The sequence below is a fragment of the Paenibacillus sp. KACC 21273 genome (assembly GCF_028736095.1).
Classification (GTDB): domain Bacteria; phylum Bacillota; class Bacilli; order Paenibacillales; family Paenibacillaceae; genus Saccharibacillus; species Saccharibacillus kyungheensis.
Window position 1 is genome coordinate 1,817,400 of sequence record NZ_CP117876.1, and the last position, 922,746, is coordinate 2,740,145.

General features: G+C 38.3%; 805 protein-coding genes, 1 tRNA gene, 4 pseudogenes, 2 riboswitches and 4 other annotated features (2 of these 816 running past the window's edge). Of the genes and pseudogenes, 646 read left to right on the top strand and 164 right to left on the bottom strand.

The window, feature by feature from the left end:
- From rsmB to rpe, 6 genes are all read left to right on the top strand, one after another.
- A protein-coding gene (gene rsmB / locus PQ460_RS08245) for a 16S rRNA (cytosine(967)-C(5))-methyltransferase RsmB (protein WP_443147194.1) crosses the window boundary here: on the top strand, nucleotides 1–132 show its 3' portion. 1,314 nt of this gene lie to the left of the window's left edge; only the last 132 of its 1,446 coding nucleotides appear in the window; its start codon lies beyond the left edge, outside the window; its stop codon occupies nucleotides 130–132.
- 292 nt (nucleotides 133–424) lie between these two features.
- The gene (rlmN, locus tag PQ460_RS08250; protein WP_273613006.1) at nucleotides 425–1,471 is read left to right on the top strand and encodes a dual-specificity RNA methyltransferase RlmN; all 1,047 of its coding nucleotides are present in this window, start codon (nucleotides 425–427) and stop codon (nucleotides 1,469–1,471) included.
- A 6-nt stretch (nucleotides 1,472–1,477) separates the two neighbouring features.
- Entirely contained in the window at nucleotides 1,478–2,251 is a 774-nt protein-coding gene (locus PQ460_RS08255; protein WP_274172324.1) for a Stp1/IreP family PP2C-type Ser/Thr phosphatase, read from the top strand.
- Nucleotides 2,248–4,422, top strand: a complete 2,175-nt coding sequence (pknB, locus tag PQ460_RS08260) for a Stk1 family PASTA domain-containing Ser/Thr kinase (protein WP_274172325.1) — start codon at nucleotides 2,248–2,250, stop codon at nucleotides 4,420–4,422. Before PQ460_RS08255 ends, pknB begins: the two co-directional genes overlap by 4 nt.
- 79 nt (nucleotides 4,423–4,501) lie before the next feature.
- Nucleotides 4,502–5,431 (top strand): ribosome small subunit-dependent GTPase A, encoded by a 930-nt coding sequence (gene rsgA / locus PQ460_RS08265; RefSeq protein WP_273613003.1) that lies wholly within the window; start codon nucleotides 4,502–4,504, stop codon nucleotides 5,429–5,431.
- A gap of 3 nt (nucleotides 5,432–5,434) precedes the next feature.
- The gene (rpe, locus tag PQ460_RS08270) at nucleotides 5,435–6,097 is read left to right on the top strand and encodes a ribulose-phosphate 3-epimerase (RefSeq protein WP_274172326.1); all 663 of its coding nucleotides are present in this window, start codon (nucleotides 5,435–5,437) and stop codon (nucleotides 6,095–6,097) included.
- A gap of 218 nt (nucleotides 6,098–6,315) precedes the next feature.
- On the opposite strand, the gene rpmB is transcribed toward rpe, so the two are convergent.
- Nucleotides 6,316–6,504, bottom strand: a complete 189-nt coding sequence (rpmB, locus tag PQ460_RS08275) for a 50S ribosomal protein L28 (RefSeq protein ID WP_069329046.1) — start codon at nucleotides 6,502–6,504, stop codon at nucleotides 6,316–6,318.
- 440 nt (nucleotides 6,505–6,944) lie between these two features.
- Here rpmB and PQ460_RS08280 point away from each other — a divergent pair, with 440 nt between their 5' ends.
- The 3 genes from PQ460_RS08280 to recG are packed head-to-tail and all read left to right on the top strand — an operon-like array spanning nucleotide 6,945 to nucleotide 11,709.
- The gene (locus PQ460_RS08280) at nucleotides 6,945–8,756 is read left to right on the top strand and encodes a DAK2 domain-containing protein (protein WP_273613001.1); all 1,812 of its coding nucleotides are present in this window, start codon (nucleotides 6,945–6,947) and stop codon (nucleotides 8,754–8,756) included.
- Between the two features lie 27 nt (nucleotides 8,757–8,783).
- Complete coding sequence (locus PQ460_RS08285; RefSeq protein ID WP_274172327.1) at nucleotides 8,784–9,644, top strand: DegV family protein; 861 nt, start codon at nucleotides 8,784–8,786, stop codon at nucleotides 9,642–9,644.
- 13 nt (nucleotides 9,645–9,657) lie between these two features.
- Nucleotides 9,658–11,709: an ATP-dependent DNA helicase RecG gene (gene recG, locus PQ460_RS08290; RefSeq protein ID WP_274172898.1), complete on the top strand. Its 2,052-nt coding sequence runs from the start codon at nucleotides 9,658–9,660 to the stop codon at nucleotides 11,707–11,709.
- Between the two features lie 218 nt (nucleotides 11,710–11,927).
- Here the strand turns inward: recG and PQ460_RS08295 are convergent, their stop codons facing one another.
- Entirely contained in the window at nucleotides 11,928–12,461 is a 534-nt protein-coding gene (locus PQ460_RS08295) for a hypothetical protein (protein WP_274172328.1), read from the bottom strand.
- Nucleotides 12,462–12,730: 269 nt separating this feature from the next.
- Here PQ460_RS08295 and PQ460_RS08300 point away from each other — a divergent pair, with 269 nt between their 5' ends.
- From PQ460_RS08300 to PQ460_RS08345, 10 genes are all read left to right on the top strand, one after another.
- The gene (locus PQ460_RS08300; protein WP_274172329.1) at nucleotides 12,731–13,768 is read left to right on the top strand and encodes an ABC transporter substrate-binding protein; all 1,038 of its coding nucleotides are present in this window, start codon (nucleotides 12,731–12,733) and stop codon (nucleotides 13,766–13,768) included.
- Nucleotides 13,769–13,992: 224 nt separating this feature from the next.
- Nucleotides 13,993–14,928 carry an ABC transporter permease gene (locus PQ460_RS08305; protein WP_274172330.1) on the top strand — a complete coding sequence of 312 codons (936 nt, stop codon included), beginning with the start codon at nucleotides 13,993–13,995 and terminating at the stop codon, nucleotides 14,926–14,928.
- On the top strand, nucleotides 14,928–15,722 hold the full coding sequence (locus tag PQ460_RS08310) for an ABC transporter ATP-binding protein (RefSeq protein WP_274172331.1): 795 nt from the start codon (nucleotides 14,928–14,930) through the stop codon (nucleotides 15,720–15,722). Before PQ460_RS08305 ends, PQ460_RS08310 begins: the two co-directional genes overlap by 1 nt.
- Nucleotides 15,723–15,899: 177 nt before the next feature.
- Nucleotides 15,900–17,573, top strand: coding sequence for a sensor histidine kinase (locus PQ460_RS08315; protein ID WP_274172332.1), 1,674 nt, complete (start codon nucleotides 15,900–15,902; stop codon nucleotides 17,571–17,573).
- The gene (locus tag PQ460_RS08320) at nucleotides 17,570–18,415 is read left to right on the top strand and encodes a LytR/AlgR family response regulator transcription factor (protein WP_274172333.1); all 846 of its coding nucleotides are present in this window, start codon (nucleotides 17,570–17,572) and stop codon (nucleotides 18,413–18,415) included. The genes PQ460_RS08315 and PQ460_RS08320 overlap by 4 nt, the downstream gene beginning before the upstream one ends.
- Before the next feature lie 148 nt (nucleotides 18,416–18,563).
- Nucleotides 18,564–19,904, top strand: coding sequence for an L-lactate MFS transporter (locus PQ460_RS08325; protein WP_274172334.1), 1,341 nt, complete (start codon nucleotides 18,564–18,566; stop codon nucleotides 19,902–19,904).
- 205 nt (nucleotides 19,905–20,109) lie between these two features.
- The gene (locus tag PQ460_RS08330; RefSeq protein ID WP_274172335.1) at nucleotides 20,110–20,697 is read left to right on the top strand and encodes a hypothetical protein; all 588 of its coding nucleotides are present in this window, start codon (nucleotides 20,110–20,112) and stop codon (nucleotides 20,695–20,697) included.
- A gap of 308 nt (nucleotides 20,698–21,005) precedes the next feature.
- Entirely contained in the window at nucleotides 21,006–21,953 is a 948-nt protein-coding gene (locus PQ460_RS08335) for a serine/threonine protein kinase (RefSeq protein ID WP_274172336.1), read from the top strand.
- Between the two features lie 127 nt (nucleotides 21,954–22,080).
- Nucleotides 22,081–23,124 (top strand): hypothetical protein, encoded by a 1,044-nt coding sequence (locus tag PQ460_RS08340; RefSeq protein WP_274172337.1) that lies wholly within the window; start codon nucleotides 22,081–22,083, stop codon nucleotides 23,122–23,124.
- 336 nt (nucleotides 23,125–23,460) lie between these two features.
- Nucleotides 23,461–24,177: a YitT family protein gene (locus PQ460_RS08345; RefSeq protein WP_273612986.1), complete on the top strand. Its 717-nt coding sequence runs from the start codon at nucleotides 23,461–23,463 to the stop codon at nucleotides 24,175–24,177.
- Nucleotides 24,178–24,227: 50 nt separating this feature from the next.
- On the opposite strand, the gene PQ460_RS08350 is transcribed toward PQ460_RS08345, so the two are convergent.
- Nucleotides 24,228–25,436: an MFS transporter gene (locus PQ460_RS08350; protein ID WP_273612985.1), complete on the bottom strand. Its 1,209-nt coding sequence runs from the start codon at nucleotides 25,434–25,436 to the stop codon at nucleotides 24,228–24,230.
- Between the two features lie 134 nt (nucleotides 25,437–25,570).
- Between PQ460_RS08350 and PQ460_RS08355 the strand changes: the two genes are divergently transcribed.
- Nucleotides 25,571–26,119, top strand: coding sequence for an RNA 2'-phosphotransferase (locus tag PQ460_RS08355; RefSeq protein WP_274172338.1), 549 nt, complete (start codon nucleotides 25,571–25,573; stop codon nucleotides 26,117–26,119).
- A gap of 296 nt (nucleotides 26,120–26,415) precedes the next feature.
- Here PQ460_RS08355 and PQ460_RS08360 read toward each other — a convergent pair whose 3' ends face one another.
- The 3 genes from PQ460_RS08360 to hxlA form a co-directional block, all read right to left on the bottom strand.
- Nucleotides 26,416–27,432 carry an LLM class flavin-dependent oxidoreductase gene (locus tag PQ460_RS08360; RefSeq protein ID WP_274172339.1) on the bottom strand — a complete coding sequence of 339 codons (1,017 nt, stop codon included), beginning with the start codon at nucleotides 27,430–27,432 and terminating at the stop codon, nucleotides 26,416–26,418.
- A gap of 169 nt (nucleotides 27,433–27,601) precedes the next feature.
- Entirely contained in the window at nucleotides 27,602–28,174 is a 573-nt protein-coding gene (hxlB, locus tag PQ460_RS08365; RefSeq protein WP_273612982.1) for a 6-phospho-3-hexuloisomerase, read from the bottom strand.
- 4 nt (nucleotides 28,175–28,178) lie between these two features.
- On the bottom strand, nucleotides 28,179–28,811 hold the full coding sequence (gene hxlA, locus PQ460_RS08370) for a 3-hexulose-6-phosphate synthase (RefSeq protein ID WP_273612981.1): 633 nt from the start codon (nucleotides 28,809–28,811) through the stop codon (nucleotides 28,179–28,181).
- A 268-nt stretch (nucleotides 28,812–29,079) separates the two neighbouring features.
- Here hxlA and PQ460_RS08375 point away from each other — a divergent pair, with 268 nt between their 5' ends.
- From PQ460_RS08375 to PQ460_RS08385, 3 genes are all read left to right on the top strand, one after another.
- Nucleotides 29,080–29,448, top strand: a complete 369-nt coding sequence (locus tag PQ460_RS08375; protein ID WP_274172899.1) for a transcriptional activator HxlR — start codon at nucleotides 29,080–29,082, stop codon at nucleotides 29,446–29,448.
- Between the two features lie 202 nt (nucleotides 29,449–29,650).
- Nucleotides 29,651–30,295: an SDR family oxidoreductase gene (locus tag PQ460_RS08380; protein ID WP_273612980.1), complete on the top strand. Its 645-nt coding sequence runs from the start codon at nucleotides 29,651–29,653 to the stop codon at nucleotides 30,293–30,295.
- 183 nt (nucleotides 30,296–30,478) lie between these two features.
- Nucleotides 30,479–32,482, top strand: a complete 2,004-nt coding sequence (locus tag PQ460_RS08385; RefSeq protein WP_274172340.1) for a coiled-coil domain-containing protein — start codon at nucleotides 30,479–30,481, stop codon at nucleotides 32,480–32,482.
- Nucleotides 32,483–32,580: 98 nt separating this feature from the next.
- Here PQ460_RS08385 and PQ460_RS08390 read toward each other — a convergent pair whose 3' ends face one another.
- From PQ460_RS08390 to PQ460_RS08400, 3 genes are all read right to left on the bottom strand, one after another.
- Nucleotides 32,581–32,754 carry a DUF2188 domain-containing protein gene (locus PQ460_RS08390; protein ID WP_273612978.1) on the bottom strand — a complete coding sequence of 58 codons (174 nt, stop codon included), beginning with the start codon at nucleotides 32,752–32,754 and terminating at the stop codon, nucleotides 32,581–32,583.
- Nucleotides 32,755–32,944: 190 nt separating this feature from the next.
- Nucleotides 32,945–33,910: a peptide-methionine (S)-S-oxide reductase MsrA gene (gene msrA / locus PQ460_RS08395; protein ID WP_274172341.1), complete on the bottom strand. Its 966-nt coding sequence runs from the start codon at nucleotides 33,908–33,910 to the stop codon at nucleotides 32,945–32,947.
- A gap of 244 nt (nucleotides 33,911–34,154) precedes the next feature.
- Nucleotides 34,155–34,556: a LysM peptidoglycan-binding domain-containing protein gene (locus tag PQ460_RS08400; protein WP_273612976.1), complete on the bottom strand. Its 402-nt coding sequence runs from the start codon at nucleotides 34,554–34,556 to the stop codon at nucleotides 34,155–34,157.
- 336 nt (nucleotides 34,557–34,892) lie between these two features.
- Here PQ460_RS08400 and PQ460_RS08405 point away from each other — a divergent pair, with 336 nt between their 5' ends.
- The 3 genes from PQ460_RS08405 (at nucleotide 34,893) to PQ460_RS08415 (ending at nucleotide 36,750) form a co-directional block, all read left to right on the top strand.
- The gene (locus tag PQ460_RS08405) at nucleotides 34,893–35,855 is read left to right on the top strand and encodes a Gfo/Idh/MocA family protein (RefSeq protein ID WP_337994000.1); all 963 of its coding nucleotides are present in this window, start codon (nucleotides 34,893–34,895) and stop codon (nucleotides 35,853–35,855) included.
- A 37-nt stretch (nucleotides 35,856–35,892) separates the two neighbouring features.
- Nucleotides 35,893–36,267 carry a hypothetical protein gene (locus tag PQ460_RS08410; RefSeq protein ID WP_273612974.1) on the top strand — a complete coding sequence of 125 codons (375 nt, stop codon included), beginning with the start codon at nucleotides 35,893–35,895 and terminating at the stop codon, nucleotides 36,265–36,267.
- A gap of 222 nt (nucleotides 36,268–36,489) precedes the next feature.
- Nucleotides 36,490–36,750, top strand: a complete 261-nt coding sequence (locus PQ460_RS08415) for an AbrB/MazE/SpoVT family DNA-binding domain-containing protein (RefSeq protein WP_273612973.1) — start codon at nucleotides 36,490–36,492, stop codon at nucleotides 36,748–36,750.
- A gap of 97 nt (nucleotides 36,751–36,847) precedes the next feature.
- Here PQ460_RS08415 and PQ460_RS08420 read toward each other — a convergent pair whose 3' ends face one another.
- From PQ460_RS08420 to PQ460_RS08435, 4 genes are all read right to left on the bottom strand, one after another.
- Nucleotides 36,848–38,857 (bottom strand): sucrose-specific PTS transporter subunit IIBC, encoded by a 2,010-nt coding sequence (locus PQ460_RS08420; protein ID WP_274172343.1) that lies wholly within the window; start codon nucleotides 38,855–38,857, stop codon nucleotides 36,848–36,850.
- A 2-nt stretch (nucleotides 38,858–38,859) separates the two neighbouring features.
- Nucleotides 38,860–40,350: a glycoside hydrolase family 32 protein gene (locus PQ460_RS08425; protein ID WP_274172344.1), complete on the bottom strand. Its 1,491-nt coding sequence runs from the start codon at nucleotides 40,348–40,350 to the stop codon at nucleotides 38,860–38,862.
- A gap of 104 nt (nucleotides 40,351–40,454) precedes the next feature.
- Nucleotides 40,455–41,435, bottom strand: a complete 981-nt coding sequence (locus PQ460_RS08430; RefSeq protein ID WP_273612970.1) for a LacI family DNA-binding transcriptional regulator — start codon at nucleotides 41,433–41,435, stop codon at nucleotides 40,455–40,457.
- Nucleotides 41,436–41,664: 229 nt separating this feature from the next.
- Nucleotides 41,665–42,489 carry an AraC family transcriptional regulator gene (locus PQ460_RS08435; protein WP_274172345.1) on the bottom strand — a complete coding sequence of 275 codons (825 nt, stop codon included), beginning with the start codon at nucleotides 42,487–42,489 and terminating at the stop codon, nucleotides 41,665–41,667.
- A 293-nt stretch (nucleotides 42,490–42,782) separates the two neighbouring features.
- Here PQ460_RS08435 and PQ460_RS08440 point away from each other — a divergent pair, with 293 nt between their 5' ends.
- The 6 genes from PQ460_RS08440 (at nucleotide 42,783) to PQ460_RS08465 (ending at nucleotide 48,006) form a co-directional block, all read left to right on the top strand.
- Nucleotides 42,783–43,862, top strand: coding sequence for a Gfo/Idh/MocA family protein (locus PQ460_RS08440; protein ID WP_273612968.1), 1,080 nt, complete (start codon nucleotides 42,783–42,785; stop codon nucleotides 43,860–43,862).
- Between the two features lie 49 nt (nucleotides 43,863–43,911).
- The gene (locus tag PQ460_RS08445) at nucleotides 43,912–44,679 is read left to right on the top strand and encodes a sugar phosphate isomerase/epimerase family protein (protein WP_274172346.1); all 768 of its coding nucleotides are present in this window, start codon (nucleotides 43,912–43,914) and stop codon (nucleotides 44,677–44,679) included.
- A 234-nt stretch (nucleotides 44,680–44,913) separates the two neighbouring features.
- Nucleotides 44,914–45,882: a sugar phosphate isomerase/epimerase family protein gene (locus PQ460_RS08450; RefSeq protein WP_273612966.1), complete on the top strand. Its 969-nt coding sequence runs from the start codon at nucleotides 44,914–44,916 to the stop codon at nucleotides 45,880–45,882.
- 20 nt (nucleotides 45,883–45,902) lie between these two features.
- Nucleotides 45,903–46,634 (top strand): ThuA domain-containing protein, encoded by a 732-nt coding sequence (locus PQ460_RS08455; protein ID WP_273612965.1) that lies wholly within the window; start codon nucleotides 45,903–45,905, stop codon nucleotides 46,632–46,634.
- A gap of 185 nt (nucleotides 46,635–46,819) precedes the next feature.
- On the top strand, nucleotides 46,820–47,509 hold the full coding sequence (locus tag PQ460_RS08460) for a uracil-DNA glycosylase (RefSeq protein ID WP_273612964.1): 690 nt from the start codon (nucleotides 46,820–46,822) through the stop codon (nucleotides 47,507–47,509).
- A gap of 179 nt (nucleotides 47,510–47,688) precedes the next feature.
- Nucleotides 47,689–48,006: a winged helix-turn-helix transcriptional regulator gene (locus tag PQ460_RS08465; RefSeq protein WP_273612963.1), complete on the top strand. Its 318-nt coding sequence runs from the start codon at nucleotides 47,689–47,691 to the stop codon at nucleotides 48,004–48,006.
- A gap of 112 nt (nucleotides 48,007–48,118) precedes the next feature.
- Here PQ460_RS08465 and PQ460_RS08470 read toward each other — a convergent pair whose 3' ends face one another.
- A complete protein-coding gene (locus PQ460_RS08470) occupies nucleotides 48,119–48,841 on the bottom strand; it encodes a Crp/Fnr family transcriptional regulator (protein ID WP_273612962.1) in 723 nt (240 codons plus the stop codon).
- A gap of 331 nt (nucleotides 48,842–49,172) precedes the next feature.
- Here PQ460_RS08470 and adhE point away from each other — a divergent pair, with 331 nt between their 5' ends.
- From adhE to PQ460_RS08520, 10 genes are all read left to right on the top strand, one after another.
- A complete protein-coding gene (gene adhE, locus PQ460_RS08475; protein ID WP_273612961.1) occupies nucleotides 49,173–51,785 on the top strand; it encodes a bifunctional acetaldehyde-CoA/alcohol dehydrogenase in 2,613 nt (870 codons plus the stop codon).
- A gap of 688 nt (nucleotides 51,786–52,473) precedes the next feature.
- Entirely contained in the window at nucleotides 52,474–54,741 is a 2,268-nt protein-coding gene (gene pflB / locus PQ460_RS08480) for a formate C-acetyltransferase (RefSeq protein ID WP_273612960.1), read from the top strand.
- A gap of 315 nt (nucleotides 54,742–55,056) precedes the next feature.
- The gene (gene pflA / locus PQ460_RS08485; protein WP_273612959.1) at nucleotides 55,057–55,794 is read left to right on the top strand and encodes a pyruvate formate-lyase-activating protein; all 738 of its coding nucleotides are present in this window, start codon (nucleotides 55,057–55,059) and stop codon (nucleotides 55,792–55,794) included.
- 313 nt (nucleotides 55,795–56,107) lie between these two features.
- On the top strand, nucleotides 56,108–57,730 hold the full coding sequence (gene nagZ, locus PQ460_RS08490) for a beta-N-acetylhexosaminidase (protein ID WP_274172347.1): 1,623 nt from the start codon (nucleotides 56,108–56,110) through the stop codon (nucleotides 57,728–57,730).
- Between the two features lie 361 nt (nucleotides 57,731–58,091).
- Nucleotides 58,092–60,299 carry a stalk domain-containing protein gene (locus PQ460_RS08495; RefSeq protein WP_274172348.1) on the top strand — a complete coding sequence of 736 codons (2,208 nt, stop codon included), beginning with the start codon at nucleotides 58,092–58,094 and terminating at the stop codon, nucleotides 60,297–60,299.
- Between the two features lie 289 nt (nucleotides 60,300–60,588).
- On the top strand, nucleotides 60,589–61,107 hold the full coding sequence (locus PQ460_RS08500) for a Fur family transcriptional regulator (protein WP_274172349.1): 519 nt from the start codon (nucleotides 60,589–60,591) through the stop codon (nucleotides 61,105–61,107).
- The gene (gene yidD / locus PQ460_RS08505) at nucleotides 61,104–61,385 is read left to right on the top strand and encodes a membrane protein insertion efficiency factor YidD (protein WP_273612955.1); all 282 of its coding nucleotides are present in this window, start codon (nucleotides 61,104–61,106) and stop codon (nucleotides 61,383–61,385) included. Before PQ460_RS08500 ends, yidD begins: the two co-directional genes overlap by 4 nt.
- Nucleotides 61,386–61,425: 40 nt before the next feature.
- Nucleotides 61,426–61,681: a binding site (T-box leader), on the top strand.
- Nucleotides 61,682–61,757: 76 nt separating this feature from the next.
- Entirely contained in the window at nucleotides 61,758–63,773 is a 2,016-nt protein-coding gene (gene metG / locus PQ460_RS08510; protein ID WP_274172350.1) for a methionine--tRNA ligase, read from the top strand.
- A 182-nt stretch (nucleotides 63,774–63,955) separates the two neighbouring features.
- Nucleotides 63,956–64,381, top strand: coding sequence for a transcriptional regulator MntR (mntR, locus tag PQ460_RS08515; RefSeq protein WP_069329089.1), 426 nt, complete (start codon nucleotides 63,956–63,958; stop codon nucleotides 64,379–64,381).
- Between the two features lie 115 nt (nucleotides 64,382–64,496).
- The gene (locus PQ460_RS08520; RefSeq protein ID WP_274172351.1) at nucleotides 64,497–66,152 is read left to right on the top strand and encodes a family 10 glycosylhydrolase; all 1,656 of its coding nucleotides are present in this window, start codon (nucleotides 64,497–64,499) and stop codon (nucleotides 66,150–66,152) included.
- A 247-nt stretch (nucleotides 66,153–66,399) separates the two neighbouring features.
- Here PQ460_RS08520 and PQ460_RS08525 read toward each other — a convergent pair whose 3' ends face one another.
- Nucleotides 66,400–66,786 carry a hypothetical protein gene (locus PQ460_RS08525; protein ID WP_273612952.1) on the bottom strand — a complete coding sequence of 129 codons (387 nt, stop codon included), beginning with the start codon at nucleotides 66,784–66,786 and terminating at the stop codon, nucleotides 66,400–66,402.
- A 5-nt stretch (nucleotides 66,787–66,791) separates the two neighbouring features.
- Nucleotides 66,792–67,784: a DUF1385 domain-containing protein gene (locus tag PQ460_RS08530; protein WP_274172352.1), complete on the bottom strand. Its 993-nt coding sequence runs from the start codon at nucleotides 67,782–67,784 to the stop codon at nucleotides 66,792–66,794.
- A gap of 373 nt (nucleotides 67,785–68,157) precedes the next feature.
- On the opposite strand from PQ460_RS08530, the gene PQ460_RS08535 reads away from it, so the two are divergent.
- From PQ460_RS08535 to PQ460_RS08635, 21 genes are all read left to right on the top strand, one after another.
- Nucleotides 68,158–69,234, top strand: coding sequence for a M24 family metallopeptidase (locus PQ460_RS08535; RefSeq protein WP_273612950.1), 1,077 nt, complete (start codon nucleotides 68,158–68,160; stop codon nucleotides 69,232–69,234).
- A 162-nt stretch (nucleotides 69,235–69,396) separates the two neighbouring features.
- Nucleotides 69,397–69,954: an elongation factor P gene (gene efp / locus PQ460_RS08540; protein WP_069329094.1), complete on the top strand. Its 558-nt coding sequence runs from the start codon at nucleotides 69,397–69,399 to the stop codon at nucleotides 69,952–69,954.
- 365 nt (nucleotides 69,955–70,319) lie between these two features.
- Nucleotides 70,320–71,573 (top strand): aspartate kinase, encoded by a 1,254-nt coding sequence (locus PQ460_RS08545; protein WP_273612948.1) that lies wholly within the window; start codon nucleotides 70,320–70,322, stop codon nucleotides 71,571–71,573.
- 117 nt (nucleotides 71,574–71,690) lie between these two features.
- The gene (locus PQ460_RS08550) at nucleotides 71,691–72,053 is read left to right on the top strand and encodes a VOC family protein (RefSeq protein WP_274172353.1); all 363 of its coding nucleotides are present in this window, start codon (nucleotides 71,691–71,693) and stop codon (nucleotides 72,051–72,053) included.
- A 196-nt stretch (nucleotides 72,054–72,249) separates the two neighbouring features.
- Entirely contained in the window at nucleotides 72,250–72,735 is a 486-nt protein-coding gene (gene accB, locus PQ460_RS08555; protein WP_274172354.1) for an acetyl-CoA carboxylase biotin carboxyl carrier protein, read from the top strand.
- Nucleotides 72,736–72,778: 43 nt separating this feature from the next.
- Nucleotides 72,779–74,122 carry an acetyl-CoA carboxylase biotin carboxylase subunit gene (gene accC, locus PQ460_RS08560; protein WP_204823426.1) on the top strand — a complete coding sequence of 448 codons (1,344 nt, stop codon included), beginning with the start codon at nucleotides 72,779–72,781 and terminating at the stop codon, nucleotides 74,120–74,122.
- 67 nt (nucleotides 74,123–74,189) lie between these two features.
- Nucleotides 74,190–74,603 (top strand): Asp23/Gls24 family envelope stress response protein, encoded by a 414-nt coding sequence (locus PQ460_RS08565; RefSeq protein ID WP_204823427.1) that lies wholly within the window; start codon nucleotides 74,190–74,192, stop codon nucleotides 74,601–74,603.
- Nucleotides 74,604–74,684: 81 nt separating this feature from the next.
- On the top strand, nucleotides 74,685–75,224 hold the full coding sequence (amaP, locus tag PQ460_RS08570) for an alkaline shock response membrane anchor protein AmaP (protein ID WP_273612945.1): 540 nt from the start codon (nucleotides 74,685–74,687) through the stop codon (nucleotides 75,222–75,224).
- Nucleotides 75,225–75,239: 15 nt separating this feature from the next.
- The gene (locus PQ460_RS08575; RefSeq protein ID WP_204823429.1) at nucleotides 75,240–75,473 is read left to right on the top strand and encodes a DUF2273 domain-containing protein; all 234 of its coding nucleotides are present in this window, start codon (nucleotides 75,240–75,242) and stop codon (nucleotides 75,471–75,473) included.
- A gap of 224 nt (nucleotides 75,474–75,697) precedes the next feature.
- Nucleotides 75,698–76,159, top strand: a complete 462-nt coding sequence (gene nusB, locus PQ460_RS08580) for a transcription antitermination factor NusB (RefSeq protein WP_273612944.1) — start codon at nucleotides 75,698–75,700, stop codon at nucleotides 76,157–76,159.
- A gap of 99 nt (nucleotides 76,160–76,258) precedes the next feature.
- A complete protein-coding gene (gene folD / locus PQ460_RS08585) occupies nucleotides 76,259–77,116 on the top strand; it encodes a bifunctional methylenetetrahydrofolate dehydrogenase/methenyltetrahydrofolate cyclohydrolase FolD (protein WP_273612943.1) in 858 nt (285 codons plus the stop codon).
- 17 nt (nucleotides 77,117–77,133) lie between these two features.
- Nucleotides 77,134–78,495 carry an exodeoxyribonuclease VII large subunit gene (xseA, locus tag PQ460_RS08590; protein WP_274172355.1) on the top strand — a complete coding sequence of 454 codons (1,362 nt, stop codon included), beginning with the start codon at nucleotides 77,134–77,136 and terminating at the stop codon, nucleotides 78,493–78,495.
- Complete coding sequence (xseB, locus tag PQ460_RS08595) at nucleotides 78,482–78,742, top strand: exodeoxyribonuclease VII small subunit (protein ID WP_273612941.1); 261 nt, start codon at nucleotides 78,482–78,484, stop codon at nucleotides 78,740–78,742. The genes xseA and xseB overlap by 14 nt, the downstream gene beginning before the upstream one ends.
- Nucleotides 78,684–79,637, top strand: a complete 954-nt coding sequence (locus PQ460_RS08600) for a polyprenyl synthetase family protein (RefSeq protein ID WP_443147195.1) — start codon at nucleotides 78,684–78,686, stop codon at nucleotides 79,635–79,637. Before xseB ends, PQ460_RS08600 begins: the two co-directional genes overlap by 59 nt.
- A 216-nt stretch (nucleotides 79,638–79,853) precedes the next feature.
- A complete protein-coding gene (dxs, locus tag PQ460_RS08605) occupies nucleotides 79,854–81,758 on the top strand; it encodes a 1-deoxy-D-xylulose-5-phosphate synthase (RefSeq protein ID WP_273612940.1) in 1,905 nt (634 codons plus the stop codon).
- Nucleotides 81,759–81,864: 106 nt separating this feature from the next.
- The gene (locus PQ460_RS08610) at nucleotides 81,865–82,722 is read left to right on the top strand and encodes a TlyA family RNA methyltransferase (RefSeq protein ID WP_274172356.1); all 858 of its coding nucleotides are present in this window, start codon (nucleotides 81,865–81,867) and stop codon (nucleotides 82,720–82,722) included.
- A gap of 468 nt (nucleotides 82,723–83,190) precedes the next feature.
- Nucleotides 83,191–83,640 carry a transcriptional regulator AhrC/ArgR gene (gene ahrC, locus PQ460_RS08615; protein ID WP_069329109.1) on the top strand — a complete coding sequence of 150 codons (450 nt, stop codon included), beginning with the start codon at nucleotides 83,191–83,193 and terminating at the stop codon, nucleotides 83,638–83,640.
- A gap of 134 nt (nucleotides 83,641–83,774) precedes the next feature.
- Nucleotides 83,775–85,514, top strand: coding sequence for a DNA repair protein RecN (gene recN / locus PQ460_RS08620; RefSeq protein WP_274172357.1), 1,740 nt, complete (start codon nucleotides 83,775–83,777; stop codon nucleotides 85,512–85,514).
- Between the two features lie 325 nt (nucleotides 85,515–85,839).
- Nucleotides 85,840–86,673: a sporulation transcription factor Spo0A gene (spo0A, locus tag PQ460_RS08625; RefSeq protein ID WP_204823437.1), complete on the top strand. Its 834-nt coding sequence runs from the start codon at nucleotides 85,840–85,842 to the stop codon at nucleotides 86,671–86,673.
- A 156-nt stretch (nucleotides 86,674–86,829) separates the two neighbouring features.
- On the top strand, nucleotides 86,830–87,051 hold the full coding sequence (locus tag PQ460_RS08630) for a type II toxin-antitoxin system HicA family toxin (protein WP_274172358.1): 222 nt from the start codon (nucleotides 86,830–86,832) through the stop codon (nucleotides 87,049–87,051).
- Nucleotides 87,052–87,085: 34 nt separating this feature from the next.
- Nucleotides 87,086–87,478 (top strand): toxin-antitoxin system HicB family antitoxin, encoded by a 393-nt coding sequence (locus PQ460_RS08635; protein ID WP_274172359.1) that lies wholly within the window; start codon nucleotides 87,086–87,088, stop codon nucleotides 87,476–87,478.
- A 104-nt stretch (nucleotides 87,479–87,582) separates the two neighbouring features.
- On the opposite strand, the gene PQ460_RS08640 is transcribed toward PQ460_RS08635, so the two are convergent.
- From PQ460_RS08640 to PQ460_RS08660, 5 genes are all read right to left on the bottom strand, one after another.
- On the bottom strand, nucleotides 87,583–88,170 hold the full coding sequence (locus PQ460_RS08640; protein WP_274172360.1) for a GNAT family N-acetyltransferase: 588 nt from the start codon (nucleotides 88,168–88,170) through the stop codon (nucleotides 87,583–87,585).
- A gap of 21 nt (nucleotides 88,171–88,191) precedes the next feature.
- On the bottom strand, nucleotides 88,192–88,404 hold the full coding sequence (locus PQ460_RS08645) for a helix-turn-helix domain-containing protein (RefSeq protein ID WP_274172361.1): 213 nt from the start codon (nucleotides 88,402–88,404) through the stop codon (nucleotides 88,192–88,194).
- A 27-nt stretch (nucleotides 88,405–88,431) separates the two neighbouring features.
- Complete coding sequence (locus PQ460_RS08650) at nucleotides 88,432–88,647, bottom strand: helix-turn-helix domain-containing protein (RefSeq protein WP_274172362.1); 216 nt, start codon at nucleotides 88,645–88,647, stop codon at nucleotides 88,432–88,434.
- A 129-nt stretch (nucleotides 88,648–88,776) separates the two neighbouring features.
- Nucleotides 88,777–89,040, bottom strand: a complete 264-nt coding sequence (locus PQ460_RS08655; RefSeq protein ID WP_274172363.1) for an XRE family transcriptional regulator — start codon at nucleotides 89,038–89,040, stop codon at nucleotides 88,777–88,779.
- Between the two features lie 18 nt (nucleotides 89,041–89,058).
- The gene (locus tag PQ460_RS08660) at nucleotides 89,059–89,250 is read right to left on the bottom strand and encodes a helix-turn-helix domain-containing protein (RefSeq protein WP_274172364.1); all 192 of its coding nucleotides are present in this window, start codon (nucleotides 89,248–89,250) and stop codon (nucleotides 89,059–89,061) included.
- Between the two features lie 302 nt (nucleotides 89,251–89,552).
- Between PQ460_RS08660 and PQ460_RS08665 the strand changes: the two genes are divergently transcribed.
- A complete protein-coding gene (locus PQ460_RS08665) occupies nucleotides 89,553–89,786 on the top strand; it encodes a hypothetical protein (protein ID WP_274172365.1) in 234 nt (77 codons plus the stop codon).
- Between the two features lie 107 nt (nucleotides 89,787–89,893).
- Here the strand turns inward: PQ460_RS08665 and PQ460_RS08670 are convergent, their stop codons facing one another.
- The 3 genes from PQ460_RS08670 to PQ460_RS08680 all read right to left on the bottom strand — a co-directional run bounded on the left by PQ460_RS08670 (nucleotide 89,894) and on the right by PQ460_RS08680 (nucleotide 92,185).
- On the bottom strand, nucleotides 89,894–90,430 hold the full coding sequence (locus PQ460_RS08670; RefSeq protein ID WP_274172366.1) for a GNAT family N-acetyltransferase: 537 nt from the start codon (nucleotides 90,428–90,430) through the stop codon (nucleotides 89,894–89,896).
- A gap of 175 nt (nucleotides 90,431–90,605) precedes the next feature.
- On the bottom strand, nucleotides 90,606–91,469 hold the full coding sequence (locus PQ460_RS08675; RefSeq protein WP_274172367.1) for an AraC family transcriptional regulator: 864 nt from the start codon (nucleotides 91,467–91,469) through the stop codon (nucleotides 90,606–90,608).
- 236 nt (nucleotides 91,470–91,705) lie between these two features.
- Nucleotides 91,706–92,185 carry a hypothetical protein gene (locus PQ460_RS08680; protein ID WP_274172368.1) on the bottom strand — a complete coding sequence of 160 codons (480 nt, stop codon included), beginning with the start codon at nucleotides 92,183–92,185 and terminating at the stop codon, nucleotides 91,706–91,708.
- A 168-nt stretch (nucleotides 92,186–92,353) separates the two neighbouring features.
- Here PQ460_RS08680 and PQ460_RS08685 point away from each other — a divergent pair, with 168 nt between their 5' ends.
- The 5 genes from PQ460_RS08685 to PQ460_RS08705 all read left to right on the top strand — a co-directional run bounded on the left by PQ460_RS08685 (nucleotide 92,354) and on the right by PQ460_RS08705 (nucleotide 96,094).
- Complete coding sequence (locus PQ460_RS08685; RefSeq protein ID WP_274172369.1) at nucleotides 92,354–92,737, top strand: VOC family protein; 384 nt, start codon at nucleotides 92,354–92,356, stop codon at nucleotides 92,735–92,737.
- 566 nt (nucleotides 92,738–93,303) lie between these two features.
- Entirely contained in the window at nucleotides 93,304–93,906 is a 603-nt protein-coding gene (locus tag PQ460_RS08690) for a hypothetical protein (protein WP_273612929.1), read from the top strand.
- A gap of 204 nt (nucleotides 93,907–94,110) precedes the next feature.
- Nucleotides 94,111–94,563: a hypothetical protein gene (locus PQ460_RS08695; RefSeq protein WP_274172370.1), complete on the top strand. Its 453-nt coding sequence runs from the start codon at nucleotides 94,111–94,113 to the stop codon at nucleotides 94,561–94,563.
- A 221-nt stretch (nucleotides 94,564–94,784) separates the two neighbouring features.
- On the top strand, nucleotides 94,785–95,276 hold the full coding sequence (locus PQ460_RS08700) for a hypothetical protein (RefSeq protein WP_273612927.1): 492 nt from the start codon (nucleotides 94,785–94,787) through the stop codon (nucleotides 95,274–95,276).
- A gap of 287 nt (nucleotides 95,277–95,563) precedes the next feature.
- Entirely contained in the window at nucleotides 95,564–96,094 is a 531-nt protein-coding gene (locus tag PQ460_RS08705) for a VanZ family protein (RefSeq protein WP_274172371.1), read from the top strand.
- 136 nt (nucleotides 96,095–96,230) lie between these two features.
- Here the strand turns inward: PQ460_RS08705 and PQ460_RS08710 are convergent, their stop codons facing one another.
- Nucleotides 96,231–96,401 carry a hypothetical protein gene (locus PQ460_RS08710; RefSeq protein ID WP_273612925.1) on the bottom strand — a complete coding sequence of 57 codons (171 nt, stop codon included), beginning with the start codon at nucleotides 96,399–96,401 and terminating at the stop codon, nucleotides 96,231–96,233.
- Nucleotides 96,402–96,574: 173 nt separating this feature from the next.
- Here PQ460_RS08710 and PQ460_RS08715 point away from each other — a divergent pair, with 173 nt between their 5' ends.
- The 17 genes from PQ460_RS08715 to lipB all read left to right on the top strand — a co-directional run bounded on the left by PQ460_RS08715 (nucleotide 96,575) and on the right by lipB (nucleotide 119,106).
- On the top strand, nucleotides 96,575–98,578 hold the full coding sequence (locus PQ460_RS08715) for a heparinase II/III domain-containing protein (protein ID WP_274172372.1): 2,004 nt from the start codon (nucleotides 96,575–96,577) through the stop codon (nucleotides 98,576–98,578).
- A gap of 132 nt (nucleotides 98,579–98,710) precedes the next feature.
- Entirely contained in the window at nucleotides 98,711–100,744 is a 2,034-nt protein-coding gene (locus PQ460_RS08720) for a glycosyl hydrolase (protein ID WP_274172373.1), read from the top strand.
- 346 nt (nucleotides 100,745–101,090) lie between these two features.
- Entirely contained in the window at nucleotides 101,091–102,023 is a 933-nt protein-coding gene (locus PQ460_RS08725) for a carbohydrate ABC transporter permease (protein WP_273612922.1), read from the top strand.
- A gap of 124 nt (nucleotides 102,024–102,147) precedes the next feature.
- Entirely contained in the window at nucleotides 102,148–102,936 is a 789-nt protein-coding gene (locus PQ460_RS08730; RefSeq protein WP_274172901.1) for a carbohydrate ABC transporter permease, read from the top strand.
- A gap of 48 nt (nucleotides 102,937–102,984) precedes the next feature.
- The gene (locus PQ460_RS08735; protein WP_274172374.1) at nucleotides 102,985–104,304 is read left to right on the top strand and encodes an ABC transporter substrate-binding protein; all 1,320 of its coding nucleotides are present in this window, start codon (nucleotides 102,985–102,987) and stop codon (nucleotides 104,302–104,304) included.
- 549 nt (nucleotides 104,305–104,853) lie between these two features.
- Entirely contained in the window at nucleotides 104,854–106,728 is a 1,875-nt protein-coding gene (locus PQ460_RS08740) for a sensor histidine kinase (protein ID WP_274172375.1), read from the top strand.
- A gap of 56 nt (nucleotides 106,729–106,784) precedes the next feature.
- Nucleotides 106,785–108,398 carry a response regulator transcription factor gene (locus PQ460_RS08745; protein WP_274172376.1) on the top strand — a complete coding sequence of 538 codons (1,614 nt, stop codon included), beginning with the start codon at nucleotides 106,785–106,787 and terminating at the stop codon, nucleotides 108,396–108,398.
- Nucleotides 108,395–109,588, top strand: a complete 1,194-nt coding sequence (locus PQ460_RS08750; RefSeq protein ID WP_274172377.1) for a glycoside hydrolase family protein — start codon at nucleotides 108,395–108,397, stop codon at nucleotides 109,586–109,588. Before PQ460_RS08745 ends, PQ460_RS08750 begins: the two co-directional genes overlap by 4 nt.
- 281 nt (nucleotides 109,589–109,869) lie before the next feature.
- The gene (locus PQ460_RS08755) at nucleotides 109,870–110,085 is read left to right on the top strand and encodes a hypothetical protein (RefSeq protein WP_273612917.1); all 216 of its coding nucleotides are present in this window, start codon (nucleotides 109,870–109,872) and stop codon (nucleotides 110,083–110,085) included.
- A 289-nt stretch (nucleotides 110,086–110,374) separates the two neighbouring features.
- Nucleotides 110,375–110,839 carry a MarR family transcriptional regulator gene (locus PQ460_RS08760; RefSeq protein ID WP_274172378.1) on the top strand — a complete coding sequence of 155 codons (465 nt, stop codon included), beginning with the start codon at nucleotides 110,375–110,377 and terminating at the stop codon, nucleotides 110,837–110,839.
- A gap of 118 nt (nucleotides 110,840–110,957) precedes the next feature.
- Nucleotides 110,958–111,371, top strand: coding sequence for a nuclear transport factor 2 family protein (locus PQ460_RS08765; RefSeq protein WP_274172379.1), 414 nt, complete (start codon nucleotides 110,958–110,960; stop codon nucleotides 111,369–111,371).
- Between the two features lie 868 nt (nucleotides 111,372–112,239).
- Nucleotides 112,240–112,947 (top strand): class I SAM-dependent methyltransferase, encoded by a 708-nt coding sequence (locus tag PQ460_RS08770; protein WP_274172380.1) that lies wholly within the window; start codon nucleotides 112,240–112,242, stop codon nucleotides 112,945–112,947.
- Nucleotides 112,948–113,007: 60 nt separating this feature from the next.
- Nucleotides 113,008–114,432: a dihydrolipoyl dehydrogenase gene (gene lpdA / locus PQ460_RS08775; RefSeq protein WP_274172381.1), complete on the top strand. Its 1,425-nt coding sequence runs from the start codon at nucleotides 113,008–113,010 to the stop codon at nucleotides 114,430–114,432.
- A 312-nt stretch (nucleotides 114,433–114,744) separates the two neighbouring features.
- Nucleotides 114,745–115,773 (top strand): thiamine pyrophosphate-dependent dehydrogenase E1 component subunit alpha, encoded by a 1,029-nt coding sequence (locus tag PQ460_RS08780; protein ID WP_273612912.1) that lies wholly within the window; start codon nucleotides 114,745–114,747, stop codon nucleotides 115,771–115,773.
- Nucleotides 115,773–116,759 (top strand): alpha-ketoacid dehydrogenase subunit beta, encoded by a 987-nt coding sequence (locus tag PQ460_RS08785; RefSeq protein WP_273612911.1) that lies wholly within the window; start codon nucleotides 115,773–115,775, stop codon nucleotides 116,757–116,759. The genes PQ460_RS08780 and PQ460_RS08785 overlap by 1 nt, the downstream gene beginning before the upstream one ends.
- Before the next feature lie 110 nt (nucleotides 116,760–116,869).
- A complete protein-coding gene (locus PQ460_RS08790) occupies nucleotides 116,870–118,339 on the top strand; it encodes a dihydrolipoamide acetyltransferase family protein (protein ID WP_274172382.1) in 1,470 nt (489 codons plus the stop codon).
- Nucleotides 118,340–118,413: 74 nt separating this feature from the next.
- Nucleotides 118,414–119,106 carry a lipoyl(octanoyl) transferase LipB gene (lipB, locus tag PQ460_RS08795; RefSeq protein ID WP_273612909.1) on the top strand — a complete coding sequence of 231 codons (693 nt, stop codon included), beginning with the start codon at nucleotides 118,414–118,416 and terminating at the stop codon, nucleotides 119,104–119,106.
- Here the strand turns inward: lipB and prli42 are convergent.
- Nucleotides 119,101–119,196, bottom strand: a complete 96-nt coding sequence (prli42, locus tag PQ460_RS08800; protein ID WP_137220660.1) for a stressosome-associated protein Prli42 — start codon at nucleotides 119,194–119,196, stop codon at nucleotides 119,101–119,103. The genes lipB and prli42 overlap by 6 nt on opposite strands.
- 138 nt (nucleotides 119,197–119,334) lie before the next feature.
- On the opposite strand from prli42, the gene PQ460_RS08805 reads away from it, so the two are divergent.
- The 7 genes from PQ460_RS08805 to PQ460_RS08835 all read left to right on the top strand — a co-directional run bounded on the left by PQ460_RS08805 (nucleotide 119,335) and on the right by PQ460_RS08835 (nucleotide 125,999).
- The gene (locus tag PQ460_RS08805; protein ID WP_273612908.1) at nucleotides 119,335–120,474 is read left to right on the top strand and encodes a M20/M25/M40 family metallo-hydrolase; all 1,140 of its coding nucleotides are present in this window, start codon (nucleotides 119,335–119,337) and stop codon (nucleotides 120,472–120,474) included.
- A gap of 45 nt (nucleotides 120,475–120,519) precedes the next feature.
- Nucleotides 120,520–121,080 carry an NUDIX hydrolase gene (locus PQ460_RS08810; protein ID WP_274172383.1) on the top strand — a complete coding sequence of 187 codons (561 nt, stop codon included), beginning with the start codon at nucleotides 120,520–120,522 and terminating at the stop codon, nucleotides 121,078–121,080.
- A complete protein-coding gene (locus PQ460_RS08815; RefSeq protein ID WP_274172384.1) occupies nucleotides 121,041–122,261 on the top strand; it encodes an endonuclease Q family protein in 1,221 nt (406 codons plus the stop codon). Before PQ460_RS08810 ends, PQ460_RS08815 begins: the two co-directional genes overlap by 40 nt.
- 157 nt (nucleotides 122,262–122,418) lie before the next feature.
- Nucleotides 122,419–122,892 carry a ferric iron uptake transcriptional regulator gene (gene fur, locus PQ460_RS08820; RefSeq protein WP_273612905.1) on the top strand — a complete coding sequence of 158 codons (474 nt, stop codon included), beginning with the start codon at nucleotides 122,419–122,421 and terminating at the stop codon, nucleotides 122,890–122,892.
- A 90-nt stretch (nucleotides 122,893–122,982) separates the two neighbouring features.
- Nucleotides 122,983–123,882, top strand: coding sequence for a site-specific tyrosine recombinase XerD (gene xerD, locus PQ460_RS08825; protein WP_274172385.1), 900 nt, complete (start codon nucleotides 122,983–122,985; stop codon nucleotides 123,880–123,882).
- 28 nt (nucleotides 123,883–123,910) lie between these two features.
- Nucleotides 123,911–125,101: a phosphopentomutase gene (locus tag PQ460_RS08830; RefSeq protein ID WP_274172386.1), complete on the top strand. Its 1,191-nt coding sequence runs from the start codon at nucleotides 123,911–123,913 to the stop codon at nucleotides 125,099–125,101.
- Nucleotides 125,102–125,174: 73 nt separating this feature from the next.
- Nucleotides 125,175–125,999 carry a purine-nucleoside phosphorylase gene (locus PQ460_RS08835; RefSeq protein WP_274172387.1) on the top strand — a complete coding sequence of 275 codons (825 nt, stop codon included), beginning with the start codon at nucleotides 125,175–125,177 and terminating at the stop codon, nucleotides 125,997–125,999.
- 756 nt (nucleotides 126,000–126,755) lie between these two features.
- Here the strand turns inward: PQ460_RS08835 and PQ460_RS08840 are convergent.
- A complete protein-coding gene (locus PQ460_RS08840) occupies nucleotides 126,756–128,315 on the bottom strand; it encodes a M14 family zinc carboxypeptidase (RefSeq protein ID WP_274172388.1) in 1,560 nt (519 codons plus the stop codon).
- 280 nt (nucleotides 128,316–128,595) lie between these two features.
- Here PQ460_RS08840 and lysA point away from each other — a divergent pair, with 280 nt between their 5' ends.
- The 3 genes from lysA to PQ460_RS08855 all read left to right on the top strand — a co-directional run bounded on the left by lysA (nucleotide 128,596) and on the right by PQ460_RS08855 (nucleotide 132,302).
- Nucleotides 128,596–129,930 (top strand): diaminopimelate decarboxylase, encoded by a 1,335-nt coding sequence (lysA, locus tag PQ460_RS08845; RefSeq protein WP_274172902.1) that lies wholly within the window; start codon nucleotides 128,596–128,598, stop codon nucleotides 129,928–129,930.
- A 255-nt stretch (nucleotides 129,931–130,185) separates the two neighbouring features.
- On the top strand, nucleotides 130,186–130,617 hold the full coding sequence (locus PQ460_RS08850) for a peptidylprolyl isomerase (protein WP_204823474.1): 432 nt from the start codon (nucleotides 130,186–130,188) through the stop codon (nucleotides 130,615–130,617).
- Nucleotides 130,618–130,700: 83 nt separating this feature from the next.
- A complete protein-coding gene (locus PQ460_RS08855) occupies nucleotides 130,701–132,302 on the top strand; it encodes an amidohydrolase (protein WP_274172389.1) in 1,602 nt (533 codons plus the stop codon).
- 108 nt (nucleotides 132,303–132,410) lie between these two features.
- On the opposite strand, the gene PQ460_RS08860 is transcribed toward PQ460_RS08855, so the two are convergent.
- Entirely contained in the window at nucleotides 132,411–132,782 is a 372-nt protein-coding gene (locus PQ460_RS08860; protein ID WP_274172390.1) for a hypothetical protein, read from the bottom strand.
- Nucleotides 132,783–133,031: 249 nt separating this feature from the next.
- Nucleotides 133,032–133,193: riboswitch (FMN riboswitch) on the top strand.
- 467 nt (nucleotides 133,194–133,660) lie between these two features.
- Here PQ460_RS08860 and ribD point away from each other — a divergent pair.
- The 6 genes from ribD to scpB all read left to right on the top strand — a co-directional run bounded on the left by ribD (nucleotide 133,661) and on the right by scpB (nucleotide 138,605).
- A complete protein-coding gene (gene ribD, locus PQ460_RS08865; RefSeq protein ID WP_273612898.1) occupies nucleotides 133,661–134,761 on the top strand; it encodes a bifunctional diaminohydroxyphosphoribosylaminopyrimidine deaminase/5-amino-6-(5-phosphoribosylamino)uracil reductase RibD in 1,101 nt (366 codons plus the stop codon).
- A gap of 41 nt (nucleotides 134,762–134,802) precedes the next feature.
- Entirely contained in the window at nucleotides 134,803–135,474 is a 672-nt protein-coding gene (gene ribE, locus PQ460_RS08870) for a riboflavin synthase (protein ID WP_274172391.1), read from the top strand.
- 190 nt (nucleotides 135,475–135,664) lie between these two features.
- Nucleotides 135,665–136,312: a 3,4-dihydroxy-2-butanone-4-phosphate synthase gene (gene ribB, locus PQ460_RS08875; protein WP_274172392.1), complete on the top strand. Its 648-nt coding sequence runs from the start codon at nucleotides 135,665–135,667 to the stop codon at nucleotides 136,310–136,312.
- 24 nt (nucleotides 136,313–136,336) lie between these two features.
- Nucleotides 136,337–136,804 carry a 6,7-dimethyl-8-ribityllumazine synthase gene (gene ribH, locus PQ460_RS08880; RefSeq protein ID WP_137220647.1) on the top strand — a complete coding sequence of 156 codons (468 nt, stop codon included), beginning with the start codon at nucleotides 136,337–136,339 and terminating at the stop codon, nucleotides 136,802–136,804.
- 300 nt (nucleotides 136,805–137,104) lie between these two features.
- Complete coding sequence (locus PQ460_RS08885) at nucleotides 137,105–137,899, top strand: segregation and condensation protein A (RefSeq protein ID WP_204823481.1); 795 nt, start codon at nucleotides 137,105–137,107, stop codon at nucleotides 137,897–137,899.
- Nucleotides 137,868–138,605: an SMC-Scp complex subunit ScpB gene (gene scpB / locus PQ460_RS08890; protein ID WP_274172393.1), complete on the top strand. Its 738-nt coding sequence runs from the start codon at nucleotides 137,868–137,870 to the stop codon at nucleotides 138,603–138,605. Before PQ460_RS08885 ends, scpB begins: the two co-directional genes overlap by 32 nt.
- Nucleotides 138,606–138,759: 154 nt before the next feature.
- Here scpB and PQ460_RS08895 read toward each other — a convergent pair whose 3' ends face one another.
- From PQ460_RS08895 to PQ460_RS08905, 3 genes are all read right to left on the bottom strand, one after another.
- A complete protein-coding gene (locus tag PQ460_RS08895) occupies nucleotides 138,760–139,767 on the bottom strand; it encodes a FecCD family ABC transporter permease (RefSeq protein ID WP_274172903.1) in 1,008 nt (335 codons plus the stop codon).
- The gene (locus tag PQ460_RS08900) at nucleotides 139,767–140,783 is read right to left on the bottom strand and encodes a FecCD family ABC transporter permease (RefSeq protein WP_274172394.1); all 1,017 of its coding nucleotides are present in this window, start codon (nucleotides 140,781–140,783) and stop codon (nucleotides 139,767–139,769) included. Before PQ460_RS08900 ends, PQ460_RS08895 begins: the two co-directional genes overlap by 1 nt.
- A gap of 77 nt (nucleotides 140,784–140,860) precedes the next feature.
- Nucleotides 140,861–141,811: an iron-hydroxamate ABC transporter substrate-binding protein gene (locus PQ460_RS08905; protein WP_274172395.1), complete on the bottom strand. Its 951-nt coding sequence runs from the start codon at nucleotides 141,809–141,811 to the stop codon at nucleotides 140,861–140,863.
- Between the two features lie 339 nt (nucleotides 141,812–142,150).
- On the opposite strand from PQ460_RS08905, the gene PQ460_RS08910 reads away from it, so the two are divergent.
- From PQ460_RS08910 to PQ460_RS08960, 11 genes are all read left to right on the top strand, one after another.
- Nucleotides 142,151–144,784 carry a beta-mannosidase gene (locus PQ460_RS08910; protein ID WP_274172396.1) on the top strand — a complete coding sequence of 878 codons (2,634 nt, stop codon included), beginning with the start codon at nucleotides 142,151–142,153 and terminating at the stop codon, nucleotides 144,782–144,784.
- 152 nt (nucleotides 144,785–144,936) lie between these two features.
- Nucleotides 144,937–145,659 carry a pseudouridine synthase gene (locus PQ460_RS08915; RefSeq protein WP_273612891.1) on the top strand — a complete coding sequence of 241 codons (723 nt, stop codon included), beginning with the start codon at nucleotides 144,937–144,939 and terminating at the stop codon, nucleotides 145,657–145,659.
- A gap of 48 nt (nucleotides 145,660–145,707) precedes the next feature.
- On the top strand, nucleotides 145,708–146,424 hold the full coding sequence (locus PQ460_RS08920; protein WP_069327893.1) for a response regulator transcription factor: 717 nt from the start codon (nucleotides 145,708–145,710) through the stop codon (nucleotides 146,422–146,424).
- Nucleotides 146,425–147,873 carry a HAMP domain-containing sensor histidine kinase gene (locus PQ460_RS08925; protein WP_274172397.1) on the top strand — a complete coding sequence of 483 codons (1,449 nt, stop codon included), beginning with the start codon at nucleotides 146,425–146,427 and terminating at the stop codon, nucleotides 147,871–147,873.
- A 195-nt stretch (nucleotides 147,874–148,068) separates the two neighbouring features.
- Nucleotides 148,069–150,333 carry a carbohydrate-binding protein gene (locus tag PQ460_RS08930; protein WP_274172398.1) on the top strand — a complete coding sequence of 755 codons (2,265 nt, stop codon included), beginning with the start codon at nucleotides 148,069–148,071 and terminating at the stop codon, nucleotides 150,331–150,333.
- Between the two features lie 172 nt (nucleotides 150,334–150,505).
- Nucleotides 150,506–152,236 (top strand): sensor histidine kinase, encoded by a 1,731-nt coding sequence (locus tag PQ460_RS08935; protein ID WP_274172399.1) that lies wholly within the window; start codon nucleotides 150,506–150,508, stop codon nucleotides 152,234–152,236.
- The gene (locus tag PQ460_RS08940) at nucleotides 152,233–153,861 is read left to right on the top strand and encodes a response regulator transcription factor (protein ID WP_274172400.1); all 1,629 of its coding nucleotides are present in this window, start codon (nucleotides 152,233–152,235) and stop codon (nucleotides 153,859–153,861) included. Before PQ460_RS08935 ends, PQ460_RS08940 begins: the two co-directional genes overlap by 4 nt.
- A 116-nt stretch (nucleotides 153,862–153,977) precedes the next feature.
- Nucleotides 153,978–155,291, top strand: a complete 1,314-nt coding sequence (locus PQ460_RS08945; protein WP_274172401.1) for an ABC transporter substrate-binding protein — start codon at nucleotides 153,978–153,980, stop codon at nucleotides 155,289–155,291.
- A gap of 91 nt (nucleotides 155,292–155,382) precedes the next feature.
- The gene (locus PQ460_RS08950; RefSeq protein ID WP_274172402.1) at nucleotides 155,383–156,273 is read left to right on the top strand and encodes a carbohydrate ABC transporter permease; all 891 of its coding nucleotides are present in this window, start codon (nucleotides 155,383–155,385) and stop codon (nucleotides 156,271–156,273) included.
- A 24-nt stretch (nucleotides 156,274–156,297) separates the two neighbouring features.
- Nucleotides 156,298–157,143 (top strand): carbohydrate ABC transporter permease, encoded by an 846-nt coding sequence (locus PQ460_RS08955; protein WP_274172403.1) that lies wholly within the window; start codon nucleotides 156,298–156,300, stop codon nucleotides 157,141–157,143.
- A 42-nt stretch (nucleotides 157,144–157,185) separates the two neighbouring features.
- On the top strand, nucleotides 157,186–159,294 hold the full coding sequence (locus PQ460_RS08960; protein WP_274172404.1) for an alpha-galactosidase: 2,109 nt from the start codon (nucleotides 157,186–157,188) through the stop codon (nucleotides 159,292–159,294).
- 130 nt (nucleotides 159,295–159,424) lie between these two features.
- Here the strand turns inward: PQ460_RS08960 and serA are convergent, their stop codons facing one another.
- Nucleotides 159,425–161,017 (bottom strand): phosphoglycerate dehydrogenase, encoded by a 1,593-nt coding sequence (gene serA, locus PQ460_RS08965; protein ID WP_274172405.1) that lies wholly within the window; start codon nucleotides 161,015–161,017, stop codon nucleotides 159,425–159,427.
- A 208-nt stretch (nucleotides 161,018–161,225) separates the two neighbouring features.
- Nucleotides 161,226–161,455 (bottom strand) — a binding site (T-box leader).
- Between the two features lie 234 nt (nucleotides 161,456–161,689).
- On the opposite strand from serA, the gene PQ460_RS08970 reads away from it, so the two are divergent.
- Nucleotides 161,690–162,283, top strand: a complete 594-nt coding sequence (locus PQ460_RS08970) for a type II CAAX endopeptidase family protein (protein WP_204823489.1) — start codon at nucleotides 161,690–161,692, stop codon at nucleotides 162,281–162,283.
- Complete coding sequence (locus PQ460_RS08975) at nucleotides 162,280–162,720, top strand: hypothetical protein (protein WP_273612881.1); 441 nt, start codon at nucleotides 162,280–162,282, stop codon at nucleotides 162,718–162,720. Before PQ460_RS08970 ends, PQ460_RS08975 begins: the two co-directional genes overlap by 4 nt.
- A gap of 91 nt (nucleotides 162,721–162,811) precedes the next feature.
- Here PQ460_RS08975 and PQ460_RS08980 read toward each other — a convergent pair whose 3' ends face one another.
- The gene (locus PQ460_RS08980; RefSeq protein WP_274172406.1) at nucleotides 162,812–163,711 is read right to left on the bottom strand and encodes a polysaccharide deacetylase family protein; all 900 of its coding nucleotides are present in this window, start codon (nucleotides 163,709–163,711) and stop codon (nucleotides 162,812–162,814) included.
- Nucleotides 163,712–164,108: 397 nt separating this feature from the next.
- Between PQ460_RS08980 and PQ460_RS08985 the strand changes: the two genes are divergently transcribed.
- From PQ460_RS08985 to PQ460_RS09175, 39 genes are all read left to right on the top strand, one after another.
- On the top strand, nucleotides 164,109–164,720 hold the full coding sequence (locus PQ460_RS08985) for a genetic competence negative regulator (RefSeq protein ID WP_069327899.1): 612 nt from the start codon (nucleotides 164,109–164,111) through the stop codon (nucleotides 164,718–164,720).
- 129 nt (nucleotides 164,721–164,849) lie between these two features.
- Nucleotides 164,850–165,548 carry a glutamic-type intramembrane protease PrsW gene (gene prsW / locus PQ460_RS08990; protein WP_204823492.1) on the top strand — a complete coding sequence of 233 codons (699 nt, stop codon included), beginning with the start codon at nucleotides 164,850–164,852 and terminating at the stop codon, nucleotides 165,546–165,548.
- 205 nt (nucleotides 165,549–165,753) lie between these two features.
- Nucleotides 165,754–166,398, top strand: coding sequence for a flagellar brake protein (locus tag PQ460_RS08995; protein WP_273612879.1), 645 nt, complete (start codon nucleotides 165,754–165,756; stop codon nucleotides 166,396–166,398).
- 110 nt (nucleotides 166,399–166,508) lie between these two features.
- Nucleotides 166,509–167,210, top strand: coding sequence for a (d)CMP kinase (gene cmk / locus PQ460_RS09000; RefSeq protein ID WP_373461972.1), 702 nt, complete (start codon nucleotides 166,509–166,511; stop codon nucleotides 167,208–167,210).
- A 3-nt stretch (nucleotides 167,211–167,213) separates the two neighbouring features.
- Entirely contained in the window at nucleotides 167,214–167,792 is a 579-nt protein-coding gene (locus PQ460_RS09005; protein WP_204823498.1) for a lysophospholipid acyltransferase family protein, read from the top strand.
- A gap of 73 nt (nucleotides 167,793–167,865) precedes the next feature.
- A complete protein-coding gene (gene rpsA / locus PQ460_RS09010) occupies nucleotides 167,866–169,101 on the top strand; it encodes a 30S ribosomal protein S1 (protein ID WP_204823499.1) in 1,236 nt (411 codons plus the stop codon).
- A 316-nt stretch (nucleotides 169,102–169,417) separates the two neighbouring features.
- On the top strand, nucleotides 169,418–170,743 hold the full coding sequence (gene der, locus PQ460_RS09015; protein WP_274172408.1) for a ribosome biogenesis GTPase Der: 1,326 nt from the start codon (nucleotides 169,418–169,420) through the stop codon (nucleotides 170,741–170,743).
- A 12-nt stretch (nucleotides 170,744–170,755) separates the two neighbouring features.
- Complete coding sequence (gene plsY / locus PQ460_RS09020; protein ID WP_273612877.1) at nucleotides 170,756–171,391, top strand: glycerol-3-phosphate 1-O-acyltransferase PlsY; 636 nt, start codon at nucleotides 170,756–170,758, stop codon at nucleotides 171,389–171,391.
- Nucleotides 171,384–172,427, top strand: a complete 1,044-nt coding sequence (locus PQ460_RS09025; protein ID WP_274172409.1) for an NAD(P)H-dependent glycerol-3-phosphate dehydrogenase — start codon at nucleotides 171,384–171,386, stop codon at nucleotides 172,425–172,427. The genes plsY and PQ460_RS09025 overlap by 8 nt, the downstream gene beginning before the upstream one ends.
- 73 nt (nucleotides 172,428–172,500) lie before the next feature.
- The gene (locus PQ460_RS09030) at nucleotides 172,501–173,118 is read left to right on the top strand and encodes a hypothetical protein (RefSeq protein ID WP_273612875.1); all 618 of its coding nucleotides are present in this window, start codon (nucleotides 172,501–172,503) and stop codon (nucleotides 173,116–173,118) included.
- Nucleotides 173,119–173,130: 12 nt separating this feature from the next.
- Nucleotides 173,131–173,505, top strand: coding sequence for a 2Fe-2S iron-sulfur cluster-binding protein (locus PQ460_RS09035; RefSeq protein ID WP_274172410.1), 375 nt, complete (start codon nucleotides 173,131–173,133; stop codon nucleotides 173,503–173,505).
- Nucleotides 173,506–173,693: 188 nt separating this feature from the next.
- Complete coding sequence (locus PQ460_RS09040; protein ID WP_069327910.1) at nucleotides 173,694–173,966, top strand: HU family DNA-binding protein; 273 nt, start codon at nucleotides 173,694–173,696, stop codon at nucleotides 173,964–173,966.
- A 98-nt stretch (nucleotides 173,967–174,064) separates the two neighbouring features.
- Nucleotides 174,065–174,301 (top strand): trp RNA-binding attenuation protein MtrB, encoded by a 237-nt coding sequence (gene mtrB / locus PQ460_RS09045; RefSeq protein ID WP_204823510.1) that lies wholly within the window; start codon nucleotides 174,065–174,067, stop codon nucleotides 174,299–174,301.
- A 247-nt stretch (nucleotides 174,302–174,548) separates the two neighbouring features.
- The gene (locus tag PQ460_RS09050; RefSeq protein WP_274172411.1) at nucleotides 174,549–175,409 is read left to right on the top strand and encodes a heptaprenyl diphosphate synthase component 1; all 861 of its coding nucleotides are present in this window, start codon (nucleotides 174,549–174,551) and stop codon (nucleotides 175,407–175,409) included.
- Between the two features lie 59 nt (nucleotides 175,410–175,468).
- Nucleotides 175,469–176,191, top strand: coding sequence for a demethylmenaquinone methyltransferase (locus PQ460_RS09055; RefSeq protein ID WP_273612872.1), 723 nt, complete (start codon nucleotides 175,469–175,471; stop codon nucleotides 176,189–176,191).
- A 1-nt stretch (nucleotide 176,192) separates the two neighbouring features.
- Nucleotides 176,193–177,068: a UbiA-like polyprenyltransferase gene (locus PQ460_RS09060; protein ID WP_274172412.1), complete on the top strand. Its 876-nt coding sequence runs from the start codon at nucleotides 176,193–176,195 to the stop codon at nucleotides 177,066–177,068.
- Complete coding sequence (locus tag PQ460_RS09065) at nucleotides 177,062–177,691, top strand: UbiX family flavin prenyltransferase (protein ID WP_274172904.1); 630 nt, start codon at nucleotides 177,062–177,064, stop codon at nucleotides 177,689–177,691. Before PQ460_RS09060 ends, PQ460_RS09065 begins: the two co-directional genes overlap by 7 nt.
- Nucleotides 177,672–178,541: a menaquinone biosynthesis protein gene (locus tag PQ460_RS09070; protein WP_274172905.1), complete on the top strand. Its 870-nt coding sequence runs from the start codon at nucleotides 177,672–177,674 to the stop codon at nucleotides 178,539–178,541. The genes PQ460_RS09065 and PQ460_RS09070 overlap by 20 nt, the downstream gene beginning before the upstream one ends.
- Nucleotides 178,538–179,512 (top strand): polyprenyl synthetase family protein, encoded by a 975-nt coding sequence (locus tag PQ460_RS09075; protein ID WP_069327916.1) that lies wholly within the window; start codon nucleotides 178,538–178,540, stop codon nucleotides 179,510–179,512. Before PQ460_RS09070 ends, PQ460_RS09075 begins: the two co-directional genes overlap by 4 nt.
- 355 nt (nucleotides 179,513–179,867) lie before the next feature.
- Nucleotides 179,868–180,311 carry a nucleoside-diphosphate kinase gene (gene ndk / locus PQ460_RS09080; protein WP_204823516.1) on the top strand — a complete coding sequence of 148 codons (444 nt, stop codon included), beginning with the start codon at nucleotides 179,868–179,870 and terminating at the stop codon, nucleotides 180,309–180,311.
- Between the two features lie 51 nt (nucleotides 180,312–180,362).
- The gene (locus PQ460_RS09085; protein WP_273612868.1) at nucleotides 180,363–181,166 is read left to right on the top strand and encodes a CheR family methyltransferase; all 804 of its coding nucleotides are present in this window, start codon (nucleotides 180,363–180,365) and stop codon (nucleotides 181,164–181,166) included.
- A gap of 311 nt (nucleotides 181,167–181,477) precedes the next feature.
- Nucleotides 181,478–182,647 carry a chorismate synthase gene (aroC, locus tag PQ460_RS09090; RefSeq protein ID WP_274172413.1) on the top strand — a complete coding sequence of 390 codons (1,170 nt, stop codon included), beginning with the start codon at nucleotides 181,478–181,480 and terminating at the stop codon, nucleotides 182,645–182,647.
- Between the two features lie 8 nt (nucleotides 182,648–182,655).
- Entirely contained in the window at nucleotides 182,656–183,750 is a 1,095-nt protein-coding gene (gene aroB / locus PQ460_RS09095; protein ID WP_274172906.1) for a 3-dehydroquinate synthase, read from the top strand.
- Nucleotides 183,751–183,753: 3 nt separating this feature from the next.
- Complete coding sequence (gene aroH / locus PQ460_RS09100; RefSeq protein ID WP_273612866.1) at nucleotides 183,754–184,125, top strand: chorismate mutase; 372 nt, start codon at nucleotides 183,754–183,756, stop codon at nucleotides 184,123–184,125.
- Between the two features lie 619 nt (nucleotides 184,126–184,744).
- Complete coding sequence (gene trpE / locus PQ460_RS09105; RefSeq protein ID WP_274172414.1) at nucleotides 184,745–186,301, top strand: anthranilate synthase component I; 1,557 nt, start codon at nucleotides 184,745–184,747, stop codon at nucleotides 186,299–186,301.
- Nucleotides 186,302–186,353: 52 nt separating this feature from the next.
- Nucleotides 186,354–187,394: an anthranilate phosphoribosyltransferase gene (gene trpD / locus PQ460_RS09110; RefSeq protein WP_274172415.1), complete on the top strand. Its 1,041-nt coding sequence runs from the start codon at nucleotides 186,354–186,356 to the stop codon at nucleotides 187,392–187,394.
- Nucleotides 187,384–188,220, top strand: coding sequence for an indole-3-glycerol phosphate synthase TrpC (gene trpC, locus PQ460_RS09115; RefSeq protein WP_274172416.1), 837 nt, complete (start codon nucleotides 187,384–187,386; stop codon nucleotides 188,218–188,220). The genes trpD and trpC overlap by 11 nt, the downstream gene beginning before the upstream one ends.
- Nucleotides 188,221–188,308: 88 nt before the next feature.
- The gene (locus PQ460_RS09120) at nucleotides 188,309–188,920 is read left to right on the top strand and encodes a phosphoribosylanthranilate isomerase (RefSeq protein WP_274172417.1); all 612 of its coding nucleotides are present in this window, start codon (nucleotides 188,309–188,311) and stop codon (nucleotides 188,918–188,920) included.
- Nucleotides 188,920–190,113 (top strand): tryptophan synthase subunit beta, encoded by a 1,194-nt coding sequence (gene trpB, locus PQ460_RS09125; protein WP_273612861.1) that lies wholly within the window; start codon nucleotides 188,920–188,922, stop codon nucleotides 190,111–190,113. Before PQ460_RS09120 ends, trpB begins: the two co-directional genes overlap by 1 nt.
- Nucleotides 190,110–190,937, top strand: a complete 828-nt coding sequence (gene trpA, locus PQ460_RS09130) for a tryptophan synthase subunit alpha (RefSeq protein WP_443147196.1) — start codon at nucleotides 190,110–190,112, stop codon at nucleotides 190,935–190,937. Before trpB ends, trpA begins: the two co-directional genes overlap by 4 nt.
- Before the next feature lie 72 nt (nucleotides 190,938–191,009).
- Complete coding sequence (hisC, locus tag PQ460_RS09135) at nucleotides 191,010–192,107, top strand: histidinol-phosphate transaminase (protein ID WP_274172418.1); 1,098 nt, start codon at nucleotides 191,010–191,012, stop codon at nucleotides 192,105–192,107.
- Nucleotides 192,108–192,224: 117 nt separating this feature from the next.
- Nucleotides 192,225–193,322: a prephenate dehydrogenase gene (locus PQ460_RS09140; RefSeq protein WP_274172419.1), complete on the top strand. Its 1,098-nt coding sequence runs from the start codon at nucleotides 192,225–192,227 to the stop codon at nucleotides 193,320–193,322.
- A 502-nt stretch (nucleotides 193,323–193,824) separates the two neighbouring features.
- Nucleotides 193,825–194,274 carry an ASCH domain-containing protein gene (locus PQ460_RS09145; RefSeq protein WP_274172420.1) on the top strand — a complete coding sequence of 150 codons (450 nt, stop codon included), beginning with the start codon at nucleotides 193,825–193,827 and terminating at the stop codon, nucleotides 194,272–194,274.
- A gap of 497 nt (nucleotides 194,275–194,771) precedes the next feature.
- Nucleotides 194,772–195,371, top strand: a complete 600-nt coding sequence (locus PQ460_RS09150; protein WP_204823529.1) for an RNA polymerase sigma factor — start codon at nucleotides 194,772–194,774, stop codon at nucleotides 195,369–195,371.
- Nucleotides 195,368–195,994 (top strand): anti-sigma factor family protein, encoded by a 627-nt coding sequence (locus PQ460_RS09155; protein ID WP_274172421.1) that lies wholly within the window; start codon nucleotides 195,368–195,370, stop codon nucleotides 195,992–195,994. Before PQ460_RS09150 ends, PQ460_RS09155 begins: the two co-directional genes overlap by 4 nt.
- 161 nt (nucleotides 195,995–196,155) lie before the next feature.
- Complete coding sequence (locus PQ460_RS09160; protein WP_274172422.1) at nucleotides 196,156–196,737, top strand: histidine phosphatase family protein; 582 nt, start codon at nucleotides 196,156–196,158, stop codon at nucleotides 196,735–196,737.
- Nucleotides 196,738–196,834: 97 nt separating this feature from the next.
- Complete coding sequence (locus PQ460_RS09165) at nucleotides 196,835–197,341, top strand: gamma carbonic anhydrase family protein (protein WP_274172423.1); 507 nt, start codon at nucleotides 196,835–196,837, stop codon at nucleotides 197,339–197,341.
- A 24-nt stretch (nucleotides 197,342–197,365) separates the two neighbouring features.
- Nucleotides 197,366–197,605 carry an IDEAL domain-containing protein gene (locus PQ460_RS09170; protein ID WP_273612853.1) on the top strand — a complete coding sequence of 80 codons (240 nt, stop codon included), beginning with the start codon at nucleotides 197,366–197,368 and terminating at the stop codon, nucleotides 197,603–197,605.
- Between the two features lie 290 nt (nucleotides 197,606–197,895).
- Nucleotides 197,896–198,534 (top strand): DUF1405 domain-containing protein, encoded by a 639-nt coding sequence (locus PQ460_RS09175; RefSeq protein WP_274172424.1) that lies wholly within the window; start codon nucleotides 197,896–197,898, stop codon nucleotides 198,532–198,534.
- A gap of 337 nt (nucleotides 198,535–198,871) precedes the next feature.
- On the opposite strand, the gene PQ460_RS09180 is transcribed toward PQ460_RS09175, so the two are convergent.
- A complete protein-coding gene (locus PQ460_RS09180; protein ID WP_274172425.1) occupies nucleotides 198,872–199,744 on the bottom strand; it encodes a YitT family protein in 873 nt (290 codons plus the stop codon).
- 219 nt (nucleotides 199,745–199,963) lie between these two features.
- On the opposite strand from PQ460_RS09180, the gene PQ460_RS09185 reads away from it, so the two are divergent.
- The 10 genes from PQ460_RS09185 (at nucleotide 199,964) to panD (ending at nucleotide 208,588) form a co-directional block, all read left to right on the top strand.
- Nucleotides 199,964–200,311 carry a nucleotide pyrophosphohydrolase gene (locus PQ460_RS09185; RefSeq protein ID WP_274172426.1) on the top strand — a complete coding sequence of 116 codons (348 nt, stop codon included), beginning with the start codon at nucleotides 199,964–199,966 and terminating at the stop codon, nucleotides 200,309–200,311.
- 37 nt (nucleotides 200,312–200,348) lie between these two features.
- Complete coding sequence (gene dapB / locus PQ460_RS09190) at nucleotides 200,349–201,152, top strand: 4-hydroxy-tetrahydrodipicolinate reductase (protein ID WP_274172427.1); 804 nt, start codon at nucleotides 200,349–200,351, stop codon at nucleotides 201,150–201,152.
- A 33-nt stretch (nucleotides 201,153–201,185) separates the two neighbouring features.
- Nucleotides 201,186–201,605 carry a methylglyoxal synthase gene (locus PQ460_RS09195; protein ID WP_273612848.1) on the top strand — a complete coding sequence of 140 codons (420 nt, stop codon included), beginning with the start codon at nucleotides 201,186–201,188 and terminating at the stop codon, nucleotides 201,603–201,605.
- Nucleotides 201,605–202,303 carry a bacillithiol biosynthesis deacetylase BshB1 gene (gene bshB1, locus PQ460_RS09200; RefSeq protein ID WP_273612847.1) on the top strand — a complete coding sequence of 233 codons (699 nt, stop codon included), beginning with the start codon at nucleotides 201,605–201,607 and terminating at the stop codon, nucleotides 202,301–202,303. The genes PQ460_RS09195 and bshB1 overlap by 1 nt, the downstream gene beginning before the upstream one ends.
- 124 nt (nucleotides 202,304–202,427) lie before the next feature.
- On the top strand, nucleotides 202,428–203,588 hold the full coding sequence (bshA, locus tag PQ460_RS09205; RefSeq protein ID WP_273612846.1) for an N-acetyl-alpha-D-glucosaminyl L-malate synthase BshA: 1,161 nt from the start codon (nucleotides 202,428–202,430) through the stop codon (nucleotides 203,586–203,588).
- A gap of 12 nt (nucleotides 203,589–203,600) precedes the next feature.
- A complete protein-coding gene (locus tag PQ460_RS09210) occupies nucleotides 203,601–204,929 on the top strand; it encodes a CCA tRNA nucleotidyltransferase (protein WP_274172428.1) in 1,329 nt (442 codons plus the stop codon).
- Nucleotides 204,926–205,897: a biotin--[acetyl-CoA-carboxylase] ligase gene (locus PQ460_RS09215; RefSeq protein WP_274172429.1), complete on the top strand. Its 972-nt coding sequence runs from the start codon at nucleotides 204,926–204,928 to the stop codon at nucleotides 205,895–205,897. The genes PQ460_RS09210 and PQ460_RS09215 overlap by 4 nt, the downstream gene beginning before the upstream one ends.
- Nucleotides 205,898–206,437: 540 nt before the next feature.
- Nucleotides 206,438–207,310, top strand: a complete 873-nt coding sequence (gene panB, locus PQ460_RS09220; RefSeq protein ID WP_273612843.1) for a 3-methyl-2-oxobutanoate hydroxymethyltransferase — start codon at nucleotides 206,438–206,440, stop codon at nucleotides 207,308–207,310.
- The gene (gene panC / locus PQ460_RS09225) at nucleotides 207,307–208,212 is read left to right on the top strand and encodes a pantoate--beta-alanine ligase (protein WP_274172430.1); all 906 of its coding nucleotides are present in this window, start codon (nucleotides 207,307–207,309) and stop codon (nucleotides 208,210–208,212) included. The genes panB and panC overlap by 4 nt, the downstream gene beginning before the upstream one ends.
- Nucleotides 208,205–208,588: an aspartate 1-decarboxylase gene (gene panD, locus PQ460_RS09230; protein ID WP_273612841.1), complete on the top strand. Its 384-nt coding sequence runs from the start codon at nucleotides 208,205–208,207 to the stop codon at nucleotides 208,586–208,588. The genes panC and panD overlap by 8 nt, the downstream gene beginning before the upstream one ends.
- Before the next feature lie 402 nt (nucleotides 208,589–208,990).
- Here panD and PQ460_RS09235 read toward each other — a convergent pair whose 3' ends face one another.
- Nucleotides 208,991–212,710, bottom strand: a complete 3,720-nt coding sequence (locus PQ460_RS09235; RefSeq protein ID WP_274172431.1) for an S-layer homology domain-containing protein — start codon at nucleotides 212,708–212,710, stop codon at nucleotides 208,991–208,993.
- A gap of 453 nt (nucleotides 212,711–213,163) precedes the next feature.
- On the opposite strand from PQ460_RS09235, the gene dinG reads away from it, so the two are divergent.
- The 4 genes from dinG to PQ460_RS09255 are packed head-to-tail and all read left to right on the top strand — an operon-like array spanning nucleotide 213,164 to nucleotide 218,578.
- Entirely contained in the window at nucleotides 213,164–216,058 is a 2,895-nt protein-coding gene (gene dinG / locus PQ460_RS09240; protein WP_274172432.1) for an ATP-dependent DNA helicase DinG, read from the top strand.
- Complete coding sequence (locus PQ460_RS09245; RefSeq protein WP_273612838.1) at nucleotides 216,055–216,702, top strand: redox-sensing transcriptional repressor Rex; 648 nt, start codon at nucleotides 216,055–216,057, stop codon at nucleotides 216,700–216,702. Before dinG ends, PQ460_RS09245 begins: the two co-directional genes overlap by 4 nt.
- Nucleotides 216,695–218,002, top strand: coding sequence for an amidohydrolase (locus PQ460_RS09250; RefSeq protein ID WP_273612837.1), 1,308 nt, complete (start codon nucleotides 216,695–216,697; stop codon nucleotides 218,000–218,002). Before PQ460_RS09245 ends, PQ460_RS09250 begins: the two co-directional genes overlap by 8 nt.
- Nucleotides 218,003–218,032: 30 nt before the next feature.
- The gene (locus tag PQ460_RS09255; protein WP_274172433.1) at nucleotides 218,033–218,578 is read left to right on the top strand and encodes a cell wall elongation regulator TseB-like domain-containing protein; all 546 of its coding nucleotides are present in this window, start codon (nucleotides 218,033–218,035) and stop codon (nucleotides 218,576–218,578) included.
- A 92-nt stretch (nucleotides 218,579–218,670) separates the two neighbouring features.
- On the opposite strand, the gene PQ460_RS09260 is transcribed toward PQ460_RS09255, so the two are convergent.
- Both PQ460_RS09260 and PQ460_RS09265 read right to left on the bottom strand, forming a co-directional pair.
- Nucleotides 218,671–220,359, bottom strand: coding sequence for a methyl-accepting chemotaxis protein (locus PQ460_RS09260; protein WP_274172434.1), 1,689 nt, complete (start codon nucleotides 220,357–220,359; stop codon nucleotides 218,671–218,673).
- Nucleotides 220,360–220,383: 24 nt separating this feature from the next.
- Nucleotides 220,384–221,415, bottom strand: coding sequence for a sugar ABC transporter substrate-binding protein (locus PQ460_RS09265; protein WP_274172435.1), 1,032 nt, complete (start codon nucleotides 221,413–221,415; stop codon nucleotides 220,384–220,386).
- 362 nt (nucleotides 221,416–221,777) lie between these two features.
- On the opposite strand from PQ460_RS09265, the gene PQ460_RS09270 reads away from it, so the two are divergent.
- From PQ460_RS09270 to PQ460_RS09300, 7 genes are all read left to right on the top strand, one after another.
- The gene (locus PQ460_RS09270) at nucleotides 221,778–222,305 is read left to right on the top strand and encodes a hypothetical protein (protein WP_273612833.1); all 528 of its coding nucleotides are present in this window, start codon (nucleotides 221,778–221,780) and stop codon (nucleotides 222,303–222,305) included.
- A complete protein-coding gene (locus PQ460_RS09275) occupies nucleotides 222,305–223,807 on the top strand; it encodes an AAA family ATPase (RefSeq protein WP_273612832.1) in 1,503 nt (500 codons plus the stop codon). The genes PQ460_RS09270 and PQ460_RS09275 overlap by 1 nt, the downstream gene beginning before the upstream one ends.
- Before the next feature lie 263 nt (nucleotides 223,808–224,070).
- The gene (locus PQ460_RS09280; protein WP_274172436.1) at nucleotides 224,071–224,943 is read left to right on the top strand and encodes a 3-hydroxyacyl-CoA dehydrogenase family protein; all 873 of its coding nucleotides are present in this window, start codon (nucleotides 224,071–224,073) and stop codon (nucleotides 224,941–224,943) included.
- The gene (locus PQ460_RS09285; protein ID WP_273612830.1) at nucleotides 224,940–226,139 is read left to right on the top strand and encodes an acetate kinase; all 1,200 of its coding nucleotides are present in this window, start codon (nucleotides 224,940–224,942) and stop codon (nucleotides 226,137–226,139) included. Before PQ460_RS09280 ends, PQ460_RS09285 begins: the two co-directional genes overlap by 4 nt.
- 218 nt (nucleotides 226,140–226,357) lie before the next feature.
- Entirely contained in the window at nucleotides 226,358–227,653 is a 1,296-nt protein-coding gene (gene asnS, locus PQ460_RS09290; RefSeq protein ID WP_273612829.1) for an asparagine--tRNA ligase, read from the top strand.
- Between the two features lie 51 nt (nucleotides 227,654–227,704).
- Complete coding sequence (locus tag PQ460_RS09295) at nucleotides 227,705–228,406, top strand: DnaD domain-containing protein (protein WP_274172437.1); 702 nt, start codon at nucleotides 227,705–227,707, stop codon at nucleotides 228,404–228,406.
- Between the two features lie 1,153 nt (nucleotides 228,407–229,559).
- Nucleotides 229,560–229,991, top strand: coding sequence for a LysM peptidoglycan-binding domain-containing protein (locus PQ460_RS09300; protein WP_273612827.1), 432 nt, complete (start codon nucleotides 229,560–229,562; stop codon nucleotides 229,989–229,991).
- A 471-nt stretch (nucleotides 229,992–230,462) separates the two neighbouring features.
- On the opposite strand, the gene mtnB is transcribed toward PQ460_RS09300, so the two are convergent.
- From mtnB to PQ460_RS09335, 7 genes are all read right to left on the bottom strand, one after another.
- Complete coding sequence (gene mtnB / locus PQ460_RS09305) at nucleotides 230,463–231,107, bottom strand: methylthioribulose 1-phosphate dehydratase (RefSeq protein ID WP_274172438.1); 645 nt, start codon at nucleotides 231,105–231,107, stop codon at nucleotides 230,463–230,465.
- Nucleotides 231,104–231,781, bottom strand: coding sequence for a 2-hydroxy-3-keto-5-methylthiopentenyl-1-phosphate phosphatase (locus tag PQ460_RS09310; protein ID WP_273612825.1), 678 nt, complete (start codon nucleotides 231,779–231,781; stop codon nucleotides 231,104–231,106). Before PQ460_RS09310 ends, mtnB begins: the two co-directional genes overlap by 4 nt.
- A complete protein-coding gene (locus PQ460_RS09315; protein ID WP_273612824.1) occupies nucleotides 231,778–232,992 on the bottom strand; it encodes a 2,3-diketo-5-methylthiopentyl-1-phosphate enolase in 1,215 nt (404 codons plus the stop codon). Before PQ460_RS09315 ends, PQ460_RS09310 begins: the two co-directional genes overlap by 4 nt.
- Nucleotides 232,989–233,858: a pyrroline-5-carboxylate reductase gene (proC, locus tag PQ460_RS09320; RefSeq protein WP_274172439.1), complete on the bottom strand. Its 870-nt coding sequence runs from the start codon at nucleotides 233,856–233,858 to the stop codon at nucleotides 232,989–232,991. The genes PQ460_RS09315 and proC overlap by 4 nt, the downstream gene beginning before the upstream one ends.
- 120 nt (nucleotides 233,859–233,978) lie before the next feature.
- Nucleotides 233,979–235,226 carry a glutamate-5-semialdehyde dehydrogenase gene (locus tag PQ460_RS09325; protein WP_274172440.1) on the bottom strand — a complete coding sequence of 416 codons (1,248 nt, stop codon included), beginning with the start codon at nucleotides 235,224–235,226 and terminating at the stop codon, nucleotides 233,979–233,981.
- A 57-nt stretch (nucleotides 235,227–235,283) separates the two neighbouring features.
- A complete protein-coding gene (gene proB / locus PQ460_RS09330) occupies nucleotides 235,284–236,465 on the bottom strand; it encodes a glutamate 5-kinase (protein WP_443147197.1) in 1,182 nt (393 codons plus the stop codon).
- A gap of 20 nt (nucleotides 236,466–236,485) precedes the next feature.
- Nucleotides 236,486–236,712 (bottom strand) — a binding site (T-box leader).
- A 98-nt stretch (nucleotides 236,713–236,810) separates the two neighbouring features.
- The gene (locus PQ460_RS09335) at nucleotides 236,811–238,031 is read right to left on the bottom strand and encodes a pyridoxal phosphate-dependent aminotransferase (RefSeq protein WP_273612820.1); all 1,221 of its coding nucleotides are present in this window, start codon (nucleotides 238,029–238,031) and stop codon (nucleotides 236,811–236,813) included.
- Between the two features lie 242 nt (nucleotides 238,032–238,273).
- On the opposite strand from PQ460_RS09335, the gene PQ460_RS09340 reads away from it, so the two are divergent.
- The 3 genes from PQ460_RS09340 to PQ460_RS09350 all read left to right on the top strand — a co-directional run bounded on the left by PQ460_RS09340 (nucleotide 238,274) and on the right by PQ460_RS09350 (nucleotide 241,138).
- Nucleotides 238,274–239,089: a carbon-nitrogen family hydrolase gene (locus PQ460_RS09340; RefSeq protein ID WP_443147198.1), complete on the top strand. Its 816-nt coding sequence runs from the start codon at nucleotides 238,274–238,276 to the stop codon at nucleotides 239,087–239,089.
- A gap of 379 nt (nucleotides 239,090–239,468) precedes the next feature.
- Entirely contained in the window at nucleotides 239,469–240,416 is a 948-nt protein-coding gene (locus PQ460_RS09345; RefSeq protein ID WP_274172442.1) for a ring-cleaving dioxygenase, read from the top strand.
- Nucleotides 240,417–240,514: 98 nt separating this feature from the next.
- Nucleotides 240,515–241,138 (top strand): alpha/beta hydrolase, encoded by a 624-nt coding sequence (locus PQ460_RS09350; RefSeq protein WP_274172443.1) that lies wholly within the window; start codon nucleotides 240,515–240,517, stop codon nucleotides 241,136–241,138.
- Nucleotides 241,139–241,349: 211 nt separating this feature from the next.
- Here PQ460_RS09350 and PQ460_RS09355 read toward each other — a convergent pair whose 3' ends face one another.
- Entirely contained in the window at nucleotides 241,350–242,063 is a 714-nt protein-coding gene (locus PQ460_RS09355; protein ID WP_274172444.1) for a DsbA family oxidoreductase, read from the bottom strand.
- 138 nt (nucleotides 242,064–242,201) lie between these two features.
- Nucleotides 242,202–242,552 (bottom strand): winged helix-turn-helix transcriptional regulator, encoded by a 351-nt coding sequence (locus tag PQ460_RS09360; protein ID WP_273612815.1) that lies wholly within the window; start codon nucleotides 242,550–242,552, stop codon nucleotides 242,202–242,204.
- Nucleotides 242,553–242,693: 141 nt separating this feature from the next.
- Here PQ460_RS09360 and PQ460_RS09365 point away from each other — a divergent pair, with 141 nt between their 5' ends.
- Nucleotides 242,694–243,221, top strand: a complete 528-nt coding sequence (locus PQ460_RS09365) for an NAD(P)H-dependent oxidoreductase (RefSeq protein ID WP_273612814.1) — start codon at nucleotides 242,694–242,696, stop codon at nucleotides 243,219–243,221.
- A gap of 116 nt (nucleotides 243,222–243,337) precedes the next feature.
- Here PQ460_RS09365 and PQ460_RS09370 read toward each other — a convergent pair whose 3' ends face one another.
- Nucleotides 243,338–244,261, bottom strand: coding sequence for a LysR family transcriptional regulator (locus tag PQ460_RS09370; protein WP_273612813.1), 924 nt, complete (start codon nucleotides 244,259–244,261; stop codon nucleotides 243,338–243,340).
- A gap of 244 nt (nucleotides 244,262–244,505) precedes the next feature.
- On the opposite strand from PQ460_RS09370, the gene leuC reads away from it, so the two are divergent.
- From leuC to gyrA, 18 genes are all read left to right on the top strand, one after another.
- Nucleotides 244,506–245,927 (top strand): 3-isopropylmalate dehydratase large subunit, encoded by a 1,422-nt coding sequence (leuC, locus tag PQ460_RS09375; protein WP_273612812.1) that lies wholly within the window; start codon nucleotides 244,506–244,508, stop codon nucleotides 245,925–245,927.
- A 17-nt stretch (nucleotides 245,928–245,944) separates the two neighbouring features.
- On the top strand, nucleotides 245,945–246,547 hold the full coding sequence (leuD, locus tag PQ460_RS09380) for a 3-isopropylmalate dehydratase small subunit (protein ID WP_273612811.1): 603 nt from the start codon (nucleotides 245,945–245,947) through the stop codon (nucleotides 246,545–246,547).
- Nucleotides 246,548–246,816: 269 nt separating this feature from the next.
- Nucleotides 246,817–248,244, top strand: coding sequence for an N-acetylmuramoyl-L-alanine amidase family protein (locus PQ460_RS09385; protein ID WP_273612810.1), 1,428 nt, complete (start codon nucleotides 246,817–246,819; stop codon nucleotides 248,242–248,244).
- 321 nt (nucleotides 248,245–248,565) lie between these two features.
- The gene (gene nth / locus PQ460_RS09390) at nucleotides 248,566–249,279 is read left to right on the top strand and encodes an endonuclease III (protein ID WP_273612809.1); all 714 of its coding nucleotides are present in this window, start codon (nucleotides 248,566–248,568) and stop codon (nucleotides 249,277–249,279) included.
- 16 nt (nucleotides 249,280–249,295) lie between these two features.
- Complete coding sequence (locus tag PQ460_RS09395; protein ID WP_204823577.1) at nucleotides 249,296–249,574, top strand: NAD/NADP transhydrogenase alpha subunit; 279 nt, start codon at nucleotides 249,296–249,298, stop codon at nucleotides 249,572–249,574.
- Nucleotides 249,575–249,824: 250 nt separating this feature from the next.
- The gene (locus tag PQ460_RS09400) at nucleotides 249,825–253,535 is read left to right on the top strand and encodes a dynamin family protein (RefSeq protein WP_274172445.1); all 3,711 of its coding nucleotides are present in this window, start codon (nucleotides 249,825–249,827) and stop codon (nucleotides 253,533–253,535) included.
- Between the two features lie 383 nt (nucleotides 253,536–253,918).
- Nucleotides 253,919–255,751 carry an ABC transporter ATP-binding protein gene (locus tag PQ460_RS09405; protein WP_274172446.1) on the top strand — a complete coding sequence of 611 codons (1,833 nt, stop codon included), beginning with the start codon at nucleotides 253,919–253,921 and terminating at the stop codon, nucleotides 255,749–255,751.
- A complete protein-coding gene (locus PQ460_RS09410; RefSeq protein ID WP_274172447.1) occupies nucleotides 255,744–257,606 on the top strand; it encodes an ABC transporter ATP-binding protein in 1,863 nt (620 codons plus the stop codon). Before PQ460_RS09405 ends, PQ460_RS09410 begins: the two co-directional genes overlap by 8 nt.
- 262 nt (nucleotides 257,607–257,868) lie before the next feature.
- Complete coding sequence (gene purT / locus PQ460_RS09415) at nucleotides 257,869–259,056, top strand: formate-dependent phosphoribosylglycinamide formyltransferase (RefSeq protein ID WP_274172448.1); 1,188 nt, start codon at nucleotides 257,869–257,871, stop codon at nucleotides 259,054–259,056.
- Complete coding sequence (locus tag PQ460_RS09420) at nucleotides 259,046–259,501, top strand: GNAT family N-acetyltransferase (protein ID WP_161594173.1); 456 nt, start codon at nucleotides 259,046–259,048, stop codon at nucleotides 259,499–259,501. The genes purT and PQ460_RS09420 overlap by 11 nt, the downstream gene beginning before the upstream one ends.
- A 146-nt stretch (nucleotides 259,502–259,647) precedes the next feature.
- Nucleotides 259,648–260,175, top strand: a complete 528-nt coding sequence (locus PQ460_RS09425) for a CAP domain-containing protein (protein ID WP_443147199.1) — start codon at nucleotides 259,648–259,650, stop codon at nucleotides 260,173–260,175.
- Nucleotides 260,176–260,389: 214 nt separating this feature from the next.
- Nucleotides 260,390–260,662 (top strand): DUF1450 domain-containing protein, encoded by a 273-nt coding sequence (locus PQ460_RS09430; protein ID WP_273612804.1) that lies wholly within the window; start codon nucleotides 260,390–260,392, stop codon nucleotides 260,660–260,662.
- Between the two features lie 222 nt (nucleotides 260,663–260,884).
- On the top strand, nucleotides 260,885–261,715 hold the full coding sequence (locus PQ460_RS09435) for a GDSL-type esterase/lipase family protein (RefSeq protein WP_274172449.1): 831 nt from the start codon (nucleotides 260,885–260,887) through the stop codon (nucleotides 261,713–261,715).
- 40 nt (nucleotides 261,716–261,755) lie between these two features.
- On the top strand, nucleotides 261,756–262,760 hold the full coding sequence (locus tag PQ460_RS09440) for an ABC transporter ATP-binding protein (RefSeq protein ID WP_274172450.1): 1,005 nt from the start codon (nucleotides 261,756–261,758) through the stop codon (nucleotides 262,758–262,760).
- A complete protein-coding gene (locus tag PQ460_RS09445; protein ID WP_274172451.1) occupies nucleotides 262,753–263,742 on the top strand; it encodes an ABC transporter permease in 990 nt (329 codons plus the stop codon). Before PQ460_RS09440 ends, PQ460_RS09445 begins: the two co-directional genes overlap by 8 nt.
- Before the next feature lie 368 nt (nucleotides 263,743–264,110).
- Nucleotides 264,111–266,096 (top strand): DNA topoisomerase IV subunit B, encoded by a 1,986-nt coding sequence (gene parE / locus PQ460_RS09450; protein ID WP_273612800.1) that lies wholly within the window; start codon nucleotides 264,111–264,113, stop codon nucleotides 266,094–266,096.
- Between the two features lie 46 nt (nucleotides 266,097–266,142).
- Nucleotides 266,143–266,265, top strand: coding sequence for a hypothetical protein (locus PQ460_RS09455; protein WP_273612799.1), 123 nt, complete (start codon nucleotides 266,143–266,145; stop codon nucleotides 266,263–266,265).
- 9 nt (nucleotides 266,266–266,274) lie between these two features.
- Entirely contained in the window at nucleotides 266,275–268,737 is a 2,463-nt protein-coding gene (gyrA, locus tag PQ460_RS09460) for a DNA gyrase subunit A (RefSeq protein WP_443147200.1), read from the top strand.
- Nucleotides 268,738–269,233: 496 nt separating this feature from the next.
- Here the strand turns inward: gyrA and PQ460_RS09465 are convergent, their stop codons facing one another.
- Together PQ460_RS09465 and PQ460_RS09470 are read right to left on the bottom strand one after the other, a co-directional pair.
- Nucleotides 269,234–270,004, bottom strand: coding sequence for an RluA family pseudouridine synthase (locus PQ460_RS09465; protein WP_273612798.1), 771 nt, complete (start codon nucleotides 270,002–270,004; stop codon nucleotides 269,234–269,236).
- Nucleotides 270,005–270,014: 10 nt separating this feature from the next.
- A complete protein-coding gene (locus PQ460_RS09470) occupies nucleotides 270,015–270,884 on the bottom strand; it encodes a class I SAM-dependent methyltransferase (protein WP_273612797.1) in 870 nt (289 codons plus the stop codon).
- Between the two features lie 412 nt (nucleotides 270,885–271,296).
- On the opposite strand from PQ460_RS09470, the gene PQ460_RS09475 reads away from it, so the two are divergent.
- Together PQ460_RS09475 and PQ460_RS09480 are read left to right on the top strand one after the other, a co-directional pair.
- Complete coding sequence (locus PQ460_RS09475) at nucleotides 271,297–271,749, top strand: flavodoxin (protein WP_273612796.1); 453 nt, start codon at nucleotides 271,297–271,299, stop codon at nucleotides 271,747–271,749.
- 84 nt (nucleotides 271,750–271,833) lie between these two features.
- Complete coding sequence (locus PQ460_RS09480) at nucleotides 271,834–272,616, top strand: hypothetical protein (protein ID WP_274172452.1); 783 nt, start codon at nucleotides 271,834–271,836, stop codon at nucleotides 272,614–272,616.
- Nucleotides 272,617–272,854: 238 nt separating this feature from the next.
- On the opposite strand, the gene PQ460_RS09485 is transcribed toward PQ460_RS09480, so the two are convergent.
- The 3 genes from PQ460_RS09485 to modA all read right to left on the bottom strand — a co-directional run bounded on the left by PQ460_RS09485 (nucleotide 272,855) and on the right by modA (nucleotide 275,394).
- Nucleotides 272,855–273,706, bottom strand: a complete 852-nt coding sequence (locus PQ460_RS09485; RefSeq protein ID WP_274172453.1) for a GNAT family N-acetyltransferase — start codon at nucleotides 273,704–273,706, stop codon at nucleotides 272,855–272,857.
- A 201-nt stretch (nucleotides 273,707–273,907) separates the two neighbouring features.
- Nucleotides 273,908–274,588, bottom strand: a complete 681-nt coding sequence (gene modB / locus PQ460_RS09490; RefSeq protein WP_274172454.1) for a molybdate ABC transporter permease subunit — start codon at nucleotides 274,586–274,588, stop codon at nucleotides 273,908–273,910.
- On the bottom strand, nucleotides 274,585–275,394 hold the full coding sequence (modA, locus tag PQ460_RS09495; RefSeq protein WP_443147210.1) for a molybdate ABC transporter substrate-binding protein: 810 nt from the start codon (nucleotides 275,392–275,394) through the stop codon (nucleotides 274,585–274,587). The genes modB and modA overlap by 4 nt, the downstream gene beginning before the upstream one ends.
- A gap of 285 nt (nucleotides 275,395–275,679) precedes the next feature.
- Here modA and PQ460_RS09500 point away from each other — a divergent pair, with 285 nt between their 5' ends.
- Nucleotides 275,680–276,849 (top strand): helix-turn-helix transcriptional regulator, encoded by a 1,170-nt coding sequence (locus tag PQ460_RS09500; protein ID WP_274172456.1) that lies wholly within the window; start codon nucleotides 275,680–275,682, stop codon nucleotides 276,847–276,849.
- Between the two features lie 25 nt (nucleotides 276,850–276,874).
- The gene (locus PQ460_RS09505; protein WP_274172457.1) at nucleotides 276,875–277,492 is read left to right on the top strand and encodes a hypothetical protein; all 618 of its coding nucleotides are present in this window, start codon (nucleotides 276,875–276,877) and stop codon (nucleotides 277,490–277,492) included.
- 132 nt (nucleotides 277,493–277,624) lie between these two features.
- On the opposite strand, the gene PQ460_RS09510 is transcribed toward PQ460_RS09505, so the two are convergent.
- Complete coding sequence (locus PQ460_RS09510; protein WP_274172458.1) at nucleotides 277,625–278,473, bottom strand: AraC family transcriptional regulator; 849 nt, start codon at nucleotides 278,471–278,473, stop codon at nucleotides 277,625–277,627.
- A gap of 191 nt (nucleotides 278,474–278,664) precedes the next feature.
- On the opposite strand from PQ460_RS09510, the gene PQ460_RS09515 reads away from it, so the two are divergent.
- Complete coding sequence (locus PQ460_RS09515) at nucleotides 278,665–278,985, top strand: antibiotic biosynthesis monooxygenase family protein (RefSeq protein WP_273612788.1); 321 nt, start codon at nucleotides 278,665–278,667, stop codon at nucleotides 278,983–278,985.
- Between the two features lie 144 nt (nucleotides 278,986–279,129).
- Here PQ460_RS09515 and PQ460_RS09520 read toward each other — a convergent pair whose 3' ends face one another.
- The gene (locus tag PQ460_RS09520) at nucleotides 279,130–280,014 is read right to left on the bottom strand and encodes an SDR family oxidoreductase (protein WP_274172459.1); all 885 of its coding nucleotides are present in this window, start codon (nucleotides 280,012–280,014) and stop codon (nucleotides 279,130–279,132) included.
- Between the two features lie 143 nt (nucleotides 280,015–280,157).
- Between PQ460_RS09520 and PQ460_RS09525 the strand changes: the two genes are divergently transcribed.
- The 5 genes from PQ460_RS09525 (at nucleotide 280,158) to cydC (PQ460_RS09545) (ending at nucleotide 286,786) form a co-directional block, all read left to right on the top strand.
- Entirely contained in the window at nucleotides 280,158–280,481 is a 324-nt protein-coding gene (locus PQ460_RS09525) for a winged helix-turn-helix transcriptional regulator (protein ID WP_274172460.1), read from the top strand.
- A gap of 321 nt (nucleotides 280,482–280,802) precedes the next feature.
- On the top strand, nucleotides 280,803–282,173 hold the full coding sequence (locus PQ460_RS09530) for a cytochrome ubiquinol oxidase subunit I (protein WP_274172461.1): 1,371 nt from the start codon (nucleotides 280,803–280,805) through the stop codon (nucleotides 282,171–282,173).
- Nucleotides 282,170–283,186: a cytochrome d ubiquinol oxidase subunit II gene (locus tag PQ460_RS09535; RefSeq protein ID WP_274172462.1), complete on the top strand. Its 1,017-nt coding sequence runs from the start codon at nucleotides 282,170–282,172 to the stop codon at nucleotides 283,184–283,186. Before PQ460_RS09530 ends, PQ460_RS09535 begins: the two co-directional genes overlap by 4 nt.
- A gap of 73 nt (nucleotides 283,187–283,259) precedes the next feature.
- Complete coding sequence (gene cydD / locus PQ460_RS09540) at nucleotides 283,260–285,062, top strand: thiol reductant ABC exporter subunit CydD (protein ID WP_274172463.1); 1,803 nt, start codon at nucleotides 283,260–283,262, stop codon at nucleotides 285,060–285,062.
- The gene (gene cydC, locus PQ460_RS09545; protein WP_274172464.1) at nucleotides 285,059–286,786 is read left to right on the top strand and encodes a thiol reductant ABC exporter subunit CydC; all 1,728 of its coding nucleotides are present in this window, start codon (nucleotides 285,059–285,061) and stop codon (nucleotides 286,784–286,786) included. Before cydD (PQ460_RS09540) ends, cydC (PQ460_RS09545) begins: the two co-directional genes overlap by 4 nt.
- Nucleotides 286,787–286,864: 78 nt before the next feature.
- On the opposite strand, the gene PQ460_RS09550 is transcribed toward cydC (PQ460_RS09545), so the two are convergent.
- The gene (locus PQ460_RS09550; protein ID WP_274172465.1) at nucleotides 286,865–287,806 is read right to left on the bottom strand and encodes a HEAT repeat domain-containing protein; all 942 of its coding nucleotides are present in this window, start codon (nucleotides 287,804–287,806) and stop codon (nucleotides 286,865–286,867) included.
- A gap of 299 nt (nucleotides 287,807–288,105) precedes the next feature.
- Here PQ460_RS09550 and PQ460_RS09555 point away from each other — a divergent pair, with 299 nt between their 5' ends.
- Nucleotides 288,106–289,065, top strand: a complete 960-nt coding sequence (locus PQ460_RS09555) for an NADP-dependent oxidoreductase (protein WP_274172466.1) — start codon at nucleotides 288,106–288,108, stop codon at nucleotides 289,063–289,065.
- Nucleotides 289,066–289,157: 92 nt separating this feature from the next.
- Here the strand turns inward: PQ460_RS09555 and PQ460_RS09560 are convergent, their stop codons facing one another.
- The 3 genes from PQ460_RS09560 to PQ460_RS09570 form a co-directional block, all read right to left on the bottom strand.
- Nucleotides 289,158–290,063 (bottom strand): aldo/keto reductase family protein, encoded by a 906-nt coding sequence (locus tag PQ460_RS09560; RefSeq protein WP_274172467.1) that lies wholly within the window; start codon nucleotides 290,061–290,063, stop codon nucleotides 289,158–289,160.
- Nucleotides 290,064–290,126: 63 nt separating this feature from the next.
- Nucleotides 290,127–290,456, bottom strand: coding sequence for a nucleoside triphosphate pyrophosphohydrolase family protein (locus PQ460_RS09565; RefSeq protein WP_274172468.1), 330 nt, complete (start codon nucleotides 290,454–290,456; stop codon nucleotides 290,127–290,129).
- A gap of 162 nt (nucleotides 290,457–290,618) precedes the next feature.
- Nucleotides 290,619–291,500, bottom strand: coding sequence for an AraC family transcriptional regulator (locus PQ460_RS09570; RefSeq protein ID WP_274172469.1), 882 nt, complete (start codon nucleotides 291,498–291,500; stop codon nucleotides 290,619–290,621).
- A gap of 110 nt (nucleotides 291,501–291,610) precedes the next feature.
- Here PQ460_RS09570 and PQ460_RS09575 point away from each other — a divergent pair, with 110 nt between their 5' ends.
- The 15 genes and pseudogenes from PQ460_RS09575 to PQ460_RS09645 form a co-directional block, all read left to right on the top strand.
- The gene (locus tag PQ460_RS09575) at nucleotides 291,611–292,528 is read left to right on the top strand and encodes an EamA family transporter (protein WP_274172470.1); all 918 of its coding nucleotides are present in this window, start codon (nucleotides 291,611–291,613) and stop codon (nucleotides 292,526–292,528) included.
- A 63-nt stretch (nucleotides 292,529–292,591) separates the two neighbouring features.
- Nucleotides 292,592–293,185: a nucleotidyltransferase domain-containing protein gene (locus PQ460_RS09580; RefSeq protein ID WP_274172471.1), complete on the top strand. Its 594-nt coding sequence runs from the start codon at nucleotides 292,592–292,594 to the stop codon at nucleotides 293,183–293,185.
- 388 nt (nucleotides 293,186–293,573) lie between these two features.
- Entirely contained in the window at nucleotides 293,574–294,437 is an 864-nt protein-coding gene (gene nudC, locus PQ460_RS09585; RefSeq protein WP_274172472.1) for an NAD(+) diphosphatase, read from the top strand.
- Nucleotides 294,438–294,757: 320 nt separating this feature from the next.
- Nucleotides 294,758–295,246 (top strand): NUDIX hydrolase, encoded by a 489-nt coding sequence (locus PQ460_RS09590; RefSeq protein ID WP_274172473.1) that lies wholly within the window; start codon nucleotides 294,758–294,760, stop codon nucleotides 295,244–295,246.
- 106 nt (nucleotides 295,247–295,352) lie between these two features.
- Nucleotides 295,353–295,676, top strand: coding sequence for a hypothetical protein (locus PQ460_RS09595; protein ID WP_274172474.1), 324 nt, complete (start codon nucleotides 295,353–295,355; stop codon nucleotides 295,674–295,676).
- A 487-nt stretch (nucleotides 295,677–296,163) separates the two neighbouring features.
- Nucleotides 296,164–296,949 (top strand): SDR family NAD(P)-dependent oxidoreductase, encoded by a 786-nt coding sequence (locus tag PQ460_RS09600; RefSeq protein WP_274172475.1) that lies wholly within the window; start codon nucleotides 296,164–296,166, stop codon nucleotides 296,947–296,949.
- Between the two features lie 155 nt (nucleotides 296,950–297,104).
- Nucleotides 297,105–297,851: an SDR family NAD(P)-dependent oxidoreductase gene (locus tag PQ460_RS09605; protein ID WP_274172476.1), complete on the top strand. Its 747-nt coding sequence runs from the start codon at nucleotides 297,105–297,107 to the stop codon at nucleotides 297,849–297,851.
- A 159-nt stretch (nucleotides 297,852–298,010) separates the two neighbouring features.
- The gene (locus PQ460_RS09610; protein WP_274172477.1) at nucleotides 298,011–299,024 is read left to right on the top strand and encodes an NADP-dependent oxidoreductase; all 1,014 of its coding nucleotides are present in this window, start codon (nucleotides 298,011–298,013) and stop codon (nucleotides 299,022–299,024) included.
- Nucleotides 299,025–299,083: 59 nt separating this feature from the next.
- Complete coding sequence (locus PQ460_RS09615) at nucleotides 299,084–299,617, top strand: GNAT family N-acetyltransferase (protein ID WP_274172478.1); 534 nt, start codon at nucleotides 299,084–299,086, stop codon at nucleotides 299,615–299,617.
- 57 nt (nucleotides 299,618–299,674) lie between these two features.
- On the top strand, nucleotides 299,675–300,247 hold the full coding sequence (locus PQ460_RS09620; RefSeq protein WP_274172479.1) for a TetR/AcrR family transcriptional regulator: 573 nt from the start codon (nucleotides 299,675–299,677) through the stop codon (nucleotides 300,245–300,247).
- A gap of 224 nt (nucleotides 300,248–300,471) precedes the next feature.
- Nucleotides 300,472–300,597, top strand: coding sequence for a hypothetical protein (locus PQ460_RS09625; RefSeq protein WP_274172480.1), 126 nt, complete (start codon nucleotides 300,472–300,474; stop codon nucleotides 300,595–300,597).
- Between the two features lie 326 nt (nucleotides 300,598–300,923).
- Nucleotides 300,924–301,853 (top strand): NUDIX hydrolase, encoded by a 930-nt coding sequence (locus tag PQ460_RS09630; RefSeq protein ID WP_274172481.1) that lies wholly within the window; start codon nucleotides 300,924–300,926, stop codon nucleotides 301,851–301,853.
- A gap of 30 nt (nucleotides 301,854–301,883) precedes the next feature.
- Nucleotides 301,884–302,384, top strand: coding sequence for a riboflavin biosynthesis intermediates N-glycosidase (locus PQ460_RS09635; RefSeq protein WP_274172482.1), 501 nt, complete (start codon nucleotides 301,884–301,886; stop codon nucleotides 302,382–302,384).
- Nucleotides 302,385–302,415: 31 nt separating this feature from the next.
- Entirely contained in the window at nucleotides 302,416–303,348 is a 933-nt protein-coding gene (locus tag PQ460_RS09640) for a TIGR02452 family protein (protein ID WP_274172483.1), read from the top strand.
- Nucleotides 303,349–303,668: 320 nt separating this feature from the next.
- Nucleotides 303,669–303,794, top strand: a pseudogene (locus tag PQ460_RS09645) (excalibur calcium-binding domain-containing protein); the annotation flags it as partial.
- 129 nt (nucleotides 303,795–303,923) lie between these two features.
- Here the strand turns inward: PQ460_RS09645 and PQ460_RS09650 are convergent.
- Nucleotides 303,924–305,324 (bottom strand): HAMP domain-containing sensor histidine kinase, encoded by a 1,401-nt coding sequence (locus PQ460_RS09650; protein ID WP_274172484.1) that lies wholly within the window; start codon nucleotides 305,322–305,324, stop codon nucleotides 303,924–303,926.
- Complete coding sequence (locus PQ460_RS09655) at nucleotides 305,309–305,992, bottom strand: response regulator transcription factor (protein ID WP_273612767.1); 684 nt, start codon at nucleotides 305,990–305,992, stop codon at nucleotides 305,309–305,311. Before PQ460_RS09655 ends, PQ460_RS09650 begins: the two co-directional genes overlap by 16 nt.
- A gap of 217 nt (nucleotides 305,993–306,209) precedes the next feature.
- On the opposite strand from PQ460_RS09655, the gene PQ460_RS09660 reads away from it, so the two are divergent.
- The 5 genes from PQ460_RS09660 (at nucleotide 306,210) to PQ460_RS09680 (ending at nucleotide 310,030) form a co-directional block, all read left to right on the top strand.
- Nucleotides 306,210–306,917, top strand: a complete 708-nt coding sequence (locus PQ460_RS09660) for a YceI family protein (protein WP_274172485.1) — start codon at nucleotides 306,210–306,212, stop codon at nucleotides 306,915–306,917.
- A gap of 165 nt (nucleotides 306,918–307,082) precedes the next feature.
- Nucleotides 307,083–307,685, top strand: a complete 603-nt coding sequence (locus PQ460_RS09665) for a bifunctional transcriptional activator/DNA repair enzyme AdaA (RefSeq protein ID WP_274172486.1) — start codon at nucleotides 307,083–307,085, stop codon at nucleotides 307,683–307,685.
- A 5-nt stretch (nucleotides 307,686–307,690) separates the two neighbouring features.
- Entirely contained in the window at nucleotides 307,691–308,251 is a 561-nt protein-coding gene (locus PQ460_RS09670; protein ID WP_274172487.1) for a methylated-DNA--[protein]-cysteine S-methyltransferase, read from the top strand.
- A gap of 207 nt (nucleotides 308,252–308,458) precedes the next feature.
- Complete coding sequence (locus PQ460_RS09675; protein WP_274172488.1) at nucleotides 308,459–309,049, top strand: DNA alkylation repair protein; 591 nt, start codon at nucleotides 308,459–308,461, stop codon at nucleotides 309,047–309,049.
- 219 nt (nucleotides 309,050–309,268) lie between these two features.
- Nucleotides 309,269–310,030: a polysaccharide deacetylase family protein gene (locus PQ460_RS09680; protein ID WP_274172489.1), complete on the top strand. Its 762-nt coding sequence runs from the start codon at nucleotides 309,269–309,271 to the stop codon at nucleotides 310,028–310,030.
- Between the two features lie 135 nt (nucleotides 310,031–310,165).
- Here PQ460_RS09680 and PQ460_RS09685 read toward each other — a convergent pair whose 3' ends face one another.
- Both PQ460_RS09685 and PQ460_RS09690 read right to left on the bottom strand, forming a co-directional pair.
- Nucleotides 310,166–310,714: an O-acetyl-ADP-ribose deacetylase gene (locus PQ460_RS09685; protein WP_274172490.1), complete on the bottom strand. Its 549-nt coding sequence runs from the start codon at nucleotides 310,712–310,714 to the stop codon at nucleotides 310,166–310,168.
- A gap of 74 nt (nucleotides 310,715–310,788) precedes the next feature.
- A complete protein-coding gene (locus tag PQ460_RS09690; protein WP_274172491.1) occupies nucleotides 310,789–311,763 on the bottom strand; it encodes an aldo/keto reductase family protein in 975 nt (324 codons plus the stop codon).
- 127 nt (nucleotides 311,764–311,890) lie between these two features.
- On the opposite strand from PQ460_RS09690, the gene PQ460_RS09695 reads away from it, so the two are divergent.
- From PQ460_RS09695 to PQ460_RS09725, 7 genes are all read left to right on the top strand, one after another.
- Entirely contained in the window at nucleotides 311,891–312,874 is a 984-nt protein-coding gene (locus PQ460_RS09695; RefSeq protein ID WP_274172492.1) for a hypothetical protein, read from the top strand.
- Nucleotides 312,871–313,677: a response regulator transcription factor gene (locus PQ460_RS09700; protein ID WP_274172493.1), complete on the top strand. Its 807-nt coding sequence runs from the start codon at nucleotides 312,871–312,873 to the stop codon at nucleotides 313,675–313,677. Before PQ460_RS09695 ends, PQ460_RS09700 begins: the two co-directional genes overlap by 4 nt.
- Complete coding sequence (locus PQ460_RS09705) at nucleotides 313,670–315,466, top strand: sensor histidine kinase (RefSeq protein ID WP_274172494.1); 1,797 nt, start codon at nucleotides 313,670–313,672, stop codon at nucleotides 315,464–315,466. Before PQ460_RS09700 ends, PQ460_RS09705 begins: the two co-directional genes overlap by 8 nt.
- Nucleotides 315,467–315,556: 90 nt before the next feature.
- The gene (locus PQ460_RS09710; protein WP_274172495.1) at nucleotides 315,557–316,879 is read left to right on the top strand and encodes an ABC transporter substrate-binding protein; all 1,323 of its coding nucleotides are present in this window, start codon (nucleotides 315,557–315,559) and stop codon (nucleotides 316,877–316,879) included.
- Nucleotides 316,880–317,049: 170 nt separating this feature from the next.
- Nucleotides 317,050–317,934, top strand: coding sequence for a carbohydrate ABC transporter permease (locus tag PQ460_RS09715; RefSeq protein ID WP_273612756.1), 885 nt, complete (start codon nucleotides 317,050–317,052; stop codon nucleotides 317,932–317,934).
- Between the two features lie 30 nt (nucleotides 317,935–317,964).
- Nucleotides 317,965–318,846: a carbohydrate ABC transporter permease gene (locus PQ460_RS09720; protein WP_274172496.1), complete on the top strand. Its 882-nt coding sequence runs from the start codon at nucleotides 317,965–317,967 to the stop codon at nucleotides 318,844–318,846.
- A 257-nt stretch (nucleotides 318,847–319,103) separates the two neighbouring features.
- Nucleotides 319,104–319,274: a hypothetical protein gene (locus PQ460_RS09725; RefSeq protein ID WP_273612754.1), complete on the top strand. Its 171-nt coding sequence runs from the start codon at nucleotides 319,104–319,106 to the stop codon at nucleotides 319,272–319,274.
- A gap of 103 nt (nucleotides 319,275–319,377) precedes the next feature.
- On the opposite strand, the gene PQ460_RS09730 is transcribed toward PQ460_RS09725, so the two are convergent.
- Complete coding sequence (locus PQ460_RS09730; RefSeq protein WP_274172497.1) at nucleotides 319,378–320,484, bottom strand: LuxR C-terminal-related transcriptional regulator; 1,107 nt, start codon at nucleotides 320,482–320,484, stop codon at nucleotides 319,378–319,380.
- A 351-nt stretch (nucleotides 320,485–320,835) separates the two neighbouring features.
- Here PQ460_RS09730 and PQ460_RS09735 point away from each other — a divergent pair, with 351 nt between their 5' ends.
- Nucleotides 320,836–322,026: a saccharopine dehydrogenase NADP-binding domain-containing protein gene (locus PQ460_RS09735; protein WP_274172498.1), complete on the top strand. Its 1,191-nt coding sequence runs from the start codon at nucleotides 320,836–320,838 to the stop codon at nucleotides 322,024–322,026.
- 39 nt (nucleotides 322,027–322,065) lie between these two features.
- Here PQ460_RS09735 and PQ460_RS09740 read toward each other — a convergent pair whose 3' ends face one another.
- The gene (locus PQ460_RS09740; RefSeq protein WP_274172499.1) at nucleotides 322,066–323,241 is read right to left on the bottom strand and encodes an aminotransferase class I/II-fold pyridoxal phosphate-dependent enzyme; all 1,176 of its coding nucleotides are present in this window, start codon (nucleotides 323,239–323,241) and stop codon (nucleotides 322,066–322,068) included.
- 103 nt (nucleotides 323,242–323,344) lie between these two features.
- Nucleotides 323,345–323,590, bottom strand: a binding site (T-box leader).
- 340 nt (nucleotides 323,591–323,930) lie between these two features.
- Between PQ460_RS09740 and PQ460_RS09745 the strand changes: the two genes are divergently transcribed.
- From PQ460_RS09745 to PQ460_RS09775, 7 genes are all read left to right on the top strand, one after another.
- Nucleotides 323,931–327,236, top strand: a complete 3,306-nt coding sequence (locus tag PQ460_RS09745) for a chitobiase/beta-hexosaminidase C-terminal domain-containing protein (protein WP_274172500.1) — start codon at nucleotides 323,931–323,933, stop codon at nucleotides 327,234–327,236.
- A 165-nt stretch (nucleotides 327,237–327,401) separates the two neighbouring features.
- Complete coding sequence (locus PQ460_RS09750; RefSeq protein ID WP_274172501.1) at nucleotides 327,402–330,122, top strand: glycoside hydrolase family 2 protein; 2,721 nt, start codon at nucleotides 327,402–327,404, stop codon at nucleotides 330,120–330,122.
- A gap of 63 nt (nucleotides 330,123–330,185) precedes the next feature.
- Nucleotides 330,186–333,383: a glycosyl hydrolase gene (locus tag PQ460_RS09755; RefSeq protein WP_274172502.1), complete on the top strand. Its 3,198-nt coding sequence runs from the start codon at nucleotides 330,186–330,188 to the stop codon at nucleotides 333,381–333,383.
- 93 nt (nucleotides 333,384–333,476) lie between these two features.
- The gene (locus tag PQ460_RS09760) at nucleotides 333,477–334,841 is read left to right on the top strand and encodes a glycoside hydrolase family 140 protein (protein WP_274172503.1); all 1,365 of its coding nucleotides are present in this window, start codon (nucleotides 333,477–333,479) and stop codon (nucleotides 334,839–334,841) included.
- Between the two features lie 6 nt (nucleotides 334,842–334,847).
- Nucleotides 334,848–336,515 carry a response regulator transcription factor gene (locus PQ460_RS09765; protein ID WP_274172504.1) on the top strand — a complete coding sequence of 556 codons (1,668 nt, stop codon included), beginning with the start codon at nucleotides 334,848–334,850 and terminating at the stop codon, nucleotides 336,513–336,515.
- Complete coding sequence (locus PQ460_RS09770) at nucleotides 336,512–338,374, top strand: cache domain-containing sensor histidine kinase (protein ID WP_273612745.1); 1,863 nt, start codon at nucleotides 336,512–336,514, stop codon at nucleotides 338,372–338,374. Before PQ460_RS09765 ends, PQ460_RS09770 begins: the two co-directional genes overlap by 4 nt.
- A 22-nt stretch (nucleotides 338,375–338,396) precedes the next feature.
- Nucleotides 338,397–338,621, top strand: a complete 225-nt coding sequence (locus PQ460_RS09775; protein ID WP_274172505.1) for a bacteriocin immunity protein — start codon at nucleotides 338,397–338,399, stop codon at nucleotides 338,619–338,621.
- A 9-nt stretch (nucleotides 338,622–338,630) separates the two neighbouring features.
- On the opposite strand, the gene PQ460_RS09780 is transcribed toward PQ460_RS09775, so the two are convergent.
- A complete protein-coding gene (locus PQ460_RS09780) occupies nucleotides 338,631–339,224 on the bottom strand; it encodes a TetR/AcrR family transcriptional regulator (RefSeq protein WP_274172910.1) in 594 nt (197 codons plus the stop codon).
- Between the two features lie 251 nt (nucleotides 339,225–339,475).
- Between PQ460_RS09780 and PQ460_RS09785 the strand changes: the two genes are divergently transcribed.
- The 4 genes from PQ460_RS09785 to PQ460_RS09800 all read left to right on the top strand — a co-directional run bounded on the left by PQ460_RS09785 (nucleotide 339,476) and on the right by PQ460_RS09800 (nucleotide 344,220).
- Nucleotides 339,476–340,234 (top strand): SDR family oxidoreductase, encoded by a 759-nt coding sequence (locus PQ460_RS09785; RefSeq protein WP_273612743.1) that lies wholly within the window; start codon nucleotides 339,476–339,478, stop codon nucleotides 340,232–340,234.
- 289 nt (nucleotides 340,235–340,523) lie between these two features.
- The gene (locus tag PQ460_RS09790) at nucleotides 340,524–341,462 is read left to right on the top strand and encodes an ABC transporter permease (protein WP_273612742.1); all 939 of its coding nucleotides are present in this window, start codon (nucleotides 340,524–340,526) and stop codon (nucleotides 341,460–341,462) included.
- A 27-nt stretch (nucleotides 341,463–341,489) separates the two neighbouring features.
- The gene (locus PQ460_RS09795) at nucleotides 341,490–342,392 is read left to right on the top strand and encodes a carbohydrate ABC transporter permease (RefSeq protein WP_273612741.1); all 903 of its coding nucleotides are present in this window, start codon (nucleotides 341,490–341,492) and stop codon (nucleotides 342,390–342,392) included.
- 73 nt (nucleotides 342,393–342,465) lie between these two features.
- Nucleotides 342,466–344,220 carry a type 2 periplasmic-binding domain-containing protein gene (locus tag PQ460_RS09800; RefSeq protein ID WP_274172506.1) on the top strand — a complete coding sequence of 585 codons (1,755 nt, stop codon included), beginning with the start codon at nucleotides 342,466–342,468 and terminating at the stop codon, nucleotides 344,218–344,220.
- Nucleotides 344,221–344,331: 111 nt separating this feature from the next.
- On the opposite strand, the gene PQ460_RS09805 is transcribed toward PQ460_RS09800, so the two are convergent.
- The 3 genes from PQ460_RS09805 to PQ460_RS09815 form a co-directional block, all read right to left on the bottom strand.
- Nucleotides 344,332–344,760 (bottom strand): hypothetical protein, encoded by a 429-nt coding sequence (locus PQ460_RS09805; protein ID WP_274172507.1) that lies wholly within the window; start codon nucleotides 344,758–344,760, stop codon nucleotides 344,332–344,334.
- A gap of 330 nt (nucleotides 344,761–345,090) precedes the next feature.
- Entirely contained in the window at nucleotides 345,091–345,474 is a 384-nt protein-coding gene (locus PQ460_RS09810) for a VOC family protein (RefSeq protein ID WP_274172911.1), read from the bottom strand.
- 154 nt (nucleotides 345,475–345,628) lie between these two features.
- Nucleotides 345,629–346,471 (bottom strand): AraC family transcriptional regulator, encoded by an 843-nt coding sequence (locus tag PQ460_RS09815; RefSeq protein WP_274172508.1) that lies wholly within the window; start codon nucleotides 346,469–346,471, stop codon nucleotides 345,629–345,631.
- A gap of 211 nt (nucleotides 346,472–346,682) precedes the next feature.
- On the opposite strand from PQ460_RS09815, the gene PQ460_RS09820 reads away from it, so the two are divergent.
- From PQ460_RS09820 to PQ460_RS09840, 5 genes are all read left to right on the top strand, one after another.
- Nucleotides 346,683–347,732 (top strand): SPFH domain-containing protein, encoded by a 1,050-nt coding sequence (locus tag PQ460_RS09820; protein ID WP_274172509.1) that lies wholly within the window; start codon nucleotides 346,683–346,685, stop codon nucleotides 347,730–347,732.
- Entirely contained in the window at nucleotides 347,729–348,697 is a 969-nt protein-coding gene (locus tag PQ460_RS09825) for an NAD(+)/NADH kinase (RefSeq protein WP_274172510.1), read from the top strand. Before PQ460_RS09820 ends, PQ460_RS09825 begins: the two co-directional genes overlap by 4 nt.
- Nucleotides 348,698–348,759: 62 nt before the next feature.
- Nucleotides 348,760–349,113, top strand: a complete 354-nt coding sequence (locus PQ460_RS09830) for an ArsR/SmtB family transcription factor (RefSeq protein WP_273612734.1) — start codon at nucleotides 348,760–348,762, stop codon at nucleotides 349,111–349,113.
- A 210-nt stretch (nucleotides 349,114–349,323) separates the two neighbouring features.
- On the top strand, nucleotides 349,324–351,093 hold the full coding sequence (locus tag PQ460_RS09835) for a SulP family inorganic anion transporter (RefSeq protein ID WP_274172511.1): 1,770 nt from the start codon (nucleotides 349,324–349,326) through the stop codon (nucleotides 351,091–351,093).
- A 75-nt stretch (nucleotides 351,094–351,168) separates the two neighbouring features.
- On the top strand, nucleotides 351,169–351,729 hold the full coding sequence (locus PQ460_RS09840) for a VOC family protein (protein WP_274172512.1): 561 nt from the start codon (nucleotides 351,169–351,171) through the stop codon (nucleotides 351,727–351,729).
- 8 nt (nucleotides 351,730–351,737) lie between these two features.
- Here PQ460_RS09840 and PQ460_RS09845 read toward each other — a convergent pair whose 3' ends face one another.
- The 3 genes from PQ460_RS09845 to PQ460_RS09855 form a co-directional block, all read right to left on the bottom strand.
- Nucleotides 351,738–352,844: a DUF4179 domain-containing protein gene (locus tag PQ460_RS09845; protein ID WP_274172513.1), complete on the bottom strand. Its 1,107-nt coding sequence runs from the start codon at nucleotides 352,842–352,844 to the stop codon at nucleotides 351,738–351,740.
- 336 nt (nucleotides 352,845–353,180) lie between these two features.
- Nucleotides 353,181–354,905 carry a methyl-accepting chemotaxis protein gene (locus tag PQ460_RS09850; RefSeq protein WP_274172514.1) on the bottom strand — a complete coding sequence of 575 codons (1,725 nt, stop codon included), beginning with the start codon at nucleotides 354,903–354,905 and terminating at the stop codon, nucleotides 353,181–353,183.
- A 364-nt stretch (nucleotides 354,906–355,269) separates the two neighbouring features.
- A complete protein-coding gene (locus PQ460_RS09855) occupies nucleotides 355,270–356,106 on the bottom strand; it encodes a DegV family protein (RefSeq protein WP_273612729.1) in 837 nt (278 codons plus the stop codon).
- Nucleotides 356,107–356,289: 183 nt separating this feature from the next.
- On the opposite strand from PQ460_RS09855, the gene PQ460_RS09860 reads away from it, so the two are divergent.
- Nucleotides 356,290–356,895: a DUF1836 domain-containing protein gene (locus PQ460_RS09860; protein ID WP_274172515.1), complete on the top strand. Its 606-nt coding sequence runs from the start codon at nucleotides 356,290–356,292 to the stop codon at nucleotides 356,893–356,895.
- Between the two features lie 141 nt (nucleotides 356,896–357,036).
- Here PQ460_RS09860 and PQ460_RS09865 read toward each other — a convergent pair whose 3' ends face one another.
- Nucleotides 357,037–358,737 carry a methyl-accepting chemotaxis protein gene (locus tag PQ460_RS09865; protein WP_274172516.1) on the bottom strand — a complete coding sequence of 567 codons (1,701 nt, stop codon included), beginning with the start codon at nucleotides 358,735–358,737 and terminating at the stop codon, nucleotides 357,037–357,039.
- Nucleotides 358,738–359,082: 345 nt separating this feature from the next.
- Here PQ460_RS09865 and PQ460_RS09870 point away from each other — a divergent pair, with 345 nt between their 5' ends.
- From PQ460_RS09870 to PQ460_RS09900, 7 genes are all read left to right on the top strand, one after another.
- Entirely contained in the window at nucleotides 359,083–360,378 is a 1,296-nt protein-coding gene (locus PQ460_RS09870; RefSeq protein WP_274172517.1) for an alpha-galactosidase, read from the top strand.
- Nucleotides 360,379–360,698: 320 nt separating this feature from the next.
- Nucleotides 360,699–362,639 (top strand): 3'-5' exonuclease, encoded by a 1,941-nt coding sequence (locus PQ460_RS09875; protein WP_274172518.1) that lies wholly within the window; start codon nucleotides 360,699–360,701, stop codon nucleotides 362,637–362,639.
- Nucleotides 362,636–363,790, top strand: coding sequence for an ABC-three component system protein (locus PQ460_RS09880; protein ID WP_274172519.1), 1,155 nt, complete (start codon nucleotides 362,636–362,638; stop codon nucleotides 363,788–363,790). Before PQ460_RS09875 ends, PQ460_RS09880 begins: the two co-directional genes overlap by 4 nt.
- Nucleotides 363,791–363,792: 2 nt before the next feature.
- Nucleotides 363,793–364,296, top strand: coding sequence for a three component ABC system middle component (locus PQ460_RS09885; protein WP_274172520.1), 504 nt, complete (start codon nucleotides 363,793–363,795; stop codon nucleotides 364,294–364,296).
- Nucleotides 364,296–366,275, top strand: coding sequence for a DUF3732 domain-containing protein (locus PQ460_RS09890; RefSeq protein ID WP_274172521.1), 1,980 nt, complete (start codon nucleotides 364,296–364,298; stop codon nucleotides 366,273–366,275). The genes PQ460_RS09885 and PQ460_RS09890 overlap by 1 nt, the downstream gene beginning before the upstream one ends.
- Before the next feature lie 296 nt (nucleotides 366,276–366,571).
- Nucleotides 366,572–367,645, top strand: a complete 1,074-nt coding sequence (locus PQ460_RS09895) for a hypothetical protein (RefSeq protein WP_274172522.1) — start codon at nucleotides 366,572–366,574, stop codon at nucleotides 367,643–367,645.
- A 114-nt stretch (nucleotides 367,646–367,759) separates the two neighbouring features.
- Entirely contained in the window at nucleotides 367,760–367,999 is a 240-nt protein-coding gene (locus PQ460_RS09900) for a hypothetical protein (RefSeq protein ID WP_274172523.1), read from the top strand.
- A gap of 96 nt (nucleotides 368,000–368,095) precedes the next feature.
- Here PQ460_RS09900 and PQ460_RS09905 read toward each other — a convergent pair whose 3' ends face one another.
- Nucleotides 368,096–368,617 carry a GNAT family N-acetyltransferase gene (locus tag PQ460_RS09905; protein WP_274172524.1) on the bottom strand — a complete coding sequence of 174 codons (522 nt, stop codon included), beginning with the start codon at nucleotides 368,615–368,617 and terminating at the stop codon, nucleotides 368,096–368,098.
- Between the two features lie 449 nt (nucleotides 368,618–369,066).
- Between PQ460_RS09905 and PQ460_RS09910 the strand changes: the two genes are divergently transcribed.
- Genes PQ460_RS09910 through PQ460_RS09920 form a run of 3 tightly spaced genes read left to right on the top strand, consistent with a single transcriptional unit; the run spans nucleotide 369,067 to nucleotide 370,294 of the window.
- On the top strand, nucleotides 369,067–369,444 hold the full coding sequence (locus PQ460_RS09910; protein ID WP_274172525.1) for a DUF7674 family protein: 378 nt from the start codon (nucleotides 369,067–369,069) through the stop codon (nucleotides 369,442–369,444).
- Nucleotides 369,437–369,895, top strand: a complete 459-nt coding sequence (locus PQ460_RS09915) for a putative immunity protein (RefSeq protein WP_274172526.1) — start codon at nucleotides 369,437–369,439, stop codon at nucleotides 369,893–369,895. The genes PQ460_RS09910 and PQ460_RS09915 overlap by 8 nt, the downstream gene beginning before the upstream one ends.
- Before the next feature lie 51 nt (nucleotides 369,896–369,946).
- Nucleotides 369,947–370,294: a hypothetical protein gene (locus PQ460_RS09920; protein ID WP_274172527.1), complete on the top strand. Its 348-nt coding sequence runs from the start codon at nucleotides 369,947–369,949 to the stop codon at nucleotides 370,292–370,294.
- Nucleotides 370,295–370,475: 181 nt separating this feature from the next.
- Here the strand turns inward: PQ460_RS09920 and PQ460_RS09925 are convergent, their stop codons facing one another.
- The 3 genes from PQ460_RS09925 to PQ460_RS09935 form a co-directional block, all read right to left on the bottom strand.
- On the bottom strand, nucleotides 370,476–371,576 hold the full coding sequence (locus tag PQ460_RS09925) for a WD40 repeat domain-containing protein (protein WP_274172528.1): 1,101 nt from the start codon (nucleotides 371,574–371,576) through the stop codon (nucleotides 370,476–370,478).
- Nucleotides 371,577–371,683: 107 nt separating this feature from the next.
- Complete coding sequence (locus PQ460_RS09930) at nucleotides 371,684–373,204, bottom strand: sensor histidine kinase (protein ID WP_274172529.1); 1,521 nt, start codon at nucleotides 373,202–373,204, stop codon at nucleotides 371,684–371,686.
- Nucleotides 373,201–373,887, bottom strand: a complete 687-nt coding sequence (locus PQ460_RS09935) for a response regulator transcription factor (RefSeq protein ID WP_273612713.1) — start codon at nucleotides 373,885–373,887, stop codon at nucleotides 373,201–373,203. Before PQ460_RS09935 ends, PQ460_RS09930 begins: the two co-directional genes overlap by 4 nt.
- 359 nt (nucleotides 373,888–374,246) lie before the next feature.
- Between PQ460_RS09935 and PQ460_RS09940 the strand changes: the two genes are divergently transcribed.
- From PQ460_RS09940 to PQ460_RS09950, 3 genes are all read left to right on the top strand, one after another.
- The gene (locus tag PQ460_RS09940; RefSeq protein WP_274172530.1) at nucleotides 374,247–374,687 is read left to right on the top strand and encodes an SMI1/KNR4 family protein; all 441 of its coding nucleotides are present in this window, start codon (nucleotides 374,247–374,249) and stop codon (nucleotides 374,685–374,687) included.
- A gap of 171 nt (nucleotides 374,688–374,858) precedes the next feature.
- Nucleotides 374,859–375,905: an adenosine deaminase gene (gene add / locus PQ460_RS09945; protein WP_274172531.1), complete on the top strand. Its 1,047-nt coding sequence runs from the start codon at nucleotides 374,859–374,861 to the stop codon at nucleotides 375,903–375,905.
- Nucleotides 375,906–376,291: 386 nt separating this feature from the next.
- Nucleotides 376,292–376,783, top strand: a complete 492-nt coding sequence (locus tag PQ460_RS09950; protein ID WP_274172532.1) for a LuxR C-terminal-related transcriptional regulator — start codon at nucleotides 376,292–376,294, stop codon at nucleotides 376,781–376,783.
- A 10-nt stretch (nucleotides 376,784–376,793) separates the two neighbouring features.
- Here PQ460_RS09950 and PQ460_RS09955 read toward each other — a convergent pair whose 3' ends face one another.
- Complete coding sequence (locus PQ460_RS09955) at nucleotides 376,794–378,320, bottom strand: hypothetical protein (RefSeq protein ID WP_274172533.1); 1,527 nt, start codon at nucleotides 378,318–378,320, stop codon at nucleotides 376,794–376,796.
- A 209-nt stretch (nucleotides 378,321–378,529) separates the two neighbouring features.
- On the opposite strand from PQ460_RS09955, the gene PQ460_RS09960 reads away from it, so the two are divergent.
- A complete protein-coding gene (locus PQ460_RS09960; protein ID WP_274172534.1) occupies nucleotides 378,530–379,129 on the top strand; it encodes a hypothetical protein in 600 nt (199 codons plus the stop codon).
- A gap of 110 nt (nucleotides 379,130–379,239) precedes the next feature.
- Here PQ460_RS09960 and PQ460_RS09965 read toward each other — a convergent pair whose 3' ends face one another.
- Complete coding sequence (locus PQ460_RS09965; RefSeq protein ID WP_274172535.1) at nucleotides 379,240–379,368, bottom strand: hypothetical protein; 129 nt, start codon at nucleotides 379,366–379,368, stop codon at nucleotides 379,240–379,242.
- Nucleotides 379,369–379,539: 171 nt separating this feature from the next.
- Between PQ460_RS09965 and PQ460_RS09970 the strand changes: the two genes are divergently transcribed.
- The 3 genes from PQ460_RS09970 (at nucleotide 379,540) to PQ460_RS09980 (ending at nucleotide 381,906) form a co-directional block, all read left to right on the top strand.
- Complete coding sequence (locus tag PQ460_RS09970) at nucleotides 379,540–379,815, top strand: DUF6809 family protein (protein ID WP_274172536.1); 276 nt, start codon at nucleotides 379,540–379,542, stop codon at nucleotides 379,813–379,815.
- A 71-nt stretch (nucleotides 379,816–379,886) separates the two neighbouring features.
- Nucleotides 379,887–380,747, top strand: a complete 861-nt coding sequence (locus tag PQ460_RS09975; RefSeq protein WP_274172537.1) for a Cof-type HAD-IIB family hydrolase — start codon at nucleotides 379,887–379,889, stop codon at nucleotides 380,745–380,747.
- 244 nt (nucleotides 380,748–380,991) lie between these two features.
- Nucleotides 380,992–381,906, top strand: coding sequence for a methyl-accepting chemotaxis protein (locus PQ460_RS09980; RefSeq protein ID WP_274172538.1), 915 nt, complete (start codon nucleotides 380,992–380,994; stop codon nucleotides 381,904–381,906).
- 106 nt (nucleotides 381,907–382,012) lie between these two features.
- Here PQ460_RS09980 and PQ460_RS09985 read toward each other — a convergent pair whose 3' ends face one another.
- A complete protein-coding gene (locus PQ460_RS09985) occupies nucleotides 382,013–382,678 on the bottom strand; it encodes an MBL fold metallo-hydrolase (RefSeq protein WP_274172539.1) in 666 nt (221 codons plus the stop codon).
- Between the two features lie 376 nt (nucleotides 382,679–383,054).
- On the opposite strand from PQ460_RS09985, the gene PQ460_RS09990 reads away from it, so the two are divergent.
- The 8 genes from PQ460_RS09990 to PQ460_RS10025 all read left to right on the top strand — a co-directional run bounded on the left by PQ460_RS09990 (nucleotide 383,055) and on the right by PQ460_RS10025 (nucleotide 393,531).
- On the top strand, nucleotides 383,055–385,145 hold the full coding sequence (locus PQ460_RS09990) for a thioredoxin domain-containing protein (RefSeq protein WP_274172540.1): 2,091 nt from the start codon (nucleotides 383,055–383,057) through the stop codon (nucleotides 385,143–385,145).
- A 234-nt stretch (nucleotides 385,146–385,379) separates the two neighbouring features.
- Nucleotides 385,380–385,964, top strand: coding sequence for an RDD family protein (locus tag PQ460_RS09995; RefSeq protein WP_274172541.1), 585 nt, complete (start codon nucleotides 385,380–385,382; stop codon nucleotides 385,962–385,964).
- A 23-nt stretch (nucleotides 385,965–385,987) separates the two neighbouring features.
- Nucleotides 385,988–386,527 carry an RDD family protein gene (locus PQ460_RS10000; RefSeq protein WP_274172542.1) on the top strand — a complete coding sequence of 180 codons (540 nt, stop codon included), beginning with the start codon at nucleotides 385,988–385,990 and terminating at the stop codon, nucleotides 386,525–386,527.
- A gap of 199 nt (nucleotides 386,528–386,726) precedes the next feature.
- Nucleotides 386,727–387,857, top strand: coding sequence for a PP2C family protein-serine/threonine phosphatase (locus PQ460_RS10005; RefSeq protein WP_337994003.1), 1,131 nt, complete (start codon nucleotides 386,727–386,729; stop codon nucleotides 387,855–387,857).
- Nucleotides 387,858–387,882: 25 nt separating this feature from the next.
- A complete protein-coding gene (locus tag PQ460_RS10010) occupies nucleotides 387,883–389,943 on the top strand; it encodes a FapA family protein (RefSeq protein ID WP_274172543.1) in 2,061 nt (686 codons plus the stop codon).
- Nucleotides 389,944–389,956: 13 nt separating this feature from the next.
- Nucleotides 389,957–390,268, top strand: coding sequence for an STAS domain-containing protein (locus PQ460_RS10015; RefSeq protein WP_274172544.1), 312 nt, complete (start codon nucleotides 389,957–389,959; stop codon nucleotides 390,266–390,268).
- Nucleotides 390,268–392,325: an HD domain-containing phosphohydrolase gene (locus PQ460_RS10020; RefSeq protein ID WP_274172545.1), complete on the top strand. Its 2,058-nt coding sequence runs from the start codon at nucleotides 390,268–390,270 to the stop codon at nucleotides 392,323–392,325. The genes PQ460_RS10015 and PQ460_RS10020 overlap by 1 nt, the downstream gene beginning before the upstream one ends.
- A 171-nt stretch (nucleotides 392,326–392,496) precedes the next feature.
- Nucleotides 392,497–393,531: a dienelactone hydrolase family protein gene (locus PQ460_RS10025; protein ID WP_274172546.1), complete on the top strand. Its 1,035-nt coding sequence runs from the start codon at nucleotides 392,497–392,499 to the stop codon at nucleotides 393,529–393,531.
- 60 nt (nucleotides 393,532–393,591) lie between these two features.
- On the opposite strand, the gene PQ460_RS10030 is transcribed toward PQ460_RS10025, so the two are convergent.
- From PQ460_RS10030 to PQ460_RS10050, 5 genes are all read right to left on the bottom strand, one after another.
- Nucleotides 393,592–393,882, bottom strand: coding sequence for a YxcD family protein (locus tag PQ460_RS10030; RefSeq protein ID WP_274172547.1), 291 nt, complete (start codon nucleotides 393,880–393,882; stop codon nucleotides 393,592–393,594).
- Between the two features lie 5 nt (nucleotides 393,883–393,887).
- Nucleotides 393,888–394,322, bottom strand: coding sequence for a hypothetical protein (locus PQ460_RS10035; protein ID WP_273612686.1), 435 nt, complete (start codon nucleotides 394,320–394,322; stop codon nucleotides 393,888–393,890).
- Between the two features lie 131 nt (nucleotides 394,323–394,453).
- Nucleotides 394,454–395,014 (bottom strand): PadR family transcriptional regulator, encoded by a 561-nt coding sequence (locus tag PQ460_RS10040; RefSeq protein WP_273612685.1) that lies wholly within the window; start codon nucleotides 395,012–395,014, stop codon nucleotides 394,454–394,456.
- Between the two features lie 277 nt (nucleotides 395,015–395,291).
- Nucleotides 395,292–395,876 (bottom strand): beta-class carbonic anhydrase, encoded by a 585-nt coding sequence (locus tag PQ460_RS10045; RefSeq protein ID WP_069326019.1) that lies wholly within the window; start codon nucleotides 395,874–395,876, stop codon nucleotides 395,292–395,294.
- Nucleotides 395,877–395,917: 41 nt separating this feature from the next.
- A complete protein-coding gene (locus PQ460_RS10050) occupies nucleotides 395,918–396,256 on the bottom strand; it encodes an iron-sulfur cluster biosynthesis family protein (protein WP_273612684.1) in 339 nt (112 codons plus the stop codon).
- A 244-nt stretch (nucleotides 396,257–396,500) separates the two neighbouring features.
- On the opposite strand from PQ460_RS10050, the gene PQ460_RS10055 reads away from it, so the two are divergent.
- The 20 genes from PQ460_RS10055 to PQ460_RS10150 all read left to right on the top strand — a co-directional run bounded on the left by PQ460_RS10055 (nucleotide 396,501) and on the right by PQ460_RS10150 (nucleotide 425,070).
- Nucleotides 396,501–398,033: a carboxypeptidase M32 gene (locus PQ460_RS10055; protein WP_274172548.1), complete on the top strand. Its 1,533-nt coding sequence runs from the start codon at nucleotides 396,501–396,503 to the stop codon at nucleotides 398,031–398,033.
- A 197-nt stretch (nucleotides 398,034–398,230) separates the two neighbouring features.
- Nucleotides 398,231–399,205, top strand: coding sequence for an aromatic acid exporter family protein (locus PQ460_RS10060; protein WP_274172549.1), 975 nt, complete (start codon nucleotides 398,231–398,233; stop codon nucleotides 399,203–399,205).
- A gap of 192 nt (nucleotides 399,206–399,397) precedes the next feature.
- Nucleotides 399,398–400,438 (top strand): ABC transporter ATP-binding protein, encoded by a 1,041-nt coding sequence (locus tag PQ460_RS10065; RefSeq protein WP_273612681.1) that lies wholly within the window; start codon nucleotides 399,398–399,400, stop codon nucleotides 400,436–400,438.
- Complete coding sequence (locus PQ460_RS10070; RefSeq protein ID WP_274172551.1) at nucleotides 400,416–401,342, top strand: ABC transporter ATP-binding protein; 927 nt, start codon at nucleotides 400,416–400,418, stop codon at nucleotides 401,340–401,342. The genes PQ460_RS10065 and PQ460_RS10070 overlap by 23 nt, the downstream gene beginning before the upstream one ends.
- Nucleotides 401,343–401,357: 15 nt before the next feature.
- Nucleotides 401,358–402,326: an oligopeptide ABC transporter permease gene (gene opp4B / locus PQ460_RS10075; RefSeq protein ID WP_273612679.1), complete on the top strand. Its 969-nt coding sequence runs from the start codon at nucleotides 401,358–401,360 to the stop codon at nucleotides 402,324–402,326.
- 60 nt (nucleotides 402,327–402,386) lie between these two features.
- Nucleotides 402,387–403,292 (top strand): ABC transporter permease, encoded by a 906-nt coding sequence (locus tag PQ460_RS10080; RefSeq protein WP_274172552.1) that lies wholly within the window; start codon nucleotides 402,387–402,389, stop codon nucleotides 403,290–403,292.
- A gap of 38 nt (nucleotides 403,293–403,330) precedes the next feature.
- Nucleotides 403,331–405,127, top strand: a complete 1,797-nt coding sequence (gene opp4A / locus PQ460_RS10085) for an oligopeptide ABC transporter substrate-binding protein (protein WP_273612677.1) — start codon at nucleotides 403,331–403,333, stop codon at nucleotides 405,125–405,127.
- 238 nt (nucleotides 405,128–405,365) lie between these two features.
- Nucleotides 405,366–408,227, top strand: a complete 2,862-nt coding sequence (mutS, locus tag PQ460_RS10090; protein WP_274172553.1) for a DNA mismatch repair protein MutS — start codon at nucleotides 405,366–405,368, stop codon at nucleotides 408,225–408,227.
- 91 nt (nucleotides 408,228–408,318) lie between these two features.
- On the top strand, nucleotides 408,319–410,481 hold the full coding sequence (gene mutL / locus PQ460_RS10095; protein WP_274172554.1) for a DNA mismatch repair endonuclease MutL: 2,163 nt from the start codon (nucleotides 408,319–408,321) through the stop codon (nucleotides 410,479–410,481).
- Between the two features lie 137 nt (nucleotides 410,482–410,618).
- Nucleotides 410,619–411,392: a class I SAM-dependent methyltransferase gene (locus PQ460_RS10100; RefSeq protein WP_274172555.1), complete on the top strand. Its 774-nt coding sequence runs from the start codon at nucleotides 410,619–410,621 to the stop codon at nucleotides 411,390–411,392.
- Nucleotides 411,389–412,366, top strand: a complete 978-nt coding sequence (gene miaA / locus PQ460_RS10105; protein WP_273612673.1) for a tRNA (adenosine(37)-N6)-dimethylallyltransferase MiaA — start codon at nucleotides 411,389–411,391, stop codon at nucleotides 412,364–412,366. Before PQ460_RS10100 ends, miaA begins: the two co-directional genes overlap by 4 nt.
- Nucleotides 412,367–412,450: 84 nt before the next feature.
- Nucleotides 412,451–412,690, top strand: a complete 240-nt coding sequence (gene hfq / locus PQ460_RS10110; protein ID WP_204823750.1) for an RNA chaperone Hfq — start codon at nucleotides 412,451–412,453, stop codon at nucleotides 412,688–412,690.
- A 184-nt stretch (nucleotides 412,691–412,874) separates the two neighbouring features.
- Entirely contained in the window at nucleotides 412,875–415,499 is a 2,625-nt protein-coding gene (locus PQ460_RS10115; RefSeq protein ID WP_274172556.1) for a PBP1A family penicillin-binding protein, read from the top strand.
- Between the two features lie 105 nt (nucleotides 415,500–415,604).
- Nucleotides 415,605–416,153, top strand: a complete 549-nt coding sequence (locus tag PQ460_RS10120) for a ribonuclease FAU-1 family protein (RefSeq protein ID WP_204823752.1) — start codon at nucleotides 415,605–415,607, stop codon at nucleotides 416,151–416,153.
- A gap of 99 nt (nucleotides 416,154–416,252) precedes the next feature.
- The gene (gene hflX / locus PQ460_RS10125; RefSeq protein WP_274172557.1) at nucleotides 416,253–417,539 is read left to right on the top strand and encodes a GTPase HflX; all 1,287 of its coding nucleotides are present in this window, start codon (nucleotides 416,253–416,255) and stop codon (nucleotides 417,537–417,539) included.
- A gap of 211 nt (nucleotides 417,540–417,750) precedes the next feature.
- Nucleotides 417,751–419,004: a methionine gamma-lyase family protein gene (locus PQ460_RS10130; protein ID WP_274172558.1), complete on the top strand. Its 1,254-nt coding sequence runs from the start codon at nucleotides 417,751–417,753 to the stop codon at nucleotides 419,002–419,004.
- Nucleotides 419,005–419,213: 209 nt separating this feature from the next.
- Nucleotides 419,214–419,627 (top strand): MerR family transcriptional regulator, encoded by a 414-nt coding sequence (locus tag PQ460_RS10135; protein ID WP_017812459.1) that lies wholly within the window; start codon nucleotides 419,214–419,216, stop codon nucleotides 419,625–419,627.
- 24 nt (nucleotides 419,628–419,651) lie between these two features.
- The gene (gene glnA, locus PQ460_RS10140) at nucleotides 419,652–420,989 is read left to right on the top strand and encodes a type I glutamate--ammonia ligase (protein ID WP_273612669.1); all 1,338 of its coding nucleotides are present in this window, start codon (nucleotides 419,652–419,654) and stop codon (nucleotides 420,987–420,989) included.
- 239 nt (nucleotides 420,990–421,228) lie between these two features.
- Nucleotides 421,229–422,692 carry an NUDIX domain-containing protein gene (locus PQ460_RS10145; RefSeq protein ID WP_274172559.1) on the top strand — a complete coding sequence of 488 codons (1,464 nt, stop codon included), beginning with the start codon at nucleotides 421,229–421,231 and terminating at the stop codon, nucleotides 422,690–422,692.
- A 266-nt stretch (nucleotides 422,693–422,958) separates the two neighbouring features.
- On the top strand, nucleotides 422,959–425,070 hold the full coding sequence (locus PQ460_RS10150) for a CBM35 domain-containing protein (protein ID WP_274172560.1): 2,112 nt from the start codon (nucleotides 422,959–422,961) through the stop codon (nucleotides 425,068–425,070).
- A gap of 97 nt (nucleotides 425,071–425,167) precedes the next feature.
- Here PQ460_RS10150 and PQ460_RS10155 read toward each other — a convergent pair whose 3' ends face one another.
- Nucleotides 425,168–426,121 (bottom strand): AraC family transcriptional regulator, encoded by a 954-nt coding sequence (locus tag PQ460_RS10155; protein ID WP_273612666.1) that lies wholly within the window; start codon nucleotides 426,119–426,121, stop codon nucleotides 425,168–425,170.
- A 260-nt stretch (nucleotides 426,122–426,381) separates the two neighbouring features.
- On the opposite strand from PQ460_RS10155, the gene PQ460_RS10160 reads away from it, so the two are divergent.
- The 4 genes from PQ460_RS10160 (at nucleotide 426,382) to PQ460_RS10175 (ending at nucleotide 430,814) form a co-directional block, all read left to right on the top strand.
- Nucleotides 426,382–427,779 (top strand): glycoside-pentoside-hexuronide (GPH):cation symporter, encoded by a 1,398-nt coding sequence (locus tag PQ460_RS10160; RefSeq protein WP_274172561.1) that lies wholly within the window; start codon nucleotides 426,382–426,384, stop codon nucleotides 427,777–427,779.
- Between the two features lie 54 nt (nucleotides 427,780–427,833).
- Nucleotides 427,834–429,810, top strand: a complete 1,977-nt coding sequence (locus PQ460_RS10165; RefSeq protein WP_274172562.1) for a glycoside hydrolase family 127 protein — start codon at nucleotides 427,834–427,836, stop codon at nucleotides 429,808–429,810.
- A 25-nt stretch (nucleotides 429,811–429,835) separates the two neighbouring features.
- On the top strand, nucleotides 429,836–430,072 hold the full coding sequence (locus tag PQ460_RS10170; RefSeq protein ID WP_273612663.1) for a hypothetical protein: 237 nt from the start codon (nucleotides 429,836–429,838) through the stop codon (nucleotides 430,070–430,072).
- A gap of 271 nt (nucleotides 430,073–430,343) precedes the next feature.
- Nucleotides 430,344–430,814, top strand: coding sequence for a hypothetical protein (locus PQ460_RS10175; RefSeq protein ID WP_274172563.1), 471 nt, complete (start codon nucleotides 430,344–430,346; stop codon nucleotides 430,812–430,814).
- A 123-nt stretch (nucleotides 430,815–430,937) separates the two neighbouring features.
- Here the strand turns inward: PQ460_RS10175 and lexA are convergent, their stop codons facing one another.
- A complete protein-coding gene (lexA, locus tag PQ460_RS10180; protein ID WP_069325997.1) occupies nucleotides 430,938–431,564 on the bottom strand; it encodes a transcriptional repressor LexA in 627 nt (208 codons plus the stop codon).
- 267 nt (nucleotides 431,565–431,831) lie between these two features.
- Between lexA and yneA the strand changes: the two genes are divergently transcribed.
- From yneA to PQ460_RS10200, 4 genes are all read left to right on the top strand, one after another.
- On the top strand, nucleotides 431,832–432,392 hold the full coding sequence (gene yneA / locus PQ460_RS10185) for a cell division suppressor protein YneA (RefSeq protein WP_273612661.1): 561 nt from the start codon (nucleotides 431,832–431,834) through the stop codon (nucleotides 432,390–432,392).
- A 168-nt stretch (nucleotides 432,393–432,560) separates the two neighbouring features.
- Nucleotides 432,561–432,761, top strand: a complete 201-nt coding sequence (locus PQ460_RS10190; protein WP_273612660.1) for a DUF896 domain-containing protein — start codon at nucleotides 432,561–432,563, stop codon at nucleotides 432,759–432,761.
- Between the two features lie 192 nt (nucleotides 432,762–432,953).
- Nucleotides 432,954–433,475: a methyltransferase gene (locus PQ460_RS10195; protein WP_273612659.1), complete on the top strand. Its 522-nt coding sequence runs from the start codon at nucleotides 432,954–432,956 to the stop codon at nucleotides 433,473–433,475.
- A gap of 92 nt (nucleotides 433,476–433,567) precedes the next feature.
- The gene (locus PQ460_RS10200) at nucleotides 433,568–434,365 is read left to right on the top strand and encodes an HAD family hydrolase (protein WP_274172564.1); all 798 of its coding nucleotides are present in this window, start codon (nucleotides 433,568–433,570) and stop codon (nucleotides 434,363–434,365) included.
- 100 nt (nucleotides 434,366–434,465) lie between these two features.
- On the opposite strand, the gene PQ460_RS10205 is transcribed toward PQ460_RS10200, so the two are convergent.
- On the bottom strand, nucleotides 434,466–435,005 hold the full coding sequence (locus PQ460_RS10205; protein WP_273612657.1) for a cupin domain-containing protein: 540 nt from the start codon (nucleotides 435,003–435,005) through the stop codon (nucleotides 434,466–434,468).
- Between the two features lie 218 nt (nucleotides 435,006–435,223).
- On the opposite strand from PQ460_RS10205, the gene metH reads away from it, so the two are divergent.
- From metH to PQ460_RS10295, 18 genes are all read left to right on the top strand, one after another.
- On the top strand, nucleotides 435,224–438,664 hold the full coding sequence (gene metH, locus PQ460_RS10210; RefSeq protein ID WP_274172565.1) for a methionine synthase: 3,441 nt from the start codon (nucleotides 435,224–435,226) through the stop codon (nucleotides 438,662–438,664).
- A gap of 103 nt (nucleotides 438,665–438,767) precedes the next feature.
- Nucleotides 438,768–439,700, top strand: a complete 933-nt coding sequence (gene rnz / locus PQ460_RS10215) for a ribonuclease Z (protein WP_274172566.1) — start codon at nucleotides 438,768–438,770, stop codon at nucleotides 439,698–439,700.
- A gap of 93 nt (nucleotides 439,701–439,793) precedes the next feature.
- On the top strand, nucleotides 439,794–440,600 hold the full coding sequence (locus PQ460_RS10220; RefSeq protein WP_274172567.1) for a TIGR01457 family HAD-type hydrolase: 807 nt from the start codon (nucleotides 439,794–439,796) through the stop codon (nucleotides 440,598–440,600).
- A gap of 26 nt (nucleotides 440,601–440,626) precedes the next feature.
- Entirely contained in the window at nucleotides 440,627–441,451 is an 825-nt protein-coding gene (locus PQ460_RS10225; protein ID WP_273612653.1) for an Fpg/Nei family DNA glycosylase, read from the top strand.
- Nucleotides 441,452–441,484: 33 nt separating this feature from the next.
- The gene (locus tag PQ460_RS10230; RefSeq protein WP_274172568.1) at nucleotides 441,485–441,835 is read left to right on the top strand and encodes a cyclic-phosphate processing receiver domain-containing protein; all 351 of its coding nucleotides are present in this window, start codon (nucleotides 441,485–441,487) and stop codon (nucleotides 441,833–441,835) included.
- Nucleotides 441,836–441,840: 5 nt separating this feature from the next.
- The gene (locus PQ460_RS10235) at nucleotides 441,841–442,164 is read left to right on the top strand and encodes a thioredoxin family protein (protein ID WP_273612651.1); all 324 of its coding nucleotides are present in this window, start codon (nucleotides 441,841–441,843) and stop codon (nucleotides 442,162–442,164) included.
- 25 nt (nucleotides 442,165–442,189) lie between these two features.
- A complete protein-coding gene (locus PQ460_RS10240) occupies nucleotides 442,190–443,254 on the top strand; it encodes an SAM-dependent methyltransferase (RefSeq protein WP_274172569.1) in 1,065 nt (354 codons plus the stop codon).
- Nucleotides 443,255–443,322: 68 nt separating this feature from the next.
- Nucleotides 443,323–443,793, top strand: a complete 471-nt coding sequence (locus PQ460_RS10245; protein ID WP_273612649.1) for a DinB family protein — start codon at nucleotides 443,323–443,325, stop codon at nucleotides 443,791–443,793.
- Between the two features lie 238 nt (nucleotides 443,794–444,031).
- Complete coding sequence (locus PQ460_RS10250) at nucleotides 444,032–445,516, top strand: serine/threonine protein kinase (protein WP_274172570.1); 1,485 nt, start codon at nucleotides 444,032–444,034, stop codon at nucleotides 445,514–445,516.
- Nucleotides 445,517–445,543: 27 nt separating this feature from the next.
- A complete protein-coding gene (locus PQ460_RS10255) occupies nucleotides 445,544–446,569 on the top strand; it encodes an SAF domain-containing protein (protein WP_274172571.1) in 1,026 nt (341 codons plus the stop codon).
- A 49-nt stretch (nucleotides 446,570–446,618) separates the two neighbouring features.
- Nucleotides 446,619–447,344 carry a hypothetical protein gene (locus PQ460_RS10260; protein WP_274172572.1) on the top strand — a complete coding sequence of 242 codons (726 nt, stop codon included), beginning with the start codon at nucleotides 446,619–446,621 and terminating at the stop codon, nucleotides 447,342–447,344.
- Nucleotides 447,341–448,180 carry a P-loop NTPase family protein gene (locus PQ460_RS10265; RefSeq protein ID WP_274172573.1) on the top strand — a complete coding sequence of 280 codons (840 nt, stop codon included), beginning with the start codon at nucleotides 447,341–447,343 and terminating at the stop codon, nucleotides 448,178–448,180. The genes PQ460_RS10260 and PQ460_RS10265 overlap by 4 nt, the downstream gene beginning before the upstream one ends.
- Nucleotides 448,170–449,987 (top strand): P-loop NTPase family protein, encoded by a 1,818-nt coding sequence (locus tag PQ460_RS10270; RefSeq protein WP_274172574.1) that lies wholly within the window; start codon nucleotides 448,170–448,172, stop codon nucleotides 449,985–449,987. The genes PQ460_RS10265 and PQ460_RS10270 overlap by 11 nt, the downstream gene beginning before the upstream one ends.
- Nucleotides 449,984–452,053, top strand: coding sequence for a hypothetical protein (locus PQ460_RS10275; RefSeq protein ID WP_274172575.1), 2,070 nt, complete (start codon nucleotides 449,984–449,986; stop codon nucleotides 452,051–452,053). Before PQ460_RS10270 ends, PQ460_RS10275 begins: the two co-directional genes overlap by 4 nt.
- A 56-nt stretch (nucleotides 452,054–452,109) precedes the next feature.
- Nucleotides 452,110–452,595, top strand: coding sequence for an ABC transporter permease (locus PQ460_RS10280; RefSeq protein WP_204823836.1), 486 nt, complete (start codon nucleotides 452,110–452,112; stop codon nucleotides 452,593–452,595).
- A gap of 10 nt (nucleotides 452,596–452,605) precedes the next feature.
- Complete coding sequence (locus PQ460_RS10285) at nucleotides 452,606–452,986, top strand: hypothetical protein (RefSeq protein ID WP_274172576.1); 381 nt, start codon at nucleotides 452,606–452,608, stop codon at nucleotides 452,984–452,986.
- Nucleotides 452,987–453,042: 56 nt separating this feature from the next.
- Nucleotides 453,043–453,594 (top strand): hypothetical protein, encoded by a 552-nt coding sequence (locus PQ460_RS10290; protein ID WP_274172577.1) that lies wholly within the window; start codon nucleotides 453,043–453,045, stop codon nucleotides 453,592–453,594.
- Complete coding sequence (locus PQ460_RS10295) at nucleotides 453,581–454,573, top strand: hypothetical protein (protein WP_274172578.1); 993 nt, start codon at nucleotides 453,581–453,583, stop codon at nucleotides 454,571–454,573. Before PQ460_RS10290 ends, PQ460_RS10295 begins: the two co-directional genes overlap by 14 nt.
- A gap of 138 nt (nucleotides 454,574–454,711) precedes the next feature.
- Here the strand turns inward: PQ460_RS10295 and PQ460_RS10300 are convergent, their stop codons facing one another.
- Complete coding sequence (locus tag PQ460_RS10300) at nucleotides 454,712–455,254, bottom strand: tetratricopeptide repeat protein (RefSeq protein WP_274172579.1); 543 nt, start codon at nucleotides 455,252–455,254, stop codon at nucleotides 454,712–454,714.
- A gap of 679 nt (nucleotides 455,255–455,933) precedes the next feature.
- On the opposite strand from PQ460_RS10300, the gene PQ460_RS10305 reads away from it, so the two are divergent.
- From PQ460_RS10305 to PQ460_RS10350, 11 genes and pseudogenes are all read left to right on the top strand, one after another.
- Nucleotides 455,934–456,359, top strand: coding sequence for a MarR family winged helix-turn-helix transcriptional regulator (locus PQ460_RS10305; RefSeq protein WP_274172580.1), 426 nt, complete (start codon nucleotides 455,934–455,936; stop codon nucleotides 456,357–456,359).
- Between the two features lie 560 nt (nucleotides 456,360–456,919).
- A complete protein-coding gene (locus PQ460_RS10310) occupies nucleotides 456,920–457,924 on the top strand; it encodes an MsnO8 family LLM class oxidoreductase (protein WP_274172581.1) in 1,005 nt (334 codons plus the stop codon).
- A 128-nt stretch (nucleotides 457,925–458,052) separates the two neighbouring features.
- A complete protein-coding gene (locus PQ460_RS10315) occupies nucleotides 458,053–459,444 on the top strand; it encodes an NtaA/DmoA family FMN-dependent monooxygenase (protein ID WP_274172582.1) in 1,392 nt (463 codons plus the stop codon).
- A 400-nt stretch (nucleotides 459,445–459,844) separates the two neighbouring features.
- Nucleotides 459,845–460,433, top strand: a pseudogene (locus PQ460_RS23510) (ATP-binding cassette domain-containing protein); the annotation flags it as partial.
- Nucleotides 460,434–460,591: 158 nt separating this feature from the next.
- Complete coding sequence (locus PQ460_RS23515; protein ID WP_443147211.1) at nucleotides 460,592–461,401, top strand: ATP-binding cassette domain-containing protein; 810 nt, start codon at nucleotides 460,592–460,594, stop codon at nucleotides 461,399–461,401.
- Between the two features lie 146 nt (nucleotides 461,402–461,547).
- A riboswitch (TPP riboswitch) is annotated at nucleotides 461,548–461,657 on the top strand.
- A gap of 237 nt (nucleotides 461,658–461,894) precedes the next feature.
- Nucleotides 461,895–462,524 carry a thiamine phosphate synthase gene (locus PQ460_RS10325; protein WP_274172583.1) on the top strand — a complete coding sequence of 210 codons (630 nt, stop codon included), beginning with the start codon at nucleotides 461,895–461,897 and terminating at the stop codon, nucleotides 462,522–462,524.
- An 8-nt stretch (nucleotides 462,525–462,532) separates the two neighbouring features.
- Nucleotides 462,533–463,810, top strand: coding sequence for an NAD(P)/FAD-dependent oxidoreductase (locus PQ460_RS10330; protein ID WP_274172584.1), 1,278 nt, complete (start codon nucleotides 462,533–462,535; stop codon nucleotides 463,808–463,810).
- Nucleotides 463,801–464,004 carry a sulfur carrier protein ThiS gene (gene thiS, locus PQ460_RS10335; protein WP_274172585.1) on the top strand — a complete coding sequence of 68 codons (204 nt, stop codon included), beginning with the start codon at nucleotides 463,801–463,803 and terminating at the stop codon, nucleotides 464,002–464,004. Before PQ460_RS10330 ends, thiS begins: the two co-directional genes overlap by 10 nt.
- Before the next feature lies 1 nt (nucleotide 464,005).
- Nucleotides 464,006–464,773 carry a thiazole synthase gene (locus tag PQ460_RS10340; protein ID WP_274172586.1) on the top strand — a complete coding sequence of 256 codons (768 nt, stop codon included), beginning with the start codon at nucleotides 464,006–464,008 and terminating at the stop codon, nucleotides 464,771–464,773.
- 2 nt (nucleotides 464,774–464,775) lie between these two features.
- Nucleotides 464,776–465,834, top strand: a complete 1,059-nt coding sequence (locus PQ460_RS10345; protein ID WP_274172587.1) for a MoeB/ThiF family adenylyltransferase — start codon at nucleotides 464,776–464,778, stop codon at nucleotides 465,832–465,834.
- A 15-nt stretch (nucleotides 465,835–465,849) separates the two neighbouring features.
- Nucleotides 465,850–466,407: a GrpB family protein gene (locus tag PQ460_RS10350; RefSeq protein WP_274172588.1), complete on the top strand. Its 558-nt coding sequence runs from the start codon at nucleotides 465,850–465,852 to the stop codon at nucleotides 466,405–466,407.
- Nucleotides 466,408–466,780: 373 nt separating this feature from the next.
- Here PQ460_RS10350 and PQ460_RS10355 read toward each other — a convergent pair whose 3' ends face one another.
- On the bottom strand, nucleotides 466,781–467,428 hold the full coding sequence (locus PQ460_RS10355) for a thiamine diphosphokinase (protein ID WP_274172589.1): 648 nt from the start codon (nucleotides 467,426–467,428) through the stop codon (nucleotides 466,781–466,783).
- A gap of 239 nt (nucleotides 467,429–467,667) precedes the next feature.
- Nucleotides 467,668–468,402 carry an alpha/beta hydrolase gene (locus tag PQ460_RS10360; protein WP_273612631.1) on the bottom strand — a complete coding sequence of 245 codons (735 nt, stop codon included), beginning with the start codon at nucleotides 468,400–468,402 and terminating at the stop codon, nucleotides 467,668–467,670.
- A 253-nt stretch (nucleotides 468,403–468,655) separates the two neighbouring features.
- On the opposite strand from PQ460_RS10360, the gene pdhA reads away from it, so the two are divergent.
- The 10 genes from pdhA to PQ460_RS10410 all read left to right on the top strand — a co-directional run bounded on the left by pdhA (nucleotide 468,656) and on the right by PQ460_RS10410 (nucleotide 482,202).
- Nucleotides 468,656–469,723, top strand: a complete 1,068-nt coding sequence (gene pdhA / locus PQ460_RS10365) for a pyruvate dehydrogenase (acetyl-transferring) E1 component subunit alpha (protein ID WP_069325966.1) — start codon at nucleotides 468,656–468,658, stop codon at nucleotides 469,721–469,723.
- Between the two features lie 83 nt (nucleotides 469,724–469,806).
- Nucleotides 469,807–470,784 (top strand): alpha-ketoacid dehydrogenase subunit beta, encoded by a 978-nt coding sequence (locus PQ460_RS10370; RefSeq protein ID WP_273612630.1) that lies wholly within the window; start codon nucleotides 469,807–469,809, stop codon nucleotides 470,782–470,784.
- A gap of 207 nt (nucleotides 470,785–470,991) precedes the next feature.
- Entirely contained in the window at nucleotides 470,992–472,332 is a 1,341-nt protein-coding gene (locus tag PQ460_RS10375; protein ID WP_274172590.1) for a dihydrolipoamide acetyltransferase family protein, read from the top strand.
- A 3-nt stretch (nucleotides 472,333–472,335) separates the two neighbouring features.
- Nucleotides 472,336–473,760: a dihydrolipoyl dehydrogenase gene (gene lpdA / locus PQ460_RS10380; RefSeq protein ID WP_274172591.1), complete on the top strand. Its 1,425-nt coding sequence runs from the start codon at nucleotides 472,336–472,338 to the stop codon at nucleotides 473,758–473,760.
- A 228-nt stretch (nucleotides 473,761–473,988) separates the two neighbouring features.
- Nucleotides 473,989–475,230, top strand: coding sequence for a GTP-binding protein (locus PQ460_RS10385; RefSeq protein WP_274172592.1), 1,242 nt, complete (start codon nucleotides 473,989–473,991; stop codon nucleotides 475,228–475,230).
- A 272-nt stretch (nucleotides 475,231–475,502) separates the two neighbouring features.
- Complete coding sequence (gene rpmG / locus PQ460_RS10390) at nucleotides 475,503–475,652, top strand: 50S ribosomal protein L33 (protein WP_083243303.1); 150 nt, start codon at nucleotides 475,503–475,505, stop codon at nucleotides 475,650–475,652.
- A 307-nt stretch (nucleotides 475,653–475,959) separates the two neighbouring features.
- Nucleotides 475,960–476,754: a thymidylate synthase gene (gene thyA / locus PQ460_RS10395; protein WP_274172593.1), complete on the top strand. Its 795-nt coding sequence runs from the start codon at nucleotides 475,960–475,962 to the stop codon at nucleotides 476,752–476,754.
- 412 nt (nucleotides 476,755–477,166) lie between these two features.
- Nucleotides 477,167–477,655: a dihydrofolate reductase gene (locus PQ460_RS10400; RefSeq protein ID WP_274172594.1), complete on the top strand. Its 489-nt coding sequence runs from the start codon at nucleotides 477,167–477,169 to the stop codon at nucleotides 477,653–477,655.
- A 408-nt stretch (nucleotides 477,656–478,063) separates the two neighbouring features.
- Nucleotides 478,064–479,551, top strand: coding sequence for a glutamate synthase subunit beta (locus PQ460_RS10405; protein ID WP_204823856.1), 1,488 nt, complete (start codon nucleotides 478,064–478,066; stop codon nucleotides 479,549–479,551).
- 320 nt (nucleotides 479,552–479,871) lie between these two features.
- Nucleotides 479,872–482,202: a type IA DNA topoisomerase gene (locus PQ460_RS10410; protein WP_274172595.1), complete on the top strand. Its 2,331-nt coding sequence runs from the start codon at nucleotides 479,872–479,874 to the stop codon at nucleotides 482,200–482,202.
- A 102-nt stretch (nucleotides 482,203–482,304) separates the two neighbouring features.
- Here the strand turns inward: PQ460_RS10410 and PQ460_RS10415 are convergent, their stop codons facing one another.
- Nucleotides 482,305–483,072, bottom strand: a complete 768-nt coding sequence (locus tag PQ460_RS10415; protein WP_274172596.1) for an HAD family hydrolase — start codon at nucleotides 483,070–483,072, stop codon at nucleotides 482,305–482,307.
- Between the two features lie 12 nt (nucleotides 483,073–483,084).
- Entirely contained in the window at nucleotides 483,085–484,002 is a 918-nt protein-coding gene (locus PQ460_RS10420; protein WP_273612622.1) for a winged helix-turn-helix domain-containing protein, read from the bottom strand.
- A 277-nt stretch (nucleotides 484,003–484,279) separates the two neighbouring features.
- Between PQ460_RS10420 and PQ460_RS10425 the strand changes: the two genes are divergently transcribed.
- The 6 genes from PQ460_RS10425 (at nucleotide 484,280) to PQ460_RS10450 (ending at nucleotide 490,817) form a co-directional block, all read left to right on the top strand.
- Entirely contained in the window at nucleotides 484,280–485,431 is a 1,152-nt protein-coding gene (locus PQ460_RS10425) for an MFS transporter (RefSeq protein WP_274172913.1), read from the top strand.
- A 160-nt stretch (nucleotides 485,432–485,591) separates the two neighbouring features.
- Complete coding sequence (locus PQ460_RS10430; protein ID WP_273616315.1) at nucleotides 485,592–486,317, top strand: phosphonate ABC transporter ATP-binding protein; 726 nt, start codon at nucleotides 485,592–485,594, stop codon at nucleotides 486,315–486,317.
- A 12-nt stretch (nucleotides 486,318–486,329) separates the two neighbouring features.
- Nucleotides 486,330–487,613 (top strand): hypothetical protein, encoded by a 1,284-nt coding sequence (locus tag PQ460_RS10435; protein WP_274172597.1) that lies wholly within the window; start codon nucleotides 486,330–486,332, stop codon nucleotides 487,611–487,613.
- A gap of 14 nt (nucleotides 487,614–487,627) precedes the next feature.
- Nucleotides 487,628–488,326, top strand: coding sequence for a response regulator transcription factor (locus tag PQ460_RS10440; protein ID WP_069325954.1), 699 nt, complete (start codon nucleotides 487,628–487,630; stop codon nucleotides 488,324–488,326).
- Complete coding sequence (locus PQ460_RS10445; protein ID WP_273612620.1) at nucleotides 488,326–489,729, top strand: sensor histidine kinase; 1,404 nt, start codon at nucleotides 488,326–488,328, stop codon at nucleotides 489,727–489,729. Before PQ460_RS10440 ends, PQ460_RS10445 begins: the two co-directional genes overlap by 1 nt.
- 26 nt (nucleotides 489,730–489,755) lie before the next feature.
- On the top strand, nucleotides 489,756–490,817 hold the full coding sequence (locus tag PQ460_RS10450) for a GNAT family N-acetyltransferase (RefSeq protein WP_274172598.1): 1,062 nt from the start codon (nucleotides 489,756–489,758) through the stop codon (nucleotides 490,815–490,817).
- 114 nt (nucleotides 490,818–490,931) lie between these two features.
- Here the strand turns inward: PQ460_RS10450 and PQ460_RS10455 are convergent, their stop codons facing one another.
- Complete coding sequence (locus PQ460_RS10455; protein ID WP_274172599.1) at nucleotides 490,932–492,134, bottom strand: glucose-1-phosphate adenylyltransferase; 1,203 nt, start codon at nucleotides 492,132–492,134, stop codon at nucleotides 490,932–490,934.
- A 295-nt stretch (nucleotides 492,135–492,429) separates the two neighbouring features.
- Between PQ460_RS10455 and glgB the strand changes: the two genes are divergently transcribed.
- The 4 genes from glgB (at nucleotide 492,430) to PQ460_RS10475 (ending at nucleotide 499,690) form a co-directional block, all read left to right on the top strand.
- On the top strand, nucleotides 492,430–494,352 hold the full coding sequence (glgB, locus tag PQ460_RS10460) for a 1,4-alpha-glucan branching protein GlgB (protein WP_274172600.1): 1,923 nt from the start codon (nucleotides 492,430–492,432) through the stop codon (nucleotides 494,350–494,352).
- 16 nt (nucleotides 494,353–494,368) lie between these two features.
- On the top strand, nucleotides 494,369–495,802 hold the full coding sequence (gene glgA / locus PQ460_RS10465) for a glycogen synthase GlgA (protein ID WP_274172601.1): 1,434 nt from the start codon (nucleotides 494,369–494,371) through the stop codon (nucleotides 495,800–495,802).
- 213 nt (nucleotides 495,803–496,015) lie between these two features.
- The gene (locus PQ460_RS10470) at nucleotides 496,016–496,855 is read left to right on the top strand and encodes a hypothetical protein (RefSeq protein ID WP_274172602.1); all 840 of its coding nucleotides are present in this window, start codon (nucleotides 496,016–496,018) and stop codon (nucleotides 496,853–496,855) included.
- A gap of 72 nt (nucleotides 496,856–496,927) precedes the next feature.
- Nucleotides 496,928–499,690, top strand: coding sequence for a PAS domain-containing hybrid sensor histidine kinase/response regulator (locus PQ460_RS10475; protein WP_274172603.1), 2,763 nt, complete (start codon nucleotides 496,928–496,930; stop codon nucleotides 499,688–499,690).
- 80 nt (nucleotides 499,691–499,770) lie between these two features.
- Here the strand turns inward: PQ460_RS10475 and PQ460_RS10480 are convergent, their stop codons facing one another.
- Nucleotides 499,771–499,890, bottom strand: coding sequence for an AraC family transcriptional regulator (locus tag PQ460_RS10480; RefSeq protein ID WP_274172604.1), 120 nt, complete (start codon nucleotides 499,888–499,890; stop codon nucleotides 499,771–499,773).
- Between the two features lie 268 nt (nucleotides 499,891–500,158).
- On the opposite strand from PQ460_RS10480, the gene PQ460_RS10485 reads away from it, so the two are divergent.
- Nucleotides 500,159–500,467 (top strand): hypothetical protein, encoded by a 309-nt coding sequence (locus tag PQ460_RS10485; protein WP_273612611.1) that lies wholly within the window; start codon nucleotides 500,159–500,161, stop codon nucleotides 500,465–500,467.
- Nucleotides 500,468–500,492: 25 nt separating this feature from the next.
- Nucleotides 500,493–500,780, top strand: coding sequence for a hypothetical protein (locus tag PQ460_RS10490; protein ID WP_274172605.1), 288 nt, complete (start codon nucleotides 500,493–500,495; stop codon nucleotides 500,778–500,780).
- Between the two features lie 23 nt (nucleotides 500,781–500,803).
- Here PQ460_RS10490 and PQ460_RS10495 read toward each other — a convergent pair whose 3' ends face one another.
- Nucleotides 500,804–501,067 carry a hypothetical protein gene (locus PQ460_RS10495; RefSeq protein WP_274172606.1) on the bottom strand — a complete coding sequence of 88 codons (264 nt, stop codon included), beginning with the start codon at nucleotides 501,065–501,067 and terminating at the stop codon, nucleotides 500,804–500,806.
- A gap of 20 nt (nucleotides 501,068–501,087) precedes the next feature.
- Nucleotides 501,088–501,267, bottom strand: a complete 180-nt coding sequence (locus tag PQ460_RS10500) for a hypothetical protein (protein WP_274172607.1) — start codon at nucleotides 501,265–501,267, stop codon at nucleotides 501,088–501,090.
- Nucleotides 501,268–501,536: 269 nt separating this feature from the next.
- On the opposite strand from PQ460_RS10500, the gene PQ460_RS10505 reads away from it, so the two are divergent.
- Nucleotides 501,537–502,541, top strand: a complete 1,005-nt coding sequence (locus PQ460_RS10505) for a hypothetical protein (RefSeq protein WP_273612607.1) — start codon at nucleotides 501,537–501,539, stop codon at nucleotides 502,539–502,541.
- 107 nt (nucleotides 502,542–502,648) lie between these two features.
- Here the strand turns inward: PQ460_RS10505 and PQ460_RS10510 are convergent, their stop codons facing one another.
- Nucleotides 502,649–503,458, bottom strand: coding sequence for a WYL domain-containing protein (locus PQ460_RS10510; RefSeq protein ID WP_274172608.1), 810 nt, complete (start codon nucleotides 503,456–503,458; stop codon nucleotides 502,649–502,651).
- Nucleotides 503,433–504,746, bottom strand: a complete 1,314-nt coding sequence (locus tag PQ460_RS10515; RefSeq protein WP_274172609.1) for a helix-turn-helix transcriptional regulator — start codon at nucleotides 504,744–504,746, stop codon at nucleotides 503,433–503,435. The genes PQ460_RS10510 and PQ460_RS10515 overlap by 26 nt, the downstream gene beginning before the upstream one ends.
- 188 nt (nucleotides 504,747–504,934) lie before the next feature.
- Here PQ460_RS10515 and PQ460_RS10520 point away from each other — a divergent pair.
- From PQ460_RS10520 to PQ460_RS10535, 4 genes are all read left to right on the top strand, one after another.
- Nucleotides 504,935–505,002 (top strand) — tRNA-Ser (locus tag PQ460_RS10520).
- A gap of 273 nt (nucleotides 505,003–505,275) precedes the next feature.
- Nucleotides 505,276–506,781, top strand: coding sequence for a TROVE domain-containing protein (locus PQ460_RS10525; RefSeq protein ID WP_274172610.1), 1,506 nt, complete (start codon nucleotides 505,276–505,278; stop codon nucleotides 506,779–506,781).
- A gap of 194 nt (nucleotides 506,782–506,975) precedes the next feature.
- Nucleotides 506,976–507,938: an ABC transporter substrate-binding protein gene (locus PQ460_RS10530; protein ID WP_274172611.1), complete on the top strand. Its 963-nt coding sequence runs from the start codon at nucleotides 506,976–506,978 to the stop codon at nucleotides 507,936–507,938.
- A 142-nt stretch (nucleotides 507,939–508,080) separates the two neighbouring features.
- Nucleotides 508,081–508,893: a sulfotransferase family protein gene (locus PQ460_RS10535; RefSeq protein ID WP_273612602.1), complete on the top strand. Its 813-nt coding sequence runs from the start codon at nucleotides 508,081–508,083 to the stop codon at nucleotides 508,891–508,893.
- Nucleotides 508,894–508,955: 62 nt separating this feature from the next.
- Here PQ460_RS10535 and PQ460_RS10540 read toward each other — a convergent pair whose 3' ends face one another.
- A complete protein-coding gene (locus tag PQ460_RS10540; RefSeq protein ID WP_274172612.1) occupies nucleotides 508,956–509,786 on the bottom strand; it encodes a carbohydrate ABC transporter permease in 831 nt (276 codons plus the stop codon).
- A complete protein-coding gene (locus tag PQ460_RS10545) occupies nucleotides 509,786–510,670 on the bottom strand; it encodes a carbohydrate ABC transporter permease (protein WP_273612600.1) in 885 nt (294 codons plus the stop codon). Before PQ460_RS10545 ends, PQ460_RS10540 begins: the two co-directional genes overlap by 1 nt.
- Nucleotides 510,671–510,820: 150 nt before the next feature.
- Here PQ460_RS10545 and PQ460_RS10550 point away from each other — a divergent pair, with 150 nt between their 5' ends.
- The 3 genes from PQ460_RS10550 to PQ460_RS10560 all read left to right on the top strand — a co-directional run bounded on the left by PQ460_RS10550 (nucleotide 510,821) and on the right by PQ460_RS10560 (nucleotide 515,838).
- Nucleotides 510,821–512,728 carry a sensor histidine kinase gene (locus tag PQ460_RS10550; protein WP_274172613.1) on the top strand — a complete coding sequence of 636 codons (1,908 nt, stop codon included), beginning with the start codon at nucleotides 510,821–510,823 and terminating at the stop codon, nucleotides 512,726–512,728.
- Between the two features lies 1 nt (nucleotide 512,729).
- Entirely contained in the window at nucleotides 512,730–514,382 is a 1,653-nt protein-coding gene (locus PQ460_RS10555) for a response regulator (protein ID WP_274172614.1), read from the top strand.
- A 154-nt stretch (nucleotides 514,383–514,536) separates the two neighbouring features.
- Complete coding sequence (locus PQ460_RS10560; RefSeq protein WP_274172615.1) at nucleotides 514,537–515,838, top strand: extracellular solute-binding protein; 1,302 nt, start codon at nucleotides 514,537–514,539, stop codon at nucleotides 515,836–515,838.
- A gap of 144 nt (nucleotides 515,839–515,982) precedes the next feature.
- Here PQ460_RS10560 and PQ460_RS10565 read toward each other — a convergent pair whose 3' ends face one another.
- From PQ460_RS10565 to PQ460_RS10585, 5 genes are all read right to left on the bottom strand, one after another.
- Nucleotides 515,983–517,218, bottom strand: a complete 1,236-nt coding sequence (locus PQ460_RS10565; RefSeq protein WP_273612597.1) for an MFS transporter — start codon at nucleotides 517,216–517,218, stop codon at nucleotides 515,983–515,985.
- 169 nt (nucleotides 517,219–517,387) lie between these two features.
- Complete coding sequence (locus PQ460_RS10570; RefSeq protein ID WP_274172616.1) at nucleotides 517,388–518,515, bottom strand: tyrosine-type recombinase/integrase; 1,128 nt, start codon at nucleotides 518,513–518,515, stop codon at nucleotides 517,388–517,390.
- Between the two features lie 904 nt (nucleotides 518,516–519,419).
- Nucleotides 519,420–519,818, bottom strand: coding sequence for a hypothetical protein (locus PQ460_RS10575; RefSeq protein WP_274172617.1), 399 nt, complete (start codon nucleotides 519,816–519,818; stop codon nucleotides 519,420–519,422).
- A 148-nt stretch (nucleotides 519,819–519,966) separates the two neighbouring features.
- On the bottom strand, nucleotides 519,967–520,098 hold the full coding sequence (locus PQ460_RS10580; protein WP_274172618.1) for a hypothetical protein: 132 nt from the start codon (nucleotides 520,096–520,098) through the stop codon (nucleotides 519,967–519,969).
- Between the two features lie 355 nt (nucleotides 520,099–520,453).
- Entirely contained in the window at nucleotides 520,454–520,684 is a 231-nt protein-coding gene (locus PQ460_RS10585) for a hypothetical protein (protein WP_274172619.1), read from the bottom strand.
- Nucleotides 520,685–520,798: 114 nt separating this feature from the next.
- Here PQ460_RS10585 and PQ460_RS10590 point away from each other — a divergent pair, with 114 nt between their 5' ends.
- The 23 genes from PQ460_RS10590 (at nucleotide 520,799) to PQ460_RS10690 (ending at nucleotide 552,979) form a co-directional block, all read left to right on the top strand.
- Nucleotides 520,799–521,017 carry an S-layer homology domain-containing protein gene (locus PQ460_RS10590; protein WP_274172620.1) on the top strand — a complete coding sequence of 73 codons (219 nt, stop codon included), beginning with the start codon at nucleotides 520,799–520,801 and terminating at the stop codon, nucleotides 521,015–521,017.
- A gap of 73 nt (nucleotides 521,018–521,090) precedes the next feature.
- Nucleotides 521,091–521,135, top strand: coding sequence for a hypothetical protein (locus PQ460_RS23520; protein ID WP_443147212.1), 45 nt, complete (start codon nucleotides 521,091–521,093; stop codon nucleotides 521,133–521,135).
- A 301-nt stretch (nucleotides 521,136–521,436) separates the two neighbouring features.
- The gene (locus tag PQ460_RS10595; RefSeq protein ID WP_274172621.1) at nucleotides 521,437–521,838 is read left to right on the top strand and encodes an IS30 family transposase; all 402 of its coding nucleotides are present in this window, start codon (nucleotides 521,437–521,439) and stop codon (nucleotides 521,836–521,838) included.
- 181 nt (nucleotides 521,839–522,019) lie between these two features.
- A complete protein-coding gene (locus tag PQ460_RS10600; protein WP_274172622.1) occupies nucleotides 522,020–522,259 on the top strand; it encodes a transposase in 240 nt (79 codons plus the stop codon).
- A gap of 676 nt (nucleotides 522,260–522,935) precedes the next feature.
- Nucleotides 522,936–523,082, top strand: coding sequence for an IS3 family transposase (locus PQ460_RS23525; protein ID WP_443147213.1), 147 nt, complete (start codon nucleotides 522,936–522,938; stop codon nucleotides 523,080–523,082).
- A 217-nt stretch (nucleotides 523,083–523,299) separates the two neighbouring features.
- The gene (locus PQ460_RS10605; RefSeq protein ID WP_274172623.1) at nucleotides 523,300–524,322 is read left to right on the top strand and encodes a hypothetical protein; all 1,023 of its coding nucleotides are present in this window, start codon (nucleotides 523,300–523,302) and stop codon (nucleotides 524,320–524,322) included.
- Nucleotides 524,323–524,486: 164 nt separating this feature from the next.
- The gene (locus PQ460_RS10610; RefSeq protein WP_274172624.1) at nucleotides 524,487–525,848 is read left to right on the top strand and encodes an FAD-binding oxidoreductase; all 1,362 of its coding nucleotides are present in this window, start codon (nucleotides 524,487–524,489) and stop codon (nucleotides 525,846–525,848) included.
- Between the two features lie 36 nt (nucleotides 525,849–525,884).
- Nucleotides 525,885–526,964 carry a 4-hydroxyphenylpyruvate dioxygenase gene (hppD, locus tag PQ460_RS10615; protein ID WP_274172914.1) on the top strand — a complete coding sequence of 360 codons (1,080 nt, stop codon included), beginning with the start codon at nucleotides 525,885–525,887 and terminating at the stop codon, nucleotides 526,962–526,964.
- A gap of 1,241 nt (nucleotides 526,965–528,205) precedes the next feature.
- Complete coding sequence (gene ilvE, locus PQ460_RS10620) at nucleotides 528,206–529,087, top strand: branched-chain-amino-acid transaminase (RefSeq protein ID WP_274172625.1); 882 nt, start codon at nucleotides 528,206–528,208, stop codon at nucleotides 529,085–529,087.
- Between the two features lie 77 nt (nucleotides 529,088–529,164).
- On the top strand, nucleotides 529,165–537,234 hold the full coding sequence (locus tag PQ460_RS10625; protein WP_274172626.1) for a non-ribosomal peptide synthetase: 8,070 nt from the start codon (nucleotides 529,165–529,167) through the stop codon (nucleotides 537,232–537,234).
- Between the two features lie 40 nt (nucleotides 537,235–537,274).
- Complete coding sequence (locus tag PQ460_RS10630; RefSeq protein ID WP_274172627.1) at nucleotides 537,275–541,465, top strand: MupA/Atu3671 family FMN-dependent luciferase-like monooxygenase; 4,191 nt, start codon at nucleotides 537,275–537,277, stop codon at nucleotides 541,463–541,465.
- 24 nt (nucleotides 541,466–541,489) lie between these two features.
- Nucleotides 541,490–541,735: an acyl carrier protein gene (locus PQ460_RS10635; protein ID WP_274172628.1), complete on the top strand. Its 246-nt coding sequence runs from the start codon at nucleotides 541,490–541,492 to the stop codon at nucleotides 541,733–541,735.
- A gap of 12 nt (nucleotides 541,736–541,747) precedes the next feature.
- The gene (locus tag PQ460_RS10640) at nucleotides 541,748–542,836 is read left to right on the top strand and encodes a hypothetical protein (RefSeq protein ID WP_274172629.1); all 1,089 of its coding nucleotides are present in this window, start codon (nucleotides 541,748–541,750) and stop codon (nucleotides 542,834–542,836) included.
- A gap of 42 nt (nucleotides 542,837–542,878) precedes the next feature.
- The gene (locus PQ460_RS10645; protein WP_274172630.1) at nucleotides 542,879–544,636 is read left to right on the top strand and encodes an ABC transporter ATP-binding protein; all 1,758 of its coding nucleotides are present in this window, start codon (nucleotides 542,879–542,881) and stop codon (nucleotides 544,634–544,636) included.
- The gene (locus PQ460_RS10650; protein ID WP_274172631.1) at nucleotides 544,633–546,372 is read left to right on the top strand and encodes an ATP-binding cassette domain-containing protein; all 1,740 of its coding nucleotides are present in this window, start codon (nucleotides 544,633–544,635) and stop codon (nucleotides 546,370–546,372) included. Before PQ460_RS10645 ends, PQ460_RS10650 begins: the two co-directional genes overlap by 4 nt.
- Nucleotides 546,369–547,400: a bifunctional heptose 7-phosphate kinase/heptose 1-phosphate adenyltransferase gene (locus tag PQ460_RS10655; protein ID WP_274172632.1), complete on the top strand. Its 1,032-nt coding sequence runs from the start codon at nucleotides 546,369–546,371 to the stop codon at nucleotides 547,398–547,400. The genes PQ460_RS10650 and PQ460_RS10655 overlap by 4 nt, the downstream gene beginning before the upstream one ends.
- Nucleotides 547,360–548,790 carry a glycosyltransferase family 9 protein gene (locus PQ460_RS10660; RefSeq protein ID WP_274172633.1) on the top strand — a complete coding sequence of 477 codons (1,431 nt, stop codon included), beginning with the start codon at nucleotides 547,360–547,362 and terminating at the stop codon, nucleotides 548,788–548,790. Before PQ460_RS10655 ends, PQ460_RS10660 begins: the two co-directional genes overlap by 41 nt.
- Nucleotides 548,775–549,239, top strand: a complete 465-nt coding sequence (locus PQ460_RS10665) for a hypothetical protein (RefSeq protein ID WP_274172634.1) — start codon at nucleotides 548,775–548,777, stop codon at nucleotides 549,237–549,239. The genes PQ460_RS10660 and PQ460_RS10665 overlap by 16 nt, the downstream gene beginning before the upstream one ends.
- On the top strand, nucleotides 549,232–549,723 hold the full coding sequence (locus tag PQ460_RS10670; protein ID WP_274172635.1) for an adenylyltransferase/cytidyltransferase family protein: 492 nt from the start codon (nucleotides 549,232–549,234) through the stop codon (nucleotides 549,721–549,723). Before PQ460_RS10665 ends, PQ460_RS10670 begins: the two co-directional genes overlap by 8 nt.
- Before the next feature lie 41 nt (nucleotides 549,724–549,764).
- Entirely contained in the window at nucleotides 549,765–550,424 is a 660-nt protein-coding gene (locus PQ460_RS10675) for a D-sedoheptulose-7-phosphate isomerase (RefSeq protein WP_274172636.1), read from the top strand.
- A 22-nt stretch (nucleotides 550,425–550,446) separates the two neighbouring features.
- Complete coding sequence (locus PQ460_RS10680; protein ID WP_274172637.1) at nucleotides 550,447–551,019, top strand: D-glycero-alpha-D-manno-heptose-1,7-bisphosphate 7-phosphatase; 573 nt, start codon at nucleotides 550,447–550,449, stop codon at nucleotides 551,017–551,019.
- The gene (locus PQ460_RS10685) at nucleotides 551,019–551,531 is read left to right on the top strand and encodes an adenylyltransferase/cytidyltransferase family protein (RefSeq protein ID WP_274172638.1); all 513 of its coding nucleotides are present in this window, start codon (nucleotides 551,019–551,021) and stop codon (nucleotides 551,529–551,531) included. Before PQ460_RS10680 ends, PQ460_RS10685 begins: the two co-directional genes overlap by 1 nt.
- A 38-nt stretch (nucleotides 551,532–551,569) precedes the next feature.
- On the top strand, nucleotides 551,570–552,979 hold the full coding sequence (locus PQ460_RS10690) for an MFS transporter (RefSeq protein ID WP_274172639.1): 1,410 nt from the start codon (nucleotides 551,570–551,572) through the stop codon (nucleotides 552,977–552,979).
- An 819-nt stretch (nucleotides 552,980–553,798) separates the two neighbouring features.
- Here the strand turns inward: PQ460_RS10690 and PQ460_RS10695 are convergent.
- A complete protein-coding gene (locus PQ460_RS10695) occupies nucleotides 553,799–554,935 on the bottom strand; it encodes a DUF3800 domain-containing protein (protein ID WP_274172640.1) in 1,137 nt (378 codons plus the stop codon).
- A 975-nt stretch (nucleotides 554,936–555,910) separates the two neighbouring features.
- Between PQ460_RS10695 and PQ460_RS10700 the strand changes: the two genes are divergently transcribed.
- Together PQ460_RS10700 and PQ460_RS10705 are read left to right on the top strand one after the other, a co-directional pair.
- Nucleotides 555,911–557,302, top strand: a complete 1,392-nt coding sequence (locus tag PQ460_RS10700; protein ID WP_274172641.1) for a hypothetical protein — start codon at nucleotides 555,911–555,913, stop codon at nucleotides 557,300–557,302.
- Between the two features lie 505 nt (nucleotides 557,303–557,807).
- Nucleotides 557,808–558,095, top strand: a complete 288-nt coding sequence (locus PQ460_RS10705; RefSeq protein ID WP_274172642.1) for a hypothetical protein — start codon at nucleotides 557,808–557,810, stop codon at nucleotides 558,093–558,095.
- A gap of 76 nt (nucleotides 558,096–558,171) precedes the next feature.
- Here PQ460_RS10705 and PQ460_RS10710 read toward each other — a convergent pair whose 3' ends face one another.
- The gene (locus tag PQ460_RS10710) at nucleotides 558,172–558,489 is read right to left on the bottom strand and encodes a helix-turn-helix domain-containing protein (protein ID WP_274172643.1); all 318 of its coding nucleotides are present in this window, start codon (nucleotides 558,487–558,489) and stop codon (nucleotides 558,172–558,174) included.
- A gap of 192 nt (nucleotides 558,490–558,681) precedes the next feature.
- Here PQ460_RS10710 and PQ460_RS10715 point away from each other — a divergent pair, with 192 nt between their 5' ends.
- From PQ460_RS10715 to PQ460_RS10850, 28 genes are all read left to right on the top strand, one after another.
- The gene (locus PQ460_RS10715) at nucleotides 558,682–558,894 is read left to right on the top strand and encodes a helix-turn-helix domain-containing protein (protein WP_274172644.1); all 213 of its coding nucleotides are present in this window, start codon (nucleotides 558,682–558,684) and stop codon (nucleotides 558,892–558,894) included.
- A 182-nt stretch (nucleotides 558,895–559,076) separates the two neighbouring features.
- Nucleotides 559,077–559,349 (top strand): group-specific protein, encoded by a 273-nt coding sequence (locus tag PQ460_RS10720; RefSeq protein ID WP_274172645.1) that lies wholly within the window; start codon nucleotides 559,077–559,079, stop codon nucleotides 559,347–559,349.
- Between the two features lie 68 nt (nucleotides 559,350–559,417).
- On the top strand, nucleotides 559,418–560,206 hold the full coding sequence (locus PQ460_RS10725; protein WP_274172646.1) for a transcription termination/antitermination NusG family protein: 789 nt from the start codon (nucleotides 559,418–559,420) through the stop codon (nucleotides 560,204–560,206).
- Complete coding sequence (gene recD2 / locus PQ460_RS10730; RefSeq protein WP_274172647.1) at nucleotides 560,206–562,470, top strand: SF1B family DNA helicase RecD2; 2,265 nt, start codon at nucleotides 560,206–560,208, stop codon at nucleotides 562,468–562,470. Before PQ460_RS10725 ends, recD2 begins: the two co-directional genes overlap by 1 nt.
- Nucleotides 562,460–563,125, top strand: a complete 666-nt coding sequence (locus tag PQ460_RS10735; RefSeq protein WP_274172648.1) for a hypothetical protein — start codon at nucleotides 562,460–562,462, stop codon at nucleotides 563,123–563,125. Before recD2 ends, PQ460_RS10735 begins: the two co-directional genes overlap by 11 nt.
- 158 nt (nucleotides 563,126–563,283) lie before the next feature.
- The gene (locus PQ460_RS10740) at nucleotides 563,284–563,493 is read left to right on the top strand and encodes a hypothetical protein (RefSeq protein ID WP_274172649.1); all 210 of its coding nucleotides are present in this window, start codon (nucleotides 563,284–563,286) and stop codon (nucleotides 563,491–563,493) included.
- Nucleotides 563,494–564,130: 637 nt separating this feature from the next.
- Nucleotides 564,131–564,442, top strand: coding sequence for a stage V sporulation protein S (locus PQ460_RS10745; RefSeq protein WP_274172650.1), 312 nt, complete (start codon nucleotides 564,131–564,133; stop codon nucleotides 564,440–564,442).
- Between the two features lie 100 nt (nucleotides 564,443–564,542).
- The gene (locus tag PQ460_RS10750; RefSeq protein WP_274172651.1) at nucleotides 564,543–565,016 is read left to right on the top strand and encodes an HD-GYP domain-containing protein; all 474 of its coding nucleotides are present in this window, start codon (nucleotides 564,543–564,545) and stop codon (nucleotides 565,014–565,016) included.
- On the top strand, nucleotides 565,013–565,468 hold the full coding sequence (locus tag PQ460_RS10755) for a metal-dependent hydrolase (protein WP_274172652.1): 456 nt from the start codon (nucleotides 565,013–565,015) through the stop codon (nucleotides 565,466–565,468). Before PQ460_RS10750 ends, PQ460_RS10755 begins: the two co-directional genes overlap by 4 nt.
- Nucleotides 565,469–565,494: 26 nt before the next feature.
- Entirely contained in the window at nucleotides 565,495–565,911 is a 417-nt protein-coding gene (locus PQ460_RS10760) for a hypothetical protein (RefSeq protein ID WP_274172653.1), read from the top strand.
- A gap of 343 nt (nucleotides 565,912–566,254) precedes the next feature.
- On the top strand, nucleotides 566,255–567,067 hold the full coding sequence (locus PQ460_RS10765) for a hypothetical protein (RefSeq protein ID WP_274172654.1): 813 nt from the start codon (nucleotides 566,255–566,257) through the stop codon (nucleotides 567,065–567,067).
- Nucleotides 567,064–569,034 carry a VirB4 family type IV secretion system protein gene (locus PQ460_RS10770; protein ID WP_274172655.1) on the top strand — a complete coding sequence of 657 codons (1,971 nt, stop codon included), beginning with the start codon at nucleotides 567,064–567,066 and terminating at the stop codon, nucleotides 569,032–569,034. Before PQ460_RS10765 ends, PQ460_RS10770 begins: the two co-directional genes overlap by 4 nt.
- A complete protein-coding gene (locus PQ460_RS10775; protein ID WP_274172656.1) occupies nucleotides 569,027–571,189 on the top strand; it encodes a hypothetical protein in 2,163 nt (720 codons plus the stop codon). Before PQ460_RS10770 ends, PQ460_RS10775 begins: the two co-directional genes overlap by 8 nt.
- Before the next feature lie 71 nt (nucleotides 571,190–571,260).
- Entirely contained in the window at nucleotides 571,261–572,946 is a 1,686-nt protein-coding gene (locus PQ460_RS10780; protein WP_274172657.1) for a M23 family metallopeptidase, read from the top strand.
- Between the two features lie 12 nt (nucleotides 572,947–572,958).
- Nucleotides 572,959–573,348: a hypothetical protein gene (locus PQ460_RS10785; protein ID WP_274172658.1), complete on the top strand. Its 390-nt coding sequence runs from the start codon at nucleotides 572,959–572,961 to the stop codon at nucleotides 573,346–573,348.
- A complete protein-coding gene (locus PQ460_RS10790; protein WP_274172659.1) occupies nucleotides 573,345–574,700 on the top strand; it encodes a hypothetical protein in 1,356 nt (451 codons plus the stop codon). The genes PQ460_RS10785 and PQ460_RS10790 overlap by 4 nt, the downstream gene beginning before the upstream one ends.
- A gap of 25 nt (nucleotides 574,701–574,725) precedes the next feature.
- A complete protein-coding gene (locus PQ460_RS10795) occupies nucleotides 574,726–576,882 on the top strand; it encodes an ATPase, T2SS/T4P/T4SS family (RefSeq protein ID WP_274172660.1) in 2,157 nt (718 codons plus the stop codon).
- Nucleotides 576,879–577,766: a hypothetical protein gene (locus PQ460_RS10800; protein ID WP_274172661.1), complete on the top strand. Its 888-nt coding sequence runs from the start codon at nucleotides 576,879–576,881 to the stop codon at nucleotides 577,764–577,766. Before PQ460_RS10795 ends, PQ460_RS10800 begins: the two co-directional genes overlap by 4 nt.
- Before the next feature lie 40 nt (nucleotides 577,767–577,806).
- A complete protein-coding gene (locus PQ460_RS10805; protein WP_274172662.1) occupies nucleotides 577,807–578,652 on the top strand; it encodes a hypothetical protein in 846 nt (281 codons plus the stop codon).
- 35 nt (nucleotides 578,653–578,687) lie between these two features.
- Nucleotides 578,688–578,969 (top strand): hypothetical protein, encoded by a 282-nt coding sequence (locus PQ460_RS10810; protein ID WP_274172663.1) that lies wholly within the window; start codon nucleotides 578,688–578,690, stop codon nucleotides 578,967–578,969.
- Nucleotides 578,970–578,988: 19 nt separating this feature from the next.
- Nucleotides 578,989–579,435 carry a hypothetical protein gene (locus PQ460_RS10815; protein ID WP_274172664.1) on the top strand — a complete coding sequence of 149 codons (447 nt, stop codon included), beginning with the start codon at nucleotides 578,989–578,991 and terminating at the stop codon, nucleotides 579,433–579,435.
- Between the two features lie 4 nt (nucleotides 579,436–579,439).
- On the top strand, nucleotides 579,440–579,868 hold the full coding sequence (locus PQ460_RS10820) for a hypothetical protein (RefSeq protein ID WP_274172665.1): 429 nt from the start codon (nucleotides 579,440–579,442) through the stop codon (nucleotides 579,866–579,868).
- Nucleotides 579,869–579,930: 62 nt separating this feature from the next.
- Entirely contained in the window at nucleotides 579,931–580,581 is a 651-nt protein-coding gene (cpaB, locus tag PQ460_RS10825; RefSeq protein WP_274172666.1) for a Flp pilus assembly protein CpaB, read from the top strand.
- Between the two features lie 201 nt (nucleotides 580,582–580,782).
- Nucleotides 580,783–582,087 carry a PIN-like domain-containing protein gene (locus tag PQ460_RS10830; protein WP_274172667.1) on the top strand — a complete coding sequence of 435 codons (1,305 nt, stop codon included), beginning with the start codon at nucleotides 580,783–580,785 and terminating at the stop codon, nucleotides 582,085–582,087.
- Nucleotides 582,088–582,236: 149 nt separating this feature from the next.
- Nucleotides 582,237–582,956 (top strand): hypothetical protein, encoded by a 720-nt coding sequence (locus PQ460_RS10835; RefSeq protein ID WP_274172668.1) that lies wholly within the window; start codon nucleotides 582,237–582,239, stop codon nucleotides 582,954–582,956.
- A gap of 406 nt (nucleotides 582,957–583,362) precedes the next feature.
- The gene (locus tag PQ460_RS10840; RefSeq protein WP_274172669.1) at nucleotides 583,363–584,241 is read left to right on the top strand and encodes a copper amine oxidase N-terminal domain-containing protein; all 879 of its coding nucleotides are present in this window, start codon (nucleotides 583,363–583,365) and stop codon (nucleotides 584,239–584,241) included.
- 66 nt (nucleotides 584,242–584,307) lie between these two features.
- On the top strand, nucleotides 584,308–586,647 hold the full coding sequence (locus PQ460_RS10845; protein ID WP_274172670.1) for a CARDB domain-containing protein: 2,340 nt from the start codon (nucleotides 584,308–584,310) through the stop codon (nucleotides 586,645–586,647).
- A gap of 8 nt (nucleotides 586,648–586,655) precedes the next feature.
- The gene (locus PQ460_RS10850; RefSeq protein ID WP_274172671.1) at nucleotides 586,656–587,078 is read left to right on the top strand and encodes a prepilin peptidase; all 423 of its coding nucleotides are present in this window, start codon (nucleotides 586,656–586,658) and stop codon (nucleotides 587,076–587,078) included.
- Nucleotides 587,079–587,243: 165 nt separating this feature from the next.
- On the opposite strand, the gene PQ460_RS23530 is transcribed toward PQ460_RS10850, so the two are convergent.
- On the bottom strand, nucleotides 587,244–587,333 hold the full coding sequence (locus PQ460_RS23530; protein WP_443147201.1) for a putative holin-like toxin: 90 nt from the start codon (nucleotides 587,331–587,333) through the stop codon (nucleotides 587,244–587,246).
- Nucleotides 587,334–587,585: 252 nt separating this feature from the next.
- Here PQ460_RS23530 and PQ460_RS10855 point away from each other — a divergent pair, with 252 nt between their 5' ends.
- The 34 genes from PQ460_RS10855 to PQ460_RS11020 all read left to right on the top strand — a co-directional run bounded on the left by PQ460_RS10855 (nucleotide 587,586) and on the right by PQ460_RS11020 (nucleotide 623,864).
- Complete coding sequence (locus PQ460_RS10855; protein WP_274172672.1) at nucleotides 587,586–592,079, top strand: S-layer homology domain-containing protein; 4,494 nt, start codon at nucleotides 587,586–587,588, stop codon at nucleotides 592,077–592,079.
- 294 nt (nucleotides 592,080–592,373) lie between these two features.
- Nucleotides 592,374–593,894 carry an SAVED domain-containing protein gene (locus PQ460_RS10860; protein WP_274172673.1) on the top strand — a complete coding sequence of 507 codons (1,521 nt, stop codon included), beginning with the start codon at nucleotides 592,374–592,376 and terminating at the stop codon, nucleotides 593,892–593,894.
- 17 nt (nucleotides 593,895–593,911) lie between these two features.
- A complete protein-coding gene (locus tag PQ460_RS10865) occupies nucleotides 593,912–595,036 on the top strand; it encodes an SMODS domain-containing nucleotidyltransferase (RefSeq protein ID WP_274172674.1) in 1,125 nt (374 codons plus the stop codon).
- Nucleotides 595,029–596,852, top strand: coding sequence for a ThiF family adenylyltransferase (locus PQ460_RS10870; RefSeq protein ID WP_274172675.1), 1,824 nt, complete (start codon nucleotides 595,029–595,031; stop codon nucleotides 596,850–596,852). The genes PQ460_RS10865 and PQ460_RS10870 overlap by 8 nt, the downstream gene beginning before the upstream one ends.
- On the top strand, nucleotides 596,853–597,353 hold the full coding sequence (locus PQ460_RS10875; RefSeq protein ID WP_274172676.1) for a hypothetical protein: 501 nt from the start codon (nucleotides 596,853–596,855) through the stop codon (nucleotides 597,351–597,353). It begins immediately after the preceding gene.
- A 240-nt stretch (nucleotides 597,354–597,593) separates the two neighbouring features.
- Entirely contained in the window at nucleotides 597,594–597,947 is a 354-nt protein-coding gene (locus PQ460_RS10880) for a hypothetical protein (protein ID WP_274172677.1), read from the top strand.
- A gap of 2 nt (nucleotides 597,948–597,949) precedes the next feature.
- Nucleotides 597,950–599,206 (top strand): FtsZ/tubulin family protein, encoded by a 1,257-nt coding sequence (locus PQ460_RS10885; protein ID WP_274172678.1) that lies wholly within the window; start codon nucleotides 597,950–597,952, stop codon nucleotides 599,204–599,206.
- Nucleotides 599,207–599,327: 121 nt separating this feature from the next.
- Nucleotides 599,328–599,960, top strand: a complete 633-nt coding sequence (locus tag PQ460_RS10890) for a hypothetical protein (RefSeq protein ID WP_274172679.1) — start codon at nucleotides 599,328–599,330, stop codon at nucleotides 599,958–599,960.
- A gap of 242 nt (nucleotides 599,961–600,202) precedes the next feature.
- Nucleotides 600,203–601,246: a hypothetical protein gene (locus tag PQ460_RS10895; protein WP_274172680.1), complete on the top strand. Its 1,044-nt coding sequence runs from the start codon at nucleotides 600,203–600,205 to the stop codon at nucleotides 601,244–601,246.
- A gap of 163 nt (nucleotides 601,247–601,409) precedes the next feature.
- Nucleotides 601,410–601,901, top strand: coding sequence for a hypothetical protein (locus PQ460_RS10900; protein ID WP_274172681.1), 492 nt, complete (start codon nucleotides 601,410–601,412; stop codon nucleotides 601,899–601,901).
- A 5-nt stretch (nucleotides 601,902–601,906) separates the two neighbouring features.
- A complete protein-coding gene (locus PQ460_RS10905) occupies nucleotides 601,907–603,670 on the top strand; it encodes a type IV secretory system conjugative DNA transfer family protein (protein WP_274172682.1) in 1,764 nt (587 codons plus the stop codon).
- Nucleotides 603,671–603,740: 70 nt separating this feature from the next.
- On the top strand, nucleotides 603,741–604,562 hold the full coding sequence (locus PQ460_RS10910; protein ID WP_274172683.1) for a S1 RNA-binding domain-containing protein: 822 nt from the start codon (nucleotides 603,741–603,743) through the stop codon (nucleotides 604,560–604,562).
- Nucleotides 604,563–604,573: 11 nt separating this feature from the next.
- The gene (locus PQ460_RS10915; protein WP_274172684.1) at nucleotides 604,574–605,296 is read left to right on the top strand and encodes a hypothetical protein; all 723 of its coding nucleotides are present in this window, start codon (nucleotides 604,574–604,576) and stop codon (nucleotides 605,294–605,296) included.
- A gap of 335 nt (nucleotides 605,297–605,631) precedes the next feature.
- Nucleotides 605,632–606,090 (top strand): hypothetical protein, encoded by a 459-nt coding sequence (locus tag PQ460_RS10920; RefSeq protein ID WP_274172685.1) that lies wholly within the window; start codon nucleotides 605,632–605,634, stop codon nucleotides 606,088–606,090.
- Between the two features lie 17 nt (nucleotides 606,091–606,107).
- Entirely contained in the window at nucleotides 606,108–606,437 is a 330-nt protein-coding gene (locus PQ460_RS10925; protein ID WP_274172686.1) for a helix-turn-helix domain-containing protein, read from the top strand.
- 97 nt (nucleotides 606,438–606,534) lie between these two features.
- Entirely contained in the window at nucleotides 606,535–606,696 is a 162-nt protein-coding gene (locus PQ460_RS10930) for an aspartyl-phosphate phosphatase Spo0E family protein (protein ID WP_274172687.1), read from the top strand.
- A 73-nt stretch (nucleotides 606,697–606,769) separates the two neighbouring features.
- Nucleotides 606,770–607,213 (top strand): hypothetical protein, encoded by a 444-nt coding sequence (locus PQ460_RS10935; RefSeq protein ID WP_274172688.1) that lies wholly within the window; start codon nucleotides 606,770–606,772, stop codon nucleotides 607,211–607,213.
- Nucleotides 607,214–607,621: 408 nt separating this feature from the next.
- Nucleotides 607,622–608,257 (top strand): hypothetical protein, encoded by a 636-nt coding sequence (locus PQ460_RS10940; protein ID WP_274172915.1) that lies wholly within the window; start codon nucleotides 607,622–607,624, stop codon nucleotides 608,255–608,257.
- Nucleotides 608,258–608,261: 4 nt separating this feature from the next.
- A complete protein-coding gene (gene ssb, locus PQ460_RS10945) occupies nucleotides 608,262–608,744 on the top strand; it encodes a single-stranded DNA-binding protein (RefSeq protein WP_274172689.1) in 483 nt (160 codons plus the stop codon).
- A gap of 119 nt (nucleotides 608,745–608,863) precedes the next feature.
- Nucleotides 608,864–609,076: a hypothetical protein gene (locus tag PQ460_RS10950; RefSeq protein WP_274172690.1), complete on the top strand. Its 213-nt coding sequence runs from the start codon at nucleotides 608,864–608,866 to the stop codon at nucleotides 609,074–609,076.
- Nucleotides 609,073–611,058 carry an ATP-binding protein gene (locus tag PQ460_RS10955; RefSeq protein ID WP_274172691.1) on the top strand — a complete coding sequence of 662 codons (1,986 nt, stop codon included), beginning with the start codon at nucleotides 609,073–609,075 and terminating at the stop codon, nucleotides 611,056–611,058. Before PQ460_RS10950 ends, PQ460_RS10955 begins: the two co-directional genes overlap by 4 nt.
- The gene (locus tag PQ460_RS10960) at nucleotides 611,055–612,140 is read left to right on the top strand and encodes a hypothetical protein (RefSeq protein ID WP_274172692.1); all 1,086 of its coding nucleotides are present in this window, start codon (nucleotides 611,055–611,057) and stop codon (nucleotides 612,138–612,140) included. Before PQ460_RS10955 ends, PQ460_RS10960 begins: the two co-directional genes overlap by 4 nt.
- The gene (locus PQ460_RS10965; protein ID WP_274172693.1) at nucleotides 612,140–612,847 is read left to right on the top strand and encodes an MBL fold metallo-hydrolase; all 708 of its coding nucleotides are present in this window, start codon (nucleotides 612,140–612,142) and stop codon (nucleotides 612,845–612,847) included. Before PQ460_RS10960 ends, PQ460_RS10965 begins: the two co-directional genes overlap by 1 nt.
- A 23-nt stretch (nucleotides 612,848–612,870) precedes the next feature.
- Nucleotides 612,871–613,326 carry a hypothetical protein gene (locus PQ460_RS10970; RefSeq protein WP_274172694.1) on the top strand — a complete coding sequence of 152 codons (456 nt, stop codon included), beginning with the start codon at nucleotides 612,871–612,873 and terminating at the stop codon, nucleotides 613,324–613,326.
- Between the two features lie 112 nt (nucleotides 613,327–613,438).
- Nucleotides 613,439–613,744 carry a hypothetical protein gene (locus tag PQ460_RS10975; RefSeq protein ID WP_274172695.1) on the top strand — a complete coding sequence of 102 codons (306 nt, stop codon included), beginning with the start codon at nucleotides 613,439–613,441 and terminating at the stop codon, nucleotides 613,742–613,744.
- Nucleotides 613,745–614,075: 331 nt separating this feature from the next.
- Entirely contained in the window at nucleotides 614,076–614,981 is a 906-nt protein-coding gene (locus PQ460_RS10980; protein ID WP_274172696.1) for a hypothetical protein, read from the top strand.
- A 772-nt stretch (nucleotides 614,982–615,753) separates the two neighbouring features.
- Nucleotides 615,754–616,248, top strand: coding sequence for a hypothetical protein (locus tag PQ460_RS10985; RefSeq protein ID WP_274172697.1), 495 nt, complete (start codon nucleotides 615,754–615,756; stop codon nucleotides 616,246–616,248).
- A gap of 403 nt (nucleotides 616,249–616,651) precedes the next feature.
- The gene (locus tag PQ460_RS10990; RefSeq protein WP_274172698.1) at nucleotides 616,652–617,533 is read left to right on the top strand and encodes a DUF6744 family protein; all 882 of its coding nucleotides are present in this window, start codon (nucleotides 616,652–616,654) and stop codon (nucleotides 617,531–617,533) included.
- A gap of 21 nt (nucleotides 617,534–617,554) precedes the next feature.
- Nucleotides 617,555–617,860, top strand: coding sequence for a DUF4258 domain-containing protein (locus tag PQ460_RS10995; protein WP_274172699.1), 306 nt, complete (start codon nucleotides 617,555–617,557; stop codon nucleotides 617,858–617,860).
- Between the two features lie 841 nt (nucleotides 617,861–618,701).
- Nucleotides 618,702–619,853, top strand: coding sequence for a PIN-like domain-containing protein (locus tag PQ460_RS11000; protein ID WP_274172700.1), 1,152 nt, complete (start codon nucleotides 618,702–618,704; stop codon nucleotides 619,851–619,853).
- Nucleotides 619,854–620,724: 871 nt separating this feature from the next.
- Nucleotides 620,725–621,312: a hypothetical protein gene (locus PQ460_RS11005; protein WP_274172701.1), complete on the top strand. Its 588-nt coding sequence runs from the start codon at nucleotides 620,725–620,727 to the stop codon at nucleotides 621,310–621,312.
- A gap of 276 nt (nucleotides 621,313–621,588) precedes the next feature.
- The gene (locus tag PQ460_RS11010) at nucleotides 621,589–621,849 is read left to right on the top strand and encodes a hypothetical protein (protein ID WP_274172702.1); all 261 of its coding nucleotides are present in this window, start codon (nucleotides 621,589–621,591) and stop codon (nucleotides 621,847–621,849) included.
- Between the two features lie 46 nt (nucleotides 621,850–621,895).
- Nucleotides 621,896–622,669, top strand: a complete 774-nt coding sequence (zapE, locus tag PQ460_RS11015; protein ID WP_274172703.1) for an AFG1/ZapE family ATPase — start codon at nucleotides 621,896–621,898, stop codon at nucleotides 622,667–622,669.
- 133 nt (nucleotides 622,670–622,802) lie between these two features.
- Nucleotides 622,803–623,864, top strand: a complete 1,062-nt coding sequence (locus PQ460_RS11020; RefSeq protein WP_274172704.1) for a hypothetical protein — start codon at nucleotides 622,803–622,805, stop codon at nucleotides 623,862–623,864.
- A 388-nt stretch (nucleotides 623,865–624,252) separates the two neighbouring features.
- Here PQ460_RS11020 and PQ460_RS11025 read toward each other — a convergent pair whose 3' ends face one another.
- The 4 genes from PQ460_RS11025 to PQ460_RS11040 form a co-directional block, all read right to left on the bottom strand.
- Nucleotides 624,253–624,939, bottom strand: coding sequence for a hypothetical protein (locus PQ460_RS11025; RefSeq protein WP_274172705.1), 687 nt, complete (start codon nucleotides 624,937–624,939; stop codon nucleotides 624,253–624,255).
- Between the two features lie 49 nt (nucleotides 624,940–624,988).
- The gene (locus tag PQ460_RS11030) at nucleotides 624,989–625,615 is read right to left on the bottom strand and encodes a hypothetical protein (protein ID WP_274172706.1); all 627 of its coding nucleotides are present in this window, start codon (nucleotides 625,613–625,615) and stop codon (nucleotides 624,989–624,991) included.
- Nucleotides 625,616–626,177: 562 nt separating this feature from the next.
- A complete protein-coding gene (locus PQ460_RS11035; RefSeq protein ID WP_274172707.1) occupies nucleotides 626,178–627,347 on the bottom strand; it encodes an AlbA family DNA-binding domain-containing protein in 1,170 nt (389 codons plus the stop codon).
- Nucleotides 627,348–627,620: 273 nt separating this feature from the next.
- Nucleotides 627,621–627,971: a hypothetical protein gene (locus PQ460_RS11040; RefSeq protein WP_274172708.1), complete on the bottom strand. Its 351-nt coding sequence runs from the start codon at nucleotides 627,969–627,971 to the stop codon at nucleotides 627,621–627,623.
- 886 nt (nucleotides 627,972–628,857) lie between these two features.
- Here PQ460_RS11040 and PQ460_RS11045 point away from each other — a divergent pair.
- The 11 genes from PQ460_RS11045 to PQ460_RS11095 all read left to right on the top strand — a co-directional run bounded on the left by PQ460_RS11045 (nucleotide 628,858) and on the right by PQ460_RS11095 (nucleotide 650,370).
- Nucleotides 628,858–630,123 carry a hypothetical protein gene (locus PQ460_RS11045; protein ID WP_274172709.1) on the top strand — a complete coding sequence of 422 codons (1,266 nt, stop codon included), beginning with the start codon at nucleotides 628,858–628,860 and terminating at the stop codon, nucleotides 630,121–630,123.
- Nucleotides 630,124–630,144: 21 nt separating this feature from the next.
- On the top strand, nucleotides 630,145–630,498 hold the full coding sequence (locus PQ460_RS11050; RefSeq protein ID WP_274172710.1) for a hypothetical protein: 354 nt from the start codon (nucleotides 630,145–630,147) through the stop codon (nucleotides 630,496–630,498).
- Nucleotides 630,499–631,473: 975 nt separating this feature from the next.
- Nucleotides 631,474–633,636 (top strand): peptidase domain-containing ABC transporter, encoded by a 2,163-nt coding sequence (locus tag PQ460_RS11055; RefSeq protein WP_274172711.1) that lies wholly within the window; start codon nucleotides 631,474–631,476, stop codon nucleotides 633,634–633,636.
- 2 nt (nucleotides 633,637–633,638) lie between these two features.
- Nucleotides 633,639–634,964, top strand: coding sequence for an HlyD family type I secretion periplasmic adaptor subunit (locus tag PQ460_RS11060; protein ID WP_274172712.1), 1,326 nt, complete (start codon nucleotides 633,639–633,641; stop codon nucleotides 634,962–634,964).
- A gap of 16 nt (nucleotides 634,965–634,980) precedes the next feature.
- Nucleotides 634,981–637,821 carry a hypothetical protein gene (locus PQ460_RS11065; RefSeq protein ID WP_274172713.1) on the top strand — a complete coding sequence of 947 codons (2,841 nt, stop codon included), beginning with the start codon at nucleotides 634,981–634,983 and terminating at the stop codon, nucleotides 637,819–637,821.
- A gap of 117 nt (nucleotides 637,822–637,938) precedes the next feature.
- Nucleotides 637,939–638,664: a hypothetical protein gene (locus PQ460_RS11070; protein ID WP_274172714.1), complete on the top strand. Its 726-nt coding sequence runs from the start codon at nucleotides 637,939–637,941 to the stop codon at nucleotides 638,662–638,664.
- Nucleotides 638,665–638,683: 19 nt separating this feature from the next.
- A complete protein-coding gene (locus tag PQ460_RS11075) occupies nucleotides 638,684–647,332 on the top strand; it encodes a calcium-binding protein (RefSeq protein WP_274172715.1) in 8,649 nt (2,882 codons plus the stop codon).
- A gap of 399 nt (nucleotides 647,333–647,731) precedes the next feature.
- The gene (locus PQ460_RS11080) at nucleotides 647,732–648,301 is read left to right on the top strand and encodes a helix-turn-helix domain-containing protein (protein ID WP_274172716.1); all 570 of its coding nucleotides are present in this window, start codon (nucleotides 647,732–647,734) and stop codon (nucleotides 648,299–648,301) included.
- Between the two features lie 426 nt (nucleotides 648,302–648,727).
- On the top strand, nucleotides 648,728–648,883 hold the full coding sequence (locus tag PQ460_RS11085; RefSeq protein ID WP_274172717.1) for a hypothetical protein: 156 nt from the start codon (nucleotides 648,728–648,730) through the stop codon (nucleotides 648,881–648,883).
- A 437-nt stretch (nucleotides 648,884–649,320) separates the two neighbouring features.
- Nucleotides 649,321–649,779 (top strand): hypothetical protein, encoded by a 459-nt coding sequence (locus tag PQ460_RS11090; RefSeq protein ID WP_274172718.1) that lies wholly within the window; start codon nucleotides 649,321–649,323, stop codon nucleotides 649,777–649,779.
- A 162-nt stretch (nucleotides 649,780–649,941) separates the two neighbouring features.
- Complete coding sequence (locus tag PQ460_RS11095) at nucleotides 649,942–650,370, top strand: PHP domain-containing protein (protein ID WP_274172719.1); 429 nt, start codon at nucleotides 649,942–649,944, stop codon at nucleotides 650,368–650,370.
- An 80-nt stretch (nucleotides 650,371–650,450) separates the two neighbouring features.
- On the opposite strand, the gene PQ460_RS11100 is transcribed toward PQ460_RS11095, so the two are convergent.
- Nucleotides 650,451–650,894 (bottom strand): hypothetical protein, encoded by a 444-nt coding sequence (locus PQ460_RS11100; protein WP_274172720.1) that lies wholly within the window; start codon nucleotides 650,892–650,894, stop codon nucleotides 650,451–650,453.
- Between the two features lie 120 nt (nucleotides 650,895–651,014).
- On the opposite strand from PQ460_RS11100, the gene PQ460_RS11105 reads away from it, so the two are divergent.
- The 7 genes from PQ460_RS11105 to PQ460_RS11130 all read left to right on the top strand — a co-directional run bounded on the left by PQ460_RS11105 (nucleotide 651,015) and on the right by PQ460_RS11130 (nucleotide 656,141).
- Entirely contained in the window at nucleotides 651,015–651,983 is a 969-nt protein-coding gene (locus PQ460_RS11105) for a hypothetical protein (RefSeq protein ID WP_274172721.1), read from the top strand.
- Between the two features lie 726 nt (nucleotides 651,984–652,709).
- A complete protein-coding gene (locus PQ460_RS23535) occupies nucleotides 652,710–652,853 on the top strand; it encodes an S-layer homology domain-containing protein (RefSeq protein ID WP_443147214.1) in 144 nt (47 codons plus the stop codon).
- 87 nt (nucleotides 652,854–652,940) lie between these two features.
- Nucleotides 652,941–653,264, top strand: coding sequence for a hypothetical protein (locus PQ460_RS11110; protein WP_274172722.1), 324 nt, complete (start codon nucleotides 652,941–652,943; stop codon nucleotides 653,262–653,264).
- Nucleotides 653,265–653,634: 370 nt separating this feature from the next.
- Nucleotides 653,635–653,853 (top strand): hypothetical protein, encoded by a 219-nt coding sequence (locus PQ460_RS11115; RefSeq protein ID WP_274172723.1) that lies wholly within the window; start codon nucleotides 653,635–653,637, stop codon nucleotides 653,851–653,853.
- 37 nt (nucleotides 653,854–653,890) lie between these two features.
- Nucleotides 653,891–654,166, top strand: a complete 276-nt coding sequence (locus PQ460_RS11120) for a nucleoside 2-deoxyribosyltransferase domain-containing protein (protein WP_274172724.1) — start codon at nucleotides 653,891–653,893, stop codon at nucleotides 654,164–654,166.
- Between the two features lie 622 nt (nucleotides 654,167–654,788).
- Complete coding sequence (locus PQ460_RS11125; RefSeq protein ID WP_274172725.1) at nucleotides 654,789–655,013, top strand: hypothetical protein; 225 nt, start codon at nucleotides 654,789–654,791, stop codon at nucleotides 655,011–655,013.
- 30 nt (nucleotides 655,014–655,043) lie between these two features.
- Nucleotides 655,044–656,141, top strand: coding sequence for a hypothetical protein (locus PQ460_RS11130; RefSeq protein ID WP_274172726.1), 1,098 nt, complete (start codon nucleotides 655,044–655,046; stop codon nucleotides 656,139–656,141).
- Nucleotides 656,142–656,468: 327 nt separating this feature from the next.
- Here the strand turns inward: PQ460_RS11130 and PQ460_RS11135 are convergent, their stop codons facing one another.
- The 3 genes from PQ460_RS11135 to PQ460_RS11145 form a co-directional block, all read right to left on the bottom strand.
- On the bottom strand, nucleotides 656,469–657,146 hold the full coding sequence (locus PQ460_RS11135; protein WP_274172727.1) for a hypothetical protein: 678 nt from the start codon (nucleotides 657,144–657,146) through the stop codon (nucleotides 656,469–656,471).
- A gap of 25 nt (nucleotides 657,147–657,171) precedes the next feature.
- Complete coding sequence (locus PQ460_RS11140; protein ID WP_274172728.1) at nucleotides 657,172–657,390, bottom strand: hypothetical protein; 219 nt, start codon at nucleotides 657,388–657,390, stop codon at nucleotides 657,172–657,174.
- Between the two features lie 63 nt (nucleotides 657,391–657,453).
- Nucleotides 657,454–660,747 carry an S-layer homology domain-containing protein gene (locus PQ460_RS11145; protein WP_274172729.1) on the bottom strand — a complete coding sequence of 1,098 codons (3,294 nt, stop codon included), beginning with the start codon at nucleotides 660,745–660,747 and terminating at the stop codon, nucleotides 657,454–657,456.
- Nucleotides 660,748–661,124: 377 nt separating this feature from the next.
- Between PQ460_RS11145 and PQ460_RS11150 the strand changes: the two are divergent.
- Nucleotides 661,125–661,268 (top strand): annotated as a pseudogene (locus tag PQ460_RS11150) (holin); the annotation flags it as partial.
- A 59-nt stretch (nucleotides 661,269–661,327) separates the two neighbouring features.
- Here the strand turns inward: PQ460_RS11150 and PQ460_RS11155 are convergent.
- Entirely contained in the window at nucleotides 661,328–662,083 is a 756-nt protein-coding gene (locus tag PQ460_RS11155; protein ID WP_274172730.1) for a hypothetical protein, read from the bottom strand.
- 539 nt (nucleotides 662,084–662,622) lie between these two features.
- Complete coding sequence (locus tag PQ460_RS11160) at nucleotides 662,623–663,117, bottom strand: DUF4352 domain-containing protein (RefSeq protein WP_274172731.1); 495 nt, start codon at nucleotides 663,115–663,117, stop codon at nucleotides 662,623–662,625.
- Between the two features lie 444 nt (nucleotides 663,118–663,561).
- On the opposite strand from PQ460_RS11160, the gene PQ460_RS11165 reads away from it, so the two are divergent.
- Complete coding sequence (locus PQ460_RS11165; protein WP_274172732.1) at nucleotides 663,562–663,789, top strand: hypothetical protein; 228 nt, start codon at nucleotides 663,562–663,564, stop codon at nucleotides 663,787–663,789.
- 65 nt (nucleotides 663,790–663,854) lie between these two features.
- Nucleotides 663,855–664,670, top strand: a complete 816-nt coding sequence (locus PQ460_RS11170; RefSeq protein ID WP_274172733.1) for a hypothetical protein — start codon at nucleotides 663,855–663,857, stop codon at nucleotides 664,668–664,670.
- A 728-nt stretch (nucleotides 664,671–665,398) separates the two neighbouring features.
- Here the strand turns inward: PQ460_RS11170 and PQ460_RS11175 are convergent.
- Entirely contained in the window at nucleotides 665,399–665,710 is a 312-nt protein-coding gene (locus PQ460_RS11175) for a hypothetical protein (RefSeq protein ID WP_274172734.1), read from the bottom strand.
- A gap of 289 nt (nucleotides 665,711–665,999) precedes the next feature.
- Between PQ460_RS11175 and PQ460_RS11180 the strand changes: the two genes are divergently transcribed.
- Nucleotides 666,000–666,260 (top strand): hypothetical protein, encoded by a 261-nt coding sequence (locus PQ460_RS11180; protein WP_274172735.1) that lies wholly within the window; start codon nucleotides 666,000–666,002, stop codon nucleotides 666,258–666,260.
- Between the two features lie 687 nt (nucleotides 666,261–666,947).
- Here the strand turns inward: PQ460_RS11180 and PQ460_RS11185 are convergent.
- Complete coding sequence (locus tag PQ460_RS11185) at nucleotides 666,948–668,054, bottom strand: glycine-rich domain-containing protein (RefSeq protein ID WP_274172736.1); 1,107 nt, start codon at nucleotides 668,052–668,054, stop codon at nucleotides 666,948–666,950.
- Between the two features lie 178 nt (nucleotides 668,055–668,232).
- On the bottom strand, nucleotides 668,233–669,405 hold the full coding sequence (locus PQ460_RS11190) for a M20 family metallopeptidase (protein ID WP_274172916.1): 1,173 nt from the start codon (nucleotides 669,403–669,405) through the stop codon (nucleotides 668,233–668,235).
- A gap of 235 nt (nucleotides 669,406–669,640) precedes the next feature.
- Here PQ460_RS11190 and PQ460_RS11195 point away from each other — a divergent pair, with 235 nt between their 5' ends.
- The 11 genes from PQ460_RS11195 (at nucleotide 669,641) to PQ460_RS11245 (ending at nucleotide 681,129) form a co-directional block, all read left to right on the top strand.
- Nucleotides 669,641–671,128 (top strand): ABC transporter substrate-binding protein/permease, encoded by a 1,488-nt coding sequence (locus PQ460_RS11195; RefSeq protein ID WP_397381791.1) that lies wholly within the window; start codon nucleotides 669,641–669,643, stop codon nucleotides 671,126–671,128.
- Nucleotides 671,115–671,837 carry an amino acid ABC transporter ATP-binding protein gene (locus PQ460_RS11200; RefSeq protein ID WP_137221604.1) on the top strand — a complete coding sequence of 241 codons (723 nt, stop codon included), beginning with the start codon at nucleotides 671,115–671,117 and terminating at the stop codon, nucleotides 671,835–671,837. Before PQ460_RS11195 ends, PQ460_RS11200 begins: the two co-directional genes overlap by 14 nt.
- 293 nt (nucleotides 671,838–672,130) lie before the next feature.
- Nucleotides 672,131–673,159: an NADH:flavin oxidoreductase/NADH oxidase gene (locus PQ460_RS11205; protein WP_274172737.1), complete on the top strand. Its 1,029-nt coding sequence runs from the start codon at nucleotides 672,131–672,133 to the stop codon at nucleotides 673,157–673,159.
- A 362-nt stretch (nucleotides 673,160–673,521) separates the two neighbouring features.
- The gene (locus PQ460_RS11210; protein WP_274172738.1) at nucleotides 673,522–675,192 is read left to right on the top strand and encodes a copper amine oxidase N-terminal domain-containing protein; all 1,671 of its coding nucleotides are present in this window, start codon (nucleotides 673,522–673,524) and stop codon (nucleotides 675,190–675,192) included.
- A gap of 370 nt (nucleotides 675,193–675,562) precedes the next feature.
- On the top strand, nucleotides 675,563–676,234 hold the full coding sequence (locus tag PQ460_RS11215; RefSeq protein WP_069328148.1) for a PspA/IM30 family protein: 672 nt from the start codon (nucleotides 675,563–675,565) through the stop codon (nucleotides 676,232–676,234).
- A gap of 205 nt (nucleotides 676,235–676,439) precedes the next feature.
- On the top strand, nucleotides 676,440–676,844 hold the full coding sequence (locus tag PQ460_RS11220) for a DUF350 domain-containing protein (RefSeq protein ID WP_273612593.1): 405 nt from the start codon (nucleotides 676,440–676,442) through the stop codon (nucleotides 676,842–676,844).
- A gap of 24 nt (nucleotides 676,845–676,868) precedes the next feature.
- On the top strand, nucleotides 676,869–677,375 hold the full coding sequence (locus PQ460_RS11225; protein WP_273612592.1) for a DUF4178 domain-containing protein: 507 nt from the start codon (nucleotides 676,869–676,871) through the stop codon (nucleotides 677,373–677,375).
- A 12-nt stretch (nucleotides 677,376–677,387) separates the two neighbouring features.
- Entirely contained in the window at nucleotides 677,388–678,149 is a 762-nt protein-coding gene (locus tag PQ460_RS11230) for a DUF4247 domain-containing protein (protein WP_273612591.1), read from the top strand.
- A 565-nt stretch (nucleotides 678,150–678,714) separates the two neighbouring features.
- Entirely contained in the window at nucleotides 678,715–680,022 is a 1,308-nt protein-coding gene (locus PQ460_RS11235) for a molybdopterin molybdotransferase MoeA (protein ID WP_274172739.1), read from the top strand.
- A gap of 4 nt (nucleotides 680,023–680,026) precedes the next feature.
- Entirely contained in the window at nucleotides 680,027–680,590 is a 564-nt protein-coding gene (mobB, locus tag PQ460_RS11240; RefSeq protein WP_274172740.1) for a molybdopterin-guanine dinucleotide biosynthesis protein B, read from the top strand.
- Nucleotides 680,587–681,129 (top strand): NADPH-dependent FMN reductase, encoded by a 543-nt coding sequence (locus PQ460_RS11245; protein WP_273612588.1) that lies wholly within the window; start codon nucleotides 680,587–680,589, stop codon nucleotides 681,127–681,129. The genes mobB and PQ460_RS11245 overlap by 4 nt, the downstream gene beginning before the upstream one ends.
- Before the next feature lie 280 nt (nucleotides 681,130–681,409).
- Here the strand turns inward: PQ460_RS11245 and xerS are convergent, their stop codons facing one another.
- Nucleotides 681,410–682,492, bottom strand: a complete 1,083-nt coding sequence (gene xerS, locus PQ460_RS11250) for a tyrosine recombinase XerS (protein WP_274172741.1) — start codon at nucleotides 682,490–682,492, stop codon at nucleotides 681,410–681,412.
- Nucleotides 682,493–682,659: 167 nt separating this feature from the next.
- Between xerS and PQ460_RS11255 the strand changes: the two genes are divergently transcribed.
- The 24 genes from PQ460_RS11255 to PQ460_RS11370 all read left to right on the top strand — a co-directional run bounded on the left by PQ460_RS11255 (nucleotide 682,660) and on the right by PQ460_RS11370 (nucleotide 708,630).
- On the top strand, nucleotides 682,660–683,157 hold the full coding sequence (locus tag PQ460_RS11255; RefSeq protein ID WP_273612586.1) for a GNAT family N-acetyltransferase: 498 nt from the start codon (nucleotides 682,660–682,662) through the stop codon (nucleotides 683,155–683,157).
- 42 nt (nucleotides 683,158–683,199) lie between these two features.
- A complete protein-coding gene (locus PQ460_RS11260; RefSeq protein ID WP_274172742.1) occupies nucleotides 683,200–683,973 on the top strand; it encodes an SDR family NAD(P)-dependent oxidoreductase in 774 nt (257 codons plus the stop codon).
- Between the two features lie 143 nt (nucleotides 683,974–684,116).
- Nucleotides 684,117–688,859, top strand: a complete 4,743-nt coding sequence (locus PQ460_RS11265; RefSeq protein WP_274172743.1) for a fibronectin type III domain-containing protein — start codon at nucleotides 684,117–684,119, stop codon at nucleotides 688,857–688,859.
- A gap of 457 nt (nucleotides 688,860–689,316) precedes the next feature.
- Nucleotides 689,317–689,613: an MbcA/ParS/Xre antitoxin family protein gene (locus PQ460_RS11270; RefSeq protein ID WP_274172744.1), complete on the top strand. Its 297-nt coding sequence runs from the start codon at nucleotides 689,317–689,319 to the stop codon at nucleotides 689,611–689,613.
- 76 nt (nucleotides 689,614–689,689) lie between these two features.
- Complete coding sequence (locus PQ460_RS11275; RefSeq protein WP_274172745.1) at nucleotides 689,690–690,265, top strand: GNAT family N-acetyltransferase; 576 nt, start codon at nucleotides 689,690–689,692, stop codon at nucleotides 690,263–690,265.
- Nucleotides 690,266–690,316: 51 nt separating this feature from the next.
- Complete coding sequence (locus PQ460_RS11280) at nucleotides 690,317–690,979, top strand: DUF2625 family protein (RefSeq protein WP_274172746.1); 663 nt, start codon at nucleotides 690,317–690,319, stop codon at nucleotides 690,977–690,979.
- Between the two features lie 240 nt (nucleotides 690,980–691,219).
- A complete protein-coding gene (locus PQ460_RS11285; protein WP_274172747.1) occupies nucleotides 691,220–692,281 on the top strand; it encodes a carbohydrate-binding family 9-like protein in 1,062 nt (353 codons plus the stop codon).
- A gap of 86 nt (nucleotides 692,282–692,367) precedes the next feature.
- Entirely contained in the window at nucleotides 692,368–695,034 is a 2,667-nt protein-coding gene (locus PQ460_RS11290; protein WP_274172748.1) for a transglutaminase-like domain-containing protein, read from the top strand.
- Nucleotides 695,035–695,173: 139 nt separating this feature from the next.
- Nucleotides 695,174–695,410 (top strand): DUF3953 domain-containing protein, encoded by a 237-nt coding sequence (locus PQ460_RS11295; RefSeq protein WP_274172749.1) that lies wholly within the window; start codon nucleotides 695,174–695,176, stop codon nucleotides 695,408–695,410.
- A 65-nt stretch (nucleotides 695,411–695,475) separates the two neighbouring features.
- Nucleotides 695,476–696,090: a YdcF family protein gene (locus PQ460_RS11300; protein ID WP_274172750.1), complete on the top strand. Its 615-nt coding sequence runs from the start codon at nucleotides 695,476–695,478 to the stop codon at nucleotides 696,088–696,090.
- A 30-nt stretch (nucleotides 696,091–696,120) separates the two neighbouring features.
- On the top strand, nucleotides 696,121–696,762 hold the full coding sequence (locus PQ460_RS11305; RefSeq protein ID WP_274172751.1) for a hypothetical protein: 642 nt from the start codon (nucleotides 696,121–696,123) through the stop codon (nucleotides 696,760–696,762).
- A gap of 6 nt (nucleotides 696,763–696,768) precedes the next feature.
- Nucleotides 696,769–697,431, top strand: a complete 663-nt coding sequence (locus PQ460_RS11310) for a hypothetical protein (RefSeq protein ID WP_274172752.1) — start codon at nucleotides 696,769–696,771, stop codon at nucleotides 697,429–697,431.
- Between the two features lie 61 nt (nucleotides 697,432–697,492).
- Entirely contained in the window at nucleotides 697,493–698,389 is an 897-nt protein-coding gene (locus PQ460_RS11315) for an aldo/keto reductase (protein ID WP_274172753.1), read from the top strand.
- 354 nt (nucleotides 698,390–698,743) lie between these two features.
- Nucleotides 698,744–699,721, top strand: coding sequence for a LacI family DNA-binding transcriptional regulator (locus tag PQ460_RS11320; RefSeq protein WP_274172754.1), 978 nt, complete (start codon nucleotides 698,744–698,746; stop codon nucleotides 699,719–699,721).
- 108 nt (nucleotides 699,722–699,829) lie between these two features.
- Nucleotides 699,830–700,735 (top strand): ribokinase, encoded by a 906-nt coding sequence (gene rbsK, locus PQ460_RS11325; protein WP_274172755.1) that lies wholly within the window; start codon nucleotides 699,830–699,832, stop codon nucleotides 700,733–700,735.
- Nucleotides 700,735–701,145, top strand: coding sequence for a D-ribose pyranase (gene rbsD / locus PQ460_RS11330; protein WP_274172756.1), 411 nt, complete (start codon nucleotides 700,735–700,737; stop codon nucleotides 701,143–701,145). Before rbsK ends, rbsD begins: the two co-directional genes overlap by 1 nt.
- Nucleotides 701,146–701,203: 58 nt before the next feature.
- Complete coding sequence (locus PQ460_RS11335) at nucleotides 701,204–702,685, top strand: sugar ABC transporter ATP-binding protein (protein ID WP_273612569.1); 1,482 nt, start codon at nucleotides 701,204–701,206, stop codon at nucleotides 702,683–702,685.
- Nucleotide 702,686: 1 nt separating this feature from the next.
- Nucleotides 702,687–703,655, top strand: coding sequence for an ABC transporter permease subunit (rbsC, locus tag PQ460_RS11340; RefSeq protein ID WP_204823919.1), 969 nt, complete (start codon nucleotides 702,687–702,689; stop codon nucleotides 703,653–703,655).
- A gap of 34 nt (nucleotides 703,656–703,689) precedes the next feature.
- Nucleotides 703,690–704,616 carry a ribose ABC transporter substrate-binding protein RbsB gene (gene rbsB / locus PQ460_RS11345; protein WP_274172757.1) on the top strand — a complete coding sequence of 309 codons (927 nt, stop codon included), beginning with the start codon at nucleotides 703,690–703,692 and terminating at the stop codon, nucleotides 704,614–704,616.
- Nucleotides 704,617–704,816: 200 nt separating this feature from the next.
- Nucleotides 704,817–705,158: a MerR family transcriptional regulator gene (locus PQ460_RS11350; protein WP_274172758.1), complete on the top strand. Its 342-nt coding sequence runs from the start codon at nucleotides 704,817–704,819 to the stop codon at nucleotides 705,156–705,158.
- 2 nt (nucleotides 705,159–705,160) lie between these two features.
- Entirely contained in the window at nucleotides 705,161–705,871 is a 711-nt protein-coding gene (locus tag PQ460_RS11355; protein WP_274172759.1) for an SDR family oxidoreductase, read from the top strand.
- Nucleotides 705,872–706,015: 144 nt separating this feature from the next.
- The gene (locus tag PQ460_RS11360; protein ID WP_274172760.1) at nucleotides 706,016–707,155 is read left to right on the top strand and encodes an SLAC1 family transporter; all 1,140 of its coding nucleotides are present in this window, start codon (nucleotides 706,016–706,018) and stop codon (nucleotides 707,153–707,155) included.
- Between the two features lie 267 nt (nucleotides 707,156–707,422).
- Nucleotides 707,423–708,151, top strand: a complete 729-nt coding sequence (locus tag PQ460_RS11365) for an SDR family oxidoreductase (protein WP_273612565.1) — start codon at nucleotides 707,423–707,425, stop codon at nucleotides 708,149–708,151.
- A gap of 29 nt (nucleotides 708,152–708,180) precedes the next feature.
- Entirely contained in the window at nucleotides 708,181–708,630 is a 450-nt protein-coding gene (locus tag PQ460_RS11370) for a MerR family transcriptional regulator (protein WP_273612564.1), read from the top strand.
- 167 nt (nucleotides 708,631–708,797) lie between these two features.
- Here PQ460_RS11370 and PQ460_RS11375 read toward each other — a convergent pair whose 3' ends face one another.
- From PQ460_RS11375 to licT, 3 genes are all read right to left on the bottom strand, one after another.
- A complete protein-coding gene (locus tag PQ460_RS11375) occupies nucleotides 708,798–710,258 on the bottom strand; it encodes a glycoside hydrolase family 1 protein (RefSeq protein ID WP_204823925.1) in 1,461 nt (486 codons plus the stop codon).
- Nucleotides 710,259–710,511: 253 nt separating this feature from the next.
- Nucleotides 710,512–712,398: a beta-glucoside-specific PTS transporter subunit IIABC gene (locus PQ460_RS11380; RefSeq protein WP_274172761.1), complete on the bottom strand. Its 1,887-nt coding sequence runs from the start codon at nucleotides 712,396–712,398 to the stop codon at nucleotides 710,512–710,514.
- Between the two features lie 258 nt (nucleotides 712,399–712,656).
- On the bottom strand, nucleotides 712,657–713,514 hold the full coding sequence (licT, locus tag PQ460_RS11385) for a BglG family transcription antiterminator LicT (RefSeq protein WP_273612562.1): 858 nt from the start codon (nucleotides 713,512–713,514) through the stop codon (nucleotides 712,657–712,659).
- A 354-nt stretch (nucleotides 713,515–713,868) separates the two neighbouring features.
- Here licT and PQ460_RS11390 point away from each other — a divergent pair, with 354 nt between their 5' ends.
- The 9 genes from PQ460_RS11390 (at nucleotide 713,869) to PQ460_RS11430 (ending at nucleotide 723,651) form a co-directional block, all read left to right on the top strand.
- Complete coding sequence (locus PQ460_RS11390; protein WP_273612561.1) at nucleotides 713,869–714,213, top strand: hypothetical protein; 345 nt, start codon at nucleotides 713,869–713,871, stop codon at nucleotides 714,211–714,213.
- Entirely contained in the window at nucleotides 714,156–715,085 is a 930-nt protein-coding gene (gene yidC, locus PQ460_RS11395; RefSeq protein ID WP_273612560.1) for a membrane protein insertase YidC, read from the top strand. The genes PQ460_RS11390 and yidC overlap by 58 nt, the downstream gene beginning before the upstream one ends.
- Nucleotides 715,086–715,253: 168 nt before the next feature.
- Nucleotides 715,254–715,688, top strand: coding sequence for a CidA/LrgA family protein (locus PQ460_RS11400; RefSeq protein WP_274172762.1), 435 nt, complete (start codon nucleotides 715,254–715,256; stop codon nucleotides 715,686–715,688).
- The gene (locus PQ460_RS11405; protein WP_273612558.1) at nucleotides 715,685–716,374 is read left to right on the top strand and encodes an LrgB family protein; all 690 of its coding nucleotides are present in this window, start codon (nucleotides 715,685–715,687) and stop codon (nucleotides 716,372–716,374) included. Before PQ460_RS11400 ends, PQ460_RS11405 begins: the two co-directional genes overlap by 4 nt.
- Nucleotides 716,375–716,590: 216 nt before the next feature.
- Nucleotides 716,591–718,003 carry a cytochrome ubiquinol oxidase subunit I gene (locus tag PQ460_RS11410; RefSeq protein WP_274172763.1) on the top strand — a complete coding sequence of 471 codons (1,413 nt, stop codon included), beginning with the start codon at nucleotides 716,591–716,593 and terminating at the stop codon, nucleotides 718,001–718,003.
- On the top strand, nucleotides 717,990–719,006 hold the full coding sequence (cydB, locus tag PQ460_RS11415; RefSeq protein ID WP_274172764.1) for a cytochrome d ubiquinol oxidase subunit II: 1,017 nt from the start codon (nucleotides 717,990–717,992) through the stop codon (nucleotides 719,004–719,006). The genes PQ460_RS11410 and cydB overlap by 14 nt, the downstream gene beginning before the upstream one ends.
- Before the next feature lie 2 nt (nucleotides 719,007–719,008).
- Nucleotides 719,009–720,760 (top strand): thiol reductant ABC exporter subunit CydD, encoded by a 1,752-nt coding sequence (gene cydD / locus PQ460_RS11420; protein WP_274172765.1) that lies wholly within the window; start codon nucleotides 719,009–719,011, stop codon nucleotides 720,758–720,760.
- On the top strand, nucleotides 720,757–722,580 hold the full coding sequence (gene cydC, locus PQ460_RS11425; protein ID WP_274172766.1) for a thiol reductant ABC exporter subunit CydC: 1,824 nt from the start codon (nucleotides 720,757–720,759) through the stop codon (nucleotides 722,578–722,580). Before cydD (PQ460_RS11420) ends, cydC (PQ460_RS11425) begins: the two co-directional genes overlap by 4 nt.
- A 204-nt stretch (nucleotides 722,581–722,784) precedes the next feature.
- Nucleotides 722,785–723,651 (top strand): alpha/beta fold hydrolase, encoded by an 867-nt coding sequence (locus PQ460_RS11430; protein WP_274172767.1) that lies wholly within the window; start codon nucleotides 722,785–722,787, stop codon nucleotides 723,649–723,651.
- Between the two features lie 45 nt (nucleotides 723,652–723,696).
- On the opposite strand, the gene PQ460_RS11435 is transcribed toward PQ460_RS11430, so the two are convergent.
- Nucleotides 723,697–724,437 (bottom strand): SDR family NAD(P)-dependent oxidoreductase, encoded by a 741-nt coding sequence (locus PQ460_RS11435; RefSeq protein WP_274172768.1) that lies wholly within the window; start codon nucleotides 724,435–724,437, stop codon nucleotides 723,697–723,699.
- Nucleotides 724,438–724,607: 170 nt separating this feature from the next.
- Between PQ460_RS11435 and PQ460_RS11440 the strand changes: the two genes are divergently transcribed.
- Together PQ460_RS11440 and PQ460_RS11445 are read left to right on the top strand one after the other, a co-directional pair.
- Nucleotides 724,608–725,474 (top strand): LysR family transcriptional regulator, encoded by an 867-nt coding sequence (locus PQ460_RS11440; protein ID WP_274172769.1) that lies wholly within the window; start codon nucleotides 724,608–724,610, stop codon nucleotides 725,472–725,474.
- A 142-nt stretch (nucleotides 725,475–725,616) separates the two neighbouring features.
- Nucleotides 725,617–726,627: a cation diffusion facilitator family transporter gene (locus PQ460_RS11445; protein ID WP_274172770.1), complete on the top strand. Its 1,011-nt coding sequence runs from the start codon at nucleotides 725,617–725,619 to the stop codon at nucleotides 726,625–726,627.
- A 145-nt stretch (nucleotides 726,628–726,772) separates the two neighbouring features.
- Here PQ460_RS11445 and PQ460_RS11450 read toward each other — a convergent pair whose 3' ends face one another.
- Complete coding sequence (locus tag PQ460_RS11450; protein WP_273616311.1) at nucleotides 726,773–727,084, bottom strand: ArsR/SmtB family transcription factor; 312 nt, start codon at nucleotides 727,082–727,084, stop codon at nucleotides 726,773–726,775.
- Between the two features lie 297 nt (nucleotides 727,085–727,381).
- Here PQ460_RS11450 and PQ460_RS11455 point away from each other — a divergent pair, with 297 nt between their 5' ends.
- From PQ460_RS11455 to PQ460_RS11465, 3 genes are all read left to right on the top strand, one after another.
- Nucleotides 727,382–727,771: an ArsR/SmtB family transcription factor gene (locus PQ460_RS11455; RefSeq protein ID WP_443147202.1), complete on the top strand. Its 390-nt coding sequence runs from the start codon at nucleotides 727,382–727,384 to the stop codon at nucleotides 727,769–727,771.
- Entirely contained in the window at nucleotides 727,761–729,989 is a 2,229-nt protein-coding gene (locus PQ460_RS11460; RefSeq protein ID WP_274172771.1) for a heavy metal translocating P-type ATPase, read from the top strand. The genes PQ460_RS11455 and PQ460_RS11460 overlap by 11 nt, the downstream gene beginning before the upstream one ends.
- Before the next feature lie 313 nt (nucleotides 729,990–730,302).
- A complete protein-coding gene (locus tag PQ460_RS11465; RefSeq protein ID WP_273612548.1) occupies nucleotides 730,303–730,773 on the top strand; it encodes a C40 family peptidase in 471 nt (156 codons plus the stop codon).
- A gap of 116 nt (nucleotides 730,774–730,889) precedes the next feature.
- Here the strand turns inward: PQ460_RS11465 and PQ460_RS11470 are convergent, their stop codons facing one another.
- Nucleotides 730,890–731,381 (bottom strand): DinB family protein, encoded by a 492-nt coding sequence (locus PQ460_RS11470; RefSeq protein ID WP_273612547.1) that lies wholly within the window; start codon nucleotides 731,379–731,381, stop codon nucleotides 730,890–730,892.
- Nucleotides 731,382–731,538: 157 nt separating this feature from the next.
- On the opposite strand from PQ460_RS11470, the gene PQ460_RS11475 reads away from it, so the two are divergent.
- Both PQ460_RS11475 and PQ460_RS11480 read left to right on the top strand, forming a co-directional pair.
- Nucleotides 731,539–732,096, top strand: a complete 558-nt coding sequence (locus tag PQ460_RS11475) for a CGNR zinc finger domain-containing protein (RefSeq protein WP_274172772.1) — start codon at nucleotides 731,539–731,541, stop codon at nucleotides 732,094–732,096.
- Nucleotides 732,097–732,207: 111 nt separating this feature from the next.
- Complete coding sequence (locus tag PQ460_RS11480) at nucleotides 732,208–733,143, top strand: class I SAM-dependent methyltransferase (RefSeq protein ID WP_274172773.1); 936 nt, start codon at nucleotides 732,208–732,210, stop codon at nucleotides 733,141–733,143.
- A gap of 62 nt (nucleotides 733,144–733,205) precedes the next feature.
- Here the strand turns inward: PQ460_RS11480 and PQ460_RS11485 are convergent, their stop codons facing one another.
- The gene (locus PQ460_RS11485) at nucleotides 733,206–734,093 is read right to left on the bottom strand and encodes a LysR family transcriptional regulator (protein ID WP_274172774.1); all 888 of its coding nucleotides are present in this window, start codon (nucleotides 734,091–734,093) and stop codon (nucleotides 733,206–733,208) included.
- 293 nt (nucleotides 734,094–734,386) lie between these two features.
- On the opposite strand from PQ460_RS11485, the gene PQ460_RS11490 reads away from it, so the two are divergent.
- The 3 genes from PQ460_RS11490 (at nucleotide 734,387) to PQ460_RS11500 (ending at nucleotide 737,867) form a co-directional block, all read left to right on the top strand.
- Nucleotides 734,387–735,835 (top strand): HlyD family secretion protein, encoded by a 1,449-nt coding sequence (locus PQ460_RS11490; RefSeq protein WP_274172775.1) that lies wholly within the window; start codon nucleotides 734,387–734,389, stop codon nucleotides 735,833–735,835.
- Nucleotide 735,836: 1 nt separating this feature from the next.
- Nucleotides 735,837–737,048, top strand: coding sequence for an ABC transporter permease (locus PQ460_RS11495; RefSeq protein ID WP_274172776.1), 1,212 nt, complete (start codon nucleotides 735,837–735,839; stop codon nucleotides 737,046–737,048).
- A 591-nt stretch (nucleotides 737,049–737,639) separates the two neighbouring features.
- Nucleotides 737,640–737,867, top strand: a complete 228-nt coding sequence (locus PQ460_RS11500; RefSeq protein WP_274172777.1) for a DUF896 domain-containing protein — start codon at nucleotides 737,640–737,642, stop codon at nucleotides 737,865–737,867.
- Nucleotides 737,868–737,963: 96 nt separating this feature from the next.
- On the opposite strand, the gene PQ460_RS11505 is transcribed toward PQ460_RS11500, so the two are convergent.
- Both PQ460_RS11505 and PQ460_RS11510 read right to left on the bottom strand, forming a co-directional pair.
- Nucleotides 737,964–738,860: a hypothetical protein gene (locus tag PQ460_RS11505; protein ID WP_274172778.1), complete on the bottom strand. Its 897-nt coding sequence runs from the start codon at nucleotides 738,858–738,860 to the stop codon at nucleotides 737,964–737,966.
- A 163-nt stretch (nucleotides 738,861–739,023) separates the two neighbouring features.
- Nucleotides 739,024–739,842 carry an SDR family NAD(P)-dependent oxidoreductase gene (locus tag PQ460_RS11510; protein ID WP_273612539.1) on the bottom strand — a complete coding sequence of 273 codons (819 nt, stop codon included), beginning with the start codon at nucleotides 739,840–739,842 and terminating at the stop codon, nucleotides 739,024–739,026.
- A gap of 221 nt (nucleotides 739,843–740,063) precedes the next feature.
- On the opposite strand from PQ460_RS11510, the gene PQ460_RS11515 reads away from it, so the two are divergent.
- From PQ460_RS11515 to PQ460_RS11535, 5 genes are all read left to right on the top strand, one after another.
- Nucleotides 740,064–740,336, top strand: coding sequence for a hypothetical protein (locus tag PQ460_RS11515; RefSeq protein WP_274172779.1), 273 nt, complete (start codon nucleotides 740,064–740,066; stop codon nucleotides 740,334–740,336).
- A 12-nt stretch (nucleotides 740,337–740,348) separates the two neighbouring features.
- Entirely contained in the window at nucleotides 740,349–741,158 is an 810-nt protein-coding gene (locus PQ460_RS11520) for a prolipoprotein diacylglyceryl transferase (protein ID WP_274172780.1), read from the top strand.
- Between the two features lie 166 nt (nucleotides 741,159–741,324).
- Nucleotides 741,325–742,737, top strand: coding sequence for a radical SAM protein (locus PQ460_RS11525; protein WP_274172781.1), 1,413 nt, complete (start codon nucleotides 741,325–741,327; stop codon nucleotides 742,735–742,737).
- 392 nt (nucleotides 742,738–743,129) lie between these two features.
- On the top strand, nucleotides 743,130–743,768 hold the full coding sequence (locus tag PQ460_RS11530) for an NAD(P)-dependent oxidoreductase (RefSeq protein WP_274172782.1): 639 nt from the start codon (nucleotides 743,130–743,132) through the stop codon (nucleotides 743,766–743,768).
- A gap of 338 nt (nucleotides 743,769–744,106) precedes the next feature.
- Complete coding sequence (locus PQ460_RS11535; RefSeq protein ID WP_274172783.1) at nucleotides 744,107–746,101, top strand: stalk domain-containing protein; 1,995 nt, start codon at nucleotides 744,107–744,109, stop codon at nucleotides 746,099–746,101.
- Between the two features lie 74 nt (nucleotides 746,102–746,175).
- Here PQ460_RS11535 and PQ460_RS11540 read toward each other — a convergent pair whose 3' ends face one another.
- Nucleotides 746,176–746,652, bottom strand: a complete 477-nt coding sequence (locus tag PQ460_RS11540; protein ID WP_274172784.1) for a DUF5301 domain-containing protein — start codon at nucleotides 746,650–746,652, stop codon at nucleotides 746,176–746,178.
- Between the two features lie 89 nt (nucleotides 746,653–746,741).
- On the opposite strand from PQ460_RS11540, the gene PQ460_RS11545 reads away from it, so the two are divergent.
- The 7 genes from PQ460_RS11545 (at nucleotide 746,742) to PQ460_RS11575 (ending at nucleotide 752,605) form a co-directional block, all read left to right on the top strand.
- The gene (locus PQ460_RS11545) at nucleotides 746,742–747,203 is read left to right on the top strand and encodes a hypothetical protein (protein ID WP_274172785.1); all 462 of its coding nucleotides are present in this window, start codon (nucleotides 746,742–746,744) and stop codon (nucleotides 747,201–747,203) included.
- A 15-nt stretch (nucleotides 747,204–747,218) separates the two neighbouring features.
- Nucleotides 747,219–747,791 (top strand): hypothetical protein, encoded by a 573-nt coding sequence (locus tag PQ460_RS11550; RefSeq protein WP_274172786.1) that lies wholly within the window; start codon nucleotides 747,219–747,221, stop codon nucleotides 747,789–747,791.
- A 31-nt stretch (nucleotides 747,792–747,822) separates the two neighbouring features.
- Complete coding sequence (locus tag PQ460_RS11555; protein WP_274172787.1) at nucleotides 747,823–748,311, top strand: hypothetical protein; 489 nt, start codon at nucleotides 747,823–747,825, stop codon at nucleotides 748,309–748,311.
- 29 nt (nucleotides 748,312–748,340) lie between these two features.
- Nucleotides 748,341–748,868, top strand: a complete 528-nt coding sequence (locus tag PQ460_RS11560) for an SMI1/KNR4 family protein (RefSeq protein WP_274172788.1) — start codon at nucleotides 748,341–748,343, stop codon at nucleotides 748,866–748,868.
- Nucleotides 748,869–748,973: 105 nt separating this feature from the next.
- On the top strand, nucleotides 748,974–749,741 hold the full coding sequence (locus PQ460_RS11565; RefSeq protein WP_274172789.1) for a hypothetical protein: 768 nt from the start codon (nucleotides 748,974–748,976) through the stop codon (nucleotides 749,739–749,741).
- 138 nt (nucleotides 749,742–749,879) lie between these two features.
- Entirely contained in the window at nucleotides 749,880–751,643 is a 1,764-nt protein-coding gene (gene dhaK / locus PQ460_RS11570; protein WP_274172790.1) for a dihydroxyacetone kinase subunit DhaK, read from the top strand.
- Nucleotides 751,644–751,975: 332 nt separating this feature from the next.
- Entirely contained in the window at nucleotides 751,976–752,605 is a 630-nt protein-coding gene (locus PQ460_RS11575) for a flavin reductase family protein (protein ID WP_274172791.1), read from the top strand.
- A gap of 163 nt (nucleotides 752,606–752,768) precedes the next feature.
- Here PQ460_RS11575 and PQ460_RS11580 read toward each other — a convergent pair.
- Nucleotides 752,769–754,484, bottom strand: a pseudogene (locus PQ460_RS11580) (alpha-amylase family glycosyl hydrolase); the annotation flags it as partial.
- Between the two features lie 503 nt (nucleotides 754,485–754,987).
- Between PQ460_RS11580 and PQ460_RS11585 the strand changes: the two are divergent.
- Together PQ460_RS11585 and PQ460_RS11590 are read left to right on the top strand one after the other, a co-directional pair.
- Nucleotides 754,988–755,887 carry an NAD-dependent epimerase/dehydratase family protein gene (locus PQ460_RS11585; protein ID WP_274172792.1) on the top strand — a complete coding sequence of 300 codons (900 nt, stop codon included), beginning with the start codon at nucleotides 754,988–754,990 and terminating at the stop codon, nucleotides 755,885–755,887.
- A gap of 120 nt (nucleotides 755,888–756,007) precedes the next feature.
- On the top strand, nucleotides 756,008–756,928 hold the full coding sequence (locus PQ460_RS11590) for an NAD(P)/FAD-dependent oxidoreductase (RefSeq protein WP_274172793.1): 921 nt from the start codon (nucleotides 756,008–756,010) through the stop codon (nucleotides 756,926–756,928).
- Between the two features lie 99 nt (nucleotides 756,929–757,027).
- Here PQ460_RS11590 and PQ460_RS11595 read toward each other — a convergent pair whose 3' ends face one another.
- Nucleotides 757,028–757,906, bottom strand: coding sequence for a LysR family transcriptional regulator (locus PQ460_RS11595; protein ID WP_273612524.1), 879 nt, complete (start codon nucleotides 757,904–757,906; stop codon nucleotides 757,028–757,030).
- Between the two features lie 359 nt (nucleotides 757,907–758,265).
- Between PQ460_RS11595 and PQ460_RS11600 the strand changes: the two genes are divergently transcribed.
- From PQ460_RS11600 to PQ460_RS11660, 13 genes are all read left to right on the top strand, one after another.
- On the top strand, nucleotides 758,266–759,981 hold the full coding sequence (locus PQ460_RS11600) for an NAD-dependent malic enzyme (protein WP_274172794.1): 1,716 nt from the start codon (nucleotides 758,266–758,268) through the stop codon (nucleotides 759,979–759,981).
- A 108-nt stretch (nucleotides 759,982–760,089) separates the two neighbouring features.
- Nucleotides 760,090–761,052, top strand: coding sequence for an AEC family transporter (locus tag PQ460_RS11605; protein ID WP_273612522.1), 963 nt, complete (start codon nucleotides 760,090–760,092; stop codon nucleotides 761,050–761,052).
- A gap of 178 nt (nucleotides 761,053–761,230) precedes the next feature.
- On the top strand, nucleotides 761,231–761,575 hold the full coding sequence (locus PQ460_RS11610) for a hypothetical protein (protein ID WP_274172795.1): 345 nt from the start codon (nucleotides 761,231–761,233) through the stop codon (nucleotides 761,573–761,575).
- The gene (locus tag PQ460_RS11615; protein WP_273612520.1) at nucleotides 761,572–762,075 is read left to right on the top strand and encodes a GNAT family N-acetyltransferase; all 504 of its coding nucleotides are present in this window, start codon (nucleotides 761,572–761,574) and stop codon (nucleotides 762,073–762,075) included. The genes PQ460_RS11610 and PQ460_RS11615 overlap by 4 nt, the downstream gene beginning before the upstream one ends.
- 19 nt (nucleotides 762,076–762,094) lie before the next feature.
- Entirely contained in the window at nucleotides 762,095–762,748 is a 654-nt protein-coding gene (locus PQ460_RS11620; protein ID WP_274172796.1) for a hypothetical protein, read from the top strand.
- Nucleotides 762,749–763,579: a S66 peptidase family protein gene (locus PQ460_RS11625; RefSeq protein WP_274172797.1), complete on the top strand. Its 831-nt coding sequence runs from the start codon at nucleotides 762,749–762,751 to the stop codon at nucleotides 763,577–763,579.
- Nucleotides 763,580–763,911: 332 nt separating this feature from the next.
- Complete coding sequence (locus PQ460_RS11630) at nucleotides 763,912–764,427, top strand: hypothetical protein (protein ID WP_273612518.1); 516 nt, start codon at nucleotides 763,912–763,914, stop codon at nucleotides 764,425–764,427.
- Nucleotides 764,428–764,562: 135 nt separating this feature from the next.
- Nucleotides 764,563–765,489, top strand: a complete 927-nt coding sequence (locus tag PQ460_RS11635) for an aromatic alcohol reductase (RefSeq protein ID WP_273612517.1) — start codon at nucleotides 764,563–764,565, stop codon at nucleotides 765,487–765,489.
- Between the two features lie 106 nt (nucleotides 765,490–765,595).
- Complete coding sequence (locus PQ460_RS11640; RefSeq protein WP_274172798.1) at nucleotides 765,596–766,789, top strand: sensor histidine kinase; 1,194 nt, start codon at nucleotides 765,596–765,598, stop codon at nucleotides 766,787–766,789.
- Nucleotides 766,779–767,432, top strand: coding sequence for a response regulator (locus tag PQ460_RS11645; RefSeq protein WP_273612515.1), 654 nt, complete (start codon nucleotides 766,779–766,781; stop codon nucleotides 767,430–767,432). The genes PQ460_RS11640 and PQ460_RS11645 overlap by 11 nt, the downstream gene beginning before the upstream one ends.
- A gap of 179 nt (nucleotides 767,433–767,611) precedes the next feature.
- Nucleotides 767,612–769,180 carry an efflux RND transporter periplasmic adaptor subunit gene (locus tag PQ460_RS11650; protein ID WP_274172799.1) on the top strand — a complete coding sequence of 523 codons (1,569 nt, stop codon included), beginning with the start codon at nucleotides 767,612–767,614 and terminating at the stop codon, nucleotides 769,178–769,180.
- Entirely contained in the window at nucleotides 769,173–772,286 is a 3,114-nt protein-coding gene (locus PQ460_RS11655) for an efflux RND transporter permease subunit (protein WP_274172800.1), read from the top strand. The genes PQ460_RS11650 and PQ460_RS11655 overlap by 8 nt, the downstream gene beginning before the upstream one ends.
- 109 nt (nucleotides 772,287–772,395) lie before the next feature.
- Nucleotides 772,396–773,133, top strand: coding sequence for a hypothetical protein (locus tag PQ460_RS11660; RefSeq protein WP_274172801.1), 738 nt, complete (start codon nucleotides 772,396–772,398; stop codon nucleotides 773,131–773,133).
- Nucleotides 773,134–773,249: 116 nt separating this feature from the next.
- On the opposite strand, the gene PQ460_RS11665 is transcribed toward PQ460_RS11660, so the two are convergent.
- Nucleotides 773,250–774,095 carry an AraC family transcriptional regulator gene (locus PQ460_RS11665; RefSeq protein ID WP_274172802.1) on the bottom strand — a complete coding sequence of 282 codons (846 nt, stop codon included), beginning with the start codon at nucleotides 774,093–774,095 and terminating at the stop codon, nucleotides 773,250–773,252.
- A gap of 174 nt (nucleotides 774,096–774,269) precedes the next feature.
- Here PQ460_RS11665 and PQ460_RS11670 point away from each other — a divergent pair, with 174 nt between their 5' ends.
- From PQ460_RS11670 to PQ460_RS11680, 3 genes are all read left to right on the top strand, one after another.
- Entirely contained in the window at nucleotides 774,270–776,318 is a 2,049-nt protein-coding gene (locus PQ460_RS11670) for a beta-galactosidase (RefSeq protein ID WP_274172803.1), read from the top strand.
- A 225-nt stretch (nucleotides 776,319–776,543) separates the two neighbouring features.
- The gene (locus PQ460_RS11675; RefSeq protein WP_274172804.1) at nucleotides 776,544–779,672 is read left to right on the top strand and encodes a GNAT family N-acetyltransferase; all 3,129 of its coding nucleotides are present in this window, start codon (nucleotides 776,544–776,546) and stop codon (nucleotides 779,670–779,672) included.
- 14 nt (nucleotides 779,673–779,686) lie between these two features.
- Complete coding sequence (locus PQ460_RS11680; RefSeq protein WP_274172805.1) at nucleotides 779,687–780,559, top strand: amidohydrolase family protein; 873 nt, start codon at nucleotides 779,687–779,689, stop codon at nucleotides 780,557–780,559.
- Nucleotides 780,560–780,724: 165 nt separating this feature from the next.
- On the opposite strand, the gene PQ460_RS11685 is transcribed toward PQ460_RS11680, so the two are convergent.
- The 3 genes from PQ460_RS11685 to PQ460_RS11695 form a co-directional block, all read right to left on the bottom strand.
- Nucleotides 780,725–781,300, bottom strand: coding sequence for a YdeI/OmpD-associated family protein (locus tag PQ460_RS11685; RefSeq protein ID WP_274172806.1), 576 nt, complete (start codon nucleotides 781,298–781,300; stop codon nucleotides 780,725–780,727).
- A gap of 22 nt (nucleotides 781,301–781,322) precedes the next feature.
- Nucleotides 781,323–781,838 carry a DinB family protein gene (locus tag PQ460_RS11690; RefSeq protein WP_274172807.1) on the bottom strand — a complete coding sequence of 172 codons (516 nt, stop codon included), beginning with the start codon at nucleotides 781,836–781,838 and terminating at the stop codon, nucleotides 781,323–781,325.
- A 77-nt stretch (nucleotides 781,839–781,915) separates the two neighbouring features.
- A complete protein-coding gene (locus PQ460_RS11695) occupies nucleotides 781,916–782,833 on the bottom strand; it encodes a helix-turn-helix transcriptional regulator (RefSeq protein WP_274172808.1) in 918 nt (305 codons plus the stop codon).
- A gap of 372 nt (nucleotides 782,834–783,205) precedes the next feature.
- Between PQ460_RS11695 and PQ460_RS11700 the strand changes: the two genes are divergently transcribed.
- Nucleotides 783,206–783,946: a sulfite exporter TauE/SafE family protein gene (locus PQ460_RS11700; RefSeq protein ID WP_274172809.1), complete on the top strand. Its 741-nt coding sequence runs from the start codon at nucleotides 783,206–783,208 to the stop codon at nucleotides 783,944–783,946.
- 116 nt (nucleotides 783,947–784,062) lie between these two features.
- Here the strand turns inward: PQ460_RS11700 and PQ460_RS11705 are convergent, their stop codons facing one another.
- On the bottom strand, nucleotides 784,063–785,106 hold the full coding sequence (locus tag PQ460_RS11705) for an SIS domain-containing protein (protein ID WP_274172810.1): 1,044 nt from the start codon (nucleotides 785,104–785,106) through the stop codon (nucleotides 784,063–784,065).
- Nucleotides 785,107–785,389: 283 nt separating this feature from the next.
- On the opposite strand from PQ460_RS11705, the gene fba reads away from it, so the two are divergent.
- The 17 genes from fba (at nucleotide 785,390) to PQ460_RS11790 (ending at nucleotide 804,588) form a co-directional block, all read left to right on the top strand.
- Nucleotides 785,390–786,256 carry a class II fructose-1,6-bisphosphate aldolase gene (fba, locus tag PQ460_RS11710; RefSeq protein WP_274172811.1) on the top strand — a complete coding sequence of 289 codons (867 nt, stop codon included), beginning with the start codon at nucleotides 785,390–785,392 and terminating at the stop codon, nucleotides 786,254–786,256.
- Nucleotides 786,253–787,185, top strand: coding sequence for a 1-phosphofructokinase family hexose kinase (locus PQ460_RS11715; RefSeq protein ID WP_274172812.1), 933 nt, complete (start codon nucleotides 786,253–786,255; stop codon nucleotides 787,183–787,185). The genes fba and PQ460_RS11715 overlap by 4 nt, the downstream gene beginning before the upstream one ends.
- A gap of 118 nt (nucleotides 787,186–787,303) precedes the next feature.
- Entirely contained in the window at nucleotides 787,304–788,083 is a 780-nt protein-coding gene (locus PQ460_RS11720; protein WP_274172813.1) for a DeoR/GlpR family DNA-binding transcription regulator, read from the top strand.
- A 146-nt stretch (nucleotides 788,084–788,229) separates the two neighbouring features.
- The gene (locus PQ460_RS11725; RefSeq protein ID WP_274172814.1) at nucleotides 788,230–789,507 is read left to right on the top strand and encodes an ABC transporter substrate-binding protein; all 1,278 of its coding nucleotides are present in this window, start codon (nucleotides 788,230–788,232) and stop codon (nucleotides 789,505–789,507) included.
- Between the two features lie 16 nt (nucleotides 789,508–789,523).
- The gene (locus PQ460_RS11730) at nucleotides 789,524–790,462 is read left to right on the top strand and encodes a carbohydrate ABC transporter permease (protein WP_273612498.1); all 939 of its coding nucleotides are present in this window, start codon (nucleotides 789,524–789,526) and stop codon (nucleotides 790,460–790,462) included.
- A gap of 15 nt (nucleotides 790,463–790,477) precedes the next feature.
- Complete coding sequence (locus PQ460_RS11735; protein ID WP_274172815.1) at nucleotides 790,478–791,302, top strand: carbohydrate ABC transporter permease; 825 nt, start codon at nucleotides 790,478–790,480, stop codon at nucleotides 791,300–791,302.
- 42 nt (nucleotides 791,303–791,344) lie between these two features.
- Nucleotides 791,345–792,646, top strand: a complete 1,302-nt coding sequence (melA, locus tag PQ460_RS11740; RefSeq protein ID WP_274172816.1) for an alpha-galactosidase — start codon at nucleotides 791,345–791,347, stop codon at nucleotides 792,644–792,646.
- Between the two features lie 2 nt (nucleotides 792,647–792,648).
- Entirely contained in the window at nucleotides 792,649–793,605 is a 957-nt protein-coding gene (locus PQ460_RS11745; protein WP_274172817.1) for a carbohydrate kinase family protein, read from the top strand.
- 150 nt (nucleotides 793,606–793,755) lie between these two features.
- The gene (locus tag PQ460_RS11750; RefSeq protein ID WP_274172919.1) at nucleotides 793,756–795,267 is read left to right on the top strand and encodes a right-handed parallel beta-helix repeat-containing protein; all 1,512 of its coding nucleotides are present in this window, start codon (nucleotides 793,756–793,758) and stop codon (nucleotides 795,265–795,267) included.
- Nucleotides 795,268–795,541: 274 nt separating this feature from the next.
- The gene (locus tag PQ460_RS11755) at nucleotides 795,542–796,093 is read left to right on the top strand and encodes an RNA-dependent RNA polymerase family protein (RefSeq protein WP_274172818.1); all 552 of its coding nucleotides are present in this window, start codon (nucleotides 795,542–795,544) and stop codon (nucleotides 796,091–796,093) included.
- 212 nt (nucleotides 796,094–796,305) lie between these two features.
- Nucleotides 796,306–797,079 carry a hypothetical protein gene (locus PQ460_RS11760; protein ID WP_274172819.1) on the top strand — a complete coding sequence of 258 codons (774 nt, stop codon included), beginning with the start codon at nucleotides 796,306–796,308 and terminating at the stop codon, nucleotides 797,077–797,079.
- 447 nt (nucleotides 797,080–797,526) lie between these two features.
- The gene (locus PQ460_RS11765; RefSeq protein WP_273612490.1) at nucleotides 797,527–797,742 is read left to right on the top strand and encodes a hypothetical protein; all 216 of its coding nucleotides are present in this window, start codon (nucleotides 797,527–797,529) and stop codon (nucleotides 797,740–797,742) included.
- 296 nt (nucleotides 797,743–798,038) lie between these two features.
- Nucleotides 798,039–798,398: a hypothetical protein gene (locus PQ460_RS11770; protein ID WP_274172820.1), complete on the top strand. Its 360-nt coding sequence runs from the start codon at nucleotides 798,039–798,041 to the stop codon at nucleotides 798,396–798,398.
- Between the two features lie 358 nt (nucleotides 798,399–798,756).
- Nucleotides 798,757–800,343 carry a PucR family transcriptional regulator gene (locus tag PQ460_RS11775; protein ID WP_274172821.1) on the top strand — a complete coding sequence of 529 codons (1,587 nt, stop codon included), beginning with the start codon at nucleotides 798,757–798,759 and terminating at the stop codon, nucleotides 800,341–800,343.
- A gap of 205 nt (nucleotides 800,344–800,548) precedes the next feature.
- Entirely contained in the window at nucleotides 800,549–801,856 is a 1,308-nt protein-coding gene (locus tag PQ460_RS11780) for a purine-cytosine permease family protein (protein WP_274172822.1), read from the top strand.
- A 34-nt stretch (nucleotides 801,857–801,890) separates the two neighbouring features.
- Nucleotides 801,891–803,009 carry an S-methyl thiohydantoin desulfurase family protein gene (locus PQ460_RS11785; RefSeq protein ID WP_274172823.1) on the top strand — a complete coding sequence of 373 codons (1,119 nt, stop codon included), beginning with the start codon at nucleotides 801,891–801,893 and terminating at the stop codon, nucleotides 803,007–803,009.
- Nucleotides 803,002–804,588, top strand: coding sequence for a hydantoinase/oxoprolinase family protein (locus tag PQ460_RS11790; protein WP_274172824.1), 1,587 nt, complete (start codon nucleotides 803,002–803,004; stop codon nucleotides 804,586–804,588). The genes PQ460_RS11785 and PQ460_RS11790 overlap by 8 nt, the downstream gene beginning before the upstream one ends.
- 216 nt (nucleotides 804,589–804,804) lie before the next feature.
- Here the strand turns inward: PQ460_RS11790 and PQ460_RS11795 are convergent, their stop codons facing one another.
- Nucleotides 804,805–805,758 (bottom strand): alpha/beta hydrolase, encoded by a 954-nt coding sequence (locus PQ460_RS11795; RefSeq protein ID WP_274172825.1) that lies wholly within the window; start codon nucleotides 805,756–805,758, stop codon nucleotides 804,805–804,807.
- Nucleotides 805,759–806,007: 249 nt separating this feature from the next.
- Between PQ460_RS11795 and PQ460_RS11800 the strand changes: the two genes are divergently transcribed.
- The gene (locus PQ460_RS11800) at nucleotides 806,008–806,952 is read left to right on the top strand and encodes a tyrosine-type recombinase/integrase (protein ID WP_273612483.1); all 945 of its coding nucleotides are present in this window, start codon (nucleotides 806,008–806,010) and stop codon (nucleotides 806,950–806,952) included.
- 122 nt (nucleotides 806,953–807,074) lie between these two features.
- Here PQ460_RS11800 and PQ460_RS11805 read toward each other — a convergent pair whose 3' ends face one another.
- Nucleotides 807,075–808,052 (bottom strand): arsenic resistance protein, encoded by a 978-nt coding sequence (locus PQ460_RS11805; protein ID WP_274172826.1) that lies wholly within the window; start codon nucleotides 808,050–808,052, stop codon nucleotides 807,075–807,077.
- 281 nt (nucleotides 808,053–808,333) lie between these two features.
- On the opposite strand from PQ460_RS11805, the gene PQ460_RS11810 reads away from it, so the two are divergent.
- The 4 genes from PQ460_RS11810 to PQ460_RS11825 all read left to right on the top strand — a co-directional run bounded on the left by PQ460_RS11810 (nucleotide 808,334) and on the right by PQ460_RS11825 (nucleotide 812,755).
- Nucleotides 808,334–809,740: a branched-chain amino acid transporter BcaP gene (locus PQ460_RS11810; RefSeq protein ID WP_273612481.1), complete on the top strand. Its 1,407-nt coding sequence runs from the start codon at nucleotides 808,334–808,336 to the stop codon at nucleotides 809,738–809,740.
- 151 nt (nucleotides 809,741–809,891) lie between these two features.
- Nucleotides 809,892–810,584, top strand: a complete 693-nt coding sequence (locus tag PQ460_RS11815) for a GntR family transcriptional regulator (protein ID WP_274172827.1) — start codon at nucleotides 809,892–809,894, stop codon at nucleotides 810,582–810,584.
- A complete protein-coding gene (locus PQ460_RS11820) occupies nucleotides 810,581–811,561 on the top strand; it encodes a DMT family transporter (RefSeq protein WP_274172828.1) in 981 nt (326 codons plus the stop codon). Before PQ460_RS11815 ends, PQ460_RS11820 begins: the two co-directional genes overlap by 4 nt.
- A gap of 93 nt (nucleotides 811,562–811,654) precedes the next feature.
- Nucleotides 811,655–812,755, top strand: coding sequence for a DUF3900 domain-containing protein (locus tag PQ460_RS11825; RefSeq protein ID WP_274172829.1), 1,101 nt, complete (start codon nucleotides 811,655–811,657; stop codon nucleotides 812,753–812,755).
- A 161-nt stretch (nucleotides 812,756–812,916) separates the two neighbouring features.
- Here PQ460_RS11825 and PQ460_RS11830 read toward each other — a convergent pair whose 3' ends face one another.
- Nucleotides 812,917–813,852 (bottom strand): L-lactate dehydrogenase, encoded by a 936-nt coding sequence (locus PQ460_RS11830; protein ID WP_273612478.1) that lies wholly within the window; start codon nucleotides 813,850–813,852, stop codon nucleotides 812,917–812,919.
- A 248-nt stretch (nucleotides 813,853–814,100) separates the two neighbouring features.
- Between PQ460_RS11830 and PQ460_RS11835 the strand changes: the two genes are divergently transcribed.
- From PQ460_RS11835 to PQ460_RS11845, 3 genes are all read left to right on the top strand, one after another.
- Complete coding sequence (locus PQ460_RS11835) at nucleotides 814,101–815,417, top strand: WD40/YVTN/BNR-like repeat-containing protein (RefSeq protein WP_273612477.1); 1,317 nt, start codon at nucleotides 814,101–814,103, stop codon at nucleotides 815,415–815,417.
- Between the two features lie 204 nt (nucleotides 815,418–815,621).
- Nucleotides 815,622–815,798 (top strand): hypothetical protein, encoded by a 177-nt coding sequence (locus PQ460_RS11840; RefSeq protein WP_273612476.1) that lies wholly within the window; start codon nucleotides 815,622–815,624, stop codon nucleotides 815,796–815,798.
- 230 nt (nucleotides 815,799–816,028) lie between these two features.
- Nucleotides 816,029–816,775: an SDR family NAD(P)-dependent oxidoreductase gene (locus tag PQ460_RS11845; protein ID WP_274172830.1), complete on the top strand. Its 747-nt coding sequence runs from the start codon at nucleotides 816,029–816,031 to the stop codon at nucleotides 816,773–816,775.
- Nucleotides 816,776–816,943: 168 nt separating this feature from the next.
- On the opposite strand, the gene PQ460_RS11850 is transcribed toward PQ460_RS11845, so the two are convergent.
- Nucleotides 816,944–818,137: an LLM class flavin-dependent oxidoreductase gene (locus PQ460_RS11850; RefSeq protein ID WP_273612474.1), complete on the bottom strand. Its 1,194-nt coding sequence runs from the start codon at nucleotides 818,135–818,137 to the stop codon at nucleotides 816,944–816,946.
- A 250-nt stretch (nucleotides 818,138–818,387) separates the two neighbouring features.
- Between PQ460_RS11850 and PQ460_RS11855 the strand changes: the two genes are divergently transcribed.
- The 3 genes from PQ460_RS11855 to PQ460_RS11865 all read left to right on the top strand — a co-directional run bounded on the left by PQ460_RS11855 (nucleotide 818,388) and on the right by PQ460_RS11865 (nucleotide 820,537).
- Nucleotides 818,388–818,852: a MerR family transcriptional regulator gene (locus tag PQ460_RS11855; RefSeq protein ID WP_274172831.1), complete on the top strand. Its 465-nt coding sequence runs from the start codon at nucleotides 818,388–818,390 to the stop codon at nucleotides 818,850–818,852.
- A gap of 104 nt (nucleotides 818,853–818,956) precedes the next feature.
- Nucleotides 818,957–819,928: an SDR family NAD(P)-dependent oxidoreductase gene (locus PQ460_RS11860; RefSeq protein WP_274172832.1), complete on the top strand. Its 972-nt coding sequence runs from the start codon at nucleotides 818,957–818,959 to the stop codon at nucleotides 819,926–819,928.
- A 198-nt stretch (nucleotides 819,929–820,126) separates the two neighbouring features.
- Complete coding sequence (locus tag PQ460_RS11865) at nucleotides 820,127–820,537, top strand: spore coat protein GerQ (RefSeq protein WP_273612471.1); 411 nt, start codon at nucleotides 820,127–820,129, stop codon at nucleotides 820,535–820,537.
- A 141-nt stretch (nucleotides 820,538–820,678) separates the two neighbouring features.
- Here PQ460_RS11865 and PQ460_RS11870 read toward each other — a convergent pair whose 3' ends face one another.
- From PQ460_RS11870 to PQ460_RS11880, 3 genes are read right to left on the bottom strand one after another with little or no spacing between them, the layout of a single operon-like run.
- The gene (locus PQ460_RS11870; protein ID WP_274172833.1) at nucleotides 820,679–822,067 is read right to left on the bottom strand and encodes an ABC transporter substrate-binding protein; all 1,389 of its coding nucleotides are present in this window, start codon (nucleotides 822,065–822,067) and stop codon (nucleotides 820,679–820,681) included.
- Nucleotides 822,068–822,121: 54 nt separating this feature from the next.
- Nucleotides 822,122–822,946 (bottom strand): carbohydrate ABC transporter permease, encoded by an 825-nt coding sequence (locus PQ460_RS11875; protein WP_274172834.1) that lies wholly within the window; start codon nucleotides 822,944–822,946, stop codon nucleotides 822,122–822,124.
- Nucleotides 822,943–823,893, bottom strand: coding sequence for a carbohydrate ABC transporter permease (locus tag PQ460_RS11880; RefSeq protein WP_443147203.1), 951 nt, complete (start codon nucleotides 823,891–823,893; stop codon nucleotides 822,943–822,945). The genes PQ460_RS11875 and PQ460_RS11880 overlap by 4 nt, the downstream gene beginning before the upstream one ends.
- Before the next feature lie 371 nt (nucleotides 823,894–824,264).
- Here PQ460_RS11880 and PQ460_RS11885 point away from each other — a divergent pair, with 371 nt between their 5' ends.
- Together PQ460_RS11885 and PQ460_RS11890 are read left to right on the top strand one after the other, a co-directional pair.
- Entirely contained in the window at nucleotides 824,265–825,536 is a 1,272-nt protein-coding gene (locus tag PQ460_RS11885; RefSeq protein ID WP_274172921.1) for a hemolysin family protein, read from the top strand.
- Nucleotides 825,537–825,900: 364 nt separating this feature from the next.
- Complete coding sequence (locus tag PQ460_RS11890) at nucleotides 825,901–827,253, top strand: MATE family efflux transporter (RefSeq protein ID WP_274172835.1); 1,353 nt, start codon at nucleotides 825,901–825,903, stop codon at nucleotides 827,251–827,253.
- A gap of 210 nt (nucleotides 827,254–827,463) precedes the next feature.
- Here the strand turns inward: PQ460_RS11890 and PQ460_RS11895 are convergent, their stop codons facing one another.
- Nucleotides 827,464–828,243: a TraR/DksA C4-type zinc finger protein gene (locus PQ460_RS11895; protein WP_273612465.1), complete on the bottom strand. Its 780-nt coding sequence runs from the start codon at nucleotides 828,241–828,243 to the stop codon at nucleotides 827,464–827,466.
- Nucleotides 828,244–828,416: 173 nt separating this feature from the next.
- Here PQ460_RS11895 and PQ460_RS11900 point away from each other — a divergent pair, with 173 nt between their 5' ends.
- Nucleotides 828,417–829,559, top strand: coding sequence for a zinc-dependent alcohol dehydrogenase (locus PQ460_RS11900; protein WP_273612464.1), 1,143 nt, complete (start codon nucleotides 828,417–828,419; stop codon nucleotides 829,557–829,559).
- 219 nt (nucleotides 829,560–829,778) lie between these two features.
- Nucleotides 829,779–830,630, top strand: a complete 852-nt coding sequence (locus PQ460_RS11905) for a hypothetical protein (protein ID WP_274172836.1) — start codon at nucleotides 829,779–829,781, stop codon at nucleotides 830,628–830,630.
- Nucleotides 830,631–830,664: 34 nt separating this feature from the next.
- On the opposite strand, the gene PQ460_RS11910 is transcribed toward PQ460_RS11905, so the two are convergent.
- Both PQ460_RS11910 and PQ460_RS11915 read right to left on the bottom strand, forming a co-directional pair.
- Nucleotides 830,665–831,252 carry an imm11 family protein gene (locus tag PQ460_RS11910; protein WP_274172837.1) on the bottom strand — a complete coding sequence of 196 codons (588 nt, stop codon included), beginning with the start codon at nucleotides 831,250–831,252 and terminating at the stop codon, nucleotides 830,665–830,667.
- A gap of 168 nt (nucleotides 831,253–831,420) precedes the next feature.
- Nucleotides 831,421–832,653 carry an aminopeptidase gene (locus tag PQ460_RS11915; RefSeq protein ID WP_273612461.1) on the bottom strand — a complete coding sequence of 411 codons (1,233 nt, stop codon included), beginning with the start codon at nucleotides 832,651–832,653 and terminating at the stop codon, nucleotides 831,421–831,423.
- A 236-nt stretch (nucleotides 832,654–832,889) separates the two neighbouring features.
- Between PQ460_RS11915 and PQ460_RS11920 the strand changes: the two genes are divergently transcribed.
- On the top strand, nucleotides 832,890–833,570 hold the full coding sequence (locus PQ460_RS11920; protein WP_069328818.1) for a serine/threonine protein kinase: 681 nt from the start codon (nucleotides 832,890–832,892) through the stop codon (nucleotides 833,568–833,570).
- Nucleotides 833,571–833,673: 103 nt separating this feature from the next.
- On the opposite strand, the gene PQ460_RS11925 is transcribed toward PQ460_RS11920, so the two are convergent.
- Both PQ460_RS11925 and PQ460_RS11930 read right to left on the bottom strand, forming a co-directional pair.
- Complete coding sequence (locus PQ460_RS11925; RefSeq protein ID WP_273612460.1) at nucleotides 833,674–835,374, bottom strand: methyl-accepting chemotaxis protein; 1,701 nt, start codon at nucleotides 835,372–835,374, stop codon at nucleotides 833,674–833,676.
- 26 nt (nucleotides 835,375–835,400) lie between these two features.
- Nucleotides 835,401–837,104, bottom strand: a complete 1,704-nt coding sequence (locus PQ460_RS11930; protein ID WP_274172838.1) for a methyl-accepting chemotaxis protein — start codon at nucleotides 837,102–837,104, stop codon at nucleotides 835,401–835,403.
- Between the two features lie 441 nt (nucleotides 837,105–837,545).
- Between PQ460_RS11930 and PQ460_RS11935 the strand changes: the two genes are divergently transcribed.
- From PQ460_RS11935 to PQ460_RS12010, 16 genes are all read left to right on the top strand, one after another.
- On the top strand, nucleotides 837,546–838,967 hold the full coding sequence (locus tag PQ460_RS11935) for an aldehyde dehydrogenase family protein (protein ID WP_274172839.1): 1,422 nt from the start codon (nucleotides 837,546–837,548) through the stop codon (nucleotides 838,965–838,967).
- Nucleotides 838,968–839,492: 525 nt separating this feature from the next.
- A complete protein-coding gene (locus PQ460_RS11940) occupies nucleotides 839,493–841,091 on the top strand; it encodes a M4 family metallopeptidase (protein WP_273612458.1) in 1,599 nt (532 codons plus the stop codon).
- Nucleotides 841,092–841,415: 324 nt separating this feature from the next.
- Nucleotides 841,416–842,486 carry a class II fructose-bisphosphatase gene (gene glpX, locus PQ460_RS11945; protein ID WP_273612457.1) on the top strand — a complete coding sequence of 357 codons (1,071 nt, stop codon included), beginning with the start codon at nucleotides 841,416–841,418 and terminating at the stop codon, nucleotides 842,484–842,486.
- A gap of 189 nt (nucleotides 842,487–842,675) precedes the next feature.
- On the top strand, nucleotides 842,676–843,425 hold the full coding sequence (locus tag PQ460_RS11950) for a (2Fe-2S)-binding protein (protein ID WP_274172840.1): 750 nt from the start codon (nucleotides 842,676–842,678) through the stop codon (nucleotides 843,423–843,425).
- On the top strand, nucleotides 843,426–843,923 hold the full coding sequence (locus PQ460_RS11955; protein WP_274172841.1) for a metallophosphoesterase family protein: 498 nt from the start codon (nucleotides 843,426–843,428) through the stop codon (nucleotides 843,921–843,923).
- Nucleotides 843,924–844,236: 313 nt separating this feature from the next.
- The gene (locus PQ460_RS11960; protein WP_274172842.1) at nucleotides 844,237–844,917 is read left to right on the top strand and encodes a pectate lyase; all 681 of its coding nucleotides are present in this window, start codon (nucleotides 844,237–844,239) and stop codon (nucleotides 844,915–844,917) included.
- Nucleotides 844,918–845,240: 323 nt separating this feature from the next.
- On the top strand, nucleotides 845,241–847,451 hold the full coding sequence (locus tag PQ460_RS11965) for an ArnT family glycosyltransferase (protein WP_274172843.1): 2,211 nt from the start codon (nucleotides 845,241–845,243) through the stop codon (nucleotides 847,449–847,451).
- 267 nt (nucleotides 847,452–847,718) lie between these two features.
- Nucleotides 847,719–848,669, top strand: coding sequence for an NAD(P)/FAD-dependent oxidoreductase (locus tag PQ460_RS11970; RefSeq protein WP_273612453.1), 951 nt, complete (start codon nucleotides 847,719–847,721; stop codon nucleotides 848,667–848,669).
- A gap of 202 nt (nucleotides 848,670–848,871) precedes the next feature.
- A complete protein-coding gene (locus PQ460_RS11975; RefSeq protein ID WP_274172844.1) occupies nucleotides 848,872–850,416 on the top strand; it encodes a sensor domain-containing diguanylate cyclase in 1,545 nt (514 codons plus the stop codon).
- 241 nt (nucleotides 850,417–850,657) lie between these two features.
- Nucleotides 850,658–851,872, top strand: a complete 1,215-nt coding sequence (locus PQ460_RS11980) for a M20 metallopeptidase family protein (protein WP_274172845.1) — start codon at nucleotides 850,658–850,660, stop codon at nucleotides 851,870–851,872.
- Nucleotides 851,873–851,960: 88 nt separating this feature from the next.
- Entirely contained in the window at nucleotides 851,961–853,607 is a 1,647-nt protein-coding gene (locus PQ460_RS11985; protein WP_274172846.1) for an ABC transporter substrate-binding protein, read from the top strand.
- 11 nt (nucleotides 853,608–853,618) lie between these two features.
- Nucleotides 853,619–854,548 (top strand): ABC transporter permease, encoded by a 930-nt coding sequence (locus PQ460_RS11990; RefSeq protein WP_274172847.1) that lies wholly within the window; start codon nucleotides 853,619–853,621, stop codon nucleotides 854,546–854,548.
- 33 nt (nucleotides 854,549–854,581) lie between these two features.
- Nucleotides 854,582–855,493 (top strand): ABC transporter permease, encoded by a 912-nt coding sequence (locus tag PQ460_RS11995; RefSeq protein ID WP_274172848.1) that lies wholly within the window; start codon nucleotides 854,582–854,584, stop codon nucleotides 855,491–855,493.
- 193 nt (nucleotides 855,494–855,686) lie between these two features.
- Nucleotides 855,687–857,717 carry a Na+/H+ antiporter gene (locus PQ460_RS12000; protein WP_274172849.1) on the top strand — a complete coding sequence of 677 codons (2,031 nt, stop codon included), beginning with the start codon at nucleotides 855,687–855,689 and terminating at the stop codon, nucleotides 857,715–857,717.
- A gap of 368 nt (nucleotides 857,718–858,085) precedes the next feature.
- Complete coding sequence (locus tag PQ460_RS12005) at nucleotides 858,086–859,048, top strand: hypothetical protein (protein ID WP_274172850.1); 963 nt, start codon at nucleotides 858,086–858,088, stop codon at nucleotides 859,046–859,048.
- 467 nt (nucleotides 859,049–859,515) lie between these two features.
- Entirely contained in the window at nucleotides 859,516–861,648 is a 2,133-nt protein-coding gene (locus PQ460_RS12010) for a glycoside hydrolase family 6 protein (RefSeq protein ID WP_274172922.1), read from the top strand.
- Nucleotides 861,649–861,763: 115 nt separating this feature from the next.
- Here PQ460_RS12010 and PQ460_RS12015 read toward each other — a convergent pair whose 3' ends face one another.
- Entirely contained in the window at nucleotides 861,764–863,431 is a 1,668-nt protein-coding gene (locus tag PQ460_RS12015; protein WP_274169901.1) for a GGDEF domain-containing phosphodiesterase, read from the bottom strand.
- A gap of 206 nt (nucleotides 863,432–863,637) precedes the next feature.
- Between PQ460_RS12015 and PQ460_RS12020 the strand changes: the two genes are divergently transcribed.
- Nucleotides 863,638–864,402 carry an SDR family NAD(P)-dependent oxidoreductase gene (locus PQ460_RS12020; protein WP_273612444.1) on the top strand — a complete coding sequence of 255 codons (765 nt, stop codon included), beginning with the start codon at nucleotides 863,638–863,640 and terminating at the stop codon, nucleotides 864,400–864,402.
- A 112-nt stretch (nucleotides 864,403–864,514) separates the two neighbouring features.
- Here PQ460_RS12020 and PQ460_RS12025 read toward each other — a convergent pair whose 3' ends face one another.
- Nucleotides 864,515–865,846: an MATE family efflux transporter gene (locus PQ460_RS12025; protein ID WP_274169902.1), complete on the bottom strand. Its 1,332-nt coding sequence runs from the start codon at nucleotides 865,844–865,846 to the stop codon at nucleotides 864,515–864,517.
- Nucleotides 865,847–866,049: 203 nt separating this feature from the next.
- Here PQ460_RS12025 and PQ460_RS12030 point away from each other — a divergent pair, with 203 nt between their 5' ends.
- The 8 genes from PQ460_RS12030 to bshB2 all read left to right on the top strand — a co-directional run bounded on the left by PQ460_RS12030 (nucleotide 866,050) and on the right by bshB2 (nucleotide 873,520).
- Nucleotides 866,050–868,008, top strand: a complete 1,959-nt coding sequence (locus PQ460_RS12030; protein ID WP_274169903.1) for a glycoside hydrolase family 127 protein — start codon at nucleotides 866,050–866,052, stop codon at nucleotides 868,006–868,008.
- A gap of 182 nt (nucleotides 868,009–868,190) precedes the next feature.
- Nucleotides 868,191–868,442 carry a YolD-like family protein gene (locus tag PQ460_RS12035; RefSeq protein WP_204824052.1) on the top strand — a complete coding sequence of 84 codons (252 nt, stop codon included), beginning with the start codon at nucleotides 868,191–868,193 and terminating at the stop codon, nucleotides 868,440–868,442.
- 88 nt (nucleotides 868,443–868,530) lie between these two features.
- A complete protein-coding gene (locus PQ460_RS12040) occupies nucleotides 868,531–868,962 on the top strand; it encodes a MarR family winged helix-turn-helix transcriptional regulator (protein ID WP_273612441.1) in 432 nt (143 codons plus the stop codon).
- Between the two features lie 99 nt (nucleotides 868,963–869,061).
- Nucleotides 869,062–870,153, top strand: coding sequence for a YhgE/Pip domain-containing protein (locus PQ460_RS12045; protein WP_274169904.1), 1,092 nt, complete (start codon nucleotides 869,062–869,064; stop codon nucleotides 870,151–870,153).
- Between the two features lie 171 nt (nucleotides 870,154–870,324).
- On the top strand, nucleotides 870,325–870,753 hold the full coding sequence (locus tag PQ460_RS12050) for a universal stress protein (protein WP_274169905.1): 429 nt from the start codon (nucleotides 870,325–870,327) through the stop codon (nucleotides 870,751–870,753).
- 305 nt (nucleotides 870,754–871,058) lie between these two features.
- A complete protein-coding gene (locus PQ460_RS12055) occupies nucleotides 871,059–872,183 on the top strand; it encodes a rhamnogalacturonan acetylesterase (RefSeq protein ID WP_274172923.1) in 1,125 nt (374 codons plus the stop codon).
- Between the two features lie 300 nt (nucleotides 872,184–872,483).
- Complete coding sequence (locus PQ460_RS12060) at nucleotides 872,484–872,828, top strand: YojF family protein (RefSeq protein ID WP_204824056.1); 345 nt, start codon at nucleotides 872,484–872,486, stop codon at nucleotides 872,826–872,828.
- Nucleotides 872,828–873,520 (top strand): bacillithiol biosynthesis deacetylase BshB2, encoded by a 693-nt coding sequence (bshB2, locus tag PQ460_RS12065; RefSeq protein WP_274169906.1) that lies wholly within the window; start codon nucleotides 872,828–872,830, stop codon nucleotides 873,518–873,520. Before PQ460_RS12060 ends, bshB2 begins: the two co-directional genes overlap by 1 nt.
- Nucleotides 873,521–873,594: 74 nt before the next feature.
- On the opposite strand, the gene PQ460_RS12070 is transcribed toward bshB2, so the two are convergent.
- From PQ460_RS12070 to PQ460_RS12080, 3 genes are read right to left on the bottom strand one after another with little or no spacing between them, the layout of a single operon-like run.
- Nucleotides 873,595–874,506 (bottom strand): glycine betaine ABC transporter substrate-binding protein, encoded by a 912-nt coding sequence (locus tag PQ460_RS12070; RefSeq protein ID WP_274169907.1) that lies wholly within the window; start codon nucleotides 874,504–874,506, stop codon nucleotides 873,595–873,597.
- A gap of 26 nt (nucleotides 874,507–874,532) precedes the next feature.
- Nucleotides 874,533–875,186, bottom strand: a complete 654-nt coding sequence (locus tag PQ460_RS12075) for an ABC transporter permease (protein ID WP_273612435.1) — start codon at nucleotides 875,184–875,186, stop codon at nucleotides 874,533–874,535.
- Nucleotides 875,186–876,310, bottom strand: coding sequence for an ABC transporter ATP-binding protein (locus PQ460_RS12080; RefSeq protein WP_273612434.1), 1,125 nt, complete (start codon nucleotides 876,308–876,310; stop codon nucleotides 875,186–875,188). The genes PQ460_RS12075 and PQ460_RS12080 overlap by 1 nt, the downstream gene beginning before the upstream one ends.
- A 406-nt stretch (nucleotides 876,311–876,716) precedes the next feature.
- Here PQ460_RS12080 and PQ460_RS12085 point away from each other — a divergent pair, with 406 nt between their 5' ends.
- From PQ460_RS12085 to PQ460_RS12115, 7 genes are all read left to right on the top strand, one after another.
- The gene (locus tag PQ460_RS12085) at nucleotides 876,717–877,028 is read left to right on the top strand and encodes an L-rhamnose mutarotase (protein ID WP_274169908.1); all 312 of its coding nucleotides are present in this window, start codon (nucleotides 876,717–876,719) and stop codon (nucleotides 877,026–877,028) included.
- 83 nt (nucleotides 877,029–877,111) lie between these two features.
- Nucleotides 877,112–878,011 (top strand): fumarylacetoacetate hydrolase family protein, encoded by a 900-nt coding sequence (locus tag PQ460_RS12090; RefSeq protein ID WP_274169909.1) that lies wholly within the window; start codon nucleotides 877,112–877,114, stop codon nucleotides 878,009–878,011.
- 32 nt (nucleotides 878,012–878,043) lie between these two features.
- The gene (locus PQ460_RS12095) at nucleotides 878,044–878,841 is read left to right on the top strand and encodes a helix-turn-helix transcriptional regulator (RefSeq protein ID WP_274169910.1); all 798 of its coding nucleotides are present in this window, start codon (nucleotides 878,044–878,046) and stop codon (nucleotides 878,839–878,841) included.
- A 186-nt stretch (nucleotides 878,842–879,027) separates the two neighbouring features.
- A complete protein-coding gene (locus PQ460_RS12100; RefSeq protein WP_274169911.1) occupies nucleotides 879,028–880,080 on the top strand; it encodes an aldo/keto reductase in 1,053 nt (350 codons plus the stop codon).
- A gap of 155 nt (nucleotides 880,081–880,235) precedes the next feature.
- On the top strand, nucleotides 880,236–881,249 hold the full coding sequence (locus PQ460_RS12105; protein WP_273612429.1) for an AI-2E family transporter: 1,014 nt from the start codon (nucleotides 880,236–880,238) through the stop codon (nucleotides 881,247–881,249).
- A 195-nt stretch (nucleotides 881,250–881,444) separates the two neighbouring features.
- Complete coding sequence (locus PQ460_RS12110) at nucleotides 881,445–882,557, top strand: NADH:flavin oxidoreductase (RefSeq protein ID WP_274169912.1); 1,113 nt, start codon at nucleotides 881,445–881,447, stop codon at nucleotides 882,555–882,557.
- A gap of 265 nt (nucleotides 882,558–882,822) precedes the next feature.
- On the top strand, nucleotides 882,823–885,654 hold the full coding sequence (locus tag PQ460_RS12115) for a chitinase N-terminal domain-containing protein (RefSeq protein WP_443147153.1): 2,832 nt from the start codon (nucleotides 882,823–882,825) through the stop codon (nucleotides 885,652–885,654).
- Nucleotides 885,655–885,793: 139 nt separating this feature from the next.
- Here PQ460_RS12115 and PQ460_RS12120 read toward each other — a convergent pair whose 3' ends face one another.
- Both PQ460_RS12120 and coaA read right to left on the bottom strand, forming a co-directional pair.
- Nucleotides 885,794–886,162, bottom strand: coding sequence for a DUF423 domain-containing protein (locus PQ460_RS12120; RefSeq protein ID WP_273612427.1), 369 nt, complete (start codon nucleotides 886,160–886,162; stop codon nucleotides 885,794–885,796).
- Nucleotides 886,163–886,198: 36 nt separating this feature from the next.
- On the bottom strand, nucleotides 886,199–887,128 hold the full coding sequence (gene coaA, locus PQ460_RS12125) for a type I pantothenate kinase (protein WP_273612426.1): 930 nt from the start codon (nucleotides 887,126–887,128) through the stop codon (nucleotides 886,199–886,201).
- A 391-nt stretch (nucleotides 887,129–887,519) separates the two neighbouring features.
- Between coaA and PQ460_RS12130 the strand changes: the two genes are divergently transcribed.
- Together PQ460_RS12130 and PQ460_RS12135 are read left to right on the top strand one after the other, a co-directional pair.
- Nucleotides 887,520–889,187 carry a GGDEF domain-containing protein gene (locus PQ460_RS12130; RefSeq protein WP_273612425.1) on the top strand — a complete coding sequence of 556 codons (1,668 nt, stop codon included), beginning with the start codon at nucleotides 887,520–887,522 and terminating at the stop codon, nucleotides 889,185–889,187.
- A 119-nt stretch (nucleotides 889,188–889,306) separates the two neighbouring features.
- On the top strand, nucleotides 889,307–890,365 hold the full coding sequence (locus PQ460_RS12135; protein WP_274169913.1) for an LLM class flavin-dependent oxidoreductase: 1,059 nt from the start codon (nucleotides 889,307–889,309) through the stop codon (nucleotides 890,363–890,365).
- On the opposite strand, the gene PQ460_RS12140 is transcribed toward PQ460_RS12135, so the two are convergent.
- The gene (locus PQ460_RS12140) at nucleotides 890,366–891,256 is read right to left on the bottom strand and encodes an AraC family transcriptional regulator (RefSeq protein WP_274169914.1); all 891 of its coding nucleotides are present in this window, start codon (nucleotides 891,254–891,256) and stop codon (nucleotides 890,366–890,368) included. It lies immediately after the preceding gene.
- 150 nt (nucleotides 891,257–891,406) lie between these two features.
- Between PQ460_RS12140 and PQ460_RS12145 the strand changes: the two genes are divergently transcribed.
- The 12 genes from PQ460_RS12145 (at nucleotide 891,407) to PQ460_RS12200 (ending at nucleotide 907,675) form a co-directional block, all read left to right on the top strand.
- Entirely contained in the window at nucleotides 891,407–894,154 is a 2,748-nt protein-coding gene (locus PQ460_RS12145; RefSeq protein WP_274169915.1) for an alpha-L-rhamnosidase, read from the top strand.
- A gap of 306 nt (nucleotides 894,155–894,460) precedes the next feature.
- A complete protein-coding gene (locus tag PQ460_RS12150; protein WP_274169916.1) occupies nucleotides 894,461–895,486 on the top strand; it encodes an acyltransferase family protein in 1,026 nt (341 codons plus the stop codon).
- A gap of 20 nt (nucleotides 895,487–895,506) precedes the next feature.
- Nucleotides 895,507–895,947, top strand: a complete 441-nt coding sequence (locus PQ460_RS12155; RefSeq protein WP_274169917.1) for a GNAT family N-acetyltransferase — start codon at nucleotides 895,507–895,509, stop codon at nucleotides 895,945–895,947.
- A 194-nt stretch (nucleotides 895,948–896,141) separates the two neighbouring features.
- On the top strand, nucleotides 896,142–897,320 hold the full coding sequence (locus tag PQ460_RS12160; protein WP_274169918.1) for an alanyl-tRNA editing protein: 1,179 nt from the start codon (nucleotides 896,142–896,144) through the stop codon (nucleotides 897,318–897,320).
- Nucleotides 897,321–897,506: 186 nt separating this feature from the next.
- The gene (locus PQ460_RS12165; RefSeq protein ID WP_274172925.1) at nucleotides 897,507–899,348 is read left to right on the top strand and encodes an assimilatory sulfite reductase (NADPH) flavoprotein subunit; all 1,842 of its coding nucleotides are present in this window, start codon (nucleotides 897,507–897,509) and stop codon (nucleotides 899,346–899,348) included.
- Between the two features lie 63 nt (nucleotides 899,349–899,411).
- Nucleotides 899,412–901,139 carry an assimilatory sulfite reductase (NADPH) hemoprotein subunit gene (gene cysI / locus PQ460_RS12170; RefSeq protein ID WP_274169919.1) on the top strand — a complete coding sequence of 576 codons (1,728 nt, stop codon included), beginning with the start codon at nucleotides 899,412–899,414 and terminating at the stop codon, nucleotides 901,137–901,139.
- A 192-nt stretch (nucleotides 901,140–901,331) separates the two neighbouring features.
- Nucleotides 901,332–902,888: a ribosomal protection-like ABC-F family protein gene (abc-f, locus tag PQ460_RS12175; RefSeq protein ID WP_273612417.1), complete on the top strand. Its 1,557-nt coding sequence runs from the start codon at nucleotides 901,332–901,334 to the stop codon at nucleotides 902,886–902,888.
- A 176-nt stretch (nucleotides 902,889–903,064) separates the two neighbouring features.
- Nucleotides 903,065–903,409: a hypothetical protein gene (locus PQ460_RS12180; protein ID WP_274169920.1), complete on the top strand. Its 345-nt coding sequence runs from the start codon at nucleotides 903,065–903,067 to the stop codon at nucleotides 903,407–903,409.
- Nucleotides 903,410–903,847: 438 nt separating this feature from the next.
- Nucleotides 903,848–904,570, top strand: coding sequence for a YebC/PmpR family DNA-binding transcriptional regulator (locus PQ460_RS12185; RefSeq protein WP_273612415.1), 723 nt, complete (start codon nucleotides 903,848–903,850; stop codon nucleotides 904,568–904,570).
- Between the two features lie 235 nt (nucleotides 904,571–904,805).
- Nucleotides 904,806–906,533: a ubiquinone-dependent pyruvate dehydrogenase gene (gene poxB / locus PQ460_RS12190; protein WP_274169921.1), complete on the top strand. Its 1,728-nt coding sequence runs from the start codon at nucleotides 904,806–904,808 to the stop codon at nucleotides 906,531–906,533.
- Nucleotides 906,534–906,595: 62 nt separating this feature from the next.
- The gene (locus tag PQ460_RS12195) at nucleotides 906,596–906,949 is read left to right on the top strand and encodes a DUF948 domain-containing protein (protein WP_274169922.1); all 354 of its coding nucleotides are present in this window, start codon (nucleotides 906,596–906,598) and stop codon (nucleotides 906,947–906,949) included.
- Nucleotides 906,950–907,171: 222 nt separating this feature from the next.
- Nucleotides 907,172–907,675, top strand: coding sequence for a ferritin (locus tag PQ460_RS12200; RefSeq protein ID WP_273612412.1), 504 nt, complete (start codon nucleotides 907,172–907,174; stop codon nucleotides 907,673–907,675).
- 113 nt (nucleotides 907,676–907,788) lie between these two features.
- Here the strand turns inward: PQ460_RS12200 and PQ460_RS12205 are convergent, their stop codons facing one another.
- Nucleotides 907,789–908,352 carry a GNAT family N-acetyltransferase gene (locus PQ460_RS12205; RefSeq protein ID WP_273612411.1) on the bottom strand — a complete coding sequence of 188 codons (564 nt, stop codon included), beginning with the start codon at nucleotides 908,350–908,352 and terminating at the stop codon, nucleotides 907,789–907,791.
- A 192-nt stretch (nucleotides 908,353–908,544) separates the two neighbouring features.
- Between PQ460_RS12205 and PQ460_RS12210 the strand changes: the two genes are divergently transcribed.
- The 4 genes from PQ460_RS12210 to PQ460_RS12225 all read left to right on the top strand — a co-directional run bounded on the left by PQ460_RS12210 (nucleotide 908,545) and on the right by PQ460_RS12225 (nucleotide 913,486).
- Nucleotides 908,545–910,551 (top strand): TerD family protein, encoded by a 2,007-nt coding sequence (locus PQ460_RS12210; RefSeq protein WP_274169923.1) that lies wholly within the window; start codon nucleotides 908,545–908,547, stop codon nucleotides 910,549–910,551.
- A 377-nt stretch (nucleotides 910,552–910,928) separates the two neighbouring features.
- Nucleotides 910,929–911,939: an ROK family protein gene (locus PQ460_RS12215; RefSeq protein WP_273612409.1), complete on the top strand. Its 1,011-nt coding sequence runs from the start codon at nucleotides 910,929–910,931 to the stop codon at nucleotides 911,937–911,939.
- 148 nt (nucleotides 911,940–912,087) lie between these two features.
- Complete coding sequence (locus PQ460_RS12220; protein ID WP_274169924.1) at nucleotides 912,088–913,302, top strand: MFS transporter; 1,215 nt, start codon at nucleotides 912,088–912,090, stop codon at nucleotides 913,300–913,302.
- A gap of 25 nt (nucleotides 913,303–913,327) precedes the next feature.
- Nucleotides 913,328–913,486, top strand: a complete 159-nt coding sequence (locus tag PQ460_RS12225; protein ID WP_274169925.1) for a hypothetical protein — start codon at nucleotides 913,328–913,330, stop codon at nucleotides 913,484–913,486.
- A 9-nt stretch (nucleotides 913,487–913,495) separates the two neighbouring features.
- On the opposite strand, the gene PQ460_RS12230 is transcribed toward PQ460_RS12225, so the two are convergent.
- Nucleotides 913,496–914,092, bottom strand: coding sequence for a TetR/AcrR family transcriptional regulator (locus PQ460_RS12230; RefSeq protein WP_274169926.1), 597 nt, complete (start codon nucleotides 914,090–914,092; stop codon nucleotides 913,496–913,498).
- A 189-nt stretch (nucleotides 914,093–914,281) separates the two neighbouring features.
- Between PQ460_RS12230 and PQ460_RS12235 the strand changes: the two genes are divergently transcribed.
- Nucleotides 914,282–915,409 carry an NADH:flavin oxidoreductase gene (locus tag PQ460_RS12235; protein WP_274169927.1) on the top strand — a complete coding sequence of 376 codons (1,128 nt, stop codon included), beginning with the start codon at nucleotides 914,282–914,284 and terminating at the stop codon, nucleotides 915,407–915,409.
- Between the two features lie 103 nt (nucleotides 915,410–915,512).
- On the opposite strand, the gene PQ460_RS12240 is transcribed toward PQ460_RS12235, so the two are convergent.
- The 3 genes from PQ460_RS12240 to PQ460_RS12250 form a co-directional block, all read right to left on the bottom strand.
- On the bottom strand, nucleotides 915,513–916,901 hold the full coding sequence (locus tag PQ460_RS12240; protein ID WP_274169928.1) for an N-acetylmuramoyl-L-alanine amidase family protein: 1,389 nt from the start codon (nucleotides 916,899–916,901) through the stop codon (nucleotides 915,513–915,515).
- A gap of 187 nt (nucleotides 916,902–917,088) precedes the next feature.
- The gene (cyoE, locus tag PQ460_RS12245; protein WP_443147154.1) at nucleotides 917,089–918,000 is read right to left on the bottom strand and encodes a heme o synthase; all 912 of its coding nucleotides are present in this window, start codon (nucleotides 917,998–918,000) and stop codon (nucleotides 917,089–917,091) included.
- Nucleotides 918,001–918,273: 273 nt separating this feature from the next.
- Nucleotides 918,274–919,923, bottom strand: a complete 1,650-nt coding sequence (locus PQ460_RS12250; protein ID WP_274169929.1) for an S-layer homology domain-containing protein — start codon at nucleotides 919,921–919,923, stop codon at nucleotides 918,274–918,276.
- Nucleotides 919,924–920,248: 325 nt separating this feature from the next.
- Between PQ460_RS12250 and PQ460_RS12255 the strand changes: the two genes are divergently transcribed.
- The 3 genes from PQ460_RS12255 to PQ460_RS12265 all read left to right on the top strand — a co-directional run.
- A complete protein-coding gene (locus tag PQ460_RS12255; protein ID WP_274169930.1) occupies nucleotides 920,249–920,854 on the top strand; it encodes a pentapeptide repeat-containing protein in 606 nt (201 codons plus the stop codon).
- Between the two features lie 204 nt (nucleotides 920,855–921,058).
- Nucleotides 921,059–922,009: a pectate lyase gene (gene pelA / locus PQ460_RS12260; protein ID WP_274169931.1), complete on the top strand. Its 951-nt coding sequence runs from the start codon at nucleotides 921,059–921,061 to the stop codon at nucleotides 922,007–922,009.
- Nucleotides 922,010–922,570: 561 nt separating this feature from the next.
- A protein-coding gene (locus PQ460_RS12265) for a tyrosine-type recombinase/integrase (protein WP_274172927.1) crosses the window boundary here: on the top strand, nucleotides 922,571–922,746 show its 5' portion. Its footprint extends 19 nt past the window's final position; only the first 176 of its 195 coding nucleotides appear in the window; it begins with the start codon at nucleotides 922,571–922,573; the stop codon falls past the right edge of the window.

Sequence of the window (922,746 nt, forward strand, 5' to 3'; positions counted from 1 at the left end):
AATAAACAGTTTGAATTAGTTCCTTTTGCACCTGTAAATACGAATCATGCTCAAACAGGGATTCAAATTTTACCGCAAGATTTCCATTCGGATGGATTCTATATTGCTGCACTACGTAAAATCAGTATGTAATCTAGTTTATTCTGATCTTCTAAATAGACACGATAAAAGTGGCTTGTTACTTATGGAGAGTATAGTTATCCTGAGTAAAGCCACTTTTGCTGTGTTTAGAAATAAATGCTAATCTATAATCAACCGATATAAAAAATATAGTAACAAATAGTAACGATATCTTAATGAACAGACCCTTTAGGGTTTGATTGTTTTATGCTAGAATAGTAAGGATGAAATTCAATGTTGACCGTCATATGATCCATTGTATCAAAAAAATGAAAAGAATTTGAGAATAGGTGTGATAATTGTAATGAAACCTTTTATATATGATTATGCTTTGGAAGATCTACAGAACTGGGCAAAGGAAAATAATGAGCCTGCTTTCCGCGCAGGACAAATTTTTGACTGGCTGTATGTGAAGCGTGTGACTTCGTTTGAGGAAATGACTAACCTTTCCAAGGAACTTCGCGCTAAACTAAACGACCAGTTTTCTTTTGTTATGTTAGATGAGATTACTAAAATGCAGTCTAAAGATGGTACGGTTAAATTTTTGTTTGGTCTGCATGATGCTCATGCGATCGAGACTGTTATTATGCGTCACAACTACGGAAATAGTATCTGTGTAACCACACAGGTAGGTTGCCGTATCGGTTGTACATTCTGTGCATCTACATTGGGCGGATTGAAACGTAATCTTACAGCAGGTGAGATTGTGGCTCAGGTTGTTCAAGCACAGAAGATTTTGGATGAAACGAATGAGCGTGTAAGCAGTATTGTAATCATGGGTTCCGGTGAACCGTTTGAAAATTATGAAGCAACAATGACTTTTTTACGGATTATGATTCATGAAAAAGGATTGAATATCGGGCAACGTCATATCACTGTTTCTACAAGTGGAATCGTGCCGAATATTTATAAATTTGCAGATGAAGATACACAGATTAACCTAGCGATTTCTATTCATGCACCGAACGATAAGTTGCGTTCTAAATTGATGCCGGTTAACCGTCGTTTTCCTTTTGATGATGTGATGGAATCTCTTCGTTATTATTTGAACAAAACCGGTCGCCGGATTACGTTTGAATATGCGTTGATTGGTGGCGTTAATGATCAGCCTGAACATGCAGAAGAATTAGCAGATGTTCTCAAAACTATGATGTGTCATGTCAATTTGATTCCTGTTAACTATGTTCCAGAACGTGATTATGTGCGTACCCCGCGCAAAGATATTTTTGAATTCCAGCGTATTTTATCTGACAAAGGTGTGAATGTAACGATTCGTCGTGAGCAAGGACACGATATCGCTGCTGCTTGTGGACAGCTACGAGCGAAACACATGGAGTCGACTGCGAGGTGATCACATTTGATTAGAACAGCGCAACATAGTGATAGGGGACACGTTCGACAAGTGAATGAAGATTCAGTATGGATCGGTTCTATTCAACAGGAATATACACTAGGTATAGTCGCAGATGGAATGGGTGGACATCGTGCAGGCGATACAGCAAGTCAACTGGCTGTGCAGACCATTATCGGTGATCTGCAAGGGCTAGAAGCTGGCTTATCGCTAGAAGCTTGTCGTGCTGCTTTACATGATGCGATTTTACATGCGAATAATGTTGTTTTTCATACTGCTCAAATGGACGACAGTTACCACAATATGGGGACGACTGTTGTAGCTGTATTGCTACGCGGTGATAGCGGCATTATCGGTCATATCGGTGATAGCCGCGCTTATTTGGTAGGCGAAGAAGAATTACGTCTATTAACGCAAGATCATACACTGGTTAATGAATTGCTCAAAAATCATCAGATTACTCAAGAAGAAGCAGCTGTGCATCCTCGTCGCAATGTGTTAACACGTGCACTGGGTACAGATGCAGAAGTCGTTGTAGAAATAGACGATATTCAGCTTAAAATCGGTGAAGTGCTTTTGCTATGTAGTGATGGATTAACGAATATGATTGGTAATCAACAGATCGAAACGGTTGCTCTGGCAGGTATTGCACTTGAAGAACGTGCGAAGCATCTAGTAGCTCTAGCACTTGAAGCTGGTGGCGAAGATAATATTACTGTTGCCCTATTCGAAATGGATGACTCTACGGCAGAGTTGAGCACGAAGGGGTGGGAACAATGATCGGACATACGCTAGGCGGCCGTTATGAAGTCATCGAGGAAATCGGTGGCGGCGGTATGGCGCTTGTATACAATGCGCGTGATGTGCTGCTTAATCGTCATGTTGCCATCAAAGTTTTGCGCCAGCAATTTGTATATGATGAAGAATTTATTCGCCGTTTTCGTCGGGAAGCTCAATCAGCGGCATCCTTATCACATCCTAATGTGGTTAGCATCTATGATGTTGGACAAGAAGGCGATATTCACTATATCGTGATGGAATATGTACAAGGTTACAATTTGAATGAAGTGATCAAAGAACGTGCTCCTTTGCCTGTGGATGAAGCGATCCGAATTGCTTCTCAGATTTGCGATGCACTTGATCATGCACATCATAATCAGATTATTCACCGTGATATCAAGCCACATAATATTTTGATCGGTCGTAATGGACGGGTGAAAGTAACTGATTTTGGTATTGCTCGTGCGGTGACTTCTACCACGATTACACAGACAGGTTCTGTTGTCGGTTCAGTGCATTATTTTTCACCTGAACATGCTAAAGGTGTAGCTACCGGTGAAAAGTCTGATCTGTATTCGCTCGGGATTGTGTTGTATCAAATGCTGACTGGGCGACTTCCTTTTCTCGGTGAAAGCCCGATTAGTGTAGCGCTTAAGCATTTACAAGATGAATTCGAAGAACCGCGGTTAATCAATCCGTTGATTCCGCAAAGTGTAGAAAATATCATTTTGAAGTCGATGCGTAAAAGCCCTTCAGAACGATACAATTCTGCTCATGAAATGTTACAAGATCTAGATACGTGTCTGTTACCAGAACGTCGTAGTGAAACGAAAGTGTATTTCCCAACAATAGATGATGAAGAGCAGACACGCGTCATATCAGCGATTCGTCCGACTTCGATTCCTGTAGGAGATGATGATCGTAAGTCAGATCGTGAAATGTCACGATCTTCTGCTCCTGCGAAGCAACAGCGCAAATGGGTAAAACCAACCATCTGGATATCGGCGGTTGTGATTCTATTGGTATTGATGGGTCTTGCAACAATGTATGTACGTTCTACTCTCGATGTAGCCGAGGTGGCTGTACCCAATATAGTTAACCAAACGCAAGCTAGCGCTGAAAGTATGCTAGAGGCGCAAGGATTAGTTAGAGGTCAAGTAACAAGTGAATACAAAGAAGGACAGCCTGCTGGTATCGTTATCGCCCAGAGTAAAGACGCGGGAACGATGGTCAAACAAGGAGCTTCTATTGATATTACAGTCACCGCTGAAAAAGAATTATCCAAAATGCCTGATCTAAATGCCAAAACGTATGAAGATGCACGTAAATTGTTGCTAGCAGAAGGATTTAAAGAAGATCAGATTACACGTGTCGATGAAAATAATGATAGTGTCGATAGTGGAACTGTATTTGATCAGACACCTGGTGCAAATGCAGATGTTGATCCTGCAACAACAACAGTCACTGTAACTGTAAGTAAAGGAACAGCGACGGCTTCTGTACCTGATCTCACAGGGATGAGTCAGTCTGATGCTCAATCCAAATTATCTTCAAATGGATTTACTGTAGGAGATGTAGGACAAGAGACAAGTTATACCGTAGCTAGCGGTAAAGTAACTCGTCAAAATCCTGCTTCTGGTAATTCATTAAGTAAAGGAAGTAAAGTATCGTTCTGGGTGAGTTCTGGATATCCACCAGAAGCATTTGACTTTACGTATTCTGTATCTATTCCACCAGCAACAGCAGGCAAATCTAGTAAAATCAATATCAAATACACTGATGCTACTGGTGAAAATAAAGATTGGGGAACCAAAACAATCAGTTCACGTCAATCTCTAAAAGTGAATATGGTGTTAGGACCTAATCGTGATGGTGCAGTATCGATCTATCGTGATGGCGAATTTATTGATACGTATGCGATTGGATACAATGAAGCGAAGCAAGGCAGTGTACAGGAGACCGTTATCGAACCAGACGCTCCTGTTGAAGTTCCACCGGTCGATAACAGTGGAAATACGGGCACAGGAACAGGAACTGATGATCCTGCTGTAGATCCACCAACAGACGGTCAAGGAACTACCCCAACAGATCCAGCTACAGATGGAACTACTCCGACAGATCCGACAACAGAAGAAGGATCAACAGATGGTGGAACGACCAGTACACCGTAATGTATTGATCATTCATAAAAGATTACCAATTAATGAACAAAAAAAGAAATAAGCTTTATCCATGAGGGGACGGAATCACATGCTACAAGGCTTAATCGTCAAAGCTTTAAGCGGCTATTATTATGTGCAACAACAAGTCGATGATATAGCCTCGGGCGGGGATCACCGGAAAACAGTTCAGTGTCGTGGACGCGGTATTCTTAAGAAAAAAGGAATTGCGCCATTAGTTGGCGATCAAGTACTGTATTCGTTAACAGAAAATGGAGAAGGCACAGTAGAAGAAATATTGCCTAGAAAAACAGAGTTGATTCGTCCACCTGTAGCTAATATTGAGCAAGCTGTGCTCCTTTTTTCGGTCAAAGAACCTGATTTGAGTCTGCATTTATTAGATAAATTTCTTGTTCATGTAGAAGATGCGAATCTAGAACCTTTGATTTGTTTTAGCAAAATGGATCTAATCGATCCAGAAGATACGCAAACGTTGACTGAAGTAGAGCAAGCACGTCAACTATATGAACAAATTGGTTATAAAGTAATTTTGACCAGTGCTGAAGATGGCTCTGGTACCGCAGCAATTCGTGCCGAATTATCAAATCGACTGAGTATGTTTGCAGGACAATCCGGTGTGGGTAAATCTTCTTTACTGAATGCTATTATTCCGGGAAGTACAATCAATACAAGCGAGATTAGTATGCGTCTAGGACGTGGACGGCATACGACACGCCATGTCGAGCTCATTGAGCTTGATGGTGGCGGTTATGTAGCAGATACTCCGGGATTCAGTCAAATGAACTTTACACAGCTCGGTGTGGACTTAGAAGACCTGGGATCATGTTTCCGTGAGTTCAATGAATACTCGGACGGTTGTAAGTTCCGTGGATGTACTCATTTGCATGAACCGGGCTGTAAAGTAACCGAAGCTTTGGCTAACGGTGAAATTGCAGAAAGTCGCTATAAGCACTATCAATTATTTTATCAAGAAATGAAAGATGAAAAACGGAGGTATTGAACTATGAATTCTATCAAAATCGCGCCTTCGATCTTGTCAGCTGACTTTGCCAAATTAGGTGCCGAAATCGCAGAAATCGAACGCAGTGGAGCAGACTGGTTACATGTTGATGTTATGGATGGACACTTTGTACCTAACATTACATTTGGTGCTCCTGTATTACAGGCTGTTGCTCCACATACAGGATTATTTGTAGATGTGCATCTTATGATCGAAAATCCAGAGAATTATATCGCTGATTTTGTAAAAGCAGGCGCACATATGATTACGGTGCATGCAGAAGCATGTGTACATTTACATCGTGTCATTCATTTAATCAAAGAACATGGTGTAAAAGCAGGGGTAGCTTTGAATCCTGCAACTCCAGTCTCTGCGATTGCAGAAGTATTGGATGATTTGGATATGGTGCTTGTTATGACAGTGAACCCGGGATTCGGAGGACAAGCGTTTATCCCGCGTATGGTGGATAAAGTAAAACAACTACGTGATTGGGCTAATGCAAAAGGTCATACTGCTTTTCATATCGAAGTGGATGGAGGCATCTCAGCAACAACTGCCAAATTAGTAGTTGATGCAGGTGCAGACGTATTGGTAGCAGGAAGTGCGATATTCGGAGCTCCTGATCGTGCCAAAGCGATTCAAAGTATTCGAGATAGCTTGAATTAAATCATCCGCATTTATCATTAAGATCGCTATTGATCTGATACTAAAAAAACCAGTAATCCGTATCGTATAGATATGAATTACTGGTTTTTTGTATCTATAAAGTTAATCTTGTATTGTGATAGTAAAAAGACAAAGAAAACCGAGACATCAAAAAAACACCCCTATCGCTAGAGATGCTTTTCATCATTACATATAATACTTAATGTATTAGCCGTAAATTATACGCGAGTCACTTTACCGGATTTCAAAGCACGGGTGCTGACATATACGCGTTTTGGTTTACCGTCTACCAAGATGCGAACTTTTTGAACGTTCACGCCCCAAGTACGACGATTGCGGTTATTAGCGTGAGAAACAGTATTACCACTACCAGGTTTTTTACCTGTTACATAACATTTGCGAGCCATAGTTACACCTCCTATTTCCAAAAAAACTGCATGAAAACAACACTTCTACCATATTAGCATAACGATTTGGCTATAGTCAACAGTGTCAAATACTTTATTTATTTCTATGGTAGGTTATAGTACAATGTAAAATAGTTCGACGTGTATCTTTTTGTCGGATATTAAAGGGAATGAACTTGATGATTTCAGAAGGCTTGAGAAGAAATCGTCTATTCTTTATACCTTCTCGCCTATTTTTGGTACTTGGTACAAGGACAAGGTTCTAATTTATAGGTATGGTGGTAATGGATAGAGTAGCATCTGTAGAGGCTAGTCTGTTATAGTCCATATGAAATACAAATATTGCTTTTCGACAAACTTAACTACAAATAAAAATGAATATCCTGACCGAAATATGAACCGGCAGGATGTATAGGTATGATGAGGAAGGGGAATTTTCATTGAGTAAGCGTTTTTTAAATGGGACTGATTTCACCGCTATGGTGCTTGCTGGAGCAGAGCGATTGCAACAACATGCAGAACACGTCAATTCCCTCAATGTGTTTCCGGTACCTGATGGAGACACAGGAACGAATATGAATTTGACTATGACTGCGGGTGTAACTGAATTAAAACGTAATCATTCAGCAGTAATAGGCTCCACTGCAACTGTATTATCGAAAGGGTTATTAATGGGCGCACGCGGTAATTCTGGCGTTATATTATCACAATTATTCCGCGGATTTAGTCGTTCTGTAGCTTCTTATGAAGAATTAAATGCTAATCAATTTGCCGCAGCACTTCAAAGCGGAGTGGAATCTGCGTACAAAGCGGTAGTCAAGCCAGTAGAAGGAACAATCTTAACTGTTGCCAAAGAAGCAGCCAAGCATGCGTTATATTATTCACGTCGCACGACTGATATTACCGAGTTGATGGGCGAAGTACTTAAACGTGCTCAAGAAACATTAGCACAGACGCAAGAAATGTTACCAATCCTAAAGCAAGTAGGCGTTGTCGATTCAGGTGGACAAGGATTAGTCTATATCTATGAAGGATTCTACAATTATTTGCAAAACGGTTATGAAGTTAATCAAGATCAAGCAGATATCTATGCAAATATCGGAGAAAGTGTGCCTATACATGGTTCGAGTGTCGCTTTAGATAAAGCAAAAGGATTAGCGACGACTACAGATGCACATCTATCCACTCACGATCATTCTGCTCAATCACGCATCGAAACTGAAGATATCGAGTTTTTGTACGATATGGAGTTTTTTATCAATCGTCAGATTGGTGATATCAAAAATGCTCCTTTTCATGAAGAAGCATTCCGTCAGGAACTTTCAATCAATGGAGATTCGATTATTGTGATTGCAGATGATGAAGTAGTCAAAGTACATGTGCATTCCAAAGCGCCTGGTGAAGTATTGAATCTAGCATTACGTTATGGTGAAATTACACAGATTCATATTTTGAATATGCGTGAGCAACATCGTGATCTATTGTCAGCAGGGTTAGATATTGCTCCGTCTCCAGATGTATTTGCGGAAATGCCAACCCAACCTTTAACTGCACAAGAAACAGCGACACCGCCTGCGGAAGAAGTAGCACCTTATGGATTTATAGCGGTATCGTCAGGTGATGGTATTTCTGATATTTTCAAAAGTCTAGGTGTAGATGTTATCTTATCCGGTGGACAGACGATGAATCCAAGTACAGAAGACTTTGTAAAAGCGGTCGAAAGTATGTCCGCAGATCATATCTTTATTTTACCGAACAACTCTAATATTGTACTGGCGGCTCAACAAGCCAAAGACTTATTAGAAGAAACGCATCAGATCACGGTTATTCCAAGTAAAAGTATTCCACAAGGTATAGCGGCTGCGTTTGCTTTTCAAGAAGATGAAGAGGTCAGTGTGAATCAGAGCAATATGAATGAAGCTTTGCAACATGTGAAGTCTGGTCAGGTAACCAATGCTGTACGTGATACAGTGATTGAAGATATGAATATCAAAGAAGGACAATATATCGGAATTTATAATTCCAAAATTGTAGCTGCTAGTGATCTGATGCTTACGACCTGTCAGCAACTATTGTCCAAAATGATTGAAGAAGGACAAGAAGTAGTTACTGTATTGGTTGGTAACGATGCAGATGATCAAGACACGACTGCTCTGATGAGCTGGCTTGAAGAGACCTATCCTGATGCAGAGATTGAGATGCATGAAGGTGGTCAACCGGTATACCATTATTTATTCTCGGTGGAATCTTGAGAATAGGAACGATAGGAGGGAGAAACGATGGCACATACGATAATCGTCACTGATAGTACAGCAGATATTCCAGCTGCTCTAGCAGAACAGTATGGTATACGGATTATCCCGTTAAGTTTGTTTTTCGGTGAAGAAACGTTTGAAGATGGTGTAGATATTCAGGCAAATGAATTTTACCGTCGTCTGGTGTCTGTATCTGTATTGCCGACTACATCACAACCGGCTCCTGCCAAATTTGCAGAAGCGTACCAATCTATTCATGAGCAATATCCTGATGCTTCGATCGTATCTATCCATTTATCATCAGGACTTAGCGGGACGTATCAGTCAGCATTAATCGGCAAATCGATGATCGATCAAGATGATCATATTACGATACTGGATTCCAAGTCGGCTTCGTACGGGTTTGGAATGGCTGTGGTACAAGCAGCTAGACTGGCTCAGCAAGGAAAAACAGTCAATGAGATTATAGACGGTGTAGAACATATTTTGAAAAGTCGTTCATTGTACTTTATCGTAGATGATCTGGAAAATCTGCGTAAAGGTGGACGGATTGGACGAGCATCAGCAGTTCTCGGAACATTACTGAATGTAAAGCCTATCTTATCGATTGATGAACAAGGTCAAATCTATGCTGTTGAAAAAGTAAGAGGTCAGAAAAAAGCAATGGCACGTATCGTAGAAATGATGCGTCAAGAATTAAAAGTAGATAAAATCAATCTAGCTTTGGGACATACAGCTGATCCACAGTCTACCGAGCCACTGTTAGCGTTGTTCAAAGAACATTATGAGATTGGTGAGCTGGTGCTACCAGACATCGGATCTGTAGTGGGAAGCCATACAGGAGCGCGTACACTTGGAATCTTCGCGTGGCCGGATCAGCCATAAACGAGGGATGAACATGAATATCAGTCTAGAACAGATTACAGTTCGGCAAGTGAACGGCGTGAGTGCTCTCAAAGAAGGAGAGCTTCACGCCTTTGGCGTCTATACGATACTTGATTTACTGGAGTATTTTCCTTTTCGATATGAAGATTACCGTCTGCGGTCACTGATAGAAGTGAAAGATGGAGAAAAAATTACGGTACAAGCCAAAATTGTAGGTCTACCTGTATTACAACGATATGGCAAAAAGTCACGTCTAACCTGTAAAATGATGGTCGATGATTGGATGGTAACAGCCACATGGTTTAACCGTCATTATCTAAAAGAACAATTAACATCAGGTCGTGAAATTATACTCACTGGAAAATGGGATCAACGTCGTTCACAAATGACTGTACTTGATTCCGAATTTCCCGATAAAGGTACACAGCGTAGCGGTAGTCTTCAACCGGTCTATTCGGTAGGAGGCAATATTACACAAGGCTGGATGCGCAAAACGATAGGCAAAGCTTTGGATCAATATGGCGAAATGATTCCTGAGATTTTGCCACAAGAGATTATGCAACGTTATAAGCTTGTATCACGCAAACAAGCGATTCGTCATTTGCATCAACCGGGTGATACCGATGAAGGTAAGCAAGCACGTCGCCGGATGGTCTATGAAGAGTTATTTCTATTTCAATTAAAATTACAAGCGTATCGCAATATTAACCGTAAGCGAAATGGTGGGATTGTGCATACGACAGATAACGCAACGATTCGGGAATTTGTTCGTAGCTTGCCTTTTGAATTAACCGATGCACAGAAACAGGTTGAATTGGAAATTCTGAAAGATATGCGTGCACCTTATAGTATGAATCGTCTGCTTCAAGGCGATGTAGGTTCAGGTAAAACCGTCATTGCCGCCATCGCTTTATTTGCAACCGTACGTTCTGGTCATCAAGGCGCATTGATGGTTCCGACCGAGATCCTTGCAGAACAGCATATGCGTTCGCTCCAGCGTATGTTTGAGCCATTTGGGATAACTGTAGGGATGTTAACCAGTAGTGTCACTGGACGCAAGCGGAAGGATCTGCTGGCTTCACTGCAAATGGGGATGATCGATATTTTGGTCGGTACTCATGCTTTGATTCAAGATGAAGTGTATTTTCGCAGTTTAGGGGTGGTTGTCACCGATGAGCAGCATCGCTTTGGTGTGAATCAGCGAAGTATTTTAAGACGTAAAGGTTTTGATCCTGATGTACTAACGATGACAGCTACACCTATTCCGCGGACACTGGCAATTACTGCTTTCGGAGATATGGATGTGTCGACGATTGCCGAACGTCCTAAAGGGCGCAAGCCGATCAATACGTACTGGGTAAAACATAATATGATGGATCGTGTCAAAGGATTTATCGCTCGTGAAATTGATCAAGGACGACAAGCTTATCTAATCTGTCCACTGATTGAAGAATCCGATAAATTGGATGTGCAGAATGCGATTGATCTATATATACAGATGGATCAAGATTTTCCGAATTACAAAGTAGGACTGTTACACGGACGTATGAGTGCAGCAGAAAAAGAAGAAACGATGCGTCATTTCTACAGTAATGATATTCAATTGTTAGTGTCTACAACAGTTGTAGAAGTAGGTGTCGATGTTCCGAATGCGACACTGATGATCATTATGGATGCAGATCGTTTTGGATTATCACAACTTCATCAGCTACGTGGACGTGTCGGTCGGGGAGAACATGCTTCGTTCTGTATATTGATAGCCGATCCCAAATCGGAAACAGGGCAAGAACGAATGCGTGCCATGACTGAGACTGAAGACGGATTTGAAGTTTCCCGGCGCGATCTAGAAATTCGAGGACCTGGTGAGTTTTTCGGTACTAAGCAAAGTGGACTGCCAGAGTTCAAAGTAGCGGATATGATGAGCGATTACGAAGTGTTAGAGATTGCTCGTGTAGATGCTGTAAAATTAGTGAGTAATGAATTTTTCTGGACTTCACCAGAATATGCTACTTTACGGGATTATCTTGAAAAACAGCAAGTTTTTCAAGGTGAGTTAATGGATTAAATCTAGATCATAGCAAAACATCACAAACAAAAGGAGAGTACGATTATCGTGCTCTCCTTTTGAGTATACGTTATAACATACATATGAAAAAAGTGGATAAACAAGCGCTTTGGTAGCAAATGATTTTTTTACACATGTATATCTAATTATAGATTGACTTCCCATAGTCCAGCGCTTTAATATAGATTCAATATACATTTTCCCTATCACTTATATTCTTACATAGCACTGTTAATGATCCTCTGTGCTTGATTTTCAGCCTCTACCCTATATTGTTCATATTGAGATTGTGTAATTTGACCAGCAGCTCGTTGTTGCTGCCAGATGATACTTATGTTAGTGATCAACACATCAGCAATTTTTGTTTGTTCCATACCTTGATGCTCAGCGATTTGAGCAATCGTATCTCCATCCTGCAAATGTTGCTTCAGTTCATGATTTGTCATTCCAAGTAGACTGGCTATTTCATCGAATAAGTTGCCTATACTCCATAATGAATGAGTAGATAGCAGACTATTTGGAGCCGATGAAGTGATCGAAACCGATGGTTTATATTGTTCTTGAATAAGCTGTTGCATATCACGCTTTGGAGTCTGATTATCGGATAACGGAGTAGCAATAGTACGTTCCAGTCGACTAGGAATGATTTTGCTAATCGTTGATGCATGAGCTTGTGGACTAATGATTGCTGTTCCACTGATAGCTAGCGCCATTGCTATCGAACTGGTCGCTACGATTTTTTTCATATCCATTCAGGCTCTCCACCTTTCTCAATTGATGCTTTACGTTGAGGATACCCACTTAGCATAATCGATGTAGATGAGAATACTCTTAAAAGTAAATTAAAATACGCTAAGAATATTTCACCGAATGTGAAGTATAAAAAAATTCCTTTTTTTATACTCTTACTTTCATTAAGTAAAGTTGCAACGCATTCAAACGGCATTGTAGTTTGAATGATGCAGTTCAGTTTACTGAACATATACAGCTTAAGACTAGAGATGAGAGGGGTTACACGTCAATGAATTTGAAGCAGAAATGGATTTTACCTCTAAGTATGGTAATGATGATGTTGACAGCAGTAGGGTGTAGCAGTAATGCAAATGAAGGTGCTTCTTCAGGAGACACAGGTAGCACAGATAGCAAATCGTACAAAATCGGTATCTCACAAATTGTAGAGCATCCGTCTTTGGATGAGACACGTGAAGGTTTTCTAGCAGCTTTAAAAGATGCAGGGATTGTAGAAGGTCAAAATTTAACAGTTGATTATAAAAATGCACAAGGTGATTCTACCAATAACTTATCTATTGCACAGACATTATCGCAAAGTGACAATGATCTGGTATTGGCGATTGCTACTCCTTCAGCGCAAGCAGTAGTAAGTCAGGTGAAAGATACACCGGTTTTATTTGCAGCAGTTACTGATCCATTAAGCGCCAAAATCGTAAGTGATCTACAAAAGCCAGGTGGAAATGTATCTGGAGCATCGGATACCAACCCAGAAGCGATCACAGAATTAGCTGACTTTATCGGTACAGAATTTCCTGATATCAAAACGATTGGTCTGGTCATCAATGAAGGTGAACCGAATGCGGTTATTATGGCACAGCGTGCAGAAGAAGCTTTCAAAAAACATGGTATTACATTAATCAAAGCAGCAGTAACAAATACTTCTGAAGTTCAACAAGCAGCACAATCGTTAGTCGGTCGTGCAGATGCTTTTTATATTACGCTGGATAATTCGGTCGTAAGTGCTGTTGATACAATTATTCAATTAGCGAATGAGAACAAAATGCCTTTCTTTTCAAGTGATCGGGATACTGTAGAAAAAGGCGCTTTTGCTACAGTAGGCTTTAAATATTATGATCATGGTTATCAAGTAGGGCAAATGGCTGTCGATGTATTGAAAAATGGCAAAAATGTAGGTGACTTACCTGTAGCGATGCAAGAAAAATTAGATTTGATCTTAAATCTCAAAGCCGCAGAAGCTCAGGGAATCAAAGTGACCGATGAAATGAAAGCCAAAGTAAAAGATCCAGAGAATAATTTGATTCAATAAAAAGATAAAACAGTGATTTTAGATGCTAACACAATAAAATAAAGCTATAAGATCATATCGTATGACCCTATTGCACCAGTCGTTAAAAGCAAATAAGATCATGCAAAATGGGATGAGCTTCTTTGGAGTTCATCCTATTTTGGTACATGATGTTGGATAAGATAAGCGTAACCAACAGCGATTAGCAATAGGCAGCATGAAGAAGAAAGGGGCGAGCTTATTTTATGGACTTATTTATGAAAATAGGCGAGGGATCGTTACAACTAGGGTTGTTGTATGCGTTGCTCGCATTAGGAGTATATATTACATTTCGCATTTTGGATTTTCCTGATTTGACCGTAGATGGAAGTTTTACAACAGGTAGTGCAATTACAGCCGTTATGATTGTGCATGGATATTCCCCATGGCTTGCCTGTTTGGGTGCTTTTGCAGGAGGGCTGGCAGCAGGAGCATGTACAGGCTTACTGCATACGAAAGGCAAAATTAATGGATTGTTATCCGGGATTTTGATGATGATTGCATTGTATTCGATCAACTTGCGGATTTTGGGAAGTCCTAACGTATCTATTTTTGGCAATGCCATGGTATTTGATCATATTTCTCCGATTGCACTAATGTTGATAATTGTGATCGTATGCAAATTGTTATTAGATGCTTTTTTGCGTACCGATATGGGATTAGCATTGCGAGCGACTGGCGACAATAAGCAGATGATTCGTAGTCTGGGAGCGAATACTGACACTACTACTATTATTGGTGTGAGTCTGTCCAATGGTCTGGTCGCTTTATCAGGCGCTTTTGTTGCTCAGACGTCTACCTTTGCAGATGCAACTTCAGGAATCGGGATGATTGTGATCGGACTTGCTTCTGTTATTATAGGTGAAGCGATATTTGGTGCCAAAACAGTATTCAGAGCTACTTTAGCTGTTATTTTAGGTTCGATTGTGTACCGGATTGTGGTTACAGCCGCTCTACGAATTGAATGGTTTGAAGCATCTGATCTCAAATTAATCACTGCGGTTATCGTTATTATTGCGCTTGTATTCCCGGCTATTCGCAGTAAAGTGAAGCAAAAAGGATTAGCTAAAAAGCGTTCTGCAGAATTACTAAGCAATATACAGACCACTCCTTATTCCAAACCAACCGGAGGTGAACAGTAATGCTACATATCGAAAATGTATCTAAATTGTTCAACCCTGGTACAGTCGATGAAAAAATTGCTTTAATAGGAATTCAGCTTCATTTGAACCCTGGTGATTTTGTAACGGTCATTGGTAGTAATGGTGCTGGCAAATCAACTCTGATGAATATTATTTCCGGGGTAATAAAACCAGATACAGGTCTGGTGAAGATCGAAGGGCAATCTGTAGGGCATTTAGCAGAATATCAGCGTAGTCGCTGGATCGGACGTGTCTTTCAAGATCCTATGGCTGGAACCGCTCCTCATATGTCGATTGAAGAAAATCTAGCAATGGCTTATCGTCGTGGCAAAAATCGTGGCTTTGCTTTTGGAGTGACTTCTGCAAGACGGAATCTATTCAAGCAGGAATTATCACGTCTGGGGATTGGACTGGAAAATCGATTACGCGCCAAAGTAGGAATGTTATCCGGTGGAGAACGTCAGGCGCTCAGTCTATTGATGGCGACATTTACCCGTCCACAGATTCTGCTACTTGATGAACATACAGCAGCGCTTGATCCTGCACGTGCAGATTTGATTACTTCACTCACCAAAGAAATTGTGCGTGATATGAATCTAACCACATTGATGGTTACTCATAATATGGAGCAAGCTATCCGTCTTGGTAATCGTCTGATTATGATGGATAAAGGTAAAATTATTTTGGATATTGATGAAGAACGCAAAAAGGATCTTACGATCGAACGACTAATGTCTGAATTCGAACAGATTAGCGGAACTAAAATGGCAGATGATCGTGTTGTGCTTGGTTAACTGTACTCTCTAATATATTTCAATCTAAACCCAATGATTCTGTGATTAGCAGAGTGATTGGGTTTATTTTGAAAGGTGTCACAATCCATAGTCAAAAAATAGTGTACACTAGAAAAGATGTAGTAAATGAACATATGATCTAGCTTATACTTTGTGAAATTGATATTGGAGGAACAGATGCTTACCCATAACGTGACTGTGATTATTTTATTACAACTGTTTGAACGAGCAGCTTTGCTGTTGATCTGTTTATATTTTTTGACCCGTCTATCTCATTTTAGACAGATTTTCCAGAAAGATATTTTATTTAAAAAAGATTTGCTGATTATTTCGATTATTTTTAGCGGTTTTGCTGTATTTGGAACCTATACCGGTATTAACGTCGAAGGATCATTGGTCAATGTACGTATTATAGCTGTGATGGCAGGTGGTATCCTTTTTGGTTGGCCTGTAGGTATAGTGACGGGTGTAGTGTCAGGGCTTCATCGCTATTTGATTGATATTGATGGAGTGACTTCGTTACCCTGCCTCATTACCAGTATTATTGCAGGCATTGTCTCAGGTTATATTCACAAAAAAATAAAACGCAATCGACGCTGGATTATCGGAATTATCGCAGGTATGTTTTGCGAAGCGTTAACCATGTTTTTGATTCTAGTGATGGCAGAACCTGCTCAATTGGGTAGAGAAATTGTATCGATTATTGCTTTGCCGATGATCCTCGGTCAGGTGAGTGTAGGGTTAATTGTGTTATTTGTACAAGGAGTCGAAGGGGAAAAAGAAAATATAGCAGCAAGGCAAGCCAAATTAGCCCTTGATATTGCGAACAAAACGCTTCCTTATTTCCGATCGATAAACAGTGAATCTTTACGCAAAATATGCGGTATTATCAAAGAAGATATTCAAGCAGATGCGGTAGCTATAACCGATACAAAGCTGATCTTAGCTTATGTAGGGCTTGGTGAAGATCATTATAATATTGGACATGAAATTATAACCGATGCGACCAAGCAGACGATTCGCAGTGGCGAGATTATGATCAGCAACAACGATGCAGAAGGTAAAGTGCCTAATATCCAATCGTTAATTATTATTCCTTTAACTGAAAAAGGAGTCGTCACCGGTGCGCTCAAAATCTATTATCGTAAAGCGCATAAAATCACGTATTCTTTACAAACTTTAGCTGTCGGTCTGTCACAGATTATTTCAACATTGATGGAAGTATCCCGAATTGAACAGATGAAAGAAATGGCAAATAAAGCAGAAATTAAAGCGTTACAGACCAGTATTAATCCTCATTTTCTGTTTAATGCGCTGAATGCGATTGCTTCCTCTATTCGTATTGATCCGAATTATGCACGCGAGATGATTATTAACCTTTCCGGTTATCTTCGTCATAGTCTGGAATGGAGTGACCAATTAATCGATATTAACAAAGAACTGGGTCAAGTGGTCAATTATGTAGAGATCGAAAAAGCACGATTCGGTAATAAATTGACTGTAATCTATGACGTGGATGAAGAAGTAGAAGTGAAAATTCCTAGTCTTATTATTCAGCCATTAGTTGAAAATGCGATAGTTCATGGTATTTTGAAAGGGAAGGGTTCCGGTACAGTGACCTTATCTGTAAAAGATCACGGTGATCAAGTGCTGATTAGTGTTGAAGATACAGGAGCAGGTATCGATCCAGAAATTATTCAAAATGTCTATAATGGTAAAATGCCTGAAAATCGAATCGGATTGTCTAATGTGCATCAACGGGTTAAATTAATTTATGGTGAAGGATTACAGATCCAGCGTCTGGAACGAGGCACACGTATTCAGTTTAAAGTGAAAAAGGAGCTATCATGAAAGCAATCGTAGTGGAAGATGAATTTCTGGCAAGACAAGAATTAGAATATTATATTCGCACGTATAGTCAGATCGAGATTGTAGGTAGTTTTGACGATGGAATGGATGTATTGAAATATGTACAGGATCATGAAGTCGATGCTATTTTTTTAGATATTAATATCCCTTCGTTAGACGGGGTGTTTTTGGCACATACGATTAGCAAATTTTCACGTAAGCCGTATATTATTTTTATTACAGCATACAAAGAACATGCGGCAGAAGCTTTTGAAATTGAAGCTTTTGATTATATTTTGAAGCCGTATAGTGAATCACGTATGACTTCGATGCTACGCAAGTTGGAAAGTACGTATGAACGTGATCATGGTGCACAGCCGATATTCTCACAGCCGATCGACAAAGAACCAGCCGATCACTCTTCAGAAGATTATGATGCGCATAAAGCAGAACCATTGTTGGGACAATCAACAACAGCAAGTACCACTCATGTGCCGCATCATTCTCATGTGCTTCAAGGCAAAATCAGCTTATGGAAAAATGATAAAATTCAGGTGATCCCTGTAGATGATGTCTATTATGCATCTGCTAGTGAGAAAGTAACCAATGTATTTACCAAGCGAGCCGAATATACAGTGACATCCAGCATTTCAGAATTTCAAAATACGTTGCCAGACGAATATTTTTTCCGTTGTCATCGTTCATATATCGTTAATATTACCAAAATCCGTGAAATTGTACCGTGGTTTAATAACACTTATTTACTGCGTTTACATGATCTGGATTATGAAGTTCCTGTGAGCCGAAGTAAGGTCAAAGAGTTCAGGCAGATCATGAGTATCTAAAGGCATTTCATTCCGTATATACTGCATTTCATTCCTTTTTTGGAATGTGACATTAAAGGTAGGGTTATAATTTGGTCATAGGAAACAGAGAATTCTCCGAACCATATAACACTACAATTTGCGGTCCTTACGGAAAGGAACATCAATCATGAAAAACGTATCCAATCAAGCAGGCACAACTAACTTACAATCTACCAAACCTCCAGTCAATCGTTGGTTGATTGCACTCGGTACAATTATTGTACAAATGGGTCTGGGGACGATTTATACATGGAGTCTTTTTAACCAGCCTCTTGTTGATAAATTCGGTTGGGGTCTAAGTTCAGTAGCGATTACATTTTCGATTACCAGTTTTGCATTAGCATTTTCCACTTTATTTGCTGGGAAATTACAAGAAAAATGGGGTATCCGTCGTCTGATCGGTATAGCAGGTATTGTACTTGGTCTAGGCTTAATGCTTAGTTCGCAAGTTTCCTCTTTACCTTTACTGTATATGTTAGCAGGGGTGATCGTCGGATTTGCTGATGGTACAGCATATATCACTTCACTTTCTAATTTGATCAAATGGTTCCCGGAACGTAAAGGATTGATCTCGGGGATATCTGTCGGCGCATATGGAACAGGAAGTCTTATTTTCAAATACATTAATGGCGCATTTATCGGTTCTGTCGGTGTATCGGCAACGTTCTTGTACTGGGGCATTATCGTATTGTTAATGATTGTGATCGGTTCTCGTCTGATTCGTGAAGCAAATGTATATGGTGCAACTGCTCCACAAGCTAAAGGTGCAGAACAACGTGTAGGGGATAGTCAGCCATCCGCAATCAAACCAACAACAGTTGTTGCTCATGATTACACAGTAAAAGAAATGCTCAAAACAAAACAAGTATACTTACTATTTATTATGTTCTTCACAGCTTGTATGAGTGGGTTATACTTAATCGGCATTGTCAAAGATATCGGTGTACAATTAGCAGGCTTGGATCTAGCTACAGCCGCAAATGCCGTTGCTATGATCGCTATCTTCAACACAGCAGGACGTATTATTTTGGGAGCTTTGTCTGATAAAGTAGGACGTATGAAAGTCATCTGCGGTACATTTATCGTAACAGCCGCTGCGGTTGCAGTCCTTAGCTTTATCCCGCTAACCTATAGTATTTTCTTTGCCGCAGTAGCCGCAATTGCTTTCTGCTTCGGTGGTAATATTACTGTATTCCCTGCAATTGTTAGTGATTTCTTTGGACTCAAAAACCACAGTAAAAACTATGGTATCGTATATCAAGGTTTCGGTATTGGTGCTTTGGCAGGTTCGTTTATCGCCGCTTGGATGGGTGGATTCAAACCTACATTTATCGTTATCGGTATGTTGTGTATCGTGTCCTTCTTGATTGCACTATGGATCAAACCTCCAGTAGCTGGTGCAAGCGAAGAAAAACAAACAGCAGACGAGAAAAAATGGACTGCCAAACCTCATACAGCACGTAGTTAATTATTCTAAAAGCGAATACGTGCAAAGTTCATTCATAATCTAACTATATTATAAAAATCAACAGCTTCTCTTATACACTAAGGGAAGCTGTTTCTATATTACTTTTTCTTACATTTTTTAGCAAAATGATTCGTTTGTAGGTGGATATCGTTATACTTTAAGTAAGACTAACTCTATCCCATTATGTAAAGGAGGAGGTATTCGTATGAAAGATATTCGTTTATGTACCAAACCTAATCTACTTTTTCTTCATATATTGGAAGCGTTATCAAATTTACCGTATATAGCTAAGCTAGACATCAAACAAGATACCACTGAGTATGCGACAGCAGAATATTTTACATTTGTGATGGAAGACCAGTCGACACTTGTTCATTTAATTAACGATCAATCTACCAGTATTCCATATTTGTTGATTTCAGGACCTGCTTGCCAACAATTAGCTTATGATTTATATCAAAGTGGACTTGTATATTCAAGTAAAGATATTGTATATCGCTGTCTGCATGATCAACATGTCGATCAGAAAATTGATGCGATTTGTCGTCTTGGTATTGCTTCTTACGGAGAACCGTCTGCTGAAGTATTGCACATTTTTGAATTATATCTTCGTGATCCGGATGTACGTGTACGTCAATCGGCTGTATTTGCTACCAGCTTTATCGGATGGCAAGAGTTCGAGAAGATGTTAGTCTATACGGCTAGTCATGATCCTGATTCGCGAGTTGCTGAAATTGCTGAAAGTGCTATTCAGATTATGCGTGATAGTGATTGGTTATCTGAACGTGCGTAACCGATGTAAGATGAAGCTTGATTTGGGTATGCTGGAGTAACGTTGATAACGTTTATAAATTGGGAGATACTATAAATAAATGTTGATATTAGTCAGCAAAACAGCAAATATTCTGGGATTATGCAAAAAAACCAGAGTATTTGCTGAAATAAGTGAAATTTGTCAGAGAAATTGCTCACATTTGTTAAGTTTCATGCTAAAATGTCTGTGTAGACAGCCATATCTATGACTGTTATCCATATTCTTCACCGGCAGGGCGCATACATGGGGGAACCGCTATGCTGTGGGAAGGTGCGAAGGGGTGTAGAATGAATAAAATAATAGTCAATCCGGCCCTTGCCCGAAACCATACACTTGCGAATACATATCAGATTCGCAGGACATTATCGGTTAGTGAACTATCTATCGTCTATGTAGCAAGGCATATCGAGCAGGGTACACTTCATGTGGTAAAAGAATTTTTTCCAAGTGCAGTGGTACAACGTAAAAGAGATCGTCGAAATATTGATTGTCATGAACCAGGGCTGGGTTCTAAATATAGAGAAATGCTAGAAACGTTTCGATCTGAAGCTGAGATTCTAAGTCAGATTGATCATCAAGGGATTGTGCGTTATGTGCAGTATTTTGAAGAAAATGGTACGGCTTATTTAGTGACAGAGTATTGCAAAGGTATGACATTGGATCAATTTATTGAAGAACATCCTACAGAAATCACTAACGACTTTTTGTTAGAACGGCTTGGTCTGGTTATTCGTGCTCTAGAATACATACACAGTCTCGGTTATATTCATCGTGATATTCGTCCAAGTAATATTTTGATTGGGGAAGATGGACAGACCAAGTTGCTTGATTTTGGTTCGGCTGTACGTTATCAAGAAAAGACGCATACGATCCTTACGACAGCAGGATACTCACCGATTGAATTTTATTCGGGTCGTTCGGTGCAAGGTCCAGTATCTGATATTTATAGTTTAGCGGCTACGATGTATTTTTGCTGTCAGGGCAAAGCACCTATCGATGTGCCGAAGCGTTTGTTCCATGATACGTTAGAACCTCTGCGTGATATGACCAAAGTCTCTCCTATTTTAACAAGAGTGATTCATTGGGGACTCGCTGTATCCGCAGACAAACGTTGTGCTTCTCTCAAATGGTTCAAAGTCGCAATGCGTGCTGAACGTCTATGGGAGCGCAAATTCATTTTAATGAATGGTAAAAAGAAACTGGCTAATCACCAGAAGCCTACCGTCAAAAAATAATTATTTTTAAAGCCTGCATATCAATATAGTGTAGGCTTTTTTGTACTATCTATGCAGATTCAGTAAGAAATAGCTATAAACATAATAATCACTTTTTTATCATAAAATTAATGGAGGAAAAAAGTACATGCTTAACATTACACAGAAATTTATAAATGAATTAAAGTCCAAACAAGATATTAATTATGAGAAATTTCAAGGATACATAGGTACAATTATTCGTTACGGAAATCAAGAAGATGCAAAAGCATTATATAATGTTTTTATACAAGATCCTTTACATTATGATAAGCAACAATTACTAGAACCTATTATGAGATTAGGTGATAGCAATCTAGCCCAAGCATTATACGAATTTTCTATTGTAGATAATGATCTGACAGAAGAAGTGCCTTATGAAGTATTACATGCTTTGGGCTATATGGGAGTAACGGAAGCTATACCTGTATTAATAAAGTATGCGCTAAAGTGGACTACATGCAAGCTAGCTTGTCTTGGATTAGTTCATTTATCTGTTGAGAAATATCAGCAAGAATTAAAAGATAGATTAGAACAATTGATTAATCAACCTCTATTTGATGAATTTTTACCTATACTTAGTTTCCGTTTATATGACGATACTTTTGCAGAGCGTTTGTATGAATGGGGAGATCAATATGCTTCGATTGATAGTAATGCAGGATTGATTTTAGGAATTGCTTTATATGGACAGAAACAGAAAGAAAAAATAAAGAATATTATTTGGAGCTCTAACTGGCAAGCTCATGATATGGGTACAGGCACAGGAATATGGACATATCAAGCAATGGGATATGTTAGTTTGACATTTGAAGAATTGATTAGCGATATGAAGCAATTTTTGGTGGAAATTGAATCCGATCGTGAATTAGAATATCGGTTAGATGTTCTATACTTTCTACTAACTTGCAAATTAAATTATTTCTTCAAAAATATTAAATTTACGAATTCTAATCATGAGAAGATAGAATCTTTATATACATTGTTCTATTCAAGTAGTAATGAGGACATAGACGATTCGATATTCAAATCTATCAAGAAACGATTTAATCGGGATGAACAATTCAGTATTATTGAAAGTTACGAACGTTTAAAATTGCAAATGGAAATGTATATTCACTTTGAAGTAGAACGCGAACATTTTCTCTTTTAACACAGAATATACATTCCAAGAAAATCTTTACACAAGCAAGCTGTTTAGCATTGCTGTTCCTGTGGTATAATTAATTTAGCTTTAGAATCTATTAACGAAAGGATCAGGATACCATGGGTCCCCGAAGGATACTTCCCCAAAGGACGGTTTGGAAACGTTATGATCTCTCTTATACTTAGCTCTTCCGTAGAGAACAAGTCACTATAGACCAACTCGAACGGAAGAGGGAATCATGTATGCGAAGGACAAAGTCCTCCAAGTTTGCCTCACGTAAGAGTCGGTCGATATCGATCAAACTTACGAGAAATAGAGGGAGCTTGTATGAGGAGAAAACAAATGGATAAAACAGTATTAAGGCAGATTGCCATAATACTGCTTGGAACTTTGATTTTAGCGTTTGCTTATTATCACATTAATGTTCAGAATCAATTATCAGAAGGCGGATTTGTAGGATTAGCCTTATTAGGAAAATATGCATTTGGATGGTCACCAGCTTGGACAGCTTTACTGCTGGATATACCAGTGATATTACTTGCATGGTGGTTGAAAGGCCGCCGATTTATGTTATTTACACTGATTGGAGCACTATCGTTTTCACTATTTTACTCATTATTTGAGCAATTATCGTTGTTTGTGGTGGACCTGCACGGTAACCTGCTAGCAGCCGCTGTATTATCTGGGTTGTTAACCGGTCTAGGAGCAGGAATCGTTCTACGATATGGTGGGGCGACCGGAGGCGATGATGTGTTGTCCAAATTGATCAGTGATTGGAGCGGTTGGAAAATCGGTAATGTATTTTTTGCAAGTGATGCGATTGTATTGTTAATCTGTCTGTTCTATTTACCGCTCAAAGAAACCATATATACCGTTTTGGCGGTATGGATTGCAGGTAAAGTGATCACATGGACGATGACAACAACATGGCAAGTACGTCACTTATTGCCGATCAAACGTACATCCACATTAGCTGTATCTGTAAGTAAAGTAGCTGTCAAACCAATAACATCTACTCCGCAATCACTACAAATCAATCATAAAAGTATCAAAGTATAAAATAAAAGCCGTCAGGTAGATCATTAAGATCAACCGAACGGCTTTTTTTGTTATATTGTTTTGGTGCTAGCTCTTTTTTCAACAAGATAATAACTAAGAATCGATCCCAAAATGCCAACTACAGCTACAGCACCACCGATCAGCGGTACATAAGGCAATCCAAGATGTGTAATCACCACACCACCGAGAAAAGCACCACCTGCATTTCCCAAATTCAGTGCAGAGTGACTGGAAGTCGCTGCAAGTCTTGGTGCTTCATGAGCCAGATTCATAATGCGAATCTGGATACCGGGCATAATCCCGAATGCGGCTGCACCCCAGAGAAAAACAAATACTAACGTTAAAATCTGATTGTGAAGTACGCTTGATAGAATAACCAATAAGATCACAAGAATAGTAAACGTCGCAATCAGAGAAGGCATTAGCTTCCAATCTGCTAACCTACCGCCTATAATATTACCTAACGTTACACCTACACCGAACATCACCAGAATCCATGTTACACTATGTTCTTGAAATCCGCTCACATCTGTGAGTAAAGGGGTAATGTATGTAAAGACAGTAAACATACTACCACAGCCAAAAGCACCGGTGAATAAAATAAGCAGCACTTGTGGATTGATTAGACTACGGAATTCTTTGGCAAGACTCGAAGGTCCAGACTGCTCAATCTTCGGAATTAAGAAAAAGATACCGATTAGTGAGATCATACCCATAATCGTAATCGCACCGAATGAAGAACGCCAGCCCAAATATTGTCCGATAAATGTTCCAAAAGGAACACCGATAATGTTGGCGATCGTAAGCCCGGCAAGAACCATAGAGACGGCACTAGCTCTTTTCTCCGGTCGTACCAGTCTAGCCGCTATAAGTGAGCTTGCTCCCAAAAAAGTACCATGTGCTAGAGCAGTCACTAGTCTTGAAGCCATTAATAATCCATAGTTAGGAGCAATGACAGCCAGAGCATTACCCAGTATAAAAATAATCATTAACAAACACAGTAATTGCTTCTGCGGAATACGATGGGTTAATACGGTTAATACAGGTGCTCCTACAGCTACGCCAAGTGCATAACTTGTAATCAATTGCCCTGCTTGTGGAATCGTGACATGAAGGTCGTTAGCTACATTAGGTAGCAGTCCCATAATGACGAATTCAGTCATACCAATAGCAAAAGCACCAGCAGTCAGGCAGAACAGAGCTGCTGGAAAGCGGTCATTTTGAGGTGAAACTTGTTCTTTTGTTACAGATGGTTGCATACATGATCTCCTATTTTCTGAAATGAACTATTTTTCTCTAAAATGCTTGTACAATTTTCTGTATGTACATAGTAACATTTAAAATTCAAAGTGAGTATACACTTACTCAAAATTCATACTAAAGGAGCTTGGCGATGTTAACATCCAAACAAGAAGTACAATTAAGTAAATATATGAGTCTGATTTTGCGTCATACGCCTGAAGAATATGGAATCCTCTTAGATGCTCGTGATGGTTCGTGTACATTGGAAGAGTTAGTCCATGTGTTACGTGAGCAAAAAGGATGGAGCGAGATTACAGAAGGTGATATTCGTCAGGTAGTCGCACAATCTGACAAGCAACGCTTTGAAATCAATGAAGATCGTATCAAAGCTAGATATGGTCATAGTCATACTCAGGTGCAAGATGAACAAGGTACACCGCCTGAAATCTTATATCATGGTACACATGAAAAAGCATTACCACTCATATTAGAGCAAGGGCTTCTGTGTATGAATCGCCAGTATGTGCATTTATCAGCGAGTACACATTTTGCCGAACTAGCAGGTAAGCGTAGAGGCAAATTAGTCCTTTTACAAGTCGATACTGTGCGCGCGATAGAAGCAGGGGTGACTTTTTATTTTGCAGGGCATGAAGTCTGGTTGTCCGATCATATTCCTGCTCATTGTTTAACTCAGGTATAAATATACAGATACAATAGATATAGTCAGCATATGAACAAAGATATAACTCTTATCAATCATGGGTACAACACATATGCATATGACACGCAAATCAAAGGGGAGCGATAATGAGTCGCTCCCTTGTTGGTTGTTTTTTTACTTTTAGCAAATACAACAGATCCATTATACAGATAAGTACTTAATTAGGAGTCTGACAAGTCTGACAGCTATCAATAACTTATCAATGTACTTTCAATAGATAAGAGTATGGTCAAAGTACCTAGCATATCAGAGTAAGATTGACGAACATCAATGATTTAAGCTTGAAGATCAAAAGTTTCTGCTAACAAACGATATGATTTCAAGCGAGCTTCAGTATTGTGAATAGCGGAGACCACAAGTAATTCATCTGTTTGATAGTCTTTAGCAAACTGTAGCATTTTTTCTTTGACCTGATCAGGTGTACCGACAACACGGAAGCGGCGTGTATCTTGAATATGTGCTTTTTCTGAATCGGTATAAGGGTATTGTGCTGCTGTTTTGGCAGATGGTAAATAAGGCATTGGATTGTTCTGACGTAGCATTAAGAAATACAGATCATTGCTACGCATATGGTATTCTGCTTCTTCCTCTGTGTCTGCACAAGAAACAGTAATCGCTGCAAGTGATTTTGGAGTGTTAGACATCAGTGAAGGTTTGAAGTTGTCTTTATAATGAGCAACTGCATCTTCACCACCGGCTGTCCCGAAAAATTGAGCAAATGCATACGAAGCGCCTGTCATTGCGGCCAGATCAGCAGTTCCACCACTCGAACCGAGTAACCACAACTCAGGAGCTGTCTCGATACTAGGTTCAGCTATCAATCCGGGGAACCGGTGATCCGCAGGTAGAGCATCATTCATATAAGCAATGAGATCAACAATTTGTTGTGGATAGCGATCAGATGCATGCATCGATGGAAGTTTACCTTCTTGAAGTGCGCGCGTAGCCAGTGGCATACCACCAGGTGCACGACCAACACCGAGATCGATACGGTTAGGATAAAGTGCTTCTAATAGACGGAAATTTTCTGCTACTTTGTAAGCACTATAGTGAGGTAGCATAATACCACCTGAACCGACACGAATTCGTGACGTCAGGGCGGCTACATGAGCGATTAATACTTCAGGGCTGGAATGAGCCAGACTTGGAGAAGCATGATGTTCTGACATCCAGAATCTGGAGAAGCCTAATCGATCTGCTTCTTGCGCTAATTTTAATGTATTGGCCAAAGCATCTTTGGCATCTTCGCCTTCGTTAATATGGGATTGATCCAGTACGCCTAATTTCAACATATATAGTCACCTCTGTTTGGGATAAAATGTGATCATCGTAACTTTTCGATACTATGTTACTTTAATAGTGTAACCTAAATCATTCATCTTGTCCCATTACACACAAAAAATCCACAAAAGGAGGGGAATCCTTCTGTGGATATTGAATGCTATTTATTTAGAAATTAATCTACTCTAAATTAGCGTGATTGGTAAACATAGCTGCTGAATCTCCGCCACGATGTTCCATTAAGCGAAGCATCAATCCATCGAAAAATAATAATACAGTCTGTTCGAACAATGAACCCATCGGTTGAACAGTCTCATATTGATTATGATCGGCTGGATCTTTAGGAGAACCCGGCAATTTGACAGTTAGAGCAGACTTCTGACCGATTGTTGATTCAGGAAAAATGGTAACCGCAGCAATAGTCACTTCCGCTTTTTGCGCTTTTTCAGCCATTAGGACAAGACCTTGTGTTTCTCCAGAACCGGAAGCGATGATTAACAAATCACCTTTTCCAGCACGCGGAGTAACCGTCTCACCGACAACATAAGCATCAAGACCCAATTGCATCAAGCGCATAGCGAATGCTTTTGCCATTAGACCGGAACGTCCAGCACCAGCTACAAAGATTTGACGTGCTGTCAAAATCTGTTGTACCAATGCTTCTGCTTCGACTTCAGGAATTGCTGCAAGTGTACGTTCTAATTCTTGAATAATACGATCAAAATGTGTAGAGATTCCTGCTTGGTTACTCATCAAATTAACCTTTAGTGATCAAGTCGCGAATTTGAGAAGCTACGCCAGCTTTATCGTCTTGACCAGTAATTCCGCCACCAACGATGATTAGATCAGGGTTAGCTTTGATTGCTTCTGGCAATGTTTCTAATTTGATACCGCCAGCGATTGCTGTTTTAGAGTTTTTAACTACACTTTTGATAGTCGCCAAATCTTCAAACGGATTTTGACCTGCTGCTTGACCGTCATAACCTGTGTGTACACAGATATAGTCTACGCCTAGCTCGTCCAATTCTTTAGCACGAGTTGCGATATCTTTGACGTTGATCATATCTACCAATACTTTGCTACCTTGTTTTTTAGCTTCGTCTACGCAACCTTTGATAGTTAGGTCATTACTTGCACCTAGAACAGTTACGATATCTGCACCAGCTTCAGAAGCTTTCATCACTTCATAACCACCAGCATCCATGATTTTAAGGTCAGCAAGTACTTTCAAGTTAGGGAAAGCATCTTTCATTGCTTTTACAGCATGAAGACCTTCGTTAATTACGATTGGTGTACCAATTTCTACGATATCGATAAAAGGTTCTACTTCTTTTACAAGTGCAATCCCATCAGGGATGTTAACCAAGTCTAATGCTAATTGAAGTTCCATAATATATAATTCCTCCTAGTTGTATGTTTCGTTCGGTATAATGACTCGTTCGATGATTATTATCATGCTACATAGCGTAGACAGCTATCATCGACGTATTGCTAGTATAAAGTAAAAGGTGCTCTTTATGTAAGTACGCACTTTTTATTTACATAGTGTCTAAAAGTATACTGTGAACCTTTTTTCAGTTATAATAAAGGTAACATAAAACGGTAAATCCGTATAAAAAACAATCCTTTAGCATAATGTTATTAGCCGAATTGGAGGAATCTCAATCATGCGTGAACGTATATTTAATTGTGAAAAAGAATTAACTTTATCTGTGATCGGTGGTAAATGGAAAATGTTGATTTTGTGGCATCTGGGTAAAAGCGGAACAAAACGGTTCGGTGAACTTAAAGCATTGATCCCCGGCATTACGCAACGGATGTTAGTCAGTCAATTACGTGAACTGGAAGAAGATCTTATTGTGCATCGTGAAGTCTATCCAGTCGTTCCACCCAAAGTGGAATATTCATTAACTGAAATGGGCGAAACTTTAATGCCTATTCTGGATGCGATGTATAACTGGGGCAAACACTATATGGATGTGGCTGAGATCAAGCCTGTCGAGATCAAGCCAGCTTCTTGGAATTAAATTTATATCAAAAACATTTGGGCGAGCATGAATTCGTAGATAATGACGATGAATGCTCGCTTTTTTGACGTATAGTCATTGTTTTTTCTAATCAGAAACCTAAAGATTCAAGTACAATTTGAACACATACAGAATAAATAGTATGTAATTGGGGTATACATAGTAAAGACCGAATCTTTTTTGCCTATAGGAGGACACTAAAATGAATATCGCAATTATTGGAGCTAATGGACAGATTGGTAAAATCTTAACTACTCAATTAGCAGCAAATCAACATAAAGTCAGTGCCGTTATCCGCAAACCGGAACAAGCGGAAGCATTAGAAAAAGTAGGTGCTCAAGCTGTACTTGCAGACTTGGAAGGATCAGTAGAAGATCTAACCAAAGTGCTTCAAGGAGCAGATGCAGTTGTTTTTGCAGCAGGTTCTGGTGGTAGCACAGGTGCAGACAAAACATTATTGATTGATCTAGATGGAGCAGTCAAAAGTATGGAAGCTGCTGAGAAAGCAGGCATTTCACGCTTTGTGCTAGTGAGCGCATTGTATGCAGAAGATCGTACGCAATGGCCAGACGATATGAAAACTTATTATGTCGCTAAACATTATGCGGATAAAATGCTAGAAGCCAGTTCACTTGATTATACAATTATCCGTCCGGGTGGATTGTTGAACGATAGTGGTACAGGTAAAGTGAAATTGGTTGAACATTTAGGAGAAAAAGGCAGTATCCCACGCGAAGATGTCGCTTCAGTGATCGCATCCATTTTAGATCAATCCAGTACGTATCGTCGTTCTTTCGACCTTGTGTCTGGCGATGATGCTATTGAAGAAGCGATTCAGTCTGTATAAACATTGATTGAATATGGAATAAGTATTGAAGCTATTTTATAAATGAATGAAAAAGAGGCACAGACGATGTATTAGTCTGTGCCTCTTTTGTATATTCTTCACATTTATAGTATTTTTGTCGATAAGAATAGTGATAAAAACTTATCAACTACATACATTACATAGTAGCAAGGAGTACGAAGAATGAATGGATTTTTAGCAAACTACGGATGGATTATTATATTTTGGATTGTAGCAAGTATATTTTTTTTACCAGGTTTGATTATTATTTTCACAGGGATAATCAAGTTATATAAACAATCTAAATTTGTTTACATACACAAAATTAAAGTAATTATTGATGTTCAAAATAATAATCTTATAGAGGAAGTTGAAGAACTGTTAGAACACTCTAATCATATATTAAAAAATAAAAGTGGAATTACTCAAAAAGATGCTTTATTAATAGATAGTATATTAAAAGAAACACTCGATCAGTTAAAAGATATTGAAATTGAGATTAAGTTACCTTGGACATCATTCTTTTGGGATTCATTAGAACTGATAGAAGAATTAAAAAAATATTTGCAGAAACATAAAACGATTCAAGAACAAATTAATTTAGATCGTGTCAAAATAAATGAATTACTAGAAGCAGAGCAGTATACACAAGATTATTATACTCATTGGGAAGATTCCTTTAAGATACTAGAACAACATATTTACCATTTTACCACTGAAATAGGATCAAGTTTATCCAAGTGGTCTAGGCAACAAAAAGAAATTCAAGAGTTACTCAGCAAAAGTAAGCAATGGCAGTATTCAGATACTATTCAATCATTTCAACTTTTAAAAAAAGTAGAGCAAAAAGTGAATATATTGCAAAAACAGTATGAACAACTAAAAATATATTATCAATATGCTATTGAGTTTGAAGACAAAATAAAAGCAGTACGCCTTGAAATTCATAATTCTCTAGAGAAGCATAGCTTATTAACTGTTGAGATTGATCCCTATCAATGGATAAATAAAAGCAGTAACACTTTAGAAGCCTTTCATTCTTCTATTCGTCAGGCTGATCTATTGCAAGCCCAATCCTTGTGGAATCAATTAGAAGACTCTATTGAGAAATCAATTGTTATTATTGAGAATAGAATAGCTCTGCAAGAAAACGTTCGAGAACAGCATAGAAGAGCACATGAACGGTTGCAAGTATTAAAGAGTATTGAATTAGAATTATCTGTAACATGGGTTTCAGCGCGTCAAGATTGGAAATCTTCAGTCTGGAATCATACATTTAAAAATTTTGAGAAAGCATGTAAAGCCTTACAAACGATTGAATCAGATTTAGAGCATATTCAACAGTATCTTCATGAAGATATTCAAAAATATATAGAATCTGAAAAACACCTTATACCATTAGATTCTAAATTAATCTATATCGAACAGGAATTACATGCTAGTCAGGAGCAATTGCAATTGTGGCAACAATTACAACAACAGCTTCCTGAAAAAGTAAAGCAAGCTGAGTATAAATTAAAATATAGTTATGCTAAAGCTGAACAAGAAGCGATCAAGTGGAATATGAACACAATGTTAGATGAGGAGTATCAATCTATACAGAAACAACACGATAAAGTGCATGCTCTTTTCTCAGAATCCCCCCAAAATTTAAATCTATTGCAACAGCAATGTACAGCCTATATTGAATCTATTGAACAATGGGTTAGTACAATCAATACCTTAATAGATTACCGTGATGATGCTGTGCCCCTTAGGTTAAGATTAGAAAATGATTTTAAGCTTCACTATCGAACAGTAAAATGGTATCTACCCATGGGAGCAAGTGAACGTTATAAAAATTCTTTTAAAAAATTTATAAAAGATTATGAAGATTTAACAATGAATGGTCAGTACGAATCTGCATTTGCATCATTACAAAATATAAAAGGTATTATTGCAGAACTACAACTAGCTTATGATCAAATAACAGCGCAACAACAAGCACTAAAAAAAGCAAAAACAGAAGAACGTTATCGTACACGTCAATTACAAAATCAAAAGAATAACAATAAAGTAGTCAACCATTATCATACTCATACTTCTAAAGGGATTACTTTATTCGGGTCTATTTCTTCTTCATCCAAATCCAAATCCAATATTGCATACAGAGATGATGACACTTGGGAAGATGACGATGATGAATAATATCTATATCGCTATATGTAATAAAATTTCCATAAATAAAGATATTAATGAAAAAACGATTGAACATTGTGTTCAATCGTTTTTTTATCATTAGATCATTATTTGGGATGATCTTTATCCCATTCTTCTGCTTTGGCAGTCGCAATCGCGATTGCTCGACCTTCTTCATAACCTTCATCTAGCAAAGCATTCGCGATTTCAATCGCTTTATGACGTACACGAGTATCTAAATTTTTCATAGATGGGGGATAATCTCCGTTAGTCCACGGCATTATAAACACTCCTTATCAGTAAAATAGAATAAAAGACAATGATCACTAATTATTCAACCATCTAAAAGGATGAATAAGAAGGATTCCATGTAGTTCATTTACCCGTCTATGCTTAGACGAAACGGTAGCCGGGCATAATAAAAAGCTCTCACCTTAGCGGTAAGAGCCTTTATGGATGAATCTAGTATTATTATGCTTCTTGGAACATTGCTTTGTACTCGCTGTATCCTTCAGCTTCTAGATCTTCTTTAGGAACAAAGCGTAGAGCAGCCGAGTTAATGCAATAACGCAATCCATTTGGACCCGGGCCATCATCGAACAAGTGACCTAGATGAGAGTCTGCTTCACGACTACGTACTTCAGTACGAACCATAAAGTGGCTCAAATCCATATTTTCTTTCACTTGATAATCTCGAATTGGACGGGTAAAGCTTGGCCATCCGCAACCGGAATCATATTTGTCGAGTGAGCTGAATAATGGCTCGCCAGAAACGATATCGACATAGATACCTTCACCATGATGATCCCAGAACTCATTTTTGAAAGCAGGTTCTGTACCATTTTTTTGAGTAACATGGTATTGGATTTCGGATAGTTTGTTTTTTAGATCACTTTTATCAAGTTTGGTAGACCAGTGTTCGTTGATAAAAGCGTCCCGACCAGAACCTTTACGATAGCGTTTGTAATGTCCTGTATTTTTTTTGTGATAATCTTGATGATATTCTTCTGCTTCGTAAAAAGTCTGAGCAGGCTCGATCGGTGTTACGATTGGTTTGTCAAAGCGTCCGCTAGCAGCTACTTCTTGTTTGGAGATTTCTGCTAACTCGCGTTGCTCATCTGTATGATAATAGATCGTTGTGCGGTAAGAAGAACCACGATCGTAGAACTGTCCACCTGCATCAGTAGGATCTATTTGTTGCCAGTATAATTCTAGCAATTTAGTATAAGGAAAGATTTCTGGATCATATACGATTTGTACAGCTTCTGCATGGCCTGTTGTTTCGGTACATACTTCTTTGTACGTCGGATTCTCTGTATGTCCACCTGTATATCCGGAGCGAATACTGATGATGCCTGGTAGTTCTTCAAAAGGGGATACCATGCACCAGAAACATCCGCCTGCAAAAGTAGCCTTTTCATATTGTGAGTTGCTCATTTATCGTTCACTCCATTTCTTTGAATAAATAATTAAAATTTAAAGAATACATAATATATCTTACACTATATAAAACCCAAAAAAACAGTGTATTCAAACATTAGATACGTATAAACTGTTCATTTGGATGACATCTATTTGTAAATAAAGGGACAAAAACCGCTGACATGTTGGCATGTGAGCGGTCTATAATCATATTTTGGTCTTTATAAGATATCCGGTTGGCCGATCAGATGGATCCATCTTATTTTTGTGGAATAGTCAATTGGTATCCAGCAGGTAAAAGATTGTTAGCAGCAATCAATTCATCTACAGTTACACCGTATTGAGCAGCGATTTCAGTCAAGCTAGCACCTTGTGGAACAATAACAGTTGTTGCATTTTTAGTTGGTGTTACTGCTGGAGTTGTTGGTTCAGTTGGTGTTTCTTTAGCTGTTCCAAACATAGCTTCTACTTGTTGAGATACTGCTGTTTGGTAAGCTAGGTTATCTGCACGTTGTTCTGCTTTGTCTTTTGCTTTTTGGTGATTACTTGTATCAGCAGCAGCCGATACTTGGCTTGCTCCCATAGGTGCAACAAGAGCAACAGCTCCCAAGCTAGTAGCTAAAGCAGTAGACAATAAGACTTTTTTAAATGTTGTGTTCATGATATTTTCTCCTCTGTAATTACATAATTTTTTATAACTTACTTTCATTTAGTAACTTTATGATATAAATATACCACCATGATTCGACAATTGCAATAGATGATGTATATTTTTTTGATGTTATTTTTAAAATATTTGTTCTGTCATGTTGTATACTCTTATTATAAGCTTTGCTATTAAATTCACATGAGTTATAGCTTAAAACCATATGAAATTTCAAAATAAATACAAAAAAAGATAAAATTTAAAAATCACTTTTATCTTTTTGATATTGCTTCTATAGTAGAAGTAGTGCTGAGATAGATACATATACTTGTGATCGAAGGAGATTAGATGATGACAGAACACGAGAATAAACATATAAAACGCAAACGGATCGCTTTGATCGGAATAGGGGATATTGCTCGTAAAGTGTATTTGCCATTGCTGATCAATCGTGTAGATATAGAAGTCGTAGGAATTATCAGTCATTCAGAGCAGACTGTGCGCCAGACGATGGATACATTTCGACTGACAAAAGGAAGTACTGACATTGAAGATATTCAAAAGTGGGAACTGGATGCGGTATTTGTACATAGCCCAACTTCGACGCATTATGATATTGTAATGAAATGTCTGCAATATGGATTGCCTGTATATGTGGATAAACCGTTATCTTATAATATAGAAGAAGCACGCCAGATGACCTCAACAGCAGAGCAAAAAGATTTGTTGCTTGCGGTTGGATTTAATCGTCGTTTTGCTCCATTATATATGAATGCTTATGCCTGGCTAGCTGAAGCAGGCGGGTTTGAATTGTGCGAAGTGGTCAAACATCGTACCCGTTTACAAAGTGTACCTGCTAAAGAAACGGTATATGATGATCTGATCCACATGTTGGATTTATTAATGTGGTTGGGTAATGACACGTATACGGTTATGGCTCATCAGCTTCGTCAGCAAGGAAATGGCAACGGTCCGATGCTTCATGCTTCTGGCATGTTGTCGTTAGGTAATGGACGATACGGAAGCTATACGATGGCTCGCAGTGCAGGGATTGATATGGAAAGATTGATTTTGCATGGTGGCGGACGTTCTGCCGAAGTGATGAATATGGATAGTGCTTATTTATATGAAAAAGATATGTTACCACAGCAGCAACAGTTTGGTAGCTGGGAGACGATATGGGAACGGCGTGGATTTATGGGAGTGGTTGATCATTTTCTAGATCGGTTATCAACGCCTGAACAATGCAGTATACGCGCAGATCTGGTATTGGAATCACATATTTTAGCAGATCGATTAACGTGTGATTTATAAACAAAAGAAATAGTTCACCTCGAAAGGATGCAATATGATGGATGATTATGATTACGACAACCTAACAAGCAAAGAGCAACAGAAATTAAGAGAAGAGCAGATTGTACAAAGCTATCGTCAGGATGAAGATATGATGATTCTGGTATTTGCTCAGTGGTGTGTAAATCGTGGATTTGATGCTAAAGAATTGTACCAGACCGCTTATCCAGATCAGGTAGATAATCCACGTCTACAACAAGGCATTAATTTGACAGTGCCCAAAGAAGAAGCAGGCGATATTCCTGATGACACATTATTCGGTGTATTGTCGATGTATGGAAATGAAGATCTTGCTCTGGTTATTAGCGAAGCGATAGATACAAGAGCAGCTACAGAGCGTCGATTGGCTTCACAAGAAGGCGAAGAAGAGTAAAATAACCATGTATACAAAGCTTTTGTTATTTCCTGAAAATTAAAGGAAATGACAGAAGCTTTTATTTATTTTTGCAAATTTGAAAATTTTAACTTGGCATATTACACTGAATATGATTTAATAATAACTATTACGATTTGAAAAAAATGTAGAAAATTGTAGAATGATATATAATAGTGTCATATAGGGGTTATACTAGTATATAATTGGAGGAGAAATAACATGATGAAAGCAACTGGTATTGTAAGAAAAGTAGACGAATTAGGACGGGTCGTTATTCCAATCGAATTGCGCCGTGTAATGAATATTGATGTAAAAGATGGTTTAGAGATTTTTGTCGATAGCGATCGTATTATTTTGAAAAAATATGAGCCTTCTTGCATTTTCACAGGCGATTCAGAAGACCTTATCTATTTTAAAGGTAAAATGATTAGCCGTAGTGCTATTGAAGAATTGATGGAAGCTTACCGTACGCAACGTTAAGATTCACTATTCACTGTAACACAGTCATAATAAATGATAAAAACCTGAGGCGATACACCAGCATAACGTTGGTTCGCCTCAGGTTTCTTTTTGATAGTTAGGATGAGATAGTGTAAGTCACTTGCATAATAGAATGTTCATTCGCTTGAACTTGCTGAGGTTCAGCAGGTTGAATCAGCTGAATATGTTCGATACCATCGGGAACAATAACAGGTGTGATGACAGAGAGATTAGAAGATTGGATCATAGCGATATCAAATTCAATCAACAATTGCCCTGCTTGAATAGAATCACCTGATTTTACATGTAAAGTAAATGCTTGTCCTTTTAAAGACACTGTATCCAATCCAATATGAATCAATAATTGTACACCACTAGCATGTTCAACAATAATAGCATGTTTACTTTTATCCATCACATGCGCCACCGTTCCATCGAAAGGCGCGTATAATTTACCTTCGTTTGGTTCAATCGCTATACCTTCACCCATATGCTTACCGGCAAAAGCAGGATCAGGCACCAGTTCTAACGGAACCAGTGTTCCACTAATCGGAGCTATAATATTCAATACAGCGGTATCAGTCGGAACGTCACTAACTGCATGAGAACTAGCAGAAGCAGAAGTTGTATTATTGATAGCAGATGAGCTTGATTCAATAGAAGAAGTGGATGGTTCTGCATAATCAATAGAATCAGCAACAACGGAATCTGTTGCATTGATCACTACTTTATCTTTGTATCCGAACAACCATGTGAGTGTAAATGCGATCGCGATCGCTACTACGTTACATAAGATATACAGTGGAAGTTGACTGTTCAAGTAAAGCAAAGTTCCTGGAATAACAGTAATCGCCATTCCTGATCCTGCTAAATGGAACAAAGAAGCCATAAAACCACCAATACCGCCACCGATTAATCCCATAATAAATGGCTTCATATAACGTAAGTTGACTCCAAAAATAGCCGGCTCAGTAATCCCTAGAAAAGCAGATAAAGAAGAAGGAAGTGCCAATGCTTTGAGCTTATTGTCTTTGGTTTTGAGACCTACCGCTAGACATGCGCCACCTTGAGCAGCCATTGCACAGGTGATAATAGCATTAAATGGATTGACACCTGTTCGTTCTAACAATTGAATTTCTAAAAAGTTGAAAATATGATGAACACCAGTTACCACAATAATTTGATGCAAAGAACCGATCAATAGCCCTGCAATTCCATAAGGCATATCCAATACATAAATGGTCGCATTCAATACAACAGATTCCAGTGAGTGGAAAATAGGGCCAATTGCAAATAGTCCAAGCGTAATCATAATCAATAATGTTAAAAATGGTGTTAAAATCAGATCAATCGCTTCAGGAATCCGCTTACGTAATGCTTTTTCTAACTTTGCTCCAATCAGACCAATAACAAATGCTGGCAATACAGAACCCTGATAACCGACAACAGGAATAAAGCCGAACAATGTTAACGGATGCGCAGATCCATCGGCAACAGAATAAGCATTAGGGAGCGCAGGATTGACTAACATCAGACCAAGTACAATCCCTAATACTGGACTTCCACCAAACACACGGAAAGCAGACCATGCTACAAGTGCTGGTAAAAAAGCAAAGGCTGTATCGGTTAACACTTGCGTAAATAATAGAAAATTAGCTGAAATATGATCAGGTGTCATGCCGAAAAGAGCTAGAATTTGAGGTTGTGTTAACAATCCTCGTAATCCCATAAATAAACCTGTGGCTACAAGAACAGGAATAATAGGAACAAATACATCACCAAATGTACGAATCGAGCGTTGAAAAAAGTTCCCTGCATTTTTACTCTGACTTTTGATATCGTCTTTGGAAGTGCTTTCTACGCCTAAGTTTTCAACTTCTTCAAAAATACGATTCACTGTACCGGTACCAAATATAATCTGGTACTGACCTGAATTGAAAAAAGCACCTTTTACTTTATCTATGTTTTCGGTACGTTCTTGATCGATAAGCTCTTTGTTATGTACCATAATCCGCAAGCGAGTAGCACAATGAGCAAATGAGGCGATATTGTCTTTACCTCCTACAGCTTCGATTACCTGTTGAGCAATTTTTTGATTTTCAGACATGATTATTGTTCCTCCTTAGCTAACAAATCCCATTGTGTAACATCAAAGCATGCGCTTCCATCTTCTGTAAATAATGATATTCCTGTGCTATCAGGTTGAGGGAAGATACGAGCTGTTAATACTTTACGACCATCATTAGCGAAAATTTCAATCGAAGAAGTATCTACAAATAGATGCAGTGTTACTGTGCCTTCATCTAGAGATAAGCTACAACTTCGTGTTGTTCCATATTCAAGCGCTAGAGGTTGACCGGATAATGAGCGATCTAGAGTTAATTTCTCTAGTTCCGGTTGATAATACAGAACGGTTTTTTCATTGTTGCCTACGCATAACTCTATGCCTATTCGGGTAGCTTGAATATCACTGATCTGAACAAGCATTTCATAATGTGCGCCTTGTATAGAAGATAGCAGATGGTGTTGATTATCCACTGTATGATTAACATGATAACGTTGTCCACGTAGCTGAGTAAGCTCTTGAACAGGACGTTGTCGTAGTTCCCCGTGTTCGATCGTTAATTCACGTGGCAATGTGAGACAGTGCGCCCATCCTTGATGATCTGTAGGATAATCAATCTCTGGCATACCTAGCCAACCAACTAACAATCTACGTCCATCCGGTGCAAGTGTCGTCTGTGGAGCATAGAAATCGAATCCATGATCTAACTCGCAAAAGTCTCCATGATCAAATTCACATGTGTTGAGATCCAAAGGAGTACCAATCATATAACCGGACTGATAAATATTTTGAAATGAATCTGCAAACGGTTCTATTCCTTGCGGTGAAAATAACAATATTCCTTGTTGGTTGAGTTCAAAGTAATCCGGGCACTCCCACATATAACCGAATGAAGGTAGGGATGTCTGTAATTCTCCTTGAAATGTCCATGTCTGTAGATCAGGCGAACGATACATAACCGTACACCCGGTATGATTGATTCGTTGAGCGCCAATGACACAGTAGTAATATTCTCCATCTTGCCAGACTTTCGGATCACGAAAATGATCACTATATCCATCGGGTACATGCTCGATCACAGGGGGTAGCTTTGAGATATGACCCTGTGTGTTCATTACAGCCATACATTGAAATGGATAACGCTTCCAATCCTTGTTACGCGTATTACCTGTATACATCAGATATAACAGATTGTCTTTTTCTATAGCGCTTCCAGAATAAGCTCCATGAGAATCATATATAGTATCAGGAGCAATCCCGATCCCTTGATTACGCCAATGAACCAGATCAGTAGAAGAAGTGTGATACCAGTATTTGATACCATGTTGTGTTCCTAATGGAAACCATTGATAGAAAAGATGATATTCTCCGTTAAAAAAGCAAAATCCATTCGGATCATTCAGTAGTCCAGCTTCAGGTTGAATATGAAAAGTCTGACGCCACGGGCTTTGATCGGCTAATACCTTCAGTGCTTCCCATTCTCCAACATCAGCTTGATCTAAGGTGCGATATAACTGTGTTCGACTCATTTTCATAAATTATTCTCCATCGCTATTGATATATTCTTTTTACGGAACCGGTTCCAATTTGAATTAAAAAAATACACCGGAACCGGTTCCAATGTATTATAAGTCGGTATTTAACGATTGTCAACGCTTTCTCGGACAATAAGTTCGCAAGTTGAAATCGTTGTTTTTTGAACAGAATCTCCATGAATCATCTGAATAAGGTTGGTAGCGGCTAACTGCCCGGCTTCTTTGTAGTGAAATTTGACTGTTGTCAAAGCAGGATGCATAATCTCTGTAATATCATAGTCACCGAACCCTGTAATCGATAAAGTAGTCGGAATATCAATCTGTCTGGAGAGGGCTGCTTTGAATACACCGATCGCTATATTATCAGTAGCAGCGACAACAATAGAAGGGTTCCATTGATCTAGCAGATCATTAGCAGCGATGACTGCTTGATCCATTCGAAAGCCTGATTCATAGTAACGGATATCATAATCAGTTGTGTGTTCAAAAGCTTGCTGGAATCCTAGTTTACGCTGGATACCTACTGCATCATCTTGTTCAGTCACCCCTAGATAAGCGATCTGGCGATGCCCTTTGGATAATACATATTTGCCTAACATATAACCAGCCTGACGATCATCATGAATAACACTATGTAACAGCGCGTCATCTTGACCAATAAGTACAACAGGGATATTGCATTTCGCAATAGCCTGGCGATGTTCATCTGTAATTTTGGTTGCCATAAACAGCAATCCCGAAATCTTTTGACGGGAAAATTCATAGATCGCTTCGATCTCACGAGCTGTTTCTTGATTAGCATTAGCAAGTAACATCTGGTACTGTTCTTGGCGCAAAGTATCATCAATACCTATTAACATTTGAGATACAGCAAAGGAATCTAGTCGCGGTACAATAATCCCGATAATACTTGTTTTTTTGGCTTTCAAGCTGCGAGCAAATGTATTAGGGACATAGTTATATTGTTTAATAATGCGTTCGATTTTTTCTCTTGTTTCGTCACTCACCGAGCCGCCATTCAGATAACGTGATACTGTACTTTTGGCAACACCGGCAGCTTGAGCAATATCGATAATCGTTTTCATAGCTGTAAGCTCCTTATAAAGATCCAAAATATTGAGATAGCTCATAAACAAATGATAGAACAAGCGCTGAACTGATTTATCAAGCAATGAAATGCTCTATCAAGTGATGAAATAATCTATAATGTGTATTCTGTTTATTATACATGAAAAAAGAGAGGTTCTTTAGATCAAAGAATCTCTCTACCTATAGATGATTCATACGTAAAATATTGGCGTAGTTGCTACCTATTTAAGTGATATGTTCACGCTTTGAGATCCGAAATTCTTTGGGTGACATGCCAAATCGAGAACGGAATACCCGGTGAAAATACGTATAATTTGCAAACCCAGAAGATTCAGCAACTTCTTCCAGTGGCATTGGACTAAATACAATTCGCTCTTGTGCCATATTCAGCCGAACATCAAGGGCATATTGCATAATCGTTGTATCAAAAGCTTCTTTGAACAAATGAACAGCCCGCGAAACACTAATTCCTACATACATCGCTACATCATCTAATTTGAACGCAGTAGACGCATTTTCTTCAATATAATTTTTGATTTGATACGCTAAATAGGTTTTTGGACCACTGCTAGGCTGTTCGGATAAATAACGATCGATCGATAAGCACAGAATTTTCATATAATAAGACAAAATCTCAGGATAAGGATCATCGATCCGTCTTTTTTCCATCGAAATCTGACGTAATAAATCAACGATATTATCACTAAGCGGAATTTTTATTTTAGCAGGTCGCTCTGTACGCTTCCACCATTTGTCTGCCCATTCACCACCGAAAAAGATATGATAGTCGCCGCTTTCTACCATAGGTAAGCCTGCCGCATTAGGCGTATAATCAATTTTTAGCTCATACGGTTCATCAGGTGCATACAGATGTAGATCACCTACTTCGACGTCATCCATACCTCCTTTGTAACGGAGCAAACAGTTTCCTTCGGTTTGAAAACGGAATAAGTAACTTTTGACACCTTCGGGCTCATTCATATAAAAAGGTTTTCGATGAAACGAATAACCTGCGGTGTAAACTTTACAAATTTCTCCACTTAATTCCATTAAAAATCCTCTTTTCAGCAACAAATTTAAAATTTGACCAAATAGTTCATGTTTTAATCATATTATTCATTTTAATTGAAACCAAATAGTAATACTATTGTAACGAGCTTATAAAACATCAAGATTACATCATCAACAAAAAAGGACAATGGTATGTATAAGTCCATCATACATAAAGGGTTTATCATAGCATTGCTAGATTGTCGTTATGCAGGGCAATCCTAGATATACTTATCACCAGAGGAAAAGCTTTTCTGCACCTAGAAAAACAGATGCCCAAAGGAGGATCACCTGTGGAACGAATGAAAGCTGGCTTAATCGGATGCGGTAACATCAGTGAGATCTATTTAGAAAATTTACAATCAAGTCCAGTTGTTGAAGTGGTAGCATGCGCAGATATGGTGATTGAGAAGGCTCAAGCAAGAGCTTCACAATTTAACATTGCAAACGCATTCACTCCGGAGGAATTATTTCAACAGGAAGATATTGAATTAATTATCAACCTGACGATTCCTGCGGCACATGCTTCAGTCAATCTGGCGGCACTAGCAGCAGGCAAACATGTCTATGCTGAAAAGCCATTTGCAGTATCGCTAGAAGATGGTCAACGTACACTGTTACGAGCCAAAGAAGTAGGTCGCCGCGTAGGCAGTGCACCGGATACATTTCTCGGCTCAGGCATAGAAACAGCGCGCAAAGCGATCGACGATGGATTGATCGGTCGACCGATTGCAGCTTCTGCTTTTATGATGAGTGGTGGGCCTGAATCATGGCATCCTGATCCTGAATTTTTCTATGCGCCAGGTGGAGGACCAATGTTCGATATGGGGCCTTACTATTTGACAGCATTAACAAGCTTGTTAGGATCGATGACTAGAATTAGCTCATCAGCCGGTATACAGATTCCTGATCGTCATGTTCATAGTGGTCCCAAAGAAGGTACGCCATTACGTGTACAGACACCTACACATCTGGCAGGAACGATCGATTTCGAAAACAGTGCAATCGTTACCATGATCACCAGTTTTGATATTAAAGGAGGCTCTCAACTGCCTCGGATGGAAATCTACGGTACAGAAGGTACATTAGATATTCCAGATCCTAACTTTTTTGATGGTGATGTTCGCTTAAGACGTGCAGGTTCAGAAGAGTTTGAGATTGTGCCTCCTGTATTTGAAGGAACTCGTAATGAACGTGGTAAAGGTCTGAACGAAATGGTAACAGCGATTCGCAACAATCAGCCTCACCGCGCAAGTGGTGAACTAGCATACCATGTACTTGAAGCGATGCATGCATTCCAACGCTCTTCATTAGAAGGCAAGCATGTGATTATCAAAAGTCGTGCAGGGTACAGACAAGGTAACAGCTATTAAATATCATCATCCTATACAACTATCATAAATTGTGGGAGTGAATGGAGCAATGGTTAAAGTTGGACTGCAATTATACACAGTACGAGACGATTTAGAAAAAGATTTTGAAGGTACAATTGCTAAAGTTGCATCGCTCGGATATCAAGGTGTTGAATTTGCCGGATTTTACGGACGTACTGCTAGTCAAATTAACGAATTACTCAAAAAACACAACCTTGAAGTTGTGGGTTCTCATACCCAATATACAGAATTATTACAAGATGCACAGTCTTTAATCGATTATAACAAAGAAATTGGCAATCGTTATATTATTGTACCATTCTTGTCTGAAGAGCACCGTAGTAACTGGCCAGAAGTTTTTGCTAATCTACGTAAGCTTGGAGAACTGTGCAATCAAAACGATGTAGTGTTGTTATATCACAACCATGAATTTGAATTTACTGAAAAATTAGGGGAACATACTGTATTTGATGCGATGTATACTGAAGTGCCTGCATCACTATTGCAAGTTGAATTAGATAGTTGCTGGGTACAGTATGGTGGATATGATCCTATTGAATATATTCAAAAATACGCTGGACGCTTACCGATTGTTCACTGGAAAGATTTCAAACGCACCGATAAAGGTGCACAGACGGTTGAACTTGGTGAAGGTGAAGTGCCTGTTGCAGCGATAGCCGATGCTACTGAAAAAGCAGGAGCAGAGTGGTTAGTCGTAGAGCAAGATTCATGCCTACAACCGCCTTTGCAAAGTATCGAGCGAAGCATCAACTGGGTGAAATCGTACGGTGCTAAAGGTGGAAAAGTAAGCGTGTAATCTAACTCTTACTGTTCAATCCTAATAATTGTACTAAAATGGATATAAATCGCAATTTAGGTGAACTTTATGACATGTTTCGACGTATTATTTAATAATAGAGCATTTACACTATTCTCAACTGTCTGATAGGACAAATACAGAACTCACCGTTCGCTCTATTGATTAGATTCAAGTGATAAGTTCACCAGATTGCATTCATAAAATTAACGAATGAAGCTGGAGGATGGACAAATGAAATTAGGCGTATTTATGGTATTGCTCAACAATATGAGCTTTGAAGAAGCATTGGATTATGTAGCTGAAAAAGGCGTTAAAATGGTAGAACTTGGTTCTGGCGGTAATCCAGGTAATGTTCACTGTAAGCCTGACGAATTACTTGCGGATGAAGGTAAGCTTAGAGCATTCAAGCAAGCGATCGATTCTCGTGGTTTAACGATTAGTGCATTAAGCTGTCATGGTAACCCTTTGCATCCGCAAAAAGCGATTGCCAAAGAATCCCATGAAGACTTTATCAAATCCGTTCAACTGGCACAAAAGTTAGATGTAGCGGTTGTAAATACATTCTCCGGTTGTCCGGGTGATAGTGATGATGCGAAATACCCGAACTGGCCTGTAGCACCGTGGCCGAATGATTTCCAGGATCTTATGAAATGGCAATGGGAAGAAAAAGTCATTCCATACTGGACAGAGAATGGTAAATTCGCTGCTGATCATAATGTAAAAGTTGGTTTGGAACTGCATGGTGGTTTCTCTGTGCATACTCCAGGTACACTATTACGCTTGCGTGAAGCTGCTGGTGAAGTGATCGGAGCGAACCTTGATCCGAGTCATATGTGGTGGCAAGGGATTGATCCGGTACAAGCGATTAAAATTTTAGGAAAAAATAATGCAATTCATCACTTTCATGCTAAAGATACGCTGGTAGATACCGATAATGTTAATATGCACGGCGTAACAGATATGCAAGACTACACCAAAATGCAAGATCGTGCATGGCAGTTCCGTACAGTAGGCTTTGGTCATGATAACAAAACATGGGCTGATATTATTAGCACGTTACGTCTAGTTGGATACGATTATGTTGTAAGTATAGAGCACGAAGATGGTCTAATGTCAGTAAATGAAGGTTTCACAAAAGCTGTCCATAACTTGAAGCAGGTTTTGATTGAGGAAGAACTTGGTGAGATGTGGTGGGTCTAATATAGAGGAGGAAGTTTTTTATGATTAATGTAACGGTCTGGAATGAGTTTGTACATGAGAAAATCCGTGATGATGTCAAAGCAGTATATCCTGATGGGATTCATACTGTTCTGGCGGATGGGCTATCGAAGGAAGGCTTTGCCTGCCGTACAGCTACACTCGATCAGCCGGAACATGGTTTGACAGAGTCTGTGTTGAATTCTACCGATGTGATGTTATGGTGGGGACATACAGCTCACGAATTAGTAGATGATGATATTGCAGAAGCGGTAGCAAGAAGAGTCAATGAAGGTATGGGATTAATCGTTCTTCATTCAGGGCATTTCTCCAAACCATTTAAACAATTAATGGGAACCAGTTGTGATCTAAAATGGCGTGTAGCCGATGAGCAAGAAATTCTATGGTGTGTAAATCCTACGCATCCTATCGCTCAAGGTGTTAACCCTTCAATCACATTGGATAAAGAAGAAATGTATGGTGAATTTTTCGATATTCCTGCTCCTGATGAATTGGTATACTTGAGCAACTTTGAAGGCGGAGAAGTATTCCGTAGCGGTTGTACGTATCGTCGTGGACATGGTAAAGTCTTTTACTTCCGTCCAGGTCATGAGACGTATCCAACGTATTACAATCAGGATATTATGCACATTATCTCTAACGCTGTACGCTGGGCGTATCCTGCAATAAATACACGTCCTGAATTCGGTCGCACAGAACCTACACGTGCACTTGGTAGTAAAGTAATGGCGTAACAGCTATACCAAACAAACTGAGTTCCAGACAGTATTAATCATAAAAAATAAATCTTTCAAAAGTACGCGTGTATGGTTAATAGCCTACAGGCGTACTTTTTTTGGGATTTTATCCAGCAAGATCGCTATTATACACTGATGAAAGCACTCTACCATGTAGATTAGTGATAGAAAGGAGTGCATGGATGTCTAAAGCACAGAGAGAATCACAGATTGGCAATGTTCCATTATCGCCAACACGAATTAGCGAATGTTTGGAGCGAGTAGCCGGACATCGGTTAGAAGGATTTTTAGGTGGTTATGGTAAATTTCCGGGTGGATTGATGATGGTAGGGGAAGCACCGGGAGCAAATGAGATTGAAAAAGGGATTCCTTTTTGTGGACAAGCAGGTAAAGTGTTAGACGGTTATTTTGATGCTTTGAATATTACAAGAAATGATCTATATATTACAAGTACTGTACGTAGTCGTCCATATAAAGACAAAATGATTCAAGGTAAACATACAGCCGAACGATCAAGCCGATCGAATCGTACGCCGACTTCGTATGAAGTATTTGCGTTTGCACCTATTTTGGATACTGAGATTGAAACGGTACAACCGCAAATTATTATTACGCTTGGCAATATTGCTTTGCAACGATTACTAGGCAAAGGATACCAAGTCTCTCAAGTTCATGGACAAGCACGGCGCAGTCATATTCAACAAGTCGATGCCGATCATATGGATCAGGGATATCATTGGTCAGAACAGGAATACTGGATTTTTCCTATGTATCATCCTGCGGCAGTATTGTATAATAGATCATTGACAACTATTATCGCAGAAGATCTGGTCATTTTGCGAGAATTGATCGATTTAACGCTACAATCATAATATAATGTTGAAAGATTGAGCATTAATCTGTAATTATGTAATGTTTTCGTTCTCTTTTCAGGTAAAATATGCTAAAATATATGTACTAACTAATCGTAAGTTAACATCGTAATATGATGAAATACGAGCTTATGACTATCCGATCCCGTGTTTCGGAACAATTGAAGAGGTGAGAGAACATGGAGCAACACCAGTTGGGATTATGTCCCCGTTTTGAGACCGCGTTTTCATTTTTAGGAAAAAGATGGAATGGTCTAATTATTCAATCATTAATGAGTGGTCCTAAACGTTTTAAAGATATTTCTAATCTGATTCCGATGATGAGCGACAAAATGCTATCTGAACGAATGAAAGATCTAGAAAGCAGTGGAATTCTGATTCGTCAGGTATATCCAGAGACTCCTGTTCGAATCGAATATGAGTTAACAGACAAAGGTCGTGCACTTAAGCCGGTTATGGAGCAGATTCAGAACTGGGCAGAGCATTGGGTAGAATAGTACGCTATGAATGAATCAAAAAAAGCTTTCCGCTATGAGTAACACACGGAAAGCTTTTTTGGTATCTTTAGTTGTCTAAACAGGTAAGTGTATAGAAGATACTGAATATTCATTAGATTCTGCATATTTCTTTAGGGCATAATTCACAGTGACATACTTCTTGTAAAGCTTCAAGGTCATGGATAATGATCATACCGTGCTCATATTCGATACTTTCTTTTTTACGTAGATCGCTAAGCATCCGGTTTACACTTTCACGAGTAGCACCAATCATATTCGATAAGTCGGTATGCGTGATTTTTTTGTTAATCAAAATAGAACCTTGATCATTGTAATCTTCACCATACGTATTGCTTAAACGAATCAATGTAGAGCAGAGTGCACCTGGTTTACCATATAACATCAAGTCGCGCACTTTAGTCTGAGTCAGACGGTGATGCGTTCCCATCCATTTCATAAAGTCGATTGCAAAGTCGCAATACTGACAGATCATTAATTCTAATTCTTTATGTTCGATCACAGCAACTTCTGTATCTTCTATTGCTTCTGCTGTAAATCCAAGGCGTGTACCAGAGAATGGGTCAGCTTGACCGATCATATCTCCTGCTTGATACATATATAGAATCAATTCTTTACCTTCATCGGTTGATTTCGTTAATTTAACGCGTCCACTTTTAAGGAAATATAATTTATCGGATAAATCGCCTTCCCAGAATAAATGAGATCCTGCTGCGATACTACGTTCTGTAGAATGGTTAAGTAATCGTTCCTGATTAATTTCCGAAAAGCATGCTGTATTATGACGTGGTTGAGTTTCTTCTAAAGACTTGTTCATTATTATTCGCCCCTTTATTTCAATTATACGTGAAATTAATCATAATGCATAACATTTTAGGAAAAAAATTGGAAATTAAATGATTAGTTAAATTCTACATTATATAGTAACAATGATGACTTACAAATGAAGAAAAGCTTCTTCATACTTTGTGATTAATTTCACTATTATCATACATCTTTTTATATTAAAATGCAAAAGGAAAAAATGAAATAGAATAAATTTAAAAAATAAAAATTGATTGTGAAAAATATCACATTATGATTTATGTCTCTATGCTATGATCAGTGCGTAGACAAAAGCAATACACATTCTGAGGAGGATGAGAGAAATGGCTGTAAAAAATGATGCTAGTCGCAACGTGGAATTGAGTGCACAGGAAGAAATTCAAAAATTAATTGATAAAGCTAACAAAGCGCACGCTGCATTTATGAATATGAATCAAGAACAAATTGATAACATCGTACAAGCAATGGCGTTAGCTGGTCTGGATCAACATATGTATCTTGCTAAACTGGCTGTTGAAGAAACAGGTAGAGGTGTATATGAAGATAAAATTATCAAAAACATGTTTGCTACTGAATATATATACCACAGCATCAAAAATGATAAAACAGTCGGTGTTATTGAAGACAATGATTATGAAAGCTTCCAAAAAATCGCTGAACCTGTCGGAATCATTATGGGGATTACACCTGTAACAAATCCAACATCAACAACGATGTTCAAATCATTAATTTCAATTAAAACACGTAACCCTATCATTTTCGGCTTCCATCCATCTGCACAGAATTGTAGTAAAGAAGCAGCTCGCATTTTGCTTGAAGCAGCTGTAAAACATGGTGCACCTGCAGATTGTATCCAGTGGATTGATGCTCCTTCAATGGACAAAACAAATGCTTTGATGAACCATCCTGATGTAGCTATGATCTTAGCTACTGGTGGTGGCGCAATGGTTAAAGCAGCATATAGCTGTGGTAAACCTGCACTTGGCGTAGGTCCTGGTAACGTTCCTGCTTTTATCGAGAAAAGTGCTGATCTACAACAAGCTGTTAATGACTTAATTCTTTCCAAATCGTTTGATAATGGTATGATCTGTGCTTCTGAACAGGCTGTAGTTATTGAAGAACCTGTCTATGAAAAAGTAAAAAAATTAATGATCGATAACGGTTGCTACTTTGTAACAAAAGAAGAAGCAGGCAAATTAACAAACGGTGCAATGAATACAGATAAATGTGCAGTGAATCCTTCTATTGTAGGACAATCTGCTGTAAAAATTGCTGAACTTTGTGGAATTACTGTTCCAGCAGACACCAAAATATTGGTTGCTGAACTAGAAGGTGTCGGTACGAAATTCCCATTATCTGCTGAAAAATTAAGCCCTGTGTTGGCTTGCTATAGAGTTAAAAATGCGGATCAAGGGATTGAACGTGCTGCACAAATCGTAGAATTTGGCGGTATGGGTCACTCTTCAGCTATCCATTCTAATAATGATGAAGTTATTCAAAAATTCGCTAACCGTCTACAAACTGGACGTATTATCGTGAACTCTCCTTCTACACACGGAGCTATCGGTGACCTTTACAATACTAACTTACCATCTCTAACACTAGGCTGTGGATCTTATGGTCGTAACTCTACTTCTTCTAATGTAAGTGCAGTGAATCTGATTAATGTGAAAAGGGTGGCTCGTCGTACTGTGAATATGCAATGGTTCAAAATACCTTCTAAAGTTTATTTTGAAAAAGGTGCAACTCAATACCTTGCTAAAATGCCTGATATTAGCCGTGTTGTGATCGTAACAGATGCGATGATGGTACAACTTGGTTATGTAGAAAAAGTACAACATTACTTGCGTCAACGTCAGACTCCAGTAGTTGTTGAAGTGTTCTCTGATGTAGAGCCAGATCCATCTACAGCTACAGTTGAGCGTGGTCGTCAAATGATGGAACGTTTCCAACCTGACTGCATTATCGCTCTTGGTGGTGGATCACCTATGGATGCTGCTAAAGGCATGTGGATGTTCTACGAATACCCTGATACTGAATTTGATAACTTAAAACAAAAATTCATGGATATCCGCAAACGGATTTACAAATACCCACATTTGGGACAAAAAGCACAATTCGTAGCTATTCCTACAACTTCGGGTACAGGTTCTGAAGTAACATCGTTCGCGGTTATTACAGATAAAGAAAAAGGCAACACTAAATATCCTTTGGCTGATTATGAGTTAACACCAGACGTAGCGATTATCGATCCTGAATTTGTATACTCTTTACCTCGCGTAGCTGTAGCTGATACAGGTATGGACGTATTGACTCATGCAATTGAAGCTTATGTATCTGTAATGGCAAGTGACTTTACCGATGGACTAGCGATCAAAGCGATTCAACTGGTATTCCAATATCTAGAACAGTCTGCTCTAACAGGCGACAAACTGGCTCGTGAAAAAATGCATAATGCTTCTACGATTGCAGGTATGGCATTTGCGAATGCATTCTTAGGTATTAACCATAGCTTGGCACACAAATGGGGTGGACAATACCATACAGCACATGGTCGTACCAATGCGATCTTGTTGCCACACGTTATCCGCTACAATGCGAAAAAACCAACTAAATTCGCATCGTTCCCTAAATATTCTCACTTTATCGCTCACGAACGTTATGCTGAAATTGCACGCATCCTAGGATTGCCAGCACGTACAACTGAAGAGGGCGTAAACAGCTTGATCAATGCTATTCGTGACTTGAACCGTAAATTAGGTATTCCAGAAACATTTGAAGCTTTAGGCTTTGATGCAAAAGACTTTGAATCTCGTGTCGATTACCTTGCTGACCGTGCATTTGAAGATCAATGTACAACAGCGAATCCTAAATTACCTTTAGTGACTGAACTAGCTGATGTATACCGCAACGCATTCTACGGTAGATTTGAATAAGTATACTTTTGAAATAGTAATCATGTAGATTGAAAAAAGGATCACTCCACAAATGCTTTTATAGCAGAGTCGTTGGAGATGATCCTTTTTTTCTTCTTATTTAAATGGTATCTCTAAAAATAGACTCTCAAGATACGCTGTTGAAAATAGAAAATAAAGCAAATATGGAAATTCACCTCATACAAAAGAACGATCTCCTAGTTTGCGATATGAGCAGAACTAATGAGAGTCGTTCTTTTATTCGTAGAGAGGAGTGATGCAATGTCCAACATTATTCTATAGTGTGTAGATAGAATAATACAGAAATAGTGTGATATATTTCGTTGTTAGAAGTCGTATATTCCGGTATTATGCTACAGTTATTTGTTGCAAAATCTTATGTATATTTTTGTATTAGTAGATTGATATTACTGTGTTTACGGCATAATCAGTTGCTCGCTTATGCTGTAAAAGGGTTTCTGAATATCTGTAATAGTTATTTTCAAAAGCTGTTATAGATACAGAATGTGATAAAAATCATAATAAAAATGCGATTTTGTGATAAATGTCACATACTATGCTTATGAATTACATCATAATAAAGACATAGCCGGAGGGAGAAAATAACAGCTTCCGGTATCGTACAGGCGAGACAAGCATTAGCTTAAATGCTTTTGTGATTTTATTCACAATAATGGAGGGATTATCAATGTCAGTTATCGAAAGAAATGTACAGGATAATTTAAAAAAAGATGCATGGCGCAATTTCAAATCAGGTAAATGGGCAAAACATGTAGATACTCGTGATTTTATTGAGCAAAACATTAGCGCATATCAAGGAAACGAAACATTCCTAGCTGGCCCTACTTCAAATACAAAAGACTTGTGGGATATTATTTCTAAACTATCTAAAGAAGAGATCGAACGTGGCGGAGTATGGGATGTAGATGCTGCAACACCTTCTACTATCACTTCACATGGTCCTGGATACTTGGACAAAGACAAAGAACAAATCGTCGGTGTTCAAACAGATGCTCCTTTCCGTCGTTCGCTTCAACCGTTCGGTGGTATCAAAATGATGATCGATGCTTGTAAAGCGTATGGCTTTGAAGTACCAGAACAAATCATTGATATCTTCACTAATATTCGTAAAACGCATAACCAGGGTGTATTCGATGCTTATACGTCCGATATGAGAGCAGCACGTAAAGCAGGTATCATTACAGGCTTGCCAGATGCTTACGGTCGTGGACGTATTATCGGTGACTATCGCCGCGTAGCATTGTACGGTGTAGACTTCTTGATCAACGAAAGAAAACAAGATTTGAATGACATGGAAGTTGACGTAATTGATGAAGAAGTTATTCGTCTTCGTGAAGAAGTATCTGAACAAATTCGTGCTCTAGGCGAATTGAAAAAAATGGCTGAAATGCATGGCTTCGATATTTCCAAACCTGCACAAACAGCTAAAGAAGCGTTCCAATGGGTATACTTCGGTTACCTTGCAGCAATCAAAGAACAAAATGGTGCAGCGATGTCTCTAGGACGTGTATCTTCTTTCCTTGATATTTATATCGAACGTGATGTAAAAGAAGGCACATTAACAGAACAACAAGCTCAAGAATTGGTAGACCATTTTGTAATGAAATTGCGTATCGTTAAATTCTTGCGTACTCCAGACTACAACGAATTGTTCAGTGGTGACCCTACTTGGGTTACAGAATCTATCGGTGGTATGGCTGTAGACGGCAAAACATTAGTAACTAAAAACAGCTTCCGTTTCTTGCATACATTATACAACTTGGGACCTGCACCAGAACCTAACTTGACTGTATTGTGGTCAGAACAATTGCCAGAAGCTTTCAAAAAATTCTGTGCTAAAGTTTCAATCGAAACAAGTTCTATCCAATACGAAAACGATGATCTTATGCGTCCGATCTATGGCGATGATTACGGTATTGCTTGCTGTGTATCCGCTATGCGTATCGGTAAACAAATGCAGTTCTTCGGTGCTCGTGCTAACCTTGCCAAAGCATTATTGTATGCAATCAATGGTGGACGTGACGAGAAATCAGGCGTTCAAGTAGGACCTGAATATCCTGCAATCACTTCTGAAGTGCTTGAATATGACGAAGTCATGAAACGCTTCAAAGCAATGATGGAATGGTTAGGCAAATTGTACATGAACACATTGAACGTTATCCATTACATGCATGACAAATATAGCTACGAACGTATCGAAATGGCATTACATGATCGTGATATCTTACGTACAATGGCTTGTGGTATTGCTGGTCTATCTGTAGCAGCTGACTCATTGAGCGCTATCAAATATGCAAAAGTAACACCTATCCGTGACGAACGTGGTATTGCTGTAGACTTCAAAATTGAAGGCGAATATCCTTGCTACGGTAATAACGATGATAAAGTCGATCAAATTGCTGTTGAATTGGTAGAAACATTTATGGGTATGATTCGCAAAAACAAAGCATACCGTGGTGCAACACCAACACAATCAGTACTAACAATCACTTCTAACGTAGTGTACGGTAAAAAAACAGGTACAACACCAGATGGACGTAAAGCTGGCGAACCATTCGCACCAGGTGCTAACCCTATGCACGGAAGAGATACAAAAGGTGCACTTGCATCTCTAAGTTCCGTTGCTAAATTACCATACGAAGATAGCTTGGATGGTATTTCTAACACATTCTCTATCGTACCAAAAGCATTAGGTAAAGAAGAAGAAATCCGTAAATCAAACCTTGTATCTATGCTAGACGGATACTTTGGTAGCAATGCTCATCACTTGAACGTGAACGTGTTTGCTCGTGAACAACTACTAGACGCTATGGAACACCCAGAAAACTACCCACAATTAACAATCCGTGTATCTGGATATGCTGTTAACTTTGTGAAATTGACTCGTGAACAACAAATGGATGTCATCAACCGCACATTCCACGGATCAATGTAATACAAACTTTTAAAAATAATAAAGCAATAAAACTAACCAAAGTAATCAAAGCTTTTAACTGCTAACCAACAATGAATGATATAAGTTATATCTGAAAATGTAACTCTATCTGCTGAGTGAAGGCTATAGAATTATTTTGGAGAAGCGAAGCGTTCGCCTTTAAGATTCGGATATCGACTGCGAAAGCAGTTCATTCCAGATATCCGATCTTAACAGCGATCGTAAAAATAATCTATCGACGTAACGGAGCATGCTAGAGCGATACATTTTCACATAACTTATATACATCAACTCAGACGAAAGGGGTGATTGATCATGGTAAAAGGCCGTGTTCACTCGCTAGAAACGTTCGGTACCGTCGATGGCCCGGGCATACGATTTGTACTATTTATGCAGGGTTGTCTGATGAAATGCCAATACTGTCATAACCCTGATACATGGAACTTGGACGGAGGTAAAGTGATGGAGCTAGAAGAAGTGCTAGCTGAAATCGAACCTTACTTGAGTTACTACCGTTCTTCTGGTGGAGGATTGACTGTATCCGGCGGCGAACCAACGTTACAAGCTCCTTTTGTTAGAGAATTGTTCAAAGCAGTCAAAGAACGTTGGAATCTCAGTACAACACTCGACAGTAATGGATTCAACGAACCTGGTAAAATCCATGAACTGCTTGAAGTCACAGATCTAGTCATGCTAGATATTAAGCATATTAACAATGAAAAGCACAAAAAATTGACTGGTGTATCGAATGAACGCACTCTACACACTGCACAATGGCTGTCTGACAATGGACGCAAAATGTGGATACGCCATGTATTTGTACCGGGAATTAATGATGCTGAAGAAGATTTGATCGCTTTAGGCGAATTTATCGGTACATTAAAAGGAGTAGAGAAGTTCGAAATTTTACCTTATCATCAGATGGGCATCTACAAATGGGAAGCGCTGGGACGCATCTATCCGCTGGATGGGGTTCCTTCGCCAACCGAAGCTGAAGTAGATCGTGCTTATCGTCTGATCGAACAAGGTCGTCGTCAAGTCTCTTGTGTCTAATCCTCCTCTTTATGAAAATAGATAGAATAACAACCATAGTCAGTAAAAAGGGTATACGAACGTGAAACCAGAAGTCCTTTCCAGAGTAATCAGGGAAAGGGCTTTTTGGTATGTCTTTTTGGTGTGTATAGGTATGTTATATATTTCGCTAGCTATACAGTGTCCTTACTTAAAAAAATTCCCCAAAACCCAAACTTTATCCGCTTGTTGACTTACATATAGTTATCTATACTTAAATAAGGATCTAGCTAGTCATTTCATGCTCGGATAAAGACATCTTTTCAAAATAGGCTCAAGCTTAAGGGGGATACATATGAACACTATTCAATTATCAGACCTGACCTTAGACCAGAAAATCGGACAATTGTTTGTATGTGGATTTCATACAAATGTACCGAATGAACATATTACTGAATTGATAGAGAAATATCATGTAGGTGGAGTGATTTATTTTCGCCGTAATATAGGAAAAGCTCGTCAGATTACAGACCTTTCAGCAGGATTGCAGCAGATTGCTCACAGGCAAGGATTACCTCCATTATTGATAGCAATCGATCAAGAAGGAGGAATGGTGAGCCGAATTGACCAAGACGAGATGAGCCTGATTCCAGGCAATATGACATTAGGAGCTGTAAATGATGTAAGGCTGACCTCTGCGGCTTCAGCGATAAGTGCACGCGAACTACGCACACTTGGAATCAATGTTAATTTTGCTCCATGTGTAGATGTGAATAATAACCCGCGTAATCCGGTTATTGGTGTACGTTCCTATTCAGAGAAACCAGAAGTGGTAGCGATTCATGGAGCGGCTGCCATTCAAGCGATTCAACAAGAAAAGGTAGCCGCTACAGCCAAACATTTTCCCGGGCATGGAGATACAGAAGTTGATTCGCATTACGGCTTGGCTTCGGTGCCTCATGACAAAGCTCGTTTGGAACAGATAGAATTACTTCCTTTTCGGGCAGCTATACAAGCAGGGGTAGATATGATTATGTCTGCACATGTGATTTTTCCAGCGTTTGAACCAGAGTCGATTCCAGCAACTTTATCACGTAAAGTATTGACTGATCTGCTTCGGACTGAAATGGGTTTTGACGGATTAATCGTAACCGATTGTCTGGAAATGCATGCGATTGCGAAGCATTTTCCGATTCCACAGGCAACAGTGATGGCGGCGCAAGCAGGAGCCGATCTTTTACTGGTTAGTCATACACTAGAGCATCAGATCGCTGCGATTGAAGCAATCAAAGAAGCTGTTCAACAAGGTCATCTATCTGAAGCACAAATTGATGCTTCGGTCGAACGTATACTTGCGCTCAAAGCCAAACATCAAATGAATGCAGAACCTTACCCGATAGAAGAGTGGACAGAGCGGTTAGAGCCGTCAACGATCGAACCGATTTTACGTGATATTGCAGAACGAAGTATTACACTTGTCAAAGATGAAGGGCAATTGCCTTTACAAGAAAACGATCAGGTATTAGTGATCTGGCCACAGGTAACACGTCTAACAGAAGTCGATGAACCAACAGGGCATGATATCAGCTTTGCTCAAGCGCTTCGTAGTTATGGCATTAATGCTACGCAGATTATTATCGATTCTAGACCAGAACCGGAAGAGATCCAGCAGGTGTTAGAGCAAGCTATTCATTATCCTAAAGTGATTTTTGCTGCGTATACATCATCAGGACTGTTACCTCTTGGACAGGCAAAACTAGCTCGTCAGTTATCTTTGCTACCAGATACAGCATTGATCGTAGCTTCTGTACGTAATCCTTATGATATAAATGATCTACCTGAGATCAAGACGTATATATGTAGTTATGAAAATCGAAAGTATGCTGTAGAAGCATTAGCCGCTGTAATCGCAGGAGTGAAGCCAGCACTTGGCAAGCTACCCGTTAGCTTAAACGACCAATATCGGATTCAATTATAGAACGTGATATCGTTTATTTTGTGCCTAGGATATGGTTCTATCTATAGCTGATAGGTAATATCTATCGTCAAAATAGGTTATTGGATTTATTTGTGGTAAAGTATAACTAATGACGTTTTCTGAGCACATCATGTAGTCAAAAACAGTCTATTCATCGCTGATGGATAAGGCTGTTTTTTATGTGATTTTTCGTTGTGATAGATGTGGCTGAAGTGTGAACAGATACGCATGTTGTAAGGTTTCTTCAACAACAGAGAAACTTTTTAACGTTTGGTGCGTCTTATTAATGTGCCAATTCGGGGGAAAGACCAATGTTTTTAGATGTACAAGACAGTAAATTGCTATGAGAAGGAGCCTAATAATGAAATTCAAGAAGACGTTACTAATTGCATTACTCGCTGTAGCTCAGACTGTTGCGACTGTTCCAGGAGCACAAGTTCACGCTGCTGAAGGCGATGTGGATAGCAGTATCGTACAAGATGTATACAATGATACTCAAGGTGCTGTAGGAGACGATACTACAGTAACTGATCCTAATGCAGTTACAGATCCTAACGCAGTGACTGATCCGACGACAGATCCTGCTGGTACAGTACCCACTGTTCCGACAACACCACCTACTACAGTTACACCTCCAGTAACTACACCGACAACACCTACTGTGGTGACTGATGTGTATTCTGCTGGACCTAACAAAGTGATTTTTATGATGAACTCTAACCAGATTTATCAAGATGGTAAATTATACTTTTCAGATCAACCTATGGCTGTGAAAAGTGGAGTATCTTACGTATCGGTTCGCGCACTTGTGACCCGTGTCGGTCTGAAGCTTACATATGATGCTAAGACCAAAGAAACCATTATGCAAAAAGATGGTAAAGAATTACGCTTCAAAACAGACAGTAAGTACTACACTGTAAATGGTGTGAGCACTTTGATGAAAGGCCCAGCTTTTCAACAAAAAAATGTATTTATGGTTCCTTTGACTTCGATCACTCAAGCATTAAATATTCCTTATACTGTACAAGGTAAATTAGTGGTATTAGATCTAGTTGTCAAACCAACAGCTTCCTTTACTGTTTCACCTACTGCTATTTATGCAGGTCAAACATTGGTAACATACAAAACAAAATCTACCACTTCTGATGGCAGTCCTATCGCTAATGAAACATGGACAGGACGCGAAGACATTTTTGCAGAAGCAGGTCCTCATGTGATCACGTATTCTGTAATGGATTCATCCGGTCAATGGAGTGATCCGTACACGGTTACGATCAACGTACTTCCTCCTAACCAACCGCCAGTAGCGATGTTTAATACGAACCAAGAAACATATCGCATGGGTGAATTGGTAACTTATACGGATATGAGTACAGATGATGAAAATGCAATTAACCCAGATTTAACAAAATGGGATAATAAGCAATTAGCATTCTTTACACCAGGTCCACAGACGATTACATTAACAGTAACCGATAAACATGGTGCAACAGGCACATATAGCAAAACGATCAATGTAACAGATCAAACATTGTATACAGCAGAAGATTTCTATCCGCTATTTACACCAACTGGAGATTCTTTCGACTTTAACGGTTCATTGATTCCAACATGGGCAACAGTAACAAATGCTCAAGTCACTGATGATCCAAGTCGTCTGATTCGTAGTAACAGCCCTGAACGTGTTTTAACTAAAGGTATCGTATATCAAGAATCTGCTACAGGTGCAACACGCTTTATGGTGCATCATTTGAATGAAACAGGTAGTAGCAAAAAAATGTACGTGGTAGCAACGAACCCGAACGCTACACCAGCTACACTTAACATTCAAGCTGTTGGTTTTGGAGGACCTAATCCTTATGCTACAGCAGTGGGTAAAGTTTCTGTAAAACGTTACTTTGAATCTATGCAAAGTGGAGCAGATGCTCAATCTGTTGTTCTACAACCAGGACAAAGCCAAGTTATCTTTAATCAACTAAGTGCTAACGCAATGAAGAACGATACCGTTATTTCATTATTCGGCGATCTAGTAAGTGATTCTAACGTACAATACACAGTGATGATGATTGATGAAAATCAAGATCCTATCGCTGCACTTGCTACAGAACCTAAATTGGACCGCGATGGTATTCATAACCGTGGTACGTATGACAATGCTGTACGTAATATTCATGTAGCTGACTTGATCGGTAACACAACAGTTCGTATGCCTATCGGAGACAACAATAGTGATCCTAACTTAATGGGTACAGATCCATTGTCAATGACTGAAGCTTCTAACGCAGGTAACTTCGGTGTGTTATACAAAATCAAGTTAGATATGGTTGCACCTAATACAATGATTTCCTTTAATGCTCGTGGTGGTCGTTACTCTGGTTACATGTATGTAAATGGAGCAATCACAGCAATCAAAAATAGCGGTGCAGCAACAACAGCGAATGATAATGTTGTGCTTTATCGTACAGGAACATTAGATACAGAAGCAGTAGAATTGTGGTTTACAGCAGCGCCTGGTAGTAACTTGCCAGTCAACTTGTTATTCACACAATTGCCAGCTAAAAAACAATAATCGTTTTATCAAAAAGCCCGGATCAGTTTTACTGATTCGGGCTTTTTTGCTTGTTTTGATATAATCATTAACTTTTACTAGAATCAATTGACGATTGTGTTCAAATAAGGCATGATGGAGAAATGTGTAATGATGTTCCGATAAGCTTTAATTAGTAACGTAATCGCCATAAACTTTTGACGAATAATTACGCATCGCACACCGTTATGTTGTATAATAGTTATTATTACGAATAATACAATAATTCATGTAAACGATAAAAGATAGATTAGGACAGGAGGAATAACTCATGCTGTCGACAGAACAAATCATCGATACGATGTCAGCACAAGGGTTGCGAATTACAGATCAACGTCGCACATTAGCACGTTTATTTGCAGAAGCTCCCGGTTATCTGACCGCTAAAGATGTATATGACTATATGGGTAAAAAGTACAGTGGGCTTAGCTTTGATACGGTCTACCGCAATTTGCGTGTGATGCAGGAGCTAGGTGTGTTAGAACAGATCGTTTTTGAAGATGGTGTCAAATTTAAAAGTCATTGTAGTCAAGACCATCATCACCATCATATGATCTGCTTACAATGTGAAAAAACGTATCCGATTGCTTTTTGCCCGATGGATATGACAGATATGCCTGAACAATTTGAAGTGGTCAAACACAAATTTGAAGTGTTCGGATATTGTAAAGATTGTCGTCAAGAAATGGGTGCTGGAGATGGCAAAGAAGGTCCCACTCTACATCTCAAACCATCTAAATTGATGTCTCATGAATATGATAATCATGAGCCTGCAGGTAAAAGCCAGTGAAGCGCAAATTGAGTCGTCGTGCGGTTCAGGCGCCGATCCATGTGTATCGCAAATTCATTTCACCACTCAAACCACCAACATGTCGCTTTTATCCGACTTGTTCTCAGTATGCTTTAGAAGCGATTGATATTCATGGTGTCGTCAAAGGTGTAGGATTAGCTGCCAGACGGATAGGGAAATGTCATCCTTTTCATCCAGGAGGATTTGACCCTGTACCGCCTGCCAAATCGAAGGATACATCTTCTTCAGTCACTAATCAGGAACAGCAAAATGCTTGACAGGTGATTTGGAAGTTCGGTATATTCATAACATCAAATATTATTTCCTGTGAATGGATAAGTAGATGAAAAATGCACCAGTACAGAGAGCCGGAGTAGCTGGGAACCGGTATGGTTAGCGTCATCGAATATGGTCCGGGAGGAACTGTAGTCAAGCATATGTCACGTATACATATGTAAGGCTTCAGCGTGAACCAGCGTTAATGGGCAGTCTGCGAAAGACTGAAAGAGTCTACTTCTGTAAAGGAGTAGAGAATTTGGGTGGTAACGCGTGAGTCTATGCTCTCGTCCCATATAGGGGCGGGGGCTTTTTTGCGTCCAGATATGGAAATGAGAACATAGCAATTTCAACATATTTAAGGAGGAATTATAATGTCAGCCAAACCTACTTTTTATTTGACAACACCAATCTATTACCCGAGCGACAAATTGCATATCGGTCATGCATATACAACTGTAGCCGGTGATGCGATGGCTCGTTACAAACGCCTAAGAGGATATGATGTTCGTTATCTTACAGGAACAGATGAGCATGGACAAAAGATCGAACGTAAAGCGTTAGAAAAAGGACAGACTCCACAACAATTTATTGATGGTGTAGTAGAAGGAATCAAAAAATTGTGGGATCAATTAGATATTTCGTATGACGATTTTATCCGTACCACTGAAGAGCGCCATAAAGTTGTAGTTCAAGAAATTTTTGATCGTTTGCTCAAACAAGGTGATATTTATAAAGGTGAATACGAAGGCTGGTATAGTATTCCAGATGAGACCTATTATACAGAGACGCAAATTGTCGATATTGAGCGTAATGCAGATGGCGAGATTATTGGAGGGAAAAGTCCGGATAGTGGACATCCTGTAGAATTAGTTAAAGAAGAATCTTATTTCTTCCGTATGAGCAAATATGCAGATCGTCTATTAAAATACTATCAAGATAACCCTGAATTTATTCAACCTGAATCTCGTAAAAATGAAATGATTAATAACTTTATCAAGCCGGGACTTGAAGATTTGGCAGTTTCCCGTACTACGTTTGAGTGGGGCGTACAAGTTAAAGGAGATCCTAAGCATATTGTGTATGTATGGATCGATGCACTTTCTAACTACATTACAGCATTAGGCTATGGAACAGATAATCCAGAATTATTCAACAAATTCTGGCCAGCAGATATTCACCTGGTAGGTAAAGAAATCGTTCGTTTCCATACAATCTATTGGCCGATTATGTTGATGGCGCTAGATCTACCATTACCTAAAAAAGTATTTGGACATGGTTGGTTATTAATGAAAGACGGTAAAATGTCCAAGTCCAAAGGAAATGTGGTTGATCCGGTAACTCTAATCAATCGTTATGGTCTAGATTCTCTGCGTTATTATTTGCTACGTGAAGTACCTTTTGGTTCTGATGGTACATTTACACCGGAGAGCTTTGTCGATCGTGTCAATTCAGATTTGGCGAATGATCTAGGTAACTTGCTTAATCGTTCGGTAGCTATGGTCGATAAGTATTGTAGTGGTACTATTCCTGCTTATCCGGGTCGTCTACTTGAAGTGGATGGAACATTAGAAGATATCGCTGCACAAACGATCGAGAAAGTAGAAAATGCGTTTGAAAATCTTGAATTTTCTGTAGCTCTAACAGCGATCAGTCAGTTGATTAGTCGGACTAATAAATATATTGATGAGACGCAACCATGGGTACTTGCCAAAGACGAAGCTAATCAACCGCAATTGGATTCGGTGATGTATCATCTTGTAGAGACATTGCGTATCGTTTCTGTATTATTGCAACCATTCTTAACACGTGCACCTAAAAAAATCTGGGCACAACTTGGCATTACAGAAGGCGAACTTACCGCTTGGGAAAGTATTCGTACGTATGGTCAGATTCCAGCAGGTACGACTGTTGTTAAAGGTGAACCTATTTTCCCTCGTCTAGATAGCAAAGAAGAAGTAGCTTATATCGTAGAAGCGATGGGTGGCGTATTAACAGCAGCAACTGAAAATACACCATCAACTACACCAGCTTCTGTACCTGTAGAAGTAGAAGAGTCACAAGCGCCTGAGATCAGTATTGACGACTTTGCCAAAGTTGAACTGCGCGTAGCTCAAGTGATCTCTGCTGAACCAGTTAAAAAGGCAGACAAACTGCTTAAATTACAACTGGATCTAGGTACAGAGCAACGTCAGGTTGTATCTGGTATTGCGAAGTTCTACACACCGGAAGAATTAGTAGGACGCAAAGTCATCTGCGTCACTAATCTTAAGCCTGTGAAATTACGCGGAGAAGAATCTAAAGGTATGATTTTAGCGGCTTCTCATGGCGATCAATTGACACTAGCTACGGTTCCAGACGGTATGCCGAACGGTGCTATTGTTAAGTAAAAGTATTTTCAAAAGATAAGTAAAGACCTTCCGTGGAACAGCATATATGGTGTACACATGGAAGGTTCTTTCTATCGTTTGAATCGCGTGCAAAACTTGCCAACTCATGCGAATTAAATGTATGATTATTGAATCAATATTTGCCAAATGAATACAGTACGTAGTGAAAAAGGGGGAGCAAGATGCCAACGCCCAGTATGGAGGATTATTTAGAGCGCATTTATAAATTAATCGATCAAAAGGGATATGCGCGTGTCTCGGATATTGCAGAAGGGTTAGAAGTACATCCTTCGTCCGTTACAAAGATGATCCAAAAATTAGATAAAGATGAATATTTGATTTATGAGAAGTACCGGGGATTAGTGCTGACAAGCAAAGGGAAAAAGATGGGCAAACGCCTTGTAGAGCGCCATCAATTACTCGAAGATTTCCTGAATGTTATCGGTGTTAACCCGGATTATATATACAAAGATGTAGAAGGTATAGAGCATCACCTGAGTTGGAATTCGATCACTCAAATTGAAACATTGCTAGAATATTTCCGTCGTGATCCGTCACGTGTGGAAGCGCTACAGAATCTACAAAAAGAGCTGATTAGCGACTCGTAAGGCAGGCATCTGTCGATCACTTGGCAGATGTCTTTTATTTTGTTCGCAACTTTGGTAACTGTCAGTCGTCTAATGTTATAAGCACCAAGCAACGATTTACTGGAGGTTTGAATTTATGAAAATGGTTCGTTTTATCGCTGTATTTTTAGTCATGTTGATGATTGTCCCTTCGATCAGTAGTACACTTCACGCCGCAGATTCGGATATTAAGATCATGCTAGATGGAGAACAGATACAAGGGGATGCTGCTCCTTACATAACCAGCAAGAGCAATGTAACGATGGTTCCTTTACGCTTAGTGAGCGAAAATTTAAAAGCCAAAATCGCCTGGAAACAATCGACAAGTACTGTTACGATTACTAGCGATAAGCAAGTGCTGGTACTGACTTCTGGTCAGAATACGGCTACGATCAATAACAAATCGGTTAGCTTAGATGCTTCGGTTGAAATGAAAAACGGTCGTGTGATGGTTCCGCTACGTTTTATCGGGGAAGGTCTGGGTCTTGATGTTAATTGGGATCAAGCCAACCAAACGGTAAATCTAGCAACAAGTAGCTATCAAGGTACAGGTAGTAAAAATAACAGTAGCAAGCCTTCTACACCACCTACTACCAATACAGGAACAACAGATAATAGTAATAGTGGAAAAGCTCCAACGAGCACCGTAGCCAAAGATGGGCTTCGTGGTGCATGGATCTCTACTGTCTACAATCTAGACTGGCCGGCTACATCCGGTGCAACCAAGCAAAAGCAAGAATTTTCAAAATTATTAGATGATCTACAAGGTATGGGGATTAATGCAGTATTCGTACAGGTTCGTCCTGCTGGAGATGCATTGTACAAATCTTCACTGATGCCATGGTCAAAATATCTAACCGGAACACAGGGCAAAGATCCTGGATATGATCCATTAGAGTATATGGTTGCTGAAGCTCATAAGCGTGGTATGGAATTCCATGCATGGTTTAACCCGTTCCGCGCAACAACCGATGCGAATACAAGCAAATTGGCAAGCAACAATGTAGTACTCAAACATCCTGACTGGGTGATTAAGTTCGATAATAAATATTATTTGAACCCGGGAATTCCAGCTGCTCGTCAATCGGTTATTGATACAGTGATGGAAGTTGTGAATAACTATGATATTGATGGTGTACATTTGGATGACTATTTCTATCCATATTCAGAAACAGCTTCGAACAAATTCGGCGATGATAGCACCTATGCTAGTTACAACAGTGGTAAGTTCAAAACTAAAGCGGATTGGCGTCGTGGCAATATCAACAGTTTTGTCCAACAACTAAATACATCGATTCACAATTCCAAACCTGCTGTGAAGTTCGGAATCAGCCCGTTCGGTGTATGGCGTAACAAATCTTCAGATATTACAGGTTCAGATACCAAAGCAGGCGTAACAGCTTACGATACAACGTATGCAGATACCCGCACATGGATCAAAAATGGTTGGATCGACTATATTGCTCCACAAGTATACTGGAGCATGACACTTCCTGTAGCTCGTTATGATAAAGTAGTAGACTGGTGGGCAAATGAAACCAAAAATACAGGTGTCGATCTGTATATCGGTCAGGCACTTTACAAAATCAGTACACCAGAAATCGGCTGGAGCAGTTCTAATGAAATCATTAACCAGCTCAAATACAATGAGAAATACAGCAATATCAAAGGTAGCATTTTCTTCAGTGCTAAAGATTTGAAAAAGAATCCGCAAGGCGTATTAGCAAAATTACGTTCATACTGGGGATTGTAAGATAATATAAGATTACAAAAAAGGGATTTTATCAGCCAGATACTGAGGCGATAGAATCCCTTTTTTTGATTAAAAAAGTAACATCGATAAATATAGAACATTAAAATCTGAGAACATAATAACTAGATAGCAAAAAAAGCATGATCTGTTCCTCGGTAAGAAGGAAAAGTCATGCTTTTTTTATAGATATAAATAGCTTTATGATAATAATTGCTATACTGAACGGATCTGGAATCTATTCATTAATCTAGTGAAATTTAGGAGCTTCATCATCATCTTTTCCTTTATTGCCTTGAATCACTTGAAAAGGATAACTCTTTTTCGGTTTGGATGAATGACTGCTAGATGGTCTAGCAGAAGTTGTTTTGTAGCTATTTTTCTGTGATCCATTCATTTTAGCCATGGTGCGTGCAGAAGGTTTGACTTTGGGGCCATTGTAACTTCGACCAGACATACCAGAAGTAGAACGCAGAACCAAAAACAATACAACAATTAAGATGATCGGTACAATAAGATTCGCCCAATTATATGTTGCAGGAGAAGCCACCATTTGGAATATTTCAAGAAACAGCCCGACCGCACCCAGTAACATAGCTACTCCAAAAACAATCAGTTGAACAGGTGATTTTCTCATTTTTATCATCCTTTCACAGGGTCAGGCGAAGAAGTGGTAACAGCAGAATGAACATGCTGTTGTTCAAGAGCAGCATCTAATTCACGCATGCGGTTGAATGAAGCAATAGAGACTTCAATTTGATCCAGTGTCGGTTCTTTTGTTGTTAACAACTGTAACCACAATCCGGGATATCCCAAATAGCGCAATACAGGTACTTCACGCAAGCTATTTGTAAATTTCAAAAATTCAAACGACACACCAATGACGACAGGCAACAAAACGATACGTTGGATAATACGCTCAGTTAGACTATCCCAACTGAATAGCGCATAGATAATCACTCCGATAATAACGGTTAATATAATAAAACTGCTTCCGCAGCGATAATGCAGACGACTATACTTTTGCACATTTTCCGGTGTTAATTCTTCGCCATGTTCATAAGCTGTAATGACTTTGTGTTCAGCACCATGATATTGAAACAGTCGCTTAATCATAGGTGTCTGTGAGATCGCCCAGAGGTAGATCAACAGCAGAACAATTTTGATAACTCCTTCAAGCAACGTATGCAGTGCATGATTGTCAAAAGCTTTTCCAAATAATAAACTTTCGACAAACACAGGAACCAGTGTAAAAACAAGCTTACCTACGATTAAAGAAAGAATACCGACTACTGCCACACCAAGCATCATACTAAGACTCATTTTCGATTCTTCTTTTTGCTTCTGCTCCGCGTATTCTTCAGGGCTCATCTGATCTTCGGAATAAGCATCAGCAGCATAATTCAGATGTTTGGAGCCTTTGGCACTTGAATCAATCAAACTTATAATTCCTCGCAACAATGGAATGCGGCGTAATGTTTTGACCCATGACTTATCCTGTCTAGGTACTTCTAAAAAGGTGATCTCACCATCTTTACGTCTTACAGCGGTCACATTCACATTTTTTCCACCGAACATAACGCCTTCTATTACTGCTTGGCCGCCATAGCTCGGAGGAGCAGATTGTTTTGACAAGTACAGTCACCCTTCCGTAGTTCGACATTATCGTGACTCACGAAATGCCTGATCAAGCTTATCTGTTCATTGATCATAGATAGAAATAAGCTTATCCTTTAATTGTAGCGGATTTAGCTGATTTTTACCAGAATACACTATGAGAAAGCCTAGAGAGAACAGATAAGATATTGTACTGCCTATTCTCAAAATTGCAATTCGTATGGTAAAATAATTTTTGGCTATTTCTCAGTTTACATTTGTCCAAAATGATCACAATACGACGATACAAAGAACCAAGCGAAAGTAAGATATTTTGCTTTGCAAAGATTATTTTTGATTTCACTAGCAGACGTCGTATTTTATTCTAAAACGCTGAAGGGGAGAGATGTAATTGAGTACACAACGTTTAAATAAGTTACGTCAAGCAATGCAAGAGCAACAATTAGAGGCATTGTTAATTACAAGTAGTGTGAATCGCAGATATTTGACAGGGTTTACAGGTTCTGCGGGTTATGTGTTAGTGACTGCACAGGAAGCTTACTTATTGACTGATTTCCGTTATATGACTCAAGCGCCAGAACAAGCCACAGCTTTTTCAGTTGTCGAACATTCGGCAAATGTAGTCGATACGATGAAAGAATTGTTGTCCAAAGGCAATATCAGTAAGCTTGGATTTGAACAAGATTTGGTGCCTTATAGCAGATATGCAATGTACAGCAAACATTTAGCACCAGTGGAGCTGGTTCCTGTATCCGGCATCATGGAAGAGATTCGTAATTTCAAAGACGCTGAAGAAATTGCTATTATCGAAAAAGCGACTGATATCGCAGATCGCACATTTAGCCATATCCTGAACTACATCAAACCAGGTGTAACAGAGCAAGAAATCGAACTTGAAATGGAATCCTTTATGCGCCGTCAAGGAGCAACAGGGACTTCATTTGAGACGATTGTCGCTTCAGGTGAACGTTCTGCTTTGCCTCATGGCGTAGCAAGCGAAAAAGTAATCGGTGAAAATGAATTTGTTACTTTAGACTTTGGTGCAATTTATCAAGGCTATGTATCTGATCTAACCCGTACTGTATTTGTAGGTACACCAACTGAAAAGCATCTTGAAATTTACAATATCGTACTAGAAGCACAACTGAATACGCTTAAACACTTAAAACCAGGTATGAGCGGTAGAGATGCAGATGCACTGGCACGTGATGTTATTGCTTCTCATGGTTACGGTGAAGCATTTGGACATAGTACAGGTCATGGTATCGGTATGGAAGTGCATGAAGAGCCTCGCTTGTCTAAAATGAGCGATACGGTATTATCTCCAGGTATGGTGGTAACCGTAGAACCGGGCATTTATATTCCAGGGTTTGGCGGCGTGCGTATTGAAGATGATGTATTAATCACAGAAGATGGTATTCGAGTATTAACTCATTCCACCAAAGAACTTACGATTTTACCGGTATAACGAAAAGATTGTTCTGTCATGCAGGATGATGACTATCTTTTGCCGAATAAAATACCTGTATATGATGATATAGTATCCGATTGTTATGGGGTATAGTACAATATATAGGCTTCATAGAATTATGCAAGAGACCAGCTTTACCACATCTGAGGAGGCGTTATTTTGATTTCAGTAAATGATTTTAAAACAGGTTTGACCGTAGAAGTAGAAGGTAATATTTATTCCGTTTTGGAATTCCAACACGTAAAACCAGGTAAAGGCGCAGCATTCGTGCGTTCTAAATTGAGAAACTTGCGTAACGGTAACGTAGTAGAACGTACTTTCCGTGCAGGTGAAACGATTGCTCGTGCTCAAATCGAAAACCGTGGAGTTCAATACTTGTATGCAAGTGGTGACGAGCATGCATTTATGGATAACGAAACTTATGATCAATTCGAATTGAACTCCAAGCAATTGGAATGGGAATTGAAATTCTTGAAAGAAAACATGACTGTTAACATCGTTAGCTATCAAGGTGAAATTCTTGGAATTAACTTGCCAACAAGCGTAGAGTTGGCTGTTACAGAAACAGAGCCAGGAATCAAAGGTAACACTGCAACAGGCGCAACTAAAAATGCAAAATTAGAAACTGGACACACTGTTCAAGTTCCTATGTTTATCAACGAAGGTGACGTTCTAATCATCGATACTCGTGAAGGTAAATACGTTTCTCGCGCGTAGTACTTACTATATGTACCATCAAAAGAATGAGTGGCTTTATTGCCTGCTCATTCTTTTTTTTAGAATAAAATACAATAAGGAGTATAGAAGATGGATAATCTTGAAGTTGTGTTTGATATACATATTTCTTATATAAACCCGTTAGAAATCAATGGAAATTAAATAGAAAAGGATTTAACATAGAGTAAACATTCTAGTATAGCTTTTTTAATTTACGGGTAGTACTTAACGCGTTCTCGTATTATACTGTTAAAGACTAAGCATGTTCATGCATTATTATGTATGAAACGCCTAAATACGCTGTTCAATCCGGGTAAAATATTGTAGAGATAATATACCCGTATCAAGTAGGGAGTGAAGAGGTCTTGGCTTTGTATGTCATGAAATTCGGCGGTAGTTCCGTCGGGGATACCGAGCGCATGCAACGTGTAGCAAAGCGCATTATTGAGAAGCAAGATGAAGGACACGACTGTGTAGTCGTTGTTTCGGCAATGGGAGATACTACAGATGATTTGATTGATCAGGCACGTCTGCTCAATCCGAATCCACCTGCTCGTGAAATGGATATGTTGATGACGACAGGTGAACAGATCTCGATGGCGATGTTATCGATGGCGATTCAGCATCTAGGTAGAGAAGCCGTATCTTTCACCGGTTGGCAAGCAGGTTTTGAGACAGAAGCGGAACATGGCAAGGCACGCATACGTAATATTCAGCCTGAACGTGTACTTAAAGCGATCGGAGCAGGTAAAATTGTGATCGTAGCGGGATTTCAGGGAATCACAGCAGAAGGCGAGATTACAACATTTGGACGCGGAGGATCAGATACAACAGCAGTTGCACTTGCAGCAGCTATTAATGCCGATACTTGTGAAATTTACACCGATGTTGATGGTATTTATTCCACTGATCCACGTATTGTGAAATGTGCTCGCAAACTGCAAGAGATATCTTATGACGAAATGCTAGAACTGGCGAATTTAGGGGCAGCGGTACTTCATCCGCGTGCTGTAGAATACGCCAAGCATAACAATGTACGCCTCGTTGTGCGCTCTAGCTTTAACTATAATGAAGGAACCGTTGTGAAGGAGGAGACAACTATGGAACAGGGAGCAGTCGTTAACGGCATTGCTTATGACAAAAATGTAGCACGTCTTACAATCCGTGGCGTTGCTGATCTACCGGGAGTACTTGCGAAAATGTTTGGAGAACTCGCAACTGCCAAAATAGACGTTGACCTTATCGTACAGAGCGGTGTGTTAGATGGCAAAGCAGACTTTTCCTATACAGTAAGTCTAGCAGATCGTGAACGTGCACTTGCAGTTATGGAAAGCTTGCGTAGCGAACTTCCTTTCAGTGAAGTCACTTCTGAAATTGATCTAGTCAAAGTATCCATCGTGGGTGCAGGTATGGTCAGTCACCCGGGTGTAGCTGCGCAAATGTTTGCTGCCATCTCTGCACAGGGAGTTAGTATTAAGATGGTAAGTACATCTGAGATCAAAGTATCCTGCGTAATCGAAGCAAGTCGCTTGCAAGATGTCGTGGCTGCACTTCATACAGCATATGGTCTGGATACCGAAGAACAAGCATTTGTAGGCGGCCCTCAAGACCGTCGTTAAATGAATTGTATTGTGATACAACTGCATAATAAAGCATAACATTTATAAAATTTGAAAGAGTTTATTCCGATGCAAGGCTAACCTGGATGCAGTACTGTTTATAAGGGAGGAAGCTGTATGAATCATTATTCCGTTCCAATTATAGCGAGCCAAGACCTTGATAAGAGTGAAGCTTTCTATAGACGATTAGGATTTGATGTACTCCATGATTATGGTCATTACCGTATTCTGTCTGATAGACGCGGTTGGCATCTGCATTTGAATTATGTACCAGATTGGCCCAAAACGGTCGAAGACAATCCTTTCGGTTTATATTTGTATGTGGAAAATGTAGATGAGATAGCTGCACAGGTAAGTGATTTGATTATCGAAAAAAGAACACCTTGCTTAAAACCTTGGGGAGTATACGAATTTGCAGTGAGTGATCCTAGTGGTCTGCTTGTCCGCATCGGTCGAATAATTCCGCAAGATGAAGAGTAGAGCATTGGTTAATCTTTCAATCGCAAAATTGAAAATCAATAAGGAGTTGTTTGCCAGATAATTGGTAGATGGATTCTTTATTAAAAAGGCGTGAACAAAGATGTTCACGCCTTTTTAATGAATGTGCTATAATACATAGCGTTATGTGTAACTTTCCGTGTACAACGGGCAATGAAGCTAAAGGAGTGAAAAATAGATGTTTAACTTAAATGAAATTAAAGAATTGATTCAATTGGTAGACGAGACATCTGTACAAGAAGTAGAAATCGAAAATGAAGGATCACGTTTAGTGATTCGTAAGCCAAGCAAAGCTGAGACGGTCTATGTACAGCAAGCGGCAAGTGCATCAGTAGCTACACCTCAAGCGGTGCAAGCGCCTGTAACAGCACCAACATCTGCTACCCCAGCGGCAGCACCGACTACTCCGGAAGTAGACCCTTCTTTACATACCATTGTATCGCCTATGGTTGGAACGTTCTATCGTTCTTCTTCACCAGAAGCGGCTCCTTTTGTAAGCACGGGTGATCAAGTCAACGATAAATCGACTGTATGTATTATCGAAGCGATGAAGCTGATGAATGAGCTTGAAGCAGAGACTAAAGGAACAATTGTAGAGATTTTGGCAGAAAACGGACAGCTTGTTGAATACGGACAGCCATTATTCTTAGTAAAACCGGAATAAGCAAGACATTGCTTTTGCCAAATCCCGGAGGAGGAAACGTAAAATGAAATTTCATAAAATACTGATAGCGAATCGTGGAGAAATTGCGGTTCGTATTATCCGTGCTTGTCGCGAATTAGGCATAGCTACTGTAGCTGTCTATTCTGAAGCAGATCGCGAATCATTGCACGTACGGTTGGCTGATGAAGCATACTGCATCGGGCCGACTTTATCCAAAGATAGCTATCTAAACTTAACCAACTTAATGAGTGTTGCAACATTGACTGAATGTGATGCTGTTCACCCGGGTTATGGTTTCTTAGCTGAAAATGCAGATTTCGCAGAGATCTGTGAATCTTGCAATATTACGTTTATTGGACCATCACCAGATGCGATTACACGTATGGGTGATAAGTCTGAAGCGAAGCGTACGATGATTGCCGCAGGCGTACCGGTTATTCCGGGTTCTGACGGAATCGTAGAAGATATGGACGAAGCGATCGTGATCGCGCGTGAGATTGGTTACCCTGTCATTATCAAAGCTACCGCAGGTGGTGGAGGTAAAGGGATTCGCCTTGCTGAAGACGAAGAATCATTGATCAAACAAATCACAGCTGCTCAACAAGAAGCGCAAAAAGCGTTTGGTAATGGTGGCGTTTATTTAGAAAAATATTTAACGTCGATGAAGCATGTGGAAGTGCAGATTATTGCAGACAAACATGGTAATGCGGTTCATTTAGGTGAACGCGATTGCTCGGTACAACGTCGTCGTCAAAAATTGGTTGAAGAAGCACCTTGTCCTGTATTATCTCCTGAATTGCGCGAAGAAATGGGAGCAGCGGCTGTACGTGCTGCTGTTGCTGTTAATTATTCAGGTGCAGGTACACTTGAGTTCTTGCTTGGAGAAGATGGACAATTTTACTTTATGGAAATGAATACTCGTATTCAAGTTGAACATCCAGTTACTGAAATGGTAACGGGAATAGATTTGATTCAGGAAATGATTTCTGTAGCAGAAGGCAATCCTCTTTCATTCCGTCAAGATGAAGTAGTGATCAACGGATGGTCTATGGAATGTCGTATCAATGCCGAAGATCCTGAACGTAACTTTATGCCAAGTCCAGGTAAGATTGATTTCTACTTACCACCAGGTGGTCCGGGTGTACGTGTAGATAGTGGCGCATATCCAGGATATACGATCAGTCCTTACTATGATTCCATGATCGCGAAGTTGATTGTCTGGGCTCCAACTCGTGAGCAAGCTATTGCCAAAATGAAACGTGCTTTAGATGAATTTGCGATTGAAGGTATTTATACTACGATTCCTTTCCACATGCGTCTATTGAATCATGAGACATTTGTACGTGGCGATTTTGACATCAAGTTCCTTGAGGAAAACGAAGTCTAAGCTTGTTTGTCAATGAATCATTCACATGTTATATTTAGTTTACTTAGCAGGAGGTGTATAGATAAATATGAGTACGTTACCGACTGAATTTGAGCGGACAGATATAGGTGAGATTCAGATTGCTCCCGAGGTCATTGAAGTGATCGCAGGTCTAGCGACAATTGAAGTAAAAGGTGTAGCAGGCATGAGTGGCGGCTTTGCCGGTGGTATTGCTGAATTGCTCGGTCGCAAAAATCTTTCCCGTGGTGTAAAAGTAGAAGTAGGACAACGTGAAGCAGCTGTAGATGTCTCTGTGATTGTTCATTATGGACATCGTCTACCTGAAGTGGCAGCTGAGATTCAGCGTAATGTCAAACGTTCTATTGAAACGATGACTGGTCTAACTGTAGTTGAAGTAAATGTACAGATTCATGATGTGCATTTAGAGACGACAGAGAAGAGCAGAAGCGAAGAAGTAGAATTTTCACAGCGGGTCAAATAAGCACGAAAAGCAATCATAAACCCCCGACGTAACAGTCAGGGGTTTACTATGTTTACTATAATGTAAAGGGGCTGCACACTCTTGGCTAAAATTATAGACAGACTGCTTTTATTTATTTACAGTCTGAGCATTGGAATCTTGTCTGTGCTTGCAATCCTTTTACTAAGTGGCAAAGTGCCTGTAGAATTGAATGATCGTAACGAACAAAATCTGTATATTACGATTGTGATTGTAGCTGTAATCTTATTTTTGCTAAGTATCCGCTTTTTCTATCTATCTGTGCGTTCAGAGCGTGGACATCATCATTCGGTGCATCAACGTACAGAATTTGGGGATATTCAGATTTCACTGGAAACGGTAGAAAATATGTGCCTCAAAGTAGCCGAACGTTCGCGTGGTGTACGTGATGTCAAAACGCGTGTGCGGGTGATCGAATCAGGTCTTGAAATTATGATTAGAGCGATCGTAGACGGAGAAAGTTCTATTCCAGAACTGACGGAAAATATGCAAAAATCGGTTCATGATCAAGTCGAAGAAATTACAGGTATTCCGGTATCCTCGGTATCGGTGTTTATAGCGAATATCGTTCAATCTCCTGCATTCAAAAGCAGAGTGGAGTAGAAGGGAGTTCTCCTTATGATATGGAAAGCAATCTGGGAAACTCACGGAGGACGGATAACAGGTGTAGCCGCAGGTCTTTTGTTCGGAGTATTATATGTGGTAGTTGGTTTTTGGGATATGTTGTTCTTTGCACTGTTAGTGTTCATAGGCTATAGCGTCGGCAAGCATAAAGATATGCGATTAGGCTCTGTCATTCCCTGGGAACGGGTGAATGCGTGGATATCGGATCGCTGGCGCCCGTTTAAATGAACCTGTCATACCTCATTCCCGGACTACGTATTGGATCATAAATTATACAGCCGGGCATGATGTACGACAGGTTTTTTGGTATGCTAGAAGATATGAACTTGAAAGATCGATAGATGCGAATAGGTTGTCGTGAGTACAATAAATGAATTGAAAATAATAAGGTACACAGGATAGTATGCTGAATGTAGATATAGCTGCTTATCCATACCGGGAGGAACCCAAGAATGAAAAGAAGATTAGCACGTGAGATCGTTGTACAAAGTCTGTACCAAATGGAAATGAACGATGTAAAAGCAGAAGAAGCGATCGAAATGTTGCTGGAAGAAGCAGCACAAGAAAACGAATCTGAAGTTGAAATTCGTGATGAAGCTAAATTAAAAGCATATGTACTTGATATCGTAAACGGTACATTTACGAACAAAGAAGCGATCGATCACCTATTGGAAGAGTATTTGAAAGGCTGGCAGATCAGCCGTCTATCTCGTGTAGACAGCCAGATTTTGCGTCAAGCCGTCTATGAAATGGTATTCCATAACGATGTACCTGCCAAAGTCGCTGTCAATGAAGCGATCGAATTGTCCAAGCATTTTGGTACAGAAGAATCCGGTAAATTCGTTAACGGTGTACTGGGTAAAATGATTCAAGATCTGGATAAATTAAAAGAAGCACGTACAGAAGCAGAATAATCAATTTTTTAGAGTAAACGATCATCAGACATCAACGATAAACGTCAAGCAGTTGAACGATAAAACTTAATTTTCCGAACAGGTAAAGGAGCGATTATCATGACAGCAACAATTATCAATGGTAAACAAATAGCAGAAGACATTCGTGAAGGTATCCGTCAAGAAATGGAACAATTGAAAACAACAGGTTTCCAACCAGGGCTCGCTGTTGTACTGGTAGGGGAAGACCCTGCTTCACAAGTATATGTGCGCCATAAAGAAAAAGCTTGTCATGATCTTGGCTATTACTCTGAAGTGCACCGTCTACCATCTACAACTTCGCAAGAAGAATTGTTAGCGATGGTCGATCGATTGAATAAGCAAGAAAATATTAACGGCATTTTAGTACAGCTTCCATTGCCAGAGCAGATTGAAGAAAAAGCAATTATCAATGCGATTTCTCCAGAAAAAGATGTCGATGGTTTTCACCCGATCAGCGTAGGAAATCTGGTTATTGGTGACGATAGCCTATTGCCTTGTACACCTGCGGGCGTCATTGAATTAATCAAGCGTGCAGGTGTTGAGATTTCGGGTAAACATGCTGTAGTCATTGGACGCAGTAATATTGTAGGTAAACCAGTATCTCTACTATTACAACGTGAAAATGCAACAGTAACGATGTGTCACTCCCGCACAAGCAATATGAAAGAATTAGCCAAACAAGCAGATATTCTGGTGGTAGCGATCGGAAAAGCTAACTTTGTCGATGCTAGTTATATTAAGCCCGGTGCTGTCGTTATCGATGTAGGGGTAAATCGTCTGGACAACGGTAAGCTTGCAGGCGATGTTGATTTTGAAAGTGCGAAGCAAGTATCCGGTCCAATTACTCCTGTACCCGGCGGTGTAGGCCCAATGACGATTACGATGTTAATGCAGAACACTCTGGTCGCTGCGAAACGTGCTCACGGCTTGAAGTAAGGAAGGCGGCTGATGGTATGCAGCAGCAAAAAGTCTATTCAATCAAAGAAATAAACAAATATATTCGGATGAAAATGGAATCCGATCCATTGTTGTCTGAGGTATGGTTACGCGGTGAAATTTCGAATTTCACCCATCATTCCAGTGGACATATGTATTTTACGTTAAAAGATGAAAGCAGTCGTATCAAAACGATTATGTTTGCTTCTCACAATCAGCGTCTTCCTTTTATACCTAAAGAAGGCGCTAGAGTGATGGCAAAAGGAAATATCTCTGTATTTGAGCGGGACGGACAGTATCAATTTTATGTGACGCAAATGCAACCGGATGGCATAGGAAGTCTATATCTTGCCTATGAACAGCTCAAGCAGAAGTTAGAACATGAAGGGCTTTTTGATTCTACACGTAAGCGTCCATTACCTCTGTATCCCAAAGTGATCGGTGTGATTACTTCCGGTACAGGAGCAGCAGTGCGAGATATTTTAACAACGATTCGTAGACGATATCCGATCGTTAAGATTGAAGTCTACCCTGTACTGGTGCAAGGAAAAGGGGCAGGAGCTTCTGTCGTCAAAGCGATCCAAAATTTCAATCGTATGCAAGAAGCAGATGTATTGATTGTCGGTCGTGGTGGTGGATCACTGGAAGAATTATGGGCGTTTAATGAAGAAATCGTGGCACGTGCTATCGCTTCTTCAACGATTCCTATTATTTCTGCGGTCGGTCATGAGACTGACTTTACGATTGCTGACTTTGTAGCCGATCTTCGTGCTGCAACGCCTACAGCGGCGGCAGAGCTAGCTGTACCAAATATCAATGAACTACGCGCTCAAGTAGAACAACGGCGTAGACAACTCAAGCAAGGGCTGTTACGTCTATCTCAGCGTCAACGTGAACGACTAGAACGTTTACGTCGTGCACCTGTGTTGTTACATCCGCAACGTCATTTGGTTCAACATATGACGAGATTAGATATGTTAGAAAGACGGTTAAGTAGCAGTCTACAGCGTCGTGCTCATATTCAGCGTGATCGTCTGGGACGATTCAACCAGCGCTTAGCTCGTCATAATCCGCAAGAACAATTGATTTATGCTCGTCGTCGTACAGACGTAGCACGTCAACAACTGGAACTTCGTATGAGCAGTATTTTACGGCAAAAGCAACAAAAGTTAGGCTTCGGTATGAAGCAATTGGATGCGCTTAGTCCGCTTAAAGTGATGGCTAGAGGGTACAGTCTGGTGTATGACGAACAAGAACAATTGGTCAAATCTGTACAGCAGGTGCAACAAGGCGATGCTATTATCGTCAATGTAGAAGATGGACAATTGAATTGTCAGGTGACAGAGATCAAGGAGGCGGCAACCGATGGCAAAAGCTGAAAAAGAAAAAGAGTTAAACTTCGAAGAAGCAATGGACCGTCTGGAAGAAATCGTCTCCGAACTGGAAAATGGAGATGTTCCATTGGAAAAAGCAATCGACCTTTTTCAACAAGGAATGAAATTGTCTCAAGTCTGCGGTTCGAAATTAGAGCAAGTAGAACGCAAAATCGAAATGATCGTAGAGGAAGATGGCGAACTGCGCAAAAAGCCGTTTGATGCATCAGAAAGCGGTGGCAGTATTGACTAATCGTCCGGATCTACAAACATATATGCAAGAGATTGCTACTTATGTGGGCGATCAACTGAAATTTGTTTTACCGATTGAGTGGAGTGTACCGGTCAATCTACAAGAATCGATGCAATATTCGTTAATGGCAGGTGGCAAAAGGCTGCGTCCATTATTCGTGATTGCCGCCGCTGAAGCTTTGGGCGGAACCCGTCAAGCAGCTCTTCCTGTAGCTTGTGCTGTAGAAATGGTGCATACGTATTCACTTGTTCATGATGATCTACCAGCAATGGATAATGACGATTATCGTCGTGGTAAATTGACGAATCATAAAGTATACGGAGAAGCGATGGCGATTTTAGCGGGTGATGCGCTGTTAACGCAAGCGTTTTACACCGTAACCGAAGCAGCCAAAGCCGGTGTGCCTGCCGAAGCGGTATTAGCGATTATTAGCGATATGTCTGAATATGCAGGACCGCGCGGGATGGTAGGCGGTCAGGTGGCTGATATGGAAGGCGAGCAAGGGATGACCGAAATTGCTCAACTGGAATATATTCATTTGCACAAAACAGCCGATCTATTTATGTTCTCTTTGACTGCTGGTGCACGTACAGCGGGTGCAACTGAAGAACAGCTAGATGCCTTGCGACGCTTCGGTTCTGACCTCGGTCTAGCGTTTCAAATTCAGGATGATATTCTGGATGTGATTGGAGACGAGGCATTACTGGGTAAAAAGACACAAAGCGATATTAAAGCTCAAAAAGTGACGTATCCTTACTTTATCGGACTCGAAGCTTCTCAAGCTGAGGTAGAACGCTTAACGGAAAGTGCGAAGCAAGCATTAGCAGAAGCTAATCTAGCAGATTCACAACGACTAGCCGAAATTGCAGATTATTTGATGAAAAGAGATCATTAATCGCAAGGTATGATCATTTTTGTTCGTCTATACGTATATAGGATAGACATTCATTATTCAGATACATCCATTTAGGCATTTTCGAAAAAAATGGAATGTTGTGATATAGTGAATAATAATATAAAAGATAGATGAAAAGTTAGGCAAGGTAAACATTATAATTTTAAAACCAATTGGATGTAGATAAGCATTCAACAAGGAAAGCGGGGAAATGGTGTGCTGCTTCCACAGATTCATCAACCAAGTGATCTTAAAGATCTAACAACAGAGCAATTAGCCGATTTAGCAGGTGAGATTCGTCAATTTCTGATCGAAAAATTGTCAGCAACTGGTGGGCACCTTGCTTCTAATCTGGGTGTAGTGGAGCTCACCCTGGCACTTCATTATTTGTACGATAGTCCAAAAGACAAAATGATTTTTGATGTTGGACATCAAGCGTATGTGCACAAAGTATTGACAGGACGGATGGATCGTTTTGATACATTGCGTAAATATAAAGGATTGTGCGGATTTGTCAAACGGAATGAAAGTGAACATGACGTATGGGAAGCCGGACATAGCAGTACTTCTTTATCTGCGGCTATGGGTATGGCACTTGCACGTGATTTCAAAAAAGAAGATAACAAAGTTATCGCGATTATCGGTGATGGTGCGTTAACAGGCGGTATGGCATTTGAAGCATTGAACCATATCGGTCATGAGCAACGTAAATTGACAGTTATTTTGAATGATAACGAAATGTCGATTGCTCCAAACGTAGGCGCAATGCACAAATATCTAGGCAAAATTCGCTCGGATAAAAATTATTTGCGTGCTAAAGATGAAATGGAATCATTGATCAAAAAGATTCCAGCAATCGGTGATAAAATTGCCAAAACGGCTGAAAAGCTTAAAGATACGCTGAAATATGCTATGGTATCGGGTGTACTATTTGAAGAATTAGGATTCACTTATCTAGGACCTGTCGATGGTCATGATATTCCTAAATTGTTGGAAACGTTGCAACAAGCGGATAATGTAGAAGGCCCGGTAATGATCCATGTAGTAACGATCAAAGGTAAAGGATACCTACCAGCAGAAGCCGATTCTTACAAATGGCATGGAATTACGCCATACAAAATTGAATCCGGTCAAGTACTCAAAGCAGCAGGCGGTCATCCAATGTATACTGAAGTATTCGGTCAGACATTGATCGAACTTGCAGAGCAAGATGAGCGTATTGTAGCAGTGACACCGGCAATGCCGGGTGGTTCAGGATTGTTTCCATTTGCAGCGCGTTTCCCTGATCGTATGATTGATGTAGGGATCGCAGAGCAACATGCAGCTACGATGTGTGCGGCACTTGCAATGGAAGGCATGAAACCTGTCTATGCGGTATATTCTACATTTATGCAACGTGCGTATGATCAGATTGTGCATGATATTTGCCGTCACAATGCAAATGTAATGTTTGCAATTGATCGTGCTGGCTTTGTCGGTGCAGATGGAGAGACTCACCAAGGAGTATATGATATCGCATTTATGCGTCATATCCCGAATATGGTCATTATGATGCCGAAGGATGAAAATGAACTTCGTCATATGATGAAAACAGCTCTTGATTACAATGAAGGCCCTATCGCTTACCGTTATCCAAGGATTAACGGCTTAGGTGTTCCTTTGGATCAAGTGTTAACAGCTATTCCTATCGGACAATGGGAAACAGTACGTGAAGGGGAAGGTTACGCGATTCTAGGTTCTGGGCCGATGGTTCAGCTTGGATTGGAAGTAGCCGATGAACTGAAACGTGATGGCATGAACGTATCTGTAGTGAATGCGCGCTTTATGAAGCCGTTAGATGAGCAATTATTGCTTGATCTAGCTGCAAAAGGTACACGTATGCTTGTTGTCGAAGAAGCTTCCCAAGCAGGTAGTATGGGTAGCGCTGTGCTTGAGTTTTATGCTTCAAAAGGATTACACGATGTTGCTGTAGGCATCATGGGTGTACCGGATGAATTTATCGAACATGGCAGTATCAAAGACCAACAACGTGAAGCAGGATTAACTACTGAAAATATCGCTACTGCTCTCAAAGCGCTTGCGCCAGGCGAAGCGATTACATTTCACAAAAACTCAGTCTAATCTTTTTATAAATACACCATAAGATCAACAGAAGCGAAGCGGAGAGTATTTTGTCCGCTTCGTTTCATGTTGTTATCTCATTTTGCAAGCTAGGAGATATCCAATCATGGCAAGTGATAAAGAACGAATTGACGTCTTACTCGTCGAACAAGGCTACTACGAGAGTCGTGAGAAAGCCAAAGCAGCCATCATGGCTGGATTAGTCTATGCAGGCACAGAACGTCTGGAGAAGCCCGGTATGAAGATCGCTCGGGATACAGATCTTAATGTCAAAGGTTCTGTTCATCCATATGTAAGTCGTGGCGGATTGAAGCTAGAGAAAGCACTTAAACATTTTGAAATTCCGATGACAGGACGCACCATGCTTGATATTGGTTCTTCAACAGGAGGATTTACCGACTGTGCATTACAACATGGAGCCGAATATGTATATGCGATTGATGTTGGTTACAACCAGCTTGATTGGTCACTTCGGAACCATCCACAAGTACAGGTAATGGAGCGGACGAACTTCCGTTATATGACACCGGATCAACTGAAAGGGCCACGTCCTAATTTTGCAAGTATCGATGTATCCTTTATCTCGTTACGATTGATGTTACCACCGCTCAAAGATTTGCTAGATCGTCCTGCTGATATTGCAGCACTGATTAAGCCTCAATTTGAAGCCGGTCGTGACAAAGTGGGCAAAACAGGCGTTGTACGTGATCCGAAGATTCATGAAGAAGTATTGCTACATGTGCTTACTTTTGCCAGAGAAATCGGATACGTATTGAAAGGTGTTACTTTTTCACCGATTACCGGGGGAGAAGGGAATATTGAATTTCTAGCTCACTGGTATCTGCCTTCCGGTGAAGGAGACGATACTGCCGAGCAACTAGATGTTATTGATATTCCTGCACTTGCTTCGCAGACTGCACTTGAAGCGGCTCATACGTTTCGCGGGGGTTCTGCTAAAAAGTAAAAATAATAAAGATCGATTGATATGGATTCAAACACAACAAAGACCTGATGTTCGGTGTATGTTACTGAGCTCAGGTTTTTTTGTTCGTATGTATTGATTCAACTGGAAGAAAAAACTAATTCCAAAAGACTATTGATTTACGAACAGGTATTCCTATATAATGAGAACGAACGTTCCGACTATAGCGCTTAGCACTATTAGTGTAGCCTATATGCTTCACAGCGAATCGACTCAATTGAGATCGCTGAAGCTTGGACCTTCTCGTTCTGGATGTTACAATAGGATAATCTGTTCGGCTAATGATCAATGATCCTCATATCTACAGTATTTTCCATTCACAAAAAGGAATATACGTATATGTTCACGAATAAAGATGTGAGCATGTTCTGTGTATGGTGCATAAATACACACAGATAGAGATAGCGGAAGGTTAAGACTATAGAGAGCACATCACAAACGGAGGTCTTTATGAAGGGACAACGACATATCAAAATACGGGAGATTATCACCCATCAAGATATCGAAACTCAAGACGATCTAGTCGAAGCATTGCGTAATGCAGGCTTTCAAGTAACACAAGCAACCGTATCACGGGATATTAAAGAACTATTGCTAATCAAAATTCCAACGGATGACGGAAGGTATAAATATTCATTACCAACGGATCAACGTTATAACCCGGTGCAGAAGTTAAAGCGTGCATTGGTGGACAATTTCTTGCAAGTAGATTTTACAACTAATCTGGTGGTTATGAAGTTCTTACCAGGTACAGCGAATTCAATCGCAGCGCTTATCGATAATATGGAATGGCCTCAGATTATGGGAACTATTTCAGGAGACGATACGCTACTGATTATTTGCCGTCAACCGGAAGACAGCCAACAGGTGATTGATCAAATTATGAGCTTTATCTCGTAATCATCAATCTCGTTGTAATGGATACGTTAATGTTCGGCTCGGCACACAAGCGGTCAGCCTAACAGCATGAGCTTGATCCATCTCGGTCTAAAAGCGTTGCTCTATAGTCTTTTATACGAAGAGGAGTGAGGCTCATGCTAGTTATGCTGAGCATTAAAAACCTGGCTGTTGTTGAAGAAATCGACGTTTATTTTCATAAAGGATTCCATGTACTGAGCGGTGAGACAGGTGCAGGTAAATCAATTATTATTGATGCATTAGGTCTGATTGCAGGTAGTCGAGGTTCAGCGGAATTGGTACGTTACGGAAATGATAAAGCTGAGATGGAAGCGTTATTCGAGCTACGTGGAGATCACCCGGTATGGGATACGATGTCACGGCTTGGCATTCAGGGAACCGCAGAAGAACATCTAGTCATTCGCCGTGAAGTGACAGCGAGTGGTAAGAGTACTGCGCGTATTAATGGACAGTTAGTGAATCTGACGATGTTGCGTGAGATCGGTGAGCAACTGGTCAATATTCATGGACAGCATGAGCACCAATCTTTGATGAAGCCAGAACGTCATCTGAGCTTGCTAGATACATTCGGATTTGCAGATATCAATCCAGTGAAAATTCAATATCAACAACAATATGCAGACTATGCCAAAGTAGAACGTGAATTACGTGATCTACAAGAAACCAGTCAGAAAACATATCAAATGCTAGACCTATACCGTTTCCAGCTTGAAGAGATTTCTTCAGCAGGGCTAGAGATCGGTGAAGATGAATTATTACAAGAAGAACGTCTACGTCTATCTCATAGTGAGAAAATGATGGAAGCCATCGTAGGTGGATATCATTCGATCAATGGAGACGGCGGTATGGGTTCTGTAACGGTCGCTATTTCACAGCTAGAAGATGTAGCTCGTTACGATTCCAAAGCATTAGACCCAATTCTAGAGCAGTTACAATCGGCTTTTTATCAGTTGGAAGATGCTGCTTATCAATTGCGTAGTTATCGTGAAAATATCGAATTTAATCCAGGTCGTCTGGAAGAAGTAGAGACTCGTCTGAATCAGATCTCTGGTCTGCGTCGTAAGTATGGAGACAATGTAGAAGAAATTCTGACCTACTATGAGAAAATTCAACATGAGACAGATCTGCTTGAAAATAAAGACGAACGTCTGGCTGAAATGACAGAACGTCGGGATCGCTTACGGGATAAATTGCTTCAGACCGGTGAGAAACTAAGTAAGATTCGCCGTAAAGCAGCAGATGAACTGGCTAATCAAGTCGAAGCAGAGCTTAAACATTTGCAAATGGAACGTACTTCACTACGTGTCAATATGGATTATATTGATGATCCTAATGGAGCAGAGTGGAATGGACGAACAATTCGCGTTACCCGTCAAGGGATCGATAATGCAGAATTCCTGATCTCTCCTAACCCGGGTGAGCCTTTACGTCCACTAGGTAAAATTGCTTCCGGTGGTGAGTTGTCACGTATTATGCTTGCACTGAAAAGTATCTTTGCTCGTCATGATCAAGTCCCTGTACTGGTATTCGATGAAGTGGATACAGGGGTTAGCGGTCGGGCAGCTCAGTCGATCGCAGAGAAATTGTTCAAATTATCTGCTGATTGTCAGGTATTCTCGATTACTCACTTACCGCAAGTAGCTTGTATGGCAGATCATCAATACCTGATCGAAAAGCATATTATTGGAGATCGTACAGCGACTCGTGTAACTTCGCTTCATGAAGATGGACGTGTCGGTGAACTTGCTCGTATGCTAGGTGGAGTAGAGATTACCGAGAAAACGAATCATCATGCTCATGAAATGTTGAAGCTTGCTGAAGCGCGTAAAGATAGCTCTACGTATGCAGTACACTAAGCAAATGCATAAGTGATGCTCAAGTCAAAAGGAAGAGCTTAAAGCTCTTCCTTTTGTGTTATACATATAGATAAGGTCTGTTCATCAACCAAGTTAGCAAATATGGAAAAATAATCCGCTTTTTTACATTCGACAGCAGGAATACCCTTGTTGATGTCGAAAACTATACTAAAGAGTCCAAAACAGTCAAATTTCTGTAAAGACTTTTGATCACTGTGATTAAAGTTCAAATATAGTCTTCAATCATTCCCAAACAGTCTAATGATGCAAGTCCAACGAACCGCTATATCATAGTTAAAGAAAACTCATAAGGAGGAATTATACCGTGTCAGATATCAAAGTATTATTAGCGGACGATAATCGTGAATTTACCAATATGCTTGCTGAATATATTTCCAATCAAGAAGATATGGAAGTAGCAGGTATCGCATTTAATGGGGAAGAAGTATTGCAGATGATCGATCAATTACCAGATCTTCCAGATGTGTTGATCCTGGATATCATTATGCCACACCTCGATGGATTGGGTGTGTTGGAACGCTTGCGGGATATGAATCTATCTCCAGCACCGAAGATTATTATGCTGACTGCATTTGGTCAAGAAAATATTACACAACGTGCAGTACAACTGGGTGCGTCTTACTACATCCTCAAGCCTTTCGATATGGAAGTACTGGTAAGTCGTGTGCGCCAATTGGTAGGATCTCCCATTACCAATAGCGGTGGCAATATGCAACCAGGTAATAGCAGCAATAGCATGGGTAACAAAGTCAATAACGGTCTACCGCCTGTAACAAGAGGCAAAAATCTGGATGCGAACATTACAGCAATCATCCACGAGATCGGCGTTCCTGCACATATCAAAGGCTACCAATACTTACGTGAAGCGATCACGATGGTCTACAACAATATCGAGATTCTAGGATCGATCACCAAGACCTTATATCCTGCAATCGCAGACAAGTTCAAAACAACCCCTTCCCGCGTAGAACGTGCCATCCGCCACGCCATCGAAGTGGCTTGGACAAGAGGGAATATTGATAGTATCAGTCATTTGTTCGGCTATACGATTAATATTAGTAAAAGTAAACCGACTAACAGTGAGTTTATTGCGATGGTAGCAGATAAGCTTAGAATTGAGCATAAGGTTCCGAATTAAATAGTTCTAATACACTAATGAAGTAAATTAAAAATAGCACTTATTTCTAAGATACTATTTCTTAGAAATAAGTGCTATTTTAGTATTCAAACTAGTACTATATTGAACGATGATATCATATATGATATCATTATTTTAAAGGAGGAGTTGTTATTTATGGCATCTGTTGAAAAAATAATAGATAAGATGAGAAATCAACCAAGAGGTGTATCATATAGCGAAGCAGCAAAAGTTTTAATCTATTATAGATATGAATTAAAACGTAAAAGAGGTTCTCACAGAATATATGGAGATTCTAATGGAAATGTATTTGTTTTAAAAGAAGAAGATCCCTTAAAGATTTCATACATAAAAGAAATGCTAGATCGATTATTATAAATGTATAGATATTAAATAGAAGGAGTGAAAAGGAATGAGTAAAGATATAGAGTATTATATGAATCTTCCTTATACTATAGAAATTACTAAAAGAAATGATGGGGATGGTATCTATTACTTTGCTAGAATTGAAGAACTTTCTGGTTGTCACACTGATGCACCTACCATTGCAGAAGCAATTGCTGAATTAGAAGAAATACAACGTGATTATTTAGAAGTTAAATTGGAGTCTGGTGCAGAAATCATAGAGCCCAACGAGGATTTGCCATCTGGACAAATACCTTTACGTATGCCTAAAACTATGCACAAGCAATTACTAAATGCCGCTAAAAAAGAAGGCGTATCGGCTAATCAATTTGCTGTTGTTCATTTAGCTCAAGCATTAGGATTGCCCAAAAATCTTGGTGGAGAAAAGTTGAAATTATAGTAGTAAAGCAAAGTAAAGACCAATGCTAATAATAGTATTGGTCTTTTTTGTTTATATAAATTTTTATAAAATGAAGTCACGAAATAATCGTAATTATAGGATACCTATCTAATTTTTTTATGTAGTTGATAATAATTATATTCTTTATCATCGATCTTAATAATGTTTTGAAAAATAAAACCACTTTTTTTGATTACTTTATTAGAAGAAATATTATCTAATAAAGCAAGAGAACTAATTATCTCAACATTGGTATTTTCAAATAGATAGTTAATCATTCCTTTTACAGCTTGTGTAGTGTAACCTTTGCCACGATAGTCTTTTGAGATAGCGTATATAATCTCTCGATTGGGCAGCGGTAATTCTTCTTTTATTCCTGAGCAACACCAACCTATAAATTCTTGTGTTTCTTTTAAAATTATTCCTAAGCGAAGGCAGAGAACACCGATGTCTGAACCTTGCGAGACAGCATGAAGAAATTGTTTATTTTCAGGAATTTCATAATTGGTCAACCAATCTTTTCTTTGTTGTTTCGATACATTCCAATCAGGCAGATATTTATATATTTCAGGTTGTGAAGTAAGTGAATGAAAATCATCTAAATCGTTCACTATAAATTCTCTTAGAATTATATCCTCGCAATCAATTGTAAAAATATTTTCTTGTAAAGTGAAAGGTGTATCATTCTCCATAATAGCTCCTTATTAACTAGATTATTTCTCTTCTATAAATTCCAAAAGTTCAGAAATATTTGTAATCTCCATTGCCGTTGCAATCTTTTCAAGATTAGCAATATTCAGCTCTTGATAATTATTATTACATAGCATTGAAATTTTAGATTGAGGAACACTGGATAAGTGCGATAATTCCAATTGAGTCATGCCTTTTTCTTTTAATAACCTTTTTAAGAGTATCTTTAATTTCATTTAAGTTCTCCATAATTCATAAACGAATTATTCTTCATCTGCAAAATCTAATAGTTCAGAGATATCTGTAATATCCATCGCATTTGCAATCTTAGAAAGCATAAGTAAGTTAACCTCTTGACGATCATCTCTGCAAAGCTTAGATATTCTGGATTGAGAAACGCCAGAGAGAGCTTCAAGTTGTTTTTGAGTTAAATTGTACTTTTTCAAAAGTGATTTAAGATTTATTTTGATTATTTTCATTTATTTAGTGGTATTCCTCCTGCAATTCTAACAGTTATACAAGTTAAAGAATATTTGATATGAAGAAAATTATAATTATTTTATAAATATAAATATAAATAATAAGTTCTTAAAGAAAAAGACCAAAATTTATTGGTCTTTTTTCTCTTCGTTCACAGGAATATATTCTATAATATCTTCAATACCGAATGTATGATTCACTCCATTTTTAGTAGCAATTTCATTAATTGCATTAAGTATACTTATTAGCGTCTCTAATTTGATTGTACGAGTATCACCACTTGCTAAGTCTAAAATAGTAGCAGAACGTACTTTAGATTCTACAGATAATTTATTGCGTGTAGCTCCAATGATTTTTAAAGTTTCATTTAGTTTAAATTGAATTTGTTCCACTGTAATAACAACCGCCCTTTAATCTCCTTTGTTTTCATCAACAAATTGAAGCAATTCAGAGATATCCCTAATATTCATAGCCGTAGCCAATTTAGCTAGCATAATCAAGTTAATTTCTTGTCTCGCATTTCGATACAATTCAGAAATAGCAGCCTGACGAACACCGGATAATTCAGATAGTTGCATTTGAGTAAGATTTCTTTTCTTCATAGCCTCTTTTAAAAGTATTTTTACTTTCAATTTAATTCCTCCAAAGTATTGACTTTATACGCTCAAGCGTCTAATATGAAGATATAAATAAACGCTTGAACGTATAATAAAGGGAGTGACATAATGAACTTTGTTAAAGGGACTTATTTAAAACGCATAAGAATATTATTAGTAATTAAAAATTGTCATTTTAGAAAATACGAACAAAAATTAAGTGTTAATTTTATAGGTGTAATATGACCCAACTACTACATAGAAAAGCCCAAATCAAAGAAGCTTTCAATCAGTTCATATCCACACGTATGGATCAAGTGAGTGAGGATGCTATTTCGCCTTCGTCTGAGTATCAAGCCCTCACTACCGAATGCACAGAACTATTTGCTACTATCTATGATCAGCTTCCGTCAGATATCCAAATTCTGTTCACCCAATACGAAGAAGTGGTGACGCTTATTCAAGGATTAGCAGAATCGACGATGTATGAGCAGGGGATCAAAGATGGCTTGCAATTAAGTCAGGTGCTTTACAGTTATTGAATTTGCATATCCTCTAAAATAAACATGTCCTACATATGTATATCAGCCAAATCATAACGTACAATTGCATATTTTTCAATTGTGTCTAACCTCATTATAAGCTTTTACTACTTTTTGTACTCTATTAACCAACAATCCCGATATTCACCTTCATGCCATTCATGCTCGGGCAATAATTTTACTTTTTGGAATCCACATTTTTCATAACAATGGAGTGCTCTGGTATTCCATGTCTGAGGGTCCATTGCGATGCGGTGGGCTTGTTTTTGCTGAGTAAGGAAGGTGATCATTGTCTGGATGAGTAGAGTACCAATACCCCGATTCCAATAGTCTGGTTCGCCGATAAATTGATCCATCCCATAGATCACTTCATTAGAGTCATGATATCCGTATGTATCTCTGCTCTCTTGATCTAATAGGTAGTGTTGAATATAACCTATCGGTACACCATCATATTCAATGATACACTGAACATCTTCATTATCTGGATCGTAAAAGATTTCAGTGACTTTGTCCACATCTAGAGGTTCATCTCGACCTTGATAATATTGCAAAACTGTAGGATCGGACATCCATTTTGCAAGGTTATTTTTATCTTCTATAGAAAGAGAACGAATAGACAAATGACATTTCGAAATAAGCATCGTATTCTCCTTATGAATAATAGTATCCTTTATTTATCATATTTTTTATACCATATATTAGAAATAATTTCTATTATTCACAGGAGAATATACGTATACTACACTTAAAATAGTGTTTATAAAGTACAGTGAAATGTGGAGAGTTATATGATGTCATCAGTCGTCTGAATTATCGTTACGACCATTCTTTCCGATAACTAAGCGGGGTGCAATTGACTCTGGCTTTGAATAAATTGATAAAATGAGATACATTGTCTACGCCGACTTCATTGGCGATTTCTTGGACGCTTTTGTCGGAATATTGTAGCATGCCTTTGGCAGCATTGATCCGAATATGGATCAGGTATTCGATCGGAGGGAGTCCGATATATTGTTTGAAATCTTTGGTCAGTTGAAATTTGTTCATCCCGTATTGTTTGGCGAGCTGGTCGAGTGTGATCGCTTGCGTGTAGTTATGTTCGAGATAAGTTTGCATATTCAGAATTTTGGAAGGGATGCTGTATGTATTGTCTTTGGCATAGATCGTCGTTAAGATGACCTCGGTTAACAATTGTGTGAGGAGTTGAGCATTCAGAAGCTCTGTTTTCTGTGTACGTGTGTATTGTAGATTGAGTAATTGTTGAGCAAGCTCCAGAATAAGCGAAGACGATTGTGAATGATATACTGGCATCTGATTATTGTCGTATTGATCATAGTAGCCCGCTATTGTGGCTCCATACATATGTATCGATAACGTTTCCCATGGTTGTTCGGACTTCGCTTCATAGCGGTATTCTTCTTTGCAATCGATCCAGAAGAAATCACCTGCTTGTAATAGAAAAGACTGTCCTCGATAATACAGACAACCACTACCGGACAATGTATATAAGAACAGATAGGACGCAATTTTGGCATGCTTAATAGAAGAAGATGAATCGATATAATGATACCCGATTTCTTGAATATACAGATAAGTGGATTGAGCGACAGGAGAAGGGGTGAGAATAAAGCGGATAGGCTTTTGAGAGAAATGATGCAAATCGTTTTCGCTGGATATCATTATGAATGTACCTCCTGCGTTAAAAAATAGATAGCTAATTGAATATTAATATTACATATTGTAAGCGTTCTCTTAAAAGTTGGCAATTATTTTTCATAGGGTGGCTAGAAATAGATGTACCAAAGTAGAGAAATTAAATAATAACCCTCTAGCTTCTGCTTATGATAACAAGCGTAAGTCAGAGGGTTATCTATCTGTATGTTATACGTTTTTAAAATGAGTTGTAGATATTATCGTTAAGAAGCAAAATAGTGTACAGATATTTTTTGGTGAGATGTTTGTTGGATATTGAATCCTGCTATCACAAAACGGAATTGAACAGCACCACGACCACCATCTGCATTAGGGTCTGGAGCCAGACTGATATCACTATTATAAGAATAATCGTATACGTTTACATTAACAGGAACCCATTTTTTCTTAACTACATCATAGCCTTCATAGGATAAAACGATACGTTCATCCGAACGAAGGGTAAGATCAGCTGTTGCTGATACCAGATCTTTATAAGAAGGGAATGTACTCGATTTGACAACAGAGTTTCCTTTTTGAAGCACAAGGTCGAAATTAAGATCAATATTCTGACTATCGATCGAAGAAGGAGTAGTTTCTTGAGTTGCTGTAGAAGTAGCCGCATAAGCAGATGAATGGAAAGGAACTACGAGCGCTAGTGCTGTCACTGTTGCAAGACCCAATGTAACCCATGTTTTTTTCATTATTTATTTCTCCTTTGAATACTAATTTGAACAGCATATGCCTAGTACATAAAATCCCTTTTTCACGTTTCACTCTCTAACTGAATTTACTTTATCCATACATACAGGATAATATAGAAAAAGAATGTTCCAACAATGAATAAAAAAAGACAAAAGGAGAACACAAACATGATTGAATTTGGATATATTCATCATATGAGTTTGGCAGTACGTGATATTAATAGATCTCGTGTCTTTTATTCTGACGTACTCCAATTGAAAGAAATTGAGCGTCCGCCATTTGATTCTGTAGGAATATGGTATGCAATAGGTGAGCAACAGTTGCATTTGATACAGCAACCGCAAGGAGAAACATTACGTGAGGGGAATATTGATTCAACAGATGGACATCTAGCTATCTGGGTAAGGAGTTATCGTCAGACATTGGAGTGGTTAGATCAACAAAATGTATTCTATGAAGCACGTCCCCATAGTTTGGCCGGCTTTGCACAGATTTATATTCTTGATCCTGATCATAATATTATAGAGTTGGATGCTCCCTATGAAGAGTAGACAAACAAAAGAACTATATGCATTTAAATGAAAGTGCAATCTATCGTTTCGTCATAAACCTCCTTTGATGTTACGGATACCCTATATTCAGGAAGTTATTTGGCTTATGTAATAGGATTTAACTTCATATTAACATAGTTTCCTTAATAAGTTAGTTTTATCTGAAAAAAAATATGAATTACTCGAAAAAATATTTTTTTGCACATAAAAAGACCACCCGAAGGTGGTCTTTCTAACCCGATGGCGCTAATTGAAATCTTTGATCCGCATCCCGCGCCTCCGAAGTTCGTGTGGTTTAGACAAGAACCTCGGATTGGGTAAAGGACGCGTTCAACATGTTAATCTGAATGTTGACGCACCTCCTTTCTGTATGGACTAATATTACCATAGGTTTACATAAACAGCTAGTGTTTTTGACAAATATTTATAAAATAAGTGGATAGACCTAATGCTGTTATTTCCTCATTCCAAAGTCTTGATTCATTACTCATACTTGTAAAAAAAGTGCTGATTTATGATTCATTTCATGTATAATGCAAACGAGAATAATATTGAAGGAGGTTGTTATGCGGTTTGTAGAAAAAGACTGGACGACTTCTGTTATTCAGCATAAAAGAAGGCATACCGGTTGGATCATAGCCGTTGTTCTACTAATAGTAGTAACTGCACTGGCTGGCGTATTGTGGATAAGCAATCAGAAGCTTTATACAACGATATACCAGAGTGAGCAGAGCAATCAGGCGCTAACCAAGAAGCTTGAGAGGTATCAACAAGAGTTAACAACTGTCCAAAAGAATGTGCGGACGATAGAAGAAGATACTGCTATTCATGATATGACCCATCAGATCGAAGATTATGTGGCGACAGATGATTTTGTAGTCAATAAAATTTACTTTTACAAAGATCCATCTCATCAATTAGAGTATCTATATATTGATATTTACAATCAACCGAAGATGGAACCCTATTATAGCGCGCAGGGGGTATATGATTTACCGGATCAGCAGGTACAAGCCAAATGTGAGCAGATGATTGACGATGTCCAACAATTATATGCAGAAGGTGAACATTTACCGACGTGGAATAAAAAGACGGTTGTATATATGACGATCAATAATTATGAGATCGGTAATAATATCAACGGCAAATTTCAATTAACTGTCAAATAAAATGATCCAAATCTACATTTCTTAGATTTAACGATTTCAAAAAACGAATAATTGATATATAATGATCAAAAGTTTAATCGTATTAATTATGTATGTTGAATCAAGTTCTAGTCTTGCCTTAATGTTAACATTAGTGTTATAAATTATTAACATTAGTGTTATAATCTAAGGAAGCTCAAAAATGATTGGGTACAGGAAACTTCTATGAATCATAATGAATTAAAGTTAGAAATAGAATTAATTCCCGAATCGACAATGCACTTGAATCTTCGTAATCGATTAACTTCTTATCAGTGGCGACAATTCAGCCAGGATATTCAAAAGCGTGATCAGTATACCTGTTGTATCTGTCATCGTGTCAAAGGGGATACGATCGATAAGCTACACTGTCATGAGATATGGACATTTGATACAGACGCACAAGTTCAGTACCTGAACGGGTTTCAGTCGTTATGTTTCCAATGTCATATGATCAAGCATATTGGCTTTGCTACGATGAATGATTGGGTAGAAAAATATCAATTAATAGAGCATTTTTGTACTGTAAATGAGGTCTCCCGTAAGCAATATGCTCAGCATTTTCATGATGCTGTCCAATTGTGGATTGCCCGTAACCAGATAACTTGGCATGTCGATCTGGGCGATTATATAAGTTAAGCAATGGTACATAATCATCGCGAATAGGGGGGATAGGCTAGAAAGTAGGGTCCGATGCTTGCTGACTTATTTGTAACAAAAATGTAATAATCCGTTTTACCGGGAATAAAACGGCATATATGTACTAGCGAATTCAATATCATGGGATTTTAGTTAATTTCGTGCTTTGATAAAAACGATGATTTATAGTACATTAGCTTTGAAGAAAGAGGAGGTTTCTAATGTACTCAAGCAGACCAAGCGATGCTTTGCACATCATGACATACACCTTGAACAGTGGTATAAAAGGTACTGTACCTTTATCGAACCAGCAGATCGAGGAATGGCTTGAAAGTTATAGAAGCAATACGCGTTATGTGACTAATATAGGTAAAGAATTTTTTGGGTTGAATCCCGAATTAGTTGCTGATTTTAAAGTACAAAATCAATTCTCTGATCATCAACGTGTGATTGTTCCGATTCAGCCGGAAGAACAACATCCTGCTGAGGACTTGAGCACTGCTTATAAAGCGAATGAGATTTTGATCAAAGTGGATTGCAAATGTGGAACAGCTTATACTACAGATTCACCATTTATGCGTACCAAATGGTATTGCACAAAGTGTAAAGAGATTGTGTTCCTTGATCCGAAAAAAGGAAAAGTGGAAACATCACGTGGTGAAGCTTTCTATATGACAAATAAATATTTTGTAGAACGTGCTCCTATCGAATAGAATAAGAATTCTGTAATTGCAACGTGAAAAATGACTGTTTGTCTAGACAAGTTTGTACTTGATAAATAGGTTAACGACTAGCTAGTATGTTTGATTAAAGACACGATAGGGTCGATAAGATAAAAACATACTAGGATAGCCGTATGTGCTGAAAAATACATAGTGTAATAACCAAAACAGTCTGGTAAAGATCGGGCTGTTTTTTGATATGTTGCTTTGGACAGTGGGATGATCAGATGTGCAGGATATGATATACTATGCTGCATATGTTTGGAGGGATAAGCTGAATGAGTTCTATCTATAGTAGTCGAAAATTTCCGTACGTTCGCTGGATCATATGGACGGTACTGGCGTTAGCATGGATGGCTTTTATTTTTTACAAATCCAATCAACCGTATATTGAGCAGGATTTGAAGCCGTTTTTGGCAGACTTGATTCCAGAGTCCACGTTGTCTACATTTACACCTACGATTGAATTTTCGTATGATGGTTATCTGGTAAGTGGCACATCGCCTTATGATTTTTTTGAATTTTTTATTCGTAAAATAGCGCATGTGGTTGAATTTGCAATTCTGGCGTTTTTGTTATGTCGTGTGTTTTCTCCACTGACACGCCGAGAGTATGCGCCGATTGTCTGGGCAGGTATTGTATCTTATCTATATGCGTTGTCGGATGAATGGCATCAGACATTTGTATCAGGAAGAACAGGGCATTTTACAGATACATTAGTCGATGGAATTGGGATCGTATTGATTATGTTATTTTATATTTTGATCCGCAGACGCAAGCATAAAAAGAGCAGGCTTCGGTTTCGCTAGACATCTATACCAATAGCATGCAACACAAAAAGTCGCTTTGATAAAAAAGCGACTTTTTATTTGCCAAAAATGAGTATTCTATATTTAAAAATGCAGAATGATATCATGAATAGTTCATCATCGTATGCGATGTATGTTATTTACTGATATTGATATAACGACCTACTAATTCACTAATTTTAGCTCTAACGATTAGATCCGAATTGCTACGATTATTTAGGATTAAATAGACATGTTTGATAAAATCATTTTTTTCCTCATCGGTCAAAGTAGTAATATGTTGTTCCAACTCAATATTTACACTCATCATTATTCCTCCAATTCGGTATATATTTTTATATAGCATAACCTATAATGCTCAAATATCCAGTCATTTATAATTATTTCATTATATGAAAAATTCATAATAGATATACATTTATCGTTGAAAGCGTTATCTTCAAAACAATCAACAACTATTCTAGCTACGAGGTGAATATTATGAATATTTCTACCAAGTCCTCTGCTTTACTCTGGGGGATAGATGATCTGGAAAAGCGAGTACAACATACATTAAGCAACTCTAACTATGCAGCATGGTGGACAGATTTACAGCATCTAGCGAATGAAGCATTGATTCTTCCTATTCCTGTACTGTCGTTTGAAGCTTTTCGTGAATTTGCTGATCATGGAGGACGGGAGCAGTATCAACAGCTTTATTTTGAGAAAAGAGGGCGTATCGGAGCGTTGGCGATCATAAGCCTACACACAACCGATGAGAGTACATCGTACATAGAAGCATTAGAAGAAACATTATGGGATATCTGCAATGAGTATACATGGTGCTTACCTGCACATTTGCCACAGTCCAACCAACACGCACAACGACCGGTATGGGAAGAGATTGATTTGTTTGCAGCAGAGACAGCCGGTATGTTAGCGGAGCTAAGTACGTTATTTCGGGGGCGGTTAGATGATCGCATTATAGAACGGATCGAGTCCGAAGTACAGCGACGGATATTCAAGCCATTGAGCGAACCTAATCCATTATTTAGCTGGGAGACCGCAGATCATAATTGGTCGGCTGTCTGTGGATCAGGATGCGGAATTGCCGCTTTATTATTACTGAAGCAAGATGATCTTAGACGGGTTCAGATTCTGGAACGGATGATTCAGGCAATGAGTCACTTTTTATCAGGGTATGGTGAGGATGGAGGATGTGCAGAAGGGTTAGGGTATTGGGTCTATGGATTCGGTTATTATACTTATTTTGCAGATATGTTGATACGTGTAGAACCACAGTATGAACATCTATTGCGTTCTACTAAGATTGCACAGATGGCGGCTTTTCCAGAACATCTTCATTTGTCAGACGGAATATTTGTTAATTTCTCGGATAGTGATGAACAAGAGATATTGCCCCCTGGATTATTATCGCAATTAGGCAAATGGACAGGGCATGAGTATTCGTTACCTTTTCAGATCAATCTATTGATAGATGATCCTTGTCGCCGATGGGCGCATTTGATTCGTAATTTGTTATGGTCAGATGAAAGTTACTTTGCGTCTTATGATTCTGTGGAGGTCGATGGACAGGAAGGTGGGGTCTATTTACCTGATCTGAATTGGATGATCTGCAAAAGTAATCTTTCCAAGTCTGATATGACGATAGCGCTGGCAACCAAAGGCGGACATAATGATGAACCTCATAATCATAATGATCTGGGTTCGTTCATTGTTCATGGTGGTGGAGAAAATATATTATCTGATCTTGGAGCAGGGCTGTATACACAGGCTTATTTTGCACCTGACAGAGAACAGATTTTGAATATTTCGTCAGCAGGGCATTCGGTTCCGCAGATAGATGGTCAGGAGCAACAAAGTGGACGTGAAGCAGAATCTCATGTGTTAAAGCAGCGTATATGGAGAGAGGGGCAGACAGATCGTGCGATATGGAAGCTAGATATCACCAAAGCCTATGCACATCCGACTTTACAACAGTATACTCGTGATCTGTATTGGTCTGTCTCACAAGATCAAGCAGAAGCCACGTTGCAATTGATCGATCGATTTACATTTAATCGTCAACCGCAGGTAGAGAAAAATAGATTCAGTGCACAGGAAAGTAGTACTCATTCACTAGATCAAGTCACTCCGCCAATTGTTGAACGATTTATGAGCACTATAGAGCCGATTATAGAAGCTGATACTGTACGCTGGATTGGCAACAAAGCAGAAGTCTGTCTAAAGCTTGCACAAGCTCAAGAAAAGGTCACAGTGGAAGTGATCCAACATGTCGATCATCATGGTGCGGCAATCGTATTGTATCGAACATCGATTCAGCATGTTGCTTCTATAGAACAGGGAATACAAGAACAATCTATACAGCAAAAGAGTATTACAGCAAATAGCCCTTCGTTAGAAGACATCTCACATTCAGAACATACAATCACTGTAGTAATCGATCTATCATTTGTAATTACATCTATTCCATCTTTAGCATGATAACCAGAGTCAAGATTGTCGCTTAATCAGTCAAATCTGTGAATCTTATCGGATCAAGCAAGGTGCTACACTGAACTCATGAAGAAATAGACGTAATCATGAACTATCAAAAGACCGAAAGAAGGGGTTATTTTGAAACAGTGGAATAGATGGAATCCATCTTCTTATGGGTGGGCAGATGAGGCACGTGAATATGAACAATTATTGCATCAAAGTCAGCCTTTACCTGCATCAGATTGGACACATGAACGCAAAGTGAAGATGCTCAGTCAAATGGTAGATTATTATGCGACTCATCAGCAAGCAGATGGAGCGATTATCGATCCTTATTCGCAAGCCGAACGTTATTATTCGACACCTTCATATGCTCTTGCGGCGGCGGTATTAGTAAGTAGCGGACGAGAAGACTTAATCGACTCTGCGGCGTCTGCGTTAACTCATAGTATTGAGTTGTTAGTATCCGAGCGAACACCGGATCAACATCCTGATTTTTTTATTGTGATGATTATGGGGGCTTATCGTATTCTTAAAGAAAAAATGCCAGCGCAAGCCGAACGATGGCGACAAGCATTAGCAACGATTGAACCGGAGCAGACTTATTTATTTACGATGAGCAAAATGAAAAATCCGAATCGTATGATCAACTGGAATGCGATTATGTTGTCTGGAGAAGTGATACGGCAAGCCGAAGGTATAGCTTCTAAGGATACAACATGGATAGACGACTATTTGCAAAAGTACCATCTGCCTCGCTTCACGTCACTTGGCTGGTATGAAGATGGGCCGCTAGATCGACCCAATAGCCCGTTTGCTTACGATATTGCGACTCGTTATCATCTGGGTGTGATGATGTTATCGGGATATGCTGGTACAACAGCAACCGCTTTGCAAAGTCAGTTACAGCATGGAGCGATCAGTTCATTATTGACATTATCACCACTTGGAGAATTACCTCCGCGAGGGCGCAGTGCACAGCATCAATGGAATGAAGCGGCAGCAGCATTTGTATTTACGATGCAAGCCCAGCAAGCGTATGCAGATGGAGCATTACAATGGGCTGGAGCATTTCGGCGTGCAGCCGATAAGACATGGGCAGCGATAGAAAAGTGGCAAACTTCTGAAGGATATGTGCAGATCGTCCGTAATCATTTTCCGGCAGAGCAACGACATGGATATGAAGTGTATAGCAATCATACGACGTATAATCTATGGACAGCGGCTGCACTGGCCTATACGCTCTGGTATGAACAACCACAAGAGATTACATCTTATCCTATTCCGGCAGAGTTAGGAAGTCGTACTCTTCAAGCAGATGGTTGGTTTGAGACGGTCTTTAGTTCAGTACCAGATCAGCAGATAGTTATTCATACTGCACTGAATGATCCGTATATGATTCCAGGTATAGCACGTATTCAGCGTGCCGGATTACATGCGAATCTAGCTACTTCTTCTCCCGGACATAGAGATCAAGGATTTACAGAGTTTAACGCAGGTAATATTTTCCCGCTTATTCATATGCCTGCGTGGCAGACAGCAGATAACGTATGGCATCATCTAGCAGAAGGAATACCGACTGCGATTCCTTTTGATCGCGATGCAGGAGTTGATCCGTCTGATGGTGGAGGTTCTTATCGTATTGAGCAATCTTCGACCACCGCAGATCATAATCATCTGGTCATACGATGGCAGGGGCCATTACAAGGCATTAATCATGTAGTTGCGACCTATGAACAGTCTCCGGGACATATCGTGGTAACGTATGAAGTTGTTGCTAATGATGAAGCAGAGCATGATCAATCTACAGAACAGATCAAGCAGATCGGGTCGTGGATTCCTTTATTTCTATCTGACGGACAAGCATCATCTACGATCAAGACAGAACGAATCGATCGTCAATCATTAATAGCTCGTGCAGAACAATCGATAAATGAACGGGATACAGCAGATAAGGTGGGGGCATCATCAGCAACGATGACAGAGCAAGAACAGGTAGAAGTGATTACAGTGACTTATCGTGATCAGTATATACGAATCGTACCACGTACCCCGCAAGCGACGATTACGTTTCCTAACGAAGCGAATGAGGTAGCCAGTCGTAACGGATTATTACGAGGAGCAAGAATTGAAGCCACAGGTTCACGTATTTCTTTTGACATCTTTTTATAATCAGATAGGATTGAGCATAAAATATAGTCTAGCTGAGGATGCTTATACAAAAAGTAGTCTGGATATAATAACCAGACTGCTTTTTTTGTTGTCTATTTTATTATCTATAGTTGTGAAGACACTTAATGTAATCTTCTGCTGATAAACAACTAATACATCCCACTAATAGCTCATAACAGAAAAATAATTTCTCATAGAATCGTAAAAGGTAAAAATTGTTTGTAAACAGGTCAGTTCTGTGTCTTAAATGAACAACTGTTCCACGATACACTTAGAACATAAGATATCAACTGAATACCTGCTACAGTCCGCGGCTGTGGCACTATTCTACAAGGAGGTACCAATCGTGGAACGTTCTGCATCGCAATCTACAGCTTCATCTTCGTCCAAGCGCTGGCTTTCAACAACAGCCAAAGAAACGATTGCTGGTTATCTATTTGCTGCTCCAATGTTGATCGGACTTACCGTTTTTATTTTGATTCCGATGGTCTCGCTCTTTTTTATCAGTCTAACTAAATGGAACTTTATTCAAGGGTTTCGCGGAGTTGAGATGATCGGACTTGATAATTTCCGTCATTTGTTTCAAGATAAATCGTTTTTTGTATCGATGCTGAACAATATCAAATTACTATTAGCTGTACCATTCACACTTTTATTCTCATTGGTTATAGCGATTGTAGTGGATGAGAAAGTGTATTTCAAAAGCTTTTTCAAAATCATTTACTTTATGCCGTATATCTCAAGTGTGGTTGCCGTAGCGATTGTATTTCAGATTTTATTTCATCCTTCTCAAGGGCCTGTAAATGGATTTCTAATGTCTCTAGGTGTTACCAATCCACCAAAATGGTTAGCAGATCCTACGTATGCGCTACCTTCGATTATGATGATTACAGTCTGGACATCAATAGGCTTCAATATGGTCGTCTATCTAGCAGGGCTACAGTCGATTCCCAAAGACTTGTACGAAGCAGCCGATATTGATGGAGCTTCATCATGGCGTAAGTTCCGTTCGATTACTGTACCGATGTTATCACCAACTACATTTTTCTTATTGATTACAGGTATCATTTATTCATTTAAAACGTTCGATCTGATCGCTGTACTGACACAAGGTGGCCCTGCCAAATCTACGAATGTTATGGTCTATGAAATTTATGATCAAGCTTTTGTAAATTTGAAAATGGGATATGCCGCCGCAGAATCGGTCTTTCTGTTCGCTGTGATTTTACTGATTACGGTTGTTCAATTCTGGGGTCAGAAAAAGTGGGTTAACTACTAAATTATTATGATGCTATAAGGAGGTGTAGCTGTTGGAACATCCGATTTCAGCTCCACATGTATCTTCATCTCAACGTCCGACAAAAGATAAACTGTCTTTGACGAAAATTATTGTAACCGTTATCATGCTGGTGATAGGCGTTATCTTTTTACTACCTTTTATCTGGATGTTGTCAGCATCGTTCAAGCCAGAAGCTGATGTATTCAAATATCCGGTGCAATGGATTCCGCATAACTGGAATGTAGTCGAAAATTATCGTGCTGTCTGGTTCGGTGATCCGCCATTTATGCTGTATTACTGGAACTCGATCAAAGTATCGGTGATGACGATTCTAATCTCAGTGATTACTTCAGCAATGGCAGCGTATGCGTTCTCCAAAATCTATTTTCGCGGTCGGGATACATTATTTATTATCGTTTTACTGACTTTTATGATTCCAGGGCAAGCTGTACTGGTTCCTCAATTTATTATGTATCGCAGTCTAGGGCTTTTTGATACCCATATCGGATTGGTATTGCTCGAATCGTTCAGCGCACTAGGCACATTTATGTTGCGCCAAGCATTTATGTCGATTCATAGTGAATTTATTGAATCCGCTAAGATTGATGGAGCAGGGCATCTACGGATTTTTGCTCAAATAGCATTACCGTTAGTGCAACCATTTATCGCTACATATGCGATTCTGCGCTTTATCTGGACATGGAACGATTATCAAGCACCGCTGATCTTTCTACGTTCGCCAGAACTATTTACGGTTCAACTAGGAATTAACCGTTTTGCCGATGCGACCGGCGAATACTATTCGCTGATTATGGCAGGTACATGCTCGGCTATTTTACCGCTAGTGATCGTCTTTTTACTGGCTCAAAAACATGTGATTGGTGGCATTGCACTCGGTGGTGTCAAAGGATAAACGTAATTTATTTTCATCTACAATGCATACATTCTAAGGGGGATTATCATGAAATTGAATCTACGATGGAAATCAATGATTATTATAAGTTGCTGTCTACTATTGGTACTCGCAGGATGTGGCCCGGCTAAAGATGCAGCGACCACCGCAGATGGCAAAACGAAAATTACATTTTACACATGGTATACCAAAGATCAATTCCATTGGGATGATGTCTATGCAGCATGGCAAAAAAAGAATCCAGATATCGAAGTGCAATATGTGGGCTTGTCTGAAAAAAGTGATACCGATGAATATATCAAAAAGTTAGACCTTGCCGCAGGTTCAGGTGATCCGATCGATGTTGTGATGGTCAACAATGCCAATACGTATGCTCAACGTGTCGATATGGGACTATTTGCACCGCTAGACGATCTGATTGATTTTAAATATGAAGATGAATATCTAGCAGACTTCGCTGTCGATGGTAAACGTTATGCACTACCAGGTAAGCGTGCGATTACGTATGTATTGTTAAATAAAGACCGTCTGGATAAAGCAGGCTTAAAAGTACCTACTGATTGGACATGGGATGAATTTCGAGAATATGCCAAAAAATTAACAGCACCGGATCATAGCTACTATGGTGTATACTTCCATACATGGGCATCTCAGACGCTACTAGAACTATTAAATCAACCGGAGAACAATAGCTATCTCAAAGCAGATGGAACATCCAATATGGACGATCCGAACTTTAGGGCATCGTTTGAACTTCGTTATAATGCAGAACATGAAGACAAATCCGCTGTTCCTTATAGCGATGCTATTTCTCAAAAATTAAACTATCGTGATCAATTTCTAGGTGGATCGGCAAGTATGCTAGTCATGGGAAGCTGGATGAACTCTAATATCGCAGGTAGCAAAGAATCTGCACCAGACTTCAAAGTAGCTGTCGCACCTTATCCCAAAAATAGCGCAGATACCAAAGAAATCTATTCTAGCAATGACTACGATTACTACGGAATTGGCGCAGGTTCAGACAAACAAGACGCTTCGATGAAATTTATCCGCTGGATGACTACAGAAGGTATTCAAGCGCAAGGCACAGATATTTCTTCCTGGCAAAAAGCAGATGTAAGCAAAGCATTGGAGAGTATTATCAACAATGGTACCCATCCAGAAAATGTCGATCTAGACTCACTCATCTATACTTTCAAAGTCAGCAAAGGCATCAATAAAGCTCCTGCTGTCCCATATTTGAGTGAAATCGAACAAGAAGTCAACGCCGAGTTCGAAAAATATATCCTACAAAAACAAGACATCGACACCACCATCACCAACGCCAAAGCCATCGTCCAACAAATCATAGACGCCAATAAAAGCTAATCTATAGCATCTATACAAAAAATATAAAATAAAACAAAAATCATAAACCAAACGAAAAAAATGAAATGAAATGAATTTCTCTAAAATAAAAACAAACCTATATACTAACTAAACCAACTAAAAATAAAATCACACCATTCATCTAAAACATTCTTATAAAATAGCCAAAACTCTATACTAAAGAACTCTATACTAAAGCTACAAAACCCATAACAAAGAAATCCCAATCACCACAAAACCAAAAATTCTTATAACATAAACAAACTAATTTCTTTCAGCCCTAAAACGGCTACCTCAAATTAAGAAAGCTTTACATCAAGAAATTGCGTGGGAGCTAAGGAGCGTCGGAGCGGAGGTAAAGGAAATTGTCCTGAAAAAGCGAAGCGGTCGCCTTTGAATAAAAATACCGACCGCTCAGGTCAATCAAGGTATTTTTGTTCAACAGCGATGACAAGGACAATTCCTTTACCGAAGCGGACAACCTCCTTCACGCTCCCACCCACCATTTTTGATGTAAACTTTTAATCCACAATGAAAGGTCATATGAGCATGAAGGCATGGAGGAGAATCTGGCACACTTCACTAAGGGGCAAGCTAATTGCCTCCGTAGCCTGTTGCTTACTGTTAACGATCGGCGCAGGCACAATGTTATCTAGCTGGCTAACCAAAGACATGATGAAAGAAACCGTTTTGCAAAATGCAGGCAATTCATTGGATGCAGCGAATCTGTACTTAACCGATCAGATCAATCGGCTGATCTATATTTCCAATTACCTGTACTTGGATCAAGAACTCAATCTAGCACTTAAATATCGGCGTAGCGGAATCTATGTAGGACAGACCGAAGCATCTGATGTCACCAAAAAGCTAGACAATCTTTCTTATGCAGGCGAACAAGTCTATATTTCCGTCTGGACAGGAAATGGTAAAATGGTATATAGCAATTTCCAGTCAGATCAATACCAGCTTGATAAGCTCGATATCCATCAACTGACCAATAGCGGTTCATTTGTAACAGGGGGGAAGCTGAACTTTTTACTTCATCCATCATATCTGCAATCGAAAGAAGAACCACCAACGTATATGCTTTCGGTAGCTCGCAGTTTACGCTTATTATCAGGTAAAGTATATGGTTATGTGATCGTAAGTATGAATGAAGAACAACTCAAAGCCGTCCTCAATAAGTACAATTCTACGATTCAGATGATGATCGTTGGAGCAGATAACAAGATTATTTCTCATCCGAATAACGCATGGATCGGTAGCGATTTTACACAACTATATCAACAACGAGAAGGTATCCTTGAACTGGAAAGAGACATGTCTGTCGCTGGATGGAGATTGGAAGGATTAGTTCCTTATGGCGTTGCCGCTGAAAAGATTAATCGTATCTATCAAGTGACTAATTTTGTACAGATGGCAGTGTTGATCGTTTTTCTGATTTTGCTGGTATTAGGGATTGCACGTTTGACCCGTCCGATCGTCAAATTAACAGGAGTTGTTCGCAAAATTGATAACGATAATCTCAGTATTCGTTCCGGTATTCGTGGAGAAGATGAAGCAGGTGTACTCGGTCAATCGCTAGATGCGATGTTAGATCGAGTTGAAGAGATGATTATCCAGATAGAATGCGAACAAAGCGAACGTCGCAAAGCAGAACTAGAAATGCTCCAAGCACAGATCAATCCTCATTTTCTTTTTAATATTCTAGGTGCGATTCGGATGGATCTATTGTTAAAAGGTTCTGAAGAAGCGGCAGTGTTACTAGGCTCACTATCTTCATTACTACGCATGACAGTGAATCGGGGCAATGAGTGTATTCCACTACAAGAAGAAATAGAAACGGTACAACATTATATTCGTCTGGTAGATTTTCAGCGCGAAGTTAAAGTACATGTAGAAATGGAATTAGCTACAGATACGGTCGGTATCTATGTTCCTCGATTTATTGTTCAACCGCTGGTTGAGAACGCTTACCATCATGGATTGTCGAAGTACGGCGGTATTTTGTGGATACAATCTTGGTTGAAAGATAATGTGCTATGGATCAGTATTCGTGATAGTGGCGAAGGGATGAACGAAGAACGTTTGCAAGCGGTACAACAAGTGATAGATCAGATTCAGAAACCAAACATAGAATACGCTCAACATCCTTTATCATTATCAGCATCTACACATACGGATTTATCCAAAACAGATGTAGCAACAGCAGATACAGACGACATGAGTGAAAAGACATCATCCGATCATAGCTCAGCAGAATACAAGTCAAGTTCACCTTCTGTGCCTGCCATCTCAGGAATTGGTTTGACGAATGTAATCCGTCGTTTGCAAATGATCTATGGTTCTACTGTACAAGTACACATCGAAAGTCATCCCGGCGAAGGAACAGAGATCAAGATCGGATTGCCGCATAAGCAATAGATTGGAGCCCTAGCCATAGAACATAATTTAGCTTGAGATATCAAAGGAGGTTGATGATGATGTATAGCGTCATACTGGTCGATGATAGCATGCCCGTACTTCATTATTTGTCTCGTGCTGTCCCGTGGGAGCAACTCGGCTTTCAATTAGCAGGTTCTTTTAGCGATCCAGAGGAAGCGCTTACTTATGGGCAGGAACACAATCCAGATGTATTGATTACCGATATTGGAATGCCTAAGATCGATGGGATTCAATTAATTTCCACGCTCAAGCAGACACATCTATCACTAATGTCAGTCATTATTTCCTGTCATGGAGAATTTGCTTATGCACAACAAGCGGTGAAGCTAGGCGTACAAGATTATTTGCTCAAAGAAAATCTAACCGCAGATCAATTGGTACCTATTCTTGAACAGATACGCCAGCGACTGGATCAAGCTCAATCGCATTCCAGTGAACATCAACGACTACAAGAAGATCATTTGCGACATCGGTTATTAATTAAGCGCAAATTCACCAGTGAATTGTTGTCAGGTAGTATTCAAGATGAAGAATATGGGATTCAGCGATTGACTCATTTTGGATTAGACACACGTGGTAAATTGATTCTACCTGTCTATTACACTGTCACAGCCAATGAAGAGCGCAAACAGCGATTTCATGATCTTGATTTGCTTTCATTTACTGTAGAAAATATCGTCGAAGAAATAGTAGAACATTCAGGAACCGCTGTGCATTTGAGCAAAAGCCCTGGTGAAGGCTTTATTTGGTTTGCTTTGCCGATTCGCTCTAGTGCTGAACAAGAAAAAATACTGCATGAAGTGATGTACCAATTGATCTATAGTGTGCAGAAATTTGCCAAAGCAGAGATTGTTACCGTATGTGGTTCCAAAACAATGCATTTGCAAGAAGCGATAAACGATACTATTCAATTGCAAGCAGAAGCTGATCGTTATTTTTACTTACCACCGTCTACACTATGCGATTCTAGCTATCGACTAGATTTTCAAAAAGAAAGTGATTTATTTGCCAATTATGGAACTGCGGCAGAATCATTGTCACTTGCGCTTTTGCCTGATGGTGAGATTAATCTTTGGATTAGCAATTGGATTAAACGTCTCAAGCAAGAACGTTATCATCCAGAAACAGTCAAAACATTTATGCTCAAATTAGCAATCGACTGGCAATTAAAGCAACAACAATTGCATGAGCGACCGTTTGCTTTTTCTGTAGAAGAATTACATCGTGAAATGGGGCATATTCGTCATATCCATGAACTTACCGAATGGATGAATATTCGCTTTGGAGCGCTGGCTGTATTATCAAGAGATTGGACATTACAAGCCAATTGTCGCTCTGAAATTATTCATGCTCGTAATTATGTCGAACAACATATGAATCGTCTGGTCAAATTAGAAGAGGTGGCAGAACATTTACATTTGAATGCCAGTTATTTTAGTCGATTGTTCAAAAAAGAAACCGGTGAAACCTTTATCGAATATGCGACCCGTGTCAAAATGCAGCGTGCTAAAGAATGGATTACCGCAGGAAATGGTACAGTTGATGAAGTATCCCAGATGTTAGGTTATCAGTATAAAAGCTATTTTCTCAAGCTATACAAATTGTATACAGGCCATACGCCTGTAAAAAGCAAAGGAGATACGATATGAATACTACAGCACCGACCGTCTGGCAGACAGAAGCATGGAATTGGGTCGTTCAACAAACATCCACTACAGCCACAGTGATTCAAGATCAATTTCCTCATGTGGCTGAACAAGGTGAATATGATCGTCGTGAAGCAGAGTGGTGGACAGCAGGATTTTGGCCGGGATTGTTATGGTTGGTGCATTCTACACCTGCACGCCCGAATTCAGCTACAGATTCCTCTACGCAAGAACAAGCTATTAACAACCGTATCGATGTCTCTGCATGGGCGGAAAGTTGTGAAGTTCAATTAGAGCAGTGTCTCTATGATCCAGAAAAAGTCGATCATGATCTAGGATTCACATGGCTTCTTAGCGGAGTAGCACATTACCGATTATCCGGTAATCTAGAATCTCGTCGTCGTGGATTGTTAGCAGCGAATCTATTAGCCGCCAGATATAATGTGCGTGGTCGTTATATTCGTGCATGGAATTTTGGTTCTACTTTTATGGATACACGCGGGGTTGCTATTATTGATAGTATGATGAATCTACCGCTACTGTACTGGGCATCCAAAGAAACAGGAGATCCACGTTATCAAGCACTTGCAAGAGAGCATGCCGATACGATAGCAAAAGAATTTGTACGGGAAGACCATTCGATCTGTCATGCAGTTGAATTTGATCCATTTACCGGAGAAAAGGTAAAAGAACATGGCGGACAAGGATTCGCTCCCGGTTCCGCATGGGCTAGAGGAACAGCATGGGCACTTCATGGATTTGCTTTGTCTTATGCCTACACAGGAGAACAGCGTTATCTGGAGATTGCCAAGCAGACAGCTCAATTTTTCCTGACCGAATTAGGCGAAGACATTGTGCCTTTTTGGGATTTTCGCGCACCGGATGAGCATCGGATAGCCTGGGATTCGTCAGCCGCAGCGATAGCAGCCAGTGGATTGTTAGAACTGGCTCGCCATGTACCCGAGCAAGAGCAGTCTTTTTATCAACGTGCAGGTGAATTGTTAGTGCAAGGATTATATGAACAATTTTCGTCGCGAGAAACAGGGGGCGAAGGATTGATCTCCAAAGGAACGGTTCATTATCCAGAGCAGAAGTATCTAAATGTCTCGATTATTTATGGAGATTACTTTTTTGCAGAAGCATTAGTGAAACTGCAAGGTAAGCAAGGATTGTTCACACCGGAAGCTTATTGAAGAAAATGCTTGATCTATCTATAACGTAAATAGATTGACGATTATTATCATTTGTGGAACTATAAAAGGGTACTGATGTACCTGATAAGTATTAATCTATTATTAGTATTGAACCGGGCGCATACTGTTGCCCGGTTTGTTGATGTTACAGATACAGTATATACAATAGCGGTCATCGTAAAATATGATAAGGTGTGGATATAACCTTTTAGGTAGAATCCAATAATGATCAAGCAACATACACAATAATGAATAATAATGTATGACAGAGGAGAATAACGATGACTGAAGAAGAGCGAATTTCTTTAGAACAACAACTGAATGAGTTGTTAACACGATCAGAATGGACAGCAGGTGATGCTCCTTTAATTGAGCAATTACTTCATACGTTACAGACCGTGTCTGCCGAAAATAAACGTCTGCGTACAGCATTGCTTAAAGTGAATGCTCAACAGCCCAAAATGTCTAGTCGTTTACGTGATGCATTGTACGAATAATTTTTCTGAAAAAATCACGAGTAAACACATCATTGTGATACGAATACATTGCATAGAATAGTTAACTATCGGATATAAGACTATTACTTTACAGCTATCCCGATCAATAACAAGCCAGCTTCTCTACCCACTGTATTTCATAATCAGTTGGATAAGAGAACTGGCTTGATATGGTTTATACAACTCATACAGGTAGAACAGTGTGGCAAAAAAGCATGGTTGACAGGCATATTGTTAACCAGTAAACTATTATTATTAACCGGTTAATAATATAAAAAGGAGTGCAGTTATGAATTCAATGCATGAGAAAGCATTTCAAGCGGTAGAGCAGCTATTGCTGAAACGTGAAGATAATATACAGCGACAACAGCAACTGGCTGAACAAATGGCAGCAGAGATGGAGGCGCCCACTCGCAAATGGACGATTACGCAGTTACATCTATTGTCTATTTTGCACATCCAGGGAGAGGTAAACAATATGCATCTGGCTGAGCAATTACGCATTTCACGACCAGCTGTTACAAAAGCGACCGCTATACTTCTGAAGCATGAGCTAATTCGAGAAGTGCGCAGCCCCCATAACCTGAAAGAAGTCTATTATACACTTACACCAACAGGCGAGCAGCTCGCCACCATTCATGAACGACTTCATGATCGTCTACTGGAACAATATGAGCAGTTGTTTAGTCAGTTTGATGAGGCAGAACTGTCTACAATTATTCGCTTTTTGCATACGTGGACAGAGTATATATAATGACTTTGATATTTGATATCAATATGGCTTAGTAGCTGAATCTGCCTGAATGTACAAAAACGCACGCATCTAATGAAATATAGATAAATCACTTTTATACAAACTGGAGGATTACACAATGATTAGACAATTAAACAAATCCGAAGCAATGATATTTTTAAACGGAATGTACCGCGATATTGTTATCAGTATGGATGATACCTGTATTGATCAGTATTTTGTACCAGAATACGTACAGGTTACCGATGGTGTACGTAGTGATCTAGCGGAATTTAAGCATCATATTCGTATGCTGCGACAAGAGTTACAATCTGTACAAATTTCGCCATTTACCCATTATGTATATGACGAACCGTTACAAACAGCCACTTTACGTTATACAGTCGATGTGGAAAAGAAAAACGGCAAGCGTGGACAGGTGGAGCTAATTGCTATTTTTGAGCTGCAAGGAGAGAAGATACTGCGTTGCTATGAGTTGTCCTGTCCGTTAGATCAAAAAGCTGAATTTAAGGAAATTGCCAGCTTGAGCTAACGCTGTAGAAGTTCCATAATCTCCATATTCACTACAACATGCTCACTGTCCAATCGCAGTCCTAAATTGTAGCTGTCTGGTATCAATAATTTATGACCGATTACGAGTAAATGATTAAACTGAATCAAGTGAGTCAGTTAAGAACTATTGCCTCTGCTTATACCTAATGATTCGCCTTACAGCATTGATTGGGATCGTGTTCTTTATCTGGTTGTTGGTAGGATTATTGATCTACTTCGCTTGTGGACGTAATTATAGTATAATCTCTCTCAACGAAAATCCTCTGAATTGTGGTCTATTCCACAGTTTAGAGGATTTTTTATATATAATTATTCATTCTATGCCGACCCCACATTATGATATGCTAAAATAGTTCAATCAAGAATTGATTATAGCTCTTCAACCATAGGATGCGGCGGCATTCTTTTTTTTCATTTATATATGATCGACCACATACAGATGAGCAACTGTTGCCGATATCGTAGCATAAGAGCAGCCTGTTTCCTCATGAAATAAGGAAGCAGGCTGCTCCTATAAGTGGGTCAAAATCGCCTCATTTGTAAATCATAATGTATTATGTTCTTGACGGTAGTGTTCATGAATCAGCTCTCCTTTGGATACCTAAAATGAATAACCATATACAAAGTTGCTGAATAGTCTCGATACTTTGCAGCCGTTCAATCATTTCCTGCATCTGTGATCATTGAACATCATGAACAGGCTGTGCAGTACGGTAATGAGCGCAGCAGCATAAGAACTGAGCAGACTTGTAGCTATAGATATGTTAAAATAGACGGGCAACATAGAGGTTGCACCAAAAGGATAGATGAGCCGAGCATAGTTGAGCTGAGAAAGGAATTGAGCTGAGATGAGTGAAAAGTTACAGGCAGGTGGTCTTCATTTAGATCGGATTATATTTATAGGCAGAACGTACAACGAGTATATGTCGATGTTTGATCTAACCGAAGAGCAGTTGCAAGGACGGCGAATATTGGATTGTCCAGCAGGTGCATGCTCGTTTACAGCTGAAGCTTCCAAACATGGGTTGGATGTGATAGCTACAGATATCGCGTATACATTTGATACTGATGCTCTGCACGCTAAAGGAAAACAAGATATTGCCCATATGTTAGAACATATGCAGACAGCACACCACGAATATGACTGGACGATGATGGGAACGATAGAGCAATTAGGAAATACACGACTATTTGCACTGGAAACGTTCTGTAAGGATCGAGCACAGTATGATCAACGTTATATTCCGGCTACTTTGCCACAGTTACCATTACCGGATAAGTCTGTAGATTTGACGTTGTCTGCTCATTTTTTGTTTATGTATGCAGATCGGTTAGATTTGTCGTTTCATATTCAATGTTTGCGTGAGATGATGCGTGTAACTACCCAAGAAATACGCATTTTTCCGTTAGTTAATCTGCAAGGAGAACGTGTTTCTTTTATAGAAGAAGCGATCTTTACAGCAAGTGCAGGAGAATGGATAAGCGAAGAAAAGCCGACGCCTTATATTTTTCAAAAAGGTGCAGAATCAATGCTTATTTTAAAACGAAAATTGTAAAAACTCATTTTAACGCAATAGTACTGTATATAGATATAGAAAAGAGAGTGACTGTTAACGATGACGATTAATTGTGATATTGCAATACTAGGTGGAGGAACAGGTGGCTATGTGGCTGCGATTCGTGCGGCTCAATTGGGGAAAGAAGTAGTGATTATTGAACAGGATAAATTAGGCGGAACTTGTCTACATCGCGGCTGTATTCCAAGCAAAAGCTTACTGCGTAGTGCAGAGGTATTTGCACTTATGCAAGAAAGCGAAGACTATGGAATCGCAGCAGACAATATCACATTACAATTTGCCAAAGTACAAGCCCGTAAGCAAGGTATTGTCGATCAATTGCATCAAGGTGTACAGTATTTGATGCGTAAAAATAAAATCAAAGTTGTTCAAGGTAAAGGACGTGTAATCGGGCCTTCTATCTTTTCTCCGCAAAGTGGAGCAGTTGCTGTCGAGTACGAAGATGGCGAAATGGAAACCGTCGTCTCCAAAAATCTAATTATCGCTACAGGGTCTCGTCCTCGTGTTCTTCCAGGTCTTGAAGCAGATGGTCAACTTATTCTAAATAGTGATCATGCGCTTCAATTGGAATCATTGCCTGAATCGATGTTAATTATCGGTGGCGGTGTGATCGGAATGGAATGGGCTTCGATGTTAAGTGATTTTGGTGTGAAGATTACTGTGGTTGAAGCGGCTTCTCAAATTCTACCTGCTGAAGATCAAGAAGTAGCTCGCGAATTGCGCAAATTGCTCGAAAAACGTGGAGTAACTATTTATACAGAAGCGACTTTGCTTACAGATACATATGCACCTGCATCGGATCAACAGCAACTATCGATTACGATCCGTCATCAAGAACAAGAGCATGTGTTAACCGTATCCAAAGTAATGGTATCGATCGGTCGTCAAGCCAATGCCGAAAGTATCGGACTTGCTAATACCGATGTACAGATCGTGAACGGATTTATCAAAGTCAATAACAAAATGCAGACTACAGAATCACATATTTATGCAATTGGCGATGTGATTGGAGGGCTTCAATTAGCACATGCAGCCAGTCATGAAGGTATCGCAGCAGTTAATCATATTTGCGGAGAAGAGGTTCACTACAATCCGCTTCAAGTTTCCCGTTGCGTCTATACACGTCCGGAAGTGGCAAGCACAGGTATTACAGAACAAGAAGCAACAGCGCAAGGAATAGATGTCAAAGTAGGCAAGTTTCCTTTCAAAGCGATCGGTAAAGCTCTGGTCTATGGAGAAAGTGACGGTTTTGTGAAAGTGATCGCCGATCGCAAGACAGATGATCTGCTTGGCGTTCAGATTATAGGACCACAAGCGACCGACTTGATTAGCGAAGCGGCACTGGCGCAATTCCTTGATGCCACGCCATGGGAAGTTGCTCAGACGGTTCATGCTCATCCGACACTTGCCGAAATTTTGGGTGAAGCAATGTTAGCTGTAGATGGTAAATCTATCGGAATGTAATCTCAATTCTACTCTTTTTGACACTAAATATAACGATTTATAAGCGAAGATGGAGAAATCCGTCTTTTCTTTTTGCCCGTGATGTGATTATAATAGGTTTAGGCTCAAGTCTTAGTACCAGGTTTTAAGACAAGCATTAACCTGTACTTGAAGTCGAACAACCCGATTGTTGAATAATCTGTTCCAGTAGCTTAAAATAACTGATCAAAGGTTGTTGTAGTGACGGACACGTATTGTACAATCTTCTATTTTAATCAAAAAGACAAGCTAGCTTCGCTATAAAGCTTATCTAATTTTAAGGAGGTACCTGCTATGAAAGCGGAAGGTACTATTGACCAACAAACTAGACATGAACAAATAGGATTGACCGATGCTCAAGCAATCGAGATGTACAAATATATGCTTTTGGCACGTAAATTCGACGAACGTTGTCATTTATTACAACGTGCAGGTAAAATCAATTTCCACGTATCCGGTGTAGGACATGAAGCGGCACAAGTGGGTGCTGCATTTGCTCTGGATCGGGAAGAAGATTATTTTTTACCGTATTATCGTGATTATGGATTCGTTCTATCTGTCGGTATGACAGCGCGTGAATTGATGTTGTCTGCGTTTGCCAAAGCAGAAGATCCGAATAGTGGTGGACGACAAATGCCAGGTCACTTTGGTAGCAAGCGCCTACGCATTGTGACAGGTTCCAGCCCGGTAACGACTCAAGTTCCTCATGCAGTCGGTGTTGCACTTGCAGCCAAAATGAAAAAGAAAAAGTTAGTTTCTTTTGTTACATTTGGTGAAGGATCAAGCAACCAAGGTGATTTCCACGAAGGCTGTAACTTTGCTGGCGTACATAAATTGCCAGTTATTATGATGTGTCAAAATAACCAGTACGCCATCTCTGTACCTGCACATAAGCAGATCAGTGGTAAAATTAGCGATCGTGCATTAGGTTATGGATTCCCGGGTGTACAAGTAGATGGTAATGATGTGCTTGAAGTATATCGTGTTACCAAAGAAGCTCGCGAACGTGCTATCAATGGTGAAGGCCCTACTTTGATTGAAGCGATGTTATATCGTCTGTCTCCACACTCTACATCAGATAATGATCTGGCTTATCGTACTCAAGAAGAAGTCGATGAGAACTGGAAAAAAGATAGCTTGCCTCGTTATAAAAAATACCTGATGGATTGCGGTATTTGGACAGAAGAGCAAGATGCAGAATTAAGCAAAGAATACGTTCAAATCATGAAAGAAGCTACGGAATATGCGGACAATGCCCCTTATCCGCGTGCTGAAGATACATTGCTGCATGTGTTTGCAGGCGATGAGGAGGGTAATCAGTAATGGCTATGATGGAATATATCGATGCAATTCGTCTGGCAATGAAAGAAGAAATGGCGCTGGACGATAATGTATTTGTTTTGGGAGAAGATGTAGGACTTAAAGGTGGCGTATTTACAACCACCAAAGGATTGCAGGAACAATTTGGAGAAGATCGTGTAATGGATACACCGCTTGCAGAATCTGCTATCGCAGGTGTAGCCATCGGAGCAGCGATGTACGGGATGAAGCCTATCGCAGAAATGCAATATTCTGATTTTATGTTACCAGCAACGAATCAGATTATTAGTGAAGCTGCCAAAATTCGTTACCGTTCCAACAACGATTGGAGTTGCCCATTAGTAGTACGTGCTCCTATCGGGGGTGGCGTATTCGGAGGTCTTTACCATTCTCAGTGTATGGAATCAGTATTTTTTGGTACAGCAGGATTGAAGATTGTAGCACCTTATTCGGCTTATGATGCTAAAGGTCTATTGAAAGCTGCTGTTCGTGACCCTGATCCAGTACTCTTTTTTGAAAATAAAAAATGTTACAAACTAATCAAAGGTGATGTACCTGATGATGATTATGTTGTGCCGATCGGTGAAGCGAATCTGCTACGTTCAGGCGATGATATTACAGTGATCAGTTATAGCTTACCGTTACACTTTATTATGCAAGCGGCAGAAGAATTAGAACAAGAAGACGGCATTACCAGTCATGTTCTGGATCTGCGTACGATTCAACCGTTAGATCGTCAAGCGATTATTGATGCTGCTCGTCATACTGGTAAAGTATTGATTGTGCATGAAGATAATCTAACAGGCGGTGTGGGCGGAGAAGTTGCGGCTATTATCGCAGAAGAATGTTTATTCGAACTAGATGCGCCTATTCGTCGTCTTGCTGGACCGGATACACCACCAATGCCTATCAATCCACCGCAAGAGAAATTCTTTATGTTGAACAAAGATAAAGTAAAAACAGCTATGCGTGATCTAGCTTTATTTTAAAATGAACGAATGACTTTAACGCTGATGTGTTGATGCCATCAGCGTAACTATACAAATTGTGAGAAGATGTTTGCATAGCAAAATATCTAATCCTTTAGGAGTGAAATGATATGTCTGCAAAAGGAAATCCGACAGATGTGGTAATGCCACAACTTGCGGAATCTCTTGTATCTGCAACGATTGCCAAATGGCTCAAACAACCAGGCGAATCTGTAGATCAATATGAACCGATCTGTGAAGTGATTACCGATAAAGTCAACGCTGAGATTCCTTCTGTATTAGAAGGTATTATGGGCGATATTATTGCATTAGAAGGTCAGGAAGTAGCTGTCGGTGAAGTGATCTGTCAGATTCATACCGAGCAAGCACCATCTGCGACTACAGAAGATATTTCTCCAGCTTCACCTGAAATTACAGTGCATGATGATCTACCTGCGGAGACGTTAGCAACGCCAGCTACTTCTCAATCCGCATCATCTGTAGCATCTACACCATCTGCACGTCCGACAACAGCTCAAAGTTCTAATAATGGATCAATGAGTGGACGATACTCACCTGCTGTCCAGTCTCTTGCAGCAGAACATAATGTGAATCTATCCGGTATTCAAGGTACAGGAGCAGGTGGACGTGTTACTCGTCGTGATGTGCTCAAAGCATTGGATAACGGCACAGCTCATACACCAACAGCTACACCTGTTTCGAATAATAGCAATGCAGCACAGCAAGCACCTTCAACAGCTAGCAATACAACAGCACCAACAGCGGCAAATATGCCGACGTCTTCTACTGAATATGAAGTACGTCACTCCGGTATTCATTTATCAGAGACACCAGCTATTCCTAAAATCGTCATGGAAGAAGATCAAGCGAATCAATTGGGTCAAAGCGAGCATTTGATCAATGTTACGCCTCTTCGTAATGCGATTGCACGTAATATGCGTCAAAGTGTATCCGAGATTCCACACGCATGGACCATGATTGAAGTCGATGTAACGAATCTAGTCATGTTACGCAACAAAGTAAAAGATGAATTTAAACGTAAAGAAGGCATCAATTTAACCTATCTATCGTTCTTGCTCAAAGCGGTAGTCAATGCGATTAAAGATTATCCAATTATGAACTCTGTCTGGGCAGTTGATAAAATTATCGTCAAACGCGATATCAATATTGCGCTTGCTGTAGGTACAGAAGATTCAGTGATGACGCCTGTTATTCACAAAGCAGATCAAAAAAATATTGCTGGTCTTGCCCATGAAGTTGAAGATTTGGCACGCCGTACACGTGATGGTAAGCTCAAATTGGATGATATGCAGGGTGGTACATTTACAGTGAATAATACGGGTTCATTTGGTTCGATTTTATCGTATCCGATTATTAACTATCCACAAGCAGCGATTTTGACATTTGAGTCGATTGTCAAAAAACCTGTTGTTATTAACGATATGATTGCTGTTCGTTCAATGGCGAATCTATGTCTATCCTTAGATCATCGTATTCTAGATGGTGTTATCTGTGGACGTTTCTTACAACGTGTTAAAGACAACTTAGAAAGCTATAATACCGATACAAAGTTGTATTAAGAACCTCAATACGGTAAATTAAGATAAAGGTACACTACAATAGAATAGTCATCAGGGAAGGGACGTGTCTGCATATGAGTAAATTCATTCAAGTCTCCTATACGCCCTCGATGGATTACGCGCAAGCGTGGGAGAAGCAGAAGGAGATTGTTCGCGGGATTGATGCCGGTGAGCAAGAGGAACACCTTCTGCTTCTTCAGCATCCACCGACGTATACTATCGGTTCTCAGCGTCATCCAGAACATTTGTTATGGAATGAACAAGAGCTGGCAGAGCGAGGCATTACACTGTTTCAGATTGATCGAGGCGGTGATATTACATACCATGGCCCAGGACAGTTGGTCGGTTACCCGATTCTGCTACTGGATGCCGCCAAAGGCATCGATCCTCATCGATATTTGAGAACACTGGAACAAGTTATTATTGATTATTTAGCAGAGCAGGGTATTGAAGCTGGACGCAAAGAAGAATACACCGGCGTATGGATCGGTGATCTCAAAATCGCTGCGATAGGCATTAAATTTAATAAATGTCGTCATCGTAAAGGGTTTATTACCAGTCATGGATTTGCGTTTAATATTTCTTCGGGGATTCAAAATGAAGGGTTTAGCGGTATAGTTCCATGTGGCATCGAGCAATATGGAGTGACTTCGCTGGAGGATATTACCGGCCGTACATTTACAGTTGAGCAAGTGGCACAGGAGATTTTGCCACATTTTATGCGCCATTTTGAGTATGCACAGCCGGACGAACCATTATCCTTATAAGAACGGTTGAATGACCATCAGTAGAGTAGAACCGACCATTGCAATCAACATGATATAAATAAAGACTTTGAACCATTTTTTCTTTTCCATAAGTGTACTCCTTTATGTCTGTAAAATAGGGATTGGTACATGTACCAATCCATCTCATCATACCGATTATAAGGCTATTTTGCAAAAGGAAGTACGCGAATATGTGTATATTTACGTAAACTCAAAGGGGCGAATATTGTGATATCTGAATCTCGTTTAATAGAAGAATTTAAAGAGCTTGTCCAAATTGATAGTGAAACCAAACAAGAACGTGCGATAGCAGATCATTTGACTGAAAAGCTAATCGCTCTTGGATTCACGGTGATTGAAGATGAATCTGCTGCTAAGACGGGGCATGCGGCAGGGAATTTGATTGCCACATTGCCTGCTAATACAGACAAAGCAATTCCTAAATTATTTTTCACTTCTCATATGGATACAGTCAAGCCGGGTATTGGTATCGTACCGGTTATCGATGAAGCTGGTTATATTACAAGCTCTACCGATACGATTCTAGGTGCAGATGACAAAGCAGGCATCGCTGCTCTTTTTGAAATGATTCGTGTATTAAAAGAACAACAAATCGAGCATGGACAGATTCAATTGATTATTACTGCGGGTGAAGAATCAGGTCTGATGGGTGCACGTTCAATGGATTCATCTTTGGTCGATGCTGACTTTGGCTATGCGCTTGATTCCAATGGAACAGTAGGTACGATCGCTGTGGCTGCACCTACTCAAGCTCGCATCGTTATGGAGATTTTTGGCAAGTCTGCTCATGCAGGGGTGAATCCTGAAGATGGCATTAGTGCAATTCAAGTGGCTGGCAAAGCAATCTCACGGATGAAATTAGGACGGATCGATCATGAGACGACTGCGAATATTGGTAAATTTGAAGGCGGTGAAGCAACTAACGTAATCTGTGATTATGCACGCTTGGAAGCAGAAGCACGCAGTCTTGTACATGAAAAAGTAGAAGCGCAATTAGCGGCTATGAAGCAATCTTTAGAGAGCACATGTGCCGATTTTGGAGCGACCGGTAAATTTCAAAGTGTTATCGTCTATCCAGGGTTCAAATTTACAGAAGACGATGCAGTAGTACAACTGGCGCAACGTGCAGCGAGCAAGCTAGGCGTACCTAACGATATTTTTCATACAGGTGGCGGTAGTGACGCGAATATTTTCAATAGCTTTGGGATTCCGACAGCGAATCTAGCGGTAGGCTACGAATTTATTCATACAACAGATGAGCGTATTCACAAAGACGAATTGATTCGTGCAGCCCATCTAGTAACAGAAATTGTACGTGAAACTGCTCAATTAACAGAGTGGAAATAAAACAACCAACGTATTGAACGATAAACGATAAGTGGAGGAATTGAGATGACAGCGAACAAAGCATTAGACGAAATCACACTGTCCACCGAATCTATCTTTGAAGGGAAAGTAATTTCTTTACAAGTGGATACTGTACAACTTCCCAATGGCAATACCAGTAAGCGCGAGATTGTTCGTCATCCGGGAGCAGTAGCTGTATTGGCGATTCACAATGATCGTATTTTAGTCGTAGAGCAATATCGTCAAGCATTAGGTCGGACAGAAGTGGAAATTCCTGCTGGTAAATTGGAAAAAGGGGAACAACCGGAAGAAGCGATCAAGCGTGAACTGGCAGAAGAAACAGGCTATCGTTGTGATCAAGTGACCTTGCTGAACTCCTTTTATACATCACCAGGATTTGCAGATGAGATCATTCATTTATACCTTGCTGAAAATCTAGAAGCAGGTGAGCTCAATCCAGATGACGATGAATTTCTGGAAGTGACAGAGATTACACTGGAAGAAGCATATGAACAGATTCGTGATGGACGTATTAGCGATGCGAAGACGATTATGGCGGTACAAGCTTGGCATCTAATCAAAGTGACAGGCAAACCAAGTCTGTGAGTGAATTGCAGTCTGTCTACGCTGATCTTCATATTCATATCGGTAGAAGTGAAGATGGACAACCGGTGAAGATCAGTGGTAGCCGTAATCTGACTTTTGCTAATATCGCCAAAGAATCTTCACAACGCAAAGGAATCGGATTAACTGGAATTATCGATTGTCATTCTCCCGGTGTACAGCAAGATATCCGCAACTATATCGCTAGCGGTGAAATGGTCGAAGTGCCCGGTGGAGGTATTCGTTATCAAGATACAACCATCCTACTAGGTTCAGAGATTGAGATACGTGAACATGGTTATCATGAAGCCCATGTACTGGTCTATTTTCGTGATCTAGCGACGATCACTGACTTTAGTCAATGGATGAGCAAGCATATGAAAAATGTCCAGCTAAGTTCACAGCGTCTGCATGTATCGTTTCACGAATTACAGAAGCAAGTGAAACAACGTAACGGTATTTTTATGCCTGCGCATATGTTTACTCCGCATAAAGGAATCTATGGAAGTACGGTAGCACGTATGAGTGAAGTGTTAGATTTGAATCAAATAGATGGTGGAGAACTGGGGTTAAGTGCTGACACTACGATGTCGAGTTATATTAGTGAACTTGATCGCTATCCGCTACTGACTAATTCAGATGCGCATTCACTTGGCAAAATTGGACGGGAATACAATATTTTTGCGATGCGTGAAGCAAGTTTTGATGAATGGGTATCGGTACTACGTGGAGAAGAAGGACGTCATATTGTTGCGAATTATGGACTAGATCCTAGACTTGGCAAATACCATCGTACGTACTGTATGAACTGTAATAGCATTATTGATGATGCTTCACCTGCGATTGAGCGTTGCCCTTATTGTGGTAGTACCAAATTAACAGTAGGTGTGATGGATCGGATTCTTCAGATTGCAGATCGAGAACAATCGGTTGTTGATTCTAAGCGTCCTCCATATCATTATCAGGTGCCCCTTTCATTTATTCCGGGCTTAGGACCTGCGAAGATGAATCGATTGCTGGCTGAATTTGGGACAGAGATGAATATATTGCATCAGACTTCGGCTCAACAACTCACCGATATTGTAGGTGCTGAAATAGCTTTGTCGATTGTTCAAGCGCGCAGTGGCGAACTGCTGTTAAGCTCTGGTGGTGGCGGAACATATGGCAAAGTCATGAAGAAGTAACATCATAGCATATTCACCTTAGAAACTCAGGGATTTGCTTTGAATTGCAAGCAGACACACCTGTTCTAAAAAGTTTGACTTTGTCAAAGAATTCCCCCTATAATAATAGAAGTGAGCATTTACACGATGCAGTGATTTCCACAGGGGGAGGTATAGAATGGAAGCACGGATCGATAAAATTAAACAACAATTGCAATCCAAAGGTTATAAATTAACGCCCCAGCGGGAAGCCACCGTTCGAGTGCTTCTTGAGAATGAAGAAGATCATCTAAGTGCAGAGGATGTCTTCATGTTAGTGAAGCAAAAAGCTCCCGAAATCGGTCTTGCCACTGTGTACCGTACCCTTGAACTTCTGAGTGAACTGCATGTCGTGGAAAAAATCAACTTCGGTGACGGTGTAGCGCGATATGATTTGCGTACCGACACCAGCAAGCACCATCATCATCATCTTATATGTGTGCAATGCGGAAGTATGGATGAGATCCGCGAAGATTGGCTAGGACCACTCGAAGAACGACTGGATAAAGAATTCGATTTTACGGTTCTGGACCATAGACTCGACTTTTACGGAATTTGCTACCGTTGCAAAGACAAAAACGATAGCAATCAAGACGAACAACCTGACAACTAAAATGGATACCAGAGACTCTCGCCCGATATTTGGCTGTTCGGGAGGGAGTCTTTTTGCCGTAACCATTCCTATGAAGGGACCTGATTTCCGATGAATGAATATTTGCAGACGTTTATCCGCTATTTAACCGAAGAAAAAGCACTATCTCGAAATACTTTAGAATCGTACCAACGTGATTTAAATCAATTTCTAGAATTTGCAAAACAGCGTGATTTACAAACGCCGGATCAAATTCGTAAAACACATATCGCTCTTTTTTTAGGAGAAATGAGACAAATGGGAAGAGCATCGTCCACGATTACGCGGATGACTGTTTCAATTCGTTCATTTTGTCATCATCTTGTAAGAGAAGGGATTATTCAGCAAGATCCTTCAGTACATATGGAAGCGCCCAAAGCAGAAAAGCGTCTACCGAATGTGATGACGATCGAACAAGTAGGACATTTAATCGATGCTCCTGACCGTCAATCACCGCAAGGCAGACGTGATCGTGCCATGTTAGAAATGTTGTATGCTACAGGTATACGCGTTTCTGAATTAATATCGGTCAATGTCGATGATGTGCGTCTGGATTTGAAGTTTTTGCGCTGTGCGAATAATGCAGGCAAAGAACGGATTATTCCGATCACAGGTGTCACAGCGAAGCGTGTAGGTGAATATATAGAACAGGGTCGCCAGCAACTCATTCGTAATCATCCTGAAGAACTGGCACTCTTTGTGAATCAGCTTGGCACAAGACTTACACGACAAGGCTTTTGGAAAATTATCAAAAAGTATGCTCGTGAAGCTGGAATAGAAGCAGATATTACACCTCATACGTTGCGTCATTCTTTTGCGACTCATCTGTTGGAGAGCGGAGCCGACTTGCGTTCAGTACAAGAAATGTTAGGACATGCTGATATTTCGACGACTCAGATTTACACACAGGTATCCAAAAAGAATATGAAAGATGTGTATGAAGCTCACCATCCACGTGCCAATGTAACCTGATTCACCACAGAATAGGGAGGCATTGATCATGACACAATCAGACACACGGTTTAAACGTATTAGCGTTATTGTAATGGATAGTGTAGGTATCGGTGAATTACCTGATGCATCGAAATTCGGTGATAAAGGTGCACATACATTAGGTCACATTTTGGAACAAGTTCCAGATATTAAGATCCCTCATTTGCAACAATTGGGACTCGCAAATATTACGTCTTTGGCGCCACTAGAACCGGTAGAACAACCACAAGCGTATTATGGCAAAATGGCACAAACGTCGATCGGCAAAGATACGATGACCGGTCATTGGGAAATGATGGGCTTACAGATTAGTTCTCCATTTAATACGTATCCGCATGGGTTCCCTCAGGATCTCATCACTGAACTCGAAAAGCTTACCGGTAGACGTGTAATCGGTAACAAATCGGGTGCAGGGTTAGATATGATCGAACAATATGGCGAAGAACAGATGAAAAGTGGAGCATGGATCATTTATACTTCTGCCGACAGTGTGATGCAGATAGCGGCTCATGAAGATATTATTCCACTAAATAAATTGTATGAAGCTTGCAAAATCGCACGTCAACTGACCATGTCGCCTGAACATTCTGTCGGACGTATTATTGCCCGTCCTTATCGCGGGGAACCTGGACAATTTGTGCGTACCGCCAATCGTCGTGATTTTGCGGTAAATCCACCAGAACCTACTGTATTGAATACATTGCAGAACTTTGGCTATGATGTTATTTCAGTCGGCAAAATCAACGATATTTTCTCAGGTCACGGCATCACAGCAACCCATCCGACCAAAGGAAATGAAAATGGGATTCAAGTGACAACCAACTTGTTGCGACAGGACTTTAACGGATTGTTATTTACCAATCTGATTGATTTTGATTCGTTATACGGACATCGTCGTGATCCGCAAGGGTACGCTAGAGCATTAGAACAATTCGATCAAGCTTTGCCTGATATGTTATCTGCTATAGGTGAACAAGATTTGCTGATTATTACCGCAGATCATGGTAATGATCCGGTGCACAAAGGAACCGATCATACACGTGAGTATGTACCTTTGTTAGTCTATAGTCCATCTCTTCAACCGGGTACGGATCTAGGCATTCGGGCTACGTATAGTGATATTGGTGCCACGATTGCAGATAATTTTAGAACAGGTGGTCCATTGCATGGAGAAAGCTTTTTAGATAAATTAAAATAACATGCAGACGACTATGTATATAGTGGCTTGCAGTCATTTTATAAATGAATAGATATTCAAGGAGGATATAGTAATGACAACTATTACACAAGCAACGATTCAAGAAGCAGCTGCTTATATTCGTAGTCAAAGTGATATCAAACCAGAAATCGGATTGATTTTGGGTTCAGGATTAGGTATTTTAGCAGATTTGATCGAAGATAGCGTAGCGATTGATTATCATCATATTCCACATTTCCCTATATCGACAGTAGAAGGTCATGAAGGCGAATTGTTACTAGGTACGATTCAAGGTCGCCCTGTAGTGATGATGAAAGGTCGCTTCCATATGTATGAAGGATACGGCCCGGAAGTAACAGCATTCCCTGTACGTGTTATGAAGGAATTGGGAATCTCTACATTGCTGGTTACCAATGCAGCGGGTGGCGTGAATACTTCTTACGAGCCAGGAGATCTGATGGTACTTAGCGATCATTTGAATATGACAGGTCGTAACCCATTGATCGGACCGAACGATTCTGCACTAGGTGTACGTTTCCCTGACATGTCTGAAGCGTATAGCCGTCGTCTACGTGCTGTATTTAAAGAAACAGCAGCACAACAAGGATTGAAAGTTCAAGAAGGTGTCTATGCTGGATTGCTTGGTCCAACGTACGAAACGCCTGCTGAGATCGTGATGTTGCGTACATTAGGTGCAGATGCTGTAGGAATGTCTACCGTGTCAGAAACGATTGTAGCGCGTCATGCAGGGATCGAAGTATTAGGTATTTCTTGTATTACGAATATGGCAGCAGGTATTTTGGATCAACCGTTATCTCATGATGAAGTAATGGAGACGGCTGATCGTGTACGTGATCAGTTCTTGAAATTGGTATTGGCGATTATTCCTCAAATGTAATGGTTTTGGGGTGGTTTTGAAGATGACTGGGGTGGGTGGAGACCGCTACAGGAAAAAATGATTCTTACCGTCGCTGGTGAAATGGAATCCCTTGATTAGACTGCGATACAGTCGGGATTCCACTTCAAAGGCGACTTACAGAATGATTTTTTCCTTTCGCTCTGCTGAGGAAGACCGTAGTCATGAAACAAAAGCCAGATTTATGGTGGGGTTGGCAGGTAGTGAATAAGTAAGTTAAGTGCTTGAAAGAAGGATAATGTGAAAAAGGCTTCTGAATCCTATGGTATAGGATTGGAAGCTTTTTTTCGTTATTTGATGATATGAAAAGGATGTAGTATTCGAGAGAATTTAAGTTAGATGGGAAAAATACTGATGATTGTTGGTCATGATTCCTTTCGTTTTTGGAAGTAGGCTGATTTCAAAATGGGGTTTGAAATTGTTTGGATTTAAGAATAGCTTATCTATTACATGTAGTTAAGCTTCTTTATAGATTTTACGTATAAGAATGGGGGATATTACTTGTTTATGTGTTTGGTGATGTGAATTTATAGATGTTAGATAGATTTTTTTATTTTAAATATTTTGTTTTAGTTATTTGTAGGTTGGTGATGATTGGAGGTTGGAAATAATCGTACATATATATTGGGATTAAAAAAACTCGCTAGATCATTGTTGATCTAGCGAGTTTTTTGATGGTTTATCGTTTTATCGTCATAGTGCAAATAAGTTTGGAGAAGAAAGTAATGCTTGTTTTACTTAGGATTCGCCTGCATCAGGGTCGGGGGCTACAGTGGGTTGTTCTGTAGGTGCTGGCTCTGGTGTAGGTGTTGGAGAAGGGTTAGCATCTTCTGTTATGATTTCTGCTGCTGGTGATGGAGTGGTAGTGTCTGGACTGGTCAGTGTTAAAGTGTCTCCTTTGTCATTCATAGTGATTGCGATTCCTGTTACTTGGCTGATCAATGAAATAGGTACATAGACAGTTCCATCGAGATTAATAGGTGCACCTTGTAGTGTAGTCGATACGCCGTTAATTTCAGCGGCTGTTTGATTGAGTGTAAATGTGGCTGTACCGGAAGCGCTGGATGTTGCTGTAATCTTCTGGTTAGCTTGATCCCAGAAAAAAGCGAATCCGTACGGTGTGAGTAATGGTTTATATGAAATATAAGTGACTTTGTTTTGGACAAAAGCAGGGATTTCTTTTTTCACATTTACGCCATCTAAAGTGACATTTAAAGATCGGCGTAATGGATTAGCTGGTGGCTGTGTTGGTGTTGTCGGTGAAGCAGGTGTAGTTGGATTCTTTTTCAACCAGAGTGAATATCCTTCTTGAGCAATCCATAGTCCGACTTTTTTATTTCGTCGCCATTCTTCGTTGAAAGCAGATAAGGGCAGATTGGTCTCGCCTGTTTTGATTCCGATCTCCGGTGTAAACGCAGGTCTGCCAAAGATAGTGATAAACCAATCGGTATATCCGCCACCAGAAGGGTTGTTGTTCGGACGCACCTGACGATATCCGGTAAAGCTTGTGAAGATGTTCGCCAACCTTTGATCACGACTGAGATTTTGCGGAAGGGTATGAAAGTTCCAATACAGAATACGTCCTGCAGAATGATACGAAACAGCGATCTCAGGATCGATTTCGTATGTAAATGATGTGGTCGCTTGATTTTCAGCAGTCTGAACAGCAGATGTTCCTTTATGGTTTTTCCAGAATGGATATGGAATATTATCTTCTATCGTGCGCCAATAAGCATCATACTGGCGATTCGGGTCGATACCTTGAGCATTAGCTTTCCAGCGTTTAAAGTTGGTGCTTCCGCCATTCATTTGTACTAACGCTTGCCGAACTGAAGCTGGAAAAGCACCGGTTCCTTGCTGTTGTAGTGTTACTCCATCTGGATTGACCATCGGGACGAACCAGATCGTTGTCCGGTCTAAAATCTGACGTGTATTATATCCTTCAAATGGACGATTGGCAGTATACGCTATCGCATATTGCTCTAACATATACATATTGATTGTAGTCGTCATCCATTCGCGCGCATGATGGGAACCATTGATAAATACAGTAGCTTGCCCGTGACCCAGTCCTACTGCCCAGATATCACGACCATACTTGGTTTTACCTATTGATTTGTACTGGATCAGATCAGGATACTTTTGAGCTAACGATTGAATATGACGGGTCATCGCTGCATATGTATAAGTGACAGACGGGTTAACCACCGTATGATTTGCCGCTTCTGCTACATTCTGCAATAGTAGAGTCGGTACAAATAGTATAAATGTAAGCATAAAGTATCCAATCTTTTTCAATGCCATCCTCCTCGGTAAATAAATGATAAAATATAGAGATTGTAATCATTTACAACCCTGATGTAATGCGATATTACGGTGTCTCTATACAGCATAGTAGCATCTTATTTGAAGTATCGTAAATGCTTATTTTTTCCATATGTAAGTACATTAATAAGCAAATCAACTCTTTGTAAAGTCACATAAAACACAAATGTTCAGCAAAATAGTCCATTCTGCTATAATATGCACAATGGTTATACTGACTATACACTTCAAGTGAATGAACGGAGGACAACAGATGTATTTACATGGAACAAGTCAAATAAATGATCAAGGTCATCTTGTGATCGGTGGTTGTGATACCGTTCAGTTAAAAGAACAATATGGTACCCCTTTATATATTATGGATGAACATTTAATTCGTAGTCGTTGTCAGGAATATATGCAAGCTTTTGAAGCATCAGGATTAACTTTTCAAGTAGCTTACGCTAGCAAAGCTTTTTGTACGATGGCGATGTGCCGGATTGTAGAAGAAGAAGGATTGTCGATGGATGTGGTATCTGAAGGTGAATTATACACAGCGATGCAAGCTGGATTCCCTGTAGAACGGATACATTTTCATGGTAATAACAAAACACCTGATGAATTAGAGATGGCTCTAGATGCAGGAATTGGTTGCTTTGTGGTCGATAACTTTGTCGAACTGCAAGTATTAAATGCGATAGCCGCTTCCAAAAATCTGATCCCTAATATTTTGTTACGTGTAACGCCAGGGGTAGAAGCACATACCCATGAATATATTTCAACCGGTCAAGAAGATTCCAAATTCGGATTCGATGTAGGCAATGGAACAGCTTATCAAGCAGTCAAAGAAGCTCATCAATTGCAAAATGTCAAATTGCTTGGTATTCATTCTCATATCGGTTCACAGATTTTTGAAGTGGATGGTTTTCAAGTAGCTGTGGAGCGTGTTGCGGCTTTTGCGCTTGAAATACAGCAACAAGAAGGCATTTCATTTACGGTGATTAATCTGGGTGGAGGATTCGGTATTCGGTATACAGCCGAAGATACGCCATTACAAGTAGCTGATTATGTAGAAGCGATCACGACAGCAGTGAAAGAACACTTTGCCAAATTAGAAGGAACATTACCGCAAATTTGGGTAGAACCCGGTCGCAGTATTGTAGGCGATGCCGGAACGACATTATACACAGTAGGCTCGAACAAAGATATTCCCAATGTACGTAAATATGTATCAGTCGATGGCGGTATGACAGATAATCCGCGTCTCGCTCTATATGAAGCGAAATACGAAGCAGTGATTGCCAATCGAGCAACAGATGAAGAGACAGAATTGGTATCCGTAGCTGGTAAATGCTGCGAAAGTGGCGATATGCTGATCTGGGATATTGAGCTGGCTTCTCCGGTAGCTGGCGATCTATTAGCTATAGCGTGTACAGGTGCATACAATTATTCAATGGCAAGCAATTACAATCGAATTCGTCGACCGGCAGTGGTATTAGTCAAAGACGGCAAAAGTGATGTGATTGTAGAGCGGGAAACACTTGCAGATATTACAGGCAATGACGTTATTCCTGCGCGCCTAACCAAAGCTACGATTACCGCTTCATAAATAAATAGAATCACTATAGCAACGATAGTATATAAAAAAATGCTGTCATTATCTCTATATGAACTAGAATTTTGAGTGTATTTCTCACCATATAAAACGATAAACAAGTGAACATGCCTTTGCGCAGAATTCATTTTCATAGTAAACTAAATAGGATGCTGTCCTACAGAACTAATTCTTGCTTAATCGTACTAGAGTGAAGTAGAGGCAAGCATCCTAATTTCTGTTTTTAATTGAGAGGAGATTTATTATATTATGTCTAAACAAGCGAACATCAAACTTGCAAACGGCGGCGAAGTAGTAATCGACCTGTTTGAACAAGATGCACCGAATACGGTTGCTAACTTTGAAAAATTAGCAAACGAAGGTTTCTACAATGGATTAACATTCCACCGTGTTATCCCTGGTTTTGTAGCACAAGGCGGATGCCCTAACGGTACAGGTACTGGTGGCCCAGGTTACACAATCAACTGCGAAATCAACCCGAACAAACACGAGCGCGGTTCTTTGGCTATGGCTCATGCAGGACGCAACACAGGCGGAAGCCAGTTCTACATCTGCTACCAACCACAACCACACTTGGATGGACAACATACAGTGTTCGGTAAAGTAGTAAAAGGTTTGGAATATGTTGATGCTCTTAAAGGTAGCGACAAAATGGAAACTGTTGCAGTTGTAGAAGCGTAAGCTTTTTTTCAACAGCAATAAGGGTCTGCATTTATAATGCAGGCTCTTTTTTTACTAAAAATCTGCTAAAGGAGTGTAAACCAATGTCAGGAACATTATTCACCCATGGCAAATTTGCATTTAGCTCTCATCTTCCCGCAGAAGCAGATGCAGTTTACATAGAAAATGGAATCATCTCTGCAATCGGTACGACGCAAGAATTATCGCTACAATTATCAGGCAAAGATTATCGTCAAGTGGACTGGGATGGTGCTTATGTATTGCCCGGCTTAGTCGATTCGCATATGCATTTATCTATGCATGGAATGAAATTATCTATGCTCGATTTCTCAGACGTGACCTCCAAAGAAGATATGATTCAGTTGATCCGTCAGCGTGCAGAAGTAACACCTGTAGGGGAATGGATTGTTGGATTGAACTGGAATGAAAATAATTTTGATCCACCGATTCCGCCACTACGAACAGAGTTAGATGAGATTACGACGAACCATCCTATTTATCTGACCCGTACATGTTTTCATGCTTTTTTAGGTAATAGTGTAGCCTTTGCCAAAGCAGGAGTAACCTCATCTTCACCTGATCCTGAAGCGGGTTCGTTTGGAAGGGATGAAGCTGGAGAGTTGAACGGATGGATTTATGAAGAAGCTTCAGCGGCTTTTACCGCAGTACAGCCAGAACCAGATTATACTACCAAAAAAGAAGCGATTCGGCGCGCTTGTCAGGATGCACTTCGATTAGGATTGACCGCATCCCATACCGAAGATTTACGGTTTTTGGGAAGTATAGAGACTATGTTACAGATTTATCGTGAATTGCATGCAGAAGGATTACAATTCCGCACCCATCAATTGATTTTTTATACTCATTTACAAGAAGCCCAAGCATTGGGATTACGGGCAGGCGATGGAGATGAATGGTTACGTATTGGTGCAGCCAAATTGTTCTCTGACGGAGCGATTGGAGGGCGTACAGCGCTATTACAACAACCGTATAGTGATGCACCTCATACACGCGGAATGGCGATTCATACGACAGCACAGTTAAATGAAATTACATCCTATGCCCGTTCGCTAGGCTATCCGATTGCTGTACATGCCATTGGTGATGGTGCGGCGGATCTTACATTATTGACGATGGAAGCTCATCCGTTGCAAGGCATTTCACACTTGCCCGATCGATTTATCCATGCGCAGGTATTGGATCAACAATTGCTTGAGCGAATGACGCACTTACCACTTATTGCAGATATCCAACCTCGATTTGTTGCCAGTGATTTCCCCTGGGTGATGGAGCGTGTAGGTGCAGAACGTACCGATTATTTGTACGCCTGGAAAAAGTTAATAGATGCAGGTGTGATCTGTGCAGGTGGAAGCGATGCACCTATTGAACCGCTTGATCCAATGCTCGGTATCCATGCCGCAGTTACCCGTCGCAGACCTTATGTTACAGAGCCAGCCGAAGGATATTTACCACAGGAGCGACTTAGTATTGCTGAAGCTATTCATTTGTTTACAGTAGGCAGTGCACAAGCAGCAGGCGAAGAACAAGAACGTGGTAGTATTCACGTTGGCAAAGCGGCTGATTTTACAGTAATTGATCGAGATATTACTACCGATTCCGAATCTCTGTTGCAGACGGCTGTTCGTATGACAGTGGTGAATGGACAGATTGCTTATCAAGCATAAACGTTTAGGAGATATCCACTAAATAGACAGATACAGATATTTCACAACCCTAATAGCCTTTCTTTTACAACTGTAGAAGAGGGTTATTAGGGTTGTTTTGCGTTCTATTTATGTATAGATTATATGATCATGTAAAAAATCTAAAAACTGTTGTTGCATCTTACCGAGTGGGATAATCTTTTTGAGAATCTGAAAGCGCCACGATTGTCCGTTGCTTTGAAATGACCATGTTGAAGCCAGCGAAATTCCTTGATTATAATGATGCTCTTGTAGATCAGCAATCGGTAATTCAACGGTATGGATCACTTTGGAAGAGAAGAAGTTAAGAAATAAAACGATAAGTTTCTTATCATTAAGTAGCAATACAGCTTTACTGGAATGTGCTGAAAAGTGTTGAGGTGTAGCATAACAGATCTGCATATTCATTTCTTGATAAGGTGTAGTCAATTTGCGGATTAGTCTTTTGTTGATTAAAAACATAATAATCACCTTTCGATTAGTATAATGGTAAGGATATTAGACGGAAAACAATCTATCATTTTAAAAAATAAAACGCGAATTTATTATACAACAATAGAGGTAGCAGAGTCATGAAAGCACTTGTAGATAAAATAAATAATGATGATATCACAGCATGTAGCCTATAGAAAAAGTTAGGTTTCTTGATTTTTGCGTGTGTGGATGATATGATTTCAGCATCACAGTGAAATAGTGATAATAACTTCATAATTTATCCTTCGGGGCGGGGCGAAATTCCCCACCGGCGGTGTTGAGATCAAGATAATATGTGATCTCTAAGTCCGTGACCCGGCTATGTGTGTAATAACCATAGACGGTGGATCTGGTGAGAATCCGGAGCCGACAGTATAGTCTGGATGGGAGAGGGATACAGAGGTCGCTTGCACAGCGATTTCTGAATTAAGGTGCACTTATTTGAGTGTATAGTTTACTATTTTGATGAAGCAAGATACCTGAGCATCATTAGGTTTCTTTGGCATCTAAATAGGTTCTATACGTAGCACATATGTAAAAATTGGATCAGTGGATTAAACTGAAACCAGCAGTAGGTATACAGTCTTTGCGCTGTAGATATACAGACATATGCGCACTCTATAAGAGGTACATTAGATTCTTACTCCTATACATTATTATGTTAAGCCCTGTAAACATTCGGATACTCTTCCGGTTTACAGGGCTTTTTGCTTGTCATTGTATCGGTATACAATTTATAATTTAGTTATTAAATTATGAATAGTAACTAAATATGATGATACTACGATCAAACTCGTAACAGCACTTTGATTAAGCACAAAGGATGCAGTTATGAATTTTTTATGGTGTCAAAGGAGCCCTGAATAATGAACGTAATCAATGATGAATTTTACATGACCCTAGCACTGGACTTGGCAGAAAAAGCTCAAGGGCAGACAGATATTAATCCTGTGGTCGGTTGTGTGGTTGTGAAAGACGGCAGAATCGTAGGAATGGGTGCACATTTACAGCGAGGAACCGGACATGCTGAAGTACATGCACTTAATATGGCAGGAGATCAAGCAGAAGGCGCTACAGCGTATGTGACGTTAGAACCATGCAGTCATTATGGCAAAACGCCACCTTGTAGTGATCGTCTGATCAAAGAAAAAGTAAAACGAGTCGTTGTTGCTGCTGTAGACCCGAATCCACAGGTAGCAGGTTCTGGGATCGAACGACTGCGTAATCATGGAATCGAAGTGGTGACCGGTGTATTGGCGAAGCGCTCGGCACGACTTAACGAAACGTTTAACAAATATATTACAACAGGGCTCCCTTTTGTGACGCTCAAAACAGCCAGTACGTTAGATGGTCGTCTAGCGTCTCGTACCGGTGATAGCAAATGGATCTCTAATAGCGATGCTCGTGCGATCGTTCATACGATGCGTCATCGTCATCAAGGTATTATGGTGGGAATCGGCACAGTATTAGCCGATGATCCTGAGCTGACTACACGTACAGAAGTGACTGGCGTTCAGCCTACTCGTATTGTGATTGACTCACAACTACGTATTCCAGATACCGCCAAGTTATTAAATACAGACGTAGCGCCTACGATTATTGTCACTACTTATCAAGCGGATCGGGATCGTATCCATGAACTGCAAGAACGTGGCATCACCGTTATCATCTGTGGTAGCGGGCCGTATGTAGATCTTCCTTTTGCAATGAAAAAGCTTGGCGAACTTGAGATCTCTTCGATTTTGTTAGAAGGTGGCGGCACATTAAATGGTTCGATGCTTGAAGCAGGACTGATCGATCGAGTCACTTTATTTTTTGCTCCTAAGATTATTGGGGGTACGTTATCAACATTCGCTTTTGATGGATTTGAAAAAATGAATCAAGCTGTAACACTAGATGAGATCGAAATAGAGACGTTAGATGACAATATTTATATCAGTGGATTACCACGTTATCATCATCTCTAATATTCAAATAGCAGACCATCTTGGTAGAAAGGAGGATGTCTATGTTTACCGGACTGATCGAAGAAATAGGTACACTCCGACAAAATGGACGGCGCGGTGAAACGATGGTACTTGGTATTCAAGCATCACGTATTATGGACGGACTTCAGATTGGAGATAGTGTCTCATGCAACGGGGTATGCTTAACGGTTACCACGATAGCAGATTCTCTATTTACTGTAGATGTCATGCCAGAAACGTATCGTTCTTCTAGCCTTAAACAGTTAAAAACAGGTAGCCCTATTAATCTAGAGCGAGCAATGATAGCGAATGGACGCTTCGGAGGGCATATCGTACAAGGTCATGTGGATGGCACAGCACATATTGAACAGATACAAAGCAACCAGAATGCTGTTATTTTCCAGATTGCTCCGACCGATCATGATCTATTTCGTTATATTATTCCGAAAGGATCTATCACTGTCGATGGCATCAGCTTGACGGTTGTATCGGTAACAACGACTTCATTCACAATCTCTATCATTCCACATACACTCAAAGAAACCGTACTTGCTTATCGAAAAGCAGGTGATATGGTCAATATTGAATGCGATGTGCTTGGTAAGTATGTAGAACATTTACTACAATACCAATCGAATACAGCAAATGATGCCACCAGTCAGAAAAAGCCATCAATCACAAGCCAATTTTTGCAAGAAAATGGATATATGTAAGCGCTTGGCACCATAAGCGCGACAAGATTCAATAAAAAATGATTTTTGCAAAGCAAAATATCTTACAATAAGCGCTTGGTACTATAAGCGCGACAAGATTCAATAAAAAATGATTTTTGCAAAGCAAAATATCTTACAATAAGCGCTTGGTAGTAAAAGCGCGACAAGGTTCAAGAGGGAGGTTATATCGATGAATCACAAATCTACAAACTTAGATGCGATAGAAGCAGCAGTAGCTGATCTTAAACAGGGCAAAGTGATTATCGTAGTCGATGATGAAGATCGGGAAAATGAAGGCGACTTTATCGCTTTGGCAGATCGTGCTACCCCTGAAGTGATCAACTTTATGGTGACAGAAGGTCGAGGCTTGGTATGTGCTCCGATCACAAGTGAACGTGCTGCCGAGTTAGAACTGATTCCGATGGTAGCGCAAAATACTGATTATCATGGCACAGCTTTTACGGTATCCGTCGATCATATTAGCACTTCTACAGGTATCTCTGCACAAGAGCGATCTATGACAGTGATAGGTCTGACTGATCCAGAAGCCACTCCAGCCCATTTTCGCCGTCCGGGTCATATGTTTCCATTGATTGCAAGTGAAGGCGGTGTACGGCAACGTCCCGGGCATACAGAAGCGGCGATTGATTTGGCACGCTTATGTGATGCTCCACCTGCTGGTGTGATCTGTGAAATTATGAATACAGACGGTACGATGGCGCGTTTGCCCGAGCTCGAAGCAATCGCTAAGCAACACCATCTTCAATTGATCAGCATTCAAGCTTTAATAGCTTATTTGGAGAAGACATCTCCAACCGTGAATACCCACTCAAACTAATCTACCGAAAAGAGGATGAACACTATGGCTAATATTTTTGAAGGACATTTAATCGCACAGGATCTTAAATTTGGTATCGTTGTTGGACGTTTTAATGAGTTTATTACCACCAAATTGTTAGGTGGAGCACTTGATGCGCTCAAGCGTCATGGTACTGCTGAAAATGATATTGATGTGGCATGGGTTCCAGGTGCTTTTGAGATTCCTTTAGTTGCGCAAAAAATGGCTGAAAGCGGAAAGTATGATGCAGTGATCACATTAGGTACAGTGATTCGCGGATCTACAACTCATTATGATTATGTATGTAATGAAGTAGCTAAAGGTGTATCTGCGATTAATTTGAAAACAGGCGTACCTGTTATTTTCGGTATTGTAACGACTGAAAGTATTGAACAAGCGATTGAACGCGCAGGAACCAAAGCAGGTAATAAAGGTTGGGATTCAGCTAACGCAGCGATCGAAATGGCGAATTTAACTAAAATGATGAAATAATAGATCAATCTTTGAGTAATAAGCATGTACGCTTGAATGTAGTTTGATATGGTATATGTTTTAGTTCATTTGGTAATCATTCATCTTCTACAATAAAAGATTGTTTTGATGTTATTGATATCGTGTTTACTGCAAATGTATATATTATATCTACAATATTTATCGTATGATAATAAAATAATAAGCGAAAAAAAGGGCAGAAACAGGGATTGCCCTTTTTTTGCTGAATATATACTGTGAAAAGTGCGCGATTAAGATACAATAAGAGATGAGAATCTATTGATTAAGAGGAGTGGTCCAGTGACGACTGTACTGTACAAACTGGAAACGTTTGAAGGGCCGCTCGATTTGTTGCTTCATTTAATTGATGAATCTGAAATTAATATCCAGGATATTCCGATCAGCAAAATTACAGATCAATATCTGGAATATCTTCATAGCATGAAAGAATTGGAACTTGAAGTGACCAGTGAATTTCTAGTGATGGCAGCGACATTATTGTCGATCAAAAGCAAATTGCTATTGCCACGTCCGCCTGTGATGGAGATGGATGATTTTGATTATTATGAGGAAGACGATCTGGACCCGCGTGCAGAGTTAGTACGCAAGCTGGTGGAATACCGCAAGTACAAAGGAATTGCTGTGCATTTGCGAGAAATGGAAACCGAGCGTAGCCTGATTTTTACAAAAGAACCGGAAGACTTGACCCCTTTTATGCCGAAAGACGATGTGAATCCAGTGGAAGGTCTGCATACGATAGATTTGATGGAGGCTTTTCGCAAAGCTCTTCGTAAAGTCGTACGCCGTACACAGGTGACCCGGATTCAGCGTGATGAGATTTCGGTGAAGGATCGGATACGTGAAGTGTCTACCCGGTTTCAAGGGTTAGGAAAAGGAGAAAGCTTGTTGTTTTCCAAACTGCTACACCAGGAAATGTATCGTCATGAGATCGTGGTGACTTTTTTGGCTGTGCTGGAATTAATGAAAATGAAGCAAATTTCCTGCTACCAAAGCCGGCTTTTTGACGATATAGTGATGGAGTGGAGAGGTGAAATAAGTAACAATGAAGTCCCAGAAATTGAAGTCGATTATTGAAGGTATGTTATTTCTGGCTGGAGAAGAAGGATTGAATGCGAAGCAGATTTCAGAAGTAACCGATCAACCGGTACAAACGGTACAGATCGCTATCGAAGAACTGCAAGCTGATCTGAAAAAAGCAAGACGGGGGATTCAGGTGGTTAATATCGCAGGTGGCTATCAGTTATCTACGATACGTGCACATGCTGAATATTATGAACGATTGGCATACTCACCTTCCCGTTCTTCTTTATCTCAAGCCGCGCTTGAAACATTATCGATTGTAGCGTATCGCCAGCCGATTACACGAATTGAGATTGAAGAGATTCGTGGTGTCAAATCCGAGCGTGCAATTTACACATTAGTCAATAAAGATTTGATTCAAGAAACAGGACGAGCAGAAGCAATAGGACGCCCTATTTTATACGGTACGACCAAATCATTTTTAGATTATTTCGGACTTGGCAATATTCGTGAACTTCCTGATGCATCTGCTTTTGAAAATGCAGAAGATCTCGAAGGGGAAACACAGCTATTGTTCGAACGTTTGGAAGAACAGGTTCATAGTGAAGATATAGAAGCGTTAGAAGAATTGGGTGAAGAGCTAACAGAAATAGCAGAAGATATTGTATCTGATCAGGTATCAGGTGCAGAAGAACGTTCTACTTCTGATCAGACTATCTCTACACCATCGGACTCTTCCAAAAATACACCACTAGATTAACCTGAGCTATCCAGTACACAAGTAATCTGAATAGAATCTTAGATAAGATGATATAGTCCAAAAAAAGCCAAAATGATTGGGAATTGATCCGACAATCATTTTGGCTTTTTGCGTATCTTTTTACTGGTAATTATATAGTTATTTTCGATAAGTATTACTTTTTCAACAGCAAGTAAAGAAAATACGGTGCTCCGATCAAAGCGACTACGATTCCCGCAGGCATTCCATCAGGATCAGCAAGGTTACGACCGATTGTATCTGCAAGCAACAATAACCAACCACCGATCAAAATCGATACAGGTACAAATAGTTGATGTCGTGGGCCTACTAATGCTCTCGCGATATGAGGAGCCATAAGCCCGATAAAAGCAATACCGCCTGTAACAGATACCGCAGAAGCGGCAAGAGCGACAGCAGCTAACATAAGCAAAATGCGATCTTTTTGAATCGGTACACCTGCACCAATCGCTGTTCCTTCATTGAGTGCTAATAGATTCAGTGAACGGGATTTGTACAATACAAATGGAATCAGCACAATCAACCACGGTAGCAGTGCGATCACAAATGGCCAATCCGTTCCCCACACATTGCCAGCTAACCATCTTGAAATAAAATCGACTTTTACTCGATCTACCGAAGAGATCAACACAATCATACAACCGGATAATGCTAATGAAAATCCGACTCCTGTGATAATGAATTTCATCGGTTGCATACCTTCAGTACGACTATAGGAAAAGAGGTAAATTAATATAGCGGTAATCAGTGCCCCTGCAAAAGCAACGACAGGCAATATGTAGACAAACGTTCCAACTTCAAGTGGAGCAAATAAGAAAAATACAGTTACACCCAGACCTGCACCTGCATTAATACCGACAATTCCAGGATCAGCTAATTCATTGCGAGTAACACCTTGCAACACAGAACCCGCCAAAGCAAGCGCCATTCCTGCTAGCAATGTCACTAACATACGTGGCAATCGAATCGAGAACAGTACAAAGTCATCTACAAATGTACCGTTCCCCAGCAATGTAGGAATCAGTCGGTCAAACGATACAGAAGAAGCACCAACACTGAGTGCAATCACCATTGTAATTAAAATAATAATGGTCAATATACCAAGAATCATTTTTTGCTGACGGGCAGGTTGTAGTTGCTTCATCATAATGAGCGCACTCCTTTCCGCACAATCAGTAGAAAGAAAGGCAGTCCAATAATAGCGATAATAGCTGCAATCGGTGTCTCAAAAGGAGCATTGATCATGCGTGCTAACGTATCTGCAAATACCATAAAGGTAGCGCCAGCAATCGCAGATAGTGGCAAAATCGTACGATAATCAGTACCTGCAATCATACGTACAAGATGAGGAATCATCAGCCCGATAAATGCCAGATTTCCAACCAATGCTACTGATGCTCCTGCAAGTAATGTAATTAGTACAAATAAAATCATTTTGATTTGATGTGTTTGCAGACCCAATCCTACAGCAGTGCTTTCATTTAAGCTAAGAATGGTTAATTGACGTGAACAGAGAATAGCGATCACAATACAGATTACGATAACAGGGGTAATACTCTGAATCTGTCCCCATGTAGTACCGATCAATCCGCCAGATGTCCACATCGTTACATTTTTAGAAATTTTAAATTGTAGACTGATTCCTTCAGCGACAGCCGATAACAAAGCCGAAACAGCTGCTCCTGCCAGTACCATACGTAATGGCGACATATTCCGTTTACGCAGTGCGGTCAATCCAAAAACAAGTAACATGCCTAAAGCAGCCCCGATAAAACAAGCGATCATAATACCGAAGTAACCAACGCTTGGTAGAAAAACGAGAGCGACAGCCAGTGCAGCATTTGCACCAGAACTTAATCCGAGTAAACCGGGATCGGCTAAAGGATTACGCGTAAGACCTTGCATAATAGCCCCGGCCACAGCCAGCGCAGCTCCTACCAGCACGCCGCCAATCTCACGCGGCAGACGCAATTCACGAATAATCGAAATATCGCCACCTGTGATTTGCGGATAAAATATCGCATTCCAGATATCAGATAATGAAATATTTTTAGCACCGACCATAATAGCGATTACAAATACAACAACAAACAGCAACAACATCAATATTAACTTGATCAGAAAAGCTTGAAAATGTTTGGTAGTCATAGCATTTTTCATTATACGGATCGTTTCCTTCTCTGTATTTAGAAAAGAAGGAACGCTAGGCGCTCCTTCTTTTCATTTGTCATTTACATTTAAGATTTACCTAGCAACGATTTGGTAATAAAGTCAAGCTGATAATCAAGTGATGCTGCATCATTAAAGTAGAATCCACGTGCATCCACTTCAAATACACGGTTGTTTTTAACAGCCGGAATATTTTTGTACGTATCTGTATTCTGGAACGAAGCATCTACGCTAGGGTCTTTACTATAGAAAACATAATCTCCTAGATATTCAGGCAATACTTCAAGCGATAGATCATAATATCCTTTTTTCGAAGTCATTTCTTTTACTTTTTCAGGCATTTTCAGACCCATCGCTTGATAAATAATTTCTGTACCCCGTCCCCAAGCGCTACCGAACACATACAGTTGCTTAGAATCGCCTTCCATAACAGTTACAGTAGCATCATCACCGATTTTAGCTTTGATTTCAGCACCTGCTTTTTGTGCACGTTCTTTAAAGTCAGCAATCCATGCAGCGCCTTTGTCTGCTTGATTTACCGCTTTAGCGATTTCTTCAATCTGTGTTAGATAATCGACTTTGTTATAAGTATAAGTAACAACTGGAGCAAGTTTTTTTAATTTTTCTATGTTTTTAGTATCGCTTGCCGCAATAATTAGATCTGGTTTGAGTTCGATTATTTTTTCTAAATTATCATCAGATACTTCAGCGACATCTTTTAATTGCTCTGCAAAGTTAGGATCAGCTTTGGTCCATGAATCTACACCAACCAGAGGAACACCAAGAGCAATTAAGTTACCTGCATAACCTGCTAGAGCGATTACACGTTGTGGATTAGCAGGAACTTCTACAGGGCCTGTCTCGGATTGATAAGTGATAGTACCGGTAGTAGCTGGAGCAGAAGTGCCTGTTTCTGTAGAGCTTGCTTTATCGGTAGTAGCCGTATTACCAGACTGATTACCACATGCGCTTAATACCAACACAATCACCATCATTAATGGTAACAACATTTTTTTCATACGTAAATTCCCCTTTAATATAGAATGAAATTGATAATCATTATCATACAACGACTCTCAAACTTTAAAACGATGTGATTTTTTTGTCAATATTTATTTTAAAAATGTAACCAAAATCATGCAAAAAGAGGGTAAGTTTGAAAGCAAAATAGATACCAAAATATTCAAGTGATACGTCAGTCTTAAAAACAGTAAAACCGTGTAATCGATTGCAAATTGTCGTATTCAGTCATGTAATCTAGTAACATAGACGTTAGAGCGTAGTAGTCGATTTGCTTCTTAAATGCAGTCGTAGTAAGGTGTACTCATAACCTAATATTGGAAGGATGAATTTGTCTTATGACTAATTTGCAAGCGCTACAATTTCGTCAATCGTTAAAGCAATGGACTTTCAAAGCTGTCGATGAATCAGAATGGTTACCGGCTACTGTGCCAGGAACAGTGCATACTGACTTATTAGATAATGGTAAAATTTCGAATCCTTTTTATGGTACGAATGAAAAAGACGTACAATGGATTGATAAAAAAGATTGGGAGTACATAACAACGATTGATGTAGAAGCACCTGTGCTCAATCATTCGCATATTGAACTTGTATTTGCTGGTCTAGATACCTATGCAGATGTATATGTTAATGAACAGCATGTACTATCAGCAGATAATATGTTCCGCACATGGCGTGCAGATGTAAAGCCCTATGTAAAATTAGGCGCTAACGATATTCGTATTCATTTCCGCTCTCCTATTATGGAAGACTTACCTAAGCTAAAAGCATTAGGTTACGGATTACCTGCGAGCAATGATCAATCTGAAGTTGGTGAGCTAGGAGATCAAAGAGTGAGTGTATTTGCTCGTAAAGCTCCTTATCATTATGGCTGGGATTGGGGTCCACGTTTTGTAACTAGCGGTATCTGGCGTGAAGCTGAATTAGTCGCATGGTCAGACGTACGTATCGAAAATGTATATATTCGTCAAAATCAAGTGCATGTAGAATCTGCTGATCTTACAGCTGTTGTCCAAATTTATTCGGAACAAGAACGTCAGGTGAACTTGCGTGTATATGCAGATGGACAGAATTGGGAACAGACAGTGACATTAGCGGAAGGTACAGATGCTGTACAGATTCCACTTTTACTGGATAATCCTAAATTATGGTGGTCAAGAGGTCTAGGAGACGCTCATCTGTATACGTTTACAGTAGAGGTGTTAGAGCAGAATCAGACACTTGCTGTGAAATCAGAACGGACAGGTATTCGCTCCATCCGTCTGGTGACTGAACCTCATCCAGATTATCCGGGCACTTCGTTTTATTTTGAACTGAATGGTGTACCTGTTTTTGCTAAAGGGGCGAACCATATTCCGAATGATAGCTTCTCACCACGAGTGACATTAGAGCGTTATCGTCATGAGATTGTAACCGCTGTAGAATCCAATATGAATATGCTTCGTGTATGGGGTGGCGGTATTTATGAAAATGATGAATTTTATGACCTCTGTGACGAATACGGTATTCTGGTATGGCAAGATTTTATGTTTGCTTGCAGTATGTATCCAGGTGATGAAGAGTTTTTAGATAGTGTTCAAGCAGAAGCCGAAGATAATATTCGTCGACTACGTAATCATCCAAGTATTGTACTCTGGTGTGGTAATAATGAGATCGATTCTGCGTGGTCTCAATATGTAGAAGATGGTGGTTGGGGTTGGAAAAAAGACTACAATACAGAACAGCGTGCACAGATCTGGGCTGATTATGAGTCATTATTCCATGAGTTATTACCAGAAGTAGTGCGAGTAGAGCATCCGGGTATCTCATACTGGCCGTCATCGCCAATCGTTGCAGTGACAAATAATGAAAAACAACATACACACGGCATAACAGATTCTGGAGATATCCACTATTGGGGTGTATGGCATAACAGTGAGCCATTTGAACGCTACAATACGTATATCGGTCGATTTATGAGTGAGTATGGGTTCCAATCGTTTCCAGAATACAAATCGGTTCGTACGTATGCTGAAGAATCCGATTTGGAATTAGAATCTGAAGTCATGCTTCGTCATCAGAAAAATGGAGCAGGCAATCGATTGATCAAAGAATACATGGATAAATATTTACCAGCACCAAAAGATTTTCCTTCGTTTCTCTATATGAGTCAGGTTCTACAAGCTGAAGCGATGAAAACTGCCATCGAAGCTCATCGTCGCCGTAAACCATATTGTATGGGAACATTATACTGGCAAATGAATGATTGCTGGCCTGTCGCATCATGGTCGAGTATGGATTACTATGGTCGCTGGAAAGCGGTCCAATATTATGCCAAACGTAGCTTTGAAGATATTTTACTATCGATTGATAATTCAGTCTCAGGTACAGTTAATATTCATCTTGTCTCTGATCTGATTGCACCCAAATCATTAACAGTTCGTGTCAAAGTACTTGGAATAGACGGTACATTGTACAAAGAAATGCCGCAATCTCTTACCCTTGCAGGCGGAGAAGCGATTCAATTACTATCTTTGACGACAGAACAGTTACTTGGAGACGTGAATCCAGCAGAAGCGATTCTGGTAGCAGAATTAGAGCACGAAAATCAACTACTTCATACAGAGATTGCTTATTTTGTATCTGCAACCGAGTTACCTTTGCAACAACCGAATATTCAAGTCGTAGAAACAGAAGTCGATGGCGTTATTGCTTATGAATTGACCACAGATGTGTTGGCGCGTCAGATATGGTTAAATACAGCAAGCGAAGGCATCTTTAGCGACAACTTCTTTGATCTAATTCCTGGAGTAACCAAAACAGTTCAATTCAAGCAATTACAGACACTAGAAGATGTGCACCATGCTAATGAAATGCAGTCTGAATCCAATATTGTACAACCATCGGTATCTCATTCACCACAATTTGTACCTGCGAAGCCAGAAGATTTGCAAGTTCAATCGATGGCAGATTTTATCCATATTTCGTAAGATTTGATCTAGATTGATGAAATAGTCAGTTGTGCTTCTCTATATATTCTTTCAAAATCACATGAAACTCCCTAAAATCACAATAAACTTGGGGAGTGTCTTGTGATTTTGTGCATAGATGAGTATCATTAGTGTGAGGTGAATTAACTATTATGGAACGATTGCAAAAAATATTAGCACAAGCAGGTATAGCTTCCCGACGTAAATGTGAAGAGTTAATTGTAGCAGGTAAAGTAACTCTGAATGGTGAAGTTGTCACTGAGCTTGGAACCAAAGCAGATCCAACAGTGGACGAGATTATTGTTAATGGACGATCGATTGCTGCGGAGAAAAAAGTATATATTATGTTCAACAAACCTAAAGGGGTTATTACAAGTGCTTCTGATCCAGAAGGACGTAAAATTGTAGGCGATTATCTTAAAGGTGTTCGTGAACGTGTATATCCTGTAGGACGACTGGATTACGATTCAGAAGGTCTTTTAATTTTGACGAATGATGGAGAACTGGCTAATCGCTTAACTCATCCAAGACATCACGTACCCAAAACATATCATGTAACGGTAGAAGGCGTACCACACGGTACAGCACTAGAGAAATTCCGCCAAGGGATTCAATTGGAAGATGGAATGACTCAACCTGCTGAAGCGGATTATTATGATATTGATACAGAGAAGAAGCAAGCAACGATACGTGTAACGATTCATGAAGGTAGAAACCGTCAGATTCGTCGTATGTTCGAAGCTTTGTCTCATAAAGTGATTCGGTTGAAACGGATTTCTTTTGGCGAATTACTCGTAGGTAATTTGAAGCGTGGTCTATATCGCCACCTGACCAAAGAAGAAATTGATAAGCTAAAAAGCAGCGGTAAAGCATAACATAGAGATCATTTATATCCATTGATGACAGCTAGGAGGCTTTAGTGAATGAGTGACCAGATGAATCGCATTTTAGTAGTGGATGACGAAGAACGTATTCGCCGTTTACTACGCATGTATTTAGAAAAAGAAGGCTATGAGATTGATGAAGCTGAAGACGGAGAAGCTGCGCTACGCAAAGCAGTAGCAGAAGATTACGGCTTAATTATGCTTGATCTAATGTTGCCGGGAATCGATGGTATCGAAGTATGTAGTCGTCTACGTCAAGTCAAATCAACACCCGTATTGATGCTTACCGCTAAAGGGGAAGAAGTCAATCGTGTGCAAGGATTTGAAGTGGGCGCAGATGATTATGTCGTTAAGCCATTCAGTCCGCGTGAAGTGATCTATCGGGTCAAAGCGATTATGCGTCGCTCTTCAGCAACAGCGTACCTTTCTCAAGAAAACAACTCAAGCAACAATATCGTATTTCCAAACCTGATTATTGAGCATGATGCACATCGTGTAACCGCAAGTGGACACGAGATTAGCTTAACGCCGAAAGAATACGAATTGCTTCATTTTCTAGCGGTATCGCCGGATAAAGTATTCTCACGTGAAGAATTGCTCAAAGATGTCTGGAATTATGAGTTTTTTGGTGATTTGCGTACAGTAGATACCCATGTAAAACGGTTGCGTGAAAAGCTAAATAAAGTATCACCTGAATCAGCCGCAATGATCACTACGGTATGGGGCGTTGGTTACAAGTTAGAGGTTCCAAAATAAGTGGACTTCTGGAGAACGCTTGTCGGTAAGTTGTGGCTGACGATTAGCGCATTAGTGGCTTGTGTACTGTTAACACTCGGTTTATTTTTGCTACCTTATATCGATAGTACATTTACCAATTCCGGTTCGATCAAACGGTTATTTACCTATGTCTCCATCGTAGGATTCTCGATGACTACTTTTTTTGCTCTTTTTTTATTGACCAAAATTACACAACCGATGCAGCAATTAATTCAAGCCGCAGACGGGATTCGCAAAGGAAAATACAATACGCGTGTCTCTTTGCAAACCAGTGATGAGATTGGTCAATTAGCGAGCGCTTTTAATCATATGGCAGAAGAATTGGAAAAAAATATTCAGAATTTACAACTGGAAAAAGAACAAATGGCAAGCATACTCCGCAGTATGGGAGATGCTGTGATTACATTCGACAAATCCGGGAATATGATTCTGCATAATCCACCAGGCGAAATGATTATGGATACATGGCACAAAGCAGGCTGGGAACGTCAAGAACAAGATGGAATCACAGCCGATACCAAAGTGCCAGAACCACTATATCCGATGTTCCAGAGCGTTATTCGAGAACGTCAGGATCAAAGTTCTAATATTCATGTCAAACAGCAAGTCTGGTCTGTTAATATGGCTCCTTTATACTCGGGTAACGATGTACGCGGAACCGTATCGGTACTGCGTAACGTGACAGATGAGGTCAAAGCAGAGAAGATGCGTCGTGACTTTGTAGCTAATGTATCTCATGAGATTCGTACACCTTTGCAGATGATTCAAGGGTATAGTGAAGCATTGCTTGATGGGATGGCTACGTCCAAAGAAGAAAGCGACGAATTGGTACAGGTCATCTATGATGAATCATTACGTATGGGTAGATTGGTGCAAGATTTATTAGATCTTGCACGCATGGAAGCCGGTCATATCGATATGAATTTTGATGAGATCGATCTGAATGAATTAATGGATCGAGTCTATCGTAAATTTACTGTTCGAGCCAAAGAAAGAGAACTCAAACTTAACTTTGTACGTGACGAGTTCTTGCATTTGTATGCCGATGTCGATCGGTTAGAGCAAATATTCACCAACTTGCTTGATAATGCTTTTCGCCATACTTCTGCCGGTGGAACAATTACCGTAACGGCTCATATGGAAAAAGAGCATGTGCGGGTGGTATTCCAGGATACAGGAGCAGGTATACCGATGGACGATCTTCCTTTTATTTTTGAACGCTTTTACAAAGCAGACAAAGCTCGTGTACGCGGCGAAGCTGGTGGTACAGGTCTAGGTCTTGCGATTGTACGTAATATCGTAGAAGCTCATCATGGAAGTATTACAGCAGATAGTATTATCGGCAAAGGCACTGAATTTACGTTATTGCTCCCGATTCAGCATTCTGAAGAAGTGTCGTCAAATGCAATAGGAACATATAACAAATAAAAAAAGGCTAGCAAATATGCTAGTCTTTTTTCTTTGGCAAAAATATCGAATTTCTGAATATAAAAAACAGTATTCTAAGTTTTGTCTCCTATAAAGCCGCTTTTGTAACTGATAAAGTATGTATTGTAAACGAAAATGTAATCGCTTACTTTTTTGGTGGTTTTAAAAACTATATGTTAAAAGGAGCTTGATGCTATGAGAAGTAGAAAGTGGAGTTCAGTTTTAGTAGTGACAACTGTACTAGTGAGTATATGGGGAGGATCAGGATCAGCTAAAGCAGCTAGCCCGCAGATTGTAGTAGACCTTGCTAGCAATACTGGCAGTATAAAGTACGGAGCATCTGGTTTTTTATATGGGTTAGGAAGCGATGGAGTTCCTTCATCTACTATGTTAGCACCTCTAAATCCTCAAGCGATTGCGCAAAAAGCTCCTGATGGCGCACAACATCCGAATGGTGATGCTTTAAAAGTAGCACCGGAATTTATTAAAGCCGGCGGCAAAGAAATTCAAATTTATATGCAGGATATTTATGAAAATTGGCCTTATGAGAACTTGGGATTACAAGATTATTTGAAAAAGATTGACGTAATGGTACCCAAAGTAGTAGCAGATCCTAATCATTCCAAATTCGTCTATGTCCCTTTCAATGAGCCTGATGGCATCTGGTATCAAGGCATAAATAATTACAATAATGCGAGTGGACAAGAAGCAAGAAATAAATTTTTTGCAGATTGGAAAACAGTCTATAATCATATTCGCTCATTGGACTCTCAAGCCAAAATAGCTGGGCCAAACTTGGCTGCTTATCATGCTCAATTCTATGATGATTTCTTTACTTATGCCAAAAATAATAATGTTTTACCGGATGTCACCACATGGCATGAGCTGGGCAATGATTTCTTTACAGACTGGTATAACCATTATAATCATTATCGTAATGTTGAAAAAAAATTAGGAATTTCAGCTAGACCGATTGCAATTAACGAGTATGCACGTATTTCTGGCGATCTTGGAGTACCTGGTAATTTAATACAATGGATGACTCGTTTAGAAAATAGCAAAGTAGATGGAATGCTAGCTTATTGGACGGCTGCCGGAACATTAAATGATCTAGTGACCGAGAACAACAAACCTACAGGTGGTTGGTGGTTGTACAAATGGTATGGTCAATTAACAGGTCATACGGTTACAGTTACTCCACCAACAACCAATGGATCATTACAAGCATTAGCAGCTCTTGATCCTGATAAAAAACAAGCTAGAATTCTATTTGGTGGTTCTGTTAATCCTTCAGATGTATACTCAACAGATGTTGTGATTAAAGGTTTGGATACTGCATCATACATGAGCAAAAATGTGCATGTATCTATTATAGGCGTAGATAATTCAGGTACTAATCCTGCAAATGATCCTTATAGTGTGCAAGAGCAAAATTATCCAGTTACTAATGGTCAGATTACAGTACCTATTCATAATTTAAAAGCACTTTCTGCTTATCAAATTATTGTAAGTCCTAATACAAATAGCCAAACCATTAATAACAGTTCAAATCGTTATGAAGCCGAATATGCAAAATTAAATGGAACAGCTAAAGTGACTTATGGTTCAAATACAGGATACTCTGGCACTTATTTTGTAGAAGGTTATGGAAATACAAATAATGCGTCAACAGAGTTTATAGTGAGTGCACCTACAAATGGTTATTATAATTTGAATCTGCGCTATAGTGCTGGCCCATTTAGCAATGCACCTACTACCCGTCAATTAAAATTAGTTCTCAATGGAAGTGATTTAACAACTGTTAATCTGGATTCTACAGCTAATTGGAATACATGGAATACAAAAACAACTTCTGTATTTTTAAATGCAGGTATTAATCGTATCAGTTACAATGCTTTCACAACGGATGAATCTGATGCAGTGAACTTGGATTATTTAGAGATTAGCCCTAATACAACAGCGATCAATTCATATGAAGCTGAAAGTAATAGCAATGTGTTAGGAGGGACTGCAATTGTAACAGATGATGCAGCAGCATCTGGTGGAAAATATGTTGGTTATATCGGCAATGGAGCGAGTAACACTTTACAATTTAACGATATTACTGCACCAAAAGCAGGGAAGTACCGAATGGTTGTCACATTTGCAAATGCAGAAGTAAAAGGGGAACATTCGTACAATAATAACGTTGTCGAGCGTGTAGCTACTATTACAGTTAATGGAGATCAAGCGCAAAGTCCTAATTTCTTTAATACACGTCAGTGGAATAATTATAAGACTATGGTATTTGATGTGAATTTGAAAGCAGGTACAAATACGATTAAATTTACTAACGCTTCAGCCTATGCGCCAAACATCGATCGTATTCAAATCGCAATGCCGATTATTAATAATACTGGCAATTCAATAGCAAATAACGATTCAGTTATAGCTGATGTTTATTCTTCGAATCAAAGCTAAACGGCATTGCAGAGAAAACTGTCTGATACAAGGCAGTTTTCTCTCTGTTTTCTTTCGAAAATCGCAATGCCTAATCCTTACATACCTAAGAAAATAAGAGTGACAAGATATTAACTAAATTTTAAATATATTCATTATAATAAATACATCCGAGAATGAGGTGGGATGATTGATGTCTATAAAGCATAAAAGTGTACGTTTAAAAATTTTATTAGCAATGCTAGTTACCACGATTTGTCCACTAATTTTAACTTCGCTTATTATTTTATATCAAATCTCTCAAAATGATCGAGAAGACCAAAAGATTGCTCAAAATCGAATCCAACAAGATTTGAGAATCCAATTAGAGCAGTATCTAGATCAGCTACAAGAAAGCTCCTATTTAATCTATTCTCAATATGAACTTGTGAGCAGTCTACATACCATTAGCAAGTCTAATTCACGACAAGAATTGGATTATGAAACAAGATTACAAATCAAACAATTTTATTTGAATATATATAACAATTCTAATATCGAACATATTTTAGGAATGTATGTAATTGATTTTAAAGGCAGACATTACAATGGATTTTTTCCTAATTATTATTTGCAATTAGCATCTTCTTATAATCAATCGCTAATTAACCATTTGCATGCCCCTTACAAAACTCCAACACTCGTATTTGATTATAGCAGTCCTTATAATCAGCCTATTATTCATTATTTATATCCTATTAAATGGATGGGTGATCCATTCGCTGTGTTAACTATTGATATGCAAGTACAACCATTCACAACGATGGTAGAACGATACAATACCTTTTATAAAGGTAAAATTATTATTTCAGATCATGATCAAAACATTATTTATCATTCTGATCATAGTCAGATCGGTACAACATATCATTATGCGGATAGTGATAAACAGAGCAAAATGATCCAAACCCCACTCGGTTCAAATGGTCTTATTTTGCATTATGAATTTCAAACCAATCCGCAATTAATCTTTTTTCGACATTTAGCATTTGCAATTATCATAGGTTCGCTTGTTATTATGATTTTGTTATCTATTTTGCTGAGTTATAGTATCACTCGTCCTATTATTGAACTTCGAAAAAAAATGAATGAAATCGAAAAAGGTAATTACAATGCTAGAGTGCAGATTTTAGCTTATGATGAAATCGGATTTTTGAGTAAACATTTTAATCGTATGATCGACAAAATCCAAAATCATATGAACTATGAATTGAAATTACAATTGATCAATCAGCAGTCACAAATTAAAGCATTACAAGCTCAGATATCGCCCCATTTTTTGTTTAATACCTTACAACTAATTTCCAATATTGCTGCTGTAAATCAAGTTCCAGAGATGCGTATAATCTGTCAATCGCTTAGCAATATGTATAGATACAATATCAATATCAATGAAGAATGGGTTCAAGTCAAAAGTGAAATTTCTCATATTCGTAATTACTTATTAATTATCAACAAGCGATTGCCAGAAGGCATAGGAATTCGTATTCATGTAAGTTCTGAAATAAACTCGGTATGGATTCCCAAACTTATTTTGCAACCTGTTATTGAAAATGCAGTCGAACATGGATTAATTCCACAGCAGAATAGTAGGAAACTAATGCGTCTTACCGCTTCTATAGACTATATTCACTCTGAAATTATTATTCGATTATTAGATAACGGAATAGGCATATCTGAAGAAAATCTTCACCAATTGTCATCTGTGTTAGAGCAGTATCATACCGCTTCACAACAAACATTAGATTCTATCGGATTAATTAATATTCAGACACGTATTAAGTTCATTTGTGGAACCCAATATGGCATACAAGTATATAGTAAGGCAGGTACTGGAACAATGATTGTGTTCCGTCTGCCATTAAAGGAGTTTAACCCCAGATGAAAGTTCTTATTGTAGATGATGAAATGACTATACACAATCAATTAAAACAATGTATCCATTGGGAGCACTATGGTTGGTCTATTGTGGGTCATGCGTATAACGGAGAAGAAGCATGTCAAATGGTAGAACAGTATCAACCTGATGTAATCTTAACTGATATTCGAATGCCTCATATGGATGGCTTAGAATTTTTGGCATGGTTAAAAAATTCCTCTTATACTGCCAAAGCGATTGCTTTAAGCGGATATAACGATTTTGATTATTCACGTCCTGCCTTTTTATTAAATGTAGTCGATTACTTACTCAAACCTTTAAATGAAGCTGAATTGCTAATCTTACTAAGTAAATTAGAAGAGCAAATAAAACAGGAATCCAAACAACAACATGAATCTCGTAATCAGAATGCTCGATTATATCAAGGTATCCAATTAATGCAAGATGAATGGTTAAGTCATCTTCTAAGTACAGCACAACGAGAAGAAAATGAATTGATTGTTGAAGCAGATCAACTTAAATTTCCATTACCAGAGTATCCGTATTATATCGTTACTATCAAATTATTTGATTTAACCTCTAATATGAATAGTCGTTACAAAGGAGATTTGTCTATTTTTTATTTTGCTGCTCGAAATATTATTAAAGAAAACGTTGCAACGTATTACGCAGACACAGAAGTGTTTAGAAACTTGAATGAATTGAATGAATTTTTATTTTTTGTACGTGCAGATATATCGGAACATTTGTTTACACATTGGCTTAAAAGAATTCATACTGCGTTAACTGCTTATTTGCATATTACGATCAAAATTGGTGTGAGTGCCAAAAAGCAGCGTATTACAGCTATAAAGAAAGCATATACTGAATCGATTCATGCTATCGATCATTTGACACTATCCCACACAGATACTATTTCTTTTTTTGGTAAAGATGAAGCTGAAGTTCAACATCACAAATCTGTTAGTGAAGAAATATGGAAAGAGCTAAATACATTGTTGAAAATTACAATTGAAACCGCATCAGAACGTAGTGGGCAACAATTTATAGATCAGCTCAATCACGTATTTGAAAAGGAAGCAATCGACAAGATGAGTAGTCGAGAAATCAAGATAGGTATTGTTCAGTTACTTAACCGGGTCGAAGCAAGCACTGATCATGCTCAAATTATGCTGTTATTAGTAGAAGCCAAATTCTATTTAGTAGAACTAAATATTGAAAAAGTAAAATATATCTTTCAACAAATAATAGAGCTACATGTACAACAAGTTTCCGGGAATTTACGCACCAAATCAGGTAGTCAGTTAATCAAAACAATCAAAGTATACAGCCAAGAAAATTATAATACTGTCACTCTAGAAAATATTTCACAACGATTTTTTATTAATAAAAATTATTTTTGTACGTTATTTAAAAACGAAACAGGTGAAGGATTTTTAGAGTTTTTGACAAAAATCAGGATAGAAAAAGCTAAAACATTATTGGTAAGCACAGATTTAAAAACATATGAAATTGCTGAAAAAGTAGGATATAGCGATGCACGTTATTTTAGTCAGGTTTTTAAAAAAATAGTAGGTACTCAACCAAGTCTATTTAAGCAACATCATAAAATCGAAAATAATGAGTCTTAATAATGTTGAATAAATTAAACATTTATCTGAATTTATTCACATATAAAGGATTATTGATATCGCTTACAATAAATTCAGAAACTACTTCATTCATGAAATATAAAGGGGAGAAGACCATGAGACAACAACCAATGAGATACAAAAAGATGAGCAAGTTAGCGATTGTAGCTATGGCAGCAATTGTTATGATGACAGGCTGTAGTGGCAGTGCTTCTAACGCTACAACATCTAATGAAGGTTCCACTGATCAAGCAGTAACTCTAAATTTTTGGGCTGCACTTGATCCTAGTACGACAGAAGGTAAAACGATAGAACAACAGATCAAAAAGTTCGATCAAGAACATACAGATATCAATATCAATCTACAAGTGATTACGTATGATGTATTGCATGACAAATTAGTAGCTGCTATAACAGCCGGTGATTCTCCTGATCTTAGTTGGGGGCTAGGCGAATGGGTAGGCGAGTTTAATCAAATGAATGCGCTTGCTGATTTGACACCTTATATGAATGAATGGAAAGACAAAGATATTTTTTATCCAAATGTAATGAAGGCGTTAACAATTGATGAAAAAGTAAAAGCTTTGCCTAACTATTTAGGTATAAGAGCATTGCTATATCATGAAAATATTTTAAAACAAGCTGGTTATGATGCACCACCAAAAACGTGGGATGAGTTACTTCAAATGGGACCTGTTATCAAAGCAAAAACGAACAAATACGCTTTTGGATTTGCTGGTACAGGAGTTCGTGCTTCACAAGAGTTGATGACATATTTAGCGCAAAAAGGTCTATCTATAGCAGAAAAACAAGCAGATGGAAAATATAAAAATACGTGGCAAGATAATCCGCAAGCATTACAAAAAGTAGCAGAAGTATTCCAATTTTATAAAGATATGAATGCGCAACAGGTAGTAGATCCTAATGCCAAAACATGGGGTTGGGAAGAAGAAGATCAGAACTTTGTACTGGCTCAATACGCAATGGTTGTAAATGGAGCTTGGATTGAAGGACGTACATCCGAAAATCCAGAAGGAATGAGTGATGTCAAAATTGCTGCTCCACCGTATAGCGACCAACCAGCTACGTTTATGGAGGTAGCGCCATTATTTGTCTATAACACCGAACATACCAAACAAGCTTGGGAATTTGCTTCATTTTTAATGAGCAAAGAATATCAACAAGCTGTCAACCCATCCAAATCTGCTCGAACCGATGTAGAAAGTGATAAATGGGGCAAAGAGTTTATGAAGTTGACATCGCAAGGCGTTTCGTTTCCGCCAGTATCTTTAAGTGGGATCAGTCAATCAATGGAAGACTCTATTGCTCGCTTGCTGCTCAAAAACGATTCACCTGAACAAATAGCTACTTGGTTGTCACAAGCTATTAATGAGAATTTGCAAAAAACCAATCAATTGAGTGGCAGTTAATTTCGTTTAACTTGAACGAGCTAAAGCCTAAATAGATATTGTTCAAACCACATTATCTATTTAGGTTATCTTGAAAAAAGTGGTGAATATGATGTTGACATTGAGAGAAAAACGAATACGATTAGTTGCTTATTATTTTGTCTTACCTGCTTTTGCTTTTTTTTTACTTTTAAATGCGTACCCTTTAATTACAGTAGTGTGGGATAGTTTTCAATTCAAAAATATGCTCAATGCAACTCAAACGGGTTTTGCTCATTTAGCCAATTATCGAGAAGTATTATCAAATGAATATTTTTTGACTGCATTGCGAAATACAATTATCTGGACGTTATTGTCTGTAACTGGAGAATATATACTTGGTTTAAGTTCAGCTATTGCTTTGAATCAACCTATACGTGGGAGAACATTATTTCGTGGAATCATTATTATACCGTGGGTAGTGCCGATCGTTATCGCAGGGATGACATGGACATGGATGCTTGCACCTGATTATGGCGTAATTAACTATTGGTTGATCCAATTAGGCGTCATTGATCAACCGTACTATTGGTTAGGAGAAATGAATACTGCTTTATTCACTATCGTTTTTGTAAACATATGGAGAAGCTTTCCTTTCTTTACAATCAGCTTATTAGCTGGATTACAAACTGTATCCAAAGAAGTGATGGAAGCAGCAGCTATTGATGGTGCAGGCATCCGCGTGCGCTTTTTTTATATCGTATTACCACAATTAAAAACGATATCGTTAACCCTTATTTTTGTACATTTAATTTGGACAGCTATCAACTTCGACTTTATATGGATTATGACACAAGGTGGCCCATTGTATTCTTCAGAGACGTTGCCGATTCAGATTTATCGCTATGCGATGGAAGATTATAACTTTGGAAATGCTTCGGCATTATCTTCTATGATGCTTGGAGTAATGATGACAGCATTTATTATGTATTATGTGATCAATAGTCGTAAATCTAAAAACTAGACTATAGGTAAGGAGTAGATAGATATGCTTATAAGCAAACGGAAACAATGGATAGTACAAAGTATTACTTATATTGTACTCATCGGATTTTCTTTCTATTGTTTGTTTCCATTCTTATGGATGGTAGTGACTTCATTAAAACCTGATAATGAGATTCGTACATTAACACCCAGTTTTTTGATTCAGCATCCTACAATAGAACACTTTATTAATGTATTAACAAGTTCTAGCTTTTTAACCTTTTTCAAAAATAGTGTGTATGTTTCTTTAGTGGTAACAGCAGCTTCGTTGATCATTTCTATTTTTGCAGGATATGCGTTAAGTCGATTTGTTCGCTTTCGTGGTGTGAAGTTGTTTGGGGTAGCGATGTTACTCTCACAGATGATTCCAGGAGTGTTATTATTAATTCCTTTATACCTCACCATGAAAGAACTGCATTTAATTAATACGTATAGTTCGCTTATATTGGCGTACACAACATTTACAGTGCCATTATGTACATTTATGATGAAAGGTTTTTTTGACTCGATTCCAATTGATATGGAAGAGTCTGCCGAAATCGATGGTTGCACACGAGTAGGTACTATTTTTCGGATTTTGTTACCTGTGTCATTACCCAGTCTAGTCTCTACAAGTATGTTCGGGTTTTTGAATTCATGGAATGAATTTATGTTCGGATTCGTATTTATTAATGATGAACAGCACCGTACACTAACACCGGGAATATACTTATTTAAAGGATTGTATCAGACCGATTGGGGTAGCATGATGGCTTCTTCTGTATTGAGCGTACTTCCTGTAGTTATTATGTTTTTATTTCTACAGCGTTTCCTTGTAGAAGGTATGACAGCAGGTGCAGTAAAAGGTTAGCTATAACGCAATGACAAAAATAATGAACTAGGAGCCTACTTTATGTTTTTACAACCAACTCAATGGTTAGAAATTGAAGAAAATGGTATTCATATATTAATTGAAATTACTGAAGACCAAGATGTACGACTATTGTATATTGGGACACATGCTTATCCAGAAGCCAAGCAATGGTCTGAAAAAAAGAGAGCAAAATTCAGAATGGTAGAAATACAAGCAAGTGGTGAAAATCACGATGATCATCATGGTTCTAAGCACACCGGTACATTACCTGCTAAAAGACTTCGTTTACAGCAGATAGAAGATATGTCTACAGACAAAGGTCGAAAACTTGTATTTCAGATGATAGATGTAAAAACAGATTTAGAAGTAGAAGTTCATATTCAATTTTATAATCAAATTCCAGTAATTCGTTGTTGGACTACTATTACGAATAAAGGAAATCAATCGGTTGGATTAGAATATGTTTCATCGTTTGCGTATACAGGGTTATTGCCCGGCGGGAAGCAACCGAGAGATCAGCGTTATCAATTATCGATTCCACATAATACGTGGTATGGTGAAGTACAATGGCAACACTATACTCTAGCACAGCTTGGATTACATCATGTCAATGAATTTTCGATGAAACGATTGAGTTATCAATCGACAGGAACATGGTCAAGTTCTCAGTATCTACCTTTAGCTTATATCGAAAATAAAGAAACTGGATCAGGTCTAGCATGGCAAATTGAGCACAACGGGTCTTGGCACTGGGAAATAAGTGATATGGTAGACATGTTGTATATTCAGGCGAGCGGACCGACAGAACAAGAACATCAATGGTGGAAAAATCTACAACCAGGTATGAGTTTTACTTCTGTTCCTGTTAGTGTTGCCTTATCAGCAAAAGGTATAGACCAAGCATTAGCCATTTTGACAGATTATCGTCGTGTTATCCGTAGACCTAATAAAGATAATCAACAATTGCCTGTCATTTTTAACGATTATATGAATTGTCTGTTTGGAGAACCGACTACAGAAGCATTGCTTCCTTTAATTGATGCCGCAGCTGAAATAGGATGTGAATATTATTGTATTGATTGTGGTTGGTATTCAGACGGTTATTGGTGGGATGGAGTAGGGGAATGGTTGCCTTCTCAAGCTCGCTTTCCTAATGGAATTGAAGAAGTATTAGCATATATTCGTCAAAAAGGTATGGTGCCAGGATTATGGTTAGAACTTGAAGTGATGGGAGTTGCTTGCGAGTTAGCGGATCAAGTGCCAGCCGAATGGTTTTTCACACGTCATGGACATCGTGTCATTGATCATGCTCGTTATCAGCTTGATTTCCGCCATCCAGAAGTGATTGAGCATGCCAATCGTGTGATTAACCGCTTAGTGAACGAATACAAAGTAGGTTATATCAAAATGGATTATAATATCAATGCAGGTGTAGGCACCGAGTGGCAAGCAGATAGTTTTGGAGATGGATTGTTACAACATAATCAAGCCTATCTTAAATGGCTTGATCAGATCTGGTTACAATATCCTGATCTTGTGATTGAAAACTGTGGTAGTGGTGGATTGAGAATGGATTACGCTTTGCTCAGTAGACATAGTATTCAATCAACAAGTGATCAAACGGATTATCGCAAAAATGCTGTGATTGCAGCTGCATCAGCTTCAGCTGTGACACCAGAGCAAGCTGCTGTCTGGTCTTATCCATTGTGTGATGGACATAGCGAAGAAGTGATTATGAATATGGTTAATACGTTATTATTGCGTATTCATCAAAGTGGACATATAGCAGAAATTCAAGCAGATCATATAGCATTTATTCGTGAAGCTATAACGTATTACAAAACGATTCGTCAACAGTTAGCACAAGGGCAACCATTTTGGCCATTAGGCTTACCTAATTTTGGAGATGATTGGCTTGCCTTTGCCATGAATTGTGATAAGGTCATTTATTTGGCAGTATGGCGTATGACAGGAGAACCAGTACAATCTATACCTTTATCTGATTGGACTAACAAACAACTGCATATAAAACAAGCTTATCCTGCTGTACAAGACAGTACATTTGATTGGAATCCGATTACTGGACTACTCAGTATAGAATTACCTTCAGCATATTCGGCACGTCTTTATGAAATACATGGTATATAGAACGGGTTCATAATTTATTCTGAAAAGCAAAACAAAAAGCCAACTGTCGTTAGGTATGATGTCCTAAAACAGTTGGCTTTTTGCTGATTTTATGAAGTAAGATATGAGTCACTACTATAATAGAAGTGTTTTATACCAGTACCACTTCTTGTGCTTTGTTCAAGTTAGGCAATTCGACAAGAGCGGATAGAACATCTTTGTTAACATCTTTATCAACTGTCAAGATCATAATCGCTTCGCCGCCTTCTTGCTTACGTCCTACTTGCATTGAAGCAATATTGACATCTTTTTGTCCAAGCAATGAACCTACATTACCGATAATACCCGGCTTATCTGTATGAGAGATCAAGATTTGGTGACCGCTTGGCAATACATCGACAGAGTAATCATTGATACGCACGATACGCTCGCCGTAACCTGCTAACAATGTTCCTGCTACACGAGGTTCTTCACCGTTTTGTCCTTTAAGACTCACAGTGATCAAGTTCGTAAAGCCTTTTGTCGATGGAGCGCTTGTAATAATCACATTAAGATCACGTACTTTGGCAAGGTGCATCGAGTTTACAATATTCGCTTCATCACCCATATGACGGGCAAGAATCCCTTTTAGAATATAACGTGTTAATGGTTGTGTATCGACTTCAGATAGATCGCCTGCATAATCAATACGAATTTCTTGAATCGCTTGCGTTGCCATTTGAGCAGCAAAGCTACCTAGTTTCTCACCGAGGGAGAAGTAAGGTTGTAATTTGTTCATCACGCTTGCAGCTACTGGAGGCATATTAACCGCATTTTTGAACGGCTCATCACGTAAAATGTGTAATACTTGTTCGGATACATCAATCGCTACATTTTCCTGTGCTTCAATCGTAGATGCACCTAGATGTGGAGTAACGATAATTTGCGGATGACTCAAAAATGGATGATCAGCTTGAGGAGGTTCGCTTTCGAATACGTCAAAAGCAGCACCTGCAACAATACCATCATTCACAGCAGTGATTAGAGCCGTCTCGTCGATTACACCACCGCGTGCACAGTTAATAATACGCATGCCTTTTTTCATGACCTGGAATTGTGCTGTAGAGATCATATGTTTTGTTTCTGGTGTTAACGGTGTATGTACCGTCATAAAATCAGCATTACGTATAATTTCATCGACACTCGCTAAAGTAACGCCCATTTTATCGGCACGTTCTTGTGTTAAGAAAGGATCATATCCTAGAATCTCCATACCGAATGCTTTGGCACGCTTCGCTACTTCACTACCGATGCGGCCCATACCCAGTACGCCTAATGTTTTGTTACGTAATTCAACCCCGAGGAAAGATTTACGATCCCAAGTACCGCCAATCGTTTTGGCATAAGCTTGAGGGATATGACGAGCAAGAGCCATCATCATCGCAAAAGTATGTTCACAGGTAGTAATGGTGTTACCGTCTGGTGCATTAATCACAATGATACCGCGTTCTGTTGCAGCATTTAGATCAATATTGTCTACGCCTACGCCCGCACGTCCAACGACTTTGAGCTTGGTGGCAGCTTCCATGATTTTTTTGGTTACTGTCGTCTGGCTACGTACAAGTAGAGCATCGTAGTCACCGATAATACCGACTAATTCATCTTCGCTAAGTCCAGTCTGCTTATCCACAATAATATCTTGAGCGTCTACCAATTGTTGAATTCCTAGATCACTGATCGGGTCTGATACCAATACCTTAAACATTATTTCTTTCCTCCTCCAAAATGGTCAGTCTCTGTAAAATAATAAGTTATCATCTATATAAACATTCGTATCTGCTGTCAGCGCTAAAACAGCGATACAATGTTAATATCGTACCTAATTGAATTTGAAAGTTCAATGGGTGAACGCACTACCGCATGAAAGTAAAAATCATACAAAAAAAGCACTCATCCGCACACTACTACTGTAGCAAAGGGACGAGAGCTGTCGTGGTACCACCCTAATTCGCTGTTCTCTCACAAGAATCAGCCTTATGGTCAATGTTTTGACCGGATCGCTAACGGGATCAACCGACTGTACCTACTTGATTTCAATACAGTGACTCAGGATCGCTCAAAGACAACATTTGGCTTACCGGTTTGCACCAACCACCGGCTCTCTGAAAACCATCATGCTACTTTTTTCCTTCATAGACGTTAGAATCATTTAATTTTTCATAATGTAACATGGGTTACATATCATGTCAATACAGCAAAGAGAGAAAGTAATCAGAAAATTTCAAAATGAATTTTACACGAAACGATAATTGTATTCTAACGTAAAGATGTGAGAACAGCCAATCTTGAATAATTAGGAGCAGAGATAGAAGCTTGTATTCAATAAAGTGATATAATAGACCGATACACTATTTTATGCAGCCAAAGGATTGTGATTATGAAAAAAAGCAAGTTCCGTTCATTCAAAATTAAACGCGTACAACCTGAACAATTAACCGATAAATTATTATTGATTAATTTGTATTTAACTCAAGGCTTGACCTTGCTTGTTGGACTGATATGGATTTGGTTACAAGGACGCAACCCTTTAACATTATTACAATTGCCAACAGAACTTACTTTTATCGCATGGGGATTAGGACTTGCAGCGCTGATGCTCGTCGTAGATCTATTTATTTCCAAAGTTGTTCCTGAAAATAGTATGGACGATGGCGGAATTAATGAAATGATCTTCAAAAATCGCCCGTTATGGCATATTATTATTATTACACTACTGGTAGGGGTCTGCGAAGAAATATTGTTCCGTGGAGCTATTCAATATGCAGTTGGGCCTTATTGGACCAGCATTATATTTGCAGCTATTCATTTCCGTTACCTACGACATTGGATTCCTACAGCATGGGTATTCGTCAGTAGCTACGCACTTGGGTATATATATATTGAATCCGGAACATTGTGGGCACCTATATTATGTCACTTTGCGATTGACCTGATATCCGGTCTAATTATTTCATTGCGGAGGGAAAAATGAGCGAGCGCCTAAGCAGGTTAGAACGTTATAGTAATACAGCAACACGAGAAAGCAGACAATCGAGTAGAGTAGCCAGATATAGTTCTGGAGAAGAAGGGCTTCTAACAGGAAGTCGTATTCGCTTACCTGCGGGTCGTAAAAAGAATGCTACCAACACTGTTCGTGGAGCTATTAACGAACAAGGAGTGTTGACGCGTTCTAGAACAGGTGAAGTTAGTGAAACAGACGAAGAAGAGAACGAAAAAGATAAAGATTACGTACCTAGAAGTACGATTTATCCATCTCGCAAAATTAAAATTGCCAAGTTTTTTTACGGGTATCTTATTTTCTTATTTGTTGCATTGACGATTATGTTGTTATGGTGGGGGATTAAGCTGTCTGGATTTATGCCGAATTGGTACTGGCTTCAGAATTTAGCGGGTCGTTCAGGTCTATAATAACTAGCTTGGTTATCATTATGAACATGAAAAAAGCAAGGGAACCAGTTATTCAACGGTGCCCTTGCTTTTTATCGTTGTTTAAAGTGAATTAACGCATTTTAGGTTCAATCGCATTTGGATCAACAAAGGTGTAACCTTTGGCTTCAAGCTTGGTCAAAAGTTCATCCAAAGCTTCTACCGTCCAAGGCAATTCATGCATCAAAATAATACTGCCGGAGTGCAATTGATCCATAACGTTCGAAATAACAGCGTCCGGATCTTTTTGATTGACCCAGTCAAGTGAACCTACAGACCAGTTCATATACAGCATATCATGCTTTTTCGCTAATGCATGTACTGTATCGTTGGTAGCACCATTTGGAGCACGTAAAAAGCGCGGTGCTTCATTAATCGTATCTTCAATCAGCTTTTGAGTATCTTCAATTTGCTGAGTTACTTTAGCTTTGGATTCATGTTTAAGTACGATATGATCTTGTGTATGATTACCGATAATACCACCACGATCATGAATTAGCTTCAGCAGTTCAGGATGAGTTTTGATCCGATAGCCATTTACGAAGAAGATCGCTTTGGCATGATGTTTGTCCAATGTATCCATCATACTATTGATCATTTTTTTCTCTTTCGGACCGTCATCAAAAGTCAAAAGAACTACTTTTTTAGGAGTTTCTTTAGATTCTTCGTTAGGTACGATATCATAATTTTTGTTCATATGATATGTATACTCAGCAGGAACGGTAGCTTCAGTATCTTTAGCAGTTGTGCTTTCAGAAGACTGCTCAGGTGTAGTCGCTTCAGTAGAAGTTGTACCCTCGGTTGCTGGTGTGGTAGCTGTTTCGCTACTTTCTGGCGTTGTTGCAGGTGTGTTACTGGTACTTTGTTCGGTAGTGGCGGCAGGTGTCTCTGTAGTGGATGCTGGAGCTTGATTGCTACAAGCAGACAACATAATTACAGATAACAACAACCAACTTGCTGTTTTTTTTAACATACATTCACGCTCTTTTCTGTCTGAATTGTTAGAAAATAAAATCAATCAAAAGCACGGTGGAGCAAAATTCCGCATATGTAAATTAAATCCTTAAAGCATACGTAAGGTCAACCATAAATATGTAACGATAAGTTACAATATAGCCATAAATAGCAGTCGACCTTAAATGCACAAACTATCTTTTAAACCAAAAGGGGAAGAAATGAAACAAATTCCGAAAAAAAGATTGACAATACGTATTATTCTTATTCAGGCGTTTTAGTGCGTGCATTTAAGGATAATAAATGGTAACATACCTAATATAGCATTGCTATATCTATCATCGATATAAATAGGCAGTGACATAACCTGTATTCTACGATGGTTATGACCTATGTTTTCCAAGGGGGATCCTATTATGAAAATAGAACGACTAAGCTCAGACAAAATACGGATTTTCCTTACGTTTGATGATCTTACTGAGCGTGGAATTCAAAAAGAAGACATGTGGCAGGAAATTCCAAAAGTCCATGATCTTTTTACCGAAATGATGGATCAAGCTTATAGCGAGCTTGGATTTGATGCTACCGGTCCTCTTGCAGTCGAAGTATTTGCACTTCCTGCGCAAGGAATGGTTGTTATCGTGACGCGTGGCAAGTATGACCAACACTTGGGCACGATCAATGAAGAAGATATGGCTGACGAAATATATGAAATGGAAGTTACGCTAGAAGAAACTGATTTTATTGCGTATTCTTTCAAAGATTTTGAAGTTCTTATCGAAGCAGCTCATACTCTCTCCAAAAATGTCACTGAAGCCGGACGGCTGTACCATTATAAAGATAAATGGATTTTGACTATGGATCCTGCGGATGTTGATTTGACCAAACACGCCGCTTTGATCGCGGTATTAGCTGAATTTGGCGATACCACATCGTTAACGGAAGCAGTATTAGAAGAATACGGAAAAGTTGTTATGGCTGAAAATGCAATTGCGACAATCTGTGAACATTTTGATCGTAACGACTAAGTCCAATATAAAGGCACCTCAGGTATATCCTTCATCTTCATAGCGTGAACCGACCGGAAGGAGTTCCTAATATTATGATTTGGCACAACGTCGGACTGGGTTTACGCAAGAATGGAGGGAGAATATCGAGTGTCTTTATTTTCGATCATGATGGCAGCAATAGCTCCGGGTATTGCTCTGTTGATCTATTTTTACCTCAAGGACAGATATGAACCAGAACCACTCCATTTGGTTATCAAATTCTTTTTCTTAGGCGTGGCGATTGTATTCCCGCTTATGATTATACAACGGGCTATGGTGCTTGGATTAGGCGATAGTCCTTATGTGTTTTCCTTTCTGACTTCAGCAGGTGTAGAAGAATTTGCCAAATGGTTTATTATCTATCATATTTTGTACAATCATACAGAGTTTGACGAGCCTTATGATGGAATACTGTATACAGTAGCGCTATCACTAGGATTTGCAACTTTGGAAAATGTGTTATACGCCTTATATAACTCGATGTCAGTCATGTCGTTATTGTTACGGGGATTGCTTCCTGTTTCAGGACATGCGCTCTTTGGAGTGATCATGGGTGATTATATTGGTAAAGCCAAATTTACTACCACCAAACGCAAACGTAATATATTCCTTGCTTTAGGATTAATTCTTCCTATTTTCTGGCATGGATTATATGATCTGATTTTGCATATGATGAGTCAATATTGGTTATGGTACATTATCCCGTTGATGATCGTTCTCTGGTATGGAGGAATGAGTAAGATCACCCGAGCGAGCAACCGTTCACCTTTCCGCTTTATCAAACGTGAGGAAGAAGTTAATTTGTAATATTGTCATCAAAAGCAATCCACGAATCTGTAGCTATAGTACAGAAAAGTGTGATTGCTTTTTTTTGTCTAAAATAGCAATTTATGAAGTATCATTTATACAACAAGATGGTATAATTCGTATAACTATATGATCATAAAGAATTAAGGCAGAAATATAGAAAAAGTATAGAAATGGTTAGATATTGTTCAAGGGGGAAGAAAGGATGTCAGTGAAGTCAGGTGACATGATTTATTTTCAATTTCAAGCGGTAGAAGGAGATCAGACAGAGATATATCAATCGATTGTAGGACGAGCGGATAACGATTCATTATATATCGGCCCATTAAGTCATAAAAAATCTTCTTCTGGCAAAAAGTTAACGTTGGGCGAAGAGTTGTATGCTTATTATTTAATCGACAACGAAATCAAACATTATTTCAGTACTATTGTAACAGGCTTCGATTCCACCTCTTCCTTGAGTCGTATTCGCAAACCTCTTCAAGAAGAAATTTCAGTCGTTCAAAGACGGCAATATCTACGAGTCAAAGCACAAATAGAAGTAGCAGTCAAAAAAGAAGATCATCGATTTGTAGCTATCACTGATAATGTAAGCGCTGGCGGTTTATCATTTACAACAGATGTAATGAACAAAGTGCAAAAAAATGATGTTTTAGAATGCTGGTTATTGATCCATATGAAAAATGGAAAGATCGATCATATTCCATTAACAGCGAAAGTAATGAATGTGCTTGACTCCACATCACTTACACCAAGATATTTATTAGAATATACAGTGATATCGGAAACCGATCGGCAAAAAATGATCCGCTATTGTTTTGAACGCCAATTCGATTTTAGAGTGTTGTAAATGACTCGGGGTTTTTGCATGTTATATAGGACTGTGGTATAATTTGCTTGTCGCAGGCAATGCCTGCTTTTTTAGCGAGTTGTAGTATGAAGGTTGAGGGGGATTCCCGATTGGTACGCCAAGCATTAGAATATAGCGGGAAAATGAACATTGCGATTGACGGTCCTGCTGGGGCTGGTAAAAGTACAATAGCCCGATTAGTGGCTAAACGTCTCGGTTACGTATATGTGGACACCGGTGCAATGTACAGAGCAGTAACATGGCATATGCTACAGCGAAATATCGATCCAGAAAATACTGTAGAAGTGCTTCAAGAGGCGAAGAATCTGGTGATTGAATTGATACCGGATGAACATGGACAAAAAGTTCTAGCTAATGAAGTAGACGTTACAGCAGATATTCGTAGTCTTGCCGTAAACCGGATTGTGTCACGATATGCGCAAATCGAGGGGCTGAGAGTGAAGCTTGCAACTTTACAGCGGCAAATGGCTTTGCGCAAAGGCGTTGTAATGGATGGACGCGATATCGGTACTCATGTGCTTCCGGATGCAGAAGTAAAAGTATTTATGACTGCTACTGTCCAAGAGCGAGCAAGACGAAGATTTGCAGAAATGGATGGTTCGGAAAGTATTACATTAGAGCAACTTGAACGTGAAATTGCAGCGCGCGATCAATTGGATGAACAGCGTGAATTTTCTCCGCTCGTTTGTGCAGAAGACGCAACAGTGCTGGATACGACTTCGATGTCTATCGAAGAAGTTGTTGAGAGTATTATTGCAATGGCACAGAGTGTGCAGTCAGGGAGAGTCTGATTCATGGTATACACCATTTGTAGTACGATTCTACGCATTTTGTATATGTTTTTATTTAGGCTAAAAGCTGTAGGCAAAGAGCATGTTCCCGAGCAAGGTGGAGTATTACTTTGTTCTAATCATATTAGTAATTTGGATCCACCTACTGTAGGCATTATGCTGAATCGTAAAGTTCGCTTTATGGCTAAGGAAGAGTTATTCAAAGTTCCTGTTTTGGGACCTTTGATTAGACAACTTGGTGCTTATCCTGTCAAACGTGGCGGTGTAAGTAAAGAATCGATCAAAACATCTCTTCTGATTTTACGTGAAGGCGGTGTATTGGGGATTTTTCCTGAAGGTAGTCGTAATGCAGGGGATGCTGCTGCCAAAAATGGTGCTGCAAGCTTTGCACTACGAACAGATGCGGCTGTCGTGCCTGTAGCGATTGTAGGTCATTACAAGCTATTTGGCAAAACAAAAGTAGTCTATGGGCCACCTATTAATCTTGATGATTATCGAGGTAAAGGGGCAATAGGTACTGTAGATGAAGCGACAGACAAAATCATGCTAGCTATACGCCAATTAATTCAAGAAAATCAATAATGTTTAATGATGTTTTGAACTCTGCATTTTGCGGGTTTAAATAAATGGGGTTTGAATTGAGGAGGGTATTGACATGTCGGAAGAAAATAATAACCAAGAAACTACCGAAGTTACAAACCAGGAGGCGCTTGATCAGTTCGTCTCACTGAACAAAGGTGACACTGTCACAGGAACGATCGTCAAAATTGAAGATAACCAAGCTTATGTAAGCATCGGATATAAATATGACGGTATCATTCCGATCCGTGAACTTTCTTCACTACAAGTAGACAATGCTGCTGCAGCTGTTGAAGTAGGACAAGAAGTAGAATGTAAAGTTGTAAGTATCGACGATGAGAAAGAGAAATTGGTTCTTTCCAAACGTGCGATTGACAGCGAAAATGCTTGGGAAGTTCTTGAAAAGAATTTCGAATCAGGCGAAGTATTTGAAGTGACTGTATCAGACGTGGTTAAAGGTGGCGTAGTTGCTGATGTTGGCGTACGCGGTTTTATCCCGGCTTCTATGGTAGAACGTCATTTCGTAGAAGATTTCAGCGATTACAAAGGACGCACTTTGCGCGTTAAAGTAAAAGAATTGGATCGCGAAAACAACAAAGTCATTCTTTCACAAAAAGATGTTTTGGAAGCTGAATACGAAGCTAACAAACACACAGTGATGGAAAGTCTTAAAGAAGGACAAGAATTGACAGGTACAGTACAACGCTTGACTCAATTCGGTGCTTTTGTAGACGTTGGCGGCGTAGACGGTTTGGTTCACGTATCTGAGATTGCTTGGAATCACGTAGACAAACCATCTGATGTATTGTCTGAAGGCGACGAAGTTAAAGTAAAAGTACTTCGTGTTGACCCTGAAAAAGGTAAAATCAGCTTGAGTATCAAAGCTGCTCAACCAGGACCTTGGGATTCAGCTTCTGACAAATTCAACATCGGTGATATCGTTACTGGTGAAGTAAAACGTCTTGTGAACTTCGGTGCTTTCGTTGAGATCGCTCCAGGAGTAGAAGGTTTGGTTCATATTTCCCAGATCTCTCACAAACACATTGGTACTCCACAAGAAGTTCTTGAAGAAGGACAAACGGTTTCTGTTAAAGTACTTGATGTGAACACAGAAGAAAAACGTGTTAGCTTGAGTATCAAAGAAACAGAAGAAGCTCCTGCGCAATCTGCTAAACCAGAACGCAGCAACAACCGTGGCGACAGAGCTCCTAAACAAGAAGAATTAAACAACCCTAACGTATCTTTAAGCAACCAAGGATTGAGCATCACTCTTGGCGAACGTTTCGGTGACAAACTAAGCAAATTCAAGTGATTACGAGCGAGTGATTTTCTCGCTCGGTAAACGTCAATGTTCTAATGACGTTTACTCTTTAATCATAAGCGAGTGATTTTCTCGCAAAATAATCTAAATCATAGTACGGGCTTTTTATGGACGGTCCATTGATAGTAAAGCGACCGCCTTTCTAGTAAAAGTCACTCAATCAATCGGCGAATCCGCAATGGATTCGTCGATTATTGCTTTTAAAGGAATAAATGAATCCGTTGTAAAGTTCATCATAATGTTAGCCAAGTGCAATGTTTTTTGCTATGATGAAAAGCGGAAAGAATGAACAGGAGGAATGGATCGTATGGCAAGACCTGTAGTTGCAATCGTAGGCCGCCCGAATGTGGGAAAATCCACAGTATTTAACCGCATGATCGGTGATCGGCTAGCAATTGTCGAAGATAAACCTGGTATTACGCGTGACCGTATCTATGGAACATCTGAATGGAATGGTAAAGCATTCAGTGTTATTGATACCGGAGGTATCGAATTAGATGGGGAAGATATGATGCTGAAGTCGATTCGTATGCAAGCTGAACTTGCAATCGAAGAAGCGGATGTTATCGTATTTATGTGTGATGTCAAAAGCGGATTGACTCAATCTGATGAAGAAGTAGCTGGAATACTATATCGTTCAGGCAAGCCGATTGTTGTTGCGATTAACAAAGTAGATAACATGGGTCGTATGAATGATATTTATGAATTTTATAATTTAGGATTTGGCGATCCGATTGGAATCTCAGGAAGTCATGGTAGTGGTATGGGTGATTTGCTAGATGCGGTTGTCAAAGAATTACCTGAAACGGTTGAAGATGAGTATGGCGACGATGTTATTCGTGTAGCTCTAATCGGTCGTCCAAACGTAGGTAAATCTTCATTGGTGAATGCAATTTTGGGAGAAGAACGTGTTATTGTAAGTAATGTAGCAGGTACGACTCGTGATGCGATTGATACACCTTTTGAACGTGATGGACAACGTTACGTATTGATCGATACAGCAGGTATGCGTAAGCGTGGTAAAGTCTATGAGAATACAGAAAAATACAGTGTAATGCGTGCGATGAAAGCGATTGAACGTGCAGATGTTGTATTAACTGTAATCAATGGTGAAGAAGGTATTATCGACCAGGACAAACACGTAGCTGGATATGCACATGATGCAGGTAAAGCAGCTATATTTGTAGTCAATAAATGGGATGTTGTTGAAAAAGATGACAAAACGATGCGTCAATTCGAATCGAATATTCGCGATCATTTCTTATTTATGAGTTATGCTCCTGTTGTATTTTTGTCTGCATTGACCAAACAACGTGTTCACAAATTGTTACCGGTTGTACAACAAGTTGCTGAACAACATGCATTGCGTATTCCTACTCATTTATTAAATGATGTAGTATCTGATGCAATTGCTATTAATCCTCCACCTACAGATAAAGGAAAACGGATGCGTATTAACTATGTAACTCAAGTTGCAGTTAAGCCACCAACCGTTATCGTATTTGTAAATGAACCTGAAATGATGCACTTTTCGTACGAACGTTATTTGGAAAATAAAATTCGAGCGGCATTTGACTTTATCGGTACGCCGATTCGAATATTTACACGTCGAAAATCAGCATCAGATAATTAAGGAGAGAAGCATGTGATTTTATCAGTCGTGGCTATTATTATTAGTTATCTGATTGGTTCGATCAGCTTTAGTGTACTTATTGCTAAATGGCTGAAAGGAATCGATATCCGTGATCACGGAAGCGGCAACGCCGGAGCAACCAATACATTGCGCGTACTAGGCAAAGGACCTGCTATATTTGTACTTTTGTTAGATGCGCTCAAAGGTGTGGCAGCTATATGGCTTGGCGTTTGGTTCAGTATCGGGTTATCAGGACATACCATGTACTGGGTTCCTGCTTTGTGCGGAATAGCTGCTATTTTAGGGCATAACTGGCCGATTTATTTCCGTTTTCGCGGAGGTAAAGGAATTGCGACAACAATTGGCGTGTTGGCAACATTATGTATTGTGCCCACATTAATTGCAGGTGTATTTGCGATTGCATCGATTGTTATTACTCGTTATGTATCTTTAGGATCGTTAATTTTTGTAACGTTAACACCTATTGTTTTACTGATTCAGGGTTACTCTGCACCGATCATTACAGTGAGTATTATCATTTGGTTGCTTGCAGTATGGCGGCATCAGACGAATATTGTCAAAATATTCAAAGGCACTGAAAATAAAATCGGATCCAAAGCGGACAAGGGAGGAAACAAAGTTGTCTGAAAAAGTGACCGTTCTAGTAGCTGGTAGTTGGGGAACTGCGCTTGCTTCTGTTCTTGCAGACAATGGTCTACAAGTGACAATATGGGCACGCAGTGAAGAGCAAGTTGCCGAGATTAATCAACAGCACACCAATACAAAGTATTTGCCAGATGCAGTTCTGTCCACTCAAATTACAGCAACTTCTGATCTTGCTGCTGCTATGGATGGAACAAAAGCAGTTGTGATTGTGGCACCTTCCAAAGCGATGCGTCAAGTATGTAGCGATCTTAAACCATATTACCATGCTGATATGCTCTGTATTCATGCTACCAAAGGATTCGAAACGAAGACACTCAAACGTATGTCTACTGTCATCAGCGAAGAACTGGACTGTCTAGAGTCAGATGTAGTGGTCTTGTCTGGTCCTAGTCATGCGGAAGAAGTGGTTAAGCGTCTACCGACTACGGTAGTTGTCGCTTCTCACAATGCCAAAGCGGCAGCAGCGGCACAATCTTTATTTATGAATGAAGAATATTTCCGGGTGTATACGAATCTGGATCTGGTCGGAGTAGAGCTTGCCGGTGCACTTAAAAATATTATTGCATTGGGAGCCGGTATGGTAGATGGTCTTGGATTTGGTGATAATGCCAAAGCGGCTTTACTTACCCGCGGACTGGCTGAAATGGTACGTGTTGGTAGTGAAATGGGTGCTAATCCGTTGACCTTTTCTGGACTTGCAGGTATTGGCGACTTAATGGTAACTGCAAGCAGTCAACACAGTCGTAACTGGAGAGCTGGCTATATGTTAGGTCAAGGCAAATCACTGGATGAAGTGATGGCTTCGATGAATATGGTAGTTGAAGGTGTACGCACTACAGAAGCAGCACGTGATATTTCGCTAAAATACAATGTACAAATGCCGATCGCAGAGCAGTTGTATCATGTGTTATTTGAGCAAAGTGATCCTCGTACAGCCGTCGAGACACTTATGGGACGCAATCCCAAAAATGAAATGGAAGTCATGAAGCTAGAAACATGGCAACAATGGCATTCCTAATAAAGAAATAGGCAGGAACGATGGGGTATCAATAATCCTTTCGTTCTTTTTGCACAGGAAGGAGTAGGAAATCATGGTGGAAACGCAGCAGCAGGTACAGCAGAAAAAAGAGCTGATACCATCTCTGGAGCAGCTTGTTCGTCTGCTTCAACCGTTGGAGGAGCAATCTCCCTGGTTGCTTGGTGGAAGCTGTGGTCTTTTACTACATGGTGTGAAGTTAGATAAAGCTCCACGCGATATAGATCTTTATACAGATGAGATTCGAATAGAACATATTCATGGACAGTTAGCTAGTAAGTTGCCTGTGTTAGATTATCCGGTACTTGACGAGACAAGAACATATCGCTCGACACTTAGTCATTATCAGTTAGATGCGTACACTGTCGAATTAGTCGGGGGATTTGAAGTACGGGCGAGAGAATCGTATTATCGTGTACATGTAGAGCCTGTTCTTTATCCTGCTGCTCCTGTATATACGCTAGAGGCTGGAAATGTTCATTTGATGCCATTAGCACATGAATTGATTTTTAATCTATTACGTGATCGACCAGATCGCTATGAGCCGATTAGTGAACGAATACGTGAGAACTCTCAGGATCATGCATTACTTATCGAGCAGATGATACAACATAATGGATTTCATCCTCAATTTAGACAACGTATCCTTCGATTAGCTGGAATAGAACGGTAAAAGGAGAAAACAATGTCCAGAACAGACAAAGCTCAAGTCACCTTTTTGCCATCCGGTAAATCTATTCAGGTCAATACAGGAACAACAGTGCTGACAGCGGCACGCAAAGCAGGAGTTCATATTGCAGTGCGTTGTGACGGCAAAGCTGCTTGTTTGATGTGCAAAGTGAATACCCCTTATCCTTATGATGATGAAGGTCATTTGTGTATTTCAGCCGCAGAGCCAGCCGAATCACGTAAATTAGGAAGTTCCATAGGACAAGGTGTACGATTATCCTGTCAGGCTAGAGTACTTGGTGATTTGACAGTGGAAGTGCCCGAAGATCGACTAAAAGCCGCAATTCGCAAACAAATGGAGCAACAAAACGAAGATCTGAGTGATTGGTAGACAAAAAAGCGCAAAATGCTTGAAATTAAAGGGTGAGTATATTACTATAGGTTTGTTCCGCCTTCTGCGCTCTATAGGCAGCAGGTGATATTTTCGAAAATTCCGCGGTGTTTACTTATATTTCGTGCAAACGAAAAACCAAGCAGCAAGTGGAGCAATCGATATAAATACTTTGGGAGGTGAAATATATGAACAAATCCGAATTGATCGCGCAAGTATCAGAAACGACTGATTTGCCGAAAAAAGACGTAACTAAAGCAGTGGATGCTGTTTTTGAAGCTATCGCTGGTGCACTACAAAGTGGTGATAAAGTACAATTGGTTGGATTTGGTAACTTCGAAGTTCGTGAGCGTTCTGCACGTAAAGGACGTAACCCACAAACAGGTGAAGAGATCGATATCGCAGCTAGCAAAATCCCGGCTTTTAAACCTGGTAAAGCATTGAAAGATGGAATTAAATAAGTTATTACATATTCCATGTGCAGGAAAGACCGTGACGATCATGTTCACGGTCTTTTCCATATCTGATCTACGTTAAATACGAAAAGGGGATAACATTTATGGAATCACCGGACAACCATTATACAAATAGTGACTATATTGTGATCAAGGCGAAAGACAACGGAGTACAGGTAATCGGTCTAACTCGCGGACGCGATACTCGTTTTCATCATACAGAGAAGTTGGATAAAGGCGAAATCATGGTCGTTCAATTTACAGAGAATACATCAGCGATTAAAGTACGTGGCAAAGCAGAAGTGATGACCAAGCATGGCTCTATGAATACAGAAGATTGATATATGTTATGGTTGATCGCAAATAAACAATCTACCTAAATACTGGCTTCCTCATGTTTAATAGTTGATTAAGGTTGAGGAAACCAGTATTTTTCTATGCCATCGATTGACTTACAAATCTTCACTAGCCCTGTCTTGTCAAAAAAACATATGGTATAATGAACTGAAATGGCTTAAAAGTTATGTTTTAGGCTATACTATGTTTGTGAAAATAAAGACTTGCACTATAAAGGCGTCGGAGGCTGAGATGAAACCATACCGTTTGTTGGAAACATCCCGAAAATACACAGAATACGATATGATTCAAAAGCATACAGGAGTTCCCGAGTTTCCAGACACTCGTGTACATTTACTTCATGCCTTTTTGAATATGACAGATCATGATGAAAGTGTCTCACATCGTGGAGAATTATTCCCACTTGTAGCAGGTATTGTGCAGATGGCAATGGATACTCATGATATGATCGATACACTGGCTGTCCATCAGGAAGAAGAAGCGATGCGTTCTCGACAGTTGAATGTATTAGCAGGAGACTTTTTCAGTAGCCGCTTTTACGAGTTGTTAGCCAAAGCTGGCGAGATTGAGATGATTTCTTTGCTTAGCGCGGCAATCTGCGAAACGAACCGTCTTAAAATGAATTTATATCATGATGTTCAAAGTAAACACTTTACTGCTGAGCAATATGTGCAGTCGCTTACACAGCTTAAAATGGAGCTGTTTATTTTGTTTACACCGTATATTTCTACAGAAGTATCTTCATTGTGGCAAGCGTTGTTAACTGATTTTAGCCGCGCTGAGATTCTGGCTAACGAATTAACACGTCTACATGGAGAACAAGGTCCATTTGGCAGCTTTGCTTTGTATCAGGTACTTGAGCATGTACAAGCACAGACTAAAGAGCATCTAGTGAGTGATCACGTAACAGTACAACAATGGAATGAATGGGATCAGACTTATCAGATCACTGCACATCTTCGTTCAGAGCTAAGCAGTGTATTAGCGGATATCTCACAACGTCTAGAACAAGCAGGTCATGCGGAGTTGCAGACTGAAGTATTACAGTTAACGGAATCTTATCAAGCATTAGTGTTGAATCAAGAGCAATAATGTTAGTGCGAAAGCAGAATATTGCCAGAGTACCTATTTTAAAATGAGGTGATTGTATCGTGACCAAACCAGAAGCTGTCAAACCGAAAGAGCAATTCGTACAATCCGTTTTTGAGTCGATTGCTCCAAAATACGATATGATGAACGATTTGCTTAGTTTCCGTCGCCACAAAGCATGGCGCAAATTTACAATGAAAAAAATGAATGTACAACCAGGCAGTTCAGCACTGGATGTATGTTGTGGAACATGTGATTGGACACTCAGTATTGCTGAAGCTAGCGGTACCGGTCAAATCAAAGGGCTGGATTTCAGTCCAAATATGTTACAAGTCGGTCAGAACAAAATCAATCGTGATGGCTGGAGAGATAATATTACACTTACTCAAGGGAATGCAATGGATCTTCCATACGAAGATAATTCTTTTGATTATGTAACGATAGGATTCGGACTACGTAATGTGCCAGATCTGGTACAAGTGTTAAAAGAAATGCAGCGTGTGGTAAAGCCTGGCGGTATGGTTGTTTGTTTAGAACTATCCAAACCAACATGGCAACCGTTTAAAGGGCTGTATTATTTTTATTTCCAAAACTTATTGCCACTTATGGGCAAACTTGTAGCCAAACATTACGAGCAATACAAATGGCTGCCTGATTCACTCAAGCTGTTCCCGGGACGTGCAGAACTGGCGCAAATATTCCGAGATGTTGGGCTAGATAATGTTCAGGCGTACCCCTTAACAGGCGGTATTGCGGCACTTCATATTGGGATCAAGGAGAAGTAGAATGTTTAAGAAATTTAAAGTGTTTTTAGAAATGATTAAAATAGAGCATACGCTGTTTGCGTTGCCTTTTGCTTTTATGGGAACCATTTTAGGATCGTATGTAATCAATGGTCACTTGCCTTCATGGACACAGATTGGTTGGATTTTGCTAGCGATGATTGGTGCGCGTACAGCTGCAATGAGTCTTAACCGTCTAATTGATCAGGTGTTTGATGGTAAAAATCCACGTACAATGATGCGTGCGATTCCAGCTGGTCTTTTGCGTTCAAGCGAAGTTGTACTATTTACACTAATTTCGTTAGTTATCTTTTTCTGGGCAGTAACACAATTAGATCCGTTAGCATTAAAATTATTACCGATTGCTATCTTTATGCTTGTGATCTATTCCTATACCAAACGTTTTACTTGGCTGTGTCATGTCGTGCTTGGTATGACGCTAGGTCTAGCACCACTTGGTGGTTGGATAGCGGTAACCGGTCAATTTAGCTGGACAGCGATTGTATTTTATATTGCGATTACGTTTTGGACAGCAGGTTTTGATGTGATTTATGCTTGTGCGGATGAAGAATTTGACCGTGAAGAAGGATTATATTCGATCCCAAGTCGCTTCGGAATTGCTAAAGCACTTAAAATTGCACAAGGATTTCATGTGATTACAGCAATCGGTCTAATTGCGATTGGCGTTATGGCTGGACTGGGCTGGTGGTATTTTATCGGTGCTGTGATCGCACTGGCTATTTTGTTCTATCAGCATTATATTTTGACACCAAAAGATTTAAGCCGTCTACAAACATCCTTTTTCACCTTAAATAGTACACTTAGTCTGATCGTATTTGTATTTACATTGATCGATCTGGTGGTGAAACAGTGGTGGTAAATTCTACAGAACATACAGCGAAACAACGCTATATTGTAGGAATTACAGGAGCTAGTGGTTCTATATACGGTATTCGATTAACCGAGGTGTTGTTATCCCTCGGTTATACTGTTCATTTAGTGATCTCGAATGCGGGTTGGCGCGTACTTAAAGAAGAGATGGACTGGGAAGCGTCTAGCAGAGAAGAAATGTTAGAGCAATATTTTGGTAAATGGTCAGAACAATTGGTATATCACTCCTTTTCTGATATCGGAGCAACGATTGCTAGCGGTTCTTTTCGGGTTAAAGCGATGATCATTGTTCCTTGTTCGATGGGGACTCTTGCTAATATTGCAGGTGGGATGTCAGCGAACTTAATGACACGAGCAGCAGATGTTGTGCTTAAAGAGGAGCGTAAATTGGTTATAGTACCAAGAGAGACTCCACTTCAAGCGATACATTTAGAAAATATGTTAAAACTAGCACGTATGGGCGTGAGTATTGTTCCGGCTATGCCTGCTTTTTATTATCGTCCCAAAACATTGGATGATACGGTCGACTTCATGGTTGGCAAGGTGCTCGATATTCTGGACATCGAACATCAATTATTTGAACGATGGGGGAATGGTCGTGAAAAGTTTTGAACAACCTTTCAAAATTGGTAAAATAGAATATACAAACGATTGGCCGGTGTATCATCATTTTGATCCGTCGGCTCTATCCTTGCCCGCAGAGATTCATAGCGATCTTCCTGCTAACTTGAATCGGGGTTTGTTAGAAGAAACATTGTATCTTACACCGGTGTCTTCATTTGCTTATGGTACGCGCTCGTCTGATTTCTGGTTATTGCCTGATCTATCTGTGAGTGCTAAAAATGCAGTCGGATCGATTCTTCTGTTTTCCAGAAAGCCAATTGCAGAACTGGGAAATGGAACGATCGCGCTGACTAATACGTCAGCTACTTCTATCAATCTTCTCAAAATTATTCTGAATAAGCGTTATCACCTTACGCCAGAATACATTTCGATGGACCCGAGCTTGGATGAAATGATGGAACAAGCGGATGCAGCTTTATTGATCGGTGATCATGCGATTGCCGCCGCGCAAAAAGATACAGGTTATATCGTGACTGATCTAGGACAAGAATGGAAGTCATGGACAGGGCTAAGTATGACATTTGCTGTATGGGCTGTTAACAAACAATTTGCAGCTACATATCCTGAATTTGTAACCGAAACAGCACAGCAATTGGTAAAAAGTAAACAGCGTTCTATCGCCGATCTGAATCCAGTGATTCAAGAAGCTCAGCAAAAAATGGGTGGCGATCATGCGTATTGGAAACACTATTTTCAGCAATTATGGTATGATTTTGGAGAAGCAGAGCAAAAAGGTTTAGCATTGTATTTTCAATATGCATATGAGCTTGGATTGCTAGATCATGAAGTACACATGGAATTATGGACTGACAATACACTAACACGGGTGAACGAATGAAACTACTGGATATTTTCGGGACACTAAAAAAAGACATGAATGTGATAGAACGACAGCTTAGTCATAGTATAGACAGTGAACATCCTCTATTAAATGAAACATCACTTCATTTGCTCAAAGCGGGAGGCAAACGGCTTCGTCCCGCTTTTGTGTTGCTTGGAGGCAAGTATGGTACGTACGATCTGGATCGTCTAAGCAATGTAGCCGTTGCTTTGGAATTGATTCATATGGCTTCACTTGTACATGATGATGTAATTGATGATGCAGACACACGTCGCGGTCAACCGACCGTCAAATCCAAATGGGATAACCGGATTGCCATGTACACAGGCGATTATATTTATGCCAAAGCATTGATGATTGTAGCACGTTTGGAAAATCCGCAAATTCATCAAGTATTATCGAAAGCGATGGTACAGATGTCTATTGGTGAGATGGAACAGATTAGAGACTTTTTCAATACAGGACAAAGTATTCGTCGTTATTTACTACGGATTCGTCGCAAAACAGCGCTATTGATCGCAATTAGTTGTCAATTGGGTGGAATTGCTGCTAATGCGCCCAAAGAAATCACGCGTGAATTATACCGATACGGTTATAACGTCGGTATGGCTTTTCAGATTCGTGATGATGTGCTGGATCTCTGCGGCACTGAGAAACAACTAGGTAAGCCACCTGGTAGCGATCTGCGCCAAGGGAATATTACGATTCCTGTTTTGTATGCACTTCAAGATGAATCACGTAGAGAGCCGTTACTGGCAGAGATTACAAGAATCCATAATGCTAATGGCGAGACAGATGTCACTACAGCAGTACGCATGGTACGTGAAAGTCAGGGAATACAAGAAGCTGAATTATTAGCGGATCGTTATATTCAAAAAGCGATGCATGCGCTTAGTCAGTTGCCAGCAGGTAGAACGCAAAAGCACTTGCAAGAGATTGCTAAATTTGTAGCTAATCGTTCACATTAATCTACAACAATGTTCGACAATTTTATGTTTTATTGCAGAATATAGAAGATTGTGCAAAATAAAATGCTTGGCTATACGTAAAATATTTACTAATTGCTAATAGAGTGGGATCATACGGTCGATATATACATTACAAAGCATATTGAATAGCGGTTCAAATCACTATTTTGTCCAAATATTCGATATGTCCAGTAATGTATACCGTTCAGGTTTGAGTACAATCAGAAAATGTCGAAAATTGCTATGAAACGCTTCCTTTCTGTAAACAGTGGTTTCTGTTAGAATACACAGGTGGGCATCATTACCAACTATGCCCAGTAGCAGATCACATTGTAGATAATGGGAGAGTGAACCAATGGAACGCACATTTTTGATGATTAAACCTGATGGTGTGCAGCGGGGGTTAATAGGACGCATTGTCAGTCGTTTGGAGGACAAAGGCTTTAAGCTGGTAGGTGGCAAGTTCGTAACCGCAACAGAGGAACAGGCAAAGCGTCATTATGCAGAGCACGAAGGCAAAGCATTCTATGATGGTTTGATCAGCTTTATTACTTCAGGTCCGGTGTTCGCTATGGTCTGGGAAGGTGATGATATTATCACAATCTCTCGCATGGTTATCGGCAAAACAAAAGTAACTGAAGCACAACCTGGAACGATTCGTGGTGACTTTGCTAATCATACTCCACTCAATCTGATTCACGGTTCCGATTCAGTTGAAAGTGCTGAACGGGAGATTGCTAATTTTTTTGACGAGAACGAATTAAGCGTTTACGACAAAAATATTTCAGCATGGATCTAAACATACCCTCGCATGGACTGCACTTATAATGATGATCAAGGAAGTGATCCCATGCTTATTAATGATACTATTCATTCAGACCCGGACTATGTAGGTTTTATAAAAAAAGTAAAAGATAATACTGGAATCGATTTGTCTCAATACAAAGAAGCTCAAATGAAGCGTCGTCTGACAACATTACGTACCAAAAATGGATTTTCTACATTTAGCGCGTTTTTCGATGCAATGTTGAAAGACAAAACGTTATTTTATGAATTTTTGGATCGTATGACGATCAACGTATCTGAATTTTGGCGTAACCCGAACCGTTGGGAAGTATTGCGTGATTCGATTTTACCGCAATTGCAAAAAAACAACGGTAAAAACTTAAAAGTATGGAGCGCAGCTTGTTCTACAGGTGAAGAGCCATATACATTGTCGATGATCCTGTCTGACAAAAATCTTTTATCCAGTACTACTTTACATGCTACGGATATTGATGACGGTGCATTGGAAAAAGCTAAAAAAGGAATGTATTTGGAACGTTCATTAAAAGATGTTCCTGCTGATGTTGCCAAACGCCATTTTACAGCAGATGGTCACATGTTCCATATTAGTGACTCGCTGAAAAAAGCGGTAAATTTCCGTAAAGGTAACCTACTGACCGATACGTTTGAAACAGGATACGATCTAATCGTATGTCGCAATGTGATGATTTATTTTACAGAAGAAGCCAAAAACATGCTGTATCATAAATTCGCAAACAGTCTGCGTCCTGGTGGAGTATTATTTGTAGGCAGTACGGAGCAGATTTTTTCTCCGGCACAATATGGGTTCGAGACATCGGAAACATTCTTTTATTACAAAAAAGGCTGATTTTCGCTTGATCTGTAATAAAAAGTGCACATGACTGAGGCTAGAAATACGCGATACTTATTCATGTATAGACTCATTTTCTAGATCTAATCTAAAGAGAATCTATGCAATCCATTTAAATAAAAACACGCTGCTGGTATCGTCTCTGACGAAAAGGTGGCGTGTTTTTTATGATAAATAGCTAGTAACAATAGATTACATCAATGTTTTACCCTTTCTTGTCAAACCAATAGATGCTGTACTATAATAAGCAAAGATAATTACGGATTTTAGCAATGCACAGTTTAACAGTTTAAAGGGGGAACGCAACAATGAGTTTACGTTATTTAACAGCAGGGGAGACACATGGTCCCCAATTGACTGCGATTATTGAAGGATTACCAAGCCAGCTAGAGCTGGATTTTGAAGCATTGAATTTCCAATTGGCACGTCGTCAGAAAGGGTATGGACGAGGTCGCCGCATGCAAATTGAAAAAGATACAGCCGATATCGTAGGCGGTGTACGTCATGGATATACAACAGGAGCACCTGTAGCCTTGGTTGTAGCTAATAATGACTGGAAGCACTGGACTAAAATTATGAATATTGAGCCGATGGAAGGTACAGACGAAGAAAAACGTCGTGTACATCGTCCACGTCCAGGTCATGCTGATCTGAATGGCGGTCTTAAATATAATCACAAAGATTTGCGTAACGTATTAGAGCGTTCTAGTGCACGTGAGACAGCGATTCGTGTCGCTTGTGGAGCTGTAGCACGTCAGTTCTTGGAAGCGTTCGGGATTAAAGTGGCTGGACAAGTGATTCGTATCGGTGAAATTGTAGCACCACCTCACAATCTTCCACTGGATGAGTTGATTGCTCAAACGGAAGAATCTTCTGTACGTGTGGTTGATAAAGAAACCGAGCAAAAAATGGAAGCTTATATTGAACAAATCAAAAAAGAAGGCGACTCGATCGGTGGAGTGGTTGAATGCATTATTGAAGGCGTTCCTGTCGGTCTGGGAAGTTTTGTTCAATATGACCGTAAGCTCGATGCACGTATCGCTCAAGCCGTTATGTCGATCAATGCTTTTAAAGGTGTAGAGATCGGTATTGGTTTTGAAGCAGGAGAACTTCGTGGTTCACAAGTACATGATGAGATTTTATATAACGAAGAGCGTGGATATCATCGTGCTAGCAACCGTCTGGGTGGATTTGAAGGTGGAATGACGAATGGTATGCCAATCGTTGTCCGCGGAGTAATGAAGCCTATTCCAACATTGTACAAACCGCTACAAAGTGTAGATATCGATACCAAAGAAGCTTTTACTGCTCAAGTGGAACGTTCTGATGCTTGTGCTGTACCTGCCGCTAGCGTTGTGCTTGAAAGTGTTGTTGCCTGGGAAGTAGCCAAGGCTTTCCTTGAGAAATTTGGCGGCGACTCGATGGATGAGATTCGTAACAATCTTAAAAATTACCTTGCTCAAGTGGAGCAATACTAATGTCTGCGGTGAGAACCGTTGATGTCCAACTTGGCGAACGTTCCTATCCAATCTATATTGGAGAAGATTTGTTGCAACAGGCAGGAACTTATTTAGACAATCATCACATTTCTAAGCAAAGCCCGGTATTGATCGTTACCGATGAACATGTGGCTGATCCTTATCTGAATATTGTGGAGCAGTCATTGACTGCTTCTGGATTTACAGTCGTGACCGCGATTGTAGGTGCAGGGGAACAGTCCAAATCGATGTCTGTATTTGAAGAAGTCATGACCAAAGCGATTCAAGGTGGTCTGGATCGCAAATCGACTGTCATCGCTTTGGGTGGCGGTGTAGTAGGTGATCTGGCTGGGTTTGTCGCTGGCTCCTATATGCGCGGTATCCGGTTTATTCAGATGCCGACTAGCGTACTTGCACATGATAGCAGTGTAGGTGGAAAAGTAGCGATTAATCATCGTCTGGCTAAAAATATGATCGGTGTTTTCCATCAACCAGAGTTCGTATTATATGATCTGACAACACTTCAAACATTACCCAAACGTGAAATTAATGCTGGACTTGCAGAGATGGTGAAGCATGGTTTAATCTGGGATAAAGAATTTGCTTATTGGTGTCTGGAACATGCTGAAGAGTTGAAATCTGTAGACATGACAGCGATGGGTTATGGACTGGAAAAAGGATGTTCGATCAAAGCAATCGTCGTTTCACGTGATGAACGCGAAAATGATCTACGAGCAATTCTTAATCTAGGACACACTATAGGACATGCTATTGAAGCGGTAGCAGGATATGGTGAGATTATTCATGGAGAAGCGATCTCTATTGGTATAGTCGGTTCTGCGCTGATAGGGGAACAATTAGGTGGAGAACCCGGTCTGGTGGATACGACACGTCGGATGTTAACAGCACTTGGACTGCCTACTGTATTGCCTGAACGTCTGGATACTGATCGGATTATGGAAGCGATGATGCATGATAAAAAGTTTCAAGAAGGATCAATGACATTTATCGTTCCCAAATCGATTGGTGTTGTAGAGATCAATCACAATGTTGATTATGATCTGGTACGCCGTGTAGTCGAGCAATTAAAGGAAGAGGTGTAAACGATGTACAATCGAGGAATTCGTGGGGCTACTACAGTAATCAATAATGACAAACAGGAAATATTGGATGAAACCGTAGTATTGCTGAAGGAGATTGTAGGCCGTAATCAATTTGAACCTGAAGATATCAGCTGTATCTGGATTACGATGACACCTGATCTGGATGCTATTTTTCCAGCATTAGCGATTCGTGAAATGGAAGGTTGGAATATGGTTCCTTTAATGTGTGCGGTGGAAGCAGCAGTACAGAACAGCTTACCTAAATGTATCCGACTGATGATTCAAGTAAATACGACAAAATCACAACAAGAAATCAAACATGTTTATTTAAACGAAGCCAAGCGATTACGTCCAGATTTAGTCATTTCAGAATAGGGATAGGATGTAAGGGTTGCGTTAGACGTTTCTTTTGCTGTATAGTAGTCGTTAAGATAAATAGTAAGAGCCGTGTAATGAGCTGAGATGCAAGTAGAGGTAGAGAAGAGTATAGATGAGAATGAAACGTAAGCCTTGTCGGCGGGCAGAGCGGATTGATCCATAAGTGTGAAGACACTGTATGTTATTCAATTCGGATCGTGTGCCAGCAGGAAGACAATAGCGAAGACGTTTCAAGCAGTATAACGTGGTACAGCTAGAAATAGACAATAGAAGTATCTGTATAGCACAATCGTAAGCATCACCTAAAATGATGATTATCAGAATTATGGATATAACGAGAGGTACAAGAGTGTATCACTGTTATCATAAATGGGTAATCATATCAAAGTGGTGCTAACTAGATAGCTGACAGATGATGAATATCAGTATGCAGATGTATAATATCTGTTTACTTATTTCTTTGTACTATTTGTAGTGGGAATACTTCGATTCTGCCGGAATCCCAAGTAATCGATTCTGACATTTGTACATTTTGTACGTCTATTGCAGCCTTCATGCGTCGACACGCGTGAAGGCTTTTTTAGTACCCAAAATACAAATCTGAGGAGCGAATACTATGATTCAGCCCAATATTGAACAAGTGATTGCAACATCGAAAGAATATAATTTGATTCCTATTGTCAACCGTTTGCTAGGCGATATGGAGACCCCGATTCGGATTTTTCAACGTTATGCTGATCATAAACGTGCCTTTCTACTGGAAAGTGTAGAAGGCGGTAGTAAATGGGCACGTTATTCGTTTATCGGTAGTGATCCATTTCTTCTGATCTCTGGCAAAAAGGGCAGAATCAAACTTGAAATCAACGGTCAGGAAGCCGAATTAGCAGGCAAGCCTATTGAACAACTCAAAACATTATTGCAACGTTATCGTAGCCCTAAAGTAGATGGATTGCCTCCATTTACAGGCGGAGCGATAGGATTTTTCGGCTATGATCTACAACAGTATTATGAAAAATTACCTGCTCATCGGATAGATGATATGCAGATGGATGATATTCAATTTATGTTCTGTGATCAGATTGTAGTATTTGACCATGTAAAACAACATATTTTGTTAGTTGGTAATGTGCATGTACCGGATAACGCTACAGAACAACAAATTCGTGAAGCTTATACCAAAGCGAGCCGTAAGCTAGAAGCGACAGAAGATTTATTAAAAACGCAACCTTCTATTAGTACGATGGGACGTAGCCCGGTATCGGAAGATGTAGAGATGGGCGAAATTCAATCCAATATGACCAAAGAAGAATATTTGGATGGTGTAGATCGGGCAAAAGAATATATTCGTGCTGGGGATATTTTTCAAGTGGTTTTATCTCAACGGTTTCATATTGAGACAGAAGTATCGCCGCTTGAAGTATATCGTGTATTACGCACAATGAATCCATCACCGTATATGTATTATTTGAAAATGGATGATGAGATCATTGTAGGTACATCGCCAGAAGCACTTGTAAAAGTAGCAGGAGATCGCTTAGAGACACGTCCTATCGCCGGAACGCGTCCTCGTGGTCAGACAGAAGCCGAAGACCAAGCATTAGCTGAAGAATTGCTTCAAGACGAGAAAGAACGTGCAGAACATCTAATGTTAGTCGATCTCGGTCGTAACGATCTAGGACGAGTATCTGAATTCGGAAGTGTCAAAACAGATACATTTATGGAAATCGAACGGTATTCCCATGTGATGCATATTGTATCTGGTGTATCAGGTACATTGCACAAAGATAAAGACTTTTTCGATGCGTTCTTATCCTGTCTGCCTGCTGGAACCGTATCTGGTGCACCGAAATTAAGAGCGATGGAAATTATTGCTGAAATCGAAAATGAAGCACGCGGTGCTTATGCAGGAGCAATCGGTTATCTAGGATTCTCCGGTAATATGGATGCTTGTATTACGATTCGAACGATTATTTTCAAAAACGGTAAAGCTTATGTACAAGCAGGAGCAGGTATCGTCTGGGATTCGGTTCCAGAAAAAGAATACGAAGAAACAGTGAACAAAGCCAAAGGAATGCTCAAATCGATTCGTGTTGCTGAAGCGATGTTTTTACCAAAAGAGCAAGAAAACGAGTCTGAAATCAATCAAGATTATATGTACGGATATGATCGTTAAACATCCTTGTAAATAAATAGATAAAGATAAAAGAGGTAAAGGAGAGACAGAGATGGTTGGAAATGAACTGATGCAACAAGCAATTGCTACCATTATTGAAGGCAAGCACTTAACACGCGAACAGTCGAGTCAAGTGATGAATGTGATTATGAGCGGTATTGCTACTCCTTCCCAAATCGGAGGCTTATTAACAGCTCTTCGAATCAAAGGAGAAACAGTAGAAGAAATTACCGGCTTAGCAGAAGCGATGCGTACTAATGGAGGTAGTGTTCCTGTATTGTCAGACGGATTGTTAGATACATGCGGAACAGGTGGTTCGGGGATTCATAAATTTAATATTTCAACGGTATCTGCGATTATTGCTTCTTCTATCGGTGTACGTGTTGCCAAGCATGGTAATCGATCTGCTTCAGGCAAAGCAGGAAGTGCAGATGTATTAGAAGCTCTCGGTGTGAATATTACGCTAAATCCTGATCAAGCGGCTGCATGTTTGGAAGATATCGGTATTTGCTTTATGTTTGCGCAAGTGTTTCATCCATCTATGAAGTATGCCGCTGCTACACGTCGTGAGTTAGGGGTACGTACGGTCTTTAATATGTTAGGGCCTTTAACCAATCCAGCCGGAGCTGACCGTCAGTTGATTGGGTTGTACGATATTAGTAAGATTGAGACAGTAGCCCATACACTTCATTTACTAGGATTGAAGCGTGCACTGGTTGTAGCTAGTCTGGATGGACTTGATGAAATTAGTATATCTGCCCCTACAAGAGTAGCAGAGCTAAAAGATGGTCAAGTACACACCTATGAGATTAGCCCGGCAGATTTTGGTCTACCTACACATCCAATAGAACATACATTAGGCGGAGACGCTATGGAAAATGCTGATATTATTCGCAGTGTACTGCGCGGAGAAGAAAGTGCTTATCGTGATGTCGTAGTCGCAAATAGTGCAGCCTGTATCTACCTTTCAGGTCAGGCCGATTCACTTGCGCAAGGAGCCGTTATAGCAGCTCAAGCTATCGATTCAGGAGCTGCTGCTCATAAGTTACAACAATTAATAGACACAACGGAGGGATTAAGCCATGTATCTTGATCGTATTGTAGTAACCAAACAACAGGAAGTTGAACAATTGAAAAAGTCATTTTCGGTAGAACAAGCCAAAGAGCAGATTAAAACTTTACCTGCAACAAAAGGTTTTCGAAAAGCATTAATCCAACATCCTCATCATTCGATGGGATTGATTGCAGAAGTGAAAAAAGCTTCGCCATCAAAAGGATTGATTCGTCCGGACTTTGATCCTGTTGAAATTGCTAAAGCGTATGAAGATGCAGGTGCAGATTGTATCTCTGTATTAACAGATGTCGATTATTTCCAGGGGAATAAAGAATACTTAACCGCTGTTCACCATGCAGTACATCTTCCGTTACTGCGTAAAGACTTTATTATTGATGAGGTGCAGATTTATGAAGCACGTTTAATCGGTGCAGATGCTATTTTGTTAATTGCAGCTATTTTGACACCTGAACAATTACAATCGTTTTTTGATCTGGCATTATCTATTGGGCTGGATGTATTGATTGAAGTACATGATCGCGAAGAATTAGCGACCGTATTACAAATTAAAGGAGCTGCTGAACATGGATTAATTGGTGTAAACAATCGCAATCTCAAAACATTTGAGACATCACTTGCGACTACAGTTGAACTGATTAATCTAGTACCCGCCAATGTTCCTTTGATTAGTGAAAGTGGAATTTCTGGAGTGGATGATATGATTTATTTATCAGGTGCAGGAGCTAAAGGCGTATTGGTTGGAGAGTACTTTATGCGTAAAGACGATATTCGTAATGCTGTAACAACGCTTATGGAACCTACCAAAACTGCCAACTTTAATGATTCCAAAAGCACACATGAATAAAGCTCAACAATCATCCACTCAGCAAAGTAACAGCGAAAAAAAATACGTAAAAATTTGTGGACTTCAAAGCGTTGAAGTGCTAAAATCTATGATACAATTACCGATTGATTACATCGGTTTCGTTTTTGCTACAAGCAAGCGTCAAGTGAATCGTGATCAAGCAGCTATGCTGATCAAAACGTTGCATCAATGGCAAAACGATACGGTTCCTCAAAGTGTCGGTGTGTTTGTAAATCCGACATTGGATGAATTAAAAGATATCGTTGAGGTAGCGCCACTTGATGTGATCCAGCTTCATGGTCAAGAGTCTCCTGAACTGTGTAGACAGATTCAAGAGCAATTGCAGAAGCAGGTATTCAAAGTGATTTCACTGACAAATACAGCACAACAACAATCTGTAGAACAACAACTGTTACCTTATCAAGGCGTTGTCGATGCCTTTTTATTAGATACGTATGATCCTCTATATGGAGGAGGTTCAGGTAAAACGTTTGCCTGGGACCAAATAGAACCTTATCATCAGTGGACAGTTACACACGATATTCCATTGCTTGTCGCTGGAGGATTAACGCCAGACAATGTATCATCTCTGCTCCATCATCATTCGCTTGAAGGCGTCGATGTATCAAGTGGAGTAGAAACGGACGGAATCAAAGACATCACGAAAATAACAACATTTGTAGAAAGGGTGAAGGCATAATGACTACATTACCAGATGCAAAAGGACGTTTCGGCGATTTTGGAGGAAGATATGTGCCTGAGACTCTGATGAATGCACTTATTGAATTGGAACAATCTTATTATCAATATGCAGAAGATGAAGAATTTCAGACAGAACTTAAATATTTGCTCAAAGAATATTCTGGACGGGAAACACCATTATATTATGCACAACGGTTGAGCGAAGAATTAGGCGGCCCTAAAATCTATCTAAAACGTGAAGATTTGAATCATACAGGGGCTCATAAAATCAATAACGCACTTGCTCAAGGGTTACTCGCTAAGCGCACAGGGAAAAAGAAAGTGATTGCTGAAACGGGTGCAGGTCAACATGGTGTAGCTACAGCTACTGTAGCGGCATTGTTCGGGCTTGAATGTAAAGTATTTATGGGCGAAGAAGATATTCGTCGTCAGCAGTTAAATGTATTTCGGATGAAATTGCTAGGGGCAGAAGTTGTTCCTGTTACTTCGGGCACAATGACCCTTAAAGATGCTGGAAATGAAGCATTACGCTACTGGGTAAGTAATGTAGAAGATACATTTTATATCCTAGGTTCAGCAGTAGGGCCTCATCCATATCCAATGATGGTACGTAATTTCCAACGCATTATTGGAGACGAGACACGCCGCCAAATTTTAGACATCGAAAATCGTTTACCAGATACAGTTGTTGCTTGTATCGGAGGCGGTAGTAATGCAATCGGTATGTTTTACCCGTTTATAGAAGATACAGATGTTAACCTGATCGGTGTCGAAGCCGCTGGACGTGGTATTGATACACCTCTACATGCAGCAACGATGAGTCTGGGAACGAAAGGTGTTTTTCAAGGATCGATGAGTTATCTATTGCAAGATGAATACGGACAGGTTCAACCTGCACATTCGATCTCAGCCGGTCTCGATTATCCGGGAGTAGGCCCTGAACACTCTTATCTAAAAGACATTAAGCGTGTACAATATGTGCCTGTAACCGATGCGGAAGCTTTGGATGCTTTGAAATTGCTTTGCCGTACCGAAGGTATTATTCCTGCTTTAGAATCTTCGCATGCGATTGCACATGTGGTCAAAATCGCTAAAGATATGAGCAGTGATCAACTTCTAGTGATCTGCCTTTCCGGTCGTGGCGACAAAGATGTAGAATCCATTATGCAGTATGAGGAGGGCGTACAATGAGCATGACCGATCAAAGTCAGAATCGTATGGACGCTACGTTTTCCCGCCTGAAAGAAGAAGGCAAAACAGCTTTAATTCCATTTCTTACTGTAGGTGATCCTGATCCACAGACCACTATTGATATTATTGTAGAAATGGAAGCGGCTGGAGCCGATATTTTGGAGTTAGGTGTACCTTATTCCGATCCACTAGCAGATGGGCCTGTAATTCAGCGTGCTTCTCAGCGTGCGCTTACTCATCAGGTGACGATTCATACTTGTCTAGAAGTAGCAGATGGAGCACGTCAGCGTGGAGTAGAAATGCCATTTATTTTGTTTACGTATTATAATCCGATATTGCAATTTGGATTGGATACTTTTTTTGAAACGATGCAAGCTCATGGGATCAGCGGGATGATTATTCCTGATCTACCTGTTGAAGAGTCTGGTGAAATGAGAGAACGTGCCAAAGCAGCAGGTGTGAGCTTGATTCCTCTTGTAGCTCCTACATCCAATGACCGAATCGCAGCGATTCTAGATGGCGCTCAAGGATTCGTATATTGCGTATCTTCACTGGGAGTAACCGGAGAACGAGCTTCGTTTCATAATAATGTAGAGCAATTTATCCGCGATGTGAAAAGCAATACCGATCTTCCAGTAGCCGTTGGATTTGGGATTTCGAGTAGCGAACAAGTAAGAGAATTTTCTAAATTCTGTGATGGCGTGGTAGTAGGTAGTGCGATTGTACGTCAGATCGAATCACAAATTCCTCTTTTAACCAATCCTGAACGCAAAATCGAAGGATTATTGCAAATTCGCAAATTTGTGGCAGAATTAAAAGAATAAAAAATTACTATATTAATAAAGATGGAGCCCTATCATAGCGGCTCCAACTTTTACATGAAGGAGTTAAAAAGAATGAAGCCTAAATCTCGTATCGTTAACATTCCTGTATACCAACCAGGTAAACCTTTAGAAGAAGTTAAACGTGAACTCGGTCTAAGTGAAGTAATCAAATTAGCATCTAACGAAAATCCTTACGGTTCTGCTCCATCAGTACAAGAAGCGATTGCTAAAGAATTAACTCAGCTACATATTTATCCTGATGGTGGAGCTGTAGAACTAACGGCTCAGTTAGGTGCACATTTGGGCGTTGAACCGAATCAGATTATTTTTGGTTGTGGATCAGATGAAATTATTGCTTTGATTACACGTGCTTTTTTAGAGCCGGGTGATGAGACTATTATGGCAGATCAGACATTTTCGGTATATAAAAGCAATGCCGATATCGAAGGCGCACTTGTGCATGAAGTGCCTTTAAAAGACGGTGTACACGATCTGGAAGGTATGATGGCGCAAGTCAATGGACGTACTAAAATTATCTGGGTGTGTAATCCCAATAATCCAACAGGTACAATTGTATCGCATGAAGAATTAATCGGCTTTTTGGAACAGGTTCCGAGTAGTGTAATGGTTGTTCTAGATGAAGCTTACTATGAATATGTAACAGATGCGGCTTACCCGCAAAGTCTTAAATTACTAGAAAAATATACGAATGTCGTCATTTTGCGTACATTCTCCAAAATTTATGGTCTGGCTGCGCTTCGTATTGGTTATGGTGTAGGTCATGCTGATGTGATCAAATTGATCAACCAAGTACGTGAACCGTTCAATACGTCTCGAATTGGTCAAGCTGCGGCACGTCAAGCATTAGCAGATCAACATTTTGTTCAAGAATGTCATGATAAAAACAAAGAAGGCATTCAATATTTAACAGCAGAATTTGATCGTCTGGGACTTCATTATTTCCCGTCACAGACTAACTTCATTATGGTAGATGTGAAGCATCAAGCATTAGAAATATTCCAATCGATGCTACGTCGCGGCGTTATTGTTCGTGCAGGGCATCAGAAATACTCAACGTACATTCGTGTTACTGTCGGAACAGCACGTGAAAATGAAATCTTTATTCGTGCATTAGAAGAATCTATGCAAGAACAATCAACAACAGTGTAACTTCGTAAGCGCAAGTATAACAATATCAGGATCTATGCCCGCTTTTGTAACGATAAGCAGATATAGTCCTGATATTGATCATACTTGATATCAGATAAAGAATGAGTGGGATATGTGATGACAACTAAAATTGCAATTTTCGGTGTAGGGCTGATTGGTGGCTCGCTTGCACTATGTTTTAAAGGCAAGCCTGATCTATATGTAACGGGCTACACGCACCTCCCGGAATTAATACATACGTATCAAGAACGGGAAGTTGTTGACCATGCTACACTTTCGATCGAAGAGGCGGCACTGGATGCCGACTTTATTTTTTTATGTGTGCCTGTGAGTCTGATCGGTACTTATTTGGATAAATTAAGCCATTTGCCTCTAAAACAGGGTTGCGTTATTACAGACGTAGGTAGTACCAAAGCATCTGTTATTGCTCATGCTGCACAATTGAATCTAGATTCCGTTTATTTTATAGGTGGCCATCCTATGGCGGGTTCAGAACGAGCAGGAGTAGGAGCGGCTTCAGCGCTTTTATTTGAAAATGCATACTATGTACTGACTCCTCCTGAAAACGTACCACAGGACGTTTTAGACCGATTAGGGAATCTGATAGAGCAGACAACAAGAGCACAGATTGTAAAAGTAGAACCTGTAATGCATGATGAGATTGTGGGAGCCATTAGTCATTTACCGCATGTGATTGCTGTAGCACTGGTCAATCAGATTCGTCAGTACAATCAAGAAAATCCATTGTATCGTATGTTAGCCGCAGGTGGATTTCGTGATATCACACGTATCGCTTCAAGTGATCCGATCGTCTGGCGCGATATTTTGCTCAATAATCGGCAGATCATCTTGTCTTTGCTAGAAGATTGGAATCGTGGGGTAGCTGAATTTATCGAGCTATTACGTCAACAAGATTCTCGTGGCATTGAAGAACAATTTGAAAAAGCTGGTGCTTTTCGTGATCAATTGCCTGAACGCCGCAAAGGCATGATTGCTTCGTTATATGATCTCTATTTGGAAGTTCCTGATCATCCAGGGATTATAGGCAAAATCACGACAGAAATTGGTAATCAAGGTATCAATATTAGCAATGTTCAGATCGTAGAGAGCCGAGAAGATGTACCGGGCGTTATGCGGTTATCATTTAGACAAGAACACGATATGGAAAAAGCGAAAATTATGCTTCAAGATCAACAATATAGTGTGTTTGTATAGGTAGTAAGAGCAAGCATTTGTTCAGCGAGTGAGCGCAACATCTAAAGTAAAACATTAAGGAAACCAGTCTACATCTTACAGTAAACTGGCTTCCAAATATGGATTTTTAAATTATTTTTAGGAAATTATGAAAATATTAGCTAAGAGTGTTGACAGAATGAAAGCGTATACAGTATAATGAAAGTACAGTATGGTTTCTCTCCACTCCTATCCAATACTAGCTCCCCCTTCTTAGGTGGGAACAAACCGCTAACTTATGTTAGCGGTTTCTTTTTGTCTTTTGATATCGTAAGACTGTAGTAAAATGGATATTTAATACTTTGTTATACCTCAAATACATACACTATAAGAAACGATCTTTGAACAAGATTGTATATAGACGATAAGATTGAATATAATAGTCAGGGAATGTTTAATGTAGAATGATCTAATCTATCTTACAATTCCTATGGACTACAGTTATCAGATTATATATGAATAGTTATCGTAACAGGAGGCAAAGATGAGAGCAGTCACGATCAGACAACCATGGGCAACATTGATTGCTATCGGAGAAAAAAGATTTGAAACTCGCAGTTGGGCAACCAAACATCGCGGAGAAATAGCGATTCATGCTGGCAAAGCCATAGATAAAAAAGCTTGTGAAGATCCGGCTATAAAAATCATATTGACCAAGCATGGATATATGACGCCAGGCGATCTTCCGACAGGAGCTATTATCGCCACAGGAATGTTAATCGATTGCTGGCAGTCTTTTACACAGGAAGATCAGGTAATCCTAGAATCGGCAGGAAGAATGCGATCGATTACAGATTTTGAAGAACAAGTAGGGGATTATATGGAAGGCCGGTACGCGTGGGAATTGGATCAAATGAAAAGATTGCAAAATCCTGTACCTGCTAAAGGATATTTGAGTCTTTGGCATTGGGATCAAAATACAGATGACAACTAATCCTTGCTAAATAACTTCATAAAATATCTATCGCCAACCGATAATGATTTATAGTCAAAAGGAGACCTACATAAAGAAGCATAGATATAGCAAAATCAAGGGAGTGTATCACCTTTACAATATCCTCTTTTCCCATCTTGCAATCGAGCTTCAAAAAGAATAATGAATTTTTAAATTTTTTTTCTAAAATCAGCAACCTTTTTTGTTTGTACTCCGTCTGATAATTAGATAGGATACAAAAGGACATTTTTCTGAGACTTATTTTATTAAATAAAGCTCTCTCAATCGTACCAACTAACGATAATTCATCGCTTATTATATTGCAGTTTAGTTACATTCGTAGTTTTATCATTTCAAATCCATTTTAAACTAGAGAAGTTGTTGTAAAGTTGTGGGAAATTCGTTTTCTACCGCAACTTTTGCCGTCCGTTTCGGTATTACTTAATATACAAGGAACGGAAAGATGCGGCGGCAGCAACGAGGAGGGTCGCATTAGAATGACAGATGATTCCCTGTTGATTCAGGAAATTAAAAACGGTGACGTGGAGTTATATTCAGAGCTGATGCGTCGTTATCAGCGCAAAATTTTGGCATTTGTATATCATATGCTTAAAAACTCCAATCTCGAGATGATGGCAGAAGATTTATGTTCAGAGACGTTCTACAAGGCTTACAAAAGCCTTCATTCCTTCCGGGAAGTAGATGCTTCGTTCTCGACATGGTTATATACAATTGCACGCAATACCGTACTTAGTGAACTGCGCAAACAAAAAAATGGCAGTGTACCACTCGAAGAAAGTGGTTTTGTTCCTTTAGCACCGAACAGCATGGTGCCAGAACAAGCTGCATTGCGTAACGAACGTGTACAGATGGTACGTGAAGCAATTGATCTTTTACCTGAAAAGCAAAGATCTGCATTGATCCTCCGCGAATATGACCAGATGGATTATCAGGAAATCGCTGAAATTCTTTCTCAGAGTGTAAGCTCCGTCAAGTCTCTTTTGTTCCGGGCAAGAGCGAGTGTAAAAGTTCGGTTAGAACCGTACTTCTATGATTCGGTCTATGATGAGCCTATTGAAGGGATGAAAAGAAAATGAATTGCAGAGAGGCCGAAGAGTTATTCGGGATATATCATGATCTTCCGAAAAATGATTCGCGCCGCCAGGCACTTGACCGTCATATAGAACAGTGTCCGGCTTGTGCGGCGGAATTTCAAATATGGCAGGAAAGTTATGATTTAATTCAGGCTCAGGTGGAAGAAGACAAAGCTTCTGAGCTGATAATGACTGCTGAGGCCGAAAAAGTAAACCTTACAGTTATGGATCGTATTTACGCTGAATCTCCATGGGTATTACAGACTGATCGTAAGCATGGACCTATATTGCGTTTGTTCCGCCGTCGTTTATCGGCCTGGATTCTCTGCTTGTTTGCTATATTTGTATGTAGTTCATTATATCTAACACTCGATTTCTCAGGAACATTCGATCGGGATGCAGCACAAGAACGTGTATCAGGGATTGTACCTACAGCGATTGCTACAAGCGATAATGCAACAGTAGCGAATTCTTCGTTACATTTTGTAGGCTCTGAGCGCGGTCTGATCGATCCTTTGGTTATTCCTATGAGTCCAAGTCATCCTCAATACTGGATGATTTTATCAGTGGTAGGTATGATGCTAGCGTTACTTTCATTACGATGGCTTGCCAAAGCACGTCATTAATATTTCAAATGTATCAAAGCAGTTCACAACCTTAACCATGAACGGAACATGGTGGATGTGAATTGCTTTTTTGTTTGGAATAGGTGCAAATTGTGTTAGTATAGATTATCAATTTGTATCACTTTTATATTCAATACAAATAGAAAGTAGGATATATATCGATGCGTATAGGATTAATCAGACATGGACTAACCGATTGGAATGCTTTGGGACGTATTCAAGGACATAGCGATATTCCATTAAATGATGAAGGCAGAAGTCAAGCGAGACGATTAGCAGAACGTCTGGCTACAGAAAGTGAAGCTATATCATGGGATTTTATTGTGGCTAGTGAATTATCCCGCGCACAAGAAACCGCTCAAATAATAGCAGATCGGTTACATATTCCACTTTTGGAACCAGATCAACGTTTAAAAGAACGTGCTTTTGGACAAGTTGAAGGATTAACATGGCAAGAGCGCGAAGAAAAGTGGGGCGCAGATTGGGAGACATTAGAACTAGGTCAAGAAAAAATAGAAGATATTCAAGCACGAGGTATGGAATTTTTGAATCAGACGATAGAGCAATATCCTGAGCAAAATATTTTGGTGGTTAGTCATGGTGGATTTCTGTCTCAACTGTTTACTCTCCTGTTAAAAGAGGCTCATACCGAGCGAATTGGTAATCTGTCGTTGACGATTTTGGAGCGCACCGAACAGGAATGGACTACGATTTTGTACAACAATATCCAGCATTTAGAATAACCCTTCTTTTGACGGGTTATTTTTTATTTTATTTTTTTGTATAATAAGTGATGCGCTTACAAATAAATTGGTTAAATGCCATTAAGGGGTTAATCACATGTTATTGCCTTATCATAATCAACTACCGAATATCGATCCCAGTGTTTTTGTTGCAGAAGGTGCCAAATTAATTGGTAATGTGACTGCTGGCAAAGATAGCAGTATCTGGTTCAATGCTGTACTGCGTGGCGATCTAGCTCCAGTCATCATTGGGGAACGCTGCAATATTCAAGATTTAGTTGTAGGACATGTACATGAGAAACATCCGTTATGGATCGAAGATGATGTCTCTGTCGGACACTCCGCTATCGTACATGGTTGCCGAATAGGTAAAGGTTCTCTTATTGGAATGGGAGCTATTATTCTGAACGGCGCTGATATTGGAGAGTATGCATTGATTGGTGCAGGTTCACTTGTCACTGAGAACACAATAATACCACCTTATACTCTTTCTTTAGGTTCACCGGCACGTGTTATACGAGAGCTAACCGAACAAGATTTAGAGCGGATGGCACGTACAACACAGAGCTATGTGGACAAAGGAGCAGAGTTCAGGAATCCATGAAATAGCATTATGGAGGTGCGCCCTATGTACAAGATGAAAGTAACCTATGAAGTTATGCTGGGACTAGCGGCTGAAATGGTATGGGATCAAGTACTACGTGAGCATCGTATGAATGAATTACACCTATTGATTGATCAAGCACTTGCAGAAAGAGACGAAGATGCTTTTCAACGTTTAACGAATGAATTGCGTACGCTAGCTTCTGCGGTTGTAGTGTTAGAGCCTGTCGTCGAAATCGTTGAACGCAAATCATTATCGTTTTAATTCCAAAAGTGTATGATGCTCAATATCTGTTTGTAAGCGTAACAAGCAGAACTATCAGAAGTCGTATGGATGCCGTTGTCGGACGTTTAGGAAGAAACGGAATTTGATTATAAAAGGCAATGTATACTAGCCGGCGGAGTCTGCCTATATCAGGCAGGCTTTTTTGTGCGTATTCATAAATGATAAAAATTTCATAGCACTTGCGTGTAATTAGACATCCTATTAAAATGATATAGATTCGTGGCTAACCAAGAATACAGCAGAGTGGTAATAGATAAAGGGGAATGTTTATGTCGATTTCATTATTGTGGAGTAAAGCGCTGTTAACCGATCGTAGAGTGTTATGGTTACTGCTTATCTGTAATGCGATAGGAACAGTGTATGGATACATATGGTATGGATTACAGTTGGAATACACATTAGAGATCAAGCCAACCTGGATGATTATCTTTGTACCTGATAGTCCAACTGCAAGTTTATTTTTTACAGTAGCATTAGCTTTTATTTTATATCCGCCCAAGCAAAACTGGCTGATTGTTATTCGTAAATTATTTGAAGCACTGGCTGTTGTCACTTCTGTTAAATACGGGGTCTGGGCAGTCGTTATGATCTTCTGGGGCGTAGCATTAGGTGATCCATTATACTGGCAAGATTGGATGTTAACCGCTTCTCATTTGACTATGGCAATAGAATCGCTGTTATTTGTCCGTTTTTTTGTTTTTGGTTGGAAATATCTTGTGATCGCTCTGGCATGGACATTACTCAACGATTATATGGATTATTCACAACATATCTATCCATGGCTGACTCCACTTTTAGTCGAACGTCTAGATCAAGTCCGTAATTTCACAGTAGTGCTAACTTTTGTATCTGCATTAGCTGGAGCATTAGCATTACGACAAGCCCGTAAAATACGGTCGTTTGATTAATAAATTTTTTCATATCTGTAGAAGTTGAAAAAACCTGCAAATGTAAGAACACGTTACAAAGATTCACTAAAATAGTACATTTAACAAAAGAAACACAAACCTTAAAAAGGATTGTGTTTCTTTTTATCTATGAAAAGAAAAATATAGCACTTCACAACATAGCGTAGCGTAAGTAAAATCATTGTTCTGGAGAGCGAATCGCTCGCTGTTGTAAACGAATACCGACTGCCAAGCAGTTAATCAAAGTGTTCGTTTACAACAGCGACGATAATAACAGCGATGTTGCTGGAGTGGATGATGCAAAAGTGAATATTTCGATTACTTCAATTATACCAACTCAGCTGTCTTCACGAAATCCTTCGCCATGTACATCATTGACTTCATTAATAATCATAAAAGCACGTGGATCAACAGAGCGTACAATCATTTGTACACGACGAATCTCTTGTCTGGATACAACGCAATACGCAATTTCTTTGGCATGCTTGGAGTAGGCACCGATTGCAGGAATTAAAGTTACCCCTCGATCCAGTTCTTTCATAATAATTTCAGCAATTTCACCAGCATGATCGCTAATAATTGTAAATGCTTTTCCAGAATACGCACCATCTTGAATAAAATCTATTAATTTCGAAGCAATATAGACAGTCACTAATGTGTATAATACCAATTCTTTGCTAATAAAAAATAACGAAGAGCCTATAATCACAATATCAATCACAAGCATAATCTGTCCCATACTCCAGCCGAACTTCAAATGAAGAATACGTGCAATAATATCCGAACCACCTGTAGTCCCACCAAAGCGGAAAACAATTCCCAGCCCTGTACCTAACGTTACGCCAGCATACAAAGCAGCTAAAATATAATCATTTTTGGTCTGAAATGTACCAATCCAGCCTATTTTGATCATTCGTTCAAATAACCATAAGAAAAAGGTAAGCGAAGCGATTCCGACTCCGGTATAAATCATTTGACGTTTACCTAGCAATTTGAGCCCAATTAAAAATAAAGGAATATTGAGAATTAATGTAGATAAGGAGGGCGATATACCAAACGCATAATTCAAAAGCACTGTAATTCCTGTAACTCCACCTTCCATCAAGGTGTTGGGAATAATAAAATACAACAAACCAAATGCATACACGCTGGCTCCGAATATGATCGGAATAATCAATCTGAGCTGATTCCAATATTTGTGCTTCGACATCGCCGATACCTCCGTAAAATAAACTAACCTTTAATAGTATACATTTTTTTATGCATAATTGCATAAAAGTTATAAAAATAAGCAACTGAATAAATATTGAAAATATTGATTTGTGTTCAAAATCGCTTTAGGATAACATTGTAGTAACAATGAATACCGTTTATTTGTTGGGTATAAAAGGTACATAAGATTGAAAATGTGCAATGGAGGCTATAATTAATGACAGAGAAATCTTTAGCAGAAATGCAACGTGAAGTTGATGCGTATATCTCGCAATTTAAAGAAGGCTATTTTTCACCACTTGCAATGTTAGCACGCATGTCTGAAGAAGTAGGTGAATTGGCTCGTGAAGTCAATCATTCATTTGGCGAAAAACCTAAAAAAAATGATGAAGATGACAATTCGATTGAACTGGAACTTGGTGATATTTTATTTATTACGATGTGTTTTGCCAATTCACTGGGGATTGATCTGACACAAGCACACAATCAAGTGATGCATAAATTTAATACACGCGATAAGGATCGCTGGACACGTATAGAAGAAAATAATACGGAAGAAAAATAAATGCAAGAAATCTATTTCCAAGTAAAAGGAGTCTATAATGACAACATTGATTAAAGTAATTGTCGCCGGAGCAGGCGGTCGTATGGGTAAAGAGGTTGTAAAATTAGTACTAGGTGACAAACAGTTAGAATTAGCCGCAGCGATCGGGCGTTCTGATGCCGGGAAAGATGCAGGTCAGTTGGTTGGCATGCCGACAGCTAATATAGAAGTAGTGGCTGATCTGAAGCAAGCATTAGCAGATTATCCAGCAGATGTACTGGTGGATTTCACAACACCTGAATTTGCTTATGAACATGCGTTGTTAGCGATTGAAGCAGGGGTTCGTCCGGTTATGGGTACTACAGGATATAAACCGGAGCAAATACAAGAATTAGATCAGAAATGCCAGACAGCCGGTCTAGGCGGACTGATTGCTCCGAACTTCTCGATTGGAGCTATTTTGATGATGCGTTTTGCAACGCAAGCGGCGAAGCATTTTCCAAATGTAGAGATTATTGAATATCATGGAGATCAGAAATTAGATGCTCCTTCCGGTACAGCTGTCAAAACAGCAGAAATGATCTCAGAAGTTCGTCAACCGATCAAACAAGGTAACCCTAATGAAAAAGAGAATATACAAGGCGCTCGGGGCGGAGAATATGATGGATTCCGTATTCACAGTGTCCGTTTGCCAGGCGTATTTGCTCAACAAGAAGTGATTTTTGGCGGTGCTGGAGAATCACTCAAAATCCGTAATGATTCGTATGAGCGTTCTAGCTATATGCCAGGCGTGAAGCTAGGTATTCAGAAAGTAATGGAATATAGCGGTATGGTGTATGGATTTGAGCGTTTTATCGATTAATTTGAATAATACAGAAGTATAGGGGAGATTTCGATGTTTAATATCGCTTTTATTGCCCATGACCGCAAAAAAGATGAGATGGTCAACTTTGTGATTGCATATGAAAATGTTTTTGACGGGCATCAATTATATTCTACCGGTACTACAGGTATGCGTATTATGGAACATACGAATTTGAAAATCCATCGTTATCTATCAGGCCCATTAGGTGGAGATCAGCAGATCGGTGCGATGGTCGCGCAAAATGATATGGATTTGATTATTTTTTTACGTGATCCATTGATGGCACAGCCTCATGAACCGGATATTAGTGCATTGCTTCGCATCTGTGATGTACAAGGGATTCCTGTTGCTACCAATATTGCAACAGCTGAGATTCTGGTCAAAGCGTTAGATCGTGGCGATTTTGCATGGCGTGAGTTAGTTCATAAATACAAGCCGGAGACACTGTAATGAGTGTTTCTGTCGATATTCTTGTATTTGGTGCTCATGCAGATGATGCAGAGATTGGAATGGCTGGTACGATTGCCAAGCATGCCGCCGCAGGTCTAAAAGTAGGTATTTGTGATTTGACTGAAGCAGAGATGTCTTCTAACGGGAATGTAGAATTGCGTAAGCAAGAAGCAGAAGCCGCTGGCAAAGTATTGGGATTAGCCTATCGTAGTAATTTAGGATTGCCTGATCGCCGGTTAGCACGTTCTACAGAGCAACTGGATGCGATTACTGCGGAGATTCGTAAGTTGTCGCCTAAGATTGTATTTGCTCCTTATTGGATTGATCGTCATCCAGATCATATGATCTGTAGTCAGCTTGTAGAAGAAGCAGTATTCAATGCGAAGCTACGCCGTTATATGCCAGAACTACCTCCAGTCACCGTACAACAGACGTATTATTATTTTATTAATGATCCTGCACCTACAGATCTACTTGTAGATGTCACCGATGTATATGAACAGAAAGAGCAAGCATTGCTTTGTTATCGTTCCCAATTTGGCGGCTTAGCAGATGTAGATATGGTAGAGACGCCACTTACCCAAGGATACGTAGAGCGTGTTCGATATCGGGATAGTCTGGCAGGTCAACGCAGTCAGATTCAATATGCAGAAGGGTTTGTAACTAAGACTCCTTTTGTGGTTGATCTTTTTCGTTAAAATCTCTTTTTTTGCTAACACAATTATAAAGAGTATGTATATAATATAAAGTAATGAACTTACCTGATATAAAACGTAGAGCTTACATCATGATTAATGAGGTAAGTGAAAGGAGACAGCCCTTATGGACACGATGCTCAAAATCGGCATCACATGTTATCCGTCGCTTGGCGGCTCTGGCGTCGTGGCAACAGAATTAGGCAAATTACTTGCTGAAAAAGGGCATCAAGTGCATTTTATTTCGCACAGTGTTCCTTTTCGATTAGGAACATTTCATAAAAATATTTTTTATCATGAAGTAGAAGTTAATGATTATTATGTGTTTAAATATCCACCGTATGATCTGACGTTGGCTAATAAAATGGCTCAAGTGGCTAAAATGCAGCAGTTGGATGTATTACATGTGCATTATGCTGTACCTCATGCCGTGTGTGCTTTTTTAGCGAAGCAAATGGTAGGCGATCATTTGAAAGTCGTAACCACTTTACATGGTACAGATATTACAGTGCTTGCGCAGGATGAATCGTTAAAAGACTTGATTCGGTTAGCGATCAATGAAAGTGATGCTGTAACAGCGGTATCCAAAGATTTGATTCGTGAGACACATGAATTGTTAGATATTACACGTAATATTGATCTAACTTACAATTTTGTAGATAAACGAATGTACTATCCACGCGATACAACAGAACTGCACAAAGATTATGCGTTCGGTGATGATCGTGTGCTAATGCATGTCTCTAACTTTCGCCCGGTCAAACGTGTTAGCGATGTGGTAGAGATTTTTGCCAAAGTCAATGAGAAGATTCCTTCAAGGTTGCTACTGGTTGGCGAAGGCCCTGATCTGCCCAAAATTCAATTTCAGATTCAAGAACTAGGCTTGACCGAGCGCGTTATGTTTCTAGGGAAACAAGATGATATCCCGCAAGTGATTTCACTAGCTGATATTTTGTTGCTTCCTTCTGAAAAAGAAAGCTTCGGTCTGGTAGCACTGGAAGCAATGGCATGTGGTGTTCCAACCGTGGGATCACAAGCAGGTGGTATTCCGGAATTAATTATTCATGGCGAGACTGGATTTCTTGCGCCAATCGGTGATACAGACAAGATGGCAGAACATGCTATCGAATTATTAACCAACCATCAATTGATGCAGACGATGATCAAAAATTGTCTGGATCGTTCACAAAGTGAGTTCAGCAATGAACGTATGATGGCTGAATATGAAAAAATTTATTACCGGGTACTTGGACGTGAATTGTCTCAGCCTTCTCCGGTATGTGGTTGAGGGGATTATACCATGCAATGGAATTGGGTAGATCCGCAGACGGCGGAGCGGGGGCAATCTCTGCTCCGCCGTTTGACTGATCAGGGATATGAAGGATATTTTGTAGGTGGATGTGTACGTGATGAATTATTAGGACGACCGGTCAATGATATGGATATTGCAACCAATGCAACACCAGAACAGGTGATTTCTTTATTTGAACGTACGATTCCTACAGGACTAGAACATGGCACGATTACCGTTTTGATTGACAATGAGCCTTTTGAAGTCACTACATACCGTACTGAAACTGAATATGTTGATCATCGCCGTCCAGAACAAGTACAATTTGTGCGAGAATTGAGTGAAGATTTACGTCGTCGTGATTTTACGATGAACGCTATTGCACGTGGAATTGATGGAGAATATACCGATCCTTTTCATGGGATTGATGATTTGAATAAAGGAATTATTCGCTGTGTAGGTATCGCTGATGAACGTTTTGAAGAAGATGCGTTGCGCATGGTAAGAGGGATTCGATTTGCGTCTGTATTTCATTTTGAAATAGAACAGCACACCTGGGAAGCTCTTCTACATCATCAAGCATTAATCCATCATATCGCTACTGAACGTATTCGTGTCGAAATGGAAAAAATGATTGCTGGGCCTTATCCTTATCAGGGTATTGAACTACTATTAAGCAGTGGATTGATTCCACATATGAAAGTGTCTGTACCTTGTGAGGCATTAGATCAGGATCTGCTTCGTTCATTAGAACAATTACCTGCATCACCATCTATTTTGCGCTGGGCTTTAATTGCACTAGGACTTGGCATGAATGAACAGCAGATCAAAATTGTTTTCAAATCCTGGACATTTCCGAATATCATAACCGATCAAGTCTCCAAAATAATACGGATGAATGAGCGTTTATATAATGCGATATTACAACATGAAGCTGTACCTTTAGCTACTATAGAACATAAAGAGTCTATAGATACAGATGCAAATAGACATCACTCGTATGTGCTATTTGTAAGTTGTGTATTAGATTATGGCAAAGAGATTGCACAATACTGGCATACTCTTTTTCCTGTATTGCCACACGCATATCAACAACGTTTAGCGATCATAGGCAATCAAGCAGATAGATGGTTAGAACAGTTAACGGTATATAGTCTGGCTGATTTACCTGTCAAAGGGCAAGACGTTCTTCAACATTTAGAGATTGCCGCTGGCAAATGGCTAGGTGAACTATTGCATGAAATTTTACTTCTAGTCGCTACAGGACAATTGGACAATAACAAAGAGGTTATATTGCATTATGCGGATCAAGCCTCAGCAAGGAAGGGATTACGATGAATGATGAACATCTGCTTCAACTGCTGAATGAACATCCAGGACAATATATTTCAGGCGAAGAAATCAGTCGTCGAATGTCTGTTAGTCGTACAGCGATTTGGAAAGGTATTAATCGTTTGAAAGAAAAAGGCTATGAATTTGAATCAACGTCTCGCAAAGGATATCGAATCACACGTCGACCGGATCGATTCGATGTGACAGCTTTGCAACTAGCTTTGAGTCAAAAAGGATTATGGGGTCAGCCGTTACATTTGTTTGAATCGGTGGCTTCTACACAAGATGAAGCACGTACGCTTGCAGAACAACAGACTGCTGAAGGAACGTTAGTAATTGCTGAAGAACAGACAGCAGGTCGTGGCAGACAAGGCAGACTTTTCTACTCACCATCCGGTAGAGGCATCTGGATGAGTCTAGTGATGCGTCCAGTACAACCTTTACAGTATATGTCTCAATTGACATTACTGGCTGCTGTAGCGGTATGTAGAGCGTTACGTAACACTACACAATTAGATATCGGGATCAAATGGCCAAATGATCTATTAATAGATGGACGCAAAGTATGCGGGATTCTGATCGAATCGGCTGCAGAAGATGGACGTGTACGTTATGCGATTGCAGGCATCGGTATAGATGCGAATCTAACAGCAGAAGATTTGCCAGAGCATTTGCAATCGATCGCGACTTCATTGCGTATCGAATCCGGTCAAGTGATAGATCGTACAGTTGTGTTAGCAGAAGTCATCTCTGAATTAGAGTCATTGTATCAATTGTATACAGACGAAGGCTTTACACCGATTGCTGCGCTATGGGAAAGTATGGCGATTTCGATCGGCAAATCGATTCAAGTACACAATGCTCAAGGTTCTTTTCAAGGGATCGCTCAAGGTTTAGGAATGAACGGTGAACTTTTACTACGTCTTGCTGATGATCGGGTTATTCCTATTTATTCAGGAGATATTGAATTTTAATCTAGAAATAATTGTTAGATAAAATAGTGAATTTAACCATTTGTTCTGGTATACTATATCGGAAGACGGTATCGGCAAGACCGAACCGTACTTTCTGATGTTAACTTGATGTTACCAGCGCTTGGCAGTATAAGCGCGACCAAGTTCAATGAGAAAATGATTTTGCAAAGCAAAATATCTTTCCATCAGCGCTTGGCAGTATAAGCTTTTAACGCAAGCCACTCTAAGGATTAGCTCAATAACCGGGGTTATCTGTCTGTTGAATAGATCACTGTCATTCAGCAGAAATAAACCTACAATTTTTGAGTCGCTAATTAGAGTACTAACTGAATAGGTATCCCATCCAGGATACATATGTGAAGCGAGGTGTTGGCTTACATTCAATTCTGCTCTGAGCCGTTTTATAGGACCGAGACAGAAGAGATGATCGCAAAGTGACTCTTTTTTGGACTCAGGACCTTTTTAGTGAACGACTAGACTAAAAGGTTTTTTATTTTGTCCGAAAGACTATACCCAACTTAAAAGGAGCTTGATGTCACCATGGCAGCCAAAATGCCGCTTAATATTTTGAAAATGAAAAAAATGAAACAGGAAGGTCATCCAATTACGATGATTACAGCCTACGATTATCCAACCGCTCAGCTTGCTGAAGAAGCAGGCGTAGATATGTTGCTCATTGGAGATTCGTTAGGTAATGTCGTGCTTGGATATGATTCGACGATTCCTGTCACTATAGATGATATTGTATACCATTCGCGTGCAGTTGCTCGCGGTGCGGGATCAACGTTTATTGTAGCTGATCTGCCTTTTATGACGTATCACGGAAGTATCGATGAGACACTGAAAAGTGTGCGTCGATTAATGCAAGAAGGTCATGCGCATGCGATTAAGCTTGAAGGTGGCGCAGAGATTGCAGATACGGTCAAAGCTATTGTGCAAGCAGGGGTACCTGTGATTGCGCATATCGGTCTAACTCCACAGTCTGTACACCAAATTGGTGGATACCGGATTCAAGGGAAAGACGAAAAAGATGCACAACGTTTATTGGATGATGCACTTGCATTAGAAGCGGCAGGCGCATTCGGAATTGTATTGGAATTGGTTACCGAAGAAGCAGCTACCACAATTAGCCAACAATTATCGATTCCAACGATCGGTATTGGAGCAGGGCGTGGCTGTGATGGTCAAGTGCTTGTTTTTCATGATGCGGTGAAATACACATCGTCTTATCGTGAAAAACGGTTTGTCAAAACGTATGCAGATGTAGGGAATACGATTCGTGCTGCTTTGCAAGAGTACGTTAATGAAGTAAGAAGCGGTGCATTTCCAGCTGAACAGCATGTATTCAGTGGAGATCAAGAAGCTTTGGGATCGTTATATGGAGCCAAACGGAAGGTGGAGACTCAATCGTGAAAGTTGTACGTAGCATCACCGAAATGAGAGCAGAAGTCAAACAATTACGCGAACAGCGTTCTACTATAGATCATGAAGCAACAGTTGGACTTGTTCCCACGATGGGATTTTTGCATGATGGACATGCAAGCCTTATGCAAAAAGCAACTGAAATGAGCGATATTGTAGCAATCAGTATTTTTGTTAATCCGATTCAATTTGGACCGAATGAAGATTTCGAACGTTATCCTCGCGATGAAAAACGTGATCTAGCCTTAGCTGAAAAAAATGGAGTCGATTTGGTATTTATGCCTGGTGTAGAAGATATGTATCCTACACCGATCAAAACGCATGTTACTGTAGCAGATCTTACCGATACCCTATGTGGTGCTTCACGTCCCGGTCATTTTGATGGTGTATCTACAGTAGTGACCAAACTTTTTAATATTGTGAAACCAGATTATGCCTTCTTCGGTACCAAAGATGCACAGCAAGTCGCTGTGCTTCGTCAAATGGTGACTGATTTGAATATGGATATTGAAATTGTTCCTTGCCCTATTGTACGTGAACAAGATGGTCTAGCGCTTAGTTCTCGTAACGTGTACCTATCTCGTGAAGAACGGGAGCAAGCATTAGTACTTTCACGTTCTTTGCATCTGGTACAGCAACAAATGCGTGAGCAAGAAGGGATGACAGCAGGTCAAGTACGAGCATTTCTACGTACCTCAATCGGTCAGTCCGATATTGCTGAAATCGATTATGCAGACATTTTAAGTTTTCCACGATTAGAATCATTAGCAGAAGATACCGTTTTAGCTACATTGGATCATGAAGTGATTATTGCACTAGCTGTGAAATTTGGACGTACGCGTCTGATCGATAATGTTATTTTGGAAACGAAAGGTGTTGCCTTACATGTATAGAACGATGATGAAATCCAAGATTCACCGCGCTACTGTAACTGAAGCTAATCTGAATTATGTAGGTAGTATTACGATAGATGAAGATTTGATGGATGCAGCAGATTTGCTTGAAAATGAAAAAGTACAAATCGTTAATAACAACAACGGTGCTCGCTTAGAAACGTATGTTATCGTTGGTGAACGTGGCAGTGGTGTAGTGTGCTTGAACGGAGCAGCAGCACGCCTAGTACAGCCGGGAGACACTGTGATTATTATCTCGTATGCGATGATGAGTTCTGAAGAATTAGCGACTCACCGCCCAACGGTTGTATTTGTAGATGAAACGAATAAACCTGTTATGGAAGCTCATAAAGAAGTACACGCAACCATCATGTGAGAATGAGGTTTGAATAAAAGTGGGTTGGTAGGTACCTCGCTTCGGGAATGGAATTGTTCTTGTCGTCGCTGGTTTACTAGAATCCCTTGAATATACCGCATAGCGGTAGGGATTATAGTAAAAAGGCGATCGCTTCGCTCTTTCAGAACAATTTCCATTCCCTTCGCTAGAGGAGGTATCTACTACGCTATCCAAAGATTTTATTCAAGTTGGCTTGCCAGGACATTCTTGGCAGGAGAACATTTTATACATTGAAGGATGAAGGATTGTATTAGTGAGAGGATCTAGTGGGTAAGTGACTAGGTTCTTTTGTTTGGAAGTTATAGAAATGAATGCTGTAGATAATGCAAAAAGAAGAAGTATCCTTGTGAGGATACTTCTTCTTTTTTTATATGATACCTATTAATTAGCAGTGGTGTAGTTAGATGAAGCGGCTATAATATCTGCTTTTGCCCAGTGGGTGGATGGCACGTCAGTCCATTGGGTTGTTGATGGTTGAGTTTTATCTAATTTGAGAATTCGGTTAAGAGTGGTTACAGCTTCAGCACGAGTGAGTGGTTGGTTGGGTTTAAACGTTGTTGGCGTTAAACCTTGCATAAATCCAGCTTGAGTTACTCGTTTAATATCAGAAACAGCCCAGTTGTTTTGAATATCTGTCGCATTTGATGTTCCTGTACCGCTTAGTTTTTGCCAGCGGCTAATGATCGTTGCCATCTCAGCACGTGTAATCGCTTTATTTGGCTTAAATGTACCATCAGGCAGTCCACTCATTAAGCCATTGGTTTGAACATCTTGAATCGCTTTGTATGCCCACAGAGAACTTGGAACATCTGAGTAATGCGTTGTAGTTGCATCAGATGTAGAGTGTGTACTTAATCGAGATAGCATAGAAGCCATTTCAGCACGCGTCACTTTTTGATTTGGACGGAATGTTTGATCGCTATATCCTTGAATATACGCTTGATACACATTCTGGCTAACTGTTGATGGGTTAGCTGGTACTGGAGTTGTTGCTTCCAATTTTGGAGAGGGTATATCCAAAATCGTAAATGTGCTAAACGCAGTCACTGTAAATTTCAAACCTGTCTGACCGTTAGCTTCATTAACTACAGTCGGTTGAATTAACTCATGCTCTCCATTGCTATGTTCTACAAAAATGCGAAGTTGTTGTAACCATGCTGTTTTAGCAATCGCATTTTGAGGAATAGCGTTAGCATCTACAGGCATAACCAGATCTACTGACTGATTCTGCAAATTCGTTTCAATATTCATCGGTGTACCAACGACTGTGATATTTCCATCTTTGGATACATTTTTAACAAGTGATTGTTGTTGTGCACGTAACTTCACAGCATTTTGATCGGTAGAAGAAGTTAAAGGAAAGACTTGAAATTGCAAATCGTTTTTCAACGATTGTAATGATGCTGTTGGAATAGCCAATTGAACATGTTCTGTATTAAAGTCCAAGTTCATATTAGCTTGATTTAGACTGTTTATAGCTGTTTGTGGCATCGTCATTTTCAATGAATTAGCAGTGTTTGGAATAGTAATAGTTGCTGTTTTTTGATTGTTTGCTTGTAATTTATTAATTTCTGTTTGTAATTTGTCTGTAGAAAATAAAATACTGGATTGCGGCTGTCCATTTGCTGAAGATATTTGTGTTGTGCTACTTATATTATTAGCAGATAGTACAGTTGATTTACCAGTATTGGTTGCTACATTAGAATGACCATTTGTATTCGATGAATTGTTATTTTTATCATCAGATTCTTTGACGTTCACTGTTGCAGTTGCTTTAAAATTGCCATCTACAGTCGTTGCTGTAATGATTGTAGTTCCTTTAGCGATAGGTGTAACCACTCCATTTTTCACCAGTGCGACTTTCTCATTGCTACTCATCCAAGTGATATCCGCTTGAGTTGCGTTAACAGGAGCAACTGTTGCTTGAAGAGTTATAGGTTGATCTTTTTTATTGATTGTAAGTGTAGAAGTATTAAGTGTAATACCCGTAGCATCTACAGTTTGCTTAGGATCTGTAAAGTCTAGTTTTTGAATAACTTGTTCTCCAGTTACACTGCGCTGAATACTACTTCCATAAGCAGTACCATCAGGTAAGAAAACAATGGTGTTATTATTATCATTTCTTCCCATATCTACTAAATCATTAATATCAAGAGGTAAGTTTTTTAATAATGAAGATTTTGCTTGAAATACATTTCTATTATCTGCATTAATATATAAATTTCCAGCAGGACTTATATCAATATCATTTGTGCGACTAGGGTAATCAATTACTAATGTCGGAGTAGTAGCAGTAGAACCATCCATTTTCAAAATTTGACTCGTCTTATTTTTAGTTACAGACATATACAACTGATTTTGATGGTCAAAAGCTAACCCATCTATAAAAACTGCTCCTGTATCTGTAAAATGATAATAAGGTTGACTTAATGTTAAGAGCTCTTCTTGAGTTAATGGGGTTGAGCGATTTAAATATTGAGCATCTAATTTAAAAATATAATGATAAGCATTCATTGAGAAAAATAAATTTCCTTGTTGATCTACAGCCACAGCATTTGCCAGAGGCGTTGCAGCAAGCAACGATCTTTTGTAACCAGTACTGGTTTTAATAACCTCATAAAATCCTTTTTGAAAATCTGCAATATATAAGTGATCTTTCCAAGCAGTCATAGTTGCTATCTTGCGAATATCTAATCCTTCTATAATTAAAGGAAGAGGTTTGACAGTTACTCTTCTTGTTACTTCTAGCGCTGAGATATTTGCAGGATTGGTCACATTATAATGAACCGTGTACTCGCTTGGAATAGACGTATTTATAGAAGATATAGCTTTACTATCTAAAGTATAAGTGACTTTTACATCCAGTTTAGAATAGGTAGCATCTTGTACTGTTACTCCTTCTTCAATATAAGTATCTCCAGCAAAAAGAACAGGATTATAATTTCCTTTTAAGACAATTAAAGGTGCGGAGCGAGGAAAAATTGCTTTTATTTTACCATTTTCACTATAATAACCTCGACCATCAGGTAAAAAAACGATGCCGTCTGAATTAATATTCATTGTATTAATTTCGAGATATGATTTGAAAGATGTATCAGCTACTGGTAAGTTTTTTAATTCATTGGCAGAAATTTTGAAAAATCCACGGTCTGAAAAATCTGGTTTATATAAATTAGCTTTAAAGAATAGATTATCATTTTCGTCGAATGTCATCACTTGTAAATCTTCAAGGTCTTCTTGTGTGACTCTTTCCAACAATTGATCATTTGAATTCCATCTATACAGAGTAGTGTCAAAAAAATCAAGCGGAACAGCAATGTAAAGCTGATCTTGAGAATTGAATGCAATATTAGAAATATTTTTTATAGGATCATTACCGTCAGATGCTTTGTCACTAAGGTCTAAATAAAGTGAACTATATTTCTTAAATTGTTCTGGAGTTAACGCAGCATCCTGTAAATATTGAGCATCTATCTTGTTGATGATTGACTTGTTTTCTAAAGTATAAAATAGGTCGCCAGCTTGATTGAAAGCAACAGTAACAACATTATCGGCATAGTATCCACCGTACACGATAGAAGTAACTGTTCCAGAGCTTAATTCGACTTTTGATATTCCTGAACTGCCTTGTGCAACATAGACAGAACTATTATGATATGCCATACCTAAAGCACCACGGATATTTAGCTGATCAAGATCTTTCTGTTTTTCAGTAGCAACAACATCAATAGTACGTTGTTGAGGATAAGAACGTTTTCCGGCTGGATTCTCTGCAATATATGTGATTACGTATATTCCAGGTATATTAGTATCAATTTGATTTACTGGAACAGAATTTAATGTATATGTAATATCTATTTTTAACTCATTTTCACTATATACACTGTCTGCTACACTCCAACCTTCTTCAATAAAAGGTTCTCCTTGTTTTAATGTCATATTATAGTCTCCATAAAGAAATAAATTTAAGAAACTTAAATCCTGACTTTCTTTACTTGCTACCAAATTACTTGTTCCTTCCTCACTTGCAAAAAGCGTAGCAGGCGCTGACCCCATTAATGTCACCACCAAAACCAAAAACATCATCATAAACTTTCTCATTTTACTTAAATTCCCTCCATTTATAATTATATTGAAATCCTTTACTAATATAACAGATGCTACTCAATATGGGTAAATTAAAATTTACACAATTTAAAGCTGTATGATATTTTATGTAACTCTATATCTATTCCTCATTTCCTGCTACTTTCTAAATAGTTATTCAACATTATGCTTATCTACCTACAACAGAGGAGAGGAGAAAATCGTTCTGAAAGAGCGAAGCGCTCGCCTTTGTAAACGAATCCTGATTGCGAAGCAGTCATTCAAAGGATTCATTTGCAACAAGCGACGACAAGAACGATTTTCTCCACGCAGCGCCTCCCATAAAAAAGCTGAAATTTGAATAACTCCCCACCCTTTGATTTTCAAAACGGTCTTCTTCTGGTATGCTGATAGGTGAACATTTCGACATCAGGTTGAGACGACAGCAAGGAGAGGATTTAGACATCCATGAAATTTGCCGTACTGGATTTTGAGACCACAGGTACTCAGTCCACCGATGATATTATTCAAGTTGGGCTTGCCATTATAGATCATGATTTAAGTATTTCTACTGTATATTCTTCTATGGTGAAGCCGGGAGTGCCGATTCCTCCTTTTATAGAAGGTTTAACAGGAATTAAAAATGAAGATGTAGAGAACGCTCCAGAGTTAGACGATGTTATTTTGGAGATGATTCCTCTATTAGAAGATGCTGTGCTTGTCGGGCACAATGTCGGTTTTGATTTAGGATTTTTGCAACGCGCTTTGGATCAGACTGGATATTTGGCATTTACAGGTCGAGTGCTGGATACGATGGATCTGTTACGTATCTTTTTCCCGAATCTATCGAGCTACCAGTTAAGCATGGTAAGTAAAGACTTGGGATTCGTTCATGATCGTCCTCATCAAGCAGATAGTGATGCGTTAGCGACTGCTCATGTATTTCTAAAGTGCTTGGAAGAGTTAAATGATCTACCATTAATTACAGTCCAGCGTTTATCTGAATTATTTGATAATCAGGATAGTGATCTCGGTTGGTATTTTGATGGCGTGCGGATGGAGAAAGAAGCACAGCCGATTCAAGATTTGGACGAACATCGCTTTTTCCGTCAATTGGCGTTAAAAGTAGGCGATTGGAATGAAATTTTGCCGGCTCATGAAGAGCGAGGTAATATGCCACTTGCAGATGTTTCATTTGATGAATTTTTAGAGCAAGTGAAACAAAACTTACGTAATCTGCTTCCTAACTATGAAGAACGGGAACCGCAGAATCGTATGTTTGAAGAAGTGATCAAAGCGATGACCGATGATAAGCATCTATTGATCGAAGCAGGAACAGGAACAGGCAAATCGCTAGGGTACTTATTACCTTCGATTTATCATAGTGTCAAAGAAAACGATCGTGTCATGGTAAGTACGCATACGATTAACTTGCAAGAACAGTTGCGAGAACGCGATATTCCATTATTGACTCAAGTTGTTCCATTTGCATTTCGTGCTGCCGTATTCAAAGGACGCCAGCATTATTTGTGTCTGCGCAAATTTGAGCATAAAATAAATACAAAAGAATTTCAAAGCCCTAAAGAAGATGTATTGATTGCAGCTCAAATGATTGTCTGGTTAAATGCGACAGAAACTGGCGATGATGAAGAACTCAATATGGGTAATCGTGGTGCTGACTTCTGGGAAACGGTAGCCAGTGATACCGATTCTTGTCTGGGTCGTGCATGTCCATGGTTCCGCAAATGTTTTTACCATCGTGCGAAGCATGAAGCAGGTACAGCAGATGTAGTCATTACCAATCACTCGAAATTATTTACCGATGTCAAAGCAGGGCATCAATTGTTACCTGCTTATGATCGCTTGGTTATTGATGAAGCACATCATCTAGAAGATGTTGCAGGTAAGCACTTGGGTATGCATATGAAATATTTCACATTGGTTCATCCACTGTTAAGATTGTTCAAAGACAGCAAAAATGGTCAGTTAGCGATTTTGCGTCAACAATTAGGTTCTTCTGGCAATGAACGTGGTATGGATTGGGCGATAGCGATTGATAATCTATATCCTGAAATTGTAGATGTCAAAGAAAACTGGGATAAATTAAGTGAGTTACTATTTGCTTTGTTACCTCAGCGTAGTGATGCCGCTCCTGGTGAAGCCGGGCAGTTCACGCTTCGACTTTTACCGGAAAAGCAACCGACCGAATGGAATGTGATTACAGAGCTTGAGAATCAGATTCATATCGGCCTTAGTCAGTTGATTCGTAAAGGCGAGCAAGTGATGAATCAGATCAAAGACAGCGATGAGCAGTTAGGCACAGATAGTCTGGTAACAGATGTGTCGGGTCTATTCAAAGACTTAACAGTGGTACGAGATGATCTGCGTCAATTTGTGAAGCTGGAAAGTACAGATACAGTCTACTGGTATGAAGCTAATGGGAATTACCGTAGCAAGTCTTTACAGATGTATGCTGTACCGGTTGATGTGAGCAAGCAATTGAAAGAGTACTTTTTTGATAAAAAGAAAAGTATTATTTTGACATCAGCTACTTTATCAATAGAAAAGAAATTTCAATATATGATTGAACAGTTAGGGCTTGTAGAAGCGGAAAAAGAAGGTCGATTGATGACTGAACAGTTATCTTCACCTTTCAATTATCGTGAGCAATCGCTGTTGTTAATTCCGCGCGATTTTCCAAGTGTCAAAGGCAGTGTTGGTGATGCGTTCTTTGTAGATACGTTAGCGAACTCATTAGCGGAGACTGCCAAAGCGACCAATGGACGAATGATGGTGTTATTTACCTCTTATCGGATGCTCAAGCAGGTGTATGAGCCATTGAAAGAGAAGTTATCACATAGCGATATTGCAGTATTTGGACAAGGGGTCGATGGAGGAAGTCGTACCAAGCTCACTCGAAGATTCCAAGAGCGTTCCGCTTCGGTGTTACTGGGTACAAGTAGCTTCTGGGAAGGGGTCGATATTCCAGGCGAAGCGTTAACCTGTCTGGCGATCGTACGTTTACCTTTTCAACCGCCTAATCATCCACTGCTTGAAGCCAAAAGTGAACGGCTGAAAAAAGAAAAGAAAAATCCATTTATGAAATTATCTGTACCGCAAGCAGTTATCCGTTTCAAACAAGGTTTTGGTAGATTAGTACGGACATCTAGTGATCGGGGAATCGTTATTGTCTATGACACTCGTGTGATCGAGTCCTATTATGGCAAGCATTTTCTATATTCATTGCCCGGTCCCAAAATGGAACATATGCCGACAGAGCAGATGGTACCCCGTATTACAGAATGGCTTAGCCAGGCCGAACCTGAAAAGGAAACTGTAAATCAAGAGGGGGAGCAAGCATGAAATCCGACAAAATATCAGAAGCAGTCGTGCGAAGACTACCTGTATACCTTAGATATCTGAACGAACTTCACACACGTGAAGTTCCTACAGTGTCTTCGCAAGAACTGGGACAAAAATTAGACTTGAATCCAGCACAAATTCGCAAAGATTTAGCTTATTTTGGAGATTTTGGACGTAAAGGGATCGGTTATGATGTATCGTATTTGATTGAGAAAATACGTCATATTTTAAAATTAGATCAACAAATCAATGTGGCACTTGTAGGCGCTGGTAATCTAGGGCATGCCCTTTCTAACTATAATATGTATCTAAAAGAAACAATGAAAATCGTAGCTGTGTTTGATTCCAACGATTCGAAAGTAGGCTCTTTAATCAATACATTAGTCGTACAGCCTATTGATGAACTTGGAATTACAGTCAAAGCGAGAAGTATTCGTATCGGAATTGTTACAGTGCCTAATGTTGAAGCACAGCGTGTAGCAGATCAGTTAATTGAAGCAGGGGTCGAGGCTATTTTGAACTTTGCACCGATTATTTTGAAAGCTCCACCGCATATTCGTGTGCATACTGCTGATTTTACAACGGATTTATTAAGCCTTGCCTATTATCTGGAAGATGGAAAGGAACATGAAACTAATGAATAACACCTCGAACAAATGGGTCATCAAAAACGGTATGTTTGCTGTAATGAGCGAAGAGAAATCAATGCTTTTTGGACATATGGTGATTGAAGATGGATGGATTACGTATCTTGGAGAAGAAGAACCTGTGATCGAAGAAGACACAACCGTAGTGGATGGCAATCATTTGTTCTTTATTCCGGGTCTAGTCAACAGTCATGGTCATGCAGCGATGTCGTTGTTACGTGGATATGGAGATGATCTTGCTCTACAAGTATGGTTACAAGAAAAAATGTGGCCGATGGAAGCGAAATTTACAAGTGACGATGTGTACTGGGGAACTGCTCTGTCTGTATTAGAAATGTTAAAAGGCGGTACAACTACATTCCTCGATATGTATGATCGCTCAGAACGTGTAGCCGAAGTGGTAGAACAATCGGGTATGCGTGCAGTATTGATGCGTGGTGTAATCGGCTTGTGTTCAGAAGAAGAACAAAAGCAAAAGCTAAAACAATCAATCGACTTTGCACGTGATTGGCATGGTCAAGCGAATGGACGTATTACAACGATGATGTCTCCACATGCACCGTATACTTGTCCACCTGCATACATCGAACAATTTGTACAAGCAGCTCATGATTTGGATTTGCCGCTGCATACACATATGTCTGAGACACTAGCAGAAGTTCAATTAAACGTTACAGATTATGGATTACGTCCTGTAGCTCATTTGGAGAAATTAGGATTTTTCACTCGTCCAGCATTGTTAGCGCATGCTGTTCATTTGAATGATGAAGAGATCGAAGTGCTTGCTGAGAATAAAGTAGCGATTTCTCATAACCCGGGTAGTAACCTCAAATTAGCAAGTGGTGTAGCACGTGTACCTGATCTGTTGCGTGCAGGCGTTGTTGTGTCTTTGGGAACAGATGGCCCGGCAAGTAATAACAATCTGGATATGTTTGAAGAAATGCGTTTGGCTGCTCTTATTCATAAAGGAGTATCCGGCGATCCAACAGCTGTGCCTGCATTAGAAGCATTGAAAATGGGTACTGAATACGGTGCAAGATCTGTATTTTTGAATGATGTAGGTACATTCGCTGTAGGAATGAAAGCTGATATTACAGCACTTAATGTAGATCAACCGCATTTCTTACCACGTACTGATTTTATTTCACATACAATCTATTCTGCATCTGCTAAAGATGTATTGCATGTCTGGGTAGACGGTAAGCAATTGATCAAAGACGGTATATCATTAACATTGGATGAAGAAAAAATTCGTCATGAAGCCCAAAGTGCTTTTGAAGGTTTGCTTAAACGCTAACTGGAAGTCGACAGGAAAGGATGGCGTGTTTTGCGAAATTTGGGAAGTGGCAAGTGGATTGCAATCATTATCGTTGTAGTAGGATTGCTGATTTTAGGTGTAAATCAATTTTATGTGCATGTAATGGCAAAGCCATGGAGTAAAGAACAACTGGCTATTAACAGCGCACAGGAAAAAGCGGATATTGTATCTGTGACGCGTACGTTCAATTCCGTCTGGACAGATAGTTCAACGTATTGGGTTGTAGAAGGTAAAAATACAGCACAAGAAGATCTAATGGTCTGGGTCAAATTTAATATAGACGGTTCGGTAGCAGAAGGAGCTAATGCAGTGCATGTTGAGAAAACAGCAGGTACAGTATCCTATCAAGCCGCCACCGATCTTTTGCAAAAAGATTTGCCTGGAGCAGAAGCTGTACGAATTGTACCTGGCTCATATAATGGAAAATATGCATGGCAAGTTTTTGCCAAACTGAATGAACGTTATTATTATCTTTTCTACAATTTCCGTGATGGAACCAAATTAGGTGGACCTATGGAATTGCCTGCAACTTTAAAAGGAACAGGGCAAGAATAACATCATCAAGCTCAAACCATATAAAAAAGCATGATCTAAGGAATTCATATACTGAATCCAAAGATCATGCTTTTTTGTTAATTAAGCATAGATTATAAACGGAATTGCAGTACCGTATTTTGTAATTTCTCAGCCATAGAATGAAGTGTAGCGGTATGAGCTGTACTTTCTTCCAAGAAAGCTAATTGTTCTTCTGTAGCTGCACTTACGCTTTCAGTGTTAGAAGCAACATGATCGGTCAAGCTTGAGATATTTTCCATAGATTTGACAATCTTCTGTGAATGTTCCGATAAATGATGGATAGAATCAGTCACTTCTTTAATTTCAGAAGTGGTATGATCGGTTAGAGATTTAATGGTATTAAACAAATTACCTACAGAATGAGCCGCAGCAATACCTTGACTTACTTCTTTAACCATGTTTTCCACCGATTTGGTAGCACCTTTTGTTTCACTTTGAATAGCATTGACAAGTGCTCTCACCCGATCTACGGATTCATTGGTTTCGTTAGAAAGTTTACGGATTTCGGAAGTAACTACAGCAAATCCACGTCCGTGTTCACCTGCACGTGCAGCTTCAATTGCTGCATTGAGAGAAAGAAGACCCGTCTGAGCTGCAATCGAAGAAATTGCATTATTGATTTCTTCAATTTCTCCAGAGCGTTTGTTTAACGAAGAAATAATCACTTCCAATTTACTCATACGTTGATGAATTTGATCCATTTGGTTCATAACATGTACTATTTCTTGATTACCGAGTAGCGCTTGACTTTGTGCTTGTTGCGCAACGCTCATCGCTTGCTGGCTACTTTGATCAATCTGCTGAATATCCTTATTAACATCATAGACAGTTTGTAATCCACCTTCTACAATTTTAACTTGATCCTGTGTACTGCTAGATAGATCAGACATAATGTCTGCAACGTGTTCAGCAGCTTTACCTGTTTCAGACGTACCACTAGCAACATCTTTAGAAATTGTAATAACCTGTGAAGCATTATCATTAATTTCATGAACAAGATGACGCAAGTTATTTTTCATACTATTAAAGGAAATAGCTAACTCCCCTAATTCATCTTTTTGCTTAACATTTACATCTTCAATATTGAGATCCCCTGTAGAAATAGATTTGGCTGCTTTACTTAATTTTTGTAATGGTTTGGAGATAAGACGTGAAATAAAGATGCCAATAATAATCGCTAATGCGAAGTTAATGATGCTGATTGCGATAGCTAGCTGGCGAACATGTGCTATTTTTTGTGTATTTTCATCTTTGGCAGCCGTCATCAAAGCATCTTGTTGATCCGAAAATTGTTGAGCAAACTTAACAATAATACTTCCTACAGGAATAACACTGGTAATCACATCAAGATAAGATTGATCCACTTGAGCAGGAGGCAGGTTGAACAGTTCTTGGGCGTGGGTTTTGTAATACTCGTTCATTTTCAGCATATAATCTAATTGAGCGGTATCTTCTTTGGAGACGACTAAGCTTTTCATCTCATTCAAAAGTTTGGTCGTCTGATCATTCGTACTTAATAATTGAGAACCATAGTACGAATCGCGACTCAGCATATAGGTCTGCATATATCCATTTTGAGTAGTAGCATAAAATTTTAAATTATCTGCTTGTGATTTTAGAGTGACATAACGATCCAAAATTGTACTCATCGATTGCTGAATTTGTTGAAGAGACATAATATAGATCACTCCCGCACAGCCAGCAATAAGAGCAATGGCAAGAAATCCAGCTAAAAGCTTATGCAGGATAGATAGACGCATCGCAGACCACTCCTTCATATATACTTATTTCCATTTCGCTATATACTTTTCTTCATTAGCTGGGGTAATCAGTTCATAAGGAATGCTGATTTCTTTAGGAACTTGTTTACCATTAGCAGCTTCTATTGCTGTTTGAAGACCTTGACTACCTTGAGCTGATGCATTTTGAAAAACGGTAACTTTTAATTTATTAGCTTTCATAAAATTCAAAGCATCCATCGTACCATCTACACCTGCAAATACAATATTTTGATCTTTTCCATCCATTTGAGTTGCAAGAATAGCCCCAATAATCATTTCATCATTATTGGCAACAACCGCATCAATTTGTTGACCGGATGCTAACCATTTGGCCATTAGTGCCATACTTTTAGCGCGATCATAATTCGCTGTTTCTTCAAAAACAATTTTCATATTAGGATATTTAGCGATAACGTCTTTATTTCCCTGGGTGCGGTTAACCTGTGCATCACTACCCATATCGCCATCCATAATAGCAATATTACCTTTTCCGCCCAAAAGTTTGGCGACTTCATTCATTTGAAGCTTACCAGCGGTTAATGAATCTGAACCTACATAAGAAGTGAGAGTATCTAATTCTTTGAAAGTACGATTGACGGCTACAATCGGGATATTCGCTTGATTGGCTAGATCAACAATCGTTTTTGAAATCGAGGGGTCCATCGGTAGAAAAGCAATAGCTCTGACATCTTGCGCAATAAATTCTTTGATTTGTTGAAGTTGAGTAGAAGCATCATTTTTGGCATCAGCATAAATCACATTCACATCAGGATGTTTTTTGGCATAACTTTCCATGCCGGCTGCTACATAACTGATAAAACGGTCATTCATATCTGGGATAGATACTCCAATAGTGACTTTTCCTGTTGTAGTTGTGTTAGTCGTAGTTGTGGGTGTTGCTTCAGTAGTAGTGGAAGTAGATGCAGTAGAAGTTGAGGAATTAGGACTTACAGATGAAGTTGCAGAACAACCTGCCATAAACATAAAAAGAGCTACTGCCAACAAAATAGGGGGATACTTAAACCATAGGCGCATTATCTAACCTCCATACTAGTCATTTTCAAAATAATATAACGTTTACATTTTGTGCATTATCTAAAATAAAGACAAAATGTGACAAGATTATAAAGGCATTATCGACAAAGGGTAGGGGTTTTGTTAGAGCCGATTTAAATTATACTAAGAAAGGAATAGATAAATGAAAATACCGCTACTCTGGTATCTAAAAGTAGCGGTATTAGAAATCAAAAAACACGTATGATATACTATATATAGATGAATAATTGTAAACACACCAAAAAACCTATCTATTTACTGTTACCGATAGGCGCTAAAATACCGAAGTAAAATATATGTTGTTATGTACACCGTGTTTACTACATTAAAGGAGGACGTATATGAAACTCCGTGTCATGCCTATTTTTATAACAGTCATCGTATCTGCCACTGTATTATTTGGTGGATGGTTTACGTATCGTCAGTTGACTCTCTACAGTCCACTTACGAAAATTGTACAGAACTATCCTGGGGTAAATGCCTCTCATATTAGTATTAACCCAAAAGAAGTCATGTTGAAACTCGATCTTGCTCCTTCTGCAGATTTAGGTGGTTTGGTACAGACTTTGAATAAGCAAGGAACCGATATCTGGGGTACACGTACACTCCAATTAGAAGTAACAGATCACTCGAATACAGAACTCGACAAAGTATGGGAAAATGCAATGTTCTCTGTTTCTCAAGCAATGGCTACACAAAAATATACTGAAATTCCGGAAACTGTTGAAAGTATCATGCAACAAAATAAAAATATTCAAGTTAAAGCAGAAATGGATGAACGTAACGTATACGTATCTTTGAGCAATGGGAAGGGAAGCAAATTCCTGATCTTGCCACGTAATTCTCAAGTCACAGGAGGAAGCGCCTAATGCCAAAATGGACAAAAGAGATTGTTGTTGGATTTGTGCCGGTCTTGTTAATTTTTCTTATTTTTGTAGGATATAATATTTTACCATTGTTGTTGATTGCTGCTCTAGTAGGTGGAACATTCTTGGTGATGCAAATGCGTGGTGGCTTAGCTGTTGGTGCTGCGCAAGAACGTAAACGTAAAAAAAATGGCCCGCTTAAATTAACATTTGAACAAATTGGTGGTCAGGATAATGCGAAGCGTGAATTACGTGAAGCTCTTGATTTTCTAGTACGTCATGATGAAATGAACAAATTCGGAATTCGTCCGTTAAAAGGAATACTGCTTACAGGTCCTCCGGGGACAGGTAAAACATTGATGGCAAAAGCTGCTGCTCATTATACTGATTCTGTATTTGTCAGTGCATCTGGTAGTGAATTTGTAGAAATGTATGTTGGTGTTGGTGCAGGACGTATTCGTGATTTGTTCAAAGATGCTCGTACACGTGCTGCCAAAGAAAATAAGCAAAGCGCGATTATTTTTATCGATGAAATAGATGTTATTGGTGGTAAACGTGAAGGTGGACAACAACGAGAGTATGATCAGACGCTGAATCAGTTGTTGACTGAAATGGATGGAATTTATAGCAATGAAGCACCACGTATTTTGATTATTGCTGCTACTAACCGTAAAGAAATGCTGGATAGTGCATTATTACGTCCAGGTCGTTTTGATCGTCATATTCAAGTGGATCTACCTGATAAAAAAGGTCGTAAACACATTTTGGAACTTCATGCAGCGAACAAACCGCTTGCAAAAGAAACCGATCTAGATAAATTAGCAGAAGAAGCGTATGGTTTCTCTGGTGCTCAATTGGAAAGTGTAATGAATGAAGGCGCTATTTATGCGATGCGTCAAAATGCAGATCATATTTTACAAAGTCATTTATCGATGGCGATTGATAAAGTTATGATGGGTGAAAAAACAGATCGTGAATCCAGTATTGAAGAAAAACGTCGTGTAGCGATTCATGAACTAGGACATGCGATTATGGCAGAAGTAGTTCGTCCGGGTAGTGTAGGGCAAGTCGCACTTAGTCCACGTGGACAAGCACTAGGTTATGTACGTCACAACCCTGCACAAGAGCAATACTTGTATACGAAGCCATTTTTGGAAGAGCAAATTATGATTGCTCTCGGCGGAGCTGCTGCTGAAGAAATGTATTATGAAGGACGCAGTACAGGTTCTAGAGGCGATTTCGATCAAGCGCTCAATATTGTTCAGACAATGATGGAATCCGGTCTTACCAAGCTTGGCATCGTCAGTATGAATATGGTTCCTAAAGAACAAATTATGAAAGAAAATAATGCAATTTTAGAAGATTTAACCAGACGTACCAAAGAAATTCTAGATAGTCGTCGCCTTATTTTTGACACATCTTTAGACATTTTGTTAAAAGAAGAAGTGTTATCCGGCGAACAATTTCGACAACAGTTCAATAAAAGTTCAAATGTACCAGCATAATTTAAAATGCTGGTACTTTTTTTTTACTTTTTGCCTGCGCTACGCTATTATTAGATGTTGGAGAGTATATCAAAGCCTGACATTATGTTTTGATTTTTTCAGCTTCAATACGCAAGTACACAAGATTGATTTTGAAGTATCTATGTATTTTGTATAAAGACAAGCTAGAGAAGACACAACAACAAATAGAAGGCTTCAAAGGATATAGGCTGAGCATATATAGTCTGTACACTTTATGAATATTGGAAGGGTGGAAAGAAACCATGAATTTTAAAAAAGTCGGCGTTATCGGCGGCGGTACAATGGGACAAGGTATTTCTGAAATGCTTGCTAAAAAAGGCATCGAGGTATTACTTGTTGAGAAAACACAGGACAAGCTGAACCATGCTTGGGATATGATTGAGACAAGTCTAGACAAGCAAATGGAAAAATGGGCATTAACTCAAGCAGAGAAAAAATTGATTTTGTCCAAAATCACTAAAGTGACTCATTTTGCAGACCTGGGTACATGTGAACTTGTTATTGAAACAATCAGTGAAGATCCAGAAGCGAAAAAAGAAGTATTTGCTCAATTGGACCAAGTATGTCCAAGCAGCGTTATTCTAGCAAGTAACACATCTACACTGAGCTTAACAGAACTTGCAAGTTCAACGATGTACCCAGAACGTGTTATTGGAATGCACTTTATTTATCCAGTATCCAAAATTGATCTTGTAGAAATCATTCGTGGTCTTCGTACATCCGATCAAACGTTTGAAGTGACAAAAAACTTTATTGAGCAAACAGTAAACAAACGCGGAATCATGGTTTACGAATCTCCTGGATTTGTAACAAGCCGTATTATTTGTTTATTGATCAATGAAGCATTGCATGTACTTGAAGAAGGGGTAGCTTCTGCTGAAGATATCGATGATTCGATGCGCATTGGTTACCAATTCCAATATGGCCCGCTTGAAATGGCTGACCGTTTCGGACTAGATTCAGTAAATGCAGCACTTGAGCGTATGTTCCGCGAATACGGAGAGTTGAAATATCGTCCAGCGATCATTTTGAAAAAAATGGTTCGTGCAGGTAGTCTTGGCGTGAAAACAGGCGAAGGATTCTTCAAGTATGACAAGGATGGTGACCGGATATGAAAGTACTCGTAATTAATGCAGGTAGTTCTTCTCTAAAATACCAGTTGTACAACATGACAGACGAAAGTGTTCTAGCCAAAGGACGCGTAGAACGAATCGGAATGGATTCTTCTATCCTTGTTCATGAGCCTACAGGCGGCGAAGAATACAATACTGTAAGCGAAATTCTAGATCATACAATTGCGATTCGTCGTGTACTCGAAAGCTTAACAGATGCAAAACATGGTGTTATGCAATCTGTAGACGAAATTGATGCTGTAGGTCACCGCGTAGTACAAGGGGCAGAATCATTTAAAGAATCTGTGCTTGTAGACAAAGATGTAAAAAAAGAAATTCGTCGCTTATTCGATCTTGCTCCTCTTCATAACCCTGCTCATATTATGGGGATTGAAGCGGTTGAGCTGAATATGCCTGATGTACCACAGGTTGTTGTATTTGATACAGCATTCCACCAAACGATGCCTGAAAAAGCATATTTGTATGCTATTCCTAAAGTACTTTACAAAAAACACAAAGTACGTCGTTATGGATTCCACGGCACGTCTCATTATTATGTAAGTCTTGCAGCGGCTGAATACCTTAAACGTCCGTTAAAAGAGCTTAAAGTAATCACTTGCCATATCGGTAACGGTGGTAGCTTAACAGCTGTTAAAGACGGTATCTCTGTAGATACATCAATGGGAATGACACCGCTTGAAGGTCTAATCATGGGTACACGTAGTGGTGACCTTGATCCAGCGATCGTACCTTATGTAATGAACAAAGAAGAACTCAGTATCGGTGAAGTTAACTTTATGTTGAACAAACATAGTGGACTTATGGCGATTTCTGGTTCCAGCAGTGATATGCGTGAAATTACAGATGCTATGGCAGAAGGCGATGCTAATTCAACACTTGCTTTTGAAATGTTTGAATATCGTTTACGTAAATACATCGGTTCGTATGTAGCTGCTATGGACGGCGTAGATGTTATCGTCTTTACCGCAGGTATCGGTGAAAACTCTGCAATCGTTCGTGAAAAAGTATGCGAAAACTTAACATATCTTGGTGTGAAATTGGATCCAGAATTGAACAAAATCCGTTCTGGTGATCCACGTCGTATTTCTACACCGGATTCCAAAGTAGAAGTACTGGTTGTTCCTACAAATGAAGAGCTTGTTATTGCACGCGATACGTACAAGTTGATTCAAAAGTAAGCAACATATTAGATTATAAACAAGCAGATGTTTATTGTATAATGATTTAAAATAGGTAAATGGATGTTATTCAAATGATTTGAATAATGATAATATAAAAGCTTCTCAGTAGAAATCAAAGCAAAGTCGTTTTTTGCTTTGATTTCTTGCTGAAAATCGCTTGTAGTCATTACCTATTTCATTGATGTTGCTCAATAAGCAAAAGGGAGAGTATATAAATGTCTACCAAAACCGTTATAAAAAAAGTAAATGAGCATGTTGAACAGACTGTCACGATTGGCGCATGGATCAACAATAAGCGCTCTAGCGGTAAAATTCAGTTTTTACAATTACGTGATGGTACAGGATATATTCAAGGCGTTGTTGTAAAAAGCGAAGTGTCTGAAGAATTGTGGAACGATGCGAAAAGCTTAACACAAGAAAGCTCTTTGTATGTAACAGGTATTATTCGTGAAGAACCACGCAGTAAATCTGGATATGAGATGACTGTTACAGGTATCGAAATTATTCATTTAACTGAAAACTATCCGATTACACCAAAAGAACATGGTACAGATTTCTTAATGGATCATCGTCATCTATGGTTACGTTCGAATAGACAGCGTGCGGTTATGGTGATTCGTGCTGAAATTATTCGTGCGGTACAAGAATTTTTCAACACCAACGGATTTACCAAAGTCGATCCACCAATCTTGACACCGTCTGCGGCAGAAGATTCTACAGAATTGTTCCATATCAAATACTTTGATGAAGATGCGTATCTAACACAAAGTGGACAGTTGTATATGGAAGCAGCAGCTATGGCACTGGGTAAAGTATATTCATTTGGCCCTACATTCCGTGCTGAAAAATCCAAAACACGTCGTCATTTGATCGAATTCTGGATGATCGAGCCTGAAATGGCATTTACCGATCATGAAGAAAGTCTACGTGTGCAAGAACAATTTGTATCATATGTCGTACAATCTGTTCTTAAAAACTGTCGTACAGAGTTGGAAACATTGGAGCGCGATATTTCTAAATTGGAAAATATTCAAGCACCATTCCCACGTATCTCTTATGACGAAGCGATTGAGTTCTTAAAAGGTAAAGATTTCGATATTCCTTGGGGTAATGACTTTGGTGCGCCACACGAAACAGCGATTGCTGAAGCGTATGACAAGCCTGTATTTATCACCAACTATCCTAAAGATATCAAAGCATTCTATATGAAACCTGATCCTGAACGTCCTGAAGTAGTATTGTGTGCAGATATGATCGCACCTGAAGGATATGGAGAGATCATTGGTGGATCACAACGTATCGACGATCCAGAACTAATGAAACAGCGTTTTGAAGAGCATAACCTGACAGAAGAAGCTTATAAATGGTATTTGGATCTACGCACATACGGAAGTGTACCGCATTCTGGCTTCGGTCTAGGTCTGGAACGTACAGTGGCATGGATTTGTGGATTGGATCATGTCCGCGAAACGATTGCCTTCCCACGTATGTTATACCGTCTATACCCTTAGTCTCTACGTAGGATGATGTCTAATCGTAGAGCAATAGAAAGGGTGAATCACATGGGCGGAGAACAATGGAAGTCCTGGTCTAAAGGTGCTGCCTTTGCTTTGGGTTTGCAGACAGCGAATTTGCCGTATGCATTGCTCAAATATTATCAGGCATTAGATCTGGATGATGCGGAAGCAATGTTGCTCATTCAAATTCTATCTTTTCGACAAGTTGAAAATAATGAATTCCCGACACTTGAAGAACTACAGTGGCGAACAGGAGCAGATGCTTCATTGATCGCTACTCGTATCCAGAAGTTAATGAAGTCAGGATTTATTTTGATTGAGGATGAAGAAGACCCGTTAACAGGCATTCGCTATGAGCGTTATGATCTAAGCGGATTGTATGAGAAACTGGGGACTGTACTGGCGACAGAGCAGCAAGATCGTATCGATTCTTCAGACGTATTACCAGAACCGGTTAAACCAATGTCCAAAGCCGATAAGCAAGCAGAAAACGAACGGAACCTTTTTATCATTTTTGAAAAAGAATTCGCTCGTCCGTTATCTCCGATGGAATGTGAAACCATCTCAAGTTGGATTGATCAGGATCGGTATGCAGAAGAATTGATTCTAATGGCGCTCAAAGAAGCTGTATTTGCTGGTAAGCTTCATTTCAGATACATTGATCGTATTTTACTAGAATGGAATCGGAATCGTGTACGCACCGTAGAAGACGCTCGTGCACATACCCAAAAATTCCGTCAACGGTAAGTGAAAATTATCTATATAGATAGAGTCAGAGCCAAAGAAGGCTATTTCCCGATATGTATTCGAGGAGATAGCCTTCTTTTTATCATATGTACAAATATATTAGGTCTAACTATGATCCGATAAGAAGTTTTCTCCTCAGATTGTAGTCCTGTATTAAAATATACTTACGCAATCACTATCAAAATATAACGTACATACGAAATTATACAGCATCATATTTTTAAAATAATAAGATACACGATACAGAAAAAGATAGTATAGTCACGATTAAAAATAATGAAAATAACATCAAAACATACGGGAAAATAATATTTAAAAAATATTTTTAAATTTTTTTTCGCTATAAAATCATCATTTTTTGTACATTTTTGCAGGTGATATCAAGAAAGATAATTAATTTATATTATAGATTTAATATTCATATAAAAGTATAATTATACATTATCCTATATTTGGGAAAAAGGAGTTTGACTAAATGTGAGAGTAGCATAAATTATAGTTAGCTACTTAGGTGTGAGGTATATATGACATGAGGAGTAATATCATAATGTGATACTTAAAAATGAATAATAGATGAGAAATGTTAACATATAAACAAATAAGTATAGGCTATCAAAGGAATGTATGTAGGTTAACAAATAAAAAAGAAGGATTTTTGGAAGGAATAAAAAGATGAATCTAAGAAAATAACCTTATTTAAAGCAACTATATGAAACTATTTTTATATAATTATGAACTTTCATGTCACTTTATGTAACACAAATACGAAAATGTGTACATATTATGGACAAAAGAGAAGGAAATCAGAAATGTAAACGGAATGTGAAAAAATATACAGTAAATATTAAATTGGAAAAAAGTTTATTAAAAATGTAAGCGCTAAACTAATTAGGTATGTTTCTATTCTTTGTGCACATTTAATTTTGCAAAATATAATAAAATCAATTTCAGTAGGGTTGCAATTTATTTGAAATAGGAGTAAAGTTACTTTTGCCCTGATAAACAAGTACTGAATACTTACAAATACATGACTACTACCTCATAATTATTCATAACAAGCTAAAGTAGTTAGAGTATAGAGTGATCTAAAATCAAGATAAACACGTAACACAGAGTAATACAAAATAAAACATTCAATTAGGAGAGATACAAAATGATGAACAGCAAAATTCAAAAAGTATTATTGTCTACAGTAGTAGCAGCAAGTTTGGGAGCAGTATCTGTAGTAGCACCTTTGGGAGCACACCAAGTATCTGCTGCAAGCAACGATTCTAACCATGAGAAAAACAAAGATAAAGCAGAAAAACGTGCTGACAACGCTGCTTACCAAGCTGCTGTATCTGCACAAGTAAATGCAATGTTCGGTTCTTCTAACGAAACAACAACTGCTCCAGAACAAGAAAAAACAGATGCCGCTAAGACACCTGCTACTGAAACTCAAGCTAAAACAAACGTAACTGTAGTTGTTCCACAAGGTGCTAGCCTTACTGAAATCGCTGCTCAATATGGTGTAACTGTAGATGAGTTGATTGCTGCTAACAATCTTCTTCCAGCTGGATACCAATTGACTATTCCGCAAAAATAAGATTTATCCATCTGATCGGCCAAGAGCATAGGATAGAAAAATACCAATAAAGATATACATGAAGCCATCTACTGCCATAGATGGTTTCTATTATGGTATTTCTTATACGAAATGCAACATATTTAAGTCAAGGAATGCAGATAACTCAGTTGATCTGTTTGCTTGTTATTAATTTATAATCAGTATACGGGTATTTGTAATGAAGGGCAACAACTATTTGTGTTTTACATACAAAAAAAGCTGACATTAACTATAATGTCAGCTTTTTTGTACGTTTTTTTCAAATATTTCCAAAATGATAACGCTTCATTTGTGAAAAAATACGATTCTGATCCGTATCTAAGTGCCAAACCCGAACGGAACAGAATCAATATACAACTGATATTCGTGAAATCACTGAGCAATACCATTAGTTCGCTTATAGATCTTGTTATCATTTCGGCGATTATCTAAAATAGCCAGAGACCTGTATTATTTTCTCAGTAGTAAATCACGATAAATATACTCGAAAATAAATTCAAATGCTTCAAGATGGCGTTTTGCTTCAAACGCATTTTTACCCCATGCATATATACCATGTCCACGTAGAAGGATACCTGGAATAGATTGATTCAATACACCCGGTACTAACTCTGCAATTTTAGGAATTTCAGCGTAGTTAGGTAATACAGGAATCGTAATTGCCGCATTTTCTTCCCAAATATTGAACGCTTTGATTAATTCAAGTCCTTGTATTGGTACAGCGCCTTGTTCACCGAAGTATTCGCTCACTAGATTGTTAAATACAGTATGCACATGGAATACAGCCCCGCAACCTGTTTCACGATAAATTTCGCAATGAATCAATGTCTCGGCACTTGGCTTCAATCCTGTAGTCTCGCAAGGACGTCCATCTTGATCGACGAATAAGAAGTCGGATGGTGTACTTACCGATTTATCTTTTCCGCTAGCTGTGATCGCGAAATGGAAGTTCTCAGGCGTATAATCGCCTACACGTAGCGATAAGTTACCACTTGTACCTGGAAACCAATGTCTTGCGGCAAATTGCTCTTTGATGCCACTAAGCTCTTGTAATGTTGCTTGCTTATGCTCTAAAGGGATATTAACAAAACTCATGAATGTATCGCTCCTATTCTTTGTCCGAAATCTGAAATAATATCATGAAACGTATGGAAAGGTACATGATCTACACCTAATTCTACACATTTATCTGTTAATACAGAGCGGGAGTAGACTAGATCTGCAATCTTAGCTCCTTCAAAATCGGTTAGGCTGTCACCAATCAGTATACGCTCGTATTGATCCGGTGAAAATTGACGCATGACTGTTGTTTTGCACATTCCGCAATCATTTTGACAATGTTCATCACAAGGATGTGTCCATACGATCTGAATATACTCGCCACTAAAGTCAGAACCATTACAGAAAATATGATCTTCTGCAATATCAAAAGGTGCTAATAATGGTTTTAAGAAAAAGTCGATTCCACCGCTAGTCACATAAAAAGGAACTTGATGACGATGAACCAAAGCTAGAAAATCGCTAAATCCTTCACGAATCCCCGCTGTGCTCATCACATAATCAACAATTTCTTGCTTTTGTGAAGAAGGAAGTAGTGCAAACATTTTGCCTACACCATCACGAATCGAGCGCTGTCCTCCTACGACTTCATTCATAATTTTCTCATAACCAGGAGGGGAGAAGTGCTTCATAATAGCGACAATATTATCTGAATTCGTAATCGTTCCATCAAAATCACAAAAAATAATCGGTTGTTTACTTACACTCATCGTTCTCCACCCCAAAGTTCTAAAGCTTGTCTAAGTTCGTGATGTCCTTGAGCGGCATAATCAGCCAGTGAAGTACCTGCTAGTGCAGCATCAATAGCTTGTTGGAACGCTTTACCGCCAGCACTAGCACCTTCTGGATGACCATGAATACCGCCACCTGCATTAATGATCACTTCATTACCAAAATCTTTTAAAATCAACGGTACAAGCCCTGGATGAATCCCGGCTGATGGTACAGGGAAGCTATGTCGGAAAGGCAGTTCTGGAGAAACCAGTTGCTCGCGAATAGCCATATTTTCTTCTTTAGGCATTACAACAGAGCCATAAGGAGAAGGGAATAGTACCAGATCAGCACCCGCAATACGCATCAATTGACCGAGCAATACCGAAGCAGAGATTCCATAATAAGGCGAAGGATAATACGCTCCTGCAAGCGATGGATGCGCCATGATTGGGATATTAATTTCAGGATCACGTGCCAGTTCATGAAGAACATCATATCCATAAGCTAATACATTAAGTAAAAGTGCATTAGCGCCGGAATCAATCGCTTTTTTGGCTTGTTCTTTTAGATGAAAAGTATGACCGGTTAAGTTCGCAGCATAAAGTACTTTTTTACCGGTTTGAGCTTGTACATCATCCGCAGCTTTACGGCAAGCCGCTACCCGCTTTTCAATCGGTGTTAAATCATTTTCGAACAAAATCTCATCATCTTTAATCAGATCGACGCCACCTAACGCTTGTGCGGTAAATTGACGTGTTAATTCATCCAGATCATGACCGATAACCGATTTGAAAATACTCATCAATAATGGACGTTCAGGAATACCCAGAATACGGCGTACACCTTCAATACCAAATTTAGGACCTGTAAAAGCTTTTAAAAAAGTATCTGAAAATTGTAAATTAGTTAACTTGATCTGACCATCCATCGAAATTTTACCAAACACTGTAATAAGTAGAGCAGGGATATCCGAGCTAAAATTAGCATCAGGATAAGCGATCTGAATATCAGCATACCGCTCACCTTGTTCGGATTCATGCACATCTACTGAAATAACTTCACCCAGATGCTTTTTCATCGATTGTTGCTTGGCAGCAGGTAATTCTGTCCAGCTACCGACAGTCATTCCGATTGCAATCGAAGATGCTTTTTTATGAAAATCAGCTTTGCTATCGTAACAACGATAAGAAGCGATACAGTAACTCATGAATTGTCCTCCTTGAGTGCAGCGCCCATCTCGCGGGAACGTTCTGCACAGCGTTCTACAGCACGCATAATCGTTTCTTGCATATGAGCCTCTTCAAATACTTTGATAGCGGCTGCGGTTGATCCATTAGGTGAAGTGACTTTGGCACGTAGAGCAGCAGGTTCTTCTCCAGTCTGTTGTACCATATGAGAAGCGCCGATCACTGTCTGAACAGTCAGCTCACGTGCTTGTTCCGCTGATAATCCGCCTTCGACTCCTGCACGAATCATTGATTCCATCACATAATAAATGTATGCAGGTCCACTTCCAGAAATACCAGTCAATGTTTCCATTTGCGATTCTTCAATCTCAGTTACAGTACCGACCGCTTCAAATAAATGATGAACCAATTGACGTTGTTTTAGAGTGACTTCTTCGGAAAAGACAAGACCTGTCGCTCCAAGTCCAATACTGCTAGACGTATTAGGCATTGTACGTGCTACAGGTTGCTTGCGACCAAGTAGATGCTGAATCGTTGCGACTTCCAAGCCTGCAATCACAGATACAACAAGTTGATCTTCTGTTAATGTGGAGCCTAATTGACGAAGCGCATTAGCCGCATCGACAGGCTTCATCGCAAGTACAATAACTTTGGATTGTTGTAAAGCAGCAGCACGCGCCGATTCTTCTCCAGCTACAGATACGCCATAACGTTGAACTAAATAATTCAAACGATTTTGATTACCACGATTCAGCATCGTCACTTGATCTGGAACCACTACGGCACGATTCACTAGACCTCGTAAAATAGCTTCTGCCATAGACCCTGATCCATAAAAACAAACAGGTTCTGTTATTAACGTTTGCATCGATTGAGGGTGACTCATCGTTATATCCATCCTTTCAAGCGCTTGGCAATATAAGCGCGCTATCTTCTAGTCAAATCAAACATGATTTTTGCAAAGCAAAATATCTTACGTCATGTGCTTGGCAATTTCATATTTATATTATTGACGAATTTGACCGTTTCCGTAAATACGATATTTGGTGGAGGTAAGAGCAGGCAATCCCATAGGACCACGAGCGTGTAACTTTTGTGTGCTAATACCAATCTCTGCGCCAAATCCAAATTCAAATCCATCGGTGAAACGAGTAGAAGCGTTATGATATACAGCTGCCGCATCGACTTCTTGCATAAATCGTTTTGCATTTTCTTCATCAGCCGTCACGATACATTCTGAATGTTTTGTGCTATAAGTCGCGATATGTTCCAGAGCTTCATCAAGGTTGGCTACGATTTTGATATTGAGAATATAGTCGCTATACTCGGTGGCGTAATCTTGTTCTGTTGCTTCATGAACCCATGAAATGCGTTCACGTGTAAGTGCACATCCACGAATCTCTACTTTATCCTGACGTAGCGCTTCTGCAAGTGTTATAAGAGCAGTCTGATCGTAATCGGCATGCACCAACAGGGTTTCCATCGAATTACAGACTGAAGGACGCTGTACTTTAGCATTGATAGCGATATCTTGCGCCATTTGATGATCTGCTGTCGCATCGATAAAAGTATGACAAATCCCCGCGCCAGTCTCAATAACAGGAACTGTAGAATTTTGCACAACATTTTGGATTAGCGAATGACCACCACGCGGAATAATCACATCTATAATACCGTTAAGCTTCATCATTTCATTGACAGAAGCACGATCAGCATCTTCGATCAGTTGTAAAGCATCACGTGGAATAGCGGATTGTTCTAAGGCTTGATGAAGAATCTCTACTATTTTGCGATTGGATGAAAGTGCGGCTGAACCACCGCGCAACACGACTGCATTTCCTGTTTTGAGCGATAATCCTGCAGCATCCACAGTCACATTAGGACGAGCTTCATAAATAATGCCAATCACACCAATAGGAACGCGAAGCTTTTCGATAATTAATCCATTTGGACGTTCAAGTGTTTCTAATAGCTCACCAATAGGATCATCCAGATCAGCGATTTGGCGTAAAGCAGAAGCAATGCCTTCAATACGTACGCTATCCAGACGCAAGCGGTCTAACATAGATTCAGAAGTTCCTTGTGCACGTCCATGTTCCAAATCTTCTATATTTGCTGTAATAATCTCATCGGTATGAGAAATTAATGCTTTTGCCATCATCAGCAATGCTTCGTTTTTGTCTTGAGTCGATAGTGCTCCGAGTCTAGTCGAAGCTTGTTTGGCAAGAGTGGACTTGTCTAATACTTCACTCATAATAAAAAACCTCCTCTATCATAATCAGTCATAATCAGTTCACGTACAAATCAATCATTATAAAGAAACCCATTCATCTCGATGGACAGCTTCTAATCGGTGGATATCTTCAATACCTAATCGTGTAGATATTTCAGAGCTTGGAAGACCACAGATTAATTGTAATTGATCATGGTCATAATTGACGATACCTCGACCAAGTACTTCACGTTGAAGATTAACAACTTCAATCACATCACCGGCATGGAATTGTCCTTCGACTTGCTTGATCCCGACAGGCAATAGGCTACGATTCTCACGACTCAATGCATAGGCTGCTCCATCATCGACAATTAGCGTACCAAGCGGAGTTGATAAAAATCCAAGCCATTGTTTTTTGATCGAAAGAGCAGACACATGAGTAGCAAAATAAGTCCCTTTCCCATGATGATCAATCGCAGCTTTGAGATCGCCGACTTCGCGTACACGACCGACAAAGACAGGCACACCGCCACGAGTAGCGATTTTGGCAGCATCAAGCTTGGAGCGCATTCCGCCTGTACCTACCGCCGAACCTGAACCTCCAGCAACTGCATAGATCTCATCAGTAATCTCATCGATTCGATCGTATCGTGTAGCTGTAGGATCATGACGTGGATCTGCGCTATACAATCCTTCCATATCTGTCAAAATAACTAATTGCGAAGCACGAGCTAAATTTGCCACAAGTGCAGATAAGGTATCATTATCGCCGAATTTTAATTCATCGACAGACACTGTATCATTTTCGTTAAAGATAGGGATAACACCTTGTTTGAGCAATTCTTCGATCGTCATCGTCGCATTGCCTGTACGCTTACGATTATTAAAATCACTGCGTGTTAACAAAATCTGTCCACTGACAATCCCATGACGGGCAAAAGCTTGTTGATAATCACGCATTAATAGCGCTTGACCGACCGATGCGGCGGCTTGCTTTTCGTGTAATAATTTGGGGCGTGAATGATACCCAATTTCTCTAAAACCTGCGGCTACTGCTCCAGAAGTGACTAACAGCACAGAGTAACCTGCATGTTGTAATGATGCGATCTCATCTGCAAAAAAATCAACAGCTTGATGATCGAGTCCTCCTTGTGATCCGGTTAGCGAGCTGCTCCCAATCTTGACAACAATACGCTGATTTGACAATCGTTTCACTCCTTTATAACTGCCTGACTTACTATGATATTTCTTGAAAATATAGACAAAAAAGACTTTCATCCTCTACATCATTATACGATGCAAAGGACGAAAGTCTGAGCTTCCGCGGTACCACCTTTATTGATAGACTCTATCATTCTATCCGGCTTACTTGTCCAAGATAACGGTAGGTATCCGTTCAGCGTTATAGGCGCTAAAAGCTCGGGGGTAGGTTTCGGTAAGAGCTGGTGGCGAATCCTTTCAGCCTCTGGGATTCACTCTCTATACACACCGCGGGCTTACGTACTGTTCCCGTCATCACGATTGATTCATATCAATAACGTGCATCAAAGTCACGTTAACTGTTGCAAACTAGAATAGCATGATCAAGCGCTTTTGCCAAGCACCGCATCACACACTTGAATCTTATTTGAATAAGTCTAGCTTCCCAATTCGGCGAACTGCTTCTTGCAATCGTTCTTCTGAAGTGAGTAGACCGATACGCACATATCCTTCACCTTTGGTGCCGAAGCCAACTCCTGGAGCTACAGCAACATGTGCTTTTTCCAGTAATAAGGTTGCAAATTCTTCTGAACCCATTCCGTTAGGCGTAGGTAGCCATGCAAAGAACGAGCCTTTAGGCGCTTTTGCTTCCCAACCGATTTTTTCCAATTCCGCAAAAAAAGCATTCCGGCGGGATTCATAGGTAGCGACTAGATCAGTTACACATTGTTGAGAATCGGTCAAAGCTTTGGCTGCCGCCGCTTGAATACCTCCAAATAAACTCACATACACATGATCTTGCATCAAGTTGATCAGGCGAATAATCTCTTTATTTCCTAAAGCAAAAGCAACCCGCCAACCTGCCATATTGTATGTTTTGGACAACGTATAAAACTCGACACCGACTTCTTTGGCACCGGGAATCTGTAAAAAGCTAACCGGTTGTTCGTCGTCAAATCCAATTGCCCCATAAGCAAAATCGCTGGCAACTACAATATTATGTTTGGCTGCAAATTGTACTGTTTCTTCATAGAAAGAGTAAGGAGCTGTAGCAGATGTCGGATTATTCGGATAATTAAGAAACATCAGCTTGGCTTTTTCTAATACTTCAGGTGCAATAGCACTGTAATCTGGCAAATATTTATTTTCTTCTGTTAAAGGCATAAATGACATCTCTGCACCGGATAAAGCGACACCAGACCAATAATCAGGATATCCCGGATCAGGAACAAGGCAGATATCTCCTTGTTCGAGCATAATCTGACTTATTTCAATTAGCCCTGTTTTGCCACCAAATAAAATAGCCACTTCGGTCTCAGGATCAAGATCGACATTATAATCTTCCTTATAACGTTGCGCGGCCGCTTCTTTCAAAAAAGAATAACCTGAAAAAGGAGAGTATTTGTGATATTGGGGATTGCCTGCGGCTTCACGTAATTCTTCAACAATATGCGCAGGTGTAGGTTGATCAGGGTTGCCTTGTCCCAAATTAATAACATCGTGTCCTGCGGCAACCTGACGATTCACATTTTGTACAAGCTTCGCAAAAAACTGTTCTGGCAATTGGTTCATCACACTAGCAGGTGTAATAGATATACTTGGCACGTTATTTGTTGTTGAGTTAGGGTTTGAATGGGTGTTCATCATTATCACTCCGTATCCGGTAAATTCATGTTATGATTGCTACAATTTTAAAAGAACTCAAGTCTTCCTAATCTATCATGATTTTTCCGATCAGTATAGAGGAGATTTAAAGGAATAGAAAGTAGTTTCTATTCTTAGCTAATGGTATATAGAGGATATCAAAAACAATAAACTCATGATACATTAAAAGTAGAACAGATTTGTACTATTATTTAAGCTTGGATAAAGGGGAATGATCACTAATGACAAATACACGCCAATTACATATTGCTTTAATTCAAATGGATATTGAACTTGCCAATCCTACAGTGAATCAACAACGTGCTGAAGAGTGGATTGCTCAAGCGATGACAGCAGAGAAGAAGCCGGATGTTGTTGTACTGCCTGAAATGTGGAATACAGGGTATGCTCTGGATCGCTTGGCAGGATTAGCTGAACCTGAAAATGGGAAGCTGACTACATGGATGAGCGATATGGCTAAGCGGTATAAGATTGTGCTGGTAGGAGGTTCCATATCAGAACAACGTGAAAGTGGATTTTATAATACATTGTATGTGTATGACGCGGATGGTGAGCGTAGTGCCAAATACGACAAAATTCATTTGTTCAAATTAATGAATGAAGAGAAGTTTATGCAACCAGGCGAGCAGACTGCTTTATTTCCATTACATGATGTAACTGCTGCGGCTTCGATCTGTTACGATCTTCGTTTTCCTGAGTTAGCGCGTAGTCTTGCTCTGGCAGGTGCACAAATCTGGTTCGTTCCTGCGGAGTGGCCTCATCCACGTATGCATCACTGGCGTACATTATTAACAGCACGTGCGATCGAAAATCAAATGTATGTAGTGGCTTGTAATCGTGTAGGACGTGATGAAAATAGTGAGTTCTTCGGTCATTCAATGATTATCGATCCGTGGGGCGAAGTATTAGCAGAAGGTGACGAAGCAGAAGGTATTATTAGTGCCACAATCGATCTTGATCTAGCAGATGAAGTACGTGGACGTATTCCTGTTTTTGCCGATCGTCGTCCTGAATTGTATATTCATAAGCAAAAGTAAAACAATACAATAGTAAAAAGATTGATTTTACACAAGCAGAAATAATACAGCACATATGGTGTGTTATTATTTCTGCTTTTTGTATACTGTTATTCTGTAAGAGTAGATGAAATTGAAAAACAACTGCCCTGTACCAAAAAAAGAAACTCATCAAATTTATTCATAAAACTTACTAAAAGTTAGTTAGTTCGGTGTTCAGCAACATTCTTCTGCAAAGGTCTTTTGTTATTGCGTAAACTGTTTATAATAAAGATATACAACAGTGACACATCACCACGAAATAGGTATACGTAATTAGTTTAACTTAAAGATATTTTAAATAAGAGCATTCAAACATGATGTAATACTAAAAAAATGAAACATAAAGGAGATCATTATTATGACACTTCGTACAGCAGGTATTCACCACATCACTTCTTTTGTAACCGATCCACAACGCAATGTTGACTTTTATGCAGGTGTACTTGGACTACACATGGTCAAAAAAACAATCAATTTTGATGCACCAGATGTTTATCATTTATACTTTGGAGATGCTGGTGGTAGCCCGGGAACAATCGTTACTTTTTTCCCACAACCAGGTGCACGTAAAGGTGTTGTTGGAGCAGGGCAATTGGGAATTACCGTATTTGCTGTTCCCACAGGATCACTTGATTTCTGGAAAGAACGGTTAACACGTTTAGGTATTCGTTTTGAACCGGTACATCGTTTTGGCGAACAATTGTTACGATTTGAAGATCATGATGGTCTACGAATTGAATTGGTTGAACGTGAAGGTGGCGCAGCAAGTACATGGGAATGGGACGGTATCACATCTGCACAAGCGATAAAAGGATTTGGTGGCGGTGTATTGTTTAGTGCAGCCCCTGCAAAAACATTGCATACCGTAGAACATGTCCTTGGACTTACCAAAATTGCAGAAGAAGACGGATATGTTCGTTTTCAAGCAGATGGAGAGATCGGAAATATTATTGATGTGAATTCTCGTGAATTACCAAGAGGTATTGCTGGTGCAGGGACAGTGCATCATATCGCATGGCGTGCGGCTGACTTTGCAGAGCATGAACTATGGCGTGAACAAGTACAAGCGAGTGGCTTCCAACCTACACCTGTTATTGATCGTCAATATTTCAATGCTGTGTACTTCCGTGAAGAAGGTGGCATCTTGTTCGAGATTGCTACAGATCCTCCAGGATTTGCAAATGATGAACCAGCAGATCAATTGGGACAAAAATTAATGTTACCTGAATGGTATGAACCACAACGTGAATTGATTGAACAAAATCTATTGCCGATCGAAGTTCGTAAAATAGCTCCTCAATCGTAATAACAACTTCAATAAGTTAATTTACTTTGCACCATCATTTTATAATATGAGAAAAAATTGCGCGTATATTATCAAGCACGTATAGAGGAGGAATAGAGATGACACTGACATTAAAACATATTTTCAAGCAAGGTACAGATGCGTCACAACCTGTTTTGTTATTGTTACATGGTACAGGAGGAACAGAAAACGATTTGATTCCGTTAGCAGAACGTCTTGCGCCGGAAGCTTCGATTTTGGGTGTACGTGGAGCTGTGTTGGAAAACGGAATGCCACGCTTTTTCCGTCGCTTGGCTGAAGGGGTATTCGATGAACCCGATTTGATTGCTCGTACTCATGAGCTTAATACATTTTTGGATGAAGCAGCGGTAGAATACGGATTTGATCGTCGCAATATTGTAGCCGTTGGATACTCAAATGGTGCGAATATTGCAGCAAGCTTACTTTTCCATGATAATCAATCGTTAAAAGGCGCTGTTCTGCATCATGCGATGGTTCCACTTCGCAGTATAGCGTTACCTGATCTAGCTGGCGTTCCTATCTTTATGGGTTCAGGAACTAACGATCCGATTATTCCTCGCGCTGAGACAGAAGAATTGGCGAAATATTTTATCGATGCAAATGCAGAAGTGCATTTACACTGGGAAAATTACGGTCACCAGTTAACAGCAACGGAAGTGGAAGCAGCAGTACAATGGTATAATCAACAGTTCACATCGTAAAAAGAAATGTAGTAACTATGCGTTCATATAAATAGCTATGATTATAGATTTTTTTATGAAAATATTGTTTGTACCCAAATAAAAACCGCAATCTATCGTTATCAATCCAAATAAAAAACGCTATTGCTTTTAGTGCAGCAATAGCGTTTTTATTTCATTATTCTACTTATCATGATATCTATCTAATTGTTAGAGATGATCCAAAGAAGAATTAAGATTTAGTATCAGGTACGATGCAAGATCCATCAGCACATACATCGCCTTCGGTACTGTTAATCATTTGTAAAGGATGATCTTCTGCCCATACATCTTGCAATGTATTTAGAAATACTTCTGTCGGTTGTGCGCCAGAGATACCGTATTTGTTATTCACAACAAAGAAAGGAACACCGGTAACGCCTAATTGATTCGCTTGTTGTTCATCTTGGCGAACTTCTTTACCGAATTGCTCACTGTTCAAAAATGCTTCTGTTTCTGCACGATCCAAGCCTACACGTTCAGCAATATCTAACAATGTAGCATGATCGCCGATATGCAATGAATCTGTAAAGTAAGCGCGGAATAAAGCTTCATTCATTTCAGCTTCTTTACCATGAACAGTAGCAAATTTAAGTAAACGATGCGCATCAAAGCTATTTGTTAATACCATCGTATCAAATTGGAAATCCAAACCTTCGTTTTTGGCTTGTTGCCATAAATTAGCGCTATTTTGTTTGACTTGTTCTAAGGTTAAGCCAAATTTGTTCATCAACATTTCATACATATTCATTGGAATATCTTTAGCTGCATTCGGATCTAATTCAAAGCTACGGAAACTCACTTCAACTTCATCCCGATTAGTAAACTGTTCCAAAGCTTTATTTAGACGAGCTTTGCCGATATAACAAAAAGGACATTGATAATCTGACCACACTTCAATTTTCATACGGATAATCCTCCACTACAATAAATTTATAATGATATTCAAAAATAGAATTGCAAAAGGTGTAACCATTATAGTTGCATTAGAAATAGTATAACCTGAATTGAATGTTATTAATAGTATTTTTATTACTTTTTGTAATTAAACCTCTTCTAATTGATTCTGTTCGCCCCAATCACACATCATATCTAAGATTGGAATTAACGATTGCCCGCGTTCTGATAAACGGTATTCTACTTTTGGCGGCACTTGAGGGTATTCTGTACGGATAATCAATTGATCTTGTTCTAGTTCTTTTAATGTAGCACTTAACGTTTTGAAAGAAATCGTGCCGATTGAACGCTTGAGTTCATTGTAACGCATTACTTTATTTTCTCCTGCTAACCAATACATAATAATCATTTTATATTTTCCGCCTACCAGTGAAAGCGTATAGCCAAATCCCGTATCTTTCAGGTTAACACCTGTCAGACTGTAGTCACCAATATGCATTGCTAATTCTCCTTTCAGGCATTCCATACTTTCTTTGAGGTTAGTACCTAACTTTAAAGTGCGTACTTTTTTATGATAAGTATCCGTCTTACAATAGGTTTAGCAAGTCCAACCAAGCTAAATATAATGGAGGTTTATCATATGAAAACATTAGTAATTGTAACGCATCCTAATATGCAAGATTCCGTCATCAATAAACGCTGGATTCAAGAACTGGAAAAGTATCCTGATCAATTCACGATTCATGAACTTTACAAAGTCTATCCTGATGAAAACATAAATGTAGAGCAAGAACAAGCACTTGTTGAAGCACATGATCATATCGTTTTTCAGTTTCCGTTGTACTGGTTTAATTGCCCACCACTGTTGAAAAAATGGCTTGATGAAGTATTAACGTATGGCTGGGCGTATGGTTCAACAGGTAAACACTTTACCGATCGCAAAGTTGCTATCGCCGTGACTGTAGGCGTTAGTGAAGCAGATTACCAACCTGACGGAAAATACCGCTATACGTTAGAACAAATATTACTACCTTTTGAAATGACATTTGATTATATTCATGCTTCGTATCAAGGTTTCACCGCTTTTTATAGTGCAGAGCATGAATCGACACCAGTACGGATTGAAGAAAATATCTCTGAATATATTCATTTTCTACAACATATTTAAAAAGAATACATTTCTTAATGAACTAACACCTATCATATACAGCACGTCTGGCAATTAGCATATATATAGAAACAAAATAAAATTATAAGGGAATGTATAGACTGCATTTCCTTATTTTATTGTTCTGGATGTACTACATTAATCATTGTTTCTTTAAATGTATTTACAAATGCTTCAGCCGCTTTGGATAAATATCTTCCTTTGCGACGTGCTATCACAAGTGTACGACTTGGAATCGGTTCTGCTAAAGGAAGATAGATGGGTAAAAACTCGCCACGTCTGGCGCGCGCTATATAATGAGGAACAAAAGTAACACCCATTCCTGTAGCGACCAAAGATTGGATCGTCTCGATATTATTACTTTCAAATACAACCTGCGGTTCAAAACCTGCTTCTTTACACACATCGAATACAATTTTGCGGAATCCTTGTCCTTTTTTGAGCACGATAAAAGGTTCATGTTCTAATTCTTTCAATTCTACAGGTCGATGATCACCATTCGCAAATCGCTGGGCTAACGGATGATTAGGTGGTACAGCCAGATCGATCAATTCATCACCTACTGGTTCATACGTGAGTGACGGTTCGGTAAGAGGAAGAGCCAGTAGACTAAGGTCTGTTTTACCGCTAGCGGTTAACTTTTCTAAATTGAGCGATGTATCTTCGATTAAGATCACTTCAATCTGCGGATAAGCAGCACGAAAAGCAGGGAGTACATGAGGAAGAAGATGGGAACCGGTAATCTGCATACTACCGACTACTACACGTCCACTTTGTAATTGTGAAATATCTGCCATTTCTTGACGCAACTGTTCTACAGCATCAATAATCTTTTGGGCTTGTTCTACAAAATTAGTACCTGCATGTGTTAATTCAACTGTACTGGTATTACGCTGAAAAAGGAGCACACCTAATTCTTTTTCTAATTTGGATAATTGCTGACTAAGTGAAGGTTGAGCGATATGTAGTTTCTCTGCTGCGCGCGAAAAGTTACGTTCAGCAGCAATCTGTAGTGCATATTGCAGTTGTCTAAGTTCCATATGACGTTGCTCCTTCGTACACGTATTATTTTTATACATCTATTTTAATCAAAATCCACTTATAAGTATAGCCTATAACTTCTATAGTTATTATATCTTGGAACAATATAGCACGTAATGTTATATTAGATTCAATATAAAGCGGTGCTTCATTCTCAGGTCCAAGATTTCATTGCAGCCATCACCATTTGCTGCAAGAGAATGTTCGCTGACTTAGTCCGAATCTTATGATGGGGTGAAAATAATGAGTAAAAAAACATTGTACGAGAAAATTTGGGATAATCACGTTATTTTTCAACAAGAAAATCAACCAAGTATTTTGTATATCGATCTACATCTAGTGCATGAAGTAACGTCTCCGCAAGCTTTTGAAGGATTGCGCTTGAGCAATCGCAAAGTGCGTCGTCCTGAATTAACATTTGCAACGATGGATCATAATGTACCGACAACAGATCGTTTCAACATTAAAGATCCAATCTCCAAGCAACAAATTGATACACTAAGTCAGAACTGTGCGGACTTTGGCGTGAAATTGTTCGATCTGGATACGATTGATCAAGGGGTTGTCCACGTTATGGGTCCAGAATTAGGATTGACTCATCCGGGCAAAACGATTGTATGTGGAGATAGCCATACATCGACTCATGGTGCTTTTGGTGCTCTTGCTTTCGGAATCGGAACAAGTGAAGTAGAACACGTAATGGCAACACAATGTTTGCAACAATCCAAGTCCAAAACGATGGAAATTCGTTTTAATGGGTCACGCAAACCGGGTGTAACAGCTAAAGATATGATTTTGGGCGTTATTGCTAAATACGGTACCGATTTTGCAACAGGTTATGTATTGGAGTATACAGGTGAAGCGATTCGTGATTTGACGATGGAAGAGCGTATGACTGTATGTAATATGTCTATTGAAGGTGGCGCAAGAGCAGGATTAATCGCACCAGACGCAACAACTGTAGAATATCTTCGTGGTCGCCAATATGTGCCTCAAGGTGCAGCATTTGAAGAAGCTGTAGCACGCTGGGAACAGTTAACAACAGATGAAGGTGCAGAGTATGACACTGTACTTGAATTTGATGTCGATGCTTTGATTCCACAGGTAACATGGGGAACAAGCCCGGGTATGGGTACTGATATCACTTCTTCTGTACCGAACCCTGCTGATTTCACCACTGAAAATGAACGTAGAGCTGCTGAAAAAGCACTTGAATATATGGATTTGGCTCCAGGTACACCAATGGCTGAAATTCCAGTCGATTATGTATTTATCGGTTCGTGTACAAATGGACGGATTGAAGATTTGCGCGCAGCGGCGGCTGTAGCTAAAGGATATACTGTGTCAGACCGTTTGACAGCGATTGTTGTTCCAGGTTCTGGACGCGTGAAGATTCAAGCGGAAAAAGAAGGTTTGGATGTAGTATTTAAAGAAGCAGGTTTTGAATGGCGTGAAGCAGGATGCAGTATGTGTCTGGCGATGAACCCTGACGTATTGCAGCCGGGACAACGTTGTGCTTCGACATCGAACCGTAACTTTGAAGGTCGTCAAGGACGTGGTGGACGTACGCATCTTGTGTCTCCAGCAATGGCAGCAGCGGCGGCGATTACAGGGCACTTTACCGATGTACGTGACTGGAATTTCAAATCAGAAGTATTGAACTAGGAGAGGGGTAATTATCCATGGAAGAATTTAAACAATTAAATGGGATCGTAGCTCCTGTAGACCGCGTGAATGTAGATACAGATGCTATTATTCCGAAGCAGTTTTTGAAAAGAATTGAACGTACTGGTTTTGGACAATTTCTATTTTACGAATGGCGCTGGGATGAAGCAGGGAATGTGAATCAAGAATTTGAAATGAATAAACCTCGCTATGAAGGTGCTTCTGTACTTGTTTCTCGTGCCAACTTTGGTTGCGGCTCTTCTCGTGAACATGCGCCATGGGCGATTATGGATTATGGTTTCCGTTGCGTTATCGCACCATCATTTGCTGATATTTTCTACAACAACTGTTTTAAAAACGGTATTTTGCCAATCAAATTATCAGAAGAGCAAGTACAGGATATTTTCCAACGTACTGCCGATCATGAAGGATATCGCTTAAAAGTCGATTTGGAGAACAAACAATTGTCTGATGATTATGGTCTGACGATAGATTTTGATCTTGATGAGCATCGTCGTCAATTTTTGCTTCAAGGTCTGGATGATATCGGCTTGACGTTACAACATGAAGCTGATATTACAGCGTACGAAAAAAACAAAGCTCAACATTTATTCGTATAATTCTTAAAAAAATGCATAACCCTGTCGATAGTACTTATGACAGCAGGTTGTGCATTTTTATTTTGCCAAATCTGCTTTGGATTTTAAGGTTACATTGACGTAACATTTTTAAATTTAAGGAAAGCTCGCGCTCATTCTGTTAAGATTGTAAAAGACTCGCAACTTTTGATAAAGTTAAGCGTCTAATAAATCGTCTGGTTGTATGTGAAAACCGGTAGGAGCCGTACAAGAAGTTCGGTAATAAAAAACGGGAATGGTAGGGGTGAAGAATGAAGAAATTTGCTTTTTTGTTATTTTTGTTTGCGTTTATGTGGTCCTTTCCCCACATCAGTGATGCTGCCACGAACACACGTGTTGTACTAGATGGACAGCAACTTAGTATTCCGGAAGATGTGCAGAATATTGATGGTTCGGTGATGGTACCGATTCGTGTGATTTCTCAGGAATTGGGTTATCAAGTAACCTGGGATCAAGATGCTGGTAAGGTTGCGATTGATGGTGAAGGTAAATCAATCACATTGAATATTGGCAAAAAATCGGCTTTTGTCGACAACCAAACGTACACGCTGAATACAGCACCTGTAGTTCAAAATGGAACAACATTGGTACCGATTCGTCTGGTCAGTGAACAGATGGGGATCAAAGTAAACTGGAATAACAGCGACAAAATTGTCACGTTGGCAACAACAGGCACGAGCACCGGCGGAGGAACGACTTCGGAATCAGGATCAAACGCCGAGAACGGTCTTGCACTGGTGAACGGTATTAGCTTCAGTGAAAGCCGCTTATTGGTTACACTGGACAAAAACGTAGCACCGAAAGTATCCAAAATGGATTCACCGAATCGGATTGTGATTGATCTGCCTAACTCTGATTTTGGTGGAGGATTTGGTCAATCAGCAAGTGCCGGACAAATTCAAACGCTTGCTGTAGAGAACAATGATAAAGTTTCTCAAATTCGTTACTCACAGTACAGCACAGATCCTTCTTCTGTTCGGATCGTTATTGATCTGAACAACAAGCAGAATTACGAAGTCTTTAACGAAGGCAATGGATTGTTGATCGTTGATCTAACACCAGATAACGGCACGACACCTAAGCCTACTGTTCCAACAACGACAGAAGGAACAACGCAAGGCGGATCTTCTGTAGGAAATGATGGCAAAAAAGTTGTCGTTATTGATGCAGGACATGGATATCAAGATCCAGGAGCGATCGGTTCTGTAAGTAGTGAGAAAGCATTGAATCTTGCAGTCGCTTTGAAAGTAGAAGCTATTTTAAAACAAGATCCAAATATTGATGTAGTTCTTACACGTTCAGATGATACATTCCTTGAATTGAAACAACGTGTCAAAGTAGCTGAAAAGCTGAATGCAGACCTATTTGTCTCGATTCACGCGAACAGCAGTAGTTCTTCTGCGGCTTCCGGTACAGAAACATATTACCAACGCAGCAATAGCAAAAAGCTAGCACAGACGATTCACAAGTATTTAGTAGCTGCAACAGGCTTTAAAGATCGTGGTGTACAATATGGTAATTTCCATGTAATCCGCGAAACGACAATGCCAGCAGTATTGTTAGAAGTTGGATTTATCAGTAATAAATCCGAAGAAGCTAAAATGAATGATGCTTCCAGACAACAAGCGGTTGCTGATGGTGTCGTTAAAGGAATCAAAGAATATTTAGGTGTATCCTAAAACAAAATACAGAATTGCCAAAAGATCAGTCCTATAGGATATATTCCATAGATGACTGATCTTTTGTTTTTGGAAAAAAATAAATCAGAGATAACTTTTAACGATTTGTTGACGTAAGTAAAAAATTACTGAAAATTCATGTAAACGATGCGTGCAATTCGTCACAGAACATGTTAAGATACGAATTGTATTGTCATTGAAGATTGGGTACGAGATCTAATGCTAGACGCAGCAATCCCTATCATGCAGGTACAGTGAGACGATACCGTCTGAGTCGCGGAAAATGCCGTGGACAGGCGGTTTTTTGCAGGAGGAATACTAATGAATGCCACTACAGTGAGACATATTTTAGATACCATCGCTGGCATGTTCCCAGATGCGCACTGCGAACTTAATCATAACAATGCGTTTGAACTGACGATTGCTGTACTGCTCTCGGCACAATGCACAGATGCGACAGTCAACAAGGTGACGGCAGATTTATTTCAGAAATATCACACACCACAGGATTATATCTCTGTACCACTCGAAGAATTGGAACAAGATATACGGCGTATTGGATTGTATCGCAACAAAGCGAAGCATATTCAAAATTTATGCCAGATCCTGATTGAAAAATATGGTGGAGAAGTGCCTGGTGAACATGACCTGCTTGTACAGCTTCCAGGAGTTGGACGTAAGACAGCGAATGTGGTCGTATCCAATGCATTTGATGTGCCGGCTTTTGCAGTAGATACTCATGTTGAACGTGTATCCAAAAGGCTAGGACTCGCAAACTGGAAAGACAATGTAACCGAAGTGGAAAACAAGCTGAACAAGCGTGTACCCCGGGATGAATGGACGATTAGTCATCATCGTTTTATTTTTTTCGGACGGTATCATTGCAAAGCTCAAAATCCTGCTTGTCAGGTATGTCCACTATTGGACATTTGTCGTGAAGGCAAAAAAAGAATGAAAACTTCTCTAGTGATCAAAGAGAAAAAGGTCAAACCTAAAATCTCAAAGTCAGTAGAGAAAAACAACACTACAACATAAAAAGAGGTCGAACGTTATGAAATGCATTTCCGTATACACTGATAATTTTGAACAATTTTCTGATATCTTTGAGCAAGTGGTAGCAGAAGAATTGGCTGAAAACGAAGAAAAAGAAGTTGACGGTATTACTGTTAACTATTCTGGCGATGTACCTGATTACTATATCGAGCGTATGGCACAAAAACGCGATGTTGTTGTGATGAAAGACAAAGGTAAAGGAATTACTATTTTGCAACATGGTAAATTGTTCGAAATTCTAGTTCCTGTTGCTGAAAAAGAAGCTAGCGTTATCTAATTCAGTAATACTATAACAGTGCTCAAATAAGGCTTTTTATGAAAGTATCTATACGATCTTCCGATCGGTTATTATAGATGCTATTCGTAAAAAGCCTTTTTTATGATTAAAATACAAGAAGTGGAAAAGTCTGTCGTAGCATATAAGATCGGCTACCTTGTAATCCAATAGTTACAGCAGGTGTATCACAATGGTACAATATCAGCAAAGTAAATTTGAGCAGAGATCATGCATGATGGAGGGCATACTGATGCAAGCGATTACACCAACAACGAAAGATTCGTTCGATCATATACTAGAACAATTAAAATCAACACTGGAACAACAAGGAAATACGGCTGCTGCGAACAAAGCACAAGATTTAATCCAGAAGCATCGTTCCGAAGAATTGGTGCTTGCTTTTTGTGGGCACTTTTCTGCGGGTAAATCTAGCCTGATGAACTGGTTATGTGGTAAACAGGTATTACCGACCAGTCCTATTCCTACAACAGCAAATATTGCCGCGATTCGTGATGGAGAACCGCGTGCTATTGTACATTTAAATAATCAAGAGCCATCATTTGAAATAGGGTTAGATGAATTAGATGAATATTGCAAAAACGGCGGTGAGTACGAATCTGTCGATCTATGGGACGATATTAAGCTTCTAGGCGCTCATGGTGTGTTACTAGATACACCGGGTGTAGATTCGACAGATGCGGCGCACGAAGCGGCTACGTACTCTGCTCTGCATCGTGCTGATGTTGTATTTTATGTGATGGATTACAATCATGTTCAATCGGAAACCAATCTTTCTTTTGCCAAAACACTATCTGAACGAGGCAAACCTTTATATTTGATCGTTAATCAAATTGATAAGCATGATGATCTAGAGTTGCCTTTTGCTGACTACCAGCGCGGTGTAGCTCAGTCTTTTGCAGGACGTGGCATTGAGCCAGCAGGTATTCTGTATGTCTCCAGACAGGAGCCTCTGCACCGTCATGGTAAGCTAGAACGACTGCGGACAGTGATTGGTGAATTGCTTGTAGAGCGTGAACCGTTACGAATGTATAGCCTATCACAAGCGATATGGGAATTAGCAGAAGAACATACCAAATGGTTGCAAGCGCAAATGAACCATGAACAAGAGCAGTCTGATACTGAAGATGAACAGCATGATGATATGACTGTAGAACAACTCAATACTCAATTAGAACAATTTGAACAACAGATCGTTACAGCGCAAAATAAAATTGAAGATTATCGCAAATCATGGAGCTGGGAAATCGGACGTCTGGTCGATCAAGCGAATATTACGCCTGCACCTGTACGCGATCTCGCTCAACTGTATCTAGAAAGTGAACGACCTGGATTTAAAAAAGGATTTTTCGCTTCAAAAGACAAAACAGCGCAAGAGCGTGCGCAACGCAAGTCTACTTTTTTGAACGCTTATCGTGAGCAAGTTGCTGCTAATCTAGATGTTCATGTACGTGGTTTATTGCGTGGATGGAGTCAGGAGCAACAGCTATGGACAGAAGAACAAGAAACGTTGTTAACTTCTTCTTTGCCCCAGATCACAGAACGTGATATTGAAGCAGGTGCAGGCTCAGATGTAGCGATATCAGGTGAATATGTACTGAACTATACGCGTGCCTTACGTGAAAAAACAGTAGCTATTTATCGTCGTGCTGCACTGGATGCAATAGAGCGTTTATTTGAGCAATTACAACCCAAAGTAGAAGCCGAACAGCATACATTACAACAAGAACGTGATCAATTATCTGAACGCTATCAATCTTTGATGCATCAACAGCAGTTAGAACAGCAAAAAGAACAAAGCGATCAAGCAGTACGCAAATTATTGCCTGCACGTGAACAACTTCAAGCACAGTGGCTACCTGCTATTCAAGAAGAATATATAGAAGCTCAATCTGTAGATCAGATCAATACACCACAGACAGTACAGAAAGAAGCAACAGCAGAACAATCGCCAGATGCTTCTATACTCAATAAAAGTGCAAGCAATAATCCAGATGATGCAGCACTACAAGCAAAAGGGAATACAGTATCTTCTCACCGCAAAGAGCGTCTGTTACAAACGGCTGTGCAATTACGTCAAGCGTCCGATATGATTGAACATATTAAAGGATTAAGTCTACCGGCTACCGAATTGCGTCGCCGTGCACATGTTATGGAAAATGGTAAATTCACGCTCGCTTTATTCGGTGCTTTTAGCGCAGGCAAGTCGTCTTTTGCAAATGCTTTGCTAGGAGAAGCGGTTCTTCCTGTTTCCCCGCATCCGATGACAGCTGCTATTACACAGATTATGGCACCTGAAGGTGAGTATAGTCATGGTACAGCACAAGTATTTATGAAAAGCAGAACCGAAATGCAAGAAGATATTAGCGGTGCTTTTCGCTTATTAGGATTGCCTGAGATGACGTTAGAGCAAGATTGGGGTAAACAGATATCTTCGTTATCTCCTGCCCGTATTCATCCATCTGCGCGCGCTCATTATAATTTTGTGATCGCAGCAGCGGCAGGCTGGCAAGAAGCAGAACCTTTGCTTGGACAGGAACTGAAAATAGGGCTGGATCAATTTAGAGGATTTGTATCCGAAGAAACCAAATCTTGTTTTGTCCGCCGTATTGATCTGTATTATCATTGTGAATTGACAGCTCAAGGGATGGTACTGGTAGATACACCGGGAGCCGATTCTGTTAATGCTCGTCATACCGGAGTTACTTTTGAATACATGAAATCAGCAGATGCACTCGTATTTGTTACGTATTATAATCATGCGTTTACTCATGGAGATCGTCAGTTGTTAGAACAATTAGGACGGGTTAAAGGCAGTCTTGCTTTAGACAATATGTTCTTTGTAGTTAATGCTTCTGATCTTGCTTCGTCAGAAGAAGAAAAGAATCAAGTAGTAGAACGTATAGTGCATGAGTTAAATACAACCGGAATTCGTAAGCCTAATATCTATGCGTTGTCTAGTCGTAGAGCGATTCAAGGAAATGATGAAGGATTCCGACAATTCCAACAGCATTTTACAAGCTTTGCCGATGAGACATTAGCAGGGCTGGCTATTCAAGCCGCTTATGACGAAGTGGAGCGGGTGCGCAAAACGGTACTCACATGGGAAGATGCGGCGAAGCGTGGAGAAGCTTATCGTGTAGAACGGATGCAACAATTGGTGCAAGAACGAGCCGCCGCACATGCCGCCGCTATGCGTATGTTCCAGACTGAACCTGATCGACGAATTCAAGAAGAAAGTGGCGAATTGTTATTCCATGTTCGTCAACGGGTACGCTTGAAGGCGCTAGATTGGATGCCTGAAATCTTTAATCCATCTCTGCTTAATAGTGAATCACCTGATCTCAAAGCAGATTTTGCCGCTTGTGGACGAGAGCTATTACGCCGTTTATCAACAGAATTAGAACAAGAAGTGCTAGCAACAACGTTACGTATGGAAAAAGCTTCTGAACGAGTGGTAAGTGAACGATTAGAAGTGTATGGACGTGAAGCAGAAGCGGCAGCCGCAGGTTTGACGTTGTCTAAGCCAGAATTAACGAAATGGCAGACACCCGAATTAGCACAAATGAAAATAGCAGATGTACTGGATTGGAAGTCACTCTGGTCGTTGTTCCGTAATCCTCGCTATTTCTTCGAGCAAGGTGGACGTGAGAAATTCCGCGAAGAAGTATCTGCGCGATTGGATCAGCTGATTGCGACGATGTTGGATGAGCAACGTGAACGGTTGTCACAATATTATATTGTCGGTCTAAATGAAAGATTACAAGAAGCAGCTGACGATATGCAGCGTCAAATTGCAGAATGGGTCGAAGGAACAGAAGCATCGTTACAAACAGACGTTAGCGCAGACCGTTGGTCAGCATTAGCGAGTGATCTGTATGAATTAAGTCATCATGTATCCGCAGAAGATCAAGCAAGAATCAAGCAAGCCTATAATTTGTAAAGTTAGACTATAAAGTCATATCAGAACTAAATAATAAATAAAAAGAGCGCACTGTCAAAAGACATGCGTTCTTTTTTTAACTATATATTATTTCCTTATTATTATGTTTGTGAAAATAAACACAGAATGAAATGCCTAAAATGATAACGCTTTTACCAAATAATTGCATAAACAAGTTTACAAAAATTGACTTCTGTTACGAAATGGTCGTGAACCGTAGTATTTTGTATTATTTCATTAAAATTAACGGTTTATGTCTAAATTATGGCATAAATTTAAGGACATTGACGATAAACGAACATGTATCCGCTTTGCGGGCTTTTGAGGACGGTGGTAAGCTTCATTATGCTAATAATCGACAATAGAATCAAAGGGGGAGACACATGGACGTTCTCAAGCAATTGCATGATTACTATCGCAGTAAAAGGAGTTATTTGTACCTTTCTATTTTATGTCTTGCAACCGCTACCGCGCTCGGACTGGTATATCCAAATTTACTCAGAATTTTGATTGATGATGTGATTAAGCTGAGGCGATTTGATCAGGTTCCGATGCTAGCACTAGCTATTTTTGGTGTCGCTATTTTGAAAGGAATTATGCAATTTTTACATGGTTTTTTTGGAGGACGTCTTGGTAATTATATTGCATATCGACTTCGCAACGCTTGCTACGAAAAACTACAATTTTTATCCTTCCGTTATTATGATACGGCGAAGACAGGCGATTTAATGTCACGTCTGACAGGTGATCTGGAAGCAATCCGTAACTTTATCGGTTTTGGATTTGCTCAGTTATTGAATGTGTTTATGATGGTTATTTTTGGTTCGATCGTCATGTTTTCAATGAACTGGCAACTGACACTGGTTACACTGATATCGATCCCTTTTCTTGTCTTTGTCGCTCTCAAATTTGAATCTCGTATTCACCCTGCTTTTCAAGAAATGAGACTTGCTCTGGGTTCTTTAACAACAGCGGTTCAAGAAAATATTACAGGTGTACGAACTGTCAAATCTTTTGCTCGTGAGCCTCATGAAGTAGATAAATTTGCTGTTCGTAATGAACGCTATCGTACCAATCAGATTCATGCAGCAACTCTATGGAGTCGTTACTTTCCGGTGATGGAATTACTGGCTTCGGTCTGTATAGTGATTTTGCTTGGATTTGGTGGAACATTAGTGATTAACGGTTCGCTTACACTCGGAGAATTGGTCGCTTTCTTTACACTGATCTGGTATATTATCGGGCCCATGTGGGGACTGGGATTTCATATCAATAACTACACACAATCCAAAGCTTCTACCGAACGAATCTTAGAAATATTGTATCAGCGCGTAGATGTCAAAGATAAAGATACAACCAGTCATATGAACATCCATGAAGTGAAAGGTCATGTTACATTTGAACATATGACATTTACTTATGGTAATCAATTGCCTGCTGTTATAGATATTAATTTGGATGCGCCTCCAGGCTCGGTTATTGGCTTATTAGGTGGAACAGGTTCAGGTAAATCAACGATTATTCAGTTACTGATGCGCGCATACAATGTGAGTGAAGGAAGTATCAAATTAGACGGAGTAGATATCCGAGATATTCGAATTGAAGATTTGCGTTCTCAGATTGCTTCGGTATTTCAAGAGACATTCCTATTCTCATCTACGCTTAAAAATAATATCGCTTATGGCATGAACGAAGTAACAATGGAGGATATTATTCGTGTATCCAAGCTTGCCAAAGCACACGATTTTATTATGGAGCTTCCTCAAGGATACGATACGCTTGTAGGAGAACGAGGTATGGGATTATCCGGTGGACAAAAACAGCGGATTGCTATCGCTCGTGCATTACTTAAAAATCCCAAAATTCTTATTCTTGATGATGCAACCAGCGCAGTAGATATGGAGACAGAGCACGAGATCCAATCCGGATTTCAGGAAGTAATGAAAGGCAGAACTACCTTTATTATTGCTCACCGTATTTCTTCTTTACGACATGCCGATGAGATTCTGGTGCTAGAAGAAGGACGGGTAGTACAACGTGGTAAGCATGAACAATTAATCGATGTACCTGGCGCATATCAAGATATTTATCGTGTTCAGTATGCAGATCATATCGAACGGCTTCAAGCAGCAGACGATCTGTATCTCTCTCATGATAAGCATCAAAGAGATGTCCCTAGTGATACACATAGTGAGCAGGTGAGAACATATGAGTAATATTTCAGCCAAAGAATCGTTGAAAGAACAACAAAAGCAATCGTCTTCATCTATAACACGTGTTGAAGATCGATTTGTCTATCAAGATGATGAACTGATTGATAAAGCATTTAACTGGTCACAATTTGCTCGATTATTTGGTTATATTATGCCTTATGCCAAGCAACTATTACCTTTTATTATCTTAATGATGGTGCTAGGTACAGTCACCAAATTAGCTGTTCCTTACATCACAGGGGTAGCGATTGACAAAGCTATTCAACCGGCTACAGGCGCTCCTAGTCTAACCTTACTCTATGGTCTTACCGCATTAGCATTGGGATTATACCTGATTCAATGGGCAGCCAATGCCTACCGGATCAAATATACAAATATTATTGGACAGCGCGTGATCTATGATCTTCGTTCCGATCTGTTCAGTCATATTCAGCGCTTATCGTTTTCCTTTTTTGATAAACGTCCTGCGGGTTCTGTGTTGGTAAGGGTTACGAATGATGTGAACTCTTTGCAAGATTTATTTACCAATGGTGCAGTTAACGTCATGATCGACTGTGTACAATTGCTCGGTATCGTCGTTATTTTGATGTTGATCAATTGGAAATTAGGACTGGCAGTTATGCTAACCGTACCGTTAATGTTCTTCGTATCTACCAAGTTACGCAAAATTATTCGTTTATCATGGCAAGAAGTACGGATGAAAAACTCACGTATCAATTCGCATTTGAACGAATCGATTCAAGGTATTCGTGTTACACAAGCGTATACACAGGAAAAAGAAAATATGAAATACTTTGATAATATGAACGCTTCTAGTAAAAAATCGTGGGACAAAGCATCTGCGCTTAACCAATCGTTCGGGCCGTTGATAGAAATTACTGGTGGACTGGGATCGATGATTTTGTTCTGGTATGGAGCGACTTTGATAGCGAGCGGCGAGATTATGATCGGTACACTGGTTGCTTTTGCCAGCTATGTAGGGAACTTCTGGGATCCGATTAACCGTCTGGGCAACATGTACAATCAATTGCTTGTAGCGATGGCATCGTCTGAACGTATTTTTGAATTTATGGATGAACAGCCTTCAGTCGCTGATAAGCCCGGTGCACAACCGATACCACGTATCAACGGAGATATTGTTTTTGACAAAGTCACTTTTGAATATGTAGCTAATCGTCCTGCACTACGCGAGATTGATCTACATGTTACCGCAGGACAATCTATTGCACTTGTCGGACATACGGGTTCAGGTAAATCGACGATTATTAATCTGATTAGTCGATTCTATGATATTAAAAGCGGTACGATTAAGATCGATGGATATGATATCCGCGATGTGACGCTAGAAAGTCTACGTGGACAGATCAGTATTGTGCTTCAAGACACGTTTATTTTCTCAGGCACGATTAGAGATAATATTCGATTTGGACGACTGGATGCAACCGATGAAGAAGTGGAAAATGCAGCCAGAGCAGTACATGCTCATGCGTATATCGAGAAGCTTCCTAAAGGATATGATACAGAAGTCGAAGAACGTGGAAATGTGCTCTCTATGGGACAACGTCAACTGTTATCATTTGCCCGCGCCTTACTTGCTGATCCAAGAATTTTGATTTTGGATGAAGCGACAGCCAGCATTGATACCGAGACAGAACTACGTATTCAGGAAGCGCTAAAAGTACTGCTTCAAGGACGAACTTCTTTTATCGTAGCTCACCGTCTATCTACGATCCGTCATGCTGATCATATTGTTGTTTTGGATCACGGTCAGATCAAAGAAGAAGGAACACATGCAGAATTGATTCAAAAACAAGGAATTTATAATGGATTAATCGAAGCGCAATTCCGCTTTTTGTGACAATATTCGACTTAAATAAGCTTTGAAAACACGAATTATACGAGAATTGTCAAAAAATTTAGGTAAAGTGACTTGCAATCTTGCTCATTAGGTAAGAGAATAGAAAGTGTCATCACATTGTAAAGTTTAAAAGGAAATTCGTCGGAAATTTTACAATGTGCTAGCAATTGTTGAATGGTAACAGATTCAATACGCAAAATGACGTAAGCAGTACCATGTAGGTTGCAGTGCAAAACATGTGTATAAGGGAGTGCTGTCTATCATGTGGGGGGCCCCAAATTCTCGTCAAGCGAAACGGATGTTGATGCTTGGGAGTGGAGAACTTGGCAAGGAAGTAGTGATCGAAGCTCAGCGGCTCGGTATTGAATGTATTGCTGTTGACCGCTATCCGGATGCACCTGCGATGCAGGTTGCTCATCGTTCTCATGTGATTGATATGCTCGATGGCGACAAGCTAAGAGAAGTCATTATCAGTGAACAACCGGATTACATTGTACCTGAGATTGAAGCGATTGCGACAGATGTTCTGGTAGAACTAGAGCAAGAAGGCTACAATGTAGTGCCTACCGCAGTTGCAGCCCAATTAACGATGGATCGTGAGGGGATACGCCGTCTGGCATCCGAGACACTTGGATTGCCTACTGCTGCGTACCGATTCGCTGATAATTTGGAGCAACTGAAAGAGGCTGTTGCAGTACTTGGAACACCCTGCGTAGTAAAGCCGCTTATGAGCTCGTCTGGCAAAGGGCAGAGCGTATGTCGTACACCTGAAGATGCTTCGGCATGTTGGGATGCGGCGCTTGAAGGAGCAAGAGGCAAATCAGTTCGTGTTATTGTAGAAGCTTTTGTTCATTTTGAAAGTGAGATTACACTGCTTACGGTGCGTTGTGCCTCTGGAACGTTGTTTTGTCCGCCAATCGGTCATATTCAACGCGATGGAGACTATGTGGAGTCGTGGCAACCGCACCCAATGACTGCATCACAGCTAGAAGAAGCGCAACGTATTGCTGCAACCATTACAGAACGTCTGGGTGGATACGGATTGTTCGGTGTCGAACTCTTTTTAACCCCGGATGGTGTTGTATTTAGCGAAGTGTCGCCAAGACCGCATGATACAGGAATGGTTACAATGATTACTCAAGATTTATCAGAGTTTGCTCTGCATGTGCGAGCGATTCTTGGTTTTGAGATTCCGAGTATTCACTTGTTAACCCCTGGTGCATCAGCGACACTCAAAGCAACACAAGCTTCCAAAGATTTTGTCGTTGGCGGAATAGATGAAGCATTGAAGTTACCTCGTACGCAAGTACGTGTATTCGGTAAGCCGGAGACCAAGCCGGGTCGCCGAATGGCTGTAGCTCTCAGTGCGGATGAAAGTGTGGAAATCGCGCGGAAGCGAGCCGTGCAAGCGGCAGCTCTGCTAAAAGAGGAGTATGTACATGTCGACTAGTGTATTAATGCCTGTTGCAGAAGTCCGTAAATTCGAAAGTAAAGATGTTCAAGCTCTAACTGCTTTAATGCGTGAACTTCGTTATCCGATGACGGAAAGTGTACTGCGCGACCGGATGGAAGCGCTGGAAGGCAAACCGCAATTTTTGACTCTTGTTGCAGAACGTGAAGGACAGGTCGTCGGTATGATCGCTATGTACCGTGAGACTTCATATGAGACAGGACAACAGACTTCACAAATTACAGGTCTAATCATTTCTGCGAATTATCGTGGTCAAGGTATTGGACGTGAATTGATTGCTCAAGCTGAAAAGCAAGCAAATGAAGCTGGAGATCACTCTGTCTATGTAACAGGAATGAACCGTGACGAACGTCTATCCTCATGCTCTTTTTATCAACATATGGGCTATGAGAAGATTGGATGCCGGTACATTAAAAAAATGTAATTCCGCTATACACAGCCACACCTTTCGAAAAGGCATCAGAGCTATCTCTGGTGCCTTTTTGCTTTGCAATTTGGAGCAAAGTTGGAAATGAAATACCATTAGATGGTAAAATACATGGTGATTCTGAATCTAAAGGAGGAACACCATTGAACAATAAACGTACCTTATTCAAGCGTATCACCTCAACTGCTGCCGCAGCAGTCCTTGTAGCCGTAACGATAGCAGCTCCTGCCCAAGCTGCTACGTACCATGTGAAATCAACTTCTAAACCTTTATATGCCAGTCAGAGCGCTACAGCCGATACCTCTGCATTTGCAGACCAAGTCGTAGAAGTAGTGAATCAGGAACGTGCCAAAGTAGGTCTCAAAGCGTTATCTGTAGACAGCAAGCTCCAAACGATGGCACAGGATAAAGCAATCGATATGTTCAAAAATAATTATTTTGATCACACATCACCAACGTACGGAACCCCTTTTGAAATGATGAAAACCTACGGCATCAGTTATCGTGCCGCTGGGGAGAATATCGCCAAAGGGCAGACTTCTCCTGCTCAAGTTATGAAGTCATGGATGAACAGTTCCGGTCACAAAGCCAACATTCTCAGTTCCAATTTTACTGCTATAGGCGTAGGATATCAGAATGGAGTATGGGTACAGGACTTTATAGGAAAATAAAATCAGACAAAAGTAAAATTAAAGAAAAGTATAGTGATTTTTGAGTGATAAGATTTAAAAAGAAATACCCAAATACCTGTTTCCTTTCTTTTTAAGAAGGAAGCAGGTATTTTTATATACTTATAAGAAGTATAATCGTTACATATCGATAGCGATTAGGGTAAAGAAGAGTACATTATCGTCATGTAGCAACACATAGAGGAGACAACAAGCGATGAAAACGATCAAATATTGTACAAAAAATGAAAAATTAGGTACAAAGCAAGTATATAAAGCACTTAAAAAAGAGTTCCCTGATATCAAACAAAAACAAAAAAGTTGCTTGAGTGAATGTAAATCTTGTCGTAAACAACCGATCGCTTTAGTAGGTAAAAAAACGCTTATATGCGAAGAAACGCCTGAACTATTGTATGCCAAATTGGTCGAAATGATTCATGCTTCGGATGATAAAAAAGGGAAAAAAGAAAAAAAGAAAGCAAAACAATAATATTAAAATGTAAATAAGTAGATATGAAGAAGGTGGTAGATCAATCTCAACCATCTTCTTTTTGCTATATTTATTATTAAAATCGATACGATAGTTTCTAACTGTTTGGAAGTTGCGTACGTACTGTATATAATAGATAGATAACCTATCTTAATAATGAACCGCGAGTCATCATACCAAGTGGCAGATGTTGTTCATATTTTCAGCACAGGAGGACAAATTATGAAATCATCCAAATCGTCAGTGCGTATCTGGCGAATCACAGGTATCTCATCTATTGTAGCCACGATTGTATTGATTGGCGGCTTTATTTATGCGATTTCTGATGTATTACATCCTGTAGGTAGCACGTATACAGGCACAGCATCTACAGATCCTGCCACAAGTGAAACAGCGACATCCACCGCTAATGCAGACGGTTCTTTTCGGGTGACAGTGTTGGGCGATTCGCTTGCTAAAGGTACAGGAGACGATGATGGTAGCGGATTTGCTCGTCGTACTGTAGATTTACTGCAAAAAGACGGCAAAGATGCTAAATTAGTCGCTAATCTAGGCATTAACGGACAAAAAACAGCAGCGGTTTTATCTTCACTAGAACAACCGGGTGTACAACATGTTTTGCAACAATCGAATATGATTTTTGTATCGATCGGTGCTAATGATTTATTTAACGCCGGTGAAGCACTAGGTAATAATCAGCAACAAGCACCAACCCAACAACAACTACTAGCTAATCTTCCCAAAGCAAGTAAAACACTACAACAAATATTAGAGCGGATCGCTAAAATTAATCCAGATGCTCATATTTTGTACCTCGGACTGTATAATCCATTTTCTGATTTACCTGAACTGCGTGTACCCGGTAATGAAGCGGTTACCACATGGAATACGACAGCAATGAATATTATTAATAGTCAATCTAATATGTCGCTGATTCCTACCTTTGATCTATTTCAGCAAAATATAAATAAATATTTATCTTCTGATCATTTCCATCCTAATGGTACAGGTTATGAACAAATTGCAGAACGTGTCGTCCAAAGTATCGAATAATGATTGATAGCGTATATGGAAATGAGAGAGGAGCTAGACCATGATTGATTCGAAGTCTACAGTTACCCATTCGCAGTCTACATCATCTCAAGAAGAGATTGTATTATCTGTGCAACATGTGAAAAAGAAAATCGGCAAAAAGTGGATTATCAAAGACGTCACTTTCGAAGTCAAAGCAGGTGAAATTTTTGGCTTTTTAGGACCCAATGGTGCAGGTAAAACAACGACTATTCGAATGTTGGTCAATTTAATTCGTCCGACTGAAGGAACGATAAATATTTGTGGCTACGATGTCACCAAGCAACCGGAAAAAGCATTAGCTTATGTCGGTTCAATCGTTGAAAATCCTGAAATGTATCCCTATCTGACAGGCTGGGAAAACCTGGAGCATTTTGCACGTATGCAACCAGGAGTTGATGAGAAACGGATTCAAGAAGTGACTGAAATCGTTCGTCTGGATGAGCGTATTCACGATAAAGTAAGCAAGTACTCACTAGGGATGCGTCAACGGCTCGGCATTGCTCAAGCGTTGTTAGGTCGCCCTAGATTGCTTATTTTGGATGAACCAACCAATGGACTTGACCCTAAAGGGATTCGAGATATGCGTATTTTTATTCGCGAATTAGCAGCGCAAGGTATGGCTGTATTTGTATCCAGCCATTTATTAAGTGAGATCCAACTGCTTTGTGATCGGGTAGCGATTGTAGGGCGGGGAAGTGTGATTGCTGTAGGTGGAGTAACTGAACTGGTAGAAGATACACAGCATCTGGTGATTTGGGAACTAGAGCCTCAGATGCAAGGAGAACAGATTCTACAATCTATTCCTTCTATTCAAGTACTTGATCTAGAAAGTTCTAATATCGATAACGATACAGCCGCTTCGCTTCGAATGAACTCCATTATCACAGCGACACCGGAAGAAGATATCTCAACAACGATAGCGACTCTTGTACAAGCAGGGGTTCAGATTCATAATGTACGCAAACTTAGCCCGACGCTGGAACAACTATTTCTGGGCGTGACAGAAGGTGAATTTATTGAATAGTATATGGCCATTGGTACAGAATGAGACAATCAAAATCATTAAGAAAAAAAGATTTTATGTCGTGCTATTGGTTTTATTGGTACTGGTACCGATGTTTACTTATGCACAGATGCGTCAAGCTCAGGAGAATCGCACAAAGTTTGGTGAAGACTGGCGTGTAGAATTACAGCAAGCGATCACCGATAATCAGAATTCTTTAGGTAGTGATCGTGTACCCGAAGAATGGAAAAAGTATCGTCGTGTGTTTGTACAACAGATGCAATATTATTTAGAAAATGATGTGAATCCAAATGAACCGGGCGGAGTTACATTTACGCGTGAGTTTTTGGACAATTCCAGTAGTTTATTTATTCCACTGCTGATTATGACCATCGCTTCTGACCTTGTATCTGCTGAACGAACAGGCGGAACAATTAAAATGTTGCTGACAAGGCCGATTCGCAGGTGGAAAGTATTATTGAGTAAATTGATTACGCTGACGATGTTTGTCTCGCTGATTGTCGTTTGTACCTTTATTATTTCCTATGTGATCTCAGGTGCAGCATTTGGCTATAGTGGATTTAATATCCCTGTATTTACCGGATTCCAGCCAAGCGATACCGGAACCGATATGAGTACAGTACATGCTGTAGCACAATGGCAATTTATTTTGATGCAAATGGGACTGATCTGGTTTGTCGGTTTGACAGTTGGGTTACTTGCCTTTATGGTATCTGTGTTGGTGCGTAGTACCGCAGCCAGTATTGTGATTATGATGGCTTCGTTGATCGCAGGAACGATATTGACCAATATGGCGGCTTCTTGGAGCACAGCTAAGTATTTATTTATGGTCAATCTGGGATTAACGAATTACCTGTCAGGTAGCCCGGCACCCATAGAAGGAATGACTTTGCCATTCTCACTAGGAGTATTAGCTGTATGGGCATTCATATCTGTTATTATATCGTTTGCTGTTTTTACAAAAAGAGATGTACTCAATTAAAAAGTATGTTTTTTATGCCTGCTAATCTTATTTAGGATCAGCAGGCAAGTTTATTTACAAAAGATCATCCATGCTAATATAATGGGAAATCGTAGAATAATGCTAGAAGTATCTTTACGAAATGAAAAGATTAGATTACACTTAAAAGATAAATGGAAACATGTGTTTGCATTATAGAAATAACTTGAGCGATAATTACATTTTATGTAAATCAAAATGGTCGACAAAATAAAAGCGTATGATATGATAGTTCGGGGTCAAGCGCGATTATTGATTTACCTATGGTATAATTTTCGACTAAGATTTATAATGCTAATCGAAGGTCTAACAGAACAAAGCAATATTTAGATTAAAGAGGGGGACCATGAATGGTCGAAAAGATCGATTCACTCACAAATTCATCCCGTGGTAATGTTAATCCGCCAGTTTCCGGGTATGATGCTGACGACATTCAGGTGCTTGAAGGGCTGGTTGCCGTACGGAAACGTCCGGGGATGTATATCGGTAGTACAAGTTCATCTGGGCTTCATCATCTCGTATGGGAGATTGTGGACAACGCAGTTGACGAGCATTTGGCAAAACATTGTTCAAAAATTGAGATTTCACTGAACAAAGATGGTTCAGTTACAGTTTTTGATAACGGACGCGGTATTCCGACAGGAATGCATAAAAGTGGAGTACCTACACCACAGGTTGTATTTACCATTTTGCATGCCGGAGGTAAATTCGGCGGTGGAGGATACAAAAAGTCCGGAGGTCTACATGGAGTTGGTGCTTCTGTAACCAACGCTTTATCCGAGTGGCTGGAAGTAGAAATTTATCGTGATGGTGGTATTCATCGTCAACGTTTTGAATATTGGGTTGATAAAAAAGGCAAAGAACATGTAGGTGAACCTGTAAGTGGTCTAGAAGTGATTGGCAAAACCAAAATTACAGGAACAAAAGTTACATTCAAACCAGATATTCGTGTGTTCCAACAAGGGATAGCATTGAATTATGATACGCTTGCTGAACGTCTGCAAGAGATCGCTTTTCTAAATTCAGGACTAGAAATTTTGCTAAAAGACGACCGTAATGATAAAGAAGATCGTTTTTATTATGAAGGTGGAGCTAGTCAATTCGTAGAATTTCTGAATGAAGGTAAAGACGTATTGCATGATGTTATTCATTTCAATATTGAACGTGAAGATATCGAAGTCGAAGTAGCGATGCAGTACAATGCAGGGTATACCGAGACGCTTGCTTCATTTGTTAATTCGATCCCTACACGGGGCGGCGGTACACATGAGACAGGATTCAGAACAGCATACACTCGCGTATTAAATGATTATGCTCGCAAAACAGCGCTTATCAAAGAAAAAGATAAAAACCTCGAAGGTGGAGATTTACGTGAAGGCATGATGGCGGTAATCAGCGTCAAAATGTCAGATGTAGAATTTGTGGGTCAGACCAAAGACCAATTGGGTAGTTCTTCCGCGCGTGGAGCAGTAGATGCTGTCGTCGCTGAAAATATGCAACGTTTTCTTGAGGAAAACCCACAAGTCGGCCAAAAACTGATTAAAAAAGCGGTTCAAGCTTCTCGTGCACGCGAAGCGGCTCGTAAAGCACGTGACGATATGCGTACAGGACGCAAACGTAGTGAAAGTTCGAATCTGAACGGTAAGCTAAGCCCTGCGCAATCCAAAGATTTTTCTAAAAATGAACTATTTATCGTCGAAGGAGATTCGGCAGGTGGTTCTGCGAAGCAAGGACGAGATTCCAAAATTCAAGCGATCTTACCACTCAAAGGTAAACCGATGAATCCGGAGAAATCCAAACTTGCTGATGTAATGAAAAATGAAGAGTATCGGGCGATTATTTCTGCTATTGGAGCAGGAGTAGGAACAGAATTTGCGATAGAAGATAGCAACTACTCCAAAATCATTATTATGACCGATGCGGATACCGATGGTGCTCATATTCAAGTCTTATTACTGACGTTCTTCTACCGTTATATGAAGCAATTGATCGATAATGGTAAAGTCTATATTGCTCAACCTCCGTTGTACAAAATTTCTCAACGTGCAGGTAAAAAATCGCAAGAACGTTATGTATGGACAGACGAAGAATTGAACCAATCGATGAAAGAGTTTGGCAAAAACGTCGATTTGCAACGCTATAAAGGATTAGGAGAAATGAATCCCGAGCAATTATGGGAGACAACGATGAATCCTGAAAGTCGTACGTTATTGCAGGTGCAGATCGAAGATGCTGCCAAAGCAGAGCGTCGTGTATCTACACTGATGGGTGACAAAGTCGATCCTCGTAAACGTTGGATTGTAGAAAATGTAGACTTTACAGAATATGTAGAGTAATACACTAGATAATATGTAAATTGAATTGTAGTAATGATGAAACTAAATGAGCCGCTGCGTTAGTGCAGATGGAAGTGAGCATCATACCGTACTTGGTTGGAATGGTATTCACTTCCCTCTGTACTCTGCGGCGGCTTCAAAATTATCCGGCGATAAGCTCGGAAGGTAAGGTGAACGGATGGCTATTGAAAATAACGATAAATTTTTGCCAGCATTTCTAGAAGAAATCGTTGGAGACCGTTTTGGTCGCTACTCTAAATATATTATTCAAGACCGCGCAATTCCTGATGTTCGTGATGGATTAAAGCCGGTACAACGCCGTATTTTGTACGCGATGTACGACTCGGGCAATACTCCTGAAAAAGGATACCGCAAATCTGCCAAAACGGTCGGCGATGTGATGGGTAATTATCACCCTCATGGTGATTCATCGATCTATGATGGTATGGTACGGATGGCACAACCATGGAAAATGAGTCATACGCTTGTCGATGGACATGGTAACTGGGGATCTCCTGATGATGATCCAGCAGCAGCGATGCGTTATACAGAAGCACGTCTATCTTCGATAGCGATGGAAATTTTGCGTGATATTGATCGCAACACCGTACAATTTAAAGATAATTTTGATAATACGACGCAAGAGCCGGTCGTTCTACCTTCTCGTTATCCTAACTTGTTAGTGAACGGAGTAAGTGGAATTTCGTCTGGTTTTGCTACTGAAATTCCTCCGCACAGTCTACGCGAAGTGATTGAAGGCTGTATTGCGTTAATGGAAAATCCAGAAATGGAACTGCCTGAATTGATGAATTATATCAAAGGCCCTGATTTTCCAACAGGTGGTACAATTATGGGCGGAGACGGCATACGAGATGCGTACTCTACAGGAAAAGGACGTATTTACGTACGTTCCAAAACCGAAATCGAAACATTACGTGGCGGCAAACAACAGATCGTTATTACCGAGATTCCTTATCAAGTTGTCAAAGTTCGCCTTGTCACCGCGATGGAAAATATACGGCTTGAGAAAAAAGTAGAAGGTATCGCTGAAGTTCGTGATGAAAGTGGACGCGATGGACTACGAATCGTTATTGAACTGAAAAAAGAAGCAGATGCACAAGGAATTCTTGCTTATTTGCTTAAAAAAACCGATCTACAAGTTACTTATAACTTCAATATGGTAGCGATTGTAAATAAAGCTCCTCAGCAAATGGGACTTAAAAGTATTCTGGAAGCTTATATTGCTCATCAACGTGAAGTGGTGACACGTCGTACACAACATGATCTTGATAAAGTTGAAGATCGTGCACATGTATTGGAAGGTCTGGCTAAAGCACTAAATGTATTGGATGAAGTCATTGCAGCAATCAAAGCGTCTAAAAACCGTCAGGATGCACAAAATAATTTGCAATGGATGTTTGGTCTTACTGAACGCCAAGCAGATGCTATTTTGACGCTTCAATTGTATCGCATAACCAATCTAGAAATTAATCAGGTTGAAAAAGAACTGAATGATATCCAGAAAAAAATTACGAATTTCCGTGCGATTCTTGGTAGCGATAAAAAGCTAGTTGGATTGATCAAAAAAGAATTAATGGAAATTTATGATAAGCATGGTATTAATCGTCGTTCGATTATTCAAGATGAAGTTGAAGAATTAAAAGTTAATCTTGAAGTGATGATTAATTCCGAAGATGTACTGGTTAGCCTTTCTAACGATGGTTATATTAAGCGTACCAGTATGATGTCTTTCAATCGTTCCGGTGGAGAACGCAATGGATCAGGTGCTAAGGAAGATGATTATATTCGTGATGTGATAAATGTAAATACACTCGATAGTCTGCTTGTATTTACACAGCGAGGACAATATTTCTTATTGCCTGTTCATCAGATTCCTGATTTTAAATGGAAAGAAACAGGAAAAGCGATTGTAAATATTATTCCGATGACTCGCGAAGATCGCATCGTAACGATGATTCCTGTTCGTAATTTTGAAGAAGAACAAGCAGATTTGATCTTTGTCACCAAGCGAGGTCAAGTGAAGCGTACAGAAATTAAAGAGTATGCAACTAAGCGTTCAGGAGCAGTCGCTGCTTGTAAGCTAGGGGATGGGGATGAAGTGATCTCAGTCACCCGGGCAGGACAAGCAAGAGACTTGATGCTAATTACCAAAGACGGTATGAGTATCCGTTTCCGCGCCGAAGAAGTCAATCCAATGGGTCGTGTAGCAGCAGGTGTACGTGGGATTCAACTGGTTGGAGACGATGAAGTTGCTGTAGTCTTATGGGTAGATGGAGAAGAAGGACAATTGATGGTCATTACCGATCTCGGTTATGCCAAACGTACTTCATTGTTACAATATCAGACGCAAAGTCGTGGTGGTAAAGGATTATCCACTTTTGAGTTCAAAGAAGGTAAACGTTCCAAACCTAACGGCAATCGCATTATCGGTGCTTTTGTCTGCGAAGAACATCGTTCATTCCTAGCTATTTTACCTCCTAATCGCATGATCGGATTCAATAGCAAAGCCGCACTACAAACCGATGAACGTAGACATATTGGTAAACAGATTGTCGAAATGGACAAAGCAGATAGTATTACCGGAATTGTAGAAGATTTATCTTCTAACAGCTCTACCTGATTTTTTTAAGTGAAAATAAAATAATGCTATAAAATAAACTTCTCTTGCTATCTACAGACAGCAAGAGAAGTTTTTGTACATATTTATCGCCTAACAACAATTTGACGTATATTAAATAGTAAAGAAAAAACGATACAGTTATAATATTATATTTTGAAGTAGTGGAACCTCAAAGTATCTTCATGCACGAAGCGGAGAGAATAAATGATTCTGAAAGAGCGAAGCGCTCGCCTTTAAGAAGGGATATTTACTGCTATAATAGTGATTCAAAATATCCCTTCTTAACAGCGACGGAAAGAATAGCTATTCTCGAAGCGCATGTACACCAAAACACCAGTACAAATCTCTAAATTTAAATCTCTGCTGAATTAATATTCCAATATAAATGAAAAAAAGCTTTTCCGCTCCTTGATTACAAGGCAATGGAAAAGCTTTTTTGTATCCTATTTATACAATACTGAGATTAATTTCGCACATTATCTCAATTTTGTTCTACTTACTTCAACTTCGTTTGCTCCAATTCAAGCTCTAACCGTTGCTTCAATTGCTCATAAATATCACTCGACCATTCAATCCATGGCTTAGTCTGCGGAGGAAGTGAGATCATAGAGATCATTCGACCACCGACAGGATGAGGAACAGCAGTCAGTACTGACCACAATGCTAATTGTTCACCACGACGGTTTACTTCAGCACCATACTTTTGATCCCCGAATAACGGATAACCTGCATGAGACATTTGAATCCGAATCTGGTGAGAACGTCCGGTATGCAAATGAATCAAGACTAGCGCCAGATTTAAATCTTCATTTTGAGCCAGTACTTCATAGTCCAGTACAGCTTCTTTACCACCCGTAGTTCCTGCTGGTACTACTGCACCTGTGTTAGTACGCGCATTTTTCAGAAGCACGTCTTTAAGTGTTGCTTTGGATACAGTAGGAATACCACGTACAACCGCTACATAACGTTTCACCATCGTACGACTACGCACAGATTCGGACAAACGAGAAGCCGCTTTGGATGTTTTGGCAAATACCATCGCTCCGCCTACCGGACGATCCAGACGGTGGATCAATCCCAAATAGACATTGCCTGCTTTGTTATAACGCTCTTTCAGATCTTCTTTGATCAACGTCAGCATATCTGGATCGCCTGTTGGATCTTCTTGAGAAGGAATATTTACTGGCTTTACAACGCCGATAATATGATTGTCTTCATAAAGAACAGGAATCGGTTCTCTGCCTTTAGTATTTGAATGTTGTTCCATTTGTTATTCCTCAGCTTTCCCAGCGTCCAAGAATACCACAAGGTAAATTCAGACCTGAGTTCGTGATAGGTAGACCAATTTCTCCAGAAGAAAGGGTACCACCGTAACGTTGTTGCATTGTCATATTCAAAATATTAGACAATACGGTAGGAGCGATTCCTGTTGTATACGAATTGATCAGCATAAATAACGGATTGTCAGACATAATCGACAAGCAAGATTCCAGGAACGGATACAGACTGGATTCCAATTTCCACATTTCGCCACCAGGGCCACGTCCATAGGAAGGAGGGTCCATAATGATTGCATCATATTTGTTACCACGACGTTGCTCACGTTGTACAAATTTAAATACATCATCTGTAATAAAACGTACCGGGCGATCGCCAATACCGGACAATTGATGATTTTCTTTTGCCCATTGCACCATGCCTTTAGCAGCATCTACGTGGACGACATCAGCGCCTGCATAAGAAGCAGCAGTCGTCGCTCCACCAGTATAAGCGAATAAGTTCAACACAGTGATAGGACGACCTGCATTTTTGATTTTGTCCATCATCCAGCTCCAGTTCGCTGCTTGTTCAGGGAATAGACCGGTATGTTTGAAATTTGTTGGTTTGATATGAAAATTCAGATCGCCATAGCGAATATTCCAGCGTTCTGGAATTTTGCGTTTCCATTCCCATTCGCCACCACCTGAAGCGCTACGGTGATAATGCCCGTGGACTTGATTCCAACGCGGGTCTCGATCTGCGGATTGAAGAGGCCAGATGATCTGCGGGTCTGGACGACGTAATAAGATTTCGCCCCAACGCTCCAGACGCTCACCTGCGCCCGTATCAATTAATTCATAATCTTTCCATTGATCAGCAATATACATGTAATAATCCATCCTTATATTTTATTTCTCGATAGATATTGTCTAGGTACAATCATCTATATACAGAGTAGCCTATAAAGCCATCTTTATCAGTTTACCGCATTTCATTGTATAACAATAGATGAAAGGAAGATATATTTGATTTCTACTCTCAAAAAAACAAAAAGCACGGTATAAATCTTTTATATCATATTAGATTAGCTAAAATATAAGTTCAATGAAGCAAATATTTTGCTGTTACATAAACTTTATTACACATTATCTATTAGTCAGAAGAATAAGAACATCTAGATAACAGACGAAAATATCCGTAAAACAAAAATAAATTACAAATTTAAAATTCGTTGTTGACAATGAGAATCATTATCAAGTATGATCAATCCATGGAAAACACATATGCGGGAGGATTACAATGTCTAAAATATTAGTGGTGTTCGCCAGCATGACTGGGAATACAGAAGAAATTGCAGATTTGATTGCTGAAGGAATACAATCCACAGGTGGAGAGGTTGAACTCAAGCAAGCAATGGACTGTGATGCGGATACTCTTTTGGAATACGACGCAGTACTCCTTGGCGCTTATACTTGGGGAGATGGCGAATTGCCAGATGAATTCCTCGACTTTTACGAAGATATGGATCAATTAGATCTTGCCGGTAAAAAAGCCGCTGTATTCGGAAGTGGAGACACGTGTTACGAACAATTTGCAGCCGCTGTCGATATTCTCTCGAATAAGTTGCAAGAGCGTGGTGCAGATATCGTAGTAGAAGGGCTGAAGATCGAATTAAATCCTTCATCCGACGAGAAGGAAACTTGTCGTGAATTCGGTAAAAAATTTGCAAGTGTAGCAGTAAGTGTAGGGTAATTCCTACTAACTTGCTCACTATCTGACACAAAAGTAGATGTAATAAAAGACTTCGTATGATTGGAAAGCAGGTGTTAAGCATATATGAATTATTCTACCGATCAGGCTTCACCTGTTTTGCAGGACTACAAGCTGGAAGAATGGCTACGCATGACATATCGTAATCAAGATCAGTCTCTACCTACACGCAAAGCATCACGTAACCAGACTTCGCCTATTCATTGGAAGCAACGGGTACAATTTGCGATAGGACATGCGATTAATCGTTATTACAGTATGTCACCAGAGCTAAGAGGGATTAGTGATATTGGTCAATTGGTTGATTTCCGTTGGCCCAAGCGTATCTCTTACTTTGATCATGAACAACAGTACTGGCAAGTCAAAGATCTGGTAACGAATAATATTCGTAAGTTGCTTGCAACGAATGAATATGCACCTTACCCGATGATGTTGTATGAACAGCATCAGACTTTGGTTCCAGAACTGCAAACAGACTTGTCGGTTATTTTTCAAGTAGTATGGCAAGTGTCTGAACCAACAGCGCAACCGGATGATTCATCCGGACACAAGAGCCTGATCGTTCAGAAGTTTATCGTTGATGATGATCCTTATACAGCAGAAGCTTTTATTCATCTATCTTCTGTGTTTTGCCAGTCTGCTTTTGGTAGATTACCTGAACGAATCGATATTTTTTCGATTATGGAAGGGACAGTACAGCGACATTATCCTTCACCGGAAAAAGTGTCTGCCTCACTGGATTATCTTCATTTATTACAACATGTTGTACCAGGCGGAACTCAAGTCTGTGAACATTGCAGACAGAACGCTGGTGTGACATCCCTAGCTCCTTCGTGGAGCCTCATGTAGGTGGACCAAGAAACGGGTCAAAATCCCCCCATCTTTTTGACCCGTATTCTTTTCACAATATAAGCAAGACCAACGAACATACGGCTTTCCTGTTACAGGGAATAGAGACCATTTATCCTTCCGTTCCAGTCACATGATACGGTTAAGATAGATGAACCTCTAAGAAAAAGCGTTTATCCAGGCATGGACCGGACCTCCGTGCTTGGTATAAACGCTTTTTCTGTGTTTGCTATTAGATTTAAATTTCAGGCATCGGTGGAGAGTACAGATAATAATCTTGAATATCTTGATGTTGGAACCCGCATGATTCATACAGATAAAGTGCACGATCATTATCAGACACTACATTAAGCCACACACTATGACCTGCTTGACTTTCAGTAAGAGCGACCTGACGTAATGCACTTCGCCCGATACCATGTCCACGTAGCGCTGGATCGATCACAAATCCGTAGATCCAACTATGTTCTCCTTCATAATCCACTTCTATTTTCCCAACCGCTATTCCTGCATGCTCAATAACGATCAATTTACGCGTTTTGGAACGATTGGGATTGGCGAGTGTCGCTAGTGTAGAAGCTTCACTAATAGCAAAAGCATCTGCATCCAATCGTAACCACAAAGGAATATCGTTATCATTAAAGGGACGCAATACCGCCGTTTCCGGTTCATCTACAATAAGATGATTGTGTTCGTTATCCAGTTTGAGCGTGTACTCAATACTGTGTAGAACGACAGGTCTGGTATGCACCCATGCTTGACCGGAGACCGAATCACGAGGCACATTGAGAAGTACTTGCTTGGCGTCTACCAATTGCCCGCGACTCACCGCGTGTTCCCACAATTTTGTAAACACACCTCGTCTACGATAAAGAGGATGAGTCATTCCACATACTTCAATATTTTGTCCCATACGATAAATGCCTAGAAAGCCAATCAATAATTTACCTTCATAATGGAAAAAGTCTTCTACACTTCCGGGAGCGCGATTTTTAAGCATATCCCAGTTTAATTTGAGCATAATAGAATCTTCTTTTTCACAAAGAGCCTGCAATTCCAATATATCTGATAACTGCTGAAGTTTGAGCATAGCTGTACCTCTTTTTTCTGTATTTAATAAAAAGATGATCGATAGACATTATCGATGGCTATGCCGATAAGATCATAAAGTTGATCTTGCACATGTAACCAATGCCTATTATTTTGGTCAGTCTACGTATAATTATATAAGGAATATACTAGATAAAGCTATCTAAGTTTTACAAAATAAAAAAGCATTCGTAGTCACCGGTCAGGTAGAACCACGAATGCGTCCAGTTAATAATAATAGAATAAATGAAATTAGAATCGTAATGATCGTTAAGCTCCATGCTAGTGGCATATTGTTAGCATCGACAGCAAAGTAAATCGCTGTCGGGAGGGTCTGCGTTTTACCCGGGATATTACCAGCAACCATAAGAGTAGCTCCAAATTCTCCGAGCGCTCTGGCAAAAGCCAGCACAAATCCTGTAACCAGAGAGCGCCATGCCAGTGGCAAAATCATATGCCAGAGTAATTGCAATTCGGTAGCCCCTTGAGAGCGGGCGGATTCGAGTACATCTTTATCAACCAGAGCGAATCCAGTTTTGAGTGTCTGATAAGCCAGTGGAAATGAAACTACAGTAGCAGCAATAATTGCTCCTGTTACGCTAAATACAATCGGTTGGTGTGTAAGCCATTCTGCTAATTGTCCAATCCAACTGCGTCTACCTAATATCGTTAATAATAGTAGACCGACAACAGAAGGAGGCAAGACGAGTGGTAACATAAATACAGTCTCTACTATAGACTTGCCGGGAAAAGAGTAACGATTCATTGCCATTGCAATTACAATACTCAGTAAAAAAGCAAGTGTTCCGGCGATACTAGCAATTTGTAAAGAAAGCAGGATCGGCGAACCGATTATATCCCATGACCAGACAAAAGAACTCATGAGCCTGAAGAAGCCTTCACAAATCCATGTTTGACAAAGATCGCTTGCGCTTCATCTGTCTGCAAATAATCGTAAAAGTCAGCGACTTCTTGAGGATGAGTAGTTGCAGAGACGATTCCAGCAGGATATAGAATCGGATCATGACTATCTGCTTTTGTGGTAAAAGCAACTTTTACGCCATCTGAATCCATCGCATCTGTTTTGTATACAAATCCTGCTTCAGCATTCCCTGTTTCTACATAAGAAAGAACTTGCTTCACATCTTTGGTAAGCACAAGTTTGGATTGCAATGAATCCCAAAGATTTGCAGATTCTAAAGTCTGCTTCGCATACATACCCGCCGGAACAGATTCAGGTGTACCGATAGCTATTTTTTTGATGTTTTCATTAGTGAGGTCTTTTGGTGAAGTTAAAGAGAAAGAGCTATCTTTGGGTACTACAAGTACAAGCTGATTAGCTAATAGATCTTTTTCGTGAGCTGTATCAATCAGCTTAGCACTTAGTAAAGCATCCATTTGTTTGCTACCTGCTGAAAAGAAAAGATCTGCGGGAGCACCTTGCTCAATTTGTTTCTGTAATGTACCTGAAGCGGCAAAATTAAAAGTAAGACTCACATTAGGATGTTGTTGCTGATATAACGTTTGGATTTCTTGCAGACTATCGGTTAAGCTTGCCGCCGCTGAAATCGTTAATTGCACAGGCGCATCTTGAGTAGCTGTAGCACTATTTTCATTGGAAGTTGTTGTAGGAGTAGTAGAGTTATCTGTACTGGATGTCGTTGTGGTGGATGAGCAAGCACTGAGCATCAAGAGCACACATACAAGCATAGCAGTCATACTTAGGCGTGATGTAAGCGAAGCAGAACGAAGTGAACGTAAAGAAACTAGAGATTTCAACAAATATTCCTCCTTAAAGTTATAATACAACTATGTATTACACTCATTGTTATATATTAGATCATACTAAATCATTCTAATTATATCTAGTTATAATTAAATATAATGATTCATAAGCGATTCACTTATAGATTAAATTGAAAACACTTCTGATCCACGTTAAGATAAACGTATATTGTTAGGGAGGAACCACCTATGAATGAGCAGGTGTCATACACAACTGAAGAAATCGCCAAATTATTAAAAGTCTCCAAATTAACGGTTTATGATTTGATCAAAAAAGGCGATCTGCCTGCCTATCGTGTCGGCAAACAAATGCGAGTCGATCATTATGATCTAGAAGCTTACAAACAAAAAGCCAAAAACGGCATGATTCGTGAAAATCGAGAAAATGCGGGACAGCTTAATATGACAGCTACTCCACTAGATAGCATGTTGCAGACTTCTTCATCGTCTGATTCAACAGACGTTTCTCCACTTCAACCGGGAGTCGGTAATATTCCACATATGGATTATGAAGATCATACATCTGATGCGGAAGCAACAGTTACACCTGAATTTGTACATGCAGCTTATGCCCGTCCAGAAGAGATTTTGCGGAATACAGGAACGATGAATCCTATAACACAGGAACCTATCACCCCACCAACCAGTGGAAGAACGATTGTGATTACAGGGCAGGATACCAGTCTGGATATTCTGGCACGTTATATGGAAAAAGAAGATAGTCGCTATCGTCCTCTTCGTTCTTTTGCAGGGAGTATGGATAGTCTGGTATCTATGTATATGGGCAATTCCGATATTGTTAGCACTCATTTATTTGATGGAGAGACAGGCGATTATAATTTGCCGTATATTCGTAAAATTCTAGTTTCTCATCCTTGTACAGTGATTAATTTAGCATCGAGAAGAGCAGGATTGTATGTAGCTAAAGGCAATCCAAAAGGGATTCGTTCATGGCAAGACTTAGCTCAAGCTGGACTAACAATGGTAAACCGGGAACGCGGAGCAGGGGCACGTGTATTACTGGATGAGCAACTACGATTGAACGATATTCGTACATCACAGTTACAAGGATATGCACAGGAAGAATCTTCTCATATAGCAGTCGCTGGCAAAGTAGCTAGCGGTCAAGCCGATGTAGGGGTGGGAAGCGAGAAAGCTGCTGCTTTAGTAGGCGTAGAGTTTATTCCATTAACGGTTGAGCGTTATGATCTGGTGATACTCAATAAAACTGAAAATGCAGAATGGATAGCTACATTAAGAAGAATACTATCATCGGATGAATTTAAGCGTGAACTACAAGCAATTGGTGGATATGATCTATCTCGTACAGGGGAAATATTGTACGCCAGTGAATATTAATATATCGAATAAGGAGGACATAATAATGAAAGATAAAGTAAAAGGATTGGTATTAGGGATAGCGATTGGGTCATTGTTAACAGGAACAGGTGTAGCAATGGCAGCAAATACGACCAGTATTCAGGTAGCTTTTAAAAATGTAGGTCTATATATCGATCAAGTCAAAAAGTCGGACGCCAATGTCATTATTTATAAAGGAACAACGTATGTACCAGCTAGAACGATGAGTACAGCTATGAGCAAAGATATTCGTTTGTCCAACAATAATTTGTATATTGGAAGTAATCAGACGAATAGTGCAGGGTCATCGTCCTCTTCTAATTCGGCAAATACGCCAACTCCAACGATACCAACTCCAAGTGCGCCTACCGTACCGGCTACACCATCTTCATCATCCAGTACATCTACTACCAATACATCTGGAGTAAATGAAGCCCAAGCGATTCAATTGGTGAAAGACAAATATAAGTTGAATGGTTCTTCTTATCTGGTGGCAGATGTAGATCATGAAGAAGACAATATGTATGTTGTCCATGTCTATGAAAATGTAGTCGATGATGCAGCGACAGGCGAAGGTCATACCGCTACTTATGGATGGTATTATGTAGATAAAAAAACAGGTGCGATTACATCAATGTTCTAAACAAACGATAACGATGATATGAAATACTCAAAAAGCTGGAACTCGTTAGTGTACACACGAGTTCCAGCTTTTGTTATTTATCATGCCAGCATACTACAAGTCAACTAACACAATACAAGTAACAGATTGCAATTAAGAAGTGATCGGAATCCAGATTTGCGGAGCCACGTTAGGGCCGCCGTATACTTCTAGTTCTGGCAGATACGCATGTTCATAAGCATTAGAAGGAAACCATTCGGAGATGATCTGTTTCCAGACTTTTTGCATACTAGCTGGCATCGGGCCTTCTACTTCAAATACACTCCATTTGGAAGCAGGAATGTGTAAGCTTGATAATCCTTCAGGAATCTCCCCATCGTAAGCTGTAGCAATCCAATACTCCATTTGATTAGATTGTAGTTCAGTCTGATCTACACAGACTCCTAGTAATCCTTTTAGAGCACCATTGTTCAATTCAAATAAACGATCTTCTACACCTTCATGATACGCTTTATCCCACATTTTAGGGATGTCGCGCAGATTTTCACCATTTTCATAAGAGAATGTTTGCTTGATGCCGACTAATGAAAATGCAGGATGTTCGATTATTTTATAATTCATCGGTTCTGCTCCTTTAATATTGACTTGAATCGTTAAGCGATTGAAAGACTTGAGTGAACTACTGTGTTTGCGTGCTTCACTAGGTGCAATCCCATGTTGTCTGCGGAAAGCTTTGGAAAAAGATTCCGGTGTATCGTATCCATATTTATGCGCAAGCTCGATAATTTTGTGCTCACTATGTAGAAGTTCATGTGCAGCCAATGTTAATCGTCTACGTCTCAAATATTCTGCCACGGTGGTATCCGTTAACAACGAAAAGTTACGTTGAAAATAAAAAGGAGACAGATGCGCTTTAGCAGCAATTTGTTCGATCGTTATTGGCTCTAACAAATGTTCTTCCATATAATGAATAGCTGTCTGTAAAGAGGTTATCCAGTTCATTGTTATTGTTCACTCCTTGCTGTTTATTATAAAGGAAAGCAATCGCTCTATCCGGTCATTTTGTGCGCAGTTTTGTCTGTCTTATAGAGAACAGATTATGAATATAATAGGTGTGGCTATAGTTGTTTTGACAATGATAATGATTATCATTTATAATGGTGTAAGATACAGATTTTGAAGGAGGCTTGGCTATGTTTGCTATTATGCGTAGTATCACAGTAACAGAAGGTAACGCCAATCAAGTGGTAGAGCGTTTTAACCAACCTGGTATTTTGGAAGAACAGCCTGGTTTTGTAGATTTGACGATTTTGGTTAAGCAGACTCGTAAAGGGGAAGAAGAAGTTGTGCTTTTATTCCGCTGGGAGTCTGAAGAAGCATGGAAGAACTGGGAGAAAAGTGATGCTCATATTCAAGGGCACCGCCAAAAAGCAGGTCAACCCAAACCTGACTATATCATTAACTCTACAAACGGGAAATATGATATTAAAGCGATCAAAAAAGGTAAAGAATAACACTCAATAACTATGATCATAGAATAAAATGATACACAAAAAGGATGAGCTACCTATAAGTAGTCCATCCTTTTTTTAATAAAAAGATTAGCATATCGTATATAGAAATAAATATTTACATCAAGTATTGCTTGTGTCTGCTTGTTAAGAACGAATAATATTGTGGATATGAGGCTGTTGCAACCAAGTTTTTAAAGGAGTGATTTGAAGATCAGGGATAAGCACACGATCTTGTACATCATAATAATTTAAAGAATCGATATTGTCTCCAATCCAACGATAAAATCCTGCGATACCTGCCGCTTGCTGGGCACCCATAACTGGAGTAAGAGAAGCTTCAAAATCATCGTAATTTAGAGAACGAAAAGTGATTAGTTGTTCCAACACTTCTGTAAAACAATTGCCTAATTCCGTACCTGTCAATGCTTCTGGTCCAGCTGCTAGAATCGTTTGTCCTGCTAATTCAGGATGACTTAACGCATAATAGTGATATTGTGCCGCATCTTCTGAGCTAATCCAAGGAATCGGTTTATCTGCTGGTACAGGGTAGAACAGCATTCCGTTGTTAATTAACCCCGGAATCAGAAAGTTCTCCATATAAAGAGTCGGCTTTACCACAATAGTCGGAATCCCACTTTGTTGTACATACTGGATCATCTCGCGTTTGACTTCTAATGTGATAGCATCAGTCGGTTGTTCTGGCAAAAAACCGTTAGAGTTAACAACAATTAATTTTACATTTGCTTGTTGAGCAGCTTGGACCGCATTAGTTATATGTTGTTTGACCATTTTTGTGTCATATTCAATCGGCATATTCAAAAATACTTTATCGACATTACTGTTCACTTCATGTAAAGTCTCCAATATAGACAGATCTCCTACAAATGCTTCAATTCCTTGTTCTTGTAAAGAGGCTACATTCTGCTCCTGACGTGTAATAGTACGAACGGTAACTCCTTTGGAAGTTAACAATCGGGCTACTGCTCCACCTTGTACTCCTGATGCTCCATATACTAAAATAGTTTCCATATGATAAACGACTCCTTGTTTGTAAGTTCATTTGTTCGATATCGAACAAATGTTATATTCATCATAATCAAGTTACATACTTTATGTAAGTACGCACATTTTAGATATCAGGTATCCTTTAGGATACTTTTGGAGGTGAATCTATGGAAATCAAGCTAATGGAAAATTGTACAGATTGTCCTGTTGAATTTGCTGTCAATGCAATCGGTGGCAAATGGAAAATTTTGATTTTATATCAGTTATTGAAAAACGAGAGAATACGATTTAATGAACTACAAAAATCGCTTAATACGGTGACTCATCGCACACTAACCCGTCAATTACGTGAGCTTGAAGCGGATGGATTAGTCGAGCGGATCGCTTATGCTGAGATGCCTCCACGTGTCGAATATTTTCTAACAGACAAAGGAAATAGTCTTACTCCTATTTTATTGCAACTACAAGAATGGGGTTTGCAACATAGATAAGCTTTTTCATATAACATCTGTCCACAGACAAAGTCGCTATTATTGCGGCTTTTTTTGTTGTTTTCCTATCTAAATGTTCTTATTTGAGGCTGAACCGATCGGCATTTATACGGGGATATAGAAAATAACGCAATAGCCCGTTCGAGTCTTTTTCTTACTTTTCACCAACTTGTCAGAAAGATATGATTCTTCTTGGAACGATTAAGGACAAAAATGTGACTGCGATTGTATTGGGTCAAAATTAGAATACAATAAATTTTAAATATCTATGGATATAGTAACTTGATCTATTCTGCAAGATGAAAGGGGACAACGATAAAGATGGAGATCGATACGGTGTTATGGAGCAGGCTTGTGACAGGGCTGACACTTGGATTTCACGTTATTTTTGCAACGTTGGGTGTCGGTATTCCATTAATGATCGCTATAGCGGAGTTGATCGGTATTCGCAAAAAAGATCATCACTACATACTTATGGCAAAAAGATGGTCAAGAGGATTTGTGATTTCTGTTGCAGTCGGTGTAGTAACAGGTACAGCAATCTCTCTACAACTGGCTCTCGTGTGGCCTAATTTTATGAAATTAGCTGGAAATGTGATTGCACTGCCTTTGTTTATGGAGGTATTTGCGTTCTTTTTTGAAGCGATCTTTTTAGGCATTTATTTATATACATGGGATCGATTCAAAAATCCGTACTTACACTGGTTATTAACGATTCCGATTGTGGCTGGAGCTGGAATGTCGGCTGTATTTATTACAACAGTCAATGGATTTATGAATACACCTGGAGGATTTCTAATGGAGGCAGGGCAATTTGTAGCTGTAAATCCTGTACAAGCGATGCTCAATACAGCGACATTTTCTAAAGTATTCCATGTACTGAGTTCAGCTTATCTCACAGGTGCGGCATTATTAGCCGGAATTGCTGCTTTTGCTATGTTGAGAAAAGGTGTATCTGCTTATCACAAAAAAGGCTTAAATCTGATGATGGCAGTGGTGTTGTTATTCAGTCTATTCAATACATTAGCTGGAGACGTGTCGGCTAAATTTCTGGCAGAACATCAACCGGAGAAACTTGCTGCGGCAGAATGGCATTTTGAAACTGAACGTGGAGCAGACTTGATTCTGTTGGGATGGTTGAATGCAGAGCATGAAGTAATAGGCGCACTTCACTTGCCGAAAGTACTTAGTTTTCTAGCATTCGGTGACTTTAATGCAGAAGTTACAGGACTGAATGAATTCCCTTTGGATGAACGTCCACCACTACTTGTCCATTATTTATTTGATGCGATGGCGGGAATTGGATTTACATTGCTTGCTGTCTCCAGTCTATATTTTCTATTGCTGTTCTTGAAGAAACGCAAGGAGCTTAATCTCAACAAATGGATGCTTCGTATGGTGGCACTATCTGCACCGCTTGCTTTTTTAGCTGTTGAAATGGGTTGGTTCTATGCAGAACTAGGAAGACAGCCGTGGATTATTCGAGGGTATATGCGTGTAGAAGAAGCGGCAACATCTTCGCCAAGTGTCCGCATTTTGTTTTTTGTTTTCTTACTTCTTTATATTGTACTTGGCACAATATGTGTTCTGGTATTACGACGACTATTCAATAACAATCCTGCTGAAGTAGAGATTGAGAAGTGGCTCAAAGACCATCCTGACAAGGGGACTGAGAAAGGTGGGCACTCATGATCAGTTATGAATTGATTGGTATCTCGGTACTCTGGCTATTTTTATATGGCTATTTAATAGTAGCTTCAATCGATTTTGGCGCAGGATTTTTTGCTTTCTATGCACGTTTAACGAAGCAAGATCATTTAATTAATCGATTGATCTCTCGATATTTGTCACCGGTCTGGGAGATCACCAATGTGTTTTTTGTCTTTTTCTATATTGGGATTGTCGGATTTTTCCCGGATACTGCGTATTATTATGGATCTGCTTTACTGGTTCCCGGAAGTATTGCTATTATTCTGCTTGCGATCCGGGGGTCATTTTATGCTTTTGAAAATTATGGTTCCAAAAATAATATTGTATTTCTATTTTTGTATGGAGCAACAGGATTGCTGATTCCAGCTTCGTTATCTGTAGCCCTCACGCTGGCTGAAGGAGGATTTATTCTCAAGCAAGGAGATATCGTGTCTCTAGATTATTGGGAACTGTTCACCAATCCATTGTCATGGAGTATTGTCGGGCTGGCGATTGTTTCTGTTTTATTTATTAGTGGCTCCTTTTTAACTTTTTATGCTTCACGTGCAGAAGATGAATCTGCTTTAAAGTTGATGCGAGGGTATGCTTTATTTTGGAGTACACCTACTATTGTGATGGCATTAACCGCTTTTATTTATCTAGGTCAGCACAATGCACGACATTTTCAAAATATGATGGATTTATGGTGGTTGCTTGCTCTCTCGATAGCTTTCTTTATGATCGCTATGTGGCTGTTATATAACGGACGTCGCTACGGCTTAGCATTTAGTTGTATTATGCTACAGTTTTTCTGTGCTTTTTTTGCTTATGGTATCGGGCAATATCCATATATTCTCGATCCTTATATCACTATCCAGACCAGCGGAACTTCACCAGCGATGGGCTTTGCATTAGTAGTTGTATTTATAGGCGGACTCTGTCTGTTAATTCCTTCGCTTATTCTAGTATTCAAGCTATTTTTGTTTGATGCAGATTATGTGAAAGGGAAAAAATAAAGCATGTTGCAACTTAATAGTGGCATAGCAGGATGTTCCGACTATGCCTTGATTGATAAAGGAGGACAGTGCTATGAGCAGAACATCCAGTCTTATCAGTGAACAAATGTCTTTACAGCGAAAAAATAGAGTTCTCCTAATGATCATTTCATTGATCTTAGGCATTACGATAATTACTCAAGCGGTATTATTAGCTGAAGTCGTGCAACGGATCTTTGTTGAAAAAGCATCTTTCTCATCAGTCACAATATTACTAGGATTATTGCTGACTGTGATGGCATTACGGACATTATTGTTTTATAGCAATGGCAAAGTAGGGCTACATATGGCTGCTCATGCCAAAACGAATATGCGAGCGGCTGTTATACAACGCTTAACTCGCACGTCTATGCCGGGCATGTTAGTCGGACAGACTGGTGGAAAAGTCAGTGTAGCTCTCGATGCGGTAGATGAAGCAGACAGTTATTTTAGCCAATATATGCCTCGAATGATAGAAGCGGCTATTATTCCGATTTTAATTGTGCCATTTACATTTTCGCTCCATGTAAATACAGGCTTAATTATGATCTGTACTGCTCCATTTATTCCTTTATTTATGGTTTTGGTAGGGTTAAAAACAAAGCATAAGTCAGAAGAAAAGTATGAACAGCTAGCTGCATTTTCCGGTACATTTCTAGATTCTCTTCAAGGGCTAGTGTCGTTAAAAATATTCGGACGTGCTCATCATCAGCAACAACAGATTGAACGGAGTAGTCTAGGGTATCGTGATGCAACGATGAGTATTTTGAAAATTGCCTTTACCAATACATTTATGCTGGAATCTATTGTAATGCTAAGTATTGGTATTGTTGCTTTAGAACTCGCTATTCAATTACTTGTTTTCAAATCGATGACTTTCCATAGTGCGTTTCTTATTTTGTTGTTGATCCCTGAATTTTATAGTCTATTAAAAAATACAGGAACTGCTTTTCATAGTGGTCGCACAAGTATGGGAGCTGTTCGTAAAGTAGAGCAGTTGCTAGCGGAATCCCGTATATCAGACTCAACAGACCACACAACAGAAGAATCAGCAAGCACTATCAACAAACCAATAACAGAAGCAAGCAATTTATCAACTACAGCAACAGATTCTACACCGTTATTGATTGAGTTAGAGCAGGTTGGTTTTCAATATGCGCCTGATTCTTTTGAACTGGCGACAGGGCGAATTAAGATTACAGCAGGACAACATATTGCTATCGTGGGCAAAAGTGGATCTGGAAAAACAACACTACTTCATCTAATTGCTGGCTTGCTCAAGCCTACAACAGGTTCGATAGTGATCAACGGAAATATATTATCGCCATCTAATGAGTCTGCATGGTTCCAACATATTAGCTATATTACACAGCATCCTTATATATTTGCAGGGACATTTGCTGAAAATATTTCTATAGGAGCAGGTAGAGAGGTGACACGCCAGCAGATCGAACAAGCTGCCGCAGAAGCTGGACTTACCCCGCTGATCGCTCAACTTCATCAGGGCTTAGATACGGTGATTGGAGAAGGCGGTAGAGGACTGTCAGGTGGGGAAAAACAAAGACTTGCTCTGACACGTGCTTTTCTCAAGCGACCGGATATTATTTTATTTGATGAGCCTACGGTAGGATTAGATCTGCACACCGAGCAAATCTTGCAACGTTCTATTGCTACATTATCGCAAACAGCAACGATGATTACAGTAGCGCATCGATTATACACGATTCAAGATGCTGATCAGATCCTGTATATGGACAATGGGGTAGTAGTTGATTCAGGTCGTCATCATGAACTACTAGCTCGTCTATCTCCATATGCAGATATGGTAAATGTGCAACAAAAAGGAGTGGTAGTATGAATGATCTCGCTATAATGTCCAAAGCGATGTTCCAAGAGCGCAAAGATATCATTTTTTCGATAGTGGGAGGATTTATTGCTGGCATCGCAGGAGTAGCTCTATTCTCAGCAAGTGGATATATGATCTCACAGACTGTATTTGCGCCACCACTATATACGTTGATTATTCTTACTTCTATGGTCAAGCTACTAGGTCTGCTTCGAGCAGCAAGTCGGTATGGTGAGCGTCTATATTCACACCGGGCAACATTTTCAATGTTAAGCCGATTACGGGTCACATTCTTCGCCAAGCTTATTCCGATTACACCCGGTATATTGAACAAACGACGCAGTGGCGATCTGCTGGCACGTATTGTAGGTGATGTAGAAAGTCTACAACATTACTTTTTGCGTGTAGCTTATCCGCCTATTATTGCTATGACGGTTTTTTTGGCGACTATGTTATTTACTTCTGCTTTTTCAATCTGGATTGCTTGTGTATTAGTCGTTGGGATGTTATTAACAGCACTGGTGGTGCCGTATATCGTACTGATCGGACAGCGTAAAATCAATGGACGTGTTCGCGAGCAACGAGCATTGCTTTCTACAGAAGTAACTGAGGTACTATACGGCTTTCGAGATTTGAAAATTTACGGACAATTAGCAGAACGAGAGAAGCAACTGCAACAAGTGGCTACAATTTTAACCAAAGAACAACAACAAGCCGCCGACAATCTACTACGTGGACAATCTATGCATACCTTTGTCTCCTTTTTTATTTCATGGAGTGTGCTGGCGTTGGGAGCATGGTTGATTATAGAGGGTACGCTTCAAGGTGTGTTTTTAGCTATGCTGATTATGGCTTCGATGACTGTTTTTGAAGAAGTGGCAGCGATGGCTACTTTACCCGCGTACAAGCAAGATAGTGAACATGCAGCTACACGACTAGATGAAACAGTAGGGCATACAGCTATACAACCTGCATTATCATCAAAAAAATTATCTAACGATCAAGCTATTTCTATTGATATAGATCAGGTGACTTTTCAATATGAAGATGAATGGAGACCGGCGTTACAAGAATTGTCATTACATCTTGGTGCAGGTTCCAAAACAGCAATTGTAGGAGCAAGTGGATCAGGTAAGTCCACGATAATCGATCTGTTACTCAAGCTTCGTACACCTACAGCAGGAACTATACGATTAAATGATATATCTGTACAAGAACTGGATGAACAAAGTATCTGGCAGAACACGAATGTGGTATTACAGCAAGGGCACTTTTTTAGAGGGACTGTTCGTGACAATCTGCTATTAAGCGACGAACGATACTCGGACGAACAATTAATACAGGTACTGCATCAGATGCAACTTCCTCATCTTCTGTTAACCGATATGATCTATGAAAAAGGAGAAAATCTTTCAGACGGCGAAAAGCAACGACTGGCTCTGGCGCGCGCATTGTTGCGCAAAGGACGATTATGGCTTCTCGATGAACCCACATCATCGCTAGATTATGTAACTGAACAACGTGTTTTACAGCAACTTTTGGCGAGAGCTGCTGAAGATACTCTTCTGCTGATAGGGCATCGCCTGACTGGATTAGAAAAGATGGATCAGATTATAGTGATGGATCAAGGCAAGATGGTAGAGATCGGTTCGTATTCGGAACTTATGGAGAAACAGGGCTATTTCTATGAAATGAAACAAATCGAGTGGCAAATGATCGGAGAAGCGGCTATATAAAAAAACGTCCTTTTCTCAAGGGATATGTACAAAAGTTATGATTTCTTGAGAAAAGGATATCAATAAGTGGTTAGTATATCATTCAGCCAATAATTCGCTGAGCAACTTTTGCTCATGTTCAAATAGATTATCATACTTAGTGGTTCGCACCTCTTGTAACCATTTCACTACAGCAGGATCGTCACTCGCTACACGATGGAGAAACGATATGCCATACATCAACTCGCTGATAAGATGTTGTCGACCCGCACGAGGTCTAGAAACGATAGATTTAACTCGCTTGAGCACTAGCTTGACTTGAGAAGGAGTGCCATGCTCGGCAATAGCTTTCATCGCATTCCATTTGACAGAAGACGATAAATCTTTGGCTAAATGATGTTCAAAAATAGATAGATAATGATTGCCATCGAATGTAGACAACATATCAATACATAATGCACGAATATCGACTTTGTTGGAACGCAAATGAGGAACTAGGTAAGGAGCAGCCATCTGTAGGTTTACCTTTTGAATAGCCAAAAGGATATGAAATAAATCAAGATAGTTTTTGGATATCGATAATAGTTCAATCAGGCGTTCACCTACAACTTCACGATCACAACGACCTAAGATTTCGATAGCATGATGACGTACTGAAGATTTTTTGGCATAAGACAAAGATAAGAAAGGTGTAGCATCTGGAATAAAGGGCACATAGGTAAAAGTATACAAAAGAACCATTTGTTCACGAGGAGGAGCAGCGCGGAAATACAATAACATTTTGTCTACAGCTCGTGTACCTTGAGTATGACATGCAAGATAACTCCATATAAAAAAGAGATGTTCGCGATCATTCACATCAGTAGTCTGTGTCCATACCTTGTCTACGATATCTATCCAATACTCTTCTTTCAATTGCTTGGCTTCTTTGCGAGCTTTCCAGCCTACACTATCGCCTGAACTTCTTACGGCTTGACCTTGTTCGTCGGTTTTGATACTCATCCGATAGATCAAGTCTTGTATGTAATTTATAGGTTCCATCGAATCGCCTCCTGTATGTTGAATGATTGCTATCCAACTTTTAAAAAAAGTAGAGTGGCACAATATGAGAAACTGTATATGAAACGATCTGATGGATTAGACCTCGATATAAGCTAATAGCCATACATTATGCTCTAACAAGTGTCTATATTATACGCTAAAAGGCTATTCTGTAGTGGTCTATCTTATTGTTCATTGTATTACATTCAAGTTAAGCGTAAAATAAATCTAATGAGCAAATATTTGTAAGCGCTTATTTATTGGAATGTGCTACTCAAAAAACCAAAGAGGTGTTCAAGATGCCAGCTCCAGAAATGATGCACGCGATAAGAGTTCATGCTTATGGTAATAGTGAAAAAATGCACTATGAGAACGTATTAATGCCGAAGATTGAAGCAGATGAAGTATTAATCAAAGTCTCGGCAACAGCCTTTAACCCTTTAGATCACTTGATTCGTATGGGAGTGGTGCAAGAAACGTTCCCTCATAAATTACCTTATATTCCGAATGTAGAAGTATCCGGTACGATTACGGAAATAGGCAAAAACGTGAAAAATGTAAAAGTAGGTGAACCTGTTTTTGCATTGTTGAATATTTTGTCTAATGGAGCCGCCGCCGAATATGTCGCGACCAAAGCGGAATATGTAGCGACAGCACCGAAGAAGATCAAACTTCCAGAAGTAGCAGCTCTTCCAGTGGGTGCCTTAACCGCATGGCAAGCGCTATTCGATCACGGTCAATTGGAAAGTGGACAACGTGTGTTAATCGCAGGAGCCGCAGGTGGAGTAGGTACATTAGCGGTACAATTAGCTAAATGGAAAGGCGCCTATGTGATCGGTACTGCATCCGAAGCCAGTTTCCCGATGCTCAAAGAAATCGGCATAGATGAGCTTATCGACTATAATCAAGAAATGGTCGAAGATCGTATTGAGGACAAGCTTGATCTTATTTTTAATCTATCGCCGGAAGGTACAAATGAAGTAAGCAACTGGCTTCATTTACTACGTGAAGGTGGAACATTCGTCTCGATCACAAGCCCGGCAGATGAAGCCGTCGCTAAAGAGCTCAAAGTCAATGTAGTCAATATGAGCGTACAGCAAAGCGGAACACAATTGGCTCAGATTGCTGCACTTGCCGATGAAGGTGTGCTCAAACCTGTGATTGCTGAAAAAGTAAAACTCAAAGACCTCCCCGAACTGCATCACCGCGCAGAAGTAGGAACGGTTCGTAGTAAAGTGTTAATTACAGTAGCAGAATAAAAGACTGCTAAATAATAAATAGTAACTAAAACGGTTCAAAGAGCACTACATGATCACGTTCTTTGAGCCGTTCTTGTATAATAAGTAATGATTTATTGGATAGGTGGAGCTTCCATAGGATTAATGCCACTATTTGCCCATGCTAATGGCTGATTTTGATTTAAATGATTCAAACGTTTCATATCACTCTCAGGAATTTCAAAATCAAATAATTCTAAATTTTCTCGGATACGATCAGGTTTACTACTTCTACTTAATACAGCATAACCACGTTGTAAAGCCCATCGTAATAATATTTTCGCTTCAGAGACATGAAATCTGTCTGCAATTTGTTTTGTGATTAATTGACAGTCTCTTTTTATATGATCAAGATCGTTTTCTTGTTTTTTATCAGCTCTCCATGTTGAAAGTGGAGCAAGTGAACTATATGCAATAGGCGCAATAGCATTTTTGTTCATGTAATTGGTCAATTCAACATGAGTACATAGAGGGTGAAATTCAATTTGATTGACTTCAGGGATTGTCAGCCCGGCATCAGTTATTTCTTTTAGTGTTGAAATATTATAATTGGATACCCCAATATGTTTTGCCAAGCCTAGTTTATTCAATTCTTCTAATGCTGCCCATTGTTCTAATCGTAGTGCGGATAATGGTGCATGTATCAGATAAAGGTCTACATAATCAAGTTGTAGTTGCACTAATTGATTTTTTAAAGTATCTATAGTTTGTTGATGATTTTTTGACATTATTTTTGGCACTTTAGATAGGGGATAAAGTTTTGTAGTAATGAAAAGCTGTTCTCTGGATATTCCCGCTGCTTTTATTCCTTTACCTGTACCTTCTTCATTACGATAGATTTCCGAAGAATCAACATGTCTAAAACCAGCGAGTATGGCTTCTTTCACACTAAATTCTGCTTGTTCTTTAGATAATTGATAGGTACCAAAACCAACAATAGGCATGCCGATTCGATTACGTGCTGTATTAGATAAAATCATTTTAAAAGACCCCTTTACAATATGAAAATGTATATTTAAGGCGACACATGGCTAGTATCTGAATTAAAATTGCTTATTATGTTTAAATTCTCGCTTTTTGTTGAATTCATTTTTTTCTATAATAGCTTGTTGAAGGTCAATATTATAATAGCCGCACATATCTAAAATACGGATTACTACATCTGCTAATTCTGAAGGTACACCTTCAAGTTTACCTTGTTCAGTATAGTAATTTTTATTAATTTCTCTTCCTTTTCTAACTTCTTCAAGAGCTTCCGATAACTCAGAATGACACAAAGCAATCATTGTTCCAAACTCTCTTTTTTCTTCCCACCATCCATGTTCGATAGCATTCTGATGAACTTCTGCTTGGATTTCTTTAATTGTTTTCAAGATATTCAGTCCTTTGGTATCTAGACCTAGATGTGATCTAGTTATTTTATTAGATTTAAAATGATTATATTTGATTTTAAAATAGTTTGAACTAATGTTCAAATTTGATGAATTTATGTTCAGTTAATGGCATATAAACGATTGTATTTAGATAGAGCCTTTTTATAAATTTAGTTTTTTGTAAGCAAGAGGGGTAGTATTCATTTTTTTACGAAAAAGATCAATAAAATAACTGGTACTATTAAATCCGACTTGATAAGCAACTTCTGTAATCGTAGATTCGTCTTGTTGTAACAAAACTAAACTTTTTTGAATCCGATAATCAATTACATAATGCAAAGGAGTAGTTTTCAAAATGCGCTTAAAATAACGACAACACTCTGAACGGCTTAACTGTCCTGCTTTGGCGATATCATCCAGAATAATTTTTTCATTGTAATGCAAATGTATCCAATTTAACATTTGTTTCATCCGGTAACTTTTTATAAATTTGAGCTGATCGTATTCCAAAGATATACCGTGTACAAGTATAGTTTTCCAAATAGAGGTAATATATTCACTGATTTCAATTTCAAAAAAAGTTTGTTTTTGCTTGATCGATTCATTAATTTCTCGAATAGATTTTATTATTGTAGCTCCCCATGTTTCTGTGGCTTTTATTTCCAGGTGAGGGAAATTGGTGGCTTGAATATAAGGACTCACATAGTTCATATATAGTTCTTTTGCCAATATAAAATGAGGAGCAATATTTAGACAAATATACATACATTCAGACTGTTCTACCTCTTCAGCCGTATGCAAACAGCCACTATTAATAAATAATCCATTTCCTTGCTTAACTACAATCTGTTCTTCATTAATTTGAAAAAGAGCTTCCCCTTTTTGGACGACAACAAACTGAATTTCTTCGTGCCAATGAAGAGGAATATATCCATGTATATCTTGATTGATTTGGTTTTCGTAACATGCAAAAGGTAAAAGAACAGTACGATGCTCGGTAAGTTCTTTTAAGTTTTGATCAATACCAAAACTTTTGTGTAACACAGAAATATCACCTCAATATACTTATATTTTTTAGTCTAATATAGGTATTATCATCTAATAGTTTACTTTATGATAATACTATCATTATACTTTAAGGTGGAATAATCAAGATGAAAAAGCAATCAAAAAGAGCAGGAATACTATTAGTTACAATAGCAGCTATATTTTGGGGAGTAGGAGGAACGGTTGCCAAGTTTCTTTTTGAATATTCAAGTATTGATGTTAATTGGCTTGTAACTGTGCGTATGATTGTTGCAGGTATTTTACTATTAGGTATTCAATGTGTTGTTAAAGATCGTTCACAAATATGGAAGATATGGACACAGAAAAAAACAGCTATGCAAATGCTTATTTTTAGTATTGTAGGGATGCTAGCTGTGCAGTATACATATATGGCTTCTATTCAACATGGTAACGCTGCTGTAGCCACCTTATTACAATATCTATCACCAGTTATGATTATTGTTTATTTGATTATACGCAAACAAATGACCTTATCTTCCAAAGACATCATTACTGTTATGCTTGCGATCATAGGTTGTTTTCTATTGCTGACTAACGGTTCGATCTCTCAATTATCTGTACCTGTTATTGCTATCGTATGGGGAGTATTATCTGGAGCAGCACTAGCATTCTATACATTGTACGCTGTACCTTTACTCAAGCAATACGATTCTCTTGTTATTGTCGGTTGGGCAATGCTTATAGGAGGGTTAGCATTTAGCTTTATTCATCCACCTTGGCAATTTGATTTTCAGAGCCTAACTCTTGAAATGTATATGTATCTTATCTTTGTTATTATTTTTGGTACTATGATTGCATTCTGGTTTTATATTGAGAGCTTGGAAAGCCTTTTGCCAAAAGAAACAAGTTTACTTGGTAGCTTAGAACCTTTATCCGCTGTTCTTACAACTGTATTTTGGTTAAAAGAACCGTTTGGCATGTTTCAATGGGTAGGAACATTATGTATTATTGGACTTTTATTTATGATGACAATAAGCAAAAAAACGACTACACCTCACGTATAGATGAAACGATAAAAAAATAACTATACAACATGCGATCAGTATACTGTAAAGAGAGTAGAGGATATGATGGATATCGATAACTGGCAACCGCTTACTATAGAAGAAGTCAGCTTATTATTGCAAGATATACCGATTATGTGGGGGATTGCAGGGGGATGGGCTTTGGATCTACATATAGGCAGGCAAACCCGAGAACATAAAGATATCGATATTATCGTATTTCGCAAAGATCAGTATAAAGTATATCAATATTTGAGCAAAGATTGGATATTGTACAAAGCATATAAAGGCACATTAGAGCTTTGGGAAGGAGAACAGTTAGAGCAAGTGAATGATATATGGGTGAAAAAAGATGAGCATTCTGCATGGGCATTTCAATTGATGTTTGTAGAGCAAGTGGATGAAGATTGGATATATCGCAGACATCCGGTGATTCGTCGAAAAGCTAATGACATTTTTTTAACGACTACAGATCATATTCGCTATCTTCGACCTGAGATTCAGCTTCTATATAAAGGAGGCAGTTCTGTCATTCGTGAAAAGGATGATCTAGATTGGCAGATGATGTTGCCACATTTAACAGTAGAGGAAAAAGAATGGATAGTATCGGGGTTGAAAGGACAATTTCCAGAAGGACATCGGTGGTTGAAAATATAAAATTGAAAATGATATGAGTAATGTAAATCGAACTCTTTGAAATAAGTAAAAAACAACGAATACAGAATAGGTATACCAATAATAGAAAGTTACAACATGAACTTCCCTACACATATTGTATACGCAGGTGGAATAGGAGAAGAGGATCAAGGCAATACTTTGTCAGCTAAGACTCAGCATAAGGGTTGAGTATATTCTGGTGGAATCATCTTATTAGATAGTAAGTTATTGTACACTTGCTACCAGTCAATTTAATCTGAACTTGCAAGCAAACTAGCATCCTTTTCCTAGATAATGTAAAGACTTATATATTGACGTTTGATCCCTTCTGTTCTTAGGGTAAACTAATGATGTACAACATATCATAAATGACGTAAAAAGTACGTAAATGAAAGGTTCTGAGCCCATGCAACCGACAATTGAAAGTATTTATAAACGATATAGTCCTGCACTTCGACCTGTAGAGCAGGAAAACTCCATAGGGTACTGGTTTATCTTTCGCGGAAACCAATTACTTGTTCATGAAACAGGCGACCTATTGGCTGTTCCAGTTGGAGATCGTCTGGACAAGTATGGATTAACATCTAGCCGCACACTTTATCTCGGTTCGATCGAAGGGGCTTCCTGTTATACAGCTGAAGTCGCAGAAGACAGTATCGTACCGGAAGGTATGGTTTTTCTACCTCTCTTTGCCCTGTATGATCGAATTGATGAAGATTTGTTCCATGTTGCCGGACGTGGTCTGCAAATGCTCTCATGGGATGCAACAAACCAGTTCTGCGGACGCTGTGGCAATCCGCTGAATCATGCAGATCATGAGCGTAGCAAAGTTTGTCCAAATTGCGGATTGTCCCATTATCCTCGTCTATCACCTGCTGTGATTACGATTATTTTAAAAGGCGATCAGATCTTGCTCGCTCGTGCAGGTCATTTTCCAAATAACATGTATGGTCTGATTGCAGGCTTTGTAGAACCTGGTGAGACACTAGAAGACTGTGTACAACGGGAAACGATGGAAGAGATCGGCATCAAAATCAAAAATATTCGCTATTATGATAGTCAACCGTGGCCATTCCCACATTCACTTATGATCGGATTTATCGCTGAATATGATAGCGGCGAGATTCAAGTAGATGGTGAAGAGATTGCCGAAGCGAAGTGGTTCCATGCAAACGAACTTCCTAATATTCCACCGCGAGTCAGTATTGCACGTAAGATGATTGACTGGTATGTAGAAGAATATAAAAGCTAGATAAAATGTGAAAGTAGCAGCTCTCCGATATCTATACGAACCGAATAGTCTGCTGCTTTTATATTTTCATTTTTGCTTACTATAGCTATATTTATGCCAAAGAAAACGATGGATACATTTTATCTAATATTTATCATGATTTCTCTATTAAATGTTAGAGGAAAAAGAATGTGTAGTATCTGGGTTGTAAGGACATTTTCCAGAAGAACATCGGTAGTTGAAAAATTTAAGATGAGATGAGTAATATAAATAGAGCTTTTTAAAATAAGCAAAGAAACAACCAGTATAGATCAGGTATATCAATAATAGGAGGTTACATAATGAATTTCCCGACACATATTGTATCTGCAGGTGGAATAGTAGAAGATGGTCAGGGTAATATTTTGTTAGTTAAGACACAACACGATGGTTGGGTATACCCTGGTGGAATCACCGAAGTTGGAGAGAATTTGATCGACGGAGTAATACGTGAGATCAAAGAAGAAAGTGGAATCGATGCAACCGTAGTTCAGCTTATAAGCATTATTTCAAATACGGGAATACCTAAATGGCATGATGGCATAACAGATGTACCAACAAAAGTAATGTTTGATTTTGTATGTAAATGTGAAGGAGGAACATTAACAACTTCTGACGAGACCAGTGATTGTAAATGGATTCCAAAAGAATCGGTTCTCGATTGGATAACATTACCGTCTATTCGTTTTCGTTATCAAGCGTATTTAGACTTTAGCGGGTCAGTAAATTATATATCTTATGTTACAGGCGAAGAATCAGAATTAGATGTGAATTTGCAAAGAAACGTGTGATACGTATACATATCATACAATTGATACGTTTTAGCCTATTACCGTATGTTGTCCTAGCCAGTATACTGATGATATTACATATTAGTGTACTGGAGGACATCTACATATGAAGCCAATCTGGGTCGTTCCGCATGAAAAACATTTACAATATCATCATGATAAAGCTCTTCTCATTGATGATCATTATGCTGTCGTAGGCAGTGGACATACAGCCGATTCTCATATTCATCTGGTACAGGTCGAACCTACAGATCATGCGGATATTTATAGAGCCGTACATAGTCATCAATATATTAAAGTGGCTTGTGGTGAAGATTCTATAGAACAATTGGAAAAGGTAGTCCGTCATCTACAAACGATCTCTGCCTATACTTTGCTAACAGAATGGTATAATATGGAAGAATATAATTTTAATATTCTAATTAAATAGATGATAAGTAGAACAATAACCAAAGACTTTGATAACAGTTACATAATCGTTAGCATACATCAAATAGAGCATAGAAAGGAGAATAGTACATGTTCAGAAGTAAACAGTCTAAATTCTTATTAGTGGTTGGCATCATATTTGTATTATGGATAGTGGCAGCCTTTATAGTACGATATATAAGTACAGGTGCTTGAGAACTAAGCTTAGTTCAATCATACAGGTAGTGGTAAAAGAAAGTCTTTTGATAATAAAAGCTAAAGGCTTTCTACTTACAGAAATCATATAAACAATTTTAAAAAATAATACTTTACCGATCGTTCTCAATATGATAAAGTTCTAAATAAGAAGTTGCTAACTAACCATATAACAACCACCTTCCTACAAAAATAACATCTTCCAACAGCAAGCTTTATTTTTTTATCTTTATTAGAATGATCGTTCTCGAAATGTTTTAACACTAATTATGAGCTGAATAGGAGTTATAACTATGAAAAAAACAGTATTGATTACAGGTGTATCTGGCGGGATTGGGAAAGAATTAGCTAATCTATTTGCTAAAGACGGATATAATCTGGTGTTGGTCGCACGTAATGAAGCGAAATTGCAAGAAATGGCGAAAGATTATGAACAAAAACATGGTACACATTCTATCGTTATTCCCAAAGATGTATCGGTTACAGGTGTACCGGAAGCTATTTTTCTAGAGTTAAAAGAAAAAAGAATTGTGGTAGATTATCTTGTGAATAATGCTGGATTTGGCTTATACGGGAAATTTTTAGAAACAGATTGGGAACAAGAAACCAATATGATCGATATCAATATCAAAGCGCTAACGATTATGACCAAATTATTTGTACCGGATATGGTGAAGCGAGGACAGGGCGGCGTGATGAATGTAGCTTCATTAGTAGGCTTTTTCCCTGGACCGATGATGTCTGTCTATTATGCAAGCAAAGCGTATGTATTATCGTTCACAGAAGCACTTGAAAATGAATTAAGTGGAACAGGTGTAACCGTGACTGCACTTTGCCCGGGAGTCACAGCTACAGGATTTGTAGATCGTTCAGGTATGGGCGCATCTAAAATGATACAAAATGGTTCTATTATGAAGTCAGACGAAGTTGCCCAAATGGGATATCGCGGATTTTTGCGAGGAGATACTATTATTATACCGGGAGCACGTAACCGCTTTTTAGCATTTAGCCCACGATTATTACCACGCAAATGGATCACTCGTATTGTAAGATCGATGCAAGATCGAGCCGGTCACTAAGCAGTTCATAGACACCCGTGAAGCTGTGAAATAATACTTTACCGATCGTTCTATAAATGATATGCTTGTAGCGAACAAGAGAATAAGGATAGCTTATAACCAAATTAGAACGATCGTTCTTGAAAGCGAAAATAGAACTAAAGGGAGCAACTAAAATGAAATATACCGTTATTACAGGAGCTAGCTCAGGAATAGGTTATGAAAGTGCATTGGCATTTGCTGCTAAAGGAAAAAATTTGATTATTGTAGCAAGAAGAGTAGACAAGTTAGAAGAACTTCAAGCCAAAATTAAAGAATTACATCCAGAATTAGATGTAGTGGTTGTTACAAGTGATCTTTCTGTTACCGAGCAAGCTTATGAGCTATACAATAGCTTGAAAAATTATCAAATCGAAACATGGATCAATAATGCAGGGCTTGGAGAAGGTGCAATGGTTGTCGATCAAAATCTAACAAAAGTCGAAACGATGTTACGAGTGAATATAGAATCTTTAACGATTCTGTCTACCCTTTATGTTAGAGATTATGCAAATGTTGAAGGTACTCAATTAATTAACGTATCATCAGCACTTGGATATATTATTGCTATAGGAACTGTAGCATACTCTGCTTCTAAATATTATGTAAGTGCATTTACGGAAGGGCTTGCTAAAGAGTTAGAACTCAAAGGCGCTCATCTCAAAGCTAAAGTATTAGCACCTGCTATTACAGAAACAGATTTTATCAAAGTATCTAATGATGTGGAAGACTATCAATACGAGAACAATATTCCTAAATACCACACAGCCCAACAAATGGCAGGATTCATGGTTAATCTGTATGAAAGCAATAAGACTGTAGGTATTGTGGATTCAGAGTATAACTTTAAATTAACAGCACCTATCTATCCTACGATCTCATAATTTTGTTAATGATCGTTAGATAATAAATGATGCGTACTAGAGCTCTATTATAAATACTATTGCAAATGACGTACAACTTGAGAATTGTACGTCATTTTTCTTCTATACATGAACCGTTATTGATGTATTTATTATGATAAAAAGGATGCTGATCCAGATATGAAGCGCACTATGAAAGCCGCTCAGATCACGAAATATTCTAAACAAATAAAAGCACAAGTGAACACTATTGAAATTCCAGATATTGCAGATCATGAAGTGCTGGTCAAAGTCAAAGCCGCCGCTGTGAATCCACTGGAAATGTTAATCATGACAGGCAGTGTCAAATTCATTCAAGACTATAATTTTCCGCTCACGATCGGCAATGAACTGGCAGGTGTGATTGAAAACGTAGGCAAAAATGTACATGGATTTCAGGTAGGCGATGATATTTATACACGTTTACCTTTGAACAAAATAGGTGCCTTTGCAGAGTATGTCGCTGTAGACGCGGGTGCTATTGCACATATGCCCAAAAATTTGTCTTATGCAGAAGCATCTGCGGTAGCATTGACCGGACTTACGGCTTATCAAGGACTACATGAAGAACTAGAAGCAAAGTCGGGACAGTCTGTTTTTATTCCAGGTGGATCAGGTAGTTTTGGTCAAATCGCTGTTCCTATCGCCAAAAACATGGGATTGCAAGTCATCGTAAGCGGTAACGCACAGACACGCGAACGTACACTACAAATTGGTGCAGATCGATATTTGGATTATACGAAAGAAAACTATGTAGATGTTTTATCCCAGATTGATTATGTGATCGATACGTTGGGAGCAGAAGAATTTGATAATGAACTACAAATTATGAAGCCCGGAGGACGATTACTTTCTCTTCGTACAGGACCTAATAAACGTTTTGCAGAGGATCAAGGCTTCCCATGGTGGAAACAAAAACTTTTTGGTGCTGTTGGTGCCAAATTCGATAAAAAAGCGAAGCAAAAAGATATAGAATATCGCTTTATTTTTGTTCGCTCAGACGGTACACAATTGAAAAAAATTACGGGAATCGTTGAAAAAAATGATATCGTGCCACTTCTTCATTCTCAATCATTTACGCTAAACGATATCAATAAAGCATTAGAACTTGTAGCCAATGGTCGACCAAAAGGTAAAGTTATTATACAATTCTGATACGTTCAGTTTTGTAGACTCTGGAAGCTGAATATTTAGAGAGTAAAGGAGGCTACACATTGAATCGTATTAGAATTGAATTGATAACAGAAGCAACCAAAGATTGTTTGCAATTACCTAATGAGACATTTTATTTGTTTGGTGAATTAGTTGTGACAAAGCCTAATGATACATGGGAATATCAAGAGAAATACTTTGATGAGATCAAAGAAAAAATATTTCCAGAAGAGAACTATTCATTTGCCAAAATCGATCAGGATGGTTTTGCTATAGCTGCATTTGATCATGATATCTGTGTTGGACTGGCTGTATTTGAGATCGAATGGAATAAATATTGTTACCTTAGTGATCTGAAAGTAAATCAAAAATATCGTAGAAGTGGTATTTCTAAAGACATGCTTGATTTGGCAATGACTATATCCAAAGCAAAGAATTGTAAAGGTTTGAGTACTATTGCCCAATCTTATAATCTCGCTGCTAACAAATTCTATTTAAAATATGGGTTTGAAATCGGCGGTTTGAATAATAAAAGCTATCATTTTACATCTGAACGAGGCAATTCTGATATTTATTACTATTTGGATTTTGAATAAGTCATAAGTTTGCTGATCGTTCACTTCCCTATATAATAAATAAGCGAGGTGAAGACAATGGCAAGGCATAAAGAATTTGAAATTAATGAAGTATTAGATAAAGCGATGTATCTATTCTGGACGCAAGGATATGACAAAACATCGATGCAACAATTGGTTGATACGATGGGGATTCATCGAAGAAGTATCTATGATACGTTTGGAGACAAACACGCTCTGTTTATTCAAGCACTACAACGGTACAAATCTCTTCAAGCAGAACGATTACAATTGTTAATAGAAAAACAAGCACCTGTTAAAGAGCTGATGCGACGATTTCTAACCACTATGGTGGATAACAAAGATTTTCCTAAAGGATGTATGATGGTAAACTCCGGTGTGGAGTTAGGTATACTTGATCCTGAAGTATCTACATTTGTAGAAAATGGCTATACACAAACAGAACAATACTTGCGTGAGCTACTTCTGATCGGTCAAAATAACGGTGAAATTCAAGCGGATGTTGATACCGAATTTCTTGCTCACTATTTTATGAATGCATGGTTAGGTTTGCGTGCTATGGTCAAAACAACAGCAGACCAGCAAAAATTAAACGGTATTATTGATACAACATTACGTATTCTGGATTAATACAATATCATAATGGGGTATTCAACCAACCATAACAGCCTAACAAGTCGCTATCGCAAGAGAGTGATCATATGTCAGGCTTTTTTGTTTGAGCAAATAAAGATACTTCCACTACCGATTTTGATCTATTTCGCAATCAAGTATACAATCTGAATATACGATGTATCTTAACATTGCAGACAAGTGATGATCTGACAGGATATGAGAATCTATTGTATATTATAATGCATACTGAAAAAGTATATTTTCGAGCAGATAGCTTTTTTGTATCATTAATGGGTTGTTATATTACAGCTTATTTACTTGTAAAAGTGTGGCGTACGTTACGTAAACGGTTAAGTTATCAATAAGTTATACATAACAACAATCTTGAGGTGAACGAATGGATTTTTTTATACAAATGTTAGTAGGTGCAGGCGTAGTATTTGTTATTTTTGCTTTTATGACGATTACAACCAATCGTAAAAATAAACGTGGTAGACGTAAATAGGTAGCATGATGTATCGCACTCAAAAAAGACTTTCTTTAGAAATAGAGGAAGTCTTTTTTGCATGATTAGCGCCTAAAGGTTGACTTTTCAAATGACTTTGATTAATAATAACTATATGTTAATAACAAAAAGTGAATATCAATAATTAAATTAAACGTACTTATATCTTATATGGAGGTTATATCTATGCCGGATTCGTCAATCAACGATGCTAATCCCATTCTTAATCATAACGGACTTACCGAACAACAATTTCTGGAACAATACGATGCTGGTATATATGAACGACCTTCAGCTACAGTCGATATGCTGATTTTTACTGTGATGAATCAAGAGCAAGATAACTATCGTAAATTACCAGAAAAGTCATTGCAGTTATTGATGATTCAACGTGGTGAACATCCGTATAAAGGACAGTGGGCACTACCAGGGGGGTTCGTCTCAATCGATGAAAGTCTGGATGAAGCAGCCGCGCGCGAATTGCGAAGTGAAACGAACCTAGAACATATCTATATGGAGCAATTATATACATGGGGTGAAGTGGATCGAGATCCTCGTACAAGGGTCATTAGTTGTTCGTACATGGCATTAGTAGATTCTAGCACCCAACAAGTACAAGCAGGGGAAGATGCGGATGATGCTAGATGGTTTAAGCTAGATTATCATATTATGCAGGAAAAGAAAGTTCGCTTACCTGATGGATGTGAGATCGAGCGAGATATTCGGATTCATTTACACCATGGAGATTATCAGTTATCTGGATTGGTTCGGGTTACTCATGTCTATCGCGGAACAATTAATGATGTACGTTGGGAAGTGATTGAGAGTGAAGGAATTGCTTTTGATCATGCTAAAATGATTGCATATGGTGTAGAACGCCTACGTAGTAAAATTGAGTATACCGATATTGCGTTTAATTTGATGCCACCGTTATTTACATTATCTGCACTGCAACAAGTGTATGAAATTATTTTGGATCGAGAACTATTAGCACCTGCCTTTCGTCGAAAAATCGCTTCACAAGTTATAGCAACGAATGAATATACGAAAGATGCAGGACATCGACCGTCCCAACTATTTCGTTTTCGTCCCGCCTGGGAAGAGGTTGTCAAATAGTTTTTGGATCAAGAAAAGAGGAATCACACAATGAGTAGATCTGAATCGCCATCAGAATCATTTTTATTTTTTTATCGGGATGCTTCTCCATTTTCACAGTGGTATCCAGCATCTTTTATATTAGAAGGACAGCAATTTACATCGGCAGAGCAGTATATGATGTATGGCAAAGCTCAATTGTTTGGCGATCGTGAAATTGCTAGACGAGTAATAGAAGCGCCACATCCTCGTCAGCAAAAAGCATTAGGACGGCAAGTGCAACGATTCGATAACGATCTCTGGAATCAAGAAGCCAAAAATATCGTGTATCGCGGGAATCATGCCAAGTTTACCCAGAATCCAGAATTATTATTGGTTCTATTAGCTACAGCCGGTCATACGCTGGTAGAGGCTAGCCCTACAGACCGAATCTGGGGAATCGGGCTTGCTGAAGATGATCCTCGTATTCATCAACGCACTACATGGCGGGGAACGAATTGGTTAGGCGAAGTATTAACACAATTACGAGAAGATTTATTATCGCAAGTATAACTAGAAAAAGAGAAGTAAGGAGTTGCCAATCATGACATCACGAGAAATCCGCTCCAAATGGGCGCAGGAAACATTAGATATTTTAGAACGAGGTCATTACAAAGTACTATCAGGTAAACAGGTCGATATCAAATCAGAAGTTGAATATACTATTAACAATTCTGTTCTGTATACACCTGAAAAATTACCAACAGTTAAAGAAAAAGCAGTCGCAAAGATCAACACTCTTTTACAACATACAAATGACATCAAAAGTCCATATACAGCAGAGTCATTACAACCGGAAGAGTCGTCATTGTCGGATGATGAGCGCTGTGCGTTAAAGATTATTGTAAACCCATATTCAACGCTCAAAGCAGTCGAACAACTCACCATGAGACAACGACGTGATAAAGTTGCTTGTCTCAATTTTGCTTCTGCACGTAATCCAGGTGGTGGATTTCTAGGAGGAAGTCAGGCGCAAGAAGAAAGTCTGGCTCGTTCATCTTCCCTTTATCTTAGTCAGATTCAGATGACTGAAATGTATAACTATAATCGTCAGCAAAAAAGTTGTCTGTACTCTGATTATATGATCTACTCGCCACAGGTAACGGTCTTTCGGGAAGACGGTGGTTCGCTGAGAGCACAGACCTATCAAGTATCTATCATTACCGCACCGGCTGTAAATGCAGGGGTAGTTAGAGAACGAGAACCTGAACATGTAGACCAGATCGGCACAGTTATGTTAGAGCGGATTCGATACATTTTAGCAGTAGCGGCAGAGCAGGGCAATGAATATCTGGTATTAGGAGCTTTCGGATGCGGTGTATTCCGTAATGATCCATATGAAGTGGCAACGTGGTTCCGTCAGGTACTACTACAAGAGAAGTATGCTTTATTGTTCAAACAGATTATTTTCGCAGTCTATGATCGTTCCAAAGATCAGCAAGTGATTCAAGCTTTTGAAAAAATATTTAAAGCATGAACATAATAAAATCGCATAAAGTTAACTTATTTCTTATATAAAAGCGTACTGGAATAGATTATTCATAAGGTACGCTTTTTGCTATGGAAAAATAACTTATAACCTAAACTAACCAATTTAGATAACTATCCGATATAATCCATATAGTACCAAAAAAGTATAAAATAATATTTCAGACGCGAAGGGGTATACTCATGAAAAAAATGAACAAAGCATGTTCAGGATTAATTGCATTATCTTTGCTAGCAGGATTAACGGTAGCCGTTACACCAACAGTACAAGCACAATCCAGTCAAGCTGGAAGTTATGTAGCTACCAAATCCAAAACAGTATATTACAAAAACTGTAGTGCTGTTCGCAAAGCAGGAAAAGCTCCTTTATACAAAGGACAACCGGGATATAGCAAAAAATTAGATCGTGATAAAGATGGAATCGCTTGCGAATAGTTTATTCCTTTTCCATATAAAAAATAAAAAGGAACCTTTGTCCTCTTCGCAGAGAGTCAAGGTTCCTTTTTTCATTGTATACATAGATATTGAATGATTATAAAAAACTCGATAATACCTGCTGTTTATTTATCTTGGCAATTGTAAAGCAAACGTACTGCCTGACGAAGAACTCTGACGCAATCGCAATTCGCCACCTTGAGCGCGGGCTAACAATTGACTGTAAGTAAGCCCTAATCCTAAGCCACGTACACTGCGCTTTTTGCGATCTCCCCGATAAAAGCGTTCGAAAATATGAGACTGATCTTCAGGGGCTACGCCTGTACCATTATCGGTCACTTCTACATGAATATATTGCTGTTCTGCATACATCCGAATACGGAATTGAATCGGTATACTTTTATCCACAGCCTGTAATCCATTATTAAGCAGATTCACAAAGATTTGCTGAATTCGTAAAGAGTCGCCCATCGTATAAAGTGGTTCTTCAGGCAGATCGAGAACCATATCGACTGGATACGATTCATGTGTTAATTTCCATTGATAAGCAATCTCGGAGATAAGCAGTTGCAAGTGTAATCGATCACTCTGAATCTCTACACTACCAGAAGTAAAAGCATTATAATCCAGCAAGTCTGCAATCATACGCTCCATACGCGCTGATTCTTTGAGCGCAATATCAAGAAATTCTTTGGCTTCATCTTGAGTGACCACTTCTTCTCGTACAGCCATCACCAGACCTTTGATCGAGGTAACAGGTGTTTTTAGCTCATGGGTGACACCGGCTAAAGATAGAGCGCGCCATTCTTCTAACTGCTTCAATCGCTGTGCCATTTCTTCGAAAGACTGCACCAGCTCTGTAATTTCTTGTTCTTTCGTATCTATCTGCAAATTCACATCGTAGTTACCTGCACGAATCTGTTTGGCTGCATTGGCTACTAATTGGATCGGTCGGGATAATTTGCGAGATAACCAGTAGATCGTTAACCAGCCTGAGATAATAAGCGTACTTAACAGAACCACTACTAACACAATTTCATTAGGACTATAGGTCAGAGACTTTTTGGATTGAAGTAACGTTACCTGTCCAATCTTGACTCCTTGATCATTATAAATAGGAGTGTTCACAGCCATATACCGATTATCTGTCGGTTCAGCAAGATCAGGCGTTAACTTTTTACTTAATTTATCTTGCGGAAGATTAGGCATAGAGAATAAGAACTGACCTTTTTCATTCGCAATCATAATACACATATATTCATCCAAATTAAAAAATTTCAGCCGATTATCAATAATCTTATCCAGCTTATTTGGAATAACTATCGTTCCATTAGCAGATGTGACCCGATCAGCAACTTCTTGTCCGAGTAAACCTGCTGTTTTTAGACGGCTATCCATCGCTGTATCTCGAACCCAATAGACCGCAGCCGTAGCAATAATCAACAATCCGATACATAAAATAATAAAATAACGAATCGTCCAATACGATAAAATAGATGTTTGTTTTGATTTTTTTATTCGCTTAGCCAAAATTGATACCCCATTCCGCGCAATGTTCGAAGTTCACCTGTTTGCGATGACCAGTGAGAAAGTGACTGACGCAATCGTTTGACAGATAGATCGACTGCTCGATCACTTCCGTCGTAATCCATTCCCCAGACCTGTTCGATCAAGTGATCACGAGTAAAGGTACGGTTCGGATGCTCTGATAAAAAAAGTAACAACGATAGATCGCGTGGACTAAGTGCCACTTCAGCACCATTCAAATACACACGTTTGGCTGCCATATCAATCACCAGATTTCCGAAGTTACGTTTGCTGATGCCATCATTCCAGTGTGGGCGACGGCGTAGTACAGCATTTACTCTAGCTACTACTTCTTCAGGCATAAAAGGCTTGGTCATATAATCATCGGCTCCACCATCAAGTCCGGTGAGTCGGTCTTGAATATCATCGCGTGCAGTCAGCATAATCACCGGACAAGCACTTTTACTACGAATCATTTTGAGCAATTCCCAGCCATCCATTCCTGGCAACATAATATCGAGTATCACCAGTGCAGGGGAAGAGGAATTGAATAGCTCTAATGCTTGATGACCATCGGCAGCGCGCAACGTTTCAAACCCTGCTTTTTTTAAATAAGCAGATAGAACGCGAGCAATACCTTCTTCATCTTCTACGATAAGTATTAAGTTCATATTTCAAAGGCTCCTTATATCTACGTTTAGCATGGACTATATTTTAATAAGTACATTATCTGTTGTCTACTTATTGTACCTACCGTTCTTTAACTATCAAGTGGTTTTATAATAATCTTTATTTTTTTCTACTTCTTGTACATTTGGACATCTTCTCGACACATTCGCCGTTTAAGATAAGGATATTAAGAAGTATTTATAAAAGGAGATCAAAATCATGAATAAAAAAACAAGAAATATCCTCATTATCGTTGCTATTGTAGTAGTGATCGTGGCGATTGGTGGCTATCAATTTATGAAGAGTTATATGGGGAACAAAGTAGCTATTGAGCAAGTCATCCCAGCGACAAACACTTCTACTGAAGCTAGCGGAACAGCAGCATCTGGCGCAAGTGTAGCAGGAGACCAACTGAATGGCGATTGGAAAATCAATACCGATTCTTCTAAAGTATACTTCTCTGTAACGACTTCACAGGAAACAGTAAACTTTGTAGATAACAAAGTAACGGGCAACTGGACAGTGAATGTAGACGATCCTACCAAAATGGTAGCTGAAGGACAAATCGATATGAACGCGATTGATTCAGGAACAGCTCAACGTGATGAACATGTAAAAGAAGCTGATTTCTTCGATGTTGCCAAGTTCCCACAAGCGACTTTCAAAGCTACTTCTTTTGAAGGCTTGCCAACAACATGGACAGAAGGCGCTACTAACGATTTTACAATGAAAGGCACATTAACTGTTAAAGGTATTGATAAAGATGTAACGGTTGCAGGTAAAGCCGTATATCAAGGTGGACAAATTCTACTATCCGGTACAACGACAGTAACGTTTGAAGATTTTGGTATGAAAAATCCTCACTCGGTAGTATTGAGTACACAAAATGATATTGGTGTTCAACTGGAATTAACATTAGACAAATAAGTCAATCACGTCCAAAGCATTCCGTTCTTTACGAACGGGGTGCTTTTTTTGCTATCTTGCTGGATAGGTATTGTCTATTTTAAAATGTTGTTATCTTGCTTTTACATTCCAAACAGCGTACAAATACATATTCAACAGATATACTACAGGTAGAGGTGAAGAGCGATGAATAATACTGCAACGCATATAACAGATAGTCCACATATCACTACCGAACAATGGCAAGCGATTGTCAATAATGATTCTTCATATGATGGTCAGTTTTGGTATGCAGTACGGACGACAGGCATATTTTGCCGTCCTTCTTGTAAATCGAAAGCACCTCGACCACAGAATGTAACTATTTTTGCAGATCCCGATCAAGCACTGCATGCTCAGTATCGTCCTTGCAAACGATGCAAGCCTACAGGAGAACGATTGCCTGATCAGGAGTGGATCGCTGTCATTACACAATATATCGATCAGCATTATACAGAGCCATTAACATTACATGGATTAGCAGAGATAGGTCATGGTAGCCCGTATCATTTACATCGTACATTCAAAAAAGTAATGAATATTACGCCGGTAGAGTATATTCAGCGTTGTCGTATCGATCAAGCTTGTCAGGAACTGATTACTACCAATCATAGTATGACTGCAATCGGATTGAATATAGGCATACCGAACACTTCATACTTTGTCACTTTATTCAAAAAGAAAATCGGCATCACGCCCGCACAATATCGCAAACAGCATCATGCTGACCAATTAGTAAAAGGAGAGTAGAGTTTATGACAACAACAGACAACAGAAATAAAGATCTAGCTCAGCCCAATATCTACTGGACACAGATCAATCATCATCTATGGCAATTCTATATTGCAGCCTCAAGCAATGGACTATGTTATGTAGGCTCGCAAGGTCAACCTTTTGCAGAAATGGAGACATGGATACACACTAGACGGACTGGAAGTGTTCTAGTCGAAGATAAGCAGAAGCTAGAACCGTATGCCGAGCAATTGATTCAATATCTACAGGGAGAGCGTCAACAATTCACGATTGCTCATGATTTTCAAGGGACTCCTTTTCAATTACAAGTATGGCAAGCCTTGTTGCAGATTCCTTATGGACAGACATGGTCATACTCGGATATCGCTCAGCATATCGGACGACCTGCGGCAGTACGTGCAGTTGGAGCAGCGATCGGAGCGAATCCTTTTCTAATAACGATTCCTTGTCACCGGGTTATTGGCAAAGGCGGAGCATTAACAGGATATCGCGGAGGATTAGATATGAAAACAACGTTATTGGATTTGGAAAAAGAACTGCTTCCAGCAGGGAAAACAATATAGTTATACGTCTAAGCTATCTTTTTGTACTATCAAATAAGTTGGAGTTTTAAATGATCGTTTTGATAGACTATCCACCATTATCAAGGAGGTATTATTATTCGCGAGCAAATACTAGCTAAAGTAGATCATGATTATCAGAAATTTGCATCAAGCTTGCTACCCACAATTACAAACATATTAGGAGTACGTATACCACAACTGCGGATCATGGCTCAGCGCATTGCCAAAGCCGATTGGCGTACGTATTTACAAGAAGCAGAGCAGGAATATTTCGAAGAAGTGATGCTTCAAGGAATGGTCATCGGGTATGCAGAGATGGATATTGATGAACGATTACAATATATCACTTCATTTGTCCCCAAAATTGATAATTGGTCTGTATGTGATCGATTCTGTGGTGGGCTAAAATGTACAACATTCCATCAGCAACAAGTATGGAATTTCATTACACCTTATCTTTCTTCGAAGCATGAATATGAAGTTCGCTTCGCAGTTGTGATGTTACTGACGTATTATGTAGATGATGTCTATATTCAAGAAGTATTAGAACGCTTGGATCGGATTGAGCATAACGGATATTATGTCAAAATGGCTGTCGCATGGGCGATCTCGATCTGTTATATTCATTTGCCTGAACCGACCATGTATTATTTGCAACATAATCAGTTAGATGTATTTACGTACAATAAAGCGTTGCAGAAAATAACCGAATCATATCGAATAGATTCCGATACCAAAACAAAGATACGCCTGATGAAACGCAAATCAGCACAGTCATCAATACAGATACACAAGTAATAAATATCATACGATCAAAAAGGGCTACAGGTAAAAATGTAGTCTTTTTGTACGTTTTATAACAGATAAATTTACGAAATTGTTTTTTGTTTTTATCAATCGTAACAAAAATGTGATCTGAAAGTAGCTATTGAAGGATGAATTGTATTGCGCATATTAGATATAATAATGACGAGAGATGTCGAAAGTACATAAGATAAGGGAGAGGGAAACATTATTATGTCACGTTATCAAAAATGGATGTTAGTTACGATTTTAATTGGATTGTTGATTCCGCAATTCGCTACACAAACTGTGGTAGCCAGTGCACACACAAGCAAAAATGCTACAAAGAGTCAAAGTACTACACGTTCTGAGAAAGCAGAAAAAGTTATTTATCTAACATTTGATGATGGCCCAACAGCGCATACAATGCAATTGCTAGATATATTGGACAAATACGATGCTAAAGCAACATTCTTTATGTTAGGACCGCATATGGAACAGTATCAGACAGCAACCAAGCGTATTGTAAAAGAAGGCAATGGACTGGGATTGCATGGAGTTACTCATGTTGTCAAAAAATTCTATAATTCACCATTCAGTGCTTATAAAGAAATGCGTGATGCAAACGAAAGTCTGTATGAAGTAGCTGGTGTTCGTACCAGTCTTGTGCGTACGCCTTATGGTAGTAAGCCTTATATGAAACAAGGTTATCGTGATGTGATGCTGAATCAAGGTGGCTTCCATCTATGGGATTGGAATGTAGATTCATTGGATTGGAAATACAAAAAAGATCATCAACGTGTCTACAAAAATATTATGAGTCAGGTCAATTCTGTAGAAAAACGTGGTACAGCTCCTGTTGTATTGATGCATGATCAACCTGCTACACTTAAAGTATTGCCATTAGTATTAGAAACGTTGAAAAAAGATGGTTATACGTTCAAAGTACTAAGCAAACAAAACCATCCGGTCAATTTCTGGAATGACGAACGTTAATTATAGCTAATGTACACAAATACCCTGCCCTTTCTCACAGACAAGTACTGTGATAGAAAGAGCAGGGTATTTTTTTGGCTGTGATCGATTATATTTCTTCATGATGATCGATACTGACTATACAATGATATCAATCTATAAAGCTTTTATTTGTTGTTGATACAGTGCAAGATTATCTGCATCATAACAGACAAAAACGATCTGTTGTAATGTAGTGTCTGGATGTTGCTCTATATACTCTTTTACTGTCTGCAAAGCGATTGTAGCTGCTTCTTTTTTTGGGAAATGATAAATCCCTGTACTGATATTAGGAAAAGCAATCGATGTAAGCTGATGCTCATCTGCTAGCTGAAGAGAGTGAACATAACAATGAGCCAGTAACTGGCGTTCATTGTTAGATCCTCCATTCCATACCGGGCCTACCGTATGAATAACATGCTTGGCTGGCAAGCGTCCGGCTGTGGTGATTACAGCTTCTCCTGTCGGGCAGCCGCCTTGACGATTACGAATCTGCTGACATTCTTCTAGAATAGCAGACCCACCTGCGCGATGAATAGCTCCATCAACACCACCACCTCCAAGAAGACTAGAGTTAGCAGCATTCACAATAGCATCAACGTGTTGGACTGTAATATCTCCTTGAAGTAGTCCAATCTGCGTCTGTCCAATCTGAATATTATCCATATCTTCTCCTCCTAGCAATGATGGATCAGATCTATTTCACATATTCAGATTTACTCCCATGTATCTGTATATCATTAACGCATCGGTGAGAAATCTTGAATATCTTCCATCATCTGATCGATCTGTGATAATGTATCTTCGCTCAAACTAATATTTACCGCTTCTACATTTTCTTGAATCTGATGAGGCTTGGAAGCACCGATAATTGCTGAACTGACACCAGGTTGACGAAGAACCCAGGCAAGTGCTAATTGCGATAATTTGATATCCATACTTTGAGCCAATTGATCTAATTTGCCGACTACTTCCAGTACATCATCTCGTAGATAGCTATTGATAACATGGTTGACTGAATCATCGGCTGCGCGTGTTCCAGCGGCTGGTGCTTGACCTGGTTTGTATTTACCTGTCAAAATACCTTGAGCAAGAGGGGAGAAGACAACTTGTCCCAATCCATGTTGCTCGGATACACCTAGAACTTCATCTTCAATATAACGCTCAAATAGATTATAAATCGGTTGGTTAGCCGCAAGTGGGCGTAAGCGTAGACGATCTGCAATATGAGCCGCATCACTGATCTGCGCGGCTGTCCATTCACTTACAGCACTATACAAAATTTTGCCTTGTGATGTAAGATCATCTAGTGCACGTAATGTTTCTTCTGTTGGTGTCTCTGTATCGAATCGATGGCAGAAATAAACGTCGATATAATCTGTACCGAGACGCTTGAGACTGGCTTCGCATTGTTCCATAATATGCTTACGTGACAATCCGCGGTCATTCGGCCCATCGCCCATCGGGAAAAATACCTTGGTGCTCAATACATAACTAGAACGTTCATAGGAACGAAGAGCCGCTCCAATCGCTTTTTCACCTTCACCACGGTTGTAAGCGTTTGCGGTATCAAAAAAATTAATCCCTGATTCAAAAGCAGTGCGTACGCAATCATCGGCTGCTTGCTGTTCTGCCGCTGTGCCATATGTTAACCAGCTTCCAAGGCTGATCTCACTAACTTTTAGTCCTGTACGACCCAAATTACGATATTTCATTATAAACGCTCCTCTGTTATGTAGATTCATCAATCATCGTCAGCTACCGTAATAACTCACTTCTTTTATCATTAACGAAAAAAAATGATTCGTCAACCTTATATCACATTAGAAAGCAGGGATATATATGTCACCCCGATCACTTTTGCAACAAGGACTAGCTATTATTGCTGATTGTCAGAAGCAGACAGGAGATATCTGGGATGCTCATTATGGAACAGCCAGTATAGCAGCATCGTTTCTAGCGAAATCTTCTTCGATCACTACTGAAGGCGCGCAAGCGATAATCAATCAAGCAGAACAGATGGTTAGAGAACATATACAGGAATCTAGCGAGGCTTTATTGGTAGAGTCTGTACCTGTCACTTATGCTGAAGCGTTATCTATCATTCTACCTGCATTAGATGCCAATATCGATCAACTGCATTGGGTCGGGCATAATGTGATCTATACTGCTGTCTCATTACTTGCTATTCGAGAACTGGAAGCATGGGGAAGTCTAGAACATATCACACGTATTCAGCAATTAATTCAAGCTTTTGATCGTACCATTGCTGGACGTTCATGGATTGGATACAAAGCATCTGAAGTGAAAAGATTAGAGATTACTGTCACCGATTCATTTCCAAGTATCGAATCTCCTGCGCAGTTGTCAGCGTTTATTTTGCAAGAATTAGCAGAGACAGACCCTATCTATATCGCCGAAGCTCATCATGATCTGATCGGTCATACGTTAACCTTTTCTCATGCGCTAAATATATTGCATGATCTAGGACAATCTTCATTATTTAGACGTGGATTATATCCTTTATTACAAATGTGCAAAGTGTTGCGAGCTAGTCGTCATTGGGATGGACACACAACAGATACACATAGTCTGTATTCACCTGTAGATCGTTTGCCACTTCAACAGGCTATTCCTGTACCTTTTTGCTATACAGATATTGAATTCTGGCAACAAGATCTAGCGAAAGCCGATTGGGATTATGGACATCATTTCAAATTTGTCTGGAGTTATAACGATCATATTCAGCGTGCATCACAATGGAGTCAGGCGACAGCTATACCTTTTCATTGCTTAATTCATGGAATACAGGAGGAGAACAGATGATTACATTGATGATAGCAGATGATGAAGCGATGACTCGTAGAGGGCTTGAAATGTTAGATTGGCATGATCATGGATTTCAATTGATTGGCATAGCTGCAAATGGAATCGAAGCCAGACAATTAAGTCTCACACAAAAACCTGATCTATTGCTTACCGATATTCGTATGCCAGGCATGGATGGGTTAGCACTGATGGACAGTCTGAATCAGCAACAATGTGCACCTAAAGTGATCTTTATTACCGCTTATCATCAACTGGATTATGCGCTCAAAGCGATTCAGTTGGGAGCATTAGGATTTGTATTGAAGCCGACTGATCCAGATGAGATTATCGCTGCTTGTCTCAAAGCCAAAGCAATGATTATAGAAGAACGCCAGCGACAGAGTACAGAAGAAGAGTTACGTGACCAGTTGGAAGAATATGCACTGACTTTACAAGGCAAGCATACCGCTCATCCTGATCAGCCTTCGCTACATCCTGTGATTCAGCAGATGCTACAAACAATGGAAAAGCAATATATGAAAGATATTACTATCGAACAAATGGCAGACAAAAATCATTTTAATGCAGACTATTTAAGTCGATTATTTAAAAAAGAAACAGGCGATAATTTCTTGAATACGCTTACAAGGATTCGCATGCAAAAAGCTGTTCAATTGCTGGGTAATTCTCATCTGGAAATTTACAAAATTGCCGAGCAAGTCGGGATTCGTGATGCTCGCTATTTTGGACAAGTATTCAAAAAAAGATATGGATTAACACCGAATGAATTTCGCAAAAAAGGAGATCATCCTCATGCTTGAAGTGATGTTATATCGACTGATTCAAGCGGCTCGTGATCTTAATATTCGGAATAAATTATTTATCGCTTTTATCGTACTGAATCTGATTCCGTTAGCAGTGATAAGTGTCTGGACGTACCAGAAATCTAGCTCGCTTATTCAAGAACAGACCAATATTTATACGATGGATATGCTAAGTGAAGTCAGTAAAAATATAGAACTGCATATGCATGATATTGAGCGATTGTATTATTCGATTTTTACCAATCAAGAAATTCGCAAATCGCTCAAAGCAGTCAATCGACAACAATGGACAGATCTGCAATACGTCTCTGCGGATAAGCAGATACGTAATATTTTGTATGGATTAATCAGCGATCGAGAAGACGTAGAAGGGGTTAGTCTGTATGCGCTCAACGGCACGTCTTTTCAGACCAGTATGTATGCCAAAAAGTTAGACTTGCGTGATCAGAACTGGCAAGTGCTTCAACGTAATCGTGGTGATTTGTCATGGTTCAATCCTTCGGGGCAACAATCAGTAGTCGCCGCTGTAAGTACTATTTATGATGTGGATAGCCTGCAAAAGATAGGCTATTTTTTGTTGACTTATCATGAGGAAGCTCTCTATAAAGTGTACAGTCAGATTAAGCTCAATGAACAGGGTGAGCTATTTATTATTGATAGTCATGGACAGATTATCTCAAGCCGGCACAAAGAACTGATTCACCATACCCCATCAGAATCGTATTTACAAAAGATTATTACCAGTGGTGATACAGGTGATTTTGCAGATGATATTGATGATAAACAGCAGATAGTATCGTATCAACGTATTCAGAATACAGATTGGAAAATTGTAAGTATTATTCCGACGGCTCGCTATTCGGAACAATCGATTATGCTGCAACAATGGATGATTATTTTGTTTGTCGTCGTTGCTTTGATCACTCTTATTTTGGGCTATTATTTGTCAGTCAGTATTTCCAGACCGATTCGTCAATTATCTTCGATTATGAAAAATACCGAACGTGAAAATTGGTCGATTAGCTTTAATTATCCGTCACGAGATGAGATAGGTATTCTTAGTCTGAACTTTAATCGTATGATCGCCCGTATTCATTATTTGATCAATCAAGTGTATGAAGAGGAACGTCTACGTCAGCAATCTCAACTCAAATTTCTAATGTTCCAGATCAATCCGCACTTTTTATTCAATACGCTTGAAACGATGAATTGGATGGCACGAATCGAAGGGGTACCGGAAGTAGGTAAATTGTCCAAAGCGTTAGGCGATCTAATGCGAGAAGGAATCAAAGGCAAAGATTTTATTACACTGAGTGAAGAATTAGAAAGCGTCAAAAAATACATTTATATTCAAAAAGTAAGATATGTCGATAAATTTGATATGAAATATGATATTGATCCAGCGGTACTGTCTGTTATTGTACCGCGGTTTATTTTGCAACCGATTATTGAAAATGCAATTGTACATGGATTAGAGATGCAGATGGATAATGGACATATTCGTATTCATGCGTATGAAAGTGAAGATACGCTGGTGTTAGCGATAGCCGATGATGGATTGGGAATGAGCACCGCTCAACTGGAAACGTTACGTCATTATCTGGAAAATCCTTCGGATTCTACATTATCAGGTATAGGACTACTGAATGTGCATCAACGAATACAACTGCATTATGGAGAAGAATATGGTCTGAAGATTAACAGTATAGAAGAGCAAGGAACAACGATCATTTTGCGTATTCCTAATAGACTTTTAATGGAAAAAAGGTCGGAATTTTCAAGCTAAATGTCAGAAATACCACATGGTCGATATGCCGATCACCTTATATGATGAAAGCGTATTCTATACCGAAAGCATGAGAGGATGAAAAGAGTCATGACAAAGGGGTATTGGAAAAAAAGTATCGGTGTACTCACAGGTGTTCTTTTATTAAGCAGTGTACTTGCAGGATGCGGGAATAGTTCAGAATCCTCTACAGCATCAGGTTCTACAGGAGGAACAAGTGAAACGGTTATCTATGACTGGCAAAATGCAGACAGTTATGTGTATAAGATGTCGGAACAACTAGCTAAAGAATACAATGAACGTAAAGATGCGACAACAACGATGAAAGTACAGCATATCCCGGGAACTGATCGGTATTATCCGAAGCTTAATGCAGAGCTTGCGGCGAATGCAGGCCCGGATGTATTTGTAAGTCATGCTGCTGGTAAGTTAAAAACGTATGCAGATTCGGGCAGAATTATGGATTTGACTGAAATTTTAAATGCTGATCCTGAATGGAAAAAAAGCTTTACTTCAGGGGCATTCAATCTACTGACATTTGATAATAAAGTGTATGCGATCCCGACAGCATTTGCGACAGTACCTCTTTTTTATAACAAAGAAATTTTTGCAAAATATAATCTGACTCCACCAACTACTTACGAAGAACTCAAAAATGTTATTAAAGTACTTAAAGATAATGGTGTTACACCATTTGCATTTGGAGCCAAAGAATCATGGACAAGCGCTCTATTTAGCGAAATGGTAGCGAATCGAATAGGTGGAGACGAGCCATTTAACAAATTGATGGAAGGAACAGGCACATGGATGGACCCTTCGTATATTCAGACAGGAAATGTAATGAATGAATTACGAGATATGGGTGCTTTCCCTTCCGGATTCTTAGGATTGGATAATACTGCAATTACGAATATGTTCAAAAATGGTGAAGCGGCTATGTTCGTGATGGGAAGCTGGGCAGTAGGTTCAGTAGAAGCAGCAGATTCCAAAGTTCAAGGCAAAATAGGAATCGCCAAATTCCCTACATTTGAAGGCGGTAAAGGTGATCTAAATACATGGTTAGGGCAACCTAGTTACAATCTAGTCATTCGTGCGAATACCAAAAATAAAGATGCGGCTCTTGAATATATCAAAGCTTGGACAAGTAATGATGTCCAGACCAAATTGGCAGAAGAAAATGGAGATATTCCAGCAGTCAATGTGAAGCTGGATAAAGACAAAGTGCCTGCTGTTGCACAAGATTTGCAAAAAGAAATGTCTGATATGAAAGGCATGTTTATTTTCTACGATGTAGGTCTGGGCGCGAAGATCGGCGATGAATACAATACAACGATTCAAGCGATATTAGCAGGACAAGCACCGGAAGAAGCTTTTCAAAGTCTAGAACAATTCACTCAAGATAACAAAGAATAAAAAAACAGCAAAGTATTCATTACAAAAAAATACAGTAAGAAATCATAATTCTCTGGCATCTGAATCATGTGGAGCCTTAGTGATAGTGATTTCTTACTGCTTATTCCTCAGCTAGATGATCTGCAAAGTAAATATTAGACACCATTGTAGTTCTGGAAAGGCGGAAGATGATGGAACGAATGTTACGAAATAAGTCAGCGATTATTGTATTTTTGTTGCCTGCATTGCTACTGTATACAGCGATCGTGTTTATTCCGATTGTGGCTTCGATTTACTTTAGCTTTTTCAAATGGGATGTTATTAGTCCGATGAAATTTATCGGTCTGGATAATTACACACGTATGTTTACCAGAGATTCGGTCTTTTTTACCAGTATCAAAAATATGATGATTTTATTGTTTGTCAGTCTGGTTATTCAGCAAGGACTCGGGTTTTTGCTTGCTATTTTGATTACAGGTTCGATCAAAGGTAAAGAATGGTTTAAAAATATTTTCTTTTTTCCAGCGGTTATCTCTAGTGTGGCTGTAGGGATGATGTGGAGCTTTATCTATAATCCTGAAATTGGCATGCTCAATAAATTGTTAGAAGTGCTGGGGATGTCCTCACTGGCTAACGATTGGTTATCTCAACCGGATACAGCAATGTGGGCGGTATCTTTTGTCGTAGGCTGGCAATACCTCGGGTATACGATGATTCTGTATATTGCTGCTATTCAGAATATCCCTGCGCATATTTTTGAATCGGCTCGGATCGATGGTGCGGTAGGTTGGAAAGTTGTCTGGCATATGACGATTCCACTGGTACAACCGATTATGAAAGTAACAACGATTCTGATAACAATTGGTTCACTCAAGTTCTTTGACCTCGTATTTGTCATGACAGGTGGAGGGCCTGCCAATCAGACACAGGTACTCGCTTCTTATCTGTATGGTAGATCGTTCCGTCAATTTGAATACGGGTATGGAGACGCCTTGTCAGTGATCTTGTTGTTAATGTGTCTGGCGGCAACAGTACTGATCAATATGATTTTCCGCAAATCAAGTATTGAATATTAAATCGGATAGCGATGGGGGTGAACAGGAAGGATGAAATCTTCGCCTTATGTAGAGACAACCAAACAGCAAAGTAATGTAGATACACGACGTTTTTTTCCGCTAGGTAAAATCATGATTTATGCTGTGCTGTGTTTTGTAGCGATTTTCTATGTATATCCATTGTTATGGTTATTGCTTAATTCGCTCAAAGAAACACCTGAAATCTATACTAATCCATGGGGATTGCCCCAACACTGGATGTGGAGTAATTATTGGAATGCCTGGACAACAGGTAATACAGGCAGATATCTGCTGAACTCGGTCTGGATTTCTTCAGCTACTTTGGTCGCTGTACTGGTATTTAGCGCGATGTCGGCATATGCTTTAACTAAATTACGTTGGAAATTATCAAAAGCGACGTTTGTTTATTTTCTATTAGGAATGATGGTTCCGATTCATGCGACATTGATTCCACTGTTTGTATATTTTACCAAAGTCGGATTAGTGGATTCGCAGTTCGGTCTGATTCTGATTTATATTTCATTTGGATTGCCAGCGGCTGTACTGGTATTGTGCGGATTTTTTACAGGTATTCCTAAAGAAATGTTGGAAGCTGCTGTGATGGATGGCTGTACAGTCTATAGTATTTTTTGGCGGATCGTTATACCGATCTCGAAGCCTGCGCTGATGACAGTTACGATTTTGAGTTTTGTCGGGGTGTGGAACGAGTTGTTATTAGCACTTGTCTTTATTTCTGATCCTGACAAACTCACGCTTCCTGTTGGGCTGACCCGTTTTGCAGGGGAATATACAACCGATTATGCACCGATGTTCGCAGCGATTATGATCGCTACCATTCCAACAGTAGTTTTATTCGCTGTGTTCAATAAACAAGTATTAGCTGGAATGGCTGAAGGTGCGATCAAAGGTTGAGTTTTATTGACTTAATTGACTAGAAACACAAGTAGAAGTACAAAAAAGATCTGTACTGATCCTAATACAAGCTCTGTAATAGCAAACGCTCTACCATGTGTAGTACGAATCGAAATAAGACTAAACGTGAGCACAAGAATAAGTAATTATTCTTCATACATTTTTCAGCTAATCTTAAGCTAGTTTCCATAAAGAATTCATATACATTGGGTATAATATAAGTATAGAGTTCGTATTCTGGAACTGGAGTGATTACAATGAGTGAAGAATTTTTGGATGAATTACACAAAATTAGCCATGATGATGATTGGCGCTATAAATTATTAATGCAAGGTGTTAAGCAGACACTGGCGACTCGCAAAAGCGAAAGTGCGCTGAAACGATACATGAGACGTAAAAGCAAGCATATTACTGCAATCTGGAAATAAACGAAGATTGCTATCGATTGGGTAAGTTGCTATTTAATCGAAAAATCACTTTGATTTGAATGTCTCATGTATATGTGTAATGTCTACTTATTATGTCGAGATTTTATAATGATAAAGGTACATTATTATCTTCTAGACATGTTGTTCGGGATAATAGACGAGCGATCAGTTCTCTACGACTGGTCGTTTTTGTTTTGCTAAAAATAGATTTGAGATGATCTTGCACAGTATATGGCGAAATATGCAAAATATCAGCAATTTTGCGTGTTGATAATCCTTCGATCACTTGATCGACAATCTGCTGTTCACGTTCAGATAAATGATAAGCTTCCATCATCCACGGCAAAATATCAAGTGGAGAAGCCGATTGGATCGCTATCATCAATTGGACACCGGTGTTCTTGCCATACAGACCATACGCTGTAATATGTACATAATCATGTTGACGTACAGGTACACATACTTGAATAGGTGAGTTTTCTGTCGAAGGGTGCTCCCACTGGTGTGATGATTTTGCTGTATGAGTATAATCAGCTAATGCCATACTAGCTACAGCAAGAATAGGACGTGGAAGTACAGATTCGGTAATGCCTTCATGCTGACGTAATACGTCTAACCAGTGGCAAGTATCCGAATTGGATGACAACAATTCTAATTGTTCGGAGAACATCATAATGCCAGGCGAACGTAATTTGATCTCATTGACAAAAGGAATCGCTAGACTGAATTGACGCAAATGCCGGGCAATCAGAGGAGAAATTTCACTTAATACCCCACATTCTTGTTCGCTAAATAAAGACTGATCTTTTTTCCGAAAAAGGGTCAAATATCCCCAGCATTTACCTTTATACAATAACGCTGCCCGTAATTCATCTCCAAAGCCAGCAGGCTCCAAAATATCTCGATATCGCGAACTCTGTTCAGGTTGACCTTCTGTAATATGATGCAATGTCACTACAGGATGATCGGAATAAACCAGTTCATCGTAGTGATTGATATCTTCATGTCCGTATTCATAAGCTAACAATTGATGATGAATCGACTCGATATTGTGTTCGACTACTGCTCCAGTAGACAGTAAGCGATACGGATCAATATTTGTACAACAAGCACCTGCAAAAGGAATCATTGGTTTTAATTCTTCTAATAAAGAGTGGATATATGCATAAGAAGAATGAGAACGTTGCGCGAATTCTTCGAGCTTTTGCATGTAAGTCTGTGTATTCATAATGATCGCCTACCTTTGTTAGATTTCTGTCCTATCAAGTTCTATCTTTGCTCATGTGTGCGATACAAATCCCATCTTTCTGGGATAGTGATCTTACGATAATTCTATATACTTAATAATAGTTACCGATTATACCAGAAGGAGCATGACGATGACCAATTCCGATATATCCATAAGCTGTAACGATTCCACAGCAGAACAATACATAGAGCGTACTCATCACAAGATTCCAGATTATGAGTATCTATACAGGCTAACAGAAGATGGACTGCCAGTGCAATCAACGCATAAATCATATCCAAAATATAGAGATAAATAGTAGGGGTGTAACCGATGGAAAAAGAACAGATTGTTGTTGTAGGAGGATATGGAAGTGTAGGGCAGACTATTTGTCAGCGCTTGAGTGAACTATTTCCAGAACAAGTGTATGCTGCTGGAAGAAATATAGCCCGAGCAGAGCAATTTAGCCGTACCACCAAAGGAAAAGTAAAGCCATTACAATGGGATATTAAGCAACATCCGGCTAGTACTATAGATCATGATTATGCAGAATCACATGTCATTATCCAGTCTCATATTCAAGATCAATTTGAACAATTATATCAATGGTCAAACGTAAAATTAGTTATTATGTGTCTGGATCAGCATGATACGATATGGGTGCAATATTGCTTGAGTGCAGGTATTCATTATATTGATATTTCGGCTAAAGATTCTTTTCTATATCAGCTAGAACAACTGAATTCAGCTTCTTGGCAAGCGACAGCATTACTGAGTGTAGGGCTAGCACCTGGATTAACCAATTTACTAGCACAGCATGTCTGTACCTTATTGGATCATATCGATCAACTAGAATTGTCTGTTGTATTAGGATTAGGAGAACATCATGGTCAAGCAGCGATCAAATGGACAGTCGATCAGTTGAATACCTCTTTTCCGGTGAGAAAGCAAGGAGAATGGAGCGAAGTTCATAGTTTTACCGAAGGACGCAAGGTGTCATTGGGCACAGCATTACCTTATCAATATGTATATCGTTTTCCATTTTCAGATCAACAAGCATTAGCCAGAACAACAGAGATACCAACCATATCTACACGTCTTGGATTTGATTCAGTAGTGATAACTAGAATAATCGCTGGTCTGCAAAAAATAGGCTGTTTTCGTTTATTATCAATTCCTTGGATACGTAGAGCTATTGTGGCTATATTTAGCAATGTGCATATAGGGAGTGAGCAATATGGTATCCAAGCAGAAGCGAGTGGCTTATACGACAATCAATCAGTATCGGTCTCTGGTTGGTTAACAGGTTATCATCAGTCGATTGTTACTGCTGAAGTGACAGCGATTGTCGCAGAGATACTCTATACTTCGAATATGCCTTACGGTATTTATCATCTACAACAGCAAATAAGCTGGGAGCAAGTAATCACACGTCTGCAACAAGTGATTCATATCGAGTGGGGAATAGAACATGATCCAATCGATAGAGCTGAATCTTCAATATCAGTTTCAGCTCTAAAATGATTGATTATACATCACTGGATTTATCTATAAAAGGATCTACTAAAGAGTCTGCAAAAATTGACGCATGCGTTCTAATGCTTCATCCAATTGCACAGAAGATGTAGCATAAGAGCAACGTATAAATCCTTCGCCACCTTTACCAAATGCTGTACCCGGCACAGCCAATACACCCACTTCTTGTAACAATCGACCTGCAAACTGTTCTGAAGTTAAACCTGTATGAGCGATAGAAGGGAAAGCGAAAAAGGAACCGAGTGGTTCATGACATTGTAGCCCGATCTGGCGTAATCCTTGTACAAAAGATATACGGCGAGCATTATAAGAAGCCATCATTTCATCTTTTGCAGCCAGACCATGAGGTTTGAGCGATTCCAGCGCAGCAATCTGACCTAGAATCGGTGCACACATAACAGTATATTGATGGATTTTGAGCATAGCTTGAATTAATTCTTCAGGGCCACAAGCATATCCAATACGCCAACCGGTCATAGCAAAAGCTTTGGAAAAGCCACTGAGTAACAACGTGCGTTCTTTCATACCCGGTAGACTTGCAAAACTCATATGCTTTTGCCCGTATGTTAATTCAGCATATACTTCATCGGTAATCACGACTAGATTATGATCTTCGACAATCTTAGCAATCGGCAACCAATCTTCATACGTCATAATTCCACCTGTCGGGTTACTCGGATAGCTCAAAATCAATATTTTGGAACGTGGTGTGAGACTTGCAAGTAGTGAAGCAGGTGTTAATTTGAAATTGTGCTGAGCAAACGTCTCTACCTCAACAGCAACACCGCCACCTAGATTCGTAATCGGTGAATACGATACATAACAGGGAGCAGGGACAAGAATCTCATCACCTTCATTAATCAATACACGTAATGCTAGATCAAGTGCTTCACTGCTACCGATGGTCACCATCATTTCATGGACAGGATTGTAATTAACTTTGAAATTCGTATACAAGTAATCAGCAATACTTTCGCGTAACTCAGGTAAGCCAGCATTATGAGTGTACGTTGTTCTACCTTCTTCTAGCGCACGAACACAAGCTTCACGTACTAGACGAGGTGTAGGAAAGTCAGGTTCACCGATACCAAGTGAAATAATATCTGTACGCTCTGACGAATAATCGAAAAATTTGCGAATACCTGAAGGTTTCATTTGCTGTATAGAAGGGGTTAAAAATTGGCTAATAGTTGATGTTGTCATGATTGTTCCTCCTCAAAAGTCTTTGAATAGTGAATAACGATCTGTTCACGTATAAGATTCAGTAGAGGATGAGGGAAAAGAAAACAAAAAAGACCCGTCCCTAAAAAGGGACGAGTCTTTTACCCGTGTTACCACCCTAGTTCCACTTTGTGCGTACACAAAATGACACTCTGCTACGTATCTATCAATACGTGTTCCCGTTAACGCTGGACATGCGGCAGCACCTAGTTGGTTATTTCAGCCTGCTTCTCGGAGATGGCTTCAGCTAGCATCTGAACGTTGGTTTGCACCGTACCCAACTCTCTGTAGATCAGATTACAAGCGTACTCTTTCTCGTCATAGAATGTGTATATATTTCATCATTATTTATAAGTGAAATCATTACATGCAATAGATAAAAACGATTAGCGATTGATCGATCAAAATCGTAGGCTTAGTATAATCCCTCTTTTTTAGAATTGCAATACCTGAATTGGAAAATAAGAATGTTTACTACTCGAATAAGCTGTGATTTTGTTCAAGTTGATCATTAGATTTTTCAATAGTTTGTGCAGAAATAATCAAATAGATCTGTAGATTATTCAATTAATTCTAACGATTCTTCAATTTGTAAGCGTTATCTTTGTAATATGCTTGAGAAGCTCACAAACGAACTTTTTATTATTCTTATCATAAAAGGAGAGAACAGGATGAAGAAAAAAGCAAGATCGGTATGCAGTAGTATTGGAATTGCGATCTTAATGTTATCCCTTTTACTGCCATGTTTTCAAAGCCCTCTTTTGGCAGCAACCTCAACAGTAGCGTCAGTAGACGTTAACCGCACAGTCACTATTAACACCTCAAATGTAGTTCAGTCCGACTTTTTGGGAATCGGCGTTAATATTATTCCAACCAATCTGATGGCGCTGGGTGCTAAATATGGATATAACGACGCTTATTGGGCGATGGATACGCAACGTATTCATCAATTTCAACCTAAAGTAGCTCGTGTTTGGTTTCAATTGGATTGGATGGAACCAAGTAAAGGAACATATACATGGAACAGTGAAAAGATGCAGAAGTTTTATCAGTATATTGATGCCTTAAAAACGTCAGGAACTGAAGTGGAATTGAACTTTGGATGGAAAGTAGGTTCCAGTATTCAAAGCTGGTTTAACTTTCCCAATCTAAAAGATCCATATGTCAGCGCACCTACTGATCTACCGGCGTATGCTCGTTCTGCTTCAGCATTGTTGAACGAATTAATCAATAAGCGTGGATACGACAATATCAAATATATGACTTTTTATAACGAACCTAATGGAAGCTGGGATTTTGAAGGACCTACCGATCAGAAAGCGTATTTTGCTCAAATGTCTCGGGCAGTTAGTGAACAGTTAAAAGCAGATGGATTACGTGATCGGATTCAGTTATGGGGACCGGAAGAAACAGGAGCGCTTGATTGGACACAATACATGAAGCAAAATGCAGACGATGTATTTGATGCATATACTTTTCATGTCTATGGAGCCAGCTATAACGATCTGGGAGCACGAATCGCAGAACGCAAATCAGCAGTTGGTTCCAAGCCGATTGTGATGACTGAATTTGGATGGGGCGATGATAATGCGAGCAATTGGGATTCAGGCTTTGCCAATTCTGTCATTCGCGCTGCTAATGATGGTCTGCAAGGAGCACTAATGTGGCAACTTAACGGTGCATGGACTTCTGATCCTGATGGTGATACAAACGGCAGTTATACGATGTGGGATGGATTACCGTTAGGGCTAAAACCTAATAAAACCTATTATTCTGCCGGATTGTTAGCTAGATATGTACCTGAACACAGTCAGGTGCTTGCAGTAAATACAGGCGGAGCCAGCGATATTCGTGCAGCCGCTTTCAAAGCCAAAGATGGTAATTATACGATTGTATTGGAATCGAAAAGTGGACAAAGTAAAAATGTTACGTTCGATTTTGGAACAACAACGATCGGCAAAACGTTTTACAAAATGAATTATCAAGATGATGTACAGCGCGATGGTAATGCGTTATTGCCAGCAGTAGAAAATTCATTTACAGCGAACCAATCATTCACCGATTCTGCTATCAATAGCGAATATAACGTGTCTATTTATACAACAGCGAAGCCACAGGCACAGGTGAAGATGACACCGATCGAATCAACCGTAGCTTCAGGCAGTACATTAACATTGAATGCGACAGTGATTGACGCTAGTTATAGTCAGACAAGTGTAGCAGCAGATACGTATACGACAGACGATATATTACCTGTTACTGAAAATGACGTAAAAACGAAAGAGAAACAGGATATTGTCAATAATAATTCGACCACTACAGCAACCTCAGATACGTATGCTACTCCAGCCGAAGAATATACACTTGCTTCTGCATCGACAGATGTGACCTGGAGTGTAGTTGGATCAGGCAATGGCACAATCAGCAGTACGGGCGTATATTCTCCACCTGATGTAACGACCGAGAAATTGGTAGCTATCAAAGCGACAAGTGTAGCAGACCCGAATGGATATGGAATTGCTTTAATTAAAGTCATTCCGCAATCGATAGCAAGTCGGGTAGACGCACCAACACTGAGCTTAAAGTCCGGTGTGTATGATACATCTGAAGCAGTCACTGTAAAAACAGGCACAGCAGGAGCAGAGATTCGTTATACGTTAGATGGTAGTGTGCCTACCACTTCTTCAAGTCTTTATACCAAGCCTGTTATTTTACCTGAAGGTGGAACAAAAGTATTCAAAGCAAAAGCGTTTAAATCAGGATTAACTGCTTCAGGTGTTACTTCTGCTTTGTACAAAATATTGCAAAATAGCACAGGACCTGAAGGGTATCAATTCTGTATGTATGAAGGAGGTACATGTAGTTTTGACGGCACAGCCAGTGTAGCGTATGGAGCAGATGGATTGTTCAAATATGGCACATTTACGAATGGCGTAGCATGTACAGATGAAGCTTTTGGTGGTGATCCAACACCTAATCTACCGAAGCGTTGCTATTATACCAATGATGTACCCGAGCAGACACCTGTTGTAGCGATCTATAATACAGGCTTTGAAAAGCCAACAGTATCTACAACCAAAACAGGTCCGTTTACAAGTGGGTGGACATTCGATAGTCGATCTGGAGTACAGCGAAACGGCAGTGCTTTTGGCGCAACTACAGCACCGGAAGGACAACAAACCGCTTATCTCAAAACCGATGGTGGTGTATCCGGTAGTATTACGCAACAACTGAATTTTCCTCAAGGAGAATACAAGCTTAGCTTCAAAGCTGCTAAACGAACCAGTTTTGGAGGAACACAGACTTTTGATGTGTTTGTAGATCAGACCAAGATCGGATCATATGCTCCTACGTCTGGTAATTATACAACGTATACTACCAATGCTTTTACAGCCAATGGAAAACGTACAATACGATTTGTAGCGACAACCACAACAGGCGATAATACAGCATTTCTTGATCAAATCTCGATCCAGTTAGCTAGCGATACACCAATACCACCGTCAAATCCTGAAGCAGTAATAGCCAATACAAGCTTTGAGAACCCTTCGACAACCAATACCAAAGTAGGCCCGTTTACAAGCGATTGGGTATTCAGTACACGTTCAGGTATTCAGCGTAATGGTAGTGTATTTAATCCAGCCGCCAATGCTCCAGACGGAGTACAAACGGCTTATCTCAAAACAGATAGTGGAGTAGCAGGATCGATTAGTCAAAGTATTACATTTCCAGCAGGCACTTATGCATTAACATTTCAAGCTGCCAAACGAACCAGTGTAGGAGGAACGCAAACATTTGATGTATATGTAGATAACAAAGTGGTCGGTTCATATTCGCCAACATCAGGCACATATACATCATATACAACTAATAATTTTGTAGTTACTGCCGGAGAGCACACTATCAAATTCGTAGCTACTACATCGACTGGAGACAATACTGCTTTTATCGATCAAGTCAAACTCATTCAAAAATAATACTTTTATAAAAAAAGTAAAAGATGAAAACGTAAAAACGTAATTGTAAATCATGAATAGGTATCTCATACACATCACTTTACCCAGACAAAATAACAATTGCCGATAAGACGACCGCTCTCTATCTGTCTTATCGGTTGTTGTTATCAAGAGGAGAATCACAATATGAATCTAAAGCAAGTCCGCAGTCTTGACGAACAAGATCGACAAAGCTTTGCTGCTACACATACACCATGGGATGCACCTGCTGCAAAAATCTCAGTACAACCTATAACAGCTTATTCAAATAATATGAATGACTTACTAGCTACGTATTCTGTCAATCCATCTTATATAAAAGCTCCACAACAATATTTAGATGGTAACTGGGAAATGGTGCAGGGAGGTGAAGCGGAACAAAGAATCCACCAATCGTGGGAATCGGTTATTTCCGTTCCTGTACCGGGCAGTATTCATCAAGGGTTAGTACAAGCAGGTATATTAGATGATCCTTCGTTTGGTGAACATGCCGCTCAAGCCAAACAGTATAGTCATCAGACATGGTGGTATCGCTGTACGTTTGATATCGAAGATATCGCTGTATTTGCTTCATCCCGATTGATCTTTGAAGGCGTGTCTCCATCATGTGATGTCTGGTTAAATGGTACTCGTCTGGGTGATCATCAAGGAGCATTTGGTGGGCCGATATATGATCTGAGTTCCCTGTTGCAGTCGACCAATACATTGATCGTTCAAGTTCATCCAGCACCACTCGGCAATGAATGGAATATATGGGAGTCGACAGTTGTATTTAATTGTAATTACGGATGGCACTATGTGAATTTACCAGCAGTCGGTATCTGGCGTTCTGTACGTATTGAAGCTATTCCGTTAGTCCAGATCCAACATCCTTTTGTTCAAGTAAACAGTACAGCTCAAGCCAAACAAGGAGAGATTGATCTTGCTTTTGCATTAGCAAGTCAGCAATCAGCATATAAAGGTGTGTTGTATGGTGAAATTGTTCCTGATAATTTTGCAGGACAATCGATCAAGTTCAAACAATCTATCCAACAGGATTCTTATCTATCTGAACCAGATCATATGTCTAATTATTACACTCGTAATGTACATCTACAATTGACGATTCCAGATGCACATCTCTGGTCACCGCTAGATATGGGTCAGCCATATTTATACCGATTACAACTAATATTTATTCCAGATAGTCCAGCTATATCAGAAGATTCTATGATCATGCATAATCGCATATTGATAGATCAAAAAGAGATTACATTTGGATTACGATATATCGAAATGAAACCTTTACCTTCCGGTCAGCAAGCCGATATGTACAACTGGACGTTAACCGTAAATGATCGTGCTGTCTTTATTAAAGGCAGTGGTTGGTGCACGTTAGATGCCTTGATGGATTTTTCAAGAGAACGATATGATCATTTTTTGAGTTTGACGGCTCAGCAACATACTAATTTTTTGCGTGCTTGGGGTGGGGGCATTCCAGAGACGGATGATTTTTATGATCTATGTGATCGCAAAGGGATTATGGTGATGCAGGAATGGCCGACATGTTGGGGAAGTCATGCGCGTCAACCGCAGGATGCTTTAGAAGAAACAGTACGCCTGAATACATTACGGTTGCGCAATCATGCTTCTCTTGTTATGTGGTGTGGTGGTAATGAGACCAGTACTGAACTGGATCATCCAGCTATCCAGATGATGGGACGTTACAGTATAGAACTTGATAATACTCGACCTTTTCACCGCACTGATCCATGGGGTGGAAGTACACATGATCATATTGTATGGAATGGATGGACACCAGCATATAGCTTTGATTATTACGCTAATTTGGGCGGTATTATGCTTAGTGAATTTGGATTAGCATCTGCACCTAACTTGGAATCGGTATTGCGTTATATGCCAGCAGAAGAACAGCAGCAATGGCCTCCACTACCGGACAAAAGTTTTTATCATCATCTTCCTGCTTTTGATACACGAGATGAGTTACGCATTTTATCAGAATTTGCAGATGCATTTATAATATGTGATCGACTGGAGCACTTTGTTATCGGAACACAGCTCGCTCAAGTCACTTCATTACGTCACAAAATGGAATCTGCTCGTTGTCATTTTCCAGATGAAATAGGTGTAGTGACTTATAAATTAAATGATGTGTATATCGGCGTATCGTGGGCGACGATTGATTGGTACGGGGTACCGAAAATGTCGCACTATTTTACACAGGATGCTTATCAACCGTTGTTAGCTTCTGTGTTATTTAACAAATTAAACAGTCCGCATGAAAATCAGTCGTTACCTGTCTATGTGTTAGACGATCAAGGCGTATTAGATCAGTCATGGTCGGTCGGGGTACGCATATATGATCAGCAATTACAAGTGATTCAGGCAGAAAATTGGCAACAAGAAGGCACAGTGCCATCAGTACATCTTATCGGTACTATCGAACTTCAACAGGCACCACTAGCAGAGTCTCCGTTATTGATCGTATCTGAGATTATGCAGGGTAATGAAGTCAAATGTCGCACGTTTTACTGGTTAAATTTTGCTGATCGTCAGGGAGTGCTATGGAACTTACCACAGACTTCGTTAACAGTAGGTCAGCCTCAAGCCTCTAAGGTGTCACTATTGGATTCCTCTGTTGATTTTCCCTATGAGATTGAAGTGAAAAATACAGGGACATTACCCGCAGTAGGCGTAGAATTGTATAACCAATCGGATGATGTAGAGCAGTCTATTTTGGTAGCAAGTGATAACTTTTTTTGGTTAGATGCCGGAGAAAGTCGCTGGATCGGCGTAACCGATCATCGTTCTTTGCACGTAAAAGCATGGAATAGTTATACAGGACAAGCTTATTCTCAGTCTCAATAATGAGAACTTTATTGCGTATGATCTACTACTAATCAGCAGATAACTTCAAAGGTGGAGATATAGATGAACCGATCTTCATGGATAGACAATAATCATATATCAACAGATCAATCAGCAGAGCCTAATATTGATCAGCAATCCTCGGTATCAATATTTGATACATTGCAGAATCCGCCAACGATGTATCGAGCGATTCCTTTCTGGTCATGGAATGATGATCTCGATCCGCAAGAAATTCGTCGACAAGTCGGTGAAATGAAAGCGGCTGGCTTAGGTGGATATATTATGCACGCTCGTGCAGGATTAGAAACACCCTACATGGGCGAACGTTGGATGGAATGTATTCAGGCTGGTATTGAAGAAGGGCAACGATTAGGAATGAATGTCTGGTGTTATGACGAAAATGGTTGGCCTAGCGGATTCGCCGATGGTGTAGTGCCACAGTTAGGGCTGGACTATCAGCAAAAATGGCTTAAATTAGAAGCACTATCTGAACAAGACGATCATAATATACAAGATGATACTACAATTGCATGGTACCGAATCGAAAATGAACAGTGGGTTGTGCTGGACGAACGCTACAAAGAAATTGCTCAATATCGAGCTTATTATGAAGTGAATCCATACTATATTGATACATTAGATGCTCAAGTCGTACAAGCTTTTATCGAATCTACGTATGAGAAATATCATCAACAATTTGCTACCCATTTTGGACAAGCGATTGCAGGTGTATTTACAGATGAACCTCAATATGGACGTTATCAGATTCCATGGTCTTTTACATTAGAACAGCAATTTCAACAGACATATGGATATTCGCTTCTTACCGAATTACCTCTTCTTTTTCAAGAAAGCAAAGGATATGAAACATTTCGCTATCAATTCTGGCAACTGGTTACCGCATTATTCAGTCAATCGTTTATGAAGCAAATAGGGGATTGGTGTGAAGAGCGACATATATGCTTGACCGGGCATGTGGTATGTGAAGATCATTTGACAGCTCAAGTCGGTTCTGTAGGCGACGCTATGGCTTCATACGAGTATATGCAGACTCCGGGAATCGACTGGTTAGGCAGAGGCATCGATCATCCATTAACACCCAAGCAAGTAAGTTCTGTTGCACATCAATTAGGTCAAAAATTCGTCTTATCTGAAACATTTGGCTGTAGTGGATGGAATGTATCTTTTGCAGATCTAAAATGGATTGCAGAATGGCAATATGTACATGGTGTTAATTTGATGTGTCAACATTTGGAAGGGTATAGCTTGCGCGGAATCCGTAAACGGGATTATCCACCTTCATTGTATTATCAGCAACCCTGGTGGGAAGAATATCATAAGTTTAATGATTATTTTGGGCGACTATCTATGCTACTGGCTGAAAGTCACAAGCATATGGATATTCTGTTGTTACATCCTATTCGTTCGTCATGGATTGCTTATAATGATCAGATCAATACCGAAGGTGAACGGATACATCAAGATTTTGTGCAAATTAGTCAATGGTTATGTGAACTTCAGCGTAGTCATGATTACGGTTCAGAATCGATTATAGCTCATCATGGGCGTATACAAGATCAGCAATTGTGGATAGGTGAAGCTTCGTATCAATTAGTCATTTTGCCTCCGATGATAACGATAGCGAGTAAGACAATAGACTTATTACTGTCATGGCTAGAACAAGGAGGACAGGCGATGGCTCTAGGTACATTACCTGTCTTGATTGATGGACAACCAGATCAACGTCTGCTTCAACTTGAACAACATGTAACTGTATTAAATATTGATCGAGAGTTGATATCATATGAACTGGATCAACGATTATCTGCGACGATCAAGCTTCATCAGCTCACACCTGTTGTACCTGCACAGCAAGAGTCAATATTTTTATCTGCGACAGATCATTCTCCGATTCTGACCCAGCGAAGTACATTGGAGCAATACGAATTATATTATCTCGTCAATACTGATCGTCACACCAGTTATATGACAGAGATTGAATTTCCTTGTCAGGGGCATCTAGAGCAGATCAATCTTCAGACAGGTAATATTCATACTCTATCTACAGCAATAAACGCTCCAAGTTATAGTCATACTATGAGTATCAAGCTTACATTTGCACCAGCTCAATCTTATCTATTCCGCATATTGCCAGCTCAACAAGCAACTGATCTGTTACCGATTGCTGAATCTTCGTTACATTCTCGTTCGGTTATAAGCGACCAGCATAGTGTAGAAATGAGTTCGAATTGGCAAGTGATGCGAAGTGATCTGAACAGTCTAACTTTAGATCGGTGTCGATTACAGATTGATAAAAATGAATGGAGTGAACCGCAACCGATTATTTTTTTGCAAGATCAATTAGTGAAAATAGGGCGAGCAGTTGATATTGGGTTGTCTTTTGAAGTACAGCTACAATATGAACCTCAAAATCATCAAGAAATGTATCTGGTGATAGAACAACCTCACTATTATCGTATGACTATCAATGGAACATCTGTAGATCTTCAGGATAGTGGATGGTGGCGAGATATTTCATTTCGCAAAATCAATATTCAAAATCATTTGCATCAAGGTGTGAATCAGATCGTTTTAGAACGTCATTTTCAAAATTCACAAACCACATTTGATGCGGTAGCACGAGCGCAAGCCTTTGAATCTGAAAGCAACAAGTTGAGTTATGAAGCAGAGATTGAAAGTATTTATATTTTGGGAGATTTTGATGTGCATAGTCTTACCCCGTATGAATACGAAACAGGCGACAATCATAGTCTGTATACTCAAGGGGAGTTTGTACTGCAAGAAGTGACTACTACAGCGCAGACAGGAGACTTAACTACACAAGGGCTTTTATTTTATGCAGGCAATGTAAAATTACAACAATCTATAACGTTACCAGAAGATATAGCGGATCGCAGAATCTATTTTCAGTGGGATCGTCCTGATGCGGTATTGTCCAAGCTATGGTTGAACGGGCAAGAAGTGCATACTTTTTTGTGGGCTCCTTATGAGGTGGAGATTACTTCTTATGTGCACAGCGGTGCAAATGAAGTGATCATCGAATTGTTTTCCAGTTGTCGTAATCTGTTAGGGCCGCATCATCATATTCGCGGGGAGTTAACGATGGTAGGGCCGGATAGCTTTAAAGATACACCGAGCTGGACAGATGGTGATATTGATACTGAACATATCTATACACCACGTTATTGTATGGTGACATTTGGCTTAACTAGCAACCCTGTTATTTCTATGTATTAAAAATATAAAGTTCAGACAATATCTCAAAAAAAGGTTGCAATCATACATCAGCGGTTGCATCCTTTTTTTGAGTTTGAGAGGAGTGTTATAGATATGAGTGAAATATACAATAAACATGAATCTATTCCGCAGATGTCTCGTTTGAAAGTCAGTCCGAATCAGCGGTTTGTTATACAGGAAGATGGTACGCCTTTTTTCTGGTTAGGGGATACTGCATGGGAATTATTTCACCGCTTGGATCGAGAACAAGCATTGATGTATTTAACGTGCCGGGCAGAGCAAGGTTTTAATGTTGTGCAGGCTGTTGCGCTAGCTGAGCTTGATGGTATCACAACAGGAAATGCTTATCATAGAATGCCTTTGCTGATGAATAAAGCAGGGGTATATGATCCTTGTCTGCCTGATACTACAGGAGATTATTCGTACTGGGATCATGTTGATTATATTGTAAATACAGCGGCTACACTTGGCATCTATATTGCTTTTTTGCCAACATGGGGCGATAAATATAATCAGTTATGGGGAAAAGGCCCTGAAATATTTACAGCAGATAACGCATATACATATGGACAATGGTTAGGAGAACGGTATCGGAATTGTAATAATATTGTCTGGGTACTCGGTGGTGATCGTTCGCTCGATCAACCTCATCATATACAGATTATCGATCGTCTAGCAGAAGGATTACAAGCAGGTGATGGTCATACTCATCTGATCACATTTCATCCGAAAGGTTCAGCTTCCTCATCTCAATATGTACATCCAAAATCGTGGCTAGACTTTCATATGATTCAATCCGGTCATACCGCAGGTGTACGTAATAATTATGTGATGATCCAGCATGATTATGAATTACAACCGATCAAACCTGTACTTGAAGCAGAACCCTGTTATGAAGATATTCCGATAGATTTTCAAGCTAGTAATGGATATTTTGACGAGGTAGATGTACGGCAGACTGCTTATTATGCTGTACTTGCTGGTTCACTGGGGTATACGTACGGGCATCATTCAGTATGGTGTATGAGTGATGGGATGTATGCTTCTACAGCATTGGATGAAATCGGTGATTTTATTATAATGTCGTGGCAACAAGCATTAACTCGTCCTGGTGCTGAGCAGATGAAGTGGTTGCGCCAACTGATGCAATCGGTTGATTTTGTAACAGGTGTACCTGATCAATCAGTAGTAACAGCTAACTTTGCAGGAGCTAACTATCAAGTGGCTAGTCGTGGCGTAGATTATATTCTAGTCTATTGCCCTCAAGGTCTGTATGTTAAAGTAAGATTAGGTATCCTGAATACAGATCAAGTCAGTCTGAACTGGTATTGTCCACGAAGCGGACAATTATATCCGATCGATATAGTGGCAAATGATGGAGTACATACACTAATCGCTCCATCCAGTGGACGAGGTCAGGATTGGGTGTTATATATTCATTCTGTACGTAAGGAGTGAGGTTGAATGTATAAAGTGATGATTGTAGAAGATGAGATGCTTGTACGCATCGGGTTGAAAAATTCAGTAGACTGGAGCAAGTTCAATATGCAGGTGATTGCTGATCTTCCAGACGGGCAAAGTGCCTGGGAACAGTATCATCAAGAGCGCCCTGATATTATTATTACCGATATTCGAATGCCTAAAATGGACGGCATGGAATTGATTGCTCATGTGCGTGCAGAAGATAAATCGACTCGTATTGTTGTCTTATCTTGTTTGGAAGAATTTGAACTTGCACGTAAAGCAATGTCTCTAGGCGTATCCGGTTATATCCTCAAACTAACGATGACTGAAGAAGAAATTCAAACGATATTACAGACCATTCGTAATGAACTAGATCATCAGCAACGTACCAGAGTAGTCGAAGATCGCACTTCATTATTGCCTTCTAATATTGAATTGATCAAAGAAAAGTATATTAAAGATTTTCTGTTATACGGTATCTATTCTGTCGAAGAATTTGAACGATTTGCTGTACAGAGTCAGATGCAGTTGTCACCTGTACGTCTGGTCGCTTGTATGATGGAAGTGGATCATTATTCCAAATTAAAGCAAAAATTTAAAGATGAACATGGTCATCTAATCAAAATGACATTACTTAATATGTTAAATGAAATTACGACTGCTTTTCAAAAAGGAGAAAGTCTTTATATTGATGAGACCCATTATCTTGTATTGCTGAGCTTTGAAGATATATTCTCCGAGCAACAGATCCGTCAGCAGACATTATTAATTTTACAACGGGTACAACATGTGATCGGAACGTATTTTAATAGTTCAGTTTCTTTTGGTATTAGCGAAATAGATAACGCTTACAAATCGCTTCCTCGCTTGTATGTAGAATCTTATGAACGATTACAGCATAAATTTCTTACCGGTACAGGATTGTATCATACAGGGCAGGAACATATAGATGTTGCGCCGATTCAAGCTCAATTAGAACAGATTCGTCTGTATCGTCCTTTACGCGAATTATTATCTCCGATGAAGCAAGAGCGATATAACGATTATATCCGTATACTGGATGAACATCTGTATGCAGATCGGCGATCGATTCAGCATTTGCTATTTCAATTAGTACAATGGATCAGTACCAGTCTATACGATTATCATCAAAATGAAAAAACGATTTTGTTTAATATTACAGATCAGCTAGAACAGTGTGATACATTGCCTGAAATGCTTGCCCAAATTCAATTATATCTGTCTGAAGTGGTAGAGCAATCACGCACAATGATGCATATGAGCAGTGAAATTACCAAAGCGATTCAATATATTAAGCAACATCACACCGAAAATATAAGTTTGCAACAAGTGGCTGCCCATGTGAATTTGAGTTTTGGTTATTTGAGTAATTTGTTCAAAAAAGAATTGCAAATTACGTTTATAGACTATCTGAATCGCTACCGGGTCGAACGGGCAAAAGAGTTATTAGTTGGCACTTCGCTCAAATCGTATGATATTGCAGCTCAAGTCGGATTTTCACCAGAATATACGTATTTTAGTAAAGTGTTCAAAAAAGTAACCGGACTGAATCCTAACGAATATCGCCGTCAATATTGGACACAAGGAGAAGGAACTTCTAATTTACATCATTCTTCACCATCTGAATCGCTGAAAGGCACGTTATGAAAAAGCTACGCTGGCGTAAAATACAAAAAATCAAAAAGATTGGTAAAGTGCAACATTTGGGTACGCAATTAATCGTCTTTTTTATGGCGATTAGTATTATCGTATTTTCGATTGCCTCGTATTCGCTGTATTCATTTATGTTGGGATTGATCAAAGAACAAAACGAAAAGTTGTTATTACAACAATTCCAGCAATTGGATCATAATATTCATAGCCTTGTAGGAGATGTAGATCGCTTATCCAAGCTTTTTCTGCTGGATGATCATGTGCAGAATTATATTCAAAATACGAATATGAACACAGAAATCGATATGATTGATTTGAAAAAGGCGATCTATGGACGGATCACTAATTTTATCAGCAACTATAACTATATTCATTCGATCTATATCATTTCAGATACACGGGGAGCGTTAGGAGGCAATACCACGCAGACACTGGTACATGGAGAGCAAGCATGGACAGATCGCTTTTTTCAATCCGATGGATATGAGAAAGCCAAGCAAGCTTTTCCTAATCTAATCATCGAAGGTGGAATCAAAGAATCTTATTATAATCCTTATAATGTGGGTCAATCCGATGGGAATCTGGTGAGCTTGATTCGTGGAGTTAGACCTATTTATGAACCACGTACCACTGCTACACTGGTATTCAATATTGATGAAACGTACTTGGCTTCTACGTATGCAGCTTCTCTTGATATGGCAGAAGGAGATATGTATATTGTTAATGAGCAAGGCGTGATTATTTCGGCTAATCGGGCTGAACAAGTAGGTACACAAAGTCCTTATAGTCCGCTGCAAAACAGTTATGCTAATTTTGGTAGTTATGATATTACGCGTGATCATGAGCCGCTACAAGTCGTTTATTACAAACTGCAAGATGCCAATTGGTATCTGGTACGTGAAGTGCCATTAACTTTATTTTCAGAACAGATTACTGCAGTACAACGGATTATGTTAATCGTATTCTCATTAAGTATTCTAGTTATTTTTTGCGCGACTTATTTTTGGTTACGTAAATTAATTCGTCCACTTCATTTATTGGCTCACAAAATGAAAAATGTCAGTCAAGGAGAATTAGGAGTAACATTTACAACGATTCCTAACAATGAATTTGGTATGGTGATGAGGCGATTTAACGAGATGTCGCTGAGTATTGTAGAATTGCTTCGTAGCAATAATGAGATTCAAGAGAAACGACGCGAATTAGAAATTGAAGCGTTACAATATCAGATCAATCCGCATTTTCTATACAATACACTCAATATGATTCGCTGGATGGCTTCCGCTGTAAAAGCAGATCACATCGTTAATAGTGTAGTAGCATTAGGCAATATTTTGCGTCCTGTATTTGCAAGTAAAGATACGATGTGTAGTCTACGTGATGAAATTAATTATTTGGAGAATTATATCAAAATTATCAATTATCGCTTTAACAATACGATTACATTTACATTTGATATTGAGCCTTCTTATTTGGACTATCGGATTCCACGCTTTATTTTGCAACCATTGATTGAGAATTCGACCAAATCAGGCAGACCGGATGATAACGTGATTGATATAGCGATAGAAGTCTATGAACAGGATAATGATCTGTGGATTTCAGTGATAGATTCTGGTCGTGGCTTCGATCCACAGATGCGTGAACAATTAAATAATCAGTTGCAGAGCGGAGACAGCTATACTTCGGAACAACAAGAATATAGCAGTGGTGTCGGATTATATAATGTGAATAAGCGCATACAGCTTTATTTTGGCAAAGAGTATGGTATTCAATTACCTCAAGTTCCTTATGGAGCAGAAGTTGCTATTCATTTACCTCGCTTATTAGAAAGTAAAGATCATATCTTATAAAAGAAAGGATATCCGAATCACTATGAGCCAGCTTACACGAACCGAATTAATAGAATTGGTTGAACGCATTATCAGCGCAGAAGGCAGTGAAGCAGAGATTGATGATTGGTTAACTATTGTACAGCAACATGTACCTCATCCTGAGATCAGCAATCTGATTTTCTGGAATGAAGAAGAGTGGACAGCGACTCAAATTGTAGACGAAGCGTTAGCATATCAGCCGATTATTTTACCACCGCCATCTTGAACCAATAGACTAAGATAAGGGATTATTCCGGTGTCCATTTTGTTGAGTAATGATCTGTAGTAGCTGTTCAGACATATAATTGGCACTGTATTGAAAGTCATTTTGGATCCAGGCAATAATAAGTCCCCATATAGCATAAGCTTGATAACTAGCATATAGGTCGATATTGATCCCTGCTTGATTCATTGTGCGAATCGCTTCTACATTGCGCATATCCTGAATACACAATTGTTGCAATTCATAACAAATACGTTGCTGAAATCCGGGCAAAGCGTTGGAATGTGTAATCAACTGGTAAAAGTTCCGATGAGTCGCCACATGATCGAAAATCTTAATAGCCGATGCTACCATTTCTTGAATAATTAATGTGCTGACATGACGATAAGGTTCTTCATACGAATCTTTGAGATCAACAATTACACGTTCAATAATATCGTCAAGCAAGTCTTCTTTGTACGTATAATGCTTGTAAAATGTACCACGATTCACGTCTGCTATCGTGACAATATCGGTGATGGTAATACTGCGAAATTCTTTTGTTTGTAACAATGATAACAACGCATCTGTTAACGCTTGTTTGGTTTTGCGTATTCGTCGATCTATCATAGTGACTCTCCTCTGGCATCATTTCGTCATTGAGCAATAATTAGTCTGTGATTAATCTGTAATTTTATCGAGTCTAAAAAAAGATAATCAACAATCAGTATGATAACTGTTTATTTTTCAACATAATGATTCTTTTTTGCTGATTGCATGTCTATGTTTTAGATTTTAAGATAATTATAACAGATGTTTGTTAACCAACAGATGTTGATTAATAACGATAGAAGCCATACATCGCAGGAGGAATCACGATGAGATTAGAAAACAAAGTTGCTGTTATTACAGGAGCCGCTTCAGGAATGGGTAAAGCGATTGCTTTACTGTTTGCACAGGAAGGCGCTAAAGTGGTCGTTTCTGATATTGCGCAAGCATCAGCACAATTGACTGTTGATGATATTTTGGCTCAAGGTGGTGAGGCTGTCGCTATCGCTACCAATGTCACGCAAGAAGAGCAAGTACAATTGCTTATTCAGACAGCGGTTGAACATTATGGCACACTAGATATTCTCGTAAATAATGCAGGCATTATGGATAACTTTGTACCGGCAGCAGATGTAACTGATGAATTATGGGAAAAAGTATTTGCAATTAATACAACAGGAACGATGCGAACAGTTCGTCAAGCATTGCCTATTTTTACAGAGAAACAAAGTGGGATTATTATCAATATCGCTTCAGCAGGTGGATTAAATGGATCAAGAGCAGGAGCGGCTTATACTGCTTCCAAGCATGCTGTCGTAGGATTAACCAAAAATATCGGGTTTCAATATGCTCCATTAGGCATACGTTGCAATGCAATTGCTCCGGGCGGTGTTGCTACTAATATTGGCACTACGATTAGTGAACCGAATCCATTTGGGATGGAACGGGCTATGATTGGCATGGGCTTAAATCCTAGAAATGGTCAGCCAGAAGATATTGCTAAAGTGGCTTTGTTTTTAGCTTCAGAAGATGCTAGCTTTGTAAATGGTACAGTGATTGTGGCTGATGCTGGTTGGACAGCTTATTAAGGTATACATGATTGAATAATATCTAACCGAATAATAAAGTAATCACAACGTGTAAAGCATTCTAGAGTAAATCTGGAATGCTTTTTTGTGTTGTATTTGTTCAACTTAATCTGTAAATGATTCAAGAATAGTGAAGAAGTATCTGTATATTATTCAATTCTATCTACAGATTGTTCATTCAGTCTGTACCGGTATACCTTTACTATTAAAAGCAAGCAAACGATCTTTATACAACTATTGAATCTATAGATTCTGCACTCAATAGTCATCTATCGAAGGGGGTTCCGCTATGGATATTACGTACAAAAAAGAAAAGGTCGTTCAGATCAAAAGGCGGAAATATAATGCCGATGGAATTCGTTTATTACTTATGACTATTCCTTTCCTTCTTTTTGTAATCGCTTTCAGTTATGTGCCACTGTTTGGTTGGGTGTATGCCTTTTTTGATTACAAGCCAGGTATACCACTCAGCCAGACAGCTTTTGTAGGATTAGAACATTTCCGCGAAATGTTGCATGACCGCGATATGGGAAGAGTCATGATCAATACATTAGCTTTGAGTGTATTATCTATTTTATTTGCCCCTTTGCCGCTAGTGTTAGCGATTATGGTGTCAGAAGTGCGTAATGGATTTTTTAAACGTCTTATTCAGACAACGACTACATTACCGAACTATATCAGCTGGATCATTGTATTCTCATTAGCTTTCAGTATGTTCAGTTCTGAAGGGGCGATTAATACAGCAATAGATCGACTGGGGTTAAGTGATACTCCGCTCAATGTATTGGGAAATGCAGATCATGTCTGGTTAGTACAGACGTTGTTATTAATCTGGAAAACGATTGGCTGGAATGCGATCATCTATCTTGCGGCGATTGTAGGAATTGATGGAGAACAATATGATGCCGCGCGGATTGATGGAGCCGGGCGATTACGAAGTATCTGGTACATTACGATTCCGAATATTATGCCAACGTTTATTGTCTTACTTTTGTTAGCGGTTAGTAATTTGCTTTCAGCAGGGTTTGAGCAATATCTGGTATTTAACAATATTATGGTTGCTGACAAAATTGAAGTACTTGACCTCTATGTGTATCGTCTGGGATTGGTCACTAATGACTATCCGTACTCCACTGCTGTAGGTATGTTTAAATCTGTAATTAGTATTGCGCTGTTATTTATGATCAACAGCCTCTCCAAACGAGTACGTGGCGAAAGTATTATTTAATCATTAAGAGCATAAGGAGGATAATCCATGATCAGAGCGGAAAATACCAAATCAATTCAATGGTCAGACTGGCTGTTTAATGCAATCAATTACACATTGCTGACAATCTTATTAATTGTGACGATCTATCCATTTTATTATATTTTTATTTATTCGATTAGCGATTCATTTCGTGCTCAGAGCGGTGTCTTTTTATGGCCTGCTGGCTTTTCGCTAGAAAGTTACAAAGCAACGATCAAGCTTCAAGGATTAGGCGATGCCGCAATCGTTTCTGTGTTGCGTACTGTATTAGGAACTGCGATTACGGTGGTATGTTGTTCTTTTTTTGCTTATTTGATCACCAAGCGAGAAATGCCTTTTCGCAAAATTATTTACCGATTTGTACTGATTACGATGTATTTTAATGCAGGCTTTATTCCATGGTACTTAACGATGAAAATGTACGGATTACAAAATAATTTCCTGTTATATATTTTGCCTACTGCATTAACAGGGTTTTATATTATTTTGATCAAAACATTTATTGAGCAGTTACCACCTGCGCTGGAGGAATCTGCTAAAATAGACGGTGCTGGTTATATCACTATTTTTACCAAAGTTATTTTTCCACTTTCTACGCCGATTATAGCGACTATAGCTGTATTTGCGGCTGTCGGACAATGGAACACATGGTTTGATAATTTTTTCTTAGTCGAAAATCCCAAATTACAAACATTACAATTGTTACTTTATAACTTTTTGAGCCAATCTAATAGTATTTCAAATATGAGTGCTGCTGATTTGACGATGTCTGCGGAAGCTAGAGTGATGACACCTCAATCGATTCAGATGACGATTACGATGTTAGTCACATTACCTATTGTGATTGTATATCCTATGTTGCAACGCTTTTTTGTCAAAGGTATTATGATGGGTGCAGTCAAAGGATAGACAAAAAAATCTTATCATTGCATAAACCAATGATAACTTGTAGCAATATAGAAGAATATGAGGAGGAAGCTTTATGAAAGATGAGAGAATCAAGCCGTTCAAGCGTACTATTAGTGTATTGTTAGCGCTAATTTTGATAACGCTTACAGCATGTTCAAATAATACAGCTAATACTAATGGTTCGGCTACACAAGCAGGCACAGTAGATGCGAATGGTATTGTCACTTTGCGTATTTTGGTAAACGAGACAGGAACCAAATGGAACACGTATCCAGATAATGAAATTGCCAAAGCGATTGAAAAAAAGATCGGCGTCAAAATCGAATATGTAGAAGCTGATTCTAATAAAATGAATGTATTGCTAGCAGGAGGAGATTTGCCAGATATCGTACGCTCCGATCCGACTCAATATGGAAAGCAATTAATAGATGGAAATCTGGTCATTCCGATGGATGATCTACTTGCCAAATATGGTAAAGACATTTCTAAAAATATCCCTACCGTTGTAGAATACAGTCAAAAGAATTGGAGTGAAGGGCAAAACAAATTGTACTTTTTACCTCCTCAAGTACAAGCAGATCCTAGCCCGGTCTACGCCAACCTTTCAATCGGCCCAACAATTCGCTGGGATTACTATAAAGAAATAGGAGCACCTGCTATTAACAGTACAACCGATATGCTAAATGTACTCAAACAAATTGTAGCCAAACACCCTACTACCGATGAAGGTAAAAAAGTATATGGAGTCTCGATGTGGCAAGATTGGGGATTGTGGCCGTATATTATTCCGTTTACATGGATTACTCAACAGACCGCAGCAGGCAATTCCGATTTGTTTGCGAAGCCTTTAGGTGGTAAGGAGCTAATTAATGTACTGACAGATGCCAATTCAAATTACTGGGTAGCTTTAGATTTTTATAACAAAGCTTATCGTGAAGGACTACTTGATCCAGATGCATTAACGATGAAAAATAATGATTATATGGCGAAAGCGACAGCAGGGCAATTTATATTAGGGCCAGCTACATGGGCAATGGGAGATTTTAATTCCAAATATGCTAAAGATGGCAAAGGATTTGTTGTATTACCTGTAGGCAAGCAAGCATGGTCAGGTGGCGTTCGTCCGATCGGTTGGGCAGACAAAAGCTATGCTATTTCAAAAAGTTCTAAATATCCAGAAAAAGCGATGGAATTTTTAAATTATATATATTCATATGAAGGTGCCAGAACGATGTATAGCGGTATTGAAGGAACTAATTGGACGATTGAAAAAGGTGTACCGCAATTAAGCAAAGAAGTTTCTCAGCTCAAAGTCACAGGAGGCGATGCTTGGGAACGTACAGGGATTGCGCTTGATCCTAATTTAATCGGATTAGGTGGAAATGTAATTGATCCTAAGACCAAGACACCACTTGATCTATTTGCTACAGAAGAAGCACTAGCGAACAATGCGACGGCATTAGAGAAAGACTTTAGTCAATATTATCATGCTTCTTATCCAGGCGAAGTGGTCGCTAATTTGGTCAAAGAAGGCAAATTGAACGATGAAAATACACCGCTCAAAAATTTGACACCAGAACAGACTATTATAGAAAATACGATTGTGTTGCCAGTGCTTACCGATGATCTACTCAAAAAAGAAACACAGCTCAAAGAAGTGGCTGCACGTACAGCAGCGACTATGATTCTGTCCAAAACGGATGAAGACTTTGCAGCCAATAAGCAAAAAGCGATCGAAACGTTCAAAAGTTCAGGAGCAGACGAATTGTCTACTTATATGAATACCGAATACGCCAAAGCTAGAGCAACAGCAGAGCAAGCTAAATAGAAAATGTATAATACGTTACAAAAAACCGCCAGTCTGTAAAAGCAGATTGGCGGTTTTTTGCTGTATATGATTTGGCTATATATAGCGTATAGTGGCGGCTATACGATACTTTTAACGTCGTGATGAACGTGTTTTGGAAGTGAATAATACTTTCTGTCCGGTGCTATTCAGGCTAGGTGCACCATGTACCACTGTAGATTGTGCTTTGGGAGTCGCTTGAAAAGCATCTTTGAACGAAGTAGAACAACCTGAGCATAGACGTCCTTGAGCAATGGGCTGCAAGCAACATTCACAAGGATAAGTCAAATTTTTGTAGCCGTTAGATAATTTGCCTTGTTTGATCAGATCGTGCAACTCTGCTAAAGGGACCTGGGTCGCTTCACTTAAAGCTTCTGTCGTCGCTTTAGGAAATCTCCACAAGTAATCCATGCAGTTTTTCAAAGCCAGATCTAATTGATTACTACAAGAAGAGCATAAGTTACGCATATTTTTTTGGAAAATAGAACCGCATTTCGCACAATAATCCACCATTAGAGTCAACACAATCACCCCTTACATCTGTTTTTTAGTCTTTAAGATATAGGTATATAATACTATATCGGTTATCAGATAACAATACAGTATACAAAAAACATGAAATTTGTCGAAAATAATAAAAAATCCTGAGTATGTAGGTATTAGGGCTTGAAGGGTAATAATAGCATAATTAACACATTTACAAAGTAAGTTCCTGTACTATATAAAGCAATCACAAAAATTTCAATCACTTTAGTACAAAAAAAACAACTCGCCTTCTTGATGGCAAGTTGTTGATAGATCAAATAAACAGTATATAAGACTCCAAATCGCAAGCGGTTAACAACGATAATGTTATTCTAACGCACTACAGATTTCGATAAAATGTCCATCAGGATCAGCGATATAAGCGACTGTCTGTCCCCATGGTTTGAACATAGGTTCTTTAACAATCTTTACCTGTTGCTGACGCAATTGTTCTATCGTTGCTACTACATCATCGACGACAAATCCAATTTCAAATGTACTGGAGGTTGCGATCTCTTCTGCAACTTCAAGTCCAATCTCTTGTCGCACAGATTCTCGTGTGTTAAACGACAACGTAGTCATGCCTGTATCAAATTCCACATAAGTATCCACTTGCATTTTGACCGGTAATTGTAGAATATCTCTGTAAAAATGCATTGTCTGCTCTACATCATGAATATACAAAATAATATACTTCATCGCTAATTTCATAGATTGATCCAACCCTTTCTTAGTCACTTCTATTGTCAGTTCATCATTATGATTCTGATCTAGTTTGATTATGAATGATCTTCCTGCAAAAAGATTGGAAAAAACGGTCATATCCTTGGGAATATTTGATAAATATCTATTTTGTAGAATCAGACTAAGCTTGGATAACGTCCTGTACAGATAATTGCCCTGGAGATAGACCATAATAACGCTGAAAATGATGAATAAAATGAGATTGGTCATAATAACCACCAGAGATGGCTAATTCCCCAAGACTATACTTCGGATAGCGATACATCATCTGCAAAACAGACTGAAAGCGAATAATATCTAATATTTCTTTGGGACGAATACCGAACTCTTGCTGGAAAATACGGCGTACAGTTCGTTCGCTGTAATGTACTTGTTGAGCAAGTGTCGCTAGATCTATCTGTCCATCATAGGCATACATTAATTGTAAGCTGTGCGCTAGTAACGGATGAGCAGGGCGAGGATGAATATCATATGTATATAGCGCTTGTTGTAAGTATTGCTCGATAATATTGATCCGCATTGTAGTATCTGTTGCATCTATCACTTGCTCCCAGAACGTGCTTGCAGAATGTCCCCACAATTCCTCTAATAACATTTGTCCCTTAAGATCAGCTATAGGATATCCAACAATCGCTTGTACAGACTGAATATACATTCGGATACCGAAAAAATTCATAGATTCTTTAGGATAAAAAACTTCATACGTAGACATCCATGAAGAGACAAAAGCCCCTTGAGTTACAGAGATAGCATCCAGATCAAAAATAATATCTATACATCCATCTGGAATAATACGATAAGCAGAAGTATGAGGCAGAGTAGTAGAAGATACTTGAAAAGTAGACGACCAGTAACAAGCTACTGTAGATTGCAATACCGGTTGTGGAGCATATTCCTGATAATGATAATAATCATTCTGTAAATGAGATTGTAGCTTAGGCGGCTGAAGAGGACGATATATCATGCCAGCACTCCTTTTCCAATACATAGCATTCGATGGATGTTTCTAATAACAGCAATATCACCAGATATCGATATTTACGTTTAGTGTAACATGCTTTGAAATGATCGTAATCTAATAATAATTAACAAATTGTTATTATCATATTGTAAATATCAAAATAGCGTGCTATATTGTTATTAACAAAAAGGAAATAACAAAGGAGAGAGTGATTATGTTTGGATTTCGCTTCGTCAAATTTCAACCCAGTGAATATGTGATGAAAGTAAGAAATGGCAAAATAGTAAAAGAAGGAGTCGGCTTATCTTTCCGCTATTATGCACCGACTACTTCTGTGATCGTAGTACCAGTATCGTCGATAGATGTTCCTTTTATATTTGAAGAAATAACGAATGATTATCAGACTGTAACCGTACAAGGGCAATTGACATACCGGATTGTGGATTACCGCAAAACCACTCAAATCTTAAATTACACGTATAATTTACGCAAAAATCAATATATTTCAGATGATCCGAACAAGCTGGCTCAACGGGTGATCAATATTGCCAAAGTATTAACTAAAAAACATCTGGAGCAAATGCCACTGCGAGAAGCAATTCAATCCAGTGAACGTTTAGCTCAAAGTATTACACGCGAAATTATGCAAAATGCCGAATTAGAAAAGTTAGGCATCGAATTGATGGGCTTCTCTGTTTTGGCGATTTTGCCTAATAAAGAAACGATGAGAGCGTTAGAAGCACAAGCACGTGAGCAGATTCTACGCAATGCGGATGATGCTCTATATGAGCGTCGTAATGCCTCGATTGAACAAGAACGACGGGTCAAAGAAAATGAATTGAATACCGAAATTGCAGTAGAAACCAAGAAAAAACAAATTCGGGAAACTCAATTAGATGCTGAGCGCTCGGTAAGTGTGAAAAAGAATGAGATCAAAGAAGAACAATTGCAATTCGATACAATGATGGAAGAAAAGAAACAGCAATTAACAGAACTATCGATTGCCAATTCCAAAGCACAAGCCGATGCCAAAGCCTACGAAATGTCTGCGGTAATGAAGTCGCTTGAAGGCGTTAATCCTGCATTGTTACAATCGATGGCAAATATGGGCATGAATCCTGATAAATTGATCGCGATTGCTTTCCAGGGATTAGCTGAAAATGCAGGTCGTATCGGACAATTGAATATCACACCAGATCTATTGCAAGGACTGTTATCAGAATCAAATAACCATCAACAACAGCAAGGAGGTCGGAATAGATGAATAGCCGGATCAGCGAAAATAAAATTGTACTCGTTAAGCGTAAAACACGATTAGAAGAATTAATTGTTCGTTACAATACGATCCAGCAAGCACAATTTTATATTGAGCGTCTGGGTGTTGATTTTACCGACTATATACAAGAAGATCAGAATTATCGTCATGCTGTAGAACAATCGATGCTTGTGTTACAAACGATCGGAAGAGTGCAACTGTTAGAGCGTGAACATGTACCGAATTTTATTTTTGGTGAAGATGATATTGTAGTGGTGCTCGGGCAAGATGGATTGGTTGCAAATACGATGAAGTATGTCACGCATCAACCGTTAATCGGTGTGAATCCTGATCCACTACGCTGGGATGGGATTTTGCTTCCTTTTCAAGTTCGTGATCTGATCCAGGTGGTACCTGATGTATTGAATCGTCGCCGCGCGATCCAAGAAGTGATGTTAGCCAAAGCAGAATTGAACGACGGACAGACGCTATACGGTGTAAATGATTTATTTATCGGGCGCAAAACACATGTCTCGGCTCGTTATCAATTGCAGTTAGCAGGGCATACCGAGCAACAATCTTCAAGTGGTATTATTGTATCGACAGGGATGGGTGCAACAGGTTGGTTCAAAAGTGTTCTTGCAGGAGCAAACGGTATTGTACACAGTGAAAGCTATCAGCAGATAACAGGTAGTATGCAGTATGAAGAGACTCATAGCTCTACTTATACTTCATTGGCATGGGATACACCACAGTTATATTTTACAGTGAGAGAACCATTTCCTAGCCGTACCACTTCTACCGAATGTGTTTTTGGACAGATTCATGAACAACAGCCATTGCGCATTGTATCGCAGATGCCTGAAAATGGTGTAATCTTTAGTGATGGCGTAGAAAGTGACTTTCTGGAATTCAATTCAGGCATGACAGCAACGATCAGTCTAGCCGAGAAGCGAGGGCATCTGGTGGTATGATGATTATTTTGTGTTATGATATCCGTATCTGTTGAAGATAATACAGTAAGGGGTATGGATTCATGAATCAAAATATACAGCAATTCAAAGCTGATTTCTTCAAAGCTTTAGCCCATCCGATGCGGATTCAGATTTTAGAAGCACTTTGTACAGGAGATAAGACAGTCAATGAATTGCAAACGATTGTCGGATCAGAAGGATCGGCTGTTTCTCAACAACTGTCGATATTACGTAGCAAAAATGTAGTGCAAGGAATCAAAGAAGGCACATCGGTAATCTATTCACTACGTGATCCGCTTATTCAAGAATTGTTAGCAGTAGCTAAGCGCATTTTTGATAATCATCTGGTAGACGCGATTTCTTTATTGGAAGGCATGCGCAATGAACCTGAAGCAAGCAGACATCTTGAGAAATAAAATAAGCGCACCTGTTTACGATAAATAGATCATTTCCAAACCACAATTGTCTATACACAATCAAAGTATCTCTTATAAATAAGGGATACTTTTTTTGATGTGCATAAAATATCATTGACACAATCTGCATGCAGGCGTACTATCTCTGTATATTCAAATAATCAGATATTTGAAATTAAATATTAAAATATGCAAAAAGAAGGTAGACAAATGAAGTGGACAGGAAGATTTGCTGGATATAACCGCAATAGTTTACGCAAAGATTTGATTTCAGGCATGATCGTAGGTATTATCGCTATTCCACTCGGGATGGCTTTTGCTATTGCTTCAGGAGTTAAGCCTGAATATGGAATTTATACAACCATCATTGCAGGTATAATTATTTCTTTATGTGGAGGTTCCAAATTCCAAATCGGTGGGCCGACAGGTGCATTTATTCCTATATTATTCGCTGTAGTGATGCAATATGGATATGAAAATTTATTGATTGCTGGTTTTATGGCAGGTGTCTTTTTGCTTATTATGGGATTGTGTCGATTAGGCAAATTGATTGCCTTTATCCCAAGACCGGTCACGATAGGATTTACCGCAGGTATTGCTGTCACTATTTTTGGCGGACAGATCGCCAATTTTTTAGGATTAAGTGGACTTGCCAAACATGAAGATTTTTTCTCGAATATGCGTGAAATCGTTATTCATCTAAACACATTTAATATATACAGCCTTATCACCGGATTGACCTGTTTTGTAGCTATGATAGTAACCGCACGCTTTTTCCCTAAAGTGCCAGGTTCATTGATCGGATTATTGATCTCGACAGGAGTGGCTGTGCTGTTTTTTCAAGGCAAAGTGGCTACTATCGAATCTTCATTTGGCGCGATCTCAGGAGCGCTTCCTCATTTTCATATTCCAGATTTAACATGGGATAAAATCACCTTTTTGATTCGCCCGGCATTAGTGATTGCAATGTTAGGCAGTATAGAGTCTTTGTTATCAGCTGTTGTTGCTGATGGGATGACTGGCACACGTCATAACAGTAATCGAGAATTGATCGGGCAAGGAATTGCGAATATGATAACCCCTTTATTTGGTGGTATTCCAGCTACAGGAGCGATCGCTCGGACAGCTACGAATATCAAAAATGGTGCTGTATCGCCTATCTCCGGTGTAGTGCATGGTATTGTGGTTTTACTTGTATTGGTGTTATTTGCTCCTTATGCATCCAATATTCCACTTGCTAGTATGGCTCCGATCTTAATGTTAGTAGCATGGCATATGAGTGAGCGTAAGCATTTTATGCATATTTTGAAAATCAAAACAAGTGATTCGCTCGTCTTGGCGATCACATTTATATTGACCGTATTTGCTGATCTGACGACTGCTGTGGAAGTCGGATTGTTATTAGCAGTTATATTGTTTGTCAAACGAATGAGTCAAGGATTAACGATAACCAAAGTACTCCCTGATCCAGAAGCTGTGAATCAGCAAGTACAAAGTCATATGGTTACTGAAAATCATGATTGCCCGCAGATTAGTATCTACACAATTGAAGGAGCACTCTTTTTCGGGAGTACCCATCTGATCGAACAAGCGATAGATGAAGCTATTGCGAATCAACCTCGGATCGTATTGCTTCGTATGGGTAGAGTCCCGATGATTGATACAACAGGAGATGCTAACCTGACAATATTAGTGCGTAAGGTACAATCGTACGGTGGCATAGTGATTGTCTCTGGTATCCAGCACCAACCGCTTGAATTGTTACACAAAACAGGCTTGTATACGATGATTGGAGCAGAGCATTTCTATGAGCGTACAGGTATTGCGATTAATAAAGCACTGGGGTATCTTGATCTAGAACGTTGTCGTGGTTGTCAACATTTTGCTTTTCACGAATGTCAGGCGTTATCTGCTGGAATTATCACTTCACCAGTAAGCTCACCGTTATTATTGAAAAAAGCATTAGGATCTACCGTTTAATTTTCAGAAAACAAGTGTAAAAAAAGACATACGCATCATATCCAATCTGTTGTTATGTAGAAAGGAAGGATACATATGTCTGCATCATCTAAATATACACATCAAGATTATCGATCTATACGAGGTATCGATCATATCGGTCTAACCGTTCCCGATATTGAAGAAGCGACTCGGTTTTTTAAGCAAGCATTTGGAGCTTCGATTTGTTATGATACGCTTACCCCTCAACAGCCTGCTCAAGAAGGCGCAGAGACTGAACAGAAGTTAGGATTGCCAAAAGGCGCTAAAGTGCGTCATATGCGACTGATTCAGATCGGTCAGGGTGCAAGTATCGAGATGTTCCAATTTGAAAATACAGAACAACGCTCTCCCACATTAGCAGTAGATTATGGTATCCAACATATAGCGTTATATGTAGATGATATGCCAGCAGCTATCCGTCATTTTGAATCGGCGGGTGGCATTTTGCTGTCTTCTCCTAATCCATTACCTAATGAAGAAAAGGGAGAAGGGCATTTATTTGTGTATGGACGTGCGCCGTGGGGAACATTGATAGAATTACTGTCTTATCCACATGGAATCGATTATCCGCAGACAAGCGAAAGTAACCGCTGGACACCGCCAGCAGTTACATAATTTGATGCTTATTTGATTTGTATAAGTTGGGTATCTCCAATATTATCAGCTTCTCGGGTAACGACTTGTAATTGCAGTGTTTTGGGTTGATCGAGTAAATTGCTGTAAAAGATATATTCATAACTGTTCGGATCATCGAAAGCCATTTTTCGATTTAACGCCCGTAACAGCACTGCTTGATCGCCTTCACCTGCAATAATGCCTGTCGCTTCTACCCATGATTTTTTGGTGTTATACGGTTCAAAGGGCTGATCTGATGTAAAGCGAACACGCATCTCTAAAGGAGACATTTCGACTCTGGTCAGAGCAACTTTGTGATCTCCTAATTCAATAATATGATTCGGATAGACGATTTCAGTCTCAGGTCGTTTGAATTGACCAGCTAGTGAAAAATGAATCAGCAAGGTAGGAGAATAATGCATATCTTCTGTGCTAGTATTGGTTACTGGATCGCTTAGTCTGCCATCATCTACAGAAGCAATTTGGAATTTGGCGGCAATTTCTTGCGGGAAAGGTTCTCTTGATTTCAAGCGAATAGTGGTCGTGCCACGAAATACATTTTCACTATCAGCATCATGAGTTCCGTTATTGCGTGAATGACCCAGAGGCTTACCTGTAGCGATACTGCTTAATTTGACACTGTTCATCCCGTATATTTCTTGTCCATTTAAGCTTTTGGCGGTATAGAGGAGAATCAATTGATTTTCATCAGCGGTCACAGCATTGACAGTAACGATATAGCCGTCTTTTTCAGCGCTCTCATTTACATATTGGATATAGTTGTGCTTGATAGCAGATATTAAGCTCTGGTTCTGGATAACATCACTTTGATACTGGTGAAAAGGTTCTAATTTGCCCCATGAATTAGCAGTGGTATACGTGCTTTGTGTAGGCATCGGAACGATCAATAGGATCAGCATGACTACCGAAGTAAAGCCCACAACGACTAATAAGCGAGCATCCAACCAGGGAAAACGTGATTGCATTCGTTTGGCTTCTAGTACATCTTCCTCATCTGTAAGAGTAGAGGTATGAGACATTTGAGATAGAGAAGGTTGTTCTGTATGTAGGTGATTGTTAGATGGTTGAGAAGAATCTTTTTTGGATGTGCTCATAGCTACCATTCCTCCTGATTCAGAATAATTGACGAAGTTGCTTAGTTATAAGACATAATTATAAAATGTACTGTCCTTATTTTTAAATTTCTGGTCTGCTAAGTGCTTATTGTATATATCGGTGGTAAAGCTACTTTTGTTACTTTTTTCTGCTAACCTCTAACTATAGATATTCTTTATTTTATCTTACTACGAATAGCCAATACAAGTAGACATCAAAAAGCCCGCCAGCTCTTTAAAGAAAAGCAATCCTTTTCATTTTAGAGTAATGTGGGCTTTTTGATCTATAGGTTGGAATATCTATTTTAGCGTAGTGCTGGTACAGTTTGTCCCGAGTTAAATTTTGAACTCATTCATTTCGCTGTGTAACTGTTCAGCCGTCTCTGCTAGCGAAGAAGAGGAAGCATTAATTTCTTCCATCGATGCTAACTGCTCTTGTGTAGCAGCAGATACATTTAACATACCGGCAGCCGATTCTTGAGCGATATGAGAAATCTGTCTGGAATACTCTACAATCTCAGTCGTGCTTGCAGACATCTGTTCTGCACCAGCAGATACTTCTTCAATATCGCTTGCTACTTGATTAACCGCTTGTAAAATATCCTGGAAAGCAGTCCCTGCAATCGCGACAGAAGCCATCCCTTTATCAAATTCACGATTGTTTAAATCAACCGCTTCAATCGCATTTAATGTATCTTTTTGAATAAAAGCGACCAGCTCAATAATTTGCTTTGCTGATTGGGAAGATTGTTCTGCTAATTTGCCGACTTCATCAGCAACGACTGCAAATCCTCGGCCTGCTTCGCCTGCACGAGCGGCTTCAATCGAAGCGTTCAGCGCTAATAGATTTGTTTGCGAAGAGATGCCAGTGATTACTTTGGTAATATTACCAATCTCTTGAGAGCGACTACCTAATTCTTTTACTACAGTACCTAGAGAATGTAGCGATTGTTGAATTGAATCCATTTGTGATACCGCTTGTTGAATGGCATGATTCCCATCCGAAGATTTGCTTGCCGCATCGACAGCAGAGTTAGATACTGTCTGTGCACGAACCGCAATTTGTTCTACACCGATCGCCATTTCTTGCATCGCTTGAGAAGACTTGTTGGCAATATCGACTTGTTTGGCTGTACCGACTGCATTTTCTTGTACCGTTTCTGCAATTTGTTCAGCCGCTTGTTTATTTTGTTCACTACTTGCTGTTAATTGTTCTGAAGAAGCCGCGACCAACTCCGAAGTAGAAGCGACCGATTCGATCACCTGACGCAAATTGTGCTTCATATCATTAAATGACACCGCTAATGAACCGATCTCATCTTTGTTTTTGATAATCAAATCAGATCCAGTCAGATCACCGGCAGCAATTTGTTCAGCTGCTTTTTGTAGCGATCTAGCAGGCTTGGAGATCGAACGAGCAATAAGGAAAGCAATAGCCAAAGCAACAATAATAGCGATTACACTTAACAAAATAATATTAAAACTTGCTGTCCGCGATGTACTTACCGACTCATCTGTAAGTTGAGTAGCTTGTTTGTTATCATAAGCTACCAATTCTGCAATAGTAGAATTAGCCGTATACCAGAAAGCATACGCATTACGGTGCAAAGCAATCGCTTTATTCAAATCATTATTCAGACCTGCATTAAGCACGTTAGGTGAAACTTTAATATACGCTTCATATTGTGTAGAGAAGCGTTGATACAGACGTTGTTCATCATCGCTTTCGATTAACTTTTCATAAGCAGTACGTTCTGTTTGAATTTTTTTCAGTAATGTCTCGTAATCTTGATTAAGCTTGGCAACTTCATCTTGATTATTTTCTACAATAATATTGAGCAATAGACGCTCTAGATCGGACACATCCCCGTTAAGTGTTCCTAATAAAGTAACACTTGGCATCCATTTCTTATTTACATCGACTGCTTGATTGCCCATACTTCGTGTACTTGTTAGAGCAAGTAAACTTACTATGACTAACAAAAGAATTACACTTAAAAAGCCAGTTAACAATTTGGTCTGTATACTCATTTTGACTTTACCAACACGCAAACGTTTCATAATATTGTCCCCCAATATGTAATGTGTAACGCATTCAACTTTATCTATATCGACAATTTCTTTTTATATATTAGACAATTTTGTAAATTTTAGTGCTTAAGATATAGTTCTTAAGGTTCTAAATGCAAATGCTTACATTTCAATTTAATAAATCACAGGTAGAAGCTGTAATTGTGAAGAATAGTCAAAAAAAGATATCGTCAGAGTCATTATTCATTTTTGGATCATCTTATTGAATAGTTATAAATGCTACCTGATGATTGCAGACAACAAAAAAGCAACCTGTAGCATATAGCTACAAGTTGCTTTTTGATGAGATCTATAGGTAATCCTTTATATATAGAATGAATGTGTTAAATAGGATTTAATTTTGACGAATCCATGCTAATGCCATTGTACCTTCACCGGCGTGAACACCAACAACCGGAATGAAGGGAGCAATTTCAATTTTGAGTAGCGGAGCAAATACACTGATTTCTTTCTCCATTTGAAATGCTTCTTCAATATTGTTAGCGTGCATAATACATACACTTTTGACCAGATCGATATCTTTTTTGAGAATATCCATCAGTTTGTGTTTGGCTTTTTTGAAAGTACGAATTTTGTCTTCTACAATAATTTTACCTTCTACAAAACGTAATAGGAGGTGGATACGTAGTAACTGACTGATCACCAATTGAGTACCGGATACCCGTCCACTACGATGCAATTGAGAAAGACTTGCTGGAATCAGATAAAAGTCCATATTTTCAATAATCATATCGATTTTGGCTTTGATCTCCAGAGCCGTATCGCCTTGTTGTTGCCATTTGACTCCTTGCATAACCATTTCACGTAAAGGAAAAGCGCCGACTTTGGAATCAATCCCGATCACAGAAGTTTCGGTGATCTCAGCCGCTTGTAGTGAAGTGTGATACGTACCACTTAATTCAGAAGAACAATGAATCACGATAATATCGTCATATTTATCTTTAATAGATTCGTATAATTCCATAAATTCGCCAATCGGTGGCTGTGAGCTACCTACACTTTCGTTTTGACGCATTTTCTCATAAAATTGTTCTGCTGTAATTTCAACATTTTCTTTGTACGCTTCATTGTTCACAATCAGACGTAAAGGTACAATATAAATATGATGTTCTGCTGCAAAATCAGTATCGATCATAGCTGTACTATCTGTCACCCAAGCAATTGATTTCATCCAAACCACTCTTTCTTTACACAGAGATAGAATATACTAAAAACGCTATATTCATTTTATTAAAATTTTAACATATAAAACTAATAACTTTATGATATAGTTATTATAACCATATACAATCATAAACACAAATTACAGACAATGAATCTTATCATACATGTTCAGCTCAAGGAGGAATACATAGTGGAAGACAAACTGGCTCAAGAATTAGAGACATGGGGTAAAGAGAAAGTGGCTTATAAGTTCCCCAGATGGGAGCAGATTCCCGACATTGATTTATATATGGATCAAGTGGTCGCTTTATTAGAAAAGCATTTTCACAAATTCCCCGGAGAGAGTGCAGGCAAGTTAATCTCACCCTCTATGATCAATAATTATGTCAAACAGGGCATTATTCCACCTACGATCAAAAAGCGCTATTCCCGTACGCATATTGCTTACTTGATGATGCTGTGCACCCTCAAACCTGTATTACCTTTAGCAGTCATACAAGGTATTATCGAATTTCAATTACAGACCAAAACATTTGCTGAAGTGTATGATCACTTTGTGACAGAACAAGAGCAAGCATCCAGTTATACGATGGAACAAGCCAAAGCCGAAAGCAGATTGCTTGGTCAGACGACTACGACAGAACAAGAAATGTTAAGTAATCTTTCGCTCAAAATGGCAGTACTGGCGAACTCCAGTAAAATTTTGGCGGAAAAGATTATAGAAATGGAGCGAGCAGAAGGAAAGCTCTCTACTTTAGATGATCATGGTAAAAAAACGAAAAAGATCAAAATGTAAATTCAAGTTATTATCTTTACACATGGTACACAATGATATACCAAAATACCCCTTATCCTTTATATGCGATCTTCTGATCATAAAAGGATAAGGGGTATTGTCTATTTGCTATACAGCTAGTAACACAAGTAAGCTAAAATATTACACTTTAAATGCGCTAACTTCATTATGAAGTTGTTCTGCTGTCTGTGCTAGAGAAGACGATGATGATGTAATCTCTTCCATAGAAGCTAATTGTTCTTGCGTAGCCGCAGATACACTTAGCATACCTTCAGAAGATTCTTGAGCGATATGATTGATCTGTTTGGAGTATTGAACAATTTCATTCGTGCTTGCTGATAATTGTTCTGCGCCTGCGGAGACTTCTTCAATATCACCAGCGACTTGATTGACAGCCTGTAAAATATCGCGGAACGCTTCACCTGCAATCGATACAGAAGCCAACCCTTTATCAAATTCAAGATTATTCAATTCTACCGCGTCAATGGCATCTGTTGTATCTTTCTGGATAAATGTAACCAGTTCAATAATTTGCTTCGCCGATTGAGAAGATTGTTCTGCTAATTTACCGACTTCATCAGCAACGACAGCGAATCCTCGACCTGCTTCACCTGCACGAGCCGCTTCAATTGAAGCATTTAGAGCAAGCAGATTGGTCTGTGTAGCAATACCTGTAATGACTTTAGTGATATTTCCAATTTCTTGCGAACGACTTCCTAATTCTTTCACGACAGAACCTAACGAGTGTAGCGAAGTCTGAATCGAATCCATTTGATTAACTGCTTGTTGGATCGCTTTGTTACCATTAGACGATTTGCTTGCTGCTTCGGTTGCTGAACTGGATACTGTCTGTGCACGAACAGCAATTTGTTCTACACCGATCGCCATTTCTTGCATCGCTTGAGCAGACTTGGTAGCAATATCAACTTGAGTAGCAGCGCCATTAGCACTTTCTTGTACCGTTTCAGCAATTTGTTCAGATGCTTGTTTGTTCTGCTCACTACTTGCTGTTAATTGCTCTGAAGAAGCGGCAACCAATTCAGAAGTAGCAGCTACAGATTCAAGCAAGCTACGAAGATTCGCTACCATTTGATTGAAAGCAACAGCCAGTAGACCGACTTCGTCTTTATTACGAATAATGATCGCTTCGCCTGTTAGATCACCAGCAGAGATACGTTCAGCCGCTTGTTGAATTTGTTTCACTGGACGGGAAATAGATCTAGCAATAAGGTAAGCAATTACGATACCAATAACAACAGCGATAATACTTAAAATAATAATGTTCGTGCTTGCAGAAGTTGCTGATTTTACAGATTGATCTGTCAAAATACCTGCTTGTTCATTATCATAAGCAATTAATTGAGCAATTGTGTCATTAGCAGTATACCAGGCATCATAAGAAGCACGATGTAATTCACGCGCTTTATCGATATCATTGCCTTTGGCTGCATCGACTAAAGTAGGAAATGTTGTTAAAAATTGATCATAATTGGTATTGAATTGCTCAAATAATTTGGATTCTTCATCCGATTGAATCAATGCTTTGTATTGTACACGTTCGGTTTCGATCCGTTTTAACAATTCATCTAATGTAGTATTGATTTTAGTAATTCGTTCAGGATCATTTTCGAGTACCATGTTTAGAACTAAACGCTGTACATCAGAGATATCGCCATTCATCATACCCATTGTGCTTACACTAGGCATCCATTTGCTATCAATTTGCTTGGCTTGCGATCCTAATGTATTCATACTGAATAGTGATAAAAGACTGACCAATACCAGTAATAGAATCACGCTAAAAAAGCCGACCAATAATTTAGTTTGAATATTAATACGCATAATTTCACTCCTCATTGTTGTTTAAACATATAACGTAATACCTATATCGACAAAATTCGCTATATATTTAGGTCTTACAGATTAAAAAAAATAAAATTGCTAATAAATAATTAAAAAACTAATAAATGTTTTAATAGTTATATATTTCAAGTTAAACAAATACATTTTATTTCAAAATATAATATTGTGTATACGTTGTTGTAAGAATTTATAATGCAAAATGATTATAAAATCATAAATAATGTAGGATAATATATATATTATTTATTGCAACCGTTTCCAAAAAAAGTTTAAAATAAATACAGCATATTATTCCAAAATAGATATATCTAAAGGAGATCCAATATGGGACATCATCTATGGGCACAATATCCACCCCGGGGCTGGAATAGTTGGGATTGTTATGGAGCCGCTGTACGAGAAGAAGAAATTATAGGCAATGCCGAGTATATGTCTACTCATCTCAAAGAGCATGGTTGGGAATATATTGTAGTGGATATTCAGTGGTATGAAGCAGGTGCTGTATCCTCAGCGTATCGCAAATTTGAGCCATTAGAAATGGATAACTATTCCCGATTAATTCCAGCAGTCAATCGTTTTCCTTCCAGTAAAGATGGTCAAGGATTCCGTCTGTTAGCTGATCGGGTACATCAATTAGGATTAAAGTTCGGTATACATATTATGCGTGGTATTCCAAGACAAGCGGTGCATCAGAATACAGCGATCAAGGGAACACATATCACCGCCAGACAGATTGCACATCCTAATTCTATCTGTCCATGGAATACAGATATGTACGGGGTAGATGCTTCGCAAGAAGGAGCACAACAATATTACAATTCATTATTTGAAATGTATGCAGAGTGGGGAGTCGATTTTGTCAAAGTCGATGATATTGCGGCTTCACGTCTGTATGATACTCATCTGGAAGAAATTGAACTAATTCGTCGCGCAATCGATCAGTGTGGTCGTCCGATGGTACTCAGTCTATCTCCAGGGCCAGCGCCGTTACAATACCAACAACAATTAAGAGACTATGCGAATATGTGGCGTGTTACCGATGACTTTTGGGATATCTGGTCATTATTATATGCGATGTTCGAACGTTGTGAGAAATGGTCACCGTATGTAGGCGAAGGTTCTTGGCCGGATTGTGATATGTTGCCACTCGGTCATATCGGTATTCGCTCTGTAGATGGAGGCGGAGCAGATCGTTGGACACGATTCACACCTGATGAACAGCGTACTATGATGACACTCTGGTCGATTTTCCGTTCGCCGTTAATGTTCGGAGGAGAATTACGGGATAACGATGAATGGACATTGTCATTGCTGAACAGTCCGCTGATTTTAGAAATGAATCATAAGAGCCGTCAAGCCTATCAACTTTCTCGTGATGAGCAAGATCGAATCATCTGGGTAGCGGAGGAAGATGAAACGCATAACCGCTATATCGCTTTGTTTAATGCAGGAGAAGAGCAGAATACGCTAACACTGGATCTATCTTTATTAGATATAACAGTACCAGTGAATCTGCATAATCTATGGCAGCCTACAGAACAATTAACCGTACAAGGACAATGGGAAATAGAACTTCCACCACACGGATGTGTCGTATATCGATTAGAGCCACTAGCTTAAAAAGAATACTTGTATCTCCAATAGAAAAACAGAATTAAAGCATATAGCAACTAAAGACGATCACTACCAACAGACCTAATAAAAGTAGGACTTTTCCAATTTAAGATGGAAAATGTCCTGTTTTTTTGGTTTAAATCCATTATATTGAAAAAAAGTATTTCCAATATGAGTCAAACGAAGTATGATATAGGTAAATATATACGCTACCTAAGACCTAAAAAAATTGAAATATTTCATTTTAAAGCAAAATTATCGCAGATTTCCAGAAGAACTGGACTCTAACTCGTACATCTTCTGCCTGCACTAAGGAGAACACAACTATGGCATATACGATTCCAGACACCATCCCGAGAAAAGCAACCGCAGGCGAACGCCTTTTATTTCAAACGCTCAAAGAACATCTTCCAGACGATTATATTGTCTACTACGAACCAGAGATCGGTGGCAGACGACCAGACTACGTCATTATCGGCCCGGATCTTGGACTATTGGTGTTAGAAGTGAAAGACTACACCGAAAATACCCTCTACGAACTCAATACTCATGAATGGCAGCTACATACCCAAAAAGGAACAGGATCGGTAGAAACGGTCAAAAATCCGCTACTCCAAGCAAGAGACTATGCTTTTCGAATTAATAATAAGCTCAAAAAAGATCAGAATCTTACACAACAAAGCGGTGTGTATGCAAATAATCTCAAGTTCCGCTATGGACATGGAGTTGTTTTTACCCGTCTCAAGCAGACCCATATCGTCAAGCATAGTCTACATCGGGTGATCGATCCTAGATATATGCTTACACGAGAAGAAATAGACCTCGAAGATGAGAATTGCACCGCAGATCATCTACTAGAGCGTATTACCAATATGTTCGATACCCCTTTTCATATGAATCAGATGTTGACCGACGAAGATATCAAAGCGATTCGGTATCATCTATTTCCCGAAGTACGGATTAGTGCAGAATATCGGGAGCCTGCTTATTATCAAGACCAACTCTTACTATCGCTTCATAATATTCAAGCGATGGACTTGCATCAGGAATCACTTGCCAGACAGTTGGGAGATAAGAATCGATTAATACGCGGTGTAGCAGGTAGTGGCAAGACTCTAATTCTAGCCGCTAGAGCGAAGATGCTAATCAAAGACCATCCACATTGGAAAATTCTTGTCCTCTGTTATGGCATTCCATTATCGAGAGTGATTCGCAGTCAGATTGATCGGATGCTCGAAGAACCGGAAGATTTGTTCGATTTTGCTAACAGTCAGACGAATTCATCGGCTACACCTTCTATAGAGAAGTCATCCAATCTACAGATTGCTACATTCCATGAATGGCTGTGGAGTACGATGCGTATCAAAGACGAACTGATCGAATCTTATCTGGAAAAGATCAATCGTGGCGAGACGATCTTACCGCAATACGATGCGATCCTGATCGACGAAGGACAAGACTTCGAACCGTCATGGCTAGAATTGCTAAGTAAGGTGCTTAACCCGGAAACCCAATCACTATTACTGGTCGAAGACAAAGCGCAAAATATCTACAAACGCAAAACCAGCCTGAGCCAGAACACCGGACTCGACTTCCGTGGACGCTCCAAAATTCTCAGTATCAACTACCGTAACACCGCTCAGATCGTCAACTTCGCATGGGACTTCTATCGTACCCATTTCAGCTTAGGGGAAAAGGTCAAAGAAGGCACAAGTATAGAAGGGGTAGAGATTATCCCACCGCAAAGTACCAAGCGCAAAGGGATAGAGCCACAGATCAAGCACTGCGCTTCTTTTGCAGAAGAAGCACAATGGGTCGCCCAGCAGATGAAGATATTACATGAGCAGAAAAAAGTACCTTACGCCGAAATGGCTGTCTTGTATCGTGTACAAAAGCGCTATTCGTACTCTTATATCGATGTATTACAAAAAGAACTATCCAAGCATGAGATTCCGTACAATTGGTTCACCGAAAATACAGCATCCAAACGCACATTCGAACGCCACCAAGAAGCCGTCAAGCTATCCACACTCGACAGCTCCAAAGGGCTAGATTTCAAAGCGGTGTTTATCGTCAATGTCGACAGTATGCCATTCAAGCTAGAAGAACATCCAGAGCGAGAAGTGTCGTTATTTTATATCGGAATGACTAGAGCGATGGACTGGTTATTTTTGAGTTATAGCAAGGTCGAGGGATTTGCAGGGTGGCTTGAAGAAAAATCAAGAAGTTCAGATTTAATATTTTCTAATAAGGAGATCAATTTATGAATTCGAATGCTCCAGGTCAATTACTAGGATTCGGAATACAATTCACGAGAGCACTTTTTCATCTTTTACAAAGTAGCCCTAATGAACAAGTAAGTGTTGAAGTTTTAGGCGATGTAGCAGTGAGAAAAGAAAACAACCATATAATTTCTGAAGAAGATAAATCTTCTATAAAAAGTAACCCATTAACTGATAGATCAACGGACTTTTGGAAAACTTTTTTTAATTGGGCTAAGGCAGTAGAAAATAAAGAATTAGATATAAAAAATACTAGATTTATTTTGTATTGCAATCAATCTGGTAGATTATCGATCATTAATGAATTTTGTTCAGCTAATGATCTTTTAAAAGCAACTTTAGCTATTGAAAAAGCAAAAAAAGAGCTGAAAGATATAAATGATCAACATGATATTTGGAAATATTATAATTATTTAGTTAATGAGAAAATATCATTATTAGCAGAAATAATAGAGCGTTTTGATCTTCAAATCGGAAAAGGAGCAGGATATGACGAAATAAAAATAGAACTACGAAAACAACATATACCAGAGACACAATTTGATTTTGCAATAAATATTTTAGAGGGATGGGTAAGTAAAGAAATTAAAGAAAAAATTGCTTGTAAGATTCCTGCCGTTATTACATGGGAAGATTTTCACCATCAATTTTTAGTTTTATTCAATAGAGTACGTAGTAGAGAGCTTATTGATTACACAATCTCATATCAACTTGGAGAAGATATAGTTAAACAGCATGCTTTAGCTAAACCTAATTATTTACAACAACTTGAATCAATAGAAATCGAAGAGGATGAAATCATTGAAGCTATTTCAGATTATTTAAAAGCAGATGTTAATCGTGAAAAATGGATTGAAAGTGAAATTATTGATGAACATATAGCTAAAGAGTTTGAAGATAGTTTAAAGAAATTTTGGAGTAACCAAGCTAGAAAAATAAGCTTAACAGAAAAAGACTTAAATCATATAGAAAAAGGACAATTACTTTTGTTAGATTGTAAATTAAAACCACAAGTAATTAGAGAGATGCATCCACCATGTTCTACCATTCCAGGAACTTATCATGCTTTAGCTGATGATTTTTTTGTTGGTTGGCATCCTCATTGGAAAATGTTGTTTTCAAGGAAGGATAATTAAATATGAGCAGGTTAGTAGAAGAAGTGAAAATTTGGAATACTCCTATAATAGGAGCTTATTTGTTATGGAGGTTTACCCAAGGATATAGCAAGGGACATCAATTTGGAGATGCTCCAATAGCACTTTTACATTTTGTAGCTACTGCTATCTTAACTAGTAAAGAATTAACAGAATTTATTAGTAATAAAAGAAGTAATTTGCAATCGTATATACGAAGTTTTGAAGAAAATAAAAACTCTGATATTTTATTATCTTTACAAGAAAGAATTAAAGACAAAAAAGAATATACATTAGCAGCTATTGATATAGCAATTAGTGAGGGATTAATGGTTTGGGATGTAGAAACTGGTAAATTATATGCTCGCAATTTATCCGAGAAATCTGGACGAGGGAACAATATTAGAAAGCAGACTCAAAGGGAAGGTAAAAAAGCAGAGATACTAGGGGTTTGGTTCTCAGAACATGAAATCATAGATATCGAATCATATTTAAAGGTGGTTTTTTAATGAAGTTTCAATTATTGAAATTAATTATTTGGTCAAAATCTAATGAATATGCTCCTAGAATTGTAAATTTTAAGACTGGAAAAGTTAATGTTATAACAGGAGCCTCTAGAACAGGGAAATCTGCAATAATTCCGATTATTGATTATTGCTTAGCATCCAGTGATTGCTCTATCCCTATAGATACTATACGAGATCATACATCTTGGTATGGAGTAGTATTCCAAACAGAAGCAGACCAAATTTTAATTGCAAGAGAAGTTCCAACTGGAAATAAAGTTTCTAATAAATTTTATTTTACTAGAGAAAAACTAATCATAGTTCCTTTAGAAATAAAAGAGTCTAATGAAAATAGTGAAGGAATAAAACATATTTTAAATACTATTTCTTCTGTTCCTTATTTTCCATTAGGTGAGGAAGAAAAGGATTCTTATGGTTCTAGATTAAGTTTTAGAGATTTAATGGCTTTATGTTTTCAGACTCAGGATATTGTAGCTAACCAAAATATTTTATTTTATAAAATGCATGCTCATGAACATAGAGAAAGATTAAGAAATTGGTTTCCTTTTATCTTAGGAGCGGAAAATATTGAAATATTAAGGGCAAGACAAAAATTACAATTTGTTGAAAAAAGACTGAACTTATTACAGAGAGAATTTGAGAAAGTTAAAAACATTTCAATAGCTTGGAAGGCTAATATGCTTGGGCATATGAAAATAGCTTATGAATACGGGTTGTTAAATGAAGAAATTAGTATGGAATCTCCTCCAGAAGAATTATTAAAATTTGCTGATATTATTCTTGAAAATATTCCTGAGTATACACAAACAAAAGTGAATAATATAGATTCTGCTAATAAAGAATTATTAAATTTTGAAATTGAAGAAGAAAAAGTAAGCTTTGAAATAGGACAAGTAAAAAGGAGGTTATCTGAAATAAATCGTCTTGATAAAGGATTATATGATTACAAAAATTCTCAAAGAAAAAGAGCTGATAGGCTTCATATCTCTAAATGGCTAGATAGTATAACTTCTACGGTTCAACCATGCCCTGCTTGTGGAAGTGAAGAACATCCTAAGACTAAAAACGAAATGAAAAAAATAATAAATGCTTTTGAGAAATATGAAGAACAATCAAAAAAGAAAGTAGAAATATCTACTTCATTTATTAGAGAAGAGGAAAGATTAAAAATAGAATTGCAGAGATTTTTAGATCAGAAGAATGAATTACAAAAAAGATTTGATTTACTATTAGCTAGAGATAAGGAAGCACAAAAAGAATTTCATAAAAGTAAAAATATGTTTTTATTTCTTGGACATCTTAAAGCATCAAAAGAAACATTTGAAAAATTGATAGATGGTGGAGAAATTCATCAAGAAATAAAACTCTTAGAACAAGAATATAATAATTTAATAATGCTAGTAGATCAAAACCTTATTAAAAGAAAGTTAGATGTTGCAATTAATAAGATTTCTCAGAATATTGCTTTTTATTTAAAGACTTTGGATGTAGAAGAAAAATATAGAAGAATTGCCCCTAAATTTAGTATAAAAGATTTAAATATTTCTGTTTTAAGTAATGATGATAACTGGCATTTTCTAGCTGAAGTTGGTAGTGCTTCGAATTGGGTTTCTTTTCATATTGCTTTAATATGCGCCTTGCAGGAATACTTTTTAGAATTAAAAGAATCCTGTGTACCAAGTTTTGTAGTATTAGATCAACCAAGTCAAGTTTATTTTCCAAAACTAAAAAGAACTCAAGAAGAGTTAGACTTACAATATGATGATGAGGATGTAAAAGCAGTTAAAAGTATATTTAAAACTCTAGCAGAATCTGTAAAAAATAATAATGGAGATTGGCAATGTATTGTGTTAGATCATGCTGATAGTAGTATATATGGAGATATTGAAGAAGTTTATGAAGTTGAAGAATGGCGAGATGGTATTAAATTAATTCCACAAGAATGGTATATGGAAATTTAATTTTAATTAGACTTATGATTAAGAATTTGTTCATTAGGAGTAAATTAAAAACCAATGTTATTATTTGTAACATTGGTTTTTAATTTAAAAATCAGTTTAAAATTTTTTTTATAGTATTTAGTGCTTCGATAATCCTTTTTATAGCAATTATTAGAGTTATAAAAAAGATTATTAAATTAATTATTTTTTGCATGAATTTATTCCTCCTTTTTTTAATTTTTCTTACAAGAGGATTGTATAATATAGCCTACTAAAAAATATTACTGTTTCATGTACCTATGTTCTAAAAAAATGAGGTGTATCAACTGATTACAAATGAAAAATTAATAATCTTTGCCAAAGAATTAGGTTACAATATTTCGGAAACGCAAATAAAAAATTGGAGAAAAATAGGCTTAATACCTCCTTCTAAAAGAATTAGCAATGGAAAATCAGGTTCGAGTTATGTATATCCTGAAAGTGCGTTAAGTAATTTAAAACTTATTCTCTCTTCTTTAAATTATAAAAAAAATCAAAAAAAATTATTAATTGACGTTTGGTTTAAAAGTGGAGAGATAAAGAGTTCTATTATAATAAAAGTTATTGATTCAGAACTTGAATGGATTGACAAAAGAATCAGAAAGGTATCCCACATTATACCTGATGTAGAGAAAAAAATTAAAAACGTTTCGAAAAGTTCAATCCAAAAATTAAAAATCTTCTCAAATACTTCTTTAGATAATACTATTACAACAATGAATGTATTATTTAATGTAATGTCCCCTAATGGAAATCCCCATATTTGGAGCGATTTTAGAATGGAAGATTCGGAAGAGTCTTCTGCTAAAATAGCCAATAAAGCTACTGGTTTTAATAACTTATATACAGGTGAAGATTTATGGAGTGAGATTAAAAAAAATATTAGTATTGAAAAATTAAGAAAGAGTGTAAAAAAAGTAAAAGTTAATGAACTTAATAAAATTAAATTAGATGCAGAACTTTTAGTCGAATTTATCAAAAATTTAAAAGTAATATCCTTTTTTAGTTCAACACAATCTAGCTGGATAAATCTCATTGTTCCAAATAAAATAGAAGATTATATATTTAGGATTTCAATCTTAACTATCATTATTCATTTTTATAGAAGTCAAGAAGAGAAGAGTATACTAGAAGAATTTTTAAAACAAACAAGATTACAACAAAAATATCTAAATGTATTAGCAGATTATACAAATTATATGAAAACACATCCATACCTAAAAAGGAAAAAGCGTTGGAATATTAATAAATGTGATGAAAAAACTTTTACATCTTTACAAGAACATCAACAAAAATATATAAATAATCATTCAGAAGAAATACAAAAAATTTTGAATTTCAATACATTATAGAAACAAAGTATTGCATAAATTTCAATCTTTGCAACGATTTGTTTCCTCATATTCTATCTTTTACTAAATTGTTTTATACTCCTCTTATACATATCTCGAGAGGAGAAACCAACCATGTGGATTATCAGCCAAGATGAGCAAACGATCGTTAAATCTGTTGCCCTTACCCTAGAAACATCAACCGAAGGAACGGTTCTTTCCGCTTATGTCGGAGACGGCTCAGTCGAATCGGCTTTTACAGTAGGTACGTTTCAACAGAAAGAAAGGGCAGCCCAAGAACTATCTCGCTTCCGCCAATATTTGTCTACGATCAATATGGAGCCTTTTTATATTCAACCCGATCTTGAAGCCTAACATTACTGTTGTATTACGTGATATCGTGTTCAATGCTAAAGCCTATTCGACTATTATCGAGTAGGCTTTTTTACTTAAAGTAGTATCAATTTATGTTCATGATCTTGCTAATACGTCGTCGATATTATTCCATTCATAGACTCGTTCATTGAGAAGCACGCCACCTATTTGGATAGTCACAGTCTTAGATAATGTCGCACCATAATACTCATACCAGCCACATGTTTTGTTATCTTCTAGCACTTCAACAAATACTTTTTGCCAGCCCAATTGCTTAAATATCTTAAATAAAGATTGGAGTAGTTGCTTACCCATACCTTTACCTTGATAAGACTCCAGTATATAGATCGAAGTTAAGTCACCAGAATGAGGGACGGTGTTGTTTTCTCTTTTCCAACCATCTGCAAATCCGACAATCTGACCTTCGAAATTCTCTGCTACCATAACGAAGTGATCTTGTTGTGCTATGGCTTGCATCCATAGATCATTTCTCTGGGTATAGGATAGATTGTTAAGAAAGTCATCTGGAATAATGCCTTTATATGTTGTTTTCCAACTGTCTACATGAACTCTGGCAATATCTTCTGCATCTTGAAGTGTTGCTTTTCTAATGTGCATAGTATGTACACCTCCTCAAGATTATCACTTTATTTTATGTTCGATTATATTCTTCATGTATATATCATTATTGATTGATATATACTGGTTCTACTATCTATATTACATACCCATTTTGAAATAGGTTAGAAGGGAGTGGAGTTTATTTTGAAATCAACTATAGTATTCACTTTATTAGCAATGCTTATAGGTTGTAGTCCCAACATAGCACAGACTCCAAAAGGATTTCAGTATAATGATAGTACAGCAATGAGATTAAAAATGTAGTCAATGTAGATCAATTAGCGATCAAAGGTAAAGAGGATTATCGAGTATACAAAGTCCCTGTCGAAGGATGAGCATTGTATAGTCATAGCTGTTAGTTAGATTGAGGCATATCTGTAGATAGCCTTTGCAATACACATAGATATATAGAAATAAAGGTAGAAAGGAATACAACCTTGATGATTATGAAAGAGCAAATGATAGATTTGTTATTGGAAGCTTGTCCTTCGTATCAAGAGTCCTGGAAAGACTATATAAAGGATGAAGATATCGATGAAGAACGATTATATTATTTGGAACTCTCTGACTTTGTAAGACATCTTATTCGATTGTACCGAAGTGGTAAACATGATGAATTTCCAGCCATTTTTCATGTCATAGAGCAATTTGATATTGAGGGTGAGCATTATGTAAGAGAAGCAGCAACGATTGGGATTTTAGAATTACTTTTGCCAGATGAACATTTAAGCGGGAATGAGTTTATAAAGTATTTTGGGAAACATACGATGATCGGATGGAATTCTTTATTTCTATTTTGGAAAGGAGAAGGCAATATTGAGTAAATCCAAGATTAAGATTGTAGACGACTTATCTCTACGAGCCGAGATTGAACAGACGATAGAAAAGATCAGTCATGTACAATTAGCACAATGGGCGCTTAGTGTTGCCCGGCATGTAATGCCTTATCTTGAGCAAGAGTTAGCGAATGTTGAACAAGTAGAGCAAGCATTTAAAGTAAATGAGCTATGGCAAGTGGGACAAGCTACTGTACATCAAGTAAGGCAAGCTGGATTACAGACTCACAAAGTCGCTAGACAATGTCAGAATGAAATAGCCAAAACAGCGGCAAGAACTGCCGGACAAGCCGTAGCTGTAGGGCATATGAAAGAACACGCAATCGTCGCTAGTGATTATGCAATAAAAGTAATCGGTCTTGCATCAGGCAACAATATAACATCTATTACAGAAGAACGTATATGGCAATTAGAACAATTGCAGAGCAACGGAAAATAACATAAATAGTTATAGGAAAAATCGATCTATTCCGAACCAAAGAGGTGAACTATGAAAATACTCATTATGGCTTGCTGTATACTTGGATATTCATTATTTCTTGTAGGTTGTAATACTAGTGCAGATCATACGGATTCTTATGCAGCTATTATTAATTATAATGATCAACAATATATAGGCGGACAATCTGTAGATATGAAGCAGTATACAGATATTCAGGCAGTCGGTGAAATTGTACAACGCGTGGAAGCAGGGATGTACCCGCCAGAACATCTGATGTCTAATGCGGTAGATAAAGGCACTCCAGTCTTTCAGACGGCAGATCATCATTTGTTAATCAAGCAGTTGAATGGAGAGTATCAATTATTTCGTAAGACAGATGTAGAAGTAAAATCGTGACACTTTAGACGTGTTATTATATTTGGAACGTATGACAGCTACAATCTTTAAGCAGAATATTATAAGGATGTCTGGATTAAATGGAAGCAGGTCAGATTAAGCAATTATCATGACAAAAATAATCTAAAACAACAAAAATAAGCTAGAGCCACAGATACATTATCATCATGTTGGCTTTAGCTTATTTTTCGATTCCTATAATATAGGTCATGACTCCGCGACTCTCATCATACAGCGACAAGTGATCACCCGACGGACTCCATTGCATAGAAGTGTTGGCATCTTGAATTTTGGCAAAAACAGGTGTTGTTTTACCCGTATGTTGATCGAAAATATACAGCCCGTTCATCCCTTGCTGATTCACCTGATGGATAGAGAATGCAAGCATCCGACTATCTGGAGACCATACACTACGGCTGATTAAGCTTCCTTGACCTAATGTGCCTTCTACATGACCTTCTGTATCGATCATGATTAATTTGGCAGGCTCAGTTGTATTCCACACACGTTGTTCTATCGCGATTCGCTGTCCATCTGGAGATACCGTGAAGGCTCTAACATGATTAGCGATCGGGGTGATCGTAGGCTCAGATTGATTCGCATATTGTACTAGCCGATAGACATTGGTATCTGGACTCAAATAGTAAATAATTTTGCCGACTTTTTGTACCGAATCCAGACTGTCTTGTTGTTGCACCGGATCTGACAGAACTACATCGGAAGAGTGTCCGTTCAGAGCGATTAAGCGTATACCACCGCCTACTTTAGTAGTAATTAAGTGCTCTTTATCTGCCCAACTCACTGTACTGGTAATATCCAGTTGACCCATCGATGTTACTTTGCCTGTTGATACATTCCATATATATCCTAGAATCTGATAAGGATCACCGTCTACACCTTCTGTAAAAAACACATGCTGACCATCTTGAGACGTCAGCGCAAGATATTGAGGTGATGTGCGCCCGGGTGTTAAAGCATTTTCTTTACCATTTTCGAGATGATACATGTATAGTCGATCTTTTTTGTTGATAATCAGCTCTGTATCCGATAACCATGTCCGTCCATATACATTTTTTAATGGTGCTACTGAGGTCAACATCACTTCATCGGCTTGTTTTTGCATCGAAGTATCCAGAGGTAATACTGTCAGTTGTGGTTCTGATGAACTTAGTCCGCCTGTATTGGTCAACATACTGCACGCACTGAGCAATAGCATGCATCCTATGCCGATACTTAGCCGGTAGAGACGATAGAATCGGCAGAATAACATTATTTTGTTCACAAAAAAACATCTCCCTTATATGATCGATGTCTTTACTATAATCAGCAGACGTTTCGTAAATATATCGAATTGTATCCAAGTTGTAAATAATGTACCCGATAAGTAAGTTACACCGGAAGTTCCAAAACAAATTCGGTACCCGAATCATTCGATTGAGCAATATACAACTTGCCTTGTAGACGTTCTGCTAGACGGCGGGCAAGTGGAAGACCCAGACCTGTTCCGCTACCTGTACGTGCGCGATCACTGCTTAATGTAGCATAAGGTTCGAATACATTGTCCCATTGATCTTCTGGAATAATAGCACCGGAGTTGATAATACGAATGATCGTCTTGTGATCGTACAGTTCATTAGAAAGTGTAATCCATCCATGATCACTATGATTATATTTTACTGCGTTATCTAGCAAATTTAATAAAATATGCATCAGATGCTTGGGATCGGTCGTCAATGTTACAGCAACTGTCTGTACCTGTAGATCAATACCTGAAGTGGATGCTTTACCTTGTGTACGCTTGGCGACATCGCTTAACAGTTCATCTAATTGCACAGAAGTTACTTGTAATTCAAAGTCGTATTTCTCCAACAATGACAAACGAATCGAATCTTCGATCAATTCGATCAGTCGTTTGGTTTCTTTGGCAATACTTTCACTGGCTTCGTGTACCAGTGTAGGATCGTCCCCATACATATTCAGTAAGTCGGCATAGGCTTGAATCGATGTAATCGGTGTTTTGAGTTCATGACTGATATTGCCGATAAATGCTTTTTGCAATTGTTCTAGCGCTGTTAATTTGGTAATCGCTTGTTCCAGTTGTTGTTTTTCATTTTCCAGCTCGTTCACACTTTGAGCAATCATATGTCCCATCTGCACGATGTCGTCTCCCAATTGCCCTAATTCGTCTTTACGAGTAAAAAGAACAGTGCGAGGGAGAGGATAGTGTCCCTGAGATATCGAATGAGTCTCTTGAGTCAGCCGATGAATATCGGCAATCTGCCTGCGAATATATAACCAACCGACTACAAAGCTGATAATCAACACCGATACCCCTATTGTAAGAAGTAGTTGTACAATATCTTGATAAAATGCTTGTTGTTCTGCAATCGAAAGATGAAGCTGAACGACGCCAAGCAGACCATCTGATCCTTGAATAGGAGACAAGTAGATCACCGAAGAACCTGTGGTAATATAAGCGATCTGACCTTTCAAAGCATAAGCAAGAGCTTGCTTTACATTGACTTGAGGAGCAACAGGTAATGAATCGCCGGATAATTGCCCTGTAGCATCGTACAGAATAATACGCATATTACTGGATATTCCAAGTTGACCGGCAAGTTCGGTAGCGCGCAACTTCATAAACTGCTGAGGGTCTTTTTGATTACCGGCTAGATATTCCTGACGTATAGTAAGACCTATGATTTCGCTTTGTCGTTTGAGTGTAGTTTCGATCTGATTTTTCTGATTCGATTGAATGCCGATCAGCACTAGCGTACTTAATACACCTACAGTAAATAAAAGTAAGCCTGCTAAAAGTAGCGGAAACTTCCAGCGTAAGCTAAGTCCGCGTGACCAAAAGAACGGTGCTTTACGATCCGGTGAAGTATAGCTAGAGAGAGAACCTTTCACGATAGCGGTTCTGCTTTGTAGCCAACACCGTAGACAGTTTGGAGCAAAGCTTGATGAGGTTCTATTTTTTTACGTAATCGCTGAATATGAATATCGATCGTGCGCGTTTCTCCTAGATAATCCATTCCCCATACCAGTTCCAATAGTTCTTCACGTGTATACACTCGGTTAGGATGGTTAGCCAGTAGAGCCAATAAATCGAACTCTTTGGGTGTAAGTTCAATCGGTTGCTGGTCTACCAATACTTTACGGCTACTACTATACACTTCTACAGACCCTAAGGTGGCAGGTAGATCATTGACCGTAGGTGTACTTTCACGTTCCATCAGACGTGCCAAAGCTTTGATACGAGCGATTAATTCACGAATATCGAAAGGCTTGGACAGATAATCATCTGCGCCCATTTCTAGACCTAGTATTTTGTCGATAATATCAGACTTGGCAGTAAGCAAAAGAATACCGATACCTTTGCGATGATTCAGTTCACGACAGACTCCATATCCATCAAGCTTAGGCATCATCACATCAAGTACGATAACATCGGGCTGAAATATAGCTGTTTTGGCAAGAGCGTCTTCACCATCTATCGCTGTTTCTACTATAAAATGTTCTCGTTTCAAAGCATAAGCAATCGAGTTACGAATACTTTCTTCATCATCTGCGATTAGTATTTTTTTGGACATGAGTGTAACCCTCTCTTTATAAAAATCCTTCATTTTCATCTTGCACATCGTATACAACAGTGTTGCTAATGCAAACAGTATAACAGACATTGCTTCGCCCAGGCAGATCATCACTACAACAGACTTATAGGTGATTTAAGGTTTAATTTACTATGACATCCCACCAGTAACAGGTGAAATACCTGTGCCTGTAGAAAGTAAACAATATCGTAGTCTATTAACTATCCTGTTATGAAGAAATCTAGAAAAGATCGTATTCAAATATTTCTAGTAATGATGTGTAGATGCAACCGTCTGTATAGTTATACTATAATAGATCATATCGCTTATATCCGTTAGCCAAATAAGGAGTGTTAAAGATGGAATTAGAATTGTCTCAATTAGGATCATGTGAATTTTATCCACCGGCTGAAAATAGTACGATTCGTGATGCAGAGAAATGGATGAATACGACATTTCCCAAAGCGTTAAAACAATTATGGAAAAAAAGTGATGGATTATATACAGATGAAGGCGTATTGATCTATGGAGCAGAACAAATTGCAGAACGCAATCAGACATGGGAGACCGATCTGTATGCAGAAGGATACGTAGCTGTTGGTGACGATAGCGGCGGCAGAGTATTGATTATGCTAGCTGAAGCAGGAGCGAAAGACGTATGGATTGTGGATGGCGGAAGTATGAGCCCTGATGATGGAATGCATGTTACCGATCATTTTATCCAGTGGGTAAATCAAGGGTTAGAATTAGGGGAATCTGAAGAAGATGAATACATAGACGATGATGAAGATATAGATTAATACCATATGTCTAACATTATTATTGCTAAATTAATATAAAACCTCTTATATGTTAGTTAATATAACATTAAATAAATTAAAGATGTACTTTTTAGTCTTAATATGTTATATTAATGAACATTTAAATGACGCATTTTTAAATGAGTCTGATCATAAGAGGGGGGAATAATAATGAATAGTCATCTGAACGGTATTGATATATCTTCTCTGCCCAAAATAGATTTACATGTTCATCTGGATGGAAGCTTACGCCCGCAGACAGTACTTGATTTAGCTGAAAGTCATGGGGTTCAATTGCCGACGACAGATAAGCATGCATTACTCTCCCATATGCAGGTAAATGAAGATTGTAGTAGTCTGCAAGACTATTTAAGCAAATTTCATTTTACAACTCGCTTTTTACAAACGGCTATTGCGTTAGAACGGGTCGCTTTTGAAATTGTGGAAAAAGCAAACAGACATCATTGTAAATATATCGAAATTCGCTTTGCTCCTCAATTGCATCGTGAACGCGGACTTTATACAGAAGAAGTGATTCATTATGTGCTTGCAGGTCTGAAGCGCGGTGAACAACAGTTCGGGGTGCGAGCACGTGGTATCGCGATCTGCATGCGCCATCATGATCATCAACAAAATATGGAAGTGATCCATGCTGCTTCAAAATATATAGGTAAAGGTCTGGTCGCTGTCGATCTAGCCGGTGATGAAGCGTCATATCCACCCGAGTTGTTTCGTGAGATTTTTGCAGCTTCTCATCGCAGAGATATTCCAGTTACGATTCATGCCGGAGAAGCGGCAGGAGCTGCTAATATTCATGAAGCAGTCTCCAATCTAGGCGCTACTCGAATCGGTCATGGCGTACGATTGCAAGAAGCACCAGCGATTATGGATATGATGATTGCCCGTCAGATTCCGCTTGAAATGTGTCCGGTGAGCAATATTCAGACCAAAGCGGTATCCAACTGGGAAAGCTACCCGATTCGTGATTATTTTGAACGTGGATTGATGATAACAGTAAATACCGATAATCCTGGTGTATCTGGAACAAGTATGACCAAAGAATATCGTATTTTAGCAGAGCGCTTCGGGTTCACTACATCGGAATTAGGTCAAATCGCTATGAATGGAGCTCATGCTGCTTTTCTAGAAGAAAGTGAAAAAGCGAAGTTAAAGCGAGAATTGCGAGAAGAATTTGCCAGCTTAGGCATTTCAGTGTGAATTAAAGTAAACAATAGCGATGTAAAGACTTTCCTCAATCTGTGGAAAGTCTTTTTTGCGTGTTTTTGTTAAAAATACGCCTTATCATGCGCAAGTGTGCGTGTAATACTCAATCCAATAGAAAAGATGACGAGTATAATAGCTTCAGAAAGAAATAATTTCCATCTAACATAAAGGGGAAGAGTACTCATAACCTTATCAAATATCTGCAAATTAAAAACAGCTACTTATCTGCAAGAGCGAATCATCACAGAGCCTGTAGCTACAACGAATGAAGCCTTAGAACAATGGACAGAATATATTCAATTACCTGTTCAATATAGACAGGTCTTTATTCAAAAGTCAGTAGCTTTCGATCGGTACAAGAAGTAGCAGAAATGATGAAGATGATAGAGGTAAAACGTCCAAATATTTTATTAGTAGATATCAATTTAAGCAATATTAGTGAAGAGGACGGATTGATTGTAGCTGAATCGGTATCAAAAGTATATCCTGATTTGAATATTGTGATTTTGACAGGATTTGACCTTCCGGTCTACCGTTATGAAGCTAAAAAAGCAGGTGCACGTGGATTTATCAATAAAAATGTATCTCCTGATCAGTTGTTACATATCTTGCTTCATATTCATGCAGGTTGTACGTATTTTCCAGATGAAGAGGAAGAGATTGAGCAACTTACCGAGCAAGAGACCAAAATTTTGCAAATGTTAAGCGATGGGTACAAACGAGAAGAGGTCGCAGATAGCCTATTTATTAGCAAACGGACTGTATCCAATCATATTCAACATGTTTTTGATAAATTGCATGTTAGTTCAGCATTAGAAGCAGTAACCAAAGGAATCAAATTAGGTTATGTCAAAACGTATAAGCAGTCATAGTTGTGTACACTTAAAAATCTCGAAGTTCATCAAAAAGTTCGTACAAACTGTCTTTATCTACAAGCAATTTGCCTTGCTCACCTAATTGTTCTTGTAGTTCTGTTAATAGTTCGTCTAACACAGTATAGATTTCTTCGCGTTCAATCGTGTCAATAATGCCCCGACCCCGATCCATTTTGTTAAACGTTTCGGTATATTCAGTGACCATCTTTTCTAACATGTAATATACTGTATCTGCCTGAATCGATGCATCGATCATACGTATAGTAGTAAGCATTTTTTTATAAGATTGAGCAGCTTTCTTAGCATTTGCAGCCGAAATATGTTCACGTCCATCCCAATCGCGGAAAGGGTTGAGTAAATTTTCAGCTAGCCATTCTGGTTTGCGTGGTTGAGTGATCGACAGATCCAGCCCGAGAGTAGCAGCTTTTTTATACTTCGTTTTGACCGATTTGGCTACATTGGCTGGAATACTGCTCATCCATAACACCGATAACTTGGGTAACTGCTCAGGAGATGGGAACTCATCTGCTTCGAATCCGAATAGATCATCTGTGTTCAAAATTTGCAAATGAGGTAGTTTTGCTAGATTTTGTATATGATGTACAACACCTGGCTTGCCTGATACTCGCAGTTCGGTCAAATAAGGAAAGCGTTCCACTATAGTGTTGATATCTATCTCTTGTATACGAACTAGAGATAGTCCGGCTAAATGATCTAGACCATGAAACTGGAAAAATTGGTTCCAACATTGTAAATTAATAAATCGTCCATCAGACACACTATGAATATGAAGATCAGGAGAAGGTTCACTATTGAGCATAAAATGTATAAGATCATCATTAAGATAAATTGTAATAAGATGATCTGGTTCTAGCATCAAACGATTTAAATGGCTCTGCCTGAGATCAAGTTCAGTCACTATCGAAGATTTCCATTGTAATTCATGAATAAGAGGATTCTGATTGATATAGTGTGCCAATTCTAGGGTACCTTGTTCAGTCTCAATCGATATCAGGCAAGGAAGCTTATCCAATTCAGAGAAATCTTCTATCTTTTGCAAGATCAGATCGTTAATTCTTGTCGTATTTTGAGGTAGTGTCTGACCCCCTACGACTACTTCAATATCTGGAGAAGCCGATTTGAATAGGTTTCTTTTCGTTACATCAATACGTTCCCAGCGACGTTGGTTATGGATGCTATTGCCGATATGCCAACCTCCAGCGTAGCTTGTTACTTCTTGATCCACTAGAGGAGAAATATTTCCTACAAATGAGTATTCCGGAGGCACGTTGGCACTCACATATTTATGATCAAATTGATCATTCCAAAAATAAGAGTTGCACACTAACGGCTTCATCGTATGTAAAGTATCTTCATCAGGCAATGTATCTCCTGTCCAGTCTAATGCTAGAATAGCGGCTAGTGGAGGTTCTTTTGGAGATGATCCTTCTTTAAGATGAGTGACCTGACAGGCTACATATTGCTGTAGTTTTTGAGAAAAAACACAATAGATATCTCCAACTTGAGGTAGCATCATTTTTTCCTTTCGTGTATAAATATAGAATAGATTGTAATTAGTATAGCAAAAGCATGTAGGCAATACGAATCGTATCTTTATTAGAATATACAGTATAAATAGTATGACTTAATCAATTGAAAGTTGGAAAAACTATGCTACTTTTTCAATCCAAAAACAATGATAGACTTCAGACTGCTAATCACCCTTTAGAAATAATCACACCATTGGGAAATATTCGGTTGGTACTAGATGCTGGAGCAGGTAATCTGCTTGATGACACACATACATGCCAGCAACTGAAAAATGGTGGATACATCTATACATGGAAATATGAACACGTCCATATTGAAATGATCCTTTCCCATCCAATCATTCCGCTTCCAGTACATATGGTAGTCGATGGTAGTTGTGGTCTATTGATTAGAGTAATGAATGTAGGTAGCGAGTTGTCTTTGAAATGTACAGCGTATTGGTCAGAGCACCAATGGATCACAGGTGGAAGTAATACCGGTCAATATTTAGAAGCTTCCATATGGGAAGACGATTATTATTCTGTATGTATAGGAACTGAAGATAGCGAAGCTTTGTTAGATCGGATGAAAAATAAAAAGCTTATGCCTATTTCGATTGAAGATGAGGAAGGGTTAACTTTTAGTGATATGAATAAAATAGGGATCTATTTATCTTCTATAGAAAGTCATAGGATCTGTCAGTTCCATTTTTATATCTCTTGGAAAAGGTATACTGATCATGAAGATTTCGATACATGGTATGCTGTAGATCAGCAAGCAGAATTAATTTTAGAACATGAAGGATATTGCTAGCTGAAATTATGGATTATCTTTGGTTTACTATAAATAGATTATGAATTGATATAAATACGAAAATATAAGTAAAAGACCACTCTTTTTATGCAAAGATTGGTCTTTTTTATTTAGATTCTATGATCTGCTATAAATTTATCCTTTTTGAGTCCAAATAAGATCAAATCTTGGTCTTTTGCATTTGTACAGATCACTTGGCGTCGAACTCCTGCTTGAATACAGCCTAACTTCAATCTCATATACATAGAACCTTCGTGACCTTCTAATACATAATCATTAAATTTGTTTAATCTTTGTTCAAAAAAGCATATGTAATAAAAATGGTAATTTTAGCGAATTATTCGCTAATTTACACTGAGGTTCATTTGAATAAAGTATGCTTATCTTTATATCCGAAAAGGAGGATGAAGATGAGTATTATTGAAGATTTGTATTATGGGAAATTGAATCCAAGTGAGCAAATAATACCGAAAAGTTCGGAATATCACTATAACGTAGCTAAAATATCAGATATGCTAAATAAGCTTAAAGTAGATTTATCTGCAAAAAACTACGAAAAAGTAGAAGAAATCTTAGAATTACAGGGGATATTAACTTCCATTTCTTTAGCTTCTGCTTATCGCTATGGACATCAAATAGGAACTTTGATGATGGTTGATATTTTTGGAAAAGATAATCAGGCATAAAAGATGGATGATTACTACGAATAAATAGCTATCACTATTTTTAATTTCTTATATATTATGGAGGTTAAATCATGACAGAACGTATTCGCCCAAAAATAGTCTTTATTGATATTGATGGCACATTGGTAGATGATGATGGTAATATTCCTCTTTCTGCACAACAAGCTTGTCAGCAAGCACGTCAGAACGGACATTTACTTTATTTGTGTACAGGACGATCCAAAGCGGAGATTTACGATAGTATTTGGGAGATTGGGTTTGATGGACTAATTGGAGCAGGTGGAGGATATGTCGAGTTCGGAGAAGATGTTTTGTATCATAAAAAGGTAACCGCAGAAGATGTACGACATATGGTCGATTTTTTCAATCAGCATCAGATCGACTTTTACTTAGAATCCAATTCGGCGCTATATGCCAGTAGCAATCTTCAACCTCATTTAGAACGACGCATCTATGGAGATATTGAGAATGATCCAGTCGCACTGGCAAAAAAAGAATCTCAACCGCATCCTTTTATCACAGGATTAACGTATGGCGAAGCCGATCTATACAAAGACGATGTGAATAAAGTCTGTTTTCTAGAAAGTTCCACGATTCCTTTTGAACAGATTAAGCAAGAATTTGAAGGAAAGTTTCAAGTGATGCAATGTACTGTTCCTATATTTGGCGAAGGTAGTGGAGAGCTAGTCATCCCTGGAATACATAAAGCTTTGGCGATAGCAGACTTGCTCGAACATCTGGGTATGTCCCGAGAAGACACGATTGCGATTGGCGATGGCATGAATGACGCTGAGATGTTAGAGTATTGTGCGATCGGGATAGCAATGGGAAATGCGAAGCCAGCTCTGAAAAACATTGCAGACGATATTACAGCAACTTTAGCAGAAGATGGTCTATTTTTAAGCTTTCAGAAATACGGACTTATTGAATAAGATTGTCTATAAAAATAAAGTTATAAATCATATTAAAGAAGCAATAACAGTTAGATGTAAGCCTAACTTTATTGCTTTTTTATTTTATTTTGTAAATTTATTATTTTTGTCTTTTATCCGATATAGATAAAGAATACTTAATTTGGTTAAATTTGCACATTAAATAAATATTTGTTATACAGTAAAATAGAGTGATATTGAGCAATGAATAACGATAATGTTACACATACATTGGAGGGAAATCATGAACGAAATGAGTCAGCTTGAAATGGTGACGGACGAATTGGTGATACGTACTTTGCAAGACAATTTGGCTATTATACGCTTTGGTACGAATCGTAAAATTGCTTATGTGAATCCTATTTTTGCAGAAGTCGTTAAATATTCACCAAATCAAATGATTGGTATGCACCATAAAAATTTATGTTTTCCTGAATTTGCAAATAGTATCGAGTATGAAAAGTTCTGGGATAGTCTACTTTCTGGCGAAACCTTTCACGATAAAATAGAACGCAAAGATGCACACGGTAATGCAATCTGGCTAGAAGCCACTTATATGCCGGTATGGAACAAAAATAGAAATGAAGTCATTGGCGTGACCAAAGTGGCTACAGATATTACAGAGCGTCAAGGTGACCTCTCTTGTGTCGTAGATGATCTCCAAAAAACAGCACAAGCACTTAACATTCGTTCATCCGCAGGTATCGAGCAGAGTCAAGAACTACTCAATAGCATGAACAGAATTGTGGAATCATCGACGACAAATACAACAACACTGATTAATTTGCAAGAACAAGCATTAGAGATTCAAGGCATTGTACAGACGATTCGTAAAATAGCATCACAAACACATATGCTGGCTCTAAATGCAGCGATAGAAGCTACACATGCAGGTGAATTTGGACGAGGGTTTAATGTAGTGGCTAGAGAAGTACGTAAGCTATCTTCGATGGTACAAGATTCGATTATCGAAGTGAAAAAAAGCGTAGATTCGATGAGTCTAGAAGTGCAGAAAATTTCTAATGGCACAGACGATGTAAGGCAAAGTGTGCAACAAGGGGAAGAGCAAGTCAATACGGCAATGAAAGCTTTTACAGATATCGCTTACTCTGCTCAGATATTAGATATTCAGGCGCAGAAGGTAGCGAAGATTATATAAGAAGATTTATCGTAAAAAAGAGCTTTATATCCTATAAAGCTCTTTTTGCTGTTCTTTCATCAGTAATAGTGAGTTGTTTATGATGATGTGTATTAAAAAAGGAATTTTAGGGTTCTTGAGTTAGTTTTACTATTTGGTTATTCACCTCTATACTACTTAAACCTCCGTGATAACAAACAACAGATGCAATATCGAAATTCAAATATTTTCGTAACGAGCGACGAGCTGAATCTATATCCGGCGTAGTGGGTGTATGAATTCCTTGGAGTTGTCCATTTACACTGTACATCGAATCACCAGCAATTAACGTTTTACTTTGTTTTAAATAAAGGCTAATATGACCAGCCGTAAGCCCTGGCGTGTGAATAACATGAATGCCACCACAAAAAGGCAGTTCTTGACCATCTACTAAAATATCATTTACTTTATCCTTGGGAGGGTTCTGAAGATGACTATCTTTTAATAGTGGTAATTCTCCTTGAATATAAGGTTTATCTAGTTCATGTGCATACACTGTAATAGAGTGATTAGGATTTTGTAACATATCTGGAAGGTTACCGATATGATCTACATCTTGATGGGTCAAAATAATCACTTTGAGCTGATCCAATGATACAGCTGTTTGTTCTATAGCTAGGCGTAAATCTTCTATTTGTCCCGGGAATCCTGTATCGATCAAAATAGCCATTTCTTTATCCCATACAAGCACAGGATGAATCTTGTTTCCGTGAAAATCAAGTTCAAGCATGTCTACCCCTTTAGCAACTTCCATTATTTTACCCCTCCATAATTTAAAAGTATGTGTATATAAATATTGAAATTTTTATGATCAAGTAAAGTTTATTTATAGCAAAAGAAAGATGGATCCAGTAGTTCACTTTGTAAACGAATAAAGACGATCAAAAGATACGCAAGCGGATCAAAGGTTGATAATAATCATACATAATAAGAAGAATCGTCCACTGTTAAAACAATAACCATGAAGCTCAAAAGAATGATTTTAACTTTGAACACAATCGAAATGTTTTCAAGTATACGTTATTTGAGTTTGAAGGGAATAAGCTTTTTTCTTCTCTTCCGATTGCTCACATCTATTTAGGGTAAAATAATATCAAGTATATAATCTAAACTAGAAGTGGTGGTGTCCTATGTCAACGAGTAATACATCCAATAGATTAGCGCAAGAAAAATCTCCTTATTTGCTCCAACATGCTCATAATCCGGTGAATTGGTTTCCTTGGGGAGAAGAAGCTTTTAACAAAGCCAAAGCTGAAAACAAACCTATTTTCCTCAGTGTAGGATATTCTACTTGTCATTGGTGTCATGTAATGGAAAAAGAATCTTTTGAAAATGAGGAAGTAGCTGAACTTCTCAATGAATCTTATATTTCGATCAAAGTCGATCGTGAAGAGCGACCGGATATCGATAATTTATACATGGCGTACTGTCAGGCACTTACCGGGCAAGGGGGATGGCCTTTAACGGTATTGCTAACTCCTGATCAGAAGCCGTTTTATGCAGGTACTTATTTTCCAAAAGAGACTAAGTATGGTCGTATCGGTATGATGGATATGCTGTCTCAGATTCGTGATAAATGGACAGAAGATCGTGAAAATATTGTTAAATCTGGCGATGATATTGTAGAACGAATGAACCGTCAGCAGACGAAGATTACACAGTCCGGTCAATTTAGCGAAGAACTTGTACATCGTGGGTACAAAACATTTGAAAGTTCTTTTGACGAAGTCTATGGTGGGTTTGGAGGAGCACCTAAGTTTCCGACACCTCATCACTTAATGTTTCTAAGTGCTTATTCTCATGTGTATCAAGAACCTCAAGCATTGAATATGGTACGCAAAACGTTAGATCATATGTACAGTGGTGGGATTTATGATCATATTGGATTTGGATTTTCTCGCTACTCCACAGATGAGAAATGGTTAGTTCCTCATTTTGAGAAAATGTTATACGATAATTCATTGTTAGCGATCGCTTATCTGGATGGATATCGTCTAACAAGTGATACCAAATATGCACATATTGCAGAATCTATTTTTACTTATGTATTACGTGATATGACTTCACCTGAAGGTGCTTTTTACAGTGCTGAAGATGCTGACTCCGAAGGGGTTGAAGGAAAGTTTTATGTATTTACACGCGATGAGATTGAAGAAGTGTTAGGGTTAGAAGAAATGCATAAGTATTGTAATGTATACGATATTACACCAGAAGGCAATTTTGAAGGCAACAATATTCCTAACCTTATTCCTTTTTCGACAACAGAAATAGCGGAGCAACGTGATCTCAATGAACTGGCATTACGCACCGATCTAGAAGAAGCTCGCCAGAAATTATTTGATTACCGGGAGCAACGTGTTCATCCTTCCAAAGACGATAAAGTATTAACCGCTTGGAACGGTATGATGATTGCGGCTCTCGCTAGAGCCAGCCAAACGTTGCAAAAGCCTGAATATGCACAAGCAGCAGTCAAAGCGGCTGATTTTATTTGGGAACATATGCGCCGTGAAGATGGTCGTCTACTTGCACGTTATCGTGATGGAGAAGCTGCCTATAGTGCTTATGTAGATGATTACGCTTATCTGATCTGGGGCTTACAGGAGTTATATGAAGCGACAGGGATGGCGAAGTATCTGCAATATGCGATAACGCTCAAAGAGCAATTGATCACTCTATTTTGGGATGAACAGCAAGGTGGATTTTATTTTACAGGTCAAGATGGAGAGCAACTGATTACGCGTACAAAAGAAATCTATGATGGAGCAATGCCATCTGGTAATTCTGTGGCTGCATGGACGTTAGCCAAATTAGCTGCTGTGACCCAAGATATAGAATTACGTCAATATGCCGAACAAATTGTGACTACATTTACAGGGACTGCTGAGCAATATCCAACAGGTTATTCTATGTTACTGCTAGCAGGGCTACAATTATTACAAGGTAATCAAGAAATTGTGCTTGCAGGAAAAGTGGAAGATATCCATTTTCAAGAAATGATTGCTGAAGTGCAAAAAGCTTATTTACCATTTGCTTCTCTTATTATTCATGCTGATGGAACATCAGGTGAAGCGATTCGTGAGTTGCTGCCTCATTTGCAAGATAAAGGTATGCAGCAGAGTCAAGCGACTGCGTATATTTGTGAAGGCTTTGTATGTCATGAACCATTGACGACAGTCGAAGCGCTACGTGAAAATGTGCATCAATCAGCGCTAAGTCTATAAGCAGCGCTAAGTCTATAAGAAGCCAAAGCCTGATCTACTATTTTCTATACTACTAAAATAACAACAACATATTACTGCAATCTATTGTCAATAGTTCATATAAGCGTATTCTACATGTAGTTAAGTAGAGTGCGCTTATTTTTTATCTCTCTGATTCTCTAGTAATTTAAAATCGTATCGTATAAAATAACAAAGTTAGCAGTAATATACATAGATGAATAGGAGTTAGATGAAATGAATGGAGTAGCAACAACGACTTATGGATACGCAGGATTTTGGAAAAGAACAGCGGCTACATTGATTGATGGTTTTATTATAGGATTTGGGGTATCTATTTTGCTCGGTATTCCGTTTATCCTCGGATTTGTGAATGGAGTATGGTTGAAAGAAGAATATGAATATACTACGCAAGATATCACTTTTCTGATTATGTTTTATATTTTCTATGCCATTGTTGAATTGGCAGTACCATGGCTATATTATAGCTTGTTTGAGAAATCCAAATACCACGCCACACCGGGTAAAATGGCTGTAGGTATTATTGTAGTTGATCGTTATTTTCAACCGGTTCGCTTTGGTAGAGCAACAGGAAGGTATTGGGCTAAAAATTTGTCATACATGATTTTATGTATCGGTTATATGATGGCAGGTTGGACACAATACAAGCAAGCACTACATGATATGATCGCTAGCACGTATGTTGTAAATAAAAAAGATTGGGAACAATATATGTATATGCAACAACAGCAACAAGCAGCATCTTGGAATCAACCAGAGATGTCTCCTTATTTACAAAAAGACCAGCAAGAGTGGAAATAAGTTTTAAGAAGATTAATCTAGGAGTGGTTACTATACTGTATGCAGGGTTTTGGAAAAGGTTCGCAGCGATATTAATAGATGTCGTTATTTTAAGCATTTCATATTTAATCATCAGTTTTATATTGAGTATAGTTATTATCGGTATTGTCCATGTAACAGATGATTCACTGGGGAGCGAAGTATCTATAGGTTCGCTACTGCCTGTTATTTTTCAATTATTATCAGGATTAACAACGTGGTTGTATTTTGGTTGTTTTGAAAAGTCTAAATACCAAGCGACTCCAGGTAAAATGCTACTTGGCATCAAAGTTGTTAATCGTTCTATGCAACGTATAGGTTTTGGACGTGCAGTAGCGCGTTATTGGTTAAGATTATTATGTAATCTCACACTAGGGATAGGATATATTATTATCGGATTTACCAAGTATAAGCAAGGGATTCATGATATGATTGCAGATACGTATATTGTAAATAATCGAGCGCTTGATAATTATTTATATGAACAGCAATATCAGCCACAATCACAGACCGAATATCCTTTGAATTTGAATAAAAATATGTAATTATGAGCATCTTTATCATCATGAGTGTGTATATTAAGAGTCTATTTTGCTGCAAGCAAAGTAGGCTTTTTTTATTAAAATAAGTTCCAAATAATCTAATACAATCGCTTCCTCTACATAATTGTAATCGTTACCTATCACATAAATGGAAGAAAATGACGAAAATAAACATATAAACCTACTCTGAAGGAGAAGTATCATGAGTATATTGATTGTAGATGACTCCAGACTTAATCTTGTCTTTTTGCAAAATGTACTTGATGCAGCAGGATACAAGAATATACAGACCGCTTCTTCAGCTCAAGAAGCATTTGATATTCTAAGTATTCGAGATCAACTTTCTCCTCGTAAAGCAGCGGCAATCGATTTGATTTTACTTGATATTGTGATGCCAGGGATTGATGGTATTGAAGCTTGTCGCATTATTAAAAGTTGTACCGTTTATCAGGATTTGCCTATCATTTTTCTAACTGCAGATCGGATTCATTTCAAAGAAGCTTTTAATGCAGGCGGTATGGATTTTATCGAAAAAGGCGGGCCTGATTACGAACTGCTAGCACGAGTTCAATCTGCAATTCGACTCAAAAAAGAAATGGATTCGCGCAAAGTTCGAGAAGAAAAAGTACACAAAGAACTTCAATTGGCCAAACATTTACAACGTAGCGTGCTCAGTCCGCCGATCAATGAACCTGCTATTCGAGTGCATAGCAGCTACCTACAATCAACAGAAGTATCTGGCGATATGCTGTATTGGAAAATGTTCGATCCACAGCATTGTGGTGTACTGCTGATCGATGTGTCCGGTCATGGAATATCTGCTGCCCTGATCAGTATGTCGATTCGTTCACTGCTCGATGGTATTGTAGGTGTAGTCAAAGAACCTCATCTGGTATGCGAAGAATTGAACAAGAAGATGAGAGCATTGTTTGGTAAAAATCGTCGAGCTGCTTACTTTACAGCAATCTATTTATTTATCGACTTGGAACGAAAGCAAATCGAATATTTTAATGCAGGTCATCCGCCGGGATTGCTATTTCTCAAAGACCAGTATCCTACACAATTGACCGGAACCACCGTACCAATCGGTATTCAAAATGATATGAAATTGGATACTGCTATCGTGACGTACGATACTCCTGCAAGAATTGTTTTATATACAGATGGATTAGTCGAAAAACCCGGTGTCTCTATTCATGCTGGTATTGAAAAGCTAGAGCATTATGCTCAAAGTCTATATTATTTGGAAAATGAAGCGTTCGTTATAAAGTTAGAACGCTTAATTCAGCATCGTAAAGATGATGTGTGTATTATTTCGATCGAGTTACCATAAGCAAGGTATGGAGGAGGCACCCCTGATGGAGCGTAGTGTGATAGCTAGAGCCAAAACAGTGCAAGAAGCCGTAGAACAAGCACTTTCTTTACTCGATGCCACCAAGCAACAAGTGAGCATTGAAGTGATGGAGAGTGAAGCTAAAGGCATGCTAGGGCTCTATTCCAAACAAGCGGTAGTCAAAGTCACTTTGAAAACAGAAGAAATCACCGACCAGACGATAGAAGATACACAAGAATCGTTACCGATATTAGTAGCAGAAGCTGAAACGATCATTAATATGCAAGCGCTACATCTCGAACAGCCAGTAGCTTCTCCTGCTATGGAAGCAACAGAAGGAAAAATATGGGTAAAAGAAGGACAGATACATTTTCATTCACAAGGGCATCAACAACCGACTATTAGCACAACCGATAATGTATATCTCTGGATTAATGATGTGCCGATTATAGCAGGAGAGACTGTAAAGTTAGCAGCTACCGATATTGTACGATATGAAGTCGAAGATAAAATAGTAGAACCTGTCTGGAATATTCATATTGATGATAAAGCGATGAAGGTCAACTTGAATATCGAAGTAGGCTATGTCATTATAAGAAAAATTATTTCTGCGCAACCTACGTTACGATTGGTACTTAGAGCGGAAGAAGAGAAGCAGTATATACCGATCGAACCGATAGCAGTACGCAAGCAATTGGTTGAGCAAAAAGTAATTTACGGCTTGGATCATGATGAAGTTAAGCGGGCTTGTGCAACAACAGTCAATGGTACATTTCTAATTGGAGAAGGAAAACCACCTGTTGCCGGAACAAATGGACATTTTGAAATCAAAGTCGATACCAAAACTCGTAAAGTACAACCTAAAATGCGTGAAAATGGAACGATCGATTATCGTGAAATTAAAGAGTTTCCTTGTGTAGATGATGGGGATTTGATAGGGATTGTTCATCCCCCTATTTTAGGAATTAACGGATTAAATATTTTTGGAGAATCTATACCTGCTCCGCCTGTCACCGGTGTTATTTTGTTAACAGGGCAGGGTGTTCAAGTATCTCAAGATGGATTAGAAGTGACTGCTACACGTACAGGTATGCCAGAAGTGATTACACAAGGTCGCCATATTAAGCTCGCTATTATTCCTAAGTTGGACCATCGCGGAGATGTTACTTTACAAACAGGCAATATTCATTTTCAAGGCGATGTCGATATTAATGGAACTGTACAAGATACGATGAAAGTCGAAGCAGATGGAAATATTCAGATTAAAGGCAATGTGAATATGGCGGAGATCATAGCAACTCAGTCGTTACAAGTAACTGCTAATGTTATCGGAAGCGAAATCGCAGTCGGGCAGTTGTTTCTTTTTTACGGTCAAGCTGAACCGATTTTGCAAATGATTTTAGAACAGACCGAGTTTTTGACGACAGCGATAGAGCAGTTAAACCGCGCAGCAGCTTTTAAAATAACAGATATTGATCAACATGGGCTTGCTCCTCTGCTGGATGTGTTATTTCGTGGACGGTTTAAAGAGTTGCATCAACAATTACAATTATTTATTCGTACCACTGAAGAACACAAATCGTTAATCAATGAAGAATGGCAGAAATATATTAAAGAAATTAAAAATGGTTTTTTGAATGTGGCGATGAGTCATTTTAGAACAGCAAATGATTTGGAACGATTTGTAAAACGAACAGCTTACCTGTTAGATCGAGTCGTTTTGCCTCAATTGGATCATATTTTTGCACAATTTCATTATATTCAGAATAGTCAGATTCTTGCAGGTGGACCGGTACAAGTGAAAAAAGGATGTTATAACACACAATTACGTTGCTCTGGTGTGCTAGAAGTAACCGGATTTCTACGGGGTGGCGATTACTATGCTGCCAAAGGAATGCATATTCAAGAAGCAGGAACGATAGGTAGCAATTCCACCAAATTAACAGTCAAAGAAGATGCAGTTATTTATGTAGATAAGTTACTAGGCGGAACTATTCTACAGATCGGATCTAAAATGCATCATTTTAAAGAAGATACCTTGAATGTCAAAGCACGATTGAATCATGATCGCCAATTCGTATGGTAGGAGAGTGAATAGCATGTTTGCATATAAAATAATCATAGATGAAGTACAGGCCACAATACATTTTGAAGGTGATATTGATATAGATGCTGGAGATGTATTGGAAGATGAGATTGAGCCGGCTGTATCGCCGTATACGAATATTGTATTAAATTTAGAAAAAGTATTTTTTGTAGACTCTTCAGGGATCGGTCTTATTATTCGTTTGGTACAAGTGTTACAAGAGTTAGGACGTAATGTGTATATTGAACAGACTCAACCGGAGGTTATGGAAGTTTTTGAATTGCTTCAACTGGATGAGATTCTAGGCAAGGAAATTTTTAGATAATGAAAGAAAAGAACGGCTATACCATATTACTCAGCCTGGTAGGATTGGCTAGTATGGTATATATGGTCCGCGAGTGGCATTCAATTGTATTATTTACAATTGCGCCTATTTTGTTTCTTATCGTTTTACTCGATCTGTTTCCGGTCAGATTACTAAGCGGTGAGGAATATAGCGGAAGTCTGGTTGGATTTCTTATTCTTGCACTTGCTTTTGGATATAGCCCGGCTATTTTAGGGATCGTAATTAGCACGATTGTATCGTATGCCCGTAAAAAGAATTTTGATATTCGGCAAATGAATCTATTTCGAATATGCTCTGCTTTGGGCAAAAGTGTGATCAGTCTGTATTTGTCATATCAGGTCATGGAGTTTTTTGATCCATTTTCAACATATCTACGAGCAGGATTAGGTTCACTGGTATTTAGTCTGGTCTATATGTTGCTAGTAGCAGGCGCTTCGACTACGATTATCGGTACTCCTTTTCTCAATGATATGGTGCTTAAATTAAAAGAATTAATTGTACCTGTTTTATTATGTACAATTATTGTTCCGCACTTTTTGAGACATATCTCATTAGGAAATATAATGTATGAAACGGTCTACATTTTACTGTTTTTATTACTGATTATCTTTTTATCTCATGGTTTTATCCGTCAATTGCAGATTCGTATGAAGTCTTCTGAAGAATTTATTCGCTTGAGTGAATTAAGAATCTCACAGCGAAATGAAGGGCATGGCAAAAATACAGGTATTCTTTGTCAATACATGTTAGAACTACTTGCCTACCCGAAAAAAAGAAGAACAGACTTGATCAATTACACTACATTGCACGATATCGGTAAATCGTTATTGCCCATGGAAATTTTAACCAAACGTGGGGCGCTCTCTTTAACAGAAGAAAAAGAATACCAATCCCATACGACAGAAAGTTTTAATATTATTTTATCGATTAGTGGAGATAAAAAAGCAGCAGAATGGGTACTTCATCATCATGAACGTTATGATGGAAAAGGATTTCCGGCAGGGTTAAAAGGAAACGATATCCCTTATGAATCCCGAATTATCGCATTATGTAATCATCTAGAACATTTGCTTAATCGTTATGCTGAAGATGGGGAAGTGTTACGTCAATTACAACAACTTTCTGGTAAAGTATTAGATCCCAAATTAATTCAAGCGATCACGTTAGAAATGATTACTACAGTACGACAATTGATTATTACCAAGCCATTATTGCAAGAAACCGATTTGATCCATGTGGAACTCCAATCGATTGAAGAACATAAAGAAATGAGCGGATTTACAGGTGGTACGGTATTGCTTAAATACAGAGACAACGATAGTTTGCATGATATGGAAGATGCTAATCTCAAAGAACAATTAGCGATATTGGCTGAACATGCGCTTCGTGTGTCCGAGAATTTTTATGAAGTCATTCAAAGTAAAAATAAAACATTTGAAGCTCATTTTTATCCTGAAAATAGCTGGGTAGCCATCGTATTAACCGATATTACGCCTGCACTAGAATATCGTGAACAATTACATCAAAGTACTATGCGGTCGTATAAAGATGTGATCGAAACACTTTCAAAAAGTAAAATCGATATCTGCTTAGAACAACAAGAAATAGAGCAACACTTGGGATCACCTTTAGCTCAAATGGATATTATAACTAAAAGTGACGTATCTTCAGGTCGCTCTTTAGTGATGGAATATATCCCTGAAGAGTTAAAAATCAATCAACCGAAAAAATTAATGCATATTAAGCTGGCTGTATCAGAAGGTGTAACCAATCTGATCAAACACGCAGCCAATGGTAAATTGTCGGTTTATAGCAAGTGTAACGTACTGCAAATTTATATTACCGATCAAGGCTCTGGTATTCCGATTCATGAATTGCCTAAAATGATATTAATTTCTGGTTATAGTAGTAAGCGTTCATTAGGTAAAGGATTTGCTTTGATGTATACGTCAGCCGATCGAATTATGGTGCATACCAGTTCGAAAGGAACTTCAATTTTGTTAGAATTTGATATGCTTTTAGAAGAAGCAAGTTAATGATAGTAGAAAGTAGCTATCATTAACTTGCTTCTTATCAATTACGATAGTATATATTGCATAGACACAATAGAAGATTTAAAAATAAGAGTATCTACAATGCAGGGATAAAGAAATGAAAAGGGAATATTATAAAATGATAACGTGTGCATTTGAAAAGGAGGAATACTTATGAATAGATGGCAAGGAGATCAATTGCTACAACAATGGTATACAGAACTGATATCTAATCATCCAGACCGTTCTTCTTATTCGAATATCATCGAGCAACAAACCCAATTACGCAACATATTACCACAATTAATCGGTACATTTGCTACCCAGAATGATCATTCGATCACACTTCTGGAAACAGTAGATTGCGGGACTTATATTCGCAGACGGATAGAATGTTCAGCTTCACCTTATAGTTATTTTGCAGCGTATGTGTTAATTCCCAAACAGATTACAACTCCTGCTCCAGCAGTGATTGCTGTGCATGGTCATGGCTATGGAAGTCGCGAAATTGTAGGACTGTTACCTGAGGGCAAGCCAGATCTGGATATACCGGGTATTCATCAACATTATGCTATTCAGTTAGTGAATCGGGGATTGATTACTATTGCTCCTGATGTGATCGGATTTGGCGAAAGACGATTGGCAGAAGATATGGCTAATAATGCGGATATCGCTAATTCGTGTGATTCGCTTTCCAGTCGAATGCTGTTAATGGGCAAAACATTAGCTGGCTTTAGAGTACACGAAATGCTCAAAGTGATTGATATTGTTAGCGATATGCCAGAAGTAAATTCAGAGCGGATCGGGATTATGGGATTTTCAGGCGGAGCGTTGATCGCTTATCTTACAGCGGCATTAGATCAGCGTATACGTGCCACTGTTTTAACCGGCTTTTCTAATACATATCAGAATAGTATTCTTCATATTCATCATTGTATCTGTAACTATATTCCGGGTCAGGCATTATATGCAGACTTACCACAATGGATCGGTCTGATTGCGCCACGACCTTTATTTGTAGAAGCAGGGAGACATGATCGTATTTTCCCGATACAAGGTGTTCAGAAAGCTATAGCACAACTACAACAGATCTATCAACAACATGATGCTGAACAACAATTTGCAAGTGATATCTTTGAAGGTGCTCATGAGATCAGTGGAAGATATGCTTATGATTGGATACAAAAAAAGCTTGCGATCATAGACTGAACAGATAGTCTGTCTCGCAAGCTTTACAAAATAGAACTTATACAATGAATAGTGTAGTTATTAGTTATCGTGAATGATCGCTTGAATTTCTTCTTCGTCATCATTGATAACTAATTCTACTTGTTCTTTAAATACTCGTGCATTATACTCACTGAACATATAACGTAAAATCGCTTCGTTCAGATTACTTTCGACTAAATATTGGCTTCGTCCTTCTGTCCATACTTCTGCGGTATAACCAGTATCTTCTTCCCAGGAAAGTTGAACCGTTACATCAGTAGGTTTCAGTCCTTTGCGTTCAGCGATATTCAAGCATACTGCATTAGTAATTTCATCCATACTGAGTCGCATAGGCATTAACGTCTATTGTACGGGTCAGCAGATTTTTTACGTTGACGAATCATACGGTAAATTCCACGAGCCGCTATAAATAGAATATAAATGGCGAATAAGTTAATAACTAATCCTAACAAGTCTCCGAACATTCCCATATTACCGAACATTCCGCCGAATAACATACCGGCAAGACCACCAATCATTAATCCTTTGAAAAAGCTACCACCGCTAAAAAATCCACGATTTGCTGTTGAACCTGCTGTAGTATTTTTTGTACGGTTCGTGCTGTTCATCGTACTGCTATTACTATCTGTTGATTTTTTAGGTGTTGTTGTGTATGACTTTGGTGAAGATTTGAATCCGCCACCACGTCTTGCATCGGCATCATTAGCAAAGCCGCTAAATAGAGTGAAGAATAATGTGAATGCTACAAAAACCATCAGCATTTTTTTCATTGTGTTCATGATCCTCCTAGTAGTTGTCTTCAATGACAGTATAGTTAATATACGCATGACATCTGCTTCGGTTTCAAAATGTTTTAATATTGATTCTCTTGATTTTGAACCATTAGTCTCGTATTAACTGTTCATTGGTGTTGAGGTTGTGAGGAACTTTCAGTTGTAGAATTTTTGAGCATGTCGATAACCCATGTCGTCCATTCCAAATTTGCTTTAGCTGTTGATAAAGCTTTTTGACGTAAAATGTACAATCCAAAATCACGTGTACCAAATTGACGAACTTCTTCAGGCATTTTGTGAAGCGCTTGCTCAAAGTAATGAATACGTTCTTGGTAATAAATTGATCTTGTACCAAACAATGAGATAGCGTTTTCGCGATCAGTTGTCCATAAGCAGAAAGCTTTGAGAACTAATTCATCACGACTGACTGGTTCGCCTGCAGGAAGTTGCATCCATTCTTTCAGACGTTGTTCTCCTAGTGGAGTAATTGCGTAAATCTTTTTATCCGGTTTATCAGTTTGTTGAATCCATTCTGCGGATAACAAATGTTGCTCTTCCATACGTGACAACAGTGGATAAATTTGACTATGTTTTGCTTGCCAAAATGGTTGGATCTTGAGCATCAAGTCGTAACCTGACGAATTATTGCGTGCAAGCAAAGCGAGTAAACCATAAGATAGCGTGTTCATAGGGCATTCTCTCCTATCTTTTAAAACAGCCATTTGGCCGATTTAAGATAAAGTGTACACTACAACTGTATGCTTTCGCAAGGAAGCCAGAAGCGATTTGATATAAAGTTATTGAAATATAAAAAAGATAGACAAAGAATGTTCAAATTTAATAAAAGAGCGATATTTCCATCATTTCACAAAAATAAACAGCAAAAAGACGTGGAGCAATCGCATCCACGTCCACACTTATCTATAGTTGATTATGTCATTCTTTCAAGTTAATATGGTGTACTGATTATGAGTTAGAAGGAACTTCAACTTGATCATAACCATTCACAAGTAACTCCAATTGTCCTGTTGCTGGATCAATAATCATACCGTGTACAGGTACGCTAGCAGGGAGTAGAGGGTGGTTTTTGATAATATCTACACTGCGCATAACGCCTTCTTTTTCATTATCAAAACCTTGAAGCCATCTTTTAAGTTTAATCCCTGAATTTTCAAGCGTAGTTAGCACTTCGGGAGCAATTCCACGTTCATGAATTTTTTCGATCATATGATCCGAGTTCAGTGATGCCATACCACATCCATGATGACCAACTACGATCACTTCTTCTGCTTTTAATTCATAAATAGCGACAAGAATACTACGCATTACACTACCAAAAGGCTGTGAAATAATAGCACCTGCGTTTTTTAGAATTTTGGCGTCACCGTTACGAATATTCATTGCTTTAGGCAATAATTCAGTTAAACGGGTATCCATACAAGTCAAAATAACCAACTTTTTCTCAGGGAAAGGACTGGAAAGATAAGCTTCGTATTCTTTGCTAGTCACAAATTCCTGATTGTGTTGCATAATCGTTGTGATCGAGTTCATTGAGTATCCTCCTGGTCATCTTACAGATTAATAATATAAAATTAGGCTAATGCTTTGCGTCCGTCAAGAACGCGTATGCTTCGACTATAATACTGAGAAGCACTACTAAGTCTGAGCGAAGAACCCAAATCATCTGTCGATAAAGTAAGTTCATCATCATCAAAATAAGATTCGCCACTTTGATGCATAGTTAAAGACAATGCGTTACTTTCTACAACAGTATCTCTTTTACCTGGCTCGTCAATTAAACGAAGTGCCGGAATACCGCCTGTACATCCGCAATCTTCATTATCTACGAAAATACGAATGACCGCTTTTTTATCACCAATTTTGCGTGATAAATATTGTTCTGCTTGAGGGGTTACATTTACTTTTACCATCGATATTCACTCCTTAGAAGTTATCTATATTATGACATGAGCAAAAATGGTTAAATGTATTCTTATAGACAATCCATCAGTGCATATAGCACAATACAATCAAATATGTCTATAATATTTAATTGTGTACCATTGATTATACGACTAGAAGAACGTATCATCAAGAGGTGTATTTTTACAAAAATAACAATATTGCATGCCATAACCAAGTGTTGTGTATGTAAGCAGAGAGGTGAACCTTATTATGGAACAATATGTACAAGAGACATTAACACAATTTCGGCAATTGGTTCGCAAAATTAGCAGTTATGGTGAAGCGCTTGCACTAATGGGATGGGACTTGCGCACAGGAGCTCCACGTAAAGGAGCAGAGCTACGTGCCGATACGATTGGTGTACTAGCGACAGAACACTTCAAACTGTCTGTATCGAAAGAAATGGGCGGTTATATCGAAGTGCTGTCACGTCCAGATGTTTTTGAACAGTTAGAAGACAATGACAAGCGTATTGTACAAGATGTGCGCAAAGAGTATGAATTGAATGAAAAAATTCCACCTGAAAAAATTCAAAAATACTCCAGCTTAACGACTCATGCACAAACGGTATGGGAAGAAGCCAAACATAATGATGATTTTGAAGGCTTTGAGCCATTACTTAGTGAAATTGTAGCAATGAAACGTGATTTTATCGATTATTGGGGTGTCAAAGACACACGTTATGACACATTGCTAGATATGTATGAGCCTGATTTAACAGTAGCCAAATTAGATGTTGTATTTGATCGTTTAAAATCACGTCTTGTACCTTTACTTGAAAAAATCAAACAATCAGAGCATCAACCAGATAACGATTTCTTGAAGCAACAATATGATATCGGTCAACAAGAAAAGATCGGTCATTTATTGTTAAAAGAAATGGGCTTTGATTTTGACGCAGGACGTTTGGATGAAAGTGTACATCCTTTCGCTACAGGTCTAAACCCAGGGGATGTGCGTATCACAACGCATTATATGCCTGAAGATGTGATGAGTGCGATTTTCAGTTCTCTTCATGAAGGTGGACACGCATTATACGAACAAAATATTTCACATGATTTAGCAGGGACTCCACTTGCTACAGGAACATCGATGGGGATTCATGAATCTCAATCTCGTTTTTGGGAAAATGTAGTGGGACGTAGCCGTTCGTTCTGGGATCGTTATTATAGTGATCTACAAGCTTTATTCCCTGAACAGCTCAAAGAGGTATCGTTAGATACGTTCTATCGTGCTGCCAATCGCGTAGAAAATACATTGATCCGTATTGAAGCAGATGAGTTAACGTATAATTTACACATCATTATTCGTTATGAAATTGAAAAAATGTTATTTAACGAAGATCTAGACGTCAAAGATCTGCCTAAAGTATGGAATAGCAAATATCAAGAATATCTTGGTATTACGCCTCCAAACGATTCATTAGGAGTATTGCAAGATGTGCATTGGTCTGGTGGAGACTTCGGATACTTTGCTTCATACTCTTTAGGAAATATGTATGCTGCGCAAATGACACATACGATGCGTAAAGAATTACCTGATTTTGAACAATGGATAGCTGAAGGAAATCTGTTACCGATCAAAGAATGGTTAACAGATAAGATTTATAAATACGGCAAAAGCCGTACTCCTTCCGAGTTGATTCAGAATATTACCGGTGAAGAGTTGAACCCGGACTATCTTGCTGATTATTTGGAAGAAAAGTATAACGAGATTTACCGTCTACAATCTACGAATTCATAACACAAAAAGCTTTCATCTGTTGTCACTACGAAACAGGTGAAAGCTTTTATTTTGTTAAACAATTGTACGATATAGCACCAAATCGATATTGTCGAATACTTATAAATCAAGTAGGATAAAACCTATACTCCAAAAGAGTAATAAATATCATAAAATACAGATAGAGAAAAAGAAGTGGAGTAAGGAGAGACAGACGCATGGGTTTTCGCGTGATCAAAACAGCTATTGCAGCATTACTAGCAGTGGTTGTAGCTAGTACGCTAGGCGTTCCAAGTGCGATGTCAGCAGCTTTATTAGCTATACTGGGAGTCGATGTTACACGTAAACGAAGTCTTAAAACAATTGCAGCTCGATTTTTTGCTTCGTTGATTGGAATGATTTGTGCTTTTGTATTGTTTTCGTTATTTGGTTTTCATCACTGGGTATTTGCACTTTATATTTTGGTAGCTTTCCCATTGATTACACGAGCAGGTTTTAGTGCAGGAATCGTGACGAGTTCTGTAGTGGTTGTGCATATTTTTAACGGAGCAACTTTGACAGCTCATACGATGTTAGTAGAGATTGAATTGTTACTGATCGGTCTGGGTGCAGCAGCTATTGTCAATCTGGTCTATATGCCTAATCCGCATCAGCGTCTTGATGCGATTCGCAGTGAAGTCAATGAACTGTTATCTCAAATGTGTGAGCAGATTGCCAAAACGCTACGAAGTCCTTCTTTTGCCTGGGATGGTAAAGAAGTGATCGAAGCGTATGCCAAAGTAGAACAGGGACTAATAGAATCAAAGCGTGAACTGGAAAATCAGATGTTGTATACAGATGAATCATGGACAGTATATTTTTATATGCGAAAACAACATCTAGATTCGATTCAGAACATGATGCAACTGGTCGCTCAAGTGTATCGTAAAATGCCTCAAGCGGATGCAGCAGCAGAAATGTTTGAACAATTATCTAGAGATGTGAAGACGCCATATTATACAGGCAAGACGGAAAGTCTATTATTAGCACTGGAAGAAGATTTTAAAAATATGGATTTACCAGTAACTCGTGAAGAATTTGAAATGCGTTCCGCTATATTGCAATTATGCAGAGAATTGGGTCAATACCTAAAAATATCCAAACGTGATAAATTGCGTAACCCCTTGCTAGGTATGGATAATAAGGTAAAATAGAATATAAGTTTAATCATAGAAGCTATCTATATCGTCACACGTTATGATAGCTTTTATGCTAAATTCTTTTCACCATTTTGGAAAAAAGTTAAATTTTATTGACCTTTGGAAGATTATAAATATAAAATGATAACAATTAACAAGAAATGTTTACATTGCGTTAAAGTTTGAAGCGAGGAGGCAACCCAAATTTTGAACACAGAATCGGTATTGGAAATCAGAGACCTGACAGTAGCTTTTCGTATCAAAGATGAGTATTATCCTGCTGTCGATCAACTGAACTTAACGATCAACAAAAACGAAGTTTTGGCTATTGTAGGTGAATCGGGTTGTGGTAAAAGTGCCTTGGCACTTTCTCTGACACGACTTCATGATAGCAAAAATACGCACATCGAAGGTGAACTGCTTTTTAAAGGGCAGGATTTGAACAAATTGTCACCTGGACAAATGAACAAAATTCGTGGTTCCGAAATCGGTATGATTTTTCAGGACCCATTAACAGCATTGAATCCTTTGATGACCATCGGCAAACAAATCGAAGAAAATCTCGATTATCATACGTCGTTATCTCGAAAAGAAAAAACAAAGCGTGTTATCGAATTATTGGAAAATGTAAACATTGTTGATCCAACGAGGGTATATGCCCAATATCCACATGAGTTATCTGGTGGGATGAGACAGCGGATTATGATAGCGATCGCGATTGCATGTCGCCCTTCATTGATTATCGCTGACGAACCAACAACAGCTCTAGATGTAACGATTCAATCTCAAATTTTGGATTTATTGAAGCAACTGCAAGCCGAAAACGACGCTGGTATTGTTCTGATCACTCATGATCTTGGCGTTGTTGCTGAAATGGCAGATCGTGTTGTCGTCATGTATGCTGGCGAAATTGTAGAAATTGCTGATGTAAATGAGTTATTCAACAATCCCAAACATCCGTACACCCGCTCATTACTGGCTTCGATGCCGGGAGCAAATGTAGGGCAGGAGAGCTTACATGTAATTGATGGTCGTGTACCTTCATTACAGAATATTCCTCGTGGTTCCTGTCGCTTCTCAGAACGTATTCCATGGATTCCACAGACTGCTCATGCAGAACACCCTGAGCTGAATGAAGTGGCTCCAAATCATTGGGTACGTTGTACATGCTACCAGAATTTTCATTTTGAAGATGAAGTAGAAGATGGAAAGGAGATTGTGTTGAATGGCATTGCTGGAACTCAATAACTTAAAAGTACATTATCCGATTCGTGGTGGCTTTTTCCAGCGTGTTGTCAGTCATGTCAAAGCAGTAGATGGTCTATCGATTCAGATCGAAGCAGGTAAAACTTACGGGCTTGTCGGTGAATCCGGATGTGGCAAAACAACAACAGGACGCGCAATTATCGGACTTAATAAAATAACAGATGGAAATGTCACATTTGAAGGGCAAGATTTAACCAAAATTGCTCACAAAAATCAACATTCATTACGTCGTGATATTCAAATGATTTTCCAAGATCCGTATTCTTCGCTTAATGGTAGAAAACGCGTATTGGATATTATTGCAGAACCATTGCGTAATTTTGAGAATTTGACCAAAGAAGAAGAGCGTAGACGGGTGCAGGATTTACTTGAAAAAGTAGGGCTAAATCCAGAAGCGGCATTTAAATATCCACATGAATTTTCAGGTGGACAGCGTCAACGGATAGGGATTGCGAGAGCATTAACACTGAATCCGAAGCTGATTATTGCAGATGAACCTGTATCTGCGCTTGATGTATCGGTGCAAGCACAAGTGCTTAACTTTATGAAAGAAATTCAAAAAGAGTTTAACCTCACCTATTTATTTATCAGTCATGACTTAGGGATTGTGCGTCATATGTGTGATGAGATTGGCATTATGTATCGTGGTCGCTTAGTCGAGCAAGGGAATACAGAAGATATTTATGAGAATCCACAGCATATTTATACCAAGCGATTAATATCGGCTATTCCGAATATCGATCCTGCTCAGCGTCAAGCAAGCACACAAGCACGTCAACAGATTTTATCTTCATATCAACAAGATCTGAATAATCTATTAGACCCAGAGGGCAAGCCATTGGCATTGAAGTCGATCAGCTCGTCACATCAAGTCGCATTACCATAGGGGGGAAATTAAATTATGTGGAAATTTACGCTTCGCCGCATTCTGATCATGATTCCCCAATTGTTCGTACTGAGCGTGCTGATCTTCCTCTTAGCGAAAGCAATGCCGGGCGATGCTTTAACGGGTGCTATGCAAGCGAATCCGAATGTCAGTCCACAAGTATTAGCAGAACAACGGGAGAAATTAGGTCTAAATGATCCAGCATGGCAACAATATGGACGTTGGATAGGAAATTTAGTACAAGGGGATCTGGGAAAGTCATATGTACATAAAATAGGCGTTGCTGATTTGATTGGCAGTCGCTTGGCGAATACCTTTTACCTTGGTGTAGCAATTCTAGTATTAACGTATCTGATTTCGATCCCACTGGGGATTTTGAGTGGACGTTATCAGAATAGTTTGTTAGACAAAACGATTACAGGGTACACGTATCTCAGTTTTGCGACACCGTTATTTATTTTTGCATTGTTAATTCTATTCGTTTTTGGATTCCAATTAGGTTGGTTTCCAACAAGTGGTAGTGTAGATGTAGGTATAGAGCCAGGATCTGGTTCCTATTATGCGAATAAGTTTTATCACTTGATTTTACCTGCTATTGCAGGGGCACTAGTGAGTACTACAGCAACGATTCAATACCTTCGTAATGAAGTTATCGATACTAGACTTAAAGATTTTGTCAAAACAGCTCGTTCTAAAGGTGTTCCAGAATCCAAAGTGTATTCAAAACACATTTTGCGTAACTCTTTACTTCCTATTGCTGCATTTCTTGGTTATGACTTAACAGGAGTATTGGCTGGAAACTTATTTATTGAATCTATTTTTGGTTATCCAGGATTGGGGCAGCTATTTTTACAATCCATTACACAGCGTGATTATTCTGTAGTCACCATATTGGTTATGCTTTCCGGCTTACTTGCTCTTATCGGTACATTGTTGTCGGATATCATTTTGAGTTGGGTTGATCCACGCATTCGGATTGGCTAAGCTAATGCAAAACAATACATCTGACATGTACTATCAGAATAAGAACGGAGGAAGCCTGTAATGGGAATGAGAGCTCAAACATTTGCGCCTGAAGAAACGATTCAAAAATCGCCTTCAAGTTGGTCAATTTTAGGTAAAGAATTAATCAAAGATAAAATGGCTATGATTTCATTAATCTTTTTAGCTTTATTTTTGATTGTTATTTATGGTTCTGTATTTTTTATCGACCAAGAAGCTGTAACTAAAGTGGATCTGACTTCTATTAAAGCTCCACCTAGTGCAGATCACTGGTTAGGTACAGACCGCGCTGGTAGTGATATTTTTGGACAGGTCGTTATAGGAGCACGTAATTCAATTACGATTGCTTTTGCAATTACGATTTTTGCTGCTGTTATTGGTCTGAGTATTGGCTTAATTGCAGGTTTCTTTGGCGGAATCGTAGATAATATTATTATGCGTTTTATCGACTTTATTCTTGTACTTCCTTTTTTAATGTTAGTTATCGTATTTGTAACGATTGTACCTAAATATAATATATGGTCATTTATTTTCATTATGACCGCCTTTCTCTGGGTAGGTAAAGCTCGTCTAATTCGAGCCAAAGTCCTTGCTGAACGAGAATTGGATTATGTACAAGCTTCCAAAACATTAGGTACACCCAACTGGAAGATTATCGCTTTTGGTATACTTCCTAACCTGAGTTCAATCGTTATTGTAAATATGACATTGAATCTTGCTGGTAATATCGGGATTGAGACAGGTTTATCTTTTCTAGGATTTGGATTGCCACAGAGTACGCCGAGTCTGGGTACGATTGTAAGTAATGCAACAGATCCTGATATTTTGCAGAACTATTGGTGGATGTGGTTACCAGCATCGCTGCTGATTTTGGTACTTATTCTAGCGATTAACTTTGTCGGTCAAGCGCTCAAACGTGCGACAGATGCTAGACAGCGATTAGGATAATAAATTTACAGTACGATCATCAAAAAGGAGGAAGATTTATGTTGGGAAATACAAAGAAGAAAATCGTATCTATTCTGTTCATTGCATTTGTGTTGGTGCTATCTGCTTGTACAAGTGGAAAGTCAACACCAACGGCTCAAGAAACACCAGCAACAAGCGAAAGTGTAAAGGAATCAGGTAAGTTTCCAAAAGCAACAACGAACACTGCTGCTGCTATTGCAGGCGGAACAATGAATTACGGTTTGATTTCGGATACTCCATTTGAAGGTATTTTGAATCCTATTTTCTACAGTGGTAACCCGGATTTTGAAGTTATTCAATTCTTCTATCCTTCTTTATTTGCTACAGATGAGAACTTTGATGTGAAAGACGGTGGAGCTGCTAATATTAGCTTTTCCAACGATAACAAAACTGTAAATGTAAAAATTGACGACAAATTAAACTGGACTGATGGTAATCCTGTTACAGCAGAAGATTATGTTTTTGCTTTTGAAGTGATTGGTAACAAAGATTATGACGGCGTGCGTTATGATACAAGCTTTATGAATATTGTAGGTATGGAAGATTACCATGCTGGCAAAGCGAAAACAATCTCAGGTATCAAAGTCATAAACGATAAAGAAGTACAAATCGACTTTAAAGAAGCAGATCCTTCTGTAAAATCGGGTCTTTGGTCTTATCCTTTAGAGAAAAAAGTATTTGGAGATATTCCAGTAGCAGACATGTCTTCTTCTGATCCAGTACGTAAAAACCCTATCGGTTATGGTCCTTACAAAATCAAAGCGATGGTTACAGGTGAATCTGTACAATTTGAAGCGAACAAAGACTATTTCCACGGCGCACCTAAATTAGCTGGTGTAAATCTTAAAGTAGTTAACCCTAATGTAGTCATTGAATCTTTGAAAAAAGGTGATATTGATTTAGCTGCATTCCCTAACAGTCTATATGATGGTAAAAATGTACCAACTAACGTAGAGTTCTTGGGTAGACAAGAAATGTCTTATGATTATATTGGATTCAAACTAGGTAAATTCGATAAAGCTAAAGGTGAAAGTGTAATGAACCCGGATGCTAAAATGGCGAACAAAGAGTTACGTCAAGCAATGGGTTATGCATTGAATAATGAACAAGTAGGTACACAGTTGTATCACGGTCTGCGTACACCTGCAACTTCATTGATTATTCCTGCATTTGCACAATATCATGATGATAGCATTAAAGGATATAACTATGATCCTGAAAAAGCGAAACAATTGCTGGATCAAGCTGGTTATGTAGATAAAGATGGAGACGGATTGCGCGAAGATCCTAAAGGAAACAAATTAACGATTAACTATGCTGCAATGAGTGGAGATACCATCTCAGAAGCTCGTGCTCAATTCTATCTGCAAAACTGGAAAGATATTGGTCTAAACGTTCAATTACTAGATGGTCGTCTACAAGAGTTCAACTCTTTCTATGATCGTATTGAAAAAGATGATCCAGACATCGATGTATATGGCGCAGCATGGGGAACAGGTACAGACATTAACCCTGCTGGATTGTACGGTAGCAAAGCGTCATTCAACTATTCTCGCTTTGTAAGTGAAGAAAATGATAAATTGCTTGCAGAAGGTGTATCTCCTAAAGCATTTGATATGACATATCGTAAAGATATTTACAATCAATGGCAGCAGTTGATGATCGATCAAGCACCGGTTATTCCTACTTTGTATCGTTACGAAGTACAAGCTGTAAACAAACGTGTTAAAAATTATGACATTACGTATGGTGGAAGCTACGATTCACTAGCTGAAATCGAGTTGACTTCAGACAAACCAGAAGTACAACAATAAAAGATTCACTACAAGTACAACCAAAGAAGTGCAAACCGGTAACATTAGGTTTGCACTTCTTTTTTGATCCGTAGCACTTTTCAAGCTCTTTCGTTATAATAAAGAGACGAACAGGTATTTGCATTTCGAAAAAAGATTGCATATCGCAATAAGTATGAGTACGATAATATTTCGATAAAAACAAGCATGTTATATCTATGCTTAACGATATTCTGGAATGCTTTTTTGGAGGGGAAACATGACTACGTATACACCGATGATGATGCAATATCTCAAAATAAAAGAACAAGCACAAGATGCATTTTTATTTTTCCGATTGGGGGATTTTTACGAATTATTTTTCGATGATGCGATTCTAGCATCTAAAGAATTAGAGATCACGTTGACAGGCAAAGCTGCTGGTGTGCCCGAGCGGATTCCGATGTGTGGGGTACCTTATCATTCAGCAGAAAACTATATTCATCGCTTGATTGAAAAAGGATACAAAGTCGCTATCTGTGAACAGGTAGAAGATGCAGGCGCAAGCAAAGGAATTGTCAAACGTGAAATTATCCGCGTCGTTACACCGGGTACGATGATGGAAAGTAAAGGGTTAACCGACAAAGCGAATAACTACATGATCTGTTTGACAGAACGTGAAGGGAAAATGGCTTTAGCAGCTTGTGATCTGTCTACAGGTGAACTGCATGTGACATCTGCTTTATCTTCACAACAATGGTTACGTGATGAACTAGGATTGTATGAACCGTCTGAAATTATTGGACAAGTTGATCTGATTGATGAATCTTATCGTCAAGCGCTACAACTAGGACGCAAAGTACTCTATACACCTTGGGACAAAGCACGTGAGGAATTAGCACGTCGTCAATTTGGCGAAGCAGCGTGGGCAAGACTGGATGAAGAACGTCAGTTGTGTATTTCTATACTCATTGGCTATTTAAGTGAAACGCAAAAGCGTTCGCTTGGACAATTAACACATATCAGTGCTTATGAGCCTGAACATTATATGATTCTCGATCCATTTACACGTCGTAATCTAGAATTGATAGAGACGGTACGTGAGCGTTCTCGTAAAGGTTCTTTGCTATGGTTGCTTGATCGTACAGAGACGCCGATGGGTGGACGATTGCTTCGTCGCTGGATCGATAAGCCCTTATTATCTCGTAAATTAGTAGAAGAGCGTTTAGAAGCGGTAGAGAAGCTTCATCAAGGATTGATTTTGCGGGAAGATTTGCGATCTCAATTGAAAGGGATCTATGATCTAGAACGCTTGGTGGGACGGATTGCTTTTGGAACAGCAAATGGACGGGATATGTTAGCATTGCGTGACTCACTTGCTCAAATTCCAGAATTGCGTCGTCAATGTACAGATTCTTCTTCATCTACATTGCAACAAATTGCGCAGTTAATGGATGAATGTAGAGACTTAACCGATGCAATCAGTACAGCGATTGTAGATGATCCACCTGTATCGGTAAAAGACGGAGGATTAATCCGCGAAGGTTATCATGCTCATCTGGATGAATTACGTGAAGCTAGCGTCAATGGTAAGCGTTGGATTGCTGAACTTGAAGCAGCAGAGCGCTTAGCAACAGGTATCAAGTCGCTCAAAATCGGTTATAACAAAATTTTCGGCTATTATATAGAAGTAACTCGTTCTAACTTAAATGCTTTACCAGAAGGCAGATATGAGCGCAAGCAGACGTTAGCAAATGCAGAGCGTTATGTTACACCTGAACTGAAAGCCAAAGAAGCACTTATTTTGGAAGCTCAAGAAAAAATGGTCGATATTGAATATGAATTGTTTGCTGATCTGCGAACTCAAGTCGCCAATGAAATTCCGCGGCTTAAACAGTTAGCAGAAAAGGTAGCTGAAATCGACGTTTATCAGTCTTTTTCCGCGATTAGTGCAGAGCGTGCTTTTGTCAAACCTGTATTGACAGATCGTTATGATCTGATCGTCAAAGAAGGTCGTCATCCTGTAGTAGAAGCAGTAATGAATAATACATCGTTTATATCGAACAGTACAGAAATCACAGAAGCTAAAGCTAATATTTTACTGATTACAGGTCCAAATATGGCTGGTAAAAGTACGTATATGCGTCAAGTGGCTTTGGTATCTATTATGGCGCAAATTGGATGTTTTGTACCTGCAAGTCAAGCAGAAATTCCAATGATCGATCGCATTTTTACCCGTATTGGAGCCGCAGATGATCTGATCGGTGGACAAAGTACATTTATGGTAGAAATGGCAGATATTCAAGTAATGACCGAGCGTGCAACACCTCGAAGTCTTATCATTATTGATGAATTAGGTCGAGGGACATCAACCAGTGAAGGGATGTCTATAGCTCAAGCAGTGATCGAATATGTGCATCATGAGATCGGCTGTAAAGCATTGGTGTCTACCCATTTTCATGAATTAGCACATCTGGAAGAAACGTTAGAGCATCTACAAAACTTTTCAATGGCTGTAAAAGAAAGCGGAGATAAAGTTCATTTTCTACGCAAATTAGTTCCGGGTGCAGCTAGTACCAGTTATGGTATTTATTGTGCGCAACTGGCAGGCTTACCAGAAAGTATTATTGATCGCGCGAATGGTATACTTAGCCGGATGGAGCAGGCGAGTAGCACTGTTGTAGCAGATCAATCGGCTGTAGCGGTATCTGCTAGATCAGAAGAGCAACAACATAACGATACACAATCTCAACTGTTATCCAAAGAACAAACACAAACATCGTTTTCTGCTGAAAATAGCAATCATTCTTCTGTCCAGATTGCTGAAAAAGGTTCTATACTTTCTGTTGATCACAAGCAAGAGTCAGCCAATCAACCATCTGATGTAGAAATGAATACGCTGAATAAACAGTCTGTCTCACCAAGCAGACATTCTACCAATCCAGCTACATCCAAAGCTCAAGATGTTGTACAGTTGTCTATTTTTGGAGATGAAGAAGAAGTTACTCAGACGATAATCAAAGAAGATCCGGTAGCCAAACAAATCGTAGAATTGATTCAAAATACAGATATTATGAATATGACTCCTTTACAGGCTATGCAGTTGTTGAACGATCTCAAAGTGAAAGCAACGTATTCATAATAACGGTTGATGGTATAGATCGGTATAGATCGATACCACATTCATTTTTGCTAAATATTACGAAATGAAATGATGGAAGGAGGAATTATAAATGGGTCAAATTCGTGTGTTAGATGAACATATTGCTAATCAGATTGCCGCAGGGGAAGTTGTAGAACGTCCAGCTTCTGTTGTAAAAGAATTGGTTGAGAACGCCATAGATGCTAAGTCTAGTCGTATTGATGTTCATATTGGCGAAGGTGGACTTGAATATATTCGTGTACAAGATAATGGACAAGGGATCGCCGCAGATGATTGTGAGACTGCCTTTTATCGTCATGCCACAAGTAAATTAACCGATGATCGTGATCTATATCAAATTACAAGTCTGGGCTTTCGTGGTGAAGCTTTACCGAGTATTGCCGCTGTATCCAAAGTAGAATTGCTATCCAGTGCTACAGATGATGGTGCAGGAAGACGGTTAGTGATTGAAGGTGGCACACTCAAAGTCAATGAAGATGAAGCGGCGCCGCGTGGTACAGATTTTCGTGTGAATTCATTATTTTATAACACACCGGCACGATTGAAATATATGAAAACAGTGCAAACCGAACTTGGACATATCTCTGATGTTATGTACCGGATGTCGCTGGCTCATCCTGAAATTGCTTTTACGTTTCGGCACAATGGTAATCTGTTGCTTCAGACGCCGGGCACAGGGGATATGTTACAAGTGATTGCCGCAGTCTATGGTACTTCTGCTGCCAAAATGGTATTGCCATTAGAAGGTGAAAATCTGGATTATCAGATTGGTGGTTATATAGGACGACCTGAAATTGCCAAATCTAGTCGCAATGCGATGTCTATTGTAGTGAATGGTCGATATATTCGTAATTATGCAGTCAATCAAGCGATTTTACGTGCATATCATACATTATTGCCTATTAATCGGTATCCATTAGCTGTATTGCAATTAACGATGCATCCTTCTTTAGTAGATGTGAATGTACATCCATCCAAAATGGAAGTGCGCTTTAGTAAAGAAGCCGAATTAATGTTGTTTGTAGAAGAAGCGATTCGTCAGACATTGCGTAAAGAAATTTTGATTCCGCATGCAACCAAGCAGACAATTAAGCGTGGCAATAGTGAATCGATTATACAAGAGCAATTTAACTTTACTAAAGCACCTGTGGAATACTTGGAACCGCAACAAAATACTCATAATCCAAGCCATAGTTCAAGCGAATTGGGTGATCTGGATGCACCTTATATTCCGCCATTTACAGATGCAGATCTACCACCAGAATCTAAAATTCAGTCTCCTTCTGTTTCAAATGAAGAAGATATAACGTATAAGAAAAAGGAACAACCTATTGCACCACATGTACAGGAAGACAGAAAAGAGTTACCACCTGTTCAAGCTACACCATCTAATAAAGCCAGTTCGTCTGTTTTAGATCAGCCGTCTTATGCGTCGCCTGCTTATACGGCTCCGATCCAGACACAGCCTGCTGAGCAAATTCAAGAACACAGTCACACAGGGCAATATCAGAAGCCGAATGCAACAGCTTCCAAAAGTACCGCTAGTTCATCTACAAGACAAGCACCACAACGACCCAATTATAACAACAATAACAATCGTAATTTTAGTGCGGAATTGTTATATGGCACTGCTGAAGAACCAGAAATTCCGCAATTTCCAGATATGACTTTGATCGGTCAGCATCATGGTACGTATCTGGTTGCTCAAAATAACGAAGGATTATTTCTGATTGATCAGCATGCGGCTCATGAACGAATTAATTACGAATTTTATTATGAAAAATTTGGTCGTCCTGAAGAAGTATCGCAAGAACTGTTGTTGCCAATTACGCTTGAATTTACTTTAGCAGAAGCCAATAAGCTGAAAGACCGATTGCATTGGTTTGAGCGGGTAGGGGTGTATTTAGAGCATTTTGGTGGTCAGACGTTTCGAGTAACCGCTTATCCATACTGGCTTCCTAAAGGCGAAGAACAACAAGTTATAGAAGAGATGGCAGAATGGGTGCTTAGTGAACGAGCGATTGATCTAGCGAAGTTACGGGAGCAAGCTTCTACATTATGTTCTTGCAAAGCTTCGATCAAAGCCAATCAGAAGCTAACCGAGGCTGAAGCACAATCGTTACTGGATCGTCTGGCGACCTGTCGTCAGCCATATACATGTCCTCATGGACGTCCAATAGTGGTTTCTTTCTCTTCGTATGATCTGGAAAAAATGTTCAAACGTGTGATGTAATGCAGAGTTATGGTATTATGGCATACAATAACTAGAATGATTTGTATGATGCATATACTCATACTAAACAATCTGGAAGTGCATTCGAAAGTGAATGTAGATTTGTATTTTTAAATGCTGGAATGGAGAAAAACAGAATGATGATTACAACTGGCGATGATGCCGCAACTTATACAATCCAGCGTGCACAAAAGCTGGCGGCGGAATTTGCTGTTCCTTATATTAAGCGTGCAGGGCGCTCTATCCCCAAGCTAGCCTCTACCTATAATGAGACTGATTTTATCGTACTGGTCGAGCAAGAAGTGCGGATTATGCGTCCAGGTGAGCCTATTATGCAGTTTCACCCTAGCATGGCGTACGTTAGAGCCAAACGCTTGCTCAAAGGGGAAGCAGACCCGATGATCACTCACTCGCTGATAGAGCCTGGAGATCATGTGATCGATTGTACAGCAGGACTAGGATCAGATTCTCTTGTATTTTCACTTTATACAGGTGAGCAGGGAAAAGTAGTGGCGTTAGAAAGTTCGATGCCGCTTGCAGCTTTGCTGACTGAAGGACTTCGAAGTCATGTAACGGCTCTCGAAGCTGTTAATGAAGCGATGCGTAGAATCGAAGTGATTCAGCAAGATCATGTGACGTATTTAAGCAACCAACCCGATAAAAGTGTAGATGTGATTTATTTCGATCCGATGTTTCGTGAAGCGGTACATCAGTCGGCTGCGATCGCACCTTTACGAGGATTTTCCAATCATAATGCGTTAACAGAAGAAGCGGTTAAGCAAGCGATTCGAGTCGCTCGTAAGTCTGTTCTGCTCAAAGAAAAATGGGATAGTCCAGAATATGAACGGCTTGGATTTAAGCGAATACAGCGCAAAACATCAAAAATTGAATACGGAGTGATTTATCCATGACCCAAACGGTTAAAAAACCAAGGCTACTGGTCCTAATGGGTCCAACAGCTGTTGGTAAAACTGGAATCAGTATAGAAATTGCCAAAACATTTGGCTGCGAAATTATTTCAGGTGATTCCATGCAGGTCTACCGTGGTATGGATATTGGGACAGCCAAAATCAAACCGGAAGAAATGCAAGGAATTCCTCATCACTTGATCAATATTCATGATCCTCAAGAATCCTTTTCAGTGGCTGAATTTCAACAGCGTTGTCGCAAATTGATTCCAGAGATAACAGCTAGAGGGAATCTTCCTTTTATTGTAGGGGGAACCGGGTTGTATATCGAATCAGTATGTTTCGAATTTGAATTTAGCGAAAATGGAGCTGATGAAGCATTTCGTCAGGAACAGGCGGCGTATGCGGAGGAGCATGGCGCTCAAGCGCTCCATGACCGCCTAGCAGAGATTGATCCACCTTCTGCCAAACGATTGCATCCTAATGACCAAAGACGCGTAATTCGCGCTCTGGAAGTGTATCATATGACAGGAGTCAAACTTTCCGATCAATTATCGGGGCAAAATAAGCAATCTCCTTATGAGTTATGTTTTGTAGGTTTGACAATGGATAGGGAAATGCTATATAAACGTATTGAAGCCCGTATAGACCAGATGCTAGAAGAAGGGCTGGTTGAAGAGGTAAGAAACCTTTTGAATCAAGGGTATACCCCCGGAATGGTCGCAATGCAGGGGCTAGGATACAAAGAGATTGCTGCTCATCTTGCAGGTCATGTATCGCTTCAAGAAGCAGTGGTGCTGCTGAAAAGAGATACACGTCGTTTTGCAAAAAGACAGCTTTCCTGGTTCCGTCATATGAATAATATTCATTGGGTTGATGTTAGCGATGTGGACAGAAGCGACGAACATACCCGTGAAGTTCATAATATCATAGCAGGAACATTCCCTGCGGATATGGAATATACATCAACAACCTAAAAACATTGATTACACTGAGATTACATTCTTACATGAATTGAGCATTTTCAATGCTGAATTAATAATCACTTGGGGGTACGGCTAATGAATAAGTCTATTAATATTCAAGATACGTTTCTAAATCAATTGCGTAAGGAAAATATTCCAGTGACTGTTTATCTGGTCAACGGTTTTCAAATTCGTGGTACGATCAAAGCTTTTGATAACTTTACCATTATGGTGGATAGCGATGGACGTCAGCAAATGATCTACAAACATGCTGTATCTACATTTACACCATCACGTAACGTATCCCTAATGCAGGATAATCAAAGCGACAACTAACATTAAAATGAAACTTTTTATGCTTTAACATCGTCTAACTATAGGACAAAGAATCGGACAACCTGTTCTATAGGTTGTTCTTTTCTTTCTAGCGTTAGGCATCACAGAACGACGTCTATACTTCAAAATCATTTGCTGTATAAATGATGTAAATTGTTTTACTGAAAGGGAGTCAGAACGAAAAATGCCAAGACAGCAGCTATCCCGCAGTGACAAAAGTAAGCCGGAAACAAGAACAAGACCGGGACAGTCCAAGCCAACACCAAAAAAGAAAAAGAAAAAAATAACAGGTAAACGTGTATTTTGGACATTATTTATTGTCGCTGCTTTGGGCGTATTTTGTGCACTAGCCGGTTACATGTTTATTATGGTAAGTGGAGAAAAAATCTATCAACAAAACATTAATAAATTAGCGATTAACGGCCCTACACAAATCTTTGATCGCAACGGCACATTGATTCAAGAACGCTCTGTGAGGACAGGTGACCCTGTACAATACGATGAAATTCCGAAGTTGCTTGTCGATGCTTTTGTAGCAACAGAAGATCGTCGTTTTTTTGAACATCAGGGTGTAGATATTTGGTCAATCGGTCGTGCAGCTGTTCGTGACGTTGTAGCACGTTCTGCTGTAGAAGGCGGAAGTACGATTACACAGCAGTTAGCGAAAAACGTATTTTTGAATGATGACAAAACGTTTTTCCGTAAAGCAACAGAATTATCGATTGCTTTAGCGATAGAACGCAAAATGACCAAAGAAGAAATTATTACGACATATTTAAATCGTATTTTCTTTGGTAAAGGTGCTTACGGAATCAAAGAAGCATCAGAAACGTACTTTGGTGTAACAGACTTGAACAAATTAAAAGTATGGCAAATTGCTACACTTGCAGGTCTACCTAAAGCTCCATCACGTTACAATCCACAATCGAATCCTGATCTATCGAAAGAACGTCGTGGTGTTGTACTGCAATTGATGGCAGATCAAGGGTATATTACACAAGCAGAAGCTAAAGAAGCAGCCGCAGTGGATTATAAATACAATTCTTCTGCGAATGATAAAGATAAAAACTATGAAGCATTTATAGAGTACGCTATGCAAGAAGCAGAAGATGTAACAGGTTTAACATCGGATGATTTGAACCGTGGTGGATATAAAATTTACACTACCATGGATGCCAAAGCTCAACAGAACTTGGAGACTTCGTTTAAAAATAACGACCTCTTTGAAAAAAGTTCAGATGATGTACCTGTTCAAGGATCAATGGTTATCGTCAATAACGATACCGCAGGTATTGTAGCTTTACTCGGTGGACGTAACTACAACACAGGTAATTTCAGCCGTGTGACTAGCCGTAGACAGCCAGGTTCAGCATTCAAACCTATTATTTCATATGCACCTGCATTGGAATCAGGTAAATTCAATCCTAATTCATTATTAAGTAATGAGAAACAATGTTTTGGCAATTACTGTCCAACGAACTTGCATGGATATTCTTCTACAGTGACGATGGATGAAGCGATTCAAGATTCGATTAATATCCCAGCAGTATGGACACTGAATCAGATTGGTATTGATTCAGGGCTTGCTTTTGCCAAATCGGTAGGATTCTCGTTAACAGATCAAGATCGCAATTTAGCACTTGCGCTAGGTGGATTAAGCACAGGAACCAATACGTTAGAGATGGCACAAGCGTATCGTACATTTGCAGATGGAGGAACGTATACTCCTGCTTATGCTGTGAAAAGTATTGTCGATAGCGGTGGCGATGAAATTTACAAAAATAAAGCAGATACTTCGCAAGTCATGAGCAAACAAACAGCGAATGAAATGACTCAAATGTTGCAAGACGTTGTTAATGATGGTACAGGTAAACGTGCTCAAATTAACCGTCCGGTAGCAGGTAAAACAGGTACAACTCAGCATGGTATCGAAGGATTCAGAAGTAGTGCGAACCGTGATGCTTGGTTTGTCGGTTATACCAAAGAGTGGACAGCCGCTGTATGGATGGGATATGACAAGCCAGACCGTACCCATTTATTGAATGAAAGTAGTGGAATGGCAGCAGCGATGTTTGCAGCGGTTATGGGCCCTTCACTTGAAGGATATCCAGTACAGCAATTTGAAGCTCCTACACCAAGTGCTCCTGTTGAGCAACCGGTGGAAGAAGAACCGGAACCGGAAGTATCTGCTGTAAGCGGTATGGCTGCTTCTTATGATAAAGAAAATCAAGTGGTTGCTTTATCTTGGAAAGCTTTAGAAAATGCTAGCTCGTATACTGTTTATCGTAAAGGTAGCGGAGATGGTCAATTTACCGCGATATCTAGCGGATTAAGTGATACTTCTGCTCAAGATAGCAGTGCAGCTCCGGGACAAACGTATGAGTATTATGTAACAGCTACGATGAAAGATGGATCACAATCGGATGCGTCAGATACGGTTCAGATTACAGTCGATGAAGCAACAGAGACCCCTGCTGAACCAGAAGAAAATCCAGAAGGTGGTGTAGTGCCGCCAGAAGGTGAACCGACGACTCCACCAACAGGTGAAGAAGTACCGGGTACAGACAATGGTACAGGAACGGATCAAGGCACAGGCACAACACCAACAGATCCGAATACTGATCAAGGTACAGTTCCACCAGATGGAGGAACAACAACACCGGATGGTAGTACAGATGGTGGTCAAAATGGAACAACAACACCAGCCACTCCTGAAACCACAACACCGGGCACAACTACAGATCCAGCAGCAGGAACAACCGAGGGAACAACATCACCACCGACGACTGCACCACCGTCTACCCCTTAAATCGGTTATCAGAAAAGCCTCCAGTGATATAATTGGAGGCTTTTTTTGAGTGCGTGGCGCAAATATGCTATTCTGAAGTTACTTTGTTGGGAAAGGGATACTTCCATGAAACGTAAATTTGCGGATCGAGCGAACTGGCGGAGAGTGATTCAACGTAATTACTCTAGACGCTATGTAAACAATAGTTTATTTACAGGGTATGTCACTCTGTACCGTATGAATCGTTTACGTGAACCCTTATATAAAATATATGGAGGACGACGATTCTGTATTGCAGCAGCAGGTTATTCGTGGATGCAGTATTATCCAGAACATGCGAACTATGTAGTCACTGCAATGTTTGATGATAAGCGTGAAATTATCGAATGGTATATTGATATTTGCAAAACGCAAGGATTAACAGATCAAGGTGTACCCTGGTTTGATGATCTGTATTTAGATATTGTAGTAATGAAAGACGGTCAAGTGTTTTTGCTCGATGAAGATGAATTAGATGATGCGTTACGTAAGCAGATTATTACAGATCAAGATTATGAATTAGCTCAACAGACAGCTCAAAAGTTGCTAGTACAGATCGATGCTCATGCTTTTCCTTTGTTTACCTTATCGATCAAGCACCGGCAAAGTCTATTTGGGAAAGACAGTAATTCATGATTTGATATCAAAAAATGTGATAAGTATGTTAACATGACCATTATAAAGCTTAATATATCAATAAGAAGTAGGTAAGATTACAAGGAGCGGGATATACAAATGAAAAACGAAACTCATGGTGTAGAAATAGAGATTCAACCTAGAGCTATTTTAGTTAGTCTGGTTACTCAGAATGACAAGCGCGCAGGTGTGAATGCAGATGGATCGATGCAAGAATTAGTAAGCCTTGCCAAAACAGCAGGGGTAGAAGTATTAGAACAGGTAATCCAGAATAAAGAAAAACCTGATTTTAGATGGTTTATCGGTAAAGGGAAAGTAGAAGAAATTCGCATTTTGATGGATTCTTTAGATGCCAATAGTGTTATTTTTGACCAGGAATTATCAGGAGCTCAAGTACGTAACTTAGAAGCTGCTTTAGATGCCAAAATTATTGACCGTACACAGTTGATTCTGGATATCTTTGCTCAACGTGCTAAAACGCGTGAAGGGATTATTCAGGTCGAACTTGCGCAACATAGCTATCTATTACCACGATTATCTGGACAAGGAAGCAACTTATCTCGTCTAGGTGGGGGTATTGGTACAAGAGGTCCCGGTGAAAGCAAGCTAGAGACGGATCGCCGTCATATTCGTACGCGGATTACTGACTTGAAGCGCCAGCTTGAAGAAGTGACACGTCACCGTACATTGTACAGAGAGCGCCGCAAAAAGTCTGGAGCTGTACAAGTGGCTTTAGTCGGTTATACCAATGCAGGGAAATCGACATTGCTCAAGCAGTTAACCGATGCAGATGTGTATATTCAGGATCAGTTATTTGCTACGCTAGATCCAACATCGCGTAATTTGGATCTGCCTGGTGGTAAAACAGTCGTACTAACCGATACGGTAGGTTTTATTCAGAATCTACCTCATGATCTAATTGCAGCGTTCCGAGCAACACTTGAAGAAGTAAATGAAGCAGACTTAATTTTACACGTTGTCGATGCTTCTTCAGAGATGAGAGATGAGCATATGAAAGTAGTCGATGATCTTCTGCAAGAATTAGGTTCGGATACGAAGCAACATGTTGTTCTATATAACAAAACGGATATGTGTACACCGGAACAGTTAGAAATGTTACCCGATGATGAGACACATATGCGCATTAGTGCTTACAAAGAAAGTGATCTGGAACGCATTTTGAATGTTATTCAAGATCAATTAGCTGGAGGCATCAAAACGTATCGTATTCCGGCAGAACGTGGTGATCTTATTTCGCAACTCTATCAGTTTAGTAGTGTAATTGAACAAGAGTACGAAGAAAACGATGCATTAATCAAAGTCGAAATTAATGCTGTCGACTATGAAAAGTACGGTTATCGCTTACAAGAATATGAAATAAAGTGACAAAATTACGACAATTGTATAATAGACTTCCCTTCATCCTACCGTTACGTGTAAAATATGAAGCGCGAAAGTTTACATTTTAAATGTTTATATTGTGGATTTCGGACCTTAACGGTAGTCAATGCTATCGCTAATCAACAATTAGATATAAATTTGTGGAAGCCTGCCAGAGATTATTACGGCGGGCTATCACTATGGGGAGAGACAAGGTATGGCAGTTTTTGATACACAGATTCAACAATGGTCAGAACAAGCACAACAACTTATCGGACAAGCAGTACAAGCAGTCGATCAGATTGTAGATGCCAACCAATGGAAAGTTATAGAAGCTTTTCAAAAATATCGGGTTAGTGATTATCACTTTGCAGGTTCGACTGGCTATGCGTACAATGATAGAGGTAGGGAAGTTTTAGAAAGTGTATATGCTGAAGTATTTGGTAGCGAAGCAGCTCTAGTGAGACCTCATTTTGCTTCTGGAACGCATACGATTGCGACAGCAATGTTCGGTATTTTGCGTCCGGGCGATGAATTACTTTACATTACAGGTAGACCTTATGATACGTTACATAAAGTCATTGGCAAGCCGGGAGATGGAACAGGATCTTTAGCTGATTTTGGTATTACGTATCAAGAAGCAGCTTTGGATGAAGCAGGGCAAGTCAATTGGGCGACCGTCAAATCGCTTGTTCATAGTAAAACCAAAATGATCGGAATTCAGCGTTCGCGTGGATACGATTGGCGTGCTTCTTTTACTATAGAAGACATAGAAGCAATGGTTGTTCAGATTCGTGAAATCTGTCCGCAAGCTGTTATTTTTGTAGATAACTGTTATGGCGAATTTACAGAAACTCGTGAACCTACCGATGTTGGAGTCGACTTGATGGCAGGTTCTTTGATTAAAAATCCGGGTGGAGGCTTAGCGGAAACAGGTGGTTATATCTGTGGTAAGCAAAAGTACGTTGATCTGGCAGCTTACCGTCTAACAGCACCGGGTATCGGTGGCGAAGTAGGAGCAATGTTAGGTACAACCCGCAGTATATATCAAGGGCTATATATGGCTCCTACGATTGTAGGGCAAGCGGTCAAAGGAAGTATTTATGCGGCGGCTATGTTTGAATTGGCTGGATTCAATAGCAAACCAGCATGGCAGGAGAAACGTACCGATCTCATTCAAGCCGTTTCTTTCAAAGATGAACATCAACTGATTGCTTTTGTACAGGGTATTCAGCGTGCAGCCGCGGTAGACAGCCATGTAGTACCAGAACCGTGGGATATGCCAGGGTATGATCATCCAGTCATTATGGCGGCAGGTACATTTATTCAAGGTGGCAGTCTAGAATTATCCGCAGATGCTCCGATTCGTGCACCTTACATTGGATACATGCAAGGTGGACTGACCTTTTCTCATGTGAAGCTGGGTGTACTAATGGCGTTACAGACGATGCATGAGCGCGGCTTGCTATAACCTATTTCAATATCAATCAAATATAAAATAGTAAAGACTTCTTTAAGAAGTTTGTAAAATATCACTTATTTAAAGTGCTATTATCATGAGTATGTTAGTGTTTTATAAAATTATTGTAAGTTAAGTTAACATGTTATTGACGCTTTATATCAGGATATGTACAATAGGTAACAGAATAGTGAATAGATTAGTGGAAGGTTGATGAATATATGGGTGATGAAATTCGGAGAAATATGGCGCTGTTCCCTATAGGGATTGTTATGAAATTGACGGATTTGTCTGCAAGACAGATTCGCTATTATGAACAGCATAATTTGATCGTACCTGCACGCACGTCAGGTAATCAGCGTTTATTTTCTTTTAATGATGTAGAACGTTTACTTGAAATTAAAGCTTTGATTGAAAAAGGTGTGAATATCGCTGGTATCAAGCAAGTGATGAATCCGGTATCGAAAGAATCGGAAGAAGCTACTGTGATCACAGCAGATACAGAAGAACGTCGTAGGGAATTGTCAGATTCCCAACTTCATCGTATGCTTAAGCAGCAGCTTGTCACAGGCAAACGCCCGGGACAAGTATCGCTTATCCAAGGGGAATTATCCCGATTCTTTAACAAAAAATAAATAGCGTAAAGAGGAGAGGGTAGCGTGAGTTACAAAAGTTATACAAGAGAAGACATTTCGCGCATAGCGAAAGAGGAAAATGTACGATTTATCCGCCTGCAATTCACCGATTTGATGGGCACAATCAAAAACGTGGAAATTCCAGTAAGTCAATTGGAAAAAGCATTGGATAACAAAATGATGTTTGATGGTTCTTCAATCGAAGGTTATGTACGTATTGAAGAATCAGATATGTATCTGTATCCTGATCTAGACACTTGGGTTATTTTCCCTTGGGTAACAGAGAATCGTGTAGCACGTCTGATTTGTGATGTTTACATGCCAGATGGTACACCATTCGCAGGAGATCCGCGCGGTATTTTGAAGCGCAATCTAAAAGAAGCAGAAGCATTAGGATTTACAGCAATGAATGTAGGACCAGAGCCTGAATTCTTCTTGTTCCGTACTGATGCAAATGGTAACCCTACAGACGAATTGAATGATCAGGGTGGATATTTTGACTTAGCTCCTATGGATCTAGGTGAAAACTGTCGTCGTGAGATCGTAATTACACTTGAAGAAATGGGCTTTGAAGTTGAAGCGTCTCATCATGAAGTGGCTCCAGGGCAACATGAGATCGATTTCAAATACACCAATGCGCTTCAAGCAGCAGATCAAATTCAAACGTTCAAATTAGTAGTTAAAACGATCGCTCGTCAACATGGACTCCATGCTACATTTATGCCTAAGCCTTTATTTGGTATGAATGGATCAGGTATGCACTGTCACCAATCGTTGTTCCAGGGCGATGTAAATGCTTTTTATGAAGAAAGTGATGAGTTGGGTCTAAGCCAAACAGCACGTTATTATATGGCAGGTATTCTGAAGCATGCTCGTTCAATGGCTGCTATCACGAATCCTACTGTGAACTCTTACAAACGTCTTGTACCGGGTTATGAAGCACCTTGCTATGTAGCTTGGTCTGCAAGTAACCGTAGCCCGATGATCCGTATCCCGGCTTCTCGTGGTCTGAGTACACGTATCGAAGTTCGTAATCCAGATCCAACTGCTAACCCGTACCTTGTTTTAGCGGTAATGTTGAAAGCAGGTCTTGATGGTATCGAGCGTAAGTTGAACTTGCCAAAACCAGTAGATCGTAATATCTATGTGATGTCTGAAGACGAGCGTATTGACGAAGGTATTCCTAGTCTTCCAGGCGACTTGAAAGAAGCATTGCACGAATTATTGCGTGACGAGATCGTTGTCTCTGCACTTGGTGAACATGCTCTTGCTCATTTCTATGAGTTAAAAGAAATTGAGTGGGATATGTACCGTACTCAAGTGCACCAATGGGAACGTGACCAATACTTGACGATGTATTAAGATAGGTAAGCCCTTAGCGCTTAAAGCGTTAGGGGCTTTTTTGATTTTAAAATAATTTTTAGAAAATAGAATCTTATTCAAAGTATCTTGAGTTCAATTTTTTTGATTTAGGCCTTTTTATATGAGTAATCGATTTTTTCAGAATTACTCAAGTACATATACAAAATCAAACATACATATTAAACTATATCTACGTTATACATTAAAATGACAAATTTAATAATTTTGGAGTGCTATATATGTCGAAAATTAATCAAGCTATTAATTTTGTAATAGAGAAGGTTAGTATCCCTGCTATCGAACACGAAGAGTTAGATAAAAAATTCAAAGATAAAATAAAAAGTTCTAAATCAACTATTCAAAACATGAAGAAAATAGGAGATTTATATAAATATTTAAAAAGATTTGAATATATACCTACTTTAGGCACGGAAGAATCAGTTTTATATGAGCGATTTAGTGAATTAGGACTTGAAACATATGAAAGTATATATCCTAAATTCTGTATTTATTTTGAAAATTATTTGGAAGATACAACTGTTTTAAGTGATTTTGTAATTGGTAACAACTATACCTCATGGGATATTTCAATTTTCTCAAAAACGTACAATCATCAATCAGGAATTTATTTGATTGGAAAAAGTGGAAATTCAGAAGCCATTTTTATTAAAGCAACTTTATTTAATGGGAAATATTCAAATGAATGGATAATCGAAAATGAAAAATTAAAATATTACTTTTACGCTAAAAATGGAAAATTCAGTGATGAATATGTATATAATTCTGCTATTCTAAACTCAAAATCTAATAATATTCCAATTTATGTTTTTATAAAAAACGGTAAAATTCTAACTCTAAATGGCATATATAAATATAATAGTTTTGATTGTAATTTAGAAGATGGATCTAAGTGGTTTATTTTAGATAAAATTAATTCTTTAGAAATAGATAACCCGATAAATGAAATAGAATATATTAGAGAAACTCAACAAGGGGTAGAGTATTCTTTAAATACAAATGTTACTGAGCGTAAAGAAAGATTATTACATGCTCCCAAAAAACCAGAAATTATACAAGTGGTTACTAATGCCTTTAAAAGAAATTTTGATGTTATTATAGAAGTTTTAGAAAGAGCTAATGGTAATTGTGAGGCTTGCTTTAAACCGGCTCCTTTTATTAAAGCAAGAAATAATGAACCATATCTTGAGGTGCATCATCTTATTCCATTAGCAGAAGGTGGAGAAGATACAATAGATAATGCGGTTGCTATTTGTCCGAATTGTCATAGAGAAGCTCATTTTGGTGTTCCTTTTACAATTGTAACCGCGGCGCTAATTGTTCATGAAAGTAAAATTTTGATTGCTCGCAGAGGACCAGGAAGAAGCCAAGAAGGATTTTGGGAGTTTCCAGGTGGAAAATTGGAGCATAAAGAGACTTTAGAAGAATGTCTAGTAAGAGAAATTTTTGAAGAACTAAATATGAAAATCCAAGTTATTCAACATTATGATGATAGCATTTATAAGTATTCAGCAGGAACTATAAAACTAAAAGCTTATTGGTGTAAATGGATTAATGGAAATATTAATCTTATTGATCACAGCGAATATAAATGGATTAGTTTATCAGATTTATCAAAGTACAGCTTTGCACCAGCAGATATAAAAATCCAAAATTCTTTAAAACAGTTAGATTATTTATTTTAAAGTGTAGTTATAAAAGAGCGCTTAAGATAGATTCAAGCGCTTTTTTATAATTTCTAATAGACTACATATCTCCACATCTTATCCAATAAGTCGGTAATTTACACTCTTCCTACGTTTTTTGGAGTTTACTCAGAAATGGAAAACCAATAACCTTATAGTGTAAGTTATAACTTGATCTAATCGATACCAACGGTGGCCACCGTATTTTGAAAGCGTTCTATTTTGCAGAATTAGTTTCAAAATATGATGAGAAAAGGTGATGAGAATTGAAAAAGTTAGCGGTTTTATTAAGTGGGGCACTTTTACTGACTGTTTTTCCTATTACACCTGCACCCGCTACAGCAGCAGTGCCAGCGACATTTACAGTAGATCTAGCTAACCAATATCGACCGGTTACTCATGTAGCTTCTGGTTCATTGTATGGATTAGCCGAAGAAGGTAGACCCGCAGACAATCTAATCGCTCCGACCAAGCCGAAAATGTTTACACAAATGGCTCCAAATGGTGGTCAATTGCCTAATGGTGAAACAACGCCTATTGGCGATGCACTCAAAGTAGCACCGATCGCTGAACGGAATGGCGCACAAGTGACAATACGGATGCCAGATATTTATCCGAATTTCCCGTATCAATGGGTAAGTTGGGACGATTGGTATCAAAAAGTAGATAGTATTGTAGATGCAAGATTGAAGTCAGGTGCTACAAATATATATGGCTATGAATTGTGGAATGAACCCGATGGTACATGGAATACCGGAGCAGCAGGTTCATTTAACGAAGGTTGGAAAAAAACATATTTGCGAGTCAAAGCTAAAGATAAAAACACCAAAATCATAGGACCAAGTATTACTCATTATAACGAAAGCTGGCTGAGAAACTTTTTGACGTATGCAAGAGATAATAATGTATTACCCGATATTATATCGTGGCACGAACTAGGAGCGCCGGAAGGTGAATATTTAGATGGCCCTGCACCGCAGTACATTTCGAATCATATGAAAGCTTATCGTGCTTTGGAAACGGAGCTAGGGATCAAGCATGTACCGATCAGTATTAACGAATATGGAGTCGTATCGGAACAAGCAGTTCCAGGCAATATGACGCGGTATATCGCTCAATTTGAACGTTCTGATGTGGATACAGCGAATATTGCATTTTGGTTCCGTCCAGGTCGTCTAAGCAACCTTGTGACAGACAAAGGAGAAGCTAATGGGGCATGGTGGTTATACAAATGGTATGGTGACATGTCCGGTCAGATGGCGATGACTACACCTGCTAATCCAACGGCTTTGGATCTAGATGGTATTGCTAGTGTAAATAATGCCAAACAACAAGCAGATGTGATCGTAGGCGGAGGAAATGGCAATCGAAATATAGTGGTTAAAGGATTCGCTTCATTACCGTATTTCTCAGGTAATGCTCATGTCAAAGTAGAAAGCACCCCATGGTATGGAGTAGATACCGCAGTAAGTCAACCTACTAATGAATTTGAAGGTGATTTTACAATTGAAAATGGACAGATTTCTGTTCCACTTAGTCAGTTAAAAGAATCTTCTGCTTATCGATTGGTGATTACTCCGGGCAAGCAATCATCGATCAGTCGTTATGAAGCAGAAAATGCAGCTATTGTTTCAGCTAACATTTTTAACAACTCGAATGCTTCTAATCGGAAATATGTTGGTACGATAGACAATCAAGATAGTTCTGTTCAATTTACAGTAAATGCTCCTGTAGCTGGTAATTATAATCTGAAGATTGGATATGCGAATGGTACAAACGCTCAATCTACACAAGAATTAAGTGTCAATAATCAAGCGTCTACAACTATTCAATATCCGACAACAGATGGTTGGTTATCTCAAGGAAATAGCAATACGCTTCAGACTTCAGTTTCTTTAAAAGCAGGCAGTAATACTTTGAAATTCAGCAAAGGAAAAACAGGTTATGCAGAGCTTGATTATATCCAGTTACAACCTGTAGGTGATTTCAAAGTAAGAGTAGAAGCAGAAGATGCTAAAATTAATGATGCGACAGTATCTAGAAGTTCATTTGCTTCTAATCGTCAATTTGTAGGCAAAATAGATAATCCAGATAGTTCTGTATCGTTCTCAGTCTATGCTCCAGCAAGTAAAACGTATCATATGGAGATCGGTTATGGTAATGGAACAACAGGAAACTCGACTCACAATCTATCGGTAAACAATCAAGGATCTACTGTTATTACGTATCCAAAAACAGGAGGTTGGATTGCGAATTTACCAAATGTAGGTACACGCCAAATTATGACGGTTCCTGTAACATTGAAGCAGGGAGAAAATACAATCGTATTTAAAAAAGGTACTAGCTATGCAGAACTTGATTATATTGAAGTGAAATAATTTTATTACAACATACAAAAACCTTGTTCACCCTATTCGATAACAGAATAGGAGAGCAAGGTTTTTGGTGTGAATTCTTATTGTTGTGATTGTTTATCTATTCAGTAAGAAGATGCTTAGGTATAGGAATATCAGGATCTACAGTCACTGTATTGATATACGTATTTGTATACGTATCACGGAACTGGGTAGGTGTCATGCCAACGTAATTTTTAAATAACTTCATCATGTATTTCTCATCTCGAAAATGTAGTTCATAAGCAATTTCTTTGATCGAAGAATTAGTCGTGCATAATAATTCTTTGACCAGACTGAGCTTGAGTGTATTAATATAACGAATAGTGCTCATACCTAGATTTTTTTTGAATAAGCGGGTTAAATGATCGGCATTAAAGCAGAACGTATCTGCTACTTTCTGTACGGTAAGATCATGATAAATATTCACCCGAATCCATTCTAAAATTTGCATAAACTTCTGATTGTATTCTTTGTGCAATAGTTCATTATGAATAAGAGGTTGTAGATACTTATCTGTTAATTCGATCATAAGTTCAGTCACCAGATAATCGACAGCATATGTGCTGTAATACGAAGTATTAGATGTATCCAGAATCTGCTTCATCAGGATAATAGGCTTGTCGAGATAAGGTAATGAAAAGAAGTCAGGTAAGCATACATAAGGATTAATCTCATTTTTCTGTTCCGTAATCATAGTACCAAACAAATGATTAATAAATTCATCTCCTGATTCTGTCTTGGTAATATCTCGAGGAAAGAAATGTAACCAAAAAAAGCTAGCTCCTGCTGTGGAAGCTTGATAACCAAAATATTCGACATCTGGCTTAATCAATAACACGTCCCCGTGCTTAATTTCATACTGTGTTTCTCCAACTTGAAGATAGACAATTTCTTTTAAGCCAATAATAATTTCGTAATCTTTTTCAAGTTTCATTTTTTTGTGTTGCCAGCCTTCATCACTTACAAATTGTCCACATTTAAAATAGGCAAGAGGACGCTCGATATTTATTTTTGAAATCGGTTTGAGCAGCATATGTAATCACTCCTTATCGAAAAGTCAGTTTTGGATAGGAAAAGTCGGATTTGTTAACCTTAGTCATATTCATTACGAATAACCTGCACTTTGAAGGTAGTATAGCACAATTTTATATGAAAATAATTAATTTTTTAAATATCTCAATGAGTCGGAAATAGAAACCTTTCCTACGAAATCATAAGTTTATCTTCTTTTCGTAAGCGCTTACTATTAGATAAAGAAATCATCACTATTTGATTGAATCAGGAGGTTACATTATGGAGTCTACACCTCAATCTTCGCCAGAGCCTCAAACCACTCTTCTGAATGATAAAGTTCCTTTTCATCGCAGAATTAGTTATGCGCTCACAGATACAGGTGGCAATTTGTTGTACAGCATTATTGGTGCTTACTTGCTTTATTTTTATACCGATGTATTTGGCTTATCGGTTGGAGTAGCAGGTACTTTATTGTTGGTAACACGATTAGTGGATGCAGTAGATGCACCACTATGGGGGATTATTGTCGATCGTACCCGATCCAAGTATGGTCAAAGTCGTCCTTATTTTTTGTGGCTATGTTTTCCTTTTGCAGTATTTACAGTATTGACGTTTACCACTCCAAACTTGGATGGGACATGGAAAGTCGTTTATGCAGCGGTTACCTATATTTTAGCAGGGATAGCTTATACCGGAATTTCAACACCGATCACTTCGATCTTGCCAAATTTGAGTAGAAATACCGATGAGCGAGTAGTGTTGAACTCATTTCGGATGGTAGGTGGAAATGTTGGTAATTTTGCAGCAGTCACATTTACTTTGCCATTAGTCGCTTTTTTTGGAGCAGGTAATGATCAGAAAGGATTTTTTTGGACACTTTGTGTATTCGGGATAGTATCTATCATTATGTTTTTGATTGCTTTTGCTGATCTCAAAGAAATCAATACCGAAAAGATCAAAACTATTCCATTCAAATCAAGCTTTAAAGCGATGAAAGGTAACTGGCCCTGGATTATTTTAGTAATCGCTAATTTACTATTCTGGATCGCTTTAACGATTCGTACCTCTACATTAGTCTATTACTTTGAATACAATATCGGTCATAAAGAGTTAGTGCCATTGATTAACGGAATTTCAGTCATTCAAGTGATTGGTATGGTATTAATTCCGTTTATCGTGAAATTTTCTAACAAATATTCGACGATGATTTTTGGCTTTATATTAGCTGTTTTGGGACAAATCGTACTGTTTTTTGCAGGAGATCATATTAGCTTTTTGATTGTCGGATGGATTATTGCTTGTATTGGATCAGGTATTGCTTGCTCTATGCCTTTTGCAATGTTATCGGACACTGTCGATTATGGCGAATGGAAGTCAGGTCTACGTGGAAGTGGTATTTTAACAGCAATCGGTAGTGCTTTTTGTATTAAAGCAGGCTCAGGATTAGGAGGATTTATTCCTACACAATTTATGTCATCTTTCGGTTATGTGCCTAACGTTGCGCAAAGTACACAATCATTATCAGGTATTCAATTTGTGTTTATCTGGTTGCCTGCTATCGTATTTGCACTGGGAATTATCCCGATGTTATTTTATCGACGTTTTGAAAAAAATGAAGGTTATATTCGCAGACAGTTGTTAATTAAAGAACACCATGCTGAACCTCAAGTGAAATAAATATTCGGTTTATAGACGATCATAGAGTATCTACCATAGGAGGAGAGACATACGATGTCATTACATTTACAATCACTTACAATTACAGATCAATTCTGGTCTCATTATCGGGAGCTTGTCCGTACAGAAATGATTCCTTATCAATGGAATGTATTGAATGATAATGCTGATATTACGATCGAAAAAGAAAGAAATGATAACAGTATTCCGTCTGAAAAAAGTCATGCTATCGAAAACTTCAAGATTGCTGCTGGATTGAAGCAAGGTAATCACTATGGTTGGGTATTTCAGGACAGTGATGTATACAAATGGCTGGAAGCGGTGGCTTACTCATTATCTATTCATGCGGATACTGAATTACAAGAATTGGCTGACGGGGTGATTGATCTTATTTCTTTAGCGCAAGAAGAAGATGGTTATCTCAATACTTACTTCTCTATTGAAGAACCAGAGCGCAGATTCAAGAAGTTGGCTGAAAGTCATGAATTGTATTGTGCAGGTCATTTTATCGAAGCAGCAGTTGCTTATTATGAATCCACTCATAATGAAAAAGCGCTCCAGATTGCTTGCCGATTAGCGGATTGTATAGATGCTTCTTTTGGCAAAGGAGAACATCAGATTCAAGGATACGACGGTCATGAAGAAATAGAGCTGGCGTTGACCAAATTATATTCATTAACAAAAGAACAACGTTATCTGAATCTGAGTCGTTATTTTCTGTATGAGCGAGGAACCGATACTACCTTTTTCGCCAGACAACAGACAGAAGACACAGGAACCAAACCAGTTATAGCAGGCATGAGTCATCGTCCACTAGAGTATTATCAAGCCCATCAACCGATTTTGGAACAACAGACCGCAGAAGGGCATGCTGTTAGACTTGTCTATATGTGTGCAGCTATGGCAGATGTTGCTTTATTAGCAGGCGATACCGCAATGTTAGAAGCTTGTCGTCTCCTTTGGAAAAATATGATTACCAAACGTATGTATATCACCGGCGGTATAGGATCAACAGTAGACGGAGAAGCATTTACACTGGATTACGATTTGCCTAATGATACGATGTACTGTGAGACATGTGCTTCGATCGGATTGATTTTCTTTGCTTTTAATATGCTCAAAAATGAAGCACGTTCTGAATATGCCGATGTGTTAGAGCGAGCATTATATAATACAGCTATTGGCGGTATGGCACTGGATGGCAAACATTTTTTCTATGTGAATCCGTTAGAAGTACGTCCAGAGAACAGCCGTAAAGATCCGGGAAAAAGTCATGTGAAATTTACACGCCCCGAATGGTTCGGCTGTGCTTGCTGTCCACCGAATCTAGCAAGATTATTAACTTCACTTCATAAATATATATATATGGTTCAATCAGAGCAAAAAGCGATATATACGAATCTATTTATTACAAGCACAGCAACATTAGAGATAGATCATCACAAAGTACAGCTTGAACAAACAACGAATTTACCGTGGGAAGGTCATGTTTCGATTGTAACACAGACAGAACAACCAACTGCTTTTACATTGGCGCTCCGATTGCCTTATTGGGCAGATGCTTATTCATTGATAGTCAATGGGGAGCATATAGAAGCGGAAAACATTAACGGATTTCTACACATTGATCGTGTATGGCAGTCTAATGACAAGATCGAGTTTATTTTACCGATGGAGATCAAACAATATACAGCACATCCGTTAGTCAGAGCAGATATTGGCAAAGTGGCTATAGGACGTGGTCCATTTATTTATTGCGCTGAAGAAGTAGATAATGGAGAGCATTTGCATTTAATTCAGTTAAATAAAGATCAGACCTATCAATATACATTTGATCCACAGTTGCTAGGAGGCATAGGTACGATCGATGTAGAGGCACGTAAAAGAATCATTACTTCGCAGTGGGAAGATGTATTATATGCTTCTCAAGCAGCTACCACGTATGCTCCTACAACATTACGACTTATTCCTTATTATTGCTGGGCTAACCGACAATCCGGTGAAATGCGTGTATGGCATAACCAAGCATAATCAACACTGAAAAGGAGAGTGCCTGATGAAATCAAAAATGAGAATAGATCCTGAGAAATTTGCGTATACTGTCATTTCAAGTTATTCATCAGATAAAGATAATGCCGAAGCAGTGGCTAAAGACCATCTAGGTGTATTTTTAAATGCTTATTTTCTAGCTGAAAAGTTCAATACACTTGAAGCCCAATTGGCTGAAAAAGCAGAAAGTAAAGATTTCAAAGCATTACTTGCCAAACTAATGGATACAAAGCTATTTGGATAAATGTAGCTTACTATTAAAAATATAAGATATTTAGTGATTATTTGGAATTAAAAGGTATAAATTTCCTATTATTAGCTCATGATGAAGAAATCACATAATGAATAAGAGGAGTGAAGTTAGAAATCAAATAAAAAACTAAAAGTATATCAGCAAAAAGTACCGTATTCAGCTTGTATAAAAGGCATCTAATAAGTAGTAGAAGGTTAGATAAAGACGTTGCAATTTGGGTACTCAATATGTTCAGTCATTACAGTTAAAGAAGATAGCAATTATGAGTTGGATTGAATCTGCGGTAATACGTGCACAGGAAGAGAAAGCAGAGAACGCAAAAGCTTTTTCATATTCTTTAAAAATTCATGAGCATTTTTTAGAATATTGTGAAAATTTATGGATGAAATTTTCTACCATTTTAGAAGAGATCAAAAAACATTTTAAAGAAGATTGCAGTATTCAGAAAGATGAAAATCAACTGGTTATTACAATTGCACTCGTTGTCATTACTATAACTGTAGTTAACAAAAATGTACGTGAACATTATTATGGAGAAGCTGATCTCAAATACAAATGCTCTCATGATTCTGGAAAACCTAAACTTGCGGTAGAATTATTGTACTTGAATCCAACAGAGCATCCTGTATGGATGTACAAAGTTCTACAAGGCAAAGAAGAGATTGAAGTTGCTTTTAGTGAAGTAGAAGCCGAACATGTAATTAAAACTGCATTGTGGAGATATGTAGAATAATGAAATTGTTCTGAATCTAAATAAATTAAATTAAATTATTCTCGTATAAATAAGAAAAAAGACCGCTACTAGAAAGTAGCGGTCTTTTTCTATCTTCTATGAACTGTAACGTACAGTAGTGATTTAGTGCAAGTTACGGAACAATCCTACAACTTTACCCAAAATCGTAACATGTGTCAGACGAAGTGGCTGATACATTGGATTTTCTGGTTGTAGACGAATATGATCTTTTTCTTTGTAGAACGTTTTGACAGTTGCTTCGTCGTCTTCTGTCATGGCTACAACAATATCGCCATTATCAGCGGTCTGTTGTTGACGTACAATTACGTAGTCACCATTATAGATTCCTGCTTCAATCATACTGTCTCCAACTACAGAAAGCATAAATACTTGTCCTTCACCTGTAAAATTCTGTGGTAGAGGGAAGTAATCTTCAATATGTTCTGTAGCTGTAATCGGAACACCGGCGGTTACTTTTCCAATAATAGGAACACGAGATACCGTTTGAGCGAAAAGAATATTACTTTCAGACTCTTCTTGACCCAACAACTCGATGGCACGAGGTTTGGTCGGGTCGCGTCGAATCAGTCCTTTTTTCTCCAAACGATCCAGATGACCATGTACAGTAGAACTAGAAGCAAGACCTACAGCTTCACCAATTTCACGTACAGATGGCGGGTAACCTTTAAGTTTGACTTCATTTCGGATAAATTCCAAAATGGCCTGTTGGCGACTTGAAACTTTTGACATACCTTATCAACCCCAATGCTAGTAACGTTTGGCAAAATTATAACATAGAACTACCGTTCGTACAAACATAAGTTCTAAAATTTGTATATTTATTTTGTTATTCATTACTTTTTGTAGTCTATTCATCGTATAAGAGACAGAATCTATAGTCTAAAAGGTGCAATAAAAAACACGAACGAAGGTTCGTAAAAAACTATTGAGTAAAACATATGTTCGTGTTATAGTGAATTTAAGAAAACAAGAACAAATGTTTGGAGCGTGATGACAATGTTAAAATATACTACATATCGTAGCATCCACAATCAATCTGAAGATGGTGAACAACAGATTGATACATCTGGATCAGATATACATCATACATCAACAAGTTATTCGGAGAAACAATCACAGCAAGCAGCTATTCATGCCACACGAGCGGACAAAGATGTAGTAGTGGATGAGTGGACATATTTGCCGAATGTGCAAAAGATACGTAAACCAGCTCAACCTAAAGGCAAAAAAACATTACGTCAAAAAACGCTACATCTTATTCAAAGCACAGCCCAAAAAGTGAAGTGGAAATCCGGCGGACGTTTAATGGTATGTTTTGTGTTTGCAGGTGTATTATTATACGGTGGAGTAATTCATAACTTTGTAGTAGCAGACAAAGTAGAAGGTCCTGCACAAAAAGTTGTTGTTCATTCAGGGGATAGCTTATGGAGTATCGCTAGTGAATACAAATCAGCCCAGACAGATACACGTGACTATATCGCTGAGATTCGTAGTGAGAATCAATTGACTACAAGTGAGATTCAAGCAGGCGATGTTCTCGTAATTCCTTACGATTGATTTACATGTTCTCTAAATATATTTATTGTATAAGCGATATTACTAGATAAGCATATATACTCATTAATAGGATGAAAGTTTGTTAAGATCTGTTGATCTTGACAAGCTTTTTTTTACATGTCAAAGTTAGTGATGGTCACAAGATGATTACTTACATGGAGGTTAGTTATGGATATCGATACACTCATTGCACGTATTAATGAATTAGCTCGTAAGAAAAAAAGTTCAGGTCTTACAGCCGAAGAAACTGTAGAACGTGACGAGTTACGTGCTATTTACTTAAATAATATTCGCAGTAATTTCCGTCAACAACTAGATACAATTGAATTTGTAGAAGATACAGAACAAGCGGATAATACCAAAAAATAGTCAGCACTAGAATCATGTAACAGCTTTAATAAATACAAAGAAGTGAACTAACTGAAGGGTGCTCTAGCTGTTATTACAGAGAGCATCCTATTTTGCTATGGAAATTTAGGGCTTGTTCTGGCATGATAAGATAGAACAAAGTCTTCTGCTTTTGTTGTAAGGCTTACATTATCTATTAGGGGGAAACAAAGTATGTCCCGTTCCTGGGAAAGGCAAGTTCGACGCAATTCAAAGCAAGTTAATGCTGCACGTAGAAAGCAAGGTCAATCTTCTATCGGTGGCAAAACCAGTATTTCCGAATATACAGCGTATAAAGGAAGAAACATTGTTTTTCCAGCTGCTCTAATTATATTGGGAATTATTTATGCAGTGATGGGTATTATGTATCCAACAGCTGATGGTTTTAGCGTGATCTTTATCGTTACTGTAGCTTTGTACATTTTACTTGGCGTAATGCTTTATTTCCGCAAACCGTACTTGAAAATTGGCAGAGATTCATTGATCACTACCAAATTTAATCGTGATCGTCTGATCTCTTCTTCTCAAGTAAAAAGTATTCGCCTTCAAAAAGGATATGTAGTGATTGAACATAGCTCTAAAGGTGGAAGCTGGGTATTCTCACGCACATTAAACCGTTATGATACAGATGCAATGAGCGAGCATTTACGCACATTTGCTGCACAACACAAAATTTCGATTCAAGAAAAAGCTTAAGCTTTTTGGAGATCGATCGTTATATATGCTATCTAATCTAAATATCTATTATCATAATTAAAGTCATTATGATCGTTGAGGAGGTACAGGCAGTGAGTATTGAAGCGGTTTTGTTTGATCTAGATGATACGTTATTATGGGATGAACGCAGTATAGAAGAAGCTTTTGCAGAGACATGTCTTGTGGCTGAGCGAGCGACAGGTGTTGATCCTATAGCTTTGGAAGAAGCAGTACGCCGAGAAGCGAGAGCACTGTATGAATCCTATGAGACTTTTCCTTTTACACAATGGATTGGAATTAATCCGTTTGAAGGCTTGTGGGCTCAATTTTCCGCAGGCGAACAACCTGAATTCCGTCAATTGCAGAAGATTGCACCGACATATCGCAAAGAATCATGGCGTAAAGGTCTAAGTGCAATGGGGATCGAAGATGAAGCTTTAGCACTCCAACTGTCTGATCGATTCGTACAAGAACGACGTAATCGTCCGCATATCTATGAAGAGACATTTCAGATTTTGGATGAATTACAAGGTAAGGTCAAGCTATTGTTGCTTACCAATGGTTGTCCGGCGTTACAACAAGAGAAGTTAGACGGTGTACCCAAGTTAGCTCCTTATTTTGATCAGATCGTTGTATCCGGTGCATTTGGTAAAGGTAAACCTAATGCAGAGATTTTTGCACATGCACTGGAATTATTGGATGTGAAGCCAGAGCAAACGTTGATGATCGGAGATAAACTGACTACAGATATCAAAGGTGCATTAGCAGCAGGAATCAAGTCGGTATGGGTGAACCGTAATGGTAAAGTCAACGATAGTGAGATTAAGCCAGACTACGAAATTACACGTTTAACCGATATTCATCAGATTACGGCTCAGTTGGTATCATAAACTATATTTTCACCAAATGAGTTCTTAGCCCTATAACTAAAAACATAACAAAAAATCCCTTGTCCGAGTAGATCGGTAAGGGATTTTGTTATTTCTATCATTAAGCTTTTTGGAAAGAGTTGTCTTCGAAAGGAACAGCGATCCAACCGTCTGTTTCTACAAACAAACGAACAGCTACAATTTTACGATTTTCAACCAGTGTAAAGAAGTGAGGTGTATTCTCAGGTACAGAGATAACATCACCTGGTTCTAATTCAACATCAAAGTATCCATGCTCAGGGCTTTTGATAATAAAAATACCATTACCTGATACAATCGCACGAATCTCATCTTCGGTATGGGTGTGAATTTCTTCAAATTTAGCTAATTTAGCTTCCAGATCAGGTGTAGATTCAGATAAAGTGATCACGTCCCATGTGCGGTAACCACGACGTGCTGAAAGGTCTTTGATTTCTGCTTCGTACGTATCTAAAACCGCTTGTTTTTGCTCATCTGTCAGTGTGAAGTTATCTTGCAATTCAGGAGCCAATTTGGAAGCATCCCATTTTTCATATACAACCTCATGTTTGTTCAAAAACTCCAGAACCTTGTCATCTCCAGCAATTCGTTCATTGGTATTTCTAATTCTGATTTCAGCCATCGGATTACCCTTCTTTCAATGTTTTTATGTTGTATTATAAAAGAAAAAGCGTTTTTTGTCGATACTTTCATTCAAACTTCATCTTATAGTTTAAATAAAAAATCTTCACTTTTATAATTACAAGTATAATACACTTATACATCACAAATAAGATTCTTTTCTAGTTAAAAGGTTTCTGTTAAACTAAAGCCTAACGTTTTGCGGGGAGGATCGAATAGATGAATAAGCCTGACCTACAAGAAAGACTTGAACAGCGTATTCTGATTTTGGATGGCGCTATGGGGACGATGATTCAACAAAGAGATTTAACGGCAGACGATTTTGGCAGTGATGATCTAGACGGTTGTAATGAAATACTGGTTCTAACACGTCCAGATGTTATTCAAGAAATTCATGAGCAATATTTAGCTGCTGGTGCAGATTTGATAGAAACGAATACATTTGGTGCTACCTCAGTAGTACTGGCTGAATACGATATTCAAGATCAAGCACGTGAATTAAATCTAGCAGCCGTTAAGCTTGCCCGAGCAGCTGTTGATAAATACAGTACAGCTGAACGTCCACGTTATGTTGTAGGTGCTATGGGACCTACAACCAAGACATTGTCTGTTACAGGCGGAGTCACTTTCGATGAACTGGTAGAGAGTTATCAGGAACAGGCAGTAGCTTTGATAGAAGGCGGCTCAGATGTACTTCTATTAGAAACCTCGCAAGATACACTGAACGTGAAAGCAGGTAGTATCGGTATCCGTAATGCGTTTAAGCAGACAGGAATAGAGCTGCCTTTGATGATATCCGGTACAATTGAGCCGATGGGTACAACGCTTGCCGGACAAAATATAGAGTCTTTTTATATTTCATTAGAACATTTGAACCCGATTTCAGTAGGCTTGAATTGCGCGACCGGACCAGAATTTATGCGTGATCATATTCGTTCATTGTCTGAAATGGCAGGAGCGGCTGTTAGTTGTTATCCCAATGCAGGCTTGCCTGATGAAAATGGGAATTATCATGAATCTCCAGAATCGTTAGGACGCAAAATGGCAGCTTTTGCTGAGCAAGGTTGGCTCAATATAGCAGGAGGCTGTTGCGGAACAACACCGGATCATATTCGTGTTATGGATGAATTATTATCTCAATATCCACCGCGCGCGATGATCGGTACACATCCACCTGCTTTGTCAGGGATAGAACCTGTTTATATTGAGCAAGACAATCGTCCTTATATGGTAGGAGAACGTACCAATGTTCTCGGTTCACGTAAATTTAAGCGATTGATTGTAGAAGGTAAATATGAAGAAGCATCTGAAATCGCTCGTGCTCAAGTAAAAAATGGTGCACAAGTCATCGATGTATGTGTACAAGATCCCGATCGTGATGAAACGTATGATATGGAGAAATTTTTAGATTTAGTCGTCAAAAAAGTTAAAGCTCCATTAATGATCGATACGACAGATGTAGCTGTTATTGATATCGCTCTTCGTTATTCGCAAGGGAAAGCAATTATTAACTCAATTAACCTTGAAGATGGGGAAGAAAAGTTTGAAGATGTGACCCCGCTTATCCATAAATACGGTGCAGCTGTAGTTGTAGGGACGATTGATGAACGAGGACAGGCGATAACAGCGCAAGATAAGTTAGAAGTCGCTAAGCGTTCGCAACAATTGTTAGTGAACAAATACGGACTCAAAACAGAAGATTTAATTTTTGATCCGCTTGTATTTCCTGTCGGTACAGGAGATGAACAGTATATTGGTTCTGCCAAAGAAACGATAGAAGGTATTCGCTTAATTAAGGAACAAGTTCCAGGTTGTCATACAATTTTGGGGATCAGTAATATATCGTTTGGTTTACCTGAAGCAGGACGTGAAGTATTGAACTCTGTATTTTTGTACGAATGCACCAAAGCAGGTCTGGATTACGCGATCGTCAATACCGAGAAATTAGAACGGTATGCGTCTATTCCTGAACATGAGCGTCATTTAGCAGAGGAATTACTTTATAATACCAATGATGCTACATTAGCTGAATTTGTAGCTGCTTTTCGTAATAAAAAAGTAGAAAAGAAAGTGCAAGATTCTAATCTTACGTTAGAAGAACGGCTTGCTTCTTATGTGGTAGAAGGAACCAAAGAAGGTTTACTGCCTGATTTGGAAAAAGCATTGCAAAAATACTCGTCACTCGAAGTCATCAATGGCCCGCTGATGGCAGGGATGGAAGAGGTAGGACGACTATTCAATAATAATGAGCTAATCGTAGCTGAAGTATTGCAAAGTGCCGAGGTTATGAAAGCATCTGTTGCTTATCTGGAACAATTTATGGAGAAAAATGAATCGTCTGTAAAAGGTAAGATTTTACTGGCAACTGTCAAAGGCGATGTACATGATATCGGTAAAAATCTCGTCGAAATCATTTTATCTAATAATGGTTATAAAATTATCAATCTAGGCATCAAAGTCCCACCTGAACGTATTATCGAAGCGTATCGCAATGAAAAAGCAGATGCGATAGGTCTATCCGGTCTTTTGGTTAAATCTGCTCAGCAAATGATTACAACTGCGCAAGATTTACGTAGTGCAGGAATCGCTATTCCTATTATGGTAGGTGGAGCAGCGTTAACACGCAAATTCACCAAGAACCGGATACGACCGGAATATGAAGGTTTAGTATTATACGCCAAAGACGCTATGGATGGTCTGGATATTGCCAACCGTCTTATGAATCCTGAAAAGAGAGCGATTATTGAAGCAGAAGTGGCGGCTGAAAATGAGATCGATACAGCGGTAGCGGTGGAAGTAGCACCATTACCTGTGTTAACTCGCGCAGTTAAATCGGATATTGATCCGAATATGCCGATCTATCTTCCACCTGATCTGGATCGCCATGTATTGCGTAATTATCCGCTTAGTCATATTTTACCGTATGTGAATATGCAGATGCTTCTTGGACATCATCTAGGACTCAAAGGATCGGTAGAGCAATTGTTAGCGAAGCAAGATTCGAAGGCAGTACAGCTCAAATCAGTCGTAGATGAAATATTGCAAAAAGCATTAACAGAGCATATTATTCAAGCGCATGGGATGTATCGCTTTTTCCCGGCTCAATCGAATGGGAACGATGTGATTGTATATGATCCAACAGATCATAGCCGAATTTTGCATACATTTACATTCCCGCGCCAACAAGTAGAGCCTTATCTCTGTCTAGCTGACTTTTTGAAGTCTGTAGAAAGTGGTATGATGGATTATGTAGGCTTTATGGTGGTTACTGCTGGTCAGGGAATTAGTGCACTGGCTTCAGAGTGGAAAGACAAAGGTGATTATCTGCGCTCCCATGTTCTTCAAGCAGTCGCATTAGAGACCGCAGAAGGACTTGCAGAACGTGTTCACCATATGATGCGTGATAGTTGGGGATTCTCTGATCCGGCGACGATGACGATGAAACAGCGCTTAGGAGCACGTTATCAAGGGATTCGAGTATCATTTGGTTATCCGGCTTGCCCTGATTTAGAAGATCAAGGCCCTTTGTTTGCTTTGTTAAAGCCTGAAGATATCGGTGTCGAATTAACCGAAGGATTTATGATGGAACCGGAAGCTTCAGTATCAGCTATGGTATTTAGTCATCCTCAAGCTCGTTATTTTAATGTAGATAAAGCATAACTATAGATTGTATTGCATTATGTATCATCATTGCAGAATCCTCCGATAAATCGGGGGATTTTTGTTACGGAACCTGGCGAATACAGAAAGAAGGTAGAGAGAGATGGAATTGTACTTTTTGGGAACCAATGCAGGCGTTCCTACACTTCAGCGTAATGTGACCTCTATTGGATTACGAATGTATGAAGAACGCCGCGCATTATGGTTATTTGATTGTGGAGAAGGTACACAGCATCAAGTGTTACGTTCTTTGCTCAAATTAAGTAAATTAGAAAAGATTTTTATTACTCATTTGCATGGAGATCATTTATTTGGTCTACCCGGGCTATTATCGAGTCGTGCTTATCAAGGAGGAGTCACACCGCTTACGGTATATGGTCCTGTCGGATTAGAACGGTATATTCGAACTTCTCTAGAACTCAGTCAATCACGTATTGAATATGAACTGAATATCGTTGAACACGAAGGTGGCGTCGTTTTTGAAGACGATATGTTTCGTGTAGAATCAGCGTTATTAGAACACCGTATCGATAGTTATGGATATCGTATTATTGAAAAAGATCGTCCCGGACAATTGAATTTTGAAGTACTGAAACATCATGGCATTAAGCCAGGCCCTCTATATGGAAAATTAAAAAATGGAGGCAGTATCAAATTAGAAGATGGACAAACATTACATTCTCATCAGGTGGTAGGCAAGCCGAAAAAAGGAAAAATCATTACGATTTTGGGAGATACAAGACCTTGTCCAAATGTAGGTGTATTAGCGCAAGATGCTGATGTTCTGGTGCATGAAGCTACGTTTTTGCAAGATATGGAAGAGACCGCTCACAATTATTATCACAGTACGACTTTACAAGCAGCTCATGCGGCTAAAGACGCGAATGTACATGAATTGATCTTGACTCATTTTAGTTCCCGTTATAAAGATCGTGAACAGCTTGAACCGTTGTTGCTTGAAGCCAAAAGTATATTTGAAAATACATTATTGGCAGAAGAACATGTGTTATTTCCGATCACTTCGAAGTCGGTTTAAAGCATTTTGGTTGCGGCGATATAAGGATACCGTTTGCCTTATGCCGCAACTTTTTTTACAATGAAGATTGTGAGTGATAGAAAGGGTGTCTATATGACAACAAATCGTAAAGGATTACTGATTGATCTGGACGGTACATTGTATCATGGCGATACCGTTATTGAAGGAGCCAGTGCTTGGATTCAAGAATTACAGTCCAAGCAGATTCCTTATTTATTTGTTACAAATAACTCTTCTCGTACACCGCAAGGAGTGGCAGATCATCTGACTCATTTAGGTATTCCTGCTACTGCTGAACAAGTATGCACTTCTGCAATGGCAGCTGCTTATTATATTGCACAGCAATCGCCTGCGTCGAGTGTATATGTCATCGGAGAAGAAGGATTGAAGCAAGCGGTAACAGAACACGGGTTACAATTAACAGAGGAACAGCCCGATTATGTCCTGCAAGGGATCGATCGTCAATTTACATATGAAAAGCTGACAAAGGCATTGCGCCTGATTGCAGGTGGGTCTACATTTGTTCTAACTAATCCCGACCTTCAGCTTCCTTCACATGATGGTTTGTTGCCAGGAGCAGGTACGATTGGTGCTTCTATTGTTGCTGCAACAGGGACAGAACCTGTTGTGATCGGCAAACCATCAGCCATTTTGATGGAATATGCATTAGAACGCTTAGGGTTACCTGCAAAGGATGCTATTGTAGTAGGCGATAATCTATTGACTGATATTGCTGCTGGGGCTGCTGCTGGTTGTGTGACAGTGCTGGTATTAAGCGGTATTACAACAACAGATAATATGTCTACACATGAAGCCAAAGCAGGGGTCAAAGCAGATATCATATGTCAAGATCTTGCCGAAGTAAGCTCGGCTCTTGGATTGTATTCATCATCCCATTAATTGATATAGAGAGAGGAAGAATTCTTATGCCAGAATTGCCAGAATTAGAAAATTATAAAGTGCAATTAAGCAATTACATTTTAAATGTGCCGATTACTCAAATTGAGGTAAAACGTGCCAAAGCTGTTAACTTGGAATCCGAGCAAGTAAATCGTCAAATCGTAGGCGAACGTATTGCTTTTATTGAGCGTCGCGGTAAATATTTAAATCTGCATACGAACAATGGACAACGTTTGCTGTTAAGCATTGCAGCAGGTGGTTCTTTATTTTATGGCAAAACCAAAGAAAATGCTGATCGTGTAGCAGATGTTGAAATTCAATTTGAAGATCATAACTCGCTTTACTTTACAGGTGCTCGTCAAGGAATGTTCTACGTCTATACTGCCAAAGAAGCAGGAGCGAAGTTGAACGAACTAGGATTGGAAGCTACAGATCGCAAATTAACAGAAGAACTATTTATCAAATTATACAAAGGTCGTCGTAGTTCGCTCAAAACAGCGCTAACGAACCAGAATCTAGTTGCAGGGATTGGAAGTTACTATGCAGATGAGATAGCTTTTACAGCAGGTCTATTGCCTTCTGCTAAAGTACAAGAATTGGATGAAGAAGCATTATCCCGCTTGTACTTTGCTATGCAAAATGTATTGGAAGAAGCTATTCAGACCGGTGGACATTTGGTAGGACAACCGCTAACAGTAACAGATTCATTAACAGGTGGATTCCATGCGCTGCGTCGTGTATATGAGCGTGAAGGTGAACCTTCTGTACGTTCTGCGAAAGATTTGATTGTCAAAACCGAAGTGTCTGGCAAAAAAGCGTATTATTGTCCAGCTACACAATTTGAAAAGTAATATCAATTCATATAAACCGAGGAGGCAATCTTTATGATCAATCTTTATTTGGATGATTATCGTCCTTGCCCCAAAGGTTTTGCTCTAGCTAGAGATGGTGAAGAATGTCTGATGATGCTGAGAGAAAGTGAAGTCAATATTCTTTCGCTTGATCATGAGATTGGTTTTGGGCAAATGGATGGCACCGATGTAGTCAAAGCAATGGTGCATGAAGGTCTATTTGCAAACGAGATTTATCTGCATACGTCAAGCATGTCTGGTCGCAAACGAATGTATGAACTGTTATATCAAGCAAAACCTGAACATGTCATTTTGCATGATGGTGCTATGCCTGCTGAGGTTCTGAACGATATTGCTAACCAGTCTTCCAAAGGGCAAGGGTGAGTGCAATGATTGAAGAACTAACAGAACAGCAAGCACTAGAGATGGCAACTACATCAGGACAAGCAATTGCGATATATGCGTACACACCACTTTGTGGTACTTGTAAAATGGGACGACGGATGCTAGAAATCACGTTGCCACTTTTACCAGAACATACGGTATATGCATTAAATGTTAATTTTGCACCTACATTTGTACAAGCTTACGAAATTAGCAGCATACCGTGTCTGATCGTATTTGAAGCGTGGAGAGAAAAAACTCCACGTTTTTTATACCGCATGGAATCTGTTCCGCGTATACTTGAACATATCCGTAGTGCAATTGCATAAATTATTGGAGGCTGAACATTAACTCATGAATGACCAAGAAAACAATACGCAAGAGCAACAAAGTGATTCTCGCTGGATCGGAACAGCGAATCATGGCTTTGCTCCTTATGCACAGGAAGAATTGAAAAGAGCATTTGGAGCTGTTAAAAGTTCTGTGCTTGTTCCTGCTGAAGTCCTTTTATTAACGTTACCTGTGGCTACAGAGCAAGTCGTACAACGCTTATTAGCAGAACCACCTATGTTCTTACGTCATATTCAACCGGTTCATTATGATCTGGTACTGGATCAAATTGATTCTGAACAACATCCATTTGATGCATTAGCCCATTTATTATTGAAACGTGATGAATTGAAAGATATCAAACTAGCAATGCATATTCGCAAAACAGCAGATGCTACACCCGAAGAAAATGCTTCTGAACTGCGTCATTTGCTGGAAGAACGTCTAATGGGCTTGCAGTCTGATTTTACAGTGCAGGATGCTGATAAAGTGGTATCTGTATTTTGGACAGCAGAGCGACTGTATGCAGGTATTTCAGTGCCAACTGATAACCTATCCGATTGGAATGGCGGAGCTGTACGTTTTCAACGAGAAGAAGGACAAATTTCACGTGCCAAATTCAAATTACTTGAAGCAGAACGTGTATTTGGAATCGACTTTACCGCTTTTCGTTCTGCCGTTGATGTAGGAGCAGCTCCTGGAGGTTGGACTTCGTTCTTACTGGATAAAGGACTACAAGTTACAGCAGTAGATCCAGCTAAAATGGACCCTTCTCTGCAAAATATTCCTAATCTTAAAGTAGTGAAAAAAAATGCAGCCGATGTCAAATTCAAACCGAATGAATTTGATCTACTGGTATGCGATATGAGTTGGAGCCCTAAATTAACAGCTAAACTTGTGATCGGTATGCTTGATGCTGTTGTTCCAGGTGGAACCGTTATTGTAACCGTCAAATTAATGAACAAAAAGCCATTGGCTTTAATTAAAGAAGTCATCAGTACATTTGAAGATGCTCGTATGCAAGTTCAACGTGCGAAGCAACTATTCCATAATCGCGATGAGATTACGCTTTATATGGTCAAATACTGATAATGTAATAGCTTAAAATGCTTGGCTAGACCCCAAACAAAGATCAATGTGGAGAAGGATGTGTACTTATGCAAAACGCAATTTATCGTTATTTACCGGATATGGAGCATTTTGTAGAACAGATTCGCGCGATTCCTGAAGCAGAAATTGACTTTAAACCAGCACCAGAAGCATGGAGTATTCATGAAATTGTTGTTCATTTGTTTGACGTAGAAATTATGCTTCAATATCGATTAAAATCAGTCTTAGCTGAAGAAAATCCTGTCATCAGAGCATTTGATCAAGATTTATGGGCACAAAATCTAAAGTATAGTTCGCTTAATATGGAACATCATCTGCAAGCATTGATCGCGATGCGTAGGGCTTTTGCACCTGTTCTAGAACAGATTCGTGATGAAGATTGGGAACGTACAGGTGAGCATACAGAAGATGGAACACTGACTGCACGTACGATTGCAGAGAAAATCTGTGTGTCTCATTTAGAATTGCATGTGAAACAAGTGCAACGTAACCGCGATGCTTATGCTGCTCAAAAATGATCATATTGAACTATGTAGGAAAATAGTCTTATAAAAACTCTTTACAAATCCCGGCTTTATCATTTATAATAAATTCAAATTGAAATGCAACGGACAGGGAAAGCATCCCGTCCACTGAAAAAATTAATCCTCAACAGGGTTATTTTCAGTGTGGCGGAAGCTTTCCCTTTTTTGTTGCATTTTTTGGTATAGAGACCACAAAGCTCAATAAAAAAACTGCGATCAAGGAGGTATATATATGATTCATTCATCCAAATTAACCTATGGAATGGTATTAGGAGATCGCTATCAGATTGAGCAAAAGTTAGGGAGTGGCGGTATGAGCCATGTCTATCTGGCTCATGATTTGAAATTACCCGGAAGATCATGGGCGATTAAAGAAAGCGTATCTGCTCCTTCACAATTTGTAAATGTTGCAGATGAAGCTCAGATGTTAATTACACTTAGTCATCCTTCTTTACCAAGAATCGTAGATTTTTTTGAGCCTGATGATGAAGGATTTACATACTTAGTTATGGATTACATTGAAGGTATTACACTGGATCAACAATTTAAAAAGTATCCGGAAATGATTACAGCATCGTTTATTATGCGCTGTGCAGATCAATTGTGCGAAGTATTAGAATATTTGCATGATCGAGAGCCACCTATCGTTTTTCGAGATATGAAGCCTTCCAATGTAATGGTTACACCTATGCAAGATATGAGATTAATTGATTTTGGAATTGCACGTAATTTTAAGCCCCAAGAAACAGAAGATACGGTCAAATTGGGCACAGTCGGCTTTGCAGCTCCAGAACAGTATGGCGGTGGGCAGACAGATAATCGTTCAGATCTATACGGGTTAGGAGCATTACTTCTTTATTTGTCTACAGGAGGTCATTATAGCGAATGGATGCCTGGTATGGAGAAATTTATCCGAAGTGATCTTCCGCGTGGCATGATTCCTGTATTACGCAAAATGTTACAACATCGTCCGGTAGATCGGTTTCAAAATGCTACTGAAGCTCGTGAAGCATTACGTAGAGCTGTTCAAGAAAATACATCACCTATAATATATCCCAATTCACTTTCCAGTTCTGTTCATGTACAGCAAGCTACAATAGTAGTAGCAGTGATTGGTACAGCATCAGGAACAGGCACGACACATACCGCTATAGCGATTGCACATTATCTGGCACGTCAAGGTGGTGGCGTAGCTTTAGCTGAAATGAATGGTATACCTGGAACATTTGCACGAATTCAATCGGTTGCAGGAGGAAGCACACACCATCTTGAACGTAAATTTCAAATCCAGCATGTAGATTACTGGCGAGAGTCAGCACGGGCTGAAGTGGTGAATCTGCTAGGTGGAAGTTATCGCTTTCTTGTACTTGATTTGGGATGTTACAAAGACAATGAGCGCCTAGAAGAGTTTTTGAGAGCAGATATTCCGATCGTTGTAGGTTCAGGAGCAGAATGGCGGTATCAAGATATTTTGAAATTTGCTGAACAATTGCAACGTCACCCTCAAAGTAAATGGCAGTATTGTTTGCCTTTAGCTACATTGGAAGTGACACAGCGGATAAGCAAAGAATTAGAGACTCAGCAAGTATATGCGTTACCGTGGCAACCTGATCCTTTTGATCAACATCCACAGATGGATACAGCGCTTCAAAGTGTTTTTAATAGTATTATTCCAGCACCTATCAAAAGAAAAAAGTTTCGTTTTAGTCTACGTTAAAAAGCGAAAATGAAGGAGATTATAACATTGTCTAAAATCAGACAACGCACCAAGCATTTAATTTATGCGGGTTTATGTGGAGCAGGAGTGATCGGTCTTTGCTTTGCAGGATATGTCATCTACTCTAGTATTCAATTCAAGCATAATCAGAATGAACTGAGAGCGCGATATGAACAGCAGATACGCACATTAGAAGAAGGTACAGAGCGTGTCACCGTATTTGTACCGGCACAAGAAGTAACCGCAGGCAAAGAGATCACTAAAAAAGACCTGGTCGGTATCTATTTACCAAAGCAATCTTTACCTGATCATTTATTACCAACTGTTAATGAGCTTGTAGGTAAAACAACCAAAATTAATTTGACCCGTAATATGCCGATTACCACTTCGATGATCTATGAAGAACAACCGACAACAGATGATATGCGTAATCGTGAGCTCAATACTATCTTAATGCCTACAGATATCAAAAAAGGAGATACCGTTGATATCAGAATTCAATTTCCAACCGGACAAGATTATATTGTATTAACCAAAAAGAAATTAAACAATCTAGATTATCCAACCATCTGGACTACGTTAAAAGAAGATGAAATGTTAGCATTGTCCAGTGCAACCGTTGATGCTTTACTACACAAAGCTTCACTGTATGCAGTTAGTTATGTAGAACCACAATTACAAAAAGAAGCTATACCGACATATCCTTCAAATGCAGAAGTACTTAATTTAATGAAAGCAGATCCTAATATTGTAGGAACAGCAGAGCGTTATCTGTTAGATAATGTGCGCAAGCAATTAGAATTAGATCTCAAAGCGTTATCTGATGAACAACGACTTAATATTGCTCAGTCTGCTCAATCCGCAGCCGAATCAGCTATATCTACACGACAATCATATAATCAATCAAGTGGTGTAAGTTCGAATACTAGCAATCCTAATAATGATAATAATACTTCTAACAACGAACAGTCATCAACAGATACAAGTAATTCTACTAATAGCGAAAGTACTATTTACAAAAACAACGCATCAGAAGCATTTACTTCTCAATAGAAAGAATCATATAAAATAAACCTTTTACACCAAGAAGGGATTGAGTTTTTTGAAAACCTGGATATTTACAGGATTATGCGATAAACGAGATTTGATGTTATCGCTTTGTGCTTTGATGACATCAGCCGGGCAAAAAGTATTGTTGATCGATGCCACATTAGAACATCGTTATCGCTATTACAGTAGCAATTCAGATTATATACAGACAATCACTGAATTTGCCGGATTTGATTTGGCAACAGGTTTTGAATCTTTGGAACAGATTAATCAGCAATTATCCTATACAGGTGAAGATTGTACTCATTACGATTATATTCTTTGTGATTTGGAACAGTTGTCTTTTTATAATCGAGAACAATGGACAGCGGCGCAAGAGCATGTCTGGGTGAGCGATTATGACCGCTTAACGATCGACAAAAGTATTGCTTGGTTTGAGCAATGGTATCAGCAGATGCAAGCTCAAGACAAAGCTAATTTTGTACCCTCATTTCAATTAACATTTATTCATACGATAGATTGCTCGCTCGAATCAGAGTATATTCGTAGCCATTTAGAGCATTTGCATATTGCATGGAATACAGAAGTGATTACGATTCCATGGACAGAATCAGATATGGCTTTAAAACTAGAAAATGAATATGCAGAAAAGTTACGTATTCGTCCATTATCTCGTTTGTTCAAAAAAGGATTGTGTGAACTAACAGGTCAGATTAGTGGCATGGAAAATAAAGAAATCAAAAGAGCGCTGAAACAAGCAGAAAGGAAAAGAGCATGAGTACAGTAATGTTTTGGAGCCCACAAGCAGGTCATGGCAGAACATCTTCACATACTGCATTAGTGACATTAACAGCAGCATTACAATATCGATTGCGGATATTGGTCTGCCATAATCAAGCTCAAGGTGAAAGTATAGAAAGTGGATTAATGGCACAAGGAACTATCGTATCGACTGCTTATCAAGAATCAGATATTGGCATTGATAGTGTGCGTAGATTGTTATCTTCACGTAAGCTTAACAAAAATAATATCTCGGATTATACAATCCCATTATTGAAAGATCGGTTAGATCTGCTACCAGGAACTATGGTTGCATCCCATTCTTCGTCTGTGGAAGAAGGTTCAGATTGGCAAGACATTTTAAATATTGCTAATGAGTATTATGATCTTGTGATAGTAGATGTAGGGTCAGGTATGGACAAAGTGGAATTATTAAAGCAAGCAGATAGCATAGTTGTGAATATGAGCCAGAATATTAATCATTTAGAATCCTTTTTTAATACTGCTAATCAGTGGGGGAATATCCATCAACAGCCATGGACAACAGTTCTAGGAGCTTATGACTCTGATTCCAAATGTGCGGTTGCTAATATTCGTCGCAAATTTGGCTTAAAGCAACCTCTATTTGCGATAGAAAATGATGCTCAATTTAGAGATGCATGGAATGCACAAACATTACTCTCATTTGTGCGTCGTAATCTTGGCGTAACGCAGCCGCGTAAATATACAGAGTTGTTTAAGCAGACGACGATGTTAACAGAACATATACTGACACAGTTAAATGAAGGGCATGATCATAAGCGGCTTGGAGAGGGGAAGCTGCATGCTATTTGAAAATGGGATCAATATGACTTTGATTATTATCGTGTTGCTGATTCTTGGTCTGTTATTATTTGCACGTCATCGTCGCGCAGCCCTTGCAGGTAACGATATTGCTATTAATCACAGTCAAGAGCATACATTGTCTGCATTGATTCAATACGTCAAAGATCAATTGCATGATATGAGCCATAGCCGTCTATCCGATTATGGTCTGAATGAAGAAGAGTACCGACGCAGAATAGCAAAACGTACTGAATTACGTCAAGCGTTAAAAGGATGTATATCTGGAGATGTGATGGATAAGCGTTATGTGAAAGACTTTATCGCAGGTCTATTGCACAAAGGATACGGGCTTAACGAAACTAATATTAATCAGATTATTCCGTTTGATCAAGAAGAGCGCCTAACTATAGGCGAACAGTTTGATATTTTGTTATATCGCTACATTAGCGAATATGGACGTGATGGATTATCGATATTGATCGATACATATGATCTTGCAGCGCCTAAGTTAATCGAGACGGATGGAGACAGTTTGTCTTATGCAATTACAGAGCATGATATACAGCAAATTTTCAGACAAGAATACCGATCCTTAACTTTTGAAGAAAAGCTAGATATCGTGACCCAAAAAGTCTATCAGCATTATAAAGGATTCTCTGTAATTGATGAAATTAGAGATCAACGGGTCGATGGCGTCAGCGGTGGGGTAAGTGGTGTACTTGAAGATTCCGGCCAATTAACACCACGTTATATGCCCAACCCTAAAGACCAAGTAACAGAACCACCTGCCAAAGGATGGGAAAGTGTATGGCTATTTTATAAAGGAAAATCGATTCATTTGTCGTTTCTCAGCTTTGGTTCTGTACGTGAATTAAAACGGGTCTGTCAAAATATTTACAAATACAATCATCCCGGACAATTGTCAGAAGCCAATGGTTATAAAGTGAATGAAATGAAAGATGGATCTCGGATCGTTGTGGTGCGTCCTCCTTTTGCCGAATCATGGGCATTTTTTGTCCGTAAGTTCGATGTGCAAAATGCTACGTTGGAACAACTGATTCGTGGAGATCAATCTGCAATGGTCATTGAAATGCTGGTTTACTTAATGAAAGGAGCACGTATTACTTCGATTACAGGTGCTCAAGGTTCCGGTAAAACAACATTGTTAATGGCACTGGTAAAACATATTTACGCTTCTTATACGTTAAGGGTACAAGAGATGGCATCAGAGCTTCATTTACGTGAAATCTATAGTCGTCGTAATATTTTGAGCTTTCGTGAAACAGAGAATGTATCAGGTCAACAAGGGCTTGATGTTCAAAAGAAAACCGATGGAACAGTTAATATTTTGGGAGAGGTTGCTACAGATGAAGTAGCTGCCTGGATGATTCAGATGGCACAGGTTGCCAGTTTGTTCACTATTTTCACCCATCATGCGAAAACGTTTCGCGATCTGATCTATTCTTTACGTAACTCACTACTCAAAACAGGTGTTTTTCAAAATGAAGTAATCGCCGAAGAGCAAGTGGTCAGTGTTATTAACTTTGATATTCATTTAAAAAGAGATGCTGAAGGTCAACGTTATATCGAACGGATCACCGAGTGTGTGCCGGTAGCAGATTTAAGCGAAGAAGAAGGTCACAATCAGCGTTATACGTTTATCGCACGTAATATTATTGAATATCATAATGGGGTCTATGTAGCTGTTCATCCAATGTCCACAAAAAATCAAATTGAAATGCAAGAGCAAATGACTACTCAAGATCGTGTTTTATTTGAGCGTTTTGTAAATACGTATTGGGGGCAAGCTGTATGAGTATCAAGCATTTGCTTATCGCTGTCTTGATTATATGTGCAGTCGGAATGGCAGTTGTGATATTACTTTATCGGATACAAAACAATCGTAGTCGACATCTGACAGCAATGATGCCTTCTGAAAAAAATCAGGATCTACGTAAAAAATGGCAAGCATGGCATTATCAAACGTTGCAACAATCCTATATGGTTGCGATGAAAATTCCGCTTCTAGGTCATTATGTTCTACGTATTCGTAAACGACTAACCAGTATTCATGCTTATGAAGAATGGGAATTACGTCGTCGTACAATGGCAGTAACGTGGATGATTATAGGCATATTAGGTGGATCAATAGTCATCCTAATTATTCGCAATCCTGATCCGTTATTCTTTATTATGCTTTGTATTGCAGCGGTCGTACTAAATAGCATGTTTATCGAAGCTTATGCAGGTCGATTAGAACGAAGATTGTTGCGTCAAATGGTTGATCTGTTAGCTGATGTTAGACATCATTATCATCGTCATGGCATGGTCGATGAATCGTTGTACGAAGCAGCGGAATATGCTGCTCCTGAAATTGCTCTACATGCTAATTTGATTGTAGAAGCATTAACCGACCAACATCCCGAAGAACGATTAGAGCAATATTACGAGACAGCGCCTAATCGCTTTCTCAAAGCTTTTGCGGGTATATCCGGTATGGTGATGGAATACGGAGATAAAGTAAGGCAAGACGGATCGATGTATCTTAGAGGACTCAGTAATCTGACCAAAGAGATCCATTTAGAAATTTTACGACGCGATAAGCTGGATTATCTGCTCAAAAGTCTAAATATTATCGTGCTTGTACCGATCTTTTTTACCAATCCGATTGAACAGTGGGCACGTAGTAACTTTCCAGCAATGGATGATTTTTATACCAGTAAATTAGGATTTATCGCACGAATTTTTATTTTTATCCTTATTCTGATCAGTTATCTGTTACTGCAAAAATTACAAACTTACGATGAAACGACTTATCGAGCAGGCAAAGATTATCGTTCCTGGGAGCAAGTGTTGTTGAAATGGAAATGGTTCAGCAAAATTGTTTTTCTAGCTTCAGCCGGAGAAAATCCACTTCATAAGTATCGTTTAGACAAATTACTGAATGATGTCAATGCTCGTATCACAGTGGAATGGTTGCAAGTACGCAGATTAGTACTTTGTATTTTATGCTTTGGCATTACATTGTCAGCAGGAATTATTCTGCATCAACAAGCTAAAGAAATGATTCTGTATGCACCTGTCAAAAACGATATGTTATTTGGTTCTATGTCTATAGATGAGCAAAAAAATGCAGAAGAATTAGCAACTTTGGATCGTCAAATTATGATGTCTGTTGGATTGTCCAGTAAAGCGACGTACGAACAGATCGCTACACAAGTGAACAATTCGGGAAAATTTCGAGATCAGGAGCAGATCAATACGACAACTGATCGAATTTTGCTCAAGCTCAAAGCATACGATACCGAGTATTTTCGCTGGTGGGAATTACTGATTGCTTTACTCACTGCTTTTATTGCTTATCAAGTGCCTGTATGGATGCTTTATTTCCAGAAAAAAGCACGCAGTATGGATATGAAGCATGAAGTGTACCAATTCCATACAGTGATCTCTATGCTAAGTGGAATGGATCGTATGTCTGTGGAAGTGATTTTAGAATGGATGAATCGATTTGCTGTGATCTTTAAATTGCCACTACAGAAATGTTTACTGCATTATGAGCATGGGCCTGAAGATGCGCTAGAGCAGTTGAAAGACGAAGTATCGTTTCCTGAATTCGGCAAGCTAGTAGACAAACTACATCTGGCAGTAGACAAAATTCCGATTCCGCAAGCATTTGATGATCTTGAAAGTGATATGTCCTATTACTTTGAACAACGTCGTCAAGAATACGAAAAAATGATCGAAACAAAAGCAACATGGGGCAAAATGATCGGTTTTACTCCGATGTATGCTCTGATATTCCTTTATCTAGTCTTACCACTGATAGGTATGAGCTTTAGTCAGATGGAAGTCTATTATGATCAGATTCAAAGAATATAGCTATGGATACACGTTAAAACTGATAAACTACAAAACAAATAACGGGGGATTTTACAATGAATAATGCTTCAACCGCTTTAAAAGTAGCCGCAGGAATATTTTTAACGATCGCTTTGATAACGATTGTAGTAATCTTATTTATTTCTGCTCAAGAAGCTACCAAAACGGCACAAAATAACTTTGCTGATATCCAAACTGAATTATCTCAAGCGTCTTATACAGTCTATGATGGTACAACTATCAGTGGTTCTCAAGTAACCAATGCTTTACGTAAATTTAGCGGTAAAGAACAATTTGGTGTTCAGGTAACAACGGGTAAAAACAAAGGTTCAAATGGTCAATGGTACGGTAATACTTTAAACACAAGTGGAGAATTAACTTCAGATTCTTATGGATCTGTAACAGCTAAAGCTAATGGTGATATGAATAATACGATGACAGAATCAAGCCCAGAGTATGTCAATCCGAGCGGTAAATTCAAAGCTGCGATTATTAAAGATCGTTCTAACGTTGTACGTGGTCTTGTCTTCACTCAGCAGTAAGGACTAATCGATGGATAATAGTACAAAAAGTATGCTGTGGCTCGCTGTTCAATTATTTTTGTTCGGAACAGCTTGCCTTGCGGCGCTTTATCTAAGTGGTGGTATTCAGAAAGTAAATCAATTATCAGAACCTGTGATGCAAGGACAAAAGCAAAGCGTTCAGCAGTATATAGGCATTTCAGAACCGTTGACGTATACAGGCGCACAGGTCAGACAATCGATTGCTCAGATTCAAGAGATCGGTGTAGATATGCAAATCGATCATGTGCTTTATCCTCATGCTGTAAAACCTGAACCATCTGCATTACTGAGAATAGAAGTCAATCGCAAGTATCAAGTGACTTACCAGACGAATCCACAAGGTGAAGTGGTTACTATTCTATTTAGCTAATCAATATAATGTAGTAGCCCATAGTGCTATACCACAGAACGATCAAGGAGAACGCTATGAATTCGATGTCCAAAGTATTTGCCGCTTTTCTTGCGGTAGCTTTATTATATGTATTTCCTACGATGCAAGCGGCAGAGCGACAAGACGATCTTTCTCAGATGATAGTTTATAATGCAGTTGTTCAATTTACAGATGCTGTACGCACCAAAGGATACGTAACACCTACTATGTATAATGATTTCACGCGTGAAATTAATACAACAGGCAATGAGTATACTATTCAAATCGAACATTTACACAAAACATATCATCCTGAATATACAGATCCAGCGAACGTAAATACTTTTCAAAATAAATTTACAACTGTGTATGAGGGATACTATGAGAATGCTATCATGCCTGTATTGTATCCAGATAACAGCACACCCAAAGACGATCAAAGCAGACAATATCGTTTACAAAATGGAGATTATTTTACAGTGAAAGTAGAAAGTACGAATCGAACAATGGCAGCGATATTGCGCGGAATGTTAGGGATCGAAGGAAATCAGAATCGTTCTGCTGTACTTGCACGTTATGGAGGCATGGTGCTGAATGAAGATTACTGATTTTGCTATTTTGTTTGTTATTATTTTCTTTCCGCTATTTTGGCTGAGTGGCTTACATACTGACGAACAGGCGCAAGCATCGAGTCTACAAATTTCGTATACTACAGCACTTCGTACAGCTGCTCAAGATGCAGGTCAGGTGATGAGTACGAATGAGCAGCAACAATATGAAGCGGGATACTCTTCAGAAAAGTTTTTTCGAGCAGATAAAGAGTTAGCATTACATACATTTTTGAATACATTGTATTTGAATTTTGGTATTCGTGGAGATGAGTCTGCACAGCAAAATCTACTGCACTATATCCCTGCAATCGTAGTGATTGATTATGATGGTTATTACATCTATGCGACTGAAGATTATACAGGAAGTGATGGATTGCCTAATGCTAGACATATCTGGCACCCGAAAAAGCCATATGCGTATTCTGATGCACAAGGCAATAGTATCCAATTTACGCTAGATCATTATGTGCATGTTGTCGAAGCCAGTACAGGAAAAATGTTAGATGGAGAAGCAGAGCAGTTAGCGGATCAGACGAATATAGCGCTTTTAGATCAGATCAATACATTTGAGCAAGTGAGACGTACAGCGATAGTGAGTTCAATTCAAAAAGATTTGGCTTACTATATCAATAAACACAATGAATATGCTTCTCGTTATGGGATTTCTTATACATTTACATTACCAACGATATCGCAAGAGGAATGGAACAATAGTATTAACGATATCGGTATTGTTTCTTTTTTGCAGGGGATTCCGACAGGAAGCGGTTATTATAACAATTATGCGCTTGGCGGAGGACGATTGGTGAAAAAGACTTCATGGTTAGGAACGACTGATCCTGATTCAGGTATCAAATATGCTTATCCTAATGGTTGTAAGTTACCTGCACCAGCTCAAGATTTATTCACCGATGCCAAAGAAGCTGCGAAATCAGGATACTTTCTACGTGATTGCCGTAATCCTTTAATTCATTAATGTTGTGTAAAATAGCTTTTTTAAATCAAAAGTCATACAAAAAAACCAATAACCTTATAAAAGGTTACTGGTTTTTGGTTTTGAACTACCGATCATCGTTTGGCTGTGCATCAAGCTTAATTTTAAAACGATAAAAATTTACCAAGTTTCATCAAGGTGTTGAGCGTAGTAAGAGATCCCTCTTTTGAAGTATTGAAGATGTTCATCAGAAGTCGTTTCCATTAGATTAGCCAAAACAATCTCCATAGCCTGTTTGTAATCTTTTGCATTATACAGAGCCATTGAATAAAAGATTTGAAGACCACGGTGTTCAGGAAACTCTGTTACACCTCGATGTAAAGTTTCAACCGCTTCTTGATAGTAACCTAAAGAACGGTAGGTACTGCCAAGACCAAGCAAACATCTTTGCAGATCTGCTCCTGTAAGACCTTGGTCAATTGCCTTTACATAATAAGGGATAGCTTCATTCGGATATCCGGAATTATCGTGAACCATTCCAGTCTGGTAATTTACCTCAGCGTGATCTGGATAGGTAGTGACCATTTCTAAAAGAAGAGAACGTGCTTCTTTCAGAATTTCTGGGTCTTGCTTAGCACGCCCTTCTTCACGCAATTCGTGGGCTTTTTCTAAGAGCAAATTCAATGTTGTTTCAGCTGTAGTATTTATTCTTTTATCATTCATTTTTAAAACTCCCTCAAATGTAGTATTGCAAATAGTAAAGTAACATTATAAAAACAATACTTTGAGAGAGTTAATTAATTTTGAAAGTGACTTTGTAAAAACATTTTCATGGCTTTTTAATTCCTCCTTAGAAATCAGGAATAAACCCTAAGGTTCTTTTTCATACTAGGCTTTTTATTAACTAAAGTCAAAATCAAATTCAAAGTATTCAGTCATTTATAATATTCTCAACAAGCTATGTCTTAAAACTAATACAATCTACTTCTTGAAGTAACAACCGACAGACAGTTAAATTAAATTTTTAGAAGTAAATAACAGATCTTTGATCTTTTCATAAAATGACAAAAATCTTCAACGATAATAAGATTAATTTAATTTTTTCAAAGCGTTCGTAAAAGTATGACTACAAGAACAAATTAGCTACGAGTTACTCTTTTTTGGATATGAAGCCCTGTGATTAGCTCTCTGCTGAAACAGTTTTTCGAGCTGATGGCTATCTCAAGCTTCGGATCAAAAGGCTTCGAGCCTGTGCGATGCTTGCTTTTTCGGTCGCTCCAGATCACTTAGAACGGTCAAGCGGCGGATATTTATTAATAGGCTAAGGAATTTTGTTGACAGCTAAATTCTCTTATGATAAATTTAGCGTGCTAAATATATTTTGGGTAGTGGAGGTTTAACAGTGAAGAATCAGATAGACTGCGACATTCGTCAATCTTTAGATAAAATTTCATCTAGAATGCGTCGAGATTATAACGAAAGTTTGAGAGAACTTAATCTCTATGTAGGTCAAGATAATTTGATTTTTCGCTTGTTATCAGGCGATGGAATTACTCAGAAGCAACTATGTGAACATTTAAAATGCGAGCCTCCTACAGTGACGAATATGGTTAAATCATTAGAGCAAAACGGATTTATACATCGTAAACGGGATGAACAAGATGCAAGAGTGATGCGAATCTATCTTACAGAGGAAGGACGAAAATTAGAGAAACCGATTGATTTTAGATGGAAACAGCAGCAAAATAAATTATTGCATTCGATTTCAGCGGAAGAACGCTTGTTTTTAAAAGAATTAATGATTCGAATGGAGAAAAATTTATTCTGATTTTTCTTCAAATTAATATTTAGCCCGCTAATTTTTTTGTTTTCATGGAGAAAATTTAGTAAGGAATCTAAATGACAGTTTTTAGTGTATGACTTAAAAAAAATATTTAGCCGACTAAATAAATATAGAGTTTTTTTGAATTCTTTCTTGCTACGAATTTTTAAGTTTTCTTTTATTTATGCCAGCGTTAAATAGTTGTTTCATTCTTGAATTTAAAAACAATCAATTTAGTAAAAAGTTCATCAAAATAAGATTTGAATATGCGGCAGAATACTTGAAGATATACGCATACTAAAAAAAGGATGGACAGGCCATATCGAAGATCATCTAGAAAGAAGTAAACTGCCATTCATGCGTGAATACTTAAACAAACAGGGTTTTGCAAAAAAATAAACCGTTATTAAGTTAATGAGGTTACTGGGAGAGAGAAAATTGAAGAAAATCTATAATACGCGTGCTATCTTGGCATCGCTGCTCATCGTCGGGTTTGTGGGCATGTTCAGCGAGACTGCTTTAAGCATTGCAATGGGACTAAAGGCCGTTAAACAGGAGCTGACCACATGAACTATTCAATACTTGATTACGTGCACATTTTTAAGGGAGAAACTCCGCAACAAGCACTGGAAAATACAAAAGAAACATTGGAATTAGCGGATTCTTTGAACTATAAACGCTACTGGTTTACAGAGCATCACAACGCAACGACCATATTTAGCATGGCACCCGATTTGTTAATGATGTTCGGAGGGACATTAACGAAAAATATGAATATCGGGGCAGGAGGAATTATGCTACCCAATTATAGCCCTTATAAAGTGGCGGAAAACTTTGCGTTATTAGAAGCAGCGTTTCCGGGTCGTGTAGATTTGGGCATGGGACGTGCATCTGGCACAGACCTTTTGGCAAAAATCGCGCTCCAAATGACCAGAGAGAAAATGATTGAGGTGGATACTGCTGATCAGATTCAAGAAATCATCTATCATTTAATGAAATCCTTCCCCGAAGGTCATCCATGGCAAGCGTTAAAAATCGCTGGAGCACCGTATCAGCTAAATATGTTTATGTTAGGCTCATCCGCAGGCGGCTTAAGCTTGGCGGCAAAATTCGGTATGAAATTCGCTTTTGCAGGCCAATTAAACCCAAGTCAAGACATACAATTATTAAACCTCTATAAAAAGCGCTTTGAAGCGCAAGGTCATAAAGAAAAGCCGTACAGCATTTTATCGAAATTCATTTTCGTAGCAGATACGGAGGAAGACGCAAAACTAGCGGCCTTACCTGCTGAAATTGTCTGGATAAAAATGTATATGGGCGCAAAAACAGAGGACCTGCAATTAGTGTCGGTGGAAGAAGCTGCCAACTATAAGTTTACTCCACATGAACTGGCCATCCGTGAACAAAATAAAGGGCGCTTTATTATTGGGAATCCTGAGCAAGTTAAGACACAAATTCAAGAACTTGAACGTACCGCACACATTGACGAGATTATGATAGCGGATTGGTATGCGGACCAGCGTACGCGACGAAAAGGGTATGCGTTATTCGCTGAATTGATGAAAGCATAATGGCTCTAAATATACAATACTCAACACCTAGAAGCATAGTTGGGAATCGTGTCAGAAGATAAAAGATATGAATGTTTTTAAGACGAAAACATCCTCTAAATAATTCTAGTTGGAAAGAAGGTTTATCTATGCATAATATAAAAAAAACAAAAGCAGACACAGGTACTTCGAAAACGAAAAACAAGCATATGATCCTTGGAGTGGTCCTCGGAAACAACTTCGGTGCGCATCCAGCCGCATGGCGGATGCCGCACGCGGATCTTGGGTCATACACTAATACCGATGCTATAGTGAAACAGGCACGGTCAGCCGAGCGAGGAGGAATGCATTTCCTCTTCCTGCCCGAACGTCTTTTCCTGCAAGGCGATCTTTCCACGGCACCGCCTCTGTTCAACATCGATCCAATCATTACCTTGTCGGCTGTGTCTCAGGCGACCGAAAAGATCGGACTGATGGGCACGGCGTCCACCTCCTTCACCGAGCCGTATCTGCTGGCCCGCCAATTCAAGGCTCTCGACGTGATCAGCGGCGGACGGGCCGGATGGAATGCTGTACCGAGCTACGAACCCGTTGCTTTCGCGAATTTTGGCAAGGTCCCGCCGCTTCGGGAGAATAAGTACGAGCGTCTCCACGAAGTGGTGCAGATCGTCCAGGCGCTGTGGGGAAGCTGGGGATACGAAGCGGGCCGGCCCGACCCGAACGGCATGTTCGCTGACTCGGCCCATATTCGTTCGATCGATCTCCAAGGCAAGCACGTCGGAGCACGCGGACCGCTTCCTATCCCGCCGTCCGAGCAGGGCCAGCCGGTCATTATGATGCCTGCCAGCAGCGGTTACGGCCTGCAAGCCGCCGGCATGTACGCCAACATCGTGATTGGAATGCCATCGACAATCCAAGAAAGTCGGGCTACCCGTCGGGCCGTGCAGGAAGCTGCCATACAGGCGGGCCGAGATCCCGAAGAAATCAAATTCGTTGTATTCGCCGGCTTCACAGTCGGCGAAACGAAGCGGCAAGCCCTCGATGCACGCCGCGCACTCGATGACAGAACGGATATCCGTGGACCATTGTCCCATCTGGGCGCTTATCTCGGCTTGCGTGAGGAACTTACTCTCCCTGAATCCCCCCTTACGGCTGCGCAGCTCGCTTCCGTTCGGGCGCATCCGCAGGACGCACGTTCCATTTTGGCAGTCAAGTTGGCTAAAGCAGGGTGGTCGCCGCGTGACATCCTTGCCCATGGGGTGTTCGAGACTACGCCTACCGTAGTTGGCACCGCCGAGGAGGCTGCCGATTACCTTCAGGAATGGTTTGAAGCCGGAGCCGCGGACGGATTCGTGACAAACTTCGACGACTTTCACACGGGGATCGACGAATTCGTTGATCGTGTCGTCCCCATCCTGCGTGAACGCGGCCTTTTTGCCGACGGATATGAGGGGGAAACCCTCCGTGACCACCTAAATCTGCACCGACAATATGGACTAGATCCCCGTATTGCAAATGAATCGACCGGAGAAACCCATTGATAGACCGAAAGATTGTTTCCGAAATAGCTATTACTGAGGAATACTAAAATTAAATTTGTAATCATAAATGTAGTCAACGTTAGATCGGTTACTTGAGAGGAAATGATCTAAAGCAAGGCTTTTACGTAACTTTAATATAAGAAACAATACAGCTTAGCGAAGCCATTTACGGAAAAAAGTATACTTTTCAAAAGTGATAAGGGTAGCGATGAATAGACGCTACCTTTTTTGTGTTCCAAAAAGCATACATTTATTCTACATATCAGAAAATGAATGTAAAAAAATGAAAATTTTCAGTTCTAGACAGCTTCTGCTTATGTTACAATACACTCTGTAGCAATTTTGTGATGATGTATATTTAAAAAAGAGATATTTAACATAGACAGGAGCATTATTTAGTATGAGTTTGTTATCAGTAGAAAATGTAACACATAATTTTGGAGACCGAACATTATTTCGGGATGTATCTTTTCGTCTGCTTGCTGGAGAGCATGTAGGCTTAGTCGGTGCAAATGGTGCTGGCAAATCAACATTGATGAATATTATGACAGGTAAACTGTTGAAAGATAGCGGTAAAGTCGAATGGGCTCCGCGTGTACGTTATGGTTATTTAGATCAGCATACCAAGTTAACAGAAGGAAAAACAGTACGTGATGTACTGAAAGATGCTTTTCTTCCGTTGCTAGAATTAGAGCAGGAGTTAAATGAAGTCACCAATCAGATGGCTGAAGCATCCCCGGAACAATTGGAAGTATTGTTAGAACGAATGGGTGATATTCAAGAGCAACTGGAAATAGGAGACTTTTATCTATTAGATACCAAAGTTGAAGATATGGCTTACGGTCTTGGACTCAATGTTATTGGACTTGATAAAGACGTAACAGCTTTGAGCGGGGGTCAGCGTACCAAAGTACTGCTTGCCAAGCTATTACTGGAAAAGCCTAATGTTTTGTTGCTGGATGAGCCTACCAACTATTTGGATGTAGAGCATATTCAATGGCTAACTCGTTATCTACAAGAATATCCACATGCTTTCGTATTGATCTCACATGATACAGATTTTATGAATCAAGTCGTGAATGTAATTTATCATTTGGAATTTGCCAAATTAAATCGTTATACAGCTGATTATAATAAGTTTTTAGAAATGGCTGATATTCAAAAGCATCAACATATCGAAGCCTTTGAAAAACAGCAAGATTTTATCAAAAAACAAGAAGAATTTATTCAAAAAAATAAAGCGCGTGCATCTACATCCGGTCGTGCAAAAAGTCGTGAAAAGCAATTAAATCGTATCGAACGTATCGACAAACCAGAAGAATTTGCTAAGCCAACATTTAATTTCAAAGAAGCTCGTGCAAGTAGTAAAACAGTCTTTGAAGGTAAAGACTTTGAGATTGGATATACACATGCTTTATTGCCTAAAATGACAATGAATATTGAACGTGGTGAAAAAATTGCGATTGTTGGTTGTAACGGTGTAGGTAAATCAACATTGCTCAAAACTATTCTAGGTAAACTTCAACCGGTTAGTGGTAAAACTTATCTTGGCGATTATTTGCATTCTGCTTATTTTGAGCAGGAAGTACGTCCAGACCAATTGACACCGATAGATGAAGTATGGAATGAATTTTCACATTTAAGTCAAAATGAAGTACGTGGTCATCTGGCACGTTGTGGTCTGAAAAATGAGCACATCACGCGCCCAATGCGTATGCTAAGTGGTGGAGAGCAAGCGAAAGTTCGTTTGTGCAAACTATTACTGCGTGAAAGCAACTGGGTATTATTCGATGAACCGACCAATCACTTGGATGTTCATGCTAAAAATGAATTAAAACGCGCTTTAAAAGCATATAAAGGTACAGTATTGCTCGTGTCTCACGAACCTGAATTTTATGAAGATTGGGTTACTAAAATTTGGGATGTTGAGCAGTGGTCTGAAGCTAAAGCGAAATAAAAGATTTTCCATCTTTTTAAGATGTCGTAGCTAGTTGTACTCATTTGTTTTTAGAATGAACTGTGAAAAATGACTTTATAAAGAGTCTGAGAATCATTTGCTTTATTGAATAGTCTTTGCTAAGATGAATAACAAATTGAATAGCTTGAATGCACTAGGGGGGCCGCTTGAGGCTGAGATGAAAGCAGATATTGCTTTCGGACCCTTTGTACCTGATCTGGATCATACCAGCGTAGGGAAGTGGTAGCAGAGTTTCGGAAATGTTAGATCATATTAACGATAAAGTCTTTTACTGTATAGAATAGTAATTATTTTGTACAGGAGCAGCTTATGGTGATCTAAAATATGGTTTCCGTTATTTTAAAATAATCTTGTTTGCTCTCAGACAAGGCTCATTATTTTCTAGGTCTATACTAGCCACTTCTTGAATAATAAGAAGTGGCTTTTTTGCGTTTGCTTATACACTTTTGAGGAAAGGAGGGTATATACCGATATGGAACTTCATGCAATCAGTACAGGTCAACAATCGATCTACCAGTTTGTAAAGGTAGCTTCACAGATACATCCGTGGACAACCGCTATTCATATTCGTGAAAAAAAGTGGTCTGATTCTCAGATTATTAATGCTGTCCAGCAGCTCATGCACACAGGAGTACCACTATCCAAAATAAGGATCAATAGTCGACCTCAATTAGCAGCGGATCTAAAAATAGGGGGTGTGCATTTAAGTGAACATATGTCTTATGTAAATGCAGATGATCCTCCTTCACTATGGAAAGTCGGGCGATCTGTTCACAGTATAGAGCAAGCATTACAAGCTCAAAGTGAAGGGATAGATTATCTTTTTTACGGTCATATTTATTCGACTAACTCTAAACCTGATCTGATTCCACAAGGATTGGATCAATTGGAAAAGCTTTGTCATGCGGTATCTATACCTGTTATTGCAATAGGTGGTATTCAGCCATCACACTGCCAAGATATTCATCAAGCAGGCGCTAGAGGGGTAGCTGTAATGTCTGGTGTTTTTGAAGCAGAACATCCTCAGCATGCCTGTCAGTTGTATAGCCAAAGTATGCAATATATGACTTCTACGCATCTACAATCATTAGGAAAGAAGTGAATCGGCTGATGGTTCATCTATCTAATCTCAAAACTAATCATTATGACGTAATCGTTGTAGGTGCTGGAGTGATCGGTGCTGCTATTGCTTATGAACTGGCGCAGCAAGGAGTCAAAGTAGCTTTGCTTGAAAAAAATCAACCAGCTTCTGGCGCATCAGGTGCAGCAGGAGGGATGTTAGCGGCTCATTCTGAACATTTTGCTCATCCAGAATTGTACCAATTGGCATTATACAGTCAATCGCTATATAGCAAGCTTGCGACTGATCTATTGGAGAAAACAGGGATTGATATTGGACTGCGAACAGAAGGATTTTTGCTACCACTGACCAAGCAAGAATTACATTTAAGACATAAAGACCCACTTCAAGCAGATCAAAGGTATGACAAGACATTTGATGAAAATTTATTTCCTTTACCAAATAAAAGTCATATTTCCGCTTCTACACATAACGATTCAAAAGTAGATCGCAAAGAGTGGTGGAGCCCATCATATCTAGCACAAGTTGAGCCACATATTTATGCTCCTTCTGGAATGATCTACAATCCAGATGAACCGCAATTAATTCCAGCTTTGTTTAATCAAGCGCTTGTTCAAGCAGCGATTCAGCATCATGTCGATTTTTATCCTGAGACAGAAGTATACCGTTTACTGCATTCGCAAGGTGAAAATTATATTACAGGTGTAATCACTAATCAAGGAGAAATCTACGCTGAACAAGTAGTGTTAACCACAGGCTTGAGTACACAACAATTGCTAGCAACAGAGCAGTATAGTTTACCTTTGGTACCGGTCAAAGGAGAACTCATTGAAGTCAGTACTTCTTCTCAATATCTTGGACATACGATTTATGGAGAAGGCATTTATATTATTCCCAAAAGTAATCATCGCATCTGGATTGGAGCTACCAGTAAACCAGAACGTACAGATACAACAGTAGATATTTCTGCGATTGCTCAGTTATTGTCGGGAGCAGAGCAATTTCTGCCTGCGATAGGATCAGCTACGTTTGAACGTTGTTGGTCAGGGATACGTCCTGGAACACCGGATGAATTACCTTATTTAGGAAGGATTCAACCGCTTGCTGGATTATGGACAGCTTCAGGGCATTATCGAAATGGGATGTTGTTAGCTGCTGGCACAGCCAAATGGATGGCAGAGGCATTAATAAATAATGACACAGCGCATATTCCTGATCGCTTTTCACCAGAACGAGCTTTGCAAAAATCGAAATCTTTATCATCGAAATCTCGATCTACAGCTAAAGGAGTGACTACATGGAATTAATTATCAATGGTCATCGGAAATATGTAGAACCTGAATACAACACAGTATCCAAATTGCTAGAATCATTATCTCTTGGTCACAAAACAGTGATTGTAGAACATAATCAACAAATTTTGCAAAAAGAAGAGCATCCACATATTACACTGGCAGACAAAGATATATTAGAGATTGTACATTTTGTAGGAGGTGGCTGATTTGTTAACGATAGGTACACATACATTTACATCGAGACTGTTACTAGGCACAGGGAAGTTTACAGATTTGCAGATTCAGAATCAGGCGGTAGAAGCATCGGGCACAGAAGTGCTAACATTTGCAGTAAGACGATTGAATTTGGATCAAGTGAATGAACCGAATTTTCTAGAAATGTTAGATCTCCAAAAATATAAACTATTGCCTAATACCGCAGGAGCCAAAACAGCCGAAGAAGCTATTCGGATAGCACGTCTGGCAAAAGCTTCTGGATTATGTGATATGATAAAAGTAGAAGTTATCGGAGATGATACGTTGCTTTTACCTGATCCTTTAGAGACGGTCAAAGCTTGCGAAGTCTTGCTAGCAGAAGGATTTATTGTTCTGCCGTATATCTCTGACGATTATATGTTAGCCAAACGCTTACAGCAACTTGGTGTACATGCGATTATGCCTGGAGCTTCCCCAATCGGTTCTGGTAAAGGAATACTTAATCCTTCGGCGTTGCAATGGATTATTGATCAAGCGACTGTGCCTGTGATTGTCGATGCCGGTATACGCTCACCGAAAGATGCTGCGTATGCGATGGAACTTGGAGCCGATGCGGTACTCCTTAATAGTGCTGTCTCTGGCGCAACGGATCCTGTCAAAATGGCAAAAGCTATGAAGCTAGGTGTGGAAGCAGGACGATTAGGAAGGGAAGCAGGCATGATTCCTGTACGTGAGTATGCTGTGGCGAGCAGTCCAGCAGAAGGGATGATCACGACTTGAACGTGAATAATACCAATAACCAGCAACAACCAGAACAACATAATCGGTACTCCAGACAAGTGCGATTTACTCCTTTAGGTCAAAAAGGTCAGCAACATTTGACAGAAGCTACTGTTCTTATCGTAGGAGCTGGAGCTTTGGGTTCTAGCTCCGCAGAGACACTCGTTCGTGCAGGAGTAGGCAAAGTAATTATTGCAGATCGCGATTATGTAGAATGGAGTAATTTGCAAAGACAACAACTGTTTACAGAACAAGATGCTCAAGATCGTATGCCCAAAGCTATCGCTGCTCAACGTCGTCTACAACAGATTAATTCTGACGTAACTATTGAAGCACATATGGCAGACGTAACGGCTGATGAAATGAATGATCTAGCCAAAGGGGTAGATCTGATCATGGATGCGACAGATAATTTTGAGACTCGATTAATGATTAATGATATTTCGCAAAAATATAATATTCCCTGGATATATGGTGGTTGTGTAGGAAGCTACGGCATTACATTTACGATTATCCCAGGAATCACGCCTTGTCTACAATGCTTAATGGAATCTGCACCACTTGGAGGAGATACTTGTGATACTTCAGGTATTATTCCTCCTGCTGTTCAGATGGTTGTAGCTCATCAGTGTACAGAAGCCATTAAGCTTCTTAGCGGTAATACAGATCAATTACGTGGTACATTGTTATCATTTGACTTATGGAATAATGAACAGGTCTCTATCAAAATGAATAGTGCACGCAAGCCAAATTGTCCTTCTTGTGGTAGCCAACCTACGTATCCCCATCTCACTCAAGCGGGTCAAAGTAAAACAGAAGTACTATGCGGTAGAGATACGGTACAGATTCGTCCAGCACAAAAAATGATAATAGATCTAGAGCAGACCGCTCAACGCTTAGCCAAGCTTGAAGAAAATCAAGTGAGTGTTACTCCTTTTTTGGTATCTATGATAATGCCAAATGAACAGCGTTTTGTTATTTTCCGTGATGGTCGTGTTATGGTGCATGGTACAAAAGATATAGCAGAAGCACGCACTTTATATCATCGTTATTTTGGTTGAAAAGGAGGGAATAGGATGACTAATATTGAGAATGAATCGACATGGCCGATCTGGGCAACAGAATCAGTAGAGATTGCACCACCTGATCCACAATGGATAGAGCAGGGCAAATTCTATACAAATGAATTAACGCAGTTACTATCTCCTGTGGATATACAACATATTGAACATTTTGGTAGTACAGCGATACCCAATCTTCCTGCCAAACCTATTATAGATATGATGGCAATTACAGATTCATTTGATCAATTACCAGTTATTATTCCTATATTGGAAAAAGAAGATTGGCATTACGTTCCGCCTGAATTAGATGGTAAACAGCATCGCCGATTTTTTGTCAAAGTGATCAATGATAAGCGTGCAGCTCATTTGCATATCGTATTGCAACAAGGTCAGCAATGGCAAAATCAACTTCTGTTTCGGGATCGATTGATCGCACATCCAGAATGGGCAGAGCAATACGGGCAATTGAAGCAACATTTAGCAATAGACAACAAAGATGATCGAGAAGCATACACTCAAGCCAAAACAGAATTTGTACAAAATATTCTAGATCATCATGACAAAATATAATTTTTAGGAATGAAAGAGTATAGAGTAAGAATTTATGTATAGTTGATCAACATAAGAGATCAGTATGTATTACTTCTTATTTTGTTCTTGTTGTTAGATACGCAAGATTCTACTTGCTTCATTAATTTTCATGACTAAGGCTCATTACACAAAAAATCCATCGAACCAGCAATGCTCTCTGGTCGATGGATTTTTGATTTTGTTGCTTTTTAGTGATGATTTATTTTTACATATGTAGCAAAATAAAAGGATCAAACAAATATAGCAAAGTAAATAAAAGTAGCAAAGTGCATAAAAGAGTTAAACAAATCGATTCAATTGTAGTTACTTATTCAATAGAGTAGAGAACTATACTGCAGAAACGATATAACAATTAATCTCTACTCTGAATAATTAACAATAGACCGCCTTCGATACTGACTGTACCTTCTTCGTTGATTAGATGATTACTAATACCACGGGATTGACCCATCCGTAGAGTAGCTTGCTCTAATGGATATTGAAATCCGGTAAGATTAATGCCGGTCACTTCAGATGTAATAGGCAATAAAGAAATATAAGGGAAACCACGATTTTCAATAACGGCTTGTGTACTGGTAAGGGAAATATAATTATTCATATCCATAATGCTGCAACTTACCTGATGTTGAACCGCCCGTACAAGAAGTTGTACATTGGCCAACGTATGATCAAATCGTGTACCCAGTGCCCCTAAAATTAAAATATCGCGAATATGACGTTCCATCGCTATTTCAAAAGCAGCTTCGGTATCAGACCAATCTTTTTCAACCGAATCATAGACAATCAATTGATCACTGTTAGCTTTGATATTTGCTAGATCATGTTCACGATCGGTCAGTGAATCGAAGTCTCCTACAGCCACATGGGGATGAATACCATGTTCAATTAAAAATAGTGCTCCACGATCAGCACCAATAATCAAATCGTCTTCTTGAATTTGTTGCAAAAAGTCAGGATGTAATTGACCACCCGAGAAAATAATAGCACGCTTCATCAACATGAATCAGCCCTCGTTTCATCTCATACTAGAGATCTATTGTATCGTTTATATGTGAATTTAGTATAAATAAAAAAAGATATATTGAAATTGTAGTTGCATAACTTTCTATCACACAGATACAATAGAAAAGACGAGCAATCAAACGAGTTATAGATTTTTTTGCTTATGAAAGCGCGAACATCAATATAAGCCGTTTGAAAGTTCGATTTCTACTGTAAGTACTTAAAGAACTACAAATTTTAGATTTCAGGTAAAAAGTATTTTAATGCAGCAGGAAGTTCTTTTTGCCAGAAGCCCCACAAATGTTTACCATCTTTTTCACTATATTGTACAGTTGCTCCACGTGCTTGCAAAAGATCACGAGTGTCGCGGTTTAATTGTACAAAATCGTAAATACCTGTATCGCTCTCAAAATCTGTTTCTTGCAGACCGACAATCATGTATACATTCAAATCTGTAAGATTTTGAGCTTGTGCGATAATATCCTGACTTTGTTGATAATAAGCACCGGATAGACTAATCACCTGCTGAAACAGTTCAGGATATAACAGGGACAGATGGATCGAAACGCTGCCGCCAAGTGAATCGCCAGCTAGAATTCGTTGATCTGGAGTGCGTCGCACAGGATATTTTTGCTCGATATATGGAATGATTTCTTCAGCAAAACAAGCGGTGTATTTTTCGAAGCGATCGCCAAATGGAGCATATTCTTGCGTTCTAATCTTCGTATTTACTTCTACACCTACGATAATAAAAGGCTCGATATTTTCATCTAAAATTAATTGGTTGGCATACGTAGCAATTCGACCAAAGTTGAAAAATTCTTCACCGTCCTGACAATACACTACAGGATAACTTAATACTTCATTATAGCCTGGCGGCAAGTAAATCCGTAATGTACGACTTTCACCAAGATGGCTGCTTTCGATTTGTTCTTTCAGTATTGTTCTTTTAAGATAACGGGAATCTGTCACAGCGATCACCTTTTTCGGGAATATTTTTTGCATTGCGTATCACAATGCGTTAAGATTGTTTCGTGCGGTCGTAAAGTCTTTGAATACAAAGATCATAAAACTGTTATACAAATATTAACCTGCTGTTATACATACAATAATACACATATCTACTAAATTTCAATGTATGTTTTGACGAATGGAGTAGAACAGGTGTATAATAATTCTATAACAGCGGGACATGATATTCAAATTTTTTATTGAGGTGAATAAAATGAGCAAGGTTCCTTATGAAGTTTATACGGAGGACGTGGAAGCTCTTTCCGTTCTTTCTCCTGAAGGCAAAATCGTCAACAAAGATTTACTACCTGATCTTAACGATGATCAATTGAAAGAAATTATGTATCGTATGGTCTTCACACGTAGTTGGGATGATCGTGCAGTTAACTTAGGTCGTCAAGGTCGTCTTGGTTTCTATGCACCAGTATCTGGTCAAGAAGCTACAATGGTTGGTAGCGAATTCGCTTTGCAAAAAGAAGATTTCGTATGCCCGGGTTACCGTGATATTCCTCAGTTGGTATGGCACGGATTGCCACTTTATCAAGCATTCTTGTACTCTCGTGGACATCAACACGGTGGACAAATTCCTGATGGCGTTAACGTTTTAATGCCGCAAATCATCATTGGTGCACAAATTTTGCATGCAATGGGTATTGCTATGGCTTACAAATTGAAAAAACAAAAACAAGTTGTTATTGCTTACACAGGTGATGGTGGTTCTTCTGAAGGTGACTTCTATGAAGGTCTTAACTATGCTGGTGTATACAAATTGCCTGTTATTTTCTTTGTACAAAATAACGGTTATGCAATTACAACTCCTTTCGCAAAACAAACAGCTGCATTGTCGATCGCTCATAAAGCGGTTGCAGCAGGTATCAAAGGCGTAAAAGTAGATGGTATGGACGTTCTTGCTGTTATCAAAGCGGTCCAAGATGCTGCTGAACGCGGACGTAATGGTGAAGGTGCTACATTGATCGAAGCTGTTACTTACCGTTTCCGTCCTCACTCCATGTCTGATGATACAAGTAAATATCGTACTAAAGATGAAGAAGGTATCTGGAGTGAAAAAGATCCTATCGCTCGTCTTGCTAAATACTTGGCTGAAAAAGGTCTCTGGACTGATGAAGATACAGAGCGCGTAAGAGAAGAAGCTAAAGCTAAAGTAAATGAAGAAATCAAAAAAGCAGAGAAAACAGAGAAAATGACTGTTTCTGGCTTGATTGATAGCATGTTTGAACAAACACCTCAACACTTGGAAGAGCAAAAAGCTGATTTCGAATAAGAGGTTTCTAAAAATAGAGCGTTAATCTAGATCCTTGATGCGTGAACATGAACAGTGAAATGTTTAAGGAGGAAATGAAGCAAATGGCACAAATGAATATGAAAGAAGCGATTCGTGATGCGCTTCGCGTTGAATTGAAAAATGATCCTAATGTGATCCTTTTCGGAGAAGACGTAGGTCATGTTGGTGGCGTATTCCGCGCAACAGAAGGTCTGCAAGCAGAATTTGGTGAAGATCGTGTATTTGATACACCTCTTGCTGAGTCAGCTATCGGTGGTTTGGCAGTAGGTTTGGGTATCCAAGGATTCCGTCCTGTTGCTGAAATCCAATTCGTAGGTTTTATTTTTGAAGCACTTGACCAAATGGTTGTTCAAGCAGCTCGTATGCGTTACCGTTCTGGTGGCAAATACAATTCTCCAATCGTTTTCCGTACACCTTTCGGTGGCGGTGTAAAAGCGGCAGAATTGCATACTGATTCTCTAGAAGGCTTGCTTACACAAACTCCAGGTATCAAAGTGGTTATCCCTTCTAACCCTTACGATGCTAAAGGACTTATGATCGCATCTATTCGTGATAACGATCCTGTATTCTTTATGGAGCATTTGAACTTGTACCATGCATTCCGTGCAGAAGTACCTGAAGAAGCTTATACAGTAGAATTGGGTAAAGCAAACGTAGTACGTGAAGGTTCTGATGTAACAATCATCGCTTACGGCATGATGGTTCACACAGCTACTAAAGCGGCTGATCAATTGGCTGAAGAAGGAATCAAAGCAGAAATTATTGACCTTCGTACAGTAAGCCCGATTGATATTGATACAATCGTAGCTTCTATCCAAAAAACAAATCGTGCAATCGTTGTTCAAGAAGCACAAAAAAGTGCTGGCGTAGCAGCAGAAGTTATTGCACAAATCAATGAAAAAGCAATCTTGCACTTGGAAGCTCCAGTACTGCGTGTAGCAGGACCGGATACTGTTTATCCATTTGCACAAATTGAAGATTCTTGGTTGCCATCACCTAAACGTGTTATTGATGCAGTCAAAAAAGTAGTTCAATTCTAAAATAGTTTTTATTGTCAAAAGGCGGGTACATGAGCATATTCATTCAGTTTGATGATCGTCCTTTGGATACTCGTTAAATCGAAGAATATAATTTTGCGGACGCCTTTTGGCTTTGAAATATGCACTAAATAGATTAGGTAAAGAGATATTGCTGAATGATAGGAGTGGAATCAATTGTTCAGCAATCTAAATAGGGAGGTTTTGCAAGTGGCAAAATTTATTTATAAATTTCCAGAGCTTGGTGAAGGTTTGCATGAAGGCGAAATCATCAAAATGCATATCAAACCAGGTGATAAAGTAACAGACGATAGCATCATTATGGAAGTACAAAATGATAAAGCAGTAGTTGAAGTACCTTGTCCAGTTGATGGAACAGTACTTGAAGTATTAACAAAAGACGGTCAAGTTTGTCATGTAGGCGAAACGGTAGCAATTATCGAAGCTGAAGGTGACATTCCAGATCAAGACGAAGAAGAAACAGCTCCAGAACAAAAAAGCGGTCAAGAACAAGAATCTGTTCAAGGCGGAGTAGATACAACTTCATCTCCTGCTGCTGACAGCCCTGCTGATGCAAAAGAAGGTAAAGAAACAAATGCTTCTACACCAGCAGCTCCTAACAAAGATGTTCTAGCTACTCCAAGCGTTCGTAAATTTGCTCGTGAGCAAGGTGTTGATCTAGCACAAGTTAGTGGCACTGGCAACAACGGTAAAATTACACGTGAAGATGTAGAATCTTTCAAACAAGGTGGAGGACAAGTTTCTTCCCAAACTTCAGAAGTAGCAGCAGAAGAAAAAACATCTTCTCCAGTAGCACCAGCGGCAGCTCCTACAGCTATCGCAACAGGTGGAGACGAAGAGCGCGTACCATTCAAAGGTATTCGTAAAGCGATCTCTAACGCTATGGTTAAATCTGCATACACAGCTCCACACGTAACGATTATGGATGAAGTAGACGTTACAGAATTGGTAGCTTTCCGTACGCGTATGAAACCACTTGCTGAGAAAAAAGGCATCAAAGTAACATACTTGCCATTCATCGTAAAAGCACTTGTTGCTGCTACTCGTGAATTCCCAGCATTGAACGCTTCTATTGACGAAGCTTCTAACGAAATTGTTTACAAAAAACATTATGATGTAGGTATTGCTACAGACACAGATAACGGTCTAATCGTTCCTGTTGTTAAAGATGCAGATCGTAAGAGCATCTTCATGATCGCAAGCACAATCAATGATTTGGCTGTACGTGGTCGCGAAGGTAAATTGTCTGCTAATGAAATGCGTGGAAGCACAATTTCTATCTCTAACATCGGTTCTGCTGGCGGTATGTTCTTTACTCCAATCATCAACTTCCCAGAAGTTGCTATCTTGGGAACTGGACGTATCAGCGAAAAAGCTGTTGTTAAAAATGGCGAAATCGTAGCAGCACCTGTAATGGCTCTATCCCTAAGCTTTGACCACCGTATTATCGATGGTGCAACAGCACAGAACTTTATGAACTTTATCAAATCACTTCTCGCTAATCCCGAGTTGCTGGTTATGGAGGTGTAATCAATGGTAGTAGGCGATGCTTCACTCGATATTGATACTTTAGTTATTGGTGCAGGACCTGGTGGATATGTAGCTGCAATTCGTGCGGCTCAATTGGGTCAAAAAGTTTTGATCGTAGATAAATCCGAACTAGGCGGCGTATGTTTGAACCGTGGTTGTATTCCTTCTAAAGCGCTAATCTCTGCAGCTCACCAATTCGAAGCTGCACAACATGGCGAAGCTTTCGGTATTACAGCTGAAAATGTAAAAGTGGATTTCTCCAAAACTCAAGAATTCAAATCAGGCGTTGTTAAAAAAATGACTTCTGGTGTAGCTGGATTGTTGAAAGGTAACAAAGTAGAAGTATTCCAAGGCGAATGCATGTTCATTAACCAAAATGAAGCACGTGTATTCAACGATCATGAATCTCCTCGTTACCGTTTCAAAAACTGTATTATTGCAACAGGTTCTCGTCCAATCGAACTTAAAGCATTCCCATTTGGTGGACGTATTCTTTCTTCTACAGAAGCATTGAATTTACCTGAAATTCCGAAAAGCATGGTTGTTATCGGCGGTGGTTACATCGGCGCTGAGCTTAGCCAAATGTATGCTAAATTCGGTACTAAAATTACAATCATCGAAGGTCTGGATACAGTATTGCCAGGATTCGATAAAGATATGACTAGCCTTGTTGCTAAAAACATGAAGAAATCCGGTATGGAAATCTTCACGAATGCGAAAGCGGAAAGCGCAGAGCAAACAGATAAAGATGTAACTGTTAAATTCAGCGTTGGTGGCGAATCTAAAGAAGTTACAGCAGAATACTTGCTAGTAACAGTTGGTCGTCGTCCTAACACTGATGGTGAGTTGGGTCTTGATCTAATCGAGATGGAATTGGACGATCGTGGTTTGATCAAAATTGATCACCAAGGACGCACAAACATTCCTCACATCTTCGCTATCGGTGATATCGTTGCTGGTCCTGCTCTAGCTCACAAAGCTTCTTACGAAGCTAAAGTAGTAGCTGAAGTTATTGCTGGTGAATCTTCTGTAATTGATTACAAATGTGTTCCGGCTGTTGTATTTACAGATCCAGAATGCTCTAGTGTTGGTTACACAGAGACAGAAGCAAAAGAAAAAGGTTACAAAGTATCTGCTGGTAAATTCCCTTATGCAGGTAACGGTCGCGCAACTTCTTTGAACAACACAGAAGGTTTCGTGAAAATCGTAGCAGACGAAGAAACAGGTCTTGTTCTTGGTTCTCAAATCGTAGGTTTGGAAGCTTCTAACATGATCGCTGAAATGGGTCTTGCTATCGAAATGGGCGCAACTCTTGAAGATTTGGCATTGACTATCCATGCGCATCCAACATTGGGTGAAATCGTAATGGAAGCGGCTGAATTGGTTATGGGTCACCCTATCCATGTTATCGCTCCACGCAAAAAATAATAAATAAACAGTTATGTTATATATCATCGTACTCTTATATACATTACTGTATATAGCATAAGTGGTTACTCAAAGCCGTCAGAATACATTTCTGACGGCTTTTTGCTGTTTTTTATGAATACATAAAATAAGAATCTTCCACAAAATAATTGACAATCATGCTATCACTAGGTGTATAATCTTTTAATAGTAATTATTACGATTAAAAGTGTGATGGGGGACAATATTATGGTAATCAATCAACAAGCGAAAATTCCAGTAACCGTACTTAGTGGTTATTTAGGTTCAGGCAAAACAACGGTTCTTAATCATGTACTTAATAATCGGGATGGATTAAAAGTAGCTGTGATCGTCAATGATATGAGTGAAGTGAATATTGATGCAGGTTTAATCAAATCAGGAAGTACATTATCTCGAACAGAAGAAAAGCTAGTAGAAATTTCGAATGGATGTATCTGTTGTACATTACGGGACGATCTTTTATTAGAAGTAAAGCAGTTAGCAGAAGAAGGTCGATTTGATTATATCCTGATAGAGTCGTCTGGGATTAGTGAACCTATTCCTGTTGCTCAGACATTTAGTTATGCAGATGACTCACTAGCATTTGATTTAACGACTATTACACGTCTGGATTGTCTAGTGACTGTTGTAGATAGTAATCGGTTCTGGCATGATTATGAGTCTGGTGAAACTCTTTTAGAGCGAGGAGAAGCGGTAGGGGAGGATGATACTCGGGATGTGGTCGATTTATTGATCGATCAGATTGAGACTTGTGATGTAGTTATTTTGAATAAATGCGATCTTATTGGTGAATCAGAATTAAATAAATTAGAAGCGGTTATTCATAAACTTCAACCGAGTGCACGTATCATCCGTACTACCAAAGGTCAAATTGATCCTAAAGAAATTTTAAATACTCATTTATTCGATATGGAGAAAGCTTCTACTTCCGCAGGATGGATGCAAGAGTTACAAAAAGATCATCATACTCCTGAAACTGAAGAATACGGTATTCATTCTTTTGTATATCGACGTAGACGTCCTTTTGCACCCCAGCGATTGTACGATTTTATGGAAGAATGGCCTGAATCGATTATACGAGCTAAAGGATTAGTCTGGTTAGCTACAGGCGAAGATGTAGCAGCTACATTAGGACAAGCAAGCACATCGATTCAATTTGGTCCTGCTGGTCATTGGGTAGCAGCATTACCTGAAGATGAACGAAAACAGATTTTAGCAGAAGAACCAGAATTATTGGAACAATGGGATCAGCAGTGGGGAGATCGTATGACAGAGGTCGTTTTTATAGGCATAGAATTGGATCAATTGAAAATGGAGTCTGAACTAGATCAGTGTCTGTTAACCGATCAGGAGATGGAGCTAGATTGGTCCACACTGAACAATCCGTTACCCTGGGTAACACCGGAAGAGGATCATGTGAATGAAGCTGTAACACATTTGTTTGGTTGATAATTGCAGGTGAATTCATATCCTATGTTGTACATTTCTTTTCAAAAAATCAAGCGTATTCAATGTAAATATACAACAATCTATGATATAATAGAAAAGGCTGTTGGACATCATATCTGTTCGGTAGTGAACAGATTGAGAAAAGATTTAACCTATCCTTTAATGAATATGGTGTTTTTCTGAAAATTGAAGTTGAACATTTTTCACAATTAGGGTACATTAGTATAGTTGAATATTTTTGTCTATTAATTAGTGAAGTGAGGTGAATTCACATGCGCGTTATCGTAACTATGGCATGCACAGAGACTGGCGACCGTAATTATACTACAACCAAGAACAAAAGAAATCATCCAGAACGTCTTGAGTTGAAAAAATATTGCCCACGTCTAAAAAAATACACGATCCATCGTGAAACTCGTTAATATCTATTAACGTCTAAACGTTCGCCCATCTGTTTTATACAGATGGGTGTTTGTGTTTTTAGAACCTTTTTTTAGAGTACTATCTAGCTTTTAACATGATATTGAAATGTATAAAACCGTACTTCGCTGTTCAGCGTTGTATTTTAATACATATATTTTAGGATTGAATATAATTATTATCTATTTTATCAATATCTAAGTTGTATGTTGATCTGATTTTTACTATCATAATAAGAAGCTAGATAGATACGGATATTTTTTATATCTTATATTGAACGTTTAGCGAAGTCTTATGATGAGGTGAATTATGAAAGTATATTTAGAGCTATTACAAGATATTTTGGATCATGGTGCAGAAAAATCAGATCGTACCGGAACAGGAACGACATCTGTTTTTGGTAGACAAATGCGTATTGATCTGCAAAAAGGTTTTCCTTTACTAACAACGAAGAGGTTACATACTCGTTCGATTATACATGAATTGTTATGGTTTCTTAGTGGGAGTACGAATATTAAATATTTGCAAGATAATGGCGTTACGATCTGGGATGAGTGGGCAGATGAAGAAGGAAATCTAGGACGTGTCTATGGAGCACAGTGGAGAACATGGCGCGGGCCCGGTGGAGAAGTGATTGACCAGATTACGTCAGTAATCGGAAGTATTAAAAACAATCCAGACTCACGTCGGCATATTGTAAATGCTTGGAATGCAGCAGAAGTAGATTCGATGGCTTTGCCACCTTGTCATTATGCTTTCCAATTTTATGTAGCTAACGGCAAATTGTCTTGCATGTTCCAAATGCGATCGGTAGATACTTTCTTAGGATTGCCATTTAATCTGGCTTCGTATGCACTTCTCACTCATATGGTTGCACAGCAGTGTGATCTTGAAGTGGGTGATCTGGTATGGACGGGTGGAGATGTTCATATCTATGCTAACCATATGGAGCAAGCCAAATTACAGTTAACCAGAGAACCATATCCGTTGCCTCAGCTTCGTCTGGCTCGCAAACCGGATTCGATTTTTGATTATCATTTTGATGATTTTGTTTTTGAAAATTACGAGTATCATCCAGGAATCAAAGCACCTATTTCGGTATAATAAAATAGCCTATTCTGTTGTTTTATAAAGAACTCTTAACATCTTTTCTGTAACAAGAAAAAGAATTAAGAGTTTTTTTGTATAGTAAAATAACTTTGAAAAGCGCTATATGTATTACTCTCAAGTCTGTGCATCCAGTAGATTAGAATTAAATTACTACATCAATAAAAAACGAAGTAGATCAGCAAAAAGAACGAAACAGCTCCACTAAAAGATAAGTAATGATTAAATTTATGAATGACTATCTATAAAATATTTTATATATTGCTTTTTGGCAAATGATTGAGTATGTAAGGTTATAAAAGGTTCGGGATTTGGATAATAATGTGATGCCAATGACAGGTTTTGATGATATGATACAGTATAAACCTGTCTTAACGTATATTTTGGACATATGGAGGTCGTAAGTGGAATGACGATTACTATGATATGGGCGCAAGCAAACAACGGAGTCATTGGCAAAAATAATGACTTACCCTGGCGGTTGCCCCGCGATATGGCTTATTTCAAACAACAGACTCAGCACAAAACAGTAATAATGGGACGCAAAACATGGGAATCATTTGGTGGTAAGCCGCTACCCAATCGTCGTAATATTATCCTGACACGAAGTCATGATTTTCAAGCTAATGATGCTGAAGTTGTATATTCAGTAGAGGAAGCGATCCAGCTTGCAGATCCAGAGCAGGAATTAATGGTTATCGGCGGGTCTACAATTTATAAGCAGTTTTTGGATCATGCAGATCGTTTGTTAGTTACAGACATCGATCATGATTTTGCAGGAGATACGTATTTCCCAGAAGTAGATTGGTCGAAATGGAAAGAAGTTTCTACTACTCAAGGTGTACGAGATGACAAAAACGATTATAATTATTATTTTAAAGAATATTTGCATATTTAATCATTTTATGAGATATTTATGCGAAAATAAAAATCAGTTATCTATGCAGTAAACTATAATCAGCACTAATATTCATTTGAGCATGTATTAAAAGTATATGCTTTATCACAACGTTCAATGATTACAGTGGAAAAGTACGCAACGCCAAGAAATAAGCTTGCAAGATGTTTCACCACGGTGTAATCTCTATGTAAAAAGTACAAACAATCATGCGCATAATCCATTTTGTATTTATTTGTGTGAATGATAATCTAGAAAATAAACTTATTACAAGCAAGTATTGTGTTTTACAAGTAGTAAGACGACACCTAGATTCACTAAATAAAGAGAAGGTAACAAGATTGGATATCATAAAAATATCTGTACAACAAGCTTAGCAGTGACAGAACGGATGGGGGAAATGTTAAAATGTCTACACCAACTGGATTCATGGAATACAAAAGACAAATTCCCGCGGATCGCAATCCGCTTGAACGCGTAAAAGATTGGCAAGAGTTCCACAAACATATGGCAGAAGATGAGCTCCGTACACAAGGCGCTAGATGTATGGATTGTGGCACACCTTACTGTCACACAGGAATGGATATGGCTGGTGGAACTTTTGGTTGTCCGGTTCATAACTTGATTCCTGAATGGAATAACTTGGTGTATCGTGGATTGTGGAGAGAAGCGCTAGAGCGTCTACACAAAACAAATAATTTTCCTGAATTTACAGGGCGTATCTGTCCAGCACCGTGCGAAGGTTCGTGTACGGTAGGTCTGATCGGACAACCGGTAACGATCAAAACCATTGAAGAAGCGATTATTGAAAAAGGTTTTGAAGAAGGTTGGGTTGTTCCACAACCACCTGAAAAACGTACAGGTCGTCGTGTAGCGGTTATCGGATCAGGTCCAGCCGGTCTGGCGTGTGCAGCACAATTAAATAAAGCAGGTCATTCTGTTACTGTCTATGAGCGGTCTGATCGTGTTGGTGGATTGCTAACATATGGTATTCCAACAATGAAATTAGACAAAGGTATTGTTCAGCGTCGTGTTGACCTTTTGATCGCAGAAGGTATCGAATTTATTACAGGTACAGAAATTGGAAAAGATATTCCTGCGCAACAATTGGTTGATGAATATGATGCTGTTATACTTTGTGGCGGTGCAACGAAACCGCGTGAATTCAATATTGAAGGCAGCGAGTTAAACGGTGTTGTCTATGCTATGGATTTCCTAAACGGTTCGATTAAAAGTTATCTGGATAGCAATCTTGAAGATGGTAATTATTTATCTGCTCAAGATAAAAATGTTATTGTGATCGGCGGCGGTGATACTGGTTCTGACTGTGTAGCTACTTCGGTTCGTCATGGTTGCAGTACAGTCACTCAATTCGGTACGCATGACAAAGCGCCTTTAGAACGTGATCCTATTAGTAACCCGTGGCCACAATTCCCTAATGTGTACACATTGGATTATGCACAAGAAGAAGCAAAAGCGATATTCGGTAGTGACCCACGTGAATTCTCAATCATGACGACTAAATTTGTTGGTGATGAAAATGGTAACTTGAAAGAGTTGCATACGATTCAAATTCAACGTATTGTCGATGAGACCGGTCGTAAAATCTACCAACCAATCCCAGGTACAGAAAAAGTATTCCCTGCGGAACTTGCACTAATTGCTATCGGATTTGATGGTCCTGAACAAACGTTGCCACAACAATTAGGTCTAGCAACAGATCGCTGGACGAATGTTAAAGCACGTTATGGTAAATACAATACCAATGTAGATAAAGTATTTGCTGCTGGTGATATGCGTCGTGGACAAAGTCTAGTCGTATGGGCGATTAATGAAGGACGCGAAGCTGCGCGTGAAGTGGATAAATATTTGATGGGTTCAACAGTGCTTGTATAACAGAGTCATAGATCAATGAAGCAGTAGAGTGCTCTCTATGTGATAGCCAACGCCATACCAAGAAATCATTTAATAAAAGCTATCGTTAGCTAAGAATAGTTCTAGCTGACGGTAGCTTTTATTATGTTGATCTGTCTTATCGATCATTATTATTTCAAGGTAGACATAAACATAGAAACACAAAACTTCAATCGAAATTTGAACGATGCTATGTTATAATAAATAGCAATAGCAAGTACGTGGGCAAGGGGGCTACACTCCAGGGTGTGGTCCCTTTTTGTCGCTAAGATACAATCCATTCCCGGAAAGGAATGAACGAAATGAAAATATTAATCGTAGCAGAAAAGCCTGATATGGGACGGAATATTGCTGCTGTGATGGAGCCTAAAGCACGCAATCACCGTACATATTTGGAAGGGGAACAATATATTATTACTTGGGCAATCGGTCATTTAATAGGACTCGCAGAACCCGATGCTTATGATCCCAAATATAAAAAATGGAACTTCGGCGATCTTCCTATTATTCCAGAGCAATTCAAAATTGTACCTAACCCTCGAACCAAAGATCAATTGAATACGATCGGAGAACTTGCTAAGCGCTGTGACCGCATTGTAAACGCCTGTGATGCCGGGCGGGAAGGTCAGCATATATTTGCGTTAATCCAGCGTCAATTGAAGCTTACACAGCCTGTCAAGCGCTTATGGATATCAGATCTTACACCTGAAAGTATTCGCAAAGGATTTGTTGAATTAAAAGACGGACAGGAATTTGAGAATTTAACCCGGGCAGCGAGAGCACGAAGTGAAGCGGATTGGTTAATCGGGATGAATGCGTCTCGCGCTTTTACGATTAAACATAATAATTTATTGTCTGTAGGACGTGTACAGACGCCCGTACTAGCTTTAATCTATGATCGTCAGAAAGAAATCGAAGCGTTTGATTCGCAAACGTTTTATGAAGTGAGAGCTACATTCAAGCAGGCAGACAAAAGTTATACAGGAGTGTGGCAAGGTGATCGGATTACCGATCAAGCTAAAGGACAAGCGATTGTTGATAAAGTAAAAGGCAAAGAAGGACGTATTACCAAATACGATATCAGGGAAAGTAAAGAGTACCCATACAAACTGTATGATCTTACCTTGCTACAACGGGATGCGAATGCCAAATTTGGTTACTCAGCCAAAAAAACGCTTGACACCGCGCAAGCTCTGTATGAAAAGCATAAAGTCATCAGCTATCCGCGTACCAACTCTAACTATGTTACCGAACAAAATATTGATGGCATGCATAAAGTGTTAGGAATGCTCAAAAACACGCCGTATGAACAACTGGCAGAAGGCGCAGAAGGCAAACGTGTCCATGTTAACAATAAAGCGGTCTGCAATCCTTCTAAAGTGGAAGATCACCATGCGATTTTACCTACGTTGAAAAAGCCGGGTACACTGAGCAAAGAAGAACAGCAATTGTATGATCTGATTGTGCGTCGTTTTCTAGCACAATTTTATCCACCTGCTGAATACAAGCATCATACTGTAATGACCACTGTAGAGCAGGAAACATTCAAAACAGCAGTCAAAGAATTATTGTTTTTAGGATGGAAAGCTACATTGCCTGATAAAGATAAATCCAAATCTTCCAGTAGATCTTCAACCAAAAGTGAAAATGGTAAAGAAGAAGAGCCAGAGGAAGAAGTACAAGAACCATTTGTTATTGATGATAAGCAACCTGTGCAATGTAGCAAAGCAGAAGTGAAAGAAAAAGCGACTCAACCGCCCAAGCATTATACAGAAGGTACTTTGCTCAAAGCGATGGAAAGTGCAGGCAAGCAGATCGAGAATGAAGAATTGCGTGATGCGATGAAAGAGTCGGGTCTGGGTACACCGGCTACACGAGCGGCAACAATAGAACGACTGAAGCAAGTCGGATATATTAATACTCAAGGTAAAAAGATGGAGTTAACGTTAAAAGGACGTGCTGCTATCGAATTGATTCGTGCGGCTGGAGTAGAACTTCTCACTTCGCCAGAAATGACAGGGCAATGGGAGCGCAGGCTTAATCAGATTTCACGTGGAGAAGCAGATTCTGATCGCTTTTTGGAAAGTGTAAAGAAATTCGCCGCCTCTGTGATCGAAAAAGTAAAAACACAATCACCTGCTATTGCCGGACGATTTGGCGATGAATCACGTTCAACGGGTAAAGGTAACCGTTCATCGAAATCTACACGTACTACTGCAAGTAAAGGAAGTGCAGGTACAACCAATCGTAGTAAAAGCAGTGCTACAAGCAAATCAACTGCTAAATCAGCATCCACTTCTTCTGCATCAACAGCCAAATCGGCTACAGCTACTGTATCGATGGGAGCGGCTGGAGAACATACAGCACTTGGTAAATGCCCGAATGCTAATTGTGGCGGGCAAATTATAGAGGGGCGCAAAGGATATGGTTGTTCACATTTCAAACAAGGATGTACTTTTGTGATCTGGAAAGAATTTGCTGGTAAAAAAATATCGGTCTCTATGCTCAAAACGTTATTGCAAAAAGGTGAGACTCAAGCTCTTGCTTTCAAAAAAGGAAATGAAACGCATAAAGGACGAATCAAACTGGTCGATCAGGAATCTGGCAAATTGATCTTAGAAGCTGTGAAATAAACGTAGTAGATGATAATAAATAATCATAAGTATGGCTAATCTATGTTATGCAATAAAAGGAAAATAAAGCTTTTAATGAAAAACAAAAAAACGGACCGGGAATTAACCCGATGTCCGTTTCTTTTGCTGTTGTGATAGACTTTCATGAATGACTTGAGGAACTTCAACCAATTGCGATATGGTGTAGAACGGAAGATTGTCGTCGTGTTGAAGTTGAACTACATCATATGCCCATTCATGGGATTGTTTCAGATAAATAGTATTGAGAGAAGCATGTAGAGCAGGTTGAACATCAGAACGTAAAGAGTTACCGATCATCCATGTGTCCTGACGTGGAAGTACATGAGAATTAATAATCTCTTCAAGCGCATGAATATTTTTGTGCTGACGGATAAAGATGCGAGAATCGAAATAAGATGTCAATTTCATCTGATCGATTTTGCGTTGCTGAATAACAGTCTCGCCGCCGGTATACAGATATAAAGTATGACCTGCTTGTTGAAGAATTTCTAGCGTTTCTACCATACCAGGATAAGGTTCTACTTCTTTCTCGTATACGCTATTGCCTAGTAGACGTAATTGATTTTCTTCTGCTTCATGTATTGGTCGTCCTACTAATTGACTGAAATGATGATACGTTTCAACTAATGATTTGGGAAAATGTTCACTAGCAAAACCTACTCTATGCACACCAGCTACATCAATTTCGATTTGTTTTTGACGAATAGCATCCATCGTTACTGCTGGATGATTGAACCATTCGGATAACAGACTGATAAATTCATCTAAAATGAGATTGAAATATTTGTTACAATGGATCAGCGTATCATCCATATCAAAGATAAGGTGCTGATGTCGGATGTCTTTCATGTGATTCACTCCTTAAATACGGATATACGATTCGAGGAACAGTTGAAGCTCAGAAGCACCGTCCTGTCGAATACTAAAACGTTCAATATCCCCTCTACCGAGGTGGATACGCAGCAAGCCTGCCACTCTAAGCATCATCAGATGATGCATAAGCGACTCTTGAGGTTGTAATAGATAGTGAGCCATATCTTGTAAAGAACGTGGTTCACCGCCAATGTAGCGCAGCATACGTAGGCGTTCTGGATCTGATAATGCTCGTGTCATACGTAAAAGAACATTTGGTGGATCTTCTTCATCTTGTTCAGGTACATCAACTGGATATTGAATCAATAACACGCCTTCGTAAAAGCAATACGTATTGATTGGGCGGTTATGTACCGTTGGGAATAAGATCACCGTATTTAACTCGGGAAAAGGATCTACCACTAAGCCGCCTGAAGCATATTCAATTAATGCACTAGGGTCCATTTTGTCCAGTAACCCTTTTTTCTCTTTGGCATCTTCTGTGATTAATTCAAGAATTTCATCTTCTATATGATGAAAGTAATGTTCATACCATAATTTTAATAGTGGAGCATAACTGGTCTGAATACGTCTAGTATCGAGTAAAGTCATAGTCGGTAGCAGTTCGTGAATCTCATTCCACATATCATCTTCAGAAGCATTTTCTAAATGATTTAAAAAATCACGAACAGAACCGTCAGCATGACGACAGCTTGCCCAGGCATATAATACATCAAAATCATCAAAAGGCCACGAAGATGCTTCTAATATAGCAGAACGCACTCCAGGGCTTAGTTGGTTGTCGATGTCTCTGATCCATTCTGAACCCAGATCGATATCACGAATCCATTTTTTGGTCACATAGACCATAAAACTTCCGAGTAAATCGTAGATCGGAGACACATCTATTTTCACGTCATAGCTCATGAAACCAGAACCCTCCCAAATAATATCTATTCAACAATAGATGAATCTTATTTCAGATTCAACATAGTGTAACAATATAACCTTTTTATACGTCTACAATCAAGTCAATATATCGGTTATTATCATGTTATTATGGCTTGTTTACTTGTATATTGTCCACTATAATGTTCGGATGGTATTTTGCAAAAGAGAAATTCTATGATTCATTTACATCTTGTTTCATTACATAATTGGAGGAACTATCGTGCTCAAAACATCGTCCCAGCATTCGCAATCGATTCATTCTGTATCCAAAGTTCATTTTGCTATTTTGATTATTGCTATTATCGTAGCTGGTATCAGTCAGGGGATGTTGTTACCTGTACTGGCTATTTTTCTGGAAAAAATGGGTGTATCTTCAACATTAAACGGCTTAAATGCTGCTGTATTGTATATCGGTTCATTCGGCATGACACTGGTCGCAGAACGACTATTAGGCGTTTTAGGATTTAAAAAGTTAATGCTTGGCGGTTTGTTGCTTGTGCTGATTACATTACCGTTATTTCCACTGTACCCAAGTATTATTTTTTGGTTCGTATTAAGATTATTAGTCGGTGTTGGAGACAGCGCTGTTCATTATTCTGCTCAATTATGGGTATTGATGATGACGCCTTCCGAACATCGCGGTCGTAATCTTTCAATCTATGGCATGTCGTATGGTATAGGTTTCAGTATCGGCCCGCTTGGAATCAAATTGCTTGATTGGGGAGTATATGCTCCGTTTCTATTACTCGCAGGATTATTCCTAATTGTCGTTATTCTGGTTATCTGGAAATTGCCACATGGAACACCGGAGAAAACCGCAACCGATGAACCTGCACAACGTCGATTTACAAAAAGTTATAGCTGGGCTTGGTATGCGCTTATTCCAGCTTTCTTGTACGGATATATGGAAGCTGCTATGAACAGTAATTTCCCTGTGTATGGATTGCGAGTTGGATTTTCAACAAGTGATATTGCGTTCTTACTTCCTTTTATCGGTATCGGGGGATTAATCCTTCAGCTTCCTTTGGGGATATTAAGTGATCGGTATGGACGTAAAAAGATGTTGATGATCTGCGGAGGATTGGGTGGATTACTATTTTTATTTGTTCCGATGGCAGAAACGAATATGATCGCAATCGCTGCTATTTTTGCTTTAGCCGGTGGATTGATCGGTTCTTTCTTTTCTTTAGGACTAGCGTATGCGGCTGATATGTTACCGAAAGTGTATTTGCCTGCTGCTAACGTATTAGCTTCTTTTCATTTTAATGCAGGTAGTATTATTGGGCCAGCGCTTGGAGGAAAAGGAATAGAGATGGGTTCACCAGCTAGTTTGTTTTGGGTTTTGGGTGGTTGTTATATGATTTTTGCTGCTACTGGTTTTATATTTAAAGAAAAATCGAAATAATCAGGTACAGTAGATGGCATTTCTTTGCTTTTTCCCCTAAACTAATAAGTAATGGTTCTATGTGCATACCAAAGTGCTACAGATCAATAGGAGAAGCGATAGAAATCATACACATTCCAGTAATCACCAGATAGAGAAGGGCGGCTCACGATAGATGTCGATGATCAAAATAGAGAATCTCACAAAAACGGTCGGTGAAAATAAAACCAAAGTATTGGATCGGATTAGCCTGGAAATTCAGCATGGTGAAATGATTGCTATTTTGGGGCCGAGCGGTAGCGGTAAAAGTACATTACTTAAATGTCTGGCGATGAAAGAATCATGGACAGACGGTAGCTTTCAAGTAGGCGATATCGATATTATGAAAGCAGGCTTTAGCGGTAAACGCAAAATCTCGCGTGAATGGGCTTATGTAGAACAAAGTCCTCAACTTCATCCTGAACGAACAGCTCTTAAAAATGTATTGATTGGACAAGCTGGACAGACACCGATCTGGCGCATGCTCACAGGTATGGTGCGTTCAGACGATTATATGGGAGCAATGGATGTACTAGAAAGTCTAGGATTGCTCGACAAAGCTCATCAAAAAGCAAGTACATTAAGCGGTGGCGAACGTCAACGTGTAGCGATAGCTCGTTCTCTTGCTCATGGTGTCAAAGTCGTTCTTGCAGATGAACCTATCACAGGGCTTGATCCCAAATCTGGAGAAGATGTGATCAAAACACTGCGTGCATTATGCAGTAGTGAGCGTGTCACTATTATTACAGTGATTCCTTTAGAATTAGCAGAAAAATATGCGACTCGTATTATTGGACTGCAAGAAGGACATATTGCTTTTGATATTAAAGGTCGGAGATTGACCAGTGCCGAACGTCGATTGTTATAACAGATTTAGTTAATGAAAAGAGTGATACTATTGAAATGGAATCTATGGGTACGCTTGGCGACAATAACAACGTTATTGATCCTGTTAAGCGGTTGTGAACTCATTTCAGATCCGAAAGGGCTTATGCAATTACCGCAGTTACCTTCGGATAAGCAGACATTAAGTAGTACGATACAAGCAGCTTTACCCCCTGGTGCCAAGCTTGCCAACCCCAAAAATGGTAATGCCAATGATTGGATTCAACAAGCGGATCTTGATGGAGATGGCAAAATGGAAGCTATTGCTTTCTACACGACTTCCGATGCTCGAATCAACGGTATGATTTTTGAACAATCCGGTTCAGATTGGATTAAAAAAAGAGATATTGAAGGGCAAGGATATGTGCTGGAAAGTGTAGAAATCAAAGATATTACTCATGATGGACATAAAGATCTGATTGTTGGATATTCAAATGCGATCAATACGACGAATAGTGGTGTAGATAGCATGCAGAAAAATCTGGTGATCTATAGTTATGACAAAGGTGAGTTGAATATTGTAGACAAAAAGCCTTACACTTATTATGAGATTTTGGATATGAACGGTGATGGTGTTGATGATCTGACAACGATGTACATGAGCCGTAATAGTTATTTAACAATCACGAATTTCCGTTATAAAGATGGGTTCCAAGAAGTCGATTCGATTGATCTGGATTCAACAATTACGTTAGGATTTTATAATGTAGTCGCTGGAAAAGTATCCAAAGATCAAAATGGAATCATTATGGATCAGTTACTAGGTTCATTCTCTGGATTTACTCATTTGATTGTTATGGACAATAATAAGCTTCGAGATGTATTCCCGATTAGCAAAGCCGCTACATTCAAAGACTCTTTGATCTATAGTGATGATGTAAATGGAGATGGCATATTGGAAATTGGAATGCTACAAATTCCATTAGGCTGGGAAAATATCGAAACAAGCGAAATCCCTTATTTTATATATTATTATCAGTGGGATGGAGATAACAAACTCAAATTAGTTAGTCAGCAATACCGAGATGATCAAGGACGGTTTGTGTTGAAATTTGCACCGGAATGGAACGATAAAATCACTCTCGATACGAAGTCTAACAAAGATCAAGATTTGCGCTTTATATTGAAAGATACAGGAGAAAAAGTAGCAGAAGTTCGCTTCTTTACTTCAGCTCAATGGAACAATCAGACAAATAAAGATTGGGAGCTTATTACAACCTCCAATGATCAATATATTGCACTCTGGCAAAACACAAAAAATAATCTGATATTGAATTGAGGAGGTCTATTTTTATGAGTAAAGTGTTAATTATGGAAGATGAAGAATCAATCCGCAGTTTTATTATTATTAACTTGAAGCGAAATGGATTTGAAGTGATAGAGACAGAGAACGGTGAGCAAGCATTGCATATGTTAGAAACTGTTCCTGATATTGATATTGCTTTGCTTGATGTCATGGTTCCGGGTATTGACGGTTTTGAAGTATGTCGTCGTATTCGTGAAAAAAATGAACGTATTGGTATTGTCTTTTTGACAGCCAAAGTACAAGAACAAGATAAAGTATATGCTTTATCAGTGGGTGCAGATGACCATATCAGCAAACCATTTAGCCCTACTGAATTGATTGCTCGTATTCAGTCTTTGTTACGTCGTGTCAATGTACAACGTGAATCGAATACCAAAGTATCCTTTGAATCCGGCCCATTTACACTGGATCTGATCTCCAAACAATTTAAGAAAAAAGGACAACAGATCGAATTGACACCAACCGAGTTCTCATTGGTTCAATTTTTCCTTGAAAAAGAAAATACACCGCTTAGTCGTGATCTACTGTTGGATCATGTATGGGGCAAAGAGTATATGGGTGATCCCAAAATTGTAGATGTAAATATTCGTCGTTTGCGTCAAAAAATCGAAAACAACCCGTCTGAACCTGAATTCCTACAAACGGTGTGGGGACATGGCTATAAATGGAGAGGCCGGGAGTCCTAATGATCAAAAAAGGCATTAGCCGCCAGATTGTTTTGCATTACTTTATTGTTGTATTTCTGGCGTTGCTCTTGGTAGAGTTAGTGTTTTTATTCTCTATGCGTACGTATTATTACGACAGTATTTACAATTATCTCAATAGTTCTACAGATGTACCGCAAAACTTTATCAGCGATCAGTCGAGCCCTGTGAAATATCAAGAGATTATTCAGCGTTATGAGTTAGGCGATACGGTTGAAGTTCAACTTTTGGATACTCAGGGAAATGTTTTGCAAAACTCGACCAATTTTAGAGTAGATAAGCCGATCCAGACCGGTGATATTCCACAAGCATTAGCAGGTTCTACCGGTCGCTGGATTGGTAAGCAAGCAGGTACTGGTGAAAATGTTATGGCAGTGACCAGACAAATTCAAGTGAACGGTGATAATTATCTGGTGCGTTATGTGACATCGCTAGAACGCGTAAATCAGAAGCTATTAACGATTACTATGGTTGCTGTAGGCGTGGGAGCTGCTGTCTTAATTATTGTGCTGGTAGTAAGTCTAGGATTAGCGAATTCTATTGTGCGACCACTTAACAATATTATTGGAGTCTCTACGCTAATGGCAAAAGGGGACTTTAACGCCCGCATCAAAGGTAATTATCCTCATGAAATTGGTGAGCTTGCTTCTACCTTGAATTATATGGCGGAAGAAATTATTCGTAGTAATCAGATTAAAGACGATTTTATTTCTTCAATCTCACATGAATTGCGAACACCTCTTACCGGTATTAAAGGTTGGAGTGAGACGTTAGTTTCGGGAGGATTCGATCCTGAAGAGACAAAGCTTGGTATGAGTATTATTTCTAAAGAAACCGATCGTCTGATTGGACTGGTTGAAGAAATGCTCGATTTCTCAAAATTACAACAAAATCAGATGAAAATGGTTATAGGTGAAGTGAATCTCAAAGAAGTATTGCAAGAAACGATGCTGAATGTCTGGGCCAAAGCAGAGCAGAAAAAAATTCAGCTCAAATTAGAACCGGGCGAACGCCCATTTATCGTACAAGCTGATGGAAACCGTCTAAAACAGGTCTTTCTAAATATTGTCGATAATGCGATCAAATTTTCACCGGAAGAATCTACTATCTTTATTATGCTAACAGAAGTTTCACCTGAACGAGTACGCATATCGATTCAAGATGCGGGTATAGGTATTAGCCAAGAACATTTAGAAAAAGTAAAAGATCGCTTTTTCCAAGTGAATCCGAACCGAGGCGGTACAGGACTTGGGCTTGCCATCACCCAGCAGATTGTACAATTGCATAATGGAGATATGTATATCGATAGTGAACTGGAAAAAGGTACAACCGTTATGATTGAGCTACCTTTAACAAAACAACAAGAAATTTTACAGCTTACGTAAACTGATCATGTAAGGAGGAACACCATTTGACATTACAACAACCTCAAGTTGGAGATTTGCAACTTCGTATTATCCAAGCAAATGAGCAACATGCCGAACAGGTAACCTCTTTGTTAGTCAATGCGGCAGAATGGATGGAATCTCAAGGAATTGAACAATGGAAAAAGGAAATGTTTACTCCTGAATTAATCCATAGTTATTTTGCGGAGCGTGAAGTATTCCTTCTTTATGTGGATGATCGACCAGCAGCGATGTTTACTCTGCAATCAGGAGATCCCGATTACTGGCAACACCTAGATGATGATCGTTATTTATATTTGCATCGATTGACGGTGCATCAAGATTTTCGGAGTCTTGGATTAGGTGCTATTTTGATTCAGTGGGCTACCAATTATGCATTAACATCTGGTAAAAAAGGGCTTCGGTTAGATTGTATGGCGCATTTGCCTACATTGAATCGTTTTTATCAGAGTCAAGATTTTCGCTATATGGGAACTCATGATGTAAAAGGTCGCTTGGCAAGTCTCTATGAGAAGCTTCCACCCACAGAAGATCATCAGATTCGGTTAGAATATTTTCTGGAAAAAGATTTTGAACAGTTGTTAGAATGGTCAGGAGATGCTAAATTCCTGCAACAGTGGAGTGGAATAGGCTGGGAATATCCACTAGATACTTCCGATCTGGAAGCTCATATAGAAGGTGCCAATCATCCTATGTTTTCAGATCAATTGATCTATATCGTAGTCGATCGAATAACCAATCACAAAGTTGGTCATGTGGCTTTAAGTAGAATTGATCGTACTAATCGATCTGCACGTATCTCCAAATTGTTAGTTGGTGATCCTGAAGCTAGAGGTAAAGGATATGGTCGCCAAATTCTTAACGAGTTATTACGAATCGGTTTTGATACGTTAGGAATGCACCGTATCACATTGGGTGTGTACGATTATAATGTATCTGCTATCAAGTTATATGAATCTTGTGGATTTAGCAAAGAGGGATTAATGCGAGATTCTTCATGGTTAGATGGACAATATTATAGTGTATATGAAATGAGTATTCTTGAAGATGAGTGGAGAGCATTATAATCGCGCTCTACATCATAAAATGATAAAAAAGCGATAGCCTGATGGCTACCGCTTTTTTTATTTATAATGACTATCATTCAATAAATGAATGAACAGTATTTGGTCGTAATTAAATTATAGTCCACCAGCACGTAGTCGGCTGGACTTCTCGTATACTTCTTGAAGTAAACGTGCAGGTTGTGTACGAACCACAGGTTTAGCATGAATGATTTCGTAAGGAGCGACTACTTTGATATCGTTAGCAGTACCTTTAATCACAGCGCCTTCTTTGATCACAGCACCTTCAGCAACAATAGCATATTCTACTTGAGCATGCTTGCCAACTACAGCACCAGGCATAATTACACTATGACGAACATGAGCAAACTTACCAATCTCAGCATTATTGAATACAACAGAACGTTGTACATCACCTTCTAAAATGGCTTGATCACTTACCATAGAACAATTCGGTACTTGACGCTCACGAGCAATAGTAGTCTCTACATTTAAGCTAGGGGAGAACATCGGCCAAGCTTCATTTTTTAACTCGAACTGTTGACCATCACTTAGAATATCCATATGAGCTTCCCATAAGCTATCAATCGTACCAACGTCTCTCCAGTAACCCTGGAATTCGTAAGCAACTACAATTTGATGCTCTGCAAGCATTTGCGGAATAATATCTTTACCGAAGTCATGATTAGAATCTGCTTTGGCAGCATCTTCAATCAGATGACGTCTTAGGTATTGCCAGTCGAACACATAAATACCCATAGAAGCCAGGTTACTTTCAGGTTGAGCAGGCTTTTCAGAGAATTTAGTAACATTCATTGAAGAGTCAGTACTCATAACACCAAAGCGACTAGCTTCTTCCCATGGTACTTCCATCACCGAAATAGTAGCTTTCGCTTGATGTTGTTCATGGTAAGCAATCATATCACTGTAATCCATATGATAGATATGATCACCAGAAAGAATCAAAACATTTTCAGGATTAAGCGCATCAAGATAAGCGATATTTTTCGTGATCGCATCGGCTGTTCCCATATATTCACCTGTTGCTTCTGAAGACAACAGAGAGATGTTCATTTGAAGATTGGATGTGGACCAAGCATCCCCTTGATCGATATGGTCATGAAGCGAAGCAGCTTCATATTGCGTCAGTACACCGATCGTATCAATGCCTGAATTCACGCAATTACTAAGAGGAAAATCGATAATTTTGAAGTCTCCGCCAAACGGTACAGCTGGTTTGGCCACAATTGATGTAAGTGGTGCGAGTCTGCGCCCTTCTCCTCCGGCCAGCAACATAGCAACACACTTTTGATTTTTCATTAACTTTTCCCTCCAACTATATAATGACAACGCTCATGATGATGTAATGATTTATAACCTTGAAAGATAATGGTTGAAACAAGTTATTGTAAAATATTTTCATTCTTAATCTTATGTTCCCCTTTCTGCATCAAATGTAGTCTTTTCAAGTGTGCAAAATAAGGGTAATAGTTGTAGTTAGTGACTTAAATTCTTTACCTATTCTAATCAGGGCAATAATAAATTAGAATAGATAAAGAACATATCAAATGATGATAAAATGATGTATACATTTATTAGTTAGCGGGGTGATGTTTTGAGTCAAAAACGGACAGTCTACGGAGAGCCAACTCCAGAAGAGCTTTATCTTTTTCATGAAGGCACCAATTTTCATACGTATCGTCATTTTGGATCTCATGTGACATCAGAAAATGGAGAGTCCGGTGTGCGTTTTAGTGTATGGGCACCTCATGCTGCACGTGTTGGCGTAGCAGGCGATTGGAACAACTGGGATGGAGAATATTATCAATTACATAAACTTCCAAACTCGGGAGTATGGACAGGATTTTTACCCAATATTCATGAAGGCACTTTATATAAATATCATATTACTTCATCTAATGGTGATTCGTTTCTCAAAGCTGATCCGTATGCTCATTATGCCGAAGTACGTCCAGCTACAGCCTCGGTAGTTGCTTCTTTATCTGGATATACATGGAACGATGCGGTGTGGAGACGCAAACGTCGTGCTCCTTATCGCAAACCACTGAATATTTATGAAATGCATTTTGGTACATGGAAACAAAAAGAAGATGGTAGCTTTTACACTTATCGTGAGCTAGCAGATTTGTTGATTCCTTATTTGGTAGATATGGGATATACGCATTTAGAATTGATGCCATTAACCGAGCATCCGTATGATCTATCATGGGGGTATCAAAGTACAGGATATTTTGCGCCAACAAGTCGTTATGGAACTCCACAAGAGCTAATGTACTTTGTAGATGCTTGTCATCAAGCGAATATTGGAGTGATTTTGGATTGGGTTCCCGGGCATTTCACCAAAGATGCGCATGGACTGCGGATGTTTGATGGTACACCATTATATGAGTATGCTGATCCAGATCGAGCTGAGAAAATCGGATGGGGTACATTATCGTTTGATTTTAGTAAGCCAGAAGTTCGTTCGTTTCTGATTTCAAGTGCACTATATTGGATGGAGATGTTCCACTTTGACGGTCTGCGTGTTGATGCGGTTACCAGCATGATTCGACTTGATTTCGGTAGAGAAACAGTTGGAGGTTGGAAGCCGAATGAACAAGGTGGAGCTGAAAACAAAGAAGCTATTTTATTTTTGCAACAGCTTAACAAAACGATTTTCCAATATTACCCGCATGCGTTAATGATGGCAGAAGAATCAAGTGCATGGCCGGGTGTGACGAAGCCTGCACATGAAAATGGACTTGGGTTTAATTATAAATGGAGCATGGGCTGGATGAATGATACGCTTGATTATATGGAATCTGATTTTGAGCAACGTCCAGAAAAGCATAATCTTTTAACATTCCCGATCACCTATGCTTTTGCTGAAAATGCTACATTACCACTGTCTCATGATGAAGTAGTACATGGTAAAAAATCGTTGTTAGATAAAATGCCAGGCGCTTATGAGCAAAAATTTGCAGGTCTGCGTCTATTGCTTGCGTATCAAATGACTCATCCGGGCAAAAAGCTGTTATTTATGGGTGGCGAATTTGGACAATTTATCGAATGGAAAGATCAAGATCAATTGGATTGGTTGTTGCTTGAGTACGATATGCATCAGAAAATGAAAAGTTATACACGCGAGCTGAATCATCTATACCTTCAATTACCTGCTCTATGGGAACAAGATCATGAGTGGCAAGGATACGAATGGTTGAATGCAGATGATGCTGCACGCAGTGTAATTACGTATATGCGTAAAGGAAAGAAAACAAACGATACACTGATTATAGCGATTAATTTCCAACCGATTCCGCAGGTGAATTATCGTGTAGGTGTACCCAAAGCAGGCACTTATGAAGAGATCTGGAATAGTGATGAACCTCGCTTTGGCGGAACAGGTGGACGAACAGAATCGTTGTTATTTTCGGAGAAAGTTCCATTCTATCAACAAGAACAAAGTATTGAAATGACCTTACCACCACTTAGTGTCATTATTTTAAAGCGTCGAACTTCAAATAGACGCAAATTATAGAAGGAGGACATAAACGATGAATATTTTATTTGCAGCAGCAGAAGCGAATCCTTTTATCAAAACAGGAGGGCTTGCTGATGTTATAGGAGCATTACCTCAAGCGCTACAAAAAGAAGGGGCAGACGTACGGATCGTGTTACCTTTTTATAAAAGTATTCCTGCACCGATTCGCGAAAAATCGGTTTTGTTGAAAGTCATTCAAGTGCAAGTGGGATGGCGTAGTCAATATTGCGGAATTATGCAATATATCGAAAATGGCGTTACAGTTTATTTGATAGATAATGAATATTATTTTGGTCGTGATGGTATCTATGGATATGGAGATGACGGAGAGCGCTTCGCATTCTTTAACCGCGCAGTGTTAGATATTTTACCACAAGTCGATTTCCAACCGGATATTATTCATGCTCATGACTGGCATACAGGAATGGTACCGATGTTGCTTAAAGCACAATATCGTTATAACCCATTCTACGCTAACGTACACAGCGTATTTACGATTCACAATCTATTATATCAAGGCATTTTCCCTTACTCTGTTCTAGGAGATTTGCTTGGTATGGATGATCGTTATTTCCAATCAGATGGTATTGAATATCATGGAAATGTAAGCTTTATGAAAGGTGGACTGGTGTTCGCTGATCAAGTGACTACAGTAAGCCCAACATATGCTGAAGAGATAAAAATGCCATACTATGGTTATGGATTGGAAGGATTGCTTGGTTCTCTGGGAGATCGATTGCATGGAATTGTAAATGGAATCGATACGAAAAGTTATAACCCGGCAACAGATACGTATTTAACCAGTAATTATCGTAGTGCAACTGCCAAACGTACAGCTAACAAACTAGCTTTGCAAGAAGAATTGGGATTGCCTATTGATGCCAAAATTCCTATGATTGCGATGGTTACTCGTCTGACTGAATCCAAAGGATTGGATTTAGTGACTCGTGTACTGGATGAATTTTTATATTATGATGATGTGCAATTTGTTATTTTGGGTACAGGTGAGCAAGAATACGAAGATTGGTTCCGCGAAGCAGTGGCTCGTCATTCAACTAAGCTTGCGGCGGAGATTAGATTTAGCGAAGGCGTAGCACGCCGTATCTATGCAGGTAGTGATATGTTCTTAATGCCTTCTAAGTTCGAGCCTTGTGGGATCAGTCAATTGTTAGCGATGCGTTATGGTAGTATTCCTATCGTACGCGAAACTGGCGGATTAAACGATACTGTACAGTCATTTAACGAATTTACAGGAGAAGGTACTGGGTTTACATTTGCTGCTTATAATGCTCATGATATGTTGTTCACAATTCGTCGTGCATTATCCATTTATCATCAACCAAAAGAATGGAAAAAAGTTGTGAAAAATGCGATAACCGGTGAATATAGCTGGCAGGTATCTGCGCAAGAATATTTGGAAGTGTATCGCCAAGCATCGGAATCGTAAATAATTGCAAAATTTTAAAGATACAAAGTGTAACATGTAAGATGTGACAAAAGGCTACCCAAACGATATAGAATAACGGGTAGCCTTTTGTTATTTTCAAGAGTATTAATATGCTAATCATTCATATCTATAGATCAATCGAGAGCTAGAACGTGTTTTTGCTTTGGATTAAGTTATAGATTATCTCAATCATGGGTAAGGAGTGAGGCAGTGATGTTAAGCCTAACAAGCGCAAAATGGGAACTTTTAGATGGGCCTTATGGTAACGGTGGACATATTCCGCTACAAATTCAGCAATTACAACAAGACTACGATCAAGAACAAGCAACAGCATTATATTATGAAGAGTTGTATCATCAAAATACGATCTATCCTTGTACATATGTAACAGTACCTTATTTAGTAGATCTGGCTTTACATACTTCAGAACATTATATTCTTACAGATATTTATATCGTATGTGGCATGTTTGAAGCATGGAATCAGCTCCCCCTTTCATCATATAACGAAGATGTTGCAGATGCCTGGCGTTCTTATTTTGCAGATTTTGATGAAAATGAAGTCAAAGATATCTATCAATCATATACAGATTCACTTATACAGCTTCAGCAACGTATGACAGAAGTGAGAATGCAGATCGATCAAGTAGAAGAAAGTGAAAAAATGTATATATTATCTGCAACAGCAGCTTTGCATGGATATCGGCAGTGGGCAAAATGTTTGTTAACGTACAGTGATGGTGAAGAATATATATTGGATTGTTCTCACTGTGATCAACCGATCTATATTTGGCCAGCTAACGATAGCAATATTACTGAATGGCGAGCATATAGTGAAGACCCGGTTATTCATACAGAGGCTACATTTGAAAAAGTAATACCTGATCTAGAATATGAGCACCAAATGGACCTGAATTGGTTATATACGTATATGGGTTCATTACAAATGTCATCTTGGTTAGCACAGCTTCCTTATTTAGGAGGAAGAGTGAAATGTCCTCACTGTTCTGACGATATATGTGTAAAGGAACAATTGTTACAACAGTTTTCCTAGCCCTATGTATTGTGATCGATTTCATTATAGTAGGCTACAGCATTGCTCAACATAAGGGAGCGTTAGAAAGATATGAGCGAAGTAACGATAAGCACAGAAGAATATGAAAGACTATTATCAAATGAAAAGCATTACCACAATATTATTAATTATTCTAATGACTTAATCAGTCGTCATCGTATAGACAAAGGATCGACATATATTTCTATGTCTAATGTAGCTTATGAAATGATGGGCTACCTGCCTGAAGAGTTAAAAGGTACCAGTGGATTTAGTTATATTCATCCTGATGATGTAGAACAAGTAATAGAGCATATCAATATGAGCTTGATTATTAGCCATTATGCTACAGCGGCATATCGTATTTTGCGTAAAGATGGCTCTTATTTCTGGGCGGAGTCTGTCTGCCGTTATGTCTATGATGAGTATGGCAAAGAAATTGAGGTATTAGCAGTCACCCGGGATATTACTGAACGTAAATTGATTGAAGAACAACTACAACAAAATGAATGGCAAATGCGTCTGATTACCAATCACACCTCGGACCTTATTTCACGTCATAAAGCATCAGACAATCTTGAGTATTTATATGCTTCACCGGCTTGTAAAACATTATTAGGTTATGAGCCTGAAGAAATGTTAGGCAAAGATGGGCTTAGCTATGTACATGAAGAAGACGTAGAGAAAGTACGAGACTACTTAATCTCTGTGCAACAGGTTCAAGTTGATCCAGAAGCGGTAATTTTTCGGTTCCGGCGCAAAGATGGAACGTATATGTGGTCTGAAACGACTTGTCGTTATACGTATACCGACCAAGGGGAATTTGAATATGTAGTAGCTGTGTCACGGGATATTACCGAACGACGCGAACAAGAGAAAAGGATGCGTGAAAGTGAAAGTCGCTATAAATCTTTATTTGAACATAATCCTATCGGTATTAACGCATTAAGTATGGATGGAACCTATCTGTCTATGAATAAAAGTATGGAAGAGCTTTTAGGTTATACAAATGAAGATTTGAGAAATAAACCTTTTGAACCTGTTGCTCATCCTGATGATCTCGCTAAAACCAACTATCATTTTGAGTTAGCCAAAAAAGGCGAGACACAGACATACGAAATACGTACTTTTCACAAAGATGGTCATATTATTGAAGTACATGTTACCAATGTACCGATTTATGTAGAAAATGAAGTCGTAGGTGTCTACGGGATTATTAACGATATTACAGAACGTAATCATTATCTAGCTAAAATCAAAAATCTAAGCAATCAACAAGAACTTATTCTGAATTCGGTATCTGAAGGGATATTTGGAGTCGATCTGGAAGGTAATACCACATTTATTAATCCGGCTGGATCAGCGATGTTAGGCTATGATGTGGATGCTATGATGAATGAGTATCACTTGAAGCAAATCGAGCAAAGTGAGCCAGATGGTAGCCCATCACTAGCAGGAGATACACCGATTCTACGTTCTCTTTCAGACGGTCAACCGCTTTATCGGGAAGAAGCAGTACTTTGGCGACAAGATAATTCAAGCTTCCTTGCGTCTTATCGTGTAACCCCTATTATAGATAATGGAGAGCGTGTAGGGGCTGTTATCGTATTTCAAGATCGTACTGAAGAAAATGAAGTTATACGAGCTCGTGAAGTTGCTGAACAAGCAGACCGCGCCAAATCGGAATTTTTAGCGATTATTAGCCATGAATTGCGTACGCCTATGAACGGGATGATCGGCATGATTGAGCTATTATTTGATACGTTAGAAACGCAAGAACAGCGTGAATATGCAGAGATTATTATGGATAGTAATAATGCATTACTTAAAATTCTAAATGAATTACTGGATTTTAGTAAAATCGAAGCTGGGCGTATGGAACTGGAATACAGTGAAGTAAGTATTCAGCATTTGTTAGATCAGGTGACCGATATTTTTGCGATGCCTGTACAAGAAAAGAAACTATTTATTAATACGCATATCGATCCTAGATTGCCTTCCTATCTGATAGGAGACGAAGATCGATTGCGACAAGTTCTTATTAATCTGGTCGGCAATGCAGTCAAATTCACGGATAACGGTGGAGTTCTTATTTCGGCTCACTTGAAGCCACAAAATAATGCTCAATCTATTGTTATCGAATTCTCCGTGCAAGATACAGGGCATGGTATACCAGAAGATCAACAAGCGAAGTTATTTCAACCGTTCTCCCAGATCGGTACAGCGACCAATCGCAGATATGGTGGAACAGGGCTTGGATTATCGATTTGCAAAAAGATTATTGAGTTAATGGGCGGTTCTATTCGGGTAGAAAGTAATAGCAATCGTGGAGCGACTTTTGCATTTACCCTCACACTGAATGCAGCCGATTATCCAGAAATTACAGCAGCAGAACAGTTGTTACCTGCTACACCATCTGTTCCTAGTTCATTATATGGCCCTTTGCGTATATTGGTAGCCGAAGATAATGCAACCAACCAAAAAGTACTGCTAACCATTTTAAGTAAACGAGGATATCAAGCAGATCTTGTAGAAAATGGTGCGGCCGCTGTGGAAGCGACCAATCGCAAGTCATATGATCTGGTCTTTATGGATGTGAATATGCCGATTATGGATGGTCTGGAAGCCACCCGTCGTATTCGTCAACAACATCGTCACAAGCCTACACCGATTATTGTGGCTGTTACTGCATTTGCTCGTAAAGAAGAACAGTTATTGTGTATGGAAAGTGGGATGCAAGATTTTGTATCTAAGCCACTGCGTATTACTGATATTGAAGCACAGTTAGAGAAGTGGTCAGAGTATATTCGCAATCATGCTAACGATAGAAAATAATAACATCAACACAAAGAAACTCTCTTAATGCTAGAGAGTTTTTTTTGACTATTTTATATGGAAAGTAAGCTTTTGGATCTTTACCATTCAAAGGTTTGTTCTCGAAAATCGGAAGCAGTACATCCTGTTTCTCTTTTGAAAAATTTACTAAAATGGGTTGGTTCCTTAAAGTTAAGGTGTTCTGCAATTTGGATAGTCATTCAATATCAAACGCTAGCTTGTGCTCATTTAAAGTTGAAATCAGGCGCACAGTCAATACTCACTGGTCTTTCGTCCAACATCCAGGAATTTTATCAAGACCGAATTCGTTTTAAAAGAAAGATGATAGATAGCATATTAAAAAGAACTCTCTTATTTATTAGGAGAGTTCTTTTTCTAGCTATGATACGTTACAGCGTACCACTTGCTGAATCCATATATGTTATTTTAATACAATAAATATTAAATATACTCTAGAGGTGGAAAACGGTGAAAAAAATTATTGTAATACCACAAGGTGAACAATATGCTAAGTATGTGGAAATAGGGTTGCTGATAGATCAATCATATGCGATTACATTAGGAGAAGAACATGTGCATCTGGTTAAAGTAAAGCCTACTACACAAGCAGATATTTATATTGCAGAGCAACCGTATAGTTTTATAACCATTGCTGTAGGTACATATGGAATTGAAGATTTACCTATCCTTCTTAAAAAACTGAAAAGCGTGTCAGGATATGCACTATTAACCAAGTATCATCATGTAGAAGATGATTATTTTAATCTAGCAGAATAATTATGAGTAGAAAGAAGGGAAGTCAATGAACATTCATTCTTCAAATCATCATAGTCATAAAATAAAATGGCTTCGAAATGCTATTGTGAGTGTAGCAGTCATTGGATTGTTAGGTAGTGTGTTTACAATAGGATCAAGACAAAGTGAGGCGACTATCCAAAGCACCTCTACATCCAATTATCATAATTCATATTTTGTAATCGGTACTCCTAAGCTAGTGATAGCAGTAGTTGCAGGTGCTAGTGTAGGAATGGGTATAGGTATGCCATTTACTACGAAATGGTATAGTAATGTGCTAAGTTCTATAAAATGAAATAATATGTAGCGATCTAAGTATTATTGTTTATAAATAAAACCGATATAAACCAATGCTGCTAAACAAACCAAACATCCAAGAACAGCTAAAATTCGATGAAACTTAGGATACTTTTGCGGATTGATCGTAGAAAATTCGATGACTTGTGTTAATGTAAGCACGAAGTAGGCAAAAGCTGCTAAAGCCAGTAACCCAATAGCTTGTGGATAAACTAATCTCAATAGCAAACAAATCACCGCTACAATAGGACAAGTGATAAAAATAATCTTAAATAGTCGCTTCATCGTCAATACTCCATTTCGTATTATTTAGAAGATGTGGAAGGTTTATTTAATACAAAAAAAGTAGCAACCATGATACATAACAAACCACCTAACCACCCTATAGTTGGAGCATAAGCAAATATATTTTTGCTGTACATTCCCAAAATAATTAAGCATACACCTGCTAAAATGAACCCAATTACTTTACGTTGTAGCAACATATATTCGTCCTCCTTACATCATCAAGTACCTACAATAATCTAATATTATCAAAAAAAGAGAATCATTACTAAAATATAACGTTATAGCTAGCATAAGAGATTTAATTTCATAGATTATGTAACATGAAAAAGGCGATTTTTGCTATCTGACTCGTTTTCTTATAGAATAGTCACGTAACAATGAACGCTATGTATCTTTTTTTGGTTACTCATGATAGTGAGACATGAAGGCAGTCAGCTATATTTACACAACAGAGAGGAATGTACGCATGAAAAAAGTAAAAACATTACGAACAGTGAGCATTATGCTCATGCTAGGAGCTTCGCTCACAGCTGTACATACAGCTTCTGCTGATCCATTGAAAGTGGACAATGCTTTTTTTGAAAAACAAAAGCAAGTGGTGATGGATCAGACTACGACTCATTCCAGTAATGATACAAGTGCATCTAAAGAAGTACAAAAGCTTGAAAATGCCGATTACTTGTATATGAGTGAAGATGGTCAGGTGTATAGTTCCAAGCGTGGCTATTTAGGAGCAGCTAAAAAAGATGATGATCTGGAAGCTTCACGTGTTGGCGATCAACCGAGTCCACCCATCAGTGGCAATGGGCCTGCGGTTAAAGATGTAAATGGAGGCACAACCGGAGCTTTTGAACGTAAGCAATTAGCATACTCTGGCTTTGATAGTATTACATCAGATATCACTCTTCCTAAAGTAAGTGGTCTAGGTGCAGGCGAACAGCCATGGGTGTATTATGGATTTGATTCTGATAATGCTTCTATTGAAGCAGGTTATGCGTATCAGACAGGTACTTTTAGATGGTTGCCGTATATTCGTTCCAATGGTTTTTATTATGCCGATTCTGCTTACCAGAAGTATGATGGTAACCGTATCAACAGCGTACAATTTTATCTAGCCAAAACAGCAACATCGGATACGTATTACAATGCATATATGGTCGTAGGTGGAACGCAAGTAACGATTGCTCCGACTAAATTTACCGATAGTGATGCTCAATCCACTTCAGTGAAGAAAGTTACTTCAATTGCTAAAAAAGCTTTTGATGGTACAAATATTGAAGGTCGCACGATGAATCAGCGTTATGATAATGTACAAGTGTCTTTATTTTATCAAGACCAAGCGTATCCATGGACACAGTATCCAGAGTCTAGCGATTTTAAAAACAACAAATGGTACGGAACGATCGATAATCCTATCTCGTATGTACATCGGGATTGGGATAGCACCTCGATTTATAAAGATACCAACTAATGTATTGTTACAATCTTCTATAAAACTAAAGGAAGCCGATATGTATAATCAGGCTTCCTTTTTGTATATTTTTGTACAAATAGAAGATGAGTGGATTACTACTATAGTTAGATCTGATCTATACCGTACCTAGATAAAGCTTTGGTAGATGCGTCGAATAGTCGCCATTGCAGATAATTATTTTCAAGTACAACAACACGCTTACCGAGTGAACGTAACTTGCTAAGTACATAATGTGTTTCACTACCATCAAATACAAGATGGATACGATAGGTCTGTGTATCTTCACTGAATTTCACTTGCTTCTCAAAGCATGAGAAAGCATGCAAAATACGACTGAGTTCTATATTGTATTGAGGCAGAATTTCGATTAAAGCTTGATGTTGATTCGCTGTTGCTTTCTGCTCCATATATTGCTGAATCTGATTGTATTGAGTGCTCTCGATAGCAGGCAGATCTTCAATTTGGGTAATCCGTATCAATCTTGTAGTCATCGCTACTTGAGAACGCAAATTGTACCAGATTAGATACCATTCACGCTTGACCATAGAAAATTCTAAACGCCAGGGAACCGCAGGTTGCATCCCTGTGACTTGTCCATGTTTGTTCTCATACTGGATAGATACACATTCTTGTTGACGGATACTTTTTCGTAAAGGCTGAATTAACGTATGATACATATGATGGTGATGACTACCTGCTTTTTCGACCAATGCAGGCTGAAAAAGAAGTTGTTGCTCTTCTGGTATACAATCTATGATTTTGGCAATCAGGTCAGCAGATAATGCTTCACCAGCAATAGGATGATCTAACATTGTTTTGAGCCATATCCGTTCTTGAGTGGTTAACGTATACGTTCCATGTTCTTCTAAGACTGATGTTAATTGATAACTAAAAATCTTCTCGAACAGATTCATAATAAGCTTGAATCTCCTTCCATTCATCGATCAACGACTGACGTAATTCTGCGGGAGCCAGTACTTCACAGCTCGAACCAAAGCTACGTAGCCATGGTCTAATCTCGATATATCCATTCACTTGGATCTCATATACAAACCATTCATCGTTCTCCTCTGTGATTTGTCCCCATTGTCCTTGCAATACGACACGCTCAAGAATAAAATCTGTTGGTAATGGATCTGCTTTGTAAAAGCGTGCTTGCACTGTAATCGTATCTCCCGTATCGACTAACCAGCTATATTGCGTTTTACGTTGTAACTTTGCCAGATACTTTGCAACATGTTCTTCAGATTGTTGCTCTTCTTCTACAATATCAATCATACCGCTCATACGGAATTTAACGATTTGTCCTTTGGGATTAACGCCAAGCAGATACCAACGACCGTATTGATGATCATAGACGACTTGTAGGGGCAACACGATATGCCGGTGCACAACCGTATTTTCATCGGTAAATAAAGGATTGGTCTGGCGCGCACTGTAATTATTTTTGACTTTAGTAGAAAAGTATTGAAACGATATTTGTCGCCGTGCACGAATCATCTGAAGCAATGTATATAGGTGTGCTTCATCCAGAATACGAGCATCATAATGATATTTATAATGAAACGGTTCAATTAATCGCTGATCCCATTGTTCAGCAGGTATCGTAGCTTGAAGTGCTTTTTTGAGATTATCACGTAGTAAATATCCTTGTACTGAAGGAATCTGTGTATTTGCCATAATATCTACAAATTCATACAATTCGATCAATTCCGCTTGAGTGAGACAATCGGTTAGATCATTATTGAGACGATAGTGATATGGACGAGTGCCAGGTTCACGACAAATCACACCGATCTCTTCTAAATATCGCAGATCCGAACGAATCGTCTTCTCATCCGGTGGAACAGTATCACTATCGATCAGTTGCTCATCACAATAGACTAATAGCTGGGTAGCAGTCATTGTTTGCTGTTTTAAAGCAGTCAAAATCATAGGCAAGCGCTGACTTTCTGATTCTTTGATCGATTTGGCTCGATATAGAAACAGTAGGGTGGGTTCAGCGGAATCAACATAGCTATAACGAAATAGATCGTTTAGATCTTGCTCTCCATTAACTTCGCGTAATTTACGAATCGTTTTATCAAAAGTATGTATAGAAATGCCCAATCTACCAGCAAATTGTTGTCGATTATACGCATTGCCTGTCAAAGCTAACATGCGTAGATATTGAATTTCTTTATCAAAACTTTCTTTAGCCATTTGTGTTCCTCCAAGCATTTATTTCTATATGTTAGTGTTGTACAGGTTCTCTATGAAATCAAGCCTTTTATTATTCTATACAAGTCGCCATACTTTTGCCCTGTTCGCTAGATCGATAACATGAGAAGATGAATTCATCAAAGAGAGAGCAACACAAGCATAACGCTTACGTTAGTTCATCGTATATCCGAGGCGTTCAAAAGGGTTACTTCGACTTCTAATCGACAGGTCGCTGGTTCGAGTCCAGCTTCCGCTGTATATAGCGGAATAGCTCAGAGGTAGAGCGGTACACGTACCTTTTCACCTTTTTCTTCGGATATACTTTTTAATAGTAGATGTATAGGAACATAGATAAGCACATAAATAGCCGAGGCGCTTGAAAGGGTTACTTCGCATTCATGGCGTACGGTTGCCGGTTCGAATCCGGATTCCGCTATATGGCGGAATATCTCAATGGTAGAGACGTATTTTACACCTTTTCAGCCTACTTCCTCGGTTACATATCATACTTTATAAGGAGGCGAACAGAATGAGCCAGGCAAAAGATATTTTTCAACAAGCAATACCACAAATGTTAAACCGAGCAGTCTATCCCGCATATGAGCGCAATCTGCAAGAGCGTTATCTCCAAACACTGTTAACAAATACGTTAGGAAATACGGTATATGCTAACAATCGTGAGCTATTAATCGAAGCTACAGTACTACATCAAGAAATGAGTGAACTTGATCCTGAATTTATGGCAAAAGCATTGGTATTTGCACGTAATCAAGGATATATGAGAATACAACCGCTTTATGGCTTAGCAATCTTGTCTAAAGTTAGTCCTCAACTGTTCGCCCGTATTTTTGCACAAGTTGTACGTATTCCTTCAGATCTAACTGAATTTTTGACTATTTTGGAAAGTATCGGTCGTGGACAGGGTGGACGTGCAGTGAAGCGTCAAGTTGCTTTATTTCTAAATCGCACTTCTGAATACTGGGCGTTAAAATATAACGGACGTGGACGTGGTTTCAATCTGAGCGATGCTATAGTGACTTCCCATCCTATCCCTATAGATGTTAAGCAACAAGCATTATTCCGCTATCTGCGAGGACATGAGACAAATCTTGCATTAATTCCGCAGATCGAAGCAATGGAAAAACTCAAAAAGGTAACCACTGATAAAGATCGTATCAAGCAGATTCAAAAAGGCAAGCTACCCTATGAAATTGTCACAAGTGTCATTACACCAACAACTAAAGTCTGGGCACATTTATTGTACCAGATGCCTGTATTTGCATTGTTACGTCATCTAAATACGCTACATCGTCATGATGTATTGGATCATCCCGAGCATTTGCAATATATACAGCAACGCTTAACAGATGTAGAAGCATTACGTAAAGCCAAGATTTTACCTTTTCAATTTGCCAAAGCCTACAATGAAGTAAAGCATCCTGAATTACGAGATACATTAAGCGAAGCAGTAGATTTATCGTTTGATAACTTACCTGATTTACCGGGAAGAACAGCTATCTTTTTAGATATTTCAGGTTCGATGAATGGTGAGTATTTACAGACAGGTGCTGTATTTGCTTATGCATTGTACAAAAAAACTAAAGGAAATTCTTTATTCTGGTTATTTAATACAACTGTACATGATGCCAAACCTTCACGTCGTGATAGTATTATGGGTCAAGCCAGACAGGTCAAAGCATATGGAGGAACCAATACAGGAGCTCCTGTTAAGCAGTTAACAGATATCAAAGAAAAAGTAGATCAGATTATTATGATTACAGATGAACAGCAAAACACGGGTAGTGCTTTTTATAGTGAATTGCAAAAGTATCGTCAAAAAATAAACCCTCACACAAAAGCATTTATTGTAGATATTGCTCCATATCAGACTGCTATGGTTCCACCTAAAGATCGTCAAACGTTTTATATTTACGGTTGGAGTGATACTATGCTTTCTTTTATCTCCCAAACGCTTAAAGGATTCCATCATATGCAACATGAAGTAGAACAGATCGATCTAGAAAAAGACCTGTAATACGCTATAACATAAGATTTGTTCCCCTTTTGTATTGTTACAATAGAAGAGGGGAATTTTCTGCGTTGTTTCATCAATTTACATTACAGGTTTACTTTAAAGGAACAACGTATTATAATAGCAAACGTTGAGAATAATTATCATTATCATAAAAATAAAAAAGATAATGATACGGATATGAAGGAGACAGGAACATGATACTTAAAAAGCTAACCAAAACGATTTTGACGGTGGGTGCATTAACAGCGATTCTAGCAGGGTGTGGAAATACAAGCACAGCTAATCAAGCGGCTACGAACAGTACGAATACCGCCAACGCGATTACAATTCAAGATACAGTCGGTACAACGACTTTGCCAGCACCTGCACAAAAAGTCGTTGCACTGGAATGGTCATTTGCAGACGATCTATTGGCACTTGGGATAACACCTGTAGGGATTGCTGATGATGATAAGCCAGAAGCGATGACCAAATTAGCAGGTAAAGCATTTGAATATATGCCTTTAGGTAAACGCGAGACCCCTGATTTGGAAAAGATTACTGAAGCTTCGCCTGATCTAATTATTGCAGATAGCGATCGCCATACCAAAATTAAAGATCAATTGGATCAGATCGCACCTACGATTGTATTGAATAGCCGTAAAGGTTCTTATGCTGAAAGTATTGATGATTTCAAAGTCATTGCCAAAGCTGTTGGTAAGGAAAAAGAAGCAGAAGCACGTGTCAAACAGCATGATCAAATAATGGCTGATCTCAAAAAACAAGTAGAAGCGATGGGAAGTAAAAAAGTATTAATCGGAGTTGCACGTAAAGACGGATTTGATGTACATACATCTGATTCTTATGCAGGTCAGGTCATGACAGAAATGGGCTTCCAAAATGCTATCTCTAATACTGACGAACCTTATGTAGAGCTAAGCTTAGAGACGCTTACTACGCTTGATCCAGATGTGATCTTTATAGCAACGGATGATTCTGAAGCGATCACGAATAAGTGGAAAGAAACACCAGTCTGGAAAAACTTGAAAGCTGCTAAAAACAACCAAGTCTTTATGGTAGATCGTGATATCTGGACTCGATTCCGTGGCATCACACCTGCTGAGAAAATTGGACAAAATGCACTGGACTTTATCAATGGTAAAGTGAAAAGCCAATAATTGAATTGATTGAGCTAATCACAGCAACAAAAGCTATACTTGACAGAACCCTGTTGAGTGTAGCTTTTTTGTATTATAATACTATTACAGTTAAAGATATTTTTAGACGGTACAATTTATATATATTGAGGAGGAAAAATAAGTGGGTTTTACTGGTAAAGTTCCTTTGTTTAGAGAAGGTCATATTGTAACTAATGATAACCAATATACGCTACCTTCTTTTCTAATTATAGGAGCACAAAAAGCAGGTACTACCTCTTTATATCATTATTTGATTCAGCATCCTCAGATTGAACCCGCTATCGTAAAAGAAGTTCATTATTTTGATGAACAATGGCGAAATGGAGTAGAATGGTATCAATCACATTTTCCTTATCTCAAATTTACAGAAAGTATAACTGGTGAAGCTACACCTTATTATTTATTTCATCCTCAAGCCCCTAAGCGTGTATATCATATGCTACCAGACGTCAAACTTATTATCTTATTACGTAATCCTATAGATCGTGCGTATTCTCATTATCAAATGATGGTAAGACGTGGAATAGAAAATTTATCTTTTGAAGAAGCAGTAGCATCAGAATTGGAACGAACTGAATTAATTTATTTACAAATGATGGCAGACTCTAATTATCATAATGGTGATCTAGCAAGCTACTCGTATGTACGCCGAGGACAATATATAGAACAAATTCGTCGTTGGTTAAAATGGTTTTCTATGGATCAGATGTGCTTTATAAATAGTGAAGAATTATTTACTAATCCTGAACAAACGTATCAAAAAGTCACCCGGTTTTTAGGACTTCCTGATGTTCAACTCGAACAGTATGAGCATTTACATGAAGGTGGTTATGATGATAAAGAGAATGAAGCTATTCGTCATACTCTTCAGCAACATTTTAAACCGTACAATGAAAGATTGTTTGAGTATTTAAATGTTTCTTATCCTTGGTAAAAAAGAGTATTCCGTATAATAACTTACGGAATACTCTTTCTTTATTTGGTATAGAAAAGATATTAGCCTTTCACAGCACCAGCTACAACACCTCTAACAATATACTTTTGCAATAGAACAAATACGATAATCGAAGGCATAACTGCCATGACCATAGCTGTCATCGCATATTGCCAATCCGAGGTATACTGCCCGACAAATGTATAAGCGGCAAGTGTTAATGTTTTGGTGGCAGGTGAACCATTTACCATCAATAATGGCAATAGAAAGTCATTCCAGATCCACATCACATCAATAATAATGATCGTTGTAGTTACCGATTGAAGCAGAGGGAAGATAACTAAGAAAAATAGTTTGAAGCCAGAAGCTCCATCAATGGTAGCACTCTCATCTACTTCCCGTGGGATCCCTTTCACAAATCCATGATAAATAAATACCGCTAGTGGTGCACCGAATCCCCAATACAAAATTCCTAATCCCCATGTGCTATCTGACAAATGAAGATTTTTAGCTAATTGCAATACCGTTAACATAATCGATTGAAATGGGATTAACATCGGTATAATACAGAGCAGATAGATCATATTGCTCCACTTGGACTGGGTACGAGATAATTTGTAAGCCGCAACGGATGAAAATAAAATAATCCCAATCAGACCAATCAAAGTAATAATCGTATTATTGATAAATAAACGCGGATAATTGATATATTTCCATACGTACGCATAGTTATCAAAATTAAACTGTTGGGGCATCGCAATCACATCACTCATCACTTCGGAAAAGCTTTTAAAAGAGTTAATAATCGCCAGAATAAGCGGATATAAAAACAAAAGCGACAGAATGATCATCACTATTTCTAGAATCAAGCGACCTGTTTTGGCAGATGTCATCAGGCTTCAACCTCCCTGCGTTTGAAGATACCGAGTTGAATAAATGTAATTACAAGTACCGCTATAAATAACACAAGTGCTTTGGCAGTTCCATAGCCGTATAAGTTGTTCTGGAACGTATCACGATAAATATCATAAGCGACACTATAGGTTGTTCCACCCGGTCCACCACCGGTAAGCGATAGAATCACATCGAACACTTTGATGGAGTTCGTAAGCGCCATAAAGACCGAGATCGTAATCGATGGAGCGAGTAGAGGTAAAGTAATACTGAAAAATTTGCGAAATGCGCCTGCACCATCCACAGTAGCAGCTTCTTTGAGATCTTCAGGTACAGCCTGCAATCCTGCGATATAGATCACCATATAAAATCCAACCGATTGCCAGATCGACACACCTAGAATCGAGATAAAAGCAAGCCCGGGTTCACCTAACCAGCTCATCGCAAATATCCCCCAGCCGGTAGTGGCTCCCAACGATTCAAATCCTTGCATAAAAATAAATTTCCAGATAAAGCCCACAATAACGAGGCTCAGAATATAAGGGACAAAAAATGCCGCCCGTAACCATGTAGTAGACCGTAACTTCATATCCAAAATCAATGCCAGTACAATCGCCAGCACATTGACCAGTACAATATACAGCACCATATATTTGATCGTGAACCATGCCGCGCTACTGAAATTCGCATCCCCTGTAAAAATTTGATGGAAATTATCCAGTCCTACAAATTTAGGATGCTTGGCGATTCCATTCCATTTGGTCAATGAATAACGTACAGTCATCACAAATGGAATATAAAAAGCAACCGCAATACAGATCAGCACAGGTAAAGTAAATATGCCAAATTGCAATCGATCAGACCATTTTCGCCCCATTTTCATTAGTTATACCTCTTTCCCGAAAATAATATCCGATATCATATTCTAGAATAAAGCGGTTACATAAAATGTATAGCTTTTTCTGATACTTGTATTATAGAATGGCGTTACGCTCTTCAAAATGGATTTAAGAAAACAGTTAAGGGGAAAAAAGTGAACAGCAAAAGAAATATCATTACAGGAGATGAACAACAAATGGGGAGAAAAGGGAATCGTCTGCCGGTCAAGAAACATCCCTATTTGGGTAGATATGTAGAGGTTACAAAGTTAAAAATAACAGCGATCTGGCATGTCTTATCCAGTCGCTTGTTGTATAAGCTAGTGATCTTATTCACATCTATTATTATTTTGGTGGTTACTTCTTTGACTGTGATCTCTTATCAGATGATTCGCAAAGAATCAGTTAAGCATAGTATTGAGAGTACAGCGAATAATCTACTGCTGGTCAATCGCAATTTACAAGATTATATGGATGGAATCGCTCAATATTCTTTGCCACAACTACAATATGATGATCTGATTCATGCGATTATGAATGAGAAGCAAGAGTATGCTTCACGTATGTATCTGGAAAATTATTTACGACGATTGTATTTTGGTCGCAGTGATCTGGATGGTATTTCTCTATATATTGTGCAAGAACAGAAGTATTATTCGGTCAGTCGTGAATCGTATAATATTGCTTCTCGTTCTGGATATGATGAAGATATTGCTAATCAACCGTGGTATAACACAGTGCTTCATCGAACCGATAATCAATACTTTCAATCCCTAGCTTTAACTCCAGCAGACAACAGTCATTTGGCTCAGTCTGATAGTTTTATGGCATATCATCGTGTATTACGCTCTATCGCTTCTCGTCAACCACAAGCGATTTTAACCTTCTATGTCAATCCTTCTGCGCGAGATACGATTTTGCAAGATACTTCGATAGATGCAGGTGAACATCTCATTTTTACCGATGCCAATCATATTCCTTTTTATGTAGACGATCCTCTTTTTTATCAATCTATGTTAGCAAGTGGACTGATCAAGCAATTGCAATACCAGACCAGTGATCCTTTAACATGGACGATAGATCAGCAGCGGTATATGGTCATGTACAATACATCGACTTCTAATCAATGGACATTAATGAAGCCTATTTTATATAGCCAGATTTATGAAGTGGCTAATACTACTCGTAATCTCAGTTACTTGATCGGTGCAGGATTTTTGCTACTTTCATTTGCACTGGTGACTGTATTAGCGAATGAAATCACTCGACCTTTGGGGCATTTGTCCAAGCAAATGAACCGATTTAGCAGTGGAGAATTTGAGATTGAAGCCACTGTAAAAGGGCAAGACGAGATTGCTCATCTCACCAAACATTTTAACGATATGGTGCGCAATACCAATGAATTAATCAATGAGCGTTATCGAATGAAATTAGTCGAGCAAAATGCGATTTTGAAAGCGCTTGAAGCAGAGCTTAATCCTCATTTTCTGTATAATGCGTTACAAGCAATTTCAACCAAAGCACTGCGTAGTGGCAGACTGGATATAGCGGATATGGTTGATAATCTAGCGCAGACGCTTCGTTATTGTATCGGTGGCAAAGACATTGTCATGGCAAGCGAAGAACTCAAACATATAGAACGTTATCTATCGTTGCAAAAAGCACGCTTCGGCAGTCGTTTACAGATGACAGTTCATTGGGATGATTCGTTACTTCAATTACCTATTCCCAAATTATCGATTCAATCTTTGGTCGAAAATTCAATTAAACATGCAGTTGAACAAGTATCCGAGCCGGTTATGATTACAATTACAGCGCATTTAACAGATCAAGATGTGCTGATTACTGTACGCGATAATGGACCCGGTATTCCGCCAGATCGGTTAGAGCAGGTATTGGCATCATTTGAGCAAACATTTATTGAACGTGAAGGGAGCCATATTGGACTCCAAAATCTGCATACCCGATTACAAATTTTATATGGTGAACAAGCCGGTTTACTGATTGCTAGTGATAATATAGGTACCGAATTAAGTATGCATATACCACAAGGGGGAAAGTAAGATGTATCACATTTTAATTCTGGATGATGAAGAACCGTTGCGTGAAGCGATTCGTATCTTGGGAGAATGGGACAATCTGAAGATTAGTGAGATCTATGAAGCAATCAATGGACAAGAGGGATTGTCTATTTTGCGCGAACATCATATTGATCTTATTATGGTCGATATGAAGATGCCAGGAATGAACGGTGTTGAATTTTTGAAAAAAGTGAAGCAGGAATATCCTGATATGCTGACCATTGTGATTAGTGGATATAACGATTTCGAATATACACATCAAGCGATTCGCTCGAACGTATTAGATTATTTGCTCAAACCTGTCAATCGACACGAATTAAATGATACATTACGCAAAGCGGTTCATCTATTACAAGAACGTCAGCAACAACATCAGCAGAAGATTCAACAACATCGTGCACTGCATGTGTCTTTGCCCAAATTAAAAGAAAATATCTATCAATCGTTGATCGACAAACGATTCAAAAAGCAAGGCAATGAAGATATGCTCGCTATGATTGGAGCAGAAGATGATACTTGTTATCATGGAGCTGTTGTTTTGCGTATTCTTAATATAGAGCAAGTGCGCCGTCAGCGCTTTTATGGAGATACCAGTCTGTTATACTTTGCTATCGCTAATGTGCTAAATGAATGTACAGAAGATGATATTCAATATTTTTGTTTTGCTAATCAGCGTTTAGAACGTGAAATGATTCTGATCTATCATGCAAGGCATCGTTATCCACAAGAACTTGGTTTTGCTGTACAACAACGGGTACGAAGCTTGATTCAGACTTTAGAGCATTTATTAGATCTCTATATTATAGCAGGATTAGGCATAGCTTCGAATGATATTCAACAACTAGCGACAGCGTATGAGCAAGGTAAACATATGATTGAGCAAATGAATATCTTGGAGCTGAATCGCTCAATGATTATCCCTTACGAACAGCGTAATGCTATCGCAGAATCTCATAGTCTCTGCTCACGCATGCCTCAGATACGTACTTTACTTGAAAATGGACATTTCCCGCAAATCCACCGTATAGCAGATGAGTTGATCGCGATGATTAAGCAATCTCCTTATTTGAGTATGCATATGGCTGAATACAGTCTGCATGATTTTGAAGGTCAACTGTATGAGATCACCAGAGAATTAGATCAGCGATTATTAGCAGATGAATCAGCGATTACGAATGCCAGAAAAGAACGAATACAGATTCATACTCTGGATATGATGAATATTGCGCAGTGGGAGCAACATGTACACGATATTATTACGTATTATGCAGAAATGGTACGGAAATCAGGAGGGAGTCGCCAATCTTTTCATATCAGTGATATTCGAGCCTATATCGATCAGCATTACTTTGAAGAAATCAAAATTTCGATGTTCACCGATAAATATTATCTCAGTCGTGAATACCTGATGAAGTTATTTAAGCAAGAGTATCAGATGGGGATTCATGAATATGTACAGCAACTGCGAATGGACAAAGCCAAAATATTACTGAATGAAGAAAGACTCAAAATACAGGAAATTTCAGAGATGCTAGGGTATAAAGATAAAAATTATTTTAGCAAAGCTTTTCGTAATTATTATCAATTATCGCCTTCTGAATATAGAGCGCAACGATCAGCAATATCAAATAAGTAAGCGTATTCATAAATTCACTTTTTTACCCTTAATAGATTACTTATCTACATTTTTATCTGAACCGAGTTTCACTAGAATAAGACTATACAGTATAGCAGGGGCATTGGTTGATCAATGCTTGGGGCTGACTAATTTGAAATATGGGGGCATATACATGTTCAAAAAGATGATGGTCTTACCCATTACGCTTGTGCTGAGCTTATCCATGTTAGCAGCTTGTGGTAACAGTACAGATACAACAGACAAGAGCGCTTCTTCAGGTGGAAGTACAGATGGTGCTGTAACAATCAATATGTTTACCGCTTCTCCAGAGTATACAGATGCATTCAATGCTTATATCGAAGAATACAAAAAAGTAAAACCGAATGTCACGATTAATCTTGAAATTATGCAGGCTGATTACAATACGATTCTCAAATCTCGGATCGCTGCTGGAAGTACACCGGATGTGTTCCAGACTACAGCAGGAGGAGATATTGATACGTATGCTGATTACAGCGCAGACTTGACCAATGAACCGCTAGCAGCAGCTATGACAGATGCTGTGCGCACGAATATGACTTCTACAGATGGTAAAGTATTAGGCTTGCCGGTTAAAGGGAATCTATTTGCACTGATTTATAATAAAGATTTATTTGCCAAAGCAGGCATTACCGAACCTCCTAAAACGATCGTTGAAATGGATGAAGCCATCAAAAAGCTAGAAGCTAAAGGAATCAAACCTTTTGCGAACGCTTACAAAGAGTGGTGGGTATGGAAACATATTTTCCAACATTATGTAGATGCAGCCGCACTTGATGCAGGTATGAGTTCCAAAGACTTGGTGAACAAATTTATTGCAGGTGAGACAACGATCAAAGAATATCCTGCACTATACAATAACTTCTTTGCTTTTATCGATACAACCGTACAATATGGTACAGACAAGCCTTTAGAACGTGATAGCAATGCTGAAGTGAGTGATTTTGCTTCTGGTAAAGCTGCAATGATGACAGGTAAAGGGGCTTGGGATGAAGAAGCGATTATCAAGATCAATCCTGATTTTAAAATGGGAATCATGGGTTACCCTGTGAGTGATAAAGCCGATCAATCGATGATTATTACTGGCGCAGATCAAGCATTACGTATTAACGCTGACTCGCCTGTGGCCAAAGAAACAATTGAGTTCTTCAACTGGTTGTACACATCAGATTACGGTAAAAACTGGTTCTCTCAAGTAGCAAAAGTCATTCCACCAATCAAAGACGCTCCACTTCCAGACTTGCAAATGCCTAAAGAAATGGAAGAAATCTTAAAAACCCAAAAATCTGGCGATCTATCTGTTAACTACTCATTAGATACATTCCACCAGAAATTCGGCGAGATCATGCAAGCCTATATCGGTAAAAGCAAAACTAAAGATCAAGCTGTCGAAGAAATTCAACAAGCATGGATTCAGTTAGGATCAGCTCAGTAATATAGATTGAAAAAAAGCATCTTCTTTCTCTGTTATTAATATGCAGAGGAGAAGATGCTTTTTGAGTTGAGAATAAGGGATGATTAATACGTGGTAGCAAAAAGATATTTTGTATATCTAATCAAGTCCCTTTGTAATACCTATTTATACTGCACGTATACGCTTAACACTTTGACGATACATCAAAATTAACAAGTATGAACCGACAAAAGCACCGGTAATGAGCCAAATCGGAATGCGTGGATCAAGTGTATACGCCCAACCACCGATAATGCCAGCAGGTGAAGTAAACAGTAGGATCAATACAGACAACATAGAGAAAATTTTAGCACGCTTTTCATCATCAATCGCATTTGCTACAGCCGTTTCTAGATAAGGCGAGCTGATCATCATACCAACAGCTGCTAGAATCGTACTGATTCCAATCCAGAGTAGACTGTGCACAGGGCCGAAGACAAGCATAATATTGGAAACAACAGATAATGCAAAACCAGCCATCATTGACCGATACACAGCACCTTCCGGTATACGCGGAGTCAATAACCATAAAGTCAGCAACATAATCAATGACGAAATAGCAGGGACGAGCGAGATAATGCCATCATCAATATGTAAATAATCTGCTAAATATAGAGAAAGATATGTCGTTTTCAGTGTCGTCTGAAAGTTAAACAAAATATATACACTAAAAATCAGTAACAATCCTTTACTTTGCAAAATATCATGAATTGCACCACTGTAGTCGACAAGGCTTTGCTTGAGTCCCAGTTCACGTGTTTCTTTCATTTTGCGATAACCCATCTCTGTCTCACGTGTAGTTAGATGGCGACCAATAAATTGAAATGTCATTAACACAAAAGCGATGACGTACATAATTCGCATTCCTGGAACTAATCCATATTCATATACCAACAGACCACCCAAAGGAGCAAACAACCCGCCAATTACACCGATAATCTGAAGTAATGTAAAAATGTATGTTCGATCTTGAGGTTTCGTATCTTCGACGAGCAAGCAATAAAAAGAAGTCGCAGGAACTCGCTGAAATCCATTAATAATTGCAGCGACAAGGAAAAACCAAAAGTTTTGCGATACCGCCCATACGAGGGTGGCTACACTCCAACTAAAAATATCGAAATAGAGCAGTGCTTTTTTGCGCCCCATACGATCTGTCAAATAACCGCTAATAAATGAAGAAAATACTTGAAATACTAGACTGATTGTCGTGATCCAACCAATATTGGTTTCACTGATGCCTAGCTGATACATATACAAGGTGGCATACGTAGCAAACATACTATAAGGAATCAGAAAAAAAGGTTCAAAGGCAAGACAGCCGCGGCTGTTGCCTTCCAAGCGTGAAAAAAAAGAACGAGCCATAGTGTGTTATATCCTCCGTTGTAAGTGAAATCGTAGAGCAGATAAGGATTTTTAGGTGATTCATTAAGTGCAAGATAAGAGTGATTTTGCTGACGAACAGATGAATGCTGCTCTCCTCATCAACGTGGTGGAAATGTGTAATTTGGGCGGCGTGCCGATTTCGTGCCGATCAGGATTTCAAAGGAACATACTGAACAAATTTGTAGAGTTCGTTTTCTTCGATCTTTTTTGTGATGGATAGATATGTATCAGCGGTTGTTTTGATTGTCCGATGACCAAGTCGCCTGGATACATACAGTAAACTGGCGCCAGATTCTAATAACATGACCGCATGCGTATGTCTAAAGCCATGCGTTCCTTTGTATTCTACGCCGACTTGTGTGCAATAACCTTGAAATGCTTCTCGCACGACCGCAGGCGTTAAATATTGGCCCCATGCATTTTGAAAGATCAAGTGGTCTTCATGGGGATAGGAAATGATCTGCTGCTGGATTTCTTTAAACTGTTTCAAATAGTCAAGTAAATCATCGTCCAGTTGAATGGTACGGTACGAAGCATAACTTTTTAGTGATGTAATCGTCAGATGATTGTGTTTATCTCTATTTGTTTGGCGTACTATCGTTAGTCTGTTGCCAGACAGATCGTCCCAACGTAAAGCAAGCGCTTCACTGATCCGCAAACCAGTACGGCTCAAAAATAACATCAGCGTATAATACAGCGGATAATCTTTAAATCGTCTTGGTGTATAGTATTTCATGAACTCTAGCAACTGATGAAGTTCGTGAAAGGTGAAATATTTGACTTTCACTTTGGAATCGATGCTGTCCTTGAACGGAACACGTACACGATCGGCAGGATTCTTTTCTAAAATTTCAAGATCGTGCATACAGAAATGAAAAATACTTTTTAATGAACTCAGATACTTCTCACATGATTTGAAAGCATATCCTTGATCGATACGATCTTGGATCCAGTCTTTGACATCTAATCGACGAATTTTGAATAGTTTCATGTTACCGAATCGAGGTAAGATATGCAATCTCAATGTCACCTCCAGTTGCTCGGCACTAGAAGCTTTTAATTCATTTTGTTTGTGACGAAACCATACCGTAGCCACCTCTTGAAATAAAAGATGACGCTGATTAAGAATATGTCCGTAGTATATACGTTCTTCTACTCGATGGGCTTCGATTTCTGCTTCTTTTTTGGAACGAAAGGTTCCAATACTACGTTCGTGCCCATCACGGGACACGCGTGCTTGCCATTTACCACTAGGAAGTTTGCGAAAGGTCGCCATAGGTCATCATCCTTTTACGATGTGATGATCGGGTGAACAAAGCTTGCCCGATGGCTCCCATAGTTTAAAATACATCTGAATATCTGCTTGTGATTAACTTACAATAAAACTTTATATAGGCTATAAAATCCTGTTTTGTCTGAAATTCGAGTAAATACTTACTCATTTAGCAAGCAAAAAGGGCTATGTCATACTACAATTTGATATTGGGAACTTTTTTCTTGATTTTAGCATGAGAACGAGTAATCCTCAATCTGTTTATAGGCCAATTCTTCCTTTAGACATATCATTGATCGTATTAATAATATGTTTGAAGATGTCGAGCAGCTTTTAATTAAAGAGTTGAATGATGCATACGTATATCGTGATTATTTCTATAATCTTGTCGCACAACCGAAGTTTTATCCACATCCCGAATCTGGCGGAGATATGAAGATTCAACTATATAGTTTTATAAAGAAAGACAAAAATCATATCTAATTAAAGATAGGGATATTGAACTGAAGAATAGTCTGGATCTACAAATAGATATGTTTGAAATAAGTGGTTGCGGATATTTTTTTTGGAATAATCAGTATTCCTTGAAATACCGTTGACCATCGGAAGTTTTGGTTGCACTGTAGGGGATTTCAATATAAACATAGAGAGGGAGGATAATTTTCTTATTCAATATAATCATTTTGTTTAAAATTGTTGTCTAGGTCAGAGAGTTCGATTTGAGATCTATCAGACATTGATCGTTGAAGGACTTGTCATCCTAGCATAGTGTGGTTATTATTGTAACAAGTAAAAATTACCTGGATCAATTTCTTTTCGTTATCTAAAATTGTCATATGTACCTCCAAAGATGTAATACAAAGGCTCTATCTTTAAATGGATAGAGCCTTTGTTCTGTCTGTGGGTATTAGTCATCCAACTGCTTATAAGTCTCTTCTAACTTTTCAAATTCTTTATCTAATTCTCGTCGTTTTAAATAGATATCCTCTAGATCACTTACATTAAGATGTTCACCGATTTTTCTGTTTTTATATAGCCGGTGTCTCCAATTATCATTATCGTTATGATCCTGATTAGAAGAAGCGATAAGATGCAGCTTCCCTAATGTATAATGATCGCCTGCTAGCTTCCACATATCCCAAATTTGGTTTTTCCCATATTCATCTTGATAATATTCAAAATACGTCAATCTTGATATTTGATTATGAAGGTTACGATACCTTTTTGCTTTTGACTTCTTCTTCATAACTACAACAAACTTTCTATCTAACATTACTCCATACAGAATACTTTTAGCTTTGCTCATTTTTAAATTTCTCCTCTCGGTAAGATATATCTAAAAGTAAGCGAAATTTAATATTATAGCACGGACAATTCAACATTAATTTTGTCCATACATTTTATTACTCGAATATATCATCAATTTCACTATCTAATTCCTTTTCAATGTGTTCTTAAATCAGAGGATTATTCTTTATAAAATTCAGGAGAATTTCATCACGTTGCACATATTGTTCACTAATTTCTTTAGAACCGAAATGGTCATAGTTTATTTTCTCACCTATTTCTTCTTTGTATTCTTCCATAAGCTGGACTAACTCAAGGGACTCCAGAGTCATATCCATAACAATAGATGCATAATCTTTTTCGAATGTTTTTTTTAACTGAATGAGGTAATTTAAATGTTGCTCATAAAATTCTCTTCTTGAGTAGATATACAAAGTATCCACCAACCTGCAAATATTTTCACGGATTTATAAAGATATGAATTGAAAGTTATTAACCAAAATAAACATATATCTATCCACATCATCTTTATTCATTTTGTCAATCATAGATTCCTTCATTGATATCAAGAAGTCACTTAAATCATTAAAGGTATTAGAATTGAATTCAGTTATAGTGTCAGAAATCATAAATTTGTAAGCAAAGCTCTTTTTATTAAGAAGATGAGCAATAATACCTTGAATAAAGACTGATTCTTCTGCTACAAAAAAGATAGTTATTTTCTTCTTTCAACTCATTTATATCAATACTAAATGATTTAAACAAATCTTTGATGCGGCGTTCAGCGGTTTTGTATGAGACAGTTGCCTTACCGTCAGATGAGTTATCCATACTTATATTTTCAATTGATTGAGCTAATGAATGCAAAGATTGTATTTTAGACATTTGAAACCTCCATAGTTTAATTATACTAAAATATGAATAATTTGTATTAAATCCTTATTTTTTGGATCTGAAATGTCTAATCTAGAGCGTGTACACAAACTTTAAAAACTATGCATGAGTTTCACTGCTGCAAAAGAAAATTTACAGGAGAACTGGGAAAGTAATGTATTGAAAAAATGGACAGACCAAGGTATTTTAAAGGGATACCCTTATGAGAACTTTTATCCGGATTGTCTTATTACACGAGCCGAATTCATCACCTTATTGTATGATGGCTTAGCTTTAAAGGACGCTACGACTTCAGAAGCTAAAAAGAAGGAATTTAAAATATAAAATTGCCGATTGGTATTATGCAAATGCAGCGAAAGCTATGATTGTCGGATATATTGAAGGTTATCCTGATCAAATGTTTCGACCTCATGCTTCGATCACAAGACAAGAAGCAGTTTAATAAACTCAAGTTACCATTTAGCAACGTCGAGATCATAACAGTAATAGGATGTGACGAATTGTAAAATGAAGTGCAACACCTCAAACTGAATACAAAAAAGATCATGGCTAGATTCGTATAGAACGAAGTCACCGCAACACTTTCTACAAGAAGAACCCATCATGACTTATACTCATTTTAGGATAATAGAACACAATAAACTAGAATTCTTACTCTGTCCATGAGCCGGTGTCTAGGCCATTAGTCGGGAGCTTAAATGCAATGAAGCGGCTTCGACCTACAAGGCTCAGAAAGATTAAAGATGAAGCGGAAAACACATTTTTATCAAATGATTAAGATCCGCAATCGAACCAATTTTTTGCTAGAAATCATGTTCGGTGTGCTGGCTAGTGAATATCCAAAATCAACCATTCTAACTACGACGGTCGACAGAGCAAAAGAATTTGCGTGTCATGAAGCACTTGAGCGCCTGCACGGTCTAGGCGTTTATTTCGCCGATCTCTACGCTTCCTGGTATCGTGCTCCTAGCGAGTATGCGAATGGTCTACTTCGAGAATTCTTCCCCAAAGGCCACGATTTTACCCAAGTGACCGATGTTGAACTTGAACAAGTACTTGCTTTGATCAACCACCGACCTCGCAAATATGTAAGCTGGAAATCCACACATGAATCATTTCAGAAAGAACTGTGGCACTTGAATTGACGTGGTATTATCTACTCAAGGTAGACAGTAAAAAAATACCTCATGCTACAATCAGAACAACTCTGAAGACTAAAGGGGATTTTTCATGGCCAAAAAAAGACAGACATTCAACCTATACAGCAACGAAACTTAGCGGGAAGAGGTTAGACTGAGAAGGGAAAAAAGCTGCAGTTATTCTAAGATGATGGAGAAGCTAGGCATCTTAAGCAAAACTCAGATTGGAAAGTGGAACGAGAAAAGTAAGAATAAGGAAGGATTTACCGATGAACACGGGCGATGTAACAAAACCAAATTTGAGAGAATGGAAGAGGGAAATGCCTATCTTAAAGCCCAAGTGGAATACTTAAAAAAGCGCAATCCAAATCTACACGGGGAGGGCAGTTGGATTTCCAAACTCGGTGCCAGTCCTTTCAAGAAATGAGCAGTAGTTATCCCATTTTTGGGTTTTGCAAACTTGCCGAGATTTTACGGTCCGACTATTATAAATGGAGAAATGGCCAGGCTACTCGTACGCAACGTGAGAACAGAGATGCCGACCTAAAAGCTCATTTGCTGAGTATTCACAGGCTGCGTCCGCATGTTGGAGTCCCTCGTATACAGAGATCGCTTTGCGCCGAGAAGGGCTAGTGGTAAATCACAAAAAGGTACGCTGTCTCATGCGTAAACTCTCGATTCGCTCATTGATTCGTTGTAAGCGTTCCTTTGCCAAAGACAAGCCTTCCGTGTGTTTTGCGAATGTGCTGAAACGTGTCTTTGCTGCTGGAGAACTGGGACAAAAGCTGATGACCGACGTAACGTATGTCCAGACTAGACACGAATTTGCTTATTTATCTGTCGTGATAGACCCATACAACAATGAAGTGAAAACTTGCATGTTGTTCAAACGAAACGATTTGAAACTCGCCACTACACGGTTGAACAGCTAGATCCACAGCCCCACAGCCGGGTTTGCTGTACTTGGACCAAGGATTTCAATACACGACGAAAAGCTACGCGCATCTTCTACAAGCGAAAGGGCTGACGGGCAGCCATTCCAGACGAGGGAATTGTCATATGTAGAGTGATTTTTTTCGCATTTGAAGACCGAGAAACTGTACTTGAAGAATCCGAAAACGTTCGAAGAAGCAAAAATGCAAATTGCTAATTATTTGACGTATTACAACGAGGAACATTTCCAAAGTAAACTAAACGGCCTCCCCGAAAGAACTTCGAGAAGAGGGCACTTTTTGAAACGTACTTTTTAGTTCTACCTGATGGGGTATGACCAACAATTTGTCTTTTTTATAAAATAAGGTATAGAAATAAATGGTTATTTGAACATCAGTGAATTGAATTAATATCTCAACAAATGAAATCATTAGATATAGGAGTAAATATTTAGAATTGTTGCTTTATTTATGCTTAATAAGTATAATTATGCAATAAAGTTGATACTATACCACAAGAAATGGAGATCCAATATTGAAAAAAATATTACCAACAAGTGTCCCTCTTATAGGATGCTACCCCCAACATTCATTTTATATGTCTATTATTTCTGAAAAAAAAGAATGTTTACCTTGGATTTTTTCTAATTATAGCAATATTTTTATAGACAATAATGGATTTTGTGATTTTTTTGTTAAAACTCCAGAATATGTTCTTTATCCCTGGTTTCAAGGATCTCAAAGAATTTGTCGAGATTTTCTACTAAGTAATAAAAATGATTTTATAGAATTTATTAGAGAAAATATTATAAGTGACTATTATATATGGTTGTATATAGATGAATTTTATCTTCCTTGTTCAAGCGAATTTGGGAAAAATCATTTTGTTCATTCTATTATGATTTCTGGATTTGATGATTTAAATAAAACATTTAAGATACATGGTTATTACAATAAATCAAAATATTCAGCTAAAAATATAGATTATAATGATCTAAAATTTTCCTTTTATAATGTTAATGCCGAAATAGACTTTAAATCATATATACATTTGATTAAATATAATGAAAATTATAATTTAGAGAACTTTGTTTACAACACTACATTGTTTAAACAACAACTGATTTGTCATTATAATTCAATTTTTTTACCTCTATTGAATCAAGAAGACGCTTATAATTCTAGTATTAGTGAAAATTTGACTACTGGGCTTAATGTGTATGATAAATTAATAGATTTTTTGAATTTAGGGTCACTTAATGTAGATATTACATATGATCATAGACCACTATATGTTTTATTGGAACACAAAAAATTTATGCTATTAAAATTGGAATACTTAAAAAGTCAAGCCTTTTTAATTTTTTCCGATGATATATTTAAAAAATATGAGTTGCTTAAAAATAGTATAGAAAAACAACTTGTTTTATATATAAAGTGTAGTTTAACAAAAAATGAAGAAATAATGGAGAGGATAATTAAAGCATTAAAAGTAATAAAAAATGATGAGAAAGATATTTTAGAGTTAATGCTCAAGGAACTAGATAATATTCAATAAGTTGTTTACAACCTAATAATTTAATAAAGTAAAATTATTAGGTTGTAAATATTTATCTAATATATTAATATTAATATTAACGTACTGTTGATGTAAAAATTGTAATTAATGGAATAAAATTTTAGGTTATTTTCATATTAAATTGAAAGGAGAGATTGAAGCCTGTGATTGATGAAATTAAGAATATAATTAAAGAAGAAAAACGCGTTATTACTGATAAAAATACTTTGTTAAAGCATAGTAATGATACTACTTCGTATCATTTTGGTGTATTACCTGATGTAGTAGTATATCCTAAAAATACGAATGAGATATCTGCTCTACTAAGATATGCAAGTAAGAATAAGATATCAATTACACCATTTGGACATGGTACAAGTACGGATGGACATGTGATTCCTGTTCAAAAAGGGATAAGTTTAAATATGACATTGATGAAGGAAATAGTAAGTATTAATTCGGATAATTTGACTGTCACAGTAGAAGCAGGAATAAGCAGAAAAGTTCTTAATGAAGAATTAAAAAGAATTAATCTTTTTTTTCCAGTCAATCCTGGAATGGATGCAACAATTGGAGGAATGGTTTCAACTAATGCGAGCGGGTCTAACGCTTTACTGTATGGTGCTATGAAACATAACGTTCTTGGCTTAACAGTTGTTTTACCGGATGGAATGATTATTAAAACTGGTGGACTTACAAAAAAGTCATCTTCAGGTTATAATTTGACAAGTTTATTTATAGGTGCTGAAGGTACTTTAGGTGTTGTTACAGAGGTTATATTGAGTGTGAAAAATATTATAAAAAATAAATTAGTCGCCAAACTTGCTTTTAAAGATATTGATACTGCATGTCAAACTTCAGTTGTTATAGGGCAATCTATTTCTGGGGTTTCTAAATTGGAATTACTTGATGAACAAGCAATGTCAATTATAAATTATGATAAAAAGACTACTTATCCTGTCTCACCGCATTTGTTTATTGAAGTTTTAAGTGAATCTAAGGATGTCTCATTTATTAAAAATCAGTTGATAGAAATTTTGAAAGAACATAAAAAAATAATTGAAGTTTCTTTTGAATACGATTTCAAAAAAATTGAAGAATTATGGAAACAACGAAATGAACTTGCTTTCTCTGTTCAATCTTTTTTCTTAGATAAAAAGTTAATGACAACTGATGTTTGTGTACCTATATCAAATTTAGCTATAGCAATAAAGCATGCCAGAGAACAAATGAAAAAACATGACTTTCAAGGTGTTATTGTCAGTCATGCTGGGGATGGGAATTTTCATGTTATTTTTCCTGTTAATATTTATGATGCAAATGATATAAAAAGAGCTCATACAATGAGTGAATTAATAACTGAATATGCACTATCAATAGGTGGAACAAGCAGTGGTGAGCATGGAATCGGTTTAGGAAAAAAAAAGCATTTACAAAGTGAGCATGGCAATTCATTAATTTTAATGAACAGAATAAAAGAAACAATAGATCCTAATAATATTATGAATCCACAAAAAATAATATGAGGTGGTAATGTAGTGAGAAGCTTAAGTCAAGCAGAAATGAGAATTGAGGATATTGATTATTTAGAGTTTTATGTAGGAAATGCAAAACAATCTGCTTTTTATTTAAGTAAACTGTTCGGATTTAACTTAGTTGCATATCGTGGTTTAGAAACAGGAGATCGTGAAGTGGTTTCTTATGTTTTAAAACAAGGAGATATTACGTTAGTTATTAGTAGCGCCTATGATGAAAAACATCCTATAGCAATGTTTGTAAAAAAACATGGAGACAATGTTGGAGATATAGCATTTAAAGTAGATGATCTCGATTCCTGCTACGAAGAATCTATTCAGCAGGGGGCTCAGAAAGTTAGTTCACCTCTAATAATTTCAGATAGTGATGGGGATATTAAATATGCTGCAATAAATGGTTTTGGAGATGTTATACATACATTAATTGAGAGAAGAAACTATAAGGGATGTTTTAAACCAGGATATAAAGTTATTGATAGCCCAGTATTCCCTATAAAAAATGTTTCTGGATTATATCGAATAGATCATTTGGCAATATGTGTAGAAAGTATGAATGAATGGACTAATTTTTATGAACGGATTTTTGGCTTTAAATTGCAACAAGAATTTAAAAAAGATGAAATTAGTTCAGGAAACTCTTCTTTAATGACAAAAATTTTAAAGAACGGAACTGAGCGCGTTAAAGTTACTTTTGTGGAACCGGCGGCAGGAAATAAAAAGTCTCAGATACAAGAATACATGGATTACAATAATGGACCAGGTGTACAACACATTGCTTTATCTACTGATAATATTATCCATTCTATCGATACTCTTACTCAGCAGGGGAATGAATTTCTTTATACACCAGATAGTTACTATGAATTATTATTGAATAGAGTAGGTAATATTGATGAATCTTTAGAAGAACTTCAACGTTTAAAAGTACTAGTAGATCGTGATGAAGAAGGATATCTATTACAAATATTTGGTCAACCAATACAGGATCGTCCAACTTTATTTTTTGAGGTCATCCAAAGAAAAGGTTCCAAAGGGTTTGGTAATGGTAATATAGCTGCCTTATTTGAAGCAGTGGAAAGAGAACAAGCAAAACGTGGTAATTTATAAATCATAGAAGTAAAGAAACTCAATAGATTATAGTTGAAATATGATATTTACCTAAAATGCATAAACTCTGATTCTTCTAATAAGCATGTTAATACATTAAAGTTCTCATTAGAAGAATCGCTATATAAACTATCTATTTTAATAATATATGAGTTCGTGTCTGAAAAATGACTATTGAATAAGTTTAAAAATAGATACGACATATACAGAAGTTTAAAAAAACTTGCTAATTTTTCGTAATGTGTGGTATACGACGAGAACGCATCAATTTATTAAAGAAACATTCGACCAACTGCGGTTCTGTGTATACATGTCCATCGTCTTTCCAAGGACCTAGGTAATTGACTTTGGGTGGAAGCACAAAAGAAGCTTTCTTAGATTGCAACCATTCCCGAACGCTTTGTCGCTAAGAATCTGACTTCCTTTGATCTCAACATCTTGTAGCAAATCCATAGTAGTTACAGAATCATGAATGTGTCCTCCGCTCTGTAGAAAAGCTAAAGGATTATTTAAACCATCAATCACCATGTGAATCTTGGTTGGTTTCCACCACCGATCAATCCAATATGTTAGTAGATTTCATGAACGATGGTGTTTTTAGCCCCTGCACTATGTTGATGAGCCCTGACCGACGTTGAGTAGATACTTAAATTTTCAAATTCAGGTTCGATGTAAAGTGCGTAAAAAGGAAACCCAAATCTAAGTATCCCGCTACGTACAAAATTGGCTATATAATGTTTCCCAAGAACTATAGCGTTCTTCTGGCAAATTGCGTCATGCTGAACTGCTACGGGTGATCCAGAAAATTACATTAAACGAGATGAGATTCTTAATTTGGGAGGGCGTCTTTATGATATGGATGAAATAAATGCTGAATCTGCTCCCATTGTTCATCACTAAGTTCATATCGTCTTTGATTTGTGCTAATCGCCTGATCATATTCTTTGATTGTAATTATAAATAGATTAGTTTTCAGATAATTCCCAATATAACAACTGAAATATGTAATATATAACATTTTTGGTTTACGGTTAAATTTAATTCCAATATCATCAACTTGTAGAAAATATTAACTCAAAAATTTCTAAACAGCAAAATCGAAACGTTTCGTTTTTTAAGTTAAACTCAATTATTTCAATGGAAAGATAACACAAGTTTTAACTGGAAAAAGAAAACTCAAATATTTTAAGATTCATGAAAAGCACCTAATAAAAAACAATTCAAAATAGGGGGAAGTTTAAATGAATGAGCAAATTATTTTTATTGATGGTAATTACGTAAAAAAAAGTGAAGCATTAATTTCTGTATATGATAGAGGATTATTATTTGGTGATGGTGTTTTCGAAGGAATTCGGGCTTATAATGGAAACGTTTTTCTACTAGAAGAACATATTAAGCGTTTATTTAATTCTGCTAAGTCTTTGATGATTGATATTCCGTATAATTTTGATGAATGTATTAATATCATTCTTCAGACGTTGTTAAAGAATAAATTACATACTGCATATATAAGAATTATTCTGTCTCGTGGTGTAGGTGATGGATATAATTTAAGTCCATTTTTATGTCCTAAACCAAGTTTTATGGTAATGGCAGAAAGTTTTGAGGCTTTTCCAAAGGAATACTATAAAAGTGGCATTGAGGCAGTAACAGTTCCGACTAGAAGAACAAAAAATGATTCTTTGTCTCCACAAATCAAATCTTTAAATTATTTAAATAATATCCAAGCTAAAACGGAAGCCTTAATAGCAGGAGCGCAAGACGGGATTATCCTTAATGATGAGGGATATGTTGTAGAAGCCACAACTCAAAATATTTTTATAGTCAAAGAAGATAGGTTACTCACGCCATATTGCTCTTTAGGGGCTTTAGAAGGTATTACAAGGAATTTTGTAATGAGACTTGCAAGTAATAAGGGAATTAAAGTAGAAGAGCATTTAATTACAAGACACGATTTATATATCGCCGATGAAGTCTTTATGACAGGAACGGCTGCTGAAATGATAGCAGTTGTTAAAATTGATGGACGAGTAATAGGACAGGGCGAACCCGGTTTGCTTACTGTAAAATTATATGAAAATTTTCTTGAGAATGTTGAGAAAGAAGGAGTGTTTTTTTTGTGATTCATTTATACGAAACGTTTCGAATAAATGCTGATTTATAAATTACTGAACATGGTTTTTTAAGGAGATGATGTATAATGGAGAACTTTAAATATCAGTATAATGTAGAGAACGATCCAGTCTTTAGAGAAAAAATTGAAATTGCTTATAACTGTCCTCTACCAGAATACTTATTAAAAAAGTCTTGGGAAGAAACCTTCTATAAAGCTGAAACTAATTCTCATTGTGAGATTCATATTACAACTTCAAAAACAACAACAACAACAATTGTATTTACTAATAATGGTGAATTGTTAGGTGAAATCAAGCTTGCTTTATTAGTAGATGAATTTCTAAACAAATGTCATTCGAGAAGCAAATTTGAAAGTGATACTTTAATATCTTCTGAAAAAGCCTCCATATCGGTAAAAGATTATTGGGAAAATTTAATGACTGATATCTTGATGACTGAAACAGTACAGCCAGAGTATAAGGATAAAAAGAGTCAATTCTCGAAAAGTAAGATAAATCAAATTATATACAAATCGGAAAAATGGAAAAAGGAAGTAGACAAAAAAGATTTCCATTATACAACTTATTTTTATCTAGCTTGGGGAATTTTTCTTGAACGATATAACCATAAAAATGAGGCAGTTTTCGGGGCTGTTTACCATGACTCTAATATAATTAACATGCAAGACATATTGCCACTAAGATTAAAAACATCTAAAGAAGATACAGTATATCAAGCTCTTTCTTTAGTAGAGAACTTGATAAAAGAAAATAAACATTATTCTTCCATTAGGCTAAATGAGTTATATACAGTCACTAACACTTCGGAGTTGTTATACGATACAGTTTTGTGTTTTAGACATGACAAAGAGATTGACTTAAGTACATTAGATTTTTCTTTACATTTACAATTATTAAAGCAAGTAATTTATGTGAATTCTGATCTTGAATTATGTATACGTTATAATTCTAATAATTACAATGAAAATTTAATTAATTGGATTTTGGAAGAAATTGATAATATAGTTACTAGCTTGCTGAAGGACTCTTCTTTAAGTATTGATTCAATAGGGTATTCAGAACCGATAGATTTAGTAAGTAGAAAAACTGAAATACTTAGTGATTCTGAAGATACCATAATTGATTTGTTTAAAGAACAAGTACATCGATTTTCTAATAAAATAGCAGTAGAGTGTGGAAATGAAAAACTTACCTATAGACAATTGGACATTAAGTCTGACATTATTGCCGATTATTTGAGAAATAACCAAAAAATTAGTACAGAATCATTAGTCGGTGTCTATATGGAAAGATCAGCTTATATGGTTGTAGCTATGTTAGGGATTATGAAAGCTGGTGGATCTTATGTTCCTATTGACATATCTTTTCCTTATGAAAGAATAAAAAAAATACTTAACAATTCTAAACTTAAAACTATTATTTGTACATCACAATGTATTTCTGCTTTAGATAAATTACAGTGGGAATGTAATTATTTTAATACATATATTTGTATTGACTCAGATGAAGTTAAAGTAGAAGAACAACCAACTACTCTTATGGATCAAAATTTGTGGGGATATATTGCTGAAGAAGCAACAAATAGGATAGCCGCTGGTGGCTGGTATAACAGTTATACTGGAGACGAGTTTTCAATTAAGGAAATGGAAGAATTTACGGAGAATATATCAACAAAGCTAGATCCATTCTTAACTTCAAAAACAAAAGTGTTGGAAATTGGTTGTGCTAGCGGATTGAGTATGTATCAGATTGCGCCTAAAGTGGGATCATATTTTGGAACAGATCTTTCGTCTTCTATAATAGAACAAAATAAACAATTTATCACTTCTGAAGGAATTGAAAATATAACACTGGACTGCCTACAAGCTCATGAGATCGATCAATTAAAAGAAAAAGATTTTGATATTATCATTTTAAATAGTGTAATACAGTATTTTCCGGGATTGAATTATTTAAAAGATGTTATTAAAAAAGCATTATCATTGTTATCTAAGGATGGAATAGTATTTATTGGCGATATTATGGATTTAGATCTGAAAGATGAATTAATTGCTTCGATGCTTACTTTTCAGGAAAATAATCCGGAACTAAAACACAAGATAAAAACTGATTTTTCCAATGAGTTATTTCTGTCGAAAAACTATTTCAATGATATTCAAATTGATATGCCAGAAATCGAAGAAATCGAGTTATCTCAAAAAATATATACGGTTGAGAATGAATTAACAAAATATAGATATGATGTGTTGATGAAGATTAATAAGAAAAAAAGTAATTACGTAAAAAGAAACAGATTCAAGAATCAATTAACATTAAATTTAAAAAAATTAGATATCTTCATAAATGATGACGCTTTTTTGTTAAAACTATCTCCTAATAATCTTGCATATGTAATTTATACTTCTGGATCTACTGGGCAACCCAAAGGAGTTATGATAGAACATAAAAATCTTTATAACTTTGTTAAGGGCATGGATAATATGTTTAAATTATCACCTGAAGATGTATATCTGGCAATAACTAATCTATCATTTGATATTTCCATTTTAGAACTTATTTTACCTATAACATTTGGAAGTGGTGTTGTAATAGCAAATGATGAGGAGCAACTTGATTCTTCTGCTTTGTATAATTTGATCGTTAAGCATCATATAAATATGCTACAGAGTACTCCATCTCGTTTACAACTGTTAATGAGTGATCCTATTGGGAAAGCTAGTTTAAACCATATAAAAACCTTGTTAATAGGAGGAGAAGCTCTCCCCATTCAATTGTTTAGGACCGTTAAGGAATCAACCACAGCCAAAATTTACAATATGTATGGGCCTACAGAAACCACTGTCTGGACTTCAGTTAAATGTCTAGATGCATCTGATTCGAAAGTTACTTTAGGGCCACCTATTATACACACTCAGTTTTATGTAATGAATAATAAAGGTAAAATAATGCGTCCAGGTTATCCTGGTGAATTATTTATCGCTGGTCAAAGCTTAGGAAGAGGCTATCTTAATCAACCGGAATTAACAATTAAGAGTTTTACTGAAGAATATGCAAGTACTTTTGGAAGATTGTATAAAACAGGGGACTGGGTCAAACAAAATTCCAATGGTGATTTAGAATTCATAGGTCGCATTGATTTTCAAACGAAAATTAGAGGATATAGGGTGGAGCTTGGAGATATAGAGGACAAAATGTTAACTCATCCTGAAGTTAAAGAAGTAGTTGTTACAATACAATATAATGTAACTGGAGAGAATTATTTATGTGCTTATTATGTGGGAAGTATTAATAACCATGATGAACTGAGAGATTATTTAGAATTACACCTTCCAGACTACATGATTCCTTCTCAATTTATGATTATGGATAAGATACCACTTACTTCTAGTGGTAAAGTTAATCGGAAACTACTTTCTACTAATGGCAAGATTCTAGAAACAGAAACTAACTATGCTTCACCTACTAATAAAGTGGAAGAGAAGCTTTGCGAGATATGGTCAAAAATTTTAGGTAAAGAGCCAATTGGGATAAATGATGATTTCTTTTTACTAGGTGGAAACTCACTTAAAGCTGCTATGCTTGTTTCTCACATAAGACAAGATTTTAATAAGGAAATTAAGATTTCAAAGATCTTTCAGTTAAAAACAATAACAAATATAGCTTCATTAATAGATGTAAGTTCAATAAAAGTAGAAAAAATAAAAGCTGCGGTATCGAAGAAGTATTATCCAATTTCATCTGCACAAAAGCGTATTTATACGTTAGAAAATAGTCTAGATGTCAAACTTTCTTATAATATAACGGGTGCTTATTTTATTGAAGGGCAAATTGATAAGCATAGATTACAAAGAGCAGTTAATTTACTTGTACTAAGGCATGAGTCCTTAAGGACCTCTTTCAAATGGTATAAAGATGAGTTGGTCCAATCTATTTCTAAAGAAGCGAGATGTGTTATTGAATTTAGTTTGATAAATAAAGAGCAATTAGCTAAAGAAGTAAAAGCATTTGTTAAACCATTTAAACTTAATGCTTCTCCGTTAATGAGAGTTGCTGTTTTTGAGTTTGATAAAGATAGAAGCGTTATAGTAATTGATATTCATCATATTGTTGCTGATGGTTTATCACAAGAAATACTCTTACATGAATTATCCGAGATATATAAAGGATCTCAACTTCCTGAATTACAACTAACATATAAAGATTTCTCTGAATGGCAGCATGCAAATATTTTTGATAAACAGGAAAAATATTGGTTGGATAAATTGAAAGACATGCCTGTACTTGAGCTACCTATTGATTATTCAAGACCTTCGATTCAATCATTTGAAGGGGATAGAATAGTTTTAAATATTAACAAATCCCTTACAGAGAAACTAAATAATTTAGCTAAAGGTACTAATAGTACACTATTCATGGTTTTATTAGCAACTTATAATGTACTTTTAGCTAAATATACTGGACAAGAAGATATTATTGTTGGTTCTATAATTTCTGGAAGACAACTTACCAATACAGAATCTGTAATTGGAATGTTCGCAAATACATTAGCTCTCCGAAATAAGCCTAGAGGAGAATTAGCTTTCTCACATTTAGTAAATGAAATCAAAGTAACTACTCTAGAAGCTTTCGAAAATCAAGATTTCCAATTTGAGGAAATAATAGAGAAGCTAAATTTACAAAGGGACTTTAGTAGAAATCCTGTATTTGATACAAGCTTTGTGTTCCAAGATTCAGGTGATTTCCTTAATCTGGAGAACACATCAGTTACTCCTTATAAAATAATTCAACAAAACACGAAATTTGAACTTGCACTTGAAGCAGTTGTGGAAAACGATTCAGTTAATCTAAATTTCGATTATAATAGCAGATTATTTAACAAATCTACTATTGAATGTATGAAAAATCATTTTAGTAATATATTGAAGATTGTGACTCAAAATAAAGACATTAAATTAAATCAAATTGATATTCTAACCAGAGATGAGAAACAGGTATTGTTAAATGAATTTAACAATACCTACCAGCAATATTCGAAGAATAAGCTTATTCATCAATTGTTCGAAGAACAAGTTGAAAGAACTCCTACTAATGTAGCTGTAGTTTATAAGGGAGAATATTTAACATATACGGATTTAAATAATAAAGCAAATAGACTTGCTCACTATATTCGTAATCAAGGTTTAATTAATGATCATTTGGTAGGTATCGTATCGGATAGATCAATTCAAATGATAGTTGCTATGTTAGCAATTTTAAAAGCTGGAGGAGCATTTTTACCTATAGATCCTTCATATCCAGAAGAACGAATAAATTATTTATTAGAAGATAGCCGTTTAAATACTATAGTTATACAAGATCATTTGTTCAACAGAGTCGAGTTCGCGGGTAAGAAAATTATGCTTAATGATGATTATCTGACTACTTCACAAGAAAATTTAGAACCTATAGCAACATCAAATAGTCTGGCATACGTTATTTATACGTCAGGTTCTACTGGAAACCCTAAAGGTGTAATGATAGAACATCGATCTCTTGTAAATCTGTCAGAATGGCATAAGAGGTTCTATCAATTAACGGAAAGGGACCGATCAACGAAATATGCTTCATTTGGTTTCGATGCTTCAATTTGGGAGCTATTTCCTTATCTTATTTCTGGATCTTCTGTTTATATAATTCCAGAGAAAATACGTTTAGATGTCAATCTGCTAAATGATTTCTTTGAAGCGAATAAAATTACAATCACATGGCTTCCTCCGCAAGTATCTGAACAATTTATGGATTTGAGGAACAAGAGCTTAAGATTATTATTAACTGGGGGAGACAAAGTTCGTTCATACAGTACTAACGTATCTTATGAAGTATTTAATACTTATGGTCCCACAGAGAATACAGTTATTTGTACACAATATAAAATTACTAAAGACAATAGAAAAAACATACCAATTGGTAAGCCACTTGATAATATGCAAATCTATATACTAGATCAAGATAACAACTTAGTTCCCTTAGGTGTAAAAGGTGAATTGTGTATTTCTGGTATAGGGCTTAGTCGTGGTTATTTGTATCGTGAAGAACTTACAAATGAAAAATTTGTAGATAATCCATTTATACCTGGTGAAAAGATGTATAGAACTGGAGATCTGGCAAGGTGGCTACCTGATGGGAATATTGAGTATCTGGGAAGGTTTGATCATCAAGTAAAAATTCGAGGATTCCGAATAGAATTAGCTGAAATAGAAGTCCATTTAATTAGTCATCCTGATATTCAAAAGGCGGTTGTGATAGCAAAAAATAACGAGTTAGGAGATAAGTATTTATGTGCCTATTTAGTTGCAGATAAACAAATGAGTACTAGTTCACTTCGAGCTTATATTAATAAAAAGCTACCTGACTACATGATACCTGCTTACTTTTTATATCTTGATATATTGCCTTTAACGCCAAATGGCAAACTTGATTTGAAAGCTTTACCTGATCCTATTCAAGAATCTTCTTCCGTTGATGATTACAAAGCTCCTGAAAATGAGATACAAGAGAAGCTTGTTGAAATATGGACTAAAGTTTTAGGGGTACCTACTATTGGGGTTGATGATAACTTTTTTGAAAATGGAGGAGATTCGATTAAGGCTCTCCAAATTTCTGCTAATCTAATGAAATATCATTTAAGAATAGATACTGTTGATTTATTTAATTACCCCAGAATACGTGAACTAAGTAATTATGTTAAAAAATTTAAAAATCAAGTTAGTCAAGAAGTAATAACTGGTAAAATAGGCTTAACTCCTGCTCAGAATCATCTTTTTGAAAGCAATATAAAAACAATAAATCATTTTAATCAGTCTTATATGCTCTATAGAAAAGATGGGTTTGATTTTCAAGTTGTTCAGAATGTCTTCCAAAAAATTATTGAGCACCATGATGTATTAAGAGCCGTGTTTAAGTTGAGTGATCAAAGATACAGTTCAAAAATTAGAGAAATTCAAAATACGATTTTCTCTTTCGAAGTTATAGAGATGGACAAGTATGATACGGATGCTATTACGTCAAAAGCCCAAATGATACAAAGTAGTTTAGATATTACAAAAGGTCCTTTAATACGCTTAGCATTATTTCATACTGTCAAAGGTGACCACCTGTTAATTGTAATTCATCATCTGATAGTGGATGGCGTTTCATGGAGAATTATATTTGAGGATTTTTCTTCAGGTTATGTGCAAGGAATTAGTGGACAAAAAATAGATTTTCCTTCAAAAACAGATTCTATAAAGAACTGGACAAATTCTTTGTTCAAATATGCAACTAGTCCAGAGGTTATCAGTCAAATCCCATATTGGAATAAAATACTTTCTACTAGAACGACCTCTTTAAATATAAAGTGTACTCGCCTAATTTCGAAGGAAATAGGTAAGGAGAAGCCGTTCTTGTTACTTTCAAAAGAAAAAACTAATGAATTATTATACCAAGCTAATTATGCTTATAATACAGAAATCAATGATCTACTATTAGTAGCTCTAGGGCTTGCTGTAAAAAAAATAACAAAACATGAACTAGTCAAAATAGATTTAGAGGGGCATGGCCGTGAACAGTTAGATGAAAATATAAATATTAGCAGAACAATAGGCTGGTTTACTTCAATCTATCCTGTTTTGATTAATATGAATAATTTAAATCTGGCTGAGCAAATTAAGAGGACAAAAGAAATGTTAAGAATGATTCCTAATAAAGGAGTAGCATTTGGAATCTTGAAAATGAATAAAAATCTTGAAGAGGATGGAATAAAATCTGAGATTAGTTTCAATTATTTAGGACAGTTTGATCAAGATCTCTCCTCTCTTTTCCAAATTTCGTCAATTTCAAGAGGTCTTGAAATTGACGAAAAAGAAAATCATGCTCATGCAATTTCGATAGATGGACTTATTCAGGACGGACAATTATTTTTTGAGTGTAATTATGATGAACATAAAATTGGTCACACGATGGCACAGCAGCTTCTTGATAGCATGAAAATGTACCTAGAAGAAATTATTGAGCACTGCATTAACAAAGAAGTCAAGGAAATGACACCAAGTGATTTTAGTTCTAAGGATATAGAGATGGAGGATCTCAACAACATCCTTAATTTGTTCGAAGAATAATGTATTAGCATGTAAGCACAACTTTTGGAGGGAAAACTTAATGCAGTTCAAAAAAGATCAGATTAAAGATATTTACTTCTTGACACCAATGCAAGAAGGAATGTTATTTCACACTATTCAAGATCATAATGAGAATGTCTATCTGAATCAATTAATTTTTAGTATAGAAGGAAATTTAGATTCAAAAAGATTAGAGAATTCATTTAATGAATTACTAAAGCGTCATGACGCCTTACGAACAATATTTGTATATGAAAAAGTGAGTAGGCCCATCCAAATAGTGATAAATGAAGCTACGGTATCTATTTTAGAGAAGGATCTAAGCTTGTGTTCAGAAGAAGAACAAAAAATTTGTATTCAAGACTTTTTAGATAAGGACAGAATGCAAGGGTTCAATCTTTCAAATAACATTCCAATGCGAATTACTCTAATTAAACTGAAACATAGTGAGTACAAATTAATCTGGAGTCACCACCATCTTTTGATAGATGGTTGGTGTCTTGGATTATTAGTCAGTGAGCTACTTAAAACATACAAAAAAAAGCCATTGAATATTAAGAAAATTACACCATTTAGTGAATATATAAAATGGATTTCAAAACAGGAAGATTCACTTGCATCAGAATATTGGAATCGCTATTTAACTGGTTATGATGAGCAAGTACTCTTACCACAAGTATCGTCACCAGAAAGAGAAAACTTTGAAAGTAAATATCTGAAGTTTTTTGTAAACGAGAACATAAATTCTGCACTTAAAAAAATTGCAATCAAATTTCAAACTACCTTAAATATTATTTTTCAAGTAGCATGGGGAGTATTACTTCAACGATATAATGATACAAATGACGTAGTATACGGTGCAGTACGATCAGGTAGACAAGCAGAAATTCAAGGTGTTGATGAGATTATTGGTTTGCTAATTAATACAGTACCCGTCAGAATAATTACGAAAGAAAATCAAACTGTCGAACAATTGATCAAGTTAACACAGCAAGATAGTCATAACTCAAGATCGTTTGATTACTTTCCTTTATACAAAATTCAAGCAGATTCAGAATTAAAGCAAAATCTCATCAATCATATAATTGTATTTGAAAATTACCCTATAGGCAAAGCTACAAATAATTTTGGTATCAGCGACCTAGATTTTAATATTAGTGAATTCAATATTATTGAACAAACAAATTATAATTTGAGTCTTACGGTAATCCCATCGGTTCAAGATATTCAAATCTTATTTCAATTCAATGAGAATTCATACTCTGAAGAAACTATAAATCAAATTGGAGAAAAACTGTTATATATAATTGAACAAATATCAAAAAATCCTAGTATGCAGGTAAATGATATTGATTTATACACTGATGAGGAATATCTCAATATTATTGAGCAAAATTTAAGTAGAACAGTTTATGATCAAAAAGCTACAATTGTTGAATATTTTGAAAGGCAAGTGGAAGCTAAACCTGAAGGAATTGCATATATATGTGGAAATAAATCATTAACTTATTTTGAATGTAATCAAAAAGCAAATCAGATTGCAAATGAGTTGATTAATAGAGGTGTCCAATCAAATGATGTCGTGGGTTTGTTACTAGATCGATCTTTTGAGATGGTTATTGGTATGCTTGGTATCTTGAAAGCAGGAGCTGCTTATTTACCTCTCGATCCTAGCTACCCTCAAAAACGTATTGATTATATGCTGGAAGATAGCGAAAGTAAAATTTTGTTATCAAAATCAAAAATATGTAATAGTGATAGTTTTAAGTATAAGCAAGAAATTATACTACTAGACAATACAAATTCACATTATATAGCTCCTAATCCAGTTACTACTAATGATATTAAAAGTTTAGCTTATGTAATATATACCTCAGGTTCTACTGGAAAACCAAAAGGTGTCATGATTACTCATGAAAATGTTGTTAATTTCTTTCAGGGTATGAATACATTAATTGCTCCTAACAACAAAGATGCGTTATTAGCTGTTACGAGTATATCTTTTGATATTTCAGTGCTTGAATTATTATGGACCGTAGTAAATGGAATTCAGGTAACAATACAGACAGAAAATCAAAAAGTAAGTAATTATGATCAATATCTTCAATCAAAGAAATCTACCGAATTAGATTTTAGTTTATTTTTCTTTTCAAGCTATAAGAATAATGAATTGAATAATAAGTATGAATTTTTATTAGAAGCTGCTAAATATGCGGACACTAACAAATTTAACGCTGTATGGACTCCAGAACGACATTTTCATGATTTTGGTGGTTTATATTCTAATCCATCGATTACTTCAGCCGCGATATCTTCTATTACAAAGAATATTCACATCAGAGGAGGAAGTATTGTTTCTCCACTTCATGACAGTATTCGAATTGCTGAAGATTGGTCAATTATCGACAATATCTCAAATGGTCGAATTGGTCTAGCTTTTGCACCTGGATGGCACCCTAACGATTTCGTTTATGCCCCAAAGAATTATCAACAACGTAAAGAAATAATGTACGAGCAAATAAATGAAGTGAGAGAACTATGGGCAGGAGGAAGCATAGATAAGGAAAATGGTCTCGGGGAAACTGTTAGCATAAAAACATACCCTAGACCAATACAAAGGGATATACCTTGTTGGATTACAACGTCAGGTACGGAAGAAACGTTTAAAAAAGCAGGAGAAATAGGAGCTAATGTACTAACACATCTTTTAGGGCAAGACTTAAACTTGCTTGCTCAAAATATTGCTGTATATAGGAAAGCTTTAAGTGATAGCGGTTATGATCCTAATTCTAGAAAAGTTACAGTTATGCTTCATACTTATATTGGAGAAGATTTAAATGATGTTAAAGCTCTTATTAAAGAGCCGTTCTGTGAGTATTTACGATCTAATTTTAATTTATTAAAGAAATTGGAAGATGAAACAAGTACTCAAAATACAATGGAACAAATTATTGAAAAAGGCTTTGAGCGCTATTGGGATACTGCTGCTTTGTTAGGGACCGAAGAAACGTGTTTTGAAACGGTAAAAAGGCTATATCATATTGGTGCAGACGAGATTGCAAGTCTTGTTGATTTTGGATTAGATTTGGATCTAGTGATGAAAGGTTTGGAAAAATTGACAGCTTTAAAAGAAAAGTTCAAAAAATACGTGGAAGAAAATTCCAGGTTACATTTAAAAATTAATAAAATTACTATGATGCAAACTACTCCATCTAGATTAAAAGTTTTAGTGGAAGATAAACGTTCTCACATGTTTTTAAGTCAATTAAAAAAAATTATAGTAGGTGGAGAAGCATTTCCTCCTGATTTGATGAAGGCTTTGACTAAGACTACAAGTGCTAGAATATTCAATATGTATGGTCCTACAGAGACGACGATCTGGTCGAGTGTCAAAGAAATGACAATGGAAAGAGAAGTAACAGTAGGAAAACCCATCAATAATACTTCATTTTATATTTTTGATAAGAAAGGTCGCCTATTGCCGAAAGGAGTGCAAGGAGAACTTTATATTACTGGTACAGGAGTTGCTAAAGGATATTTTAATCGTCCTAATCTAACAAATGAGAAATTTATATATTATTCATTTAAGAATTCATATAAAGAACGCCTCTATCGTACTGGAGACATGGCCAGATATTTACCTAGTGGAGAAATTGAATTGCTCGGAAGAGAGGACGATCAAGTTAAAGTACGAGGATTTAGAATTGAATTAGGAGAGATTGAAAAATATGTATTGTCTTACTCATCGGTTAAAGATGCTGTAGTGCTTGGTAGGTTAGATGAATTCAATAATACATTAGTAGTATGCTATATTGTTTGGCAGGATGATGAACAAATTTCAGAATTGAAAGCTTATATTCAAGGATATTTGCCTGATTATATGATACCTAACTTATTTGTAAGTTTGAAATCAATGCCGCTAACTTCAAACGGTAAAATAGATCGAGTTGCACTAAGAGAAAATCAACTGTTGCCACCTGTTCAATTAAATGAGTATGATGCTCCAACAAATGCTTTAGAAGAAAAACTTATGGAAATATGGTTGAGAATACTTGGATTAGAACAAATAAGTATAAATGATGATTTTTTCGAAATCGGTGGTCATTCATTATTGGCGGTCAAACTTGAAGTAGAAATGAGCAAAATAGATATTACAAATATGGATTTAGCTGTTTTTCAATTTAAAACAATTAGAAAATTAGCTGAAGAAATTAAAAGACGAAATGTATAAAAATTAAGGAGTGCTAAACCAAAAATGAATAATTCAAAAAATATAGCATCTAATATTCAAAATTGGATAAAAGAACAAATTACTTATGATGGCAATATTTCTCTGGACCAAGATTTGTCTCATATTGGTCTTGATTCTTTCTCATTCGTTAAGCTAATTGTCATAATTGAAAACCACTATTCTATTGAAATAGATGATGACTCATTAATAATGGAGAATATATCGACTATAGAAAGTCTTGTTAGAATTATTGAAGAAAAAAATCACTAAAGGAGCTTTTTTATGCCTTACAAAAGTCTGGAATTAAGTGTGATTCCCTACAATGAGATGTGGATTGATTGTGTGAATAATAATTTAATGGGGATATTAATGGCTAATAACTCTTCTTATCAAGCATTACCTTGCTCGATAAATATGAACTATTCTCTAACTTTTCCTCAGGAGGCTTATTTTAATCCTGAAATGCCCCGAAGTTCAAAATTAGAGAAAGGAGTCTTCGTTCCAAACTTAACTTATGAAGTACCTAGTATGGATATGTGGCTTGCAAAAACAAATATCAATTTAACTTTAACAACGATTGACCCATTCGAAATGATTTATGATGAATTGCTAAAGGGGAATTATTTGTTTGTGGATTTAGATAGATTTTACTTTCCTGGTGGGGTTGATTATCAGAAAAATCACAATCTTCATCCGAGTTTTATTTATGGATTTGATTGTCTGACTGAAAATTATTTACTAATAGAAGATTGTGTGCAACCTGGAAAATTTGAACCTTATCAACTGCATAAAAAAGAATTGGAAATTTCATTTATAGCAGCTCAAACTTCAGAGAAATCTGAAGTTATCAGCTATACATTATTACCAGAAGCAAAAATGGATTATAGATTGGATCTTGATAAAGTCATATCTAATTTAAAAAATATGCTCTCCAACGATAAGTCTCCATTAAATCAAATGGAAACCAATGGTGTTAGTTTGTGGTCTATTAAAGGAATATCCTGTCTGAAATTATTTTCTAAATATATGGATATAATTTTCCCACAAATTAGGAAATGGGATCAAAAGCATTTAATTGCTTTAACTTTGCCAAGTCAAATGCAAAAACGTAATTTGAGGCTATTAACATTTCTTGAAGAAATGGGTGCGATAAACTCAATGTACAAAATTCTTCTTGAACAAGAATACATTAGCTTGAATGAGTCATGGGAAAAATATCGACATAAAATTTATAAATATATTGTTACAAGAAAAGAATTCCCTGAAATATCTGAAAGCAATAATTACTTTAAAAATGTTAAGAACGAATTATATGATATGGCAAATAATGAGGAAAGAGTGACAAAATTTCTATTAGATATCTTATCATAATTGGAAAGATATCTGTATAAATAATCCAAAGGAAGTGAAATGGTGCAAGTCATAAAAAAAATACCTTTAAAGGAATATTGGAGTTTACTTTCTCCATATTTCAAACCAATGAAGTGGAGATTTATGCTTTTGGGTATAATACTGCTTTGTTTTATCGGATTACAAGTATTGAATCCTTTCATATTACGTTTTTTTGTTGATAATGTGACATCAGGTCAAGTTACAAAATCGGTATATTTAGCAGCAATACTCTTTATGGTAGTTGCCTTACTTCAGCAAGGTTTAAATCTTCTGGTAATTTACCTGGGGGAAATTTTAGGGTGGAAAGCTACCAATGAACTTCGTTTGAAACTCGTCAAGCATTACTTAAGTCTAGATATGAAACATCACAAATCTTTTACTCCTGGAGAGATGATTGAACGTGCAGACACAGATATAAATACACTTCAGAATTTTTTTTCTCACTTTGTTGTTTCTTTAGTAGGAAATCTGTTTCTTATCGCATGTATTCTATCTATTCTATTTTGGCAGGATTGGAGAATTGGATTACTTTTAATAGGGTTTACAATTTTCGCTTTGCTAGTAATTGAAAAAGTTCGTGGTGTTGCAGTACCCTATTGGCAGCAAGTGAGAGAAGTTAATGGTAATTTTATGGGGTTTATTAGAGAAAGCGTGAACGGTATTGAAGATATCCGTTCCAATGGCGGTGTTCGTTTTACTATGAACCGTTTAATAAATATTTTTGAAAAATGGCTCCCCGCTTTGAAAAAGGCAAACCTCAGTAGTTACTATATGTGGATGGCTACTATTATTGTTTTTTCAATAGGAACGGCGATATCTTTTGGTATGGGTGCTTATCTTTACTCCCATGGTATTATCACCATAGGTACAGTTTTTATGATATTTCAATTTACGGAGCTACTGGTTAATCCAATTGAAAAAATAAAAGATCAAATAGAAGATTTACAGAAAGCAGATGCGAGTATTAAAAGGATTGATGAAATATTAAATTTAAAATCAGATTTAATTAAAACTGGTAAAAAAGAATTTCCAAGTGGTTCCGTATCTATAACCTATGAAAATGTTGCCTTTGGATATGGAGAAAATAAAATTGTTCTGGATAATTTAAATTTCCAACTTGAAAAAAATAAAATTTTAGGTCTTCTTGGTCGTACCGGAAGTGGGAAGACCACGCTTACTCGTCTTCTGTTAAGATTTTATGACTCGGATAACGGAATCATAAAGCTAGGGGAAACAAACATAGTGGATATTCCTCTATCCGAATTGAGAAAAAAAATTGGTGTTGTGACTCAAGAAGTTCAGTTATTTAAAACTTCTTTAAGAAATAACCTTACTTTGTTTGATTCGTCTATTTCTGACCAGGAAATTAAATCAATCATTGAAGAGATAGGAATTAAAGATTGGTATGACACTTTGGAAAATGGATTAGATACGGAACTATTAAATGAAAGTTCTGGTTTATCTGCAGGTCAAGCACAACTCATTGCGCTTGTAAGAATCTTTTTGAAAGATCCTAGTATAGTGATTCTTGACGAAGCTTCATCTAGATTAGATCCTGCAACTGAAAATATGATCCAAACTGCTGTTAAGAAACTTTTACAAAATCGAACTGCGATTATTATAGCGCACCATTTAGCAACTGTGAAGTTTGCTGACGAAATAATGATTCTCGAAGATGGGAAGATACTAGAGTATGACAAAAGAAATTTATTAGAAAAAGATAAATCTTCAGAATTTTATAAATTGTTGCGTATAGGGAATGAGGAACTGTTAGAATGAAAACTTATCAATTGATATGGAGACTAATTTGTTACCGTCCGTGGCTCTATCTACTAAATGGTTTGGTTTGGACATTGATACACATGTCACCGCTTATTATTGGTCTTATCACTCGAGAATTTTTCGATACCTTAACAAGGGAATCAGAGATAAATCTAAATATTTTGACTCTTATTATCTTAGTCATTATTACAGCATTGATTAGAGTTGTTTTTATTTATAGTGGTGCTCTAACAGACACTCTTCATCGATTTTTTATTAGTTCATTAATTCGACGCAATATTTTGGATTATTTGCTAAAAAAACAAGTCGGAAATGTAAATATAGGAGAGGTCATTGTTAACTTTAGGGAAGATGCGGATCAAGCTGAAACTTCAGTGAGTTGGACTCTTGATGTAGTAGGGAAGTTATTATTTGCTATTGTTTCGTTAATATTATTGTTATCAATAAATCCCAAAATAACCTTATTAGTATTCATTCCAATCATTTTTATAGTCATTATAGCTAATAAATCTAATAAAAGACTAATGATCTATCGAGAAAACAGTCTTAATGCTTCTGGTAAAGTTGCGAGTGCTATTGGTGAAATGTCAGAGCTGACACAGGCAATCCAGTGCGCCTCTGCTGAAGATAGAATTATTCGTAATCTTCAAAATTTAAATCAAGATCGTAGTAATAATGTGATTAAAGATAGAGTGTTCTCAGAAACCTTAAACTCGATTTTCAATAATACAGTCAGTATTGGAACAGGATTAGTTTTCCTCTTGTCAGCCAGTTCAATGGGTAACGGGACTTTTTCGGTTGGGGACTTAGCTTTATTTATCTACTATTTAAATTTCGTTACAGATTTCACTCAATTCTTTGGTCAATTTCTTGCTCATTATCGTCAAACATCAGTATCTTTCACAAGGGTAGGAAAACTGTTTGGCCCTGAGTCTCAACTTTTAGTAAAACATGTTGATCTTTTTTCAAAAGAAGAACCATCAAGTGGACAACACATAAATAAGAGTAATGCTCAGAAATTAAAAAATTTAAAGATTCAAAATCTTTCCTATTTTTTCGGCGATACTCAGCAAGGGATCAATAATATCAGTTTTGAGGTAGCAAGGGGAAGCTTTACAGTTATTACTGGCAGAATTGGTTCTGGAAAAACAACTCTGTTACGAACAATACTTGGTTTCTTGCCTAAACAAGATGGGAAAATTATGTGGAACAGTAAAGAGATCGAACAAGGTATCACTCTTGATCCTCCTAATGTTGCGTATACATCTCAAATTCCTCAACTATTTAGTCTCTCACTAAAAGATAACATATTGTTAGGTGAACCAGATGAAGGAGATAAATTAGAGAAAGCAATATATTCTGCAGTCTTAGATAAAGATCTGTCTAATTATGAGGATGGATTAGAAACTATGACAGGATCACAAGGAGCGCGACTTTCTGGAGGACAGAAACAAAGGACAACAATTGCTCGTATGTTTGCTCGTAAAGCAGATTTATATGTATTAGATGACATTTCAAGCGCTCTAGATGTAGAAACTGAGAAGTTATTATGGGAACGAATAAATAAAACTATTAACGGAACTTTCTTAATAACATCCCATCGTAAAGAATGTCTGTCTCGTGCAGATCAAATTATAGTACTTAAGGAAGGTAAGATTGACGCTATAGGTAAGTTACCTGATTTACTTAATAAAAGTGAAGAAATGAGAAATCTTTGGAGTGGTATAAAATGAACAACAAATTAGCTGAAATAAATAAGTATTTAAGTTCATCAAATAATACCAAAGTGCTTGTTATTGGAGATATTATTCTTGATGAGTATGTAACATGTAAAGCAAGTTACTCTAAAGCAGAGGAGATAAAGAAATGGAAAGTTGAGAATAATAAATTTTTCTTGGGAGGAGCCGCTAATGTGGCTAGCAATATTTCTTCATTAGGTGGAGAAGTGTTTCTACTAGGGGTAATAGGCAACGATTTTGAAGGTGACGTTATTTTAGAATTGCTACATCAAGTATGTAATACTTCTTTAATACTAAGAGATCAAGAAAGACGCACGACCATTAAAACAAGATATTATATCGATCAAAGTGAAACGATTCGAATTGATAGGGAAGATGAAATTCCTTTAAATGAATCGACCAAGAGTGGCTTAATAGAGCAATTGAAACAATTAGTCGTAGGAGTAGATTGTATTATTGTTTCAGATTATAACAAAGGTGTAATTGAAAACAAGGTTATTAATGAAGTTTTGTCGCTCGGTAAGAGATTAGATAAGAAAGTTATTGTTGACCCTAAGGGGAGAGCTGCTAATAAGTATGCTGGTGCTACTTGTATTACTCCTAATCTCATTGAATTTAATGATTTAACAGGAGAATCAATTACTGATTGGAAACAAGCTATTCCTATAGCAACCAATTTTTTGAAGAAATTTAATATTCAATATTTATTATTAACTAATAGTGATTTAGGTAGTGCTTTGTTTACAACTATGGGGTTTAGACATCTTCCAGCATTATGTAATGAAGTGAACTCCACAATTGGAGCAGGCGATTCTTTGATTGCAGGGCTGGCTATGGGGTTTTCTATAGGATTGAAAGATAATGATGCATTTTTGTTAGCAAACCTAACCTCAAGTGCAGCCGTATCGAAACCTTTCACAACTTCAATAACTGCAAATGACATTCTAAACCATATAGAACAGATAAAGGAGGCATTTTTAAGTGAGAGTTTTCTTAACGAATTACATTCAACAATGGCGTAAATATTCTAGAGAACCAAAAGATAGAATATTAGTCTTAACATCAAGAAGAAAAATGGATGAAGTAGATCAATACTTTTCTGAATTAAATAAAGTAATGATAGTTTTAAATATTTCTTCATTTAAAGTTATTGAACCATTATCCGCTCAAGTAAGAACTTTTTATTTGAATGAAAATATGGACATAAGATCATTAGATGATTTTATAAATAATTCAAATATTTTATCTAATCAAATAGATCAAGCTTTATTTCTTGAATATGAAGTTGAATTGTTCGGTTTTTTAATTGAATTAAGACCTAAAAGTGAACAGCGTATTTTAGAAATAGCAACAGAAGAACTGATAAAAATTGTACCAAACGATTTTTATTTAAGTGGATGGGCACATTTTAGAACAGATGATTATTATCTAAACTTCAGTAATATGAGAAAAAATAATATAAACCGAACCTCTACTAAAAAAGTTGCATTAACATTAGGTTGGCCAGGATATGGTGATTCAATAATGATGTTTCAATCAATCCAAAAGTTCATAAATAGGAGCCGCGATAATGGGTATACGGTGGATATTATTACTAATCATAGGGGACCATACAATGTTCTTAAGGAATTTCTGCGGGATTGTAGTATTTTAATTATGAATATTCATCCCACTCATTATTTATTTGAAATGGTGTTACAATCAGGACAGTACTTGGAAGTTTATCAAAACTCTGTATTATGGTTTGAGAACATTAAACCACAGCATGCTACAGAAATATGGACTAAATCTTTAAATATACATGAAAATCCAACATTCTCAAGTTCATTTGAAATGCCCTCAATACCTGAAAAAGTAGGAGAAACCCTTCAAAATCTTAAACATGACGGACGTGTATTAATAGGAATTCAATTTTATACTGGTGATGATAAAAGGTCCTGGTCATCTGACTTGTCTAAAAAATTTATAAAGCTTTGCTTGGAAAAAAAATATGCGGTAATCAATTTGGCTCCCAGCTCTTCTAGAGAAATTACCGATTTAACTTATGACGTGAGCCATATTAAAGTTACGGAGTTAGTACCATTAATTTCTCAATTAGATCTTGTCGTTGGTATAGATAGTTGTTGTGGCCACATTGCAGGAGTATTGGGAGTTCCTAATATTACATTGTGGGGGTTAAACTATCCTTTTTCCTCCAATCCACTGGGGACAGAAACTTGCCATGTAGGTTTTCGACCTGTACGTATGAACTATAGTATTGTACCTGTAAGTACACTCATTGACGAAATAGATCCAATTTTTGTATTTGAGAAGGTTGAAAATATCCTAGATGGAAAAATCAACTTAAAGCATACTCCAATCAGTACTCAGGAGTCTTTAGAAGGGGTAGGAATAGCATGGGTAGCAAAATGATCCAAACCATTTATTTGATTAATCGGACTTCTAATCCCGATTCGAATGAAATTCTTTACAACATTAAGCAAGAATTAAAGGATGAATTAAGCTTGTGGGGTTATGTAATCGGTTTTAATAGAAGTGATAAGCATAGTGATTTATTACTTCTTGAAGAAAAGGATATAGAGCTAAATGAGTGTTTTTCTTTCGAAATTGTAGTCGCTGATTATTCAATAATAACTGATAATAATGTCTATATTAGTGCAAATGATAATTGGAAAGAACCCTATTTAATTAAAGCAATTTTAATTTTAAGTTCTCCTAAAAATTTTAAATATCGTTCTTTTAAATATTGGTTTTCACCGATGTGTTATATGCAACTTGTTGAAAGTTCATTTGCTTCAATAGGACATTATCTCAATTCAATACTAGAATTTAATAAGGAAGAGGTTTTAAAGATTGATTAATTCTGATCGTGATAAAATTTGTAATCGTAAACAACTTGTAACGAACCTAGATGAAGAAAAAGCTAATGGGAAGACTATAGTTTTGGGTGGTGGATGTTTTGATGTATTTCATATTGGTTTTTTGAATTATTTAAAAGAAGCAAAAAAGTTAGGTGATGTGTTAGTAGTTGGTGTGAATACTGATCAGTCTGTCAAAAGAGCAAAAAAAAACCCCCCTCTATTTGATGAGGAACAAAGGCTTTATGTTGTTTCATCTCTAGAATGTGTAGATTACGTTTTCAAATTTGACGAAGATACTTTAGAAGCTTCCATTAGAGAGATTGTTCCACATATCTTTGTTAAAGGAGCTGATTATGTAGATAAACAAGTACTTGAGGAAACCGCTGTTAAATCGTTAGGAATAGGTTTGAAACTTGTCGGTGATAAAGCGAATTCTTCAGTAGAAGTAGTTAAAAAATTCAATCAACGTTTTTTAGAAAAATAGTTCCTTGTCAAAATATAAAATGAAAATTTTAGGAGAAGAAAATGCTATACACACAAAAGCTTAATAGTTATTTATATGATTTAATAAATCGTTATCCCGAATTAGAAGATTTAAAGACTGAGATTTTAGAGGTTTGCAGCTCGATAGTCGAAACATTCAAGAATGGAGGTAAACTTCTAATTTGTGGAAATGGAGGTAGTGCATCGGACTCCGAGCATATAGTATCTGAATTAATGAAATCTTTCAGGATAAAGCGTCCGATCAATAAGAAAAATAGTGAATTATTTTATCAGCATTATGGAGTAAATGGACAAAAATTAGCTAATATGTTGGAGGAAGGACTTCCTACAGTTTCGCTATCTAACTCAATGAGTCTGATTACAGCAATCTCTAACGATGTGAACCCTTCAATGATTTATGCACAGCAAGTTTACGGATACGGTAGCCAAGTAGATTCTCTTTTATTAATAAGTACCTCTGGCAATTCCGAAAATGTAATTCAGGCAGCTAAAGTTGGAACAGTTTTAGGATTAAATACGATCTCTTTAACTGGGAAAAATGGTGGTAATTTAATTAAATATTGTAAACACAATTTGATTATCCCTCAAGATGAAACATATATTATTCAAGAGTATCATGTAGCAGTGTATCATACAATTTGTGCAGTCGTAGAAGAATCAATTTTTGGACAGCGGGACTAGATCAATAGCAAAGGAGATTTACATGCAAAGAAAAGCAGTATTTATAGATCGTGATGGGACATTAGGTGGTACAGGAAGAGGGATGCATCCAGATGAGTTTATATTTTATCCAGGTGTACCATCAGCTATCAAGCAGTTAAATGATGCTAATTTACTTGTGTTTATAATTACAAATCAAGCTAGGATAAGCAGAAGACTTTTCAGTGAAATAGATCTCCAAAGAGGGATGGAGCGTCTGCAAAGAGAGCTAAATACTTATGGTGCATTTTTTGATGACTACTTTTATTGTCCTCATCATGAGAATGAAGGTTGTGATTGTAGAAAACCTAGACCAGGATTAATAAGAAAAGCAAGAGAAGAGTATCCTAATATAAATATAGAGGAATCTTATGTTATAGGAGATCTTGGAGAAGCAGATATCAAGTTAGGATGTACTAATTCTATGAAAACAATACTGGTTCTTACAGGATGTGGACTTAAATCGATGAATGAAAATCGCCATCTTTGGGCCGATTATAGTCCAAACCACATTGCAAATAATCTAGAGGAAGCCATTAAGATCATTCTGAAATATACAATTAAGGAGGAGTCTTAATGTCACGAAAAATCTTAGATATTGATATGTTACTTCAAAAAGTAGATGAAGAAAAATGTCAAGGGAAAAGAATAGCATTAGCAGGTGGATGTTTTGATTTATTTCATGTAGGACATTTAGAATATCTCAAAGGTGCAAAAACGTATGCAGATAAATTAATAGTAGGCCTTAATTCTGATAATTCAATAAAAGATATAAAAGGTAATTCTCCTTTATTTTCTTCAAATGATAGAGCTGAAGTACTTAGTGCGTTTAAGTGTGTCGATTATGTTTTTATCTTTGATGAAAAGACTCTTGATAAATCAATTGAATTGATTGCTCCTAATTATTTTATCAAAGGGATAGATTATATGGGTAAAGAAATTTTAGAAAGAAAGACAGTTGAAAAAATGAATGGGCAGGTCCTACTTGTAGGGGATAAAAAAAAATCATCTTCAAGTTATCTTGCTAGAGAAATTTTCTATGAATATATTAAAAATAGTGAAAGTTCAAAACTACATTTTAGAATTTAGTCCTAGTTAATATCAATCACATATGGAGATGAAAATGGATGTATTCCAAGGCAAATAAACAAAATACCATGAGTTATTATAAAATATGGGCTTGGCTGTTTGTAGGGTGGGTCTTTAGTGCAGCAGATAGAGCTATAACAGGTCCTATAGTTACGTGGATGATTAATCACAATGTAAGTTTTTTTAATGACGTATCCAATCCTCATGAATTGGGTGGGTTGATAGGGAGTCTATTCTTTGCTGGCTTCATGTTAACTCAATTTCCAGGAGGATACATAGGTGATAAATATGGCAATAGAAATACACTTATTTTAAGCTTAATATGGGCTGGGATCGCTACTTTATTTGGTGGTATCGTAATATCGTTATTTGCGTTTATTGCTTTTAGAGTCATTACTGGATTAGGAGAGGGTTTATACTATTCAAATGATCGAACCATTCTATCTCAAATTACCCCTCCAGAAAAACGAAGTTTGGGAATGGGAATAGTATTAATAGGTTTGCCTGTAGGTGTGACTATTGCCTACATAGCAGTAGCTCTCTTGTCAGAAGTGGGTAGCAACTATATGGGAATTGATAATGGTTGGAGGATACCATTTGTTATCTCTGGCGCGTTTACAGTAATCGTAGGTTTATGCATGAGGAGAGTATTTAAAAAGGAGAAGATAGAATCAATTAAGCTTATACCAATATTATTAGGAACTATGAAATTTTCAATACCATTTTTTATAATAATAATGAGCATTTACTTCTTTTCAACATCCATAAAATTGAATAATAATATAATAGCAGTATTTGAAATTATGATAGCAATACTATTATTAATATATGCTTTCAAAAATTTTAAAAATAAAATAGGCACTACTTTAAAAAATAAGAATCTTTTTCTACTATATTTAGGAGCTTTCCCATTATTATGGAATTTGTGGTTTTTTAATTTCTGGTCAGCAGATATTATTCAGAAAGCAAGTAATTCTTCTTTTTTAATTGCTGCATTAATCTATGCAATTTTTAACGCAGGCGCCGGAATTATTGGATTTCCTTTAGGAGGTTGGTTAGCGGACTATACTGCGAAAAAAGGGCTCGGAAGAAAGAGAATATACTTAATATTCGTTCCTTTACAAGCGCTGTCCACAATCATATTTGGTTTATACTTGATTTATGGTAACAATTCAATATGGATTATGGGAATCATGCTTTTCATATCAAACCTTTTTCTAAATATACCTCAACCAATTTCGCAGGCATTAATTAGTGAAATATCTGATCCCGAACATAGAGGATCCGCATTTGGAATGTGGAACTTTATTGGTCAAATGGCAGCAGTCCTTGCACCAGTAGTTTCTGGCTCAATTATCGATGCTGTAGGGTATTGGTACCCCGCAATTTTTTTATGTTCATTTTTTATGCTATTGAACTTTGTATGTGTTTTTTTTGTAAGAGAATAAATTACAAGTTGAGTATTAATCTTGCTTATTAACGATAATTAGAATAGAAACTTGTATCTTTTGCTTTCGTGGCTATAGCCCCTTCGGTAGAAAAGAGAGGCTCGATTATGCAACGATTTTTTTTTAGAATTCAATCGTAAAGAAGTCGTTTAGATTAATAATATGGATATATCTAGTATTAAATAAATTAATTATATTTAATCACTGGAAATGAAAATTGAGAGGATATAACAATAAATTATAATATAAACAAAAAAGGTCAATATAGAAAATTTGTTAATACTTATTTAAATATTTTTGAATTAAAATATTCTGTTTAATATAAGAAAATTTTGATATTATTATCGAAATCATGAAAAACAAGTTAAATATAATATTTTTACAATTTTACCTTTAGATTCAGATATTCATGTAACAGTTAACGAGACTGTTAAAAAAAATATTATCAATAAATAAATTATTGATAATATTTTCTGTAATGGAGATATTAGTGTCACGAATAAAGATGGAAAATCCAATTGTGTATCAATTTTACTAGGACCTCAGATTTAGTTGCGTTAAAAAAATATAGATCGTTTAATGCAATAGTTGAGATAATGGTTGATAGAGTTGAGAATAAAGAACAAGTTATTTTGAAAAGCATTTTTCAAATTATCTACCTATATTTATGAAAAAATATGTTTTAGTTGAAGAAATTAAATTATTTCAAAAGAAAATGCTTGAATTGAGTGAGCAATTCTCAGAAAAAATGAGCTATAAAATAAAGGAAAGTTTTCAATTGAAAACTTTCCTTTATTTTATATATTGAAAGGGATTAGGTTAAAATTTTATAGCCTTTTGGAATTCAGCTTTAATGATTTGATAAGGATCTCTTTCATTTAAATTAGCTCCTATTGAGAAGGAAACTTTCCTATCAAAGCTATAGGGTGCATACCATTGCCATATTACAATATTTTCTTTAATTAAAGCATCATGTAAATTAATAAACTCTTTGAAAATTGCTTTTGCATTTTCGTTTAGTATTTCATTAGCATCAAATTTTTTAATTAATCTTGCTATAAATCCACATAAAAGATCAGCAGCTTGTATTACAATATTATTTTTTGAATCTTCTTGAATTAAAGATTCAATATGCGGAAAATTGGTTAAAAAGATGCGTTCTTTTGTTCCCATTGCAATTGGATTACGTTCGTTGAAAAACAGTTCTACAAGTTCATTGAAAACATTCTCATAACCACGGAGATTATCGTGCACAATAGAGGTTGTTGCATTTACAAATGTGGAAAAAAGCTCAATGTTTTTTAGTAGTTCAACAAGCATAGGTTGTGGCAATGCTAAATAATTTTTTTGAGTTCCATCATGACTAATAATTTGAAATTCTTCTATCATTTCTTTGTAACAGTTAGTATCAAAACTTTTTAAAGCATTAGCTACAAAGGGAAGATCCTGCATTTCGAAGAATTCGATTAATTTGGTAGTGATTTCTTCTAATTTAGCTATAGATATAGTTGCTTGAGTAATTAGTTCAGAAAATAGATCAAGAACTGTATCTGCTTTCGAAATACAACTAGCCAGTGCTTTTTTTATTTCATGTGGATGTGTTAAATATGCATTGAGAGATGGATTATAATTGTAATCAAAAAATGTTTCTACAATTTTTGCTGCTACCATAAACTTTTTGTCTACAATAGAAAAGAAAGGAAGAGCTTGAAACTCATATACCATTTCATTAAAAAATTCATAGAATTTTTCATAAGTATCATTTACTTTGAAGAAATTTTTTGATTTCAATTCAGAAGCCTGACTATTTGAAAGAAAGTTATTTAAGTAATCTTCTATTTCTTGCTTACGATCAACTTTTACTAGCCAACCACCATAAATAAAAAATGGTTGATCTTTATTTAACCAATCTCTACCTGTATTACCACTCTCATCAATAAAATAAGATAAGTTCATGAAAATTTCTCCCTATTATATAATATTAGAGTTTCTGGTATTTTAATAATTGAATTATCTTTATATTATACCATTTAAGTAAATTTATTGATCTAGAAAAGCTTTTTGCTTATCACAATATCGATCAATTACTTTAAAAATAAAGAAGTTCAGTAAAGAGGATACTCCTAGATAGCGATGTCTTGAAATAGCTTTGATCTGTCTATGCTGTGGAGCTATCTTTTTATCACTCTCTGTGTGACTTTGCAATAATATGAGTTGAAGGAATGAACGGAATTTGGGGGTGGCTGATGCATATAAATTGTGAATCAATGGTGTCTGTTTAGTCATGATTTTAATGAAGAACAAGAATAAGATTATACGAACGTTATGAAGCACAAAAATCAAATATACATGAAATTTTGGGAGGTTTATGATGCTTGCTAAATAAGGAATTTTTCATTTTTATTATTTTATATACACTAAAACCGGAGTTCACGGAATAAATCACTTTTTCCTTATGAGTTAAGGATAGATTATACGTTTAATTGTTTCTTATGAAACGGCATGAATTGAAATCATGCAAAAATAAACTAATCTGAGTAGAAGTAAGAGAAATGAGGTAAATATGATCTGCTATTAGCATTAGTATGACTTATGAGCTGATAAGACAAGAGTATATAACGTTAATTGCTAAAGGTAGGATTGCTAGACTTCTTCGTTAGAGTCAGGTCTTTATTGTATCTTGTCTCGTAGAATGAATCTGACAGAGTATACAGACAAAATTCATGTGAAAGAATAATTTGAAAAAATACTTAATTCTAATGATTGTGCTATTTTTTGTTCGATTTTGTAAAAGAAGAAAGATTAAATATAAAATAATGTTACTTAAAATTAAAAATGAATAATTGACTATATATTTCAAGGGAATTATAATTTTAATATTAATTATGGTATTTTTTTAGGAGGTTAAATAGTAGTATGGAGGGGGATTAAGTGATCTATCACGATATTGCAGATCTTATTAAAATGTATATGGATCAGGAACAACTCAATATCCGTGCGCTCTCTAGAAAAATGGGAATCAATGCTGGACAGATTAGCAAAGCACTGACGGGAGAACTTGTTTCTTCTAATCTACTTGATGCTTTTACTAAGGTAGCAGGAAAGCCTGAAGGTTATTATTATTTGCAATTTATAAACGAAATATTCCTCTCTAAACCTCATTGGAAACGACTTAAGCCATTTATTGAAAGTTGTGCAAAAATAGATCGCCTTGATCTTATCAAAGTTTTGATGGAGCGATTGCTTGAGTTAAATGATGATTTAAAGCAAATTGATGCCATATTTGAATGTGCAGAAGAATTATATCATTCAGCCTACTCCGCTGCTTCTGCTGTTCTGTATTCTATAGTCATTCAGATCGAACGATACAATCAAAGTCAGCGATTTGCTATCAGTTTATTCCGATTGTTTCAAATTTACCGCTCTGATCCCAAACAAGCTTTGATGTCAGTCCTCCAATTCATGCCCTATCGTAGTTATCTACCAGAGTCCATTCTTTTAGAAGCATTAATTTCCACTGGTCATTATTTTTGGTTACATAACGATGCAGATACAGTGAATCAACTTGCTGAAGAACTAATGCAATTATCACACGCCTTATATGAGAATCATGTATGGAAAACTAATAACTTAGATCTTGTACAGCCATTAGTGTATTACTATGGACAATCTTATTTAATGAAAGCCATATATTACGAAATGATTGAAGATTATCAATCAGCAATGAACTGGCATATGGAATATGAAGACTTATCATGGTTCGAAGGCTTAGATGAAAAAGGAAAAATACAGGTTGATCGATATAGCCATTTTGCATATGTTAATAAACTTCAGATGTCAATCAAACTCGGATGGAAGGAATATATCCCTGAATATGTTGAGTTTTTGAAAAAGAATAGACAAGAAATTGTTCATGGACTAGAAAGCCTTTTAGCTTCAGCCAATACATATCATTATAACATCGATGAGGTTCTGAAAGAATTCTCTGAATATCTAACTATTGAAGTAGAGGACTTAGATATGGAGGAGTACAATCAAGCGATTAGTATCTCTCGCTTAGTAAAATATAACTTGGAATATGCAATTTATGCTTTTAGTAATAAAACTGGTAACCTAGGCATACAAAAGCTATTATCAAGTATGAAAGCTGCTATACAGATTGATGAAAAATCGAGTTTACTAAAAGCTATAAGCTTATTTGAAATGAATCGAGTATATGCAACTAAGGAACAAGTAACCATGTATAAAAATTTATGTAATCTATGTAGGAGGTCTATTGATGAAGATGATCAAAAAAATTACGTTGGTCGTTTTGGTGCTTAGCACAATTTTTATCGTAAATCATCAAGATACAATTACAACGTTGGGACACGGTTGGGGAATTTAACATCGACACAAACACATAGATCGTTATTTACTTACATGTTGAGTAATAATAGAAGTATGTAAGAATTAATGTTCATTCTCAAATGAATTGAAGTTCAATCATGATACAGACTGTCAGGATAATTTTGGCAGTCTTTTTGTTGCATATAAATTTAAAAAGATAGTATACATAATATGAAATTATAAGGATCATGTGTAATTATTATAAAAATCTCACTTCTGGATTTTTTCTAACAGTGACTATACTATTAATATAAGAATATCTATATAAGACTTTAATCCCGTTTTAGGATAGTCAATTGATTCAAAAGTGTTACTTTTTACTCAGTAATCTCTTGAAAAGGGAACGTTTGTTCGTTATAATCTATATATAAATCATATTAGTTTTTTAATCTACAACATCTGTATGAAATTTCGCTAAACATGGGAAGGAGTATGGAGCATGTATGAATTTATTGGGCCTTCTATCGAAAAACAAATTGAAAGTATAACCCAAGAAAATGATAAAAAATTTCAGAAAGAGTATAGTGAATTTGATGCGCTTCTGACAAGTATTAAATCACATTTGCCAGCTCATTTACGAGATGCTACTGAAAAATTAGAGACAATGTACATACAACGTGTAGATTGCATAGCTCCCGTGTATCGTAGAGGCTTTGAAGATGCCATCAAACTTTTTCATTTTTTTCAGAATGTAAGGGCTGATGAATATAATATCAATAAAAGCTAAAAACCGTTTCTAATTTTGAACGGTTTTTAACTTCTTTTCTCTGTAAGGCCAAATGAAGGGCGAATATGTACTGTTTCTATTTATTCTTTAATTGTCTAAATGCCTGGACGGTAGCAGTAGCTATAGTTTTTTCGTCATCGGTCCAATCAGCTGCAAAATCTAAAGTACGTTTATATTCTTCCGTGTTTCTATAGTTTGTTCGTCCCAATAAATAATCAGTAGTCACTTCTAAAAGGTCTGCAATTTTGACTAACATATCTGTATCAGGATCACGGAAATCACGTTCATAATGAGATAACATAGCTGGTGTTGCATCAATCTTTTTTGCCATGTAGATTTGAGTCCATCCATGTAGTTCTCTTTCCTCTTTTATTCGCGCTCCTAAAGTTCTCATCATCCACACTCCTAAGTTACCCAATCGTATATACAAAGATGAACTAATGATATCAATAATATACCTATTGTTGTAATTTCAATCCTAAATGTATTTTTTTTTATTGACATATACAAATAGTATACATATAATCAAAACAACAACTATACAAATAGTATAGAAAGTGTTGTGATTTAAATGCGTATTTTTGAGATGGTTAAAGAATTACGTCAAGAAAAGAAGTATACACAAGAATATATGGCAACAAGATTAGGCTATAGTACAGCCAATTACTCCCATAAAGAAACAGGAAGACGCAATATTTCTGCTGATGAACTCCAAAAAATTGCGGAGGCACTTGAAGTAGAGCCTGAAATTTTTTTTGACCAAAATAAATACTATAAGTATAGATGTGTCGGAATATGAGTTGTAAATTATCCAAACAATCCGCAAGCATTGAGTACATTTCCAAGGATGTACCGGATAGGCAAAAATGCTTGAAGTACTAAGAATCTTAAAAGATACTAAGTGGCTGATAATCTGTTACTCGTCTACTACAAAATCTAGTTAAGTGCCTATACACAGAGCTACCTGTAAAGGAGACTTACATGAGCAATTTAATGAAGATTGAGTTAGATCCTATTGAAATTAAGCAAATGTGCAGAAAACAAATCGCTGAAATGGTCAAAGAGGTCGACGCAGAATATATCTTTTGGGATGCCAAAGAGTTACAACGACGCACTTGTATGAGCTGGAACTTTATACAGGATACCTTTTTCCATGATAGACGCTTTATTAAACGAAAGATCGGAAACAAATGGTACTTTCCTGTAAAGGAAACTCGGAAGTTTCTTACAGAGTGGCTCATCGAACAAGAATAATATTCTTGTAACAACGTAATAAAACACTTAATTTTACAATCTGCAAAAACATGAGGGAGGTTATCCTGATGGGAGCTGCATTTGCAATTCAAGTGATGACTGGAAAAGAGTCTAATGTTAAACGATTAATGGAATGGGCATTCTCGAAAAATGAGAATGCCCAGAAGTGGATCAAAGAAATTCATACGTTTTCGCAAGAAACTCGTCGTATTTTGAAATCTGGGGAATTAGGTAAGCCAATTAAACGTGTGGCTATGCCAGGCTATATCTTTTTGGAGATGAACTATGCTGTAGACGGAGAAAATACTTCTGCCTACATTGCAGATGATGTGTGGCATCTTATTAAAAGTATCCCTGGTGTACTCAAGCAATTTACTCGAAGTGGCCAAATTATCAGCGCAGATGAGTTTCAGCAGATGTTTGAGCTTGATTTAACAGATCAGGTAGAAATATCTACAGTATTAGAGGAAGACACCATACAAGAAGAGGCGAAGAAATTAGCTGAGGCTGAAATAGAAGTCAAACTTGCTTTGCATCAAGCGAATACCGCAGATACACCACAAGAGCGTAAAGAAGCGGAGAAAATTCTTGATTATGCGATTCAGCAAGAGGAAACGATAGTGAATGGCGAAAAGGAAGATAATACGATAAGTACTGAGTTGGAATTGTTGAATGAGCAACATAAGTTAAATCCAACCATTAGCAGGGTTAAGAGCATTTTACGTAGCCATAAGGAGATTATTCGCTTACCAAGGATAATGTTACAACACATAGGGATTCAAGAGGAGGATAAGCCGCTTTCTCACGTAGTGATTGACCGGCTACGGCACTTTATTAAGACGCTAGGTATATCCTGATGGAAAAAGCACTTACAGGGCACATTGACTATTTCATTCATCCTCGCTATGGACCAATGAGTTCGAAGCATGATTTTGGTATCGCTCATTTTCAACTGGATAAAAAAGAACAAGAACCTGTTGTTATCAAAGGTTCGCTATTTGGCGTGGGTAAAAACGAGCGAATTACCATATATGGAACTTGGGAAACGCATGCTAAGCATGGGCAACAGTTTGCTGTGACGCACTGGGAACATCCATTGCCAACCACTACAGAGCAAGTTATTACTTTTCTCAGCTCTAAATTTGTGAAGGGCTGTGGGAAGAAACGTGCTGAATTGATCTTACAACAATTAGGAGAACAGGCGATTGAGCAGATCATGCACGAGGGAGCCGATTGTTTACTGAGAATCAGAGGCATTGGACAGAAAAATGCTACCAAGATTGCCGATAGTATCAAGCAAAACTATGAAATTCAGCAGGTGATGATGACATTATTACCCTATGGTATGACGGCAGAACTAATCAGTAAAGCTTATGTTACTTGGGGAGCAGAGTGTATAGATATAATTCGGCGCAATCCTTACCGGCTAACAGAACTACCCATGATCGGATTTTTGCAAGCTGATACGATTGCGATACAGATCGGGATGGATGTAGATTCACCCTACAGACTTAATGCAGCTTTGCACCACGTGCTGCATGAAATGTGTTATGGGAATGGACATTGTTATGTGCTAGAGCAGGAGCTTATTGATCGAACGGTGCAACTATTACGTACTGTGCATAAGCGCAAGATATACACAGAACTACAATGGATGGTAGCTCATGAACAGGTGATTGCGGAGGGGGATCGCGTGTATCCCAAGTCTCTATATATCTATGAGAGGAATCTATCTTATAAGGTGAGTTGCATGATGCAACGTCCGGCACAAGCTGTACCTGCACTGAATCACCTAATTTGGGAATATCAACGTGAGCATCGTATTGTGCTGGCAGAAAAGCAGCGGGAAGCTATTCAAGTATTGTTTATGCATCATCTGTTAATCATTACGGGAAATCCAGGTACAGGTAAAACAACAACAGTACAAGCCTTACTAGCCATTTACCAGCAAAAATACCCTGATACAAAGATAGCCTTATGTGCGCCAGCAGCTCGTGCTGCAAGACGATTGGGCGAAATCACTCAACATCATTCTGAAACGCTACATCTGTTGCTCAATCTCCGTCCAGGGCAACAACAAACGTACGGAGAATCTCTGCCGTTGCCGTTTGATTTAGTTATAGTGGACGAAACCTCGATGATGGATCTTCAGCTTGCGTATTATCTTTTTCAAGCAATTAGCCCCAAAACAAAAGTCGTTCTCATAGGGGATAGCGATCAATTGGCATCGGTTGGGCCAGGTAATGTCTTACGCGATCTCATTGCAGCGGGAGTTACACATATCCGCTTGGATGAGCTTTTTCGGCGTGCTCAACAAAGCCAAATCACGATGAATGCACACAGGCTTAACCATGGTGAGGATATTCAATGGAACACAAGTACAGGCGATTTTCACTTCATTGAGCAGTCTAATTCGGAAGGGATTCAGCGCCTGATCGTCCGAAGTGTGTTGCGATTCTTAGACAAAGGTTATCAGCTCGACGATGTTTGTGTCCTGAGTCCACAGAAAAAATCTGTAATTGGAACAGAGGAGTTAAATATTGCTTTACAAGCTGCTGTAAATCCACCATCAGTGGACAAGGTGGAGTTCAACGTACAAGGAACGGTCTATCGACAAGGGGACAAAATTTTAAGGCTACGTCGCAATGATTACAGTAAAAAAATATTAAATGGAGATAGCGGTACTGTGATAGGAGTTAAGCCTATAGTGGATGAAGAGGGCAAGGAAACCGATGAGATGGGGTTACTTTGCAATTTTTATAGTCAGGAAGTGCTTTTGTCTTATTATGAACTACGCGATTTTGATCTAGGATATGCAGCTACAATCCATAAAATGATAGGCTGTGAAGCGCCAATTGTAATCCTACCTGTAGCGATGGAACATCATCGAATGCTGATCCGAGAAAATATCTATACAGGTTTAACACGAGCAAAGCACATTGCTGTAATGATCGGATCGCGTCAAGCGCTACGCTATGCGATTGAGAATAATAACAAAGTCTCTCGTCATACAGGGCTACAGCAACGGATTGAACAACATGTACTTGAGATGTCTTCATCCGTGTTTTGTATAGAGAATAACTTTCTATATTCGAGAGGTGAAATTAAAGGTGGCGAATGAATTAGAGCAGCGACTGAACCAAGCGGAGCAACGGGCAAAATGCCGTAACGAAGTGAACCTAAGTGTAGTCAATCAAGAGGCTGTTAAAGCCGAGGAGCAAGGATTCACTATTATTCGGCAAAAACGCATTAATCGTACTCCTTTTTCACAGACAATCAATCCTAATATTCTTTATTTATGCCAACAACAGTATTTAACTCCTGCTGAACTAGCTTTTATTTTTACCCTCTCACCTTTACTCAAAATAGGTGTAAATGCCATTATCGATCCACAGACAGATCAATATTGCTCAGTTGTAGAGTTAGCTTCACTGTTGAAGCGCAGCCGTCAAAAGACAAGCGAAATGCTATCCAATCTCATACAAAAAGGAGTGATGTATGAGTTTGCAAATATTCATGAACTCCGCATCTACGGACGTCAAGTGACTAGGCGTCCGTTTTTTTTATCTCCAGAGATTATTTGTTGTGGCGACAAAAATAAGCTAGAAAGTGGCATTACGCAGCTTATGACTCATTATGATCTGTTAGAAAAGAAAGGGATTAAATTACCGATTAAAGCTATCGTAGAGCCTTATGCAACCTATGGGAGATTAGTAAACCGAAAGCAATTTTTGCAATTTCAACAGCAATTGCGTAAAAAAATGGGGAATAAATAGGCTATTTTTTTGCATAGGGGGTGTCACCAAAAGGTGACACCTGTGTCCCGTTTTGGTGACACCCTAAAATAGCTATAAATGCTTTCGTATCAAGGGTTGAGCGAATTTTGTGTATGGGTCTTACTTCTTACTCTATAAATATGCGAAGGAGGTAAAGTATGCAGCCATTTAAAAATATTCGTGTTCTGTTCCATTTTGGAGAAGAAGACGAATACGAAGTAGATCTTCAGTTAGTCTGGACGAAAGAACATGGATCGGAGGCAATACCAGACTACTCCATAGAAGCGTTAAGCGCAGCAGTTCAGTACTGGGTTGCGCAACATGTCAGTTATACATGGGAGGAAGTCCTATCAGACGAAGAAACATAGAAGCGAGCAACCGTAAAGAAGTGTAGGTCACTATGCTGCTATACATGAAGAGTAGGAAAAGACGATAGTAACAAACACATAAGCCAGCCAAGTAGCTATTTCGCGGGCAATGCCATATCACAGTTGCTTATACCAGTGTAGATGGTTGAGCAGTGTTAGATTGTTGATACTAAGGTGTATCCTTAAAAAAAGGAACATGTGATTTGGATGAGATGTTATAACGGATCTTTAAATCTATATGTTACTACTGTTAAAACTAGGGCTCAGGGAAGCGATGAAACCAGGATATGGCTCACAACCTGTTACGGTAGGAGATAGATCGGCACAGTGGCTTCCTGTTTGTCCTCAGCCCCATGTTTACATGATCTTATAGCTCAAAAAAGTGAAAAATACGAACAAAAGTTCTTGCTTACTATTGCCTTTGTTATTATAATGGAGTTAGCCCAAAAAGCGTCTATCATCAATTCGTGTTACATAAGCCCAGTTTGGGGCCTTTTTTATTTCCAAAAGACTATATGTACTAAATAAAAAGCGAAGCTAGTGGTTGTATGAACTCTCATACGACTGCTGGCTTTTTTGCATTCCAAAGGGCGTGGGCAGCATTGTCCATTAAAATAAAGCGCGAGGAGAAATCAATATGGCAATAGCACGTACAGGAGAATTAGCGACAGCTGGCAGTCAGGAAGAAGTAGTAGTGTACAAGGTATCAACAAAGACGAAAGTCAGTTTTCTTTCTGGAGCTATCGCTTCTGCGATCCAGAGCGAAAAAGTAACTGAACTACAAGTGGTTGGTGCCGGAGCACTCAATCAGGCGATGAAGTCTGTAGCCGTGGCACGGGGGATGACCGTGTCAAATGGTTATAGCTTGGTAGTCGTTCCGTCATTCTTTGATGTTGAGATCGATGGAGAACGAAAAACAGCCATCAAATTGCTTGTGCAGTCCATGTAAGAAGGGAGGATGAAAGTCAGTGATTTTACAAAATGTACTCCGTATAGTGGATCCAGAGCATGCTAGCCGTGTCAGCGTGTTAGCAACAGACTTTGCACGAATGTTGTCTATCACTGAGCGTGAGGCAGAGTTGATTGGTATTGGAGCAAAGTACCACGATATCGGAAAAATTTCGATTCCCTTATCCATTTTACAATCGCCAAAGCCGCTCACTGTAGTGCAACAGGAGATGATGCAGCGACATATAGAGTATGGGTTGTCTATTTTATCCGTGTATAACAGCGAAGAAATGGACGTAGCTAAAACAATTATTGCGACACATCACGAACGATGGGATGGAACGGGTTATCCGAATCAGCTCAAAGGCGAAGAAATTCCACTTGCTGGTCGGATTGTCGCACTGTGTGATGTATTCGATGCCTTGTCTTCGGAACGTCCATATAAATCAGCTTGGGCGCTAGGTCAGGTGCTGGATTATATTCGTTATGAACGAGGGAAAGCATTTGACCCTGAATTGACAGATACGTTTTTGAACATGATCTGTGAGAGTGCTTTGAAGGGTAAGGCGCTATGAACGGTGCTACACACTTGATTGGTAGTGTGACGGTTGCTGCATTATTGGAGATCCATTCTCCTGTATCATTGCTAATCGTTGCCGTAGCATCTTTACTTCCGGATATCGATCGCACAAACAGCCTAATGGGACGTTTTGTTCCCATCCTGCCAACAGCCTTGGAGCAGAGTTTTGGTAAACGTACGATTACGCATAGTCTAATTTTTGGATTAGGTATATGGCTACTTCTTGGCTTCCATGCAAGCTGGCAGTGGCCATTTTTGGTTGGCTACGGATCACATTTGTTGCTTGATCTTTTTACGGGGCGTATTGCTTTACTTTGGCCTATTCCTTTCAAGTTTGGTGTACCTTTGTTTGGTATCCCGCCAGTATTTGTCGAAAGTCTTAGTCTTGCAAGCTGGGGAGCATGGATGGTATTGGAGGGTTATCAATATTTTCAAATTCTGTTTTGAAATTTGGTTGAGAGGAAGAACGTTGAATGATTTTACAGAAATGTAAGAGAAGGATAATGTTATTGGTTTTGGTTATATCGCTGGTATCTGTTATGGGTGTGGTGTTACCGCAGCAAACTGTTCATGCTACTGGGGTCAACGGTGGCGGCTCAAGCATTAAAGATAAACTGACAGGTACTGATAAATTAGAAACCCAAGTCGATAATTCTACAAACAGTTTTTTAGACAAATTTCGTCATATCGCTATTTTTGGTGCTATTATTTTTGGTATTTGGCTGGGTATTTGTTTTTTTGGAGCTGGATTCAGTCCAGACACACTGCGTCAGACTAAAATTCAATCGCTAGCATTCTTAGCGTGTCTGGCATTCACGTTCTGGACGGAGCCTATTCTAGGATTTTTATTCGGTATTTTTGGCGTGGATATTGCCGAAACATTGAAGTAAGAGAAAGGAAGATCATATGTGGGGACATTTTCATCCAATTCCGTATCAGAGCAAAATCAAGGAAAAGTTTTTATCGGTGTTTGGTATCGGCCTTAGTTCTGGGCAACTGTTATGGTGGGGATCGGGGATTTATTTATCTATAAAAATGAGTTATCTGGTTCCTCCAATAGGGAATGACTGGCTGTATTCCCGTTTGCATTATGCTATTCCTTTCGTAATTTCCATGTATTTATGTTATTTTCGACAAACTTCAACCAATTTGCCAGTTTGGAAATACTATGTCATGATCATCCGCTTGCGAACCAAAAAGCGTTTATTCTTGTATCGTAAAGGAGGTTCTTGAATGATTTGGGCCATAGCTATCGTTATTTTTGTAATTGTTTTATGGTTTCGAAACAAGAAAAAAACGTCTTCTCGTAAACTAACCGTGCAACATATGATTGGTGGAGATCACCCTGTCGTAACATGGGATGGTATGAGTCAACAGGGCAATGTTTTTCGGCTGGTCTTAGAAGTAGCTCCGATTAATACAGATAATGCATCCATAGAAGAGCAAAAAGCGATTTGGTCTAATTTCTTTGGATTGATCAATACGCTATCCCTACCGTATAAAATGGTGATGCAATCGCAACTGTTTGAAATGCAGGATTACATTAGAGATTATGATACATCGGTAGCACAATTGTCTGATGATTATCCAGCGCTCAAAGAATCCGGACGAATGGTTAGTGCGTATATGGACGAAAGCTTAGAACATGAATCGATTCGCGATTACCGAGGTTATTTTATTCTCGAATATGACCCGGTACAAGCAGCTAAAGTGAATGGTGTGCAGATTGGTATTAGTAAAGTCGATGCTGCACTGGGTCAGCTTGGTTCTTCCCAAAATCGATTATCCAATGAAGAAAAGACTGAATTGGCTCTTCAAATGTTGGAAGAAGCAGCGGAGAATGTTTTTAGTTTTTGTGAGCAAATTGGGATGCGCTATTTGCGTCTCGATCGCGCTGGCGTTTGGAACTATACGTACCAGACGTTGAACCGTGAATTGTCTTCTCAAGCGAGAATGATCGATGCCATGATGAAAGATAGCTTTAAACGAACCAAAACTTCCATGTCCATGAAGGGTGACATGTCATCTGAGGAGGAAATCGCTTGAAGTGGAGATGGAAAAAGTCTTCATTGAATCAAGCTGAAGAACCATCTTTGGATGTGGGAAAAGCGAACGGCATTGATTTTGCCGCTCCTTCTTTGATGAAAGAAACGCTACCTGGTGACTTAACAGCGGAGCAGGTGAAGACAGATAGTTATGCAGTGGAAGTAGGCGGTACGATAACAGCCGTACGTTATTTTCGTAGTTTTTTTGTCGAAATCGCGTCTGGAAACACATGGGCTAAAATGCTCGATTCTTTAATTCAAACCAAGAACGGTCAAGGAGATGTCGATTTAATTCTTCATGTGTTTCCGTCAGCCAATGATACAGAACTCAATCAAATTGGTCGGAGAATAGCCGGTCTTCTGTCTGATTTGGCGGATGAAAAAGATGTTCGTAAAATTGATGCGATGCGAGACGAAATTGTTGATCTCAAGCAACGTCAAAAACGGATTCGACTCAATATTGAACGAAGTTTTCGTGTAAGTATCCAAGTGGTTGTCAGTACAACCGATTGGAAATCATTAATGAAACTCTGTCGATCTTTAATTCAACGGTTTTCTGGTAAGTCGTTGTACTTACGATCCGCAGATGCACAGCAGTTAGCAGCCTTACAAGCTGTTTTGCCTACAGCACCAGTCTATAACCATGCACAAGAGCATGTACTGTCACTAGAAAGTTCTAACCTGGCTGATTTATTCCCATTTAGTGGAGGAAGCCTGAATCATCGAACCGGCGTTATTATGGGGAAAGATCGAAAAGGGCGCCCGGTCTGGTTAGATAATTGGCATCCGGATCTTGTAAATTATCATATGTGTATTATTGCAAGGTCAGGTGGAGGAAAAACCTACTGCACCATGTTATTTGCCCATCGGTCAACGCATATTGGAAGACAAATTGGCGTGATTGATTGGAAAGGGGAGTATGCTGACTTTGCAAGGGCAAATGGTTGCCCCTATATTGAGCTTAGTGAACATAGTAAACATCGCTTGAATCCTTACGATGTGGATGTGACCGAGTTAGTAGACGGCACTCGTTTTGTAGATATTGAAGAGGCGGCGAATGCTGTACAAGCAGTCGTCTTTAAAATGATCTCCGTATATGATCGCAAGGTTTTAACGGGTGTCGTTAAAGTATTTATTGGAAAAGCAATCCGTGAACAGTATGCAGATGCAGGCATTACGTCTGATCCAACTAGTTTAGTTGAGGTGGATGCAAGAAATGATGGACAATTTCGTACACGACAAAGACGTAAACACATGCCGATCCTTTCTGGACTGCTTGATAAAATGGCACAAAACTCAAACGAAGATATTCGGAAGGCTGGGGAACTGCTAAGTCCTTTTACGCAAAAAGGAACGATGAAATCGTACGCCATCTTTGATGGACAGTCAACCGTTGAATTAAAGCGTGCACCATTTTTTGCATTTGGGATCAATCGATTAGATGCTGAAATTATGCGTCCAATTGGTCTATTTGTTACTGAAAACTGGCTCATGGAGCGTTGGTGTAAGAAGTTTCTGGATATCCGAAAAAATTTGATTATTGAGGAATGTCAAAATATCTTTTTGGACGAAGATTTTGGAGCAGTATGGTCTGAGCGTGCTTATCGCGAGGGACGTTCTACTAATACGGGGATTATATCGGTTACGCAAGGGTTGGAAGTGTTCACTCAATCTAAAGCAGGTATGGCAGCCATCAAAAATAGCCCGATTAAGATTATTGGGATTCAGGAAGCACTGGATATTGATGCTGTACGAGGAAAATTGGCACTGACCGAAGGCGAGGCGGATTTCCTTGTGTATCAAGCTGGAAAAGGCGATATGCTGATCAAAGTGGATAATCAGTCCGTCATTGCTCATGTGGATGCCTCTCCACTTGAGCATATGTTGTTCACCACTGATCCGAACGATCGTGCATATGCTGAGCGTAAACAGTATATTCGGGAATTGGAGAGTGGAAATTATGCGTAAGTGGCTTTGGTCATTAGGTGTTGTTTCGCTACTTTGCCTCACTGTTATACCAATATCTGTTCATGCTCAAGGAGCTGTCGCACAGCAAAAGGAGAAGGACAACACGTCGTCTGAATCGTCGGAGTCATCCAAAAGTAATGGTGTTATTGGAAAGCAAATGAATTCGTATTATTCCAATGAAGAGAACCAGCCAGGACTGCTTGAACGAAATGTTTCGGATGTATTAATCGGAACAGCTAACTTTTTAATTCAATCTTTCGGCATGAAAGATGTGACCTTGTTAGTTTTTAATAAGAATCCGAATCCTACCAGTGATGGTTTTCTACAAGGTGATGGTGTACAAGACCATTTGTATCTCGGTGTTTTCAACGAAGGCATGATGAGTGCAGTCGATGCGCTGTATTCAACGTTTGAGCATTTCATGCCGTACCCGGTCGTTATGATTGTCGTTGTACTGTCCCTGTTATCTCTCTGGAATAGCACACGAGCAGAAACACGTAGTCAATGGAAAGACTATATGGCAGCTTTTTTCATAGCTATATTATCAATTCGTTTTGGATACTATATTTGGCGATTTGTAGCCGATGTGGTGGAAACGTTCAACAATATCATCTGGAATGCACTTGTTGATCATGGTGTACAGATGGACAAATTTTTGAATATGATCTGGGGCAATGGTGCTGAAGGCTATGGAGAAATGATCAAATATCGTGGATTTGTTGTCGGTGTTTTGGTTCTACTTGCAGCGATAATGACGGCAATACTCAATTATCAATATACCATGCGAACCATCATGCTGATGATTCTTGTCTCTACCTTTGTGGTTTCGGCGGTGCTCACGATCTTCCCTAAATTTCGCCATAGTTTGCAAACCTGGTGGGATTTGTTTTGGTCTCATATGATTATGCCCTGTGCCCATGCTTTGGCGTTAGGGCTATTTTTCTTGCTCTTACGTTACAGTTCTGATGGTGTATCCAACTGGATCATCGTTGCTTACTTATTTGGATTCTCAGGTATCTATGCTCTTTTAAACAAGTTAATGGGCGGTCAAGAACAACAGCGTGGTGGACTTGGTTCCATGTTTGGTGTCGGAAGTATGATGGCACTCGGACGTATGTTTCGCTCCAAAGATGCTGGCAAGAAAATGAAGGGCGGAAAAGATACAGGACAAGGACAGCAAAATGGATCAGGTGGAGAAGGTAATCTGCCTGAATCCGAAGGCGGGTTTGCTGCAAGTAACGGTACAGGAGCACCGACAATGGCTGCTCCGACTTGGCAACGTAGAGCAGCGCAGAGTAGCGGAAAAGTCGCTGGGTTTGCCCTAAATTATGGAGCGAAAGCCGCAGGAACGGTGGCAGGTACGTCCATTGGACTGATGGCAGGGAATCCGCTAGTTGGCGCTGCCGTAGGTGCAAAAGTAGGAGGCTGGGCGGGGAAAGGAACGGAAATGTTGGCAAGAGGCGGGTTTCAAGTATCCAAAGCTGCTATGCAGGGCATCCAGCATTGGCAAGAACAACGTAAAGCGGCAGATATGGTATCTTCGATTCCACAAGTGGGAGAAGGTGGATTGACTTTGGACGAATCCGTACAGCCTTCTAGCGCAGATTCCGGGCATCATATGATACAGCCTATGCAGGCAAACATTCATCCGTTTCGTTCAGATCAGTCGCAATCAAGTTCTTCTTTAGGAGCGGTACCATCAGGAGCGACTCCATTTGTAACGATCCCAACGCTATCGAAAGAATCGGTCACTGCATCAGGGCACGTACCAGTTACACCGATTAGCAATAAACCGAAATCTGAAAGTGGGCATCATGCTTTACCTAGTGCATTACCACATTCGGGAACGGAGAACAAAGTGAGGGGCACGGCTTCGCCTCGCTTCTCTAAACCGGCGCCTGTAATTTTTTCGCTTGGACAATCGAAGGGTTATATACCTGTAGTAAAACAAGATTCGGGTATCGGTTCTGACTCTGTTGCAACGATCCCACCGTTCCTCAAGCAACGAGAACGACCGTCGGCACCTACTCCAAGTAATCGAGCTGATTCGGTAACGCAAGAACCTGTACGTCCGATTCCAACTACCACTAATAGAGCAGAGGTTGAGCAGCCTCCGACTCGTTCCGGATCTCGTCACTACAATTATGACTTGTAGCAGGAGGTAGTTTGATGGACATGGGAGAGTGGGGTAAACGCGCTGCCAAAATGGTGCTGCAACGCCTTTTAATGAAGGCATTAGGAGCGCTTTGGTCATCTACATGGCCGTATATACTGGGCATTGGTGCGATTCTAATCATTTGTATTGTGGCGTACTATGCCATTTTTGAATTGCCCAAAGAAGCGATTCTCGGTACAGCCACTGATCCGACACAAGCCTTCTTCTCTGGCACCAAAGAGGAACAATCGGATGTGTTGGAGGATTATCAAACCGTTGCGGCGCGATGGAATGAAGATTTGAATGATCATCAGCTCTCGCAAGTTGATCCCTATGAGTTGCCATGGGGATGGCTAGCTATTATGGATCGAACGCTGAACGATCCGCAGTTTATAAAAACTTATGATCCTGAGGCAGAAGTTATGGAACAAAAGAATTTTATTCCTAAGCCGGAAGAGATGTTTGAAGAAGTGCGACCGATTTTCACGTGGGAAACACGTGAGGAGAAAACGGTCGAGCAGATCTGTGTCGCAGTTGGTGGCGGCGTCAATGGAGCAACCCCAAAATCCTATGTAGTCAAAGAGCGAACAACGATAGTGAACAAGGAACTACTCATGAAAGCCAATACCATGCAGAACGAGTTTGTATATGCATATGAGCCAAGTATCAATACATCGAAAAAAACGAAAAGCTCAAAATGCGGAAAGTTAACGAAAACCGTATATTGGTTTGCTGTAACGAGTGTAGAGACAACGAAAAAAGATTGGGAGCCAATGCAGGAACTACTGGTTAAACGGAATGTTATTGAAAAAGATCAAAAATTTCTAATGGATTACTGGATGGAATATCTGGTTGCGGATGAAAGTGAGGGTGGATTTTTACCAGATGATTCGTGGTCACCTGTCGCAGGAGGAACGTTACTTTGGCCGGTTCCAGCATCACACCGAATCACTTCCAGTTTTGGAGTGAGGATTCATCCCATAACGGGAGTGAGAAAAATGCATAATGGGGTGGATATTGGCGCCCCACAAGGCACGACTGTACTGGCTTCAGCAGATGGAACTGTAGTGTATGCAGCAGCCATGGGAAACGCCGGAAATGCTGTCATCCTCCAGCATGAAAATGGAATGCAGACAAGGTATTATCATTTATTTCGCATTAATGTGAAAAGCGGACAGGAAGTCCAATCCGGTCAAACGATCGGTGAAGTGGGAACAACAGGAAGTTCCACTGGACCTCATTTACACTTTGAGGTTCGAACCAGTGGTAATCCCGTCGACCCGATGGACTTTTTCGGTTATACCGGTGATCCGCTCAAGTATCGTGCACTGCATATTGCTGCAATTCAACAATGGCTTCAAGCACGAAACTCAGCATTAGCAAATGTGAAGACATTGAAAATGATTGATGCAGCTGGCAAAGCTAAAAATGTAGATCCTCATTTGTTACTTGCCATCACAGGTGCAGAGCAATCATTTGTTCCTGCTAGTCATCCACAAGCCAGTCGAATTATCCGTAATCCATGGAACGTCTTTGGTTCGTGGAGTACAGGGAAAGGCTCAACATTGACGACAGGTGAATCTGCGCGTATTGCAGCCAATACGATTATTAAATTGTCCAAAGGTCGTCCAAGTCAGGTAAATCCAATTGAATGGCTTAGTAGCCGGGATAATCCGAGTGGCTACTACGCAGGCGACGGAGATAACTGGACTCGGAACGTAAGTGCTCTGTACGATCAGTTATCCAAAATGAAGTAAAGGAGCCAAACCATGAAAGGGTGTACGATCATTGTACTTTTGCTTTTCTTGTTGCTGCCTGCTCAGTCGTGGGCAGAAGCAACAACACCCTCATCAAGTAGTGTTCAGGAACGGATGGAACAATTTAATCCGGAACAAATGGGGGACAATTTGGAGCACAAGGGAGAAGAACTGCTTGATATGGCACAATCTGGTGGCAAGCTATACATTGCCATCGCCTTGATTGTATTTATGATCCTATTAACGGTAGGTCTATTTTTCAAAAAGGTGATGGCGATTGCATTTTTGACCTTGTTCCTTTCCGTTGTAGGCTATTGCATTATTCAGTACTGGCATCCATTGAGTGATTTCGTGATGTCAGTACTACAATGGGTATTCACACTAAAAGGAGAATCCTCATGAATCTACATTTGGTTTTTCATACTGCCATCGTGGGACGTTTAGCTACTTCCTTACAACACCGCGATTATACTATTGTGGGAACAGATGTGACACTGGAGCAATGTTACATTGCAGCAGAAGCAGGAAAACTACAAGCAGATGTTGCCATTTTGGATGCGGCGGCAGGAGCCGCGAATAAACGCGAAAGTACTGCACTTCTTCAAAAGATTCGTATGAGTATCCCACAAACGCGGCTGATTGTCATCTTGCCAGAGCCAGACTTGGACTGGCAAAAAGCACTTGGAATGTACGGGATTTATGATGTGTATGTGACGGAAAAGTTTGATATTGAAGATATAGTATCTTGGATTGTCACTCCAAAAACGATTGCCGATGTACCGAAGTTAGATATAACGACACCTTCGTCACAACACGATACTAGATTGATTCGGCAATCGTCATTTCAAGAAGAAGCACGAAATCGAATGTCTGCTCTTCCTTCTTGGCTACGACGTAAATCGAAGAGTAGCCCCTCTACTGAAATGGTAGATCAGGACCAGCAGATGTTGGATATCGAAGCAAAGGAAGATCCACTAGAGTCAGAAACTGGAGCTGTTGCTCCTGTGCCTATGATAGAACAAAGTTATCCGCTACCTGAAGAAGATGAACAAATACTGGAAGAAGTACCGATTGAACATGAAAGCAGAAAGGTAGCCGTATCTCAAGAGGATACAGTAGCACCTGTATTTGTAGCGCAGAAAGCACAGACGATGGTTATTGCTGTAGGCGCGATCGTTGGACGAAGTGGAACGACACATACAGCCATACAAGCAGCATTTGAAGCTTCCCGTACGCATAAAACAGCTCTTGTTGAAATCACTGACCTACAAAAACATTCTGATTTATGCTATTTGGCACCTACATCGGAAAAGAAAAACCCTATCCGTTTACAAAAAATTGATCTCTTTCCAGCATCCGATGAGCAAAAATTGATGGAAATTCTGACAAGTGGAAAATATGAGGTTATTGTGATGGATCTAGGTGTATTGATAGCGCTTGAGCATGGTGCTATCAACATGAAATCAACAGCGCACTGGTTGATGCGTAGTGAGATTCCAATCCTAGCTTTTCCAGCTTCGCCATGGGATATGGCTCGTTGGGTTCCATTATTAAGTGATGCTCAACTCTTGATGAAACGTGCACATAGCGTACTGAATTATGCTCATGACGAGGAAGCAACACTGTGCAAGACCTTATTAAAAGAAGATTGCGCTTCGGTCATCCAGAATGTTTTGTCGCATCCTTTCACCGAAAAAGGACAGTTACTACAAGATAAATTAACGTTAAAACCACGTAGGAAATTCTGGTTCTAAACCAATGATAAGGAGGGATTATCGATTGAACTGGTGGAAACCAAAAGAGCAATCAGAGAAAAGCAAGCTAGCGGAAGAATCACCTGAGCGCGCCAGAGTGATCTCGATTTCAAATTTTAATTTAAACGATATCAGTAGGGGTGTCATGGCAGTACTCCAATCGTTTGTCACGATGAAAACACTAGTAGTGGAAATGCCTTGTCTTAGCTTACCAAGACTCGCAACAACCATTTGGAAGGATAAAGAGTTGCGACAACTTTCATCCAGCCAGAGTATGGATCAATTGTTGCTCGATATGGATCGCGAACAGTTAAAACCGCTGACCGATTATATTTCTCGGCAAGACCAAACCGATTATATATTACTGAATCCGCATGTGCTGCTGGATCAGTCTCTAATGAAGCAGGTACAGCATGCAAAAACACTGATCGATCTGCCTGGCTGGATTGTAAATGAGGCACTGGACGAATATGATGTGATTTTACTAGTGACGCAAGGCAAGTTGGATATGACGACCACATTTTTTTCCTTGCAACAAGCGGATATCCATGTACTTATGATCGGAGATATTGGGGATTGGACGTATAATCGATTAACGATGGAACGGCTGACAGAGGATTATCAATTTCCTACGCAGCAGTTCTTTTTTTATACAACGAATCGTTCAATCGCACATACGCTCAAAGAGCCGTTAATTGTGTACCCTAAAATACTTTGGAACAAAATCAAGGACATGCCGCTATCTCGTCATACCGTACCGGCAGTACAAGCTTCGATATCAGATCAGTATCCTATCGGTTACATTCATCCGGTGGATTTCCTAGCTTCTTCTGGGCTGGAACCAGAGATTATACCGACACGTTCTACGCTGAAGCAAACGAAGGATTGGATCGCTGTCGCTGAACGAATTCGGCAGCAACTACAAGAACAACATTTGGACGATTTTGTTGCTTCTTTGATGGATGCAGATGCTCGGCAACGCGTTCGCTTTTATATTTCCGATTTGTTACGCATGTCTCCAGCAGGTAGTTTGCCGGGTACCCTAGAAGACGTAACGCAGTTTGTACAAAAGGAAATTACGGAACTGGGTATACTGCAACCGCTATTGGATGATCCCAGTGTTGTGAATATTGAAATTAACGGTCCCAAACAAATCGTGATCGAAAAAAGTGGACAAGTCATGCAAGTGACTGATGTTGCGTTTGAAGATATTGATCATTTGTACCGAATCATCAACCGGATGCTCAATGTGATGGGCAAACAACTCACCAGTAACGAGCCCGTCATTGATACCGTCTATCACGGAACTCGTGTTTGTGCAGTGGCGGATCGGGAACGCCGAAGTGGACTCAGTATGGGATCACCCATTGTTTCTATCCGTAAATTTCCACCGCGGGTATTGTCGGATGAAGAATATATCGCCAGTGGTACGGCTTCTTCCGAAATGCTTGAATTTTTGTCTTTTGCTATTCGAGCCGGTTCTAGTGTGGTATCGGTCGGTGGAACCAATGCGGGGAAAACAACCGCGATTATTCGCTTTTTGCTGTATTTGGATCGTTTAACACGAGTAATCAGTATTGAGGATTCACCCGAAGTCATGTTAAGCAGTAAAGAACAATATTTAGAGTATCCCAATCTGATCTCACTGCTGACCAAGATTGTTGAAGATCCAGCGAAAAGTTATCCACCTAGCCGATTGATTCGGACAACACTACGCTTGAATCCGTGGGGCTTTCTGATCGGAGAAAGCCGCGACGAGGATGGTGCGAGTGAAATGCTGAAAGCAGCTAATACCGGACACGTCGTTTGGACATCTACACACGGAAACGGCATGGATGAAGGAGCGACACGTATTTTGCAACTGTGTGGTAATACGCCAGCCGCAGCCGCTCAAATCAGTCAATCTTTGGATTTATTTTTGTTTTTGCAGCGTCAGCGTGATGGTCGGCGTCCCATTATGGGCATTGGTGAGTTGGTTCGATATGAAGGTGTGGAAAAGCCGATCATGAATGTCATTTTTCGCTTTGATCGAAATACGAAGCGACATATTCAGGTAGGATATTTGAAAACGAATCGGATGCGAGACAAAATCTATAATCAGGATCAATTTTCAGAAGAGGAGATTCGGCGCTGGTGCCGGTTTGAGACAGAAGATATTTCCTATAAGGAGGTAGAAGGATGACCATTATCGTCTCAATGATTGTTTCTTTTCTCATAGTAGGAGGTATTTCATTTATCTTACCTCAACACACATCTTTTGGCGAAAAAAAACGATTTTGGAAAGTCCGGTTTGGTGTGCCCTCTATGAAGCGTAGAGGTGCAGAGTTAGGACTAGAATGGTCTTTTTTTCATTATGGTTGTATGGTCACTTGTGGGCTTGGTGTAGGGGCAATCCTGGTCTGGTTGACGCAGAATATATTACTGATTATCGTTGGTGTGGTTGCTGGGTGGGTGGTTCCTACGCTGGTGATGGAGGATATCATTTACCGCCGAAAGCGACGCGTTTTGATGAGCTGTGTTCCCAATTTACGACTACTTACATCGAAACTACAAGAAGGTGGAAGTTTAGAGTATGCACTGGATATAACGGTGCCGTTAATGAATGGAGCCACCAAACCTATTTTTTTAGAAATGTTAAAAATCATCTCTATTGATCGGGGAGAACCAGGGCGAGCGTTACACTACCTAAAGCAGCAATTGACTTTTCGACGCATTGAAGATCTGTGTGAGAAACTACTACTTGGACGAAACGAAGGGTATAGTTTTCGAATGGTGCGTAGCATAGCTAAAACTGTTGATGATATTTCGCTGGATATTTTAGATATTCAAGAAGTCGAATTGGTCAATCAACGAAAACGCTGGAATATGATTACTCTGCATCTGATGTTGTGGACCCTGCCATTTCTATTCAAATGGATGGAACTGAATATGGCAGACACGGTTGCCATGACGCTTAGTATGAATACATTTTTGGGTCAAGGATTACTTGCTGCCCTGAGTGTAAATACGCTTTTTGCAGTCCTGTTCTTAAACCGATTAACACGCTTTGATATGCGTGATGCCTGATCCATAACGTATCATTCGTGAAAGGAGTTCAAATCGAAACATGAGTATCCTTATATCACTGTCCGTAGCCACGATGTTTTTCTTGTTGGCTTCTTTGGCGTTGCCGGGATTTTCAAGGTATAGAGAAACGCTACGTGCATTTCAAGCGCTCCAACGTGTTCGGCATCAACCACAGTCCTCAATACAGAAGATGATCTACCGTTTCATAGACCGTATCATACCGGAAGAATTACGAAAAAAATATGAAGAGCTGGGTGAGAACAACACGCTGGAAGCGTATCTCACACGGCTTTTTTTATTGTCTATTCTTGTTAGTTTGACTTGTGTGATTGCTGGACAAGTACGTCATCTTCCACTGATGTATCTTATCGCAGTACTAGCCTTATTTTTTATGATTTGGGTCGGCATACGCCATATTGATACGTTAGTAAAAAAGAATGAGAGCTTGATTCTGGGTGATCTGCCTCTGCTTTTTGATCGAATGGAGATCGCACTTGAAACAGGCAAAAGCTTTCAAGGCATTTGGATTGAAGTCAGTCAGCAGTGTAAACCGGCACTAGCACGTCATCTTAAAGAGTTGATTACAAACTCTGCTTATGGCGAGTATGAAGCCTTACAGCAATTTGCTGATCGTATACGGCATCCTATTGTCTACAATTTGGTCTCTGTGATCATGATGGTACGCGATTCGGGATTTGAAGCATCGGAGAGTGCTTTGCGATCGATCCAAATGGATATGCGCTCACTACGCCGTGCGCGCTTACAAGAAAAGAACCGTGCCAAACCTGCTTTATTGAATATATTTTTCGGTGTTGCTGCTCTGATATGTGTCATTTTTATGGTATTAATGGCAAGCAAAATTGTTGTACTAGTCAATGGATTCTAAAAACTAGTCCGTACAGGACAAAAGGAGCTTTTATAATGCTGAAAATGTTCAAAAACACAACTTTACTTGTGAAATCTGCAAAACAAATAATGGTTTTTTTACTGGGCTACTCCAAACAAAAAGTAACTGCTTTGAATAAAAGTATCATTGGGCGTATGTACACTCTTGCTACGACTCAAAAAGGCGTTATCTCCATTGAGGCTGTGGCGCTCATTATTGTAGGCCTGGTACTCATCGTCATGTTCGTTCCGCAAGCCAAGGAGCTGGTGACAGCTGGCTTCACTAAGGCTAAAAGCTGGATGGATCAAATTTCATAATCGAAAGAAGGGAAGCCATATGTTCACCTACATTCGACGCCGCCTTAGCTTCTTGTTCCGGCAAGAACGTGGTAATGCAGCCGATATTATGGGTCTCTTTTTCTTTGGTTATTTTGGGGTTGTGATTGTTGCATTCATTGTTAATTTCATTATAGCGTCTATCTATCAGAGCGATTTGAATTATGCGGCCAAACAAGAAATGGGCGTGATGACAGTGCAAAATGGAGCTGATGCCGGAAGCGAACAGAGATTTCGAGACATGATCCGAACGATGGGGCACGATCCAAGTAAAGTGACTTTCGCAGCAACTCCTAAATTAGTACAACGTTATGACCCATTAACTATCCATTATACGTCAAGTTATCCCCTTTGGGCGTACAAGCTACTTGGAATCATGAACGAGACATTGAAGATTGATGAGACCATACCTGGTACTGCTCGCATACTGTTGCGAGGAGGCGACTGAAACCATGATGGGTTGGCTTAAAGTATGGACGATAATTTTGTTGTTTGCGATTGTAGTGCCAGTAGTGGGAAGTATCATCATTGTAACAACGATTCATCATCGGGGCGGTGATCGCCTAGAAATGGCAATCAATATCGGTGTCATTCATGCATTAGAAGCAGTGGATGCAAGCCATGGAGGGAAAGTCATTATGGACCCGGATGTACTACGAAGTACGATCCGGGCTTCTTTTCGTTCGCAAATGAAATTAGATGAGAAACTAGAAGGGCATTATATGAACGAGAGCCAACTGATCACAGACATAACGACTAATTCGTCCGGAAGTACAATCGTGACATGTCAGTTTTCCACGCGGGCAAAAATGTTGATACCGGGTTGGAGTGAAAAGGTCTCGGTTGTTCGACGGATTCCAGTAGAAACCCAATATAACTAAAGGAGGAAAGGATCATTTTGAAACAATTATTACAACGTTGGTGGACGCCCGTAACCCGATTATTGATATTATTCATCCTCGCATTAGCTGTATTTTTGCTGAGTTTCAACTGGCAACAAGCAAAACTTGAAGATCAGCGTATTACGATATCAGTATTGGTAGCAAAAGTGGATATTCTACCTTTTCAAGAGCTGAATGAGAATAATACGGAAATCCAACAAAGAGTAAAAAGTGATATTCCGTCTGATGCTTTAACGGACGTATCCCAATTGGATACTGGGCAAAATTTTGTCTCTGCTATTGGATTTGTCGAAGGTAGCGTGATTCGGCAGAATCATTTGACGACAGCCAGTGCATCGCAAAAAGGAAGTAGTATTGCTCTAAAGCATGGAGAATATCAGATCGGTGTAAAAGTGGATTTGCCGACCGCTGCTGGTGGCGAAGTACGAGCTGGTGTGAAAGTGGATGTAGTAGCTTACGAGGGGCGAGACAATCAAGGTGAAGTACGTAGTGACCCAACACTAAAAGGGATCGAAGTTGAAAAGGTTCTTGATTCTCAGGGGGGCATCATCAATAGTGGTGATGCAGAAAGAGGTAGGACGGTGCCAGGTGTCGTGGTACTACGTGTTAATGAACAGCAACGTAATTTGATTGTGCAGTATCAGGAGAATGGAAAGATATATTTAGCACCAATAGGAGAACAATCCAGATAATCATACATTTATTTTAATGAGGAAGAGAATAAAATTTTAAGTTTCTTCCTCTTCTCATTTGGTTCATAAGTAAATAAAAATATTAGAGTTGTCACTCATAAATAATAATTTGAAAAACAAAATAGAATTCTATGTTTATCAATTAATCTTAAGTATACTATTATTAAGAAATAATATTAATTACATAAAGTGAGGGGAAATATGAAAGGATTTGAAGAATTTAACATACCGTCTAAAAGTAACAAAAAGAAACTATGGGATAATTGCGTTTTTGTATTTGATACAACTGTTTTATTAAATTTATATAGATATACAAAAAGTACTAGCGACGATCTTTTGCAAATATTTGAACAAATCAAAGATCGCATATGGATTCCGCACCAAGTGGCATTAGAATACAACTATAATCGGTTAAATGTGATGATGAAACAAAACAATTCTTATCAACAATTATCAAATGAAATTAATAACTCGTATACAGAATTTGTTGAAAGTCTGAAAATTAAATTAAATGATTTTAGTAGGCATCCATTAATCGATTTGAAAGATATATATAATGAATTTGAGGAAGCCTTAAAAAAAGTAAAAGAGCAAATTGATAATGCCAAAAGTTCCCATCCTAAACTTCATGAAGATATAGTGTACAATAAAATAAATGAGTTATTTGATAATAAGGTAGGAGAAAATCCATACAATCAAAAGGATCTTAATGAAATTTTCGAAATCGGAAATGCAAGATATGAAAATTCAGTTCCGCCTGGATATGAAGATGTTAAACAAAAAAGAGGAAGTATAAGAGTTTGGAATGATCTCATTTATAAACTTGAATATAGTGATTTAGTGATATGGAAACAAATTATCATCCATGCTAAGCAAATAGAAAAACCAATCGTTTTTATTTTGGATGATAACAAAAAAGATTGGTGGCAAATTATTTCAGGAAAGACGATTGGTCCTAGGCATGAGTTAATAAGAGAAATGAATAAAGAAGCCGAACAAGATTTTTATATGTATCGGGCACATCAGTTTATGACCATTGTGAAGGAACAATTTGATGATCAGATTAAGTCAGAATCTATTGAAGAAGCTGAAAATTTAAAATTTAAAATTAGTGATTCTGATGTCTCTAAACTACTTATTGAAAATTTATCATCAGTTAAAGAAAATAAATATAATAAAGCTAATAACAGATATTTCAAGCAAAATCTGATTGGAAATGTATTGGTACATCAAAAACCACTGTATCAAGCTTATACTTTACTTTTCACTGTAATGAAAAAAATGGATAGATTAGAATTAATGAATTATTTATATCCATCGCTTATTTCAGTTTTTATAGAGACGGTGTCTATCTTACCTGATCATGAGCAATATGATTCTGATCAAATTATTACAGTAGTTATTCAATTAAATCGTGGATTGTCCGCGGAAGATTTATATAATGTATTTAAAAGTTCATTATTATTAGCTTTCGAAGATGTAATTCCGATGGGAGATTTGAAATAGTCTTTTGTGAATATACCTATTTATTTCGTAATTATTTTATGAAATAGATACTAACAAAATGAAATACAAAATACCAAATTAGATTTTTGAATTACTAATTTTTTTGAAGTTATCCTATCGTTAAACTCAACTGATAAGGGGAAGTTGCATTGAAATTAAACAATGAAGTTACATTTGAATTAAGATTACGGAAAAAGTGGAATATAATGATCTATTATACTCCAGTTACAACAATTAATAATTACATTTATCCTTGTAACGTGTATCTTTTCAAAAACGGTGAATTCCGTTTAGCAACTAATAAATTCTTTATCAAAGATAGCTTAATTGATGGGGATTATATTGTTGTTTGTGTAGAAGGATATAAACCTTTTCTATTATCACGTTATGAAGTTAGCCATGTTGTTGGACCGTTTAAATATGATGAAATTTCAAGTATAACTAAAGCAAAGGCCGCAGCTATTAAAGGAACTAGTATACAATATATGGAAAGTAAATTTAAAGATTCTGAAGACATACCTATTTATCTTTTTCAAAAATATTTTGGAGTGCTTGAAACTGTTCCATATACAGAAAGATACCAAAATATTGAGATAGTTAGAGGTCTTAGAGAAAATGGAATCCTTTATCGTGATAATTGGCTTGAAGATGAAGTAATAAAGATAAAAAATGATTATAGTATGCTTATTAAAACATTTTACGAGCAAAGAATGCATAGAGATATGAAAATATTAAAATACTACTTAGATTCCAATGATTACAAAAAGAGATTAGAGAATACACAACAGAGCATAGATACAGAGAAAGAAAATGAAAAAGAATTATTGTCTTTATTTGATTCATTTATTTCAAATTCAAAACACAATTAATTATAGAGCGATTTATAATAAAAAATATGACTTCAATTCTAGATACTTTTAAAACTCATTGTTTTAGTGAGTGTAATTTCAGTTCTATGAATTATGTACGAACAAAATTTTTTACTAGATTTTGCTTTTTACATTATAATGAAGTTAGTCCAAAAGCCCCCATTATTTTTTGTTTAAAGTAAATTACTAAGAGCTTTTTTAATATTATTTTATATTCATATCCTTATATAGTCGGTAGTTGTATGGTTCTCATACGATTACCGGCTTTTGTATTTTATAAAGGATGAGGAGACGTACCAATAAAATTGAATTAAGCAAGTTAGAAAGGATGATGTATACTACAAATAAAGATATATAGATTTTTTGTGAATATTACTTTCTAATTACATTAAAAGAGGTGAATACCATGAAAAAGAATTTTGTACTTATCGTGGTTGTTACAATGATGGCAATCGCTACTATTTTACAGCCAGCCCCAGTGCAAGCTGCTACGGATATCAAAGTAACAGTCAATCAGACGCCTGTGAAGTTTCCGGATCAAAAGCCGTATTTGGATCATAGTCGTGTACTGATTCCGACAAGGTTTGTTGCCCAATCGTTGGGTGGTAAAGTTGAATACAATAGTGCCAACAAAACGGTAACAATTGAGCAGTCCGGAAAGACGATCACACTCAAGATCAACAGCAGCAAGGTAACAGTCGATAGCAAATTGGTCACGTTGGATGTGCCAGCAAAAGTCATCAAAGGACGCACAGTGGTGCCACTGCGCTTTGTCTCTGAAGCTATGGGAGCTATAGTAGATTGGAATCAAAATAAAAGTTTAGTGACAATTACGACTAGAAATAATACTTCAACGCCAACTAATCCGACCACACCTGCAACTGAGTCAGGTAATTTTAAATTCGATCCTAATTTTACGACACTTGCGAAGCAACTCTTTATTAATAATTTTATAGAAGCTGATGGTAAAGTTTCTTTTACTGTACCTAATGGGACAACCGCTTATTACCGCACGGCTGCTGGAAACAGAACAGATTTGAGTGTTGGAAACGAATATACGTATAATGTAGGAAAAGGTGAAAGAGTATTATATTTTAAATATGTTGATCCTTCAAAAGTTGTACCAGGTGCTGCTAAACAGGCTGAGTTTTATGCAATTTTCTTAGATGCAAGTAAAGCAGGCTATAAAGATACGAGCAAAGCAATTGTTATGGTAGAAGATTCGAATCTTAAAGAGTCATATGGAACAATTGAACAAATCATCAAACTTGCACAAAAACTATAATAAATAATTCAAAAAAAGAACCTTAAGTTAAGGGTTCTTTTTTTGTTGTCAAAATGGAGGTTTCCAATGAAAAATAGATTGATACTTCTTCTACCATTTTTATTCTTTCTAGTTCTTCCAACACAAATGTATGCTGCTGATTCTCCTATGTTAAGTAAATATTTTCCGATCCAGTATGGAGAAACAGGAGAAAAATTGACGGGTGTTATCCCTGCATTGGATATCGATAATACAATGACTCGTCCGTGGGAATTAGCACAGTGGAAAGGTATAGTGAAAAATCCAGACGGATCTACAACTAACATATTAAACTACGATGTTTTTAATGTTAAAAAAGCAGAAGGAGATACAAATTTCGATAAAGAAAATGGGTTTGGTCTTGTTTATAAAAGTTCAAATGCTTTAGAAGATTTATTTGATGCTTTTATTAAAAGTAATACTAAAGATATTAGTAGCAAACAACTACAGTACTATAGAAATACCTTTTCAGAAAATGCAAATGATGAATCATTCAAAAGCGGTAATTCTTTCTATTACAAATTAGAAGTAACAGAATCTTTTTTGCGAACTGCTGGGATCATTCAACGGATGGGATACAAGTTTGATCAAACTAAAAAAATTAGCGAATCTGAACGACAAGCCATTTATACGGCTTCCAAATGGCCGGAACTGTCGTTTGCGCGTATTAATCAGGGATTCAAACTATCCTATAAAGCATATGGTTTTACGCAACGTGATATCCGTATCGTTGCAACGAAAAAAGGGACTTTTCCAAATTTGAAGCAGGTTATGTCACTTACGGACAGAAAAATGATCTCCACAGACAAAGATGTAGCTACCGGAAGTGTGAATGTGACGAATCTGAATACGCTACGTGAAAATCTCGGTAATGACATTGATGTAATCCTAGAGGATGGATATGGGCGTACTGCGATCAAAACCATCAATATTGAAGAGCTGCTGAATATGGACTTTATTCCAGATGCGCTTACGCTTACAGACAATAATCAACTGTGGGTGAAGTTTCATTATAAAGGTGAGGATTACAAGACATCGGACTATATCAGTGAGCGGGGTATCCCGATGCTGGCAAAAGTAACAATTACAGGACCAGATGGAGCAGATCAGATCTTGCAGGGCATGTACACTGGTAGCTCGAAAAAAACGGTGAATGGACAGCAATATTCGTATTATTTTGGCAATATAAAGTTAGGAGAACAGGCAGGAAGATACAAGATTAAGATAGCCGTCACGATCAACAACCCATCGCACGAAAGCTGTGCTGTCGAGTATCCTAATAATGCATACGACAACAACACGATTATGGACGAGTGGACACGCGACTATACAGATTTAGTCGCCCAATCTGTAACGGTCGATCCAGGTAAGATGACTGATAGAGATCGTGCCAAGATTACAGCCAAGGTGAAGAATATCGGGCCAAAGACACAAAATGACGTGTTGATCCGGTTTACGGATAACGGGCGAACTGTGTATGAAACCACAAAAACACTTCCAGCGAATCAAGTTACAACGGTAGGTTCCTTCCAGTGGACTGGTAAAGGCGAAGGAAATCACCAACTTATGGTCAATGTTGATCCAAAGCAAGAGACAAACGATATCGACTATTCCAATAACACGGCGATTGGAACATGTATCATTGTTGGGGCTGACGGTAAGGTTGGAATCTGTGAAGGGAATAAAGCATCAGCAAACTGGTCAGTGACGTACCCGACGATTACGGGATATGACACTTATAAAGATCGTCGAGGTAGAAAGCATAAGAAACCAATCTGGAAATACAAATCGGTGAGATATCAGGAATCGCTGAAATTGTCGGCAACGGTTAATACGAAGCAAGGGATTCCGACTGATCCGGATCATCCGAAGGACAGTGATCGGGAATCACGAGGCAGTTGGGAGATCATCCCGTGGAGCCAAGATCATGGTAAAGACCCGAACAGTGTTACAAGGGCAGGCTATGGTTTTGAATTAACTGTCAAGACCAACTACGACACAGATTGGGAAACAAAGGTACCGAAAGGCTATAAAGGTACAGCTCGTCGGATCGGAGGGAGCTATCACGGACCGACCAAAGTTACAGCAACGATTTACAATACACGAGGTCAAAAAGTAGACACGGTGAATATGGAGAGAATTGTTGGAGATCAAGATCAAGCAACGTGGGTGCTACCAAAGCACAAAGCGGTGTCTCCAGTAACTGGTGAACAATATGTTGACCGGAAATGGTACATTAATAAAAATACCAGAGATGGGGAGTACACGATCAAGATTACAACCGATGCGAGCGGTAAGAATGGATTGATCGTTTGTACTGGTAAAGTCGTAACGATATTTGGAAGTATGTACGATGACACCCAAGATTTGCGAGTCTATACTAAATGATCTTACTGGTGAATCAAGGACTATTATGTGGGCTTGCAATCTTGTGTGTATATTTTGCTTATACAGATATTCGTGAGCGTATCATTCCTAATCGATGGACGCATCCGTTACTGATTATCCTAGTATTCTGGCGATTGATAACCATGGAGTGGACGTACTTATATGGACTGATTCCAGCACTAGTAATGGTGCTGATTTTTTTAATGCGCCAGGCTGCAATTGGTGCCGGAGATGTTAAATTATTTGGAATCATTGGATTAGTTGCTGGATTACCTCTTACGCTGATAACTATCTTCATAATGGGATTGCTATGTATGTGTTACGTAGGGATTCGATTAAGCTTAAGGAAGGCAATACGTTATGAGTTCCCGCTTGCTCCATTTATTGCAATGAGTTTTTGTCTTGCAGTAGGAGCAATTATGATTATTTGAATTGGCAATCAATTTGCCGTTGCTTCACTCATTGTCAATCAGTATAATAAAGATAGAAGAAGAGTCGTGCGTCAACACGACTCTTCAGTACAACAGCCGCTTGGAAAGGCGGTAGGCTTTAGGGTGATCTAAGATGAATAGACCGCTAGCCTACAAGAAGGCGGTCTATTTCTTTTTGTTGAACGAAAGTATCAATACAACTAATGTTGCAAAGGATATCATCAAGATCAAAGCTTGATAGACTTCCATTGGCATCACCTCCCTTATAGGAGATTAGCCGCCCGCCCTTTAGCCTATTCTATTGTACTAAATCCAAGTATATCATGATGCTCCAAGCCCGTCATTTTCCTGATTTAAGGGAAGTGACGGGCTTTTTTTATTTCTTCTATTCTATGTAGCAAGCTTTGCTTGTATTTTCTTCTAGAGGCAGGTGAATCTATGTAGCTCTACAAAATGTAACTATGTGTAGTAGCGAAGTTGGATAAGGTTTATGGATGGAGGAGGAATATGCATAAAAAATATATCAATGGATGCTTAGCAGTGATTATACTGCTAGGTTCTTTGATGTTGCCATTTGGTAGTGATCAACCAGTAGCTGCGTCATCATCAGATCTTGCATTCGAGCAAGCCAATTATGGATATTTGGTTGCATCAGGATCTGTGGAAAATCCAGTGCTGGGTAGCAAAACGACTGGAGCGAACAGTTCTTGGGGTTACCCAGCGGGAACCTATTACCGCTATGCCAAATCGATTCAGGCTAACTTTTCTGTGCCGGTTCCTAATGACATTGGTGCAGCAGAGTATTATGTGGTTGTTGAAGCAGAAACATCGGTTGCAGGGTTTGGCGGTAATGGAGTTACATCTTATGATCGTAAAATTAGTGCAAGTGATGATGGCAACACATATTCTACAATTTGGATCCCTTCTGGAAATGGTCAAGCAGTGGGGGCAATGAATTATGGCGTTTATACTGAATACAAAGTGTTAAAGATTAACGGGCCAGATGGTTATCGCATGGATGATAATCATGGCGGGAATATTTCTTATGCGGAGTATTACAAGAAAAAATTGACTGATATCCAGATTTACTACTCATGGGGATCGGGGTATTACGAGACCATGAAATCGCTCAAATATCGCGTATATCGTAAGGATATTACACCAACCTCTGCACCAGTCATTACAGTAACGCCAAGCGAAAACTATCATATAGGCAACAATAATAGTTTTTCGATTGCAAAGCCCAGATATTACGGGAATTATTATGAACAGTTTTATGGAGTGCTCCAATATCGGATCGCTGGTGGCGATTGGACTAATTATGTTGGGGCTGTCAATATTTCAACTGAAGGCGAAGTAAAGATTGAATCTCGGCTGCTTACGCGTAATATCATGGAAAGTGCGTATGGTATTGCTTATAGCCGCTTGGATCGGAATAAGCCTAGTATCCCAACGATTGTAGGCTTGGATTCCAAAAAGTGGTATCGTGGGACATTTGAGCTTAATTTTACGCCGGGCACAGATGAAAGTTCTGGCGTAAACGGTGTTTATTACACGCTCTATGGAGCCACTGAGCAGGCACGTAGTAAAGCAAAGGCAGGGGGACGAAACAGTTCGGTCAAATCGATCACCGCGGACGGTCAGACCATTGTTACTGCATCCACTATCGACAATGTTGGACTGGAGAGTGATTTAATTTCTGGTAAGATCAATATCGATAACACCTCGCCGATTGGTATACTAACAGCGCCTCAAGGCTGGGCAAAGTCGATAACGATCAGTGCTGACGGCATGGACAGCGCGTCTGGATTTCAATTTATTCATTTGCCAAACAACAGCGCGTATAACGGTAGCCATTATGATTACTCCGTTACACATAATGGTACGTACACGTTTGGTTTTGAGGACGCGGCAGGCAATACATCGTCCAAGTCGATCACCGTAACCACTATCGATGATGTAAAGCCAACCGTAATGGTTTCTCGAAATGGGGCAAGCTGGACGGATCAGGATGTTCCGGTAACTTTTACGTTTGACGACGCAGAGTCTGGTATGAACGAAAACAAAATGTACTACAAGTGGACTCAATCGACAACTGAGCCGAGCAGTTGGGATCAAGCAACCAGCACGCAACAGACGACTATTCTTAGCCAAGCAGGCGTGTGGTACTTGCACCTGAAAGGCTATGACTTAGCAGATAATGAAGTCAGTTTTACATCATCTGCATATCAGTTACAACGGCAGCCAGAAACGCCAAAACTGAACGTAACTGGCACAGCGACCAATCAGATGCTCTTGAGTTGGTCGCTTCCCACAGGTGAAGTGAATGTAGATGGTTTGCAATACACAATCCGGAATGAAACAACAGGAAAAAGCTGGACGCTCGATTATCCGATCAACGAGCTGAAGGATAGTTCATTGGCAGGTGGCACAGAATACACCTACACGATTACAGCAGAAAATCATGTAGGTACTAGCCTTGCCAGTGCTGCAATTACTGGCGTGACATTACCGCAAATGACGGCGAGTGCATCTGTATATGCGAGCGGAGACGATTACAGTAAAGCTTTGCTCAATATCACACCAGTACAATCAGCAACTGGATACCGAATCACTGCTACAAATTGGGGTACTAAGCAGATCGATGCAGATGTAACTGTGACTGGCACCATTTATCAGGAAATATCGGGACTCAAGCCATATGTAATGTATGACTTTGCAATACGGGCAATGAATGCCAGCGGAGAAGGGGCAGCGTATCACGTCTCCTTCTTAACCCTGCCGAATCAGCCTAATGAGTTTAAATCAGTGCAAATGACAGAGGATTCGATCTCGCTGAGTTGGAACAGCGTGACGCGTGGGGTATACGATTGGAGCAGTGTTACCAACGATACGTATTACCGCTTGCGCCGAGACAGTCAGATCATCTACACGGGTGCACCTTCGTCATATAAAGATACTGGTTTACAATCAGGTAGCATGTATGATTATGATGTTGCCGCTGGAAATAGCACTGGATGGGGTACAAAAGCGACGCTCAGCGAAGTATGGACACTACCAGCAGCGCCAAAGAAGCTCCAACAGGTGACAGCAACACCTACCAGTTTTACGGTAGCTGTGGATATTCCACACGGCACGAAAGGATTTGAAGCTACGCTAGATGGAGATAAAGTGATCCGCTTGGGTTCGGTACTCAGCGAGTATACATTTACTGGACTTCGACCGGGAACAATTCATAGACTTGAACTGGCTGCATATAATCAGTCTGGGGTGGGACGCTCCATTAGTATGATTGGTACAACGCTTCCAGATCAGCCATCCAGTGCTGCCATCAGTGTTTTGGATATTCAAGAAAATAGTGTGACGTTTAATGTGTATGATGTTTCTGGCGCGACCAAGTACAAATTGTCTGTGAATGGCAAAGAGTATGAGGTAGCTACCGGTCGAACTAAATTATACGGTTTGCAGGGCGGAACAGTGTACAGTTATACGCTAGCTGCCGGAAATACAGCAGGTTATGGTCAAGCGTATACGGATCGTTTTCTTACATTGCCATCAGCTCCAACAGGTTATACCTTAATCAAGCAGACACCAACATCTGTAAACCTTGAATGGACAGCTGTGAAGAGTGCCGCAGCTTACGAGCTACGTGATTCTACTGGTACTTTACTTGCTACGGTACAAACGCCAGCATATAATGCGACTGATTTGGAGCCTGGTGATATCGTACAGTATCACGCTGTTGCAAAAAACGCTTCAGGAACCGGTGCATCATCAGTATACACTTTCCGCACACTACCTGGATTTAAAGATGAAAATACCGACTATAGCCAATTGGTAAGCATAGATCGTGTAAATATGCATGATTTGCAGATCAGTTGGAAAGCTGTACCGGGTGCGGATCTTTACCGCGTGTATGATAAATATAAGCAGTTGATTACACAAACAATTGAACATAGTGCGGTAATCGATCAGCTCCACAGTGCAACTTGCCACAATGGCTACACGGTTGTGCCTGTGAATACTACTGGTGAAGGGAAAGCAATGCCAGTACCGACAGTGGAGACGTTACCAGATGGAACAATCACGCTGAGCTATGCTAGTACTCGTACTGCTATCACCTTACATTTACAGCATGAACTATCTACTGAAACGCTAGTGATCGCTTCGCAAGGACAGGAACTTTATCGTGGATCAGCAAACGGCTATAACAAGTATATACAAGATCGTCTCCAGCCAGATGAAACTTACAATTTCCATGTCTGGACGGAGAACGATCAGGGCGATCAATCCAATATGCAAACTCTTCGTGCGAAAACAAAGAAAGAGCGCACTGAGGGGGTAGCGGAAGCACCTGCAACCGACACCAAACAACCAGAAGTAACCGAAGAGCTGGTAGTCGCTGATCCTGATCCCGTAGATGAAGAAGAGCCAGATACAAGCATTAAAAAAGGTTTTATCGATATTGATCGAAGTTTTGCAAAGGAGTCCATTACACGACTTGCAAATATGGGTATTATAAAGGGCATTTCTGATGATCTATACGCACCGAAAGCAGGGACAACACGTGCCGAATTTATGGCTTTGTTGACTCGGTTGGTATTGACGCCTGAGCAGATTAAGCAATCTGCTATAAAATTAACTTTTAGGGATATTGATGATAGCGCTTGGTACATGCCAGAGCTTCATGCAGCAGTTGAAAACCATATTGTTAAAGGTTTCAATAATGAGAGATTTTTACCAGAACTAGTGATAGATAGAGAACAAGCTGCAAAAATGCTGTCAAACGCACTTCATGTTTTACCTGTAGAAAATAATAGTAATTTTTACATCGATTTTAACGCAATTTCTCCTTGGGTAAGAGAAGACGTAGGCGCTTTGACAGCAAGACGTATTGTGAAGGGATATCCAGATCAGACATTTAGACCGAAGTGTAAGCTCAGTCGAGCTGAAAGTGCGATTATACTTGAGAGAACGCTACAAGGACAACATCTCTTCTAATTTTAGTGGTTTTACTATTAAAGCCAGTTATTTTCTGTAATAAGAAGGATAGCTGGCTTTTAATGTTAACTTGAACTAACAATTGATGGATCTATCAAATCCAATTAGATACTGATTTCCTTCCAAATGATTAAATTTTCATTTATTTATAAATTGCCTGATAGTATTTATAGAATGGGAAGTTATTAAGTTTACAAGTGATAAATGAATTGAATAAAAAAGTATTTTATGAGAATATTAGTATTAAGAACATATGTTTTAATATATTAAAAATCTATTATAGGATTGTGATATATGGGAAAACCAATTGATGCCATTAATGCTGGGTTAACCTATCAAAATCTATATTTTTGGTTGTTTGCTTCTGAATTGCTTCATAGTGATAGTAATATTAAAGAAGTATCTTATGAAGATGATAGAGTAAAATCAATTGATGATGTAGTAGTTGAATATATTCAACCGATTAAAGGCGATTATAGCATTGAAGACGAGATTATTATGGATTTTTATCAGGTGAAATATCATGTTAAGAATTCAAACCAGATAAAACTATTAGATCTTATTGATCCTTTGTTTATTAATGCCTCAGCGTATTCTTTTTTAAATCGTGTTCATGATGCTTTAAAGCAAGGATATACGAAAGCAAGGTTCCATTTAGTTACACCTTGGAATATTCAAAAAGGTGATCCCTTGGAAAAACTGTTGGACAATCAACATAATAAATTGAATTTAAATGCTCTATTTGATGGAAGACCAAGCACTAAAATGGCTAGAGCTCGAAAAGCTATGATGAAGCAACTGGGTTTAAAAAATGAAAACGAATTACGTAATATTTTAAGTACTGTTCGTATTCAACATAGTAAACCAGGAATTTCTTTTTTAATTAGAGAACAACTTAATGCTAAACTTATGCTGGCTGGATTGAGACCTGTAGATTTTACTGTTCTTGTAAATCCCTATAATGACTTAATCGTTAATTGTGCTAGTAAAGGAAGTAAACGCTTTAATAAAGAAGACTTACTAAAATTATGCCGTACAGAGAAATTATATACTGGTCAGCCCATGATTTTAAAAGATAATATTCCTGTAGGTATTCGAAGTTTTCTGCCATATACTGAAAATTTAGAAGAAGAAACCCATCATTTATTATGTATGAGCGATGATTTTGATGGTAGATTGCTAAAGTCAGGAAAGAGCTGGAATGAAGACATTCATGCGAAGGTAGCCGAATTTACTAAAAGCGTGTTTTCTCCTGGCAGTTCCTATCTCATTCAATTCAATACACATTTATCTATAACATTTGCGGTTGGTTTAATTTTGAACCCAAAATCTGGAGTTAGAGCTTTTCCAGTTCAACGTGGAAATGGATTGATTGCATGGATTCCAGATTTGTATGATAAAACTATGCCAAATTATAGTAAGTTCATTGAAGAATGCTTGGATGATCCATCTTCTGATAGTGATACGGTGGTTGCTATCAGTGTAACTCGTAATGTTAAGGATCAAGTTGAGTGGTATCTAGAAGAGAAGGGTTTAGCACAAAAGTTGTTTTATCATTTTTATTTACCTTTAGAAGGAGTCACAGCAATTGAGGATGCAACACATTCATGGATACTTGCGGAACAAGTTATTCGCACTATAGGTCGTCGGAAACCGCACCAAAAAAAAGGTAAGATTCATTTTTTTATTTCTGCTCCTGGAGGGTTTGTTTTTTTCCTTGCTCAACAAGCTACGCATATTCCAGAGATTGTTTTGTATGAAAATCATTTTTCTGGAGATGGATCGTATTTCCCTTCATTTTATTTGCCTTTATAAAAATCGGAGGTGCTATAGTGAATATTCCAACTTATTTTTCTCGATTTATTAAAGAAATTCGTTTAACAGAAAATCAAACTAATGATTTGATTAAAGGTCATACTACACTAAGAAAAAGACTAAAAGAAGATGAAAAGTTATCTGGAATTATTGTAAGCACATTTTTACAAGGAAGCTATCGACGAGCTACGGCAGTGCGACCAAAAGGAGATAGTCGTTCAGATGTTGATGTAATTGTAGTGACTAGGTTAAGCATGGATAAATATAATAATCCAGAAGATGCAATTAAAGAGTTTGAGCCATTCATGGAGAAACATTATGCTGGAAAGTATAAGATCCAAGGTCGATCTATCGGAATTACCTTGAGCTATGTAGACTTGGATGTAGTTATAACTGCTGCTCCCTCTGAAAGTGAAGAGAATATTTTGGAATCAAATAGTGTTACTAACATGTACACACTAGAGGATGTTGAAACATGGACTTTGAAAAATTCGTGGGAAGTTTTAAATGAAACTATTGAAGAAAGCTTCGTCTCTAAAACTTATTCAAATGAAAATGAACCAGAATGGAAGACTGTTCCTCTTTGGATCCCTGATAGAGATGCTAAAGAATGGAAGAAAACTGATCCTCTTGCACAAATTAAGTGGACACAAGAAAAGAATAAATCTTGTGATCGCCATTATGTGAACGTAGTAAAAGCTTTAAAGTGGTGGAGAAGAATTAACAATATACCTAAATATCCAAAAGGCTACCCTTTAGAGCATCTTATAGGGCTGTGTTGTCCAGATGAAATAGAAAGTATTGGTCAAGGTGTAACAGAAGTTTTAGAAGGAATAGTAAATAACTACCCAACAAAACCTTTTATGGCAGATCATGGTGTCCCTGAGCATGACGTTATGGGAAGAGTTAATGATGAAGAGTACGATGAATTTTATAAATTGATAAAAATAGCAGCTAAAACGGCTAGAAAAGCTACAAATGCTACTACTGTTAAAGAAAGTGCAGAAGAATGGAATAAATTATTTGGTTCAAAGTTCCCAACATCGGAAGCTACAACGAATAGTAACGAAAAAGGTAATTCGACTTTTTCAAAAAGGGAGAATCCAAATAATTCTAATATTGTAGGTGGTCGTTTTGGCTGATCTTTCAGTAGCTAATAATATAATTATAGGATGTACTCAATTAGATATCATAAAAGGATATCAACAGCTAGAAGAACTTTTCTGGCTCTCAGAACACAAAAGTTGGATTCTTAGATTTAATATTGAACTGCAAGAATTAAATGATGGTAACATACCATACGCAACAAATTGGTATATGCTAATAGATCCTCTTTATCCAAGAGGATCTATTAGCATATACCCAGATAAAATTTATGGTATCAAACAAACATATCAGCATATGAATCAGAACATAGAAGTTGATAATCTTCCGTGGCGACTAGGTAAAATTTGTACAGACTGGGATAATAACCAACTTGAATTACTATCAGATACTGAAGAAATGATGGATGCAAAATATCGTATTTCTTGGCATGTAGAGCGTTTGAAAAATTGGATCCTTGCTGCTTTTAATGATTCACTCGCTGAAAAAGGTGCTTATTTTGAATTACCGCATGCATATTTGAATAAAAAACCACAAATCATTTTTGCTGAAGAACAAGAAGAATTTGGTAATTGGATAAACTCTAGGAATAGAAGTGGATTTATATCTTTAAAAAATGTAAATGCTCATCCAGATATATTTTTTGTTTGTGATTTTTTTGATAAAAAAAACCAAATTATAAAGAAATATAATTGGGGAAGAATAGTAACCGAAGAAATAGAAACTAAACTCCATTCGGGAGTATGGGTATTGTTACCATTTCAGCCTATAATTCATCCATGGACTTATCCTAAAACGATTGGAGATTTGGAAGAAGTTTGTAAAAAAAATCATTTCAATATCTGGAATGAAGTATATGAACTTATGCATAAAATTAGAAAAGAAGGACAACAAATTTATCTTTTGATCGGATTTCAAATTCCTAAATTGGTTGGAGACGAAAGCCTAATTATACATTGGATTAGCATTGGTATAAGAGCGTTAACGAAAAAAGTAAAAAAAGTTAAAGGATTTCGAAAAGAAATTGATTATTATTTTCAATTGGATCGCCTTAATAGTTTGCATTCTAATCAAAATCTGAATTATATTTATACTGACAATTGGAGCAAAGAAGCAATTCTTAGCCGAGGGAGTATTGATAAAAAAACATATAATGACGGTATTTTTTTGATTGGAGCCGGGGCGTTAGGTTCATCAATTAGTGAGATGCTATCTAGACTGGGTATTTCCAAAATAGTAATTTGCGATGATGATATTTTAGAAATGGGTAATCTATCCAGACATACGCTTGGAGTAAATCATTTATTTTCTTCAAAGGCTAAAGCTTTATCCGATAAAATTAATCAAAACAGTGTACATGCTTGGTCTTTTGCAATTAATAAAAAATTCCCTAATTTAAATGAACAAGAAATGGAATTATTAGAACAACAGGAAATTATAATCGATACTACTGGAAGCGATGCAGTTATTGATTATCTGCATTCTTTTGATTGGACAATTCCAAAAAGATTCATTTCAATCTCAGTAGGTTTTGGAGCAAAAAGGGTATTTATCTTCTTATCAAATAAAACCCCCTTTCCTCGAAAAGAATTTTATAATTTCATAAAACCTTGGATCGAATTAGAAAAAAAAGAAAATAAGGATATTATATTACCGCGTGATGGAATTGGATGTTACCATCCTTTATTTCCTGCTCGTTCAGATGATATTACATTGATGTCTAGTCTAGCAATTAAAGAAATTGAAGCTTGGTGGATTCAATCTCATAGACCTAGTATATTTGCTGTTTATGAACAGCAATATTCAAATGGAAAAACGACTGGTGTTTTATTAAAACAACATGAGGTGTTTTAATTGCTCATTCATAAATATTCAAATGATGACAATAGTTTAACTGTTGAATTTAGTAATGAGGTATTGAAATTTATGTTGACAGAATGTCGTTTAAGTAAAGATTTAGAGACAGGTGGTATTTTGGTTGGCTATTATAATGATGATTTAAATAAGGCCATAATATTAAAAAGTAGCCGAGCACCTATAGACTCAAAAAAAACAAAAACTAGATTTTATAGAGGGGTAAGCGGTCTAAAGAAATGGCTCAGTGAAATGTGGTATAAAGAGAGAGCTTACTATATAGGTGAATGGCACTTTCATCCTTTTTCGTCAAGTGAAATGAGTATTATTGACTTTACTCAAATGCAATCGATTTCTAGGGATAATAGAATAAACTGTCCTGAACCTATATTATTTATAATCGGAGGTAATCCTCAAAAAAAATATTCGACTTCTATTTATGTTTTTACTAAAAATATTAAGCCTTTAAAACTAAATCATTATGAATCAGAAATTATTTAGTTTCTTTTATAGATATAATGGTTTTTATTAAATTATACGTTACAAATGCAATAGATGATTGATCCACACTCTAGGTTTAAAGATTTGATTTGAATGGTTTAACACCCTTTAATAGATCAGCATATACTTAAATATAAATTCGGCGCTTTTATTGATCGATCTAAAGCCTTATTTCTATAAAAAACTCTTACTCATTTGGGTAAGAGTTTTTTTGTTTAGAAATGAAGGAGGTGCTTATAAATGCTAAGTCGCGAACAGATTTTACAAGCATTATTAGCTGCTACAGTTCAAAATGAGAATATGATCTGGATGCTTGCCGGAATTAAAATGGCTGAACGTCCCGTACAGAAAGATCACTTACGGGATGTTACAAATATGATCTACAAGGAGATTCATCCAGAAGCCGAACAGCTTCCTATTCGCTCACGTCATTTATTGGATGAAGCGGCTGCAATGCTGGAGGGAGCAGCTTTAGTCGAGGTGGCAGAGATTGCAAAAACCAAACAGTATACATTGTCAGCATTGGGTGAGGAGTTACTACAATATCGGCATCAGCAGCGACAACTTCAAAAATCAAAAGGAAAGGACGTTTAGAAATGAGAATCAGTTTGAAATATGGCTTTTTTGGCTGGGGAATGGGTGGTACATCGATTGCATTTGATTGTGCTGACGTACCTATGTCTTCTACAGATAAGACACGTCCCTATACTGCTCTACTGATTAATAGCAATGAGATCGATTTGACGAAATTATCAGATCTTCCTAACGTTAAAAAGCTCTTGCTAAAAGGTTATGAGCGTGGGGTTGGACGGGATATCGTACTAGGACAAAAAGCTTTCGAGGATAATCAGGAGCTGATTAAAGAATCGGTAATAAGCTATTTCAAAGATCGTGATTATATATTCATTTCTTGTGGACTCGGTGGAGGAACCGGTACAGGAGCACTATTAGAAGCCATTCGTCTACTGCATACTTCTGGTTTTGCTGGACGTTTTGGGTTGCTACTTACCTTACCACGTCGAAATGAGGGGCGTAAGGTGCTTTCTAATGCTCTGCAACGCCTACAAACGCTAAAGCGTGCAATGTCTGGACTTGGTGCGATTATCATTGTAGATAATGAACAACTTTTTCAAGTTGGACTTGCGCAGGAAAAGCCCGCCAGCGTGGAAGAGTTTATGAAGTCCTGTAATCGGCATATTGCCAAGTTACTTCATGAACTCAATACAGTGACTTCAAGTTATATCCCCTACGGAAATTATCATTTTGATGCTTCAGAATGGCTTAATATGTTGCATAGTAGCGGATGCTTGCATATTGCTAAATGTGTTTTGCCTATTAATGATATTAACATAGCATCTCCAGTTACCTACATGGATAAACTTAAGCAAAGTGTGCTAAATGGAGAACTGAGCACCGGCTATGATCTTTCAGATGCAGCTAGTAGTGCAGTAAGCATTGTAGCTGATCAATCTTGTGCTAATGAATTATTTACTCATGTTTTTGTAGAAGAAGTCCAATCTTTTTTACACAATACTACGCCTACTCTTGATGAAAATCCTGTTGCAACCTACGGTGCCGATCAACCTGGTTTAGTAACGATCTATACAGTAGTGTCTGGACTTAATTTTCCCGATAGTGTAAGCAAACTAGCAGAAGAAGCAGCAGAACTTGAACGGCGTGTAGAGGAACGTAATCAAAAAACAGATATGATTGCAGTTGCACTTGCAGGATTCAACAAGGAGGTCAAGAAAGAAGAGGCTGATCTAGAATCGCTCCTATTTGGTGACTCATCCTCAGCCCCTGATCGTGATACGCCTAAAGACCCGTTTGATTTTTTAAACGAATTAAAGTGATACGCATCACATCTAGTTAAGTGCTGCACTTACTGATGCACTTGGCAGAAGTTTATATTCTGCTAGTGCATCTATATGTGATGCATTTGCTATGTATAAATGTCAAAAGGAAGTGATGCAGTTGGAAGGATTGAGTTTTCGTGAGCAGGAAGTACAAAGAGAGCTTATGAGTTTAGAGCGAATGTATTTTCAATCTGTGTTGCTTTCATATGATCTGAGTGAGGCAATTGCTAATAAAAGATCATTTTTACCAGAAAGTTGGTCTCTTGACCCGTTACCTTATCCACCCTGCTCTTTCGAAATGTTTGAATTGAGTGGATATCCTGTATATCAGTTGTCTTATGAGGGAGTACTACCTTTGTATAGTCAAGATCGCAAATATTTTAGGGCGGTTCGTGACTATTATTGGCATGCTACTTTTGAAGCTGTGCGTAATGCTGAATATCCAACGTTAGATCATGCATGCATTTATATTTGTCACTTTTTTAAAAACTTAATCATCCGTGATACAGATAATCGAAATCGTAGTTTGTTAATTAATGCTGTTAGACATGCACAAATGATTAGAGACGATTCATGGAAAGAAATAGTTAATTTGGAAGCTGGATTCTTAGATGACTCGGGTAAAAATCACATCAAAGTTTTAGTCAGTCCAACATCAAACATCAGTAATTTAACAATATATGTAAATGATAAATATGGAATTACTAAAGGGAAATCGGGTTCATTTGAACCTGATTCTAATACCTTTTGATTTGAACCCGATAATTGATGCCAAAAAATAGCTGAATCCGTTGATCTGAAAAGGATAATACGCAAAAGCATAAGTCATAAAAAGCGAGAAGGTGAGGAGAGGCTACCGCTAAACGCAGTTGAGTGGAAGCTTCGGAGCACCCTGCATGAGTAGAAAATATACAAAGAACAGGAATGGTAAAAATAAGCAAATAGTGAGTAGAGAAAGAATGTAAGGATTTCCAGAACGAAGGGTGAGTGAAGATGCCAAAACAGCGAGAATGGACAGAAAGGGATTTATTAATTTTGCAGACATTGTATGAATTAAGGGAGCTAACCAAGCAGCAGATTACAACAACATATTTTAATGGGAATGCAAAATATGCGAATAAACGACTATACATTATGAAATGCGAAGGATTGATTGTGACACAAATATACGGTAGACGAATAGAGCAGCATACTCGGGTAGCTGCTTATATACGAATTGCGGAGCGTGGAATGGAATTGCTGGTAGCTAAGAAAAGAATAGAGACAAGCAGCTACCGTGCGCGAGATATGGGACTTACTGTACAACAGCGGCAGTATATTATCGACGCCAATGAGTTGCATCTGAGAATATCTGAAATTCCCTTTTTGGATTCTAGGAGGATTAAAAGAAAATATCACTTAAATCGAGGGGATTTATTACTTGGCGGTTTCGAGACTACACAAGGAGACTATACGATTTATATGCTTAATGCCGAAACAAAGCCGCAAACATTCATCAAAATCGTGACTGAAATCCGCTCATCTAAACAAATCCAGATCAAAGGATATTTAATCTTCTATAAGCATGGTTCTGTTAGAAGACGTTTCGTAGAATTATGCGAGCGAGAAGGACTGGTGACAGGCGGTATTCCAATCTATCTCCTACCGTATGATGAGCTAGGGATTGGATTGACACGCTGGTACATTCTAGCGGGTGATCGTTATACTCATTTGCAGCAGTTGCTGGCTCCTTATGGGCAGCTTGTGAGGGTGAAAGATCACAGCAAATACGGATTTCTGTATGGACTACGAAGGGAAGGAGAAGAGAATCCGCCATATTTGGTAGAGCAGCTAACAGGCGATATGCTGACATTGGGTCGTAATTTGAAATTTTATACGCCAGAAATGAGCCGCCAAGCAGGGCAACGGGTGCTGGTGATCTGTCTGGAAGAAGAGGAAGAATACTATCAAAAGCAAATGGAGCATGAACGGCACGTTGATATACTCGGTATTCCACGAATTACCGTTGAAAGTCATTTTAAACGACTAGGAGGATAGGTATGATGGCGTACGATCATGATGTATCATGGCTTCTTTCTGAGCCAACTATTTCTTTCCTGCATCGATTTATAGAGTCAGTCATCATCTACGGGTTCACCAGCCCCAGGTGTAATAAGGATCAAACACGGTCTGAAAATTTATTCGACCTTATGGATTGCGTATGATTCGATTTCTTTGGCTCGTGCTCAGTTTATGTAGCTGGGCTTATTTGTATGCACAAACACCGGCTTGGCAAGGATGGTGGATATGGCTACCTGCTTTCGGAAGCTTACTGGTGTACTTGTATGGCTGGGTACTGGAGCAGCGTAATCAGGTGCTGATGTTTTTCACAGGTCTTCTATGGAGTGGATCAGCCTTATCGCTCAACGGATATGCCTGGCTGATAAGTCAGTCTAGAATGCCGATCTCGGCGATCATGGGTTTGCACGCTATGCTCCTTATGGTTCTGCTCACTTCCTTGTTTTTAACAGTAGTGAATTATCGTATCCAGCATAATTTTATGAATCGTCGGGGTAATGTGAGCAAACAGCAACTGGTTGTCATTAAACCAACGGTATCAGATCGTTGGACATCCATTAAACGCATATTCATTCGCAACAAAAGTACCGAGATTCAACTGAATCTTGGCGAAGAGATTCCAATGAAGGAGTAATGTACATGTCGGCTATTCAATTTGGCGGAAGTGATTTATTTACGCATATGCTGGCCGTGGGACCGACACGTTGCGGCAAAACCGCAACACTGCTCAAGCCCATTATTTATCAGCTACTGTTGATGAAGAAAAGAGGTATACCACTGGGGCTTTCAGTTGTTGAACCCAAAGGGGATCTTGCCGGAATGGTGGCAGAGATGGCTGGAGAGATGGAGTTGCCCTGTGTACACGTTGACCCCACATCTCCAACGAGTGCGCGCTTTCCTGTGATGAAAGGTGATGAGGACGATGTAGCTGAAGCTACCGTCACTGTGTTGAAATCCATGTTCGGTAAACAGGAAGCATTTTTCGCTACGGTTCAAGAACTTGCTGGTCGGAACATTACCAAGCTTTTAAAACGTCTTTACTTAGACGATGTGAACTTGGGCGATGTCCTGCGAACGATGCGTGATCAGCGTGTGCTGGAGGACAAAGTAGCCGAGTTACGTTTTAAGGAAGGCGAATCAGATTTAGTACAGTTTTTTCAATCGGAGCTGCTCGGTTCACAAAAAGATAAGTACCAGCAATTCGTGATTGGTCTTCGAGCACAGTTAGAAAACTTAACCTCCAATCGTCATTTAGAGCCGATTTTGATGGGTCAGTCGGATTTTGACATGGATGCGCACTTTGCAAACGGTGGCATACTTGCGATCAATACAGCCATGGGCAAGTTACGAAAAGCTGGGGATGCTTTCGGTCAGTTTGCAGTCATGCACTTGCAAAGCGGTACATTCCGTCGTCCGGGAACAGAACTTACTCGTATACCGCATATAATCGTCGTCGATGAATATTCCCGGTATATCAATCCTGATGTCGAGCTGTTCTTGTCGATCGCTGCTGAATATCGAACAGCTGGATTTTTTGCTACGCAATCCCTTGGACAACTGGAAGTAGAAGCAGGAAAAATCAATGCGAAAGCGATGAAGCAATCCATCCTGACAAGTTGTCGCAATAAAATCGCGTTTGGTGGTTTGGCTTATCAGGATGCGCTGGAGTTCAGTCGTGAATTTGGAAAGAAACAGATCATCAGCCGGCAGAGTACATTCAAACAGCAGATCCTGATACCAAACCTATTACCGGAAAACTACCGCGATACGGAAATGGAAGAAGATCGGATCTTTTACACACAACTGATGGATGGGCTGCCTAAGTTTCATTACGTGGCCAAGTTACTGAATGATGGAACACCGATGGCACCAAAAATCGGAAAGGGCAGTTTTGTCCCGCGCGACTGGCGCGAGCGCCGAGAGTGGGAAGTTCGAAAAAAACAATGGTCGTTTAAATTTCATGTTAAACGCAAACAAGAAGAGAAGGATTCAGATTCTGTGACTGAACAGGAATTGGAAGCTCAACACGAAGAAAAATCAGTATCTTCATCCAAGCTTATCTTTGTTGATAAAGAGCTGTCCCTAGAACAAACCGAACTGGATGCTAGTGCGGAAGTGGTAATGCAAGAGGATTCTCATACCTCTAAACCTCTGCAAGGTAAAGAAGAAGAGTCGTTTGAAATGTATTTATTTACTTGGATATTAGACGAGTTGAAACTCGACTATACCCACAACGATATCTGGGCTGAGATCATTCAACATGAAGATGCAACAGCAGCTTTTCGTATGTTATTTCAAATGCATGGAAGCGAGAATCCTACATTAAAAAAACTACACCAAGAATTTCAGCGTCGCAAACAGCATGCTATGTATACCGCCATCGAAGATGACCCATTTGAGTAATGCCCTCGCTGATGATCAGTGAGGTTATTTTGGATTGATCAAAAATATAACCCTATAGGAGGATTTATCCATGAGCCAAAATGAACTGAAACGAGTACTGATTGAAGGGTACGATGAGAAAAAGCTACAACAAAGCGGATACGATGAAGCTTGGGCGCAAATTTACAGTGCAAAGCAAAATAATCTGATTTTGCAGGCGGAACTGATCGGGATGGAAACCAAACTGAATAAGCTATGCGGGGTAGTACAAGTAGGCGAAGTACGCGGACTGATCCCACAAGAATATGCTGGTGTAACGGATCCTCATGCCTTCCGCCGGATGCTGGGCGAACCAGTTGCCTTTAAAATTGTATCCTATGATCGAGACGGAAAAACATTCATCGCTTCTCGGCAAGCGGCGATTGAGCATATGGAAACGGCAACGTGGAAGTGGTTGGAGAAAGATGCAATCATTACGGCAGTAGTGCGTTCTGTTAGTGTGAAGCAAATGACGGTGGATATTGGCGGGATTGAAGTCGATTTGCCGGTGCAGCATTACGCACACGGTTGGACGGAAGACTTACGCGAAGTTGTGGAAATAGGGGATCACTTCAAAGTGAAGGTGCTAGAGCTGGACAAAGAGAATAAAAGCATCGTCATCAGCCGAAAGGCACTCGAGCAAAGTCCATGGCCAGATTGTAGTCAACGATACAATCTACGCGGTGAATACATTGGTCGGGTATCCGGCATTGCAGAGTATGGGGTATTTGTGAATCTGGAGCGCGGGGTGGATGCACTGGTTCGACACATGGCATTTGATCGGCTGCGTGTTGGCGATAAAGTATCTGTACGTATTATTCGCTTAGATGTCAAAAAACAACAGATTTTCGCTCGAATTACGCGTAAGCGATAAGGAGCATCATTATGGATATGGAAAACTATCATGAAGATCGGGGAGTGCCCCGGTCTTCATTTTCATTATCACATCACTGGATATGGCAGCCAACCAAGATTGAGCATCCTGAAAAAAACAGCTATGCACCGCTCCGCCTGCCGATGGAAGAGGTTGGGCTACAAGCGATTGGGGCGATTGGCTGTATCGGTAGCGTGCAACTTGGACGCTTATTTGCTTGGAAACGTTCGCATATTCGCCGGATGCTGGCAGAACATAAATTGGTGCAACACCAGCTTAGAAAGAATCGGACGACAATTCCTGTATTTACACTGGGACCGAGAGCCATTCAATTATTACAATCGAATCAAACAGTCAACAGTTGGTGTCATTGGAGCGTGGCAGATGTACTGAGCAAACTGATATTTTTTCAATTCGCCTGCGCACTGCATGAGAAGCAAAAGGGATTCCAAATTCAAGCTTCTGCTTCTCCGTTTACGGGAAAAGTCCAAATGGGTGAGCACACGCGCTATGTATTGATCCTTCGTGGACAAGATACCAAAGCAATTGAGAGAGAGCTACAGCGCAGCCAATGGCCTGTTATTGTGATAGCAGAAACCCTGTTGGATTTGAAACCGTTGAATCATGTTTTGACGCATGCATATGCCTTAATGGATCAGGATTTACGTAAGGAATACACATTTTATCGTCAGAGAGGAGGAATCTGGCAGCAGAAAATAACTTTAGTAGAATAACATCTTGTCAGACGGTAGCAGCCATGCTAAAGTAAGGGTGTAATTTAGCTTCACTCCGAAACTCCCGTTTGCTGGAGATACGGAAAGATGTACAGTTCCCCTCGATCCTGCTGACTTATTAAAAGATAAGAAAGAGTGAGGTAAAAGCAGGCTAAAAGCAGTTGTCCGTCACTCCCGTTTTGCTGGAGACAAGGAACAGAGTACCGAAAGGCTCTCCAAAAGTAGTTATCTATGTTATGTAAATAAGCAATAAACGTATACAAAGCCGATTTTTGTATGGATATCCATACGAAGATCGGTTTTTTGCGTTTTAATCAAAAAGAAGGGATGGTATAATGGAGACAGTCATTTGGTTTTTTAAGGATCAGCAAGGTAAGATTGCTGTACAAGATTGTATTCAAGAACTGATTCGACAATCGGAGTACAATGATGATTTAGAACATCTGGTCGCTCTAATCCTGAAAGGTTTGCAGTTTTTGAGAACGTATGGCATACCGTATGCTATACATGAGTTTTTTAGCACACTTCGTGACGATGGCTCTATATACAGTATTCGAATCGTCAAAGAGTTGAAGTATCACCCTCCTTTACTTGAATTTAGAGTAAATTGGCGAGGGGCAGGTGCGTTCAGAGCAGTATTTTTCGAATACAGGCTGGAGGATACTCAACTGTTGGTATTTACCCAAGCGCTTGTTAAAAATCAAACCCATTCTTTGGACTTTGAGCGAATCGTTGCAATATCCAGAGCACAATATCGTTCGTTTATCAATTCTCCTGAGAAATACATGTCATGAAAAAGGAGATGAGTGCAATGAGTAAATATAGTCACTTGAACCAGAGCTTTGATCAAGTATTAGCAGAAGCAAAAAAGTCCTCTACTCTGAAAAGTTATTTGGAAGGATTGGAAGTAGCGCTAGGCGATATGGTGATGAACCGACGATATGAGCTCGGTTATACGCAGCAACGACTTGCTGAACTTGCTGGTATATCCGTAGATGATATTTCCATTATCGAAGGTGCATGTACTCACTGGAGTTTTGGTCTTTCACTTCAAGATGCAGAAGCTTTTGGAAAAGTGTTTAAAGCTTTAGGAATTGTAGGGCTAACACCGATTATCAACTCTGAGCTGATTAACAAATAGAACGTTTATTAAAAACCGATTTTTGCACAGGAAATGCTGTGTAGAGATCGGTTTTTTGCGTTTTAAAAAGAATAATTCCTAATGAGGTGACTCTAATATGTGGAAGTTACTTAAGGACATTGAAAGTACGCGAGCAGAAATGTGTCGGCTTGCAGATACGCTTGGTTTATTGGCTCCAGAAGTCATTAGCAAATCTCAGGAGCTGGACCAACTACTCAATGAGTTTAGCCAGTATCAGACCATGAATAAGTTAGTTTAAAACGATGATTGCATGTACTTATGCGAGCATCGTTTTTTCTATTCTTAAACTTTAAAAAGGACAGGTGAAGAAGATGAATAAACAAACGATTACGAATCAAGGCACGGTCATTCCTGAGCAGGTAGAAGCAACTCCATTTGAAACATTATTACCTGAGCTTCGCGAAGCGTTATCGCTGTTGGATGATGTATATCTGGCTGCTGATCCCAAGCTCAAAGCAGAGGTATTCAAAGTTTGGCAATCTTTGAATCGTTTGGTAAACAAGCATACTGTTCCAGCAGATCAGGAAGATAAACAGCCTATTCCTTACGTTATGACGACGATCAATAACATGTTTGAAACCATCGATCCTGCAGAAACCGATAATGCTCAAATTGCTGCATCCAGTACAGCGTTTGCACTTGGAATGTATGTTGCGGAAACATTTGGACTTAGTCAGAAGGAGACTATTTTAGATAGTCTTGTCGTAATGATCCAAGCCGGAATGAGGAACGTGACTGAGGATGCTAGCCACTAATTAAAAACCGAAAGGATGATTATATGTCTGATTTCAAATTATTACCGATAGCTACCTTCGCTCAAGGCAACATCCTAATTTGTGTTTTTCCTAGTAGCCGATCGAACGGTGTATATTTGGTAGAGGTAAAACCGTATCAGCATGATTTGGTTATCACACACGAATGCCCAGCTTGCCGGTATAACAGACAGTATAAAAACTGTAAACATGTTTCTGCTGCATTAGCCGCATACAAACGTTGGAAATGTCAGGAGCCATACAAGCGGGTACACACTGTCACGCAAAAGATTGTGCTGAATCCGGCATGGAAACAGGTTCAACTAGATCCCAGTCCCATCGAGCGCATGATGGATGTGATCGCAGGTGCTACCTAACATCGTTGATATAGCAGAGCAACATGGACTCATTGTGGATGCCTCCTCTCGGTTTCGAAAAGAGGTCAAATGTAAATGTCCATTTTGTCATGAAGATAGCAAACCGAACAAACAGAGGAAATACTATCTTTCTCTCAATAGTAAAGACCAAGTGTTCAAGTGCTGGTTTTGCGGCGAGAAGGGCGGTGTCTTTCGATTTATTTCGCTTTTAGAACATGTAGACGAAAAAGATATCGTACAGCGGTATCGCAAACGCAACATCATTCACCCAGCTGAACAGTTGAACCGCAATCAGCGTCATCTGCTTCGTCAATCGCTGGGCGGAGGTAGTGATCCGGACTGGCGACGAATGCGAGAACGGGATATGGCTTACTATAAACGTTCATTGGAATGGTTATGGAGGGAGTGGAATGCGTTTATAGAACACGAAAAGCAGCAAGCGTATTTTTGGCTGTTGCTTGGCATCAAAACGTGGAAGTATGAAAAGTATGTCGAACATATTCGACAGCGAGAGAAGCAGATTGAAGTACCTTTACTTCAATACGTTTGTACAATGTATTCTTTAGCGGAACGTCCGACATGGACAAACGAAGTAGAAGAGAGCGTGGATCGCATGCTGACAGAAATTCAAATGTCAGAGATGAACGAATTAAGATTAAAGGGAGGATAAACAGATGTTAAATCGTGTGATTTTGATTGGACGACTAACCAAAGATCCCGAGCTGCGTTATACACCAACAGGAGTCGCTGTCGCTCAGTTTACGCTGGCGATTGATCGACCGTTTACGAGCCAAGGAGGAGAACGCGAAGCGGATTTTATTCCTATTGTCGTGTGGAGACAGCTGGCAGAAACCTGTGCGAATTATTTGCGCAAAGGTCGCCTAACAGCCGTTGAAGGTCGGATCCAGGTACGAAATTATGAGAATAACGAAGGAAAACGTGTCTATGTCACTGAAGTGATCGCGGATAATGTTCGATTCCTAGAATCCAGTCGTGACGGCGCAAATAGCAACAGTGGAGGGAAGCGTGAAGAATCCTCCTATGGTAGCGGTCATAGTGGGAATCAAAGTAGTAATGGTGGAGCACGTAATCACCAAGATCCGTTTTCAGATGACGGAAAGCCAATCGACATTTCGGATGATGATTTACCATTCTGAGCCGTGTTAATTACAGAGATGAGAGTGGCGTAACAAATGAATAACATGGATTAAAAGGCGAGTGGTTCCTCATGGGGATTCACTCGCCTTTTTTATTTTAAATAAGGAGGAATTTTAAAATGAAAAGAACAGCTTTTACTTGTGATTTATCCAATGAAAATATTCAAGTACAGGTGCAGGAGGCGATGCACTATACACCGGCTGTCCTACGCATTGAAGGTGAAGTAATGGTGATCGAATTGCTTTTAACAAACGCACAGATTGAAGCAGTAGAAGAAGTACTGACAACTTATAGAGCGCGCTGGCTAGGGAATGAAGGTACACAAGCATGACTACCATCACATTAGAACGCTTGACACTTCGGAATTTTAAAGGGTTGGATGAGTTTGTGCTTGTACTTGACGGCAAAGATGTGGCTGTACATGGAACAAACGCTACCGGTAAAACAACAATTGTGGATGCATTTTACTGGCTTCTGTTTGGTAAGGACAGTAACAACCGCACTGACTTTCAAATTAAAAAACTGGATGGGTCGGGTAAAGTGAGGCAGCATATGTTGGAGCACGAAGTCGAAGGAGTGCTTCAAATTGATGGCATCACACGTACTTTTCGTCGGGTATTCGCCGAGAAATGGACTAAAAAACGTGGACAAGTGAAGAAAGAATTCACGGGTCACGAAACGTCCTATTTCGTTGACGATGTTCCGCTGAAAGAAGCTGCCTATAAAGAAGAAGTGGCGCAGATCATTCGAGAAGATTTGTTTCGGTTATTAACCAATCCGATCTTTTTTAATGAGCATTTGAATACGGACAAACGCCGGGGGTTACTACTAGAGGTTTGCGGAGATGTGACTGATGTGGATGTAATCCAAAGCAACAAGGAGCTGACAGACTTGCTTAATATTCTGAATGGCCACAGCATTGAAGATCACCAAAAGGTCGTTGCGAATAAAAAGCGACTACTCAACCAAGAAATTGAAAAGATTCCAGTGCGGATCGATGAAGTACGCCGGAGTGCGCCAGACATATCAAATGTAGATACAATCGAAATGGATGCCTGCATTCAGGAGCTACATGATCGCATTGCAGAAGAGAATCATAAGCTTCAGCATATTCAATCGGACGCTGAAGCTGTCGATCTTCAAAATGAGATTCGTCGTCTTGAAGGTGAAGCATTGGATGTGCTGAATCGACTGAAGGCAAGCAACTTCGACGCAGTATCGATGCATCGTAAAGCATTAAGTGATCATCAATGGGCCTATAATCAACTGACTCAGCACATCGAGAGTCAGCGTAGTCAGATCCAGAACAACCAGCGCCAAATTGATGCAGGAAAGTCAACAGCTCAGACCCTTCGCACACGGTGGATAGAAGTCAAAGCCATGGTTTTTGAGCATGAACACCAAGGCGATGATATTTGTGCAGCGTGCGGTCAGCCATTGCCTGCAGATCAAGTACAAATAGCATGTGAGAAAGCGGAGGCAACTTTCAATGTACAGCGTGCTCAAACGCTTGAACAAATTAATGTAGAAGGCAAAGCAACCATGAAAATGGTCAAGGACCTAGAAGAACGTAACCAGACATTAGCTGCTGAAATTGAATCCTTAAAGCAACAGCAGGCTGACAAAAAAGCGGTCGTTGTTGCGATGCAGGCTGAATTAGACGACTTGGAAGATAGGGTGACTAATCCGCAGCAGGACGAAGAATATCTTGCCATTCAGCAGCAAATCCTAGAAAGACAACATAAACTTACGAATATTCAGAGTCATGAGCAAGATCGTGCATCCGGTATTCATGAAGTTATTGCAACTCTACGTATAGAAGCCAAACAATTGGAACAGCAACGTGCACAAGTCAATCAAGCACATGCAGTAGCTGCTCGTATTCATGAATTGGAGCAACAGGAGTCTCGCCTCGCAGAAGAATACGAACAGCTCGAATATCAAGTGTTTCTGATGGAAACCTTTATTCGAACAAAAGTGAATATGCTAGAGAAACGGATTAACAGCAAATTCAAATGTGCTCGTTTCAAACTATTTGACAAACAGATCAATGGTGGACTGAAAGAAGTATGCGAAACCACGTATAACGGTGTCCCTTATAGTTCTGGATTAAATCACGCAGCTCGGATTAACGTAGGACTGGACATCATCAATACGCTTGCGGAGCATTGTGGCGTGACCGCACCGATCTTTTTGGATAATGCGGAATCCGTTGTACAGTCCATGGATACTCATTCACAGATGATTCGCTTGATTGTCAGTAAAGAAGATACCGCATTGCGAATTGAAAAACAGGAGGCTGTACAAGCATGAGTGATTTTTCTACGGTATTAACCAAAGTCAACGATAATTACTTTCCAATGATTGAGCGTCAGCTCACAGGAAATGGGATTGAAATGGATGAGTACTCGAAGTCTTGTGTACTCAATGCTATCTCTGCTATCAATACAGTGCTGGATAGCAAAAGCATTGGTTGGAATGATGAGAAACTGGATCGTAGTAATATTACTCAAACCTTGATCCAGATCGCATCCCTGAAGTTGAATGCTGCTGCCAGCCCCAGAGAAGTTTATTTTCAGCTTCGTAACCTAAAAGTTAAAGGTGCAGATCATAAAGATATTTGGAAAAAGCAGATTGAAATGGGCATTGAAGGAGATGGCAATGATGCTATTCTTGCTCGTTTTGGTCGCGATGTCAAAAAGGTAGGTCAGTTCTGGCTTGTACGAGAAAATGACCCCTTCACGTATCCACAATATACAGGCTTCGATGTGGTCGCACCGACATGGACACCTACTGGCAAAGGTAATGTAGTCCGGGTGGTTTACCCTATTCTGAAAGTAGACGGCACTGTCGAATACTATATTGCAGAACGAGATGACGTGATCCGAAATTTGGTTGCTCATATGAACAACCAAATGATGAATGAAACCTTTGGTGTCTGCGAAGATCGTTATAAGGCGACAGCAGAGCAGCGAAAAGAAATAGCTGCTCGAAAAGCTCGCATACTTCAGCGAGCCAGTGAGAAAGGACTTGCTGCGTTAGATGATGCAGAGATGCAAGTGTATATGAGCCCTGCTTGGACAGAGCCGCAAAGTCGCGAATCGATGTTGATTCGAAAAATGCGAAATAACGTCGTTAAGAAAATTCCAAAGGATTTCGGAAACTTCTTGATCGAACGTTCTTACCAGGAAGCGAGCGACGAAACACTACGCGAATTGAAAAAAGAAATCGCTCAGCATGCGAACCAAACAGTAATTGATGTAGAACCATTGACGCCTTCATCTGCTTTAGGGGTTGCCGGTGAAGTGGAAGATCTGGATGATTCGCATGAACCCATATCTGGCAGTGATCAGCCGGAGAATAAAAGTAAATCTGAACAAGAACCTGATTTCTGATGATTCATATTCGTACGCTGGCTTCAAGTAGTTCTGGCAATGCCTATCTGATCACAGATGGGCATACGGATCTACTGATCGAAGCAGGTATTCATTACAAAGAAATTCAACATGCGCTTGGCTTTGAAGTTTCCCGCTTAGCTGGCTGCGTGGTATCTCACGAGCATAAGGATCATAGCCTATCTGTTCCGTATTTACTCAAATCCGGAGTGAACGTTTATATGAGCTGGGGTACTGTTGAATCTTTAAAAATCAATAGCCATCGAATCAAGCGAATACAGGCGAAAGAGCGTTTTGCCATTGGAACATGGACGATTCTTCCCTTTGAAGTGGAGCATGACGCAGCGGAGCCGCTAGGTTTCCTGATGATCAATGGAGAAGGCGATAAACTACTGTTTGCGACGGATACATCTTATCTACGGTATCGATTTGAAGGACTCACACATATTATGGTCGAGTGTAATTTCGCGCTTGATATTTTGTATGAAAATGTCGCTTCAGGAGTCGTAGCTGAATCCGTCAAAAGTCGTGTGATTTCTTCTCATTTTTCATTAGAGCATGTAAAGGATTTTTTAAGGAGTAATGATCTGAGCCATGTGGAAGAAATTCATCTGCTACATCTGAGCGATCATAACAGCGATGAGGAACGTTTTAAACGTGAACTAATGGAATTGACCGGCTTGCCGGTTTATATTGCTCAAAAATAAGCTGATTAAAGGAGCAAGAGAAAATGGGATACACTCACTATTGGTATAGAGCAAAAGAAATTGATCCAACTACATTTATCAAGATCCAAAGGGATTTTGAACGTGCTTTGCCAGCTTTGTCTGAAGGAGGTATCAAACTTGGGAATGGATATGGTCTTAGATTCCCGATCATGGATGGAGAGACGATCTTGTTCAATGGATCGGGTGAGCAGGGATACGAGGAGATGTACTTTCCTCGTATCTTGACTATTCATCCAGATGAAAACCCAAATGAACATAAGTATCATTTCGGATGTTGCAAAACCGATCAGCGTCCTTATGATCTGGCAGTCACCGTCTTTTTACGGATTGCTAAACATCATCTACAGGATGATCTGATGATTCGTAGTGATGGAGGGAAGTGTGATTGGGAAGCGGCAGAGCAATTCTATCAACAAGTTTTGAATGAGGGTCTCTGCTATAGGACCAATAAAAAATAATGTATTAAAAGAGAGTTCATGTCTAGTAATCATCTAGATATGAACTCTCTTTACGATTAAGGCAATTATACATTGGATGCAAACTTTAAATATAAATGAGAGGATACTGAATATGAGTCATTTTACAGTTGCTGTTATTACCCCCTCTTTGGACAGCTTGGAAGACCTTTTGGCCTCATTTCAAGAAAACAATATGGGAGATTGCCCGGAAGCTTATCTTGAATTTATTAATGTAGAGGCGGAGTACAAACAAAGATATGAAACAGATACAGCAGAGTATATTGAACTAGAAGAAGGAGATTTGGTTTCTGCACATGATCCTGTGTTCTGTAAACCCATTATGGGAGGAATGATAAGTACGCAGGAAATACCTATGCACTTGAAACGAGTTCAAATTTCTCACTCTACCCAATGTTGATTATTCCTTTAATCATTGCTGACAGTAGTCTGGTTGAACTTTGCGAGATATGCAGCTTCCGCTTATCGTTCTACTGCTTCAACAAATTCGATCCACCATGCCTAACAAAAATCAGTAGTTCGTTATAAAATTGTAATGATTAAAAATAAACACAACTTAGCTAGCAACAAAACTGTTTTTATATCAAGTCGCATATTTTAATGCTATTGGAAATATAATTAAAATTTTAGTTTTATTTTGCAATGATTTATGAGATATGACAAATAGCCGATAAAAGATAGAAGTACAACAAATTTTACTGAATTATTATTTGTGTAAAGGATGAATAGAAATGGATAAAAAATTAGAAAAGAAACAACAACTATATTTAAATATAATCAAGATATGCAATGTTAAAATATCAGGTATTATTCTTATGGTTGTGCTTTTAATAGGTGTTATTAATGAGATAAATATTATAAATGATAATACATGGGTTCAAAAATTATATATAACCATGATAAGTTTATTAGTTATTGCAGTGGTTGGGATTATAATATTTTGTATATTATCTTTATTGATTGAAAATAACGAGAAAGAAATTGGATATAAATATTCCCAAAAAGGTTCTTTAAAAAATTGGTATGAGTTAACTTATAAATATAATGAAAAAATTAAATGGTTAGAAAATATTGAATCTCTATTGAAGAAAAATGGTGTAGATCTGGATAAGTTAAATACTATATTTAGCCCTTCAGGATGCAAAGGTAGGTATGAAAAAGTACTTTCAAAAAAATATCTTAAATCTAGATTTATTGTGACTGATATTCATATTCCAGAAGATCACGAAATAAGTGGAGATAATTATACTTTTTTAGCAGATAGTAACAACGCATTTTGTGCTTCTACCTATTTAAAGCAAAATAATATTAATAATGTAGATCTTATTTGGGATATCAAAGGTGCTATTTGGCATCACCCTGAAAAAAATGATCTCATTGAGCTACTGAGTGAATATCATGAAGTCTTATCTCGAAAGGGAATAATATTGATAGATGCTTATGAATTGAGTATATGGAAAAAATTTTTAAATTACTTGTTTAGTACCTCTAATCGAATTATAGGATATGGTGAAGAATCTTCTTTCTTAAGAATAAAATCTAATATAAATGAAGAAATCGAATGTATGTTTGATATATATGTTATAGGTAAAGGTCTTTATAGAATGGCTATCTTATCTAAACGATCAGAAATATAAACTAAGGAGAGCGTGTACACAAATTGAAAGAGAATATTTTTGAATATTATAAAGAAAATGTTTAAGGAAAAGCATTAGTTTATAATAAAATTTCAATAATATTTAATGAATATAACTTTTGTATTACTTCTTACAATCATTGGGATATTCTCCGCCGTACTAAATTCAGGAAATAAAACAATTTTGAATAGTAGCATGATTGTTTAATTTATAGCATTTTTTAGGTATTGGTTTCTTACTATTTGTTATATTTATTTTTTTAATATCAAAAAAAAGTCTCCATAGAAAGACTGACTGATATGCTACTTACCTATTTTAATTAATATACATAGGTTATATAAATAATGAAAATAAGCAAGTACTCTTCGTCAGGAAAACTTTCAAATGAGAACAGATCATGTACAGTAGGAGCAGCAGGTTTATATTTTATGATCGGAAAGATAAATAAGAACTTGCTAGCTGTTTTTACTTATGCTAAATTAAAGAGGTAATTTAACTTGATCCTTATACTCCCTTTTATGCTGGAGACAAAGGTAGTGTGTGATCCTCGATCCTGCTGACTTATCGAAAGATGAGAAAGAGTGAGGTAAAAGCAGGCTAAAAGAAGTTGTCCGTCCCTCCCGTTTTGCCGGAGACAAGGAACAGAGTACCGAAAGGCTCTCCAAAATGTAGTCCTGATTTAAAAACCACATAAACGTATGTTAAAGCCGATTTTTGCATAGAATGACTATGCGAGGATCGGCTTTTTTGCGTTTACATTAAAACTGAGAGGATGATTACAATGCTACTCAACGTATTTAAAAAACAGAATAAACAGGAGAAAAACATCGAACAAGAGGTAACCACTTTTATTCAGAAAGAACAGGAGCGGCGGCAACAGGCAGATGCTTTTGTACACATGATGCAAAATGTAATTCCTTATGCGATGCAAGAAGTATGGGGAATCACTGATCCGAAAATTATTATTGGCGAAACGGTATTGTTCAAGGTAGATAGTAAATCTTTTATTGTCATGAAAACTCAGTTTACAGAAATTCACGTTTTAGAATTACGTGGTCAAGCATACTGGGCAACCGTTCAAGAAATTATGAATTTTGCTTATGATCTTTTGGAAGATATTAAAAAGCGCGAAGAAGGACGAGACCAATTACTGATCGACCTAAATAAATTGAGTGAACAAATGAGCAATAGCTCTGTTGGTGGCAAAGTCTCCAAAGCCTTTGTACCTGTAGAACCTCAATTTTTGAAAAATAACCCAACGAGCTAACCTTTGATCTCTGTATAAGCAGAGGTCTATTAATTTCCATCAAAAGCCTAGAGGGTGATGACTATGAAACAAATGAGCGTAAGCCAATGCTTAAACAAAAAAGATACGGATGCAAGCTAAACTGAATACACTGGTACGATAGATAATGATACGCAGCCTACCATTGTCTATTGTGTATCAGAAAAGCCGCCAGCTTTCTTACTAGCTCACGAAGAACTCCAAACAGCTTAAACGCTGCTTTGGAGTTCTATTTATTTTAAAGGGAGGGTGAAGCCTGTGATGGTAAATGATTATGTGTCGTACAGTATGGAACGTGCTTATAGTGCTTTTGTACTTGGCAACATCAGCCGTAGTGAATATTGCAACTGTTTGGGCTATCTAATTTACATGAGGAGGTAAAAAAATGAATCCAATTCTAAATGATATGGCTGCCTTGTCAGTACAAACGACAGCAGAGATAATCGGTCACTTAACTTGGGCCGGTGTAGGTGCAATGATTATCAGACCTGATGAACTTAAGCAAAAGCTGATCGATTCTGGATTGGGTGAAGGGTGGATGCCTAAACCTATCCGGCTGCCGGATGCATTTCGCCGGGCAACTTCAGCTAAATTTCGCCAGGAAGTAGCGGAAGGAATGTTTGAAAACTATATGTTCCGAGAAGTCGCTTCCAACAAACAAACCGTTCAACGCAACCTGGTGTGTGAAACGGTGGATACCAAAGGACGGCGGCTTAGCTATAATGAAACGGCTGGTATCGTTGTACTTGATAAAAATACAGGTACGATTGATACTAGCCACACATCGCCCACAGCCAGCCAGATGACTCAAAATGTCATCTTGCGATTCGACATTTGCAAAAATCATTATGAGAGCGCAACACTGCGCACGGTTATAACGAATATCTTAAAAAGTATGTCTCCTACACCTGTCCGACAATCGGGCGGTGTTTATTTTGTTCCAAAGCAATTTGATGTGGAACTTCGTGCGTATATCAATTTTATTCGTTCGCTCGAAAAAGGCGAAGCAGAGAACATTCCAATTATTAACACGAATGATATGCGCGGAATGATTACAAAAAAGCTACTGGAGCATTTAAAAGCAACACTGACGGATTGTAAAACTGGAGTCGACAATCAGCTCAAAAAGGCGGAATTAAAAGTAATTTTGGATAATGCTAAACGGATCGTTGAGGACTGTAAACAATATGAGACCATCGTGACCAACGATCTGAAAAGCATAGAGGAGCTATGTTTGTTAATCCGGCAAAATGTGGCGGATGATTAAATAACGAAAGCATGTTTGGGGATGGAAGAACAAGCCTATATGGAACAATGTGCATTGATTCACCAAGTGTTACAAAATCATATGGAGCTGTACAAAGTAAGGTACAGTCAACATGCAGGTGAACGCATAGAAGAGCGCAATATTACCAGGCGGTTGGTCAAGTATATCTTATACCATTATGAACCGACTGAAATGCATGAAGTCGGTAAATATTCCTATGTTGCATATCCCCTAAGTAATAATGATACTGTATTGACTGTAGTTGATTCTTATGAGGAACGTATAGTAGCGATTAGGCTTGTTATTAAGCAATATTACAGTATCTAATTCACCGTTTTTACTGCCTTAGCGCCGGAATTTGGGCGACACTTTCCTTAGAAAGCAAGCATTCCACCCTAAGATTTGGTGTATATTAAATTACACAATACTTCAGACTAGACGGTGAAATCGATAATGAGAGGAATAAAGACCATGATGATTAATAATGTGGCTACCATCAATTTCCCGGTTGAAATGGTAGATGGGGAGAAACAATTTCCCTGTACTCAGCTGCTGTTCTTGAAAGTATCGTGGATGCCATTCCTGATGATGTTAAAGCTTCCGTTATCATCGACTACGAACAAATTCCAGCCGATTACTTTCAGAAAGTAAAGAAAGAGCTGGGAATCCGATCTGTCAATCATGAGAAGGCTGCATAGCACGAACAGAACCTGCTGGATATGCTAAATCATGCTAGAGCTTTTTCAAATCATAATAATTAAATCGTATATGTATAAAGAGAAGAGTTAAAAGTTTTCTAAATAGAAAGTCTTCAGCTCTTTTTATTTTAAAACAGATTGGAATTGATAACTAAATTATATCTTGGAATATATAGAATACGTAATAAATTTTGTGTTACCACATAGTCATAGCAAGATCATCGCTTGATAACCATTTGCGATCATAAGGATAACCAAATCGCTTAGATGCGATAAGATAGGTTTGTCTGACAGCACGTTTTGGCTTATCAAGAAAGAAGTAGCATTATATGAGCCAATCGTATATATTCGTTACCATGAAATAAACCAGATAAACAATATAAACAATATAATGTGATATCATAAAATCAGAGAAGCTCGCGATTTTCTTTGTATATTTAAATAGATAATTATTTGGAGGAACTATTTTTATGGATCAGAATATTGAAAAGTATTTTTTTGTTCCCAAACCTTTAGAAGCTCTTATTGAAAATGCAATAGTTGTTATTGACACTAATGTACTTTTATCAGCCTATCAATGGAAAGAAATTACTTTTAAAGAAGTGATAGAAAAATTAAAAAAACTGTCAGAAACTAATCGATTGAGAATCCCTGAACATGTATTAGAAGAATTTGTAAATGAACGACCAAAGAGAATTAACGATCTATTAAAAGATTTTAATGATCGAATTAAATCTAAAGTAAATAGTGCCAGTCGATTATCTTCTACTATTCCTTTATTAGAATTATTACCAGAACATCAAAAATATACTGAACTAGAAATAAAATATCAGGAGATTGCAAAAGAATATGCATACCATCTCAATACATTACAAAACGATATAAGAGGATTTTTTAATAATGATCCAGTATTAGAAGCTTTAAGACCAATTTTCAAAAAAGATTGTTTTACTAACATAGATAAAAAATGTAGTCAGCTTTTGAAAGAGGCTACGGAAAGAAAGAAGAATAAGCAACCTCCCTTAACTGGGGGAGATGATAGCAAAAAAATTAATGAATATGGTGATTATTTTATTTGGAAAGATATACTATCTTTAAATACTGATGTGATCTTTGTAAGTAATGATGTAAAAGAAGATTGGTATTATGTTCAAAACAAAAAAGCTCTTTCTCCAAGAAGAGAGCTAATAGAAGAATTCTTCGAATTAAATGATGGAAGTACTTGTTGTATTGTGAATTTGAGTGAATTCATGAAGATTGAAAACCCAGAAATAACAAATGAAGTTTTATATGATTTAGAAACAAATGTAGATGTTTATGATCCAAGTAATGTTGTTAAATGGGCAAGGTATAGGCTTACTTTTGTAGTGAAAAATGAACCCAAAATGGAAATAAGAGATAGGGATGCACTCCAACAACTTTCTGCTATTCTAGATTTTGATGATGGAATTATAGACTATAATAATATTTGGACAAGAAAAACCGAATTAGATTCTATTTATATGGATATAGAAGTTAATATACTTGCATCGCATTTAGCAGCAACTGATGCCATAAATGAATGGTTTTTACAAAATCAAGATAAATATAGATTAGAAATAGTAGAATGGCAAGATATTTAAAAGAATATTAAATTTTTAATGTTTAATAAATATAATGAGTGTTTGCCTATGAAAAATCTTATTTTGATAATTTTAGTGAATCTCTATCATGGGAAATCGGACAATAACATCAATAAGATATGAATACCTTTACGCTCAGGTCAGCATCTAATGCTGCTTATTTGTATTGAGAAGACGATCAGTATAAGTTAAGAGAGAAAAATATCAATAGAAATAAAGTTAGTAATCATCAGGAATTAATATTTTTTATACTATTTATTTAAACGGTTAGAATATGTAGTAAGCCTAAGTAGTGTAAAAGCGGAGCATAGAGTGGATTGGAGAGAGAAGAAACAGTTTGCAGTCCATGTTTGTAAGAAGGTGAAAGCTCCTAAGCTGACAATAGTTAAAGATAACGCTACTCATGATGGTTATAACGCATGAACTTAGGCTGTAATGAATCGGTGGGCCAAGTTAGAAGCAACATTAAATTGAACTGCTGTTTGCGGGAGATTCGTCTAGTGCTCCTGTTACATATATGGAGATCATGGTATCTATAGACAATAATAGGGCATTTTTGCCGATCTAAAAACCGGTTATAGCTATCCAGTGTCGGCATTATCGATCCGGGAAAAGTGAATTTTTTATAGATTGGTTAGCTTGCTGTTTGAAAGGTATTACAAGCTTGATGCACGTGCATGCGCAGAGTTTGACCGCATGGGGAACCGATCAAAAAGCTTCATTTATGACGTTTTCGCCACAAGCGTTACGGTTATTGTGGGATGTTTCAGGAGGAGTTCTACCTAGTCGTAAGCGAATAGATACATTAAAAAAGCACCTCAAACACATATAAGAAGATATTACATGTATCCAAACATCGCTGAAGATGTGGATGTATACGGGTGATCAAGCTGAAGACAACCCACATTGTATAACGGATCAGCGAAAAGAGATAAAAGAAAGAAAATCCTATGTGGAGCAGCTTCTTTTAAGTTTTGAAGAGGATCAACGTGTAACAAGAGAAACCATAGTAACCTATAAACGAAGTATTGCCGATTCTTTTAAGATGGGATTTCCGCTGCTTCAAAGTACATTTTTAAGTGAACTGAGACGTTGGAATGCTCTATCGGTTCATCTTCAACTTACAAACTCAAACGCCTTGGACTCAAGCGGAATCAAGCTTCACACCAAAGAACCTCTATCACAGGTTGAAAAAGAGAGCATTGCATGGGCATTTTGGAGCGCATCGATGCACATCTTATCGTTGCCTATTTGCCTGCTACAAGTTCAATTATTAAAAGAGTCTCAATCAGATATGATTATAGAAACGTTAAATATGCTAGCTTCAAGTAAACAGGTAATTGTGTTTAATGCTGATCCAATATCAAATAAAGGGAGCGATTCTTATCAATCATCAGGACGAGGCGTTAGAGCAAGCGACAATCATGCTGCATCAGTATTTTCAACAAGCGACGAATGATCCATTTGTTCCTATTGATGCAGACTCGCTTACTCAAGTGATAATTCAATCATTTCAATTAGCTTAGACTGCACACTTAGATAAGTTCTTTGTTCGTCAACCATCTATTACCAAACAAAAGTCTCACTGGTACGAGTGGTGGCTCTATTCTACTCAACATCAATAGTCTATAGGTATGAGTATTTTGCCGCTTTGTTGGAACATTGAAAAAAAATCGTTCACAATGCTATCACAATGGTATGAGCTTCAGAGTGTGGCCGATATGCCTTTTACGATTTGTTCAGTCCTCAACGAATAAAAGAGGATAATCAGTCTAATATAGAATTTATTGCTGAAAATCTTATCGATTTACTTGGAAGAGATTTTGAAGGGTGTACGATCGGCCCGCCAAAGGAAGAGTTAAGTGAAGGAACGCTGATTCATTCTATACTGCCAGACCATGTATTGAACGCAATGTTAAATGTTCTTTTTATAAATAATGCGTTTGATAGCAATCCCAGTCTTTTATTGATGACTTTGTTAGATGAAGAAGAATAAGATCGGGCTTACTTTAATCAAGATTACATAGAAAGTAGAGATCTTTGTGGGGACGGAAGGTAATTTCATTCAGCAGTTAATGCAACACAAGTTTAAAGAACATACGGATCAAGTCGTCGGTGATCATAAACACTGTGATCATTGTCCGGGATTATCTCGATGTCCATTAGATTTTTCAGGGCATTTTACAAAGTTATATGTGCATGATACAGACGCAGGATTAAAACTGTATGCTCGTAAAGCACCCTGCAAAAAACAGTTCAGTTTTAGGCACAATGAGAATGTTAAAAAGCGGATCAGCAGCTATTTTATTGATATGGATCTATTAGAGTCTGCCTTTGATGCTGTAGAAATTGTGAAACGAGAACCGCAGCTTACCCTTGCTGTACGAGAAATTATGGAATATGTCAACAGTGTGAAAAGTAATAAGGAGAGCTTGCCGATCAATGGGTTGTATCTGCAGGGGCCTTTTGGGACGGGTAAAACTTTTCTAATGAGCTATTTGCTTTACGAGATGGCTAAACAGGGTTACACCGATGTTATTGTATACATTCCTGAGTTTATCGAAGACTTAAAGATGATGATGACAGATAATACTAAGTTGCGGCAGACAATTCAGGCACTCAAAGACACGGATTTCTTGGTGTTTGACGATATCGGCGCTGAGGCATTAAATCCTTGGGCCCGCGATCATATTCTAGGTGCGATCCTGAATCAACGAATGAATAAAAAGCCCACGTTCTACACGTCTAACTATGTGCTGAGTGACTTGCTAAAGCATCTAAGCTTCACGAACAAAGAAGGAGAAAGTAAGAGATGAAGGGTCAACGGCTTATGGAGGTATAGAGCCATTTTTGAAGGTTTTTGAGGTACATGGGAAGAATCAAGGATAAAGCATTTTATAGATATTTTAATAATTCTTGTTATTTAAATGATAAAGGAGTGTAAGAAGAATGGGGCAAGCGAGTGGAAAGCTTTGTATTTATTCAAAAAAGAATGAAGAGCATGCTACCTTTAAAAAAGGTGAACATATAATTCCTGCTAGTCTAGGAGGAATAAAGGAATTACCAAAAGGGTATGTAGCTGATGATGTGAATATGAAATTTTCAACAATGGAGAATGATTATTTAGGACCTTCTCCTGCAGGAATACTTCGTAAATTTTATGGCCCTGGGAAACGAGGAAGTTCAAAAAATGATGGTGGGGCGAAAACAGATATAGTCTATGAGCCGCATCATAAACTAAGTTATATGTCAAAAGGAATAGCTTATAGAATCCCTCAAATTCACTTTAGTACTGCTACTATAGATTTCATTCCTAGAGATGGGGTTATTGTTGAGAAGGAGCTAAATAGTTTTGTTCAAGAACTTCATCGTTATAAACATACTGATTTAGATTATCGGTTCATTCAAGATGATCTTATTCCAAAAAATGAATATTACCTTGGTTACGGCGAACATAGAAACAAAAATCAGTGGATTCTTGCTAGTAGTCATCCAATATTAAAAGAAACAGTAGAAGAAAAATTACATTCTTTTTTGAAATCGTATACAAATAATGGTGAACTAGGTATTAAACCAGTTCAGATACCACCTAATGCCCAACTAAACTTAGAAACTGAATGGAATGAAGACTTCTTTTTTAGAGTATCTGCTAAGATTGTTTTTAATTATTTAGCGCTGACTAAAGGTCAGCATTATGTTTTAGAATCACAGTTCGATCCTATACGTAATTGGATTTTAAATGGAGGCGACAATAACTTTACCAGCCCAAATACTTATGAAATTGTGAAGCGTCTTCAAGAGGTAGATGATCCAATTTCATTAAAAAAAAGTAAGACAGATATTTATCTCCATAGGATTACACTTTGGCAAAAGGAAAACTTAGTATTAGGTACACTAGAATTGTACGGAGGATTGATTTCAGTACTCGTTGTTTTGAGTACAACATACAACAATGGTGCTTTTAAGCCAGAGTGTATGGTATGCGATTTTGAAAATTCAAGAGAATCATAGAATAAATAGACATGTTCTTATATTAATCATGAAGAAATCCAATCTTCCAATACAATATTAAGTACTCTGTTTATTCCAAGAAGTAGTTCAGGGGGAGTGATATTTGTTTTATTCTCATAAATAGTAGTCAATCCCGCAATATCAGTAGAAACCGTACAACGGCCAAGTATGCTTATTTTCTGTATGAAGCTTATCTAGAAAATGGAAGTGTTATTCTTTCTCATGATTATGATATGCATGGTGATAAAGTGAGACTTATGTTAAATCAACGGATTCGTGTGCCAAAGGATCAGGGCATGAAGTGATATGTCGAATTAAAAACTATAAAAAAAGTAAAAAATAAAAAAGACCTGTAAAGGTCTTTTTTTAGATACCTTAGCTTTAAAGGCTATTCATTCGGGAGGAAGTCCTCATTCTTCAATCCGTGCTTGATAAAGAGTTCGCCCATTTTAGTAATAGAATAATCGGTATGTTTTTCAGAAGATCCCTCTAAACCAAATTCTCCATTAAGTTCGTATGGATCTGGTGCCAAACCAACATTAGTTTGAACTAATCCGCTATTTGATAGTGCTTGCGCTTGATCTCCAAAGAGACTTTTTTTGTCAGCATATTTTTTTAAAAACTCAAAATCCTCGTAAAACCCATCATTTAGGCATTTTGTTAATCGCCAAAAATCACTTGTAGATATTTTTTCATACAAAAATGCTCTAAACAAGTTTAAAAAAAGAGGCAGTTTTTCGACACGCTCAATTTTATCAAGAGCAAGTAGAAGATTATCGACAAAATGAGACTCGTTGTCTAAATACTTTTGAGCAAAGTTAATTCTTTTTTCAAAAGAAATCTCTGCTAAATTCATCAGAAAATACTCTAATTTAGATTCTAAAATAGTAGCTGATATTATTTTTGGCAATTTGAATAGTTGCACAGCTGTATTAGTTCCAGGAATATCTTTAAGTACTCCCTCCTTTAAAATACTATCGAAGGTTGCCTCAATCAATGGGGTAGTTAAAGATTCAGACTTTGTTATGACTTTTAAGCATTGTTTAAATACATGAATAGGTCCATATAATTTCATAGGTTTTGTCCCTTCTATATTTTCTCTATTTATAACAAAGAGATCACAATTAATCTCGAATTGAATATAAGCTATTTATTTGCGCAGCGCTTAACAAAGGACGTACATTTTTTAACTGCCAATCTTCAAGGTTAAGTAAATCTTGCTTGTATCTGCCCCTCATCGTTATTTTAAAATGCGAAGGGATATAAGCAATCTTATATCTTTTAAATCGCCATACAAGTATAGCAGCTTGTTTAGGGGTGAATTTCTTATTTTCTTTATAGTACTTTTCAAAAGATTCAATTTTAAATTCGTCATCTACACTTGCTAAAGCAATTAGCGAATAGATAACGGACTTCACTTTGGCATCAGCAATCAATTTAGCCTTATTCGTTTTGATTTTTTTATTGGCATCATCTTGCGATAAAGTAACACCATACTGATCTTGTACCGTAATGTGAAAACGAATTATGCACTCTGATCCGATCCAAAGAGAATTTTGATTCAGTTTATTCGCAATCTCAAATTGATAACGTAAATGTTGTTGGCCACAAAGTTCGCACACTTTATCGGGCGTTTCCATATCGATCATTTGATCGGTATGATACCACTCTTCTAAAGCTTTTTTTATATTATATTTTTCGATACTTTTAGGAAAGATAGAAGCAGATACTCTTTGCATATATAGATTCATAGCTAACCCCCTAGTAGATTAGTGCTACATCAAAGCTGCAGAAGTAGATCGATAATTTTTCACTTTGCATCCGAGTTCATTTGCTGTTTTGTTAGTGAAACGATATAAGCTGATAGTACATGAATTTGTTCATTCATAGAAAGTTGATGAATATTAAAAAATTCTGAAGCTAATTCCTCAAATTGATCCTGCGCCCGATCGATATTTTTCGTGATCGGTACCTCAATCCATACGCCTGGTATGACCGAAAAAATATCACAAATACCTGCGAGAACATCAAATGGAAGTTCTTTGATCGTATTATTGCAGCTTAGGGTAGAGTTTTTTTATACTCTGTTATCCATGGTAATCCAGTATTAGCTTCTAACTGAGCTAAGTCATAACCACGTAATTTTGGCGGGAAATTATTAACATTATGCAGTACCTGAATCTGGAACACAGAAATGATTTTTGACATATTCATCAACTCTTTCCTTTGGGAGTCCAAGTATTGTACCGCAATGCGTTCAAGCTTGACAATCCCCTATTGGTATGCATCGCCGATTCGGTACTCGAAATGAGATCATATAAAATTGTAAGGTCCTTGCAAGCGGTGATCAGTCTGTGGCTCATCAAAACCAAAGGTGTTCCACAAAAATGTCATAATCCGTTCGACTGCTTCATTTTGCTGATGTTCATTGAAAGATTCTATTAAAATTTCTGGCATTCGTAGATTGTCCTCATCAATTGCAATAGGATCTCTACCTATAGGGGGCAAATGATATCCAATTACTCCATTAACTCCAATCATTTCGAAAAAAATATAAAATGGATCTCTCATTTCTAAAATTTCATAATTACGTGCCTGTTTTTTAAAGGCTATAGTAAGCTTTTCTTTAAAGAGTAGAGTTTCAAAAAAATCTTTTGGCAGTTCTAAATTTAGTTCATTTTCATAATTAAAGGGATAACCACTGATTTGTTCGATAATACCATTATTGAATATCTGGGTATGGCCATTACTGTAAGAATTCATCATGTTTCCATATTCTCTGTGCATAGTACCATAGGCATTAATAATCGGTATATATGGAGACGATCCAAGTAAAGAATGATCAAGTTCACTTCTATTTTGAACCACAGGATACAAGTCAATCGATTCAAAAGCAGATAGAGGCACATAATGGATAAGAACATATGGAGGTCTTACGCGATAGGTATCTTTAGCTTTTTGTATACGCTTCTCACGAAATTGATCATACAATTGAATAAAATCATAGCGACCATTAATCATTCTACGCACCTCTTCTGCACTAAATGGAGTATTCTGGGAATTTGTACGTTTTATAAGTTTCCCGGAACCTTTAACCATATGAGGAGCATTCCAACTTCTGAAGGCACGAACTACTACAACATATCTTTTATCTTGAATAGGGATGCATTTAACTCTAATTTGTCTAAGCCCGGGATCAAGTCCATCCAAAAGCTGACTTGTGATTGATCGGATAGTCTGATCTTGATCCTCCAATTCAACTCCTGTCATTTGGTGTAGCTCTCCTTTTTTTCCTTCAGTAATCCCCATTAATAGATCTCCACCTGAAGCATTTGCAAAAGCAGCAACACTTTCTTTTAATGAGTCTCCTTGTAGAACTTTTGTTTTATAATCTAATTGCTGTCCTTCTACAGTTTGATCGTCAATCAGTTGTTGTAAGTCAGTTATGGATAAATAATCGAAATCTTTGTAAAAAGTGGTCATAGTTTGCACGCCTCCGGGTTGTTTGTGAATTGGATGTATTCTTTATAGTCACTGAGTACGTTTTGACAGGGTTCATGTGGATCAAATCGAAAAGTTGGGTATTTTTTTCGCAAGGTAGGACTGTTGTACATTTTTCGTATGATAACCAAAGGCGGAGTATGTGCAGGTACAGTAGATCGTCCTGCACAGTAAGAAGTATAGGTGATACCGCACTCATTGCAGAAAGCCTTTGCGGTATCACACCAAACATTGTTATAGATCACATAAGGTATTTTAGTGACCAGTATAGGACGATAACCGGGAAATGAGTTTAAAAACTGAATGATCAAATGCATCAACCCAGCTCTCAAGTTTGTAGGAATTCAGGGTGGAGTAGACGAGAGTGGTTGTAATTCTGTGTGCAGAACAAAGAGCAGCTTTGCATGGGTATTCATGCTGATTATAGACGATGTATTGAGCAGGATTGATGCGTAAACTGACAGGTGTACTTGCAGCAACTTCAACGGTCCATCCAGTGCGAATACGGTAATCCTCGTACGAATATACAACACGCATACCTTTATCAGCATGATCGCTTGTTCTAGATCCTGCCTGAATATCTATTTTAATATCGCCATTTCTCATAACGTAGATAATAGGATCGATTACTTCTTCTCTTCAGTTTGATTTACGTAACGACTTTTCTAGTTTAAACATGGCATGTGCGTCTTTCACTTGCTAATCAGTCATATCTCTTTAAACGTTCATTAGGAAAATCATGAAGTAGTTATATAGGATACGATATAACTTTCACTCTGCATCACTCATGCGAGTCACTACTGTTGCTTTCCTCTTCAGATTTATATTGAATGACTTGATCTAATCTTAAATTATAAGTTTTACATAAAACGGTAACTGTATTTAAAGAAACATTTCCATCTTGCCAAATCTTTGCTGCCGTTTTTGGAAATAATCCAGTTTCGAGTAACAACTCTTTTTTTGCTTAATCGAAAAGAATGTTTTGTAGGTGATAAAGTAAAAAATAAACAATCTAGTGAGCAATAACAAACCGCCTTCAATGCTATTCTATATGCGGAGTTGAATTCAATTACATACTTATCTGTAGCATTATCCAGATAGAGTAGTTCTGAAATATCACTCGACTCAAAATGATCATCGATAACCTGCAGACTTAATCGTGTAGAGATCTTATCGACACAGACAAGCGCTGCTGAATAGAGAGTTCCTTTAAAATAAACTGATTGATTCGTTCAATTTTTCCTAGAATGAACATAGATTTGTTCCTTTTAGATATTTTATTTAGTATAAGTTCAATTATATTAGATGTATATCCCTTCAGATCTTAGAATATGTCGATATTTGTAAGACAATGCAATTAAGCTAGTTATATGGTATCAATTTAGAATAATATTACATAAAAGTAAACAAATATACACTATAGTTTGTTATATTGATTAAACTGTTATCGCTTACGCGATACAGAATACATAACGTAGTTGGAGGACTAGTATTGACTAAATTACATCGTATTTTAGCACTTACTTTGGGTGTCGCGCTTATAATGCCGATTACTCCGTCTATGACGCATGCTGAAGCTTTACAAAAGAAGATTGAAGCAAGTTTAGCGAGACAAGCAGCCGCCTCGGTCGTGATTGATGCGGTCACAAGTGGAGAAACGACTACTTGGAATCGCAATACACGTATAGGGGTAGTCGAAGATGTGTATGATCCATCTGGGAAGCAAGTGGCCTATCAAGTTCATTTTGAAGATCCGCAGGGCCAAGATCAAGGATATGCGCTAGTCAGTGCTTTTTATGATGAAGAGCCTATATTGATGTGGTCTGCAGGGCAAGCGATCGATGAGCAACAAGCGAAGCAAGTAGCAATGGAAGAATTACAAAGTGAGCGCCGATCATTAGTGGCTCCAGAGGTAGAAGATACTAAAATAGTATGGTACGGTGGAGCTAGATTAGGTATCGAAGTTGAAAGTTCAACTGGTGAAGAATTTGCAGTTGATAATACGATGCGGGCGGTATCGATTACCGATGAAAGTACGAATACCGAAACGTCTTCTTATCCTGTTCCTACTTATAATGCGGCCAATCGGGAGAAATGGGAGCAGTTTGAAGATATTAAGTTTGGTGCAGGTGATTCTAACGCCGATAGCGATGGGGTCACAGAAGTGGATCCTGCAACGTGGGAGCCTACGTACAATCGAATTGAGAAGTATTATATTAATGGGGTCACAAGCATGAAGCAGTGGAACTATACCACTAACCAGGCAACAGGTTGTACGCCAACTGCCGGTTCTAATATCGTAATGTGGTTCGCAAAGCAGTATCCATCCCTTAACCCAACCAAAAATCAGCGAGATATCGTGATGGGTTTGCGAACAACGATGAAAACTACGCAAAACGCAGGTGGGGAAGGTATCACAGGGCCAACCGATATTGATAACGGGATGCAAACGTACTTCCGTAATCACGGAGTGCCTTCAGCTACGTCTCAGAACTCCACATTAGCCACTTACGATGAATATAAGAAAAGATTACAAGAGCATGTACCTGTACTACAAAGTTACTGGAATCAACCGTACTTTGGTAACCATACGGTGACGGTTGTAGGATTCAAGGAATTGGTTCGTGGTACTCCAACCAAAAGTTCGAAGTACCTGGTGGTAAAAAATAATTGGTCGAGTGATACCGCAGATTTGTATGTGAAATTTGGAAGTTGGAATACGAATGTAATGACCTATACCTTTGTCAAAGGAACTTGATCGAAACGGAGGTATCTTATCATGCGAAGTCGAAAAGTAAAATGGATTCTTGGGATTTGTGTAGTATTGATTGTCTATGTGGGGGTAGAACTTGGTCTGGCTGCTAATAACAAAGTAGGCCTGTATGCGACAGTCAAACGAATCGTAGCTCATGCACCGGCAGTTGAAGCTTACGGAGGATATGAACTAACTTATATGGGAACGGTCGATTATGGCCCAGATTACATGGAGAAATTTGAACGTGGGGATGGACCATATAAAGACCAGCTGATGAAAGCAAAAAAGACCCCAGACACTCCACCGTTCATCTTTTTGAATAAGCAAGGCACTGAATATTATAAATATAAATTTCCACAATTGCCCTGGTTATTTTAATAAAGGATAGTGCCTGCTATATCCTTTGTGTAAGATCGATATAATGCAGAAGGTAGCTGGATAAATCTAATAAACAAAGCGCTAAAAACCTCAAACAGGGGCTTCTAGCGCTTTGTTTTGTAGGCTATCTTGTTGATTTATAGCTGAAGGTAATAAATGTTTGATCGTTCGGATAAATGCCGTCTGCGATCGGTATCTTTTCTTTTTAATCAACCTATCAAATTGAATAAGATATAGCTTTAAAAGATGTTTCAAAGCCAGTTCCTTTTCTAATCAAAGCATCTGACTTATTATACCTACACTTTTTCGTGAAAGAATCATAAAATGGACGAGTGATAATTTACAAAAAAAAGGAAATTTAACTAGAGTCGCTACTCTTACGCAGAGGCAACGGAATGCTAAAGAAATTACGTCAACAAGCTGAATCTTTTGTTTAGGATGAAGCAAAAAATGACCGAGCTAATAAGTAATAGTGAACCGTCTTTGATGCTCTTCGAGTGCGGAGTTGAAACCGATCACATACTTATCTGTATCCTTATCCAGATAAAGCATATCTGAAATATCACTTGATTCAAAATTTTAAAAGACTAACTAATATATATGTACATAATTAAAAAAGACCACGAAAGTAATCATTCGTTATTGTTTTGATCTGCACACAATGATCTACTACTAAACCTGAAATACAATCTATATTATGGAAATTAAAGTTGATTATTTACTATTTCTGCTTTGAACTAAATCTTTTCTCAAGAAATAGATTAATTAGTTATCAAATAAAAATTATAGGATTTACTATAGAAATCAAAAGAAAAAGGAATATAAAACGAATATTAAAATTATAATTTGATAGGAGTTTAATTTTGTATAAATAGAAAAAACAAAAAAAGTTACTTTATGGTAATATTTATATTTACAAGAAAATTCCCATATGATAATATACGTTTACATAATTAAAAGATAAGGATGTAGAAAATGGAATCTAGCAGCAAAGAAAAGCCTTATGATCAGCAAGAGATGCAGCCGAAAAGAATAGATACAGGATTACAATGCTTATTAATGATTGCAAATTTTCATGGGATTGCAGCCGATTCAGATCAAATTAAACATGCTTTTGCAATTCATGAAAGTACTACTTCTAGTATTGATATTCAAAAGGTTTCTAAACAACTTGGGTTAAAGTGTAAAATTGCAACAGTAAAGTTAAAAAGATTAGCTTCACTCAAATTGCCTGCTATTGTAGTTACGAAAAGTGATGACTTTTTTCTCCTTGCTAAAGTAAATGAACAAGAGTTTTTAATTTATGACCCTTTAAAAGCTAAACCTAGTTCATTGACACTACAAGAGTTTGAAGAAAAATGGAATGGAAAAATTATTCTATTTGCTCCTAAAGAACAAAGTAATCAACAAAATAGTGAATTTGGCATAAAATGGTTCGTACCTGCTTTATGGAAATATAAAAAATTGATATTTGAAATACTAATTGCTTCTTTCTTAATTAATTTATTTGGTCTTATTTCTCCTCTCTTTACACAAGTTATTATCGATAAAGTGTTAGTTCATCAAGGAATTGCCACTCTTAACGTATTAGTCATTGGATTAATATTAATAATCATTTTCGAATTTACAATTAGTCTTGCTAGAAATTATGTATTTACTCATACAACAAGTAGGATAGACATTAATTTAGGCGTAAAGTTATTTAATCATTTATTTAGACTTCCTCTATCTTATTTTGAAAATCGGCGCACTGGTGACACCATTGCAAGAGTTCGCGAATTAGAAAACATTAGACACTTTCTCACAGGAACTCCTCTTACTGCTATATTAGATGTTCTATTTATCATTGTGTATCTCGTTGTTATGCTCTGCTATAGTACATCACTGACTTTGATTGTTGTCAGTTCAATTCCTCTCTTTATTATTCTTTCTCTTATTTTTATTCCACTTATAAAGAATCGTCTAGAAGAAAAATTCCAAAGAGGATCAGATTCACAGTCTTATTTGGTAGAAGCAGTTTCAGGTATACAAACCTTAAAATCATTTGCTCTCGAACCGTTAGTTCAAAAAAAATGGGAAACCCTACAATCGAACTACATAAAATCTAATTTTAAATTAGCTATCTTGTCAGGCACTGCAGGGTCATTAAGTCAACTTATTCAAAAAATTAGTATGTTAGCTATTTTATGGTATGGTACTCATTTAGTTTTGCAAGGCGAGATTTCTGTAGGTCAACTTATTGCTTTCCAGATGCTTGCAGGACGAGTAAGCGATCCTGTAGTGCGACTGATTCAAATGTGGCAGGACTTTCAACAAACAGGTGTCTCAATAAGTAAGTTAAAAGATATATTTTCAGTACAGCCAGAACCGAGTATGTCATCTACTAAAGCTAAGTTACCCCGTATACACGGACGTATTACATTTGAAAAAGTTACTTTTAGATACCACACTAATGGTCCAGAAATTCTTCGTAATCTTTCTATCCATATTGATCCAGGAACTATTGTGGGAGTAGTAGGACGAAGTGGATCCGGAAAAAGCACCTTATCAAAACTAATTCAACGTTTGTATGTGCCGGAGTCAGGAAAGGTATTAATTGATGGTACCGACTTATCTATGACAGATCCTTCTTGGCTCCGTAGACAAGTAGGAGTAGTCCTTCAAGAAAATTACTTGTTCAGCGGAAGCATAAGAGAAAATATTTCCATTCATCACCCTGCTGCTACGATTCAGGAAATTGTAAATGTAGCTAAGTTAGCGGGAGCACATGAATTTATTTCGGAATTAATGGAAGGCTATGACACTATGGTTGGCGAAAGAGGTACATCGCTTTCTGGTGGACAGAAGCAACGAGTAGCTATTGCTCGTGCATTACTTTCTAACCCAAGAATATTAATTTTTGATGAAGCAACGTCGGCACTTGATTATGAGTCTGAACGTATCATTCAAAGTAATCTTCAACATATCTGTAAAGGTAGAACAGTAATTATTATTGCACACCGTTTATCTACTATTATGTCTGCTAATAAAATTTTAGTATTGGATAAAGGGGAACTAGTAGAATCAGGAACGCACCAGCAACTTATACAAACGAATGGTTTGTACAGGCATCTGTATTCGCAGCAAGAAAGGAATTAAATATGTTATTTCGAAAGAAAGATAGATTAGACTATGAATTTTTACCTGACGCAATGGAACTTGAAGAAACACCTCCTCTTCCATTAGGAAGATGGCTGATTTGGATCATATTTCTTATTTTTATAACTACTATCATCTGGTCTTATTATGGAAAGGTCGATGTAGTAGCTTCTGCTAGAGGAAAAGTTATTCCTGATGGGCGAACAAACGTCCTTCAACCTATGGAAGAATCTTCGATTAAAGCGATTCATGTTAGAGAAGGGGAACAAGTGAAAAAAGGACAGTTGTTGGTTGAATTTGATTCAACATCCACTAAGGCTGATGTTGAAGGAGTCAAAAAAGAACTGTTAATTGCTCGTGTTGAAAAAGAGATGCTTCAAGCTGAACTTTCTGAAGTACAGTATGTACCTAGCGAAGAAGTACATCAATCAGAAGATGCACAGGCAGTAATAAGTATGCAAGAAAATTTAAGACAAGCAAGAGAGCAAGAATATAGTTATAGTCATCAAGCGGCTGAACTTATTGTCGCGCAGCGAGAAAAAGATTTGATTAATGCTAAATCCTCTCTAGAAACATTACAGAAAAACAGTCAATTAGAAGTGGTAAAACAGTTGGACAATACAGAGGGAGAAGAACAAACAGATTTGAACAGCATACTAGAAGACGATATGAGTATGTATAAATCTGAACAAGAAATCGAAGAACAGAAGACCAGTATTAAGCAAGCAGAGGATGCAGTAGAAGAGGCTGAAAAAAACGTCACTGTGATATCTGAACAACGAAAAAAAGGCCTGCTTGATCTTATGGTAACTTCTGAAAAAAGTATTACTAATTTGACTGCTGAATTAACTAAAGCTCAAAAAAGATATAACCTCCAGCAACTGAAATCTCCTGTTAATGGTACTATACATGGTATTTCTTCTTTAACTGTTGGTGGTATTGTATCTCCCGCCCAATCTTTTATTTCTGTAGTACCTAATGATACACCTATGGTAGTAGAAGCAACCATATCTAATCAAGATATAGGGTTTATCAAAAAGGGACAAAAGGTCTTTTTAAAAATAGATACGTTTCCTTTTCAAAAGTATGGATATTTATATGGAGAAATAGAGCATATTAGTCCAGATGCTTTTGATGATGAAAAGTTAGGCTCTATATATAAAGCCAATGTAAAAATAAAATCTACGAATTCATCAAGAAATATACCAATTCATATTACACCAGGAATGTCACTTACTGCTGAAATTAAAACCGATGAGCGGAGAATTATAGAGTTTTTCCTTTCTCCAATAATCAAAGCAACAGAAGAGAGTTTCAAGTTACGTTAATAGCGAGGAGAAAACCATGAATTCTACTAAAGGAATTAAAATAATATTTATCATCATCTTACTTTTTAGTGCTATGCCTATTAGCTATTTCAATATAGTTCATGCGGATTCAGTCAAGGAAATGAAAATAATTGGAAAAGTGAAAAGTGGTAATAATACTCTCGAAATGATAGAACCTCATCTAGATAGATGGGGTGACCAATCTATCGTCTCTTTTAAAATACGTTTGACCAATGCGGGTAAAGTGGATAGTAATCTAGCAAGGTATAGCATTAAAATGATTACGGCGGAAGGAGTAGGCGTCCCGACAAAGTTGCTAGATGAAAAGGTTCAAACCATTGTTACTCCTAAGTCTTTCACGGAAGTTACTTACTATGCTGTTTTTAAAGGAAAAACAACTATATCTAATATGAAATTTGAAATTACCGAGTGGAATATCAAATTTCAAAATTTTAAAAAGAAAATAGGCGTAATTAAAGTACCTGTGTCTTATCAAGAGATAACACCTGTACATACTCAAAAGTTAGCAAATATTAACGGAATCGAAAGTGCATTAAGTAGTGAAAATGTATATTGGAGTACAGGATCAAAAAAAGATACTATTACTTTAGATTTCAACATTGAAAACCAGGATACTTCTGCCGTTACACTTCCAGAATATAATTATTTTTTGAAAACAAGAGCTGGGCTTAGATATGAACTAAAAATGAAATCAGAAGAGCAGCCAGTTTCTTTAGATTCTAGTGAAAAGGAACAATTTAAATTATATAGTCAGGTTCCTAAAGGAATAGTTGATTCTGAACTTCAATTAATGATTACGAGAAAAATAAAAGATAGTGATAAACCTATGTATGTAACAGAATATATTTTTGAAATTCCTAAACCGGTAAACTGGAAAAATATCAAAAGTTCAAACTCTTTACAAAAAGAAATTATTTTAAATCAAAATCCGATAGAACTAGATGCTTCAGAGCCACTATATGTTTTGAAAGGAAATCTACGTGATACTATTGCAATGAAAGTAAAGTTACTAAACACAACCAATACTTCTATTAATTTACCTGATTTAGGAGCATTCTATAGTATTGGAGATAAACAATATAAAGCTGATTTCAAAGTCCAAGAAGATAAAACAAAAATCGTTCCAGATGAAACCCTTATAGTCGAAATTACAGCAGATGTACCTAAAAATAAAAAGAATTATAATTTAAAAATTATTCTTGCAGAAGTAATATCAAACGATGAGAAAGCACCAGTGTATTCTCCTCTCATTGTATTTCATAAAGAGCAAGAATTAACTACAGGATTAAATAGTACATCTCTGACAGGTACACAGTATATTAATAAAGACGGCACATCGATTTTAGTTCAAGCGCAAACTGTTAATGAGCAAAAAGAAGGAAAAAAACAATTTATAAATGGTTCTTATTTCATAAAAAATGTAGGGGACATTTCGTATAAGTTGCCAACATATACAACAACTTTAGCAATTATAGGTGCTGGAGATTTCAAGGGCAATATTCTAAACACAGAACAGATAGAACTGAGTCCTCAAGAATCAAAAATTATTAAGTTCAGTATTGCAGTACCTAGCCAAATAGATATCAATAACGCTTATATCCAGCTTAAAGAAGTCGGATTCAATAGTAAAGAAGAATTAACTATTCCAGTTGCTCAATTTGCTTTAAACAATCTTCTAGAAATAAAGGTAAATGAGTCCAATTGGTTTGATCTCAAAACAGAACAAGGAGATTACCAAGCCAAAATCAACGGTACGTATCGCTTACCTATGAATGATAAAGATTTATTAGTGACTGATATCGATATAAAAAGTCTAAATGATGATTCGCTTGCCTTACCCAAACTCAAAGCCACCTATCGTGTAAATAAACAAACCAAGTTAGAAGGAAGAATTATTAATCTCAGTAATCTAGCTTCCATGAATGAAGATGTTCTTTCTTATCAAATCATCTCTGAAGTACCCTATTCCTCAAAAATAAAGAAAATTGATTTGTATATACAAGAACAAGGAGATAACGATAAAGATACAGGATTACAGATAGATGTAAGTCATTTATCAAACATTGCTTTTTATGAAAAAAATCAGCCTTATAAAATTGAAACTGTAGGAAATCAGTCGGAAGTTAACTTAAAACAAACAATCGTTTATCCTGGCGAAAATGATGATCTAATAGAAATTCAGATGATTCAAGTCAATCAAGATAAAAGAAGTCACAATCTAACAAAATTAGTTGCATATCTAGCAACCTCAGATGATGTTTTTTATCCACTTGAAATTAAAAACTCTGATACTAACTCAGGTTATCAAACTAAAACAGTGCTATCTGCTAAAGCCGTTTTACCCAAAGGTGTATTCGATTCAAACGTAAAGCTAATATTGGGACAGGCTGTTTCTGATGATTCTATAATTACTACTAATAATGCTCCTAGTGGATATGTAAAAGCAGCAATGTTTTCAACTCCAGATATAGTAAGTACTAATAATTCAATGAATAATTTAAGAATTGGACCTTATAAATTAAATATAACAAACATTACTACTAATGTTACCTCAGGAATTAGTGTTCAACATAGTGTTTACGCTGATTTAACAAAAGCTTTTGATTTTAATAATTCTAGTAACGATTACAGTTTAAAAATTGAACTGAGTAGTAACAGTAACGAAACGATTGAGCAGATTTATACATTAGGAGCAAAATCTTCAGATAATACAATTCCTTTAGGAACAAGTGTGAAATCATTTTCTTCTTCTAGTCTATTGAAGTACACCAAGGTGAAAATTTATGCAATATATGGTGATTATGAGAGTCTCTTAACTACAATGGATCTTCGATGATTTATTGTTGCTAAATGACTACTAAAAGAAGCTAATCAATAAAGAATATTTATATTTGCATAAAATTATATTTTTAAGTTAACTCAAAACAATATATTTAGAAATGAGGTTAGTATATTGCCATCAAAGAAAAAAAAGTGGTTTATTATTATTGGTTTACTTGTGTTTATTTTTATAGCATATAGAACGTCTTATCCTTTTATAAGAGAATACCAAGAGGCTAACGTCACTAAAGAAACTCAAGAATATCTTTTCAATAAATATCAAGAAAAATTTGTAGTAACTGATATTAGAAAAGAACCTCTCATGCAGAAGTACTATTTAGTCGCAGCTCGTGCAGAAGATCCTGATATTAATTTTAATGTTATCAGAAATATTGAGAAACCTTTTGTTTATCAAGATGACTATATAGCAGAAAAGTGGTACTGGCAATCAAGTACGATATTAAAACCAATTCTAGATAGAAATATTAAACAAACAGGCTATTCTTTTATAATAAATCAGCGTTTTCAGATAGAAAAATATAAAGGGATTAATGAAGATTTTATAAAAGCTCAAGTGCTTCACCCGGAACTTTCTCAAGTCTCACTCTATATTTTATATATTATAAATAAAGGAGAGGAATCAAAATATAAGTCTACAATTGATAATTTAGTAAGTGATATTAAAAAAAGAAATATCAAAAGTTTATTATTAACGGTTGAGTTCTACGATTTATCTAAATATAAAAATACAGATGATTTTAAGAAACAATTAAAAAAAATTAAAAATCCAACATTGTTTTCTGTGCTTAAGGAAAAAACATTACTTAAAAAATATAACATTAAAATAGCTAATAATTAAAACATGAGGAGGAAACAAAATGGCAACAGATTTAGAATACTTAGAAATTGCTGAAAATTCATATGAGAACGATAAAATTTCAACTTTCATAGCTCAAAAGAATTTTTCAAAAGTAAACAATACAAGAGTATGGAAAGTACTAGGGCAACAATCAATAAATGAAGGATTCTTTGGTCGGGCTTATTTAAATGAAGATACGAAAGAAGTTATCTTTGCATTTCGAGGATCTAATAGCAAATTTTTAGATCCAGAAGGAGATTGGATAAACGAAAATATTGATACGGGGTGGAGTACTCCTCAAACACGCGCAGCTAGAAGTTTTGTAAAATCTATAGTAGAAGAAAATATGGACCTTGACTCAGATTATACTTACAATTTTACTGGCCATTCTCTTGGAGGAAAATTAGCTCAACAAACATTGATTTCGGCTTTAGAAGGTGATATTAAAGAAGGTGGTAAGTCTGTAATCTCAGCCAATCAACTAGGTAAAGCAGTAGTCTTTAATTCAGCAGGTACATGGAATAATGACGATGCTCGCCCTTCTTTATCAAGAAAATTATCTGATTACAATGTAAAGCATTACTCGACTTCTGGTGATGTTTTAAATGGAATTGCACAAGGGCTAGGTACATATTTTGGTACGCATACTATCCTTCCTTTTTCTTATGTAAAAGAAGAACTCAAAAAAGATACTTTCAAGCCGCTTTTTATACATGGCAGTTTTAATTCTATGAAACATTATATGAGCAAGGCGGGAATGTTTTCTGCAAACGAGGTGTATGGAAACGAAAATGGATCTAACGAAGTTCTTAGTGGTAGAAATACTTCAGATACAATTATTGGGTATGATGGGAACGATACTATATATGGTTACATTGGAGAAGATAACATTCAAGGAAATGATGGGAATGATATCCTGTATGGTGGCATTGGATCAGATATACTATCTGGAGCCAAAGGAGATGACATACTTTTAGGTGAAGACGGGAATGATTCCCTTGATGGAGGAACTGGTAGTGACACCTTAAAAGGCGGAGCAGGGAATGACGTATTAGAAGGAGGACAGGGCAAAAATGATCGTCTAGAAGGCGGTACTGGCAATGATACATACATTTTTCATAAAGGCGATGGTATTGATACTATTGTAGAGATTGGTGACAATTTCCATGATACACTAAAAATTTATGGCTATACCATGAAAGAAGCCAAATTTAAATTCTTTATTGAGTACCCAGGCACTTATGGAGCCTACAGTATAAATGTAATGATCTACTTTCCTAATCAACATGGTTCTGCTTACGACAAAATTACAGTTCAGGGTTGGGAAAGAACGAGTGGAGTAACCGGACAAGTAGAGCGGTTAGTCTTCGTTAACGGTGGAATACCTATAGAATACGATCTAAAAACAATTGCTTCAAAAGTAATTAAGAAGCCATTTCGTAATACTATACTTTCTGGAAGTCAAGCTGCGGCAATGGATCCACTAATCCTAGATCTAAATGGTGATGGAATTTCTTCTCTTTCTTTAGAAGAAGGAACTCATTTTGATTATGATGGTGATGGATTTGCTGAGAAAACAGGCTGGGTAAATAGTGAAGATGGGTTTCTAGTTCGTGATCTGAATCAAGATGGACAAATAAATAATGGTTCAGAATTATTTGGTGAACGAACAAAATTAAAAAATGGGAAATTTGCAAGAAACGGTTTTGAAGCATTGTCTGATTTAGATAATAATCAAGATGGACGAATTGACCAAAAAGATGAATCGTTTTCACAATTAAAAGTGTGGAAAGATAGCGATTCAGATGGAATAGTAGGAGAAAATGAACTTTATACATTAGACCAGCTTGGGATTACAGGGCTAAATTTGGATTACAGTGACAATATAGATGAAGCAGAAGTAAAAGGAAACCGAGAGTTACGTTCTGCTAGTTACGAATTGTTAGGAAGCCCACAACAAAAAATGTCAGAATTCTCATTTGAATTGGATAATACAGATACTTTACCAGTATCTTTACTTAAGGAAAGTGAAGGCATTGAAGCTTTACCTGATATTGAAGGGCGGGGCTATGTACATTCGTTACATCAAGCAATGCAACGTGACACTACTTTACAGTTACAAACATGGCTTAAGGAGTTCATAAATACTAATAGCGTAGTTTCAAGACAAGAATTATTACAAAAAATTATTTACAAGTGGACTGGTGTCGATGGTATTGACGCGGCTAGTCGCGGAGTAGGCATTCAAGCTCAGAAGCTTACCGCATTAGAACGATTTTATGGGATTAATTCTAAGACTTATCTTCCGACTGTAGAGAGTACACAAATTATTGAAGAGAGTTACAAAGAAATTGAAGAATATATCTATGCCCAGCTTATGGCGAAGTCTCATCTAAGTGATTTATATAGAAAAATTGATTTTAGTTGGAGCGAGCAAACAAGTGAGCTTCAAGGTGACTTGCAAATGATAACAGATGATTTAGAGGCGCGTCTATTAAATAACTATCAACAAGCTAAAGTTGTACTTGGCGAATTTATAAGAACTGCAAAGAATTTATACATTTCAGACTCAATAATGTTAGAGAGTATGGTTAGTTATTTTGCAGGTAAAAGCACAGAAATAGCATGGATTGTAGAATCTAATTTCCGTACAAAATTAGTGGGTACTGATCAAAATGATAATTTATTGGGCACGAGTAAAGATGAAGCCTTATCTGGTGGTACTGGAAATGATATTTTAGATGGCAAACAAGGAAATAATGCTCTGTTTGGCGGACTTGGAAATGATACCTATATGATTAATCGAGGAGATAGTCTCAATACGATCTATGAAGATGATACGACATCGGGAAATTTAGATCGTTTGCAGTTTGCAGATACTGTCTCTCCAAATCAAGTGAATTTAAGTATGATGAATGATGATTTACTTATTCAAATAGAAGGAGAAAAGGGAATTACTCGTATTAAAAATTACTTTCAAGATAAAAAATATGTCGTAGAAAATATTATTTTTTCAGATGGTACATTTTGGGATCAAGAGTATATTGCACGAATAGTTCAAAACAATATAATTGGAACGAACCATGCAGATACACTTCAAGGTACATCAAAAAGTGATTTTATTAATGCACTTGATGGAGACGATACGCTAAGTGGAGCTGAGGGACATGATACTTTAGTTGGTGGAGCCGGAATAGACGACTTATCTGGCGGAACCGGAAATGATTTATTATTCGGCTCTGAAGGAAATGATTTACTTCGAGGGGATGCCGGAGATGATATCTTAGATGGAGGAACTGGAAACGATATTTTAAATGATGAATATGGAAATGATATTTTTCGTTTTGGGCGTGGATACGGAAATGATATTGTAACAGATAATGAAACTGTAATCTCCCAAGATATTGTAGAGTTCAATAGTGATGTCTCTCCTGATGATATTGAATTAATTAATTATAGTTATTCATTAATCCTAAAAATAAAAGGAACTAACGATCAATTAACGATAAATAATCATTTTCTTAAAAGATACTATGGTGTAGAAAAAATTAGATTTTCAGACGGAACCACTTGGGATTATGAGTATACATTAAAAAATGCTAAGAATTCTCAAGCCTACTCTCAGAATATTATAACGGGTACTATGAATGACGAAACACTTGTTGGAGGATCAGGTGATGACCTCATTATGGCTAGTGGCGGAAACGATATCTTAGATGGCGGAGCAGGAAATGATTATTTACGTGGTAATGATAATTATTCTATTGGTCGGGTAGAAGGTCATAGCGGAGCAGATACTTATATATTTGGTAGAGGTTATGGTAGTGACACAATAGATGACTATGATTCTACTCCTGGAGTAATAGACACAATAAAGATGCTCGTTAATCCAGACGAAATCGAAGTAATTGCAGATTTTACTACTCTTACTTTAAGTATAAAAGGAACAGAAGATCGGATCAGTATAGTATCTTATTTTAAAATGGATGTAGATAATCCAAATGCACAAATTGAAAGAGTTATTTTTAAAGATGGAACTACATGGTATAAAAACGATATAGAACGATACGTTATTAATCGCGGAACTGGAAATGGTGAAACTTTATATGGAACTATATTAAATGATAATATTTTTGGTTTAGCCGGACATGATAACTTAATTGGACAGTTTGGAAATGATAAAATTTATGGAGATGCAGGGAATGACAATCTTTACGGAGGAGCAGGAAACGATGTTCTAGATGGTGGATCAGGAGATGACATGTTATACGGAAATAGATCATCTGATGGTTCTAGTAGTATTAACTATAGTGGTTCTGATACGTATGTTTTTGGTCGAGGATATGGTCAAGATACTATTATAGATTTGGATAATACGGGTGCAGGAGTAGATACCCTTCGACTACTTGTTGATCCAGACGAGATTGAGGTCTTGCAAAATGCGAATAACTTGATAGTTGTGATTAAAGACACAGGAGATCAAATTACCATTCAACAGTATTTTGCTAAAGAAACCGGCACTGTAAAAGATCCCTATTCTCAGGCAATTGAAAGAGTAACATTTGCAGATGGTACGGTCTGGAACCAAACACAGTTAGAAGAACAGGTCATGACTCGTGGCACCAACAGCAGTGAGAGTTTGTATGGGCAGGAAAAAGTGAATAATTACATGTATGGTTTACTAGGTAATGATGAGATAAGAGGTAGTAAGAACAACGATCAACTGTTCGGTGGCGGAGGAAATGACAATCTTTATGGAGGAGCAGGGGATGACCTCTTAGATGGTGGATCAGGAAATGACATGTTATATGGAAACACACTATCCAATGGTTATGGCAGTACTAGCTATAGTGGTTCTGATAAGTATGTTTTTGGTCGAGGATATGGTCAAGATACTATTATAGATTTGGATAATACGGGTGCAGGAGTAGATACCCTTCGACTACTTGTTGATCCAGACGAGATTGAGGTCTTGCAAAATGCGAATAACTTGATAGTTGTGATTAAAGACACAGGAGATCAAATTACTGTTCAACAGTATTTTGCTAAAGAAACCGGCACTGTAAAAGATCCCTATTCTCAAGCAATTGAAAGAGTAACATTTGCAGATGGTACGGTCTGGAACCAAACACAGTTAGAAGAACAGGTCATGACTCGTGGCACCAACAGCAGTGAGAGTTTGTATGGGCAGGAAAAAGTGAATAATTACATGTATGGTTTACTAGGTAATGATGAGATAAGGGGTAGTAAGAACAACGATCAACTGTTCGGTGGCGGAGGAAATGACAATCTTTATGGAGGAGCAGGGGATGACCTCTTAGATGGTGGATCAGGAAACGACATGTTATACGGAAATAGATTATCTGATGGTTATGGCAGTACTAGCTATAGTGGTTCCGATACGTATGTTTTTGGTCGAGGATATGGTCAAGATACTATTATAGATTTGGATAATACGGGTGCAGGAGTAGATACCCTTCGACTACTTGTTGATCCAGACGAGATTGAGGTCTTGCAAAATGCGAATAACTTGATAGTTGTGATTAAAGACACAGGAGATCAAATTACTGTTCAACAGTATTTTGCTAAAGAAACCGGCACTGTAAAAGATCCCTATTCTCAGGCAATTGAAAGAGTAACATTTGCAGATGGTACGGTCTGGAACCAAACACAATTAGAAGAACAGGTCATGACTCGTGGCACCAACAGCAGTGAGAGTTTGTATGGGCAGGAAAAAGTGAATAATTACATGTATGGTTTACTAGGTAATGATGAGATAAGGGGTAGTAAGAACAACGATCAACTGTTCGGTGGCGGAGGAAATGACAATCTTTATGGAGGAGCAGGGGATGACCTCTTAGATGGTGGATCAGGAAATGACATGTTATACGGAAATAGATTATCTGATGGTTATGGCAGTACTAGCTATAGTGGTTCTGATACGTATGTTTTTGGTCGAGGATATGGTCAAGACATTATTATAGATTTGGATAATACGGGTGCAGGAGTAGATACCCTTCGACTACTTGTTGATCCAGACGAGATTGAGGTCTTGCAAAATGCGAATAACTTGATAGTTGTGATTAAAGACACAGGAGATCAAATTACCGTTCAACAGTATTTTGCTAAAGAAACCGGCACTGTAAAAGATCCCTATTCTCAGGCAATTGAAAGAGTAACATTTGCAGATGGCACGGTCTGGAACCAAACACAGTTAGAAGAACAGGTCATGACTCGTGGTACCAACAGTAGTGATATTTTGTATGGCCAAGATAAAATTGGCGATTACATGTATGGTCAAGCTGGAAATGACATTTTGTATGGGCAACAAGGTAATGATACTTTATATGGTGAAGCAGGTGTGGATACTTTATATGGCGGATTTGGGAATGATCGTTTAGAAGGAGGAGCAGACGCCGATATTCTTGATGGTGGGGTTGGAAATGATAGTCTGTTTGGTGGTACTGGCAATGATACGTATATCTTCTCTAAAGGATATGGTCAAGATACGATATTTGAATCAGACACTACTACTGGAAAAATGGATAAAATCAAGCTTTCTGTCAATCCAACTGATATTGAATTAATTCGCGAGTCTAATGATCTAGTTTTACGCTTTATTGATACAACTGATACTTTGCGAGTAGATAATTATTTTACTTTAGAGTCAGCTGGCCAATATAGTCATAAAATTGAACAAATCATTTTCTCAAATGGTACCGTATGGAATCAGACCAAAATAGAAGAAATTGTTAACTTAAATGATGTATTAATTGGTGGAGAAAGTAATGATGTACTAGACGGTAAGTCAGGAATAGACCAATTATTTGGTGGTAATGGTGATGATGTACTGACTGGTGGAGATGACAGGGATACCTTGTATGGAGAAGCAGGGGCTGATATTCTTGACGGTGGTGCAGGAAACGACGAATTGTACGGTAATCGAGGAAGCGATACTTATATTTTTGGAAAAGGGTATGGAAAAGACTTTATCTATGATGGTAACGCCTCCGATGATGATATAGATACTATAAAATTACTTGTTAAACCAAGCGAAGTTGACATTTTACAGAATAATGGAAATCTTATTTTTCAAATTAAAGGAACAACTGATCAGTTAACTGTAGGTTCTTATTTTTATCAAGATGAAAAGGGAAAATATCCAAACAAAGTAGAACAAGTACTTTTTTCAGATGGATCGATTTGGAATCAAACCAAACTGGAAGAACATGTGATTACTCGTGGTACGATAGAAACAGATGTACTATATGGGCGTAATGATCTCAACAACTGGTTAGAAGGTCTTGGAGGAAACGATCAGCTATACGGGAACATGGGTCGTGATGTACTTGATGGTGGGGAAGGAAACGACGAACTTTATGGGAGTTCAGGACAAGACACCTATATATTTGGTCGAGGATACGGCCAAGATTTATTATTTGAAAGTCAAACTTTAACCAATGAGATCAATATTGTACAGTTGCTAGTAAAACCAAATGAGATTGAAGTATTACAAAATAATAATAGTTTAGTGATACAGATCAAAGGAACTACAGATCGACTTACTATCAGCTCCTATTTTGATCAAAATGAAAAAGGACAATTTATTCATAAGATAGATCAATTAACTTTTTCAGATGGAACAGTTTGGAATCAATTAAAACTTGAAGAGCGAGTGATCACTCGAGGTACTACAACAGCAGATAATTTATATGGTCGTAGTGATCTTAATAATCTTATGGAAGGCTTAGCAGGTAACGATATATTATACGGTAGTATTAGTAATGATACTCTGGATGGCGGTATTGGAAACGATCAGTTGTATGGAAATCGTGGAAGTGATACGTATATCTTTGGTAGTGGATATGGCCAAGATTTAATATACGATGGAAATAGTACCCTGCAAGATCAAGACAGCATTCAACTATTGGTTAATCCAGAACAAATAGAGATTCTTCAGGATAATGGTAGTCTAGTACTTCATATTCTAGGAACAACAGATCAACTCACTATTGGTTCTTATTTTTCCAAAGATGAGCAAGGTGTATATGCTTATCAAATTGAGAAAGTCTTATTTGCAAATGGAGTCATTTGGGATCAAGCTAAATTAGAAGAACATGTTATTACACGAGGATCCACCGGTGATGAAACATTGTATGGAAGAGATGAACTCAATGATTTTATGTATGGTTTAGAAGGAAATGACCAGTTGTTCGGTAATGCTGGAAAAGATATTCTCGATGGTGGGCTAGGAAACGACCGATTATATGGAGGCCAAGGTGATGATACGTACTTATTTCAAGTAGGATCTGGACAAGATATAATCATTGAAAGTGATAGTACAAAAGGTAACCAAGATAGCATAAAGCTAGATATGAATTATGAAGATCTTCTTTTATCTAAACAAGTAGCAGATTTGAAGATCCAATTGCGAAATAGCAGTGATATGCTAACAGTCGAAAATTGGGATGTAAGTCAAGAAGCACAAGTCGAAAAATTAATAAGTAAGGATGGCTATGTACTTATGAATAGCCAAGTTTCAAAGTTGATTGATGCCATGGCAGCTTTTTCTACTGATACTGGTATAAGTTGGTCGCAAGCTATGGAAGAACATCGTCCAGAAGCATTAAGTATCTTAACACAATATTGGAGTCAAAATAAAAAATAAACATTTAATTCACAAAATTTTCATCTGCAAAAGAAGCATTAACGATGAGTTCACTCAATCATTAATGCTTCTTTGCTTATAAAAATGTACTTTAGATCAATAAAATGATTAAGATGCTATTACAAATAATCTAATAGTAGACACAAAAATAGCTTCTTCAGCTTGGAAATGAAAACCCTGAAATCATATTCGATTAAATTATTATATTTTAAGAACTAATCGAAAAGTAGAAGGTGAATAAAATTTAAAACATAAATCAAAAGATTGTGTAAGGAAGGAGTTATACTGCTATAACATCTTAATAAGGAAAATACTCTAAAATAAAGAGGCCTTTGAAACCTATACTACGTATAGATAGGGAGACATTTTTGTCAATTATAAAGCTGGAAGGATGGAAACATGGAAAAAAGTAAGCGTGAAAAAGCAGTTGAATTATTTAAAGAAAAACAAAAGAAGAGTGATCGTGAGTATTCTCATAAAACATACGAAAAATGGAAAAAAGAAATGTTAGAGAATTTTAGTTATGTTCCAATATTTAAACCAATGATGGACAGCTTCTTGTTACGAGATTTAAGTGGTGGCGCTATGAAATTATATATTTATCTTACATTTTACTCTGGGAATTACACTGGCGAGACATGGGTAGGCATAGAAAAAACATCAGAATATTTTAATGTTTCTAGTAGAACTATAAGTCGCTGGATATCTGAATTGCAGAATAAAAATCTTATTTATCGTAAACAATATGTTAAGGATGGTCCTACTCATACCTTCTTACTCATTTATGGGAGAGAGGTATTAGAAAGGAAAATTGAACGCAATACCAGTAAAGAACAAAGAGCTAATGAAATACAAAAAAATGACGGGCTTTCTTATAGTGAGAAGTTGGTCAGGGATAGCATAAAGGATGACAAACGAGACGAATCAAATTCAATCCCGATAGTGGATTTAGGTGTTCTGGATGATTAAAAGAAGGTGCCGTCTACTTGCTACAAAGCTTATACGCTCAGTGTATTCGATATTACAAGGAAGGTTGAAGGGATGGCTCCTATAGTGAGCCGTTCTTTTTTGTTTCATGCGAATGGAACTGCAGCGGAGCGGCCGGGATCCGGCCAACGGGTCGACTGCGCTGCCCAACGGATAGAGCGTTGAAAGATACGACGAGCGAATGTGAATAAATTAAATCCATTTACATATGATGTTTAAGCTTCAAAAATGCCTATTCAGCTTGAAAGTTAAAACCCTGAAATCGTGTTTCGGTAATTTATTCTACTTTGAACATGAACAGATAGTAAGACGAAAGCTTTGGAATATGTAGTAATTACGTCGTTCATGTTCGACCATGACTGCTGAAACTTATATTGCAATTTGAAGAAGCGGAGAGGAGGAGACAAGATGAAAAGAATTAAAAGCGTGATCCGTAAATGCTGGGGAAGTATCAAAGGCATGGGAGGTTGGTTTAGGAATTTCCTGAACACGAAGGAAGGCCGCTATACAGTGGCAGGAATCTTGCTTATGGTAGTGAAATTCGTATTGACTGGCGGGGCGTAATCAGCTGATTAAAAAGCAGGAAGACCAAGCTTAATTTGTGGAATCTTTAAGAGCTGCTGGATACGAGCCACCAGTTTAGTAAAGATGAAAGTAATTCAATAACTCAAAAAAAGCAATCATAACTTGAGTTTCTTATTAGATGATTGCTCTTTATTTCTTAGCGCCTAATAAATCAACAAACTGTATACTTAGGGATTACTTTTTGAGGAGAAGCCCTTAAATACTTCTTTTTTAATGCATTCTAGACCAAAATATTCTCTAAATTTTCAAGTGAATTATTATCTATAATTTTTTAAAACTTTAATGTTAAATTCAATTTATTAGAAAAATTGATCATTTTATAAAATTATGTATTTACATTTAAAAACTTTGATTATATAGTAAAAATATGCAAAGTATAAACAAGTTTTAAAATTCGAAACACGGAGGTCATAATTGTGACAAATGAAATTTCGCACAGCGCACAAACGAAAGACGTGATTGTTCAACTGCTTAGTTCTGATCCAGAAAAGGAATATAACTGGAAGGAGATAAGAGCGCATGTCGACAATACCCTTGAAATTCCCATTACCGACGGCGTGTTCGCTGGCAGCGTGCAGACCTTGAATCACTATGGAAAAATCAAAAGGGTAAGTCGAGGTATGTACGCGCTCAATATCGCCACTCCGACGAAGCAAGACTCTAATAATTTATTGATTCCGAATCTTCTTAAGATCTTGGAAGAAGCAGAGAGCAATATTAAGAAGGAAGTGGGCAAAGTGACGCTGTTAATGCTAGATGACTATAACAGCGATGCGATTAAGCTTATTCAAAAATTAGTGAAGGATCAAGAGAAGCTGCGCACAGAATTTGAAAAGAAAATCAACGAGTTGAACGGTCCGTCGAACAAGGCGTAAAACCCGTACACGGTTTCCCAAGGCCCAAACCGTTCGGGCAAATCTCTTCAAGGCGCACCGGTTTTCACTTTCCACAGCATGCCATCGAGCATCAGGCGATTACATTTCGACAGAGAAACGTGTATGTAAAAGCATACTTTTATTTATATTGAAAAACAGCTCATGAAGTATCTACAGGAGGTTGTCGCATCGACACGTAATACTCCTGATTTTGATGTAGTCGGTCATATCGGCTACTTGCGAAGATACAGTCCTTACCCATACTATTCCTTGGCTTATGCTCATCATGACTATACCGATTTAATCGATGAAGCACTGCGAATGCTCGTGAATCAAGGAAAAGGCCTCGATGTGAATACGTCCGGGTATCGAACAGTAATGGGTCGTAAAATTGGTTCTCCTATTCCGGGTTACGATATCATTAAGCGCTATGTCGATCTTGGAGGAGAAATATTGGTATTGGGCTCAGATGCTCATAATACCCAAACCATAGCAGATGGATTTGATGAAGACTGCGATTCGTTACGATCGATAGGAATTCATTATTTGACATACTATCAAAAGCGTATGCCATTACAGTATAAGATTTGATCAAAAAAACCCTACATATATGCTATGTAGGGCTTTTTTTTATGATTTTTTTCTAATCGTGTAGTAAGATCAAAGATAAGTTAGAAATGAAGCAACGACATTCCGTTTTTTAAATATTTACCCAGATCATTGTGTAGGTTTCCTATTTTTGAAACCATCATTTCTACACTTTGTTCTTTATCTAAGGCCATCACTGTATTAAATGTTTTTTTAATTGCAATATTAGGACCTTCGCCTATTTCTTCATGTGATTTTCCGATAATCATTATGGCATGAATCATTTTAGTTTGCTCAAAATCCAATCCATCAAAAGCCATTTTAATTTTTTGTTTTTGTTGATATAAATCACGGTCCCTACGTACTAGTTTGACTTCATTTGTATAATTGCTAGAACTTCCAGAAAAACTATCATCATGTATATTAGGGTACAACTTTATTAACAATGTTGAATAGTTTTCAACCTCCTGAATAACAGTGTCCATATGGTTTTTTAATGATATAGCCATATCTAAATGAGAATTCATGTAGAGCCTCCTGAATTTTGATTATCGTATTAGTAATCATTATTACTATAGTTTAGTAATTAGTATAGCTTATTAAGATGCTATTAAAAAATATATAAAAAATGTACAAGGGGAATTCAAATGGGCTATAAGACTGAAGTGACAAAATATGGAGCGATCGATATAGAATCAGGTGGATTAATCGATTGGTCTCATGAAGAGATTCTAAAGTTCTATGCTCGTCCTGCTTTGGACTATATTAGCAGGATTTTAGGTGCAAAGATAAAGGATATCAATGCACGATTGATTTTCTCGGAGTACTTTTATGAAGATTTAAAGAAGATTCATCAAGCTAAAATCGATTCTAACAATGCACCTAATGCTACATATATCCCTATAGAAGAACAATCAGAAAAATATCGCCAACAAAATCAACATATCATTCTTATTAACATGCAAAAACTTGGCTTTTATTCAGGTTCAGATGGTACAATTTTTATAAGATCAGTAGTTATTCATGAGTTAGTACATCTTTGCGATTTCAGTATTCAATTCCCTACGCTAAAAGAACGTATACTAGAGAATAGTGGTAATGTAACCTCAAAATTATATATGTGTATCTACGGCTACTTTCAATACTATTTGGAATTTAGAGCTAAATATCATCAAGAATATTACTTCTGCGGTAGGATTTATATTCATCCACTTCACGATGCTAGAATGCAAGAGTTGCTAAAATCGTGTGAAGAACAAATTGCTGTAGGGGAAAAATCGTCTGACGAACTAGATGAGATAGAACCAACAGCCGTTTTTGAAAATATTTCTATTCCAGACAACCTAGAAAGCTATATTTTGCAACGAATATGCTTGAACGAAAAGTTTGGGATTGAATACTCACTATCCCATGTTTTAGGGTCATTTTTAGCTTTTGAAAGACTTGCAGCACACCATAAATGGACCAATCTTGCACAGTTTATAGAAGAAAAAAGAAGAAACTTTAATGATCAACATCAGACAATAATGGATCAATATTTTTGTTCATATAAAGATTTGCTTAAAGAGAGCGATTTTTTTGATTTCTGTATGAGTTTTATTGAACATTATAAGTAAATACCAATCATAGTAGTAGATCATTAAAGAATAGCTAATTCCACATTAACTATACTGATAAGAGAGGTATAGAAATTATATTTTAAAATAGGATACAAAAATATACTAAATGACTACTCTAAAGGAACTACAAGTGAAAAAAAATCGATTAATATAGTATTAATCCAAATTAAAACCACTTAGCGAGTTATCGCCGGGTGGTTTTTTTAGTTTTAAGTAGGTCTGTTTAAGTATGACTTATTTCTACGTTTAGAGAGAAATGATGATCCATGAATTCGGCTTAAAATGTGAAATTATAGTTGGTAATGTCACGCATACATTTTGGAAAGGGTGATTACAACGTAAGAGGTGGAAACGAATATACCAAAAAGGGTAACGCGTTTTGAAATCAACAATACTAAAGCGAGTCGGTACAGGATTTGTGGCATTAACGATTGCTGTAGGAGGCAGTCAGAGTGTCCATAAATGTAACGTTTAAGCAAAGAACAGTATACAGAAGCTTCACAAATCAACGTGATTAGTATAGCAGCCGGATATCCATGCTTGGTAAGCTACAGAATTAGCTATTGCTCTTAATAATAGAGTAACAAAAGGATTGACTAGCGTTAAATATGCACCTAACCAGCAGATTCCAAGAGAACAAGCAGCTATTATCCTTTCAAATGTGTCGTATGGATTACCACTACTTGCAGATGTAAATCCTACATTAAGGATCAAAATCAGATCATTAAATGGGCGAAACCATATGTAGAAACAGTAGTCAAACAAGGCACTCTTTATGGATATCCTGATGGTTCGTTTAAGCCTAAAGCGCCTATTACTCGCGCAGAAGCAGCCGCTGTTATTTATCGTCTTATTCATATTCACTAAATACTGATCAAAGCCGTATCGAAGAATTATCTTCTATCGATACGGCTTTACCTGTCTACATTTCATATTTCATAGGAGCTGAATATTATGGGTGTACCGGAAATAAAAGCTAAACCATACTCTATAGAAAAAGTATTGCAAGAAAGAAAAGAATTAACGATAGATAGCCAGAATGACTTAATAAACTACATTAATCATCGTCTTGTTATAGAAAACTCTATGTCTCAAATTGAAATAGAGATTGAGAATGATCGATTAAGTCAGCTAGATCTTAGAGATTTAGATGATGTAGTACAACTATATCTTCAGGCAGGATGGGCAAATATTAGGACAGTTTGTCCAAAGAGTCATTCAGACGAAGAAGGATTCCGAACAGCACTAATTTTTATCCCTCACACTGAAGAATCATGAGCTCAATATATTAGACGGTTACAACAACAACTGCAAAATATTACAACGACCATCGAATCAATAAAAGATAACCCTTTTATTAACCAAATTCTTAGTGAGAAACGTAAAGAACTTCAAAAGACGATTAAGAATACCGTTGTACCTCCGATTCAAGTCGATGAGCTTGTTAAACATATTACGAACGATGATGAGGATCCTCAATTTGGGGTACGGGGAAAGGTGAAACAAGTAAATGTTGCTGTTTCTTTGATGGGAGACATCAGCTATGAGTTTTTGGTGCAATGGCAATATGAAGAAAGTTCTATGTGTGATCAAACAATGATCGTAAAAATCTAAAGTGATGATCACTGAACACTTGTTACAGTTGTACATGCAACAAGCAGAATCTACTGGACCTTGTTTAGCAGTCGTCATCGTTATTATCACTACCCACTTTAGTCAGCTATCAGCAGAAACCATGATTTCCATTTCCATGGTGGGAACGTTTTTATGTACTTTTCTGCTAATCGCGATGATCGCAAATGAAAAGAGAAGACCGTTTAGAAACCATAAATGGCCTTCTTTGCCTATGGAAAAGTCGCACAACTGAGTGGTGTATTACCACAAATGCTATGGAGGATCCTGAGATGAAAAAAGTTTTTCTAGGGGGAACCTGCAACAACAGTATATGGAGAGAAGACCTTATTCCGCTATTACAGAGGGATTATTTTAATCCAGTGGTTCCCTGGTGGAAACCGGAACATTTGAAAGAAGAACTAAAGCAGCGCGGTGAGTGTGATTTTGTTCTGTATGTTTTAACCGCTGAAATGGTGGGCTTTTATTCTATTGCTGAAGTTGTAGATGACTCTAATAAAAGACCCGAAAAAAACGATATTATACCATTTTGCATACAGTTTTACTAATTACTTAGGTATTACTGTTTGTGGTGAGATTTGTATTCCAAACCAGAATGATTAAAGCAAAATTTGTATTAAAAACCTGATATAATTAAAAATGATAATCATAAACACTTATGTAAAAAATGAGGATATAGTATGATGAATAAAGGGTATTCTAATTCATATTTGTTAATTCATTCTTCTCAACTTATACATTTTAATGGACACTATTAACTGAAAGTAATGAATTGTGAAGATAGTACTATATTTTTTAACAAGTAAATGAGAATAATTCATATTATGAACCAGATTTTATAATTTAAGAGCAAGAAAGGATTATCTATCTTGATGAATGAAGAATTAAGAAAAAATTCTTTATTCATCAATCCTAACCCAAAGCAAGATTACAGTTTTGCAAATATCAAAGGAAAGATTTTTCATATTCGCTGTTATATGATGAATCCTTCTAAAAAAGAAATCAGAAATTTTAAGTTGGATCTACTTCGAATTCATATCTATATTGAGAATCACGTAACGTTTATCATCTTATCTTGGATCACCTTTGGTATATGATTGCACATTAACTGTAATTGGTAGAGAGTTATAGACAATCAAGATGTTCCTACAGCTAGATAATCTTGTCCCAATGTATCTTATCGATGGAACTACAAATATACTGCATGTAACACGCATTGTTGGGCTAGATCCAGAAGCAGAGAAATTGATTAAATCAGCATGTAGCAAGCAAATCGAAGAGTATATGACAAATGAAGATGCGAATACCCTTCTTGACAGAGTGTATCAGTTGTATCCTAATCCTGCAGATCTACTTAAGCATTCTGTCATGTTTGAATACAAAGGGCAAAGATAAAATAAATACTTGTTGAATAGAGGGATAGTAATGATTACTTACAGACTTTTTGATAGTTTATCCGACTTTGAACAAAAAAATATTAGAGCAGATAATCAACAACTATCTTTTTCCAAAAATGCTTTGTATGCTGCAGCAGTTACAGTAGGATCACCATATAAATATCATAATTCTAACTATTTCCCGAAAGAAATTCTAAATTGGAAAACGAATATAATTCATACATTTATAGATAAAAGTTCTCTACATCTTCGATTTAAAAACGTATCATTTTTAGAGAGTAGTGAAAAAGGTGCTGTAGGCTTTTTCATCGGAATGATTTTTGCCCATCTCTATGCTCAGATTCAGCTTGAAATTAAATTTACTGAGCATCTATCTAACGAATCAATTACACCTAATCTCAGACCAGGAAATAGATCGCGTCCAGATTTGTGGGGTATAGCAAAAAGTGGACAATCTTATTTAATTGAAGCTAAAGGTTCATTTGATAGTAGCGATTTTTCAAAAATAGATTATATTAGAAAAGCTGAAACACAATTAAAAAATGTTACTTCGATTGATTTTAAATATTCAACAAATCAATCGAAAACATATAAAGGCTCTAACTTGAAAAAAATTATTGTATCTACATTTGCCAAACTCCCCGTACGTGTAACAAAAAAAAATCAGACACCAGGTATACCTAACCAAATTTATTTAGATGTTATTGATCCAGAGGGTGCCGAAAAAAAGAAGGTCACAGTTGATGGGGATGAGATGGTTTTTAAATATTATTATTTTCTAGTAAGCATGTTATCAGACCAAGAGAGGGAAGAAAAATTTTTAAATGGTACAGCATTTATTTTATATACAATTCCATGTGAAGGTTTAAAAATTGGTCTAATGAAAGATATATATAATTTGTTAAATATATATGTAAAAGAGTATGAAGAAAATATTCAAAATAATTTAGCTAAGAGTGCTGATTTTTTTAGAGAATCAAACCTATATAGAAAAATTAATGGAGATGAACAAGATACTGGAATACTAAATTTATTAGAAGGTAAACGACATGAAATAGAAACTGATGCTGAAACGAAAACGCTATTTAGTGTTGGAATCGATGGTGTAGTGGTAATAACAGAGTAAATATAGCATTGTACGATTCAATAATAGAAGTACAATAGTTATAAAATTAGTTTTCAAAAATATGGTTAAGCATCCAAAAGGTGTGACGCCATCAGTTCTGACCAAAGCTACAACTAGAGGTGTACGTGTTAGGCTTCATAGATAATAAAAATTATATTGAGATAACAATAACCAATATACAAATTACTAAAGAAAGGGAAGAGAGGATTAAAGAACATGATGATTTACAAAATATAAATAAAACATGAACATAATATATTTATTGAAATAAAAAGGCTACTCTTTTTAAGAGTAGCCTTTTAGCTAATTATATATAGATTTTATAATCTAAATCTTTTCAATAGTTTCTTTTACTTTTTCTAAAATTTTATTAGCAAAAAGTAATAAAATTTGAAAATTATAACCGACTGCAAAACATAACAATGATGGGAGTGATAACTCAAATGATTGAGATACATCAATAAATATTATTAATAATATTATAGGAAATAGTATAGCTAATATCAATTTATCAGAAGATCGTGCTCTGTTTTGTGATAAATGTGCATATGCATAAGTTACAAATCCTATGGCTCCTGCAGTCAATGTTATCATTAAATTAGAAAGGCCTATACTAAATTGTAAGGATATTTTATCATCAATATACTTCGGATCGTTAAGATGTTCTATAGCTTGTACTATATATGCTTTACTTAAAATAGTTGCTATTCCTGCTGATACTACTGTGTAAGCTATTATTGCGTATTCTTTACTACTTCCATATTGATTATAATCATGAAGTTTTAATTCAATCTTAATTAATTCATGATTATAATGATTTAATTTAAGAGGTGTTAGATTATTTTTTAATTTCATTTTTATTATTTTTTTCTCGACTTTATATACCATTTTTAAGAATTTTAAATTATTTGATTCTATTGCTAAATTTCTAACCTTATTTAATCTCTTTTCAATATCTTGTTTTAAGATATTGTTGTCATTTGAGCTCTCATTATTATCTATCACAATTGAGTATTCCTTTCTAAGAATATTACAATAATTTCAAATAATTTTGTTTAGTTTTGATTTCACAAATTTCTCTCAAGTATCTTCCTACTTCTGTTTGAATAGAGCTTTCACTGTAGCCAATGATTCTCCCTGTATGATCAAGTTCATTGAGCATATATATTTCTACTTCTATTTCAGAAATTATACAATTTTGTAATTGTTCATCTGTTAGTATAGCTAATTCTCTTCTTTTTAGTTTCATCATTATCACCTTATCAATATGGAAAAGTTGGATTCTTCATCGAAACCAACTTTTCCATATAATTTAATTTATTTTAGGAAATTGCTCATAAAAATTATTAATACCATGTCTACTAAAAACTTCTTCTGCTCCTGTCATAATGCCTGTCACAATATCTATAGTAGGTTGAATAATTGCATTTCCAGATTTAGGAGTAAAGGCAGGATATACTTTTCCAATCCTTACACCTCCACCAAAATAGGTTACCAAACTTAAAAACTCTCCTTCAATCCAATAATTATCGATTTGATCTTGATATTGCGGCTTTGTAGCTTCTTCAAGAGGAATAGCATTTTGTAAATAAGGAACATTTTTAAGTGCACCGTTCATTACAATAGAAATCAAATGTGCACTTATGAATAATGGAGCAGGATTAAAGTTTTTTCCTTTAACAAATGTAAAATTATTTTCTTTAAATACTTTGTAAGCCTGCTGATTTCCATCTGATCGGCTAGTATTTAACGATATTAGATCATATGAAATCACACTTGAAAGAAAACCGCCTAAAGAATGCCCAATACTATAAACTTTAGCATTTGGATTTTCTTTGAGCACACTAGCTACAAAACCTTCAGTATAATAAGTCATCATGTTGCTATTAGATACAAAAAGCACAGCATCTGCTACCAGATCATTACTTTCTTTCATCTCTGTTCCTCTAAAAGCAAAAGCAATTGTATTTCCTCTTTTTAGAGCTACAGCAGCAAATCCACTATTATCTTGGTCATGATGTTGTGCTTTGATAATTTTCCATCCAGCTAACTCAAGGTAGGGATTAGGATTAATAAGAGAAGTAGAGTCATATGATGACATATTAAATCGATTATCTATGTCGATGTTATTTCGTAGTTCTTCCATATTTTTTCCTTGAGAGGATTCTAAATTTACATAGCTTAGATCTGCCATTAAAGTTGCATTACGGTCTGTCAGATTATAAATTAGAGGTTCAGCATCCATTCGATCATGTAAACTGTCTCCATCTGTGTCGTACTTCGTAGGATCAGATTTCATTGTGAAATAGATTAAGTCAGTATTTTGATCATCTAGCAGCCATTTCAGTTCTTCACCATCGAATAATCCATCTCCGTCAGTATCTGCATTTTTCGGATCAAGTCCATGTATCCATTCACCATTGCCGAGACGTACGCCATTAATTTCAAAATAATCAGGTAATCCATCCTGATCTGTATCTAAAGCCAAATCAATAGTTTCTTTTGCTACATTTTCATATGCTAAATCTATTACATCAGCCGAAGATGCAAAGAAATATTCTCCTCCCGTACCTGATCCATAAGCAATATGCGTTAAATTATCTTTATCTGCTTGTACACCTAACCCAATAGTATAAATAATGATATTCAGTTCTTTGGCTTCTTCTAAAACAGAATCGATTCGATTGTTATTTGAATTTCCCTGACCATCAGTTAGAAGAACGATAATTTTAGTATTTTCTGGTTTACTATTATTTTTGATCTCTCTAACAGCATGACTTAAAGCGTAATAAATATCAGTTCCACCAGCGCCGTGAACACTGTATACTGCCTGTTGCACTGATTGTTTATTAGAACTTAAAGCAATTCTACGAACTGGATAATCATCGAATTGGTAAATTGATGCTCTATCATTAGAACCTAATTTATCAACAAAATTACTTACTGCTTTTAATCTTAAATTGTCTGGATCATTATCAACCATACTCCCAGAAGTGTCGATACTAAATACAATATCTAAATTGCCATTAGTTGTTTCAGGTACTTTCATTTTTTCTTCCCAAGCTTTATCCCACTTTTGACCATTCAAAAGAATGTAAGTACTAAAATGTTTTACAATAGCAGTTACAGAATGAGTAGCCGGATTATACGTCTGATTAGGCACTTTTTCTAATAGCTGTTTCTCTTTATTATAATAAAAGATTGTAGGTTCAAAATCACTAGATTGTAAACTAGGGTCATATTCAAAAGTCATTTCTGCTGTATCAAACTTTACATCTGTAGTAAATTCGTAAGGTGCTCCTATATAACCAGGAATATTTTTATTGATAAAAGCATCTTCACCATAAACATTTGTAATTACAGTGGTATCAGCTTGTTTTGCTTTAGAAGAGATTTTAACCGATGGAGTTACATAAGGATCGCTCTCATAAGAAGCAATCTCTGTTTTATACAACACAGTCTCATCACCATCTTTAATTCCATTTCCATTAGTATCAGAATTTAAAGGATTCATCCCAAAATTTTCTTCTATAGAATCATCTAAACCATCATTGTCTGTATCAGCTTTTAAAGGATCGGTTTCTCTCTGAATTTCAAGACCATCATTCCATCCATCAAAATCTGAATCTTCATTGTTTGGATCAGTATTCAATTGCATTTCTCTAATATTATTCAAACCATCATGATCATTATCTTCTAATCCATCTTTCATCCCATTGCCGTTAGTATCAGCTTTTAATGGACTGGTTCCAATTCTGTTAACTTCTTGTCCATCTGTCAGCCCATCTCCATCACTATCAGGATTGTTCTTATCTGTGCCTAATAGTTCTTCCATGTAGTCAGGTAAACCATCTTTATCCGAATCTAATTGGAGATCTACAGTAGTGATAACTTTTGATGTTGTTTTACTACCGCCTCCACCAAAGTTAGTAAAAGCACTTGATGGACTACCGGTGGTTGTCTCATCTACAATTGGTTTTGGATTGACTGTAGAAGATTGATATGTAATCGCCTTATCCAATAATGTTACAGCTTCTGCGCGTGTTAACTGATTCTTAGGCATTAATGTTTTGTTTGGATATCCAGTAAGTACAGCATGGTTTAATACTCCTGCAAAACTGGTACTTGCCCATGTAGCTACAGTGTTAGAATCTGTATACTCTTTTAAAAGATCTAGCTTATCTTCTTTTAAATTCAATTTATTAGCCAAAATAACGGCTGCTTCTTGCCTTGTTAACGTTTTATTAGGTTGAAAAGTATTATTAGGATATCCTTTGATAAATCCTTCATGAACAGCCTGTAAAACATCTTGATAATACCAATTTTTCGAAGATACATCTTTAAATTGATTTTTTAGATTAGAAGTATCATAAATATTTCTATTATCGAAGCCTTTATGCAATAAACTTAAAAATTCTGCTCTGGTAACTGAACGATCTGGATGCACTTTGCCATCTTCATAACCTTTTAATATCCCTTTAGATATCCAATCCTCCATTAGAGCTGCTGCCCAATGCTCTTTCAATTCTGTTGATGATGCCTTTGCAAAACTTGGCTGCGACAAGATTAGCATCAATGCCAATAAGAAAATACTTAATTTCTTCATGTTTCTAGTCCCCTTGTTCTATTTGTAGTTTTCAAAAAACAAAAGTCCTATTTAATTCCCCAATTAATTAGGACAAAAGATATAATAACACTTTTAAAAAGAAATTATTGTCGTTTTTTGTCATATTGATTAAAATTATAGAATTATTATTTATTTTTACATGTATAATGTTGAAAACTCTTTGAATATTTCACTATATTTTGGTCAAGATAAATTACTATACAACTGAGTGTCCTGTACTATATATAATTTCTTGCTAATATTCTATTGAAATCAATAATAGTATCTAATGAAAGAAATAATTATTCATATAAATTCTAATAACATTATTGTAGTGGAAAGGGTATCTCCGCCATTAATGAATCAGAAAAATGTAAATTGGATTAGGAATTGGGACGGCTGCATATCCCTTTAGCTACTTAGATTTGATTAGCTTATGGGCAGGTGGATTAGCTGGGTTATCAGCAACAGGATTATTTGAAATGGTTTTGAAAGACCGTTCAGAGACAAAAAAAGTTTAATATACCCGTAGCAAATTTGCTACGGGTATAATTTTAAATTTAAAAGATTTTATTTTTGGTTAATTATCTGATTCAGTTTTACCCCAGCGCTTAATTGATGTTGTGACTAACTCATCATAATATAATCTTGTTTCTTCAAATTTTGTAATCAGATTTGAAAAATCAATTTGAAATTTACTAAGATGATTATTTATGAAGGATTCAAGTGCTATCATCATAAAAGATATTGAATTTTCAATTGAAAAACATGTCAGTTTTATAGATTCTTCGCCATTTTCAGGACCATAATCGGCTACAATTGTATCATCTTCTAGTTTATAGTAATGTACTTTCAATAACGTTGGATTTCCATGTTTAGCACGACATAATATTCCGTATACATCAAGCTGCTCTCTAGTAGCAGAATCATAGTCTGTGACCAATTTTTTGAAAACTTTTTCTGTATAAGCACCTAATTTTTTAGGCAAACCTGCGGGATTGGTATGTTTTATCCATTCGTTAGCTAAATCGTCATTATCACCTATATAATTTATCATTATAGAAGACTCAAATAATGAAGATGCAATAGTTGCAGCTTGAATAGAGTATCCTTTCGCTCCCAAAATCCACAAGGATCTTATGTCATTTGTAGATTTTATAAGTAAAGTCTGAACTACTTTTAAAGAACTACTTGTTTGTGATAATTTTATAGGAGGGTGTGCTTCTACAGCCATTCCAACAACCTCCATACACTTTATAAGTCCTTTGATATATGGTTCTAATTCTTTTTGGAGATATAATTCATTGCTATCTTCACCTTCACTAATGGTTTGCACATTTCTTCCTCATTTCTAAATTATTTTTTTGAATTATCATGTTAAAAGTAAATATAAAATTAAAAAATGTAAATATTTACTTTTATAGTGGGTTATTAACTTGGGTTTTGAAATTATAAGCTACTAATTAAATTAAGTTAAAAAAGCCTTATCTACTCTTAAGAGCGGATAGGGCTTTTTTTATAATATTGTAGATTCGCTCGAGAGAACAACTTCATTTTTTTCTTCTCAGAGAAAATTCCCATAAATCCACCAATAACCAGCAAAACGCCTGGCAAAAGATAAAATACGGAAATGCATATGAATCCAGCAATTCCACTAGCTAGCATAAGTCATCCAGTTAATTTAGGTTTTGTTTTTGACATTTCCGCACTAACTATACTAAATACTAAAGTTAATAATGCTAAAGTCCATATTTGAGAAGTTTCTGTACTAGAAAGGGCAACATCAATGCCCCGACAATTAAGGTGATTATTGCACAGATTATTCTGAAATCCTACCAAATAAACCCACTGCAAACATTGATAATACCTCTCTTATTACTGTAGATTAATTTTCAGAGAAGTCTCATATGCGACCTTATAGACCGTATAATCTGTATATTGTAATTGAAGCTTTTTATCATTCTTAGGTTGCTCAAATGCTAATGTTCCTTCTATACTTCCGCCAGATGCTAAATCGCCATACGATAAATAAGTATCTTGATCTACCATGGTAGATGCTATATCTGTAATTTGCCCTTTACTATTGGACATTTTGTAATTGGAAGGATCATAAGACACTTGTTTTGAACTGTTGTTTTTTAGTTCTATGTGTACAATAACAAACTCGTTGCCGGATCTAGGTTTATCATATTCACTACCTTTTGATTTTTCAACTTTAGTTACAGTAGTTTCAAAACCTTCTAAATCGACAGTATCACCAATCTTAAATTCTTTTTGTGCAGGATCTACCGCCTTTGGTTGTGCAGTAGGAGCGCAAGCAGATAACATTACTACTGCACAAAATGCCAAAATGCTCATTTTAATCTTCATTTTTCTAAATTCCCCTTTAGAATATAATTTTTACCAATTGTAGTATATAAGAACTAGGTCAATCATGCTATATTATTAATTAATTTGTGAAGAATTTCAACTTTATGAGCAAGTCATTTTACATATTGCTTTATTACTTTTTTCAATGTACTCTTATTAATAACCTCTTCAGGTAAAGGAGGTGTTTCACATAATGAAGAGCATACTTCGTATAGCTCTATGTACTTTGGTTTTCTTGATAGTGCTATTATTTTTTGGGAAAACTATTATTTAATAGGTTTTTAGTACTTTGGTTGAGTACCTTCTGTAATTTGGAAGGTGTTAAACCAAGAGACTAAAGGTAAATAAAATAAAAAGCATATTCTATATTACTTGGAAGAACCAAGGACTTTATTAGCTTATATAGCTAATAAAGTCTTTTTTATTTTTAAATTAAAGGAGTAGATGCTGATAGATCATAGCGTTTTTAGAGTACTGAGAACAGATGCAGAGTTATTTGCAGCAGTGATCAGCCAGGTAAGAGTAGATGTAATGAAAGAATTAGAAATAGAAGTAGATGTGATTATTGATTATGGGGGAGTGATCCAGAAGTATACGTTAGAGTATATAAAGATTCAAGATGTTTACTATTCTAGGGATATACATATATTTAGAACTTATAAAAAATATTAACAATTTTTCGATTTAAGCCGTTATTACTTATGTAAAAAACAAAGATACATAAGGAGATAATTATAATGGTTGAATTACAGACTTTACTTTTAAGCAAAGTATTACCTGGAGGAATATTAAGTCTCATAATTGGGATACTATTTTTTGTAGGACGTTCAAGGTTTTTAACAATGTTTACATCTACTAAAATCGAAAAATTAGTGTACAGCAAAGAAAAGAATTTTTTTATAAAAGCTACAAAGACTACATTTGTAGTTATTCTTATTTCTGCAACATTGTTTTATTGTTCAGTTCTACTGATGATTTTGAAATTGAAATACATGCTAATTATTATAACAATTGTTGTATTAGCAATTCTTTTGATAGGAGCAATTTTTTATGCAATTATCTATTTTAAGCAAGGATTGAAGAAATATTTTGAAGAAGCTGACAGAAAAATTGCTTCTTTATTTTTATTATTATATAACTTGTTCAGCTTCTCACTTATCCCACTTATTGCTGGATCATTATTTACTTTAAACGAAGAAGATGTTAAGCAAATTATAGATATAAATAAACTTATTGAACTTAGATTTCTTATTATCTTAATAATACTATTATTTATTTTTATTGGTGCTTTATGCTTGCGTCTTTTTGAGAATACTTTAATTCTTATTACAAAAGAGATAAGAGTTGAAAAACTTTTATTTATTAAATTTGGGAATGGCACGGAAGTTACTAAATGGTATATATTTCATCTGAATGAAAACAATCAATTTTTATTAGGGGATAATCCTATTCAAGATAAATGTATGGTATACAAATTTATTGAGAAAGAAGAGTTGATTAAAAAAGAAATATACGTTCATCAAGATGAAGATCCTTCTCTTCCGATAGCATAAAAAGTTTGTTAATGTGTACATGCAAATAAAAAGTGTACTTTATGCATTACATTTTTTATTTGAAAATACCTAGTAAAATTAGGCTTTAGACAGACCTAATTAAATTGTTTTAAATAAAAATAAAATACTTTGTACGTTATGTATTACAGATTTACTATTTTGTTGTACAATTGTTTATGTAGAACTGGCAATTAAATTGCCAGCTCTGCTGTTTACTTTTTGACTCTAAAGCGCTCCAACCGCTTTGGAGTCTTTTTCAGCTTATGAGCTTTCCAAACAGTAATAAGAGTAATTATTCCTATCACTAATTGGATAATCTCATTCAAAAAAGAGAGCATGATATCACCTCCCTCCTGAATCTATTATAAGTGTATAAGTATGTATTAATAGAGAACGTATGTTTTTTTAAGCTAGATTTGCTATATACGATAAATATTTCTTATAATTTTTGTTTGAAGCAATAAATTTTTGGGGAGACTGATTATTTGCTTTTAAAGTATATATGTAACATAAATACAATATATACTTCAAAGAAAAATAACGATAAGTATTTATATTGATTTGTTATATATAATAAATAACAGTCTACTTCATAAGGGAAAGCCTTTCTTTACGAAGTTTTAATCTTTGGTCATGTAGTTTTTCTTTTTGTTTATATGCTTCTTTTACGTAAAAATGTATGCTACATAGCCATGTATATTTAGGCTATACTAAACTAAATAATATTGCTAAAAAATTGAAATAGTTAAAGTTAATCTATAATACATTTTGTAAACTACAGTTAATTGATCATTAAATGATGCTACTTGTTGCAATAAATTTTCGTTATAAAGTTCATATTCAGCTTTATAAAGATCAGTAGGTTCATTTAACCATTCCGAGCTGTCAAATAGATCAGCTTTAGCTTTTAGTTCAAGAATTATTGTTTCATGAGTCCAATCAATATTCCTCATAGATTGTTGTAAATAGAATGTAAGAGTTCCAAATAAAGTCGTTATTAAAAATATTATTACAGTAATGATTAAACCCAATTGTTTCATAAATTCGTATTTTTCTTCAGTTTCAGAATATATACTACCAAGATTCTCAAAACTTTCTTTTTGTATTAACTCTGTTTTTAAGAGAACGTTTTGATTTTTGAAATTGCTCCAAATCTTAAATTGAAATAATTTCCTACTTTATATTGTTCTCTTAAATATTTAGTTGCTGTTGTCTCGTGACTTAGTTTTTTGTTCAAAATATACACTCCTTCCTAAGTGTGTTTATCTGAACTTAAATATATAATAGAACTCAAGTTCGTATATAATACATAGTGGAGGGGGATTCACTATGTTACAAGATTCAGAAAGAAAACTATTTAGAATCATCTACAATCACTTTGCTCAACATCGTCAGATACCTAACCTTGCATTTTTACAACGTAGTACTGGTAAATCTAGGGATCAAATACAATCGAGCTTAATTCAACTTGTAGAAGACGAATATATTCAATGGGATGGATCTGATCCATTATCTATTCTTATGCTTAAACAACCAGATACTAATAAACCTATAGTAGAAGATGGTTCTAAATACTTTACTGAACATTAAGAGACCCTTCCATAATGGAAGGGTTGTTTTTATTTCTTTAATTGAATGTACGTATTAATCTCATTGTGAAGTGTCATAACATCTGTAATAGCTGAGTCTTAATAATTCGTAAAAGTTGTAAGTACTTTATTGAATATTAAAAGCTCTTCTATTATGAAACAGACTTTTTTGTTTCTTACTTTTTATTACTAGTAAGTTGGTTAATTTCTTTTTTTTATTTTGAAGTTTTGTTGAGTTAATTCTATTAATAGAACAATAGACGGCTTTATCAGTATAAAAAAATATAAATTATAGCAAATCTATCCTAGTAATAGAATGCAATATATAAAGAGATAGGATTAAATTTACTCTAATCGCGTGCCGATTTCGTGCCGACAGCGCTAGATATTCAATGATAAAATATACAAAATCTAATTTAAAAAATTGCGATTTTACTAGAGTTTATGCGGAATTTGATGGCTTATGATATTCGATACTAAATGGAATCAGAAAAAAAGGTTCAAAGGCAAGACAGCCGCGGCTGTTGCCTTCCAAGCGTGAAAAAAAAGAACGAGCCATACAATAATCCTCCACCATATCATCTGTTTATTTTTTATTTTCTACAAATGTTTTATAAAGCGCTCTCACAAATAAAGATACAGACCCAGTCTGTATGCAACGTACGGCTCATACCCAAGATCAATGCACTTAATCTCCTCCGCCACCGCCACAACTACTGCAAGAACTATCACTACTGCAAGAACTACTGCTTGAATCGTTTCCGCTATGACTGTGAGAAGAATCATAAGAATCGCTTCCATGACTGTGATGCCCTGATCGTCCTGAACCAGAGTCTGTAGACATATAGCCTGTACCACAAGAAGAACTAGCATTATACGATTGCAACGTCTGCACATCTGCTGGCAAATACTGATTAACTGCCGGACAGAAGTGTTGTACATCATTTTGCGAATAATATACAGCAGCACAACCGGACAGACCCAGACCATAATTATCACTTGGCGAAGTATAATTTCCGTTATCGTAGGTATGATGTTTACTTTGTTTGTTATACCGCGCCGGTGGTGTTTTTTGCAATGCTTGTTTATTGTGATCCTGAAATTGTTTGCTCAAATATAAAATGGCTGTTTTGGCTTCAGGAATATGGTTAAATGTATGACGGTTAAACAGACTATGATCGATACGATACTCATTAAAAGAATATAAGTTATTCATCGTTGAAAGTGCCAACGGATAATTGAAAAATCCATTCCACAATCTAGAGTTAGGACGAGTAATTGGGAACAGTTGCGAGTACGCCCAGTCAAATAAAGCCCGTTGATCCGGCTGTGATACTGATTGTCCATGTGGAGAATGATGCAACATATATCCAAAAAAACGATCACAGAACTGCTGATACTCACGCGTAAACATCAACATTTCATGCCAGATATCATCGACTTTACTGCTGAACATCGGCATTTGATTGAAAAGCGCACAGATCAAAAAGTAGCGACGCATTTCGACCCAGCGCCAATTCCATTCTTCCTCTGTCATATCGGGATGTTCTGTCATCACACGCTGTCTTAATTGATGAGCATAATCAGCAGGCAAAGCATTTTCTAATCTAAGAACTAACGGTACACAAGGATGACCAGCAGGCACAATCGATGTCGGTGCCGCAACAGCAGACCGGAAAAAGCGCTGATTCGCTTTGATTGACCAGGAATCGCCTTGATGTCTACGAGCGATTCTACGGAACATAACAATAAACACAATAATAAAAGCTATTAATAATAAAAGATCAAATGACATTTACAACCACTCCTGTCTTTTACAATCAGCCGATTATAAAGTTATTTTGTAGAAAACGATCTCTATACGAAAATCATTTTTGCATTACAGTTAAGCAGACAGATACCTAGTATTATCGCTAAATGAATAAAATAATAGCTAATTAGAATGTTAGAGTCCGACTGGAAATGATTACATCTTAACGTGCTGCAAATTCTTGCTTAATCTGTTGTAATAGTTCAGGTTGGCTTATCACATCATACGCTGTTTCTGCCAAAATCTTACCTCCAAATATCATCGCATCTAATGCTTCAGGTAGCTGGGCGCGATCACGAAATCCAATACTGTGCAATTCATGCTTTTCTGTAGTGACTTGAATATAAGGATGAATCGCAGGGCAGTGTGTGGATACATTTCCCAGATCAAGTGACCCAGCGTCTTTGCCACTATGAATATCAGAGCGTGCTACTCCATGTGAGACCAGATTATTAGTAAATACCTCGGATAACGTAGTATTGGTAATTAATTCATCATACGAATATTCATAATTCGACACTTTTAAAGTACATCCTGTTTGCAAAGCAGATCCTTCAGCAATACGTTTTACTTTTTCTACAAGTTCATTGGTATATTCACGACTAGCAGAACGAATATAAAATTGAGCAGAAGCGTAGTCCGGTATAATATTAGCAGCTACTCCGCCTTGATTAATAATGCCATGAATCCGCGTATCACTTCGTGTCTGTTGACGAAGAGCATTGATTCCATTAAACAATTGCAAAACACTATCTAGTGCATTGATACCGTGTTGCGGGCTAGCTGCGGCGTGAGCAGATTTGCCAAAGTATTCAAATTGCAAAGCATCCATCGCTAAAGAAATACCTGATTCTTCATAGGCATAATAAGGATGTGCCATCATCGCAAAATCACAATCATCGAACAAGCCAGCTTCTGCCATCGGCACTTTAGCACCACGTGTTTCTTCTGCTGGTGTACCATAGACTCGAATCGTGCCACCGTACTCATCAACTACAGCTTTTAATCCTACTGCTGCACTAACACTCATCATACAGATGAGATGATGACCGCAAGCGTGTCCAATTTCAGGTAACGCATCATATTCGCATAACAATGCGACAACAGGTCCTGACTTTTGAGCAGTGTAAGTAGCAATAAATGCAGTCTCGATCCCTAATACAGGAGCTTCAATAGTAAAGTTATGGAATAGCAATTCTTCTTTTAATCTGGCAGATGCTTTGAACTCTTCATTACCTAGTTCAGGATTATCTCCTATATATGTAGAAACTGCTTTGAAACGTTCAGCATGTTGGTCAATCGTTGTTGCTATTTGTGATTTGAGGTTGGATGTAATAGACAATAGTATCGTCTCCTTTAGAAGTTATCATATAATGTTTCGACCAAAGTAGTATATCATAAAGTGGAACTAAACTTACGATAAAATGATTGAATAATCATACATATTCATTTATAATAACCCGGTTAGACTTTTTAATAAGGTTTCTGTAATGGATATGATTGTAGGTCAACTTACTTCGATCCGGTAGACTGGTCAAGTCTACGTGTATAATATGGAAGGGGATAAAAAATTGAAAGTATGTAAATCGTTATTTGCGGTTTGCTTTAGTGTGCTAATTGTATTTTTAGCAGTAGCACCGATAGCATCGGCTGCACAAGACACAGGTAAAAAAGTAGTTGTAGGTTTAAGTGCAGATTTTGCACCTTATGAATTTCGTAAAAATATAAATGGCAAAGATGAGATTGTAGGATCAGATATTGAGATCGCTAAGCGAGTCGCTGCTGATATGGGAGCAGAACTGCAAATTCAAGATATTGCGTTTGACAGTTTGTTACCCGCGCTAGATAGCGGCCGGATTGATATGATTATTTCAGGGATGACACCTACAGACGAACGTCGTCAAAATGTAGATTTCTCAGATACGTATTATATTTCTCGTCAAGTGATTGTAACTCGTGCAGAAGACAAAACAAAATATAAAACGATGGATAGCCTGAAAGGGGCTGCGATCGGTGTACAAAGAGGTTCAATTCAACAAGATATCGCAGAAGGTATTCAAGGAGCTAAGTTATCTCCAGTTGATAAAGTATCTGATATTATGTTGCAGTTGGAATCGAATCGTGTAGATGCAGCAGTGATGGAAGGCCCTGTAGCAGAAGGTCAGGTGCTTAATCATCCTGATCTTGCAATCACCGATATTCAAATTCCAGACAGCGATACACCAATGGCGATTGCTGTACAAAAAGGAAATACTGAATTACTAGGTCAAATTAACAAAACATTAGCAGAACTCAAAGCTAATGATGAAATTGATAAATTCGTAGAAGCAGCTTTCAAGCTTAATTCAGGTGAAACTGATGGTGAAACAGCAGAGCAAATCAAAGATAAACCGAAGCCGAATATTTTCCAAATTTTCTGGGATTACCGCAGTTACTACTGGCAAGGTATTCAATACACATTGTTCTTATCGGCTATGGGTGTATTGTTCGGATTTATTATTGGATTGATTGTATCATTGTTACGTTTATCACAAATCTCTGTATTCCGCTGGTTAGCGATGACCTATATTGAGATTTTGCGTGGTACACCGATGCTTGTTCAATTGTTGATTATTCACTACGGTATCGCGCAAGCATTTAATATTAACTTTACCGTCTTAGAATCTGGTATTATCACATTATCTATTAATAGTTCGGCTTATCTAGCTGAAATTTTCCGTGCAGGTATTCAAGGCGTGGATCGTGGACAGACAGAAGCAGCACGTTCACTAGGTATGTCTTATGGTGCAACAATGCGTCATATCATTATTCCACAAGCGATCAAAAGTGTATTGCCAGCGATCGGTAATGAATTTGTCGTCATTATCAAAGAATCATCAATCGTTTCCTTTATCGGAGTAGCTGACTTGATGTTCCAGGCACAAGCAGTTCGTAGTATTACGTATTCTGCATTGAGCCCGTTGATTATTGCGGCAGCGATTTACTTTGTTATGACATTTATATTGTCCAAACTACTAGGTATTGTAGAACGGAGGTTGAGTGCAAGTGATCAACGTTAAAGGTCTTAAAAAGTCATATGGCAAAAATGAAGTATTAACTGGCATCGATATGGATATCGCTCAAGGTGAAGTGGTTGTTATTATTGGACCGAGTGGATCGGGTAAAAGTACATTTTTACGCTGTCTCAACTTGTTAGAGCAACCGACCGCAGGCGAGATTCATTTTGAAAATGAATTAATTACAGCGCGTAAGCATGATATTGATAATACTCGTAAAAAAATGGGAATGGTGTTCCAGCACTTTAACCTTTTTCCACACAAAACGGTATTACAAAATCTAACGATCGCACCGATCAAAGTGAAAAAAATGAATACCAATGCGGCTAATAAAATCGCAGAAGATCTGTTACACACGGTAGGGTTAGCAGATAAATACAATGCTTACCCAAGTCAGTTATCTGGTGGACAAAAGCAACGTATTGCGATTGCACGTGCACTGGCGATGCAACCGCATGTGATGTTGTTCGATGAACCTACATCAGCACTGGATCCTGAGATGGTTGGTGAAGTGCTAGAAGTAATGCAGAAGCTTGCTCATGAAGGCATGACGATGGTCATAGTTACCCATGAAATGAACTTTGCGCGTGAAGTGGGCGACCGTATTATTTTTATGGATGCAGGGCAAATTGTAGAGCAAGGTACACCGGAAGAAGTATTCGGGGCTCCAAGCCATCCACGTACCCAAGACTTCTTGAGCAAAGTATTATAAATCAATCAACTGTAACCTAATAAATAAGGTGAAAATAAGCATACGAAAAAGAGCTGATATATTTATCAGCTCTTTTTTCTGTTCAGCATAGAAATAAGAAATACAGAAGCTTCTCGTAATGATGATATCAATTATTTGTTGGGACAACTTTATGAAGATTTAGTGAAAATAGCTAATATGTCTTTTGCGATGTTTTGTTGTGTTCATTTTAGTATATAATAATAAGTATGTTATTATTTATTACGATAAATTTGGCATAATACAGATCATCATATACTGTTGGAGGGAAAATAATGACCAATCTATTTACACCATACACATTCAAAAATTTAGAGCTTAAAAATCGGGTAGTTATGCCCCCGATGTGTCAATATTCTGTAGATACTAAAGACGGTATGCCAAATGATTGGCATAACGTTCACTATATTAGCCGCGCTGTAGGCGGTACAGGACTTATTATTGTTGAAATGACTGCTGTACATCCAGACGGACGAATTACAGACAACGATACAGGAATCTGGGACGATTCTTTTATTCCTGCTTATCGCAAAATTGTTGATGGAGTACATCAATATGGAGCGAAGATCGGTATTCAATTAGGTCATGCTGGACGCAAAGCAGAAGATGCTAATCCGCCGGTGGCACCTTCGGCTGTTCGTTATGATGGAGATGGTTACAAAACACCTCATGAACTGACAACAGCAGAAGTTGAAGAACTGATCGAAGCGTATCGTCAAGGTGCACGTCGTGCTGTAGAAGCTGGATTTGATACTGTAGAAGTGCATGGAGCTCATGGTTATTTGATTCATCAATTCCATTCTCCACTTGTCAATCAACGTCAAGACGAATATGGTCAAGATCTTGCATTGTTTGGTGTACGTGTAGTAGAAGCCATTCGTGAAGTTGTTCCTGCTGAGATGGCTGTAATTATGCGTGTATCTGCACGTGAATACGTTGATGGTGGATACGGTATCGATTATATTACTGACGTTTGCCGTCGTTACCAAGAAGCAGGAGTAGATATGATGCATATTTCTTCTGGTGGTGAAGGCCCTGTTGGTTCAGGTGGTATGCAAGTAGGTCCGGGATATCAAGTAGAATTAGCAACTCATATCAAAAAAGCGTTAAATATGCCTGTGATTGCGGTAGGTCTTTTGGATGAGTATGAAGTTGCTGAAAAAGTGATCGAAAACGATCAAGCTGATCTTGTAGCAGTAGGTCGAGCTATGTTACGTGATCCATACTGGGCAACTCATGCTGCCAAAGAACTTCAATTAGAAGCAGAAGTTCCGGTACAATATGCACGTGGATATCATAGATAATTATACTTAAATATGTATATTTACCAAAATATTGATTACCATGTCATTGTATTTTTTGAACAATAATAATAAATTTTTTGACGCTAGATAACGGTTATGTAGAAAAAGAATAACGAATTATAAGTCATCATTTTAAAAAGCCTGTACCCTTTGTACATCAAGGGATACAGGCTCTTTTTTTGCTCAAAAATAGTAGTGGAATGCATCGTACATAGGCTGACATTCGATTCGTGAAATGCTCTATTTTTGAAATGCATTTCTAAAAATTAAAATAACAAAGTGATCCAAAAATGAATCTCTTCCGTTCATCTGTGTAAGGACGACAACAAAAACTAAAACAAACACATAAAGGAGTTTTGATGATGAAAATGAAAAAATTAATAGTGCCGGTACTTAGCTTATCTTTGTTAGTTCCCACTACAGGTGCTTTTGCCGCAGATGCGACTTCAGCATCAATGCCAACTGTCAGCACCAAAGCAGCAGACCTTCGTTCGGATCTTGATTATCTATTATCTGAACATTTTGCGCTAGCTGTTGTAGCGATGACCAAAGCATATGAAGGTGCTCCTGATGCTGCACAAGCGTTAGACGCATTGGATAAAAATGCATTAGATATGCAACCTGCTATTGAGTCTTTGTATGGTAAAGAAGGCGCAGCGGAATTCGAAAGAATCTTCCGCGCTCATAATCAATACACTGATGAATTGGTAAAAGCGACTAAAATGAAAAATGAAGATGCAATCAAAGCCGCAGAAGCGAAAGTACAAGGATTTGTAGATGAATTTGCCAAATTCTTATCTACAGCAACAGGCGGTAAATTACCTGAACAAACCGCTGAAAATGCTCTACGTCTCCATGAAGATCAAGTACAAGATGTATTTGAAAAATATGTAGCTGGTGATTATACAGGTGCTTACACCGAATATCGTGAAGGTTTGGAAACGATGTTTACCGTAAGTAAAGCGTTATCAGGTGCGATTGTAACTCAATTCCCTTCTAAATTCGATAACACTTCTGTCGACACACCAGCAGCAGATTTACGTTCAGCACTTAATCATCTAGCAGCAGAACACTTTGCATTATCTGTATTGCAAATGCAAAAACAATATAACGGCGAACCTGATTCTGATGCATTAATCGCAGCTGAAGCAGGCAATACAGCAGACTTTAAAGCAGCTATTTCATCAATCTATGGTGCAGAAGGTGCTAACCAATTTGAAAAAATTTGGGTGACCAATCATATCAAAGCACAAAGCGATTATGTAGATGCACTCAAATCAAATAACCAAACTTCTTTACAAGCTGTCAAAGATCGTATTACTGACTTCACCAAAGAATTCTCTACATTTTTAGGTACAGCTACAGCAAACAACTTGCCAGCAGATGCAGCATTAGCAGCATTACGTACACATGAAGATCAAGTGCAATCTGTGATCGATCAATATGCAGCTAAAAACTATGCAGGTGCATATACAGCAGATCGTGAAGGATACAAAACGATGTTCGGTATTGGTAAAGCATTGGGTGGTGCGATCGTAACGCAATATCCAGATAAATTTAAAACAGCAGCAACAACACCTATGCCTACAGCGCCAACCACTCAAACACCAACACAACCAACAACTACAGCTCCTACAACATCGAATGATTCAATGATGATGGTATGGATGAAGTTGAATAGCAAACAGCTCAAAATTGGTGACAAAACAACGATGATGGATACAGCTCCAGTTGTTAAAAATGGCACAACGTATATCCCACTTCGTTACCTGGGTGAAGGAATCGGTGCTAAAGTAAGCTGGAATAAATCTGCCGGTCAAGTAACAGTAATGGCAGGTAGCGATACAATGAAATTCTGGATTAATAATAAAAAAGTAGATGTAAATGGAACTACTAAAATGTTAAGTGCAAATGCTATGGTGAATAGCGATGGTAGAACACTAGTACCTTTACGTTCGATTACTGAATTATTAGGTTGGGACGTAAAATGGAACAAAGCAGATGGTTCAATTACGTTAACAAAATCGATGTAAGATAGCGTTCACTACTAATGAGATATTCGGTTATGCCCATAGCCAACCCATCTCGGTGTGATTGACGCCTATATAGATAAAAACACTCTTGGTCTTATGGACCGAGAGTGTTTTTTTAGTTTCAAATATGTTTAATTTTATATGTATAGATTGCAATGAGCAGGGTGATATAGACGAAAGACCCATAATCCCGTAAAATAGGTAGTATAAGGAACCTATTGGTGTTTATATGCAGTCATATAGTCAGAATATAGAACGATGAATAGCGGTCAAATTACAAATTATTGAAACGTTAAATATCATGCTTCGTATTATGATCTATCATTGACACGACAATAGTGATCAATTATTAAATTGGAGGTAATTATTTATGTCTATTTTCAAAAGATTACGTGATTTAACTTTATCCAATGTGTTTGCTTTGATTGAGAAGGCAGAAGATCCTATTAAAATGACAGATCAATATATTCGTGATATGTCTGCTGACCTTGAAGATGCAGAGAAGGCTGTTGCATCACAGATCGCTATTGAGAAACGTTTCAAACAATCGTACGAAGAGCAAGAAGCATTGGTCAAAAAACGTGAAGAGCAAGCACATATGGCTGCTCAAGCGCAAAATATTGATCTGGCTCGTCGTGCACTAGAAGAAAAGAAAAATGCTGAAGCCAAACGTGATGAGTTCAAAGCGAACTATGAGCAAAACAAAGCTTCTGCTGATAATCTTCGTGCCAAATTAAATGAAATGCGTAAGCAATTGACTGAAATGAAAAACAAACGCGATACATTAATCGCTCGTTATCAAGCAGCCAAAGCGCAAAAAGAAATCAATCATGCGATGAGCGAATTTAGCTCTGATTCTGCAACATCTGGCTTGAAACGTATGGAAGAAAAAATGCTACAAATGGAAGCTCAAGCACAAGCGAGTGAAGAAGTGAATGGTCAGAACAAATCACTAGATGATGAGTTCGCATCGCTCGGTAAAGACAAAGCTGTTGAAGATGAATTAGCAGCATTGATGAAACAATACGAAAACAAATCTTAATTTCATCCCAATATAAATTAGGCTATTCTTATATCTTATTACAAAGCGAAGGTCGGAACGATACAGCTTGTTCTCCTTCGCTTTTTGTATGGATTTTTGATGAAACGTGATTGGTTGATGATGTTAATTGATATGCCGAAAATAGTACATGCTTTAATACGCTACAAATAGTTTTACAATGTTGAATATGTGGAGGATGTCTAGTATGAGTTGGAACATTTTAGGGTCAATCGCGGTATGGACAGCAGTAGGAGCAGTACTTTTATTTGTTTTGATGTATGTCGATTCCTTATTTACCAAGTACAAAGATATTGCAGAAATTAAAGCAGGAAATAATGCAGTCGCAACTCGTTTGGTTATGAAGTTATTTGCTCAAGGGTATATCTTATCGGTAGCGATCGGTACATCATGGAGTCTTGGCGAAGCTGTTCTTGTGTCTGTGGTATCATTTGTAATCTTATTAATCTTAGAATTAATCGTACGCTTCTTATTGAAACAAATGATGGGTCTTGATCTAGATGAAGGCACCAAGCAAGGTCAAATCGGTTACGGTTTACTTGGCGGAGCATTGCAAATTGTAGGTGCATTGATTATTTCAGCTTCATTATAAAAGATCACGAAAGGAAGAGTGACGATGGGATTGTGGAAAAGACTTACAAACCTCGTATCAAAGCCAGAACCGGCTAAAGTTGAAAAAAGCCCGATGGACTTGAGTGTTGGGGATATTTGTGAAGTATCATTGGTTACATATGAAGTTAAAGGAAGCGTTCGTAACCGCGCTCGTAATGCAGTGGTTCTCACGATACAAGATGGCAATGCGATTGCTTATCTGCATATTGAAGAGCGAGAAACGGTACGCTATGCTCTGTATTATCCAATTGATGGCGGTCTTGAAGATTCAAGTCAAGTACCTAGCCATATTGAAATGGATGATACTGATTATTACTTAGAAGAACAATATGAAGGAACAGTGATATCTACAGGCAGAACACCAGCATTACAAAGTGGAGATCAATCGGTATGGCAATATCAATCAGATGATCGTAAATTACTTCGTGTCGAATGGCAAGCTGGACGTTTTACTTTGTATGAAGGAGAATTCGTACTTAACGGAGACGTTCATGTTATCCGTGCTAGTTAGGAGCGAAGAAGAATGAAACAACGTGCATCATGGTTGCTCAAAATCGCAATAATGCTTGCCTTATTAACTTCATTATTATCAGGGTGTGGTAATTCCAAAGTTGAAGTCAATTATCCACTGGAATCAGTAAGTAGAGATGGCGATTCGACTTCATACGTATACCGGGCAGCAGGACAGACCGTTCCTGTAGTTGCAGAGCAATTATCGGATCAACGCACACCGCAAGAGATGAGTGTACAAGATCCTGAGCGGATGTTTTTGGTCTATGATAATGAATTGATTCAAGTTCAACAAGACCCTGAGAAAAAAGAAGATACTTTGATAGAAGTCGATTCGGACAAATATGTTGCTCGAAATTATGACTCTAGCTTTTTACAAGGGTATCTTACAGCGAGTATTATCAGTAATTTATTTAATTCATTCGGTGGATATCATTATGGTGGCAGTTATCGTGGATATACAACGTACAACACCTATAAGCCCACGATCCAATACAAAAAACCAACCGCTCAAGATATCAAACAAGCTCCACCTTTAACAGTGAACAAATCAGGTTCTATCTTCAAGCGTGGCACATCTTCTAGTTCAAAGCGTTCTAAAGATAGCGGTAGTATTTTCAATCGTGGTTCCTCTTCTTCCAATGGATCAAGTGGAACAATCAATCGAGGCAGCCGCTCAGATTCGTCCGGTGGCGGATTCTTTTCTCCTTCACGTAGCAGTAAACCGAAGACTAGCTCAGGATCAGGCAAAATACGCAAGCGAGGTCGAAGGTAGCCTGTCAAACGTATAATTGTAGAAGTAGGATGATCGATACAAGCTCCACCTTTTATATTATTGTATATTTTATCTGCTAAAAGACCGTATCCATATTATGGGGTACGGTTTTTTTGACTTTATTGAATGACTGTATAGCTATGCTATTGTAGGTAAACTATCTTTAATCTTCAACTAGGTAAATATACAGGTAAATCTAAATAAAGATTATTATAGTAGGGGTATATGATTTGATAGTATTAAATGACTTATTTTTTATACGGAATAATATAATGAAATATCATTATATGAAAAATTCACAATAATAAATCAAAAAAAGATCTCAACCCCAACCCTATAAACCTTAAATGCCAAACCAAATTCTCGTATCAAAGGATTTCTATATAAAATAAATATCTACTATAAATGATTCAATAAATAATGTGGAGTGAATATACATAATAGCTTTATTGATCTGCTTTTAAATGAACAACAAAACTTGCATGATCTTTGATGTTAGTCTATAAAAGAAAAGAATAGAAAAGTATATACATGCCAAATAGCTACATACAGGAGGAGCATCGATATGAAGGAACCACAATCATCGTTATTCGATAAACAGGAAAGTTCAAATCCTGTTGACCATAATCCAGCTAAATTTAACCGTAAGCCTATTACTCCAGCAACTGCACAACAAAAGATTGCTAATTATGTACGTATAATCGATACAGAAAAAGTATCAATTTATACAGCAGGCGGGCGATTCTTGGCGGAAGATGTACAAGCCCCTCATCCATATCCGCACTTTCGACGTTCAGGGATGGATGGGTATGCAGTGATTGCTAGTGATATTGCTCAAGCTTCAAGTGAACATCTCATCTGGTTACAAGTGATTGATAATATTCCTTGCGGACAGACACCATCGGTGCAATTGATACAAGGCACAGCCGCACGTATTATGACTGGAGCGATGGTTCCAGACGAAGCAGACACAGTAGTGATGTTAGAAATGACAGAGACTAGACAAGCAGAAGGACAAGAGTGGGTAGGCTTTAAGCGCTCGGTGGAGCAAGGACGTAATATTACGCCAATTGGACTTGAAATCCAAGCAGGAGATATTTTATTAACCAAAGGTGCACAGATTAGCGCAGGAGAAATTTCGGTATTAGCTACATTTGGTGTGCATGAAGTTGAAGTGTATCGCCGTCCGCAAGTCGCTATTTTTTCAACAGGTACAGAATTATTATCTGTAGAAGAACCTATTGAACCCGGCAAAATTCGCAATAGTAATTCATACATGTTAGCTGAACAAGTCAAAGCAGCAGGCGGAGAGCCACATGTACTAGGTGCTATTATGGATGATCTGGAACTGGCACGCACTACAATGTTACATGCTTTATCTTCTTACGATATTGTGATCTCAAGTGGTGGTGTGTCTGTAGGCGATTATGATGTTATGGGTGATCTGGTACGTAGTGATGAAGTAGAGATGTTATTTAACAAAATATCTATGCGTCCGGGTAGTGTCACTACGGGTGCAGTCAAAGACGGCAAGTTATTATTTGCCTTATCGGGTAATCCAGGCGCTTGTTTTGTGGGTTGCGAATTACTGGTACGTCCAACGATTCGTCAAATGATGAACTCTAAGCAAGATTATTTACCAGAATGGACAGCAACATTAGGGCACGATTATCATAAAATCAATAGCTTTACCCGTTATGTACGTGGAACTATAGCTGTAGAAGAAGGTAAGATTGTTGCTTATCCGGCTAGTTTAGATGAATCAAGTGTAATGGTCACGATCAAAGATAGTGATTGCTTAATCGTCATTCCACCTACGAGCGAAGTACTGCCAGCAGGAACGACGGTATCTGTATTACGTCTGAGTCGTTGATATTATGACAGATACTATGTCCTCATCTAATGATCATTCTGTACGTTTGCCAATAGTTATTCAAATTGTAGGTTACAAAAATTCAGGCAAAACCACATTGATCGGAGCACTGTTGCAACACTGGTCTACGCAAGGAAAAAGAATTGCTGTTATCAAACATGATGCTCATGAATTTGACATGGATCATGCAGGTACAGATACGTATGCTCATACACAATTAGGCGCAGCAGCGATAGCGATCAGTTCAGCTACACGAACAGCAATCATAGAGCAACAACCTTCATCATTAGAACAATTAATCGCTAGATTTGCTGTAGGATATGACTTGATTCTAGTAGAAGGATTCAAACAAGCTCATTATCCCAAAATTGTGATTGTTGCCGATCAAGAAGGCATTTCTTTACCTGCTGAATTATCGCATGTGAAATGGGTTTACAATCGGTATGATTCATTTATATCTTCAAATTTGAAAGAAATCACTTTTATAGATGCTAAAAAAGATGGTATTATAACGATAATCTATGAATTGGAAAATTACATTGAAGCTCAGGGGGAACATCAGAAATGAAAATCACACTTATCGCCGGCAGTAATCGTCCGGACGCATCAACTACTTTACTTAGCCAGTATATTGCCCGTCTGCTTCAAGAGCATGGACATGAAGCAGAAGTATTTAATTTGTACGAACATCAATTGCCGTTATACGGACCAGGTGAAGCGTATGGACATGAAGAAGTACAGAAGCTTGCACAAGCTGCGAAGTCTGCGGATGCTCTTGTATTAGCAACACCAGAATATCATGGTTCGATTTCAGGCGTACTCAAAAATGCATTAGATTTCTTGGGTAGCGATTATTTTAATAATAAAGCTGTGTTATCTGCGAACTCAGCAGGTGGATTGATCGGTACAGCTTCTTTGTTACATTTACAGACTATTGTTCGTAATGTACATGGGATTAACTGTCCGGAATGGATCTCGATTGGTGGATCACAGCGTGAATTTAATGAAAACGGAGAACCGATTGATGAAGGAACAGAACTGCGTATTCGCAAAGCAGTTGAAAACTTTATTGAGCTAGCATCCAAATTAAGTAGTGCGTCTGCGTAAGCAGACTTTAGTATAGTTGTACTATTTTGACCGTATACTTATACAGAACGAAATAGATCGTAAAGCAATATTAAGTTTGCTGTTTGGATACACAAGTATAAGTATTGTATTCAACAACTATTGAAATAACCAAATCCCCTTACTAACAGCATGGAACTTACTCCTATAGTGAGTATTCGCTGACATAGTAAGGGGATTTTGCTATAGATATTAATTGTTGCTAATTTATAAGATTGTTATACAGTGTGATAAGGATGATCGTATGGTTACAATCTGAACACTACAAATCTGTTCTTTTTTCGATCGCTTCAGACATCGTTTTATCGGTAAGATGCGCATAAATTTCTGTTGTTTCGGTAGAAGCATGACCTAACTGTTCTTTTGTTTTATAAATATCGTTTTGTAAATAATAATCGGTTGCAAACGAATGACGTAATTTGTGTACCGTAAGATAAGGTTTGCCAAAGCTTTTAGCATATTTCATAATCATCGCTTGAATCGCCCGCTTGGTCATTCGTTTGCCAGAAGACTGTCCATTGGGACGGGCGACAAATAAGGCCGTTTCTTTTTTCGGTGTGCGATAACGAGTCTCACGCAATTGTAGATAGGTTTGGATCTCGTCTTTAGCTTGCTCACGAAAATAGATAGGCGTTTTAAAAGTCTCGTCGTTGTTCCCTTTACGCGATACATACATTAATTTCTGATTGAGATCAAGATCGATTAAGTTAAGGTTGACCACTTCTGATACACGCAAGCCTGAGTTCAAAATCAAACTCGTAATACAAGCATCCCGCTCACGATTAAGTTCATATGAATATAGTGCTTGTTTGTTAGTGGCAATATCTTCACGATATCCTTCCAGAATATAACCGACAAATTCCAGCAGTTCTTCATCTTCCAAAATCTTACCTTTTAATTTGGCGGCAGTATCTTTGGGTTTGTGCATTCGTTTCACTTCAACTTTTGCCATAATATTACGTCTGAGCAAAGGATAAAAATCATCATCTTCAGCAATCTGGCTCAAATAATGAAATAGCGAGCGGAGAGAAGATAATTTACGAGATACAGTTACACGCGTATTGGTGCCTTCGGTTCGAGTTGTTAAATGAAGACGATAATTCGTAACATCTTCCATCCGCAACGTTTCCAATTCTAGTAATTGAATTTGTTTGTAATCAGCGGCTGTAGATAATCCTTCTACAATCATCCAACCGAAAAAAGACTCGTAATCTCGTATGTACTCCAGCAATGTAGATGGAGAAAGATCAGGTAATTTATAATTGATAAATTGCTCTACAAACCATGGCATAGAAGGCAATTTTTCGTCTAATTTCAAGCGATCTGCTATTTTTTGTACACTCATGTTGATATTCACCTCTTACCCGATTGTAGCACAAATAGGAGCAGATCATCTGTTTCGTGAATTGGAAATGATTTGCTTCTTTTAGAGAGAAAAGTATATAGTAAAAGGAAAAGAAAAACGTACATGTGCAACGCTAAACGACCTGACTTCGGTGATGGAGGTTCATCATGAGATTAAAGCTTGAGCAAGTGCCACGTAGTCGCAGACGTGTAATCCGGGAAATGATGCAATTGTATCTTTATGATTTTACATATTATTTGAGTATTGATCTTGATGAGAAAGGTCGCTTTCCCGAATATCCAGGGTTAAATCAATATTGGAGCCAACCTGGTAAAAAGTTTCCATTTTTAATTTATGTCGATTCGTATATTGCTGGCTTCGCTCTGGTCGATCGGTTGAAAGATCCTTTAGAAGCAGATTATTATATGACCGAATTTTTTGTGTTAAAAAAATACAGGCGTACAGGAGTCGGTAAGTGGGCTGCTCATCAATTGTTCTCACGATATGCAGGCACATGGAAAGTAACCCAAGTCCAGACTAATCGTCCGGCACAGCTATTTTGGCGTCAGGTGATTGGAGAGTATACAAAAGAGCAGTATCGGGAAGTGGTTCATCCACACTATGGCAATCCCAGTCAGTATTTTGATACACAACAAGCTGAATAATATCATCTACACCTAATCACAGCATAGAGAGGAAGAAGCATTATGTATTTACCATCCTTTTCGTTATCTGATAAAAAAGCTATCGTAACCGGAGCAGGCAAAGGCATCGGACAAGCGCTGGCTGTTGGACTTGCTCAAGCTGGAGCAGATGTAGGATTGATCGCTAGAACAGGATCAGATCTAGAAGTGACCAAACAATTAATTGAAAAGCATAGCAGTCGCAAAGCGATCTGTATCACTGCTGATGTAACAGATCGCGAGCAAATGCAAGCTGCTTTTGATCGGTTTGAATTGGCTTTTGGCGCACCGGATATTCTAGTTAATAATGCAGGGATGAATATTCGTTCCAAAGCGCTGGATGTCACTGACAGTGAATGGCATACAATTGTAGAAACAAATTTACATTCAGCGCTAATCGCTTCACAAATAGCTGCACATTTAATGAAAGAACATGGTGGAGGCAAAATTATTAATATTGCTTCTGTGGGTGGGCATACTGCTTTGCGTACAGGTGTAGTCTATGGCGCAACCAAAGCAGGTCTCATCCATATGACCAAAATTCTAGCTATGGAATGGGCACAATACGGCATCCAAGTCAATGGTGTAGGCCCCTGGTATTTCCGTACTCCTCTTACCGAGACCATCTTAGCAGATGAACAGTACATGCAAGACATTCTGGATCGCACTCCTATGAAACGTGTAGGTAATCTAGAAGAAGTCGTAGGGCCTGTAGTCTTTTTAGCTTCGGAAGCGGCAGGGTATATTACAGGACAAACGATTATGGTAGATGGTGGAATGTCTGTATTTGGATTTTGATAATAGGGAATAAAATTATTTTAGGGTTTACTACTTTTTCTAATCATTGTATACTGTATCTAAATGAATAGCTAACGAGGAAGCACCTCGCATAAAAGACAGTAGTCTTTTTGCGGGGTGCTTTTTGTCGTTATACCAGATAATTGAAGAAAGAAGTGGATTATATTATGAAAATAAGAGTTTTATTGTTACTTTTTGTATTTACTATTACTACATTACTATTTCCTTATAGAGGCATATTAATAAATGAGGTACAAGCTGCTTCAGTAGTAATAGATTCGGGTTCGCAAACTTATAAAACAACTACTCATAAAATTGAACATTATGGATTCTCAACAGGTTTTAAACAAAAAATATACGATGGAAGTAAGGATTATATGATTCGACTTCATTATCGATTGCCTTCTGGTGCACCTGTATCTGGTAATCGTATCTATGCTAAACTGGATAGCATTATTTTTTTTGATACAAAAGTAACAGGAGCTTATAATGGATACATAGATGTGCCAATCCCTGATACTGGAGTTAATAAAGCTTATGAGGCAATAACTATGATGGTAGATTTAAACGGATCAGCAAAAACTGGAGATAGTGAGCTAAAGTATGAAGTTTTTTATGAAGATATAACTGCTCCAACAAAGCCTGTTATTAATGGTATACCTTCTACTTGGACAACTTCAGCTTTAATTAATATAGATGGAAGTAACGATGCTAGAGGTATCGCAAGATATATGTATCGAATAGATAATAAAGAATACATTGAATATAAAAATCCTTTTTTAGCTCCTGATGGACAACATACAATTGAAACCTATGCAGTAGATATGAATGGATTACAGAGTGAACACGTTACAGTTACTAGCTTTGTAGATAATACTCCTCCAACATTACCTATTTTAAATGGAGGTGGAGATCAGTGGTATTCAAACAATGTGAATATAGATATTAGATCTGGTACCGATTCACAATCAGGAGTAAATCGAACAGAATATTATTTATCTGGAGCGACTTCTACATCATGGCAAAACGGAAATGGTGCAACTATTTCTAATGAAGGAATAACTATTATTCATGCTAGAACGATAGATAATGTAGGAAATATTAGCCAAGAAGTAGAGCGTACTATCAAAATTGATCGCATTCAGCCTGATCTAACAATTACGGAACAAAAAATAGATTCATCTACATTACGCTTGACTGCAAAAGCCACTGATGCATCTTCTGGAATCAAAAGTATTACTTTACCTAATGGATCTATAGTTAATTCAGATATTGTTACGTTTGATACTAAAATCAATGGGAAATATACATTTATAGCAACTGATCAAATGGGTTTAACAACAACACAAACCAAAAACATTTCAAATTTAGATGAAACTCCACCTACTATAAACATTACTTATTCTAAATCGTATGCTAAATCTATTACTATTCAAATCTCTGCAGAAGATAATGACACAGGTGTAAAAGAAATTGTACTGCCTGATGGATCAATCATACGATCTAATCAAGCAGAAACGATAATCAAAAAGAATGGTACTTATTTGTTTAAAGCTATTGATATTGCAGGGAACGTAACAGAACAGAATATTATTATTTCTACAATTGATACACAACAGCCCACTATCGATATATTGTATTCAGATGTACCTCAACAAGAACTTACATTTAAAATTACAACAAGTGATAAAGAATCTGGAATTGATTTTATTACTTTACCTGATGGTACAAGAGTACATAATACAGATGCAGAGTATACTGTACATACGAATGGCCAATATACGTTTAAAGTTACAGACAAAGCAGGTAATGATCATTTACAATCAATCGAAGTTCAACATATCGATCAAGTCAAACCACAAATCCAAATGGATGTAAATGGATCTGCATGGACAGATCAGCCTATTACTATTCTTATTTCATATCAGGATTTAGATTCAGGTTTGGACAAAAATAAACTATATTATAAACTCACTCAAACAGAAGATAATCCGGAAAATTGGAATATCGCTGAAAAAGATCAACAACCTCTAACAATTACTGAAGAGGGAGAATGGTATTTGCACGCGATGGCAGTAGATCAAGCGGGTAATAAACAATTATTTACATCCAAAAAATATCAGTTACAGAGACAACCAGAAATACCTAATTTAAAATTAAAAGGGATTTCTTCAGAAGAAATTCAACTGAATTGGGAATTATCAACTGGTGCTTCTATTACAGACGGATATACTTATTATATTCGTAATCAAGAAACTGGAAAAACTTTTCAAGTAGAATATCCAGAAAACTCTATTATTGATAAAGACTTAAAAGGTGGAGAAATATACCACTATACTATTCAAGTACAAAATCATGTAGGATCGAGTGAAAAAAGTAAATCGATAAGTGGGTATACTTTACCTGAAGCTCCTACTCATGTTTTAGTAGAAAGACTAGAAAGAGATTATGACAAAGCACTATTGACTATATCGCCAGTACAATCTGCTTCTGCTTACCAGATTCAAGCTATTAATGCAAATAATCAACAAGTAGATGTGCATACTACAGTTACAGGAAATGTATATCAGCAAATCTCTGGATTAAAACCGTATACTTTCTATACTATAGTTGTAACAGCTATCAATCCATCTGGTAATGGACTTCCTTATCATGTATCTTATCTATCTCTACCTAGTGCACCTACAGGTTTTAGATTTTTACAAATGACAGAGAATAGTATTTTACTTGATTGGAATACAGTAGCTAAATCTACCTATACTACGTCATCGGTTCAAGAAGATACATATTATTCTTTAAAAAGAAGCGAGACGTATATTTATCAAGGTCCTTATCAACGGTTTATAGATAGTGGCTTAAGTTCGGGAAGTGCTTTTAATTATGCTATTGCAGCTGGAAATACAACAGGTTGGAGTAACTTTTCGTATTTGAGTAATATTTGGACGCTGCCTTCAGTTGTAGGCAGACTAGAACAAGTTGATGCTCATTCACATTCAGTCGCTTTAAACTGGCAAGCCGTAAGAGGAGCAACTGGTTATCGTATTGTGATAGAAAATGTGGGAGAATACAATATCTCAGATGATTTAACTAACTTTGAGGTTAAAGGGCTAGAGCCTGGATTCACATACCGTGCTACGATTACACCCTATAATACAAGCGGATATGGTTCTTCTAAAGAAATATTAATAACCACTCTTCCTGAGAGTATGTTTAATGAGAGTGTAATTATTAAAGACATAACAGAAAGTAATGCAGTGATCGAAATAAAGCCGATTGAAGGAGCAACTAAATATCGACTCGAAATTGATGGAAAAGAATATATCATTCCAGAGGGCGATTTTCAGATTCCGTCTTTAACAGGATCTACTTATTATAATTATTCTATTACATCAGGCAATTCAGCAGGCTGGACACAACCATTAATAGGAACATTATTAACTAGCCCTTCTGCTCCTAGTGATGTAAAACTAACTGATGTAACCGATCAAAGTCTATCGTTCCATTGGAATCAACTTGATAATGTGGATACGTATACAATTTATGATGAGAATAAAAAAGAAATTAAAACTACTGCTGAAGAGCAAGCTGTAATAACGAATTTAAACGCTGGTGAAATTTATAATTTCTATATATCAGCAACTAACCAAAATGGAACAAGTTCATTGAATAAATTTACTTATCGTACTTTACCAGAAAGCACTACACAAGATACAAATAAAGTTCGAATTTCTAATATTACTGTTGATTCTGTTGATCTAAAATGGAATATCATTAAGGGCGCAGACCAATATCAGTTATATGATAATACTGATCATTTAGTATATGAAACAGCTCAGAATACTGCCCATCTTGATAAATTATCTTCAGCAACTTCATATGAAGGTTGGTATATTGTGCCTCTAAATACTGCTGGCAAAGGCAAAAACTTAGATGTTCTTTCTTTTGAAACACTTCCTTCTAATCAGTTTAAAGTTATTGATTCAGATGCTACTAGATCAACTGTTACTCTAAAAATAGAACATTTTTTAGTCAAAGAACATTTAGTTATTGAACTCAATAATAAAATAGTATTTCGAGGATTAACAGATACATTTACACAAGATACATTGAAAGCAGATCAATCGTATGTTTTTAAAATTTGGTCAGAAAATAGTAAAAAACAAGCATCAACACCTATTTCAATAACTATTCGAACTAAAAAAGAAAAAGAAAAAAATAAGAAGATTATTGAGAGTACAAATGAAAAAGAACTTCAACAAACCGATCTTCTTGATGAAATAGTTGCAGTTCCTGAGAAAAATGATTATTTATCAACAAATAATGATCAAGAATTTGAAGATATTGATTCTATATTTAGTAAATCTCAAATTCAGGAATTACATCAGATGGGAATAATAGAAGGAGTTAGTAAAACTCATTTTGAACCTGAAAGAGAAGTGACTCGCGCTGAATTTATGGCTTTAATTGTCAGAGGACAAAAATATATTAACAAAGAAACGTCTTCAATCAATACAACTAAAAAAATAGTATTTGATGATATTGATTGGAGCGCATGGTATATTCCAGAATTAAAAGAAGCTATTCATTATAATTATGTCAAAGGATTTAGTAAAAAGGTGTTTGCACCTACGCTAACTGTTAATCGAGAACAAGCTTCTAAGATGATTGTTAATGCTGTAATAGGCAATATCGAAGACTCTATTGATGTAGACCAATTTGAATTTAGTGATGCTGCTTATATCTCAAAATGGGCTACAGGTTCTATACAAAAAGGATATCAAAAAGGGATTATTTTAGGTTATCCCAATCATTCTTTTCAGCCTAAAAATAATCTAACTCGTGCAGAAGCGGCCATGTTGTTATATCGAATGATCGCAAATAGGTAATTACTAATTCAGCAAATATTCAGATTTGAAATAAAGTATATTATTAAAATTAGTAGTATAGCGACCTATTATCTATATAGATAATAGGTCAGGAATTAAAGAGAAATCAAACAAAGCATTTTCTAATAAATTGATACTGTTTATAAAAGGTTAAGCAGTAGCAGTTTGAAAATATGGAATTGAAATTGAGAAAAGAAAAAATGTGTTTTCTTTAATAGTTTTAATAGTAATGATTATATTTTGCTGAGTATATTGATATGATGTTGATAAACAAAATGGTCTTTTTAGCTTCGGAAGCGGCAGGGTATATTATAGGATAAACGATTATGATAGATGGTGGAATGTCTGTATTTGGATTTTAAAGAACTTGTTATTAACTATCATTCTTAATACACTAAGTATACATGCTTAGTGTATTTTGGTATGTTATACATTTTACTTTATAAGGAGAACAGATATGTCTGATATATACGATATTTATGGTGAAGAATACAATAAAGACAGTTGGCAAAAATTCGTCGATATTCATCAAGAGTTATATGATCCTATTGATCCTGTATTAAAAACAAAAATGAGCCAGACTACTATTCCAAAAGATATTCAAATCGTACTGCTTGCTAAGTTAGGTGAATATACATTCCAATGGATTGAACGGACTATCCCAGCGTTAGACCACAAAACACCGCTGTCTTATTTGCAAACTGAACAAGGCACGAATGCACTTAGAGCAGCTATCATGCGCATGCCTAATTAGTTAAAAAGAATACTTAATACAGTAAAGGACTAGTTGAGACAACTATAAACATCAATGACTTTAAAGGAGAATAGCGATGACATCTATTTCACCCATTTTAATAGATTTTCCTGAAAGCTTTGAGACAGAACGCTTATGTATTCGTGCACCTCAATGGGGAAATGGGATACAGGTTAATGAAGCCATCCATGAGAGTATCGCTGAGCTAAAACCATGGTTACCTTTTGCCAAAATGCTACCAACATTAGAAGAATCGGAGAGCAATGCACGACAACATCGTTTGAATTTTTTGGCTCGTACAGATATGATTCTCTATATCACAGATAAACATACAGGTGATTTTATTGGGAGTAGTGGATTGCATCAGATCGATTGGGATGCGCGAAAATTTGAAATTGGATACTGGTTGAGAACTAGCTGTACAGGTAAAGGTTATATGACAGAAGCAGTAACCGGAATTGCTCAATTTGCTATAGATCATTTACAAGCTAATCGTATTGAAATTCGTTGCGATGATCGTAATACCAGTAGTTCTCAAGTTGCTATACGTACAGGTTTTACATTGGAAGGAATTTTGCGAAATCATAAAATGAATGATGGTCAATGGGTTAGCACTATGATTTTTGCAAAAGTACGCGGAATTGAATATTAAAATCCAAATCTACATAATGACTACACTTTGACAATAGAGAGGAAGCTCAATATGAAATCAATTGAACAATTGGTCAATACACAGGAACATGCTTGGCAAGAAATACAGGATGTTTTGAATCAAGGGGAAACGCCGTATACTATTTTGCCCAAACAAGATCTACAAGCACAATCGACATTGTTGCAGATGCAAATTACAACGAAATCGTATCTTGGTTGTATTGCATATGAAACTGGCGGCATTTTATTTGATCAGGGTTGGATTAAGCTATTAGGTTCAGGTAACGAACGAATTTATGGAGATTTGTTATCATGGAATGGACAATCTCAAGCCGACCAGTCTAATACAATACAACCGATCGCCAAAGCCTCAGTAGTAGCTTACGATGTGGTAGGAGGATTTTTTGCTTTGAATGGTGGAGGATTAGGTGAAGAGCCTACCATCTATTATTTTGCTCCAGATACATTAGAGTGGGAAGATACCGAGTTATCTTATTCTGAATTTGTGATCTGGTTAGCTTCTGGACGATTATCTCAATTTTATGAAACGATGCGCTGGAACGGTTGGCAAGAAGATATCTCGAACTTGGCGCCTGATTGTGCAATTCATTTTTATCCCCCTCTTTGGACGCAAGAAGGATCGTCTGATCAAAGTAGTAAAAAAGCTGTTCCGATCGCCGAGTTTTGGAATATGCATATCAGTCCTTCTCAATAAAATAAAGCAACACAAGCACAAAGCTCCGGTATACGCTATCTATGTATACCGGAGTTTTTTTGCTATTGATTGTAAGCATCATTGACTATTATCTATGCAAATAACGCTGTTTTATACTATTTTAGTGATGATAAAGACAAATACGACATATATTGAAGTGTATAAATGCCATATTTACGAACATTATGATCTACTTTAGAATAAATGTAAGAATTGCTGACAAACAAAGGAGATGACATCGTGCATAAGCTATCTGCGGTTCCTGAACCTCATATTCAATACCAACCCAAACATTATGTATGTAAACGAGCAGAAGGACAAAGCGACTGGAGTGGAAAATTAGACCAGCCTTTTTGGGAGCAAACCAGTTGGACAGATTCATTTGTAGATATTGAAGGTGATTTGAAGCCATTACCTTCCAAGCAAACACGTGTTAAAATGCTTTGGGATGATGATTATTTTTATATAGGTGCAGAATTAGAAGACAATGAAATATGGGCAACACAGACAGAGCGAGATTCTGTTATTTTTTATGATAATGATTTTGAAGTTTTTATCGATCCTGATGGAGATACACATCAGTATTATGAGTTTGAAATCAATGCACTTAATACAGTATGGGATTTGTTACTGGTGAAGCCGTATCGAGATGAAGGGCCTGCAATAAATGGATGGGATATGAGCGGACTACGGACAGCCGTGTATATTGATGGAGAGTTGAACAATCCGCTAGCTCCCAATCGTAAATGGAGTGTAGAGATTGCCATGCCATGGTCGATTTTGAAAGAGTGTTCGCTACATAAACGTGCTCCGCTAGCTGGTGAGCACTGGCGTGTTAATTTCTCACGTGTACAATGGCAAGTAGATATTATAGATGATCAATATGTCAAAAGGATTGATCCAGCGACAGGTCGTTCTTTTCCAGAAGACAACTGGGTATGGAGTCCAATGGGAATTGTAAATATGCATTATCCTGAGCTATGGGGATATGTAATTTTTACAGATGAGCAGAACGTCAATCATACCGAACAACAATTGCATCTGACTACGGTTGAAGAATACAAATGGTTATTACGACAGCTCTATTATCGTCAGCGTCAGTATGCAAGTGAACATCAACAGTATTGTGATCAACTGGCAACGATCTATCACACTTTACCTCAAGACATTCAAAATATTGCAGATATAGAACAACTCCAATTGGAGACGACAAGTAGTATGTTCCAGATTTCTATCAAAATACCTGATGAGCAGACTCGCCTCTGTATTCGGCAAGATGGATGGGTATGGCAAGAAGCTTGAGTAGTATTGGGAATGAATCTTGCTAAATAAGGAAAATACTACAATCATAATGGTGCAGTGATCATTATGGATCGGGAGGTATATTCATGACAGTCAATACAGCTTATGGGCTCAATATGGATGTAATCGAAGAAAAGTTTGCTTGGAAAAAAGAACAAGCTCAAGGACGCGAGGAATCACTATTTGCTGTATTTGAACAAGACCTTTCAGAGCAAGAAAAGCAGTTGCTTCAATTTCTATATGCGTATATGCCATTACATGATCTGGCTGATTATGAGGGTGCTTTTTTTCTAAACCATATTCGGCAAGTGCTACAAGTACAAGCAGATATGCCTTGGGGCGCACGTATTCCTGATGAAATCTTTGTAAATTATGTTTTGCCTTATCGAGTAAATAATGAGAATATCGATCACAGTCGATCAGTGATTTACGAGGAATTAGCAGAGCGGGTACAGCATTTATCTATGACTGACACTATATTGGAAACGAATTATTGGTGTCATGAGCGTGCAACTTATATTGGAACAGATATACGCACTGTTTCTCCACTTACAATCATGAGAACTGCACTCGGACGTTGTGGGGAGCAATCGACCTTGACTGTAACTGCACTGCGTAGTATTGGAATTCCTGCTCGTCAATGTTACACACCGCGCTGGGCACATTGCGATTCTAATCATGCATGGGTAGAAGCATGGGCAGATGGGAAATGGCACTTTTTGGGAGCATGTGAACCGGAGCCGATACTTAACGAAGGGTGGTTTCGCTTACCTGCTAAGCGTGCGATGTTAGTACACACACGTGTATTTGCAGATTACAATGGCTCTGAAGAAGTAACGACCACACATCCATGGTATACCGAAATTAATTTGTTAGCTCATTATGCGGATGTCAAAACGATTCATATCCATGTAACCGATGAAGCAGGAAAGCCTGTAATAGCTGAAGTTCAATTTCAATTGTACAACTCGGCTGAATTTTATCCTTTAACTTCGTTAATGACCGATGATCAAGGACATGCTTCGTTAACAACAGGATATGGTGACTTGTTTATTCATGCGTATACATCTTCTGTATGGGGAACAGCTTTTCTAAATACGAATACATCATCTGAACTAACATTAGTATTAAAAAGGTATAACACTCCTGTATATTCAGAACACACTACTACTAATACAAGTCCAACGGTTGTAAGAGAAGAATGGAAAATGACTCCACCTGTTGCTCCTGTTATTGATAGTGGAACGAAAGTAGACGAATCTACTGCTCATCAACATGTACAAAGAATTAAAGCAGGCACAGCGATTCGTACTGCTTTTGAACACACATTTATAGATCAAGAACAAGCGCGTCAATATGCAGAAGAATGGCAGTTACCGACAGATCGGTTGTGGAATATACTGCAAACAGCGAAAGGAAACGGAGAGGAGATTGCCGCTTTTCTTAGCGAATGTACTCTGGCTGAACGTGCGTTAGGGTTGCGTTTATTAGAATCGTTGCGTCCTAAAGATCTAACAGATACGTTCCGACCGGTATTACACGATCATCTGCAAGGTGTTATATCATTAGACGAAGCATCTCATATCTATTCAAGTGATTGGGATCAATACGTTCTATGTCCACGAGTTCATTTTGAAATGCTTAAACCGTATCGTAACTATTTCGCTGATCAATGGAATACAGAGCAACAACAGGCATTCCGCTCTGATCCTATGCTATTAGCTACTGTACTGGAACAAGAGATCGCAGTTAATAATCATATAGATCGTTATACAGGAATGGCAACACCTGCGGCGGCTCATCAATTAGGAGTGACTGATTCGGTAAGTCGTGATATTGCTTTTGTAGCGGCTGCACGTAGTCTTGGTATTGCGGCGCGTTTAGAACCACTAAATGCTATTCCCCAATATCAGTTACAAGGTACATGGCATTCAGTTCAATGGAAGCAAGAGCAATCTACATTTGTTGAGGATAGTGTATTGGCTTCGGCTACGGGTCAAATACAATTTGTACGTGCTTCAGATGATGTAGAAGTGGTTGCAGAATATCAGCATAATTTTACGGTCGCTATTTTTGAAAATGGTATTTATCGCACATTGGATATTCCTTATGGCGAAAAAGAGGTGTACCAGCAACCGTATGATGTATTAGCAGGTGATTATCGTTTGACAACAGGAACCCGTCTTGAAGATGGAAGTGTGTTAGGTACCTTTACTTACTTTAACGTACAACCTGATCAGCAAATAGAAGTAGAGTTAGTATTCCGCACAGAACAGCAACAGATACCTGTTCTTTTGGAAACATTGCCAGAATCTTTACAACGTCATATTTATTCGTTGCAACCAAACAAAGATAAAAAGGATAGAAAAGAAGGTCATATTCTAGCATGGCTAGAGCCTGAACGTGAACCGACCAAGCATTTATTACGTGAATTAGCAGAACTGCGAGCAGAATTGCAAATATGGGCGGGTGATATTCATTTATTGATTGCAGATGAGCAAGAATATGGAGCAGTTATTTTAGATCCTTTGCCAGCTCAGTCTCAGATTGCAATCGATGCTAACTACCAATTCTTAGAACAATGGTCAGAGTGCCTCACTTCATTAGGAGGAGATCAGCTACCTGTTGTGATCGTTGTAGATGCACAACAACGAGTTCGGTACTGCTTGCAAGGATACAAGTTAGGTACAGGGAAAGAATTATTACGTATTGTAAATGGCATGAACATAGATATACATCAAGAAAAGAACTAAACAATTACAAGAATTGCTTTGTCAAAGACTTCACTGTTGCTCAAGTAGCAGTGGAGTCTTTTTGATAGTTTTGATTTGCTGTACATTTCGCAACCATCTGTAATGATGTTATAATTTTAAAAAAGAAAGGAGGGATATGATGTTACGTAATAAATTATCTTTTAAAATCATTACTATTATTTTGGTAGTATTAGTTATTGGTCTTTCTATTTGGGAATTTGTCACAAAAAAATATACTGGCTATACTTATTTGTTTCTTGGATTGATGATGATTTCTGCAGGGATATCTCTTTTTAAAGAACAACGAAAATCTTTAGCCTATATGTATTGGGTAACAGCCATACTTATTTTGATTGCTTTTGCAGTAGGAATTTAAAAAACTAAAAAATAGAGTAGATCATCGGTTCAATAGCAATTCGCTTGTACATAAGGAGAACAATCATGTTAACACGTTTGAAAAAGATAGGCAGTCATGACATATTCAAAAGAATGATCGTTACAATAATTTTTGTAGTTGTGCTTTCATTTGCAATTATTGAATCTATGATCATATCTGGTTTTAAAATCAATGATACGCAAGCTTCTCATGTAGATTATATGATTATTTTGGGTTCAGGGCTGAAAGGTTCACAGTTATCGATTATTTTGCAACAGCGAGTCGATACAGGGATTGTTTATCTGAAGCAACACCCTCATATGTCTGTTATCGTATCCGGTGGTCAAGGTCCGGGGGAAGATATTCCAGAAGCGGAAGCAATGAGTCGCTATCTGGTTCGTCAAGGTATTGATCAGACTCGTATTATTCAAGAAAATCGTTCAACCAGCACTTTTGAAAATTTGAAGTTTTCTCAAGATATTTTGCAAGCACGAGGTATCCATCAACCTTCAATTATGATCGTAACGAGTAATTATCATCTGTATCGTGCAGAAATGATTGCTTCTACACTTGGCTTCAAAGTGCATGGTATAGCAAGCCCATCACTAGGGTATTTATTGCCTCAAAATATGTTGCGTGAATACCTAGCCATGATCAAAGCCATGTTACAGCTTCCATAAAAAAGTTCTAACACAATAAGGAGTTGCCTAATGAGTGAATATACGATTGGACATTTGATTCAGCGCAAACATAGTGAGTTATTGGAAGATTTTAATCCTCTTTTTACAGGTCATCTTAATGAACAGTGGACTTTGTTTTTTATGAAAGATACCAGTTTTAAGAAAAAAGTTCCTGACTCTATTTATCAGATTTCCAATACGGTACCTGTGCTCCATTTTGATCATGCAGAAGATCATGGCTGGAGTTATGAAATTATATCGAACGGCATATCAAAAGCTCACTTTGATTATAATTACGAATTAGAAGAAATATCTTTGCATCAAATGGCACTGGATGGTTACCCTGAAGAAGATCCAGTAGAGCTGTTATATACTAATCCCGATTTTGAAGGAGTTCGTTCACAATTGCTGACTGAATTACATCAGAACCCGGCATACCAAGAACAACTTCAACAGCTATTTCAAAATTGCCATGTAGAGCAATTTACTCTATTCGAAGTGAGTCCAGAACAGATTGAGCAATTAAAGCAGATTATGACTCAAAAGCATCTAGATCAGTTAGATTTTATGCACGATTTGGTGGATCAATTTAAAGAGATACTGAATCTTCAAAAAATGAGTTGGATCAGTCCAGAACGTTTAGAAGATGATGAATTTGATCTGGAGTTATGAACAATTATGCCTGAATACTCTCAAGTTCAACTGTATATAGAATGTGCTGAAACAGACTTTAAAGAGGTCAGAAATCGTTTTATACGATGTTTATCTGAATATGGATTTGAACATAGTTATCTACAAACGTATTTTGGTACGATTGAATGGGAGCTATCTGATAATTTTTTTATGTATACAGGTTGTAATGCAGAACGTATCTCTCTTTTTAAAAATAATACATGGGTAAGCGTTTGGCCTGCTTTGATAGGATTAACACCGTATGTTTTTACAGAACTTCAAAAGAATGTCGTCGAACTTGCTTTATTTTTTGAGACTGATCATATTATAGATGATTATATAAATGCTCATTTAAAAAAAGAATGGCAACCGTTAATTTGGGACGTTATATGTCTTTTTCATAAACATTTTAGTGAGAGCGCTATATACTTTACGGACGAAGCGACAGATGGACAACCTTGGGAAGCACTGATCAGTAAGCAAATTCAAAGCAATTACTGGTCATTTGATGCAGCTATTATAACGAATCAATTGGATACAGATAATATACAACCTCCACAATCTATCTTTTATACTGAAACTAGAATAGATCACACTGTATTTGCACGAAAAGTAGTCTGGGATCAACCTCCTTGGGATCATCCAAATCAATATTTTCCAATAAAGTGATTACGCTTACAGCTGAAGGGTAATAAATTAGCGAATCAAGATGACCAGGGAGGCTACAATCATGGAGAAGCGCAAATATGGTAAAACAGATATGGAAGTCAGTGTACTGGGATTTGGTGGTTCTGAAATAGGCAGTGGAGTCAGTGAAAGTGATGTTAAACAATTACTGAATAGCGCATTAGATGCTGGCTTAAATGTAATTGATACTGCTGAATGTTATGGAAAAAGTGAAGAATTAATTGGAAATACACTGTCTCATCGTCGGGATGATTATTATTTATTTACTAAATGTGGTCATGCCGCAGATTTTGATGCACCAGACTGGGACCCTGTAATGTTAGAGCAAAGTATCGATCGCAGTCTGAAGCGACTCAAAACAGATTATGTAGATGTCATTCATTTACATAGTTGCTCTGAAGAAGTACTTCGCCGTGGAGAAGTAATTGAAGTGCTACAACGTGCCAAACAAGCAGGCAAAACGCGCTATATCGGTTATAGTGGTGATCATACTAATGCACTGTATGCTATCAATACAGGTGTATTTGATAGTCTTGAAACATCTGTTAATATTGCTGACCAAGAAGCGATCGCTCTTACTATTCCAGAAGCACGCAAGCAAGGAATGGGTATTGTTGCCAAGCGTCCTATTGCTAATGCTGCATGGACATTTGAAACGATCGGTGCGCAAGAATATCCATTTGTATATTGGAATCGATTGCGTGATCTGAATTATGGATTTTTGCAAGATGAAGAAGTGCAAAAAAGTATCGAGCGTGCACTACGTTTTACATTGAGTATTGAAGGAATAGATACAGCGATTGTTGGAACAACAAAGCCAAGTCGTTGGACCGAAAATGCTGCTTTATTAAAAGAAGGAGCGCTATCCAAAGAACATTTCGAAGCGATACGCAGTCGCTGGCAAGAAATTGCAGAACCAGAATGGGTAGGACAAACGTAAAATAGATTCGATTGATATAATAAACACGTCTATTTTCATCATAAATAGGAGCTATCTTCTTAGAAATTATAGAAGGTAGCTTTTTTGTGCGATACGGTTAGTACAATATAGCCTTTATCAATTCTATTTTATTAAATTTCATCATATGAAAAATTCACAATAAAGCAGAAAAAAATATACTTTGTTACTACACATATCATCCATACTCATGAGGTATCTAAATTTAATATGTAAAAAGGAAGAGGTGACTCCATTATCCCCATTAACATATAAAATCTAAAATAATAGTTGTCAAAATGAAAAACATATGATAATTTATACCTGTAACCGGTTACACATCGAGGTGAAAAGAAAATGACAACGATAAAAGATGTAGCACGCCATGCAGGTGTATCTGTTGCTACTGTTTCACGAGTGATTAATGAAACAGGTTATGTGCATGAAGATACGCGGCGTAAAGTAGAAGAATCTGTTCAACAATTGAACTATACACCTAATGAAGTAGCACGTTCTTTATATAAACGTAAATCCAGATTAATTGGTCTGTTGCTACCTGATATTACGAACCCTTACTTTCCTCAATTAGCTCGTGGGGTAGAAGATCGGATGCAGGAAAGTGGATTCCGCTTAATTTTTGGTAATAGTGACGAAAGTCAGAAGAAAGAGCAAGATTACATACAGACTTTTGTCCAAAATAATGTTGTCGGTGTGATCTCATCTACCAATGATCCAGGTACAGCTTCATATCGCTCACTCAAAATTCCGGTCGTTTTTTTGGATCGTATATCCAGTGATCGTCCTGCTGTGTATGCAGATGGTCGAGAAGGTGGACGGCTTGCAGCCCAGCAAATGATCCAGCGTGGAAGCCATCATATTACAGTGATGCAAGGACCTATTCATATTCGCCCTGCACAAGATCGTTTTCAAGGAGCGATAGAAGTGTTGCAAGATATGGGGATCGATTATCATACGACACAGACTTCATCTTTTTCATTTACCGATGCAGATCGCTGGGCAAAAGAGCTGTTTGAACAATATCCTGATACAGATGGTGTGATTGCAAGCAACGATATTGTAGCGACAGCAGTAATACAAGAAGCCTATCGTCTGGGCAAAAAAGTACCACAAGATGTGCAGATTATCGGATTTGATGATATTCCTTTAAGTAGTCTGTTATCGCCAGCATTGTCTACAATTCGTCAACCAGCCTATGATATGGGCAGAGCGGCGGCAGATTTATTAATTCAATTGATTGAAGGCACAGCAGGAGAACAACGGACAATTCAGATACCTGTTCAATTTATAGAACGTGAGACAACACGTAAGCTGTAATCTATTATTTTTGTATAAGATCATTGTTAAGTAGAGTTAATTGACACTGGATATAAAATAGCATGTCTTGATTGCCCAATAAAAGAAGTAGAAAGGTGGAAATTTAATATGTCTCAATCTCAGCATCATTCTTCTAAAGCTAAAATTTGTGTTATTGGTAGTTGTTCGATGGATTTAGTAGTTACTTCTGAGAAGCGCCCGGGTGCAGGAGAAACCGTTCTTGGAGAAAGCTTCAAAACAGTTCCCGGTGGAAAAGGAGCTAATCAAGCTGTAGCTGCCGCACGATTAGGAGCACAAGTCACTATGATCGGTCGTGTGGGTGATGATCATTTAGGAACAACGATTTTACAAAACTTCAAAGATAATAATGTAAATGTAGACTATGTGGAACCGGTTACAGATATGGAGAGCGGTACAGCACATATTATTTTGGCTGAAGGAGATAATAGTATTATTGTCGTGAAAGCGGCTAATGATCATGTGACTCCAGCATATGTAGCTCAAGCGATTGATGTGATTAAAGCTTCCGATATTGTGATGATTCAGCAAGAAATTCCAGAAGAAACGGTAACCTATGTTAGTCAAATATGCGCTGATGCTAATGTGCCTTTATTGTTAAATCCAGCACCGGCTCGTCATGTGAATGAGACTGTGATCAACAATCTTTCTTATATTACGCCGAATGAACATGAAGCAGGTATCGTGTTTGAAGGGCTCACATTAGAAGAAGCATTACGTCAACATCCCAACCGTTTGTTCGTAACCGAAGGTAGTAAAGGTGTTCGTTATTATGATGGGCAACAAGAAGTCGTTGTGCCAACGTACAAAGTAGACACTGTAGATACAACAGGTGCAGGAGATACGTTCAATGCGGCTTTTGGGGTGGCATTAGCAGAAGGTCAGTCTTTGCAAGATGCACTACGTTTTGGCAATCGCGCAGCTTCTCTTTCAGTCACTAAATTTGGTGCACAAGGCGGAATGCCTACACGTCAGGAAGTAGAGGAACAATTGTAATGAAGAAAAGTGGAATTTTGAATAGCCATATTGCTAAAGTATTGGCTGATCTTGGACATACGGATTATATTGTGATTGCTGATATAGGGTTACCTGTACCGGATGGAGTGCCTAAAATTGATCTTGCTCTTACGTATGGAGTACCTAGCTTCCGCGATGTCGTTCATGTGATCTCAGAAGATATGGAGATTGAAAAGATTACAATCGCAGAAGAGATGGTACAGCAGAATGAAGATACATTTTTATATATGCAAGATAAGTTCGCAAGTATTCCATTGTCCAGATGTAGCCATGAAGAATTCAAGCGTTACTGTCAAAAAGCAAAAGTAATTATTCGTACAGGTGAATCCAGACCCTATGCTAATTGCATTTTGCATGCAGGTGTTCATTTTGGAGCAACACAGCAGTAAAAGAACAGCATGAGTAGCACGCATAAATAGCACAACAGATTTAAAGGAGGCATTGTCTATGCAGATTCAAATGAATGGTATTTACAAATCCTTCGGTACAAACCAAGTCTTGAGCGGAGTCGATTTTGATCTCCGCGCAGGCGAAGTTCATGCACTGATGGGTGAAAATGGAGCTGGCAAGTCAACATTAATGAATATTTTGATTGGTCTGCATGAGCGCGATCAAGGCACAATTGTAATAGATGGACAGGAAACGTATTTTGATAATCCCAAAGTCGCTGAACAAAAAGGAATCGCTTTTATCCATCAAGAGCTTAATATCTGGCGTGATATGACCGTACTTGAAAATTTATTTATCGGTAAAGAGATGACATCCAAATGGGGTTTACTCAATACCAAACAAATGAAAACGCTAGCAAAAGAGCAATTCCGTAAATTAGCAGTCGATTTACCTTTGCAAGGTGAAGCAGGAGATTGTTCTGTTGGACAACAACAAATGATCGAGATCGCCAAAGCTTTAATGACAGATGCGAAAGTAATCGTTATGGATGAACCAACTGCCGCACTAACCGAGCGTGAAATTCAAAAGTTATTTGAAGTGATTATGGCGCTCAAAAAAGAAGGTGTGTCGATTGTATACATTTCGCACAGAATGGAAGAAATATTTGCGATTTGTGATCGAATTACAATTATGCGTGATGGCAAAACAGTAGATACCAAAGAAATTCCACATACTCATTTCGATGAAGTAGTCAAAAAAATGGTAGGTCGTGAATTGACAGAACGTTATCCTGCTCGCACACCGCAACCTGGTGAAGTGATTTTGGAAGTGAAAAATGCCAGTAAAAAAGGTCAATTCCAAAATGTAAGCTTTACGGTTCATGCAGGAGAAATTGTAGGTTTCTCCGGATTGATGGGTTCGGGACGCACAGAGATTATGCGTACGTTGTTTGGACTAGACACGCTCGATAGCGGAGAAATCTGGATACGTGGTAAAAAAGTAAATATTCGCAGACCTGATGATGCAGTGAAGCATGGTATAGGCTTTATTACCGAAGATCGTAAAGACGAAGGATTAGTACTTGATTTTTCAATTCGTGAAAATATGGCGCTACCTAACTTATTTAGTTTCTCTTCGAAAGGGTTTATTTCTAGTAAAAAAGAAGCTGAATTTGTAGATACATTAATCAAACGTCTGCAAGTAAAAACTCAATCTGCGGAGACACCTGCACGTAGCCTTTCCGGTGGTAACCAGCAAAAAGTCGTAATTGCGAAATGGATTGGTATTGGCCCAAGCGTATTGATTTTGGACGAACCGACACGCGGGGTAGATGTAGGAGCGAAGCGTGAAATTTATCAATTGATGAATGAACTTACCGATCGTGGTGTAGCGATTATTATGGTGTCCTCTGAATTGCCAGAAGTACTTGGAATGAGTGACCGTATTGTAGTCGTCCATGAAGGTAAGATTAGCGGAGAATTATCCAGTCAAGAAGCTACGCAAGAAAATATTATGACGTTAGCTACAGGAGGACAGTAATATGACAACCATAACGAAAGAAAAACCAGAGAAAAATTTCAAATTATCGAATGTAACACAAAAGCTCGGTCCGTTGCTTGGATTTATTATTCTAGTTATTATTGTATCGGTATTGAATCCAGACTTTTTGGAACCGCTTAATATTTTGAATTTGTTACGCCAGGTGGCGATTAATGCGCTAATTGCATTTGGTATGACTTTTGTTATTTTGACAGGTGGTATTGATCTATCAGTTGGTTCGATTCTGGCATTATCCAGTGCATTTGTAGCGAATCTGATGTTAGCAGGGGTTGATCCGATCTTAGCGATTATTATCGGATGTGCAGCAGGTGGCGTTATGGGTATGGTCAATGGACTGATGATCACCAAAGGTAAAATGGCTCCATTTATCGCTACACTAGCGACAATGACTATATTCCGTGGACTGACTCTCGTATATACCAATGGTAATCCTATCACAGGGCTTGGCGACAGCATGGCATTTCAATTATTCGGACGTGGATATTTCTTAGGAATTCCTGTACCGGCGATTACGATGGCAATTACATTTATCGTATTATGGGTGATCTTGCACAAAACACCATTTGGTCGTAAAACATATGCGATCGGTGGTAATGAAAAAGCAGCTATCGTATCTGGTATTAAAGTACCACGTGTTAAAATTATGATTTACTCTTTAGCTGGTGCATTATCTGCATTAGCAGGCGCAATCTTAACATCTCGTCTTAATTCTGCGCAACCAACAGCAGGTACATCATATGAGCTGGATGCTATTGCAGCAGTCGTACTAGGTGGAACCAGTCTTTCGGGTGGACGTGGACGTATTGTAGGTACACTGATTGGCGCATTGATTATTGGTACCTTGAATAACGGTCTGAATTTGCTAGGGGTATCTTCTTTCTATCAGATGGTTGTAAAAGGGATCGTTATTGTTATTGCGGTATTGATTGATCGTAAAAAATCTGCATAATACATTGATTTTAAAACGAAAAGAGGAATCCAGTATGAAAAAAGGTATATCGCTACTTGCAGTTATAATGACTGTGATCCTATTAGCAGGATGTTCACTTCAACCTCCAGCATGGGCCAAATCCAAAAAATCAGCAAATGCAAGCGAGATTAAGATTGGTCTCTCTGTATCTACTTTAAATAATCCATTTTTTGTATCACTTAAAGATGGAGTCTTGAAAGAAGCGAAAAAGCTAAATATCCAAGTGATCGTTGTTGATGCTCAAAATGACTCTGCCAAACAAAGTAATGATGTCGATGATTTGATTCAGCAAGGGGTAGATGCACTGTTAATCAATCCGACTGATTCAGCAGCGATCTCGGCGGCAGTTCAATCTGCAAATACACTAGATATTCCTGTTGTGACGTTAGATCGTTCTGCGGACAAAGGAGATGTCAAAGCATTGGTCGCTTCCGATAATGTCAAAGGCGGTAAAATGGCGGCTGAATATATTGTCAAACAACTAGGCAAAGATGCTAAAGTGATCGAATTACAAGGCGTACCTGGTGCATCTGCTACTCGTGAACGTGGTAAAGGTTTCCATGATATCGCAGATAAAGAATTAGATGTAGTCGCTAGTCAGGCAGCAGATTTTGACCGTACTAAAGGTCTAACAGTTATGGAAAATCTACTTCAAGGAAATCCAGATGTACAAGCGGTATTCGCTCATAACGATGAAATGGCGCTAGGTGCGATAGAAGCGATCCAAAGTTCAGGCAAAGACATTCCTGTGATCGGCTTTGATGGTAATGAGGATGCGCTCAATTCGATCAAAGACGGCAAATTGACAGCTACAGTCGCTCAACAACCTGAATTGATCGGACAAATGGCAGTCGATGCTGCTCGTGATGTATTGCAAGGGAAAACGGTCGAGAAATCTATTCCAGCTCCTTTGAAATTAGTCACAAAAGAAGATCAATAATTATAAAGTTCAAAAGTGGAATAAAAGAAATAAGCAAAAGGAGACCATTTATAATGGATCTCCTTTTTTTATGTTTGATATGTATTTTATCTGGATTAATTTACATTATACAAAATTAAAAATAGAAGCTTGACCCGGAGTGAACTCAGGGCTGTAGTATACATATGTAGAGAAAAGAAGGTGGTGATAAGATGCATACAATGAATACTTTGAAACAAACTTCAGATATGACTGGGATAGGAAAAGATACTATTCTTTATTATGAAAAAATCGGACTGATTCCACCAGTTATGCGTAATGACATTGGTTATCGAATATATAATTCAGAATTTGTGGATATGCTCAACGTCATAGCTTGTCTAAAAAAAACGGGAATGTCATTAGAAAATATAAAAAAATACATGCAACTAGATACATCTGAAAGCAGATATAACATGCTTCAAGATCATCAGACAACACTAGAGCAACAAATGATAGAACTTCAAAATATAATTACGATCAAACTTAAAAAAATTAAACCTGCGAAAAAAATGGAGGAGTAAAAATGGAATCTAAAACAGTTGCGCTTGTTACAGGTGCTAATAAAGGAATCGGAAAAGCTATTGTAAAAGGTCTGGCGAAAAAAGGGATCACTGTACTACTGGGATCTAGAAATGTAGAACGTGGACTAGAAGCTGTAAATGATCTGAAAAATGATGGAGATATTCATCTACTAGAAATTGATGTGACTAATGCTGATTCTATCAAAGCAGCCTATCAAAAAATAGAGAGTATGTATGGGCATTTGGATATTCTAATTAATAATGCAGGAGTTGCAGCATCTAGAACTAAACCAGGAGAAGCAGATGTCAATGAATTTAGAACTATTTATGAAACAAATATATTTGGAGTTGTTGCGGTCACAAATGAAATGTTACCTTTAATTAGGAAATCGTTGTCTGGACGAATTGTGAATATATCTAGTTTGAGAGGATCGCTTGGTAATGAAGGAGCTTTTGTTGGACAGCCTTCGATCTCATACTCTTCTTCAAAAACTGCACTGAACGCACTAACGGTCCATTATGCTAGAGAGCTAGAAAACGAAGGCATCAAAGTAAACTCAGCAGCACCTGGTCATGTAGCAACAGATTTTAATGATTTCAAAGGTAAACGTACACCTGAACAAGGAGCTGATATTGCTATTCATCTAGCAACTCTTGATAATACAGGACCTAATGGTGGATTTTTTGATGATAATGGCATGATAGAATGGTAACTAAGTAGAAAGACATTTTTAATATATATGCCATTATGATTATTATCGGAATCTGTATAATTGAAGTGATTAACCAATTTTGATGCTAAATGAAGTATAATGATTAGTAATATATAGCAAATAGTAAAAAGGAGATCAATAGAGATGCTGATTATTTTGATGCTCGCTTGCATCATTGTAGGTTTAATGACTACACATACGTATAGGCGCAAGTCTGATATGCCTACTGCTGCAGGAAGTATACTGATGGTCGGAGGTATTTTTATACAAGGAGCTTGGAGTGAAATTACAGGATTATCTGTGTATTCTTATGCAACTTCTATCTTTGTGATCATATTGATCGCTATTTGGATTTACTTGTTACTGGGTTATATTACTTCTATTCGTAAAGATGAATTTTTTAATATACATTTGGCTGATCCGGTCGGACGATTTGCAATAGGAACATGGATTGCAGGAACATCGATTTTACTGATTACGATCTATACTTCGTTTCCATCTTCATGGGTATATGAGACCGTGTTGATCTTAGCAGTAATGACGATAGGATTATGGGTTTTCTTTATGTATTGGGTTGGTAAAAGTATGATTGATATCGCTCGAATGCAAGGTGGACGACATGTGCATGGGATTGTGTTGCTCGCGACAGTAGCTACTCAATCGATTGCGATGTTGTTGTATGATATTTTTGGACATAGTGAAGCGATGTTGATTATTTGCCGTTTGTTGATTGGTTGGGGATTGATTCTATATGTCGTGTTAGCCAGCTTAATGATCTATCGCTATGTACGTTATGCCTGGAATACAGCAGATCAGTCACAAAGCAACAATGTGATGATGTATGGAGCATTGGCTATTACAGGTGTAGCTGTTATTGAAACGTCTAGCTGGACACTGGGTGCTGTATCTATCTTATGGTGGGTGACATTAGCTATTTTACTTGTCGTGGAATGTATCGAAATGATTCGTGCTGTGATGAGAATCAGACGAAATGGTTGGAAAACAGCAGTGGGTACGTATGATGTGACTCAGTGGAGTCGAATATTTACACTCGGAATATTCAATCTATTTACATGGCGTCTTATCATGCTCAATGGAAGTGCACTTGTTACTTCATCGACATCAGCTCTACAGAGTGGAATAGTGATCATCACCGCATGGATTACCGTATTATTATTGATCTGGCAGTGTGTGCTATCGATCGAAGCCTATAGACATCGTCCTGTAGTTGCAGAAGTGCCTGTTCAAAGAATACCTCATGTACATTCTCGAAAAGTAAAATAATAGATATATACAAATAACGAATTTTCTTTGATTTTGAGAAAATTCGTTATTTTTTATCAAAATGTGATTATTTCAAATGGAATGAACGTAAATAGTGTAAATGTTTTTCTATGTTATACTTATACCAATCATTTCCAAGTACTTTTAATAGTGCTTTAGATAATCGCTCTACTACACATTTGAAATCTTATGATTGACTTGGAGTATACTCCAAGTTGTACAGTAGATGTAGCACAATTAATCTAAATCAGAAAAGAGGCTACATTCATGAGTCATGCTAAAACAGTTTTAATTACAGGAGCTAACAAAGGAATTGGTTATGAGACGGCACAACAATTAGGTCGTCAAGGGTATATTGTATTTATAGGAGCTCGTGATGAGTCTCGTGGACAGACAGCTGTAGATCAATTGTTACAACAAGGAATAGAAGCCCATTTTGTATTATTAGATGTTACTGATTCTTCAACAATCCAATCTGCTGTTCATCAGATCGAACAACAATCAGGATCATTAGATGTATTGATTAATAATGCAGGTGTGTCAATCGACGAAATGTCGCCACCTAGTCAATATAAAGTAGAAAATATGCGCAAAGTTTATGATACTAATGTATTTGCAGTCGTCGAATTAACACAACAATTATTACCTTTACTACAAAAATCTTCAGCAGGACGTATCGTCAATGTATCCAGTGGACTGGGCTCACTGACTCAGAACAGCGATCCTAATTATGAATATGCAGCGTTTAACGGACTCGCTTATTCTAGTTCTAAAGCAAGTTTGAACGCAGTAACTGTGATGTTTGCCAAAGAATTTAAAGATACCGCACTCAAAATCAATGCTGCTGATCCAGGATATACGGCTACTGACTTTAATGGTAATACAGGGCCTCGTTCCGTAGAACAAGCAGCTACGATTATTGTAAAACTTGCTACATTAGATGAAAATGGACCAACAGGACAATTTTTTGATGAAAATGGAATTGTTCCTTGGTAATATCCAATCTACATCAAGGAGATCACAATATGAGTACAATCGATAATACTGAACAATATACAACGATTAAACAGGCTTCTGAATTAACAGGTCTAAGCGAAGACACGATTCGGTATTACGAAAAATTGGGGTTATTGCCTTATGCAGATCGTCAGCCGAATGGACATCGAACGTATAATAAGCAGCAAATTCAAGGGATTATCTTTTTGACCCGCTTGAAAGCAACAGGGATGACGTTAGAACAGATGAAGCAGTATCGGGAATTAGCAGTCACCGGTGACAGTACATTAGATACAAGATTACAGATACTTAAAGAACATCATCTTAAAGTGCAGGAAAGTATTGCGCAATTACTGGAAACCCAGCGTTTTTTGGAATATACGATTGAACATTATATGGAAACAGCGCAAAATCCAGATCGAAATAGTCATGAATGTGATGCGGTCGTTAGCGAACGAATGTTAGCCCGTCATACGTAAAAGTATATTTGCATATAAAAAAAGACGTATCCTCTATGCAGAGAAGATACGTCTTTTTTATGACTTTGTCACACTCTTTCTTGTTAGTTACCTGAAGATTGATGATCTAGTCAGCTAATCGCTCAGAAAGAGTGCAATCATAGTACCATATGAAGTGTGTTGCTGTTTTACAGTTCTGCTCCATTCGTAGCAATTACATTTTTGTACCACTCGAAAGAATCTTTTTTGGAACGTTTGAGTGTACCATTACCATCGTCATCTTGATCAACATAGATAAATCCATAACGTTTAGACATTTCAGAAGTAGACATACTTACAAGGTCGATAGGGCCCCAGCTTGTGTAACCCATCAATTCTACACCGTCGGCAATCGCTTCACGCATTTGTTCGATATGTTTGCGCAAGTATTCGATACGATACGTATCATGGATAGAACCATCTTCTTCTACTTTATCAAATGCCCCCAGACCATTTTCAACGATAAATAATGGTTTTTGGTAACGATCATAGAAGTTGTTCAATGTTACACGTAGACCGATTGGATCGATCTGCCATCCCCAATCTGAAGCTTCCAAATAAGGATTTTTTACACCGCCGAATAAATTACCAGCCGCTTTGTCACCATCTGCTCCTGTAGTTACAGTGATCGACATGTAGTAGCTAAAGGAAATATAATCGACAGTATATTTTTTAAGAATTTCATCATCGCCAGCTTCTTTTTGAATCACGATATTATTTTCAGCAAAATAACGGTTCATGAATCTTGGATATTCACCACGTGCATGAACATCAGTGAAGAATAAGTTCATCTGGTTATCATGTTGCGCCTGGCGAATATCTGCTGGATTACTGCTGAACGGATATGTCTCCATACGAGCTAACATACAGCCGATTTGAGAACCTGGAATAATTTCGTGACACAATTTAGTAGCGATAGAACTAGCTACAAATTGGTGATGCAATGCTTGGTACATCGCTTGTAGTTTGTTTTCTTCGCGATCGATAACAACGCCGCCGCCTGTAAAAGCACTGATCGTCAATACGTTGATTTCGTTAAACGTTAACCAGTATTTTACTTTGTCTTTATAACGTGTAAATACCGTTTCTGCATAACGAGCAAAATGATCAACGACTTCACGATTTACCCAACCGTTATACTTTTCAGTTAAACCGAGTGGAGTCTCATAGTGAGAAAGAGTTACCAAAGGCTCTATATTATATTTACGCAACTCATCGAATACATTGTCATAGAATTGAAGACCTGCTTCATTCGGTTGCTCATCATAACCATTAGGGAAAATACGTGACCAATGAATCGAAAGGCGGAACACTTTGAAGCCCATTTCTGCAAACAAAGCAATATCTTCTTTGTAACGGTGATAAAAGTCGATACCGTCACGTTTAGGGAAACGTGCTTCAAATTCACCACTTAGAATTTGTGCAATACGTTCTGAAGAAACTTCCATAGCATGGTTGGTAATTCCGCGTTCTTCTTTTGGAATATAAGCGATCATATCCGCACTGGATAGACCTTTACCATCTACATTATATGCGCCTTCTAGTTGGTTCGCTGCTGTTGCTCCGCCCCATAAGAAGTCTTTAGGAAATCCTTGTTGTACATTCGTCATGTTCATTACCTCTTTCGTCATAGAGTATAAAATTATAATTGAGAATTATGATGATCAGGCGAAAATACCCTATAAAACAACAAAAACCTAAACAGAAAATGAAAGGAAGTCTCTACGTAAGAGTACCTTTACATCATCCATTTAGGTTTTGCCTGCATGACCAGTCACAATCCTGAGTTATTTATTTATCTTTTCTTATTGTAATACACAAGAATAGCGTTTTCAAGCACCTGCCATAAATCTAACGTGAATCTTAGACAACAGCGGTTAATAGATAGTCTTGATTGTTGACTTCGGATTCAGATGTTTTGAGTACATCTAGATAACTAGCTGCATTGGTGACAATAACAGGTGTAGACAGAACATAACCAGCGGCGCGAATCTGCTCAATATCGAATTTGAGCAACAATTGTCCTTGCTCTACAATATCGCCTTCTTTAACCATTTTCTCAAAAAATTGACCTTTCAAACGAACCGTATTCATACCGACATGAATTAACATTTCAGCGCCATCGTTAGATGTGATACCTATTGCATGTCCGGTAGGGAAAACAGTCGTTACTGTACCATTTACAGGTGAAGTCAGTAGACCTGAAGTAGGTTCTATCGCAATACCTTTACCCATAGCACCGGAAGAAAAAGCTGGATCTTCAAGTGACTCTAGTGGCATTGTTGTTCCTTGTAATGGGCTAATAATAACTTCTTTCGCAATAACAGAAGCGGTTGTTGCAGTAGTCGTAGCTGCATTTCCTGTTGGAGCAGGAGCATCATTGGCTGTAACGACTGTAGCTTCTTCTTTGAATCCAAGAATATATACCAACAGAGCAGCTAGAACAAAAGCAACTAGCAGTCCAATCACAACAGCAGCGAACCCTGTACCGATATACGTAGGAAGAGCAAGCAAACCAGGTAGAGCAAAAGCAATCGCTCTTGAGCCACCAGCACCGATAATCGCGCCACCTACAGCACCAGCGATACAAGCATAAATAAATGGTTTTTTCAATTTCAATGTAATCCCGTAAATCGTTGGTTCAGTGATCCCGAAGATTGCGGCCAGTGTAGAAGAACCGGCTAATGCTTTGGTATCTTTATTTCTTGATTTGAAAAATACACCTAAAGTTGCACCCGCTTGAGCCATAACCGCAGCTGTTAACATCGGCAACATTGGATCAAATCCATTAGCTGCAATATTTCCAAGCATAATCGGAACAAAGCCCCAGTGGACGCCGAAAATAACAAATACTTGCCAGAATGCCCCTGCGATACCACCTGCTAGAATAGGGCTCAAATTATAAATCCATGTGAATCCTGATGCTAATCCTTGACTCACTAAATGACCTACAGGACCGAATACAAGGAATGTTAGAGGAATAACAACTAACAAAGCCACCATAGGCACCAAAATATTTTTAACAGATTCATGAATAAATTTGCTTGCAAATCGTTCTACATACGATTGTACCCATACTGCCAAAATAATCGGAATAACGCTGGATGTATAGTTAACCAGTACAATCGGAATATTCAGAAAGCTTAAACTGATCCCACTATCTAATGCTGTCAAAATCGTAGGATAGACTAACGCGCCTGCAATTGCAATCGATACAAACTGATTGGTTTTGAACTTACGCGCAGATGTAACCGCCAGGAAGATCGGTAAGAAATAAAATACACTATCTGATGCTGCATTCAGAACAAGATAGGTGCCTGATGTGTTATCTAGCCAATGAAGTGCTAGAAATAAAGCGACTAATCCTTTTAATACCCCTGCACCTGCCAGAGCTCCAAGCAGAGGAGAGAAGATGCTAGAAATAATATCGACTGCTTTACCTAGTATATTGGTATCTTTATCTGTAGCCGTCGTTGATGCTTCAGTCGATTTCTCTACATCTTGCAAATTCGTTTCCGCCATAATTTTATCGTACACCTGACTAACAGAGTTGCCGATAACGACTTGAAATTGTCCGCTATTTTCGACGACTGTGATCACACCCGGTGTTTTTTCGAGCGTTGCTTTATCTGCTTTACTAGAATCTTTTAAGCTGAAGCGTAGACGTGTTGCACAATGGAATACCGAATTAACATTCGATTCTCCGCCGACCAGATTAATAATTTGTTTGGATAAATCTTGATTACTCATGATTGATAGCTCCTTTATGAATAAATACATCGATTAGTACAAGATCCTCACGACATGTTGGCCGACATGGGTGAAAGGAAAGCTTTACTGTCAATAAAAGAACAAAGAGAAATTGCCGGCGCTCTTTATTTTCTTTTATAAACAAGAAAAACCTAAACTCGTGGTGAAATAGACAGCGAACTAACGCGTCCTTTTCACCATCAGTTTAGGTTTTGCCTGCATAACCAGTCACAATCCTAATGGATGGAATGTATTTAATTATGATTGTTCTTCTTCAATCGTTGTTCGTTCGGTTACCCGGTGAATATGAATAGTGAGGTAGACATATTCATCTTTACTCAATGATTGATCGTATGTTTTTTCTAAATAATCATTGATTTTGGAGACACATTCAAATGCTTTACTATACGCTGTTTTGACTTGATTATAAAGGAATTCTTCTCCACTATAATGAATCTCTTTGCGTAACAATCGCATCGCAAAATATTGCAGATGAGTAACAAAGCGAGAATAGTTAAGTGACGATTCATCCAGTACAATGCCATAATGATAAGTCACGATATTGAGGACATGCTGTACAATCTCTGTCATTTTGATCGTAGCTTGCATTTCATTACCATCCATACGAGCATTTACAATATGAAGAGTGATAAACCCAGCTTCGTCTTCGCCTAATGAAATACCAGTACTGTCTTTGATCATCTGTAAAGCATCTTGACCGACACTGTATTCTTTTTTATAAAAGCGTTGAATCTCAAAAAGTAACGCATTTTTGATATGAAGCTGTTTCTCATAACGCTCTAATGCAAAATGAATATGATCTGTCAGTGTCAAATAAATATTATCGCTCAATGTTGTACCTAGCACCGCATTGGCATGATTTACAATTTGATTGACTAGCTCTAGATGGGAGACAGGAATCTCATTCAACAACTCGGTTAACTTGGCTGTGAATTCGTTCTCATTTAACATAAAGATTTTATCTATTTTGGTATCATCTACCGGATCACCAATCACTTTATTAAAAGAAATACCTCGACCCATTACAATAATTTCTTTGCCTTTTTGATTTTTGGTCAGTAGTACATTATTATTTAATATTTTCTCTATAATCATAATCTTCCACCTACAATTCTAAAATGAACGGGGGTTATTTTATAGAAAATATACAGCAATACATGTATATAAATATAAAAAATGCCCGAAATCATTCCAATACCATTTTTCTACAAAATGATATTACAATAATCTCAGGCATTGCCCGCTTAACCGGTCACAATCCTTTAACTAACTTTATTGTAGTATATAATAAAAGCGATTACAAGAGTGATTTGCAGATTTTTTCTAATGTTTATCCATTATTCGTCAAATCATATTATAATTGTCGTAATTTGTCTTATGTAAAAAGGATCGAGTAGTGTTATAATTAACATATTAACTATCTTAGGATAGTCAGAGGGGGTGAATACCTTGTTTGAAATGCATGATTGGATACCGTATTTATTTTCGATTGGTCTGTTAATTACAGTGAGTTATGGATATATTGCTCATCTGTATTGCGGAATCACGGAATTTTGGATCAGTAACCGGCAACTTCGTGGACATTATGATCTGCCTTTGATCATTTTCAAAACGATACATCATACACCGATAACACTGGCACGAATCATACGCCGTAAAGAAGCTCCTGATGAAGATGCAGGAGATTGCCTATCCTCGTTGAGCCATAAGCAACAACATCAACGAGGAGGAACAACATGCAATTATTCAAGGGATTCACTTTTACGGGAAAACAAGGTCGTCTTTACGGTTTAATACTAGGTTTAATGATGATGGTATTATTAGCAGGATGCGGTACCTCATCTGTACAAGAAGTCAATTCATCCACACCCGGCTTTTTTACTCATTACGTTGTCTTTCCATTAACTTATAGTATGCAGCATATTGCAACTTGGTTCGGTGGAAGTTACGGGCTGGCTATTATTACTTTGACACTGGCAGTACGGTTTGCTTTATTCCCATTAATGATGCGTCAAGCTAAAGGTCAACAAGGCATGAAGCGCAAAATGAGCATTATGCAACCTGAACTTGATCAGCTCAAAAAGAAATATGAGAATAAAACCAGTACCGAAGACAAACAAAAGCAACAACAAGAAATGATGGAGATCTACAAAAAGCATAGCTTTAATCCATTAAATATCGGTTGTCTGCCTATCTTGATTCAATTGCCTATTTTATCAGGTATGTATACAGCGATTCGTGCTACACCGGAACTGGCTTCTCATTCATTTTTGTGGTTCAAATTAGGAGAGCCTAACTGGATTATGGCGATTATTGTAGCATTACTGTATATGCTTCAAGCCAAAGTCTCACAGTATAATATGACACCTGAACAACAAAAACAATTTGCAATTATGGGGTATTTGTCTCCAATTATGATGGCATTCTTTTCATTCAGCGCACCAGCAGCGATGCCTTTATACTGGATGGTGAGTGGATCATTCTTATTAGTACAGACTTTACTATTCCGCAAAATGTATCCGAACAGTATCCCTGTTCAGACCGCACTTGAAATTGAAGTCGAACCTGAACCTGAAACGTTAGAGCCTGTAGCCATAAGTAACACAAAAGCCAAAAAACTGGCTCGCCAAGCCAATCAAAGTAAAAATAAGTCTGCAAAAGCATAACGATATGTGTTAGGTAAGATAAGATTTTACATCACAAAAGATCATCACTCTTAAAAAGAAGAGGATGATCTTTTTGATGTGATCTTGCTATAAGGGTAAAACTTGGAGAGGTTTTACACCAAAAGAGATATAGAGATAGAGAGTGAAAGACAAAGGAGAGCTATACGTATGAAGATTATTAAAATGGTGCTTCAAATTGCTGTGTTATACCTATTTTACATAATTGGAACGTTAATTCAGCAATATTTTCATTTGTTTATACCGGGCAGTGTGCTAGGAATGTTGTTATTATTTGCTTTATTAATGTTAAATGTTTTTCCTGAAAAGTGGATTCAGACAGGAGCCAATACTTTACTGTTCTATTTACCGTTGTTTTTTATCCCGGCGACAGTAGGAGTTATAGAGCATCTCGATTTATTTGCAGGTAAAGGACTATTATTGATTCTAATTGTTGTTATTAGTACATTGTTCACGATCGGAATTACAGGTTTTGTAGCGCAGTGGTTTATTACACTGGCTGATCGATCCAAATCTAATGCACAATCGCCTGCTCCTATACCTGAACACAAATTGATCTATGAAAGTAGAGATCAGCACAAATGAATATAGGTATAGCTTTATTAATGATTGTGATGACGTTGGCGTTATATGTTGTAGCTAGTCTATTGTACAAACATGTACGGATATCAATTCTAATTCCTGTACTAACAACCACTTTTATGATTGTTGTTATTTTACTACTTACGCATACTTCGTATTCTACTTATATGATCGGTGGAGAATGGATCAGTAAATTAATGGGGCCTGCTGTGGTAGCTTTAGCTTATCCGCTGTATCGACAACGACATTTGTTCAAGCAGTACGGGTTATCTATTCTGGGAAGTTCATTAATTGGTGTTGTCGTAGGAATGCTGAGCGGAGTGGGGATGGCTTTGGTATTGGGATTCAGTGAACCTTATATTATTTCTATTATTCCTAAGTCTGTTACGACACCTGTCGCTCTTCAAATTTCGAATAATTTAGGTGGAGAAGCTTCGCTTACTTCTGTCTTTGTAATGATTGCTGGCTTTACAGGGGTTATTTTGGGGCTTGGTTGCCTGAAATTATTTCGGGTTAAAAATGCGATTAGTGTCGGGATTGCTTTAGGTGTCTCATCCCATGCACTGGGAACAGCTAAAGCGTTAGAACATGGAGAAATCGCGGTCTCGATGGGATCATTAGCATTAACGATCAGTGCGATTGTGTCTTCTTTTATCGGGCCATTAATATTAGTAGCGATCTATCATTAAGTTGTTATGATGTAAATAAATAGCATAAAAGTAGTGATCTCAAAGTCGATGAATTTCATCGGCTTTTTTTATTTTGTGATCTCAATCACATTTTGTCACTTTTTGTTACATTTTTAAAGAAAATTTGTGATTTTAATCACAATCGTATCTATGACTTTTTGACTACAATGTATTTAGTTTTTTAATCAATTTTCAGAAAAGAAAGGAAGTTATCGGATGGATGTTCTTATGCTATCCCGGATTCAGTACGCGCTAACGACCGTATTTCACTTTTTCTTTGTACCGGTATCGATTGGGCTCGTATTGTTGGTAGCTATTATGGAAACGATGTATGTTATCACTAAAAAAGATCAGTACAAAGTAATGACCAAGTTTTGGGGCAAGCTATTTTTGATCAACTTTGCTGTTGGAGTAGTTACAGGGATTTTTCAAGAATTTCAATTTGGCATGAACTGGTCTAATTATTCACGTTTTGTAGGTGATGTGTTTGGTGCACCACTTGCAGTAGAAGCTTTATTTGCCTTTTTTCTGGAGTCTACTTTTATTGGATTATGGATCTTTGGTTGGGAACGCTTGTCTGCCAAAGTACATTTACTCTGTATCTGGTTAGTAGCGTTCGGAACAACATTATCGGCATTCTGGATATTAACAGCGAACTCATTTATGCAACATCCTGTCGGATTCACGATCAATAACGGACGTGCCGAAATGAATGACTTTTTTGCTCTTATTACCAATGGTCAAGTGTTGGTTGAATTTCCACATACCGTATTTGGTGCTTTTGTTACTTCAGCCTTTCTTATGGCAGGAATCAGCACATATAAAATGTTGCGGCGTGAAGATATTGAAGTATTCCGCAAGTCATTTCAAATTGCGATTATTGTAGGCATCGTATCATCGTTAGGAGTAGCTTTTAGCGGTCACTCTCAAGCTCAATATCTAGTAGAAACGCAACCGATGAAAATGGCTGCTGCTGAAGGGGTATGGAACACTACTGCTGAAAAAGCGCCCTGGATGTTAGTAGGTGGAATTGATACCAAGATGCAACAAAATACATTCGAGATTAACTTTCCACTTAAAGGATTACTCAGTTATCTATCATATGGAAAATTCACAGGTTCTGTGACAGGGATGAAAGAACTTCAAGCTCAGTATGAGCAAAAATATGGCGAAGGCAATTACATACCACCTGTCAAAACAACATTTTGGAGTTTCCGTATTATGGTGGCTAGCGGCATGTTAATGATCGCTTTATCTGCTTATGGTGTGTATCTAATGTTCCGACGCAAAGTAGAACAAGCACCGAAATGGTATTGGTATGCGATGATGTATGGGATTGCGTTACCTTTTATCGGCAATACATCCGGTTGGATTATGACAGAAGTCGGTCGTCAACCATGGACAGTATTTGGACTCATGACTACCGCAGATAGTGTATCACCAAGTGTATCCGCTGGTTCTGTGTTATTTTCGACGATTACGTTTACTCTGGTCTATACCGTTCTTGGAGCAATCACAGTAGTTTTATTTGTTCGCGAAATAAAAAAAGGACCAAGTGATGAGCATTCCCATGACGATCATTCCAATGATCCGTTTGAAATGGAGGAGTTGAAACATGCTATCTCTTAATGAAGTATGGTTTGTATTGATCGCTGTATTGTTTGTTGGTTTTTTCTTTTTAGAAGGTTTTGATTTTGGGATTGGTATGTCTACGCAGTTGTTAGCTCGTAATGATATGGAACGTCGTATGCTAATTAACTCAATTGGGCCTTTCTGGGATGGTAATGAAGTATGGTTAATTACAGCAGGCGGAGCGATGTTCGCGGCATTTCCGAACTGGTATGCGACAATGTTTAGCGGCTTTTATCTTCCTTTTGTAGCTTTATTGCTGGCTTTGATCGCTCGTGGCGTTGCTTTTGAATTTCGTGGTAAAGTCGGTCATTCTACATGGAGCAAAACGTGGGATATGTGTATCTTTTTCGGTAGTCTGTTACCGCCTTTGCTATTTGGTGTGGCTTTTGCAACGATGCTCAAAGGATTACCAATAGGAGCAGATATGGAGATGCATGCAGGGTTTGGAGATATCATTAATCCTTATTCTCTTGTAGCAGGTGTAACAACGGTTATGCTCTGTATCGTGCATGGATTAATGTTCGCTGCACTACGTACTACAGGTGATATTCGAGTAAGAGCGAGTGTAATGGCACGTAAATTGCTGATTCCACTTGCTGGCTTGTTGGTATTGCTTGCTATCTTGACCTCTGTATACACAGATGTTTTTACTGTACGTGGTCCGATTCTAATCGCTATAGCAGTCGTAGGTGTGATTGTATTTATACTTGCAGGATATTTTATGAAACAAAAACGCGAAGGATGGGCGTTCGGTATGACAGGCGGATTGATTATTTTATCGATTGCTTCTGTTTTTATCGGCTTATTCCCGCGTGTAATGGTCAGTTCGCTAGGAGCCATGTATGATCTGACTTTATACAATACAGCTTCCGGGCATTATTCGTTAAAAGTAATGACAATCGTAGCCTGTACATTATTACCGTTTGTACTTGGTTATCAAATCTGGACATACTTTGTGTTTCATAAACGTCTACACGAAAAAACACATTTGGAGTATTAATCATGGGTAAAGGGCTAATCCAACTACAAGGCATCAAACCGATTATGGCATTAACAGGTCTATTCACATTCGTGCAGACAATCGTTATTATTATGCAGTCGTTATGGTTGGCAGAAGCGGTCTCCGGTTTATTTACCGGGGATTCTCTTCATCGTCAGCTTGGTCATGTCTTCGGATTCGTAGGTGCTCTGGTTGTTCGACAATTATTATCAGTAATCATGCAAAAAATAGCGTATGATTTCGCAGAGCGGACAGGCAGAAGTATGCGCAAGCTGATGATGGATCAATTATTTGAACTTGGACCTACATTTGCAATAGGGCAGGGGACAGGTAATCTTGTAACACTTGTGCGTGAAGGTGTATCCAAGTATAGAACATATCTGGAGCTGATTATTCCGCGTATGATGTCTAATAGTCTCACTCCGTTATTGATTGGGATTTTTATTTTAAAGTTAGATTGGATCTCGGCACTGATTCTGGGAGCTGTATTTCCATTATTGATTATTTTTATGATTTTACTTGGCTTGGCTGCGCAAAAACAAATGGATAAGCAATGGGCAACATATCGCGTATTATCTAATCATTTTGTCGATTCATTAAGAGGACTTGAGACTTTACGCTTTCTCGGTCGGAGTCGTGCGCATGAAGAAACGATAGGACGCACCAGTGAACGTTATCGTAAAGCAACGATTTCTTCGATGCGTGTTGCTTTTTTATCTTCATTTGCTCTGGATTTCTTTACGATGTTATCTGTTGCTTGTGTAGCGGTGAGTCTGGGGCTTCGCCTTGTCCATGGCACTATCATTTTAGAACCGGCGTTAACGATTTTGATACTTGCACCTGAATTTTTTGTGCCTATTCGTTCATTAGGAGCGGATTATCATGCCACGATGGATGGTAAAGAAGCTGGTGAAGATATTCAGCGTATTATCCATACCTCTACCACGATCGGTACAGTAGATGCACAGAACACTAGCGATATGTATCGTTCTAAGCCTGTATGGTCAGCTTCCAGTCAGATGGTATTGAATCAGCTTTCTGTACAGCATGATGCAGAAAGTAACTTCTCTCTTGAACAGCTTAATCTTCGTATTGGAGGTTATTGCAAAATCGGTATTATTGGTGAAAGTGGAGCAGGCAAATCAACACTGATCGATGTATTAAGTGGGTTTCTTACACCTACACAAGGAGAAGTCCTATGGAAGGATAGTCTAGGAGAAAGTTATCCGCTAAATTCTAATATCTGGCGTCAACAAACGACATATATTCCACAGCATCCTTATCTATTCAGTGGCACATTAGCAGATAATCTTAGATTGTATGAACCTGAAGCAACCGATGAGCAATTATGGCAGGTTATTCGTGATACAGGATTATATGATCTGGTCAGCCAATTGCCTCAAGGTATCGAAGAACCGGTTGGAGGAGCTGGACGCACACTCAGTGGAGGTCAAGAACAACGTGTTGCGCTTGCACGCGCTTTGTTAGGGCAACGGCAGATTATGTTATTAGATGAGCCGACAGCACATTTAGATATAGAAACAGAGTATGAATTAAAGCAGACCATGTTAGAGCTTTTTAATAATCGATTTGTGATTCTAGCTACTCATCGCATGCACTGGATGGTGGATATGGATTGGATTATTGTATTAGAACATGGACAGATTGTAGAGCAAGGCACTCATGAACAATTACTAGCACATCAAGGTGCTTATTGTCGTCTGATTGATAGTCAATGGGGGGAGAGCGCATGAGCAGTCAGGGATGGGTAATGTCTTATATGCGTGTTCATGCGTTTCGATTTGCAGGTATTATTGCTATTGGCGCATTGACTCTACTGTCAGCAGGAATGTTGACTTTTACATCAGGATTTTTAATTTCCAAAGCAGCCTTACGTCCGGAAAATATACTGATGTTATATGTACCGATTGTAGGAGTACGCGCATTTGGGATAGGCAGATCGGTGTTGCGCTATGTAGAACGTCTGCAAGCTCATGATGCGGTACTGCGTGTATTATCCAAAATGAGAGTGCGTCTATATCGAACGTTGGAGCCTCAAGCATTACAACTGAAGTCACGTCATCAGACAGGCGATCTATTAGGCATGATGTCTGACGATATCGAATCTCTGCAAAATATGTATGTGCGTACTATTTTTCCAGGTATTACTGCACTGATTATGTATGGAGCGGTTGTCTGTGCGCTCGGTTGGTTTGATATGTCTTTTGCAATGTTGATTGCTGTGTATATTTTGATTCTGATTGTGATTGTACCGATCTTTTCGCTTCTGATGACACGTACATTTCAGAAAAGACTTAAAAGCAATCAATCTGCGCTCTACCGTCACTTAACCGATGCTGTACTTGGACTAAGCGATCTGATGATTAGTGGACGAGCAAGTGAATTTGTGAATCAGTATGAAGAAAGTGAACGTCAGGCAGCCGTATATGAACGTAAATTAAGCCGTCACAAACGTTATATCGGTCTCATTACTCAGACAGTTATCGGATTGATTGTCGCACAGATGGCAATTTGGGCAACGTCGCAAGTAGGAGAAAATGGAATGGATGCGACATTGTTAGCTGCTTTTATTCTAGTCGTTATCCCACTTGCAGATGCGTTTATCCCTGTGACTGATGCGGTGCAGCGTATTCCTGTATATCAAGAATCACTTCAACGTCTAACACAGATCGAACAATCGACAGTTTATCCCAATAAAGAAAATGCTCAATCTTCTCAAAATTTCATGGATCTTGCTAGCATCAATGATTTTTCCAATGATGATCAATTCTTTATTGAGAAAGCTACTAGACCACCTGCTATTACATTAAAAGAGATTTGTTATAGTTATAATGAGCCAAATGAGTATGCAGTCAACAATATAAGTATAGAAGTAAAGTTCGGTCAAAAAATAGCTATTATCGGTCGCAGTGGCGCAGGTAAGTCGACCTTGCTTAAATTAATACAAGGTGCTTATCTTCCTCAGCAAGGGCAGATTTATATTCAAGGTAAAACAATAGCAGAGTGGGGCGATCAGATTACAGAACAAGTATCTGTACTGAATCAGAAACCTTATCTCTTTGATACCAGCCTACTAAATAATATTCGTCTTGGTCGTCCAACAGCGACAGAAGAGGAAGTCAGACAGGTAATAGAGCAAGCACAATTAAGCGAGCTGATTGCTTCTTTACCAGAAGGAGATCAGACTCCGATGCGTGAAGCCGGTCAGCGATTCTCAGGAGGAGAACGTCAGCGTATTGCTCTTGCACGTGTATTGTTGCAAAATACGCCGATTGTGATTCTGGATGAGCCTACAGTCGGTCTAGATCCACGTACCGAACGTGAACTTATTCGTACGATACTGCAAAGCTTACAGGGCAAAACATTGATCTGGGTTACCCATCATCTGCTTGAAGTACAGCAAATGGATCATATTATATTTATGGATCAAGGAAAGATTGCGATGCAAGGGACTCATGAACACTTAATTGATTCTTCCGAACGTTATCGCAGATTATATCAATTAGATCATCCGCAGTGGCGACAACGTACACTAGAGAAAGTATACACATAATATAAGTAAGATATAACGTTTTTAAATGATAATGAAGCATAATAAAAAGCAAAAAGGCTGTCTACTGATCTATTCGGTAAATAGTCTTTTTGCTATGTATTGTAGAATGTGTCTCATTATTGGGTAATGCTTAAAGAGATATGTTGAAAAAGATATATTAGCAAACATCACAGTAATATATACCGCTAAGGAGGCAAATTAGATATGGCTCATCAAGTAGAAAATGTTATCGAACATCGATTTGCTGAAGTGAATGGAGTGAAATTGCATTATGTGATCGGTGGAGAAGGCCCTACGGTTATGTTATTGCACGGATTCCCGGACTTCTGGTATACATGGAAAGAGCAGATTCCGATGTTAATAGAAGCGGGTTATCGGGTGGTGGCTCCTGATCTGCGTGGATATAATCTTTCTTCCAAACCAGAAGGTGTTGATCATTACAGTATCGATACATTATGTGCAGATGTTAATGGATTAATTGAGCATTTAGGCGAAGAGCAAGTGTTTCTGACAGGGCATGATTGGGGTGGTAATATCTCGTGGTATTTTACAATGATGTATCCGCATCGTGTGCGCCGTTTGGCGATACTCAATATGCTCCATCCTGAGCGTTTGCAGACAGGATTGCGTACATTACCGCAACTGCGTAGAAGCTGGTATATGTTCTTTTTCCAGATTCCCAAGTTGCCTGAGAAAGCTCTGGCACGAGATAACAATCATATGTTACGGACTATTTTCAAAAAAGAACCGAAAGAGCCTTTTTCCGATCAAGAAGTGCAAGTGTATCTCAAAGCTTTTGAGCAAAAAGAAACGCTCAGTGCGGCTATTAATTATTACCGGGCCATGTTCCGCCGTTCAACAGAAACCAAAAAAGCACAGATGCGCAAAATTGAGCAACCTGTACTTATTTTATTTGGTGATCTTGATCCGCATTTATCTAAAGACCTTGCTGATCCATTACCAGAATGGGTACCAAATACCGAGATTCATCATTATGACGATGCAACACACTGGATACAACATGATAAGCCAGCAGAAGTAGGCAATCGATTGATACAATTTTTTAGATAACGTTTTGCAAATCTTACTTAAATAGAAATCTTTTATATAGACAACTTATAACGTTTGCCCGTTATCGACAGTCACTAGCTGACCGGTCATTGATTCTTGTTGTAAAATAGCACAGATTAATGAAGCGATATCAGCAGGCGTTGATATTCGTTCTAACAATAACTGTGTTGTCAAACGTTTCATTTTGTCTTCATTTCCAATCCACCACCGTGTATCTACTGCACCCGGAATAATGCAATTAACGCGTATATGTGGAGAAAGTGCTCTTGCTAACGATTTGGTTAACGTATGAACAGCACCTTTGGAGACAGCATAAGGAAGCGAAGAACCGTAGCCTGTACTGCCTGCAATACTACCTAGATTGATAATAGATCCTTGATGTGCCTTTTTCATCCATGGGGCTACCGCTTGAGCACAATAAAACATTCCTTTGACATTAATATTGTATAGCTCATCCCAGATATCATCAGTGATCTGTTCCAAATCAGCAAAAGGCAGTTGTCTGGTTATACTGGCGTTATTCACCAAGCCATCGATTCTACCATACGTATGGATGACTTCTGTAATCATATCTTGTACTTGATGTTGCCTAGATACATCGGCTTGAATCGTGATAGCTTGTCCACCATTTTGTGTAATCTGTAGAGCGGTTTCTTCTGCTTGTAGCTGTGAACGGGAGTAATTGATAACTACTTTTGCTCCTTTTTCAGCAAGTTGTAAGCACGTTGCTTGTCCTATTCCTGTGCCTCCGCCTGTGACGATGACGACTTTGTCAATCCAGTCCATGTTTAGCGCTCCTTTAGCTTTATACTCGTTTGTTATTTCTTTGTATAGTGTAAAAGAAGATAAAAGGTCTGTATAATAGTTAGAAATGATACTGGGTATTAAAAATAATGATATCCAAATGAACTGTGTTATACATATAAGAAAAATAGTAAAGAAAGGTGGCAATGGGTTTGGAAAGTAGTGATTTGCGTATTTTTCGGATTGTAGCTCAAGAGCAATCTATTTCCAAAGCGGCACTGAAAATGGGATATGTACAGTCGAATGTTACATTACGTATTCAGAAGTTGGAAAAAGAACTGGGTCAATCTCTATTCGATCGTAGTAATAAAGGCATAACGATTACAGAAGCAGGGCAACAATTGTGGAGCTATGCAGATCAGATTGTAGATTTATTAGATGAAGCTACTCGCGTTTTGAAAGTAAAGTTGCCGTCATATCAATTACAATTAGGAGCGACACCGACTGTAGCGGCTTCCAGATTACCGCAGTGGTTACTTGCTTATTATGAAGAAAATAGGGATGTAGACGTATCTATTCAAACGCATGGACAGATTGAACTAATGAATCAAGTGGTTAATCATAAGTTGGATGGAGCTTTTATTAGCAGTCAATACCATCATCAAGATATTCAATCGGTCTTTGAATACAATGAACAATTAGTTATTGTATCTGCTGGTCATATTCATACCGAATCAGAATTACTCCAACAACGGTTAATCGTTAATACATTTCCTGATTGTCCGTATCGAAAATGTTTAGAAGAGTGGTATCACACTAAGAGTAAAAGTCATTCCCTTCAACAACTATCTCGTGTAATAGAAGTAGATACAGTAGAAGCTATTATTCGTGGAGTCACTGACGGACTAGGTATATCTTTATTGCCGGAGCGGATCGTTCGTTCTTATCCACAACTTCATAGTCATACGTTACCAATACCGTTGCAACAAGCGCGTATTCAATTTGTGGTTTCGAAGCAGACCCCACTTTCTATAACGTTATCTGCATTTATCAATCTGCTAATCCATAGTGAACATTAATTGATGATTTAGTGAAATGCTATCTTATTCGCTTTGCAGAACTTGCAGATTAGATATAGGTAAACTATAATATATGAATAAGTGCTCATATGTTATTTTAATCAAAATAATATCTATTAATAAAGAATAGAGGTGCAGGTCAATGAGTAGTAAAAGTCATACCCATGAAGAACATACTGCATGCGACCACGATCATGAAGATCATCAACATTCTAAAGGGAAAAAGCATAGTCATTCGCACAGTCATGGACACTCCCATGGACACGGACATTCACACTCCCATGGACATGGTGCTAACAAAAATGCGTTGAAATTATCGTTCTTTCTGATTGCAAGTTATATGATCGTCGAAGTGATCGGTGGACTTATGACTAACAGTCTAGCTTTGTTATCGGATGCAGGTCATATGCTTAGTGATGCAGCGGCTCTTGGACTGAGTTATCTAGCGATGACATGGGGTCAGAAACAAGCCAGTAAATCCAAAACGTTCGGTTACAAACGATTCGAAGTATTAGCTGCTTTTATTAACGGTCTAGCTTTGTCAGTGATTTCTATTTATATTTTCTGGGAAGCTTTTCAACGCTTTGCGAATCCTCCAGGGGTTATGAGTGGGGGGATGTTAACGATTGCTGTTATTGGATTGCTGGTTAATATCGCAGCGGCATTTATATTAATGAAAGGCGATACTTCGGAAAACTTGAATGTACGTAGTGCTTTTCTACATGTGTTAGGAGATCTACTGGGTTCAGTCGGTGCGATTGTTGCCGCTTTGTTAATTATGTTCTTTGGTTGGAATCTAGCCGATCCAATTGCAAGTGTAATTGTAGCAGTATTGGTAGTGCTTAGTGCGTATCGTGTGACCCGCGATTCGATCCATATTCTAATGGAAGGTACACCTGTTACTATCAACACCGATGAGTTAGAACAGTCTTTGCTTCGTATAGACCATGTTGTAGAAGTACATGATCTGCATGTATGGGCGTTATCTTCAGATATTATATTGTTGAGCTGTCATATCGTTACTGAAGATCAGGCTTATCATAGTGTCGTTATGCAGCAAGCACAGAAATTAATTAAAGAAGATTATGAAATTAAGCATATTACTATCCAGATGGATACACCGGGTATTCAGTGTAATATTGCACATCAATAGCCGATGAACATCAAAAAGGGATCTACACTGTAACGGTGTAGATCCCTTTTTTGTATAGTGATGATTGCAAGCTATAAAGTAAGCCGAAATATCAACACTTCTATTTCAGTCGTCAATATTAGCTTGTGTGTACATCAAATTGCTTTTATTTATGGGTTAAATGTTCATGGGTCTGTAGAAAGATTTCTTCTACATGATAATCATCTAACGAATAAAAAACCGTTTTACCAACTTTGCGCCGCTTCACAATACGCATATTACGTAAATAACGCAATTGATGCGAAATAGCAGACTGAGTCATATCTAATACACTGCACAGATCATGAACACATAACTCTTTTTGCGACAGAGCATAGATTAATCTAATGCGTGTTGGATCTCCTAATGCTTTGAACAATTCAGCCATATCGACAGCAGTTGTACCGTCAATAAGCTCATCTTTTATTTGTGCAAGCATCTGTTGTGAAGCTTCACTGCTATGGTTACACTCGTCTATAATAGCATCCGACTCCAATATGCTCACCTTCCTAACACGAAGTAATAAAGTTGTATAGAATCCTTTTCGTACATCTAGTATACCAAAGATCGTTGAGATTACGAATAGCATAATATTTATAATAAATAGCAGAGTAAGAAGATGGGTGAAAAATAGAGCGCATCACAAAAAATAACCTTCTATTATCAAACGTATTAGTCTATACTAATATATAACGTATCAGTGTATACTAATATGATAACGAAAGGATGTACAATAATGGAAACTAAAATGGAAAATAACAATTGTATCGAAACCAAAACATCGCTAGATACTCGCACCAAATTTATACGTGGATTTTCAGATAAAACACGTCTGCAAATACTAGATTGCTTATTAGAAGAAGAAAAAACAGTAAGCCAAATTGTAAATGCTATTCAGGGGAATCAATCGAATATTTCTCAACATTTATCTTGCCTTAAAGGATGCGGCATTATTACAGGGCGACAAGAAGGAAAATACGTCTATTATCAGCTAGCAAATCACAAAATCAAATTATTATTGGCTATGTTCGACGAATCCTTAGAAGAAGTCGAATCTAAAGTAGCTTGCTGCGAACAAAATGAAACATTGCTTCCTACACAGGGCGGTGTAGAGCATGGAGCATAAAGAAGAAACCAAGTCATGTTGTTCTACATCTTCTACGTGTTCAAGCAAGATCAGTGCTACAGACCAAGAGCGTGCTAATGATACTGTATCTCTCAGTGCATCTCCTCCTTCTTTTCTAGCGGTAAATGGAATACCGTCTACTGAATATGCTATTCAAGGTATGGATTGTCCTTCTTGTGCAATGACGATTGAGAAAAGCCTTAAAAAATTAAAAGGCGTGCAATCGGTTCAAGTTCATTTCTCTACAGGCAAAATGAATATTGCGGCGACTACTGAACCTGATCGAATCATGCGTGAAGTGAAGCGAGTAGGCTTTGGTATAGCTCCTACAGCAGAAGACCAGATATCGAATCAGCCTACATTTTGGCAAAGTTGGCTACCTACATTATTATCTGGAGGGTTGCTAATTATTGCTTTCATCTGTACATGGTTATCAGTTTTACCGATGATCGCAACGATATTATATGGTGCTGTTCTTGTGATCGGTGGATACAAACCGGTTAAAAGTGCTTTTTTTGCAATCAAAAGTGGATCGCTTGATATGAATGTATTAATGTCGGTAGCCGCGATAGGGGCTGTATGTATTGGACAGTGGGGCGAAGGGGCAACAGTGGTCTTTTTGTTTGCACTAGGAAACACGTTGCAGCAGATGTCATTGGAGCGTACCCGTCATTCTGTCAAAGGATTACTGAATCTGGTTCCTGCCTCTGTATGGATCATGCAAGGGGAGAAGATGATCCAACGTTCTGTAGACGATATAGAGATCGGTGAGACCATTATCGTCAGAGCAGGCGACAAAATTCCTTTAGACGGAATTGTTACTACAGGAGAGTCGCATGTAAATCAAGCACCGATTACAGGAGAATCACAGCCGGTAATCAAGCAAAACGGAGATATTGTATATGCAGGTACATTAAATGAAGAAGGATTGTTAACGATTCAGGTAAAGACTACGGTCAAAGATACTGTAGTAGCGCGTATGATTCATATGGTTGAAGAAGCACAAGCTAATAAATCTCCACTACAAGCACTGGTAGATCGATTTGCCAATAGATATACACCGATCGTTTTTGGATTAGCGATTATTGTGTCTGTTGTGCCACCTTTAGTATGGAATGCCAGTTGGTCAGAATGGTTTTATCGCGGATTGGAATTGTTAGTGATTGCATGTCCTTGTGCATTAGTAATCTCAACCCCGGTTGCGATTGTATCAGCGATAGGGGTTGCAGCCAAGCAGGGAGTATTAATCAAAGGTGGCTCTGCGTTGGAAGCGATAGCAGGCTTGCAGATGATAGCCCTGGACAAAACAGGCACATTAACAGAAGGCAGACCTCATGTAGTGAACACATATCCTATAGCCGTTACAGAAGCAGAATTATGGAGTATTGCCAGTTCGATCGAACAGCAATCGTCTCATCCTATTGCTCTGGCGATTACATCGTATGCAGAACAACATCATATTCCGCAATTACCTGTAACTTCTGTACAGACTATAGCAGGAAAAGGTGTACAAGCTTGTATAGATCATCAGACGTATTATGTAGGACACTACGGATGGTTAAAAGAGATAGGCGCACCGGTACAATATATTACAGAGCAAATGCAACAGCTTCATGATAAAGGTGTATCTATTATGGTTGTTGGTTCTATCGAACGTATTTTAGGTATTATTACTGTTGCTGATCAAGTTCGCTCTACAGCGTCAGAGACATTGCAACAATTAAAATCAGCAGGAATCGAATCAACAGTAATGTTAACAGGAGATCATGAACATATTGCTCATCAAGTGGCTAATGCAACAGGAGTAGATCAATATTTTGCTCATTTGCTACCCGCCGATAAAATGAACCATATCAAAAATTGGCAACAGACAGGTAAAAAGGTAGCGATGGTAGGCGATGGAATCAATGATGCGCCTGCACTCGCAACAGCCGATATCGGTATAGCGATGGGCGGAGCAGGAGCAGATACAGCGATTGAGACGGCGGATATCGTATTGATGGCAGATCATTTAGAAAAATTACCTTATGCAATCAATCTAAGCCGTCAGACGTTACGTATTATCAAACAAAATATTTGGTTTTCGATAACGATCAAATGTATCGCTTTATTATTTATTTTCCCCGGCTGGCTTACATTATGGGGAGCTGTATTAAGTGATACAGGGGCAGCATTATTAGTGATTTTAAACAGTTTAAGAGTACTCAAAAGTAAGTAAAAAGAACAGGAGCCTTCGAAGTTAGATGAAGGCTTTTTGGTTTTGAAACAGTTTTTTGTAAAATAATTGATGACAATAAATTTACTATTGTCATCTTTTTTATTGTAAGACTGTCACCTTAAAAACTGGCGAAAATCACGAAATATACACATTTTTAGCGAAAAACAAGCAAAAAAGTTTGTTATAAAGTTTGACAAGATACATCCTTATGCCTTAAAGTGGTCAATAGTTACAAAATATTAATATTTGCCGAGTTTCAAATTTGAATTTCAAATTGATTTACTCTATAGGCATCGAAGGGAGAATTTTTTTAGTGAAGAAAGTCGTATTATCGCTACTTGGCGCTGCAATCATTTTCTCAGCTCAGCCAACAAATACTTTTGCTAGCACATCTAATCTTGATCAAGCCGTTAGCGGTGTAATGGGAACACCTTACGTTTGGGGAGGTACAACAACCAATGGATTCGATTGTTCCGGTTTTACACGCTACGTTTTTAATAAATTCGACATAGAATTACCGCGCACAGCTAGTGTGCAAGCGAAAATGGGTACATACGTATCAAAAAGTAATTTAAGTGCTGGTGATCTTGTTTTCTTTAATACAAGTGGACGTGGAATATCTCATGTAGGCGTTATGGTAGATGGTAGAAATTTTGCACATGCTTCAACAAGTCATGGTGTAACGATCAGCAGTCTGTCTGAAGCTTATTTCCAAAATCGTTATGTGACGGCAAGACATGTTGTAAGTCAATGGGCATATCAAAGTATGATGGAAGAAAAATAAAAAAAGACCGCGATTATGATCGCAATCCTTTTGAACGTTATACGTATATTTATCACATAAGCTGTGAATATTCCAAATCCCTTGGTCATTATAAGGGATTTTTATTTTGTATATGATTAGATTCTCCAGCTTCCTTGCAATCTGCGGATAAGTACAATTTGACCAGCATGATAAGCATCATGAGGAAGCCAACGCGCAATAGCTTGTCCCCACGTCTGATCGCCAGCAGGGCGAATCTCCTGTAATTTTATTTCATCCCATTTGGCAAGTTCTAACTCAATCGCTCTGGCAAGTCGTCTAATCTCTTGAAGAGCTTGTTGCCATTGTTCTTCATGGTCTGCACTATCATGATACTCAAAAGTTTTATTGTTATTTTCGGCACGAGGGCCTGGATCAATATTTTGCATATGACATAATAATTCATGATTGTAATAATTCATATGATGTACCAATTGCCAGATACTATTTCCGCCACCAGGTGGAATCCATGCGGCTTGTTCACTTGTAAGACCTTCTAACGCTACAGATAAAGGCACAATCCAATCTTCGTGTTCCCAAATATCTTTTTTCTGCAAAAGAAGTAGATCTAACATGTTCGTATTCGTCATAAGATCCTCCTAATTGCCAGTAGATGTAACTGGCTAATGATATACTAAAGCGTTACAATACATATACCACAAAACAAAGCAATGTAACCATCTTTTTGTAATAAAGATCGTTACTGATTGTCGAATATTAAGAAAAAGGCAAAAGGAGTACAGGTCAATGGATACTTTATGGACAGATTTTATCAACAGCGATTGGCATGATTTTCGAGAAAGTGGTAAGCATGAAGATCGCTTGGTACTGACTTCATGGCAACAACGTTTTGTAGAGGATTGGAAATTAACAGCATCTGTTCCGGCATCAACAAGCGAGTTACAGTCATTACACTCACTGCGAAAATTACTGCATGATTATGTAATAGCGCTTGCCAACGGTTCGTCAGCAGATCAGATCAACTGGGATCAATTGAATAAGATTATGGCACAAGTTCCTGTGATTAGACAGTGGAATAATAGTGATGGAAGCAGACAGTTAGACTATGTACCGTTAACTGGGGATTGGAATAGCGTGATGGCTGATATTGTATCGGATTTCGTGCATACTGTGCTAGATCAAGATATTCATCGTATTCGTATCTGTGATAATCCAGACTGTCGCTGGGTCTTTTATGATGATACACGTAGTCGTACCAAGCGTTATTGTGAAGATAAAACATGTGGGAATTTAATGAAAGTTAGACGATTCCGCGCCAAAAAAGGCTCTCAAGCACCCAAATAAAGTCATATTTTTACATTGAAATCATTATAATCATTGACAAAAGCATAGATTACATACATTATAGATATTATATATCTTTAATAGACTTTAAATAATGAAAGAGGGATACCAATGACAAACGATATATCAAATGATTTATTTCATCCGTTAGTATGGGAGCAAGCATGGGCGAATGATTCGTTTACAGCGGTGAAACAAATGAAAGCAGCAGGCATAGACCCTGCCCATTCATTTGATACCAAAGCAGTCTCATTTAACAAAGACGTATTCTCAGCAGAAGGTCAACAAAGAACTACACGAATCTTAAATTGGATTCAAGGACAAGGCGTTCGATTTGAAAATGCTTCTATTCTTGATATTGGAGCAGCTTCTGGTGGATTTTCGATTCCTTTTGCTCAGCGAGGCGGAATGGTTACATCGGTTGAACCTTGTATCCCTTTACAACAATTGTTACAAGAAAATGCAGATCGTATGGCTTCAGGTAAAGTTACGATTGTGCCAGAAGAATTTCAAGATATTGATGTTGTAGCTAAAGGGTGGAATCAAGCTTTTGATCTGGTATTTGTCTCGATGTGTCCGGTCATCTATGATTGGCCAAGTGTAGAGAAAGTACTACAATGTGCTAGTCAATTCTGTTATATTAGTTCAACTGCCGGGCCAAGAGAAAACAGTCTGGTGAATGAAGTGTTACCGCTGGTCAGTGAAGATAACCAACCGATACAACATCATGGCTCAGATATGGGGTATTTACTTTATTTGTTATATCTAAAAGGGTATGCATACGAGTCAATTGTTACGCATGAAATGAAAACAGTTGAAATGTCCAAGCACGATGCGTTACAACATGTGATGATGATACTTCATTTACATCAGGTCAATATACGTGCAGATGCTAAGCAATTGATCTCCGATTATTTAGATCAACAATATCCTTCAGGTATCGTATCGATTCAAGAAGGCGGACGTTTTGGCAAAGTATTGATACGACTGCAAGATCGCAGCATGTATACGATGGAAGTCCCAGCAAATATATCTACTCAATCATAACTTTAAAAGAATGATCCTTCATTAATAAAGGGATCATTCTTTTTGTATTGCAGAGTATCTACTTAAAGGAGTAATAGATTTTTGACTCTTTTGACAAATAGCTGCTCTGCTTCAGACGCTGTATTATTACGCGAGGTGACAGACCATAGATAAGAAGGGTCTTCCGCTGATATTTCAAAAGGTATTGTAACAATGCCTCGATTTTGAGACATCGTATACCCGCGAAACGAATAATCGGTACCGATCGTTACTGCTATATCTTCTTTGACGGCTTTGAGAATAGCTTCTACATTATTACTTTGAAATAAAATATCCGGCTTATCTAACGTATTAACAAAAGCGATAATATATGGATCGTTATATAGTACAAACGGATAGTCTTTCAAATCTTGCAAAGTAACTGATGATTGGTTGGAGAGAGGACTGTGTACACTAACACCCAGCACCATATTATCTTTCATTAACGGCTCAAATATCAGATCTGATGTAGCCGGTAAATGATGTTCTTTTAAAAGAAAAAAGCCGATATCACTACGTTCGTGCTCCACATCATCAATTACAGCATCTGTACTATTTTCTTTGATTTCTATCCGGCTATTTGGAAATTCTTTTTTGAGTTCAGTGATTACATCTATTAATAAAGAGATCGGTCCTGGAATGGTAGAAATGCGTAATTTGGCATTATTCATTTCTCGATAACTTTGCGCTTCTGATTTGAGTTCTTCGATTTGTTTGAGAATTCGACTCGCTTTGGTAATGATGCTTTGTCCTTCAGGAGTCACAGTAGTTCCCGAGCGAGAACGTATAAATATTCGCATACCGATTTCTTGTTCAAATAAAGAGATTGCACGACTGACTCCGGTTACTGTAATATGACAATTCTCAGCGGCTTTGGTTAATGATCCGCATTTAGCTACTTCAATAATATATTCCATTTGCTCTATATTCATATGTAATCCTCTTTCTTTCCGCTTCCATATTGTCGATCATTGTTAGTAATGATAGTTGATAATCATTAGCTTAATTTTTTAGTTGACTAAAAGGTTATACAAGTCTACTTATGGTAGATATAGTGTACTACAAGTATATGTTATATTGAGACTACATAGCTATTCTTTTCATTATTCGTTGGAATCTAGATCCCTATACAAGCGAATAATCCTAACCAACCTATGCGTAGACAGGTTGGTTTATTTACGAGTTAACCTTATTTTACGACTACAATCTACAGGAGGAGTCTTACATGAAATTTAAAAAATACGCTATATACAGTGTGATTGTGATCGCAATCTTGCTTTGCTTTTATGCGGTATTTACATGGGGAAAACAAGGTCATTTATTAAATGCAGAAGCATCAACTTCTACGCCAACTGCTTATGTCGAATCAGATGTCATTAATGCTAGCTTCAAAGTAGCTGGTAGAGTGGATCAATTGTTAGTACAAGAAGGACAGCAAGTGAAAAAAGGGCAGATTATTGCTCGTCTTGAAAGTAAAGAATTGCAGAATAAAGTAGCGCAAGCGCAAGCTGCGGTTGAGACAGCGAATGCTAATGTAGCTCAAGCCCAAGCCGGTGTTGAACAAGCTCAAGCTGGAGTAACTCAGGCGCAAGCAGGCAAAGTACAAGCGAGTGCAAGTGTGACCGAAGCCCAAGCCGCAGTGAATGCTGCGCAGGTGAAAAAAAGTCAGGGTGAAATGACAGTGGATGTGACAGCGAATACCGCTTCTAGCAAATTACAAGAAGCTCAAGCTGCTGCCAAAGCCGCTAAAGCCAAATGGGAAGCGCTCAAAAGTGGAGCCAGACCTGAAGAGATTCAACAAGCGAAAGTGAATATGCAAATAACCAAAGAAGCACTGGCAACTGTGAATAAAAGTCTCAAACGTGTGCAGCAATTACATACCAACGGGTTAGCTACCGAAGCCGCACTCGATCAAGCCACTATTGAACAAAAACAAGCACAGGCGAAATATGATGCGGCAGTCCAACAGCTCCAATTAGTACAAAAAGGAAGTCGTCCACAAGAAATTGCAGCGGCGCAAGCGCAATATGAACAAGCATTAGCAAGTATAAAAGAAGCGGAAGCCGGACAAGGGCAAGTAGCTTTGCAACAAGAAGGAGTCAAAGCGGCAACAGCAGGCATTGATCAAGCTCAAGGCGCTGTAGCCCAAGCTCAAGGTGCTGTTGCTCAAGCCCAAGGCGCTATCGAGCAAGCAACAGCTACACTCACCCAAGCCAAATCCAAAGTCAAAGCAGCCCGTTCACAAGTGAGTCAGGCGAAAGCCGCTTTGCAAGAAGCCCAAACGTATTTTAGCTATACCGTATTGCGTGCTTCTGTCGATGGAGTAATACAATCCAAGTCATTAAATGTTGGTGAAATGGCAAGTGCAGGCTTCCCGGTCTATGCACTGGAGACTACTAGCCAACGCTGGGCGAAATTTTACGTGACCGAAACCGATCTGAATGGACTTCGAGTAGGTGATCCTGTTCAAGTGACTTTACTTTCTGGAAATACAGTCGTTAAAGGAAAAGTAAGTGTCATTGATGCCGCGGCTGACTTTGCGATTCAAAAACCAAGTCAAACTTCTGGTGATACAGATATCCGTTCATTCGGAGTCAAAGTAGAATTGCTCAATCTGCCTGCTACAGTACCTACAGGTTCGACGGTTATTTTCCATGGTAAAGGAGTTCAGTAATATGGAACGGCTTACGATAGGAAAAGTATTCCGCGAAGAATTGGGCTTGATGCTTAAAGACAAAAAGCTGATTATTATTTTATTGATTACACCGATTTTATATTCTGTATTATTTGGATTTTTATATTCACATGAACGGATTACAGAGATTCCGATCGTTGTCTATGATGGCGACAATTCGCAATTAAGCCGGCAAATTATTCAAGCGTTCGATGCTACCGATACCTTTGCGGTTACCAAGCAAAGCTGGAATCAAGATGATATTGTCCAGCAAGTCGAAGAGGGACAATTTAAAGTAGGCTTGATTATACCTAATGACTTTTCAGCGTCACTCAAGCATGGTGAAAATGTTCCGATACTGACAGTGATTGATGGTAGTAATCTAATGTACTCCAACAGCGCTAGTCGAATTGCGAATCAGGTCATTAGTAGTGTGAGTGCAGGGGCATCAATGAAAGCATTGGAGCAAAAAGGAATGAATAGCGATCAAGCCAATTCTGTTTTTAGCACGATTCCTTTTCGTTCACGTGTATTATACAATCCGGTGTATAATTACAAATTATTTATGCCAATCGGTGTTATCTCTACAGCGCTTCAGCAATGTTTATTGTTAGGTATTGCTTTATCATGTACAAGAGATAAAGAGCTTGGCACATGGAGTCAGTTTTACCACTGGCGACATACCCCGTGGAGACTTGCGATTGCTAAGCTTACACCTTATTTTCTAGCAGGAATGGTCAATGTGATCACCGTATTCAGCATAGCGGCATTTGCATTTCATATTCCATTCAAAGGACAGTTGTTGCCTTTTCTTCTCATTTCGATTGCTTTTAATCTAGCCTTATGTGGATTGGGATTTTTGTTCAGTCTGTTCTCACGTACCAAAGTCGATGCTACCCAGACATTGATGCTTATCGCTGTACCTTCCTTTATGTTATCTGGTTATACATGGCCGTTAGAAGCGATGCCTACGTTTTTGCAAATGGTTGCTAAAGCGTTACCGTTAACTTATTATCTGGACGCAGTACGAGCTATTACGCTAAAAGGTCAGGGCATGTCCGCTATTGTGCAAGATATATTGGCACTTAGCTTGATAGGATTGATCAGCTTATTGATTGCCCTTATTGCTTATCCATTAGCGTTCAAAAAGTCTGAACAACAAGCAGGGGAAGTTATCCAAGTAGAGCAGACAACTGTAGAATCAAAATACTGATAGTATTTGCTCCATAAATATAGACATGGTAGAATAAGAAAAATTCTATATGACCAAACGCGAAGCACGCGCCATCCTTAACAGGGTAGCGCGTGTTTTTTTTGTTTGGGAAATACAAAGGAGAATAATAATATGTTAGAACAGAGTGCAACCAGAGAGTATCCCAAGTTGGTAATATGGAGAGTGATAGCTATCCAGGCTTTTGCCAATCTTATTGGATTTTATATGGTATATATGCCTATTATGTTGGGGTTTGTTATGGCTAGGAATCAATTATTTAGCGTTCTATAGTAATCAAAAACAGTTTAACGTTTACAAAGATCATAAAAATCAGAAATACTTCAATACGATTGTATGTATAAGTGGTATCTTAATCAGCTTTTGTATGTGTTCTTATGTAATACTTAATCAATTCTAAGCAAAAACTTGTATTAGCAACAAATATATAGTATATTATATTTATCTTAATATTAAGATAAAAGGTTATTGTTAATATCAAGAGAATCAGATACTTCCAATAGATATACAATTTCGCTAATCACATGTGTTTGTGTATAATAGGAACAAGGAAGTGAAAGGAGAGAGTACAAAATGATAGTAAGTTTGAATCGTATTAATGAATTGGCTAAAAAACAGCGTGAAGAAGGTCTGACTGCTGAAGAGAAAGCAGAACAGCAAGTCTTGCGTAAAGAATATTTAAGCGAAATCCGTGGACAGGTACTGAGTACTTTCTCAGGTTTGACTGTTGTGGATGAATTAGGAAATGATGTTACACCCGATAAAATTCGCATGGAAAAAGAACAAGGTAAACATCACTAAGATATGATTGACTTTATTTATAATGAATATTCTACTGGTTAACAAAAGAACCTGCCTACTTTAAAGAGTGGCAGGTTTTTTCTATATTTATTCTTTTTATAAATAAGCTCCGAATAATAGACGTGCTTGATCCCAATTGACTCTTAATTTGCCTTCCCAAGCTGCCCAGGGCATCTCCATATCGGAACGACCTTTGGTATTGTTGAGATTCACCTCTGGATCTACCATATCTTCAAATGAAGTCCATGTTAACGGGTCAAGTGATATCTGTGAATTAGGTAGAATCCCTGCGATTGCTAACGTTTGTAAAATATCTCGCCTTGTGCCTGCATTTCCTTTGATTAATTTGGCAGCAGTAAGACGCTTCTCATATGAACCAGGAGTCTCATCTTCATGGGCTTGATCCAAATGATGCAGTAGATTGCGAAAAACATTGATATCTTCTTCTGTAGGCGAGACAGCAGGTAAGGTGAGCCTTTCTTGTAGATCGGTATAAACACCGATTACGGAATGGTACAGTCTACCTTGATACAACGAGTTCCGTATAGAAGCAATATTACTCCAATGTCCATCATGCGGTGTTGTATTGGAAGTTGAAAATCCACACACTCCACATGCTATCAGGCGACGTGCTGGTTGATAATCATGCTCAGGTACGGTTTTTGCAAAAAGTGTACTATGTAAAGTTGTCATTCCACGAGGGTAACTGCCACCTACAGCCGCTATAAATTCAGCGCTAGCACGTTCTAGCGATAACTGTTCATCTTGTCCCCAGACTCTAATAGATTCAATAAGCGTATTATGATCGATCGATATAATCTCGTTAATTTTCCAGTGGTCTTGTTGCAATCGTTCACGTTCATCTGGTGTTACTGCTTCTTCACGATAAATAATGACCTGACGTGTAGCATCATAATCACTGTTTTGGTAATGATATAACTTTTTCAATATTTTTAATTTTTGTTTGTACAATTTGTTGTTATTCGTAGTCATTGTATAATCCTTTCTACTTCAAATGAGCTGTATATTACATTTACTATAGCTATTTTATAGAGTCACTTCAATATAAAAAGACGATCTTCTATACACAGAAGATCGTCTTTTTTCAATAACATAAGTACTGGTATTACACTTTATAGAAAACAGTAAGTATCGATTACACTTGATCTTTGGATTGGTATGGTTGGTCTTTTTGCTTGATCGAAGCATAGACAATAACACCAAGACCTGCAACAGCAAGAGAAGATAAAATAGGGTGTTTGCTTTCTTTTACATACACAGGAATATCTTCTTTAGGATTTTGAGCGGCATAGATAATATTTTCAGCAACAGAACCTGCTGGATAGACCATAACTTTATGTTTTTTCATCGTTTCGTTATATGGAGTTACTGCTTTGCCCGGATGAAGAAGCGTAATAGATACAGGAACTTTATCTTTAGCAACCTCTGCTCTTAGATTATCTGTCCATTCTTTTACAGAAAAATTAGAAGCGGAAGAAGGAACAGGGATCACTGTACCACGATCACTCCAGACAGCACTCATATTGATCAATGCGCCAGGAACGCCACGTTCTTTGAAATGATTGATAGCAATCTTCGAACTATAAATAATTCCGCGATAATTCATATTGAACATACGCTTGATATCGTCTTGAGTCGCTTCTGTAGAATCGCCAAGTAAAGAGACATCAGAGCTGTTCACCCAAGTATCAAAACGTCCAAATGTACGAATAGCGGCATCGGCAATCTTGTGAACATCTTCTTCTCTTCCAATATCTGCGGGAACCCATGTTGCTGGATATCCTTTGGCACGAAGTTCTGTAGCTAATTGGAGGAGCGCATCTTCATTTTTAGAAGTAAGTAGAACTTTTGCGCCTTTAGCTGCTGCCATTTTAGCTGTAGCAATACCAACTTTACTTGAAGCACCTGTAATAACGATAACTTGATCTTTTAATTTTTTAAGTGAAATAGACATAACGATGGTTCCTCCTTGAAATAGTCTCATTACCATTTTACCCTATCAACCGTATCGGCAATCATTTTGTTAGGAATGAATCATTTATATAGAAGCTAAATACATACTAATACTACACCAAATCGATAAAAATTAGAAATTTAGCGAGTCTATAAGGTTTTTGATGGCTCAATTAAGTATCAACGCTTACAATAGAAATAAATGACAAGGGAGGTGCTCAAATGGAAGAATTTCATTGTATGAATCATCCAGATCGTGCAGCGGTTCATCAATGTACCCGGTGTGGAAAGCCCTTATGTGATGAATGTTATAACCCTGAGATGCAGACCTGTCGTGCGTATTGCAATAAACCTGCTACCGCAAGCACTGTAGAACCTCAACAACCTCAACCTAAAAATACATTCTGGCAAATTGTTGTAGCTTTACTGGCGATTGTGGGAGCATTGGCTTTACTGTTAGCAGCGATCTGTGGAGCGATGATCTATTCTTACTAAAGGAGTGCTTGAATGGAGTTTCCTGTCTATTTTTATTTAGGGTCATGGCGTATTCATCCCCATGTGTTGTTTGAATCGTTAGGTTATTTTTTAGGATTTCGTCTCTATTTGTGGACACGTCGACCTAGTGAAATGTCCAAGCTGATGAGTCTGCAAATATTAGCAGGTACGATTCTCGGAGCGGCGTTAGGTGCTAAATTATTATTCTGGTTCGAAAATCCAGTAGCAACATGGGAACAATTACGTCAGTTTCACTTGTTGTGGGGTGGCAAAACGATTGTCGGAGGATTGTTAGGAGGGCTGATCGGTGTAGAATTGACCAAGCGCTGGATCGGTTGGAAAAGCTCTACAGGAGACGATTTTGTCTATCCGCTAATACTTGGTCTGGCGCTAGGGCGAATAGGATGCTTTTTGACCGGATTGGATGATCATACGTATGGGATAGCAACAACATGGATAACAGGTGTAAATTTTGGTGATGGAGTTATGCGTCATCCGACTCAATTATATGAGATTGCTTTTCTAATTGTACTGGCAGTCTGCTTGATTCCGTTATATCGTCAAAGTCGTCTATTATCTGTATTATCGCCTGAAGGTCAGACATCAACATCGTACACTTCTTATGTATCCGGTCGAATGTTCCAGTGGTTTATGGCAAGTTATCTGTTATTTCGATTTGTAATTGAATATATTAAGCCTACTTTGCATCCTTACTGGGGACATAATAATATTCAGTTGGCTTGTGTGGCTGGATTAATTTATTATAGCTGGCTGATCTGGGGCAAACGTAGAAATAATTCTCATCAGGTAAAAGCAATATAGTGTAATATTTGATCAATATATTGAAAGCAAATTAATGATGATCACTACACTTACAATCTAACCAAGCTCTACATATTATGATTACAACCAACCTATCAGACAATGCTGTATATACTTGTTACGTCAATATATTTTAGGATCTCTACCATAAAAGGAGCGATATATTATGCCTAAAAATCGACCGTATCTATATCATGAATTGACGAATAGTATCTGTACGACTTGTTACCGCAAAGTCGAAGCAAAAATTATTGAAGAAGATGGACGAATATATATGCTCAAGCGTTGTCTTGTACATGGGCCTGAAAAAGTACTTATTTCTAAAGATGTAGAGTATTATCATCGCACACGAGAATTTATTAAGCCTTCAGAAATGCCTTTAGTCTGGAACACACCGATTAAGTACGGTTGCCCATACGATTGCGGGTTATGCCCGGATCATGAGCAACATAGCTGTCTTACCCTACTAGAGATTACCGATCATTGTAATCTGCAATGTCCTATTTGTTTTGCTGAATCTTCACCTCATCGTACTTCTTATCGTTCGCTAGAACAGATTGCATTTATGTTAGATCGGATTGTCGAAAATGAAGGCGAACCGGATATCGTACAGATCAGTGGAGGAGAGCCTACAACGCATCCACAATTTTTTGAAATTTTAGATATGTGCAAAAGCCGTCCAATTCAACATATTATGCTCAATACAAATGGGATTCGGATTGCGCAAGATCGTGAGTTCACCAAGCGATTAGCTTCGTATATGCCAGGCTTTGAAATCTATTTGCAATTTGATAGCTTTGAAGCTGATGTATTGAAAGAACTACGTGGTGCTGATCTTAGGCGTATACGAGAAGATGCGATTCGTCATCTAAATAAATATAATTTGTCGACCACTCTGGTAGTGACGCTAAAAAAAGGATTAAATGATACAGAAATCGGTAAAATTATTCAATATGGACTCAAACAAAAAGCTGTTCGTGGTGTCACTATTCAACCGATTCAAGCAGCAGGGCGCTTAGAAGGATATGATCCAGCGACAGATCGCTTAACCGTAAGTGAAGTCAGACAAATGATTATCGATCAATCAGAAATATTTCAAGACGATGATATTTTACCGGTTCCTTGTCATCCTGATTGTCTGGCAATGGGTTATGCACTCAAATTAGGACGTGAAGTTTTACCATTAACACGTATGATTGAGCCTTCAATCTTGTTAGAAGGGGATAGCAATACGATTGTATTTGAACAAGATCCGGTGATTCGTGGTAAATTATTTGAGCTGTTATCGACGGGTCACTCGCCGATTTCTTCGGCACTATCGCTCAAAAGTCTGTTATGCTGTCTACCTCTTGCAGCAGTGCCGAAAGAAATTAACTATGATAATGTATTCCGCGTCATTATTATGCAATTTTTAGATGCTTATAACTTTGATGTTCGGTCTGTCAAAAAATCATGTGTTCATATTGTCCATCCAGATGGGCGCATTATTCCTTTTGATACGTACAATCTATTTTATCGTGATGATAAAGAAAAGCTGTTAGAAGAACGAAAACAAGAGATCGCTACAGCTTGGGATTAATATCATCTGTAATTAGAACTATGATCATTGATCAAAAAGGTCCGTTATATCATTGATGGGAAAACCTAGAGTTACTATGAGTGTGTATGGCACTGGTAGTGAGTCTAGGTTTTTTATTTGGAAATAGTGATAACGAAGTAGAAGAGAAGGGTGTAGATATCAATATCTAAATAAAGATGATAATCTATATTTAGCAGATTATATCGATTGTTTGGCTGGTTCGTTACCTACTGAATACCATGTGCAGGATTCTTTAGAGAATTATAAGAAATTAGAACCTATGATCAACCAACGATACAGTAAATTTAAAAATTTCAACATATGAAAAATTCACAAAAGTAAAACCTAAAAAATAAATATAAAATGAATACCATTCTAAAGGAGTGAGATCAATGAATATTATCATTTTTGGAGCCACAGGCAAAACAGGTCTTGAACTGGTGAAGCAGTCGTTAGAGCATGGGTATCAAGTCACTGCATTGGTACGTCATCCGGAAAAGCTAACTATTAGTGATCCCAAGCTGATCATCGAAAAAGGGGACTTATCCCATTATGATGATATTGATCGGGTCATGAAAGCACATCCATATGACGCTGTTTTCTCAGCTTTAGGAGCGAAGACTCCTTTTCAAAGAGATCCTGTACTTACCGAAGCCACGAAAAACATTATCAAAGCAGCTCAAGCCAATCAGATCAGCAAATTTATTCATGTTTCCTTTATAGGTGTTCGCAAAGAATCGTCTCAATTAGGAGCATTATACAAATATATTGTCCCACTAGCGATGAAGAACTTAATCGCAGATCACCGAGAAAAAGAAGCCTTTCTAGCCAGCAGTGGGCTGGACTGGATATCAGTTCAACCTCCGATTCTAACATCAGGAGCGAAAACAGGAACTTATATCCATGAGCCACACATCAATAAAGGAACTTCCAGTAAGAAAAAGCTATCTCGTGCTAATCTAGCTGATTTTATGATTGATCAACTTCATACTTCTGTGTACCATCAACAAGGTGTTTTTGTAACCGAATAATAAGTAAAAACATAATAAGTAACAACGAAAAGGATCCTATTTTGGTCCTTTTTTTGTGCCCAAAATAGCGAGGGAAGCGGCAAAAAATATTTCATATTTTTATAACCCTACTACTATTAAAATTAAAATTTCAACATATGAAAAATTCACAATAATAAAATCAAAATCATAAAAAAAGAAAATTATAAACATCTCAACCCCTTTGTCAAATAAAAGTATAGCGTATGTATTTCAAACTAAATTACAAATTATTCACTGATATGCCGATATAAAGGAGGGCTTACATTAGATATAAGCTTTATACAACACATCAAATACATAGAAAAAGGGGTTATAACATGCTTGAGAAAAAGATTTCATTGGCTAAATGGGTAATATCATCAACGCTAGTAGTAGGAATATCTTTGGGGAGTAATGCACCATTGTTTTCTCCTATATTAAAGGTATCGGCAGCAGAAACAAATCATTCGAATCTTCAAATTGTAAGCGTTATTGATAAAGATCATTACTTATTATCTGATGGTTCAATGTGGGCGATGTCTATGAAAGGACCCTGGCATTCTGAATATCAATTTGAAGGGATTAGCGTAGGATCGAATCATCAATATTATGGTTGGACGACAAGTGGACAAGCCATGGAATGGGATGATATCACTCAACAAATCGAAGTGATTGCAGGAATAAATAATGTTGCTCACATCTCGGGCAATGGGATTGTATTACATAAAGATGGCAAAGTAGATATGATCGGATCAGGCAAACCAGATACTTTACCGAACAGCGTGAAGTTACTTGATGCATTTAATGATTCGTATGCCATACTCAAGCAATCTGGAGATATTTTATATTATAACAATTATCAAAATGGTCTAGGTCGTAAAATTGGATCTTATCCTGATGCTGTATCGATAAAACAAGACGAAATAGCAATAGCTGTTCTACGTAGTGATGGTAGCGTGACTTTGCTTGATCTGTTATCTGGTGATGCGCCTCAAGTCATTGCAAATGATGCAACATCTATAGAATGGCAAGGATCTAAACGTTCATTACTGGTAGTGAAAAAAGATGGATCGGTATGGTCATATAGTCGTTCTAATGGCTTTGCCCCTCAACAGATCAGCGAACTTGCCAATATTGCGAAAGTGGTCTATTCACCTAACGGAATATATGCTCAAACTAAAAGCGGCGATTGGGTAGAAGATGCTAACAAAACAGTAACCCCACTTCAAGCACCATCTATTAGCGAGTTGAAATTGATTTTATCCAAAACCAACGCTTCGGTAGGAGATAAAATAAATGCACAGATTCAGGAAGTGTATTCCAACGGCTCTATAAATACTCGTCCGGCTAGTGCCAATGAATTGAGTGTAGCTCCTTCGCCCGTTGCGGAAATATTAAGCGATGGTACGATTAAAGTAAAAGCAATTGGTAATGCTACGATTACTTTAACAACAGATACATTAACAGCTCAATCTCCGTTAAATGGAACAACAGAAGAAGCTTTAACAGGCGCAGTAATGATCGATGGTTCAGTCTATCTACCTTTACAGACTGTATTCAAAGCGATGGGTAGTACGATTCTAGTCAATGGCAATCAATTCAAAGTTAACTGGGGAACTACTAGCATAGTATTAAATAAAAATAGTGCAGTTGCTCAAGTTAACAATCAAGCAGTGAAGATGAAAGGCAAAGTTCAAACTTCTGGAAATCAGACTGTATTTCCAGCCACCTTATTATCAAGCCTTTCCAAAGACGCTAAAGTGAATTGGGATACGAAATATCAACAAGCCCTGATAAAAGTAAATGGTTCAACGATTACGATTCAATCAGATAAAACTTTAAAGTTAATCAAACAAGAAGAGATTGGCAATTTAACAAGACTACTTGGTAAGTCGTACTGGGTAAATTATTATCATAAAGCTGGTGAGCGATTTAGCAAAGTAACGATCAAAGATATTAACGCAGAAAAAGATGCTTATAATAGAACACGATTTGTGATCCAATTTGGCGATCGTAAAGGTAAAGAGTATTTATCTGACCGATTAACCGGTGAAGAGATTACAAGCCTATTATCAGATACAGAACAATTTTTTAATTACGATATTCGTAGTAAATACAACTGGTCACAAGCAACATGGAATCGCATTATTAATGCTGAAGTTGTGGAGGGAATGACTAGCAGACAAGTATTATTATCCTGGGGAAATCCTGATAAAAAGACAGTCACTAAAGATAATGGACATACGATCGAAATCTGGTCTTATATCGGTGAAAATTATCTGAATATGCTAGGTATTGGTGATGGCGTTGTATATGAAATATTTAGTATTTAAATAAAAGCAGTATATAGGTTCGATATAAAAACAAGCCAACACATTAGATTGAATCTCGTGTTGGCTTGTTTTTCTTATGTATTATGGGATAGAGCTGCATACAAATGATCAATCTGTTGTATAGAATAAGGAGATTTTATTTGATAGGTTAATCCGTTATATTTATCGTTGCGCTCAAAATCATAAATACTGATATAATTGTTACTATACAAAATAAGACCGTACCGTGCCCGACTATGCCGGTTATCTCCGACTTTAAGATGAATATAATAAGAATAGGTACCTTGTAGATGGGGTGACTGGACTTTGACTAATTCCGTTGTAGATAAGTTATCCATAATCTGATGAATCTGAACAGGATCTTTGATTTTTATCTGCTTCTCACTTGATGATTTTGTAAGAGAGAGGGATACAACAGGTTCGCTAGCTGTCATTCGTTCAGTTACTAATTCTGCAAACGTATGATTACGATTAGCTACATATACAATTAAAGGGATAACGATCAGAGCTGTTACAATCGACAAGAACAAATACTTTTCCCATTTCTTCATCTGTTTCTCCTTTCTTACATAATAGCAATACCAGCTTTTTAGTCTACTATAAAATGTATTATTTTGTAAACGAAAGGATATTATTAGATATGAATACATTACAAGTGAACATACAAGAAAGTCTATATATCAATCTACCTCATCCATGTATTTTGATTGATGGATTAGAACTAGATATATGGTTAAATAGACTTTATCCTGATCAAATTTATCTTGGACTTATTCCTTTTATCTATGATTGGATCAGTACAGAGGCAGAACAACAATTAGTTCTTCAACGATATAGAGATAAGAAAGAAGTAGTGATACTGCCAATACTAATGTGTCCAGACGATTGTGATCTTTGGTGTACTGTTGTAGTAGCAGAAGTGATTATACAAGAAAATGAAATTTTGTGGAATCGTATAGGTATAGACACTAGTGATATTTTATCTGATTATCATAATATCGGTGATACAGTACAATGGTTTGAAGAGATACCTACACTTCAATTTGATAAGTACAGTTATTATAATGAGTTAGATCACATTTATTTAGCTACATCATCTTAAATTTGGAGGTAGAACATGGGGACACATTTTGCTAATATACATATTCAGACGGATCAATTGGAAGAAGTGTTAAAAGCTTTACAGGAAGTGAATCCTTATCGTGATCAAGAAATAATGGGGCATTTTTCAAAAAATATATATGTTGTCGGAGAATATAAAAAAGGATGGGTTTCAGTACTAAATGATTTTTTTGTATGGGGAGAAGTTAGTTCTTTCGCAGAAGAATTATCGAGCTGTCTACCATTTCCTGTACTTGCAATCGGATACTTTGATGATGATGTATTTGAAATGAATGTATTTGTTGATGGATCTGAAAGTACTGCTCAGATATGGTGTTCCGATGGAGTAAGAGAAGATTATGGATTAGAAGATAAAGAAGCCGATATTAGTATTCTTGCAGAACTTGTTGGTCGTGAACATATTGATGCCCTAAATCAACTTCTATCCATTACAGACTGCGAACAAGCTGTACATGCTTTGCAACGTATTATTCAGATTCCTCTTTGGTTACGTTCAGATTGGTTAGATACTATCACAGATCAAGAATTAGCTCAAAAATATATACAGTATCACTTTACCTCTAACTAACTCATCCTTTATTAGAGATCGGAGAACTGAAATGTCATTAGAATACCTGCACCAATTGCAACGCAATCAAGCAACGATACAACCCGTATTGAATGACTTATTAGAAAAGTATAAAGTTGAACCTGTTGGTACAGGATATATAGACTGCATCACAGCATTGCCCGATGTGAGCGACTTTATAGAAGAACTAACTACACATAATATTGTTGTGTATGCTGTCACATGGTGGTGTTATTCTCACTCAGCGGATGCACTCCAGCAAAAGAATTGTTCTCATCATATGGGAGGACCGCGGAGCAAGTATCGAAATGGGTGGTTTAGCGAAACCATGTTACCTCTTCATGAAATTCCAACGACAAAGCTGGATAAGCTCTCTTCCAAAAATCAGTCTGAATATAGTAAAGATATCAACACACAAATCAAAGATTACATTATGTATGACTTTAGACAAACTGCAAATTATAAACCATGTCTTGAACCTGCTTTATGGTTATATGTACCAGAAGAGTGGCAAAGATAATCTATCAACTAATAGACAAGGAGAATAGTATGGAGACTCAAGTGCGAAAATTATGGAAGCAGATTATTGCGAAAGGATCAGTCGATGATCATCAATTTGAAACTAAACTTCATTTACAGTCTGGTGCTACAGATCAAGACATCGCCGGGTTGGAAGATGCTCTTGGTGTAGTGATTCCTGAACAAATTAAAGCTTTTTATCGCATACATAATGGTCAACAAGAACAAGTAGAAACGACATGCTTTGTGCGAAATCTTACTTTATCTCCTATACCTGAAATTATCGAAAATTGGACTTTCTTGCAAGAAGAATTTGATCCTGAAGATTGGGAAGTAGATGCACAGCCAGGTGTCCAACCGTTAGCATGGAATTCCAAATGGATTCCGATTGCTAGTAATGGTGGAGGCGATTATTTGTGTATAGATACAGATCCGACAGAAGAAGGTACGATAGGGCAAGTGTTATATTTCTGGCATGATTGGGAATATCGTTCTGTCGAAGCTAGCGATTTTTTTAAATTCTTAGAGATCGCTCTGCAAGAGGAAGAAACCGAGTAAGCTAACAGTTCGTAATACTTTCGCCCTGTTGCCCTATCTTTATATGTGTCAGTATAAAGATAGAATTTTTTGAGAAAGTAGGGAGACAACACAATAGTTAATCATATGACATCGATCGGATTTAACGTTTCAAATGAGCAAGAATTTGATGAAGCGATTCAACTGGCTTGTACAGAGAACAATCGAATCAAAGTAAAAGATGGTTATTATTTTGCATTGAAAGATATAAGTGGTAGTGAACTATGGGTACAGGTAAATAATAAAAATGAATGTATAGGAATGAATCCTCATTTTAGCGGCAAATCCAATATGTATACTTTATTAAATGCATCGGTAAATCGTCCGGACAGTATTTTGGATGGAGCATTTCATGCGTGGGCAGAGCCAGAAGGAACGATAGAACAATCGGGTCTATATCCTTTTGTATTTGATCTACCGAATAGTAATCTGTATCCTGATATCGTGTTACCCCAACTACTACATATACAACTGGCGGCTTTTACCCATGAGTTGAACGTTTATCAGAATGAAGAAGATTATTTTGCACAACAAGACGGAGAAGTGAAGTTTGCCGCTCAATCTTTTATTCCGACAGGTCTTTTTGGAGATAGTGAAGTGGCGCAAGCTACAGCTATGTTTACAGGCAATGTATTAGAAACAAAGCGGACACAAAATACAATAACAGGTGAATTTTTCAACTGGTCATTGATCGAAACACTAGGTGGAACGATAGATATGGTGACAGATGAACAGTTACTATCACAACCTATCGAAGTAGGGAATATTGTAAAGGGTTCTTTCTGGTTAAGTGGTACTTTGATCGGTACTCCTGAACTTGCCAAAAAATCATTATTTCAGCGATTATTTAAATAATCGAATACTTTGTTTGTGATGTATGTAAAAAGCTATGCAGAGTCAGTGATCTGTATAGCTTTTTTTGAAATGTAAGGTTTAGGGTAATGATACATAAGAAGCTACACTGAACAATAGAAAGACAAGGAGGACAAATACATGAAAAAAGTAATGAATAAAGCAGAAGATATGGTACTGGAAATGGCAAAAGGAATGGTGCTGGCTCACCCTGAACTTGAGCTCATTTCAAAATATAAAGTCATTAAAAAGAAAGAGCTCAATCCGCAAAAAGTATCTTTGATCAGTGGTGGAGGTAGCGGACATGAACCAGCTCATGCAGGATACATAGGGAAAGGTATGCTAGATGCAGCTGTATGCGGAGATATTTTCGCTTCTCCTTCTCAGATTCAAGTCTATCAGGCAATCAAAGCAACTGCCGGTGAAAAAGGCACATTGATGATTATCAAAAACTATAGCGGTGATATGATGAATTTTAAAAATGCCGCTTATTTATGTGAAGAAGATGGTATCAAAGTCGATTATGTACGGGTGGAAGATGATATTGCTGTTGAAGATAGCCTGTATACAGTAGGACGACGCGGAGTAGCGGGTACTGTTCTAGTACATAAAATTGCAGGCGCAGCAGCAGAAGAAGGACGCGATCTAGCAGGTGTCAAAGCTGTTGCAGAAAAAGCGGCTGCTAATGTACGCAGTATCGGATTTGCATTAACCTCTTGCACCGTTCCAGCCAAAGGTAGCCCGACATTTGAATTAGGTGACAATGAGATCGAGTACGGCGTGGGGATTCATGGCGAGCCAGGTATCAAGCGCGAAGAGATGGCATCAGCAGATACACTTGCTAAGCGTATGGTCGATGATCTGATGCGAGATATGAAAATAGAAGATGGACATGCAGACGAGATCGCATTACTGATCAATGGATTTGGAGGAACTCCTTTACAAGAGTTATATCTATTCAACCATGCGGTCACACGTGAATTGTCTAATCGTCGTATCCAGATCAATCGTGAATTTGTCGGTAACTACATGACCAGTATAGATATGGATGGTATTTCAGTGACGATTATGAAATTAGACGAAGAACTCAAAACATTACTTTCTCAAGAAAGTGATACCCCTGCTTTTAAAGTATCCGGTGCTGTAGCACCTGTTCATTATGAAGCGGCGGCAATGGAAGACGTTCCGGATGAGCCTGTATCTTATCAAGTACAGACAGATCCAGATTATGCACAACTACAAGGCAATACACTTCCCTTGAATAATATGATCTATCTTGTAGACAAAATGAGTGAGATCATTATCGAAAATGAAGTTCCTTTCTGTGATCTGGATTCTCATGCAGGTGATGGCGACTTCGGGATGAGTATTGCTAAAGGATTCCGTGAACTCAAACATGAATGGAGTACAATTCTAGCAGAAGATGATCTGACAATCGGTGGTTTTTTAGACCATTCCTCACTGGTCATTATGGAAGCTTGCGGTGGAGCATCGGGTCCAATCTGGGGTTCAGCTTTCCGTGCGGCAGGCAAAAGCGTTGGAGATAAGAAAGAGATTACTGTAGCAGAATTTGCAGACATGATGCAAGCTGCGGTGAAAGGGATTCAGGCGACAGGTGAACGTTCATTTGGACGTGGAGCTGTTGTCGGTGATAAAACGTTAATTGATGCCCTGGTACCTTGCGCAGATGCATGGACAGCCAGTGCACAATCGGGAGATGACTTGCATACGGCTCTAACAAAAGGTGCAGAAGCCGCAGTGCAAGGGGCAGAAAGCACAAAAAATATTGTGGCACGTATGGGACGAGCAGGCGCAGTAGGTGAGCGTAGTATTGGCTACCCTGATGCAGGTGCACATGCACTTGGTGTTATTTTTACAGAGCTAGCTCAAAGTCTACATTCTTAAATGTACAGTGAAGTGGCTGGACGAGTGGTGGATTCAGCTGTAATGTCAAAAGATATCATATGAAGCATTTATGATAAAAAAATAGATTACATCCCATAAATACTCAAGAAATAGTCTGTGATATATACAGATTGTTTCTTGAGTTATTTTTATGATTTGTTGTCCAGTATTGATGCTATCTTACTAGATCATGTACTACATAAGGAGTAAAAGATTCGAATAAGAGCGCAATACATCGAAAGTTTTACATAGGTACTTCTTTTATAATAAGCATATCACCTGATCCTATATATCGTTCCTGTGATCCCCTAATTCTATAAAGGAAGTGACGTATGCACAAAATTGTTCACCCTAAAGTATTTTATTTTGGAACGCCTGTAGTTCTTATTAGTACGATAAATCCAGATGGTTCCCCTAATCTAGCACCGATGTCTTCGGCATGGTGGGTTAATCAATCTTGTATGTTAGGAATGAGCTATCAATCACAGACGGTACAGAATCTAATTAGAGAGAAAAGTTGCGTACTTAATCTTCCTTCTGCTCAGTTAGTCAACCATGTTGATCGATTAGCACTAACAACTGGAAAAGAGGACGTCCCTGTATACAAAGCTACTATGGGCTATCACTATGAACCTCATAAATTTGAATGTGCAGGGCTAACCGCTATTCCAGCAGATCTCGTCCAAGCGCCATTGGTGCAAGAGTGTCCGATTCAATTAGAAGCTAGTGTAGAACAGATTTCTCCTTTTAGCGAAACTGGTACAATCGCGGCAATAGAACTACGGATGATACGCGTGCATGCAGAAGAAAGTATTTTACTTCATCCTGATCAAGATTATATTGATCCTGAAAAGTGGCATCCATTGATTATGAATTACTGTGAATTTTTTGGACTAAGTGCCAAGTTACAACCTTCTCGGTTAGCAGAACCTTTTATGGCTCAATACAATCAAAAAGGTTAATAGCATTATAGATGTACTGTAGCTTTCACGTATCCATAACTTTTAAAAGTAGATCCTCGTATAGACTCATATGTATAACCCCAAAGTCATCTGATAGCTTTTGCAGAAATCAGACTGCTTTGGGGTATTTTACAGACATCATCATTTTACTTGTATGAGAATGTTATTTTGTTAAAATCTTCACTTCTTTTGGAGCTAGTGTGATAGTGATCGAACCACCATTAACAGTTACAGAATCAGTCCCCATTTGATTGTGTAACACTGTACCATTGGAGAAGTTATCCAAGTTCGGAATAGTACGTGTTTGGCTTTCCCATGAGTTGTTGATTAATACAACGGCTTCGTCACCACTATTAGAACGTTGGAATCCGTAGAAATTGGTATCGACCCATTTTTCTTTTTGAGTACCATTTTGTAGCGCAGGATGACTATTACGAATAGCGTTCAATTTCGCAATATATTTGTACAGCTCATTATTAGTATTAAATGTCATATCTTCACGATTGGCAGGATCATCTCCGCCACTAAATCCTTGTTCTGTTCCTTGATACACAATCGGAATACCACGAGAAGTGAGCATAAATCCAAGTGCCGCTTTCAATTGTGGCCATTTGTCTGATGCATTGCCGGGCTTACCAGAAGCATCATTTAAGAAACGTTTAACATCATGATTGTCTAAAAAAGTTCCATTGAAATTAGTATTTTTGTAACGATAATCTTGGCTATAACGATCTTTGATCTGGTTCATTGAACCGTCATGTCCAAACACATTTTGAATCGTATAGTACATAGGGAAATCAAGCACTGCATCGGAATAATTAGAATAATCAGCGACATAAGCAGGATCACCGTTAAATACTTCACCGATAGTAAATGTATTAACTGCCGTATCGAAATCTTTCAAAAACCATTTCGGTACATGTTTCGCTGTATCGACACGTAGACCATCTACACCAGATTGAGCGATAATCCATTTACCCCAGTTTTTCAACTCTGTAGCCACTGCTGTATTTTCTTGCTTAAGATCATCTAGGCTAGCAACATCACCATTTTCAATACGAGATTGATTATTAGTATTGTAATCATTTTGCGTAATATCTCCAGCATTATGATACCAATCTGGATTATCAAAAGGAGCTTTGGCTGTTCCATTGGTAGGACGGAAATCTCCAGTATGATTGACAACAACATCTAGCATGACTGCGATGTTTTTGCTATGTGCTGTTTTCACCAATTCCTGGAATTTAGCCATAGTTCCTAAATGACCATCGACGGAATAGAAATCATACGTATGATAACCATGATACGCATTTACACTTTTTTGCATCGTTACAGGAGTGATCCAGATTGCGGTAAATCCAAGATTTTTGATATAGTCGAGGTTGTTAATAATCCCCTGAAAATCTCCACCATGCCATTGCGAAGGATTACTTTTGTTAGAAGCGAAGCCACCATAATTATTGTTAGTCGTGTCTCCATCGCTGAATCGATCTGTCATAATAAAGTAAATACTACGTTTACTCCAATCCACCGGGCCGAAATTATCTGGAGTCGGTGTAGGATTGGTAGGTGTTGTTGTTCCACTTGGTGCACCTGTCGTAATCGTACCTACTGTATTGCTCGAATTAGGTGTAAACGTGGATGTACCCGGATTGAATAAGTAATTTTTGGAATTGTTATTGTCCCAAGTTCCGTTACCGTTGTTGAATACAGCTTCTAATTGTGTAGCTGAACCGATATTAACAGTGATTTTGGTATAACCACTAACTTCAGAATCAGCCATTTTAGTACCTGGAGCGGTAGTCCAATTGCCATCTGCTTGACGATAATGAATATAAGGCGTAGTGAACCCTTTTTTGTAATACACAGTCACTGAATTGTCTGCTGCATGAGTAGTGGTATACGAACCACTGAACAGCAAAGGAAATAAAAGTAATACCCCGAATAAAATCAAAATAATCTTTTTAAAATGCGGTTTACCCGATGCCAATATAACCATTCCTCCTGTACATATATTTTGTGCAAACGTTTACGCAACTTATTATAAGATAGCGCTTACAAAAAAGAAATAGGCATTTATATAAAATAATAGAAGAATATGTATTTTAAAATAGTAGTATAAAATAACCTAGTAAAATGCTGTGAATCTACATTTATTCATCTGGTAAAAAGCACAAAAACGATGATGACTTGACTTATAAAATGTATTAAGTATATTATAGACAAATAAAATCTCTAATTGAAAAACAAAAGATTATATAGTTTAAAGATAAGCTTTCACACGTAGTTCTATTCATTTTTTTATAATAATTAGAGATAATATAAGTCTTTAAAGTCTCTGATTATAAATAACCTTTTTATTAGAAATGAGGAGGAAACTAAATGAACATTTTTATAACAGGTGTCACTGGTTATATTGGCAGTGCTGTGGCTGTACGAATGATAAAAGCAGGGCATACTGTGTATGGTCTGGTACGTCATCAGGAAAAGATAAAAGCAGTGCAAAGCTTAGGAATTGAACCTATTCTTGGTTCTTTAGAAGATGCAGATATATTAACCAAATATGCTCAAGTCAGTGATGCCGTTATTCATACAGCCGATTCTAATCATCAAGTAGCCGTAGAAACTTTGATAAAAGCATTAGAGGGAAGTGGCAAACCATTTATACATACATCTGGTTCAGGTGTAGTGAGTGATAATGGGTTAGTAGAACATGAAAGTTCTTATATTTATGATGAAGAAACGGTATTTATGCCTTCAGATCCACAACAAGATCGAGTGTTCTTGAATCAACATGTTCGGCAAGCAGGGATTACACGTGGAGTTCGAACCATTATTATTGCTCCTTCACTGATCTATGGTGATGCTTTTGATCTTACTTATACAAGTCAAATATTATCTATTCTTTTTGATAAATCGCGTCAAATGAACGCAGGTGTATATATCGGAGAAGGTGTTAGTCGTTGGTCGAATGTGCATATCGAAGATTTAGCCGATCTCTATCTACTAGCGCTGAATAAAGCCCCTTCTGCTTCTTACTTTTATGCTGAAAATGGAGAAAATACTTTTGTAGAATTAGCTATAGCGATGAGTACAAGCATAGGGTATCCGAATCATATCCAAAGCTGGAAGCTAGAAGATGCAACACAAGAATTAGGATTAATGGCACGTTTCTTTTTCACTTCTAATAGTCGGGTTAGAGCTATACATGCTCGTCATCTACTAGGTTGGAACCCGCAAGGGATATCGATGCCAGCTTGGATTGCTCAATTTGTCCAATAATGTAGAATCTATACCGACTTATTTAAATAAAATCTTTACGCTTAAAATGCTAGATAGATAAGCGAACATATAACAATATAGAAATTTATCTTAAAACCAATTATAAAGGAGCTTATGAATATGGAACAATTAGTAGATGTAATTATTGTTGGCGGCGGACCTGCGGGATTGAATGCAGCCCTTGTTTTGGGAAGAGCGCGAAAAAAGGTGCTGGTGATTGATGAAGAACTTCCACGTAATCGAGTGACTAAGGAGTCGCATGGATTTTTAACCAGAGATGGAGTTACACCTGCTACATTTCGCCAGATAGCTAGAGAACAGATTAGTGTCTATCCTTCAGTACAGTTTGTAAAAGATACGGTTATCCGCGCAACAGGTCAAGATGGAGATTTCGAAATGACAACGATACAAGGCAATACATACAGAGGCAAAAAGATACTATTTGCTACTGGAATGAAAGATCGTCCTCTTGCTATTGCTGGTCTACAAGAAGTCTATGGTAAAAGCGCATTCGTTTGTGCGTATTGCGATGGTTGGGAATTGCGAGATCAGCCTTTAGCTTTAATCGTAAGCGGATCGATGGCACTGCATCTTGCTAAAACAATCTCTGGATGGACAGACCAGTTCACGATTTGTACCCATGGAACAGAGGATTGGAGTGAAGAAGAAAAAGAAGAGTTGGAACAACGTCATATCCCGATAGTAACGTCCCCGATTCAGCAAATACAATCAGAAGCAGGTATGGTCAAGCAGATTGTATTTGAAGATGGTACATCACTTGCGTGTACAGGAATATTTTTTGCACCTGAATTAGAAGCAGGATCGGAAGTACCTCAGATGTTAGGATGCGAACTAGCAGATACCGGAATGGTCATTGTAGATGATTTTGGTAAAACCAATATCGCTGGTGTCTACAGTGCAGGAGATTCGGCTTCACGTAAATATCAGGTGGTCGCTGCTGCGTCAATGGGTGCAATGACGGCAGCAAATATAAACAGTGATTTATTAGAGAAAGCATGGCAAAGTAAAGTGATCCGTTAAAAAAAGAATCATTAAGGAACAGTAGATGATAGTCAATATAGAAAGAAATAAAAGAAGGATAAGCTTGTTATATGCTTATCCTTCTTTTTTGCTGTATCGTTACATTTTCAAATGCTTCTCGATCATCTTCATAAATTCTAAAGCCGCTACACCAAGATACTTATCTGTACGATGCATAATACCAATCTGACGGGTAGGTGGGAAATCTGCTATTTTAATCAGACGTAATGTTGGATCATTAAGAGAAGCGGATAATGAATAAGGCTGAATACATGCTGCTACATTCGATTTGACAAAGCCATATAATGAAGAAGCTGTAGAAGTCTCTATAATAATATTTAAGTTTAATCCATGTTCTTTGCAATGACGTTCGATTAATTCCCGTCCTTTGAACCCTTTAGGATAAAGTACCAAAGGAATAGAAGGTAAAGCGGCAAGTGAAATCGACTCTTGATCCGCCAGCTCATGATTCTCAGAGACGACCAGAACAAATTCTTCTGTATAGAGTGGGGTTGTAACTAATCTAGGATCTGTAAATTCAATTAATGTAATACCAATATCCACTACATTATTGATAACCATCTCTGCTACCTCAATCGCAGAAGAGATTTTAAGATGAATATTAGGGAATTGATGATGAAAATCAATCAAGATCGGTGTAATTCGATAATCCAACTCTGCTGCCATTACCCCTACGACCAGATTCCCGCCTGTATATTCGCGTAATCCATTAATCTCATCGAAAGCATCTTGCAACTTTAACAAAATACTTCGTGCCTGACGTAATAAGATAAATCCTGCTTCAGTAAGAGTAATCTTTTTGCCGATCCGATCAAAAAGGAGTGTACCTACTTCTTCTTCCATCGTTCGAATTTGTATACTGAGTGTAGGTTGAGTAATCCCCAATCGTTCTGCGGCTTTGGTAAAATGTAATTCCTCACAAACGGCTACAAAATATTCAAGTTGTCTAATTTCCATAAGTATTCCTTTCCTAAATCTTATGATTAACGGTAAAATAATAGATTTATTTTTCTTTTTATCATTGTTTTTAACTATGATAAATCATTCTACCATTATTATTGATTATGTACATAATATATCATTTTTATCATAATAGACAACAATGAAAACGTATTTATGGATATATAATTTTTCTGAAAATTTATATTAGATATATAATAAATAGATTTATCATAGTTTTTAACAATGATTAAATTATTTATCATAGAAAATGACCTTTACAATATGTCAATATGATACTATTATTAATAAGGTAATCACTATTTAGACACAGAAAAAACACATATATGACAATATTACGAAAGAAGGAATTGAACATGAACGCATTTTATTTGGATAATGACGGCTCTATTAAAACGATTCTTAAAGGAAAAGAAATTTTAGCTAACCCTATTTTGAATAAAGGGGTTGCTTTTACAGCAGAAGAAAGAACAGATTTGGAACTGAACGGAATTTTGCCTCCTATGATCTTAACGATTGAAGAACAAGTTAATCGTGTATATGACCAGATCAATACTGAACCGAATAACCTTCGCAAAAATACAATGTTAAACGATTTATATAATCGCAATGTCGTTTTATACTATCGCTTACTAAGCGAGCACCTGAGTGAATTTCTTCCAATTGTATATACACCAACAGTAGGACAAGCGATTCAAGAATACAGTCAGCAATACCACAAACCAGGCGGTGTGTATCTTTCAATCGATAATATGGACGGGATTGAAGAAGCTTTCCGTAATACAGGCGTACAACCTGGAGATATCGACCTGATCGTAGCTACCGACTCTGAAAGTATTCTAGGAATTGGTGACTGGGGTGTAGGTGGTATTAATATCGCTATTGGTAAATTAGCAGTATATACTGCTGCTGTAGGTATTGATCCTAGTCGTGTACTTGCAGTTGTACTTGATGCCGGAACGAACAATCAGAAATTATTGAATGATCCATTATATATCGGTAATCGTCATGAAAGAGTTCGCGGTGGCAAATACGATGAGTTCGTAGATCGTTATGTACAAACAGCGATGAAATTATTCCCTAACGCATTATTGCACTGGGAAGATCTTGGAAATGTGAATGCACGTAATATCATTGAAAAATACGGCGATCAAATTTTGACATTCAACGATGATATTCAAGGTACAGGCGCAGTAACACTTGCAGCTGTGATGTCCGGTCTACAAGTTAGCGGTACATCACTGAAAGAACAACGTGTACTTGTATTTGGACCGGGTGCGGCTGGAATTGGTAATGCCGATCAGATTCGAGATGCGATGATGAAAGAAGGATTGTCAGAAGAAGAAGCAGAAGATCGCTTCTGGGCATACGATTATCGTGGTCTACTTACTGAAGAAACAGAAAATGTGTTTGCTTTCCAAAAACCATATCTTCGCCAAATGTCTGAAATTGCAGATTGGGCAACAGATGAAAATGGTAAAGTAAGTCTTTTGGAAGTCGTTAAACAAGTAAAACCTACTATTATGATCGGTACTTCTGGTGTAACAGGTGCTTTTACAGAAGAGATCATTAAAGAAATGGCTAAACATGTAGAACGTCCAATGATTATGCCAATGTCTAACCCAACATCACTTGCTGAAGCTGTACCGGCTGACTTGATCAAATGGACAGATGGCAAAGCATTGATCGCTACCGGTAGCCCGTTTGAACCTATCGAGTATCAAGGAACCACATTTGAATTTGGTCAATCCAACAATGCTTTTGTATTCCCTGGACTTGGTCTTGGAGCGATTGTTGCCAAAGCTAATGTATTCACCAAAGGAATGTTTACAGCGGCAGCCGATGCTGTTGCTCATGCTGTAGATTCTTCAGATCTAGGAGCTCCACTATTACCTAGAGTAAAAAATTTACAAGCAGTATCATTTAATGTTGCTGTAGCTGTTGCCAAAGCCGCTATTCAAGATGGTGTTGCACAAAATACTCCAACCGATATCGAACAAGCTGTCAAAGACGCAATGTGGCATCCCGTATATAGAACCGTTAAATCTACAGAGATGACGCCATTAAGCTAAATAACGCTTTATTACTAAATCGCATCACTCTCAGATTGTCTATCTATAGCAGATAGGCAGTCTGCCCTTTACAGGGTAGATTTGAAAATATAATGGAGGTCCTACAACATGTCAGTCGGTCATATTTTTATTATTTTAATACCTATTTTCTTTGTTATTATTCTTGGATTTTTGGGCGGTCATTTTAAAGTATTCAATTCCGCATCGTCCAAAGGTTTAAATACATTAGTGACCAAATTTGCACTACCTGCTCACCTTTTTATCGGAATTACTACAACAAGTAAACAAACGTTAATCGATAAATGGCCTTTTTTTATCACAATGTTTTTAGGGATTATCGGGTTTTATGTAATTTTGCTATTAATCCTAAGACTTGTGTTCAAAAAAGATTTAAATAGATCCTCTATTTTCTCCTTAAATGCTACTCAACCTTCTTTCGCTTTTATGGGTATACCTGTACTTGGAAGTTTGTTTGGAGCTGCTGAAGTTGCTATTCCGATTGCGATTACAGGTATTGTTGTTAATGCGTTACTTGATCCAATCGCAACTATTGTCAGTTCTGTAGGTAAAAAAACACAAGCAGGGCAAAAAGATGGACATCCTGAAAACTTGCTCAAACTGACTGTTCATTCGATTTTACATGGTCTTAGAGAGCCGCTCGCCTGTGTTCCTTTATTAGGGGTTGTGCTTACGATGTTTGGATTCCATTCTCCTGAATTGCTACAAAGTTCACTTGATCAAATTGGTAGTATTACATCTGGTGCGGCATTGTTTGCAATTGGTGTAACTATTGGTCTGAATCGTATTCAATTTAGTGCGAATGCTATCAGTATTTCGGTATTAAAAGTAGTCGGATTGCCTATTTTAACGTATGTATTAGCTTTAGCATTTGGATTATCTTCAACAGATATTACGATGGCTGTATTGTTGGTATCTTTCCCGGGATCAGCAGTCGCCGCAATGATTGCGTCTCGCTTTGAAACGTTGGAAGTCGAAACAGCTTCTTCTTTTGTTATTAGTTCTGTTTTATCCTTAATTTCTTTACCTATATTAATCTCGATTTTATTGTAAAATGTGTTTTTTTAGATCATACATTTTAATTTTAAAATAAATTTTAAATCAAAGTCGTTCGCTGAAAGATTTCCGGTGAATGGCTTTTTGTTTTGCATATTGATAATTGAATGTTGAATTTATAGATTATTCATATGAAAATAGAACAATAACGAAATCATATTGTGAGGGAGCAAATATGAATCAACGACAAGCTCAAAAAATCATTCCTGCTACATGGATTATGATCGAAAAACAAAATAACTCTACATCTGATTACATATTATATGCGATAGATTGGAAACGCAAAGCTAGATGGAGCTGGGAAGGCTGGAACGATTTAGCGGATCTGTTGCAATTTAATATTCCTGTTCGAAGAAAGTTAGGCAGTCCAAACTATTCTTCACAACCCTGTGCTAAAATTGCTAAAAAAGCTATAGTTCTACGTATGAATGAAGAACAATATGATGGGTTTGAGACGTTGTTATATAAACCTTTTTCCAAAAAGAAATGGAATTCTTTCCTAAAGGAGTATCGCCAATGAATTCATCACTAAGTATTCGAAATTACGCAGACAGTGATCAAGAACAAGTAGTACAGCTTATTCTCCATATTCAGCAACAAGAATACAATATACCGATTACTAAGGAAGATCAGCCAGACCTGTTATCCATTCAATCTTTTTATCAGAAAGGGAACGGTAACTTCTGGGTGGCTTGTGATGATGATCAAGTAGTGGGTACGATTGCTTTATTAGATATAGGGAATCAACAGGTCGCTCTTCGCAAGATGTTTGTCCATTCTGATTATCGAGGAAAAGTGTGGAATACAGCTACATTATTGCTACAACAAGCCGTTTCGTGGGCAACCCAACAGCAATTGACGCATATATATTTAGGCACAACTCTACAATTTATAGCTGCCCATCGATTTTATGAAAAAAATGGCTTTCAAGAAATAGAAGTAACCCAACTACCTGCTTCTTTTCCAGTAATGCAAGTGGATAAAAAGTTTTACCAATTATCCGTCACAGCGAATTCGTAATAAGAAAAAGGAGATAGCTATGGATAGATTGCAAGGTGGTCCTTTTTTAGAAATTAGCTTTCTAATGTTTGAATCTGAATCTATTCAAGTCATATTAGATAAATTGTGCGATCTTCCAATAAAGATAGAAATGCACATGACTACTGATCTTTTGCAAGCTTTTCATAAAGGATATCTATATGATGAACAAGACTCTAATAGTAAAAGAATTCATCAAATATGTGTTCGTCTTAATGTTCATACATCTAGAACTCGTCGAAGCGACCTTTATATTCAACGTATTGCTAACAATAGTTTATGTTTTTCAATGTGTTTTTATGGTAGTTCAGCAGATGTGCCTGAATGGAACCAAATTGGTATTAAAGATTCCGAATTAGATGAGTTTACAGCCCTACTTGTACAAATCTTTGAAAAATTAGAGTTTGTAGCTGGAGGGGTCGCCATAGAACAGGATGCTACTTTTATGTTTGATTCTAATCTAGAATATCCACATCAAGAGTATGAGTTAACACAATTAACCATACAATCTGTTTTACGTAATATGAATTCCTTTTATAGTATAGTGGTGAATAAAGATATCAGTAAAGATTACAACAGTAAACAAGTAGAACTATTGAACAAAGGAATACTTATACGTGATTCTTTACACTCAACAGAGAGGAGCAATACATAAATGACACTGCAACTGAAATCAGGAGATACAGTAGCACTAATTGCTTGTTCAGATCCTATTTCACAGGATCGGCGAGTACAGATTAATGAACTGATCGGGCATTTACAACAATGGGGGCTTCAAGTGGTAGAAGCTAGCACATTGATTGATGCTCATACCGCACAAGAAAAAGCAAACGAATTGAATCGGTTATTTGCTGATTCACAAATCAAAGCGATTTTTGATATCTCTGGTGGCGATCTGGCGAATGGAATACTTCCGTATCTAAACTATGCGCAGATCCGCACAGCTCAAACCACATTTTTTGGTATGAGTGATCTAACAGTAGTCTTAAATGCAATCGTACAGCAATCACAGATTCAGACGTACCATTATCAGATCATGAATATAATTAAAGAACATGGAGCCGAGCAACGGCAACAATTTTATCGTACCTTTTTTGAAGGTGGTTCAGATTTATATCAATTTGATTTTGACTTTATACAAGGTGAAAATCTGAATGGTGATGTGATTGGAGGCAATATTCGTTGCTTTTTGAAATTGGTCGGTACTCCTTATTTTCCAGATGTATCGGGTAAAGTTATTTTGTTAGAATCATGGAGTGGACGTGCAGCACGCATAATGTCTATGCTGGATCAGCTACATCAAATCGGTGTGTTTACTAGCTGTTCGGGGATACTGCTAGGTACATTTACCGAAATAGAACAACACCATGAATGGCATCAGATTCAGCAATATTTGTTGCAACTGACTGCACAGCGTCCTATTCCTATCGTAAAATCTAAAGGAATCGGTCATAATAGTGATAGCAAGTGTATTATTATTAGTTAAAATGTAACAATCGTCCTGAATGTGGCAAGAACAAGGAAAAATGAAATTTCTTTGTTCTTTTTCGTCTTTTTCGTTATAGGTCTTAGTGCATAATTTGTCTAATATTCGCATTTATACATAACATTTTCTTTGTTTTAAGCCGATTATTGTAAATAAGAGTCTATTTTTGAGTGGAACATGCTAACAATGTACTTAAAATGGTTAAGTTATAAAAAAATACTTAAAATATTGCGTATCTTCTTACTAAGACTCTTGTTCATAATGATGTTAACAACGATATACTTTGTTTAGCTATTTTAGTAAACGTATTCAGTAACCTAAAGGAGACAACAATGATCTATTTCGTGAGAAAAAACCAAGTAGAGAAATTACCAGAAGGTGATGCCGAACTGAATTATTGCTTAAAACAGTTGTTAGAACAAAATGAAGCAATTCTAATTGATCGGATGCCTGAAGATTTACAAATGCAAAGTATGCAATTGCTGTTGAGTAATCCCGCTTTTGTGATGGTTAATGTTCAAGATCAAGTGCAGGAGCGATTTATTCGTTCTCCGCTCAAAGGATTTTCTAGCGACGTATACGAAGAATCGTTATTGCTCATTACTTCGTATGTTAAAGATTTGCAATTAGAAATAGAAAAAGGTGCGAATGCGCTAGCCAGTTATCAACAAGGTGAACAACAAGGGATGGTACGAGATGGATTACGCAAAGCATTGATTGATCTGGGAGAACGTAGAGAAATCATGTCGATTATGCTTCAAGAAATTCGTTATCGTCTTAGTGAGCAAGCCAAGCAAGAACATGCTAGAGCTACAGAACGCTTTTCTGGAGATGAATGGAATAGTTAAATAGAATCGTTTATACGTTCAAGCTTATGCTATATATCTGCATAAGCTTTTTTTGTAGTGCATCATTTAAGCGATTTGGTGTTATAGATAATAGAGTCGTAGAATGTAGACCTAGATTAAAAGGAGGACATCTCATTGATATCACAACACAAAACCGTTCTAATTGCAGGCAGTACAGGTGATCTAGGAGGACGAATTGCTAGAGCACTTGTCGATGAAGGAGCAACTGTACGAGCTTTGATCCGTCGGGGCACACCTTTAGACAAAATAGTCCCGTTAGAACAGCTAGGAATACACATTGTAGAAGTCGATTATCATAACGCTACTGAGATGAAAGAAGCATGTCTCGATGTATCTTGTGTAGTGTCAGCTCTTAGTGGATTGGATGAAGTAATTATAGAAACGCAGACTTTATTATTAGAAGCGGCTGTAGCAGCAGGTGTTCCTCGCTTTATTCCTTCTGATTATTCTATGGATTATACCAAATTGCCTGTAGGATCGAATCGCAATTTAGAGTTACGTCGTGACTTTATGAAAATATTGGATCAGGCTCCGATCACAGCAACATCGGTTTTAAATGGAGCATTTGCAGATATGCTAACCGGTATGGCGCCGATTGTTTTGTTTTCTCACAAACGAATCCTGTATTGGGACGATGCCGATCAACCGATGGATTTTACCACCAAAGACAATGTCGCTACCTTTACAGCCAAAATTGCTCTGGATGATCATACTCCACGCTTTGTCTATATTGCAGGAGATCAGATCAGTGCACGTCAATTAGCTGTGTTGATGAGCTCGCTAACCGGTCAGCGCTTCCGTTTGTTCAAAGCAGGAAGCCGTAACTTTTTAGAGACATTGATTAAGATTGCACGTACCTGCTCGAAGTCAACCGATGATCTATATCCTGCTTGGCAAGGTATGCAGTATGTTCATGGTATGTTCAGTGGATTAGGAAAGCTAGAACAGATTAATAATAATCGCTATTCTGGCATACAGTGGACATCTGCTAAGCAAATCCTTACAAATCATATTCGCTTTTCGAAAGAATCAGCGAGTTAAGCTTTAACCGTTTTATTGCTATATTTTGAAACGTACATGCCCGAAAGTACAATATCCTTTTACAAGCAACTGATATACTATAAGAAGCTTGTGAAAGGAGGGCATTATGCAAAAACAGCATTTGATTGAGATTGCTAGAGAATTGCGTAAACCTGTCATGATATGGATTATTATTGCACATATAGGGATCACATTATTAGAAGTATTGAATCATAATCGTGTTCTTCATATCATTATTAGTAATATAAGTATTTTTTGTTTTATATTTTTAAATTGGCATTTCTCACGGTTTATTGAGAAAAGGACATGGGTCTATTTTATATTACAAAGTGGTATTTTAATCATAGCTGCTTATTTTATGACTTCCGGTTATTATTTGGTGATGATCGGACTTTATCCGATTATGATTGGACAGATGTTGTACTCCCCTTACTCCAAAGTAAAGATTATATCATTTGTTATTATTAGTTATATTATATGTATTTCTTATATGTGGTATATTGATTCCGTCTATATTAGTATCCTGTTTATCTGTTTATTCACATTGATGAATATCATGGTGGCTGGAATTATTCGATTAACTTTACGCCAATTTTCAGCGCGCTTGCGGACACAGCATTTTTTGAACGAATTAGAGATTGCTCATTATCAAGTAGAAGAATTAACCGTAGCGAATGAGCGTCAGCGGATGGCAAGAGATTTGCATGATACACTGGCACAGGGCTTAGCGGGTCTGGTCATGCAATTAGAAGCAGTCGATGCTCATTTGTCAGTAAATAATATCAAAAGGGCGCATGAAATCGTTCATTTATCTATGAATGGTGCTCGTCATACATTAGCAGAAGCTCGTAATGCTATTGACGATTTGCGTGTGCATACGGGGCTACAGATTGATTTTACTGAATCTGTTGAAAAAGAAATACAACATTTTATTGAATCTACAGGTATACCGATAGAGTATAAGATTGCAGCTCCTATAGAGGTATCACAGCTTATTCATGAACATAGTATTCAGATTATACGCGAATGTTTAACCAATATTATTAAGCATGCTCAGGCGACACAAGTGGAGTTAACGATTGGCAGTAATCCATATGATCTGATTATCGATATCTGTGATAATGGGAAAGGATTTGATACTCGCCAGATTGGTAAGCTAAGCGGACATTACGGGCTGATCGGTATGCAAGAACGGACACGTATTATACATGGAACACTAACGATTACTAACCGTATTCCTCAAGGAACTTCAATTCATCTGAAGATTCCCTGGAGAGCAGGAGAATATAATGAAACATAACGTATTGATAGTCGATGATCACTTTGTGGTAAGAGAAGGGCTTAAGCTTATTTTGGAGACAAGCGAAGAGTATCAGGTGATAGGAGAAGCGGAAAATGGTCAAGTGGCTCTACAGCGGATAGAAGAACTCAAGCCTGATATTATTTTGATGGATCTTAATATGCCTGTTATGAATGGGATCGAAGCGATAGAAAAATTACAAGAACAACACAGCTCTATCCCTATCGTTATCCTGACTACCTACAATGAAGACGATCTTATGATCAAAGGACTTACCATAGGAGCAAAAGGTTATTTGCTCAAAGATACCAAACGCGAGCATTTATTTCGTACACTCGATTCCGCTATTCGAGGAGAGACATTATTACAGCCCGAGATCATGGAGATCGTTTTTCAAGCGAAGCGTCAGGCGACACCGAAGAAACAGAGTACTTCTAATTCGTTTCCTTCTTTATCAGAAAAAGAAAAAATTGTGCTACAAGCAGCAGCTTACGGGCATCGGAGTAAAGAAATTGCTTTTGATATGGGGATAGCCGAACGAACCGTCAAAGCACATCTGACTAATATTTATAATAAACTAGGTGTAGATTCAAGAGCACAAGCTGTTGCGATAGCAGTAGAACAAGGATTAGTGCATATCTAGCCAAACAACATAAAGAACACATCACATAGTTATAGTGGTGTGTTCTTTTTTTGCGTACATGCCCGAAAGGGCAATAGCTGGATGTACGGATGGACGATTCGCTAGAGCGCAAGCTTTGTTAGGATCAAAGCAGAGAAAAGAAAACTATATTGGATAGAGATAAGAAAGGAATATGATCTATGAACCCAAAACGTTCTTCCATTATGATAGCGCTCTTGCTGATGGTTAGTCTAACAGCTTGCTCGACAGAACCATCGACTGCTGCTGTGCAGACAACAAGCAACAATGTCACATTTACAACAGTTAAGCAACAAGCGTTAGATGTAAATTACGATCTATCCGGCACATTAACAGCGTATAACGAAACGCCTGTTACTTTCCGAACGGCTGGAACAGTCACTGCTGTAAAAGGAGAAATTGGACAGCAAATCAATAAAGGCGCGGTATTAGCTACTCTGGATACTGCTGATCTACAATTGTCGTTAGCAGATGCGAATCAGTCAGTCGCTGCTGCTCAAGCAGATCTGTCCAGTGCAAATGCTTCTTTAAAAGATGCTCAAGCAGCCAAACAAAATTCATTAGCTACCGTCTCTTCGGCTAACGCGCAACTAGAAAGTGCTCAAGCCAAAATTGAAAGTGCTCGTGTGAGTCAACAAAGTGTGCTATCTGGAGCACGCTCCCAAGAAAAAGCACAAGCGCAAAATGCAGTAAACAAAGCGCAAACCGCATACAATCAGGCAAAAGCAGAAGCAACTCGTTCGCAGACACTAGCTAGTAATGGATTGCTAACGCAACAAGAAAATGAGCAAGCACAAACTGCACTAGCAGATGCAACCGATAGTCTCAAAGATGCTCAAGCCAAGCTTTCTTTAATCATAGAAGGGGCAAGTGCTTCAGAGCGTGCCAGTGCAGCATCGACAGTGAAAGAAGCGCAGACAGGCATTGCGAATGCACAGGCAACGATAGAACAAGCCAACGCCGGTGTAGCTCAAGCTGAAGCAGGTATTGCACAATCTCAAGCAAACATACAAAAGTCGCAAGCAAGTTACGATCAAGCCGTTATCGCAAAAAATAAAATCGTATTGAGCCTATCGTATACAACACTCAAAGCCCAAACATCTAGAGTGATTTTAGAAAAAAATGTATCTGTAGGTCAAACGGTCAGTGCAGGTTCAAGTGGTGGCGGAGCGATGGGTGGTTCATCTGATCCCTTTGTGATTGGAGAAACAACACGCTTGAAAGTTCTACTTCCAATCGCTGATAGTGAAATCAATCAGTGGAAAGTTGGGCAACAAGTGAGCGTCAGTCTGTATGATGATGTGCGTACAGGTAAAGTAACCAAATTGTATCCACAAACCAATGAAAGTACAGGTTCTATCAATGCGGAAGTAACGGTCAGCAATCCGAAGCAAGATTGGAAACCCGGTCAAGTGATCAAAGCTTCCCGCCAGGCAACTACTCAAAAAGGAATCTTATTACCTGTAGAAGCAGTGATTAGTACAGGAGATAAACCTTATGTATTTAGAAATAACAAAGGCAAAGCGGTTCAGACGTTTGTCACTATAGGTGAATCGTATAACAATCAATATTTGATTAAAAGCGGGCTTCAAGTCGGAGATCAAGTCGTTGTACAAGGGGCAGACCGTTTGTTCAATGGAGATGCTCTTGCTACCCCAGCCAATAGTTCTACGGCTAAGACAAATCAAAGTACTACAAAGAATCAACAAGAGGTAACTGCACATGATTGAATTTTTTATCAAAAAACGTAAAGTTACGCTATTATTTTTTGTATTGTTGATTGCGTACGGTGTCTATTCCGGTCTAGGATTACCACGACAATTACAACCTGATGTTGTCGTCAAAACTGCGGTAATCACTACAACATATGCTGGTGCTTCACCAGAACTGATGGAACAGACAGTTACCGAAGTGTTAGAGCAAAAGATCAAAGAAGTGACTGATCTCAAAACAATATCATCTACATCAGGCAACGGCATCTCTACGATTGTTGTGCAAGCGGAAGATAAAGCAGATGCAGAAAGTGTATGGAATGAAATTAGACGTAAAGTAGAAGATGCTCAGTCGAGCTTACCTGCTGATGCAGATGTGCCGATCGTCAACGATAATCTGGCACAAAGCTTTGTACAGTCTTTTGCTATCTATGGCAAAACCAAAGAAGATATCTATGCTCTGAATGATCTGATGAACACATGGAGCAAGCAACTTCGTGCTATTCCAGGAATTACTGAAGTATCTATTAAAGGTCTACCTCAGCAGGAGATCAGTATTGAAGCAGATACTACTAAGTTAAAGCAATACAATATTACCTGGGAGACGGTAATGCAAGCGATTCAATCTGAAAATGACCGCATACCTGTCGGAAATCTGACCTATGAAAATCGTACGTATCAGCTCAAAGTCGATAAGTCAGACGACTTTCAGACGATAAATGATATTCTGATCGCTCAGACAGAAGCTGGTATTCCTGTCTATCTCAAAGATGTAGCTGATGTGAAAATGGTTCCTACTACCGCATCTTATCTGAGTTACTACAATGGAGTACCATCCATCACGATGGATATTAGTAGTCAAGCCGGTTCAGATGTTATCAATATGAATAAAGCATTATCTACTAAAATAGCTTCTTTAGAAAACACATTACCTTCTAATCTAAAAATAGATTCATTATTTGCGCAAAATGATGAAGTACAACGAATCTTTAACGATTTGATACGAGAAATGGCTATCGCTATTATTGCTGTTATTCTGATCTGTACGTTAGGCATGAATTTACTGACAGCAGGTTTTGTAGCTCTTTCGATTCCAATCTCTATTGCGCTAGCCTTAATTGTATTACCGCAAGCAGGCATCACATTGAACCAGATCACTATTGTGGGTCTTATTATTGTATTAGGGATTCTGGTGGATGATGCTGTAGTAGTCAATGATAATATCGAGCGAAGGCTATCCACACTTGGAGAAAATCCCAAAGAAGCTTCTGTACGGGGGACCAAAGAAGTATCCGTTTCGATTATTACAGCAACACTTGCTACGATTGCTGCTTTTGTCCCGTTAATGTTGCTACCCGGGGATATGGGTTCGTTTATCCGACCGATTCCAGTGATTATTTCATTATGTATGCTAGCTTCGATGATTATGTCATTAACGATTATTCCTATTTTCCGAGAATGGTATGAAAATAGACAAATTGAAAAAGGCAAACGTCATATTGATAAGCCAGCAGGTCTATTGGGAAAACAAATTCAGAAATTAACAAATGGATATGCTTTCCGTTTAATGCCAGGTATACTCAAACGTCCATTGATCGTTGCTTTAACAGGGTTAGTGATCAGTACAGCAGTGTATAGCCTTGTTTTGGCAACACCTGTGGAGCTGTTCGGAACATCAGAAGAACCGCAAATTTCTGTTGATGTTAACTTGCCTTCAGGAACATCGCTGGCAGAAACTAATCGAGTTACAGAAAATATTGCTAGTTGGGTGAAAAAGCAACCTGATATTGATAAGTTAGCTTATGCTGTAGGCGGAGCAGCTCCCAAGCTATTCAATAGTACTTCTGAATCTGGAAGTGGAGCAAATTCCGGTCAGATTTTGGTTACAGGAAAACATGGTATGAATGTCGATTCTATAGTAGAGCTATGGTCACAATCATTAAAAACAGAATATCCTGGTACTCAAATCTCTGTAAAAGGTGCTGCGCTTGGGATTCCAGTCGGAAAGCCTATCTCGATCCGTGTAACAGGTGATCAATTACCAGAACTGCGTCATCTGAGCGATCAGATCAAGCAGATTATTTCAGAGTCTCCAGGTACGTATGGGATTACAGATAGTACCGGAAATGATAGTTATACATTAGATTTTGCTGTCAACAAACAAGCGATGGATCGCTATCAAGTCACATACAAAAATTTAACTCAAACATTGCTGATGATGGGTAGCGGATTTAGTGTAGGTGATTTTGATAATGGTAGTGATTTGATCGATCTCAAGTTATATATCAAAGATTCACGTAACAGCAGTCCAAATACATTATTGCAACAGGTAAATATCACCAATGCGGCTGGTATACAGATTCCATTATCTCAAATTGTCGATATCAAGCCTGTATTTTCAATTCAACAGATCAACCATTATGATCTCAAGCGTGTGAATACAATAGAAGCAGAACTCAGTGGACCTACAGCAACAGAAGCGATGCAAGATATTAGACCTAAGCTTGAGCAAATTCAGCTTCCAGAAGGATATGCATGGGAAGTTGGCGGAGAAACATCCAGCCAGACAGATACGTTTACAGATTTGGGTGCATTATTTTTAGTCGCTGTATTTATTATCTTTATCCTGATTACGATGCAATTCTATTCGTTATTGATTCCGTTTATTATTATGACAACTGTATATTTAGCGGCCGCAGGTGGAGTGTTAGGACTATTTGTCACTCAGACGCCGATTGGATTTATGGCGGTAATGGGGATTATTGCACTCGCAGGGATTGTGGTGCGTAATGGTATCGTATTGATCGAATTTATAGAAGATGCCAGACATGAAGGCATGGAATTAACGGAAGCGATTATTCTGGCAGCATCCGCACGTTTTCGCCCGATTATTTTGACATCATTAACAGCTATAGTAGGGATGATTCCAATTGCTACAGTGGGTGAACTGTTATTCCGTCCATTAGGTGTAGTTATTATTTTCGGCCTGGTATTCTCAACGGTCTTAACATTATTTGTTGTACCTTCGCTGTATATGGTTATGGCACGGTATACCGATAAACGGATGACTTCCAAGTTAGCACGTAAAAACAAACGGTTAACCAAACATCAACAACCGATGTAATAGAGTAGTTCGGCATTATAATTGCTTCTCCAAGCAAAGTTATTATACGTAGATAGTGACAACGATGTATGTTGTTGCTATCTATGTCATTGTGCCAAGGAGGTACTGGATGAATAACACCTATCCGATGATTGAACAAATCAAATTATTGTTTTTGACTAAGGGATATGAAGATACTTCAGCACAAGATATTATGCAAATATGTCGTCTAACAGAAGCCGATTTTGCTAATCAGTTGAAAAGTAAAGATCATGCGTATTGCTTGGTTTTGGATACAATCGGTCAGAACATTGATGATCTTATTTTCTACAATTATGCCGATCAACAGATCACGCCAGAGCAAAAAATAATCGTCTATATACAAAACTATATGCAACATATGATACTTATTTATCCGCATATATCTCAGAACAGTATGATCGACAAAAATAAATGGCATAATTCCACAATTTATTATGCTTATCAACGACTGGAATATAGTTTGAGTGCTTTACTTCTAGAAATCATGAATACTGTGTTATATGAGCTAGATAGTGTTAATCTGTTAGGATGGAATACAGATTATTTGCGCCAACAGATCAAGCAGTCCAATAGTCTCTCATTATCCCGAGTATTGGATATTCAACACAATCTGTATCATTCAAAAATAAGGGTGCACAGTGACAATACAGATATAGATATCAAACGCAATAAATGGCTTGAAATACAACAGGTAGAGCAGGAAATAATGAACACCAAAGAACGATGTACACTGGTGAAGACATTGCTTCACTGTATAGAACAATATCCGATCATCATGCTTGATCCTGTAGGATTTACAGAACAAAGACGGTACGAATTGCATTGAAAATGTGTGGATATAACTTTAAATATCAAAAAAATCAATCCCGATCATAATATATGGTTGTTTCGGATTGGTTTTTTTGTTGTAGAATGGCACTGGAATTTAATACTAATAATCTATCAAGAATCCCAACTTACTCTGAATTGTTCTGGTGTCATAGCAACGACTTTTTTGAAGCAGTGAATAAAGTAGCTACTTTGCGAAAATCCTGAATCTAAGGCGATATCTTGAATAGTCTTATTTGTAGAAAGAAGAAGCTTTTTCGCATATAAAATACGTGATTCCAGTAAATAAGCAGTCGGTGTTACTCCCATAGACTGGTGAAATTTACGCGTAAAATAAGGCACGCTGTATCCTGTAAATTGAGCGATCTCTTTGATCGATAATAGTTCTGTACAGTGCTCACGCATATAATTAGCAGCTGCATGAATACCTGGAAGGGCAGGATCTTTGGGCAAATGAAGAGAAACTGCATCTTTGGTAATATGTAATAACATCTCATAAAGTACAGTAGAAGCGCGTATTTCTTGCTTGAGATCAAAGTTACGACCTAAAGCTAACAGTTCTTCCATACATATATTCAATGTCTGCATAGAGTGTAGTTCAAATAACCATACTTCGCTAATTCCTCGTTTACCTAATAACGATTCCAGACCAGAAGCGGAAAAGTGAATCCAACGGATATCCCACGGATCATAAGAATCCGCTTCATAACGTTCTGCTAACTCGGGGCCATATAAAAATCCATGACCGGCACTCAGCTCATATCTGGTTCCCTGACTATATACATAACCTTTTCCTTTCAAAATAAAGTGTAGGTTATACAATCGATTTAATTTGAAATCACTACTGTTCGCCGGACGATCAACGATATGAGAAGAATGGTTCTGATAACCCCCTATAAAGTCTGGATAACAACTATAATGGGCAAATGACGGATTGGGGAAGAAAATATGTTCTCTCATCTCAGTACTCCTTTCAGATGAAATTTATACTATACTACAGTCTATTTTATAGCAATACCAGCTGTATATTGAAATATTCATCGCAAAATATTGTTATCAGGATAATTACTCGTTATATACGTAAATATGACATCGCTTTAAAATAAAGATATCCAAACATTAGAGGTGATTGTCATGAACAAATCGATCCAACTTGATTCTTTACAATTAGGAGTATGTTATTATCCTGAACAATGGTCTGATTCGCTCTGGGAAGATGATTTTAAACGTATGAAAGATATGAATCTGTCTCATATTCGAATTGGTGAATTTGCTTGGAGTATTTTTGAACCGCAAGAGGGAGTATACGACTTTGATCTGTTTGACCGCGTATTAGACTTAGCGCACCAATATGGTCTGAAAGTGATTATGGGAACACCTACTGCTACACCACCAGCATGGTTAACACAGAAATATCCTGAAGTATTGAATGCAACGATCGAAGGTGTTACATATCAGCATGGTATGCGGAGACATTACAATTATAGTAGCCCTAAATATCAGGAACTATGTGCAAATATTACACGTCAAATGGCAAATCATTTTAAAGATCATCCAGCTATTATCGGGTGGCAAATTGATAATGAACTAAATTGTGAAGTCAGTGAATTCTATGCAGAAGCTGACCATATTGCTTTCCGTCAATGGGTACAAGAACGTTATCATACTTTGGAAGCGCTTAATCAAGCATGGGGGACTGTATTCTGGAGTCAGACTTACACAGATTGGAATCAAGTGTATTTGCCACGTCTTACTACAGCACATTCTCCTAACCCGCATCTGGTTTTAGATGAGAAACGATTTATTTCTGACAATACTATCGCTTTTGCTCGTATTCAAGCAGACATTTTAAGAGAGATCGCTCCTCATCATTGGATTACAACGAATGGTCTGTTTGGACATTTAGATAGTCATGCGTTAACAGAAGAAATGCTCGACTTTTTCTCCTATGATTCATATCCGCAATTTTCAACCATCTTTGGCAGTGACGAATCTAAGCCATTGTTGGATCGTAAATGGAGTCAGAATCTGAGCGTTGTCCGTAATATCTCTAACAATTTCTGTATTATGGAACAGCAAGCCGGGCCAGGTGGATGGGTGAATCGAATGAATATGCCTGCTCCACGTCCGGGGCAATTAAGATTATGGACATACCAATCGGTATTACATGGCGCTGATCTGGTAATGTATTTCCGTTGGCGCACGGCTACATTTGGTACAGAAATCTACTGGCATGGCTTAAATGATTACCATAATCAACCGAACCGTCGTATTCAAGAAGCTTCTCAAGTAGGGCAAGAATTTGTGGCGATCGGTGACAAGATTGCAGGTACAACTTATCAAGCAGATATAGCTATCGTCAAAGATTATGATAACGATTGGGATGGCGAATACGATATATGGCATGGCCCTTTAACAGGCAAAAGTATCAACGCATGGTTCAAGCAACTTCAATATCAGCATATCCCAACAGATATTATTTATTTGCGTAAGCAGACACTGGCAGAATTACAACAATATAAAGTGCTTATTTATCCGCATGCCGCAATCATGTCTGAGCAGACAGCGACTTTATTGACTCAGTATGTAGAAGCAGGTGGAACACTAATTTTCGGTGCACGCACAGGATACAAAGAGTTATCCGGTCATTGCCGAATGGCGCCTATGCCGGGCCCTGTCGCTTCCTTATGCGGAATCTCTGTAGCGGATTTCACTTCGATTACAGGTAATGCTCAAGTGCCAGGACTTCGTTGGCAACACAACCATCATCATATGGCGCAAGTAGCGGAGTTATTCAACGATATTTTACAAGTGAATGAAGACGATGTAGAAGTATTGGCGACCTATACATTATCTTACTATGAAGATGCTCCTGCATTAACGCAGCGACCATACGGCAAAGGTAAAGTGTTATATTATGGGGCAGCTTTCCATGAAGAGGTTGTCGATGAATTATTGTCGATCTTAGAGATATCCTCCCCTGTAGCTGATTGGTTAGAAGTGCCGGAACAGGTGGAGATAGGGATTCGTCAGAATGAGCAACACCAGTACATCTTTTTGCTCAATTATAGCGATCAAGAGGCTTCTATTCAGATCAAACAGCAACGTACAGATGTGTTAACAGATACTGTAATTGAAGGCACGACGACGATACCGGCTTATGGTGTGATGATTTTACAATAATAATACAAGACAGATAGAAAACCTCCTGCTAGTTAAGGAGGTTTTTTGTTTAGGATATCTGTTCCTTTTTGCGATATACACATAATGGTTGTTACACTTTGATTATCGTTCAAACACATAGTATGATAAGAGACAATACGATAGAAAGGAGCGACAATTGTATCTTACTTGCATAATTAGGTATACCAATATAGATATTCTATCTACATAAGAGGAGCCACGACAATGACCCAAATGGATACTATTCAAATTGTAACCTACGAGCCACGTTTTGCTGCATCGATTGCAGAGATGTGGAATGCCAGTCATGAAAGTTGGGGCGGTGATAATACGGTCCAGACCGAAGAAATGATTTTGAAAGAGCACCATAATCATACACATATTGATATTTTTCTAGCAGTAAAAGACGATGAAGTGGTTGGATACTGTAGCTTTTCTCATTATAAAGAAGACACAGGAGCACTTTATATTCCATTACTGAATGTACGTCCAGATTATCATGGATACAAAATCGGAAAAAGATTAGTATTACGAGCAGTCGAAGAAACATTACAACGAGGTTGGCCAAGATTAGATTTATACACATGGCCGGGTAATATCAAAGCTGTACCTACGTATAAAAAAGCAGGATTTTTCTGGGAACGACGTGACGATACAACACATCTTATTAATTTGATTCCAGCAGTGTTACAGACACCAGCAGTACAGTCTTATTTTGAACAGATTGACTGGTATACCGATAGCACGCGTGAGATTGTAACCGAACCTGATGGACGACAGGAATACGGGTTTGATTATTTCACATATCAGTGGAGCAAAGATGATCTACAACTCAAAATGGAATATGAACGAACCGGTCGTGGCCTACGATTGATTGAAACGAATGATTATCTGATTCAGGCTACGATTCCTGTTGCTCATCAATTGCCATTTGGAACCGATTATCCAATCGTCTATGAAGTGACTAACAAAACAGGTAAGCCATTATCGCTTGAGATTAAGTCTATTGCTAATGATGATATTGCTTTTGAATTGCAAGAATCCAGAATAGTAGAATCACAAGCTACGATTGAAGGACATTTTCAGATTAAGCCGATTGAAGAAGAGCAAGATCCGTTTCAGACACATCCTGTTGTAGAAGCAGAATTAATCATTAACGGGCAATCTGCCGTATTCAAAATTGGTGTTGAACCCAAGTTCCCGGTACGCTTAAAAGTAAAAGCTCCTCACCGTTCGTTAATAGTAGGGGAAGAGGTTGCACTAGAATTAACAGTAGAAAATGAGTACGATCAACAAATGACTTATTACCTGCAATGCCCTAACGATAATATTTTGTCATTTCAAGATACTAGGGTAGCTATTGAAGTACCTGCTCGATCACGTCGCTGTGTTACACTTACAACCACATTACTTCAATATGGGATCTGGCATCATGCTATTCCAATCTATACACAGCCAGAATGTACTGAAGAGAGTCGCATACTGGAGCAACACATAAGTCTTGTATTTCCAGGCATACAATCCGCATTCGGAGGCGAGACTGCTAAAGATTGGGTGATAGCCAATGGTAAATACAGCGTATATTTAAATAAAATCAATAATAATTTTACGATCTATGAAGGTACAGAAGAAGCTGCTCGTCTGTTTTATCCTAAATTTGGACTGCCTTATAAAAATGAATTTCAAAAAAATCGTGCGTCTCAAGTCACTTTCCATCATGAAGATGCTATGATCATGGAAGCAAGGTACGATGTAGACCATATCGGGGTTGTTTTAACAACGATCGTTACATTGTATGCAAACGGTATGATAAGCCGTTATTACACTATAGAGAATCAACATGAGCAGGAACGTAGTGAGCCGCTATTTTTGAAAGAGCATTTTCGTTTCCCGTTGGAAAACAGCATTATTCCTTACCGTAATCAGTATATTGATACAGCTAAAAGTTCAGATGCTTCTGCAATAGATTACTGGCAAGCTAGCGATATTACAGAAAATTGGTTGTTTTCCTATACTTCTGATTCAACGTACGGTGTAATATGGTCAAAAGATATAACATTAACGACCGATCATTGGCTGTATGGATTAGAACATCCATTGTCTTTAAGCAATGCAGGAGATAAAGTCGAAACACCTGCACTTCTGTTCGCTATCGGTACATGGAATGATTGGCAAGATTTCAGAAAATTTGCGGTACAGAATAGTTCAGATCACAATCTAACAACGACTGCAGCACCTCTTGAATGTAAATTAAATCAAGGCAATCCGTTCGTCCAGCAATCAGTAGATGTACAGATTATAGAGCACAAAAATGCAATATTAGATGGAACACTCTCGATTTCATCTCAGTTGGGTAGTGTGGAACAGACTCAATATGAATTATCCAAAACCTTAGAATCACATGATTTTCAGGTGCAACTTCCTCTACAAACATCTTCTACAATAGATGTACTTACATTACAACTGGATATGGACTCGTATGTATTGGAAGAGAAGCGTTTGGTATTTCCAGTATCTGAACAGGCAATTATTCAAGAAGTGATTTCAACAGAACATGGAGATATTCATACGGTGCGTAACGGTGTGTTAGAATTTCAAGCCAGTCAATCTTTTGCACCGACTTTATTTTCACTTAAATCTGATGGATTAGAATGGTTAGATTCTTCATTTCCACAACCAGTAGCTAGATCATGGTGGAATCCGTGGATTGGCGGTATTTCATTAGAAGTGCATGGTCTATCGCAGCGAACATTATTGGAAGAAAAACGGTCTGTAGAATTTACAGAAATCAAAGATAATCTAGGAAATACATGGTCAGGCATCTGTATTACTATTGATATTGAGAACAATGTTAAGTTCAAAGGATTATCGATTCAGCAGTATTATGTCACGCTTCCGGGTGTTCCAGTGCTTTGTCACTTTATTAAGCTTGATCAACAAACAGGAACAACGTTAGCACCATTTGGAGCGAATCATTTTAGCTTTTACAAAGTGAGCGAAGAGATCACAGATGCTAAAGCATACGTTACAAATACAGCAAAAGAAAATATCATCTATAAAGCGGGTAGAGTTCAATATGAAACCGAAGTGAAAGATAAAGTCATTCGCTTTGGTTCTCATGAACGGAAGTCGCAATTAATCGTTGTCGATCATCCAGATAATGAGACTTGCGCTGTTTTTGTAAATACACATCTGATCGCATCTGTCGTTATTCAGAAAATCTTTGCTAATCATCAGCAACAGGTATGGGGTAAACCACAGTTTTACATGATTTCGGATATGGATATTCCAGATTCAACATTAACGGATCTGTTTCATATTCAATTCGATTTCAATCCTGTAACAGCGGATTAAGAAGGGAGTACACCATGAAAATCATCGATGCACATATCCATTTTTCCGAAATTGACTCTTTTTACGATACTGCTAAGTCGTTAGCATCTATTGATTATACTGAAAAAGGACTATTGGACGAATTTGCACGTTCCGAAGTAGTAGCAGCTGTCGGTATGGGAGTCACCGAAACGTCTGCTGGCGGTTTCCCTGATACTGCCGCACGCAATCCGATGTTGTTGGATTTGAAAGGGCATATGCCAGATAATCTTTTTACATGTATAGGTATTAATCCAGTGACTCTCCATGAAGAAGGGCAATTAGAAGCCGTCGAGCAATCTTTACAATGGGATCATGTTGTCGGCATCAAGTTATATGCCGGATATTATCATTATAATGTAGGTGATGCTATCTATGATCCGGTGTATGACCTTGCTCGCAAGTATCGACTTCCTATCGTTATTCATGGTGGACTGACTTATTCAGATCATGGACTACTCAAATATTCTCATCCTTTATCAATGGAAGAAACGTTCCTCAAGCATCGGGATATTACTTTTATGTTATGCCATCTAGGTGATCCGTGGGTGATGGATACCGCGGCTTTGCTTGAAAAAAATCCGAACTTATATGCTGATCTATCCGGTTGGATCGTTGGCGATAGCTCCAAAGTATATCGTCTAATGGGTGAACAAACGTATGTTGATCATTTTAAGCGAGCTATCGTATTCGCAGAGAAGTATGATCGACTGGTCTTTGGAACCGATTGGCCATTAGTACCTTTAGATGCTTATATTGCTTTTATCAAAAATCTTATACCAGAAGCTCAGTGGGAAAATGTGTTTTATCATAATGCGCTTCAAGTCTTTCCCAAATTGAAAAGTTGGATAGATTCCCAATCGATCTAGTACAATCCTATTCTCATATAGGTTGAAATGATCGTATAACAGTCAGCTCCCTTATCGTAAAATCAAAACGTGTACTTTTATGTCAGACATCGACATGGAAGTACACGTTTTTGTAGTTAGAACTTTATGGTTAGTTAAGACAAGTAAATGATGATTTATAAACAATCAGGATTCATCTAATAAGCGTCCATTGTCATGCCATTGACCATACATTTTGTTTGCTTTGGTGTTAGTTATCAATTTCTGAAGTCTGCGATAGAATATTTCAGGTTGATGATACGTACTCTGTATCGTATCTATTCGTATTTTTTGATATGACCTGGGAAACGCTAGAAAGTGAGTGTATACTTCAGAATCTTCTTGTAAAGCTTGTAGAATATGTGGATGTATCACAAAATTGTCTTCGTTCATATTAGGTAATATTTTTCTACCTGCATCTGTCATATAGTCTAACTTTTCTAGTCGGCGAACACGCTCTTTATTTAATTCAGTCCATGAACTTTTGGGACTGCGAGGAGATAATCGCTGTGCTAAGTGTGTATCAGATATTTTCTTTTTGACCCCATCGATCCAGCCAAAGCATAGACATTCTTCGACCACATCTAGATAGAGTAGAATGTCGGGAACAGGTGTGATACTCACAATCACCCAACAATAAGGCATATCATTACTATGCTGTTGTAACCATGCTCTTAATTCTATTCTGGAATGTATAGTGAGAAGATGGTCAATGTTATTCAATGTATTATGTTCCTTTCGATCATTAGATAGATGATGCTGATTCCTGATACCAGAATAATAGATAATCATTCATTACAGAAGCATGACCTAATTGACGAAGCATAGTAGAAATATTTCCTCGATGATATGTTCCATGGTTTACTACATGGAGTAAGATTTCTGCTAAGCGCGTCTGTCTTGGGCCGACATAAGGATTGTTCAGTAAAAGAGATTGTTCTACATCTATTCCACTTTGTAGCCATTGTTGATACTGATCCGTTAATACTGCAAAACGAGTGATATACTCATCGATAGAAGTCAGTGTGGTCTGATTCAAAGCCATACATTCTTGTAAGGCTTCCGGCATTTCTTCACCTTGTAAAACTTGATAAAACATTCGATCCACTGCATACATATGACTTAGCGCATGCGCTATCGTTGGGAAAGAGCTATTCACCTCCTGGTGTAGTACAGAGTCAGGAAGTGCTTGGATTCTTTCCATAATAATACGACTTGCCCAGATGTGGTACTTGAACATTTCTACAGGATTATTAGACATCAATAACAGCTCCTTTGGAATGATAATGAATGGTATTACAGTTCTCATCATAGCCAAAGAAGTATGACAACAGTGTGTCATACTTCTTTATAAAGGTGGAGTGCTTGTTCAAGTTGTTGTTTTAATATGACTCGTAACTCGGCAGGTTCTAACACTTCAGCACCACTCCCAAAGCTAAGCAAAATCGACCATAACCATTTGGCTTCAAGAGGCTTATAGATAGGAATACGCATGATCATACTTCCATCAGACTGAAATGTTTTATCTGCTTGCTGAAATTGATCCAGAGCTTCTGCTAAAGATTGAGGGGCTACTCGAATCACAATCTCTTTTAATTGCTTTTCCCATTCTGGCTCAGTCTGTAGAATGTTCTGTGGAGTACATAGATGAGGCTGAAAATCTTCGGTCGTTAACTGTACATTCATCATTCGAGATAAGCGAAATTCCCGATAATCCTGTTTATTCTGGCAAAATCCATGTACATACCATGTGCTATATTTGAAATGAAGCCAGAGCGGTTCGATTTTCCGATGCGTATGTTCATTATTGGCGTTAATATAATCAAAATGGACTACTTTAGTATCTGTAATCCCTTGACGTAGATAAACAAGAGCATGAGGTTCTGTTCGGTATGTATCGAAATTGATTGCTAAATTAGAATTGTGATGTTCAGGTGTAATGGTCTGTAGACGTTCAATCGTACTTTGGGCACGTTCATCTTGAAAGACAGTGGAAAGGCTGGTTAGCACAGTAATTAATGAATCGACGTCATATGCACCAAGCAGACTTTTGTCCATTTTATATCCATCTATAATCCCATATCCACCACTACTTCCTTGATAAGACACAATCGGCAATCCAGCCGCACAGAGTACATCAATATCCCGATAAATCGTTCGTTGTGACACTTGAAACTGCTCAGCCAATACAGAAGCAGATAGCACTTCATGATTAAGCAATTTGTAGATCATCGCAATCAATCGCTCTAATTTCATAGTATTATCCCGCCTATTGTTATGATTTATTTGGATCATAGTGAGTTTATTTATTCATTAATCTATAACAGTATACCTTAGAATATAATCAAAGATGTTGGTGGATTTAGACAAAGGACAGTTACATTTTAAAAAAGTAAGCATGCATACTATAAGCGGTATAATATAAGCAAGTTGTATTATCATATACGTTGCATCATAATCCTGCTGTTCAACAATCTGCTACTGAAGCATTGCAACAGTTACAGCAAATGAGAAACTGATATTTTAAAAGAAAAAACAGTTCATATTATCGTTATGTATTTAGGGATCATCATTATCGAAAAAGTAAGTTGTGAACCTGTAGAATCTAGTTATTATGAAGGAGCATACATGATTACTATAAATGCTTTGTTGATCGGTGCAGGGATTATCCTTATTGCAAGTTTTGTGCAAGGATTAACTAGCTTTGGATTTGCTTTAATTGCGTTGCCATTACTTAGTTTATTTCTACCGATTCAGCGTGTCGTGCCGATGATTGTCATATTAAGTATGCTGATTTGCTTGTTAGTTTTGTGCTCTATCTACAGGGACACCAATATCCGTAAAATAGGATTATTGATTATTGCAAGTGTGGTTATGGCTCCGGTTGGAACGTTGTTTCTGCTTATTATTAGTGGAAGTACTCTTAAAATTATAACAGGTATACTGATCACTTTGTTTGCTGTATTTTTGATGAGTGGACGAATTATTCCGATTGCTAATGAAAAAGTCGCTTATGTCTTAGCAGGAGCTATCAGCGGATTATTAAGTGGAAGCATATCTGTGAGTGGGCCTCCGATGGCATTGATGTTGTCTAATCAAGGCATGTCCAAACAGATGTTTCGAGCGAACTTAGCATTAGTGGGTGTAATATTAAATGGAGTGACGATTATTACCTTTGTATATAGTGGATTGATCGATCAGGAAATGAGTGTATATCTAGGCTGGATGTTACCGGTAATGCTAATCGGTACATGGATAGGGGTCAAAGCCGTTAAGTATTTGAATGAACAGAAATTTAAAAAGTATTCACTGGGTTTGATCATTTTATCGGGAATTTGGACGTTATTAGCAGGTCTGGGTGTGATATGAAATAAATAAACTACATGCAAAATAGTAAAATCAAAAAGAGAACAGATCCTTATACAGGACTGTTCTCTTTTTGATTTTATTGTATATAAGGCATTATAGCTATCAAAAATCGATCTTTACAACTTGACCCATGCTTCCAATCCATCCGGTTGATCAGGATTAATATTCTGACGCTCTGCACTGGCTAATGCTACTATTTGTGGGATGAAAATAAAAGGAATCCCTTGAGCTGCTGGATGCAAAGGTTGTTCTAAAACAATGCCTAGATTTACCCATGCCTCTGGAATCCGATTGGAGTGATCTGCTGACGCAATAATCCGTGCTCCGCGAGCATGGATATCTTGAATAAGATTGTGTTGATACGATGTGCCTTCTCCAGTTAATGCTGCAATCACCAAAGTATCTTGATCAATAGTTACCATTGGCCCATGACGAACATCTAATAAGTGAAAAGCATGTGCTTCTGCTTGAGCAATTTCAGTGATAGCAATTGCACCTTCATTAGCTAATCCTTGTAATTCACCATCCGCTAATAAAATGACACGTTTCCATGCGAAATCAGCTACTTCTCGAATCGAAGCTTCTACTTTTTCCATATAAGCTTCTCCCATTTGAATCGCACTTTGAATATCCTCAATTAATTTCTCGTTATTACTCCAAAAAGCATTAATCAATAGATTAGCTACATACAAATTTGTTACTGTACGAGTCTGACAGACACTATGATCAAACGCCCATGGTAATTCTAACGATAAATCAGCTTCTGTAGATAAAGGAGAATTGGATACACAAGATAGAGAAAGAACAGAAAGAGGTTGTTGTTTACGTACACGTTGAATAGCTTCTATAATTTCGCTCGTACTCCCTGAGCGTGATGGAGCGACCAATAATGTATTTGCCAAAAGTGGAGCATATCGCTCTGCATTTAGCATGAGATCGCCCCCTGCTAATGCGGATGCAGGCATATTGTTATACAAACGAGTAGAAAAAGCAGCCGATTCACTTAAACAGTAACTAGAACCGCAACCTACAAAGGTAATAGAAGTAGGATGAAGTTGTTCCAGTAAGTCTTGGATAGCTTGACGATGTTCTAACATATAATTGAATGTCTGATGTAGGGCTGTATATTGCTTTTTCACTTCCTGATACGTTAAGTTCATGAATTAACCTCCATATAGTATATTTTGCAAGATAATCATTACAATGGGTACTTACCATATAGTATATTTCTTTAGTGTGATTTTTTCAATCATTATTATGAATAAATCAATCAAATAAATCTATTTTAGGCTTATTTTTTATATTTATAATCAAAAAATAAATAAATTAACAAAAAATAATAAAAAAAGATTGTTTTGATCATTGATTAAGAGTATTATAATTAAAAAAATGATCTAAAGAATCAATTTAAATGATTTATTCAATCATTAAGGAGATGCTAATATGCCAATTATTTCATCAACTGTCATGCTCCAAAAGGCAAGAGAACATCACTATGCTGTAGCTGCTTTCAATGTACATACTTTGGAAATGCTACAGGCTGTTGTAGATGCTGCTACAGAAATGGAATCTCCACTTATTATCCAATCGACAGTAGGTACTGTTCGTCATTTAGGTGCGAAGTATCTAGTCGAAGCAGCTACAGTTGCTGCGAATCAATCTTCTATTCCTATTGCACTTCATTTGGATCACTGTACAGAATTCAATCTTATTATTGAGTGTATACGAGCAGGCTATACCTCAGTCATGATTGATGCTTCAATGCATCCTTATGAGGATAATGTAGCCATCACTAGTAAAGTTATGGAAATAGCAAATGCTGCGGGTGTGAATGTAGAAGCAGAGCTTGGCAAAGTAGGAGGGGTAGAAGACGATATCGTTGTCGATGAACAAGATGCTTTATTAGCAGATCCTGAAGAATGTTTACAATTTGTAAAACAAACTGGAGTACTTACATTAGCACCTGCGATCGGAACAGCTCATGGTATTTACAAAGGCGATCCTCATATTGATTTTGAACGAATCGAGAAAATTGCAGCATTGGTCGATATTCCATTGGTTCTTCACGGAGGTTCAGGTATTCCAGCAGAACAAGTGAAGCGAGCGGTTGCTCTAGGCATGTCCAAAATGAATGTAGCTACTGAATTACGTATCGCTTTCTCAGATGCGATTAAACACATTTTTGATGAAAATCCTTCCGAAAATGATCCACGTAAATATATGATTCCTGCTAAAGAAGCGGTTAAACAATTAGCAATGCAAAAAATTGGACTATGCGGATCGGCAGGTAAAGCAGGCGTTTTACAATGATTACTACGGTGACCTTAAATGCAGCAGTAGATAAAACCTATTATATGGATTCATTTGCTACACATCAGGTCAATCGGGTTAGACGTGTACTCACAGAACCAGGTGGTAAAGGAAATAACGTAGCAAAAATCATCAAATTGTTAGGTAGCGAAGTGACTGCTTCTGGTTGTATAGGAGGAGACAATGGACAGATAATAGACCATTTGCTACAAGCACGAAAAATAAGCACAGATTTTGTTATGACGTCGGGTGAATCTAGAATATGTCTCAATATTATTGATGAATCCAATCAACATGCTTCTACTGAATTGTTAGAACCGGGGCTTATCATTTCTTCATCGCAATGGATAGCTATCAAACAGAAAATACAGCAACTTGCACAGATGTCTACGATTATTGTTTTTTCAGGAAGCTTGCCTCAAGGAGTGGCGACGAATGGATATGCTGAACTCATCGAAATTGTACAGCATGCAGGCGCACATGCTTTTTTGGATACAAGTGGAGCTGCTTTTACAGATTCGATCCAAGCTAAGCCTTATTTTATCAAACCGAATCAACAAGAGTTAGAGCAATGGACCAATACTTCGCTGACTACGGATCAACAATACATTGACGCCGCTTGGCTTCTAATTGATCGTGGTATAGAGAAAGTTTGCATTACCCGAGGAAGTCAAGGATCTATTGCGATTATTAATAAGCAAGTGTATCAAGTGATATCTCCATCTATTCAAGCCATCAATACGGTGGGGTGCGGTGATGCTTTTGTAGCAGGGATGGCATTTGCAACATCAAGACAGTATGAACCTATACAACAGTTAAAGTTAGCTTCTGCTGTTGCCACTGCAAATGCATTATCTGAAAAAGCAGGCGATATGGATTATGCGACTTACCTGGAGTTAGAATCTGCTGTTCAGGTCATTCCCTTATAAAGGTGAACAAAATTATCCTATAATAGATGCTTGCAATTCATTCTGTAATCATACAAAATGATTAAAAAGAGCAAAATTATATTAATAATGCTCATAAAAATCAAAGGAGATTGCAGAAATGGAGTATTCTAAAAGTGAATTACGACGTACAAAAATTATGGATATGATCAAAAAGAATGGCAAAATATCTGTTCAAGAAATTACTGGAGTTATTGGTTGCTCTGAAGCTACAGCTAGACGTGATCTCGATCTCATGGAGAAAGAAGGACAGCTTATTCGTACGATTGGTGGAGCCGTCTACGAAGGTGGAAGCAAAATCAATCAAGATGAAGTTCCATTTGTCGATAAACAGTTGGCTCAGCAACCAGATAAGCAAAAAATTGCGGAAGCTGCTGCTGCATTAGTCGTTGATGGTGATGTTATTGGACTTACAGGTGGGACAACTACTTTTTTGATAGCGATGGCATTAAAGCATCATAAAAATATTACTGTGGTTACCAATGCCGTCAATATTGCTTTTGAATTGGCAGATGCAGAAGGGATTCAAGTGGTTCTAACTGGTGGCGTAATGCGCTCACAAAGTTATGAATTAATCGGTCCTTTAGCTGAAAGTGTTATTCAGAAGATCAATTTGAGCAAAATGTTTCTGGGTGTAGATGGTGTCGCATCTGAACGAGGATTTACGATGCATTCTGAATTAGAAGTACGGATTGCTCAGCAATTAAGTGAACGTTCTAGTGAAGTGTATGCGGTATTCGACCAAAGTAAACTTGAAAAAACAGCTTTATTTACGATTATGCCTTTAAAAGAAGTGACCGGCATTATCACTAATGTACATGCTGACTCCTGGTTACAGCAATTATGTGAGAAAGAACATGTTCAACTGCAATTAGTCTAATGATCGGGATATCTATATGATGATATAGCTGTTTATACGTATAGACAAGGTTGTTTATATCGAATATCCAACTTTGGTCTATACGTTATATGTAATAGCAATAGAGCATGTAAGACTACTGAATTTGAAAGGGGGAATTCATTGATATGCTTACTAAGGTTTTGAACTATCTCATCTTACTAGTCTTGATTACAGTGATGCTAGCAGGATGTGCATCAAATTCTAAAAATGTAGGCTCTTCTGGTAAAACTAAAATCGTATTTTGGGCACATCAAGAAAGTGCAATGAATGATGCATATCACAAGCTGATCCAAGCCTATGAAGCCAAACACCCCGATATCGAAATTGATTTTCAGACTTTTCCTTATGATGTGTATAATCAAAAACTTAAAGCTTCTTTTTCTGCACAAAACCCTCCTGACGTAGCTGAGATGTTTGGTACATGGGTTCCTGAGTATAGCAAAAATGGAGCACTGACCGAAGTTCCTAATATCGATAAGATCAGTAAAGAGTATTATCCTGCACCATTAGGAGCTTATCAATACAATGGAAAGTTGTATGGCTTACCACTTGAATACAACCTCGAAAACGGAGGTATGTTAATCCATCCTGAAATGTTCAAAAACAAAGGGCTAGAGTACCCACCCAAAACGTGGGACGATTTAGTCGAAAATGCCAAAATATTAACAGTACGTAATGATAACGGTATCCAAATCAAAGGATTTGATTTTATTTCTTTAGACAATATTACGTTTACCTTTCTTTCTATGATTTTGCAGCAGAATGGAAAGTACTGGGGAACAGATAACCATGTAAACTTTCAAACTCCAGAAGCTATCCAAGCAATGAATACGCTTACTTCTTTAGTGAGTGTAGATAAAGTGACTGATCTCTCTGTATTTGGCGGTCAATTGGATAGCTCAGACTACTTTTTCCGTGGCAATTCTGCTATGACCTATCGTGGGCCTTGGACGGTTGCTTCTGGATTGGATAACTATAAGGTAAAAGACTTTGAGTATGTACCTGTTCCTTCATTTACGAATGAGAATCCTTATTTTGCAGCAGAATCAGGATGGGGTGTAGTAGTAGCCAGTAAAAGTGAAATACAGAAGCAAGCTTTGAATTTTATTCAATTCCTAAGTGAAAATGAAAATCTGCTTCAATGGAATATAAGTACATTTACGGTACCTCCCAAAAAAGAAGTCGCAAATAACCCTAAATTTCTGAAGGAAAATCCGTACATGAAAGCACCGCTTAATATTTTGAAGTATGGTCAATGGATTGGCCCTGTTGCAGATCGAGATTATTTTTTCAAACAGATTAATGATAACTTTCAGTTGATTGTAAGCGGACAGATCACCGTCGAAACGGGTCTAAGTAATATAGAACAATCAATCAATTCAAGTCAAGACCAACACAAGTAGTCGAGGTGAATAGCGAATGAATAAAAGTATCGAAGCTGGAAATACCAGTAAAAGAACATTCGATAAAGGAACCACTCGTTCATATCAAAATGAGAAATGGTTTGTGCGTATTGCTCTAGCCCCGATTCTGCTTCTTTTTGGAGTATTTGCTTTTCTGCCGATTGCTTGGAGTTTGTTGTTATCTTTTTATGATTATAGTCCGCTCAGTAATCATGCTGTTTTTACAGGAATGAAAAATTATACATTGTTACTTCAAGATGCAGTCTTTCTAAAATCGCTCTGGGTCACTTTTAAGTTCGTTGGTATTACTGTGATCAGCAATATTGTGATTACATTGATTATTGCAAGTGCGATCTATGCAATACGAATACAATGGCTTAAAAATTTGTTTCGTACCTTGTTCTTTTTACCAGCTATTGCTCCACTAGCGGGAACAGCTATTGTTTGGACAACTATTTTGAATTATGACAGTGGATTGTTCAACGTCATTCTTGGTCAGCTACATATTGCTCCTGTTCACTGGTTAAGTGATCCCAAGTATGCCTTGTTATCCGTTATTATGATGACGCTCTGGGCAGATATTGGCTATAATATTGTGCTATTTATAGCAGGCAGAGAGTCTATTGCTGATATGTATTATGAAGCGGCTATTCTGGATGGAGCTAATCGCTGGCATTTGTTCTTTTTTGTGACGTTGCCATTATTGCGTAGAACTATGTTATTTGTAACGATCACTACAGTGATTTCATATTTTCAAGCATTCCCACAATTCCAGATTATGACCAAAGGAGAACCGTTTAACGAAACAAGAGTCTTAGCGCTTAATATTTACGATCAGGCTTTTTCCAATTCCAATATGGGCTATGCTTCTGCAATGGCAACGATATTCCTGATCATCATTTTAATCGTAACGTTAATTCAGTTCCGATTAGGACGTGCTAGCTGGGAACAATAAGAGGGGGAGATACAGATGCAACGAAAAAGTCCATGGTTGGATTCGATCGTATTGGTGTTTCTAATCGTGACAGCGGTGGCAATGATGGTTCCTTATCTATGGATGGTAGTATCTTCTTTCAAAAGCAATATGGATATCATGTCAGGTCAGGGAAGTTTCTTTCCTAATCATCCAACATTAGAAGGATATTTCACTGTTTTTAAAGATGCTCCCTTTGTGAAATGGATGTGGAATAGTGCTATTTCAGCAGTTATTATCACCATTATTACACTATTTACAAGTGCACTTGCAGGTTACGTTTTTGCTAAGCATCAATTTAAAGGTAAACGCATTTTATTTGTATTGATTCTGGCAACCATGATGATTCCTTTTCAAGTGATTATGATTCCCACATATCTGATCACTGCAAGACTTGGATTGATTGATCATTTAGCCGCTATTATTTTGCCTAATCTCGTTAGTTCTTATGGAGTGTTCTTAGCCAAACAGTTTATTGAAGATATCCCGCAAGACTTGCTAGATGCTGCGCGAATAGATGGGGCTGGTGAATTACGATTGATGATTCGAATTATTGCTCCTCTTATTTTGCCGATGCTATCAGCGCTTGGTATCTTTACATTTATGAATGCGTGGAACAATTATCTATGGCCGTTAATCGTACTGAATGATACCGATCATATGACTGTACCTCTGGCACTTGTGTATTTTAACGGAACTCATGTGGTCAATTACAATGTTGTGATGTCTGCTGCTGTCTTAATTACTTTACCTGTCATGATTGTTTTTCTTATTTTCCAAAAGCAATTTATCAAAGGTTTAACCATGACAGGTATGAAATAACAATATTCCATCATCATAAACATGCAGAGAGGAAGAATTATAATGACAAAAATATCTATTATTGGCGCAGGTAGTGCTTTTACACAAGATATCACTACAGATATTCTAAAAATCGAAGGAATCGATGGAGGCATGATCGCTTTGGTCGATCTTGATGCAAAGCGTCTAGATATTGCTCGTCGTATGGTCGAAAAGTTGATCGAAATGACAGGCAATCGTTGGAAAGTTATCGCTTCTACAGATCGGCGTGAAGTCATTGGCGGCTCTCAATTTGTTATTAATCAGATTGAAGTCGGTGGACTGCAAAATGTAAGGTACGAGTATGAAATTCCTCTTAAATATAATGTAAATCAGTGTATAGGAGATACGCTTGGACCAGGCGGTTTGTTCAAAACGTTGCGGACGCTGCCAAGCTGGATCGATATTGTGAGAGATATTGAAGACCTTGCTCCTCATGCTACCATTTTGAATTATACGAATCCGATGTCAGCAGTCACCTTACTGACTTCACGGATTACAGAACTTCCGGTAGTCGGTCTGTGTCACTCGATTCAGAACACATCCAGTCAATTAGCAGAGTATGCAGGTGTACCTTACAACGAATTAGAATGGCGAGCAGGTGGTATTAATCATATGTCATGGTTCGTTGAACTTAAGCATAAAGGTCAAGACTTGTACCCTGTATTACTGGAAAAAATAAAAGACGAAGAGCTACTGCGTCAAGATCCTGTACGCTTAGACGCAATGAAGTATTTAGGTGCTTTTGTATCGGAATCCAGCGGACACTTTTCTGAATACATTCCTTATTATCGTAAACGTCAGGAGTTAATAGATCAGCATTGTAATACAGGATATAACGGTGCAACAGGATTTTATGCAGACAACTGGCCTATCTGGAGAAAAGAAAATGATGAGCGCATCTTGAAACAATTAGAAGGTACTTTACCTATCGAATTGAAAAATAGTAATGAGTATGCCGCAGTTATTATAGAAGCGATGCTAAAAAATGAACCTAAAGTGATCTATGGCAATGTACCTAATCAAGGGCTTATTCACAATTTACCGCAAAATGGTGTGGTCGAAGTAGCTTGTATGATTGATGGTAATGGAATTAACCCTTGTCAGTTCGGTAGTCTACCAGAACATTTAGCTGCGTTGTGTCGCTCGAATATGGCATTTTTCGAACTAGCTGTAGGTGCTGTACTCGGTAATGATAAAGAAATGGCACGTCATGCATTAATGTCTGATCCATTAACAGCAGCCGTATGTTCACTTGAAGAAATTAGCAATATGTTCGATGAATTATATGAAGTGGAACGGGAATTTATCCCGAATATGAAATAATGATGAATACTCAAGCATCACATACACCTGTTGCTAGTATTGTTGTCGTTGGTGAATTGAATGTCGATATGATTCTAACTGGAGAAGATATTGTACCGGAATGGAATCGAGAAAAGGTAGCCAATCAATTCGAAATCGTTTTGGGGTCATCTTCAGCGATTACGGCTTGTGCACTTGTTAGTCTGGGCGTTGAAGTGAAATTTGTAAGTGTAGTGGGAGCAGATTATTTTGGAGAGTTTTGTATACAAGAATTACAGCGAATGGGTGTAAATACAGACCATATTCACATACGTTCCGATATCAAAACAGGAGTCACATTATCATTTTCCACTTCATCGGATCGGGGTCTTGTCACCTATCCGGGAAGTATTCCGTGTGTTACACCTGATATGGTAACAGAATCATTACTTCGTGAGGCTGACCATCTACATTTCGGTTCCTACTATCTACAAGATCAGATGAGAGAACATTGGTCAACATTGTTTGCACAGGCACAGCGACTAGGCGTAAGCACTTCTTTTGATACTGGTTGGGACATTCGTAATCTATGGGATCGTTCAGGAATCGAACAATTGTTAACATACACTAACTTGTTTATTCCAAGTGAAGAAGAGATACTGCATATTTATAATACGTCACATATGGAAGAGGTTATTATGCAATTACCTGATCTTATGGGTGATATGATCGTAAAATTAGGTTCTCAAGGTTCGTTACTTGTTGATGCAACCAAGCAACCACTTACGATTCGCTCTTATCCGGTAATGCCTATTGATACGACAGGAGCAGGAGACTGCTTCAATGCCGGGATCATTTATGGATATTTGCAAGGCTATCGAAGAGCCACTTTGTTAGAATTCGCCAATGCTTGTGGTGCTTTATCTACTCAAGGCATAGGTGGTACAGGAGCTTTACCAACTTTACAACAGATAGACCATATACAGATGAGTCATTCTTAATGTGTTTATTTTTTAAAGGGGGTGAGCTTGTAATACTTATGCTGCTATACAAGGGGTAAGCAACAACGTTAATGTATCGCAATTCACTATTTCAGAGGAGCTGATGATGAAGTGTTCAAGTCCATCAAAAAAGTAGTGCTAGGCGCAAGTATGGTGTTGTTAGTAACCACAGGTATTCAGTGGAATACTTCTCAAGCGGTAGCTGCAGAAACGCAATATTATGTATCCACCAGTGGTAGTGATTCTAATGCAGGAACATTGAATGCTCCTTGGAAAACACTGCAACATGCAGCAGATGTAGCTACAGCAGGAAGTACGGTCTATATTCGTGGAGGCACGTATAATCAGAAGCTGAAAATTACCAAGTCAGGCTCTTCTACAGGAGCGATCACGTTTAGCAACTATGTTTCTGAAAAACCTATCATTGATGGATCAGGATTAAGTGTTACAGGATTAGAAGGATTAATCGATATTCAAAATGCCGATTACATTACTATTCAAGGGTTAGAACTTAGCAATTATAAAACAGCGACCAAAGATTTGCTACCAATTGGTATCTATGTTCATGGCAAAGGAAGCAATATTAAGATCCTCAATAATAAGATCCATGATATCAAAAGTACAGCAACACCTACATCTACATCAAGTGGAGACATCTGGTTAGGACGGGATGCTCATGGTATCGCTGTCTATGGAACCCAAGCTCCAGCTTCCATCAATAATCTGACAATTAGCGGAAATGAATTGTATAATTTAGTATTAGGTACAAGTGAAGCATTAGTTGTAAACGGGAATGTAGATACATTTTCAATCCTCAATAATACGATCCATGATGCCGACAACATTGGGATTGATGTGATTGGATTCGAAGGCAAGTCTCCAACCGTTGCTTACGATCAAGCTCGTAATGGATTGATTCAAGGTAATAAAGTGTATAATATTACGTCTAATAATAATGTATCTTATGGCCCTGTACCTAATAACACCAATTCCGCAGATGGTATTTATGTAGATGGTGGAAAAGATACGATTATTGAGCGTAACTATAGTTACAATAACGATATCGGTATCGAAATTGCTTCTGAGCATGCAGGCAAAGCAACTGACAACATTACAGTTCGTAGCAATATGGTCTACAAAAACCGCTTAACAGGTATTGCGATGGGTGGATATGATACAGGTCGTGGTTCAACCACTAACTCCAAAATCGTGAATAACACGCTGTACAAAAACGATACCTTAGGTGACGATAATGGACAATTATTAGTACAATACGATACTTCCAATAATATTATCAAAAACAATATTATGGTAGCTGGTTCTTCGAATGCTTTAATCACAAATCCATATACCAAAAATTCAGGCAACGTAGTCGACTACAATTTGTACTTTGCTTCAGGTAATAGTGATTCTACATTTTGGATTTGGAAAAACAAAGAGTACAATGGATTTGCGGCTTACAAGTCAGGATCAGGTAATGATGCTCATTCCATCTTCGCAGATCCTAAGTTTGTAGATGTAAGTGCAGATAATTATCATATTCAGACAACTTCACCTGCTGTAGATAAAGGATCAACGGATACAGGGATTATCGGAACTGCTGATATTGACGGGCAAAATCGAGTATCTGGCAGTGCAGTGAATATTGGAGCCGATGAGTAATTAGTATACCCAATATCTATGATGTATCAATAGCATAAAAAGCGACTATCCGATATAAAGAACATATGCGGATAGTCGCTTTTTTTAATAATGATTATATCTTTTACATAGTATTATTTGGTTTTAAGAGCTATACTATAATTATTTAGAAAATGTTGGAATTTTAATTTGAATATGTTAATAAATTTAAGATGATATTGTAATAATTATTTAATTATAAATAACTAAATTAATAAAGATAGAGGTGTTATTATTGCAAAAATATTCTGATTTTATGAATGAACTGAATGATGAAGATATTTTTGAAGGTTTGTTAGGGTATGGATTATTCAGTGAGAAACTTCCACCCATATTTGATGGAATTCCTTTTTATGAATACTGCAAAGATTTTAATCCTAAATTTGAAAATACACCTAGAGAAACAAATTTTATTAGATATGAAAATATGAGAAATATTAATATTCCTAGAAGTATAGGAATACCAAATCCAATGAATTATTATCAATTATGTTTATTCATAAAAAACCATTGGAATAAATTAAAAGGTTTTTTTGAAGATCAAACGCATGATCAAGCAATTAAAGTTAGCAGGCTACATATTAGAAAGATGAAAGATACAAAAATAGTTTTTAAAATGAATTATAAAAACTATAAAATTGATGGTGAAGTGGAAAATGAAGATTTTCTCATCGGTTCAAAATATATTGTTAATGTTGACATATCTACTTGTTTTCCTAGTATTTATACTCATTCTTTAGCCTGGGCATTAGCCGGAAAAGAAATAGCTAAAAAAACCGTAGCGAAGAACATTGGTTTAATAAACTAGATTTTCATGTTAGAAATATTAAAAATGGAGAAACACATGGAATATTAATTGGTCCTCATACTTCTAACCTTTTATCTGAGATAGTATTAGTATGTATCGATAAAGTCCTTATAGATAAAAGATGGAAGTATTTTAGAAATATTGATGATTATACTTTTTATGTTAAAAATTATGATGAAGCACAAAAATTTTTAGTAGATATAAACGAGGCTTTGAAAAAGTTTAATTTGATTTTAAATCATAAAAAAACTACAATATCAGTTTTGCCTATACCTTCAACAGAAAGTTGGATCAGTAAGTTAAACGCATTATCAATTAACGAAAAGGAATACTGGGATTATAAAAATACAGAGCTATTAATTAATACAGCAATACATGCATTACATTCTAATAATAACAATGCAGCTATTTTAAATTACATGATTAAAATTTTTCATAAAAAGAAGCTATCTAAAAATGCTAAAAAATATTATGTGAAAAAAGTTTTACATTTAGCAGTTATTTATCCCTATTTAATACAACTTATTGATAATTATATATTTGAAGAGCAAGAATTAGATTCTAATATCATTTCCCGATTCTCAAATATAATTTATGAAGAAGGCTTTATGAGTAATAATTATGAAAGTGTATGTTATGCTTTATTTTTTTCTATAAAGTACAACTTCGAAATTAAATCTATTGATTTTGAAAAAATTAGAAATTCTAATCATGCTATTTTAAATTTATTGGGTTATTTATATTGTTGTAATAGTGATATGACAGATAATAAGAAGCAAATAAAGGTATTTAAAAATCTCGCTAAGGAGCTACTTGAGAATAAAGAAGATTTTCAAGAAAACTGGGTATTTGTTTATGAAGTTTTAAGTATAGGACATTTTAACAAAGAAAACTCTGATTGGAAAAAGCTAAAAGATAATAAAGTGAGCTTTTTAAATGCAATGCTATTAGGAGTTAAACTTAAGCAATCAAAAAACAGCGTATAATATAAATTATACGCTGTTTTTGTTAGAATCTATTAAAAGTAATCCAGTCGACCACTATTGTGTGTTAAATTACGTGATTTTTTGATTTTATTTAACACTAAATTCCATATACGAAATACCCAAAAAACTCTACAAATTTATAATGCTCCATAATTAATATTATGTAAACTAATAATCTGAGCTATTTTTACACTTTAAAGATGACTAATTTCAATCACATTCATTATCTCTTTTTTGAGGATTATCTTAACAAAGGAGATTGCAAAAATTAACTCCATCTAGAGGATGATATTTTGTAGTTCATAATTCATCCTCTGAGCCGATTTGAAAAAGAGGGGATTGTATTATGATATAAAAAAGAAAAAAACTATTTTGCTGGATCTTCTTATAAGAATGTTGTTTTGTGTCGACATAAATATAAAGCGTGCAGAAGGAGATGGATAGACAATGAGTCATATCTATAATGCAGAGAATCAATATAACGATCAACAACAAGAGATATCGGATAAAATCATCTGGTTATTTACCCCTTTGATGAATAATGAATTTGCAGAGGTAGAAGAGTTCAGTAATCAAGAAGATATGGATTCGGAAGAAAAGCAACGAGTAGAAGAAGAATTGGAGTATTTGAACTCATGGGAGCGCGTTTTGGAAATTATATAATCATTACAACTAAATGAATAACAGGAAATGCGAAATCCTATACACATAAACGTTATTTATTTAGCTGTCTCTATTAGCTTTTGTTTTTTGCATATCAGTTTACATAATAAATAATACGTAAACTAATAGAAATGTTGCTGTTTTACATATTACTAGACTTCATATGATTCATCAATCACAAGCTATAGATTAGGGTAATAAGCAAGAAGACATACTTCATTATTGTCTGTTTTTACACATGCATACAATCTAGCTGAAAAGCTAATCAAATGATATTTTTAAAGGAGGATATAATTATGGGATTTAATTTAGGTGGAATGGGCGATCTTAAAGGAATGATTGAAAAAGCGAAAACACCAGGTGGTTTGATGGAAATAGCTAAAAATTTACCATTAGATCAAATTGTACAAAAACTTCCATTGGACAAATTACTTACTCCTGAGTTTATGCAAAAGCATACTCCATTTCAATCGATTGGAGAATTGTTGCAAAAAGCAGGCGTTGGATCTCCTACAGATTCAGCAGATAAAGTAAAAGAAGTACCGCAAGGTCAACTAGATAATCAGGTGAAAGAAAGTACTTCTTTCGGTTCGATGCAACAGTTGGTTCAAAAAGCAGTAGAATTTTACAATTCTCGTCAAGCCGGTGGGAAGTAAGTAGTAAATATAACATGCGACTACAAAATTTCATTTATAATGTAGTAGGAGAATGTGAAATATAAACATTCTCTTTTTTTGTAATTAATAGTTTACATAATTATTATTATGTTAATTTATAAAAAAATTATAAAATTCGTATTTACGATATTATTTAAAATAATATATGCAAGTTTATTTTAAAATAACAAATCAATACGTATCGTATCCATATGTACAATATCTAAATTTATAAATAAATTCTTTATACTTCACTACCGAAATGGAGAGAATTACCATGCCTATTTTTGCTATAACATCATATAATAGACCACAAGCTTAATGATAAAGGGAAGTTGTTATGAAAGAGGTGATTGTTGTGAGTCATATTACAGTAGAAGAAGCGATGACTGTAGGAGCTTTAACTCGTGCAACAATAATTGCCGGGCAAAGCGGTATACGTAATCCTATTGAACATGTCACTGTGCTTGAAATACCAGATGCTGAAGAATGGTTTAAAGGAAATGAACTTATTATTACTGCTTTTTATCATATTAAAGATGATGAACAATTGCAGCTTGCTTTATTAGAGAAAATGAAGCATACTCATGCGTCTGCGCTAGCGCTTTGTTATCCAGGATTACATTATCGAGAGCTCTCTGAAAAAGTGCTTCAACGTGCTGATGAATTACAAATTCCTATTATCGAGATTCCTCGTGATGTACCTTATATTGATATTATTTCTCCTGTTGTTCAAGAAATTCAAAAAAATCGTTCACAAGAAATTAAACAAATGCTCGAAATTCAAAATCGTTTGACTGAATGGTTAGCGCTCCAATTCGATTATCATACGATTATTTACAATATTGGTGAAATTTTAGATGACTCTTTGCTGTTACTTGATAATAATTTCAAACAATTAGCGAGTTATCACACAGATTTATTTTATAGCGAAAAAGAACTTCAATCTGCGCTGGAATCAGCTTTTGCCCGTCAACAACAATCAGTCCATACTTCCAATTCTTTTGTACTTTCCGAAACAGAACAGTATACCCATATCGTAGAAACGATTTATTCAACTCATAAAGTATATGGTTATTTATGTGTATTGAGCCAAGAAAGATTACCACCTTTTAAAGAGATGCTGTATCATTCTGTAGCAGTTAGTCTAGCTTTATATTTCTCACAAGAAGAAGCTATTCAAAATGTGACCAAAAACTATCAGCAAACGATGATTATTAACTGGTTAAATGGACAAGATATTTCTCCGGGAAATCTCGAAAAAAATAGCAAAGAAACAGGATACGATCTATCACAGATGGGGGGTATTGCTGTAGTCGCTGCTGTTGATCATGCAGATCACCATATGCTTATATATGAAATAGAACGTAATTGCGTTTCTTCTAAACAACATCGTATGATGATTATTCCTGACGGATATCAGTGTATTTTGCTATTACCTCGATCTACAGATCACAAGCAATTTCAAGAACAATACTATCAGTTATTTCAGAAATGGCATCAATCAAGTTCGGTTCCTCTTTATATAGCCTATCATCAAGCACAAAAAAGTATTTTGGAAGAAGGAGTGTCTTTGTACAAAGAATTACGGCATATTTTGCATTTTAAAGAAAAAATGCCGGCTTTACCTTATATACTATATGCTCCTTATTTGCCTTTATTCACTCTGATATGTTCTGAAAATATACAGAATATGTTCGATTCACTAACACGTCTATTAGAACCTTTGGTGGAATATGATTGTAAAGTAAATGCTGATTTTTTGATTACATTGGAATACTTTTTATTTTATCCTGACCAACAAGAATTACCAGATATTTTGCATATTCACCGCAATACGCTAAATTATCGGAAACAACGTATTATAGAAATTTTACAAGTAAATCCTTTTGAGAATCCATATCGCTTACAATTTGAGCTCGCTATTTTACTTTATAAAATGTAAACAACAGATGCTTTAACTATAAATTAAAGAAATAAATTATAAAAACTACCGCAATTGTGGTAGTTTTTTTGTCATGTATATACCAAATTGGTCAGTTGAACAATAAAATAAGCATTATTTTGGTGAACCTCATTATTCGCAATAGAGAATGAATACATTAAGATATGAGAATACCCGGAAGTTACCGGATAAAGGGGGTTTCAATATGAGTCAAAGTGAAGCAATAGATGATTACTCATTATCCCGTGTGCCCCAGGATCAACGCCAATCTATGTTCAGCATTTTGTTGGTTCGGATCGGAGCACTCACATGTATCTCACAATTTCTGCTTGGAGCGGCATTAGGTTATGGAATGACGTTATGGGATGCTTTTTTAGCAACGATGTTCGGTAGCATTATTTTGCAAGTGGTTGCTTGTGTTCTTGGAATTGCGGGTGCAAAAGAGGGTATGTCGACAAGCTTATTGGCACGATGGTCAGGGTTTGGACGTTATGGATCAAGCATTATTGGATTAGTATTTGCTATCTCTTTAACAGGTTGGTTTGGTGTACAGAATTCTGTTTTTGCAGAAGGAATAGACGCCGTTACCGGAGGTAAGCTTGGTTTTGTAATAGCTTCTATTATTACAGGATTAGCGACTACTTTACTCGTATATTTCGGATTCAAATGGATTACATGGACTGCCAAAATTACAGTTCCTCTTTTTCTAATTGTTATGGGGATTGGAGTATATCAAGTACTCAAAAATCATTCATTAGCTACATTAGCAACGATGCAACCTCCCGGCTCTTTATTAACAATTGGAGCAGCGACCACGATGGTAGCAGGTGGATTTATTGTTGGATGTGTAACCACACCTGATATGACGAGATTTGCTAAATCTACTAAAGATGTAATCTGGATTACGGTGATAGGTACATTTTTGGGCGAATTAGGAGTCAATCTGATTGCCGTATTAATGGCACATGCTATCGGAAGTTCAGATGTGATGGCAATTGTTATGCAATTAACTGGTCTGATGGGTGGAGCGATTGTTGCTTTTGCTACAATCAAAATTAATGATATTAATTTATACTCTTCATCACTCGGAATCACCAATTTTTTAAGTACTATTTTCAAAGTACAAATGAATCGCGGTGTACTTACATTGATCTTAGGGGTGATAGGTACCGTTCTTTCAATTATGGGTATCTTGGATAAATTTATTACGTTTCTGACTATTTTAGGCGTGGCTATTCCACCGATTGCAGGGATTATGGCGATTGATTATTTTATACTCAAACGTTATCGCAGTGAATTGGATGCTAGTCGTGCAAAAGGTACATTGCCAGAATATTGCGAAAAGATTAATTGGATAGCTATTTTTGCATGGATTATTGGATTTGCCTCAGGTCTATTGATTACCTGGGGTGTACAAGCATTAACTTCTATTATAGTGAGCTCTCTATTTTATTATATAGGAATGAAAGTTATGGTTCCCCAAAAGGTAATCAATTTTAGCAAAAGCGAGTAATCCGTATATAACATCTAAGGAGGTTTTACTGCATATGAGATGGATAGATGAAGAAGATATAGAAGATTTGGCTATTGGAGCAGCGTTACTGGGAACTGGTGGTGGGGGTGATCCTTATCTGGGCAAGTTAATGGTTCAGAAATGTATTCGTGACAATGGTCCGATTCAGATGATAGATGTTACAGAGGTTCCTGATGAAGCATGGGTGATTCCAACTGCTATGATGGGTGCTCCAACAATCATGATGGAAAAGATTCCGAATGGAGACGAAGCGCTCAAGTCAATGCGTATGTTAGAAAAACAAACAGGGATTAGCGCTTATGCAACAATGCCTATTGAGTGTGGAGGATTAAATTCAACGGTTCCATTTGTAGTAGCATCCAAAGCAGGCATTCCTTTAGTGGATGGAGATGGTATGGGACGTGCTTTTCCTGAATTGCAAATGGAAACATTCCATATCTATGGTATTAGTGGTACCCCGATGGTATTACACAATGAACGTGGTGATCAGGTACTGTTAGAGACGCTAGATAATTATATGTTAGAACATATTTCGCGTGGTATTGCTGTACGTATGGGTGGTGCAGCCCATGTAGCTGAATATATGATGACAGGAGCAGATGTCAAAAGAACAGCTATTCATGGCACGATGACTTTATGTATGGCACTTGGTCAATCTATTCGTCATGCTCAAAAAACCAAACGTAATCCTATAGAAGCGATTCAAGAAGTAACACGTAATTCGATCTATGGAGAAGCAATCGTTGTATTTCGCGGTAAAGTGAGAGATATTGAACGTCAATCTACGGATGGATTTGTACGGGGTAAAGCATTAGTTACGGGTTTGGGAGAATATGAAGGAAAAGAGTTAAAAGTAGATTTTCAAAATGAGAATTTATTTGCAACAGTAGATGGTCAAGCTATAGCAATGGTTCCTGACTTAATTACGTTCCTGGATCAAGAAACAGGAATGCCTATCACCACTGAAAGTATTAAATATGGCTTTCGGGTGATTTGTCTAGCCATCCCGACACCGGATATTATGCGTAGTCCTGAAGCATTAGAAGTATGGGGTCCCCGTTATTTTGGTTATGATACCGATTATGAACCCGTTGAGATCATTCAGCAGAGAAGAGGTACACAACATGTATAAAATTGGGATTGATGTTGGGGGTACCAATACAGATGCTGTTATTTTGGATGAACATCATCAGGTGATTGCAAAAGTAAAAGCACCTACCAGTTCAGATGTAGAATCAGGAATCTATGAAGCGTTAGAACGTATATTACAAGAAACTGATATTCCGGCTAGTCGAATATCTTCTGTTATGCTAGGGACGACTCATGCAACCAATGCGATTATCGAACGCAATCGTTTAGCCAAAATCGCTTGTGTACGTATTTGCTTGCCTGCTGGAACATCTGTCGAACCGATGTTCACATGGGATCAATCGTTACGAGACGCCGCTGGAGATACGTACTATTATATTCATGGTGGTTGTGAGTCTAATGGTCGTCCGTTGGCTCAGACCACATTGGATCGTGCTGAGTGTGAGCAAGTACTGTATGATATTCAAGCCAAAGGGATTGAGTCAATTGCGGTGACTTCGATCTTTTCACCCGTATTGTCTGGATATGAAAAGCAATTTGCAGAATGGGCTTATGAAATATTAGGTGCTAATTTTCCAGTTACTTTATCTTCTGAGATCGGTAGTCTAGGATTGTTAGAGCGTGAAAATTCAGCTGCATTGAATGCGGCATTAGTACAAGTGGCTTCTGCGGTATCCAATGGTTTAGAAATGGCGTTAAAACGTTATGGGATAGAAGCACAAATCTTTTTTGCTCAAAATGACGGTACATTGATGACGTTAGAATATGCCAAAAAGTATCCTATTTTAACGATTGGTTCCGGCCCAACCAATAGTATCCGCGGAGCAGCAGAATTAAGTGGATTAAAAGAGTGTATTATTTGTGATATTGGAGGTACGACCACAGACATCGGTATATTAGTTAATGGATTCCCGCGCGAATCAAGTGTAGCGGTGTCTATAGGTGGAGTACGAACGAACTTTCGAATGCCTGATATTATTTCAATTGGTATTGGAGGAGGGAGTATTGTTCGTCAGACTGAAAATGGTATTACTGTAGGACCAGATAGTGTGGGCTATCATATTGTGCGTGAAAGTATCGCTTTTGGTGGGGATACGTTAACTGCAACAGATTGTTTGCTAGCTTCAGGAAAGGCAAAGATAGACCATCCTGATTGTGATCGTACTCGGTTAGCCCAGATCCCTGAGCAAGTATGGCAACAGGCGATAGATATCATTAATAATAAAATTCAGATCGCGGTTGACCAGATCAAAACAAGCGCGCATGATATGCCTGTTGTTCTAGTGGGTGGTGGTGCTATTCTGATCCCTGGAGAAATGGATGGAGCTTCTGAAGTGATTCGTCCTGAACATTCCGGTTGTGCCAATGCGCTTGGAGCGGCAATAGCGCAAGTCAGTGGTGATATTGATAAAATGTTTTCTATGGCAGGACGTCATCGTCAAGATGTGCTAGAAGAAGCCAAGCAAGAAGCTATTCAAAAAGCGATTATAGCGGGGGCTGATCCAGATACTGTAGAATTAATTGATTTGGAAGAATTACCTATGGCGTATGTAACTTCAGAGTTTGTACGAATCAAAGCCAAAGCAGCAGGTCAAATGAAAAAAATGATAAACACTTTGTAAATTGAATGATCGTATCAGTATCATTCATATTTTTATATTTTATTAACATAATATTAGTTATGTAAACTATAGAAAGTAATCTAAAACTATCAATGTTGAACGTTAAATGTCTACCTATATTAAGCATATGTATTTGCATCACATTCTACAAACAAAAGAGAGACTTTCTTTTAAAAGAAAGTCTCTCCTTATTTATATTTTTCGAAAAGAATAGTCTTAGAATCCTTCGCGTAAGAATGTAGTTGCTAATTTGATAGCACCTTTTTTAGCATTAGTATCTGCTAATACATTCAGCATAACAAAGTCATGGATAATTCCCTGGAAACGAACAGCTGTAACTGGCACGCCAGCTTCACGCAATTTATTAGCATAAGCTTCGCCTTCATCACGCAGTACATCAGCTTCACCTGTGATTACCAATGCTTCTGGTAGACCACTCAATTGTTCTGTTGTTGCACGAAGAGGGGAGGCTGTAATTTGAGCACGTTCGTTAGGATCTGTAGTGTATTGATCCCAGAACCATTTCATACCATCACGTTGCAAGAAGTAACCTTCTGCAAATTGTTGATACGATTCAGTGTCAAAAGAAGCATCTGTTACCGGGTAGAATAACAATTGTTTTTGGATAGTAGGGCCGCTGCGTTCTTTAGACATTAATGTAATCGCCGCAGTCATATTACCACCAACACTATCGCCACCTACATATAGTTTGGACGCATCCAGACCTTTAGTGGAACCTTCTTTAGCAATCCATTCCACAACAGCATAGATTTCTTCAATCGCTGTAGGGTATTTATGCTCAGGAGAAAGGCTATAATTAACGAATACAACAGCTAATTCAGCGCCTGTTGCCAGTTCACGACTTAGACGATCATGAGTATGGGAATTACCGAATACCCAACCTGCACCATGAATATAGACTAAGACAGGCAACGTTTCAGGAGCATTTTTAGGACGTAAAATACGAACCGATACTTCTCCAGATGGCCCGCCTGCAATAGACAGTTCTTCAATATCTACTTCTGGTTTGTACACTTCACCAGATTGCACTTCATCTACTGTTTCGCGACCTTTTTCTGGACCCAAGTCAGGTAGAAATGGAGGCTTAGAATTATCATCTGCAAATTTTTGAGCAGCAGGTTCAAGATAAACTTTTTTGAATTCGGTCATCGTAGAATCTCCTTTTTATAAATAAGTATTTTGTTTAAAATCGTATCTAAATTAATTTTGCAAAATAAAATTTTACGCTGTTTGTTTCTATATAAGTTATACTCTATTTTACCCGTTTTGAAACGTTCAAACGCTATTATCTGCACTTTTCTGTATTTTTATTTCCGATAGAGAAATAGCAACACCGTTATTAGGCTGTTGTATAATAGAAGAAAGCAAGCTTGTATAGGAAAGGATGACTTTGGTCTGATGGCTAATTATTACGACTCTGAAGAAGAGGATTTTATATATCATGAAGAGATTGAAGCTTTTACCGATTGGATGAAAGATGCAGGTTACACCCGTTATACACAGAAGTCTTATTTGAGCGATGTGTACGAATTTCTCCATTCTCATGCTATTCGGAATAAACCGCTAGATGAGATGAAAAAAAGACATGTGCTTTCTTTTCTCAGTAGTGCACGTACACGTGGGGTAAGTGATTCTACAAGAAACCGTAAGCATGCCGCAGTCAGTTGCTTTTTCAAAGCATTAATAGAACTTGAAATGGCTGAACATAACCCTGCATTTGGGATCAAGAAAGCTAAAACAGAACATAACAAAGCTCCAGTTTACTTGGATGAGAGCAAGATTACTGAATTTATGCAATCCGTAGAAGGGAAATATCGGACTCGGAATTTGACCATCTTTTTGTTTATGGCTTATATGGGCTTACGGGTAGGCGAAGTGCATGGTCTGAATCTTAACGATTACAATCCTGAACGGGGAACTTTGCAAGTATTAGGAAAAGGACGTAAATGGCGTACGTTACCTGTTCCAAATGCAGTAGCTACTATCCTCAACCAAGCGATCGAAGAACGATTAGCCCCATGGAGAGATGGAGAGACGGCTCTATTTATTTCGCAAAAAGGGACACGATTATCGATTCGCAATATTCAACAGATCGCTACTGATACGTTTGATCGTTTTCAAAGTCATATCGAACCTGAACAACGGCTTCCGTATTCCAGTCATAAATTACGACATTCCTTTGCCACTATGTTGTTACGTCAAGGTACCGACTTACGCACTGTGCAAGAATTGCTAGGTCACTCTTCGATCCAGACGACGACTATTTATACGCATGTTAGTAATCGAGAGAAAGAAGAAGCAATCTCCAAATTGGATGTACAGCTTCCTTTCGAAATAAAATAAAAATAAGGATAGATCGATTACAGTTACTGTCGATCTATCCTTATTTTTTGTACATATATTTCAACCTGATAAGATCATACATTATAACTATTCTCATTCATCGTATAGATAGCCAAATCCCTTTATGCTCTATCACGCAAGACCAATTGAGGAATGATACGAATATAAATCAGTTCACCAACCAGCTCCACCATCGTCTGGGTCACAATAATAGCAGCCACTATAGTGCTCCATTGATTCGGCAAAGATAAAGCAAGCGGAAGAACGACCAAAGAATTACGTGTGCCTGCACTAAAAATAACAGCTCGTCCGGAGGCAATATCTAACTGAAACCATCTCACAATCCATTTTGTTATCCAGGGCATCAGACATAGAAAAGCGATATAGATCGGAATCACATAAATAATAATATGACCATACATCGATAACTTACTTATTTGAGACGATACTATTATAAATAGAGTGAGCGCCATAAATGGAACAGGTATCCATGCTGATCCTTCTACTAAACATTGACCACGTGAAGCTACCTTTCTGACCAAAAGTTGAATACCGATCGCGAGTATAAGTGGCAATACGATAATCATAAGAAAAGATTCAATAAAAGGAGCAGGATTCACTATGTCGGCTGCTTGTTTCCCCATAAATAGCCACAAATACAAGGGTAATAACATCATTTGAGTTATAAAAAGAATAGGGGTGGCTAGTAAGATTGCTTTTTCATTTCCACGTCCTAGATGTGTAAACACAATAACATAATCAATACATGGCGTAAGGAGCACTAGATATACTCCTAATAATATAGGCGCTTGCTGTGGCAATAACTGAGATAATCCCCAGACGACAATCGGTACAGCAATATAATTAGCGACTAACAAAGCCATTATAAAACGTCGATTACCAAAAGACTGCTTTAGCTGTAAAAAAGGGATTTGGGTAAACATACCAAACATTAAGATAGCAATTACTATAGAAATTAGAATCTGATGATCTAATACTAACATTAGAGTAGGAGCGCTTAATCCTAATATAGCAGCTATACTTAACACAATAATATAAATCCAAATCTGATATTGCTCCAATTGTTCTCGTGTAATCATAGATTGCATAACTCCTTTACTATTCAACACTCTGATATATGAGGATGTTATTTGTATATTAGATGGATCAATAGATCATTTTTCATAGTTTATCATGAAAAAAGGATAAACTTTTTACCAAATTGGAGCCAATGAAAGCTTTTATCTCATAATTTATTGATTATTCGTAAATAAATTTATTAATTCAACGCATCACAGTGTAGTATTATGTAGTTTTTTATAGGTGTCCTTTAATATTATAAAAAAATGTCATAATACCTCACAGTGAAAGGATTTTGTGTATGAATAGTAATAAAGAACAGACTTCTTTATTCAGACGTAAACCTATAGCAGAATCGGAAGAAAAAGGGCTTAAAAGAGTATTAGGTGCTCTTGATCTAACGACGCTCGGAGTTGGGGCTATTATTGGAACAGGGATTTTCGTATTAACAGGGGTGGCTGCTGCTAAGTATGCAGGTCCTGGATTGGTACTATCTTTCCTATTAGCAGGTATTATCTGTGCGTTTGCAGCATTATGTTATTCTGAATTTGCTTCAACTGTACCGGCTTCAGGAAGTGCGTATACATACAGTTATACAGCTTTCGGCGAAGTGATTGCTTGGATTCTAGGATGGGACTTGATTCTGGAATACGGATTCGCGAGTGCGGCGGTAGCTAGTGGATGGTCTGGATACTTCCAGAGTCTACTATCAGGATTTGGATTAGAACTCCCACATGCCCTGACCAGTGCGTTTAGTCCGGAAAAAGGGACGTACTTTGATGTGATTGCTTCAGCGATCACACTGATTATCGCATTCTTGTTAACACGCGGAGTGAAAGAAGCAGCGCGTGCAAACGGAATTATGGTTGCTATCAAATTGATCGTTGTATTGATCTTTATTGGTGTAGGTGTATTTTATGTACAACCTGAGAATTGGCATCCATTCTTGCCGTTCGGTATGGCAGGCGTAACGACAGGGGCAGCAACAGTATTTTTTGCTTATATCGGATTTGATGCAGTATCTACAGCAGCAGAGGAAGTTAAGCGTCCACAACGTGACTTGCCGATCGGTATTATTGCTTCGTTAGCAATCTGTACTGTTTTGTATATTATTGTTTCGTTAATTTTGACAGGGATTGTACCTTACCAAATGTTGAATGTTAGTGATCCTGTCGCATTTGCTTTTGAATTTGTGAACTTGAATGGTCTCGCTTGGATCGTATCTCTAGGAGCGATTACAGGGATTACTACGGTATTGCTTGTTATGATGTATGGACAAAGTCGTCTATTGTACTCGATGTCTCGTGATGGACTATTGTCTCCAGTCTTTTCGAAAATTAGTGGCAAAGGGCAGACGCCAGCTAAAGGAACATGGATTGCAAGTATCATTATCGCTATCTTCGCTGGTTTTATCCCATTGGGGGATCTAGCTGAATTGACCAATATCGGTACATTGTTTGCTTTTGCTGTAGTAAGTCTAGGAATTATTGTACTTCGTCGTAATCATCCTAATCTGAAAAAAGGATTCCGCGTGCCATTGGTTCCTTGGATTCCAATCATTAGTGCGCTAGGTTGTGTATACTTAATGACTCGCCTTGCACCATTGACTTGGATCGTATTCTTTATCTGGTTGTTTGTCGGATTGTTGATTTACTTCGCATATGGACGTAATCATAGTCTACTGAATCCAAACCGCAAAAATCGTTAATCTTATAATATTATTGTAATTCTAAACAAAATCCTCTGAACTGTGGTTGATATCGCAGTTTGGAGGATTTTTTGCTTATATTGCAGGATATTGATCAACAGATAAGGCTAAAAGTATTGAGATTATATCCAATATGCAATATATTGGTTTTATGAAAAATAATCTTATACAAAAAATAAGTCGACCGACGCTACGTGATCAAGTCTACGATACGCTCAAACAAGGCATTGTGACTTTAGAATTATTGCCCGAGCAGAAATTAAACGATACAGAATTAGCAGAGCAATTCGGAGTAAGTCGTACTCCGGTACGTGAAGCACTCAAACGATTGGAGGATGAAGGGTTAATCGAGTCTTTTCCAGGAGCTGTTACGCGGGTTGCTCCTTTATACGAACAATCAGCAGTACATGCTTTTACAGTGGCCGCAGTATTACATAGTTTGGCGGCACGCTTATCTATTCCTTACTTGGATACCTCACATTATGATATGCTAAAACAGTTCAATCAAGAGTTGATTACTGCTCTTCAACAGCAGAATGCTTCTGCTGCTATTCAAGCAGATGATCAATTTCATGATGTATTCGTACAACAAGCCCATAATCCCGAAATTATAGCCGCATTAAACCGGGTCATGCCAAAGATTAGACGATTAGAATACGCCAAATTCAGCAGTATTGATCATACGCATTCCCCCGAAGACCATCGATTGATTATAGAAGCTTGTGAAGCAAAAGAAAGTCTATTAACTGCGGAACGAATAGAACAGAATTGGATGAGTCTGGGTAACTGGTTAGCTTCTTCGGCTGATCATACCCAATCTGCTACCGATCAAGGTGAACGATGAAAGCTGTTCTGATTGGTGTCGCGGCGGCATTCTTTTTTGCTTTTACATTTGTACTGAATCGATCGATGGAAGTTAGTGGAGGAAGCTGGTTATGGAGTGCATCGCTTCGCTACTTTTTTATGATCCCTTTACTGGCTATACTGGTTATTCTACGTGGTAATCTACAATCGTTATGGCTTGAAATGAAGAAATCTCCTATCCAGTGGTTGATATGGAGTATTATCGGTTTTGGTTTGTTTTATGCACCGCTGTGTGCGGCGGCTATCTATTCACCGGGTTGGTTAACAGCAGCGGCTTTTGAAATGACGATTGTTGCGGGTATGATTATGTCGCCATTATTTCTATTTGTCCGGTATACACCTGAAGGCCCGATCAAAGAACGGGGCAAGATACCGAGAGCAGGGATGTTAGCAGCGTTAATTATTTTGACAGGAATTGCATTAATGCAATGGGAGCAAATTAGACAACATACAGAAGGCGCTAGCTGGCAAGGCATTGTCCTTATCACTATTGCTGCTTTTGCTTATCCGTTAGGCAATCGTAAAATGATGGAAGTCTGTGATGGACGATTGGATGCTTTTCAGCGAACACTGGGAATGAGTATTGCCAGTCTTCCCGTATGGATCATTTTGGCTTGGATTGGTTATATGCACTCAGGACTGCCTTCTACTGCACAGACAGGACAGACATTTCTAGTGGCGCTATTCTCCGGCGTTGTAGCTACCGTGTTGTTCTTCGGGGCTACCGATCAAGTAAGACACCATCCTGCTCGTCTAGCGACTGTAGAAGCAACCCAAGCGTTAGAAGTCGTATTCACTTTACTGGGAGAATGGTTGCTTCTGGGTGTAATGCTATCCTCTATAGGAATGTGGGTAGGATTGATACTGGTGATCGGTGGCATGGGCGTTAACGCATGGTTATCGATTCGTGAACCAGGTATCACCCGCAAGCGAAAATCCAATCAATCAGTAATGTAATGTTTTTACGGAGATAATGTACAATTCGGTCATGATCAGATTATTGTCACTGATCATTATGCGAATAATTGAGCGATATTAAAGGAGTTTATTATGCGATTTGATATTCAATTTTTATCTTTTTTTGTACTGCAAGTTGAAGGCAAAGAAGGGCAGACGAACAAAAATTATAAACATTATCAGACATTAGATGACGATGAGTATGAAGAAAGTGAAATCAAAAAATTTCTTCATGCTGAATTTACTCGTACCGCTAAGCGCAAAGTAGAAAAAAATCCAGGCACAGAACAACCGCCTACCAAAATAGGTACATTTTTAGTAGAACCGGGACATGAATTGACCAGTAATCCCAACTTCAATCTATTTACTCGCCTTAGAGCTGTTGATAACAAAGAAGATTTCAAAAATGCTTGCGACGATCTGGTACGTAGCTATCTGGAAACAAGCTCTGTACGTGGAGGAGCATTGATTATTACACAAGCAAAGCTAGATACCCATTTTGACGATCCATTTATTTTTGTAATGAAATGTGATTTTGAACAGCGGATTGCACGTATCTCTGATGAACGTAGTCTGATTAGCGAAGTGGAAATGGCGATCAGTGCTCGGAATATGAAATCGATCCAATATCCTCATATGCCAGAAGAAGGAATGATTGAAGAATGGGAGCTCAAAATTCATCAATCGTCCCATGCGCGGTACTTTGAAGACTTTTTGAAATATATTACGTATGAACAATCTATTCCTGAGATTGTAAATGAACGAGTAATGGATTATGTACAGACTTATGTGGAAGAAAAGTGGCCGGATGCGGCTAACCTAGAACGTCAACAGGAAGAGCATGATCTAGAATTATGGGCAGCCAGTGAAAAACGCGATATTCAAGAAAAATGGGAACCTCAACATGTGATCGAAGCGGCAGAGCGTATCGTAGAGATCAAGCCAGAGATTGAGATCAAAATGAAGCTAGGGGATACCAGTATTCGTGGACTACTAGCTGATTACGGATACCGACTGCATATTGCCAAATTAGGCGATCATTATGCAATGGTGATTGAAGGCGATGCGTTTACATTTGATAAAGGATTTTCCCCGGTCGAACTGTTACAGCCGGAGTCTTTTGAAGTGGTCGCTAGACGATTAGTAGATCGCGCCAATGAAGCACCTGAACGTGATGATGATATTCCTTATTGATCAGATAACAGCAAAATTTGATCTATACAATCAAAAAAAGTGGATTCAGGGTTTTACACCTAAATCCACTTTTTTTATACTGAGAAGTCATTCTATAGATATAGATGAATTAGAGATTTGTCATATGAATAGAATATAGTCTATAGTTATCTATATACGACTTAAATATCTAGCTGTGCAATCTGATCTTTCAGTTTTTTCGCAGAATCACGTAGTAATTGTTCTTCATGCTCATTCATAGGAATCGGTAGTTTTGCCTGAATACCATCTCGACCGACAATTGCAGGTACACCGAGATATACATCAGAGATTCCATGATAATCTTCAAGTAGAGAAGATACATTCAATACAGCGTGTTCATTTTGCAAAATAGCGGCTACAATGCGGTCTAGTGCGAGTGCTATTGCATACGATGTAGAGCCTTTAGCATTGATAATTTCGTAAGCGGCGTTTTTCGTATTTTCAAAGATTTCGTTTTGTTTGTCTTCTTCAAAATCCAGTGGAGCTCCTGCAATATTAGACAGACTCCATACCGGCAACTCGGAATCACCATGTTCACCAATAATATGAGCATGAATACTACGAGGATCAATACCTTTTTCCTTACCAATTAAATAACGGAAGCGTGCGCTATCGAGTAATGTACCGGAACCAATCACTCGATTAGATGGCCAACCGCTTTTTTTCCAGGATACATAACTGAGTATATCTACTGGATTAGTAGCGATCAGTAGAATACCACTATTATTATATTTCGTAATATTCGAAATAATCTCTTCGAAGATGGCTGAGTTCCGATTTAACAAATCGATCCGGGTTTCGCCTGGACGTTGATTTGAACCGGCAGCGATAATGATAATATCTGCGTCTTTGCAATCCGAATAATCACCTGCCCATAGTTTGACGCCGCCGACAAATGGGAGTCCGTGGTTCATATCGAGTGCTTCGCCAAGAGCTTTGTTGTGATTCGCATCAATAAAGACGAGTTCAGACATTCTCTTGTGGAGTAGAAGGGTGTAAGCGGTTGTGGAGCCTACGGCTCCTGTGCCAATAACAACGACACGGTGGGGCTTGGATACAGATTCAGATACTGTCATTTTTTATCATCTCCTTAATTGATCTTTGTTACAGATTCGCTACTATTGTAACGGAAAGCGCGACCAATGTAAAAAGGATCACACATCAGCAAATGCACAAAGTCGCTGAAAACCCTGCTAAAACAGCGAAATCTGTAATCGCTTGTAACTTTTCTGTAAACAACCTATGTTCATTTTAGTTTACTCTTATAAGGGTCATGAATAATTGAAATACGATAGCTTTATGTAAGTGCGGAAGGAGCGAAGGAATGAAGTTAACTATGCGCAAAGCGCTTTTCATATGGATTACACTTGTGTTTGTACTTAGTGCTTGTCAATCTTCTACAAGTGATTATGATCCAGCAGCAGACAAAGCATCAACTCAAGAACTCAAAAAAATGCAAACTGAAGATCAGGGGCAGACACTTACCCTTAACCATACAGCAACATCCGATACGAAGCAGGGGGGATCTTCTGCTGAAAGAGGATATAAGATTCAGACAAGACTGACAGACTTTCAACTACTAAGTGCTAGTGCAGGGCTTGCGTGGGGTGTAACCCGTAACGAATTACGTATATATGTTACACAGGATAGTGGAGACACATGGGATAATGTATCTCCTGCACAAACGGTCACTTTTTCAGAACCACCTACGTATGGCAAAGATATCTTTTTCCTGAATCAAAATAACGGCTGGGTGATTCGCAATGCGTCAGGTGTAGGAGAAACACTGATTCTGCATACTACTGATGGCGGGCAAAATTGGAACTTTGCTACATTAAATGATGAAGCTACTGTATTGGGCATTTATTTTATTGATAGTAGCAATGGTTGGGTAATGACTTCTTTGGATTCATCAAAAGATTCAGCAGATATGCAAGAGAAAGCATTATATACCACTACCGATGGTGGTAACACATGGAAAAAAATTATGCAAAACACAGGCGTATTTGTAACTGAAGGTTCAACCGCTCAAGCGATCCCGCAATTAGGTAAGCTGGTAGGAATGTCTTTTCGAGATCGTAACAATGGATTTGTAACTCTGGAACAACATGGTACACCTCATTTATATATTACAAGTAATGGGGGCAAAACCTGGAAAACAGGGCCAGACTTTGATAAAAATAAAAAATTGCCAGCTTGTCATTCTTTCACCACAGGCAAACCTCAATTTTTTGGTGATAGCAAAACAGCAGGCTGGATGAATATTGGTTGTGTGAAAGATAGCCAGACTAGCTATAACGGATACTTTACTCATGATGCAGGGAAGACATGGAACTTTGCTCCATTTGCTCTACAAGCGCAGACCGGAGTCAATCAATCGATGGGACCTACTTTTTTAAATGATAAAATCGGTTGGTCTGTAGTCAATGGCATCGTGTACCGTACAGCTAATCAAGGCAAAACATGGAAAGCTTTACCTATCAATAACACATTGCAGAACACATTGAATAAATATCCTGAATTGGTTAAATTGCAATTTTTCTCTGCGGATGTAGGCTGGTTATTAGTTGCCAAAAATGAAGAACGACGTTCTTTATTAATGCAGACGACAGACGGTGGCAAAACATGGCATGTACTATAAAAAAATAATAGCAGATAAGTAAAAAAGATCGATGACGTACGCCAATATGGGGTTGTGTCATCGATCTTTTGTATATCACAATAGCTTCTTTTTAGAACATCAAAAAATAATTTAAAATTCTTTGTTGATTGTGAAAAAAATCACATTAATGTAGTTTTAAATCAGTTATGCTTGGGATGTAGAAAAAACAAGGAGATGATTAAGATGAGAAACAATACTAATGAAAATCTTACTAACTTTTACATGAACCTTTGCTACACTTGTCTAGATGCTAATGAATGTCGTGAAGAAGAAGCTTGCAAAGCATGTTGGGCAGATCAAGGTGTATTGGATGCCGCTAAAGATGATACTCAGGAGCTTTTACAAGCGTATTATGCATAATCGATCAGCAAGCTTATTTACAGGTCAGACTAGACATTCCAAAGGATTATATACCGGCACTTCATAAAGGAACACACTTCACAGATAGATAAGAAGTGTGTTCCTTTGTTGATTTTTAGACTACCAGATTACATATGAGCTAGACAGGTATGTTTCGTAATGCTCTTAATCGTTGAAATAAGCAGTATAGAACCATCGTACTTATAGACGAACTCCAAAGGGGATACATTATGAAATATGCTTCTAAAACAGTTATCGTAACCGGTGCAGCCAAAGGAATCGGTAAAGCTGTAGCCGAAAGTTATGCCGCAGAAGGAGCTATCGTATTTTTAACAGATACGTTAGAGCCAGAAGGTGCTTCAGTTGCCGCGACTATTCGTGAAAGTGGTGGACAAGCTCATTTTCTACCTTGTGATGTACGTCGTGAACAAGATGTAATCGATACGATTCAAGAAATTGTAAATACGACCGGACAGATAGATATAGTAATCAACAATGCTGGGGTATCCCGCTGGAAATCTCCTTATGAATTAAGTCTAGATGAGTGGGACGATGTAATGAACACCAATGTAAGAGCATGCTTTCTGGTATCACGTGAAGCGGCCAAAGTGATGCGTGATCATGAAGGTGGTTCGATCGTCAATATTTCCTCAACACGTGCTCATATGTCTGAGCCTCACTCTGAAGCTTATGCTGCTTCTAAAGGCGGTATTACAGCGATTACGCATGCTTTGTCTGTATCACTTGGCCCTGATCATATTACTGTTAACGCGATTAGCCCCGGTTGGATCGAGACAGGTGATTATAGTGCGTTGAAAAAAGAAGATCATGAGCAACATCCTGCTGGACGTGTAGGTACACCTCAAGATGTTGCAAGAACCTGTTTATTTTTGACCGATCCAGAAAATTCTTTTATTACAGGTGCAGAATTAATTGTAGATGGTGGAATGACACGCAAAATGATCTATGTAGAGTAGAACATAGTATAATGCACATAACAAAAAGAGATGCGATATAGTCGCACCTCTTTTTTTGTATATACATGCAATCTGTTGAATTTGTATCGTAGTGTATCTATTCGTAAGCATATAAATTTAGCTTGAAATATAACTCAAGCCCAATTCCAATCGAATGATCACTTGCTATTAATTAGAAGTCACTAGGCGCTTACTCCATTTTTCTTTAAATAATGGCAATGTGCTTTCACCAAAAATCTGTGCTTCTTCTAAATGAGGATAGCTGGATAGAATAAAAGAAGTAATGCCAATCTCTGCATATTCGATCAGACGATCTGAGACTTGATCTGGTGTACCGACAAACATCAAAGCTCCACCTGAACGAAGATTCGATAATCCTGCCCAAAGGTTAGGTCCAACTACAAAGTCATTTTGAGCGGCTGCATCGCGAATCTGATTTTGACGTGTCTGACCTGTAGCACCTGTCTGACTAAAGGAAGCTTTGGCACGTTCAATCGTTTCTGGATCGATATCTTTGATCAGATCACGTGCGGCTTGCCATGCTTCTTCTTCAGTATCACGAACCAGAACTTGAGCGCGCATACCGATACGAAGAGGGCGCACTTCGCCATGTTCTTGCGCATAGTCTGCTTGAGCTTGTTTGAGTTCTTCGACTTGCTCTCGAATCATTTCAAGGGGTTCGCCCCACATTAGAAATACGTCTGAATATGCTGCACCGACAGATTTTGCCATTGCAGAACTACCGCCGAAGTAGATCGGAAGTGTAGGCTTTTGAACAGTAGCCGGACGGCTTGTACCGCCTTTTAATTCATAGTATTCTCCTTTGAAATCCACTTTGTGATTGGATACAGAAGAATGATTATTACTGCCAAATTCTGTTGAAGAAAGACCAGCAGCTTGTTCCCACACACTTTTCATAATATGCACATATTCACGAGTACGGGCATATTTCTCATCATGAGCACGAGCAAGTGGATCGCCTAATTCTTCTAGATCATCAGGAGAACTGCCAGTTACGATATTAATACGTGCTCGTCCACCGGATAAGTTATCTAGCCCTGCTGCCATACGTGCGGCTAATACAGGAGCGATCAACCCCGGGCGAAGAGCCACAAGAGGTTTGAGTGTAGTCGTTGCACCGATGATTGCTGATCCGACCACCCATGAATCCAGACAAGCACCACCTGTAGGAATCAAAGCAAATTCAAATCCTGCTTTTTCAGCCGTCTGAGCAACATTTGTTAAATAGTCAAGCGTAGGCGGACGCTCCGATTCTTGTCCAAAACGTGTTCCATCTCCCATTGTAGGTAAAAACCAGCCAAATTCTACTTCATCCCGTTGAATATGATCAGATGTTGACATAGTAATATCTCCTTTAAAAAATCATCTATATTTTAAATGTATCATTTGTCATGGCAATTAATAAACTAATCCGACAAGCATACTTGGTATAAATGATACTAGCATTTCCGTTATAGTGTGTCAAATCATTTTGGGTCATATTATATGTAAGTCTAGTGGTGAAAGAGTGTCGCTTGCGTTAAGATAGAAATCAAAGTATTCGGCAAATTGAGTAGCATTTTATCTATAGCATAATAAAGGAGATCTAACGATGAGTACTGATATCCAACAGCAAAATAAGTTAAGTATCGGAGAAGTAGCAGAACGTTCAGGATTGAGTGTACATTCTCTTCGATTTTATGAACGAGAAGGGTTATTACTATCTACACGCATTGCAAGAGATGAAGGCGGACGGAGACGTTATAGTGAAGTAGATGTAGAATGGTTATATATTTGTACACGACTGCGTGCGTCAGGTATGCCGATTGCTCAGATTCGTCGTTTTGCTGAGCTTGTACGTACGGGCCCGGGCAATGAGCATGAACGCTTGGATATTTTGAAAGAGCATCAACAGCGTGTGGTGAGTCAGATGGAACATTTAAATGACTGCTTGGAAGTCATTACACTCAAAACGAATGTGTATGAGAACTATTTGAATCGTAATGAACCAGAACAGACGTGGGAAAATAAATCTCTGACTCCTACAAACACAGACAATGATAAATTATGTCAGTAATAGGCGTTACGAATCAAATGATATTTTCGAAAAAATCGGGCTTGACCTAGAGTGAACTCTAGATTGTACAGTAATAGTATTCCAATGAAAAGGAGAGAAATAATATGGAACATGCTTATACGCAAACACCACAACACAACATCAATTCTGGATTTGGACATGACAGTACAGCTAGTGAGGTATTACAAGGAATCGACCTTACAGGTAAATTAGCTCTAGTAACAGGTGGATATTCGGGTCTGGGACTTGAGACAACACGTGCGCTTGTACAAGCAGGTGCTCACGTTATCGTTCCCGCTCGTCGCCCTGATGTAGCACGCGAAGCTTTGAAAGGGTTAGAACATGTAGAAGTGGATGAGCTTGATCTGTCTGATCTGGATAGTGTACGTGCATTTGCAGGTCGCCTTGTTGAGAGTGGACGCAGTATTGATCTAGCTATTCTAAATGCAGGTGTAATGGCTTGCCCCGAGACTAGAGTAGGCCCGGGATGGGAATTACAATTTGCAACAAATCATTTGGGACATTTTACATTGATTAACTTGATCTGGTCTGCACTTACAGCAGGTGAAGGAGCAAGAGTCGTAGCGACTTCATCCGCAGGACATCATATTTCTCCAATCCGTTGGGACAATATTAACTTTGACGGGAATTACCAGAAATTCGAAGCTTATGGACAAGCCAAAACAGCTAACGCACTATTTGCAGTTGAATTGGATCGACGTGGTAGCGAGCAGGGAGTACGTGCTTTTTCTGTTCATCCAGGAGGAATCTTAACACCATTACAACGTCATTTACCTAAAGAAGAAATGGTAGCTTTGAAATGGATCGATGAAGATGGAAATGCAATCAACTCTGCTTTCAAAACGCCAGAACAAGGCGCAGCGACTCAACTATGGGCAGCGACTTCTCCTCAGTTGGAAGGTAAAGGCGGCGCCTACTGTGAAGATTGCGATATTGCTGAACCGGCTGTCGAAGGTGTACCTTCTGTCGGTGTCAAAGAATATGCAGTTGATCCTGAACAAGCCAAACGTCTGTGGGACTTATCGGTTAAACTAACCGGAGCATCAATTTCATAATATAAAAGTAAACAAAATAATAGAAATATAGAAGAAGGTATATCGCTGAGATGGTTGCAGAGATATACCTTTTTTTGATGTCTATCCAGACATAATATAATGCCATCAAGCGAAATAAACGATTGGAGCTATACATAAAAGGGTAATATTAAGAGTTAGCATGTCTAACAATTTTCTAAAATTGGGAGGAATGTAATCATGTTGACTCAACCTTATCGTCCGGTCGCTTATCGAACTGAGCACAGCTTTGCTGGCATGGAACCTATTCCGACTCAAATGAACAATCCAACACTACCAACTTATCGTGAACCTAATCGTTTAAATACTCGTACTACTGATTTGTCATTGCATCAGAAGTTACAAAATAATCTCGGTAAAAACGGAATGTTCTATATGATTCCTAGTCGTGAGGTTATCCATAGTGATTATCGTGGTCTATTAGAAGCTACAGGAGAAGATCATATTGTTATTCGTGATCTGAATACAGGGCTTCGACATGTATTACCGTTGACTTCACTGGATTATGCCGTATTTACAGAACCGAATGGTGCGTATACCCATATTTCCGGACAGAATCCTTCTATCCATGCACCATCGACACGTATGTAATCGTAGCTGAATAACATAAACTGTATTTATGATAAAAGAAGCGCCAGTTCAGTGGTTGAATCCAACCGTTGAACTGGCGCTTTTTATCTATTTGTGGCTTTATATCTACTTATCATTCTTTGTTAACAGACAAGCTATAATTTAAGGATTAACGCTATCGTTATAATCTTTCAATTTCTGTGTGATTTGCGCTGCTGCATCGCTTAGAGCAGCTTGAGGTTGTTTGGAACCGTTAAGAGCTTCTTCAATCGCTGTCTCTGTTAATTGACGTGCTTCTGTGAAAATACCCATTACAGCACCTTGAGTCGCTGGATCGATTTTGGTATTGTGCAATTGATCTACAGCAGTCTCGAATTGTGGATATTTCTTCATGTTTTCTTTGACCAAATCTTCATTATAAGCAGCTTTGGTAATAGGGAAGTAGCCTGTATTTACATGCCAGTAAGCTTGTTGTTCTGGTTCTGCTAAGAACTTGATAAATTTCCAAGCCGCTTGTTGTTCTGCTGCGGGCTTGTCATTCATAATCCAAAGACTTGCACCACCGATAACTACGCCGCCTTTACCGATATCACTAGAAGATACTTTAGGCAATGGAGCTGTTCCCACTTCAAATTTACCTTCTGTCGAGCTAATCAATCCACGAAGAGAAGCTGTACTATCCATCGTTACGGCAACCTGACCCGCAGCAAATGCTTTTTTCGTATCGTCTGTTTTGCGACCTAGATTGAGCATGTATTTCTCATCAATTAACTTTTTCCACCATGTTAAAAATTTCACGCCAGGCTCAGTACCTAATTGAGATTCAGTTGCAAGTGCTGTACGACCATTATCATTATTTAGTAATGTTGCATCCTGGCTTGCAAACATTTGCTCCATTAACCATCCGTAGATCGGTAATGACATTCCTGTTTGTCCATCTTTGGTTAAAGCTTTAGCTGCTTTTTCCCATTCATCTAATGTTTTAGGAGGATTTTCTGGATCTAGACCTGCTTTTTTGAAAGCATCTTTGTTATAGTAGAAAATCGGATTAGATGTGTTAAAAGGCATAGAGTACAACTGATTATCAAATGTATAGTATTTCAAAATATTCGGTTCGAATTGAGAAGTATCAAATTTGTCTGCATCGATAAATTGTTGCATTGGTGTGATCGCTTGAGAATCGATCATATAACGTGTACCTACATCATACGTTTGAATCATTGTAGGGCCGCTACCTGATCCCATCGATGTTTTGAATTTGTTGATACTTGCGTCATAATCCCCTTGGAAAATAGCTTCGACTTGAACATCTTTTTGAGAATCATTGAACTTTTTAACTAACTCATCAACTACTTTATTCAAATCGCCACTCATCGAATGCCACCAGACTATTTTTACAGGACCGGAAGAAGTCTCGCTAGCTGCATCAGCAGTTGTACCTGTAGATGCTGTAGAACCTGTTGTACTTTGACCTCCACCACAAGCTGCCAGGAATAAAAATAGGCATAAACTAAGCAAACTCCATGTTTGACGCGAACGATTGATTTTCATTTCTTTTCGTATTCTCCTTTTGGTTGACAAAATTTTGAATAGATAATCTATGAGTTAGCCCTTCAGTGCACCTGCTGTTAGACCGCCTACAAGACGACCCAGACCTACAGCAAGAAGAACAAGAGAAGGGAGCATCACCAACACAATACCAGCCATAACGACATTCCACGCAGTAACATCGGCAAATTGCAACATACTAATACCAATCTGTACTGTACGCATACTTTCACTATTCGTAATCAGTAGTGGCCACAGATACATATTCCAATGATTTAGGAAAGAATAGATACCCAGTGTAGCTAGTCCCGGCATTGATAAAGGCACAGCCAGTGAAGCAAAAATACGAATATGACCACAACCATCAATACGAGCAGCTTCCATTAATTCTTTAGGCAATTGTAGGAAGAACTGACGCATTAGAAATGTACCAAAAGCAGTCGCTAAAAATGGAACCGTTAATCCTTGATAGGAATCTAACCAGCCCCAGCTACGAACCGTCAGATAGTTGGGAATTACAGTCACTTCCCACGGGATCATCATTGTAGCCATAAATAGACCAAACAAAATTTTACGACCCGGAAATCTTAGAAATGCAAATGCGTAAGCCGCCATACAGGAAGTAATCAAATTTCCGATTGTAATGATACTGCTTGTCAAAAAGCTATTTACAATAAATCGAATAATCGGAATATTGTTCATTACCGTTATAAAATTATCGATATTGATACCTGATGGCAAAAAGCGCGGCGGATATGTAGCTGATTCAGATTCAGTCATAAATGAATTGGAAACGGCAATCCAAAAAGGTAAAAGAATAAGCACCGCAGCTACAATCATAAAGAAATAAGCCATCCCTGTGCGCATTAGACCTTGTCTCATTGGTAATGCACCTTCTTTTCACCAAATTTGAATTGAATCAGAGTTAAAATCAAGATCATAACGAATAATACCAATGCTTGAGCACTCCCTGTCCCAAAGCGGAAATTCATAAAAGCATCTTGATACAGATTGTAGACAATGACATTGGTACTGTTCATTGGTCCACCTTTAGTTAGAATATTAATCTGTCCAAACGCTTGAAATGCACCAATCATCGACGTCACACTAGCAAAGAAAATGGTAGGCGAGATGAGCGGTAAAGTAAGTTGAACAAAAGTACGAATAGGGCTTGCTCCGTCCATACGTGCACTTTCATAAATATCTTCAGGTACACCTTCCATACCACCGAGTAGAAGGATAAATAAGAAGCCTAGATTCATCCAAATCGTCATTATAGAGATCGAGATCAACGCCCAATTCGGATCGGTTAACCAGTTAATCGTTGGTAATCCCGCAACACTCAGAAAATAATTTAACGTTCCAAGCGTAGGATGAAAAAGAACCATCCAGATCACTGAACCCGTACTTACCGATATAGCGAGAGGTAGAGCAAAAATAAAGCGGAAGATACGACTACCTTTTATACGGCTTCGGCAAAATGCAGCTAAGATCAATGCTAGGATTAATGTTGTCGGTACCGTAAACAACATAAATTGAGTAGTTACCCACAAACTGCTGAGAAATGTATCGGAAGTAAATAAATTTGTGAAGTTTTTAAACCCTACAAATTTGGCAACATCTCCACGTGGTGTAGTGGAATGAAGACTGAGATACACCGATTTAATCAGTGGATAAAAAAGAAATATACCAAACAGTAATATAGAAGGAGCTAGAAACAAAGCTGCAAGTATATATTCACTGTAACGGCCGGTCTGACGGGGATAACGCACGATAGAACGAGTTTTTCGAATCGAACGTTTCGTTGAAAATACTGACGTTTTATCCAAGTTAACACTTACCTCACTTTCATCATTTGCTTCCTTTTTGATCATCTTGCTACGTGGTTCAGTATAAATACAGGATGTTAAGAGAAATGATTATCTATGTAAAAGATTTGTAATCGGATGAATAGAGCATTTGACGGGAGGGTTTGAGACGATATAATAAAGTAAGGAACATGTATAATCATACATAACTAAAAGAAGGGAGTGAGGACAGTTGGGAAAATGACGGTGCATGTGATGTGGCGGCAAATTCAAAAAACAAATATACGAAGGAGGTGAACCCGTAACTGTCTATCAATTTGACAGTACGGGATATACACTTGACTGACCCCTTACCCAGTTTACTTAATTTAGTTTTGGTAGCATTTCTGGTGATGCTCAATGGATTTTTTGTATCGGCTGAATTCGCAATGGTTAAAATTCGCAGTAGTCGATTAGAAACATTAGTCGATGGTGGTAGTAAAAGAGCGCGCTTTGCGCAAACGATCGTAAACAATCTAGATGCTTACCTTTCTGCTTGTCAGTTAGGGATTACACTGGCATCGCTTGGATTGGGGTGGATTGGTGAACCAGCAATTGCTGACCTGATCAGACCTATATTTACGGCATTTGGCTGGAATAATGATGTAGCTGTACACACTGTCTCTATCGTTATTGCTTTTGTTGTAATCACGGTATTGCATATTGTACTTGGAGAGCTTGCTCCGAAGTCTCTGGCGATTCGCAAAGCGGAAGTCGTGAGCTTATGGACAGCAGCACCGATGCTCTTATTCCATAAAATCATGTATCCCTTTATCTGGGTGTTGAACGGCATGGCGAACGCTTTACTCAAAATGTTTGGTATTGCTCCGGTCTCTGAAGAAGATTCCGCTCACACAGAAGAGGAAATACGTATACTTATGAAGGAAAGCAACAAGAGCGGACTGATCGATAATACCGAACTGGCGCTGGTTGATAATATATTCGAATTTGCTGATACAACCGCCCATGAGATCATGATCCCACGTACAGAAATGATCTGTCTGAGTCTACACGGTTCCAAAGAAGAAAATTTGGAACTGGCTTTTGAAGGAATGCGTACTCGTTATCCTGTATGCGATGGCGACAAAGATCATATTGTCGGATTTGTGCATATTAAAGATTTGATGCGTTATCAAAGTGTAGATTCAGCCAAATTGATCCGTCCCATTATAGCTGTACCTGAATCAATCAAAATTAGTGAACTGATGAAGCTCATGCAACGTGGCAAAACACAGATTGCAATTTTGATTGATGAATATGGTGGTACAGCGGGTCTAGTAACTCTTGAAGACATTATGGAAGAAATCGTCGGCGAAATTCAGGATGAATTTGACCATGAGCGTCCAGCTGTAGAGCCTATTGATGATATGACTTACTCTATTGATGGAATGATGTTAATTGAGGAGATCAACACACGGTTCTCATTGGATTTGGATTCGACAGAATACGATACCATTGGTGGTTGGCTGTATTCCCGAGTGGAGTCTTTACCTCCGCAAACCGGGCAAAGTGTGGCACATGAAGGACATCTGTTTGTGATCGAAGAGACAGAACAGAAGCGTATTTCAAGGGTGAAATTAGTCATTACGCAATTCGCAACAACTCATAATCAGGCAGGAGCCTGAACATCTTGCAAGTAAAACAAAGAGCAAATGACTGATCACTTCAGTCATTTGCTCTTTTATTACATATACACCTCAAAGACATAAGCGAGCATTTTCGTTTATGTCTTTTTTTATACTCGGAGGCTATAAAGGTAGTTTTTGCAAATAAAAAATATACTTTAATTCTTTTTATCTAACAGTGTAAGTTTTTTCTTTACAGATGCCGATATAGATGATATCATCTAACACTGTAAGATATAATCTAACGGTGTTAGATATAATTAGATAAATAATCTCTCTTCTGCCTTGTAGCTATTGAGCTATACATAAAGTTGTAGCGAATAGTCTAGTTGCTAATAAATAATAAAAGAAAGTAGTGATTGATATGGATGCAAAAAACTTGTATTACTTTGAAGAAGCGCCTATTGCAAAGTCTGTAGCTCATTTTGCTGTGCCGATGATGTTAGGAATGTCGATGAGTGTAATCTATTCGATTTTAAATGCGTATTTTATTGGTACACTCCACAATACAGCGATGTTAACTGCATTAGCATTAACATTACCTTTATTTGCGGTGATTATGGCGTTGGGCAATTTGCTAGGGATAGGGAGCGGAGCATTTATCTCTCGTTTATTAGGGGAGAAAAGATATAACGATGTCAAACATGTATCTTCATTTGCTTTTTATAGTAGTCTAATACTGGGCTTACTGGTGGTAGTATTCGGACTTCCTTTGCTTGATCCCATCGTGCATTTTTTAGGAGCTAATTCAGAATCATTTGCGTTTACCAAAGACTATGTCATGATTATGCTTGCTGGTTCACCGTTTATTTTATTATTTTTTATGCTTGAAAATATTGTACGTTCTGAAGGTGCAGCTACTACTTCGATGATGGGTATGATTTTGAATGTGATCGTAAATATTATTCTGGATATGGTAGTCATTTTCGTTTTTCATTGGGGTATTATTGGAGTGGCTTCTGCTACAGTTATTTCTAATTTGGTAGCAAGTGCGTATTATATTTTTCATATCAGATACAGTAGTCAATTTTTGACGGTTTCAATCAAAGCGTTCAAAATCAATACAGAAATAGTAAGCAACGTATTCAAAATTGGAGTACCGGTGTTTATTATGAGTCTTTTTATGGGAGCCATGTCTTTAATTTTTAATCGTTTTCTGATCGAATATGGAGAACAAGCTGTAGCTGGATTTGGAATTTCATCACGTTTGCTGCAATTTCCTGAATTTATTTTGATGGGATTGTGTGAAGGTATTGTACCTATGATTGCTTTTAATTTTGCAGCAAATAAAGAACGGATGAAACAAACGATTACATTTACGATTAAAATGATTGTGATATTAGCGACTGTATTCGGTGCTATTGTTTACTTGATTTCAGATCATTTAATAGGGTTATTTACACAAGATATACAATTGATCGAAATGGGAAGTTATATTCTACACGTAACGTTTTTATCTTTATTTATCACTGGAATCACTGTATTATTTACAGGTATTTTTCAAGCAACCGCGCAAGGAACTGCGGCATTTGTGATGTCTATTATTCAAGGGATAACATTGATCCCTGTATTGTATATCGCTAATCAAATGAATGGATTTCACGGAGTGATCTGGTCGTTGGTTATTTCGGATGTCGTGGCATTTCTGGTCGGTGCTATCATGCTGTATATATTGCGTAACAAATTACAGCCTGATTTGGAAAGTATCGTAGCCTAAAAGTGAACAGGTATAGAATAGTTGATATGTTAATATAAAATGATAACAACGTATAGAATAGAAGAGTAAAAGAATAAAAGTAAACACCAAAATAGCCACAACCCTCTTAACAGAAATAGAAGAGAGTTGTGGCTATTTTTTATATTTATATACTTAAAAATGAAGTATAAAATTCATTGTAACGATGTAACGATGTAACGATGTAACGACTTAGCGACGACGATCTGCATCTTCGCTTTCAGCGTCGATTTCTTCGTCCTCTTCCGTTACCTGTAACTCGGTATCACCTTCATCATCAGCTACATAGCGATCTAGATCTTCACCACGCTGTACATGACGTTGACCGCCTTCAATATCGTTACCAGCAAACTTCTCAATATCTTCTACAGTGCCAGTGTCTTTATTTTCTCCACCTTCAGCAAGTTCGTTGTAGCTTTCTACATCACGTTGTGTAGACATCGCAGGTGAATCAGCTACACCATATTCTTCGACAGCTTGCCATGCGCCAGCATCATCGAATTTACCGGTATGGCTTTGACGGTTTTCACCAGCACCTTTAGCAGCAGGTGTAATCAAATCTTCCTCGATAGGACGGTAATCATTCACACCGCCGCCTTCTTCAGCACTTTCACCGACTAACATAGTCGTATAAGGCAGTGCTTGTAGACGTTCGAAAGGAATTTGCTCACCACTAATTTCACTGACTCCATATGTGCCATCTTCGATACGTTGTAGTGCAGCATTGACTTGATCTAGCTTATCATCCATATTGTCGTCGATAGCCATATCACGTTCACGCTCATATGTTTCTGTACCCAAATCAGCAGGGTGGTTGTCTACAGAAGACAATTCACCCGTAGAATCAAGCTCAGATTCAACTTGTCCATCAGTTGTATCATTTTCCATATTAAAATGGCGTTCAAGTGCCTCTTTATCTTCTAAAAGACTATTTTTCAATTCCTCAATTTGTGCAGATGTTAAATGTTTCATTGGATATTGCCCCTTTCAAAACGAGTTATCGTCAAGTTATTAAGTATATGTTAGTTTGTATAATCTATTCTCCAATTACCCTACTACACTCAAAATCAATCGCTTGTTAATAAAAGGGAAAGTTTGGTTAATACAAAACTAGCAACATTAAAATTTGAAAGGGGAGAATTAATGTGAAAGCACTAACATACCAAGGTAAGCGTAAAGTTAAAGTCAAAGAGGTAGAAGATGCGAAGTTACAAAAACAAGATGATGTTCTAATCCGTATTACATCTACAGCAATTTGCGGATCTGATTTGCATATATTTAATGGTAATATCCCGGGTATGGATGGAGATTATGTTATCGGGCATGAGCCGATGGGAATCGTAGAAGAAGTAGGGCCAGAAGTTACCAAAGTGAAAAAAGGCGATCGTGTTATTATTCCTTTTAACGTATCTTGTGGCGAATGTTTCTTCTGTAAAAACGAAATGGAAAGCCAATGTGATAATGCAAATGAGAATCCTGAAAAAGATACAGGCGCAATGTTTGGTTATTCCAATACTTATGGCGGATTCGCTGGTGGACAAGCAGAATACTTACGTGTACCATATGGTAACTTCTTACCATTTGTTATTCCAGATAGTTTGGAAGTTCCTGATGAAGACGTGCTATTCTTGTCTGACGTTATCCCAACAGCGTACTGGAGTGTTGAAAGCGCTGGCGTGAAAAAAGGCGATACGGTTATCGTACTTGGTTGCGGTCCAATCGGCTTAATCACTCAAAAATTCGCTTGGCAAAAAGGAGCAAAACGCGTTATCGCTGTCGATCATATCGATTACCGTTTAGCTCATGCGAAGCGTACTAATAATGTAGAAACGGTTAACTTCAAAGATGTAGGTGATGCAGATCAATATCTGATTGAACTTACAAGCGGTGGAGCAGACGTTGTTATCGACTGTGTAGGTCTAGATGCAGAGAAATCAACGATCGAGAAAGTAGAAACAGCTTTGAAAATTCAAGGCGGTTCACTAGGAGCTTTCCAATTAGCAAGTAATGTAGTACGCAAATTCGGTACGATTCAATTAACAGGGGTATATGGATTGAACTACAACCAGTTCCCATTAGGTCACTTATTTGAACGTAATATTCAGTTGAAAATGGGTCAAGCGCCTGTAGTTCACTATATGCCAGAGTTGTTCAAACAAATTCAAACAGGACAGTTCAGCGCTGCTGATATTATCACTCACCGTCTTTCTTTGGATGAAGCAGAGCATGGTTACCATGTATTTGATAGCAAAGAAGAGAACTGTATCAAAGTCGTACTGAAACCATAATAGGTTATTAATCAGTAGACTAGCCGTTAACAATATGTATCTCATTGATCAAAAAAAGTGTAGATTCCTCGCGGAGTCTGCACTTTTTTTGTGCTCTGATCTTGCAAAAGCGATATGTTCATCTTATAATTTGATAATGATAATCATTTTCAATTAGAGAAAGAAAATCAAACATGATTATCGCTATTCGAATTATTATTTCTGAAAGGAAGCGTTGAAATGAATATCTCTCTTCCCGCATTTCACCATGCGTTTTATACATTATCTTTGCGCAAGCCTGAACAACCAGACAGTATTATTCGAATAGGAGAAGTACAGTTTGGTGGTGGGCGCTTTGTAGCGATTGTGTCGACAGAAGCAGAATCAAGAATCGAAATGGAGCAAGATGCCGCTGCAATTAGTCGTTCAGGAGCACAAATCATCGCCGGTCATTGGAAAGAGCAGAATGAAGGCATTCCATTTCGTAAAATGAGTACATTACAACGTGTAGCCAATCAATATGGACTATTGACAATGCTCGAAGTAACAGCTCATGAACAATTGAAAATATGTGAAGAATATGCGGACTTGATTGCTATTGATATTCGTTTATTACGTAATCAATTATTATTACGCCGATTAAGTAGTGTGAAGCGCCCGATTATTTTGAAGCGTAGTCATCAAGATTCGTATGAAGATTTGTTAGGAGCCGCTGAATATCTATTATCTCATGGTAATCCCAATATTATTTTATGTGAAGGAAGTATGTGTCCTTTTGAAAATATACAATATAACTCGCTAGATATAGCTGCGATTCCAGAATTGCGTCAATTAACTCATCTACCTGTTATTGCTTATCCTGTACATTGTATCTCTAATGGAAATACCCTTAACTCACTGACAAAAGCCTGTGTAGCAGCAGGAGCTGATGGATTATTATTAGAATTGAAGTCTACGGCTGAAAATAATCAAGCCAGCACCTATCCTACACCGACTCAAGCTTTATCAACAGAAGAATATGCCGCATTAATGCATGATGTACGGATGCTTGCACTGGTATGTGGACGACGAATGAGCCGGATGAAGAATTAACAAAGATCGATCGGTATTGAGTATTATCGAAAAGTTATGGTCTGAACTGCTCAATCGGTGTTGCATGAATTTTTAATTTGTGTTTTTGGATCTCTTGATATAGCGTCTCAGAAATGATTGGATTCGAAATGTATGTATATTTCAGTGTGAAAAATTCATCTTGTTTGATTTTTTGTTTATTTAATATAATTTGCTCAAACCCTTTGGCTATGCGGCGTGGCGGTTGCTCGATAGAGCGTAGAACCAGTTTTTTGCCAGCATATTGAGATTGTTCGTAATCAACACAATCAAGAGACTTTAATCGATGAGCAATCCAGTATGTTCCCGGTACAGGCTCATGATTATAATAGTATATCTGTGCAGGGATAAACTGTGCGACTACGTTCCATTGTTCTAGCAGTTGCTTCCATGCATCGGATACAACAGTAGCTCTATTACCCGTATAGAAAAAATCAACATCCATTTTTCTCAAGTTAGAATCCAAGATGACTTCAGCAGTCGTATGTGTCGGTAATTCTGTGTGGTCTGGATCGTAATATTCAGCTAATGCAGGCAGAAATGTAGCTCCTCCTGAAATAAATCCTTTGCGTGGATACTGATATTCCAAAACATAATATTGCATAGCGTATATTCATTCCTTTCGACTCTAAAATATCTTCGGTTCTATGTATTGTGAAAAAAATGAGCTGAAATAATTATAATAAAAGACCTGTCATATCACAAATGACAGGTCTTTTATCGTTATTCATATGAATGAACACACTACGGATAGATAATCAAAGAAATACGATTAAAATGCCCATTCGCCTTGACGGAATACAGGTTCTTTTTCGCCGTCTTTAGTGATACCATAGATATCCATTTCACCGGAACCAATCATAAAGTCGACATGAGTAAGGCTGTTATTCAGTCCACGTTCATTCAATTCATCACGAGACAATTCTTTACCACCGATCAAGTTAAATGCGTATGCACTACCGATCGCAAGGTGATTCGAAGCGTTCTCATCAAACAATGTATTGTAATAAAGAATATTGGACTCAGAGATCGGTGATTTATGAGGCACTAATGCAACTTCACCAAGATAGTGAGAACCTTCATCCATACTTACCAGACGTTCTAATGTATCTTGTCCTTGCTGTGCTTCTATACCTACAATACGACCGTCTTTGAATGTTAATTTGAAGTTGTCGATAATGTTACCACCATAGCTTAATGGCTTAGTGCTACTTACATAGCCATTAACATCACTTTTCAGTGGAGCTGTAAATACTTCTTCTGTTGGCATATTTGCCATAAATGTAAATCCACGCTCGCTTGTACTTTCTGCTGCTGCCCATAGATGACCTTCAGGAAGTCCAATCGTTAAGTCTGTTCCAGGTGCAACATAATGTAATTGTTTGTATGCTTTATCGTTTAGATATTTGGATTTGGTATTTAATAATTCAACATGTTTTTCCCATGCTTCGATCGCATCGCCATTACCTACACGTACTGCTTTGAGGATCGCATCCCACATAGCAGATACTTGCTCTTCTTTAGCCACATCAGGGAATACTTTAGCAGCCCAAGCTTCTGAAGGTACAGCAACAATCGACCAGCTTAATTTTTCAGATTGTACATATTCACGATATTTAGCTAATGCTTTATTTGCTGTCATTTGATAAGTAGAAATGCGTTCTGGATTAACTCCTTTGAGCAAATCAGGATCATCTGAAACGACATGCAAAATCGCTCCGCCATCTACTGCAAGTTCTTCCATTTCAGCAGCATACCATTTTGGACCAATTTCAAATGATTCATCTGGAGCCAGATCATAACGCATACGTGCGATTTGATCGTCACTCCAATTGACTTTAACAAGAACAGCACCAGCTTCATATGCTTTTTTGGTCACTACACGTACAAATTCAACAGCATCAATCGAAGCATTGATCACCAAACGCTGACCTGGCTGTATATTAACACCGACACGTACCGCAAGTTCGGCGTACTGTTCTAATTTGCTCTGAAAATCTGACATTGATAAATTCCTCCATTTCAAATACAAAAATGTGTCAAAGAATCATTTTATGATCCGTCTTATCTATTTTACAGGAATCTATTCACAAAGAAAACAAAATGTATAAATGTATAAATTTCCATATCCAAAAATAAAATTTGGTTTCTTTAAAAAAATGGTCTAGAATACTGTATAAATTGATATATTTATTATGAATCCGTTATCGGTTGATGTGAGGTAAGAGAGGGGCAATCTGGATGGTATCCGATTGGAGAGTAGCAGAAGAAGCATTACGCCGCATAGGTGTCAGTGGTAGTGATGATAATGATCCGGTAGTTATATCTGGTTATGCAGATGGAGCACGATGTATAGGGATAGGAACAGATGCGGCTGTATTTACGTATGATCAAGTTCCTGAGTATGCCTTTAAGCTGTTTACACCGGAAGCGATTGATAAAATTCAATCTGAAGTATTTGTATATGAGCGATTAGCAGGTTCACCTTATTTTCCGACCTGCTATGGTAGAGGTACGAACTATCTGGTAATGAGTTATGAAGAAGGGCCGACACTACAAGATTGTTTGTTACAAGGGATTGAAGTTCCCGAGCAAGTCATTTTGGATGTAGAAGCTGCTAGAGAGTATGTACGTAGCATTGGTCTGAATCCGCGGGATATTCATTTAAAAAATGTAATTGTACAAAATGGACATGCTAAAGTAATTGATGTGTCTGAATATATTCAAAAAGGTGATGATAAGCGCTGGGATCATCTCGTATGGGCATATTATCAATTTTATAGTCGGATATCCGGGAAAAGTATTCCGTCATGGGTACTCGATACGGTCAAAAATTGGTATTCACGTCTAGGTAAAACGAATATCGATCTTGAAGAATTTGCGAAAAGAGCAGGCGAACTGTTCTCTAAATATATGAAATAAAAAAAGAAAGGAAGTTCTCTACATCATCTTGTAGAGAGCTTCCTTTTTATAATAAAGCAGACAGTTAAAAAGAAATCAAAGCGTAACCAAAGCAAGTTGCAAATTAAAGTTTGAATCCAGCTAATAGTTGTTGAAGATCTTCAGCAAGTGAAGAGAGGTAACGAGCAGATTCAGATACTTCTTCCATGGTTGATAATTGTTCTTCACTCGCAGCATTCATTTCTTGAATACCTGCTGAGCCTTGTTCAGATAGAGCACTTAAATGTTCCATCGCTTCAGAGATTTGTTGAGATTGTACAGTGATAGATCCAACCATCAAACGTGTGCCACCGATTTGTTCTACAGTATCCGCAACCGCTTGACGAATCGCTTCAAACGCTACATTCACGCGTTCACTGCTTTGAACCCCGGCTTGTACATTACTTACAGACGTATGAACTTGTTCGACTGCTTTTTGACTTTCTGATTGTACGTCTGAGATCAATGCTGTAATTTGCGTAGAAGATTGTGCTGCACCTTCTGCAAGTTTGCGAATCTCATCCGCAACGACTGCAAATCCACGTCCAGATTCACCTGCACGAGCCGCTTCAATTGAAGCATTTAGAGCAAGCAAGTTGGTTTGTTTGGCAATTTGTTGAATCGCTTGTGAAGCCAATCCAATCTCATCTGATTTTTGGTTCAAGCTAGTCAATACATTCAAGTTATCCTGAATATTACTTGCCAGATTATTGATCAAATGAGTAATTTCTTGCACTTCACTAATTCCATTACCAGCGGTTTCTTCCATATGATTCGTAAGAGCTTGAACATTTTTGTTGCTTGTTTGTAACTGTTTCATTTTATCGGTCATTTCATTTGTTGCATTCGTTACCTGGTTAACCGTTTCGACTTGAGATTCGAATCCAGTTGATAATTCACCAGAAGAAGTAGCAATATGGGAAGAAGCTTTGGCTGTTTGTTCAGCACTAGCTGTTAATTGTTCTGATGAAGCAGAGAGAGTCATTGCACTTTCGTCTACTTTTTTCGTAATTTCACGAATACTCGATATCATAGTATTGAATCCAGCAGACAATTGACCAATTTCATCTCGGGATGCGTAATCGGAATGAACTGTAAGATCACCATCTGAAGCATTAGTCATTAATTGTGTTACATTGTTGAGAGGACGTACAATCAAGCGTACGATCCAACCACCTAGTAGTAGGGAGATAATCAATCCTATTACAAATAGAATACCTGTAATCCATTGGGACTGGCTATATTGTTGATCAGCAGCTACTTTGGCATTGCCTGCTTCATCAATAAGATTAGTACGCATAGCATTCAATACTTCGTTTAGTTGAGTACGTTGGCTATTAAGATTCGCATAGGCTTGAAAAGCTTGCTGATTCTGGTTAGCGGCTGCTAATGCGGCAATTTTATCGCGTTGTTCTGAAAATGCTGTTGCTAACGGAACCAGTTCAGCAGCTAACTTTTGATTAGAAGGACTCAGTGTCATTTGTCCCATCATTTCAAATTGTTCTTTATTATTGGCCGCAGTGACATTAATTTGATTCATCAAACTTTTATTAACGGTTGGATCAGTCGTCTGCATTAATTCAAGAAGGCTAGCGGCATTATCACCATAGTTCATAATAATTTGATCCATAATCGTAAGAGAGCGCATATTGACTTCGTACATATTTGAAGCGACTTTGGACATTTGATTAGTCATTAATGTGCCTGTAGCGCTTAACATCACTAAAACGAGTAGATTTACTACAATAAGCGTAATGATTTTAGTTCTAACTTTCCAATTTCTCATGCTGTTTTCTCCTGACTGAATATATATTATATTTTGAAGCGGGCAAGAGTTGTTTGTAAGTTCTCAGCTAAATCAGCCAAATAACGTGCTGCACTTGAGACTTCTTCCATTGTAGACAATTGCTCTTCACTTGCAGCGCCTGTCTGTTGAATACCCGCAGAACTTTCTTCTGATATTGCACTTACATGTCCCATAGCTTCTGCAATCGTCTCGGATTGCTTAGCAACTTCTTGAATCAAAGAACCTGTACGAATAATTTTCTCTGTTGTATTACTAACAGAATGTTGAATCGCTTCAAATGCTGTGTTTACACGAGTACTACTAGCTACTGTACTTTGAATACTATCTGAAGACTTATGAACCTGTTCAACCGCCATATGACTATCATGTTGAATAGACTGAACCATATTAGAGATCAATGTAGAAGAATCCGCTGTACTGGAAGCAAGTTTACGAATTTCTTCAGCAACTACCGCAAATCCTCTACCTGCATCACCTGCACGAGCCGCTTCAATCGAAGCGTTAAGAGCAAGCAAATTCGTTTGTTGTGCAATCTGTTGAATTGCAGATGAAGCAATACTAATCTGATTGGATTTGTCATTCAAATTAGTCATAACGGCTAGATTATCTTGCATATCTTGAGCGATACCTTGAATTAACTGGGTAATCTCGGTAACTTCGCTTAGTCCATTTTTGGCATCAGCATTCATTTGTTCTGTCATTTGATTAACTTCGTTACTTATCGCTGCTACATGACCCATACGTTCATACATCAAGCCGATTGATTGGTTGACCTGGTTAACAGATTCGACTTGAGATTCGATTCCGGTAGACATTTCATTGGTAGCTACTGCAATATGTTCTGCTGCTTGGGCTGTCTGATCTGCACTTGCTGTTAATTCTTCTGAAGAAGCAGATAACGTCATCGCACTTTCATCAACTTTACGGATAATATCTCTTACATTAGTCATCATCGCATTAAATGAAGTGGTCACTTGTCCAATTTCATCACGAGATTGATAAGAACCGTTAACGGTAAGATCACCTTCACCAGCACTACCCATTAATTGTTGTAACTGTTTGAGAGGACGACTGATTATACGGCTAATCCAAAGACCTGCAAGAGCAGAGATTAGAGCACCAGCAACAAATACAATAATCAATACGAATTTGGCAACAGATGCTAGATGTATAGCTTGTTCATTATTGTTTTGTGCTTCTTTTTTTAGTAAAGCATTTAGTGCTTTGGTTGTATCATTCATACTAACGCGTAATGGTTCGACATCGGTTTGGAAGATACGGTAAGCTTCAGTGTTATTATTTTGTGATGCATTTTGGAGTACTTCTTCAATTTTGGAAGTGTAATCTGTAAGTGACTTGCTGTAAGTATCATAGAGCTTGGTTGCTTCTGGAGTAAGAGTGATCGTACTCATATCTGTATATAAAGTTTGATTTTGGGTCAAACGTTCTTTGATCGTAGAGTCTAATGCTGCATTGCGATCTTTATCTGTAGTAATAATAAATTCAAGTAATGCTGCTTCAATTGTTCTATTATCAATAATGATCTGACTTACATCACTAATGGCTCGGACATTCTGGTTATACATTTCATTGGATTCGGTAGACATAAGATCCGTTGTTTTGTAACCTGCAAATCCAACGATAATCATAAACAATGCACTGAGTAACGTTAAGCTTATAATTTTGGTTTGTACTTTTAAATGTTTCATCAGCTTCATCTCATTCCATTAATAATTAGTAGTTAATAAGTCTTGGTTTTTAAGTAATGTAAATATCTCACATTTTGTCGAATATGTCGATAGATTTTTAAACATTTTTTCATTAAATGTATTTTAATGTATTTTTAAGCAAACATTAATATTAAAATGGTAACTAGAAAAAAACCTATAAATCCCTGAATAAAAGCATTTATTAACATTTTATTGTTGTAACAAATTATATTTCGGCAAATTTTTTAAAAAATGTATAGTTATCTAAAAAATAAATAAACAAATATTAATTGTCGAATATAGTCGTAATTTATTTAGTATAAAAGACCCTATTTTGCTGAATATAAAATAAATAAACATACTTTGTTGTAAAAAAGGGTATTGAGTAGGAGCGCTTATTTCCAGCGTAGCTTTATTTTGAATGAAGAAAGGAAGAACATTATGGATAAAAAACATTTATATATTAACGGGGAGTGGGTTACAGCTCAGTCCTATACGCCTTTATATTCTCCATACAATCGTTCCCTTATTGCGGAAGTTGCCGAAGCTAATGAGGAAGAAACCAAGCAGGCTATAGCGGCTGCTTATGAAGCTAGAGCAACGATGCGTGCTATGCCAGCACACCAACGCGCATCTATTTTGGAAAATCTAGCACGGCTGTTAGAACAACGTTCAGAAGAAGCAGCACAATTGATAGCACTTGAAGGTGCTAAACCGCTACAAGCTGCTCGAACAGAAATAGGACGTACAGTAGAAACGTATAAATTTGCCGCAGAAGAAGCCAAACGGATTCATGGAGAAACGATTCCACTGGATGCTTCTGTAAGTGGAGAAGGACGAATCGCTTATACGGTCAAAGAGCCTGTAGGTGTGGTAGGGGCGATCACTCCATTTAACTTCCCTATGAATCTGGTTGCACACAAAGTAGCACCTGCTCTTGCTGCCGGAAATACAGTGGTATTGAAACCTGCGGAGCAGACTCCATTATCTTCTTTCTTATTAGCAGAATTATTACAAGAAGCTGGCTTACCTGCGGGAGCACTGAATGTAGTAACAGGGGATGGCAAAGTGGTAGGGGATGCTATCGTAACCGATGAACGTGTCAAAGTATTGTCATTCACAGGTAGCCCGGCAGTAGGCATCTCGATTCGATCCAAAGCAGGTCTTAAAAAGGTAACATTAGAGCTAGGTTCTAACTCGGGACTGATTATTGACCGTGATACCGATATTCCTGCAATGATTCAGCGTGCCGTCTCCGGTGCATTTGGCAATCAGGGACAAGTCTGTATTTCTATTCAGCGTATTTATGTACATCAAGACATCTTTGAGGATTTTGTAGATCAATTTGTCCAAGCAACGCGTCAACTGAAGCTAGGTGATCCGATGAATGAAGATACTGATGTGTCTGCTATGATCGCACCTAAAGAACAGACAAGAGCAATAGAATGGATAGAAGAAGCCGTATCTCAAGGAGCAGAGATTGCGTATGGAGGTACAATAGAAGAAGATCTTCTTTTACCTACTGTCTTGTTACGAGTGAATCCCGAGGTACGTGTCGCTTGTCAGGAAGTATTCGCTCCTATTGTGATGATCAATCCTGTAGCAGATATGGAAGAAGGGATTCGTGAAGTCAATCGTTCTAATTATGGATTGCAAGCAGGGATCTACACACAACAACTGTCAACAGCATTTCAAGCGGCTGAGAAATTAGAAGTAGGTGGAGTGATCGTTAATGATATTCCATCATTCCGTGTCGATCATATGCCATATGGTGGAGTAAAACAAAGTGGAATAGGTCGTGAAGGAATTAAGTATGCGTTAGAAGAAATGTTAGAGACTAAGTTAGTAGTCTTTAAAAAATAAGCCAGTACACCAAAATAATTTCCAGTTAAATTGATAAAAATATGTTTATAAGCGCCCTGATTCTTATAACCTTTTTTCTCTTTTTGTGAATCTGAATTTAATTAAGACTTAATTACTGCTGAAAAGTAGAATTAAGTCTTTTTTACGTGCGAAAAGTAAGGTAGTTTTCTCCAAATGATACTAAACTGTACAGCTCATGTCAGATAAATCAGCTATTTTCATCTTTTTCCATATTTTTATCTAAAAAGGTATTTATTTTTTTTAGGAATCATGATACGATTCCTTTCAGACGCAAGAAGAAATCCACAAAATGATTTATTTGGTAAAATATGAGCGTCCAAAAGGAGGGGTACCGGTTACTGATTGTTGTTGTAGATGTTGCCCGCAGTTTGTAGCTGGCGCTTGAGCGTTCGATACGAATGCTATCATTGAATTTTGGCAAAGGCTCACAGGTACTTAGAAGAAAAAGCACAAAAAGTTGTTATTAGGCAATACCAAAAAACCAAGTGAACAGGGGAGAATACTTTGAAAAAGACGTTTGGATTTATACTTGCCGGTAGTTTGTTGATTGGTGCTCAGGCTCCAGCTTTTGCTGCTTCTGCTAATGAAGTAACACCATTAGGAGATTACACTCCACAAGTAATTACACAATCTACTTTGGTAACAAGCGGATTGGCTGGTGATGCAAAAGTATGGAAATTCTTGGACAGACAAAAACGTACAATTGCCGGAGATCAACAAGCAACTGCACAACAAGTTTTTGATATTACTAAACGTCAAGCAGATTCCTCTACAGGTACAGAACATTATCGCATCAACCAAATCTACGAAGGCGTTCCTGTATACGGTGCAGAACAAACATTGCACTTTGATAAAACAGGAAATGTATCTTTGTACTTGGGTAGCGTAGTTGAAGATGTCTACGGTAAATTAAGCGATGCTAAAGATGCAAAAGCAGCTGTAACTCCAAAAATTAGCGCTTCTGAAGCAATCAAAATTGCTGAAAAAGATGCTGCTTCTAAAATTGGTTCATTAGGTGAAGCTCAAAAAGCACCAAGTGCTAAATTGTATGTATATGCTCCAGAAGATAAAGCTAGCTTAGCTTATGTAACTGAAGTAAACGTACTTACTCCTGAACCACTTCGTACACGTTACTTTATCGATGCTAAAGATGGTTCAATCTTGTTCCAATATGACTTGATTGAGCATGCTACAGGAACAGGTAAAGGGGTATTGGGCGATACGAAGTCGTTCACAACAACTGTATCTGGTTCTAGCAACTTGTTAATCGATAGTACACGTGGAAAAGGTGTACAAACATATACGGCAGCTAACCGTAGTACTTTGCCAGGATCAACAGTATCCAGCACAAGCAGTACATTTAATGATCCTGCTGCTGTAGATGCTCATACTTACGCAGAAAGAGTATATGATTTCTACAAATCTAACTTTGGACGTAACAGTATTGATGGTAATGGTCTAGCTCTTAAATCTACCGTTCATTACTCTACTAACTACAACAATGCATTCTGGAACGGAACGCAAATGGTCTATGGAGATGGCGACGGTTCTACATTCGTTCCATTGTCTGGTGACTTGGATGTTGTAGGTCATGAATTGACTCACGGTGTAACCGAGTATACAGCTAACCTTGAATACTATGGTCAATCCGGTGCTTTGAATGAAGCAATCTCTGATATGTTCGGTAACACGATCGAAGGTAAAAACTGGTTGATCGGTGATGCAATCTATACTCCAGGTACTTCTGGTGATGCTCTTCGTTACATGGATAACCCTGCTAAAGGTGGACAACCAGCTTCAATGTCTGCTTATGTAAATACATCCAGTGATAACGGTGGCGTACACACAAACAGTGGTATTCCGAACAAAGCATACTACTTGTTAGCGCAAGGTGGAACATTTGGTGGAGTAAATACAACAGGTATCGGTCGTTCACAAGCGATCCAAATCGTATACCGTGCATTGAACTACTACTTGACTTCTAGCTCTAACTTCTCTGCTTACCGTTCTGCAATGATCCAAGCATCTACAGATTTGTATGGTGCAAACTCTGCTCAAACAACAGCTGTTAAAAATTCGTTGAGCGCTGTTGGTATCAACTAATCTCCAATCGTCATAAATAAAGAAGCAGTAAATGATCTCTTAGAGATTGTTTGCTGTTTCTTTTTTTTGGTTTCATTCATTGAAATGTGGTTATTTATATAAAATGAAATTAAAAACACAGATTTAATTTCTGTATTCAAGAAATATGTTGTTTATCAGTTATAATGTACTTTTAAAAACTTTATAATATTTATTTATCAAACATATAAATTTGTTTTAGAAGATTATTTTCGTTAAAAACAACATTTTTGTTTGAAATAGTGATATTATATGCTCTAGTAAACAACATTTATCTTTGAAATCCCAATTAAAGGAGTGGAAGACATGGAACGCGAGATGGCATTGGAAATTGTAAGAGTAACAGAAGTCGCGGCATTGGCTTCGGCTCCCTGGATGGGACGCGGTGACAAGAACAGCGCAGACGAGGCGGCTACACTAGCGATGCGTGCGATGTTCGACTCTGTATCGATTAACGGTACTGTTGTAATCGGTGAGGGTGAGATGGATGAAGCTCCGATGTTGTATATTGGAGAAAAAGTGGGAAACACAGATTCACCAGAAGTAGATGTAGCAGTAGACCCGTTAGAAGGAACAGCCATTGTGGCGAAGGGGTTGAATAATGCACTTTCGGTTATTGCTGTAGCCGATAAAGGTAACCTTCTGCACGCTCCTGATATGTATATGGAGAAATTAGCTGTAGGCCCTGCATTAGTAGGCAAGCTCAGTATTGAAGATCCTGTCGATGTGACTTTGCATAAAGCATCCAAAGCACTCGGTAAAAATATGGCGGATATCACGGTTATGATATTAGATCGTGATCGTCATGAAAGTATTATCAAAACATTGCGTAAAGTAGGCGTTCGGATCAAATTTATCAGCGATGGCGATGTAGCAGGCGCTATGGCTCCTGCTTTCCCCGAAGCAGGGATTGATCTTTACTTAGGATCAGGAGGCGCACCGGAAGGTGTACTGGCTGCTGCTGCACTATCCTGCCTTGGTGGTGAACTACAAGGTAGATTGATGCCAGCCAATGCAGCGGAGTTTGAACGCTGTCAGGCAATGGGTATCGAAAATCCGTACCAGATTCTTACGATGCAGGATATGATCGGCACCGACGATGTTATTTTTGCCGCAACAGGTGTAACGCCTGGTGAAATCCTGGGTGGTGTTCGTTATCTGGCCGATGATCGTGCAGAGACGCATTCAATCGTTATGCGTGCCAAAACCAAAACGATCCGTTATATCAAATCTCTTCATTACTTACCGAACAAAGAAGTACTTCACAAAGTCAGAAAAATTCAAGCAACCGGACAGCCTGAAGATCGCCGTATAGCGGCTGTAGAATCTGTTGTAAGCACCAAAAAGCAACCGGTTGAATCGAAATCTTCTTCTTAATCAAATCATAGTTATACCTTCCGTTATAAGACAGTCCTTTATTCAAGGGCTGTCTTTTTTAATGTTGATTTGAAGAATCGAAGAGATTGGTATAGGATAAATGATAATGAATCTTAATAAAGGAAGGGTTTGGGAAGTATGGAGCTTAGCTTGGATCGTGATATGTTAAAAGCTAAATTTTATCTCATAATGGAACCACATCCGGATGCCATATATAGCGCTTCTTTTGCAGAATTGAGTACAGTAGAAGGCATGAAGAAGTTTTTACAGTTCTATGCTCCTTTGCTAAAAGCACCGGATACAGAGCCAGCAGGAACCTTTTTCTGTTCCTGGTTAGGTCGCATCGCTTTGGCAGAGCAATATTATCTTTCCTTTTATAATAGAAGTATCGCATTAGACTTAGAAAATCTAACGATGGATATGTACGAAAGTAATGGATATTGTCAGTTTGCATTTCGGATTCAGCAGTGGAGTGAAGAGCAAGGGCCCGGTGCTTCTGCGGAGCGAGAATTATTTCGCCAGACTCATCTCAAACAGTTGTATCAACAAACGCTTCGTCCTTTGATCGAAGCAATATCGGCGGTCACAGGCGCTCATGCCCGTGTATTCTGGCGGCAATTCCCAAGTCAGTTTAATTATTTTATTCAAGCATGGCAAGAAGAAGCTTCATCGACAACGATTGTAGAGCAGATTAAAGAAGATCATCACTATGTGACAACACAAATGGAAGCGGAAACGTTTGGCTTATCACGCAATCCGCTCCATATACCCACTCGTTATACGACCAGTATTCAAGGAGATCAATCGATTCCGTTAAAAAGCGCTTGTTGCTTGTATCATCGTATGGATGATGGAGATTATTGTTTCTCTTGTCCTAAGCTTAGTGAAACCGATCGAGATGAACGTCGTCTCGCTTATCAGAGTAAGGAGGGGAACTAATTGATTATTGGCATTGTATCCGATACACATATATCTAGTCGTAATCGTTATCTGCCAGCTCATTTATTAGAAGGGTTGCAAGGGGTAGACCTTATTGTACATGCAGGAGATTTCTGTGATTGGTGGGTGTATGAAAAGTTATCTGAATTGGCTCCTGTCGAAGCAGTAGCAGGTAACAATGATGGAGACGATATTGTAGAACGACTTGGATTGCAGAAAATAATAGAGGTTGCTGGCAAGCGAATTGGTCTGGTTCATGGAGATGGATGGAGAGGTACAACGCCGGATCGAGCGTTTAACACTTTTCCTAATGAAGCTGTCGATATCATCGTATTCGGGCATTCTCATACGCCTTTATCTGAGATACGGGAAGATATCCTATTATTCAATCCAGGATCACCGACAGACAAGCGTCGTGAACCAAGATACTCTTACGGTAAAATTACGATCGAAGGCGATCAAGTATCAGCCGAACATTTCTTTTTTGATAAAGAATAATAACACCAAAAAAAGAGAAGCCTTGTAATATAAGGCTTCTCTTTTTTTGGGTACAACAAGTTATTGAGCTAAAGTATAGTTTACAATATGGTATTAAAAGGAATTTTCTATTGGTTTTTCTAAATATTAAATAGGGAAGAAGCTGTATTTATTGATGGATAATTTTTCGATATTTTGCATATTATTTTCAAAAAGGTTTCGTTATATTCATATGGAAAAATTATACTCCAAATGATATTGTTAACTTAAACCTGATAAATTACATTTTAAGTAACAGGTTTAAAAAAATGTATTCAAAAGGAGCGATTTTTGGATGAAAAAATGGGTAACAACGGTATTAGCGGCTACGATGTTAGTATCAGTTGTAACAATTGTGCCGACAACTGCTGTACCAACAACTACAGTAGAAGCAGCCGGTGTCACTAACACTACAATCGTTGTCAAAGCAGGCGAAGTGTATGATGGCAAAGGAGCACGCTTCATCGCAGGAAGTGCTCTTGGAGATGGCAGTCAAAAAGAAGGTCAAAAACCTATTTTCCGCGTTGAAAATGGAGGTACATTGAAAAATGTAGTACTTGGTTATCCAGCGGCTGATGGCGTACATACTTATGGGAACGCTACTCTGGAGAACATTGTCTGGGAAGATATCGGTGAAGATGCAATGACGATCAAAGAAAGTGGAACAGTTACTCTTAAAGGTGGTTCGGCTACCAATGGTGATGATAAAATGTTCCAGATCAATGCAGCTTCTACGTTCAAAGTAAGCAACTTTAAAGGTTCCAAAGCAGGTAAATTTATTCGTCAATTGGGCGGAAGTACATTTAAAGTAAATGTAACGATCGACAATTGCGATATTTCTGATATGAAAGAAGCGATTTTTCGTACAGATAGTTCTACCAGTACAGTGAAAATGACTAATACTCGTTACCATAATGTAGGCACTAAATTTATCGGTGTGAAAAACATTACGGAAAGTGGTAACACTCAATACTAATGAATATTAATGCTTGGCTAGCTCAAGCATTTGCGCATATGTTTGCCCAACACTAACCCTTATTTGTCCTTGTTCTTAGCAAATCCCCCCTTGCTATAAATACAACATTTAACCTCCAACTCACATCGTAGTGAGTATGGAGGTTCTTTTTTGTGCATAACAATATAAACAGTAAACGTATATTTTCAGATGCCAGATGTATCAGAAATTGCATATTTAATCTTTTTTTAAGTAATTCATGATCTAAATTTAAGGTTAATGCGCCAAAATGAAATCTACATAAAAAGTATATCTGAATGATGGATGATTGGGGAGGAATACCTATGGAAGTAAGAGCAAGCAGTCTATCAAAATCACGATCAAGAATAGATATTCCGCTGATTTTGATTTTAATCCTTTCTGCTTTTCTAAATGTGTGGAAGATTTGGGAAAATGGAAACGCCAATGCCTACTATACAGCGGCAGTAACAAGTATGCTTCAAAGTTTTCACAACTTTTTCTATGCTTCGTTCGATCCCGGTGGATTTGTGACGATTGATAAGCCTCCTGTAGCGTTCTGGGTGCAGACGTTATTTGCATCTATTTTTGGAGTGCATGGATGGAGCGTCACCTTGCCTATGGCACTTGCAGGTGTAGGATCGGTTGGATTAATCTATCTGATCGTTAAGCCTACTTTTGGAGTGAATACAGCACGGCTTGCAGCGCTAATGATGGCCGTTACTCCTGTAGCAATAGCAGTACAACGCTCCAACAATGTAGATAGTCTATTGGTATTCTTTTTACTATTAGCGACATGGATGCTACTTAAAGGTGTAAAGCAACAGAAAGCGCTGTGGATTATCGCTGGTTTCTCTATGATCGGTGTTGCTTTTAATGTGAAAATGCTACAAGCGTATATGATTCTGCCTGCTTTATATGTATTTTATCTACTGGCTTATCAAGTGAATTGGAAGCAAAAACTATCGGTGCTTGCGATAGGAACAGTATTACTCGCAGGGATCTCGGTCTCATGGGCAATGATTGTCGATAGTGTACCTGCAAGTGAACGACCTTATGAAGGAAGTAGTCTGACGAACTCTGTCATGGAACTGGCTTTTGGGTATAACGGGCTTAATCGCTTAACAGGACAGACGTCTGTACTATCACCAGAAGAGAATACAGCGCAAGTTACAACTCCCCCGACTACCAGTAATAGCAACAACCAGATAACAGGCATGACCAATAGCCAAATGTCTCCTCCGACAGGGAATCGAAATACAGGAAAAATGTTCAATATTGGAGATGCAGGCCCGCTTCGGTTATTTCAATCCAGTCTATCCGGTCAAGCAAGTCTATTATTGCCGTTTGCCATTGTATCGTTAATCGCTTTATTTGCAGGAGTACGCCGAAACACATGGCGCCGTCCAGAGTACCTTGATAGTATATTCTGGGTAATGTGGTTATTGCCTGTAGCTGGATTTTTTAGTATTGCAGGATTTTTCCATCAATATTATCTGATTATGTTAGCTCCACCTGTAGCTGTACTTGCTGCAACAGGTTTTATGGCTCAATGGAGATATTATCGTGAAGGGCGTGGATGGTTATCGTGGCTTTTACCTATTAACGTGGCTGTCACTACAGCTTTTCAAATGTATGTCATCTATCCATTTAATGCGACTATCGGTTCTGCATGGTTTTATATTATTGGTGGTGTAGGACTGGTACTAACGATAGGCTTACTGATTGGCAAAAAAGATTCTATTCTTCAAGCGAACAAGTTATATCTCGCTTCTGGAGCAATCATATTACTGATGTTGACTCCATTATACTGGTCTTCTTTTTCGATTGTTAATGCTTCTGGCAATGTAGCAATACCAGCTGGCGGCCCTGAAGTTAAGGAAGGGTTCGGTAGATTCGGTGGCAATCCTCCTAATATGATAGGTGCAGGAGGCAGTAACGCTTCTATAAGACCTACTAACCCGGATACTACGATGACACCTACCGAAAATACTTTGCCTTCAGAGAATACTAATACAGCACCTGCAAGAACACCTAATCGCGGTGGAATGTATCAAACAGCCAATGAAAAATTATTACAATATGTAACTCAACACAATACAGGTGAAAAATATCTATTTGCTGTATCGAATGCCAGTTCAGCCGCTCCGTATATTATTCAGACCGGTAAGCCTGTTATGGCAATGGGCGGATTCGGTGGAAGTGACCCGATTCTGACAGTTGATTCTTTGAAAGCATTGATTAGTAAAGGAGAAATAAAATACTTTATGATTAATGGGATCGGTGGTCGTGGTGGAGAATCGAATGAGATCATCACATGGATCAAAGAACATGGTACCGAAATTCCAACAGAAGAGTGGCAGGATACTACAAGTACGGTGTTGCAAAACAGCCTTTCCGGTGCAAATAATGCTAAAGTGCCTACTGCTACGATGAACAGCCCAATGAATGGGATGAACCGCACGAACAATAGCGGTGGATTCGGTGGTATGATGAGCGGTTCTTTATATGAAATAACACCAGCAGATCTTAATTAATACAATAGTACAAATCAAATCCTCTTTTTCTTGTAGATATTAGGCTACAGAAGAAGAGGATTTTTTGTAATATGTAGTCGATTGCGTTTCATAATATATAAGAGGTTTACATATTATCTTATACGATCTTTTTAATCGTAAGTAAGTATCAAACATTTATTAACATACTCTTATCTATCCATCTAGTCTTGTTATGAACAGAAATAAGCGGTCGTTAACGATAAAAAAGTGATCAAATGCAACATCAATTCAAGGAGGTCAACAACGATGATTAGTGATAATACTTTATACGATTGCATTATTGTAGGAGGAGGAATAGCAGGATTACAAGCAGCTATTCAGCTAGGAAGATATTCTGCTCATGAGGTACTGGTCATCGATGCAGGGCATGGACGTTCAACATTATGCCAGAACTACGGAAATATTCTTGGCTTTCCTGATGGAATCTCAGGAGAGGAATTACGCAAAATTGGACGGGAACATGCTGAGCCATTAGGCGTACAATTTCATGAAGATCGCATTTTGGAAGCGAAAAAAGAAGAAGATCATTTCTTGCTTAAAGGAGCACAAGGAGAAAGTTATAAAGCTAGAACCCTATTGCTAGCGACAGGCTTGATCGATCGATTCCCACGCTTACCCGGGCTGGTCGAAACATTAGGGTATAGTGTATATGTATGCCCGGACTGCGATGGATATGAGATTGAAGATCGCCGTACTGTCGTGATCGGTGCAGGTGAAGCTGGTGCTCAAATGGCTTTGATTTTGTCAGAGCGTACTTCAGACCTTATCTATATCAATCATGAATCCAAGCCATTCCGTCCAGAAACGATGGAACGTCTACAAGAAAAAGAAATATCGTATATTGAATCGGCTGTAGATATGGTCAATTATCACGAAGGTGGTATTATCCATAGTGTAGAGTTAGAAGGCGGTCAGGTGATAGAAGCAGAGCGTGGTTTTATAGCTTTTGGAGGCAATCATGTGAATTCAGAACTTGCAGAGCAATTAGGTGTAGAGACTATTCATAATCATCATATCGAGACAGATCCGCGTTCCAAAATGAGTAATATTGAAAATGTCTGGATTGCTGGAGATCTGGGTGCACATTCAGAGCAAGCTAATATTGCAATGGGTGAAGGCGCACAGGCAGCTATTTGGATCAATAAAACGTTATCTAAAATGAAAACGAGCCGTAAAGAACAAACAGTACGGTCGTAATCCTTTTTTTATAATATTCTAGAAAGCAAAAGACGATTTAAAGTGTCTTTTGCTTTCTTTTGTGAAAAAGGTTGTGTTAAAATTAAAGTTGATTAATATTTGATTTGTCAGGTGGGGTGTCCGATTGCGTTTATATCCTAAAAAAGGATTCAGGCTTGTCACCATTGTAAGCACTATCATTGTTTTCTCTATTTTACTTACGATGATTATCTCGATTTATTCGGCCTATATCGTTAGTAAGCAAGCCCTGATTAATAATTATTTAGATAATAATTACCAGCATGCCACTGAACTTGCAAATGCGGCAGGTAATATATTAGGTACGATGCAAGAAAGTATAGATGCATTGGCTACAATATGGCAACGTGAAAATAAAATCGATCAAGATTTGTTAGAAGATTTGTATACGAATAACAAAAATTATTTTAATTCGATTGTTATTGTAAATAAAGATTTGATCGTAAACAATACAGTACCAGCAACATCAGGCGTCAAAGCAGGGCAACAATTGAGTGGACCTATCAACAATACGCTACTAGAAATTCAAATCCCTCATATTACCGAGCCTTTTATGAGCAAAGACGGTAGATGGATTGTATTAGTGACCAGCCCGTTGTTTGACAAACAAGAACGATATTATGGTTATATTGCCGGAACGATTTATTTGCAGAAGTCTAATGTATTACAAGGCATTCTGGAGCAAGATTATTCATCAGATGGCTCTTATGTGTATGCAGTCGGCCCGAAAGGCAATATTATTTTCCATCCTAATCTAAAATTAGTAGGATCGAATAAAGCTGCCGATGAAGCTGTATGGAAAGTGATGGCTGGCTTGGCTGGTAAGATTGAATTTACAGATCAGCAGAACCAGACCTTTTATACAGGATATGCTTATAATATGAAAAGCAGTTGGGGTGTAATTGTACAGACACCTGCATCGGTGATAAGTGTTCCACTGCGAGAATTACTTCAAAAAAGTATTTTGTTATCGTTACCTTTGTTATTGATTACGTTAGCTGCGGGTTGGATTATTACGTATCTAGCTGTGCGTCCTTTGCAGGTATTAGCAGATTACTCCAACCGTATGGTAGATGATTGGAAAAGTGAAGCGTTACCGCCTATTCGCTCGGGGACATATGAAGTGAAAGTGCTGTATCAAAGTATTCGTTTTACGACCAGACAACTACAGAAGTATATTGTGAAATTGAAAAATGAGACAGCACTTGATGGTCTAACCGGTCTCGCTAATCGGCGTAATTTTGATTCTACGCTGGAAACATGGTGTATCGGGGATGAACCTTTTGCTATGGTGATGTTAGATATCGATCATTTCAAACGAGTCAATGATACGTATGGTCATCTCACCGGAGATCGAGTCATGCAATTTCTAGCCGTCACGATGCGTAATGTCTCTCGCGAAGGAGATGTATGCTTTCGCTATGGTGGAGAAGAATTCGGAATCTTATTACGTGGATGTAATGTGACCCGCGCTTATATTGTCGCTGAACGATTACGTGAATTGCTTCATGGTACTGTGAGTCCTTCAGGAGAATTGATCACTGTATCAAGTGGGGTAGTTGCTTTCCCTGAACATGGCAAAACACCAAATGATTTGATTAGTCATGCGGATGAAGCTATGTATACTTCCAAACGAGAAGGCAGAAATCGTACTACCATTTATCAAAAAGAAATAACCAAAGCAGATAACCAAAATGAAGTAAAATCAGCGGAAGAAATAAATGTATAAACGAAATACAGATCTACCCCAAGCTCGTTCACTGTATAAGGTGAACGGGCTTTTTTTATTTTCAAAAGAACTGTATCTCACTGGCTATAACCATAAGATTGATATGTTCTATATCTATATCAATCTTATCTATAAGCGAATTCATTGACCTTGAGCCTGATTAAGTCTACATTTATGTAACAATACCAATTAAGTAGATAGGAATTAACAACATTAGAAAAAGAAAGGGAGGACATGGAGGATGAGTGAACTTGCTGTTGCTTTATCTTTGCCGGACACACTTGAGTCCGACCTTATTCGTATTCGTCGCGAGTTGCATGCTCACCCTGAAGTTCTTTTCGATGTCGATCATACAACCACACTGATTATTGGGCTGTTACGCAAATGGGGGCTAGAAGTACAAAGCGGAGTAGGCAAGCATTTTGGTCAAGGCGTAGTTGGTATTCTGCATGGAGCAGAAGATGGTGAGACGATCCTATTACGTGCTGATATTGACGCTTTGCCGATTCAAGAAGAACATGATTATGCGTATGCTTCCCGGCGTGAAGGTTATATGCATGCATGTGGTCATGATGCTCATACTGCCATGTTGCTTGGAGCTGCTAAAGTATTGAGCGATCATCGGGAGCATTTTCGGGGAACGATCAAATTTGTTTTTCAACCTGCGGAAGAAGGGGCTCTTCGTTCTCCTTTGGATGATCGCTGGATTAGCGGAGGACGAGATATGATCGAAGATGGCATTTTACAAGGAGTGTCTCAATCTTTTGCGATGCATGTCTGGCCTGATCTTCCTGTAGGGAGTATCGGTATACACAAGGAGACAGCAATGGCGGCGTCCTGCCATTTTGCAGTTCATTTTCAAGGGACTTCTGGTCATCATAGTGCGCCACATTTATCTTCAGATGCGATTATTATGGCAGCACGATTTGTGAATGATATGCAGATTTTTATGACGACAGGGATCAATCCTACAGAAGCCAAAGTGTTATCGTTTGGAACGCTACATGCGGGAACGGTCAAAAATGTGATCGCAGGCGAAAGTGAAGTGACTGGCACTTTTCGAGCCTTTCGCACAGAAACTGTCGAACGCATAACTAAAGCTATCGCTGATTATGCTCATAGTATCGCTTGTCTGCATGGTGGAAAAGCAACGATTACACAGCGTACAGGCACAGTGCTGAATAATGAAGCGTCCGCAGTAGATCGAGCAATACAAGCGGCAGAACCTATTTTTGGTAAAGAAAATGTACTGGAATTAGAGCAACCTTTTCTTGCAGGTGAAGACTTTGCATTATATACCCAGCACCGCCCGGGTGTATTTGCTTTTATCGGATGCCGTCCTCAGGAGGCAACATCTGCTTATCCATTACATCATCCAAAGTTCGATATAGATGAACGTGTATTGCTATTAGGAGCTAAAATGCATATTCAATTTGCACTGGATGCGCTCGCTTAATCACTACGTATGTATTGATATCATCACTTGATCTATACATTCTGAGGTTCTACAAATATCCCTAATAATATGGTGAAAGGAATAACTTATGACAGATACTCAAAGAAATCATACCCATCACCGATTATGGTTGACTGTAAGTGGTCTGCTAATCGCAATATCACTGGTAGTATCCGGTTGTGGTGGAGTTGTAGAGAAAAGTAATGCTCAAGGTAGCGTAGCTACTGCTAATGGAGGTACATTGACTTACGCATTAGCAACTTCACCGGATACACTTGATCCTCATCGAAGTGGTCTAGCAGTATCGGTAAGGGTTATGCGTACCCTATATGATAGTCTTGTTGTACAGACAGCCGATGGTTCAATTAAGCCGTGGCTTGCAGAGTCGTGGACTGTATCCAAAGATGGTAAAAAGTATACTTTCAAATTACGTAAAGATGTAAAGTTCCATGATGGAACACCATTTAATGCGGAAGCGGTAAAATTCAACTTTGATCGTGTAATTGATCCAGCGACCAAAGCGGCAAATGCACTTGCACTGATTCGTCCGTATACATCGTCTAAAGTCATTGATGAGTATACTGTTCAAGTTAATCTGTCGACACCTTCAGAAGCTTTTCTAGGGAATATCAGTCAAGCAATGCTCGGGATAGTATCACCTACTGCCGCCAAACAAGAAGGCGAACAATTTGGCAAAAAACCAGTGGGTTCAGGGCCTTATCAATATGTCGATTGGAAAGATAATACTTCAATTGCTGTGAAAAAGAACCCTGATTATACATGGGCACCTGAAACTGTAAAAAACACAGGTGCACCGCATATAGACGGAATAACATTTTCGATCATTCCAGAAGAAGCGACTCGAATCGGTAGTGTACAAAGTAAGCAGGTACTTGCCGCAGAGACTGTCCCTCCACAAAATATATTGGCATTAAAAAATAGCCCTGATCTACAATTGCTTCAGGCTAACACCTTAGGGTTACCGTATACATTATTTATTAATGAGCGTCATGCTCCATGGGATAATGTCAAAGCAAGACAAGCGCTCCAATCGGCTATTGATGTCAATGCGATTGTCAAAACGTTATATCTAGGGACGTATGAACGTGCATGGTCTGCTCTAACACCGGGCATTTTAGGATATGATGAATCATTAGAAAATACAAATCAACCTGATCTGACACATGCCAATAATCTACTCGATGAACTAGGATGGGTGAAAGGACAAGACGGTATACGTGTCAAAGACGGTCAACGTCTTACCCTGAAATATGTAGATGGCTCTCCTAATCGGGAAAAACGAAATGATATTGCAGCGATGATTCAACAGCAACTAAAAGCGGTCGGTATTGATGTACAAGTCAATATCACTAAAGATATTGCTACTGTTGTGTATCAAAATGGAGAATATGATCTGTATGGCAATAGTCAGGTGAACTCTGATCCGAATGCATTATCGGCTTTCTATCATACTGCTGAGCCATATGCACGCCCTACACTGCCAGGACTTTCTGATCCACAAATCGATCAATGGTTAGAACAAGGCGCTGTTGAAAAAGATAAAGATCAACGTGCCAACATCTATCGCAACATACAACAACGTATTAACGAACTAGCTGTGATTATTCCTGTCTACATTTTCCCGTATACGGTTGCGGCATCTCAGACTGTACAGGGCATTTCATTTGATTATTTAGGCTATCCACTTTTTAATGATGTGCGTATTGGAGGATAAGGAGGATATACATGGTACAGACGATTATTACACGTACGATTTCATCGTTACTGGTTATTTTAGGATCATTAACACTGGTATTTGCAATATTTTACCTGTTACCGGGTGATCCTGTTCTATCCATGATAGATCCAACATATGCCACTCCTGAAATGATAGAGAATTTACGTATTCAATTAGGATTAGATCAGCCGTTTTATATTCAATTTGGTCATTATCTAGCAGATATGTTACGTGGTGATTTTGGCGTATCTATGGTCAATTCTGATCCAGTACTGCCCAAAATTATAGCGAATTTTCCTTCGACATTGATCTTAACTTTAGCGAGTACATGCATAGCAGTGTTGATCGGTGTGATCCTCGGGATATTGTCAGCTGTTCATCGTAATGGGTGGATCGATATACTGGCTCGTACTATTGGATTATTTGGTATTTCGATGCCGACATTCTGGTCAGGGATTTTGCTAATCTTAATCTTTTCGATTCAATTGGGCTGGTTCCCGGCGATGGGTTCTGACGGTATATCTACTCTGGTGTTGCCAGCGATCACGCTAGGAATCGTTGGAGCAGGATTTGTGATTCGTATAGTTCGCAATAGTATGTTAGAAGTACTAAGTGAACCTTTTATCACTACATTACGGGCAAAAGGAATCTCTCGTCATGTCATTTTGTATAAGCATGCACTGCGCAATGCTTTAATTCCTGTCGTGACTGTAGTCGGTATGCAGATAGGAGAAATGTTAGCAGGAACGGTAGTTATTGAGACTGTTTTTTCAAGGCAAGGGATAGGACGTATTCTCGCGGATGCGATTATGGCGCGCGATATTCCGGTAGTACAGGGGGTTGTCTTTTTTACAGCTATTCTCTATGTCGTTATTAATTTACTTGTTGATATCTCGTATACCTATATTGATCCTCGTATTCGGCGGTCACTCACATAATTAATTTTAGATAAGATCGAAAGGAGGATATCGATGAAGCAGATCACACCATCCGCTACATTAACAGCAGACTGGGAAGCAGAGCAAGCTCAATCTAATGTCGTTCAGAAGTGGTCATGGCAAGCAGTTGCTAATCGTTATATGTGGTATAGCGCATTACTGATTATTGCATTTATCATATTGTGCGCGCTTGTACCTCAGTGGATCGCTCCATACTCGCCTGTAGAAATGCTAGCTGATCGTATTTTACAAGCACCGAATATGATTAATTGGTTCGGAACAGATTATTTTGGCAGAGATGTATTCAGTCTAGTTGTGTATGGTGCCCGGGATTCGTTATTAATTGGATTCAGTTCAGTCATCATAGGTGTACTTGTAGGCGTATTGTTAGGAACGCTAGCAGGGTATAGAGGTGGCATACTGGATACGATGATTATGAGATTGATCGATATTCTGATGACGATTCCGGGGGTATTATTAGCGTTAGCGATCGCTGCTGCACTTGGTCCCGGGCTTATCAATATTATTATCGCTATCTCAGTATCAGCGATCCCGGGTTATGCACGCGTTATACGTGGACAAATGGTAAGTTTGCGTAGTCGTGGTTATGTAGAAGCTTCTCGTTCGCTGGGTGCTTCGGGTCTACGTATAGTCTGGAAGCATATCCTGCCTAATGCAGTCTCACCGATTCTCGTGATGGCTACGCTAGGTCTGGGTACATCGATTCTTACAGGGGCAGGGCTTAGCTTTTTGGGATTAGGAGTGATTCATGAGATTCCAGATTGGGGTGCATTGTTATCTCAAGGCAGAGGTTATCTTACGGTCGCATGGTGGATCTGTACATTCCCCGGTCTAGCGATTACTGTATTTGTACTGGCGATCAATATTATAGGAGATGATCTTAGAGATCGGTTAGATCCCAAAAGCTCTTATCTAAAATCCTAGACGATGCTTATGTCTATGCAATTATGCAGTAAGCAAAAGTAGAGCGTATACGCTACACCGAAGTCCATCAAAGGATACGGTTGTAGCGTATACGTTTGTTTGAGTTCAAAAATATTGTTTCTTTCTTGACTGTAAAGGGGAATAATGACAAGATTTATTGCATATCCAATAGAGCAAAAAGAGGGGGAAGGCTATGGAGTACTTTATCGCTGTACTTGTACTACTGTTAATGATTGGTATTTCTAATATTTTGAATCGTCTGGTTCCGCTGGTTCCAGTACCTTTATTCCAGATTGCACTCGGGATTATCGTCTCGATTGTAGGCGTAGAGTTACCTCTTGATCCTGAGCTGTTTCTTGTATTGTTTATTGCACCATTGCTATATAACGATGGACGACGAACACCAAGAGATGAATTATGGAATCTGCGGGTGCCGATTATCGCACTAGCATTTGGTCTTGTATTTGCGACGGTGTTGATTGCAGGTTATGCGATTCATAGTCTTATTCCAAGTATTCCTTTACCAGCGGCTTTTGCATTAGCGGCTATTTTGTCGCCGACAGATGCTGTTGCGGTAGGTTCACTTGCCAAGCGTGTACATTTACCACAATCGATTCATCGTCTATTAGAAGGTGAATCTTTACTTAATGATGCTTCTGGTCTGGTTGCTTTTAAATTTGCAGTCGCTGCTACTGTCACCGGTACTTTTTCATTATGGCAAGCTTCATTTAGCTTCATACTTGTAGCGCTCGGTGGACTGGCACTTGGAGCATTGATGTCTTTTATTCTTATTCGTTGTCAGGTGTGGTTGCGACGCTGGGGCATGGAAGATATTACAGTTCATGTATTATGGCAAATCTTAACTCCATTTGTTATTTACTTACTGGCGGAAGAAATTGGTGTATCCGGCATCTTAGCAGTTGTCGCTGGCGGTATTGTGCATGCAATGGAGCGGGATCGTGCTGAATCGGTACAACTCAAAATGCAACTGGTATCTACCAGTACATGGTCTGTGCTTGTATTTGTGCTAAATGGCTTGGTGTTTATGATACTGGGCGTACAGATTCCAGAAGTGATGGGTACGATATTCCAAAATGTTAATTTCAACAATGGGCGTGTACTAGGTTATGTAGTACTTATTACGTTACTTCTATATGTACTGCGCTTTATCTGGATTTATGCTTTCTGGAGTGTTCGTTATTTGTTACAGACACCTTCTGAATCGAATCGACCTAGTCTGAGAGGAATATTGTTAACTTCTTTATCTGGAGTTCGAGGAGCATTAACATTAGCCGCTGCTTTCTCTATTCCCTATGTGCTTAATGATGGAACAGCATTTCCTGAACGGGAATTGATCTTATTTATTGCAGCAGGTGTTATTTTGCTTAGTCTTATATTAGCGAGTATCTTCTTGCCATTATTATCTTCTGATCCTGAACCTGTCGTCACACTAGCAGATAAAAAGAAAAAATCAGAAAAAGATATTCGTCTAAAAATTCTAGAAGCGGCTGTACAATCGGTTCATTCGAATATGAATGATTCCAATCAGGAAGCCGCCCGTAATTTGATCGCTGAAGTTAAAGGATATATGTCCAAAAGCGATGCGTTCCAAAAGCGTATTATGGAGATCAACGGTATGGGACCGCAAGAGATGGAAATTTATCTACATGGTATTCATGCAGAACGAACCGAAGTAAGACGATTACGTGATCGTGGTGAGATTACAGCAGAGATGGCGATGACTTTTGAATATCGATTAGATCGTCTGGAGACGGTACTTCGAGATCGATCAGATACAGGGATTGTAGAATGTCTGGACAAGTGGAAAGGCATGATCCCACTGAACAATGTAGAACATTCTGAATCACTCGAACCTCAAGACGAAGCCGCGCGAACGCATATGCTGAAAAAGTTAAAATTGCATACATCGATTGCTGCGATAGAATCTATTCAAAAACATATCACTCCAAGCAATCAACTAGCTTCAAATAAAATTATCGCCCGCTATGAGAAAGTGATCCATGCTATTCAATATCAGACAGGGCAGGCGTTACCCGATATCACACTGGATAAAGGAAAGCTTGATCTGATTACAACGGCTATCCAGAATCAGCGCGATAAAGTACAAGAGCTGTATGAAAGTGGAGAAATTGATCGTCAACATGCTCGTAAAATGCGCCATTTTGTTCAAGATTTAGAGAAATGGATACTGATGGAAAATTGAAAATATGTCAAATTTAAGACAAAACAAAAATTTTACAATAAATGGTTATCAAATTCGGTTATCTTAATCCAGGGTTGGGTAAGTTATGAATAGGAAGTAGTCGATAGATACATCTTCTACATTACAGAAGATTAATACAAATGAAACGTTTATCCCGAAGCATGATCTAGTGATATTTAACGTTATGCTTGGGGATAAACGACCTATTCATTTGAAAATAGAGAGAATGAGAGCAGCAATTGTTCTACTATGGACTATACTGTGCTTATTTTATGCACAGTTAAAAAGTGGATCGTTCTTTCTACACCTATGTCAATCGATTGTGTTCCTCATTTATTACTAACTATTATTCTACTGGAGGTAACATCATGAAAAAATCAACGACTTTTAAAAAACCTATTTTTGCTTTAGCTACATTTGCAATTAGCGCGTCTTTGCTTTTACCAGGTGCCGCTTCAGCAGCAGAGTCTTCTAACATGAATGACAGTTATAGTTTGGGAAGCAACGGATACTTAGCTAATACGGGTTGGGCGGGTATGAATACGACTAAAGATACAATGACAGGTGAGAATCAAGATTCTGCACAATCGATTTTCTATGATACCAATTCCTCTTTCGGTTATAACTGGGCTTATGCCAAAGATATGACAGGTACACAATATTCACCAGCGATCTCTTATGGTTGGAATTGGACACCAGGTTATGAGAACGCAGGTAATTTCCCTGTACAAATTTATAAAGATAATGAAAACAGACGTAACAACAATAGTTCAAGCTCTAGCTCTCGTCAAAGTCAAATGAAAGACATTGATACTTCTGTAAGTTATTCTACAGAAAACGCAACAGGGGATTACAGCACTGGTTACACTGTATTTATTCATAATACACAATGGGCTGGAGCAGAATCTAAACCATCTGCGATTGTAAAATTAGTAACGTCTACTTCACAAAATGCTTCTACAGTTATGGAAAACAAAAACGATTCTACCGCAACTACCAACGAAGATATGACCACAACGACAGCAACATGGGGTGAATCTCTAGGTACAGTGAGTCTAGATGGCGCTAATTGGGATGTATACCGCAAAGGTATGAATAGCGATATGGAAGGTCAATCCAACTTTAATACGATGGATGGCAATGTGTACACATTTGTTAGAACAGAAAATGCAGATAGCGTAGACTTAAACATTTCTGACTTTATCAAAAACTTGTTAGATCGTAATGAATTGAAATCTTTTGATTATGTAAGTGGCGTGAAATTCGGTACAGATGTAATGAGTGGTAACGGTAAATTAACAGTATCAAACTGGTCAATCAACGCTCAATAAGATACTTTTGATTCTAAAATAGAGTCTATATGTTAAAATAAAATGAAGTGCTTTTCTTGCCTAAGGGTAGGAAAAGCACTTTTTTTTGCGCTGATAGAGTATATATTTATTAATGGAATTATATGGTAATTAGGAAGTGAAAAAGTAAGTCTATTCTAAAGGGATATAACTTATTCCGCATAAGCATTTATAAGTGTCATTATGATATATAAAAAAACCGATGAGAACGTTAACAATTTTGAAATTATAAACAATTAAAATCCATAATTACCAATTTACACCAGTAAAAACTTTAAGTATAATCAGCCCTGAGGAGGTGATTCAGAAGGGGAACAAGCAAGCTAATCCAGAAAAAAGATAACGCTTACTTTTGGAATGGGTAAACACTATCCAACCAAATTACTTGAGAAAGAAAGGTGAATTTTTTGAAATCCAAAAAAAGTATCTGGCAAACATTGAAATACACGATGGCCGTTTCACTATTAACTGGAAGTCTTTTACCTATCCTTTCTACACCGGCTGCTTATGCCGAAGCTCATGTCGATAATCCGTTTGTTGGCGCGACTGCGTATGTGAATCCTGATTATGCCAAAGAAGTTAATGCCTCAATTGCGAAAGTAAGTGATGCTTCACTCAAAGCAAAAATGGAAACCATAAAATCCTATCCTACATCGGTCTGGTTAGATCGGATTGACGCGATAGGCGGTGGTGCGAACAATGCAGGTCGTCTTAGCTTGGAAGGTCATCTGGATGCTGCGTTAGCACAGAAAAAAGGAAATACACCAATCACAGCAAGCTTTGTTATATATGATCTTCCTGGACGCGATTGTCATGCTTTAGCATCCAATGGGGAACTGCCTTTAACACCGGCAGGCTTAGAACGATACAAAACTGAATATATTGATGTGATTGCTGATATTTTCGCTAATCCTAAATATCAAGATATTCGTATCGTCAATGTAATTGAACCGGATAGCTTACCGAATCTGGTAACCAACTTAAATGATGCACGTTGTGCTCAAGCAAGCTCGACAGGTATCTATGAAGCAGGCGTTAAATACGCATTAAACAAACTTCATGCGATTCCAAATGTATACAACTATCTAGATATCGGTCACTCTGGCTGGTTGGGTTGGGATAACAACCGTACAGCAACTATCTCTTTGTATACCAAAGTCGTGCAAAGTACTACAGCAGGTCTAGCAAGTGTAGATGGCTTTGTTACCAATACAGCGAATACTACACCGCTTAATGAGCCTAATCTGCCGAATCCTGATCTGAATGTCGGTGGACAACCGATCAAATCGGCTAAATTCTACGAATGGAATCCATACTTTGATGAGACCGACTTTACCGGCGCTTTGTATAACGGTTTTGTCGCTGCCGGCTGGCCAAGTAGTATTGGATTCTTGATTGATACTGGACGTAACGGATGGGGTGGCCCTAATCGCCCAACAGCCGCTATCGGAAATGATATCAATACGTACGTCAACTCTGGACGTGTCGACCGCCGCGATCATCGTGGGAACTGGTGTAATGCAAGTGGAGCAGGTCTTGGGGTAGCTCCAACTTCAGCTCCGGGCGCTCATTTGGATGCTTATGTATGGGTGAAACCTCCAGGAGAATCCGATGGTTCTAGCTCACTAATTCCGAACAATGAAGGTAAAGGATTTGACCGTATGTGTGATCCTACCTTTACTACAGCAGACGGCGTGTTAACAGGGGCTTTGCCTAACGCTCCAATCTCTGGCGCATGGTTCCATGATCAATTCGTTATGTTGATCAACAATGCTTATCCAGCTGTAGGTGGTTCTACTACAACGCCTACAACTCCTCCTGTAACTGCGCCAACAGCACCAACAGGTGTCAAAGCAACTGCTGCAGATAGTCAGGTCAAATTAAACTGGTCTTCTGTCACAGGAGCAACAAGTTATACTGTCAAAAGAGCAACCAGCGCTACAGGTGCTTTTACAACTGTAGGGGCTAATGTTACAACCACATTATACACAGACAAAGCCGTAACCAATGGCACAACGTATTACTATGCTATCACTGCAAATAACACAGTAGGTTCGAGTGTGAATTCGACTGTAGTGAGTGCTAAGCCACAAGCTACGACCACTACACCACCGACTCCTACAGATCCAACTACGCCAACACCTACACCTGTCGGTAATCTGGTCGTACAATATCGTGCAGGAGATACCAATGTTAATGATAGCCAGATCAAACCTTATTTTAATATCAAAAACAATGGTACGGCTGCTGTCAATCTTAGCGATCTCAAATTGCGTTACTATTTCTCCAAAGATGGATCGGCTGATATGACAGCCTGGGTCGATTGGGCGCAAGTGGGTCAAAGCAATGTAACGACTACATTTACGCCTAATTATGTCGAAGTCGGATTCACTTCTGGAGCTGGAGCCCTTCAACCAGGAGCGCAAACAGGAGATATCCAGCTTCGTATGGCTAAAAATGATTGGTCTCCAATGGATGAAAGCAACGATTATTCATTCGATGCTACCAAAACAGCGTATGCTGATTGGAACAAAGTAACACTATACAAAGGCGGTACATTAGCATGGGGAGTAGCACAATAATCAATCGTATTCACTCCCGATCATGCTTGGATTAACAGTATAATCAATAGAAAAAGACCTTACTCCTATAGTGGATAAGGTCTTTTTTTATGCATATATGGAAGCATTCTAATTGTTATACATAATCGGTCGGTACAGACGACAGAAATTGAGGGAGATCTGGCAGGTTCTCAAGTGGCATCGGATAACTGATCCAATATCCTTGAAAATCGTTACAACCTAACTCTAACAACTTTCTCCATTGATCTTCTTCTTCAATACCTTCAGCAACCACATGCAACTCTAAAGCTTCTGCCATTGCGAGCAATGCTTTTAATACAGGAGGATTCATCTGAGCTACAAAAGAACGATCTATTTTGATATTATCGACCGGCAGGCGGGTTAATGTGCTCAATGAAGAATAACCTGTACCAAAATCATCTATCGAAATCGTATATCCTTGCTCACGTAATTGAAGTAGAGAAGAGTATTCACTAACAGTATCAATCATAGCCACACTTTCTGTAATTTCAAGATCAATATACTGAGGATCAACTTGTTCTTCTTGCAGAATCTGATTAATACGATCTATAAAATCAGGCTCACTTAACTGGATTCTAGAAATGTTAATCGCAATCTTAGTCTGTTGTCCATACTTGGCTTGCACGATAGCAAGATCATGACAAGCCTGACGAATCACCCATTCGCCTATAGGAATAATCAGACCAGTTTGTTCTGCTATCGGGATAAAGTCAGCAGGCGAGACCATATATTTATGATCTTTTTTCCAGCGTAGTAATGCTTCTACAGCTACCACTTGTTTTTGTTTGTTCCCATAAATCGGCTGATACAATAGTTGTAATTCTTCTTTTTCCAGACAACTATTCAATGCTAATTCATAATTGAAGCGAACAACCTGTTCATACTGCGTTTTTTCACAGAATAAATGATGTTTGTTACGACCGCTTGTTTTGGCATGAAAAAGTGCAATATCTGCACGTCGTAACGCGATAGAAATATTGATATCTTCTGAGAAATAAGCAATACCTACACTCACATTGATTTTGATCTGACGATTGTTAAAGGTGAACGGTTCATTCATTAAAGAAATAATAATCTGAGCCATCTGTTCAGGATGTTCTTGTTGACGATTAGACACCAGTATAAACTCATCCCCGCTAAGACGAATACTGATATATTCCGAACTGAAATTACGTTTAAGCCGACCTGCCACTTCGACCAACAGAGCATCGCCACTTTCCATGCCAAGTGTATCATTTACATATTTGAGATTATCTATATCAAACATAAATAAATACGCAGGGTGAGTAACAAACTCATACAAAAAACGTCGATTTAATAATTGAGTCAATTCATCATGGAAAGCATAATACTGCATTTTTTCTTTGTATTGATGACGTTCTTCATAGCTTCGAGTAATACAGACTAGATGAGTAATCGTCTGATTATCATTGAAAATAGGCGAGATAATGCTGTCTCCGCTTAACGTTCCTGTAGGTAACAAATGACCTTCATCAAAACGTACACTTTGCGCTTGTACCAGTACTTTAGAATATTTGTTATGCAAATACTGAGCCATTTCATACTGATTGCGTTCACTATAAAGATCGAAAAAGTTTTTTCCGATATCCTTTTTCGAGATTCCACTGAACAATTCTGCTTTTCGATTAACATAACAATATACAAATTGTCGATTTTGGACAGCCATAATATACACTAGATCTTCCATAGCATCAAAAGCTAACTTAAGAAGCGGATGAATCAGTGAATCTTCGCTATTCATTTAGGTCCACTCCTTTACCATACTGATCATAATCTTAAAATTATTTTTAATATATACTAGGTTTAATCGGTATGTATAGAGCAGATATGAAGAAAACGTTAACTTCTTTTTTTAAATGAATTGTTCCAAATTTGATTGTGTTCTTCTGAATAGGGGTATATTACTATAGATATGTGTATTTTAATCTGTATAAAGGAGTGTTATACATGGCACAAAAACTACAAGGAACAGTAGCATTGGTTACAGGAGCAAGTAGCGGAATAGGGGAAGCAACAGCTAAATCTCTAGCTGCACAAGGAGCAACTGTAGTCGTGGTAGCACGTCGTAAAGATCGTCTGGATCAATTAGCTACAGAAATTAGTGAACAAGGCGGTTCCGCTTTTGTTATTGAAGCAGACATTACAGATCAAGCCCAAGCTCAAAAAGCGATTGAACAAACAATCAGCAAATATAATCGTCTTGATATTGTAGTCAATAATGCAGGTGTGATGTTGTTGGGGCCAGCAGAGAATGCTCCTGCTGAAGAATGGGAACGCATGGTATCTATTAATGTGAATGGATTACTGCATATCTCTCATGCTGCTTTACCACACTTACTCAAAGCCGCAGAGCAATCTGATCGTCAGGTCGCTGACTTGATCAATATTAGTTCAGTTGCAGGTCGCCGTGCTGGTGCAGGTTCTGCTGTATACAATATGACTAAATTTGGAGTCGTTGCATTTAGTGAAGCGTTACGTCAAGAAGTAACAGGTCGCGGTGTACGTGTAGGATTGATCGAGCCAGGTGTAGTACAGACCGAGTTGTCTTCTCATGTACGTTCTGAAGTAATGGAAGATATGGGCAAACTATTTGGTAATATTACACCACTAGAAGCACAAGATATTGCAGATGCTATTGAATATGTGGTGACTCGTCCCAAACATGTGGCTATTAATGAAGTGTTGATTCGTCCGACACAGCAAGAATTTTAAAAATCTGTTAATAACATATATAATGTACCATATTTGTATAAAAATAGGCACCCTATTTATAAGGTGCCTATTTTTGCTATGTTGTTATGCATTTCTTTTACAAAAAGATAGATTATTGATCAGGAATAGCTTGCAGTAATCGGGGCAGACGGATTAATAAAAATACACTTCGTCCCAGACCGAATGCGATAAAAGCTAACCATAATCCATGATTACCATATATCGGTACAGCTATCCAGAGAACTACTAGAAACAATACAAACGAAATGATCATCGAATTGCGAATAGGAGCTGTTACAGATAATCCTGTAAATAAACCATAGAACACCAGACCTGCACCTGTAACTAAAGGAAATAATAATAACCAGAAGCTATATTCATTCGCAAGTGCAATCGTGGCCGCTGAATCTGTAAATAATCCTAATAACGGTTCATGGAATATCCAGTAGAGTAGCACAATGAGTACAGCGGGTAGAAATGAGCTGTACCACGACCACCGAATGGTCTGCCGTAACAGCAGTGGATTACGAGAACCTCCAGCTTGTCCAGCGTAGATACTACTGGCATTGGCAAAGCCATCGAAAAAGTAAGCCATAATATAATGGACTTGCAATAAGATCGCATTAGCTGCCAGCATTTCAGGTCCAAAAGAAGTACTATTCGCTGTAAATATATTGAACATAGCCAATAAGCAGATTGTACGGATAAATAGATCACTATTTACACTAATCATACGCCGCAATGCTTCGCGATTAAACACGCCTGCTTGAGAGATCGATCCCCATTTAAAATAAGGCGAGCGCCAGATCAATACAATTCCGAACACCAGACCCGCTATCTCTGCAATCAATGTAGCAGAAGCTACACCTGCGACTTGCCAGTGGAACACATGTACAAATACAATCGCCAGAATCATATTAAGCACATTAATACCGATCTGCAAAAACAAAGTCTGTCTTACATGTGCCATACCAATAAGCCAGCCTAGAATAACATAATTAAGCAATGTAACCGGAGCGCCCCAGATACGAATATGAAAATAAATAGAAGCTTGCTCACGAATATCAGCACCCGGTCTGATCCATGCCAGTACTCCTTGCAAAATAGGATACTGCAACACAATAAAAAGGACACCAATAAGGATCGCAATAATAGTAGGGCGTACCAGTTCAGAAAAGCCCCGTTCTAATTGTCCGGCTCCTTTGGCTTGGGCTGCAAATCCAGAAGTACTTACTCTCAGAAAGCCAAATAGCCAGTATAACGTATTAAAAATAAGGGTACCAATCGCAACGCCACCTATGTAAATACTACTTGATAAATGACCAACAACAGCGGTATCTACAGCACCAAGTAAAGGAGTAGTAACTGTAGAAATAATTAACGGAATACTCAAAGCAAGATAACTACGATAATGTAATGGAGTAGAAGATTGTAATGGTTTCATACTTTTGTTATACCATAAATTAATCGAAATAACTACGATTAAACTATAACTCTATGTAGTGATCTAATTTATAGATGAAATGATTGTATATCGTTAACAAATGTGATATTAATTAATGATAACATAAACAATTATTTTGAAAGCGTACTCATTTTAAAGTGAAATCATATCCAATAGAACCTATCTAAAGGAGAGAATACTTAATGTCTACTGTAAATAAAGTGCTCAATACGGTTACACCTAAAGAAGTTCGTATCGTAGATGAATTTTGGACAAAATACAATGATCTGGTGCGTCAGGTAGTAATTCCTTATCAGTATGATGCTCTGCATGACCGTATTGCTGATGCTGAACCTAGTTATGCTATTCAGAATTTTGAAATTGCTGCTGGTCGCAAAGAAGGACAATTTAACGGCTTTGTTTTTCAAGATACAGATGTAGCGAAATGGATTGAAGCGGTTGGCTATTCGTTAATGACTCATCCTGATGCAGAGTTAGAGCGCTTGACCGATCAAGTGATTGATCTTGTTGCAGAAGCACAGGGTGAAGATGGCTATCTGAATACATATTTTACAATCAAAGAACCGGATAAGCGCTGGACCAATCTAGCCGATTGTCATGAACTATATACCGCCGGGCATATGATTGAAGCAGGAGTTGCTTATTATCAAGCAACAGGTAAAAAGAAACTGCTGGATGTGGTCTGCCGTCTAGCAGATTATATTGATACTGTATTTGGAACAGGTGAAGGTCAATTACGCGGATATGATGGTCATCAAGAGATCGAACTTGCGCTTGTTAAATTGTACCGTCTTAAAGGAGAACAACGGTATTTGCAATTGAGTCAATTTTTTATTGATGAGCGTGGACAACAACCTAACTTTCTAGAACAAGAATGGGAGCAACGGGATCGGATTAACTTTTTTGTAGGTAAAACAAATGACATCAATCTTCAATACAGTCAGGCACATGTGCCGGTACGAGAGCAAAAAGAAGCAGTAGGGCATGCTGTTCGCGCGGTCTATATGTACACAGCGATGGCTGATCTTGCTGGATTAACAGGAGATACCCGTCTTTATCAAGCATGTCAGACTTTATGGAACAACATGGTACACAAGCAAATGTATGTGACTGGAGGGATCGGTTCTACCCATCATGGTGAAGCATTCACAATCGATTATGATCTGCCTAATGATAGTGGATATTCGGAGACTTGCGCTGCGGTAGGAATTGTCTTTTTTGCGCATCGGATGTTGCAGATTGAAGCCAAAGGCGAGTATGCCGATGTGTTAGAGCGTGCACTTTATAATACAGTGATAGGCGGAATGGCGCAGGATGGTAAGCATTACTTTTATGTGAATCCATTGGAAGTATGGCCGTCTGCTTGTCATCATAACCCAGGCAAGCATCATGTGAAGCCTGTTCGTCAGAAATGGTTCGGTTGCTCTTGCTGTCCTCCTAATATTGCACGTCTTGTAAGTTCATTAGGGCAATACATCTACAGCACCAATCAAGATACGATCTATACACATCTTTATATTGGTGGCGAAGCAGAGTTAACAGTTAGTGAGCAATCGGTTGTGATCCAGCAAGAAAGTGGATATCCATGGAATGGGGCAACACGCTTTTCATTCCAATTGGAACAACCACAATCTTTTACATTGGCTTTACGTTTACCAGGTTGGTGCAAAAAAGCTTCGCTAACGATCAACGGTGAGTCTATTGAATATCAATCACTTGTACAGGATGGATATATCTATATTCAGCGAGAATGGTCGGTAGATGATCGTGTAGAGTGGAATATGGAGATGCATGTGCAAGTGATTCATAGCCACCCTAGATTGCGCGCTGCTTCTGGCAAAATCGCTTTACAATATGGGCCACTGGTCTACTGTCTGGAGCAAGCAGATAATGGAGAATTAATCTCTGCACTATCCATTGATCCAGCGCAATCATTAACGACACGATTTGATGCTGAATTGTTAGGTGGAGCTGTGGTGATCGAAGGTATAGCGACTCGTGAGCTGACCAGTGATTGGGATGACCATTTGTACCAAGACAGTCCTCCTACCATTCAGGAACAGCCTTTTACAGCGATTCCTTACTTTCTCTGGGCGAATCGTGGTGAAGGCGATATGGCTGTCTGGATTCGTAAAAACTAACCACATAACCCAAGAGGTACGATATATTAATGTCGTGCCTCTTTATTTTGCAGAAAATCAGATGAAAAAATGTCAAATTATCAAAAAAAGCGAACGTTTGTGCTTATTTTTTAGTGTAAACTATTGTATCGATATCAAGTTAAATGTAAAATAGAATAGAGAAGTGTAAAGGGGGGTTTATTTTGGCTAAAGCAAAGGTAGCAAAACGTCCAACACGGGATGAATTTGCACTAGAAGAAATTGGTAATCAACTTACTGAAGCCTATCAAGAGAAATCGGAAATTTTGCTGACAGTGTGGGGTGCAGAAGAACCTGTACGCGGTCAGATTGTAAATATGGATCCACGTACAGGTCGAGTACATGTACAATATGAAGAAGAAGTAAACAAAGTGAAATTTATGGATATCATGGGTGTAAACTATCCAAGAGATTAAATAAATACCTTTGACAAATCTTTCATAACCAGAATATACTAGCATAGTCGATAGTCGGCTATGCTAGTATTTTTTTAGGAGGATAATCATGCCATTTAATCAAGAGCAGAACCCGTTAGGTTTGTTATTATCTCGAACCTATTTATCCTATAAGAAAAAAGCATCTCATTTATTACTTGATTATGATATTACTCCAGAGCAATTTGGTGTACTTAATAATCTGGTCAGTCATGATGGTATCTCACAGAAAGCATTAGCAGAATTAAATTCCAAAGACCAGACCAGTATCGGCAAAACATTGGATCGTCTGGAAAATAAAAAATTGCTCACACGTACGGTTGATCCTTCAGATCGCCGGGCAGTATTGCTACATTTAACAACAAAAGGGCACGAATTAATTCAGCAGACCAAGCCCATTATGCAAGAAGTGGATGATGAGATTAACGCATTGTTCACGCCGGAACAAACCAAGCAATTTATTGCGATGATCAATCAGACGTTTGAACATTTATCCCGCTGATTTTGTCAGCTGGATATTTTTTAAACTAATACATGCACAACCATTTATATCCTATGCATGTATTTAAAAAAAAGAGAAAAGATAGTTGGAGGAAAACAAATGACTGTATTCAAAACGTTTAAAGATTTTTTAGGGATTACACAGACCAAAGTAGGGATTGTGTTTTCTATTTTTGTACCTTTGGTATTTTTATTATTTTGGATGACTGGATATCATGGAGCCACCGAACGAGTAGATCAACTGGTTGTTGGAATTGTTAATGAAGATGGACAACAAGGCGAACGCATTGCTCAAGCGATCACTACAGGTGTTCCTTATCAGACCCAATCTTATGATTCATTAACTACAGCACAGCAACAGATGGACAATGGTGATCTAACGATGATCATTTCGATTCCGGCTCATTTTACAGAAAATGTCGCATCGAATGGAACGACTCAAATGAATTATTATATCAATCAAGGTAATTCCGATATTGCCAAATCGATCGTTCAAAGTTCTGCTACGCAAATTTCCTCTACGATTGGAGAACATGCTTTTGCAGATGTTCATCAAGAAATCGTCACCACTAATATTGTCAAAACACATGATATTTCAAATTTTGCAATTTCGATGTTGCCGATGATTTTAGGTTTCGTCACATATGTTGGTGTAATGACCATGAATATCCAATTAAATATTGCATCTATGATGTTAAAGCGTGATCATAGTAAGTGGCAGATCTTTTGGGGCAGACAGATATTACTGCTTGTGATCTCTGTAGTCGCTTCATTCGTGATTACTACAGTAGCATCGCTATTTGCAGATACGGTTGCTTCGTTCTGGCAAATGTGGAGTTTTCATCTGTTGGTCTATATTTCTTGTATTGCTGTTACACAGATGGCATTCGCTTTATTCGGCAATGTCGCGCCATTATTCAATGTTGCGCTGATCCCGCTTCAGTTGATGACAGCCGGAAATATTATCCCCGCTGCTATGTTATCTCCTTTATATCGAAATATAGGATATTTTTTACCGGCTCCGAATGCTATACAGGGCTATTTAAGGTTAATTTATAGTGGGGCTTCTGTTTCCTCATTTGTGATTCACTTACTATGGATTGCTATTGTTACTTTTGGAATCACATGGATTCGTACAGCGCTGGTCAAGCCAGCTTCAAGCCCTATAAGTCATCCGGCAGGTAGCCACTAAGCTGAAGGGGAAGGCAAGTCTACAGCAAGACATTTGGTCAGATATTTGCTTTGCAGAAATCAACTATGATTTTTATCCAAAAAAAGCATCTATATTGCCAAATGTTACGGCGCACTGAATAAGATTTTTGCGTATCAATGATCTGTACTATTCTAAAAGGAGGCGTTAACCATGTCATTATCACACATTCTCGTTCCTTATGATGGCTCAGAACACTCTCAAAAAGCGTTGGAAAAAGCAGTCGGTCTGGGAATAGAGCTCAACGCTCAAATTGAAGTATTGTATGTGGATTCGACTTCTACAGAAATCTTAGAACAGCCGTTAGTGATTCCTACTCATGAACTGGAATCTTATTTTGATCATGAAGAAGAGGATGTACGCCTTAACCTTCGTCGCTTGATCTCAACCATTCCGAATGCTCAAGCTACTGTTATTCAAGGAAGTGCAGGCAAAGGTATCGTTAAGTACGCTGATCGTATTGAAGCCGATCTTATTATTATGGGTAGTCGCGGATTAGGGACAGTGAGTGAATTCGTAATGGGTAGTGTTAGTCATTATGTAACGCAACGTGCCAAATCTCCAGTAATGATTGTGAAGTAAACAAGTTAGATGCAATAACTTATAATTAATTAATTAATAAATAAAGATAGATAGCCAATATCCTGTTCCTTTGGGAGAGCAGGATATTTGGCGTATCGTTTTACTTTGTAATTTTATAAGATTGTAAAGTATCTATATTCTTATACCGACTATTTCTAGATTTTGATAAATGATATTTTGATCGATATAAAGGATAATTTCTTTTGCCAGACGAATAAGTAACATAGTAATGAAAACGTTAACATTTTAGAGGAGGATGGATAATGAAAAGCAAATTTCGAAGCAAATGGAGCACAATAAGCTGTATGTTGTTGGTAGGAGCACTAATAAGTACATGCTGGGGACAATCATCTTCTGTACACGCTTCTGCAACCGCTTACAAATTTGATTTTGGCGCTAATGGTGTTACATCAGGATATACAGGCGTTCAAGCTTCGACTGCGTATAATGCTTCTACAGGATATGGATTCAATACACCTGCAAATATCAAAAATGTATCTGCTTCAGGAACAGGCATAGGCAGCGATGCTGTTCAATTTGTAACATTCGGAACGAAAAGTAATAATACATTTAATGTTGATTTGCCAAATGGATTGTATGAAGTGAAAGTAACGCTCGGCAATACTTCTCGTTCTAGTGTAGCAGCAGAAGGAGTATATCAGCTTATTAATATGACAGGTGATCTTGCCACCGATCAATTTCAGATTCCGATTACAGATGGTCAGCTTAACCTATTAGTAACAGAAGGCAAAGTAGGAGCAGCATTTACATTAAGCGCATTAGAGATTACTCAAGTCTCTACTAATCCTACAACACACCCTACGATCTATGTAGGCGGTGATTCGACAGTAGCTAACTACTATCCTTTAGCCAATAGTGTACAGGGTGGATGGGGACAGATGTTATCTAAATTCATCAACCCAAATGATTACCTGGTACGTAATATGGCATCCGGTGGACAGATTGCACGTGGATTTCGTGATGATGGACAGCTTGAAGCAATTTTGAAATACATCAAACCGGGCGATTACTTTATAGTACAGCTTGGTATTAATGATACGAATGTCAAAAATAATACAACAGAAGCACAATTCAAAGAGATTATGCGCGATATGGTGAAGCAAGTCAAAGCCAAAGGAGCAACTGTTATCTTATCTACACCTCAAGGAAGAGCTACAGACTTCAATAGTTCAGGCGTTCATAATGCAGAAGGTCGTTGGTATCGAGCAGCTACCGTTGCACTAGCGCAAGAAGAGCAAGTGCCGTTAATCGATCTTAATGTACTCAGTTCTTCTTATTTCACTTCAATTGGTGCGAATGCAACACTTGCTCTGTATATGAATGGGGATACATTGCATCCTAATTATGCAGGTGCTACGGAATTAGCTCGTATTGTAGTAGACAATATGAAAGCTCAAGGATTGTACTGATTGTGTAGTCGTCGTATTGATTATTAGCGATAATGTATGATTCGATGATTGTATTTGTTGTATTTAATAAGCATAAATAAAAAAATCACCTGACCCTTCTTCGTTTGTTAACGTAAAAGGGTTTGGGTGATTTTTGGTGTAAGGATGTTGATACATAACTAAAGAAATTATAGTATAATACCTTAAGTATTGCTATGAAGTACTTTGAAAGGTAGACTATATACGATTAGCCTTTTAATGTTATGAATAACTTAATCCGATCTTTGGCTATAAAAGATCAGACCTGATGGAGGATATATTATGTTACTTATCGAACCAACTTTGATTCAACAACGAATCGATGATCTACAAGATCAAGATTTGTATATTCATTTGGAAATGACCACTGGAGCATATGCGGCTCATCTGGATAGTACGAAGCATCCAGCAGCAACCTTTATCAGCAATGCGACGTTGCGTTATATTCATGGCTCTATCTCTGGTGAAGGTCCTTATCGTGTAGGGCTCAAAACAGAGCTAGGTTGGGTGTATTCCGAAGGATTAACCCATTATGAAGAAACTGAGCAAGAGCGTCTTATTCTAGCCGGTCATGATACTCAAGGTAAATTAGTAGTTGCCTTGCAACTAAGTAAGGAGCCTTTCTAATGGACAATAATAAAAAAACAACATTCTCTCTTATTCCTGCTGATTCTCGTATCCTTGTCGTATTGCCACATCCTGATGATGAGGCATTCAGCTTATCCGGTACCCTTGCCAAACATATTGCTGGCGGAGGTCAAGTCACCTATGCTTGTCTAACTCTTGGTGAAATGGGACGTAATATGGGGATTCCTCCTTTTACAAACCGTATCGGATTGCCTACTATTCGTAAAGGCGAATTGGAAAAGTCTGCACAAGCGATCGGTATTCAAGATTTGCGTATGCTTGGTTTCCATGACAAAACGATTGAATTTGAAGTAAAAGAAGTACTAGATGGTACTATCTACGATATGATCGTTGAACTCAAGCCTGCATTGATCGTTACATTCTCTCCAGGGTATAGCGTTCATCCAGACCATGATGCTACAGGAGCGGCTGTTGTACGTGCAATAGAACGTCTACCTCAAGCAGAACGTCCGTTATTGCATACGATGGCATTTTCTAAAAATTGCTATGCTGAACTAGGGCAACCTGATATCGAAAATGATGTAAGTGATTATTTAGAAAATAAAATGAAATCGATCCAAGCACACCGTTCTCAATTTCAAGCGGTTGAAATGCTAGGTCAGAACCCATTAAAAGATAAAGAAATCAAAGAGCGTTTCGGTAAAGAACGCTTCTGGACACATCAGATTTAATATAGATCGTTAACACAAAAAAGCAGTCATATTCCTTCCTATACAAATAAGAAGGGGATGACTGCTTTTTATCGTTATTTAATTAATCCTTTAGAAACAAGAAATTCGTGAGCTACATCATCTTCGCGGTAACCTTGATCCACTTTAGCATTCATCATTTGCATATCTTGTTCAGTGATTTTGCCTTGTAATGCTTCTAAAGCGTCTTTGATTGCTGGATATTTCTGTAGTGTCTCGGAACGAACAGCTACACCTGCATCATAAGGTGGAAAAAAGTTCTTGTCGTCTTTAAGAACAAATAGATTATTGATTTTGATCTGACCATCGGTAGAGTAGACACTAACAACATCAGTATCATGTTGAGCAATCAAGCGGTACTTGATGCCTTGATCCATACCTCTAACATCTTTGAAGATCATATTGTATTTTTTCTTCAATCCAGGATACGTATCTGCACGATCAGTAAATTCAAATTCAGATGCTAATTCGAGATTAGGTGATACTTTCGCTAGATCGCTAAACGTTTTTAAGTTATATTTTTGTGCTGTTTCTTGATTAACAGCTAGAGAATACGTATTACTAAATCCAAACGGAGCAATAAATTGCAAATCGTCTTTTTTCATCAAACGTTTGGCGCTTGCTAATGTTCCTTTGGAATCTGTTGTCTCTTGCTGATAATAATTGGCAACAATCGTTCCTGTATATTCAGGGTACAATTGAATATTGTTATTTTGAAGAGCTGTCCAGGCAACACTTGATCCGCCTAGATTCACTTTACGATTTACTTTAATACCGGTACGGTTTTCAATCATATCTGCCATTAGATAAGCCAGTACAATATTTTCGGTAAAGTTTTTGGAACCGATAGTGATTTCTCCACCGGTCGTTCCTTCAGTAGCTGCCGAGTTGCTACAGGCTGTCGTTAGCAGAGCAGTTGTCGTCAATATACATATCAATAACATGCTCAGGCGTTTATTTAGCTTCATCACTATTCCTCCTGCGTTCAGATTCCTTATCTCAATCCCCGTGGCGTTGTCCAACGTTCTACCAATCCCAGCAAGTAATCAAATACCAATGCAAGGATTGCCGCAGGAATAGCACCTAACAGAATAAGGGCATCGATATTACGAGTAATACCAAGGAAGATAAAGTCTCCTAAACCACCTGCACCTATAAACGCAGCTAACGTCGCTGTACCTACGTTAATAACAGTAGCTGTACGGATTCCCGCCATAATCACAGACAAAGCAAGCGGAAGCTGAACACGGAAAAGGATTTGACGACTGGTTAAGCCCATTCCTCTGGCTGCTTCAATAATCGCTGGATCTACGTCTTTGATTCCTGTAAATGTATTACGAATAACAGGAAGTAGAGAATACAAGAATAATGCGGCTACGGCTGTAATCGTACCGATCCCGAAGATTGGAATCATAAAGCCGAGTAGAGCCAGACCTGGAATGGTCTGCAAAATGCTAGCTACGCCAATAATCGGTGTACGCAGACCTTTGATACGTGCAACAAGAATACCTGCCGGTACACCTACCACAATAGCGATTAACATCGAGATTAATACTAATTTAATATGAACACCAGTCGCTCCAAGTAGCTCAGGGCCACGAAGATTGAACTGACGGATAAATTGCTCCCACAACGATATGTTTTCCATTATACTTCGCCTCCAGCCCAGTGATTAGCAAACATCGTCAGCAAAGTACCACGAGTCACTATACCTACCAATTTTCCTTGTTCATCTACGACAGGTAAAATGCCGTTTTTTGCTTCTACTACATTTAATAGCGCATCTTGCGCTGTATCTGTTGGTTTTAATATATGAAGTACTGGTTTAATAATTTCGCCAATTGTCGCTACAGTATCGATGTTAGCAAGCACATCGTATGCAGATACGACTCCAAGTAAGATCCCTTGTGCATCGGTGATCAATAATGTATCTGTTTTGCGTTGACGCATGAAAGTAATTGCTTTGGCAGGTGTACGATCTGGAAGAGAAGTCGATGGATCTTTACGCATAAGATCCGTAACCGGAATATACTCTGGATTCTGGTACAATCTGTTTTTACCAATAAATTCTTCTACAAAACCATGGGATGGTTCACGCAACAACATATCAGGAGTATCAAGCTGTAACAATTCGCCATCTTTCATAACAGCAATGCGATCTCCTAATTTCAAAGCTTCATCCATATCATGAGTAACAAAAACGATTGTTTTCTTCAAATCACGTTGCAGACGTAATAATTCATCTTGCAATTGTTCTCTTGTAATCGGATCAAGTGCTCCAAAAGGCTCATCCATTAGTACAATATCAGGGTCAGCTGCAAGCGCGCGGGCTACACCAACACGTTGTTGCTGTCCACCGGATAATTCTTTTGGATAGCGTTTCGCAAATAATTCAGGGTCAAGTCCAACCAGATTAAGCATTTCGATCACGCGAGCTTTTTTCTTCTGTTCATCCCAGCCTTTAAGTTCAGGCATCAGCGCGATATTTTGCTCAATCGTATAGTGGGGGAACAATCCAGCCTGTTGAATAACATAGCCCATCGTACGACGCAATTTCACTGCATCTTGCTTTTTGATATCTTTGCCATTTACAGACAAAGTGCCTCCTGTATGAGAGACGAGACGGTTGATCATTTTCATCGTTGTTGTTTTACCACATCCACTCGGACCGATAAAGACTAGAAACTCACCATCACGGATTTCAAAATTAAGTGATTTTACAGCTTGAAAACCATCGGGATACGTTTTGCTTACATTTTCAAATTTAATCATAAATTGTACTCCTTTATCTTATTTCTTTTTTTGTTTACGTTACCTTATAGCTGCTTGGATGTAAGCTATAACTATCGTATGTACAACCATTGACATTCGAATAATGATTCTGATCGAAAAAGGGGTGGGTTGATCATTAGTATGCTATTTCATATCAAAATGAACATAGTATAGCGTCACACGAAGAGGCATCTTGCGAACAGTTCATCATACATATAACAATTAACTGAGCTCCATGTATTTAGACCTAATTTATTAATTTGAAACAATATATAAAGTCATAAATTTATGAAAGTAGTCGAAAAATGTCTAAAAGAAGTAAGAAAAGTCTTTTGATTATTAAATGGATAACGCTTACAATTTAAGAGTAGTAGATACAATAAATTATTGAGGAAGGATGTTGAATATGGAACGAGTTTCTTTTGTTTTACATATTGATCCGCAAGATCAAGCACAATACATTGAGCGTCATCAAGCCGTCTATCCAGAGCTACTGCAAGCGTTTGGTGAGGTAGGGATTCATACGTATAGTATTTTTCTACATGAAGGTACTTTATTTGCTTATATGGAAGTGGACAATTATCAAGAAGCTATGGATCAACTGGCAGTACATCCTGCCAATCAGCGCTGGCAACAATTTATGGATGATATGTTAATTCCTAATCAGCAAGGAACGACATCGGAAGTGATTCCTGAAGTATTTCATTATCATTCTTAACCTACATTTCTATTCATAGACGATAGACAATAGTTGAAAGAACGCCTTCAGCCTGTCATGATTAGTGTTGGAGGTGTTCTTATATGAAATATGTTCATTTTAGTTATCAACAACAGCCACAGATTGGGATTGCATTGGATAATGTAATCGTACCTATGTCTGCACTACAACGTTTTGCTTCTTCCTCACTATCCCTTCCTGTTATCATTGACGATCTCTGGTCTCAACCTGAACTACATACTCAGATTCAACATATTCTAGAACAACACACCACAGAACTTATGAATCAAGCGATAGCGGAACAAGATATTGAATGGCTTCCTATTGTACCGAATCCCGGGAAAGTAATCTGTATTGGTCTAAATTATCGTCGCCATGCAGAGGAAACGAATGCACCTATTCCGCAAACACCTGTAGTATTTAGCAAATTCTCTGATGTAGTCGCAGGTCATCTGCAATCAGTGCCTTTGCCACAATCCAGTACACAAGTCGATTATGAAGCTGAATTATGTATTGTAATCGGTAAGCAAGCAAGTGGGGTAAGTACAGAAGATGCCCTCGATTATGTCTTTGGGTATTGTGCGGCTAATGATGTATCTGCTCGCGATCTACAGATGCTCACCAGTCAATGGTTACTTGGTAAAACCTGTCCTCGTTTTGCACCGATTGGCCCTTATCTTGTAACCACAGATGAAGTAAGCGATCCTAACCAGTTACAGATCAGTGCTTATTTGAATGGAGAGCAAGTTCAACATTCCAATACATCCGATATGATCTTCGATTGTCGTTATATTATTCATTATCTATCTCAGCATATGGTACTTCATCCTGGTGATATTATTTTGACCGGTACACCAGAAGGAGTGATTTTGGGACAGCCCGAACAGGATAGAGTCTGGTTAACGTCAGGTGATCAGGTCACGATTGAGATTGAAAAGCTAGGCAGATTGAGCAATACATTTGTATCTGCTGAACAGCATTAAATGATATTTTGTAAGGCACAGGAGGGATCGCTATGATCCAAGAAAATACCAAACTGAGAACACTAGGAATGTTTCTCAAATCACGCCGTTATCAATTACAACCAGAACAAGCAGGATTCAGTCATTCTTACGGTCAACGTAGAACCCCCGGGCTACGCCGGGAAGAAGTAGCAGTGCTTGCCGGTGTCAGTGCTACTTATTATACGTGGTTAGAGCAGGGAAGAGATGTGACAGCTTCAAGGGATGTGATTGAGAATATAGCTAGAGCGCTACAATTAACTCCTGATGAAAGAATACATTTGCTTCAGCTCTGGAATCCGAATGAACCTGAGACTATTTCTGATGTAACAAAAGCTTTGAGTCCGGAGTGGCAATTGATTATTAATCAACTTCATTCTCCAGCGATTATTACTAATCATATGTCAGAGTTTGTTTTTTGGAATCCGGCGGCAAATACACTATTTTCGAATCTAGATGAGATGCTACCTGAAGAACGCTTTTTTATGCGAATAGTATTTTTGAATAAAGATTTTCGGAGTCGTATTGGAAATTGGGAAGAATATGCTATCAATTGCGTAGCTGTATATCGTGGTTATTATGATCGGCATCCTGAAAGTCTTTTTTTTAGAGAATTTGTACAGCGTCTCTGTCTGGATAGCCCTGAATTTGAATCGATCTGGAATCTCCATCGTGTTCAAATTCAAAAAGCATGTCTGTTACACATTTACATGCCTGATGCTCAGAAATCTATTGCTTTTGATTCCAATTCGGTCTCTACACTGGATAACAATCCAAATTATCATATGTGCATCTATTCGTCAGTATCGTAACAGTCTGTATATCCGTATAGTAACGGTGTAGCTGATCTCTATCTATTTTCCAAACCAACACGTAGCTTACATGTTGCCTGTTAGTTTTTTTACTAGTATAAGCGTACTCTGGTTGTGTATATCAATAGAGGATAGGATATAGAAGGTAACCAATCTATGTTATGAATTGAATAGGAGGAAATATATATGCGCTATAATCAATTAGGTCCTAGCGGGCTATTTGTATCTGAATTATGTTTTGGCACAATGACGTTCGGAGGAGGAGCAAATTTTGATGTAGTTGGTAAAGTGCAGCAAGAAGAAGCAGATACTTTACTAGCACGTGCTTTGGAAGCAGGAATTAACTTTATCGATACCGCAGATATTTACTCAGAAGGCAATTCAGAAAGAATTACCGGACAAGCGTTACGTAATTTGGGCATCAAACGAGAAGAAGTGGTGATTGCAACTAAAGTTTTCGGAGTGATGGGGTCTTCTCCTAATCAGAAAGGTTCTTCTCGCAATCATATTATGGATGGTGTCAAAAACAGTCTGGAACGTCTACAAATGGATCATATTGATCTGTACCAACTTCATGGATTCGATCCTGCAACTTCTATCGAAGAATCGTTACAAGCATTAACTGATCTTGTACGACAAGGATTAGTTCGATATATTGGTGTATCCAACTGGGCAGCATGGCAGATCGCTCAATCTATCGGTATTTCGAATCAACATCGACTTGAAAAGTTCGTCTCTACGCAAGCGTATTATACCCTTGCTGGTCGTGAGTTAGAACGCGAGATTATCCCGATGCTACATAGTCATAATGATATGGGATTGCTTGTATGGAGTCCACTTGCAGGAGGTTTGTTAAGCGGTAAGTTCACCCGTGAGCAACAAAATTCTGAAGGCAGTCGACGAAATGAGTTTGATTTCCCGCCTGTAGATAAAGATCGTGCGTATGATATTATTGATACTTTGATCGAGATGGCTAAGCAAAAAGAAGCATCGGTAGCTCAGCTTGCTCTAGCTTGGTTACTACATCAGCGTGCAGTGACCAGCGTTATTATAGGTACTAAGAAAATGCATCAATTAGAAGATAATCTAGGTGCAGTCGATATTGTATTTTCTGAAGAAGAATTGCAGACACTCGATAAGATCAGCCAGATTCCTAGTGAATACCCGGGTTGGATGATGGATATGGTGAGTCAGGTAAGAACAGAACAATTGCAACAGGTACGTCACCCTCGTTCGTGATATACATTACACTGAAAAAAGGAATCCCAAGGTAATATACTTGTGGGTTCCTTTTTTTTGTATGCGATATGTTTTGTCTCGGATACTACGATGACAAGTAAGCAGAAAACCGTTATGATAAAAGGAGCGGACATAAATAGAGATGAGGTCTATGAATGAAGGTAAGGGAATGGATAAATCACGATGGAATCCGGCGAATTATTGTGCTTGCGATTCTGATTCTGGTGATTTTTGCTATGCAAAGTATGATGAATATTATTTTACTTACATTATTGCTGACGATATTAATCGGTAGTATGTATGATGGACTAATGAAGTTATTTCAAAAGTTTATTCCTAATGTCTCACGTTTTTTTGTATTACCATTGGTTTATCTGATTTTGCTTGCTGTGATTGGCTGGGGCGTGTATCGAATGGTGCCTACAGTGATTATGCAGGTGACTCAGTTATATCAGATGATTATCGAAGCCTATCGCCATCCTCACGAGAGTGAATGGAACCCGTACATTATTAACTTTTTGAATACATTAAATGTACAGCGTTTTATAGAGCCAGGCTTTAATGTGATTTTAAAAATTAGTAAATTAGGTTCTCAATTACTTATAGCATTATTGCTTAGCTTATTCTTCTTATTAGATCGTACGCATATTACACGTTTTACAGCTTCTTTCCAAGAAAGTAAGCTGGGTTGGTTTTTTAAAGAAGTAGGATATTTTGGTAAAATGTTTTTAGATACATTTGGCAAAGTCATCGAAGCTCAATTATTGATTTCATTGATCAATTGTATTATTACGATTATAGCGCTCTGGTTTATGGGTTTCCCGAACTTGTTAGGGCTAGCATTAATTATCTTTATGTTAGGCTTAATACCAGTTGCAGGGGTTTTTATCTCGCTTGTGCCGTTGGGATTGATTGCATTTAGTATTGGTGGAGTCAAATATATTGTCTATCTGCTGATTCTGGTGGTTGTGATTCATGCGATTGAAGCATACTTCCTTAATCCGAAATTGATGTCCAGCAAAACCAATTTACCTGTTTTTTATACGTTTGTTATTCTTATTTTTTCCGAGCATTTTATCGGCCCGTGGGGATTGATTATCGGTATTCCGTTATTTGTATTTTTCCTCGATCTGATCGGAGTGACGCGTAAGAAGAGAGGCACAGAATAAGCGATTTGTTCTTATAAATGATCGGATCGTTGCAGTATATTTAAAACGTTTATGCTGGATATAACAGCCATAAGCGTTTTTTATTTTTACAAAAATTTTACATATAGGATTAGCTTTTCATTATAGAGCATGATATCCTTATAAACATATCGATCTACTTAGGTATACAACTATTCATATTTGGAGGGATTTTATATGAGCGTCAATTCACCAAAAACATCAGAACTATTTACACCTTTTCATACAACTAACTTAGAATTGTCCAATCGGATCGTTATGGCTCCGATGACACGTAATTTTTCACCTAATGGCGTACCTGGAGCAGATGTAGCAACTTATTATCGACGTCGTGCTGAAAATGAAGTTGCTTTGATTATTACCGAAGGTACAGCGATCAATCATCCTGCGGCAGTCTCTTCTCCTGATATTCCTGTTTTTCATGGTGAGGAAGCGTTAAATGGTTGGGCAGAAGTCGTCAAACAAGTTCATGAAGTCGGTGGCAAAATCATGCCGCAAATCTGGCATGTAGGTATGGCACGTCCGGTGGGCTCACTACCGAATGTAGAAGCTCAACCGATCGGCCCATCCGGTCTTGATATTAACGGTGAGAAAGTAAATGAGCCGTTAACGACGGAAGAGATTCAAGAAGTGATTCAAGCGTATGCTCAAGCGGCAGCTGATGCCAAAAGAGTAGGGTTTGACGGTATAGAGCTTCATGGAGCACATGGTTACTTAATCGATCAGTTCTTCTGGTCACAAACGAATCAACGTACTGATGAATATGGTGGCGATCTAGTAGCACGTACACGCTTTGGTGTAGAAGTGGTCAAAGCATGCCGCGCTGCTGTAGGGCCAGATTATCCAATCGTATTCCGTTTCTCCCAATGGAAAATGAATCATTATGATGCTCGCCTTGTTGAGACAGCAGAAGAGTTAGCTCAATTTTTACAACCGTTGTCTGAAGCTGGCGTTGATATTTTCCACTGTTCGACTCGTCGCTTCTGGGAGCCTGAATTTGAAGGTTCTGACCTAAATCTTGCAGGTTGGACGAAAAAAATCACAGGTAAACCAACAATTACTGTTGGCTCTGTTGGACTAAATCAAGTCTTTTTGAGTAATAAAACAGAAGATGTATCTGAAAGTATTCGTCTGGAAGAATTGGATAAAAAATTAAATGCAGGTGAATTTGATCTCGTCGCTGTTGGTCGGGCATTGATTGGCGATGCAGCATGGGCCACCAAATTACATGAGCAACGTACCGATGATATCAAAACATTTGATCAAGAAGACTTGAAGTCTTTGAAATAAATAACGTTATCGAAAAAGAGCAACCTTGTTACTAAGGTTGTTCTTTTTTTATATAATATGCAAATACCACATCGAATAAGTCCTCTTTTAGTATCCATAAGTCATTTTTATAATATGAATGTAAACTTAACTACCTTACTATGTAAAATCAAACTAAAATATTACCCATTTATTTTGCTTTTTTTACAAAATAGCTTACTTTTGAATATATTTCCATGATAATATGAGTGAGATATCTATTCTTTCAGTACATAGGAGGCAAAACATGGTAACACGTAGTGGAATGAAATCAAGATGGGTAAAGTATGCGTTGATGGTGGCAATTGCTTTACCTATGCAAACAGGATGGCTAGGCGGATTAACAGCTGTTCATGCAGAAGGCCCAACTGATCCCGCTCCATTTATCGCGGCTAAAGTGGTTAACGACAATGCTGGTAAAAAAGTATTGTTCGATAATAGCCATGCTCAGACAGCAGGGGCGGCTGATTGGGTAATTGATGGAGGTTTTTCTGATTTTGCAAACGCATTAGCTAATGATGGTTACTATGTGAAAGAACTTCGCAAAAGTACACCAATCACTTATAGTGACTTGAGCGATTATGATGTATTTGTTATTGCAGAGCCTAATATTCCGTTCAAAACAACAGAACAAGCAGCGATGAAACAATATGTTGAAAGCGGTGGCAGTATTTTCTTTGTAGGCGATCATTACAATGCAGACCGTAACAAAAACCGTTGGGACGGATCAGAAGCTATTAACGGTTATCGTCGTGGTGCGTGGGAAGATCCAACAAAAGGCATGAGCACAGAAGAAAAAAATTCTGCGGCGATGCAAGGTGTAGTGAGTTCAGATTGGTTATCTGATAACTTCGGGATTCGCTTCCGTTACAATGCACTAGGAGATATCAATGCCAATCAGATCGTAGCTCCAAATCAAGCATTTGGCATCACAGAAGGTGTAAGTAGTGTCGCGATGCACGCTGGCTCGACACTTGCAATCACTGATCCTGCCAAAGCAAAAGGAATTGTATATTTGCCAGAAACGAATGCGTCTTGGGGAAATGCAGTGGATCAAGGGGTATACAACGGTGGCGGTATTTCTGAAGGCCCTTATGTGGCGGTTTCCAAATTAGGAGCAGGTAAAGCTGCATTTATTGGAGATTCTTCTCCTGTTGAAGATGCTTCGCCTAAATATCTACGTGAAGAAACAGGCACCAAAAAAACAACCTATGATGGATTTAAAGAAGTAGATGACGGCGTATTGCTTGTTAATACAATTAACTGGCTGTCAGACAAAGAAAACTATACGAACTTTAGTCAGGTAGATGGTCTGCAATTGGATCAACCGACAGCATTGTTGCCAATTGAGACTCCACAGACGTCTACAGAGCCTCAAGCAGAACCGTGGGCAGCTCCAGCAGCAGGTTACAAATGGTGGGATTCTTCTACATTCAAACCAGGTTCATACGGTAGTGCCGTTTCGGTTACTACGCCAACGTATAGCTTAGTACACCAAGCTGAATTGCCAAATGCAGAACCTTTCCAGATTCGTATTGTAGCTGATAATTTAGCAGCGAACAGCACAGTGACCGGTTATAGCAGTGGTATTTACTTAACCGGTGGTACGCAGGTAGGTCAAGTACAGAATCCTGATGGTACATGGCCGACAGCATACGGCTACAGTTCGACGTATAGTCTAACAGCAGATAGCAAAGGTCATGCGTACAAAGACATTACAGTACGCGTCAAACCAGGTACAACAGGAACAGCAAGTCTGCGTCTACGACTAAATGGCAGCAACCTGATTACTACGCCGGTAACGATAGCCAATGTTCCTGCTGAGCCATTGCCTGAAGAAAATGGTGGAGAACAGCCTGCACCCGCACTAACAACGATTGCCAATGCTCGTACTCAAGCAGAAGGTAAATTGGTCACGATCGAAGGTGTAGTGACTACTGAACCGGGCGCTTTTGGTGGACAAGCTTTTTATTTACAAGATAAAACAGCAGGCATCTATGTATACCAAAATCAAGCTGGATTTCATCAAGGTGATGTGATCAAAGTAACGGCTCCACTAGCATTGTATAATACTGAGCTAGAGTTAACGGATCCGGTAACAATTGAGAAAACAGGAACAGCAACATTGCCTGCGGCAACAACAGTAGTCGCTGTAGATACGTATAATCAAGGACAATTGGTACAATTAAAAAATGTACAGATCAGCAATATTGCTGCCGCTACACCTACAGGTTCTTTTGAATTTGATGTAACTGGCAATGTATATGGCGATCAACCTGTAACAACACATGCTCGTGTAGATGCACGTACAGGATTAACTCAAGCTAATTTTGCTTATCAAAATGGACAATTTGTAGATATAACTGGAGTAGCAGCTATTTTCAAAGGTGTATTCCAATTGAAACCAAGAAGTGCAGCAGATATTACAGCAGTTACGAGCACACCTCCTACAGATCCTACCGATCCGACAGAACCACCTGTTACTGATCCATTAGCTACAGACGTACCGGGAACACCTGTATTAACAGATAATAACGGACACGATACAGGGCTTAGAGATGGTAACTACACGATCACTATGAATATGTGGTGGGGCAATAATGGTTCTACGTACAAATTGTATGAAGGTGATCGAGTGATTAGCAGTGGTAAGCTTGCTGATCAATCACCAAATGCACAGACTGTACAAGCTGATATCAAAGGGAAAGCTAACGGTTCTTACACGTATACGTTAGAATTAACCAATTCATTCGGTACAACAAAAAGCCAGCCTTTAGTTGTAAAGGTAACGGATGCTTCTCCTGCTCAACCTGTGTTGTCCAATGACAACTGGGATGGAGACGGTAACTATCAAGTAAGCATGAATCTATGGTGGGGAACAAATGCGACAGAATACCGTTTATATGAGAATGGTACACTGATCGATACTCAATCGTTAAAAGAAGGTACTCCACAAGCACAACATGCGATCAGTGGAATCACTAATCGTCCAGCAGGTACGTATGAGTATGTGACTGAATTGGTTAATGCTTCCGGTACAACGAAAAGTAATACGATGACAGTACAAGTTACAAAATAATACGATTTGATCTATTTTTCGCACAAATAAATGAACACAAAAAGCCTTGAACGTTACGGTATGCATCTAGCATAACAGTGTACACGTTCAAGGCTTTTTCTATTGAATAAATACAGATGAATCTATATGCTTTACTGTATTAGCCTTGTACAACAGCGACTAACAATACAATCCAACCCGCTATAAAGGCAAGTCCGCCTAGAGGAGTAATCGCTCCTAATTTACGAACACCGGTAAAGCTAAGGACGTACAAGCTGCCTGAAAATAAAATAATCCCTATACAAAGCAACCAACCTGCGGTTACTGCAAGAGTAGAGTGGGTTAGATTCTGTCCAAGTGTTCCTATCAACAACATTCCCAGTCCATGTGCAATATGGTATTGTACACCTGTTTCGTATACTTTCATCATATCAGCGTTGAGCTTCTTTTTGAGCGCATGTGCACCGAAAGCTCCAAGAGCTACAGCCAGAACCATCATGATACAACCGATGATTAGTATCGTTTGCATTTTATCCACCTCCAATAGACATCACTATATCTTTATTTATAATTTACGTAAGTAAATATTTTGAATCGTATGATTGGCTTCCTTTTTCAAAATCAGCTGTGCGCGTCCTTTGGTAGGAAGAATATTTTCATGTAGATTTTTGGCATTGATCGATTCCCATGTATGATGAGCCACTACAGTCGCTTCTTCTTCAGACAGATCAGCAAATCGAGAATGGAAGTACGAATCTGGATTCTGAAAAGCAGTCTGGCGTAACAATTGGAACCGCTCTACATACCAACGAGCAATATTTTTCTCTTCTGCATCAATAAAGATCGAGAAGTCGAAGAAGTCACTCACGAATAAGGGACTATCCTTTTTCACTTGTAGTACATTAATGCCTTCTACAATTAGAATGTCAGGATGATCAATAACGCTTTCCTCATCAGGAAGAATATCATACGTTAAGTGTGAATATTTGGGTGCTTTTACTTTCGGTTTACCGGATTTCACTTCTCCAATAAACTGAATTAAGCGCTTAATATCATAGCTTTCAGGAAATCCTTTACGGTTCATAATCCCATTTTTCTCTAACACAGCATTTGGATACAGAAAGCCGTCCGTAGTGACCAGATCGACTTTGCGATGCGTATCCCAGCGAGTAAGAAGGGTCTGGATTAAGCGAGCAGTGGTGCTTTTTCCAACAGCTACACTACCAGCAATACCGATAATATAAGGCGTTTTGCGGGCTTTTTTCTGCAAAAAAGAAGTGGTTAACTGATGGAGCTGTTGAGAAGCACCCACGTAAAGATGAATCAGATGAGTCAGCGGTAAATAGACCTCTTCCACTTCTTGCAGAGAGACCTTTTCATTTAATCCACGTAGCTTTTCTAATTCAACCTCGGTCAAAGATAATGGTGTATCGTGATCTTTTAAGGAAGCCCATTCCTTGCGATCAAATTCGATGTATGGCGAATATCGTTTCATGTGCTCTCACTTTCTGAGAATTTTTTTAATTCTAGTGTACCAAACTTTACAATGAAAAACCTCTAAAACGTTTATGACATGTTCTGTTGACCTTCCAAACAGTGAAGTTAGGCTAAGTTTAATGATAATACTAACAAATAGCTTACATCAATCTTGCTTCTTATATATTGAATAGACTAAGGTAGATAAAGACTAGATATAGAAATGAAGTATACTTACTTTCTTGATACTAAGATAATGTTCATTTCTCGATATACATAATGGTAATATAAGTATACATTGGTTTATTTATATTTATAAAAACGTACATTCAACCTATCCAATACAGATTCATTTTATAAAAAACTATGCATGATGATCTTATGATGACAGGCTATAAGGAGGAACTATTTTGTCCGAAAAATATAATCATTCCCATTTTTCCCATCAGGACAAATCTACATTCAATCTTGAATTGCATACCAAATCCTTATTAAGCGATACATCCGTTGTGCATACTCCTGCTTCTTTTGCCAACATGTTAGATACGCTTGAAATGATGCCTTACCGCAATATCAATCTTTCTGTATATGAAGTTCGTAAAAGTCTAGAAATTGCGAAATCTCTTGATGTAGAAGACCTGATTATTCGTACTCAGCTTATCCATGCCGATATTATGGGCAGACAAGGTAAAATTGCTGAAGGCGGACGCAAAATTCGTAAAATCAATAAATGGGCTTTGGATCATAACCATCATTATTTGTTAGCTCGCAGTCATCGATTATTGGCTGCTTTTTATAGACGTATTGGAGATAATGAAAGTGCGTTAGAAAATGCTGTGATTGCTTTTAAATACTTGCCAGAGGATACTTCACTACCGATTCGTGCAGATCATCTGATGACGCTTGCGTTAACACTGGATGAGGTGGGGGCATATGAAGATTCGGTACATCGTTTTCAAGAAGTATTAGAGATCGCAACCGCTACGAATGATTTTCAAATTTCGATGTTTGTTTTAAATAATATGGCCTATACCCAGTATGAACGTGAAAATATTCCTGAAACGTTAGAATTAATCGCTCAAATGCGCGAATTAAGTGTTAAATATAAAGTGCCTTTAGAAGCGCAACAATTAGATACGATTGCTGTGATTGAGATTCAAGCCGGTCGTCCAGAAGAAGCGGAGAAAACATTGCAACCGATGCTTCATGAACCTGTAGGAACGCGTAAGTTAGGAGAACTGGCTACTTTACCAGAATGTTTGTTAACGCTAGCCAAAGCGCAACGTCTACAAGGCAAATTAGAAGAGTCTGAAAAAACGTTACGAGAAGCTGCACATATCTCGGAAGAACATGGACTGGCACGTCTGAGTGTCAAAGTCAGACTTGAACGTTCAGAATGGTATGCTGCTTCCAATCGGTATCAAGAAGCTTATGAAGAACACCGCTTGTTTTTTAAAGAAAATGAAACATTGCGTTCCACTCAGCGCGAGACCCGGGCACGTATTTTACAAATTGTATATGATGCAGAAGAAGCCAAACGCGATAGCGAGTATTTTAAAGAAATGGCACTACGTGATCCTTTGACAGGTCTGCACAATCGCCGCTTTATGGATGTGCATATGAACAAATTGTTAGAGCGTTGTATTCTACTGGAGCAACCTCTGACTGTCGCTATGATCGATCTGGATTTTTTCAAATTAATCAATGACACATTATCTCATGAAGTAGGAGATATTGTACTGGTTCATGTCGCGAAAATCTTATCGCTTACGATTCCTTCAACTGCTGCTGTAGCACGTATAGGCGGGGAAGAATTTGTAGCTGTATTTCCAGAAACAGATCTCAAGCAAGGCCGAGTATATGCCAATATGTTGTGTGAAGCGATTCGTTCAGCAGATTGGAGCCCCATTACAGGCAACTTACCGGTGACAGCAAGTATCGGTATTTCTACGATTACAGATCAAGCTCAATCCAGTGCAGAATTACTGGCTCTAGCAGACCATCATCTGTATGAAGCGAAAAAAGCAGGTCGTAATCAGGTGATTTGCGGAGAAGATGTATTACGAAATATAGAATAAATTGAATTATATTTAGTTATTTTTAATAAATAACTTATAATTAATAACAATTAGGTGTATACTATAGAGATAGTGAATCCATAACACCATCCATAATTAACAAGAAGGAGGTATTCATTATGTCTGAACAACACCAACAATCAGATTCATCACATTCTACAAATAAATTAGGAAATATACCCATATCTATACTTGATCTTGCACCGATAACAGCAGGAGCAACAGCATCAGATGCTTTTAAAAATAGCCTTGATATGGTACAACATGCTGAAAAATGGGGATACAATCGTTACTGGGTAGCAGAGCATCATAATATGCCAGGGATTGCGAGTTCTGCAACTTCGGTAGTGATCGGTTATTTAGCGGCTGGAACTTCAACAATTCGTGTTGGTTCAGGTGGAATTATGCTTCCTAACCATGCTCCGCTTGTGATTGCAGAGCAATTTGGTACGCTTGAATCTATGTATCCAGGACGGATTGATCTAGGTCTTGGACGTGCACCGGGTAGTGATCGTCGTACAACGCTTGCTTTGCGTAGACAATTGGATAGCGGAGAAGACTTTCCAGAATTGCTGGAAGAATTAACTTCCTTTTTCGATGCGTCAGCGACTTCTTATCATGCACCGATTCGTGCTGTACCGGGTGAAGGCTTGAGTATTCCGATCTGGTTATTAGGTTCTAGTGACTTTAGTGCACAATTAGCAGGTCAAAAAGGATTGCCGTTTGCATTTGCAGGTCATTTTTCACCTGATTATACACAGCGTGCATTAGCCGTCTATCGTCATCATTTCCAACCTTCAGCTATTTTGCAAGAACCGTATGCTATGGTCGGTGTGAACGCGATCGCTGCTGATACAGATGAAGAAGCCGAATGGTTAGGTACGACTATGCAACAGCAATTCCTTAATATTATTCGTGGCAAAACAGGTCAAGTTCAACCACCTACAGATATGTCTAGCAAATGGACACCTTATGAACAAGATGCTGTAGAAAAACAACTACGATCGACAATCAAAGGTGGCCCTGAAAAAGTAAAACAACAACTAACACAATTTATTGCAGATACAGGAGCCGATGAATTGATTGTGACAGGAATGTTATATGATCATCAAGCTAGACTACGCTCTTATGAAATTATTAGTGAAGTGGCAGAGATTCGTAACACTGTAAATAGTTAATTATTGGGTATGATCTATAGAACGAATAAACCGGCGATATGCTTTCGGAGCAGAGCCGGTTTTTCTTTTGAATAAATGATGAAAATAAGATACATCATGATAGCCGACTTGCTCGCAGATAGCACTTATTTGCTGATCTGTCGTACGTAATAGATCACAAGCTGCTTGAATTCGTAACATCTGTACATAATGAGACATCGATGAACCGGTATGTTTTACAAATAACCGATGAAGCTGACGAACACTAATCTTCATTTTGGCGGCAATCTCTGATACTGATATCGACTGATGGTAATGAGTATGAAGTTCGTGTAGAACATCCTCCCATGTAGAAGAAGATAGTGGTAGTAAGACTTCACTTTCGGTATCTGATCGATGTAACAACAGTAAAATTTGAATAACATACGTATACACAGCCGTTATCCAGCCTGCCCGTTCGCGATGATACTCTTCGTATACCTGTTGAAATAAACGATGAAATTCTTGAAATCGATCATAACTATAACGATACTGCTGATCAGTTAACAAAGGTTTTAGGACTTCACTCCCCGGATACGTAGACAATACCTCTAATAACGAATTGGCATCGAAAATACAATTATAAACAATCAACGGATCAGCATCGCTAGCAGGTGATGGACGGTATACATGCGATATGCCCATCGGCAACAGAAAGAAATCTCCTTTTTTGACAGGAGAAGAGATGCCATTGATCACATGACTGCCTGTACCTTCACTGACATAATTCAATTCCAAAAAATCATGCACATGTTCATGAAGTTCATACGATTCGGCTACCCGATTAATATAGATTGGGATGTCTTTCGTAAAAAAGTAATCACCTATCAGCTTATCGATTCTGCGTTTGATCGTCATCGTATATTTTCCCATCCTTCTCAATGTCCGATTTACCACTTTAATATGTCTGAATCCCCCATTTTAAACGCTTACAACTATCGTATGATAAAAAAGAAAGCATCTCAAGTGCCGCTTATTGAAAGCATGAGCATCTATCTTAACGATTGAAGGAGCGTGTATCGTATGGATCATCAGTCTGCTTCAAATAATGGATTAGAAGTGATACAACTGCAATGTGAATATCGTACTCACTGGTTAGGTAGCGATCATCTTCGTCCTCAATTTAGCTGGATTATTCAATCTAATCAACGATCCACAATGCAGTATAGCTATCGTATACAAGTTGGATTAGATAACGAGGATTGGACACAACTGCTATGGGATTCAGGAATCGTCGTTAGTGATCAATCGATTCAAGTCAAGTATGCAGGTTCACCTTTGCAATCTCGCACGCGTTATTATTATCGTGTACAGATTCAAGATCAACAGGGAAGAACGTCAGCATGGAGTGAGATACAGTGGTGGGAGACTGCTCTGCTAGAGCATACAGAATGGCAAGCGCAATGGATCACTCCTGAAGAAGAATGGCATAACCCGCAGTTAGAATCTGTTTTTCAATTACGTAAATCATTTACATTACCTGAAAATATCAGTTCTGCGCGTATTTATGCGACAGCAGCGGGATTATATGAGCTGTCTATTAATGGTATTCGTGTAGGCGATGAATGGTTCACACCGGGATGGACTAGCTATACTCATCGTCACCAATATCAGACTTACGATGTTACAAAATATCTGCAAGCAGGAGATAATGCAATCGGTATCAGTCTAGCCGATGGATGGTATACCGGTCGTCTCGGTTGGGAAAATAAGCGCCAGCATTATGGAGAACACAAAGCATTATTGTTACAACTTCATGTTCGTTATGAAAATGGCAAAGAAGAGATTATCGGTACAGATACATCATGGCATAGTACACCTAGCCCCATAACGTTAGCATCTATTTACGATGGAGAACATTATGATGCTCGCTTAGAACAACCAGATTGGGATCAACCTGGCTACGATGATTCTTTATGGTCAGGGGTAAAAGTAGCCGAGTTGGCTTATGATCATCTGATCGCTCAAGAAAATTGGGCGGTTCGTGTTACAGAAATACTGACTCCTGTAGAAGTGATACATACGCCTGCCGGAGAAACGGTATTGGATATGGGGCAAAATATGGTCGGTCGCATACGTGTAACAGGTATAATACCTGCTAACACGCACTATGTTATACATCATGCTGAGATTTTGGATCAACAAGGGAACTTTTATCGTGGTAATTTGCGAACTGCTAAGCAAGCTGTTCATTATATCGCTAATGATCAACAAGACCGTAAGATTAATCATGCGCCACGCTTTTCATTTCAAGGCTTTCGCTATATCCAGATTGAAGGATTAGATCACCTTACCGATCAGCAACTATTGGAGATGGTCACAGGAGAGGTTATGCATTCGGATATGCCGATTGCAGGTTCATTTGAATGTTCTCATCCTCTGGTTAATCAATTACAGCGTAATATTGTATGGGGACAACGGGGGAATTTCTTTGATGTGCCTACAGACTGTCCGCAACGGGATGAACGCTTGGGTTGGACAGGGGATGCACAGGTATTTATACGTACAGCCGCGTTCAATTATAATATCGCTCCTTTTTTCCAAAAGTGGTTACGTGACTTGAGTGCAGATCAACGTTCAAATGGTAGTGTGCCTTTTGTTATACCTGATGTATTAAGTGTATTGGACGAGGAAAAAGGTGATACTGAACTCCCTGCTTCAGCGGCATGGGGAGATGCGGCTATAATCTGTCCATGGGTTATGTATTTACATTATGGAGATCAGAACCTATTACAAGAACAATATAGCAGTATGAAAGCATGGGTTGATTACATTTACAATCAAGGTAGTCATCATTATCTCTGGAATACAGGATTTCATTTTGGAGATTGGTTAGCTCTGGATGCCAAAGAAAATAGTTATATGGGAGCAACACCTGTCGATTTGGTTGCGACTTCTTATTTTGCATATTCTACCCGAATTGTACGGGATACGGCTGTTGTATTGGGACAAGCAGCAGATGTGAAATTATACAGTGAGCGTCTGGAGCAGATTATTCAGGCATACCGTCATGAATTTGTGACACCAGCAGGAAGGCTAGCTGCGCCGACTCAGACTGCACATGCGCTAGCGTTAATGTTTGATTTGTTAGAAGAACGTGATCAACAGCGTACCGTAACCGAATTGAATAATCTTGTGATCAAAAATGATTATCATTTAACGACTGGATTTGTAGGGACACCGTATCTATGCTTTGCTTTGTCAGATCATGGACACCACGCTACAGCGATCAAATTATTACTTCAAGAGCAATATCCATCCTGGTTATATCCTCTTTCCAAAGGAGCGACCACGATCTGGGAGCACTGGGACAGCATTAAGACAGATGGCTCATTCTGGCCGGATGATATGAACTCGTATAATCATTATGCTTATGGAGCTATTGGAGAATGGCTGTATCGTTATGTGGCTGGACTAGATATGGACGAGAGTATACCTGCCTACAAAAAAAGTAAAATTTATCCTCGATATGGCGAAGGAGAAATTACTTCTGCCAGTGCTATATTAGAATCTGCTTATGGCAAAATTCAATCTAGCTGGATCGAGCATGAGGATCAGCGACAGTTAGAAGTAATCATTCCTGTTAATACAACCGCTGATATTGTACTGGATCATGCAATATTGTCATCTATTCAAGAAAACGGTCAGCCATTACATGAGATTGAAGGCATTCATAATATACAAGAAATGCAAAGCACAATCATCATAACGATCGGCTCCGGTCATTATCATTTTGTATACCAATATCAGCCGATCTCAACATTAGTATAAATACGTATTCCACACCGCCCAAAATAATACTCAAAAGCTCTGTTGCTTCGATATAGAACAGAGCTTTTTGCTATCCCTCTATATGCTGCGATGGATGCAAAAGTGGCATCGCTATACAAGCACTGTTATAATCATACGCAATGTGTTAACGATTCATTGATAAATTTGCAGGGTAAAACATGCATAAATTTACAATGAAATTAATATTGAGACGATGATACAACGTGCCCTCTCAGCACAGAACCAGAAGTGACTGCTGTTCAGATGTTGAACAATAGTGTGTTTTCTGGCAAAGGAGCGAAAGAGATGAACACGAGAGATTATTATTTTGATAATTTAAAATTTCTTCTGATTACGCTAGTAGTAATCGGTCATTTGATCGAGCCGTTAAATGAAGATCCGCTACTACGACCGATTTATTTGATGATTTATACTTTTCATATCCCACTATTCGTACTGATATCCGGTTATTTTGCTAAAAATATTGGTAGTGGTGATTATTTGAACAAAGTGATCAGTCGATTAATTGTGCCTTATTTGCTATTTGAATCGTTATATTCCTTATTTGATTTCTGGATCTATGATCGAGCAGAGTTGAAATTTTCTTATTTTACTCCGTACTGGTTGATGTGGTTCTTTTTTAGTATGATTTTGTGGAAAGTAGCAATGCCTTATATCATTCGTATTCGTTATGCTTTGCCGATCGTAATTGGGATAGCGATACTAGCAGGATATGCTAATGACGCACAATATTATGCTAGTGTGTCACGGACGCTTGTCTTTTTTCCATTTTTTCTGATCGGTTATTTTTTAGATAAATCATGGATTGATCGGTTACGTACAACCAGAATGCGCATCTATTCAAGTATTGGATTGATTCTTACGTATGTCATGATCTCTTCGTATGGATATAAGTACAAAAAAGAATGGTTTTTTGGAAGCTTTTCGTATGAATCGTTAGGGCATGACGAATGGAGCGCAGGTATATATCGGATTGCTGTATATGGTGCTGCTGTGTTGATTGGAGGAATGATAATGATCTTAATTCCTGAGCGCCAACTTCCCTGGATATCAACCATGGGAACCAACACACTGTATACATACCTGCTCCATGGATTTATTGTGCTGGTTCTGACAGCAAGTGATTTTTATACTCATTTTACAACGACGACCGAAAAGTTATTGTTAATTCCTTTCGGGATCATATTAACGATGTTGTTATCATTTAGCAGTATTCGTTTTCTATTCAAATGGTTAGTTGAACCTAAAATGAAGTTATTATTGAAGCATCATCCAAGTCGTTCTAATCGCAGTAAAAGCCAAACAGGGTAAACCAGTACTCAGGAGGAATTATGGAAAATATAATCGTGCAGCAGATACAATGGAATACAGATCAATATCGTGCATGTCTTTCATTGCGTGACGAAGTATTACGGCAACCTTTGGGGCTTAGTATATGGGATGATCCTTGGCAAGAAGAAGGCAACGATATTCATATCTGTGCGACTCTGGAGCAAGATACTATAGGTGTTCTTTTATTGCGTCCAATCGATCAGCAAGTCATCCAGATGAAGCAAGTCGCTGTAAGTGAAGCTGTTCGAGGTAAGCAAGTTGGCAAAAAGCTAGTCGAATTAGCAGAACAGATCGCTATAGCAAAAGGATATCGTACGATCATTTTACATGCACGTGAGAATGCTATTCCTTTTTATAAGAAACTTCATTATTCATCAGTTGGAGAACCTTTTACAGAAGTGGGTATCAAGCATAGTAAAATGATCAAACATATCCAGTAAATCAATAAAACGTTAGTGAAGTATCGGTATTCAGAGCAGTAAAATGTTCTGTTGCAGGTATTTTATTAACGTTTTTTTGTTAGGCTTGAAAGCAGATTACAGAAGCATGTTCACTAGACGACTGATGTATAAGGAAGATATGATAATAAAGTGTGAATTAGAACGTATACATTGGATAAAGAAAGGAAATGATTATGTCAGCTATTTTATATTACAACGATTCATTTTTGCGAGAATGGACAACAACGATTGTAGAACGTCGTGAACAAAATAATCAGTACTTTGTTCGGCTAGAAGAGACTGCTTTTTATCCACACGGTGGAGGACAGCCTTGTGATACAGGGACGATCAATGAGATCGATGTGTTAGATGTTGTCAAAGAAGATGAGTATATCTGGCATCAAGTATCCCAATTACCAAATGATAATGAAGCGCAATGTCAATTGAACTGGGAACGTCGATTGGATCATATGCAGCACCATACCGGACAACATTTATTGTCGGCTACAGCATTACAATTGTTCAATGCACCTACACTCAGTTTTCATTTAGGGCAAGATATGGTCACGATCGATATTGATCGTAAATCGATGAATGACACTGAATTAGCTACACTTGAGCAAGCAGTCAATCAGCGAATTTACGATAATCTAGCTGTCAGCAGTTATTTTGTCAATGCAGAGCAATTAGCTCAATTACCTGTAGTGAAAATGCCGAAAGTGACCGAGGATATCCGCATCGTCGAAATAGAAGACGTCGAATACAATACTTGCGGAGGAACACATGTATCACATACCGGACAGATTGGACTTATCAAACTATTCAAAGCTGAAAAGCAAAAAGGCAGTATCCGTATCTATTTCAAATGTGGTGCTCGTGCACTTGCTGATTATAATGACAGTTTGCATATTTTGAATACGCTTGCTACCAAATTCAATACAGGTCGCAAAGATATTTTGGAACGCTTTGGCAAATGGGAAGAAGATCAACAACAACTCAAAGCTGAATTAGAGCAATTGCGTAAAGCTAACGATACTTATGAATCGAATCAATTATTATCTCAGATGCAAAATCAACAGATAACACATATATTTGAATACAAAACATTATCAGACTTACAACGGATCGCCGCTACGCTGATCGCCGAGCAAGAAGTGACAGTGCTGTTCGCAACATTAAGCGAATACAAAGTCTTTTTAGCTCAAAACGGTCATCCTCATTTAAAATGTGGTGCTTTTTTCATAGAACATCTAGCTACCTTTCATGGAAAAGGCGGAGGAAGTGATCTTTCAGCGCAAGCTACCTTTACTTCGGAAGCTGATCTTATCGCATTTTATGAATTTGCACAGCAACAACTCCATCTTGTTCGTTAATTTAGATGTATAGTGCAAAATTATTGCTATACGTTTATCAGCAGAACTAATAAGTGCTATAAGGCATTCTGATTGGTAGTGAATTGACCGTTACATCGCACTATGATAAGTTCAAAGGAGTAAATTAATTCTGATCACAATACTAGGAATTAGTATCGCAGGATGCTACAGATGGGGTGGATATTGTTGGAACTTCAAGTGATGAATAGTCCTTTTAATCAAGAGCAGGTCGATCTGCTTAATCGTCTTCTGCCTACACTTAATACAACACAACGTATTTGGCTTAGTGGATATATTGCAGCATTGCCTGAATCAGCGGCAGGTCCGACAACAGCAAACGCTGTTGCTGCGCCAGTAGAAACAAGCAATGGACAAGCAACCGTAACCCTTTCCAAAGACGTTACAATCCTTTTTGGATCACAGACCGGAAATAGTAATGGCTTAGCCAAAAAAATGGCGAAAAAATTAGAAGAGCAAGGTTTTCAGATTACACTTTCATCGATGGGTGATTTTAAGACTAATCAGTTGAAAAAAGTAGAAAATCTGCTGATCGTGGTAAGTACACAAGGAGAAGGAGATCCGCCGGATAATGCGATTCCTTTTTTTGAATTTGTGCATAGCAAACGAGCGCCTCAATTAGATCATGCACGCTTTGCAGTGCTTGGATTGGGCGATACATCTTACGAATTCTTTTGCCAGACCGGAAAAGATTTCGATAAACGCTTAGAAGAACTGGGTGCAGAACGCCTTGTACCGCGTGTAGATTGTGATGTGGATTTTGAAGAACCAGCGACAGCATGGATGAACGATGTACTGACAGCTTTGACGCAATCTGCGGAGACGTCTAGCCCTTCAGTAGCTGTAAATTCTTCGGCGACTGCTAGTGCAACAGTAGAGTCTGAATATACACGTACCAATCCTTTTCAAGCAGAAGTGCTCGAAAATTTAAATCTTAACGGACGTGGTTCCAGTCGGGAGACCCGTCATATAGAACTTTCATTAGAAAGTTCTAACTTAGAATACCAACCTGGTGACAGTTTGGGTGTGTATCCGCAGAACCATCCGCAACTGGTAAGTGACATTATCTCTGCGATGAACTGGAATAGCGATGAAGTAGTTACGATCAGCAAGCATGGAGATCAAGCCTCTCTACACGAAGCTTTGCTTCATCATTATGAGATTACAACCGTTACGAAGCCGATTGTGCAGCAATTAGCAGCGTTGTCTGCAAGTGATGAATTGAAAGCATTAGTAGCATCTGGTCGTGAACAAGAACTACGTACTTATATCAGTGGCATCGATCTGCTTGATCTGATACAAGATCATTCATTTGCAGGTGTATCTGCACAAGATTTCACATCGGTATTACGCAAAATTCCTGCACGATTGTATTCAATTGCAAGTAGCCCGCAAGCTTTTCCAGAAGAAGTTCATGTGACTGTACGTGCTGTACGCTATGAAGCACGAGGTCGTGAACGGTATGGAGTATGTTCTATACATTTAGCAGAACGTCTGGAAGCTGGTGATACATTGCCGGTCTATATTCAACATAACGATAATTTCCGTCTGCCAGAGAATCCAGATACCCCGATTATTATGATTGGGCCGGGTACAGGAGTCGCTCCTTTTAGAGCATTTGTCGGTGAGCGTGAAGAAACAGGAGCTTCCGGTAAATCATGGTTGTTCTATGGAGATCAGCATTTTGCGACTGATTTCTTGTATCAGACCGAATGGCAACGCTGGCTTAAAGATGGTGTATTAACACGAATGGATGTTGCTTTTTCACGCGATACGGCTGAGAAAGTATATGTACAACACCGTATGTTAGAACGTAGTAAAGAGTTGTTCGAGTGGCTTCAAGAAGGAGCAGCTATCTATGTGTGTGGTGACGAGAAACAGATGGCGAACGATGTCCATTTGACCCTAGAAAAAATTATCGCTCAAGAAGGTCAACTAAGCCCTGAAGAAGCGACTGAATATTTAACATGTATGCAACAGGAAAAACGTTATCAACGGGATGTGTATTAAACGTTCAAGGTTCCAAACGGTTGAACGTCAATCATTCTGTAGATATCGAGAGGAGACAATTAGATGGGGAATCTAGAAAAAGAAAAACCGTATCCTCCGCATGATCGAGCACATAGCGATGTTGAGGATATTAAGCGCAATAGTAATTATTTACGAGGTAGCTTAGAAGAAACATTGAAAGATCCAATTACCGGTTCGATTCCAGAAGATGATAACCGTCTGATGAAGCATCATGGTAGCTATATGCAAGATGATCGTGATCTGCGTACCGAACGTAATAAGCAAAAGTTAGAACCTGCGTATCAATTTATGCTACGTGTGCGTGCTTCTGGTGGTGTAGTCACTCCTGCACAATGGCTGATGATGGACAGCATTTCTCATAAATACGGCAATGATACGATTCGCTTAACGACCCGTCAATCATTCCAGTTGCATGGTGTGCTGAAATGGAATCTCAAAAATACGATTCGTGAAGTGAATGAATCGCTACTAAGCACACTTGCGGCTTGTGGTGACGTGAACCGTAATGTGATGTGCAATCCGAATCCATATCAATCAGATGTTCATGCTCAGGTGTATGAATGGGCTTGTAAAGTCAGTGAACATTTAGATCCCAAAACAAGAGCCTACCATGAAATCTGGTTAGATGAAGAAAAGATTATCGACAGCAATGAGGTAGATCCAGAACCGATCTACGGCGCAGTCTATTTGCCGCGTAAGTTCAAGATTGGGATTGCGGTTCCACCTTCTAATGATGTTGATGTATTTTCACAAGATTTAGGGTTTATCGCTGTGGTCGAAAATGATGTGCTGCTCGGATTTAACGTTTCGGTTGGTGGCGGTATGGGAATGACACACGGAGATGATAAAACCTATCCGCAAGTGTCTAAAGTAATCGGCTTCTGTACACCAGAGCAAATGATTGATGTTGCTGAGAAAACAGTTACCATTCAACGTGATTATGGTGATCGTGCTGTACGTAAGCATGCTCGCTTCAAATACACTATAGATGATCGTGGACTACAGTGGTTCGTGGATGAATTACACGAACGTCTAGGCTGGCAGTTACAGGGTGCGCGTCCATTCCATTTTGACCATAATGGAGATCGTTATGGTTGGGTGAAAGGGAACAATGGTAGATCCCACTTAACTTTATTTATCCAAAATGGACGTATTATGGATGATGGTGATTATCAATTGATGACGGGCTTGCGTGAAATTGCCAAAATTCACGATGGTGACTTCCGTCTAACAGCCAATCAAAATCTAATTATCGGTAATGTAAGCAGTCGCAAAAAGAAAAAGATTGAAGAACTGATTGAGCGTTATCAATTAACCGCAGGTGCTCATTATTCAGCGCTTCGTCGTAATTCGATGGCTTGTGTATCATTACCAACATGTGGAATGGCGATGGCAGAAGCTGAGCGTTATTTACCTGAATTGATCGACAAAATCGAACCGATCTTAGAAGAAGCAGGTCTGCGCGATGAAGATATCGTGATTCGGATGACCGGTTGCCCGAATGGATGTGCACGTCCGGCACTGGCTGAGATTTCATTTATCGGTAAAGCTCCAGGTAAATACAATATGTATCTAGGCGGTAGCTTTACAGGGCATCGTCTGAACAAGCTATACAAAGAAAACATTGGCGAAGAAGAGATTTTAAATTCACTACGTCCAATGGTCAATCAATATGCCAAAGAACGGATCGCTGGCGAACATTTCGGTGATTTTGTTATTCGTGCAGGGTATGTAGAAGAAGTATTAGATGGTATGCAATTTCATGCTTAATGCTTAGTAATAGAAGAGTAGATTGATATGATTGTTCAAAAATCCTTTACAGTGCCTTTGATGCTGTAAAGGATTTTTGTATGTTCTTACTAATTATTCGTACATCATGAGATTATTCCGTTGAGTTGTTAGCGATTTCCCCCTATAATAAAACGAGGAAAAAAGTCTAACAGAAAAGGTGTTATATCAACCATGAGTATATTGAATGTAGAGAAGTTAAGTCACGGATTTGGTGATCGTGCTATTTTTAAAGATGTATCGTTCCGTCTGTTAAAAGGCGAACATATTGGCTTAATCGGAGCAAATGGTGAAGGTAAGTCTACTTTTATGAATATCGTTACAGGTAAATTACAGCCAGACGAAGGTAAAGTAGAATGGTCGAAGCGTGTACGTGTTGGTTATTTGGATCAACATGCTGTGCTGGATAAAGGCATGAGTATTCGTGATGTATTAAAAGGCGCTTTCCAGTACTTGCTTGATATGGAGCAAGAAATGAATGATATGTACGGCAAAATGGGAGATGTGACTCCTGAAGAATTAGAAGAATTGCTAGAGCAAGTAGGTACGATTCAAGATACATTAACCAACCAGGACTTTTACTTGATCGATGCCAAAGTCGATGAGACAGCGCGTGGTCTGGGATTAACCGATATTGGTCTGGACAAAGACGTAAACGATCTGAGTGGTGGCCAACGTACCAAAGTGTTACTTGCTAAATTGCTACTTGAAAAACCAGATATTCTTTTGCTGGATGAGCCGACCAACTATCTGGATGAAGTGCATATTGAATGGTTGAAGCGCTATTTGATTGATTATGAGAATGCGTTTATTCTAATCTCGCATGATATTCCATTCTTGAACAGTGTAATTAATATTATTTATCATATGGAAAATCAAGAATTAAGCCGTTATGTTGGCGACTATGATTATTTCCAAGAAGTCTACGAAATGAAAAAGCAACAGTTAGAATCAGCTTTCAAACGTCAACAGCAAGAAATTTCACAATTGAAAGATTTTGTTGCACGTAACAAAGCCAGTGTAGCGACTCGTAATATGGCGATGTCCCGTCAGAAGAAGCTGGATAAAATGGATGTGATCGAGCTTGCGCAAGAACGTCCGAAGCCACAGTTCAACTTCAAAGTCGGTCGTACCGCAGGTAAATTAATTTTTGAAACGAACAATTTGATTATTGGTTATGATGAGCCATTGTCCAGACCACTTGATCTCAAAATGGAACGCGGTCAGAAAATTGCGTTGGTCGGTGCGAATGGTATCGGTAAAACGACCTTGCTACGTAGTATTTTGGGCGAAATTCAAGCTATTTCAGGTACAGTACAACGTGGAGAACATCAGCAAATCGGTTACTTTGAACAAGAAATGAAAGGCGATAACTACAATTCTTGTATCGAAGAAATATGGAAAGAGTTCCCTTCGTATTCCCAATTTGAAGTTCGTGCTGCACTGGCGAAATGTGGTCTAACAACCAAACATATCGAAAGTAAAATCGCTGTCCTGAGCGGTGGCGAAAAAGCAAAAGTACGTCTATGTAAATTAATTAATCGTGAAACCAATATTCTGGTACTCGATGAGCCGACGAACCATTTGGATGTCGATGCCAAAGATGAATTAAAACGCGCACTTCAAGCATACAAAGGCAGTATCTTAATGATCTCTCACGAACCTGAATTCTATCGTGATATCGTGACAGAGACTTGGAACTGTGAAGATTGGACAACAAAAGTATTTTAAGATCATTAACTGTACGTATAGATTGCAAAAGAGTGCTCTCAAGCACTCTTTTTTTGTTGATTATTTTTAAATGTATATATTGATATAAAAGTTATTGTATAATGTAAAACGAAGTCTATCATTATTTGGAAAAAAAGAACATAACCTACTTTTTATTTACTTCAAAGGAGAATCAAATGAACAAGCTGGAGATTGCTTTATTGATAGTGATTGGTTTGATTGCTGTAGGAATTATCATCACCGGATTACGCTGGATGAGCTTGAGTAAAAAGCGTACGCAAAGTGAGACTGTTGTCGAAAATAATGCTATTCTTGCTTTCACACCGGAAGAAATCGCTAAAAAGCTGTTGTTTGTATTTATCAATACTGAATTTCTTTTTGTTGCTCTTTATCTACTGATCTATGTTAAGTCTTCTGGAGCCAATCTGATCGCTTATGTATTACTTGCTGTGTATATTGTAGGCACCATCTATAATATTATCGTCAATATCCGCAAGTTCAAAACAGGTGGATCGCTGTAAATCGGGCTTGATTTAAAGTAGGTACATAAATATCGTTTTGCATAGTCATAAGCGATTCTATTCATATGATTATAAAAGCAACGTAAATACATGTCATCTAAGAAGCACTACAGTATAGATATCACTATCTATATTGTGGTGCTTTTTTGCGTTTTGTGTGTGATCTAGTTTGCATTTGTATAGGAACCAGAAGAATAGAATAACCTATGTCGATTATCACATTTATCAAATTACCATAATAAAACATTCCTTCTGTAAGGCAAATAGATATGGGCAAAGAGTGCTATTATTATCAAGCAATTGCTTCATCGTATACGTTATTATGAACCAAAATGAACAAAAACAGCAGGAATGAACTTGTTCACGCATCTTTTTACGAGTATAATTAGACACTGACTGATTATATAGATTTAATATTAGAAAGAGAGCGGGATAACTATGGGCCGTAAATGGAATAATATTAAAGAGAAAAAAGCTTCAAAAGATGCTAACACAAGTCGTGTATACGCTAAATTTGGAGTTGAAATTTATGTAGCTGCGAAAAAAGGCGATCCAGATCCAGAATCTAACCGTGCTTTGAAAGTCGTTGTAGAACGCGCAAAAACATATAACGTACCTAAAGCGATTATTGATCGTGCACTTGAAAAAGCAAAAGGTAGCGGAGATGAGCAATATGCTGAACTTCGTTATGAAGGCTTTGGTCCAAACGGTTCGATGATTATCGTAGATGCGTTAACCAATAACGTAAACCGTACTGCACCAGAAGTTCGTTCTGCTTTTAACAAAAATGGCGGTAATATGGGTGTAGCTGGTTCTGTAGCTTACATGTTCGATTCTACAGCTGTTATCGGAATCACTGGCAAAACGGCTGATGAAGTATTGGAAATTCTGATGGAAGCTGATGTAGACGCACGCGATATTCTTGAAGAAGATGAAGCGGTAATCGTTTATGCAGAACCTGATCAATTCCATGCGGTACAAGAAGCGTTCAAAGAAGCAGGTGTAACTGAATTTACGGTTGCTGAATTGACGATGTTACCACAAAACTACCTGACTCTTCCTGATGAAGCGACATATGCACAATTTGAGAAATTGATTGATGCACTTGAAGATTTGGAAGATGTACAACAGGTCTATCACAATGTAGAGTTCGAAGATTAAGATTTGATAACTATCCATTTGGATGACAAAAGGATATGTAATATTTTGATCTATAATTATCGGATATCGTAGTATATATTTTTTATCAATAAGAGCCCTTTACCTATTTATCTGGTAGAGGGTTTTTGTATATATTTACATATTGTTTGAGAATACCTTATCTGCGGGTAAAGAATGAATTATGTCGAAAGAACAAATAAAATATAGACTATAGGAAAAGAGAAGGTGACTGTGTATGAAAAAAAATATTGCAGATTCCGTTGTAGAAACATTAATTAACTCAGGTGTTAAACGCATTTACGGAATTGTAGGGGATTCACTGAATGCAGTTATGGACTCTGTACGTCGATCTGGCAAAATAGAATGGATACATGTTCGTCATGAAGAAGTGGCTGCATTTGCCGCAGGTGCAGAAGCTGAATTAGAAGGCAGTATTGCTGTATGTGCAGGAAGTAGTGGACCGGGAAATCTGCATTTGATTAATGGACTGTATGATTGTTATCGTAATCGTGTGCCTGTATTGGCGATTGCTGCTCATATTCCAAGCGATGAGATTGGAAGTAGCTATTTTCAAGCGACTCATCCTGAACAGATCTTTCAAGAATGTAGTTCTTTTTGCGAAACGATTATGACAGAGAAGCAAATGCCACGTACGATCAATATGGCAATTCAGACAGCGATTGCTCAATCGACAGTATCTGTTATTATTTTACCAGGAGATATTGCTGCTCTAGAATCGGGAAAACACCCGGTATCCGACATTCCGGCTCATGTTACTCGTCCGGTCGTTCATCCTTCAGCAGATGAATTGCAAAAGCTGGCTACTTACTTAAACGAAGGTAAAAAAATCAGTCTTTTATGTGGTGCAGGTTGTAAAGGAGCACATGCAGAAGTGATGCAATTAGCAGAGCGTCTTCAATCTCCAATGGTCACAGCACTTAGAGGAAAAGAACATTTAGAGTATAATAATCCTTATTTTGCAGGTTTATCGGGATTAATCGGGTATTCATCCGGTTATCATACGATGATGGATTGTGATGTACTGCTCATGCTAGGTACTGATTTCCCGTATCGTCAATTTTACCCTGAAAAAGCGATTATTTTGCAAGTAGATATCGATCCTTCTCATATCGGAAGACGCACCAATGTGAACTACGGATTATGTGGAGATGTCAAACATACGATAGAACAACTATTACCTTTACTTACAACAGAACATGATTCGAATCATTTGCAGAAATGTGTAGATCGTTACACTAAAGTACGCGAAGGGTTAGATGAACTGGCTGTCGGCAAACCAGGGCATACTCCGATTCATCCACAATATTTAATGAAATTGTTAAGCGATGCAGCTACAGCAGATGCGATCTTTACAGCAGATGTAGGGACACCGACTGTATGGGCAGCTCGTTATTTGCAAATGAACGGTCAACGTCGTCTTCTAGGCTCATTTAATCATGGAACGATGGCTAACGCTCTTCCGCAAGCGATTGGAGCACAAGCAACCGCTCCAGAGCGTCAGGTGATCTCTTTATCCGGTGATGGTGGACTATCAATGCTAATGGGCGATCTATTAACGTTAAAACAACACCAATTGCCGATCAAAACGGTTGTATTTAACAATGGAGCACTAGGATTCGTTGAACTGGAAATGAAAGCCGCTGGATTCCTTGAAACAGGGACTTCGCTAGTTAATCCTGACTTTGCTGCTGTAGCTAATGCACTGGGCATTATGGGAATTCGAGTAGAAGATCCGGCGGATTTGCCTTCTGCTATTGAACGCATGCTCGCTCATGATGGACCTGTATTGCTTGATGTGGTTATTAACCGTCAAGAACTATCCATGCCACCGAAAATCACTCTCAAACAAGCAGAAGGATTTACAGTATGGAGCATGAAAGCTATCTTAAATGGACGTGGCGATGAGATTATTGATTTAGCAAAAAGTAATCTTTTACGTTAAGTTGGTCATTTTGGGTAATAGAGAGTATGAGAACATTAAGAAAGACACAAGGAGGCGTTCCTATGGGTAACCCGATTAAAGATATCAAAAAAAGTATCGATAAGTGCAAAAGCACAGCAGATCAGATTAAATTGACATTAGATGATGTCAAAAAAGATGTGGATGGCGTAAAGAAAAATGTTGATCGGATTAAAGAACAAGCAGGGCAGAAGTCAGCCGATTTGAAAGTAGCTATGGCTACGATTAAAGGTGCAGGGCAAAATACTAAAGAAATCGGTAACTCATTCAAGTTATGTCTGAATGAAGTAAAAGCCCTTTTTTCGATGAAAGAAGAGCCAACTTTGGAAAGTGCTCCATCGACGTATTCTGAAAATACAGTAGAAAATCCAAGATTGCTTCAATCGTCTAATCGTTAATTATTGCAAGGCATAACACATACAGACAGGATCATCTGCATATTTTAGTGCAAATGATCCTGTTTTTTAGTTAGTTTGCTGTAGAGCATATAAAGGCTTATGCTGGGGATATTTACTACACCCAATTTCGTCACAATTTGGTGTCACTGGATATTCAAAATTAGTGCGTCAATTGTGTGTTATAATCAATTCATATTACATAGAGGTTGAGGTGTTCGGATTATGGCTACTGAATTAGTACATGCACTAAATGAACAAATGAATTTTGAATTTTACTCTGCACATACGTATATGGCGATGGCGGCATACTGTTCAGGAGAAAGTCTGGATGGATTTGCAAATTTCTTTATTGTACAAGCAGAAGAGGAACGTTTCCATGCGATGAAAATCTACAAATTTCTAAATGATCGTGGTTATCGTGCTACACTGACAGCTATGCCAGAACCTACGAATGAATATACATCTATGCTTGATGTTTTTGAACATGGTTATGCACATGAGAAAAGAAATACAGAAAAATTCTATCATCTTGCAGATCTAGCGCTTAATGAGCGTGAGCATGCAACGATCTATTTCTTAAAATGGTTTATCGACGAACAAGTTGAAGAAGAGTCTTTATTCGATAATCTGATTCAAAAGTTACGTCGTATTGAGCAAGATAGTAATGCTTTTTATATGATGGATACAGAGTTTGCCGGACGTTCTTTCACAGCTCCTGCGCTATAAAGGTATAAACAATAGACATGCGTATACTATCTACTACGTTAAAGTACAACAACGATATTGACTAAATATGTACTGTCATCCCATTCTATAACTTGATAGATAACCAATAAAGCCTACCTTTTACGGTAGGCTTTTTCATGGAAAGAAGTAATATAACGAAATAACGATTCGCCTTGATCGGTTACAGCAAAATCAGTCTGTAACGGCAATACCATTGCACGATAAGGTTCTGGAACCCAGATATATTGATGTACATAAGAAGTCGCTATAAACCCGCACTTTTCCCAAAATAATAATCGACTTCGATTGAGCGGAGTATCTTCTGCTTCTACCTCGATCACAATAGCAGCGATACCGTGTTCATCAATAGCCCACTGTTTGATTTGCTCCAAAAAAGATAGACCTATTCCTTGATCTCGCCAATCTTGATGCACAGCCATATAATCAATAATTAATATAGATTCAGCAGCCGAACCGACCAGACCGGTAATAGCCATAGCGATAACCTGTTCTTGATCAAATAAGGCGTGAATAAATGAATTTTTCTGTTCAAGCATGATCCGCAAAATCCGCTTAGGCTTCGCTCCATGTGGAAATGCTTCTTCATAAATGGGTTGAATCTTTTGCCATAATGATTCATCCCAGATTGATGTAGTAACCCATTTTAATGATGTCATTCTTTTTCTCCTTCCACCATATCGCTCTCCTCATTATATTAGACCCAAAGCACAATGTACTAATCACCATAAAATATTTCATTTCCTTCTTAGGAAAAAAGAGGTAAAGTTAGAATAATATAAATGATTATTAGATCACCTAAATATCGTTTCTATCTTTTTTTCTATCTTTTTCACTAAAGGAGTTTTCACATGAGTTCGACGACTAACTATAGAGCATCATATCAGTCTTACCTTAACCGCCAGGATGTCGATGGTTCCAAAATGAGGTACATATTTATCATTAATACAGCCGACGGCTTACAACGATATATGAAACGTAATAATATGCAATCCGTATTGACCAAGCTTTCTCCATTATCGATGTTTGGTGAGATTCAAGTCGTGGCGCAGATCGAAGGATCTTTTTATCAATTACCTGATTTTACAGAGCATACCGCTTCCCAATATATGAAAACACAGATTTATGGCAAAGACGCATTACGCGGAGAAAAAATAGATTTATTTGCAGAACTGTTTCATACCAGCGAATTAACTCATATTATCTGGTTCACAGACGAAGAAGTTACACCTTATACACGAGTAATTCAGTCGATGAATGCCCCGCATATGTTCTGGAATTTTGTCTCGATCAAGGGATCGCCGTTACGCTGTGCTACTAAGCCACCCAAAAATATTATACTGACCCATATTCCCAAAATATCTAGTCTAGCCACGTCTGTATTGTATCGCAAACTGCTGAATAAATTTGCTCAGTATGTGAACAAAACTGATCTACCAATGCATGGACGAGTACGAATCAGCCAGATCGAAAATACGGCGGATTCGCAACATGTGATCAAAGGCTCCAAGTCTAAAGTAGAACAAACCAATCTAAAAGTAGGCATTGGTTGGAAAACAGTAGAAGGAGAATGTCTAAGCGCTGCGATGTTGCTGACTAATAACCAATTAGCGGATGCAGAAAATATCGCTTTTTTCGGTAACAAATCAACGATCGGTATGACGCATGTAGATGGTCGAGAACTACCGACAGAAGATATGGAGCAATATACAGTTAATCTATCCGCGATAGAACAAGCAGGGCAAGATAAGATTCTATTTACGCTAGTTATGCCTGATGGTACACCTGAACAATTGTATATTCGGGTGCTGACTTACGATAATCGTGAATTGATTCGTTTTCAGATCGATATGGAGACGTGTGCATCGAATACTGCGCTGGAACTAGGTGCATTGTATTATTACAAGCAAGAATGGCGCTTTAATGCAATTGGGAATGGTTATAATGCAGGCATGGAAAAAATCGGTGCAAATTATGGAATCCCTGATCTAACAGATACGTATAATTTTACAGCTGAAGTCTTAGAAGATATTGCTCTAAATGGGAAAACGTTTGAGTATCATATGCAGGATTTGTTTACCAAATTGGGTTATGAAGTAGAAGTGCCTACCAGTGATCCATATGCACCGGATTATGGTGTAGACCTAATCGCTATTAAAGGTGGAGTACGCAAAGCTGTACAGTTAAAATGCTTTAGCAATGTCGTACCGATCAAAGCGGTACAAGAAGTCTATGCAGGTGCACGTATGTACAATTGTGATAAATATATGGTGGTAGCCACCAACTACTTTAGTCGTGCCGCTCTGCAATTAGCAGAACAGTTAGATGTAGAAATATGGGACAAGATGCAGTTAGCCAAAGTGGAAGATCGCCTACGCTCACGTATCGGTGTCTCTGATGAAAATGAGCTCAAGCTCAAACTTTCCAAAAAAGATGCAGAAGATGAAATCGATATTGATATCTCTGCTTTTCTAGTCAATGGATCTGATCAATGTGAAAGTGATGAAGATCTTATTTTCTATAATCAGACCGATCATCCAAGTGGGTGTATACGACTAATTAATGATACAGCATGGGAAAAAATGATGTATATTGATCTATCCAGCTTGCCGACTTATTGCGAGAAGATTGTTATTGTAGGTTCACTGGATGCGTACAAGCAAAAAGTCGAATTAACAATAGATAATGAATTGAATTTGTATCATACTTTCGAATATATGCCGAGTACGGTGTGTGATACGTTAGTATTAGGTCAATTCCGCAAAATTGATGGGGAATGGGCATTTACCACTTCAGAAACGTATTTTGTCGGTGGATTAGAAGAAGCTTGCAAAATGTATGGTCTAACGACAGGTTAATGGCGTATAGGTTACATTTATTCTTCAATTTATCAATACACAGGATCATATTCATACGCAATTACTGTATTTAGGATTTATTCTTACTTCCATTGCAGTGCTCTAGTTTGTCGTACTGGTGTGGTTACTGCAACATGTTCAACCTCTATTGCAAAAACCTAAAGTACAACTTGTTTTTCAAAAATTGACTTGGCTTGCGCTTATCGGATTCGGTGTCAAAACAGTAGTATAACGATCTTATATAATGACCTGAATTATACTTGAAGAGACGGCTCGCATAACTATTGATCTCGATCACTACTGCTTTTCTTGACAAGTCTATAGGATTTCACACATACTAAATAAACCCTATTTATTATATGTCAGGAAAGGTTATTATGAAAAAGATAAGTACACATTTAATCAAAGAAATTAATCTAAGCAATGTGCGCCGGGTGATGAAAGATATCGAAGTAGGCACCAAACCGCAAATCGCTGAATTGACTCAATTGAGTGTAGTAACGATCAACTCGCTGATTAGAGATTTGGTAGAGCAAGGTGAGATTGCTGAAGATAAAATGATTCCTTCTAATGGTGGACGACCTGCTCTAACGTATCGTTATAATTATGATTTCAGTATGGCATTAGTGATCTATATGAACGTGAAGCAAGGCAAAGATACTATTTCAGCCAGCGTTATCAATTTGCGAGAAGATATTTTGGAGAAACAAGAATATCATATGCCGATCTTTGAACGTACTAGCTTTTATGAAATGATCGCTTATTATCTTGATCGTTATCCTGCGATTAAAGTGATTGGTGTCGGTATTCCCGGTCAAGCGATCGACGGACAGATTATTGTGAGTAGTCATCCGAACTTGCAAGGTGTACGAATGAGTGAAGATATCCAATCTCATTTTGGGATTCCTGTTGTGTTGGAAAATGATATTAATGCCGCGATCACTGGATATTATGTAAAACAAGATTCTCCACAAGAGCAATGTATAGTTGGCATGTATTTTCCAGAAAAATATTGTCCGGGTATGGGTATCCATCTGAATGGACAATTGATCAAAGGAAAACATGGCATGGCAGGAGAGATCAAATTTTTGCCGATCGATATTGATTGGGAAAGCGATCTGAGCAAAGATACATTTATCGAAACGCTGTGTCAATTGGTACAGACAACGAATGCGATTCTAGCACCACAACAGATTATTATGTATCAAAGTTATATTGAGGAAGAAGAGTGGCATCCGTATTGGGAAGCTTATCAAGTCAAGCGGTTGATGCCTTCATATCCTGAATTAATTTTTTTAGATTCTTTTCTTCAAGATTTTGAAGTAGGGATGAAATGGTTAACTCTCAAAGCGTTAGAACCTTTTCTTTCACATATTCCTAATATTTAAGTGCTCTCATTGTATAATGGGAGTATTTTTTATAAATAGTTTATAATCATATTGACAGGCAATGTTCTCTATTGCATACTTAATAAATAATCTTTATTAAGTTGGTTTATTTAAATAGAAATAGTAAATGCGGAGGGATTCTATCGTTATGGCTACTTGGTTTTTGATTATTATTTATCTTGCTTTTATCAGTCTGGGGATTCCAGATGCATTGCTTGGTTCAGCATGGCCAGTTATGCATCCACAAATTGGTGCTTCCCTTGAATCTGCGGGTCTATTATCGATGATTATTGCCGCAGGTACAATTGTATCCAGCCTAGTAAGTGGAACTATTATTCAGAAGTGGGGAACAGGTAAGCTTACATTATTTAGCTGTGCCTTAACTGCTGGTGCTTTGCTTGGATTTTCATTTGCCCCTTCATTGTTATGGTTAGCTCTATTAGCGATTCCGCTAGGGCTTGGTGCAGGAGCGGTAGATGCTGGACTTAATCATTATGTAGCCAATCATTACAAAGCTCATCATATGAGCTGGTTACACTGCTTCTGGGGAGTGGGCGCTATGACAGGCCCGATCATTATGTCTTACTTTATTGCTCAACATGGATCGTGGCGTGAAGGCTATTCAACCGTTTCTATGATTCAGTGGGGACTGGTACTTATTTTACTGGTGACATTACCGCTTTGGAAAAAAGTAGCCGATCTTCAGCAATCTAAAGCTGAAGCTACTGATATATCTGATCCATTATCATCCATATCTGATACGTCTACAGATTCGAAGGTGAAAAAAGTTCATCCAATCCGTATCAAAGGCGTCAAAATGACTCTAATCGCATTCCTATTCTACTGCGGAGTAGAATCCACTGTAGGATTATGGGGTGCTAGTTATCTGGTAGGTGCAAAAGGCATGACTGCTGAGACAGCCGCTCTATGGGTGTCTTTATATTATGGTGGAATTACAGTTGGTCGATTGATTACAGGATTTATCACGCTCAAAGTCAATAACCGTATTTTGATTTTGGCAGGTCAGATTATAGCGGTTAGTGGAGGAGTAATCATGTTACTTCCTTTACCAGACATCGCTAGTATGATCGGACTGATTCTGATTGGTGTAGGGTTTGCACCGGTATATCCAGGATTAATCCATGAAACGCCACATCGCTTTGGCAAAGCCAATTCGGCTAAATTGATCGGTTACCAGATGGCTGTCGCTTATACAGGTACCACCTTTTTGCCACCGCTGTTTGGTATTTTAGCTTCTCAATGGAGTATTCAGCTATTTCCTGTTGTCGTGCTGATCTTTGTGATTGCTATGTTGCTTAGTGCCGAATCTGTAAATGCAGTACTCAAAAAACAAAATATCTGAAACAAACAGAAATGAGGGGCATAAGATGTTATGGATTGCCGGGTTGCTGTTATGGATATTGTTATGTGTTGTAGTGTTGCTTGGTGCAAGTTATGCTGCAAGTGATAAACCTGCTGATATGGATAAACGAAAGAAAAGTACAGATGATCCTTTTGCTTATCTATTTCCGTTCTCCAAAGGCTGATATTATATATCAGCCTTTTTGCGTTGCATGTAATATATGAAGTCCGCTCATCACAATCGGAACTACACTTTCAGCCAGAGCAGATGAAGATTGTTGCTGATTATTTTTTTTCCACTGGTAAGCCACTCCATATATTGCCCAACTGATCATTGTAGCAGCCGTTGTTAATGTATTAGGATCTGCATCAGCATGTTCTTGAGTAATTAACTTAAGTATAAATTTCTCTAGTTGGGTCTTAATATTTTCCTCCATAATGGCAGAAACCGAATCGTATTTTTTAATACAAGTCATACTTGAATCATGATATTCACATAGCGCCATCACTAGCTCATAAATCATTTCTTCTGTTAGATTAATATGATTATCTACTTTATTAACAACGAATTGCAAAAAGCTATCCGAAAAAATCGCTTCAAGTAACGCATATTTATCAGGAAAATGAGCATAAAATGTCGCGCGATTAATCGTCGCATGCTTGGTAATATCGCTAATCGTAATTGTGTCAAAATCACTATTATGAAGTTGTGCCAAAAAGGAATCCAAAATCAACTGTCTTGTACGAATAACCCGGGGGTCATTGGGATTGGGAGAAAGAACGCTTGCCATAGTTATACACCACTTTCGGTTCAGTTGTTGTTTCTTATTATAAACGCACACTATTGTAGCAACAAGCATTTAAAAGATAAGCAACAATATCATCAATATGTTGCTTAAGCAAAATAACAGAAACATTGTTGGTTGTAGAGCATATCAAAGCTTGATAGGATCGATGTATACCAATCAGGAGGTGCTATTTTGAACAATCAACAGCAACAACAAACTCATTCAACTGAAGCTTTATTTCAACCATATACACTAGGGACATTAACGCTACCGACTCGAATTGTTATGGCTCCGATGAGTCGTATGTTTTCGATCAATGGTGTGCCTGGAGAAGATGTAGCTACGTATTATCGTCGCCGTGCTGAAAAGGGAGTCGGTCTTATTATCACAGAAAGTACCAATATCGATCATCCTGCGGTGATCAGTGAACCTAATATCCCTAACTTTTATGGAGAAGAAGCTTTGCAAGGATGGGCGGAAGTAGTACGTCAGGTACATGAAGCAGGGGGCAAAATATTCCCTCAATTCGGTCATATGGGAATTGCTCGTCCAGCAGGTTCTTTGCCTCATCCAGAAGCACCATCACTGGCTCCATCGGGTCTTGATTTTGATGGTAATCTTGTAACTGATCCAATGACTCAGCAGGATATAGATGAAGTGATACAAGCTTTTGTAGATGGAGCGGTACAAGCGCAAAAAATCGGTTTTGACGGTGTAGAGATTCATGGTGCTCATGGTTATCTTATCGATCAATTTTTCTGGGAGAAAACCAATCAACGTACCGATCGTTATGGAGGAGACTTCATCAAGCGTGCTCAATTTGCTGTCGAGATCATTCAGCGTATCCGCGCAGAAGTTGGGCCAGGTTATCCGATAGCTATTCGTTTATCTCAATGGAAAATGAGTGATTATCAAGCTACATTGTTTGATACGCCTGAACAATTAGGAGAATTTCTTGACGTATTAGTGCAGGCAGGAGTAGATATTTTTGATTGCTCGACACGCCGTTTCTGGGAGCCTGCTTTTGAAGGATCACCTCTTAGTCTAGCAGGATGGATCAAGAAGTTAACAGGCAAGCCAACGATCACTGTCGGTTCGGTAGGATTGGATAGCGATTTTACAACGCTTTACACCGAAGGAACAGGCTCAGAACAGAAGGATATCAACGGTTTGTTAGAACGTCTAGATGCTAATGAGTTCGATCTTGTCGCTGTAGGACGTGCGCTGATTAGTGATCCTGATTGGGCGATCAAAATACGTGAAAATCGTACTCAAGAACTGCATAATTTCACACCTGAATCATTATCGACATTGATCTAACAACATACAAAGAGCGTTCTTCATAGATAGTGAAGAACGCTCTTTTGGTATGGAATCGGATCATTCATTGCTATATTGCGGACCTTATCAGGCAAAATGATTATTAGATATTCAAATATTCTTTAAGTCCGGCAACAATCGCTTCAGCTACTTTATTTTGAAAATCATCTTGTACCATGATGGCTTCTTCTGTTTTGTTGGTCAAAAATCCAATTTCAAGCAGAGCTGCTGGCATTGTTGTTTTGCGAATCACTAGATAGTTGGCTTGCTTGGAATTGCGATCTTTGAAGCCAGTAGCTGCAAGTACATGTTTTTGAATAATATCCGATAACAATTTACTTCGCTTGGTATCTGCATAGAATGTTTCTGTTCCGCTGGCATCTTTGTTAGGAGCCGCATTCCCATGAATCGATAGAAATACATCGGCATTAGCATCTTCAGCAATTTTGACCCGACTTTCTAAAGGAATAAATGTATCATCCGTACGCGTCATAATTAGGTCGATTTTAGGTTCCTTTTTGAGTAATGCCGCTACTTTGTTACCTACTTTAAGTACTACATTTTTTTCAAGTACTCCTGTAGCTCCGATACCACCAGAATCCGTATCTCCATGCCCTGGATCGATAATAACTACTTTTTTGCCATTAGAACCTACAGGCTTGGTTGTTGCAGTTGTATTCAGATCAACAAACGTTAGATCATTTTGCTGATACAATTTGTACGTTTTACTTTGATTTAGATCGATCACAACACGCACTTGAGAAGGTTGGCTACTGAATATAGAGTAACGAATCTGCTTCACATCTGCTGACCCAGTAACAGGGATTGTTCCGACTTCACCTTGTTTTAATTCAGTTCCTTGTAAGAATCCTTTACCAAAAGCCGTATTCGGGAAATCAATAACGATCCGGTTCGGATTAGTCAGTACCGAGTCTACTGGCTTTACCTGATTGCTAGACGAAATCATTAAGCGATTGTCGCTATAACTAATACCTTCGATCGTTGTATTGTTCGGATCAGGAGTGGAACCGTTATTGGTGTCCGGGCCAGCAGCTACTTTTTCCAAATAGACTGTTTTGGATGTGTTATCCCATTTTACTTTCAAGCCCATCTGCGTCCCGACAAAGCGCAAAGGTACATAAGTCGTATTAGACTTCATAAATGGAGCTTGTTCTAATACAACACTACCACTGGTCGCATCTGCATGAGGTTGACCTACAGTTAACTTGATCGTGGCGGCAGCGTTAGAAATCGTAATAAGCTGATCAGATTGTTTCCATTTGACTTTATAACCTAATTTTTCAGAGATCACTCGAATAGGAACCATTGTAGTCTGATTGGTGATCATCACATCGCCTGCGCCCTCGACAGCTTGGTTATCTAGCATAATCTGTGTAGATGCAGCTTGAGTGGTTGAAGGGAGTAGAATAAAAAAGCTCATGACCATCGCAAAAGCTATCGTTATCCATACATTTCGTTGATTTCGATTCATCGTTATCTCATCTTCTTTCCGGTTAGAATAGTACTCACTTATGTATATTCGGTTTGCCCGCTTAAAAGGTTAAACTCACGTAAGGAAAAAAAGTTTCTCTAATGCAAAAATAAAAAAAGCTATTATCGATTTCCCTGTAGTAGAGAGAGTCGATAATAGCTTACATAATCAATAACAATTGGCTATCTTAAGCGATCAAACAGTAAGCGATAATCATTAAGAAAATGATTGTAATATGATTGATCGAGAAGATAAACATTTTGTGTGACCATTTTTTGTTTTCGTATTTCTTAAATGTAGATACACTCAGGTACAACCAAGCGAGTGTTACTACGAATGATACAAGTGTTACATATGGACTGAGTGTCCAGAATAAAAAGCTTGAGAACAATAGCAAAACGATATACACATTCGTCTGAATATACGTGCGTTTGATTCCTTTGACGATCGGAAGCATAGGCACGCCAGCTGCTTTGTATTCATCAAATCTGCGAATCGCAATACCGTAGAAATGAGGCATCTGCCATAGTAACATTGTTACAACAAGTGCCCAAATTTCGAAATGCCCTAAATCTTGTGAAATTGCACACCAACCAATTAGTGGAGGAACCGCTCCTGAAAGACTACCTACTTCAGTGTTGTATACGGTTGTACGTTTGGTCCACATGGTATAAGGGACGACATAAAGAAAAAGTCCCAATATACCGAATACAGCCGCCATTGGCGTAGCCATATACAATACAATAGCACCCAAAATTGTCATCGTAAAACCGATAATCAAACCTACTTTGGTATCCACTTGACCGGTAACTGTCGGACGGGTTCGGGTTCGTTCCATAATTGCATCAATATCCCGATCATACAAGTTATTAAATGCTCCTGCGGAAGCAATAATCAAAGTCGAACCTACCATAGCAAGAATAATCGGTACAATCTGTCCCCAGACGGATTCATTAAATACATAAAGTGCCATACATAGACCAGCAATAACAGCAATCAGATTAGATTTAATAATACCGACTTTAATTGTATCAAAAAAAGCTTTTGGTATTGAACTGTATTCCACTGTAATGTTAGACTGCGCACTATTATTCATCATTATTATCTACCCATTTCTATATAATTAAAATTTTATACTATATAATGTAGTAATTATATCACTGTTTATAGTAGGTGAATTCTGTAACTTGACTTCGTTAATAATAATGTCATTTAAATGTGAACAATTTTAGAACACTTAGTAATTGAATTGTGAAAAATACATCGATATGATACAAGTCATATCTATTAAAAGTAGCCCAAATTCGTAATAGAAGCAACAAAAAAACGGTATCTTTTTATAAAGATACCGTTTTACTGTTTATTTGGTTCATTATGAATAAGATTGTGCTATCTCTGCTAGTAGCTGATTGACTTCTTTGCCAGTGACCTGTTGAGCAGGGTGGAATAGAGAAGTTGAGTCATTTTTCATTAATTTCATCTGTAAGACATGTTCGATAGAAGCATAAGCCCAGTGTTGTTGAGGTACATCGGTAACAACAATTGGAGACTTCGACTCTGTAGATTGCTCCGTCATATTGATCCAGTTAGAAATAATCGTAGCTAGTTGAGCACGAGTCACTTTGTCATCAGGTGCAAATGTGGTTGCTGTCATTCCTTTCATCAACCCTTGAGCAGTCACCTGTTGAATCTGTTTGTTGATATCTGAATTTGAAATATCTGCAAATGATGGTGTGGCTATCGGTTCTGGTAATTGAAGCACATTCGCAAGTGCATATGCTAATTGAGCACGTGTAACTGTTGTATCGTCTGCTAGGTTGGCATGGACAATCTGATCTGACCGGGATTGATCAAATAACCAGTTAACGACTTCAGAATTGTTAAATGCAGGAACCCATGACCAGTGCAACATTTTATCGTAGAAATGATGTTCTGTCATAAACTCATCGCTATACAGCGTTTGCTTAACTTTGGTTGATCCCAGTTCAGTCAATGCTTGATAAGATAATGTAGTAGTTCTGCTATCTGTAGTCGGATCATTTTCTGCATGAATCAGCCAGATCGGAGTATCGGTTAAAGGTTGAAGTGCTTGCTTGAATGGTTCTACACTTCCTTTATAATCGGCAACAGCATCTTTGGCTGCAATCACAATACTACCTGCAAATAGATCAGGGTACTGCATCATAAATCGCAGTGCACCACCGCCACCGCTAGATACACCGACCAGATAGATTCGCTCTGGATCAACTTTCCCTTCATCTACTAACTGTTGAATCAGTTCATATTGAAGAGTGAAGTACGCTTGCATTTGTGATAATTCTATCGGATTATTATAGATCGCCCAACCGTAATTTTGCGGATATTGTGCAGCGAGCACAGAAGTGTCTTTACCTGATTCTGTCCAGACCGTAGCTCCGCGATTCTCGGTTAATTGCTTCATATTATCGGTTCCAAATTCACCACCACCATGAAGCCAGACAACTAGAGGTTGGGGCTTTGCAGATGACGTTTCTTTTAACCGATAAGGTAAAGTCGCTCCATTGCTTGCTGTAAATGAACTGGATTTAAAATCATCGACTGTACGTGTATTCACTTTGGTTACATTGTCTTTGGTAAAAGATAGATCGGGATAGGTACTGCTTGTAACAGCAAATGGTGATACATAACCACCTGGATATCGGAATGGAGCCACTTTCATATGAATCGTCTGATCGTTGATCGATAGTTCTATACCATCATTATCATAATTATGTTGTACAATCTCGCCAGCTTCATTTAGCGGATAACCGTTATAATTACCTGTAATATCCAGGTCGCTAGCTTGCAGATGATCATATGTACTGATGTTATTCACAGTGATATCAAATGACTCGACCATAGTTCCTGCATCACCGATATACGTATTGGCGACTACCGATTGTACAGACGAAGCTTCTGCGATCGAAGGTTTGGAGATGAATACTACTGGAATCATTAACAAAGCAAAGATTGTCACCCCGTAAATACTTATTCTTTTTCTCAACATAATTCCTCCTTAATGTTAGCTTGATTCGTCTGGAATGATTTTTGTAAATACACAAAAAGGGCAAAACCCAAAACTACGATAGAAAGAAGAACAATCTTCTTCCAACCATAGTTTGATAGGTTTTGCCCACGTAAGCGGTTACAATCCAGATATATAATTGCTTTATACGATAGCATGAGATCAAGAAATTTGTCAAAACAATACTGCTACATTTACAAAAAAATGGATTGACTTTTAACATCATTTAAGCAGGGACTTGACACCTATATGGTATATTAAAATGGATTTGCTTAGATGATTTTATTTATTTTGGAGGTCTATTGTGTATCAATATAAAGATCAAGAATACGATGCAGTTGAATTTGATGGACGAGATTTGCGGTATGGTGAACTGATTCGTTGTACGTTCAAAAAATGCACATTTATGAATGTATCTATGGATGAAATAGAAACCAGTTATTGCCGATTTATTGAGTGTGATTTTAAAGGAGCAACATTGAACGGTTCAATACATACCGAATCCGCTTTTGAAAATTGCTCATTTACCGGTGCGAATCTGTTTGTTGCCAAATTTAGCTTGTGCAAAATGACAGGATCGGACTTTGCCGGCGCTCAAATGGATGGAATCACGCTCAATCAGGGAGATTGGTCGTATACGAATTTGAGCTATACGATATTCAAAAAGCAAGATTTGCGAGAAATTAAATTCTACGAAACAGATTTCTCTAATGCGGATCTTTCTCTAGCAGACTTAAGAAAATGTGATCTAACCGGAGCGGTATTAATCAAAGCCAATCTACATGGAACAGACCTTAGAGGTGCAAATCTTGAAGGGGTAGATATGAAAGTGTTGGTGATCAAAAACACCAAGTTAGATCGAGAACAGGCTGTCTTATTAGCACGTTCTTTGGGTGCGAAGATCGAATAAATGTAAAGATAACTACGGTTCAACAACATAAATAATCACCAATCATATAAGAGATCGAGCTATTCATTATAGCTTTGATCTGTTTTTTTATATTCAATATCAAATTAAAAGGAAATTATTTACAAAAATAAAAAAATAGACTAAACTCGCTATTAATATCTGTAAGCGTTATCAAAAAATGGATACTAAAGGAGATTTATTGATATGAAAAACAATAGAATATCGATTGCGCTCGCTTTCACTATGCTCATGTCTGTACCGGTGGCGCTGTTACAACCTACCACTACGATTATGGCGGCAGATGCTTCAGGCACCACAGCAAGCCTGGCAGATATTATCAAAAATCAACAAGCAGATGGTGGCTGGAAAAAAGACTACGCTGAAACAAGTGGAGATTGGGCAAAATCGACGATCGACAACAAAGCAACGTATACCGAGATTCGCAGACTGGCAAGTGAATACACCAAAACGAAAGATAGCAAATATTCTGTTGCTGCGATCAAAGGCATTAATTTTCTAATCAATATGCAATATGCTAACGGCGGATGGCCACAAGTCTATCAAAGTTCCGGGTATCATACGCATATTACATATAATGATGATGCCATGATCAATGTGATGATTCTGCTGGATGAAGTCGCTAATAAAAAAGGCGACTTTACATTTGTCGATAGCAATCTAGCGAGTAAAAGCAAACAGTCTGTCGATAAAGGAGTCACTTGCCTATTGAAAACTCAAGTCACTTCAGGAGGCAAATTGACCGTATGGGGACAACAACATGATTCAGGTACACTCAAACCTGCATCAGCACGCATCTATGAAGTCCCTTCACTGAGCTCCAAAGAAAGTGCGACTATCGTGAAATTCCTCAAAACCAGACCTTCCACTTCACAGATCGCGACTTCGATCAAAGCCGCTGAAGATTGGTTCAAAGCGGTGCAAATTGTAGGGATTAAAGTGGTGAAAGAAAACAACGATGTGGTTGTAGTGAATGATGCCAGTGTAACCAAGCCGATCTGGGCAAGATTTTATGAACTGAATACGAACAAACCTATCTTTGTCGGACGGGATGGTATTGTGAAGTATAAGTTGAGTGATATTGATCAGGAGAGAAGAACAGGTTATTCGTGGTATGGTAACTGGTCACCGAGTTGATGGATCGAGCTTTATATTTTAAAGAATATTAATAGGCGATGAAGGAGTGAGGGCTTTTAGATGGATATCATCTGGAAGCCCTTTTTGTTATGAAAATAATTTCCAAAATATCGGAGGAGGTGATAACATAAGGTATGTAATCTAGGTGTTGAGAGCAAAGGCTATAGCAATAAGACGAGCAAAATTTATACTTCACAAATTAATATTCTTTTGCTATTTTTACTGATTTTGAAATCGAGAGTTATTCTACTGCTGTACAAAAATATACTTTATCTTTGTTCGAGAAACATCTTTTCTATGCTTATGTGAATCAAGCGATTAGTGCGATTATACCTCTTTTTTAGATTATTGTGATTATGAACGAAAGATGATTCGTGTTCGTTGGGGAAAGGTAGAGAAGATCGGCAGACACTATTATCTGAAGTAGCGGCTTCGGTCTTAAAGCAATACATAGAACTAGAAAAGCCAACGGTCTGGCTATTCCCAGAACAGCGAATATGACGTCATCTAACCAAACGATCCGCACAGAAAGTATTTGAAAAGGCGCTTATTCAAGCGGAAATCCGCAAACAGGTGAGTATACATTCGCCAAAATATTCCTTCGCTACTCATCTGCTGGAAAATGGAACGAATCTTCTCTATATTCAGGAGTTGCTCAGACATCAGATTGTACGAACAACAGAACGTTACACGCATGTGAGCAAGTGTAATATTGAGAATATTCAAAGTCCGCTTAA

Excerpts from the sequence above, each read along its gene's own strand:
- PQ460_RS09295 (WP_274172437.1), top strand. The coding sequence starts at position 227,705 with ATGGGCGGAGAACAATGGAAGTCCTGGTCTAAAGGTGCTGCCTTTGCT.
- PQ460_RS09370 (WP_273612813.1), bottom strand. The coding sequence starts at position 244,261 with ATGGAACTTAGACAACTGCAATATGCACTACAGATTGCTGCTGAACGT.
- PQ460_RS09800 (WP_274172506.1), top strand. The coding sequence starts at position 342,466 with ATGAAAGATGAGAGAATCAAGCCGTTCAAGCGTACTATTAGTGTATTG.
- xerS (WP_274172741.1), bottom strand. The coding sequence starts at position 682,492 with ATGAGTGTACAAAAAATAGCAGATCGCTTGAAATTAGACGAAAAATTG.
- aroC (WP_274172413.1), top strand. The coding sequence starts at position 181,478 with ATGAGTTTACGTTATTTAACAGCAGGGGAGACACATGGTCCCCAATTG.
- PQ460_RS12020 (WP_273612444.1), top strand. The coding sequence starts at position 863,638 with ATGGCACAAAAACTACAAGGAACAGTAGCATTGGTTACAGGAGCAAGT.
- PQ460_RS09965 (WP_274172535.1), bottom strand. The coding sequence starts at position 379,368 with ATGAGATTGAAGTTAGGCTGTATTCAAGCAGGAGTTCGACGCCAAGTG.
- pflB (WP_273612960.1), top strand. The coding sequence starts at position 52,474 with ATGTCAGTTATCGAAAGAAATGTACAGGATAATTTAAAAAAAGATGCA.
- PQ460_RS10050 (WP_273612684.1), bottom strand. The coding sequence starts at position 396,256 with ATGGTAAAAGTAAATGTAACCCCTCAAGCAGAACAATATTTATCACGC.
- PQ460_RS10005 (WP_337994003.1), top strand. The coding sequence starts at position 386,727 with ATGAGTATATTGATTGTAGATGACTCCAGACTTAATCTTGTCTTTTTG.
- PQ460_RS11175 (WP_274172734.1), bottom strand. The coding sequence starts at position 665,710 with ATGAAACAATTGGGTTTAATCATTACTGTAATAATATTTTTAATAACG.
- PQ460_RS09755 (WP_274172502.1), top strand. The coding sequence starts at position 330,186 with ATGAACCGATCTTCATGGATAGACAATAATCATATATCAACAGATCAA.
- PQ460_RS08995 (WP_273612879.1), top strand. The coding sequence starts at position 165,754 with ATGTCAGTGAAGTCAGGTGACATGATTTATTTTCAATTTCAAGCGGTA.
- PQ460_RS09720 (WP_274172496.1), top strand. The coding sequence starts at position 317,965 with ATGAAATCTTCGCCTTATGTAGAGACAACCAAACAGCAAAGTAATGTA.
- asnS (WP_273612829.1), top strand. The coding sequence starts at position 226,358 with ATGTCTACCAAAACCGTTATAAAAAAAGTAAATGAGCATGTTGAACAG.
- PQ460_RS10455 (WP_274172599.1), bottom strand. The coding sequence starts at position 492,134 with ATGAAAAATCAAAAGTGTGTTGCTATGTTGCTGGCCGGAGGAGAAGGG.
- yidC (WP_273612560.1), top strand. The coding sequence starts at position 714,156 with ATGCAATTATTCAAGGGATTCACTTTTACGGGAAAACAAGGTCGTCTT.
- PQ460_RS10060 (WP_274172549.1), top strand. The coding sequence starts at position 398,231 with ATGGGTTTTCGCGTGATCAAAACAGCTATTGCAGCATTACTAGCAGTG.
- cysI (WP_274169919.1), top strand. The coding sequence starts at position 899,412 with ATGGGGAATCTAGAAAAAGAAAAACCGTATCCTCCGCATGATCGAGCA.
- PQ460_RS09850 (WP_274172514.1), bottom strand. The coding sequence starts at position 354,905 with ATGAAACGTTTGCGTGTTGGTAAAGTCAAAATGAGTATACAGACCAAA.
- PQ460_RS08330 (WP_274172335.1), top strand. The coding sequence starts at position 20,110 with ATGAAAGATATTCGTTTATGTACCAAACCTAATCTACTTTTTCTTCAT.
- PQ460_RS11840 (WP_273612476.1), top strand. The coding sequence starts at position 815,622 with ATGAGAAACAATACTAATGAAAATCTTACTAACTTTTACATGAACCTT.
- PQ460_RS11280 (WP_274172746.1), top strand. The coding sequence starts at position 690,317 with ATGAAATCAATTGAACAATTGGTCAATACACAGGAACATGCTTGGCAA.
- PQ460_RS10710 (WP_274172643.1), bottom strand. The coding sequence starts at position 558,489 with ATGAGAACTTTAGGAGCGCGAATAAAAGAGGAAAGAGAACTACATGGA.
- PQ460_RS09845 (WP_274172513.1), bottom strand. The coding sequence starts at position 352,844 with ATGAGCACATCCAAAAAAGATTCTTCTCAACCATCTAACAATCACCTA.
- PQ460_RS08850 (WP_204823474.1), top strand. The coding sequence starts at position 130,186 with ATGTCTAAACAAGCGAACATCAAACTTGCAAACGGCGGCGAAGTAGTA.
- PQ460_RS11065 (WP_274172713.1), top strand. The coding sequence starts at position 634,981 with ATGAATTCTACTAAAGGAATTAAAATAATATTTATCATCATCTTACTT.
- PQ460_RS09660 (WP_274172485.1), top strand. The coding sequence starts at position 306,210 with ATGAATAAAAAAACAAGAAATATCCTCATTATCGTTGCTATTGTAGTA.
- PQ460_RS09280 (WP_274172436.1), top strand. The coding sequence starts at position 224,071 with ATGAATTTTAAAAAAGTCGGCGTTATCGGCGGCGGTACAATGGGACAA.
- mutL (WP_274172554.1), top strand. The coding sequence starts at position 408,319 with ATGGGTCAAATTCGTGTGTTAGATGAACATATTGCTAATCAGATTGCC.
- PQ460_RS11665 (WP_274172802.1), bottom strand. The coding sequence starts at position 774,095 with ATGAGAGAACATATTTTCTTCCCCAATCCGTCATTTGCCCATTATAGT.
- PQ460_RS11590 (WP_274172793.1), top strand. The coding sequence starts at position 756,008 with ATGGAACAATTAGTAGATGTAATTATTGTTGGCGGCGGACCTGCGGGA.
- PQ460_RS10855 (WP_274172672.1), top strand. The coding sequence starts at position 587,586 with ATGCATAAAAAATATATCAATGGATGCTTAGCAGTGATTATACTGCTA.
- PQ460_RS11375 (WP_204823925.1), bottom strand. The coding sequence starts at position 710,258 with ATGACGAATGTACAACAAGGATTTCCTAAAGACTTCTTATGGGGCGGA.
- PQ460_RS08665 (WP_274172365.1), top strand. The coding sequence starts at position 89,553 with ATGGATCAAGTGAGTGAGGATGCTATTTCGCCTTCGTCTGAGTATCAA.
- PQ460_RS11765 (WP_273612490.1), top strand. The coding sequence starts at position 797,527 with ATGAGTCATATCTATAATGCAGAGAATCAATATAACGATCAACAACAA.
- rbsD (WP_274172756.1), top strand. The coding sequence starts at position 700,735 with ATGAAGAAAAGTGGAATTTTGAATAGCCATATTGCTAAAGTATTGGCT.
- cydB (WP_274172764.1), top strand. The coding sequence starts at position 717,990 with ATGCTATCTCTTAATGAAGTATGGTTTGTATTGATCGCTGTATTGTTT.
- PQ460_RS08345 (WP_273612986.1), top strand. The coding sequence starts at position 23,461 with ATGGATAAAACAGTATTAAGGCAGATTGCCATAATACTGCTTGGAACT.
- PQ460_RS11365 (WP_273612565.1), top strand. The coding sequence starts at position 707,423 with ATGAGTCATGCTAAAACAGTTTTAATTACAGGAGCTAACAAAGGAATT.
- PQ460_RS08355 (WP_274172338.1), top strand. The coding sequence starts at position 25,571 with ATGTTAACATCCAAACAAGAAGTACAATTAAGTAAATATATGAGTCTG.
- PQ460_RS11165 (WP_274172732.1), top strand. The coding sequence starts at position 663,562 with ATGCTGATAGATCATAGCGTTTTTAGAGTACTGAGAACAGATGCAGAG.
- PQ460_RS08740 (WP_274172375.1), top strand. The coding sequence starts at position 104,854 with ATGAAGGCATGGAGGAGAATCTGGCACACTTCACTAAGGGGCAAGCTA.
- PQ460_RS10420 (WP_273612622.1), bottom strand. The coding sequence starts at position 484,002 with ATGAGCTATGACGTGAAAATAGATGTGTCTCCGATCTACGATTTACTC.
- PQ460_RS09625 (WP_274172480.1), top strand. The coding sequence starts at position 300,472 with ATGCATACTGAAAAAGTATATTTTCGAGCAGATAGCTTTTTTGTATCA.
- cydC (WP_274172464.1), top strand. The coding sequence starts at position 285,059 with ATGAATGATCTCGCTATAATGTCCAAAGCGATGTTCCAAGAGCGCAAA.
- PQ460_RS11930 (WP_274172838.1), bottom strand. The coding sequence starts at position 837,104 with ATGAAACATTTAAAAGTACAAACCAAAATTATAAGCTTAACGTTACTC.
- PQ460_RS11510 (WP_273612539.1), bottom strand. The coding sequence starts at position 739,842 with ATGTCTATTTCACTTAAAAAATTAAAAGATCAAGTTATCGTTATTACA.
- PQ460_RS09835 (WP_274172511.1), top strand. The coding sequence starts at position 349,324 with ATGAAGTGGACAGGAAGATTTGCTGGATATAACCGCAATAGTTTACGC.
- PQ460_RS10500 (WP_274172607.1), bottom strand. The coding sequence starts at position 501,267 with ATGTTGCTACAACGTAAAGTAATTGGGTTCATTTTAGCAGGTGTATGC.
- PQ460_RS09325 (WP_274172440.1), bottom strand. The coding sequence starts at position 235,226 with ATGAGTGAAGTATTAGACAAGTCCACTCTTGCCAAACAAGCTTCGACT.
- PQ460_RS09365 (WP_273612814.1), top strand. The coding sequence starts at position 242,694 with ATGAAAACATTAGTAATTGTAACGCATCCTAATATGCAAGATTCCGTC.
- der (WP_274172408.1), top strand. The coding sequence starts at position 169,418 with ATGGCAAGACCTGTAGTTGCAATCGTAGGCCGCCCGAATGTGGGAAAA.
- mutS (WP_274172553.1), top strand. The coding sequence starts at position 405,366 with ATGACTACGTATACACCGATGATGATGCAATATCTCAAAATAAAAGAA.
- PQ460_RS11450 (WP_273616311.1), bottom strand. The coding sequence starts at position 727,084 with ATGCTTGCACAAATAAAAGATGAGCTTATTGACGGTACAACTGCTGTC.
- PQ460_RS09465 (WP_273612798.1), bottom strand. The coding sequence starts at position 270,004 with ATGGAACAACATTCAAATACTAAAGGCAGAGAACCGATTCCTGTTCTT.
- PQ460_RS09525 (WP_274172460.1), top strand. The coding sequence starts at position 280,158 with ATGGAAATCAAGCTAATGGAAAATTGTACAGATTGTCCTGTTGAATTT.
- PQ460_RS11235 (WP_274172739.1), top strand. The coding sequence starts at position 678,715 with ATGAAGGAACCACAATCATCGTTATTCGATAAACAGGAAAGTTCAAAT.
- PQ460_RS08300 (WP_274172329.1), top strand. The coding sequence starts at position 12,731 with ATGAATTTGAAGCAGAAATGGATTTTACCTCTAAGTATGGTAATGATG.
- PQ460_RS11460 (WP_274172771.1), top strand. The coding sequence starts at position 727,761 with ATGGAGCATAAAGAAGAAACCAAGTCATGTTGTTCTACATCTTCTACG.
- PQ460_RS09250 (WP_273612837.1), top strand. The coding sequence starts at position 216,695 with ATGAATAACACCTCGAACAAATGGGTCATCAAAAACGGTATGTTTGCT.
- PQ460_RS10930 (WP_274172687.1), top strand. The coding sequence starts at position 606,535 with ATGTGGAAGTTACTTAAGGACATTGAAAGTACGCGAGCAGAAATGTGT.
- PQ460_RS09150 (WP_204823529.1), top strand. The coding sequence starts at position 194,772 with ATGACAGATGATTCCCTGTTGATTCAGGAAATTAAAAACGGTGACGTG.
- PQ460_RS08465 (WP_273612963.1), top strand. The coding sequence starts at position 47,689 with ATGGAGCAACACCAGTTGGGATTATGTCCCCGTTTTGAGACCGCGTTT.
- PQ460_RS10635 (WP_274172628.1), top strand. The coding sequence starts at position 541,490 with ATGAATAATTCAAAAAATATAGCATCTAATATTCAAAATTGGATAAAA.
- PQ460_RS09880 (WP_274172519.1), top strand. The coding sequence starts at position 362,636 with ATGAATTCGAATGCTCCAGGTCAATTACTAGGATTCGGAATACAATTC.
- PQ460_RS10290 (WP_274172577.1), top strand. The coding sequence starts at position 453,043 with ATGAATTCGATGTCCAAAGTATTTGCCGCTTTTCTTGCGGTAGCTTTA.
- PQ460_RS11545 (WP_274172785.1), top strand. The coding sequence starts at position 746,742 with ATGAATACATTACAAGTGAACATACAAGAAAGTCTATATATCAATCTA.
- lexA (WP_069325997.1), bottom strand. The coding sequence starts at position 431,564 with ATGTCAAAAGTTTCAAGTCGCCAACAGGCCATTTTGGAATTTATCCGA.
- PQ460_RS09940 (WP_274172530.1), top strand. The coding sequence starts at position 374,247 with ATGGAATTAGAATTGTCTCAATTAGGATCATGTGAATTTTATCCACCG.
- PQ460_RS09040 (WP_069327910.1), top strand. The coding sequence starts at position 173,694 with ATGAACAAATCCGAATTGATCGCGCAAGTATCAGAAACGACTGATTTG.
- PQ460_RS10780 (WP_274172657.1), top strand. The coding sequence starts at position 571,261 with ATGAAGGCATTAGGAGCGCTTTGGTCATCTACATGGCCGTATATACTG.
- PQ460_RS09705 (WP_274172494.1), top strand. The coding sequence starts at position 313,670 with ATGCTTGAAGTGATGTTATATCGACTGATTCAAGCGGCTCGTGATCTT.
- rpe (WP_274172326.1), top strand. The coding sequence starts at position 5,435 with ATGAATTCTATCAAAATCGCGCCTTCGATCTTGTCAGCTGACTTTGCC.
- PQ460_RS10400 (WP_274172594.1), top strand. The coding sequence starts at position 477,167 with ATGACGATTACTATGATATGGGCGCAAGCAAACAACGGAGTCATTGGC.
- PQ460_RS09870 (WP_274172517.1), top strand. The coding sequence starts at position 359,083 with ATGGGACATCATCTATGGGCACAATATCCACCCCGGGGCTGGAATAGT.
- PQ460_RS10505 (WP_273612607.1), top strand. The coding sequence starts at position 501,537 with ATGAAAAAAGTAAAAACATTACGAACAGTGAGCATTATGCTCATGCTA.
- PQ460_RS12145 (WP_274169915.1), top strand. The coding sequence starts at position 891,407 with ATGGATCATCAGTCTGCTTCAAATAATGGATTAGAAGTGATACAACTG.
- PQ460_RS09480 (WP_274172452.1), top strand. The coding sequence starts at position 271,834 with ATGAATTATTCTACCGATCAGGCTTCACCTGTTTTGCAGGACTACAAG.
- PQ460_RS08700 (WP_273612927.1), top strand. The coding sequence starts at position 94,785 with ATGTACTCAAGCAGACCAAGCGATGCTTTGCACATCATGACATACACC.
- PQ460_RS10680 (WP_274172637.1), top strand. The coding sequence starts at position 550,447 with ATGCAAAGAAAAGCAGTATTTATAGATCGTGATGGGACATTAGGTGGT.
- PQ460_RS11275 (WP_274172745.1), top strand. The coding sequence starts at position 689,690 with ATGACATCTATTTCACCCATTTTAATAGATTTTCCTGAAAGCTTTGAG.
- dapB (WP_274172427.1), top strand. The coding sequence starts at position 200,349 with ATGACAACATTGATTAAAGTAATTGTCGCCGGAGCAGGCGGTCGTATG.
- PQ460_RS09455 (WP_273612799.1), top strand. The coding sequence starts at position 266,143 with ATGAGCCGCTGCGTTAGTGCAGATGGAAGTGAGCATCATACCGTACTT.
- PQ460_RS08400 (WP_273612976.1), bottom strand. The coding sequence starts at position 34,556 with ATGAACACAACATTTAAAAAAGTCTTATTGTCTACTGCTTTAGCTACT.
- PQ460_RS08985 (WP_069327899.1), top strand. The coding sequence starts at position 164,109 with ATGAAAATAGAACGACTAAGCTCAGACAAAATACGGATTTTCCTTACG.
- PQ460_RS08470 (WP_273612962.1), bottom strand. The coding sequence starts at position 48,841 with ATGAACAAGTCTTTAGAAGAAACTCAACCACGTCATAATACAGCATGC.
- PQ460_RS08860 (WP_274172390.1), bottom strand. The coding sequence starts at position 132,782 with ATGTTTTTAATCAACAAAAGACTAATCCGCAAATTGACTACACCTTAT.
- PQ460_RS09420 (WP_161594173.1), top strand. The coding sequence starts at position 259,046 with ATGTCGACTAGTGTATTAATGCCTGTTGCAGAAGTCCGTAAATTCGAA.
- PQ460_RS12015 (WP_274169901.1), bottom strand. The coding sequence starts at position 863,431 with ATGAATAGCGAAGATTCACTGATTCATCCGCTTCTTAAGTTAGCTTTT.
- PQ460_RS09790 (WP_273612742.1), top strand. The coding sequence starts at position 340,524 with ATGGATATTACGTACAAAAAAGAAAAGGTCGTTCAGATCAAAAGGCGG.
- PQ460_RS11660 (WP_274172801.1), top strand. The coding sequence starts at position 772,396 with ATGAATAACACCTATCCGATGATTGAACAAATCAAATTATTGTTTTTG.
- PQ460_RS08790 (WP_274172382.1), top strand. The coding sequence starts at position 116,870 with ATGTCTGCAAAAGGAAATCCGACAGATGTGGTAATGCCACAACTTGCG.
- PQ460_RS11560 (WP_274172788.1), top strand. The coding sequence starts at position 748,341 with ATGGAGACTCAAGTGCGAAAATTATGGAAGCAGATTATTGCGAAAGGA.
- PQ460_RS11245 (WP_273612588.1), top strand. The coding sequence starts at position 680,587 with ATGAAAATCACACTTATCGCCGGCAGTAATCGTCCGGACGCATCAACT.
- leuD (WP_273612811.1), top strand. The coding sequence starts at position 245,945 with ATGGAAGAATTTAAACAATTAAATGGGATCGTAGCTCCTGTAGACCGC.
- PQ460_RS09215 (WP_274172429.1), top strand. The coding sequence starts at position 204,926 with ATGAATGATGAACATCTGCTTCAACTGCTGAATGAACATCCAGGACAA.
- lpdA (WP_274172381.1), top strand. The coding sequence starts at position 113,008 with ATGACGATTAATTGTGATATTGCAATACTAGGTGGAGGAACAGGTGGC.
- PQ460_RS11055 (WP_274172711.1), top strand. The coding sequence starts at position 631,474 with ATGGAATCTAGCAGCAAAGAAAAGCCTTATGATCAGCAAGAGATGCAG.
- PQ460_RS08600 (WP_443147195.1), top strand. The coding sequence starts at position 78,684 with ATGGCGAACTGCGCAAAAAGCCGTTTGATGCATCAGAAAGCGGTGGCA.
- PQ460_RS08495 (WP_274172348.1), top strand. The coding sequence starts at position 58,092 with ATGAAATTCAAGAAGACGTTACTAATTGCATTACTCGCTGTAGCTCAG.
- PQ460_RS09590 (WP_274172473.1), top strand. The coding sequence starts at position 294,758 with ATGAATTTCCCGACACATATTGTATCTGCAGGTGGAATAGTAGAAGAT.
- PQ460_RS10035 (WP_273612686.1), bottom strand. The coding sequence starts at position 394,322 with ATGAAAAAAATGCTGATGGTTTTTGTAGCATTCACATTATTCTTCACT.
- PQ460_RS11050 (WP_274172710.1), top strand. The coding sequence starts at position 630,145 with ATGCGAAGTCGAAAAGTAAAATGGATTCTTGGGATTTGTGTAGTATTG.
- PQ460_RS09750 (WP_274172501.1), top strand. The coding sequence starts at position 327,402 with ATGAATCTAAAGCAAGTCCGCAGTCTTGACGAACAAGATCGACAAAGC.
- PQ460_RS08835 (WP_274172387.1), top strand. The coding sequence starts at position 125,175 with ATGACAACTATTACACAAGCAACGATTCAAGAAGCAGCTGCTTATATT.
- lipB (WP_273612909.1), top strand. The coding sequence starts at position 118,414 with ATGAGTAAATTCATTCAAGTCTCCTATACGCCCTCGATGGATTACGCG.
- PQ460_RS09695 (WP_274172492.1), top strand. The coding sequence starts at position 311,891 with ATGTCACCCCGATCACTTTTGCAACAAGGACTAGCTATTATTGCTGAT.
- PQ460_RS08690 (WP_273612929.1), top strand. The coding sequence starts at position 93,304 with ATGCGGTTTGTAGAAAAAGACTGGACGACTTCTGTTATTCAGCATAAA.
- PQ460_RS10545 (WP_273612600.1), bottom strand. The coding sequence starts at position 510,670 with ATGAAAATGGGGCGAAAATGGTCTGATCGATTGCAATTTGGCATATTT.
- PQ460_RS08905 (WP_274172395.1), bottom strand. The coding sequence starts at position 141,811 with ATGAAAAAAATGTTGTTACCATTAATGATGGTGATTGTGTTGGTATTA.
- PQ460_RS11020 (WP_274172704.1), top strand. The coding sequence starts at position 622,803 with ATGGGGCAAGCGAGTGGAAAGCTTTGTATTTATTCAAAAAAGAATGAA.
- PQ460_RS08670 (WP_274172366.1), bottom strand. The coding sequence starts at position 90,430 with ATGCTTATTTCGAAATGTCATTTGTCTATTCGTTCTCTTTCTATAGAA.
- PQ460_RS10430 (WP_273616315.1), top strand. The coding sequence starts at position 485,592 with ATGATCAAAATAGAGAATCTCACAAAAACGGTCGGTGAAAATAAAACC.
- lysA (WP_274172902.1), top strand. The coding sequence starts at position 128,596 with ATGTATTTACATGGAACAAGTCAAATAAATGATCAAGGTCATCTTGTG.
- PQ460_RS10350 (WP_274172588.1), top strand. The coding sequence starts at position 465,850 with ATGACTAATATTGAGAATGAATCGACATGGCCGATCTGGGCAACAGAA.
- PQ460_RS09440 (WP_274172450.1), top strand. The coding sequence starts at position 261,756 with ATGATTGATTCGAAGTCTACAGTTACCCATTCGCAGTCTACATCATCT.
- add (WP_274172531.1), top strand. The coding sequence starts at position 374,859 with ATGAATAGTCATCTGAACGGTATTGATATATCTTCTCTGCCCAAAATA.
- hfq (WP_204823750.1), top strand. The coding sequence starts at position 412,451 with ATGAATAAGTCTATTAATATTCAAGATACGTTTCTAAATCAATTGCGT.
- PQ460_RS11690 (WP_274172807.1), bottom strand. The coding sequence starts at position 781,838 with ATGTCTAATAATCCTGTAGAAATGTTCAAGTACCACATCTGGGCAAGT.
- PQ460_RS10965 (WP_274172693.1), top strand. The coding sequence starts at position 612,140 with ATGATTCATATTCGTACGCTGGCTTCAAGTAGTTCTGGCAATGCCTAT.
- PQ460_RS09675 (WP_274172488.1), top strand. The coding sequence starts at position 308,459 with ATGGCTCAGCGCATTGCCAAAGCCGATTGGCGTACGTATTTACAAGAA.
- PQ460_RS12110 (WP_274169912.1), top strand. The coding sequence starts at position 881,445 with ATGAGCGTCAATTCACCAAAAACATCAGAACTATTTACACCTTTTCAT.
- PQ460_RS09580 (WP_274172471.1), top strand. The coding sequence starts at position 292,592 with ATGATGGATATCGATAACTGGCAACCGCTTACTATAGAAGAAGTCAGC.
- PQ460_RS09500 (WP_274172456.1), top strand. The coding sequence starts at position 275,680 with ATGAATGAGCAGGTGTCATACACAACTGAAGAAATCGCCAAATTATTA.
- PQ460_RS08780 (WP_273612912.1), top strand. The coding sequence starts at position 114,745 with ATGAAAGCGGAAGGTACTATTGACCAACAAACTAGACATGAACAAATA.
- PQ460_RS11270 (WP_274172744.1), top strand. The coding sequence starts at position 689,317 with ATGTCTGATATATACGATATTTATGGTGAAGAATACAATAAAGACAGT.
- PQ460_RS11550 (WP_274172786.1), top strand. The coding sequence starts at position 747,219 with ATGGGGACACATTTTGCTAATATACATATTCAGACGGATCAATTGGAA.
- PQ460_RS10935 (WP_274172688.1), top strand. The coding sequence starts at position 606,770 with ATGAATAAACAAACGATTACGAATCAAGGCACGGTCATTCCTGAGCAG.
- PQ460_RS11410 (WP_274172763.1), top strand. The coding sequence starts at position 716,591 with ATGGATGTTCTTATGCTATCCCGGATTCAGTACGCGCTAACGACCGTA.
- PQ460_RS12070 (WP_274169907.1), bottom strand. The coding sequence starts at position 874,506 with ATGAAGCTAAATAAACGCCTGAGCATGTTATTGATATGTATATTGACG.
- PQ460_RS10585 (WP_274172619.1), bottom strand. The coding sequence starts at position 520,684 with ATGTCTAAAATACAATCTTTGCATTCATTAGCTCAATCAATTGAAAAT.
- PQ460_RS09060 (WP_274172412.1), top strand. The coding sequence starts at position 176,193 with ATGTTTAAGAAATTTAAAGTGTTTTTAGAAATGATTAAAATAGAGCAT.
- PQ460_RS09265 (WP_274172435.1), bottom strand. The coding sequence starts at position 221,415 with ATGCGCCTATGGTTTAAGTATCCCCCTATTTTGTTGGCAGTAGCTCTT.
- PQ460_RS08785 (WP_273612911.1), top strand. The coding sequence starts at position 115,773 with ATGGCTATGATGGAATATATCGATGCAATTCGTCTGGCAATGAAAGAA.
- PQ460_RS09175 (WP_274172424.1), top strand. The coding sequence starts at position 197,896 with ATGTCGATTTCATTATTGTGGAGTAAAGCGCTGTTAACCGATCGTAGA.
- PQ460_RS12120 (WP_273612427.1), bottom strand. The coding sequence starts at position 886,162 with ATGCAAACGATACTAATCATCGGTTGTATCATGATGGTTCTGGCTGTA.
- PQ460_RS11535 (WP_274172783.1), top strand. The coding sequence starts at position 744,107 with ATGCTTGAGAAAAAGATTTCATTGGCTAAATGGGTAATATCATCAACG.
- PQ460_RS12160 (WP_274169918.1), top strand. The coding sequence starts at position 896,142 with ATGTCAGCTATTTTATATTACAACGATTCATTTTTGCGAGAATGGACA.
- PQ460_RS10015 (WP_274172544.1), top strand. The coding sequence starts at position 389,957 with ATGTTTGCATATAAAATAATCATAGATGAAGTACAGGCCACAATACAT.
- PQ460_RS09885 (WP_274172520.1), top strand. The coding sequence starts at position 363,793 with ATGAGCAGGTTAGTAGAAGAAGTGAAAATTTGGAATACTCCTATAATA.
- PQ460_RS11075 (WP_274172715.1), top strand. The coding sequence starts at position 638,684 with ATGGCAACAGATTTAGAATACTTAGAAATTGCTGAAAATTCATATGAG.
- PQ460_RS09665 (WP_274172486.1), top strand. The coding sequence starts at position 307,083 with ATGAATAATACTGCAACGCATATAACAGATAGTCCACATATCACTACC.
- PQ460_RS09245 (WP_273612838.1), top strand. The coding sequence starts at position 216,055 with ATGAAATCCGACAAAATATCAGAAGCAGTCGTGCGAAGACTACCTGTA.
- PQ460_RS11650 (WP_274172799.1), top strand. The coding sequence starts at position 767,612 with ATGAACCCAAAACGTTCTTCCATTATGATAGCGCTCTTGCTGATGGTT.
- PQ460_RS11145 (WP_274172729.1), bottom strand. The coding sequence starts at position 660,747 with ATGAAGAAATTAAGTATTTTCTTATTGGCATTGATGCTAATCTTGTCG.
- PQ460_RS08660 (WP_274172364.1), bottom strand. The coding sequence starts at position 89,250 with ATGAAGAAAAGAAATCTTACTCAAATGCAACTATCTGAATTATCCGGT.
- PQ460_RS12140 (WP_274169914.1), bottom strand. The coding sequence starts at position 891,256 with ATGGGAAAATATACGATGACGATCAAACGCAGAATCGATAAGCTGATA.
- PQ460_RS11480 (WP_274172773.1), top strand. The coding sequence starts at position 732,208 with ATGACAAACGATATATCAAATGATTTATTTCATCCGTTAGTATGGGAG.
- PQ460_RS12240 (WP_274169928.1), bottom strand. The coding sequence starts at position 916,901 with ATGAATCGAAATCAACGAAATGTATGGATAACGATAGCTTTTGCGATG.
- PQ460_RS09165 (WP_274172423.1), top strand. The coding sequence starts at position 196,835 with ATGTTATTGCCTTATCATAATCAACTACCGAATATCGATCCCAGTGTT.
- PQ460_RS12085 (WP_274169908.1), top strand. The coding sequence starts at position 876,717 with ATGGAACGAGTTTCTTTTGTTTTACATATTGATCCGCAAGATCAAGCA.
- PQ460_RS10960 (WP_274172692.1), top strand. The coding sequence starts at position 611,055 with ATGAGTGATTTTTCTACGGTATTAACCAAAGTCAACGATAATTACTTT.
- rpmB (WP_069329046.1), bottom strand. The coding sequence starts at position 6,504 with ATGGCTCGCAAATGTTATGTAACAGGTAAAAAACCTGGTAGTGGTAAT.
- PQ460_RS08745 (WP_274172376.1), top strand. The coding sequence starts at position 106,785 with ATGATGTATAGCGTCATACTGGTCGATGATAGCATGCCCGTACTTCAT.
- PQ460_RS10980 (WP_274172696.1), top strand. The coding sequence starts at position 614,076 with ATGGATAAAAAATTAGAAAAGAAACAACAACTATATTTAAATATAATC.
- PQ460_RS08385 (WP_274172340.1), top strand. The coding sequence starts at position 30,479 with ATGAATGGATTTTTAGCAAACTACGGATGGATTATTATATTTTGGATT.
- rpmG (WP_083243303.1), top strand. The coding sequence starts at position 475,503 with ATGCGCGTTATCGTAACTATGGCATGCACAGAGACTGGCGACCGTAAT.
- PQ460_RS11180 (WP_274172735.1), top strand. The coding sequence starts at position 666,000 with ATGTTACAAGATTCAGAAAGAAAACTATTTAGAATCATCTACAATCAC.
- PQ460_RS10765 (WP_274172654.1), top strand. The coding sequence starts at position 566,255 with ATGATTTGGGCCATAGCTATCGTTATTTTTGTAATTGTTTTATGGTTT.
- rlmN (WP_273613006.1), top strand. The coding sequence starts at position 425 with ATGAAACCTTTTATATATGATTATGCTTTGGAAGATCTACAGAACTGG.
- PQ460_RS10760 (WP_274172653.1), top strand. The coding sequence starts at position 565,495 with ATGATTTTACAGAAATGTAAGAGAAGGATAATGTTATTGGTTTTGGTT.
- PQ460_RS12045 (WP_274169904.1), top strand. The coding sequence starts at position 869,062 with ATGACTGTATTCAAAACGTTTAAAGATTTTTTAGGGATTACACAGACC.
- PQ460_RS09595 (WP_274172474.1), top strand. The coding sequence starts at position 295,353 with ATGAAGCCAATCTGGGTCGTTCCGCATGAAAAACATTTACAATATCAT.
- PQ460_RS11735 (WP_274172815.1), top strand. The coding sequence starts at position 790,478 with ATGCAACGAAAAAGTCCATGGTTGGATTCGATCGTATTGGTGTTTCTA.
- PQ460_RS10815 (WP_274172664.1), top strand. The coding sequence starts at position 578,989 with ATGTTCACCTACATTCGACGCCGCCTTAGCTTCTTGTTCCGGCAAGAA.
- pflA (WP_273612959.1), top strand. The coding sequence starts at position 55,057 with ATGGTAAAAGGCCGTGTTCACTCGCTAGAAACGTTCGGTACCGTCGAT.
- accC (WP_204823426.1), top strand. The coding sequence starts at position 72,779 with ATGAAATTTCATAAAATACTGATAGCGAATCGTGGAGAAATTGCGGTT.
- PQ460_RS10285 (WP_274172576.1), top strand. The coding sequence starts at position 452,606 with ATGGATAATAGTACAAAAAGTATGCTGTGGCTCGCTGTTCAATTATTT.
- PQ460_RS11975 (WP_274172844.1), top strand. The coding sequence starts at position 848,872 with ATGATTATCTCGATTTATTCGGCCTATATCGTTAGTAAGCAAGCCCTG.
- PQ460_RS09285 (WP_273612830.1), top strand. The coding sequence starts at position 224,940 with ATGAAAGTACTCGTAATTAATGCAGGTAGTTCTTCTCTAAAATACCAG.
- PQ460_RS09635 (WP_274172482.1), top strand. The coding sequence starts at position 301,884 with ATGAGTAGATCTGAATCGCCATCAGAATCATTTTTATTTTTTTATCGG.
- PQ460_RS09005 (WP_204823498.1), top strand. The coding sequence starts at position 167,214 with ATGGTATACACCATTTGTAGTACGATTCTACGCATTTTGTATATGTTT.
- PQ460_RS09160 (WP_274172422.1), top strand. The coding sequence starts at position 196,156 with ATGCGTATAGGATTAATCAGACATGGACTAACCGATTGGAATGCTTTG.
- PQ460_RS11670 (WP_274172803.1), top strand. The coding sequence starts at position 774,270 with ATGAACAAATCGATCCAACTTGATTCTTTACAATTAGGAGTATGTTAT.
- PQ460_RS10750 (WP_274172651.1), top strand. The coding sequence starts at position 564,543 with ATGTTGTCTATCACTGAGCGTGAGGCAGAGTTGATTGGTATTGGAGCA.
- PQ460_RS10625 (WP_274172626.1), top strand. The coding sequence starts at position 529,165 with ATGGAGAACTTTAAATATCAGTATAATGTAGAGAACGATCCAGTCTTT.
- PQ460_RS11645 (WP_273612515.1), top strand. The coding sequence starts at position 766,779 with ATGAAACATAACGTATTGATAGTCGATGATCACTTTGTGGTAAGAGAA.
- PQ460_RS09970 (WP_274172536.1), top strand. The coding sequence starts at position 379,540 with ATGAGTATTATTGAAGATTTGTATTATGGGAAATTGAATCCAAGTGAG.
- PQ460_RS09600 (WP_274172475.1), top strand. The coding sequence starts at position 296,164 with ATGAAAAAAACAGTATTGATTACAGGTGTATCTGGCGGGATTGGGAAA.
- PQ460_RS09520 (WP_274172459.1), bottom strand. The coding sequence starts at position 280,014 with ATGGAAACTATTTTAGTATATGGAGCATCAGGAGTACAAGGTGGAGCA.
- PQ460_RS09185 (WP_274172426.1), top strand. The coding sequence starts at position 199,964 with ATGACAGAGAAATCTTTAGCAGAAATGCAACGTGAAGTTGATGCGTAT.
- PQ460_RS11405 (WP_273612558.1), top strand. The coding sequence starts at position 715,685 with ATGAATATAGGTATAGCTTTATTAATGATTGTGATGACGTTGGCGTTA.
- miaA (WP_273612673.1), top strand. The coding sequence starts at position 411,389 with ATGACCCAAACGGTTAAAAAACCAAGGCTACTGGTCCTAATGGGTCCA.
- ahrC (WP_069329109.1), top strand. The coding sequence starts at position 83,191 with ATGAAGGGACAACGACATATCAAAATACGGGAGATTATCACCCATCAA.
- PQ460_RS09670 (WP_274172487.1), top strand. The coding sequence starts at position 307,691 with ATGACAACAACAGACAACAGAAATAAAGATCTAGCTCAGCCCAATATC.
- PQ460_RS09140 (WP_274172419.1), top strand. The coding sequence starts at position 192,225 with ATGACAACTAAAATTGCAATTTTCGGTGTAGGGCTGATTGGTGGCTCG.
- PQ460_RS11525 (WP_274172781.1), top strand. The coding sequence starts at position 741,325 with ATGCCTAAAAATCGACCGTATCTATATCATGAATTGACGAATAGTATC.
- PQ460_RS12115 (WP_443147153.1), top strand. The coding sequence starts at position 882,823 with ATGGTAACACGTAGTGGAATGAAATCAAGATGGGTAAAGTATGCGTTG.
- parE (WP_273612800.1), top strand. The coding sequence starts at position 264,111 with ATGGTCGAAAAGATCGATTCACTCACAAATTCATCCCGTGGTAATGTT.
- PQ460_RS08525 (WP_273612952.1), bottom strand. The coding sequence starts at position 66,786 with ATGAGAAAATCACCTGTTCAACTGATTGTTTTTGGAGTAGCTATGTTA.
- PQ460_RS08390 (WP_273612978.1), bottom strand. The coding sequence starts at position 32,754 with ATGCCGTGGACTAACGGAGATTATCCCCCATCTATGAAAAATTTAGAT.
- PQ460_RS08315 (WP_274172332.1), top strand. The coding sequence starts at position 15,900 with ATGCTTACCCATAACGTGACTGTGATTATTTTATTACAACTGTTTGAA.
- modB (WP_274172454.1), bottom strand. The coding sequence starts at position 274,588 with ATGAGTTCTTTTGTCTGGTCATGGGATATAATCGGTTCGCCGATCCTG.
- PQ460_RS09405 (WP_274172446.1), top strand. The coding sequence starts at position 253,919 with ATGGACGTTCTCAAGCAATTGCATGATTACTATCGCAGTAAAAGGAGT.
- PQ460_RS09260 (WP_274172434.1), bottom strand. The coding sequence starts at position 220,359 with ATGCGTCTATCTATCCTGCATAAGCTTTTAGCTGGATTTCTTGCCATT.
- rbsK (WP_274172755.1), top strand. The coding sequence starts at position 699,830 with ATGTCTCAATCTCAGCATCATTCTTCTAAAGCTAAAATTTGTGTTATT.
- thiS (WP_274172585.1), top strand. The coding sequence starts at position 463,801 with ATGGAATTAATTATCAATGGTCATCGGAAATATGTAGAACCTGAATAC.
- panD (WP_273612841.1), top strand. The coding sequence starts at position 208,205 with ATGTATAGAACGATGATGAAATCCAAGATTCACCGCGCTACTGTAACT.
- PQ460_RS10315 (WP_274172582.1), top strand. The coding sequence starts at position 458,053 with ATGCATAATATAAAAAAAACAAAAGCAGACACAGGTACTTCGAAAACG.
- coaA (WP_273612426.1), bottom strand. The coding sequence starts at position 887,128 with ATGAAACGATATTCGCCATACATCGAATTTGATCGCAAGGAATGGGCT.
- PQ460_RS10080 (WP_274172552.1), top strand. The coding sequence starts at position 402,387 with ATGGGAATGAGAGCTCAAACATTTGCGCCTGAAGAAACGATTCAAAAA.
- PQ460_RS09030 (WP_273612875.1), top strand. The coding sequence starts at position 172,501 with ATGGTGGAAACGCAGCAGCAGGTACAGCAGAAAAAAGAGCTGATACCA.
- PQ460_RS11215 (WP_069328148.1), top strand. The coding sequence starts at position 675,563 with ATGTCTATTTTCAAAAGATTACGTGATTTAACTTTATCCAATGTGTTT.
- PQ460_RS09830 (WP_273612734.1), top strand. The coding sequence starts at position 348,760 with ATGAATCAAAATATACAGCAATTCAAAGCTGATTTCTTCAAAGCTTTA.
- PQ460_RS11610 (WP_274172795.1), top strand. The coding sequence starts at position 761,231 with ATGAATCAACGACAAGCTCAAAAAATCATTCCTGCTACATGGATTATG.
- PQ460_RS10040 (WP_273612685.1), bottom strand. The coding sequence starts at position 395,014 with ATGAACACGCTATCTTATGGTTTACTCGCTTTGCTTGCACGCAATAAT.
- PQ460_RS10915 (WP_274172684.1), top strand. The coding sequence starts at position 604,574 with ATGGATATGGAAAACTATCATGAAGATCGGGGAGTGCCCCGGTCTTCA.
- PQ460_RS10840 (WP_274172669.1), top strand. The coding sequence starts at position 583,363 with ATGAAAAAGAATTTTGTACTTATCGTGGTTGTTACAATGATGGCAATC.
- PQ460_RS09120 (WP_274172417.1), top strand. The coding sequence starts at position 188,309 with ATGATACAATTACCGATTGATTACATCGGTTTCGTTTTTGCTACAAGC.
- PQ460_RS09335 (WP_273612820.1), bottom strand. The coding sequence starts at position 238,031 with ATGAACACCCATTCAAACCCTAACTCAACAACAAATAACGTGCCAAGT.
- PQ460_RS11680 (WP_274172805.1), top strand. The coding sequence starts at position 779,687 with ATGAAAATCATCGATGCACATATCCATTTTTCCGAAATTGACTCTTTT.
- adhE (WP_273612961.1), top strand. The coding sequence starts at position 49,173 with ATGGCTGTAAAAAATGATGCTAGTCGCAACGTGGAATTGAGTGCACAG.
- PQ460_RS10540 (WP_274172612.1), bottom strand. The coding sequence starts at position 509,786 with ATGACATCTGCCAAAACAGGTCGCTTGATTCTAGAAATAGTGATGATC.
- PQ460_RS11835 (WP_273612477.1), top strand. The coding sequence starts at position 814,101 with ATGAAGTTAACTATGCGCAAAGCGCTTTTCATATGGATTACACTTGTG.
- nagZ (WP_274172347.1), top strand. The coding sequence starts at position 56,108 with ATGAACACTATTCAATTATCAGACCTGACCTTAGACCAGAAAATCGGA.
- PQ460_RS11745 (WP_274172817.1), top strand. The coding sequence starts at position 792,649 with ATGAATACTCAAGCATCACATACACCTGTTGCTAGTATTGTTGTCGTT.
- PQ460_RS09745 (WP_274172500.1), top strand. The coding sequence starts at position 323,931 with ATGAAGAAAAAAGCAAGATCGGTATGCAGTAGTATTGGAATTGCGATC.
- PQ460_RS11040 (WP_274172708.1), bottom strand. The coding sequence starts at position 627,971 with ATGAGAAATGGCGATATTAAAATAGATATTCAGGCAGGATCTAGAACA.
- PQ460_RS11820 (WP_274172828.1), top strand. The coding sequence starts at position 810,581 with ATGAAAGCTGTTCTGATTGGTGTCGCGGCGGCATTCTTTTTTGCTTTT.
- PQ460_RS11600 (WP_274172794.1), top strand. The coding sequence starts at position 758,266 with ATGAACGCATTTTATTTGGATAATGACGGCTCTATTAAAACGATTCTT.
- PQ460_RS10740 (WP_274172649.1), top strand. The coding sequence starts at position 563,284 with ATGCAGCCATTTAAAAATATTCGTGTTCTGTTCCATTTTGGAGAAGAA.
- PQ460_RS11035 (WP_274172707.1), bottom strand. The coding sequence starts at position 627,347 with ATGACCACTTTTTACAAAGATTTCGATTATTTATCCATAACTGACTTA.
- PQ460_RS09235 (WP_274172431.1), bottom strand. The coding sequence starts at position 212,710 with ATGAGAAAGTTTATGATGATGTTTTTGGTTTTGGTGGTGACATTAATG.
- modA (WP_443147210.1), bottom strand. The coding sequence starts at position 275,394 with ATGCTCAGTGCTTGCTCATCCACCACAACGACATCCAGTACAGATAAC.
- PQ460_RS10330 (WP_274172584.1), top strand. The coding sequence starts at position 462,533 with ATGGTTCATCTATCTAATCTCAAAACTAATCATTATGACGTAATCGTT.
- PQ460_RS08645 (WP_274172361.1), bottom strand. The coding sequence starts at position 88,404 with ATGAAATTAAAGATACTCTTAAAAAGGTTATTAAAAGAAAAAGGCATG.
- PQ460_RS10100 (WP_274172555.1), top strand. The coding sequence starts at position 410,619 with ATGATGATTACAACTGGCGATGATGCCGCAACTTATACAATCCAGCGT.
- PQ460_RS09400 (WP_274172445.1), top strand. The coding sequence starts at position 249,825 with ATGCAAGCGATTACACCAACAACGAAAGATTCGTTCGATCATATACTA.
- PQ460_RS09050 (WP_274172411.1), top strand. The coding sequence starts at position 174,549 with ATGAAACCATACCGTTTGTTGGAAACATCCCGAAAATACACAGAATAC.
- PQ460_RS11370 (WP_273612564.1), top strand. The coding sequence starts at position 708,181 with ATGAGTACAATCGATAATACTGAACAATATACAACGATTAAACAGGCT.
- PQ460_RS10820 (WP_274172665.1), top strand. The coding sequence starts at position 579,440 with ATGATGGGTTGGCTTAAAGTATGGACGATAATTTTGTTGTTTGCGATT.
- PQ460_RS12220 (WP_274169924.1), top strand. The coding sequence starts at position 912,088 with ATGGCTACTTGGTTTTTGATTATTATTTATCTTGCTTTTATCAGTCTG.
- PQ460_RS11435 (WP_274172768.1), bottom strand. The coding sequence starts at position 724,437 with ATGGACTGGATTGACAAAGTCGTCATCGTCACAGGCGGAGGCACAGGA.
- PQ460_RS10685 (WP_274172638.1), top strand. The coding sequence starts at position 551,019 with ATGTCACGAAAAATCTTAGATATTGATATGTTACTTCAAAAAGTAGAT.
- scpB (WP_274172393.1), top strand. The coding sequence starts at position 137,868 with ATGAAGTCCCAGAAATTGAAGTCGATTATTGAAGGTATGTTATTTCTG.
- PQ460_RS09505 (WP_274172457.1), top strand. The coding sequence starts at position 276,875 with ATGAAAGATAAAGTAAAAGGATTGGTATTAGGGATAGCGATTGGGTCA.
- recG (WP_274172898.1), top strand. The coding sequence starts at position 9,658 with ATGAATATCAGTCTAGAACAGATTACAGTTCGGCAAGTGAACGGCGTG.
- PQ460_RS10325 (WP_274172583.1), top strand. The coding sequence starts at position 461,895 with ATGGAACTTCATGCAATCAGTACAGGTCAACAATCGATCTACCAGTTT.
- hxlB (WP_273612982.1), bottom strand. The coding sequence starts at position 28,174 with ATGAGTAACCAAGCAGGAATCTCTACACATTTTGATCGTATTATTCAA.
- PQ460_RS11860 (WP_274172832.1), top strand. The coding sequence starts at position 818,957 with ATGGAACATGCTTATACGCAAACACCACAACACAACATCAATTCTGGA.
- hxlA (WP_273612981.1), bottom strand. The coding sequence starts at position 28,811 with ATGGAACTTCAATTAGCATTAGACTTGGTTAACATCCCTGATGGGATT.
- PQ460_RS10240 (WP_274172569.1), top strand. The coding sequence starts at position 442,190 with ATGAATGACCAAGAAAACAATACGCAAGAGCAACAAAGTGATTCTCGC.
- xseA (WP_274172355.1), top strand. The coding sequence starts at position 77,134 with ATGCAGCAGCAAAAAGTCTATTCAATCAAAGAAATAAACAAATATATT.
- bshA (WP_273612846.1), top strand. The coding sequence starts at position 202,428 with ATGGACACGATGCTCAAAATCGGCATCACATGTTATCCGTCGCTTGGC.
- PQ460_RS10300 (WP_274172579.1), bottom strand. The coding sequence starts at position 455,254 with ATGAATGATAAAAGAATAAATACTACAGCTGAAACAACATTGAATTTG.
- PQ460_RS10265 (WP_274172573.1), top strand. The coding sequence starts at position 447,341 with ATGAGTACAGTAATGTTTTGGAGCCCACAAGCAGGTCATGGCAGAACA.
- PQ460_RS08940 (WP_274172400.1), top strand. The coding sequence starts at position 152,233 with ATGAAAGTTCTTATTGTAGATGATGAAATGACTATACACAATCAATTA.
- PQ460_RS10580 (WP_274172618.1), bottom strand. The coding sequence starts at position 520,098 with ATGGAAGAATACAAAGAAGAAATAGGTGAGAAAATAAACTATGACCAT.
- PQ460_RS09715 (WP_273612756.1), top strand. The coding sequence starts at position 317,050 with ATGGAACGAATGTTACGAAATAAGTCAGCGATTATTGTATTTTTGTTG.
- PQ460_RS10800 (WP_274172661.1), top strand. The coding sequence starts at position 576,879 with ATGACCATTATCGTCTCAATGATTGTTTCTTTTCTCATAGTAGGAGGT.
- PQ460_RS11715 (WP_274172812.1), top strand. The coding sequence starts at position 786,253 with ATGATTACTACGGTGACCTTAAATGCAGCAGTAGATAAAACCTATTAT.
- PQ460_RS08930 (WP_274172398.1), top strand. The coding sequence starts at position 148,069 with ATGAGAAGTAGAAAGTGGAGTTCAGTTTTAGTAGTGACAACTGTACTA.
- PQ460_RS09300 (WP_273612827.1), top strand. The coding sequence starts at position 229,560 with ATGATGAACAGCAAAATTCAAAAAGTATTATTGTCTACAGTAGTAGCA.
- PQ460_RS11140 (WP_274172728.1), bottom strand. The coding sequence starts at position 657,390 with ATGAAACTAAAAAGAAGAGAATTAGCTATACTAACAGATGAACAATTA.
- PQ460_RS10070 (WP_274172551.1), top strand. The coding sequence starts at position 400,416 with ATGGCATTGCTGGAACTCAATAACTTAAAAGTACATTATCCGATTCGT.
- PQ460_RS11925 (WP_273612460.1), bottom strand. The coding sequence starts at position 835,374 with ATGAGAAATTGGAAAGTTAGAACTAAAATCATTACGCTTATTGTAGTA.
- PQ460_RS10775 (WP_274172656.1), top strand. The coding sequence starts at position 569,027 with ATGCGTAAGTGGCTTTGGTCATTAGGTGTTGTTTCGCTACTTTGCCTC.
- PQ460_RS11540 (WP_274172784.1), bottom strand. The coding sequence starts at position 746,652 with ATGAAGAAATGGGAAAAGTATTTGTTCTTGTCGATTGTAACAGCTCTG.
- PQ460_RS23515 (WP_443147211.1), top strand. The coding sequence starts at position 460,592 with ATGGCTGATATTCAAAAGCATCAACATATCGAAGCCTTTGAAAAACAG.
- PQ460_RS11810 (WP_273612481.1), top strand. The coding sequence starts at position 808,334 with ATGAATAGTAATAAAGAACAGACTTCTTTATTCAGACGTAAACCTATA.
- PQ460_RS10385 (WP_274172592.1), top strand. The coding sequence starts at position 473,989 with ATGGTAATCAATCAACAAGCGAAAATTCCAGTAACCGTACTTAGTGGT.
- PQ460_RS08630 (WP_274172358.1), top strand. The coding sequence starts at position 86,830 with ATGGCATCTGTTGAAAAAATAATAGATAAGATGAGAAATCAACCAAGA.
- PQ460_RS10845 (WP_274172670.1), top strand. The coding sequence starts at position 584,308 with ATGAAAAATAGATTGATACTTCTTCTACCATTTTTATTCTTTCTAGTT.
- PQ460_RS11025 (WP_274172705.1), bottom strand. The coding sequence starts at position 624,939 with ATGAAATTATATGGACCTATTCATGTATTTAAACAATGCTTAAAAGTC.
- PQ460_RS12135 (WP_274169913.1), top strand. The coding sequence starts at position 889,307 with ATGTCTGAACAACACCAACAATCAGATTCATCACATTCTACAAATAAA.
- PQ460_RS12205 (WP_273612411.1), bottom strand. The coding sequence starts at position 908,352 with ATGACATCATTAAAATGGGTTACTACATCAATCTGGGATGAATCATTA.
- cyoE (WP_443147154.1), bottom strand. The coding sequence starts at position 918,000 with ATGATGAATAATAGTGCGCAGTCTAACATTACAGTGGAATACAGTTCA.
- PQ460_RS10235 (WP_273612651.1), top strand. The coding sequence starts at position 441,841 with ATGATTGAAGAACTAACAGAACAGCAAGCACTAGAGATGGCAACTACA.
- PQ460_RS10160 (WP_274172561.1), top strand. The coding sequence starts at position 426,382 with ATGGAGTCTACACCTCAATCTTCGCCAGAGCCTCAAACCACTCTTCTG.
- PQ460_RS10575 (WP_274172617.1), bottom strand. The coding sequence starts at position 519,818 with ATGAGCAAAGCTAAAAGTATTCTGTATGGAGTAATGTTAGATAGAAAG.
- PQ460_RS10715 (WP_274172644.1), top strand. The coding sequence starts at position 558,682 with ATGGTTAAAGAATTACGTCAAGAAAAGAAGTATACACAAGAATATATG.
- PQ460_RS09725 (WP_273612754.1), top strand. The coding sequence starts at position 319,104 with ATGAGTGAAGAATTTTTGGATGAATTACACAAAATTAGCCATGATGAT.
- proC (WP_274172439.1), bottom strand. The coding sequence starts at position 233,858 with ATGAGTCACCCTCAATCGATGCAAACGTTAATAACAGAACCTGTTTGT.
- PQ460_RS09180 (WP_274172425.1), bottom strand. The coding sequence starts at position 199,744 with ATGTCGAAGCACAAATATTGGAATCAGCTCAGATTGATTATTCCGATC.
- PQ460_RS11825 (WP_274172829.1), top strand. The coding sequence starts at position 811,655 with ATGCGATTTGATATTCAATTTTTATCTTTTTTTGTACTGCAAGTTGAA.
- trpE (WP_274172414.1), top strand. The coding sequence starts at position 184,745 with ATGATTCAGCCCAATATTGAACAAGTGATTGCAACATCGAAAGAATAT.
- PQ460_RS12010 (WP_274172922.1), top strand. The coding sequence starts at position 859,516 with ATGGCCGTTTCACTATTAACTGGAAGTCTTTTACCTATCCTTTCTACA.
- PQ460_RS09685 (WP_274172490.1), bottom strand. The coding sequence starts at position 310,714 with ATGGATAATATTCAGATTGGACAGACGCAGATTGGACTACTTCAAGGA.
- PQ460_RS09730 (WP_274172497.1), bottom strand. The coding sequence starts at position 320,484 with ATGCAAAAGCTCGAAGAATTCGCGCAACGTTCTCATTCTTCTTATGCA.
- gyrA (WP_443147200.1), top strand. The coding sequence starts at position 266,275 with ATGGCTATTGAAAATAACGATAAATTTTTGCCAGCATTTCTAGAAGAA.
- PQ460_RS10745 (WP_274172650.1), top strand. The coding sequence starts at position 564,131 with ATGGCAATAGCACGTACAGGAGAATTAGCGACAGCTGGCAGTCAGGAA.
- PQ460_RS11495 (WP_274172776.1), top strand. The coding sequence starts at position 735,837 with ATGGAACGGCTTACGATAGGAAAAGTATTCCGCGAAGAATTGGGCTTG.
- PQ460_RS11615 (WP_273612520.1), top strand. The coding sequence starts at position 761,572 with ATGAATTCATCACTAAGTATTCGAAATTACGCAGACAGTGATCAAGAA.
- PQ460_RS09610 (WP_274172477.1), top strand. The coding sequence starts at position 298,011 with ATGAAGCGCACTATGAAAGCCGCTCAGATCACGAAATATTCTAAACAA.
- PQ460_RS08770 (WP_274172380.1), top strand. The coding sequence starts at position 112,240 with ATGAGTGAAAAGTTACAGGCAGGTGGTCTTCATTTAGATCGGATTATA.
- PQ460_RS08705 (WP_274172371.1), top strand. The coding sequence starts at position 95,564 with ATGAGTTCTATCTATAGTAGTCGAAAATTTCCGTACGTTCGCTGGATC.
- PQ460_RS11770 (WP_274172820.1), top strand. The coding sequence starts at position 798,039 with ATGGGATTTAATTTAGGTGGAATGGGCGATCTTAAAGGAATGATTGAA.
- PQ460_RS10720 (WP_274172645.1), top strand. The coding sequence starts at position 559,077 with ATGAGCAATTTAATGAAGATTGAGTTAGATCCTATTGAAATTAAGCAA.
- PQ460_RS11960 (WP_274172842.1), top strand. The coding sequence starts at position 844,237 with ATGAAAAAATGGGTAACAACGGTATTAGCGGCTACGATGTTAGTATCA.
- PQ460_RS10225 (WP_273612653.1), top strand. The coding sequence starts at position 440,627 with ATGCCAGAATTGCCAGAATTAGAAAATTATAAAGTGCAATTAAGCAAT.
- PQ460_RS10295 (WP_274172578.1), top strand. The coding sequence starts at position 453,581 with ATGAAGATTACTGATTTTGCTATTTTGTTTGTTATTATTTTCTTTCCG.
- PQ460_RS11170 (WP_274172733.1), top strand. The coding sequence starts at position 663,855 with ATGGTTGAATTACAGACTTTACTTTTAAGCAAAGTATTACCTGGAGGA.
- PQ460_RS10120 (WP_204823752.1), top strand. The coding sequence starts at position 415,605 with ATGAAACGTAAATTTGCGGATCGAGCGAACTGGCGGAGAGTGATTCAA.
- PQ460_RS08405 (WP_337994000.1), top strand. The coding sequence starts at position 34,893 with ATGACAGAACACGAGAATAAACATATAAAACGCAAACGGATCGCTTTG.
- licT (WP_273612562.1), bottom strand. The coding sequence starts at position 713,514 with ATGATTATAGAGAAAATATTAAATAATAATGTACTACTGACCAAAAAT.
- PQ460_RS10405 (WP_204823856.1), top strand. The coding sequence starts at position 478,064 with ATGTCTACACCAACTGGATTCATGGAATACAAAAGACAAATTCCCGCG.
- trpC (WP_274172416.1), top strand. The coding sequence starts at position 187,384 with ATGTATCTTGATCGTATTGTAGTAACCAAACAACAGGAAGTTGAACAA.
- PQ460_RS11905 (WP_274172836.1), top strand. The coding sequence starts at position 829,779 with ATGAATATCTCTCTTCCCGCATTTCACCATGCGTTTTATACATTATCT.
- PQ460_RS11855 (WP_274172831.1), top strand. The coding sequence starts at position 818,388 with ATGAGTACTGATATCCAACAGCAAAATAAGTTAAGTATCGGAGAAGTA.
- dinG (WP_274172432.1), top strand. The coding sequence starts at position 213,164 with ATGAAATTTGCCGTACTGGATTTTGAGACCACAGGTACTCAGTCCACC.
- PQ460_RS09735 (WP_274172498.1), top strand. The coding sequence starts at position 320,836 with ATGGAAAAAGAACAGATTGTTGTTGTAGGAGGATATGGAAGTGTAGGG.
- PQ460_RS12210 (WP_274169923.1), top strand. The coding sequence starts at position 908,545 with ATGAGTTCGACGACTAACTATAGAGCATCATATCAGTCTTACCTTAAC.
- PQ460_RS11785 (WP_274172823.1), top strand. The coding sequence starts at position 801,891 with ATGAGATGGATAGATGAAGAAGATATAGAAGATTTGGCTATTGGAGCA.
- accB (WP_274172354.1), top strand. The coding sequence starts at position 72,250 with ATGTTTAACTTAAATGAAATTAAAGAATTGATTCAATTGGTAGACGAG.
- PQ460_RS10470 (WP_274172602.1), top strand. The coding sequence starts at position 496,016 with ATGTTAAGCCTAACAAGCGCAAAATGGGAACTTTTAGATGGGCCTTAT.
- thyA (WP_274172593.1), top strand. The coding sequence starts at position 475,960 with ATGAAAGTATATTTAGAGCTATTACAAGATATTTTGGATCATGGTGCA.
- PQ460_RS12180 (WP_274169920.1), top strand. The coding sequence starts at position 903,065 with ATGAACAAGCTGGAGATTGCTTTATTGATAGTGATTGGTTTGATTGCT.
- PQ460_RS09900 (WP_274172523.1), top strand. The coding sequence starts at position 367,760 with ATGTGGATTATCAGCCAAGATGAGCAAACGATCGTTAAATCTGTTGCC.
- cydD (WP_274172463.1), top strand. The coding sequence starts at position 283,260 with ATGAGCAGAACATCCAGTCTTATCAGTGAACAAATGTCTTTACAGCGA.
- ribD (WP_273612898.1), top strand. The coding sequence starts at position 133,661 with ATGAACGTAATCAATGATGAATTTTACATGACCCTAGCACTGGACTTG.
- PQ460_RS11885 (WP_274172921.1), top strand. The coding sequence starts at position 824,265 with ATGCTCAATGGATTTTTTGTATCGGCTGAATTCGCAATGGTTAAAATT.
- PQ460_RS11255 (WP_273612586.1), top strand. The coding sequence starts at position 682,660 with ATGAGATTAAAGCTTGAGCAAGTGCCACGTAGTCGCAGACGTGTAATC.
- PQ460_RS09410 (WP_274172447.1), top strand. The coding sequence starts at position 255,744 with ATGAGTAATATTTCAGCCAAAGAATCGTTGAAAGAACAACAAAAGCAA.
- PQ460_RS11360 (WP_274172760.1), top strand. The coding sequence starts at position 706,016 with ATGCTGATTATTTTGATGCTCGCTTGCATCATTGTAGGTTTAATGACT.
- recN (WP_274172357.1), top strand. The coding sequence starts at position 83,775 with ATGCTAGTTATGCTGAGCATTAAAAACCTGGCTGTTGTTGAAGAAATC.
- PQ460_RS09555 (WP_274172466.1), top strand. The coding sequence starts at position 288,106 with ATGCCAGCTCCAGAAATGATGCACGCGATAAGAGTTCATGCTTATGGT.
- PQ460_RS10785 (WP_274172658.1), top strand. The coding sequence starts at position 572,959 with ATGAAAGGGTGTACGATCATTGTACTTTTGCTTTTCTTGTTGCTGCCT.
- PQ460_RS10880 (WP_274172677.1), top strand. The coding sequence starts at position 597,594 with ATGCTAAGTCGCGAACAGATTTTACAAGCATTATTAGCTGCTACAGTT.
- PQ460_RS11095 (WP_274172719.1), top strand. The coding sequence starts at position 649,942 with ATGAAGTATCTACAGGAGGTTGTCGCATCGACACGTAATACTCCTGAT.
- PQ460_RS10190 (WP_273612660.1), top strand. The coding sequence starts at position 432,561 with ATGGATATCGATACACTCATTGCACGTATTAATGAATTAGCTCGTAAG.
- PQ460_RS10480 (WP_274172604.1), bottom strand. The coding sequence starts at position 499,890 with ATGACTATCCAAATTGCAGAACACCTTAACTTTAAGGAACCAACCCAT.
- PQ460_RS10045 (WP_069326019.1), bottom strand. The coding sequence starts at position 395,876 with ATGAACTCGATCACAACGATTATGCAACACAATCAGGAATTTGTGACT.
- PQ460_RS11225 (WP_273612592.1), top strand. The coding sequence starts at position 676,869 with ATGGGATTGTGGAAAAGACTTACAAACCTCGTATCAAAGCCAGAACCG.
- PQ460_RS10970 (WP_274172694.1), top strand. The coding sequence starts at position 612,871 with ATGGGATACACTCACTATTGGTATAGAGCAAAAGAAATTGATCCAACT.
- PQ460_RS08610 (WP_274172356.1), top strand. The coding sequence starts at position 81,865 with ATGGCAAGTGATAAAGAACGAATTGACGTCTTACTCGTCGAACAAGGC.
- PQ460_RS11815 (WP_274172827.1), top strand. The coding sequence starts at position 809,892 with ATGAAAAATAATCTTATACAAAAAATAAGTCGACCGACGCTACGTGAT.
- PQ460_RS09435 (WP_274172449.1), top strand. The coding sequence starts at position 260,885 with ATGAAATCATCCAAATCGTCAGTGCGTATCTGGCGAATCACAGGTATC.
- PQ460_RS10135 (WP_017812459.1), top strand. The coding sequence starts at position 419,214 with ATGGGTGATGAAATTCGGAGAAATATGGCGCTGTTCCCTATAGGGATT.
- PQ460_RS09975 (WP_274172537.1), top strand. The coding sequence starts at position 379,887 with ATGACAGAACGTATTCGCCCAAAAATAGTCTTTATTGATATTGATGGC.
- folD (WP_273612943.1), top strand. The coding sequence starts at position 76,259 with ATGACAGCAACAATTATCAATGGTAAACAAATAGCAGAAGACATTCGT.
- PQ460_RS10515 (WP_274172609.1), bottom strand. The coding sequence starts at position 504,746 with ATGGCTAAAGAAAGTTTTGATAAAGAAATTCAATATCTACGCATGTTA.
- PQ460_RS11865 (WP_273612471.1), top strand. The coding sequence starts at position 820,127 with ATGTTGACTCAACCTTATCGTCCGGTCGCTTATCGAACTGAGCACAGC.
- PQ460_RS09770 (WP_273612745.1), top strand. The coding sequence starts at position 336,512 with ATGAAAAAGCTACGCTGGCGTAAAATACAAAAAATCAAAAAGATTGGT.
- PQ460_RS11875 (WP_274172834.1), bottom strand. The coding sequence starts at position 822,946 with ATGAGACAAGGTCTAATGCGCACAGGGATGGCTTATTTCTTTATGATT.
- PQ460_RS09485 (WP_274172453.1), bottom strand. The coding sequence starts at position 273,706 with ATGCTCAAACTTCAGCAGTTATCAGATATATTGGAATTGCAGGCTCTT.
- PQ460_RS08305 (WP_274172330.1), top strand. The coding sequence starts at position 13,993 with ATGGACTTATTTATGAAAATAGGCGAGGGATCGTTACAACTAGGGTTG.
- xseB (WP_273612941.1), top strand. The coding sequence starts at position 78,482 with ATGGCAAAAGCTGAAAAAGAAAAAGAGTTAAACTTCGAAGAAGCAATG.
- PQ460_RS10565 (WP_273612597.1), bottom strand. The coding sequence starts at position 517,218 with ATGGCTCGTTCTTTTTTTTCACGCTTGGAAGGCAACAGCCGCGGCTGT.
- PQ460_RS08675 (WP_274172367.1), bottom strand. The coding sequence starts at position 91,469 with ATGATATCCAGCGAAAACGATTTGCATCATTTCTCTCAAAAGCCTATC.
- PQ460_RS10275 (WP_274172575.1), top strand. The coding sequence starts at position 449,984 with ATGAGTATCAAGCATTTGCTTATCGCTGTCTTGATTATATGTGCAGTC.
- PQ460_RS12195 (WP_274169922.1), top strand. The coding sequence starts at position 906,596 with ATGGGTAACCCGATTAAAGATATCAAAAAAAGTATCGATAAGTGCAAA.
- PQ460_RS11000 (WP_274172700.1), top strand. The coding sequence starts at position 618,702 with ATGGATCAGAATATTGAAAAGTATTTTTTTGTTCCCAAACCTTTAGAA.
- PQ460_RS10025 (WP_274172546.1), top strand. The coding sequence starts at position 392,497 with ATGAATAGATGGCAAGGAGATCAATTGCTACAACAATGGTATACAGAA.
- PQ460_RS08460 (WP_273612964.1), top strand. The coding sequence starts at position 46,820 with ATGTCTAAAGCACAGAGAGAATCACAGATTGGCAATGTTCCATTATCG.
- PQ460_RS09775 (WP_274172505.1), top strand. The coding sequence starts at position 338,397 with ATGAGCCAGCTTACACGAACCGAATTAATAGAATTGGTTGAACGCATT.
- rnz (WP_274172566.1), top strand. The coding sequence starts at position 438,768 with ATGGAATTGTACTTTTTGGGAACCAATGCAGGCGTTCCTACACTTCAG.
- PQ460_RS10885 (WP_274172678.1), top strand. The coding sequence starts at position 597,950 with ATGAGAATCAGTTTGAAATATGGCTTTTTTGGCTGGGGAATGGGTGGT.
- PQ460_RS10250 (WP_274172570.1), top strand. The coding sequence starts at position 444,032 with ATGATTCATTCATCCAAATTAACCTATGGAATGGTATTAGGAGATCGC.
- PQ460_RS11695 (WP_274172808.1), bottom strand. The coding sequence starts at position 782,833 with ATGAAATTAGAGCGATTGATTGCGATGATCTACAAATTGCTTAATCAT.
- PQ460_RS11750 (WP_274172919.1), top strand. The coding sequence starts at position 793,756 with ATGGTGTTGTTAGTAACCACAGGTATTCAGTGGAATACTTCTCAAGCG.
- PQ460_RS08730 (WP_274172901.1), top strand. The coding sequence starts at position 102,148 with ATGCTGGTGATAGGCGTTATCTTTTTACTACCTTTTATCTGGATGTTG.
- trpD (WP_274172415.1), top strand. The coding sequence starts at position 186,354 with ATGGTTGGAAATGAACTGATGCAACAAGCAATTGCTACCATTATTGAA.
- PQ460_RS08425 (WP_274172344.1), bottom strand. The coding sequence starts at position 40,350 with ATGAAAATGAGTCGAACACAGTTATATCGCACCTTAGATCAAGCTGAT.
- hppD (WP_274172914.1), top strand. The coding sequence starts at position 525,885 with ATGAGAATTGAGGATATTGATTATTTAGAGTTTTATGTAGGAAATGCA.
- ribE (WP_274172391.1), top strand. The coding sequence starts at position 134,803 with ATGTTTACCGGACTGATCGAAGAAATAGGTACACTCCGACAAAATGGA.
- PQ460_RS11185 (WP_274172736.1), bottom strand. The coding sequence starts at position 668,054 with ATGTCATTTGATCTTTTATTATTAATAGCTTTTATTATTGTGTTTATT.
- PQ460_RS08420 (WP_274172343.1), bottom strand. The coding sequence starts at position 38,857 with ATGTCTGAAAATCAAAAAATTGCTCAACAGGTAATCGAAGCTGTAGGA.
- trpA (WP_443147196.1), top strand. The coding sequence starts at position 190,110 with ATGAGCATGACCGATCAAAGTCAGAATCGTATGGACGCTACGTTTTCC.
- PQ460_RS11730 (WP_273612498.1), top strand. The coding sequence starts at position 789,524 with ATGAATAAAAGTATCGAAGCTGGAAATACCAGTAAAAGAACATTCGAT.
- PQ460_RS10925 (WP_274172686.1), top strand. The coding sequence starts at position 606,108 with ATGAGTAAATATAGTCACTTGAACCAGAGCTTTGATCAAGTATTAGCA.
- nth (WP_273612809.1), top strand. The coding sequence starts at position 248,566 with ATGAATGCCACTACAGTGAGACATATTTTAGATACCATCGCTGGCATG.
- PQ460_RS11620 (WP_274172796.1), top strand. The coding sequence starts at position 762,095 with ATGGATAGATTGCAAGGTGGTCCTTTTTTAGAAATTAGCTTTCTAATG.
- PQ460_RS11120 (WP_274172724.1), top strand. The coding sequence starts at position 653,891 with ATGAAAAAAGTTTTTCTAGGGGGAACCTGCAACAACAGTATATGGAGA.
- PQ460_RS11355 (WP_274172759.1), top strand. The coding sequence starts at position 705,161 with ATGGAATCTAAAACAGTTGCGCTTGTTACAGGTGCTAATAAAGGAATC.
- PQ460_RS08565 (WP_204823427.1), top strand. The coding sequence starts at position 74,190 with ATGAGTACGTTACCGACTGAATTTGAGCGGACAGATATAGGTGAGATT.
- PQ460_RS11470 (WP_273612547.1), bottom strand. The coding sequence starts at position 731,381 with ATGACGAATACGAACATGTTAGATCTACTTCTTTTGCAGAAAAAAGAT.
- PQ460_RS09630 (WP_274172481.1), top strand. The coding sequence starts at position 300,924 with ATGCCGGATTCGTCAATCAACGATGCTAATCCCATTCTTAATCATAAC.
- PQ460_RS08895 (WP_274172903.1), bottom strand. The coding sequence starts at position 139,767 with ATGAAGCAACTACAACCTGCCCGTCAGCAAAAAATGATTCTTGGTATA.
- PQ460_RS11870 (WP_274172833.1), bottom strand. The coding sequence starts at position 822,067 with ATGAAAATCAATCGTTCGCGTCAAACATGGAGTTTGCTTAGTTTATGC.
- PQ460_RS10595 (WP_274172621.1), top strand. The coding sequence starts at position 521,437 with ATGAAGCGGAAAACACATTTTTATCAAATGATTAAGATCCGCAATCGA.
- PQ460_RS10495 (WP_274172606.1), bottom strand. The coding sequence starts at position 501,067 with ATGAAGCGACTATTTAAGATTATTTTTATCACTTGTCCTATTGTAGCG.
- PQ460_RS11985 (WP_274172846.1), top strand. The coding sequence starts at position 851,961 with ATGACAGATACTCAAAGAAATCATACCCATCACCGATTATGGTTGACT.
- PQ460_RS11655 (WP_274172800.1), top strand. The coding sequence starts at position 769,173 with ATGATTGAATTTTTTATCAAAAAACGTAAAGTTACGCTATTATTTTTT.
- PQ460_RS09690 (WP_274172491.1), bottom strand. The coding sequence starts at position 311,763 with ATGAAATATCGTAATTTGGGTCGTACAGGACTAAAAGTTAGTGAGATC.
- proB (WP_443147197.1), bottom strand. The coding sequence starts at position 236,465 with ATGAAAGTCTTTTTTGTCTATATTTTCAAGAAATATCATAGTAAGTCA.
- msrA (WP_274172341.1), bottom strand. The coding sequence starts at position 33,910 with ATGAGCAACTCACAATATGAAAAGGCTACTTTTGCAGGCGGATGTTTC.
- PQ460_RS10640 (WP_274172629.1), top strand. The coding sequence starts at position 541,748 with ATGCCTTACAAAAGTCTGGAATTAAGTGTGATTCCCTACAATGAGATG.
- PQ460_RS09170 (WP_273612853.1), top strand. The coding sequence starts at position 197,366 with ATGTACAAGATGAAAGTAACCTATGAAGTTATGCTGGGACTAGCGGCT.
- melA (WP_274172816.1), top strand. The coding sequence starts at position 791,345 with ATGACAAAAATATCTATTATTGGCGCAGGTAGTGCTTTTACACAAGAT.
- xerD (WP_274172385.1), top strand. The coding sequence starts at position 122,983 with ATGAATGAATATTTGCAGACGTTTATCCGCTATTTAACCGAAGAAAAA.
- dhaK (WP_274172790.1), top strand. The coding sequence starts at position 749,880 with ATGAAAAAAGTAATGAATAAAGCAGAAGATATGGTACTGGAAATGGCA.
- PQ460_RS09765 (WP_274172504.1), top strand. The coding sequence starts at position 334,848 with ATGTATAAAGTGATGATTGTAGAAGATGAGATGCTTGTACGCATCGGG.
- PQ460_RS08380 (WP_273612980.1), top strand. The coding sequence starts at position 29,651 with ATGAATATCGCAATTATTGGAGCTAATGGACAGATTGGTAAAATCTTA.
- PQ460_RS12055 (WP_274172923.1), top strand. The coding sequence starts at position 871,059 with ATGTTGTTGGTAGGAGCACTAATAAGTACATGCTGGGGACAATCATCT.
- PQ460_RS11625 (WP_274172797.1), top strand. The coding sequence starts at position 762,749 with ATGACACTGCAACTGAAATCAGGAGATACAGTAGCACTAATTGCTTGT.
- PQ460_RS08960 (WP_274172404.1), top strand. The coding sequence starts at position 157,186 with ATGTTTTTACAACCAACTCAATGGTTAGAAATTGAAGAAAATGGTATT.
- PQ460_RS10440 (WP_069325954.1), top strand. The coding sequence starts at position 487,628 with ATGAGTAAAGTGTTAATTATGGAAGATGAAGAATCAATCCGCAGTTTT.
- PQ460_RS09905 (WP_274172524.1), bottom strand. The coding sequence starts at position 368,617 with ATGCACATTAGAAAAGCAACACTTCAAGATGCAGAAGATATTGCCAGA.
- PQ460_RS10415 (WP_274172596.1), bottom strand. The coding sequence starts at position 483,072 with ATGAAAGACATCCGACATCAGCACCTTATCTTTGATATGGATGATACG.
- PQ460_RS09345 (WP_274172442.1), top strand. The coding sequence starts at position 239,469 with ATGACACTTCGTACAGCAGGTATTCACCACATCACTTCTTTTGTAACC.
- PQ460_RS10355 (WP_274172589.1), bottom strand. The coding sequence starts at position 467,428 with ATGTTGATGAAGCGTGCTATTATTTTCTCGGGTGGTCAATTACATCCT.
- ribH (WP_137220647.1), top strand. The coding sequence starts at position 136,337 with ATGGCTAATATTTTTGAAGGACATTTAATCGCACAGGATCTTAAATTT.
- PQ460_RS10995 (WP_274172699.1), top strand. The coding sequence starts at position 617,555 with ATGGAAGAACAAGCCTATATGGAACAATGTGCATTGATTCACCAAGTG.
- PQ460_RS10895 (WP_274172680.1), top strand. The coding sequence starts at position 600,203 with ATGCCAAAACAGCGAGAATGGACAGAAAGGGATTTATTAATTTTGCAG.
- PQ460_RS12100 (WP_274169911.1), top strand. The coding sequence starts at position 879,028 with ATGCGCTATAATCAATTAGGTCCTAGCGGGCTATTTGTATCTGAATTA.
- PQ460_RS11260 (WP_274172742.1), top strand. The coding sequence starts at position 683,200 with ATGTATTTACCATCCTTTTCGTTATCTGATAAAAAAGCTATCGTAACC.
- PQ460_RS11445 (WP_274172770.1), top strand. The coding sequence starts at position 725,617 with ATGAGTAGTAAAAGTCATACCCATGAAGAACATACTGCATGCGACCAC.
- glgA (WP_274172601.1), top strand. The coding sequence starts at position 494,369 with ATGAATATTTTATTTGCAGCAGCAGAAGCGAATCCTTTTATCAAAACA.
- PQ460_RS09550 (WP_274172465.1), bottom strand. The coding sequence starts at position 287,806 with ATGGAACCTATAAATTACATACAAGACTTGATCTATCGGATGAGTATC.
- PQ460_RS12230 (WP_274169926.1), bottom strand. The coding sequence starts at position 914,092 with ATGGCAAGCGTTCTTTCTCCCAATCCCAATGACCCCCGGGTTATTCGT.
- rbsB (WP_274172757.1), top strand. The coding sequence starts at position 703,690 with ATGAAAAAAGGTATATCGCTACTTGCAGTTATAATGACTGTGATCCTA.
- PQ460_RS12215 (WP_273612409.1), top strand. The coding sequence starts at position 910,929 with ATGAAAAAGATAAGTACACATTTAATCAAAGAAATTAATCTAAGCAAT.
- PQ460_RS08915 (WP_273612891.1), top strand. The coding sequence starts at position 144,937 with ATGGAACGATTGCAAAAAATATTAGCACAAGCAGGTATAGCTTCCCGA.
- PQ460_RS10695 (WP_274172640.1), bottom strand. The coding sequence starts at position 554,935 with ATGAACTTATCTTATTTTATTGATGAGAGTGGTAATACAGGTAGAGAT.
- PQ460_RS09310 (WP_273612825.1), bottom strand. The coding sequence starts at position 231,781 with ATGAGTGTAAGTAAACAACCGATTATTTTTTGTGATTTTGATGGAACG.
- PQ460_RS10705 (WP_274172642.1), top strand. The coding sequence starts at position 557,808 with ATGTATGAATTTATTGGGCCTTCTATCGAAAAACAAATTGAAAGTATA.
- PQ460_RS10655 (WP_274172632.1), top strand. The coding sequence starts at position 546,369 with ATGAACAACAAATTAGCTGAAATAAATAAGTATTTAAGTTCATCAAAT.
- PQ460_RS08765 (WP_274172379.1), top strand. The coding sequence starts at position 110,958 with ATGATTAGACAATTAAACAAATCCGAAGCAATGATATTTTTAAACGGA.
- PQ460_RS12040 (WP_273612441.1), top strand. The coding sequence starts at position 868,531 with ATGCCATTTAATCAAGAGCAGAACCCGTTAGGTTTGTTATTATCTCGA.
- PQ460_RS08430 (WP_273612970.1), bottom strand. The coding sequence starts at position 41,435 with ATGAAAACGATTATCGATATTGCTCAAGCTGCCGGTGTTGCCAAAAGT.
- PQ460_RS08455 (WP_273612965.1), top strand. The coding sequence starts at position 45,903 with ATGATTAATGTAACGGTCTGGAATGAGTTTGTACATGAGAAAATCCGT.
- PQ460_RS11080 (WP_274172716.1), top strand. The coding sequence starts at position 647,732 with ATGGAAAAAAGTAAGCGTGAAAAAGCAGTTGAATTATTTAAAGAAAAA.
- PQ460_RS10910 (WP_274172683.1), top strand. The coding sequence starts at position 603,741 with ATGAGCCAAAATGAACTGAAACGAGTACTGATTGAAGGGTACGATGAG.
- PQ460_RS11490 (WP_274172775.1), top strand. The coding sequence starts at position 734,387 with ATGAAATTTAAAAAATACGCTATATACAGTGTGATTGTGATCGCAATC.
- PQ460_RS08685 (WP_274172369.1), top strand. The coding sequence starts at position 92,354 with ATGATTGAATTTGGATATATTCATCATATGAGTTTGGCAGTACGTGAT.
- PQ460_RS08980 (WP_274172406.1), bottom strand. The coding sequence starts at position 163,711 with ATGTTAAAAAAAACAGCAAGTTGGTTGTTGTTATCTGTAATTATGTTG.
- mtnB (WP_274172438.1), bottom strand. The coding sequence starts at position 231,107 with ATGAGTTTTGTTAATATCCCTTTAGAGCATAAGCAAGCAACATTACAA.
- cydD (WP_274172765.1), top strand. The coding sequence starts at position 719,009 with ATGGGTAAAGGGCTAATCCAACTACAAGGCATCAAACCGATTATGGCA.
- PQ460_RS09710 (WP_274172495.1), top strand. The coding sequence starts at position 315,557 with ATGACAAAGGGGTATTGGAAAAAAAGTATCGGTGTACTCACAGGTGTT.
- leuC (WP_273612812.1), top strand. The coding sequence starts at position 244,506 with ATGAGTAAAAAAACATTGTACGAGAAAATTTGGGATAATCACGTTATT.
- PQ460_RS10245 (WP_273612649.1), top strand. The coding sequence starts at position 443,323 with ATGCAAAACGCAATTTATCGTTATTTACCGGATATGGAGCATTTTGTA.
- PQ460_RS08285 (WP_274172327.1), top strand. The coding sequence starts at position 8,784 with ATGGCACATACGATAATCGTCACTGATAGTACAGCAGATATTCCAGCT.
- PQ460_RS10810 (WP_274172663.1), top strand. The coding sequence starts at position 578,688 with ATGCTGAAAATGTTCAAAAACACAACTTTACTTGTGAAATCTGCAAAA.
- PQ460_RS10570 (WP_274172616.1), bottom strand. The coding sequence starts at position 518,515 with ATGGCGACCTTTCGCAAACTTCCTAGTGGTAAATGGCAAGCACGCGTG.
- PQ460_RS10600 (WP_274172622.1), top strand. The coding sequence starts at position 522,020 with ATGATGGAGAAGCTAGGCATCTTAAGCAAAACTCAGATTGGAAAGTGG.
- PQ460_RS10805 (WP_274172662.1), top strand. The coding sequence starts at position 577,807 with ATGAGTATCCTTATATCACTGTCCGTAGCCACGATGTTTTTCTTGTTG.
- glpX (WP_273612457.1), top strand. The coding sequence starts at position 841,416 with ATGGAACGCGAGATGGCATTGGAAATTGTAAGAGTAACAGAAGTCGCG.
- PQ460_RS12030 (WP_274169903.1), top strand. The coding sequence starts at position 866,050 with ATGTCTACTGTAAATAAAGTGCTCAATACGGTTACACCTAAAGAAGTT.
- PQ460_RS12060 (WP_204824056.1), top strand. The coding sequence starts at position 872,484 with ATGTTACTTATCGAACCAACTTTGATTCAACAACGAATCGATGATCTA.
- PQ460_RS11595 (WP_273612524.1), bottom strand. The coding sequence starts at position 757,906 with ATGGAAATTAGACAACTTGAATATTTTGTAGCCGTTTGTGAGGAATTA.
- PQ460_RS11915 (WP_273612461.1), bottom strand. The coding sequence starts at position 832,653 with ATGTCAGATTTTCAGAGCAAATTAGAACAGTACGCCGAACTTGCGGTA.
- PQ460_RS12185 (WP_273612415.1), top strand. The coding sequence starts at position 903,848 with ATGGGCCGTAAATGGAATAATATTAAAGAGAAAAAAGCTTCAAAAGAT.
- PQ460_RS11295 (WP_274172749.1), top strand. The coding sequence starts at position 695,174 with ATGTTACGTAATAAATTATCTTTTAAAATCATTACTATTATTTTGGTA.
- PQ460_RS11320 (WP_274172754.1), top strand. The coding sequence starts at position 698,744 with ATGACAACGATAAAAGATGTAGCACGCCATGCAGGTGTATCTGTTGCT.
- PQ460_RS11300 (WP_274172750.1), top strand. The coding sequence starts at position 695,476 with ATGTTAACACGTTTGAAAAAGATAGGCAGTCATGACATATTCAAAAGA.
- PQ460_RS10445 (WP_273612620.1), top strand. The coding sequence starts at position 488,326 with ATGATCAAAAAAGGCATTAGCCGCCAGATTGTTTTGCATTACTTTATT.
- PQ460_RS08335 (WP_274172336.1), top strand. The coding sequence starts at position 21,006 with ATGAATAAAATAATAGTCAATCCGGCCCTTGCCCGAAACCATACACTT.
- PQ460_RS09070 (WP_274172905.1), top strand. The coding sequence starts at position 177,672 with ATGGTCGTGAAAAGTTTTGAACAACCTTTCAAAATTGGTAAAATAGAA.
- PQ460_RS09075 (WP_069327916.1), top strand. The coding sequence starts at position 178,538 with ATGAAACTACTGGATATTTTCGGGACACTAAAAAAAGACATGAATGTG.
- PQ460_RS10675 (WP_274172636.1), top strand. The coding sequence starts at position 549,765 with ATGCTATACACACAAAAGCTTAATAGTTATTTATATGATTTAATAAAT.
- PQ460_RS09605 (WP_274172476.1), top strand. The coding sequence starts at position 297,105 with ATGAAATATACCGTTATTACAGGAGCTAGCTCAGGAATAGGTTATGAA.
- PQ460_RS11790 (WP_274172824.1), top strand. The coding sequence starts at position 803,002 with ATGTATAAAATTGGGATTGATGTTGGGGGTACCAATACAGATGCTGTT.
- PQ460_RS08640 (WP_274172360.1), bottom strand. The coding sequence starts at position 88,170 with ATGGAGAATGATACACCTTTCACTTTACAAGAAAATATTTTTACAATT.
- PQ460_RS12200 (WP_273612412.1), top strand. The coding sequence starts at position 907,172 with ATGGCTACTGAATTAGTACATGCACTAAATGAACAAATGAATTTTGAA.
- PQ460_RS10130 (WP_274172558.1), top strand. The coding sequence starts at position 417,751 with ATGGCAGTTTTTGATACACAGATTCAACAATGGTCAGAACAAGCACAA.
- nudC (WP_274172472.1), top strand. The coding sequence starts at position 293,574 with ATGAAAGGTTCTGAGCCCATGCAACCGACAATTGAAAGTATTTATAAA.
- PQ460_RS12075 (WP_273612435.1), bottom strand. The coding sequence starts at position 875,186 with ATGGAAAACATATCGTTGTGGGAGCAATTTATCCGTCAGTTCAATCTT.
- PQ460_RS10475 (WP_274172603.1), top strand. The coding sequence starts at position 496,928 with ATGAGCGAAGTAACGATAAGCACAGAAGAATATGAAAGACTATTATCA.
- PQ460_RS09760 (WP_274172503.1), top strand. The coding sequence starts at position 333,477 with ATGAGTGAAATATACAATAAACATGAATCTATTCCGCAGATGTCTCGT.
- PQ460_RS08650 (WP_274172362.1), bottom strand. The coding sequence starts at position 88,647 with ATGAAAATAATCAAAATAAATCTTAAATCACTTTTGAAAAAGTACAAT.
- hisC (WP_274172418.1), top strand. The coding sequence starts at position 191,010 with ATGAAGCCTAAATCTCGTATCGTTAACATTCCTGTATACCAACCAGGT.
- PQ460_RS10560 (WP_274172615.1), top strand. The coding sequence starts at position 514,537 with ATGTTCAAAAAGATGATGGTCTTACCCATTACGCTTGTGCTGAGCTTA.
- PQ460_RS11965 (WP_274172843.1), top strand. The coding sequence starts at position 845,241 with ATGGAAGTAAGAGCAAGCAGTCTATCAAAATCACGATCAAGAATAGAT.
- yneA (WP_273612661.1), top strand. The coding sequence starts at position 431,832 with ATGTTAAAATATACTACATATCGTAGCATCCACAATCAATCTGAAGAT.
- PQ460_RS10985 (WP_274172697.1), top strand. The coding sequence starts at position 615,754 with ATGATTACAATGCTACTCAACGTATTTAAAAAACAGAATAAACAGGAG.
- PQ460_RS11110 (WP_274172722.1), top strand. The coding sequence starts at position 652,941 with ATGGGTGTACCGGAAATAAAAGCTAAACCATACTCTATAGAAAAAGTA.
- PQ460_RS11845 (WP_274172830.1), top strand. The coding sequence starts at position 816,029 with ATGAAATATGCTTCTAAAACAGTTATCGTAACCGGTGCAGCCAAAGGA.
- PQ460_RS11315 (WP_274172753.1), top strand. The coding sequence starts at position 697,493 with ATGGAGAAGCGCAAATATGGTAAAACAGATATGGAAGTCAGTGTACTG.
- PQ460_RS08760 (WP_274172378.1), top strand. The coding sequence starts at position 110,375 with ATGAATTCAATGCATGAGAAAGCATTTCAAGCGGTAGAGCAGCTATTG.
- PQ460_RS09795 (WP_273612741.1), top strand. The coding sequence starts at position 341,490 with ATGATCAGAGCGGAAAATACCAAATCAATTCAATGGTCAGACTGGCTG.
- PQ460_RS11160 (WP_274172731.1), bottom strand. The coding sequence starts at position 663,117 with ATGAAGATTAAAATGAGCATTTTGGCATTTTGTGCAGTAGTAATGTTA.
- PQ460_RS10220 (WP_274172567.1), top strand. The coding sequence starts at position 439,794 with ATGACAACAAATCGTAAAGGATTACTGATTGATCTGGACGGTACATTG.
- PQ460_RS08320 (WP_274172333.1), top strand. The coding sequence starts at position 17,570 with ATGAAAGCAATCGTAGTGGAAGATGAATTTCTGGCAAGACAAGAATTA.
- PQ460_RS11290 (WP_274172748.1), top strand. The coding sequence starts at position 692,368 with ATGACAGTCAATACAGCTTATGGGCTCAATATGGATGTAATCGAAGAA.
- PQ460_RS08695 (WP_274172370.1), top strand. The coding sequence starts at position 94,111 with ATGAATCATAATGAATTAAAGTTAGAAATAGAATTAATTCCCGAATCG.
- PQ460_RS09340 (WP_443147198.1), top strand. The coding sequence starts at position 238,274 with ATGACAAATACACGCCAATTACATATTGCTTTAATTCAAATGGATATT.
- PQ460_RS08975 (WP_273612881.1), top strand. The coding sequence starts at position 162,280 with ATGAGCGAGCGCCTAAGCAGGTTAGAACGTTATAGTAATACAGCAACA.
- PQ460_RS11105 (WP_274172721.1), top strand. The coding sequence starts at position 651,015 with ATGGGCTATAAGACTGAAGTGACAAAATATGGAGCGATCGATATAGAA.
- PQ460_RS11335 (WP_273612569.1), top strand. The coding sequence starts at position 701,204 with ATGCAGATTCAAATGAATGGTATTTACAAATCCTTCGGTACAAACCAA.
- PQ460_RS09430 (WP_273612804.1), top strand. The coding sequence starts at position 260,390 with ATGAAAACGATCAAATATTGTACAAAAAATGAAAAATTAGGTACAAAG.
- PQ460_RS08680 (WP_274172368.1), bottom strand. The coding sequence starts at position 92,185 with ATGAAAAAAACATGGGTTACATTGGGTCTTGCAACAGTGACAGCACTA.
- PQ460_RS10755 (WP_274172652.1), top strand. The coding sequence starts at position 565,013 with ATGAACGGTGCTACACACTTGATTGGTAGTGTGACGGTTGCTGCATTA.
- PQ460_RS10790 (WP_274172659.1), top strand. The coding sequence starts at position 573,345 with ATGAATCTACATTTGGTTTTTCATACTGCCATCGTGGGACGTTTAGCT.
- poxB (WP_274169921.1), top strand. The coding sequence starts at position 904,806 with ATGAAAAAAAATATTGCAGATTCCGTTGTAGAAACATTAATTAACTCA.
- hflX (WP_274172557.1), top strand. The coding sequence starts at position 416,253 with ATGAAAAACGAAACTCATGGTGTAGAAATAGAGATTCAACCTAGAGCT.
- PQ460_RS09195 (WP_273612848.1), top strand. The coding sequence starts at position 201,186 with ATGTTTAATATCGCTTTTATTGCCCATGACCGCAAAAAAGATGAGATG.
- PQ460_RS10990 (WP_274172698.1), top strand. The coding sequence starts at position 616,652 with ATGAATCCAATTCTAAATGATATGGCTGCCTTGTCAGTACAAACGACA.
- PQ460_RS09355 (WP_274172444.1), bottom strand. The coding sequence starts at position 242,063 with ATGAAAATTGAAGTGTGGTCAGATTATCAATGTCCTTTTTGTTATATC.
- PQ460_RS09995 (WP_274172541.1), top strand. The coding sequence starts at position 385,380 with ATGAATGGAGTAGCAACAACGACTTATGGATACGCAGGATTTTGGAAA.
- PQ460_RS11125 (WP_274172725.1), top strand. The coding sequence starts at position 654,789 with ATGTATCTTATCGATGGAACTACAAATATACTGCATGTAACACGCATT.
- PQ460_RS11795 (WP_274172825.1), bottom strand. The coding sequence starts at position 805,758 with ATGACCGAATTCAAAAAAGTTTATCTTGAACCTGCTGCTCAAAAATTT.
- PQ460_RS10145 (WP_274172559.1), top strand. The coding sequence starts at position 421,229 with ATGTCGAAAATTAATCAAGCTATTAATTTTGTAATAGAGAAGGTTAGT.
- PQ460_RS08445 (WP_274172346.1), top strand. The coding sequence starts at position 43,912 with ATGGTTAAAGTTGGACTGCAATTATACACAGTACGAGACGATTTAGAA.
- cydC (WP_274172766.1), top strand. The coding sequence starts at position 720,757 with ATGAGCAGTCAGGGATGGGTAATGTCTTATATGCGTGTTCATGCGTTT.
- purT (WP_274172448.1), top strand. The coding sequence starts at position 257,869 with ATGTGGGGGGCCCCAAATTCTCGTCAAGCGAAACGGATGTTGATGCTT.
- PQ460_RS10665 (WP_274172634.1), top strand. The coding sequence starts at position 548,775 with ATGGGTAGCAAAATGATCCAAACCATTTATTTGATTAATCGGACTTCT.
- PQ460_RS10230 (WP_274172568.1), top strand. The coding sequence starts at position 441,485 with ATGATCAATCTTTATTTGGATGATTATCGTCCTTGCCCCAAAGGTTTT.
- PQ460_RS11400 (WP_274172762.1), top strand. The coding sequence starts at position 715,254 with ATGAAGATTATTAAAATGGTGCTTCAAATTGCTGTGTTATACCTATTT.
- PQ460_RS11700 (WP_274172809.1), top strand. The coding sequence starts at position 783,206 with ATGATTACTATAAATGCTTTGTTGATCGGTGCAGGGATTATCCTTATT.
- PQ460_RS09740 (WP_274172499.1), bottom strand. The coding sequence starts at position 323,241 with ATGACAACATCAACTATTAGCCAATTTTTAACCCCTTCTATACAGCAA.
- PQ460_RS11115 (WP_274172723.1), top strand. The coding sequence starts at position 653,635 with ATGCAACAAGCAGAATCTACTGGACCTTGTTTAGCAGTCGTCATCGTT.
- PQ460_RS10975 (WP_274172695.1), top strand. The coding sequence starts at position 613,439 with ATGAGTCATTTTACAGTTGCTGTTATTACCCCCTCTTTGGACAGCTTG.
- PQ460_RS08360 (WP_274172339.1), bottom strand. The coding sequence starts at position 27,432 with ATGTTGAAATTAGGCGTACTGGATCAATCCCATATTAACGAAGGCGAA.
- PQ460_RS08920 (WP_069327893.1), top strand. The coding sequence starts at position 145,708 with ATGAGTGACCAGATGAATCGCATTTTAGTAGTGGATGACGAAGAACGT.
- PQ460_RS09530 (WP_274172461.1), top strand. The coding sequence starts at position 280,803 with ATGGAGATCGATACGGTGTTATGGAGCAGGCTTGTGACAGGGCTGACA.
- PQ460_RS11895 (WP_273612465.1), bottom strand. The coding sequence starts at position 828,243 with ATGAAACATTTAACATCTGCACAAATTGAGGAATTGAAAAATAGTCTT.
- bshB2 (WP_274169906.1), top strand. The coding sequence starts at position 872,828 with ATGGACAATAATAAAAAAACAACATTCTCTCTTATTCCTGCTGATTCT.
- PQ460_RS10830 (WP_274172667.1), top strand. The coding sequence starts at position 580,783 with ATGAAAGGATTTGAAGAATTTAACATACCGTCTAAAAGTAACAAAAAG.
- PQ460_RS09855 (WP_273612729.1), bottom strand. The coding sequence starts at position 356,106 with ATGAAATCAATTGCTTGGGTGACAGATAGTACAGCTATGATCGATACT.
- PQ460_RS08415 (WP_273612973.1), top strand. The coding sequence starts at position 36,490 with ATGATGAAAGCAACTGGTATTGTAAGAAAAGTAGACGAATTAGGACGG.
- PQ460_RS11725 (WP_274172814.1), top strand. The coding sequence starts at position 788,230 with ATGCTTACTAAGGTTTTGAACTATCTCATCTTACTAGTCTTGATTACA.
- PQ460_RS09620 (WP_274172479.1), top strand. The coding sequence starts at position 299,675 with ATGGCAAGGCATAAAGAATTTGAAATTAATGAAGTATTAGATAAAGCG.
- opp4B (WP_273612679.1), top strand. The coding sequence starts at position 401,358 with ATGTGGAAATTTACGCTTCGCCGCATTCTGATCATGATTCCCCAATTG.
- ndk (WP_204823516.1), top strand. The coding sequence starts at position 179,868 with ATGGAACGCACATTTTTGATGATTAAACCTGATGGTGTGCAGCGGGGG.
- PQ460_RS09470 (WP_273612797.1), bottom strand. The coding sequence starts at position 270,884 with ATGTATATTGCTGATCAATGGAAAGATTATGAATTAATTGATACGGGC.
- PQ460_RS09815 (WP_274172508.1), bottom strand. The coding sequence starts at position 346,471 with ATGATATATCGTCCTCTTCAGCCGCCTAAGCTACAATCTCATTTACAG.
- fba (WP_274172811.1), top strand. The coding sequence starts at position 785,390 with ATGCCAATTATTTCATCAACTGTCATGCTCCAAAAGGCAAGAGAACAT.
- PQ460_RS11030 (WP_274172706.1), bottom strand. The coding sequence starts at position 625,615 with ATGAATCTATATATGCAAAGAGTATCTGCTTCTATCTTTCCTAAAAGT.
- PQ460_RS09875 (WP_274172518.1), top strand. The coding sequence starts at position 360,699 with ATGGCATATACGATTCCAGACACCATCCCGAGAAAAGCAACCGCAGGC.
- PQ460_RS10860 (WP_274172673.1), top strand. The coding sequence starts at position 592,374 with ATGGGAAAACCAATTGATGCCATTAATGCTGGGTTAACCTATCAAAAT.
- trpB (WP_273612861.1), top strand. The coding sequence starts at position 188,920 with ATGACTACATTACCAGATGCAAAAGGACGTTTCGGCGATTTTGGAGGA.
- serA (WP_274172405.1), bottom strand. The coding sequence starts at position 161,017 with ATGTTTAAGGTATTGGTATCAGACCCGATCAGTGATCTAGGAATTCAA.
- PQ460_RS08310 (WP_274172331.1), top strand. The coding sequence starts at position 14,928 with ATGCTACATATCGAAAATGTATCTAAATTGTTCAACCCTGGTACAGTC.
- PQ460_RS11205 (WP_274172737.1), top strand. The coding sequence starts at position 672,131 with ATGACCAATCTATTTACACCATACACATTCAAAAATTTAGAGCTTAAA.
- ilvE (WP_274172625.1), top strand. The coding sequence starts at position 528,206 with ATGAATGAGCAAATTATTTTTATTGATGGTAATTACGTAAAAAAAAGT.
- PQ460_RS10650 (WP_274172631.1), top strand. The coding sequence starts at position 544,633 with ATGAAAACTTATCAATTGATATGGAGACTAATTTGTTACCGTCCGTGG.
- bshB1 (WP_273612847.1), top strand. The coding sequence starts at position 201,605 with ATGAGTGTTTCTGTCGATATTCTTGTATTTGGTGCTCATGCAGATGAT.
- PQ460_RS09385 (WP_273612810.1), top strand. The coding sequence starts at position 246,817 with ATGAAGAAATTTGCTTTTTTGTTATTTTTGTTTGCGTTTATGTGGTCC.
- PQ460_RS10510 (WP_274172608.1), bottom strand. The coding sequence starts at position 503,458 with ATGAATCTGTTCGAGAAGATTTTTAGTTATCAATTAACATCAGTCTTA.
- mntR (WP_069329089.1), top strand. The coding sequence starts at position 63,956 with ATGCCAACGCCCAGTATGGAGGATTATTTAGAGCGCATTTATAAATTA.
- PQ460_RS09955 (WP_274172533.1), bottom strand. The coding sequence starts at position 378,320 with ATGCTACCTCAAGTTGGAGATATCTATTGTGTTTTTTCTCAAAAACTA.
- prli42 (WP_137220660.1), bottom strand. The coding sequence starts at position 119,196 with ATGGAAAAGAAAAAATGGTTCAAAGTCTTTATTTATATCATGTTGATT.
- PQ460_RS11980 (WP_274172845.1), top strand. The coding sequence starts at position 850,658 with ATGAGTGAACTTGCTGTTGCTTTATCTTTGCCGGACACACTTGAGTCC.
- PQ460_RS11455 (WP_443147202.1), top strand. The coding sequence starts at position 727,382 with ATGGAAACTAAAATGGAAAATAACAATTGTATCGAAACCAAAACATCG.
- PQ460_RS12005 (WP_274172850.1), top strand. The coding sequence starts at position 858,086 with ATGAAAAAATCAACGACTTTTAAAAAACCTATTTTTGCTTTAGCTACA.
- PQ460_RS11565 (WP_274172789.1), top strand. The coding sequence starts at position 748,974 with ATGACATCGATCGGATTTAACGTTTCAAATGAGCAAGAATTTGATGAA.
- PQ460_RS12150 (WP_274169916.1), top strand. The coding sequence starts at position 894,461 with ATGAACACGAGAGATTATTATTTTGATAATTTAAAATTTCTTCTGATT.
- PQ460_RS11605 (WP_273612522.1), top strand. The coding sequence starts at position 760,090 with ATGTCAGTCGGTCATATTTTTATTATTTTAATACCTATTTTCTTTGTT.
- PQ460_RS08500 (WP_274172349.1), top strand. The coding sequence starts at position 60,589 with ATGCTGTCGACAGAACAAATCATCGATACGATGTCAGCACAAGGGTTG.
- PQ460_RS09985 (WP_274172539.1), bottom strand. The coding sequence starts at position 382,678 with ATGGAAGTTGCTAAAGGGGTAGACATGCTTGAACTTGATTTTCACGGA.
- PQ460_RS09275 (WP_273612832.1), top strand. The coding sequence starts at position 222,305 with ATGCCAAAATGGACAAAAGAGATTGTTGTTGGATTTGTGCCGGTCTTG.
- PQ460_RS09360 (WP_273612815.1), bottom strand. The coding sequence starts at position 242,552 with ATGCATATTGGTGACTACAGTCTGACAGGTGTTAACCTGAAAGATACG.
- PQ460_RS11950 (WP_274172840.1), top strand. The coding sequence starts at position 842,676 with ATGGAACCACATCCGGATGCCATATATAGCGCTTCTTTTGCAGAATTG.
- PQ460_RS11935 (WP_274172839.1), top strand. The coding sequence starts at position 837,546 with ATGGATAAAAAACATTTATATATTAACGGGGAGTGGGTTACAGCTCAG.
- PQ460_RS10690 (WP_274172639.1), top strand. The coding sequence starts at position 551,570 with ATGTATTCCAAGGCAAATAAACAAAATACCATGAGTTATTATAAAATA.
- PQ460_RS09035 (WP_274172410.1), top strand. The coding sequence starts at position 173,131 with ATGTCCAGAACAGACAAAGCTCAAGTCACCTTTTTGCCATCCGGTAAA.
- pelA (WP_274169931.1), top strand. The coding sequence starts at position 921,059 with ATGAAAAACAATAGAATATCGATTGCGCTCGCTTTCACTATGCTCATG.
- PQ460_RS12000 (WP_274172849.1), top strand. The coding sequence starts at position 855,687 with ATGGAGTACTTTATCGCTGTACTTGTACTACTGTTAATGATTGGTATT.
- PQ460_RS08830 (WP_274172386.1), top strand. The coding sequence starts at position 123,911 with ATGACACAATCAGACACACGGTTTAAACGTATTAGCGTTATTGTAATG.
- PQ460_RS08715 (WP_274172372.1), top strand. The coding sequence starts at position 96,575 with ATGAATATTTCTACCAAGTCCTCTGCTTTACTCTGGGGGATAGATGAT.
- PQ460_RS08350 (WP_273612985.1), bottom strand. The coding sequence starts at position 25,436 with ATGCAACCATCTGTAACAAAAGAACAAGTTTCACCTCAAAATGACCGC.
- PQ460_RS08955 (WP_274172403.1), top strand. The coding sequence starts at position 156,298 with ATGCTTATAAGCAAACGGAAACAATGGATAGTACAAAGTATTACTTAT.
- PQ460_RS10115 (WP_274172556.1), top strand. The coding sequence starts at position 412,875 with ATGCCAAGACAGCAGCTATCCCGCAGTGACAAAAGTAAGCCGGAAACA.
- PQ460_RS09560 (WP_274172467.1), bottom strand. The coding sequence starts at position 290,063 with ATGATTTTATCTAATACAGCACGTAATCGAATCGGCATGCCTATTGTT.
- PQ460_RS10270 (WP_274172574.1), top strand. The coding sequence starts at position 448,170 with ATGCTATTTGAAAATGGGATCAATATGACTTTGATTATTATCGTGTTG.
- PQ460_RS09270 (WP_273612833.1), top strand. The coding sequence starts at position 221,778 with ATGAAACTCCGTGTCATGCCTATTTTTATAACAGTCATCGTATCTGCC.
- PQ460_RS11780 (WP_274172822.1), top strand. The coding sequence starts at position 800,549 with ATGAGTCAAAGTGAAGCAATAGATGATTACTCATTATCCCGTGTGCCC.
- PQ460_RS08900 (WP_274172394.1), bottom strand. The coding sequence starts at position 140,783 with ATGAAAAATGCTATGACTACCAAACATTTTCAAGCTTTTCTGATCAAG.
- PQ460_RS10905 (WP_274172682.1), top strand. The coding sequence starts at position 601,907 with ATGTCGGCTATTCAATTTGGCGGAAGTGATTTATTTACGCATATGCTG.
- PQ460_RS09510 (WP_274172458.1), bottom strand. The coding sequence starts at position 278,473 with ATGAACTGGATAACCTCTTTACAGACAGCTATTCATTATATGGAAGAA.
- PQ460_RS12090 (WP_274169909.1), top strand. The coding sequence starts at position 877,112 with ATGAAATATGTTCATTTTAGTTATCAACAACAGCCACAGATTGGGATT.
- PQ460_RS10055 (WP_274172548.1), top strand. The coding sequence starts at position 396,501 with ATGGAACAATATGTACAAGAGACATTAACACAATTTCGGCAATTGGTT.
- PQ460_RS09990 (WP_274172540.1), top strand. The coding sequence starts at position 383,055 with ATGTCAACGAGTAATACATCCAATAGATTAGCGCAAGAAAAATCTCCT.
- PQ460_RS09890 (WP_274172521.1), top strand. The coding sequence starts at position 364,296 with ATGAAGTTTCAATTATTGAAATTAATTATTTGGTCAAAATCTAATGAA.
- PQ460_RS11230 (WP_273612591.1), top strand. The coding sequence starts at position 677,388 with ATGAAACAACGTGCATCATGGTTGCTCAAAATCGCAATAATGCTTGCC.
- PQ460_RS10530 (WP_274172611.1), top strand. The coding sequence starts at position 506,976 with ATGATACTTAAAAAGCTAACCAAAACGATTTTGACGGTGGGTGCATTA.
- PQ460_RS08755 (WP_273612917.1), top strand. The coding sequence starts at position 109,870 with ATGACTGAAGAAGAGCGAATTTCTTTAGAACAACAACTGAATGAGTTG.
- mtrB (WP_204823510.1), top strand. The coding sequence starts at position 174,065 with ATGGAATCACCGGACAACCATTATACAAATAGTGACTATATTGTGATC.
- PQ460_RS11675 (WP_274172804.1), top strand. The coding sequence starts at position 776,544 with ATGACCCAAATGGATACTATTCAAATTGTAACCTACGAGCCACGTTTT.
- PQ460_RS11380 (WP_274172761.1), bottom strand. The coding sequence starts at position 712,398 with ATGAGTAATCAAGATTTATCCAAACAAATTATTAATCTGGTCGGCGGA.
- PQ460_RS10310 (WP_274172581.1), top strand. The coding sequence starts at position 456,920 with ATGAACTATTCAATACTTGATTACGTGCACATTTTTAAGGGAGAAACT.
- PQ460_RS08935 (WP_274172399.1), top strand. The coding sequence starts at position 150,506 with ATGTCTATAAAGCATAAAAGTGTACGTTTAAAAATTTTATTAGCAATG.
- PQ460_RS11520 (WP_274172780.1), top strand. The coding sequence starts at position 740,349 with ATGGAGTTTCCTGTCTATTTTTATTTAGGGTCATGGCGTATTCATCCC.
- PQ460_RS11805 (WP_274172826.1), bottom strand. The coding sequence starts at position 808,052 with ATGATTACACGAGAACAATTGGAGCAATATCAGATTTGGATTTATATT.
- PQ460_RS11485 (WP_274172774.1), bottom strand. The coding sequence starts at position 734,093 with ATGAATATAGAGCAAATGGAATATATTATTGAAGTAGCTAAATGCGGA.
- PQ460_RS11505 (WP_274172778.1), bottom strand. The coding sequence starts at position 738,860 with ATGACTACGAATAACAACAAATTGTACAAACAAAAATTAAAAATATTG.
- PQ460_RS11220 (WP_273612593.1), top strand. The coding sequence starts at position 676,440 with ATGAGTTGGAACATTTTAGGGTCAATCGCGGTATGGACAGCAGTAGGA.
- PQ460_RS09680 (WP_274172489.1), top strand. The coding sequence starts at position 309,269 with ATGTCACGTTATCAAAAATGGATGTTAGTTACGATTTTAATTGGATTG.
- PQ460_RS08950 (WP_274172402.1), top strand. The coding sequence starts at position 155,383 with ATGTTGACATTGAGAGAAAAACGAATACGATTAGTTGCTTATTATTTT.
- PQ460_RS09810 (WP_274172911.1), bottom strand. The coding sequence starts at position 345,474 with ATGAAATTAGCGATGAAGTATATTATTTTGTATATTCATGATGTAGAG.
- rsgA (WP_273613003.1), top strand. The coding sequence starts at position 4,502 with ATGCTACAAGGCTTAATCGTCAAAGCTTTAAGCGGCTATTATTATGTG.
- PQ460_RS10920 (WP_274172685.1), top strand. The coding sequence starts at position 605,632 with ATGGAGACAGTCATTTGGTTTTTTAAGGATCAGCAAGGTAAGATTGCT.
- PQ460_RS11800 (WP_273612483.1), top strand. The coding sequence starts at position 806,008 with ATGGCTAATTATTACGACTCTGAAGAAGAGGATTTTATATATCATGAA.
- PQ460_RS10175 (WP_274172563.1), top strand. The coding sequence starts at position 430,344 with ATGAGTTGGATTGAATCTGCGGTAATACGTGCACAGGAAGAGAAAGCA.
- PQ460_RS11475 (WP_274172772.1), top strand. The coding sequence starts at position 731,539 with ATGGATACTTTATGGACAGATTTTATCAACAGCGATTGGCATGATTTT.
- PQ460_RS11755 (WP_274172818.1), top strand. The coding sequence starts at position 795,542 with ATGAATGAACTGAATGATGAAGATATTTTTGAAGGTTTGTTAGGGTAT.
- PQ460_RS10435 (WP_274172597.1), top strand. The coding sequence starts at position 486,330 with ATGAAAAGAGTGATACTATTGAAATGGAATCTATGGGTACGCTTGGCG.
- PQ460_RS10170 (WP_273612663.1), top strand. The coding sequence starts at position 429,836 with ATGAAATCAAAAATGAGAATAGATCCTGAGAAATTTGCGTATACTGTC.
- PQ460_RS08410 (WP_273612974.1), top strand. The coding sequence starts at position 35,893 with ATGGATGATTATGATTACGACAACCTAACAAGCAAAGAGCAACAGAAA.
- PQ460_RS08295 (WP_274172328.1), bottom strand. The coding sequence starts at position 12,461 with ATGGATATGAAAAAAATCGTAGCGACCAGTTCGATAGCAATGGCGCTA.
- PQ460_RS08325 (WP_274172334.1), top strand. The coding sequence starts at position 18,564 with ATGAAAAACGTATCCAATCAAGCAGGCACAACTAACTTACAATCTACC.
- PQ460_RS09575 (WP_274172470.1), top strand. The coding sequence starts at position 291,611 with ATGAAAAAGCAATCAAAAAGAGCAGGAATACTATTAGTTACAATAGCA.
- PQ460_RS12080 (WP_273612434.1), bottom strand. The coding sequence starts at position 876,310 with ATGATTAAATTTGAAAATGTAAGCAAAACGTATCCCGATGGTTTTCAA.
- PQ460_RS09210 (WP_274172428.1), top strand. The coding sequence starts at position 203,601 with ATGCAATGGAATTGGGTAGATCCGCAGACGGCGGAGCGGGGGCAATCT.
- PQ460_RS10950 (WP_274172690.1), top strand. The coding sequence starts at position 608,864 with ATGAAAAGAACAGCTTTTACTTGTGATTTATCCAATGAAAATATTCAA.
- PQ460_RS08945 (WP_274172401.1), top strand. The coding sequence starts at position 153,978 with ATGAGACAACAACCAATGAGATACAAAAAGATGAGCAAGTTAGCGATT.
- PQ460_RS23530 (WP_443147201.1), bottom strand. The coding sequence starts at position 587,333 with ATGCCAATGGAAGTCTATCAAGCTTTGATCTTGATGATATCCTTTGCA.
- PQ460_RS10955 (WP_274172691.1), top strand. The coding sequence starts at position 609,073 with ATGACTACCATCACATTAGAACGCTTGACACTTCGGAATTTTAAAGGG.
- PQ460_RS09475 (WP_273612796.1), top strand. The coding sequence starts at position 271,297 with ATGTCTAAAATATTAGTGGTGTTCGCCAGCATGACTGGGAATACAGAA.
- PQ460_RS08435 (WP_274172345.1), bottom strand. The coding sequence starts at position 42,489 with ATGGAATTAAGTGGAGAAATTTGTAAAGTTTACACCGCAGGTTATTCG.
- PQ460_RS08810 (WP_274172383.1), top strand. The coding sequence starts at position 120,520 with ATGACAGCGAACAAAGCATTAGACGAAATCACACTGTCCACCGAATCT.
- PQ460_RS11640 (WP_274172798.1), top strand. The coding sequence starts at position 765,596 with ATGCAAAAACAGCATTTGATTGAGATTGCTAGAGAATTGCGTAAACCT.
- PQ460_RS09920 (WP_274172527.1), top strand. The coding sequence starts at position 369,947 with ATGAAAATACTCATTATGGCTTGCTGTATACTTGGATATTCATTATTT.
- PQ460_RS08910 (WP_274172396.1), top strand. The coding sequence starts at position 142,151 with ATGACTAATTTGCAAGCGCTACAATTTCGTCAATCGTTAAAGCAATGG.
- PQ460_RS11310 (WP_274172752.1), top strand. The coding sequence starts at position 696,769 with ATGCCTGAATACTCTCAAGTTCAACTGTATATAGAATGTGCTGAAACA.
- PQ460_RS11500 (WP_274172777.1), top strand. The coding sequence starts at position 737,640 with ATGATAGTAAGTTTGAATCGTATTAATGAATTGGCTAAAAAACAGCGT.
- PQ460_RS11005 (WP_274172701.1), top strand. The coding sequence starts at position 620,725 with ATGTATACGGGTGATCAAGCTGAAGACAACCCACATTGTATAACGGAT.
- PQ460_RS09825 (WP_274172510.1), top strand. The coding sequence starts at position 347,729 with ATGAATAGCCGGATCAGCGAAAATAAAATTGTACTCGTTAAGCGTAAA.
- PQ460_RS09820 (WP_274172509.1), top strand. The coding sequence starts at position 346,683 with ATGTTTGGATTTCGCTTCGTCAAATTTCAACCCAGTGAATATGTGATG.
- PQ460_RS09910 (WP_274172525.1), top strand. The coding sequence starts at position 369,067 with ATGAAAGAGCAAATGATAGATTTGTTATTGGAAGCTTGTCCTTCGTAT.
- PQ460_RS10590 (WP_274172620.1), top strand. The coding sequence starts at position 520,799 with ATGAGTTTCACTGCTGCAAAAGAAAATTTACAGGAGAACTGGGAAAGT.
- PQ460_RS10205 (WP_273612657.1), bottom strand. The coding sequence starts at position 435,005 with ATGGCTGAAATCAGAATTAGAAATACCAATGAACGAATTGCTGGAGAT.
- PQ460_RS09155 (WP_274172421.1), top strand. The coding sequence starts at position 195,368 with ATGAATTGCAGAGAGGCCGAAGAGTTATTCGGGATATATCATGATCTT.
- PQ460_RS08750 (WP_274172377.1), top strand. The coding sequence starts at position 108,395 with ATGAATACTACAGCACCGACCGTCTGGCAGACAGAAGCATGGAATTGG.
- PQ460_RS11990 (WP_274172847.1), top strand. The coding sequence starts at position 853,619 with ATGGTACAGACGATTATTACACGTACGATTTCATCGTTACTGGTTATT.
- PQ460_RS10370 (WP_273612630.1), top strand. The coding sequence starts at position 469,807 with ATGGCACAAATGAATATGAAAGAAGCGATTCGTGATGCGCTTCGCGTT.
- nusB (WP_273612944.1), top strand. The coding sequence starts at position 75,698 with ATGAAAAGAAGATTAGCACGTGAGATCGTTGTACAAAGTCTGTACCAA.
- recD2 (WP_274172647.1), top strand. The coding sequence starts at position 560,206 with ATGGAAAAAGCACTTACAGGGCACATTGACTATTTCATTCATCCTCGC.
- PQ460_RS11100 (WP_274172720.1), bottom strand. The coding sequence starts at position 650,894 with ATGAATTCTCATTTAGATATGGCTATATCATTAAAAAACCATATGGAC.
- ssb (WP_274172689.1), top strand. The coding sequence starts at position 608,262 with ATGTTAAATCGTGTGATTTTGATTGGACGACTAACCAAAGATCCCGAG.
- PQ460_RS11555 (WP_274172787.1), top strand. The coding sequence starts at position 747,823 with ATGTCATTAGAATACCTGCACCAATTGCAACGCAATCAAGCAACGATA.
- PQ460_RS09145 (WP_274172420.1), top strand. The coding sequence starts at position 193,825 with ATGAGAGCAGTCACGATCAGACAACCATGGGCAACATTGATTGCTATC.
- PQ460_RS11210 (WP_274172738.1), top strand. The coding sequence starts at position 673,522 with ATGAAAATGAAAAAATTAATAGTGCCGGTACTTAGCTTATCTTTGTTA.
- pknB (WP_274172325.1), top strand. The coding sequence starts at position 2,248 with ATGATCGGACATACGCTAGGCGGCCGTTATGAAGTCATCGAGGAAATC.
- PQ460_RS09785 (WP_273612743.1), top strand. The coding sequence starts at position 339,476 with ATGAGATTAGAAAACAAAGTTGCTGTTATTACAGGAGCCGCTTCAGGA.
- PQ460_RS11430 (WP_274172767.1), top strand. The coding sequence starts at position 722,785 with ATGGCTCATCAAGTAGAAAATGTTATCGAACATCGATTTGCTGAAGTG.
- PQ460_RS10900 (WP_274172681.1), top strand. The coding sequence starts at position 601,410 with ATGATTCGATTTCTTTGGCTCGTGCTCAGTTTATGTAGCTGGGCTTAT.
- lpdA (WP_274172591.1), top strand. The coding sequence starts at position 472,336 with ATGGTAGTAGGCGATGCTTCACTCGATATTGATACTTTAGTTATTGGT.
- PQ460_RS08575 (WP_204823429.1), top strand. The coding sequence starts at position 75,240 with ATGATATGGAAAGCAATCTGGGAAACTCACGGAGGACGGATAACAGGT.
- PQ460_RS08710 (WP_273612925.1), bottom strand. The coding sequence starts at position 96,401 with ATGAGTGTAAATATTGAGTTGGAACAACATATTACTACTTTGACCGAT.
- PQ460_RS09980 (WP_274172538.1), top strand. The coding sequence starts at position 380,992 with ATGAACGAAATGAGTCAGCTTGAAATGGTGACGGACGAATTGGTGATA.
- PQ460_RS09640 (WP_274172483.1), top strand. The coding sequence starts at position 302,416 with ATGACATCACGAGAAATCCGCTCCAAATGGGCGCAGGAAACATTAGAT.
- panB (WP_273612843.1), top strand. The coding sequence starts at position 206,438 with ATGGCAGCCAAAATGCCGCTTAATATTTTGAAAATGAAAAAAATGAAA.
- mobB (WP_274172740.1), top strand. The coding sequence starts at position 680,027 with ATGACAGATACTATGTCCTCATCTAATGATCATTCTGTACGTTTGCCA.
- PQ460_RS10195 (WP_273612659.1), top strand. The coding sequence starts at position 432,954 with ATGTCCCGTTCCTGGGAAAGGCAAGTTCGACGCAATTCAAAGCAAGTT.
- PQ460_RS08855 (WP_274172389.1), top strand. The coding sequence starts at position 130,701 with ATGTCAGGAACATTATTCACCCATGGCAAATTTGCATTTAGCTCTCAT.
- PQ460_RS11830 (WP_273612478.1), bottom strand. The coding sequence starts at position 813,852 with ATGACAGTATCTGAATCTGTATCCAAGCCCCACCGTGTCGTTGTTATT.
- PQ460_RS11575 (WP_274172791.1), top strand. The coding sequence starts at position 751,976 with ATGCACAAAATTGTTCACCCTAAAGTATTTTATTTTGGAACGCCTGTA.
- opp4A (WP_273612677.1), top strand. The coding sequence starts at position 403,331 with ATGTTGGGAAATACAAAGAAGAAAATCGTATCTATTCTGTTCATTGCA.
- PQ460_RS09700 (WP_274172493.1), top strand. The coding sequence starts at position 312,871 with ATGATTACATTGATGATAGCAGATGATGAAGCGATGACTCGTAGAGGG.
- PQ460_RS10525 (WP_274172610.1), top strand. The coding sequence starts at position 505,276 with ATGAGCCAGGCAAAAGATATTTTTCAACAAGCAATACCACAAATGTTA.
- PQ460_RS09535 (WP_274172462.1), top strand. The coding sequence starts at position 282,170 with ATGATCAGTTATGAATTGATTGGTATCTCGGTACTCTGGCTATTTTTA.
- ribB (WP_274172392.1), top strand. The coding sequence starts at position 135,665 with ATGAATCACAAATCTACAAACTTAGATGCGATAGAAGCAGCAGTAGCT.
- PQ460_RS10155 (WP_273612666.1), bottom strand. The coding sequence starts at position 426,121 with ATGCTGCTCAAACCGATTTCAAAAATAAATATCGAGCGTCCTCTTGCC.
- PQ460_RS11920 (WP_069328818.1), top strand. The coding sequence starts at position 832,890 with ATGGTATCCGATTGGAGAGTAGCAGAAGAAGCATTACGCCGCATAGGT.
- PQ460_RS11060 (WP_274172712.1), top strand. The coding sequence starts at position 633,639 with ATGTTATTTCGAAAGAAAGATAGATTAGACTATGAATTTTTACCTGAC.
- PQ460_RS09840 (WP_274172512.1), top strand. The coding sequence starts at position 351,169 with ATGTCTGCATCATCTAAATATACACATCAAGATTATCGATCTATACGA.
- PQ460_RS08520 (WP_274172351.1), top strand. The coding sequence starts at position 64,497 with ATGAAAATGGTTCGTTTTATCGCTGTATTTTTAGTCATGTTGATGATT.
- PQ460_RS10555 (WP_274172614.1), top strand. The coding sequence starts at position 512,730 with ATGTATCACATTTTAATTCTGGATGATGAAGAACCGTTGCGTGAAGCG.
- PQ460_RS08635 (WP_274172359.1), top strand. The coding sequence starts at position 87,086 with ATGAGTAAAGATATAGAGTATTATATGAATCTTCCTTATACTATAGAA.
- PQ460_RS08340 (WP_274172337.1), top strand. The coding sequence starts at position 22,081 with ATGCTTAACATTACACAGAAATTTATAAATGAATTAAAGTCCAAACAA.
- PQ460_RS11850 (WP_273612474.1), bottom strand. The coding sequence starts at position 818,137 with ATGTCAACATCTGATCATATTCAACGGGATGAAGTAGAATTTGGCTGG.
- PQ460_RS10490 (WP_274172605.1), top strand. The coding sequence starts at position 500,493 with ATGAACATTCATTCTTCAAATCATCATAGTCATAAAATAAAATGGCTT.
- PQ460_RS09515 (WP_273612788.1), top strand. The coding sequence starts at position 278,665 with ATGTTTGCTATTATGCGTAGTATCACAGTAACAGAAGGTAACGCCAAT.
- PQ460_RS08970 (WP_204823489.1), top strand. The coding sequence starts at position 161,690 with ATGAAAAAAAGCAAGTTCCGTTCATTCAAAATTAAACGCGTACAACCT.
- PQ460_RS11910 (WP_274172837.1), bottom strand. The coding sequence starts at position 831,252 with ATGCAATATTATGTTTTGGAATATCAGTATCCACGCAAAGGATTTATT.
- PQ460_RS10165 (WP_274172562.1), top strand. The coding sequence starts at position 427,834 with ATGTCATTACATTTACAATCACTTACAATTACAGATCAATTCTGGTCT.
- PQ460_RS12105 (WP_273612429.1), top strand. The coding sequence starts at position 880,236 with ATGAAGGTAAGGGAATGGATAAATCACGATGGAATCCGGCGAATTATT.
- PQ460_RS10020 (WP_274172545.1), top strand. The coding sequence starts at position 390,268 with ATGAAAGAAAAGAACGGCTATACCATATTACTCAGCCTGGTAGGATTG.
- PQ460_RS11085 (WP_274172717.1), top strand. The coding sequence starts at position 648,728 with ATGAAAAGAATTAAAAGCGTGATCCGTAAATGCTGGGGAAGTATCAAA.
- pdhA (WP_069325966.1), top strand. The coding sequence starts at position 468,656 with ATGAGCAAGGTTCCTTATGAAGTTTATACGGAGGACGTGGAAGCTCTT.
- PQ460_RS09865 (WP_274172516.1), bottom strand. The coding sequence starts at position 358,737 with ATGCGTATTAATATTCAAACTAAATTATTGGTCGGCTTTTTTAGCGTG.
- PQ460_RS08735 (WP_274172374.1), top strand. The coding sequence starts at position 102,985 with ATGAAATTGAATCTACGATGGAAATCAATGATTATTATAAGTTGCTGT.
- PQ460_RS11130 (WP_274172726.1), top strand. The coding sequence starts at position 655,044 with ATGATTACTTACAGACTTTTTGATAGTTTATCCGACTTTGAACAAAAA.
- PQ460_RS11890 (WP_274172835.1), top strand. The coding sequence starts at position 825,901 with ATGGATGCAAAAAACTTGTATTACTTTGAAGAAGCGCCTATTGCAAAG.
- rpsA (WP_204823499.1), top strand. The coding sequence starts at position 167,866 with ATGTCGGAAGAAAATAATAACCAAGAAACTACCGAAGTTACAAACCAG.
- metG (WP_274172350.1), top strand. The coding sequence starts at position 61,758 with ATGTCAGCCAAACCTACTTTTTATTTGACAACACCAATCTATTACCCG.
- PQ460_RS10630 (WP_274172627.1), top strand. The coding sequence starts at position 537,275 with ATGCAGTTCAAAAAAGATCAGATTAAAGATATTTACTTCTTGACACCA.
- PQ460_RS09935 (WP_273612713.1), bottom strand. The coding sequence starts at position 373,887 with ATGTCCAAAAAAATACTAATCGCAGATGATGAAGAAAGTATTCGTAAC.
- PQ460_RS12050 (WP_274169905.1), top strand. The coding sequence starts at position 870,325 with ATGTCATTATCACACATTCTCGTTCCTTATGATGGCTCAGAACACTCT.
- PQ460_RS09085 (WP_273612868.1), top strand. The coding sequence starts at position 180,363 with ATGCTTATTAATGATACTATTCATTCAGACCCGGACTATGTAGGTTTT.
- PQ460_RS11530 (WP_274172782.1), top strand. The coding sequence starts at position 743,130 with ATGAATATTATCATTTTTGGAGCCACAGGCAAAACAGGTCTTGAACTG.
- PQ460_RS09395 (WP_204823577.1), top strand. The coding sequence starts at position 249,296 with ATGAAATGCATTTCCGTATACACTGATAATTTTGAACAATTTTCTGAT.
- PQ460_RS11720 (WP_274172813.1), top strand. The coding sequence starts at position 787,304 with ATGGAGTATTCTAAAAGTGAATTACGACGTACAAAAATTATGGATATG.
- PQ460_RS12155 (WP_274169917.1), top strand. The coding sequence starts at position 895,507 with ATGGAAAATATAATCGTGCAGCAGATACAATGGAATACAGATCAATAT.
- PQ460_RS10010 (WP_274172543.1), top strand. The coding sequence starts at position 387,883 with ATGGAGCGTAGTGTGATAGCTAGAGCCAAAACAGTGCAAGAAGCCGTA.
- PQ460_RS09350 (WP_274172443.1), top strand. The coding sequence starts at position 240,515 with ATGACACTGACATTAAAACATATTTTCAAGCAAGGTACAGATGCGTCA.
- PQ460_RS10410 (WP_274172595.1), top strand. The coding sequence starts at position 479,872 with ATGAAAATATTAATCGTAGCAGAAAAGCCTGATATGGGACGGAATATT.
- PQ460_RS11585 (WP_274172792.1), top strand. The coding sequence starts at position 754,988 with ATGAACATTTTTATAACAGGTGTCACTGGTTATATTGGCAGTGCTGTG.
- PQ460_RS10280 (WP_204823836.1), top strand. The coding sequence starts at position 452,110 with ATGAATAATGCTTCAACCGCTTTAAAAGTAGCCGCAGGAATATTTTTA.
- PQ460_RS11350 (WP_274172758.1), top strand. The coding sequence starts at position 704,817 with ATGAATACTTTGAAACAAACTTCAGATATGACTGGGATAGGAAAAGAT.
- PQ460_RS08450 (WP_273612966.1), top strand. The coding sequence starts at position 44,914 with ATGAAATTAGGCGTATTTATGGTATTGCTCAACAATATGAGCTTTGAA.
- PQ460_RS11305 (WP_274172751.1), top strand. The coding sequence starts at position 696,121 with ATGAGTGAATATACGATTGGACATTTGATTCAGCGCAAACATAGTGAG.
- aroH (WP_273612866.1), top strand. The coding sequence starts at position 183,754 with ATGTACAATCGAGGAATTCGTGGGGCTACTACAGTAATCAATAATGAC.
- PQ460_RS09315 (WP_273612824.1), bottom strand. The coding sequence starts at position 232,992 with ATGAGTTACTGTATCGCTTCTTATCGTTGTTACGATAGCAAAGCTGAT.
- PQ460_RS11970 (WP_273612453.1), top strand. The coding sequence starts at position 847,719 with ATGATTAGTGATAATACTTTATACGATTGCATTATTGTAGGAGGAGGA.
- PQ460_RS11515 (WP_274172779.1), top strand. The coding sequence starts at position 740,064 with ATGGAAGAATTTCATTGTATGAATCATCCAGATCGTGCAGCGGTTCAT.
- metH (WP_274172565.1), top strand. The coding sequence starts at position 435,224 with ATGAATAAGCCTGACCTACAAGAAAGACTTGAACAGCGTATTCTGATT.
- PQ460_RS09950 (WP_274172532.1), top strand. The coding sequence starts at position 376,292 with ATGATAGAGGTAAAACGTCCAAATATTTTATTAGTAGATATCAATTTA.
- PQ460_RS10030 (WP_274172547.1), bottom strand. The coding sequence starts at position 393,882 with ATGCGACTCAGTATGGATGAAATTACTAATGCAGTATGCTTGAATATC.
- abc-f (WP_273612417.1), top strand. The coding sequence starts at position 901,332 with ATGAGTATATTGAATGTAGAGAAGTTAAGTCACGGATTTGGTGATCGT.
- PQ460_RS12225 (WP_274169925.1), top strand. The coding sequence starts at position 913,328 with ATGTTATGGATTGCCGGGTTGCTGTTATGGATATTGTTATGTGTTGTA.
- PQ460_RS11630 (WP_273612518.1), top strand. The coding sequence starts at position 763,912 with ATGATCTATTTCGTGAGAAAAAACCAAGTAGAGAAATTACCAGAAGGT.
- PQ460_RS11995 (WP_274172848.1), top strand. The coding sequence starts at position 854,582 with ATGAAGCAGATCACACCATCCGCTACATTAACAGCAGACTGGGAAGCA.
- PQ460_RS08550 (WP_274172353.1), top strand. The coding sequence starts at position 71,691 with ATGAATCATTATTCCGTTCCAATTATAGCGAGCCAAGACCTTGATAAG.
- PQ460_RS09655 (WP_273612767.1), bottom strand. The coding sequence starts at position 305,992 with ATGAACTTAATACTTATCGTAGAAGATGAAGAAGGTATTGCTCGCGTT.
- PQ460_RS12095 (WP_274169910.1), top strand. The coding sequence starts at position 878,044 with ATGATCCAAGAAAATACCAAACTGAGAACACTAGGAATGTTTCTCAAA.
- rbsC (WP_204823919.1), top strand. The coding sequence starts at position 702,687 with ATGACAACCATAACGAAAGAAAAACCAGAGAAAAATTTCAAATTATCG.
- PQ460_RS11705 (WP_274172810.1), bottom strand. The coding sequence starts at position 785,106 with ATGAACTTAACGTATCAGGAAGTGAAAAAGCAATATACAGCCCTACAT.
- fur (WP_273612905.1), top strand. The coding sequence starts at position 122,419 with ATGGAAGCACGGATCGATAAAATTAAACAACAATTGCAATCCAAAGGT.
- PQ460_RS12025 (WP_274169902.1), bottom strand. The coding sequence starts at position 865,846 with ATGAAACCATTACAATCTTCTACTCCATTACATTATCGTAGTTATCTT.
- PQ460_RS10725 (WP_274172646.1), top strand. The coding sequence starts at position 559,418 with ATGGGAGCTGCATTTGCAATTCAAGTGATGACTGGAAAAGAGTCTAAT.